The organism is Bacillus sp. UNCCL81 (genome assembly GCF_900112535.1).
In the GTDB taxonomy this organism is placed as follows: Bacteria; Bacillota; Bacilli; order Bacillales; family Bacillaceae_G; genus Gottfriedia; species Gottfriedia luciferensis_B.
This window is the reverse complement of record NZ_FOMF01000003.1, coordinates 57,672-771,213: the sequence shown is the minus strand read 5'-3', so window position 1 is coordinate 771,213 and position 713,542 is coordinate 57,672. Positions and strand designations below refer to the sequence as shown.

Here is a 713,542-nt window from a genome sequence, read left to right as displayed (position 1 = left end):
CTTCATTCCAGTTATTCTAACCATCGTTCGATACTTTTTCTTTTCGAATTAATAACTCATGGCTATTAAAGTGTGCATTTATCCGCTTTATTTGGTATGCTTAACGGATAGTTTTGGACCGGATCCACTAAACTGAATGAAGAAGAGGGTAAAACATGGGAAAATTGAATGCAGTCGAAAAATTGCAAAAAGAATTAATGAAGACGCGCGAAGCGATCGATATCGTCAAGATCATCTTAGCGAAGAAAAACGACCCTCATCTCGAAGAACAGTTGAAAAGATTAATCACCGAACACAACGAAATTGTGACACAAATCAAGAGCATCCAGTAAGGATGCTTTTTTATCTTATCGCCCTCTACTCGTAACTACCCGGACGCTATCCATTAGGTCAACCAGTCCATCCATATTTTATGTCATGACTTTTTCATTTTTGAATGGTAACATTTTTACACATTCAACCAAACTAAAATGATATCTTTCCTTTTTTACACAAACCAGAAATGACCGATCGATTATCGTTCGAATCGAATCGAAAGGATGAAGTCAAAATGAATGATGAATCAACGCAAGTGATTTTAATGGCAATCAAATCATTAGACCAAAGAATGCAGTCAATGGAAAATAAATTGCAAGCGATGGATGAAAAATTCACATATTTCATGGACCGACAACATTCAATTGAATAAATGGAATACAAAAAATCAAGTGGAATTTACCATCAATACGCAAGGCTCTTTAAATTTAATTGATGATTTTTGAACTAAAAAAGGTTGTCTAATTAGACAACCTTTAGAAACTCTTATACAACTAACGCACTGCGTTAGTTGTCAGGAATCCCGAACTCAACTAATTTTTCTTTATGAAATTTGTATTCTTCTTCTTTTAGATGATTGTTATAAACGCTCGGTATCATAATTTTTTTAAAGGACTCTTTTTTATACAAATTTAGAATTTGTTTGTTTAGCTCTGGAAAATGACCCGGATGATATAAAACAACATCTGCATTTTTAAACAAATTCTCTCTTTCAATAAATGTGTTTTTACTTAATAAGTTTGCAAATTGAGCAATCAAAAATAGCACCTCTTCATTTCAATTAATCATTTTTATCAACAATTATTATTCGACAGAAAATACCGGTTACCTTTTTATTCCAATAATCTACCAATTCAAATTAGAAGATACCTTTTTTTCTCATGCTTACTAAAATAATAACTATTCTTGTTACACCAATAATAATTGATAATAATCCTAATACAATCCATAAATAGATATTATTAAAATATAGTCCAATCAGTAAAACTACGCCTATTGTAGATAGAATAAAACTATCTAATTTATTAGGAACATTAACTATTGCGTGCATTATAAGGATTAAAGCATAAATAAAAGTTGAAAACTTTACCCAATAAAACCCAAAGTTTAATGAAAAAGTAAAGAACATAGGACCTAAAATAACAAATATGTTTAAAGTTTTTTCATATTGTTTCTCCGTATTCTATTTTTAAAATTTCTCCAAATCATATTGGTACCGTTTATATTTGTACAATGATTTTAATTTTATCATTAAGCCAAAAAGTATTAATCAATCAAAAGACTCATGAAAATTGCAATTTCTTATTCAACTATTCTGCCATAAAGTTCCATAAAAAAAATCGACTATTCAGCCGATCATGTAATTCAACTAAAGCGTGTTTCATATTATTAAAGCTTATTCATAATTGGAACGCCCTATCACATTGCTAACATGAGTTAGTTAATGTACTATGCTGTAAACAACGTTTAAGAAATAGCTAAAATAAAATAAACGCCTAAACAGGTGTTTACAAATTTTTACGATTTACATTAATTCCGTCATAACTAAATAATACAGTTTTTCCATCCATCCTTGTTTCAATATGAGTCGTTCTTCCCCATAATTGGTATAAATATGGTAAAACTTTCTCTAGATATTTAACATCTAATTCAATCTCTTCAAATGAATGCTTTAAATACAATTCACCTTTTTTTTGATAGTCCCCATCATCTACGGTAATATAAGGATATCCTCCATTCGTACGCATATTTACTAATTGATCACGTACATTCACCCAACTTTTATCATTAATCTTATATTCTTTTCCATGTTTTTTAAACAAGTACAAGTCTTTGTTCATCACAAATTCTTTTGATAAATAGTTTCTAATAAAACTAGTATCTGATTCAAGCTCACGTACTTCAAAAATTTTTTCAGTTCCAGAACCAACTTTCACCCCATTTTTTTTCATTTCTTCAGATGGATTGTTATATCTATCTTCAATATCCTCAAACATTTTTAGTCCGAAATAGTAAGGGTTTATACTTGTTTTCGAGGGCTGTACTACACTTGCATTCAATTTTGCATATTCAATTGATTCACCTGAAGTTAAATCTAACTCTCGCATAATACGTTGATGCCAAAGACTAGCCCATCCCTCATTCATAATTTTTGTTTCGAGCTGTGGCCAAAAATATACCATTTCCTCTCGTAACATTGTTAAAATGTCTCGTTGCCACTCTTCTAATTCACGACTAAAATGTTGAATAAATAGTAAAAGATCCTTTTCAGGTTGTGGTGGGAATTTCTTTTTTCGAGGATTTACAGGAGCAATATTTTCTTTTTTATTATCCAAATTCCATAAATCATCATATGGTCCTACTCGAGGAAGGGGGATAATCACATCATCTTCTAATTGCCACGTTAATCTATTTCTTACAATAGAAGGGTCAATATGTTCTTGGATAGCTATAACTGCATTCAAAAATTCATCTACTAACTTTTTTCCATATTTTTGTTCATATTGTTTAATTCTTTCAGCAGTTGCTGCCATGCTTTCTACCATATCTCGATTTGTATTGCTAAAACGCACATTATTTTTAAAGAAATCACTATGAGCGAGTACATGGGCAACGATCAATTTGTTTTGAATCAGGCTATTGGTATCAAGTAAAAATGCATAACATGGGTTAGAATTAATCACTAATTCATAAATCTTACTTAATCCTAGATCATACTGCAACTTCATCTTATAGAATTTTTTTCCAAAGCTCCAATGTGAATATCTTGTTGGCATTCCGTACGCACCAAACGTGTAAATAATATCGGATGGGCATATTTCATACCTCATTGGAAAATATTCAAGCCCAAATCCTTTTGCAATTTCAGTAATTTCATCTATTGCATACTCTAATTCACGTAAATTATTTGAGTCCATTATTATTCCCCCTACTATGTGTATTGACAATGTATGATAATTTTTGACGTTATATACTATGGAGTTCAAATAAATAAATTCTACATAAAATTTGTAGTTTAAATGAGATTACAGGACAAAACCTCTTTTGTGTCGAATTAATATAATTTAGAAGGGAGATGTGAAAATGAGTAAAGAGAGTCTATTAAAGAACCTTCGACTTGCAACAAGAGGAAATTACTTTCTAATCAACATTAAAAATCCCTTGGGAAATGATAAAAATATGATTGAAAAACTGGCTAAAGAACTAGAACTAGATGGAAAAATCAAGCTAAAAGAGTGCACGCATTTAGAAGATTCAATCTTTTTAAGTGGAATACTTAAGTTTGCATCCAATTAAATTGGATGCTTTTTAATCGTTGAACAAATTGAATTTTAAATAGATCCGATCGATTAAAAAAATAGACTTTCTTCGAGTAATATTTCTTGCACTTTCGGAACGCTTTCCAAATTGAAATCACCCCTTTTATATAATTATACAATTTGCTTGGAGATTTTTCCTTATTCCACTAATCTGCCATTTACTTTAATAAAAAAAGACCACTGAAGTAGTCTACGTTGTTCAACTAAAGCGCCCGTTTACTGAAGATCATTTCTAGTTAAATTAGTATTAAAAAGATTGTTTCTTCTTAAAGAAGCGCACACGTTAACCAACCAAAAAACAGAGCTTCACCACAGGCAATGTAAGAAAATTACGTTCTTACATGGTAGGTTGATTGAAATTAGGAATCCTACAAATTATGTGTTACACTTTGTTTACCATTTGATTTACTGTTTTCTGTTTTCTGTATTCTGTTCCCTACTCATTAGTGAGTGGGGTTTTTGTTTTTTTAGAAAAATAAAAAACAGACTCAAATTAAGAGCCTGTCCATGTTAGTTATTATAATTAAGCCTTGCGAACGTTAGCTGCTTGTGCTCCACGTTGACCTTGCTCAAGGTCAAAAGTCACTTCTTGACCTTCATCTAATGTTTTGAACCCTTCGCCTTGGATAGCTGAGAAATGAACGAATACGTCTTCTCCACCTTCACGTTCGATGAAACCGAAGCCTTTTTCGCCATTAAACCATTTTACTTTACCTTTTTCCATGTTTGTTCACTCCTAGTGTGTTAGTACACACAATGTATTACTATCCTTGCTCTCAGTGATCATCAAGACGAAAAGTTTTACTAATATTATCCTTTACACCGAACAAAAATAATTCACCTTTAGAATAGCATTTTTTGAATTTGTTTGCAAGGTTACTATATATAAGTCGAATTTTCAGCTTCTCATTAAAGTAAACACTCAATTTAATTTTGTGCAAAATTTATAAACACAATAAAGTGTCTTTGGTTGTTCTTGTTCAACTAAAGCATGCGTTAGTTGTATATGAATGACTTAATAGAAACGAATATATTAAGCCCAGATACAAGGAAAAATGCATAATTAAGAGGCTTACGTTTTTCTTGCATACCCATTATCAATAACGTTACTCCTAAGAAGAATAACGTATAAGGCATTACAACAAAACTATCTGTTATTAAAGCATATACTGCTAAAACAAATGTAAGTAGCGCAAAAACATTCTTTAATTTTTTTAACAAACAACTACCTCCTTAATTAATAATTTAAATGATTTTCTAATTAAATTCCTACCATATTACTCCAAATTTGTGTTTCAAATCTTCATCAATTAAACTCCCAATTTGTACAATAAAAAGGGAACTACCAAAGTAACTCCCAGTTGTTCAACTAACGCATTAGTTAGTTGAATAAGAACTATCAATTACTTTCTTTAAATAATCCTGAAAAATTTCTACATTCCAATTATTTCTTTTTGCTGACTTAACTGACTCCTCAGCATACTCGACTGCCTTTTTATGATCAACTTTAACTGCTACTTCTGCTACCCCTTGGTAGATACTAGGGATGTCTTGAAATTGCAGCTGTTTTTCCATGATGTTTAAGGCTTCACTATATCTACCTTGAGAAATATATAGATTTCCGAGGTAGTTGTAAAATAATGACGCATTAATAAAATAATCGCCTTGCTCGTTTAGATAAAGTTGCATTTGTTTCTCTGCTAGCACTTTATCTTTTGCGATAAGTGTTTCAAAACCTCTTATTTTTTCACTATTATCATTAAATTTTGTATGGTATGTCTTTAAATCAAGAGAGGTCAATTCCTTAAAGGCTTTTGAAAAATCCCCTGTTTTTCTCGTTTGAGTGACGAGTTTTCCAACAATTTGTTCATCATGATGATGAATGAGATATTCAACAGCAAACATCATCAATAAATAGGTACTAGGTTTATATCCACCTTTTCCATCGCTTGTTTTTACAGGTTTTATGTTCATTAATGGTTGAGTCTTATAATCTTCTGATAGATTATCAAGTGGGACAGGAGCAAGTTTCTGCGCAAACGAACTAGCCATTCCTTCATGAATCCAATATGGAAATTGTTCTAATTTCAGACCATTTTCATAAACATAATTTGAGAACAAATAATGAGCCATTTCATGTGCAAACGTATTTTTAAGTTCTACTTGATCTAAATCGCTTCTAATATAGAGAACATTTACATTTTCCAAATAACGTCCTCTTTCATCGCTTGCTTTACTTTTATCAATCTTTTTTGGAGATAAATAAATATGTAATTTCTTCTTAGTCAAATCTAAATGTTGATACCATACATTCCCTTGTTCAAGAATACTTGGAATCATCTGATTTAACATGGCAACTGTTTGGTTATCTTTTGAATCATAATGAAACGTATAAAAGTCCCCTTTTTTTACTTCTGTTGAATGAAAATAACCGTTGAAGATCTTTTCAGGATGTTTTTTTATCCAAAACCAACTACCTGCTCCAATTATTATTAAAAGTAGAAAAATACACCCTAAAATTTTCATTAATTTCATTAGTTTGCCCCTTCGATATTAGACTCCTACTTAACTAATTCTATTTAATATTGTTAGAGTCCTTTGTTCAACTAATCTGCCATTTAGTTCCACAAAAAAAATCGGCTAAAGAGCCGATCATATTGTTCAACTAAAGCATTGCGTTAGTTGAATAAGGTAAAATCATAAAGATTTAAAGTTCATTAGGATTTATAATTTTGTTTTCAATTAAAAATTCAGCTTCAGATTCAATCATTTCAATATAGTTTCTCTTCTTAAATGGTTTTACTATTTTAGAAATCCCACGTAAATTCCCTTGAACTTTTGTTATATTATTTTGAACATCAACAATAACTGTTAAATATATTTTCTCTTTATATCTAACTACACCAGTGACTTGTTTGTTCTCTAAATCAATATTTGTATATTCAGGTTCAATTTTTAATTGCGCAAATGTTGTCGTTCCAATATTGTTTTTAGCTCCAACCTTGAATAATAAAAAATCAATGAAATCTCTTAGTTTTTGTCCCAACGTCTTATCTCCAATGTTAAATTTCTACTTCAATAATAGACTAAACTGATGTAATTACAAATTACATTTTTGATATATTGTTAAATACCTTATACAACTAATCTGCCATTTTGTTGAATAAGAAAAAGCGATCCTCTATTGAAGAATCGCATGCGTTAGCCATCCATGAATCAAAGATTCACAACAGTGAATGGCAGTTTAAATCGTACTCCCATGGTAGTTGAACAAGCCTATTATTTCTAAGCTTTCTTTTGTTGTAATTGACTAAATAAATCTGCTGGTTCTATTTCCAAACCAATTAACTGTGCATTCCAATTAACACCTACTAATAAACCATCTTCATTCATTCCGTAAAGCCAGCTATTCATAAATGCTTCTAAAGGTAAAGATGTTGGTTGATAATTCGACCATCCCTCTATTGCACATTGACGTGCATAAGCTTCATCTGACCAAAATGGCATAACAGTTGTATCTTCATATTCATTCGAATCACATACACACCAGCCATCTTCATTCGCCAACCCCCAAACTAATTTACTCTTTGAAACTCTTTCAATAAACTTTTCATATCTTCTTTTTGAATTTATTTTTAAATCAAATGACATTTTCTTCTCCTTTTTAATGCCTAATTCAATAATATAATTAATTATTCTAATTGAACTATACTGCTATTTTTTTGAATAAAAAACAAACTGCTAGCAACTCGTGATTTTCAACTGTTAATAATTAACCGTTCTATTCTAATTGAACAGTCATGACAATTCGCTTTTAAAAAGGTAGTTATGTAAAAATAGTGTAACTGTTTTATAAAACATTCGCATTCTATTACTTTTATGTAAATTTCTATATACTAGAAGACACACAGATTATTATTTTATTTAAATTATTAAGTATTCAGCAAAAGCCACTTTTTATTTATTTGTTTTGATATTATAAAAAAAATAAGGAGGGATTTTGTTGGAGAATTCACAAAAAGTTTTAAAAAACGAGGCATTATGGGCGGTATTCTTAACTCCGCATTTTTTATTTGCTATTTTTATTATTGCTTACTTTATGATCTGGTGTTTTAATCCACAGGATAATATTGTGATTGCAGCCGCAATTAGTTCCTTTTTTTATTTTTTTGTAGATTTCTTTATTTCCTTACAAGAATCAAATGATAAGCAAAATCCAGATCTTGTAAAATTTAAATGGCTTGCATTTGGTGCTGCTTTTCTATGCCTAGGCATAATGCCATTAATTGTACCAGTATCGAAAGTTGAATATGGATTAGCTGAATTTATTTCTTTTATAACATTTACTGGTGCTGCTGTTTTACATGCGCTAAAACAAGCAATTCCTACTTTTAGAGAATTAAATAAGTTACAATAAAATGATAGTTATACTCCATAAATAGGACTTTGTCTACAAACTTAAAAGATGGTTATTCACCATCTTTTTTCTATTTTAGTAGGCTCTGTTAAATTAAAATATTTAGTTGTATAAGAATAGTTGTTAACTAGAGTATTTTTTAAGTCTGTTTTCGTAAAAATTGTTGCTTTATGGTTCCCTAGAACCAAATATAGCCATTAATAACACAGGGATAATGGTCACTCCTATAACGAAGAGAAATACAATTATCATTCCAAAATATTTTAAGAAGCCTTTTTCATTAGACCTTACACCCAAGATACCAAATATTATACTTGTTATCATAGAAGCAATTCCTGAGAAGAAAAATATTCCTATGACGACTTTTTCCCAATATGTTGGGATCTCGGAAATAGAATAACTCACTATAAACAATATAATTCCGACAATACTCAAAGTCGTTGACCACAACCCTTTTTTCAACGAAGTCATTGTCCCCTCCCCTTACATATTAAATTTTCAACCCATCCTCAAGTTGAATTACCGTCTAAGTGTCAATAAAACATTTTGATTATAAAAGGGATTACGATATAAGAAACTAATGGACCAACTAACCCAAAGCCAAGAAAAAGTGCAACAAACTTACCAACAGTCGATAAACCTTTTTTTCGTTCATTGTTTAAACTTTCAAGTTTATCATTTATCGCTTTTAGTTCTTTTAGAATTTCTTTATTTAGCTCTTCAGACATATAATAATCTCCTTTAAAACTTAATTTATAAAATTAGTATAAATTAAATTGGTAAAATTTGTAATTAATATTTTTTCGCAGGCAAATTCTTTATTAAACTAAAACTGGCCTGTTATCAAAATAAAGACCGATAAATTTTTCATGTTATGCAACTAGTCGAGTAGAATGGAGTCTTTTTACCTTGCGGTAAATTGCACTCCACCCCCTCTCAGAACCGTGCTTGCACTATTAATGCACACGGCTCCTCCAGTAATCATTTACAGAATGTAGCTAATTTCTTTTCTTAAATCATAGTTATTCACCTTAACCCTTGGTGAGGGTAGTGGAAATTTGCTCAGGAAAAGTCTGTATTTCTCCCATTTGAAAGATTTCCTTAAACAGCACACGAAGTCATCCGCATACCTTACTAGGTATGCTTGTTCATTTTTTATGTCTACATCTACAACATAGTTTACTGACCTCTTTTCAATATAGAAGTTCAGTATTTTCAAAGCATCGTGGCAACTACGATTTGGGCGAAATCCGAACGAACAGTCCAAGAAGTCAATTTCATAGATAGAGTTTAATATTTTCGTAACACCTTTTTGGACAATCTTATCTTCATGTTCTGGTATTCCTAATGGTCTTTTCTTTTTCGAATTGAGCTTCGGAATATACATTCTCCTAACTGGAACAGGGCGAAAGCTTTTGTTTTTAAGGCTGCTTACTAAATCCTCTATATTTTCTTCGAGATTACCACCGTATTGCTCTTTAGTTGTGCCATTTATCCCAGTTGCTTTCTTATTTGGTAATTCAATATGACATTGAATTAGTGATTGCTTATCTAGTAAATGTGCTAGAGATGTAAATTGCATTTTAGGATCAGATTTTGCTAATTCTGCTATCCTTAGTAGTTTTGTTTCCATTTGTTATACCTACCTCTGTGTGTAGTAAATGTGTCCCTATTAAGGGTGATAAACTGGTAGTAGCCTTTCCTCCATCGGCATTTGGTTTCCTTACTTTTTATCGCTTGTACACCATACTCTTCTAAAAAAAAGAAAAGACCGGTAGGGTCTCCCGAGTTGCCGTATCATATCAATGTATAACGTGCCAAGGTCTATGACTCCAGAGAGGCTTTACCTTTCTCGCCTTACCGAAAGGTAGAGTGTAGCTTTCTGCTATGCATAAAGCACCAGCCCTCTCGATTTACTAACATTATGAAGCTCAATCCCTTCAACCATTTGGCTTTCGGCCCGCTACCTCACTGTCTACGCTTAAAGACTAAAGTTACCTTTAGCCCTCCAAGACTCGCTACGAGCGAATGGCTAGTTCTTACTCGACGGGAATCCCACCCGTTATATGACACGACCTAGGCTCGGCCGCACACGCATGCGTTAGTTGGCTAAAAAAAGAGAGAAACTCACAGAATAAGTTTCTCTAAAAATAGGTGATATTGGTAAAAAATTAAAACAAGAAATGTAATATTATAATATAAAAATTATTATCAATTGTTTTAGTTATACGCCTTTTAATTTGGGAAATTTTGTAAATAAACTACTATTTAGCTTCACAATTCTATTTATGCACGATGAATGATGCTTCTTCATATTGAGAATCAGTATAACCTTTGATGGTCTCATAACGGTTATAGTTCATCTATGTAAAAAAATGTTTATCTTATACGCTAATGAAAAAGGATACCGTAGTCTAAGTTGAATAAAAAAGGGTGCTAAAAACCAGCACCAAATAATTGATAAATTGGAGTTTAATCTTGAATGAATCGTACAGCATTTAAACCGATAATTTGAGAAGGGAGTGAAGTATTCCCATCAGGTAAAATAGGTGCGACCGATAGATCAGCCACCTTTAGGTTCTTTGTTCCAAAAACATTCAATTCGCCATCTACGACACCTTCTCGAACACTCCTTGCCATTTTGCATTGACCTCCAAAGTGGAAAACATTACGATATGAGGCTCTTACGTAACTTTCTAATTTTTTACGCTTTTCTTCGATATTTTTTATCTCAAAGATAATTTCAGGCGGGAATACGACTTTGAATATTCCTTCAGGATCGATTTCACGTGCTTTCTTCATAATGTTGTGGGTCTCAATAAACTGATCAACCATGAAATTCAGGTCATCTGCATCTCCAAGAGGATTAAGGTCTATGGAAGGATATGCCTCAGGATCGCTGTGTGAGACCATAATAGTACCTCTGCTTTTTGGGTTATCGTCAAAAAGTCCAAAACTTATGATATTGCTTTTCTTTTTAGGATCGAAATCCCAATTATTTTCCAATACCTCTGAGGCAGGAAGAAACGATGGTGCTGGTGATCCTATTATTTGAAGGCGACGCCCTCCTTTACCACGATCTGCATTAAATGCGCCTAGTGTAATTGGATTGTCTGGGTCTGCAGCCATGAGTTCTAAAATCCGATCGGTTTTAACTTCAACTCCCAATCCGGTTGTAAATTGGGTTTGAAAGTTATGTCCTACATTTGGACTGTAAATTAAAGTTTCTATACCTGCTCTTTTCAGATCATCCGGGTCCCCAATTCCCGAACGTTGTAATATAACAGAAGATAAATTGCCTGCACAAAGAATTATTCCCTTTTTTGCGAATGCTTTATTTGATTTGCCATTTCTGACAAAGTCAACTCCAACTGCAACTTGAATTTTTCCACCTTGCTTAAATAGAATTTTATTTACTGTTGTTTTTACCAAAATAACTAACTCTCTGCCGCCAACTCCAATTTCATCTGGATGGAACTCATTTCCTTGTGTCACTATTTTACTATTTAAATATCCAGTTGCAGTAGATGAGCGAACAAATTTTCCATTTACTTCCTTATTTAAAAACTGTGATTTAAAGAAAGTACAATCCCTAATACCAGTATTGTAATCCTCGACTATGGGAATATCTAATATTTCTGATGTTGCTTTTGCTAATGTAACGGTAATCCCATCCTTAGGAATAATTTGTTGTCTGATAAAAATAGGGCCCTTTTTACCTCGTTCTTCTGGTTGTTGAGTCTTTCCAGTATAGGTTTCATTTTTTTTGAATAGTGACTTTAAACTGTTATAACTCCATTGAGGTCCAACTAGGCGTGCCCATTCATCATAAAGTTCCTTGCTTCCCCGTACAGCATACATGGCATTATGTTCAGAGCTTCCACCTATTGCTCTACCGCCTGATACTCTAAGTTGTTGGTTCCCAATTGCGGGCTGTACATTTGTAAATATATTAAAGGAATGCCTATTATCAGCAGACAAAACACCGGATACTGCACCTGAAGGACTGCTTAGCTCTGGAACCATATTTGTGCCTGGTTCCAAGACCAATACAGAAGTTATTTTGTCATCTGATAATTTTTTTGCAATTACACCACCTGCTGTACCTGCACCTATTACAATAAAGTCGTAAGTATTATCGTTCAACACTGTATCATTCCTTCCGTTACTGGGTTTGCATGAATGTGGACTATTCATTTTTATGATTTATTATCTAAACTTATGAAAATAAATGGCATTTACTGAAGCAATTACCTTCTTATTGGATATAGATGTATGTAATATCTTCTATACTCGTGCTAATAAATAAAGTAATAGAAAAATCCCAACTTCTTATTAAAAAATTAAGAAACTGGGATTTTTAATATATTAAATTCCTTTAGGTTGAAAATCCAATATTCTTGACACTTCACTATCTTCCCTCGATCTGAAATAGAAGTTGATTGATCATAATCGCCAGTGTTAAGTGTTGTTTAACTATCGCATGCGATAGTTGAACAACACTTAGGGGCTGAATGATCAGCTCCTATTTATTTGACATATTAGTGTTGTAAGGTAGTATCAGCGGTAGATCCTTCTTTATCTTCAACTACATTTAAAAATGTGACTTTCACTCTTTTTGACACAAGTAACGGGTGCTTTATTTGAATAAGAAAGGAAAATTAATTTGTATCAGCTTCAATCAGCCTTATTAATTCATCTAACGAATTCATTACTTCCTGGGACTTCACTTTTATTCACCACCAGTCTTTAACATCCTTGAACTATTCTATGAAGTAAATCAAATCCTTTATCAACAAAACTAACATTTACTACAATAAAAAAAATCGACTTAACAGCCGATCATGTTGTACAACTAAAGCTCGCGTTAGTTCAACAAGAGAATGTTAAATACATAAGAATATCGTTAAACAAATATTTGATATAGCTATAGTACATATTAAATAAGCTAACTACTTTCCTTTTATTTTATTAAAGTTAATTTTCCTATTTTGTTACATTCTAACACGAACCAAACGGCTCCATCCCTGTCGCATACAATTCCGTGGGGTTCAGCATTAGGAGTTTTTATTGTATATTCCACAATGGAATGGTCACTTCTTAACCTTCCTATTTTATTTGCACCCCATTCAGTAAACCATAAATCACATTCTTCTCCAACCGCAATAGCATGTGGACGTGCATTAGGTGTAGGGATGTCATATTCTATTATCTCGCCAGAATAAGAGATTCTTCCTATCTTATTTCCCATTATTTCCACAAACCAAAGTGCATCATCTTTCCCTCTTGTAATGCCTACAGGTCCTGCCGATGGTGTAGGAATTGGGAATTCCATTAATTCTCCAGATTCGGTTATTTTACCAATAGCATTGTTCTGGTTTTCCGTGAACCAAAGAGAATTATCAGAGCCCAATGTAATAAAAGAAGGGTATGAACCTTTGTTAGGCAGTTCGTATTCATGAATCTTCCCATCTCCCGTCAATTTACCTATCCGATTTCCATTCATCTCGGTAAACCAGATATCCCCATTCGGACCTTCTGTAATTCCAAATGGGGCTGAATTTGGATTTGGCAAAGGATATTCTGTAAATACACCACTTGTAGAGAGCATTCCTATTTTGTTGGCTCCATGTTCCGTAAACCAAACATCTCCTTTTGAAGATACTGTTAAACACATCACTTTAGCATCAGGAGTGGGAACAGTATATTCTTGAATTTGTCCTTCTTGATCAACACAGCTAATCTTGTTTGCTTTATGCTGGGTAAACCATATTTTTCCATCATTTGAAACTGCTATCCCATATGGACCTGAATCAGAATTTGGAATATTTATTTCTTGAAGTACAAATTGCATTTTAACCCCTCCATTAAATATTACCTTTAACTAACACATACAATAACATTTTAAAAATTCCATATATTAATAATTCCATTTTCCCGCTCAAAAAAAACTCTTCATTGTTGAAAATAAATCCAAATATTTATATTCAACAATCTATAAGTTATACCTTTTCCTATTCAACATTCCTACCATTTAGTTTAAGTGTAATCTTTCGCAAACTTAGTTGTTTATAATAAAAAATGAACATATTCTGTAAAAAGAATATGTTCATTTTTTATTATAGATTTCATTCCGGTTAATTATGAAAAATCACACTTAATTAACCGGAAAAAATATAAATACGACCAACTAATTTATCGTTCATATTCTTGTTGAACTAACGCTCTCGTTAGTTGAATAAGAAAATTTAAAATTCTATTTACATAAAGTTTTTACTTGTTCATCAAACTCAGTATTACTCTTGTAGAATTCGCCTTTTAATTTTAATAGTTTAAAGTCTCCAATTTCTTTATTTTTATGATAAGCCTTTACTGAGCATCCGTCGTCAAAGAGTAAAAGAACGGCACGGTCTTCTTGATTTTCGTCACGAATAAACTTAATCTTCCTTACATTATTAACCCAATTATTTATACTCTTAAGGTCAGTTAATTCTTTAAAGTTTCCATTTTTACCGTATACGATTTTAGTTATATCTTTATCTGTATAGATTTCCTTGAAAGATATTCCGTCTTCTTTTTTTTGACAGGACATTAAACTTGCTACAATAACTAATAAACAAATGCACAAGAATAATCTTCTCAAAAGATGCTCCTCCTTATTTACCTCTAAACACTATACTACTATTTAATTCAATTTTCCCAACATATAATCCTTTCCATATTGGCTTCAATGAAAAAAGCTGCTTATTAGCAGCTCTTGATCTTTAACTTACGCTCTCTTTAGTTGAAGTACTACCTTTATTAACCTTCATGCTTTTACATAATAATAATAATCTATGTTCTTTATCCAACACATTTTCGTTTAGATGATTCACTAATAAAGAATTTCTTTTAGTTGGTTGAATTTCCTTACATTTTTTGTTCATGATTTAATTGAAATCTTGTAAAAACATTTTTTACTTTTTTGATTTTATATTTATTCTTTATAATTAAATATCCAACAATAGCACCAATTATATTTGCAAGTAAATCATTTATATCTGAACTTCTACCACTTCCCAACATTATACGAATTATCATTTGAATTATTTCAATCACTAAACTTAAAATGAATCCCGTTTTTGCTGTTTGTTTTACAGTAAAATTTTTACGTCCTATAAAAAATAAATACACACCTAATGGAACGAACATAATTATATTTAATACAAATGTAAAAAAGTCTATTGTCAAAACTGGTATAAAATTGATTGTGTTATACCATTTAGTTTGATTGGCATAAATACCAATATTAACATCAATTGGGAAAAATACTAAATGAATAACACAAAAAATGTAGAAAACAAAAGTAAATAATAAAAAGTATTGTGAAATCCCATATTTTTTACGTTTAATATTTGGAGCTACAATTATATATAGAACAGTTAATAGAAATAGTGGTATAAGGATATACCAGGAATTAATTGTGAACATTATTGAATTTTTCATTTTTTTCCCTGCCTTTTTAAGTTATTTTACTTGTGTGTGTACTACGCAGTACATACACTATAAGTGTACTATATATATAGTACACCTATTTGTCAACACCACTATTCCAAAAATACCCATTCTTTTTATCCTCTTTATTTAAATTATCCTGACAACTAATCGAAAAAAACGCTATTTTTAAACGATAGTTATTCACTTAAACTAAACTGCCATTTAGTCACCCATGCGTAAAAGATGCTGAATGGATCGCTCAACTTCTCCGCCATGGATTATTGACAGCTAGCTACGTTCCAGATCGAAATCAACGAGAGTTAAGAGAACTGGTTCGATTTCGTCGAAGTATTATTGAAGAACGCTCTCGACAACTTAATAGAATACAAAAAGTACTCGAAGGTGCAAATATAAAACTAGGCTCTGTTGTTTCAGATAATATGGGTGTTTCATCTAAAGAAATGCTTAACGCCATTGCAGATGGCGAAGAAGATCCTACGAAACTAGCAAGTATGGCTCGTCGCTCATTGAAACGCAAAAAGGATGAACTTGAGCTTGCGTTAAGAGGTTATGTTAATCCTCATCAACGTATGATGCTGAAAACAATATTAACTCACATTGATTTTCTAACTGATCAAATTGAAAAACTCGATTTGGAAGTAACCCAAAGAGTAAGCTCTTATCAAGAAGACATAGAACGACTGGACTCAATACCTGGTAACGCAACACGTATGGCTGAACAGTTACTCGCCGAAATTGGAACTGATGTAGAGAATCAGTTTGGAAGTGCACCTCGATTATGTTCCTGGGCAGTAATAGTTCCTGGACATATTGAAAGTGCTGGTAAAAGAAAATCAACTAAATCCAAAAAAGGCAATAAGTATTTGAAATCAGCCTTAACTGAAGCCGCACATTCAGTTGGTGCATCCAAAAACTACCTTGGTGCTATGTATCGAAGAACAGCAGCACGAAAAGGTAGGAAAAGAGCAGGAATAGTAGTAGCACATGCCATGTTAAGAATCGCCTATTATCTTCTGACTAGAAAAGAAATGTACAGAGACTTAGGAGAAGATTATTTTGACAAACAAAAAGAAGCATCTATGGTCCGTTATTCAGTTCGAAGACTCGAAAAATTAGGGTATTCTGTATCGATCGAAGAAGTCTCATAATCCATCAACCATTAATATATTTTTTACTGTTAGACGCTTTTTAAAAATAAAATAAAGACGTCTTCTTTAGTTATGCACTTTTTCACATGAATACCGTAAGGTTTTTTCATGCTAGTTGAATAAGATCCTCAGCATTTTTATGAATAAAGTTTGCATCGCTAGTTAACATAAAAACAATTATCGGTATCAAAAATAGGATCTAAGTTACTAGATCCTTTTCTCTTCCAATTTCTGTTAGAAACATTAAAAAAACTGAAATTTGCAGCTCAAAGTTCTTCATCTTATACGAGTTTAAGTTGTTTGAACATTTAATTATCTATAAATATATTGTTATTATGATATAATTACAAAGTGGGTAACCCACACAAGGAGGCAACAAACATGGAACATGGTAAAGTAAAGTGGTTTAATGCAGATAAAGGTTTTGGATTCATCGAGCGTGAAAATGGAGATGATGTATTCGTCCATTTCTCAGCTATTCAAACTGATGGTTTCAAATCATTAGATGAAGGCCAAGCAGTTACATTTAATATAGAGCCAGGTCAACGTGGACCTCAAGCGACTAACGTTCAAAAAGCATAATAAATATAAAGAATGACAGCTCTTTTAAAAGGTCTGTCTTTTTTATGCCCTAATTAAAAAAATGCATATAAAAAAACCTTATTCATATCGAATAAGGGTGTTCACAACAGGTTTATCAAGTAAAGAAAATGGTTTAAGCTATTAAAGCTCATATAAAATGAATGTACAAATTTATAATGTGAAAAAAGAAGGATAGAAAAGCAGAAAGATGATATCTGCTATTTCTATCCTATTTTACCATTTGGTTATTCCACTAACCTGTCAGTTTGTTTAATAAAAAAACGAGTCACTTTTGTGATCATGATATTCAACTAACGCATGCCATAGTTGAATAAGAGAGTATATTTTCTTTTTATTTTCTATAAAACAATAAACAGAGCATCCTTTAAAGATTCTCTGTTTCAATTAATATTTATAAATAACTATCTTGCTCTTCTAATTTGAACAACCATATTTTGAATAATAAAACCTACAATTAGTATGATTACTAATACCAAAGTGATTGTAGCACCAGGTGGAGTTCCCAAGGTGTAAGAAGAAGCTAAACCTACAAACATACTACAAATTGCGGTTAATACCGCCAATAATAGAACCCATTTAAATCCTTTCGCAATTCTAATCGCGAATGCAGCAGGAAGAACTAGTAATGCGGAAACTAGTAATACTCCAATTGTAGGTATAATTGCTGAATTGACAACACCTGTTAATACACTAAATGATAAAGATAATAATTTTGTATTCACACCACTTGTATAAGCCGTATCTTCATCAAAAGTCATTAAAAATAATGGTCTTTTTAGCAAAAAGAAATAGAATAATACTCCTATTGTCACGCCAATCATCAAATAGACTTGTTGCTGAGTAACCGTGACAATTGATCCAAATAAGTATTGTTCTACATTCGTTGTCATCCCTCCTGCACTTATACTCATTAAAAAGAGAGCAAGAGACAACCCTGCTGCCATAAGTATTGCAATCGATACCTCTGAGTAAGAAAGATAAGCTCTTCTCATATATTCTATTGCAATTGCTCCTATGATCACTACTAATATACTAGATAAAGTTAAATCAGCATGAATAAAAAAACCAATTGCTACACCAGCAAGTGAAATATGAGATAGTGTATCTGCCATTAAAGCTTGTCTTCTTAATACTAAAAATACACCTAATATTGGTGCAATTACCGCGATTAATCCACCAACCCAAAATGCCCGTTGCATGAATTCAAGGTTAAGCATCTCCATACGCCATGTTCTCCTTTCTCTAGATGTATTATTTTATCAAGATATTGTTCAACTTCCTCTTTTTCATGAGTCACCATTACGACTGTTCGATTGTGTCTTTTAACTAAATGATTTAAAAATTGATAAAAGCTTACTCTACTTTCTTTGTCCATACCAGTCGAAGGTTCATCTAGTACTAATAAATTTGGTTCAGAAGCTAATGCACGTGCAATACAGATTTTTTGCTTTTGTCCTCCTGATAATGATCCTATCTTATGATAACGAAAATGCCACATACCGACCATTTCTAATGCATTTTCGATTATTTCAATATCTGTTTTATCCATTTTTTCGAACCATTTTTTTTGATTAAATCTACCTGATTTCACCAGTTCAATTACAGTACTTGGAAACCCAATATTAAATGACGCGATTTGTTGTGGCACATACCCAATGTTTATCTTTTCATTATTTGCATCTTTATTATTAATTTGAATTTCACCACTCCAAGGTTTTAATAAACCGAGCATTAATTTTAAAAGTGTCGATTTAGAAGCACCATTTTGACCTGTAATCCCAACAAATTCACCTTGGTTTATTTCAAAACTTACATTATCTATTACGGATGTATGATGGTAACCAAATTTAACATTATTAAATTGAACTAAACTCATCTTTTTGTTTCCTTTCTTAATTAAATAAAAGCGTGACGCATAGAAGGAACACGCTTTTACTTGAATCACTATTTATTTTCTAATACCTTTTTTAGTATTTTTAGATTATTTTCCATAACGCTTATATAATCAATTCCTTGTTTCTGTTCTTCTTCGCTTAAACCTTCAAGTGTATTTAAGACTGCCGTTTTTGCTCCAATTTCATTTGCTAGAGTTTTCGCTACTTTTGGAGAAGCAACTTCCTCGAAGAAGATTGTATTAATATCATGATTTTTTGCAAATTGTTTAAGTTCAGCCATTCTTGATGGACTTGGTTCATTCGATGGAGATAAACCAGCAATTGGAACTTGAACTAAGCCATATTGCTTTGTTAAGTATCCAAAAGCTGCATGTTGCGTAATAATTTCTTTATTTTTCATATTCATTAATGTTGTTCGATATTGATGATCAAGTACTTGTAACTTCTTAACATAGTCATCGCTATTTTTCTTATATTCCTCTGTATGTGCTGGATCAATGTTAATAAGAGCTTTTGTTATATTTTGAACTTCCTTCTGAGCTAATACCGGACTTAACCATACATGTGGATCCATTTGTTCTGTATTATTGTTTGTACTTTGTTCATCTTCATTTTCTTGTCCTTCTATCAGAGATATTCCACTACTTGCTTCAATAAATGAAGACCTTTTGTTGCTTAAACTTTTTTCAATGTTTGGAACCCAAGTTTCCATATATGGACTATTATAGATAAATAAATCAGCATTCTGAATTTCTCCAACATCTTTTGGTGTTGGTTCCCATTCGTGTGGTTCAATTGATGATGGAATTAATAGTTTAATATCAGCATTATCTTTTGCAACATTTTTGGTAAATTCATAAACAGGATAAAAAGTAGTTACTATTTTTATTTTTTTAGATTTATTTTCAGATTTATTAGAGGTAGAAATGGATTTAGATGAACAGCCCGCTAATAAAAAGAGAGATATACTAATTGTTAATAATGGTTTTAAGTTTATATTTTTCATATCACTAAACAGTAAAAAACTATATTTTACTATTTGTGCACCGCCCTTCTAGCTAATTTTTTAACTTATTTCATGTTATTAAACGTAATAATTACGATTTACTTAGTAAAAATAGATACTCACCTAAAACTAAGCAAGTATAGTACGCTTAATATTAAAACGAAACAATTACGTTTTCAATGTTTTTCTGATTAAAAATAAGTTAAACTTTCCTAATCAAAATAAACATATGGATCTTTTAGTGGTTTTATTTCTGCTATTTTATCCAACTGAATAACAGGTTGATAATATTTTCCGACCTTCACTTTGTGAATTGTACCAGTTACGTTTACCCACTGATCATTTTTAAATCCTGAAACCTCTTTTCCCTCAACCATCAACCCAAACACTTGAGCATCAGCTACGCAACAGGTAATAACGAAACGCGATACATAAATCTGATTATTTCTTGTTTCCTTATCACGATATACAAAACCATTAAAAGATATTTTTTTACCTACATATTTTTCTACACTATCCTGTACATCTGAAATAATATGTCCATACATCGAATCATCAACTTTTATAAATTTTGAATCATCATTTTTTAAAATTATTTTTTTAGCTTGTTTTTTTACTATATTTTCGCTATTAGAAATACTTCTTTTTGAAGCAATACTTGCTCCAAGTACGTTTGTTGAAAATAAACTACTTGTTATAACTGGAATACTTATTAAAATTACTAAACTTAAAGTCCTATTTTTTTGATTCGAACAACAATTACATGACGTATGATGTTCTTTTAGCAATTCAAAGAAGTGAATTAATCCAATAATTATACAAGCAATTAGTGTAATGATCGTGAATTTCACCATCTTTGGTGCAATGAAATATTGAATATCTCCTGAAACTAAAAGCTTCAAAAGCATTAAAACAATTCCGAAGAAAAATACTGAGCGTAATCGATTTTGAAAAGAAGACATTTATTCACCTCACCAGTATAAATTCCAAATCGACGTCACTATAAATACGACACTTGCAGTTAAGAAAATATAAAAAAATACAAATCTCTTCTTGAAATATGCAAACATCATAAATGTATTTTTCAAATCAATCATAGCTCCAAATATTAAGAAAGCTAAAATAGATTTCACATGAAATGTGCTTGAAAAAGATGCAGCAATAAATGCATCCGACCCTGAACATAAAGATAAGAAATATCCTAATCCCATCATTACAAAGCTTGAGAGATTCGAATGATCTGCAAGATGTATTAACAAACTACGATCAAGAAATGTTTGAAATACACTTGTGACTAATCCTCCAATGATTAAAAATTTGCAAGTTGAGAAAAATTCACTACTAATGTGAGAAATTACTTCACTTATTCGACTTGTTTTTGAATGAATATGGTGAACATGATTATGGTTCTCTTTCTTTTCTAAAGTTTCTAATAGTACATTTTTATTTCGATAAAATAATAAAGTGAAAAAACCGATGAGTAGAACGACTATAAATGCTAAGCCTAGCCTTAAAAATGCCATTTGAGAATTCGATTGAAATGCATAGTAGGTTGAAGTAAATACAATTGGATTTATGATTGGTACACTACTAAGAAAAACAATCCCAATGTACGCTGGCATTCCTTTTTTTATCAAAGATCTGACAATTGGTACAATACCACATTCACATACTGGCATGATCATTCCAATGAAAGCAACTGGAATAAATGCCAAAAATGCATTTTTAGGAAGAATTTTACTAATCGTCTCTGGTTTTACAAATACATGAATAATTGAAGAAACAATGATTCCAATTAATACAAATGGAAGAGCTTCTAAAAACAAACTTATAAATATTGTGTTCATATTTAATAGTTCTTTAGGTACTTTATGAAATAAAGACGATAAATTGGTAAAATCAATAAATACATAACAAAATAAATAACTAAATAGAACAAATAAAATTAATACTTCTTGTCCAACTTTCCGTACCATACATCACCTCAAATAATTTTTTATAGTGAACTATATTCTATACGAAACCGACATATGCTCGTCAACCATTAAAAATCAATAAGTTTTATCTAAAGAAAACTTATTTTTATAAATCAAATTTTAGGTTCATATGATGTTTAAGCTTGGACAAATGCAGGAATTGGATCATTAAATTCATTCCAATTTGTTTTCATTTCTAATTCTGTTAACAGACATATATCAAGTGACTTCTCAATCTCTAATTGATTCATATCAATTCCAATTAGAACTAGTTCAGTCATTCGATCACCAAAATTATCATCCCATTTATTGTCTAATAATGGATCTTCTCTACGCATTTCGTCTTGTTCTGCTTTTGGTAATGTTGCAATCCATTCACCAGCTCCTTGAATTGTTATCGTAGAACCAGCTTGTGAAAGCATTCCTACCATATCATTTCTTGTTGCTACCCAAAAGAAGCCCTTCGCACGAACAACGTCAACTGACCAATTCTCTAGCCAAGAAAATAAACGTTCTGGATGAAAAGGTTTTTTTCGACGGTAAACAAATGAACTTATTCCAAATTCCTCTGATTCTGGTTTGTGTTCTTCATTTAATTCTTTAATCCAGCCTGCTGCTTGGCTATCTTTATCAAAGTCAAATAGATGAGTATTTAATACAGATTTCAAATCGACATTCGAAAATGTAGCAGGAATAATTTTTGCCTGTGCATTAATTTTCTTAAGAAAGGCAGTTAATTCTTTTACATCATGTTCTTCTAATAGGTCAATTTTATTTAAAATAATAACATCTGCAAATTCAACTTGTTCAAGAAGTAAATCTGCAATTTCACGAATATCTGTTTCATCAGTTCCTTGTTTACGATCCAATAATGTTTCCCCTGAAGAATAGTCCTCCCAAAAACGATTTGCATCTACAACTGTCACCATTGTATCTAAACGAGTTTTTTTAGTTAAATCAATCCCTAGCTCGTCATCCACATAAGTGAACGTTTGTGCAACTGGTATTGGTTCACTGATACCCGAAGACTCAATTACTATGTAATCAATTCCTCCAATATCTACTAATCTTTCAACTTCTTTCATCAAGTCATCCCTTAAGGTACAACAAATGCATCCATTTTGCATTTCCACTAACTTTTCTTCTGTACGTGAAAATCCACCATTTTTTACAAGTTTGGCATCTACATTTATTTCACTCATGTCATTTACAATTACAGCAACTTTTAACCCTTCTCGATTGGTCAAAATATGATTTAATAATGTAGTTTTTCCTGATCCTAAAAATCCGCTTAAAACAGTAATTGGCACCTTCATTAAAATTCCTCCTAAATTATGTAAAATAAATCGTAATTATTACGAATTGCATTAACCAACAATCATTATAAACCGTATTTATTTCGTTTTGCAAGCAAAAAAAAGACTACTTCTGTGAATCATGATCTTCTACTAATTCATGTTAGTTCAGCAATTATAAAAAAAGAGAAAAACTCAAAATAAAACCAGCAATGTGGCACTCACAAGGGCTTTTAATTAAGATTTTCGTCAATAATAATTTTAAGAAAGAATTATTGGAGGGAAATTCCTAATGTTATTATCCACTGCTTGGCAAAGTTACTATAATGATAAATTAATTGAAGGATACTCACTAATCACATTACAAGCTTATCAGATACAATCGAATCTATTAATTCAACATTTTGGTGATATTACAATTGACCAAATTACTACTGATGGCTTGAAACAGTATCTAGCAAAGGTTGGTGAAACATTAAAACCTGCAAGTCTTGCACATCGTGTCCGTTTTATTAAATCTTTGTTCCGTTGGGCGCATGAAGAAGGTAACATTGAAAGAAATCCTTCCTCAAAATTAAAAGAACCGAAGGCAGGTATAAGAATCCCTAAATTTTTAACTGAAAAAGAAAACTTCTCTTTCCTTATCGCCTTTCCCACGTACAACAACGGAGTTATTAGACCAATAAATATCTTTTAAAGTTTATTAGGTCATGAAAAGAGTGAAACAACTCGTATCTATGCACAACTTAGTGGGAAACAACGACAAGAGCATTATAGTAAATACTTTTAAAAATAGGACCAAAAATGATCCTTTTGTTTATAAAAAATTATTATTCAATTATTAATTCACGACCCTATTTGTGAAATCCTTCACTTAAACTATCCTGCCATTTAGTACAACAAAAAAATCGACTATAAAGTCAATCAAGTTGTTCAACTATTACATGCGTTAGTTGCATAAGAATTCTTTCTCAACTTCACTAAAGTCTTCCCATAATTGTGTTTCTTGCACTCCATATTTTTCTTTTTTTAATCGTTTTACCATTGCTTCTAAAGCACCTTTAAGATTAACAATTATATACTCTCTTATTTCAAAATCTGTTTTACTTCTCCATCTTGCTTGAGGCATAACAACATCAATAGTAATGTATCTAAATTTTTTACTTAAGCGTAACCTTTCAGATCCTTCGAAATTAAAATCGGAAAACTCACCATCAACTCGAAGTATTGGTGCAATTTCGTCAATTTCATTACAATAAACTTTATTACAATGCTGAAATAATAATTTTCTCAATAGTATAAGATTGGGAGACACAGCATCAGCTGCATATGCATCTCCCATTTCAGACCCAAATGTAAAATATTTATTTTGCTCTTCCATTTTTCCTCCTAGTTATAATCACTCTATATAACTAAAGCATTAGTTAGTTGAACAACAACTCCTTATAAATTTGTTCTTTTAGATATTTGTATAACATTGAAAACTACAACAAATATAGAAATAATTAATAAGAATATGAGCAACAAAAAGTAAAAATCGTATTCATGTTCTGACCATTTTGTTACTACCACTAAAGTAAACAGTATAACAGTTACTATTCTTTTCCATTCGATTGCAAATATAGTCTTTAATTTATTCATGGTTGATTCACCTTTTTTCCTTTCAACAAGTAATACTCATATTGTCATAATAGCTAACCAAATAAAAAATAAGCCAAATAATACAGTAAACACTTTTACAACATGCCATGGTAAGAATCCGATCATTAAATAAACAAACTCAACTAAAATGCTACTGCCTTCTCTACCTTTTTTGTTTCCTTTTTTAATTGCTTCATGTTTAGTTTTATTAAACAGAATGCCTAATATTGCGAAAAAAACCTCCAAATAAAAACGGTATATATGCACCTGTATCAATAATATTTTTAATCAAGATAGCACTCCCAACATGTATAATTCATCAAAAATTAAAACATTCTAATGCAACTAAACTGCTATTTTGTTGAATAAAAAAAGCTAACTGAATTAGTAGCTGATATTCAACTCAAGAATTCGTTAGTTGAATAAGGAATTATTCATCCTATTCTTCTGAATCACATAATTCTTCTGCGATTTGCTTAATCCGTACTAATGTTATTCCTACTTTTTGTTCTACTGCTAATGGGTGTTTAGTTGGCTCTAATTCAATAACAGGACACACCCCAACTGTCCTTGTGTGTACCATAGTTTTTAAATTTATAGTGTCTGGATAACAAGGAATATCAGTCGATAACCAACCAAATATAGGATCTAATTTTTTTTCTCTTTCAGGATCCTCCCAAAAATCATTTGTTTTATCGAAGTTCTCTTCGCTTATTGATACCCATACATCCCAAATAAATTTTTGATTTGTATCGATAATAGGAATTTCAATATTACCACGGATAAAAAAATACTTATCATCAATAATAAATAAATCATCGTTCATCTCGACACGACTTTCTTGTTCATCAACTGGAATATCAAAAAAATAGTCAGGAACTGCACTTCCGTAACTCATCGGTAACTCGTCATGATATTTACCATAACTCTTACATATAAAACCATTATTCATTCGATTGCCCCCAAATACTTTTTGACTAATTTAATAGTAAACTAACTTTTATCATTGATGAAGTAGAGAATCACTTTTGCAAATAACATGCCATTTAGCTCAAAAAAAAATCGACTTTTATGTCGATCTTGTTGTTCAACTAAAGCATGCGTTAGCCAACCATGAATCTATGATTCACAAGAGTGAATGAAAGTTACACTCGTTCTTTCATGCTAGTTTAAATTTCTTATTGGGTTTTCTTTAAATGGAAATATGTCATCAATTTAATTAGCTTAATTACGGTTCTTTTGAGAATGGCTTCTGTAAATTGGTGGACTTCCATTGACCGCTTGTCATAATTTGCACCTTCACCTCAACATCTAAGGATGACGGCGAAAGTGGGATTACTCCGTTCTTTTCAAATTTTTTCCAGTCTTTTACATCATTTCGATAAAGTATTTGTGAAAGCTGATAAACATCAATTCCTTTATTAATCCCGTTTTTGTAGGTTTCTTCAATTTCCTTTTTCAAGGTTTTTTCAGCTATTTGTTTTACGGTTTTCATAGGCAAATATTTTACAATCTGAAAAATATCTCCTTCTATGCCAATCTTCATTCGAAAATGCGGTTTGTGGTTCTTTATATACGCTACTGTTTGGATATTTGGTTTTTTCATTACCATTTCGGTAACGGGCTCCCCATCTTGTTTTAATAGTATCGGTGCTCGGGTGAAAGTCTTGCCCATCCATTTTAAACCTGATAAGTCTTTCTCAGACAAATACCCTTTGTAGCTCTTTGAAGCTACAAAAGCCGACCCACTATATTTTAATAAAGGGAAATCATTTTTGTTTGATTTCCATTTTTTTTTTGAAATCGATAAGAATGGGATTTGTGTGGTCATCGCAGGCTCATAAAAATAAGCCCGAAATTTGTAAAAGATCAAAGGACTAAAAAGAGAATAGTTTTTTGTCATTTCATTTGGGATATCCCTTAGTGTATAAAGGGGTGAAAGATTTAAGATTGTTCCAGTTGCCAAAACATCCTCAATTGGTTCCTTCGTTCCAAATACCCACATCGTATTCCTAAACTGAAAGAAACGAGCAAAGAATTCATCAATTTGTCGAATATCTCCATTTTTTAATACATTCTCAGAGAATACGACTGTATTTATGTGCTCCCAAGATACCCTTTGTTGAGTCGTTTTATAAAAATCGAACGCTGAATGGTCTAAAATCTCCCCTTTTCCTTTTCCAATAAAAATTGGCTGTGGTGTTCGCATAGTCGTTTCTTGTTTTGCAAAAGTGGAAAAATTGATAAATTGAGGATAGAGCACGTATTGATTATTTTTAAAGTCAACTCCTAAGGAATTCATGTACCAAACATGCTCTACTTCTCTTGTGTCCCAACAGCCGGTTAACAGAAAAATAGATGGAAATAGTATAAGTAGTTTTTTTTGAAAAAAATTTTTCCTCATCTTTTTTCTTCACCCTTTTTTTTCGTGCTATCGTTCGTATGAATCTCTTTTGGTCTCTTTATCATATTTTTAAAACGAATTCGAATTGTTGCCGGAATCAAACTAGTTGGTACCAATGGCGAGTAAGGGGCCATAAATGGAACCCCAAAAGAGCGTAAATTCACAAGATGAACACAAATAATAAAAACTGAAAATATTAGCCCAGTTATTCCGAGTAAGCTTGATAGTAGATAAACAAAATATCGGAGAATACTTAATGTTCCCGAAAGCGACTGGTTAATTAAAGTAAATGTCGAAACCACTGAAATAGCCATCATTACGACAATACCAGGAGAAGCCAAACCTGCGCTGATGGCAGCTTGCCCAATAATTAACCCACCTACTACGGATAATGTTTGACCAACAGTAGTAGGAATTCGAAGACCTGCCTCTCTGAGTAACTCAAATAAAAAAATCATCAAGAATCCCTCTAATGTAGTGGGAAATGGAACTCCCTCTCTTGACAAAGCCAGTGTTGCCAACAATGTGTATGGTATTTGATCCGGATGATAAGCGACTAAAGCAATCCAAAATCCCGGTAGAAAAACAGCTACAATTAAGCTGAAAATCCTCAGTACTCTTCCCAAGCTTGCGGAAGGGGCTGACGAATGCTGGTCCTCAGCATTATTCACAAAAAATACTAGAGTAACAGGTCCGATTGATGCAGTCGGTGAGCCTTCCACTAATAAAACAAAGCGTCCATAAAGTAGGCAATTTACAGCATAATCAGGTCGTCCCGTATATTCTAATAAAGGAAAGAGACTGAATGGCCGTTCTGTAATAAGTTCTTCAATTTGATCAGATGAAACAATGCCATCGACTTTAATATTATTTAATTTAGATCGTACTTCTTCTAAAACATCTTGTGAAATAACATCTTTCAAATAAAGAACAGCAACCCTGGTTTTACTTCTAGTTCCAATAACAAATTCTTCATAACTAAGGGAACATGTTTTCAATCTTTTTCGTATTAAACCAATATTGGTTTGAATTTCTTCTACAAATCCGTCCCTTCCCCCTCTTAGTGTCACTTCCGTACTAGGTGCTTCTACAGATCTTGCTGGTAGCTGTGCTAGTTTGATGGAAAAAACCAGTCTAGACGCAGTGAGGAAAAAGAGAACTTCTCCTTCAAATATTTTTTTGGCGAGGTCTTCCTGTGAAAAGTCTGATTTAACGAAAGTGATAGGGACATCAAGTTTTGACTCCAAATCCTTTGCATCACCTGTAAATCCATTTTCCAACACTTCATGAAGATGAGGCATGATTGTTTTTCTCAATTCTTTTATGTCAATGAGACTTTGACAATATAAAGATAAAATAGAAAAATAACGTTTGCCACTGTCGATTTGGTGTTTTTGGAAGATGACATCTTGCGATCCTTCAAACCAACCTCTTAAAATATCTTCATCCCACTTGACCTTCAACTGATCTTGATCAGGTTGATTATTGCGCTTCATTGGTGTTACCTCCTTTCTCTTTTTTCACAAACATAGAGAGGATGGCTAAAAGTACAAAAATCAAGAGAATAAATACAAGAGTACCCGGTAAAAATTGACGGGATAAAAACAAATAAAAAGAAGTATCATTAATGGACAAAATGGATATCAAAGTGACCCACGCTAGGAAAAAAAGTTTTACTCCACTATTTACCTTCTTATTTGTAACATTAAGAATATCTGAGACTAAAAAAGTAAGAAGAGACAAGCGGATAAAAGCGCCAACAAACCATTGATAAACTGATAAAAAGTCGAGATGTTCGATATAGCGACCAATTGATACCAGTCTCCATTCTTCAAAGGCTGGGTATCGTTGCTTAGCAGCCACGAATGGTCCAAACTCTGTAATGGCCCCGATCGTTGGTCCAAGAGTAAGAATTACAAAAGTGATTCCAATCCAAATCAAAGTACTAAACTTTAATTTTTCATTTAAGTGATGATGAAAAAATAGGATAAAAGCAACTTCTACAAATCCTGATATTGGATAGATCATGCCTTTTATAACAGGGGAAGTACCGTATTCTATATATGGTTTTAAAAGAGTATAGTCTTTATGCGGAAAATTCGCAGTCATGACAAAAAAACCTAAAACAATGACAATTGGGAGAAGAATACCCGCGGTTAACCCGATGGATTGAATTCCGTGCTTTGCATTATAAAAACAGACTATAGAAAAAGTAGCCCCTAATAATACTCTAGGTGTCATTGGGAGATAAAACGATAAAAAGGTTAACGTTTCCTTTAAAAGGACGACACCCGAGGAAAATAGGTATAGAACGATCATTGCCATTAATGGGTATGTAATAAATCTCCCGAAATTTCCCTTAAGCCAAAGAAACAACTGTACTCCGTTCATACGTTTTTGGATAAAGTAGAGAATTGGTATCAAGAATAGTAAAGAAACGCTTGAGAGCAAGATGGTGATCCAAGAATCACGGCCCGAAACGTCCAAAACCATAGGAATGATAATCACATGGTTAATAAGTCCAGTACTACCAATTAGGATAAATGACATTTGAAGCAAGTTGATAGTTTGGTTTTTCATGTACATTCCTCCAAAAAAGCAAATTCGTTTCCAAGATAGTATATCCTTTAGGAATATTTTTATTATTTTTGAAGTCACCCTCCTACTTAATTATCTATATCAGAACCTACGTATATAGTTTGTAGTTCTTCAATTTATCAATAATATACCTACAGAAACTATCCTACCATTTAGCCAGTCATGCAGCGCAAGCGCTACAGCAAAGCGAATGAAAATGGATGGTAAGTGTCTATACAAATACTGACTTTTTTCCAGTCAACTATAAGTACTAGACTTTTTGTTAACTTTACTCATTTTTAAGATTTGAGCAGAGTTTTCTTTAGTATTTTCATTTATCTATTTATGAAGAAACTAATTTTCATGGTAGTTTGGAGCCAAACAAAAAAAAGATAGAAGCCCTTGCTTCTATCTTTTCAAAGTTATCATGATGGATCTGATACTTATAACTAGTACATGTAAAAGTAAAATCAATTATTCAAAAGAAAATCCCACAGTTTGATTCTTTTCCCAATTTTGCTTTTTTTGTTTACGTAAAATGGATCTCATTTCGTCGCATAGTCGAATGATATCTACTTTTTGGTCACAGTCCCACTCAATAATGATTGAAATATATAACTCATTTAATTGAGCATAAGAGAAGTCATTCGTTGAATCAATTAGGAGCTGTAATTCTTCATTGTTTAAAATTCGATTTAATTTTTTCTTTTGTAAATACTCAGAACGCATTTCTTTTGTTGGTTGTTTAATTTCATATGCTCGATCAAATCTACCAGAGCGATTCATTAAAGCTGGATCGATTTTTTCGGGATAATTAGTCGTTCCAATTAAAAATAAACCTTCTTTAGAAGTTGCACCATCGATCGTGTTTAGGAATACTGAACGAACCGAAGGAGGCATACTATCAATATCCTCGATAACTAGTACCATTGGCGTTAATTTTAACACTGAACTAAAAACCTCTTTAATTGTGTAACTTGATGTGTATTCAGTAATTTGCCAATATGCAACAGGTGCATTAATACTACTTGCAATTGATTTCACTAATGTTGTTTTTCCATTTCCTGGATTTCCATATAATAAAAATCCTCGTTTATATGGGATATCATATGTTTTAAAGAAATCTCGACCTTCATTAAAGAAATGGTCTATTGATCGATAAATTTCTCTTTTTAATGATTCTTCTAAAAATACATCTTCTCTATTAACCATTTTAGTAATATTTTCAATTGATGTTTCGACACCGTCATCTGTATCTGTATAAACCGTTACATAATTTTTAATATAATCTCGTTTTCTTTTTAGTACGTATTGAAAAAAGGATGAAAGACATGAATCATTTTTAGCAAAAATCAGGTCTCTATTATATTGATTATCCGCTTCAAATATCATCGCTTTCGATAAAGCTACTCCGTAATTCGGATAATAATATAATCCATTTTCAACCCTTGGCTTAATGATGAGTTCCAAATTTTTATCGGTGTGATTCGAAGAAATAGTTTTTGTTTCAAGCTCATTATAAATATGGCTGATTAATTGAACTTCACTCGATTCTTCTTTAAGATCCTCTTCTAGAATTTCCCAAATTTCATTGGTTGTATCCTCATCTGAATACATTTGGAAATCTACACCAAATGTTTCAATTAGCTGACTTTGAATAGTTGAAATGATCTTTCCGTAATCGTAGTAATAAGGTAATGTATTTCGTTCCATATCCTTCGAATCAAATAATACATTTATTTTTGTCATGCAATTCTCCTTTGTTTTCAAATCTTTCTTATAATTCTAAATCCTTAGTTTCTATAAGTCTAGTGTTGAAAGGATTAGACTTTCATTAATTTTTATTCAAAATGATCCTTATTTATGAAAAACACAAAATCCCCACAAGGATCTTTAATTTACCTTGTGGGGTTTACTTTGTCTGTATTATCTTTAATCCCCTACCGACTTATGCGGTGGTACTATTTTTCCTTTTCTAGAAGGATTTGAAGAATGCTTGTCTTCTTCTGTATTTATTTCTTCAGGTAAACGAGTTGGAGCGATAGGGACATTTCTTACTTCATAATTGATGACATCGGAAGAATGAAGCGTAACAATCATACTTCCTCCATATTGTTTTGCTCGAATTAGAATTGGCTGATTATATTTATTTTGAAAACGGAAGTCTGGTCCATACCAACTTACAGTTGCATCACGTCCTGCTGGTACATATGGTACTCGTCTACTATGGGTATATCTTTCAATAATTTTTAGACCAGCGCGATCTACTGCATTAAATAGAGTAGAGGAAACTTGACATATTCCTCCTCCTACTCCTTCAGACAATTCTCCCCTTACAATGATCGGTGCACGTTTATATCCCTTTGCCCCACTTCTCTCTCCTACTACCTTATTAAAAGAAAAAACTTCATTTGGGAAAACTACGTAATTATCAATTGCTTTTGCTGCAAGTGAAATATTATGTACTCGACTTTTATTATTAAAATTAAAGTAGGTTACATATTGTCCAATTTGTTGAATCCTAATATGGGCTAATAATTCACTATCAACTTTAGGATAAATATCTAACTCTGGTACTTCAATTTTAGAAGGGCCTTTACTATAAAAATATGTAGTAAATTTATCCTTAAACTCTTTTTTATAAAGTCTGTATCCTACCTGTCCTGGTACAATTCTACCTTGTTCATTGATTGTCGCATTTATAGGGTTACGGTAAATTTGTTGATCAAGTTTTTCAATAAATTGATTAAACTTTTTATCGTTTATTATAGGTGTACCTGGAAGTGACATTGTAAAATCTTCACGATTAACTACGGCAATCGGATGGCCCTGCTGAATAACAGTTAAGCTGTCAGGAAGTTCAACTGATTGCGTCATTAATAATAAACTAGCTAGTAATTTTTGTAACATAGTTGGAATACCTCCCAACAATAGTATGAACAAGATTCAAGAATTTCATGTTTTTTCCTTATAAATTCATGATTGTTAGCTTATTTGAAAATTACAAAATTTCATCTAAGTTTTAGCTTTTTTTGCACCCTCATTGAAGTACCAAGAAACAAAAAAACGAGTCGCTATTAAAGCAACTCGTAAAATTTAATTTAAGATTTAAAATCGTTCATGATCACATTTATCGTATTAAATGATTCTTCCCTTATTGATGAAGTATTCTCTTTATTCGCATTAAATGTAATTAAAGCCTTCCATAGAGCCCAGCCTCTCGCTCTATTCCATGTATTTTCATCAAAGTTTAAAACGTTTTTAAAGACGTTTCTACTATCAGTATCGAAAAATGTCCATGCCATTACTGCATCACATGATGGATCACCAACTCCTAGGATTCCAAAATCAATGACTGCACATAGCTTTCCATTTTTAACAAGTAAGTTTCCAGGAGCAATATCACCATGCACCCATACTGGTTCATACTCCCATTTGGAACTTAGAGCTGTTTCCCAAATTTCTGTTAGTAAATCTTTGTTAAAAATCGCTTTCGTTTGGTCTATTGAATCTTTAGTTTCTTGGTCGTAAACAGCTAAGTTACCACCTCTAAAGAAATTATGCTTTCCTGCAATCGGCCCTCCATGAGCATCAATTGACTGGAACTCCTTTAAAAATTGCCCTAACTCTTTAGCAAATTGACTTAAATCACTTATATTTTCTTTGTTCAAAGATTCTCCATCGATCCATTCATTGATTGTCCAGGGCCAAGGATAGGATTTACTTGGACTTCCTTTAGCTAACGGTTTAGATACTGGTAAACTTAGTTTATTTGTTAAAATGGGTAACCACTTATGCTCTTTTTCAACCTGAGGAACGTAGCATTCTGCACTTGGTAATCTTACGCTCATTTTATCCCCTAAATGAAACGTTCTGTTATCGTTGCCACTTAATTCTACTGGTTTTATTTCTAACTGAGACCAAATTGGAAATTGTTCATTAATTAATTGTTTTACTAATTCAACATTTATGCTAACCATCTAATCTCCCCATTTTTGCTATCAAACAAAAATTATGTGTATTTTACTTTTGAGTTATTAATATGAATGTAACGCCGAACTTGTCAGTAACTGTTCCGAATGCGGGACTAAATGGTACTGCTTCTAACGGGGCAATAACATGTCCATCTTGTTGTAATGAATTAAAAATGCGCTTTGTTTTTTCTACATTATCGATCGAAAGATTTATCGTAACTTCTACTTTTTTCTGTTCATAATTAGGTGTATTTTGTTGAAAGTCTTTGTTCATAATCGGATTCGATTGAATCGGAGCATCAAATAACATAAGGTCACTTTCTCCGATTTTTAAAATTGCATTTGCAACACTATTTTTTAATGCTTCTGAACAAGGTATTGGCATATCACCGTATGTTTGTATATTTAGAACCTCTGCTTCAAGTTCTTTTTCATAAAAATGTACCGCTTCTTTAGCATTCCCGCTCATAACAATACATGGTGTTATTTTTAACGTCATCATCCCATCTCCTTCTATTTCTTTCTAGCTTTTACAGCTTTCTCTAATCGTTTCATGGCTTCTTCTAATGTTTTACGTGTACAAGCGTAATTCAATCTCATAAAACCATCTCCATTTATCCCAAAACCGCGACCTTCATTTAAACCTAATTTAGCATCATTAATCATAAATTCGTTTAATTGGTCACCTCTTAAGCCTAAACCTCTAAAATCAAGCCATCCTAAGTACGTCGCTTCTGTAACTCTCATTTTTACTTCTGGAATATTAGTTTTTAAATAATTATGTATAAACTCCGCATTTCCTTTTAAATAAATCAATAATTCATCAAGCCATTTTTCCCCTTCATTATAAGCTGCTATTACTGCTTCAATTCCAAAAATATTTAAGTTTTCTAAACTTGAACGAGCAATGGCATGAGAAAACTCTGTAAATAAATCTTGATTTGGAATGACAGCAAGTGACGAAAATAAGCCTGCAATATTGAATGTTTTGCTTGGCGACATAAATGTAATACTCATATTTGCTGCATCTTCACTTAATGAATAAAAAGGTATGTGACTACCTTTCTCATAGACTAAATCAGCATGAATTTCATCAGCTATTACAACAATTTTATTCTTTTTACAAATTTCAAATAAACCTAATAATTCCTCTTTCGTCCATACTCTTCCAACAGGATTTGCAGGGCTACATAGAATAATCATTTTAGTTTTAGACGTAATTTTATTTTCTAGATCTTCTAAATCCATATAATAATAGCCATCTTCTTCAATTAAAGAATTTTCAACGATGGTTCTTCCATTATTTTTAATTGTACTGAAAAATGGAAAATAAACTGGTGGCTGAATGATGATTTCATCACCAGGTTTTGTGAAAGCATCAATGGCTAAATTTAATGCTGGAACCACTCCAGGTATATTTGTTAACCATTCTCTTTGAATCGATGTATTATACCGTTTACTTGCCCAATTCATTGCTGATTCAAAAAATTCCTCAGGTATATGTCCATAACCATAAATAGGATGTTGAGCTCGTTTCGTTATAGCTTCAATAATTCCAGGTGCACAAGCAAAATCCATATCGGCAACCCATAAAGGTAGTACATCCGTACATCCAAATACTCGATCAACTGAGTCCCACTTTGTACTATTTGTATTTTTTCTATTATGTTCTTCATTAAAGTTAAAGTTCATATTTATTCCCCCACCATTTTTCAATCTTTTATGATTACAATTTGACTACTTCTAATCCAGTATTTAGTTAATCATAGTATTTTCGTTATCATAATTTATATCCAAATTATACTATTCCGGTTGAAAATTCAAATTTTAATATCAATTTACTAATATGGTGGGGATTGAATGAATTTTAAATTCAATCTTTCATTAGATGACTATATATTTCAAAATCAATCTATTTTTTTCATAAAGCTAGTAAATAATAATGAACATCTAAATGTAAATGGAGGTTTCTATAATGAAAAAAGAAGATGAATACACTGATGATATGAATCAACTATTAGAAATTATCAATGCAAAAGGTGATACAGGTGAATTACTTGAAATTGTAGACAAGTATAAACAAGCTGAAAATCCAGAATGTAATCATGACATTTTTTATCAGGAACTAAGAGTAATTGCTGAGGATAGTGCAAAAGAAGATTAAATCTAGTAGGTTAAATGAGTAGTGGAACGATATTAGTTCCACTACTTTTCACTATTTTTACAAATCGAAATCACCCATTTGAATCTTTATATGTATTACCGTTGAATTTATAAACTATATTCTTCTGTTGGTATTTTACCCTTTAAAATATCATATTCAGCTTTCATTTCACCAAACTTTTGAGGATTTCCATGGTCTGGTGCATAATCAGGGTGCCAAAGCTTTGTATATTCCCTCATCTGTTTCTTCCAAACTTCAGCATTATCATTCGGATTGAAATACTTGAAATTATGTTTTTTATTTTTCTTAATTGAAGTAGAGTAATTTCTTAAATACTCTTCCCAAACTCTAGCCCAATCAACTATTTTCTTTTTATATTCTTTTGCTTTCTCAGCATTTTTTCTTTTTTCTTCTTTCTTCCAATCTTCCATTCTTTGACTAAAATCTTTAATACCTTGTTTTGAGTTTCTCCATCTTAGCTCTGCATCTCTTATTTCTTGATCAGTAATTTCTTCAAATAAAATTTCATCGCTAAGAACTTCACTAAGATTCCCTTCATTTTCCTTTGAATTTATATGTAGATCATACATTTCTTCTATCATTTTTTCGATTAATTCTGCACTAGTTTTCCCTGTAAGTTGGGATAGCTTTTCTAGTTTTTCCGTCGATTCTATTTGAACTTTGTGTGTTAAATAGACGTATTTAGTTTTATTTCTCAAGCACCTCAACTCCTTAATTAAATGTTACTATACAAGGATAAATCTATATATTAAATAATGAAGTCAATCATGTTACATTCTTAAATATTTTCACTTTCCCGAAATAGGACTGGTCTAAAAATAGTCCAATGTAAAATATTAATAATGTAGTGAAACTTAATGGAATGTATTTTCTTTATAAAATGTGTACGATAGTATCTAAATTTCCACTTCAATCAGATCCTTATTTTACATATGCTTAAATTCAAGATATTTAAAGATTAAACTATTTTCTTTATAAAATGTGTACCATAGTATCTATATTTTCACTTCAATCAGATCCTAATTACATGATGTATAAATTCAAGATATTAAAACATTACACTATTTTTTATTATCCAACTTATTTTATTCGATATTAATCTATTGCAACCTTTCTAAATACAATAATTATTTTTTATCAAGCTTCATAATTTTTTCGAAATTCTCACGAGACCAAATAATTTATATAATTTCATTAATAAATGATTTATTAGGGAGTGATTTCTATTATTAATCAATTTAAAAATATACCAACAACTTGTATTTCAGATGTAATGGATGGGCTAAATAATATGGATCCGTCAATAAAGCCTTTAAAAGAAGAATATAGATTTGTAGGAAGAGCAGTGACAGTTAAAATCCCTGTTGGTGATAACTTAGCTGTATTAAGGGCAATTCGTGAAGCAAATCCAGGCGATGTCATCGTAATCGATGCAAAAGGTGATCGATACCGGGCAATTGCAGGAGACTTTGTTGTTGGAATGGCACAAACAATGGGTGTTAGTGCTATAGTTGTTGATGGGGTAATCCGGGATATAAGCGGTATTAAAAAATTAAATTTCCCAGTATTTTGTAAAGGTACTACTGTAGCTGCGAGTGGAAAAATTGGAGTAGGTAATATTAATATTCCAATTTCCTGTGGAGGTACATCAGTTAACCCAGGTGATATCATTGTTGGTGATGCAGATGGAGTAGTTGTTATTCCTCAATCTGAAGCAAAAACGATATTAGAAAAATCATTAGATAAAATAAAAAAAGATGAACAAAGAGAAGAACAAGTATCTGGTAATATTGAAGCTATTAAATCGTATATTGATCGTATGCTTTTAAAGTAACAAAAGATTATTTACTTCTATAAAAAAAGGTTCTCTATAGGTAACGAAAAAACCTATTAGAACCTTTTTTTACTTGGCTAATATTTTAATTTTTTTAACTGATTTTTTATAAAAGGATCAATATCTAAGGAGCATTTCCAATCTTTTCTCTCATACCTTCACAATAATTCATAAAGTCTCCTAATCAAAAATAGTAGTACAGATCAATTTACTTAGCATTTAGCTCAATTTACCACTAAAAATCTCGAAGAATTTTTTAGCTTCACCCATTATTCCATTTATTAAGTTTTCTACCGATTCATTTTTAGATAATCTAGGACTTTGTCCCGACCATAGTGACATAAACTCTTTATTATATTGTACGGATGACGCTTTTCTAATCGTTTGTGTAATCGTATTTTGTACAGGAAACTCTGGTAAATCAGCCTCGTGTTTTTTCATTTCCGTAATAAATTTATTTTCGATTCCTCTTGCCCATTTTCCAGAAAATGAACGGGTCAAAACTAACTGGTCCTCTGTAGAATTTAGAATAGCATTCTTATGTACTTCATGAGCTCCACTTTCAATACAGGTTAGAAAAGCGGTACCCATTTGAACAGCCTTCGCCCCTAAACAAAGAGACGCCATTAAGCCTCTTCCATCCATAATTCCTCCAGCTGCAATTACTGGAATACTAACCTGATCAACTACTTGAGGTATTAGTGACATTAATCCAATTAAACTTTCCTCATTCTCGTTTAAGAAATTACCTCGATGTCCACCTGCTTCACTACCTTGTACGACAATTAAATCCATTCCTGACTTCTCAATTTCAATTGCTTCATTTACAGTAGTGGCTGTTCCAATCAAAATAATATTATGAAGCTTTAACTCTTTTATCATTTCCTTTGAAGGTATACCGAATGTGAATGAACAAATCGGAACACCTTCTTCAATGATCACTTTAATTTGTTCGTGAAATGTATCATTTAAAGAATTAAAATTTTGAACCTGTATGCGATCATTTTGTTTTATATTTAAATCTTCATTAAAAGGTTGTAATAAATCATTGGATTTTGAAATTTCATTTTCGTTTACTCTAAAATCATTTGGGACAAATAAATTAATTCCGAAGCTTTTATTAGTTAATGTTTTTATTTCTCTAATTTGTTCACGTATTTGTGATGGAGTCATATAGCCCGCTCCAATTGTCCCTAAAGCTCCACAATTTGAAACTTCAGCTACAAAATCTGAGGTTGTGATTCCACCGGCCATCGGAGCTTGAATAATTGGACATTCTATTTTTAAAAGTTCAGTTATTTGATTTTTAAACATTCATATCACCTCTATATAGTTTTACTTTTTTTCGATTCATCAAAAAAGTCCCGGATAGTCTACCAACACTATCGGGACTTTATCTATTATTTTATTACATTCGGAGACTTTGAGGGTATATTTACGCCTAGATTTAAAAGTCCATGGCCTTCCTCAAACGAACTGTATCCGATTGGTACTGTATGACTTATTAGCAGTTCGAACAAATCTGGTTCAGTGATTTTCTCATTGTTCTCTGACTCAAACTGTTGAATTAATAATGCAATTGCCCCTGATACATGTGGTGTTGCCATTGATGTACCTGAAAGAACAGCATATTGATTTGTCGGATAAGTCGAAAGAATCTTTTCTCCCGGCGCAACTAAATCAATTTCGTTATTTGTATTACTAAAATTGGATAATCGTTTTTGCAGACTTACGGAACCTACTTCTATAACTTCATCGTAAGCACCTGGATAGCTATATTCATTGGTTGAGCCATCTCCATCACCTTCGTTACCAGCTGCGCATACAACGGCTATATTTTGTTCAACCGCTCTTTGAATCGCTTCATGTAACGAAGAATCATCCTCTGGACCACCTAATGACATTGAAATCACTCGAACAGTTTCTCCATTAGAGCCTTTCCAATTTGTCGCATAATCAATCGCTTGTACAATTGATTCAATGCTACCTTCCCCTGCTCCAGAGAGTACTTTTAAAACGAGAAGTTTTGCTTTTGGAGCAACCCCTACAACACCTTCTCCATTTTCAGAAGCTGCAATCGTTCCACATACATGTGTACCGTGTCCATTATTATCTAAGAATACGTTAGGATCCCCACCGTAGTCTTCTGTAAAATTATATCCACCAATAATTCGCTCTTGTAATTCAGGGTGGTCAGTCTGACAGCCAGTATCAATAACAGCTACAACCACGTCTTCCCCTTGACACCCTTTGTCCCAAATAGATTTAGCTTCAATTAAACGAACTCCAGGTGGTACTTCATTTGTACTACCTTTAACTTCTTCCAGCTTGTAAGGAATTAATCTAAATTTAGACATGCCTACCAACTCCTTTTTGGGATTTATTCATAAAGGATAAATCTTTGAGGTATAGATTAGTATTCTACATCCATCCATAATTTTCCTTTAAATAAATTCAACTTTATTTAAAATTAATTCTAATCTAGTTGGATTTAATAGATTCACTTTTTTAATTAAGCAATTTTATTCCCTCTTTCACTCCTTAAAAACTTTGCTAACTTTTACGTGAAATTAATCTTGCCTTAAAAAAATAGATTTATAATCTAAAAGTGTTAAGGCATTATTCAAACTAGGGGGAATAAAATGCTTACTAATTTTTTAACTGAAATCAAATTTTGGTGGTTTGGAGAGTTACGAGAAGAAATAGAAGAAATAGAACGAATTGAATCCAAGCATACAAGAGTTCGATTTGACTCTGATATTTATGAATTAATCCGCATCCATTAGAAGAATAAGAGGAATATTGTCTAAATTCCCAATAGATTAGATTTGAACCACAAGGATCATTAATTTTACCTTGTGGTTTCTTTGTCTTCTCTTCAATTCAAAATAGTGCTCAAAGTACGATGACTTAAAAGAGCACTTTTTATGTTATCAATCTATTTTTAAACTAAATAATGTATGGGACAACTTTGTATGAAATAATGTTTCGATCACGATACGTTTGAGTTATTACATCACTTTTTGTGCTTAGTATTCCATTTTGCAATAAGACTGGTTTAAATCCCCTTTCGCTAGCCCCATTATAAGTAAATAGAACACAATGTTCTGCTGCAAATCCAGCTATTATAACTAACTCAACATCATTTCCTTTCAAAATCTGCTCTAATTCCGTATTCCAAAATGCATTTGAATGTTCTTTTGTAACACAAATATCTTGTTCTTCCACTATAATTTCCGGGATGAAAGAAATTAATTCTGAATCTATTTCATCTGCTCCTTCGATATCTTGCACATGTATAACTAGATGATTTTTAGATCGAATACTCTCAGCAACATAATTTATATATTCACAAGCACCTTCGACATTTAATGATTCTTTTTTACCATCTAAAAATATTTTTTGCATATCAATGATAAGAAAAGCAATTTTCATTTTTTAACCTCCATGACACTTTATATTCCTTTTAACTAATTATTCTATTTGTTTTGTTATAGTCCTACCTTTTTTTATATAATTCCTAACAAAAAAAATGGCAGACCCTATAAATACGATTAGGTCCGTCAATTTTTTTATGATGAATTCTCGAAGTTATTTATTATTTAATTTTTGAATTTCTATTTGGCTACTATTGATTGGTAATTTTTTCACACTATATTTTCTTTGATCTCTATTTGGCAAAGGTAGCTTCAATATATTTATATTTTTGTCGGCTATTACTTCATTTTGAGTTTTAACCCGAACCTGTTCATTTAGTGTCGAATTAGTCCTTTTTAAACTATTATCATTAAAAGCCATAAAACTAACACCTAAACAAATTACAAATGTAGTAACAAAAAACACAATTTTTTTCATAGCAACCTCCTAACTTAATGCTTGTCCATCTTTCAGATTAAGAGTATTTTATGAAATTTATTGCGTTATTAGAACTTTATTCTACTTTCTAGTTAGATTTTTGAATTCCATAATCTATATTAAGTTAACATTGTACTTTTCTATTAAATCTTTAAAAGCTGGTCTTTCATTTCCATCTCTTCCAACAATATGTGTTGCTGTTACTAAAGAGTTTAAAACTGCTTCTTCTGTGGCTTCTCCTACTGCTCTAAATGCTAGATCAATATCTTCTTCATGTATCGTCTGAACCGTTATGCAATGCGCTGTTTTTTCATGAGGTATTTTTGTTGCAGTTGAAAAGCCAATGACGACTTCACCACTTCCCGTTGTAATAATTGAGCCTGTTCTTGATAAACCTGTAACTGTTCTTTTAATGATCCGATTTAGCTGCCTTTCTGAAACGGGAAGGTCCGTTGCAACAATCATAATGATTGAACCTTTATCTTGTTCGTCTCGTTCTTTTAAGATATGATCTCGCAATTCTGATCCAACAGGCTTTCCATTTACTTTTAAATCGCTTAAAATCCCAAAGTTAGATAAAACTAAAACGCCCATTGTATATGTACCATGTTCCATCTTCATAACTCGCGAAGCAGTTCCAATGCCACCTTTTAATGAATAGCAAAGCATTCCAGTTCCTGCTCCGACAGTTCCTTCTTTCACATCTGAAGTAGCGTTACTTAATGCTTGAAAAACATGATCTTTTGTGATAAATCTAGCTCGTACATCATTTAAAAGCATGTCATTACATTCGCAAATTACTGGGTTAACAGTACCTGTCGTACGACCTATTTCTGGATTATGTTCAAGCATGTATTCAATTAGAGCGTCTGCAGCTGTCCCAATGCTTAACGTATTAGTTAAAATAATTGGCGTTTCGATTGTACCTAACTCATTAATTTGAATCGTTCCCATCGATTTACCAAACCCATTAATAACATGCGATGACGCGATTAACTTGTCCTTAAATAGATTTCCTTGATGAGGAAATATTGCCGAAACACCAGTTTGGATGTCTTGATCACTGATTGTTAAATGACCTACCGTAACCCCTTCAACATCTGTAATAGAATTTAGTTTCCCTGTTTCTAGGTACCCAATATTAACACCATAATCTCTGATTCTTTTTTGATTCATTAAAAATTCCCTCCAGCTTTGTATTCAATAAGTGTAGTCTCATTTAATTAAGTGATTTAATTTCGAAAGTACAAAAAGCCCTTATTCAGAGCTTTTAGTTAAAAATAATTTGACCTCTTTTAAGATAGATCAGTGACTTTCTGTTAATTTCATTTCCTCTTGATTTTCTTTTACCTTTAGAGGAATATAAGTTAAAGAAACTAAAGCTCCACTTATCATTAGTAAAACCATCAATGATGCGAATAGTAGTACGATTTTTTTGGAAAATACTTTCATCATAAGTTGATTTCTCCTATTATGATTAATCTTAGGAATTATTTTAACAGATAACTTAGAAAATTAGATACTTACTTGATAAAAATAAAAATCTCAATTACTCCCCAAGATCTTCCTCAATCTAAACAACCTAAGATTAACAAATAAGGAAATCATTACCATATGGGAAAAACGAACTATTCCCATTTCCTAACATACCCTGTATTAACCTTGTTTTCATGGTGGAATTGGCAAACAGGTACTCATCACTTTTATCTTCATGGTAAAAGTGATTTTTTAACTAAAATTTATAAAAAAAACACAAGGTAAAAATTTTACCTTGTGCTTTATTTTATTACATAAATCTTTTACTATTTTTCCATTACAGTGAAATAATTTTGTTCATCATCAGTAAAGTTAAACAGTCTTCAATTTGGCATTTCAACAATTTCACAAACATTAAACTTCTTTTTCGTTAAAATTCAACAATTTTATCTGTAAAAACCATTAAAGAAGTTGTACCTAGTTTAAAAAATAGATTAGTTCAGTAAATTCCCCCTATCAAATGCACTAAAAAAAGAGTTACTCTAGCAACTCTTTTTAGTAAAACAACACTGGTTTATAATCAAAATTACTGATTAAATTTATCAAGCGTATAATCATAATTAATTTCAATAAGTCCATCATTTAACGCAGTAAGAAATCTGTTTACAGACTCAACTAATACCTCTGTATTAATATATTCTGTGGGTTCAAACATTTGCCACACCGAATAAATCCCCCACTTGTCATCTCCTTTATATAGGAAATTCATAAGATCTTCATTTCGATTAATCGATTCATAATTCATGTTATCTTTTGCTCCATTTTGTACCTTTTGAACCCATTCACTTAATTGACTCGCAAACTCAGTAAGATTTAAATTCGGATCATGAAAAAATAAAGTTTCATTTAAATAGATATTTAATGAGCCATCTATATATTTTCCAGTATTTGCAACATAAGCCGGTTCTGTAGGTATATAATCATTTAATATAAACAAGAATTTTATATTCATAAAATTCTCCTTTCGTATTTAGTTCAATCTTCATTTATGTATTTTAGTACTTAGTTTCTATTGTTTCCTATTTTTGGTATTTCCCTCATTTTTATTTTACTTTTTTAAGCTTTTTATTTTAGATTGCAAATTGTAGTAACTATTTGAAATCAAAAACTACAAAGGTATCATTCTATAAATAGCAAGCATCAATAAAAAAGAAAGTAGGATAACATATGAATCAATTTATTGCAGGTCTTTTCCAATCGATTCTTATATTAATTTTAGCTTTCGTGTTTGTCTATAATTATTCAGATATTCGTACTAGAACTACTCATTTTGTTTGTCCTCATTGTAGCAGTCGCTTTAAATTATCTAAATTAAATTTTGCGATTGCATTTAAAACAGGTAAAGTAAATGAACGTTTAGTTACTTGTCCCGTTTGTGGTCATAGAGATCGAATGTCTATTTTAAATGATTAAATTACTAAATCACATTTTTCACCAGTGTGTTCTAATTTATAGTTTATTAATTAGAAATAAGAGAAACCCTTATACTATAAGGGCTTTCTCTTATTTTTTTAATTCTTAAATGTAAATTAGAAAGGAACTATTAGAAATGCAAGAATTAATCGATGATCTAACTTTATTATTATTATATTTAACAGCATTTGAAGAAAACACAGTATTAGATGAAACTACACTCAGAAGTTGGAAAGGATATCCTTTCGATACATTAAATAAATTATCGGATAATAATCTCATATTTTTTAGTAATCGTGCTAAATCAGTTTACTTAACAGAAGATGGAATAGAATTAGCGAACAAATTATTGCAGAAATATACGATTCAAAAATGATGATTAAGCTTTAATCACCTAATAAAAATGCAGAAATCTAGATCTAAGCTATTCACAATGATTATCGCATTTTATCAAGTAATCATTCTTTAAAATATCCGTTGCATTCTTTATATTTGATACGGTTAAAAAAAGACTATCTTTTTCTCCTATAAAGAATGATTTCACACCAACCTTACACCATAAACTGCCATAAATTTTACTAAATACTCCTGGAATACCAGGGGGAATATTTAATAGAGCGAAAATCGTTTCTTCTTTAAATTTCACATTAAATGATTCAAGTACTTCTCTAACTACTTTTAGATCATGTATATTTTGCGATTCAGTTGTACCAGGTACAAGTCTAACGAAATTATTATTTCCACCACTTTTTGTCAGTAAAATTCCGACGATATTTACTGAATTATTAGCAATATCTTTTAAAACACAACTCAAAGTTTCATCATTTACTATAAAAGTAAATTGGGTTCTATATTCAAGATCGAATTGTAACTGATCTACTTTACGGCCATTAAAAAGATTCAATTCTCCACATCCTTTTTTTTCGTTTTATTAAAGTATGTGGAAAAAAATAAAATGTTTTTGGTTGAAGATTTGGCTTTGTATTCATCCATTTGCCCTTATCTCAAATTAAAAAACCCCTTTCTAATAAACAGAGTTAATATTTTTAACTGTCTATTAAAAGGGGATATTAATCTAACTCTAACTTAAGGTGTAAATGTGATTATATTCATATCTCTATTAATTGCCGATGCTGAGGTAACATTCGAAATTGCAGTAAATATTACTCTAAGACTATAGGTTGAAGTTGCATTTGCAGGTGCTACATTTACTTTAGTACTTGAAAATTGATATCGGTGAGTACCAGCTGTAGGCTGGCTACTATTAAATACTCTAGTATCTATTAAATTTGCATCCCTATAAAGTCTCAACTCAAATGTAACTGACCAGTTTGCAGTAACCACTATCTCGATTGCTGTTGCATAGTCAATTTTAAGCTGCTGGTTTGCGAGTACAGCCTGAGTGATACTTACAATTGTTACTTCTGTATTAAGTGGTGGGAATACAGCAATCGATCCTGCGTTTTCTGCAAATGTTAGAGTTGGTCTTTGTCCTGTTGGACCCGTTACTCCGGTTACTCCTGTTGCTCCGGTTGTCCCTGTTACTCCGGTTGGGCCTGTTACTCCTGTTGTCCCTGTTATTCCGGTTGCTCCTGTCGCTCCTGTTACTCCTGTTGTTCCTGTCGCTCCTGTTACTCCAGTTGTACCTGTCGCTCCCGTCGGTCCGGTTGCCCCTGTTGCTCCTGTCGCTCCTGTTGTCCCTGTTGCTCCTGTCGGTCCGGTTGCCCCTGTTGCTCCTGTGGATCCTGTCGCTCCCGTCGGTCCGGTTGCTCCTGTTGCTCCTGTGGATCCTGTCGCTCCCGTCGGTCCGGTTGCTCCTGTTGCTCCTGTGGATCCTGTCGCTCCCGTCGGTCCGGTTGCTCCGGTTGTCCCTGTTATTCCTGTTGTCCCTGTTATTCCGGTTGCTCCTGTCGCTCCTGTTACTCCTGTTACTCCTGTTACTCCGGTTGCCCCTGTTGCTCCTGTGGATCCTGTCGCTCCCGTCGGTCCGGTTGCTCCTGTTGCTCCTGTGAATCCTGTCGCTCCCGTCGGTCCGGTTGTCCCTGTTACTCCTGCTGTCCCTGTTATTCCGGTTGGGCCTGTTACTCCTGTCGCTCCTGTTATTCCTGTTGCCCCTGTTACTCCTGTTGGGCCTGTTGTTCCTGTCGCTCCTGTCGGTCCGGTTGCCCCGGTTGGGCCTGTTGTTCCGGTTGCTCCGGTTGCCCCGGTTGGTCCGGTTGCTCCGGTTGTCCCTGTTACTCCTGTTGTCCCTGTTACTCCTGTTGTCCCTGTTATTCCTGTTATTCCGGTTGGGCCTGTTGTTCCGGTTACTCCTGTTGTTCCGGTTACTCCTGTCGGTCCGGTTATTCCGGTTGGGCCTGTTGTTCCGGTTGGGCCTGTTACTCCTGTCGGTCCGGTTACTCCTGTCGATCCTGTTGATCCTGTCGATCCAGTTGCTCCTGTCGCTCCCGTCGGTCCGGTTATTCCGGTTGTCCCTGTTAATCCGGTTGCTCCTGTTATTCCAGTTGGGCCTGTTGCTCCTGTTGTCCCTGTTGCCCCAGTCGTTCCGGTTGCTCCGGTTGTTCCGGTTACTCCTGTTGTCCCTGTTACTCCTGTTGTCCCTGTTACACCAGTTGTTCCGCTTACTCCTGTTATTCCGGTTGCTCCGGTTGTTCCGGTTACTCCTGTTGTCCCTGTTACTCCGGTTGTCCCTGTTACACCAGTTGTTCCGCTTACTCCTGTTATTCCGGTTGCTCCGGTTGTTCCGGTTACTCCTGTTGTTCCGGTTGCTCCGGTTGTCCCGGTTATTCCGGTTGCTCCGGTTGCTCCTGTTGATCCTGTATCTCCCGTCGGTCCGGTTATTCCGGTTACTCCTGTTATTCCGGTTGCTCCGGTTGCTCCTGTTATCCCAGTATTTCCCGTTGACCCTGTTGATCCTGTTATTCCTGTTGCCCCAGTTGTTCCTGTTGCTCCGGTTGCTCCGGTTGCTCCTGTTGCTCCTGTTTCTCCCGTCGTTCCTGTTATTCCGGTTACTCCTGTTATTCCGGTTGCTCCTGTTACTCCGGTTGTTCCTGTTGCCCCAGTTGCTCCTGTTGATCCTGTTACTCCCGTCGTTCCTGTTATTCCGGTTGCTCCTGTTACTCCGGTTGTTCCTGTTGCCCCGGTTGATCCAGTTGCTCCTGTATCTCCCGTCGTTCCTGTTATTCCTGTTGCTCCTGTTGCTCCTGTTATTCCGGTTGCTCCGGTTGCTCCGGTTGCTCCTGTTATCCCAGTTATTCCCGTTGACCCTGTTGATCCTGTTATTCCTGTTGACCCGGTTGCTCCTGTCGTTCCAGTCGTTCCTGTTATTCCAGTTGTTCCAGTTGCCCCGGTTGCTCCTGCCGTTCCAGTCGTTCCTGTTATTCCAGTTGTTCCAGTTGTTCCAGTTGCCCCGGTTGTTCCCGTCGTTCCTGTTATTCCTGTTGCTCCTGTATCTCCCGTCGTTCCTGTTATTCCTGTTGCTCCTGTTTTTCCCGTCGTTCCTGTTATTCCGGTTACTCCTGTTATTCCTGTTGCTCCTGTTATCCCAGTTATTCCCGTTGATCCTGTTATTCCGGTTATTCCTGTTGACCCTGTTGTTCCTGTTGTTCCTGTTATTCCGGTTGCTCCTGTATCTCCCGTCGTTCCTGTTGCTCCGGTTGCTCCAGTTGTCCCTGTTACTCCGGTTGTTCCCGTTGCTCCTGTCGTTCCTGTCACTCCGGTTGCTCCGGTTGCTCCTGTATCTCCCGTCGTTCCTGTTATTCCAGTTACTCCTGTTACTCCGGTTGATCCTGTTATCCCAGTTATTCCCGTTGACCCGGTTGTTCCGGTTATTCCTGTTGACCCGGTTGCTCCTGTCGTTCCTGTTATTCCAGTTACTCCTGTTACTCCGGTTGCTCCTGTCGTTCCTGTTATTCCAGTTACTCCTGTTACTCCGGTTGCTCCGGTTGCTCCTGTATCTCCCGTCGTTCCTGTTATTCCAGTTACTCCTGTTGCTCCTGTTGTCCCAGTTACACCTGTCGTTCCTGTTGCTCCAGTTACCCCTGTTGTTCCCGTTGTTCCTCTTATTCCGGTTGCTCCTGTTGCTCCCGTCGTTCCTGTCACTCCGGTGGCTCCCGTTGACCCTGTTGTTCCTGTCACTCCAATTGTTCCGGTTGCTCCTGTTGCTCCCGTTACCCCTGTCGTCCCGGTTGCTCCCATTGCCCCCGTTATCCCCGTCGTTCCGGTTGAACCTCTTGCTCCAGTTACTCCTGTTATTCCGGTTGGACCTGTTACTCCGGTTGTTCCTGTTACTCCAGTTGTTCCAATTATACCCATCGGACCTGTTACTCCTGTTATTCCTGTCGATCCAGTTGGACCAATTGCTCCGGTTGGGCCTGTTGTTCCAGTTACTCCCGTCGCTCCAGTTACCCCGCTTTCTCCAGTAGGACCAGTTGATCCGGCAGCCCCCGTTACTCCAGTTGCCCCTTGTGGACCAGTTTTACCTCTTTTACCTCTAGGTCCTCTACAACATTTATCACAACAGTAGCATTCCTTTGAATCTTTACATTTACAGTTCTTACAATTCTTACATTTACTGTCCTTACATTTCTTACATTTATATTTCTTACATTCTTTACACTCACACTTCTTACATTTGCAATCTTTGCAACAAGATTTTTTATTTTCTTTGTTGTCTTTTCCCAAATTATCACCTTTTCTAACTAAAGAACCGATTTGGTAATAAACTCTTGTCCATTTTCCATACCAATATAATCTATGTGTTAACATTAGATTTTGATTAGTTGAGATGTCTACATAATGAATGGTAATTTTTTACATTGTTAATTTTTTTTACTTTAAAACTCAAAAAAAAGAGGATATTTTTTATCCTCTTTAATAAATTTAAACCTGAGCTCTAACGATGTAACACGAAAAAGTAATCGGTAGTCCTTCATTAGTTGCATTTTGTTCAAATATTCGTTTAACTTCTATTAAGTTTTCTTCTATTATCTCATTTAATAGTGATTCCTTTTGGCCGAAACATCTTAGTTTTAAAACATCAAGCGGCGTATGTAAGAATTCAAAACTATTAATAACTTGTATTTCTACACTTTCAAACTTACTTATTTCAACTCTTTGTTTTATCGTTTTTAAAATTGGTTTCTCACTATTAATTGATTCAAAAAGATTAGGAAATAATTTAGACAATTCAGTTCCTAACTCATCACCAGGATGAAGTCCAAGGATCTCGCCTCCTTTTTTTACTACTCTTTTAAGTTCTTGATAAGCTGATGTGGGTCCTTTTCGGTTATATGCACAATCAAACTGTTCAGATTCAAAAGGTAATCGATTTTTTGTGCTGCCAACAATAAAAGACATATTTGATTTTTTCGATGCATTTCCACTTTTTATAAAATCATTTGTTAGATCAAATCCTACAATTTCTTTTGCTTTTTCACTACATTTAATAGTAAATTCTCCATGACCACACCCAACATCTAAAACAGTTTTGTTATTGATCATTTCAAATACTTCATTATTAAAAATAAACTCCCCATTCGGCTCTTTAACTGTCGAATTCCAGGGATATGTGTATTCCCCATACAATTTGCCTATCTGTTCATACCATATTTTTGAATGTGGTGTTACCCAATCTTTATGTAATGTGGGATCGATTAAATTCATAAATATTAATACTCCTTTATTCTTTTTTCAGAATAAATAACATTCCTTACATTCGGAGAAATCCCTTCTTTTAATGAGTAAAAATATTCATAGACCATTTGATTTATTGATTAATTCGATAAATTTCGCGCGCTATTGATTCAATTATATAGACTACTGGAACTTGCGTAGTAATATTTGCCTCTTCAAAATACTCTTCTGTTACATAATAGGGAATATTTAGATCAGAAATTTTTGCTATTGTTGATAATTTGTTGTTCGTAATACTAATTATTTTACAGCCTTCTTGTTTAAGTAAATTCAGATGATTTACTGTGAAAATTGTTTCGCCTGAGACTGACAAAGCGATTGCTATACTATTTTTTGTTAATTTAGAATGAATCGGAAAATGTGGGTCTTTTATATAAAGAGAAAATTTTCCTAAACTTGAAAAGTACCTCGAACCATATTCAGCAAGAATACCTGAACTACCTATCCCAATAAAAATCACATTTTCAGCTTTGTTTATTTCAATAGCTGCCTCTTTAACTTTATCTTCTAAATCCCCTTTTAAAGATCTCTCAAAAAATTCTACTAGCGTATGTTGAGCGCTTTTTACGAAGGTTCTTTTCTCCTCTTCCAAATACATTTTTAACTTTACTTTAAATTCAGAAAAGCCTTCGCAATTTAGCTTCCTACAAAAACGTAAAATTGTTGAAGTTGAAACATGGGTTTCATCTGCAATTTCACGTATACGCATATATGCGACCTTTTCCATATTTTGTGAAATGTAATTATATAAAGATAACTCTAATTCATTAAAAGACGCGATTTGATCATTTGAAAACATTTTAAATAGTTCTCCTTTTTTATAGCCTACTACTTATATTTAATCTATTTTATTATCTTAACATACAAAATAAAAAACACAGCGTTACATTCATGAAACAATTATTTACTTTTGTGAATAGAAACTAGATTCCATTCACTTATTTACTAACATCTCCGTTAACGTTATGATTCGTTTATATTCTCATTAATTAAAAATATGGATTTATGTAAACAACTAAAAAGAAATTAGGAGGTAAAAAAATGAATCAGTTTAAGTTTCCTAAAGATTTTTTATGGGGTGGCGCTACTGCTGCTAATCAAATGGAAGGCGGATTTTATGAAGGAAATAAAGGTTTAAATATAGCCGATGTTCTTCCAGGAGGAAAGGAAAGACTGAACATTTTACAGTCACCTGGATTTAATTTTGAAATTGATCGATCAAAGTATAATTATCCTAACCACGAAGGAATCGACTTCTATCACCGTTATAAAGAAGATATTGCGTTATTTGCGGAAATGGGTTTTAAAGTTTTCCGAATGTCAATTGCTTGGACAAGAATCTTTCCAAATGGAAATGAATTAGAAGCAAATGAAGATGGATTAGCTTTTTATGACCGTGTTTTTGATGAGCTACACAAATATGGCATTGAACCAGTTGTTACAATTTCACACTATGAAATGCCAGTAAATCTAGTAAAACAATATGGCGGTTGGAGAAATCGAGAAGTAGTAACCTTCTTTGAAAGATATGTGAACGCAATCTTTAATCGTTATAAAAACAAAGTAAAGTATTGGATGACTTTTAATGAAATTAATAGTGGTTTAATTATGCCAATTATGGGGCTTGGTTTTTCTATTAAAGAAGAAAAAGATAAATACCAACCAACATTTCAGGCGTTTCATCACCAATTTGTTGCAAGTAGTATTGCTGTCAAAGCTTGTCATGATATTATTCAAAATTCTCAAATTGGCTGTATGATTTTATATGCTCCGGTTTATTCATTTGATTCGAATCCTAAAAACGTAATGTTTGCCCTTGAAGAAGAACGCTTTTTTAATTACTTTTGTGCAGACGTTCAGGTTCGTGGCGAATACCCGTCATTTATTAATCGCTTCTTTAAAGAAAACAATATTAATATTGAAATGCAAGATGGAGATTTAGAATTAATTAAAGAAGGCACTGTTGACTATATTGGTTTCAGTTATTATATGTCAAGAACAGAGAAAAAGGAAAAATCTGACTTAGAAAGCTCACAAGGAAATCTGATTGGCGGAGTTAAAAATCCTTTCCTAAAAGCGAGTGACTGGGGCTGGGAAATTGATCCTGTAGGTTTACGAATTAGTTTAAATCAATTGTATGACCGTTACCAAGTACCGTTATTTGTTGTTGAAAATGGTCTAGGTGCATATGACAAAGTTGAAGATGACGGAACAATTAATGATTATTATCGAATTGATTATTTACGTGAGCATATTAATGCTATGGGAGAAGCAATTCAAGATGGCGTAAAATTGATGGGTTATACTAGCTGGGGTTGTATTGATCTTGTTAGTGCATCATCTGGTGAGTTTTCAAAACGTTATGGTTTCATTTATGTCGATAAACATGACGACGGTAGTGGAACATTAGAACGAAAAAAGAAAAAATCATTTTTCTGGTACAAAGACGTAATTGCTTCAAATGGAGAAAAACTATAAATAAAGAAGAAAAAGGAACTTCATCTAATTTGAAGTTCCTTTTCCGTGTGTTGAAATATAAAATTGTCAATAGGAAAAACGGACATTAAATTGAACTTATTTTTGTTGAAAATATCATTTTTCGGATTATTTATAAATGGTTTTAAATCTTAATAATTTGAGCAAACGATTCCAATCATTACTAGTAATGATTTTTTCAGGAGTTAAAAATATTATGTGCTAATTTTTAGAAAAACAAATTCATTTGTTTAGTTAAATTAAAGTTCGATATTAGTTGACATACAAGCTTATTAAGTTTATTAATATTCAATTGTTAGGTTACTCTAAGTAAAGGCTATTTGATTAGGGTTTATTGCAGACTTTTTTTGATGAATAAGTTGATTGGAACTAAAGGGGTGCTCGACTCCTATGGGATTAGCGGGAAGGCTGAGACCCCGCAGGCTTGCCGAGGAGGCTAAAGAATCTCGCCCCATGGAAAGCGAGCATCCTGTAGTGGAAATCAACATCACTGTACTCCTTTTACGAAAATTTGGTAATTTAATTGACAAGGTTGTTTTTCAAAAGGTTGAAAAGGAACTTCTTTTAATTAGAAGTTCCTTTATTCATAGTTGTATATTTAACTTTCAAACATTTTTTGGACTTCTAACCTTTATTTATTTTCTATTTTCACCATTAATTTACCATCTTTATAAATTGTTAAGTAAACAGTATCACCAACTTTCAAGGCAGAGTGAGAATTTTTATCTATTATTTCTTTGTCAGTAAATCCATATTTCTCAGAATCATCACAAACAATTTGATACTGATTTTTATTATCTGGTTTTGGAAGTTCGATCACTTCACAAACACTAGTTTTTAGATTTGAATCTACGTTTATTAATTCTTCTTTATTAACCAGAGTAATTATTCTTTTTGATTTAGGAATTTGGGTAATAATGGGATGTGCTTTAGCATGATTAAAATTAATAATAGCAATAGATATGATAATTCCGAGGGTTATAACAAAGGTACCTAAAATTATTCCTACTGTCTTCAATTTTTCAATTTTATCTCTCTCCAAATTAAAGTACACCTCATCTTTTTAGTATCTATATTCCCTAAAACTAAATGAAATCCCTCTTTCAATTTCATGCAAAAAAAGGCTTTTTACACCGTTAAATGTAAAAAGCCTTTTAACTTTTATAATGATTTTAAACGTTCGATTCGTTTTTCTAATGGTGGATGCGTTGAGAATAATCTTGCAAATTTCTCTTTACCGCTAATTTTAAAAGCTGCAATTGATTTTTGACGATCATCAACTAATTTAATATTTCGACTTAATGATTCTAATGCATGAATCATGTTATCTTTCCCACCAAGTTCTGCCGCATACCTGTCCGCCTTAAACTCCCGTTTTCTTGAATGCCAGAAAATAATTGGACTACTTAAAATACTAAATACGATCTCAAATACTACTGAACAAAGAAAATAAACTACATAAGATAACTCTTCTCTTACAAAATTAGAAACTATTTTTGCAACTAAACGGGAGAAGAAAATGACAAAAGTGTTAATAATACCTTGTAATAATGTTGTTGTAACCATATCCCCATTTTTTATATGGGCAATTTCGTGTGCTAAAACACCACTAATCGCTGGACGATCCATTGTCTCGATCATACCACTAGAAACAGCTACTAAAGATCGTCTTTTACTAGGCCCTGTAGCAAAAGCATTAACTTCAACTGAATCATATACGCCCACCTGTGGCATCTTCTTTAAACCAGCAAGTTTTGCTAGCCGATAAGTCTCTTCTAGTACAAAATTTAAACGATCAGTTTGTGGAGAACGAGGATCAATTAATTTTATACCCATAACCCATTTGGCCATTATACGAGAAAATAACAATGAAATAATCGCTCCACTAAATCCTGCAATTACACTAAATGCAAGCAGTGCCCAGTATCCCCCATCGCCAATATAACGCGGTACACCTAATAATGTTGTAATCGTTGTTATTGTAATTAACACTAAAATATTAACAAAAATAAAGAAAGAAATACGTTTAAACAAAATCGTTCCTCCCTAGCTAATGACTTGAAAGACTATAATATTTAACTCTTATTCTTAAATATATAGTCTAGTTTCTTATACAATTAAAGAACATATTAAATTTCTTAAACTTATATTCTTTCATTCTACTATATAACTCGAAAATTGTTGTATTAGATTTCTCAAATTTTACGACTTATGAAAGTTTGCTAGATTTCCTCCAAATTAAAGTAAAGAATAGGATTAAGATCCCTACTGAAAATCCAATAATTTGATCTAATAAAAATTCACCCGTTTTAATTAAATGAATGACAAAAGTCCCACCAAAAATAATGATGATTAGGAATGATAGTTGGAGCATATAATTATTAATTTTCATCATTTCACCTCCACTATTGAAATATACTATTGTCTTACTAATTTAATAATACAGCTATATAAGTAAAAAGCACTATTCAATACCGTTACAATCGTCATGTTTTCCAGCAATTATGAGCAAATTTGAAAAATATGACACATGGACAACTCCTACCGTCATAGGATTAATTGATTAAGATTTTGAAAATTTAATTTGGGAGGGACGGTATTGATAAAAAAATGGCTTGCTGTTTTAATTTTAACCTGTCTTATGTTTGTAGGTATTGGTATTAAACCTAGTCAGGCTGCTACATCTCAGTTCATTATAATTAATAAATCAACAAATCAACTAGCTTATTATGAAAATGGTAAACTCTACAAAGTTTTTAAAGTAGCCACTGGTAAAAGTCCATCTCTAACGCCAGAAGGTAAGTTTAAAGTCGTAAATAAGATTGTGAATAGACCTTACTATACGGGTCATATTCCTGGCGGTGATCCACGGAATCCACTCGGAAACCGTTGGCTTGGATTAAATGCACGTGGTACATGGGGAACTACATATGCCATCCACGGTAACAATAACCCAAGTTCGATTGGCAAATACGTCAGTCATGGCTGTGTGAGAATGTATGATAATGAAGTAGAATGGCTCTTTGATAGAGTAAAATTGAGCACACCTGTAGTCATTACAACTTCAAGTAAATCATTTGACTCAATAGCAAATGCAAATGGATATAAAGTAACAAGTAGTAGTGGTGGTTCAAATGCTGTTATCCCAACTGGAACTGTATTAAAAAAGGGAAATCGTGGAGCTATAGTTAAAAAGCTTCAACAAAAGCTTACAGTTCTCGGCTATAGTACTAAAGGTATCGATGGTATATTTGGAAACAATACAGACCAAGCCGTGCGCAAATTTCAAAAAGACCGGCATTTAAAAGTAGATGGAATTGTAGGACCTGCTACGATTAAAGCACTTGGCGGTTTATAAGTTCAACTATTAATAGAGGATCTTCCTCTATTTTTTTATTTCTAGTAATCTTTTTGTTCTACAACCTAAGCTTTATTATTTTTAACCAATTTACAATTTGATCCATTAGCTCCAATTAATTTCGTTGGTTCATCTTTGATGTAGAAGAAGCTAAACTTTTCGATAATTGCTCTATTCTCTTTAATATTAAAAACCCTCTATCATATTAATTCTCTCTATGTAAAAATTTATTAACGATTATTCGAGTGTAAAATTTCCATAGAGTTTTTTACTAAATTAGTAGTTTTTTAATAAACTACTCACTTGCCAAAATTAATTTTCTTGTTTTGCTATTATATATTTTGTAACTTACTTCAAAATTATGATCCTTTGTAACTGTCACCTTACAATAATATGGTACGGATTTCCCATAAGCATCCAGTTTAGGAATATCTCTGAAAGTAAATATTTCATCTGTATCTTGCATATAAAAATCTGCTTCAGAGGTCCGGCTTGAAACTATCAATTTCTATAACACATCTTCCGCTTACTACATCATATTGTTTAAATAAAACATTTTTAAGACTTGGAAGAGTAAACGTTAAAAGTAATACACCAAGTAATAAACATCCAATGCTTTTACTGATATTTACCAATGAGTATACACGATCAATAAACATTGGCATAAATATAAATCCTGCACTTAGTATCAAAATCAATCCTGCTATGAGCATAGAATAATATGTTAACATTTTTTCACTTCCTATAATTATAAAACTACAAACTTTCTATTATGTAGGCAATTTTTTTTCATCTATTCCAACCTGATTAAAAATTAATCGATATTCTAGAATTATTCTCGATTCTCAAAATCTAGTAATCTTAAACAATTTCTTTCTTCATCATCAATATGCATTGAGGTGATATCTTCTATCTTGAATATTGATTCTCCATCGTATTCACCATATTGGTTTATGATTGATAAAACGAGGATATGGTCTTCTTTGCGTTTAATGATACCTTGTAGGTTGGCATTTCCCAATAATTCTACCAAAATTAAAAATTTATTTTGATAAGCAAAATCAAGAATACCCTCCATTAAATTTTTATTTTCCAATTCAAGCTTCATATGGGTTTGTTTCTTAGTTATATACAGTTTTTTTATTTTTCGTAGATAGCGAGAATCTAAATTAATTTGAAAAATAGTTTCTGTTTTCATTAATGAAAAGCCATCGTACATTCCATTAGGGGTAATATTAGCTAAAATTACATAGTCATCTGATACATAAAGAACCTTCGCAACAGCACATACATCAACATCCCCTAAATCATTATAAATTTCAGCGAAGTCTTCTGTATTTGTTAAATTAATTAATTGTTCCTTCAAGCATCATCACCTCTATTATTTTTATTTTTTACTTTAACATTATACAATGTTATTTAATTAAGTTTAATCAAATTACTTTTATATAGGTATAAATTGAACCAAGGAGTGTTTGGAATGGCTCGAGTTTTATTTATTAATGGGGGCTCAGAGGGGCATATAAATCCTACTATTGCAGTTGTAGAAGAGCTTATTTCACGAGGTGAAGAGGTTGTCTACTTTTCGATAGAGTCTTTTCGAGATCGAATTGAAAAGACTGGAGCTACAATGCGGACAATTGATGAACAAAAATTTATTAAAGCCTTTCTCTCAGGTGGTCGAACACATTTACTTGAACGAATCAATGGTCTATTACATACAGCAGATATCGTAATACCTAGTATTCTTGAACAGATTAAAGGGGAGCATTTCGATTACATCATACACGATTCAATGTTTGGTTGTGGACGTTTAATTGCTCAAATTCTTAATCTTCCCGCTATCAGTTCCTGTACTTCTTTTGCAGAGACTAAAGAAACATTCGATAAAATGTTGGAAAAGCAATCAAAAAATATCCCCAAAGAGATACTTGTACCGATTAATGATGAATTTATGAAACTGTCATTAAATATTAAGAATAAATATGGTGTAGAGATCAATTCATATTATGAAGTATTTTGTAATCACGCACCATTAACAATCGTATATACAACTAAAGAGTTTCAACCTGATGGGGATGTCTTTAATCATACATATAAATTTGTCGGTCCATCTATCGGTTCTCGAATACAACAAGATCCCTTTGACCTTTCTACCTTTAAACGTAAAAGTCCAATCTATATTTCTCTGGGAACTGTTTTTAACCGCTCAATTGATTTTTATAAGTTATGTTTTGAAGCATTTGGAAATAGTGAACACACCGTCATAATGTCGATTGGTAAACATACCAATCTAGATGATTTAGGAATTATTCCTTCAAACTTTATTGTAAAACAATATATTCCACAGACCGAAGTACTAAAATATACTAAATTATTTATTACTCATGGTGGTATGAATAGCACAAGTGAGGGTCTCTATTTTGGAGTTCCCTTAATCGTAATCCCACAAAACGCTGATCAGCCAATCATTGCAGAGCAAGTAGCCAAGATTGGTGCAGGTTTGCAATTACAATCACAAAATTTAACACAAATTCAACTACGTGAAGCCGCAGAAAAAGTGTTAAAAAATAACTCATCCTACAATAAAGCAATCGACAGCATAAAGAAATCTTTTCGAGAAGCCGGAGGTTATCACCAAGCTGTTAAAGAGATTTTCCAGTTTATTAATAAATGAATAGTTTCATTAGACTTCTAAAACTAAAATGAGAGCCGATGTTCGGCTCTCAAATTTTTTTATATTTATCGTCACGAAAGAGTAAATAGTTAAGCTATTATTTTTGAGGAACTACTTGTCTTCCTTATATAAAAACTATATTAATTACTCTTTTAAAAATGTTAGTAACGCTTCATTAAATTCTTTTGGATGAGTCGCGTTTAATCCATGCGGACCACCCTTTATTAGAGCAAGCTTACTACCAGGAATGGACTCATATGTACGTTTACCACTTAACTCAAAAGGTACAGTTGCATCAGAGTCACCGTGAATAATAAGAGTAGGTATATCGAACTTTTCCAAGTCCTTTCTAAAATCTGTTTTACTAAAGGCCGTTATACAATCGAGCGTTCCCTTAGGTGATGCGCTAGCTGCGATATCCCGATTATATAAACGGAATGGTTCACTAACTAAATCCGTTTGATTACCAGCCGAGAAAAATCCCTTCATAAATTTGTCAAGAAATGCAATGCGATCATTTATCACGCCTCTTTTGAATTCTTCAATTGTCGCATCATCTAATGCTCCTTCGGGATGATCATCTGATTTGTATAAATAAGGAGGAACTGCTCCAGCAAAAACAGCCTTTTCAATACGATCTGTTCCATAGCTGCTAATATATCGAGCTACCTCTCCTCCACCCATAGAAAAACCAACAAGTGTGGCATTTTTAAGATCTAAATGTTTTAACAGTTTATGTAAATCAGAAGCAAAAGTATCATATTCATATCCATTCCACGGCTGAGATGATTTTCCAAAGCCTCGACGGTCATATGTTATGACTCTGTAACCTGCTTCAATAAGAGCTGGTACCTGGTATTCCCAAGAGCGTCCACTTAAAGGCCAACCATGAATTAATACGACGGGTTTTCCTGACCCATGGTCCTCATAATAAAGTTCAATTGGGGCATGATTTTCATTACCTACAGTTAATTTTGTCATTTAAATTTCCTCCCATGAATTTTCTTTATTAAACCGATATTCTTCCTTCTCTTCACAATAACTCTCTACTGCAAAACATTCTATCTTCCCTACTATTAAAATTGCAAATTAAAAATATTAATCAATTAATATATTTGATTACAATTTATTTGTTTAAGCCAAGGTGTGAAATTATTGAAAATATTGAAGAACTTAAATGGCAAAATCAAATTAGAGAATTCTAGATTTCTATGCAACTCAAATTGGCGTTTGGTATCACAGCCCTTCCTAAAATGTATGGCTTAAAATAGCATCGCCATTTTGTCAATTATTGTATATACGACTTAATGGGAGTTTTTTCCTTTGTCCGAAGTTATTTATTGTCTATAAAAAATAGCTGCTCGCATCCGAATCCCTGTTTCTAACCTCCGGACAATAAGAAATTGGATCGTTGTCACCCCCTTAAGCCAAAATAACTAATTAAATAAAAAAGATAAAAAGGTATAAAGCCACTTTTAAGATTTTGGAATATTATGGTAATATTTAGTTGATTTTAACAAAGGAGGGAATATATGTCTAATACAATCGGTCTTATTTGTGGTAGTTTACGAAAAAACTCTTATAATCGAATCATTGCTCAATCGTTAACAGAGATGGTTGATTCCCATCAATTTCGTTGGATTGAACTTAATGAACTACCTTTATTCAATGAAGACCTAGAAACAAGTGTTCCAGAAGCAGTGACATCATTTAAATCTGCTATCCAGGATGTTGACGGTATCATTATTGTAAGTCCAGAGTACAATTCTGGAATTCCAGGCGTATTAAAGAATGCATTAGACTGGGCATCAAGACCTCGCGAATCCGCTGTTCTTAGTAGAAAACCGGTTGGTTTAATTGGTGCAACTCCAGGGGGATTAGGTACTGTTTATGCTCAAATCCAAATCAGAGAAATACTAGAAGCTATGCAAGCCCATGTTCTACCATTTCAAAAAATGCTGATTTCCCAAGTTCATGAAAAAATTGATTCCGATCAGAAAGTGCTTACTGACGAACAAACAAAACGTTATCTTCAGCGTTATTTACACCAATTCATAAATTGGATAGATAAAACTCCTGTTTTAGATTAATAGAAGGAAACTAGGTATTTTAAAAAACTCAGTCTACCTTTTCTGATTGTTATAAACGAAGAAATTAATTCAATTACTTAATTTTTAGGAGGAATACATAATGTCTGATCTCTATTCTCGTATTAACAAAGATGAAGCTGTTGTTCTTTTAGTGGATCATCAAACTGGTCTGATGGCTGGCCTAGTGCGTGATTATGGTGTTGATGAATTCAAGAACAATGTTTTAGCTCTTGCTCATACTGCTAAGTTTTTTGATTTACCAGTTATTTTAACAACAAGCTTTGAAAATGGACCTAATGGACCACTTATGCAAGAATTAGTTGATCTTTTTCCTAACGCGCCAAAAATAGCTCGTCCTGGACAAATTAACGCATGGGATAATGATGATTTTGTAAAAGCAATCGAAGAAACCGGAAAAAAACAACTGATTATCGCAGGCGTAGTTACGGACGTTTGTGTTGCTTTCCCTGCACTTTCCGCTATAAATGCCGGGTATGAAGTATTTGCTGTTACTGATGCTTCAGGAACTTTTAGTAAACAAGTTGCAGATGCCGCTAATACGCGTATGGCCCATAGTGGTGTGCAACTATTGAACTGGTTTAGCGTAGCTTGCGAATTACAACGCGATTGGCGTAACGATGTCGAAGGCTTTGGCAATTTGCTTGCTAGTAATCTCCCAGGTTATCAAAATATAATTGGGAGCTATATGGCAGCTCAGCGAAATCTCAGTAAACAAAATGCATAAATTTAGCGCTTATTTAATCAGCACTCCTTTTTAAATAAAGTTTAGCAACGCTTTTATTTTTACGATTACAGCTGAAACCAACATAAAAAATAAAAAAGCCTAACTTTTTTATTTAAAGTAAAAGTTAGGCTTTTTTTTATATAAGGTTTTACAATTTTAAAAAGAGGGATCGCTCTGCTTTAATGCGTTTAATAAAAATCTTTAACATCTTACGTGCTTACGCTTAAATCCTAATAAACCTTTATCTAAATCCTTTTGAATTTTTTCAGAGCAAAGTAAAATGGTGCTTTTTTTCTTTTCCTTTTTCATTTCGACTGGTCCAATTGCTTTTGCAGTTTCAACTGCTTTTTCATGTTGAGGTACATATGAAATTGCTACTGTATAAACAAAATTATTCATCGCAGATTTTGTTCGTTCTGGAGATTCATGTATTGTATCTTTCACCTGGTCAAGCAGATTAGAAATCTTGAGTGCGTCAAATTCAGTATCCGAGCGATTCCCTAATAGCCAACAGTAACAGCTCCAACCAGCTGACATTTTAAGTTCATCTCCGCTTGCAATCCATTTATCGGCTACCTCTTGCGCAATATCGGCTTCAGCTAAAGTAACTGCAACTACATAGTCTGAAAGCATATAGAAATAAGCTCCATCAATCCAACTTTCAAAGTCTTCTTCAGTCATTTTCAAAGGCTCTGCAATTATCCCCGCAAAATACATGGCATCGTAATTACCTGTTGCATATAATTGATTGGCTAATTGCTGATCCATTTTAATTTTCTTAGCAATCGGCTTCATTGCCCCTGTTGCCACTCCAAATAGTGGCTCATGTGCCCCGTTACTTATGTATGTCTTTTTTGTCCGTTCCTTACCTAGTGCTTCTAGCTCCTGCATAACCGTTTCCAATTCCACCGTTTTACACTTCCTATCTTCACATTCCCACTTCTTTATTTCCTTTTATCCAAAGTTTTTATTAAGCAATAATAAATTAGTACAAATAGATATATCACATTTTACAAAATAAAGTTAACTGTTAAATATTAAGATTTTGTCCTTTTATAAAGATACAAATTTAGATCCTTTAAGTAAGTTATTTAACTTTTTTACTTGTTCCTTAGAATAAATACCAACTAAACAATCTTGTCCTCCTAAATCTAGAATATAAACCCTCTTATCCGTATTTTTTATTTCTAATAAATCATTAAACTGAACAATAATTTGCTCATCGATCCAGTCATCATTTACTTCTAACTTCCAACAATAATCTTTTTCATCTAAAGTAAACGAAATTGATGCCTCTTGATTTTCAATATCTACATTATCTTTAATATTTTTAAAATCTAAGTAATTTTTAGATAAGTCTCTAATTCTTTCTGCAATGCGAACATAATCTCCTGTGTCCTCAATACATTCCGTATCCAAATACCATATTTCATTTGAACAGTAATTTTCGTTTAGCTCCAATTCACTTCCTAATGCAATAAGTAGTAATAGGTAAGGTTCTCTTTCAAATTCTTCTTCACTATACTCAGCAAGAATTAATTCTTCATTTATAATTGGATTTAATTGTATACCAATCTTTTGCAATTCACATAATTGTTCACTGAAGCTTACCTTCTTTTTAAATTTAAAGAAACGAAACATTCAATCACCAACTTAAAGTTTAATTATTCATTTTGCTATTTGAACTACTATCATATTATATCATTTCTTAAACTACTAAATATCCAATCAATTCTTTCTTATAACAGCAAAAAAAAATAAGTTGCCATGACAACTCATTTACTAAAACATTATTTAATTATTACAACTCTATATAGTTTATTATATTTTTTATTGATTTGGCATTCTCAATACCAACACTTCGAAATCCATTAAATCCATTAATTTTTATGATGGCACCATTCTTTGTGAACCAAAGTAATGAACTATATTCAACAGTTTCATCTATTGGACTTCTGAATGATAACTGAACATCATATGTAGCTAAATCAACAATTGGTTTTTCAATTTTTTTACTAAATAAATAGATCTCTTCTAATTTATTTAATTTTGCTTGTTTTTCTACTTTAACTGGATTAAATTTGATTACATTTTTCCCGAACTTTGTGTAGTTATAACCAATGCATATTTCATTCCTTGCTTTGCTATTCTTCATTTTTTCAAAATAAAATCCACCTAAGCATAAAGCTAGGATGGCTACGCTTATCAAAAATATATTTGGCTTTCTCAAATATTGCCCCTCCGTAAAAAAGATCAGCTTCCCAATATGTTATAACCATATTTTACCATCTTTGAAAGTAGTTTAATATAAAAAATGTGCTAGTTTCATTTATAATTTCACATATTTTACTAGTGTTTTTCGATGACTAGATTTTGATGGGATTGCACATAATGGATTTGAATTTTGTCCTATGTAGTGGAATTATTATATAAAGCAAAAACTCGCTAAAAATATAATTAGCGAGTCAATTTTTGTATTTAAATATAGGTGTATATGTAGTTAAAACATTACTTTGGTATAAATTTTCCAATCTCATTTGATAAAATCGAAGTATCCCACGGGTACCAGTAGTAATTAGCACCGTCAAATTCAATCATATACTTATAAGCGATTGGTTCATCTGTATATAATACAATTTCATAGTGAGTAGAATCTGTATGATCATTGTTTGGTTGAAAATTTGAATCTTCCTTACTATTCTTTAAAATATCCAGAAAGTTAACTATTTTTTCTTTGTCTTTTATCTCAGATATCTTTTTCGCGCTAGGTGAATAAGATTGGTAGATTTCAATCAGATCTACTTTTTCGATTGGTACATCTTTAAAATACCACTTATAATCATTTGTTCCTTTTGCATAGTAAATTCTATATCCTTTTATGGCAGTTTTATCTTTTAAGGCAATTAATTCAGGATTACCCTTGATTGAATAAATGTCCGTTCCTTTCTCGTGGAATGCTGAGTCACCATCTTTTATTTTATAATTAGAATCTGTGACATGATCTGCTACCCTGAATTTTACTTCCCCTATTTTTTCATCAATAAATTTTTCATTAGCTAAAATTCCTGATTGTATACCATTGTACTCAACACCATTCCATCGAACAAAGTCTACCCAATCTATAATTGATTGGCTTTCTGAAGATGTGAAACGACAAGCAACAAGTAGTAAAGGCAATATGATAAACGTTAGCTTGAACAGACTAACTCTTTTCATTAAAACCTCCTTAAAAATTGTTTATTTTACATAGTATTCAATTTCAATAATGAAATGCCCTTCATAGAATTAATAAGGTTGAATAGAAATGACCGCCTTGTGTAAAATTGCGGTCATTTCTTATTTATTCAGTAGTTAACTAATGATCATCATGATTGTATTTCAAACTTAATCTTGAAAATAACCCTGCATGATCCGATGGCCAAAGACCAGTTTTTGTTCTGTCACTCTGTGAGTTTCCAATTAGATGAGCCGATAGTGGATTCCAGCCATTTTTATAATAGATATAATCTACTCTTTCGTTCAACAAAGACACTGAATTTAATAGGTTTGGTGCTTGATGTCCAGTAAATCCTAGTCCTATTCCAACGAAATTCCATAAATCATTTAAGCCCGCATTAACAAATAGATTGTATGTCGTGCTATTAGGAACAGCATTCATATCTCCAGAAATAATAACTGGTAACTGTGTATTTGCAGGCCCTAGAAGGATTTCGGTTGCTTGAGCATTACGAACAGCTTCGTCATTTGGTTCCAAATGTGTATTAATTAATTTGAAAACTTTCCCCCCTTTTCTTACTTCTAAGGAGGACCATCCGCGAAGCACTGTTATAGCTTGTCCTCCTACGGGTAAAGTTAAATTTGTTTGAAAGTTTGCTTCCTGTTTACTTAGTATTTTCCATTCAGAATCTTTCCGAATCAATATGGCATCCCTATCTAAATATTGAACTAAATTTCCATTAAGATCAGGTAGGCCTACCGATAGATTATCGTTCTTAGCTCCAATTTTGTATTTCAATCCAAGTTTTTCTAATTCTCCTATTAATAATTCAATAAAATCGAAAGTAACAATCCCAAATGTAGGGATAATTAGCTGTAATAATTCAGCCTCTTGTAAACCTATAAAATCAGGTTTTTCTTTTGCGATTCCTTTAGCAATTGCCTTTACGCGAGTAGTTATGTCAGTTGCTAGAAATTGCTGAAATACTTCTGTTACGCGCTGGGGAATTTGTGCCAGTGTTGTTCCTATTAACGGCGTGAGATCCGCTCCTAAATAAAGATTCCACGTTTGAAAAGATACATCATGTTTATGCTTTGAACTCAATTATTCTTCACTCCTATTATGATTAATCTCTATTAATAGATGAAAGAGAATAATAAGTGAAACGGCGTTTATATTAAAAAGTAGTTAAATGATAGGAAAGAAATAGTGTCGACTATACATCGATGTAAAAAGAACTAGAATACTATTTAATCTATTAAATAGTATTCTAAACCCCACTCTCCTCTAAGTTTACTTTTAGTGTATTTATATGAAAACGATCTCAACTTTACCGTGACAAACGCACATTTTTTATAAAAGCTCGTTTTTGAAAGCACTTACATTCTACTTGCACATAAAATATATTGAATGGAGGGATGAATGAATGGAAAGAATTTTTTTAATGTTAGCTAGTATTATTGCTGGTTTTGCTTTAATCAAAATGCCTTTAGCAGGCACATTCTTATCAAGTGTAGAGCCATTAACAGATTTAATTGGTATTTTAGCTATTTTAATTTTCTCCCTTTTCCTAATATACAAAGGGTTTATGAATCTTATCGGTAAGTAGGCAGTATATTAGGTTTAGGCATCTTATTAAAATATACTAACGATACAAATTATTAATAAACCTGTATCTGATTACTAGTTAATCTTTGATACAGGTTATTTTTTTGATTTCAAACATATAAACTTCTACATATTTTTACTTTTTTTAGTGTCTTTCCTTTTAATTGAATTATTTCCTTTAACTCGCTTTAAGGTAGCTACGATCAGAAAGCTTACAATAACTAATAATAGCCATGAACTTACTTTACCTAGATGAACTAAACTCCATGCAACCGACTGATTAGGATATTGCCAAGCACCAAAAAACGTTGCAATATTTTCGGCTATCCATATAAAAAATCCGATTAGTACGAAAGAAAGTGCGATTGGCATACGGTACCTGGTCCCATTAACTTCATAAGTGACCCAAGATTTCCAAAAAACAATTATTACAAGCCCTGATAACCACCAACGAACGTCTATCCAAAAATGGTGAGTAAAGAAATTCAAATAAATTGACGCTGCAAGTGAAGCAACTATCAAAAATGGTGGCCAATTAATTAGTTCAACATTCAGCCTTCTCCACGCTTGACATAAATAACTGGCAACACTTGCGTACATGAAACCACTATATAGTGGCACTCCAAATAGTTTTGAGTATCCTTCTCCAGGATATGCCCAAGAGCCCATATGTACCTTAAAAAGTTCAAGCGCAAGTCCAATTAGGTGAAAAAGTGTGATGACCTTTAATTCATCCAATGTTTCTAGCCTAGTACGCACCATTAACCACTGCATCAAAATACAGATCAATAGTAACCAATCATATCTTGGAAGAAATGGAAGTGGCACAATTTTAGTAAAAGCTAAAGAGGCAAAAATCACAACAGGAAAAATACATGATAAAGCCTGCTCCCAACCAAATCGAACAAGTTGTTTGAACGCTCTTATAAAATATGACTCATCCTTTTGAAGTATTAAATTCACAATTAGCTCTCCTTCATAATTTATATCAATCTTAACGATCTATTTGTTGTCTTCATCATTTTGGTACTCTAAAATATCTCCAGGTTGACAGTCTAAGGCATTACAAATCGCTTCTAAAGTTGCAAAACGTATCGCTTTTGCCTTACCGTTTTTCAAAATAGAAAGATTCGCCATCGTAATCCCAACCCTTTCCGAAAGCTCGGTTACACTCATTTTCCTTTTTGCTAACATCACGTCAATATTAATAATAATTGCCATGTTCTCACCTCAGACTGTTAAATCATTTTCTGATTTTATATCAATCGCTTCTTTCAAAAGCCTTTCGAGAACGGCTGCAAAGACTCCAATTACCAATGAAGCAAAAATCAAGACCATGCCAATAACGATTATTCCTGGAGCGTCATCCATATCAGCGATTAAATAAAAAAGTGGCAACCCTAGTACATACAAAACACTGATTGCGATTGCACTAAACTTTATTTTCTTTAAAGCGTTAACCGATAATTCCGAGAAAGCTTTGTTTTTATCAATGTAGCTTAAAAGTTTAAAAGCTTGATAAAGCGCAAAATAGAAAGGAACCGCTGCAGCATATAGATCTATAAAAATAAAAATTTTCATTAAAGCAATATTCGGATACAGTTCAGCAGCAAATTCTGCAATCTTCGGAACCACAAATATACACAATGCAAGAACTGGGAGACCAATAAGAATCACTACTATTTTTAAAAAGAGAGTTGACCCTCGTTTCATAAATGCACCTCACTAAATTATTTTCATTTTGAATTTACCATATAATTTATCGTTTTACAATAAATTATTGTTGTTTTTTATTATATTATTATTGTTATAAAAATATCCTTACATTCTTTAAATGATAAAAAAGCATTTCTCAACTAAAGAAATGCTCTTGTATAAACCTAATCATCCAATCTCTCCTTAGAAAGAGAAATTTTTTAAAATGTTGAAATAAATTAACAGAGTATATTTACTGTTAGTAACATATTACTGTAATTAACAGTATATTGTTATTAACAGTATGAAATTAATCTTTGGAAATACACAAATTTAGGAGGTTTATATTTATGAAACATACGGGCCGACATACTGGTGCATTTCTTTTATTGTTTTTAACAGAGGGAGATTGTTATGGAGGGAAACTTTTGCAAAAGTGTGAGGAAGAACTTCCAATTAATCCAATTGATAGTTCTATATTATATCGAACTCTAAAGCAATTAGAGACTGAAGGTGCTGTTGAGTCTTATTTAGGTAAATCCGAACAAGATAAACCGATCAAGATGTACAAAATTACTGAAGTTGGAAAAGAAAAATTAGAAGAATTTCAAATAAACATCGAAGAAAAGCTTAAAAATTTAACATTTTTCATAAACAAATACAATGAATGGAAGGAAGGAGAAGGATCATGATTAATGCATCGATCCTATACAGTTTAGCTATAATTCTTACTTGTATCTCTTTTATAAAAGATCGAAAGAAAACAAAAGATGCACTATTAAAGTCATGGAGAATGTTTTGTAATATTTTCCCTGAAATTTTAACGATTATGTTTTTTGTAGGACTATCCTTATCTTTATTAACGCCTTCACTCGTTTCATCAATTATTGGCCAACACTCTGGAGTGAAAGGAATAATACTATCTACATTAATTGGTTCAGTTGGACTAATTCCAAGCTTTATCGTTTTTCCTCTTGGAGAAACATTAGTCCAAAATGGTGCTGGACTCCCACAAGTAGCAGTATTAATGTCAACTTTAATGTCAGTAGGAATTATTACTTTACCTATGGAACAAAAATTATTTGGAAAAAGTTTTGCATATGCACGTAATGCAAGTGGACTTTTAATGTCTCTTTTATTTGCATATATAATATGGTTGGTGATGGTATGAGTCAATTAAAAAAATATCGTTTCTTTTTTATTTTATTAATAGCTTTCATCGTACTAACATTATTAAACCACTCACTTGGAATGAAAGCATTTCAGTTAACTGGAAATAGTATATTAAATATGTTATTTCTTCTTCCACCTGTTTTAATTTTTGTTGGCTTACTTGATAAATGGGTTGAAAAAGAAACTCTTATTAAATATATGGGAGATAAATCTGGCATTTACGGTGTTCTGTTTGCTCTTTTACTAGGAGGTATTGCAGCTGGTCCTCTATACCTAGCTTTTCCAATCGCGGTACTTTTATTGAAAAAAGGAGCAAGTATTCGCTATGTTGTTTTCTTTTTAGGAGTTTGGACAACGGCTAAACTACCTGTCGTTATCTATGAATTTGCTTCATTTGGTATTAAATTTACACTTATTCATCTATGTTTCGGCTTAGTATTTTACTATTTAATGGGACTCATTTTTGAGAAGTTTTATAATCATAAACAATTGTTAAATTATGAAAATCACAAAGATATTTAATGAAAACAGACTCTATTTTAATTAGGTCTTAGTGAAAAAAGAGTACAAAACTAAGAGCCAATTTATCCTCAACATAAATACTAAATGAATAACTGCAATCTAAAGAAGACTAGCCCGAATACTAGTCTTCTTTAAATATCAATCGCTATTTCTTGTTTAGAATTCATTTGCAGTCACATAAAATGTTCAATTATAAAACCTATTGCACTTATCGTCACATATCTCAACGTGATCTATTTTAAATTTTCCTCTTCAATTTTTTGTAAAATCTGTATGAATGTCTAGTAAAATCCAAGAATTTCAACGGGATTTTAATAGGTACTTTATACAATGTTTTTTTATATAGTTTATAGTAAGCTTTGACTAGATCTTCCCACTTTTCATCTTTTCCTTTTTTGTAAAAATCAGATATATCTACAACGTACCCTCTACCATCTTTCATCATCACATTTTTTCCGTGAACATCGTATGGATTTAACCCACGACTGATCGCATACTTAAGCGCAATATTTACATCTTTAATCACACTTTCAGGTATTCGATCACCATTTGCAAGAGCGTTGTATAGGGTAATTCCCTCTAATCTTTTTAATACTAGGTATTTTTCACCAAATTGGATCAATTTCGAATATGCTGGATGCTCTCCTAATTGTTTATAGACTTGAACTTCTTTTTCTAAACCGTCTAGATCTTTTCCATACACCTTAACAACCACATTTGGTTCAGAATGGTGTATAAAAACAGCCGCATAATTACCTGATCCAATGCATTTCCAACCTTCTGGAATATTCTTAACGACAATTGGGTTATTTGGACGTTCACTCTTGAGGTTTACATTCGGAATTAGTTCCTTTTCAATTAGAACCTTAAATTCAGATTCATTTGTTAAAATAGACATTCGTTTACCCCTTTATATCCGTTTACTACTATTTCTCAATCTATTAACCTATTTAAAATTTATCAATCCCTTTAATAATGACTAAAAAAAAGACCTTATTTCTTAAAAAACTGATTTACTTTGCTTTTATCTTTTAAATTAGTGTGGACTAGTTCCTCTAGTTCCTTTTCATTCGTATATGAGCCTAAATCTTTTCCATACCATTGATCAAGTTGTTGTCTTGTCAAAGTATATTTTTGATCAGCAAAATCAAAAACAATCCATTCTACGTTTTTGATCAATGTAAATAAGTAAGTTGCATTATTTATTACTATATTTTTAGTATTTGCGGGTAAATTCTTATATTCAATCGTCACACCATAAGGCTTCTTTTTTGTTTGGAGTGACATTTGGGTGAATTCTTTATGATTCGGTAATTGTTTTATAATATTTCCTACAGCACTGTTATTACCGACATAAGAATTTTTATAATGAAAAATATCCTTACTTGTGTTTTTGCTTAAAGAACAGCTGGTTAAACTGATCAATAACATTATTAGTATGAAATAAGCTAAAAATTTTTTCATATTTCCCCCTTTGTAATTGAGCACGAATTCAATTCGCGGGCACAATTAAATATACGGTTTTACTAAGAATTTAATTAAACTTTTTATCAAGCATGCAAATTGTGAAATAGGAGCTGATTAATCAGCTCCTATTTCATCTTAATTATAAATTAAATTTGATTTTTACATTTGAAGCCCTTGTTCACGTTCTTTTTTTCCTCCACGTGACCAAATCACGACTGGAATAAGGATTAAAGACAAAGCTCCTCCAGCTAATGATAATGTTGCATAGCTTGAATTAGCTACAATCATTCCAGACAAAGCACCACCAGATGCTCCTGCTAGTGCAATAAATACATCAACAGTCCCTTGAGTTTTGGCACGTGTAGATGAATCTGTTGAATCAACAATTTGAGCAGTTCCACTTATTAGTCCAAAGTTCCAACCTAATCCTAGTAATGAAAGCGCAACTACTAGGAGAATCATTGAATCACTAGGTGCTAATGCAGCGGTCAATCCTGCTAAGAGTAGAGTCGCCCCAGACGCAATCGACATGGCAGTTCGACCGACTTTATCAACAAGAATTCCTGTAATCAATGAAGGAAGATACATCGAGCCAATATGAAACGCAATCACAATCCCTACTTCATTTAGTCCATGACCGTGATGTTCCATATGGATCGGTGTCATTGTCATAATAGCAACCATTACAATTTGTGTCAGCACCATAGTTGCGGCTCCAACAGCAATTCCCCTCTTGTTTTTAATACTTTCAACAGGTGATGAATTTTCCACATTAACTTGTTTTGTTTTATTTGACTCGATCATTTTTGCCATAATTAATGGGTCTGGATTAAGCATAACGAAAAGAAACAGACCAGCCAAAATAAAAGCAGTTGCAGATAAAATGAATGGACCTGCAAGTGCTGGCACGCCAATGGAGACAGCAAATTTCCCCATTGGGCCTACTAGGTTAGGACCTGCAACAGCACCAAATGTTGTGGAAACCATTGCAATACTAATCGCTTTTGCACGTTGTTTATTATTTGCTAAATCAGTTCCCGCATATCTAGCCTGCAAATTGGTTGCTGTTCCTGCACCGTATATCAAAAGTGAGGCAAATAAAAGGATAATACTGTTTGTCATTGCTGCAATTACTACACCGATTGCACCAAGTCCACCAGTAAAAAATCCTGCAGCAAGCCCGATTCGTCGACCAAATCTTTGCGAAAGCCTACCAACAATTAATGCCGCTCCTGCTGAGCCTAGTGTAAAAAGGGATGCTGGCAGACCAGTAAAAGCATCTGTTCCAAGCATTTGTTGAGCTAATAGTGCACCGACTGTAACTCCGGCAGCTAATCCTGCTCCACCAAAAATTTGCGAAATGCTAACCATCAATAGAGTCCGTTTATATAGCATCTTTTGTTTTTCCTCTGAATTTACATAATCCATTGCAAAATTATGCGCTCGGTTATTCAATTAAACACCGTTGCCAAAAACTTATAAAAATCAATAAAAAACATTATTTTTAATAGATTTCGTTTATTTCCCTTTTCTACGTGTCCGATTTTGCCTAGTTAGGCTACTTTCGTTTGGTCTAACACTCCAAGGGCGTAAATTCGGATACAACGAATCCTACATATTAGTAATGACGTCTAGGTATCAGTTTACTAATTTATATCGTGACAAGTTGATTGCTGCGTTTATATCTCGATCGATTTCATGACCGCATTCACATTTGTATAATCGGTCTGATAGATTTAAATCATTTTTCTTATTCCCACAACTTGAACACGTTTTAGAAGATGTGTACCATTGATTAGCTTCTACAAATTCAATGCCATATTTTTCACATTTATACTGAATTTGGCGTTTGAATTTAAATAAACACTGCTTTGCGATTGCTTTTGACAGGTGTTTATTCTTCATCATTCCCTTGATATTTATAGCTTCCATTACGATGCGATAAGGTTTGGTTTTCACGATTTCGCTCGTGGATTGATGAAGATGGTTTAGTCTGATATTCGTCAACCTTCTATAGAGGTGTTGTATTTTTTTTTCGATTTTTATAATGTTGCTTGTTTTGACGAAACGGTTTCCCTCCTTGTTTATTTCATATTTACGAGAAATTTGACGTTGCAACCTACGTATGCGTTTCTCTCCCCTTCTCACATTGCTTGTTTTGTTAATATTTTTCTTCCTAGTGCCATCTGAACAAACGGCTAACTCTTTAATTCCTACATCAATTCCAAGTGAGACATTTGTCAGTTCAACAATTGGTTTAGATTCTTCAATCCCTACAGAAAGATACCAGTATTTACCATCATTACTAATTCTAGGATTATAGTATTTTTTATCTGGTATACATTCGGAAACTACAACCCAACCGACTTTTTCAATCAATACTTTCTTTCCTTTTACTTTCAACTTCACATTTTCGTTATAAAAGGATGGTTTTGATTTTCTTTTACTTTTGAATCGTGGTTGATCTGCTAACCCTTTAAAGAACTTTTCATACGCATGACAAAGATCTTTTATCGCTTGTTTTGTAATATTATTCGATACTTCATACAGCCATGAAAATTCATCTGTTTGTTTTAATCTTGTTAATTCTTTTCTTAACAGGCCATCAGAAATAAACTTCCCTTTGTTTTTATAGCTTTCTTTTTGTTTGGCCAATGCCCAGTTATAAGCCCATCTGGCAGTTCCCACTGATTTCCATAATTGTGTTTCTTGTTCTTTAGTTGGTCTTAATCTTACTCTTTTTGCAAGTATCAATGTTTTATTCATATGATTAAGAGTTTGTTCAGTTCCACCGATCGAATCAACTTTCAAATCACTCACCTCATGTATTCTATATAAACACATTGAGGGATTTGCATTTAGAACAAATTGTGATATTTTTATAAATTTAAATTAACTGTTGTTAACCTTCTTCTATGTCGTGCGATTTTAAAAAAATAATTGCAATAATATCAATGAATGTAAACGTTTAATTACATCTCTTTTATTTTAACAAATATCAATTTATATCAAACTATTATTTTTTACTTTATTTAGTAAATTTAAATTAATTCTTCACCAGAAAGAATTGCTTTACTAGACAAATCAGCAGCAAACCATGTTGAACTATCATATTCATCTAGTGCATAATTCCAAGCGATAACAAAATGAATTTGAGTTACTTCGTTTCTTTCAAGTGATGTAAGTGGCACAGAAAGTCCAGTATAGTCTTTCCTGTAATGAATTATATTGTCTGGAAATTCTTGATCCAATCGATTAAATTTATTCGCCATCATGTCTTTTTCATGTACTCGGTTTAATAATGTATTTCCGTCTTGTGTTCCAATCGTCATTTTAAATTCTTTATACTCAAATGTTATGGCATCTAGATTTTGTCCACTATCAGAACTACAAACAGTTTCGTTTAAATTGATTGGTATTAATTTTGTATCGAACTTACATTTTAAATTTTTAACTAATGGTTTAATCCTCCATATTCCAGCGATAACTTTTTCAACTTTCATATGATTAGGGATTTTATAATTAGGGTTGCAAATTACTAATTCGGCAATAAAGAGATGCTGTTTATAACTAAGTAAAGTGCCTCCATTATGGAGCTTAAAGCAATCCGAAATTTTAGTTAAGTTAGTGTAACGTTCGTCATCAATATTTAGTTCTAACATAACTTGACCAAGAGGTGTTAGAATCTCTTGGTAACAGCTGTTTGCATGATCATGAGTATTTTTACTTTGAAAAAGTTTCATAATTCATTCTCCTATATTAATTCTAAAGAATTCACAATAGCCGCTGAATCCAAAACATATTAAAACTTATGACCTTTCAAATAATCATCATATTACTCAAGTTTACATATAAAACAAATGCATCGAGCCTTTTGACTTGATGCATTTTTCTTTTAATAGAAATTTTAAATAACGATACTACGCTTTTTTAACAAACTCAGACTTCAACTTCATGGCACCAAAGCCTTCAATTTTACAATCGATATCGTGATCACCTTCAACTAATCGAATACTTTTCACTTTTGTACCAATTTTAACGACAAGTGATGTGCCCTTTACTTTTAAATCTTTTATAACTGTAACTGAATCCCCATCATTTAAAATATTTCCGTTAGCATCTTTTACTACTATTGTTTCGTCATTCGTATGTTCTGTTTCCATTGTCCATTCATAAGCACATTCCGGACAAATTAAAAGATTTCCATCTTCGTATGTATATGCTGAATTACACTTAGGACAATTAGGTAGATTTTCCATTGTTTTTCCTCCATACATTACTGAATCTATACTGTATACCCAACTTCTATATACTCGTATACTCCTAACCTTAATACAAGATTAGATAAACATTACAAAATTTTAATGATAGTGTTAAGGTTAATTTAAGAATTAACCTGTAAGATAGAAATATAGATAGAACCTTTTTCATTATGAAAGTAAGTCCCCAATTATTTTCATATATAAAATAGCTCATGACTAGAGGTCATGAGCTATTTTATTTTAAATTTCTAATAGATTTTTTTCAATTAAAGAATTAACTGCCGAACAAATTGCGATTTTCACATGAGCATATGTTAAACCACCTTGAACATATGCAACATAAGGAGCTCTTATTGGACCGTCTGCTGTTAACTCAATACTTGCACCTTGGATAAATGTCCCCGCTGCCATGATGACATCGTCTTCGTATCCAGGCATATAGTTTGCTGTTGGCGTAAAATGAGCATTGATTGGTGAAGCCGCTTGAATTGCCTGACAAAATGCTATCATTTTTTCTTTATCATCAAATTGAACAGATTGTATTAAATCAGTTCTTACTGCATCCCATGAAGGATTTGTGTTCATTCCAAGCTTTTCTAAAAATGCAGCAGTAAATAAAGCTCCTTTTAAAGCTTGACCAGTAATATGTGGCGCCATAAAAAAGCCATGATACATATCTTGTAACGCATAAAGAGAAGCACCAGCTTCACGTCCAATTCCAGGAGATGTTAAACGATAGCCACATTTTTCGACTAAATCTTTACGTCCTACAATATAACCACCTGTTTTGGCAAGTCCACCACCAGGATTTTTAATTAATGAACCTGCCATTAAATCTGCTCCTACATGGCATGGCTCTAGTTTTTCAACAAACTCACCATAGCAATTATCTACAAAAACAATGACATTTGGATCAATTTCTTTTACAAAATCAATCATCTCTTTAATTTGTTCAATTGTATATGAAGGTCTTGTTCCGTAACCTTTTGAACGCTGAATACCGATTACTTTCGTATTACTTGTCATTTTATTTGCTACTTTTTCATAATTGATTCGTTCATCATTTACTAATTCGATTGATTCGTATCCAATTCCAAAGTCTTTTAATGAGCCATTTCCACTTTCCCCACGAATCCCTACGATTTCCTCTAATGTATCGTATGGCTTCCCAGTAATGTATAAAAGCTCATCCCCTGGTCTTAGTACGCCAAATAAAGCAGTTGAAATTGCATGAGTTCCAGAAATGATTTGCGGTCTCACTAAACCAGCTTCTCCACCTAAAACATCTGCAAAAATTTCTTCTAATGTATCTCTTCCGATATCATCATAACCATAACCAGTTGTTGGGATAAAATGACTATCACTCACTTTATGTTTTCGAAAGCTTTGTAAAACTTTGAATTGGTTATATTCAATCACTTCGTCAATTTCTTTATGGGCTTCTGAAATTAATTTTTCAACATCTGCCACTAATGGTGCAATTTTTTCCCCGTTTGATAAAAATTCTAGCATTGATTATTGCTCCTTATATATTCTATATCTTTTTACAGTATCATAAATTGAATGTTCTTTGAAAACGTACCCGGTAATTTGATAGATTTCTGATTCTTCATTAAAGTTGATTGATTCAATCATCGTTAGTTTTTTGATTTCATGAATTAATTTGCCCTCGTAAGCTGGTACAAATGCCTCAAAATATTCCATATACTGTTTACATTCAAATTCAATTCTTTGACGTAATTTACTTAAATCATCTTCATTTAAAGCACTCATTTCAATAAAACCTTCGGATGGTGACGGTACAAAGTCCTCATGAACTTGATCTATTTTATTATAGACAGTTAAAATTGGAATATTTTCAACATCTAAATCATTCAATAATTTAGAAACTGTTACTTCATGGCTTTTATAATTTTCATGAGATGCATCGACAACATGAAGAATGAAATCTGCTTCCGTTGCTTCTTCAAGTGTTGAACGGAATGCAGCAATAAGTGAAGTTGGTAAATCCTGAATAAAACCAACCGTATCTGTAAGTAAAGTTGTCATACCATTTGATAAAACAAATTTTCTAGTTGTCGGATCTAATGTCGCAAACAGTAAATCTTGCTCATACACATCAGATTTAGTTAGTCGGTTAAATAATGTTGATTTTCCTGCATTTGTATAACCTACTAATGAAATATGAAACATTTCATTTTTCTTACGTCGCTCACGATAACGTTTACGATGTTCAACGACTATGTTTAATTGCTGTTTAATGTCATCAATACGTTTTCGAATGTGACGACGATCAGATTCTAGCTTTGTTTCACCTGGTCCTCTTGTACCAATACCTCCACCAAGCCTTGATAACTCAGTCCCTTGACCAACTAATCTTGGCATCAAATATTGTAATTGAGCCAGTTCAACCTGTAATTTACCTTCTTTTGTTTTCGCTCGCTGTGCAAATATGTCTAATATTAATTGTGTACGATCAATTACCCTTTTTTCTAATCTTGCAGATAAATTACGTATTTGAGATGGAGTTAGTTCATTATTAAAAATAACAACATCAGGTTCTAACTCTGCAATTGCTGCCTCTAACTCTTCTACTTTACCTGTCCCTATGTATAATGCTGGATGATATTTAGTTCTTTTTTGTGAAGTTATTAAAACTACTTCTCCATTTGCTGTTTTCGTAAGTGATGCTAATTCGTCCAATGAATAATTAAACCGATCATCATCTACATTTTGAAGCTGACATCCAACTAAAATGGCTTTTTCTCTCATTTCATTCGACACAAAATTCCACCTTTTCTTTAACCAATTCTAAGCAATAAATATTCTTTACTCTTAACTGTCTCTTTATTATAATGATATCTGGACTATTTTTCATCTTTTTATTAAGGGCGGGGGAATTGCTTTTTGGAAACATGGGAGTTATTTAGCATTATTGGTACTATTTCCTTTGCATTAAGTGGTGCAGTTGTAGCTATGGAAGAAGACTATGATTTATTTGGTGTCTATATTCTAGGCTTTGCTACAGCCTTTGGTGGCGGTGCATTACGTAATTTATTAATAGGTTATCCAATTAACTATTTATGGAATCAAACAACAAATTTTACAATTGCGTTAGTTGCGATGACAATTATCTTTTTCTTTCCGCAATTATCAAATAAACCATTTAAAAAATTAGATATTTTATTCGATTCAATCGGTTTATCCGCTTTTGCGATTCTTGGAGCAAATTATGCTATGGAATTAAAATTACCAGTTAGCGCTGTTATAGTAGCATCTGTCTTAACTGGAATCGGTGGCGGAATCGTACGAGATTTACTAGCAAAAAGAAAACCAATGGTATTACACTCAGAAGTATACGCTTTTTGGGCAATACTTGTAGGCGTTTTAATTGGAAATAAATTTGTTGATACAAATTTTGAACTATTATTATTATTCATTGTTATTGTTCTACTTAGACTATTATCTGTACATTATAATTGGAGTCTTCCTAAAAGATCATTTAAAGGCTCAACAGTTAGTCTAAACGAATCAAGCACTCAAAAACTAAATTAAATAAGTCCAATAAAAACAAACCTTTTCAAATGATGGTTTGTTTTTTTATTTTAAAATTCTATTACTGTACTTATTCAACTACCTGTCAATTTAGTTAAATAAGAAAGGAGTCTCTGAAGAAAAACCGAATATACTAATTAAGAATAGAATTACTGGAGTATTACTTATAAAAGCCTTCGTTAAAATAATTGAGAAATTTTTAAGGAGTGAAAAACTTGTATAATCCTAAAGTGTTCTTCTATTAGTTGCGGTCGGCACTAATGGCAAATGCCATAATCTAAATCCCCGCAGCAGGGAAGGAAATGTTAGATTTAGAAGTTTCATACTGGAATAATGAACAGAAAAAAAGTCACAAGAAAATTTATAAAGATCCTCGAAAGGAAAAACTTTTTGAATATAGAAAAGGATTAAAATCTGTTCATTATGATAAAGAAGTAAAAGAAGTTCGAAAAGACGATTATCGAAAATATCGAAATCGTATGAACCATTTAATCAGAATTGAAAAATACGACCTAATTCACAAATATATGAAAACTAGTGGCTGGTTGACTTGGTAATAATAAAAGAACAGAAGAATTTCTGTGATTATTAACTCTTTCAATAATAATGTGTAATTGATATTTCTTGTACACCTAACTTATGCTTTAGGTGTACAAGGATTATCTCATTTTTTGAAATCGCTCACAAGAAAGTAAGCTACATATGTTATTATCCAATTTAGTATCAAGAGAGGCGTGAATTAAAATGGAAACAACTAAAAAAGTAACCGTAGAAACGACGATTCAAGCACCAGTAGAAAAAGTATGGGAATTTTGGACAGAACCTACTCATATTAAAAAATGGAACAGTGCTTCAGACGACTGGCACACACCAATTGCTGAGAATGATTTAAGAGTTGGTGGTGAATTCAGATCAAGAATGGAAGCAAAAGATGGCAGTTTTGGGTTCGACTTCGGAGGAATTTATGATGAAGTAAAAAACTATGAAGTAATTGCATATACTCTAGGTGATGGAAGAAAAGTTAAGATCACGTTTAAAGGAAAAGAAGACACTACTGAAGTAATTGAAACATTCGATGCTGAAGAAACGAATCCAGTTGAATTTCAACAACAAGGATGGCAAGCAATTCTAGACAATTTCAAAAAGTATGCAGAAACTAATATTTAAAAAAGAAAAAGAGGGTGAATAAATCATCCTCTTTTTTGTTTTTTTCAGGCTTTAAATATAAATAGGAAAAGGCTTATCCTTCCAGCTTTTGCGATCTAGTAGAATATTGTATTATCATAATTTATAAATAAAATGATTGTGACCGCTATAATACACACCTCTTAATTCGAGGCCCCTTCTTAATCTTAAATTAGTTTTCTTCACATAATTTACCTATTCTTGCCAACACTATTTTAGAAATTTATTTAAAGGAGAATTTCATTTGAAGAGATATAATATAACAAATCAATCTGTCGAAACAATTGATAAATTTATGCTTCCAACGAAAGATGAAATTCTTTGGTATCACTTTAATAATAAATCCTTTGATGAATTAACTACTATTATTGAAAGTTTAACGATTCATCCTTTAGCAAAAAAGAAACTTCTCCATAGTGAACATAAGCCAAGAATAAATGTTTTTAAAAACGAGGCAATACTTTCCCTATATGCTTTAACTAAGTTATTTAAACCAACAAAAATAAATATTCTTGTTTGCAGTAATTTAATTATTTCATATATAGAAGATCATGAAATCGATCTTTTCAAATATGTAACGCAGGAATTCAGTCAAAATTATATTAAAGTAGACCATGCTGGCCATGTTTTATATCAAATATTCCATGAAGTTATTGAGAAGTTCCTTATTTCTATTGATCGTTTTGCAAATGAGATTGAAGAAATTGAACGAGACTTATTTAATGACCCATTTCGAAAGGATTTGGATCAGAAAATTTTCAATTGGAAAGTTCAACTTCAAGATTTAAGACAGCTTGTAGAGCCCCAAGTAAATGTCATTAACCAAATCGTCGAAGCAGATTTTCCTTTCTTAAGTCAGGATGCAGGTTTTTATTTTAATGAATTGAAAGAGAACTATGAACGTATTATTAATGCCCTTGATAATTTTAAAGAAAGTATGGGAGGCATTATAGAACTGCAAATGTCCTTAAAATCTGACCGTACAAATGATATTATGAAAACTTTAACACTCATAAGTGCCATTTTCTTGCCAATGTCTTTTATTGCAGGATTTTATGGCATGAATTTTGTAAATATGCCTGAGTTAAAATGGAAATATGGTTATGTTTATTGTATTGTCCTCAATATTTTATTTGGGGTCATTATTTCAATTTATTTTAACATTAAAGGTTGGTGGGGTAGAAAACACCAAATAAAATAGCTAATCGGTCAATTAATCGAATCGATTTTGTCTGAAGTAAATAAGTCTTTTTCTTCGATTCTCATTAATATTTCTCGATTAAATTCGGTCTCTGATACTAATCTAGTGGCTTGTGTCCTAATCGATTTTTCAACAATATTACGGACAAAACGCCCATTACTAAAATGAGCACGATTTTCAAGTTTTGCCTTTTGGATAAAGTCTCTTAATCGGTATTCCGCTTCACGTGAAAGTATATATTCTCGGTCAACAAACATTTTTTTTGAAATATCTAGAAGTTCCTTTACAGAATAATCCTGGAATTCTAAAATGAAAGGAAATCTTGATTTTAGTCCAGGATTTAAACTTAAGAAATAATCCATTTCGGAAGAATAACCGGCTAGAATCAGTACAAAGTCACCATGTTTATCTTCCATATGTTTAACAAGTGTATCAATTGCTTCTTTTCCGAAATCTTTTTCCCCTCCACGGCCAAGTGAGTATGCCTCATCAATAAAAAGTATCCCACCATTTGCTTTTTTTACTAAATCTCTAGTTTTTTGAGCAGTGTGACCAATGTATTCTCCGACTAAATCAGCTCTTTCTGCTTCGATTAAGTGGCCTTTTGACAATACACCCATTTTCAAAAATAATTGACCAATAATCCTTGCAACAGTCGTTTTTCCAGTTCCTGGATTGCCTTTAAACAACATATGCAATACTTGTTTTTCAGCTTTTAAGCTTAATTCTTCTCTTTTTTTATTAATAAATATCCAAGCATAAATTTCATGAATCATTTTTTTTATTTCTTCCATGCCAATTAAATGCCTTAATTGATCCTCTATTTCAATTAATAACTCATGTTTAGGCTGCTTCACTGTTTCGATAATTGGATTTGGAGAAACCTCTCCCCTTTTCACTGTATTCAGTACAACATTTATTTGGCCGTTATCTTTTAAACGAATTGGTTGCTCCAAACATGACACCTCTCTTATTCTGTCGAACATTTTTTGTGTATCTATAAGTAAGCACTCCACGAGAAATCACATTACAATTCGTTTTATGCGCTTTTGAAAGTATTTTACTAAATAAGTTTTTTACTATTATATGTACGAACAATTAATTTCAAAACTTTTATTCTCCAAACTAACTGTTAAATGGATAAGATTGCTAAATTTTACTAAATTCTATTAACTTATTTGATATAATGAGAGAAAAAGAGAAGAGTTGATAAATTTGACGATCCCAAACTTAACGATTGCTACTTTACCTGATGTCATCTTGCAATTTGCCTCTCACTTAAATAGTAAAGGAAGAAAAGAATCTACTATTAAGCGTTATTGCTATGATTTAGAAGAATGTTTCCGTTACTTTAAAAAAGTTAATGAAAGTTTTAGTACATTACAAGTTCAAGATTTTAATAATTATTTCTATTTTTTAACATCTGAACGTGGATATAATGAGAAAACAATGCATCGAATATATGTCGTACTAAATCAATTTTATAAATTTTTACATTCTAATAATGCTTCAATCGAAAATATTATTCCATTCACTAACTATTTAGCAGCGCCTTCACGAGCCCTTTCAACGGACGATTTTATTTCTGAAGAAGAAGAGAAAAAATTACTATCAATCGTTCAATCCACAACAGATTTGTCAGAAAAACAATTAAAAGCTAGATCATTTTTAATGGATCGTAACGAAATTATGATTCGTTTTATGCTGTTTTATGGACTAACTTTAAAGGAATTAATTGATTTACAAATGAGAGACATTAACTTCGCTTTAAATGAACTTGTTGTCCATAGCAAGGAAGGGACTAAAAGAACAATTATTCTCACAAAAGAAGATCGAGTACTATTATATAATTATTTTGTTACGATACCAGAGCCCGTAAGACCTCACTATCATTCAACTCATCCGCTCTTTGTTGCATTTGATTTTAACCGCATGACATTCCATTGGGTTTACGATACAGATTCACCGAAAGCACTAACTGAAATTGCATTTCAAAAAATGCTTAGGCTGGAAGTTAAAAGAGCTGGACTTAGAAAGGGACTTTGCTCACAACATTTAAGAAATACTTTTATTCTACGGAAAATAAAAGAGGGATTATTAGTGGAAGATATTCAGCAATTAGTTGGGTTGAAGACCTCCGTTTCCTTAAAACGATACTTTCAATTTTATCAAGAAAATGAATACCCAAATAAAAAGGAGTTATGATTTCTAACATCATAACTCCCTGCTTTTACAGTATAGTAAACTTCTTTTTATGCTCTTGTATTTAGTTTTGCTTTCATAAGTTCAGCAATTTCTTTCGAAGAATATTTTTCTTCATTTTGCAAAGCTGCAATCACTTTTTCTCTTCTCTCAATCGAATGATTTTGACTTAATTTCTTTTTACCGATTAACTCTGTTACTTCAATTTTTAAGCAAACAATTCCTGAAAGTAATTTTTCAACATAATCTGTGTGATCTTTGTATTTCCAAGGTTTTGATTGTCCTTTTTCAAAATAGTCAGTTGTTTTTAAAACGATTTCTCTCATTTCATCCTTATTTTCAACTGTTGTTACTTTTCCATAAGCATGGATTGCTGTATAGTTCCAAGTTGAAACTGTATTTTTTTCTTCATACCATGAAGCAGAAACATATGCATGTGGCCCTGAAAAGATTATTAAACATTCCTTTCCATTCATCGTTTTCCATTGAGGATTTGGCTTAGCTAAATGTGTAATTATGATTAAATTCTCTTTAGCTTCTTGTATGATAAATGGTAAATGAGTTGCTTCTATTTTTGCTTCGTCATTATTTGATAATAATATTCCGAAGCTATTTTTCTTCATTTCGGCTATTAATTGATTTAGATCTGTTTCTTTAAATTCTTTTGGAACATACATTTGTTTCTCCTCCTCTAGTTTACATAATATAATTATCTTTATTAATTTATCTATCATAATTAAAAAAGAACATTGACCATAAGATCAATGCTCTTTTTTAAATTTATTTTACATTTCAATTTGTACATTTTTAGATGGTACAAACGTTGAAATTGCATGTTTATATATTAATTGTTGTTTACCTTCAACATCTAACAATACCGTAAAGTTATCAAAGCTTTTTACTTTACCTTTGATTTGAAATCCATTTAGTAAAAATACTGTAACCGCTAGATTGTCTTTACGTAATTGGTTTAAGAACTGATCTTGAATGTTGATTGATGTTTTCATGTCCTTTTCCTCCTCTTCTACCTCTACATATATTTATTCGAGATGAAATAGCCCTTTCCTTCAAGTAGAGCTAAAATTTCCAGTTTTTTTATATCAAAATTATGTCCATCCATATCAAACCAATGGATGCTCATTTTATTTCTAAACCACGTCATTTGCCTTTTTGCATACCTTCTTGAACTTTGTTTAATTAAATCGATTGCTTCTTCTTTCGTTAAGCTTCCATCAAAATAATCGTAAAGCTCTTTATAGCCAATCGCTTGTACTGATTGACAATTTCGAATACCTTTGTCGTAGAGCATTTTTGCTTCATCTACTAGTCCTTCTTCCAACATTAGATCAACTCGTAAATTAATTCGATTGTATAGTAGCTCTCGATCCATCGATAATCCGATTATTTCTGCATCATATAAATACTCTGGCTCTTTTTTAAATGCGGTCTCTGAAAATTTTTGTCCCGTTAGTTTGAAAACTTCAATTGCACGGATTACTCTTCTAACATTATTCATATGTATTTGCTTTGCACTTTCTGGATCAATTTCTTTTAATTGATCATGTAATGCTTTATTCCCAAAGGCCATCGCAAAGCCCTCTAATTGGTTTCTTAAAAGCTCATCACCTTCTTGCTCAGCAAATTCATATTTAGTTAATACACTTTGGATATATAATCCAGTTCCACCAACAATAATTGGGATTTTACCTCGATTAGCTATTTCTTTAATTTTTTCTCTAGCTAAAGTTTGAAAATCCGCAACTGTAAACGAATCATTTGGATCAAGAAAATCAATTAAATGATGCGGAATTCCTTCCTTTTCTTCTTCTGTAACTTTAGCTGCTCCAATATTTAATTCTTTATAAACTTGTGTTGCATCACCATTAATGATTTCTCCATCAACAGCTTTTGCAAGTTCAATACTTAGCTTTGTTTTCCCTACTGCTGTAGGACCAACTATGACTATCACTTTTTGCATATTTACCATTGTAATCACATATACGCCTTTCTATACAACCTTTTCCTTACTTGTCTTACTAATTTTGAAAGTAGATAACTCTTTTTATTTATACCATATTTATACAAAAATTCCAATGTGATGTGAATCAATTCACAATTTAGAAAGAAAGTGTTTTCATTTTATATTTGAGAAAGTAAACTATAAGTAATCTTAAAAAAAATGAGGTTATACGATGCCTGATTGGTCTTATCATACAATTTTTAAACCAATGCTCTCAAAGCTTCCTTCTAAAGTTTCAAGAGAATTCATTCATAGTAGCATGAATAAAATCTCTTCTTTTCCATTTGGTCCGAATCTAATCGAATTTCTTGGTCATTTAAACACAGACAGCTCCCTTAAAAATGAGATTCATAATTTGAAACTTAAAAATCAAATTGGATTGGCCTCTAAGATTGACCCCTATCTATCTGGCACAAACGCTTTTATGAATTTAGGATTTGGTGTGATTGAAATCGGTCCTATTTCAATAAACGACTCTTATACAAGCCAAAGTCCGCTCATTGATTTCAAACTTAACCAATTAATCGGAACAGAGGAAAATAAAGTACTAACCGTAGAACAAACAGTTCATAAACTTTCTAAAATACATAAGAAGGTTCCCATTTTTGCTAGAATAGTTGGGAGTTTTGAAGAATTTAAACTGATCGAATCAAGGCTTTCAGATTTTGTTGATTTATTCATCCTAGAGTTTGATTTGGCCATGGATTTAGTAAAAAATAATTGGGCTTCTAGTAAACCTATTTGTCTATCATTTTATTCAAATGAAATTGATATTCTTCTTAAACAAGAAAATTATCCATTCGATTCAATATTGATTGAAGAACCTCCAGTTACTACTGATATAGAGCAAAAAAACAGCTTAATAAATACTATTCAAAAGTTAAAATCAATTCAGTTTGAGAAACCAATTTTTACAAAAGGTGGAGTTGTTGAGCCGTTTGATGCAATAGAAATAATTGATTCTGGATCATCATTAGTATTTTTAACTCATGGATATGTGCTCAGTGGTCCTGGTCTACCAAAACGGATTAATGAAGCGATAATGTATAGAAGTAAAAAAGAGATGACTAGTTTAAGTGACGGATGGAAATGGTACTTTTTATTTGGACTTTTCATGTTTATTGGAGGATTACTTGCTTTATTTATTAGTTTAACTTCCATTGTCCTTCCATATGATGAGCACTTTTTAACGATTAAACGTCATGTAATTTTACAGTTTAATGATCGGCTTCTCCCCTTTATGTCACATGATCGGATGACACTTTCTGGGACGATTATGTCAGGGGGAATATTGTTCATGTCATTAGCCAGAAATGGAATTAAACATCATTATCATTGGGCAAAGAAAGCATCTGATACTAGTGCGTTCGTAGGTTTTTTAGCGATATTTTTATTTATAGGATATGGGTATTTTGATTGGTTACACGCTTTATTTTGGGTAGTTTTATTAATACCATTCTTACTTGGTTTTTTTAAAACTAGAGGCTTAAATAGAAGTCCGGAATCTGAAAATCTAACAAATAATAGAGATTGGAAGTTTAGTTTAATAGGTCAATTATTTTTTATTATATTAGGATTTTCGATCATACTCGGAGGATGTATTATTTCATTTGTAGGTGTCACTACTACCTTTGTGAAAACAGATTTAAATTATCTATGTATAACACCTTCTGAGTTGAATGCATTTAATCAACACTTAATACCTGTTATCTCACATGATCGCGCCGGATTTGGAGGTGGGTTAGTAAGTGTTGGCTTACTAGTACTCATGATTTCATTATGGGGATTCAGACATAATCAAAAATGGATCTGGTGGACATTATTGTTCGGGAGTTTACCCGCGTTTATAACTGCGTTTGGAGTCCATTTTATGATTGGGTACACTGATTTTTATCATCTTTTACCGCCAATCATTGCAAGTTTGTTTTTATTGATTGGAGTCATTACATCTTTTAGATTTTTAAATTTTACCACGACTAATTCAAATGAAAACACATTTCATGAAATAAGTAATTCTTAAAATTTGTCTAGAGATGGAATATAAAAAAAGGAGCAATCCCATAACGATTGCTCCTTTTTCGTGTGAAATAACATTTACTATCTAATCATCCTAATGTGATTCACATTCATTTTTTAATCCGAAATCGGTAGGAGTATCTGGTTTTTCATAAGTTTTCTTTTCAGGTTGTGCCTATAATGTAAATCATTATTAAGAATATCTTTATACGATTAATTGGTTAACTTAAAATTCAAGTTTACTTTACATATGGTCAATAATTAAGATGTATAATTATTGGCTAATTTTATCAATTATATCCAGATTATTTTAATCTAGAAGGATCGACGATCGATAGGAACACGAAAAATAATGATAGCAGACATGATTTCAAATTCATCTATTTAAGTTCAAGAATGTAGTTTTTCTTGAACTCTTTTGCATTTATTTAAATGTTAAAGATCAATTCTAGCTTAATGATAGAGGAATGAGGAGTATATAGTTTTAGGTCTTTGGTATTTCTATTTGATTACTTTTTGCAGGAAAACATTTAAGTTTAATCGTTTTTATCATTAAGTATTACTTAACACAAATCGTTTAATTAATAATAGATAATTTAGAATTAATATTTAATTTACATAGTGCTTATATAATTGTCCATGTGATATTTTTCACCATCTTACTGAAAAAAAATCAGAATTTCTAAATTGAGGCTGTCTTCGCTTTGAGAAGAAGTCTTAAGAAAGGTTCATTTGAAAAAGGAGGAGTAATAATTTATTGATATTTAACTATTTTTCACAGCTTATTAATTGTTGTAAAAAGCTTTACTACGTCGAATTCACCTAATATTTTCGGAATATGTTCAGTGAGTTGAAATGTTAAATTGGGTGGAATCATGTACCGATAGTTGTAAAAGATCAAAGCATACGAATTTTGCTCAATTCTGTCCATCAAGTGAGGGACAACAAAATTCGATATTAACGGGGCCCCCCTCCGTTATTATACGAATTTTTCCATCTAATCAAGACGACAAACGGCTATTTCAGATAAGTGATATTCATTTAAAAGTCAAAAGAAAAGTTTGTCTCTTATTTAGAACAATTCGCGGTAATCGTAGAAAATTAGAATTACTGGAGGTTTTCTGTAATGAAAAAATATTTATCTATTTCTCTCGTATTAACGATGATATTCGTTATATTATCAAACACCACAGACGCACTTGCAAACGATTCGGGTGCCAAACTCGTTAAAATCGACAATATGCAGCCGGTTAGCGGACAAACGATCACCGCCAATGTAACCATGGGTCATGGTTCAATGGGCAAAAATCTAACATTTCAATGGCAAGTACAGGAATCACGTATCAGCGATCAATATATTAATGTAAAATCTGGTGGTACATCAAAAAGCTACACCGTAACGTTAAATGATATTGGTAAAAAATTGCGCGTTGTAGTTAGTTTACCATCAAATGGTGACAGAAAAACTTCATTGCCAACGAACGCAGTATTAAATGCCACCCCACTTATTGCATCGATGAAATTCGATCATAATTTAAAGGACGATGCAAATCAAGAAAATTTGGAAGGGAAAGGAAATTATAGTTATGTAGACGGTGTATTACCCGGGACCAAAGCCCTTCACTTAGAAAGCGGTGACGGGAATTATGTTGGTACGAAGCATAGCTTGAATTTTGGTAATGACAGTTTTACAACATCCTTCTGGTATAAGGGTGACACTAACAATAATCAGGTAATATTATCAAACAAGGATTTTACTAAGAGCTCTAACGAAGGTTGGGCTATATTTACATCAGCCAATTCGGCCAATATGAATTTAGGATTCCCTACATCATCAGTAAAATTTGGGCGTGATACGTTTAATGCTTCTAATTGGCGTTACGTGACATTTGTTGTAGATAGGGATAAAATGCTCGGATCGTTGTATATTGATGGTTACAAAATGACCGAAACTTCACTCGGGGTAGGAAGTTTAGATACATCGAACCCATTAAATATAGGTAGCGACGGAATAGGCAAAAATGGCGGAAATTCATTCGATATAGCTGATTTGAATGTTTGGAAAGGTGCATTTAGCAGTGAAATGGTTCAAGCTAATTATAATAGTTACGCTGTAAATAAAGTAGATTTGAAAGCACTTAACGACACAATTTCAAAAGCTAATAAAATAGTAACGGACGGTCTCGGTAACGACTACAGCCAAACCGATTTTGATTATTTGAAAAAGGTTTTGAATACGGCAACTAAGGTTGCAACCACTCAAAAAGTAAATTTATATACACAGGAAACCATTAATTATTACGAACGGGAACTAAACAATGCCATATTCATCTACCAAAAAAGTAATAAAAAGCTAACCCCTGCAGGTTTAAATATGATTGTGGACAGCGACCCGGAAGTAAGTGCTAATCCCGCAACAATTGCGCGCATTGAAAAAGATTACAGAACAGAACTAAGGTTATTCCCACAGGCCGACGTACTCTTTATTCCTGGCGACGTTACTGGCGGTAACAACGCCAATGAATATGTGTGGATGAAAAATATGACAGACATTTACAATAAACTGAAAGGTGAAGGTCTGTTTGACAATACAAAGCTTTATATGGTACGAGGCAACCATGATATGGGCGGCGCTGAAAAATTTATTCCTGTCGGTTCGGCAGGCGCGTGGAACGCCTCAACGAATTCATACGATAACAACTTCTTTAATAGTGCCTATAGGGTAAAGGTAAAAGGATATAATATTGTTGGATTTGACGGAAATTATAACAACGACAATACCGTTGGGAAAACCAAAGAATTACTCAACCAAATTAAAACAGAAGCAGATTACGATCCAAAAAAACCTATATTTTTATCTTCTCACTACCCTATAAGCGGAACAGTATGGTCAGGTAGATGGAGCAGCGCAGCAAGTAATAATGTAGGTCAGTATATTGCCGACAATGACTTGTCGCAGGTAGTCTATATGTCAGGGCATACGCAATACGACCCGACCGACGAACGTTCTCATTATCAAGGTTCGGCTACGTTTCTCGACAGCGGTGCGAGTTCATATTCAAGTTATATTGATGACGGTCCGTACGGCGGATATTTAGAAGGTGCGTATATCAACTATAAAACTACGCCTCGCATCGTGAATTTCTTAGAGGTTTACGGTTCAAAAATTATCATCAAACAATATAATTTAAGCACAGATGAATATGTAGGCATACCTTCTGTAAAAATCGTCGGTGAAGGCAAAAAGGCCTTTACCTATAGCAGAAGCGATATAAGAGAACTCATAGCTCCACAGTTTGAAGAAGGTATTACGGTAGATTCCTACAAAAACAACGAACTTGCTTTTACAATAAAGCAAGCAAATGACAATGTGCGCGTTTTGGAATATAATATTCAGCTTATCAACAAGCTCAACGGTAAAGTTGAAAAATCGTTTAACAGTCTTTCGCTTCCGCTAGACAAGCCATTCGATGAATACAGGCATTATAAATTTACAGATTTGTCGCCGACTACTCCATATATACTCAGGGTATTTGCCGACGATTCCATGTATAACCGTTCTTCTCAGGACATTGACATTGAGGGTAAAAATGTTAATTTAAACAGCATACCTGCGCCTGCATCGGTATCTGCGAACAACGGAACGGCCAAGACAGCGGAAGCTCTTGGATTGCCCACAAAAGTAATTCTTGCAACCGATGGAGGAAATGTGGACGCAAGTGTGACTTGGGAATTAAGCGGCGTTAGCTACGATCCGGCTATCAAGACGGAGCAGACCTTCTCGGTGCCAGGGACCGTAACCCTGCCTTCCGGAGTTGAAAACCCGAACAGCGTTCCATTGACAACAAGCATTAATGTAACTGTTCAAGCAGTTGGAGTATCTACAGGCCCAATAACACTAGACAAATCCCAGTACATCCAAGGGGAAGCTATTACCTTATCCTATACTGGGGCAGCGTTAAACGGGAAAGATTGGGTCGGCATATACAAAACCGGAGCTGTTCCTCCAGACGCCGGTGCATCTTTGCGATGGAGTTATTTAACGCCTGGATCTGGAAGAGTTAGTTTAAACAATGGACTGGCCCCTGGGACTTATGATGTACTCTTTTTACTCAATGACGGTTATACGGTAGTGGATCGCAAGACATTCCAAGTCGTTCAACCGTGACGTTAAAGAGCATAACAGTAGGGATTGCCAAAGGAACAGTATTACCGATAGTCTGCTGGAAAAATTGGCAGACAACGATTTGATCAGCTTTGTAAATGAATTGAAGGCTCAAAGCGGGAGCAAATCTCAAGCAAAGCAGCTGAATATTGCTGCTAGACTCTCAATATGTATTGACTCAAAAGTAGAGCAATTCAAGTGTTTGAAACCAAAAGTATTCACGCAGGTGTCATCACATTAGCAAAATTTAGGATGGATCAGTAATGAAACTGGGGGAGATCACCTTTCTCCCCCTCATCCATTTGGAATATTAATAGTTTCAAAGACGTACTAAAGCTGCATTTCCTTGCTCTGCAACGGGATATTGGCTCAACATGTTCAGATTGCAGATTGAACGTTCGTAACAGGAATAACTATTTGCAGATTGTAATACTAACATTTCATGAAAAGAGGATCTACTATGAAGCAGCGTTCATTTCTGTCCATATTCGTCATCATGTTCCTATTAATTTTGGGGCCAACCAAAACTTCACATGCTCATTCCATAGATATGAGCTACTCAGATTTAAACATTGAAGGGAACGAGATTCTCTATGATCTTTTTATTGAACAAAAGGACTTGTTTCCACATTTCGGTACTGACTTAGATAATCTGGTGAATGATGAATCGGCCACGCAAAAAATCGAATCCTATCTACAGAAAGGCCTTCGCATAGATGTGGATTCAAAGCCCTTAACAATGGAATTGGTTTCGATGAACATGGCGCAAAAGGGTGTTATAAGAGGCATGGAATATCAAATGAGGTTTATCGCCGATGAAAACATCAAACAATTTAATCTTCATTACGATCTTGTGTTTGACGATGTGCCTGCTCATACAAGTGTACTCATGGTCCATGTAGGGGATTATTTTCAGCAGAATATGATTGATAGCACTAATAGAGATATTATGATCAACCTTCCTAAGGATCCTCCTAATGATCTTCCCCAGCCTAATATTAGCGCTGTTTTGTGGAAATACTTTAAGCTTGGAATCGAACACATTTTGTCAGGTTATGATCATTTGCTATTTTTATTATCCTTAGTATTAATCGCAACTAGACTCAAGGATGCGTTGAAGATTGTTACTGCTTTTACAATCGCCCACAGCGTTACACTATTCCTAGTGGCGACCGGTCGCATTCACGTCATCCCGTACTGGGTCGAATCCTTGATAGCCCTGACAATTTGTTATGTGGCAGTAGAAAACATATTTGTTCAAAAGGCAAAATGGCGATGGCTATTGACGGCCATATTTGGTTTGATTCATGGTATGGGTTTTGCCGGAGCCTTGGCTGAAACTGGACTTCCAAAGAGTAATCAACTTGGCTCTCTCCTGACGTTTAATTTAGGTGTGGAAGTTGGCCAGCTCATGGTCCTCTGCCTTTTACTTCCTTTTTTGCTTTTGCTACGACGTTTCCCATGGTATCGTAAAATGGTGGTCTCAATGTCTTGCCTTATTTTTGTGTTGGCATTTTATTGGTTTATTCAAAGACTCCAATGAGGCAGCCATAATTGTTATCCATAAAAATTAATAACTAGTGTATGGTTACATTCAAAAAGGTAGGAAAAATTCCTACCTTTTTCACTCATCATCTACGACAACATGATTTTTCCCTAACATGTAATAAACAGGAAGTCCAATTAACGTTAAACCAATTCCCCAAAAAGCTAAAATAGTTTGCGTCATTAGTGTATTAACGACTATAAAGATCCCCCCAATTATTGCGATTGAGAGAACTAAAGGTAAAAAAGGTACTTTATATGGTCTTTTTAGATCTGGTTCCCGTTTTCGTAAAATATAAACCGCAATAAATGTTAATGTATAGAAAATCCAAATGACAAATACTAACATATCAGTTAATAAGTCAAATCCACCTATAAACATCATAAATATGGCAACTATTAGGATAAATAGACCAGCATTATATGGAACACCAGTTTTAGATAATTTACCAAACCAACTACTAAAAGGAAGTTTTTGTTCTCTAGCCATTACATATGGAACCCTCATACCTGTCATTGTATAGCCATTAATTGTGCCAAATACAGATATCAAAATTCCGATTGAGACGAGTTTTCCTCCAAAGTTACCGAATAAGACTTTCGAAACTTCAGTGGCAGGTGTAGATGTACTAGCTAATTGTTCTGCGGTTAATACAAATAAAAAGGATATGTTAATTAAAAGGTACACAGCCATTACAGCTGCTAAGCCAAATACGATTGCTTTTGGCAAATCATTTTTAGGGTTTTTCATTTCTCCGGCTATATTTCCTACGAGTATCCAACCATCGTATGCAAACATCGTAGCAAGTAAAGCTGATCCAAGTGCTGGTAAAAAACTTCGATCACTTCCTACTTCAACTGGAAAAAGTTGAAAAGTTACATTTCCTTCATGTAATAATCCAAATATAATCAAAATCGCCAACGGTATTAGTTTACAAAACGTAAAAAGTGATTGAATACTACCAGCAGTTTTTGCTCCCAAAAAATTCATTAAAGTGATAAAAATTGCAGTAACTACAGCAATAATACTTACAGTGAATTGATTAGAATTGGCAGGGACACCAAAGATGGAAACTGCTTGCGTACCAAATATGATCGAGAGAGCGGCAATATTAGCTGGAAAATAGATAATCGTTTGTGCCCATCCGAGTAAATAGGCAGTCAGATCTCCATATGTGTGCTTTAAATAGGCAATCATTCCTCCTGTTTTTGGAATTGCTGCGGCAAGCTCAGCACCTGATAAACCAGCACAAATTGTAATAATGCCTCCAATAATCCATGCTAATAAGCCTAAGCTCGCAGATCCAGTTGCGCCATATACAGCTGTGGCTTTAAAGAAAACCCCACCACCAATTACAGTACCAATTACAGTAGTTAAAGCTGCAATAAATCCCATTTCTCTTCTTAATTTATTTTCCGACAATCGGATCACCCATTCTTAATAAATCACTTTACTTCATTTCCAAAGAAATGTTCACAAACACTGGAAATTCTCTCGAGGTCAACATTACCACCCGATATGATCGCTACTACTTTTTTATCTCTTATATATTTTGAAGCTTTACCAGATAAAATTACTGCTGTCGCTAGTGCACCAGAACCTTCCACAACTGCTTTACCGCGCTGTAGTAAATCCTTCATTGCTACTTCTATTTCATCCTCACTTACAAGAATTATTTCACTTACTAATTCTTTTACAATTTCATATGTTAATTTCCCTGGAACTTTAACAGAACAACCATCGGCTATTGTAGGAGCAATATAGTTACTCACTATTTCTCCGGCGTCTATTGATGCTTTCATGCCATGTACATTCTCAGCTTGAACTCCAATTATGTCTATTGAAGGGTTAAATGATTTCAAAGCGACTGCAATTCCCGAAATAAGGCCACCACCACCAATTGGAACAATGATTGTATCAACATCCCAAAGATCATCTAAAATTTCAATCCCAATAGTCCCTTGACCAGCCATAATGTAAATATCATCATAAGGATGGATGAATGTTTCACCAGTTTCGTCTCGTACTTTAGCACAATAGTCTTTCGCATCATCAAAAGTATCACCGTATAAAATGATATTTGATCCGTAGCCTTCTGTTGCTTCAACCTTTGCTTTTGGTGCAGATGAAGGCATGATGATTTTACTCTTAATATGTAATAGCTTTGAAGATAATGCTACACCTTGTGCATGATTACCAGCTGAACATGCGATAATTCCTTTACTTCTTTCTTCATCAGTTAAATGATAAATTTTGTTAAATGCACCTCGAAATTTAAATGAGCCCGTTAATTGCATATTTTCAAGTTTTAAATAAATTTCTCCATCCGACTTTGAAGTTAAATAAAATGATTTTACTAATGGTGTTTTTCGAACTTTACCCCCTAAAAGTTCATATGCAGTTTTAATCTCTTTAATCGTTAAAGGTAAACCCTTGTGATCTAAATTATTCATCTTCTAACTTCCTTTTTTAACAGCATTTTAATTTTTCATTCTTGATACATGATAAGTTTGTGTCAAAGTACTAAACAAAATACCAAAAACAGGAATTAGTAAACAAAAGGGAAAATAAAAAGAAGGAGACAACTGTCTCCTTCTTTTTTGATTAAGCTTGAGTTACGTTTAACTTTGCAGCTAATTTATTTAACATATCTTCAGACATACGATCTAAATCAAATTTCGGATCGAAGCCCCACTCTTCTTTTGCAGCTGAGCTATCAATTGAATTTGGCCATGAATTGGCAATACCTTGACGAATAGGGTCAATGTCGAAATCTAATGTAAATTCAGGGATGAATTTACGAATAGATGCCGCGATTTGAGTTGGTTCAAATGACATCGCTGAGATATTAAATGCATTACGATGTTTAAGTTTTGATGGATCTGCTTCCATTAACTTAATAATTGCATCAATTGCATCAGGCATATACATCATATCCATGTATGTTCCTTCACCGATAAATGAAGTATATTTCTTATTTTTTAATGCTTCGTAATAAATATCAACAGCATAATCAGTAGTACCTCCACCTGGCACTGTATCATAAGAGATTAAGCCTGGGAAACGTACGCCGCGAGTATCTACGCCAAATTTTTCAAAGTAATAATCACATAATAATTCACCAGCTACTTTTGTAACACCATACATTGTAGTTGGACGTTGGATTGTATCTTGTGGTGTGTTATCCTTTGGTGTTGCTGGTCCAAATGCACCGATTGAGCTTGGGGTAAAGAATTTTAAGCTTAATTCTCTCGCTACTTCAAGAGCATTCACTAATCCACCCATATTTAAGTCCCAAGCTAATGTAGGTTTTGCTTCTGCAACTGCTGATAAAAGAGCAGCTAAATGAATGAAAGTATCAACTTCATACTTTTTAGCAATCTCTAACATTTTTTCTTTATCCATTACATCCAAAATTTCAAAATGACCAGTTTCTAAAATTGGACTACCTTCAAGACGGCGAATATCTGTCGCAACAACATTATCATTACCGTATTCATTTCTAAGACGCATAGTTAATTCTGAACCGATTTGTCCAAAACAACCAGTAATTAATATTTTCTTCATTCCTTAGTCCACCTTATAGTAATAAAATATATCGAAATTAATTTTTAAAATTATTGAATAACGTTTAATTCACGACCAACTTTTTCATAAATAGCTAAAACTTCATCTAGCATTTCTTTAGTATGCGCAGCTGTTGGCATATTACGAATACGACCAGTTCCAAGTGGTACTGTTGGGAATACGATTGACTTCGCATAAACTCCCTCTTCGTATAAACGTTTAGAAAATTCTTGTGTAAGATTTTCGTCACCGATAATACATGGTGTAATTGGTGTCTCAGACTCACCAATATTAAATCCAAGTTTTGATAAACCAGCTTTTAAATAATCTCCATTTTCCCAAAGCTTGTCGATTTTTTCTGGTTCTTCAGACATAATACGAATTGCTTCAATACATGCAGCAGCATTTGCTGGTGTTAAAGAAGTAGAGAATAAGAAAGGACGTGCACGAACTTTTAACCAATCGATTAATTGTTGCGAACCAGCTACATATCCACCTACAACACCAACTGCTTTAGAAAGTGTACCAATTTGGAAATCAATTTTATCTGATAATCCGAAATGCTTAACTGTTCCAGCTCCTTTACCCATAACGCCAGAACCATGAGCATCATCGATATATGTAATTAAGCCAAATTCTTCAGCAATTTTTACGATATCAGGAATATTTGCTACATCTCCATCCATAGAGAAAACACCATCAGCAATGTACATAACTTTCTCATATAAGCCACAAGTTGTAGCTTCTTTTGCTTTTTCACGTAAATCATCCATATCTTGGTGTTTTACACGAATAATTTTTGCCCCAGAAAGTCTGCAACCATCGATAATTGAAGCATGGTTTAATTCATCAGATAGAATTGCATCTTTTTTTGTCATAACTGCTGAAATAGCACCCATATTACAGTTAAAACCAGATTGGAATGCAATAGCAGCCTCTGTATGTTTAAATTCAGCAATCGCTTTTTCAAGTTGATCGTGGATATCCATCGTACCATTAATCGTACGTACCGCTCCTGCACCAACTCCATATTTTTCAGTCGCTTCAATAGCAGCTTGTTTTAAACGAGGATGAGTCGCAAAACCAAGATAGTTATTTGAAGATAAATTTATAAATTGTTTACCACTAATTTGAATAGTAGCTTCGTTAGAACCTTCTAAAGAGTTAATCTCATTATAGAGCCCTTTCTCTTTTAACTCAGCTAACTGTGGAGTTAAAAATGCTTCTAATGTCTTGCTTGACATAAATACCAGCTCCTTAATTAAGTTTATTTATCTAAAAGGAGTAAGCCCCCATTTTATATCTATTACTTATTATTAAATAAATATAAAAAATTATCGTTTTATTATTTTCCATTTTTGTAAGAGAAAATTTTTTATGTACTGATTACAATATGCTTATTTGAGGCTTTCCGAATTCAATTATAAATCGGTTACATTGCATTAGGAATACTTTTATTTAAAATTTATTCGAAAAAGGTTGAATTTAATTTATTATAAAGATTCATATAATTCGAATATTATTCAATTTGTTTTTTCAGTAAAATATCTAGGGGTGAATAAGAGGTGAAAGAAGAATCATGTCGATTTAAGTCTTAGCTGTAAAAATATGTTTGAAATGTGTAAAGATGAGGCGTTGCAAATAAACATTTGAGAAGTGCAAATAAAATTTTAAAATGGCAATTAAAATTATCAAATTTGCAATTAATATCCGTATACCGCAATTAAAATCCAAAACCGCAATTAAAATCCGAAAACCGCAATTAAAATCCATAAACCGCAATTAAAATTACCAAATCTGCAATTAAATCCTAAAGAATCGCAAATAAAATAAATAATTACCTATACTGGTAATGGTATTTTGACTTAAAATCTGTGTAGTTAAGATCCTTTCATATCGAAATAAGCAAAACTTCTCTGATTCTTATTAAATCCATTAAAAAATTTCTTAATTTCTCTAAAAAAGATCGATCAAAGCACACGTACATTCTATTTTCGACATTAAAAAGGGGCGCCTATTTGTCAATTTATCCGACACATAAGACAGCCCCAATAAAGTATAAATTATTTTTTCACAAAACTAAGTTTCCAATTATAAATTAGTCCATTTAAGCTCTTATTTGTGTGCCAACGGCTTGACTGATTTTCTTTTCATTCATTAAATAACGTGATAATCCAACCGTAACGATTAAAGAAACCACTACAGGAATTGAGCCCATCCATGTAATTGAACGGATGGACAATTGACTGACTGCAAGCCCTCCGATTGCTGCACCAAATGCAAAGCCTAATTGCATCATTGACTGATTTAAACCTAATAAAACATCAGATGATTTAGGAGAAATTGTTGCTAAGTTAAATTGTTGTGTTGCTCCAGATGACCATCCAGAAAATGACCATAATGTAAGGATAATGATCACTGTATTGATTGAACTAGAGATGAATGATAATAATAAAATCGATAATATATTAAGTACTAATCCTCGTTTTAATGTAAGCGTAATCCCCCACTTGTCTGCACTGAATCCCCCGAATTTAGATCCAAATAAACTAGCTATACCAAGTATTAGAAGAGCAAAACTTAAAACATGATCGCTCATCTTAGTAGTTTGAATAAGATACGGTGATAAATAAGTAAATACGATGCCATATCCGCTCATTAAGAAAAATGTAATAGATAAGGCTAATGCAATTTTTGGTTGTTTAACCAATGAAATTTGCTGCAATAATGGAATCGGTTGATTACCATGTGTTTGTGGAATTGTTTTAACGATAATTGCTAAAGAGATTAAAACAAATATGGCAACCCCAAGAAAGACCAGTCTCCAATCATAGGCAGCTGCTATAAATCTACCAATTGGGACACCTATAATGAGTGAAGCAGTAAATCCCATGACAACAGTTGCAATTGAACTTGCCTTTTTATCTGCTGGTGCGATCTTTGCAGCCAAGCTTAGTACAGTTACAACTGTAACTCCTGCACTTAATGCCATTATAATACGCGCAACCATAAACAAACCGTAACCAGGTGCAATTACTGCTAATAAATTACCTAAAATAAATACACTTAAAGAAAATAGTAATAATTTTCGTCGTTCCATTTTAGCTAATACGGCCATTAATATCGGTGTACCGATCGCATAGATTAATGAATACACCGTAATTAGTTGCCCTGCAGCTTCAATCGAAATACCTAATTCTTCGGCCATTTTATCTAAGATACCTGAAATAACATATTGTGAAGTTCCTACTAAAAAACTGATCATTGCTAAAATATAAATTTTCCCTTTATTTGTCATAAACTAATTCCTTTCATCATAATTATATATTTCTATAAATACCGAAATAGTAAACTTTAGAGAAGGAAGCCACTTGATTAGCTTCCTTCTTACTATCTATTCAAATTAAAGCTTAGATTAGAACATTTAGATGCTTTTTAACATCATATTCTTCAATTGCTTCACCTTTTTTCAAACGGTGTATAAGATCTGGATTCGAAATTAGAGGACGTCCAAACGCAGCAACATCAATTGTTCCTTCAACGATTGCTTTTTCTGCCATTTCAGGATTTAACGTTCCTACTCCAACAATAATTCCATCCCAGTACTTTCTAACAAGCTGATGCATCGTTTTACCATCTGCAAGTATACGATCAAATTGCATAATCGAAGGATGTAATAAAGTTGCACCAACTTCTTTGAATGCTTCAATGAATGTACGAATTGCATATTCTGGGTCTTCCCACATATAACCCGGAATATCAGCTTTATGAGCAGAAAATCGAATCATTGTTCTTTCAGTACCAATTGCTTCGATAACTGCTTTTATTACTTCTTTCATGAAAGTTAATCTTTCTGGAAGATCACCACCGTATTGATCTGTACGATGGTTTGTAACATCTGAATTAAATTGGTCGATTAAGTATCCGTGTGCAGCATGAATTTCGACTCCATCAAAACCTGCTTCAATGGCATTTTTAGCTGCTTGAGCATATTGATTGATTACCTCTTTAATATCCTCAGTAGTCATTTCTTCAGGTATATCATACGGCTTACGAAAACGAGAAACTAATCCTTCTGCAGGAATCGCTGATGGTGCTTGAGGTGGCTTATTTCCAGCAAGCTCGTGATGAGATAATCGTCCTACATGCCAGATTTGAGAAATCATTGTCCCTCCCTCTTTATGAACAGCATCCGTTACTTTTTTCCAAGCTTTTATTTGATCCTCAGAATAAATTCCTGGAATACCTGGGTAACCTTTTCCTCGTGGACTAATGACTGTTCCTTCAGAAATAATCAAACCTACGCCATCTGCAGCTCGTTTGCGATAATATTCAACTATATCCTCGCCAACTACACCCGTTTGATCATCTGCAAAACTTCTTGTTAATGGAGCCATTGCAGTACGACTACGTAAATTCCAAGCACCTATTTTTACTGGTTCAAAAAGTTTACTTTCTAGACCATTTTCTAATTTTCCCCAACTAGTATTATCTTTGCTTACTAAACTCATATTCATTTCCCCCTTAGATTATTCGGTATTTCTATAAATACTGAAATATAAAGTAAAATTATACCGCTTTATTTTTAAAGTAAAGCGGGTGCATATTTTTCCAAAACTTCTCGTTGTAAACTATAGTATCTGAAGGTTCCTTCTTTGCGGACTGTTAGCAAGCCACAATCAAGTAATGGTTTTAAATGATGTGTCAATGTAGAATTGGCCGATACTTTTATTTGATTTTTCATTTCTGAACAAGCTAATTCAGATTGCTTAGCAAGTACTTTAACAATTTGTAAACGAGTAGATTCTCCTAATGCTTTATAAACCTTTACTGCAATATCATCGTTCACCACTTTAACCTCCTCTCAAAAACCAACGCTTATTTCAGTATTTCTAGAAATATTGTATTTTATGTAGTTTATGATGTCAAGTGCCACGATTTCAAAAATATTTAAAACAGAATTAGCCTAATTTGAAGCAGAGAATAGTTGAACTTTAAGTGATAGCTTTTCTTAATTTTAGGGTGTTGTATTTTTCTGAGAATATACTTTAAGAAGAAATGCGGACAAATTATATACTTCGAAGTGATACGTTCATAAGCATTTTTGATGATAAAACCAAAAACCCACAAAGAAAATATTACCTTGTGGGTTATTTCACTATAGTAATTAAATAGTCTAAATAAGTAAATTAAACAATGTTGGATTATTATTTATTTCCATGAATTGAATTTCATGACAATTCATTCGCTCAATCAATGCTTTGTAATCGGATTTATTGGCCAATTCTATTCCAACTAGTGCTGGCCCATTGTCCTTATTGTTTTTCTTTGTGTATTCAAACCTCGTAATGTCATCGTTTGGTCCTAATACTTTATCAAGAAATTCACGTAATGCGCCAGATCGTTGTGGGAAGTTGATGATGAAATAATGTTTTAGTCCTTCATGAATTAAAGACCTTTCTTTTATTTCTTGAAGTCGATCAATATCATTATTTCCACCAGATACGATACAAACGACATTCTTCCCTTTTATTTCATCTTTAAATAATTCTAAGGCTGATACAGACATAGCTCCAGCGGGCTCTGCAATGATTGCATTTTTATTGTAAAGCTCTAAAATTGTTGTACAAATTTCACCTTCTGGAATAGCGACAACTTGGTCAAGTACATCTCTACAGATTTCATATGTTAAATAGCCAACTTGGCCAACCGCTGCTCCATCAACAAACTTCTCAATAAAAGGTAAGGTTACAACTCGTCCATTTGCAATCGATTCAGCCATCGAAGCAGCACCCATCGGCTCTACTCCAATTACCTTTGTTGAAGGACTAATTCCTTTTATGTATGTTCCAACCCCAGAGCTTAACCCACCTCCGCCGATTGCTACGAAAAGATAATCTACTGGACGGTCAATTTCATTTAATATTTCAACTGCTACTGTACCTTGCCCTGCAATTACATCTTGATCATCAAATGGATGAATAAATGTCATTTGATTTTCATTGCAATAAATTTGTGCATTTTGATGAGCAATATCAAAGGTGTCACCGATTAAGATAACTTCAACATATGGTCCACCAAAGAATTTCACTTGAGATACTTTTTGATTCGGCGTTGTTGATGGCATAAATATTTTCGCATACACCTGCAATTGATTACATGTATATGCTACGCCTTGAGCATGATTGCCTGCACTCGCACATACAACCCCTTTGTGTCTTTCTTCATAAGACAAGTTGCTAATTTTGTAATATGCCCCTCTAAGCTTAAATGAGCGGATTATTTGTAAATCCTCTCGCTTTAAAAATACGTTACAATCATATTTTTCACTAAGCATTGTACTAATCTGCAAAGGTGTTTTATTCGTAACTTCTTTTAACGTATTATAGGCAACTAAAATATCCTCAATCTTAACAGTACTTTTTACTTTCTCCATATAACTACCTACCCTTTGCATTTTTTTATATAAACTCCATTATAGTAAAAGTTAATTAATAAATAAACAGAAAATTCTATATTCTAATGAAAGTTTTATGTCATTACACATGAATGCAATAAAATATGCTTAATATCGGTACTTTCATTCTAATTGGCAGTAATACACTAGTTATCATTTTCGGTAGGATATGCTATCATTTTGATATTAAATATATAGATATTAGGTGATTTATAAAATGGAAAATCAATCTTTATTATTAATTGATGGCTTTAACTTATTAAGTAGAGGTTATTTTGCAACTTCTTATGGCAGAAGTGATGAACAACTTTCTAAAACGAAAGATGGCGTTTATATAAATGCATTAAGAGTTTTTATTCCTAAGCTTTTTAACTTAATTAAAGAACATGACATTACTCATCTAGCAATTACTTGGGATGTTAAACGTGAAGAAACAGATCGTCGAAATAAATATGATTTTTATAAAGCAACTCGTGGAGAACTACCATCGCCACTTATCGAACAATATTTCACTTTAAAAACAGCATTAGAAGAAATCGGTATTGCTCAACTTGAAATGGCACCTTATGAAGCAGATGATTTAATGGGAACCTTATCAAATAATTGGTCTAATTCTGTAAAAAATAAATGCTATATTTATAGTAATGATCGAGACTTATTACAATTAATAAACGAGCATACCTCTCAAATCATTGCTCAAAAAACTGGTGAAATTGTATACTCCTTAGAGCACTTTAGTAATGATTATGGAATCCATCCAAAACAATGGGTTGATGTAAAAGCATTATTAGGTGATTCAAGTGATAATATACCTGGTTGCCCTGGAGTAGGAGAAAAATCGGCTATTCCATTAATTCAACTTTATAACTCAGTTGAAGAATTGTACGAAAATATGGAAAATCTTGATACTAAATTTAATCGCTACAAAAAGAAATTAGAAGCAGGTAAGGACTCTACTTTTATTAGTAAAGAGCTTTCTGCGATTACAATTGATATACCTCATTTTGCTGAATATACATTTGAAGATTTAAAAATTAATATTAATGAAGAAAAATTGTCACTAAAACTTGAGGAATTAGAAATTCGTGTTAAGCGATAAAAGTCAAATTTATTTAGGAGAAATATAAATGTCTGAGTATTGGAATGCGTATTTTAGTTTTATAGATGATAAACCTGCTACTGTAGTATTAGATATGGAAGTAACTGAAGAAGTAAATATTGAAGATTATCCAACTATTGTTTGTATAAAACTACAATTAAAAAATCCAGACGAACGAGGTTTTCCTAGTAAACATGAATTAAAAGTTTTAGAAAAAGTTAATAAGGAAATCGAAAAACGAATTAATCCAAAACTCTACCTTAATGTTGGAAGAGTTACGACTGATGGTTTTAGAGAACTTGTCTATTATACTTCGGAACAAGATCCTAAAATGCTAATTGAAGTTGCTGAACAAATCATTGTAGCCAATAATTACGCATTTGGAGTGTATGGTATGGATGAAGAGGAACTTTGGGAATATTATTTCGAATTTCTTTATCCAAATCAATACCACTTGCAGCATATAAGTAATGCTGAATTAATTGAGCAATTAAAAAGATCAGGTGACAAATTAAAATTACCTCGTAAAGTCGAACATTTCATTTTATTTAATGATGAAATAAAGATAAATGAGTTTATTAACGAAATAGCAAAAGAAGGATTTAATTTTGAAGGAAAGTATTCAAATATTGATGAAGATTTAGATGAAGAGTATGAATTTACTGTCCGTATTTCTAGAGAAGATCATGTTGATGTAGATAGTATTGATGAATTAACTGATTTCTTAATTGAAGCTTCAGAACATTTCGGTGGTCATTATGATGGATGGGAAACTCTTGTTATCAAAAAATAAACTTTAACTTCAAATCTAAAATATGCTTAAAATATAGAAAAGAACACTACGGTTTTTGAGTAACTAAAAAAGTAGTGTTCTTTTTATTTAGTCATTAAGAAATTAACTTCTAAGGATGGAGGATGGATTCCATTTACCTTCACAATCTTTTCAATAACTATAAATCAATATTTAAGAAAAAGTAAATTCATCATCTTTTATTATCTTATGTAATCTTATCAATTTATCTGACATAGAAATGAAATGGTTACTTTCACCATTACCTAATCCTCTTGTTCTCCCATCGATTCTCCCTATCATTTCATGTTTTTTCTTCCCAATTTCCCAACAATAAAGTTCACCTTTTGAATTATAGCCACCATAAAAATATGCATACTTACATCTTATGCTTATAGCATGTGAACCACGAAATTTTACAGGGACTTTATAAGTGTTTATTTCTCTTGATTCAGGGTATAGTTGTATCAATGGAAATTGAGAATATGGATATAGCCATATGGACGATCCCTTCCCTTTAGAAATTGCATAACAATCATCTATAATCGGACCTTTAAATAAATCAGAGTGATATCTAAAAAGCACTTTACCTTCTAAGCTGAATAACACTAAACCCTCTGTAGAAATTCCACTTCCAAAAACACCTTCATCAAAATAACTAATCCAAATCCCTTCCTTACCTACTTCGACATCTTCTACACCATCTCCACAGTTAAAGGAATCTACTATAATACCATTCATATTTAAAATAAAAACATTATCCTTTTTTAATTCTTCCCTAGAATCTACAATAACAATTGTCTCCCTATCTACCCATCTTACAATTGGGAAATCTACCTCAAGATTGAGTGAAAGAAAATTTTCATCATTAAAGAAGAGGGTATACTTCTTTTTTTCCTTAAGAAGTACTATTAATCCATATTCATCTTTCCAATCTGCATCTATTATTTCGTATGTATCAAAGTTAGATTCTTCTTTTGAAAATGCAACAGTATCTATAATTAAATCATTCAAAAAATTTCCTCCAAACACATTTAAACTATGATTTTAATCTCTTAAAAATTGAACTATCTAAGGTATGCTATTAATTCACGTTTATTCCAATTTTTGTGGAAAGTTCCTTTATATACTCTTTTTGTGTATCAAACTTGGATGTTAAATATACTTCTTTCATTCTTTTTTGTGCTTTTTCAGGATAACCGTAATAATGATAAAGAAGTGTTAAATGATGTGGGCATTCCCACTCCCCCTGTTCTTCCATTATTTCTATAAAATTAATAATATCTTCGACTGTTTTATACTGTTCAAAATAAGGAATTATAACATTTACAATGTCACTTTCCACCTGCTTTTTTATTTCTTCAATATCCGTATTATCTGATATCTTATACCAATTTTCACGTATATTTTTTATATCACTTATTCGTAGTCTTAACATCGAGTATAATTCCAATGGAAATATTGGAGATTTCATTTCAGATAAAGTGGTATATACTTTATCGCAATAAATTCCAGTATTAAATAAAAACTCTACTTCATTTTTTGTATTCCATTTAGAAGATTGGATGTTAACAGTCCAGGCAAAGTCAGGAAATATTTTAGCAAAGTTTTTTCCTTTCTTCTTAAATCCATTTTCTTTAAATAAAGGTGCAATTGTTTCTTTGACTATTTGATTTAATTCATTCTGCATACTCATATTTATCTCCTTGAATGAAATCGTCTGTTACGATTCATACATAATAATTTAGCTTAATAAAACCTAAATGTCTTATTGCACTAAACTAACATTTACTTCAATAAAAAAAACGACTAAACAGCGCCGATCATGTTGTTAAATTATACCATTCGAGTCTAAGTGAAACATTCGAAACTCTAACTATTATTAATTTCTGATTCCATAATAAATGGAACAAATTTTGTATCATAGTCAAAATTATTGAAACCCTTTTATATAGAATTCAATATCTTTTACTTCTTGTTTTTCTAATTTTCTACCATATTTAGCTAATGTGTATTTAATAGCTTCAATTTGATTCATAGTCGGTGAATCAAAAATACGGTTAAAATTTCCTATCCATTTAACAAAATTTTTTCTCCCTATATCTGAGATTACAGTATCTTCCGTATTTACATAAAACTCAATAATATAGTTAATCGCATCCCATTTAGATAGTGAACAAAGTAAAAGAGCTAAATTATATTTTGTATGTTCATATTTAGTTTCTTTAAACAAATTAGATAATTGTTCTTTCATATCATTATAGTAAACTTTAGTTAATGATTTCCTAGCAGCATTAGCTACTCCTTCTTGTTTATGATCAAGCAGTCTCATAAAATATTCCTTTTGATTTTCTCCATCTAACATAGATATTGCATAGATAGCGGCTTTAACTATTGAAACATTAAGATTACCTAAAAACGGAATTATCAACTGGACGTGCTCTTTCTTACCTACTTCGCCTAACCCTAATATTGCTCCACGAAGAAATTGTTCCGAATTGATCATACGAATGTAAAAAGGAGCGAAGTCAGTTATGTTTTGCTTTTTTAATAAGAATCTTGCAATAGATCGAATTGTACCACTTTTATCTAATAGTGCACTTTCAAGTTCTAAAACGCTCTCACCTGGAAAGAAAGAATAATATTTCTCTAATACCTTTGCACGAATCATTGGAAATTTATCCTTTTTCAAAATAGGGTAATAGTTTTTAAATTCATTAACACTAATATCACCTATTATTTCATTAAAGAGTAAAAGACGTGGGTGAGGTTCTTTTTCTAGTTTAAGATAATTTATAAGTATTTCTTTATTAACTAATTTGGAATATATAATCGTTTGATAACAGAAATATCTAATCTTAGTAAAGTCTGATTTTGTACCCTCGTCTAAAAAAGGTAACGATTCCTTTTGGGATAACAACTGGACTACATCTTCAAAGACACTATTATCATTTCGCTTCGTGTTCTTTAACTTAAAGAATAGTGGAAGATTACTTACGATGTGATTTACATTCTTAATTGTTAATCGAATCTTGACATATTTCTTAGCAGTCTCTCTTATCTCTGTAACCCAGTCGTTACATCTAATAAGTAAATAAGGCAATTCTTTACCTGAATCATCCAAATTTAATAAATGTATCGCTTTTTCTCTAAAATATCCATTTGGATGAAAACTACATAATCCTAGTATTATTAACTTCTCATCATCAGACATATCCGGTAATAATAAATTCTCTGGGGATTCATTTCTCCAATCATATGACCAATCTAATGAAGTTCTTTCTCTAAACAAGTTATCAAGCTTTGATAATTCAAGAATGTTTAACGAAATGACATATTCATAAAGAACTTTTGCTGTTCTAATTTTTAGATCATCAGAGCTAGTTAATAAAAATGAAAAAATAGTGGGTATTCTTGTTAATTCATACTCACTCGCTTTTAGCATATTTTCTATATACTCCTTAGAGTAACTATCTGCAGGGTACAATGTTTGTTTCTTTTTAAAAAATCTGCGTATCATACTATTGTTCCTCCTCTCTGCAACTTAACAAATGAATCCTTCAATATAATTGTAAAAATAAGAACCGATCAAACTGATGCTATGTGTTTTTCAACTATTGCAATGCTTTAGTTGCATAAGAAAAATGAATTAATCTTCACTAATTACACCATATCTCATTTTTTCTCCAATCCATGAACTAACATCTCTCCATCTAAGTCTTTTAGATGAGATCCAACTTACACCATAATCTATATTCTTCTTTGGACTCCAACTACTGTCATCACCCCAATAAATTAATTCATCTTCAATTAACAAAGAAGCTCCATAAATTACTGAATCAGAGTGTTCTGGAGGAGGTGATATGTGGAATTGTTTTACACCTTCAAACAATAATTCTATTGCTGATGTATTTTCAAACTGTCTTTGAAAAAGTATTCATACATTAGTTCCCGATGTCATAGCCATTGTTAAATCTTCATCTACAAAACTATCTGTCCACAAATATAATTCTTTTAAACAACTATCATGGAATCCTCCAAATAAAATTTGAAGTTTTTTTATATCCTCAGTTGTTTTAATCTCATTCCATTTCATTATTACTCACCATCCCACAACAATTCACATTTGTAACTAAAGCACTTTATTAGCTGCATATCATTAAATAAACTAAGGTTTCTATACTTAATCACCAAGTGCGATGATGAATAAATTTTGTTCGATTGCTTCTAAACAAAGCTCTTTTAACTCACTTGCAAATTTCCTTATTTCTTTTTCCATTCTGTCATATTCTGCTTGGTAATTACTTAACAAATAATCAGAAATACTGAGTAATTCTTTTATTTCTTTCTCTGAAAAAAGCTTATCACTGTATTGATCTAAATCAAGTAATAAACGTAAGCTTACATTATTCCTTTCCTTACCACGAAGATGAAAGTGAATATTTTCAGAAAACTTCACATTTCTATTTATATCTAACCAGTCTCTTCTTCTTTTGCCTTTAGCTAAGGTAAAATCAATACCTACCATTTTGTACACCATCCCAAAAATTAAAAACTATTTGAATTAACATAGAAATTCATATTAATAAGCTTATCATTTCTTATTCCACGAAACTGCCATTTCGTTGAAAAAAAAAAGAAGCCGATCACAGCTCCAAAATGTTATCGAACTAAAGCATGCTTTAGTTCAATAAGTAAACATTAATTTTTAACTATTTTGTTCTCTGTTCCATTTACAATTCTCTTTATATTTTGTCGATGTAGAATGATTATTGTTAAGCTTATTAGTAGAGAAAGGGCAATGATAACTTTATCTTCAAATATAAGACTGTAAATGAATAATGCTATACTAGCCAACATTGAACTTAGTGATACATACTTAGTAAATAGCAAAGTTAACACAAAGACAACAAAGCCAACAAAAACACCTAAAGGAGTCAAAAATAAGAAAACTCCAGTTGCTGTAGCAACAGCTTTTCCACCTTTAAAACTAGCAAAAACAGAAAATATGTGCCCTAATATGGCTAATAAACCACATACAATAGGGTTAACTGTGGAACCAAGTATTAAGGGAAGTAGACAAGCAAATGTACCTTTTAATATATCAGCAATTGCAACAATTACACCTGCTTTTAGGCCTAAAACTCTATAAGCATTCGTTGCACCAAGATTACCACTACCGTAATTACGAATATCTTTCTTATAAAACAGTTTACCGATTACTAAAGCAAAAGAGATTGAGCCAATTAAATAACTTACAATCAAAGTTATAATGTTCAAAGTACTATCTCCTTACATAGTTTGTTAAGTAAGTATTTCTATTTATTGTATATGATTTTTCTGCAATCCTACTTACATTAACCTTGTTACTTGAATACTTTTTTAAATTAACTACTTCGATGTCTTTCCTGAGTAACCCTCTTATGTAACTAAACTGCCATTATATTAAATAAAAAAAGCCACCTATATTGGCAGCTGGTATTCAACTCAAACATGCTTTTAGTTTAATAAGAATTCATACACTCTTCAATTTTATCTATAATTTCATTTTTTTCCTTTGATATAAATTCTACTAAAGGCTTTTCCCAGTTAAAATTCTGTATTAGGTTTATTTTAAAAAATCCAGAATTCAAATTGCGCTCCCCATACCAACCTAAATCTAAAATTAGATTCTTATCACTGTTTTCAAGTTTGCAATAAATCCTCATTAAATTCCCACCAGTTTTCATCATTTTCATCAATTAATTCTTGTGGATCCAATTCAATGAAAGAGTTAAAGGTAACTTTCCACCCAGTTTGAATCCGAAGAGGTTGTAGTTTTTTCATTAAATCCCTCCTAATTAACAAGATTCTCTGCACAAGCTTATACAATAAAGCATCAGTTAGTTGCATAAGAACGAAAATTTTTTTTACTAAATTCTAAAAACTTATTTATATCCAATGCTTCTGAAATAGTTTTCGTTTGAAGGTCGGATAATAAATACACTTAAAAATACCGCTAAAAATAGCATAATAAGACTTCCAGCAATTACTGACATTTTAATCGATACATAGTGAGTAGAATATCCGATTAGCATAGTTGAAACTATCACTAATATTGCCTCAACAAAACCATAGATACTTCCAACTCTTCCCATTATCTTAACATCTACGTTGGATTGGTAAAATGTATCAAATCCCGTATTTGCAAAAGACAACGCAAATGATAATATGAAAAATCCGAATCCAGCCATTGAAAAAGAATTAGAAAATGAATATACGATATATCCTAATGATAAAAAAATTGTCCCAATCCCCATAAGCCAAGAAGGATGTAGTCTTTTTGCAAAAATTGTATTATTAATTGCACCTATACCAATTCCTGCTCCAGCAATACTTACTAGAACACCATATTCTGAATTACTCAAATGAAGTACGCTCTTTGAAAACACTGCTTCTAATGAATCAATAGCAGCCGTTAAAACTAATATACTATTAAACAAAAAATAAATTATCATAACGTAACTTGATTTACGGCTGAACTTTAAAACCTCAGTTAAATCTTTCCTAATTAGTTTGAAGGAGAGCTTCTCATATTTTACCTGTCGCATTGTTACCTTATCCAAATTAGGCAAACAAGCTGTTACAATTCCTGAAATGATAAATGAGATCGCATTAATATTAATAGCAAACATAGGTGTGCCAATCAGAAAAAGTAGTCCTGCGATAGCTGGTCCAGTTAGGAATCCTCCAGATTGTACTAAACTACTCAAAGCATTGAATCGAATCCTCTGATTTTGTGGAATTAATTTAGTTATATAAGTTGTTGATGTTGGATAAAACATTGAGCTTCCCATATTGACGATAAATACGACGATAAAGATCAGGTAAACAGATGATATACTTGGTAATAAGAATATTAATAATCCCCTCAAAAAATCCAAAAATACCATTAAATTTTTTTTGTTAAATCTGTCAATTAAACTACCAGCCCATAGGTTAGTAAGTAATGTTGCTAATGGTTTCAAGACATAAAGAGTGGATACAGCCAAAACAGATTTCGTCATATCATAGATAATTAGATTTAGTGCGATTAAATAAATCCAATCTCCAATATTTGAAACGCCTATTCCAAATAATAAAAGCAAAGGATTTTTCCAAGTAATATACATCTTATTTTTTTTTCATTTTACACCTCTAAATAAATTTTTTAATTTGTACAAATAAAAAAACTCGCCCTCCAAGACCGTAGTCTTGGGGACGAGTTTACCTATCGTGTCGCGGTGCCACCCCAGTTTGTTAATATGTCATCACATTAACCTCATTAAGTACATTTTAAACATACTCATACTCTATAACAGGAGCGCCTGTCATACCATCGCCATTATTGGTTCCGATATGAAACTCAGAGTCTTGCTTCAATGGACCATTCATACTCCTTTTCAGCAACTGGAGCTCTCTAAGATGAATGAATTCTATTTACTCTTCTCTTCAAAGTTTTTATAATTTATTTTTATACTATTATAACTTTTCTGTCTTATTTGTCTACTGTTTTTTATTTATTCATTATTGCATTATTCTGCCATTTAGTCGAAAAAAAAGCCACCTGGATTGGTAGCTGCTTGTCAGCAATTTGCTTATAAGAATAACCTTCTTCTTTTAAACGGATTGCTTCTGCCTTAATTTCCATACTATATTTTTGAAACTTTTGTCCTTTTTTCGCCATAAGAAACACCCCTTAAAATCACTGTTGCCCAAATGTGGGTTTTTCAACATCTACTTTAAGGGGTGCAGTCTAAATTTCGGCTCTTTTTTTATATTATATTTCGTAAATTTCCGCACATTCCGCACCAGTCGGCTCATAAAAGCAATGATTCTTCCAAACCCCCGCATAAGGCTGACCATACCATTTAGGAGGACACTGGGTATTATGAACTCCCGCTCCCGATGGATTGAAATACCACAAAGAATACACAGCAGGATATAGTCGCCAATTCTGTAAACATTGTCTGGCAAGCTTTAAATAAGTCTCGGTCGCTCTTTGATAAAATGATGGCGATTGAATCGCGTCGAAGGAAGCGTCGCTCCCATGATATTGATAAATGACCTCTCGGATTGTATCAACATTTTTGAAATCTGAACACTTGACCAAGGCTCGATTTATCACTACAGCACCAACAGACAACATCCCCCTTTGTCCTTCCGCTTCCGCTTCGGTTCGGATTAATCTTGCCAATAATTCAACATCACTTTGATTGTATTTTATTCGAGCCATAGAAAAACCCCCTTTATTCAAGATATGATTTTTCACAACTTTTTACGTTAAAAAAACCTCGCTATTAGAAATGATAATTACATTCTTTAGGAAAGAAGGTTATTAATCAATGTCCAAAAAGCATATAACTAAAGCGAAAATTAGTGATATTAAATACATGTAAGGCTACGATGTTGCAGAAGGGACTGGTCTCTTTGATATGGAGTTACAAGGTATTGTCACCCTGTTTTTCGTAAATATAAAGAGAACAATAATACTAATAGCCTGCAAAGGATAGTAAATACTAAGTATATTCAAAAACAACCGATTTAATCAGTTGTTTCATTTTTTTAAGAACTAGCCTTTGGAAATAGAATTGGTTGCCCTGGATCATCAACTAATGCATTGCGTTAGTTACATAAGGAATTCTAATTTAGTGACATAATTACCATAAACAATTGACTCCTTCCATCAGGGGATATATACATTCCCTTAGCGTTGAGGTGTTCTACGGCAAATGAGGTTAATTCGTGAGCCATTTCCTCATCACATTCGAAAAATGGATTGGTAAAAATACCAAAGCCTGTTTTCTCCTTCAGTTCTTTTAACACTATTGAATTATTTTTTACATCCTCAGTCATACTTTCATTACCCCAAGACCACATCCAAGTATTACTATTACTTGACCAGGAACCAATAAAAATCACATTAAATTCTAACTTTACATTACCACCTGTTTTAAATTGTAAAATTCCAGTTTCTTGATCATACTAGTACTCTTCAAAACTACCTATATTGTAATTCTTGAATAATTCCTCTTGTTTTTTTTCTAACTTATCGTAGCAGTAATCAAGATATTGATCAAATTGCTCATCCGTCATAGTCATAATATTCTCCATTCTAGGTTAATCATAAAAACAAATTTGATATATAACTAAATCATGCGTTAGTTATATAAGAATTAAAAAGAGAGAAACTCAAAGTAAAAAAGAGTTTCTCTAAAAAATAGGTGATATTGGTAAGAAATTAAAACAAGAAATGTAATATTATTATATAAAAATTAATATGAATTGTTTTAGTATACGCCTTTTATTTGGAAAATCATGTAAATAATTCATAAAAAAATCGAATATTCAGCTGATAATCTTGTACAACTAAAGCGTGCGTTAGTTATATAAAGGTTCGCTCATTATATTCTTTATAACTATTACTTAATTGGCTTAAGATTTTACATATTGACATTTTTTTAAAATAACAGTAACATGAAGTAGACTTCACATGAAATGAACTTCACATGAAGAAAATTTCACTTTTCGCGTGGTTAATGGGATAGGAGAGATATATTTTGAAAAATATGTTTAGGGATCGCTTTTTATTGTCAAGTTTGCTCATTGTATTTGGGAGTATAAAATTAATTTTCAATAAATCGGTAGGATTTAATTTCGGATTTATCTTGTTATTATTAGGCGGAATACTTTTGTTATATTCAATAGCCTCTTACATTAAATCTAGAAATAACACTGAAGTAGAAAAGGAATTATCAAAGGAGTATGACGAAAGAGATATGATAATTGATGGGAAAGTTGCCTATTTTTCCTTGAATTTGCTTGTATGTGAACTTTTAATTTTTATGTTTTTATCCAATTTTGTTGTAATTTCAATAAATGCTGCATTATTTATACTTTTAGTTTCATTGATAATAAGTGATATGGTATCTAGAAAATTTTATAATCATGTCCTTTAATTAGGAGGAGTTATGATAAATAGAGTGAAAGAATTGAGAATGGAACATGATATAACACAACAAGAATTAGCTGATAAAGTAGGTGTATCTTCAAGAACGATCATCTCATTAGAAAAACAAAAATATAATCCATCTGTTCAACTTGCATATAAAATAGCTTCAGTTTTCAATTTATCAATTGAAGAAACTTTTATTTTTGATGAAGATGACAAATAGTTTCATTACATTACTTAAACAAACAACGGAGGAACGAAAATGCTTATAATCTTATTTATTTTTGGAATAATTTTAATTACTTGGGGTCTTTATCGTATGAGAACAGACAAAGGCTTATTTGGAAAAAGTCAAAGAAGTAAAAACATATTCAATTTAATATTAATGGGAGAAGCATCTGGATTAGGACAATTTTTGGGTGGAGTTTTATGTATTATCATAGGTATTATCGCGTTTTTTATTAAGTAGTAACAAATTAGAATATAAGTTTTAATAGTATAAATCTCATTTTTTACTGAACTTAAATCTAAAGAAATTAGTCATTAGTCGATTAATAAAAAATAAAAGCATGTTTTGTTCAAGCTATTCAAAACATGCTTTTCATTTTTTTATAATCCTTAAAAATGTTACTTTGGTATTTAAATAATGCTAAAATCCTTCTATAAAATCAACTAGATATAAACAACTAGTAGCCAAACTAAAGTTAGTATCCAAAATTGCTAAGTGATCATATTTATATATGCTATTTTACTATACAACTATCGCATGAATTAGTTCAATAAGAAAAAATACTCTTGATTATTATTCTATTTTAAACTTTAAAGGTTCTCCCAGTTCAGCAGCATATTAGCAGCTCTTGATCTTCAACTATTGCATGCGTTAGTTGGATAAGGAATTACTACCATCCAGTAAAATAAAAAACTAGCCCTATTGCTATGCTTAGTAATATTCCTCGTTTGTATAAATACTTTTTTTGATGTTTTTCAAATTTAGCCCCCGATAAACCTTCTTGTATCTTTATTATCGAAAGAACTATCAGCCATCCACATACAATACTACCAAATATATTAAATGTTAAATCAAATAATAATCCCATTATTATCTCCCCTAAAATAGTTGGAAATTTTTTCTATAGGTTAATTATATCAATCCTTATTCTCTAAGCGTATCATTTTTTTAACATTCCTTATGTAACTAATCTGCCATTTAGTTCAATAAAAAACTCAACAATCTTCTCTAACTGAACCTCTAATTTTAATAATCTATTAGCTTAGGCGAATTATATTTTTTCTTACCAACTCTCTTATTCAACTTCCCACAAACGTTCACAATCAAACTCATTATCCTTACACTTCAAAAGAAAAATATCAGGATTACTTAAACTTTTCCAATTCTCAAAACCAAATTCTTTGTTAAACTGTTTTATTATTAAAGACATCAAATTCCCATGAGTTACAATGATTGTAATTTGATTTTCACTTTTGATGATTTCATCTATTACGCTTATTGCACGATTAGTAGCTTCTTGACTTGATTCGCCACCATCAAATTTCAACTCCATATCTTCAAATGTGGCTTCTAATTTTTCAAGCCAGTCGGGTAAATCAGTTGAGCTTAGCTTACGTTCAGATAGTCGCTCATCGAGATCAATGTCTATATTCTTTTCATTACTAGTCGGTTCGATTGATTGAATTGCTCGTAAAAAAGGGCTTGAAATAATTTGGTCAACTTTTATCTTTGAGAAAAAATCACTCAATTGCTTAGCTTGTTTTGAACCTCGCTTCGTTAGATTCGCCTCAAATGGCTGTCCTTCTGCTTCACAGTGTCTAATTAGATAAATCTCTTTTTCCATGTAATCTGCTCCTACTTAATTGATTAATTTTACAAATTTTCTCTCTATTTCCTTATATTATCATTTAAAGTCCTAATTTTGATAATTGAATTTTCTGATCTACATATTGAACATTTTTTATTAATTGATGACAATCTGAATTGAATGTATTATTTAAATTAACAATCTTTCCGGAAAGTAATTACATTTATCAAAATTTAACAATTTGGAGCTTATTAAAATTAAAGGATATTTGATAATAAGGAATATCATTTTCATGGCAAATAGAGGAGTTTTTAAGAAATGAAAGAGTATTTTACAATTGGTGAAGTATCAAAATTATTCCAAGTTAAAATTGCGACTCTTAGGTATTATGATCAGATTGGTCTCTTACGTCCAGAATTTACCGATAAAAAGACCAACTATCGATATTATTCAACTCAACAGTTTGAAAGGCTGAATTCGATTAAATATTTGAGGGCTCTTGATTTACCAATAAACGAAATGATTGATTTTTTTAATTATCGGGAAATTGATGCTCTTGTTGAAATGTTAAAAAAACAAAAAGATGAAGTTGCCAAAAAGAAGAATGAATTGGAGATTATTGAAACGAAAATATCACGCCGTTTATTACAAATTGAAGATGCTGTTAGTACACCTTTAGATGTAATATCAGAAATAACACTTCCCGAAATGCATGTAGCTTATTTACGCCATGACTATGTTATAGGCGATGATATTGAATTACCTATTACAGAACTAAGGAACAGTTTTGGGATTAATGAGGAAATTTTTTTAGGGAAAATTGGCATCTCAATCTCAGCATCAAATTTGAAAAAGAATGTTTTTGATAAATACTCCAGTATTTTCATGATACTTGAAGATGGAGATCACATTCCACCAACTTCCATTCTTATTCCATCAAGAGACTATTTGAGAGTTCGATTTAAAGGTACTCACATTGATGCTGTTGATTATTATAAGAAATTATTGACGTATATGAAAAAACACAATTATAAACTGTTAGATGATTCCTTTGAAATTACACTTATTGATTACGGCTTTACTAACGATAATGAAAAGCATGTCACGGAAATTTTATTACCTTATGAGTAAACTAAATGATAAAAACCTACTTGACCCTCTAGTTACTAGAGGGTTTATTTTTTATTAATATACTATTAATAAAAGGAGAAATCGAATTATGTTTGGCACGATTTTTAACACATTGATGATTATAGCCGGGAGCTTGATCGGAAGCATCTTTAAAAAAGGGATAAAAGAAGAATATCATGAAATCCTTATGCAGGCGATGGGATTAGTAGCTTTAGGATTAGGGATCAACTCACTAGTACAACATTTGCCTTCTAGCAAATATCCAGTACTTTTTATTGTAAGTCTGGCCATAGGCGGATTAATTGGACAAAAACTCAAGTTAGAATCAAGATTTAATAGCTTAGTTAATAAATATTCTAAAGGTAATTTGGCTGAAGGATTATCAACCGCTATTTTATTATTTTGTATTGGAACATTATCGATTTTAGGACCAGTAGAAGCAGCGTTAAAAGGGGATTATACATACCTTCTTGCAAATGGTACGTTGGATGGCATTACTTCGATTGTTTTAGCATCCACTTTTGGGATTGGAATCATTTTTGCTGGAATTGCATTATTTACATGGCAGGGATCCATCTATTTGATTGCCATACTAATGAAGAATTCTTTAAGCACTGATCTTCTAAATGAAGTGACGATTGTAGGCGGTATATTAATAATAGCGTCAGGCCTAAGTATATTGGGGATTAAGAAATGTAATACTTTAAATCTTCTACCCTCATTATTGATTCCTCCTATTGTCTTTTTATTTATGCATTTATTCCATTTATAATGTTTGTGTAATTAAATAAAAAATTTGGGAACCTTCGTCAAAATGAAGGTTCCTCTAATTACTTTATTAATTCTGTAAACATCAAATAAACGTTAAATTTAATTGGCAAATTTATTTTTAATATCAAGTAAACTTTTATTTTATTCTTTTTGCAAGCGGATGATTGTCACTGAATTGTATTAAGTCCCATAGATTTCCGTATAAATCCTTAAATACTGCAACCGTTCCATAATCTTGTACTTTCGGTTCTCTTACAAACTCAATTCCTTTTGATTTCATTTCCTCATAATCTCTCCAGAAATCATCTGTTCCTAAAAATAAAAAAACTCTCCCACCAGCTTGATTGCCAACGAATGGCTCTTGCTCTTGTTTTGATGCCTTTGCAAGTAGAATAGTCGTTCCTGATGAACCAGGTGGACTTACAACTACCCATCTCTTATCTTGTTCAGGCTGATATGTATCTTCAATTAAATTAAAATGAAGTTTTTTCGTATAAAACTCAATAGCCTCATCATACTCTTTTACGACTAATGCAATATGCACGATTGACTGGATCATCTTCTTATCTCCTAACCTGTTTTCTAATAAAAATACTACTAGTTAATCTAAATTTCAATCTAATAAACTTCATACTTCAATAATCATCTATTTAGCATAATAAAAAGACTGCCGAAACAGCCTTCGAATTAATCATTTAATTTTGAAGCAAAAATTGGAATGATTATGATAGTAATAAATATTAATGCCAAAACGATTAATGAATTTTTCCATCTAAAATCATTTTCTCCATCATTTTTGTGTTGTTTTATGAATTCATCATATATTTTCGATGAAACAAATTTTCCAGGATCTAATATTTCTCCTGTTTTTTCATCCAGTAAATACGTATCATAATTCGCTGTTTTAAAGAAACGATCTCTTACAGTATCGTATTTTGCAGCAATAGCCACTACATTTTCGTTTGTGTTTTTTTCCTTATTTGTTAAACTAAATTCTTTTTGTTCGACAATCACAGTTGATTTCTTAACATAATAATTAACTTCCTTACGATTATTCTTATCTATTTGATCTAAATAGCGCGATGTTGCATTTGAGATTGAGACATTCGATAAAAACAACAAAAAGAAACAGAAGATGCAAAATGCAACTCTTTTCATTTATATCCCCCACTTCTATTCAAATCTACTAAATTATATTCACTAGATTTTTAAATAGTCCTAGAGAGTATTTCTCATCTACCTCTTTAATGTGGAGTAGTTAATTTTTTGCTAAAGTATCCCTTTTGAGATCATTTTCTATAAAAGTTAAAAATCGATGGTTCCACATTTTTTCATAAAAATCAATTGTTTCTTTTGCAGACATAAATGGATTATTTAATGTAGAAGTTGCTCCGTTTACCATGAAGTTTTCGTAACCCAATCCATGCGCAAATTTAATTGTAGCATCCATACAGTATTCAGTTTGAGCACCGCAAAATTCTATTTTTTGTACAGCTAATTGATCTAAAAGATTTTTTAAGTTTGTTTTAAAAAAAGAATTTGCATGTATTTTATTGATGAAAAAATCTTGTTCTCGAACATCTAGATTAGCATTAATAGCCCAAAGTTCTTCTCCATGTACTAATTCTTCATCACAATGCTGAACAAAAATAATTGGTTTACTTAATTCTCTATATAATGAGATTCTTTTATTTACTTTACTAATTAAATTTTGCAATTCAAATAAATGCTCACCGCTGTAACATACACCATTTTGTAAATCGATCACGATTAAAACATCTGCACAATTATCCATTTTATCTACCTCATTTATATTTTTATTAAGTTTATAATTTCATTTAATTTTCTATACTTTTAATAATTTTCGCAGGGTTACCGGCCACTACACTATTAGAAGGTACATCTTTCGTAACGACAGAACCTGCAGCTACAATTGAGTTATCTCCAATCGTAATGCCTGGTAAAATAGTACAACTCCCTCCAATCCACACATTGTCTCCAATATGGATTGGAATCGCATACCCGCTCTTATTTCGATCCTTTGGTTGAATCGAATGGCCAGCTGTATAGATTCCTACATTCGGACCAATCATACAGTTATTTCCTATTTTCACTTCTGCCATATCTAAGATTGTACAATTATAACCTGCATAGAAATGATCTCCCACATGAATGTTATCCCCTAAATCACAATGAAAATTATGCTCAATACTTGGATTTTCCCCTACTGTACCAAACAGCTCTTTCAATATTTCTTCTTTTCTTTCGAACGATTCCACATTTATATTATTAAACTCTTGAACAAGCTTATGGGCACGTATATTTTTCATTTTTAATTCTTCTGTACCACGCTTATAATAAATTTTCTCTTTATCTTCCATGTTAAGACTCCTAACTTATATGTAGTTATTTTATAAATCACTTCGATCAATAATCTACTAAACCTTCTTTCACAGCCAAAATCATTCATCCAACTATTTGTTTTATAGTGATTTCATTATTATTTCCTTCCACTCAAAATCACTGCATTTCCTAATACTTTTTTGTTCAATAAAATTTTTGGCAATTTCATTTCTTTATCAAGTTTAGATCTGTTCAATTCAGATACACCATATTTCTTTAAATCGTTTAAGAGCTGCTCCTTTTCATCTCCAAATATTTTTTCATCCATAAATAAATCTAAAAAGACGAATTCCCCTCCAGGTTTTAACACTCTTAATGCCTCTTTTATTACATCAGTTTTATTGCTTCGATCTTTTACTTCATGGAAAGTAAGACAGCTTACAATGACATCAAATTCATTCTCATTAAAAGGGAGTTCTGAAGCACTTGCTTTCACAAAATGAATCTGATGAGAAACACCTTCTATTTCTGCATTTTGCTGGCATTGTGCTTTTGAATACTCCCAATTTCCCCCCCAATAGTCAATTCCAGTTAATACTGATGTAGGAAAAGCCTTTGCGAGTTTAATGATCAGCGAACCGCTGCCCGTACCAATATCTAAAAGTGTTCCGTCTCCATCCCACTTTACTTTGGACACAATTAAGTCATGAATTTTTGACTGATAATTCCCTCCAATGGATGCGAATTGGTATATAGAATAAGAAAGTATAAGTGTTATATATAGAAATGGCACAGCTAAAATTCCTGATAGAATTCGTACATATGTATTAACAGGTAATATTGTTACAGAAAGAAAGATGAGTGAAATCACTAGAAATATAAGCAGTTTATAGATACGAATCCAAGTTTTATATTTAGTTTTTAATTGCAAGATATCACAAACCTTTTAGTTTTTAGTTAAATTATACCTTTTCAAAAAAGTCACGTTAATTCTTTTTTAAGCCAAATACTAAAATAATTAATTAAATGTTTAGTCTAACAAAACAAACCTCTAATGCTATAACAATGCAATAGAGGTTTGTTAAATAAAGTATTAAATAGTAACTAATTCTTTTTCTTTACTTCCGATTTTTGTAATGATATCACGCGCAATCCATACACCACAAGCACTTGCTTGAGCTAAGCCACGAGTAACTCCTGCTCCATCTCCACCTAGATATAATCCAGAGATTTCACTTTCAAAGTGTACATTTAGCTTTGGTCGTGCTGAGTAGAATTTTGCTTCTACGCCGTAGAAAAGTGTATGTTCTGCAGCGATACCTGGAGTTACATGATTTAATGCTTCTACCATTTCAATTAAACTTTTCATTGTATTATATGGTAAAACTAATCCTAAATCTCCTGGTACTGCTTCTTTTAAAGTTGGTTCTAAAAAGCCTTCTTTAATACGCTTTTCAGTTGAACGGCGACCTTTTAAAATATCTCCGTATTTTTGTACGATTACTCCACCGTGTGAAAGCATGTTTGCAAGGCGTGAAACCTCGTGCGCATATTCATTTGGTTTATCAAATGGTTCTGCGAATTGATGCGATACTAATAAGGCAAAGTTTGTATTTGGACTACCTAGTTTAGGGTCTTTATAAGCGTGACCATTAGCAGTCATAATTCCTGAATGATTTTCAACTACTACGTGTCCAGATGGATTACTACAGAATGTTCTGACTTTTGTACCCACGCTAGTATTAAAGACGAATTTACCTTCGTATAAGTGCTTGTTAATCTCTTCCATTACTACGTTTGAAGTCTCAACACGAACACCAATATCAACTTGATTTGTTGACATTTTTAAACGACGTTTTTTCATAACATCAGTTAGCCATTTTGAGCCATCACGACCAGGCACAATTACAACTTTCTTAGCATGTAATTCTTCACCTTTTTTTAATTTAATTCCCTTTATGATATGAGTACCTTCAACCTTTTCAGTTATTAAGTCCTCTACTTCAGTTTTATACTTCATATCGATTTTCGTTTTTAAATACTCGTAAATGCTTTTTAGAATTTCTAAATTTTGCTCAGTTCCTAAATGACGAACTTGTGCGCGTAATAATTTAAGTCCAGCTGCGTAACCACGACGTTCAATATCTCTAACTTCTTCTGTTAAGGGATCAGTAATCGATTCAGTCGCACCATGTTCTAAATTAATTTCATCAACGTATTTGATTAATTCAACTACTTGTGAATCTGATAAGTAATCTGTCATCCATCCACCAAATTCGCTTGTAATATTAAATTTTCCATCTGAATATGCTCCAGCACCACCAAAACCATTTGTAATTGAGCAAGCTGGTAAGCAACCTGAAAATTCTTTTTTACCTGCAGCAGGCGGACATTTTTCAATTTTCTTTTGTAAAATCGGGCAATGTCTTGCGAATATATCATGTCCTTTATCAACAAGTAGTACTTTAGCATTAGGCATTTTTAAAGTTAATTCATAACAAGTAAATATTCCAGCAGGTCCTGCTCCAACAACGATAACATCATACATCTATATATACCTCCAAATAAGGTTTAATTTATATCATTTGATCAACCTAAAATAGAATACCATCAATATGAATGCGTTTCAAGCAAAAACACGAACATTTTTTGTATTATTTTTAAAAAATATTCGTTTATAAACATAGTGAAACCTTTTCATTACAATTAACCATATGTCAATTAGCTTTTTTTATCCAATTTTAGACAATTCAAACTTGAATATTAATTAATTAGACATCAGATTATTTAGTTGATTCCATCCTAATTTAACGAAAAGTTAATTATTGTAATACGAAAATATCCTATTAGATAGAATCACAATCACACTAAGTTGAATAGTTATATAAATAACAGATATTTTATATTGGAGATGGAAAAGATGCTAGAAGAAAATATCAAGGAAAAGGAAGGGAAAGACCAAAATCAAATAACTACTATAGAAGATGACGGTTTACAAGCAAGTCTTGAAAAACAAATTGTTGCTGCATCGTGGGTTAAGGCAGTTGCACAATTATATGAAACGATTACATTATCAAAATTATATTCAATTGACAAAGATTCAATCTTTCAAGGGAAAAGAGATATCATATCAGGCATGTGGATTGGCACAGCTGGTCAGTTATCCGTTGCTTTTTACGTTTCTAAGCAATTGTTCACTTCAGATAAGAAAAATTTACTTGAATTACAAAGAAAAATCGTGCTTTCTGATTCAATTCAATTAGTTGGAAACGCTTTGGCACTTATAGGTGCAGCTGAGGTAATTCAAGAGGAAATTGGTGACGGGGAAATATTCATTTCATAGTCAACTAAAAATCTTTATATTACTTAAAAAGTTTACATCTAATTTACGCATCATCAATAGCGCAAAATTAAAAAATATAAAATAAATAAATCCCACAGAAATTCCATTGTGGGATTTTTAATATAGAGTTTAATTTGTTCGTGTTTCTAAGACAGATTCTCTTTTTTAATTATCCGGTTTCCCTATTCCTGCACTTCTTGTTTTTCTCTTACCCCTGCATTTAATGCTTTTTTAAAGCTTGCAATCAAGTCTTCAATATCTTCTAAACCAACTGACACTCTTATTAATGTATCTTTTACGCCTAATCTTTCACGAACATCGAGCGGTATTGCAGCATGGGACATCTTCACAGGATATGAAACAATTGTCTCAACTCCACCTAATGAAACGGCAACTGCAACGTTTTCGACTGATTGTAGGAAACTTGTCGTTTGTTCAATCGTTTTTAGTGTAAATGAAAGGACTGCTCCTCCTCCAGTAGCCTGCTCAAAATGTATATCGTGACCAGGGTGATCTTTTAGTCCTGGGTAATAAACATCCTCAACTTCTTCTTGTTCTAAAAGCCAATTTGCTAATTTTGATGCAGTTTGTTCATATGCATCCATACGAACTTTTAATGTCTTTAATCCTCTTAATGTTAACCAACAGTCTTGTGGACCTAAAATTGCCCCGAATGAATTTTGGATTGTGTATAAATCATTTGCAAGTTCTTCCGAATTTACGACCGCTAGCCCTCCGATTACGTCGCTATGGCCTGCAATAAATTTTGTTGCACTATGAACGACAATATCAGCTCCTAAATCTAAAGGTCTTTGTAAATATGGTGATAAAAAACTATTATCTACAATGACAAGGATGTCATTTTCTTTTGCTATCTTGATTGCACTACTCAAATCAGTAATTTTCAAAAGAGGATTAGACGGTGTTTCTAAATAAAGTCCTTTTGTATTTGGCTTTATTCCGGCTTTAATCTCTTGTAAATTAGAAGCGTCTACAAATGTAAAATCGATTCCGAAACGATTTAATACTTTAGTCGCGATTCTAAATGTTCCTCCATATACATCTTCACAAATGACAATATGATCTCCAGCTGAGAACAAAGACAATACAGATGAGATTGCAGCCATCCCTGATGAAAATGCAAAACCGCGAACACCATTTTCTAACTTTGCAATTGTATTTTCTAATGCTTCTCTTGTTGGGTTTCCACTTCTTGCATAGTCGTACTTACCAAAATTCTCTATATCAAATTGATGAAATGTTGAAGTTTGATAAATCGGAATACTTAATGCGCCTGTTGCCTGATCTATTTCATTTCCATTATGAATTAATTTCGTTCCAAATTGCATCCTCATCACCCCAATGCATTTTCTAAGTCATTTAATAAATCATCAATATGTTCAATACCAACAGATAAACGAAGTGTATGGTCATCTAGACCAAGCTTTCTTTTAAATTCCTCTGGCATTTCTGAATGAGTTTGCGTATGTGGGTACGTAATTAATGATTCAACTCCACCTAAGCTTTCTGCGAATGTAATAACTTTTACACTTCCTAATACTTGTTCAACCAAACTTAAATCTTTCACTTTAAATGAAATCATTGCACCAAATCCAGTTGCTTGTTCTTTAATAATTGAATACCCTTTATGCGTTGGTAACCCTACATAAAACACTTCAGTAACATTCGGATGATTTTCTAAAAATTTCGCAAGTACAATTGCATTTTTTTGACTGTATTCCATACGTAAATGTAATGTTTTAATTCCTCTTAAGATCAACCAAGAGTCAAATGGAGCTAATGTTGCTCCTGTTGATTTTTGATAATAACGAATTCGTTCATTCGTATATTCAGAATTTGTTACGACAAAACCAGCAAGTGTATCATTATGGCCACCTAAATATTTTGTTCCACTATGAACAACAACATCTGCACCTAATTCAATTGGTCTAAAGAAATAAGGTGTTAAAAATGTATTATCAACGATCACAATTATATCTCGTTCTTTTGCAAGCTCAACTACTCTTTTTAAATCAGTTACTTTCATCATTGGATTTGATGGTGTTTCAATAAAAATTCCTTTTGTGTTCGGTTTAAGTGCATCAAGAATATTTTCAATTTCAGTCGTATCTACAAAATTATGCTCAAGTCCATATGGCGAATAAATTTCTTCGAATAAACGATATGTACCACCGTATAAATCATCTGAAACAATTAGGTGGTCACCTTTTTTAAATAAGCTTAATACTGCAGTAACGGCTGCATTTCCTGTTGAAAATGCAACACCATAATTTGCACTTTCTAATTTTGCAACAGTATTTTCAACTTCTTCACGAGTTGGATTTTGTAATCTTGCATAATCATATCCAGTCGATTGATGAAGACCTGCATGCTTAAAAGTAGCAGATTGATAAATTGGATAACTAATCGCACCAGTTAATGGATCATAACCTTTGCTTCCATGAACAGCTACCGTTTCAATTGATTTTTTATTCGTGTTTAAAGCCTCTTTTGTGTTAGTCATTATAAATCCCCCATTTTAGTCAAATAAAAAACCACTTCCTAAAAAATAAGAAGTGGTTATGTCCGCAAAATATACATATCGCTCTTATCTTCCAGGTTTTTCACCTGCAGGATTTAGCACTTTCTAGTTTTTACTAGAGTTGCCGGGTTTCGTCGGGCCAGTCCCTCCACCGCTCTTGATAAGATTATTTAATTATATTGATAAGTATATTAAAAACTCTGATAATTATCAATTGTTTTTTTTGAATTATTTAATTATTAACTCTTACTTCCATTCTTCAGGTAATAAACTTTGATAAAGTGAACTCTTATATCGGTCATCAATTAGTAATAAAGTCCCTTCATCTGATTCAGATCGTATCACTCTTCCACCCGCTTGCATTACTTTATTCATACCTGGAAAGACATATGCATAATAATACCCATTTTTTCCAACCGAATTAAAATGCTCCTTTAAAATATTTCTTTCTAAACAAATCTGCGGCAATCCTACACCAATTACTACGACTCCGTTTAAACGATCACCCTTTAAATCGATCCCTTCAGAGAATATACCGCCTAATACCGCAAAGCCAACTAGCGTTTCTTCATTTAGACTATCAAATTGTAAAAGGAATTCCTCTCGTTCAATTTCAGTCATACCATTTTCTTGAACGATTGTTTTTATAGTAGGGTATTTCTCTTTAAATAAATCAACACTTTGAATTAAATATTGATAGGATGGATAAAAAACTAAATAATTACCTTTTCTTTTCGTAATTTCTTTATATACCGAATCAATTAATCTTTCTAAATTTCTTTCACGATCTTGATACCGCGTTGATAGAGGGTCAATTGTTACCTCCAATTGCTCCTTATGAAAAGGAGAATCGATTGAAATTGTATAATCGCGACTTTGATCACCAAGCATATCTTGAAAATATTGTATTGGGGTTAAAGTAGCTGAAAAGTAAATTGTTGAGCGAAATCTTTTTATTACGTCATTTACAACTTTAGATGGGTCAAGGCAAAATAGCTTTAAATGAACTTCACTTTTATATAGTTCATAGTAGCATACGTAATTTTCATCAAAAAACTCTGCGATTTTGACGAAGTTGAGTGACTCAAAATAAGTATCAAGCAAAAGTTGTTTATTTTCGTCCTCGTCCATTTCCGGTAATTTTATTTCTACGATTTCATTGAATGTATGTAGAAGTTCTAGTAAATCCCCATCTATTTCCTTTGAAACTGGGGTTACAACGTCCTTCCATTTCTTTCTTAATTCAATAAAACGCTTATTTATTTCATTTATTATGGCATAAAGTTCATCTTTTAAATTTTTATATCGATTTTTCAACTCTAAAAATTTAGATTTGAATAGACTCGCAGAATACATTTCTCTTGAGCGATCAACAAGATTATGAGCTTCATCAATTAATAAAACTGTACTTCGTTTATGCTCATCAAATAATCGCTTTAACGATACTCTAGGATCGAAAATATAATTTACATCGCAAATAATAGCATCTGAAGAATTTAATAAATCTAATGAGTATTCAAATGGACAGACTGTATGTTTTCGTGCATATTCTTCTATTTTCTCCCTAGTTAGTGCTTTTTCGGATGAAAGAATATCAAGAACAGCATCATTAATTCTGTCATAATAACCATTGGCAAATTCACAATAATCCTTTTGACACATCGTCTCTTCTTTAAAACAGATTTTATCTTTTGCTGTAATCGTCGTACACTTTATACAAAGTCCTTGATCTGTCATGCGCTTAAATGCTTCTTCAGCAACAGTCCTAGTTATTGTCTTAGAAGTTAAGTAAAACATCCGATTGATACGATCCTCACCAATACTTTTAACAGTTGGAAAAATAGTTGATACCGTTTTTCCTATTCCAGTTGGTGCAACAGCAAATAAATTATTACCTTCTTGAATCGTTTGATATACCGCACCTGCTAACTTTCTTTGTCCTTTTCTGAAAGAAGGAAAGGGAAAATTTAATTCTTTTATGGTCTGATTCCTTAACTCAATATGATCGTATTTCCATTTTGCAAAAGGATAATAAATTTCTAGCATTTTGTATAAGTAATTTGTTAATTCATCCTTTGTAAACAAAAGATCGAAGCTTATTTTTTGCTCAGTTAAAATATTAATATATGTAAGTCTAAGTGTAATCTTTTCAAGCTGTAGTTCTTCACAAATAAAATATCCATAAACTTTTGCTTGAGCCCAATGAACAGGATATGAATTTTCATTTATTTCATTTAAATCCTTCATTGTTGATTTAATTTCTTCTATTATATATTGATCATCCTTCAGTAATAATCCATCACAACGGCCTTCTATCTGAAACGCCAATTGATCCAATTTTATAGTGCCGGATATAGGTCGTTCTTTTACATCCTGTTCACCATATTCTCTTTGGATTTTTTGATGCGCCTTTGTTCCTTCAATTAAAGAAACCGAACTTTTATAAGTTAAATTGATACTTCCCGCTGTATGAGCATACTCAACTAGCGTTCGAACTGAAACCTTTATACAATTCTCCAAGTGAGTACCCTCCTTTATTACATTTTATCATAATCCTCTTTCTTGATTAAGAATGAAAAGTACCAATAAAAAAGTTCAAGTTAAAATAACTTGAACTTTTAAAGATCAGAATGCAATATTCAACTAGCAATATAAAACTTGAATATTATATTTTCTGTAGAATTGTAATAATCTCTCCATGTCATCCTTTATTGCTTCTAGCGGAACTACAATGGCTTGCATACTTGTAAAGTAAATATAAAAGTAATTCTTCGTTCCTTTTATTTCAACTATATCATCCCACTTTATTTCATGAACACTTGATTTTGTAATTTCTTTCATTCCATTCTCATCAACCTTTAGAGAATGTTCGCCGAATAACGATTGATCGTTCTTTTCAGTTAAATGCTTAATCATTTTGTTTTTAGAGGAACGGTAGAAATACTTTGGAAAATAAACGAACCAAAGAATGGCTGCTATCGAAAAGGCAAGTAAATAACCAAAAAGCGGTTGCTTGAAAAAAAAGGAAATTAAAAATGGTATTACTAAATAGATTAAACTCACAGCAATTCGTTGATTAATTAACGACTTTTGAACAGTTTTAGAATGTTTTAAATGATGTAAATTAAATTCAATATAATCATCCAAATTAATTTCATAATTAAGTTTCATACTTGACCTCCAATTTCGCAAAAATATTTTAATCACTATTATTTTAACATTAGAAAAAAACAGAAAATAAAGTTATTTTATGTACTTATGTTAAGTTGATTTTTCAAGATTCATAGAATTAATTCTTATATTAAGAATTCGTAATAATTCATTTCCAAAGTTCTAATTTTAAATTTTTGGCATAAAAAAGGATGTCCTAACTGTAAATCAAAAAGAATAGTGATATAGGCTCGGCGCTGCAAATAATTTATGAGATATTGCAATTGATCGGTGGACTGCAATTAAATTAAGAGAATCGCAATTAAAATTGTGGACTGCAATTAAATTAAGAGAATCGCAATTAAATTTAGCGAAACTGCAATTAAAATTTGAGAATCGCAATTAAATTTTACAAAACTGCAATTAAAATCCTAAAAAACGCAATTAAAATATAAAAGTACCCATACCAGTTAAGGTATTCCTTTCTAAAAAACAGACAAAAGCAGATCATTTAAATGGAAAACTTGCAAATATGCCTTCTATCAAATAAAAACTTGATAAGAATCTACAAAAATTTCTTATAATAATCGATTAGATCAACTGCAAATGAAAAACTCTGTTGAAATACCCTAACAGAGTAGTACATTTCCCAATAAAAATGGGCCGCTCATATGTCAGTTAACCTGACTTTTGAGACAGCCCCAATCTAATTAAAACAGTTCAATTATGCTCCATCATTAATGAAGCTATATTGCGCCATGTATAGCTTATAATAATGTCCTTTTAATCCTAGTAACTCTTCATGTGTACCGCTTTCCTCGACATTTCCGTTTCCGATAACCATAATTTTGTCGCAGTCACGGATTGTTGATAATCGGTGGGCAATGACAAATGATGTACGACCTTCTAATAGCTTTTCAATTCCATTTTGAACAAGCTTCTCTGTATGTGTATCGATATTCGAAGTAGCTTCATCTAATATCAATATTCTAGGATCAGCTAGTAGAGCACGAGCAAAAGAGATTAATTGTCTTTGACCTAATGAAAGTCTTGATCCCCTCTCGTTTACATCTGTATCATATCCATTCTCCATTTTAATAATAAAGTCATGAGCATGGACTGCTTTAGCTGCAGCAATTACTTCTTCATCTGTAGCGTTTAATTTACCGTATCGAATATTTTCCATAATCGATGTTGAGAATAGGAATGTATCTTGTAGCATTATTCCCATTTGACTTCTAAAAGATTCTAAATCTACTTTTTTAATATCGTTCCCATCTACTAAGATTTCACCTTTTAAAGGATCATAGAATCGACTTAAAAGTGAAACAATTGTTGTTTTCCCTGCTCCAGTTGCACCTACCAATGCAATTTTTTCACCAGGATTTATTGTGAAATTCACATTTTTTAAGACTGTAGAGTTTTCATCATAACCAAAAGTCACATTTCTAAATTGAACTTCACCATTAATACGTCCAATTGGAGGTGCATTTTCTTCACTAATAATTTCTGGATCAATATCCATAATGTCAAAAATACGATCAGCTGCCGAGAAGTTTGATATTAATGTATTATAAAAGTTTGATAAGTTCATAATTGGACGCCAGAACATGCCAATATACATTGAAAATGCGATTAATGTTCCAACTTCGATATCTTGACTAGTTACAAGCTTATATCCAACATAAAATACAATTACAGTACCAACACCCCAAGAAAGCTCAACTAATGGCCAGAAGAAGTCATTCATTTTTACTGCTCTCATGAATGAGCCCATTAATTCAGAAACCTTTTCTTTGAAGTCTTTTTCTTTATCTTTTTCTTTCGCAAAAGATTGAACTACTTTTATTCCTGAAAAATCTTCATGTATAAACGCAATTAAATTTGAACGTTTCTTTCTATAATCATCCCATCTTTTACGTGCACGTGTTTCAATATAAAACATGGCAACTGCTAAAAATGGCAGAATTGATACTGATGCGATTGCAAGTTTAACATTTAAAATAAACATTACGACTGTAACGCAAACTAAGCTTAGTAATTCTGGAATTAACGTTTGAATACTTTGGTTGAATAAATTTTGGAGAGCACTAATATCACCCATTACACGAGCCAAAATTTTACCTACTGGTCGATTATCAAAAAACGTAAATGATAGTTTTTGAATATGTGTATAAAGCTCATGACGAATATTTACTAAAATATTATTCGTAACAGAGCTAATCATCGTCCAACGTATTTTTGAGGCAATCATTGCTAAGAAATTTAGTGCTAATAGTACAACTCCAATCATTATGAGCCCTTTTACATCGTGATTTTTAATATTTGTATCGATCGCTACCTTTAGTAAATATGGATTTAATATCCCGATTACCATTACAAATAACATTAAACAAATAACGCTAAATGTTTTTAATTTATAAGGCTTTAAATAAGTCCCGAGCCTAAGAATAAGCTCGGTTTTACTCCGATTTAGTTGGTCTTCATCACGATTTATCGTATTTTGTGCCATTAGACCACCCCGCTTTCTACTGTTTCAAAATCTTTGAATTGTTCTTCGTAGACTTCAAAGTATCTTCCCTTTTTATCAAGTAATTGTTTATGATTTCCTTTTTCAACTATTTCCCCATTTTCAACGAATAAAATTACATCGGCATTTTTTACAGCTGAAATACGGTGTGCAATGATAAATGTTGTACTATGTGAGAAACGTTTATTTAAATTGTGTAATAATTCATACTCCGTTTCCATATCTAATGCAGAAGTTGCATCATCTAAAATTAAGATAGGAGCATTTCTTAATAATGCGCGGGCAATTGATATACGTTGTTTTTGGCCACCAGATAAACCAATACCTCGTTCACCAATTTCCGTGCTGAATCCTTCTTCTAGCTCATCAATAAAGTCTAAACAACAAGCAATACGGCAAGCTTCACGGATTTCATCCATTGTAGCTTCTGGGTTTCCTAGTTTAATATTATTTTCAATCGTATCTGAGAAAAGGAAAGTATCCTGAGAAACGAGAGACATATTTTGACGTAAAGATGTTAGATTAAAATCTTTAACATTAACGCCATCTACTAGAACTTCCCCTTTGGCCACATCGTATGAGCGACCAATCAGATGAAGAATTGAAGATTTCCCAGCACCTGTCGTTCCCATAATCGCTACTTTACTACCACTTGGAATATATAGATTAAGATCTTTTAAGACAATTTCATCATTATATTTGAAGCTTACATTTTTATATTCCACTGAACCGTCAACTAGATTAGGTGTATATGCACCTTCTTTGTTTTCAATTGCTGTTTTACGATCTAAAATTTCAAAAATCTTCTTCGCAGAAGCTTGGTTTTTAGAAAGTACATCTGTTAACCAGCCTAGCATTCTCATCGGCCAAATTAAGTTCCAAATATATCCACTGAATGCTACTAGTTCACCTAGCGTCATACTTTGTTGTAAAACGAAATATCCACCGATAATAATCATTGCAACAAGCGCAATATTTGTTAAAAATTCAATATTAGGAAAATATTTACGCATTATTTTAGCTTGAGACATATTTAAATCATAATATCCACGATTCATTTTCAAAAATTTCAACGTCTCATGCTTTTCTCTAGCAAATGCTTTAACCAATCTTACACCCGCAATATTTTGTTGAGCTGTTGTATTGATTTCAGCTGTATGGTCACTTATTTTACCGTAACCTTTATTAAGTAAGCGATTTAAACGCGTCCCCATATATCCAATTGGGATCATGATTGCTAAACAAATTAGTGCCAACTGCCAATTAATTACAAATAAGATAACTGTACTGACAGTAAAATAAATTATATTTTCAACAAACAATCTTAGTCCAAACGCAATTGTTTGCCAGATATTTTCCACATCTTCATTAATTCTCGATAGTAATTCACCCGTATTCATCGAGTCGAAATACTTAAATTCAAAACTTTGAATATGCTTGAACATATCATTTTTTATATCCTCATGTACCTTTGAACTTACTAAGTCATATAAATATTCTTTTACATAACCAAAAATTGATTTGATAATTGTTACACCTATAATTCCACCGATAACCGGAAGAACTACTGATGATTTTCCTTTCGTAATACCATCATCGATTAGAATCATTTGTAAATAAGGAATTAAATGATCCACACCTATAACTAAAACCATTGAAATTGAACCAATAATAAATGAAAGCTTATGCCTAAAGACATATTTTAAAATTCGAGACAAAATTATACCTCCCTTGTATCAATTAACCTAACTCTACGCAACCCTCCACTTTTTTTGACAATAAAAAGACCATGGGAATATTTTCCATACCCCATGGCCATAAAGAAACGTTTCGCCCAAAAACAAACAGTTATGAATCGTTCATTTTTGGCACAAAAAAGCCATGGGAAATATAAACCCATGGCTAAATCGTCAATTGAAATCTAAATTTCAACGTGGTCCGTCCTGCGTAGAGATAGGGTTCATAATCATTATGAAATTTTGTGATGCTTCACAGCTTAATTTTCTTACAATCATCATGTTAACCTACCTCCTTCTTATTTGATATTCTTATCATATACGAGTGGACTTCAAAATGTCAAACTATTTTTAATAAATTTAATTATTTAATTTTATAAACAATTGCTTCATACGGTCTTAAGCTATTATTCACACCCGTTACACTTGAATCTTTATAATTACTTAAAATTATACTTACTTCATTATAGTTATTACTATAACTAAAGTTTGTTTCCTCATTTGTAAAGTTAGCTACTACTAAGAATTTTTCACCATTATACTGTCTTTCATATGCAAATACTTTTTCATCCTTTTCAGCAAGCATTTCAAATGAACCATAAACAATTGCAGGATTTTCTTTTCGCAATTGGATCAATTGACGATAATGATGAAAAATTGAATCTGAATCATTTATCGATTGTTCAACATTTATTTTAGTAAAATTCGGATTTACTGTTAACCAAGGGTTTCCTTTTGTAAAACCTCCATGCTTTTCTCCATTCCATTGCATTGGAGTACGTGCATTGTCTCTACCTTTTGTATAAATCGATTCCATTATGTCTTCGTGCTTGTAACCTTTTGAAATACGGTCATTATACATATTTTTCGTTTCAATATCGTCATATTCATCAATGCTTTCAAATCGAATATTTGTCATTCCAATTTCTTCACCTTGATAAATATAAGGTGTACCTTGCATTAAATGAAGGATTGTAGCAAGCATTTTTGCACTTTCAATCCGATATTCTTTATCATTACCCCATCTAGAAACAATTCGTGGTAAATCATGATTGTTCCAGAACAAGCTATTCCAAGCCTTTCCATCAAGCTGAGTTTGCCACTTATTAAAAACTTCTTTTAGCTCTAACAAATTCAATGGCTTTAAATCCCATTTTTCTTTACCTTCTTGTTGATCAAGACCGATATGCTCAAATTGAAAAATCATACTTAATTCATTTCGAGCAGGATCCGAATATAGCTTTGCAATTTCTGGAGTTGCTCCCCAAGTTTCACCAACAGTTAGCACATCATGATTTCCAAAAGTCTTTTTATTCATTTCTTTCAAGAATTCATGTAACTTAGGACCGTTTGCCGTAATCTCTTGATCTGGAATCTTTCCAATTAAATCTATTACATCCATTCGGAATCCACCAATTCCTTTATCAAGCCAAAAGTTCATCATATTATATACTTCTTCGTGGACTTTTGGATTCTCCCAGTTTAAATCTGGCTGCCTTTTACTAAATAAATGCAAAAAGTATTGTCCAGTTTGTTCATCATATTCCCATGCACTGCCGCTGAAAACAGAAGGAAGGTCATTTGGTTTACTTCCATTCACAGGATCTCTCCAAACATAATAGTCTCGATATGGGTTATCTTTGCTCTTTCGAGATTCAATGAACCACGGATGTTCATCAGATGTATGGTTCACAACTAAATCCATTACGATTTTAATCTCTCGACGATTCGCTTCAGAAATTAATTCATCCATATCATTCATCGTCCCGAACTCTTCCATAATGTCACAATAATCACTAATGTCGTAACCATTATCATCATTAGGAGATTTATATACAGGACTCAACCATATAACATCTATTCCTAAAAGCTTTAAATAATCAAGCTTTTCAATTATTCCTTTTAAATCACCGATTCCATCAGCATTACTATCCATAAAACTTCTAGGATATATTTGATAAACTACACTATTATGCCACCATTTTTTCTCCATTTTAATTGCCTCCTAGATTATGTATAAATCTTAAAAACTCAAAAAATTTATTTGCTTTTTATTTCTTCAATCTACATAATTCGGTACGTGAAATTCCAAAACATTTAAACCAATTTAAAATCGTGCAATCGTGTGCACAATTTTATAATATAAAGTGTCCTATTCTTAGTAAATGTATATTCAAAATTCTTTTAAACCGCTTACATTTTCTATTTTAACAAGATTGGTCATTAATGCAAACATTTACATTTTTCTTCAACGATTTAAATGAATAAAGTATATCCGTTCCTACCATTAAACTAATCTCAACCTATAACTTATTTGAAAATCTAAAAGACTTATAGATCCATTTTTAGACCTTATCCAGTATTCCAATTAACTATTTTTTCTTTATTTCAAATTTAAAATTGATAGGACAAGCATTCCCTTCATACTATATAAGGCTACGCATTTTCTAAATATTGTTGGGGGGAAAACTTTGTTAAAGCGCTGTTTTATTTTTTTCTTAGTACTGCTTTTATTTTTAAGCACTTCTTTTGTTCAGTCTTTCGCGGCAGAAACAAAACCTGTTTCGCAATTTATCATTATTAATAAATCGATTAATAGATTAGCTTTTTATGAGAATGGTAAATTGGTAAAAGTTTTTAAAGTTGCTACCGGTAAGAGTCAGGATCTAACTCCTGAAGGCAAATTTAAAATCGTCGTTAAAATTGTAAATCGGCCTTATTATAAAGAGAATATTCCTGGGGGTGATCCGAGGAATCCACTTGGTAATAGGTGGTTAGGTTTAAATGCTAGAGGGACATGGGGTACAACCTATGCAATCCACGGAAATAATAATCCAAGTTCTATTGGAACTTATGCTAGTCACGGCTGTGTACGAATGTATGATGAAGAAGTAGAATGGTTATATGATCGAGTTCAAAAAGGTGCTACTGTTTTAATCACTTCATCTAACCAATCGTTCCAAGACATCGCCGTCGCAAATCATTTATTTGATGATGATTCAGGAACTGTAGTAGTAACAAAACCAACGGATATTCCGACTAGTTTACAACTTGGAAGTGTAGGTTCAGAGGTTGAATGGCTGCAGGATTCATTAACTAAATTAGGATATTCTACAAACGGGGTCGATGGCTATTTTGCTAAAGGCACAGATCAGGCAGTGAGAGCATTCCAACTAGATAATGGCTTAACTAGTGATGGAGTTGTTGGTGCTGGTACAAAAAAATTATTATTAGACAAACTCCAAGAAAAAAACCGCGAGTTAGTATCGGCTTATTTTTATACACTTACATTAAAGAAAAATGTAAAAACAAATGGTGAGGACAGATTCGATAGTCAATTAAATGGGGTTCAAAAATTAAAATATTAAACTATTAGAGGGTATCCAAAAGTCTAACTTTTAATGGAACCCTTATTTTTTTTGTGATTAAGGTGGACTGCAAATAAAATCTGGTTTTCGCAATTAAAATTGACAAAACTGCAATTAAATTTTGAGAATCGCAATTAAATTTAGCAAAACTGCAATTAAATCCCAAAGAATCGCAATTAAATTAAAAAATTACCCATACCAGATGGGGTATTCCGACCCAAAACTTGTATAATAGTAGATCCTTTCCAATGGAAAACTAGCATATATGCTATGCAGAATAAAAATTCGAAAAAAATTTGCTAGTTTTATATCATTAAGCTCCATTTTTTCAACACAAAATAAAATGCAACTTTTGAAATACCTCGTACTAGAGATACTTTATCAAAAAGGGGTCGTCCCGTGGACAGCCCCTTTTAAATGATTACTTTGTTAAATATAAGTACAATAATTTCATCGTATTTTCCATCGCACTGTAATGCGTTCTTTCCATACCATGAGAAGCATGAACACCTGGTCCAATTAACGCGCCACGAATATCTTGTCCTCCGCGTAAAGCTGCAACTGTATCAGAACCGTACATTGGATAGATATCTACTGCATAGCTAAGTTCATTTTCTTTTGCTAAATTGACTAAATCAGTCGTCATATTGTAATCGTATGGTCCGCCAGAGTCTTTTGCACAAATCGAAACATCGTATTCAGTACAGCTTAAATCATCTCCAATACAACCCATATCAACTGAAATTAATTCAGTAATATCAGATGGGATATACGAAGAGCCATGTCCAACTTCTTCATACGTAGAAATAAATAATTTTGTTGTATATGTAGGGACAATCTTTTCCCTTTTAAACAATTCAAGTAAACCAATTAAACATGCTACACTTGCTTTATCATCAATAAATCTTGATTTTATAAAACCGCTTTCAGTAATTGTCGTTTTCGGGTCGAAGAAAATAAAATCTCCTGGGCTAATACCAAGATTTAATACATCCTCTTTTGACTTAACACATTCATCAATACGAACTTCCATGTTTTCTGGGTCACGTTTTTTTGTTTTACTATCTTCGAATACGTGAATTGATGGACTTGTAGATAAAAATGTACCTGTATATATTTTTCCTTCACGCGTTCTAATTTGACAATATTCACTATCAAGAGTTGGTACGATTGGCCCACCAATAATTGTAAACTTTAATGTACCTTTACTTGTAATTGATCGAACCATTGCCCCTAACGTATCAACATGTGCTGATAATCCGATGACTTGCTCATTGCTTTTACCAGGAATTGTGATCACGCCACAACCTTTATTAGTCGTTTCAAAGTCATATCCTAAACTATTTGTCCAGGACTGAATTAACTCCATAATTTCAAAGCAAAAACCACTTGGGCTATTAAACTCTAGTAATTGTTTAGCGGTTTGTAGCACATATTCTTTGTCAATTTTAATATTCATAGCTTTTCCCCTTCAATTTTGAAATTTTCATGCAATTCTCAACGTATTTATCATACATTTATTTGTGTTTGTTATCAATATTTCATCATTTTGCATTAACATGTTTGGCGTATTGCGATTTGATTAGTCTCATATAAATGATGTATATCGTAAATTAAATGAGGTGAAAATGTGTTTTTTTTCAAACCAATTACTGAAGAGGTCCGGTTGTTTCAACTAAAATTTACTAAACAAAATAAAACCAAGAAATTTATTTTAGCTTCTATTTTTTCGTGTATTGCTGCATTGTTTCAAGCTGCTGGTGGCCTATTACCAGGTATAGGATTATTTTTAAGTCCACTCGCCACTGCACCAATTTTATTATGTTCCATGTTTTCCATTAAAAATGGAATAAAGTCCTATTTTTTAACAATCCTGTTGTTATTGATCCTACAGCCAACTGAACTAATTGTCTTTCCTTTTACAACAGGATTATTAGGACTTGGCTTAGGCTTGGCTTTTCACTTTTTTAAAAATAGATTATCGATTATTGCGACGGGAGCAGCTCTTTTAATGTTAGGTATTATGAGTCTATTATATCTTTTCCACTTTCCAGTCTTAGGGCCGGGATTTTCTGATTCTTTTTCAATCAATACTGTTCTAATTATTTTATTATTTTCGTTCCTTTATTGCTGGTTCTGGGTTGAAATTACTTTAATTATTTTTAGAAGATTGGCACTGCTAAATTAACTAATTACATAGAAAACGTTAAAAATCCCTTCATCGAAATCTGAAGGGATTCATTTTATTTGCTTAAACTTAATTGTTATAGGGAGGCATATAATCTTTGATAAGTCTAGTTAGGAGCTTAGTTAGACTAATAGTTTCTAACATTTTCGGTTTACTGTTTCTTATTTCTAGAAATTCTAATCTATGTACTCGATATCATTATTTTGACACCATGCGATCGCTAAGTCTTTATAGCGTCTGTCACGATAACTATACCAATCCATATCAATATTTAACTCTATAACTGCATCTTTAAATCTTCTAAATGCGCCTTTTCCCTCGATTATGATTAGTAATATATTTTGTATTTTCTCATCTTTAACTGTTAAACAAAAGTCTTTAATCATTTTATATTCATCAATTTCATATTTTGAAGGTAATTCTTTATAGTCCTCAAAATTTTCCACAATTTCATTTGCGATTTCTAAATTTTCTATCTGCCAATCTTGTAAATCATCGAAAGGTTTTTCATCTTCGGCATCAATTAGATCATCTTCAGCAACCGAAAAAACTTCACCAGTTTTTATGCATTTCTAATTCTTCAATAATATCTTTTATCTTTGCTTTATTTGTCATAAAGTATCACCTTCTTATTTTTTATATTAGGCAAATCAATTGTGTTACTTCGATAATTATACTTGATAGTTCTATAAATGAATGCACTTTCCTTCTAAAAAAAACTGACTAAAAGAAAATTGGACCTTTAAAAAGCTCCAAATTAAATGCCCTAAGTAGATCAATTAAATAAGATTATTTATACACGACATAAGTATTGGCTAATTTATCATGTAATGCTGTTTTCCTATTTGAAAAAGCAATCATTATATAACCAATAAATAAAATGAAACTGGAAACAACTTGGGCTAACCAACGGCTAATTGCCTCAAATACAGATAACTTACTTCCATCTTTCTTTGTTGATTACTTTAATACCAACAGTGGCCTTTCCGATTGTCCCCTGCAATTTTGTAGCTGGCAAAAGCATTAAGTAAATAATACCAATGAGATCAATAAGTAGGTTGTATGTATTATTTGTGTTAGTAAAGAAACTAAGAAGCAATGGACTTAGAATAAAACCTAATAAAATAATGATACAAAAATCAATTGTATATGCGCATAATCTTATCCAAAATCCTGCATATTTAAATTCCAATATTGACTCCCCTAAAAATTAAATAGATTACTATGAAATCGGTTTTTAATATTAAAATGATTATACCTATCTAGTGTTATTCTGTAACTTGGGGTAATTTGCCTTTTTTTTAATGAAATTTAAATAGTCCATATGAAACTTAACTGACCGTTTGTTCAATAATAAGCCTTCAAATTTAGATAGATAAACATTCATCCATTCCCCCCTAGATTATTGTTGAAATTTCACGAAAGTACATAAGTAAAAAAACAGTGAATATATTGTTGTTATGTTGTCTAATTTTTTTTAGCTGAGGAGTGATTAACTAATTATGAAGCAACCGATGCGTGTTCTTATTTCCGGAGCGAGCATTGCAGGGCCAGCACTTGCTTACTGGCTTCATCGCTATGGTTTCGAGGTGACTGTAGTAGAACGGGCTCCTTCTTTACGCCCAGGGGGATACGCTGTTGATATCCGTGGTGCTGCAATTTCTGTGCTTGAACGAATGGGAATTCTTGATGATGTTCGTTCATTAGATACACATATGACTGGAGTTTACTTCGTGAATGATAAAGGAAAAATTAAAGGTAAAATTAGTGAAGCAAGTATGGGGAATCAGCAAGGGATGGATATTGAAATTATGCGTGAGAATCTTAGTAACATTTTGTTCGATTTGACCAAGGATAAAGTTACATATATTTGGGGCGATTCAATTACCTCTATTCATGAATCAATGTCAGGGGTTGAAGTTCAATATACTAATGGGAAACCAGATACATTCGATCTAATAATCGGCGCTGATGGAATCCATTCCAATGTGCGTACGTTGAAATTTGGTGACGAGGATCAGTTTAAACGTACTCTCGGCTGTTATATCTCAATTTTTGAATTCGAGAATTATCTGAACCTCGACCACTCTCAAATGCTTTATACCGTTCCGGGTAAAACTGTTGGAATGTATAGCGCAAATGATAAAAAGGAAGCAAAGGGCATGTTAGTGTTCCAATCCGAGCCACTTAAGTACGACCGTTATAATACAGAAGAACAAAAAAATCTTATTAAAAATGCTTTCGAAGAACTTAATGGTTGGGAAACACCGAACTTGCTCCAAAAATTGATTAATGCTTCAGATTTTTATTTTGATGAAATTTGTCAAATTCACATGCCGACCTGGTCAGATGGCCGAATTGCTTTAGTAGGTGATGCGGCTTATTGTCCTTCACCCCTCTCAGGTCAAGGTACTAGCCTGGCCCTTGTCGGAGCATATGTCCTCGCAGGAGAGCTGAAAGCTGCTAATGGTGATTACAAAAGGTCATTCATCACCTATGAAAATGTGATGAAAAATTTTGTTGAAAAAAACCAAAAAATAGGGCTTTTAACTGCTGGAGGAATGATTGAAAAATCAAACTTCAAAATTTTATTACGCAATGCAATGTTACGCTTTCCCATCTTAATGAATGGCATGTTTAAAATGATTACGAGAATGATCGCTAAAGCTGCCAATGAAATTGAATTGAAAGATTATTAAACTATTTTATTGCTCTATTTCATAAGGCCTAGTTCAATAAAAACCAACAACGCTTAGAGTAAATTCTAAGCGTTGTTTCTTTTTATTCATATCAAAATTTTTCTGAAGTAGCCCTTATTTAATTAATTAACTTATTTCAACACATTATCTAATTTAAGAACCATTTCTCATTTTTCGTTTTTAAAATCCATTTCCCATTAACACTAATAAATTTATAACTTCTTGGAATTTTTTGTAAATCTGATGGATTTTTCGAGACAACTTCAATGTCATAATATCTTTTTCGAGTAAGTGTAAAGTCCCCATTATCGGCGTCATTATATCTGCTAATCATCTTAAGTTTGTTTATTTTTCCTTTAACACCTGTTTCTTTTTCAAATAATTCGTTAGACTTTTTTGACAACTGACTAGTCGTTTCTTTTGTAAAGTAGCTACGGGTTTCAAATGATTTATATGTTTTTTGAATGACTATAAACACTAAGATTAGTGCGATTATTGTTGTAATTAAGGCAGTTACTGTTATGACATAAGTCACTTTAAAATATTTCTGAAGTAAATAAAAATATCCATAATAAGGTAAAAACACAACTCCAATAGGTAGTCCTATGTAGAAAATCGATAAGTATAAAGTTTGATAGAACAAATCAACAACCTTTAAAGGATCAGTAAGAAATATCAAGAGAACACTTATTAAAAAAGGGACGCTATACAGAACAAAAAACCTCTTTGTTACATAATTTGGAATCGAAATTCTAGATGATAATTGCATTAATATTCCTCCGAAAAAAAGCATATAAATCTATCTTTAAATAAAAATGTTTATGCTAATTTAGATAAACATTTAAGCATATTCTGATACAACTTAACAGCCATTTACTGCAACATTCTATGAAACTTGTTGAACAATGAGATTTTAATATAAAAAACAAATTAATATAAAGAAATATCTTCCTTAACTTTAAATTTAAGTTTTCCATCTTCATCAACAGATTTTATCGTAATTAATATATTTCCAGAATAACCACCTTCAAAATATCCGATAACTGATTCTGTATGTAATTTTCCTTTATTGTCTTTATAATGTAGCTCCATTGTACTCTCTCCAACATCCTTTGAGGGATTTATGTTTAGTTTATAGTCCTTATGCGAAGCAATTGTAGGTATCTTTAGATCGGTTTTAACATGATCATAGGTCAAATATATTCCCGTTACATCTTTATTTGTTTGATTTTTAATTTTAATATCAAATCCACTTTGAAAATGAACATAACCTATTATCCCTACAATCCCTGTTATTAAAATGGCTATTACTACTAAGATTTTTTTCATTCCTACCCCCCTATTCATTAAAATTAGAACTCTTTAACATTCCCATTTCAATAGATTATAACATTCTTTATTGCAAACTTTCTTTTTGTATAGTGAACCTTTTGAAATCTATTACTTTATTCATTCTTTTTCAGTAAATCATAGAATAATAGTAAAGTTCTAAAAATAAATTTTACAGAGATTAATTAGATGAGGGGGGAAATTTTGAAAATAGTAAAAATAGTATCCTTTATAGTAGTAGGTATTTTAGGTTCCATTATTTTACTGATTGCCTCTTCTTTTACTTTTTTAAATCTTGTTAAAATCACCATTAATAAACCTACTTCATCACTGTCAGCTGGAATAAGGGGTGTGAATTGGGCAGATGAGCGCGACAATTTTGTCGATGGCGTCATTTATGTAAGTGGACTGGCCAAAAATGATACATACGATTCTGCAAAAGTAGTAGGCCGACAAGTGATCGGGCAGATGTTCGATGAAACTGGTGCTAACACAGTTAGACTACCCATTAATGAAGCGACAGTCGCAAATTATTGGCGTACTTATACAGGGGCCATTGATGCTGCGTTAGAAAGAGGCAAAGTCATTTTTTGCTAGGCCACCGAAAAATGGAAAACCTGAAGATCTCAATAAATATTTTAGCATGTGGAGTACTGTTATTAAAAAATACGGAAACAACCCCAACTGTTATTTTGAACCTATTAATGAGCCATATGGTTATAATACGAAAGATTTACGCAATCTCTATCATGATTGGTTAACAAGCTTCAATATTCCAAAGAAAAATGTCATTCTTGATGGAATTGGTTTGGCCGCTCTTTATATTAATCCTCTAGGAGATGACAAACGACTTGACGGAACAATGCTTGCCGTTCACTGCTATGCGTTTTATGCAGGATATGTACATATTAATGCCCTCACAGAAACAGGATGGTCAAATATTTTAACATTTGAAATTGGAAAATACTCCGATCGTGCCATCATTACCGAGTGGGGAGCACCAATGAAAAGCGGCTTGGATTATTTGGTAAAAAAGAGTAAAAATGATATTAACTATGTTCGTGCAATGAGCAAAAAAATTAATACGATTGGTGCTGGAAGTGTTTATTGGCCAGGCTTGCGGGACGGTGATTCTTATAGTTTGATGGAGAAAAAAGTCACCAACAAACAAATCATTCTTAAGGTAACAAATCAATCTGGACTTGAAAAACTGCAAGAATCCTGGGGTATGCCTATTCACTAATATTAGTCGAATAAAGATGACCTCTTGACGCTAGTCGGGAGGTAATTTTTAATTAAAATATCTTTTAATTAAGATAATCAATAATATAAAAAAAGTTATTAGTTATTCATGGACAAAATTGATACCAAAACATACTCACACTGTTCTATTTTTCGTTTTTTTAAATCGAAAAAAAATTTTTTTTAAGTCCATTTCTACTTGAAAACCTTGCTATATCAACGTTATTTCAACCGGGACAATTCACGTCCACAGGGTGGGTAAAGTCCCTGGAGAAATCGTGATTCGAACGTGTTATAGTGGGTTTAGGAGGTGTTTCTAATGCAAATTTTAATCTGTAAAGAATGCGAAGAAACTATTGAGTACGCGGAGTATAAAAAAGTTGTGAAAATCTATTCAACTTGCGAAAACTGCAAAAACGAAGCAGCAACTTCAACTGCAAAATAACATAGAATAAAAAAGCTAATATTGTAATTTAGACCTTAATAAAAAAATACTTAATTTTTAAAGGTTTAACAAAATATCAATTAATATAATATTGAAAATGAAAAAAGGATCTTAAAAAAAGATCCTTTTAATCATTATTTAGTCTTAATTCCACATTCTAAGTTCAATAGTTAGAATCCTTATACAAGTTTAAAATAGGAATTTCACATGGATTAATTTCTGATGGAAGGTCATGAAAATTAAAAAAGCCTAACTCGAGCACTTCGCTTTCTTCTGGCTCTAATTGCCCAGTATATTCAGTACAAATATACGTCGCAATTACATTATATACCTCATCCCCATGGGGATATTTATAATAAAATTCTTCTCCAGAAAAGATGTTAAAAAACTCAAGATTTAATGCTGTAAGACCAGTTTCTTCTTTCAATTCTCTTTTAGCCACTTCTTCTAAATTTTCTCCTAACTCTAATGATCCACCAGGTAATCCCCAAGTCTTATTATCTTTTCTTAATTGTAATAATACTCTCTTTTGTGAATCTAGTAGGATAACATTTGCACCTGCCATTAAGATAGGTCGACTACCTACAACTTTTCTTAAATCCATAATATATCCCATTGATTTTCTCCTCAATATACAATGATTCTGTTTAATACAACTGTATCAAAAAATTCCATTTTATACCATTTAATTGTTACTTACTCCAAAAAACTAGCTGTAATTCTTAGAATATACTTATTTTCTTTATAGCCTATAACTAACAAAGCAGAAGTAAAAAAGGAATATTTTTCCAATTAAATTACATATATATACTCTAGTTGTATCAAGTTTAAACAACAAAAGCAGTAACACTATATAAGGAAAAGATACAAGTGTTACTTCTTTTAATCAAAGATTTATTAAAAGGAGAAAAGTGAATGAGGTTGAATCATTTAAATTTATGTGTCGATGATTTATCAGAAGCTAGACAATTCTTTGAAACATTTTTTGACTTTAAATTTCTAGAACAAAAAGGAAAAGCTCTCGTAGTGTTAAGTGATGAGCAAGGATTTATTCTCGTGTTAAGTGATCCAAAGGCATTTAAGAGGCAAATGGAAATTAAATACCCTGAAGCTTTTCATGTAGGTTTTTTAGTGGAAACGTCAAGTGAGGTCGATCAACAGTATGAGCGCTTAATAGCTGGGGGCATCCAAATAGACAAGGAACCTTATACCATGAGAGGGAATAGCTATGGCTTTTATTTCACAACGTTTAATAATTTATTGATTGAAGTTTCTTGCCTTGACGATCGAAATGGTAAAAAATTTCAAAACTTTAATGATTAACCTAGATACAAGCTACTTCTCATGATCTAATAGGGATCTTGTATTTATGCATTTTTATCGCAATAAATACAAGAACACTTAACAAGTGGCGAATAGTCTCTTATGTTATACAATGCTCATCAATTATAAACAACCACTGGAGTCAATAATTACCTCCGTGGTTGTTTATTTACTAGTATTAGACAACTTTACTAAAAGTCACGGTACAATTTCAAAAATCGTACCCATGTTTAAATCAGTCACTTTCATAGAACCATAAACCGCTAAATAGATTTTAGTTTGATTTAAATTCGTCCCCAAACCTACATAATAGGCCGGTTGAGATCCAAAGTCATAATCAGTTTGTATAACACTGAAATCACTTTGTTTACCATCTGGTCTTAATTTCGTATAAGCTAAAACTCCTTTAACCTGTGCTTGAGATCCTTTTTGTACCAAATCGGTAAATACAATACCACCAGTTAAACTAGGAATTTCATTTCCCATGTATGACTGGACTCCTGTAAGTGCCGTTCCTTCAAATTTATCTGGTCTTGGATCTTTATGAAAATAACTAGTTAAAGGTTGAAGACGGCTCGCTGAAAGTGTAACTGATTGATCGTAATATGCTATTGTTTTCTCATCCACATTTGAATTATCTGTACATCCATTTATTGTCGAAGTAGGAAAAGCACCTTCCCAACCTCTCCAGCCGAAGTTAATAAATCCCTCCATCTCAGATTCAGAATTCATTTGGATTAATTGAGTGACCGGAATTGGTTTATAATGAACAAATGAAAAAAGCGACTCGACCAAATCCTGACCGACATTTCCAATATATTTAATATATTGATTATAAAATCTTTGATATGAAATACCTGATATATTACGAACCCCTTTAGCTATTACTGTGAGAGTTTCTTGAATACTTGTTGGAAGTTCATTAAAACGAGTTACAATAGGAGGATTATTGCTGTTAATGTTTTTATTTATATCAATTTCAATTATTTTACCTGCAATTTCCAAATTATCTTGGCTTAAGTTAAATGGATCATAGCCTGACCCACCATCTCCTGTTGTTAAAACAAGTTTACTTGTTTCGGGTGAAAAATTTAAAGTGTTAAGTCCATTATGATTCAAGAACGGTCTTTTAATGTTCAATAATGTCCGTCGTTTTTGAGGCTGACCATTTGATTGGAGTACCCATTCTTCAACTGTATCAATATGGTTATATTGAGTTTCCCTATTCAGCCATTTCAAATTTAATGTTTTGGGATCACATGGATTAGGTTTAAAATGGTTAGAAAGAGCACTTGGCCCCTGAGAACCAGCTACTGAATAATGAATATAAAACAACCCATTATGATAAAAATTAGGATGAAATGCTAACCCAAGTAAGCCGCGTTCGTCATAGCCTCCAGACTCACCTAATTTTAATACCCGAGGTCGAATATCTAAAAAAGTCCTGATTTCTCCATTTCCTATGTAAAAAATCTCTCCTACTTGTGTTGCAATAAATAATCTTTCAACTGAATCACCTGGAAGAATAGTTGTTTTCAAAACGGTTGGTAAATTGACCTTACTAACAACGGGACGTAAATTCACTTTAACTTTTAGCACTAAACACTACACCTCCTCTTCATATTATTTTCTTCTATAAAATTATGATTAGAATAGTTCTATTAGTACCGAAATTCATGATCTAAGAGAACGATGGTAAATTTATAAAGATTCAAATAGAATGATCGTTTCTTTTAGTCTTTATTGTTAAAATAAAGGGCATAAACTTGTACATATGTTTTCACCAATTTGTCTTTTAATAGAAAGGAAGAAGTAATATTGATCACTGCAATAGTTATATTTTTATTAGCCGGTTTAGCTGAAATTGGCGGAGGATACCTTATATGGTTATGGCTAAGAGAAGGCCAATCAGCTTATTTAGGATTAATCGGAGGGATTATTTTGGCAGTTTATGGTGTCATTGCAACGTTCCAAATTTTCCCATCCTTTGGTAGAGTTTATGCAGCATATGGAGGCGTATTTATCGTTCTCTCAATCTTATGGGGCTGGGGTGTTGATAAAAAATCACCTGATTTATATGATTGGATCGGTGCGGCAATCTGTTTAATTGGTGTATCTGTCATTTTATGGGCACCTCGTAATTAATCCCCCTTGCTTAATGTTATATCAAGGAGCAAATCGACTATTTAGTCGATTTTTTTAACGATTTTGAAGGATAGTACAGTAAGAAAACGAACTATTTAAGTAAGAAAATTAATATTTTTATTAATAAGGAGGTAAAAAATTGTCATTACAAGTAGGCGATATCATTACATTTGAACGAACTTTTACGGTAGAAGACGTTGAATTATTTACGAAGGTTTCTGGTGATGCAGGCGCACATCATATTACGCCTGATGAACAAGGAAGACTTGTTATTCAAGGTTTGTTGACTGCAACTTTACCAACCAAAATAGGTGGAGATCACAACGTACTAGCACGAACGGTAAATTTCGAATTTTTAAGACCAGTTTACTCAGGAGATACAATAACCTGTGAAGTTACAATCGAGAAATTTGAAAAACAAGAAAATAGAATATCGATCATGTCATCCTTCTTATGTACAAATCAGAAGAATAAACAAGTATTACGTGGAAACTTTGCAGGAGTAATATTATAACCTTATATTTTAAAAAATGCCCGGGGTTCCTATAGGAAATTATTAACTAAAGAAAAGTTGCTTGGCTAACACAACTAGAAAGCTCAATCGCACTCCTTTAAAACGAACATCCTGCAGTGGAAATTTATAATTTTTACATAAAATTAGATTGTTATTGTACAATCTATTAAGTTTGATATAAAGACTGCAATGCCAAATGTTCTAAATCTTTTTTTACATATATATCATATTGAGTATTCTCATTAAATCTCCTACCATTAAAATTCATCGGTAATTTCGTCTTATACTCAATTCCATTCTTCTTCAATTTACCAATAATGATAAAATAGTTTTGATAACCATACGTAGTATAGATTAACTTCCACTTCCGGTTTAAATATAATTGAATGAAACTATACAGTACTATAATGATAAATACATAGATTGCTAGCTCTAACATATTTAGTCCCTCCAATTTATACTTTTTATTTAACATATTAAATAGCTACTAGTTTTTATGTATGGATTTTAGAAAATTATTATTTTGTATTCTTTCTATCTAAATAAAAACACTCCAGTAAATGAATACTGGAGTGTAAAAGTTATTAAAAGAATCCTAGTTTACTCGGTGAATAACTAACTAGCAAATTCTTTGTATTTTGATAGTGGTCCAACATCATTTTATGCGTTTCACGACCTACTCCTGAATTTTTATACCCACCAAAGGCTGCATGTGCCGGATATGCGTGATAGCAGTTTACCCAAACTCGACCTGCTTCGATATTGCGTCCGAATCGATAAGCAGTATCCATATCACGAGTCCATACTCCCGCTCCTAATCCATATAAAGTGTCATTAGCGATTTCCAATGCCTCTTCTTTTGATTTAAATGTAGTAACCGAAACAACAGGACCAAAAATTTCTTCTTGGAACACTCTCATTTTATTGTTCCCTTTAAAAATGGTCGGGTTTACATAAAAACCATCTTTCAATTCTCCATCAAGAACGTTGCGACTACCACCAACTAAAACTTCTGCACCTTCATTCTTTCCAATTTCAAAATAAGATAAAATCTTATTCAATTGCTCGTGCGAAGCTTGAGAACCGATCATTGTTTGAGGATCCAATGGATTTCCTTGCTTAATCGCTTTTACTCGGTTTACTGCTCTATCCATAAATTCCTCATAAATTGATTCATGAATAAGCGCTCTAGAAGGACATGTACATACTTCCCCCTGATTTAAAGCAAACATCGTAAAGCCTTCAAGTGCTTTATCGAAAAACTCTTCATTATCTACTACATCTTCAAAGAAAATATTAGGAGATTTACCACCTAATTCTAATGTAACAGGAATTAAATTCTTTGAAGCATATTCCATAATTAGTCGACCAGTTGAAGTTTCACCAGTAAATGCAATTTTTGCAATTCGATCACTTGAAGCTAATGGTTTACCTGCTTCAAGTCCAAATCCGTTTACAACGTTAACAACTCCAGGTGGCAATAGATCTTGAATTAGTTCCATTAAAACTAACACAGATGTTGGCGTTTGCTCAGCCGGTTTTAAAACAACACAATTCCCTGCAGCAAGGGCTGGAGCAAGCTTCCATACAGCCATTAAAATCGGGAAGTTCCATGGAATAATCTGACCGACAACCCCTAATGGCTCTTTATAATGATATGCAACTGTATCACCATCAAGTTCACCGAGCGATCCTTCTTGCGACCTGATACATCCGGCAAAATAACGGAAATGGTCTATTGCTAAAGGAATATCTGCAGCTAAAGTTTCACGAACAGGTTTACCGTTTTCCCAAGTTTCAGCGACAGCAAGATATTCTTTATTTGATTCCATACGATCAGCAATCTTATGTAAAATATTTGCCCTCTCAGTTACTGACATTCTCCCCCATTTACCTTTTGCACCATGTGCTGCATCAAGTGCTTTTTCGATATCTTCTGAAGTCGATCTAGCCACCTCACAAAAGACTTGTCCAGTTACAGGCGAAACATTTCCAAAATACTGTTCTCTTACTGGTCTTACCCATTCCCCACCAATAAAATTGTCATAACGATTTTTAAACGTAATTAATGAACCAGATTTTCCAGGTGTAGCAAATACCATAATGATTCCCCCTTAATAGCTTGTCTCTTTCTAAACCTATGAAAGTGTGTTTATAACTATGACTAATAATAGATAATTTGTTTAATAGAAATTTTTTGATTCAAGACACATTATTAGGTAGAATGATAGAAGTGAAAAAAATCTGTTAGAAAATGAGGGGTAACTGTGCGTAAAAACTTCGTAGATATTTTATATCTCCTTGTTGGATCAGCTATATTTGCAGTCGGTGTTAACTTCTTTGCAATACCGAATAAATTAGCTGAAGGTGGCTTTACCGGCATTACGATGATTACTTATTATCTATTTAACTGGTCACCTGATGTCGTATATTTTGTTTTAAATGCTTCCTTGTTAATAATTGGATATAAATATTTAAAGAAACAACTAATAATTTATACAGTTATTTCAATCGTAGCGATTTCATTTTTCTTACGTATTACGGACGGTTACGGCGTACCTACAAGCGAAACTTTACTAGGTACTATTTTTGCTGGTGTTTTAATCGGTCTGGGGTTAGGAATTGTCTTTCGTGCGGGTGGCACAACAGGTGGTTCTACGGTTCTTGCTCAAATGGTACATCAATCCTTTGGGTGGAGTATTAGTAAATCTTTACTTTTATTTGATCTAATTGTCGTTTTAGGTGGTTATTTTGTAATCGGCTTTGAGAAAACATTATATACTGTCATTTCTATTTATATAGGTATTAAAGTTTTGGATTTTATTATGGAAGGATTAAATCCTAAAAAAGCGATTACGATTATTTCCGATCAAGCAAATGAAATTGCACAAATCGTTTCAAATGAAATGAATCGAGGCGTAACGATTTATACTGCAAAAGGCCATTTCTCTGGCTTAAGAAAAGAGTCCTTATACATTATTCTTAATAATAAAGAACTATTTGAACTAAAAAAAATAATCCACACAATCGATCCAAAAGCATTTGTCGTTATACATGATGTAAATGATGTACTTAAGGCAGGATAAATAGTTAAGTAAACTCGGACTAAAAATAAAAAACAAATCACCATAAGTAATCTTAACTTAAGTGATTTGTTTTTTTATTTTCCCTGCACTTTTTGTACTAAGTTCTTATGTTCTTACCCTTTCTTCTCACTTCTCTCTGACAATAACCTCTCATTTATTCCATCAAGTTCCTTTTGTAGCTTGACGATTTTTGAAATTTGAGCTTTCTTTTCTTCATCCGTATCTTTTTCTTCTGCATTCATTGCAGCTATTTCAAGTTGTAATTTAATTCGTTCATTTAATAAAGTTTGCTGATCGTTTGAGATGTTCTGTCTTCCGTTCCATTCTGAAAAAGATCCTTTGAAATCATAAAGATTTCCATTTTCAATATGAATTACACGATTTGAGACCTTTTTTAGTAAATATGGATCATGTGACACTACAACTACAGCTCCAGGATATGCAGCTAATGCTTCCTCAATTCTTTCTCTCGTGTGAATATCTAAATAATTTGTTGGTTCGTCAAGCACTAGTAGATTAGAATCAGAAAAGTATAACTTTACGAAAGCAACTCTACATTTCTCCCCCATACTTAGTTGAGCAATACTCTTGTAAACATCCTCTCTTCTAAAAAGGAAACATGCTAAAATTGTTCTTGCTTCTGTTTCAGTCATATTTGGAAGTGATAAAATTTCATTTAAAATTGTTGAATCCTCATTTAACGCTTCAAGCTCTTGCATAAAATAACCTATTTTTAATTGAGGATTATGTCTTACAGAGCCATTACAAGGAATCATTAATCCTGTTAATAATTTTAAAAATGTAGATTTTCCAGAACCATTTTTACCGATTACTGCTAATCGATCTTCTCGATTTAAAATAAAATCAACTTGATTAAATATCGTTTTGTTATCATATGAAAAATCGACTTTTTCAAAAGTAATCATTTGTTTTGCTGAAAATGAATCATTTTCAAAGCTCGCTGAAATTAATTTAGCTTCTTTTGGTTTTTCTACTTTTCTTTTCTCTAATCGATCTAAATCCTTTTCTTTTGATTTAAATCTTAATGCATTTTTTGCTGCTTGTTTCTTAGCAAAAGGATCTCGTTCACTGGCTGCATTATGCGAGCTTGTAAACCATTGTTTATATTGATTAATTGTTTCAATAAGCTTTTTCTTTTCTGCTTCTTGTTTTTCATATTGAGCCTGCTGAGTTTTTCGCTCATGTTCTTTTTGAATTTTGTAAGTTGAATAGCCACCACTATATTTAAATGTACCACTATCAGTTAATTCAACTGTAACAGTCGCAACATCATCAATGAATTGACGTTCATGAGAAATAAAAAGTACACTACCTTTAAAGTTTTGTAACCATTCCGTTAACCATTGGATTGACTCAGAGTCCAAATGATTTGTTGGTTCGTCTAAAATTAATAGCTTTGGTTGCTTCATCATTACTTTTGCTAATTTGACTTTTGTTTTTTGCCCACCGCTTAAATGACTGAATGGAATATTCCATAATTCTTGCGGTAATTGAAATTTCTTCAAAACTTGATCTATTTTTGTTTCCCAATCATAGCCATCTAATTCTAAATATCTACTTAAGTTCTCGTTATATTTAGCAAGATTTTCTTCATTTGACAAATCAAGTAGATATTTTTCTAAATTCTTTTTAATGAAGGATCGTTCCTGATCAAACGATTCGATCACTTCCCTTGCCAAAATGCCTTCCTGATTCTCTTCATCTGTTAAAAGCCATCCAATTTCATCTTTTGAATAGTGAATTTGCAGCATTCCTTTTTTCAATGGAATATTACCTAAAATGGCATTAATAAATGTTGATTTTCCAACGCCATTTTCACCAATTAATGCTACCCTTTCACCTTCTTTTATATCTAAGTTTCCATTTTTAAAAATTGTTTTACCGTTTAATTCTATTTCTATATTCGATGCTTTTATAATAAACATATACTTCACTCCATCCGATTTTAAAATATCACCCTGCTTAAAAAATTCAATCCTTTATCGAAAGCATTTTTTAAGAAAGAAAATAAAAAACACACAAGCAGTATCTGCCTGTGTGTAAATTGGATGTGATTTAATAAGCCGTGTATATATATAAATATATACGTTAGAATATTTTTCTAATGAAATGTAATAGTAAATAAACCATTCATTTAAGACAATGGATTAAATTTATTATTAGTATAGGCTCATCAATAGACATAGTTATCCAATTTCTCTGACTTCAGGCAGAGTACTTTTTTGCTATAAAATTCGTTAGCTTAAAAAGTTATCGGATATTGTACATAGTGTCTAAATTTGATGCCTCCTTAAAAATATTAATTTAATCTTAACTTACTTTTAGTATGATTTCAATGGTTTCTTTTTATTCTTTCCAAATTAATGCCAATTCCTTACTCAATTTCTTTCTTAATTGGCGACTTTCTAATCGTTTAAATGCTAATTGCTGTAATTTAATTTCTTCATCAGTTTCTGGTATTACCTCTACTACTCTATGTGGTTTTCCATCTTTAAGTGCAACAAATGTTACAAAACATGTTGCAGCAACCCTTTTTTCACCTGAAAGTAGGTCTTCGGCTGTAGCTCGAACAAACACTTCCATTGAGCTTGAGCCTGTTAAGATCACGAACGATTCATAATATATGCAGTCACTTTCACGAACTGGACATAAAAATTCTACTGAATCCATCGATGCGGTTACACATTCCATTCTTGAATGCTTTGTAGCTGAAATGGAAGCAATTAAGTCCATTGCTGCAAGCATTTTCCCTCCGAATAATGTACCATGGTTATTTAAATCAGTTGGAAATATTCTACTACTATCAAATACTCTGGATTCTTTTACATATCTACCACTCATCGATTTCACCCTATCATTAAATAATTGAATAATATTTTTCTCGAACTTTTTTCGCAGATTTTACCATATTTGATAAGGCATCTATTACCTCAGTTTCATTACGGGTCATTAAACCACAGTCCTCGTAAATGTTTTTACTACTACTTGCTAATGCAAAATATGTCCCTAGACTAGGTCTTTCATTTATTTCACCATTTCTCGGATATCCTAAATTACTATATGTACTACTTTTTCCTTTTCCTTTTAACTAAAATAAAAAAGCATTTTTATCTCATAAGAGACAAAAATGCCTTTAAGTTGGAAAACATAAATAATTAGAACAAGTTAACTTAAGCTTTCTTTCCATAAGGCACCTCCCTATCTCTCGTAGGTCAAACAGCGTCGTTAGAATAGGCAGGTCTCCTGACTTAAGAATTTTTGTAAATAAAAGCCTTCCCTAAATTAATAAGTGGCATCTTTTTATTTACTCCTCTTTTACAGTGGCGGGACCGTGTTGGAATTAAACCAATCTTCCCTTTTAAGTAAATGATTTCAAACTATGAACTTCATTTACACCTATTCCCTACTATGTAGTTTTCATCATTTTGTCATAAAATGCAAAAATAGTCAAAATATTTATTTTTTACTTTACGTACTGTTTTAAAAAAAACTTTAATTTTTGTATTAAAAAATACTGTCGATTTATTTATTCAGTTAATATAAAAAATGCGTTCGTATAATAGTCTCATCCAGTTTAATACTGTTTGATCTAATCATACGAACGCATAAATTGTTTATAAAATTAATATTTTTTATTGAAAAGCTATGTTCTTAGGAACATCACATCAAATTAAGTCAAGTATTAGTTAGCTATTTCTTCATCTGCTTGGGCATCTAATGGTACACGTTTTCCGATACCAAAAGCATAAAAACAAATGACAAGGATTGCCAAGAAAATAATCCCTACAATAAGTGAGATACGTGTGTCATCATTAAACCACATACCGATTAATACCAAAACTAAGTAGGCTAACGTTAAGTAATTAGTAAATGGTGCAAAAGGCATTTTAAAAGGATGATTTTTAATTTCATCTCCCTTTACTTTTCTAAAACGAATATGACTAATTAAAATGACAAACCACGGGATCATCCCAGGAAGTACACTTGCACTGTATACATACACGAATAAGTTTTTTGGGGCAATAAAATTTAAAATAACGCCAATTATTAAACCAATTAGTACACCAATCGTACCGAATAAAGGCACTCCGTTATTTGAGACTTTTGTAAAATATTTTGGTGCTTGTCCATTTATACCTAATGTATAAAGCATGCGTCCAGCACTATAAATACCACTATTACAACCAGACATCGCAGCAGTAATTACTACGAAGTTAATAATTCCAGCTGCAGCTGTAATACCAAATTTGGCAAAAGTTACAACAAACGGGCTACCAATCGAATTTAGTTGATCCCAAGGGAAAACTGTTACAATTACAAAAATAGCACCTATATAGAAGATTAAAATACGCCAAATAAGACTTTGAATCGCATCTTTTAATGTTTTTTTCGGATTTTCTGCTTCTCCAGCTGTAATACCAATTAATTCAACACCTTGATAAGCTCCAACAACTAATGAAAGTGCAAAGAAGAAACCTGACCAACCACCTGTAAAGAAGCCGCCATTTTTCCAAAGGTTAGATAAACCAATCGCATTTCCTCCGTTTCCAAGACCGAAGAAAATAAGACCAAACCCTGCAACAATCATCAATAAAATTGTAACGACTTTAATCATTGCAAACCAAAATTCAAATTCACCAAATGATTTAACAGAAATTAAATTTGCTGCACCAAGAATCACAATTGCAATAATTCCTGGTATCCAAGCAGGTAGGTCTGGAAACCAATACTTCATATATGCCCCAACTGCAATAATTTCTGACATTCCAACAATAACCCACTGGAACCAGTTACTCCAAGCAGTCATATACCCTGCTAAAGGGTGAATATATTTATGGCCAAATGTCGCAAATGAACCTGTACTTGGCTCTAAGTAAAGCATTTCTCCCATTGCACGCATAATGAAGAAGATAAAAATCCCCGAAATTGCATAAGCAAGCATTACTGATGGGCCTGTCCAATGAATTGTACTCGTTGAACCCATAAATAAGCCTACGCCGATTGTACCGCCTAATGCAATCATCTGAATATGGCGCGCTTTCAATCCTTTTTTCAATTCCTTTTGTGCCATTCTATTTACTCCCCTTTCTGATGAAACAATTGTCACTTTTTGAATTACTCTAAAAAACTTCTCCCCTTTTACCATTACTAACTTACTTAAGAAAATTTACAGTTAAAAAGCTTCGTTATTTCCCTAAAATTAACTAATCTTTCGAATTGAACTAGGAATATCTTTCTTATCTTTCTTACGTATAATACTAATAAAATAACCAATAAAACCACCAATAATAGCTGGAAAAATCCAACCTAAACCTAAACTATACAACGGGAGGTACTTAGAAAAGAAATGATGAATTACTTCAATTTGTATTCCAGCTGAGTTTAACCCATCAAAAAGACTGACAATAAAAGTTAAAATCAAACTGCCTTGATACACTTCAGACCTACCTTTAAATGTATAGTGTAAGAATGTTAAGAAAATTAAGGATATAGCGATAGGATATAGTGTCATTAATACAGGAATTGAAACTTTAATTAGCTGTGTTAATCCTATATTTGCTATCAGTGTACTAAATACAGTCATAATGATCGCAATTTTTTTGTAAGAAATGGCTGGAAACAATTCATGAAAAAAAGTAGAACATGCAGTGATTAGACCTACACTCGTAGTCAAACATGCCACTGTAATCATTAAACCTAATAATATTGCTCCATAAGAACCAAAATAATAGTCTGAAACTTTCGCTAAAACTTCAGCCCCATTATCTAATCGACCAAGTTTCTCAACACTAGAAGCCCCCATATATGTAAGAGCAGTATAGATTATTGCTAAAAGTGAAGCAGCTATTGCTGTTGACTTTCCACAAACGATCATAAGCTGTTTTTTAGTAGTAACTCCTTTTCCTTTAATTGCGTTGACAATAATAATTCCAAAAACAAACGCTACAAGTGCATCCATTGTTAAATAACCTTCTTGGAACCCTTTAAAAAACACATTTGTTGTGTATCCTTTAAATGGCTCTTGAAATTTCCCAATTGGATGAACAATAGCAATAACCACAAGCAATCCGATAAACGTTAATTTAATAGGAGTTAGAAATTTTCCTACTACATCAATAATCTTCGTAGGATTAAGTGATAACAAGCATGTAACTGTGAAAAATAAGATGGTAAATATGATTAATGCACCAGGATTTGCATCATTTGATAAAAAAGGTTTAACGCCAATTTCAAACGATACATTCCCTGATCTAGGGATAGCAAAAAAAGGACCAATTGCTAGATAAAGAACCGTAGTAAATACAATACCAAACAACGGATGAACCCGTCTAGCTAAAGATTGCAAATTTTTTTCACCTGAAAAAACAAAAGCAGTAACACCTAACAATGGTAATCCAACTCCAGTTACTAAAAAGCCTGCATTGGCGATCCATAAGTTTTTTCCGGCTAACTGTCCAAGTATGGGTGGAAAAATTAGATTTCCTGCTCCAAAAAACAGTGCAAATAACATAAAACCTAAAATGATTATAAAAGTATTAGGTACTCTTGGTGACATAAACAACAACTCCGATTATTAATTTGTATAAAGTTTCCCAATTGGACTAATTTTCAGACCAAACAATCTTACCTCACATTTTCATCAAATTCAATAAAATTTATTATAATAAGATATTGTTTCTTCGCATATTTATATTTTGTCACAAATTTTTCAAATCTATAAAACCCAATTCGATTGATTCTCTTTAGATTTGTTGTTATAGGACAGTTAAGTTTTGATTTCGTCACAAAAAAAACACCCCAGTTGATAAACTGGGGTGCTTTCACTCTTTTGAAAAACAACATTGTCAATTAAATTACCAAATTTTCGTAAAGGGAGGTTAGTGAGGTTGATTTCCACTACAGGACTCGCTTTCCATGGGGCGAGATTCTTTAGCCTCCTCGGCAAGCCTGCGGGGTCTCAGCCTTCCCGCATATCCCATAGGAGTCGAGCACTATCCGCTCCAATCAACTTATTCATAAAAAAAATGGTTACACTAAAAACCTAATTTAATATCCTTTACTTAAAGTAGCGTAACAGATTGTTAAACAGTTTATAGGTCAATTACGATTGAACATCAACGTATTTTATAAATTTAAAACTTGTATTCTAAAAAGACTCTTATTATTTTTTACTAAGAATAAACATTCTAGAGTTTGTTGATCTTATAAAACCGTTCAAACAAGTTAATACATTCTGTAAGCACTCCTGTCGATAAATTGGAGTGCTTTTTAGAATCCAGTCCAATTCTCCTACTTTTAAAGCTATAAATGGTTATTTCTACATCCACTTTCTTACCTTAAAGGGAGATCAGTATTTTAAAAGTTATTGGATATAATCATATATATTCTTCACTAATAGTAAGCAGGTTACTGCAATAAAAAGAGCACGTACATAACCACTTCCTTTTTTTATCGCAAATTTCGATCCACATATCGCACCAGCAATTTGTGCTATTCCCATTATTATTCCATAAGTGTAGTTTACTTGTCCTAAAAACATAAACATTAACAATCCAGCAATATTACTACTAAAGTTTAAAAATTTTGCATTGCCTGCAGACTTTAAAAAATCAAACCCAATCATCAAAAAAGCAAAAATTAAAAATGATCCTGTTCCAGGTCCAATGAACCCATCATAGAAACCAATCGCAAATATTGTAACTAAAAAAATAATGAATTGATAATTGGATAATTTTTTTTGTGTTGAAATGCTGCCCCAATCTTTCTTGAAAATAGTAAAAATTGCTACTGCTCCGAGCATAATTAACATCAATGGCTTAAGCATTTCAGGGTTTAGCAAATGTACAGTGTATGCACCCAATAATGAGCCAACAAATGAAAGCGGAAAAAATTTAAGCACTGATTTTAAGTCGATTTTACCAGAACGATAAAACATTAATGTACTTGTTAGAGAGCCAATTGTCGCTGCTAATTTATTGGTAGCTACTGCCGCGGCAGGGTTAAGTCCAGTGAATAATAATGCAGGTAGTGTAATTAACCCTCCACCCCCAACAACAGAATCAATGAATGAAGCTAAAAATCCAAAACAAATTAAAATAATTAATAAAGATGAGTCTAGATGCATTTCTATCAACCTTTCAGTATAGTCACTACTGAAATAGTAACTAACAAATTGCTATCTGTAAATAGATATTGTAAATTTATTACATAAACAAAAATAGGAGTGCGAAAAATGGAAGATCTAGTGCAACAGTTAAAAAAATTAGGTTTTAACGAATATGAAGCTAAATCTTATGTATCACTCGTTAAACAAGGTCCTGTAACAGCTTATCAAGTTAGCAAGGACTCCGGTATACCAAGAGCACGTATTTATGATGTGTTAGGTAATCTTGTTGAAAAAGGTATTGTCTTGAAAGAGGAAATAAATGACACGGCACGATATTCCCCCCTGCCCGTTGATATCTTTTTACAGAAGGCCCAAACAGAGTGGCAATCAACTTATTCAGTTATAAGTGACTCTTTAAAGGATCTAGAATCATTTGGTGAAAAAGTGGACAACCGTGTCATTACTTTAAAGGACTATAAAACGATTATTAACTATTGTGAGACGTTGATTAAAAAAGCAGAAAAACGGATTGTAATATCAATGTGGGACGAAATGTATGAGGTTTTGAAAAAGGAACTGGTTCATGCGACTGAAAAAGCAACCATACAAGGAATTACGCTACATGTCGAAAATCCAATTGGAAAACTAGAAAGTCATCGCATAACACCATTTACTGAGACTAAGTCTACAGATCATTGGTTTATTTTGTCGATTGATTCTAAAGAGATGATTTATGGACCATCAATTGAGGATCGTAGTATTGCTTTTTATACAAATGATCCAGTTCATATTTACTTATTAGAGGATTATATATGGCACGATGTGCTAGTGAATAGACTTGTTCGACGTAGCAAAGACGATTTAGAGCAATGGATTACTTCTGAGCGAAGCGCCTTTTTCATGGAATAATAATAAGCAAATTTAAAGAACAAAAAAAATAAAGCATAAGGACCTTAAGGAACTTATGCTTTATTTCCAGTCTAATGTCTGTTTCACACATTTTAGTTAATAACTTTTTTCATAGTTTGTATTTAATATTATAATTTGTAATACTGAAAATTCCTTCGAGTTTATTTGATTAAAAACTGGTTATTGATGAGCTAGGCTGCTATCTGGCATTATCTTAAGTTTTCTTAAGTAAGGAATCATTAGAACAGCACCCATAAAGAACGTTATCCCCTCCGTAAGTGTTAAAGACCAAATTATGCCACTTAATCCATAAAAATGATGCAAGATGATGATAACTGGAATGAAAAGAACTCCTTGTGTAATTGACATGATTCCTGTTGCAAGTCCTTCACCGGACGCTTGGAAAATACTAGTGAATAAACCTGTGAATCCGTTAAAAACAGATGAAATGAGTTGAGCTGTTAAGATTAGTGCTCCAATACTTAGCACGGCTGAATCGCTTGTAAATAAACCGAGTACTTGATCTTTAAGAATATATACAATTCCACCAAATACAATTGAGATTCCACCAATCCATAATGTTAACTCTTTTAAAGTTTCATATAGACGTGGTTTATTTTTCCTACCAAAATTATAAGCAATTAAAGAAATAGCCCCTATAAATAAGCCCATCGTTATAAACTCTGGGAGTTGTGCAATCCTTACTGCAATTCCAAAGCTTGCTACAACATGCTCGCCGTATTCAATGGAATAGTTGTTTAATAATAAGGTTGTAATAATCATAAATGACATTTTAAATAGCTCAGGAACACCGACTTTATAGATTTCTAATTGATCGTTTTTTGATACTTTCCAATTCTTTAAGAAACCTCTTAATGTTTCACTTTTTCTGTTTAAAAACCAAACGTAATAGATGCTTGCCGCGATATTTGCTAAAACCATCGAAAGTGCAGCCCCCATTACATGAAGGTTTAAAACTAAAATGAATAACACATCAAATATGATGCTAAAAATAACACTAATGAACATGCCATACATAGATTCTTTTGCTGCACCTTCAGAACGCACAATTTGTTCTAATGCAAAGTTCAATATAAATGCAAAGCCACCAATAAAAAGCGTGATTGTATATTGTTTTGTATAAAGCAATGTTGTGGCGTCCGCTCCCAACAAATGAACAATTGGATTAACAAATAATAAGGCAATTACTGCAATAATCAATCCACATATAATGCTCATATAAAAAGCATATCCAGCTACTGATTTCCCTTTCTGAAGATTCCCTTCACCTAAAAGACGAGTAACAAAAGTTCCAGCACCAACCCCAAATACATTCCCAATCGCCATTAGTACTGTAAAGATCGGTAATCCTAATGTAATCGCGCTTAACATCGCAGTATCATGAACTAAACCGATAAAAAATACGTTTATTAAGTTATAAATTGTACCAGCAGAAATCCCAATCATCATTGGGATACATAAACGAGCTAACGCTTTACGTATCGGTGCATCTTTTAAATAATAAATATTTGATTGATCTATTTCAAATTCTTCCATTATATTCCATCCTCCCGAATCTTATCTTTTTATTTTTTTATAATTATAATTTTTGAATATATTTACTTAGAATTCTAACTTTTAGATTTCTAAGTTTTTATCGATACGACCGTAATGGCCGTAGTCACTCAAAGGTTTGAATCAATTTTTTTCAATAGGCGTAAAAATTCATTTTTTTCTTCTTCAGTCAATGACTCTGTTAATCGAGATTCCATTGCCAAAAACATATCATCAATCTGATTAACGATTTCTTTACCTTTATCTAATACGAAAATTTGCTTCTGACGTTCGTTATCAGCTTGAATTTTTCTACCAATGTATCCATTCTTCTCAAGTCCTTGAAGCATACTGGTTATACTTGCACCTCTTCGATTAAATGCATCTGCTAAATCCTTTTGAATTAAACCTCGATCCTGATGCTCAGCAATATAACTGATCATCCTACCTTGTTGTGGATTTACTTCAAGTTCTTTCGTACGATACGACAATTGATCCCGTACCTTATGCATAATAGTACTTAGAAGTCTCGTATAAGGTGTATCAATCAAATCGTTCACCTCCGAATAATTAGAATTCTAACTGTCTGAAACCAATATAACTCGGTGGGAGTTCTATGTCAATTAAAAAGATAGAACTCTAACAATTAGACTTTAAACTTTTAGGAATATATGATACTTCAAATTGAATCGTTTTTTAAGCCCTCTCTAAATTTTTTTATGTCATTTGTCCTGCATTTTTGCTAGTCCAAAATTATTAACCAAAGAAAGAACAATTACTATGTATTTCTTTAAATATAGGTCTGATTAACCAAAACAACTTTATGAACTAAGTCTCAAACCAGTAACCTTGAAGAACTAGATCTCACAATTAGCAAAGGGCAACATTACCCAATAGACGATCACGTTGAAATTGTCATGTTCTTCCTTGAATGTCGATTGGTTCTCAAACACTGAACTATAATAAAAGAAAGAGCAGTATACCACTACTATAATACGTAAACGTTTCTAAGTATTATAATGAGGATACTGCCCTTTATGATTAATTAACCTTCAGTAAGTGAAAAGTAATACATCCTGCTGGTTTTTTCCATTATACGAATAAACTTAGTAAAAGAATAAAGAACAGTCCGCAAACGGAAATAATTGTTTCTAGTAATGTCCAAGTTAAGAAAGTTTCTTTCATACTTAATCCAAAATATTCTTTAAACATCCAGAACCCTGCGTCATTAACATGTGAAGCGATTAAGCTACCAGCTCCAGTTGCTAGAACGACTAAAGCTAAGTTAGCATCAGAATGACCTAACATTGGAATAACTAAACCAGAAGTAGTTAAAGCTGCAACAGTAGCAGAACCTAATGAAATTCGTAGGATCGCTGCAATAATCCAAGCAAGTAAAATCGGTGACATTGAAGTACCTTTGAATAACTCAGCTACATAATCACCAACACCGCCATCAATTAACACTTGTTTGAAGGCACCGCCACCTCCGATGATTAAGAGCATCATCCCAATATGTGTAATTGCAGTTGTACATGAGTTCATAACTTCTTTAATTGGTATTTTTCTAGCCAATCCCATTGTATAAATCGCCACTAATAGTGAAATAACCATTGCAGTACCAGCATTACCAATAAAGCGAATCGCTACTAATAGGCTATTATCATCAAATCCAATTGTTTTTTGTAACAAATTAACAATTGTTGCAAATGACATTAAAATAACAGGAAGTAAAGCTGTAAAAACACTGATTCCAAAACCAGGAGTTTCTTCAAGTTTAAATGTTTTTTGTTCACCTAAAGATGCAATATTACCCGTTTTTGTGAACGATGCTGGTACTAGCTTTTTAGCAAGCTTTGTAAATAAAGGACCTGCGATAAAAACAGTTGGTAAGGCAATAATAAAACCGTAAAGTAATACTTCACCTATATTTGCATGATATTCACCAGCGATTACAGTCGGACCTGGATGTGGCGGTAAGAAACCATGTGTAACAGATAAAGCAGCTGCCATTGGAATACCTAAATATAAAATAGAAACTTTTAATTGTTTAGATATGGCAAATACAATCGGAATTAATAATACTAATCCTACTTCGAAGAATAGAGCGACTCCGATAATGAATGAAGCAGCAACAACTGCCCATTGAATGTTCTTTTCACCGAATTTGTTAACAAGCGTCATCGCAATACGTTGAGCTCCACCAGAATCTGCGATCAACTTACCAAGCATTGCACCAAGTCCGAAGATTAATGCTAAATGACCAAGTGTTCCGCCTAACCCAGCTTCAATCGTTGTACCAATATTGTCTGGTTTCATTCCAAGTGCTAAAGCAACTCCAAATGAAACTATAATTAATGAAAGGAAAGTATTTAATTTTAACTTCATAATTAAAACAAGTAATGCGATTATTCCGATTGCTACTATAACTAGTGGCATGGAAATCCCCCCCGAATATCTATTTATTTTTAATAATTAATCCTCTTTGATAATTAGCAATCCGCTGATAATCTTTTTCTAATACTCTCGATAGGCTAATAAAGATTGGCAATAATTCTCGATATTCTCTTACTGCATCTTCATTAGGAGTATGTTTGTGCGTATTACCGACCATTTCAGATACTACTTCAAAGGATTCTATTTTTCCTGTTGCATAAAGACCTAAAATACAAGCACCAAGACATGAACTTTCATAGCTTTCTGGTACGACTACATCTAAATCAAAAATATCAGACATCATCTGACGCCATACATTTGATCTTGCGAACCCACCAGTTGCTTGGATTTTAGATACTGGTCCATCCATACATTCAACTAGAGCTAGAAAAACAGTGTATAAGTTGTATATAACTCCTTCTAGTGCAGAGCGAATCATATGCTCCTTCTTATGTGCCATCGTTAATCCGAAAAAGGATCCTCGAACATCAGGGTTCCATAATGGTGCACGTTCACCAGCTAAATAAGGATGGAATAACAAGCCATCTGCTCCTGGTTTTACTCCTTCGGCAATCTTTGTTAATACTTCATATGGATCAATACCTAATCTTTTTGCAGTTTCAACTTCCGAAGCCGCAAATTCATCACGAATCCAACGAAATACCATTCCGCCATTGTTTACTGGTCCACCGATGACCCAGTGTTTTTCTGTTAATGCGTAGCAAAATATTCGTCCTTTTTCGTCAGTTTGCGGTTGGTCAATGATCGTTCGAATTGCCCCACTTGTCCCAATTGTGACTGCAATTTCTCCTTTTCGAATCGCATTCACACCAAGATTTGAAAGTACGCCATCACTTGCGCCAACTACAAAAGGAGTTTGTGGATCAATTCCCATTTGTCTTGCTAACTCAGGATTACAGTTTGTAAAAATCTCCGTAGTAGGTACTAGTCTTGATAGTTGATCAGTTGTAATTCCTGCTACTTGTAACGCTCCTTCATCCCAATCTAATGTTTTAAGATTCATCATACCCATGGCTGAAGCAATCGAATGATCCACAACATATTGATCAAAGAATTTTTTAAATACATATTCTTTAATTCCAATATATTTTTTCGCTTTTTGTGCGATCTCTGGTCGTTCATTAACAATCCATGTTATCTTGCTTAAAGGTGACATTGGATGGATAGGAGTTCCTGTTCGTTTGTATATTTCGTGACCATTTAATTCATCTTTAATTTTATGAGTCCAAGACTCACTTCGATTATCTGCCCATGTAATACAAGGCGTTAATGGTTGATCATTTTCATCCATAACAATTAGGCTATGCATTGCACTACTAAAAGAAATAAATAATATCTCTTTTTGAGGATGTTGTTTCATTATTTTAGAAATTGCTTGTACTAAAGCTGTAAAGATCTCTTCTGGGTCTTGTTCAGCTGTTGAAATATCAGGTGTATAGAGTGGGTATCCGATATTCTCTTGCTGAACGACTTCACCTGTTTCAGTAAATAAAACGGCTTTTGTGCTTGTCGTACCGATGTCTAACCCTAACATATAGTTTGTCATTATTCTTGTTCTACTCCTTTTGAAAACATTTGTTGAGATCTCCAAAGATCCTCTACTTTTCCTTGAACATCATCAAAGTTTTGATGTAATGATTGAATCATAAGGTCTCTATTCTTCGTACTAATTGCATCAATATATAACTGATGATTTTCGACTATTCGTTGAAAGTCTTCGTATTTTTCCTTAAACCGTACTCGCATTGATAAAAGTATAAACGCTTCCATAACTGGTTTTGCATTATTCCAGATCATCAAAATGTAAGAATGATCAATCGCTCGAATAATCGTTTCATGGAATAATACATCTTGAAATGAAAACTCATCTGCATCTTGATATTTAATAGCAATTTTCATCATTTCAAGAATTTTACTTAGTTCCATAACCAATTCTTTCGTGTCTAATTTTACCAATCGCTCAAATACAAATGTTTCAATTAGTAAGCGCACATCATATATTTCTTCTATTTCTTTTTCAGTTAATCCAATAACAACTGCACCCATTCTTTCTAAACGAATTAGATTTTCAGATGCTAAAGTTTTCAATGCCTCTCTAATAGGAGAACGACTTACATTAAAATCGGCAGCCAATTTATTTTCTGATAACTTGGTACCGCTTTCAATTAGTCCAGAAATTATCTGCATCCTTAATTCATATGTTACACGATCACCAGCTGAAGCTTTTGATAGCCATTTTTCCGGATAAAGATATTTCTTTAATTCTGACATAAGTTCACCTTCAATTCCATACGAGTATACTTGTATACAAGTATTATAAGAACATAATTAAAAAAATGCAAGCGCTTTTAATTCAAATTGCTCCACTATGTAATAGATTTTGATTATCATGAACAATTTATTACAACTAGTTTGTTTAATACGACCCTTCCGCCAATTAAGAATTCCTGGTAATTATTTGTTACTATTCACCGTTTAGGATTCCTATAACATCAATAGATTAGAGCAATAGAAATGACTTTGTGATGCTAATCGTTTAATTACTCCCTTTATTGAAATCGCTGAAAGAGTAGCACCTGAAATCGCATTTGGTATTTACCTTCAGATTTTCGGAGATCTTAGGAGAGGTGTAGTCGTTAATTTAACTCGGTCTAGTTTAAGAGCTAAAGTAGATTTTGCCAGTCAACGAAATTTTTTCTTGAGATTAATAAATAATTCTAATTAATCCAACAAACTTATTTTTTACCTAAAGTATTATGAAACCTGAATTCCAAAGTGGTAGGGTATAGCTAAATGGGCTAATCAATTTAATTTGGAGCTGAAAAGAGACTATCGTCATTCTCCTTTTAAATAACAAAATATAAAAAGCATTCATTTTGCTCAATCTTTTAAAAACCTTCAATTTATCTATATACAATTCAAACAAAAAACAGGAATGAATATTCATCCCTGTTTATAGTAATACCTTCTTCTATTAAGAAGGTATTACTTCATCTATTAAGAAAGTATTACTTACCGGTACTTCTTCTACTTTAGTTAACTTACGTTCAATATTTCTTGATTTTCTACTAGCTTCTTCTAGTTTATTTGTAGCTTCCTGCATCTTTTTATGAGTTTTATCTAATAAGTCTCCAAATTTACCAAATTCTGTTTTTACCATTCCTAACAATTTCCAAACTTCACTTGAGCGTTTTTCAATTGCTAATGTTCTAAAACCTACTTGTAAAGCATTTAATAATGCTGTCAAGGTAGTTGGTCCACTTAACACTATTCGGTACTCTCTTTGTAGTAATTCAACTAATCCTGGTATTCTTAAAACTTCTGCATATAACCCTTCTGTTCCTAAGAACATAATCGCAAAATCAGTCGTGAATGGTGGTTCCACATATTTTTCACTAATCTTCCTAGCTTCATTTTTAATGTTATTTTCAAGTTGTTTACGGTAAATCACAACTTTTTCTTGGTTCGCTTCATCGTATGCTTGCAGTAAATTTTCATAATCAGATAATGGGAATTTCGAATCAATCGGCAAATAGATTGTCTTTTCTTCTTCTGATTTAGCTGGTATTTTAATCGCAAACTCAACTCTATCTTTACTCTTAGGTTTTGTGATAACGTTTACATCATATTGTTCTGCAGTTAACATTTGTTCTAGAATGTTATGAAGCTGAACCTCACCCCAAGACCCTCTAGTTTTTACATTACCTAATACTCGTTTTAAATCCCCTACTCCATTTGCTAATGTTTGCATCTCTCCTAAGCCACGTTGTACCTTTTCAAGATGTTCACTAACCATTTTAAATGAAGCTCCAAGTCTTTTTTCTAAAGTGTCGTGTAATTTCTCATCAACTGTTTTGCGAATCTCTTCTAATCTCTTGTTGTTACTCTCTTGTAATGAATTAATTGTTTTCTCAACATTTTCATTTATCTTCTCTAAGTGAGTGGCATTACTTCTTTGCATCCCTATTATATGTTCATTTATGGTTTGTAAGATTTTTTCAGTTTGGTCAGTTAAATTTTTCGAAGTAGTAACATGATTTTCATGTAATGTCTTAACTGTTTTCTCTTGAAGTTTATTTGTTGTATCATTTATTGTACTTAATTTCTCTTCAGTCGATAGAATTAATTTATTCATAGTATCGACGTGTCTTTGTTGCGATTGCTCTTGTTGCTCCCTTAATCCTTTTATATTTGAACTTGTTTCTTTCATAAATACATTGAAGCTATTTGCTAATTCTTCTCTATTTCCTCTAAGTAAAGTATGCAATTCTGTTTTAGAAGAATTTATTTCTTCTCGGACCTGCTTTATCATCTTATTTCTTTCATTTTCTATCTCTTCTCTGGTTAATCCATCACCACTTTGACCAAAACCTTTTCCAATTTTAGTCATTATAAGTAAAAGGATAATAATTTCTACAATAGCAACGCCTAATATTGCATACAGCAACATAACCCCCCCTTTTTCCTTAATTAAATTTTTTTATATTTCTATTATATTCGACAACTTTTAACATATCTATATTTAGCAATAATTTCACAAAAAGTATTAAGTTAAAGTAATACTAATTTATTTCTGTTTTTATTTATTATCAAATCATCATGTTCTGTTTTAATAAAATAATTAGTTGCCTAATTCCCACATATTTCCTCATGATTTGAGGTATTGCTGTAAAGCTTTTTAACATGTTTACTACACATTTTAAAGTATATTCTTCATTAGACTTGAATTTAAGATTGACTCTTAATTTTTTTCTTTAACAAAAATGACAGCCTCCAATTTGGAGACTGTCGATTTACTACTTTAAAACCCATTTATATCGCGAATTAAATTATACGCATCTGGTGTCCCAATACCTGAAGCCATATCGTAGCCAGAGGTAGCCGGATAGTACAAGTTTGTTCCAGACGTAATATCATGATATGCTGCATATTTTTGAGTTGTATTAAAGACTTGATAAAGAGTTGGATTTGCTTGACCAAGGTTACCCTTGCCATTTGCTTGTGCGAATTGATTATTGAGTGCAGCGATTCCAGCCCATAATGGTGCAGCAGCTGATGTACCACCTACTACATGCCAGGCACCTCCAGTATAGATTGAATATCCAGTGTTAGGGTCAGCAGCTGCCGATACATCTGGAACCTCCCTTTTACCATTCGAATAACTGTTTTGGACACCAGGACCTGATTGGAACGATGGCATTGTATAAACTTTAGATAATCCTCCACCGTCACCTGATTTGCTTGTTTTGTTACTCCAAACCGTTTCTGAACTGTAGGAAGTACCACTTAAATTCAGGTGAGTTCCACCAACGCCAGTTACATACGGGTCATTTGCGGGACTATCAACCTCTAAAGTTCTACCTCCAGAATCGTAGGCACCATTGTCTCCAGACGCAGCAAAAATACTTTGTCCTTGGGCAGCAAATTGTTGGAATATGGTATGTAAACTATTCATGGTCGCACTTGCTTCATGCTGCTCTCCGATCCCCCAGCTGACAGAAATTGATTTTGCTGTATTATCAGAGGCAATTTTTTGATAGGTATCAATTAATCCTTGGGCACTATTTGGCCCTTCGTATACAACCACTTGTGCTTTTGGCGCAATTGCATTGATTACCTCAATATCAAGTTCAACTTCGATTGCACCTTGACCAGCAGCACCACTATAACCATCGATATATACATTTGTTGGTGCAGGGCTTCCTAAGCCATAGTAGTTGTTATAGGTACTAATGTTTGTTGCTTTATATCCGTCCAACTCCATAACTGCTACAGTTTGGCCAGATCCAGTATATCCGGCAGTTGCCAGTGGGTTGATATCGTATGCACCTTTTAATTCAGCCGGTGTATAACCGCCAGCTGGGCCACTGCCCACTTTTGGTGTCACCGCTTTATTCTGTTGGGAGAATTGCATAGATGCACTACTAATTTTCGAATGTGTATAATGTGGTTCATTATTGAGACCTTCAACATCCGTAATCACCCCAGAAAATTCAGCTGGAATGGAAGGAGCTTGATCATTGGCATAATAGGTTTTGCCATTTGAATCTTTATAGTTATTTATAGTTACACCAAAAGTATCCTCCATTTGACCAATGGTGCCACTGACGGTAATAAAGGCGTTATTGGAAGAAACATTTTCGACTTTAAAGCCTTGACTTGTCAAATAGCTTTTAACATTGGCAACAGTAGTATCAGTTGGTCCATATTGATTTTTAAATTCGTTGGGAGTTAAGTATTTCTTGTAGTTGATGGAGTCAGGGTTCTTTAAGCTGGCAATATATTCATCCAGTTTATCGCTGTTTCTTAGCTGAAGGGCAATAGTTACAGTAGCTTTGGAGTTACGGTTTGTGTGACCAGTGGAAGTACCATGATTTGCAGCAGTTGGAGCTACCTGATTAAGTTGTACATGTTTGGAAGCTGCGGCAAAAGTTGGGCCTCCTGGGAAATACATCGATAATGTTAACAATGAAGCAACAGCCGGTACTAATAATTTTCGGTTTCTTTTTTTCATCCTTACACCTCTCCTTAGTTCCTAAATAAGTTCTTACCAACAATCTAGAAATCAAAAGACGATTTGAGGCTACCCGACTACCATGAAATTAATATCTCCAGTTATTCCTTTTGGCTATCGGCTTCGGGTTATGTATCACCTTCTTTCAAAAATACACCTTTCCATTTAGGATATATTTTTGAGTTTGACGTAAAAATTAGAATCTCCTGCAAAATACATTTTTTTTAATTGAATTCTAAAAAATCTTAAATAATCTTAAAGCTTCTAAACTCCCTGATAGTTCAAGAGCAAAAAAAAAGAGTTATTCTAGTAACTCTTTTAAACTTTTTCTAATCTGAATTTTTTAACTTCTCAGCCTGTTGCCTAAATTCTTGGACATTTTTACGTACTTATGAACTCTTTTATCTCAAATTTTTTCACTTTTATTCTTCCATATGAATCCTTTTTGAGTAAGAAATATAGTTCGAATATTCCTAAATAGTTTTAAGTTACCATTCTTTAGAATAGAATTAATTGAAAGATGGCTTCAACTGTTTTTCGTACTGTTTTCCCAATAAGTTTCATTAGTCCATATTGAAGAAACTAAATAATAGAAGGTGATCTATTTTATGAGTCATTTCTTATTAAGTAGACTTGGCAACTGGAAAATACAAATTCATTGCCATCCTGGTATTAGAACAGTTGGGAATGAGCGGGAAGTGCTTTTACTCGATGAAGAACATGAAAAAATTGCACATTTTTCAATTGATACAAAAGGAGCCTTTTTAATACTACAAATCCCTTGGGGTGGATATGTAAAAATTAAAGAAGGCTACCAAACAATCGTTGTACATATTCCGTTTGAAGAAGATGCAGAGGAATAGTTGAAAGGAATACTGGTTTTATAAATAAATGCATTGGTCATATAAAAAGAGTGTGTTTAAATATATTAGATTAAATCTGAAAAGTATGAATTTTCCGTTTGGAATTATCCAAGATCCTCTGATACTCGTTGATTAAATAATGTTTTTTTGCGATTTATAATTGGCCTAATAATGATTTCTCTAAAAAAAATTAATTGAGCCAAAGTGTAAGTCATTTAGATGTTTACCATATTTGTAAATGTAAATTTGCATAGGTAGAATTTGAATTTTAGGTACAGTTTAATAATTAAAGGTAATTCTTTAAAATATTGATTTTTTTAATGTTCTAAAGAATAATTTTTATATTTGAAGAGTTGATTGAAACGAAGGGATGCTCGACTCCTATGGGAGATGCAGGAAGGGTGAGACCCCGCAGGAACGAGGAGGCTCAGCTCATGCCCCATGGAAAGCGAGCATCCCGTAGTGGAAATCAACAAGACATTCTTATTTAATTAACAACTTTTTTTAACAGCATGAAAAAAGAGTGTGCCATTTAGCACACTCTTTCCTTATTATTTACGTAATGTTAAAAACTCTAATTGTCTTAATCTTACTGTGAAGAATGTAATCGGATCGAAGTAAATACTTGGATTAGATTTCATATCTTCTAAAGTTTGATTATAGTTAGAAATTGCTACTCTTGTTTCATCAACTAGTTCATGGATTTGCTCAAATGGAGCATGTAGGAACATTGATAAATCTCTTGGTAAAGTTTTTTCAAACATTTCAAATTGTAGGAAAAACTTCATTGATAATTCTGATGTTACATCATCATAGTTGACATTATCAACATACTTTTGATATTGAGCAACAAGCTTTGATTTATTTTGTGGTAGTAAACCTAATAAGATACCTGAGCTCTTTAAGATAAACTGAGATGGTGAAGAATTTAATAAAATATTCATATCATCTAGTTGAGTCATACTAGTCATTCGATCAGCATCACGGCGCCAGTCATCTAATACTTTAAAATCACATTCAAGATTTAAGTATTCATTTCCAATGTAGTCATTTAAAGAATCACTCATTTCAGATAAGTAGCCTTGAGTACCTTCTAATAAAACACCTGAATCTTTAATCCAGTTTTGAAGAGCTTCATTTAGTTTTGGTAAAGTATTCTCTCTTACATACTCACCAATACGAAGATTCATCTCTTCGTTTAGTGTTTCAAGAATTGTACCGAAATCACTATCTTCTTTGATTAATTCTTTACATTCTTTTAGAAGACCAGGAATACTTAGCTTCAGGTCATATTTTAATTCGTCTTTTAATTCACGATACGAGCTTTTAATTGTATTTAAATGTTCCATTTCTTTATCTTTTAAAGAATGTAATAGACCATTTAATTTGTCATCAAGAACTTCATTCCATTCAACATTAGCACGTAGTTCGTCTTCTTTCTCTACTCGTTTTTCTAATAAGAAATTAATTAATTTGCGAATAGCTAATAATAATTTTTCTGTTTGTTTAGAATTTGCTTCAGTTGAAAGAACGTTATCCTCAATAAATAATTCTAAATCTTTAAATTGATCTTGATTATTATAAATTGAAGAATAAGGTAATACTTTAGCGCTAGGGAAGTCTTGATTAACTTTCGCTTGGATTTCAGCGCGAACTCGATCAATTTCTTCTTTACTATAAATAGAATCCATCTTATTTAAAATAAAGTGAATCGGTAGAGTTGGTAATTCTTTATGAATTTTAACTAGTAACGATCGTTCGTTTTCTGTATAAGGTGCAGTAGCATTTAAAACATAAACAAGACGATCTGCAAGTTTTACAGATTGTAATAATGCTTTTGTATTAACCTGGTTTCCATCAATTCCAGGTGTATCAATAATTGATAGGCGATGCTTTTCTAAAAATGAATTTGGTAATTTATAGTATACTAATTCATCACCTTTTAACAGATTATTTTCAACTGTTGTTAAATCGTAAAAATCTGCAAATTCGGCAAGTTGTGTATTTCCTTCCTTCGAAAATACGATAATATTTGAATCACTATTTTGTTCAAATAATACAGGCATTGTCGTAGAAGAACCCATCATTTTCTCACCTAAAAGTGAGTTAACAAATGAAGATTTACCGTTACCTGATGTACCTGCAACAAGCATTGTTGTATTTTCAAATTGAGTTAATTTACTTGTCCACCACTCAAAACGGTCTCCAACTTCTATTTCATTTAAAGCAGACCATTGTAGGATGTTTTCAAATAATTCTTTGCCAATTTCAAAGCAATCAGGCGTTTTTAATAACTGTTCAAATGCCATTTCTGCGTCAGCAACAATTTGATAATCAATACGGCCTGGGAATAATCGATCCCATGCAAGTGTTGCAGTCGTTGCTAAAACCGCACCTTTTATATCGGTAATACGTAACCAATTTGTTAAAAAGCTTGGCATCATTTCCTCAAGCTGAGCTACAAAATAATCACCTTCAACTAATTCTTCGTATGTCATTGAATAGATTGATGGCAAACGATTCCACTTCACACCTGTTTCAACGTTGATTTGGAATAACATATCATTAAATGTTTGTAACCAATTTACATAAACTGATTGTTCTCTGTAACTATTCCAAAGTGCTTCTACCATTAATTCAAAGTGCTCAAGATCGACTTTAGCCAATGATAGTAACGGTTGCACAAAGTAACTTGGTGCCATTTCTTTTGTTACACCATTTACAATGTATTCTCTTAATACAATAAACCATTTCAAATCTTCTGTTCGAATTGATTCATCTGAAGCTAGAGCTACAGCACTAGTCCAATCGTGATGTTTTTCATAAAATTTACGTGCAATTCTCGTTACATTTGGATAATCAGGATTATATTTTACTGCTTCTTTAATAATACGATCTGCTTCTTCGTATTTCGAAACATCGATATAAAGTGAGAATAAATGTAAGAATATTTCAGATGTCAAAGTACTACTATCTGTTTTAACTTCTTTATATAACTTCTCAGCTGTTTCAAATGCACCGATTTCATAATAAGAATCAGCGATATTTTTCTTTGCCCAATCGCTTAACTGGTTTCCGACTTTTTCCCATTTGAAAACTGCAGATTCAAAATCTTTATTTTCAAAATAAACTTCACCTTGTGCAAATCGAATAGATGAAAGATCCATATCATCATTTTGTTCATTGTAAAGGTCAGCTAGAACTGCAATAGGATGGATATTGTTTTCATTTTCATTTAAATACGATTTATAAAATTGTTTTTTAATAAATTGTTCTTTCACTTTCACTTTAACTTCCACTGTCATGTTCTCACCTACTATGTATAATAAAATCAAATTAAGTCCAAAAATTTGTCAAAAGGAATATGTTAAATTTATACAGCATTATTATTCTACCAAATTAGAGTAGCTGAAATTGTGACAATTCTATGTCATTTTCAAAAGATTTTTGTTATATTTGTTACGTTACATACAAAACATAGGTAAAAGAATATTTTTTTGGAGGCATTATGCTAACTTACGAAGAAAAACTAACAATCATTGAATCATTTCCAGAATTAACTAAAAAGCCAGTCTCACTTGGTCGTACAAATTTTCAATATGAAGAAAGTTTAAAAGAAAAAAAGAATGTTGTTTATCATTTACATCCTAATGGAAACGGCTTTGTATATGCTGAAGGTGTAAAAGGGTACAAAACGAACGAAAAAGGTATGGTAAATATAAGAGAATTTACTGAAGAGGAACTTCGCACAATTCTCACTAAATCAATTGAAAGCCTATCATTCGAGCCAATTTTTGAAGAAGATGAAGAAGTAGAAGAAATCTGGGTTAATGCGAACGGCCAAATCCTTAAACTTGTTTCTGAAATGGACATGTGGAATGTTTACGCAGGAGAAAATCTTGATGGTACATTCAATAGCTACGGTGAAGCTTGTGAATATTTAGATGAAGAAGGATTTAATGTTCAAGACTAAATATAGTTAGAAAAAATATAGAGCTTGGGGAAATCCAAGCTCTTTTTTAATTGGTTATTTTAGTGTAATTCAGTTTGTGATTTACTACCTTTTTTAGAGCGATAGACATTTCCTTTTGTATTATCACCACTAGTAGGTGCTTGTCCATGAAGTTCAGGTGCGTTTTGATTTTTACTTCCTTTGCTGCCATTTTTACTTGTCATTTTGCTTCCTCCTAATACTATTTATCATAAATAGATTCCCATTTTAAATTAAAGATTATTCAAGGAATTTAAGCACATAATAATAAAAAAGGAGGGTTAAACATGGCAAAAGGACATACAAACAAAGGTCCACAGAAAAGTTCTGTCGATCAATTTGGGCATTCAGAGGAATCTGCATATTCGAAGAGTAAAAAAATGGAAGAGTTTCATAAGAAAAATACAGAAAAAGACAGCTAATAGATCGCTTAATTCTTTTAAATGTACTTGCTAATTTTCCTTCAACAAGTCATTATAAAAGTATGATTAAATTGGAGGAAACTAAATTTATGAGCGAAAATAACAATGAACCAAAAAAAGTTAGTCTTCAGGAATTAATGAAACAAAAGTTGGCTAGCAAAAAACAGCAAAATTCTAATCAAAATACTGGAGTAAATGCTGTTAAAGATATGACGAAAAAGAATCAAATTTCTAAAAAGCCAAACAATCAACGCAAACGTATGGGTGTGTAATTAAAAAAACGACTGAGGTTATCAGTCGTTTTTTATATGTCTTCTAAAAGATTTTGATTGCTATTATTTTCTCCAAAAGTTAAAACTTCCTCTACTGGCTGATAAGATTCACCGTAAAAATGTGTATCCCTATATGTATGAATCATATTATATGTTTTTTTCATCGCTTTAAATATCATTTCTTCACCCTCATTATTTGGAGACCAGTATAAAATCTCCATAGGGTTTATTTCTTGAGTTGCTAATGATCGTCTGTTATATCCTATCGACTGAGCATGCTCAAAACCTTCTCTTTTATAAAATCTAAGCCTTTTTTCTGTATCTGTATCTTCATAATTAACTGGTTCAACCTCTAAAATAATTGGTTTGCCTTTCTTCTTTAGCTTATCAAGCAATTTATACCCAAGACCCTGCCCACGGGCATCTTTTGAAACGAACAAGTAATCGATAAATACAAAATCATCTAGTTCCGCATACATTAAAACATGATGTGGACCTTCATCCTTATGATAAATATCTGATCGCTCTTTCAATAAAGTTTCCATATGTTCCCTTGATTTCATTTCTTCAACTGGAAAATACTGATTTAGTTTTTCATACCAATGCATTGATATTCTCCTTTTCTTACATGCAGTTTATAGCATCACACTAGACAAGTCATTATTTCATTTAACTCATTAATAAATATTTACACAAAAATAATTAGTAAATCCTTTCAAATGAAGTATTTGAAGTATTAATACTTTTCATGCAAAAAAAAAGTTCATTGATATGAAATTAACATTATTTCCTTAAAGAAACCCAATCTTCCGCTAACATTCCATAAACGATGTGATCTACATAATGATCATACAACCATTCAGCTTTCCTGATCCGACCTTCCTGAAAGAATCCTAACCTCTCAGGAATAGCACGACTTTTTGTATTTTCAACAGCAGCACGAATCTCGACCCGATTTAGCAATAGATCTGTTAATGCATAATTAACAAATGCATGACAAGCCTTTGTCATTATACCTGTACCTTCAACCCCCTTTCCTAGCCAATAACCAATACTCGTCGACTTATTTGACCAATCAATTTTATGAAACCCTATTACTCCAACAAGTTTTGAATTTGACCAAATACCAGCTTGGAATCCATTGTTTTCAGTAAATTGTTTCATAGTTGTTTTTATAAAGTTCTCTGTATCCTCAAGTTTTTTATTATATGCTATTAATGGTAACCATTCTTTTAAATGTTCCATTGAATTGATTGTTAATTTGTATAACTCATTTGCATCTTGTAGAGTCAATAACTTTAATTGCAAATTTTCTTCAATTTTATAACTAAACATCAATTTTTCTCCTTTTTAAGAGCTTAGAACTAGATTATAAAAAAGACAGCTTTAAGCTGCCTTAATCGGTTATGTCAACGATGTGATGGCCACGATCCTTGCATTTTTCTTATTTGAATAATTTGTCCGGTATGGTAAGCGTCATGTAGTAATAAATCCATTAGTTTGACTTCAAAGGAATTTTTCATCAATTCCTCATCTGTCATATTACTCAATAACTGTCTTAAACTAAAACTAGTATTCTCCAATCGTTCAATAACTTTTTTCCATTCGTTTTCTTCATTCGATTGTTCTGTAAGAAAAAAGGTTTGGTCACCGTCTAGATTTTGCGTCCATTCTCTACCTTCTAGATTTGCTACAATCCTCTCTTTGTAATAAAGAAGATGATTAACGTTTTCCCAAATTGATTTAGTCGCTTCCCCTGTTGGTCTCCAACCAGCTTGTTCAGCTGTAATTCCTTCAATTGAATTTTTTAGTGGAGCAAACCAACTTTCCTTATCATATGTTTTGTCTAATACGTTTAAAAACATTTCTTTTCGATTCAAAAAAATTTCCTCCTTTTTAAACTCTAATAATTTTAGAAATTACTTCTATAAAGTCTCCTCATAACTAATAAACTGTCATAAAAAAGTAGGACAAATTTTGAACTAAATGATAACGAATAATTCGTACTTGAGGTCACCACTGTTATTTATTCAACAAATGGCTATTTTTACCTTTTATTTTTTTAGCTAAAAATACTTCTATAAAAACAAAAAGGAGTCACAACCATGACTCTCTTAGAAGCATTAACTTACAATGTGAAGTACAAAAATAACTAAAAACACACCAGACAGTACACTAATTTTTTGAAACTTTGTTCGTTTTTCAAACCAGTTCCATCTTTGATTCTCGGAATTAACAAGTCCAAAGTGAAACATCAAATAATCAATCGTACTCATTAATAAAGCCCCTAATACGACCCAAATAATATTTGACATTCAAATTCTCCCTTTATCTAAACTAAATTTAGAAAAAATTACTAATTTTTCTTAATTATACATTATCGTTTGATAGTTGTAATATGGGAGAATTTCACCATTTTAACAAAATTTCTCACTAAACAAAAAGACGACGATAAATTATCAATTTATCGTCAGAGTGTTGGAATAAAACATATACAATATTGAAAATAACATAATCATAACTGCTTCATGAGTAAATAAAATGGCTAAATATTACTTTTAACTTACTCATAACCGCTTCATGAGTAACTACAATGGCTTATTCTTGCTTTTATCTTACTCATAACTGCTTCATGAGTAACTAAAATGGCTTATTTTTGCTTTTAACTTACTTATAACCCCTTCATAAGTAACTAAAATGGCTTATTCTTGCTTTTATCTTACTCATAACTGCTTCATGAGTAACTACAATGGCTAAAATTCTGACAGTTCAGTTTCCCCTTTTTAAGATCTGAATTATCACTTGATCATCAGCAAGATTTTTTACTATTTGAAAAATAAACCTCATATCCTCTTCCAACATCTTTTACACTATGAGAATCAGAACCATACATTAATTCTATGTTTAAGGAATTCGCAATTTCAATGACATGTTTTGGTGGATAGGTTTCACCACAATACTCTTTAAATAATCCTGCAGTATTATAGTCTAAAATATAATTTTTTTCTTTTACTAGATTTAATAGTTCAACTTGTTTATTTAGGATTTTTTCCGTATCATCACAATTCAAAAATTGTTTAAATTTATTACATAAAGTCATATGTCCGATTCTTTTTGGTTTAAACGGACCTAAATCATCAATGATAGACTGTTTTACTAAATCGTAATAAGCAAGTTGAAACGCTTCTGCACTGCCATAGTAATTAACTAAACCAGAAAAGGTATCTTCTGCTTTATAATCTATACAATGCCATCCATTTTTTCCTTCTAGGTAATGAACTGACAAAAGTCCTGTGTCACAATATTTGCCGTATTCTTTTAGGAAATCCTTAAACCATACTGATTCACTCGGTAAATAATCGTATTCAAATCCAATTTTTATACGAATTCGATCCTTATACTGATCTCTTACTTTATACATTTCCTTAATATATTCGTCTACTTCATTTTCAGACATCGCAAGTGAAGCAACTGCGTCATTTGGCTTTAAGCAGTTTTGAAATGATAATGGTACGGGTGTATGTTCAGTGATATGGTATTCATCGAACCCAAGTTCAATCGCTTTTTCGATCATTAATTGTACGTCATCACCACTTCCGTGCGGACAATATTGTGTATGTGTGTGTCCATCAATTTTCAAGATTTTACTTTCTCCTTCCTATTTATTAAGCAATTGTTTATATCTTCCAATTTTATTCCTTTTTCTACCATTAAAACAATTGTGTGATAGACTAGATCACTAATCTCATAAATTAATTCTTCCGTTCCTTCATTTTTAGCACCAATAATTACTTCGCTCGTCTCTTCACCTACTTTTTTCAATATCTTATCAATGCCTTGATTAAATAAATAGGTAGTATACGATCCTTCAATTGGATTCTCTTTTCGATCTTGTATCGTTTCATAGAGATTTGGTAGATAACTTAATGATTCATTTTGAACAATATTTTTTTCTTGCATTAATGTTAATTTTTCGGAAAAACAACTGTAGCTTCCTGTGTGGCAAGCTACTCCTACTTGTTCAACCTGTAGTAAAATAGAGTCTTGGTCACAATCATAAGAAATCGATTTGACATATTGAAGATTCCCCGATGTTTCTCCTTTTTTCCAAATTGATTGGCGACTTCTACTATAAAATGTAGCAAATCCAGTATCGATTGTGAGTTTAATTGATTCATTATTCATATATGCCAACATTAATACTTCTTTCGTATTAATATCTTGCACAATTGCTGGTACTAATCCTTGTTCATTAAAGCGAATTTTTTCGATATCAAAATACATGTTTTTCTCCTCCTAATAGTCGAACTGGAATATTTTTTTCATTTAAGTAGTCTTTTAATTCACTAATTTTGATTTCTCCAAAATGGAATACTGAAGCAGCTAAAACTCCATCGACATTTGCATATTCAATCGCATCATAAAAGTGTTCTACTTTTCCTGCGCCACCAGATGCAATAACCGGAACATTAACTGCATTTGTAATTTTTTGCAGCAATCGGATATCAAACCCTCTTTTCATACCATCTTCATCAATACTATTTAAGACAATTTCACCCGCTCCAAGCTCCACACCTTTCTTTGCCCAATCAATCGCTTCCCATTCAGTCTCTTTCCGACCACCATTTATAAACACTTTATATTTGCCATCTTTATTTAACTTTGCATCAATTGAAAGCACGACACATTGCGATCCAAAACGATCAGATGCCTCTTTAATTAAATTCGGATTTAAAATTGCGGCAGAATTAATTGATACTTTATCGGCTCCATTTCTTAATAGTTTCGTAAAATCATCAATCGATCGTACTCCACCTCCAACACTGAAAGGAATACGCAATTCCTTCGCTACTTCTGAAACAAATTTCAATGATATATCTCTTTCTTCATTTGAGGCCGTAATATCATAAAATACTAACTCGTCTGCACCATTATCGCTATAATATTTTCCTAGTTTCGTAGGTGAGTCAACATCTTGAATACTTGAAAACTGTTTTCCTTTTACGACTCGTCCATTACGAACGTCTAAGCACGGTATAATTCTTCTTGCAAGCATTTAAGTGCCTCCTCAACTGTAAATTTCCCTTCATATAATGCTTTTCCAGAAATCGCACCATAAATATTTAACGTGCGAAGTGATTTCAGATCATTGATTGAGCTCACTCCGCCTGAAGCAATGATTTTTAAATTCGTTTCTTCAGCTAATTTTTTATATGCTTCTAAATTAGGCCCACTTAACATGCCATCCTTTGATATATCAGTGTATACGACTGTTTTCACACCGAGTAGCTCTAGCTGTTTACAAAATTCATAGCTATCTTGATTTGTCGACTCTTCCCATCCATTTATGGCTACAAAACCGTTTTTTGCATCTACTCCTACAATGATTCGATCACCGTATTTTAAAACAGCTTGTTCTAAAAGTTGTCTATTATTAATTGCTGCTGTTCCCAAAATTACTTTTTCTACACCTAATTCTAACCAGAACGAAATCGAATCAAGTGATCTGATTCCTCCACCTAACTGAATGTTTAAATTCGTATTTTGAACGATTTCTTTTATAATTGACGCATTTTTCCGTTCTCCAGTCCTTGCTCCATCTAAATCAACGATATGTAAAACTTTTGCACCAGCTTTTTCAAAGTCTAACGCAACTTCGAGTGGTGAATTCTTATAAATTACTTTCTTATTAAAGTCTCCTTGCTCAAGGCGAACGCAATTACCATCCTTTAGATCAATTGCTGGATATAGAATCATATAAACACATCTCCTTAAATGCTTTTAATAAATTCAGACCTGTTTCTGCACTTTTTTCAGGGTGAAATTGCATTCCGTAAATATTATTGGATTGAATAATTGCTGGAATCTTTACCCCGTAATCGGAATAAGCTAAAAGCTCATCATTTGTTGAACTAATATAAAATGAGTGTACAAAATAGACATAATCACCTTCATTTACATATTTTAATAATGATTCCTGTTTCGTAAAATTTAGCTTATTCCAGCCCATATGTGGAACTTTTACGATGTCAGGTATACGTTTTACTTGACCTTTAATTAAGCCAAGCCCAATTGCTCCGAAGTTTTCTTCACTAAATTCATATAGTAATTGCATTCCAAGACAAATTCCTAAAATTGGAGTACCACTTTTTGCCTTAGACTTTATACAATCAACTAAACCAAGTCGATTTAATTCATTCATCGCTGCTTCATATGCCCCAACACCTGGTAGAATAATAGAAGAAGCTTGCTCAATCACTTCAATTTCATTCGTAATGACTACCGGAAAATCAATTTCTTCACAAGCTCTTTTTAATGAATCTAAATTACCTACACCATAATCAATAATAATATTCACTTATAACATTCCTTTCGTGGAAGGTAATTTAGTCGAAGTTATTTCAACCGCTTGTTTAACCGCTCTGCCAAATGCTTTAAATAAAGCTTCAATTTTGTGATGATCATTTTCTCCATATAAAACTTCCATATGACAATTCATTCTAGCTTCAGAGCTTAATGATTTAAAAAATTCTTTAAAATTCTGTGTATCAATCATTCCTATTCGTTCTCTTACCGTTCGATCATTGTAAACAAGATATGGTCTACCACTAAAATCTACGACCACTCTTGCTAACGTTTCATCCATTGGAATGTAGCATGAACCGTAACGATTAATGCCAATTTTTTCGTCTAACGCAATTAATAAGGCTTTACCTAATGCGATACCAACATCTTCTGTTGTGTGATGATCATCTACTTCAAGATCACCCTCACAAAATACTTCCAAGCTTATTCCGCTATGGAATGAAAATAACGTTAACATATGATCTAAAAAACCAATTCCAGTTTGAATATTACTTTCTCCATCACCATCTAAATTTAAATTTAAACGAATATTTGTTTCATTTGTTTTTCTTGTTATCATTGCAGTTCTCACTTTGAATCCTCCTCAAATCGAATACTAATTGCTTTACCGTGACCATATAGTCCTTCTTCCTCTGCGATCAATTCAATATGTTTTCTTGCTTCGCTTAAGGCAACTTTATTGTAATAAACAACGGATGTTTTCTTACTAAAGTCATTTACATTTAATGGCGAGGTAAATCTTGCAGTTCCGCTAGTCGGTAATGTATGATTTGTTCCCGCAAAGTAATCACCAACAGGCTCTGGAGTATAGTCTCCTAAAAAAATAGCACCTGCATTTTTAACTTTATGAACGATCGACTCTGGATTTTTTATCATTAGTTCAAGATGTTCAGGCGCTAACTTATTAACAAGCTCAATTCCTTCCTCGATTGTTTTAACGACGATAATAGCTCCATAATTTTCGAATGAGCTTTTAATAATTTCTTTTCTTGGTTGTTCTTCTAATAAGTTTGGTATTTCTTGCTGTATTTTTTGTGCAAACTCTTCTGTATTCGTAATAACAATACTAGATGCCATTTCATCATGCTCCGCCTGTGCCATTAAGTCAGCAGCAATAAATCTCGGATTGGCAGTTTCATCTGCTAATATGACAACCTCTGTTGGACCTGCAACCATATCAATTCCTACGATGCCTGAAACACTTTTCTTAGCGAGCGCCACATAAATATTGCCAGGGCCAACTATTTTATCTACTTTTTCAATTGTTTCAGTTCCATAAGCCAATGCCCCAATTGCTTGCGCTCCACCAATTTTTAACACTTTTGTAACACCAGCTAATTTCGCAGCGACTAGAATAGAAGGCTTAATTTTTCCTTCTTTATTTGGTGGCGTTACAATGACAATTTCATTCACGCCTGCTATTTTTGCAGGAATCACATTCATTAAAACTGTTGATGGGTACGCCGCTTTTCCACCTGGGATATACACACCAACTCTTTCAATTGGATTAATTATTTGTTGAACATATGAATTTTTTTCATTTATTTTATAGCCGTCTTGAAGTTGCTTTTCATGATATGTCTCTATATTTTTCTTAGCTTCAATTAATGCATTTACTAAGTTTTCATCAGTTTGTTCTAGAGCCTCATTAAATTCATCTTCACTAACTTCAAAGCTTTTTAGTTTGACCTCATCATAAATTAAAGAATACCTGCGAACAGCTTCATCACCATTTTCTTTCACATTTAATAAAATCTTTTCCACACTTTTTGTGATCTCAACAGTAGGTAAATTCGTTCGGTTTATAATACTTTCAAGTTTTTCACTTTTATGATTAATCGATAAAATTTCCAGCATATATATCCCTACCCTTCTTTATTTTTTCTATAAAATCAGTAATACGGAAATAGTTAAATCGATAACTAACACGATTTGAAATCACTCTGGCGCTAATTGGAATCATTTCTTCTAAGATGACTAATCCGTTTGCCTTTAAAGTACTTCCTGTTTCTACTAAATCAACAATAATATCGGACATTCCTACAATTGGTGCTAATTCAACAGAACCGTTTAAATAAATAAGTTCAATATTTTGCCTAAACTGAAAATACTTCGAAGTGATATTTGGATATTTTGTCGCAACTCTTAACGTTTCATCACCTCGATCAATTAACGTTCCTGGAAAACCCGCTGCTGCAAAAATGCATTTTCCAAGTTCTAGATCCATCAACTCGTATACATCTTTCTCTTGTTCTAGCAGAATGTCTTTTCCTACAAAACCAAGATCGCAAACTCCTCGTTCAACATATGTAGCGACATCCACTGGTTTCACTACTAAATATTTAATTTTATTTAATTCATCTTCAAAGATTAGTTTTCTAGTTTTAGAATCAATTACTTTTCGGTAACCAGACTGACTTAATATTTTAATAACCTCATCTTCAAGTCTTCCTTTTGCAACTGCAACTGTTAGCCAACTCACTTTACATCCCTCATTTGACATGTTATCCAAGCATTTGTATCAATCGAAAATCCGATTGCATCAATGCTGTTTTCCGAATCTTCAGACACCAGAAGATAGCGTCCTCCACTTAAAACCTCTTTATTTAACTGATCGTAATACCCTTTAAAAACGATTCCGTCATAATAATCAAATTCATTTACGATTGATAAATCGAGAAGAATATTTGGACTAATTTCTTGAAATTTAATTACCTTTTCAACAGCATTTTCCATTTCATTATTTAATACTAAACTTCTAAGTAATGAATGAAGTTTTTCCCCTTTACCTTGTAAACTAAATAACTGTTCAAAAACATTTCTGGCTTGAAGGGGTAAATTAATTGACTGAATAAATCGTTCTAATTCATCTATGTTTTTTAAATAAATTAGCTTTTTCAATTTGTTTTTTTGCGACTCGCTTAAATTACATTCTTTGAAAAGTCCTTCGATAAATCCTGTATGCCCGATTTCTAAAATAAAAGGAACATTGCTTAATAAATCAATTGCCATAATAACTACTTCTATTTCAGATGCTTCAGAAATTTGCCCTAAATTTTCGATACCAAATTGATTAATTTCCTCAAGCTCTACCCCATTATTTCGATAGATTGTTGATTGATAAAATACTTTACATTTCTCTTCCTTCAATGCGATTGGATAAATTTCTTTCATTAATGCACTTGTTAAATCAGGTCTTAACAATAAAATTTGCTGTAAACGTGTCAATACAACAACTAAGTCTTCTCTAGCTAATCTAGGGTTTCGACTCGAAAATGAATCATACTCTTCAAATAACTGAGGATGAAAAGGGATATATCCTCGCTCTAGTGCATAATCTTCCATTTTTCTTTTATATCGATAATTGACTAATGATTGCTTTAATTTCCCATCCAATTGAACATTCCCCCTTTTAGAAAAAACAAAAAGGCCATACAGGTTAAATGCCTGTATGGCCTTCTGGCACGACACAAGCACCTTTTTCGTAACACGAAGAGGGCTTGCATCTATGGTCAATTTTTGTCCATAGATTCAAACCCTGGGTGGATGATGATGTTGTAGCCCATTATTCGTGCGTGCGAAAAGCATGTTCATGTCTCCTTTTTCGTTTTATTTTTATTCATCTTAATGAATTTGATATAAGTTGTCAATCCCTTTTGAAAAATAAAAATTTTGAAAGGGTTTACATTAAGATTTTTTAATTTTTCGAATCTATTAAACTAAAATAAGTGTTTTATTCTTATAACAAATATCTTATATAGTATAACTAATGCAAAAACCTTACTTAGTAAAGAGATAATAAATAACGTAAAACCAACTAAAAAACCCGTGAATTATTGCCCAAAGAACTGATTTATGAATACTCCAAGATATTGTAATGGCTAAAGCCGAACCGAAAGTAATAACACTTTTTGAACCAACTGGAACATTATGTCTTTTTTCTGACCTTTCTTTCATACCTCAATCCCCATTTCCACTAAAGCTATATTTGTTAATATTTATTCTTCAGTGAAAAGTTTATTCTCTTCAAGTATTAGTATCAGTAATTTTAACGCAATATACCTGTCAGTTGTTGTACTACTTATGTATGCATTATTAGGGCAACTAGCTTTTTCTAGTTGATTTTAGTAAATAAGTACTTTAAATATCAAAAGAAAATATTTCTTTAAAACCTTTTTTTCCTTCAAAAGTTATTTTTATGGCTCTTGTTTTTGGCATACGTTGAATCCAATTTAGTTCTAAAAATCTTTCTAGAAGAGCATTTCCCAATGCTCCACCAAGGTGATATCGTCTTTCACTCCAATCTAAACATTTATGTGAAAATGATCGACGTTTCTTCTTAATTTTTTCAAGATCGATTTGAAAATCAGTAAAGAATCTCTCTCCTATTTCTGTTACAATAAATCCTTGTTTTTCTTCGTTTATGACTCCCAAATTAATTAAAGAATCAGTTAATAGTACCCCAAACTTTCCTGCAGGATGATCGTAACACGTTCTTGCAAAGCGTATTGCTGAATTTTCCGAAGCTTGTTTTAAAGACCTAATTTCAATTGGCGGAGCTATTGATAATAATGTCTCCATTATTTGAGCAACCTCCTGATTTCGAATACCGTAGTAACGATGTCTTCCTTGTTTTTCTACATTAAGTAATTTCGCATCGACCAATTTTGCTAAATGGAAACTAGCCGTTTGTGGTTTTATTCCAGCCATATATGCCAGTTCGCTAGCAGGATGAAATCGACCATCTAAAAGGACGGTTAATATTGCAGCACGTGAAGTTTCACTTACAAGCGTAGCAACCACTGCCACATTTGGATTTGCATTCATTTTAAATCTCCTCCCATTATGTAATCCATATTTCGATGATAATTGAACTATTTATATTCTACAATATATTTGAAATACATAATTATTAGGAGGAAAAAAATGAATCATTTTACAAATACAAAGTTGATTAGACCTAAAATTCTATATTATGGAACACCCGTAATTTTACTAAATACATTGAATGAGGATGGGACAGTTAATATTAGCCCGATGTCCTCTTCATGGGCTTTAGGAGATTGCATAATATTAGGAATTGGACTTGGCGGGAAAGCAATTGAAAATTTACAGCGACATCCTGAATGTGTAATCAATGTACCTAGCCCTTTATTATGGGAGAATGTTGAATTTTTAGCCCCTTTTACGGGAAAAAATCCCGTTCCTGATACTAAGAAAAATATAGGATTTTCATATAAAAAAGAAAAATACAATATTAGTAAATTAACCGCTACAGAGTCACAAACCGTAAAACCTACACGAATAGCAGAATGCCCAATTCAAATCGAGGCAATTGTAAAGCACATTCGTATCCCTGAACATTCACCTGATTTTGCAATTGTTGAGACACATGTTTTACATGTACATGCTCATAATGAAATCATCATTGAAGAAAATCATATTGATCCAAATAAATGGAGTCCACTAATATACAATTTCCGTCATTATTTCGGTCTCGGAAATCAGTTAGGTAAAACTTTTCGTTCGGAAATATAGTAAAAAACTAAAATATAAAGTTAGATTCCACCTTGTAAGGAATCTGACTTTTATATTTTAGAAGGAAAAACAGGTAAAAAAGAATTAATTTTTGTACCTCAACAATCACAAGCTGAGGTACAATTCTTCACTAACTCGCAACCATTTTTAAAGCATCAACATATTGTTTTGCTTCTAATAATGAAAGACCTAAAACACTTCTAACTTCTCTAATTGCTTGAATTTCTTTTCCTTCTTGTAAAAGTTTACGTATATCATTATTAATTGGATGTTCTGGGACTTCTACTACTTTAGCAATCTGATCTAAAGTAATCTTTATATTTTTCATTCGATTCTCTAGTTTTTTAAGTTTATCAATAACCGTTGTAAAAAGTACAAAAACTATGACTAACACTAATCCAAGAAACGTAAATTCCACGCTAATCACCCTATCTATTTATATATTTTTAACATTATTGAATATCATTATATTTTTTTTCAAAGAGTTCTAATGGCATAGTGAGCTTGTTGTTTTTCACTCTTCCAATAAATGATAATTTCTACTTGATTCCCTTTCTTCTCAACTTCTAGTAAAGCATTCCCCCCTTTATCTCTTATTGAGACGAAAAGAGTAAATATACTACTTCAAGAATACGTAAATTTTAGTTATATAGAGATAAAACAAAAAATCGTCATTTCTATAAATGACGATTTTCCAATTAATTAGATTGTAGAAGTATTTTTCGTTAATGCTGGCTTTAAATGTAAGATTAGTCCTTCATTTTCAGCAGCAGTTCCGATTGTAATTCGAATTCCATTAGGGAATGCACGGATAATGTATCCTTTTGATTCTAGATCTTTAAAGATTTCTTGACTGTTTTCAAGTGGAACAAATATAAAGTTTGCTTGAGATGGATAGTATTCGATTCCATAACTGTTGAAAAACTCTTCGTATTGTTCCATGCCTTTTTTATTTTGTTCAACACAGTTTTTAATAAAGACTTGGTCTTCAAGTGCTGCTATTGCTGCAACTTGAGATAACATTGAAGTGTTGAATGGTAGTCTAGCGATATTTAATTCTTGAATTAATTTGCTATTTCCGATTCCGTAACCGATTCGGAATGATGCTAGGCCGTATGCTTTTGAAAATGTTCTTAATACGATTAGATTTTCAAATTTATTTAGTAATGAGAGTGTATCAGGGAAATCTGATGCTGATACATATTCAACGTAAGCTTCGTCTACAACTACAAAAGTAGTGCTTGGTACTTTTTCTAAAAACTCGACTAATTTGCGGCTACCAATATATGTACCTGTTGGGTTATTTGGATTACAAATCCAAACTATTTTAGTATTCGCATCAACTTGTGCAAGCATAGAATCTAAATCGTGTACACCTTTAACTAAAGGAACAGGTCTAACTTCAGCACCTTCAATAACTGCGTGATGAGCATATTGTGAAAATGTTTGAGATGCTTGTACAATATTATGTTCTTTCGTTAGCAACGCTCGACTAATCATTTGAATAACTTCGTCAGCACCACTTCCGAATATTAATTGATCTGGCTGTATATTTAGGAAATTTGCTAGTTTCTTACTAATTTCTTCTGTTGCTCCATCTGGATAAATCGCAAACTTACTTACTACATTACGTAGTTCTTCAAAAACTTTAGGAGAACATCCGAATGGATTTTCATTTGATGCAAGTTTTACTACTTTGTCTAGACCATATTCACGCATGACTACTTCACTTGGTTTTCCTGGTGTGTATGCTTGAAGCGTCAAAATTTGTGGTTTCACGTACATGCTTATTTCTCCTTTTATTCAAAGTTTTGTATAATGTTGTCAGTTTATCATATTATTAAGCTGTTAATCTAGTACTATTTTTAAGAATATTTCAAATTATCTAGTTCCATAATGCCTGGGTTTTCTTGTACATAGCTTGTTTCAAATTCAAATAAAAAGTAGAATCAAAAGACTCTACTTTTCAATCCAACTACCCATATAAGCCGGATCTTCATATTGATGTGCTTCTTTTACTACGTAAAGTGGTCTAAATGTATCAATCATAACTGCTAGTTCTAATGTTTCTTTCTTTCCAATACTTCCCTCAGTTTTACCTGGATGTGGTCCATGTGGAATACCTGATGGATGTAATGTAATAGACTCTTGTTCGATTCCTTTTCTACTCATAAAGTTTCCTTCTACATAGTAAAGGACTTCATCACTGTTTACATTACTGTGTACATAAGGTGCCGGAATTGCTTCGGGATGGTAATCATACATCCTTGGTACAAATGAGCACACTACAAAATTATGTCCTTCGAATGTTTGATGTACTGGTGGTGGCTGATGAATTCTTCCTGTAATCGGTTCGAAATCTTCAATATTAAACGCCCATGGATATAAATACCCATCCCAACCTACTACATCAAATGGATGATGTGTTAAAACATGTTTATAAAGGTTTCCTCTTGCTCTAGTTAGGACAGTGAATTCACCTTTTTCATCATATGTCTCAAGCGATTCTGGTCCTCTAAAATCACGTTCGCAAAATGGACTATGCTCAAGCATTTGGCCATATTCATTGCGATAACGTCTTGGCGTTGTTAATTGGCTATTTGACTCAACAATTAAAAACTTCGTATCATCATTTGGAACTACTTTGTAAATTGTTCCAATAGGGATCATGATATAATCCCCTTTACGGTAAGTAATTGTTCCAAACATTGTTTGGATTTCTCCTGAACCGTAATGGACGAAGAACATTTCATCTCCTTCACCATTTCGATAAAAATGTTTGCTTTCTTCCGTTACGTTAGCAACTGCAATTAACAGATCAGAGTTACCTAAAACGTATACTCTACCTTCTAATGCATCACCTGTACGCTCTAAATTGTTTGTACGAATATGGCGGTGCTGCAGGGATGTTTGTTCTTCAAATTCGATTTGAAGTGATTTATAAAATGATGTTTCACTAACTGATGTAGGCATATTGTTATGATATAAAATAGATTGAGTACCTGAAAATCCTTTTGTACCCATTACCTGCTCTCTGTATAATGACCCATCTTCTTTACGAAATTGAATATGTCTTTTCTTTGGAATCTTACCTAGACTACGATAATACACATGCTTCCCCTCACTTTCTTACGGTATTTCGTAATGTACCTAAACCTGTAATGCTTAACTCCACGACGTCTCCATCTTCTAACCAGCGATGTTTTTCTTCACCAAGTTCTAAGATACAGCCTGTTCCAACAGTTCCGGAGCCAATCACATCACCTGGATATAACGTTACATTTTTTGAAGCATGAGAAATTAATTCTGGAACGGAATAATAAATTGAAGAAAAATTGCCACTAGAAATGACTTTTCCATTAACTGCAGCTGTCATCTTCAAATCATAGCTTTTACCTGTTCTAAATTTCTCAATTTCATCTTTTGTTACAATGCAAGGTCCTAAAGAAGTAGCAAAATCCTTACCCTTAGATGGACCTAAGCCAACCTTTACTTCATGTGCTTGAATATCTCTAGCACTCCAGTCATTCAAAATTGTATAGCCAATAATATAATCATCGGCTTCTTCAACTGGGATATCTTTACCTTCTTTACCGATAATACAAGCGATTTCTAATTCAAAATCCATCTTTTTGCAATTAGCTGGAATACTGACATGATCTTCAGGTCCAATTACCGCTCGATGATTCGTAAAATAGAAAACTGGTACGTCATACCACTCAGGTATCATCTCTAGACCTCTTCTGCCGCGAGCAGTTTTCACATGCTCTTCAAAGGCATAAAAGTCACGAATACTCTGTGGTTTTGGTAATGGTGCTCGCAATTGAACGGAAGAAAGTGGAATACCTTCTCCTGTTATTTCTGCTATTTCATTTTTATATAAATCATAGTTTTCTAGAATTGTTAGTAAATCCGCTGGAATTCTGCCATTACTAGCTTTATTAAGATCCATTACTTGATCTTCAACTAATAATCCTGCACGCTCATTACCATCATATTGAAAAGTTATAAATTTCATACCTTCACCTTTTTCTTTCAATTGCAAAAGTATCAGAAATAGCACGAGTATAAGAATGGCCAGCAAGGCGACCAACTGGATTTAGCTTTTCAGTATTGATTTTGCCATCTGCATATAATTCATCATTTATATGAACATTAACGACTTTACCAATTACTAAACTTCCAGCACCTTTGTTCTCACCAAAATGTAGTAGCTCATGAAGCTCACATTCTAGTCCTACTAAACTTTCTTTTACTCGAGGAACTTGCACAGTTGTCCCATCAACTTTTGTAAGACCAACTTGTTCAAATTCATCTACTCCATACGGAAAATCTGCAGCAGCATTATTAACTTGTTCGCAAATTTCTTCACTTACAATATTAATAATAAATCGTTTCGTCTGTTCAATATTTTTTAATGTGTCTTTTTTCTCGCCGTCTGTACCTCTAATCATTGGTGCAAAGCACACTAACATCGGGTCAGCACAAATCGCTGTAAAGAAACTAAAAGGTGCAACATTCGCTACACCTTCTGAGTTTACAGTTGAAACAAAAGCAATCGGACGAGGCAACACTGAACCAATTAACAGCTTATAAGCATCTTGCCATGGTAAAGTATCCGGTCTAATTTCCATTGTTACAACTCCTTATAGATTTCCTCGAAGTTCTTGCTCGCGCTCGATTGATTCGAATAATGCTTTAAAGTTACCATCACCGAAACCTCTAGCACCTTTACGTTGAATAATTTCAATAAATAAAGTTGGACGGTCAACGATTGGACGAGTGAAGATTTGTAATAAATACCCTTCATCATCACGGTCAACTAAAATCTTTAATTCTCTTAATTTCTCAATATCTTCATCAATTTTTCCAACGCGCTCTGTTAACATATCATAGTAAGTATCTGGTGTTTTTAAGAATTCCACACCTAGAGCTCTAAGTTTAGTAACTGTATCAACAATATCTTCAGTTAATAAAGCAATATGTTGTACGCCTGGTCCATTGTTATAATCTAAGTACTCTTGAATTTGTGATTTCTTTTTACCTTCAGCTGGTTCATTAATTGGGAATTTAATTCTGCTTCCATTTGTCATAACTTTTGACATTAATGCAGAATACTCCGTACTAATATCGTCATCATCAAAATGGATCATTGATTGGAATCCCATTACATTTTCATAATAAGAAACCCATTCTTCCATTCTTTCAACGTTACCAACTACGTGGTCTAATGCGATTAATCCAGTTTCATTTACTGGAATTGTGAAAGCGCGATCTTTATATCCTGGTAAGAAAGGACCATTGTAGTCGCCTTTTTCGATTAATGTGTGAATTGTATCACCATAAGTTCCGATTACAGCTTTTTTAACTGTTCCGTATTCATCGCTAACTTCAGTTGGAGGTAAAATTTTAATTGCTCCACGGCTTACTGCACCTTGATATGCTGCTTCTATATCATCTACTAATAAAGCGATATCTTTAACACCATCACCATGTTTTTTAATGAAGTCAGCAATTTTAGAATCTTCTTTTAAAGTTCCAGTAATAACTAGACGAATAGTACCATTTTTTAATACGTAAGAAACTTTATCACGTACTTTTGTTTCTAAGCCAGAGTATGCTACTGGTGTAAATCCAAAAGTGTTTGCGAAGAAATAAGCTGTTTGTTTCGCGTTCCCTACATATAGTTCTAAATGATGTACATCTGATACTGGAAAAACATCATAGCTAGTATTTGTTTGTTTTAATTCATCTTGTTTCATTTTAATTTCCCCCTATAAATTACGAATTTTGTAAAGAAAAGAAAAAACTATGTAAGAGCGTAAAGTAAACGCTTACAAAACAAATAAACCGCATAAAAAAAATTCTTAACAAGGATGACAATTCGCCAAGAATACCATTTAGAAATATATGGGAATTTCCCTAACGAACACACAACCTTTACTACTATATTAATGTAATCATCGTTTTATGAATCGATTTTACACTTATATAGTAGTCTCTAAGATAAATATTTCTACACTTCTTTTTAAATTCCTTCAAAAAATTTTTAATTTAATAAATTTTTTGTCGTTTCTTAATTTTATAACGATAGTATTAATTCGTTTTGCTTTTCTTTATATGATTTCCACCCCATGTACATAAGAGATCCAAAATTGGTTTCATTGATTTACCGTATTCATTTAATTCGTATTCCACTTTTGGTGGAATTTGATCATATGCAATACGATTAATTAGTCCATCCGTTTCTAACTCTCTTAATTGCTGTGTTAACATTTTTTGAGTTATTTTAGGCATCAGTTTTCTAAGTTCATTCGTTCTTTTTTTACCAGTTTCTAAATGGCAAAGTATGATACATTTCCACTTACCACCTATTACCTCAATCGCCGCTTCAATCGGCATATTATATTCTTTCATATATCCTCCATCATTGCTAAATACTATTTAATTAAAAATAAAGTTAGTTTACTCAACTTTTTTAGTACTAATGAAAACTTCAAAATCATCATATATTGTGGATATTATAACTATTGTCCTATCAATGATTTTGCAGTCAACAGTAAATGTTCATAAAATATAGCATACAAATAATTTATAGTTCAACTATTTATCAGTTATAAAATAACCGAACTTAGTTCCATAGACTTAGATTTCCCAAAAAGTTTTATAGGCACTTTTTAGTACGTACTTTATTTTAAGATCGTTATCATTCATAATTACAATCATAATTTATTCAAAAAGGAGTGGAAACAATATGTTTATCATTCATGGTAGTTCTAGGGAAAACGGAAATACAGAGCAGCTAACAAATTTCATTACAAAAGATGTTGCCAAGACGGAAGTACAATTACGTCATAAACAGATAAAGGCAATTAACGACCAAAGACACGAGCCAAATGGCTTCCAACCAATTGATGATGATTACGAGGAAATTGTAAAAGAAATGCTCGAGCATGATACGATTATTTTTTCAACACCTTTATATTGGTATGGTATGAGTGGATACATGAAAAACTTTATTGATCGTTGGTCTCAAAGTCTTCGTAATAAAGATCTACAATTCGCTGAAAAAATGAAAAACAAAAAAATCTATGTCGTAATTGTTGGTGGAGATCAGCCTAAAATTAAAGCTCTACCATTAATTTTACAATTTAAGCATATTTTCGAATTTGTCGGAGCTACACTTGAAGAATATATTATTGGAACAGGAAATTCACCTGGAGCAATATTAGAAGATCAATTAGCCATTCAACAAGCCGAATTGCTAAACACAACATTAAAAAATAAGTAAGTACAACTAGAAGGAGCAAGACCTTGATTCCATTTTTACAACATAACCCAACTAAATTATGGTTTGGGAAAAATCAAATTGAACAATTAGCAAATGAAGTACAAAATTATAATCGTATCCTGATCGTTTATGGTGGCGGCAGTATTAAAAAAAATGGCGTATATGATGACGTAATGAACCAATTAAGTGATAAAACGATTTTTGAACTTTCTGGAGTTGAACCAAATCCGAGACTAACAACGGTGAATAAAGGTATTCAAATCTGTAGGGATGAAAAAATTGATTTTATTTTAGCTGTAGGCGGCGGCAGTGTAATCGACTGTGTTAAAGCTATTGCAATTGGCGTTCCATATGAAGGAGATGTGTGGGATGTTATTACAAGAAAATCTAGGCCGACAAGTGCAACTCCTTTTGGTACTGTTTTAACATTAGCTGCAACCGGTTCAGAAATGAACTGCACATCAGTTATATCAAATATGGCAGTAAATGAAAAAAGAGGATGGAGTAACCCACTCGTTTTTCCTAAATTTTCAATTTTAGACCCTTCTTATACATTCTCGGTACCACTAGATCAAACAATTTACGGAATTGTTGACATTATGTCACATGCATTAGAGCAATATTTCCACCGTGTTAGCAATACACCTATGATTGATCGCTTTATCGAAAGTTTATTAATTACTGTAATCGAAGCTGGTGGAAAACTTGTTAAGGATTTAGAAAACTATGAATTACGCGAAACAATTATGTATGCTGGAACAACAGCCTTTAATGATACGTTATTAAATGGTACAGATGGTGGCGACTGGGCATCACATCAAATTGAACATGCGGTATCTGCCATTTACGATATTCCACATGGCGGTGGGTTAGCGATCATATTCCCAAACTGGCTAAGTCACTGTTTAGACTATGATCCAAGCAGAATTAAAATGCTAGCAACAAATGTTTTTGGAATTTCTGAAGAAGGAAAAACAACGAAGCAAGTTGCAGAAGAAGGGATCCAAGCACTAAGAAGTTTTTGGAACTCAATCGGTGCACCAAACCGTTTAGCAGATTATCAAATTGACGACTCACGTTTAGACGAATTAGTAGAAAAATCATTTGTAAAACCAGTAGTTGGTGGTTATAAAATTTTGGATAAAGAAAGTGCGAGAGATATTTTAGTTCGTTCTCTTTAATGTTACCTAAATAAATAGATAATTTACAATTCAAATATAAGTATATTTTGCATATAAAAACGCTTGGAGATAGTATCCAAGCGTTTTTAATTATTAAAATATGTTATCCTTTTTTGTTACTAAGCGAATATATCTTTTTTATAATTTAAAATATATTCCCTCCTATTTTTAACACGAGGAACGCCATCTTTTTGATAATATATATCAAGCACATTTTCAATTTCACTTTTGACTGTCCCTAGTATTTTAGGATTGAATTGTTCTACATAAGGGTCTCCACCTCTAACTACACAATTTGCCATTGTGTCAAGAGCGATTAAGCTGAGAGGTCTTCCTTTAGTTAACCACGATTTCATTCTCTCCCAAGTTGGAAAGCATACTGCAGCGAGTCTTCCCCAATTATCATTAAATTCAATGCTATTCAATTCGATCCAATCTAGTACATCACTTGAACGGAAACGATATAAACAACTAAACGCTTGTATTGGCAACTCTTTTTCATTAACTAATTTTAATTTATTTAACACATTATTTAAACCTTCTTCAATTGGTAAACTGCTCGATGTCGCCAACGATAGTTTAAACAGTAACTCTTCATCATAATTATTCCAAAGTTCTCTAATCCACTCTGAAGCAGAGCTACCCAAGACATCAGCCACTATTTCCAACATTCGCGATTTTATTTCATAATTAACAGTTGCATAAAACCTTGATTTAACAGATTTTAAAATTGATAAATCATTATGTACTTTAAGAGCACTAATTACATCATCCTCTAGAAACCATCTAGTTATAGAGAAATCGATCAATGCTTCTAACTCTTTTCGGACATTTTTCAAAGTTGGTGCTTTATCTTTTTTTGTTACAATTACCTCTTCTTCTGGTTGACAAGCTTGACCATCATCTTCGTAAAAATCATCATGTAGTAAATACTTTTTTGGTGAATGGACAACTGCTAAATTGTACCATTCAATCGGTTTCAACGAACGTTTTAATAATCTTTCATGACAATTATTGCATAGCTTATAAGGTTGATTTGGTTCTTCAGAATTTTCTTCAACACTAATTAAATTTAACTTACAGGCTTCACATAATTTGGTAGGAAAAACCAACAAAATCACCTCTTTTAATCTTCCATCATGTATATGTTAACATAAATTCCTACTATTCTTTTTAGAAGATATTAAAAAATCCGCCTAAATTAATCAAATTTATTTTCAGGTTCAAACACTTTATTTGCACTTACTTCAATTACATTGCCTATCCACCAACTTTATTTATATCTCCACATTCCAGTTCTAACAAAAAAAAGAACCCAATAAAAGGTTCTCAATTAAAATTGCATTTCTATCCAATTAAGTTCATTAATATGGTGATCAACAACGTTACAACACATATTTGGGTTAATCGTATCGACATGTGAAATTGTAATAGATGACATCGAAACCGAATATTTAACTGTATCAACAATGCTCATATTATTCATATAGCCATATCCGATCCCAGCAACTAAAGCATCTCCCGCTCCTGTTACATTAACGACTGAAACGCCATCGGCTTGGATAATACCTTCTTCTATTCCATCATTATAATAAATTCCTTCTGCATCTAAACTAATAAAAACATTTGTTACGCCTAATTCTCTAAAATATCTGCCAGCTCTTCGAACATCTTCCACAGAAGTAATTTCAAATCCACACAATACTTCAGCTTCATGTCGATTTGGTTTAATCGTATGAAAATATTGAATATAATCTTTTATTTTTGAAGCTTTTGACGCAGAAACTGGATCTAAAATAAATTTTGTTTCATTATGGAAATTTGTTAATAAATAAGCTAAAATACTTGGATTGTCCGCGTCAACCACCATATATTCAGCATTTCGAATAACTTCTGCTTTGGAGTCTATAAACTCCTCTGTAAAATTGTTTGTGATATCTAAATCTACTACCGCAGAGACCATTTCTCCGCTTTCATTTAAAATGGCTAAATATGTTGGAGTAGATTCTCCTTTAATAATTAATGTGTCTTCCATATCTATGTTCATATTTTTTGCGTGATTTAACATATTGATTCCATTGATATCATCACCAATGACTGAAATAAACTTTGTATTTAAGTTGATCTTTGCCATATTTTCTGCAATATTACGGCAAACACCACCAAACGATACTTTTACACTGCCTGGATTTGAATCATATGGACGATAATTTTTTTTCGTAAATCCGATAATATCACATATCGAAACACCAAATACTAAAATATATGGATCAGAAGGAATTGTCATTTTGTCAGTCCTTTCACTTTAAACTGAAAGAAAAATAAATTGTATTGATTCACTAATTATACCAATATAATATATTCTTTATAAAGTATTTTTTTGAACTTATTTTCATAATTAATTTCTTTTTTATTATTGACTAAAATTATTTTTAAGTATAATATTTATTCTTACGTTTAAAAAATATATTTTTTACGTGGTTCGAAAACCTCCCACGAAAAAAAACTAAGGAGTAACAAAATGAAGTTAAAGACAATTACTGTTAATGGAGTATTTGCTGCACTTTATATTGCAGTTACGTACTTTATTCAACCATTTGGGTTTACGAATGTACAGTTTCGTGTATCCGAAATTTTTAACCACTTAGTCGTATTTAATAAAAAGTACATATATGGAGTAGTTTTAGGAGTTATATTAGCTAATTTTTTCTTTTCTCCAATAATGGCATATGATTTAGTCTTTGGTGTTGGCCAATCGATTATTTCGTTATTAATTACAATTGCCACGTCAAAATTTATAAAAGGTATTATACCGAGAATGATTGTTAACACGGTTGTCTTTACGATTACTATGTTCTTAATCGCAATCGAATTAAAACTAGCATTTCATTTACCTTTCCCAATAACTTATTTAACTACAGCCATTGGTGAATTTGTAGTGATGGTTGTTGGTATACCGATAATGTACTATTTAAATAAACGAGTAAAATTCGAACATCTAGTTTAAGTAAAAAGAGTTGTTTCTCTAAATAGAAACAACTCTTTTTATTATGTATTATTTGTCTTCTCTTAATAAATAATCATTACCATCTTGATCATAAAAATTAAACATTGAACCGTATGGCATTTTCATCAGGTCATCAACTTTTACGCCATTTTGTTTCATTTTTTCATAAGCAGACTCAATATCCGTTGTGCTAAAAAGTACAGATGGATGAGCTATTTTTTCTGGTTTAAATTGTTCCATCGAAGTTTTAGAGTAAAGAACTAAAGTAGTAAATTCACTTTCACTTGGACCTACTTCAATCCATTTAGCGTCTGGTCCCATTGGCATTTCTAATTTTAGTACAAACCCCATTTTATTAATCCAAAAATCTTTTGCTTGCTCTTGATCTTCTACATAAACAGTAACTTTACCGATTTTATTAATCATATAAAAATCTCCTCTACTGGTTAATTTTACTACCAATCTATTTTAGCAAACGCAAATATGTAAAACAAACCGATTAAGTATGAATTTTCACTTCATGTATATGTCTTTTTTCCTGTAGAAGCATTTTTATAAAACAATACCATATACTTTTTTGAAAACAGTACTAAGTAAGGGGGAAGTAATCTTGCCTAATAACGTAATATGGAACGATGTTGATGAATATTTTGTAGAAAAACTAATTCCAAATGATCCTATCTTAGAAAATGTATTACTTGCAAATTATCAAGCCGGTTTACCTAGTATAGATGTGTCTCCTACTCAAGGTAAATTACTTTATCTATTAGCAAAAATTAAAGGCGCTAAAAACATTTTAGAAATCGGTACTTTAGGTGGATATAGTAGTATTTGGTTAGCTCGTGCACTTCCTGAGGATGGCAAATTAACAACCTTAGAAATTAGCCATGAGCATGCAAAAGTTGCCAAACAAAATATCATAGAAGCAAAATTGCAAGAAAAAGTCGAGATTATTATCGGAAAAGCGTTAGATACTTTACCAACGCTAAAAGAATCAAAGCCTTTATTTGATTTCATATTTATCGATGCCGATAAACCAAATAATCCTCATTATTTAAAATGGGCATTAAAATTAGCAAGCTCTGGTGCATTAATTATTGTCGATAATGTTGTTCGAAACGGAGAGGTAATTTATGAAACGAGTCAAGATGAAAGTGTTAAAGGTGTTCGTGAGCTTTTGGATCTAATCACTACAGACTCTCGAATTGACACTACCGCTATTCAGACTGTTGGATTAAAAGGATATGATGGTTTTGTGATTGGAGTTGTTAAATAATTTATTAATTTTAAAAAAGGGGCGCCCATAGTTCAGTTAATCTGAATTATGAGACTGCCCTTTAAAAATTCAAACTTATTTTATTACATTACTCGCTTAAACATTTTCTCAAGCTCATACGAACTAAAATGGATAACGATTGGTCGACCGTGTGGACATGTAAATGGATTGCTTGATTTTCTCAACGATTCTAATAGATTAAAAATCTCATCGTTTGTTATATATTGATTTGCTTTTATTGACGCTTTACAGCTCATCATGATGGCTTTTTCTTCACGCAGTTTTTTTATATTAATCGTTCCGCGTTTTAATAGTTCTTGAATCATTTCATCAATTAATGTATCCTCTTGTCCTTCTGGAAACCAATTTGGATGTTCACGAATGACATAACTATTCGATCCAAACTTCTCGATAAATAGCCCAACTTCTTGGAGTTCATCTTGGTATTGGTCTAATAAAATAGCTTGCTCTGGTGAAACATCAAATGTAATTGGAATTAATAAAGTTTGCAGTTCTGATGCAACTTCCCCTATTTTTTCCTTAAAATATTCATAGTAAACACGTTCCTGTGCGGCATGTTGATCAATTAAATATAATCCTTTTTCATTTTGAGCAATAATATACGTTCCGTGCATTTGGCCGATTGGATATAAAGGGGGTAGTTGGTCTATGTTTTGCTCATCATATACTTCTTCGTTCACAATGACTGTTTCTTCTATATTTGATTGGTCGTCTTCACTTACAAAATTTGAATATCCTACGTCTTTATTCAATTCATGTTTTTCAAAATAAAGACTTTCATAATCGGTTGGGGTTGATGAATCAATTTGATTAATTGAATCGAATTCAGTTGAATCTTCTTCTTTTATTGTTTCATTCGTTTCATTGGAATAATTCGAATTAGTAGTAAAACGATTTTGAAGCGAGAATGGTAATTTCTTTTCTACATCTTCTTTTATAGAAGAATGTTCAAAGGAAAATGTAGATTGTTCACTAAATATTTTTTCCTTTGGAACTGTTGACTTTATTTCTGGAATTAGGGAACGACCTCTAAAAACTTTTTTTATACTTTCAGTAATTAATGTAAATAATTGATCCTCTTTACTAAAACGAACTTCTTGTTTTGTTGGATGTACATTTACATCGACTAATTGAGGGTCCATTTTAATAAATAACGAAACGATTGGAAAACGGCCAATTGGTAGCAAAGTATGATAACCTTCACTAATTGATTTGTTTACACCATAGTGTTTTACATATCTTCCATTTACATATAGTGATATATAGTTTCTAGTTGCTCTTGTATATTCTGGCATAGATAAATAGCCTTCAATTTGAAAGTCTAATGACTCGCCTTTAAAATGAACCATGTTTTTTGCAATTTGTAGTCCGTATAATGATGCAAGGATTTGTCTTGCGTCGCCATTTCCATTACTACGGAACATTAATTTATCATTATGTTTCAAATCAAAAGCGATTTGTGGATTAGCTAATGCTAATCGATAGACAACGTCTGTTACATTACTTAATTCTGTTTGAACCGTTCTCATATATTTTAATCTAGCTGGTGTATTAAAAAATAAATTTGAAACTTCAATACTTGTACCTTTTGATTTAGCAATTTCTTTTTGGGATTGCAATACGCCACCTTTTAAAATGGTTTCAATTCCAGGTCCGTCTTCGGTTGATGTTTTTACTGTAACATAACTTACAGACGCAATACTCGGTAATGCTTCACCTCGGAAACCTAATGTACGTATTCGAAATAAGTCATTTTCATCTTTTATTTTACTAGTTGCATGGCGCTCAAATGCAAGGATACTATCTTCCTTTGTCATCCCTTCGCCATTATCACTTACAAAAATTCGTGAGAGTCCACCGTCGTTAATTTCGACTGTAATACGTGTACTAATTGCATCAATTGCATTCTCAAGTAATTCCTTAACAACTGATGCAGGACGTTCTACAACTTCACCTGCGGCTATTTGATTGGCTAAAATTTCATCTAACTTCTGTATTTTTGACATTAGTGAACCTCCTCTCTAAATAAATGCATTAATCAATAAAAAAAGGTATAGTACATTAAGCTATTATCATAATTTTAACTATTAATTAAAAGAAAGGCCATTTGGCCTTCTTTTATTTTTTAACTTGCTTTTGAAGTTCATATAATAAATTAAATGCTTCCATAGGATTTAATTCTAGTATATTTATTCCTTTTAATTGATCAATGACAGGATGGTTTTTAACAACTTCTTTAACCACCGGTTGATGATCGTCAAATAAGCTTAACTGAGATTCAGCATCCTCTTTGTTGGTCGTTTGAACAATTTCTTTTTTCGGTACTTGAATAGTTACAATCTCTTTTTCTGTATTTTCAATTCCCTCTTTAACATAGGAATGACTATTTGATTCTAAATCATTTAATAATTCTTTTGCCCGACTGATTACATCTTTTGGAAGGTTTGCTAATTCGGCAACGTGGATACCATAGCTTTGATCCGCTGCGCCTTCAAAGATTTTATGAAGGAATAATACTTTTCCATCTTGCTCTTTTGCTGCAACGTGAATATTTTTCAAAAACTTAAGTTGATTAGCTAATACCGTCAATTCATGGTAGTGAGTAGAAAAAAGCGTTTTTGCTCCGATATGATCATGTATATATTCAATCATGGCTTGTGCTAAGGCCATTCCATCATATGTTGATGTTCCTCTACCAATTTCATCAAATAAAATTAAACTTTTTTCAGTTGCATTTGTGATTGCATAATTAGCTTCTAACATTTCGACCATAAATGTACTCTGTCCAGAAATTAAATCATCTGCTGCCCCAATTCTAGTAAATATTTGATCAAAAATAGGTAATTTCGCATATTCAGCAGGTACATAGCATCCAATTTGAGCCAATATACTTATTAGCGCAACTTGTTTCATATACGTACTTTTACCAGCCATGTTAGGTCCTGTAATTAAAAATTGATGAGTCTCAACATCGAAATTAGTATCATTCGGAATATATTCGGAACCTAGTAGTACCTTTTCAACTACTGGATGTCTTCCATTCTTCACGATATATTCTCTTTCCTCCGTGAATGCAGGTCTAACATATCCATTTTTTTCACTTACTACAGAAAAACTTTGTAAAACGTCAATTTGACTAATTACTTGTCCTAATGTTTGAAGTCTAGATAAATATTGTTTTACTTGTTCTCGAATTGAAATAAATAACTCATATTCCAAGCCAATCATTTTTTCTTCAGCTTCAAGAATCATTGTTTCTTTTTCTTTTAGTTCTTCAGTAATAAAGCGTTCTGCATTCGCTAATGTTTGTTTACGTTCGTAACGACCTTCTGGTACTTGACTAATATTTGATCTAGTCACTTCGATAAAGTAGCCGAAGATTCGATTATAGCCAATTTTTAAGTTCTTAATCCCCGTAATTTCTCTTTCTCTTTGCTCTAATTCCATTAGCCAATTTTTACCGTTCTTACTAACGAATCGATATTCATCTAATGTTTTATGAAAGCCATCTTTTATAATGTTTCCTTCTTTAATTGATAAAGGCGCATCTTCTAAAATTGCATTCTCTAAAAGCATTTGAAGCTCTTCACACGGATCGATTTGATTAATTAATTCATCTATCGTTTCATGACTAATTGATTTTAAAGCATGAATAATTGAAGGTACCGTTTGAAGTGAACGTTTTAATTGTAATAAATCTCTTGCATTTACATTACCAAATGAGACTTTCCCAGCTAAGCGCTCTAAATCATATACATCTTTTAATAATTCCTTCAGGTCTTCACGGATAAAATAATTTTCCATTAACAATTCTACAATCGTCAAACGATGTTCAATCTGTTTAGTACTTACTAGTGGACGTTGAATCCATTTTTTTAGTAAACGTCCACCCATCGCCGTTTTCGTTTCATCTAATAACCAATTTAAAGAACCTTGTTTGTTTTTTGAACGTTGTGTTTCAACTAATTCAAGATTTCTCATCGAATACATGTCCATGTTTAAAAAATCATGTTGATGAATAACGACTATTTCTTGAAGATGAGAAAGTGTTCGTTTTTGTGTTCTCGATAAATAATTTAATAATCTTGCGGCAGTAGTTTTTAAACTAGTTTGATCAATTGATTTTACAACATTTTTAAACTCATCTGATAAATGAACATTTTCCTCAAATGAAACGGTAATTGAAAAACTTTTTTCTAGTGTTTGAATCGCTTTAGATGAAATATCTTCATTTACAACAACTTCTTTAGTACCAGTTGCTGCGATTTTTAAAACTGCTTCTTCAATTGAACCACTAAGTAATAAAGCATTCCCCTCACCAGTCGTCAAATCAATCCAAGCTAAAGCATATGAACTTGGTGTTACTTCTGATAATGTTGAGATATAATGATTTTGCTTTTCATCAATCGATCTACCCTCCATTTGCGTCCCTGGAGTAATCAGTTGAACAACCTCTCTTCGAACTACTCCTTTTGCGACCGTTGGATCTTCAACTTGTTCACAAATAGCTACTTTATATCCTTTTTCAACTAATTGTTCTATATATCCAGCTGCAGAATGGAATGGTACTCCACACATTGGAATTCGTTCATCAGTTCCTCCTGCTCGACCGGTTAACGTAATTTCTAAAACTTGAGATGCCTTTATGGCATCCTCAAAAAACATTTCATAAAAATCACCAAGTCTAAAAAACAAAAATGCATCTTGGTAATTTTTCTTTATATTTAAATATTGCTCAATCATTGGCGTATAAGTTGCCATTTCTATCCTCTCCATCAAAAAACATTCTTCGCATATTATATCACATTTTGCAAAAAGGCTTAGAAAGTTCGAAAGTTAAGAAAAAGAAAACTTTCGATTGATTGTAAAGTTGAAATTATTTATAAAATAAAAAAGCTAGGAAGTATCACCTTCCTAGCCTAACTTACTCTTCTTCGCCTTCTAAAACAAAATCTGGATCTAAATCTTCAAACTCATCATCTACATCAAAGAACTCGTCATCGTCGTGTACACCATGCGGTGCAACAAGTACGACAATTTTCGTTTCACCTACAACTTCAACTAATACTTCTTTCTCTACTGTTACAATAAATCGATTTCCATTTGGAGAAATAATTGCATCTAAACAATTTGGATGTTTTAATGATCTAGCAATCACTTCACAATCTTCGCCAGTAAAGTTTTCATCTCTGTGTCTTAACTTTACTACTTCAGTATACTTAACAGACTCAGGAACAACTTCTGTTTTCGTATTGTCACCATAGGAGTACCAAATATTAATATCATATTTACCAGATACTTCTACTCCATCCTTACATTTTTTTGCATCATATACATGGTTAATAACCCAGCAGCCTAAAATACTTGATGGAGTATGATTTGGTGTGATTGTATGTGTGACTTTGTTATATTTCTTGCCTCTTCCTACGACTGCCTTCGTTATAATCTCTCTATGTTCGCGTTCAGACATAGGTGTGACCCTCCTCGTTCCATTTTCATTTCATTCTATGCGTGACATATGCGGAATGTGTTAATGACATGAAAATTCTTTTATACAAGTTAAAAAAACATGTGATGATAAATTGTATGACGACAGCCTAATAAAGTTGACTCTAAATTGAAGAATTTAAAAAATAAACATAAAAATTATGATATTAAGGCTATTTAGTAATTACTTTATTAGCTTTATATAAAAAAAAGACTCAAGCAGCAAAATTATTTGCTTCCTTGAGTCTTTTTTATTAATGGCTGCAGCTATCTGTTTTGCAAGCATCCGGCCCATGTTCTACTTTTGAACCTGTCTCACCACTTAATAAGTTACCGCCTGTTGACTTAATGATTTCGTCTGTCACACCATTTGAGATCGTGTGAGCGATTAATTGAAGTAAGTCATTAACTTCTACTTGAGAAGATTGAAATTCTTGTACAACTGGAATTGTTTCTAGTTTTTCGTTTAATTCATCAAGCTCTTGTTCAACTTTTTTTAGTGCTTCTTTCTTACCCCAGTGCTCTAAATTAACTGCTTGTTTTTGTAATGACTTAATTTCTTCAATATAAGCTCTTACAGTTTCACTCTCGTTAATTTGCGCTTCAGCACGTTTAAAAAAGTCTACTTCTTCTGTTTCAGAAATCATTACTGCTAATTCTTTTGCACGTTCAACGATATCCGTTTTTGTATATTTTCCCATTATAGCACCTCTACTGTTTCTTCTACTAATTCTCCATCTAATGACCATGTTTTAGCTTTTGTAACTTTTACTTTTACAATTTGACCAACGATTGATTTAGGACCTCTAAAGTTTACAAGTTTATTATAAGGAGTATACCCAGCAAGTACATCAGGGTTCTTCTTACTTTCTCCTTCAACTAATACATCAAGTATTTGACCTTCAAAACGTTTATTGAATTCAGCAGATTTTTCATTTACAAGATTGTTAAGTCGTTGTAATCTTTCCTTTTTCACACTTTCTGGTACATTATCTACCATTTTTGCAGCTGGTGTACCTTCACGTGGTGAATAAATGAAAGTAAATGCTAAATCAAAACCAACTTCTTCATATAATGTCATTGTTTCTTCGAATTGCTCATCCGTTTCATTTGGAAATCCAACAATGATATCTGTTGTAAATGAAATTTGTGGCATTGCTGTTTTTAATTTTCTTACAAGTTCTAAATATTGTTCACGATCATATTTACGTGACATTAGTTTTAGAACTTCAGAGCTACCAGATTGAACTGGTAAGTGAATATGTGGCATTAAGTTGCCACCTTTTGCTAATACTTCTATTAAATGATCATCAAAATCACGTGGATGACTTGTTGTAAAACGAACACGCGGGATACCAATTTTACGGATTTCATCCATTAAATGACCTAATCCATATTTACCATCATCTAAGTCTTTACCATAAGCATTAACATTTTGACCTAATAAAGTAACTTCTTTATAGCCCAGTCTAGCTAATTCACGTACTTCATTGATGATATCCTCTGGCTGACGACTACGTTCTTTACCACGTGTGTAAGGAACAATACAGTACGTACAGAATTTATCACAGCCATACATAATATTAACCCATGCTTTAATTTCTCCACGACGTACTTTTGGAAGGTTCTCAATTACATCCCCTTCTTTTGACCATACTTCAATCACCATTTCTTTACTAAACATCGCTTCTTGAATAATAAATGGTAATCTATGAATATTATGTGTACCAAATACCATATCTATAAATGAATGTTTTTGTAAGATTCGATTAACAACTGCTTCTTCTTGAGACATACAACCACAAATACCGATTAATAGATCTGGTCTTTGAAGTTTTAACGGTTTTAAGTGACCAATTTCACCAAACACTTTATTTTCAGCATTTTCTCGAATAGCACATGTATTTAATAGAATAATATCAGCATCTTCAACTGATGTAGCTACTTCATAACCCATCGTCGTTAAAATACCTGCCATAACTTCTGTGTCATGTTCATTCATTTGGCAGCCATATGTACGGATTAAGAATTTTTTACCTACACCTGAATTTCTCATTTCTTCAGGAATTTCGAAACCACGATCATACGTAACTTCTTCTTTACCTCGACGCTTTGCATCAGCTAAAGATGGAGCTTGGTAAACTTTTTCAAAATATTTACTATAATCTTTATCATTTTTATCTTTTGAATTATTTATATTAGTGCCTTGAAGGCGTTGTTGTTCATTCATGAAACAATCTCCTTTCTTCTCGAGCGTCCACACATTACTTAAGTATATAACGTTATTCTACAATATACAATGTGCGTTAGGCAAAAAAGAAAGCTGATAATACTAGTATATTTGAATAATTTTATCCATTATTATAAAAACAATTCTTTAAAAGAATAAAGCGCTTTAATGATTGATTGAAGAATGTTGATTCAGGTTATATGGTCCTCACTTTTAGAACCGTATCTCGAGCCCTCTCTAAACCTAAAAAACACCTTTTTCAACATAAAAAGAGAATCCATCAAAGGATCCTCTTAAATTCATTGAGTTCATAATTTACATAAAAAAATAAAAATATAAGTAGCTTAAGAAACATCCTGTCCAAGAAACAATCGTAAAATTCATGACAATGACATTTTCTGACCAACCATATTTAATTCCATAATGAAAATGTATAGGTGCCATTAGAAATAATCTTTTTCTTGTTCTTTTAAAGTAGAAAACTTGAAAAATAACGGAAAACTGTTCAGCTAAATAAATAAAAAACAACATTGGAATTAAGATCTCTACTTTTTCAATTATCGCTAAAAATGATAACGAACCTCCGATTGCCATCGAACCTGTGTCGCCCATAAAAGCCTTAGCTGGATATAAGTTATAAATTAAAAAACCAGCTAAACTAGCGATCATTATGAGACTAAAAATTTTCACTTCAATATGATCTGAAATCAGAAAAAAGAAAAAGAAGGTAGGGATTGATACCATACCAAGCAGTCCGTCCATCCCGTCAGTAAAGTTAATAGCATTAGCTGATCCTACAATAAATAAAGTGATTAAGGCCAAATAAACCCATAATGGTAAAAAGATACTTAACAAATCGGTAATCCGAAAGGTTGTGTCTACTTCAAAAAAATTAATTAAAACAATAAGTAAAAAAATAGTAAATGAAAATTGAAAAACTAGTTTTGTTTTAGCTGATATTCCTCCTGGATCCTGTTTTGATGCTTTCCAAAAGTCATCAAGAAAACCAACAACACTGAATAAAATAAAAGTTCCAACTAAAAAAAGCATAAGTGGACTTGAATAATTAACGAAAGCTACTAAAATACCTATCAAAAATATACTTCCCAGCATTAAAGGAGTTCCTTTTTTATTATGGTGTTCAGCTGGTAATTCCGCTCTAATAGGTTGAGTCAACTTCAATCTTCTTAACGTAGCAATTAAAAAAGGTGAAAGAATACTTACCAAAATAAACGTAATTAAAGCAGGTACGAGTGAGGATAACAAAATTTTTCTCCTTTCTATTATTTCTAATTAAGAAATTCGATAATATCAAGCGATTTCCTTTATTTGCCTATTTTTTAATTTAAGAATTCAATTTAGTGTTACTTTGTTATTAGAAAATGGAGGGTCTCCAAAATTGGAACCCTCCATTTTTTAATATGGTATTCTTAGAGAATCTTTAAATGTTGATAAAACTGTAGATTTATAAACAGAAGTGATAAATAATGACTAGGCTGCAAATAAGAGTTTTGGAATGCCAAATAAAGGGTTCTTCTGTAAAAACAAATGATGAAATTGGTAATTAAACAGTGGTTTGCAAATAAAACCTGAAAAATTGCTATTTTAATCTATCGCTGACTTTAATTTTCCAAATCATATGATCAGATCCCTTATCCCAATAGTCCTTTAATAAATAATCAGGTTCGCCAAATTTCTTTTTCCAGATTTTTTGGGCATTACAATAGCCACTATCTAAACAAAATTTTTCTATCCCTTTATTGTGTAAAGTAACGAACATATTCTTTAATAATAAATTTCCTATTCCATTTTTTTGATAGTCTGGATGTACAAATACAGTACCGACCTCAGGTAGCCCTTTTAGTTCATTGTTTGTACAATTTAAAATAAGATCACTAGCTGGACCATATTCAATCGAACCAATAATCTTTTCGTTATTTAACGCAATCAAAAAATATCGTTCTTCACCATTACTTTCAAAATCATTTTCTAGATAAATTCCTTTTGTTTTGATTTCTTCCTTCATACTTTCCACTTGATTGCTAATACCTTCTTTTGTAAAAGTATCTGTAATCACTATTTTAAAAAATTGATTTAATTCTTTAATGTCTTCTATTATCGGTCTTCTTATTTTTATATTCATCATCAAAACACTCCTAACTACAAATTACTTCAACATCAAATGGCAGTATCCTTCATAATAGATTGTCATGATTGTCCATATCTAAAATAAAAAAAACTCCTCAAAAAATGAGGAGTTTTTCTTTTTATTACATGAATTCAGCAACTAATTTTTCGAATTGTGCTTTTTCTAATTGAAGTTCTGATTCAACTAATGGTTCTTCACTGTATCCAGAAATTAATTGTTGGTATGATTTTTGCTCTTTGTTTTGGTAGATAAGACCAGTTACTAAACCTTTATTTTGCATTAATGTTTGCATAGCCATTTCTTTGTTTGATGGATCATATCCTTCAACATCAGAAAGTTTAACAAGATTTTCTTTAAACCAGTCATATGTGTTTACTTTATTGTAAGTTACACATGGGCTGAATACGTTAATTAAAGAGAAACCTTTGTGGTTAATACCTTGCTCAATTAATGAAGTTAATTCTTTTAAATCACTTGAGAAACTTTGAGCTACGAATGTTCCACCAGCTGTTAATGCCATTTCCATTACTGAAAGTGCAGATTCAACAGAACCTTGTGGCGTACTCTTAGTTTTGAATCCTACATCACTACGAGGTGATGTTTGACCTTTTGTTAGACCATAGATTTGGTTGTCCATAACGATATACGTAATGTCGATGTTACGACGAATTGCATGGATTGTATGACCTAAACCGATAGCGAATCCATCACCGTCACCACCAGAAGCGATAACAGTTAGATCACGGTTAGCCATTTTTACACCTTGTGCAATTGGAAGTGAACGACCATGGATACCATGTAAACCGTAAGAGTTAATATATCCAGAAATACGACCAGAACATCCAATACCAGAAATTACTGCAAGGTTATCAGGTTCTAAACCAACATTTGCTGCTGCACGTTGAATAGATGCTTGTACAGAGAAGTCTCCACATCCTGGGCACCAGTTTGGTTTAATATTATTACGAAATTCTTTAAATGTTGCCATTTAGAACAACTCCTTCCTTGCAAGTATTGTAAATTTCTTTTGGTAAGAAAGGATTTCCATCATATTTTAGTAAGCTTGAAATCTTTTCTGCATGACCACAATTCATTTTGATAATGCTTGCTAATTGACCAGTAGCATTATTTTCAACAACGATTACACGCTTAGCTTTTTTAAGCTCAGGCATTAATTCGTTTGTTGGGAATGGGTGAATTAGACGGATATGAGCATGGTTAACTTTGATACCATCTTGCTCTAAACGAACCATTGCTTCTTCAATCGCACCACGAGTTGAGTTGAAACCAACTAGTAATACATCAGCATCTTCGTGTTTAGAGTTCACTAACACTGGGTTAGGGAATTTTAGGTTATTTAATTTACGCATACGTTTATCCATTTGTTGATTACGGTTAATTGGTGATTCTGATGGTTTACCCATTTCATCATGCTCAACACCAGTTACGTGGTGAATTCCACCTTTCATACCTGGTACTACACGAGGAGAAACGCCATCTTCAGTCACTTCATAACGTTTGAAGTACTCTTTGTTTTCAGATACAGGTAATTCTTGTTTGTAATCAAACTTACCACGGCGAATTTGTACTTTTTCAAATTGAAGTGGCTCAACAGTTTGTTTACCTAAAGAAAGTTGTAAGTCAGTAATTACGATTACAGGTACTTGGAATTCTTCAGCTACGTTAAACGCTTCCACCATATCGTAGAATCCTTCTTCTACTGTACTTGGAGCGATTACTACTTTCGGAATTTCACCGTGAGTTCCGTAGATCATAGCCATTAAGTCTGATTGCTCTTGTTTAGTTGGAAGACCAGTACTTGGACCACCACGTTGAGTATCAACGATTACTAAAGGAACCTCAGTCATACCAGAAAGACCGATTGCTTCCATCATTAATGAAAGACCAGGACCTGCAGATGATGTTAATGTACGAACACCAGCATAGTTAGCACCGATTGCCATTGTACATGCAGCAATTTCGTCTTCAGTTTGAATAACTGCTCCACCATACTGAGGTAATTTTTTGATTAAGTATTCCATAATTTCAGATGCTGGCGTAATTGGATACGCTGCCATAAAACGAGAACCACCTGCTAATGCACCCATTGCGATTGCATCGTTACCGATTAGGAACATACGTTTTTTACCATCAGCTTCTGATAATTGCATTTTATTTACATTCACGCCAAGCATTTCTCTCATTTCTTCTGCTCCACGTGCGATTGCTTCTATGTTTTTCTCAACAATTTGTTGACCTTTTTTACCAAAAATTTCATCTACAACTTCTCTGAACACTTCAATTGATAGACCTAAAATTGCACTTGAAGCTCCAACTGCAACCATGTTTTTCATTAATGAAGTACCTAGTTCAGTTGCTAATTCTGTAAATGGAATTGAATAAAGTGTTACGTCAGTTGAATCTGGAATTGTCGGATTAAATTTAGCATCAGCAATTACGATACCGCCTTTGCGTAATTCATAAAAGTTTACATCGATTGTTTCTTGGTCAAATGCTACTAAAATATCTAAGTCATCTGAAATTGCACGAACTTCAGTTGTACTTACACGAATTTTGTTATTAGTGTGACCACCTTTAATACGAGAAGAGAAATGACGATATCCGTATAAGTAGTAACCTAAACGGTTTAGCGCAATTGCAAAAATCTCACCTGTACTTTCGATACCTTCACCCTGTTGTCCTCCAACTTTCCACGAAAGTTGTTCAATCATTTCCTACACCCCTTTGAATGCCCTCATTCGTAATAAATTAAATTATAAATGGATAATTTTTTTGCATATCATTCATTTTTTATAAAAGAATGAAAGCGATTTAAAACATATCTTTTGATATGAGTTAATTCGCTTTCAATTCTAGACCTATTAATCAAAAAAATCAATGATTTTGAAAGAAATTATTCCTTTAATTTTTATATTTTTATTATTCTGAACAAGTAACGTGTTATTTGTAATGTATATATGATGAATAATTCTCATACATAAAGCCTTTAACCTGCTGTTCTGTATAGTGTTTAAGCAATTCATTTGTTAAATTTTGATAAAGACCTACGTGATGTAAATTTGTTGGATGAGTATCGATTCCATCAAAATCTGATCCCATCGCGATAAATTTTTCTCCACCTAGAGAGCACATATAATCGATATGTTTAAGAATATCTGAAATATTTGCGACACCTTCATCAACTAAAAAAGTAGGATAGAAATTAATCCCGACTATTGCTCCTCTATTAAACATAGCCTTTAGCTGTTCATCATTTAAATTTCTTGGATGTTTACAAATCGCTTTAGCATTTGAATGAGTCGCAGTTGGATATTTTGCTTGTTCAAATGCATCCCAAAACGCGGCTTCAGTACAATGAGAAAGATCACACCACATATTATGCTCATTTAAGTAATGAACTACACTTCTTCCAAAATTAGTTAACCCCCCATTTCTTTCCTCAAGAATTCCATCCGCAGCTTCATTTGCATAATTCCATACTAGACCGACACTACGTACCCCTAGACGATGTAATATCTTTAACCGATTAATATCACCTAAAAGTGCATCACAGCCCTCTAGCGTCAAAATAGCACCCATTTCGTGACTTTTTAATCCAACTTCATCTTCTTTTGTTCGAATAACTTTTATATTATTATTTTCTGTTGCTACTTTTTCATAAAAAAGTGTTACACATTGAAGAGCTGCATCAAATTTGATTAGTTTATGTATACTTTCAGGAATATAAATCGCATAACATTGTATTTTACTATTCCCTTGTTTTAATCGATTAACTGAAACTTGTAAGGAATCATCATTTTCAAAATTGATCGAAGGCTTTTCTAGTAATTTCATCAATACATCACAATGAGCATCAAAAACTTTCATAAATTAACACCCTCCTATTTTTTTGACTATTAAAATTAGTGTATCATATTAATAAATCCAATAATAAAAGTAATAATTATACGCAAAAAAACTCGTCGACTAAACGAGCTTTCAAGTTGGAGCTAAAGTTTTGTCCACCTTTTAATTTCAAATTTGCGTAATCTGACTCGCTAACACTTACTCTTCCTTGAATTAAAAATAAAACAACCTGTCGCTTTAGGCTAACAGGTTGTTATTATTAACGAGGCTCTACGATTAATTTTATCGCTGTACGCTCTTCCCCATCGATTTGAATATCTGTAAATGCAGGGATACAAATAAGGTCTACACCACTTGGTGCAACGAATCCTCTTGCAATTGCAACTGCTTTTACAGCTTGGTTTAACGCGCCAGCACCAATTGCTTGAATTTCTGCTGAACCACGCTCTCTCAATACACCTGCAAGTGCTCCTGCTACAGAATTAGGGTTTGACTTTGCTGAAACTTTTAATATTTCCATTCCTGATCCTCCTTGTACTTACAAAGCTATTATTGTGTACAATAAAAACTATTCTCGATAACAAGAAGTTATTCCTGCAAATATTTAAAAGTTTTTTAAAAATTTTCACAATTCTTTTAATTAATATTATAGCTCTTGATGATCATCATTTATTTGTATTCTTTTTATTGATTTTGCTAGCCCAGTTTGTTTATCTAATTCGATAATTACACCACTTAACTGACCTCTACCTTCATCAACTTCGAATCTCACTGGTAAGTTCGTTAGGAATTTTTTTATAACAGCTTCTTTCGTAACACCTAGAATTCCATCATATGGACCTGTCATTCCAACATCTGTAATAAACGCTGTACCAGCAGGTAAAACTCGCTCATCAGCCGTTTGAACATGTGTATGTGTACCAACAACCGCTGTTACTCTTCCATCCAAATACCAGCCCATAGCAATTTTTTCACTTGTTGCTTCAGCATGAAAATCAACAAAAATGATGTTTGTTCGTTTTTTAGCGATTTTTATTAGCTCATCAGCTTTTTTAAAAGGACAATCAAGTGGTGGTAAAAATGTTCTACCTTGTAAATTTATAACGGCTATTTCAACATCATTAAAATTTAAAAATACTAATCCATTACCAGGTGTACCTTCAGGGAAATTAGCTGGTCTAACTAAGTATTTTGCTTGATCAATAAATTCAAAAATATCCTTTTTATCCCATGCATGGTTACCAAGTGTTACTGCTTGAGCACCTAATTCTAAAAATTCGCGGTAAATTTTTTCCGTTATTCCTTTACCATGTGCTGCATTTTCACCATTTATAATCGTTACTGAAGGATTATATTTCCTTTTTAAAGCTTGAATATTAGCCTTTACCATTGCCCTACCATTTGAACCAACTACATCGCCTATAAACATTATTCTCATTACGTTACATCCTTCCAACTTGCCACTGTTAATTCACAGCACTGATTTTACTTTTAGATTACCCAAAAATACGAAAAGCCCCATTACTAGCACAATCTGAATCTTCATCTATGCCATTCAACTAAGATTCATTTCAGATATGTATTAGTTGGAGCTATTTTTAAAAATACTTTATTTTGTTACAAAAAAGAAAATAAAGTGGCATAAACCACTTTATTTTGCATACTCGACAGCTCGAGTTTCACGAATAACCGTAACTTTTATATGACCTGGGTAATCCAGTTCATCTTCAATACGCTTTCTAATGTCTCTCGCTAATCTATGAGCTTGTAAATCATCAATTGTATCTGGTTTTACCATGATGCGTACTTCACGACCTGCTTGAATAGCGAATGATTTTTCTACACCTTCATATGATTCAGAAATCTCTTCAAGCTTTTCTAATCGACGGATATAGTTTTCTAATGTTTCGCTACGTGCTCCCGGTCTAGCAGCAGATAAAGCATCTGCAGCAGCTACAAGAACCGCAATAATTGAAGTTGGCGCAGCATCCCCGTGATGTGATGCAATACTATTGATAACTACTGGATGTTCTTTATATTTCGTTGCTAATTCAACACCGATTTCAACGTGACTTCCTTCTACCTCATGGTCAATTGCTTTACCAATATCGTGAAGTAAACCTGCACGTTTTGCAAGTTTTGTATCCTCACCAAGTTCAGCAGCCATAAGTCCAGCCAAGTTCGCTACTTCCATCGAATGCTTTAACACATTTTGACCATAACTAGTTCTAAATTTCAGACGACCTAATATTTTAATTAAGTCAGGGTGAATTCCATGAACACCAACTTCAAAAGTAGTTTGTTCACCGACTTCACGTATGTACTCATCTACTTCTCGTCTTGATTTTTCAACCATTTCTTCAATTCGTGCAGGATGGATTCGACCATCTTGTACTAATTTATCTAGTGCAATTCGTGCAGTTTCACGACGAATTGGATCAAAACCTGATAATATTACAGCTTCAGGCGTATCATCAATAATTAAATCTATACCAGTTAACGTTTCTAAAGTACGTATATTTCGTCCTTCACGGCCAATAATACGACCTTTCATTTCATCATTTGGAAGATTTACAACTGAAACAGTTGTTTCAGCAACATGGTCTGCAGCACATCGCTGGATTGCTAATGATAAAATATCTTTTGCTTTCTTATCTGCTTCTTCTTTTGCTCGAGCTTCTGTTTCTTTTACTAGTATTGCTGTTTCATGGGATAATTCATTTTCGACTTTAGTAAGTATTAATTGTCTTGCTTCTTCACGATTTAAGCTAGAAATTCTCTCTAACTCTTCTTGTTGAGCAGCAATTAATGCTTCTATCTTGCTTTCCATTTCTTCTATCTGCTGTTGTTTTAAAACAAGAGATTCCTCTTTTCTTTCAAGAACAGACTCACGTTTTGAAAGTCCATCATCTTTACGATCTAAGTTCTCTTCTTTTTGCATTAAACGATTTTCTGACTTTTGTAGTTCACTACGACGGTCTCGAATTTCGTTCTCTGCATCTGTACGAATTTTGAAAATTTCGTCCTTTGCTTCCAATAAAGCTTCTTTTTTAATTGTTTCTGAATCACGTTTTGCATCTTCAATAATTTGATTTGCATGATTAGTTGCGCCATTTATTTTAGCTTCTGCAATGGACTTACGGACAAAAAATCCGACAGCATAACCGACTCCGAATGTGGCAAGCAATGCGAAGATGATCAAAATTATAGTATTTGCACCCATGATTTCACCTCCTCTTGCTATTTAGTTAGTTTCATTTTTGTCGGCTGTTATATTGTATAAATAATTGCATCAACATACAGCACACTTCAATTCAATTTTTCACAAAATAGTAATATTTTTTTAGAATATACACTTAAATATTAAATCTCTTACCAAATGATGTCAAGCCTTGTAACTCGCTTACTTACTTGATTTATCAATATTTATTACATTTTTACTAGATTTCATACATGAGAATCTAAATTTTATTCATTAATTTTTTTTTAAGATCTGATTAGTAAGTTATTTGATCGAATTTCTCTTTTATAAATTACTACTCATAAATATAAAAAAAATATAGATATTGTCTGTTTTTTGATAAGCCCCGATCATAAAAGTATGCCTTATTCTAATACAAGACACCTACTTACCATGAATGACTTTATTTGCCTCTTCATGGTCATTCTAATAAGGTCTCACTTTGCATTTCTTATAGGGATGGTGAATCCTTCTATTGGAATCAATTCTTTCAAATTGATGAAATTATTTTCTGTATTTCAAAAAAATCAAAGTCATGAAATTATAAATAAAAAAATGCAGGCACTTTTAATAAGCGCCCGCATTTTTTATTGCTCTAAACTAACTTATGATTACTCATTTAATAAAGAGAATTGTTCTTCGTCATCTGTTTCTGTTACAGTAACAGGGTTATCTAAACCATGGTGAAGACGGATCGATTGTTTAATCGTATCACGAATTTCTTTATTTTCTTTTAAGAATTGCTTAGCATTCTCACGGCCTTGTCCAAGACGCTCTTCATTGTAAGAATACCATGCTCCACTCTTAAGAACGATATCTAAATCGGCTCCAATATCAAGAATTTCACCTTCTTTAGAAATACCTTCTCCATACATAATGTCTACTTCTGCTTGTCTAAATGGTGGTGCTACTTTATTTTTAACTACTTTAATCTTTGTTTTGTTACCCACAATATCATTACCTTGTTTTAATTGTTCAGCACGACGTACTTCTAAACGAATTGTAGAATAGAATTTTAACGCACGTCCACCTGGAGTCGTCTCAGGATTACCAAACATAACTCCAACTTTTTCACGAATTTGGTTAATGAAGAATGCGATCGTTTTTGACTTGTTAATTGCACCTGAAAGTTTACGTAATGCTTGCGACATTAATCGTGCTTGTAGACCTACGTGAGCATCACCCATCTCACCTTCAATTTCAGCTTTTGGAACTAATGCAGCTACTGAATCAATTACGATAATATCAATTGCACCACTTCGAACTAATGCTTCAGCGATTTCAAGTGCTTGTTCACCTGTATCTGGTTGAGATAATAATAACTCATCAATGTTTACACCTAATTTTTGAGCATAAACCGGATCTAATGCATGCTCAGCATCTATAAACGCCGCTTGTCCTCCATTTGCTTGAACTTCAGCGATTGCATGTAATGCTACAGTTGTTTTACCTGAACTTTCAGGACCATATACTTCGATAATACGTCCTCTTGGATATCCACCTACACCTAATGCTACATCTAGTGCTAACGATCCACTAGAAATAGTTGAAATTTGGCGTTCTGTTTGTTCTCCAAGTTTCATAATTGAACCTTTACCGAATTGTTTTTCTATTTGTTTTAAAGCCATTTCTAATGCAGCTTGACGATCACTCATTTAGATTCCTCCTTCAGGATTCATTTATCTCTTAACTACATAATAACTGTTTTTTGTTCGTTTGCCAACAAAAAAATAGAACGTTTATTCGATATTTTTCGTATTTAAACTTAATTTTTAAAGAATAGAAACGCTTGTTTCGTATTTTTTGGTCTATAAAACTAGATTTTTATTAATATCGAAACTATAAAATTAAAAAACTCGGCTAAATTAACCGAGCTTTTATATTATAAAATATTCTATTTCAATTTATAAGTCTTGACTTTCGAAACTTGAATTAATTAATTTAATCAACAAGTTCGCGCCATTTTTGACACTTGATAATCTGATTTGTTCTCTAGTGCCACTGAATTGAAACTCTTTTACAATTGAATCAGAATCACCAATTTTTATACCGATAAATACTTTCCCTACCGGCACATCTTCTAATGTAGACGGTCCTGCCTCACCAGTAAAACTAATTGAAATATTACTGCCTGTTAATCTTTGAATATTTTCAACTAGTGATTTTGCACATTCTGCACTTACAGCACCATTTTTATTAAGAATGTCTGCTGGCACATTTAAAAGATTTTGTTTTATTTCATTAGAATAACAAACAACACTACCTTTAAAAATGGACGAGTTCCCGGGAATATCTGTCAGTCTTTTACTGAATAGACCTCCAGTTAAACTTTCAGCAGCAGAAATAGTCAGTTTAAAATCTTTTAGCTTACTTGATAAAACTGTAAATAAGTTTTCATTATTTGTACCATATATAAACTGCCCAACGCGCTCACGTATTTTTTCTTCAGCTTGTCCAATAAGTTTTTCTGCCTCTTGTTGATTACTAGCACTTGCAGTAACTCGAAGCATTACTTCTCCCTCACTCGCTAAAGGAGCAATTGTTGGATTTGATTGATTTTCAAGTAAATCAAGAATTTCAGTTTCTAAAATCGATTCACCGATGCCAAAAAATTTAAGCTCTTTCGAAATAATCGTACTTGCTTCCTTACCTTTTAAAAAATACGGAATTAGTTCTTTCTCAACCATCGGAATCATTTCTTTAGGTGGTCCTGGTAATAATACAAATTGTTTATTTTTCACTTCATAAACCATTCCAGGTGCCATACCGTTTTTATTCAATAAAACATGTGCGTTATGAATGACTAATGCTTGTTTTTTATTATTTTCAGTCATTGGTCGATTTACTTTAATAAAATATTGTTCAATATACTCTAGTGATTGTTCATGATAAACAAGTGATTCTTGAACAAATTCTGCGACTACTTCTTTCGTTAAATCATCCTTTGTTGGTCCAAGTCCACCAGTTAAGATGATTAAATCACTTCTTGATGAAGCAATTTCTAATGCACTTTTAAGTCGTTCGGAATTGTCTCCTACAACTGTTTGGAAATGATGGTGATATCCTAATGCAGATAAATGTTTAGCTATAAATTGAGCATTTGTATTTGCAATTTGGCCTAAAAGTAGCTCAGTACCTACTGCGATGATTTCAGCACGCTTCATATCATTTCCCCCTATATTAATTACATTGATTTAAGAAGAACATCTCTATTTTTATAAAAATAATCCCAACCAGAATATACTGTAAAGAATAATGCGACCCAAAGTGATACATCCGCAATCGAAAATGGTAAGAAATTCAATGGGAAGTCATGTAAGAAATAAGCAGAAATCGCAACTATTTGAGCCCAAGTCTTAATTTTACCTAGCATTGCAGCAGCATGAACTTCTCCAGAGCCAGCTAAAATCATTCGTAATCCGGTTACAGCAAACTCTCTACTTATAATGACAATCGTAATCCATGCAGGAACATAATGAAAATCAGTTAAGATAATTAATGCGGACGATACAAGTAATTTATCAGCAAGTGGATCTAAAAACTTACCAAAATTAGTTACTAGATTAAATTTTCTAGCGTAATAACCATCTATAAAATCAGTAACTGATGCAATAATAAAAATTGCAGCTCCTACTAAATGATTAACTGGTATTGAATCACCCATTAATGTAACTTTTCCCCATCCAAAATCGATTAAAACGGCAATCATAAATAATGGAATTAGACAAACCCTTGAAACTGTGATCTTATTTGGTAAATTCATGGTAAAACCCTCCAAAACTTTCTAAAAATGAAGCATTTATAATAAATGAATAAAAGCCATCTTAAAGATGACTATTGATTCATTTTTAAATTTTTAATCGTAATCTTTTGGTGAACAGCATTTGTTGGACTAACTGGATATTTAAATATCTCATCGTTAATTCGTAGCTCAACATTATTAGAAGCACCAATATTTACAGTTACTTCATTTTCATCTGTTAAGTCGTAGTTTTGAGTTTGTCCTTGTTTTAAAATTCCGGAATAGAACATTTTTCCATCAGCATTTTTTAAATCTACATAACTTTCACCATTTGCAACTACTTCTAATTTAAATACATCCGTACCAGATAAAGAAATAGTAGTTCGTTTACCCGCTGCAGAGTCAACAGTAATTTTTTGCGCTGGTGTTTGCTCAGTCACATCATTTTTCGGTTTCTCTGTTTTTTTCGTATTATTAACTTTTGCCTGATCTAGCGCATTATTTTTTGGTTTTTCAATTTCAGAATTAGAGTTAGATTGAGTCTGATTCGTATCCGCAGATTTTCCATCATTTTTTGATGGGAACATCATATAAATAGCGATACAGATTCCGATGATAAGAATCGCTACTAGTATCCTTGGTAAATAATCCATTACTCGTGATGACTTAACATTGCTTAATGGTTCTTTAAGCTTCGATGCTCTACTAGGGATTTCTTCATGCTTTACTTCTTCTACTGTACTTGCCACAGTTGATTCTTCTACCACTGGCTTTTCAGTTAGAAATCCAGAAACGTCAACACCTATTGTTTCTGCATATTGTCTAATAAATGCACGAACATAAAATTGCCCTGGCAATATTTCATAATTACCTTCTTCGATTGCTTCAAGATAACGTTTCTGAATCTTCGTTAACTCTTGTACATCGTCAATTGATAAACCTTTCGCTTCTCTTGCTTCTCGTAAATATTTTCCTAATTCTGTCACAAGTTACACCCCAACTAACTTTAAAAATCAAACATCGAGAACGAGTTGTGTCCATTTTTATCCATTTGGTCTACAAGTTCATATTTAATTTCTTCATTTTCATCATTTCTTAATTCAATTATGTAATCAAAATCTTCTAAGGAGTATTCAGTTTGCTGTACAAATACATCAGGATGTTCCACTACTTTCACAGAAGACATTGCCATAATTTCGCGAACCAATTGCCAATGTTGCTCATTTGCTCTTCTATGAGAAAGAATGCCATCAATAATAAATACATTATCTGAATTATATTCATCTTCTATTAATTGACTTCTTAATGTTTGTTTAATTAATGTTGATGAAACAAATAACCAGCGTTTATTTGCACAAACACTTGCTGCTACAACTGATTCTGTCTTACCAACACGAGGCATCCCTCTAATTCCGATTAGCTTATGGCCTGGCATTTTAAATAGCTCTGCCATAAAATCAACAAGCATACCTAAATCATCGCGGACAAAACGAAAAGTCTTTTTATCATCTACGTCACGTTGAATATAAGTACCATGTCTTACAGCTAAACGATCTCTCAGAGTTGGCTTTCTAAGTTTAATTATTGTTATATTGTCCATAGTATTTAAAATTGATTCAAATCTAGTAATTTGATCATCGTTATCGCAACCAAGTAACATGCCGCGTCTCATTGTGTCGACACCATTGATTGTTAAAATATTAATCCCTAGCATACCGATTAGCGATGCAATATCTCCAAGTAGTCCAGGGCGATTCTTATGTATTTCATACTCAAAATACCATTCGATTAACTCCATACCTATACCCCCTATTTGTTAACTACTTAACTCTCCATTTAATAATAAACGATTTCGCCATAATATAAAAGGTAAAATATGTGAAATAAATAACTTTCGACCGGAAATTTTGCTATGAAGTATGCCAACCGCCGTTTACTCCAAGAATTTGGCCTGTTATATAAGAAGATTGTTCGGAAATTAGGTAATTTACCGTATTCGCAATTTCACATGGAAGAGCTAAACGATTCATTGGAATTTCATTTGCGATTTCTTTTAAATCTTCTTCACTAAACGTATTTAACATATTCGTTTTTACGGCACCTGGGGCAACGGCATTTACTTTCACTCCACTTGGCCCTAATTCTTTAGCTAATGCCATCACATAGGCGTTTTGAGCACCTTTAGTAGTTGAATATAATACTTCACATGAAGCACCAATTTGTCCCCATATAGACGAAATAACGACGATACTGCCAGATTTTTTAGCCACCATATTAGGAAGAAAATGATTGACTACTTTGATCAAACTTTTGATATGTAATTGAGTCATTCGATCGATTTCCTCATCACTTACATCGTTAATTAAACCAAAGATTGAAAAACCCGATGCATAAACAATTGAATCGATTGTATCATTTATTTGTGATGTTAAAATTTCAACTCCATTTTCAACTGACAAGTCCGCTTGAACAAATTGGCAATTTACTTCAATCTCATTAGCTAATTGGATCAGCTCATTAAGTGGCTCTTTCTTACTATTATAATGGACAACTAAATCATATTTTTCATTGATTAATTTTTTCGAAATTGCTAAGCCAATGTCACCACTAGCTCCAATTACTAGAATTCTTTTTCTCATTTATTATAATCTCCATTTATTCGAGGTTTTAATGCAGGTTTAAAGAGTATTAATAATTATAAAGGTAATAGAGAAACGAGGACTTAAAAATTTTTATTAATAAATAATACACTTTGATTCTTTAAAAACCCTTAAATTTTTAAAATTTCAAAAAGCATCCAATAAAGGATGCTTTTAATTCTTTCAATGAGGAAGAACAAAAAATTCACTCATATAGTCTTCATTTATTAGATGACTAGCACTTTCTTTTAGATCCTCTACAGAAATAGATTGTAACACAGATACAATGTCAAATAAATGCATATCTAAGAACGCATATCGTGTAAATTGGTTAGCGATATATTCTGGAGAATTTAATGAGCGTAAGAATCCGCCAATTTTCTTTTTAACTACGCGATCGACAATTTCTTTTTCCCACTGATGATTTTTTGAATCTAATAACACTTCTTTAATTTTTTCAGAAAGTTTTTCAGGTGAAGTAGAATCTCCTCCGATGATTGCAAAAGCAAAACCATTTTCTGCGGAGTAATCATATGAGAACGTATCATCGATTAAGCCATCTTCATACATTTGTTGATACGTATTTGAGCCTTTGCCAAATAAATAATCTAGTAATACTGAAATTGATAATTCATGCTTTAATAATTCGCTTCCACCTTTAGGTGCAGAAAAGTCTTTCACGCCAACCAGCACTTTCGATGATTGGACATTCATATGTAACACTTTTTTCTTCTCTGCTGATTCTGGCGTTTCTTCAGGGAAAAATCTCTTAATTTCATTTGCATCTTTGAACGTTTTTTTGCTTTGGTTTTCTTTAATTAAATTCATTGTTTTATCAGGATCTACAGGACCTACAACAAAAAACAACATATTACTCGGATGATAAAAAGTTTCATAACAAGTATAAAGTAATTCTTTTGTAATTTTTGAAATTGATTCAATCGTTCCAGCAATATCGGTTCTAACAGGATGTTTACCATATAAATTGGCAATCATCCCAAAATATTGTCTCCAATCAGGATTATCTTCGTACATTTTAATTTCTTGACCAATAATCCCTTTTTCTTTTTCAACACTTTGATCAGAAAAATATGGATCTTGAACAAAATCAATTAAAGTCATTAAATTTTGTTCTACATTATTCGTTGCTGAAAATAAATAAGCAGTTCGTGTAAAACTTGTGAACGCATTAGAAGAAGCTCCTTGTTTACTAAAAACTTGGAATACGTCCCCATCTTTCTTTTCAAACAACTTGTGCTCTAAAAAATGAGCAATCCCATCTGGTACAACTAATTTTTCATCTTTTCCTAAAGGAATAAATTCAGAATCAATCGAACCGTATTTAGTTGTAAAGGTCGCATATGTTTTGTTGTAGCCTTGTTTAGGAAGAATATATACTTTTAATCCGTTTTCAAGCTCCTCGAAATAAAGCGTTTCATTCAATTGTTCAAAATACTTTTTTTCCATTATGCTCCCTCCTGACCTTTTAAGAAATAAGTTGTGTGAAGTTTAATTTTATTAGCTACAGCTACAATTTCATCTTTCGTAACTTTTTCAATTTCAGGGAACCAGTCCTCGATCGGACGTTCATTCCCTGCAGCTTGGTCATTGAATAATGTTTCAATAATTCCATAAGCTGTGTCCATACTTTCTAATAGACTGTTTTTAATCACTAATTTTGTTTGATCGATTTCCTCTTCAGTGAAATTTCCCTTTTTCATTTCTTCAAGTTGTTCAGCAATAATTGTAGTTGCTTTTTCATAATTTTCACTTGCTATACCAGACATAACCATTAAAATTGATTTATGACTTTCAAAACGAGAAGCAGCATAGTATGCTAAGCTATTTTTTTCACGAACATTGATAAATAACTTTGAATGAGAGAATCCGCCAAAAAGTCCATTAAATACTTGAAGTGCAAAGTAATCTGGATCTTTAATCGAAATCCCAGTCGTATAACCTATATGAAGTTTAGCCTGATTTAGTTTTTGCTCTTCAATTACTTCATTAGGAGAATCGACTGGCGTTGCTTTTGTTGTATCAACTGTTAATTTTCGACTAGTTGTGTTTCTAAAATTCTCTTCAACTAATTGTTTACATTGGTCAAATGCAACATCTCCAACTATATATAGATCAATTAAATCTTGTTGCAAAGCTTTTTCATAGTACTGATAAAGTGAGTCTGCTGTCATTGAATTGACATCTTCTGTTTTTCCATTTGCAAGTAACGCATAAGGTTCATCCTTAAACATTTCTTCCACTAGTCGTTGATTTGCAAATTTCAATTTATCATCATTAATTGATTGAATTCGTTGTACTTGAGTTCTTTTTTGAGTTTCAACATGTTTAGCTGAAAATACCCCATTTTCTAAAAATGGATTTTGCCAAATAGAAGCAATAAGCATCAGCGCTTCATTTAATAGTGAACCTTGATTTGAAAGGTATTTTTCATTTGCAATGTCAATTGTAAATGACATAACATGGTAATCACCTTTTTTTGATACGTCTACAAAGAAGGTCGCCCCATATAATTCTTCTAATTTTCTTCTAATTTCACCATTGGTAGGAAGAGCTTTTGTTCCACTTTGCAATACATAAGGTAAAATTCCGCGATACGATACTGTATCTTCTTCGAGTTTTCCTCGTACTTTTAACGTAATCGAATTTGTTTTAAACTTTTCAGTTGTTACCACATGTAGCTTAATACCGTTAATATCACTATTTTTGTACTGTAACAAATTCAAATTGAACCCTCCTTAGTCAAATACTATTTACTCATATTTATTTCCAATATCTTCATTGTATCTCTAATTTTACCAAAAATAAAACCTACTGCTTAGTTTACCCAAAATTATTAATTCAAATAAAAAGAAGCTTCTTATTTTAAAATCGTTTAGAGATGTTGAAAAAGTCGTTTAATTCAACTATCTGTCCTTTTAAAATAAGTACTTCGTTGATTTCCTCTCCAGGATGCTCCCTTTCCGTGGGGAGAGAGGTGAGCCTCCTCGGCCAGCCTGCGGGGTCTCACCCTTCCCTCTTTTCCCACAGGAGTCTCGCACCTTACGTTCCAATCATTACCAAAACATAACTGAAAATCTTAAAACCAATACATTTTTTAACATTGTCTTTTCTTTTATACCTCTAAAACGATTAAGTCTTCTTTTCCGATGTGATTTTATCCTCAAATAACTCCATGTGACATGAGGTTAACGAATTCCAGAAGAAATCAAACTGAAGTTATTTGAATGTCTTGAGGATCTTCTTCTTCGTAAAATCGATCAAAACACGAATTATAATTTAATTTCTTGGTATAGTTGAGAGATGTTCGACCAAAGCAATCTTACTTAACAAGATAATATTCGTAATTAGTTGACACAATGTTGTTTCAGCAAATGAAAAAAGCTTCCTAATTAAATAGGAAGCTTCAAAACAATTATTTATCGTTTACCTTTTTCATATGCAACACCAACTGATTTTGGTGCTTGAGATGATTTAGAGAAAATTACTAATGCGATTAAAGTTACTACGTATGGGAATAACTTTAATGCTAATGGTGGGATATGAGCTAAGCTTGGAATTACTTGCGATACATTGGCAATTGTTGTTGCTACACCAAAGAATAATGTCGCTGCTAAAATTCCAAGTGGCTTCCATTGTCCAAAAATTAATGCAGCAATTGCTAAGAAACCAAGACCTGCAACACTACCTGTAAATTCGCCAGAGTAAGTTACTAAAATAATTGCTCCACCTAATCCAGAAAATGCACCAGAAATAATAACGCCAAGGTAACGAATACGGTATACATTAATACCTGCTGCATCAGCTGCTTGTGGGTATTCACCACATGCACGTAGACGTAAGCCTAAACGAGTTTTATAAAGTACAAATGTACTGATGATTAGAATGCCGATGACTAACCATGTTGTAGAATACGTGTTTTTAAAGAATAAATCTCCAAGAATTGGAATGTTCTTTAACACTGGGATATCCGTACGAGTAATACCGTTAATACTGATGTTTCCTGATCCAGTAATATTTCTTGCTAAGAAGATTGTTAAAGCACCTGCAATCATATTAATTGCGATACCACTAATTACTTGATCTGCGTGTAAATTTATACTTGCAAACGCATGTAGTAAAGAAAATAAAGCACCTGTTAGAACTGCAACAAGAATTCCTACCCAGATTACCCAAACTTCACCTTGATGAGTTTCTTGAAGTTTTGAAATTGTTAAGGCACTAGCGAAACCACCAACAACCATTAAACCTTCTAAACCAATATTTACGACACCGCTTCGCTCAGAAAATAAACCACCTAATGCTACGATTAATAATGGAATCGTATAAGCAATTGCATATGGGAAAATTTGTATAATTAAATCCATGCCTTATTTCACCTTCTCTCCTACATTGCTGTTTTTGTATTTGCGTGATTTCGATACTCGATCTATAACTTTTTTAATTAAAATACTAGTTGCAGAGAAATAAATAATAATTGCAATGATAACATCAGCAATATCTGGTGGAATTGAAGTCATTGCACTCATAAAACCTTTACCAGAATATAATAGTCCAAAGAAAATAGCTGAGAAAAATACGCCAATTGGTGTATTCATGCCTAAAAGTGCCACGGCAATTCCGTCGAATCCTTCAGTAGGTAAAACACCTATTTGAATTAGTGATGCATTACCAGCGAATTGAACAACACCTGCTAACCCTGCTAGTCCACCTGAAATCATCATTGATAAAATAACATTTCTATTTACTGAAATACCAGCGTATTCAGCAGCACTACGGTTGTAACCTACAGCTTTTAATTCATATCCTAATACTGTACGATTAATAATAAATGAAACAACGATTACCATAATTACGGCGATAAATAAACCGAAGTTAATATATGATCCACCAAATAAATTTGATAAAAATGGCATTTTTAATGTTGCAGCATCTGCAAGCATTTTTGACTCTGTTTCAGTACTACCTTTAAAATATTGTGGTACTAAATAATAAACAGTCCAATAGGCAATCCAGTTCATCATAATCGTAGAAACTACTTCGTGAACATTAAACCTAGCTTTTAGTAGTCCTGGAATAAATGCCCAAGCTGCACCTGCAATAAAGGCTACAATTACCATAATTGGAACTAAGATAAGAGTAGGTAAATCGAAAGTTAAACCAATTGCAGAAGCACAAAATCCTGCGAAAAGCATTTGGCCAGCTGCACCAATATTAAATAAACCTGTTCTGAATGCAAATGCAACAGAAAGTCCTGTTAAAATTAACGGAGTAGCAGTAGCAAATGTATTACCAATACGCTCCGGATCTTTTAATCCACCTTGGAATAAATAAGTAAACCCTTCTACTGGATCATTACCTGTTACTAAAATTAATAATGCTCCAGCTAGTAAACCTAATACTACGGCAATTAAAGAAATGATTCCTCCCTTTTTCATGCCCCTTCACCTCTCCTTATACCAGCCATCATTAATCCTAATTCATCTTCATTTGTGTCTTTGGCATTAACGATATCAACGATTTCTCCAGCATTTACGATTGCAATGCGGTCAGATAAATTAAGAACCTCATCTAGCTCTAACGAAATCAGTAGAACAGCTTTTCCACTATCTCTTTGCTCTATTAATCTCTTATGAATATACTCTATCGAACCAACGTCTAATCCACGCGTTGGCTGACATGCAATTAATAACTCTGGCTTAAGTTCGATTTCACGACCAATGATTGCTTTTTGTTGGTTTCCTCCAGACATTGATTCAACCACTGTTTTAGCACCTTCACCAGATCGTACATCGAATTCTTCAATAATTTTCTTTGCATGTTTGGCAATCGCAGTTTTATCTAATACACCATATTTAGAGAATGGCTCTTGATTATAAATCTCTAAAACAACGTTTTCTTCAATTGTATATTCAAGAACAAGTCCTCTTTTTTGACGATCCTCTGGAATATGAGCAATACCGTTTCTAATTCGCTCGCGTATACTGTGTTTTGTAATATCTTGATTTTTTAATAAAATAGAACCCTCTTCAATCGGTCTTAACCCTGTAATTGCTTCAACAAGTTCAGATTGTCCATTTCCTTCAACTCCGGCAATCCCAACGATTTCACCTGCTCGAACTTGAAGTGTAGCATTTTTTAAACCTAAAACTTTTTTATTATTTTTGACACTTAAATTATTTACATCTAGTACAACTTCACCAGGATTTGATTCTACCTTATCTACCTTGAAAGACACCTGACGTCCGACCATCATAGATGCCATTTCAGATTCAGAAGTTTGTTTTACATCAACTGTACCAATGTACTTACCGTGACGAATTACTGTACATTGATCGGCAACAGCTTTAATTTCTTTTAATTTATGAGTAATGATAATGATTGACTTGCCTTCATTGATCAAGTTTTTAATAATCTTCATTAAATCTTGTATTTCTTGTGGAGTAAGTACTGCTGTTGGCTCATCTAGGATTAATACTTCAGCATTACGGTATAAAGTTTTTAAAATTTCGACTCTTTGTTGCATCCCTACTGTAATATCTTCAATCTTTGCATATGGATCTACATTTAAACCGTAAGTTTTAGAAAGCTCTTCAATACGTTTTGCTGCAGTCTTAATATCTACGACTAGCCCCTTTTTAGGTTCAAGACCTAGAATAATATTTTCTGTTACTGTAAAATTAGAAACTAGTTTAAAATGTTGGTGAACCATTCCGATTCCTAGTTCATTTGCAACATTTGGATTTGAAATTTTAACTTCTTTACCTTTTATTTTTATAATCCCTTTTTCAGGTGTGTACATTCCAAAAAGGACGGACATTAAAGTTGATTTCCCTGCCCCGTTTTCACCTAATAAAGCATGAACTTCCCCTTTTTTTAATCGTAGTGTAATATTATCATTCGCTATAATGCCAGGAAACTCTTTTGTTATATTTAGCATCTCCACTACATATTCCATAATTTTCCTCCTTGATATTACGAAGTCATTTTTTATTTTAAAGTTTTACTTGATTTCGAAATATTTTTCTATATTTTTTATTTAAGGAGGGCTTAACTCTCTCTCCCGATAGTCATGCCCTAATCAATTGGAAGCTTTACCAATATAAGTGCTTACAATTGATTAAAGCATGAAACTAAAAAATCATTTTTAGGGTAGAAGAAGCATATAAAAGGGACTCCTTTCCTATGCTTCTTCTATCATTTATTAATTAGAAATTTAATTACTTAATTAAACTTCCTCTTTCACTTGCTACTACAATTTCACCAGACTTAATTTTGTTAAATACATCATTAACTTTTGTTATAGTATCAGAACTTAAGTTTGGATTTTCTTTTGGTAAACCAATTCCATCATTTTTTGCATCGTAAGTTAAAGTTTGTCCACCAGGGAATTTTTTATCTTTTTCAGCTTTAACCATATCAGAAGCTGCTTTTGCAACACCTTTCATAGCTGAAGTTAAAATGATTGATTTGTTATCTTTATAAACACCATCAGCGTACTGATCTACGTCAACACCAACAACCCAAACTTCTTTACCACTAGCTACTCTGTTTTTAGCTTCAGTAATAGCACCTTGTCCTACTCCACCTGCTGCAGTGAAAATCGCTTTAACGCCGCGGTCATACATTTGAGCTGCAATTTGTTGACCTGCTGCTTTGTCTGTAAAGCTTCCAGAATAAACTACGTTATTAGCTTTTAAAGAAATGCTAGTTCCAAGTTTTTCGTTTGCATATTTAATACCTTGTTGGAATCCCCAGTTATATTTTTGAACTGCTGGAATTTCCATACCACCGATAAATCCAACATCACCAGTTTTTAATTGAACTGCTGTTGCAATACCAGCTAAGTAACCAGCTTCATGTTCTGCGAAGAAAATTGAAACTGTGTTATCTTTTACATTTGGAGTAAAATCTTTAGCTGTGTGTGGAGTACCATCGATAATTACAAATTTGTCATCTTTATATTTATCTTGCGCTTTATTAATTGCTGTTTCAAATTTATAACCAGGAGTTATAATAAATTGAAACCCTGCATCATTTAAGTTACCGATTTCTTTTAAGTAATCTGCTTCCGTTTCACCTGCAGGTTTTAAGTATTTTGTATCTTGCTTAAGATTGAAACCTAAATCTTTAGCTCCAGCTTGGATCCCTTCCCAAGTACCTTGGTTAAATGACTTATCATCAATCGTACCAGAGTCTGTTACCATTCCTACTTTAAATGCGCCTTTTGCGTCTTTTGTATCTCCACCTTTACCACAAGCACCTAAAATTGTACCTGCTGCTAAGGCCATTGAAAGAACAAGACCAGCTTTTTTCATCTTCATAAAAATTTTGCCCCCTTAAATTTTTATTTACTTTTGTACTAGCTTGGTTTATAATCGTTATCTTAACGATCCACCTCCCTAATAATTTAATGAACTTTCAGTAAACAATATTTGAAAACTTGCCAAAACTTATTTTTCGTAAATATTAATTTGGCTATACAATTTAATTTCTTTTTCTTAAAACATTAAAGCTGAACTGATCCGCTCTAAAGTAATTATAAGAATGTAAAACTGCACGGTTTAAATCGTCAAAGTGTAACTGTTCGATTAATAATAATGAAACATCTGGTTCACACTGTAATAAAGGAGAAACTTTATCGTGGTAACCTATCGGTTCAATTCTTGCACTTGAATATTCGATATTGCGACCAGTTTCTTTTTTAATGAATGTAAAAAACGAGTGATCTTCATATGATGGAACCTGTTTAAAATAATTAGTCGGTAATTTATCAATGCAATAAACGACAGGTTCACCATTTGCTGTTCGAATTCTTTCTACTACGTGCATTCGATCATCTTCAGTGATTGTGAAGCTTTTTAAATCTTCTTTCGTAGGAACTAATAGTTTAGAAGATAGAAAGATTGTACCAGGCTCTTTACCTGCATCAACAATCATTTCTGAGACACTACTTAATTGTTCAATGCCTGTCCTAAATATTGGTTTCGGTTTCACAAATGTACCGACTCCATGTCTTCTAACTAAGATATTTTCTTCTTCTAAAACTCTTAATGCTTCTCTTAATGTTGCTCTTGATACTCCAAATATTTTAGATAACTCATACTCTGATGGTAACTTATGATGTGGCAAGTAAATACCATTCTCAATATCTTGTTTTATTCGATCCATCACTTGGAGATAAAGTAATCTGGTGTCTGTTTTAATCTTCATTTCCCATCCCCCAAACTTCGGATTTCAGACATCAGTTGTTAGACATCTGTCGTATAATCCTTCTTTACTATACTGTTATTTTTTACTCATTTCAACACTTTTTTGTAAACGCTTTATTTTTTATTACGTTAATGGATCATTTGTTCATATTTAACAAAAAAAACTCTTATAATCTACCGTTCCACTTAGTGAAAAAGCTAGATTATAAGAGTTTTTGATTATCGTAAATATAAATCATTTCTCCATAATAATGCTTTTTCCCCATAGTATTGCAAATATTGGTTGCAATGTAGAAACTTCCGACCCATTATGTCGATATTATATGAGGACTATCAATTTATCTGAAGAAATAATATCATTCTATGTCTAAAAATGTCAATAATGTTTCGACAATTTTTTCTTTTTTGTTTATGACAAGGCTTGCTCATCTTCTACTGGCTTACTAATTAATACTTCCCTTGGTTTACTACCTTCATACGGACCAACTATACCATTATCTTCCATCGCATCAATTAATCTGGCAGCTCTTGTATAACCAATTCTAAATCTTCTTTGTAGTAGTGATACCGAGGCTGACTGCATATTTGATACTAACTCAACAGCTTCATTATAAAGGTCATCATTCACTTCAGATTTCCCATCTTTTTCCTCTTTTACCATCATTTCTTCTTGGTATTGAGCCTTTTGTTGAGAGATTGAAAACTCGACTACTCTTTCAACTTCATCATCAGATAAAAATGCCCCTTGTACTCGGATTGGTTTAGATGCACCGATTGGTTGATATAACATATCTCCTCTTCCTAATAGTTTTTCTGCTCCACCAGTATCAAGTATTGTACGAGAATCTGTTTGAGAAGATACACTAAAAGCAATTCGAGAAGGTATATTTGCTTTAATGACACCCGTGATAACGTCAACGGACGGTCGTTGTGTAGCAATAATTAAGTGGATACCAGCTGCACGAGCCATTTGAGCTAATCTAGTGATTGAATCTTCCACGTCACTCGAAGCTACCATCATTAAGTCAGCTAACTCATCAACTATTACGACGATAAATGGTAATAAAGGTTGTTTCGAATCAGTCATCGTATTATTTTGTTTAGTTAATTCGTTATAACCTTCGATATTTCTAGTACCTGAATGAGAAAAAAGCTCGTATCTTCTTTCCATTTCACTAACAACTTTTCGTAACGCTTGTGAAGCCTTTTTAGGGTTTGTTACAACAGGAGTTAGCAAATGAGGAATACCATTATAAACATTTAATTCAACCATCTTCGGATCGATTAGCATTAGCTTTACTTCAGATGGTTTTGCATTCATTAGGATACTTACAATGATTCCATTTATACATACACTTTTTCCACTACCTGTCGCCCCAGCTACTAGTAAATGCGGCATTTTATTAAGCTCTGCAAATACAGCATCACCGGCAATATCTTTTCCTAACGATACAGCTAATGGATTTTGTAATTTCGGATTTTTTGCTTCGAGAACTTCTCTAAGTAATACAGTCGTTATATTCGTATTAGGCACTTCAATTCCTACAGCAGATTTACCTGGAATCGGAGCTTCAATTCGAATGTCTTTTGCTGCAAGTGCAAGGGCTAAATCATCACTAAGATTTACAATACGACTAACTTTTACACCTGCTTCAGGGTATACTTCATATTTAGTTACCGCAGGTCCATGATGTACTTTTGTTACTGTAGCCTTTACACCAAAACTTTGAAATGTTCTTTCAAGCTTGTCCGCATTTTCCTTTAGTTTGGATTCATTTTCACGTTTTTTAGCACCCTTTGGGTAGGCCAATAAATCCATTGATGGCAATACGTAATCTACCTTATCATCAATACCTACTTCTGCAACTGGCAATTCAATTGATTGATCATCATCCTCTGCAAAATGAGCTTGGATTTGATTTGAATTATTTGCGATGATCAATTCTGGTCCCTTAGGTGGCTGATATGTAGGAGAATATTCGATTTGAATTTCTTTTTTCGGCTCGATGATCTCATCTTCATATGAATTTTTAACTTGGTAATTTAAATTATTACCCGTAGACACTTCTACTTCATTATCATTGTCTTCAAATGAATCTTTCCTTGCTTTTCTCTTTTGTTTAGCCTCAGCTCGTCTACTAGTAGTTTTTTGTTCACGACCACGCTTCCAGAAATTTGTAAAATCCTTCCAGCTATCTGAAATTAAATTTCTTACTTTTGGCATTATATATTGATATATATAACCACCAAGTGGCTTACCAGTTATAAATAAAACTCCCGCAACAATTGCAATGATTCCGAATAGAATCGCACCGGTTCGATCAAATAAGAAATATAAAACTGCAAAAAGTATTGCTCCAATCATACCTCCACCAAGATCAACCGTACTGATTTTGCCTTTGGCTTCAATTAAAAATAAATCTAGCGTACTTTTTATAACAGATTGATCATGAAATTGATTATTTTTTGCTAATAAATCAAATAGAGTAACATGACTAAACATCAATATACTAAAGAAGATTAACAATCCACCAATCGTAATACTCGAAACAAATGGAGGTCTTTTTCGATAAATTATGCTATATGCAGATAAACCGATGATAAAAAGAAAACTAAGCATGTACCATTCCCCAAAGAAGAATCTCAAGAATAATACAAACGCTTTACCTACAATACCAAGCTTTAATATTGTTACGATTGATAGTGCTAAAAATATTAATCCACTAATTTCATACCATATTGAACCATTACCACTTACTGATTTTCGAGCTTTTGACTTTTGCTGCTTCTGCTTTGCCATGTAATTCACCCCCATCAAAATTTGCAGATTCGCCAAAGAAAGCAGCCTTTTGGCTGCTTTCTTAAATTGAATTTATTATAACATATCAGAACATATGTTTACCATGTATTGTTAATAATTACCTCAAGTTGGAAGAACTAAAATTCTTTGACCAGGTGTATACTGCATAAAATGCTGCGGATCAGTACTGACAATTCGTTTAATTTCAAAAGCTGTACCTCCAACACTATCAACCAACATTGGAACACCATTGTATTCCAAAAACTGCTGTGATGTGTATTCTTGTTGATCAACAGGAAAAATCGATTCAATTGGCATGATTGTATAAAGAATCAAAATTCATTCTCCTCTTTATTAGACTTTTCTTTTCGTTCATCAATTAATTCCTGCAACTTACTCAGTGCTTGCCCGATCCCACCTACATCATCAATTAGTCCATATTTTACTGCATCTCCACCGACTACATTCGAGCCGATATCTCTTGTTAAATTACCTTTTGTAAACATTAATTCCTTGAAACGTTCTTCTGTAATATTTGAATGCTTTGTAACAAAACGTGTTACCCTTTCTTGCATTTTATCAAGGTATTCAAATGTTTGAGGTACACCAATTACTAAGCCAGTTAGACGAATTGGATGAATCGTCATTGTTGCCGTTTCAGCAATATATGAGAAGTCAGTACTTACTGCAATTGGTACCCCGATACTATGACCACCGCCTAAAACGATTGATACAGTAGGTTTCGTTAATGTCGCAATCATTTCTGATATCGCAAGGCCTGCTTCCACATCTCCACCAACAGTATTTAGAACAATCAATAATCCTTCAATTTTAGGATTTTGTTCAATTGCCACTAATTGCGGGATTAAATGTTCATATTTAGTTGTCTTGTTTTGAGGTGGTAATGCCACATGCCCTTCAATTTGTCCAATTATCGTTAGACAATGGATTTTTGAATCATTGCTTGCTGGAACATTTGTTTGTCCTAATTGCTGAATTTTTTCAACAATGCTCATATCCTTTTGATCATTTGGCTTTGGAGGTGCATCTTCGTTTGGAATAGGTGTTTCATTATTTGAATTTGTCAAAACGGTTCCCCCTATCATTTTTCATACAAGTTAGTATGTGAAAATAATAAGGAAATCATACCCATCTTGGATTAAGAAATACATTGCTATTTAAAATTATACTTCCATTAATATTGGAAGAATCATTGGTCTTCTTTTTGTTTCTTCATATAAGTAAGCGCTTAATCCATCTCTTATTGAATTTTTTAATAATGTCCATTCAATTTGATCGTTCTGTAACATTTTTTCTGTAATGTCTTTTACAATTTCAGTTGATCTAGTTATTAATTTTTCGGACTCACGAACATATACAAAACCACGAGTTATAATTTCTGGACCAGATATGATTGCTTTCTTTTGCTTGTTAAACGTTACCACAACGATAAGTATTCCATCTTGTGAAAGTAGCTTACGATCACGTAATACGATATTTCCAACATCACCGACACCAATTCCGTCAATTAAAACATTGCCAACTTCGATTTTTTCAGTACGAGAAGCTTGACCATTTTTAAACGAAACGATGTCCCCTTTTTCAATAATAAAAATATCTTCTTTTGCCATCCCTACTTCTTCTGCAATATGTGAATGTGCTTTTTGCATTCGATATTCGCCATGAACTGGTATGAAATATTTTGGCTTCATTAATTCAAGCATTAATTTTAATTCTTCTTCATAGCCATGGCCAGATACGTGTACCTTCTTATAACCATAAATAACATTTGCGCCGGCTCTAAATAATAGATTAACAGAAGATGAAACTAACATTTCATTTCCTGGAATAGGTGTTGCCGCCATTAGTACAGTATCACCTTTTCGGATTGAAACTTGTTTATGCGTACCTTTAGCAATTTTTGAAAGAGCTGCCATCGGTTCTCCTTGAGTACCTGTTGTAAGGATGACAATATCTCTTTCTTTATAATTATCTGTATCCACAACTGAAATCATTAAATCATCAGGAATCGATAAATAATCTAATTCCTTCGCTATTTCAATCGATTTCATCATACTACTTCCGACAACTGCAAGTTTTCGATCAGAAGCTACACTTGCATCAATAACCTGTTGGATTCGATATATATTTGAAGAAAAGCAAGCTACTAAAACTCTTCCTTTTGCTTTCATTATCTCTTTTTTAATTTCTTCCGATACTTTCTTCTCAGAACCCGAAAACCCTTGTCTTTCTGCGTTCGTGCTATCAGATAGCAAACATAAGACACCTTTATCTCCTATTAATGCTAGTTTACCTAAATCAGCACCTGGATAGGGACTTTTCGATTGATCAAATTTGAAGTCTCCAGTAAAAACGACAGCACCTTGTGGTGTATTTATACAAAATCCAAACGAATCAGGAATACTGTGAGTAGTCCTAAAAAAACTAATTGAACTATTTTCAAAAGTTAATAAAGTAGTTTCGTCATATAGTTCAAATTGCTCAAGGTTTTTAATACCCTTTTCACTTAATTTTTCTCTTATAAATAAATAAGCTAATTTATTCGTGTAAAACTTTACTTGTGGAAGTTTATTCATAATATATGGAATTGCACCAATATGATCTTCATGTCCATGTGTTATAAAAACACCTACTACTTTATGTGCGTTTTTCTCTAAATAACTTACATCAGGTATGACATGATCTATTCCGTACATTTCTTGGTCAGGAAATTTCAAACCTGCATCTAACACGTATATCAAATCGCCTACTTCGACTATATACATGTTTTTTCCGATTTCTCCGACCCCACCAAGGGCAAAAACTTTTACTTGTTCCTTCATTTCCTTCACCACAACCTTTTCCTCCTAGTTAATTCTTTAAATTTACAGACCGTTCAAAATCTTACAAACATTATATCCTAGTCCGAACAGGTAAAACAAGATACATTCTTCCTTAAATAGGAAAATCGGATTACTTTGGGTAGTATTTTTAATCATTTTTTAACGGCCAGGTTTCTATAGCTAACATTAAAAAGTAAAATTGTGTTGTTTCCACTTCATCTTTCCTTCTTAACGATTGGAGTTAAGATTACTTGAATTAAACGAGAATAATATGGGCTACCTTTGACAGTTTTTTGCAAAATTAATCATGTTATCAGACTTCTTATCTCCTCTTATTTCTCTTAACTGTCTATATTGAATTTCTTTCTATTGAATAGTCAATTATTACTTATTGGTGGAATATGAATATGTTAGAAAAGGAGGTTCGATATGAATTTTAATCACAAAGAGCCCCCCAAAATGAATCTTTCTAAATTTGTTGATGAACTACCCATTCCACCAATATTAAAACCTCGCTGGAAAGATCATTTTTATACTTATTATGAAGTAACGATGACGGAGTTTAAACAATCGCTCCATAGCGAGTTAAATGACTCAACTGTTTGGGGGTATGAGGGAAGCTATCCTGGACCTACAATTAAAGTAGAGAAAGGGGAAATCGTGTTTATTAAATGGATCAATGATTTACCAGACAAACACCTGTTTCCGATCGATTATACAGTTCATGGTGCTCATAAAGATGTCCCTCAAGTAAGGACAGTTGTACATGTACATGGTGCTTGTGTCGAATCTGAAAGCGATGGCTATCCTGAAGCTTGGTTCACAAAAGATTATAAACAAGTTGGGCGTTATTTTAGAAAGCAAGTATATCGATATGATAATTGCGATTGTGCATCTACACTTTGGTACCATGATCACGCACTTGGTATTACAAGGCTTAATATATATGCTGGTTTAGCAGGATTCTATCTAGTTAGTGATCAGAAGGAAGGTTCATTAAATTTACCGAATGGGAATTATGATGTCCCACTATTGATACAAGATAAAAGTTTTAATCACGATGGTTCACTTTATTATCCAGAACAACCAGATCAACCAATTAAAGAACTACAAACGTCTATTATCCCTGAATTTATTGGTGATACAGTCATCGTCAATGGTAAAGTTCATCCTTATTTAAAAGTTGAACCAAGAAAATATCGATTTAGATTATTAAACGGTTCTAACTCACGCTTTTTTCGATTTAAGCTTAATACAGGTCAACTTATGTATCAAATCGCAACTGAGGGTGGATTCATGCAGCATCCGATTGGGATAAATGAGCTCATGTTATCACCTGCAGAACGAGCAGAAGTAATCATCGATTTTACCAATCTTGAAGGTAAGAAGATTATTATGCAGAATGATGCTCCTACCCCATTTCCATCGGGAAGACCTGTTGATGAAAATACAGGAACTGTGATGCAATTTCTAGTTACATTGCCATTGTCAAACCTGGACACGAGCATGATACCAGCTAGTATGGTGACTATTCCAAAAATAAATGAACAATCTGCTTCAATGAAGCGATACTTAACATTAGATCACAGGATGGATCAGTATGGACGAGAAATTATGTTATTGGATAATAAACATTGGGATGCCCCCATTACAGAAAATCCAAAATTGGGAACAACTGAAATATGGTATTTAATTAACTTAACGCCAGATGCTCATCCTATACATCTCCACTTAATTAATTTCCAAATCTTAGATCGTAGAAACTTTGATGTAGAAAAGTATAAAAAGGAAAAGATCATTCATTATACAGATCCACCGTCTCCACCAAACCCACAAGAATGTGGTTGGAAGGACACTGTTCAAGCTAATCCAAATCAAGTAACAAGAATAATCATGAGGTTTGGGCCATTCACGGGCTTATATGTTTGGCACTGTCATATGTTGGAACACGAGGACTATGAAATGATGAGACCATTTATTGTGATTCAATAGGAGAATTCTGTTTTTTTGTGGATGAGTCCATACATTAATAAAAACCACTTACGCAAATCCAAATTAATCGGATTATTTGTAAGTGGTTTTGTTATTAATTACTTTGTAATGCTTCGTCTAATTTATTTATTAATATACCGATCGTTGTGCGTTCAGCTTCTGAAAGTGGTACAAGCGGTAAACGAACTCCACCAACATCTAACCCTTTCATTTGTAAAGCTGTTTTGATTGGACCTGGACTTGGTGCCATGAAGAATCCTTCAAATAATGGTAATAGTTTACGGTGTAAGAATTGTGCTTTAGCCATATCTCCTGTGAAGAAGCTTTCAGCTAATTGCTGCATTTCATTTCCTAATACGTGTGCTGCAACAGAAACCGTTCCTTTTGAACCAATAGCAAATGCAGGAAGTGTTAGGCCGTCGTCACCACAGTATAATTCAAAATCTTCAGGAGTACGGTCAATAATTTCTGTCATTATGCTTAAGTTACCAGTCGCATCTTTAATTGCAACTATATTCGGAATTTCTGCTAATCTTACAACTGTATCTACAGAAAGGCTAGCAACTGTTCTACCTGGTACATTATATAACATTACAGGCAGTTCAGTACTTTCAGCTGCCGCTTTAAAGTGTTGATAAAGTCCTTCTTGGTTTGGTTTATTATAATAAGGTACAACTACCATTATTGCATCTACACCTAAAGCAGAAACCTTTTTCGTTAATTCAACTGTTTCACGAGTATTATTACTTCCTGTACCTGCGATTACAGGTACTCTTCCAGCTGCAGTTGAAACAACATGGCTAATCAATGCTAATTTTTCTTCAGAAGTTAACGTTGGAGATTCTCCAGTTGTTCCGCAAACTACGATTGAATCCGTACCATTCTCAATTAAGTAGTTCACAAGTTTTGTTGTTTTTGCGAAATCAATATTTCCTTTTGAATCAAAAGGAGTTACCATCGCTGTTGAAATTTTACCAAATCTACTCATTGTTCCACTCCGATCAAAATTTAATCCATTTTAACTGAACTAAGTTCAAATGCATCATGAAGTGCAGTAACTGCTTCGACCATATCTTCATTTTTGACAAGCACCCAAATAGTTGTATGACTGTCAGCTGATTGTAAAATTTGAATTCCTTTTTCAGCTAATGCAGTTACAATTTTTGAAGTTACGCCAGGTACTCCTGCAATTGCCGCTCCAACTATTGATACTTTTGCACATCCTGTAGTGTATGAAGGCTCATAGCCGATTCCTTTTAATACATCTATCGCTTTTGAAGCAACTTCATCACTTACAGTGTATACTACACCATTAGGAGAGATATTAATAAAGTCTACACTTATTCCTTTATTTGCCATTGCTTTAAATACTTGAGAATGTAAATCAAAAGTATGTTCCTTTGAAGTTACTCTAATTTGCGTAACATTCGGTACATGTGCAATTCCTGTAATTAAACGATCTTGAATATTATCACCAATAATTCGTTGTGTAGGATTCGATGTTACTAGTGTACCTAAACTATTTGAATAGGTTGAACGAATTCGAATAGGTACCTTTCCTTGCATCGCGATTTCTACAGCTCTAGGATGAATTACTTTCGCACCTTGATACGCCATATTACAAATTTCTGCATACGTCACAACTGATAAAGGCCTTGCTTCTTTTACAATCCTTGGATCTGCTGTCATTACGCCTTCAACGTCAGTAAAGATTTCGATTGTTTCTGCGCCAACAGCAACCCCAAGTGCAGAAGCAGAAGTATCACTTCCACCTCTACCTAATGTTGTGATATCACCATTAGATGTTGATCCTTGGAATCCTGCTACTACTACAACATCATAGTTTTCTAGCTCTTTAATTAGACGGCCGCATTTCATATCAAGAATTTTTGCATTTCCAAATTCATCATTTGTTCGGAAACCTGCAGATGCACCTGTCATTGCCATGGCATGAATACCGTTTTCATTCAATAAATTTGAAAAAATAATTGATGAAATTGTTTCACCACATGACATTAATAAATCAAGTTCTCTTTGTGTAACCTTACTTTTTTTTGCGCCAACTAAATTTAATAGTGTATCAGTTGCATATGGTTCACCTTTTCGTCCCATAGCAGAAACAACAACTACTAATTTATATCCTTTTTCTAATGCTTCTTTTATATGCTTAAGTGCGTGCTTTCTACCATTTTCGTCACGTACTGAAGTCCCTCCAAATTTTTGGACTAATATTTTCATTTTTGCACCTCTCTAGCAGTTTTCACTAAATGATGCTTAACTCAATTAATCTTTCAGCAATTTGCACTGAATTCCAAGCAGCACCTTTTAATAGATTATCTGAAACGATCCATAAATGGAATCCAAATGGATTATCTAGGTCTTTACGGATACGTCCTACAAATACTTCATTACTTCCAATACTGTAAAATGGCATTGGATATAGTTGTTGTTCTGGATCATCTTGTAAAACGATTCCAGGTGCATCACTTAAAAGTGATTTAAGTTCAGCTACTGATACTTCCTTATCAACTTCAATGTAAACTGACTCTGAGTGACCAGAAATTACAGGAAGTCGTACACAAGTTGCGCTAATTTGTAATTCAGGTAAATGCATGATTTTTTTCGTTTCATTAATCATTTTCATTTCTTCATAAGTATATCCATTCTCAGTAAATACATCGATTTGTGGAATTGCATTAAAAGCAATTTGATAATGTTTCTCACCACTTTTTACCGGTAATACTGATGGAGTTGCTTCTTCACCATTTAAGAATGCTTGCGCTTGTTCCTTTAATGCTTCAATTGCTGTAACTCCAGCACCAGAAACGGCTTGGTAAGTTGAAACTACTACTTTATTTAAACCAATTGTTTGACGAATTGGTTCTAGGGCAACAACCATTTGGATTGTTGAACAGTTAGGATTTGCAATAATCCCTTTATGATTAAATAAATCTTTGTCATTTACTTCAGGTACAACTAAAGGTACATCTTCAGCCATTCTAAATGCACTAGTGTTATCTACTACTACTGCCCCTCTTTTAACTGCTTCAGGAGCTAGATCTTTTGATACTGAGCCACCTGCACTAAATAAAGCAATATCAACACCTTCAAAAGCTTCAGGAGTAGCTTCTTGTACGATTACTTCTTTACCTTTATATGTTAATTTTGTTCCTGCAGAACGTTTTGAAGATAAATATTTAATTTCTTTTACTGGAAAATTTCTTTTCTCCAATGTTGCAATCATTTGTTGTCCAACTGCTCCAGTTGCACCTACTACAGCTACTACATAACTTTGTTTATTCCCCACTTTTTTTGCACCATCCCTGTTTTCACTTTTATTAAATAGTTTACGTCAAATGAAGTTTATATTCAAAGGTTTTCGCTTGAATAATTGATTTCATAGTAACGAGTATGTATCCTAATGACACATACTCAATTTTCTTCATTCTAACATAGAAAAAATAATTCAGTCCTATTTTTTCTAAAATATTTATTGGAGATCGCGATATTTTTCAACTAAAACAGGTTGAAGTTGTTTTCCTTCAATAGAAGATTTCACTGTATCAAGCAATGAATCCATTCTTGCCACTAATGAATTCGGTTTTTTGATTGGATCATCTTGGCCAAAGGGAATAAAATAGATATTTTTTGTACTCATTAAACGCATTAAATTATGACTTAGAGGATAATACCTATCTAAACGGAATATCATTGGTTTGGGACAGTAAAAAATTGACTTTAAAAGGAGCCGATTAAAGGATTTAAAAGGGGATTGAAACAAAAAATTAAGCTTAATAAAATAATTTTTAAGATCTCACCCTAATGATTGTAATGAACGATATAGTTAGCGTAAACATAATCAAGTTGTTTTTTAATGCAAGTATTATAAAAGGTTTGTTTATAATCAGTATATAGTACCTTTAAAAACCGATCTCTAATTGATTTAATCGTCAAATTATGAAACCGTAAATAGGTTTCTGTCCAAAATATCATATTGTTAGAAAAAGTTTCATCGTCGATTTCAAAAAATGTCCGTACAGCTCGAATACCAATATTCCCCATTAAAACAGTAATATCTTCCACGTCAACATTTGCATCTAGTTCAAAAATAATAATCTCATAGTCGTTTCTAGTTCTATTATGTGCACCCTTAAGTGAATAACCAATTAATTCACCATTTGTAAGATTTAAGGCAACTACACCTTTTGCATAATCTAAAGCCCAGTTATTATAAGCTAGTTCTAAGACATCTTTTATTCTTACATTTAAAATCAATTGATCAGCAAGCTTACGTTCGATCAATTTTCCCTTTGAACAAAATTGTTTTTTAAAATGATATTCGATAATAACCAACATTCCTCTCTTTGATGAATATTTAGAATCACTATCACTATAATTACGTTCGTTATGTAAAAAAAATGACAGATTTTTGAGTAATCTGTCTTAGAATTTTTCTTAAAATAATGAATCATGGTCACTATTATATCTGTAGTTAAATTGATTGCATATTTAGTTTTTTACCGCTGTGAAAAGTACAAAAATATAGTTTGCCTAAGCAATTTACTTTTGAAATCTAATTCTTCATTGATCAAGATTACAGATAAAAAAGCACCCTTTTTTAGGTGCTTACTAAATTCATCTTACTGATCATCTTTCTTATACATTTCTTCTTTAATAATCTTCCAGCCAATCGTATGAATTTCTTCAATAATTTTCTTTTTATTTTCTTCTGTAACATCATTTGGCGCAATTATATTCACTTTTGTTTTTCCGAATTGATAGGTAGCAGTAAATTCTGTTTGTTTACTCAGTATCACCACCCCCATAATTCATTGTATGTTTAGTTTTCTGACGGACTAACCAACCTTTTTTTGCCGATGATTCAAAAATTAATTAATTCCTTAATTAGACATATATATAGTCTATGAGGTGATTACATGGAACGAGTTGCATTGTACTTGCGTAAAAGTCGAGCAGATTTAGATGCAGAGGCTAGAGGTGAAGGTGAGACCTTATCAAAGCATAAGGAGCAGCTTTTGAAATTCGCTAAGGAAAGTAATTTAAATATAATCTGTATACGACAAGAAATTGCATCTGGTGAATCGCTTGTTTACCGGCCAGAAATGTTAAAGCTTTTACAAGAAGTTGAAGAATTCAAATATGATGGCGTGTTAGTAATGGATATGGACCGTCTTGGACGCGGTAATATGAAGGAACAGGGCATTATTTTAGAAACGTTTAAATCCTCTAGAACAAAAATTATTACTCCAAGAAAGACCTATGACCTACATGATGAGTTTGATGAGGAATACAGTGAATTTGAGGCATTTATGGCGCGAAAAGAATTAAAAATAATTACTCGAAGGCTTCAACGAGGTCGAGTATTATCAGTCCAAAGAGGAAATTATTTAGGAACCTTTGCACCTTATGGATATGAGATATATGAAACAAAGGAATTCCGCTCTTTACGTATTAATAGCAAGCAGGCAAAGGTAGTAAAAAGTATTTTTGAATGGTATACGAAGGATTTGATTGGTGCAAACGAAATTGCTAACCGTTTAAATCAAATGAATATCCCTTCCTATACAGGTAAAAAGTGGAGTTACAATTCCATTTTGGAGATGATCAAAAATCCGATTTATATCGGTAAAGTGACTTGGAATAAAAAATCAAGTAAAGGTATAAGAAAACCAAAATCTGACTGGTTAATTGTCGATGGAAAACATGAAGCAATAATTGATCCTGATATACACAATTTTGCACAAGATATTTTAACTAGTCGATACCATGCCCCTTATAATAGTAAATTAAGTAATCAGCTAGCTGGAATAATGTTTTGTAGTAAATGTGGATCAAAATTACAGCAGCGTTATCCAAAAGGCAAACCTAGACAAATTGTGTGTACAAATAACCGTTGTAACACCCGCTCTTCCTATACTCATTTAATTGAAGAGAAACTATTACAAGGGTTAGAAATTTGGTTAAAAGAATATAAAATCAGTTTTACGAATCAACCCGACGAGGAAGATTTTGAAGTAATTAATTTAAAAAAACAGGCACTTAAACAAATAGAGAATGAATTAAATGAAGTTGTAAAACAAAAAAATAATTTATTTAATTTACTAGAACGCGGTATTTATGATGAATCGATTTACAATGAACGTTCAAAAACCCTCTCTAATCGACTAGAAGAACTTTCAAATAGTAAGACGTTAATTTTGGATGAACTGGCAAAATATCACAATAGAGAGTTGCTAAACGAACAATTAATTCCAACCTTTGAAAAAGTGTTAGATTTATATTACAAAACAACCAATATAGAGCTTAAAAATAAACTCCTTAAATCAGTCTTATTTAAAGTTGAGTATCAAAAAGAGCCACATCAAAAACTAGATGATTTTACACTAATACTTTACCCAAAGCTCCCCAGGTGATCTTTAAAATTGATTTGGTATTACCATCTAAGTCACATTAAATTAGTTCCATTTAAACCTAAAGCATCGTTTGTAGAAATACCTAAAACAACAGGTTTTCCATTTCTTAATGTAGCCTTAGCTGCCATTAATACAGGGCTGTCAGTTTGAGCATTAGCAAACTTACTCATTGAATTTCCTGTTAACGGTGCAATTACCATACAATCTAATTGTACTTTTGGACCAAATGGTTCTGCTCCTACAATTGAATCAACTGTTTTACGCCCTGTAATTTCTTCAATTTTTTCGATCCAGTCTTCTCCTACTCCAAACCTGGTTGTTGTGCTTTTTACAGTAAATGTAACGACAGGGTATACGTCAGCTCCATCATCCACTAATTTTTGAATTTGTGGTACTACCTCTTCATAAGTACAATGTGATCCTGTAATACCAAATCCAATTTTCTTACCTTTCAACGTCATTTTTGTTGCTCCTTCCTTTTATCTAAATCTACCTTTAATAGCTGTGTTAGTACGTTTCCAATTATTTGACCTGCTGTTTTAGGAGCAACGATTCCTGGTAAACCTGGTGCTAATAAGGCCTTAATGCCTCTTTTTTCAGCATAACGAAAATCTGTTCCTCCAGGTTTAGAAGCTAAATCAATGATTAATGAATGTGGTTGTAATTTTGAAATAACACTTGCTGTCACGATTTGAACTGGAACAGTATTAATTACAACATCTACATCCTTTAAGGCCTCTTCAATATTCTTAAATTCAAAAGCTTCTAAGCCCATTTCAATAATTCTAGCAATATGTTCTGATTTACGAGCCCCTACTTTTACTTTTGCACCCAAATTATGAAAAGTCCTAGCGACACTCATTCCTGTACGACCTAAACCTAATACCGCTACTTTCGAATTATGAATTGTATATTCCGTATGTTGAATAACCATCATAATCGTACCTTCAACGGTTGGAATACTATTATAAATAGCTACATCGTCTCGTTCAAATAATTTTACTAACTTTCGGTTTGAAGCTGTAACTATACTATCTAAGTAAGAGTTACTTATTCCAGAGTAAATCGTACAATGTGAAGGAGTACTGTCTAAAATTTCTTTTGTCAGCACGACTTTCTCATTTGAAAAAATTGTATCGACTACTCCTTCAATATTTGTACCTGGTACAGGTAGAAGGATTGCATCAAGATCTTCAAAATTTGCATCTGCCATTAATTCTTTTGAAGCACTTGTAAAGCCACTATCTAATTGTTCAAAGCCTATTAATGTTACCTTTGCGTCTAACTCTGTTAACTTCCGAATAACTTCCAGCTGTCTGGCGTCCCCACCAATAACAGCAATATGCAAGCCAGTTAACATGCAGCATTCACCTTCTTTACTTCACTATGGTAAATGGAAATTAATCTCTGTAAGCAGGACTACCGCCTAACATCTTTCTCCTAAATATCTTATGAATCTTCCATTGCATTGGTGAAGATTCTTTCTAAAATTAAGGAGCAGTAATGAAAAACTGTTTAAATCTGAACATTTCTATTCTCAGTCATTTGAAAAATAAAAAAGAGGACCCTATAAGGGCTCCCCTAATTGATTAACTTATTGTTTAATATTTGTTGGAATTACTCCATCGGGACTTACTAATGAAACTGCATAGTCATCAGTAAAAACAAACTTCGCAATATCATTTACTTTATCAATTGTTACGTTATCTATTAGTTGAATTACTTCATCTAAAGTACGGTGATTACCTAGCATCAATTCATTTTTACCATTTCGGCTCATTCTGCTATTTGTACTTTCTAATCCTAACATTAAATTACCTTTTAATTGCTCTTTACAATTATTTAATTCTTTTTCTGTTATTCCATCTGCATTTAATACTTTTAAAGTTTCTTGGATTGTTTCAAATAATTGATTTAATTGGCTTTTTCCAGTACCTGCATAAATTGCAACTGTACCGCTATCTTGGTATGCAGAGTGATATGAGAAAACAGAATATGCAAGTCCTTTTTGCTCACGAACATCTTGGAATAAACGACTACTCATACTACCACCAAGTATATTATTTAAGGCAATTAATGGATATAAGTCGCTATGTCCAAGTTCAAGACCTCTATAGCCAACACAAAGATGTGCTTGCTCTGTTTCTTTTTTTCGAGCAATTTGTCCATAATGTATTGTAGGGATCCCAAAGTTTATCTCTTTCTTTTTCCCCTCATAATTTCCAAATAAATCTTCAACACGTTTAATAAAGGATTCATCAATATTACCCGCAATTGAAATAACTACTTGATCTGGCGTGTAAAAATCCTTCATATACTGACGTAAAGTATCGCCGTTAAAAGATTTTAAAGTTTCTTCTGTTCCTAGAATTGGATAACCTAATGGATGAGTTTCATACATAACTTTACTTAATAAATCATGTACTAAATCGTCTGGTGTATCATCATACATTTTAATTTCTTCAAGTACTACATTTTTTTCTTTTTCTAATTCACCTTCATCAAAAGTTGAATTAAAAAACATATCACCTAACACTTCTAACGCGTAATCCGCATGAGTATCTAACACTTTAGCGTAATAACAAGTATATTCTTTTGAAGTAAATGCATTTACTTGTCCACCAATTGAATCGAAACTTTCAGCGATTTCTTTCGCATTTCGTGTTTTAGTACCTTTAAAGAACATATGCTCAAGAAAATGTGATACACCATTTAGTTCTGACGTTTCATTATTTGAACCTGTTTTAATCCAGACTCCAAGTGCAACTGAACGAACAGTTGAAATATTTTCAATTACTACTCTAACTCCATTTTTGCAAGTATGTCGTACAATCATGTAATGCCTCCTATGTATAAACCATATATTTTCACTTTTGTAATAAGATTGAAAAATTTAACTATATTTTACAATCATCTTAACAAAGCTGAAAGTAATTGTCATTTGTTTTCAACTTTTTTAATTGTATCGTACCGTTTTTCATCTAATAAAGTTGAAATATTTACAACTTTTCGACCTGATGCTTCTATTTTTGTAATTAGTTCATCAAGTGCCTCAGCTGTCGGTTTCGTTGGATGCATAAGAACGATTGTACCATTTTCTACTTTTTTCATAACACGATTAATAATGACTTCTCTTGGCGGTTTCTGCCAATCAATCGTATCTGCTGTCCACATAATTGTTTTTAAGCCTAAACTTGAAGCAATTTTAACTACCTCATCACGATAACTACCGCTTGGAGGGGCAAACCATACAACTTTTTGATCAGTTGTGGCTAGTATGACTGAATTTGTTTGGGTTATTTCATTTCTTATTTGCTGACTACCTAATCTGGCCATATCGGGATGTGTATAAGAATGGTTCCCAACTTCTTGATCTGCAGCAGTGATTAGTTGAGCGACAGTTGGATTATTTTTTACCCATCTACCCTCAAGAAAGAAAGTTGCGTTTGCATTGTGCTTCTTTAATACTTCTAACATTTTCGGAATATATTCATTTCCCCATGCAACATTGATTGTAAATGCTACCATCGGTTTATCAGGATTCCCTTTATACACTGGTGATGGTGGTAAATCCTTTAAATGAACTTTTGGAGAAACTTCTTTAAATACTAGCTTATTCTCATCAAACTTGCCTTTTGCTTTCATTTTCTTATATGACGCATTAACATCGACTGTTAAACCATTATACCCAGGTATTGCTTTCCAAACCGAGTCCACATAGGCATCTTTTGGAGGTATCTCGAAAGTTGGCGCTTTTGTTTTGATTTCATCAAATAACCCATTTGTTTTTGCTGTTACAAATGACGTTTTTGAAGTTAAGTTCCTCACGTATTGATTAGTATATTGATTTCTAGCGACTAAAATTGCTAGAAATAATGCCATAACGAATGCTAAGACTTTTAACCGACTTCTTCCCATTTCCTAAACGCCCTCCTACTAGAAGGAATATGATATTTTTTAATATAATAGAACAAGCTTTCTACGTCTTATGTACGACTAAATTAGCAATCACTAATTTACCTGGTAATTTCTAGTTCTACTTTTCTTATTGTAACCAAAAAATTTTTAGGCACACATAAAATTCTGCAAAATTAAAAGAGAGAATTAGAATGGAAATGTGGAAGTAAAATAAAAAAACAACAGGCTCATTTCTATGTGCCTGTTGTTTCTATTTGGGGTCAAAGAAGAGCGAACGCCTTCCGCTTTTCTAGTTTTGCTCAGCTTTTTCTTTTTGTTCTTTTAATACAGCTTTACGAGAAAGGTTTACTCGTCCTTGTTTGTCGATTTCAGTTACTTTTACTAGGATTTCGTCTCCAAGTGAAACTACGTCTTCAACTTTTGCAATGCGTTCTTCTGCAAGTTCAGAAATATGGACTAATCCATCTTTACCTGCAAAGATTTCAACGAATGCGCCGAATTTTTCAATTCGTTTTACTTTACCCATGTATAATTGACCTACTTCTACTTCACGAACAAGGTCTTCAATAATTTGTTTTGCACGTTCATTCATAGGTTGGTCTACAGATGAAATAAATACAGTTCCATCTTGTTCGATGTCAATTTTCACGCCAGTTTCTTCAATAATTTTATTGATTTGTTTTCCACCAGGTCCAATAACATCTTTAATTTTATCTGGGTTAATTGTCATCATTAAGATTTTTGGAGCAAACTCAGATAATGCTGTTCTTGGTTCGCTTATTGTAGCAAGCATCGAATCAAGAATTTGCATACGACCAATTTTCGCTTGTTCTAATGCTTCTTTTAAAATTTGTTCTGATAAACCTTCAATTTTAATGTCCATTTGAAGTGCAGTTACACCTTTAGCTGTTCCTGCTACTTTAAAGTCCATATCTCCTAAATGATCTTCCATACCTTGAATATCTGTAAGAACTGAATAATGTTCACCAGATTTAATTAATCCCATTGCGATACCAGCAACTGGTGCTTTAATTGGTACACCAGCATCCATCATTGCAAGAGTACTTGCGCAAATACTTGCTTGTGAAGTTGAACCATTTGATTCAAGTACTTCTGATACAAGTCGAATTGTATATGGGAAATCCTTTTGATCTGGAATACTTGGCTCAAGTGCTCTTTCACCTAATGCTCCATGTCCAATTTCACGGCGACCTGGTCCACGAATTGGGCCTGTTTCACCAACACTAAATTGTGGGAAATTGTAATGATGCATAAAACGTTTTGATTCTTCTATGCCTAATCCATCAAGAATTTGCACATCACCTAGAGCCCCTAGTGTACAAATGCTTAACGCTTGAGTTTGTCCACGAGTGAATAAGCCAGAACCATGTGTACGAGGTAGTAAACCAACTTGTGATGATAATGGACGGATTTCATCTAATTTTCTTCCATCAGGACGTACTTTTTCAACCGTAATTAAACGACGCACTTCTTCTTTTACTAGCATTGAAAGGATTTCTTTAACTTGTCCAATAATCTCTTCTTCTGCTTCATTTTCTTCAAAATGAAGAACAACACGTTCTTTTACTTCATTGATTGCAGCTTCACGAGCATGTTTTTCATGAACTTGAATTGCTGCGTTTAATTCTGTTTCACAAATTTCACGAATTTGTTTTTCTAATTCAGCGTCAAGTTCATGAAGCTGAATTTCCATTTTTTCTTTTCCAATTTGAGCTACTATTTCTTCTTGGAATGCAATTAATTTTTTAATTTCTTCATGACCAAACATAATTGCTTCAAGCATTACTTCTTCTGGCACTTCATTAGCTCCAGCTTCAACCATGTTAATTGCATCTTTCGTTCCAGCAACTGTTAAATGAATGTCACTGTTTTCAGCTTGCTCTACAGTTGGATTAATAATAAATTCGCCATTAATGCGACCGACTACAACTCCAGCAATTGGGCCGTTAAAAGGAATGTCAGATACACATAGAGCTAGAGAACTACCAAACATAGCAGCCATTTCTGATGAACAATCTTGATCAACACTCATTACCATGCTGATTACTTGTACTTCATTACGGAATCCATCCGCAAATAATGGTCGAATTGGGCGGTCAATTAGTCGACTCGCTAATATTGCTTTTTCACTTGGTCTACCTTCACGTTTAATAAATCCACCAGGAATTTTACCTACTGCATATAAACGCTCTTCGTAGTTTACTGTTAATGGGAAAAAGCTAACTTTTTTAGGTTCCTTTGATGCAGTTGCTGTTGCTAATACGACAGTATCTTCGTATCTTACTAAAACTGCTCCATTTGCTTGCTTTGCTAATTGTCCTACTTCAACAGTAAGAGTTTTACCAGCAAGCTCTGTGGAAAAAACGTGCTTTTGTTGTTCCATATGGTATAAATACCCCTCTCTAATTTACAATTCAAAGTCTAAATTAATTATGTAAAAAAATCGTATATTCTCTATTATCTCCTATGTTTAGTAAAGAAATCAACTAACGAGAAAAAGAGAATAAATATTTATAAATTTAAAATTCAATTGTTCAGTAATTTTAAATCGATATGTATAAGAAAAAGCGGGAAGAATCCCGCTTTTTCTTAAAGTATCAAATTAATACTCGAATTAACGACGTAAACCTAATTTGTTAATTAATTCACGGTAACGAGTAATGTCTTTGTTACGTAAGTAGTTAAGTAAGTTACGACGCTTACCAACCATTTTTAATAAACCACGACGAGAGTGGTGATCTTTTTTGTGAGTACGTAAGTGCCCATTTAAAGAGTTAATGTTTTCAGTTAAAACTGCAATTTGAACTTCTGGAGAACCAGTATCGTTCGCATGAGTTTTGTAAGTGCTGATGATTTCGTTTTTACGTTCTTGAGTTAATGCCATGTTTTTTCACCTCATAATAATATTGTTGAACACCTATCACCTAGCAGTCGTCGGTGAATCGATTTGCCAAGCAACGGTTTTTCAAGTACTTTAATAATATTACATTGTTTTAATTATAAAAGCAAGTATTCTAAATTAGTTATTGTCTAAAATAACTTTTTACTGTTTCACGATCTTTCTGTAATTGATCGATTAACTCATTTATACCATTAAACTTCTTTTCATCACGTATTCTAGCATACCAAAAAATTTCAACTTCTTTTCCGTATATATCTTCATTAAATTCAAAAATATTAACTTCAATTGTTTGTTTTTGGAACTCATGATAGAAAGTTGGTTTGTATCCAATATTACACATACCTTCATATATTTCACCATTAACAATACATTTTACAGCATAAACACCTACTGATGGTAATGCATATGGAATGGAAACAGAAATATTAGCTGTTGGAAATCCAATTGTTCGGCCACGTTTGTCACCATCTACAACGATCCCTTTAATTTGATACTGCCTGCCAAGTAAGTGGGTAGCTTCTTCCATTTCACCAGCTTTTATCGCTTCTCTAATTCGTGTTGAACTTACTTTCTCCTCGTCTAAAACGAATTTTGAAACTGTTGATTGAGTAAATTCACCTCTAGAATGAAATGGTAATGATTCCATATTCCCTTTACCATATTTTCCAAATGAAAAATCAAATCCAGCAACAACATGTTTTGCATTTAAAGAAATAATGTATTGATCGACAAATTCTTGTGGTAGTAATGTCGCAAATTCCTCTGAAAATTCAACAACAAATAATTGGTCTACACAAAGTTTCTCCATCCACTTCACTTTTAGCTCCAAAGGTGTCAAATAAGAAATCGCATCATCACGATTTCCGAGAATTGCAGATGGATGTGGGTTGAATGTCATAACTGATAATAATAATCCTTTTTCATCCGCAATTTCTTTGGCAGTTTTTATGACTTGTTGATGACCTTTATGTACTCCATCAAAAAAGCCAAGTGCTAAGACCGTTTCTTTACAATCTTCTTTTTTTATTGAATGAGGATGGGTGATTTTTATTATTTTTGTCATATATATCACCTTTTCTATAATCAAGTCTCTTTTCCCATTATAGAACAATGAATAAAATTTATATAGTTTTTTCTATTGGTTATGAAATACTCTTGTCGGTTTAATTACATTATTATTTTTAGGGTTTGGAGTGTACATTGCAATAATTCTATTATTTTCGTTGTAGACTGCAATATATTCCCCTTCTTTACAGTTCATCGTATTCGGAAAAAATCCACCATTAAAAACTCTTACTTCTTCTTCAGCTGTCACAGTTAGACGTGGATACTCATTAAGAGCTTGCTCCATCGATAACATGACACGATCTAAAGTAAAATCATTAGCATTTTCTTCTAATTCAGCAAATGTAACACAATCATCAATCGTAAATGCGCCTGCTTTTGTTCTAGTTAAATAAGACATGTGAGCAGGGAATCCTAAAAGCTCACCAATTTGAACAGCTAAAGTTCTAATATATGTACCTTTACTACAAAAAACTTCAAATTTAAAAGAAATTGTTTCTCCTTCGAATACTTCTCGATCATCAAGTAAAATAATTTCAAATATTGTAACCGTTCTAGTTGGACGTTCAACTTCAATTCCAGCTCTAGCGTATTCATATAGCTTTTTACCATTTACTTTTACAGCAGAGTACATTGGAGGAGTTTGACTGATATCTCCAGTTAATTGATTTAATACATTTAAAATTTCTTCACGAGTAATAACTCGATCAACCTTCTTTTGATCAATAATTTCACCATGAGCATCCTCGGTTGTTGTAGAAAACCCTAAAGTAATTTCACCAATATATTTTTTCCGATCATCGGTTAAATATGGTATTAGCTTTGTAGCTTCACCTACACATATTGGCAAGACGCCCGTTACTTCTGGATCAAGGGTTCCTGTATGACCGACTTTTTTTGTCTTTAAAATCTTTCTTATTTTAAAGACGCAATCATGAGAGGTAAGACCCGCTGGTTTATTTAGTGCAATTACACCATTCATCTTATCACCTATCGTTTATTTTTTAGCATGATGAAAAATGGATAGACGAATCTCTCGCCTATCCATTCATTATCAGTTATTCTCTTTATTAATTTGAGTTAGCAATGTCTCAATTCGATTACCATAATCGACTGATTCATCAAATTCAAAAATTAATTCTGGTGTCTTACGTAAACGAATACGTTGACCAATTTCAGAACGAATAAATCCTTTTGCTTTCGCTAATCCAATTAATGTATTTTGACGTTGTTCATCGTCACCTAATACTGAAATATAGACTTTAGCTTGTTGAAGGTCACCAGTTACTTGAACATCAGTAACAGTTACGAAGCCGATTCTTGGATCTTTAATTTTTCTACCAATAATCTCACCAAGTTCTTTCTTCATTTGTTCCCCAACACGATGTGCTCTAACTTTCATACTTTCACCTCAATCTTACAAAGCAAAACATTACGTGCTTCATACAATTAGTTTAACTAAATGTATAAATAATTATTTATTATGCTGAACTTATTCATTTGTGATAAGTCCATTATTTTTTTCCAGTTTTAAATGATCATCTAGAAGAAAATAATATGATGTCTAGTTCCAGCGACTTGCCCCTCGAGGTCATAAGCCAATGACCAGTTAAGGTTAAAGACCAACCTTATCTGGTCCTTGTCTTATGCTTGTCGGGGCAGAGCGAGTCGCTTCCACTTTTCGTTATGTCTAGTTCCGAAAGCTAGCTCTTCGGTAATATTCCAACTACTTTCGAAGTGGACAAACCACCACTTCTTCAAGTTGCCGGAGATATTCCCTTCAGAGCTGGGCAAGCTTTCTCCACTTTTCGTTACTTACGTTTAATTTCTTCCATTACGTAAGCTTCGATTATGTCGCCTTCTTTAATATCATTGTATTTCTCGATTGTGATACCACATTCGTAGTTTGTCGCTACTTCTTTAACGTCATCTTTGAAACGTTTTAGTGTGTCTAATTGACCTTCGAATACAACGATACCATCACGAATTAAACGTACACCGCTGTCACGAGTGATTTTTCCATCAGTTACATAACATCCAGCAATTGTACCAACTTTTGATACTTTGAATACTTGACGAACTTCTGCTTGACCGATTACTTTTTCTTCAAACTCTGGGTCTAACATACCTTTCATCGCAGATTCAATTTCCTCAATTGCTTTGTAAATAATGCGGTGTAATCGAATATCTACATTTTCTAAGTCTGCAGTACGTTTTGCATTTACATCAGGACGTACGTTGAAACCAATAATAATCGCATTAGATGCAGAAGCTAAAATTACATCAGACTCAGTAATTGCACCAGCGCCTGTGTGGATGATTTTAACTTTTACGCCTTCTACTTCAATTTTTTGTAATGAAGCAGCCATCGCCTCAACAGAACCTTGAACGTCAGCTTTAACAATTAGATTGATTTCTTTTACGTTACCTTCTTGAATTTGAGCAAATAAATCTTCAAGAGATAATTTTGAGCTTTCACTACGTTGTTGCATAACTGCTTGTGAAGCACGTGCTTCACCAACTTGACGCGCACGTTTCTCGTCAGCAAATACCATAAAACGGTCACCTGCTTGAGGAACTTCATTTAAACCAGTAATTTCAACTGGCATTGATGGACCAGCCTCTTTAATTCGACGACCTAAGTCATTTACCATTGCACGTACACGACCAAATGAAGTACCAACTACAATTGGATCTCCAACTTTTAATGTACCATTTTGAACTAATAAAGTTGCAACTGCACCTTTACCTTTATCTAATTCAGCTTCGATTACAGTACCAAGTGCTTTACGTGATGGGTTAGCTTTATATTCTTCTACTTCACTAACTAAAAGAATCATTTCAAGTAACTGATCAACACCATTACCGTTTAATGCTGAAATTGGAACAAAGATTGTGTCTCCACCCCATGCTTCAGAAACAATACCGTGTTCAGTTAATTCCTGCATTACACGATCTGGGTTTGCAGATTCTTTATCCATTTTATTCACAGCTATAATAATAGGTACTTCTGCTGCTTTTGCGTGATTGATTGCTTCAACTGTTTGAGGCATAACACCGTCATCAGCTGCTACAACGATAATTGTAATATCAGTAACTTGTGCTCCACGTGCACGCATAGTAGTAAATGCTGCGTGACCAGGCGTATCTAAGAACGTAATTTTCTTTCCTTCGATTTCTACTTGGTAAGCACCGATATGTTGTGTAATTCCACCTGCTTCTCCAGCAGTTACCTTTGATTTACGAATATAGTCAAGTAAAGTAGTTTTACCGTGGTCAACGTGACCCATAATCGTTACAACTGGTGGACGTTCTTGTAGATTAGCCTCATCGTCAGCTTCATCAATAAAGCTTTCGAAATCATTTTCATCGACAATAACTTCCTCTTCAACTTCAACTCCGTAGTCACTTGCTAATAATTCGATTGTGTCTTTATCAAGGTCTTGGTTGATTGTCGCCATAATGCCTAACATAAATAATTTTTTAATTAATTCTGATGGTTCTTTACCTAATTTTTTTGCAAGCTCAGAAACTTTTAATGATCCTGAGAAGATTATTTTATTTGAGGTGTTCTCGGTTGAGTTATTTTTATGATTCATATTTTGGTTGCCTTTCTTTATCCCTGTCGTTTGTCGATCTTCAATTTGACTGCTTTGCTTTTGGCTATCAGTCTTTTTCTTTTTATTACTGTTCTTTTTTGATTTTTCTTTCGTATCTTCTAATTGATAGTCTGCTTCATAATCAAGCTCTTCACTAGCTTCTACATTAAATGCAGGAATTACCTTAAAAGAAGATTTAGACATAGCTTTTTGGGGTTGTTTGATCTCTACAGACTTTGGTTGAAAACTCTTATTTAACTTTTCAACAATATCCTCTGCAATTGTGGCCATATGATTCTTTACTTCGATTTTTAAATCCTTGAGTCTTTCAATAATTTCCTTACTTGAAACATTTTGCTTTTTAGCATACTCATAAATTCTAATTTTCGTCATACGTTCACCCCCAGATTAGTCCATTAATTTAATAATGTCTGAAGTTTTGTTGCAAATCCTTGATCAGTAATTGCAACGACCACTCGAGCGTCTTTCCCAATAGCGTGCCCTAATTCAAAGCGATTTTCAACATAACAAAGTGGAGTATTGTAATAAGTTGTCTTGTCTTTTATTTTCTTCGCGGTTAAATCGGAAGCATCCTTTGACAAAATAACTAGTTTTGCTCTTTTTTGCTGGACTTCTTTTACAACTAACTCTTCGCCTGAAACCACTTTACGAGCTCTAGCTGCAAGTCCTAATAAAGACAATCCTTTATTTGTCATGCTTTTTCCTTTTCAATAAACGCTAAAAGTTCTTCATATAGACTAGCATCAATTTTAGCGTTTAATTGCTGTTCTAAAGTATTTTTTTGCTGCGCTTGTTTTACTACTTCAACAGATTTTGTTAAGTAAGCTCCACGACCAGATTTTTTTCCACTTGGATCAATGGATACTTCACCTTCTTTAGAACGTACAATTCTGATTAATTCTTTTTTTGGTTTCATTTCTTGTGTTACAACACACTTACGTAAAGGAATTTTTCGATTCATGAGTTTACTCACTCCTCATTAAAGTCGTCAGCGTAAGCATCGAAATCATCATTAGATACAGTTACTTCTTGCGCTGGTGATGTATAGTCAATACCAATTTTATCTGCGTCAGACTGTGATTTAATATCAATTTTCCAACCAGTTAAACGGGCAGCTAATCTAGCATTTTGACCTCTTTTTCCAATTGCAAGAGATAATTGGTGATCTGGTACTACTACTGTAGTTGCTTTTTCTTCTTCATTTACTAAAACTCTAATAACTTGAGATGGACTTAATGCATTTGCAACAAATTCAACTGGATCTGAAGACCAACGAACAATATCAATTTTTTCACCTTTTAATTCATTAACGATTGATTGTACACGTTGACCTTTTTGACCTACACAAGCACCTACTGGATCTAAATCAGGGTTGCTTGTATAAACTGAAATCTTAGAACGGTCACCTGCTTCACGGGCTACTGAACGTATTTCTACAACACCATCATAAATTTCAGGTACTTCTGTTTCAAATAAACGCTTTAATAATCCAGGGTGAGTACGTGATACAAAAATTTGTGGACCTTTTGATGTTTTTTCAACTTTTGTAACAAATACTTTAATGCGATCATGGATTCTATATTTCTCAGTTGGAATTTGTTCAGTTACAGGAAGTACTGCTTCAATTTTACCTAAGTTAACATAAATTGCGCGTGAATCGATACGTTGAACTGTGCCTGTCATCATATCTTCTTGGCGGTCAATATATTCTGAATAAATTACACCGCGTTCTGCTTCACGAACTCTTTGTGTTACTACTTGTTTAGCAGTAGTTGCAGCAACTCGTCCAAAGTCTTTAGGTGTAACTTCTAATTCAATGATATCTCCCACCATAAAGTTTGGATTATGTTGTTGTGCTTCTTCAACTGTAATTTCTAAACGTGTATCAAACACATTGCTTACTACTTCTTTTCTTGCAAAAACACGAATTGAACCGTTATGTAGGTTAAAATCAACTCGAACATTTTGTGCTTGATTAAAATTACGTTTATATGCTGAAATTAAAGCTGCTTCAATTGCTTCAATTACTACATCTTTACTAATTCCTTTTTCTCTTTCAATTATTTCTAATGCTGTTAATAACTCCGAACTCATTAAAAGTACCCCCTACTTAGAAAAACGTAACAGCAAGTCTTGCACTTGCGATCTTTGGTGTTGGAATAGTCATCATTTTTTTTCTTGTTTTAATTGTTAACTCTAACTGAACTTCCTCTGACGTATAGGAAATTAATTTCCCTTCGAATTTCTTTTCGTCAAGGATTGGTTCATAAGTTTTAATGAAAACTTGTTTTCCAATTGCTTTTATAAAATCTTGTTCTTTCTTTAAAGGACGTTCAGCACCTGGTGATGAAACATCTAAGAAATAAAGGTTTTCAATTGGATCTTTTTCATCTAAGACTTCACTTAGTTTTTCACTTACTGCAGCACATTGCTCCAAATCAATTCCAGACTCACTATCTATAAATACTCGAAGGAACCAGTCTTTTCCTTCTTTTACGTATTCTACATCAACTAACTCTAATCCTAGTTGTTCAATTATTGGTTGTGCTAATTCTGATACAACCTCTGTGACCTTCTTACTCAAGAAGTATCCTCCTTCCAAACATTACAAGATGAAAATTCCCTGCTATTTAGCAGGGAAATTATCTTTAGTATTTCCAATTTACGCAATTATTGTAACTTAAAATTCAAGTTACATACTACGCAAGAGATGAATTGGGTCATAAGGGTAATAAGAAAGAGCAGGTTGCCCCTGCTCTTCAAGAAAAATCCCGTGCTAAATTACATCTGTATCTACTATACCATAATTCCCAAGTTTTGCAAACTGTTAAAAGCCATCGAAAAGTGATAATTGGTTTTGATCAGGTAAGTTTTGTAAACAGCCTTGTTTATCTAAATACTCTAAAACTGTTTTTGAAATTTTACTTCTTTGTTGTAAGTCTTCTTTCGAAAGGAATTCTCCATCTTCTCTAGACGAAACAATATTTTTAGCCGCATTCGTTCCTAATCCTGGAATCGAATTAAACGGTGGGATTAGCTTATTCCCATTTACTAAAAATTCATCTGCACTTGAACGATATAAATCCATTTTTTCAAACGAAAAGCCTCTTTCACACATTTCCAAAGCAATTTCCAATACAGTCATTAAACTTCTTTCTTTTACTGAAGCATCTAATCCTTTTATTGCGATTTCTTCTATTTTAGCTTTAATCGCACTTGGACCGGCTATCATTGCTTCAATATCGAAATCTTCAGCACGAACTGTGAAGTATGCAGCATAATAAAGGATTGGATGGTGTACTTTGAAATATGCAATTCGTACTGCCATTAATACGTAAGCAGCGGCATGCGCTTTAGGGAACATGTACTTAATTTTTTTACAAGAATCAATATACCAAGCAGGTACTTTATTATTTCTCATTTCTTCTTCCCACTCTGCTGGTACACCTTTACCTTTACGAACAGATTCCATTATTTTAAATGCTAATGAAGGCTCTAATCCTTGATAGATTAAATAAACCATGATGTCGTCACGACAACCAATTACTTCAGAAAGTGTACAAGTCCCGCTGTTTATTAATTCAGATGCATTTCCTAACCATACATCTGTACCATGTGACAAACCAGATATTTGAACAAGTTCAGAAAATGTAGATGGCTTTGTATCTTCTAACATTTGACGTACAAACTTAGTACCAAACTCTGGAATTCCATAAGTACCTGTTTTACAGAGTATCTGCTGTTCAGTTACCCCTAACGACTCAGGTCCTGCAAATATCTTCATTACTTCAGGGTCATCAGTTGGAATCGTTTTTGGATCGATTCCACTTAAGTCTTGAAGCATACGGATAACCGTTGGATCATCGTGTCCTAATATATCAAGTTTTAATAAATTATCATGAATTGAATGGAAATCAAAATGTGTCGTTTTCCATTCAGACTTTACATCATCAGCTGGGAACTGAATCGGTGAAAAATCATAAATGTCCATATAATCTGGAACTACTATAATTCCACCTGGATGTTGTCCAGTTGTTCTTTTTACACCTGTACATCCCATAGCTAATCGATCATATTCAGCACCACGTAAATTTAAATTATGATCATTTGCATAACCTCTTACATAACCGTATGCTGTTTTATCAGCTACAGTACCAATTGTACCTGCACGATAGACATAGTCCTCACCAAAAAGTACCTTTGTATAATTATGAGCAGTTGGTTGATATTCACCGCTGAAATTCAAATCGATATCAGGAACCTTATCTCCTTTAAATCCAAGGAAGGTTTCGAAAGGAATATCATGACCATCTTTTTTATATGCAGTACCACATTCCGGACAATCTTTGTTCGGTAAATCGAATCCAGAACCTACTGATCCATCATTGAAAAACTCAGAATGCTTACAATTTGGACAGACGTAATGTGGTGGTAAAGGATTTACTTCTGTAATTTCTGTCATGGTCGCTACTAATGATGATCCTACAGATCCCCTTGAACCTACTAGATACCCATCATCTAATGATTTTTTTACAAGTTTATGCGAAATCAAGTAAATTACGGCAAAACCATGTCCAATAATACTCTTTAACTCTTTTTCAAGACGGGCTTCTACAATTTCTGGTAATTGCTCTCCGTAAATAGATCTTGCCATTTGATAGCTCATATCGCGAACTTCATCTTCAGCACCTTCAATTTTTGGAGTATATAAGTCATCCTTAATTGGCTTAATATCTTCAATTAAACTAGCAATTTTTTGCGTATTTGTAACGACTATTTCTTTTGCTTTTTCTTCTCCTAAAAAGGCGAAGGCAGATAGCATCTCATTAGTTGTTCTAAAATGAACATCTGGTAATCGATGTCGATTTAATGGATTTGCTCCACCTTGAGACCCAACTAATATTTTGCGATAAATTTGATCTTCTTTTTGTAAGTGGTGAACGTTACCAGTACCAACTACAATTTTTTCTACCTTTTCAGCCATTTTAACAAGCTTTGAAATAACTTCTCTTAAATGTTGTTCATTTCGAACAATTTCTAATTCTACTAAATGTAAAAGTGTCTCTGGCGGCATTACTTCGATATAATCATAAAACTCCATTAGCTTTTCTGCTTCTTCAGGAGATTTTTGAACACTTGCCTCAAAAACTTCACCTTTATCACATGCAGATCCAACTAATATACCTTCGCGATGTTTCACTAATAATGATCTAGGAACCCTTGCAACTCGATGATGATAATGGATATGAGAATATGAAACAATTTTAAACAAGTTTTTTAGTCCAGTTTCATTCGTAGCTAAAAGAGTTGCATGTGATGGTCTTGCTCGTTTATAAGCATCGCCTTTCCCCATGTTATTATTTAGCTCGTCATGATAATACATATCCTGCTCTGCTGCATCTTTCAGCATTTTTAGAAGTAAGAAGCCAGTGGCCTCAGCATCGTAAATCGCTCTATGATGTTGTGTTAAGTTAATATCGAATTTTTTACACAGTGTATTTAATCGAAAGTTTTTAAAATCCGGATACAAAGTTCTAGCTAACTCAAGCGTATCAATTACACCATTATTTGTAATACCAATTTCATATTTTTTAAAGCCCATTTGAATAAAGCCCATATCAAATGAAGCATTATGAGCTACTAGTATATCGTCACCCATCCACTCTTTAAACTCACGAAGTACCACATCAACATTTGGGGCATCTCTTACCATTTCATCAGTAATTCCCGTCAATTCAATCGTAGTTGCAGATAGTGGATGATGTGGATTTGCAAATCGTTCAAATCGGTCAATGATTTCACCTTTATGAATCTTTACAGCAGCTAACTCGATGATCGTATCATAAACCGCAGAAAGACCTGTTGTCTCTACGTCAAATACAACATAGGTTGCTTCCTCTAATGAAATATGAGATGGATTATATGCTGTTGGTACACCATCATTTACTAGATTTATTTCAACGCCATATAGTATTTTCACACCGTGTTTTTTCCCAGCTCCAAATGCTTCAGGGAAGGATTGAACAACCGCATGATCCGTTATTGCAATTGCTTCATGTCCAAACTTACCTGCTTGTTTGACTAAATCACCTGCTGAAACAACTGAATCCATTTGGCTCATATGTGTATGGGCATGTAACTCAATTCTACGCTCTCCTTCTGGAGCTTCGTCCTTGCGTTCATCTGGGGTAATTTCATTTATATCATTTGCAATCATGACTAAATCACGTACAAATGTATCGTTTTGTACGGATCCTCTAACTTTTACCCACATACCCTTTTTAATTTTATTTAACATCGGGATATCTTCTTTATCTCTAGAGAACATTTTAACTAGTATTGAGCTCGTGTAATCGGTAATTTTAAAGGTAATTAAGACACGGCCGCTCTTAAGTTCACGAATTTCAGAATCGAATACATATCCTTGCAGAACAACTCGTTTTTCTTCTTCAATGATTGACGAGATTGTATTAATTTCAGTTTCCTTAATATAATATCCAACGACAAGAGGACCTGAGGGCTCATCTCCTTCAGCTTCTTCAGCAGCCTCTTTCTTTTCTAATTCAACAAGTACTTCCATCGCTCGCTTGCGATCTTCTTCAGCTTTTTTCTCAAGAAACTCAGTTTTTTCTTCAACATTGTCTTTAATCGTATTCTCAAAAAACAGCTTAGGAAAACCTACTTTTTGATATAAATCTTGCAGCTGAGGAACGTATCGATTTGTAAAAGCATTTTCTTCAATTAGACTATTTAAATGGATCATTACTTTATTATTTTCAACTGAAGGTAGAGCAGATTCAATATGTTGTAATATAGGTGATTTCGATTCAACAGATTGAATCATAAATGACCAATAATCAATTACTTTTTGTTCTTCTATTTTTGGATTTTCCGTATTAATAACGACTGAAACATCTGCTATATGTTTAAAAGTCCTTAATAAACTTGTTACAAAAACTTGAAACGTTGCAAAAGGTAAAACATTATCTATTTTAAAAGTAAACTGCCATTTTTTTTCGCTTTTATTTACTTCAAGATTTACGATTTCCCCATTTTTAAAATACAAATCTCGCATATCTTCAGGAAATTGGAGCTGATCTAATAATAGCTGAAACCGCTCCTGACGTGTTTGTCCCATTTTTTCACCAACCTTATTATATAAATTGCAGTATATGTGTAAAAAAATCGAAAGTACCTCCACATAAATAAGAGGTACTTTTTATTTGTGTGCGATTACCGTAAGGTGTCGCTTCCACTTTTATTTTATTTTAACATATTTATTTCATTCACAAGGTTAGAAATTTCTACTTCTTTACTAACTTGTCCATCTCTAGTTTTAAGTTCTACAATTCCTTCTGCAGCTTTTTTACCAACAACTACACGTACAGGAATTCCGAAAAGATCTGCGTCTGCAAATTTTACACCTACACGTTCATTTCGGTCATCTAATAATACATCTTGTCCAATCTCTTTTAACGTTTTATAAATATCGTCAGCTAAATTTACTTGCTCTTCATTCTTTGTATTTACAGTAATAACATGTACATCAAAAGGAGCTAGGTTTTTAGGCCAGACAATCCCTTTCTCGTCATTATATTGCTCTACAATTGCAGCTAATGTACGAGATACACCAATACCATAGCATCCCATAATGATTGGATTCGATTTTCCATTTTCATCAAGGAATGTTGCATTCATAGACTCAGAATATTTTGTACCTAATTTAAATACATGACCTACTTCAATACCTTTTGCGAATGAAATAGTTCCTTTACCATCTGGTGATAAGTCACCTTCTTGAATAAATCTTAAGTCTACGAAATCTTTAACATCATAGTCTCTATTTACAGTTACGTTAATGTAATGATAACCTTCTTCATTTGCCCCACAGCAACCATTTACAATACCTTTAATTGCATTATCTGCTAATACTAATAAATCTGATTTTACTCCAATTGGACCTAGTGATCCTATTTCACAGTTCATTAGTTCTTTTACTTCTTCTTTAGAAGCAAGCTCAACTGAATGTGCACCTAAATAATTCTTTAATTTAATATCGTTGATTTCATGGTCACCACGAGCAAGCACTAATACAAAACTTTCATCTGCCTTGAAAATAATTGATTTAATGCTTTTTTCAATCGGTAAGTTTAAGAATTCAATTACTTCATCGATTGTTTTTTGATTTGGCGTTTCTACTTTTTGAACTTCTTCTAATTTCTCATCAGATGGTTCGTAATTCGCAACAACTGGTGCCATTTCAATATTTGCTGCATAGCTAGATTCATTTGAAAATGCGATTGTATCTTCACCAATGTCAGATAACACCATGAATTCATGCGTATCTTTTCCACCCATTGCTCCTGAATCAGCAACAACCGCTCTGAAATTTAAACCACAACGAGTAAATACGTTACTATAAGCCGTAAATAAACGATCATATACTTCATCCAAGCTTTCTTGTGATGCATGGAAAGAATAAGCATCCTTCATTAAAAATTCACGACCGCGAAGTAGTCCAAAACGAGGGCGTTTTTCATCACGGAATTTTGATTGTACTTGATAAAGTGTAATCGGTAATTTTTTATATGATTTTAATTCATCGCGAATAATGGAAGTAACAACTTCTTCATGAGTTGCTCCTAATGCAAATCCTCTACCGTGACGATCTCTTAAACGCATTAGTTCTGGACCAAAATTATCCCAACGACCTGATTCTTCCCATAATTCTTGCGCTTGCATTGATGGCATTAACATTTCCATCGCACCAGCATTATTCATTTCTTCTCGAACAATATTTGCTACTTTTTGAAGAACTTTATTGCCTAAAGGTAAGAAACTATATATACCAGATGCATTTTGTCTAATAAATCCTGCTCTTAATAATAATTGATGGCTTTTTATATCTGCATCTGATGGTACTTCACGAAGAGTTGGACTATATACGATACTTTGTTTCAAAAGGATTCACCTCATATTTTTCTTTTATTCTTATATTCTTTTTTTATAAATTATTTTAAAAATAATTGTTTTAAAAGCTATTTCTATAAAAGGCCTTTGTAAGTTAAGAATCCGCTCCCACTTAAAACGGGCTAATTGACAAACAATATGTCATTAAGCCCGTTTTATAAACAAGTAAGTCGCGGATTCTTTAAACAAAATTCATGAAATTACACGATTAAATTAAACAGAGCTTCTTATAAGAAAAATCTTTTAATATCGTTCCAAGTTACGATGATCATTAATAACATTAAAAGCGCAAAACCAATAAAGTGAACGACACCTTCTTTTTGGCGATCTATTGGTCGACCTCTTAATGCTTCTATTGCAAAAAATGTTAGTCTTCCTCCATCAAGAGCCGGTAATGGTAATAAATTCATAATACCAAGGTTGATACTTAAAAACGCTGCCCATTTCATTAAGTAGAAAATACCTGATTGTGCAGCTTGATCTGTTACCTGATAAATACCAACTGGACCTGAAAGATTATTGATTGAGAATTGACCAGATACTAAATGCCCAACTGCTAATACAATTTCTTTTGTCCATCCAATTGTTTCAGTTATACCATATTTAACCGAAGAAAAAACATTTTTTTCAACAGGTGCATATACACCGATTAAACCATTTACTTTATGGTCGATTGTTTCTGATTTTGGAGTAATTGGAATCGAAATAACTTTGTTATCTCTTTTTACTTTAAATAATAATTCTTTACTTGGGCTTTCTCTTACAATTTTAACGACTTCTGCCCACTTTGAAACATCTTTATTATCAATTGATAAAACAATGTCGCCTTCTTTTAGACCAGCAGTTTGTGCTGGACCTTTTGGAAGTAATTCACCAATTTTAGCATCATTTACTGGAGTTCCTTGAAGTAATCCCAATAAGATAAAAATCACTAAAGCTAAAACAAAATTCATCATTGGTCCTGCAAAAATAGCAATCGCTCTTTTTCCAACTGATTTACTATTAAATTGTCGGTTATACGGAGCAATTTGATGACCTTGTCCTTCACTATAAATGAACGCTTTTTCATTTACATTGAATTTTGAAACGCCTTCTGTTCCTTCTTCAGTACCAATGATTTCTAACTTATGTTCTAAATCTATTGAATCAACTTCAACAAAACGAAGATCTTGGAAACGATCAAACTGATCAACTACAATTTTAGTAACTTCCCCGATTGAGTTAAATTGTAAACCGATATGTGATCCAGGCTTTACTTGTACCATTTCTGGATCTTCTCCAGCGTAACGAACATAACCACCAAGCGGCAATAATCTTATTGTGTATGTAGTTTCATTTCGATAAAATGAGAAAACCTTTGGACCAAACCCAATTGCAAATTCTCTACATAATATACCAGCACGTTTTGCAAAATATAGATGTCCTAGTTCATGAAAAAATACAAGTGCGCCAAAAATTACAACAAACGCTATAACTGTATTCATCTAATTACCACCCTTACTTTATTAGTGATGAAACGAATTGTCTTGTTTGTTCATCAATGTTACGAATTTCTTCTAATGAAGGTTTACTTATTACATTGTGTTTTTCAAGAGCGTTTTCTATTAAATTCTCAATTTGTAAGAATGATATTTTATTCTGTAAAAAAGCAGCTACCGCTTCTTCATTTGCTGCATTTAATACAGTTGGTAAACTACCGCCAACTTTACCAGCTTGGTAAGCATAATCCAAACATTTAAACCTGTTAAAATCCATCTCCTCAAAATGAAGTGTCCCAAATTTAATCAAATCTAATGGCTTATGATTAGTAATTGGTTTTCTTGAAGGATAGTTCAGTGCATATGCGATTGGTACCCTCATATCAGGTGTTCCTAATTGTGCCATTACACTTCCGTCATCGAATTCAATCATAGAGTGTATAACACTTTCTCTATGAAGTACTACATCAATTTTTTCATATGGCATATTAAATAGCCAATGTGCTTCAATTACTTCTAATCCTTTATTCATCATCGTAGCTGAATCAATTGTAATCTTTGCTCCCATTGACCAATTTGGATGATTTAGCGCATCTTCAATAGTAACATCCTTTAATTGATCTCTTGTTTTATCTCTGAAGCTACCACCTGAAGCTGTAATGATTAATTTATGTATTTCATTTGGGTTTTCACCATTTAAACATTGATAGATTGCTGAATGCTCACTATCTACTGGTAAAATTGAGACACCATATTTTTCTGCTTCAGCCATTACAATATGACCTGCTGTAACTAATGTCTCTTTATTCGCTAGTGCGATTGTTTTACCATTTTGGATGGCTTTCATAGTTGGAACTAAACCTACACTTCCAACAACAGCGTTTACAAGTATTGTACTGTCTTCATGAACGGCAACTTCGATAAGGCCTTCTTCACCATATAAAACTTTGATTTGTGAAGGGATACCTAAGCTCGTCAGTTTTTCAGCTTCTTCTTTACCAGCAACTGAAACTAGTTTTGGTTTAAATTCTAAAATAATCTTATATAATTCATCAATATTTCTCCCAGCTGAACACGCGACTAATTCAAAATCATTTGATTGATTTCTAATAATATCGAGTGTTTGTATACCGATTGAACCAGTTGCTCCAAGTAAGCTGATTTTCTTCATTTTCATATGTCTCCTTAAATGCAAAAACTAATACTATAACGTAAATAGTAAATAGACGATTGGCAATGTGAAAATGATACTATCAAATCTGTCTAAAATCCCACCATGACCAGGTAATAAATTTCCTGAGTCTTTCACACCGTAGTATCTTTTATATGCAGATTGTACGAGATCACCTAATTGACCAAAAATCGAAACAAGAACAGCTACTAGTACTAAATATAGTATTGAATGATTTAAAGTTAACATAATCGATAAAATTACTGCAACTACTACAGCACAAATAATTCCACCTATCGAACCTTCAATCGTTTTATTGGGACTAATATCAGGCCAAAGTTTAGTTTTACCTGTCGCTTTCCCTATAAAATATGCACCCGAATCAGTTGCCCAAATTACGAATAATGGGAAGAAAAAGAATGCAATCCCCATATTTCTCATCTCGTACATATAATGAAATCCTAATCCTACATATAAACTACTTAGTACTACAAAAGAAGCATCTTCAAAAGTAAATGTATTCTTTGTAATTACCGTATATGATAAAAGTAGTAGGATTAGTACAATTGAAATTTCTGTTTTACCGATTTCCACAGGAAAAATCTTATTTGATAAATCATTTGGTGTAATTGCTACCCATGTTAAGATTAATCCAAGTACAGTTTGTGCACTGAATAAATTAAACTTTTTCATTCTAATCAATTCAAAATAACCGATTGTCCCAAGTGCAAATACAAGTAATCCAAACGGCCATTTACCAAATATTACTAATCCTAAAAATAATGCTCCAGCTATAACTCCTGTTATAATACGCTGTTTCAAGTTCGTTCACCGCTTTCTTAAATACCACCATATCTTCTAGCTCGATTTTGATATTCTTTAACCGCATCAATTAAACACTCTTCGGTAAAATCGGGCCATAATACATCTGTAAAATATAGTTCAGAATAAGCAATTTGCCAAAGCATAAAATTACTAATCCTTAATTCACCACTTGTTCTAATTAACAAATCTGGATCTTTAAAATCACTAGTCATTAAATAACGATTGAACAATTCTTCATTAATTTCTTCTTTATTTACTTTATTATCCAATACATCTGAAGAAATCTTTTTAACTGCAGAAATAATTTCGTCTCTAGATCCATAATTTAGGGCAAAATTTAATACCATACCCGTATTATTTTTAGTTTCCTCTACTGCTCTTAATACTGCTTCTGTAGTATAGCTTGGTAATTGCTCTTTATTTCCAGTTAATCTTACCTGCACATTTTCTTCGATTAATTCAGGTAAAAATGTTCCTAGAAATTCTTGAGGTAACTTCATTAAGAATTCTACTTCAGTTTTAGGTCTTTTCCAATTCTCAGTTGAAAAAGCATATAAAGTTAACGTCTTTACACCTAATTTACTAGCAGTTCTTGCAATTTTTCGAACTACTTTCATTCCCTCATAGTGTCCCTTAACCCTTGGAAGATTCCTCTTTTGTGCCCATCTACCATTACCATCCATTATTATTGCAACATGCTCAGGAATTACTCCATCGACCCCATTTAATTGCGAACTTGGAGGTACATTTTTCTCTTCTTTATTTCTTTTAAAAAAAGAAATTAATTTAAACATCTTTAATCCTCCGTCTAAGTATATCTAATTAAAGCATTGAGTAAAAAAACCCCCTTAAACAGAGGGTCTTTTTACTCAAAGCGCTTAGTTTATTTAATTATAATGCAATAATGAAATTATGTAATAGCATAATGTGAAAAATTCATTATTTTTCTAAGCGCTAATAAGATATACCTTGCAATGCAGTATTAAACTTCCATTATCTCTTTTTCTTTTTCTTTTGTGATTCCATCGATTTTTTCGATATGTGAATCTGTTTGTTTTTGAATGTCTTCTACAAGACCACGTAATTCATCTTCAGTAATTTCACCATTTTTTTCTGCTTTTTTCAGATCATCATTTGCATCACGGCGGATGTTACGTACTGCAACTTTAGCATCTTCAGCAGATTTTTTAACTACTTTTACTAAATCGCGACGTCGCTCTTCTGTTAATGGTGGGAAACTAATTCTGATTACAGTTCCATCATTTGAAGGGTTTAATCCTAAGTCAGCTTTTTGAATCGCTTTATCCATATCATTAATGACTGTTTTATCGTAAGGAGTAATTAATAATAATCTTGCTTCTGGTACTGAAATATTTGCCATTTGGTTGAGTGGTGTTGGAGCACCATAATATTCAACTAAAACTTTATCTAAAATAGCTGGGTTTGCACGACCAGCACGTACTGTTGCTAATTCTCTAGAGAAAGCAGAAACAGCTTTTGTCATTTTTTCTTTTGCTAAAGAAATGATTTGATTAGACATCTTTATTTCCCCTTTACTATTGTTCCAATATTTTCGCCAAGTACGGCACGTTTAATATTACCTTCTTCCATAATTGAGAATACAATTAATGGAATATCATTGTCCATACATAAAGAAGATGCAGTTGAATCCATTACACCTAAACCTTCTTTTAATACGTCTAGATATGTAAGAGTTTCGTATTTTACAGCAGTTTTATCGATTGATGGGTCAGCTGAATATACTCCGTCTACATTATTTTTTGCCATTAAAATAACATCTGCTTCAATTTCAGCAGCACGTAATGCAGCAGTAGTATCAGTTGAGAAATAAGGATTTCCTGTACCAGCAGCAAAAATTACAACACGTTTTTTCTCTAAATGACGAATTGCTTTACGACGGATATATGGTTCTGCAACTTGACGCATTTCAATTGATGATTGTACACGAGATTGTACACCAAGTGTTTCAAGACTATCTTGAAGTGCTAAAGAGTTCATTACAGTACCTAACATGCCCATGTAGTCAGCTGTAGCTCGGTCCATACCCATTTCGCTACCTGTTTTACCACGCCAAATGTTACCAGCACCTACTACTACTGCAACTTCAACATCTAGTTCTGCAATTTCTTTAACTTGTTCAGCAATTGATTTAATAACAGATGGATTAATTCCAAATCCTTGCCCGCCAGCTAGTGCCTCACCACTAAGTTTTAATACTACGCGATTATACTTTGCTTTACTCATAATACCCTCCATTTACGTACATCTATGTATTTACGTTTCTTTAAAAAATAGGGAACACATAGTGTCCCCTATTTTCATTCAAAGTAACTAAATTAGTTACCTTTTACTTGATTCATTACTTCTTCAGCAAAGTTATCTTCACGTTTTTCTAAGCCTTCTCCAACTTCATAACGAACGAAAGATTTAACAGTTCCGTTAGCAGCTTTAACGAATTGACCTACTTTAACGTCTGGGTTTTTAACGAAAGATTGATCTAATAAGCAGATTTCTTCGAAGTATTTACCAATACGTCCTTCTACCATTTTCGCAACGATGTTTTCAGGTTTACCTTCGTTTAATGCTTGTTGAGTTAAAATTCCACGCTCATGCTCAACTTCTTCTTGAGAAACAGCATCACGAGAGATATATTTAGGGTTGATTGCAGCGATGTGCATAGATACGTCTTTAGCAACATCTTCTTTAGTTGTTCCTTCTACTACTGAAAGAACACCGATACGACCGCCACTGTGTAAGTAAGCACCAAATGCATCAGCATCAGTTTTAGAAACTAATTCAAAACGACGTAAAGAGATTTTTTCTCCGATTTTAGCAATAGCATGGTTGATGTATGTTTCAACAGTTTCACCAGTTGCCATTGTTTGTGCTAAAGCTTCTTCAACAGTTGCAGGTTTGTTAGCAACGATATGTTTAGCAAGAACAGAACCTAATTCTTTGAAACCTTCGTTTTTCGCAACGAAATCAGTTTCAGAGTTTACTTCGATTAATACTGCATCGTTTCCAGAAACTTCAACGAAAGTTAAACCTTCAGCAGCGATACGGTCACCTTTTTTAGCAGCTTTTGCGATCCCTTTTTCACGAAGGTAGTCGATTGCTTTGTCCATGTTACCTTCAGTTTCAGTTAATGCTTTTTTGCAATCCATCATACCAGCGCCAGTTTTTTCACGTAATTCTTTTACCATTTGTGCAGTAATTGCCATAATATTTCATCTCCTATATGTAAGCTTATTTTATTCAATCGTTTTATAAGGTAAACAATTTCTGATTATTTTAACCTTAAAAAAAGGTGATAAAAGGCTAAAACCTCTTATCACCTTTCAATTTCTCATTAAGCAGTTGTTTCTTCGCCTTGTTTCGCTTCAAGAATCGCATCTGCCATTTTTGATGTAAGAAGTTTTACAGCTCTAATAGCATCGTCGTTTGCTGGGATAACGTGATCGATTTCATCTGGATCACAGTTAGTGTCAACAATACCGATGATAGGAATGTTTAACTTACGTGCTTCAGCAACAGCGATACGCTCTTTACGAGGATCAACTACGAATAATGCATCAGGAAGTTGCTTCATGTCTTTGATTCCGCCTAAGAATTTTTCAAGACGTTCTAATTCTTTTTTAAGTTGAATAACTTCTTTCTTAGGTAACACTTCAAAAGTGCCATCTTCTTGCATTCTTTCGATATCTTTTAAACGTTTAACACGTTTTTGGATTGTTTGGAAGTTTGTTAACGTTCCACCTAACCAACGTTGGTTAATGAAGTACATACCAGAACGGATTGCTTCATCTTTAATAGCTTCTTGAGCTTGTTTTTTAGTACCAACGAAAAGGATGTTTCCACCTTCAGCAGCGATACCTTTCATTACGTTGTAACACTCTTCAACCTTTTTAACTGTTTTTTGTAGGTCGATGATGTAGATACCGTTACGCTCAGTGAAGATGTAACGTTTCATTTTTGGGTTCCAACGGCGTGTTTGGTGACCGAAGTGAACACCAGCTTCTAATAATTGTTTCATAGAAATTACTGACATTTTATTTCCTCCTAATGGTTCTTTTTCCTCCGCTCACGTCTTCTTCTCCTATCACTCCCAAACTGGGTAGCACCAATAAGAAAATCGGCAAGCGTGTGTATTAACACCATGGACTACTATAGCATATACATTATTAATTATCAAGAGAAAACGAGAAATTATTGTCGAAGTTTCAACAATGTTTGCTTTTTCTTTTCTCTATCTAAATCCTTCTTGCATTTTCATCCATAGAAAGTCTTTTTTAAATCATCGAACTGCTATTATTTAAATTTGGGCTATTTTTCCATACTTTTGATTAACACATGAATGGAATAAATCAAGTGATTTAGAAATGAGAATTCACCTGTCCCAACAACAGAATCTTTATCAGTATTGGGAATTTTTGTTAATTTATTCAACTTAATCGTATTCTTCTTCATATTTTATTAAATCGTTAAAATAGAATTGTCAATAAAGTAAATAATATGAGGCTGATTTGCATTACTCAAATATAAATAATCTTAAAAATCATTATAGTGCCATTTAAAATTCTAAATGAATTCATTGTGGAGTTTACAAAGCTCCTATATATTTTTTTTACTTAAAAGATCTCTTAATTTAAAAATAGATTTAGCATGGATCTGAGACACCCTAGAAGTCGATAAATTAATAATTGTTCCAATTTCAGTAAATGTTAATTCTTCATAATAATACAAACTTATTACTAGCTGTTCTTTCTCATTTAATTCAGTTTCAATCCTCTTAGCAAGTAGCTTATTTTGTTCATCTTTCAGTAGCATTTCTTCTGGTGTTAATGTTTCATGATCCTTTATTGTTTCAATAAAATTAACTTGTCCATCTCCAGCATCTTTGATTTGTTCATCTACAGACAACATATTAGAGAAAAACACATCATTCATGACATTAATAACTTCCATCGAAGAATAACCAGTGTACAGCGCTATTTCTTCAGGTGTAGCTTTTCGTTCAAGAGTCGGTTCTAACTTTTCAATTGCATTTTCAATTTTTTTTGCTTTATCTCTAATTGTTCTAGGTAACCAGTCTTCTTTACGAAGACCATCCAGTATATTACCACTTATTCTTATTGAAGCATATGTTTCAAATTTCAAATCTCTTTTCGGGTCAAATTTCTCTAGTGCGTCATATAAACCCATTAACGCTAAACTGTGTAAATCATCCCTGCTGATGCTGACACTTGAAGGTAATCTATGAGCTATACGATTTACTTGAAAGTGAACTAGTGGCATATATATCTGCATTAACGTATCTCCGGCATCTAAATCACGATCTTCAATCCACTTTTTCCAATAACTTTGTGAAACATTTTTTTGAACTTGCAACACGTTTTTCACCTCAGCGAATTACCATATTATGTTTAATACTTGATTGACAATTTGTTCTTAAATTAGTGATTTTTGGCGAAATTAAATTTTTAGGCAACATTTAAATAAAGGGAATTAAAGCTTTACTCAAGTTTTATTCGTACTATTGAATATGCAGTTTCCGATTAAATATGTACTATGTCCATTTCCCAAGGAGTCTAGTGAATGCATCAAAAGGAGATTAAAAAAAATCTAGATTTAATTCATCAAATTCTTCTTTTATTACTATTTAGCCTTTCAATTTGCCTATTATTAAACGGCTAAATAGTAATAAATATGAATCTATTAATTTTATTCAATATTCGGTACGAATCAATCATTTCGCATACATGCTTTTTCAATGTAAGTTTCGATAAAAACTCAGTTGTTCACTTTTTGATCCTTTTAAAAATTATATTATTAAAATTCTATAATGTATCCACTTATTCTTTAAAATAATGTGAAATTTTATCTAGTACAATAAAAAATATTATTTTTTCATTTTTTTAAAATAATTGTACTTATATTCCAAAATTTTATTTTTAATATAATAGATTAAACTTTAGGATGACCTAATTTTAGTTATACTTAATAAAGAACAAATTAAAGAGTACAATTTTTTTATTTTATACTATTAAAAAGGAAGCCTCTTTTGTAATAATTGTTGTTTAGTAATTAACTGTTTATAACCAAAAATTATTAAAGCTAACGAGGTAGTTTAAAATAGGGTTAATACTAATGAAAGTAGGCTAGTTCTAGAAACTTTTCATACTTGTTTGATATTGTACTTCTTTATCTTCGTATTAAGGAGAGTATGTATCTGAAGTGGAAATAACTGACATCTACTAAAAAACAACAATATATTTGAAAGCAGCCAACAGTATAAAAGGAAAAAATCCCCTTACAATTTTATTATCTAATTCCCTCTCAAAAATACTTTTTATATTTTATCACTATAATCAAGTAAATATTTTTTAATCATACCATAATTTCCAATTCGTCTACATAGTTCATTTATACAAAAAAGGAAATAGTCTCTATTTATTTAATCTTTTTATTCCAATATAAAATATGCAATATTCTAACAATAATAAAGCAAAAAAACCTTTTCCCAATTATTAATTGAGAAAAGGTTTAAACTTAATATTATCTTTTAAGAAGTGACATTATTAATTAGTTAGATTTTAATTTCTCTAACTCTAATAAGAATTTGTCATTTAGTACTTTAATATAAGTACCTTTCATTCCTAGTGATCTTGACTCGATAACACCAGCACTTTCTAATTTACGTAGTGCATTTACGATTACAGATCTTGTAATACCTACTCGGTCAGCAATTTTACTTGCTACTAATAAACCTTCGTAGCCATTTAATTCTTCAAAAATATGTTCGATTGCTTCTAATTCGCTATAAGAAAGAGATGAAATAGCCATTTGTACAACTGCTTTACTTCTAGCTTCTTCTTCAATTTCTTCTGCTTTTTCACGTAGAATTTCCATACCTACTACTGTAGCGCCATATTCTGCTAAGATTAAATCATCATTTTCAAAATCATGATTAATTCGAGCAAGAACAAGAGTACCTAAACGCTCACCACCACCGATAATTGGTACAATAGTAGTTAAACCGCCAGAAAATAAATCTTTATTTTCAACTGGGAATGCAGTGTGCTCACTGTTGATATCGATATTTGATGATGTTTCATTAATATTAAATAGGTTTTGTGTATATTCTTCAGGGAATTGGCGATCGCTGAACATTTTTTGCATACGCTCATTTTCGATTTTTTGGTGAAGACCGTAACCTAATAATTTCCCTTTACGACTTAAAATAAATACATTTGATTCAATAACCTCTTCTAATGTATCTGCCATTTCTTTAAAGTTTACTGGCTTACCTGCAGATTGTTGTAATAACTTATTAATCTTTCTTGTTTTTTCTAATAATTGCATCTTTCTAAATGCCTCCTATTTAATTGTACGTTTCCTTTGAACTTCTTAGCAAACTCATGGCTGAATTCAACATGTTCTTTAACTAAATTATAAAATGAATTGACTGATATCTTTATCTTTTGCAATATTTGCGAGCTTTTCATTTACATATTGAGGTGTAATCATAATTGTTCCCATTTGAATTTCAGAAGCTTCAAACGATAGGTCTTCAAGAAGCTTTTCCATAATAGTATGCAATCTTCTTGCGCCTATATTGTCTGTTGTCTGATTAACTTCAAATGCTATTTCTGCTATTCTACGTATAGCATCGTCAGAAAATTCGATTTGTATACCTTCTGTAGACAATAAAGCTTTATATTGTTTAATAATTGAAAAATCAGGCTCAACTAAAATACCAACAAAATCTTCAACAGATAATTTCCCTAATTCTACACGAATTGGGAAGCGACCTTGTAATTCAGGTATTAAATCTGATGGTTTGGAAATATGGAATGCACCTGCTGCAATAAATAGAACATGATCCGTTTTAACCGGTCCATATTTTGTCACAACCGTACTTCCTTCAACGATTGGTAAGATATCTCTTTGTACGCCCTCTCTCGAAACATCTTGAGTAGAGTTTTGCTTACTTGCAATCTTATCAATTTCATCAATGAAAATAATCCCTAGTTGTTCAGCTCTATAAACTGCTTCTTGTGTTACTTCATCCATATCGATTAATTTCTGAGCTTCTTCATTCGTTAAAATCTTACGAGCTTCTTTAACAGGAAGCTTTCTTTTTTTAGTTTTCTTTGGAAATAGACTACCTAATGACTCTTGGAAGTTCATTCCCATTTGTTCCATTCCAGTTCCTTGCATAAAATCTAGCATCGGAGCTTGTTGTTGCTCTACTTCAATAGATACAAGTTCATCTTCTAGTTTTCCAGATAATAGTTGAAATTCTATATTTCTTCTTTTAGATGTTAATTCTGTATCATTCTCTTCTTGCTCAGCATTCGAGTTTTGTGAATCTTGATTAAAAAGCATCTCAAGTGGGTTTTTGAATGAAGCTTGTTTTTTCATACTTGGTGCTAAAAGTTTAACTAATCTTTGATTCGCATTTTTTTCAGCTTGATCTTTCACCTTATTCATACGCTCTTCTTTTACAATTCGAATAGAAGTTTGGACTAGATCACGAACCATTGATTCTACATCTCTACCAACGTAACCAACTTCTGTAAATTTAGTAGCTTCAACTTTAATGAATGGTGCACCAACTAGTTTTGCCATCCTTCTAGCAATTTCAGTTTTACCAACACCTGTTGGACCAATCATTAAAATATTTTTTGGTGAAATTTCATCACGGAATGACTCTTCAAGTAAACTTCTACGATATCGATTTCTGAGTGCAATTGCTACTGCTTTTTTCGCTTGTTGCTGTCCAACAATATATTGATCAAGTTTTTCAACAATTTGACGAGGCGTGAAAGAAGTACTCATAATACACTCTCCTATTCTAATTCTTCTAAAATTATATTTCCGTTCGTATACACACAAATATCACTTGCAGTTTTTAAACTAGCATAGGCAATTTGTTTTGCTGAGAGATTTTCCCCTGCGTTTTCCTTTAGCGCACGGCCTGCTGCAAGGGCGTAATTCCCTCCAGAACCGATTGCAAGAATTCCATCGTCAGGCTCAATTACTTCACCAGTACCAGAAATTAATAATAATGAATTATGATCCATTACGATTAGCAATGCTTCAAGTTTATGTAATACTCGATCTGTTCTCCATTTTTTTGCTAATTCAACAGCAGCTCGTTGAATATTACCATTATATTCAACTAACTTGCCCTCAAAAAGTTCGAATAAAGTAAATGCATCTGCAACAGATCCTGCAAAACCAGCTAAAACTTTTCCATTAAAAAGCTTTCTAACTTTTCTTGCAGTATGCTTCATTACTACTGCATTTCCAAAAGTTACTTGGCCATCACCAGCCATGGCACTTTTACCATCGTGTCTGATTGCGAAAATCGTTGTAGCATGAAAATTGGACATGTGAATCCTCCTTAGAAATGTCGATTAATTTCTAAAATTGAGCGAATTTATGCTCTAGGATGATGTAAATTGTATACCTTTTGTAATCTTTCCTTCGTTACATGTGTATAGATTTGAGTAGATGATAAATTCTCATGCCCAAGTAATTCTTGAACACTACGAATGTCAGCACCGTTATCAAGCATATGCGTAGCAAAGGTATGCCTTAACATATGTGGATAGATTTTATTAGTCAACGAAGTATCTTTGATCATTTTTTCTAATATACCACGGACACCTCTTGCCGTTAGTTTTGTACCACGGTGATTCAAAAAAAGATCGTCATTCATTTGCTTGTTAGCTACTATCAGTCTATTTCGGCCATCTTCTATATATGTATGAAGAGCTTTTTCTGCATAACTGCCAAAGGGAATATACCGCTGTTTATTCCCTTTGCCCGTTACTAAAATAGTCCCAATTTGAAAATCTATGTCTTTTAATTTCAAATTACAGCATTCGCTTACTCGGATTCCGGTAGCATATAGCAATTCTAAAAGAGCTTGATTTCTTTGTCCAAGTTCCGTATCTAGATCGCTAATCTTAAATAGTTTTTCAAGTTCTTCCTTGTACAAAAATCTTGGTATCATAGTTTCTTTTTTAGGAAGTGACGCTAATACAAAAGGATTCTCTTTTGCTTCATTTTCTCTCATAAGAAAACGATAGAAACTTCTTAAACAAGAAATATGCTTTGAGACTGTACGTCTTGATAGCTGTTTGTCATGCAAAGTTGTTAAATAGAGACGAACATCAGAATAAGTAACTGAAGAAAATGAAATAATGGATTGTTGCTCCATAAAAACTAGAAATTGTTCAACAATTTTTTTATAACTATTTAATGTGTATTGTGAAGAGTTTTTCTCTAATTGTAAATACTGAATGAATAATTGACACAATATTTTAATATTCAAGGTAATTTCTCCTCACAAGCCACTACATACTAACATATTAAGTAGCTATTTGCAATTTATTTTCTTAACATTCTACAAAATTCATAATTGATTCTAATGCACGGTTTGCATAAGCTTCATATCGTTCTTGTTTTCTTTTAATTTTGACATCAAGCCTAGGGAATAGACCGAAATTAGCATTCATTGGTTGGAAGTGTTTTGCACTTGTTGTCGTTATATAATTAGCCATACTTCCAATTGCAGTTTCTGCTGGGAATACGACTAACTCTTTTTCCATTACGTATCTAGCTGCATTTATTCCCGCTACTAAACCAGATGCTGCAGATTCTACATAACCTTCCACTCCAGTCATTTGACCTGCAAAGAATAAATCTTCACGTCCTTTAAAACGATATGTTGCTTCTAATAGATTCGGTGAATTTATAAACGTATTTCGATGCATTACACCATATCGTACGATCTCAGCATTCTCAAGGCCAGGTATTAATTGTAAAACTTCTTTTTGAGGCCCCCATTTTAAATGCGTTTGGAATCCTACTATATTATATAAAGTTCCAGCACTGTCATCCTGGCGTAGTTGAACAACTGCATACGGCGTTTTACCAGTCTTTGGATCCTCTAAGCCTACTGGTTTCATTGGTCCAAATAATAATGTTTGCTTTCCACGTTTAGCCATTACTTCAACTGGCATACAACCTTCAAAGAAAATCTCTTTTTCAAATTCTTTTAAAGGAACTGTTTCTGCAGTAGTTAATGCTTCATAAAAACGATCAAATTCCTCTTCTGTCATTGGGCAATTTAAGTAAGCTGCTTCACCTTTATCATATCTTGATTTTAAATATACTTTATTTAAATCAATACTTTCTTTTTCAACTATTGGAGCCGCTGCATCATAAAAATAGAAATAATCTTCACCCGTTAATTCTTTTAATTGCTGTGATAATTCAGGTGATGTTAAAGGTCCTGTTGCGATAACTGTTGGTCCTTCAGGAATTTTAGTCATTTCTTCGTTATGCACAGTTACATTTGGATGATTTTTTACATATTCAGTTACACGGCTAGCAAACTCATGTCGGTCTACAGCTAACGCACCACCTGCTGGTACAGCACACTCATCAGCAGATCGAATAATAACTGAATCTAATCGTCTCATTTCCTCTTTTAATACCCCTACAGCGTTCGTTAGTGTATTCGCTCTTAGTGAATTACTACAAACTAACTCAGCAAACTTATCAGTATGATGAGCAGGAGTTTGTTTAACAGGTCTCATCTCGTATAAATGTACTTTAATTCCTCTTTTTGCGATTTGATAAGCAGCCTCGCTTCCTGCTAATCCTGCTCCAATTACATTAATAAATTGTTCTTTCATTGTTAACTCCTTCTACGCTGATTCAATCAAAATTACGTAATCATATTTTATAATTTTTTACTTAATGATTTCTTAATTAAAAGTTGATATGAAAAGTAAAAGTGAGCAAATAAATTGCTCACACTTTTATTTAGACAAATTCTTTAGGAAATATGAATTTCAGACTGATTTGCTAAAAAGTCTTAAGGTAAGTAAGTAAATTAATTACTCACACTTGTTGGTCCTCTTTGTAGTCACATGATACACATTGAACTTGAATACCTTTTTTCATTTTCTTTTCAACTAATAAGTTTTCACATTTCGGACATGGTCTTGCAATTGGCTTATCCCATGATAAGAATTCACATTCTGGATAATTCGTACATCCATAGAATATTCGATTCTTTTTCGATTTACGCTCAATTATATTCCCATCTTTACATGTAGGACATTTGACACCAATATCTTTTACAATTGCTTTTGTATTTCTACAATCTGGAAAGTTTGAGCATGCCATGAACTTACCGTATCTGCCCATTTTAAATACCATCGGGCTTCCACATACTTCACAGTCTTCACCAGCAGGTTCATCTCTAATTTCAACTTTTTGCATTTCTTTCTCAGCTATTTCTAAGTGTTTCTCAAAACCTCTATAAAATTGATCGATGATTTGAATCCAATTCACATTGCCGTCTTCAATTTTATCAAGGTCACCTTCCATTTGAACCGTAAACTCAATATTAATTACTTCTGGGAAAAACTCAACGACTAAATCAAATACTATGTGACCTAGTTCAGTAGGTACAAAACGTTTATTATCTAATGAAACATATCCACGTTTTTGAATCGTTTCTAAAGTTGGTACATATGTTGATGGTCGACCTATTCCTAACTCTTCAAGCGTTTTTACTAATCTAGCTTCCGTGTATCGCGGAGGTGGTTGAGTAAAATGTTGTTCAGGTAATATATCTTCTAATTTAACTTTTTCACCTTCAGCTAATGGTGGAAGGATACGATCTTTCTCTTCTGTGCCATCATCATTACTTTCTATATACACCTTCATAAAACCAGGGAATTTAACGACTGACCCATTTGCTCTAAATATTACATCATTATTAATTAAGTCAACTTTAACCGTATCTAGTACTGCAGATGCCATCTGACTAGCAACAAATCGTTCCCATATTAATTTATAAAGTCGATATTGATCACGGCTAACATGTGCTTTGATTGTATCAGGCGAACGTAATGTAGACGTTGGTCTAATTGCTTCGTGTGCATCTTGTACTTTATCTGATTTTTTTTCACTTTTTTTATTTGTAGCAACAAAATCTGCACCATAAGTGTCAATTATATAAGATGTTGCTTCCTCAGCCGCAACATCGGATATTCTAGTTGAATCAGTTCTCATATATGTGATTAATCCAACCTGTCCTCCACTACCAAGCGAAATTCCTTCATATAATTGCTGTGCAATCATCATCGTTTTCTTTGCACGCATATTTAATTTTCTAGCTGCTTCCTGCTGTAGTAAGGATGTAGTAAAAGCAGTTGCTGGATTACGTTTACGTTCTTTTCTAGTAACACTTTGAACTTCAAAGTGTTCACCTTTGATTTGTGATAAAATATTTTTCACGTCAGTCTCAGAATTTAATTCCAACTTTTTACCATTAACTCCGTAAAAAGAAGTATCAAATGTTTCTTTCTTTGTTAAAGCTTTACTTTTAATTGTCCAATATTCTTCAGGTTGGAAGATTTGAATCTCTTTTTCTCGTTCGATAATTAGTCTAAGAGCGACAGATTGAACTCGACCAGCACTTAAGCCCTTTTTCACTTTCTTCCATAATAATGGGCTAATGTTATACCCTACTAAACGATCTAGTACACGTCTTGCTTGCTGGGCGTCTACTAAATTCATATTAATTGGTCTAGGCTTTTTAAATGACTCTTTAATAGCGTCTTTTGTAATTTCATTAAACACTACACGGCAATCCGATGATGTATCGATATTGAGTGTATTCGCAATATGCCACGCTATTGCTTCACCTTCACGATCTGGATCGGCTGCTAGATAGATTTTTTTTGCTTTTTTCGCAGCAGATCTTAAATCCTTTAAAACTGGACCTTTTCCACGGATTGTTATGTATTTTGGGTTGTAATCGTTTTCTATTTCAATCCCCATCTGGCTTTTAGGTAGATCTCGAACATGTCCCATTGATGCGATTACTTTGAATTTTTTACCTAAGTACTTTTCTATTGTTTTAGCCTTTGAAGGGGACTCCACTATAACTAAATTTTCTGCCATCTTTTAAGCCTCCCGAGAGTTTCCTATTCTTTACTCTCTGTATTCCTTATTTCTTTCTTTTATTCTTATGTATTCTCAAATAGATTCATAATAAGAAGAGTTCAATTTATATTTTTGATTTTCCTTCATACAATTTCAAATTGTATAGTTTATTCTATACATTAGTCAAATTTTATTTAGATATAAAATAACACAAGTCGCATTAGTATTGTCAATATTTTGTAATATAAACATATTTTTTTATTTTTTAGTATATTCCTAAAATTCCTCTAAAATATCATTTGTACATGTAATTAATTTCGCTCCATCCTGAATTAATCGATGATTCCCTTTATATTCTTCCATTATAATCGGACCTGGCACTGCAAATACCTCTCTATTATATTGAATTGCAAAATTTGCAGTAATCATTGTCCCGCTCTTCTCCTTAGCCTCTAAAACGATTAAACCTTTTGATAAACCAGCAATAATTCTATTTCTTCTAGGAAAATATCTTTTTTCTGGTCTAATATAATATGGATATTCGCTAATAACTAAATGATTTATAGATAGCTCATTAAATAAGTTACAGTTTTCCTTCGGATATATATAGTCTAACCCACATCCAACAACTGCAATCGTTGTTCCGTTGTGGAAAATAGCTGAATTATGTGCAATTGAATCACATCCAGATGCCATTCCACTAACAATAACACAATTTTCTCTTATCAGACCTATTATTAATGAATCACAAATAATTTTCGCAAATGAGGTTGGTTTTCTTGCCCCAATTATACTCAACATAAATTGTTTATTTAGGATATTTTCATTACCTTTTAAATATAAAACAAACGGAGGGTCACATATTTCTCTTAACAAATCCGGATATAAATCATCATAAATTGTAATAATTTTAATATTTTTTTTATAGCTTTCTTTTAAAATATCAAAAATGGAAGTTGAATGAAGTTGATTATATAATTTATCAGCGGCCTTAGAAGTCATTTGAAATGTAGTTTTAAATGTGGAAGGTGAATATTGATAGAGGTTTTCTAAATGATGATCATAGAGAAGAATCTTCTTGATTGCTTGATAGTTTTCAAATAAAAAATGATGCAAATGAATAAGTCGAATTTTCTTTTCCATGTATTCTCCTTTCTTATAAGAAAGTAGCCTCCTATCGGAGGCTACTTATAATTATTCTTATACTAAAGCTTCATGTGTCTTACATTGTTCATATAAGCCACGCTCTTTTAATGCACCAATTAAAGTTTCGCCCATTACTGCAGGAGTAAGTGCAACTTTAATGCCACAGCTTTCCATTGTAGCCATTTTCTCTTTAGCAGTACCTTTACCGCCTGCGATGATTGCACCAGCATGTCCCATACGTTTACCTTCTGGAGCTGTTTGACCGCCAATGAATCCTACTACTGGTTTCGCCATATTAGCTTGTACCCACTCAGCAGCTTCTTCTTCTGCAGTTCCACCGATTTCACCAATCATAATAACTGCATAAGTTTCTGGATCTTCATTGAATGCTTTTAATACATCGATGAAGTTTGTTCCATTTACAGGGTCTCCACCAATACCTACAGCTGTAGATTGACCAATACCAGCTTGAGTTAATTGATGTACAGCCTCATAAGTTAATGTACCAGAACGTGATACGATTCCTACATGACCTTTTTTGTGAATGTAACCAGGCATGATACCAATTTTACACTCATCTGGAGTGATAACACCAGGACAGTTAGGACCAACTAATCTAGTCTTTTTGCCTTCCATGTACTTTTTAACTTTTACCATATCAAGTACTGGAATACCTTCTGTAATACAAATCGCGATATCTAATTCTGCATCAACTGCTTCCATGATTGCATCAGCAGCAAATGCTGGTGGCACGTAGATTACAGATGCATTAGCACCAGTAACTTCAACTGCATCTTTAACTGTATTGAATACAGGTACGCCAGCAATGTCAGTTCCACCTTTACCAGGAGTTACACCACCAACGATTTTAGTACCATACTCTAACATTTGAGTTGTATGGAATAAGCCTTGTGAACCAGTAATACCTTGTACAATGACTTTAGTATCTTTATTAATGAATACGCTCATTTTTATCCTCCCTCTCTTAGCCTACAAGTGCAACGATTTTTTCAGCGCCATCAGCCATTGAATCTGCTGCAACAATGTTTAAGCCAGACTCATTAAGAATCTTCTTACCTAATTCAACATTCGTTCCTTCTAAACGAACTACTAATGGTAAGTGTAAACCAACTTGTTTAGTTGCTTCGATTACACCTTCAGCAATAACATCACACTTCATGATGCCGCCGAAGATATTAACGAAAATACCTTTAACATTTTGGTCAGAAAGGATGATTTTAAACGCTTCAGTAACTTTCTCAGCTGTAGCACCGCCCCCCACATCAAGGAAGTTAGCCGGATCTCCACCGTAGTGTTTAATGATATCCATTGTAGCCATTGCTAGACCAGCACCATTAACCATACATCCGATATTTCCGTATAAAGAAATATAGTTTAAGTCATACTTAGAAGCTTCGATTTCTTTTGGATCTTCTTCTTCTAAGTCACGGTAAGCTAAAATGTCTGCATGACGATATAAAGCATTTGAGTCAAAGTTTAACTTTGCATCTAATGCCATTACTTCTCCATCACCTGTAACTACTAATGGATTAATTTCAGCGATTGAGCAATCTTTTTCGATAAACGCAGTATATAAGCCCATCATGAACTTAACAGCTTTGTTTACTAAGTTGCTTGGAATGTTGATATTGAACGCAATACGACGTGCTTGGAAGCCTTGTAGACCTACTGCTGGATCAATATACTCTTTAAAGATTTTTTCAGGTGTTTTTTCAGCTACTTCTTCAATTTCAGTTCCACCTTCTTCAGAAGCCATTAATACAACTTGTGAAGTAGCGCGGTCTAAAACTAAACCAACATAATACTCTTTTTTAATATCGCAGCCTTCTTCGATAAGTAAGCGCTTAACTTCCTTACCTTCTGGTCCAGTTTGATGAGTAACTAATACTTTACCTAGAATTTCACTAGCATATGTATTTACTTCATCTAAATTTTTCGCTACTTTTACGCCACCCGCTTTACCGCGGCCACCAGCGTGAATTTGAGCTTTTACTACGCATACAGCTGTACCTAATTCTTTAGCTGCTTCTACTGCTTCTTCAACTGTGAAAGCAACTTTACCATTTGGTACTTTTACGCCATAGCCTCGTAGGATTTCTTTCCCTTGATACTCATGGATATTCATGATCCATCCTCCCCTTTTAGAACAAGACAAATTAAAACACATCCCTATTGTATCTCTTACAGAATATACTGTAAATACTTTAGTAGAAAAGAATTAAATATTCTATGTTTTTATATAGAAAACCCTTTCAGATACAATAGTCAATGTAGTTTATCATATTACAATATTATTTTTCCAATAATTTATCCTTGTCCAATAAAAAATAAATTAACGACAGTTAGGAGCATTTTAATTTTAGGTTTTTATCATTTCGATTTATTTATCTACTTTGTACAAAATTAAAATGTTATGTAATATTAAATGTCGTTAATCTAATCTATTTTAGACTACTTCAGTAAATTGATGTAGTCTAACTTCCAATTATTTTTACAATCAAACTTTTTCTTTGATTGGTGCAAAGGATCTTCTATGTTCATTAATTATTCCATGCTCATCGATCGCTTTTAAATGTTCCTTTGTTCCATATCCCATATGCTTTTCAAATCCATAGTTTGGGTGTTTTACACTAAGTTCGCACATTAAAGAATCTCTTGTTTCTTTTGCGAGTACAGAAGCAGCTGCTATACTAATGCTCGTTGCATCGCCCTTAATGATTGATGTTTGAGAAATATCCAGTGGTAGTTTCATTGCATCAATTAATAAATGTTCAGGCGAATGAGTAAGTTGTTCGATCGCACGTCTCATCGCTAATTTAGTCGCTTCATAAATATTGATTTCATCAATTTCTGTTGAACTTGCCATACCAACTCCATAAGAAATTGCTTCTTCCTTGATCCGCTTTACGAAATACTGTCGTTTTTCTTTAGATAATTTTTTGGAATCATCTAACCCAATTAGCTCAGTATTTTCCGCTAAAATTACTGCCGCTGCTACAACAGGACCAGCTAATGGACCTCTACCAACTTCATCTACTCCTGCAATTAACTTTATATTTTGGCTATAAAGATTCTGTTCATATTCCATCATTTTAAGGAATTTCTCCCTAGCTAAATCTCTTTTTTCTTGTTCTCTATACCATTTAGCAACTAGTTTTTGCACACCAATTCTTTGATCACTTTCAAATTCTTTTAAGAGTTCGTTCGTAGGGTCAGTTATTTCACTTAGTATATTTTTTATTTCATCTATTTTCAGAGACATAATATAGAACTCCTTTTATCTTTGTTTGGACCATAAAATTTCATTAAAAAAGAAGAAAGTACGCTTATTCTTGCGCACTTTCTTCTAATATTTCATCAGTTACTTCAAGCATTGATGGATTTTCGAAAGTTAATCTTCCTAATTTCCCTGCTCTTAGCTCACGTAAAAATAAATCAGATGTTTTATCATAATCTATCATTCCGCCTGACATAAGTAATCCACGTTTCTTTCCAATATGATCAAAAATATCAACGACTTCTTCAGAAAATAAAACTTCCTCATTCATGTCATATCTATCTTTTAATACATTTGGATAAAACTCTCTTAAATATTTAATCGCATAAATCATTACTTCTTGTAGGTTAATGATACTATCTTTTATTGCCCCTGTAGTTGCTAAACGAAGACCTACAAGTTGATCTTCAAATTTAGGCCACAATATACCCGGTGTATCAAGCAGTTCAATTTCTTTCCCTACTTTTATCCACTGCTGTGCTTGCGTTACGCCTGGACGGTCACCAGTTTTAGCAATATTTTTTCGTGCGAGCTTATTGATTAAAGTCGATTTTCCTACATTCGGGATCCCAACTATTAATGCTCGAATTGCGCGTGGTTTAATCCCTTTTGATCTCATTTTATCAAATTTCTCTTTTACAAGTATTTCACAGGAAGAAATAATCGCTTTTAACCCTTGTCCAGATGCTGCATCAATAGCAATTGCCATTACGCCTTGTTTTTCGTAATGTGCTAACCATTGCTGAGTAATTCTTGGATCTGCTAAATCTGCTTTATTTAATAAAAGTAATCTCGGTTTATTTGAAATTATTTCATCGATCATTGGATTTCTAGAAGCAGCAGGTACCCTTGCATCTGCTAATTCAATTACTACATCAATTAGTGAAAGTTTTTCTGTAACTTGTCTTCTAGCTTTTGCCATATGGCCAGGAAACCATTGAATCGTCATGTTGCCACCTTCTTATACATTGAATAATCAAGATTAATTTGGCTTTTATTTCGCCATTTCAACCTCAGATAACGGCCAAAAAACAAAACTTGCTCGGCCTAAAATTTCTTTTTGACTAACTGTTCCGATAATACGACTATCTTTACTTAATCGACGATTATCCCCTAAAACGAATACTTGTCCTTTAGGTACAGTTTTTCTACCAGTAATCTCTTCTAACTTAAAGTCTTCAGTTAGAGGACCATCTGTCGTTTCTTTTTTATATTCGTTCAAATATGGTTCTTTATACGGTTTACCGTTAACATATAGGACATCATTTTTATATTCTACTGTGTCACCAGGTAAGCCAATCACTCGTTTAATATAATCTTTTTCCTTTGTAGCATGGAAGACTACAATATCAAAACGTCTAGGTTCATGTAGTTTGTATACGATCTTATTTACAATCATTCTACTTTGATCCTGTAGTGTTGGCATCATTGAGATACCGTCAACTAAAACCGGTGTAAAAAGGAATGTTCGAATACCAAGTGCAAGTACAAGCGCAATAAAAATTGTTTTAACTAATTCCCAAATTCCACCACTATTGCTTTCTTTCAACCTAATCCCTCCATTTTATAACCATACGTTTTGCAGTTTTAACCAGTTAAGTTAATAACTTAATTTATGTATTCTATTTTACTTTTTATTATATCCATAATCTACAAATATTGGAAAAAAAGGAGCTTGTTTAATACAAGCTCCTTTCAAAAGACTATCGAAGTTCTTTAATTCTTGCTTTTTTACCAGTAAGTGCACGTAGGTAGTAAAGTTTAGCACGACGTACTTTACCGCGACGAACAACATCTAATTTAGCAATTTTTGGAGTGTGAATTGGGAACGTACGTTCAACACCAACTCCGTAAGAAATTTTACGAACTGTGAAAGTTTCGCTAATTCCGCCACCACGACGTTTAATAACTACACCTTCGAATAATTGGATACGCTCACGAGTACCCTCAACAACTTTAACGTGAACTCGTACAGTATCACCAGGACGGAATGCTGGTAAGTCAGTTCTTAGTTGTTCTTTTGTAATTTCGTTGATTAAATTTTGCATAATGTATGCTCTCCTTTTCCAACCGATGCTCTTACAAGATTTAGTGACTCGCAGCGGAACACCGAGAATAAAGGCTTAAGTATTTACTCAAGCCACAAGTTATATTAACATATTCTATTAGTGCACGCAACTAGTTTTCTTTGTTTAATTCTTCTTTTACTTGCTCCATCCATTTTGACTCTATTTTAGAAAGAGAGTAGTTTTCGAGTAAGTCTGGACGTCGCGTGATCGTTCGTTTAAAAGATTGCTTTGTTCGCCATTCTTCGATTTTCGCATGATTTCCTGATAATAAAACATCTGGTACTTTATGACCTCTAAATTCTGCAGGTCTCGTGTAATGAGGATGCTCTAATAAGCCTGTACTAAATGAATCTTCAATTTTTGAAGTAGTATTACCAAGTACCCCAGGTAATAAACGAACAACGCTATCAGCAATAACCATAGCACCAAGTTCTCCACCTGTTAATACATAATCCCCAATTGAGATTTCATCCGTCACTACATGTTCACGAATTCGTTCATCATAGCCTTCATAATGTCCACAAATAAAAATTAAATGCTCTTCTTTTGCAAGCTCTTCAGCTTTACGTTGATTAAATCGCTCTCCTTGAGGGCATAGAAGGACTACTCTCGGCTTATTCTCACTTTTTGATACTAATTCATCAACAGCATCAAAAATCGGCTGTGGGGCTAGTACCATACCAGCGCCGCCACCATATGGATAATCATCAACATTTGAATGTTTATTCGTAGAGTAATCTCTAAAATTTACACAGCGAAATTTAACCGCCTCTTTTTCTTGTGCTTTTTTTAAAATAGAAGAATTTAAAACTCCTTCAAACATTTCTGGAAAAAGGGTTAAAAAGTCTAATTTCATCATAATAGACCTTCCATTAATTCGATTTTAACCTTTTTATTCGCTACATCTATTTCTTTCACAATTTGCTCGATATAAGGAATAAGAGCATCTTTTTGACCTTTTCTTTGAATAACCCATACATCATTTGCGCCTGGAGATAATATTTCTTTTATTTTTCCGATTTCTTCTCCATCAATTGTCTCAACAGCACAACCAATAATTTCATGGTAATAGTACTCATTTTTATCTAGCTCGTGTAATTGATCTTCAGTAATCTTTAAAATCCCATTCTTAAGTGGTTCTACAGAGTTTAAAGACTCATACCCTTCAAATGTAAGTAAATCAAAATTTTTATGTACACGGTGACTTGTTACGACTAATTCAATTGGTGTCGATTCGTTTTCCTTAAAGAAATATAGTGTATTACCTTTTACGTAACGTTTTTCTGGAAAATCAGTTCTTGAAATAACACGAACCTCTCCTCGAACTCCATGTGTATTTACAATTTTTCCGACATTTAAATATTTTTTCATTTTTTTACCTCTATATTAAAATTTCTATGTTTATGATTAGTTTGACCATTTAGATGGTATATATGTCTATCTGAGACCTTAGACGGTTAATACAAGATGTCTAATGCCAAGTATAGCATATCTAAAAGTCATAAAAGCATTAAAAGCTACCTCAAAGCTCAAACGACAACATGTTATTGGAGAGCTAGTGCTCGTAAACTCTGTAATGTTGAAAACGGCCCTTAGCTATAGCCAAGGACCGTTTTACTTTACTGAATATCTAAGTGAATACGTTTTGCGTGTTCATTACTTGCTGCATATACAACCGTACGAATCGCTTTAGCAATTTTACCATGTTTGCCAATCACTCTACCAGCATCTTCAGGGTTTACCTGTAAATGAAAGAATAGATTGTTCTCATCTTCTTTAACTTGAAGTGAAATATCCTCTGGATGATCTACAAGACTTGAAACAATTGCATTGATGAGTGTATTCATCTTTTTTTCCATAATTACTTGCCGTTGCGAGCGTTGTGGAATTTCTCTAAGATACCAGCTTTAGAGAATAAGTTACGAACTGTATCAGATGGTTTAGCACCTGTTCCTAACCATTTTAATGCTGCTTCTTCGTTAATTTTGATTTCAGCTGGTTGAGCAACTGGATTGTAAGTTCCAATTTCCTCGATGAAACGTCCATCACGAGGAGAACGAGCGTCTGCTACTACTACACGGTAAAAAGGAGATTTTTTAGCTCCCATACGTTTTAAACGAATTTTAACTGCCATTTTTAAAGCACCTCCGAAAATATTTACAACGATTTATATATTATCAAAAACCAATACTGTTTGTAAAGTAAAATTTCTTAACAGCATAATTTTTTATTAAATGATGTTTAAATGCTGGAAAATTATACAAATAGGTTAGAATAAGCCCGGAAATTTAAAACCTTTCTTCTTCCCTTTTTGCATACCGCCCATCATTTTCATCATTTTTTTCATTTCTTCAAACTGTTTTAATAAACGGTTTATTTCTTGTACAGGGCGACCAGAACCTCTAGCTATTCGCTTTCTGCGACTTGAGTTAATAATATCTGGTGTAAGCTTTTCCTGCTTTGTCATCGATTGAATAATTGCCTCTACATGAGCGATTTGTTTATCGTCAATTTGCAGATCATTCAATCCTTTAATTTTGTTTGCACCTGGCATCATTTTTAAAATATCACCAAGTGGTCCCATTTTTTTAACTTGAGAAAGTTGGTCTAAGAAATCATCTAAAGTAAAAGATGCATTTCTTAATTTTTGTTCCATTTCTTTTGCTTTTTCTTGGTCTACGTTTTCTTGTGCCTTTTCAATTAAAGTAAGCACATCACCCATTCCTAGAATACGTGATGCCATTCGTTCTGGATGGAACGGCTCAATTGCATCTAGTTTTTCACCAAGTCCAACAAATTTAATTGGAGTATTTGTAACTGCACGAATTGATAATGCGGCACCACCACGAGTATCGCCATCAAGCTTCGTTAAAACGACTCCAGTTAAACCTAATTGATCATTAAAGCTTTGTGCCACATTGACTGCATCTTGTCCTGTCATTGCATCAACAACTAGGAAGATTTCTTCAGGTTTTGAAAGTTCTTTAATTTGTGCAAGTTCTTCCATTAAACCTTCGTCAATATGTAAACGACCTGCAGTATCAATTAGGACATAGTCATGATGTTCATCCTTAGCGTGTTGAATCGCTTGTTTCGCAATTTCAACCGGACTTACTTGATCTCCTAATGTAAATACAGGCAAATCTAGTTGTTTACCTAATGTTTGAAGCTGTTTAATCGCGGCAGGACGGTAAATATCTGCTGCAACTAAAAGTGGCTTACGATTGTACTTTTTTCGAAGTAAATTCGCTAATTTACCAGTCGTTGTTGTTTTACCAGCACCTTGTAAACCAACCATCATAATAACAGTCGGCGGGCGATTTGAAACAGCAATTTTGCTTTGTTCTCCACCCATTAATGCCGTTAGTTCTTCTTGAACTACCTTTACAACATGTTGACCAGGCGTTAAGCTTTGTAATACTTCTTGTCCTACAGCTCGTTCAGAAACACGTTTCACAAAATCTTTAACAACTTTAAAGTTAACATCCGCCTCTAGTAAAGCAAGACGAACTTCTCTCATCATTTCCTTGACATCAGATTCAGATACTTTACCTTTGCCTCGAACCTTTTGTAATGTCTTTTGAAGTCGGTCGGCTAATCCTTCAAATGCCATAAAACCGTCCTCCTTATTATTCTAATTTCTCTAACGCATCGATCACTCGAAGAAACTCGTCATCTACAACTTTACCTTTTTTAGCATAAGTTTTCAAATGATTTAAAAGTTCATTTCGTTGTTGAAATTTTTTTAGAAGTAATAATTTCTCTTCATATTCTTCTAACATAGCTTCAGTACGTTTTATATTATCATAAACCGCCTGTCTACTAATGTTAAACTCTTCCGCAATCTCACCTAAAGAATAGTCATCCAAATAATATAATGACATATAGCTTTGTTGTTTAGGAGTTAAAAGAGAATGATAAAAATCATATAGATAATTGATTCTCATCGTCTTATCTAACATTGTATGATCTGCCAAAACTATCACTCCTTTGTTAAGTGAATTGCCTTTACATATGCTAGTTTACCTAATACACAAATATCTGTCAAGTTTTTTACTTGACGATTAATGAAAATCAAAACAACGAAATTAATTTGAACTTTTATCCTAATTGTCTTCTTAACTTTAGCAAATTTGAAACTTACGTTATTTGTTAGTTAATTTCCACTGTGGAGTGCTTGCTTTATGTTGGCCATCTTGCATTCATTTGAACATGATCTTACCAATCTTGTTATTAACATATTTTAAAAAAAGTGGATATGTCTTTTTAATTTAAACAGATCCACTTCAATTCTTAATTACTTATGCTTCTTTATTTATTAAATCTCCAAATAGGCCATATACAAATTGTTCTGCTTGGAATGGTTGTAGGTCGTCCATTTGTTCGCCAAGGCCAACGAATTTAACGGGTACTTTTAGTTCGTTTCGGATTGCTAAAACAATACCACCTTTAGCCGTTCCATCTAGTTTCGTTAAGACGATACCAGAAACATTTGTAGCTTCGGAGAATGTTTTCGCTTGAACAAGACCATTTTGGCCAGTCGTTGCATCAATTACTAGTAATACTTCGTGTGGTGCACCAAGTACTTCTCTAGCAATGACGTTACGTACTTTTTCAAGTTCTTTCATTAAGTTTACTTTATTTTGTAGACGGCCTGCTGTGTCACAAAGTAAAACATCGACTTTACGAGCTTTTGCAGCTTGAACTGCATCATACATTACTGCAGCAGGGTCTGATCCTTCACCTTGTTTAATTGTTTCAACACCGACACGATCTCCCCAAACTTCTAATTGTTCAATCGCTCCGGCTCTAAATGTGTCTCCAGCAGCAAGTAGTACTTTTTTGCCTTCAGTTTTTAGTTTATGAGCAATTTTACCAATTGAAGTCGTTTTTCCTACTCCGTTAACTCCAACAAATAAAACAACTGTTAAACCATCAGGATTTAAATTTAACTCAAATGAATCATCAGCTAAATCATTACCTTTATACAATTCAACTAATTTTTCAGAAATAACCTCTTGTACACCTTTTGGATCTTGAATATTTTTTCGTTTAACTTCAAATTTCAAGTCCTCTACTAATTCCATTACTGTGTTTACCCCAACATCAGCCATAATTAGAATTTCTTCAAGTTCTTCAAAAAAATCTTCATCTACTTTACGGTATCTAGCAAATAAATCGTTTAACCCTTCTGTCAGGTTATTTCTAGATTTCTCTAATCCAGATTTAAATTTTTGAGTCACAGACTCCGTTTGCTTCGAGATTGTTTCTTTTAATTTCTTAAAAAAGCTCATAATTTCAATCCTTTCTAATTACCATTCGATAATAATGCTTCACCTTCATCTAAACGAACTGATACTAGCGTAGAAACTCCATATTCTTGCATTGTAACACCGTATAATACATCACATTCTTCCATCGTACCTTTACGGTGTGTAATAACAATAAATTGAGTTTGTTCACTAAAGTATTTTAAGAACTTTGCAAATCGAGCTACATTGGCTTCATCTAGTGCAGCTTCCACCTCATCAAGTACACAGAAAGGTACCGGACGTACTTGTAAAATTGCAAAAAGTAGAGCAATTGCAGTAAGCGCTCGTTCGCCTCCTGATAATAGGCCTAAATTTTGAAGTTTTTTACCTGGAGGCTGTGCAACAATATCAACACCTGTTAACAATAAATTTTCCGCATCCGTTAGAACTAAATCAGCTCTTCCGCCACCAAACAACTGAGTAAAGACGACTTGGAACTTTTCACGAATTGCACTAAAACTTGTTTCAAAACGTTTTGTCATTTCTTCATCCATCTCACTAATTACATTGTAAAGTGTGATTTTTGCTTCATTTAAATCAGTTCTTTGTTCTTGAAGAAAATCATGACGTTCAGATACACGTTCATACTCATCAATTGCACCAATATTAACAGTTCCTAATTCCTCAATTGAACGCTTTAATAGTTTAACTCGTTTCCTTGCATCATCAACTGTCATTTCAAGTGTATATTTCATTTTTGCCGCTTCGTAAGTAGTCATATACTTTACATTTAGTTGTTCAAGACGATTTTCAAGCTCTACATCCAGTCGATTACTATTTACTTCTTGTTGTTTTAGTAAATCAGAAAGTGACTTATATTGACGTTGCTTTTCACGTAATGATTGAACATAATCTTCTAGTTCTGTTTGGTAAGCAATTCGTTGCTCTCGACGTTTCGAAATAATTTCTGTCGTTTTTGAAAATTCAATTCGAGTATCCGAAATGATTTTCTCGAGCTCTTCCTTACCATTTTCATTCGTCATAAGTTCACTTGATAAGAAGATTATTTTTTCCTTCGTTTCTTCAAGAATTTGCTTTTGTTTTATCGAATTTTCTTCAAACTGGCGAATTCTTTCGTTACTATAACTTAACTTTTGCTCTTCTTGTGCTAGAGAAATTTTCAGACTAGTTAACTTCGATTGTAATTCATCTTTAATTTCCTTTTGATTTAGTTTCCGTTCAGTTAATTCATTGATTTTCTGTTCTTTTGAAATAATCTCATTTTTTACATTAGCTTCTAATGATGATAATTCCTCTAGACGGTCTTTAACCTTTAATAAATCACTTGCTGAACTTCCCATTTCTAAATCATAGATTGCTAAAGCATCGTTTATATTCTTTTCTTCAAATTCGATACTTTTTAGTTGCTCCATAATTGAAACAATTAATTGCTTAACATTTTGAATTTCATCATTTAACGTTTGAGCTTTAGAAGAACTTTCTAGATTTGTCGTTTTAAGCGTTTGAACCTCATTTTCAAGCAAGTTCGTCTTTTCTTGCATATCCTTTAGCTTTACAGTGATTTCTTCTAATTCTCGCTGTCTTCCTATAAGTGAAGAATTCGTTGTTCGAACGGCTCCACCAGTCATCGCTCCACCAGGATTAACTACATCACCTTCAAGCGTGACAAAGCGATAGCGATGCCCAACGAGTTTAGCCAACTCATTAGCACCTTTTAAATCTTGTGCGATTAAAACAGTTCCAAGTAAGTTTTGAATCACTTGCTCATACTCGCTTGAATAACTAACAAGTGATGATGCAACCCCAATAAAGGAAGGATTTCTTTTTAATCCTTCAATTACATTAGCTGGTACAAAACGAGCTTTAACAATATTCATTGGTAAAAATGTAGCTCGGCCTAATCGTTGTTGCTTTAAAAATTGAATTGCTCTTCTAGCATGCTCGTCATTTTCAACAACAATTTGTTGTGTAGCTGCACCTAGTGCAATTTCAATTGCAATTTCGTATTGTTTGTTTGTTGTAATTAGTTCAGCAATTGCACCTTTAATACCTTCTAGTCTTGTGCCTCTTGCTTTCAATATTTCTTTAACACCTTGATTAAAACCAGCAAAATCTTCTTGAAGTTCTTCAAGTGTTTCTTTTCTTGATTTTGTTTGTTGAATAAACTGATAAGCTTTATTAAGTAATTCTTCTTTTTCCTTTAAAACTGTTGAAGTTTCATTGTACTGCTTATTCAGAGATTCAAACTTTCCATTTAACTCTTTAAACGTTAAATCAAATTGTTCTTTTTCATTAAGCAACTCAGTTTTTCTATTCTGTAATTGCTCTCTTTGACGAATGTATTTTTCATTTTCTATATCTAATCGACTCGATTTTACTGAATATTGCTGGCTTTGTTTTTCAAGCATCGTTTTTTCATTTTTTATCGATGCTTGATTATTTAAAAGCTCAATATAATCAGATTTTATTAATTCGATTTGTTCTTCAATATCACCCTCATAAGATGTAATATCATTTTGGATCTCAACAATATTTGTTCTCGTTTTGTTTACATTTTGACGAGAAAGTTTTTCTTGCTCTTTTTCTACTTCGATTAATTTAGTCGTCTCGTTTATTTGATCAGTAACTTCATCAATTTGTTTTCTTAATTGTTCAGATTGAGTTGAAGTATTTCTTTTTCGCTCCTTCATTAGCTCTTTCTGACCTTCATATTTTTCCAAGTTCTTCGTTACACTTAATAAAACTTGCTGCAATTGATCGATTGATTCATCTAATGCATTTAACTTCTCTTGTAATTCGTGTTGTTTTGATTCTTCAGTCGAAATCTCAGTCGATAACGCAATCTCTAAATCAGAATTTTGGGCAATTTCTCGTTTAAGCTCTTCCCATTTCTGGTGAAGCGATTCAATTTCGTATACTAAGAGAGCTGCCTCAACCTGTTCTAGCTCATCCCTATGTTCTATGTATTCCTTTGCAATTGAAGCTTGCATTCTTAATGGTTCAATTTGAGAACTTAATTCAAATAAAATATCATCAACTCGATTTAAGTTTTCTTGCGTTTCGAATAATTTTGCTTCAGCCTTTTTCTTTCGGTTTTTATATTTTAATACTCCAGCTGCTTCTTCAAAAATTCCTCTTCGCTCTTCTGGCTTACTGCTTAATATTTCTTCAACCTTCCCTTGAGAAATAATAGAGAATGCCTCTCTTCCAAGTCCAGAATCCATAAATAAATCAACAATATCTTTTAAGCGACAAGATTGTTTATTAATATAAAAATCACTATCTCCAGAACGGTAAACACGTCTAGTTACACTTACTTCACTATACTCAAGTGGTAATTGTTGATCTTCATTATCTAAAGTCAAAGTAACTTCTGCATAATTTAAAGGTTTTCTTCCATCACTACCAGCAAAAATGATATCCTCCATCTTCGCTCCTCGTAATGATTTGACTGACTGTTCGCCTAATACCCATCTAATGGCATCTGTAATATTACTTTTACCACTTCCATTAGGGCCTACAACTGCTGTAACACCTTTTACAAAATCGATCGTAACTCGCTGAGCGAATGATTTAAATCCAATTATATCTAGTCGTTTGAGGAACAACTGAATTCCCCCTTTTTGATTTAATTATATACACAAAAACTCCCCCATAAAAGGGGGAGCAGACTGCCCGCCAAACGCTCGCTTTCTTCGTTGCTTCACCTGTCTAACGGTGCTCTTTATCGTCTATGATAACTTAAACTCCTCACCAGGCTTCAACCCTCGAATGTCAAGCGCTTGCAATCAGTCTAAAAATCAAGTTTGATTGTTTAATTGACAAGTTTCTACTAGATTTTTTAGTTAATCTATTTACTTGACTCTTTTAATTTTAATAATGCTTCTTTAGCTGCTTGTTGCTCTGCTTCTTTTTTAGATCTACCACTACCGATTCCTAACGTTTCGCCATTTAATAATACTTTTGAAACAAATTCACGGTTATGAGCTGGTCCTTTTTCTTGAAGTATTTTATACTCAATTGAACCTGTGGAGTCTCTTTGTACAAACTCTTGTAATTGACTTTTAAAATCCATCACATGCGAAAAAGCACCATCGTTTATTTTTGGGAATATATGAAGAGATAAGAAGTTTATAACTGTTTGTAATCCTTGGTCCAAATATAATGATCCAATGAATGCTTCAAAAACATCCGCAAGTAATGCTGGACGTGTTCGACCACCTGTCATTTCTTCTCCGCGACCAAGTAATATATATCGACCAAAATCTAATTCATTCGCAAATTTCACAAGTGATGGTTCACAAACGATTGCGGCACGTAATTTTGTTAACTCGCCTTCACTCATAGTAATATATTTTTGAAATAAATATTGTGAAACGGTAAGCTCTAAAACAGCATCCCCTAAATATTCTAATCTCTCATTATCTTCATATGGTTTTTTACGATGCTCATTCACATAGGATGAATGTGTAAACGCTTGAATTAGCAAGCCCTCATTATTAAACATAATATTTATTTGTTTTTGTAATTTTACAAAATTCTCTTTTTCAACATCAGAAAGTTTATATTCTCTTACTCTTCTTGAATGCGGCATATTTACCTCCAACTAAAAAGCAGTTTGATATGCTGCTAAACCTACTAGTCAAGAAAATGATGAGAAGTCCCGTATAAAATACGGGACTTTTCTCATTACATGTTGCTCTCTATGTAGTTCACAACATCACCAACTGTGACGATTTTTTCAGCATCTTCGTCAGAAATTTCTAATTCAAACTCATCTTCTAATTGCATTACTAATTCAACTACGTCTAATGAGTCTGCATCTAAATCTTCTTTGAAACGGCTTGTAATTTGGATCTCAGATTCTTCTACACCTAAACGGTCAACAATAATCTTTGATACGCGCTCTAATACATCTTGCATTATTATTCACCTCCCCCCAAAGATTGTCTACTTATGCATTATACATAAAAATTTGGCAAACGCCAAACTAATTCATTACAAGTCCACCATCAACATTGATTGTTTGGCCAGTAATGTATCTACTTGCATCCATTGCTAAGAACACTACAGCATTTGCAATATCTTCTGGTTGACCAAAAGATTGCAATGGAATATTCGATAACATTTGCGTTCTAATTTGCTCATTTAATTCATTTGTCATATCAGTTTCAATAAAACCAGGTGCAATTGCATTAACTGTAATGTTTCTAGAAGCTAATTCCTTTGCTGCTGTTTTTGTTAAACCTAATACGCCAGCTTTTGCAGCTACATAGTTCATTTGTCCAGGATTACCAATTTGTCCAACAACTGAACTAATATTAATGATGCGGCCATTACGTTGACGAGTCATAAACTTCGCTGCTGCTTTGATACAATTGAATACGCCTTTTAAGTTTGTATCAATTACATCATCCCAATCAGCATCTTTCATACGTAATAAAAGACCATCTCTTGTAATACCTGCGTTGTTTACTAGTATATCAATACTACCAAATTCATCAACAGTATTTTTTACTAATGCAGCAACTTCTTCACCATTTGATACATTTGCTTTATATGCAATAGCTTTAACTCCAAGAGCTGTAATTTCTTCTACAACTTTAAGAGCAGCCGCTTCATTCCCTGAATAATTAACAACTACATTTGCACCATTTTTCGCTAAAGTTAAGGCGATTGCTCGTCCGATACCGCGAGATCCACCTGTAACTAATGCAACTTTACCATTTAGCATGATTTTATTTCCTCCCATTCATTTAAAAATTGGTTTAATGTTTCAACATCATAAACATTTACTAATTTTGATGATGGAGAGATTGCTTTTACTAATCCAGTTAAAACTTTTCCAGGACCAATTTCAACAAATGTATCAACACCAAGATCAACTAATTCTTGAATCGATTGATTCCATTTTACCGGAGAATATAATTGATTAACTAATAATTCTTTAATTTCATTTGCATCTGTCACAACTTTAGCAGTAACATTTGAAATTAATGGCGTTACACAATCATTTACATTTATTTTACCAAGCTCGTTTTGGAATTCTTCACTAGCAGGTTTCATTAAAGATGAGTGGAATGGACCACTTACTTTTAAAGGTAATACACGTTTAGCTCCAGCTTCTTTTAGTAAACCAGAAGCAATTTGTACACCTTCTGCATCTCCTGTAATAACTACTTGTGTAGGAGAATTATAATTCGCAATACCTACAGAATGTCCATTTTTATTCACTTCAGAAATAACTTCTTCAATTTTTTCTGGAGCTAAAAATAATACAGCTGCCATAGCACCTTGTCCTACTGGTACAGCTTGCTCCATTAATTTCCCACGTGTATGTACTAATTTAACACCGTCTTCAAATGAAATGCTTTCAGCTGCGACAAGTGCTGTAAACTCACCTAAACTATGACCAGCGACAAAGTCTGGTTTAATTCCAGCTGATTTAATCTTCTCAAGCATAGCAATTGAAGTTGTTAAGATTGCTGGCTGTGCATGATATGTAGCAGTTAACTCTTCATCTGTTCCATTGAAAATAATCTCAGAAAGACTAAAACCAATTTGTTCATTAGCAGTTTCAAAAATAGATCCACATTCATTATAGCTCTCAGCTACATCTTTACCCATTCCAACTTTTTGTGATCCTTGTCCAGGAAAAATAAACGCCACTTTACCCATTGGAGTGACCCCCTTATGCATTTGATTCGATTTTCTCCATGTGATCACTTACTAGTTTTACAACATTATGTTCAACCATCGTTTGCGTTTGCTTAATTGCACTAAAAATCCCCATCGCATCAGAACTTCCATGAGCCTTAATGACAGGTGATTTTAAGCCAAATAACGCTGCTCCACCATACTCGGAGTAATCCATTTTCTTTTTTACACCTTTTAAGTTTGGTTTTAATACAGCTGCTGCAAGCTTTGATGTGAAATTAGTAAGCATCGCATCTTTAATTAATGAAAACATTGCAAGTGCAGTACCTTCAATCGCTTTTAAAGCTACATTTCCAGTATACCCGTCTGTAACTACCACATCTGCTACTGAGTTCATTAAGTCTCTAGCTTCAACATTTCCTATAAAATTCAAATTACTTTCTTTTAGTAATTGGAATGTTTGTTTAGCAAGTTCATTACCTTTTTTATCTTCCGTGCCTACATTTAGTAATCCAACAGTCGGATTATGTATACCTCTAACTTTTTCGGCATATACAGATCCCATTATTGCATATTGAAGTAAATGGTTTGCTTTTGCATCAACATTTGCACCTACATCAAGAAATACAAAGCCTTTGCCATCTAAAGTAGGCATCGTAGGTGAAAGTGCAGGTCGTTCTACACCTTCCATTCGACCAACGACTAATAAGCCCGCTGTCATCAATGCGCCAGTATTTCCAGCAGAAATACATGCATCAGCATTGCCTTCTTTTACTTGGTTTGCCATTAAGACCATAGAAGCATTCTTTTTTCTTCTAACCGCTCTAACTGGCTCTTCCGTTCCTTCAATTACTTCATCTGTATGGATAATCGTTATATTTTTATCATTCGTTAAGAATGGTTTAATTTTTGATTCATCACCAATTAAAGTAATATGTATATCATTTAATTTTTCAACTGCAAGCATCGCACCTTCAACGATGGCTTTTGGGGCATGATCTCCACCCATTGCATCGATCGCTAATTTCATCTTGTTCACTTCCTATTCTTCAATACTTCGGTGGTACATTTCGAACAAGCCATGGAATACATGTTCTTTTTCAACATAGCCATTGATATCAACTGTCGTACGCCTCGGATCTCCTTTTTGCGGTAAAACCTTTGCCTTCGCAATTACTCGGTCATTTGTTCTTACTGGTTTAATAAAAACAAAATTGGATTTAGCTGTAAGAGCTAAATCATCATGAATAACTGCAACTGCTAAAGAATTAGCCTGGGCAAATAAGTGATGACCTCGGGCAATTCCATTTCTACTAAAAGTATGCTCTTCCTTAACGTCAAATATAGAAATGGCACTTTCGTTTAAATGAATATCAATAACTTCACCGATTATTTCATCTACTGGTAGTGATTTTACATCTTCTAATTGCTGAGTGGCAACATTTTTGATGCGCTCCCTTAACTCAGGAATTGATAACTCAAGACGATCAAGACGAATAGTTTGTATGCTCACAGATAACTGATTAGCTAAATCTTCATCTGTAATAAACGGATTTTCTTTTATAATTTTTTTTAACAATTCATGACGATCTTTTTTATTTCTTCTCATATTACATACCTCAACTACTAATTTGTGACCAGGTATTAAATACAGTTTATATTAAAAATCCACGTATTACAATAGTTTTTTGACAAACTTTTAATACCTAGTACTAATCTAATTTTTCTGAATTAAATATTCCCGTTCTATCTAAGTACATTCTTAATCCTTGATATTCATTAGCTTTCCAAAATACATCTGAATTAACAAGTAATGTTGCATCATTTCGTGCAACTTCTAATGCACGATAGTCATGTACCATATCTGCCATTTTAAATTCAGGTACACCACTTTGTTGTTTTCCAAAGAAATCTCCTGGTCCTCTAAGCTCTAAATCTTTTTCACTTAACTCAAAACCATCGTTTGTTTCTGTCATGATTGTTAGTCTTTCTTTTCCTACTTCACTTTTTGGATCGCCAACTAAAATACAATATGATTGTTCTGAACCTCGTCCAACTCGTCCTCTTAGCTGATGTAATTGTGAAAGTCCAAATCGGTCTGCATCATAAATAACCATCACAGTTGCATTCGGTACATTTACCCCTACTTCTACAACTGTTGTTGATACTAATATTTGAACCTCATTCGCTGCAAATGCCTTCATCACGTCATCTTTCTCTGTTGATGAAAGCTTTCCATGCATCAAACCGACCTTCGCCGTATTTTGATAATGAAAAGATAGAACACTATGTAAATCTAATGCATTCTGAAGGTCTAGTTTCTCTGACTCCTCGATTAGTGGACAGATTAAATATACTTGTCGTCCATTTTTAATTTCTTTACCGATAAAATCTAAAACGCGATCAAACATTTCTTGTTTAACCCAATACGTTTCTATTTTTTTACGACCTGCCGGATATTCATCAATAATCGAGACATCCATTTCACCAAAAGCTGTTATTGCCAAAGTTCTTGGGATTGGAGTTGCTGTCATAAATAAAACATCTGGAAAATAGCCTTTTTCTCTTAAAACTCTACGTTGACCAACACCAAACCGATGTTGTTCATCTGTAATTACAATACCTAATTTATTAAATTGAACCTCATCTTGAATCAAAGCATGAGTTCCGACTAAAATATGTACTTCACCGTTTTTTAATCGTTCTAGGATTTCACGACGCTTTTTACCTTTTACAGAACTTGTCAGAAGCTCAACATTTACTCCAGTATGTTGTAGCATTTTTGCTAAAGATTCAAAATGTTGCTCAGCTAAAATTTCTGTAGGCACCATTAATGCACCTTGGTAACCATTAAGTGTACATGCATACAATGCAATGGTAGCGACAACGGTTTTTCCCGACCCTACATCACCTTGTAATAAGCGATTCATTCGATAAGGACTTTCTAAATCTGAGAATATTTCTTGTACAACTCTATTTTGAGCTGATGTCAGAGGAAATGGTAAGGATTGGATTAGTTGTTGAATTTTTTCAATATTTAATGTTTTTGGGATACCTTTTGATTGATTACGCTGAATTTTTCGAAGTGCTTGCATTTTTAGTTGAAACAGAAAAAACTCCTCATAAACAAAGCTTCTTCTAGCTTGTTTTAAACTATTCGCATCAATTGGATGGTGAAGTAATCTCATTGTTTCTGAACGATTTAAAAGTTTATATTTTTGAATTAGTTCGTTTGGCACTAAGTCATTTATTAAATGTCCATATTTTTTAAAAGACTGCTCGACAAATTTACGTATTGTTTTTACAGACATTTTTCCCTTAATTGAATAGACAGGCTCAATTTCATGACTATTCGTACGAGAACCAAATACGAGGTCTGATAATGAAATGGTTTGTTTATGTTGATCCCACTTGCCAGAAACAGTAACATGCTCATTTAAGTTTAACTTTGTTTTAAAATACGGTCGATTAAAACAAATAACAGTAATTAAGTATCGATCCACTAAAAGTCGAAATGTTAGACGAGATTTATTTTTGCCAAAATATTGAAGAAGAGGAGCGCTATGAACAATCCCCTCGACAGTCACGCGCTCTTCATGCTTCACTTCTGATAAATCCTTATTTCGAAAATCCTCATATCGATACGGTAAATATTCGATTAAGTCATTTATAGTAAAAATACCCATATCATTTAATTGTGTTTCAGTTTCCTCGCCGACACCACTTAATACAGATACTTTTTGTTCAAGTTCAATACTCACTATTTTTTTAGCGAAACACCAAATATTTTTGCTTCTAATTCACGTCCTGTTGGCGTTGCCGCTAGTCCTCCTTCTGCAGTTTCTCTTAGCGCAGATGGCATTGTTTGTCCAATTCGATACATAGCATCAATTACTTCGTCACATGGAATACGACTTGTAATACCTGCTAATGCCATATCTGCTGCTACCATTGCGTTAGCAGCACCCATTGCATTACGCTTAACACATGGTACTTCTACTAAACCTGCAACAGGGTCACATACTAAACCAAGCATATTTTTTAATGTAATGGCAAATGCTTCAGCACTTTGACTTGGAGTACCACCAGCCATTTCAACGATCGCAGCTGCTGCCATACCACTTGCAGAGCCTACTTCCGCTTGACAGCCACCTGCAGCACCTGAAATTGACGCATTATTAGCTACAACAAAACCGAAAGCACCAGATGCAAATAAGAATTCAATCATTTGCATTCGAGTAGGATTTAATTTCTCTTTTACAGCAAAAAGGGTTCCAGGAACTACACCAGCAGAACCTGCTGTTGGTGTTGCACAAATCGTACCCATTGCAGCATTTACTTCATTTGTCGCAACCGCTTTACTAACAGCATCTAAAAGTAAATGGCCTGAAAGGAAATTACCTTTTGCAATATAATTTTGAAGTAATACAGCGTCTCCGCCTGTTAAACCTGTTGGCGAGTGAACACCTGCAAGTCCTCTTTCAACTGCCTTTTCCATAACAACAAGATTTTGCTCCATTTTACCGATAATCTCTTCACGGCTTCTTCCTGTAAATAACATCTCTTGTTGAATCATTATTTCTGAAATTTTAACATTTTTTGATTCAGCTAATTCAACTAATTCAGCAACATTTTTAAACATATAAGTTCCCCCTCTCCTTAATCAACCATTTTCGTAACACGAATGATATGTGGTAAAGATTCAATTTCTTTAATTACTTTATCATCTAGATCTTGGTCGACCTCAATTGCCATCAAAGCAATTTGTCCGACTTCTTTACGTGAAACTTCCATATGGCCAATATTTACAGCATATTTCATTAGGACATTTGTTACACCAGCAATCGAACCAAAACGGTCATTGTGCACAACAAGAATTGCTGGGTAATTACCCGAAAGTTTTAGTTCAAATCCATTCAATTCAATAATTTCAATTTTTCCACCACCGATTGAAATTCCTACTAATTCAAATGGTTGGTCATCATCGAGAATCGAAATTTTCACTGTATTTGGATGCTCCGTTACTGCATCTTCTTCAATGAATTCAATTGACATCCCTTTTTCTTGTGCAATATTTAATGATTCTGGAATACGCTCATCGAATGTATCAAAATCCAATAGACCACCAATAAGCGCAACATCTGTCCCATGTCCACGATATGTTTTAGCAAATGAACCATATAATGAAATCAAAATCTTTTTAGGTTCTTTTCCATAAAGATTTCTTGCTACACGACCAATTTTAGCCGCTCCAGCTGTATGTGAACTAGAAGGGCCAATCATAATTGGACCAATTATGTCAAAAACACTTTTATATTTCATCACGTTTCCCCCAATACGTTATTGTAAAAGCGTATTATATTTAGTTTTTGTTTTGTTAGTACAAATCATTTATATAAAAAGTTGGTATTATGGACAAAACAATGTCCACCTTATAGTGTAATACGAAATTCTACAGAGTTCTACGTTATTTTACAATACAACTTAAATAATTTACAAAAAAGAAGACTAAATAAGCAATTTGTCGATTTCCTTTCCAAGTTACTCCCTTTTTTGGGGAGAGAGCAGAGTCCCCTCTGCGCGCCTGCTTAGTCCTTTCCAAAAGAGTATTTAATAGTGTAAAACAACAAATAAAAAGAAGAAGTGCATCCCACTTCTTCTCTTTGTTTTTTATTCAATTGAAAAAATATACGAATATAAAGGCTGATTTCCGTTATGAACTTCAACTTCTAAATGATCAAAGCTCTCTTCGGCAAATTCAACCAATTTTGAAATTTCTTCATCTGATACATCTTGACCATATAAGATTGTTAATATTTCAGAATCTTCATCAATCATATCTTGTAATAATTTTTTTGCAGCCTCTAATTGATTTGCATCTGTTGTAACAATTTTACTTTCAAGGATTCCCATGAAATGATCTTTTGTTATTTCTACGCCATCAATTTCAGTATCTCGAACCGCATAAGTTATTTGACCTGTTTTTACTGTCTTTAATGCATCTTGCATTCCTGATTTATTTTCAGCTAATGATGCAGTAGGATTAAATGCTAATAAAGCTGACATACCTTGAGGTACTGTTTTAGACGTTACAACTGCTACATTACATTCTGCAACAGATGCTGCTTGCTCAGCCGCCATCACGATATTTCCGTTGTTAGGAAGTACAATAACATTTTCTGCGTTACATTGTTCAATTGCTTTTACAATGTCTTCTGTACTAGGATTCATTGTTTGACCGCCTTCAATTACAACAGTTGCCCCAATACTTTCAAATAATGCTTTAATCCCTGATCCCATAGCTACCGTAACGATACCAAATTCTTGTTTTTCAGTAGGTTGTGTAGACTCATTTTTAGAAGGAGATTCATTTGAAACCTCTTCATGTAGTAAGTTAGTATGTTGTTCGCGCATATTTTCAGCTTTTAGTTTTAAAAAGCTTCCAAAACGTTGACCTAAATTAAATACTTCCCCAGGGTACTCAGCGTGAATATGAACTTTTACAATTTCATCATCAGCAACTACTAATAAAGAATCACCCCATGCACTTAACTCTTTACGGAAAGTGTCTATGTCAAAAGGATGTTTATTTAATTTTTCTTTTTCAAATCGCACCATAAATTCAGTACAATATCCGTATACAATGTCTTCCGTATTTAACATACTTTGTACATTTCGATGTTCTGCTTCAACAAGTTCCTCAAGTGAAAGAGTCGCCTCAGCACCTTCTAAGGAAATTTCTTCACCTTTTAATGATGCTAAAAATCCTTCATAGACAAGTACTAAACCTTGGCCTCCGCTATCGACTACACCAACTTGCTTTAACACAGGTAGTAAGTCTGGGGTACGGTTTAATGATGCATTTGCTTCAATAATTGTTTCCTCAAGAAAAGGAATAAATTCTTCATGTGTTTTTGCTATGACAACTGCTTTTTTTGCTGTTTCTCTTGCAACTGTTAAGATTGTTCCTTCAATAGGCTTCATAACAGCTTTATAAGCAGTTTCTACCCCTGCTTCTAATGCTAAAGCAAAATCAGTTGTTGAAATTGTATCCTTTGATTCAATCGATTTAGAAAAACCTCTAAATAATTGAGAAAGGATTACACCAGAATTTCCACGCGCCCCCATCAATAAGCCCTTTGCAAAGCTTTGACCAACTTTCCCTACATGACTATTTGGTTTTTCTATTACTTCCTTAGATCCAGAAGTAATAGAAAGATTCATATTTGTTCCAGTATCACCATCTGGTACCGGGAATACATTTAATGAATCTACAAATTTTACATTTTTCGTTAAGTTATTTGCACCTTGAATCACCATATCTGCAAATAATTTACCGTCAATACGTTTTATCGACACAAATTCTCCTCCTTAATGCGTCTTTACAGGTTAGCTACTTTCACACCTTGAACAAAAATATTAACAGAGTCAACTGATAATCCTAATGTTTGATCAAGAGTATACTTCACTTTATTTTGTACGTTATTAGCAACCTCAGAAATCTTCGTACCATAGCTTACAATTATGTACATATCGATATTAACGTCCTCACCTACTTGGCGAACAATAACACCTTTTGTAAAGTTATCTTTTTTTAGGATTTCTGTAAGACCATCCTTAATTTGTTTCTTAGAAGCCATTCCAACAATACCGTAACAATCAACGGCAGCTCCACCAGCAATTGTAGCGATCACATCTGTACCAATCTCGATTGTTCCATATTGAGTTTTCATTTCTAATGACATATTTTGGTCCCCCTTATTGGATAATCCAAGTATAGTTAGTTATACTACTTACTTATTATTGTATACCTTTTTCCAAAATAATTCTATTGACTCACTACTATTATTAGCATTTCAATAATATTCATGGTTAATTATAGAAAATACAATTTTTAAAGAATTTCTTTTAAGGTAAGTCGGGTGGTCCCTCTTTAATATTTTGTATATCAGACATTTCGATGTCAAGGTTTTTTTCTTGAACAACTTACCAATAACTGTTGCATTAAGTAGAGCGGTATGATAAATTATAGTAGTGTTTGAATGAAAATAATCATTGAAATGTTATTCCGTTTTTTGTTAGGAGGGAAATAGATGGCTCGTGTTTGTGTAATCACAGGAAGAAAGTCTCGTTCTGGTAACAGTCGCTCTCACGCTATGAATGCTTCAAAACGTACTTGGGGTGCTAACCTTCAAAAAGTTCGTATTTTAGTAAACGGTAAACCAAAGCGTGTTTACGTTTCAGCGAGAGCATTAAAATCAGGTAAAATTGAACGCGTTTAATTTATTAACGTACTAAAAAGCATAGCGATCCGCTATGCTTTTTTACTTTTTTTATGATACCTGTTGCCTCTAACCAAAATACTCTACTCCAATTAAGCTAAGCGTCTTTTTTAAATGTACTCAGCATGGCGCGAACAAGTCCGCCAAGAAATCTAGGTAATTTAATCGTATAAAATCTCATGCTTTCCCTCCTACAAGCTTTCTAGCATTTTTAAGGAAAAGATTAATCCTATTACATTCTACTTGCGTTGAGCGAAAACTATGACATGAAATTGTTAATCTTTGCTCCTTACTACTAATGCTATGCCTTCGCTAAATGAAATAGACCCTTCACTCTCTAGTAGTTCATTGCTTACACATAGTGATGATCCAATTTCCAATAAATGATTAGTTAGTGGGTATTTAAAGCCCTTTAAAGTTAAATTTACTACATTAGCACCTAATGAAAAAAAGGATACGTATTTAAAATGCTGCAGTTTACTAATGAAATGGGTACCTTGCAAAATGACATATATTTCGTTATATTCATCAACGATTTTTATTGGAACACCAGAATTCATAAATTTTATTAATAATGTAATACTTCCAAACTCATGATCTAAACGTTTTCCGGTAACACAATGGATAAAAATCTTTTCTGGTTTTTGTTTAATTGCCCATTGAATAGCAAGTTCTAAATCTGTTTCATCTTTTTCAGGAGGGTAAATAAAAACATTTGGAACAAGCCCTTTTAACTTTTCTAAATTCTCATTACTTAAAGAATCAAAATCACCGAATATTGCCTCTGGAATTAATCCTTCTTCAATTAAGTAATGAGCTCCATTATCTACGCCAATCAGTATCTGGTTTTCGTCTTTCTGAGTAATTTCAGTAATTGTATTTGATTTCGGTCCTGCACCTACAATATGTATAATCAATTTTTCTTCCACCTTTAAAAAAAATGCAATCGAATGTCGATTGCATTTTTTGTTTCATAATTAGATTTTCCATGCAATTTTAGATGATTACATTACCCTCTAATTTTCGCTATAGCTTCTTTTCTGTCTTCCTTATTATAAACTGCTGAACCGGCTACTAATACGGTAGCACCTGCTTCTATACAAATTTTAGCCGTATGCTCGTCAACGCCACCGTCTATTTCGATTTCAACTGATAAATTGCGTTCTTTAATCAAGTTAGCAACTTGTTTAATTTTAGGAACAACTGATTGAATAAATTTCTGTCCTCCAAAGCCTGGATTTACGGTCATTAAAAGGACCATATCGACATCATCAATAATCTGTTCAATTGTTGAAACTGGAGTCGCTGGATTAAGAACTACACCTGCTTTAATGCCAAATGATTTAATGGTTTGGATCGTGCGATGTAAATGTGTACACGCTTCAACATGAACCGTAATAATGTCCGCTCCAGCTTTTACAAATTGCTCTATGTATTGATCTGGTTTTTCAATCATTAAATGTACATCAAGTGGAAGCTTCGTCACAGGTCTAATTGCTTCTACAATCAGTGGTCCAATTGTGATATTTGGTACAAAATGACCATCCATTACGTCGACGTGTATATAATCTGCCCCTCCACGTTCTACATCTAATATTTCTTCTCCAAGTTTAGCAAAATTCGCTGAAAGGATTGATGGTGCAATTTTAACCATGATTAATACCTCGGCTTTCTATCTCTTATTTCTTCTATGAATGATACATAATGATCATATCGTTTAGGAGAAATTTCCCCACTTTCAACCGCATCTTTTACAGCACATTTTGGTTCTTTTAAGTGGGTACAACCTCTAAATTTACATTCTTGACTTTTTTCTCGCATTTCCACAAAACAATAAGATAAATCTTCGGATTCGATTCCCATAAATTCCAATGAACTAAAACCAGGAGTATCTGCAACTAGACCCTGTCCAATTTTTATTAATTCAACATGTCTAGTTGTATGTTTTCCTCGTCCTAAATGAGAGGAAATAATACCCGTTTTTAAATCAAGCTCTGGATTAATCGCATTTAGTAAAGTTGACTTACCTACGCCAGATTGTCCTGCAAATACAGATATTTTATTTGACATATGTGGAAGTACTTTTTCTAATCCTTCCTCAGTTTTTGAAGAAGTTAAACATACTTCATATCCAATTTGGCGATAATAAGAAACGTATTCGTACACTAGTTTTAATTGTGCTTCTGAACACAAATCAATCTTCGTAATGACAATTAAAGGTTTAATTTCATTAAACTCAATTAATACAAGGAATCGATCTAATAATATTGGAGAAAAATCGGGCTCTACTGCTGAAAAAACTAAAATTGCTTGATCAACATTTGCAATTGGAGGTCGAACAAGTTCATTTTTTCGCTCTTTAATTTCAAGTAAATAACCTTCTCCACTTTTTTCGATATGATATTCTACTTCGTCTCCAACTAAAGGTGTTATTTTCTTATTCCGAAAATTTCCTCTACCACGACAAGCAACAACTGTCTCATCTGTTTCAACATAATAGAATCCACTCAATGCTTTTATGATTTTGCCTTCTGGCATATACTCACTCCTACAACTCTTTAATTCGATGGATAAGGTACATCTCTTTCTGCAATAACTTGACCATCTTTAACAATTTTATAGGAAGCAGTTTGTCCAGGATCAATTGTCACTTCTACTGGTATAGTAGTTGTTTCGGTGATCGATTTTGAAATTGCAGGTTTTTCACCATTATTATTTTTATCCCTAATATATACCTCAATTAGCTGAGGTGAACTAGGATTAGTTGGTGTATATGGTACTTGTATATTGATTGTTACTTTTTTCGTCTTTTCTTTTTGTTTTCCAGAAGAAATAACGATATTTAATGTATCCCCTTCTTTTACTGCAACGTTAGCAGATGGAGATTGAGAAATAACATGATTTTCAGCAACAGTTCCAGAATCTTCTTTCGTTACGTTAAGCTTTAGGTTATTGTCACCTGCATAGGTTTCAACATCTTTTCTAGACCATCCTTTTAGGTCACGAAGAGTGATCGTTGATGTCCCTTTACTTATCCATACATTTAAATCCGTTTCTGATGGAACAACTTCAGCCCCAACGTTCGGAGATTGGTCGATTATTTCACCTTCCGATTCATCACTTTCGATAAAATGCGTTGAAACAGAACGATAATCGTCTTGTAATCGAGATTTTATCGTGTTGTATTGAAACCCTTTTAGGTCTTCCATCTCATTACTTTTTTTACCTTTTGATTTATAAATCGTTATCGATGAATTTTCTTTAACAGTTTCCCCAATATTAGGCGAAGTTTTAACGACTTTCCCTTCATCAACTTCATCATCAAAAATTTCTTTCGGATCGCTTATCTTTAACCCTTTTGATGCAAGTAACGTAACCGCACTTTCGTATGTCATATCCTTTACATCTGGAATTTCTACGTCTTCAGGTAAAAATAATGCAGGAATCAAAGTTATCGCTAATAAACCACCAATTAAAAGTGCAATAAATGTACCTATAATAAACTTTGCAAAAGAATTTTTCTTCTTCCGTTTTAATTTATCAGGTTCTTTTACGACAGCCTCTTTTTTGATTGGCTCTTTTTTGATTGGTTCTTTTTCTTTATTTGATTTTTTCTTTGATGGTACGACAACCGTATCATCATTAGTTGAAACTGGAATATCCTTTATGATCGGAATTACCTTCGTTTCATCATCATTTGAAGGAATCACAAAAGGTTTTTCATTCAAACGATTACTATCTAAAGCAGTTTGTAAATCAAGCTTCATCTCATCTGCAGTATCATATCGATAAAAGATATCTTTGGCAGTAGCTTTTAAAACGATATTTTCAACGCTTTGAGGTATTTCTGGGTTAAATTTTGTTGGCGGTGGAACTTCGCTTTGTAAATGTTTTAATGCGATCGCAACTGCACTCTCACCCGAAAAAGGAAGTTTTCCTGTTAAAAGCTCAAACATTACAATTCCTAAAGAATAAATGTCTGACTTTTTATTCGCAACTCCACCTCTTGCTTGCTCAGGTGAAAGGTAGTGAACAGAACCAAGAACTGAATTTGTTTGTGTAATTGTTGCAGCTGTAGAAGCTGTTGCAATTCCAAAATCAGTTATTTTTACATTTCCTTCTTTATTGATTAAAATATTTTGCGGTTTTACATCTCTATGAACGATTTGAAAATGATGCGCATGTGCTAATGCTGAGGCTAATTGTTCCATAATCCTCAATACTTCTTTTGGCTTTATAGGTGTATGATGCTGAATATACTCCTTTAAAGTCTCACCTTCAACGTATTCCATGACGATATACTGTAATCCATCTTCTTCCCCAACGTCATATGAACTTACGATATTTGGATGAGATAGCGAAGTAACTGAATATGCCTCACGTTGAAATCTTCTTAAGAAGTCAGGGTCGTTTGAAAAATCAGCTTTTAACATTTTTACAGCTACATCTCGATCTAATATCATATCACGGGCTAAATAAACGTTTGCCATACCGCCAACACCAATTAATTTTAAGATCTTATATCGGTCGTTTAGGCGTCTACCAATCATCACGCTCATCATCACCCTTTCTCTATATTTCTAGGCTCAAACTTAATAATGGCAAGGGTGATGTTATCTTCTCCACCAAGATCATTTGCGATTGAAATCAATTGGTTACCGAGAATCTCAATTGGTAGATTTTCATTTAATTTTTCATTAAAAAGTTCATTTGATATTTTATTTGATAAACCATCTGAACATAAAATGATTAAATCATCTTCTTCCCAAGTTAAAGTTTTAATATCAACATCAACTGTTTCCTCAGTACCAAGTGCTCGCGTTATAACATTTTTACGAGGATGAATTTCTGCATCCTCCATAGAAATTTGACCAAATTTAACGAGTTCAGCGACAAAAGTATGATCTTCTGTTATTTGCTTAAACCCTTCATCATTCCTCAAATAACTTCTACTATCACCTACATGTGCAATCGTAAAAAATAAAGGAGTACAAATAATCGCTTCAAGGGTTGTCCCCATACCCTTGCACTCTTCATTTTGCTCTGAATGAACTAATAGATTTGTATTTAATTGCGCTACAATATTTTTTAGCCATGATTCGGCTTCTACTGGTGTTTCAAAATTACTAGTATTTTTCCACTCTGCTTCAAGGAAATTGATCGCCATCATACTTGCAACTTCACCCGCTAAATGGCCACCCATACCGTCAGCAACTACAGCTAATACGATTCCTGAATCGTTCGTAAATATACCTACGCTATCTTCATTATGCTCTCGAACTTTCCCCGTATCAGTTTGAAAAAAAGTTTGCATTGTTTCACCTCGTCTCCTCTTTACGCTCCTTTGCACGCAACTGTCCACAAGCTGCATCTATATCATGACCTTGTTCACGACGAATTGTAACATTAACTCCATTATTTTTAAGTACTTTTTCAAATGCAAAAATTTGTTCCTTTGGTGTTCTTACGTAATCTCTTTCAGGTACATAGTTAACTGGGATTAAATTAACATGACATTTAACTCCTTTAAGTAACCTAGAAAGTTCTTCAGCATGCTCAACTTGGTCATTTTCACCACCGAATAAACCATATTCAAACGTTACACGTCTACCTGTTTTTTCAACATAGTAACGAACAGCGTCCATTAAATCCGGTAATTTGTATGCACGATTAATTGGCATTAATTTAGAACGTAACTCACTGTTAGGAGCATGTAATGAAATCGCGAAATTAATTTGAAGTCCTTCATCAGCAAAGTTATAGATTTTTGGAATGATTCCGCTTGTTGAAACTGTAATATGTCTTGCACCAATGTTAAGACCTTTATCAGAATTAACAATTCTTAAGAAATCCATTAAACCATTATAGTTATCAAATGGTTCGCCTATACCCATAACTACGATTGAGCTAACTCTTTCTTCAACTTCATCAATAGCACGTTGTACTTCTAATACTTGTGCAACGATTTCGCCTGCTTCAAGATTTCGTTTTAAACCGCCAAGAGTCGATGCACAAAAAGTACATCCAATTCGACAACCTACTTGCGTCGTTACACATACAGAATTGCCATAATTATGTCTCATTAAAACAGTTTCAATTGAATATCCATCATGTAATTCAAATAAAAATTTCATAGTACCATCTGAAGAGGTTTGTTTAACTAATGTTTTTAATGTCGTTATTGTAAAATTCTCTTCAAGTAACATACGTAGCTCTTTTGGAATATTTTGCATTTCTTCAAAGCTTTCAACTCGTTGTACGTATAGCCAATTATAAATTTGCTTTGCACGGAAAACCTGCTGCTTTTGCGCCTTTAACCAATCCTCTATATCACTCACTTTTAACGAGTAAATTGAGGGTTTATGAGTTTTTTCTATTTTGACTGAATTTGTAGTATTTTCTAATTTCAACGTTACACCTTCTTCCTTAATCTTGCAATAAAAAATCCATCCGTTCCAAAATAATGTGGTAGTAGCTGTACATACCCTTTTTGAACTGATTTATTTTCATTTAATTTTTCCGGAACATGATCAATTAATGAATGATCTAATTCATAATCATGATGCTCATCTAAAAAAGCTTCGACCACATCAATATTTTCTTCATGTCCAACTGTACAAGTGCTATATACTAAAGTTCCACCTGGCTTAACTAACTTTGAAGCTTCGTCTAAAATAGACTTCTGAACTCTTTGTAAATTCGTTACATCAGTAGCATTCTTTTTTAATAAAATATCTGGTTTACGACGAATAACCCCTAAACCAGAACATGGAGCATCTACTAATACTTTGTCAAATAATCTTCCTTCAAACTCTTCAGGTGCTTTTCTTGCATCTAGAGCTTTCGTTTCTATATTATCTAACCCTAAACGATTAGCTTGTTCTTTTATTAACTTTACTTTATGCTTGTGTAAATCTAATGAAGTGACTGATCCAGTACCGCCTAACAACTCAGCAATATGTGTTGATTTCCCTCCAGGTGCTGCACATGTGTCTAATATATCTTCACCTTTTTCAACTCCAAGTGCTTGTGCAACTAACATCGAGCTTTCATCTTGAATTGAAAGGAAACCTTCTTTAAATGCATTCGTATAAGCAACATTTCCTTTTTGGATTTCTATTGCAAATGGAGACAGTTTCCCTTCCTTAACCTGTACTCCTTCATCTTCTAGCATTTTTAGCACTTCTTCTCTTGTTGCTTTCATTGTATTGACCCTTGCAGTTTGAAACGGTGGAAGTATGTTCTCTTCACAAATTTTTCTAGTTTCTTCTTCGCCGAATTCTTTTACCCATTGTTCAATTAACCATTTAGGATGATTTGTTTCAATTGAAAGCTTTTCAATTGGGTCCTTTATTTCATCGATTGATCGTAAACCATTTCTTTGAATATTTCTTAAAACCCCATTTACTAAAGAAGCAATTCCTTTATGCCCTCGCTTTTTAGCAATATTAACAGCCTCATTTAAAACGGCATGAGGAGGTATACGATCTAAAAAATGCAATTGATATAAAGAAAGTTTTATTAATATATAAACCCATTCTTCTAATTTCTTCTGATTTTTTATAAATGGTTCTAAATAAAAATCTAACAATTGATCTCTTTGAATAGTACCATAGATTATTTCTGTTAATAATCCCGAATCAGCAGAAGATAAATCATTCTTTTGAATATAGTTATTTACTAACAAATTACTATACGATTGATTTTTATAAACTGAAAGAAGAGCCTCTAAGGCAATCTCTCGTACATTTTTACTCATGTTATTCTCCTAACTTCATTCCACGTTCAATAAAAGAACCTGCACCATTTATATATTGCTTTGCTTCCATTCGCTTTTTACCAGCGGGCTGTATATCAGTAATTTTGATAGCAGTATGATTACCTGTTGCTACTAATATGCCATCGTTTAAAACATCAATTATTTCACCTGGTGTTAAATTTTGATTCGTATTTACTTTTTCACCCCACCAAACTTTTAAAACTTCTCCGTTTAATGTAGTATAAGCTACTGGCCAAGGGTGTAAACCTCTTACGTGATTATAAATCTCTTCACCAGTTTTTGACCAATTTATTTGCTCTTCCTCACGCTTAATATTTTTCGCAAAGCTAACTTTACTTTCATCTTGCTTCACTGCATTCATTTCACCTTTTAATAATGGTGGGATTGTTTCTGAAAGTAAATTCGCACCAGCAATACTTAATTTATCGTGAAGCGTTCCAACGTGATCTTTTTCTTCAATTGGAACAACGACTTTAGCTAACATATCACCAGCATCTAATTTTTCAACCATATACATAATTGTTACACCAGTTTCACTCTTACCTTGAATGATCGAATAGTGAATTGGAGCTCCACCTCGTAATTCTGGTAATAATGAAGCATGTACATTTATACAACCAAATTTAGGAGCTTCAAGAATATCTGTAGGAAGAATTTGTCCAAAAGCTGCAGTTACAATTAAATCTGGCTTCAATGCCAACACTTTTTCTGTTTCTTCTGGAAGTCTAATTTTTTCAGGTTGTAAAACTGGAATATTATGTTTTAAAGCCTCTACTTTAACAGGAGGTGGAGTTAATACTCTTTTTCGACCAACGGGGCGATCTGGTTGAGTTACTACACCGACTACATCATATCCTTCATCAATTAATCTTCTTAAAACAGGAACAGAAAAATCTGGCGTCCCCATAAAAACAATCTTTGTCATTATTTTGCCTACCCTTCTAATTCACTTTCTTCATAGTATTTCGAGACTTTAGAAGTGAATAAAACTCCATTTAAATGATCAATTTCATGTAATAGTGCACGAGCTAAAAATCCACGAGCTTCTATAATAAAATATTTTCCACGTTTATTTTGTGCTTTGATTTTTGCATAGCTAGGTCTTGTTACATCACCATATAAGTTAGGGAAACTTAAACAACCTTCAACATCAGTTTGCTCGCCTTTTGTTTCCATTACAATTGGATTAATTAAATCAATTCTTCCATTCTCATCTTCAACATCTACAACAGCTACTTGTTGCAGAATACCAACTTGTGGAGCTGCTAATCCAACACCATCTGCTGCTAGCATTGTCTCATACATATTATTTAAAAGTTTTACTAAATTTTTATCAAATGTCGTCACTTTTTCACAAGGTGTTTCAAGAACTTCATTTGGAAATTCTACTATTTTTAATAAAGCCAATTTCACAACTCCTATCTTGATTGTACGTTAAATTTAATTTTTAAAACCACCTATGTCTTATGCTTGCCTTAGTCTGAGCAAATGCCTTCCACTTTTCGTTTTGTCTAGTTCCAGGCGTTAGCCCCTCGAGGTGTCGAGGCTGACCAGTCGCCTCCACTTTTCGTTTTGTCTAGCTCCAGGCGTTAGCCCCTCGAGGTCATAAGCCAAAGCCCAATAAAGGTTAAAAACCAACCTTTCTCGGTCTTTGTCTTAAGCTTGTCGGGGCTGAGCAAACGCCTTCCGCTTTTCGTTACATAAACATAGTAGGTTGAAAGTCGATTGTTAATTGTAGTTTGCCTTTGTCTGTTTCGTCTTGGTAGTATTGTTGGATACGGTTTAGGACGTCATAAAGTGCAGGTTCAGATTTGTATTTTATCACACATTGATAACGAAAATGGTCTTTTATTTTTGCGATAGGTGATGCTACTGGTCCGAGTACTATTGATCCTTCTGATAAGTACTCTCTTAAATAGCCTGCAATTTGTTCGCTTACTTTGACTGTTTTTATCAAATCATTATGTGCTATTGATATTAAAACTAAATAATAAAAAGGTGGATAGCGAAATGAGCGTCTTATTTTCATTTCTTCTTCATAAAACGCTACATAGTCCTGTGTTTTAGCTAATTCAATACTATAATGCTCTGGTGAATAGGTTTGTATAACTACTTCACCTGGTTTTTCATGACGACCAGCTCTTCCACTTACTTGTGTCAATAAGCTAAATGTTCGCTCACTTGCTCTGAAATCGGGTAAATGAAGTGAACTATCTGCTGCTAAAACACCAACCAATGTAACATTTGGAAAATCAAGTCCTTTTGCTATCATCTGTGTACCTAGTAATATATCAGCCTCACCATTACCAAATTGCTTGAGCATTTTTTCGTGGGCACCTTTTCGACTAGTCGTATCATTATCCATTCTAATGACTCGTGCTTCTGGGTAGGTTTTTGTAATAGCTTCCTCTACCTTTTGCGTTCCGGTTCCAAAAAATCGAATATGTTCACTCAGGCAAGAAGGGCATTGTTTTGGCATATAGGTATCATATCCGCAATAATGACATTTTAGATGATGGTTATGTTTATGATAAGTTAAGGAAACCTCGCAATGGGGGCACTGAATTGTGTAACCACAATCCCTACACATTACAAACGAAGAATAGCCTCGACGGTTTAAAAATAAGATGATTTGTTCCTTCTTCTCTAATCGATCCAATATTTTTTCATGTAAAGCTGTAGAAAACATCGTACGATTACCGATTCTTAACTGTTCTCTCATATCGACAATTTCCACTTCAGGTAATGGGCCTTGATTAACCCTTTTAGACATTGTATTTAGCTCATAAACACCTTTACCAGCTCTAGCAAAAGATTCTAATGTAGGAGTCGCACTTCCTAAAACGATCGGACAATGATGATATTCTCCTCTCCATATTGCAATATCTCTTGCATGATATCTTGGATGTTCATCTTGTTTATAAGTTGTCTCATGTTCTTCATCTATTATAATCATGCCAATGTTTTCAAATGGTGCAAATATTGCTGAGCGGGCACCCACTACTACTTTAACTTCTTTTCTCTGGATCTTTCTCCATTCATCATATTTCTCACCAATAGATAGACCGCTATGTAGAACTGCAACATCATTTCCAAATCTACTTTTAAAACGGCCTACAATCTGTGGGGTAAGAGAAATTTCTGGTACTAATACGATCGCTTCTTTCCCAACAGACAGTACCTCTTGAATGGCTTGCAAATAAACTTCTGTCTTTCCACTACCTGTTACTCCATGTAAAAGATGGATTTTATTCTTACTTTCATGAAATGAAGAAACGATTTGCTCAAATGCAATCTGTTGTTCCTCTATTAGTGGTAAAGGCTTAGAGCGTTCAATTTCCTTACCTTCATATGGATCACGATAAACTTCAACTGTTTTAATTGAAACTACCTCGTTTTTCTCCAATGTCTTTATAGGTGAATCAGTGATGCCAAGACATTCTTTTAACTCCTTCACACTTGTTTGACCATTCATACGTAAGTATTCAATAATATCTTTTTGTTGTGGAGATTTGATTACAGGTAATTCTTCGTCTAATACCTTTAGTAGCGAAACTACACGTTCTGTTTTTTTATTTGCTTTATTTTTTACTTCATATTCAATTTCAAGCAACCCGTCTTTAATTGCTCGTTGAACTAATGAAATTTTACTAACTAGACTTTCTATTTCAGTCCATTCTCTTCTTTTTACGATCGAAAATAGATTTGCTAATTCTGGAGCTAATTGTTCTAAAGCTTCGTCAGATGTTACTTGAACATGTTTTTTATATACAGCTTTAATAGCTGTCGGAAGCATTGCTTGATATGCAGAAATGAAAAAACAAAGTGTTTTTTGAGATAGATAAGAACCTAAAAGAAGAAGTTCTTCTGTTAAAACTGGCATGACATCAAGAACTTCTTCGATTTCTTTAACCTTCTCTAAATTAGTTGTTTCTTTTATAGACAATACGAATCCTTGAACTTTCCTTGGACCAAATGGAACAATTACTCGCATTCCCGGTTGTATTGCATCCTGCCATCTAGTTGGTACTTTATAATCAAAAGGACGGTCTGTTTGTCTGACTGATACATCAACTAAAACTGATGCGTATGTCATCTTTCTACCTCATTTAATAAGTGATGAACTTCAAGTAGTATTTCTTCTGCTACTTCTTTTTTACTCATTTTAGGAAGTGACTTAACTTCACCATTACGTTTAAAAATCGTTACAATATTTGTATCAGAACCAAAACCAGCCCCTGCTTTTGTTACATCATTAGCAACAATCATATCAGCATTTTTCTTTAAAAGTTTACTTTTTGCATACTCATCTATTTGATCTGTTTCTGCAGCAAACCCTACTAAAATTTGATGTGTTTTATGTTGGCCTAAAGTTAGAAGAATATCTTTCGTACGTTTAAAAGCAATTGAAAGATCACCATCAGCTTTTTTCACTTTTTGATCATAAGTAATTGAAGGTGTATAATCAGCAACTGCTGCTGTTTTTATTACAACATCTGCTTCATTATAATAAGACCAAATCGCTTCAAACATTTCCTCGGCTGACTCGGTTTGGATAAATTTACACCCATTAGGTGGTGTTAAATTAGTTGGTCCAGAAACGAGTATTACCTCTGCTCCTAAAGAAACTGCAGCTTCTGCGATGCTATAACCCATCTTTCCTGTTGAATGATTTGAAACAAAACGAACCGGATCAATTTTTTCAACAGTTGGGCCAGCAGAAATAATAATTTTTTTATCTTTTAATAAACCGACATCTCTTTGGAAATGTTCATTTACGAATTGAACGATTTCTTCCGGCTCTGCTAATCTACCTTTTCCAACATAGCCACATGCTAAATATCCTTCATTTGGCTCAATAAAGCGATGACCAATCTCTTTCAATGTGTTCATATTCTTTTGAACAATCGGATGGTTATACATATTAACATTCATAGCTGGGGCGATCCAAACTGGTTTTGTTGCAGCAAGTAATGTTGCCTGAATCATTTCATCTCCAAGACCATTTGCTAATTTTCCAATTGTGTTAGCAGTTGCTGGAGCAACAATGATTAAATCAGGCCAATCACCTAAATCAATATGTGCAATTTTTGAACTATCTTTTTCATCAAAAGTATCTATATAAACATCATTTCTTGATAAAGCTTGAAACGTTAAAGGTGCCACAAATTTTGTAGCGGATAAGCTCATCATTACTTTAACGTCATATCCTGCTTGTACTAGTTTACTTGTAAGTGCTGCTGCTTTATAGACTGCAATTCCACCTGAAACACATAGGAGAATCTTTTTTTGTTCCACTCACCTTCACCCTTTCAAATTTTATTCTTTCTATGTAATATGTCAAAAAATAGGTCTTTTGGACGTTCTATGTCTAAGATACCACAAATATGTTTGAAATAAATGTTATAGGCTTTTCTAAAAAAAGCTCACCAAGTAGCTTATCGTCAAAGCATAAGCTTAGTTGTATTATCTTATTTTCTGAAGTCAGGGCTTTTAGTCGTTTAAGCTACTCGGCCATTTTATCACAAAAATAAGACTGCCCCCATTTCTAATCACCACGAAACTTTTAGGAGAGGTGTTAAACACCACGTTGTCCTTTTTAGTCATATGGAAAATTAGCAAATGTTTTGGGACAGCCTCATCACACAGTTAAATATTAATCTTCTTTAACTTCTTCAAGTTTTCTATAAGATAATAATCCAGCATTAATTTCTTCTAATGCTTTTCCTACAAATTTATCAGATACTGGTTTTTCAACACGAGTATCTTTATTTACTTGCATTTCGCGAGCACGCTTTGAAGCAACTGTTACTAGCGTATATTTTGAGTCTAATTTTGTTAATAAACGGTCAATCGAAGGATATAACATAGTTTATTCGGCCTCCATCATTCTTTTATAATAATTTGCAACTCGTTCACGTTTTAAATGTTCACTTAAAATAATTGCTTTAATACGGTCACAAGCTAAATCAACTTGATCATTTTCAACTACATAATCGTAAGCATCCATCATTTCAATTTCTTCTTTTGCTGCATTCATACGATTCATAATCACATCTTCAGTTTCTGTGCCTCTTGTTACAATTCTATTTTGTAATTCTCTCATACTTGGAGGGGCTAAGAAAATAAAAATTCCTTCTGGAAAGGCTTTTTTTACTTGTAAGGCACCTTGAACTTCAATTTCTAGGAAAATGTCTTTTCCTTCGCTTAATGTTTTTTCAACATAATCAATTGGCGTTCCATAGTAATTACCTACAAACTCTGCCCACTCAAGAAATTTATCTTCATTTATTTTCTGTTTGAAATCTTCTTTTGATGTAAAGAAATAATCTACTCCATGTACTTCACCTTCACGAGGATTTCTTGTCGTCATCGAAATACTATATTGCAGATCTAAGTCCTTATTATCAAAAATAGCTTTACGCACCGTACCCTTACCTACTCCTGATGGACCAGAAAGTACGATTAATAAGCCTCTTTCATGCCTCATTTATGACCCTACCCTTCTAATTCTAGACAGTTTTATTTATTAAAGGTCAATCTATTGTTACTTCTGCGTGTTAGAGTCAATTAATAAAAAATTAATTAGTCTTCTACTTCACATTGTTACCGGACCTTTGCAACTATAAACAAATCTTTTACATTATTCAATATTTTGAACTTGCTCTCTAATTTTTTCAAGATTATTTTTAATTTCAACAACTTGTTTAGAAATATCTAATGAGTTTGCTTTCGAACCAATCGTATTCACTTCTCGATTCATTTCTTGTACGATGAAATCTAATTTCCGCCCAATTGATTCTTTTATTTGTAAAGTTTCATTAAACAATTCTAAATGACTAGTTAGTCGAACTAATTCTTCAGATATGTCACATCGATCCGCAAAGAGCATAAGTTCTGTTAATAATCTTTGCTCATCAACCGCTGTTAATTCAACTTCCGCTAATTTAGTTTGCAGTTTTTCACGATATGATTTCAAAACAAGAGGAGAATGAACAGTAATTTGTTTTTTACATTCTTCAATTGCTGTTAATCTTTCTATTAAATCTTTTTTAAGTTGTCCACCTTCTTTGCACTTAACATCAAAAAATTGCTGACATGCATTTTCAGTAGTCGTTAACAATAATTCTTCAAAATTATCATTGATTTGTTCTACTTCACTTACTGTAGTAACTTCAGGTAGCTTTAATAAATCGATTGGATTGTAAAAAGATTTATTTTGCCCTTCACCTGAAAGATGTTCTATCGCTTTTTTATATTGTTGAATTAAGCCTTCATCTATTTGTAATGTACGTTGTAATAAGCCCTCAATTGTAACAAAAACCTCAACTCGACCTCGACTAGTATACTCAGCTACAATTTTCTTAATTGCATCTTCATATGCTAATAATTGCCTCGGCATTCGAACGATTGTCTCTAAGTATCGATGATTCACTGCTTTCATTTCAATATGTATTTTGTACTGTTCATTTGACAAAATGGCTTTACCATACCCTGTCATACTTACGACCATTGTTCCACTTCCAATACACTAATTTTCTCTCTAATTTATTTCCCAAATTTCATTCAATATGTAAAAGAGAAAAGGTAATAGAGCATACCTCTACTACCTTAAGGAATTATAACATATTTTAAATTGGTTATCCATTTTGTTCGTAAATTATTTTTTCTTAGTAAATAATGCGCCTGCAAGCATAAAAGTTGGAATTGATGATAGACCTCCAATTAAAAACCAATCTCTAGGCACGATCGGAATCGTTTTGAAAATAGGTTGTAATGGTGGGTAGTAAATAACAACTAGCATTAATAGCATCGAAACAATAACAGCACCAATTAAATATAAATTTCCAAATACATTTCGATGGAAAATGGAACGTTCACTTCTACAATCAAATACATGAATTAATTGAGCTAAAACTAATGTAGAAAATGCAACTGTTTGTGCGTATTCTAGTTGATTCGGATGTTGATTATACGAAATAATGAAGGCTAAAAGAGTAACAAATCCAATTAAAAACCCTCTTGAAATAATTTTCCATCCTAAACCTCTTGCAAATATCCCTTCTGATAATGAACGAGGACTTCTTTTCATTACATCATCTTCAGCTGAATCAACACCTAATGCCATTGCAGGTAATCCATCAGTCACTAGATTTACCCATAGAATTTGTACTGGAACAAGTGGTAAAGGTAGCGCTAATAACATCGCAAACAACATAACTAAAATTTCACCTACATTTGAAGCTAATAAATAACGGATAAATTTACGAATATTACTATAAATATTGCGTCCTTCTTTAATTGCAGACTTGATCGTAGCAAAATTATCATCCAGTAAAACTAATGCTGAAGCTTCCTTTGCAACATCTGTACCAGTAATCCCCATTGAAATTCCAATATCCGCTGCTTTAATAGCTGGTGCATCATTTACGCCATCACCAGTCATTGCTACAATATGTCCATTCGCTTGAAGTGCTTTAACAATTTTCAATTTATGTTCAGGTGAAACTCGGGCAAACACAGCAGCATCTTCAACAAATTCCTGGATCTGCTCTACAGAAAGTGCATCTAATTCTTTTCCTTCTACTACTCTACCGTTATCTCTTAAGATTCCTAGTTTTCTAGCAATACTAGAAGCTGTTAACTTATGGTCTCCAGTAATCATAACCGTCCTAATACCAGCTTCTTTACACTCTTGAACAGCTTGTGCAACTTCTGCTCTAGGTGGGTCAATCATCCCTTGTAAACCAATAAAAGTTAAATTACTTTCGAGATCCCTTTCATCAATGATCGAATTAGGATTTAATGGTTTAAAAGCAATTGCAATCGTACGAAGTGCATTATTTGCATATGTTTCGATTATACTTTCAACTGAATTTTGTCTAAACGTATTTAATTGTTCTTCTCTTTCATGCCATAAAATTGTATTACATTTTGAAAGTAAGACGTCTGGTGCACCCTTTGTAATCACAAATTGCTCACCTGATCGATTTTTTACAACGACCGACATCATTTTCCTTGTACTATCAAAAGGAAGCTCATGTATTCTAGTAAAATTTGAATTTACGTATTCACGGTCAATCCCAGCTTTATAACCCGCAACAACAATTGCACCTTCAGTTGGATCTCCATCTAGTACGATTTCTTTTTTCTTTTTAATTAATTCTGCATCACTACAAATAGATCCAAATACAAGTGTTTGAAATAATTGTTTATTTAAAGTTGGATTAATCGTTCTCTCTTTATTCGTAAATTCTCCATCGATTGCATATCCGTTTCCAGATACTTCATAACTAGATCCGCCCGACCAAATATTTGTAACAGTCATTTTATTTTCTGTCATAGTCCCCGTTTTATCTGAACAAATGACCGAAGCACAACCTAATGTTTCAACCGCTTGAAGCTTTCGAACGATTGCTTTCTTTTTAATCATCCGTTGCACACCAAGTGATAAAGCAACCGTTACAATTGCTGGCAAACCTTCTGGAATCGCAGCAACTGCAAGTGACACACCAGCTAAAAACATATGATATAATTCATTTCCTTGATAAACACCGATAAATACAACTAAAGCTGTTAAAAACAATGCTAAAACTATCAATATTTTCCCTAATTGTTCTAATCGTCTTTGTAAAGGTGTAACAATGGTTTCTGTATTTTGAAGTAAATTCGCAATTTGACCCATTGCAGTTTTCATTCCTGTCGATACAACAACACCTTTACCATTTCCACGCGTAACGAGTGTTCCCATAAACCCCATATTATCTTGATCACCAATACCAATATCATCTGTCTGAATTGATTCAAATCTTTTTTGAACTGGAACCGATTCACCTGTTAGCGCTGATTCTTCTATGTATAAACTTGATGCTTCGATTATGCGAATATCAGCACCAATCCGATCGCCACTTGAAAACTTAATAATATCCCCAACAACTAAATCTTTTGAAGGGAGCTTAACAAATTGCCCATCACGCAAAACATTTACTTGTGGAGCAGCCAATTCTTTCAAGGCTTCTAATGATCTCTCTGCCTTTGCTTCTTGAAAATATCCTAAAATCCCGTTAATTAATACAATAGCCATAATCGCAACTGCATCTACTACTTCCTTTAAAAAGATTGATATAATCGTTGCGCCTAATAATACAAAAACCATAAAATCATTAAACTGATTTAAAAATAAAACGAGTTTGGAAGTTTTCTCTGATTCCTTTAATTCATTTGCCCCAAAAGTTGCTCGCCTTTTCTTTACCTCCTCATCAGTTAAACCGGAGGAAACATTTGTATTCGTTACTTGCACGACTTCTTCCGCTCTCATCCGATAAAAATTCATACCCGCGTTCACCCCTAATTAAACATTAGGTAAGTTGTCCCCCTTACCTCTCATAAAAGCATATTCAGACTCGTCCAAATAAATGATATAATGATGAAAATAAATCTAGCTTTTAACCAACTAGAACTGTGACAAGACCAATCAAGATATTGTAATTGAATACCAAGAGAAATTTCTTGATTGTTTATTTAATGGATATGAGCCAGATTAAGAATTATGATGATTTGAGAAATAGATTGAATGTAATTAGAAGTTAATTGAAACTTTAGGATCGTGATTGAGGGAAAGCTTAAAAATCGGTTGTATGGTCTTTTAAGTTTATAATTGATTATTGAGTCAGCTTAGTTACTTTCAATCCACTTCATTTTATCGAACTTATAATTGAATTAGAATTGAATACAATTAGAGAAGTGATTGGAACGGAAGGGGGATCGACTCCTATGGGATTTGCGGGAAGCCTGAGACCCCACAGGAGCGAACGCGACGAGGAGGCTCAGGTCTCGCCCCATGGAAAGCGAGCACCCTGTAGTGGAAATCAACGTTCTATTTTCCATCGATATTAATTCAAATGTAATAAACTCCATCATTTGATTGATAATGATAAAATTTATAATTTAAAAAATAAAAATAGTGTTTTATAGAGTAGGACGTGATACATATGTCTTTTGACGGACTTTTTACAGGAGCTATGACAAACGAAGTAGCTTCTAAACTAACAACTGGAAGAATATCAAAAATTGTACAACCAAGTAACTATGAAGTACTTCTTACTGTGAGAGCTAATGGTGCCAATTACAAACTAATCATAAGCGCTCACCCTAGTTACGCTAGATTCCATTTTACAAATCAAAACTACGATACACCATCAGAACCATCAATGTTTACAATGCTTTTAAGAAAACATTTAAATGGTGGAATCATTGAAAGCATTACACAGTTAGAACACGAACGAATCGTTAACATTAAAGTTCGTAGTAGAAATGAAATTGGTGATGAACAATACCGAACATTGATCATTGAATTAATGGGCAGACATAGTAATATCCTTTTAATTGATGAAGAAAGACAAGTAATATTAGATAGTATAAAGCATGTACCAATGGCTGTTAATCGTCATCGAATAGTACAACCCGGTGCTACTTATATTTCTCCTCCTAATCAAGAAAAACATGATCCATTTCAAGTCACTTCTAAAGAGGAGTTTAATCAACTTATTACACAAAATGATCAATCACCTTCCGAAGCAATTGTTGAACATTTCTCCGGAATCTCTCCATTACTCGCAAATGAAATTGTCTATAATGGAAAAAAAGATGTGTATAATTCGTTTAAAACAATCATGAATGAAATACAATTAAAAAAGTTTACTCCTTCTCTTTTTCGCTTAGAATCGAGAGAAATGTTTTATTTCATAAATTTATCTCACTTACAAGCCGAACAAACTGTTTTCGATAGCTTAAGTGAGCTTTTAGATGTTTATTACTTTGGTAAAGCTGAACGTGACCGTGTAAAACAACAAAGCGGAGACTTAGAAAAACTGTTACAAAATGAACTAACAAAAAACAAGAAAAAAATTAAAAAGTTACACAAAAGTCTTGAAGATACTGATAAAGCAGATAAAATTCAGTTACAAGGCGAATTGCTTACTGCAAATATGTTTGCACTTCAAAAAGGTATGAAAGAAATTGAAGTAATTAATTACTATGACGAAAATGGTGCCACTGTAGTCATACCTTTATCGCCATTAAAAACACCTTCTGAAAATGCACAAGCTTATTTCACCAAATATACTAAGCTTAAAAATTCAGTCGCACATATTGAAGAGCAAATTAAATTAACGAAAGAAGAAAATGATTATTTAGAGACAGTGATCCAGCAAATCGAGTCTGCTTCACCACGTGATTTGGAAGAAATTAGAGAAGAACTAGTGGAGACGGGTTATATAAGAAAGAAAAAATCGAAAAAAGCCCAAAAGTCAAACAAACAAAAAGTTACATTAGATGAATACATCTCTACTACTGGTGAACAATTATTAGTCGGTAAAAATAATAAACAAAATGATTATTTGACAAATAAACTTGCGAGTCGAGATGAGCTTTGGTTTCATACTAAAGATATCCCGGGCTCCCATGTTGTCATTCGTGCTAAGGATCCTAGTGAAATTGCGATTAAAGAAGCTGCTATTATTGCTGCATATTTTAGTAAAGCACGTCAATCAAGCTCGGTCCCAGTTGATTACACGGAAATCCGCCATGTTAAAAAACCAAATGGTTCAAAACCAGGTTTTGTCATATACGAACAAAACAATACGGTTTATGTAACACCTGATGAAGAACTTGTATTAAAATTGAAGAAATAAAAAAATGGTGCCTTTAAAGGGCACCATTTTTACAGAGTGTTGAAATATAAAATGGTCAATAGGGAAAAAGGATATTAAATTGAAGTTATTTATGATGAAATTATCATTTATCGGATGATTTATTAATGGTTTCAAATGTTAGTATTTTGATCAATTTCATGATTCCAAAAATCACTAGTAATGATTTTTTTCCAAAGTTAAAAATTCTAGGTCTAATTTTTAGAAAAACAAATTCAGTTGATTAGTTTAATTAAAGTTCGATAATAGTAGACCTACAAGTTGATTTATATACAATAGTTTGGTTACTCTAAGTAAAGGCTATTTGATTAGGATTTATTGCAGACTTTTCTTTGATGAATAGTTTGATTGGAACGGAGGGGTGCTCGACTCCTATGGGATTAGCGGGAAGGCTGAGACCCCGCAGGCTTGCCGAGGAGGCTCAGGTCTCGCCCCATGGAAAGCGAGCATCCTGTAGTGGAAATCAACATCACTCTACTCCTTTTACGAAAATTTGATAATTTAAATGACAAAGTTGTTTTTCAACAACGTGAAAAAATGGTGCATTTAAAGGGCACCATTTTTACTAATATACATTCCTAAAAACAAATACATGTATAGTTCTATTAAGCTTTTAATTTAGTTCCTTTTACTCTACTTTTATTACCTACTAAGCTAAAACTATTTTTCTCTTTCATTTTTACTACTTAGTAAATATCCTAAAAATAGTAAAAGTCCTACGCAAAATCCAAAAATTAAATTCGAAAAAATCTCATCTTCTCTAATATATTTAATAATTAAATAAGCAGCAAAAAATAACATCGTAATGACGCCGAAATATTTTAATACATCCCTTATTTTTACCAATTAATCACAACCTCCCCTATTAGGAGAAAAAGTTTTCAAAAAAATTGACTTTAACAACTATTCGGGAATAAACAATATTAGTCCTGTATTGAAACATAATAAAAAGATAAGCTAATTCTAGCTTATCTCTTATCTTTCATTTTGTAAGTAGCCTAACGCCTCTTTAGTCTTCTCAATATATTCTAGGTCATTATTCGAACACATAAATTTGACATTTGTTTGACCAGTTTCATTTAATTGGCCATTTTCTCCGAGAAGCTGGATTAATCTTTTTACAGTACCATTACTTCCATCAACAATTTGAACATCTTCAGGTAATATCTTTTTTAAGATGTTTCTATAAAATGGATAATGGGTACAACCTAAAACAATTGTTCCATATTGCTCAATATTAAATAATGAAAGTTTACTTTTAAAATAATCAATCATAAAGTTTTCATCAAAATTCAATTCCTCACAATAATGAACAAGCTCTGGTAATGGCAATGAATCGACAATACTTAAATCGTCCACTCTAGAAATAAGCTCATTATACTTTGTTTGCTTTAACGTAAGTGGAGTCGCAAAAACTAATACTCTCTTCCCAGTTGTTCTGTTCATTTCAACAGCTGGTTTTACAGCCGGTTCCATACCGATAATCGGAAAATCATACATTTCTCTCAATTCATTTACTGCAATACTAGTCGCTGTATTACATGCAATTACTAGTGCTTTTACATCTTCTTTAATAATCGTTTCAACAGACTTTTTTACAAATGCACTTACTTCTTCCTTCGACTTTGTACCATAAGGAACGTGAAGAGTATCAGCAAAATATAAAAAATCTTCATTTGGTAATTTTTTCAGTGCCTCATTTAAGACAGTTAACCCACCAATTCCTGAGTCAAAAAAAGCTATTCTCATTTCAATTCACCTAATAATTTTAATTTAATGTTGTCATTTGTGAAAGTGTCAACAAGTCATAACATTACATAAAAGGGACAAACTTTTACAAATAGATAATACTAAATTAACCTAATTATGGATGAATGTAAACTTTTCAGAAAATAGTTAACCCATTTAGAGATTATTCGGAATTCTTGTCCAGCTTGCTAAACCGATTTTTCACACTATTTCATAAACATTCAAAATGCCTGCGGCCGATTTTTTTTTAAAATGAAAAGCTTCTCATTTCGTGTTTCCGACTTTTGGAACAATATACATATAGTTGCTTGTAATTCTCCGATCACCTATTCCTAACATAATGATTATTATATTGTTGAATTAGAAACAATATTTTATATAATATGGTTAATGAATCAACGGGTAGGAGGATTGAGTATGAATAAAGAAGAACAGCTTATAATGGGTTTCAGGGATGTATTTAATAAAATGGTTTGGCTTAATAAGTTTAAAATGGAAGAGGCACTTAAAGGGTATCAATCTTCTGAAGTACATTGTATCGAATACATTGGAAAAAATGTAGATTCCAACGTGACCAAACTTGCTGATTCTTTATATATGACAAGAGGTGCCATCACTAAAATAACGAAGAAGCTTATAAATAAAGGTCTGATTGAAAGCTATCAGAAACCGGATAATAAGAAAGAAATTTATTTTAAGCTTACTGAGCAAGGAAAAGTAATAGACAATATCCATGAAGAACTACATAAAAAGTTTCGAGAGCGAGATAAATTTGTATTTGATCAAATAACCGAAGAACAATTCAACAGTATGCTAAACTTCGTGAACAATTATTGTCATCATTTAGATGCAGAAATAAAGAAACAAGGCATCGATATCGATAATAAACCGAAATAAATTTCAATAGTAAAGATTCACTTGCAGCCAAAACTCTACTAGAGGAGCGGTTGCTTTTTTATTTCGATATTATTGTTGACAAGGAAACAAAACACTCGTACGATAAATATGTTTCCAAAGAATCAAAATTATCGTTTTTGAGAGGAGAATTTTATTGTTCAAATTTAGATCACAAAAAGAACAGAAATTGGAACAAACCATAGATAAAACGGCTTTATTCTTCGGTCTTATGTCCATCTTTCTTTGCGGAATAGGCTTCAGTATCATCACACCGGTCGTACCATACTTAGTACAGCCTTATATAAGCAATCCAGAAGATCAAGCCATAGTCGTTACGTTGTTGACTTCTGTTTATGCAATATGCGTGTTTTTTGCTGCTCCTGGACTTGGAGCATTAAGCGACAGATATGGCCGCCGTCCAATACTGCTAGTATCACTTTTAGGTTCCGCTATCGGCTACTTAGTTTTTGGCATAGGAGGAGCTCTATGGGTACTTTTTGCTGGGCGTATAATTGAAGGGATAACTGGTGGGAGCATTAGCACAATCTTCGCATATTTTGCAGACATCACTCCAAGTGATAAGCGAACCAAATACTTTGGGTGGGTAAGTGCCGTTGCAGGTGTAGGAGCCGCAATTGGACCTACTCTAGGTGGATTCCTTGCTAAGTTTGGATATTCTGTACCGATGTATTTTGGAGCAATCATAACTTTACTAAATCTTGTTTTTGGAATCTTATTTATGCCAGAGAGCCTTGATCTGAATAACAGACTGAAAAAGATTACCTTTGTAAGGTTGAATCCATTCACCCAGCTTTTAAACATACTTTCCATAAAAAACTTAAAATGGCTACTCATCTCTGCGTTCCTACTTTGGATACCAAATGGATCATTGCAGGCCGTTTTTTCACAATTTACAATCGATACGTTCAACTGGGAGCCTGCACTTATTGGCCTAATGTTCTCAATTATGGGGGTCCAGGACATCATTTCACAAGGTTTCATCATGCCCAAGCTGTTAATTAAATTTAGTGATTCACAAATAACAACTCTTGGCATGGTTTCAGAAATTATAGGCTACAGTCTAATTGCTGCATCGGCTTTGTTCACATACTATCCTCTACTAATTGCTGGAATGTTTATATTTGGGTTTGGTGATTCAATATTCGGACCGTCATTTAATGGAATGGTTTCTAAGACTGTTGACCCTAGTGAACAAGGCAGAATTCAAGGAGGTAGCCAATCTATTCAAGCTTTAGCAAGAATCATTGGACCGGTTATAGGAGGTCAAATCTATGTATCACTTAGTCATGCCGCACCGGCTTTTATGGGTATAATCCTTATAGCAGTAGCAGCATCAGTATTAAATAAGGGCAGGTTTATAAATAGATAATGAGTGTACACTTCTAAACATTCATCTTTTGGATACGGCGGTTATAGGTGGATACCGCCTTTTTATCCTACTATTTCTAATGCTGCGGAATCGTAAAAAAAGCTTTTAATCAAAAATATACTTCAATCCGACAATTTTATTTTATAATGAAGTACATGGTTCATAGATCAAAAAACAAGGTGGTTAGTTAAATGAAAGAAGAATTACTTAAAATTTTTGATGAATCCGGTAATCATATAGGAGAAGCCTCACGTAGTGAAGTACATAAAAAGGGATTATGGCACGAAACATTTCATTGCTGGCTACTTAGTATAATAGATGACCAAGCTTCAATTTATTTTCAAATCCGTAGTCATCAAAAAAAGGATTATCCGAATTTATTTGATATTACGGCTGCTGGTCATTTATTATCTACTGAAACAGTTCAAGATGGATTAAGAGAAGTAAAAGAAGAACTTGGAATAGAAGTAAAAATGGAAGATGTAATCCCTCTTGGTATCATTAAAAATTCAATCATATTAGAAACGATTATTGATCATGAATTAAGTCATGTTTTTTTACTTAAAAGCGATAAACCTTTTACTGATTTCAATTTACAAAAAGAAGAAGTTTCAGGGATAGTGAAAGCGGATTTTAATCAATTTTATCAATTCGCACATGGATTAAGAGATACAGTAGAAGTTGATGGTTTTCAAATTACTGAAACAGAGGAAAAAATTCCAATTCAAAAATCAATAGATAAAGATCAATTTGTTTCACACGAAAGTAATTATCTTTTAGATGTTGTTGAATTAATAAAAAATCACATACATAATGAATTCTAATTTTAAGAGCCCTTAATTTGTAAAGGGCTCTTAGTTATTTCTAAAACTTATCAATTTTAGATAAAAATTTGGAAGGCTGAGACCCTAGGGCTAAAATTAGGGTTTTTAAGTTGATTCAATAACTTTACTAAAGGAATAAGAAAGTTTTTCATATTCCATTTTATGTTCATAAAAACGATGCGCATTGATTCTTTGGACACCGGATTGTAGTGTTACTAATTGACAGCCATTCCTTCTACCAAAATCAGAAATAAAATCTAGTAATTTCTTACCGTATCCATTTGAGCGTTTACTTTCATCCGTCACTAAATCGTAAACAAATACGTGTCTACCATTATAGAAATTTGTTAATATACTAACTCCAGCGACTGCAACCGTCAATCCTCGGTCTTCTAACCCAAATAATTGATAGCCTTGTTTTTGCATTTCTTCGTACAAATTAAAAAATGATTCTTCATTTAAGTGAGTACGAAGCTGTTTTAATACTTCAAAGCCTTTTCTTAACTCTTCTTTTGATTCGTAAAGTTTTATTGATATATTAGTCATTCTAACACTCCTTTTTAATCTTCTTACGATACACTAATTACATTTTCACCAGTTTCAGCTTCTCTTTTAAATAATCTTGAATAAACGCCATCTTTTTCTAATAAAGAATGATGAGTACCTTCTTCGACTACTTTCCCATTTTCTAATACAACGATTCTGTCCGCTGTTAAAACAGTAGATAAACGATGTGAGATTACGATGACTGATTGTTTTGATTTTCGTTTTTGAATCGCTTCATTTATTTGCAATTCTGTAATCGGATCTAAAGCCGAGCTTGCTTCATCTAAAATAAGAATAGGAGAGTTTTTAACTAATGCTCTTGCTAAAGATAATCTTTGTTTTTGGCCACCAGATAATAGTGCCCCTCGTTCACCAATTGATGATTCTAAACCTTCTGGTAATGAATTTAGATAGTCTGATAATCCACTATCTTTTAAAGCCTGAATCATTTCATCATCTGTTACCATTTCATTTCCTATACGAATATTATCAGCTAAACTACCATTTCTTAGCTGTACATCTTGCGAAACAAACGAAATCGCATCCCTAATCCACTTTGCATTCGCTTTTTCAATTGGTAAACCATCTACTTCAATTGTTCCATTATTTAACGGATAGAAACCTAATAATAAATCTACAATTGTTGATTTTCCGGCACCACTTGGTCCTACTACGGCCACTGCTTCCCCTGGTTTCACATGAAATGACAATCCATTTAACACAAATTCTTCCTTCGTTGGATAGGCAAATTTAACCTCTTTAAATTCAATTAACCCATTAACTGAATTTAATTTTTCACCTTCTTGTACTTCAAATTCTGAAACTTCTTCAGCTAATAATTTTTCAGATCGATCTAATGCAGGACCAGTTCTACGTACTGATAACCAGTTTCTTAACATCCTTTGAATTTCATTAGCCGCAATGGTCACAAGCCCACCTGCCGTATACATTTGTCCCGTTGTGATTTGATCATTTGAAATTAGTAAAACACTTATAAAATAGACTGCAGCTAAAGCAAATCCATTATAGCTACCGATTACAACAATTGATTGCATTCTAGCTTTTAATTCAATAATTGATTCTTTCATAAATGATTTACGGATATCGGCAACACTTTGAATTTCATAATCCGTTGCACCAAGAATTCTCGAAAGTTGAATTCCTGTTACTGATTCTCGTAATCTTTCTAAATAACGTGACGCTTCAGTTCTAGCTTTAGCAGAAGCAATTCTAGTACGAGCCCCGACTTTATTAGACGTCCAATAAAATAAAACACCTAAAACAACACTAGTAATCATTAAATAAGGATTAATCCAAAGTAAGACAATACTATATATAAATACTCCTTGAACAGAAGCCATAAAAGTAGAGCCTTCCCATGCTAAAAAGTTATGCAGTGTATCTGGGTCATCAGAAACTCGTGCTAATAATTCACCAGATTTAGATTGATGAAAATATGAATAAGGTAAAATTTGCAAATGCTTAAATAACCGTAGTTTTTGCCAGTTTGTAACAGATTTAGCAATATGATGGCAAAAATACTCATCAATGACCATTAAAATTAAATCAAGAATTGCAGCAATTACAAGCAACCACATTAATCCCCATAATAGTGCATTGTCATGGTTTGGAATTATATGATCAATTAACCAACCCGTTCCTAGAGTAGGTATTAATGCTGCACAAACTTGACTTAAAGCAATTACAAATGAATCTGCAAAAACCCATTTTTTATGAGGCTTGAGAAAGTTTATGACTCTTTTTCCATCCCCTATTTTTTTTGTATTTTTCTGCATCATACAGCACTCTCCTTTTCTAGTTCACTGTATTGTGCCATATATAATTGATAGTACTGACCTTTTAATGATAATAATTCTTCATGTGTTCCTTGTTCAGCAATACGTCCTTTATCTAATAATAAAATACAATCAGCATCCTTTACTGTTACAAGTCGATGTGCGATTGTAATTGTTGTACGACCTGGAATTAACTTTTCAAGCGATGATTGTACCTTTTCCTCTGTTTCTCCATCTAATGATGATGTAGCCTCATCGAAAATTAACACTGGAGGATGACGTAAAATTGCTCTTGCAAGAGCTACTCGTTGTCTTTGACCACCAGATAATTTTAGTCCTCTTTCACCAACAATCGTTTCAAAACCCTCTTGTAGTGACTCAACTAAATCGGATAAGTCCGCTGCTTCAACAGCAAGTTTAAGATCTTCATCTGTTGCATTCGGTTTAGCATAAAGTAAGTTTTGCTTTAAAGTACTATTTAAAAGGAAAGTCTCCTGAGAAACGACTCCAATATTTTGGCGTAATGATTGATAATCATGTGAGGATAAATCTTTACGATCAACTGAAATCGATCCTGAAGAAGGCTCGTATAATCCGAGTAATAACTGAATTAAAGTACTTTTTCCTCCACCGCTTGAACCAACAATCCCAATATGTTGACCTGCTCTAATTGAGAATGAAACATCTTTTAGGACTTCTTCAGTTGAATTTGGATAAGTAAATCGAATATTTTTAACTTCTATATCACCTTTCACTTCTCCAAATTTCGGTAAATCATCAGGTTGTTCTGAAGGCAAGTCAAAGTACTCATATATTCTTTGAAGTGCTGGAATTGCTTGTTGAATTGTTAATGCATTTTCAGCTAACGAGCGGACAGGCATAAACATTGTTGGGATAAAGCCTAAAACGGCGATTAATGTACCAATTGTAATTTCATGCTGCCAAATCGCATATCCACCAATCAACATAATGACCCCTGGCGCACCATTATTAATCACATTTCCTAAACGCCAATTAACCTTCCCAATTAAAGCCAAGCGAATAGCAAATCTTTTCCAAACAGACAATTTATCTTCTAATTTTTTATTTTCTATATCCTGCGTTTGAAAAGTTCGCACTAATCGAACTGACTCAATACTTTCTTGAGTATGATTATACAAATCAGCACTCATATCACGAGCTATAGCCCCCATTTTTCTTACTTTTTTACCAATCATATAAGAAGGAACTAAATAAATTGCAAATACAACTAGCATGACGACTGCAGCAGGCCAATACAACGGAAACACCGCTATACATGCTGCAATAGCTGCAATAACTTGTTGAATAAAACGTGGTACAACTGTATTATTCAAGTTTTGAACAGATTCTACATCATGCGTTAACCGATATAACATATCCCCCCGAGGTGTTGTCGAAAAAAACGTCATCGGTGCTTTTTGAAGCTTTGTAAATGCACGTAATTGCATATCTGTAATCACATCTAGACCAATTTTTACTTGAATAAATTCTTGTAATGATTCAAAACCGACTTTAAATAAGAATGAAAGCATAATCCCTAAAATTAAATAAAAGATAATTTTTGAATCAGGACCACCAACAATCTCATCGACCAATTTACCAGTCAAAATCGGCGGAATAATCGCAAATGCGCCAGCAATTAATGAACATGCAAAAGCAATTAGAAATACTTTCCAATACGGTTTAAAATGATTAACTGTTTCGATTAAAATTTTCATCTATTGCCATCCCCCTAACCTGTAACATTTTACAATATTTTCGAACTATTTTCACTATTAAAATTTTTATCAGGATTAAAGTAATACGTTCTTTGTTATTCCTTTTATCTGGCCTCAAATACATTTTAATCTTTCAATTAATCTATTACTTCATTAAATTGATTGAACATTTGTACACTATTAGTCTTTAGGGATAAAAAAAAATCTACAACCTAAGTCGTAGATTTTAAGATTTTTTATTTGTTTCATTTAATTTGTACTCTAAGAATTCTTGAGATTTTCCTTTAGGAATACTCAAACTCTTAAATTCATCATTTTTTATTAATTTAGCTATATAAACAATTTGACCAATATGATTTCCGTAATGACTAATTTGTCTATGTATTGCTTGTAAAACAGTATGATCTTCACCACGAATTTTAATCGTTTTTAACACATCTTCTTCATGTAAACTCTCAAGCGTGTTAAAAACAACATTCCATCCTTTATTCCAATCAGCTAATAACTCATCTTTTGATTGGTAAATCCCCTCAAATTCAACGTCACGATCTCGCCATGGTTTTTCACCATCTGTCGTGAGAAAATCTGTCCATCTAGAAATCATATTACCACTTAAATGCTTTACAATGATGGAAATACTATTTGATTCACTAGATGGTTGGAAGTGTAACTCCTTATAATTTAGCTGATCCATCGAACGATCACCTAGCTTTTTTATCCCTTTGAATTCCTTTAAACAATTCGATAGAAATTGTTTTGCGATTGACATACTTGACCCTCCAATTTTAAAGATTCTTTCAATCAATTGTATGAATAGTTTAAAAACTTATTAATTATTTATCAAATAATTTGTTTTGGGACTATGTTGTGAAAGTAGACTATTTTAGTTAGATTATTGAGTGAAAGTTTTTCATTTTGTATGATTTTCCATGTGAATCCTAATCATTTTAGGTGATTTTACGTTTGGATGATTGTTTTATATGAATTTTTTATTGTGGAGTAGTCAGGTTGAGTGTGACTTTTATGGTTTATTTGCGATTTTACTATTTTTAATTGTGATTACTTATTTTTAATTGCCATTTTCGTTTTTTAATTGCTGTTCTCTATTTTTAATTGCGATGGCTCTTTTTTATTTGCTATTCCCAGTTTTTATTTGCGATGGCTCTTCTTTATTTGCTATTCCCAGTTTTTATTTGCGATGCTCTTCTTTATTTGCTATTCCCAGTTTTTATTTGCGATGGCTCTTTTTTATTTGCACTTTCGGTTGATTTTTTTACAGGTCCACGTTTTCCGCAGCACAAGATTCATCTTCACCACAAAAAAAAAGATGACTCCAAAAAGTCATCTTTCCTATTCTAAGTATTAAACTTCAACAGTCATCCAACTAGCATCTTGTGGATTTTTTCTCCATGCAGTTAGCTTTGCTACATGTTCTTCTTCGATTGAACCTTGTTCTTTTGCTACTTCAACTAGTGTGTCATAGTCAGTTAGAGAATAGTATGTTACGTCGTTTGCATCAAATTTTTCTACTGCTGCTGGAAGATTGTATGTGAAGATTGAGACTACTCCTAGTACTTCGCAGCCTGCTTCGCGTAAAGCTTCAACGCATGTAATTACGCTGCCACCAGTTGAGATTAAATCTTCTACTACTACTACTTTTTGTCCAGTTTTAATTGGGCCTTCGATTTGGTTTCCTTTGCCGTGGCCTTTTGCAGAGCTACGTACATAAACCATTGGTAATTCCATTAAATCACTTGTCCATGCTGCGTGTGGAATTCCAGCAGTTGCAGTTCCAGCGATTACATCTACGTTACCAAATTTAGTTTGGATTAGTTCTACTAAGCCTTTTGCAATGTTTTTACGAATTTCAGGATAGCCAAGAGTTAGGCGATTATCACAATAGATTGGAGATTTGATTCCTGATGCCCAAGTAAATGGAGTTTCAGGTTGAAGGCTTACAGCCCCAATGCTTAATAAGTTTGCTGCGATATTCTTTTTCATATTGTTACGCCCTCCCATTGTGCAATTACTTCTTCATATGCTTCTACTGGATTTTCACTTTTTGTAATACTGCGTCCTACTACAATATAGCTACTTCCAAATTGTCTAGCTTTCGCTGGAGTTGTTACACGTACTTGATCATCTACACTATTATCTGCTAAGCGAATACCAGGTGTTACAGTAAGGAAGTTCTCACCTTCCACTGCTGCTTGAACTAACTCTACATCAAGTGGAGAGCATACTACACCGTCAAGACCGCTTTCTTCTGTTATAGAAGCATATAGCTTAATCGAATCCTGTAAAGAAGAAATTCCTTGTTCATGAATCACTTGTTCTTCTGATGTGCTTGTCAGTTGAGTTACTGCAATTAGTAATGGTCGTTTTTTACCAGCTGGAGTGCCTTCTTCTAGACCTTCTAATGCTGCCTTCATCATTTTCGTTCCACCAGCTGCATGAACATTAACCATGTCTACTTCTAGAGATGCGATATTTTTCATTGCATGTTTTACTGTATTTGGAATATCATGAAGCTTCAAATCTAGGAAGATTTGATGTCCTAATTCTTTTAATTCCTTTATGATTGCTGGACCCTCTTTGTAAAATAGCTCCATCCCTACCTTTACATATAGAGACTTTTGAAATTTTTTTACAAAATTCATTACTTCATCTTTTGATGAAAAATCAAGCGCGATGACCACTTGTGATGACATGTTGTTTCCAGCTCCTTCCAATACATTCTTCAATGGACTGATATCCATATTTTTGTAGCACTTCTGGTAGTTCATCTATGATTGTTGGACAAACAAATGGATCAACGAAGTTTGCCGTACCTACACCGATTGCACTTGCTCCTGCTAGGAAAAACTCTAGTGCATCTTCTGCATTCATAACCCCGCCCATTCCGATGATTGGGATGTTTACTACTTGGCTCACATCATGAATCATACGAATTGCTACTGGTTTTATTGCAGGACCTGATAATCCACCAGTTTTATTAGCTAGAATTGGTTTACCAGTTCTTAAATCTAGTCTCATCCCTAGTAATGTATTGATCATTGTTAAACCATCTGCACCTGCATTTTCAATTGCTTTTGCGATTTCAACAATATTCGTTACATTCGGTGATAATTTTACGTATAGGGGAACTTCACTTACTTCTTTAACTTTCTTAGTTACTTCAGCCGCTGTTGCAGCATCCGTTCCAAATGCAATCCCACCACATTTTACGTTTGGACATGAAATGTTTAATTCTAGTGCTTTTACATTGCTTACTTTTGAAATTTCTTTTGCGACTGTTACATAGTCTTCAATAGTTGATCCAGCAATATTTGCAATGATTGGTACATCATAATTTGATAACCATTTTAATTCACCATCAATTACTTTTTCTAAACCAGGATTTTGAAGTCCAATCGCATTTAACATCCCCGCTTGAGTTTCAGCTACACGAGGTGTTTCATTTCCGTATCGTGTTTCAACTGTTGTTGCTTTTATCATAATAGCCCCAAGAATACTTAAATCGTAAAGATTTGCAAACTCTCTACCAAATCCGAAGCAACCAGAAGCTGGCATAATAGGATTTTTTAAATCTAAGCCAGGAAGTTTTGTCTGTAATGAAATCATAGTACTACCTCCTCAGCTTGGAATACTGGTCCATCGCTACAAATTTTACGATATGACCCGTCTTCAGTATGGCATACACATGCGAAACAAGCTCCGATTCCACAGCCCATTCGTTCTTCAAGTGAAATATAGCCATCCTTCATACCTTTATATTGCTGTTGTAAAGCTTTTAACATTACCGTTGGACCACATGCAAAGTATTGATCAAATTGAAGCTCTTTTTCACAAATTACATCTGTTACGAATCCTTTCGTTCCTAGAGTTCCATCTACCGTTGCCATATAGGTTGGTCCTAGTTCAGAAAATTCTTTTTCATAAAAAGCTACATTACTTGATGCAAAACCTAACACATGAATTACATTTACACCACGAGCTTTAAATTGCTTCGAAAGTTCATACATCGGAGGTACGCCAATTCCACCACCAACTAGTAGTGCTGTATCTCCTTCTGAAAGAGTTTCAACATCATAACCTTGACCTAGAGGACCTAACACATCAACTTGTTGTCCAACGCTTGCTTCTTTTAAAAGCTTCGTTCCTTCACCTTCAGCGCGGAATATCATCGTGAACTCACTTTTCTCTTTGTCGATCGAACATATACTGATTGGTCTTCTTAATAGTGGCGTTAGTCCACCAGTCACTTTTATATGGACAAACTGCCCAGGAGAGTGCATCTCCTGAACAAGTTCACCTTTTAATGTCATTTCGACAATTTGATGGGCAATTTCTCTGTTTGAGACAATTGTCATGAGTTCTTTTTTTATCATACTAATACGCCAGCCTTCATTTCTTTGTTTGGTAGTGCAGAAGTTGAGAATGTTAAGCTTTCAATTACTGATAATATTGCAGTTGCTGTATCTAGTGAAGTTAAGCAAACTACTCCGTTTTCAACTGATTCACGACGAATTCTGAATCCATCACGAGCTGGTTTTTTACCTTTTGTTAACGTATTGATAACAAACTGTGCATCTCCACGCTTGATCATATCTAGCATATTATCTTCATGCTCGTTAATTTTGTTTACCGCTTTTACTGGTACACCGTGGTTTTCTAAATGATTTTTAGTTCCTTCTGTACCGAATACTGTAAATCCAATTTCATGGAAGCGTTTTGCGATATTTACTACTTCTTCTTTATCTTTATCAGCTACTGTAATGATCACTGAACCGTGAGTTGGGATTTGCATTCCAGCTGCGATTAGTGCTTTGTATAATGCTTTTTGAAGACTTACATCTTTACCCATTACTTCTCCAGTTGATTTCATTTCAGGGCCTAATGTTATATCTACTGAGCGTAGCTTAGCGAATGAGAACACTGGTGCTTTTACATATACTTCATTTCCTTCTGGGTGGTAGCCTGTTGCATATCCGAATGAAGCTAATGTTTGACCTAAGATAACTTTTGTTGCGATATTCGCCATTGGTACATTTGTAATTTTACTTAAGAATGGTACTGTACGGCTTGATCTTGGGTTTACTTCTAGTACGAATACTTCATCTTTATCTGTTACAACAAACTGGATGTTAAGTAACCCTTTGATATTTAAGCCTTTTGCAAGTTTAATTGTATAGTCGATTAATTTTTCCTTCGCAGCTTCTGATACATTTTGTGTAGGGTATACTGCGATTGAATCTCCTGAGTGAACTCCAGCTCGTTCGATATGCTCCATAATACCTGGAATGTATACATCGATTCCGTCAGAGATTGCATCTACTTCAATTTCTTTACCAGTTAAGTAACGGTCTACTAATACTGGATGTTCTGGATTGATTTTAACTGCATTTTGCATGTAGTGAAGAATTTCTTCACGGTGGTAGACAATCTCCATCGCGCGTCCACCTAGTACATATGATGGTCTTACTAATACTGGATAACCAATTTCATCAGCGATATCTGCTGCTTCTTCAGGTGTCATTGCTGTTTTTCCTAAAGGTTGTGGTACTCCTAATTGTTGAAGTGCTTCTTCAAACTTATCTCTGTCTTCAGCACGATCTAAATCCTCAAGTGAAGTTCCTAGGATTTTTACACCACGTTCTACTAATTTACCTGCTAGGTTAATTGCTGTTTGACCACCGAATTGAACAACTACTCCCATCGGTTTTTCTAAATCGATAATGTGCATTACGTCTTCAATTGTTAATGGTTCAAAATATAGTTTGTCTGAGATACTGAAATCAGTTGAAACTGTTTCTGGGTTGTTGTTTATAATGATTGCTTCGTATCCAGCCTCTTTAATCGCTCTTACACAGTGTACTGTTGCATAGTCAAACTCAATCCCTTGACCGATTCGTATTGGACCAGAGCCAAGAACTACTACACTCTTCTTATCCGTTACAATTGATTCATTTTCGATTTCGTATGTTCCGTAGAAGTATGGTGTTGTAGATTCAAACTCAGCCGAACATGTATCAACCATTTTATATACTGGAATGATTTGGTTTTGTTTTCTAAATTCGTATATTTCTTTATTTGTAGCATTCCATTGTGATGCGATGTAATCATCACTGAAGCCCATTTTCTTAGCTTTTAAAAGTACATCTAGTTCAAAATGGTTATCTTTAATTTGTTTTTCCATTTTTATGATGTTTTCAATTTTGTGTAGGAAGAAGAAATCAATTTTTGTAATGTTGTGAATTTCTTCTAACGTCATACCTGTTCTCATTGCTTCAGCAACAATGTAAAGTCTTTCATCGTCAGCTTTTGCCATGCGAGTAATCATTTCGTCTTTAGTCAGTTCTTTTACTGCATTAAGCTCGATGTGATTTATTCCTAATTCTAGAGAGCGTACTGCTTTTAATAGTGACTCTTCAAGAGTTCTACCGATTGCCATTACTTCTCCAGTTGCTTTCATTTGAGTTCCTAACTGACGGTTTGCTGTTTCAAACTTATCAAATGGCCAGCGTGGAATTTTTGATACGATATAGTCTAATGCTGGCTCGAAGCAAGCATATGTTTTCTTTGTAACTGGGTTAATCATTTCATCTAATGTTAAGCCTACTGCGATTTTTGCTGCTAATTTTGCAATCGGATAACCTGTTGCTTTTGAAGCAAGCGCACTTGAACGTGATACACGTGGATTTACTTCGATTACATAGTATTGGAAGCTATCTGGATCTAGTGCAAGCTGTACGTTACATCCACCTTCAATTCCTAAAGCACGAATGATTTTTAATGATACATTTCGTAACATTTGGTATTCGCGGTCACTTAATGTTTGAGAAGGAGCGATAACGATTGAATCTCCTGTGTGAACACCAACTGGGTCGATGTTTTCCATGTTACAAACTACAATCGCATGGTCATTTGCATCACGCATTACTTCATACTCGATTTCTTTAAAACCAGCAATACTTTTCTCTAATAGACATTGTGTTACTGGGCTATTTTTTAATCCGCTTGCTACGATTTCTTTTAATTCTTCTTCATCATTACAAATTCCTCCGCCTGTTCCTCCAAGAGTGAATGCAGGTCTTACGATAACTGGGTAGCCAATTTCTTCTACGAAGTCGTAAGCTTCTTCTAAAGTATGAATGATTGTACTTTCTGGTACTGGCTCGCTTAAGTCGTTCATTAATGTTCTGAATAGGTCGCGATCTTCTGCGCGGTTAATCGCTTCTAGAGTTGTTCCTAAAATTTTTACTCCACACTCTTTTAATACGCCAGATTTATCTAATTCTACCGCTAAGTTAAGTCCTGTTTGACCTCCTAATGTTGGTAGAAGTGCATCTGGGCGTTCTTTACGAATGATTCGACTAACGAAATCTACTGTTAGTGGTTCGATGTATACTTTATCTGCTGTTTGTACATCTGTCATAATTGTTGCAGGGTTTGAGTTTACAAGAATTACTTTGTATCCTTCTTCTTTCAATGCCTGACAAGCCTGTGTTCCAGCATAGTCAAATTCTGCTGCTTGACCGATTACGATTGGTCCTGATCCGATTACTAAGATTGTTTTTATGTCTACGCGTTTTGGCATTGTAAGTTCCCCTCTCGTTTCTGTGCTTCCATCATGCTAATAAATTCGTCAAATAAGTAGTTTGCATCTTCTGGTCCAGGTGAAGCCTCTGGGTGGTATTGTACTGTGAATGCTGGGTATGTTTTATGTTTAAGTCCTTCTACAGTTCCATCATTTAGTGCAACATGTGTTACTTCTAAGTCAGTTCCTTCAATTGATTCTGTTTCTACAGCATAACCATGGTTTTGTGAAGTGATTGCTACTTTTCCTGTTTCTAAATGCTTAACCGGATGGTTCGCACCACGGTGACCGAATTTAAGCTTTGAAGTATTTCCTCCATTTGCTAGAGCAAATAATTGGTGACCTAAGCAAATTCCGAATAATGGTACTTTACCTACTACTTCTTTAATCATTTCGATTGCTACTTGAACATCTTTTGGATCTCCAGGTCCATTACTTAACATAATTCCATCTGGAGCTAGTAAGAATATTTCTTTTGCTGAGACGTTATAAGGCACAACTGTAACGTCACATTTACGGTTTGTTAATTCTCTTAAAATACCGTGCTTCATACCGAAATCTACTAATACTACTCGGTGTCCTCTACCTGGACTTCTATAAGGTTTTTGTGTTGAAACTCGTTCAACATGGTTTGTGAATAGTGGTGTATTTGTTAGTTCTGCAACTACATCATCAACATTTGCTTCCATGCTGCAGAATTTACCTTTCATCGTTCCAACTTCACGAAGTTTTTTCGTTAACATACGTGTATCGATTCCTGCTAAACCTGGAATTCCTTTATCTTTGCAATATTGATCCAAGCTCATTTTGTTTCGGAAATTTGATGGATGCTCAGCATATTCTTTTACAATTAAGCCATGTACTGCTGGTACGATACTTTCAAAATCCTCTAAGTTGATACCGTAGTTCCCTACTAAAGGGAATGTGAATGTTACGATTTGTCCACAGTAAGATGGGTCAGTTAATACCTCTTGATATCCTGTCATACCTGTTGTAAATACGATTTCTCCTGTTGTTTCAACTTCGCTTCCAAATCCTTCTCCTACAAAAACTGTTCCGTCTTCTAATATTAATTGACGCATCATACTGTTAGTTCCTCTCTTTCGTATACTAATTTGCCATTTACCATTGTCATTACTGGCCAACCTTTACAGTTCCAACCATTAAATGGTGTGTTTTTACCTTTTGAAAGGAATGTTGTTGAATCGATTTCCTCTTCTAAATCTAAGTCGATTACAGTTAGGTCTGCTACCGCTCCAACTTCAATTTTCCCTCTATTTAAGTTAAAAACTTCAGCAGGTTTAGTTGTTAAAAAGTTTATTACTTGTTGTAAAGTCATTTTACCTGTTTCCACAAAATGAGTGTTTAATAATGGGAAAGCAGTTTCTAACCCTACAATTCCAAACGGTGCTAATTGCATTCCCTGAGCTTTTTCCTCTTCTGTATGAGGTGCATGATCTGTTGCAATCATGTCGATTGTTCCATCAAGTAATCCTTCGATTAATGCTTCTCGATCGACTGCACTTCTTAATGGAGGATTCATTTTGAAATTTGTATCTAAGCCAGGGATATCATCTTCACAAAGAATTAAATGGTGTGGAGAAACCTCAGCCGTTACATTAATTCCAGCACGTTTTGCATCGCGTACCACTCTAACTGATTCTTTTGTACTGATATGGCAAACATGATAGTGACAACCTGTAGCTTCAGCTAATAGTACATCTCGAGCAATTTGAACACTTTCACAAATTGAAGGAATCCCATTTAAACCATTTTCTTTTGAAAACTTACCTTCGTGGACACAACCTTTTTGAATCAGTGTGTTTTCTTCACAGTGTGCAACGATTGATACATTTAGTTCAGCCGCTTTTTGCATTGCTTTGTACATCATTTCAGCAGATTGAACTCCTACACCATCATCTGTGAATGCAAAAGCTCCATTTTCTTTTAAGCCTTCAAAGTCTGTTTGCTCTTCACCAGCTTGTCGGATTGTAATTGATGCATATGGTAATACGTTTACGACTGCTGTTTCTTCTATTTTTTTGTTTAATGCGCTTAAGTGCTCGATTGTATCTGGTACTGGTCGAGTATTTGGCATTGCAGCAATTGTTGTAAATCCTCCTCTTGCCGCTGCCTTCGTACCTGTTTCGATTGTCTCTTTATGTTCACCACCCGGCTCGCGAAGATGCACATGAACATCTATTAAACCTGGTGAAAGCAACTTGCCGTCTAATTCAATTTGCTTAGCATCTTCATCAACGATTGTTTCAGCGATTATGGAGATCTTTCCATTAACTACTAATACGTCTCGATTTAGAAGTTCACCATTTTCTTGTAAGATGACACCGTTTTTAAACAAGTACTTCATTTTTCATCTCTCCCCATACTGTTGGTAAGGCTCTTTTTAACACAGCCATTCTTACAAATACTCCGTTTTCCATTTGCTTGAAGATTCTTGATTGCTTGCATTCAACTAATTCACTTGCAATTTCAACATCTCGATTAAATGGTGCTGGATGCATGATAATGCTTGTAGGTTTCATTTTTGCTGCTCTTTCAACCGTTAGGCCATGCTTTTGTAAGTAATTTTCCATTATGTGATTTGTCTCAGCGTCATGTCTTTCATGTTGTACTCTAAGTAGCATCATGACATCAACTTCTTCGACTAATTCATCTAAATTTTTATAAGTTCCATAAGTATTTTTATCGTCTTTCCATTCATCAGGACTTGCGAAGAATACTTCTGCACCTAATCTAGTTAGTGCTTCAGCATTAGAGCGAGCAACTCTTGAGTGTCTTAAATCTCCAACAATTGCTACTTTTAAACCTTCAAAGCTTCCAAATTCTTGTTTGATTGTAAGTAAGTCAAGTAGGCATTGTGTTGGGTGATTTCCACATCCATCGCCGGCATTCAGGATTGGCATTCCTGCATCTTTTATTTCTTGAAAATACTCGTCTTGTGTATGACGAATTACGACTGCTTCAACACCAATTGCTTGAAGGGTTTTAACTGTATCATATAAAGTTTCACCTTTTTGAATGCTTGAGCTTTCAACAGCTAGGTTAATAACTTCAAGTCCAAGTTTCTTTTGAGCTACCTCAAAGCTGAAGCGAGTTCTCGTACTATTCTCAAAAAACAAATTTGCAACAAATGTCTGACGTTTTAGGCTACTTATTTCTCCATTTGCAAAGCTTTGTGCTTCGTTTAGCAAATCTTGAATTTCTTCAATTGTTAAATCAGACATGGTTAATAAATGATTCATCCGTCATCCCCCTAAATGAATTTCATCTCTTTTATTTTTGAAGTCTTATCACTGTAAGAATTCCCTATTCATTTATTAATTATGAAGCGAGGCTCTCATCCTTTTTTTCGATATTGCGATCGTCGCCACCAATTTGTTCTGGAAGGACTAAATTTAGCACAACTCCGATTAAAGCTGATAAAGCCATTCCTTCTAATGCGAATTGATTACCAATGTGTATTGCTGCTCCACCAATTCCTAGTACTAGGATGACTGAAGCGATAACTAAGTTACGTTGTTTAGCAAAATCAATCTTGTTTTCTACTAGTACTCGTAATCCGCTTGATGCGATGATTCCGAATAGTAGGATTGAGATACCACCCATTACAGGTGTCGGGATTGAGCTGATGATCGCTGAGATTTTTCCGACGAATCCAAATGTTATGGCCAACACTGCAGCACCTATGAATACGTATACGCTGTATGCTCGTGTGATTGCTAGAACTCCAATGTTTTCACCGTATGTCGTTGTTGTAGGACCACCTATTAAGCCTGCTATCATTGTTGAAACTGCATCTCCGAATAATGACTTATCCAATCCAGGATCTTTAATTAAATCTTTATTTACGACACTTCCTAGTACTACTTGGTGTCCTATATGTTCTGAGATTGTCACGATTGCTACTGGTACAAAGATGATTAGTAGCTGGAAAGTGACATGTGGTGTGTAGTTAACAAATGGTACTGAGAAATCAGGTACTGCAATCAATTTTGCTTCTTCTATTTTTGTGAAGTCTACAACCCCAAAGAAGATTGAAGTAATGTATCCACCGATAATTCCTACTAGGATTGGTATAACTGATAAGAAACCTCTTGTGAATAATGCTGTTATGATTGTGATAGCTAGTGTTATTAATGCGATTGCGATTGATGTTGAACTGTATTTGCCGTCTGCTCCATTCATTGCCATTCCAACCGCTACTGTTGATAAGCTTAATCCGATTACGATAATTACCGGCCCAACTACGATTGGCGGTAATACTCTGAATAACCATTTCACGCCTACTTTGTTAATGATTAGTGCGATTACTGCATAGATGATCCCTGTGATGAAAACTCCTACGAACGCTGCACCAGGTTCTAAATTTGTTTTCGCGTAGATCATCGGAGCGATGAAGGCGAATGATGATCCAAGGTAAGATGGTACTTTACCTCTTGTAATTAGTACGAACACGATTGTTCCAATCCCACTGGATATTAGTGCGATTGAAGGATTTATTCCGATTAAGATTGGAGCTAATACCGTCGATCCAAACATTGCGAATAAGTGTTGTAAACTTAGGAAAATCCATTGACCTATATTCGGTTTTTCATTTATCTCTAGGACAGGTTTTTGTTTTATCATGTTGTTTCCTCCAATTTTCCCAATAAAAAAACTCTTTGTGGTTGTACACAAAGAGTCCAAGTGCGTTGCTTCAAATAAGGCAGCAACTAACTAGACCCTTTGTTAGCCTCTCTGGACCAAATTTAAAAGGGACTTCTATTTTTCAAATATACTTACTTTATCGTGGTCATCTGTTTCCTTTAATGCTACGACTACTTTTTCATTACTCGAAGTTGGAATATTTTTACCAACATAGTCTGCTCTTACTGGAAGCTCACGATGTCCTCGATCTACTAAAACTGCTAATTGTATTTGTGCCGGTCTACCTAGGTCCATCACAGCGTCCATTGCGGCACGAACTGTTCTACCTGTGTAAAGCACATCATCAACTAAAATTACTTTTTTGTTTGTTAGGTCTACAGGAACATTTGAACCCTTTACTAATGGTTCTTTGTTTTCTGTCTTTGTCGATAAATCATCTCGATAAAGAGTAATATCTAAATCGCCCATGATTACCTCTTTACCTTCAATCTGTTTAATTCTTTCTGCAATACGTTTTGCCAGATAAACACCTCTGGTTTTAATACCAACCAAAACAACATTTTCAATACCTTTGTTATTTTCTAGCATTTCATGTGCAATTCTTGTTAAACCACGTCTGATCGCTAGTTCGTCTAAGATGATTGCTTTTTCAGTCATTTACCTTACCTCCTACTTTTATAGTGTAGAAGCAAAAAACCCTCTTGCCCGATGGACAAGAGGGTAGCGCAAAAGGATACATTTATCCCTTTTCATTTTTCCGCTTCCTTCTCAACCTCACGGGGTTGTGTTAAAGGTTCATTCAACTGTCCTCATTATGACCTATGTTACAATCATTGTCAACAGTTATCTGGATAATTGTTCAATAATATTTTCTAGTACTTCTGGTATAGGTGATGAAAACTCTAAGTACTCATTTGTTCTTGGATGGTTAAAACCTAAAACAGCTGCATGTAGCGCTTGACCATCTATATCTAACGTTTTACGAGGTCCATATTTAGGATCACCAGCTAACGGATATCCTATGTATTTCATATGAACACGAATTTGGTGTGTACGACCTGTTTCAAGCTGACATTCAACTAAAGTAAACTCATCAAATCGCTCTAATACTCTAAAATGAGTCACAGCTTCTTTACTATTATCTTCAGTAACCGTCATACTTTGACGATCACTTTTATCTCGTCCAATTGGCGCATCGATTGTGCCTTCTTCATGCGGAATTACCCCATGTACAATCGCAATATACTTACGAACAGAGGTTTTTTGACGTAATTGGTCTGCAAGCTTCTCATGAGCTACATCATTTTTTGCAACCATTAATAAACCTGATGTATCCTTATCAATTCGATGTACTATTCCAGGTCTTAATACACCATTAATGCCAGATAAATCTTTACAATGATACATTAAAGCGTTCACTAAAGTACCCGTTTCATGACCTAATGCAGGATGAACTACCATTCCACGAGGTTTATTTACAACAATTACATCCGCATCCTCATAATAAACATCCAGTGGAATGTTCTCAGCTATTACTTCTAATGGCTTTGGATCAGGTACTGAAACTGATATTTCATCGCCCTGTTTTACTTTATAATTACGTTTAATTTTTTCACCGTTCACTAATACAAAATCTTCTTTTAACCATGTTTGTACTTGAGATCTTGACCACTCATCATTTTGAGTTGCAATAAACGTATCGATTCTTTCTAAATGTTGATCCTCTTGAACTGTAAAAGCAAAAACTGTCATTTCTTAACTCCTCTTTTATCTTCCAATAAAGTAATAATAAATAATAAAATAACGCCCACACAAAGTGCAGAATCTGCAATATTAAAAACAGGGAAATCATAATTGAAAATATAAACATGAATAAAATCAACTACTTCTTTACGGAAGAATCGATCAATAAAATTACCTATCGCACCACCTAATACTAATCCTAAAGATAGACCAAGGAATCGATCTCCTTTTGCGTGCTTTTGGATAAAGTAAATCACTGCTACCACAAAGACTAAAGTAATTAAATAAAAGAAACCCATTTTCCCTTGGAGCATTCCCCAAGCCGCCCCTTGATTGCGATGTGATGTTATGTAAAAAATATTTTTAATAATCTCAATATTTTCTCCTAAATACATCTTCTTTAATACCGCAAGTTTTGTCAGCTGATCAATTAAAATGACAATTACCGCAATAATATATGCCAAATTTATCCCCTACCTTATTAGATATCTCATCAAATTTTAGCATAGGGGAAACGTTTATACAATGAATAGTATTAGTAATGATTTCTTACAAAACTAAAATCCTCTAACGTTCGACCTGTTGGAAGCACTTTTAATTTTTCAATTGGAATAGCTTGCCCAGTTACCTCACAATAACCAAATAATCCATGATCAATTTTTTGCAAGGCAATCTCAATATCATATAAATCATTTTGCATGTCTTCAACGAGGATATGATGTTTATTTGTCTCCTCATAAATTGAATGATGTTGCTCGATATCAGTAGAACTTATTGGTTCAGAAAATAAACGATGTAGCAATTCATTTTTAATAAGTTCGAGCTCTTGTTTGATATAGAAAATTTCATTGCTCCTCATCTTCTTCACTCCCAATTTTTTTATGTAAAAATACTTTTCCCTCAAACCGAAGTCGATAATAGGTGAAACTTTTTCCTTTAAAGGAAATGGCTAAAGATATTTCCATTCATAATTGTAATTTTATTTAAACTGAAAAAAAAAACCCGCTTAGGCTCCATGTCCTTTTGCGGGTTTTCCTTATATCTTTCAAAAATTTTCTATTAATGATTGAGTATTATTAGTCTGTAAATTGTTGCGTCCAATAAGTTCCGACTTTACCTACTCCAATTTGTTTAAAGTTAGGGCTCATGATGTTTGCTCGATGACCTGGTGAGTTCATCCAATCAGTCATTACTTCATTTGCAGTTGTTTGACCATGAGCGATGTTTTCACCCTTGTATCCACCATTGAAGCTTAATGTTGAATGATACATGTTGTTCGCATTACTCATTGTTTGTGACCATGCTTGAGCCGTTCCGTCCAGATAGCTAGATAGTGTTAATGGCTTTAATCCGCCTTTACCACGCTCGATATTTACTAAGTCTAAAATTTGTTGTTGAATCGAATCATTTGAGCTTGCTGGTGTAGTCGGATTAGACGGTCTTGTTGCTGGTGTTGATGGTGTTGATGGTGTTGATGGACTTGTTGATGGTACATATTTTACGTATTTTTTTAGAATGAATCTTGTCTTACCTTTATAGTTAACTTTTACAAATGTACTATTGTAACCCGAGTAGTTAATTTGTTGATTTTTAGCTAGATATCCAACAGTTTTAGCACGATAGCTGGCTTTGTCTTTTACAGCTACTTTAGTAGCAGTTACTGCACCTGAAGTTGCTCCTGCATATGATCCTAATCCTAAAACCATTGGCGTTGCGATCGCAATTCCTAAAACTGCTTGAGTTACTTTTTTGATGTTTTTATTCAAATTGTATTCCCCCAATGTTTGTTTTTAGTTGATGTTATCGCTTACAAGAACAATCTTACATCAACACATACATACATACAACCGGAAAATAAAAAAAGGAAGATTTTACTACGTTCATCCTTTTTCATCTTCTAATTCTTTTCTATATTCTTCTTTTATAATCTCTCTTACATCATCTCTTTTAATAAACTCTTTTACAAATTCCCTAATTCCTTGTTTTCTCATTTCCTCAAGCATTTCATTCCTAATTCCTTCTATATTAACAGACTGTTCAATTTCTTTTTTTAGGATTCCTTTAATATCTGGTTCTTTTATTCCTAAAAGGTAATATGAACGCTTGATACTTTGTTGTATACTTGAGCGACTTTTCTGCTCTAAGTCAGCTATTTCTTGGTAACTGTATCCCTTTTCTCTTAATTCCACTCGCTTCTTCATTAAATCAGTTAACTTAGCCCAATTTGGATTATTCACATAATTCATGGTAAAAATCCCTCTTATTTTTTATTTTAGTACCGCTTATACATACCATACACCAATACAACCTTATTTACAATTTTGTATTAAAAAGAGCCGAAAGTTTAATCTTTCGGCCCTCTAATTTAGTTCTTCACATTCATTAAATATCTTTTACAACACTTGCACAACGTAAGCAAAGTGTTGGATGTGCTTCATCTTTACCAACTTCTTCTGTAACAACCCAGCATCGTTCACAAGTTTCCCCTGTTGCAGGTGTTACTTCGATACTTAATGTATCAAATTTTTGCGCTGTTTCAGGAGCTTGCTCATCGCTACTAGCAATTTCTACTTGAGAAACAATTAATAATTGTTTGAAGTCTTCATTAATCGAATTTAGTAGTTCTGCTACTTCTGCATTAGGATAGATTTTCACTGCTGCAGTTAGAGATTTACCGATTACTTTTTCATTACGTGCAACTTCAAGTGCTTTTAATACGTCATCACGTAAATCCATGAATTTTTCCCACTTAGCCTCTAAGCTTTGAGTATCGCCGAAATCTTTAACATCTGGCATTTCAGTTAAGAAAATACTATCAACAGTAGTTCCTGCCATATGTGACCAAACTTCTTCAGCTGTATGAGGTAAAATTGGAGCTACTAAACGAGTTAGAGCTTGTAATGACTCATGTAATACTGTTTGAATTGCTAAACGATCTTTATTCGTTTTTGGCTCGATATATAAAATATCTTTTGATAAATCAAAATAGAAAGAACTTAATTCAGTTGTACAGAAGTTTTGAATTGTGTGGTAAACATTTGCAAATTCATATTTCTCGTACGATTCACGAACTGTTTTAACCACATTGTTTAATTTAACTAGCATGTATTGATCTAATTCGCGTAGCTCTTCATATTTTAAAGCATCTTGTTCTGCGTTAAATCCGTCTAGGTTTCCTAGTAAGAAACGGAACGTATTACGGATTTTACGGTATACTTCAGCAACTTGTTTCATTAATGCGTCAGAGATACGAACATCTGATTGATAATCTACAGAAGCTACCCATAGACGTAAAATATCCGAACCATATTGATTCATAATTTTTGATGGTAGAACGATGTTTCCGATTGATTTACTCATCTTGCGACCTTCACCATCTAAAACGAAGCCATGGCTTACTACAGCTTTATAAGGAGCTTGACCAGTTACAGCAACGCTTGTACTTAATGAAGAGTTAAACCAACCACGGTATTGGTCAGAACCTTCTAAGTAAATATCAGCAGGGAAAGATAATTCCTCACGAGTGTTTAATACTGCTTGGTGTGATGAACCACTATCAAACCAAACATCCATGATATCTTTCTCTTTAGTGAAGTTACCATTTGGTGAACCAGGATGTGTAAATCCTTCAGGTAATAATTCTTTTGCTTCTTTTTCAAACCAAATATTTGAACCATGCTCTTTAAATAAGTTCGAAACATGTTCAATTGTTTCTTCTGTAATAATTGCTTCTCCGTCTTCAGCATAAAATACTGGAATTGGAACTCCCCAAACTCGTTGACGTGAGATACACCAATCTCCACGATCACGAACCATGTTAAATAGTCGAGTTTCCCCCCAAGCTGGGAACCACTTAGTATCTTGAACAGCTTGCATTAATTGCTCACGAATTGCTTCAATTGATGCAAACCATTGTGCAGTTGCTCGGAAGATAATTGGTTTTTTCGTTCTCCAGTCATGTGGATAAGAGTGTGTAATAAATTGTAATTTTAATAAAGCACCTTTTTCTTCTAATGCTTTTGTAATTTCTTTATTAGCTTCATCATAAAATAAACCTTCAAAACCAGGAGCTTCTTTTGTTAGAACACCTTTTTCATCTACTGGACAAAGCACTTCTAATCCATATTGTTGACCTACACGGAAGTCATCTTCACCATGACCTGGTGCAGTATGAACACAACCTGTTCCAGCGTCAGTCGTTACATGATCACCTAAAATAACAACTGACTGGCGATCATACAATGGATGCTTACAAATGATTCCTTCAAGTTCAGAACCATTAAAAGTCTTATCAACTACTGCACCTTCCCAACCTAGTTCATTTGCGACAGATTCTCTTAGCTCACTAGCAACTACGAACTTGTCACTATTTACAGATACTACATCATAGCTTAAGTCAGGATGTAAACATACAGCTAAGTTAGCCGGGATCGTCCATGGAGTTGTCGTCCAAATAATGAATTTCTCTCCACCGTTTAGAACGTCTTTCCCATTTTCAACTGCAAATGCAACATAGATTGATGCTGAACGCTTGTCTTGGTACTCGATTTCCGCTTCAGCAAGCGCAGATTCACTAGATGGAGACCAATAGACTGGTTTAAGACCTTTATAGATTAATCCCTTAGTAGCCATTTTACCGAATACTTTAATTTGTTCAGCTTCATATTCTTTTTCAAGTGTGATATATGGTCGGTCCCAATCACCTAAAATTCCTAAACGTTTAAATTGTTCTTTTTGACGCTCTACTTGCTCGTAAGCATATTCTTCACATAGTTTACGGAATTCTGCTACTGACATTTCTTTACGATTTACTTTTTTATTTGCTAATGCTTGTTCAATCGGTAAACCGTGAGTATCCCAACCTGGAACGTAAGGAGAACGGTATCCATTCATATTATAAAAACGAACAATGAAATCCTTTAAAACTTTATTAAGTGCATGTCCCATATGAAGGTCACCATTTGCATAAGGTGGTCCATCATGTAATATAAATGACGGTTTTCCTTCGTTATGTTTTTGAACAGTTGCATAAATATCTTTTTTGTTCCACTCTTCTTGAATTTGTGGCTCACGTTGAGGTAAATTTCCTCTCATAGGAAATTCAGTTTTTGGCATAAGTAACGTATCTTTGTACTCCATTTGCTTTCCTCCATTTTAAACTTGATTGATCTAAAGTTAGCCTTTTAGGCAAGTCCAACTGCTCTATGGCAGCTTACTTTACATTTTTTAAATTCCACATTAACGCATTGTATCCATCTTACAAGCCTTTTATTAGTGGAGTTGTCTATTATGTATAATAAATCGTGTAAGACGCAAAAAACCTTCCTCATCCCAAAAAAGGGACGAGAAAGGTTCCCGTGGTACCACCCTAATTGACAATAAATTTCATAAATTTACTGTCCACTTAGCATTCTTAACGTGAATGAAACGTCTTTTCCTACTCATTTCAGAAAAGCACTCTAGGGTGATTTTCCTTCTATTTTCTATATCAAGCTTACACTATCCTTGACTCGCTACCTAGTTTTATAGAAGTACTCTTCCCTGTCACCGATTTACTATTAATATCTAATAAATTATATTTAAAACTTTACAAATCGTCAAGACTTATGGACTAGTTTGCGATTTCTTCTGTTTCTTTATCATCTAAAATATGATCCCAATCTTCATGCCCTAGCATTTCTAATTGAGTTTCGATTGCCATTCTTAAACGTGTTCGGAAAACTTTGGATTGTTTCTTAAGCTCTTCAAATTCCATTGTAACTTTTCTAGATTTAATTAAAGCTTCATTGATAATGCGATCAGCATTTTTCTCCGCTTCTTTAATAATCAATTTAGCTTCTTTTTGGGCACTACCTTTTACATCTTCAGCAGCTTCTTGCGCAATCAAAATTGACTTATTTAAAGTTTCTTCTATAGTAGAAAAATGCTTTAATCTTTCTTTCATATCAAGAATTTGCTCTTCTAATTGTTTCTTCTCACGAATAACTAATTCATAATCTTTAATGACTTGATCTAAAAACTCGTTAACGTCATCTTCGTCATAGCCACGAAAACTTTTACCAAATTCTTTATTATGAATATCAAGTGGTGTTAAAGGCAATTAAGCCACCTCCATGTATGTATGTTCTTTATTTATAGGTTATAATAAATTTTCGACAGTTTCTACGTTTTTCCTTCTACAATTTCTGACTATTTTTTAACACCGTAGTTTATCCGCCATTTTTCTTTTTTTGATAAGCCATCAATTGACATTAACATTCCTCTACCAAAACCTTTGACAGAGAATAAATCTCCTTCTTCACATAAAAATGAAGTAGAATCAATAACTCGCTGATTTATCTTAACGTGTTCAGTTTTAATTAAGCTTTGGGCTTTTTGTCTCGATATATTATAGAATTCACTTAATAAGACATCTAATCTTAGTGATGATACAGTCCCATTATTAGTTTGCCAAACATCATCTGATTCAATCAATTCTTTAAATGAAATTCTCTTTAATTTAATTGGCGATTTTCCTACAGAAATTAAGTTACTTTCTACAAAACTTGCTATTTCATCAGCAACAATTAGTTGGATCATATCATTTTTAATTAAAATATCACCAAATTTTGCTCTTGTGATTCCTAATGACATTAATGTTCCCAATACTTGTCGATGAGATAAGGTGTGAAATTTAGTTGCATAAACTAAATCAAATGCAACCAAAGAATAATCCTCTTCAACTGGTGTATAGAAACTCGGGTAAATAATTGCACGCTTTCGTTCACAATCCCCGCGACCACCAAAAAAAGCGACAAAACACTCCCCTTGATTACCGATAATTGATTGCATAATCATTTGTTCTCTTAAATCAAGAAAATCTGTCAACTTAATAGAATAGCGTTCAATTGCTTGTTCCTTCCAGCTGAGAACCTTGTCTACGAAAACATGCTCTTCTTTTCGAAAATGATCATAAATACTCATTAATGCAATCCTCTTTTTCATCAATCTTCAATATTAATTAAAAAAGAGAACCTGTTAGATTCTCTCTTTAAAAGAAACGAGAAATATTTAAAATACCAATTCCAGCAAATTCTAATGCAAATAATGCAATAATAGGTGAAAAATCAAACATACCAATTGACGGAACAATTCGACGGAACGGCTCTAAATATGGTTCTGATATCCTACCAATTAAGCGACCGAAGCCTGATTGCCTTATTTGAGGGAACCAAGATAAAATGATATGAATTACGATGACGATTCTATAGTATGAGATTAATTTGTATAAAATATAAAAAAGTAAATCCATTTAATTACCACCTTTTAATGGAATTGTCTTCCTCAAATAACATATCTGTAATCGTTCCAGAAATATCAATATTATCAGGTGTACAAATAAACGTATTTGTACCAATTTTTTTTATATCTCCACTTATTGCATAAACTGTACCACTTAAGAAGTCAACAAAGCGCTTAGCTTGATCGATTTGCATTTGTTGTAAATTGATCACAACTGCTTTTTTTGCTTTTAAATGGTCTGCAACATCCTGTGCTTCTGCATATTCACGCGGCTGCGCTAATACAACTTTTGACGACAAAGAAGCTCCTCCTGGTATACTTACTAATTTTTGCTTTGATGCATTTCTCTCTTGGTTAATTTCTTCATTTACATGTTTAGAAAATTGTTGTTGTTGATGCTGTTGTTGATATTGTTTTTGTTGCTGATGTTGTTGCTGATGTTGTTGCTCTTCGTATTCATAATCATCTTCATACTCATCTTCCATTGCAAAAAAGTTTCTAACTTTCCCAATAATACTCATCTTCTCTACCTTCCCTTTCCTACTAAATCAGTACCTATTCTTATGAATGTAGCACCTTCTTCTATTGCTATCTCAAAATCATTAGACATACCCATTGATAATTCAGAACATGGAATATTTGCAATCTGTAGCTCTTTTACTTTTTCTTGTAATTCCTTTAATCCTTTGAAGCTATTTCGAATGATCGTTACATCCTCCGTGAAGGGTGCCATAGTCATTAACCCAACAACTTGTACTTTATCAAATTCTGAAAGTTGTCTAGCAAATTCGATTACATCATTTGGATCTATGCCATGCTTTGAGTCTTCTCCAGATACATTGACCTGTAGGAAACATTTTAATGGTTCTGCTGCTCGTTTTTGTATCTCTTCTGCTAAGGATAGTCGATCTAAAGAATGTAAGTAATCTATTCTATGTATGACATCTTTTACTTTTCTAGTTTGAAGTGAACCAATAAAATGCCAGATAACATCACTTTTAATGTGATCTTGTTTTTCCTTTAGTCCTTCAAAACGGTTTTCACCTAATTGAAGTATACCTTCAGCTAAAACTTCTTTAGCCACTTCAGTGGATACTTGTTTAGTAACAGCTATTAGAGTGACATCATCATCTCGATTTGCTCTTACTTTGGCTCCATTAATTTGTTCACTAATACGTTCATAATTTTGTTTGACAGTCATGATGCTAATTCCTCCAACCAATATAACTCATCATTCTTCCTGTTTTCCCACCATCCCTACGGTGAGAAAAAAATAGGCTCGGGTTACAACTTGTACAATAATTTGTCATTATTATATTTTCTTCACTAATACCCGATCTAATGAGTAATTGTTTGTTTGCTTCTTTTAAATTCAATTTGAATTTCCCATTTTGTAAAGTGGTTAAAATATTATTAGGAATCTTGTGTTCAAAAGCATCATCTACCTTATTCATCACAAAATCATCCACTTCATAACAACAATCACCAATTGCTGGCCCGATTGCAACTTGGATATTTTTAAGTTGTACGTTTTCTTCTTTCACCAATTTTTCGATTAAACGTCCGCCAATGTTTTGAACAGTACCTTTCCAACCTGCATGAGCTAAACCAATAAATTTACTTGTTGGTTCAAGGAAATACAACGGAACACAATCTGCATAACAAGAAGTTAATAATATATTTTCCTCATTCGTATAAAAACCATCTGTTGTCTCGATGCTAGTTTCGTAATCAGTAACACCTTTGCCACAATCTTTTTTTGTTACTTTCACCACATTATTCCCATGAACTTGTTCTGAACAAACCCATTTCGTCTTTGAAAACTCTAATTTACTCGCAAGGAGTTCTCTATTTTCTACTACAATATCCTTCGAGTCATTTACATGTAATCCAAGATTAAAAGAAGTGAAACAACCTTGGCTAACTCCATCATTTTTTGTTGTAAATCCTGCAACTAAATGTTTGTATGAGTCTTCCCAAGGTTGAATCATAAAAGTACTTTCAGTCGATTGAATGAAGCTCTCTTTCATATTTATAAGACCTCACAGAAACTAATTTAGTAAATATATGTAAACCAGTTATGGTTTCCTATATTTTACCATAGATTTCACATTTTTGATTATTTTTGACAAAACACACTTATTTTTTTCACTTTCGAAAATAAAATTAGCTGCAAGGAATCGCATTCGACGTGGTATCAATTTTAGGAATAAAGTAAAATTGCAACTACGCCCCAATCTACTAGAAACTCATCAGTCAACAAGTTTTTTATGTGTATTTAACTGGACTAGCTTGGTTTTCATCTAAATCCACAGATGAACGATATTTTACCAATATAACATCTTCACCTATTTTCACAATATCATTCCAATAAATTGTCATTTCCTCTTCTTTACTAAAAAAATTTAATCCCTTCCCTGGCTTTGTTAAAATAATCGAAGTGATTTTACCATTTGATTGATCAATATCTAAATCAACAATATTGCCTAATTTCTTTCCATCGGCAACATTTACAACATCTTTAACTTGAAAATCTGAAATTCTGGCCATTTTACTTCACCATCCTTTTTATAAAATATATGAAGTAAGGGCCAAACATCATGATAAAATTCAAATAAAAATGTGTTAGACAAGGTTGTTCGATGCTCATCCATTGTCTAACACATTAATATCGTATTTTCATTCTTCCAGTTTAACTAACTTTTTAGTAGTTATTGGATTATTTAGTTATATAGTTGTTTGTCTTTTAAATTTCATTCATTATAATATGTAATTCATTATACAGGTATTGAAGTCAGGCTCTATATACGATTTCTAGCTCCTCGAGGTCATAAGCCAATTTCCGGTAAAGGTTAAAAAGCAAACCTTTACCAGAAATCGTCTTATGCTTGTCGGAGCTGGACAGTCGCCTCCGCTTTTCGTTAGCCCTGTATATTTTTATTCATTTGTTTTATTGCTGATTTTTCTAGCCTGGATACTTGCGCTTGGGAGATTCCGATTTCTTCGGCAACTTCCATTTGTGTTTTTCCTTGGAAGAATCTTTTGCTAATGATCATTTTTTCTCGATCGTTTAGTCGTTTCATTCCTTCGCGTAGTGCTAGTTCTTCAACCCATTGCTCGTCCTTATTTTTATCATCGCTTAGCTGATCCATTACAAAGATTGGATCTCCGCCATCGTTATATATCGGTTCAAATAACGAAACTGGGTCTTGAATTGCATCTAATGCAAAAACGATTTCTTCATGTGTTACGCCTAGTACTTCTGCGATTTGAACAGGAGTTGGTTCCTTTGAATTCTCTGCTAATAATCGCTCTCTAACTTGTAATGCTTTATAAGCGATGTCTCTTAATGATCTAGACACTCTTATCGGGTTATTATCCCTTAAATATCTTCTTATTTCACCAATAATCATAGGTACAGCATACGTCGAAAATTTTACATTTTGGCTTAAATCAAAATTATCAATAGACTTCATAAGGCCTATGCAGCCGACTTGAAATAAGTCATCCACAAATTCTCCGCGATTATTGAAACGCTGAATAACACTTAGAACAAGTCGTAAATTACCGTTTACGATTGTTTCTCTTGCGCTTCGATCACCGCTTTGCATTGCATGAAATAACTTACGCATCTCATCATTCTTTAAAACTGGAAGCTTTGATGTATCTACACCGCATATTTCTACTTTGTTTCGTGTCATGATGTTCCCTCCTACTTGGAGTTGCTGTACTATAGGTAAGTATCTCCTTCGGTGGAAAATTTATGCACAAAATAAAGTATACAAAAATAATAAATTCAGTAGTAAAAAAGCCTGGAAAATTGGAGGAAATCTAGGATTTTCTAGGCCAAATAAATAAAATTTAGGATCTAAGATTAATAAAAATATTTTTTAAAATCATTTGGATCCCCTTCAGACATAGAAAAAACCGATTAGTATTTGAAAAACTCAAATCTAATCGGTTCTTATAGTTTAAACCATTTTATTAAACTCTTTTCGAAGTCTTTTAATAATACGTTTTTCTAATCGGGATATATATGATTGCGATATTCCAAGCATATCAGCTACATCTTTTTGGGTTTTTTCTTCGGTTCCATCTAGTCCAAATCGTAGTTCCATTATTTGTTTTTCACGATCATTCAGTTGATCTAATGCCTTTGTTAATAATGATTTATCGACATTGGCTTCTAAATCCTTCGTTATGATATCGTCTTCTGTACCTAATACATCGGAAAGTAATAATTCATTGCCATCCCAATCAATATTTAATGGTTCATCGAATGATACTTCAGAACGATTTTTATTATTTCTACGTAAATGCATCAGAATTTCATTTTCGATACATCTCGATGCATAAGTAGCCAATTTAATTTTCTTTTCAGGATTAAAGGTATTAACAGCTTTTATCAATCCGATTGTACCAATGCTAATAAGATCTTCAATATTAATGCCGGTATTTTCAAACTTTCTAGCAATATAAACTACTAATCGTAGATTTCTCTCAATTAATAGTGATCTAGCACCTAAATCTCCATTCGGTAGTTTCTGTAAAAGCTTTTCTTCTTCTTCCCTTGTCAAAGGAGGTGGTAATGCTTCACTTCCCCCAATGTAGTATACTTCGTCGGCTTTCAATCCAAGCTTAACTAATAGCTTATACAAACCTAACTTAAGTTTTAAGAACAATCGATTCATTTTCTACCTCCTATGCAATTTCATTAATTGTTCCCTGCATCATTTTTGGATGAAGGATACATTCATATAAATTGTCTGAAGACAAAGTAACATGACTCAATCCAACTAAAACCGAACTCGATGAATACCATTTCCCATTAATTTTCAATTTAACAACAGTAGGTTTTATTGCGACGAGGAATTGATTACTTTGACCAATACTTTTATAAGGTATATAAGTTCCTTGAAAAAAACTTAAGACATCGAGTGCTTCTGTATTATGTAATGTATTTTCAGAATCTCTAACTAACTTTACTAGTTCTATTGGTAATCCATAATCACTAGTGGAACAATCTAAAATAATAACTGGTTTCCTTGAAAGCGGTTCATGTAGAGAGTTACCACTATCCATTAACCCTCTAATTTTAATCGAAGTGTTCCGCCATACAATTTCCATTTCATACATTTCATTCAATTTCCATTTCGTAAACGAGATCTGATTGATCGATTTTCTAGCGTAAAATATGACGATTGGTAGCATTCCAATTACAAAATACCAGCTTACAGGATCCCCATAAAAGGATGATTTGGTTAAATTTGATTCATTTGTAGCAAATAAATAATGTAAGCCTAATAATGCGCCACCTAAAATGAATGTGGAAAAATAGAAGATACTTAATAGCTGTAAAAAAGTGATAATCCGTTGACGTCCAAATGCAAAAAATACGATGAAAAACGATAATAATATTTTCATAAAGGGTGAGCCAACAACATATGCATAAGGAGTAAACGTCATTAAAACAACGATAGAACCAAACAATGCCCCTAACAATGACCGCAAAATAGATACATTTCTTTTTAGAATTAAGCCCGTCAACTGAATGATCAAGAAGTCCATTAATAAGTTTAATAACCAAACAAGATCACCATATATCACCAATTTTGTTCGCCATCCTCTATAGAATATTCATTTATATGTAAGTATAGGATGAGCACGGTAAGAAGTCTGTCAAAAAAAGGAAGCTTTATTGAAGAGTTTTTCGACAATACATTTTCGAAACATGGAATGGACAGGTCAATATTTTATAGAAATCTTTCACTTTATTTCTATTAAATTTGCCCAATAAGGAGTGAGGATTTGGACAGTTGGATATTTCATTCACCCATTTTTGAGTTTGACGGAACTAAACCATCTATAAGACAGCACTCTGCCTGGAAAGGTCACGCTAAATTTGCTTACGATTTAGTTCAATTCGTTAAACCAAAAAAAATTGTAGAATTAGGTACCCACTTTGGCTTTTCTTTTTTCTGTTTTTGTCAAAGTGTGAAAGATCATAATCTGTCATGTGAATGTTTTGCGGTTGATACTTGGCAAGGTGATCCGCATAGTGGATTGTATAGTAATGAAGTGTTTGATACAGTGCATGAAGTTGTTCAAAAACATTACCAGAAAGAGGCTAAAATGTTACGTAAGTCTTTTGACGAAGCAATTCAGAATTTTGAGGATAATACGATCGACATCCTTCATATTGACGGTTTTCATACTTTTGAAGCTGTGCTACATGATTACAATACTTGGCTACCAAAAGTATCTATAGAAGGAATTGTTTTAATCCATGATACAGAAGTACGAATACAAGATTTTGGGGTTTATAAATTTTGGGAAGGCATTAAACAACAACTCCCATCTTTTGAATTTATACACTCACATGGTTTAGGTGTTTTATTCCCTAAAGGCTGTAACGAAAAGTTCAAGAGTGTCTTTAGTGATCTAACAAATTTACAAAATCACTACTCGAACGAATGAAAAAAACCAAGATAAGAGATTCATCTTATCTTGGTTTTTTTACATTTATTAGCGTCTTTTACGATTACGTAAAAATGCCGGAATATCTAAGTCATCAAGACTAGTTACATTTTTAGTCGTTTCTACAACCGGAGCTTCTTCGCGAATTGGTTCGCGTTTAATAGTTGGTTGTGGAGTTTGAGTAGGTGTTGAAATTGTTTGTCTCGCCATTGGTTTAGGTGTAGGCGGTGCTGTAATGACACCTTCAAATCCAGTCGCAATAACCGTTACAATAATTTCATCCTTTAAGTTTTCATTGATTACAGAACCGAAAATCATATTTACTTCAGCATCACATGCAGTCGATACGATATCCGCTGCTTCTTGCACTTCATATAAGCTTAAGTTAGTTCCACCTGTGATATTCATAAGTACACCTTGTGCACCATTAATTGAAGTTTCTAATAATGGACTAGAAATAGCTTTTTTAGCTGCTTCTGCCGCACGGTTTTCTCCGCCAGCAACACCGATACCCATTAATGCAGAACCTTTATTAGACATAATTGTCTTAACATCTGCAAAGTCAAGGTTAATTAATCCCGGAACAGCGATTAAGTCAGAAATACCTTGAACCCCTTGACGAAGTACATTATCTGCTTCGCGGAATGCTTCTAGCATTGGGGTATTACGATCAACGATTTCTAATAATCGGTCATTAGGAATAACAATTAAAGTATCAACGCTTTCCTTCATTGCAGCGATTCCAGTTGCCGCTTGAGTTGAACGCTTTCTACCTTCAAATGTAAATGGACGAGTAACTACACCTACAGTTAATGCACCTAATTCTTTTGCTACTTGTGCAATTACTGGAGCTGCACCTGTTCCTGTACCTCCACCCATTCCAGCAGTTACGAATACCATGTCTGCGCCTTTAAGAGCTTCTTGTAATTGTTCTCTACTTTCTTCTGCTGCTTTTTTACCTACCTCTGGATTAGCTCCTGCCCCTAAACCGCGAGTAAGTTTGCCACCAATTTGCATTTTCACTTCAGCTTTTGATAGATTAAGAGCTTGTGCATCAGTATTCACAGCTATAAAATCTACCCCTTGTACTCCATGTTCAATCATTCGGTTAACGGCGTTATTTCCTCCGCCACCTACACCAATTACTTTTATCTTCGCTAAAGCATCTACATTTGTATCAAAATCTAACATGATTGATCCCCCTACTTTTCAAATTCATCACAAATTTAATCCCATAAATATTTAAAAATGCTTTTAACTTTACTCATGACGCGCTCTTCATCCTGCTGTTTTGGTTTTGTATTTGAATTTGAAACAGCTACAGGTTTTCGTTCATTTGATTCGAATGCAATATTAGAGCTAAGTTTTTTTCCACGCATTTTTGATTTATAAAAAGCATACTTGATTAGACCTACTCCAGTAATGTATTGAGGTTCTCTTACACCTATATAATCTGGTGTTGCAACCCTTACATTATTTTTAAATACCTTTTGAGCTAAATCGATTACACCAGTCATTGTTACTGTACCACCAGTTAAAACAAATCCACCTGGTAAATTGCTTCCCCTCATTCTAACAAGCTCATTTTGAACCATAATGAAGATTTCTTCTAATCTAGCTTCAATAATATCGGAAATTTCTTGCTGACTGAATTGTTGATGTTGTTCACTACCCATTATTGGTACACTCAATACTTCTTCAGATAATGCAGTATCGTAAAAAGCATGTCCAAATTTCACTTTAATTTTTTCTGCATCTTCTGTTGAAGTTTTCAGTCCAATTGATATGTCTTTTGTAATATGGTCTCCTCCAACAGGTAGGACAGAAGTTGCCATTAATACACCTTCTCTAAAAAGAGAAATTGTAGTAGAGCCTCCACCGATATCAACAAGTGCTACTCCTAAGTTTTTCTCATCCTGCTTTAGTCCTATCGTACTTGCAGCCATAGGTTGTAGACATATATCCGTTACTTCTAACCCCGCTCTCTCAACACAACGAAGTATATTATGTACTAGAGTTCTTGAACCAGTGATTAATGTACCTTCCATTTCCAAGCGTACACCAATCATTCCTCTTGGGTCTTTTACCTCAGAAAGGCCATCAACAATGTATTCATGTGGAACAACATCGATAATTTCTCTTTCCGGTGGTATCGAAATTACTTGAGCCTGATCCATTACTCTTAAAACATCTTCATTGTCAATTTCTTTATTTTCTTTAGAAACTGCTACTACGCCGTTAGTACTAATCAATTGCACTTGATTCGCACTAACCCCTACAATTACTTTGTCAATATGAATGCCAACCATTCTTTCTGCTTGATCAATTGCTTTTTTGATTGATTTGACTGTTTCATCTATATCAACTATTGACCCACGTTTTAAGCCTGAAGATTTAACATTACCAACACCGATAATGTTAAGTGTGTCGTTAACTAGTTCTCCTATGATTACTTTAATTGTTGAAGTTCCAACGTCAAGACTCACATAGATCTCATTGCTGTTCATGATGGCACCTCCTTTTTCTCTATCTATTATAATCGAGCATCAGTTCATTCTTAAATATCATATATGACATCTATTCAACATTTACGGGGTTTTTCCTCTTTTTTAAGTTTGATTTTTCATAATCTTTTTATTTTTTTTCATTATTTCTATTTAACTACTAGTCTACACTAACATGTAAAGTTAAAAAAGACTTGAAAGTACCGTTAACTAATGTTAAATCGACTATTTAGTATCAGTACTATAAGGAGAAAAATACGCACCAACTTCTAAATGGATAACCCCTTTTTGATCTTTAGGTATTGACTTTAAAATTAATGGGTAATTTGACATTTTATTCGAGAATTTTCGAATCGTTGTCCTTACTTCATACCCTTCATTCGTAAAAACTGTAATTAACAAAGGATCATCCTTACTTGGAGTATAATCAATTTCAGAAATTGAATGAAATATACTTTGTGGCATTTTTTCCAATTCCGCAGCCATTTCCTGCAACTCGTCTCCTTGTTTCCAACCAACTAAATCAGGTGCTGTAGTATTTCCTAGTGAATTTTTCTCTTTAATAAGGACTCCGCTTTCTAACAAAAGATACTTTTTCCCGCTGAATAAACCTTGTCCAACAGGCTGAAATTCTTTAACATCGATTTCTACTTTATTAGGAAATCTTTTATGTACGATTGCAGATTGAATTGTGTTTTGACTTTCAAGTTGATCTACTACCCTTTTTGACCTAATTGTCAAAAAGCTATCATCAACGCTAACATCGGCTAATTTTTGAATTTCTTTATCAGAGTACAGTTGGTTTCCATTAATTACTAAGTGAATTTTTGAACCAATTGATGTTTGGAAATACAATACACATAAAAGCAAAGAAAAAAACACAAGAATTGTGACCAGTAATCGCATATTTGCTTTTTTACGTTTTTTATTACGTAAAACAGGTACACGGTCTTCTAAACTAATAATCTTATTTTCCTGCATAAATATGCCTCCATTATCAATGTTCAACTAAAAATACCTTTTTAATTTACTTTTGCTTAAGAAGTAATTTAAGAATAATAAAAAATAGAACAGCAAATGAATGCCATTCTATCTTGGTCATCATATGCTATGTAAATTATAGCATATAATATGGTTAGTTTAGAAGAAACTTACATTTTTTTCCCAACAATTTCAACTTCTGTTTCAAGTTGTACATTAAATTTTTCTAATATAGTTTTCTTAATAAATGCTATTAAGTCTAATACATCTTTTGAAGTGGCATTTCCAGCATTTACAATAAAGTTACCATGCATTTCAGAAACCTTCGCACCACCAATTTGATATCCTTTTAAATCAGCACGTTCAATTAAATTACCAGCATACTGTGGTAATGGATTACGGAAAATACTTCCAGCACATGGATAGTTCCATGGTTGTGTTTCTCTTCGATAATCTTTGTTTTTTTGCATTAAAGCAGTTGAAGCTTCTTTTGATCCCTCTTGGAGCTGAAGTTCTGCTTCTAGTATAAATCCTTTACGTTTATGTTGTAAAACTGAAGTTCGATAAGAAAAGTCTAATTCTTCATTTGATAGCCATTCCATTGTTCCATCAGGAAATAGAATATGTGCTCTGGAAGTAATATTTGAAAAATCGGATTGATGAGCTCCTGCATTCATATATACACCACCGCCAACACTACCAGGAATTCCACTTGCAAACTCTAGACCAGATAATCCTTTTCTACTTAGTTGAGTAGCTAAACGAATAACTGAATAGCCTGCACCTACAACTACTTTTGTACCTTCTACTTCAATATGGTCTAAGCAATCACTAATTTTAATTACGACACCTTCAATACCTTGATCAGATACAAGTAAATTTGATCCTCTACCAATTACTGTCACATTTACACCATATTCATTTGCAAGGTTAATAATCTCTTTAATTTCATTCACAGTTTTAGGAATGACCAAATACTCAGCTGGTCCTCCAATTTTCATTGTCGTATGATTTGCTAAAGGCTCATTTATTAGAAGACTCGAGTCATTTAATAGTTCCTTTAATTTTGATTCAAACATTCGATATTTTCCCCCTTTAGCTTATAGTATCCTCTATTATATCTTTATTTTATTTCAAACTCGTTCGTGCAAGTTCATTTACGTATTTTTTCTAATACATTTACTAGTTTTTTTGCAGCATCTGGTACACCCATTTTTAATGATGCATTTTTCATCTCTTCAAGTTTAATAGGATTTAGTAATACTTTTTCAATTTCAGTTACTAAATATTCACTATTGAAGTTTTTTTCCAATATAACAATTGCCGCACCATTTTTCTCGAGTGATCTAGCATTAACTTCTTGGTGATTATTTGTTACATATGGGCTCGGTATAAGAATACTAGGTTTTCCTAATGCAGTTAATTCTGCTAATGTAGTCGCCCCTGCTCTTGATACGACTAAATCCACTTCTCTTAAGATTTCAGGCATATTATGTAAAAATGGCTTAACCACTACATTTTCTGGGTTACCTACTTTATTTATTTCCTCAATGACAGAATCGTAGTGTACTTCGCCAGTTACATAAATCATTTGGTAATCTTTTTCACCTAATTGATTAACACTTTTTAAAAATGCTTGATGAATCGGTCTTGCTCCCCTCGAACCACCAACAATTAGTACTGTGCGTTTACCTGATTTTAATCCTAATGATTCTAATACTGCTGGATTTGATTCGCCAAGTACTTCAGAAGCCCTCGGGTTTCCAGTAAACACTACTTTCTCTTTATTAAAATAGTCAGCAACCTCTTCAAAACAAATTGCAACTTTTGTTACATAACGATTTAAGAACTTATTTGTTAGTCCAGGTATACTATTTTGTTCATGTATAACTGTCGGAATCCCTAGTTTTGCCGCTGCGTAAACAACAGGACCACAAACATATCCACCTGTACCAACGACTACATCTGGCTTAAATTCACGAATTATTTTCTTACTATCTGATACACCCTTTAAGAATCGATAGACTGTTTTAAAATTCTCTAATGATATACTTCTCTTGAACCCTGTAATAACAATAGATTTAAAAGGTATGTTTGCTTTAGATACAATCCCTTTTTCTAATCCATTTTCTGTACCAACATATAAACATTCTACATTGGAATCTTGTTTTTTTAACTCTTTAATTAGCGCAAGTGCTGGATAAATATGACCACCAGTACCCCCACCACTAACTAAAATTTTCATAAAGATCCTCCTAAATTACAATACATAAATAACTTTAAACAGTTTAAGTAGTTATTATACCAATTTTATCACTATCATTCTAATTGTTTTTTCTATAAAAATAAAGAAAACGTACCAATTGGAAAGTAAATCGGTAAGAACACATTGCGTTACGACATAAAAAGGACCGACTCATTTTTGAAAGATTCAAGTACAACATGTACTTGTTTCAATCCTGAGTCGGTCCTTTTATGTACGCGCATGTCTACTAATATTTAATAATACACCTACGGCTAAAAGCATTAATGTTAGAGATGAACCACCATAGCTTAAGAATGGTAATGTAATCCCTGTAACAGGCATTAAACCTATTACAACGCCTATATTAATCATTACTTGTATTGCAATCATTGAGACAATTCCTACTGCTAAAAAAGTACCAAATAAATCAGGAGCACTTAAAGCAATTCGGATTCCTCTCCAAAGTAATAAAGAGAATAATAAGATGACGAATGTTCCGCCAATAAATCCTAATTCTTCTGTGAGAATCGCAAAGATGAAATCAGTTTGTGGTTCAGGCAAATACATAAACTTTTGTCTACTTTGTCCCAATCCTAAACCAAATAATCCACCAGGTCCAATTGCATATAGTGATTGAATAATTTGGAATCCAGTTCCTAATGGATCAGACCATGGATCTAGAAATGATGTAATCCTTTTTATTCGATATGGAGCAGATGCTATTAGGGCAACAAATCCTGCAACCCCAACAATACCCAATCCCATAAAATGAGAAATTCTTGCTCCAGCTACGAATATGATGATTACACAAGTACCTACCATTACTGTACCTGTTCCTAAATCTGGTTGAAGCATAATTAATCCAAATGCCAAAAACACAAGACCTAATGTTGGTACAAGACCCTTTTTAAAAGACGTAATATTTTTCTGATTATCTGCTAAGTATTTTGATAGAAATACCATCATTCCAAGTTTCATAAACTCAGAGGGCTGGATCGAGAATGCACCGATACCAATCCAACTTCGTGCACCACCTCGTACTAGACCAACTCCTGGTACAAGTACAAGTACCAACAAGATAAAACAAGCGATTAATATTTTTTTTGCATGTGTTTTGAAAAGCCAATAGTCAATATTTGAAACTACAAACATTCCAACTACTCCAACCCCAGCAAATAATAATTGCCGTTTAGCAAAAAAGAACGAATCATGAAACTTATAAGATGCCCATATTGCACTAGCACTGTAAACCATAATCATACCTACTGTTAATAATGAGAGCGTAACGAGAACAAGAATCATGTCAGGACTATTTTTCTTTGTTGGCACTTAAATACACCTCAACTTTTGAATTAAACAAGCCTTACATTAACTTATGCACTGCTTGTATAAATTTATTACCACGTTCTTCAAAAGTCTTAAATTGATCCCAGCTTGCACAAGCAGGTGACAATAAAATAATATCTCCAACTTCTGAATGAGCGAATGCTTCATTTACAGCATCTTCAACATTATCTACCGATTTTACTGCTTTCATTCCTGCTTTTTCTGCTGAATCAATTAATTTTTCTGCTGTTTGACCATAAGTGACCATTTTTTTCACATTTTTAAAATAAGGAATTAAATCGTCAAAACCATTTCCTCGATCTAAACCACCAGCTATTAAAATGACTGGTTTTTGAAAAGAAGAAATTGCTTTTTGTGTTGCTAAAATATTAGTAGCTTTTGAATCATTATAAAACTTTCTCTTATTTATTTCTGTAACAAACTGTAGTCGGTGCTCTACACCAGTGAAAGTTGTTAATACCTTTTCAATCGCATCATTTTCAACACCTAGAAGTTTAGAAATTGCTACTGCTGCTAATATATTTTCTAAATTATGTTTACCTGGTAAGACAATTTTTTCAACTTCAATCACTTTTTTCTCTTTAAAAAATACAAAGCCATTTTGAACATATGCACCATCTTGCATAATTTTAGTTGTAGAGAATGGAATAATTTTCGCTCTAATTTGAGAAGCCATTGCCATTACATTCTCATCATCAAAATTAACGACAGCAAAATCATTTTCTGTTTGATTTTTAAATATATTGGCTTTTGCCTTAATATACTCATCTTTTGTACCATGATAGTCTAAATGAGCTTCGAAAATATTTGTGATTAATGAAATTTTTGGTCGGAAACTTTCGATTCCCATCAATTGAAACGAAGAAAGTTCAGTTACAATAATATTATCTTCTTTTGCATTTTCAGCAACTTCACATGCAACAGTACCGATATTTCCTGCAACAAGTGGTTTTTTATTGCCTTCTTGTAACATATTTAATGCTAAAGTTGTCGTTGTCGTTTTCCCATTTGAGCCTGTAATTCCGATAAATGGTGCTTCACTTATTAAATATGCAAGCTCTATTTCCGTATAAATCGGAATATTACGCTTTACAGCTTCTATTAATAATGGATTCGTATATGGAATCCCAGGATTTTTGACAATACAAAATGGTTGATCATCTATTAATGATAGTGGATGCTCACCACAAATTACGTTAAAGCCTTCACTTTTTAGCTTTTGTGCGATTTCATTTTGTTCAAAAGGTGTTCGGTCATTAACAGTTACAGTCGCACCTAATTTTTTTAATAATCTACTAGCTGCATAACCGCTCTTTGCCATTCCTAATACTAATACATTTTTATTTTGAAAGTTCGATATGTTATTCAATTACATCCACACCTCAATATAGATTCCTAATAATGCAAAAAGTAATCCTACAAACCAAAATGTTACTACTACACGCCATTCTGACCATCCAGATAATTCATAATGATGGTGCAGAGGACTCATTTTAAATACCCTTTTACCTGTTGCTTTAAAAGATGCAACTTGAATCATTACTGAAAGAGTTTCAATAACAAAAATACCACCAATAATGACAAGTAAAATTTCTAAGTGTGTAACGATTGCAATTGCAGCCAGCGCCCCACCTAATGCTAATGAGCCTGTATCTCCCATAAAGACCTTTGCAGGGTGTGCATTAAATACTAAGAAACCTAATACAGCTCCTACAACTGCTATTGAAAATATTGCCACATCAAGTTGGTGTTGGTTATAAGCAAGTACTGCATATGCACCAAATGCGATTGCTGCTGTACCTGACACAAGTCCATCTAATCCATCTGTTAAATTTACAGCGTTTGAAGTACCAACTAGCATAAAGATAATTAATAATACATAGATAAAGCCTAAATCAAATGAATAATGTGTCCCTGGTATCGAAATAGATGTAGAGATACCCATAGCACGGATTGCGAAAAAGACTATGATTGACACAATAACTTGGCAAATGAATTTTTGTTTAGATGTTAGTCCTAGGTTTCTCTTTTTAACAACCTTAATATAGTCATCTAAAAATCCAATTACTCCAAAACAAATTGTGACAAATAATAATACATATGTACGTGTTGATAAAACATCAAAATACATAGAAATTAAAAGTGCAGATAAACTTAAAGCAATTAATATGATAATCCCACCCATAGTTGGGGTTCCTGATTTCTTTTTATGAGATTGTGGACCTTCGTCTCGAATACTCTGTCCAAATTTAAGTTTTCTTAAGTACGGTATAAAAATAGGCGATAAAATGACTGCAATGATAAATGCTGAAATCATAGCAACTAAAATTGACGGTTCTAGCATTATACGCCCTCCTTTCTAAGTTCTCTTCTTTGTTGTTGTTTACTTCATAGTTTAATTCTTTTATAAAGAATTATGAAATCAATTTTTCACATTACAAAGAAGAGGATACTATCCTCTTCTTTGCAAAATAGCTTCTTTAGCTTCTTCAACATCATCAAAATGTGAAACATTTGTTCCTACAATCTGATATGTCTCATGACCTTTACCTGCAATAACAATAATATCATGTTTTTTTGCATTTTGAATCGCAAATGTTATAGCTTTTTTACGATCTTCTATTACCGTAATATTATTATGCACTAATCCGCGTTTCATGTCTTCTAAAATTAAAGTTGGGTCTTCTGTTCTTGGGTTATCAGATGTAAAGATTGCATTTGTTGAAAGATCCGCTGCAATCTTACCCATTAGTGGTCGTTTTGTTCGGTCACGATCTCCACCACAGCCAACAACAGTAAAAATATCATTTTTTGCAAATTGCTTAACAGTATTTAATACATTTTCTAGACTATCTGGTGTATGTGCATAGTCTACAATAACCGTAAAATCTTGCCCAGCATTAACGGCTTGGAAACGTCCCGGTACTCCTTCGATCGTTGCGACTGCGTCTAGGATTGTCTCCATTTCTATATTTAATGCGATTCCTGCTCCAATTGCCGCTAATACATTATATACATTAAATGTTCCAATAAGATTCATTTCTACAACATATTGTTTATTTAAAAAGTGTAATGTGAATCTAGTACCAGCATTCGTTAATTCAATTGCATCAGCAAACAAGTCAGCATCTTTACTTAAACCATAAGTTATTAGATTTGCTTGTGTAAACTTCATATATTCTTCAGAAGCAGAATCATCAATGTTTAGGATTGCAAATTTAGGTTTTTGAGTAGAGAAGCTATTACCTAATTGAGAGAATAATAAACCTTTAGCTTTTTTATATTCTTCCATCGTTCCATGATAGTCTAAGTGATCTTGGGAAAGATTTGTAAAAACAGCTATATCATATTCACAGCCATGAACACGCCCTAAATGTAATGCGTGTGAAGAAACTTCCATCACTGCAGTATCCACATTTGCGTCAACCATTTTTGCAAACATTGATTGTAATGTTAAGCTATCAGGAGTTGTATTTTTTGTTTCAAAAATCTCTTCTCCTATTTTCATACCAATTGTGCCGATGACACCTGTTTTTTTCTTATTGTGTTTAACAATCTCTTCAATAATATATGAAGTAGTGGTCTTACCATTCGTACCAGTAATACCAACTAGATTTAGTTTTTGTGTTGGGTTTTCATAAAAGGTATTACCAACAACAGCCATCGAACGATTAGTGTCTTTCACATAAGCTACTGGTACATTCGATTCAATTGGTTTTTGTGCAAGTATCGCTACTGCACCTTTTTCAATCGCTTGATCTACGTACTTGTGGCCATCTACTGTATACCCTTCTATACAGATGAATAAATAACCTGGTTTAACATTTCTTGAATCCATTTCAACCCCAGTGATTTCCGGATTTTCAGATGGAAGATTCACTAAAGGCTTTAATCTTGATAGTAAAGTATGAAGTTTCATAGTAATTCCTTTCGTATTCACTAAATCATTTTTTATCTTTAGTTTTAGATTTAGTTTCTTCTTTCGTTCCTAAATAAATTCTTATTTTAGAACCTTCTTTTAGTTTAACACCTGCTTTTGGTGCTTGGTCAACGACAATATTTCCACTGCCACTATATTCAATAGTAAAAGTATCTAGCAAAGGTTGCAAATCTTTTTTCTCCAAACCTATTAAATTTGGCACTTCATATGTTGGTGTATCACCGTATACGAATTTTTTGGGGATTTGATTTTTTCTAGGTGGTACGCCTAAAACTTGCATACTATCACGAATAATATTCCCTACGATCGGAGCAGCTACAACTCCCCCAAATTGAACAGTCCCTTTTGGATTATCAACTGCAATATAAACCACTATTTGTGGATCGTCAGCCGGTGCAAAGCCTACGAATGAAACGATAAAACTACTATCATCGTATCGTCCATCTTTTACTTTTTGCGCTGTTCCAGTTTTACCGCCAACTCGATACCCTTCCACAAAAGCACCTTTACCAGTACCTTGTGCAACAACACTCTCTAGAGCTAATCGTACCTTTTTAGATGTATCAGGAGAAATAACTCGTCTTTTTGAAATTGGCGTTTTTCGACTAACTACTTCGTTTGTAACCGGATCTACAAACTCTTTAGCTATATAAGGTTGGTAAAGAATTCCTCCATTAATAGCAGCTGATACTGCTGCAACTTGCTGAATTGGCGTAACTGATACACCTTGACCAAAAGCAGTTGTTGCTGCTTCAACTGGACCGACTCGATCCATGCTGAATAAAATCCCAGATGCTTCACCTTGTAAATCAATTCCTGTTTTTTTGCCGAAACCAAAATTACGAATATAGTTAAATAAACGATCTTCTCCTAAGCGATTACCTAATTCTACAAAGCCTGGGTTACATGAATTTTGAACTACCTCTAAGAAAGTCTGAGAGCCATGTCCACCTCTTTTATGACAACGCAAACGAGCTCCAGCTACTTCAGCAGCCCCATCATCATAAAAATGGTCTTTATTCAAATCTACTAAGCCTTCATTTAATGCGGCTGCTAGTGTAATAATCTTAAACGTTGAACCTGGCTCATAATTTGACCAAACAGGTAAATTTCGATTATATACTTCAGGCGAAACATTTTTAAAATTAGTAGGATCAAAGCTTGGACGACTACTCATTGCTAGTATTTCTCCCGTATTTGGATTCATCGCAATTCCAATCATTGAATCAGGATTATATTGAGCAGTTGCATTATTCATTTCTCGTTCAAGAATTGTTTGTATTCGCGAATCTACAGTTAATTTTAAATTTAAACCATTAATTGGCGGAATATAGTCGTCTGCAATATTAGGCATTCTTTGACCTTTAGCATCAGAATAAAATTGAACACTACCTTTTTCACCACTTAATTGCTTATCGTAATATAGTTCTAATCCGTTTAAGCCCTGATTATCGATTCCTGCAAAACCTAAAACATGAGAAAGATAGTTACCAAATGGATAATATCTTTTCGAATCCTCTGCAATGTAAACTCCAGCTATGTTCAGATCTCGGATTTGTTTAGCTTTCTCATTTGTAATTTTTATACCTTCTGTTCGAATGTGCTCCATACTAGATCTTTTCGTTAATATTCTATAAAGTTTTACTTCGGAGATTTTTAAAATTGGGGCAAGTTTTTCAGTCGCCTCCTTAGGATCTTTTATTTGCCTAGGAACGACTAATACAGATGGAGCACTTTTATTAGTAGCAAGAGCAACACCATTACGATCTAAAATTTCACCGCGCTTTGGTTCAAAAGGAATATCTCGACTCCACGAATTTTTCGCTCGTTCAGTTAAAAGATCACCCATAGCAAATTGTACATAACCAAGCCTCGTTGCAATAATAGAAAAAATCAATAAACCACCAATGAATACAAAAAATAATCGTTTTCGAACTGTTACATTAGATACTCGCATCGAAACGAACACTCCTCTACATTATGTTCGTTTCAATATATGCTTGTACCAAATACAATAGACCTTCTAGCTTTTTATTGTCCTAGAATGGTCTATTGTCATTTTTATTTAATTAAACATATTTTCTGTCATATTACTCTTGCACATCTACTTTTACATCTTTTTCTTCGTCTGTCGCTCCATTTGGTTTATTTAATTCAATCGTTAAATAGTCGTGATCCCGTAGCTCTGAATCTTCTTTAATACTCTGACTTGTAACAAATCCAGATCCCTTTGATGAGATATTTAGCTTAAATAATTTACCTAAACGGTTAACATCCGATTTTGACCATCCAATAATAGATGGCATTGTATTTGTTCCATTTGTCTTAAGATAAATAGTAGTACCTCTGACAACTTGGGTTTTTGACTTAATTGATTGACCAGTAACTTCTAAACCATTTCCTAATAATACAGGTTTCAATCCTTCAGATGTAGCTAAAGATTTAGCTTCATCTAAAGTTAAACCTTTCAAATTCGGAATTTCTATACTTTCTTTATCAATTAATTTGTCTACTTTGGCATTTTTAACAGGCTCAACCTTCATATACTCTAAAGCGCCCTTTGTAACTGTTCTAAATATTTCAGAAACACCATCTGAACCGATTTCAGTTGCTTCAAGTTTTGGACGAAGCATCGCTACATAAACGACTAATTTTGGATTATCTGCAGGTGCCATACCGATAAATGAAAACAGGTTTTGACCGCGTCCTTTAAGATATTTCCCGTGTTCGTCAACAACTTGGGCAGTACCAGTTTTACCAGCAACAGTATAACCTTCAATCGCATAGTTATGCCCAGTACCATGCGGCGCAGTAATAACCGTTTCTAATAACGCTCTCTCTCTTTTTGCTGTTTCTTCTGAAATTGGATTACCAACAACCTGAGATTTATAGTCTTTAATAACTTTATTCGTATCATGATCGACAATTTTATCGACAATATAAGGCTTCATCATTTTTCCATTGTTAGCAATAGCACTTGCAGCTTGGATAATTTGAATTCCTGTTACTGTAGATCCTTGTCCAAAAGCAGTTGTTGTTTTTTCAAGTGGATAATTAAATACTAATTTACCACTTGATTCCCCTGGAAGATTAATATTCGTTTTTTGTGTAAATCCAAAGTTTTTATAGTATTGTAAAAAGCGATCTGCACCTAATTTTTCATTAAGAAGAATCGAAATACCTACGTTTGAAGACCTTTGAATCCCTTCGTCAAAAGTAATTGAACCCCATCCATTTCGATTTACGTCATGGACAGTTCCTCCACCTGGTACTTTATATCGACCTGATTGGAAATATTCATTTCCATTATAAACGCCTTCATTCATTGCAGCACCTAAAGTGAATATTTTCATTGTAGAACCTGCTTCAATTGCATATGAAATCGGGTCATTCGTATAGTTTGTAATGTCATGAAGATTCGGATTGAAGCTAGGACGGTTACTCATTGCAACTATTTTACCGGTTTTTGGATCAGAAACGATTGCCATAATCTTTTCTGGCTCATATTTTTTTTCAACGCTAGTCATTGCGTCTTCTAGTAAACTCTGAATCTTTGTATCTATTGTTAAATACACATCATCACCATTATGTGGAGGCGTAACCTTCTCATTTTCATATGGTAGAATATTTCCTTTTCGATCACGTAAAAAGCTTCTTTTTCCATCCTTTTCAGTTAACTCATTATTCAATGATTTTTCTAATCCCATTTCTCCAATTAGGTCTCCATTATCATTTACATTCGTATATCCTAACGTATGAGAAGCAAATACACCATTTGGATAATATCGCTGCTGAGATGGGGTAAAAACAATACCAGGTAGCTTTAATTTCTCAATTTGTTCTTTTGTGCTTTGAGAAATATTTCTTCCACCTGGTCCTAATTCAACTTGATATTTTGGTTTACCTAATTTCGCTAAAAGATCCGATTCATCAATACCTAAAATTGGTGCTAATTCACTTGCAGTTTTTTCTTTGTCCACGACATGTCTTTTCACTTTAGAGTTTTTTGATGCACTTGGATCTAGAACGGCCGATACAGTGTAAGCTGTCACTTCTTCCGCTAGTGGTACACCATTTGAGTCATATATTGTTCCTCTTTTAGCAGGAATTTTTTGGGATGTATTGTAATTCTCATCCGCATAAACTTTTAAATTTTTACCTTCTACTGTGCTTGATAATTGAATATAAGAAAGTCTAGCAACAAGGGAGAAAAAAAGGATTAAAGTACCAATAAAAAACCAACGAATACCATAATTTGTGTATTTATTCTTTTTCTTACTCATATCACAATCTCCTACTTGCTAGTGTCGGTAAACTTTACATTGTTACTATCAATATTTAAACCTAACTCTTTTGCTTTTTGCCATATGCGCTCATATGTGCTTAATTCATCAATCTTCATTTTAAGCTCAGAGTTATGTTGTTTTCCATTCGCTATTTCATTTTTCACATGTTGAATTTTTAAATTTGTATCATATATTGCCGCTTGAGTTTTAATGATTTTTGTACCCATAAAGAAGCATGCAAAAATAAATACTAAATAAAGTATTTTCTCAAAAGGTGTAATTTTTGATACTTTCTTTTGTTTTTTCTTGTTAGAAGGTCTTTGTTGTAAATCAGTAACTTGTTTTTCTTGTAGCTTTCTAGCCAAATTACTCATTATTTTCCCTCCTTATAATTTTTCTGCAACCCTTAACTTTGCAGATCTTGCTCGCTTATTAAATTCGACTTCTTCATCTGTTGGTAAAAGTGGCTTTCTTGTCACTAATTTTAACTTCGGCTTAAACTCATCTGGAATAATTGGTAAACCTGGTGGTAACGGCGGAAGTGAACTAGCTTCTTTAAAAATCGTTTTACAAATACGATCCTCTAATGAATGGAATGTTATAACACTTATTCTTCCTTTTGGTTTTATTAGGGTAATTGCATCCTTTAAAGCTTCTTCAAATACTCCTAATTCATCATTTACTGCTATACGAATTGCTTGAAAAATCCTTTTAGCAGGATGTCCACCTGTTCTTCTTGCAGGTGCAGGTATTGCATCTTTTATGATTTCAACTAACTCAAAAGTTGTTTCAATCGGCTTCTTAGCTCTTAATTCTTCGATCCTTCTTGCAACTTGTTTAGAGAATTTCTCTTCTCCGTATCGGAAAAATATTTTCACAAGCTGCTCATAAGGCCAGTCGTTTACAACTTCATATGCTGATAATGTTTGTTCTTGATTCATACGCATATCTAGTGGTGCGTCTTGATGAAAACTAAATCCACGTTCAGCAACATCTAGTTGTGGCGAAGAAACACCTAAGTCAAATAAGATTCCATCTACTTCATAAATACCTAAATTATGGAGTTCTTCTTTTATATGTTTAAAATTACTTTTTACAATTGTTAATTGATTTTCATATTTATTCAATCGCTCTTTTGCATGTCTAATTGCTGTTTCATCTTGGTCAAAAGCGATTAATCTACCCTTTGATGAAAGCTGAGATAGTAAGTATTCACTATGACCTCCACCGCCAAGAGTACAATCTACATAAATGCCGTCTTCCTTAATATCTAAAGAATCCACAGTTTCTTTTAATAAAACCGTAATATGTTCAAACATGATGCTTTCACTACTTTCAATTTGTTAATTTTTAAAAGTCAAATCCGATTAAGTTTTCTGCTAACTCACCAAATGACTCTTCTGATTCATTCATATATGTATTCCAAGTTGATAAATCCCAAATTTCAATACGATTTGTTACACCAACTACTACACATTCTTTTTCTAATTTTGCATAACTGCGTAAATTAGGTGTTATATTAATTCTCCCCATCTTATCCATCTCACATTCCATTGCCCCTGAGAAGAAAAAACGGGTAAATGCTCTCGCATCTTTTTTAGTTAGTGGTAGTGTGCGCAGTTTATCTTCAATTACACTCCATTCGGCCAATGAATAACCAAATAAGCATTGATCCAAACCTCTTGTAACAATGAAGTTTTCACCAAGCTTGTCTCGAAATTTTGAAGGTATAATAAGACGTCCTTTAACATCGATATTATGTTGATATTCACCGATAAACATCCTATTCCCCCACTTTCTAACACAAACTTACCACATTCCCCCACTTCTTACCACCTTTTCTAAAAAATTCTTTAAAAAACGAAAAAATCCTGCTAGCAGTGCAGCAGGATTTCATTTTTATTATAAAATTCAGCTTATTTCAATGTTTGTTTCCTATAAAAAACAACTATTCATATTAATAAAAGCGATATTTTTGATTAAAGGCTTAAATTTTTACGATTTGATGAGCGTAATCCCATGATAGTTCTAAATCACAAAGTTCATGAACAAAATCAAAACCATATTTATTAATATAGTAGAGAATATTTAGTGTTCTCTCTTGAGGTCTCCCATTTGGAGAAATTGAACAGATGATTCGATTCCACTTTTCAATTTGCTCTTCATTTTGCTTTAAAATTGATTCTTCTATTTTTCGTTCTAAAAGAAGAATTTGTTCTTCAATCTTTAAAAAATTCTTTATAGAAAAATCCTTTAAGTTAGGTGTTACTTTTTTCGTTACATCTTGAAGAGGTTTATGCAATTCTTCTAAAGATTTTTTAGCATGACTAAACACTTCTTTATAGTCTAGTTTCACTTGATCTTTAATCCATTCGGCTTTCTTCTCTTCTAATGATGTTTTCAGCACCTCATTAGTATCTAATGAAAAATCTTCTAATGCTGATACGATATTTCGTTCAAAAATAGTAAACATATGTCTTAAAAACACAGGTGGCATTTGAAGGTTAAATAGACCAAAAATGTCCTTTAACTCAGCCCAATAAGCAATTTCACCAGGGCCACCAACAAATGCTAATGTAGGAAATAAATACTCCTGCATGACTGGTCTAGTAACCACATTATTACTTAATAAGGCTGGCTGTTCATTTGCGATTTTGATCAACTCAAGTTTAGAGAATTGATAATTTTTATTTTTTGTTTGAAAAACATCTTCATCTTCAGACACTTCAAGCAACTGTCTACCTTCATTACTATGGTAAAAGAGGTGAATACTCTGTTCAGAAATTTGAAGTGTTTCGTGGTATCCAGATTTTATTAATCTGCTTTTCGTATCCTTTAAAACGCCTCTTACGTTCTCTTGCTTTTGAATCATTTCATTAAATAAAGATGACTCCAACTCACGGACATTAGGATCGTCAGCATCAATTAAGACAAGTCCCTCTTTTTTGAACAATTTAAAAATAATTTTCGCAAAAAAATCTACGTAAGTAGTAGATTGCTCAATCATCGAATATAGTTCTTCAAGTAAAGCTTTCGAATAATTTGTTTCATCAAAAGTTTTAACGATTTTATCAATCCACTTTTTCATTTCCTGTTGATCTAATTCTGTTCTAGAAGCAGCATGGGAATAAGTCGTTTTTTGATAAAAGGTTTGTTTTTTTACTGTATTGTTCTCAATTGTATGAATATGGTTAATTTCATCTATATCATGGTCTTCACCAGCAATCCAAAATACTGGGACGACTGTTAGCCCATGTTCTTTTTCATATTTCTTGGCCAATTGAATAATTGAAATAATTTTATGTATAGAATACAAAGGGCCAGTTAATAAGCCAGCTTGTTGTCCACCAATTACAACAAATGAATTATTATTCAATAATTTTTTCACATTTTCTAATGATTCATTACTTGCATGATGCTTATGATGAAACTTCTCTAGTGCATTAACTAATCCTGTGCGATTATAAGAACGCTCCATTACATTTTTAATTCTATATTCCATTTCTTCCTTTACTAATGGATTTTCACCAAAGAAAGAAGAAATTACTTCATTTCCATTTACAAAATCATTCAGCAATTTATTTTGCCCGTCTAAATGGACTTTACTAATTTGCATTACGAACTTCCTCTCTCGATCTTCAATTAAGCATTATACTCAGCTATTTTTAAAACTAAACCAGTCAACACGGTTATACAGTGAAGAATTATAAATAGAATACATGACATTCTCCAAAAACCTTTTAGTAGCTTAGTAAACCGAATATCTCTTTTTGCTTTCCATTGAAGAATAATACTAATAAATAAGATAACCAATAATAAATTAATTAATATCCAACCTGTTGCAGTCGGAAAAATCATATTTAAAACAAAATAAGATGAACTAATATATAGAATTGTAGATAAATCTAACGTAAAAAGCAAAAGTTTACGCTTGTTATTTTTAAAAAATAATTTTAAAAACATATAGATAAATATTGTTGAAAAAATCGGAAATTCAATTAATAGTGAAATAAAGAAAATGAAAAATTTTTCCAAAAAGAATTACCCCTTTTTCTTCTCAAGTCCTTTTATACTATTGTACACAAGTTCAATTGTTGGTACATTTATTTTTTTATTAATTGCCAATTTTTTAACAAATCCTAGCATACTTTCAATTTCTGTTTGTCTACCGTGAAATAAATCGCGATTCATTGATGAGTAGTTTTCTTTCGTTTTCTCACATATTTCTACTAATTTATTCCACTCTTTTTGGTTATTTAAATCTAGGATCGTTGCAACCTCATTAAATAATAAATTACAAATTGGTTTAAAATACTCATTAGTGATTAATTCACCATTTCGAACGTTCAATATAGACGTTAAAGGGTTAATAACACAATTTATTAAACACTTTTGTTTAAGTATATATTCCCAATCATCTTGGCTTTTAAATGGAAACTCAGCTGTATGTAAACTTGATAATCGATTTAAAGCATCTATTTTCCCTTTTATTTGTCCAATTCGAATTATACCTTTACCAGTATGCGTGATTTCATTCGGAGAAGTTTTTAATGCACCGTGTTCAACTATACCTATAAAGCAATTTGGGATAGGTAAATTTTTAACGATTTCAATATGAGACATTCCATTCTGGAGAAATAATATATTCTCACCCTCATATTGACTTAACGTGCTAACGATTTGATTTAAATGATATTGCTTTACACAAACAATTAATAGATCGAACGTATTTATTTTAGGTAATAATATATCTGCTGTTATACACATTTGTTTCGTTTTTTCATCTACTGAAAGTATAACACCTAAGTTATTTATAAGATTTGCCTGCTCTTCTGTTCTCGTAAACAATGTAACATTATGTTTATTGTGATACAAATACGATGCTGTAAGAAGACCGACTGCACCACCACCAATTATGCCTATTTTCATTGATTTCTCCATTCGAAAAATTATTTTTCCACTATTATCTTCTTGATAATAAATTTACACCGAATCTATCTTTTTTTAAATTTAATTGTACGATATAATTATATTTAAAATATTAAAAATTTACATTCTTTTTAAGGGGGAGCTTTTTTGAACATCAAGATAGAACGTTTACAAATAAATTTTAAAACACTTGAACAATTTCAGCAATTTTCCGGTTACGGTTTACAAGAGCTATCAATGCTTGAAGATCTTGAATCAAATTTAATTGATAACGAATTTCAATCTCCTTTCTATGGTATTTACTTAGGCAAGGCACTTATTGCCCGAATGAGTTTATATACCCATAGTGAAAATAATGAAGAATTAATTGAAATTAATAAAATGGAAGTTCTACCTTATTATCAAAAGAATGGGTACGGAAAAGAATTAGTAAATTTCGCTAAATCCTTTAAGAAAACAATTAAAACGATACCAAGAGCAAATTCAAATGAATTTTGGAAAAAACAAGGTTTCATTGAGGCAGATTCTGAATTTGTCATTTGGAAACCTGAAAATAAATAAAGACAAAAAAAACTCAACACTTCTTTAGAAGATGTTGAGTTTTTTCATTTTATTTTACCTTCGTGTCATTTTTAGAACTAATATTTACTATTTTTCGTTTTTGATCTAAAAAATCAAATAAATGTTCATACTCACTTTGAAGCTCATTTAGTTTTTCAACTAATTGTTGCTTTTCAATTTTCAATTGTTCATTTTCTTGTTTATATTTTAATAGCTTTTTTTCTAAAGATTGTATATCTTTAATTCGTCCACTGGCATCAACTTTTAATCTCAAATATTCAAGGAATTTATAGACTGACTCAAAGGTTATTTCTGGATGGCCTTTTTCTGTTGTAGCGTCTTCGTGAATCTCATTCGTAATTATTTCCGAATCGTGCGTTGGTTCTACCTCATTTGTGGGAACAGCTTGTTTTTTACTACTATTTTTTGCTTTTTCAATCTCTTCTTTGTAGAACTTTCTAACAAAAGAATTCCATCGGTAACCGCAAGCAGCAGCTGTCCTTGATAAGCTCTTTGCTACAACTTTAAAAGCCATTAATTGAGTTGACCCTTCATTTATCGTTTTTAAAACTACTTCAGCTAAGTAGTTATCTTCATCTTTAGTCCATGCATCCTGGCGATTTGCAACCATTTGCAATCCCCTCCAATTTCTTATGCAATAAGCAGATTTTACTAATTCATATGCACAAAAAAATGAAGGTAGAAGATTACTTTTCCAATTTTTTTGTAAATTGTTCGATATTTTTTATATGTTCATCTGAAAACCAAAGTGGCATAGCAGAAATAACTTCTTCTTCCATTCTTCTCTTAAGATTTTGCTCGGTCCATTTACGAATAAGTATTTTTTTATTTTGATGATGAATTTGTGCAGGAATACTTTTAGCTAAACTAATAAAGCTTTCATTATGTAAACTTGTTAAATCTTTTGATAGTTCATGTATAAAGCCGATTTTCTTAGCTTGAAATGCGGTGTAAATATTTGAGGATGATAGTAATGTAATCCAGTCTTGATGACTCATTTTTTCTTGAAGTACAGTACCTCCACCCCAAGAGGTTGGAATTCCCATTCTTCCTTGAATAAACCCTATTTTCGCATTGTGACTCGCGTATCTAAAATCGAATGCACTTGCCAGTTCGCAGCCGCCACCTAAAGCATAACCATTAATAAAACAAATTGTAATTTGAGGTAACATAGCTATTTGATAGATTACATCACACATTTTTAGATTAAAAGATTCCAATCCACTTAAATTATTTTTAAACTTTAAAATTGTGTTTAAATCTCCACCGGTACAAAAATATTTCATACCTTCCCCAGTTAATACAACTAGTTTACTTTGGGATTTCATTCGGATTTCTCGGATAATTTCAGAAAGTTTTTCTGCAGTATTTTCATCAATGCAATTCCCGTAATTAGGCCTATTTAAAAATATATAATCTATTTCATCTCTTTGATAAGTAATTACTTCAGACATTGGAATCCCTCTCTCTTTTCCTAGTTTCCTATTAGTTTTTATTATACTATACAGAAATTGAAATGGGCAGAGGTAAGAGGAAGCATGATTTTAGAGGAATCAACCTTGGACAACCTACGTTTAAAGGCAAAAGGAAAAGCACATAGTTTCCTATGTGCTCATTCAAAGACTAGCTTATTTGCTAAGTACTTGTTTTCCTTTGTAGTGTCCGCATGATTTACATACGCGGTGTGCTAATGTTAATTCACTACAGTTTGGGCATTCAACCATTCCAGGTACCGCTAATTTAAAATGCGTACGACGCTTTCTTTTTACAGTTTTGGACGTTCTTCTTGCAGGTACTGCCATTGATCCCACCTCCTTAAAGTCAGTGTTTGTTATGAAGCCGGTTATCCGGTACTTCTCAATTATCTTGTTTGTCAAAAAATTTTGCTAAACCAGCAAGTCGAGGGTCAATTTTTTGCTCTACTTCGACATGTTCCCTAACTTCCCAATCTGTTCCTGACGTTGGAGCTGTTTCTTTCCCCTCAACATCCTCTGCATAAACCTGCATTGGAATCTCGGCTAAGATACATTCCTCAATCACTGGGGTTAAGTCTAACACGTCACCCTCTAGGATGTGAAAATTCTCATCTTCACTTTTCCATTCAGATGTTGTAAAAAATGTTTCTGTTGTGGTAATCGACAAAGGATATTTTACATCAACTAATGTTCTTACACAAGGTAAAATTAAATATCCAGTTATTGTTAAATGAAACGTATAACGGTTCGTTCCAAAATCAACTCGTCCAGTAACTCGAATTGGAGAAACCTCTCGAATATCAGTATTACGTTCCTTTATTTGACTTACATCAATTGTCTCATCTAAATTTAAACCTTTATGTCTTAATTTCTGCAACTGGTGCACTGACCATTTCATAAATAAACCACCTCAAGGCAACAATGAAAATTATATATTCTTTATAATCACTTGTCAATATTTTTTCTTTACACTCTCGAAAAGCGGAGGCGACTGCTTAGCTCCGACAAGCATAAGACGGTTTTTAGCTAAGATTTGCTCTTTAATCTTAGATGAAAATTGGCTTATGACTCGAGGAGTTAGGAGCCGGAGCTAGACATCTTTTTTTACTTCTTTGGACTCAGCTCCGACAAGCATAAGACGGTTTTTGGCTAAGATTTGAACTTTAATCTTAGACGGAAATTGACTTATGACCTCGAGGAGCTAGGAGCCGGAGCTAGACATCTTTTCACTTCTTTGACTGAATTCCCGACAAGCATAAGACGGTTTTTAGCTAAGATTTGCTCTTTAATCTTAGATGAAAATTGGCTTATGACTCGAGGAGTTAGGAGCCGGAGCTAGACATCTTTCTGCTTCTTTTTTGAATACCCCTATCCAACTAAAAGAAGTAGCGCTCTTGCCACTTCGAAGATTAATGGAATATTACCGAAGAGCTAGCTTGTGGAACTAGACATCTTTTCACTTCTTTGACTGAATTTCCGACAAGCATAAGACGGTTGTCAGCTAAGATTTGCTCTTTAATCTTAGATGAAAATTGGCTTATGACTCGAGGAGTTAGGAGCCGGAGCTAGACATCTTTTTTACTTCTTTTTTGAATATCTCCATCCAAAAGAAGTGGCACTCTTTCCACTTCAAAGATTAATGGAATATTACCAATGAACTAGCTTGTGGAACTAAACATCTTTTCTACTTCTTTGACTGAATTCCCGACAAGCTTAAGACGAAAAATTCACTAAAAGTTTTAGACTTGGTTACTAGCTTTCCCCTTTAATCCTTGACCTTGCTTCTTATATGTAACCTATCTAATATATTATTTTCCACAATAAAATTCAATACAATTCACACTAGGTTGCGAATTATTTCTCATAACTGGTATTCTTAATGTATAAATTCGTGAAATTAGTAAATATTGGAGGTGCATTTCTCTGCGTTCGGTTGGTGTAATAGTAGAGTATAACCCATTACATAATGGACATATTTTTCACTTAACTAGTTCTAAAAAAAGTACAAATGCTGATGTTGTTATTGCGGTAATGAGTGGTCAATTTTTACAAAGGGGCGAGCCAGCAGTCGTTCCAAAGCATGTACGAACAAAGTTGGCTTTACAAGCAGGTGCAGATCTTGTTATTGAATTACCTTATAGCTATTCGACTCAACACGCTAGCATCTTTGCCAAAGGAGCTATTTCAATTCTTGATTCTTTAAAATGTGATTATGTTTGCTTTGGAAGTGAAGAGGGTAAAATTGAGACATTTTATGAGTTAATTAAACAAAAGAAGCAGCTTACTTCTTCAATCAATACAAGTATACGTACTTTTCTTGATGAAGGACTAAGTTATCCTGCTGCATATAGTACAGCATTACAAAAAAATCTTGAATCATCAAAGCTAGATGTTTCACTTCCAAATAATATTTTAGGAATTCATTATTTAGAAGCTATTGAACACTTTGATAGTCGAATGGAAGGTAGAACGATTCAGCGAATAGCTGCAAATTATCATGATGAAGAAACCAATCATCATAGCATCGCTAGCGCTACTGCAATTAGAAAAATTCTAAAAGGTGACAATCAATCGATTTCTAACTTTGTTCCAAGCTTTACTAAAGATTCCATTGAAGAATACATAAATGAGTATGGTGCGCTTCATTCTTGGAATGAATATTTACCATTTTTGAAATATAAATTAATGACTTCAACTAAAGAAGAACTTGAAGAAATTTACGAAGCTGTCGAAGGTTTAGAAAGAAGAGTATTACATTCTGTATTAAACTGTCTTAATTTTGAAGAGTTAATGACCTCAATAAAAACAAAGCGATATACTTGGACTCGAATTCAAAGGTTGTTAACACATATCTTAACAAATACATCAAAAAAGGAAATAGCATCAATATTAGAGAAAGATCGCGTTCCTTATATTCGTTTACTTGGTATGAGTTCAATGGGAAAAACTTATTTAAATACCAAAAAAAAATTAATCGACTTACCTATTTACACGACGATTAATCAGCAAAATCAAAAAGAACTAAGTACGGATTTGAAAGCAACCCATACTTATGCTTCGATGCTTTCATTAGACAATCAACAAAAATTAATAAAAACCGAATATTCACTGTATCCAATTATTTATGATGAAAAAAGTAATCAATTTAGTAGATCTTAAGTAGTTACAACTACATATTATAAGCTCAAAAATGGCAGGTTTAGGGATATCCCCCTTAAATCCTGCCATTTTTTATCATGCACTTATTTCAATTCAAATTATTGTTTTGTCTTTAACTTTTCAAGATAATTGATTGCTTGGTCATATGTATCAATTGGTATTATTTTCATTTTCAAGTCATGTTTTTTCGCACTTTTTACAGCTTCATTATAATTAGAATTCTTTTTACCGTTCTCATTTGGTGCAAAGAAAATCTCTGCCCCCGAATCAGACGCTGCGATTATTTTTTGAGATATACCACCAATCGGGCCAACGACTCCATTTTTATCAATTGTTCCAGTTCCAGCTATTTCATGACCTTTTGCTAAACTTTCGTCTTTTAATTGATCATAAATTTCTAGAGCAAACATTAGTCCCGCTGAAGGTCCACCGATCTCTTCTGAATTTATTTTAACTTTTGGATTTGTAGTTAAATTTAAATTTTCTGCTATAGAAACACCAATTCCAGCACGATTCGGTTCGTCTTTAAAAGCTTTTGTTTTAATATTAAAGTATTTAATTTTTCCTTTTCTACTTACTTCTAAATTAAAATTTGTACCAGGTTTTCTACTTTTTACAGTATTGGTAAAGTCATTGATCGTACTAATTTCTTTCCCATCAATTTTTGTGATAATGTCACCTAGCATTAATACGTTATGGGCTGGCATATCCTTTAAAACAGATACGACTACTATTCCGTTTTCCGTCACTTTATAAGATTTTTTAGCCTGCTTATATGCATTTAAAATCGCAGCTTGCTTTGATTCTTCCATATACCTTAATTGGCGGAACTGATAATCTTCATCACTTTCACCTTTTACTTTTATTTCATCTATCTTGTATAAATGGTAACTGTCATTAATTTTCGTACCGATATATGAATAGACATTTGCCTTACCCATTGCTACGGTTGTTAGCATAAATTCACCTTTATCTTTTTTTGCACCATCAACTTTTACATATGGCCTTAAAGGCTCTGCTAAGCCTGGTTTTGTAACATAGTATGGTAATGGAATGAAATATAAAAGAATTAGCGTTATACCAAGTACTAATAGTACATTAAGAATTCTGATCCTTTTTATCACTATTTTTCTCCTTCCATTGCTCAATCTTTTCAAGAATCTCTGGTATTAATTTTTCTGTAGCTTCTTCACCTATTTTGATAACATTTTCAAGGTTAGTAAAGTTTCTAGAATTAACATGGTCTAATTTAGGTCTAATCATAACATTAGAAGCAATTTCTCTATTTCTAACGAGCTCATGCTGCATTATTTCAATACTTTGCATAATCACGTCATAGATCGTCGAAACTTCTCCACTAACTTGAATCGGTGAAGCATCTACTCCAATAATAAAATCCGCTCCCATCTCTTTTACAACTGAAACGGGGATACGATCGATGACTCCACCATCAACTAACAGTCTTCCATTCCACGTTTCTGGTACAAAAATTCCCGGTATTGAAATACTCGCTCTGACTGCAGTAGCAATATCTCCCTCTTGAAATACAATTTTTTCTCCTGTTAACAAATCTGTAGCGATTACTGACACTGGTAAATCTAATTCTTCAAGCTTTCTTCCAAATGATAGTACTTTTATCAACTCTTTCACTCTGTTCCCAGAAATCAAACCCATTTTTGGAACGACATAGTCAATATAGTATTTAGATTGAAATACTTTTGCAATTTTATATAGTCGATCTACATCCGCACCAGCACCGTATAAAACAGCAACTAAAGCACCTATACTACTGCCTGCAATCAGATCTATAGGAATATTATGCTTTTTTAAAACGGAAATTACACCAACATGTGCAAATCCTCGTGCACCTCCTGAACCTAATGCTAAACCAATTTTCGGTTCCAAGTTGTTTCCCCTCCAATTAAACTCTTTGGTCTAAAATTGAATTCCAGCTACGTATATTTAATTGTACAAGTTTTTTTTATACATATATTACTATCTTATTTCCTACTCATTGGTCTTACTACAATTAGACAAATATCTATATGTTTTTTAAGTTTATCTTTGGAGGTTTATATGTGAAAAAAAATTATTTCATTACCTTACTAATTTTTTTATTACTCATATTTCTGACATCAACAATTATTTTGCATCCAGAGGTAGCATTTAAAGGATCAATTAGAGGGTTAAATATGTGGTGGGGAATCGTATTTCCTTCGCTCCTTCCTTTTTTCATTTTAAGTGAACTTCTAATATGCTTTGGAATTGTTCAATTTATTGGTGTATTTTTAGAGCCAATTATGAGACCTTTATTTAGAGTTCCGGGTGTTGGGGCGTTCGTTTGGGCTATGGGGATGGCATCAGGATTTCCTTCAGGTGCAAAACTTTCTGCAAAATTATATAAAGATGGGGAATTAACAAAATTAGAAGCCGAACGACTTAATTCATTTACAAATTCATCTAATCCTTTGTTTATTTTTGTTGCAGTATCTGTTGGTTTTTTTCACAACCCAAAAGTTGGGCTCGTACTTGCACTCAGTCATTATTTATCTAACGCTATTGTAGGCCTCATTATGAGGTTTTATGGAAGAAACCAACCTAACTACTCTCGTAAAGAAAGAATTCATTCTAACCGCTTTAAATACGCTTTTAAAGTTATGCATGAAAAAAGATTAAGTGAAAGAAGACCGATTGGAAAAATATTAGGGGATGCAATAGCTTCTTCCGTACAGACATTATTAATGATTGGTGGATTTATTATCGTTTTTTCTGTTCTTAATATGCTTTTAATTGAAATTGGATTTATATCGAATGTTGGTAAGATAATTGCATATTGCTTTTCAAATTTAAAGGTTAATGGCAATTTATCTACGCCTTTTTTATCTGGGTTATTTGAAATTACGTTAGGATCTAAATTAGTCAGTGAGCTAGGCAATAGTACATTATTGCAGCAAGTGGCATTAACTAGCTTTATTTTAGGTTTTGGCGGTTTTTCAATACAAGCCCAAGTAGCAAGTATTATTTCTGAAGTGAAATTAAGTATTAAGCCTTATTTAATCGGTCGTTTATTACAATCTGGAATTGCACCTATTTTAGCAATTATTTTTTGGAAGCCACTATATGTTAATCGGTTAACTTCTAATGCTACTAATAATACTTTACCTGTTATAAAGATTTTTACAGAGAAACAGTTAAACTTCGAATCATTGCTTTCAGCAGGTTCATTTATAACATTAATTTCGCTTTACATTTATGTAATTATCTTAATTTATAAACTGTATATTAAAAAGTTATCTTCTTAAACTTTTTATATATAAAAAAAAGAAACCTCAGTTTAATATAAACTTGAGGTTTCTTACGCTGTTGAAAAACATCCTTGTCAATTAAATAACCAAATTTTCGTAAAAGGAGTAGAGTGTCGTTGATTTCCACTACGGGATGCTCGCTTTCCATGGGGCGAGATTCTTTAGCCTTCCCGCTTATCCCATAGGAGTCGAGCATCCCTTCGTTCCAATCATAAATCCAAAAAAGGGTTACACTTAAAACCTAATCAAATATCCTTTTACTTAAAGTATCATAAAAGATTGTTAATTAATTTGTAGATCAATTATTAAAGAATTTTTATAAAGTAATTGTATATTCGCTTAATAAATATATAAGAGCTAAAAAAATTTTAAAAAAATAAGTTCAAAAGATTTACTTTATAAGTTGATGTTCATAGTTTAACATTTAAAATCATTATTAGATCATCAAAAAATAAATTATAAAATCAATAAGGTTTACTAAATATATGTTTGACTATTTATATTTTCAAGAATAAAAGAAACCTCAGTTTTAAAACAAAACTTGAGGTTTCTTTTATGTTGTCTACTCATTAATAAATTATATATAAATACTTAAGCTTATATTAAACTTGAGGTTTCAAAAATTTTTCTGTTAATGCGCTATTTACACAATCTGGTACTAAATCTTTTACATTTCCACCGTATTTTGCGACTTCTTTTACTATTGAAGAACTTAGGAATGAATATTGATTATTTGTCATAACAAAAAATGTGTCAATTTCATCTACTAATTTTTTGTTCATTGCTGTAATTTGCATTTCATATTCAAAGTCTGATACTGCTCTTAGGCCTCTTAATATTGCAGAAGCGTTTATTTTTTTCGCATAATCCATTAATAGCCCACTAAATGAATCAACGCGTACATTTGGAATTGCACTCGTAGCTTCCGTAATTAATTCTTTTCTTTCTTCTAAAGTAAATAAAGAATTTTTGGCCGAGTTATTTAATACGACAACTATTACTTCATCAAACACTCTTGCTCCACGTTTAATAATATCTAAATGTCCTAATGTAATTGGATCAAAACTACCAGGACAAACAGCAATACGTTTCATCTTGTACCCCCTAAAAATTACTCCATACAAATATGATACACTGATACGCCACAAATTCCATATTTTTCTGCTTTTGTTCGTACAAATTTCCCTATTTTTTCAGGTAATTCGACATCTGTAGCATGTTCTACTAAAATTGTTCCATCTGATGCAAGTAGATTTTTTTCATCAAAAGTTTCAATTAATGATACGATTTGTTGCTTTTTATAAGGAGGATCTAAAATAATTAAATCAAATTGGATCTCTCTTTTAATAATCGCTTTAACAGCTCTCTCAGCGTCATTTCGATATACTTCAGCACAATCAGTTAGATTACAAGTTGCTAAGTTTTCTTTAATCGTCTTAATCGCCTTCATTTCACGATCTACAATAATCGCTTTTTCAATCCCTCTACTTAAAGCCTCAATTGATAGTCCACCACTACCACCGAATAAATCTAATACAATACCACCTTCAAAGTAAGGTCCAATTATATTAAACATTGCTTCTTTTACTTTATCGGTTGTCGGTCTAGTACTCATACCAGGCACTGCCTTTAAACTTAATCCTTTATTTTTTCCTGACACTACTCTCATAATTTACACCTACTATATATTTCAATTTACGAAAATATCCTATCATAATTTCACTAAAACAAAAACATTTTTCCATATTCTTCTACTAATGTATAAAATCATCCACTTTGGAAATAATTAATTTTAACAACATCTCAGTTGATGTTGTTGCCAACCGCGGAGAAGACTTACGTTTCCCCATAAGTTCTTCCTCCGGTTTCTCCTCTCCCTTTGCCTTCTTTTAAGTGATTACACTTTAATAAGAGGGGCCCTGCAATTGCGGGGTTTTTTTTTATGCTTTTATCCTGTAGAATAAATGTTGCATTTATTACCATACTTTGTTTGAAATACTCATAAAGTATTTACGTTTTAAGGGGGAACACTCATGATCCAACGCATGATTGAAATTGGAGAAGGATACTCAGATTTATATGAACTATTTGAAATTGCTAAATCGCAAAAAGATAGAGTTAAATTTTTACTTAAATTAACAGCTGAAAATAAAGGCTCAAAATGCTGTTCTTTTGCAGTTATCTTAAACCCTACTTCTATTGGCGAATTCCAACCAATATATTATTGTAGAGAAGGAATCACATTAAAAGACGACTCAGTTACAAAACGTGAAGTATTGTTTGAAGAATTAGCTACAACTTTAAACAAAGAAATCATCACATTACAAATTAGACACTCAAGCTCATTTCATGAAAACGATTTATTCCATCAATATATTATCGGAATTTTACGCTTAAATCACTTAATTCCACCAATGAAATAATTAGACCAAATAATAGAATTTATTATTTTCTAACCTTTCTCATATAGTACAAAGAATATTAGGGATAGTTTTTTACCTATCCCTTACCTCTCAAACCATACCACAAGAAAAACGATTGAACGGTTTTTAATTCAGATAGGTTAACCTTCTAAATTAATTATCCATTCAATCGTTTTTAATCTACTTGATAATCATATTCCTTTGCTTCGTCTGGTTTTGCATTTTCGTACTCAGTCTTAATAAAAGGTTTATATGACAATTCAATTCGTTTCACAAAATGAAATTTTTTCAATCTCTCTATTGTTCGATCTATATCATCCATATTGCAATATAGGACTACGTATTTCAAACGTTTAGAGACAAAGTGAATATTTCCAAATTTACGTAACATTTTTGCTTGTTTTAATGATTGTAAATAAATAATAATACCTTGTCTTTGCACGAACATAGCTTTCTCCTTTAAAAATCCGTTAGAAATAGAATATCATATCCCAAATTTCTTTTGCAACGAAACTTTCATAAATAGTTTTTAGAAAGGATTGAAAATTATGTTAGATGATGTTTGGGAGCAATTTTTTAACTGCATTTCAAATTATAAACAAATTAATCACTTTTCAAACAAACAAATTTGTGGTGTCAATTTTCTATATATTCAGACAGACCGTCAACAGACTGAAGAAGCGATTAAAAAACTACTGATTGATTGCGCTAAAACCATTACTGAACACTTTAAACTAATTTACCGAATTGAATTTATTCGTAAAGAAAATAATAATAATTTCGTATTTAAACATCGATTTTACGTTCCAAATAAAAAAATGTTTTGTTGTGGAAATAATTGCGCTAACTGTACTAGGTTCAGAAAATGAATTTTATAAAAAAAAGACTCATTATTAAATAATGAGCCTTTCAGTATGATTGATTACTTCGTTTTACATCCGCACTTTCCACCTGTGCCACATCCACCAGTACTACATCCTCCACCTGTATTTACGAAGAATGGATTACCCGCTGGAACTTTTACAGAAGGCGAAACAGCTTGAGCAATTAAATAGCTAGTCTCATCTAAAAGTAATTGGATTTGATCTTCCGCATGCTTAAAAGCAGCGATTGTATCGTTTAATTGAAGTTCTCTTTTAACTTCACTCATTTTTTTACGAATTTCTTTATAATCTGGATGATATTTTCCAAATCGTTGAACATCCTCATATAAATCCTTCGTCTTCATAAAACGGCTAATAATTTCTTGCGCAGTTTTATCATTATTTAATGCAATATATGAAGTTCGATACTGATCTGCAACATCCGATTGCACGATCATTGAAGCAAGTTCTTCTGAGACTGATATAAGTTGCAAGGTTTCCATTGTTGCATACATTTCCTTACACCTCCAAGAATAAACTATATCACATTTAATTCCGTAAATAAAAGAACTTGTCCTAAGCTTTTATGTGATCAGAAATATTAAATTCATTTATCTTCCATTTACCATCTTTAAATTCAATAAAATTTGCACAAGCATTTTTTAATTTTGTCCTAAAATTAACTTTCTCAGGATCAATCGCATGTAGAATCGCCTTAATCGTATGGGAATGTGCAACAATTACAATTCGTTTACCTTCATAATTTTGGGCAATGTCTTTTAATGCACTAAAGGCTCGATCAATTAATTCTTCATTTGTTTCCATACCTTCTACATTATTATTATAAATGTTTTCATGAACATCGGAAATAGGTTTTCCACTAGCTTCACCAAATTCTCTTTCTAGAAATCGTTCATCCTCTATAATCTCATCAATTTTCGAAAACTCTGCAATTGCCTGTGCTGTTTGTTTCGCCCTAACTAAAGGACTTGTAATAATCCGATCCCACTTTTGATCACTTAAAAACAATGCACTATCATTTGCCTGTTGTTTACCTACCGTATTTAAAGGAATATCTTCTCTTCCTTGAATTATATTGTTAAAATTCCAATCTGTTTGTCCATGCCTTACTAAACAAATTTCTGTCATAACTACTACTCCTTTTTAAAACTTGCTTTCTTCATTGTAGCAAAAAGCTATGACAGATTGAATTATTATCCTTTTTAATCTTCATTTGATTCAGTATCAGAGGATTCACTACTAGTACTTTGTTGATCCTTTAATACATGAAACATGTCAATCATAAATGATGCCATTTGAACTTGATTTGACAATTTATCAACTCGTTGTGGAATAGTTTTACCAAAAAACTCAAGGGAAGCCAGTCTAAACTCATCAGTAAGCTCAGGATTTCTAGAAAGTTTACGATACCATTTAGGTTGTTGTCTCAAAAACTTCAAATAATCTTCCTCACTCTGAAGAAATTCTAATACATCTTTTCTCACTTAGATCTCCTCAATCCTGTCTAAAATTAAATTGTTGTGACGCTGGCTTTTCTTCTCTTTGATTAGTTGAAGCAGCTGGAGATTTAAATTGTGATATAAGCTGTTGAATATTAGTTAAAGTAGAATTTACATTTGTTAAGTGGCCTTGAATTTGATCTGGATCTAAATTTTTCACAAAAGAAATTACTTTTCCAACATATCCTTCTTCTGATTGTTCCGTTTTGGCAGTTTTCTTTTGAGATTTTGTATTAGTATCATTTCTATATTCATCCCACATTTCATGGTCTTCACCTTTGTAATACCAATCTTCAAAATATTGTTGCCATGTTTTTTTACCCGTTTTTACTTCCTCACGAAGTTTTGGGTGTTCCATAACGAATTGCCTAAATTGTTCGATAGATGGACGATTATTTTCATTTACCATTCATATCACTCCAATTAAAAGCATTTACTACAAAATTATGTCTTTCGAATAATTTTGTGCTTGTATGGAAATAAAAAAATCAAGCACAAACTTTCGCTTTTGCTTGATTTCGCTATTATTTTATAAAATTTTGGGTGTAATATTTATTAAAGGCCCCAACTCCTAGTGTGGTATATTCTTTTTTATACATATTTACACGATGACCTTTACTATTAATCCATCCATATACAGATGCTATACCATCTACATAATTAGCAGAAATATTTTCGCCAGCAATTCTGTAAGGAACATTTCCATCATTTAAACGATCAGCTAGACTACCATATAAATTAGAATAGTGATCAAAATATTTATTTTGAACCATATCTTTACTATGTCCTAAAGCTACTTTGGCAGCATCAGCATTCCAAGTTAAAGTGCTTAAATTCATTCTTTTACGATAAACATTCGTTAAGTTAAATATCTGTCTCTCTTCTTCACGATCAACAATTGCTTCTTGCAATGTATTTAATTTTTTTGCATTTATTAGATTTCCACTATAAATTAGCTCGTACGGTTTTTGCTTAACTAAAGTTTCTGGAGATAAATATCGAACACCTAATAAACTACCAGTAAAACGGTCAAAATAAAGTTGAGCAAAACAATTATTTAATGAAACAAGTGGACGTTCGTGTAAATCGGTTGTCGATAATTTAAATGTGTATTGATTACTTAATATCGAGAAAGAGACTTTTTCATGTAATGCCACATTATCCATTGTTTCTTCATAGTGGCTCCCCATCACAAATGGGGTTATATCAACTTTATTACCAGCAACAAAAATTGTTACAACTTTGCCATTTAGTACACCAAATTGAGTATACTTCGTAGCATCTTTATCATAAACAAGCCAATCGTAGTCATATTGAGAAGGAACCTTTCTTGACGGTTTACCAAAGGTTTTTAAAATTTCTTGTTCACTTTTACCAATATACTGAGAAACGGAGTATGTAATTTTTTCAGTACTTACATTTTCGATCATTGGCATATTCACTTCTTCTACTTTTTGATATTGTTTAAATGATGAAATATTGGTGATCCAATCTTTAATAAGTGGACTGAACATAAAAACTGTTATAAAACTTATTGTAAAAAAGAAAAGTTTTATAAGCTTTTCCATTTAGATCTTCCCTTCCCAATTGTTAACTCTATGTGTATATATCCATTGTAGCCAAATTATTCAAAAAAATATATAAATTAGTTAAAATACATTTATCAGCTTTTCATTGCTAATTATTGTCATAGATAATATTATATTAATAGGGATTTTTTCTAAGTAATTTAGGGGGTAATAACATGAAATTTGAGAATACAAATTTAGAAAACCATGTATTAAATGTAAATTTATTAACTGAAATCATGGAAGAATTAGGCTTTGTCCTTGCTGGTCAATGGGATTACGAAAGAGTAACTTACGATTATAAATTTGAACAACGTAATGAAATCTACTACTTACGCGTTCAAGGCTTCGCAGTAGAAGGACATGTAGAGTCAAGTAAAGGTAAAATCCAATTACTTACTCCACTTTTAGGTAAATACTATTATCCTCACGGTGTAGAGTATGGAGAAGGCGAAAACTTCCCTGAAAGTATTGTTGATAAAAGTAAAGAATTACTTAAAAAAGCTGAAGAGCAAATTTCTCTAGTAAGCAAGTTCATTATTCTATAATTATTAAAAAGAGTGAGTAAAAAGAAGTACAACTTCTTTTACTCACTCTTTTATTTTTTAATTAAAATCCTAAAACAGCTTTAATAACTGAAGTAGTGTCTCCACCTTTGTAGAAAACGTATAATAAACAATAGACGAATACACCTGTAATTGCAGTAAAAAACCAAATAATACTAGTAATCGGTCCAATTTTTTTGTGTAGTTTTAATTTGTTTTTATATCCTGAAATGATTGACACTAGACCAAATACTCCTCCAGTTGTTGCTAAGAATATATGGAAAAACAAAAATATATGATAATACAGTTTTAAACTTTTTGGTCCCCCAAAAGAAGTATTTCCGATAAAGATTGTTCTCGTTGCGTATACAATGAAAAACGAAAGTGCAAAGACTCCAGCAAAGAACATAACTTTCTTATGTCCCTCAATATTTCTTTTTGCAATAAGATACCAGCCGATTGCAACTAATATTGCACTAATTACAATAAAGCTTGTACTTATTGTTGGTAAAATTGGTAACGAATTCAAAATTTCCACCCCTACGATTTTTTAAGCAATAACGGATTACTACTGATTGGATCAATTTTATTTCCATTTTGTTCTCTTTTAGCCCATTTGAAAAAATTATAACCAATAACAGATCCATAAACTATTTCCTGGATAATTTTCATGATAACTCCGCCAACCTGCTGATCTTCCCTTGCTGACATAAAGTTAAATACTTCTGGGCCTGAAATATTTAGTGATTTTAATAAATCTGGCGATACACAAAGTTCCATCGCTTTACTCCATAATACTGGATCATTATAAGTCGCGTAAAATGGATGTCCTGCAAAAATAATAAGTGCACATGCTGGTGTTAATAAAATACCATTTCCAAACATATAACCGATCTTTTGGATATCAGAAAGTGTTTGTCTCTCAGGTAAGTTATTAATAACAGGAAACCACATAAATACTGCCATGAAAAATAATATATTTGTAAATAAGAAATGATAGACATTATTCGTTTTTACAGTATCAAATACTAATGGATAATGGTAAATCGAAAATACTACATTAAAAATAAGTAAAGCAATTAATGGTTTTGTAGCAAAAGTAAAAAACGAATTAACGAATTTTGGTTTAAGTATGTTTCTCCATAACCAATCTGGAATACCATTAATAAGAAAGATCGGTGCAACTAAGTATAATACTGCCATTTCAGTCATATGTGCACTAAAAATGATATGACCAATTAAATCGATTGGACTGCCTTGTGCGGTGTAAACTAACAATATTCCAATTACGAAATACACCTTTTGTTTAGTATCAGTAACATGGTTTTTATCTTTAAATTTATTAATTATGTAGAAATAAGCTAAAATCACTAAAACTAAAAACACAAATAAATATGGACTCCAAAGTGCTTTAAACCCGAACATCCCTAAGCTAATCATGAATGCACACCCTTTAATTATTCTATTCACACTTATTATTTTTACCTAATGTTTAAATTAATATTGGACGATGTAAATATAAAGTAGATTTAGAACTTTAACCAAAAACTTCACAAAGGCAAAAAAAATTTAAACATTACTTCTATCATATAATATTTAATGAAATTATCCAAACTATTATACTACTAAATTATATAACAGTAATAACGGTTTATTCAAATTAAAATACGATTTGAAAACGTTATTCATTCTTAAATGATTGGTATTTATAGTGAATGAAAATCTAGGTTGCACACTTTCTGTGGGGTCATATGGCATCCTGCTTTTCCAAAATGAGTTAAACCTTTAAAATTCCAATCTACATCTCTATTATTCATAATTCATTTTACTCCACGTTTTGATACTAAAAAAGCCAATGCAGCAGCCAAAAAACCAGCGGTCAGTTTACCGACAATCATTGGAATAACAAAGTTCTTCTCCACACCCGCTACAAATCCTAAGTGACTTCCGAAAACAAATGCGCCGCTTACGGCAAATGCAGTATTTATGACTTTCCCACGATCATCCATCTCATGCATTGTCGCAAACATAGGAATGTGATGGGCGAAGGAAGCAATGAATCCACCTAATGCCTGTTGATTCATACCTAGCTTATTTCCAAGTAATGCAAATGGCTTCTGTAATACTTTTACAAGCACAAAAACAAACGGAAAGGCACCGGCAAGTATGATCGTTATTTTTCCAACTGTTACAAAGCCTTCCGAAAGCGGCATCATACCTGGAATAATAACGATACCTGTTAAAGTTTGAATGATCATCGAAACAAGTCCAATGATAATAACAATTTCAATTCCTTTTCCAAACCATTTAAACCCACGAATCATCACCGATTGAGCCGAAAGCATGCCAATACCAATCAAGACAGAAATCAAAATAGAAGGAATCAAATTTTTCAACATCCATATAAAACCAAATCCTGCAACAAATCCACCCGCTAAGCAGCCAAATGGAATGGTCATAAGCCCAATTAAAATTCCTTTAGCAAAAAAGGGATGATCATTTTTATGAACGATGCTTAAAGCAACTGGAATGGTAAAAACAATAGTTGGCCCCATCATTGTTCCTAAAAACACCCAAGAAAAAAGAGCTGCATCACTTGATTGAGCCATTTCATTTGCTAATGAGTAACCGCCCATGTCAAGTGCTAAAAACGTGGATGAAAACATTGATGGATCTGCTCCAAGAAATTGGTAGACAGGGGATACAATCGGTGTTAACCATTTTGCTAATACAGGTGATAGTGAGATCATACCAACCATTGAAAGGGCAAGGGGTCCCATGGATTGGAAGGCTTCCTTAAATTTTTGTCCGAGTCCATACCGATTACCCATCAAATAATCGATTGCCCCTAAGACCATAAATCCGGTCATGATATATAAAATGAATTCATTCATATCGAATACTCCCCCATTCAAAAGAAAGGTCATCTTTTTTAAAATGCATTAGATGACCAGTTCAATATTTTTTTATAATATGATTAAGTGTTTAGGAGAATGGGTAATAATTTCATAGCCATTCTCTAATACTACAATATCGTCTTCAATTCGGCAGCCACCCCATCCCGGAATATAAATTCCTGGTTCGACGGTAACAACCATACCAGTCTGAAGAATTTCTACACTTTTATCAGAAAGTCGGATCGGTTCGTGAACTTCCATACCTAAACCATGACCTGTTGAATGTCCGAAACGATTTCCGAAGCCTTTTTCTATAATATAGTCTCTCGTTAAATCGTCAATCGTTTTCGCTTTTTCACCAGATCGAATCCCTTCTGTTCCACGTTTTAGAGCTTCTAATACAATGTGATAAATTTTACAGAACTCATCCGAGCAACTTCCGACGGCGATTGTTCTCGTAATATCAGAGCAATAGCCATTATACAATGCCCCAAAATCAAGGGTAACCATGTCTCCATGCTCGATCAATTTTTCGGAAGCTACTCCATGCGGTAGGGCAGCCCTCTTTCCAGAAGCAATAATAGTATTAAAAGATGATGAGGTTGCACCTTGTTTACGCATGTAGAATTCCAGCTCATCACGTAATTCTAATTCCGAAATCCCTGGTTTAATGACATTCAAAATATATTCAAACGCTTTATCTGCGATGCTGGCTGCCGTTCTCATTAATTCTAATTCTAACGACTCTTTAATTTCTCTAACCTTTTCAACGATATTTTCCAATTGGATCCATTGTACATTTGCATACTCTTGAAGCGTTGAGTACGTTTTTAATGTCATGGAATTCGCCTCAACAGCTACCCTCTTAAGACCTTGACAGTCGATTTCATTGGCAACTTCTTTTTCTATATTACCGTTATGGACAATAATCTTAGCGTTTTTCACTTCATTTTGTGCCTGTTGAGCATAGCGGAAGTCCGTGATAAAAGTAACAGCATTTTTTGAAATTAGCACCATCCCTGCTGATCCTGTAAAACCTGTCATATATCTGCGATTTTCACTCTTTGTAATTAATATTGCATCGACATTGTTATCTAATAGCTGTTTCTGAATTTTTTCAATTCTGTTCATTATCGCTCACTCCTACAATCATTAATTCTTTTGGAAACTTCGTTAAAACTTCACAACCGTTATCTGAAATGACAACATCGTCTTCAATACGAACACCACCTAGGCTATTAAGATAAATGCCAGGTTCAATAGTGATGACCATTCCAGTTTTCAGTAAACCTTCATTTACTTCATTTATAGATGGTGCCTCGTGAATTTCAATACCTAGCCCATGACCGATACGATGTGGAAAAAAATCACCGTAGCCAGCTGCTTGAATGACACGTCTTCCTGAAAGATCAACATCACCAATTCTTGTTCCAGGTTGAGAAGCTTCCACCCCAGCAAGATTGGCCTGTAAAACTGTATTGTAGATTTTAACGAGTTCGCTACCAGGATTACCATACATGATTGTTCTTGTGATATCAGAGCAATATCCCTTATATTTCACACCTAAATCAAATAGCGCAGTATCTCCTTTTTTTAACTTATTGTCACCTGAAGCTCCATGTGGATTACTTGCATTTTGCCCAAACAAAACAATGGGAGAGAATGACATTTCTTTAATCCCTTTTTTCTTTAATTCAAATTCAATTTTCCCTAGCACTTCAAGTTCTGTGATTCCTTCTTTTAATGCATCAATACCCACTTGTACCCCGTAATCAGCAAAAGCGGCGGCTTCACGTAATATTTCAATTTCATCAGCATCTTTTACTAATCGCATTTCAGTAAGTATCGAATCTAGTGATGCAAACTCTACTTCACCAAAGATCTGTTGCAGATTTTCAATGTAAGAATAGGAGATATCATCTTTCTCAACCGCAAATTGATTCATTTTGTTTCTACTTTCAATCAAGTGACCAACAAGTGCCCACGGTTGATCAGAATCTGTGTAACTTAGGATTGGATGTTTCCAGCCTGCTTCCTTTATCATTTGAACTTCCATTGCTGGTGTAATAAAAATGGGTTCATCATTTGGGAAGACAAAAATACCTACAAATCGTTCATGCGGATTGTAATCAAAATTCGATAAATAAAAAATATTTTGGCGTGATGTGATCAAACCACCTGGAATACTTTGTTTTTGTAAAAATGTTTGTAATTCTTGCATTCGATAATTCATGATCATTTCCCCTTTAATGGTTTTAATTAGACATGAAGTATCAATGCAAGTTCTGTGCCATTTTTATATTCTATTATTTCAGAGGATTGTTTAGGAAAAAGTGTAAAGATTTTTAGACACTGTTAAACGAATAGTGTCTAAATGTATAGACAATAGTGATTTGACAGAACCGTGGAATATGACATATGTAGTATGATTATTTAAAAGTTGATATTAATGGATTGAGGAGAAATACTGGGAGATAACTGCTTAAAGATTTGATTTCTATGTTCTAAATCAGCCCAGGAGTTTCTTACGCTCGTCTGGACTAATTTAGTCGAAAAGGCTTTTTGTTTTAAAGCTCAATCTTTAATTTTTTCATTTTATTATATAAAGTAGCTCGAGATATTCCTAGTTTTTTTGCTGCTGCTTGCTTGTTCCCTTCCTCTGTTTGAATGGCTTCAATGATTTTATTTTTTTCATAATCATTTAGATCATCTTGCAAGGAGTCATCATTGACAGTAGGTAACAATGTAGATTGTAGCAACTTTGGAGGTAAAGCTCCTATAGAGATGGTTCCTTCTACTGACAGTAATACTAATCGTTCAATAACATTTCTCATCTCTCTTACATTTCCAGGCCAATCGTATTGTAATAAGGCGGAAGTTACCTGAGGGTCAACTATTTTAATCGTTCGATGATATAGTAAAGAAAACTCATAGATTAATTGATGAAGGAGCTCCATTACGTCTTCTTTTCGTTCTCTTAACGGGGGAATCGTAATGGATAAAATGTTAAGACGATAATAAAGATCTTCACGAAATGTATTAGCTTCAACCATTGCTTCTAAATCCTTATTTGTAGCAGCAATGATTCGACACCCCGCTGTTAGCTGCTTTGTACCACCAACGCGGTAATACGTTTTATCTTGCAAAACTCTAAGTAACTTCACTTGCATATCCAACGGTAAGTCCCCAATTTCATCCAGAAAAAGTGTTCCTCCGTGCGCCAACTCTAGTTTTCCTTTTTTACCTTTTACATCTGCACCAGAAAATGCTCCTTTTTCATAGCCAAAAAATTCACTCTCAAACAATGATGGTGTTATCGCACCACAGTTTACAGCAATAAATGGAGAAGATGATCCACGATAAAAATGGATAGCTTTTGCAAAGACTTCCTTCCCAACCCCCGTTTCACCAAGTAATAAAATATTTGCACTCGTTTCAGACATTTTCTTTGATAACGAAACTGTTTCTTTCATCAATTGACTCGAACCTTTAATTTGTTGAAAAGAATCGTGTGACAATTGCAGTCTTGAAACCTCCTTCTGCAATTGTAGGATTTTGGAGGAAGCATTCATAAGTTCTTGATTCATTATCACTTGGCTCGTAATGTCGGTTTCAGCCGCAACTGCACCAACAATTCGATCATTTATGAAGATTGGGCTGCTATTAATCATGACAAAGAGATCCTCACGTGGTTTATGCTGCTTATGACGAAAGGATTGACCTGTATCCATTGTAACTTTATTCAATAACATATCTTTCGGAAAAAATTCCTCCATTTTATTCCCTATAATTTCTTCTTTAGGAATTGAAAAAATCCTTTCAGCACCATGAGTCCAAACAACTGTTTTTCCAGCTTCATCTACAATCGAGACCGAACCATCCATTGTATCAATCATCGTTCGAAAATAGGCCTCTAAATATTGATAAGATTCAAAAACTTTGGAAACTAAAACAGCAGAATTGATATAGCCCTTAATTTTTTCCTCTCCATCTATAATGACTACAACATCTGATGTTTGCAATTCTTGAATCACATCTTGAATAACAGCTTTTTCATTGAATACGCTGGCTTTTTTCCAATCAAATTCTTTTATATTCCTACTCTTAAAATGAAGATACTCATTGATCGTTAACATCCAGACTTCATTATGATGCTGTTTAAATATATACGCTGCTTCTTTATTGAACTCCATATCAGAGTACAAAGAAAAATTTCTTTGCAACAAATCTTCTATTCTAGGAAGAAGATGCTTCATAAAAATGCCACCACCTATTTGTATCTTTTTTCATATTACTCTATCATTACGATGAGTTTATGTCATGATTATGATCTGTGAGTTCTAACGCTCCATATTGCTACAGTTAAGCAACTTTCAACTGAAAGATGTTTTGTGTTTTACTTTAAAGGAGTTCTGGAATTTTTAGTTTTTTGTAAGCTAATGGTGTCAAGTTCATTGACTTTCGGAATTTATCAATAAAGTAACTTGTGCTGTTAAATCCAACTTGAAAGGCAACTTCAGTTACATTCGATTCTGGTTGTTGTAGTAATATTAAACTTTTTTGTATTCGATAATCGGTTACATAGTTTAAAGGAGTTGTTTTTAAAATACGATTGAAATATCGACAACACTCAGATCGGCTTAATTGACCCGCTCTTGCAATGTCGTCTAATAGTATTTTCTCAGAAAAATGTAGGTGTATCCAATTTAACATTTGCTTCATTCGGTTACTCTTTACCACTACCGACTGCTCATACTCTAATTCAATCCCATTCATAATTAAATTCTTCCAAATTAATGTGAGATGTAAGCTGACATCGATTTCATAGAATGGTGAATTTTGTTTGATCATCTCATTGATTTTCAAAATATAGCATAAAATGCTATTGGCCCATAGCTCCTTTGGATCTAGGAATAAAAATGGGATATTAGTCGCCTGATAATAAGGCTTTACAAAGGTTGTATAAAGTTCTTGAGACAAAACGAAACTTGGAGAAACATTTAAGCAAATATAGGTACAATCTGAATCGTTCCGATCTTTTGCCATATGCAGGCAACCACTATTTATAAAAAGCCCTTCCCCTTCTTGAACAAAAATATTTTCTTCATTTATTTGAAAAATTGCTTCTCCTTTAACAACGTGAACAAACTGAAATTCATCATGCCAATGAAGTGGTATATAACTATTAATGTTTTGCTTAATCGTTGTTTCATAACATGCAAATGGCAAAACAACAGTATGATGTTTAGTTAATTCTTTCAAACTTTTATCAACCATAAAGTTTTTAATTTGCATTTCCCGATATCCACCTCAATATCCTTACATTTTTCCATTCGATTTGAGTATTATTTTAGCATTTTTCCACTTATCATTTAGCTTATTATAACACTATTTTTATATTTGAAGGTGGAGACTAAAATCATGAATAGACGTAAGGGAATAGTTCTTGTTATCATAGGAGCAGTATTTTGGGGGATTGGTGGTACAGTCGCAAAAAAACTTTTTCAACAGTATCAAATCGATGTAGATTGGCTAGTAACTACCCGTTTGCTTATAGCTGGGTTATTACTCCTAGCCATTCAATATTTTAAAAAAGACCGTTCTCAGATCCTTGGGGTTTGGAAAAATGGAAAGATCGCAATTCAACTAATTATCTTCGGGGTATTAGGGATGCTAGCCGTTCAATACACATATATGGCTTCTATTAAACATGGAAACGCTGCTGTTGCAACACTATTACAGTATTTAGCACCTGTAATGATTATCCTTTATTTAATTGTACGCAAACAAACCACTCTAACAAGTAGAGATTTGTTAACTGTTTCTCTAGCATTAATTGGAAGTTTTCTCTTATTAACAAACGGCTCAATTTCGCAATTATCTGTGCCAGTACTTGCAATCGCTTGGGGTGTATTATCTGGAATAGCTTTAGCATTTTATACTTTATTTGCCATACCGTTGCTTAAGCAATACGACTCACTTGTCATTGTCGGATGGGCTATGATTATCGGTGGATTTTTATTGAGTTTTATCCATCCACCTTGGCAAATGGACTATAAAAACTTAACGCTTGAAGCAATTTTATATTTAGTCTTCATTATCATATTCGGTACAATGATAGCATTTTGGTTCTATATCGAAAGTTTACAAAGCCTTCCACCTAAGGAATCAAGTCTGCTTGGAAGTATCGAACCTCTAGCTGCTGTCTTAACTACAATCTTTTGGTTAAAAGAACCTTTTGGTTTTTTCCAATGGCTTGGTACAGCTTGTATTATTGGAATGATATTATTATTGGCATTGAATAAAGATTCTTCCTCAAAAACTAGCCAACCTCCTAATAATAAAGAACCACTTAGAGTTAGTTGAATTGCTTTTTTGAACTGTGAAATAGGAGCTGATTAATCAATCAGCTCCTAAATTTTGAATGATCTTATCGTAATGCGCTAATTGCTTAAAAGGTAATATGAACTTCAATAACGTATGTGCTTGTTATGTATCAATATTTATTCATGAATATCTAATGGAAATTATACAGAGTATTATCCCTTGCCTGTCTTTTTAACTTACTTTTTCACGGTAAACGATTTCTTGATTTATTGATATCGGTTTCCTAAATATTTTTTTCTGTACGTTTTACCTTGATCAGGAATATCCATGAAACCTTGTGCACCCCAAATTACATGCTCTGTTAATTTATCAATACTACCACTTAGCTCAACCTTTTCTTCCATTTCAATATCTTCATCATTAGGAATTTCCATATCCATCTTTGAATCATCCCTTCCATTTTACTGTTCAACCATAACCGAATTAGTACTCATTCTAAAATTATTTCGGCTTTATAGTTTTCTTCCACTGAACTTTCTTATACCATTGAACTACTCACCACTAAACGCCCTTACAGGTTGTTTGAAGTGGGAGATTCTTGGAACCTTTCTTTTACTTAAGACTGAGCAGATCATTGAGATATGAAGCAGACAGCAAAAACTTTAGACTTATCACGCCTAACCGACATTCATCTCCCACCTATTACTGGTGTTATCACACCTTCACCATAATTGAGGAAGGAGTCTTCTGTCGGATAATGATAAAAATCTCCATAGTTGAGTTGGCTCATTGATTGACCACAAAGATAACATCAATGAAAATATATTATTCTCGTTAAGTATTTCTTTAGTAGTTTTGGGGATAATTTATAAGTCTAAAAAATTTTACTAGGAGGAAATATGATTGATTTACTACAATAGGTTTGGTACAAAAAGAGACTTAACAGTAAGTGAAGGCGATCGTGTAGAAATTATTAAAAGAAGTGACATTTATTGTATTAATGAGGAAGAGCCTATTTATCATTCTGGAACGATAACGAAAATTGATTATGAAGATTTAAATAGAGCGCCAGAAAAAGAAGCTGTTGGTATTTGGGTAAAATTTGATAAGGATAACGTATTTAATGATGGCGAAGAAGATCTTGTTGCATTAGCTGAGATAGAGGAATTGTTTAAGAAAAAATATGACATTGTTGGTTATGCTATGGTAAATGAAGGTGTTACATTAAGCATTACAGGAGAAGGTTTAGGAAAAATCATTAACTTCGATTACCAAGATGGAAGTTTACTTCCTGTATCAATACAAGATGCTAATGGAGTAGAAAAAGGAACTATTACTCAAGCTGATGAAGAATTAATTCAAGATCTCAAGCGTTATGGTACACCACAAAAATACTTTCATTATGTGCTTTCTCAATCTAAATAAGTTCTTCATACTGGCAACATTAAAAATCTTCAATTGTAGTTACTAAGGGCAAATTTACAAAAAAACTATAAGAATTATACAATCAATTAATATCATTTTCAAGGTATTACATAAAGGTTTCGAAATCAAAAAAGGCTCTTTCTTAAATAGCCTTTTTTTCTTACATATAATCTCGTTGAACTAACTCATGCGTTAGTTTCATTAAATATCAAATATTGGCATTGTCTCAATACCACCCAAAACCAAGTATGCCATTATCTAAATTACTTTCATTCCATTCTAAAATTCCTTCTCCTTCGACGATCCCTTGTTCTTCCATCTCTTTTTTATAGAACTTTATAATATCATTACGTTTTAAGTCATCCTCAGGTAATTCAACTAATAAGGAGTCAGCATAAGGTCCTCCTTCATCTTCAATACGGTCTTTTTCATCACTAATACCTACTACACACACTTTTCCTGCACCTAGTTCATAAAGTTTCTCGACAAAATTAATAGCGTTAATTGTTTCACCGAATCGATTAGTCGCAAATGCTGATGGATTATTATTACTCTTAAGCCACTCTAGTGCTTCAATTTTTTTCAATCAAATCATTCCACCTTATTGTAATTTTACGTTTATGTTAGGATTTTGATATAAAAGATAAATCTCCTGCAAAATAGACCCTTTTTAATGTGTTTTTAAAGTTCTATAATACAATGTTTCTTATTGAACTAATCTGCAAGTAAGTCCCACAAAATATCAACAAACTACATAAACAAACATAAAAAAAGGAAGTGAATTTAATTCACTTCCTTTTTACATCATAACCAGATTAATGTTAAGAATGTTAAAAGTGTAATTACAGCAACCGTAAGTCCTGAATATAGGAAAAATGCTTGTGTGCTGTGACCTTTATTTTTCATGTGCATGAAGTAATAAAGTTGGAACACTAGTTGTACTACAGCAAGTAATAAAATAAATGGTACTGTAAAGTATGGGTCCATTTTATCTCTGTATAATACTGCTGCGAATGATGCAAGTGTTAAAACGATCATTAATGCAAATGAAATTAATTGCTGTTTCATTTCTTCTGCATGTTTACGTCTGTGATACTTTATTTCAACTTGATTTCTTTGATGAGAGTTTGTATTTGTACCCATTTTCTTATCCCACCATTCCCATTAAGTATACTACTGTAAAGATGAAAATCCATACTACGTCAATGAAGTGCCAGTATAAACTTGCAATATAAAACTTCGGAGCGTTGTATAAATTTAAACCTCTTCCACCATTTCGAAGCATTAAAGTAGTGATCCAAAGTAAACCAACAAATACGTGGGCACCATGAGTACCTACTAATGTATAGAATGAAGAACCAAATGCACTACTCTTAATTGTAAAATGATATTCGTGCATATAGTGTCTAAATTCGTAAATTTCTAACAATAAAAATCCTAGACCTAATAAAACTGTAATTCCTAACCATAGCATCATCTTTTTGTGTTCAAAGTTTTTCATGTGGTACATAGCGTAAACACTTGTAAGAGATGATGTTAAAAGTAACATTGTAGCAATGAATACTAATTTTGGTTCGAACATTTCTGCAGCACTTGCTCCACCAGCAGTAGAGTTTCTTAAAGCTAAGAAAGTACCAAATAATGATGCGAATAATACAGTTTCTCCACCAAGAAATAGCCAGAATGCTAAGAACTTATTTTTACCTTCTTCTGTAGCTTTTTCAGGGTTATGAGGAAACGTTTCAGCTGTAAATTTTTGATTCATTTCCATTATGCCTCAACCCCCTCATCAGCTATGTCTTCTTTATGGATATGGAATCCATGATCATCAATCCAAGAACGTAAGAACATTGAACCGAATGTAATAACTAAGCCAAGAATTAAAACACCAACTGCAGTGTGATTCTTAAGTTGGTCATTATACAATGCCCCAAATGCTGCAATAAATAAGCCAACTGACATAACAAACGGTAAAATAGATGAGTTTGGCATATGAATATCACCTAGTGGTTCAGCAGGTGTCATTTTGCCGTCTCCTTCTATTTTTTCTACCCATAGAGCGTCTAATCCACGTACATATGGAATTTGAGCAAAGTTATATTCTGGTGCAGGAGAAGGAATTGACCACTCAAGTGTACGACCTACACCCCATGCATCTCCAGCAGCTTTCTTACCTTTAATTGCTGTATAAACTACGTTGATTAACATAACGATTGTAGCTAGACCCATGAACATTGCTCCGATTGAGCTGATCATGTTTCCTGTATCTAAGCCTTGTCCAGGTAAATATGTAAAGTAACGACGAGGCATACCCATTAAACCTAAGAAATGTTGGATAAAGAATGTTAAATGGAAACCAATAAAGAATAAAAAGAATGTAATTTTACCTAATGTTTCATTTAAGATTTTACCAAACATTTTTGGCCACCAGTAATGTGCACCGGCAAATAGACCAAATACTACCCCACCTACGATTACGTAGTGGAAGTGAGCTACTACGAAATAACTATCATGGAATTGATAGTCAGCAGGAGCTGCAGCGTTCATAATACCAGTTACCCCACCTAGAACGAATGATGGAATAAATGCAACTGACCAAAGCATTGGTGTTGTAAAACGAATTTGTCCGCCCCACATTGTTAATAACCAGTTAAAGATTTTAACCCCTGTAGGAACTGCAATTGCCATTGTTGCAACAGCGAAAATTGCATTTGCTACTGCACCAAGACCGTCTGTAAACATATGGTGAGCCCATACCATGAATCCTAAGAAACCAATTAAAACTGTTGCGAATACCATTGAAGAGTAACCGAATAAACGTTTCTTTGAAAATGCTGGAATGATATCTGAGAAGATACCAAATGCCGGTAATATAAGAATGTAAACCTCTGGATGTCCGAAAATCCAGAATAAATGTTCAAAGATCATTGAGTTTCCACCTAAAGATGCATCAAAGAATGCAGTTCCAAATAGGCGGTCAAACATTAATAACGCTAACCCGATTGTTAATGCCGGGAACGCAAATAAAATAAGTGCTGATGTTACAAAAACTGTCCAAGTAAATAGTGGCATACGCATGTATGTTAACCCTGGAGCACGCATGTTAATAATCGTTGCTAAGAAGTTAATACCACCTGCTAATGTACCAATACCTGAAATTTGTAGACCTAATAAGTAGAAGTCTACACCATGTGATTTACTGTGTAGAGCTAGTGTCGCATATGAAGTCCAACCTGCGTCAGGCGCTCCACCTAAGAACCAACTTAGGTTTAAGAAAACTCCACCAACGAAGAATAACCAGAAACCTAAAGAATTTAAAAACGGGAAAGCTACGTCACGAGCACCAATTTGTAAAGGTACTACCGCGTTAAAAAATGCAAAGATCATCGGCATCGCCGCTAAGAAAATCATTGTTGTACCATGCATTGTTAATACTTGGTTATAAGCATCACCAACTAAAAATGTGTTGTCTGGCTTAATTAATTGTATACGAATAAATAACGCTTCCATCCCACCAACTAAGAAAAAGAATCCGCCTGCAATTAAATACAGGATTGCAATTTTCTTATGGTCGACTGTCGTTAAGTAGTCCCACAATAGTGGTTTCTTTTTCGCTACAGAACTCACAGTATTACCCCCTTTGCTTCATATCCATTAATTTATTTTGCAATTTTTAAGCTAGTTAAGTATGCAGTTAATGCATCAATCTGATCAGCTGATAAGTCACCATATTTACCTGTCATAAGGTTTCCTGGCTTCATAGCTTCCGGATTTGTTAACCATTTTTTGATGTTTGCTTCATTATTTTTAGCAATACCAGCAACCATATCACGATCACCGAAGTTAGCTAAGTTTGGAGCAAGTCGTGCAGCAGGTGGTCTTGTATCATTTGCATCTGCAGCATGACAACCAATACAGCTTTGTTTGAAGATTTTTTCACCTTCTTGTGCATCTGCTGTTACAGCTTGACCTTTCTGATTCTTCATATCAGCTAACCACTTATCGTAATCGGCTTGACTTACAACTTTAACTTTAAATTGCATTAATGAATGTGAAGGACCACAAAACTCTGCACAGAATCCATTATATGTACCTTCTTTATCCGCTGAAAGCCACATTTTGTTTTCGCCTTCAACGTTTGTATCAAGCTTACCTGCTAATGATGGTACCCAGAATGAGTGTTTGATATCTTGACCTTTAAGGTTTAAGATAACTTTTTTACCAACTGGGATATACATGTCTTGAGAAGTAATGAATTTTTGTTTTGGATACTCAAATTCCCACCAGAAAAGATGAGCATTTACATTAATAACAATTGCATCTTTTTTCTTCTCATCTTTTGCTATTTGCTTCTCATCTGAAAGCTTAAACGTTTGTGATACTGTTGGTACTGCTAAAATAATAAGTAAAATAACAGGAATAATTGTCCAAAGAAGCTCTAAGAAATGATTACCTTCTACTTGCTTTGGAATAATATTCTCTTGACCTTTACGGTGACGATATTTCACGATTACGTAAAGGAAAAGAACTGTTACTACAGCAACAACGAATACCATGATCAACGTACTTAGCTTCATAAGATCGTATTGCATTTTTGCTACTTCACCTTGAGGATTCAGTGTAGATTGATTTGCATGTCCACATGCACTCAAAATAACTGCTATCAAGGAAATTAGCGAGACTAATCGCCAATGTTTCATAAGTATACTTCCCCCTCTTTCAATTTAAAGTGTTTCATTCTTATTTAAAAATAAGATTAAACAAACAATAAAAAAATCCCCCGTAATACCCCTAATTAAAACGAAATTGTAAACACAATCATTGACATAAATAGAAGAGTTAAATAGTTTATGGAGTATATAAACATCAGTTTAGAGAACTTTTGATCATCCTTTTGTTTATAACAATATAATCCTAAAATAACCCATCCAATATTCAATATTGTTGCAAAAATAATAAATGGTAAACCTAGAGCTTGCATGTAAAATGGCAGTGGTAATAAACATAATACCCAAATCATCACTTGACGTTTCGTCATTTCAAATCCGTAAACGACTGGTAGCATTGGAATTCCCGCTCTTTTGTATTCTTCAGAACGTCTCATCGCAAGTGCTAAGAAATGAGGTGGTTGCCATATAAACATGATTAAAAACAGCATCCAAGCAATTGGATGCAAATTCGCATCGATTGCTGCCCATCCAATTAATGGGGGTGCTGCACCAGATATACTACCTACTACTGTGTTTAACGTGTAATTACGTTTCGTCCAAAGAGTGTATAGTACGATATATGTAAATGCACCAATAAATGCATATACAACAGCCATTAAGGTTGTGAAAGCCATAAAAGTAAAGCCCACAATTAATAAAAGAATACCAATCGAAATTGTAACGCTTGGTTTAATATTACCGGTTACAGTCGGTCTGTTTTTCGTTCTCTCCATATACGGATCAATATCACGATCAATATAGTTATTGATTACACATGATCCCGCAATAATAAGTGATGAACCAATTACAGTAATAATTGCTTTTGGTAAATAATCTAATATATCTAATCCATTTATTTGGATTGCTAACCAGATACCTGTAAAAGTTGTCAGTATATTAGAGTTTACGATCCCTATTTTCATTAAAGAAAGTAAATCTTTCTTTAGTGAACTAGAAGGATGATTAGTTTCTTCGTTATTAGAAACATTATTAGCTAATTGTTCCAAGTCAATCCTCCTCTTTTTTTGCAAAACTTCATTTTTCATACCCATTTTTTAATGGTTCATAATGAGTTTTTAATTTAGACATACTTCTATTAAACTAAATTCAATGAAATTTTTGTGATAAATATATGAACAAATTGTGTACGTTTCAAAAAAATTTTAACGTAAACAGCCTATCTTTTCAATACTAAATACTATTTAATTATAAAATTAATTATTTCTATATTTCAAAAATGAATACATTCAAAGTTAAGAAAAAACAAATATTATGTCTAAATATGAAGGTTACCTTTGAATTTTATGTCGTAATCTTATATGATATAGAAGTATTATTTACAGAATAATTTTTTTAATAATTAAATTTTAAAATTATTATTATTTTATAAAAGTGGGTGGATATACTTGCTACGTGTTTTAAAAGGGGTATCGTTAATTACCTCATTCATTCTTTTAATTGTTTTATTGGGTGGTGCACTCGTAACAAAGACTAATTCTGGACTCGGTTGCGGAAGATCATGGCCTCTTTGTAAAGGTCAAATCATTCCTGATCATCTGACTATTCAAACTGTCATTGAATTATCTCATCGTGCAGCATCAGGCCTTGCTGGGATATTTGTTTTATTATTAGCAGTTCTTGCTTGTATTGTCATTCCTCATAAAAGAGAAACAAAGTTTTTAGCAATCATTTCTTGTATTTTTCTAGTTGCTCAAGCATTAATTGGGGCAGCCGCGGTTGTTTGGGGTCAAGTCCCAGCTGTAAAAGCAATTCATTTTGGTATTTCTCTAATTTGTTTTGCTGCTGTAGTCATGTTAACATTATTAATTTTCGAGCGTGATCGCAATTATCAAAAAAATTCTTTTTATGTCGGAAAAAGAATGAAATTTCATACTTACGGTTTATGGATTTATTCATACTTAGTAGTTTATACTGGCGCTCTTGTCCGTCACGAAAATGCTAGCTTAGCTTGTCCTAGCTGGCCATTATGTAGTAAAGCAAACAACGGTATTCCCACACAAGTTCATGAATGGATTCAAATGGGGCATCGATTCGCTGCATTTCTTTTATTCGTCTGGGTAATTATTGCTTTTGTACATGCTTATAAATACTATCGTAATGAGCGTGGCATTTATTTTGGATGGTTTGTATCTTTAATTCTTGTTACTCTTCAAGTAATTTGTGGAGCGGTTATAGTCTTTACAAACCTAAATATTTATGTTGCATTAACACATGCCATTTTAATTTCATGCTTGTTTGCAATATTTAGTTTCCAAAGTTTAGTTTGTACAAGAAGTAAAAGCTCAAATTCTGAGTTACTTCAAAATAAAAATATCTCATAAAAAAGGTATTTCTTCCACTTAATTGTAGAAGAAATACCTTTTTTTACATTTAAAATTAAAGCGAAGAAGAGATGTCCTTTTACTGCAACTTCTCTAACTTCGCTATACAATTGTACTTCTTATCTTTGATCTAGTTCTATTAGTAAATCACCTGTAGAAATACTCTCTCCTGATGTAATTAGAATGTCTCTTATGACACCAGTAAATGGAGATTGGACAGTAGTTTCCATTTTCATTGCTTCTGTAATTGCTAAAGTTTGACCTTTTTCAACTACATCTCCCTTTTTAACTAGTACATTTAAAACAGTACCTGGCATTGTTGCGTTAATATGGTTTGGATTACTAGTGTCCCCTTTTCTTTTTTGAACGACAGTAGATTTAATTGAGTAATCTTTAACCACTATTTCTCGAGGCTGACCATTTAATTCAAAGTATATTACTCTTGTTCCGTCAGGTTGAGCTTGACCAATCGAAACAAGTTTAACGATCAGTGTTTTACCACGTTCAATATCTACTTTAATTTCTTCATCCAGTCTCATTCCATGGAAGAAAGAAGGTGTATCAAGTACAGATAAGTCTCCATAGCTTTCTACATTTTTTTGATAGTCCATAAATACTTTAGGATATAGGCAATAAGCTAATATATCAAAATTAGTAACCTGGCGATTTAACGTCTTGAATAAATATTCCTCAACATCTTTAAAATCGATTGGTTTTAAAGACTCACCAGCTCTTTCAGTTAATGGCTGTCTGCCTTTTAAGATGATACGTTGTAAACTCTTTGGAAATCCTCCATGAGGTTGTCCTAATTTCCCTTCAAAAAATTCGATTACTGAATCAGGAAAATCGATATGTTCTCCTTTTTCATATACAGAATCTTCGTCTAAATTATTTTGAACCATAAACAAAGCCATATCTCCAACAACTTTTGAAGAAGGTGTTACTTTAACGACATCTCCAAATAGTTGATTTACCCTACCATACATATCCTTAACTTCTTCAAATCGGTCTCCTAAACCAACACCTTTAGCTTGTTGTTTTAAGTTAGAATACTGACCACCTGGCATTTCATGTTGATAAACCTCTGTATGTGGTGAAACCATACCACTTTCAAAACTACTATAATACTTACGAACGCCTTCCCAGTATGTTGATAACTGTTCTAAGCCGTTAATATTTAAGTTTGTCTCGTTATTTGAACCTTTTAGAGCATAATATAAACTATTTGCACTTGGTTGAGAAGTTAAGCCAGACATACTTCCAATTGCGATGTCTACAACGTCTACGCCAGCTTCTATTGCTTTTACATATGTGTATAAACCATTTCCACTCGTATCATGAGTATGTAAGTGGATTGGTAGATCTACAGTATCCTTCAATTCACTAATTAACGTATAAGCAGCCTGAGGCTTTAATAGACCTGCCATGTCTTTAATAGCTAAAATATGTGCACCAGCCGATTCTAAATCCTTTGCAAGCTCTTTATAATACGCTAGATTATATTTTGTTCTAGTTGGGTCTAATATATCTCCTGTGTAACAGATCGATGCCTCAGCAAGCTTTCCACTCTCTCTTACAGCATCTATTGCAACTTCCATCCCTTTAATCCAATTTAGACTATCAAATATTCTAAATACATCGATTCCTGCTTGAGCCGATGCTTCAATAAACTTTTTAACAAGATTATCAGGGTAATTTTTATATCCAACTGCATTTGATCCACGTAAAAGCATTTGGAATAATACATTTGGAACTTGTTCTCTTAAATTTAATAATCTTTCCCATGGATCTTCATTTAAGAAACGGTACGCTACATCGAAAGTTGCTCCGCCCCACATTTCCATAGAGAATAAGTTAGGTAATAATTTTGATGTTTGTTCTGCTACTGTAATTAGGTCTTTTGAACGGATTCTCGTTGCAAGCAGTGATTGGTGAGCATCCCTAAACGTTGTATCTGTAAATAAAACATTCGGTTGATTTTTTAACCACTTCGAAAATTCATCCGCACCTAATTTATCTAGTAATTGTTTAGTTCCACTTTCAGCATTTTTTATATGATTTACATTTGGAATGATAATATCATCATAAGCTGGTTTTTCTTTAACCGATATACCTGGAAATCCATTCACTGTTACATTCCCGATATAATTTAATAATTTTGTTCCGCGGTCTCTTCTTTTTGCAAAAACAAATAATTCCGGAGATGAATCGACAAATGAAGTATTATACTCACCAGATAAGAAATCTGGGTGTGTCGTAACATTTTCTAAAAATGGAATATTTGTTTTAATCCCACGGATACGGAATTCTTTTAAATTTCGATTTAACTTCGCAATTGCGCCTTCGAATGTCAATGCATGAGTTGTAACTTTTACTAATAATGAATCATAGTAAGGTGTAATAACAGCACCTTGGAAGCTGTTACCAGTGTCTAATCTTACACCAAAACCTCCACCTGAACGATATGCCATAATTTTTCCTGTATCAGGCATAAAATTATTTAGTGGGTCCTCCGTTGTAACACGTGCTTGAATCGCAAAACCAATTCTTGGAATCTCATCTTGTAATGGTATTCCTACTTTATCACTATGTAAACTATTACCTTGTGCAATTAAGATCTGTGTTTGAACAATATCAATTCCTGTAATCATTTCAGTAATTGTATGTTCAACCTGTACGCGTGGATTAACCTCAATAAAATAAAAATCATTACCAGAAACTAAAAATTCAACTGTACCAGCGTTAACATATTCTACTTCTTTCATCAATTGAACAGCCGCGTCGCAAATTCTATTTCTTAAATCTTCACTAATCGAAGTACATGGTGCAACTTCAACTAATTTTTGATGTCTTCTTTGAATTGAACAATCGCGTTCAAACAAATGAATGATATTCCCTTGGTTATCCCCTAATATTTGAACTTCAATATGCTTTGGATTTTCAATAAACTTCTCAACATAAACTTCATCATTACCAAAAGCAGCTTTTGCTTCAGACTTAGCACGCTCGTATGCATCTTTTACTCCTGCATTCGTACGGACAATCCTCATTCCACGACCGCCACCACCTAGAGCAGCTTTAATAATAATCGGGAATCCATAAGTTTCACCAAATTCCTTTACATCATCCAATGAGTTTACTGGACCATTACTCCCAGGAATGATTGGCAAATTAGCTTGAAGAGCTTGCTTCTTTGCTTTAATTTTATCTCCAAAAATATCTAAGTGTCTTGAATATGGTCCGATAAAAATAATTCCCTCTTCTTCACATCTTTGAGCAAATTTAATATTTTCTGATAAGAATCCATATCCTGGATGAATTGCATCTACATCGTTTTTCTTTGCAATTTCAATAATACCTTCAATATCTAGATAAGCATCAATTGGCTTTTTACCTTTTCCAACTATATATGCTTCGTCAGCTTTATAACGGTGATATGACCCTTCATCTTCTTTAGAATAAATACCAACTGTTCTAATTCCTAACTCAGTGCAAGCTCGAAATACTCGAATTGCAATTTCACCTCGGTTAGCAACAAGAACTTTTTTAATCTGTTTCGTGTAAGTCATTTGTAAGCCTCCTGTATTTATGAAAGATAATTATCAATAAATTAAGAATAAACTTTTTTCAAAATGCATTTTTGAAGATCTTATAAAGTTTCTTTATGAATCTTATTTCGTATTGAAATATTCATTAAAATACCAACCATCGAAAGCATAACGATTAATGAAGTTCCTCCATAACTAACAAAAGGTAACGGAACACCCGTAAGTGGAATTAACGAAGTGACTCCTCCAATATTTATAAATGATTGAATGACGATGATTGCACTAATCCCTGTAGCTAATAATGAATCAAAAGAATCCTTTGATTGATGAGCTATTAACAATCCACGCCAAACAATTATGAATATACATAAAATAACTACAATTACTCCTATTAAACCTGTTTCTTCACCGATTATTGCTAGAATAAAGTCGGTATGAGGTTCAGGTAAATAACCTAATTTTTGAATACTTTTACCTAATCCAACTCCAGTAAGTCCACCATTGGCAAATGCGATTAGTGAATTTACGATTTGAAATCCGATTCCTTGTGCATAGTCAAAAGGATTTCGGAAAGCTAAAAATCGATTAACTTGTACATCTGTTAAACCGATCCCTAAACTGATACAAATACTAATTAATGGATATAGTAATCCAATGCCACCAACGAATAAGAGAATTAATCTCTTTACAATAAAACCACTACAAAACGAAACGACAGCACAAGTACCGATTATTAATAAAGCTGTACCTGTATCCGGTTGTAATCTCAATAGAATGATATAAATAGCTACTATGCTCCATGGAGCAAATAGCATTTTCCAGTTCTTTGTAATTCGCTTTTGTCTTTTGGAGTACCATCCTGCTAATAGAACGATTGACCCTAATTTGATTAACTCAGCTGGTTGAATTCCAAATACCCAGCTTTTTGCATTATTTCTAACTTCACCAAAGAGTAGAACTGCAATAAGTAATCCTATACTTACCCCTATATTTAATATCATGGCAATTCTTTTTCTAAAGAAAGTTGCAGGTAGAAACATTAAAAAAACAAATGCAAACATCCCTACTTCAAATGCAATTAATTGCTTATGAAAGAAATAGTCACTTGGCCAATGTTCACTTTGATAACGAATGGATGGTAATGGTGAGCTTGCACTATACACCATAATTAATCCAAATAAACACAACACTAATAATGGAACAAAAATCATATAATCAATATTTTTCAAATATTTTTTTAACATTACTTAATCATCCCTGCTTTGATTAATTATACTTTATGTATTCAACTATTTTGCTAAATTCCCTTTTTAAATAAAAACATTGTAACATAGATTAATAGATTTATTACTTATAACAATTAAAAAAATTCACAAAAAAAAGCTCAAACATTTATTGTTTGAACTTTTGTTGCAAATAATTATTTATTCTTTTGATCTGTAAACGCTTCATGTAGAGCAGAAAGTTGACGCTCAAGTTCAGAAAGAAGTTCTCTTCCTTGTTCTGCTTCAATTAAACCTAAACGAGAAGCAAAATCAATCTCCCTTGATAATCCAAACATTTGAGTATCTAAAACCTCTTCATATAGAGGGCATTGTGGCATCGTTAAATGATCAAGTTGCACATTTATTAATTTTAATATTTTTTCAGCATCTTTTTTTAATAATTCAAATGCTTTGTCTTTGTAATCTGTTACAGCATCAGACCTCAATTTTCTCCCTCCGCTTCCGTACAAGCTATCTATTTAATATTATAGTTCTTTTTAGGAAAAATCAACTTAAATCAAAAGTTTTACAAATATGTATTTTAGAAAATTATATTTTTGCAACAGTTTATTTATTAGAGTTTTCTTATGTTAGGATGTAATTTTAAATAAAAATCTAATTTCTAAAATAAAAGAACGCTCTAGATAATCACTATAAAAAAGTTGAAAACATAAAAAAATCAAATGAAAATAAGTGCCAATATTGTTCAATTGTTTGTCTTTTTACTTAAAATAGTCGTACACTATAGTTAGACTTAGTACATAGAAGGGGTTTTGGTATGAGTGATGTTTTTCAATTAACAGGTAATGTGGAGTTTCCGTTAACGATTGATCCAAGTGTTTGGATTTTTGATGAAAGAAAGGTTAAGTTAGATAGTTTGTTAGCTGGTGATTTGAAAAAGGTTGATGAGCTTGAGCAATATACGAAAAGTGTTTCAAAGCATTGGGATCGTGAAATTGTTGAAGGTGCAAAGGTTGATAATAGCCCTTTATACGCTACTCAAAAAAAAGAATGGCTTAAGGAATCGTATGCAATGCCATTTTCATATTTTATAGATAATAGTAATCCGAAAAATCGTGATTCAGAAGTTACAATCGAAACAGAAGATGAATTAATAAAATTACCTTTTGAAACTGTATATGAAAGTTATTTAGCATTTTCATACAATGGCAAGAGAATCCTTGAAGATGGGCCAGTACATTTATATTTTGCTGATGGCACAAATAAAGAAACACCAATTACATCAATCAAGAAGATTATTTTATAGTTTAAAACAAAAGCAACATCTTACTGATCGATCTTGGTAAGATGTTGCTTTTGTAAGCATTTAATTATTACAATATATCCGCTGCAAGTTGGGCAATTGATGAACGTTCGCCTTTTATTAGTTTTACATGTCCACTTATTTTTTGATCTTTAAATTTTTCAACTACATATGTTAATCCATTGTTGTATTCATCTAAATATGGATGATCAATTTGTTCTGGATCCCCCATTAATACAATTTTACTCTTATCACCAACACGAGTTAAAATTGTTTTTACTTCATGCCTAGTTAGATTCTGTGCTTCATCTATAATAATAAATTGCTCTGGGATACTTCTACCTCTTATATAAGTTAAAGCTTCTACTTCAATTGAGCCCATTCCGGCTAATATCGCATCGAGTTCACCTGGTTTTTTTGTATTGAATAAGTATTCTAGGTTATCATAAATCGGTTGCATCCATGGACGAAGTTTTTCATCCTTTTCACCTGGTAAATAACCAAGATCTTTTCCAACTGGAACAATCGGTCTAGCAACTAATAACTTTTTATAGCTTTGCAGGTCCTCACTTTGCATTAAACCTGCTGCTAAAGCTAATAAAGTTTTTCCAGTTCCTGCTTTTCCAATCAATGTAACTAATGGTATATCGTCTCGAAGTAGTAATTCTAAGGCCATGGACTGTTGTGCATTTCTTGGTCTTATGCCCCAAATATGTTCATTCGAGAAAACAAATTTCTTAATTTTTGTACCTGTTTTATCTACAACTCCAAGAGCTGAACTCTTACCACCGAGAGCATCCTTTAATACGATGAATTGATTAGGATAAAATGGATGGTTCGCTATATCTGAAACAGGAAGTTCAGTTTTCTCGTAAAACTTGTTTAATAAATCTGTATTTATGTAATACTCTAGATAACCGGTATAAATATGATCAACTTCCACTACTCGATCACTTAAATAATCTTCAGCTAGTAAATTTAATGCATCCGCTTTTACACGAACTAATGTATCTTTACTAACTAAAATCACTGTTTTTCCACTTTCTTTTGCTTCTTCTTCAAGTGATAAGTTTTTTGCAACAGCTAAAATGCGATTATCATTCGTTTTTTCAACAAAGATCTCTTGCAATTGTTGAAATGAGCGATGATTTAATTCAATTCTAAACGAACCACCGTTTTCAAGAGGAATACTTTCATGTAATTTCCCTAGTTCTCGAAAGCTATCAATTAGTTTGGATACATACCTAGCATTACGACCAACTTCATCCATATATCTCTTCTTTGAGTCTACTTCCTCTAATACAACAGCTGGTACAACTACTTCATTATCTTCAAATGAAAAGATTGCTAGTGGGTCTTGCAGTAGTACATTGGTGTCGAGAACGTATATTTTACTCAATCCTTAACCTCCTGACTAAAAATAACTCAGATTAGAATAATTAGTTTTAATTCTAAATTGATTGGTCTTACATTTGGTTACTAGTCGAAGAATGGACGAACCGTTAATATATTATATGAAATTCTCTCTACTTTAGAATATTTTTTAATGTTTAAAGCTCAGTTGGATCTAAGACCACTTAAAACTGCAACATCTAATTTTTTTGCAGCTCTCTCATCATAAGTTTTTGCATACTCTGGTTCGACTGTTATTTTTGACCCATAAAACAATATATTTTTTACTTCATTAACTTTCACTTCTATACACGCTAATTTTAATGGAATCCCAGGCATTTGCTTCGTTAAAATTTTTGCATTTCCTGAGATACTATAAACTGTTTCATTTGAGAATAAGCTTAATGATACCCCTTCAACCTCTTCGATATTCGATATAATTGCTGATCTTTGATCGACTGCAAAACGAATCGTCTTATCGTCTAAGGCAGCAAGCCAAGAAATTGCATTCGTAACTGGTGCATTCTTTTCAGAGTTAAAAGTACTTAAAAAAACAATCTTTTCTTTATTACAATCTTCTAATAAGCTTGGTGATAATGTTTTCTCAATACTGTTTGCCATCACTATTTCATCTCCTTCAAATAAAGAGTATACTAATATAATTCAAAGTTTATTGAAAACTTCCTGCTAAAACCACTGTTTTCTAAAAATATATTCTAAAACCTGTTATAATTATGTTAACTTAAGCTTCATATATAAGGAGAGAAATTTCACATGAGAGTTAAATGCATGATTTGTGATAAAAGCGAATCTATTAGCGATGAATCACCTATTGCAAAAAAATTAAGAAATCGTCCTATCCATACATATACATGCTCTGAATGTTACGATCGAATTAAAATAAAAACAGAACAAAGAATTGCAACAGGAAATTTCCGTTTCTTAAAACCGGTAAAGGACAATGACGAGTGGTAAATTATTAAAAAAGAAGCCTATTGGGCTTCTTTTTTTCATAGTGTTGAAATATAAAATGTTCAATAAGTAAAAAGGAAATTAAATGTATATTTATGCTGAAATTATTTTTTGGGATGATCTATTAATGGTTATATATGTTAATATATTTGAGCATTGTTATGATTCCAATTACACTAGTAATGTTTTTTTCAGAAGTTAAAAATACTTTGAGTAAACTTTTTACAAAAACAAATTCCATTGATCAGTTAGTTTATTAATTAATTTTCGATTGTAATTGAACTAAAAACTGATTAATAAACAGCTGTTAGGTTACTCTTAGTAAAGGCTATTTGATAATGATTTATTGCAGACTTCTTTAGATGAATATGTTGATTGGAACGAAGGGGTGCTCGACTCCTATGGGATAAGCGGGAAGGCTGAGACCGAGGAGGCTAAAGAATCTCGCCCCATGGAAAGCGAGCATCCTGTAGTGGAAATCAACATCACTATACTCCTTTTACAAAAATTTGGTAAATTAATTGACAAGATTGTTTTTCAACAGCGTGAAAAAAAGCCAATTGGGCTTCTTTTTTTGGACTTAGATATTATTTTCATGTATAAATCCAATATAAGTTTAAACAAAAAAAACCTAGATTAATTTCTAGGTTTTTAATACTTCTCTGGATTAACTCTTACTTGATCTAAAAAGCAATCAATCATTTCAATAGGAAAGCGCGTAGTTCGCTCTTTTTCTGCTTGTGTAAATGTAATTAAATAGAAATCTTCCATTTTTTCTATTTTCACGTTAGATACTTGATGATCTTCTTTTAAAATCGAATCAAACATCTCATACGTCTCTTTAGCAGCTTCATCCGAAGGTCTACCTTCATATATAACTTTTATCGTTAACCAATTATATAAAGCGTCCTGAACAGATTTCATCTAGATACCAACTTTCTAAAAAGTGTTACATTATGTAGTAGCATTATTCTTTTTTGATTGATGTAAACGAATCTTATAAACACCTAATACGAAAACACTAGCAAGTAATGCTTCCACGATTGGTATCCTTAAAGCTAAGAAAGTAAGGAAACTACATCCAATCATAAGCAAAACATAAATGATTAAACTTTTAAGGATGCTCAATTTTTTTGCGAAACCTAAATGATATACTACAATACATAGTACAACAATTAAACCATATAATATCCACATGGAAAGATGAATATCATGAGTTATATTTATTAACTGTGTGATGACAAATTCAAAACCCTTTGGAGCTTTTTCCAAATCCATATCCCCCTATTTTATAATAAAACTAAAATACTTCTATTCGTTTTTAGACTGTCTGAAAATCAATATTTTGTACTTTGTTTACAAAAATGAAACCGACTATTTCTAGTCGGTTTTATTATATCATAATTATTTTAAAATTTAATTATTCTTGTTCAGCGAATTTTTTCTTTTTCGCTGCACGCTCACGCTCATTTTTATCAAGAAGCTTTTTACGTAAACGAATTGATGTTGGCGTAACTTCACAGTACTCATCATCATTTAAGTATTCTAAAGATTCTTCAAGCGTCATAATACGTGGTTTTTTCATTGTTGTTGTTTGGTCTTTATTCGCTGAACGGATGTTAGTAGCGTGTTTAACCTTAACAACGTTTACTGATAAATCATTATCACGGTTATGCTCACCAACAATCATACCATCATAAACATCTGTTCCTGGCTCAAGGAAAATTACACCACGGTCTTCTAGACCCATAATTCCGTATGTTGAAGCTTTACCAGTTTCCATTGATACTAATACACCTTGACGACGTCCACCAACTTGACCTTGAATAGCTGGTTGGTAGCTATCGAATGAGTGGTTAATGATTCCATAACCACGAGTTAAAGTTAAGAATTCTGTAGTATAACCAATTAATCCACGAGCTGGTACCATAAATGTTAAACGGACTTGACCGTTACCATTATTCACCATATCTCTCATTTCACCTTTACGAGCACCCATTGATTCCATGATTGAACCAGTATATTCTTCAGGAACGTCAATTTGTACATGCTCAACAGGCTCACATCTTACACCGTCAATCACACGAATGATAACTTCTGGTTTTGAAACTTGAAGCTCATATCCTTCACGACGCATGTTTTCAATAAGGATTGATAAGTGAAGCTCTCCACGTCCACTTACGATCCATACATCAGGAGAATCAGTATTTTCTACACGTAAACTTACGTCAGTTTGAAGTTCTTGTAATAATCTCTCTTCAATTTTACGAGAAGTTACAAATTTACCTTCACGACCTGCAAAAGGTGAATTATTAACTAAGAATGTCATTTGAAGAGTTGGCTCATCAATACGTAAGATCGGAAGTGCTTCTTGGTGTTCAGCAGGACATACTGTTTCACCTACGTTGATATCTTCCATACCAGAAACTGCTACTAAGTCACCAGCTTTTGCTTCTTGGATTTCAATACGTTTTAATCCAATGAATCCAAACATTTTTGTAATACGGAATTGTTTAACTGATCCATCAAGTTTCATTAAAGCAACTGATTGACCAACTTGCATTGTTCCACGGAAAATACGTCCGATACCGATACGTCCAACATAGTCATTGTAGTCTAATAATGTTACTTGGAATTGTAAAGGCTCTTCACTATTATCGATTGGAGATGGAATGTGCTCAATAATTGTATCGAATAAAGCATTCATATTCGGTTCTTGTTTAGAAGGATCAGATTCTAAGCTAGAAGTTCCGTTGATAGCTGATGCGAATACAACTGGGAATTCTAATTGATCTTCATCTGCACCTAATTCAATAAATAAATCGATTACTTCGTCAACAACTTCATCAGGACGTGCGAAGTCACGGTCGATTTTATTTACTACTACGATTGGTGTTAAATGTTGTTCTAAAGCTTTTTTCAATACGAAACGAGTTTGTGGCATACAACCTTCATATGCATCTACAACTAAAAGAACACCATCAACCATTTTCATGATACGTTCTACTTCTCCACCAAAATCGGCGTGTCCAGGAGTATCCATGATGTTAATACGTTTACCTTCATATTGGATTGCAGTGTTTTTAGCTAAGATTGTAATTCCACGTTCACGTTCTATATCATTAGAGTCCATTGCACGTTCATTAACGTTTTCGTTTGAACGGAATGTACCTGATTGTTTTAATAACTCATCAACTAACGTTGTTTTCCCATGGTCAACGTGCGCAATAATTGCTATATTGCGTAAATCTTCTCTTTTTTTCAAAATATATTCACTCCTAAAATGTCTACACATCTATTTTCATTATTAACTAAAACATTATAGCACATGCACACGGAAATATATCAAGAAAATGTTTAATCAAAAATATAATTTATTAATAAATATTTAGGAAAGATTTATTTTTTTCAAATTTACATCCGATTCGACAAAGAGTAAAATAGGAATTATGAACAGGAGGATTCACCATGTCTAGCATAAAATTTAGACTTTTCTGCGTTGCAACTTTATCCGTAATCTTCTTAATTCTAGTTGGTATAATGCTAGCAGAACTAAGTACTATTGGCGCTGTTATTTCACTAATTATTTCAATATCATTAGTTGGTTATGGTTTTTCATTACGTGCTAAATTAAAAAGAGAAGGCAAGTTATAAACCTCTTCTCTTTTTTAACACTGTCTGCACACTAAAAAAGAAGGCAAGTTATAAACCAAACTTACCTTCTTTTTATTATTTTTGTAGAAATTCGATATAATCAGTAAGTAATTCCTCATGAATCGAAGCGTTACTTATTAGCACTGAGCTTTTTTTAAGAATTGAAAGGCTTTCATTTTTAAGCGAAGTACAAATTCCGCCTAGCTCTTCTACAATAATTTTACCCGCGGCAAAGTCCCAAGGTGATAATCTCGGGGTGATATAGGCATCAATCCTTCCCATTGCCACATAGACCATTTCCATCGCTGCTGAACCATATGACCGACTTCCTCTAACTTTTCGAACAAGATTACTTAATTTTTCATGGTTTAAATAACGATTTTTAGTTAACCAAATAGCATTTACAGCTACAATAGCCTCTTCTAGTACTACATTTTTCAAAGGTGTTATTTCAAGATCATTTAAATAAGCTCCTTCACCTTTTTTAGCAAAATATAGTTCATTATGTATTACATCCATTATAAAACCCATTTTACCGATTCCATTTTCATAAATACCTAAAGAAATCATAAAATTACGTTTTTGGTGAACAAAATTCATCGTTCCATCGATTGGATCAAGAATCCATACAACCCCCGTTACTTGATCCAAATCATCGCCTTTACCTTCTTCACCAAGTAAGTAATGATTTGGAAATTTCTTTTTTATTTTTTCGTAAAAGAATTTTTCAATTTCTTCATCTTTATTTGTTACTAAGTCATTTTCGTTTGATTTAGTATTGATTGTTATGGAGTCGTATAATGAGCTTTTAATATTTTTAGCTGCCTCTTGAAGCAAAATCCTCGCGAATTGTTCAATTTCTTTCCAATCTACATTCATATTTAAACACTCCAAACTCTACGTGCTAAAACTATATTATTATGGTCCTGTTTATCAGTTTACCAATTTTAACCTAAAAAAACCTAATGAAATGATTTTTATTTAAGATGAGGAACTATTTTGGAGGGTGGGCATACGATAGACCATTGGGCATTTAGCGGAAGATTTAGCGCACAGAAAAACGAACCTATTTAAAGGTTCGGTAAATAAACTCGCTAAGCTTCTAGACGAATTAATTCTAATCTTAATAATTCTAATTTCTTCTTAGATTCAATCATTGCTTCATTATCATTGACTGTCATAGCATCGAATAGTGTAGCTAGTTCGTAATCTAATTCTAATCTAAGTACAGGAATTCTCTTTTCTGCATCAGTTCTTTTTAACGCATTAATCACTTGTCTCATCATTATCCCTCCATAGAATATAAGTTGGCAAAACAAATTGTAAAAGTTAATTAACAAAATTTTCTGATTTTTATCTTGCTACTAATATATGTTATTTAAGCTTATAATGTAACTGTTTTATGAAGAAACATATTACCCATTTGTTTTGGACAAACATGGTATACTAATTAGATAATGTAATTAGGGGGTTCAAAAATGACTCAAACTTTTTTTAAAGAAAGTGATTTTGAAATATTTACAACTGACTCAACATTAGAAACTAGAATGAGTGCTATACAAAATGAAATTCAACCAAAATTTAAAGAAATTGAAGAAGAAATATTACCTTTTTTAAATGTACAAACTGATCAAAACTTTTTTGGCCATATTGCTAAGCATGCTAGACGTACTGTGAATGCTCCAAAAGATACTTGGATTGCTTTTGCAACAAATAATCGCGGATACAAAATGCTTCCTCATTTCCAATTTGGACTGTGGGGTACTCACCTGTTTGTTTACTTTGGAATTATTTATGAAAGTCCAAATAAGCAATCGATTGCCATTAATTTTGAAAAGAATAAAAATAAACTTTACAAAATGATTCCGAAAGATTTTGTTGTATCTTACGATCATATGAAGCCTGACGTGGTACAAAAAAGTAAAATGAATAAAGATGAATTCAATAAAGGTATTCAAAGATTTCATGATGTAAAAAAAGCAGAATACCTATGTGGAATTACAATTGCAAAAGATGAAGCAATTACACTTACAAAGGAAGAACTAATCCAACGTATTATAGAAACATATAATACTTTAATTCCTTTATACAAACTAAGTATAAACTGAATTAATATAAGTGTTGTTTAATTATACATATGTCAAAAACAAAAGTCTATGCCCATTCTTTACACATTTTTCGACAGGACGAATATGAAATTGCTTTACTTAAACAATACTTATATAAGTAAAGCCCATTGAAAGTAGTTAATCTTCCTTTAATGGGCTTCTATTTTTTACTTAATAATTTTTTATTACTATATAAATTTTAACAATGAACTTATTTAATACTACATTTTAATTTTATCACCAGGAGCACCATTTTTAGCCTTTTGCATGACTCTGTATGCAGAATAACCGGATATCTCTTCTAACTCATTACATAATTTTTTTTCTTCTGCGATACTAGGAACAATTGATTTAAATTGTTTGTATGTAGCCATTAACACTTCACGATCTATTCCCTTTTCATACGCTTTTTCTACTGATGTGTAGAACTTTATTACCTCAATTGTCTCATCTGTTGTCCAATCATATGAAATTGGGTATTGGTAATCCATTTACTTCACTCCTACTATTTTCTAATTAATTCCATTTTAACACATTTTTTAAATTCCATTCTTATTTTAAAAATTGATATAATTTCATTCAAATGAATAAAATTTCATAACTTTATAATATTTTTCTATACAGAAAATTCATAGAATGATATAATCTTTTTGTTTTTCAAATGAAGGTAAGACAGTTTATAACTTAATGAGAGTAAACAGTTGAATTGTTTACAAACATATCACTTCCGAAAAACACTATTATTCATTAAATGGGGTGTATGTTAAATGAAACAAATTGAAACGCCGTTATTTTCTTCTTTATTAGAACATGCAAAGAAGAACCCTATTCAATTCCATATTCCAGGACATAAAAAAGGAAATGGAATGGATCCAACATTTAGAGAGTTCATTGGTGATAATGCATTATCGATCGATTTAATCAACATTGCTCCTTTAGATGATCTACATCATCCAAAAGGTAAAATAAAACAAGCACAAGATCTTGCAGCTAAAGCTTTTGGTGCTGACCACACATTCTTTTCAGTTCAAGGCACAAGTGGCGCAATCATGACAATGGTAATGAGTGTTTGTGGACCTGGCGATAAAATTATCGTTCCAAGAAATGTTCACAAATCTGTTTTATCTGCAATCATTTTCTCGGGAGCTACACCAATTTTTGTTCATCCTGAAATTGATAGTGAATTAGGGATTTCACACGGTATTACGACAAATGCAGTGAAAGAGGCCATTTTAAATAATCCTGATGCAAAAGCAGTGTTAGTCATTAATCCTACATACTTTGGATTTGTAGCAGATTTAAAAAGCATTGTTGAATTAGCACATTCACATGGCTTAGCCGTATTAGTTGATGAAGCGCATGGTGTACATATTCATTTCCATAACGAATTACCGATCTCTGCGATGCAAGCAGGGGCTGACATGGCTGCTACGAGCGTACACAAGCTTGGTGGCTCTATGACTCAAAGTTCCATTTTAAATGTAAGAGAAGGCATTGTGAATGTCCACAGAGTACAATCTGTACTAAGTATGCTAACAACTACTTCAACATCTTATTTATTGCTTGCTTCACTAGATGTTGCAAGAAAGAGATTAGCCACTGTTGGTGAAGAATTACTTACGAATACTATTAGACTAGCAAATAATGCACGAAATAAAATTAATTCAATCAATGGTTTATATTGCCCTGGTTATGACTTAGTTGGGAACGAGGCTACATTCAATTTTGATCCTACTAAAATATTAATCAGCGTAAAAAAACTGGGTATAACGGGCCATGATGTTGAAGTTTGGTTAAGAGAGCGATTTAATATTGAAGTTGAAATGTCTGATTTATATAATGTTCTTTGCATTTTAACACCAGGTGATAGTGAAGAAGACATTCAGCAGTTAATTCATGCACTTGAAGTATTAGTAACTGAATTTGACATCTCAGAGCACAATACAAATTTAAACGTTGAGATCCCAACGATTCCAAATTTAGCAGTCTCTCCTAGGGATGCATTTTACTCCGAAACAGAATCTGTTCCACTTGAGGAATCTGTCGGTAGAATTATTGCTGAATTTGTAATGGTTTATCCACCTGGTATTCCAATCTTTTTACCTGGTGAAGAAATTACTCTAGAAAATCTAGTTTATATTAAAAAGAATATTGAAGCAGGATTACCTGTTCAAGGCCCAGAAGACGAAGAATTATTAACGTTAAAAGTATTAAAATAACGAAAACTTTTATGAAGAAACTAGGAAATGAATCCTAGTTTTTTTTCATTCTAAATCACATCTAAATTATATAGGCATATGATAGGTAAGGTAATTATATTGATTTCGTACGAAAAAATTGTTTTTACGTTAGGATGTGGACTCATTGATAGTCGTGAATAATAAAATTGTTCATGCTTCATTAAAAAATAGCGAAGATTCAAATAATAAACTTTATCAAGAAATACTGTCTAGTTTAACAAACAGTAAAAAGTCTCATATTTATAAATCTGACCGTGAACTTTCTTTTGATTTAACAATTAGAACTTATATACTTCAGGCTTCTAAAGATTTATTAACAAGTGGCATGCAATTTAGGGTTTTTAGACGAGCATATTGTAATCCTATGTTTTGGATTCGCACACCAATGGGTGGATTTAGACTTAGGCCAGGCATAAGAACCTCCATGGGAATTTATGATATTTTTCGCAATGGACAATTTTACGCTACAGAATGTGCAACTGCAATCATTATGATATTTTATAAAGCCCTGCTAGATCTTTTAGGCTATGAAATTTTTGATCAACTATTCGATAATGGCATATACTTATACACTTGGAATTACGACCCTAAATTAGCTATATTAACGGCTGAAGTAGATCGTCCAGCCCCTGGTGACGTTGTTTATATAAAAAATCCTGAAGTTGACCCAATGACACCAGAATGGCAAGGAGAAAACACTGTTTCTATGGGAAGTAATTATTATTATGGTCATGGTATCGGAATACGTTCATTACACGAAATTATTTTCCATTTAAATATGCATAGATATCCTTTTGCGATGGTTTCTGCCTTTTTAACAAATTTAAATACTAGAATTGACTCAAACGAAATGGCTCAATATTTAAAAGATACTTCAAAATTAATTCCAGTTACAACGAAGGAAGCTTCATCCGAGGTTATAACTGCAAGAATTGGAGATCAAACTCAAATTGCATAAAAAGAAAAGTGGGTGATTCTTAATTGAGTCTCCCTTTTTTGCGCGTTAATTAAAAACATTTTTACCCTTAAAGAAAAACATAAAAAACCACAAGGAAAAACGATCGCCTTGTGGAATTTCTTATTTATAGATGTCTATAGTTACTCTATTAGACCTTATGTTTTAATTAATAATTATTAGCAAACTTCATTTTCAGTTGGTTCACAATCTTCACAGTTTTTAACGTAAAGAGTTGTTACTTTTTCATCCTCGAAATGACCTACTGTTTTTTCACAACATTTACATACGAACGTTCCCATTATTGTAACCCCTTTCATAATGTTGTATCAATTAACTAACTTCATTATAATGTGTTATACTTATTTACGCAAGTGGTAAATAAGTATAACTTAAATTTTCTAATACTAGATTATTCAAGGGGTTTTATAAGGTGAACACATTTTAATTAGTATAACACATTTATTTTTTATTCATAGCTCTCCTCTATACTTGGTGACGGTAACCAGTCAGCTAAATATTCTGCGAGCTCCATTGCCTCTTCCTCACTTTTTAGTTTACATAAAAATTTCAACTGATTGGGAAATGAAACATCCTGTCGATCTAATAAAATGCATTGTCTAGATTGCATGCAGATAACGAGTGGCTTTCCAAAGAACATGTTAGTATATACAATACCAATATCGTATCTTGTATCGTTCGTTACGAAGCCAACAAATCGGACTCTTACATTTTCGTGATCATCATATAATTTTTCAAACATTGTTTCACCCACTCCTCTGGTTTAGTATTGTAAGTTAATACATATGAAGAAAAAACTAAAATCATACCGAATACTTGTCTAAAAATTTGAAATAATGTTATGATAAAAAAGATTAAAAGTGATGTTTTTCATAGAACATCTTAGGGGGAAAATTTAAAAATGGTTCAACAAGCTACCATTCAATTAGTGGATAAATCCAAATACCAAGAAGCAAATTTAGATTTAATAAATAATTTAATAAATGATTACATACAATCTTCAACTAAGATCGGTCAACAAGTTGACTGGAATTATGAAAGGGTTTCCTTTCCCTACTCTATTTCAAATAAAAAATTAGATGATCAAGATGCACTTTATCTACAGAGCAATGATTCACGTTATAAACATTTTGTTGTTTCTATTCAAGATGATAAAAATATCGTGATTACTCTATTACCAAACTCAACTTATGGTGATAAAGGAAAAGCAAATGAGCTATGTAGATATTTAGCTCAAAAAATTGAAGCAAAGCTTGAATTATTTAACAATCGAATCATGTATTTTTACAAACGATAATTTAAAATAAGTTTACGATCGCCTGGCAAAAGAAAAATATCGAAGCATAAAAGCAAGTAATAATAATACTTGCTTTTCTTGTGTTTCCAACGTATTTTGCAATTAAATAAAGCTGGTAAAAGAATACTAGAAACAAGATGACTTTAGAATATAATTGATCCCTTTTCGACAAGAATAAAACAAATGAAAACCCTATCCAAAATAGTTGATGAATCATTAATACTATTAATTGTTTTCGCATCAATACTCCCACCAATCAATGATCAAATACTAGAAAGTTTGTTTTTTAAACGTTATGCGAGACATGCCTTAATCATGCAAAAAAACCTCCTAACAAATAGGAGATTGCAGACAGTCGTTTTTTTCGTTATTTTGCCATCGTATTGCGTTTAGTGCATCTACATTTAGCAAACTACTTTATGCTTTAAATAAACCGTTTCAAATCAATTTGAACAGTAAAAAACCTCCTATAAAATATAGGAGGTTTTTAAGTAATTATTTTAAAACGTGGATTGGATGACCCATCGCTAATTCTGCAGCTTCCATTGAGATTTCACCTAATGTTGGGTGAGCGTGAATTGTTTGAGCAATATCCTCAACGCTCATGCAAGCTTCAATTGCAAGACCAAGTTCAGAAATGATATCTGAAGCATTTACACCTGCAACTTGAGCACCAACTAGTACTCCATCTTCTTTACGAGAAACTAATTGTACGAATCCATCAGTTGAATTTAGTGATAATGCGCGACCATTTCCACCGAATGGGAATTTTGCTACATTTACAGCTAATCCTTCATCATCTGCTTGTTTTTTTGTATAACCAACAGTTGCTAATTCTGGATCAGTAAATACTACAGCAGGGATAGCTAAGTATTCGATTTGACTTGACATACCACTGATTGCCTCAGCAGCAACTTTACCTTCATAAGAAGCTTTGTGTGCTAATGGAGGACCAGCAATTACGTCACCAATTGCGTAAATATTATTAATTGTTGTACGAGCTTGTTTATCAGTAGTAATTACACCACGTTCGTTAATTTCAACACCAACATTTTCTAAGCCCATGTCACGAGAGTTCGGGAAACGTCCAACTGTTACTAAAACGTAATCAGCTTCGATTTCTTGCATTTCGCCATTTGTTTCGAATTTAACTGTTACGCCATCTGCAGTTTCTTCAACGCCTTTACCGAACGCTTTTGTTACGATATCGACATTACCTTTTTTCTTTAATCCACGTTTAACAATTGAGCTCATAGATTTTTCAAAACCATTTAAGATTTCGTCACCAGCTTCAAGAATTGTTACATGTGTACCAAAGTTAGCATAAGCAGTACCTAATTCCATACCAATATAGCCGCCACCAATAACAACTAATTTTTTTGGAATTTCAGGTAAGTTTAATGCACCTGTAGAATCGATTACACGGTTGCTCCATTTGAAACCAGGGATTTCGATTGGAGTTGAACCTGTTGCGATGATCGCATTGTTAAAAGTATAAGTTTGAGCTGATTCTTCAGTAATTACACGAAGAGTGTTAGCATCATTAAAGTAAGCTTCACCTTTAATAACTTCAACTTTGTTTCCTTTTAATAAACCAGCAACACCGCCAGTTAATTTATTAACTACACTGCTTTTCCAAGCTTGAACTTTTGTAAAATCAACTTTTACATTTTCTGCTGTAATACCGATATCTTCAGAATGCTTAGCTGTTTCATAACGGTGACCAGCAGTAATTAATGCCTTTGAAGGAATACAACCTACGTTTAGACATACCCCACCAAGATTACCTTTTTCAATAACAGCAACTTTTTGTCCAAGTTGTGCTGCACGAATTGCTGCAACATAACCACCAGGACCGGCACCGATAACGACCGTATCTAGTTCAATTGCGAAATCTCCTACTACCATTTATCTTACGCCTCCATTAATAATAATTCTGGATCATTTAATAATCGTTTAATATGGTTTAATGCGTTTTGAGCAGTTGCACCATCGATAATACGGTGGTCAAAGCTTAATGATAACGCTAATACTGGAGCAACCACGATTTCTCCATTTAATACTACTGGTTTTTCAGCAATACGACCAATACCTAAAATAGCTACTTCTGGGTGGTTAATTACTGGAGTAAACCATTGTCCACCAGCTGAACCGATATTTGTGATTGTGCATGTAGCACCTTTCATTTCTGCAGGAGCTAATTTACCATCACGAGCTTTAGTAGCTAATTCATTAATTTCAGCAGAAATTGAGAAGATTGCTTTACGATCAGCATCTTTAACAACTGGTACTAATAAACCTTTATCAGTATCTGCAGCAATACCAATGTTATAGTAATGTTTGTGTACGATTTCGCTAGTAGCATCATCGATTGATGTATTTAAAGCTGGGAATTTACGTAATGCAGAAGTTAAAGCTTTAACAACATAAGGTAAGAATGTTAATTTGATACCTTGTGCAGCTGCAACTTCTTTATATTTTTTACGGCTAGCAACTAGTTTCGTTACATCTATTTCATCCATTAATGTTACGTGAGGAGCAGTATGTTTAGAGTTAACCATTGCTTTAGCGATTGCTTTACGAATTCCACTCATTTTTTCACGAGTTTCAGGATATGCTCCTTCTGGAATTGGCATTGCTTTTGGAGCTTCTTGTGTAGCAGCTGGAGCTTCTGTTATAACTTCAACAGCAACTTCTGTTTGTGCTGCAGCAGCTGGAGCTACTCCACCTAATAAGAATGCATCTACGTCTTGTTTTGTTACACGGCCATTTTTAGCTGAACCTGGTACAATACGTAAATCTACGTTTTTCTCACGAGCGTATTTACGTACAGATGGCATTGCAATTACATGTGCTTTTGGTTCAATCGCAGCAACAGGTGATAGTGGTGCTGCATCTGTTTTTGGTTCGCTTTGCTCATAAGATTCTTGTACTTTTGCTTGAACTGCTTCAGCAGCTTCTGGTACCGGAGTAGTAGTTGGAGCTTCTTCAGCATGTTGTCCTTTGAAGCTAATGTTTTCATATCCAGGTGCATCTAAACGTACTAATACGTCACCAACAACTGCAACTGTTCCTTCTGCAACTAATACTTCTAATACTTTCCCTTTTACAGGTGATGGAATTTCTACTACTGATTTATCGTTTTGAACTTCACAAATGATATCATCTTCATTTACTTCGTCGCCTGCTTTAATAAACCACTTTACAATTTCACCTTCGTGAATACCTTCACCGATATCTGGTAATCTAAATTCAAATAGACTTGCCACTGAGTTTGACACAGATTTCTACCTCCGAACAAAGTTAAATTATTTTTTTAAAATATTTTATTTATAATGTAAGAAAGGTATTGATGAATTCATCAAATACCTTTCACTATTTTTTGTTATAAACTAAATTAGAAGTTTAAAACTTTTTGAATGCCTTCAACAACATCTTTATGGTTTGGTAACCATACTGTTTCCGCTTCTGAGAATGGGTAAACAGTATCAGCTGCAGTAATACGAACAACTGGTGCTTCTAATGAAAGGATACAACGATCATTAATTTCAGCAACAATATTTGCAGCAATACCAGCTTGTTTTTGTGCTTCTTGTACAACAACAGCACGGCCAGTTTTCTCAACAGATGCAACGATTGCAGCAGTATCTAATGGATGAACAGTACGTAAGTCAACAACTTCTACTGATACTCCGTCTTTTTCTAATTCTTCAGCAGCTTTTAATGCAGCGTGAACCATTGCACCATAAGCAAATACTGATACATCTTTACCTTCGCGTTTAACATCCGCTTTACCTAATTCGATAGTGTACTCGCCTTCAGGTACATCTTCACGGAATGAACGGTATAATTTCATGTGCTCTAAATAGATAACGGGGTCATTATCACGAATAGATGAAATTAAAAGACCTTTAGCATCTTTAGGTGTTGATGGAATAACTACTTTTAAACCAGGAGTTTGAGCCATTAATCCTTCTAAACTATCCGCGTGCATTTCTGGTGTATGAACACCACCACCAAATGGTGAACGGAAAGTAATTGGTGAAGTAAAACGACCGCTTGTACGGTAACGCATACGTGCTGCTTGACCAGCGATTGAGTCCATGATTTCGAATAAGAATCCGAAGAATTGGATTTCTGCTACTGGACGGAAACCTTCAATTCCAAGACCGATTGCTAATCCACCGATTCCTGATTCAGCAAGTGGTGTATCGAATATACGTTGCTCACCGAATTCTGCTTGTAAACCTTCAGTTGCACGGAATACACCACCGTTTACTCCAACGTCCTCACCAAATACTACTACAGTAGGATCGTTCTTCATTTCAACGCGTAATGCATCTGTGATAGCTTGAATCATTGTCATTTGCGCCATGACTTACTTCGACTCCTTCTCTTTATAAATTGCATATTGCTCTTCTATATTACTTGTTTTAGTTTCGAACATATTTTCCATTAAATGAGTAACTTTTTGTTTTGGTTCTTGGTCAGCAAGTTTGATTGCATCTTTAATTGCTTCTTTTGCTTCTTCGATAATTGCATTTTCTTCTTCTTCTGTCCAAAGACCTTTTTTCTCTAAGAACTTACGGAAACGAACGATTGGATCTTTTGCTTCCCACTCATTTTCAGTATCTTTTGTACGGTAACGAGTTGGGTCATCACCAGCCATTGTATGTGGTCCATAACGGAATGTTAATGTTTCAATTAATGTTGGACCTTCGCCATTTACAGCACGTTTACGAGCTTCTGATGTAGCTGCATAAACTGCTAATGGATCCATACCATCAACTTGAATACCAGCAATACCTACAGCAATTGCTTTTTGAGCAATTGTTCTAGCTTTTGATTGCTTAGAAACTGGAGTTGAGATTGCGTATCTGTTATTTTGAACAACGAAAATCGCAGGAGCATTGTAAGCACCAGCAAAGTTCATACCCTCATAGAAATCACCTTGAGAAGATCCACCGTCACCTGTATATGTAATGGCAACAGATTTTTGGCCTTTTAACTTCATACCAAGTGCAACACCTGCAGCTTGAATAATTTGAGCACCAATAATAATTTGTGGGAAGATTGTATTTACATCTTCAGGAATTTGACTTCCTACTAAATGTCCACGTGACCATAAAAATGCTTTATATAATGGTAAACCGTGCCAGATCATTTGAGGTACATCACGGTAACCAGGTAAGATAAAGTCTTCTTTCTCAAGAGCAAATTGACTTGCTAATTGAGAAGCTTCTTGTCCTGCAGTAGGAGCATAGAAACCTAAACGACCTTGTCTGTTTAATGAAATTGAACGTTGGTCAAGAACACGAGTCCATACCATACGTTTCATTAATTCTTTTAATTGCTCATCTGATAATTCAGGCATCGCTGCTTCATTAACGACTTCGCCCTCTTCATTTAAAATTTGAAGAGTTCCAACTGAATCACCAAATTGAAGCATTTGATCCATTAATTCAGAAACAGTTTGTGTATTCTTCATTTCTGTTGTTTCCTTTCCAGCTACTTTTTTCGTAGTAGTTGCCACTAAAACCCACACCCTTCTTTAATTATGGAGGATTTATTTTCTTTATCCATCATGTGTATTTTCTTAAGAGTAATTACAAGTAACTTAAACTTATAATTAAAATCTGTACTTATACTATTCGTGTATTACACTAGTACAACATTGAACACTAGTACAGTTTATAACACGTTCATAAACTCGTCAAATATTTTGTTGTATTATTTTATTCATGATTTTTCAAAAAATTTGCCACAAAATTTTAACCCTGTACTACCTTTGAAACAGCAATCTGTTATACAATAACAGAAACTCCTTTAAATTATACTCAAATAGCTAATAATGGTTTTTTTTTATCTTAAATTTCAAACTGTACTACAACGATTTTTATTTAGTAATTCTAGTCCCGATATGTTATTTACCATATTTTTCATATATGTCTTTTTGTAAATTATTTAATTTTTGAGTATAAAGATTTAATTGATCATTGTATTTAATGACATCTTTATAAATGTGATTTGTATCCTTTGTCTCATTCTTTACATTTTTTAAATCAACTTTTTTCTGCGATAATAAGTTATAAATTGAAAGATCCGTTTCCATTGCATCTTTATATTTAGAATTCAATTTATCGTATAACTCTGTTCTTTCTCTCCATGTTTTTATAAAGTTATTAACTTCATTTCGAAACTGTTCATCCTTCGTTTCAATATTTATTGTTTGAAGTTCTTTAATTTTTATGTCTATATCGTGAATTAATTTTGACTCCTCATTGACTCGTTCTTTTCGTTCATTTAATAAATTAATTGCTTGTTTAGCTGACTCTTGTCTTTTATTTACTTCGCTGATTTTATATAAATAAATTTTTTCATAATACTCCAATTCTTTTACTTCCAGTTTTTGAATACCTTCTCCAGCTTTTTGAAATTTCTGTTCCATTTTAGCAATTTCAGCTAGTTGATTTATTACTAAATTCTTTTGTTTTACTTGAGAAGTACAACCCGAACAAAGGATAAAGAGTATGACTATTACAAGAAATAAAGAATTAAATTTTTTATACATAATTTCACCCAATTTTTTTTCATTATTATTTCCATGTTGCATCTTTTCACACTTTTTATACGTCCTAAAAAATAATCTGGTCACATACCCACACACTTTATGTAGTTTTTCATAATTTGTAGTATCCGCTATATGCGGAAACAGTTTAAAGGGAGGTTATTATATGTACGGTTACGGATACGGTGGAAAAGGTGGATACCCTGGTTATGGTTACGGCGGCGGATGCGGTTGCGGTTACGGCGGTTTCGCATTAATCGTTGTTCTATTCATTTTATTAATTATCGTTGGTGCAGCTTTCGTTTTATAATTCACACTTGTAAGCCTCTATTATTAATGTATAACCACAAACTTTAAGGAGCGATAATTTATCGCTCCTTTTTCCATTCTACCTGCTTGTGACTGACAATTTAATAAAGATTTGTTAGACTAAATTAATAATACTAGTGAATAGTACATACTTATATTAAGGAAAAATGAGACAGGAGTGAAATTCATTTGATTACAATGAAAGATATAATTCGAGAAGGCGATCCTAGATTAAGGGAAATCTCGAGTGAAGTAAGCTTACCTCCATCGGCAGAGGATATTCATTTAGCGAATTTATTATTAGAATATGTTATAAATAGTCAGAATCCAGAAATAGCTGCCGAATACGGTCTACGATCTGGTATCGGATTAGCTGCGCCACAAATTGGAATTCTAAAAAGAGCCATAGGTGTTCATGTTACTGACTTACAAGGTAATTTATATAGTTATGCTTTATTAAATCCAAAAATTGTAAGTCATTCTGTTGAGGAAGTTTATTTATCAGGTGGTGAAGGCTGCTTATCTGTTGATCGAGATGTTCCTGGATATGTTCCACGATACGCAAGAATAACAGTTACTGGTTTTGACACGAGATTAGGAGAAGTAAAAATTCGTTTAAAAGGTTTACCAGCAATTTGCTTCCAGCATGAAATTGATCATCTAAATGGAGTAATGTTTTATGATCGTATTAATAAAACAAATCCTTTTTCTCCTCCAGAAGGTGCTTCACCTTTAGAGAGAAAATAAAAAAGAGCGATTGGAAAACCAATCGCTCTTTCAGACTGCCCGCCAAACGCTCGCTTTCTTCGTTGCTTCGCCTGTCTGCGGTGCTCTTACCGTTTAGGGTAACTCCGCTCCTCGAAAGACAAGCGCTTGCAATCAGTCTGAAAATAAATGTTTTTGTAGTTATCTCTACAGACTTAAAGAAGTCCTGCCCATTTTAAACCGTTTAAAATTCCATCTTCATCAACATTCGTTGTGATATGGTTAGCTAATTTTTTTAGTGGATCCACTGCATTACCCATGGCGATACCTGTACCAACTTTTTCAATCATTTCTAAATCATTTAATCCATCACCAAATGCGATCACATTTTGCATATCAAATCCAAGATGGTTTACCATTTGAAGTATTCCATTCGCTTTAGATCCTCCAACTGGTAAGACATCTGACGAATATTCATGCCAACGAATAAAATTAAATTCATTAAACCCATCGGTTAAAGATGGCTCTTGATGCTCTTCACAGAACAGTAAGACTTGATAAATTTCACGATTATGATAAAAATCATGCTGAACTTCAGGATGTTGCATTCTGATCGATGTCATTGCTTCTTTTATATGAGGATGTGAATCAATTGACGCTCTCATTGTCTCGTTATTTAAATAGATAAGCGGAATGCCTAGTTCTTTTGCTTTTTGAGTAAATTGGTGAAGTTGTTCTGGATGTAGGGCATGTTTGTGAATAGCTTCACCTTCAAATTCAGCATATTGTCCATTTAAACTTATAAAACTATTTATATTTAATTCTTCACGAATTTCTTTAAACATGAATGGCGCACGACCAGTTGCAATCGCTACGTGGATATCTTTATTTTGAAGTTCCGAAATTGCTTTCTTTGTACTTTCCGGAATTACTTTATCATGATTTAAAATCGTTCCATCTATATCAAAAAAAACGATTGGTTTAGTCATATTATTCTCCCCTCACTAAGACGCTGCATTTGCTTTTGAGTTATTCATTTTTGACTTTTGTTTACTATTCGTAATAAATACTCCTAGAAGTACGATTAACAACCCTAATATCATTTTGAAAGATAAAGGCTCACTTAAAAAGAAAAAGCCCCAAATCGAAGCAAATACAGGTACTATATAAGTAACCATTGTTGCAAATTCTGCACTTCCCTCTTTAACCATATAATAAAATAATAAATATGCCAACCCAGAACATATAACGCCTAGTCCAAACACACCACTAAAAACTTCAAAATTAACAAATGGTTTTAAAGTGCCCTTCCCTACAATGATCATATAAAAAAAGCCGAATACACCAGAAATACCTAAGGTTAAAAATGAAACAATCATTACATCAATTTTTTGTAAATACTTTTTCGTTAAATGTGAACCAAGCCCATAACAAAAAGTAACAAATAACATTAATATTGAATAAATTATATTATCGGAGAAAATTGTTGATGGATTAAGATTCATCATAATCATAAGTCCAACGATCCCGATCATAAGTCCAATCCATTGTTTCTTATGAATTTTTTGAGAAAAGAAAAAATAGCCAATAATGAGTGTTGCAATTGGCGTAAAAGCATTCAATACTGCCGCTTCATTACTTTGCAGATGTGTCTCGCTAAAAGAAAGAAAAAGCCAAGGTATAGCATGATTAAATAATGAAATGACGATAATTAAACTCATTTTCGGTAAATTTTTATAATCAATCTTTACCTTTTTGATTAACATAATAATTAATAATGTCATAGCACCAAAGAAACAGCGATAAAATACAATTGCTTCTGGCCCTATATCGTTTAAAAGGAGCTTAATAAATAAAAAAGATGTACTCCAAATAATACTTAATAAAAACAAAGCTCCATATAACTTCTTCACATTCTTCTCCCCTTAACTTTAAGATACCCTCTATTTTAACTGCTTTTTGGATTATATTGAATGAAAATGTTTTTTCGTTCTATACTAAACATAAATATACTATGTCCGTGTTCTCTTTATATAAGTTTAATTTCATGTCTAGGAGGTAAAACTAATGTTACGTAAACTTCGAAAAAAATTAAAAAAACGGCTAAAACAATTTTTGAAAAAGAAGAAATATATCTCAATAATTTCAAATTTTTTTTTAAAATAACCGTATTTTAGGTAATCTTCAATAAAAAGAATGAAAATATATAGAAAATCACTTATAATATTGAGAAGATAGTGATTTGACAAGGAGAGATTTAAATGATTTTTAAAGTATACTATCAGGAATTACCATTAGAGGTACCTGTAAGAGAAAAAACTAAAACAGTTTATGTAGAAGCAGATAGTGAAAGAGAAGTTCGTGCGAAATTATTACCTTTCAATTATAATATTGAGCTTGTTCAAGCTTTAACCGGTGCTCATCTTGAATTCGAAAAACAAAGTGAAAGCTTTAAAATTTTGGAGCTAGCGTAATTTATGAAATTTCTTAAAAATGATCAAGCTGCCGTATTCGCACTAGGTGGCTTAGGGGAAATTGGTAAAAATACATACGCAGTACAATATCAAGATGAAATTATATTAATAGATGCCGGAATCAAGTTCCCTGAAGATGAGCTACTAGGGATAGACTATGTTATACCTGATTATTCCTACTTAGTTCGAAATGAGGAAAAAATTAAAGGTTTATTTATCACTCACGGACATGAAGACCACATTGGTGGTATTCCATATTTATTAAGAGAATTAAACATTCCAATTTATGGTGGAAAACTTGCTCTTGGCTTAATTAAAAATAAACTAGAAGAACACGGTCTTTTAAGAAAAGCAAAATTAATTGAAATAAAAGAAGACGACATCATTAAATTTAGAAAAACTAGCGTAACTTTTTACCGTACTACTCACAGTATTCCAGATTGTTACGGAATTGTTGTAAAAACTCCACAAGGACAAGTCGTTCATACAGGTGACTTTAAATTCGACTTTACACCAGTTGGAGAAACAGCTAATTTAACAAAAATGGCTGAGATTGGTAAGGAAGGCGTTTTATGTCTACTTTCTGACAGTACAAATAGTGAAGTATCACATTTTACAATGTCTGAAAGAAAAGTCGGAGACACGATTAATGAAATCTTCCGTAAAGTAGACGGTCGAATTATTTTTGCAACATTCGCATCAAACATTCATCGTCTTCAGCAAGTAGTTGAATCTGCTATTGCAACTGGACGTAAAATTGCTGTTTTTGGTAGAAGTATGGAAGCGAATATCGAGATTGGTCATGACTTAGGTTATATCAAATGTCCAAAGGATACATTTATCGATGCATCTCAAATTAATCGTATTCCAGCTAATCAATTAGTCATTTTATGTACAGGTAGTCAAGGTGAACCTATGGCTGCATTATCACGTATAGCAAATGGTACACATCGTCAAATTCAAATTATTCCTGGAGATACTGTAGTATTTTCTTCTTCACCAATTCCAGGTAATACAATGAGCGTAAACCGTACAATCAACTTACTATACCGTGCTGGTGCAGAAGTAATTCACGGTTCATTAAATGATATTCATACTAGTGGTCATGGTGGACAAGAAGAGCAAAAATTAATGCTTAGACTGATGAAACCTAAATACTTTATGCCAATTCACGGTGAATATAGAATGCAGCGCATGCATGCTAAGCTTGCTATGGACTGTGGAGTACCTGAAGAAAACTGCTTTATCATGGATAATGGTGAGGTTTTAGCTCTTCGTGCAGATGAGGCTATGGTTGCAGGTAAAGTTCCTTCTGGTAATGTTTATATTGATGGAAGCGGTATCGGCGATATTGGTAATATCGTTTTAAGAGACCGTAGAATTTTATCTGAAGAAGGTCTTGTAATCGTTGTCGTAAGTATCGATATGAAGGAATTTAAAATCTCGGCAGGACCAGATATTATTTCACGCGGTTTCGTTTATATGAGAGAAAGTGGCGATTTAATAAATGAAGCACAAGCAATGATTTCTACTCATTTAAACAAGATCATGGAGCGTAAAACTTCTCAATGGTCTGAGATAAAAAATGAAATTACTGATACTTTATCACCTTTCTTATACGAAAAAACAAAACGTAAACCAATGATTCTCCCAATTATTATGGAAGTTTAATCATTAGTACATGATAAAAGGGCGATTTCAAAAGTCAAAATACTTTTGAAATCGCCCTTTTTTATTAATCTTGAAAGTCATTTTTTTCATTACTTTTTAAAAACACTTTCATAAAAAAAGGTTTATGAAGAACTAAAAATATAAAATACACTGTAAATAAGATAAAAAATACAACAAACAGGATAATTAGTACGATCGCTAAACTACTTTTTGCAAAACTTGTTTCAATTCTTAAATAAGGATATAAGATAAATGGTAGATGACTTATTCCATACCCAAAAAATGCGAAGAAATATTGTAATAATACTAATATAAACGCTAAACCATATCTTTTTCTTTTTATAACAAAATAAATTGCTATACAAAAGCAAATTAAAGAGATAAGAAAGAATTCCCATACATTATGCATTCGATCAAAATGAACTTTATTATGTAACTTCATTGATAAAAATACGATGATACTCGAAATAATCGTTGGCAATGACCAGACTAGTACATACTTTCTTAATTTAGTTTCCGATTCCGAATCATTAATTAGTTTTGCAGAATAAATTAAAAACATTGCACTAATAAATAGGACTGAACATACAGCCAATAGCATCACGGATAGTGAATAAGAATTCGTAATTAATTTAAATGGATAAAAACGTATATCTGTTCCGTTCTCGATAATAAATCCACCTTCAGAAATTGTTAAAACTGTAGATAATGTAACAGGTATTAATAGACTTGTCGCACCATACAAAATTAAAAAGAACTTACTCCTATTTCCCCCATATTGCTGAAAAGTATAAAACGATCCCCTAATTGCTAAAAAAATCATTGCTACACTACCCGGAACTAATAAGGGAACACCATAATAATATGCTACCCTTGGGAATATACCGACTACACCTACGAAGAAGAAAATGAAAAATAATGTAGCAAGTTCCCAAATAGATGAAAGATGTCGATTTATTAAGCCAATTAATTTTGGTTCTTCTTTAGTTGTAATTGCATAAAACGCATAAAATCCTGCACCAAAATCAATTGAAGCAATAATCATGTAGGCATATAAAAACAACCATAAGATAAAGATTGCGATTGTTTGAATCTCCAAACTTTTTTCCTCCTACAGAAAAATTCCTTAAAATAAAGATTAGTTTTCTTTAATTATACCTATAAAATACACTTTCTACTAGTTTCAAGATGAAGATTACGGAAATACAAAAAGAGACTTTAAAAAAAGTCTCCTCAGACTGTTGATTAACGCTAGCTTTCTTCGTTGCCTCGCCTGTTCTGTGGTGCTCATTACCGTCAAAGGTAACTTCGCTCCTCACCTAGCTTCGCGCCTCGAAAGACAAGCGCTTGCAATCAGTCTGAAACTCAGTTTTTTTGGATTTCCTTACACGAAAAAAGAGACTTTAAAAAAGTCTCTTATGTGATGATTGATTCTAAAAACTATTCTACTTTTGCTGCTTCATCTAGTACTCGATTAACACGCTTTTCTAACATTGGCATTCCGCCTTCTCCAGCTTGGAAGTGGCGTAATACACCTGTTTTATCAAACACGTAATATGATGGTACATATTTATTTTCAAAAGCATCTGTAATCGTATGTTGGTTATCAACTAAAATTGTTTGTGTAATTCCATGTTCGTTTGCAACTTCTTTAATTTTATCAATATCTAAATCATCTTCAGATCTTGGCATATGAACACTTACAACATTTAATCGATCTTTATATTCATCTCTAAAAGCATTAATGTTTGGCATTGCTACTTTACATAAATGGCAACTAACTGACCAAAAATGTATTAATGTTGGTTTATCACCGATTAGGTTTTCTTTTTGAATTTCTCCATTTAATACTGTTGTTGCACCATCTAATTCAGGCATTGGTGAGCGAAGTCTCATTTTATAGTCCTCCTACTTGTTTCATTAGCTCAATGTGAGCTTGTTCCACTTTTCGTTATTGTGTTTAAAAAGGCCTAACTATAAGTTAGACCTTTGACATTAAATCTTAATTGACTGTGAATTATAGAGTTGCTTGACCTGGTTTCCAGTTAGCTGGGCAAAGTCCACCAGTTTGTAAAGCTTGAAGTACACGTAAAACTTCATCAACTTCACGACCGATGTTGTTGTGGTGTACTACTTGGTACATTAATTCACCCTCTGGGCTGATGATGAATAATCCACGTAATGCAATACCTTCTTCTTCAATTAATACGCCATAGTCACGAGAAATAGCGTGGTTTGTATCTGCACCTAATGCATATTTTAATTGTCCTAAGCCATTATCTTTACGATCAGTGTTGATCCATGCTAAGTGAGTGTGGATTGTATCTGTAGAAACACCTACAACTTCAGCATCAAGATCTTCAAACTCGTCGTAACGATCAGAGATTGCTACGATTTCAGTTGGACATACAAAAGTGAAGTCCATTGGATAGAAGTATAATACTGTCCATTTATCGTTTTTCATGTTTTCTTCTAAGCTTACTTTACCAAATTCTTTATTTGCTAAAACTGCTTCCATTTCAAAGCGTGGTGCTTGTTTTCCTACTAAACGTTCTGCCATCGTTATTACCTCCAATATTTATGTAACTATTTATCATACAAGTGATATTATAGTAAACTAGTTATTTAAAGTCAATATTAATTTATAATTATTATTAACTGAAAATCATTTTCATTGTTATTGTTTCATAAAGTCCGAAATAAATCGAATCATTAAAGGAATCACATTCTCATCTGGGTTTAATTTTTGGTTATGGAGTCCGAATTCTGAATTTACACCAATCCAAAACATTAGGCCTGGAATTTCTTTTGTCATATAACCAAAATCTTCACCTGTCATTGCAACATTGCATAGGACAGCCTCAATACCGTCATATTGTTTCGCAAAATGAAAGAATTCATTCGTCAACGATTCATCGTTTATTACTCCATAGTAATTACTTCCAAAATCTACTTCTATTTTACACTGAAAACTCTCTTTAAATCCATTCACAAGACTTTCAATTCTGTTTTTTAATTTTAGCATCGCTTCTTCACTTAATGCTCGCATCGTACCTTCTATTCGAACATGATCTGCAATAACGTTTTGAACTGTACCACCGGTTATCTTTCCAATCGTAATAACAGCACTGTCTAATGGATTAACATTTCTTGATACAACCGATTGTACTTGAGTGATAAAATGACTTGATGCAACGATCATATCATTCGTTAAATGAGGGAAAGCAGCATGACCGCTTAAGCCATGAAAATCAATAAAAAGCTCTGATGTATGAGCAAATAACATACCAGGTTTCGTAGCAATCGTACCAACAGGATATTCAGGCGCTATATGTAAACCGTAAATTACATCTGGTTTAAATGGTTTAAATTCTTCACTTTTAAGTAAAGGCTCCGCTCCTCCAGGCCCTTCTTCAGCAGGTTGAAAAATAAATACGACATCGTCATTTATTGGCTCATTAACAAGGTTAGTAAGAACACCAAGAGCAATACTCATATGTACATCATGACCACAGGCATGCATATTACCTTCATGAATCGATGAAAACTCTAATCCTGTGTTTTCTTTCATTGGTAATCCATCAATGTCTGTACGGTAACCAATCGTTCTAGTAGAATTTAACCCTTTTACTCGAACGAAAATACCTGTTCTCCAAGTATCAATTACCATTCTTTCTTGATCTAAACTAGATAAATAATCTAGTAAATAAGCTTGTGTTTTGAATTCTTGAAATCCAAGTTCGGGAATTAAATGTAAATCCCGTCTAATTTTAATAAATGAATCCATTTTAACTCCTCCAAAAAAAGCGTGAAAATATAATTTCTACGCTCAGACTGCCCACAGAACGCGTGTTTTCTTCGTTGATCACTTGCCTGTTTCGATGATAAATTACCGTAATAAGGGTAACTCCATTCCCTATCAGACTTCACGACTTGAAAGTCAATTGCTTGTAATCAGTCTGAACTTATATTTTAGTATAATGCCTATAAAGTAAGCGTAGAAAATAAATTCTACGCTTACTCCTTGTTATTATTGATTTAGTTGTCGTAAAGCCTGAATGATTTCAGTTTTTGAAATTGTTTTATCATCGATATCTTTGATCTTTCTAGCAGGAACACCTGCAACTACAGTGTAAGGAGCAACGTCTTCAGTAACAATTGCACCTGCAGCTACTACTGCGCCTTCACCTACTTTAATACCTTCTAAAACTACTGCATTAGCACCAATTAGTACATTGTCTTCAAGAATAACTGGGTTTGCTGATGGTGGCTCGATTACACCAGCTAAAACTGCGCCAGCACCAACGTGACAGTTTTTACCTGTTGTTGCACGTCCACCAAGTACTGCGTTCATATCGATCATTGTACCTTCACCAATTACAGCACCTATGTTAATTACCGCACCCATCATAATAACTGCATTGTCTCCAATTGTAACTTGATCACGAATAAATGCACCTGGCTCGATACGAGCTTTAATACCTTTAGCATCTAAAAGTGGAATCGCTGAATTACGACGATCTGATTCTACTACATAATCTTCTATGTATTCTTTTTGCTCTTCAAGGATTACTTTAACATCATCCCACTCACCAAATAAAACTCCAGAATTTTGAGAAATAAATGATTGAACTGATTCAGAAATAGTAAGCTTGTCTAATTGACCTTTTACATAAACCTTAACAGGTGTTTTTTTAGTACTATTTGCAATAAATGCAATAATTTCATTTGCGTCCATTAATTTCATAATGAATTGCCCCCTTTATTATTATCAATAAGAATACTCTATCAAATCTAGTAAGTAACTAGCAACATTTTGTCGATTAATCTTTATTTTTTTTTCGAATTGATTCTATAAATCCTTCTACTTGTTTTAATTTCATCGCATCTCGATTATAAAGTAAGTATGTATCGCGATATAACCCTGATTGTTCTTTTGTAATTAAAGGTGTTTTTATAATATTTTCATCACTTACATCATGTAATACAGAGGAAGGTAAGATCGCAAAGCCTAGTCCATTCAATACAAATTGCTTACATGTCTCAATTTGATCGACCACAATTTCATGTTTTGGTAATGAATTAAAATGCTCATACCACCATGACTGGATTAGCTGATAGTAATTTGAATTACTTTTAAACTGAATAAATGGTCTTTGTATAGTTTTATATTCCTCAAGACTATGTTTTTTTGTATCAACTAATAATAATTCATCAGAAAACAGTAATTCCTTCTCTCCAAACCAATTTTGGTTTCCTCGTACAATTGCTAGATGAACTTCATTTTCATATAAGCGATTTGTGATTTCACTACTCCAACCGGTAAAAAGTGAAACTTGTACTTCTGGATAGCTTGACACATATTTTTTTAAAACTGGTGGTAACCAGTATTGCGCAACAACAGATGAAACGGCAATCTTTAAAGTACCCGAAATATCGGATTTTAAAATTTGTAACTGCTCTAACATTGTTTGATACGTTTCTTCCATCTTTTTCGCATAGTTTAAGATGATTTCTCCAGAGGCAGTAATAATCAATCCTTTTTGAGAACGAATAAACAATTCACTACCCATCTGCTTCTCTAAATTTTGTAGCCTTTGACTTAAGGCTGGTTGAGAAACAAACAGCCTCTCTGCTGCCTTCCTCATATTCTTCTCTTCAGATAAAGTAATTATTAGACGTATATCATCAATTTGCACATAATCCCCCCTTGCCCTTAAACCTAAAAGAATTAGACCATTCAACACTTCTAAAAAAAACCAATACTAAAAAAGTAAGTCAATTTGATGATGACTTACTTTTTTATTCGTTAATGCTTATTATATCTTCTAACATTTTTATTCAATTGTTTTAAAATCGCTCTACGAGTTAATATACCTTCAAAAGTATTATTAGCATCAACCACACATACAAAAGGATGATCAACTACAGATTCAAGCCCCTTAGCGAGTGTATCAGTTGTTTTTAATAATGGTATTTCAGTACCCATTACCTCTTCAACTTTCATATTACTTAAACGTTCAAATTCGATTCTTTCTAATCCAAGTATTCCATCTAATATCATAGATGTACTAATTAAACCTAACAACTGAAACTTTGGATTTAACACTGGAATTGAAGAATACCCAGATTTTGTAAGTACTAATAACGCATGCTCCAAACTATTACCTATTTGGACATGAGCTACTTTTTCACTTGAAATAATGACTTCTTCTACTTTATGTTCAAAAAATTGTGAACCATCAATACTAATCAAAAACATCGTCCCCCAATAGAAAAGCAAAAGTATTTAAAAATGGTAGAAATTATCTATTCATAAATAAACATCAAATAAATACACATACAACTTTGCTAATCAACTGTATAGAAAAAATTCTATACACTATTTTATTCGATTAAGGACTATGTCCCCATCCCTATATTATCAGATTTGTAACCCCTTTCCAATTTAACTTTTCTTAAAAATTTACTTATTTAACTATAACTATTCAAAAAACAAAAAAACGTTTAGATAAATAATTTATTATCTAAACGTTCATCTATATTTGTCTTCATAATCCTAAATCCCTTAACTTTTGATATAAATGTATTAATCTTTCGTATTGATCCTCGCCCGCATCCATTAAACCACTTTCTATATCAGTTATCTGTGATGAAATGAGTTCAATTGCATAATTTTGTTTCATCACTGTGTCCACCAATAAAGACAATTCATCTTCTGTGAAATTTTGTTCACTTAGCATCCATCATCCCTCCTAATCCTCATTTTAATCAATGTTTATTTAGTTTAAACTTCTTATTTTGTAAATTTATTTGCATAGCTAAATGCTGTATAAGAATCAGGTTTTATCTTAGGAATGATGCCCATTGCACTTACTTTAGATGTCATTTCTTGTATAAACTCTTTCGTTAACCCCATCGTACCAATATCCAGATGAATCTCAAAACTAAAATTATTCGAATTAGCATTTTCATGAAGAGGACTAAAAATTTTTTCTAAATGAAAAGGTGATAATAAAAAAGCTATTTCCTGACTATACATCGTTTCTAGAAATATTTTCTCTTTTAAATTTCGGATTTTCTTGTGATGCCAACAAGTATGTAAACATCCCCAAGCTCCATTACCTACCCTATGCAAATGAAGTGCTGTAATAAACTTAGTTCCATTACTATGAACCTGAGAATCTGTCCCAATGGAAAGTCGATATTGTTTATTAGGATCACTTTTTACAAAATGATATAGCCGATCAACTACATGATCAAAACTCATATTTCTTTCACTTACATTGTAAAATCGATACTGATCTTTATTCACGTATATGACCTCCCTTTTCATAACAATACATAATAATGTATTCATTAAGAATTGGGATTAGCACGACCTTACTATTTTGTAATAAAATATTTAAAAAAAAGAAAAAACAAGCTAAGCTTGTTTTTTCTTTTCTTATGAAATAATTTCGTATATTTCAATTGCTACCATATCGATATTATCGAATGGGAACGTTTGTGGTTTTTCACCTTGTTGAAATACTTCTAATTCAAATGTTTCATTTTTCTCAGAATACTTTACGCTACACTTTCTTTCGCCGTTAACTTCAAAATATCTTTGAGCAACCTCACCGTTCGTAGCTTGTTGTTTTAAACTTTCTAAGCGTTCTAAAATTCCTAATAATAAAGACATATTAGAACTCCTTTCTACCATGTGTCATTCCCTAAATATAGGTTTTACTTTCTTACAATTTCTATCCAAAAAACTTCTGATAGATTTCAGCTATGTAAGTGTCCATTAATAAGAATACTTGTATTTCAAGATAAATTCAAGAAAAATAGTCGTTTCAACTAAAAAACAAATTTCTTTATATACTATATTTTTCTATGTCATAATAGTTTTATACAAATGCTTTAAGAAAAAATAAAAAAGGATGTCGTTTTATGAAAATCGAATTATTCACACAAGATGGATGCCCTCCTTGTGAATTTTTGAAAAATTATTTAAAAGAAATGAATGCTTCTTATATTGAATATAACGTCTCACAAGATGAAAGTGCTAAAAAAAGAATGATGTTTGAGTTAGATTCATACTCAACACCTACTTTAATAATTGATGATGAAGTTATTAGAGGCGTTCAGATGGAGCAAATTGAAGCAGCATTACAAAAACGTTAATCTACTACCTATTAACTCACTTCTCACATTAAAAACACCTAAATGAACATTCATTTAGGTGTTTTTTATCAATCTATACTACATATGGTTTTAGGATTGTTTCAAGGACTTGTCCACAAAATAGTTTCTCTTTTACCCAACTCCTATAAAATGAAAAACAAAAAACATGACGGACGATGCGAAAAGAACTTTCGAAATAAGTCCTCTCAAATAAAATCCTCCTCAGTCTGAACTTTTACTAATCGTATCATTATTATATTGAAATTTACTATACGAATCGTTCTTATCTTTTTTACATTAGTTGACAGAGAAAAACACTACTTTTAATTAATATAGGCTTTTATATATGTATTCGTCGATTTTTGATTGAGATCACTAAAACTCTATGCACCAAATCAACATTATTTCTAGGTAATTTCTCCCTTTATCTAGATCAAATTTAATGTTAAAGTTAGATAATTTGTGTCAACTTTTCAATTTTTTAAAAATTTATGAACGGTTAGGGAGTGTTTTTATGGAGTATCGTGGTTCAACGGTTTACAATCAAGACGATTTTTTTTCAGAATACATTCGACGAAAGAATAGAGAAGATAGTCCTAACAATGCAATCGAAGGACCAATCATCAGTGAACTAATAGGGAATGTTGATCGAAAAAACGTATTAGATTTAGGTTGTGGTGACGCATCCTTCGGTAAGGAACTTCTACTACTTGGAGCTAAAACCTATACAGGTATCGAGGGATCAGAGCACATGATTAATGCTGCATTGACCAATTTAATGGATACAGTAGGGACCGTCCATCATACCTCAATCGAGGATTATCATTTTCCTCCGAATTCATTTGAACTTGTCACTTCTAGATTTGCACTACACTATATTTCAAATATTGAGCTTGTATTTCAAAAAATATTTAATAGCTTAAAAGAAAACGGCCATTTTATATTTAGTGTACAACATCCATTAACTACTGCCTCCTTTTTAAGCAAACTCTCAGGAGATCGACGCGAAAATTGGATTGTAGACGATTACTTTCGAACTGGCGAAAGAAAGGAACCATGGATGAAGAAAGTAGTGGTCAAATACCATCGAACAATTGAACAATATTTTAATCTTTTAAGAAAAACTGGGTTCCAGATCGATCAATTACATGAAGGTACTCCAAAACAAATACATTTTAAAAGCGAAGAAGAGTTTATAAGAAGACAAAGAATACCAATCGTACTTGTTTTTTCTTGTTTTAAATAGACTAAGCATAAAAAATGACTGTCATTGTTTAGCGACAGTCATTTTCTGATTAAATCTTATAAGAGAGTCACTAAAAAAGTAACTCATTATGTTTAAATAAAAAATCATAACTTAAGTCAATATATAAATAGCTTCCATTGTTCATTGGATAAGAAAACGTTCGAATTTTTTCACCTGTTTCAATATCTCTGTATATATCTGATAATTGTCCCTGATCATTTGATTGCATTTTCAAAACGGTTTCTAAAAAATACGGCCTCCAGCTCCAGTTTCTACCTTTATACTTTTCTTGAAGCTCCCACTGCTCACCATTAATTTTAAACAAGTTCGCTGATTGCTGAAAACCATCCTCATCACAAATATACATCCTAAAACAAAAGGAATTTAATTCACTTGATATATTAATTAAAAATGAATTTAAATCCACTCCTAATTTAAATTTATTAATAGTCGATTCGACTTTTTGTTGTATTAAATTAGTCATGTCTCTTAGCGCAATTAATTTGTTCTTTTCGCCTCGAATATATTTTAAGATATCATTTTTTAATGGCTCACATTCATGATTTAATTGACGAATTGATGGTTGAGGTATAAACAAGTAAGCACCTTGATAAAATCTTCCACCATTCTTCCATGCATTTCTTAATTGAATTGAATCGATTATTCCATCGTAATACATCGATGCCCCTACTTTTCTTGCCACATAAATTACGGAATTTAATAAATCTTGAAATGATGATGTATGAAGTTGTTGAACCATTTTAAAATCGATTTTAATGATATCAGGAGACAAAAACCGAAGTTTCTCTAAGTTAATTAACTTCTCATTTACGCTATTAATCGCAAATTTAATACCATAAGTTTGATAATATGTAATTAAATTTTTTAGTTCTTTCTCAAAACCATAAAAAAGTTGATGTTGAAGTATAATGACAATTTTATTTAGTTGTATTCCCTTTTCTTCATATGATTGTAAAATCGCTAAAAGATTTTCCGGGTCATCTGAAAGAAGTGCTGAAGGGTGACGATTAATAAAAATACCACCTTCGAATTTAGATTGTACAACTTCATCGAGAGCTTGAATTAATATATGATTGTCAACCTCTAATAAGTAGTCATCTGGCACCAAATCATTTGCAAAGAAGAATTCAAGGCTGTGTAAATTTTCAAGTTTTAGTCTACCAACAACCTCTACTCCTACACAATTTTGTGTATCGGCTCCATATATTGGTTGAAAATATGGTACGACTTTATCTAAGTTACTTATTACGTCTAAAGGATCCATTTTGAACCTCCTTCTAGAATGGGTATTGATGTAAGGACTGTCCTCCATCCATTGTAAAACAAGAACCATTAATATAACCAGCCTCATTTGAAAATAAATATGCACAAAGTCCCGCTATTTCTTCTGGAGTACCCAAACGGCCTAGTGGTACACTTTGAATTGTGCGGTTTTCTAATTCCTCAGAAAGCCATAGTTTAGCTGCTCCACCTGTACGTTCAATAGGTCCAGGAGCAATCGCATTGACTCTAATTCCATATTTTCTCCCCCACTCAACTGCTAAAGTTCTAGTCATAGCAAGAACTCCAGCTTTAGCTGATGCAGAGTGAATGACTCCAGGACCCGCATCCCAAGCATATGTAGCAATTATATTTGTGATCGCACCTTTAATTTTATGTTGTATCATATACCTTCCTACTTCAGAACTACAATAAAAGGTTCCATTTAAAACGATATTTATAACCGTGTTCCAACCGTTTACAGACAAATCCTCTGCAGCACAAATAAAATTACCAGCCGCATTATTTACTAAGAAGTCTATCGTTCCAAATGTTTGATCAACTTCATTTACCATATTTTTAATTAATTCAGGATCCCGAACATCCATAGCTATTGGTAATACTTGACCATCAAATTGTTCAATTTCTTCTTTTGCATTATTTAATTTTTCTAAATCTCTTCCGGCAATGACCACTCTTGCACCATCCTTTGCAAAGCGCATAGCCATTGCTTTCCCCATTCCACTAGAGCCACCAGTAACGATCACAACCTTATCCTTCACTCGTATCACTCCCTTTGTGTCTATAGTTTAACAACATTTTGTTATTTTGAGAATATTTTTAACAATTAAACTATTTAATATAATATGCAGTATTTATTTCTTTAAAAAGGTCGGGGGACAATTGAAAATAAAACTTACATCATTTTTTTTACTATTAATTTGTACAATCTATTATTCAGTCTATGTTGAGCCAACATCAATTCGAACTAAGCATTTAATATTTTCAGACAATCGGTTAAATTCAAATACTACTATTAAATTAATCCAAATCTCTGATACTCACTTTAATAATAAAAAAGATATAGAACGATTTAAAAAGGTAATAAAAAATATAAACCAAATGAAGCCTGATTTTATTCTATTTACTGGGGATTTGGTTAGTGATATACGAAAGTTTTCTTACAAGAATGAAGTTATTCGGCTTTTAAAAGAACTTAATCCAAAAATAGGAAAGCTTGCAATATACGGTAACCATGATCATGGAGGTTATTTTACTGAACAATACGAAGAGCTGTTAACCGAAAGTAATTTTATATTATTAAAAAACGAAGAAAAAACTTATTACGTTCAAAAACAAAAAGTTTCATTTATCGGTCTCGATGATTATATGCTAGGAAACAAACAATATAATGACATTTTAGATCGAATTCAAAAAAATAGTTATACGGTTGTTCTAGCACATGAACCTGACATTGCCGATTTGACGAAAACCTATCCGATAAATCTTCAGCTCTCTGGCCATAGCCATGGCGGACAAATCTATTTACCTTTATATAAGTCCTTTATAATGCCTCCATACGCAAAGAAATACAACCGAGGTGTTTACACCCTATCAAGTAAATATAATAGTCATTTAGTCGTTTCAAATGGAATTGGAACAACTAAACTACCAATTCGCCTATTTACACCACCTGAAATAGTATCAATTGAAATTACTGGCCAAAATAAAAAGTAAAAATGATCAGTAAATATAATTTCTCGACACCTCACCCATACTAGGTTGGTTACCTATTTTTATGGGTACTTGCTCAATTATTTTAGTACTCCATACACTAATATTGAAGACAAGAGAGGAGGTTAAATACATGAATTATCAATATCACCCTAATTTAAATCATTATTATAGAGAAGATCATGCTCCATCCTACTACTTTGATCATAACGAACAACGCTTTGTTCCTTTTTTCCCAATTTTGCCAATAATAGGAGGATTAGCGGGATTAGCAGGCGGATTCGCGTTAGGAGCACTAGCGTTTAGACCACCTTATTATCCGCCATATGGACAATTCCCACCATATCCAGCATATCCTCCATACGGTGGTGGTTTCGGTGGCGGCTTCGGTGGTGGGTACCCTGGATACCAACAACCTTACCCACCTGTAAATCCTGGTGCTTTTTTACCTAATAATGCAGGATTAAATTCGCCAGGTAACATAGGACCCTATCCATACTAATTAAAAAAAGCTAGTCGTATTAATGAATATTATTTCGATTAGCTTTTTATTATATAACCACTTCTCCAGATTTGATTTGAAAAATTTTAAACTAAAGATATAATATACTCATATCTATTATTTTTCGGAGGTAACATAGAAGCATGAAATCGAAAGAACCTAGCCTGAATAAACTAAATTTTACAAATGAAGAAATTTTTCAGGCAATATTTGTTGTAAATAAACATGCTAAAACAGCACTTGAACCAAGTGAACTATATTCACTAAAAAGACAAGCTATCTTAAAGCTTATTGATAAAGGTATTGCTAAGAAAGTTGGATTACATTTTTCAAATAATCCCAAGTCAAGTAAACAACAATCTGATGTGTTGATTGCTTGTGGAGATTTTTTCTTTCATATACCACCTTTAAAAGAAGACTTTAAACTTCTCCCGCATTTAGGAATATTAGAAAATACTCATCGTAACCCAAAAGTATCCATGTCATTAAGCTATGCCAAAAAAATACTTCATCATTTCTTAGGTATTCAAAACGTTAAATCTGAAAACCATTTCAAAAACGGATCTAACTACCGAAGAAATACCCCAGGGCAATTTTTAAGAGCTTCTTCATTTCTAAATAACTCTACATTTACTTTTCCGAGTGAACCAATTCGTAAAAATAAAGGTAAGCAAGAGAAATAAGCTGAAACAATCATTACTAAATAACATTAATATAGATTAAATGGGAAGATTAAAAGACCTTTTAAAATGGGTTTATAATCCTTCCCTTTTTTATTTGAATGTACGGAAATTCTTTATTTACCTCTCATATTTTAGTAGATTTGTCTCACCTATCGTTTGAGACAAACATACTATATGAATAGGGGGTGATTGATATGTTCGGTAATAATAACTTACAAGATATTATTCGTTATGTTGCTGGGTTCTTATTTGCACTTCAATTGTTACTAAATTCTTTTGGGTTTAAATTCCTAAATAATGAACAAATTGATGCTGTAATTAATGTAATTTCATTCCTTTTTATTTTATACTTCGGTGCTAAGCATAATTATTTAGGTAAAAAAGGACAAGCTCAAAAGGCTGTACTTCAAGAAGCAGGATTAGAAAAAACAAATAAGCAGACAAATTCGGATCAATAGATTACTTTATGTCTACTTTTTGATAGATTAGATTACAAATTTAAAGATTTGATTTGAGAGTGATTAAACATTGAGTCACTCTCAATTTTTTAGTCGAATTTATGCTACTTTTTAAGTAATATTTTCTATTTTTCACTATTTTTCCTCATATATTGATTTTAATTTTAGTAATCATATGGACTTTGTTATACATTGTAGAATTATTTTAAGTAGATTAGGTAGGAAAAATTTAACTTTATATTGAATGTTCTAAAAACACATATTTTTCAGGAGGATATCAAATGTCAGTAATTTTTACAAGTAAAGACATTTCAAAGAAATTAAAAATAGGTAAATCACGTGTAAGAGAGATTAGTAAGGAACTAGAAAAGAAAGAATATCATTTTACAAAGAACCAAGATACTAGGATCTATAATCAAAATGATTTTGAATTATTTCAAATGATTATTAAAGAGTACCACGAAAATGAAAATCTTTTACAATCAGTTGAATATGCTTTAAATTACCAGTCTCTTCAAAGTCAAACTGAAGTTCATGTAATTGAAACAACTACAATTGAGAATGAAATGACAGAAAATATCACCCCGAATATTCCTCTAGAAAATAACATACATAAAAATTTTGACATGAAGAATGACATCGAATTAATTGAAGTAAATAAGAATGATATTGTTGAAGATGTAAATACCCAAATTGAAACAGTTGATTCAGAATTAATTCAACATTCACTAATACTAGAAGAAGCAGCTTTAGAAGCGTCTGTATTCCAAGCAGAACAAATCGAAGTCGTAGAGAATAGTCAAATAACTTCACAAGATACAAAGCATATTGAAGAATCACTTTCTCAACTAGAAACAATTGATGAATGCGTAATGGAGCAACCTTTTTCACAAGATACTGAGAAGTTTGAAGACCAATTAGAAATAATTGAAGAAGTCGTAATAAAGCAATCGTTACAAAAAGAAGAGCATGTTACAGTTTCTGGTCCTTTAACAAATCAATCAGATCAAAATTCTGAGGATGAAGAAGTCCAAGAATATCGTTTTGAAGAAATGACTGTTGAACAAGTACTCGAAGAAAATAAAAAACTACCTGATGAAGTAGTTCTTTCAAAGTTTAATGAATCAAACGTAGTAACGGAACCAATCGTTTCAAAAGAGAATGTTACTACTTTTGTACCGACAAATTCTAATCAAATTATGTTTGAAGAGTTTATGTCCCAAATTACGAATCTAGCGTATCAAAATGAACAAATCCTAACTCAAAATCAAACATTAATCAAACAGAACTTAGAGAAGGATCAAAAGTTAGAAAAAATATTATATTCAGTTGAAGAAAAAAGTGAAGAGCTGCAAGGGTTAGCAACAGTAATTGAAGAAAAAGATGAAAAATTAGAGCAAATGTTTGAAGAAATTAAATCAAAAGAATCTGGTCGAGATGCTCAATTAATGAGGATGATTAGAGAATTACAGGAAACAAAGAAGATGGTAGCTGCCTCAAAGGAAAGAGACTGGAAAAATGCAATTAAATCACTCTTTTTTAAACCTAAGTCTGTAAAATAATTCGTTTATTATTTAGCACTTTTACTACATTATGAAAATGAAAGATTTTTAGTTTGAAAAGAGAAGGGAATTTTCCCTTCTCTTTATTCTTTCATTATACCTCTTCACTCTGTTCTTGATGATAAGCTGGTAAGACAATATGAACTTCAGTTCCTTTGCCTTCTTCACTTAAATACTCAATCGTTCCCTTATGAGCTTCAATAATACTAAAAGTAACCATTAGTCCTAGACCTGTTCCTTTTTCTTTTAAAGAATAAAAAGGTTGTCCTAAACGATCCAATTGTGCTTTTGACATACCTACTCCATTATCTTTCACAACAATTCGTATGTACTCTCGATCTCTTTCTTTCTCAATATTTGCTTCAATTTTAATATAGCCTTTCGTGTCCTTTATAGCTTCTACACCATTTTTTAGAACATTAATGATTGCTTGTTTAAGCTTAGCGCGATCTCCGACAGTATACATATCCTCATTTACATTTACTTGTAAGAAAGCACCCTGTAGTGAGGCGTAACTTGACATTAATGTTGTTACTTCATTCAGCTGTTCTGTCATATTGATTATTTTCTTTTCCTCAATTTGAGGTCTAGCTAAGTTTAAATAATCTGAAATGATATTTTCAGCTCGGTCTAGTTCAGCTAATACAAGTTTCATATATTCTCTATTCGTTCCACTTTCTTGATTCTCAATTAACTGAATGAAACCCCTTACAACCGTTAATGGATTTCTCACTTCATGAGCTACACTCGCCGCAAGTTCACTCACCATATTTAATTTCTCTGATTTCTGCATTTGTACGCGAATTTCAGCATTTTCAAATAAAAACTCTCTTAAATAAACATGAAACAGCATTGTAATTGTTAAAACAGTAAAAAATATGCACGCCGAAAAAATTGTTTGATCTGATTGGTACTCTTTTATACCATTTACCGTTGCTTCATAATAAAGCAAACAGACCATACTGAACGAAAATAAAATTGGCATTAAAATACTTAAAGCAAATTTCTTCCTTTTAGAAAAACTAACCCAATGTGGTGAAACAATAAATGGTAAGATACACGAAATCACTTCAAATGGAAAAGATTTCAAAGATGCTAAACCATATAGCAAATACACAAAAATTGCTTTCGTTAAAATAATAATCGTTCCGATCAATCTTCCACCATATAAAATAGATGAATAGATTAATAAAATACTAAAAGTAATAGCCATGCTTTCACTAATGTGAATTGGGTAAAGCAAGCAAATAAAAATATTAAAAAAAGTTAGCAATCCAACTAATATTCTATTTTGTTTCGGGCTTGTATTGTGGTATCTACTAAGCCAGAACATTTCGTATAAAAAGACCGGAATGATTATGATTGCAAATTGAATTAATAAATCTTTTAATTGCAGCATTAAAGTGTCCCCCACCCCTTCTTTCAACAAATTATAACATAGTTATTTAAACTTCTAATTATTAATACAAAAAATTCAAAAAAAACATTTCTACATAGAACGTCACATTATTACAAAGTATTCTAAAATATAAGAAAAGTCGTCAAGCTTAAGTGCTTAACGACTTAAAACCAACCTTTTCTTTTAAAAAATATGTACATTAGGATCGTAACAAATCCCATTAAAATTAAGATAAATAAGTATCCATATTTCCATGTTAATTCCGGCATATAGTGGAAATTCATTCCATATAAACCTACGATAAACGTTAGTGGTAAAAAGAAAGATGATATTATTGTTAGTGTTTTCATAATATTATTCATTTTTTCTGAGCTTAATGAAAAATAGCTTTCTCGAATATCGGAAGCTAAATCTCGATTCGTCTCAATCATATCCGAAAGCTTCATTAAATGATCGTGTATATCTTCAAAATAAATTCGATGTTCAGATATATCTTTAAATCGATTTGAATTAAGAATTCGATATAATAAATCACGAGTTGGTAAAATCGTCCTTCTTAATTTCGATAAATCAGATTTAATATCATATAATCTTTCTACAGCATTATTTACTTGTTTCTTTAATGGATCAATTTCTAGGTCTGATAGTTCATCCTCTAAACGATAAATTAGTGGAAAATAACTATCAACAAGCTCATCAATAATTCGATGCGTTAAATGAAGTGGACTCTTCGAAGCTCGACGGTCTGACATTATATTCTCTAAAACTTGTTGTACGGTCGGACTTTTATGGATATGAAATGTGATAACATAATGATCACTTACAAAAATATCTAGTTCCGTCTCCTCTAAGTCTTTTTTATTTAATTCGTGCAAAATTAAAAAATGATATCCTTCATAGTAGTCAAGTTTAGGTCGTTGCACATATTCCAAACAATCTTCAATCGCTAAAGGATGAAAATTAAATTCGGTTGATAAAAGTTGAATCTCATCTTCAGTCGGTTCATCAATGTCTACCCAATACCACAAGTAATTATTTGATTTTGCATCTGCTATTGTAATATTACGATCGATTACTTTATTTTTTGTTATTCCTATTACTTGTAACAAGTTACTCACCTTCTTTAGGCAATCAAATTATTTCACTACTAAATACTTTTTTTATTATATGGTAAAATGAAGAAAATTTCATTGAATAGTTCGATTAAAAAGTTTAATTTTAATATAAAAATAATAAGTAGAGGGATTTAAAATGAACAAATATATAAACGAAAGTGTAAAAGAAATTCAAATCTCCGGTATTAGAAAATTTGCCCAAAAAATTGAAAAATATGACAATGTCATTGCATTAACATTGGGTCAACCTGATTTTCCAACTCCAGCACCTATTAAAGAAGCTGCTATTCATGCAATTAATCAAAATCAAACAGTCTATACACCTAATGCAGGACTGCCTGCACTTAGAAATGCTGCTTCTAATTTTTTAAAGAAAAAATATTCTTTATCATATGATCCATCGAATGAAATAATCGTTACAGTAGGAGCTAGTCAAGCACTCGATGTTACATTCAGGACGATCCTTAATGATGACTGTGAGGTTATTCTTCCTGCACCAATCTATCCTGGCTATGCACCAATTATTCAAACATGTGGTGCAAAACCAGTTTTTGTCGATACATCTAATAGTGGTTTTAAAATTACACCTGAATTATTGGAAGAACAGATCACTGAAAAAACACGTTGTATTGTTTTACCTTATCCAAATAACCCAACAGGCGTCACATTAACGAAAGAGGAACTTGAGAATTTAGCTAACTACTTATCTCAGAAAGACGTATTCATTTTATCAGATGAAATATATAGTGAGCTGACATATGATACGGCTCATACTTCAATTGCTAGTTACCCTGGTATGAGAGAAAAGACAATTGTCATAAACGGTCTTAGCAAATCACATTCGATGACTGGTTGGAGAATTGGTTTTATCTATGCGCCTGCTTATTTAGCTCAGGAAATCTTAAAAGTGCATCAGTATAACGTATCATGCGCTACATCAATATCTCAATATGCAGCAATTACAGCATTAACTGATTGCATTGATTCTCCAATTGAAATGGCAAAGGAATATAAAATAAGACGTAATTATATGATTGATCGATTAGAAAAGATGGGCCTACCTTGTATTAAGCCAGAAGGTGCATTTTATTTATTCCCATCAATTAAAGAATTCAATATGCCTTCCATGGAGTTCGCACTAAATCTAGTAGAAAAACATAATCTAGCGGTTATTCCAGGAGAAGCTTTTTCTGAATATGGAGATTCATTTATTCGATTATCATATGCTTATTCAATGAAAGAACTAGAAATTGCATGTGACCGATTAGAAGAGTTTGTAACTAGTCTTAGAAATTAATATAAAAAAGCAGGGGTGGATTATTTGATCCTCCCCTGCTTTTTTATCTAGCTTGTATTACTTTTGTTTTAAATAACAAGTCCTGAATTGTTTTATGGTCTTTTCTAAATAACATTAAATAGACATTAACTATTAATGGTACACCTAAAAATAGAACTGATATTCCTGCTATAAAGATAAAACGTATGAAAAATAGTATCATTGTCGTTTCTTCATAGTTATCTTTTATCATTTTAATAGCTAAAAATCTTTGACCAAATGTCATCCCTTTATTAAATTGTGGAACAACTACAAATAATATGATCATAATAATTGAAATAACGATTAAATCGACCGTCGAATTTCCTGATGTAGAATTAAAACGACTTAATATCTTCTCAGGATTCATCGTAATAATAGCAATAATGATCCCATAAACTACTGAAACGATAAACGTATCGAATAAAAACGCACTTAATCGTTGATAAAACTTTGCAAGTTGAAAATTTTGCACTTGTTAACCTCTATTCATTAAATTATTGAATGTGGTGAGACGGATCGTATAAAGTATAAAGTGCTTGCGTTCCTTTTTCATCTAAACCATTTTTAGACAGTTCATCGTAGCATTTTTTTGCAAGGAAAAGTCCTGGTAGATTTAATTCCATTTTTTCAGCTTCTTCAATTGCGATTCCCATATCTTTTATAAAATGTTTAATATAGAATCCCGGCTCGAAATCGCCTCTTAAAACACGAGGTGCTAAATTAGATAATGACCAACTACCCGCTGCACCCGTAGAAATACTTCCTAATACTTTTTCACCGTCTAATCCTGCTGCTTTCGCATATGCAAGCGCCTCACAAACTCCTAACATACCTGAAGCTATTGCAATCTGATTACACATTTTTACATGTTGTCCACTACCAGCATTTCCATGATATGCAATATTTTTTCCTAAAACATCAAATAATGCGGACATTTTATGAAAAGTTTCTTCTTCTCCACCAACCATAATGGCTAATCTAGCTTCTCTTGCTCCTAAATCTCCACCTGACACAGGTGCATCTAATGAAGACATACCTACTGATTTTGTTAGCTCATTAATTTTTTTAGCTAAAGTTGGTGTCGAAGTTGTAAAATCGATAAATGTTGTCCCTTTTGCAGCTGATTGGATGATCCCATAATCGCCAAAATATACTTCCTCTAAGTCACTTGGATAGCCGACCATCGTACAAATAACCTGACAATTTGGTGCTAATTCTTTAGGTGTATCATACCAAGTTGCACCTAAATCAATTAATTCATTTGCTTTTTCTTTTGTACGGTTATAAATATGTAATTTTGCACCTGCATTGATTAAATGCTTTGCCATACTTTTTCCCATAACGCCAATTCCGATAAATCCAACTTGTAAATCTTTTAAATTAATTGCTTCCATATTACACACTCCTCTTTTAATATCCATAAATAAACTAACATAAAAAATATTAATAAAAAAGCCTGAGCTATTCTTATAAAAAAATAAGCAAACTAAAACTTATTTCAAATTAAATTTAGGTTATTTCAACACTAATTTGTTGACTCTAATAATGGAACTATCTATATTTAAAAAGTACATAAAAATGTATCTAATGCACCTAATTTTTGGAGGTATTTTCATATGAAAAATGAACAATTTTTTGAAATGATTAAAGAACGAAACTCTACTCGAGTATTCGATTCTTCTACTGAAATCAGTAGCAGCGAAATTACTGAACTTCTTGATGCTGCAATGACTGCACCATCTGCTTGGAATTTACAACATTGGAAATTCGTTGTATTCCATGGTGAAAACGCGCAAGGTAAATTATTACCTGTTGCATATAACCAAGGTCAAGTTAAAGATGCTTCATGTGTAATTGCTGTATTAGCCGATACACAATCAGCAAAAAATGTTGACTTAGTTTTCGGACCTGCAGTAGAAGCTGGTTTTATGACTCAAGAAGCAAAAGACAAATTAAAAGCAAACGTTGAAAATGCTTATGCAACAGAACAACGTAATCGTGAACAAGGGATCTTGAACTCTTCTCTTGCTGGTATGCAATTAATAATGGCTGCTTCTGCAAAAGGTTGGAACACTTGTGCAATCGGTGGATTTAACGAACAAGCGTTTAAAGAAACTTTCTTAACTGATGATCGCTATATTCCAACAATGTTGATTGCCATTGGTAAAGAAAAAGTACCTGGACATCATACTACGCGTTTTTCTGCAAAAGAAATGTCTATTTGGATTTAATCATAAATGAAAAGTAAAAGGGATTCTGACAAAAGTCGGAGTCCCTTTTATGTCATTACGATTCATTAACAATGGTGCTCAACAGTAATGATTAATTTCTTAAGTAATTCTAGAGAAGAATCAATTGCTAATGAATAATATCTATGTGTGCCTTTTTGCTCAATTTGTACTAATTGATTATCACGTAATATTTTTAAATGATGTGATATAGCCGGTCTAGATAATGAAGTTTTTTCCGTAATTTCATTAACAGTTAGCGCTTCACCTTCTGATAACATTAAAATGATATCCTGTCTATAAGGATCGCTTAACGCTTGGAACAAGGGAATACATTCTCTAAATACTTCAATTGCTTCTTTACTCAAATCTCCACCTACTTTTATTATGCAAAAATAATCTTATTCGTTTAATAATTTAAACATACACTAAATTAAAGAAGCGAATTTGTCAACAGTAGGAATTTTTCAATCCGGTTGGTCATTATCCTGACTTGATATATTAAAAATAAAACAACAGGTTTCCCTGTTGTTTTATTTTAGATGCTATTTACTAAGTTAACAACTTCTTCAGCAGTAGACATAGATAAAGCTTTTTCAGCTAATATCTCCATTTCAGCTTTAGAAAGTTTAGCCATTTGACTACGAGCAGGTAGGATTGAAGTAGCACTCATAGAGAATTCATGTAAGCCTAATCCAACAAGTAAAGGAATAGCTAATGCATCTCCAGCCATCTCTCCACACATTCCAGCCCATTTGCCTTCTTTGTTTGCAGCATCGATTACCATTTTAACTAATCTTAAAATAGATGGGTTATATGGTTGATATAAATATGAAACCTGTTCATTCATTCGATCCGCAGCCATTGTATATTGGATTAAATCGTTTGTCCCGATACTAAAGAAATCAACTTCCTTAGCGAATACATCTGCTAGAACAGCAGAAGCAGGGATTTCTACCATCATACCAATTTCGATATTGTCTGAGACTTGAACATTTTCTTTTACTAACTGTTCTTTTTCTTCTAATAAAACAGCCTTTGCTGCTCTGAACTCATCTAATGTTGCAATCATCGGGAACATAATTTTTAAATTGCCATACACACTAGCACGAAGTAATGCACGTAATTGTGTACGGAATATATCCTTCTGATCTAAACATAAACGAATCGCTCTGTAGCCTAAGAATGGGTTCATTTCTTTTGGTAAGTGTAAATAAGATAATTCTTTATCTCCACCGATATCTAGTGTTCTTACTACTACCGGTTTATCACCCATACTTTCAAGAACTGATTTGTATGATTCAAACTGCTCTTCTTCTGATGGGAAGTTATCACGTCCCATATATAGGAACTCAGTACGGTAAAGACCAACACCTTCACCACCATTATTGATAACGCCCTCTACATCATTCGGTGTACCAATGTTAGCTACTAACTCAACATGATGTCCATCTTTCGTTACAGTTGGCTCATTTTTCAGTTTAGCCCATTCAACTTTTTGTAGCTCGAATTTTTCTTTTTTAGCTTTATACTCTTCTAATTCTTCGTTTGAAGGATCTACTATTACATGACCATCTAATCCATCAACAATGACCATTACGCCATTTTCGATTTTACTTGTTACTTCTTTTGTCCCTACAACAGCAGGAATTTCAAGAGAACGAGCCATAATAGCTGAGTGAGATGTACGACCACCAATATCAGTTGTAAAACCTAAAGCATATTTACGGTTTAATTGAGCTGTATCAGATGGTGTTAAATCTTCTGCAATAATAATTACTTCTTCAGTAATATTTGCAGGGTTAGAAATCGTTACGCCTAAAAGATGCGCCATTACACGTTTCGTAACATCGCGGATATCTGCAGCACGTTCCTTCATATATTCATTATCCATGCTTTCAAACATTTGAACGAACATTGAAGCAACTTCATTCATAGCAAAATCAGCATTGATACTTTCAGACTTAATTTTATCTTTAACTGGGTTAACTAGCTCTGGATCATTTAAAACTAAGATGTGTGCAGAAAAGATTGCAGCTTTATCTTCACCAAGTTCAGCATTCGCGTGATCACGAATTTTTTCTAATTCAGTGTTAGAAACTTGAATTGCATTGTCAAGTTTAGCAATTTCAGCATCAATATCTGAAATTTGTTTTTTAACAATGTTTAATTCAGGATTTTCTAAGCGAAATGCTTTTGCAATTGCAATTCCACTAGAAGCGGCAATACCTTTAATATGTAAAGACATTATTCGCCTAAACCTTCTTTTTTCATTGTATCATCGATTGCAGCAATCGCTTGTTCTGCATCTTCACCATTAGCGCTAATTTTGATCTCAGTTCCTTGTTGAATTCCTAAAGACATTACACCCATGATTGATTTTAAGTTAACTGTTTTACCATTATACTCAAGATTGATATCAGAATTAAATTTACCTGCTACATTTACTAATAATGTTGCTGGACGAGCGTGGATTCCAGAATCAGCTGTTACTTTAAAAGTTTTTTCCATAATAATATATCTCCTTTGTGATTAAATCTACATTTTTGGTATAGACGTTTGGCCTACTATAAATATTCTATTAAAAGGGGTGCATAGTGTCAACTATACTACCCCTTTTAAAATCAAACATTTTTCGTCTATTTAATTAGATTTATTTAATCTTAATGATGCCTACTTCACCTTTTGATTGCTTACCTGGTTTTTCAATAACAACTTGTTGTCCTTCAGCTAAGTTTGTAAATACAACAGGTGTAATTGTAGAAGGTGCATTTTCACGAATAAAGTGTAAATCAATTTTAACTAATTGTTGACCTTTTGTTACTTTCTCACCTTGTGATACCAGTACTTCAAAGCCTTCACCATTTAGTTTTACAGTATCAATACCTATATGGATTAAAATTTCTTTTCCACCATTTGATAAAATACCAATCGCATGTTTTGTTGGGAATACATTTACGATTTCGCCATCTACTGGAGATACAACTGTACCTTCTGAAGGAATAATCGCAAATCCATCGCCCATCATTTTTCCAGAAAATACCTGATCTGGTACTTCTGTAATTGGGATTATTTCCCCTTCAATTGGATTAATAATCGATTCTTCAATAGTAGTATCTACCGCTGAAGCTGTTTCTTTATGTGCTTCTTGACTAACAACTGGAGTTTTTCCAGTCATAATGTCTTTAATTTGTGATTTTAATGTATCTGATTTAGGTCCAAAAATTGCTTGAATATTATTTCCAACTTCAAGAACTCCAGCGGCACCTAGTGCTTTTAAACGATCTTTATTTACTTCATCTTTTGCATTTACTTGTACTCGTAAACGTGTGATACATGCATCTAATGAAGAAATATTACTTTTCCCACCTAATGCTTGTAAAATTTCATAAGGTAATTCATTAGCTGGAGTATTACTTGTAGTATCTTCAGCGATTGCATCCTCACGACCTGGCGTTTTTAAATCCCATTTTCTAATTGCAAATCGGAAACCGAAGTAGTAAATAACTGCTAATACTAAACCGACGATGATTACCCACCACCAGCCAGTTCTATTCGGTAGAACACCGAATAATAAGTAGTCAATTAGACCACCTGAGAAAGTCATACCAATTTTAACATTTAATAATTGCATTACCATAAATGATAAACCAGCAAAGATTGCATGAATTCCGAATAATACTGGTGCAACAAATAAGAATGAGAACTCAATTGGTTCTGTAATACCTGTTAAGAAAGAAGTTAATGCAGCTGATGCTAGAATACCACCAGCGATTTTTTTGTTTTCTGGTTTCGCTTCGTGATACATAGCCAAAGCTGCAGCCGGTAATCCAAACATCATGAACGGGAATTTACCTACCATGAATGTACCAGCTGTTAATTTTACTCCGTCTTTTAATTGTGCGAAGAAGATTTTTTGATCTCCGTGAACAACCATACCTGTTTTATCAGTATATGAACCAAACTCAAACCAAAATGGTGCATAGAAAATATGATGTAAACCAAATGGTATTAACGAACGTTCAATAACACCAAAAACGAATGCCGATAAAGTTAAATTCGCATCGATCATATTATGCGAGAATGCGTTTAAGCCATGTTGAATTGGTGGCCAAATGAAACACATTAAAATTCCAAGTACTACTGAGAATGCTGCTGTAGCAATTGGAACAAATCGTTTACCTGCGAAGAAACCTAAGTAAGAAGGTAAATCAATTTCAAAGTATTTGTTATAAGCCCAAGCAGCTACTAAACCAACGATAATCCCACCAAATACACCTGTTTGAAGTGTAGGAATACCTAATACAAACGCATAGGATGGATCATCAAATTTGGCAATATTTAAAGCTTTATCTAAAACGACAAAATGTCCAATATCCCTGAACACACTCATTGTTTTATTCATAATCAGGAATCCAACGATTGCTGCTAAACCTGCAACACCTTCTCCTCCTGCTAAACCAACGGCAACACCTACTGCAAATAATAAAGACAGATTACCAAAAATGATGTCACCTGATTGTTCCATAACTTTTGCTACTAGTTGGAACCAGTGCGCGTCAAGAAATGGTAAGTACTTTAATGTTTGTGGATTTTGAAATGCATTACCGAATGCAAGTAACAATCCAGCAGCTGGTAAAATTGCAACTGGAAGCATAAGCGCTTTACCAACTTTTTGTAAAACTCCAAAGATTTTCTTAAACATTGTCTTCCTCCTTTTATCCAAACAAAAAAGGCATGAGCAGAAAAAATGAGATTATTGATTCCTGGATATAGTTTCCCCTACCCAAGTATAATAATTCACATTTTTTCAACTCATGCCTGATCGAATCAGTAACACGTATAATGTGTACAATATTCAATTATGTTTTTTATGATTTCGCTTTCATTATATCTATAGATTTTAAAAATATCAAGCCAAAATACCTATTTTTTTTAATATTTATTAACCATTTTATAAAAGCGCTAAATTGCTCTTTAGGCTTATTGTATTATTTATTAATTTTACTCTGAACAAGTCGTTCTAAGTGTAATGTTAAGTATATTACTTCGGCTTCACTTGCTTGTTTATTTAATGAAGCTTGGATTGACTTTAAAATTTTCCATGCTAAATCATAGCATACTGGGTATTCTTTTTTTAATATTATACCCAAAGCTGGTGACTCTTCAGATGAATTACCATGAAATATACGGTCAATTAAAAATCGCAAATGACGAACTAACCTTGAATAATGAATACTTTCTTTATCAATTTCAATTTTTAAATATTCTTCTATATAGATTACTAAATCTTTAATAATCTGAGAGAACTTATTTACATCCGATACTACTTCCATCGATAAATTACTAACGATATGAAGCGTTACAAACCCTACTTCTTCGATCGGTAAATTTATATCTATTTCTTTATTTATCAAATCAATCACTTCTTGTGCAATTTTAAAATACTCTGGGTACATTGCTTTCGTTTCTTGTAAGAAAGGATTATCAACATTATAGCCTTCTCTAATACGTTTGATCGCAAATATTAAGTGGTCTGTTAACCCAATATGAATTTGCTCATTTAAAGTACATCCTGTTCTTTCAGAAATTAAATAAATCGCCTGCTGCAGCGTACCCATTAATTTTTCATCCATAAAGTTGATTAATGATTTATATTGTTTTTGTTTTTGTTCATCTTTTAAGATAAACATTTTTTCTATTACACCTTCGGAAATTAAATCTCCTCTAGTTTTATTAAAACCGATTCCTTTACCTAGCAAAACTACTTCGGTATGATCGGGATTTTTCGCTATTAAAACATTATTATTAAGAACCTTTTTGATTGTATAACATACTGACATCTCTGACATTTTTTTTATCACCCCCAAGTTTAAAAAATCGCTTTTATATCATAACATAATTTTTCTGAAAAAGTTAAAACGCAGTTTAAGTTTCATAAAATAATCATATTTTTTTGATAATCTATTATAGTAGGATAGAATATAAAAGTATAAATATAAATTGAGTAGGTGTTAAGAAAAATGATTAAGTTATTTGTTAGTGACCTAGATGGGACGATGTTTCACCAAGGTCAACTATTCGAACATGATGTAGAAGCATTAAAAACCCTTTTAGATCGTGGTGTTTTATTATGTTTTGCTTCAGGACGTTTAGATTATGAAATCGTAAAAATTATGGAAAGCTTGGAAGGTAATTTTCACCGTATTAGTATGAATGGAACTTATATTTATTCAAATGATGGCGAAGCATTGTTAGATGCAACATTCCATCCAAGTATAATCGATAAAGTTTACGAAATGATTTCACACGATAAATTTTTAATCTATGTAGCTGATAATTCAACATACTATATTGAAGAGAAAACGGATTTAGTTAGAGAAATTGAAAAGAACTCTAGCATGAATGCAGTTGAATTAAAAACACTAAAAAACGATTTAGGTAAATCGATTACTCCAAAAAAATATGTAGTGTTAGGTGAAGATGAAGACTTACTTGAGCTACAAAAAGAATTACAAAAAGAACTGCCTGAATTTGTCACTTCTTTTATTTCTGCTAAAAATTGTTTAGATATCGTTCCAGTAAACGTAAGTAAAGGTTCAGCAATTCAAATACTAATCGAAAAATTAGGAATTAAACCTGATGAAATTGCTTGTATAGGTGATGCATACAATGATATCTCAATGTTTGAACTAACTCCTAATAGCTTTGCGATGGAAAATGCTGACGATGAAGTTAAGAAATATGCTTCGTATATCGTTCCTTCAGTAGCCGAAGCAGTTAAAATTGTTTTACAAATTAAGTAAAAGGAAAGGGTGCTACTAGGAGCACCCTTTTTCTTATTGAAATATAATTTATGGTAGTTTTTTTGATTTCTTCATACTATCTCTTCTTGAATGGTACCCTTTATTTGCAGTTTCCCTGAATTTAATTGCAGATTTGACATTTTTATTTGCAGATTTACATATTTTAATTGCAGTTTCGGCTTTTTTATTTGCACTTCCACACATTTAATTGCAGTTTCAGCAGCCATTTTATTTTGCACACCCGCTGACTTGGCATCTAACAATTAAAAAAAGAGTGCTTAAAAAAGCACTCTTTTTAACGGTCTATATCAATAGTAAAACGATAGCGATCAGCTCGGTAAATACAGCTTACATATTCAAGTGGGATACCCTCATTAATAAACGTTACTTGGTGTAATTCTAATGCAGGAGAATCCTCCGCTACCTCAAGAATTAATGAATCTTTTTCTGTCATTAAAGATGCTTTAATCCATTTTGTGGCTTTTTTAATTGAATAACCTAATGTAACTTCAAAATATTCATATAAGGAATGATTCAATACTTTTTCATCAATTCGATTTACTAATTTTTTTGGCAGGTATGTTGTTTCGATTGCAATTGGATGATCATTTGCTAAACGACATCTCTCAATTTTAAAAATTTCAGAACCACTTTCAATTGATAACACTTCGGACAAATATTCATCAGCTTCAATCGTAGAAAAGCCAAGTAGTTTATTTGTAGGGGTCAATCCTATGGATGTTATATCCTCAGAAAAACTCCTTAATGATTTTAGTGATTCCTCAACTTCAATCCCATCTTTTACCGATACAAACGTCCCAATTCCACGTTTCCGACTTATTAATGATTCCTTTACAAGATTATTTAATGCTTGTCTTATTGTCATCCTGCTTACATTTAACATCTCACTCAATGTTTGCTCAGAGGGAATTCGCTCACCAGGCTTCCATTCTCCTGAGTTAATTTTAAGCTTTAAAATCTCTTGTATTTGAAAATAAATCGGTAACGGTGAATTTTTATCTAGTTTTAACATTATTTATTACAAAGTGAGTATGCTTCTTCATCAACAACAATCGTAACATTGTTGTGGTTTTGGAGTGCAGTAGCAGGACAGTTAATATCTAATTTTCCATTTAACATTTCCTTAACTGCTTCAGCCTTTTTGATGCCTGAAGCTACTAAAATAATTTCTTTCGCTCTCATAATAGAACCAATTCCCATCGTTACTGCATGTGTTGGGACATCTTCTTCGTTCTCAAAATAAATTTTATTTGCGTTACGAGTTGATTCAGTAAGCTCTACAATATGAGTAGGTGTATCGAATGGTGTACCAGGCTCATTAAATGCAATATGACCATTCTCACCAATTCCTAAAAGTTGTAAATCTACAGGATGCTTTTGTAGTAATTCCTCATAATTTTTACAAGCTTCTTCTAAATTTTTTGTATTTCCATTTGGTAAATGGTTTTCTTTAAAATTTAAATGGTTAAAAAGTTGTTCTGCCATGTAAGTGTGGTAGCTTGTTTGATCATCTTCAGCAAGTCCAACATATTCGTCCAGATTTACAGTAATGACGTTTGACACTTCTGGTTTATGAATACGGAAAAGTTCATAAATACCTAGTGGAGATCCACCTGTAGCTAATCCTAATGTGAATTCCGCTTTTCCTTCAAATGCCTTTACCATTTTTTCATATGCTACTTTTGAAATTTCTTCTGCATTTTTTACTACGATTACGTTCATAAAGTCACCTCATTCATATTTTTACCTTGTCTAGTTGTATCAATAACGAAGAAATCCGGAGTCATTTGCACAAAATCAGCGTCTTTACCTGGTTCTAATACACCCTTATGCTTAAGACCAAACTCTTCAGCTTGGTTTATTGATGTCATTTGTACTGCTTCTTCAGGACTACAGCCAGTAAATGCCATAATATTTCTGAATGCATCATCCATTTTCAAAATACTACCCGCTAGCGTTCCGTCTTCTAATCTTGCACTTTTATTTTTCACAAAAACAGGTTGTCCACCTAATTCATATTTGCCGTCTTCTAACCCTTTTGCTCTCATCGCATCAGTAATTACACTTATTTTTTTAGCACCTTTTAGGCGATAAGCAAGTTTTACCATATCAGGATGAATATGAATTCCATCAGGTATCATTTCTACCATTACTCGGTCATCAAGTAATACATGTCCAACTGTTCCTGCTTCACGATGATGCATTGGCCTCATTTGGTTGTATAAATGTGTCGCGTGGAATATATTTCTACCTTCAAAATCTGAACGGATTGCATCAGAGTGACCTACTGTGCCAACTACGTTTGTGCGTTCTAGCTCTTTTTCTAACTCTTTTGCACCTTCAACCTCAGGTGCATAAGTAACTAATTTGATTAATCCACCAGAAGCTTCTTGCCATTCTTTGAATAGTTCAACGTCGGGATTAATAATGTATTCTAAAGGCTGTGCTCCAGCTTTATTTTTATTAACAAACGGTCCTTCTAAATGAATATATTCAAAGTGAGCACCAAGTTTTTTAGCCTCGTTTAAAGACTTTAAAGCATTTTTAATATTTTCTTTAGATTGTGTCATTGTAGTCGGGAAGAATGTTGTTACCCCTTCCTTCATCATTTCTTTACTCATCGTTACCATTGAGTTTGGATCAGCATCCATTGCATCGACATCATATGCTCCATGAATATGGACATCAATCATTCCAGGAATAATAACTGTTCCTTTTCCTTCAATTATTTCTTCACCTGCATTTTCATAACCATTCATATGACCAACAGAAGAAATTTTTTCATCGTATCGAATATAACCATCTTCAATTACTTCTGTACCTGTATAAATTTTTACATTAATAATTGATTTCATTTACTCTCCTCTTTCCTTTGCTTAAGAAGTCTTCGCCAATACCCCTAATATAGAAAGTAGTGTTTACTTAATCATCTTTCACATTCATTTATATAAGTACCTTGATTTCTTCATAACTATTTTATGATATATACTCCTAGTTGTCTATACTACTTATGAACAATTAACAAAAACGTCACAAATAAAGAAGTATTGGTTCCTGTCCTTCAAGGATCTACCAATACTTCTTCTTTTTCAATATATAAACTATGACCATTTGTTGATAATTCGATATCTCCGTATTGGTCCGTTGTATATTGTTTAATTCCTAGGTGATTTAACCTCTTCATTACTGACCGATGTGGATGACCAAATAAGTTAAATTTATCATATGAAAGGATTGCGACTGTAGGATTTACAGCAAATAAAAACGCTTCTGAAGTTGATGTTGATGATCCATGATGCGGAATTTTTAGTACTTGAGCATTGATATTCTCATTTTTAATTAATCTTTTTTCAGTTTGTCTTTCAATATCACCAGTTAATAAAATTGAAATGTCATTATATTTAACCTTCAATACAATTGAACTGTTATTATTTGTATACGTTTTTTTCCCGCTATTTAAAACCGTAATATCTACATTAGGGTCAAGCATTACTTTTTCATTTAACCTTGCGATACTAATTGGAATATTCTTCTGGTACGCTTCTTTCTTATATAAATAATAAGAATGTGAATTATATTTTTTTCCACTATCCAATATTTTTGTTACCTTAACTTTATTCATTACTTTTAATAACCCACCAATATGATCGATATCTGGATGCGTACTGACTAATAGATCTATCGCATTTATATGTAGTCGTCTCAGTTTTTTTATAACGACTCCTCCATGTTCAACATCTCCTCCATCGATCAGTACAGTCTTACCATTGGGTAAAATCATAACCATGCTATCTCCTTGACCTACATCAAAAAAATAAATTAATAACGGGTGAGTAATATAGCCGTAATTTGTTGTTCTTGCTTCACTATTTAAGTTATTACTAAAAAAAGCAGTAAAAAAAATAAAGATAGAAAATATGAGAGAGTATCGTTTTCGATTTTTGTTCATTCACACTTCCTCCTAACAATATTTTCTCATAGCCATTTCAAAAGTATGTATGATGCACATAAAAATAAGTTGGATATTGAGTATACTTCAAATTGAAATTGTGATTCAAATCAGTGTTAAAATTCAGTCCAATGCAAACAAAAAACTGTAAGCAATTTTTCGCTTACAGTTTTTTTTAGTTACTCAAATACTTCCTCTAGCTTTTTTACTACTAATAAGGAGTCACTAACTTGTATAGTCGTTTGATTTGTAATATAAACTCCGTGCATACCTAATTTTAAAGCAGGTGAAATTTCATTAATGAAATTATCACCGATTGATACAATTTCATGTGGCATAACATTGAACTTATTCATGATATTTTTAAAATGGTTTTCTGTTTCTAATGGCTTCTTACCATCCGTAATTTCTAGATGAAATAAATCATTTAAATTAAGTAACTTCAATAATCTAGTTACATCTTCTCGATCAGAGTTCGTTAACAATACTAATTTTTTTGAATCCTTAACTTTTTCTAAAGCCTCTTTTAATCCTCTTATATATGGAATATTAAACTCTTTTGTTGCCATATATTCTTTTGTTTTATCATAACAGTGATATACGTCTCTTGCACCGTAGTGATAACTTGCTACTAAAGGAATCCACCAACCATCACCTACTGGGATATATGGTAATTCATAATTAATCTTTTCAAGATAATTCTCTGGAAGTTCGTCTTTAGAAAGTAGCTGCCCTTCCCATGTAAATACTTGTATTGGCTTTAATGTAATTGGATCTAACGATATGATTAAATCTTTTTCTGAGTCATAAATTTTTCCAATTGTTAATGCATGGTCATAATCTTTTATTTTTTTATAATCCTTTAAAAAAGAATCACGCTTTTCTGAACTTATTTCATTAGTTAATAATTTCGCATAGTAATCGTAGTGCTCAGTACCATCATACAAAGTACCATCTAAATCAAAAACTAATACTTTTGAATTCATTAATAAATTATGCATTTCCAACTCCTTAGCTGTCTTTGTCTTTTACGTCTAAAATAAAATCAAATGATTTTTGCTCGTCATTTAATTTAAATTCATAAAATATTTTATACATACCTGCTTCAGGTAAATCAAGTTCATAGTTTACTTTTGAATGATTATTAGAATTACGAATTAACTTAAAATATGTTCCTTCTTCATTCATAATATAAAATTGCTGATCTGTAAATTTAGAACGTTTACTAAATTGATCAAAATCAAAGGTAATTTTACTCTTAGTTTTTGGAAGAATTGAAGTATATAGTAGGGATACTCTATAATCATCGGTCTTTTTCGTTAAAATAGCTGTCGGAAAAACTTCTTCTTTTCTGTCCTTTTGTTTTTGGAAAATTTTTGTATCAAGCGTTTGGTTATTTAAAAATATACTAACATAATATGGAGTGTCTTTCTTAAAGGAATATTTAAATGTAAATTGATTACTTCCATTATATACTGGTTCAATGACTTTATAAGATTTTAATTGATCTGTCGTAATAAATATCCTGATTTTTTCACGTTGTAACACATTCAAAGTTCTAGAGGTTACGGTTACTTCTTGTGATTTTTTTTTAGTCGTAAGATTCCATTTTACCTTTTGAACTTTTAGTTGGCTAACCTGGCTACCACTTGATAATATACTATGATTAACTAGGCGATTGCTAATTAATAGAATAATTAATATAGCTATACATAGAGCTGCTATAAAACGAGATTTCATAGATCATTCTCCCTTAACTAGTTATAATTAATTATTTTTAGTTATTTTAAGAAAGCTGGAATTTAATTGTAAACTCTTTCATTATTTTATCACCTGTGCAATAATTAAAATTCGCCATGAATTATCTGTATTGGTTAATTTTGTCTATGAATATTTCTATATTTAATATGTACTACGTCCATCTTACTTTTTCCTTTAAGTAGCATACAAATAAGAATGTTTTTTATTTAAATGTAGAAACTAACATACTGATAATGGATGGGCTATTTACACATAGTTTTAAGGAGGAACATTAAATGAGTATACATATTGGTGCCGAACAAGGTGCAATTGCTGATAAAATTCTATTACCTGGGGACCCATTAAGAGCAAAATATATCGCGGAAACATTTTTAGAGGATGTTGTTTGTTATAATGATGTACGTGGAATGCTTGGATTTACTGGTACATATAAAGGCCAAAAAATTTCCGTTCAAGGTACTGGAATGGGAGTACCTTCAATCGGTATTTATGTAAATGAACTGATTAATAGTTATGGTGTAAAAACTTTGATACGCGTTGGTACATGTGGTGGACTTCAAAAAGATGTAAAAATTCGTGATGTCATTATTGCGATGACGACTTGTACAGATTCAAATATGAATCGTCAAACATTCCCTGGTTTCGATTATTCTCCATGTGCTAGCTTTGATTTATTAAAGAAAGCGTATGATGGTGCAGTGAATAAAGGGTTAAATGTTAAAGTAGGAAATATTTTAACTTCAGATCTTTTCTATCGAGATAATATGGACATGTATGAAAAATTAGCTAATTATGGAGTTCTTGCTGTAGAAATGGAAACTACTGCATTATACACAATCGCAGCAAAACATAATGTAGATGCACTTACTGTTTTAACTGTAAGTGATCATATCTTCACTGGTGAAGAAACATCTGCACAGGAAAGACAAACTACTTTTAATGACATGATTGTCATCGCATTAGATGCAGCAATCGCTCAATAGATTTAAAAAAACCTGGGATTATGATCTCAGGTTTTTTAGCTTTTAAAATATACTTTTTATCAAAATAAAAAAAGCCCAGAATATTCTCTTTCCGGGCTCTTTAATACCTAAAATTTAAATTTCTAAAAAATTAGTGACCAAACGACGTTTTAATACCACTTTTCCTCCATTCAAAGGTACAATAGCTATATCGAAAATCAAATTAAGGATGGTAAGGAATGAAGAAACAGCAATCAATTTTATTTTTCACCTGGATTGTAAGTATTATTGCAACACTAGGTAGTTTATCATTTTCAGTAATTAATCATTGGACACCTTGTTCATTATGCTGGTATCAGCGAATTTTTATGTACCCAATCGTTTTTATATTAGGAATCGCTTTTTATAAAAATAAAATAAAAGATGTTATTTATGTTTTACCTTTATCATTAATAGGTATGTGTATTTCAATCTATCATATTTTAATTCAAAAAGTTCCTGCACTGAAGGAAACAGCAACCCAGTGTGGTCCGGTCCCTTGTACTGGCGATTATTTAAATTGGTTTGGATTCATTACAATTCCAATGTTGGCATTTGTTGCATTCCTACTTATTAATGTTTGCTGCATAACTCTTTTACGAAAATCTAATTAAAATAATTCAAGCTGCTCGGTTGAGGATGGTCCAAATTCAATACCTAGCAGCTTCATTAATTGTTTAGCATTATCCGCTGCATCTCCACCAGAGTTATTATTAAACAGTATACAAATTTCTTTTGTGTTTTTTGATAACTGTTCAATTCGTTCTACCCATTCGTATAATTCTTCTTCATTATATCGATATAAATAACGTACTTCACGCCAATTATCTTGTCCATTATGATTCCATCCGTATTCATTTCGACCATGGAAACGGATTAAAGTTAAATTTGGATTCGTAGGATGTAATACGATAGGTATACTTCCATTACCCGCTTGTGGCTCATCACAAATTGAATGAATCCATCCTTCATCCTCCATAAACTTCAACGTTTGCTCATAAAACGTAGGATAGAACCATGTCTGATTACGAAATTCTAAAATTGCAGGAAGACCTTTTAGTTTACTTTTCAAAGTTCTTAATAATTCAACATTTTCTTTTTTACAATTAAACCATGGTGGAAACTGAAATAATATACCTTTTAATTTATTCGCTTCAATTAAAGGCTGGATTGATTCCAAAAATGGCGTCAACAGTAAAATTTGTTCCTCTTTAGAATAGTTTTGCCTTGAATGGCCTGTGATTCCACCATACGCTTTAACGATAAATGAAAAGTCAGCTATTGTTTGATTTACCCATTTTTGATAGTTTGATTGTGGCATAATACTATAATAGGAAGAATCAATTTCAACAATTGGAAAATGCATACAATATTGTCTCAATTTTTTTGAAGAGTGAATCCGATCTGGGTATAAACTATCATGATCGCCCCACCCAGTAACTCCAATTTTTATTTCCATACTTCTCTCCCACTAGTTCTTTCATTACTAATTAATTATTTCTAATTTTCATTAAAATAAACGAATTAGTTTGATATAATGACTACAGTATAATCTTATTTTAGTAGAAATTGGAGTATAGTGTAAATGATTATCGAGACAGTACAAGAATTAAAGAATAAAATAACCGAGCTTGAAGAAAAAGTAAAATCGTATGAAACAATTTTAAATTCAATAACTTCCGGATCTATATTTTCAAATGAAACTCGTGAATTATCCAATTCAAATCATTTAACTAGAAATACAAGTTTATGTAATACAAATAATGAAACAATTCCATTACATACTAAATTCTCTAACTTTTTATCTAATAGTCGAAGAACTTTGCAATCCATCTACGATGCTTTACCGCATCACATAGTATTTATCGATAAAGATGGGATCATCACGCTATATAACCAACAAGTTGCAATTGATTTTAAAATTACTAAATACGAATTAATCGGACGGCATATTAGAAATTTATTAAAAATAGACGATAAAGACATTTGTTTACTACAAACACTTTATTCAGGTGAAGAATTTTATAATAAGGAAATTTTAAATATTAACTATGGCATTATCAATACCCGCATCATTCGTGATATTAATGGAGAAATTTCAAGAGTAATTGGTGTATTTCATAATTTAAACGAGGCAAGGGATTCTGAAAAGCTAGCAATGTCAGGTAGAATTGCTGCAGGTATAGCCCATGAAGTCCGCAATCCACTTACAACTGTTAGAGGTTATTTACAATTCTTGCAAGAAGAAGCTCCACCTCAATATAAACAATTGTTTAATGATTTATTGATTCCAGAATTAGATAGAGCAAATGGAATCATTACTGACTTTTTATCGATTACAAAGAATGCCAACTATAAACCAGAGCCTATTAATATCAATGATTTTTTATCGAATCACATAAAACAACTATTATTTAGCGAGACTGTTTTAAATAATGTTAATATTGAATACTACCTATCTGAGGAATTAATAGGAGCACATATTTTCTTTGATAAAAACCAACTTGTACAAGTTATTTTAAATTTATTTCATAATGCATTAGATGCAAAAAAAGATGGTCTGCTTACAATTATCATTTCAACTTATATTGATAAGGATTTTATTTATATCGCATTAAAAGATGATGGATCAGGAATTCCACCTTCCGATTTACCATATATATTTGATCCGTTCTTCTCAACTAAAGATGAAGGTACTGGACTAGGTTTACCTTTAACTAAAAAACTAATCCAAAATCATAACGGTACTATATGCGTAAAGAGCGATAATAATGGAACTACTTTTACAATTATATTACCAATTAAATAATTTTTTTCAGAGTGTTGAAATATAAAATGATTAATTGGTAAAACGGATGGTAAATCAAAATTTATTTAACGAGAAATGCTCTATTAATGGTTTTTAATGCTAATATGTTTAAGCAGTTTTATAATATCAACCAATAATTGTAATTGTTCATTCTTGAGAAGGAAAGATATTTAAGGCTAATTGTTAGAAAAACCAGGTTCAAATAAGTTATGTTCGATAGTAATTGACCTACTAACTGTTTAATAAAACAACTGGTAGTTTACTCTAAGTAAAGGCTATTTGATTAGAATTTATATTAGACTTTTTTTTGATGAATAAGTTGATTGGAACGGAGGGGTGCTCGACTCCTATGGGATTAGCGGGAAGGCTAAAGACCCCGCAGACTTGCCGAGGAGGCTAAAGAATCTCGCCCCATGGAAGCGAGTATCCTGTAGTGGAAATCAACATCACTTTACTCCTTTTACGAAAATTTGGTAATTTAATTGACAAAGTTGTTTTTCAACAGCGTGAAAAAGACCAAAACATCAAAGTTTTGGTCTTTTTATTAAACAGATAATATGATTTTCCCAGTTGATTTTCTACTTTCTAATAGATCATGAGCAAGCTTACCATCTTTTAAAGGAAACACAGTAGGTTGTTGTACGATTAATTGTTTAGTTGCGATCCAATTAAATAGCTCATTACTTCTACGTAGTCTCTCTTCTTTTGAAATTAGAACATTCCACAAGTCTCCACCAGTTAGTGTTTTTGAAGTATCCATTAGCATTCTAGGATCAATATGAACTGGATCCCCTCCAGCCATTCCATAAAATACAACTGTACCGTGAACTTTTGTTGCTTCAAAGCTATCCATTATTGTCGATCCTACTGATTCATATACAACATCTACACCATTTTTTTCTTTTGTAAACTCTTTTATTTGTGAAACCCAATTATCAGTATATAAAAATACTTCTTTCGCACCGATTGATAAAGCTTTTTCCCTTTTTTCTTGTGATGAAGTTAATCCGATTACCTCTCCACCTTTTAAAAGAATCATTTGAGTCAATAATTGACCAACACCACCTGCGACTGCATGAACAAGTGCAACATCACCTGATTTTATTTTATAACTATCATTAATTAAATAATGTGCAGTTAACCCTTGTAGCATAATTGACGCCGCAATTTCAAAATTAATTTCATCTGGAATTGGAACAATATGAGATTCCTTTGCAGCTACATATTCTGCATTTGAAAAAGGAACATCTGCAAACGCTACGCGATCTCCTACTTTATAGTCCGTTACATCCGAACCGACTTCGGTAATAATTCCAGAGCCTTCATACCCTAAAATATATGGAGGATCGCCTGCTAAATGATAATTTCCTTTACGACGATAGATATCTGCGAAATTAACACCTACAGCCTTCATTTCAACTAATACTTCATCTTTTGAAATTTTAGGTGTTGCTATTTCTTCGTATTTTAATACGTCTGATTGACCAAATTCTCTAAAAACAAGTGCTTTCATTTACATACTTCCTTACATTTAAAATTCAAAGACAAAATCCTCATCTGTTAATTTTTCCACTGTAACTGCTTTTACATACCCATTACCTTTAACAGAAAAGAAATCATGATTTTTAGTATCCGTTTTTAAACCATTTAAAACAATTGGATTGATATCTTCTTCATCAAAATAATAATCAAAACCTAAGTTCATTAACGCTTTGTTTGCATTATATCGAATAAACTTATTAACTTCATCTACTAAACCTATTGGAGAATAAATTTCTTCTGTATATTGTAACTCAATTTCATATAATTGAACTAATAATGACATTGTTTCATTGTAAAGTCGAGTTTTTTGTTCATCAGTAAATTGGTCATATATTTGTTGTGCTAATAGTCCTACAAATACACCGTGAATACTTTCATCTCGTAAAATTAGATTAATAATCTCACCACTAGCAGTCATTTTCCCTTGACCGGCTAAGTATAATGGGAAGAAAAACCCACTATAAAATAAGTAACTTTCTAAAAATACACTTGCAACCATTGCCATGTATAACTCTTCATCCGAAACATCACGCTTTAATAAATTTAAATAATATGAAGAAATTAATTCCGATTTTTTAGTTAAAATTGGATGCTTGTCCACCCATTTAAATAAATCTTCAATTTCATCTTCTGTAGCAAGAGTTGTAAAAATATGCGAATAGCTTTTCGCATGTACTTCTTCCATCGCACCCATGAAAGCTAGTACACTTTTTGCTTGTAAATTTTTAAGATGAACTAAGATTAAAGGCATACCTTCCCCGCCTTGCTTTGTATCTAATAATGTTAGACCACCTAAAACCTTTTTAAATGCTGATTGTTCCTCTTTTGATAATGTATTCCAAGTATTTTTATCAGATGAAACGACAATTTCTTCTTCAGTCCAAAACTGCGATAGATTTTGCTTCCAAAACACTAAACTAAAATCATCTTCTTTTTTATTCCAGTTAACAGCTTTCATTCATATTTCCCCCTAATCATAAAGAAAGCTCGATGATATAGAACAATATGCATAATGCATTCTATATTCGAGCTTTTCATTTTAGATCATTAAGTAATTTATTTTAGATTTCAATTTAGACTATTGAACTCCTTCTATACTAAAGTCCAATACTACTTTTTATACTGAACAACTAATACATTCTTCAACACTTAATTTACGAGTACGTGTGTAATATAAACTCTTTAATCCTTTTTTATTAGCATAAATATAGTATCTAGCAAGCTCTCGCGTTGAGATATCACTGTTTACATAAAGGATTGTACTAATACCTTGATCGACATGTTGCTGAATTTCAGCAATTAAGTCGATTAACTTAAATTGGTTAATATCATAAGCTGATTTATAATACCAGAAACTATTTTTTGATAAATATGGCATCGGATAATAAGTTGTTGAATTTGCGTACGTTCTAGATTCAATCACATTTACAATCGGCATCACCGATGAAGTAGCATTTTGAATGTAGCTAATCGATTGTGTAGGCGCGATTGCTAAACGATAGCTGTTATATAATCCATACGCTTGTACTTGCTTACTTAATGTAACCCAGTCAAATTCATTCGGGATATAGATCCCATTAAATAATTCCTTTACCTTATCTGTTTTAGGTTCAAATGATTTTGAAGTATACTTTTCAAAATAAGTACCTTTAGCATATTCACTCTTTTCAAAATCCTTAAATGTTTTACCAGTTTCTTTAGCGATTAGCATACTTTTTTCAATAGAATAAAAGTTTACCATCATAAAGAATGTATTCGCAAAATCTTTAGCCTCAACACTTTCATATGAAATTCCATTTTTCGCTAAAAATCCATGCAAATTCATTGCACCTAGACCAACCGAATGAAGTTCTTCATTTGCCTTTTTCACTGTAGGTGCATTCTCTATTTCCGTCATATCTGTTACAGCTGTTAATGCCTCAATTCCAACATGTACAGATTCTCTGATCGCTTTATTTTCCATTACGTTTACGATATTTAATGATCCTAAATTACAATTGACATCACGTTTGATTTGATCTTCTTCACCATAGTTATTGATGACTGATGTTTCTTGTAGTTGAAAAATTTCTGTACACAAATTAGACATTTTAATTTCGCCAATATCCTTTAATGCATGTTGCTTATTAGCATTACTTTTATACATTAAATATGGATAACCAGATTCTAACTGAATCGCAGCAATTTTTACTAAAAGATCACGTGCACTTAAATCTAGTTTTTTCTTTTTAACTCGCTCATTATTTAATAATTCTTCATATCTTTCATCTATATCAAAATCATCTAAATGAATTCCATATTCTTTATACACTGTATATGGTGCGAATACATAGAATGGTTCATTTTTTTCTGCTAGTTCAAAGAATTTATTTGGAACAATTAAACCGATTGATAGTGATTGAATTCTACTCTTCTCATCGGCATTGATTTTTTTTGTATCAAGAAATTCAACTACGTCCCAGTGGAAAATATTTAAATATGATGCACCAGCACCTTTACGTTGTCCAAGCTGGTTAGCATATGAAAATGAATCTTCTAATAGCTTCATAACAGGAACAACACCACTTGCAGCGTTATCAATTTCTTTAATTTGCTCTCCACGTGCTCTAAGTTTTGATAGATTTAGTGCAACACCACCGCCGATTTTTGACAATTGCATTGCTGTATTAATTTGAAATCCTATTGAATTTAAACTATCGTCCATTTCTAATAAGAAACATGACACCAATTCGCCTCTTCTACTTCTTCCAGCATTTAAGAAAGTTGGAGTAGCAGGCTGATAGTTTTGTTGAATCATCATTTTTGCTAATTTCAATGCTTTTTCAATATTGCCTCTTCCTAAATATAGTGCAACGATCGCAATTCGATCTTCATAACCTTCTAAGTAATTCTTTCCATCATTTGTTTTTAATGCGTAATCTTTAAAGAACTTTGATGCGGCCATATATGATTGAAAAGTGAAACCTGCATTGTATACTAACTCATATAATTTTTCTATTTCATCAAAGGAGTAATCCATCTCAACATTATAATAGTAGTTTTCTTGAATCATATAGTTTAAGCGTTCTTTTAAAGAAGAAAACTGAATCTTTTTATCTTCAACTTCTTTTAAGAAACAAAGAAGCGCTTCTTTATCTTTTGCGAGATCAAAAAAACCATCTTTTTTAATCGTCAATTCATTATTCAGCTCAATATGTCTCAAGCTTTTCCACTCCCTCAATAAAATATTGTACATCTCGACTTGTCCCTGACAGTTCAAACTTTGATAACACTGGAACTTGATAGTCTGATGCTATTTTATCTGCACTTGCTGCAAAAGAATCTCCCCAGTTTTTATTACCACTTGCACTGACTGCTTTTAAATACTTCGAATTACTCTTCAAAAAAGTACTTACGTTTTCAGGTACGTTACCAAATCCTGTAGTATAGGTTACGAGAATATACGGTACTTCAATTTTTAGTCCATCTTTTATTTGGATTGACGGCATTCTAACTTTATTGACAAATCGCTTAACATTGCCAGTCATTGAACTGTAAACTATCACCATATTATCACCCTCGTTAATATGTAAGAATATTGAAAATACTTATATTATATACCTACATATTGTATTACCTTTTTAGAACAAACACAACATATAGGTACTGAATTTAAAAAATAAACATTTCGACAATATGTCTCGAAATAAAACAATATATGAAATTTAACAAATTATGGAGAAGAGTGCAATAAAGTGTAAAACGATTTTTTTGTCAAATGAGGTCATAACATTTTCACAAAAAAAGTACTCATTAACACCTTGCGAAATAAGAAAAAAAGCTAAAAAAACTTTTTTTTTTCGCAAACTTTTAATGAGTACACGATTAAAATAATATTATTTTGACTTTAGATTTTAATAAATACAGTTAACTTCTCGCTTCTTCTAAGTAAGTATAAATTACATGGCCTCCATGCTGAGCGATTCCACGGAAGTGCTTAAAGTCATCTCGATTAACGATTATTTGTCTAAATGCTAAAAAATCATCTTTTGTAACGCTAATTTCTGAAATCTCACCTTTAACTAACTGATCAATCAAATTGATAAATTCATTTTGTTCCATATAATCACCCTTTATTATTTTGATCGTTTTTTTGATTGCTACAAGAAATAAACTTCAATCCTAACATTAACAAAGAATGTACTTAATGGAAACTAAATCGTTAAATCAAGAATTTTTTCTGTAACAGCTAAATTCATATTTTTATTATTTACTAAAATTACTTCACTTTTTCCATCTTTTAAAACTAAAAATGCTTTAGGAATTACTTCTATTCCTGTTCCAATACTCGCAAACTCGTATGATGAATGAGCTTCGCCTAGCGCTAAAATCATTTCAAAAAATGGTACTAAAATAATGTTTTCAAAAAATAAAATCGGATCACCTATAAGCGTATTACTACTAACCAAATTTTTAATTTCATTTGAAATTTCTACTTCAAACTCATCAAACCATTCTTTCAACAAACTAACCTCCTGAAAGTGCTACAACCATTTTTGCCTTTCAAAAGGTTTTTAAACATAATTTCTTATGAAAAAAGACAAAATTGTAAAAAAATTTAAATTTTCTCTTTACCTTTAAACCGTTTTCATGCATTATAGAAGGTGTCAAGTCAAAACTTTGTTAGGAGATACGCTCATGAAAATTGCAGAAGCAGGAAATATCATTGAGTTTAAACAGGGGTTGAAAGGTAGAGTACAAAAAGTTAATAAAAATTCTGTCATTGTTGACATATCCATAATGGAAAACTTCAGAGATTTAGAAATGGAACCGCTAACAGTCGTAAACCATAAAAATTATAAAATAGTAAGAACAGCAGAATAGTTTAAAAATAGTAGATTCTGCTTATATTCATATTTTAAAAGGTTCGAACTACATAGATTTCGATTCTATTAAAATTTCATTAGAATTTTTTACCAAATCAGTCTCAGGTCCCGTGTATATCACGGGACTTTTTTTTATGATTACAAATGAAAATGTGATAAGTGATCTTTACGAAAAAAATCTTGTACCATTCACTCTTTAGTAAAGGAGATGGCTATTTTGTTTCTTTGTCCAATTCTTTAAACGATTTTACTTTATCATGTGGCTGATGGTTCGACTTTCTTTCATTCCAAAATCGTTCCTTTTCTTTTTTTGATTTTGTCATTTTCATACCTCCTAAAATTAATCATTTCTTGCCATCTTATCATTTCACAAAAAATGAAAATCTATGTTAATTATTTTTAGAAGGATTGAGGAAGAAAATCGTATAAAATTTTAAGAGCTTTATCTTGAATGAGAGAAAAAACGCCATCAAAAGATTGAAAATTCACACTATACATATTTATCACTTTATCACGATCTATAGAAAGGAAGGTAGTTAATGAACTTTTTAACTAAATTTAGTTTAAAAAACTCTGTAGCAATATTTATTATTTCGTTTTTATTAATATTTGGAGGATTATATTCTTATTCAAAATTAAAAGTTGAAGAGCTTCCAAATATCGAATTTCCAGCAATCTCTGTTCAAGTTGTTTATCCTGGTACAGCACCAGATGATATAAATGAGCAGATTACAACAAAACTTGAAAATTCATTTAAATCAATCGAAGGTATAAAGACACTTTCAAGTTCTTCTTTCGAAAGCGTTTCTGTTATTAATTTAGAATTTCCATTTAATACGGATATGGATAAGGTTGAACAACAAATAAATACAACATTAAAGGATGCTGGATTACCTGAAAATGTAACAACAAAGGTAGACCGTTTTTCGTTTGGATCATTCCCTATTTATTATCTCTCTATGTTTTCAAAAGATGGTTCAAATATCGAAAAAACTTTAAATGACGAAATCGTACCAGCTTTAAATAAAATTGAAGGTGTAAACAGCGTTTCGATAGGTGGAGGAAAAACTACTTCCCTATTAATCGAAGTTGATAAGCAAAAAGTTGCAAATTTTGGGCTTTCTTTATCAAGTATAAAAGATCAAATTAATGCAAAATTCCTATCCTTCCCTGCTGGAAAAATAACTGATGGCGATATTAAAATTCCAATTCGGGTCGAAGAAAAATTAGATACACTGCAAAAACTAAAGGATTTAGAATTACAGCCTGCATCTTTTACTTCTACCGCGCAAAATCAAAATGCTCAAACTCCGAAAGTTTCATTAGGAGAAATCGCTAAAATTGAATCAGTAGATTCGAAAGATGAATTAATTCGTTATAACGAAAATGATGCTATTTCAATGGCAATAACGAAGAAGCAAGATGCAAATACAGTTGAAGTAGCTGACAAAGTAATTAACGTATTAGATAAGTACAAAAATGAAATTTCATATAAAGTGGGTTATAGTTCTGCTGAAGGCGTAAAGTCATCCGTTGAATCTTTAATTAAAGAAGGTTTATTAGGCGCATTATTCGCCTCTTTAGCAGTATTGATTTTCTTACGTAATTTCAGAGCTACATTTATTGCTATTATATCGATACCTTTATCATTATTAATTACATCGATTTTCTTGCTTAAATTAGATATAACATTAAATATTATGACCCTAGGTGGTATGGCAGTTGCAGTAGGGCGCGTAGTGGACGATAGTATCGTTGTAATTGAAAATATTTTCCGAAGAATACGTAAATCAAAAGAAGGCATTTCAAATAATTTAATTTTATCTTCAACAAAAGAAATATTAAAAGCAGTCACATCTTCTACTATTACTACAATTGTCGTTTTCTTACCTTTAGGTGTTGTAGGTGGATTTACTAGTAAAATATTCCTACCATTTGCTTTAACAATTGTTTTTTCTTTACTTGCTTCATTGTTAGTTTCGATTACGATCGTTCCAATTTTAGGTCGCTATGCATTTAAAAAAGTACCACCTGAAGAAAAAGAAGAAAAAATTCAAGTTTGGTATGGTAAAGTGATTGAAAAATCATTAAATCGCAAATGGATTATCATTATACTAGCTGTTGTATTACTTGCAGGTTCTTTCTCTTTAGTAGGTAGACTTGGTTTTACATTTATTCCAAATGAATCTTCACGATCAATCATTGCTTCATTAGAACTGCCATCCTCTACATCATTAGAAAAAACAAATGAAGTTTCATTAAAAATGGAAAAGATGTTCTTAAATATGAAACAAGTGAAAGAAGTTTCTACTGGTGTTGGTAGCCGTGACTTTATGACTGGCCTAAAAACTGAGAATAAAGCTAGTTATTTTATTAATTTAAAACAAAGTGCAGATGTTGATCAATTTATTAAAGATACAAAAAGTAAAATGGAGAAAGTAGCAGCTTCAGAAGTTCAAGGTGCTAAAGTAGGATTACAAGAAAACTCTTCTGGTGGTCCACCATCAAATAATAATGTTGACATCAATTTATATTCTAATAACTTAGTTGCACTTCAAGAAAGTGCAAAAAAAGTTGAAGATTATATGAAAAAGAATGATCACTTAAAATATGTTACGAATAATTTCTCTGAAAAACAAAAACAAGTTATTGTTTCAGTTGATGAGAAAAAAGTATCTGAAAACGGTCTATCCGCTGGCATGATCTTAGGTTTAGTTGCAGACCAAACAAATCCTGTCAATATGGGAACATTAAAAATCGATGGTAAAGACCAAAATGTGCAATTAACTTATAATAAAGAACTCCAATCCGTAGAGGATATTAAAAATATTAAATTGCTTGGTAAATTACGACCAATTAAATTATCAGATGTAGCCGAAGTTAAAGCCGTTGAAACATATTCTGCCATTCAAAAATTAGATGGCAAAGTATTTGCGAAGGTTTCTGCTCAAATAAAAGGAAAAGACATTGCAAAAGTAACAAATGAAGTAATCAATGATGTGAAAAAAGATGTAGACTTACCATCTGATGTAACTTTAAAAGGTGGCGGCGGTAGTGATGATACTACACAAACATTTAAAGACTTAGGTGTTGCGATGGGAGTTGCAATCGGATTAGTTTATTTAACGATGTTAATTACTTTTGGAAAAGCTCGAATTCCATTTATTATTTTATCAGCATTGGTATTTGTACCAATCGGTTCATTCGTTGCACTATTCCTAGCAGGCGAACCGCTTTCAATTAGTGTAATGATTGGTTTACTAATGTTAATTGGGATTGTGACAACAAATGCAATCGTACTAGTCGATCGAATTGGCCAAAATATAGAACGAAAAAGATTACCTCTTCGCCAAGCGATTATCGAGGGAGGTAAAACACGTCTAAGACCTATATTAATGACCGCATTTGCGACAATAGCTGCTTTATTACCTTTAGCATTAACAAAGTCTAGTGGTACACTTATTTCGAAAGGATTAGCTATAACAGTAATTGGTGGTTTAACTTCATCGACCTTATTAACACTAGTATTTATTCCGGTTGTATATGAATTGTTCTTTACCAAAAGAACAAAAAAGCATACTGATTCTGAGGAAACTGCCAAAGTAGTTAATAATTAATTTGAAGAGAAAGGTTAATCCTTTCTCTCAGACTGTTGACAAACGCTCGCTTTCTTCGTTACTTCGCCTGTCTGCGGTGCTCATTACCGTCTAGGGTAACTCCGCTCCTCACCAGGCTTCGTGCCTCGAAAGACAAGCGCTTGCAATCAGTCTGAAAATCAAGTTTAAAGTACTTTGTCTACACACTGAGAGAAAGGTTAATCCTTTCTCTTTTTGCTTTTATCTTTAATTGTCCTTTATCGGCCAAAGAATCATTTCCTCATCATTTCTAGCCAAAATAAAAACTCCGACTTTTAAAAAGTCGGAGTAAATCCTTATAAATTTTGATCGTTAACTCCTGCTAGCCATTTTCTAACAGGTTCTAGTGTTTGTTCAATACAGCCATCATTAAATGGAGATTCAAGTTTAGCCTCTTTTACTAAGCCTAAAAATGATTTACTTCCCCCTAATTGGCAAAGTCCAACATAATCGGACCACGCTGAATTTCGGTCTTCATGCATTTTATTCCAAAATTGTAATGCACAAATTTGAGCTAATGTATAGTCAATATAATAGAATGGTGATTGGTAAATATGCCCTTGTCTTTGCCATAAACCACCCTTTTCTAAATAACTATTTCCATCATTTGCTCGATGAGGTAAATACTTTTCTTCAATGCTCTTCCAAAGTCCGTGACGTTCCTCAGGTGTTAAGTCTGGATTTGCGTAGATTTCATGCTGGAATTCATCTACTGCCACACCATAACTAATAAATGTAATTGCACTACTTAAATGTGTAAAATAATATTTTTGCGTATCTTCCTTAAAGAATTCTTCTTGCCAAGGCCATGTGAAAAATTCCATACTCATTGAATGAATCTCACACGCCTCAAAAGTTGGCCAGTTATACTCAGGTGTTTCAAATTTACGACTTTCATAAACCTGGAATGCATGACCAGCTTCATGTGTTAATACGTCAATGTCACCAGATGTTCCATTGAAATTCGAGAAAATAAAAGGAGCTTTATAGTTTGGAATATAAGTACAATATCCCCCACCTTGTTTTCCTTCCTTTGCAACTAAGTCTAGTAAATTTTCTTTTAACATAAAATTGAAAAATTCACTTGTTTCATTCGATAATTCATCATACATTTTTTTACCATTCTCAATAATCCATTCAGGATTACCTTTTGGTGTTGCATTACCAGTTACAAATTCGAATTTATCGTCATAGTAATAAAGTTGTTCTACACCGATTCGATTTGCTTGTCGTTCTCTTAATTCGGTAGCAATTGGAACAATTGTTTCAAGAACTTGCTCTCTAAACTTCTTAACATCATTTGCATCGTAATCCGTTCTCATCATACGAGCATATCCAAGTTCAATAAAGTTTGAGAAACCAAGTTTGTTTGCAATACGAGTTCGGATTTTTACTAATTTATCGTAAATCTCATCAAATTTATCTTGATTCTCCGAGAAGTATCCAAAGTATGTATCGTAAGCTGTCTTTCTAACCTCTCGATCTTTATCCTCAAAATGTGCTGAAATTTGTGCTAACGTTTTCACTTCACCATAAAACGGAAGTTTAGCAGCCGCTACTAACTTAGCGTATTCAGTCGTTAGTTTATTTTCTTCCTGTAAATCCGGAATTACTTCTTCACTTAGAATTTTCACTTCACATTCAGCTAAAGCAAATAATTGCTGGCCATATTTTTCTTCAAGTTGCTCTCTAAACGGAGAACCGATTAATGCTTTATAATATTGTTGCCCATATGATTGAACAATTGGAGTGTTCTCATCAAAAAATGCTTGCTCATCCTCATAAAACTTATCGTTTGTATCAACTGAATGGCGAACTGCACATAAATTTTCCATTGTTGAAAATTCATTTCTTAAATCATTGATTTCATTCATTGCTAATTCTTGTTCATAGACCGTTGAAGCATCATAAAAATTTTGTAGTGAACGTTTAAACTGTTCTCCAAAGTTCTTAATATTTGGTCTAGAATACTGGTAATCTTGAAAACCCATGTTAATCCCTCCATTTTTTGTGATATTGCTATTATATATAAAATCTTCCTGTAAAAAAACCTAAATCTAAATAAATTTCTGAAAATTTAAAAATTATTCACTTAGAATCTACCTATAAAATTGCAGAGATACTAGTTTTCACTAGCATAAATAGATGTTTAATAAAAAATTTAAATTTGAAAATAAAAAAGCTCCATCACATAAGAGCTTTTTAAGAGTGTTGGAAATGGTGAATAGAGAAAACGGAGATTATATGAACATTATTGATGATTAAATTTGCACTTTAGATAATCTATTAGAATTTATTAAATGTTAATATGTTCGAGCAATTTTATTTTTCCAACACATACTAGGAAAGATTTTTTTCAGAAGTTAAAAATATAATCTAATTTTTTGAATAACAAGTTCATTTGATTGGTTTATAAATAAAAGTTCGTTCTAAATTGACCTATAAAATGGTTTAAAAAAAAATTCTTATGTTTAAGTTACTCTAAGTAAAGGCTACTTGATTAGGTTTTTATTGTAGACTTTTTTTGATGAATAAGTTGATTGGAATGGAGGGATGCTCGACTCCTATGGGATTAGCGGGAAGGATGAGACCCCACAGGCTTGCCGAGGAGGCTCAGGTCTCGCCCCATGGAAAGCGAGCATCCTGTAATGGAAATCAACCTCATTAAACCTCCTTTTACGAAAATTCGGTAATTAATAGAAAAGATAGTTTTTAACAACGTAAAAAAAGCCCCATCAAATGAGAGCTTTTTAGTTAGACCCATGGTATCCAATTTTCTTCAATAAGTGAATTAAGAAATTTTTTTCTTCATTAGATAGATCACTCATTTGCTCATGTAAAAATTCTTCGTGCATTGGAAATATTTCTTCCATCAGTTTATTTCCACTTTCAGTTATTTCTGCATAAATTACACGACGATCTGCACTACAAGGATTTCGATAAACTAGACCTTTTTTTTCAAGTTTATCTACAACATAAGTAATACTACCACTAGCAATTAATATTTTTTCTCCAATATGTTGAAGTGGTTGATTTCCTTTATGATACAAGAGCTCAAGCACTGCAAATTCAGTTGGATTTAAATTAAAACTAGCAATTGATTTGTTTGCAGAATCATTTATCTTTCTATGAGCTCGCGATAAAACAATAAATAGCTTTAAAGATAGCTCTATATCTTTTCTATTTGTCTCTTCCATAATAAAACCCCTTCAATTTCTTTTACATAACTCATTCTATATTATTATTTTACACTTATTAATCAAACTTAAGATTATTTCAATGAAAATGACTTATTTAATTCCGATAGCAATTTTTTTTGGTATGAAATAATTAACTCGTCCAATTCTTGACTGGCCTTTAAGGTCAAATGTTCGTTAAGCCCTTTAGTTTCCGCAAAAAATACCATTTCTTCCCTTTTTAATGAAATAGATAATAATAAACGGCTGAGTTGATATTCATTCATTAGACTGATTCCCTTCTACAGGATGTTTTTTAACAAACCTTTTTCATTCATAATCGAATTAATTTCTATTATTCATTCTATCTAAATTATTTAAAATAGATACAATATGAAACCTACTAAGCAAAATTACCTAGTAGGTTTATTTTTTTTATGAAATAGCGCTTTTTTCTATCGTTCTTACTTATAAATTAGACGACTTTTTATTAAATCCTGCTTAAAATGATTAATTTTGATTTAAGTGAGTTTCTATCGGTATCTTTTATCTAAAGTTTTTAAACGTAGCTTTTTACAAATAGTAATGAGCACTTTCTTTCAATACAGTATACTCTAAAAAAATTTTATTTAGCAAAACCAACTAGAAATGATCACTTTTAAAAAATAGTATATTTTTATTATAAAATAAAAAAGCTAAAATGTAATGGAATTTATTTACCACTACAATTTTAGCTTTTTTTCTTCTATTTAGTTGCCTGCTTTTATTTTATGACCTTGAATCATCATTAGTTTTACTTTATAACTTATTAAAAATTCAATTCCTTCTAGCCACTTTTTCGTTTCTAGTGGACTTCTTCCCCAAACTGTAATCCCGTGATTTCTAACAAGAACAGCCCCAAAATCCTTTGTTAAAAATGGAGTGTATGCACGTTTAAAAGTTTCCATGTCTTGTGCATTCTCAATGATTGGAACTATTATTTTATTTTCAAAATAAGAACTTGTTAATATATGAACCATTTCATTATTTTCAAGTTCTACCTGCCCTTCATCACCAAATAGTTCAGAAATAACATTATTATCTACAGTATGTACATGGAGCACACAAGTAGCAGATGTTTTTTCGTAAATATTTGCATGAACCAATGTTTCAAGTGATGGTTTTAATACCGTATCAAATACTGGTTCACCAAGATTATTAACTACTATAAATTCTTCATCACAGCGTGCTCTCTTATCCTTCTCATCCGCTGTTACAAGAAATAATAATGGATCGTCTGAAATTTTCATAGACAAATTTCCACTCGTACCATAAAACCAATCTCTTTTAGCCAAATCACATTTAATATTCGCAAGCTTTTTCCACTGTTCTAAAAATAAACTCATATTTACACCTCCACTTATTTAGACTATCTATTTGGACACCGTTAAAAATTCAAACTATTCATACTATTTAATAAAATTATGTCATGTGTCGGTCTTCATTGTCAATAGTTCTAAGTAAATGAACAATCATAAATTTTCTACAACTTTTATCCATTTTTGATAGTAATTAATGATTTAATACTTTTTTTACATCCTGATTTGACAGCACACCTATTTTATTACACAAATAAGTGAAAAATAAAACTTTTTTACTCATATTACTTTTCCTTTCTTTCCCTAGGGAAACTTTTTTGTATTTAGTAAATCATATGTCTTTTTATAAAAAAGGTGATGAAAATCTACTATAAAATCTGGCAAGTTTCAGTTAGACGAAATCACTTAGGAGGAAAGTATACTAGAGGCACTAAACTCCCCTAATAAATAAGTAATTTGATATTTGTATTGCTTCTTTACTTCATTCATTTTCTATTTCGCTTTTGAAAATTTAGTAATCTCAATATTTTATGATAAAATAAATCGATAATAATTTAGAACGAGGTATATAAATGAACATTGTTTTAGCAACATTAAATGCAAAATATATCCATACTAATTTGGGTATTCGATACATTAAAGCGTATGCTCAGCCTGAATATGATATAGAGCTTGCAGAATATACGATTAAAGACCCAAGTCTTAACATCATTACAGACTTATATAAACGTAAGCCGAAAATACTTGGTTTTAGCTGCTATATCTGGAATATCGAACAAACAATTGAAGTCATCCGTATGTATAAAAAAATTGATCCTTCCGTTATTATTTTTGTTGGCGGACCAGAAGTAAGCTATGATGTGAATTATTGGTTAGATCGCGTAAAGGAAATTGACATCATTACAATTGGTGAAGGAGAAATTACTGTTAAGAAATTAATTAAAGCTATTGAAAACGGAAATGATTTTACTTCCATAAATGGCATTGGTTATCGAGATGAAGGAAAAAATATCATTAAACCACAAACAGAAAAATTAGACTTAACATCTATTCCATCGCCTTATCGATTTAAAGAAGATTTACCATTTCTAAGTAAAAGAATTCAATATATTGAAACAAGCCGAGGTTGCCCGTTTAATTGCCAGTTTTGTTTATCTTCTATTGAAGTTGGGGTTCGATATTTTAATCGAGAGGTTATCAAAGATGATATTCGTTATCTTATGGCAAATGGAGCGAAAGTATTTAAATTCGTAGACAGAACTTTTAACATCAGTCGTAGTTATGCAATGGATATGTTCCAATTTTTAATTGACGAACATGTGGAAGGAACAGTATTCCAGTTTGAAATTACCGGTGATATTATGCGACCAGAAGTCATCGAATTTTTAAATCAAAATGCTCCTAAAGGCTTATTCCGATTTGAAATAGGCGTTCAATCTACAAATGATGCTACAAACGAACTAGTTATGAGAAGACAAAACTTTGAAAAGCTTTGCAGAACCGTCACACTTGTACGAGATGGCGAAAAAATAGATCAGCATTTAGATTTAATTGCTGGTTTACCAGAAGAGGATTACAATTCATTTCGACAAACATTCAATGACGTTTTTGCTTTAAGACCAGAAGAGCTGCAACTAGGGTTTTTAAAAATGCTAAGAGGCACTGGAGTACGATTAAGAGCGCATGAACATGATTATGTTTATATGGATTATGCCCCGTACGAAATATTAAGTAATAATGTACTATCATTCGATGATATTGTGAAAATTAAGCAAGTTGAAGACGTTCTCGAAAAATATTGGAATGACCATCGAACAAATAGTACAATTGAATATTTAATTAAAAATGAGTTTGAAAGTCCATTTGATTTCTTCCAATTATTTGGTTCTTATTGGGAAGAACGCGGTTGGTCAAGAATCGGCCATCAGCTTGAAGATTTATTTAAGCGTCTGAATGAGTTTTTAACTCATTATAAAATTAAAAACGATACGATTGTTAAAGATATTATGAAAATTGATTATTACCTAAATCATAAATATAAACCGCGTAAACCTTGGTGGGACGAAGTTACAAACCATGATTTTGCGAAGGATCTTTATAAACGAATTATCGAAAATCCTGAATATTTAGGTTCAGATTTTATTTCACTTAATTTAAATGAAAAAGAAATTTATAAGCATACAATGATTGAATCTCTTTCATTTGATATCGAACATTTCTTACTAACTGGAGAATATAGAACTGGTAATTATGCGATGCTAGTTTATTTCTCACCTAAAACATTATCGCCTTCATTTTTTACAATTGAAGCATAAGTAAAAGAGGACAATATTCATTTTGGATATTGTCCTTTATGCTTTTTAAAAAAAAAGAAGTTGTCAATTAAATAAGAATTTCTTGTTGATTTCCACTACGGGATGCTCGCTTTCCATGGGGCATGAGCTGAGCCTCCTCGTTCCTGCGGGGTCTCACCCTTCCTGCATCTCCCATAGGAGTCGAGCATCCCTTCGTTCCAATCAACTCTTCAAATATAAGAATTAAGCTCTAAATCAAAATAATTCTCATTTTAAAGAATTGTCTTTTTATTAACTAAAACATATACCCAAAAGTCAAATTCAAATTCTACTTATGCAAATTAACATATACAAATATGGTAAACCCCTTTATAACATTTTTTAATCAAACGAGTACATATTCAGTGACTATTATTGAACATAAAATATCATTTTTTGATGATTTATTTATGATTAAATGTTTAATGTACCTGAGTGGTTTTGCTATACCAACAAATTCTAGAATTTGTTATTCGATATTAATACAACATCAGACTGATTATTAAACTGTAATTTTACTCTAAGTAAAGGATATTAGATTGTTTTTTTAGTGTATACATTTTTTTATGAATAATTTGATTGGAACGAAAGGTTGCTCGACTCCTATGGGATAAGCGGGAAGGCTGAGACCCCGCAGGCTTGCCGAGGAGGCTCAGGTCTCGCCCCATGGAAAGCGAGCACCCTGTAGTGGAAATCAACATCACTATACTCCTTTAACGAATATTTGGTAATTAATTGACAAGATTGTTTTTCAAAAGCGTGAGAACAATATTCATTTTGGATATTGTCCTTTTTGTATTGAATTTACTAAATAGCAAATAATAATTTGTAAGTAGAGGTGATATATAATGAATAGAAAAAATGAGAAAACTGAAATTGATTCACCGGTAATGAATGATACTTTACCCCATATTTCAAATTTTCCTTCTTTTAAAGGGACAGACATTAAAATGGAAGAACCTTTTGTAAATTCAAAGGGTGTAGTAATTGGGGACAGTAAGTATAGCTCTCCTAACTCTCCATTAAATAATTGGTCGGATGATGTTGATCCATCAGTTATGGCAGGCGACGAGTGGGTTCATCCAACAAATGATATTGGTTGGGCAAGTTCAGAAAACACAGACTTATTAGAATCAAGAAAACGAGAACAGCCTGCTAAACAATTTATGCATCCACAGCACGAAACGAAAGACTGATTGAAATGCAAGATTTAGGGGATCGGAAGAAAGTATCATAACTTCTATCCCCTATTTTGTCTTTAAAATAGTGCGATTTTAATATCGTCCTTTTTTTGGACTAGTAGCATATGTAATTGCGCTCTGTGGTGTGTGAAGTGTACTAAAATCTCTAATAACCATTCGAATTTTGAATATTGAAGGCCCCAATATGAAGTAGATTTTTCAACTAACTCTTTTTCTTTCATATTAAAATAGCATTCCTTTAATTCATGAAAATTTTTTTGTAATAAACTTTTCATTTCAACTAGTGATTTACATTCAACCCCGGTATAGTATTTAACCATTATTTCTTGACTAGCACCGCTCATAATTTCCATATCAGCACCAATAAGCTCACTTAGATGTTGGACTAGCTCCCCAATCGATTTCTTGTCCTTAACCGGTCGGAAATTTAAATCTTCCTCATTAATTAAATCAATCATTTCTAAAACACTCTTTACACATAAACTCAATTGATGAATCACATTTTCAATATACATAAGTTTGAGCGGGACAAGAATGGCGGAATAGTTCTAGATCAATCCCTCAAACAATTTCCTATCTTCTCCCTTTTCCTCCCTTCCTGCTTAAACTTTACCTTTTTTGTCATATAACCATTCCTTACTGAATAGGCTTGTACCATAAAGGAGGGATCTTGATGAGAACATTGGCTTGGCATGAAACCTTAGAATTACATGAAATTGTTGCTACAACTACTTACTACTTATATAAGCTTAAAACAAATATAAAAAATATAACAGATTCAGGATTAAAAGAATTATATAAAACTTCTATTACATTGTTTGAAAATAACTTACGGGATTTACTAAAATTTATGAGCAATATTACGATTGGGGAAAGGGATGCAGCAAGCGATAAACTAGCAAGCGAAATGAGTGCTGAAGATTTATTATCAGCAACAAAAGTATTAACAAAAATGTATGCACATGCACTTACAGAAACAGCTACTCCTGATTTAAATAATTTATTTATTAAGCATCTAGTATCGGTGAACAATTTGCATACTCAAATTTTTAGCTATCTATCAAAACAAGGTCAATATTCCGTATTTAATATTAATAAGTTAATCGAAAACGATGCTAAAAAAGCAATGGATGTTATAAATATGCCGTATTAAAAAATGGACGTAATAGAACGTCCATTTTTTAATCTTTGTTGAAGTTTTTATTAGATAAGTCAGTAACCTTTTCAGCTGCTATGTGATGATATCTTTTCGTATTTTCAACTAATTTTATCAAATTAAGATAAGTTTGCTTAGCCCCTAATACAAGTAATGGAACCCCAATAAAATCGATATGTAAAAATCTTGATGTAAAGCCACCTAAAGTCATAGCTAAAGGGACTGTTGGTGATGTACTTGATAAAATAATTTTATCTTCTTCATTTAATAAGATTTTCCCTAAACTTTCGATCGCTGTTGGCACATTTTTAGTATATCTTTTCGCAACTGTATACACTTGGTCCCCATTTTCATCTTCACCGTGATAAAATAGTTTTCCACCATCTTTTGGTTTTAGTTTATTAAATAAATAGGTATTCTTTACCTCTTCCGTTGTCGGCTGGCGATCAAGTGGTAATTGCTTTAAATGATATGCAGCAGCCAAAGGTGAAGAATGCGTACCTCCAAAACAGTAATAAATATAATATTTCATTTATCTCATCCTCAAATTTTTTATATTAATACGTATGTAAATGTAATTGCTTTGAATCCCATTCTGCAAAGCATACTTGTTTAAGTGATAAATTTGACTCAGAAAGTTTTTTATGAACCCACTTTTCATCTTTTTTCAACGAGTTAAGAGCCCTTTTAATTATTTTTCCATCACTAATTATGACCACAGGTAAAAATTCTTTTTCCATTTGAATTTTTAAATCCTGTTTAGTTGGCGTGTCAAAATTTGACTTCTTCAGGACACTAATCGTGCCATCATTTTCTAAAATAGCATACGCAACTTCACTGACTGCAAAAGTATCCTTTGCTCTTAGCAATTGCATCAATTGGTCAGTATCCAAACGATTTCTTTTCAATTCTTTCCATTGAATTGCTCCGTGTTTAATTACAACAGAAGCATCACCTTCTAAGAACTTTCTTGCCCACATTGACTTTTGTGTCAAGATCTCAGTTACAAATATTAATGCTCCCCAAACAAAAATACTAAAAAGAATTTTTGGTAGATTTGCTTCCTTATCATATATTCCATCTCCTAGTATATTTCCTAACACTAGTGACGAAATCAAATCAAATGGCGTTATTTGTGTAATTTGTGTTTTCCCATTAATTTTAACGACAATAAAAAGAGCTATATAACCTAAAAACAACTCTGTAAACATTTCATGATAACTCATGTAATACACTCCTATATTTTTATTACCTATTAAATTTTCTTACTACTTTACTCTTTTTATACATAAAAATGGTAATTGATTAACATTCTAATTAAAATTTAATGATTCATATAAATAGATGCGTCTGGATGAGACCCCACAGTAACTAGATCTTTTAGTATTTTAGCTAGTATGTAACTATAAACTGTTCCATTGCCTCCATAAGCCATTAAAAAAAGGCAATTAGGATATTCATCGTATTGTCTAATCATTGGTAAGCCGGAATGTGTTCCTCCAAATGTACCTGTCCAAAAGTATTCTGCTTTAGCTTCTTTATAATGAGGAAACAACTCTATTAAATTTTTTATTAGCAGTTCTTTTTTATGGAATAACATAGATTCACGTTTTTCTGGTATTATTGTAGGTTCGTCAAGTCCTCCAACAATTATTCTTCCGTCAACTGTCGTCCGGAGATATAAATATGGTCTTGCCGTCTCCCAAATTAAACAATTTTCATACCATGCATTGCTTTTTTCTACTAGAGGTTGTGTTGCAATCGCAAATGTTGAAGTTAAAATTGCATTTTTCTCACTTTTTATCTCCATCGATTCATAACCCCCAGCAAAAATAACTTTTTTTGCTCGAACCGTATGTTTATTTTTAGTAAAAAGTTGTACCCCTTCATCTGTACCGATGATCCGAGTTACCTCTGTTTCCGAATACACCTTCAATCCTCGTTTCAGAGCATATAAAAGTAAGCCGTGTGCGTATTTATACGGATTTACTTCAGCGTCATCCCCTGTGAACAGTGCAGCTTCCTTCGTAAAATTAAACTTTTCTTCAATTTGCGATTTTGTATATCGTTCAACAGTAAAACCATTTTCTTTTAATGTTTTATATTCCAAATCAATCATTTCTTTACCATCTAAATTACTAGCATAGTATAAACTTTTTCTTTTTATAAAATCAGGATTAATATCAATGTTTTTTGACATTTCTTCAAGACCTTTAATTGCCTCTACACATAATTGATAATGACGGACAGCTATTTCTTTTCCATATGAATGAATAAACGAATTTAAAGTTTTGTCATTAGAATATTGTAAGAGCCCCGTATTTGCACTAGTGCTTCCCTGTACTACTTTTTTTCGTTTATCTAGTAAAATGACTTTAGCTCCTGTTTGACTTAGGAAATATGCACATAAACTCCCTGATTCACCACCTCCAACTATTACAAAATCACAATCTAGATCTTCATCGAGTGGATTTATATTTTCTAGTTCTGGATGTGAATCAGTGTAAGTCGTTGGCCAATACAAGGTCCCACTAATACTTTTCACGTCTTCTCGTCTCCTTTCTTCGAATCATATTTAAGGTAGTTTTTGTCAGTTGAATAAAAAAAATCCCACTTTTTTAAAAGTGAGATTTTTTAACATAATATTATGAATGAATATCTAAAAATTTACTGAAATTATGATCTTTCAGCTAACCATTTACCAATTGTAGGATATGTCGTTTTTAATGAAACAGGTCCAAACATGATTGATACATGGCCCGATGGAATCGAAACATACTGCTTATCTACGCTAGAAATATGCTCATTTAATGCTTCAACTTGGCAAGGCATTGCAATATGGTCCTTCGTAGCAGAAATATTTAAAACATTAGCTTTAATGTTTGATACATCTACTTTTCTTCCTCTAATTTCTAAGTCACCGCTTAATAATTTATTTTGTTGGTAAAACTCTCTGATCCATTGGCGATATGCTTCACCTGGGAATGGAATACCATCTGTAACCCATTTTTGCATTAACTGCCAAGACTTAATAAATTTTGTATTATCAGAGCGATCCAATAATGTTACATAAGGTCCAACAAAATTAGTAACTGGTTTTAACATTTTGTTACCAAAATCGATCATTTCAGGAGGTATATTCCCTAATGTATCAACAGCTTTATCAAGTGCAAAGTATTTTTCATTTAAAAATGCACCATATAAACCTGTATCTGAAAAATCGAATGGACTAGTTACAAAAATTAAGTTTTTAATTGGTGCATTTTCATAAAGTGATGCGTAAATACTTGTTAACGTACCACCCATACAATAACCTAACAGCGATATTTCTTTTGCACCTGAAAAACGAAGTACTTTATTTACCGCTTTCGCAATATAGTCGTGAATAATATCGTCAAATTTCAAATGACGATCTTCATGAGCAAAAGTTCCCCAATCTAATAAATAAACATCAAATCCTTCATTAACAAGATACTCAACAAAAGAGTTCCCCTTTGTTAAATCAAGAATATACGGTTTATTAATTAGAGCGTAGATAAGAAGGATTGGAGTCTTTTTTACCTTTTTTGTAGTTGGAATATAATGATATAATTTACTTTTATTTTTCGTCCAAATCACTTCTTTAGGAGATTGACCTACTAAAGGTTCTCCCTCTTTAATAAGAATATCTGCAGTTTTCTTCAATCTTTTGTATGATTCTTTTAATCCGCTCGGAAGCGATTCCGTTGCTTCTTCTAACAATTGTGAATTAAACACACATTTCCCCCCTTTTGATCTTAAAAAAGGTCATCTATAAGTAAGACTTAAACGTAAAGTCCGCCATTAACATTAATCTGTTGACCAGTAATGTATTCTCCGCCTTCACATAAGTAAATAACAGCCTTAGCAATCTCTTCAACTGTACCAAATCTTCTTTTTGGTATTCTTGATTTAATTTGCTCTTGTACATTTTCCGGAATTTCTCTTACCATGTCAGTTTCAATAAATCCTGGACATACAGAATTTACTGTAACGTCTGTTTTAGCTAATTCAAGAGCTAATGATTTAGTAAATCCAATCATTCCTGCTTTTGCAGCTGAATAGTTTGTTTGACCGAAACCGCCTGCTTGACCTATTACTGATGAAATATTAATGATACGAGCATTATCAGATTCTAATAAGTATGGTAAAGCAGAATTACATGTGTTATAAACGCTGCTTAAATTTACATCAATAACCTCGTGCCAATCTTCTGCACTTAGTTTTTTGAAAGAACGGTCTCTAGTAATACCAGCATTATTAACAATAACGTCTAATCGGCCAAAATGCTCAACTGTACGATCAATTAATGCTTTTGCTTGATCTAATTCAGCAACATTAGCTTGAACTGCTAACGCCTCATAACCGTTTTCAAAAAGTTCATCTACAACTGCTTTTGCGTCTGCTTCGCTATTATTATAATTGATAACAACTTTTGCACCTTTTTCTGCTAAAGCAAATGCTATCGCTTTTCCAATCCCTTTTGCTCCACCTGTTACGATCGCTACACGATTTACTAAATCCATTATCATTTCTCCTTTTTTAACTAATTATTGTTTTGTTGGTTGTTTAGTTGTTAATTGTTGTAAAAGTTGTTCAATATTAGCCATTGAAGACTTTAGTTGTTCAATATTTTCCATTGAAGACTTTAATTCACTAACTTGTTGATGAATTGATTTGGTTTCAGCTTTTAATTTTGTAAGATCTCGTTTTACTGTCACAATGTCTAACTCTTTTTTCAATGCTGCTACATCTAACTCAGGTTGAGAATCTAAAAATAATTGATCTTCTAATGTATCTACTTTCGATTCTAAATTAATCACTAAGCTAGCTACATTTGCGATATCTTCTTTGGAAGCAATATTTGAAGCTTCTAAGAAGGTTTTTGATTGGTCATTCAACATCTTTTTACAGAATAGATTAAAATCTATTACAGAACCCATCCACTCGGAAAATTCTTCTTTCTGAACATATTCGTTCATCATTTTTCCAAAGTATTTTTCATTAACATCATACATTTGCTTCCACATTTTCAATGGATCTGAATAATTTTGCTCTGACATGTTAATCCCCCTCACTACTTTTAAGTATAGAAAACAAGCTAACGACAAAACAATCCAATGTTTTCGTGATATTTCTACATTTGTTGTCGAAATTTGTTTTTTAATATTCATTATATTTAAAATACATTGACAATAAATTTAACTAAGTGTAAATTACACCTAAGGGATGATGATTCCATTACTACGATATAGGGGGGAACATAACTTTATGACAACAAATGAAAAGGAAACAAGCAAAAAAAACAAACAAGAAACCTCTGAATCGATAACATTGCCTAAAAACTTCTTGGTTCCCTTTCTACTTCTTAGCCTTAAGCAATGGAATATGCATGGCTATAAATTAATGCAAGTATTATTTGATTTAGGTTTTACTACGCTTGATTCAAGTAATGTTTATCGAATTCTAAGACAACTTGAAAAAGAAAGTTATATTAAATCTAGTTGGGAATATGGAATGGAAGGTCCGGCAAAGCGAATTTACTCTATTACAGATGCCGGAGAGGAATATCTAAAAACTTGTCATAATTCATTTACTCAATATAATCAGATGCTCCAAACATTTTTTTCGATTTACACAAATTCATTCTTTCCATTTAGCAACTCTGATCAAAGTTTTAAAGATGATTGAAATTGCAGCAATGCATTCAATAATAAATTTTTTTGGAGGAAATACTAATGACTGAAAAAACAATCGAATTACAAACTGAACTTGCAGCTGAGAATTTTCAAAAAATGCTTCAATATTTATTAGACAATCAATTACAAATTCAACAATGGACAGAGTCTTTATTTCAAGAACAAGCAAAACAATGGAAAACTTTAAACGAGCAAGTGCAAGTACAACAACAAGAGTCTTACGAGCAATTCCAAGAAATGATTAAATTATTAAATGAAATTAAGCCTACAATTAATCAAGAGACTTACGAAAAAACTTGGAAAAAATTAGTTGATCAGTTTGCTCCATACCAATCTTTATGGACAAATATGAATCAAAACCCATACCAACCATTTTTTCAAGCTATGAGTACATTTTCAAATCAACAACAACAATTTTTTCAACAGTTTTTTAAACAACCATTAAATAACACACCTTACACTGCATGGACGAACATGTACCAACAGTTCCAAAAAACACAAGAAGATTGGTTTAAAAACTTACAAGAATTCTCATTTACAAAACTATAATCAATATAGTTAAACAATTTTCTTGATTAGCTATACATTTCATCAAGGAGAGGAAGAAACAAAATGAATGTTTTCGAAAGTGCAAGAAATGTACAGGAAGTTCATTTTGACTCCATTTCAGTTGGTGACGAAGCTACTCTCGAAGTTAAAATTACTGCAGAGTTAATTGAACAATTTGCTGCAATTTCAACAGATGTAAATCCAATTCACTTATTAGATGATTTTGCAAAAGAAAGCATCTTTAAAGAAAGAATTGCACATGGCATGTTGATTTGCAGCTTTATTTCCTCAGTATTAGGTACAAAACTTCCCGGCAAAAACACCATCTACTTATCTCAAGAAGTATTTTTCAAAGCACCAGTAAAAATTAATGACACAATTAAAGTAATCGTCAGTGTTGTACGTAAAAGAGATGATAAAAAATTATTAACGCTCCAGACGAATGTATATAATCAAGAGAATGTACTCGTAGTTGAAGGATCAGCATTGGTTAAAAAGTTAACATAACCCTAATATGACTGTATTTACCAAGCATGAGAAAACCCTAAATGTAAAAAATAGAATTGTAAGCTATTACTTACAGAAAGGGAGATAATCATGACAAGAACAAATAAATTATTAGTTCCAGGTGTAGAACAAGCACTTGATCAATTTAAATATGAAATCGCTAACGAATTCGGTGTAACTTTAGGATCTGATACAACTGCTCGTTCAAACGGATCAGTTGGTGGCGAAATCACTAAACGTTTAATTGCTCAAGCAGAAAGTCATTTAAGAGGTCTTTGATTGAAGTAATACAAACTATATAAAATGGCTTAATATAGGGGAAGATTTGATTCTTCCCTTTTTATTTTTATTTTTTTTGGAAGAAAATAGCATTTTTTATCTTAACTAGTTGTATAGACAAGTTGAAACTTTTAGGTTAATATTGAAAGCGTAATCATTATAATAATTTTCGGAGGGAAAATAATATGCTTAGTTTCTTACAACGTATTGGTAAAGCATTAATGCTACCAATCGCTGTCCTTCCAGCTGCAGGACTTTTACTGCGCTTTGGACAACCAGATCTTCTAAACATTCCGTTTATGGCAGCTGCTGGTAATGCAATTTTCTCTAATCTTCCATTAATCTTTGCAATCGGTGTTGCAATCGGTATTTCAAAGGATGGAAATGGAGCCGCCGGTCTTGCAGGTGCAATCGGTTACTTTGTATTAACTGCAGGTACAACTACGATAAATAAAGACATTAACATGGCTGCCCTTGGTGGTATTATTACAGGGGTTGTAGCTGGTCTTCTTTACAACCGTTTCAGTGGTATTAAATTACCTGAATGGTTAGGATTCTTTAGTGGCCGACGATTCGTTCCAATTATAACGTCAGCTACTATGCTCGTATTAGCAGGAATATTTGGTTATGTATGGCCAACAATTCAAGATGCTATTAACTCAGTTGGTAACTGGATCATTGATATTGGTCCAATCGGAGCTGCAGTATTCGGTTTCTTAAACCGTATTTTAATCCCACTAGGATTACATCACGTATTAAATACAATTTTCTGGTTCAACTTAGGTGACTTTACTGATGCTGCTGGTAAATTAGTTCACGGTGACTTAAACAGATTCTTCGCTGGTGACAAATCTGCTGGTGCATTCATGACTGGTTTCTTCCCTATTATGATGTTTGGTCTTCCAGCTGCTGCATTTGCAATGATCGCTGCTGCAAAACCAGAAAGACGTAAAACGGTTGCAGGTATGTTTATTGGTCTTGCTTTAACTTCTTTCTTAACAGGTATTACTGAACCAATCGAATTTGCATTCATGTTCATTGCTCCAGTACTATATACGTTCCATGCAATCTTAACTGGTTTATCAATGGGTATCGTAAATGCTTTAGGAATTAAAGATGGCTTTACATTCTCAGCTGGTTTCATGGACTACATTCTGAACTACAATATCGCAACTAAACCAATTCTATTAATCCTAATCGGTTTAATCTTTGGTGTAATTTACTTTATCGTGTTCTACTTCGCAATTAAGAAATTTAACATTAAAACACCAGGTCGTGAAGACGACGAAGATGTTGAAACTGATGAAGTAACAACTGAAATTGGTGATTCATTATACCTACAAGCTTTAGGTGGAAAAGAAAACTTAACAAATATTGATAACTGTACAACTCGTTTACGCTTACAAGTAAAAGATGCTTCTAAAGTTAATGAAGCACTTCTTAAAAAAGCTGGTGCTCGTGGAGTTATTAAATTAGACGATAAAAACGTACAAGTAGTTGTAGGTACAAACGTAGAGTTTGTTGCTGAAGACTTGAAAAAACAAGTTAAATAATTGATTTTAAAAGCTTGTCCATAATGGGCAAGCTTTTTTTGCTCATGAAGGGTTTATGGGTTAGTAAATAGATCAATGCTTGAAGCTTACTTATTCAAAAGGGTTCTTAAGGAACCATATGAGCTATATCATGTATTATACTTCCTCATAAGCGGTTCATGAGGAACTTTATATGCTAATTCTTGAATCTTACTTACTCATAAAGGGTTCATGAGTAACTAAATGAGCTATATCATGAATTTTACTTACTCATAAGCGGTTCATGAGTAACTAAATAATCTAAATCATGTATTATACTTACCCATAAGCGGTTCATGAGTAACTAAATAATCTAAATCATGTATTATACTTACCCATAAGCGGTTCATGAGGAACTAGATAGCCTAAAACTGGAGTTCTACCCTCCATAAATAGAGAAGATCAAAATATGTTTATTATAATAGAAGCAACTTCACATTAAATGCATATTTCTTTAATAATATAAACAAAGGGATTTATTTTACATAAAGTAGGTGGCTAGAATGGAAAGAACATACTTTATTACTGGATTTCCCGGATTCATTTCGAAGCAGTTACTCCTCAAAATTCTAGATAATGAAATGTCTTTTCAAAAAATTTATCTACTCATTCTTCCTAATACTGAAAAACAATGCCGAGACTTTTTATTAACATTAGATCAAAAGTATCCGGATTATTCTCTTTTAAAGATAGAACTTTTATGTGGAGATATTACCAAGAAAAACTTTGGGCTCAGCCTAAAAAATCTTAATGTCCTTATTAATGATCTAACTGACTTATTTCATTTGGCTGCCATTTATGACCTTGCAGTCCCTAAAAAAATTGCATATGAAGTAAATGTGAAAGGAACAATAAACGTAAATGAATTTGCACTTAAACTAAAATCTTTGAAGCGTTACACCTATTTTAGTACTAGCTATGTCTCAGGAACTCGTGAAGGAAGAATTTATGAACATGAATTAGAAATGGCACAAACATTTAAAAACTTTTATGAAGAAACGAAGTATTATGCTGAAATAGAAGTTGAGAAACTAAAAACACAAATTCCAATCACCATTATAAGACCTGGAATTGTAGTTGGTCATTCAGAAACTGGTGAGACAAGTAAATTTGATGGACCATATTTCATTTTAAATTTCTTTACAAAACTTCGCTATTTACCTATCCCTCAAATAGGTAAGAACAATGCTTATTGCAATTTCATTCCCATTGATTATTTAATTAATGCTGTTTACTTTTTAAGTCATGCAGAAATCGGAGTTAACAAAACTTATCAAATTACAGATCCCTCTCCTTACCCTGTACAAGATGTTTATAAAGATTTTCTTTCCTATTATTTAAACAAAACTACCGTAGGCATAATTCCAATTAAATTTATTAGTCCTCTCCTTTCAATCCCATTCATTAGACGTTTACTAAAAGTAGAAAAAGAAGTTTTATCTTATTTTAATTGTAAATCGGAGTATGATTGTATTAATACTTTAACTGATCTACAAAATACAAATATTAAATGTCCGGACTTTAAAGATATACTTCCTGTTATTACAAATTATTATAAAGTGCATAAGTCATTGATCGAGAAGCATGTATTAATTAGGTAAACCGGATTATGTAATTTCGCTTCTATATATATAGGAAAAGTTTAAAGGACACTAATTTTAATTAGCGTCCTTTCACGTTGTTGAAAAACAACCTTGTCAATTAACTTACCAAATTTTCATAAAGGAGTAGAGTGATGTTGATTTCCACTACAGGATGCTCGCTTTCCATGGGGCGAGATTCTTTAGCCTCCTCGGCGAGCCTGCGGGGTCTCAGCCTTCCCGCTTATCCCATAGGAGTCGAGCACCCCTTTCGTTCCAATCAACTTATTCATCAATAAGAAGTCTGCAATAAAAACTAATCAAATAGCCTTTATTAAGCGTATCCTATCAGTTGTTTATTAATTTGTAGGTCAATTAAGATCGAACATTAATTAATAAGCTAATCAACTGAATTTATTTTTCAAAAAATTAGCATATAATATTTCTTACCTTATAAAAAAACTTACTAGTGTTATTGGTATCATAAAATTGCTCAATCATATTAAAATTTAAAACCATTAATAGATAGCTCAACCAAAAATTATCATTTCATCATTAATAAATGTTCATTTAATGTCCGTTTTCTCTATTGACCATTTTATATTTCAACACTCTGAAAGGACACTAATTTAATTAGGTCCCCTTTTATTCATAAATAGCTCTATGTAATTTTAGTGTTTTGTATTTTTTCTTCTATTATTAATGATTTTTTTCATATCCCATTTAAAAAACGCTAAGTATGTACAATAATCCGCTTTATATGGTCTTTTCAATTTTCTTTTCTAAATCCTAGCTTATAATTTAGGGATATTTGTTGAAATTGTTGATGTATACATTCTTTTAATCATTCCTCAAAGGACTTTCCAATATAAAACTGTATAGAACTGGACTAGTATCATCAATAAATAATTTCAAATTATTCACCCTCAATACGTTCTTTACAGAATGATTACAATCGTAACTGAATAACAACAAAACTGGATTTTTCTTCCTGTATTATAACGTGAGAATAGGACGTTTTCTTAACTTCAAACTTTTTTAATGGAAATTTTAAGCAAAAATTTATGATACTTATTTAATATTATTCTAGTAAAATAGTTGTCATAACAACGATTTTTTTTATTTCTGTACTAAAACAGTACTACCAAAAAAATCCTCAAATTTGCCTCCCCATTATTTCCCATAATTATGTCATGCGTTTTCATGCTAAAGTATTACTTGTACAGCGAGACAATAACCAAACAAATGGAGGAAGAAGAACATGAAAAAAATCGTAACTTTATCAACTGTGGCTGCTACTCTACTAGTGGGTGCTCCTGTAGGTGCCGTAAACGCAGCGACTATTACAAAGGATACTACTAAATCATATACACAACATATCAACTTAAATAATTTAAACTCTTTATATAATTATTTTAATCTACCAAACTTAGAAACTTCAAATGGTACTATTAAAATCGATTTAAGTAAATTATTAAACAGCAATGGTATTGATATGACTAAACTACAAGATGCTATTAAGCAACAATTAGGACAAGCATCTAAGCCAGCTAACTCAGGAACTACACAACCATCAGCTCCAACAACGCCGGCTAAACCTGAAACACCAACAACAAAACCGACGGTACCAACTACACCATCTAAACCAACAACGCCGTCAACATCAACACCATCAACACCATCAAAACCAGCAACTTCAACACCATCAACACCATCAACACCATCAAACACAGCATCATTATCAGCTTATGAATCTAAAGTAGTTGATTTAACAAATGCTGAGCGTACAAAAGCTGGTTTAAAACCGTTTACTGTTAATGCAACATTATCTAAAACAGCACGTTTAAAATCACAAGATATGACTGACAAAAATTACTTTGATCACACTTCACCGACTTATGGATCACCATTTGATATGATGAAACAATTCGGAATCACTTATAGCTATGCAGCAGAAAACATTGCTAAAGGTCAAAAAACACCTGAAGAAGTAGTTACTGCTTGGATGAATAGTGCTGGTCACCGTGCAAATATCTTAAATCCTAACTTAACTCAAATTGGTGTTGGTTATGATTCAAGATCAAATGCTTGGACTCAACAATTTATCGGTAAATAATAAATAACATTTGAATAAAGCTGTATTCTAAGTAGTCCGTTTTTGCGGACTACTTTTTTATTATGTGAAAATAATTTTGATCTATTCAAAGATTATTTGATTGATCCTCGTACTAACCTACTTCGCAAACTTTCCATTAAAGAAGAATCAATTTCTTCAATTGCAGCGTTATTTTTCCGAACCCCAGAACCGAAATGTATTTCTTCTACATTCGTAAATTCAATGAAATCTGATACATTTTCAATAGATAATCCGCTTCCTGCTAAAATTTTTATATTCGATTTATTTGTCAGTTCGATCATACTTTTTATTGTTTCTTTCCCATCAATAGCACTAGCAACACCGCCTGATGTTAATACATGTGTAATCTCAGGGTATTGTTTCAATGTATCAATAGCTGATAACAGATCATTTGATTCATCTATTGCTCTATGAAATGTAAAGTTCATATTTTTTACACGAGCTGTTACTTTTTTTAAAAGCTCTTCATCAATTGTATTCTCTTTTGTCAAGGCTCCAAAAACAATACCAGCTGCTCCGATCTCATTACATACATCAATATCACTTAAGATTACTTCTTGATCATATTTATCATATAAAAATGAACGACTATGTGGTCGAATCATTACATGTACTGGAATTGAGACACTTTGAACAACCTGTTTAATTGTCGCATAGCTTGGAGTCAATCCTCCCTCTTTTATTCCAGTAACTAATTCGATGCGATTTGCCCCAAACCTTTCTGCATCTAATGCATCTTTTGCGGTTGTGGCAATGACTTCTAATAACATTTCATTCATCTCACTTTTCGTTAAGTATTTGTTTTATGTCGGCTGGGTATGAGATATCAATCGATAAATTTTCTTTTGTAAAAGGATGCGTAAATTGTACATTACTAGCGTGTAATCCTTGACGATTCAATAATTTTTGTTTCCCACCATACAATAGATCTCCAATTAATGGATGACCTAAAAAACTTAAATGGACTCGGATTTGATGTGTTCTGCCAGTATCTAACTGACATTTTAATATCGTTATGTTCAACTTTGAGATATATCTTATTTTTTTATAATGTGTAATTGCTTTATCGCCTTTTGGAGATACCCTTCTTCTGGTAGGATGATGTCGATCCCTTCCAATCGCTTCATTTATTGTACCTTTAGGTGATTTAACATTCCCTTCAACTATAGCTGTATAGGTACGTTTTATTTTACGATGACTTAACATCGAATCTAGAATTGAACTACTTAATGCATGTTTAGCAAATACCACTCCACCTGTTGTGTCTTTATCGAGGCGGTGTATATGGCGTACTTTTGTTTTTAATCCATTTTCTTGAAAATGAAATGCTACCCCATTTGCTAATGTATTTAACTGTCCTTTTTCATTCGGATGTGTGTCGACTCCAAACGGTTTATTAGCAATAAGTAAATGTTCATCTTCGTAGCAAATCTCAATAGATTGTTCTTGTGGAATTACACCATAATCTTCTTCTATGTACAACTGCATTTCAACTTGGTCACCACTTAAAAGGATTGTATTCCAAGGTTTAATTTCTCCGTTAATCTTACAACCTTTTGCCATCCTTAATTCATGTAATAACTTCTTTGGAAACTGCCACACATTTTTTAAATATGACTCTACTGTTTGATTTTTATGTTCAATACCTATTATTACCTTAAACCATGGATTTTGTTGCTTTAACTCCATCATTAATCACCACTTTCAATATGACTATTATATCAAAATATAATTCGTCAAAAAAGAAGCACCTATATAGGTGCTCCTTAATGTAAAATTTATTATCATCCTTTGAATGCATTCAAATAAACTTCTTCTAATTCTTTTACTAGAGGTAGTTTTGGATTTGCAGTAGTACATTGATCTTCGAAAGCACGATCAGCTAAATATGAAACTTTTTCTAAAAATTCTTTTTCGGTAACTCCTTGTGCTTCGATACTCATATTTATATTTAATTCCTTAGATAACTTAATAACTGCTGTAATTAAATTTTCAACCCCTTCTTCAGTATTTGCAGCTGGAAGGCCTAGGAAACGAGCTATTTCAGCATATCGTTCATCTGCAATGAAATGCTTATATTTAGGAAATGCTGTAAACTTCGTTGGTTTTTTGGCATTATATCTTATGACATGCGGCATTAAAATTGCATTTGCTCTGCCATGTGTGATATGGAATTCCGCTCCAATTTTATGCGCTAAACTGTGATTAATTCCTAAGAACGCATTTGCAAATGCCATACCTGCTATTGCTGAAGCATTATGCATTTTTTCGCGCGCTTCAAAATCGTTTCCATCTTTGTATGCTCTAGGTAAATATTTAAACACTAATTTTATAGCTTGTAATGCTAATCCGTCTGTATAATCATTCGCTAGGACACTTACATAAGCCTCGATTGCATGAGTTAATACATCCATCCCAGTATCTGCTGTAATGCTTTTAGGAACAGTTGATACGAACTGAGGGTCAATAATTGCAACATCAGGCGTTAATTCATAATCAGCTAAAGGATATTTAATATTGTTAGCTTTATCAGTAATTACAGCAAATGGTGTAACCTCTGAACCAGTACCAGAAGTAGTTGGTATTGCGACAAACTGAGCTTTACGTCCTAATTTAGGGTATTTATAAGCTCTTTTTCGAATATCTAAGAATTTTTGTTTAGGCCCGTCTAAAGTGGTTTCTGGGTATTCAAAAAACATCCACATACCCTTGGCTGCATCCATTGCTGATCCACCGCCAAAAGCGATAATCGTATCCGGCTCAAATGATTTCATTCTATCTGCACCCTTTATTACAGTAACATCTGAAGGATCTGGTTCTACATCTGAAAAAATTTCAATTTGTATATTTTCTTGTCTTTTCTCTAGATAATATTTAATTATGTCAACATAACCTAATTTAACCATTGCTTCGTCTGTTACAATAAATGCTTTTTTAATATTAGGCATTTTTTCTAAATACTGAGTTGAATATTTTTCAAAATAAATTTTTGGTGGCAGTTTGACCCATTGCATATTCATATTTCTTCTTCCTAATTTTTTAATATTTAATAAGTGTACAGTTGTTACATTAGACGATACAGAGTTTTTACCATGTGATCCACAGCCTAATGTAAGAGAAGGAATAAATGCGTTATATAAATCCCCAATTCCTCCATGTGCTGAAGGAGCATTTGCAATAACACGACATGCTTTCATTCTTAGTCCAAATTCTTTTTGAATTTCTTCATTATTACTATGAATAACTGCAGAATGGCCTAATCCTCCTAGCTCTAACATTTCTTCACAACGTTTAAACCCTTCTTCTTTTCCATTTACTTTAATAGCAGCTAAAACTGGACTTAATTTTTCTCTTGTTAAAGGTTCATTTGCACCAACGCTTTGACATTCAACGATAAGAATTTTTGTATCTACTGGTACATTTACACCGGCTAACGCTGCAATTTCATATGCTGATTTACCAACAATATCACCATTTACAGCACATGTAGCTTCATTTATGACAAGCTTTTCTAATTTCTTTTTATCTTCTTTTGTAGCATAATAACAATTATTTGCTTTTAACTCTGCTTTTACTACTTCATAAACTTCTTTATCTACAATAACTGCTTGTTCAGAAGCACAAATCATTCCATTATCGAATGTTTTTGAAAGAATAAGATCATTCACTGCACACTTAATTTCAGCAGATTTCTCGATATAACATGGTACATTTCCAGGTCCAACCCCTAAAGCAGGTTTACCTGTACTATAGGCCGATTTAACCATTCCAGCACCACCTGTAGCTAAAACAAGTGCTACTCCCTCATGATTCATTAAACACTTTGTTGCTTCTATTGAAGGGACTTCAATCCATTGTACACAGTTTTCAGGTGCTCCAGCTTTTATTGCCGCATCACGAACGATTCTGGCTGCTTCTCTACTACATTTTTGTGCGGAAGGATGAAAAGCGAAAATTATTGGATTTCTTGTTTTAATCGCAATGATTGCTTTAAATAATGTTGTTGATGTAGGATTAGTTGTTGGAGTGACACCTGCAATTACCCCAACAGGTTCAGCAATTTCTGTTATTCCAGTTTGTATATCTTCACTAATAATCCCAACCGTTTTATTATCTTTGATTGAATTCCATATATATTCTGTAGCAAATATATTTTTAATAATTTTATCCTCATAGATCCCACGACCTGTTTCCTCAACTGCCATTTTTGCGAGTGGCATATGTTGTTCTAAACCTGCTAGAACCATCGAATGTACAATTTTATTGATTTGATCTTGATTAAAATTTTCAAAATCTTTTAATGCTTTTTGTCCTTTTACGACTAAGTCATTTACCATTTTAGAAGCGTTACTAGTTTCATTTACAATTTTTTCTTGAACAGCCATTTGGCTCTCCTCCTCTAATGTTGGAAATTAATCATCCTATTTAAGGTTTCATTAAGTCCCATTTAATCATTTATGCTTGTGAAATATTTCACAATATTACTTACAAATATAATATATATCCTTTTTATTGAAATTGCTATGTCTAATTTGTGAAATATTTCACATTTTTTTCAACAAAACATGTTCCTCTTCTACTGATTCCTTTTCTTACTTCTAACTTTTTGTAGATTTTTGTTAATTCTTTTCTTTTTTCAAATATTTTCGCATATGATAAAATTAAGAATAAGTTCTAAAGTGAACTTATTTTTCACCTGTTAGATTTTTCTAACAAAACTGGTAAAAAGGACGTGTAACCATGATTGCTCGAAGGAGCATTTGGCAACGTAAAGACTTATCCTACACTTAGCAGTTTTAATTTAGAGAACCAAAAGAACTCTAAAATAAAACTGAAGGTAGGCGAAACTATGGTTGACAGGCGATTATGTTATTTCTTCAATGATATATAGCTATGTAGTTAGAAAGCAAAAAAACTAACTACGAGCTCTATATGTACGTAGTTAGTTTATAAGCTGTATTTTTAACTACTAACTACGAAAAGAGGAAATAACAATGAGTAACAATCGTTTGGGTGAGACCTTAATGATTTTAATTGGTTCATTTATTTTAGCCACTACACTGTATCATTTTCATTATCAAAATAATTTAGCTGAAGGTGGATTTATTGGGATTGCTTTATTAGTAAAGAACGCAATAAATATATCACCTTCAATTACAACTTTGCTTCTCGATATTCCTATTATCTTGATCGCTGGTTTGTATTTAGGTAGAAAATTATTAATCAATACTACGATCGGAGCCATCTCGTTTTCTGTTTTTTATTCTATAATAGAAAAAACATCTTCTAATTTTACTTTTAACTTTGGAAATCATCTTTGGATACCCGCTATCTTAGGAGGAATTTTCGCTGGACTTGGTTTAGGGTTAATTCTAAGAAGTGGTGGTGCAACTGGTGGAGATGATTTAATAACGATTATAATGAGCAAAAAATCAAAAATATCGATCGGTAAAGTATATTTTATTTTTGATGCTGTAATTCTTCTTTGTTCACTATCCTACCTGTCATGGAATGAAGTAGGATATACAATTCTTTCTGTGGCAATCTGTGCGAAAGTAACAGAATTGGTCTATGAAAGTAAATTTCAAAAAAAATCTGTTACAATTAAAACTAATGAAAAAAGATTACATGCTTAATGCATGTAATCTTTTTTTGATTCAGAAAAATCGGTGAGCTCATTTAGAACATTTTCTGCAGCTAAATCGTAAAGACAATCTTTGAAAAGTATTGCCAGTCTTCGATAATCATTATATTTATCTAATAGCTCGTCCACAGATGAAGCTTCACCCGTAAATGATTTCTTTACTTCTTCTTGCTTTTTAGCAAACTTAATTGTAAATGTACCTAGTTTTTCAAACATAGAACCGTAGAATTCATCAAAGTTCGATACGCTTACTAATTCTTCTTCTTCAGCATCAACTTGAAGACCATCAAATTCTCGTAAGAGTTCGTATATAATGCTACTGTACTCATCATTTAAATAAATACTTTTTTCGATCCTGTACCCGATCACTCGATAGAAATGACCATCGTTCTTTACAAATTGAACAGTATCATTTATTTTAAACTTAAAATACTTAAACATTGAACTTCACCCCTACCAATGTCTCTTTTATCATACTATTTACAAAACACTATAGATACTATACAGCCAAAACTTGTCAAATTTAAAAATCTTGCCTAAATTCCTTGCATTCTTGAAAATGACATAGAAAATTGGTAACCTATACGTACAATACCCACTTTATCTCAACTTCAAAATATAATTTAGGAGGTGGATCTTGCCTTGTTAACCGAAAACGACAAACTTCTTCTAGATGATTTAACAAGTTTAATGATTCGAGTTCGAAAAAACTGGCAAAAAACTGATGAAGAAGTAAAAAACTCCTTAACTCCACCAAAATATTTGCTTTTATATTTAATATATAAAAATCAAAAAATTACTGCTTCTGAACTTGGAAGACAGATTGGTTTATCTTCAGGCTCTATTACAACCGCTGTCAATAAATTAGTTAATAATCAATTAATTTCTCGAAAAAGGGATAGCCGTGATCGCAGAGTTACATGGCTTGAATTAACTGATGAAGGAAAACAGTTGATTGAAGAAAACTTCAATTTCCGTCAAGAATTGTGGTTAACATTATTCGAAAATCTTTCACATAGTGAAAGAGATCAATTTCGATTTTTATTAAACAAATTAATCTCAAACTAAAAAGGTTATCTCGTAGGAGACAACCTTTTTATTTTTGATTATTATTTGCCAGTTTTCAATTCTGTCCAATACTTATCATATAATTCTGTTTGGTCCCCAACGTCTTTAATCCAGTTGGTTGCATCAGTTTGTTGTTTTGTTACATTTATATACGGATTTTGTTTATACTCCGCCGAATGATACGGTCCTGATTTACTATTTGGATCAGCATAGCCAATCGCCTCATAATTTTGTGCACTTACTTTTGGGTCATATAGATAGTTAATAAACTTTTCAGCAAGATCTTTTTGTTTTGCATCTTTTGGTATCGCTAAAGTATCTGCCCATCTTGATGATCCTTCTTTTGGTACAACCCATTTAATATCTTTAAGTTCTTTTTGAATATAAGCAGCATCTCCAGACCATACTTGACCAATCCATGCATCTTCGGTAATAAACTTTTGTTTTACCGTATCTGTGTCGAATGCTAATAAGTTAGGTGTTAATGTTTTTAAATTACTATAAGCTTTTAACAATTCGTCTTCATTTGTTGAACTATTTGAATAGCCATTTTTGATTAATCCCATTCCAAATACTTCTCTATTGTCGTCAAGTAATGTTACATGACCTTTGTATTTTGGATTCCACAGATCATTCCAGCTATCTATATTTTCTTTTACATATTTTGGATTATATGCAATCCCCGTTAATCCCCCAGTATAGACTACTGAATAGTCACCTTTTGGATCAAACTCTTGATTTGTATATTCTGGAGAAATATTATTTAAATTTGGCATCTTACTTTTATCCAATTTAGCCAACATATTTTGATGAATCATAAGTTTAACCATATAATCTGATGGCTGGATTACATCATAATTCGAACCGCCAGCTTTTAGTTTTGCATACAACTCTTCATTACTTGCAAAAACTTGATAATTAATTTTAACATCATATTTCTTTTCAAATGACTCTAAAACTTTCTCGTCAAAATTATCTGCCCAGCTATAAATATTTAATTCTTTTTTTCCAACTGAACAGGCAGATAAAAGTAAACTTACTAAGCCTAAAGAAACCATTATTGCAGCAGTTTTTCTAAATATACTCATAATGCCTACTGACTACCTCCTTAAATTTGGCACATAAAACCAATATGCCTTAATTGAATTATAATCCAGAAGATTCGTTTTTAAGTGAAACTAAACTATTATAAGGTCACTAAAAGCACTTTAAACGATATAGGATTTTTTCTCTGATTCTTCTTGATTGTTAATACCTTTTGTACGATAAACTTCAGAAATTACCATTAAGAAAATAATTGTAACAATTAAAATCGTCGAAATTGCATTTATTTCAGGAGTTACACCTTTTTTTACCATTCCATATATATAAATTGGCAATGTTGTTGAACCTGGTCCTGAAACAAAAAAGCTTATGACAAAATCATCAATACTTAATGTAAAACATAATAGTGCTGAAGCAATAATTCCAGGCATAAGCGCTGGTAAAGTTACAAATCTAAATGTCTGCCATGGTGTAGCGCCTAGATCACTTGCAGCATCTTCTAAATCAGATGACATTCCTGAAAGTCGAGCTGCTAAAAGTATAATGACATATGAAATACAAAAAGTGACATGGGCAATAATAATTGTAAAACTACCTAATTCAATATGAAAATTAGTAAATAATATTAGTAATGAAAGTCCCATTAAAATATCTGGAACGACAATGGGTAAGTAAACTAGCCCACTTATAAGATTTGAAAATTTATATTTATGCTTATGTAAGGCTAGTGCACAAATAGTACCAAGAATTGTTGAAAGGATTGTCGTTACAATTGCAATAAATAAACTATTCATAAAGGCATCAATAACTTGCGGGTTATGAAATAAATTTAAATACCAATCGAACGTAAATCCAGTCCAGTGTGCATTAATCTTTGATTTATTAAATGAAAATAGTATTAATATCAAGATTGGTAAATATAAACAAATCAAGACAATTGTTGAAAATCCAATAAGTATAGGTTTTTTCATTTATTTTTCACCTCTACTTTTATCAGCACCAATATTTTTTGTAGCTAAATAGTAAAGTCCTATTAAACCGATTGAAGTAATGACTAAGAATATTGAAAGTGCGGAACCAAATGGCCAGTTTCTTGCTGCTAAAAATTGATTTTGAATGACATTTCCGATTAAAGCAACTTTTGAACCGCCCATAACATCAGAAACGACAAACATTCCAAATGAAGCAACAAAAACCAAAATACTACCTGCAAAGATCCCCTTCATCGTTAATGGAAGAGTTACATATAGAAAGGTTTGAAATGGAGTAGCTCCTAAATCGTTAGCAGCGTCCAATTTTCGATTATCTAATTGTTCAATGGCAACAAAGATCGGTAACACCATGAATGGTAATAATGTATAGACCATTCCCATTATGACCGATGGAGTATTATAAAGTAGTTGTAATGGTTCTTTTATAATCCCTAGTTGGATTAATAATGTGTTAATAATTCCTTTTGAACGAAGAATAACAATTAATGCATATGATCTGACTAAGAAATTTATCCAAAAAGGGATTGTGATTAGTAAAAGTAAAATCCTCTGCCATTTTTCATTTACAACTGTAGCTGTATATGCATAAGGATATCCAATCAAAAGAGTAATTATTGTAGTTACTAATGCAATCCAAAAAGTTGTCCATAAAACTTTCAAATAAAGTGGGTCAAAAACTTTTACAATATTTTCTAATGTAAACGTTTTTTCAATTTCTCCGTACATTCCGTTTTTCATAAATGCAAAACCAAAAATTAATAATAAAGGTACTAGAAAAAAAACTAATAGCCAGATAATCGTAGGTGCAATTATGTACTTTTCATTTCTCAATACATAATCACCTCATCTTCTGACTTCCAACTAATCTCAACTTTATCATTTCTATTAAAGCTTGTTTGGTCTGGCATTTGATAGACAATAATCTTTTGTTCATGTTTATGTAAATCTATAAAAATCTTATTTAGAGTACCAACAAATTCAACATCTCTTATGATGCCTGAATAAGGATTACTTTCATTTGTAGAATGAGAAACTTTTATATTTTCTGGTCTTACTGCAATTTCTTTTACACCTTTATCAAAGAAATTATTTTCACCAATAAATGTAGCAACAAATTTGCTTGCCGGATTTTGATAAATTTCTTTCGGTGTTCCGATTTGTTCGATTTTCCCATTATTCATCACGACGATTCGATCACTCATGCTCATCGCTTCTTCTTGATCATGGGTTACATAAATAAATGTAATGCCTAATTCGCGTTGAAGATTTTTAAGTTCTCTTTGTAAATCTTTACGTAGCTTAAAATCAAGTGCTCCTAATGGTTCATCTAATAATAAGACTTTTGGATTGTTCACTATTGCACGAGCGATTGCAACCCTTTGCTGTTGACCACCAGATAATTGACTAGGTTTACGATTTCTAAATTCAGTTAATTGGGTTAATCTCATTGCTTCGTCAGCACGAACCTTTTGCTCTTCTAACGAAATACCTTTCATTTTCAATCCAAACTGTATATTTCTTTCAACATTCATATGAGGAAATAATGCATAGTGTTGGAACACTAAGTTCATATCCCTTTTATATGGCGGCAAACTATTAATTGCCTCTCCATTTAGTTTGATTACACCTGAAGATGGTTCTTCAAAACCAGCAATCATTCTTAAAAGTGTCGTTTTCCCACAACCACTTGGTCCTAAAATTGTTAGGAATTCTCCAGAATAAATTTCTAATGAAAGTGGAGAGATCACATTATTTTCACTAAAATTTTTCTCGACTTGTTCAATTTCAATTATATTTTTCATTTTCCCGTCCCATCTATATTAATATTTTTATTATTATGTAAAAATGAATAATTTATTTTCAACATATAAAAAGCCCCTTTTGTCAAGGAGCTAAGAAACTAAGTTACAATTAACCTTTATTTTAACAATTTACGAATAAACCGTAAAGCGTTTTTTGTAGTATGATATCTAATTTTCAAGTCAATTTTAGTAGTTTGTAAAAGGACACTTTTTTCATGTGTAAAAGCAGCAAAACTGTACTCCCCATGATAATTTCCTGAACCACTTTCTCCTACCCCACCGAAAGGTAAATGTGGATTTGCCATATGATAAAGCGTATCGTTTACACATCCACCACCAAATGGAACTCTCTCAATTACCTTATTAGCTAACTGTTTACTTTCTGTAAAAACGTATAGTGCTAATGGCTTAGGGTGTTGATTAATTTCATTTATTACTTCATCTATATTTTCATAGGTAAGAATTGGTAAAATTGGACCGAATATTTCTTCAGACATAATTGGTGAATCCCAAGATAGATTAGAAATTAAAGTTGGTTCGATTTTATAAGAAGATTGATCGAACTCCCCTCCATGTAGGATTTCACCATTATTCAAAAAGCCCACCAAACGATTAAAATGGCGTTCACTTATAATCTTTGTATAATCATTATTTAGTAAAGGTTTATTACTATAAAATTGAACAATTTCATTCTTTAATGCATCAATAAAAACCTTTTTTACTGATTTATGGACATAAATATAATCTGGAGCAATACAAGTCTGTCCTGCATTCGTAAATTTCCCCCAAACAATTCTTTTCGCGGCTAGTTGTATATTCGAATCGCTATGTACAATTGTTGGGCTTTTCCCACCTAATTCAAGTATTAATGGCGTTAAATTTTTACTTGCTGCTTCCATCACAATTTTTCCAACTTGAACACTGCCAGTAAAAAAGATAAAATCAAATTTTTGTTGTAATAATATTGTGCTTTCTTCTATTCCACCATCAACTACAGCGATATATTCTTTATCAAAATTTTCTTTAATTATTTTATTAATAATGATCGATGTATTTGGTGTTAATTCCGATGGTTTAATAATAGCAGTATTTCCCCCAATTATTGCACCAATTAATGGAGCCATTGTTAATTGAAAAGGATAATTCCAAGGGGAGATAATTAATGTTACTCCATACGGTTCTCTGTAAATATATCCTTTTGTACCAATATGCGTAATCGGAGTTTTTACTTTTTTAGGCTTCATCCATTTTTTAATCTGTTTAATTGCTTCCGATATTTCTTTTAATGTAAATCCTATTTCAGTCATATAGGCTTCAAAATCTGACTTATTTAAATCCTTTTTTAAGGCTATTTTTATTTCATCCTCATTTTCTACTATTGATTTATATAATTTTTTTAATTGTTCAATTCGAAAATTTGAAGTTTTAGTTGAACCAGTCTGAAAAAATGCTTTTTGCATAGCTACTAATTGTGTAATTTCAGATGCTTTATATGTACTTTCCAGAATCATCACACCCTTTTTAGTCCAATAGTTTAAACGTATAATCTAATGCTAAATTAAAATCTCACATAAAGTCAACAATTCTGTGAATACTATCAATAATATTAACTAGTGTAGAAATCGAAATATTAACTTTGTTAAGGGAATGTAAAGATATTGTAAATTTGTAAATTAATTATATGTTTTTAATTGATTAATTTCAAAAACCAATTATTATTATTAACGTGGCCTTTACTTTTTTCGACATTTTTACATAGTTTCTGACATTTTAAAATTAACTGACAAATGTGAAGGTGATAATAAATTATATGTTTTAGTTGGAGGAATCATAATGTTTTTTGGACAAAAAAAGGATGTATTCTTTGAAAAGCTTTTAGGTATCGCTGAGAACTTGCACGTATCATCAAATTATTACGTTGATTTTAAAATAAAAAATGCAAGCGACTTAAAGAAGTTTCAAGAAGAAATGAAAGAATATGAAACAAAAGGTGATAAGTTTATTCACTCTTTAATCGTTGAATTAAACAAAACTTTTATTACTCCAATTGAGCGAGAAGATATTTTACAACTTGCAATGAAAATGGATGATGTATTAGATGGATTTGAACATTGTTCAGCACGATTTGAAATGTATTCAATTACATCTGCTGATGAATATATGGTTAAATTCGTTGATATTCTTCAAAAAGCTGTTGAAGAAATTTTACTTGCAGTTAAATTACTTTCAAATAAAAAATTATTAGAGATCCGTGTTCATGCAATTAAAATTAAGGATTATGAGTCTCAGTGTGATGAGCTTTTACGTACATCAATTAAGCAATTATTTATGAATGAGAAAGATCCAATTAAAATTATTCAGTATAAAGAAATCTACGAAAATCTAGAATCTGTAGCTGATAGTGCGCAGGATGTAGCAAACACACTTGAGCAAATTATCATGCGAAATGCGTAAGGAGTCATAAAATGGAGCATTTATTTTTACTTACGATTTTAATCGTGATTTTTGCATTTTTGTTTGATTTTATTAATGGATTTCATGATACTGCAAATGCAATTGCAACGTCAGTTTCAACAAAAGCATTGAAACCACGTACAGCTATTTTAATAGCAGCTCTAATGAATTTCATTGGTGCGATTACATTTACAGGTGTTGCAAAAACGATTACAACTGGTATCGTTGATCCGATTACGATTGAAGGTTCAAATGGACTAGTTGTCGTAATTGCAGCTTTATTAGGCGGTATATTTTGGAACTTATTAACTTGGTATTTTGGAATTCCAAGTAGTTCTTCACATGCAATCATTGGTGCAATAGCTGGTGCTGCTGTCTCTGCAAAAGGATTTGACGTTTTAGAGGCGGAAGGTTTTATTAAAATTATCGAAGCTTTATTAATTTCCCCTGTTATTGCAATTACACTTGGTTTTATCGTTATGACAATTTTAGCAACTATTTTCCGACGTTCTAACCTTTCTAAAACTAATAAAGGCTTTAGATTAGTCCAAATTTTCACTGCTTCTTTACAGTCATTTACTCACGGTACAAATGATGCACAAAAAGCAATGGGAATTATCATGATCGCTTTAATTGCCGCTAAAATTGAACCAGCTGGTGCAGATGTTCCTTTATGGGTACGTATCGGTTGTGCTATGGCAATGGCTATTGGTACATCAGTTGGTGGTTGGAAAATTATTAAAACTGTTGGTGGAAAAATCATGAAAATTCGCCCGATTAATGGTGCAGCAGCTGACTTATCATCAGCAGCGATTATTTTCACATTTACTGCTTTACACTTACCAGTAAGTACAACTCACGTAATTTCTTCTTCTATTATGGGGGTAGGTTCTGCCCAACGTGTTAAAGATGTAAACTGGGGTACTGCTCAACGTATGGTAATAACATGGATTATTACAATCCCAATTTCAGCAACAGTAGCTGCAATTTTCTATCAAATTTTAAAACTAATCTTACTTTAATGAATAAAAGGCGAAACGTAAACAATACGATTCGCCTTTTTAATTTACATATATTCTCTTTTCCTTTTTGGTTTTGTAATAAAAAATATTAACAGCAAAAGTAAAATTACCGATCCTGCAATGATAAATGTACTCATAGAAAGGATGGTCGGTCGGTCATATGATTTAGCAGCTAATAACTCAGTACTGAAAAGTTCCTCGTTTTTGGTCCATACTTCAACTCTACCAAGTTTTTGATTTTTAGAAATTCCATTTTCCTTGTATGACTTATCTATTGCACTTAAAGGTTTTATTTTTATATCGTAATTTGTATTCGTGCCTAGTGCAGTTAAAAAAGATAAATCATTTGGTATTTTTGTTTGAATTAGATCATTTCTAATTTTTAATTCTCTCTGCCAATCACTTTGTTTTATAAGAGTTTTATTATGGATTCTTGAAAATGCATAGGAATCTAATAACTTAATATCTTGTAGATACTGTGGTTTTGATGAGCGTAATAAAATATTAATAATCATTTGGCCATCTTTTTTATCTATTTCAATTAAAGTATTCCTAGCAGAATCAGTATATCCTGTTTTCCCCGCATAAAAGTAAGGATTTTTAAACATTTTTCCACGATTAAAAATATATACATTCTTTTGCTTAGATGTACTAATACGAGCATCTTTTGTACCCATTGCTTTAATAATTAATGGGTATTTTAAAGCTTCCTTTGTAATTAAAGCTAAGTCATGTGCAGTTGTATAATGATTTACATTGTGAAGGCCATTGGGATTCATGAAGTTTGTGTGATTTGCACCAATCATTTTAGCTTTTTCATTCATCATTTTTACAAAGTTGTCCATATTTCCGCCAACTCTTTCACCAATAGCATATGCTAAATCATTGGCACTTAAAATCATCATTGTTTTTAATGCTGTATTTCGATCTAAAACCTCTCCTTCAGAAAAAAGAATTTGGGAATTACTTTTTTCTTCTTGGATACTTCTTTTTGTCATTTGAATTTTATCATTCTCTTTTAAATGATCCATCATCACCATTGCGGTCATTATTTTCGTTGTGCTAGCTGGGAAATCTACTTTATTTGCGTTCTTACTATAAATTACTTCGCCACTATCAGCCAATATTGAAATTGCCTTATCACTAAATAGGTTTATTTCGTCTGCGTGTACAGTTTTTTGAATAAAGAAGGTACTAATTAAGCTAAAACAAAGACAAAATTTTATAATATTATTAAAAGTAGATTTCATAAACACTAAATCTCCTTTGAACTTTTTTCATTTAGTTATTTCGTACAAGTCACATCACTCAAATTTAAATATAATTCGACTAGATAAAAGAGGAGTGTTTTAAAGCAACAATACAGTGTGTAAACAAATAATAAAAAATTTGATTCCAGACTGATTGCAAGCGTTTGGTGGGCAGTCTGGATGGTTTTAAAAAACAATAATGCACCTATTATAACCTTTTCATACTAATGTCTCAACTTACTTAAATTAGTAAAATATATCGGTTATTTCCCGGAAAATCGACATATTTAACACTTCAATTTATCAATATATTTTAATCCTTCCCTTTTGCTTAAAGGTGACAAATTAGTTTGATTGATAAATAATTCAACCTCTTTAGGATTGATATAGGAATACTCTCTCAACGCCCAGCCTATTGCTTTTTGAATGAAAAATTCTTTGCTTTCTTTGAGTAGATGACAATAATGAAATAAACGCTCCTGATCGGTTTTTTCCTTAAATTTCATTTGATATAATAACGCGACTCTATTCAGCCACATATTTTCCGAAGAGATCCACTTATTAGCGTACTCATCAATTAATGCAGGATAGATTAAAAAGTGATAACTAATTAATCGCCCAGCAATTGTATCAACAGTATCCCACCAAGACTTTTCGACTATTAGTTGTTCATATAATTTAATTCGTTCGGGCTCTGCTTTTTTATACTGCCGATCTAAATATGTTAATGCAATATATTGAAATTCTCTTTCCTCTAAGCTCCAAATATCGATTATTGATTCTAAATTCGGTGGTTCACCATTACTCTTTTGATACTGTCTCAAAAGTGCATTTCGTTCTGGTGCTTTAATTCCTAAAAATGTAAATCTATTTTTCATATAAGCTTCCATTGCAGGTCGATTATTATTATTTTTATGTTCTTTAAAAAATCTCATTAACTCAGTTGAATACTTGTCCATTCTACACTCCCTACTGAATAATCCATTATCATTTTAAAAAATTCATAGCTACTTATTAAATGCAATTTTAACCATTTCTTATATTATAAATGAGCATAAAGTTTATTGAAATGTGTATGAAGCAAAATTGTGTAAATTTTCCGAAGATTGGTTTATGATAGATAAGTCAATTAGAAAGGAGGCTATTATGCAACCAGCAGTTAATTCAAAGGTTATTAATCAGTCAACAATGTATCAAATTTTATTTGCAATCAGTTTAGGCCATTTATTAAATGATTCTATGCAAGCAGTTGTACCAGCCATATTTCCAATTTTAGAAAAGACGATGAATTTAACTTATACAGAAATTGGATTCATAGCCTTTGCGCTAAATATGACTTCCTCTGTAATGCAACCCGTTTTTGGGATTTTTTCTGACAAAAAGCCTTCACCATTTCTCCTACCGATTGGTATGGCATCCAGTCTACTCGGAATGCTTTGCTTAGCATTTGCACCTAATTTAATTATTGTATTATTATCAGTTCTATTAATTGGTATAGGTTCTGCCATCTTCCACCCAGAGGGCTCAAAAGTAGCCTTTTTAGCGTCAGGTTCAAAAAGAGGACTCTCGCAAGCGATTTACCAGGTAGGCGGAAATACAGGGAACTCACTGGCGCCAATCTTTACAGCACTAATTTTCGTACCATTAGGACAAAAAGGTGCTGCATGGTTTACGATTCTAGCTGCCATTGGGATTTGTGTCTTAATTTACGTATCCACATGGTATCGAAATAAACTGAAAGAAAACCCTTTTAAATTAAAAAGTAAAGCTCAGTCTTCAAGTGAAAATATCAAAATTACATCAGCTGTAAAATTCGCTATTATACTACTAGTATTTATTACATTTGCACGTTCGTGGTACTCAGCAGGCATAGGTAATTATTATCAGTTTTACTTAATTAAAAGTTATGGCTTATCAATTAAAAGCACACAATTATATTTATTTATCTTTATGATTGCAGGCGTAATAGGTACTTTCATAGGTGGAACGTTAGCTGATCGTTTCGGTAAACGGAATATGATTTTATTTTCATTAGTTGGTACATTCCCATTAGCCTTACTTTTACCTCATATCTCTTTGCTAGCAGTTATTCCAATATTATTTTTAATTGGGATCATTAGTTCAAGTTCTTTTAGTGTAATTGTTGTTTACGCTCAAGAACTCGTCCCTGGAAAAGTTGGTTTAGTAAGTGGATTAATAGTTGGTTTAGCATTTGGAATGGGTGCTTTAGGAGCAGTATTATTAGGTGTAATTGCCGATGCAACTAGCTTAAATTTTGTAATGAATTTATGTAGCTTCTTACCACTATTAGGTTTAGTAGCTTTTATGCTGCCAAATGATCGAAAAAAATCAGCTTAAGTAGGAGAGTATTTTCCAAAAAGCTCCTTTAAACTGATTTTAATTTACACTCCAAAAGGCTGTCTATATGACCGCCTTTTGTTTGTAGACAATATACAAAAACTTAAGTTTAGATTGATCCATACAATCTGCTTGGGCATACCGAAAAAATCCTCCCTGATTGATCAGGAAGGATTTTTATTTACCTCATACTATTTCATATAGATTGTATATTTCCTCAACCGAGGTCGTAGCGGTCTGCATTCATGACCTTAACCCATGCAGCTATAAAGTCACGCACAAACTTCTCTTTGTTATCATCTTGAGCATACACTTCTACTATTGCTCGTAACACTGAATTTGAACCAAACACTAAATCAACACTAGTAGCTGTACGTACTTTCTCACCCGTCTTGCGATCACGTCCTTCAAATACGTCTCCGTCTACTGGTGTCCACGCAATTCCCATGTCTAGCAAGTTTACAAAGAAATCATTAGTAAGTGTACCGACTTGTTCAGTAAATACTCCGTGTTGAGTGCCATCATAGTTTGTACCTAGTACGCGCATACCGCCTATAAGTGCAGTCATTTCTGGAGCAGTTAGGCCTAACAATTGTGCTTTATCTACTAATAGCTCTGCTGAATTTACACTATATTGTTTCTTTTGATAGTTACGGAATCCATCAGCAATCGGCTCTAGCACTGCAAAGCTTTCTAAATCTGTTTGCTCTTGTGTTGCATCGCCACGTCCTGGAGTAAAAGGAACTTTTACATCAAAACCTGCATCTTGTGCAGCTTTTTCTACTGCAGCACTACCACCAAGTACAATTAAGTCGGCCATGCTGACTTTCTTATGCAAGTGGTTTTGAACGCTCTCTAATACATTAAGTACTTTTGAAAGTTGGTCAGGCTGATTTACTTCCCAATCCTTCTGCGGAGATAGTCGAATTCGAGCTCCATTCGCACCGCCACGCATATCTGAGCCACGGAATGTACTTGCTGAGGCCCAAGCAGTATTTACTAACTCGCTAATTGTAAGTTCTGTATCTAGAATCATTAATTTGATTTTTTCAACTTCTGCATCAGTTATTTCATATTCTGAGGCAGGTATAGGATCTTGCCAAATTAAAACTTCTTCTGGGACTTCTGGACCTAAATATCTTGAACGAGGCCCCATATCTCTGTGCGTTAGTTTAAACCACGCACGTGCAAAAGCATCAGCAAAATCTTCTGGATTTTCATGGAAACGACGCGATATCTTTTCGTATTCAGGATCAAAACGCAAAGCCATGTCAGCTGTAGTCATCATTGTTGGAACACGAACGCTTGGATCTTCAGCATCAGGAGCAAGATCCTTCTCCTCAGGATTTACAGCTAGCCACTGAAACGCACCAGCTGGGCTCTTTGTAAGCCACCATTGATATTTAAACAATAGATCAAAGTAACCATTGTCCCACTTTGTTGGGTTTGCAGTCCAGGCACCTTCAATACCACTAGTAATCGTGTCACGACCTTTACCAGAGCCATGAGTGCTTAGCCATCCTAGCCCTTGGGAATGAACCGGAGCTGCTTCTGGTTCTGGACCAACATGAGCAGCATCTCCTGCGCCGTGAGCTTTACCAAAAGTATGTCCCCCAGCGATTAGTGCAACTGTTTCTTCATCATTCATTCCCATTCGGGCAAATGTTTCACGAATGTCACGACCACTAGCAATAGGATCCGGTTTACCGTTTGGTCCTTCTGGGTTAACATAGATCAGACCCATCTGAACAGCAGCTAGTGGATTCTCTAGCTCACGGTCACCCGTATATCGTTTATCCCCAAGCCATTCGGTCTCAGTACCCCAGTATACGTCTTCCTCAGGATGCCAAACGTCTTCGCGTCCTCCACCAAATCCAAATGTTTTTCCGCCCATTGATTCAATAGCAACATTGCCTGTTAGTATAAATAAATCAGCCCAAGAAATCTTGTTACCATACTTTTGCTTAATCGGCCAAAGCAGTCGACGGGCTTTATCGAGATTCCCGTTGTCAGGCCAACTATTAAGTGGAGCAAAACGCTGTGTACCAGTTCCTGCCCCACCACGGCCATCCCCTGTACGATATGTACCTGCTGAGTGCCAAGCCATACGTATAAAGAATGGACCATAATGTCCATAATCAGCAGGCCACCAATCTTGACTGTTTGTCATTAGATTATGAAGATCCTGTTTAAGCGCTTGATAGTCTAACTTTTTAAATGCTTCTGCATAATTAAATTCTTCATCCATAGGGTTAGATTTTCTGTCATTCTGATGTAGAATGTTCAAATTTAACTGGTTTGGCCACCAGTCTTTATTTACTGTACCAGCCGATTTCGGAGTAGTAGTGCTACCATGATTAAACGGGCACTTTGCAATGTTAGAATTGTCATTCATTTCCATACTTTTTTCCTCCTTAAAAGTAAATAAATACCCAAATAATTATGTATCTTGTATTACCTATCAAACAAGATATGATTAATTATTATGCAATTATTATATTAAACTATTACATATAATAATAGAAATAACGCTTACAAATAAGATATTATTCACAACATTGTGAACAATTGATGACATTAACTTTTCTTGCGGAATACTTTGTCCTGTTCAAACCTTATCCCCATTGTTTTAATGTAATTGTTCATAAGTATAAACTCGAATATTTTTTATTACTTACTTCTACATTTAATACAAGACGACCTGCTATTAAATTTATTTACCTCTTTTTTATTTTTATATTAAACAATTTTGCTTTAAGTTTTGTAAGAAAATCAAAATTTACCTTTAAAAAAACGAAAAAAAAGCTCTTCGAATGTCGAAGAGCTTTTCAGTGTTGTTCAGATACAAAACGGTCTATAGGGAAATCAAAATTTAGTGAAATATTATTTATATTCGATTTCAATTTTTTAACATTTAAAATGTTAAAGTATTTAACTATTATAATTAACCAACAAACTATGGTTATTGCTTTTTCGGAAATTTAAAATGTTTAGAGCAAAGTTTAGATATATGTTTTAAATGATTAGTTTATAAGTTGATTTTCAATCATTATTAACTTACAAGCTGATAAAAATTCTGTTAGATTACACTATGTAAAGGCTATTTGATCAGGTTTATATCGTAAACTTTTTTTGATGAATTAGTTGATTGGAATGGAGGGATGCTCGACTCCTATGGGATATGCGGGAAGGCTGAGACCCCGCAGGCTGGCCGAGGAGACTCAGGTCTCGCCCCATGGAAAGCGAGCATCCTGTAATGGAAATCAACAACTCTACTCCTTTACAAAAGTTTGATAATTAATTGACAAGATTGTTTTTTAACAGCTAAAAAGCTCTTCGAATGTCGAAGAGCTTTTAACTATTACATACCCCAAATTAATGTCCAAAGAGTACCGAAAACAATTGCTACTGCAATAAATACTGCGTAGCCTAAATTGATATATAATACTCCTTTATTTTCATTTTCATTCATATGCATGAAAACAATTAACTGAAGACCACCTTGTAATAATGCAGTTACAATTAAAATAATAAATGATACATTAAACGGTAAATTTAAATAGTAAACACTTAAAGCTATGATTGTTAGAACAAGTGATTGGATGAAGCCAACCACTTGATGCTTAGGGAATAATGCGCTCATCCAATCAGTCCTTTCACGTAAACAAAACTAAAGATAAAGATCCATACTACGTCTAAGAAGTGCCAGTATAATGAATAAATAAATGTTTTGTTTGCTGTAGTTTCTGTAATTCCCTCACGAGAAACTTGAATTAAGATTGCAATACCCCATAACATACCGAATGATACGTGGGCACCGTGAGTACCTAATAATACGAATAATGCTGATAATGCACCACTACTTTGGATTGTTGCGCCTTCATGAACGTAAGTAAAGAACTCTGTAATCTCTACTCCTAAGAAGACTGCTCCTAAAGCTAGTGTTAAAACAAGGAAGCTTATAAAAGCTTTTTTGTGATTTAATTTTATTGCGTTCACAACTAAACCAATCGTAAAACTACTTGTTAATAGGGCAAATGTTTCTATCATTACACCTTTCATTTCAAATAATTCTTTTTGAGTAGGTGCTGAACCAGTGTTATTCGCTAAAGTGAAGTAAACTGCGAACAATGTTCCGAATAAGGCAATCTCAGCTCCTAAAAATATCCAGAAGCCAAGAATCTTATTAGAACTTTCTTCACCTAGACTATACAGAGGCCTGCTGCTCATAATGATCACCTCGTAATTTTTTCTCTGTTTCAATAATCTCTTCTTTATGAATATGGAAGCCATGATCGCGTTGGAAAGAACGTGCAATTAAGCAAAGTGCGATTGGCACTGCAAATACAATCATTGGAACCCACCATTCAAATATTAAGAAGAAACCAAATGCCATAAATGCTGCACCTAAAATGAATGGTATACCGCTATTACTTGGCATATGAATATCTGTAATTTCACCTTCAAGTAATGATTTACCTTCTTTTTTAGCTTTCCAGAATGGATCTAAAGAATCAACTTTTGGAATTACTGCGAAATTATAAGGAGCAATTGGACTGCTTGTAGCCCACTCTAATGTTCTTGCATTCCATGGATCACCAGTTGTTTCTCTTGGTGCGTAACGTACACTGTAATAAATATTGTAAACAAGTAAACAGAATCCGATTGCTAACCCTACAGCACCAATTGTAGCAATCATATTTAATGGTCCAAAACCTGACTCAGCACTATAAGTATAAGTACGACGAGTCATACCTTTTAATCCTAATAAGAATAATGGGAAGAATGTTACGTTAAAGCTAACGATAATTGTCCAGAACGTAATCTTACCAATTTTTTCATCTAATTTGAAACCAAATACTTTAGGGAACCAGTAGTAAAATCCTGCGATTACCGCAAATACAGTACCTGGGATTAATACATAATGGAAGTGAGCAACTAAGAACATCGTATTATGATATTGGTAGTCAGCACTTGCCATTGCTAGCATTACACCTGTAACCCCACCGATTGTAAAAATCGGAATAAACGCTAGTGAGTACAGCATTGGAACGGTAAATTCGATCTTACCTTTTCTTAATGTAAACAACCAGTTAAATATTTTAACACCGGTTGGTATACTAATTGCCATTGTTGTAATACTAAAGAAGCCATTTACAACAGAACCTTGACCCATCGTATAGAAATGGTGAACCCACACAAGGAAACTTAAAGCAGAGATGGCAATCATACTGACAACCATGCTCTTATATCCGTATAAATTCTTCCTTGAGAAAGTAGCGATAATTTCACTATATATACCGAATGCCGGAAGAATAACGATGTAAACTTCAGGATGTCCCCAAATCCAGAATAAGTTCGCCCAAAGCATGTCATTACCATGTGCCATCGTAAAGAATTGAGTACCAAACTCACGATCAAACATCATTAATGCTAAAGCTACTGTTAATACTGGGAATGCGAATACGATAATAACGTTTGTAATTAAAATACTCCAAGTAAACATTGGTAATTTCATTAATTTCAAGCCTGGAGCACGCATTTTTAAAATTGTAACGATAAAGTTAATACCAGTCATTAAAGTACCTAGACCAGCAATTTGAAGCGAAATTGCGTAATAGTTATTCCCAACTCCTGGGCTGAATTCCTTACTAGCTAGTGGGAAGTAAGCTGTCCAACCAGCATCAGGTGATCCACCGATAACAAAGCTTAAGTTTAAAAGCATTGCACCAGCAAAGAATAACCAGAAACTTACTGCATTTAAGTAAGGGAAAGCTACGTCACGAGCTCCGATTTGTAAAGGAATAACGATGTTCATTAACCCAATAATGAAAGGCATCGCCATGAACAGAATCATAATTAAGCCGTGTGTTGTAAAAATTTCATTATAATGTTGTGCATCTAATATTTTTAAATCTGGTCCTGCTAACTGTGCTCTCATTAATAACGCATCTACTCCACCACGGAATAGCATTAATAATGCACACAGAATATACATTACACCGATACGTTTATGGTCAACAGTAGTTAACCATTCTTTCCATAAATAACCCCATTTTTTAAATTTGGTTAAACCAATTACAATAGCAAGAGATACAACAACGATACTCACCATTGCGCCATAGATCATTGGTTCACCTGTTACAAAAAAGTGATCCCATTTATAACCCATTATTTCATCCCCTCCATATTATCCATGTCATGGTGATCAGATGAATCCTTCATAGAACCATGTTGATGCCCTGCATTTTTACCTTCTGGAGCTGGTCTAAATTCTAAATGAGTCGAAGAATATGTCTTTCTACCTAAATGCTCAATTTTTAGTAATTTATTGAACTCTTTTTCTGTTAAAGCAGGAGCTGTTTCTTTAACGTCCTTAACCCAGCCGTTAAAATCCTTATTATTCATTGCTAGTACTTCAAATTCCATTCCAGCAAAGCCTTTACCATTGAAGTTACTGTTCTTACCTATATAAGAACCTTCATTTGAAGCAACAAAGTTTAATTTAGTTACCATGTCACTCATTGCATATTTTTGTCCACCTAATTGAGGAATCCAAAAACTTGTAATCGGACCAAATGAATAAAGTCGGAATTCAACATTTCTATTCGTTGGAATATTTACATAGTTAACTGTTTCAATTCCTTGTTCAGGATAAGAGAAATGCCATTTCCAGTTTGAAGAACTTGCATAAATAACAAGTGGCTTATCATTTTCATGTCCTTTTGGTACACTTTCAACTGCATTTGTTGTTTTAACAGTTACAACTGATAAAACTGCAACAATAATGATTGGGATGACAGTCCAAATAATTTCAAGTGTTTTACTTCCCTCTTCATGAGGAGGTTCGTAATCTTTTGGAAGTTTACTAGCACGATATTTATATAGAATAACAATATAAAGAATGTAAACTACTAGTAAAACTCCTAACATCATCAACATCGAGAAGATAATCGTATCTGCTTGCGTTTTAGCGACAGGACCCTTTGGATTAAGAACTGCAATCTTATCACAAGCACCCATTACTAATGCAACCAGCATGATCATCATGCCCATTAGAAATTTTTTCATTTCGCTCTTCCTTCCTATAACGTAAGTAAAAGTTCAAAATAGTTTTTTTGAATTATTTCTTAGATAAGTATTTTTATAAATTGTCACCAAAATGACAAACAATGTCCACAGTTATAGTAAGATACTTTAATTAAAAAAACAAACAATTAATTACCATTTTGAAAGGAAAAAAAGAGTGTTCACATTTTAGACATATTTGAAAATATGCTTTTTTCAAAAAAACCTATATATATCAATGGTTCAATCCAATTGCTCACTTATTCACAACGTTCACATTTTAGACAAATATTAGATTTTGATTAACTTTTTGTTCACATTTCCAAACTTACATATTAGTAAATTAGTATAATAATTTTTATAGAATTTTACGAAATAATCTGTATTTTCACACAAAAAAAATAACGCAGAATAATCTGCGTCAAAAAACAGGGTTATTAATTTGGTGAAGAGAAAAACTATTGTCCTAGCGCGTTCTTCTCTTCTTTAGGGTTTTTGGGGGTTCTAGGGTCGCAATTCACATTTTAATGTGTATACAAACGAAGAACTAAGAAAAACAATGGCTTGTTTCTTAAACTTCTTTTATTAATCTTAGATTACCACAACTGAAAATGATTATCAATACCAATTATTGGTTTTTTACCATCCACAGAATTACGCTGAATACCAAATGATCAAGATAATATGTTCATTAAGAACTGTGCAATCAAGGTATGATTCACGAAGCCAAATAAATATATTCCATGTAAATATCGTAAAACCCAATTTAGAAAATTAAACTAATTTAATTTTTGAGTTATAATGGGAGAAAAAAAGGTGGGACATTTATGCCTCAATTATTAATTAAAGGGATTTCAACTGATGATATTTGCAAAATTAGTAAGTCTTTAATCGAAGAACTTGCAGTGGTTTGTGAATGTGGAACTGATAATTTTACGATTGATTGTATCCATCCAACTTCAATTTTTAATGGTGAAATTGTAGAAAGCTTTCCATTCATTGAAGTAAAGTGGTTTGAACGTGGAGGTGAAACTAGAGATCGTTTCGCAGCTACAATCGAGAAACATATTAACACATTGAAAATTCCTGAATTTGAAATTGCTTTTATTACATATCAAGAAGATTGTTATTATATAAATGGAAAGAAATTTTCATAATGATATTTCAAAATAATTTAGGTCAGCGTAGCAGCTGACCTTTTTCTTTTGGAAAATTGAGTTTTTTCGGGGCATGTGTACCTATAGGACGATGTCATTTCGGGCAATTTCAACTATGTGGACAAATATACAAACTAAAAAAAATGGTCAATTGACTAAGTACATGATTAGTAAAATTGAATATTAGTATATTAATCGGACAAGTAGGACTCAAAAAAATACTACCGATTAGAGAAAGGTGAATGAAAATGAATTTTGAAATTGCAATGACAGCATTTGTTTTCATTATGACAATGGCTGTCATATTCTGGAGACCAAAAGGAATTCATGAAGCATGGCCTGCTTCAATTGGGGCTATAATCATTCTAGTAACTGGAATTGTTAGCCGACACGATTTATATGACATTATAACGAAAATCGGTGGAGCTTCAATTACAATTATAGCAACAATTGTTATGGCTGTTATTTTAGAGAGCTTTGGCTTCTTTCATTGGTCAGCAGCTCGACTAGTTACATTGGCCAAAGGTTCTAGTTATCGATTATATTGGTACATTCAATTACTATGTTTTTTAATGACGTTACTTTTTAATAATGATGGTAGCATCCTCATTACAACACCTATACTAATAATTCTTTTAAAAAATCTACGCTTAAAACCACATCAACAAATACCCTACCTATTATCAGGTGCATTAATTGCAACTGCTTCAAGTGCTCCAATTGGCGTAAGTAATATCGTGAATTTAATAGGTTTAAAAATCGTACACATGCCACTTTATATGCAACCCTTAATGATGTTTGTACCTACAATGTTAGGCTTATTATTTATGTCGATTATGATGTATTTCGTATTAAAAAGTAAATTTCCAGAAGTGTTACCCGCTTCAACAAATGATATTGAAGAATCCTTTTTTATTAAAAATTTTCATCCGTTAAAAAGTAAAATTTCTGTTGAAACAAAAAGAAAAAGAACAAAGTTTATGCTTAAAATTTTAACTTTTGTATTTGTTATGAGATGTTTACTTTTTGTTGCATCCTTTATTTCAATACCAATTGAAATTGTTGCTGTACTAGGTTCCCTTATTTTACTTATATGGAGATGGTACCATTTAAGAACAAATCCTGTAGATATCTTAAAAAAGACACCATGGCAAATTCTTTTATTTGCATTCTCAATGTATGTAATTATTTACGGACTCCATAATGTTGGTCTAACTGATTTTATTGTAAAAGAAATTGAACCAATCGTTAACCAGGGACTTTTTAATTCCACTTTGGCAATGGGTGGATTAGTAAGCGTTTTGTCAAATCTTTTTAACAATCACCCTGCCCTTATGATTGGCACAATCAGCCTAACTGAAATGGGACTAGATCCAGTGACACTAAAAGCAATCTATCTTGCTAATATAGTTGGTAGTGATATAGGGTCGCTACTGTTACCAATTGGAACATTAGCATCATTAATTTGGATGCACATTTTAAAGGAAAATAAAATTAAAGTAAAATGGAAGGATTATTTAAGCGTCACTATAATTGTGATTCCATTAACAACAATTATTTCATTAATATTATTATTTTATTGGATACAATTATTTTTTGCCCATTAATTTAATTACCCTTTAGGAGGAGATCTACGTGAGTGATGTATCTACATTGCTTGGAGAACAAGTCTCTGTAAGATTATCTGGAGATGTCATATTCGAAGGAATTCTTACTGATTTAGGACAAGATATTTTAGTGCTTTTTAACGGCATAAAATATTATTATATCCCTTGGATGCATATCCATATGGTATATCAAAACAATGAATTAAAAGAAAAAATAGATAACCCTAATGAACCATCCATTACACAAGAAATGGAGACAATTTCATATCGTAAAATTTTACTAAATGCTAAAGGAATATTTTCAGAAATTTATGTAACTGGTAATATAACTTTTCATGGTTATATTATGAACGTATTAAATGATTATCTTGTATTTTACTCACCTGTATTTCATACAATGTATATTTCTTTATCACATTTAAAATGGATCACTCCATATAACCATAGAGTGGTGCCATATAATTTAACAAATGAGACACTAGGGGTACATCCATCTACTACACCTTTACACAGGTCTTTAGAAATTCAGCTTAGAAAAGAAATTGGAAAGCTTGTTATTTTTGATGGTGGAACAGATCCAATGAAAATTGGGCTTTTAAATAAAGTAGATAATAATCAAATAGAACTTTCCGTTGCGAGTGGACAAAATGTTTATCTAAAACTGGGACATATTAAATCTGTACACTTACCTTAGCTGGATATAACCTTTGATACAAAATGTATTTAAAGGTTTTTTTTGTAAAAAAGCAAATACTAATACGTCTTTAGTAAAAAAAGCCCCATACAATATATGGGGCTTTTACTCTTCTAATCTTTATTTACATAAATTGATCCATTTCTCGTTTTTAAATTAAGTTGATGTTCGCCACTTCCAACCATCGCCTTATTGGTATGATTTTCATCTTTATTTTTCATTTTCCATCCAATATTTCCACTAAAACTTCCATCATTTGTTTCCGCATTGATCGTTAGATTGTTATCCTTTAGCAAATCGATTTGAATTTCGCCATCATCAGAAGAAATTTTACTTTCACCATTTAATAATGCATTCTCAACATTAATTGCACCATTATTTGTTTTTGCGTTTACATTACCTTTATAATCTCGTAAGTTAATCTCTCCGTCATATGTCGTAATTTCACTTGTTCCTTCTATATTTGCATGTTCAATCGAAATGCTTCCATCTCTTGTAGTGGAATTTAAATAACCAGACATATTTTTGATTGTAATTTCACCATCTCTCGTTGCAATTTCACTATCACCTTTTAAATTTGCATTCGTTAAGCTGATCGAACCGTTTCTAGTTTTTGCAACTAAGTTACCAGTAACATTCTCAATATTAATTTGCCCGTCATTTGAATTAATGACTGTTTCATTGTCTTTATTTGATAAATTGATAGAGCCATTTTTTACATTTATATTCGTTAAAATGCTTTTAGGCAAATCAATATTTAGATGGGAGCTGTCATCCTTAAAGTGGAAAATCTGATGGTCATCATTACGAATCTCGATAATCAGTTTATCACCAAGTGTTTTTACTGAATAATAATCAGATACTTTTTCACTATCTTCTTTATCACGATCCGGAACTCTTATATTACCATTTACGTTTACTGAACTAGTATCAGTTCCAATTACACTGATTTCACTATTATTAGCGTTAATAATAACTTCATTAATTGATGAAGTGATCGTTTTCGAATCATTTATTTCAATATCTTTAGATTTGAATGTATAACCAATTTCTTTGACAAACAAATGACCAATACTAAATAGTAATGAAACAACCATCATTATTATAAGTAAAAAAATACTAAATCCATGAAAACGGAGTGTTTCTTCTTTTCTTACTAAATTGAATAGTAGTATTTCAATTCCTAATAAAATACAAGCAACTGGCCATGCATTAATAAGAAGCTTCGAATAAGGAATTGAAATAAAATTTTGTAAAAACCATAGTAAACCAATTGCGATTAAAATGATTCCCGCTGTTATAGTGCCAACCTTCCAATTCCTCATACTTCTTTTTTCGACTTTCCAGTTAATAATTTAATACCAAGACCGACAAAAACAATACTGATTAGTAAATTTTGTACTAAATTATAGTCGATAAAGATATTGTAATGTCTAGAAATATAATCAGAAGTGTTCTCTAATAAAGATAAACAACCAAAACCAATTAATACCCAACCAATTAAATACTTATTAAATTTAAATTGATGATGTAAGATAGGCTCATCTACTAATTCAATATCCTCACGATATTTACTATGATATTGAAGTGCATCAAAGTAGCTATAAAATACGATGACTGGTATAAAAAATCCAAAGCTTGAAATTAGATGGGTTAAAAATACTGTACCGAAAAATAACAGCATAAACTGCAATCCTCGACTCATTAATCCTAAATAAAAATGGCCAAGACCAGGTAAGATTGATAATAAATAAACTAATTTTTTACGTTTTTTCAATGTTTGTACCTCCATTATTTTTTATTTCCTTTCAAAATTTTTGGAATTGGAATTGATAATTTAATTTCTTCACTTTTTTCAATTAACGAAGACGTCTGATCAATCGTTTGTACAACGTGACGATTGGAATTTGTAATCCGTTCAGTTAATTGAAATTGGAAGAATAAAAATGTTGCTGCAGCAGCCAACACTAAATGGATTAAGCGAACTTTTTTTGAATTCGTTTTAGATTTATTTTCATTTGTTTTTTCCGTAATTTGTATTGATTCAGTTTGTTTCATTATTTCGTTCACTAGATCATCTGAAAAATGAAATTCAGGTGGATTCATCCATTCCTTGTCTAATTCATTTAAAAGTTCAAGCTCCGCCTGGCATGAGATACATTCATTTAAGTGCTGTTCAAGCAAAAGAGATTCTTTATTTGAAAGCTTCTTTTGTTGATACGATAATAATTGGTCAGAAGTTAAATGTTTCAAATGATCCCTCCTTTATGCTTGTCTTTAATTAATCGTTTAGCTCGATATAAACGTGATTCTACAGTTTTAACGGCTACATTTAATTTCAAAGCTATTTCCCCATAAGTAAGTTCTTCAAAATAATATAATTTCAATACATCGCTATATGCCTGTGGCAATTCAATTAAATATGAATGAATAAGTTCTTTATCAATCGTTTTTAGTAAAGCTTCTTCAGGTGATAATAAATTCTCTTCTGGTAAAGTAGAAAGTAATTCACTAGTTTCATTTTCCTGTTGTTTTACTTGTTTTCTTTTAAAATCAATTGCTTTATTCATTGTAATTCGATAAATCCATGTGGCAAAACTAGATTCTCCGTTAAAGTTTTCGAGAGAACGATACAATTGGAGAAAGACTTCTTGCGAAATATCTTCAGCATCCTTTTGGTTATTTGAAACTTTCAATGCTACTGCAAATACCTTTGATTGGTATCTTACGATTAATTCTTTAAATAGTTGATGATTCCCCTTTACTATATTCCTTACTAATTGTTCATCCGACTCCATTGCATCACCTCTTTTCCTCTTCCATAACTTTAGACGAAGACAAATTTAAAAACCCTGCAAAAAAATAAACAATTTTTTAAAAAAGTTTTTCAAAAGATTTTTTCCTAGTTGAAATGTACGCTAAAAATCATTAAAACAATTATTAAGTAGTTTGTGAGAAAATACTTATTTAATGAATAGAAAAAAAGCTTATATTGTGGCATATAAGCTTTCCGGATTGTTTCGTCAGTAGTGAAGATTATTAGATGTAAAATTTTAATGTAAAAATTTATGTAATCAAACATTTTTTTGTAATTTTTTTGTGCTTGAACTGATTTTATTTTGTTTTGGTCAATTCTTCATCTACTTTAATTGTGAATTGCCTTGTTTATTTGCGATTCTCTGATTTTAATTGCGATTTGTATTTTTTATTTGCGATTCTCTGATTTTAATTGCGATTTGCCTTTTTTATTTGTGATTCTCAGATTTTAATTGCGATTCGCCTTTTTTATTTGCGATTCTCAGATTTTAATTGCGATTTGCCTTTTTTATTTGCGATTCCTAGATTTTAATTGCGATTTTCCTTTTTTATTTGCGATTCTAAGATTTTAATTGCGATTTGCCTTTTTTATTTGCGATTCTCAGATTTTAATTGCGATCAGACTTTTTATTTGCGATTCTAAGATTTTAATTGCGATTTACCCATTTTACCGTTTTAATTTTGAACCTCAGGAATACTTTTTAAATCCTTAATATTTGTTCGCATATGGTTCATTATTTCGTTGTATCTCATTTTGCCATTTTTTAGATTAACTTCATTAATATTTTCCAAAGACATAATTTTAAAATTGCGATTATCACGATAGTAATTATAAGTAGGAAAAAAACTTGGATTTTCTAGTTCAATTTTTACATTTTGATCAGTTCGAGTTTTAACCACATCAATTGTACCCATTCCACCAATTAACTCATAAATTTCATCTTGAGCTGATAAGTAATTTCCTAATGAATAAAAAACAATTGATTTATTCCCCATTTTTCCAGTGATCCATGCCGGCGGTTGCAGGACGTGTGGATGATTTCCAATAATAATTTGAACTCCCATATCAGCCAATTGTTTTGCAAGATTCTTTTGGGTATTGTTTGGCATTCTTTCATATTCAATCCCCCAATGCATAGCAACTACTACTACATCTGATACTTTCTTTGCCCTTGCAACATCACTACGTATTTTGGCAAGGTCGATCAAATTTACTAAATAATCTTTTCCTTTAGGAACGGGAATCCCATTTGTACCAAATGTGTAAGCAAGAAATGAAAATCGAATATTATTTTTATTTATCACTCTAATTTGGTCATGATCTGCTTGTGATTTAAAAGCCCCTGTATATGGCATATGAATAGCGTCCCAATGGGAAATTGCACTTCGTATAATTTTTTCACCTCGATCAAGCGAATGATTATTGGCCAGTGTTACAAAATCAACCCCAGCCCCTTTGAGTGCATCTCCAACCTCATATGGACTGTTAAACGCTGGATAAGTAGATAATCCGAATTGCTTTCCCCCAATCATCGTTTCTTGATTTGCTACTAAAATATCTGGCTTTTCCATCGTTTTTCTAACTTCATCAAACATTTTATTAAAGTTATATACACCATTAGGAAGCCTAGCATCTTCATATACTTCATTATGAATTAACAAGTCACCCACGGCACCAACAGTCACCTTTGTAACTTCCTGATTTATTTTTTTTATAGGCTCTTTTGGCTCTTTAACTTGTTCTGTATTTTGTTTATCTTCTTTTACTTTTTGTTCATCTTGATTATTTTTTGTACACCCGCAAACTAAAGCAAAAAAGCAGGTAGCTAATACTATCATTATTTTTTTCATCTTTTTCTCTCCTGTTAAAGCGAGGTTCAATGGAATGCATGGTATAGGAAAAGACAAAACAATCCGGAACCTTTAATTAATCATATTTTTATCATCATCATCATTTAATACTCTTTATGATTCTTAAAAACTTTAGTCTGTCACTGGCGTTTCAGAATTTCCGTCTTTTAAGCAATTTCCATTTTTTAGCAAACAAACATTATATTCTACAGTGTTTTTTTTTAAATATCAACTAATATTTATTGTTCTCTTTAATAGATTTTAAAAATTGAGAATTATTGGACTTTACTATTGTTTAACTATTAAAATAATAGCATATTCTACAATTTTTTCGATTTTTAAATAGAATTAATAATGCTTAAAACGTTTTAAAAGATAAGGAGAGAACTATGAATAGATCAGTAAAGTTATTGGAATTAAAGAAAGAGATTAGTCACGTGATAATTGGTAAAGAAGATGTCGTTGAAATGATTTTCATTGCTCTTATTAATAATGGGCATATTCTATTGGAAAGTGTCCCTGGTACTGGAAAAACACAGTTAGCTAAAAGTTTTGCCAAAACGATTAACGGTTCATTTAAAAGAATTCAATTTACTCCAGATTTATTACCTAGTGATGTAACAGGTATTCAATTTTTTCATCCAAAAGAACAAGACTTTCAACTTCGAATCGGTCCTGTTATGACGAATATTTTATTAGCAGATGAGATTAATCGTGCTACACCTAGAACCCAGGCTAGTTTATTAGAAGTAATGGAAGAACGCCAGGTAACAATCGATGGAGAAACGATTCCTCTCCCAAATCCGTTTATCGTGATAGCAACCCAAAATCCTATTGAATCACAACAAGGTACATTTCCATTACCTGAAGCACAAATGGATCGATTTTTCATGCAAATTAGTTTGAAATACCCTACATTTGAAGAGGAAAAAAGTATTATGAAGTCTTATCGTTCAAATACTCCATTTTCGAATTTAAAAAATGTACTAACTTTAGAAGAAATTGATGAAATGAAAGAACAGGTGAAGACTGTTACAATTTCGGAAGAAGTAGAGGATTATATTTTAAACATTATTCATACTACAAGAAATCATGAAGATATTCAACTCGGCATTAGTCCTCGTGGTACATTGGCACTAATGAGAGCTTCACAAGGTAAAGCATATATAAACAATAGATCATTCGTCACTCCACAAGATGTGAAGGATGTTGCGATTTATCTCCTTTCACACAGATTAGTCTTGACCCTTGAGGCATCCATAAAGAAAAATGCTACACAAGTTATAGAATCAGTTTTAAATCAAGTTGAAGTTCCTGTAGAAGCTGGAGCTGGTCAATAAATGACTTGGAATAAAGAAATACATGGCAAAAATTCACTTGATATCTTAATTATTTTCGGGGTCATATTTCTAATCATTAATGTCTATCAATCTTCTTATTTATTAATGTTTTTAGGAGGATTTTTAATCATTATTAGTTTGATGAGTCGATACTATTTAAAACATATTGCTGATCACCTTGTCATCGAAAACGACAAGGAACCCATTCGAGTTTCCGTCGGAGAGCAATTTAATTTACCTATTAAGATAACCCAGAATCATTGGTTACCAATTATTAACGCAACAGTTCGAATAAAATTAGAACCTATAGTAGAAAGTATAAATTTTAAAGCAGTTAGTAGCGATTCAAATTTAGAACTAATGATCCCAATTCAACTAAAAGGTAACGAAACGATTCAGATTACATTACCGCTCTCAGCTAATAAACGTGGTGTTACTAGAATTAAACAAGTAGAATTAAAAATTTCTAATTTCTTCAGTTTAGGCTATCTATATTTGACCTATAAACCATTTTTACATAAAGAAATTATTATTTATCCTACTTTAATTCCTGTACCTCAAATTGATCAAATAATTTCAACTAACTCATATGGTAGTTTTGTAACAAATACTAGTATGTTTGAAGATTTTCTAGCTCCGATTGGAACAAGAGACTATGTCTATTCGGACTCATTTCATCGAATTCACTGGAAAGCTAGTGCTAAAACTCAAGTTCTTCAAACGAAAATTTATGAAAAAACTGCTGACTATTCAATTACATTTATTATCAATTTACGAGATACTCATCATGATAATTTTAGATTAAGTATCATTGAAAACATCGAATCAATTGCTAGTAATATTGCCTTTATAGTCCAATACGCTGCATTAAAAAATATTAATTATGAAATATTTCTAAATTTGAACATGGAAAGTGGCGTTCCTGTTTATCATTTACCAATTGGTGGAGGTAAATCTCAACTAGGTAAAACTTACGATATTCTTGCTCGAATTAATGGTGCAAGAATGACTCAGCCGATTGATCGATTACTACATTACGTAGAAAAGCAACAACGAAAATCTCCTGTAATTATTTTATGTGGCCCGTTCAGTAAGCATGGAGATCGATATTTCACTCAAATGCGAAAACGTGGCCAAAGCATCTATTATCTACAAGATGATTTAGAAAGTCCAAAGCTTGTTCCATTTGGACAACATTAAGTCGAAAGGATAATGAAATGATTTTACGTTTACTTTCTACATACTTTTTTTCATTAGAATATCTATTACTCTATTTAATCGTTCTATTTATATATGAAGCAAAAAATCAACTGCCACCTACTTTGGCAATCATTTGTATTTTTATGATTGGAAATCTATTTTTACATTACTCATTACGAAAGGCTCAAGTATCACGAGTTATTCCGTATCTAGCAGCCATTATTTCTGGAGGAATCAGTTATACTCTTGGCTTAAATTCAGTGACATCTATTTTATGTGCTAGCTTTATCTATTTTCGACTTGAAGCTTTTCTTAAAGACACTTCGTTATGGATCGAAGAACGAAATAAATTACAAATCACTTTTTATTTAACGAGTTTGATCGTCCTCTTTTTTGGCTGGACTTCACATTACTCTCATATGAGTTTGATATTATGGATCATAATCATTTTTACAATTCTATTTAGTTTAGGTAGATATTTTCAACAAGCTGTCATTACCCAAACTATTAATAACTATCGAGGAATTATAGGATCAATTAGTATAGCAGCACTGCTTACTGGTACCATAATGTTAATATTACCGATCTTAAAGTGGGCGATTTTTAAATTACTAGACGGTTTATTTAGTGCAGTTGGATTTTTAGGAACTCCTTTTTTTAACTATGTAGATCACATCACTATAAAAGAGAAAAAAATTAAGCTAGGTCAAAATTCAAGTGCTGAAGATAAAATTCCACAAAATATACGTAATCACCATTACATTTTAGAGTCGACTCCTACTTGGGTATGGTTATTATTACTGATGATCGTTTTAATCGTAATTTGGCTAGTTATAAGAAAGCTTACTTATATACGTAATGAAAAACATACTGTTAAACAAAAAATCAGCATCGAATATAATGCAATACCAGAACACAAGAGGAAAAAAAGACGATTTTTCAAACACTCTGCCCCAACAGAGCAAATCAGAAAACTAATCTTCCAACTTCAAAAATACGCCTCTAAATACAAGATGGGGCGAAACCAAAATGAAACATTAAAAGAGTGGTTGGAGCGAATACAAATTCCGAATGAAGATGAACTAATTAATGCATATAACTCGGTTCGCTATGGTAAAGGTGAAATAAAGGATATTGAGAAGTACGAAGAACAAGTGAAAAGAATCAAGGAAAAGATTAAAAGCAAGATTAAGGAAGAAGATTAAGGAAGAAGATTAAGAACAATTGAACCCAAACCTTTTATTTAGGTTTGGGTCCTCACGCTTTTGAAAATGTTGAGACTACGAATAAATCTGTGTAGTGCAATTAAATATGCTATTACTGCAATTAAATCTGTTCAAGTGCAATTAAAGTAGCCATAACTGCAATTAAATTTGGCAAATCCGCAATTAAAAAAGTTAAATCTGCAATTTAAACTTTAAAAACTGCAAATAAAGCTTGGCATCATGAGAAAATAGTTTATTAGATTCGATAAAATAGAAGAAATAACTATAATTTGAATAAGAATCATTCAAAACTAAACATTATCCAGTAAAAGTAAGGTTGATTTGAAGTTTATATTAAAATTATTATCACGAAAAAAACACAAACCATAAATTTAGGTTTGTGTCCCCTCCATCCCCCTTGTATTTAATTCTTATTGTAAACTTTCGTACTGATTGTATATTTTTCAATATTTTGCATGTGTGGGTCATACCCGATACCTGGTTTTGTTGGTACGGTGATCATTCCATTTTCTACAGTTACTTCTGGTTCGATTATGTCTTCTGCCCAGTATAATGCAGATGCCGCAGTGTCTCCAGGTAGAATGAAGTTCGGTAATGATGTGATTGCAATATTATGGGCTCTTCCAATTCCTGATTCTAGCATTCCACCGCACCATAATGGAATTCCATTTTCCTGGCATAGATCATGTATTTTTCTTGATTGAGTTAGTCCCCCAACTCGACCAATTTTAATATTAATAATTTTACAGCTTCCTAGCTTTATTGCTTTTCTAGCATCTTCTAGTGAGTGAATACTCTCGTCTAAACAGATTGGCGTTTTCATTCTTTCTTGTAAATCTGCGTGATCGATAATATCGTTGTATGCAAGTGGTTGTTCAATCATCATTAAATTATAATCATCTAATGCAATTAATTGATCCATATCAGATAATGTGTATGCTGAATTAGCATCCGCCATTAAAGGAATAGTTGGATAAACTTTTCGTACTTTATCAATCAGTTCAAGATCCCAGCCTGGTTTAATTTTTAATTTAAATCTCTTATAGCCTTCTGCAAGTCGGTTTTCGATAATGTTAATTGTTGAATCGATTGAATCTTGAATTCCAATGCTTACTCCTACTTCGATTTCCTTTTTAGTTCCACCTAACGCAGTTGAAAGTGAGATATTTTCTTGCTTAGCATAAAGATCCCAAATTGCGCCTTCTATGGCAGCTTTGGCCATATAGTTCCCACGTATATGTGAGAAATACTTTTCGGAAATTTCGTCTGGATGGTTAATTTCATTATTTAACACGATTGGAATTAAATAATCTTCTAGAATATGCCAATTTGTTTTTAAAGTTTCTTCATTATAAAGCGGATCAAGCATAGCAACTGATTCAGCCCAACCTGATATTCCGTCTTCGCTTATCGCTTCTAATAGAATAAATTCACGGTCATATTCAGTACCAAAGCTCGTTGTAAATGGATGCAATAAATCTAGCTTCATATGGCGTAATATTATTTTTTTAATTTTCATTTCCGAACTCTCCCTTATTTTCCTTTTTATTTTTTTAGTACATAAAAATGAACTGGCATTTCCGAGTCTGAATTCTTATAAAATCCACTGACTTTCCATCCGCTTTGAAATAATTTTTTAAAGGACTCTCTAGTAAGCATTCGCCACTGCGTTGCAATTTTACTATTCGTTTCTCTAATTGTTCGGAAATCCTTTGGTACTGCAACAAAGGCTAGATCGTTATTATCTAGGGAATCATTTTTAATCGGCACTGGTAATCCGTCATTATTTTCTTCCCATTTAATAAGCGAATTTTTAACTGCTTCATCTAGTTCAAATGGTCTCAAATTCTCCTTTTCCTCTTTTGCAATATACCATTCAACTAAAAAACGATCAGATGGAATTCCACTATTCAATAAGTCTTCCATTTCTCCATAGCAGTTTTCAATATACGTACTACATACTCCACCTAACTTAGAAATATTTAAATAGCCATTTGCGGTTTCTAATGGATCATAAGTCCAAGTAATCAGTTTATAGCCGAGTTTAAGCGCTTCTTCTCGCTGAGCAATTTTAAGTAGTTTTCCAAGCCCTTTATTACGAAATTCTTGATCAATTCCAAGCATATGAGAACAAAGATAAACATTTTGTCCATCATAACCAGGAAAACTATATTGAAATCCAATTAGTTTATCGTCAAAATATGCACCTAAAACTAAGCCACCATTTTTTGCAGCTGTAATTGTTTGATGCGTGGGAATTGAATCTTCAAAACCCCAAATTTTAGATTCTAGTTCTCGTACCTGCCCCATTTCTTCGATGGAATGTAGAGCACGGATCTTAATTCCTGTATTAACTTCAGAATGATTCAGTTTGTTTAGCATTTGCCTCACCTCTTAATTGTTCTTGTTCTGATGCTAATAAAACCGTTTGAGTTAAAATTTTCGCTCCATAATGAAGTGCTTCTAAATTAAAACTCATATGAGGATGATGTAACCCCGGAGTTAATCCACATCCTAAACCGACCATTGTAGCCGCAATTTGAGGATATTTATTTGTATAGAAATGGAAATCCTCACCACCATTTGAAATGCATTCAGGCACTAAGTTTTCATGTCCGATCACTTCAGCAATGGCTCTTTCGGTAATTTTTATTGCCTGCTCGTTTTGTACGGCCGCTGGAACAAACTCTTCCATAGACCACGAAATTTTAGCTTTTGTTTCAATCATCGTTTCCTCAAAAACCTCTACAGTGCGGGCGTTTAATTGATTCATAATGTCATTTGTTTGCGCTCTAACATCAAGTGAAAACTTTACCGTTTCTGGTATCGTATTTGATGCTTCATTTTCAGTTTGAATTTGGGTCATTTTAATCGAATGAGGGATATCCGTATTTAAATTTATTCGTTTTAATTTATTGACTATTTCAGCAGCTACTTCAATCGCATTAATACCATCTTGTGGTCTAGATGCGTGAGCCTGAATCCCTCGAATTGTGCCTTTAATCGTTTCAGCAGATCCATGTATGATTACTGGAGATGCCTTTTGAAAAGGTACTTCTCTTTCTGGTCTTAAGTGTACGCCAAACAATGAAATGACATTGTCTAATGCACCATCTTCCATCATTTGAAGAGCTCCTTCACCTTTTTCTTCGGCTGGCTGGAAGATAAATCGAATCGTATGTTTTGGCTTTATACCACTTGCAGATATCGCCAACGCTGCATATAAAACCATCGTACTATGAGCATCATGACCACATGAGTGGTTTGCCATCACAACACCATCAACTTCTTGTACTAGTGCATCCATATCAGCTCTTAGCGCAACAACTGTATCGTTTTGCCCCTTAATTTCAGCAATAAATCCAAAATGATTTTTAAACGTTTTAATCTCAACTTCTGCATAATTTAGTCGTTCTCTTAAATACTTTGCTGTTTTTTCTTCGTGCCAACTAGGCTCAGCTAGCTTATGTAAATCCTGGTAAGTTTGTAAAATAGTTTCTTTATTATGATCTAGATAAGATTGTGGATTCATACGATTTTCTCCTAACTGTTTTTTCTATTCTATAAACACTTCATAGGTAGAATAAATTTTTTCCAATTTTTGTTGATACATTTGAATTCTTTTTTGGTCTTTTTCATATAATCCCGCAATCACTAAATTTAATAGACTAATAACTGATGCTACCGAGTTAGAACCACTTTCCACATTTTCTTCTGTAGTTAGAACAATATCTGCAATTCGTCCAATTGGTGATAATAATCGATCTGTGACTGAAATTAAACTTACTCCATTTTCTTTCGTACATTCTGCAATTGTTAATGTTTCCTTTGCATACCTTGGAAAAGAAAATGCAACAACAACTGATTTTTCTGTTAAATTACAAAACTTTTCATAAAAGTCACCTGCTGGAGAACAATACAATACGTTACTTCTAATTGAGCTTAACGTATTCGAAAACCAGTATGCAGCTATATGAGATACTCGATGACCAACTATTAACACTTGATCAGCGTCTATAATTGCTTCAATAGCTTTTGAAATTTCCTTAATATTTGAAGGTTGTAATAAATTTCTTAAAATATTTACTTCATTTTCGATAATTTTTGTAAAAGTATTTTGTCCTTCTGCATTTTTTAACTCTTCTTTTTCTTTTATATAATCGGCTTTATTTAAATGAAGAAACTCATTTTGAACACATAACTGCATATCACTGAAGCCTTCAAATTCGAGTGCATATGAAAGTCGAATGACCGTTGTTTCACTTACTTCAGCTTTTTTTCCAATTTGATAAGCCGTTTTAAAAGCACATTCCTCAAGATTTTCAATCATATGTGTCGCTACTTTTTTTTGCCCTGGTGATAATTGTGAAAATTTTTCCTTAACTAACAATTTAAAATTAGGTCGCTCCATTATTTTTTAATCCTTCCAGTGTTGAAGTTTATCCTTCATTAATTTTAAAAGTTGCAGTCAATACTTCTTTTTCTTATACATTATCATATCCCTAAATGCTGAGCAAGGAAAAATAGAAGTAAGTTTTCCTGCTTTTAACCTAATAAATATTTGTAGTTAGTAGTTAATTGCCCTTACAATTTACCTCAATTTGAATTAACTAAAATAGGACTACTATTCAAGATTTGAATCCGGTAAAAAGCCGTATTCGTGTATACAATTAGTTTTCAAATCGGTTTAAACGTTATTTGTATACCCTAAAACCAAGGAGGGGAAAATTTGAAAGTCTTAATAATCTGGCGTCTCTTAACAGTTGGTGGAGTAAATGCTGGCTGGAGGAATCGTTCAATTTATTTTAAAAAGTTTGGAATTGATACTGAGTTTCTATACACAACAGATCATGGTGGATTACACATAATGGAAGATGTTGCACCTGTCTATTTAACGAAGGACGAAAACGAAATTATTGATATTATTAAAAACAATGCATATGACGCAATCATTGTAGTAGATACGGGTTCTGCATATAAGTGGTTACAAAAAGCTAAATATAAAGGTCCAGTAATTGTAGAAGCACGTACGCCCGAGCTTATAAAACTACAACCTCATTTAAAGAAATTCAGATCCATTGAACCTGTTTCTATAATTGTTCCTTCTAATTATCAAAAAAGATTAGTTTCCATCTTAACAGATAATATCCCCATTAAAGTAATCTACAATGGTGTTGATACATCATTTTTCCATCCATTAGCAGGGGATGAGATCGCAATCGAAAATAATCCAATCCTTCCAAACAATAAAAAAATTGTGTGCTGTATCGGTAGAGTGGATAAACGAAAAAACTGGCCAATGTTAATTGAAATTGCAAAATTGATAAAAAGTGAACGGTCCGATATTGAAATTTGGTTAATTGGAGGAGCCCAAAGTGTTCAGCGAGAGGACTTTGCATTAGCTTGGAAGGAAGAAGGCCTAACCGATATCATTAAATGGTTTCCGGTTATTCCTTATCAACAAATGCCCCATGTATACGCAAAAGTACTTCAATCTGGTGGTTGTACAATCGCAACTACAAAAGTAGAATCATTTGGGAATACCTTTATTGAGTCTATGGCATGTGGTGTGCCAGTTGTTGCTTCTAATATAATGCCTATTTCGGAAATCGTTCTTCAAGGTGAAACAGGTATGCTGTTTCGAGGACATGATGTTCAAGATGCTGTTAAAAAAATATATTCAATCGTTGATAATAAGAAGTTTCATGAAAAGCTATCGCAAAATGCAATCAACCATGTTGAAAATAATTTTGCTATTCATAAAGTAGCCGATATTTATCGTGAATATCTTCTGAAATTTGGTAAAGGCAAAAATAGTGATGTGATTCAAAATGATTGAACCAGTTTCCTATATTAAAAAACTAGAAGGAAAATCCAATGCTCATTTAATTACATTTAGTGATGGTAGAGATTATGTTGTGAAATATTTTCGGTCTGGATTTGAGAAAACATTACCAAACGAATGGGTTGCCTATTGCATTGCTAGATTTTTAGATCTACCAGTTCCTTTTGCTCAAATCGTATCAATTCCTGAAGAATTTTCAAAAACAATACCGGATTTAGTCATGGAAGAAGTTCAACATTCAAAGTTTCAATTTGCTTCTTTATATGTACCTGAAACGTTAAATGGACATCAAGTTGTATCAGTTCCTAGTATTTTAAATAACAATCAGCTCGCAGGTATCATTTTATTCGATTATTGGCTCTGTAATGGAGATCGTACTCGAAAAAATATTTTACTTCGCGAAGAAAATTTAGATCAATTTAAACTTTGGATCATTGACCATGCTGAAGCATTTGGCTCCTATAGCTGGTTAACTTCAGAGTTAGAAACTTTGCCTCAAAATATTATGAAAAGTTCAACTCATCAATTCATGTCCCAATATATAAAAAGTGAAGAAGAATTTAATGAACAACTTCAGATCATCCAAAGATTCCCGGTACTGCTTTTAGAAGAAATTGTAGAAGTAATACCTGATGATTGGTTATTATCAAAGGAAGACAAAAAGGCAATTGTAGGCAGATTAGTAAATCGTAGAAAAAAAATTCTCCCTTATCTTAAACATAAATTCGTCAAATCGATTTACCGTCCTTTACATGAACAAAATGAGTAAAATAATAAAAACGACTTCAATTAAGTTTGAAGTCGTTTTTCATTTTTATTGAATTATGGAAGGTTTACCAACTGGGTAATATTCTATTTTCTCACAATCTCTTATTTTTTCTTCCCTCAGACAGTTTCTTCCGTCAAAAATGATTGGATTCTTCATTTTCATTAATATGCTAGGTAAGTCAAGTTCTCTAAATTCTCTCCACTCAGTAACAATAAAAATTGCATCTGTATCCGTTACACATTCATTTATTGAACTAGCGAACGTTAATTTGCTACCTAGAATTTTTTTTGCGTTTTCAATTGCAACAGGGTCATACGCAATGACTTCTGCCCCTAATTCTGTTAAAGAATTTATGATATTGATAGAAGGTGCTTCTCTCATATCGTCTGTATCTGGTTTAAACGATAATCCTAGACATGCAATCTTCTTCCCTTTTAATATACCAAATCGTTCAATTGCTTTCTTTACCAGTAATTCACGTTGATAATTATTAATAGAAATAGTTTCCTTCAGAAAACCAAATTCAACCCCATTTATCCCGGCTGTATGCAATAATGCTTTAACATCCTTTGGGAAACAAGAGCCGCCATAACCTATTCCAGCATATAAAAATGCTTCACCAATTCGTTTATCTTTCCCCATTCCTTTAGCTACATCTTCTACATTTGCACCGAGTGCTTCACATAGATTAGCAATTTCATTGATATAACTTATTTTGCTAGCTAAAAATGCATTTGATGCATATTTAATCATTTCTGCACTACGAATGCTAGTAATTAAAATCGGTACATTTAATGGTTTATACATTTCTTCAACAATTCTAGCAGACTCTTGATTATTGCTACCGATAATGATTCGATCTGCTTCCATCGTATCTTTAATTGCCGAACCTTGTCTTAGAAACTCTGGATTTGAAACAACATCAACTACAATATCTTTACTGCAATTTTGTTGAATAATTTCCTTTACGACTTCATTCGTTCCAACTGGAACAGTACTTTTTATTGCAATAATTACGTCTTGTTTAATATTTTTTGCGATATCAATCGCTGCACCCTCAAGATAGGATAAATTTGCGGCCCCATCTTCTCTTTGAGGGGTACCTACTGCAACGATAATAACCTTAGCATCTTCTAACCCCTTATCGTATGAAGTTGTAAATGATAATCTTCCTAACTTAATATTATTAATTATTAACTCTTCAATTCCTGGTTCATAAATTGGAGAAATACCTGCACACAAATTTTTTATTTTAAGTTCATTTATATCAATACAAGTTACTGAGTGACCAATCTCTGCTAAACAGACTCCTGTTGTTAAACCGACATAGCCCGTACCTAATATAGAAATTTTCAAGTCAATCCACTTCCTGATTCTTCATATTTAGAGCATGATCAGATATGACCTCATTTAAGAAAGCGATTACCTCATCTTTTATATCTTCTCTATTAATCGCAAAATCAATTGTAGCCATTATAAATCCAATTTTATGTCCGATATCATATCGTTTACCTTCGAAATTATATGCTAAGACAAATTGATTTTTATTTAATTCATTAATCGCATCTGTTAATTGTAATTCACAGCCTTGTCCCACAGAAATTGTTGCTAAAATGTCAAAAATCTCTGGAGTAAGGATGTAACGTCCCATAATTGCATAATTTGATGGGGCATCTTTCAATTTTGGTTTTTCTACTAGACACTCAACTTGAAATAGATTTGTGTTTGTATCGTAAGTACTTTCTTTTTGTTTGATAACACCATATTTACTTACTTCTTCATCAGGAACATTCTGAACAGCAATAACCGGGGCATTATATTTCTCGTAAACATTAATAATTTGCTGTAAGCAAGGTGTTGTAGACATAACGATGTCATCTCCTAACAAAACAGCAAATGGTTCATCTCCTATAAAACTCTTAGCACATAATATTGCGTCTCCTAATCCTTTCGGTTCCTTTTGACGCACATAAAAGATTTTCACCATATTGGATATTTTCTGCATTTCTTCCAAAACAGTTAGCTTGTTTTTTCGAGATAATGATTCTTCTAATTCATATGATTTATCAAAATGATCCTCGATTGCTCGCTTGCCTCTACCACTAATAATAATGATTTCTTCAATTCCAGAAGCAACAGCTTCTTCAACGATATATTGAATAGTTGGCTTATCAACTATAGGTAACATTTCTTTTGGCAACGCTTTTGTTGCTGGCAAAAAACGTGTCCCGAGACCAGCAGCGGGAATAATAGCCTTGCGGATTTTCATTTGACTTGCCTCCAAACATTTGTTCATTCTACTTTATATGTAAATGAAGGAGGTCTTGTCACCATATATACCTATTATGTTTAGAAAGTTTATGTCTTAAAAACTAGAGTTTTTTCGCCTATAAATTTATTTTCAAGACATTAAACCAACCTATTAAAAGATAGTGTTTATAGGTATTCTTGCACCAAAATAAATTTATTTAAGAGACTTTTCTTGTTACTTGAATCCATGTTTGAATCAGTATGACATATGCGATTTGAAGATTAGTTGCCTCGGCATGGGCAATCATTGTGCTAATTTAAACGTTATTTAAGAGAGATTATTCATCCTCGCTATTGCCATTCCTTTCACTTAGATAGGCGTTAATCAACCGATTTAAACCTTTAGCTAAACCAAATTTGCTGTTCATGTTAATTAACCTTTATTACGCTATTTTTAGCGTTAATTTGGCCATTTTTGTCGTTCAAGGAGTGTTATTTGTTGTCCATTCATTGCATCAGTTTTGGCGTTAATTTAGCCATTTTAACTTTAATTGAGCGGTGTTCGTAACTTGATCAGCAGCGTTCACTTGTTTCATAAGTTGCTCTATTTGGAACACGGTCATCAATAAATAATTTTCAAACTAAAAAAGGCTACCTCAAAAGTCTTTAAACTTATGAGACAGCCTCTTTCTATTTAGACAAATTCCTCAAAAAAATGATCTTTTAACGATTTCTGTTTCTATGCATTTCAATGACGCTAGGAATTTTCTTCAATCTAAAAGGTTCTGAATTAGTATTAGATAGATTGTTAACCCTATTTTCTACTCTACTTACTTCATTTGCATATGGTCTTTGGTTTAAGTTTAGGTTTGAATTTGAGGTTGCATTATTTACACCCTGATCAGTTACTCTTCTAATCCTTAATCTTGGATTCGTATTAGTTGAAAATTCTTCCGTTACTTTTGCGACTACTTTTTCTTTAGGAACTAATTTTGCTTTCTCAACTAGGATTGCTAGCAATTCTTCAAGAGTTTTGATTTCGGACTGAGTTACTGGTTTTGGTACTTCTACTATTGATTCAGTAGTTTTTTCTATTTCAATAGTTGGTTTTATTTCTACAGTTGGTTCGATTACTTCACTGATTTCTGTCGTAGGTTGTTCGATTACTTCACTGATTTCTGTCGTAGGTTGTTCGATTACTTCACTGATTTCTGTCGTAGGTTGTTCGATTACTTCAGATACATTATTATTAGCTACATTCAACTCTGTATTTTGTACTGCAGTTTTAAATAATGTTTGAGGTTCATATTGTTCTAATTGTTCTGATGTAATAGATGAGGCATATTCAGTTTGGCTCCATGTAGATAGTATCTCATTTGCTACACGACTCCATAAATATTTAGTAACTGCAAGTTCTCTACCTTTTATTCCCATATTCTTCATTAGCGTTTTGTTTGATAATATTTCTGTAATTTTGGTAGCGAATTCATCTGGATCAACTGGATTTTCTACGATTAATCCATTTTCACCTGGAATAATGACTTCAGGATTTCCACCTCGAGCAGTTGTTACAATTGGAAGACCTGCTGCCATCGCTTCATAGTGAACCCTTGCAAGAGGCTCTTGCCATAATGAAGTACAGACAAATAAATCTGCTACTGCAAACCAGTTGTGTATTTCAAAAGGTGATACAAAACCTGTTGTAATAATCGGTACATCTTGTTTTTTTGCGATAGCACGAATATAAGCAACATAATCTGTCACATTGTTTTGACTAAACCAATTGCTTCCTACAATGACTAAAGCTAAATCTTTGAAGTTTTTTGAAAGTGTTGGCAATGCTCTAATTAGACGGTCTACGCCTTTGTTTTCTGAAAGTCTTCCTGCAAATAAAATAACTGTTTTATTTTCTAAACCATACTCTTTTCTAAGTGTGTTTCTTGTACTAATCATTTTAGGATCATTACCAGGTAAGAAACGGTCAGAATCAACACCTGAGTAGATCGTTCTAATTTTATTTGCACTTTGAGGATAAAGTTCACGAATTACATTTCCTACATAATCACTTACTGTAACGATACTTGAAACTTCTTCTAATACTAAATTCGCTTCATCAACAGCAATTTTCCCAATATTAAACATGTCATTATGCATACTTAACGTAATCTTTGAATTTGGTGCTACTTTTCTAATCGGAAGAACAAGACGTGGTCTGTTAAAAATGTGGATTAAATCAAATTGATTTCCTTTAATGTATTCAACTACACCTTCACGATATAGTTCTAATACTTTCCCTGGTACACGTACATAATTTACACCGTCGATTGTTTCTTCATCTGGTAATGTTGGATCATTAACGCCTAGTACTGTTATATCGTGTACTTTACTTAAATAAGGTAAACTTCCTGCAATATAAGTTTGAATCGCACCACCTAAAACTGGAGGCACTGGTAGGTTTTCTGTACATACCATTAATATTTTCATTCTTTTCCACTCCAGTCGTTGCGAACTTCATTCAATGTTGCCCATTTTGACTGCTCTAAGTCAACAATTGATTGAATTAATTGTTTAGTAGTTTCACCTAAAAATAATTCTGGTTCATAAAGTACTTCTTTAATATTCTTATAAAATTCATTTGGCATTGAAAAATCAATCATTAATACATCATATAATTCTTTAGAAATTGGATTAGCTTCGTGATATGCGTTAATCATTTCCCTTACCCATGTAGCATCCCAAGCGAATAAATCAGACATTGTACCAGATATTAGTTTTCTAAGGTCACGAATTGGCAAATCATATGCAACTCCATCTAAATCTATGATCCACATTCCATTTGGACCCATTTGACCATTCGACCATCCGTAATCTTGGTGAACTAAGCCCCAGCTCGCATTTCCTTCATTCACCATATTAAAGTAACCTGAATTATTTAGATCTTCCATACTCTTTCTTGCTTGTTCTTGAAATATATCTACTACATTTAATAAATCCTGACTAGCAGGCATTTCTTCATAAGCCAAGGCAATTGTTCTGAACCAATTCATTTTGTTATATACTTTTTCATAGCTTTTTGGCCATTTGTGCAATCTTGATGCAATTTCTGCTTGGATCGGTGGTACATAACCTTTACTTAATCGATGAAACTCACCAAGAGCATAACATAACTGCTTAGCACCTTCTAAATCTTTAGAAACTGGTGCCAGCTCTTCAATCCATTCTGCAACGAACCATAGCTTTCCACCTGCTTCTACATACTCCTCGCCATCTCTAGTTCGTACGATGCTTGGAACTCTAGCCTGCTGAACCTCAACTAAATACTTCTGAGCTCCTAAACTAAACATACTTCTAGTAGGTCTTCTGTGTAAAAGCTTAAAACTTTTTGGTCCATCGTTTGTTTCAATTTTCCAAATTGCTCCGCCTTTGTCAGCTTTCGTCGTTATTACTTGCATGCTATTTACTTGAAGATCATAAAACTTAAGTACTTCAAGCCCAATTTTTTCAATATATTCTGGCACATAGAATTCATCATGAATAAGCTCATCGACAATCCATGGCTCAATAATTATATTATTCAATTTCTCCCTCCTACTTTTTTAGAGCCCATAAAAAAATTCACATTTCTTTTTAATGAAATGTAATAAATAGTTGCATATTTACTTTTATTGCCCTAAGTGTATTTAGACCTAATGTAATCATATGATTTTGTCCAAGTATTGTGAGGGTATATGTGTATTCTATTAAAAAAGTATTTTCCCTAATCTAGTTATATACATATTTCTATATGTATTCGAACTTTGTCGTTTTCTCCATCATATGATATTCCAACTCTTGTTAGATAAGGAGGTTTTTAACATTAAAAAAACTGATACTATGCGCATCTTAATTACTGGATGTGCCGGATTTATTGGATTTCATCTAAGCAGACACCTATTAGAACAAGGTTTTCAAGTCATTGGAATTGATAATATAAATGACTACTATGACAGACGTCTAAAATTTGATAGATTGGAAATTTTAAAGAAATATGAACATTTCAGTTTCATTAATGGCTCAATACATGAAATGGAGATTCTAGAAGAGCTATTTGTAAAATATAATTTCGATCTAGTCATTAATCTAGCAGCACAGGCTGGAGTGAGATATAGCTTAGAAAATCCAGGGTCATACATCCAATCAAACCTTGTAGGTTTTGCTAATATTTTAGAGTGTTGTAAAAATCATCAAATTAAACACCTCATATACGCTTCTTCTAGCTCTGTTTATGGGAATAATAAAAAATCTCCCTCTTCAATTGATGATCGAGTTGACCAACCAATTAGTTTATATGCAGCCACAAAAAAAGCAAATGAATTAATGGCACATTCTTATAGTCATACGTTTAATCTACCTACGACTGGATTGCGTTTTTTTACGGTCTATGGACCATGGGGTAGACCTGATATGGCATTATATAAATTTGCTAATGCAATCACTAACGGACAACCAATAGACGTTTATAATTATGGAAATATGAAACGAGATTTTACTTATATTGATGATGTAGTTGAATCAATTGTGAGAATCATTAAAAATGGGCCACCAAAAGAATCCTCCTCTTACTATAAACTTTATAATATTGGTAACCATAGCCCAGTGAAATTAAATTATTTTATCGAAGTTTTAGAAAAGCAACTTGGTATAAAAGCAACTATTCGATTATTGCCGATGATTTCAGGAGAAGTACTTGAAACATATGCAGATATTGATCAACTCGTAAATGATATTCAATATAGTCCAACTACTTCAATCGAAGACGGTATAGCTAAATTTGTTGAATGGTTTAAGGAATATAAGAAGATAATTTAACTCCCTATTTAAATATGGTCTAGAAATGAAAATAACCACAAGGATTTAATTTCCCTTGTGGTTTATTTGTAACTTTTTGTACTGGTTAGTGGAGTCACCTCAATCAGAAGATGAAGCGATCTTTTTTCGGTCAGTCTAATAGACTGGTTAAGTGCTCATTGCATACAAATTACTCGCCTGATTCTTATCATCACTTAACATTTGAATATAATCCTCATTTAATTGATCTGTTAAATGATCGCGATAGTGCCAAATTGATAATAAACATAGTTTAAATTTTTCAATTATACCTACGTTTTTAACTTTTCTAGCTACATTTATTAAATCATTTAAGCCTTCAATATATTGCTTATTTTCACATTTTAAAATTGACTGTGCATAGCAAAAGTCCAAATACATTTGTTGTTTATACATATTTGAACTATTGGCCATTTCATTAATTACTTTTTCATGATGATTGATTAAAGTTGAAGCATCTTCTAATCTCCCTAACTTTACATAGGATTCAATAATTCTCGGAATGCCTACATATAAATCATCTCGATCTTTAATCCAATCGTAGTATTCATCAGCATAATGTAGTTCACCAAAGTCTAGTAATGTAACATAACGATTACCGATTGCAGCCTCAGCAAAAAAATCATTTATTTTACCATACTTTTTTATTATTTCAAGCACTTCATCTAAAGAATTACTTAACCTATTCAAAGCAAAGCCTTGATATACTAATGCATAGCCATAATGTTTTTCATTTTTCGCCATTTTTTCTAATCGCTTAGCATAATGAAGAACTTTGTCCCATTGTTTTAACATATAGTAGGTTGCCGTAATCCATAAAATCGTTAATTCCTGAAAATCATCTGGCATATAGCTCACATATTCTAGAACATGAACAAGAGTTGCTGGTCCTTCCTCTGTTAGCCTATTTAAATAGTACTTTCTAAAATAACTAATAGCAACTTCCTCTGCTGTTTGATCTGGCATGTGATCTATAATGATTTCATATAAAGGCAAAGCCTCTTTTTCTTTCCCTTCAGCAAATAACTTTTCAGCTATTTCATATAAATTTTGTAAATTTTTTGTACGAATTGTCTTAGATTTCTCCTCTAACATTTCAGAAATAATAAAGTCTAACTCTTTATCAAATCCATTTATTGCACATTTATAAATAAACGCTACACTTCTTCGTTTATCTAAATATCGATTCTGATTAAAGCATAGTTGTGTATAGCTTGAGTAAAAATACCCTTCTGGTAAACCGAACGCTTCTGTAATTGCATCTAAATAATGCAAAGAAAGAGGCTTTTTATTATTAAATACTCTACTAATATCACTAATATGGATTCCAGAATATTTAGCCAAATCAGCTTTATTCCAATTTTTATCATTCATAAATGTAAGAAAATCATATAGAAGTATCTGATTCATAAGCTTTCCTCTCCATACTCGGTAAGATCTTTTATTTCAACGATTCCTCCATTTTATCTATATGAAAAATGGAAAATTAGGTAAAATCACACGTAATCTACTAGGTTTATTATACTATTTTGTCATTTTTTTAAAATAGGAAATATTCAATTTTTTATTAAAATTGATTAATTATTTAAATTCTGTTTCTTTATCAATTGTTTTTAGTTCAGTATGTATAATACTTTTCCTACCCTTTACGCATTCTTTTCCTATAGTGGGAAATAATACCTTTATCATTTTAAATATTGGGGTGTATTAAATGTTCAAGAAAATTATTTCATTTATTCCGGAGTATCCGATTTTCATACAAGCTTTTGTTACCTTTATCGTTCCTGTAGGATTATCAAAATTTTTCAAATGGGTTCATATTATGGAGAAAGAGTGATTTAAATGAAGCGTTGGAGATCCAATAAAATCTCAGAAAATATGGCATCTCTAAATAATGAATCTCAAAATAATAATGAAATCTTATCCAGTGATCTCCAAGTAAATTTGGATTGGATTTTTAATGAAATTGGACATAATTCTGATGTTAAATTTAGAGAATTTTTATTAGGTGAAACAGATATTCAAGTAGCAATTATTTTTATTGATGGCTTATCTAATGCAGAATTAATTCAAAAGCATATATTGGGCGAATTAATGACGGGACTTACAGCCATTGCCACCAATTATAAAAATAATGGGCAATCTTTAAATCTAAAAGAAATTAAAAAATGTATTAAAGAGAAATCACTCACTGTTTGTACAATTGAAGAAGTCACTACTTTTAAAAAATTAAAAACAGATGTTCTATTTGGTTCAATTGGTTTGTTAGTAGATGGTATTTCTGAATGTTTTTTAATCGGCGAAGCACTAACAAAAACTAGAGAAGTAAAGGAACCTGATTCTGAGGCACTTGTTCGTGGACCAAGACTTGGCTTTGTTGAAAGCTTAGCTGATAATACGGCCATGTTAAGGCGTGCTGGAAAAAATCCAGATTTAACAATGCTAGGATTTGAAATTGGTGAAGTTTCAAAAAAACAATTAGTTATAGCATACATCTCAACGATTGCGAATTCTGAGATTATCGAGGAAGTAAAAAAAAGAATAAAAAGAATTGAAATTGATAGCGTTCCAGACTCTGGTTATATAGAACAATTAATAGAAGATGACTATTTAAGTCCTTTTCCTCAGATTCAAAGTACTGAACGTCCTGATCGGGTTATGAGTGCTTTAATGGAAGGTAGAGTAGCCATTATATTGGATGGTTCACCATTTGCACTTATTGCTCCTGTAACTTTTCAGATGTTATTACAATCTCCTGAGGATTATTATGAAAGATGGTTTGCAGCTACTTTAGTTCGATTATTACGCTATCTTTCATGTTTTATTGCTTTATTTGCTCCATCTTTGTACATTGCATTTATTTCGTTTCATCAAGGACTAATTCCGACAAAGCTAGTATTTCATATAGCAGCAACTAGAGGTGGCGTACCATTTCCTCCGTTAATTGAAGCACTAATAATGGAAATCTCGATTGAGGTATTAAGGGAAGCCGGTTTACGTTTACCTAAGCCAATTGGGCAATCTTTAGGCATTGTTGGAGGGTTAATTATCGGTCAGGCTGCAGTTGAAGCAGGAATTGTCAGTACAATCATGGTTATTGTCGTTGCAGTAACAGCAATTTCCTCATTTACATTACCACAATATAATGTAGGAATTGCACTTCGTATGCTTCGTTTTTTATCGATGCTTTTTGCAAGTGTATTTGGTTTATATGGCGTCATTTTATTTTTCCTATTACTATGTAGTCATTTAGTAACACTAAAAAGTTTTGGGGTCCCTTATCTAAGTCCTGCTGCTCCTATTCGATTTGGTGATTGGAAAGATTTCGTCGTAAGAGCTCCTTTATTTATGTTGAAAAATCGTCCTAAAAGCCTGCAAGCAAAAAAAACAAGAAGGATGAAATAACTTAAGAAAGGAGGAGTTCTAGGTTATGAATTCAGAGCCTATTGATCGAATATCAACAAATCAAACTGTTATGTTTTTTGTAAATTTCATATTTGGTGCAGGTATTTTAATCCTACCGAGAACGATTACTGACAAAGTAAAAACGCCAGACGGTTGGATTGCCGTTATGGTATCTGGTTTGCTTATTACCTTGTTAGTATTTTTATTAGTCATGCTGTGTAAACAATATCCTAACGAAACATATTTTCAATTTACGCAAAAAATAATTGGTAAATGGTTAGGAATCCCATTATGTATCATTATTATCATCTATTATATTTGCATTTCAGCTTTAGAGGTTCGAGTAATGGCAGAAACTACACGTTTATTCTTACTACAAGGTACTCCTTCTTGGGCTATTTTAATTCCGTTCTTGTGGATTGGGTTATATATAGTTCTAGGAGGGATCAACCCAATCGCTAGGATATTGGAAATTATTTTTCCAATCACTGTATTATTTTTTCTATTAGTTATTTTTTTAGGAATAGGCATTATTGAAATAGACAACCTACGTCCAGTTCTTGGAAATGGTTTCAAACCCGTCCTTAATGGACTTAAAACAACTTCCCTTTCATTTTCAGGCTTTGAAGTGATTTTATTTATTTTTATGTTTATGAAGGATAAGTCGAAGGTATCAAAATCAATTATGTTAGGGATCGGTATTCCATTTGTTTTTTATACAATTACTGTCGTTGCTGTAGTCGGAGCATTCTCAGTAAACGGTGTTTTATTACAAACTTGGCCCGTACTCACTTATATTCGCAGCTATGATATTCAGGGGCTATTTGTAGAAAGATTTGACTCATTACTTCTAGTTATTTGGATTATGCAAATTTTTGCTACCTATATCATCGCATTGTATATTTGTGCCCTTGGAATGGTTCAAGTTTTACATAAAAAAAATATGAAACCTTTTCTTTTTGGCACATTACCATTTATTTATATTATTGCAATGATTCCTAAAGATATAAATCAAACTTTTACAATGGCCGATACAATCGGTAATACAGCATTTTATTTATTTGGGATCGTCCCACTTATCCTACTAGTGATTTCATCTGTGAGGAAAAAATTAAATGAGAAAATGTAGGTTAAAACGAATCGTTATATGTTTAATTTCTAATAGTATTCTCCTAATTTTATTATCGGGTTGCTGGAGTAGTAGGCCAATTGAGGACTTAAACATTATCGTAGGTTCTTCGCTAGATAAAGACGGTGAAGGAAAATTAAAATCGACCCTACAATATGTCGTTCCTGAGGCATTGGATACAAAGTCTGGTGGAGATAATGTATCGAAACCATATATAAATGTGATTGGTGAAGGCATATCGTTAGAACCTACAGGATGGGATACTACTTTAAAGAGAAATGGTTACATTTTTGGAGCACATCAAAAATGCATTGTTATTAGTGAAGAACTTGCTAGAGAAATAAACCTCCGAGAGCTTACTGATTTATATTTTCGTGATATCGATATTCGTGGAAGTACGCTAATTTTCATTGCAAAAGGTGAAGCCTCAAAAGCATTAGAAACGAAAGAACCAAATGTCATTCCGTCATTACGAATCGTTGAAATTGCAGACCAATCATTAACTTCAATAATTGTCAGTAAAACACCATTAATAAAAATTGGTGGATTAATGAATTCTGGTTCTAGTTTTCTCCTTCAATTATTAGAAACAACTGATAAAGGTGTTAAGTTTTCTGGCGGTGCAATTTTTAATGGTAAAAAAAATAAAATGATTGGCTCTCTTAATCCACTAGAAGTAGAAGGAGTTAATTGGATTACGGCACAAGGGAAGGGCGGAGCGGTAAAGGCATACACGAAAAAATCAGATGGCCCGACTTGGTTTCAAAATGAATTAATAAAAAGTAAAGTTACACCTCATATAAAAGGTAACAAAATCTCTTTTGACGTAAAAATTGAATCAGAAGGTAGAATAGCAGAGTATTGGAATCCTAAGTTAAGACCTGTATTTGAAGAGAAAAATGTTAAAAGGATTGAAAAAGCAACTGCAGTTGAAGTCACAAAATTAGTAGAAAATGTAACAAAAAAGCTTCAAAATGAATATAAAACAGATGTTGCTGGATTTGGAAACGAAGTAAGAATTCAATACCCAAAACAATGGAAAAAAATGAGTAAGAATTGGGATGAACTATTTAGTAAAGCTAAAATAAACTATGATGTTCACATTACAATCAGAGATTATGGTATGATTGGCAAGAAAAAAAATAAATAAAAAATAAAGCTCGAATCCATAAATGGAATTGAGCTTTATTTTTTATTGAAGTTGAAGTTTTATCGATCATTAAGTACTTCATTTGTTCGGACAAAGAATGAAGAAATCACTCTTTCTTTATTAAATTCAAATGTAATTATTTTTTTCATTTTTAAAACTAAACTAGGATCACCCCATAGTGTATCCTTGTTTTCGTAATGTGCCGAAAATACGTCATAAAATAAATGAGGAAACAATAAATCAGCTTTAAGTAGCTGGTACTGTATACAAGATAACGGATTGATTTCCTGATATGCGATGATTATTTTCTTCATTAACTTTGCATTACAATTTTTTTCTTTCATTGCGATATTTAAAATTCTTCTCATATCATGAATCGGTAATTCGATATTTAAAGAACTCATATTTAAGAAATATAAATTCCCGTCTTCTCCGATTGTAAGATCATCTACATTAAAATTTAGGTAGCATAATGTTTTCGCTTTCTCTTCTTCCTCTTCTGCAATATATTTATCAATTATTGCTAAAGCTTTTTCACATTGCATTAAAACTGTGTTTATATTTTTTAAATACAGCTTATCGATTTCATTTTGATGCTTTAACTTAGCTCGTTCTTCTTTCCATTTTGTTAATTTTAAAAATTTATTTTGTAAATCTTTTTTCCAATTTGACTGAATAATTGAAACTTGCTCAGTTGTTAATTCTATGCCTATTGAAGCTTTATGAAAAGAAGCAAGCCCATTCATCAACAGAATAAGATCTTCTTCACTCTCAAAATTTGGTCTTCTCCCATTAACAGCTTCAAATAACATAAAATATTCATCTTTCATCTTTACAAAACCGTCACCTAATTTGGTTGTTAATACTTCTGGTGTAAAGACGCCATTATCTCTAAGATAGTCAATTGCATAAATCATGAATTCAATATATTTTTCATCAATTAAAACTTTCTTTAATAAAACTTCACCGATATTTGTATCAATGGGCCACTCAGCTTTTTTTTCATCAATGTATTTTAAAGATTCATGTTTTACTTCTAAAGGGTAATTTGCAATTACTTTTTTTACTAAATCACTAAAAAAAGCGTCCAAAAATGATACCTCCCAAATAATACTTATCCACTGTTAATCTATGAATATGTACATGTTTAGAGACGGCTAATCTACTAATTAAATTAGGAAGTAAGAATAATAATCTTTTAAGATTACTTTATACAGTTTACTTAATCTCTTTAAATTAAATACAACAAAATTTCTATTAATTTTTTTATTAAAAAAACAAACATGAACCTATTTGCAATTAAAAAAATCCTAAAGAGTAATGAGCTAATTCTACACTTTAGGATTTTCCTTTGACTTCTTTATCAGATGAGTAAAACAACCTAAAATTCCTCATAATACTCATTAAAAGGAGTGTTATGCATGAAAGAAATAATGATCTTTGTTTTGTTATCATTTTTTTGTTTCCTGTTCATTTACATACTTACATTATTACAAGGTTTTGATTTACATTATTTAACTTTAGCCCTTTCTTATAATAAAGTAGGTTTTTTAACTCTTGATAAAATAATGGTCGGTTATTTCATTGTCTATTTTTGTTTAACTATGGTTCTTAAACTAAGAAAGGGATAATTTATTTTGAATCTTTAATGTTACAAATAAGATAAGCGGCAATATAATTTGAAACGGTACATGGAGATATTTAGGGACTAATTCAAGTCCTATATAAACATGCTGTGCGTATGAAACAGTTGTAAATATGCTGAAAAATATAATCATAATACCTATTAAAAATGTAATTAACCAATCATCTTTTAAATTAAATATTTCCATAGTCCCTACTACTGCTCCAAAAAATAAAATTGATATTTTAATAAAACCTAAAATAACAAAAACAATTACCGCTAGAGACTCTAATCTTGTAAAAAAATCACCTATGTTAATTAATGATACGCTTGAAAGTACCGGGTACGTTGAAGCTTTAAAAATAATTTCACCTAAATTTGCAATATGTATAATCGTCGATATTGTTAGAAAGATCCCAGCATAAATCATTGCTAAATAGCTCATTTTGTATGCATTTTTTGGTTGATCATAGTGTTGTAGCAACAATAAAAATATTATTGACTCCCCAAATGGGAATGTTATAGTTGTTGGAAATGTTGATTTTAAAACTGGTTTCCATCCGTATTCAAGGATAGGTTTTAAATGAGAAAAATTTAAAAATCCAGTTAATAATTGAGAAAAGATGAGAATAAAAACGATAATTCCACTTAATAGAAAACAAATCCAAACCGTCCTAGCAAAACTCGTAAATCCTTTCATTACCGTATAAATCAAAAGAAACAACATTAACATTGAAATTGTGAATAAACCTGTATTATCTAATGCAACCGTTAAAATAAGCTCGGCAAAATCTCTCATAACCCTTGATGCAATATAGATACAATAAACAACATATAATATTCCAACTAAGCCGCCTAAATATTTTCCCCATGCTTTTTGTAAGGACTTGATTAATGAGTTAGACGGGTTATTTTTATATATTCCCAAATATAAGCTTAATAAGAGTAATCCACCAACAAGGCTTATTAAAATTGCAAGCCAGGCATCTCTTCCAGCATCTTGTGCAGGGTCAACTGCAACAGCACTTCCAATTAAATAAATTGCCAATAAACTAAATAACTGCTCTGAATTAAATCTCATATTTTGCATTACTTCACCCTATTTCTTCTTCATGATAACAGGATCCCCTAGTAATCCACTTCGCTTAATTATGACCGTCGTTTTAACATTTACTTTTGCATTTGCGAAATCTTCTGCCCAATTACTTTTCATCTTTTTCCACATTTTTGGATTATGTGTATGAATCATATCACCGAATCCAAAGACATCACTCTTATAGTTTTGAGCAGATTTAATACTATGCTCAATTTGGTGCTTAACTACTTTTGCAGCTTGTTTTTCAATCTTTATTAAATCTTGAACGCTTTCAATATTTATTGAACAACCAGTTTCATCAAGTAATGTAAGGAGCGTATTATCAATGTTAATAATCGGGATATTTCCCTTAACTTTCACATCCGATTTTATTTTTTGAGCATGTAACCGAAGAGAGCTATATTTATTATTTCCGCAAGGTATGGCAAAATTCGTTTGTTGAATTTTATCCAATACCATTAAAATTCCTCTTACATCACGTCCTGAAATCCAACCAACTAGTTTACTACCTCGAAATAATGCTAAGTCATCAATTTTAGTTTCGGCTGGTTCCATCGTTTGTAAATTCGATAACGTATTTTTTTCTTTATTCTCGTTAACAATTTCAACTCCACTAATCGCAATCTCTTTCCCAGAATAGGTCAGGTCTTCACCTAATTCAAATACATTTGGATTGACACTTTCACCTAATGAAAAATTAACGCTTTGGATTTTTGAAACCATTTCTGCTGATGAAACTTTATTAATAGGTGTCATTGTATTTAAGATCTGTTCGGCTGTTGAATTTTTAGCTACAAGAACAGACATAAAAGCGGAGACTCTTGGTTCCCGAATAATAGCGTCTACTATTTCTTCTATACCATGCTTTGCTGCATTCTCACCTATTACAGTTAATCCAACATGAGTAAAGTCTTTGTTCTTCGTTATTTTTTTTCCTGCTTCTCTAATTGCTTCTGATAATGTTTTCCCAGTACTTGTATAAAGAATGACTGGCGAAGAATTGCCACCACCATTTTGACCAGTAGCTAAATCAGTTGGATTAATGACTTGTAAAGTAACTTTAAAATTAGATTTATCAGTCCAATCGACACCTAATCCCGTAATAAATGAAATTTTATTTAACTCCATATAATTACTACAGCCTGATAGTAGCAAAAAAACGGATATTATTAACTTTAATTTAAGATTACGATTCATTGTCTTCACCGTTTTTATTTTTTTGTTGTTTTCTCATCCTTGTTGATCCTGGGACAAAATCTTTACTTGAAGTTTTTAAATTTTTCCAAGGTAGACGGATAAAATTATCTTCATTATCTCTAATTGATAATGGGGATACTGGCATTAAATATGGCACTCCAAATGAATCGAGTGTATTTAAATGAACTAGCCAAAATAAAAACATTAATGCAATTCCATACAACCCAGCAATTCCTGCACTTAAAATAAATAAATATCTCAGTAGTCTTGCAGATGCAGCAACACTATAATAAGGAAGAGTAAAACTTGAAATACCAGTAATTGAGACAAAGATAATCATTGCAGTAGATATAATTCCCGCTTGTACAACAGCTTGCCCTATTACAAGTGCACCAACTATTGATACAGTTGATGCAAGAACCCTTGGGCTACGAATACTAGCTTCCCTAATGATTTCAAAAGCAAATTCCATTAGCAATAACTCAACGATCGCAGGAAACGGTACACTTTCTCTTTGAGCTGCAAGACTAACTAATAACGGTGTTGGGATCATCGAACGATGGTGTGTAATTAATGCAAGATATAATGCAGAAACTAATAATGATGTAAAAAATGCTGTAAATCTCAAAAATCTTAAAAAGGTTCCAACAATATATCGTTGATTATAATCATCAGGCGATTGGAAAAACATAGGTAAGGTTGCTGGAAGTACTAGCCCCATTGGACTACCATCTACAATAATTCCAATTCTACCTTCTAATAAATTTGCGGCAATTACATCAGGTCTTTCACTGTCCAAGACAGTTGGAAATGGACTTAAGGGTTTTGATTCAATAAGATATTCTATATTTATTGATTCTAAAACTCCATTAACTTTAGCATTCTTTAGTTTTTCTTTTATAGTATGTAAAATATCTTGATCAACCTTGTCATCAAGATAAGAGATTACTACACTCGTATTCGTAACATCACCAACTTTAATCATTTCCATTTTAAATTGAGCACTTCGAAGTCGGTAACGTAGAAGTGACATATTAGTAGCAATTGATTCAGTAAAACTATCTTTAGGACCACGAATAATCGTTTGTCCAGTTGACTCTGAAACGGAACGAAATTGTCCACTTTTCGTATCAATCAGCAATACTTTTAGTTGATTATCAATAAATATTGCTGTGTCTCCATTTAAAACTGCCATCATTATGTTATTCCATTCATTTTCAGTTTTAACTTGTGGAACATCAAACGTATTATCTTTCATTTCATTGAAGAAATTAATTTCGCTTAAATTATCTAATTTCATGTTTTTCCATTTATGTAGAATTGGATCAACGATAAATTGACTGATTGTGTCACCATTTGAAATACCTTGAAGATGTACTAGTGCCATTTTTCTTTTTTTGGTTTCTCCAACCTCAAATTCTCTAACGATTAAATCTGCACAATACTGCAATTCATGATTTATATTTTGTAAATTTTTATGTAAATCGGATGATAAAACAACTGGAGCTTTAACTTCCTTTGATTGTCTACTTCTATTTGGATAACCCAATCGCATATCAATCACCTATCAATTTATTTATTACTATTTAAAATTTGTTAAATGTAGAAAAATTATGCTATTTATTACCATTTTCTAAAAATCATTAAATCATTAACGTGAAAAATCACCTACTTCGTTCAATAGGAAACGTTTAAACTCGACAAAATTCATTTTTTTATTATGTTTTCTGGCTTTTTTGAACAATTTTATTATGAGTTTTGAAAGATTTATATCCTAAATTGAGAAAAACGTTGATTTTATAAGGAATAAATAACCCAATTGACTGGGTATTAAATTTTCCTAATAATCAGAATATAAGGTTAATTCCTTAAGATAAATTTGAAGGGGTGTATTGCATTTGAAAAGCAGTTTAGTAAAGCCACTCAAAGTTGTTTCTACTAGTTTTATTGCAGCTAGTTTGTTATTTTCTAGTCATACTTTTGCATCTGTTGATTCTACTTCTCAAGGTGGCAGATCAAACGTAGAGCAGTATTTAAAAAATTTAACAAAAGAGGATCGAAATCGAGTACATAACGGCGTTGAAACGGCCGATCAAGAAAAGTATTTATCACCTAAGCTTGATACGACGAGTAATAAACCAGTAAACATCATTGTTCAATTTGACCAAGACCCTGCTAAAACGGATATTAAGAAAAACGAAGAAAACGGAATTGAAGTCTCATTAGATGAGGCAAAAAATAAAGTAGAAAAATCACATCAAAATTTTAAACAGAAAATTGGACAAGCAAAAAAAGCCGTCTCAACTATGCAAATTCACAAAGAGTACCGCCAAGCTTTTAACGGTGTTGCAATGACTGTACCAGGTAATGAAGTACATACTATTCTTGCGATGGATGAAGTAAAAGCAATATTTGAAGATAAAGTAATCACAATAGATGATCCATCTCCTACAGAGATTCAAGCAAACGAGTCAAGTAGTCACTCTCCCGCAGAAGATAGTACTGAAAATATCGGTGCAACAAAACTTCACGAAGAAGGAATTACTGGAAAAGGTGTTAAAGTTGCTGTAATTGATACTGGGATAGATTATAATCACCCAGATTTAAAAGACGTCTATAAAGGTGGATATGATTTCGTGAATAACGATTCTGATCCAATGGAAACAACATACGACGATTGGAAAAAATCTGGACAACCTGAAATCAATGCGTTAGCTGGATCTACATACTATACTTCCCATGGAACTCATGTTTCTGGAACGATTGCGGGGCAAGGTAAAAATAAAACAGATTATGCAGTTACAGGCGTTGCACCTGGAGTTGATCTATATGCATACAAAGTGCTTGGACCATATGGATCAGGATCCTCAAGTAACATCATCGCTGGAATCGATAAAGCAGTAGCAGACGGAATGGATGTTATTAATCTATCTTTAGGTTCAAATTATAACGACCCTCTTGATCCAAATGCAATCGCAATCAATAATGCAGTTTTAGCTGGAACGACTGCTGTTATAGCAGCTGGTAACTCTGGTAGTGATTTGTATTCACTTGGTTCACCTGGTACTTCTCCTCTAGCTTTAACAGTTGGTGCAAGTGATTTTTCAATGACGATTCCTACAGCTACTGGCACAGTTAGTTCAAATGATAATCTTTCCTTATCAAATTTAAAACTACTTGCAAAGAGTTACGATGATGATTTAAATACTCTTAAAAATCAAACTCTACCAATCGTGTTTGTCGGTCTAGGAAATAGCGAAAGTGATTATAGTGGCAAAGATGTAAATGGTAAAATCGCTCTAATTGAGCGTGGAATCCTTAGCTTAAATGAAAAAGTAATGCTAGCAAAGAAACATGGTGCAAAAGCAGTTTTAATGTACAATAATAACCCAACAGAAGGCCAAATTCCTCATTATCTTGGAAACGGATTTGACTTTATCCCTTCATTTACAATGACAAACGAACAAGGATTAAAAGTTGTAGATAAAGTAAATCAAGGTAATGCGACCTTCACTTTACACTCAATTGGTGAAATGAAAACTAGTGGAGATACATTAGCTGATTTTAGTTCACGTGGTCCTTCAAATAGATTTTATGATATTAAACCAGAAGTTACTGCACCAGGAGTTGCTGTATTTTCAAGTGTACCTGCTTATCAAAACGGACCAAATCATCTGACTGATTATACGAACGCATATATGAGTGCATCTGGAACATCAATGGCTACTCCTCACGTTGCTGGAGCTGCTGCCCTTCTTTTACAAAAACATCCAGAATACAAACCAGAAGATGTAAAAGCAGCTTTAATGAATACAGCCGATAAACTACAAAAAGATTATAGTGTATTTGAAGTAGGTGCAGGAAGAATTGATGTTTATGAAGCAGTTCATTCTGACTTGCATATCAAGGTACTAGATAAAACGATCAGCACAAAAGATGGTCAAGATATAACTATACCAGACGTTACAGGAGCATTAAGCTTCGGACCACAAGTTACTGCAGGTAAGGAAAAAACAGACTCTCGAGTAGTTTCTATTTCAAATACAAGTAACAAAAAGAAAACATTTAATGTTCAAGTTAAGTTTAATCAAAATGTAAAAGGAGCTAAAGATGCTTCAGCTAACAATATTACATTAGATGTTCCTGATACGGTGACACTGAATGCCAATAAAACAATAAAAATCAAACCAACAATTCATATTCCTGCTACTGCTGAATTTGGAATCTACGAAGGGTATATTTATATTACAAGCAATAGCAATCCAGATGAAGTTTACCAAATACCTTTTGGCTTCAAGCATTTACAAGAAGGCATTAATTCAATTAATGCTTATGAAGACGCCTTTACAACACGACGTGATTTAAATCATAGTTTCCCATCCGGAACAGCCATTCAATTCTCCCTTAATAGTCCAATGGAAACTGTAGATCTGGTTTTAAAAGATGCGAAAACAGGAAAAGAGCTAGGACTTGTTGATTCATATGAGGGTCTTTTCACTGAAGATAGTATGTTTGAAACTGAATACGGATTTAATGGACTTTATAGTGCATTTACGGGTCATAAGGATCATCCAATTTCATATTCAAAAAGGCTTGCTCCTCCAGGAAAATATGAATTAGAACTAATCGCTACAAACAGAGAAGGTAAAACATTTAAAAAGTCTGATGTATTTTATATTGAAAATACTAACCCAATCGTAAAAATGCAGCAACCAGGTGGAGTTTATGAAATAACTCCAGATGGTATGACTGTAAAAGGTAACATATATGACCAACAAGTAGATATCATGAATCAAAATGGATTTAAATGGGATCAGTCTTCCAACATGGTTAACTTAATTAATAAAACAAAATTCTCATCAACACCTTTAAAAATTGAAAAGAATGGTGACTTTGAATTTAAAACTAATCTATTAGACGGTAAAGATGTAACAAAAATTAGTCTTGACACCTATGACTACGCAGGAAACGGAATGCAGGATCACCCTGATTTCTCATACACACTTGTTAAAAAAGGACTACCATATGCAAAACTAGTCGCAAACAAAAATGATGTGAAATATGGTGAAAATGTAACGTTATCACTAAGTGCAAATAATGTTAAAGATTTAACAGGTGGAGAATTTACATTAACATTCCCTTCAACAGCATACGACGTTGCAAATGTATCATTAAATAAGGATTATGTTTCTTATGCTAAGTCACATGGCTTAAATGCCGATCTTAAAATCATTGAGCAGACCGCAAGTAAAATTACACTTAACACTCAATTATCAGGAGACTCAATTCAGCCAATCCAAACGAACATGCCATTAATCGATATTACTTTTAAAGTAAAAGAAAAACCAAGCACATATATTAAATGGATTCAAACTATTGATCTCACAAAATCTACTGCATTCTCCTTAAATCAAGCACCTGCGGCAATTCAAGGCTTTGGTCAAGGAATAAATATCGTACCAACTTACTCTCAACTTGAAGGCGGTATACTTGCAGATGGATTTTTAGATAACTGGGGTATTTGGTTAGACTACAACAAAGATTTTTCTAAAGCTGGCATGAGTTTAAAATTAGTTTCAAAAAACGGAAAGACTTATACTGGAGAATTTAACAGCAGTGCACGATACTTTGTTAAAAATCTTCCAGCTACAAATGAAGATTATGATTTAACAGTTAAAATTCCAGGACATTTCGACCGTCATGTAACAGTTAATGATTTGTATGATGTGACGAATGGTGATGTTGTTGGTAGACTGTCCTACATTTTATATGCTCCAGTAATGGGTGGAGATGTAAATAATGATGACGTAATCGATGTGTTAGATGCTGATTATATTAAAACATACTGGGGCACTAACAAGCGTGCAGCCGATATCAATTTCGATGGGATTGTTGACGCTAAGGATATGAGTTTTGTTCAAAAGAATTATTTAACACCAAACCCTGATGTCCAAGACGTTCCTAAAGGTAAAACGAAAATTAAAGGTGAAACTTTAACAGACATTTTGAAGGATTTAAACATTCAATAAACAATTTAATAGAATAATAGAAAACGTCGGATCATTGGACCCGACGTTTTTACGCTGTCGAAAAACAACCTTGTCAATTAAATTACCAAATTTTCGTAAAAGGAGTAGAGTGATGTTGATTTCCACTACAGGATGCTCGCTTTCCATGGGGCGAGACCTGAGCCTCCTCGGCAAGCCTGCGGGGTCTCAGCCTTCCCGCTTATCCCATAGGAGTCGAGCACCCCTCCGCTCCAATCAACTTATTCATCAAAAAAAGTCTGCAATAAACCCTAATCAAATAGCCTTTACTTGGAGTAACCTAACCGTTTTGTATTAATAAGCTTGTAGGTCAACTAATGTCGAACTTTAATTAAACCAATCAACTGAATTTGTTTTCTAAAATTTGCTCATAATATTTTTAACTTCAGAAATAAATCATTAATTACTAGTGATTTTGAATCATAAAATTGCTTAAAATATTAACATTTAAAACCAATGATATTTAATGTCCGTTTTCCCTATTGACCATTTTGCATTTCAACACTCTGAAAACGTCGGATCTTTAGACCCGACGTTTTTCTTCTTTAAAATCACTCTTATTATCCAGCTAATATGTCACTCTTTTTATTCGCAGACATGCTATTTTTTGTAATAAGACTAATAACGATCATAATAAGAGCATTAATCACTAGTGCAACAATTCCTACATTTAAGTCTTTCACTAGCTGTGGAAGATGGGGAAAAGTTTGAGCAAAGGTTTTTTCGCCTAAATCAAATATTGAAACGATTGCTCCTCCAAATATAATTCCTGTAATAGCTCCGTATTTTGTTACAAAGTTCTTTTTCATTAAACTTAAGAAAAATGGTGGAGCAAGCTGGGTTATAAAATTATAGGCCACAATTGCAATACTAAATAGAGAGTTACCACCTTTAAATGTAAAATATAAACCTATTAGCGTAATAAAAGGAACGATTAATTTTATTAATCTTACAATTTGTATTTCTGATTTAGATGGTACTACTACTTTATAAATATTATTAACGAATAATGTAGAGATTACCATCAGAATCAGTGAAGCTGGTACTAAAGCTGCTAATACCCCTGTGCCCCCTATTAGTCCTACAAACCATGGATCAAACGTCTTTTTAGAAAGAAGTAATAAAATCTTATCACCATCACTTCCTTGTAAACCTTTAATTTGTAAGATTGCTGCAAACCCTACGAAAAATGCAAATAATAAAATCAACTGATACAACGGCATAATAATTGCGTTCTTTCTTAAAACCTTCGCATTTTTGGCTGCAAAAATAGGTGGGAATGAGTGTGGCCACATATACATTCCAATTCCACTTAATATAATAGTAGAAATATACCATGTTAAATTCATACCTTGTTCTGGTAGAATCGTAAAGTTTGGCTTAGCATGTTCAATCGCTTGATACATCGGCTTAATACCGCCATAAAAATGAATAGGGAAATAGATACCTAAAAATAAAATAATGGCAAGAATTAATATATCCTTTAAAACAGAGGTCCATGCAGAACCATGAATTCCAGATAGCATAACGAATAAAGTAACACCGAGTGCGCCAAATAAAATTGCCATTTTTGAAGAAATAACCCCATAAGACGTAATCTCAACAATATAACCCAAACCTTTAAATTGTAAAACTAAGTAACAAAATAAAGCGACAATGCCAACGATTGCAACAAGTACTCCTAGGATCTGACTATCATACTTTTTTGCCATAAAATCTGATTGTGAAATTAGTTTATGCTTTTTGGAGTATTTCCAAATCTTAGGAAAAGCCCAATATGAAATGATTGATGCAATACATCCATATGAAACAATACTAAAAATTGAACCACCTTCACTATATGCAGAGCCACTAGCACCTAAAAAGGTAAAAGTAGTATACATTTCTCCAGCTGATAATAAAAAGATGAAAAGCGTCCCCATCCCACGGCCACCAACAGACCATTGTTCTAAGTTCATTTCTTTCCCTTTTTTAGACCATATACCGATCACTATCGAAATAATAAAAAATAAGAAAATAAATAATGTACCAGTATTCATTCTATTTCCTCCTCTTTATTCGCAGGATCAAATAAATAGATTAAACCTAAACATGCAGTAGTAAGTAATGACCATAGTACAATGGAGAAGTGAAAAAATGGCATACCAAGTACATAAGGAGTAACTTTATTCGAAAACAACGCACCTATGACAAAACCAATAACCGGTATAAAGCCAAGTAAATAGATTTTTTTCATACGCTACTCTCCTTAATTTTAGTTATTTAATATGTTAAAGGCTCCTTGAACAAAGATCTTTACACCATCCTTTAAAGCTTTCTCGTCAATATTAAATTTCGGATGGTGGTGCGGATATACTATTCCCTCTGTCTCATTTCTTGAACCTATAAAAAAATAAGCTCCAGGTACTTCATTAAGAAATGCTGAAAAATCTTCACTTCCCATGATTGGGTTAATTAATACACGATTTTCTTCTCCCAATAGTTCACAAACAGTTTGATCTATTAAACTAGTTGTTACATCATCATTATTGACTGGGGAGTATCCAAAATGGTATTCAATCTCATATTTTGCACCATGAGCATCGGTAATACCTTTTACAATCTGTTCAATCAACTTAGGTAAATTATTTCGAACTTCAGGTTTAAAGCTACGAACTGAACCACCGATTGTAACAAAATTTGGAATGACGTTTATTGCTGTACCCCCATTAAATTGTGTAACTGATATGACGGCAGTATCGATCGGATCAATCTTTCTTGAGACGATATGCTGTATGTTTGTTACTACTTGGGTACCAATTAGAATTGGATCGACTGTTTGATTTGGTTGAGAAGCGTGACCCCCTTCACCAATGATCGTAATTTTAAACATATCTGCACCAGCCATAATAGGTCCATAATTTAAACCGATTTTTCCCGTTTCCAAACTACTCGTTAAGTGTGCTCCGATAATCAGATCAACTCCATCAAGTACCCCTGCACTCACCATCTCAATTGCACCACCTGGTGGTAATTCTTCTGCGTGTTGGAAAATAAATCGAATCTCACCTTTTATTTGATTTTTTAAGCTACAAAGTAGTTTCGCAGCTCCCAATAACATTGCAGTATGTCCATCATGACCACATGCATGCATGATTCCATCCTTTTTAGACCTAAATTCAATTTTATTTTCTTCATGAATTGGCAGAGCATCCATATCCGCTCGAATTGCAAGGACTTTCCCAGGATGGTCTCCTATTAATCTAGCAACAATACTAGTCTTAGTTGGTCTAGAGATTTCTAAGTCACCAAACGATTTTAGTTTGTCATACACAAATTGAGCAGTATTTTCTTCTTGGAAGGATAACTCCGGATTTTCATGCAAATACCTTCTCCATTCAATCACTTCCTCGTTAATCGAACTAACCAATTCATCTAAGCTTAATTCAGAAAAAATTTCATACACGATTGAAACACCTCCGAGATTCATACAAATTTTATTTAAGGAGCATTTACGGTCATTTTCCTTATATGTTGATTCTATTACGCGAAAACGGTTTCTACAATACTTTTTTGTTTAAAATTCTAAATATTAACAAAATTTAACTCTGCAAAAAAAAATAAACACTCCAATTTGAAATGTTTATTTAAAGCGATATATTTTACTAGGTCTCCCACGAAAAGATAAAGATTCCTCGCCAATGCATTCTAGTAATTCTACTTCACACAAATCTGCAACTATGCGTCTAGCATTTCGTTCTGTCATATTAAGCTGTTCAGCTAAATTCTTTGTTGTAAAATCGGACCACCCCATTCTCTTAATGAGATTTTGGATTTTATGAAATGTCTTCACACTAATATTGCCTAATTTAAGTTTTTGCAACAATTCTTGGTCATCTGTTCGATAAGCATATGTAAACTCTTCTTCTCTACCAACTGACTCGATGATTTCTCCGTTCTCTTGGACAATTATGATCTTTCGATTATTCGTTTCTTTTGACTGTTGAATTGATTCAATCGCATGTTTCTCTGCAGAAAAAACAGTCTCCCCAAAACCAATACCTACGGAGACTTTTGAATCAGATTCTAACGATAACTGTTCGACCGTATTTTCTAACAGTTTAATCTCTCGTTCAATTGCACCTCTAGAACTGTAAATTAAATATTTCCCGTACCCTTTTTCAATTAAAGAACCATTTAATTGTTCACAAAGTGTTAGAAGTACATTCTTAATACGAAGCTCGATGTGCTGTAAATGATATGGTGATTTTGATTTCTTAATAATCTCCTCAAAATTTTCTACTTCAATCAACTCTACTCCAATTTGAGAGTCTTTAAAATAAAGTCCTTTTACTTTTTCCGTTAATAGTTTTAATGTTTGCCGAATATCAACTCTACTAGTGGAAATCCATTCTACTGGAACTTCACGTTTTTTTAATTCCTGAAAAATAGTTGGGAAATTAGTCAATACACCTTCCGTTTTATTTGCTTCCCACAATTCAAGATGAAATTGTAATATCTCCTCTAAATTTATCTCTTCTCCTTCAAACCTTTTTATATAAAGCTGATCAAATGGGTTGCTCAGCTGCTCTAAAGCATCCTCTAATAAATTAGAATACATTGGCATATCAACGCTTAATTGCCTAATTAACTTACTAGTATGATACATAATATTAAGCAGACTTTTATATACCGTAGCCTCAGTATGAGGAATATATAATAATTTTTCACTAGAATGTAGAATTTTTTTGGCAATATTATATGGTAATTGCCCTGAAAAAAGCCAAACATCCACATCTTGATCATGTTTCTTTAAAATATCTTTTGTTTCTACTGGCTCCTCATAAGCAAAAGGAAAAAACTTCATTTCATGTTCATATTCTTTAGAGAAACTTAAAATTCTTTCTATAGACCACTCTGGGCCGACCAGTCCAATACGATACATTATTACACCCCCAAATACGCTCAGATTTGATTTATTTAAGATTTCATTATGTACTTTGTCTAATTAATCTTAACAGTACTACACCTTAATTTACCACGTTTATTAAAAATTGATTGCATAAAAAAAGACTTTTTCATCAAGATCTTTTTCTTGAATCAAAGCCTTTTTAAATCTTTTACATTATCTAATTCTATATTACTGCCATTAAAACGAATTTAAATAATCCTTCATCTCGTTTATTAATTCTTCAGGAGACTCATACATACTCATATGCCCTGCGTTATTTAAAGTTGAAGTCTTAATATTTTCTTTTTGGACTGAAAAAGTCTTTTCAGGTGGAATAATCTGATCGTCTTTACCTGCTAGTAAAAGTACTGGTAAAGTCGTATCGTTCATTACATGATTTCTGTCAGGTCTATTTTTCATACTTATTAAGGCCTTAATTGTCCCATCTACTGAAGTTTTATACCCGATATGCTTTGCTAAATCTATTTCTGAACTATTCTTTTGAATATTTTTTGGAGAGAAAAGTTTCGGAATTAGTCCATCGACGACGTTTTTCACTCCTTCATTTTTGACTTTTTCAGCAGTTGCCGCTCTACCTTTTTTTGCTTCCTCACTATCTGGATAAGCCGTAGAATGAATTAATGAAAATCCATTTAAATAATTAGAGTATCTTTCAGCAAAGGCTAGTGTAATATAACCTCCTAACGAGTGCCCAAACAAAGTTACTTGATTAATGTTTAATTGATCTAGGAGATCTTTCAGCGTATCTGCATAATCTTCAATTGAATGTTCTTCTTTTATAGAAGTGGAATCTCCATGCCCTGGTAAATCAATAGCGATTACTCGAAAATCCTCTGCCAACTTTGGAATTACTTTGTCCCAATATGCATGACTTCCCATAAAACCATGAATTAAAACAATTGGCTTACCTTTCCCTTGATCCTTATAAGCAATTGATAAATTTTGAAGTTCTACTTTACTATTAATAATCTTTCAACTCCATTCAATGAATATTGGATTACTCTTTAATCACATTATAAATAGAAATTGCCAACAGTCAAAAATATATACTAATTTATGTTTTATATTTTACAAGTATCTAAAAAAAGATGTCTCACAAGTAATTTTACTTATGAGACATCCTAATATAATTAAATACCAATCCCCTATAACTTCCTACTCTAAAACCTATCTGTCTTTTGTTTAAATACTGTATCATTTTGCTGAACTTTATGATTCTTATTTTTATCAATAAATAAGTAAGCAATAGATAATACAATTAGCCACGGTATTCCAAATTGAAGCATAATCTTAAAGCCAGTAAACCAAGAAGTAATTGTTAGTCCTAACAATAAAATTGCTCCTAGTATAGTGAAGTAAGGGAAACCGATCATTTTTACTGGTAATTTCCGCCCGCCTGATTGTTCCCATTTCCTTCTAAAAAATAGATGCGAAATAAAGATTGTCATCCAAGTAAACATCGCACCAAACATTGAAATCCCCATCATAAATGCATATGAGGAATCAGGTAGAACTGCATTTACGATTCCAGCAACTACAATACCAATGGTTGAAACTGCAAGAGCATTTACAGGAACGCCCTTTTTACTTACTTTGCCTAAAATTTTCGGTGCATGATTACTTTTAGAAAGTGAATACACCATACGAGTTGAAGCATATAATTGGCTATTCATCGCTGACAAAGCTGCCGTTAAAATAATAAAATTCATAAATCCTGATGCAAAAGGTATATTTAAAATTTCCATAACCTTTACAAATGGACTTTCATCTACTCCTGCTGATTTCCACGGTACGATGATTAGCATGATTCCAATCGTTAATACATAAAAAATTGATAAACGAAAAACCGTTGCTTTAAGAGCTTTTGGAACAGCAATATCAGGTTCTTTTGCTTCACCCGCTGTAACCGCTATCATTTCAGTTCCTAGAAAACTAAATAACGAAATAAAGACAGCTACCCACATGCCCCACCAACCAAATGGCATAAATCCTCCGTCATTTGTTAAGTTCTCTACACCAATATTCCCGTGGTTAGATGTTCCAAACAAGACATAAGCTCCAAGTAGGATAAAACCAACAATTGCGCTTACTTTAATCATTGAAAACCAATACTCAAATGTTGCAAATGTATTAACACTAGTCGCATTGATATAGATTAATACTGCTGCAAAAAAGGCGATCCAAACGATTCCAGGTACAGTTGGAAACCAATATTTCATATAGACTGCAATGGCACTTACTTCTACTCCAACAGCAAGTACTTGTGCCACCCAATATGAATATCGGACAAGATAGCCAGCCATAGGATGGATATATTTTTCAGCAATTGTTCCAAACGAACCACTAGTAGGATGTGCAACAGTCATCTCAGCTAAGCAACCCATTAGTAGTAAGACGATAAATGCACCAACTGCATAACTAAGTAATACACTTGGGCCAGCAGTTTTTATTGCTAGTCCGCTTCCAAGGAATAACCCCGTCCCAATTGCACACCCCATGGCAATCATCGTTAGTTGACTAGTTTTCAACTCCCTTTTTAAGCCTTTTTCTTGCTCGTTTTCAATTTTATAATTAGTGGTGGATTTCTTCATGATTTCATCCCCTTGTCCCCTTAGATAGCCAACTAAACTTATGCGACAACTTCACGTTCATTTTTAAATTTTTCATATTGCTTTTCATTCATGATTTTCTTAAGTGTTTGTACAACTTCCCAAACTTCCTCGTAAGAAGTGTAAAGTGCTACTGGTGCTAGACGAATTATATTTGGTGCTCTGAAGTCAGGAATAATACCGTTTTCTTTCAAAGACTTACAAATACGAGCTGCTTCTTCATGCTCTAGACTGACATGTCCTCCTCGACGTGCATCCTCTCTAGGAGATCCTATGAAAAATCCCATTTCTGGTAATTCTTGTTCAATACAATCCATTAAAAATTGGTTAATCTGAAGTGATTTTTCTCGAATCGTATCAATTCCCGCTTCTGTAAAAATCTCCAATGATCCTAATAACGGTGCACAGCTTAATACATGTGGAGTCCCGATTTGATAAGCACCAGCCGTTTCGGCAGGAGTTAGCGTATGCTCCATATCAAATTGCTTATCTTTTCTAGAACTGAACCAACCTGCAAGTCCAGGCAATGCACCAAAATGTTTACGATTAACAAATAAACCACCTACTCCACCTGGTCCACCATTTAAGTGTTTATAATTACACCAATAGGCAAAATCAACATCCCATTCACTGAAAGAATGTGGAATTGAGCCAACAGAATGACATCCATCAAAACCGATTAAAATTCCTCTTTTATGAGCTTCTTCAGTTAAGCGCTTCATATCTAAAATTTGACCACTGCGATATAATACTGTTGGTAAAATAATTAAAGCGATTTCATCTGTCATTGCTTGAATAATATCTTCCTCTTCTAAATAACGTCCATCTTTACTTTTTACACAAATAAGGTCTTTTTCAGGATCGAGTCCATGAATACGTAGTTGACTTTGAAGAGCATAAATATCTGATGGGAAAGTAAGCTCATCAGCTAAAATCTTTTTTCGATTACCTTTTGGTTGATAAAAAGTAGCCACTAACTGATGTAAATTAACCGTCGTGGAACCGGTTACAATTACTTCCTCAGAAGAAGCACCAACTAACGGAGCTAATTTTTCTCCTAATTTTTCGGCCATGAAAAACCATGGATGATTTCCGTTTGTCCAACCGTCTATACCATAGTTCTTCCAATCATCCAATGATTCTAGTAAAGTACGTTCTGCTCTTTTAGAAAGTAGTCCTAATGAATTACCGTCCATATAGATTGAACCAGGTTTTAAGTAAAACTCATCTCTAAACTGTCTAAGTGAATCGAGACTGTCCATTTTTTTTGCGTATTCTAAACTTGTTTCTGTAATTTTCGTACTCATACTGTTCCTCCTCTATCAATCTACTATTTAAATCTATTTGTGAAAAAATCATATCAAATTAACTGACATTATGTCAATGACACGGTGTCACATTTTCAGATAATAAAAAAAGTTTCAACATAATGACCAGTTTTTTTGTTAACCTTACAGTGTTTTTCTGTCATTTCTTCCATTTTTATTCATTTACCTATATGCTAGAAGTAACTTATGTTGGAGGATCGTAGTATGAGTAATGACAAAGTAGAATCTAAGCGTCAATTACGTTCAATGATGACAAGACAAAAACTACTTGAGGCTGCTAAAGAAGTATTTCTTGAAGAAGGATTTCAAAAAGCGACGATAACACAAATGATAAAAAAAGCTGATATTGGTTACGGAACAGCTTATGTACACTTTAAAGGTAAGGAAGAGCTTTTGATTGTATTAATGGAAAGTGTAATGGAAAGGTTTTATGAAATCGCCGAAACTCACTTTTTTCCTGAAACGAAAGAATCCGCTGAATCGATTATTTATAAACAAGCTACTTCTTTTCTAAAAATGGCAGAAGATGAGCGAAATATGATGCAAATTTTTGAACAAGCAATCGGAGTATCCGAAATCATCTCAGACAGATGGAAAACGATTCGAGAAAAGTTTATAAATCGCATATCATTAGACATTGCCTATGCACAAGAAACAGGATTAGCAAGAAAAGAGTTAAACCACGAATTAGTCGCGCGTGCTTGGTTTTTTACAAATGAGATGTACTTATGGGAAATCGTTCGAAATGAACAGCATTATTCAATTGAAGACATTGCAAAAACAATTACATCACTTTATACAACCGGTCTTTATTAAGAGCCAAATTAAAAAGCTCAAACTTTTACTTCTAAAGTTAGAGCTTTTTTAACTTCCTATTTTGATTTAGCGCTACAATACATTTCTCGTAAAATAAACTTTTGAACCTTACCAGATGCATTTCTTGGAAGCTGATCAATAAATTCAACAACTCTAGGAATCTTATAACCTGCCATTCTTTCACGGCAAAAAGAGCCAATCTCCTCAAAAGATAGACGATGCCCTGGTTTTAATACAACAATTGCTGTTACCACCTCTCCCCATTTAGCATCAGGCGTACCGATCACTGCTGCTTCCAAAATAGAAGGATGCTCATATAAAACATTTTCAATTTCAACTGAATAAATATTTTCTCCACCAGAAATTAACATATCCTTACTACGATCAACTAATGTGATATATCCTTCCTCATCTACTACAGCTAAATCTCCTGTATATAACCAACCATCTTTTATCGTATCTGCTGTTTCTTGCGGCTTTTTATAGTATTCCTTCATGATTGTTTCACCTTTTAAGATCAATTCACCTACTTCACCTGGTAAAACATCTTGATCCTTTTTATTCACTACTTTAATGACTGTATAAAGTAATGGTGTTTTTCCCGTTTTTCCTAAATGATGCTCATGGTCTTCTGGTGAAAGATAAACTCCTGTTGGGCCCCCTTCTGTTAATCCACATAAGCTGAAAAATTGATTTGTATTAAATAATTTCATACTTTTCATTAAAATTTCAGGTGGCATAGGAGCTGCACCGTATGCACACCGTTCTACAGAAGAAAGATCAAATTGATCAGCATTTGGAACTTGCTGTAAATAGTTATACATTGTAGGAACCCCAAAAAATAAAGTAATTTTATACTTTTCAATATCCTTTAAAACATTTACTGGGTTAAAATCACGGTGGATCACATTTGTCATTCCCAAATATAATCCTGGTAATAGAAATATTACAAGCTGAGCACAATGGAATAATGGAGCAACATGTAAAAGCCGATCTTGGCAGCTTTGTCCCATAACTGCACTCAACCCATTTATGAGCTTTTCAATTCGTTTATAGTCGAAAAGCGCACCCTTTGGTTGTCCAGTCGTACCTGAAGTATATAGTAAATGAAAATCATCATCTCCGGAAATCTCTACTTGAGGATCTTCATCAATCGATGACAACACATCAAAGAAGCTTAAACAATTCGGCGATGAAGTTGCTGGAGCAGTAATGATCTTTCTTACTTTCGTTGAGGACTTTGAAGCATCAAAAACCACTTTTTCTAGTTCTGAATCGCAAACCACAATGACACTATCCGATTGCTCTAAAATATATTCAACTTCACGTGAAACAAGGCGGAAGTTAATTGGAACGACAACAGCACCTATTTTTACAGCAGCACAGTAACTAATCGCAAACAAGTCAGAGTTTGCCATCATTAGAGCTAGTTTTTCACCTTTTTTTAAACCTAGTTTCTGTAATCCCCAAGCAAAACGATTAACCACTTTATTGAATTCCATGTATGTGTAAGTACGGTCTTGATAGACTAATGCTAATTTATCTGGGTGCCTTTTTGCGTTTAACGATAATACATTTCCAAAACTCATTTGCTTACCCCCGTCTTAAATAATTTAGATTTAATCAACTGACCTAATAACTCCATTTTCAATGAATCGATTAATTGTTTGATTATCGTATCCTAAATTTAATAAAACTTCTTTTGTATTCGTTCCAGGTTTTACGCCAACATGTTGATAAGTAGGGTTAAACACTGACGTTTTAAAAGGTGAACCAACTTGCAATTGACTTGTACCGTCATTTTTTTTGACGTTTACTAAAAGCCCCCTTTCTTTTACTTGCGGATGCTCACATGCTTCTTCAAAAGTTAAAACTGGCTCAACACACGCATCAAATTTACTAAAAATTTCTATTAACTCATTATACGTTTTCTTACTAAATGCACGTTTTACTTCATTTTTAAATAAATCCAATTCCTCCTTATCCTCACTAAAAGAATAAGGAAGAAATTCCCTGATTTCTAATGCCTCACATAGCTGTTTTCGAAATGAAGGTTCAAGGCTGCCAACTGAAAAGAATCGTCCATCAGCTGTCTCGTAATAATCATAAAACACACCTCCATTTAACAGATGTTCCTCCGGCTTTGGATTAATTTTTTGAGTTAACCACCCAGAACCCATTAAAGATTGCAACGCAAAAGTACAGTCTGTCATGCTAATATCAACCCACTGTCCTTCACCAGATTGTTCACGATGAATGACAGCCGACAAAATGCCAATAATCGCGTGTAATGATCCGCCAACTTGGTCTGCAATTTGGATGCCCATTGGAACTGGACGTTCATTTTTTCTAGTTGAATAACTCAACACACCAGTTAATGAAAGATAATTGTTATCATGTCCTGCTCGATTTCGATAAGGTCCTGATTGCCCATAACCAGTAATTGAACAGTAAATTAATTTCGAATTAATTTTCTTTAATTGCTCATATCCTAATCCAAGCTTATCCAATACTCCGGGCCGAAATTGCTCAATGACAATATCATACTCTTTCACTAGCTTATAGATAATTTCAGTTGCTTCTTCATTTTTCAAATCAAGGGTAATAGATTTTTTAGAACGATTAATTGTTTGATGTGCGGCAGATTGGTCCCCATCAAATGGAGGTGAAGTTTGTAATAAGTCGGGATGAAATGGAGATTCGATTCGTAATACTTCTGCACCTAAATCCGCTAGGATCATAGTTGCATACGGACCTGGTAAAAGACGTGTAAAATCCAGAATTTTCAATTTATTTAACATATAGTTAACCTACTATTCAAAATAATTTCCTCACTCCATCTCAAAAAATTTGTTTTTATAAATTAATTATTCTAGATTACTTAGTATCTCTCCTTTTTTAAAAGAGAATGATAAAGCATATTATTGAATATTGATTTAAATTAACCATTTTAACCTACTGATTTAGAAAAAAGGGTTCACTTATAGGTAGTGGAATATTATTAACTTCAACAAATAATTATTTTACCCCTAAAGTATGGTGCATCTTTTTTGCTTCGATCAACATATTGTTTTTCAAACACATAATAAACCTCCCATTTAAAATAGACAAAGCTTTTGACATACGCATGCGATCCGATAGAAGATTATAAAAGCAGACATTGCATTAGGCGAATTTTTGCAAGTAGTATTGGACAAAATTACTCTATTTGAATATTTATTAAAATTTTACAATAAATATACAATATTAAATATTCTTAATAATTATTATAACTCGTACTTTTAAATTTCGTTCATTGAAGGAGTCAAAATATGTACAAATCACAACCAAGGTTTAACTATCTAACATTAAGAAACACTTATCCAAACGATATTATCATTATCGAACCTAAAAAAAAAACAATAAGCTCGAAGCGAATGGAGATTACTAATTTAACTTTTAAATACAAAAAATGAACCGATCAGGAATGGTCGGTTCATTTTTTACAAGTTTTCTTTATTCGTTCACATGAGATGCACTAATTTAAAAAACCACTTAAAGTGGTTTTTAATCACGCATTGCCCCTGCCTCACGAGAAGTCATTGCTCCCTGCCCATTGGCTACATCATTTTGAATTTGTTGTTTTACTTTTTGCGGATTAGTTCCTGATTGCATATTCGTTCCCATATTACCTTTTCCTTGTTGATTCCGCGGCATAAAATCCCTCCTTAATTTATTGTTAAACAATTTTATTATTTACAATAAATGTCGTTATATCCGAGAATTTGAGCTTAAAATAATTCCTAATTGAATATAAAATAGTTTGACTATTCAGATTTAACAATCTATAATCATATTAAACTAACTACCGGTAGTTAATACCGGAAATAAAAAATAGGAGATGATTTTTTATGAAATATCCACTTTCCCCTGATGTAAAACCTGAGTTTTGTACAACTGGCACATTTATGAGATTACCGTCTGCAAAAGAAAATGCGAAATTAGCAATCGTTGGCATGCCTTTTGATACGGCTGCATCGTTTCGTGTAGGTGCTCGATTTGCACCTCAAGCAATTCGCCAAGCTTCAATGACCCTATTTCCATATCACCCAATTCACAAGGTATATCCATTTGATGAAAGTAATGCAATCGATATTGGAGATGTGTCTGTTATTCCGCATAATATCCATCGTAGTTATAAAATAATTGAAGATGCGATGTTTGAATTAATGGATCAAAATATTATTCCGATTGCATTAGGTGGTGACCACTCAATTACGCTTGCAAACCTTAGAGCTGCCGCTAAAAAGCATGGGCCTGTTGCAATGATTCATTTTGATTCACATACTGACACTTGGGATACTTATTATGACGAAAAATACTGGCACGGGTCACCTTTCATTCGAGCTCATGAAGAAGGATTGCTTATACCAAATAAAGTATTCCAATTAGGAATTCGAGGTACTTTGAATCATCCTGGAGATATCGATGCTAGTCATGATCTTGGTTACAATGTTATTACGACTCCTGATATGTATGAACGAGGTTTTGAAGATATTTTAAAAGAAATAAAAGAAGTAATTGGTGATACTCCATGTTTCTTAACATTTGATATCGATTTTGTCGATCCTTCATGTGCTCCTGGAACTGGAACGCTAGAAGTAGGCGGTTATAATAGCATGGAAACTTTAAAAATGATCCGTTCGTTAACTGATTTCAATTTTGTTGGATTTGATCTAGTTGAAGTACTGCCATCGTATGATCCAACTCAAATTACATCACTTTTAGCTGCAACGCTAGTGCATGAATTTGCTAGTTTAGCTACATTGCAAATTAATAAAACGAACAAATAATAATGTTAACTATACTTTTGGAAAGAGTTGATAAATTGAATGAATAATTCTCCAATATTAAAACGTTCACTTTCCTTAGGACATGTTATTTTATTCGGACTATCATTTATGGCACCCATTACAGTTTTTACCACTTATGGTATAGCAATTAAAACAACAAATGGAATGATTCCAACAGCATATTTAATTTCACTAGTTGTTATGTTATTTACTGCTTACAGCTATGGAAAAATGGTGAAAGAGTTTCCTACGACTGGTTCAGCCTATACTTATGTTCAAAAAGGAATAAATCCATCAGTTGGATTTATTGTAGGATGGGTTATTTTATTAGACTATTTGCTTAGCCCAATGATTAGTGCATTATTATTTGGAATTTTTATTCATGCTTATTTACCGATTATTCCTGTTTCCATTTGCATTTTTATATTTGTAATCATCGTTACGCTTATTAACATTCTTGGAATAAAATTCGCCACAAATGTAAGCGCTATATTACTTGCACTACAAATTCTTTTCATCGTTCTGTTTTGTCTTTTTAGTATTAAAGGATTAATCGATGGGAAAGGAACAGGAGATTTATTATCGACTACCCCATTCCTTGATCCAAAAGTTCATTTTTCAAATCTACTATCAATTGTTCCATTACTATGTTTTAGCTTTTTAGGTTTTGATGCTGTAACAACTTTAGCTGAGGAAACTCAAAATCCAAAAAAATCATTACCTAAAGCAATCTATTTGATTACAATCATCGGTGGCATTTTATTTATTGCTTCTACTTATTTTGCTCAAAGCATTTATCCGAACTTTACATCTTTTAAAGATCCTGATTCAGCAGCAGTAGACATATTTATGTATGTTGGTGGAAATATATTAAATTCCTTTTTCCTAAGTGTGACAGTCACTGCTGCTATTTCCTCTGCTGTAGCTTCGGGTGGTAGTGGTGCTAGAGTTTTATATGCGATGGGTCGTGAAAATATCCTTCCTAATCGAATCTTTGGTTATATCTCCCAAAGATATAGGACTCCAATTTTCAATATTATTATCATTGGTTGTATTGCATTGACAGCACTTTTCTTAGATTTAGATACAGCAGCTGCCTTTATTAATTTTGGAGCTCTATTCGCGTTTACTTTTGTTAATCTTTCAGTGATTAATCATTTTATAGGTAGAAAAAAACAGAGAAATCTTAAAGGCCTGATATTGTATGGTGTTATTCCGTTCATCGGTGCAGCCATCACTGCATTATTTTGGTCAAAATTAGATATTCATTCGATAGTATTAGGTAGTATTTGGTTAGCTACTGGCCTTATTTATTTACTTTACTTAACAAAATTTTTCAGACAACGGCCCCCTGAACTAGACTATAATGAAACAAATTTAGATGTTCAATTGTAAAACTACCAGATAAGGAGATTAATATGAAAGCTGATATTGTCCTATCTAGCGAGGCTGTTTTTACTGGGCTTGAGGATAAACCAAGACCATTAGCAGTCGCTATATTAGAAAACCGAATTATTTCAGTAGCACCTATTGAAGAGATGAATACGCTTATTGGCGAACATACAATTGTCCAACATTTTGGGAATCATTTGATTATGCCCGGTTTCCACGACTCTCACGTTCATGCAATGATGGGCAGTCTCTCATTAGAAAGTGTCAATCTTTTTAATGCTCGCTCAGAATTAGAAGCTGTTAAGATCGTTAAAGAATTTTCGAAATCTATTCCTGAAAATGAGTGGATTATTGGTTTTATGTGGGATTCCAGCTATTGGGATAACAAAAAATTTCCGACTCGTTTTTCTTTAGATGAGGTATTTCCAAATCGTCCTGTTGTTTTATTCCATGCTGAGGGTCACTATACTTGGGTGAACTCTAAAGCTTTAAATATCGCTAATATAAATAAACAGACTAAAAATCCGTCAAATGGAGTCATTGAAAGGTCTTCAAATGGAGAGCCTACAGGAATTCTGATTGAAGAAGCTTCTTCACTTATTACAAAATATGCCTATGATTTTACAAAAGATAAAAAAAGAGAATTATTTAGGAGTTTTCTAAAAGAAGCTAGCCGTAATGGTGTAACTTCAGTAAATAATTTATATGGCACTGAGACGTTGAGTCAATTAGATGACTTTGAAATCTTTAAAGAATTTGAAATAAAAGATGCACTTCCTTTAAGAATGCATCTCTATCCTGTTTTAAACGGAGATATTAAAGAAGCCTTACAATTAAGGGAAAGATATCAATCTGATAAATTAAGAGTTTCCGGCTTAAAACAATTTATAGATGGTGTAGTGACTAGCCGCACAGCTTTTATGTTAGAGCCATATTCGGATTCTCCTGAAACTTTTGGCTTACCTGCACATTCAATTGAAGATTTAAAAAATTGGGTTGTTGATGCAGATGATCATGGATTTAATATTCGATTTCATGCTATTGGCGATGCTGCAATCCGGTTGGCGCTTGATTCATATGAAAATGCACAAAATATAAACGGAAAAAGAGACTCACGTCATTCGATTGAACATATTGAAGTCATTCATCCAGATGATATTTCTAGATTTGCTTCATTAGGTGTAATTGCTTCGATGCAACCAGATCACTTTGCCCTATCAGAAAGAGAGACATATACTGAACGAATAGGTCCTAAACGTGAAAAATATGTATTTGCAATTAATTCAATTAAAAAGACCGGAGCCCAACTTTCTTTTGGAACTGATTTCCCAATTGATTCGTTTAATCCTTTACTGCAAATCTATCGAGCTATTACTCGAATCGATAGTAGTGGCAAGGCAGTTTGGAATCCTGAAGAATGTATCTCCCTATCAGATGCATTAAAAGCTTATACTTACGGTTCTGCTTTTGGTACATCAAGAGAGCATGAATTAGGCACAATTCAAGAAGGAAAACTTGCTGATCTTGTTGTACTAGATCGAAATCTGTTTCAGATGCAAAAAGAAGAAATTCTTGAAGCTTCAGTTCAAATGACAATTAGTGACGGAAAAATTGTCTATTTAAAAGATAAAACTCTCTCTACAATAAAATAATAAAAATTAGCTCTGTTTCATAAAAACAGAGCTTTTTTAATAGTTGAAAAATATTTTTTAGACTTAGAGAAGATTACAGTTTATAATCTAGCTAACAACAGTTAGTTTCGGAGGATGAAGATGACAAAGGATAAGATTATTGCAGCAGCACTTGCCTTATTTTCTAAAAATGGCTATGAAGGCACAAGTTTAACTGAAATTGCAAAAGCAGTTGGAATTCAGAAACCATCAATATATAACCATTTTAAAAGTAAGGAGGAAATCTTTCTTACGATTTATGAGAATATATTATGGCTACATGTGAAAAAAGTAGATGAGTTGATGGGAGAAATAAGTGAACTATCTGCAAAGGAACAACTATACAAAATTCTAAATTTAACATTTGAATATTATATTGAGTTCGAGGAGCAATCTACTTTTGTTAATCGTGCTGTCTTTTTTTCTCCAGAACCATTAAAGGAACAATTACACACTCAGTTCATGGAATCTGAAGAAGCAATGTCAACTATTTTAAGATCAGTGATTGATAAGGGTATTAAAAACAGCGAAATTCGAACAGGGAATGTTGAAGATTTTGTTATGTCTTATTACTGTTTAATTGATGGTATCTTTATTGAATTATCATATTATGGAGCAGAAAAGATGAAGCCAAGAATATCAAACATTTGGCGAAACTTTTGGTACGGATTTCAAAATGAATAGCAAAAAAAGCATTCGATCAAACGAATGCTTTTTTCATATTACTGATTAGCTGTTAATTCTGATTTAAATTGCTGAACTAAATTGTCATCTGCAGGTGCAGCTGGTTTGTAAAATCCTTTTTGTAATGCATAATTGTATAATGTGCGTTGACGCGCTTCATCTTGATTACGTAATTGAATTAAAGTTTGTCTTAATTCATTATTATTAGATTCATTAATATATCCAGCGTAAGCCGCTAAACTAGCGTTTAGGCCTGCTAAATAATCATTTACCATATCTTTATCTTGAAACATAATCTTATCTCCTTATCCTAAAAAATTTAAAAGTTCTTGTCTTGATTGCTGTGCTGATTGAGCATCTCTTTGTAGTAATGCTTTTAATTCAGGATCAGAACAATTTTGAGCATAAGCCTCTAATTTATTTGCGATTGTACTATGCCCTCCGATAATATGACGAAGATTTTCTAATTCAAGTTCTGTTAATCCATTACTCATACTTGATTTCTCCTTTCGAACATAAAATTACATTTTTCACTTTTTCGTCTGCCTGCGTTTCTGTCCTTATCTGACATTCTTAATCGACAAGGTTTTTCGAACAGTCCACACGTTGACATTATTAATTTTCCAAAATACTGTAAAAAAATACGTAAAAAAAGCTCAATCTATACGAACAATAGATTGAGCTTTTGTCAAATTTATTTATATTTCACTGCTGAAATCAGCTTCTTCTAATTTAACCTTTTTCGTTTTCATCACTACTTTATAGCCAAGGTATCCAAGAATAAATAATGGTAGTCCAATATAAGAAACTGCAACACCATACCAGTCGATTTTGTCTCCTGTAAATGCTCCATAATTTGTTCCAAGCATTGCAACTAAACATAAAACTGTTGCTAAAACTGGCCCAAGTGGGAACCATTTTGCTAAATAAGGTAGATCTTTTAATTTTCTTCCTTGAGCGATATACGCTTTACGGAAGCGGTAATGCGTAATTGAAATGCCTAACCAAGAAATATAACCAGCTAAGCCCGCTGCATTTAATAACCAATTGTATACTGTACCATCACCAAATAATGAAGTTAAAAAGCAAAGTGCACCAATAAGAGTCGTTGCAATTAATGCACTTACTGGAACTCCACCTTTGTTTACTTTTCTTAAGAACTTTGGTGCTTTTCCTTCTTCAGCTAATACCCATAGTACACGAGAACCAACATATAAACTTGAATTACCCGCTGATAAAACTGAAGTTAATATTACTGTATTCATTGCAGCAGCTGCAAAAGCAAGTCCAGCATGTTTAAATACTAAAGTAAATGGACTAATCGCAATACTATCAACGTCTCCACCTAATAAGTTTGGATCTGTATAGCTGATTAAACAGCCGATAACGAAAATCGCTAATACGTAGAATAATAAAATACGCCAAAAGATTTGTTTGATTGCTTTTGGAATATTCTTTTCAGGATTTTCACTTTCCCCTGCAGTTACCCCAACCATTTCGGTTCCTTGGAAAGCAAAACCTACAATCATAAATACACTAAAGATTGATAATAAACCGCCTTTAAATGGCGCTTCTCCTTTTGTGAAATTATCAAATCCACCTGTATGACCACTCATAATTCCGAAAATCATTAATAATCCAATTACAATAAAAATAATAATTGTAGCTACTTTAATAAGTGAAAACCAAAACTCAGATTCTCCATATCCTTTTACAGATAATACATTTAATCCAAAAATTAAAACAAGGAATATAGAACTCCATACGATCCCTGGAGTATGTGGGAACCAATATTTCATAATTAAAGCCGAAGCTGATAATTCTAACGCAAGGATAATTGCATTGTTGTACCAATAATTCCAACCAACAGCAAAACCAAGAGCTGGATCGACAAATCTTGAAGTATATGTGCTAAAAGAACCCGAAATTGGAATAAGAGTTGCCATTTCGGCTAAGCTAGTCATTAGGAAATAAACCATAATACCAGCAATTAAATAAGCAGCAAGAGCTCCACCTGGACCAGCATCATGAATAGTTGCTCCACTCGCTAAAAATAGACCAGTACCAATCGTACCACCCATCGCGATCATTGTTAAATGTCTTGTTTTTAATTTTCTTTCTAAGTGTTCTTTTTTAGGCGCGTTACTTTGAACAGTGAAGTCACTTTTACGGTTTGTATTTTGCATGAATACACCTCTTTATTTTAAATTAAAATTTCTCCTAGAATTTAAATCTTTAAAAGCTCGCATACCAGTTGATCTTTGACAACTCGTCATTCGTCAAGATTTTGCAAAACACATTCTAATACTAAGCCTGGAAACTGAGCGATGTAAAGATGAAAATCCTCCCTTCTCAATTTAACAAAGGAACAAAACTAACACTCTCAATGCTGATAGCGTTTTCATTTTTTTTGCTTTCATCATCGAAATGTACTTAATTAAAATTATCATAATTTGACGAAAAATAGAAGGAGTTTTTTCATTGTTTAGATAATTTAGAGTTATTTAAGTATAGTTAAATTTTCAAAAATCGTATATTTATTTGAAACAATAAATATATATTAAATCCAAATTCGACATACTTCAACAATAAATTATTCGATTGGTAAAAATTATATAATGAAAGCGCTTTGTAAACTTGTATCCTTATTTTATAAAGCTTTAGACTCTTTAGAAGTTCAAAATTAATTATCTGTCTATAGGAAAATCGTCATTCTTTCGCAGGTGAAATGTCATGAATTTTTATCTTTAACATCATGGACTCTATACAAAAAAAATGAATAAAATAAGTTGATAGTTTTCTGAATTTTTAGAACGGAAAAATTCAAAAAAACATTCTTCCTATTTCCCGAAGAATGCTTTAGAACAATTTTTAATTTCTCTTATGGGGTAACGATATTGATCTCTTGATTGAAATGATCAAATAAATTTAACATCTCTATTAATTTCTGCTTATTCCCTTTAATGTTTAACTTTCCACTTTCAATTGCCTGATTTACATCAAGTTTCCCAAGCATAATTAAATAAAAAGTTACTTTGTCTACAGATAGTGATGCATCAGAATTAGGAGTTGTTAAACCTTTACTATAATTAAAAACAGCGTTCTTAATATCAATTGTGTAATTTGTATTCAAATCAGTAATATTTACATTAAATGTAAAATTTTTATGACTTGCTTTTGGTCCATTAAGTGTAATTGAAATATAATCAAAAAAATCATTTACTTCCATACTTAAGATTATCTGAGGATCTACGGTACTAATAGTTTGTGAACCATCTAACTTTACAATCCCTTTTCTCAGTTCTTCTGCCCCTGTTAAATAATAATTTCTCCAGGCTGCAGATTCGGACTGATATCCTAATTGCTCGTAAGATTTTGCTAGTAAGTTCTTTGCCTTTTTATTATTAGGATTTGCCATCACAACGTTTTTCAAAACTTGCGCAACCCACCGATATTCCCCTTTTTCAAAATCCGCTTTTGCTAGCTTCAATATTTTCTTTTCTCCACCCATATATTGAACATATTTAGTTCCACTCTCTACTTGTGGAAGTGGATCTAAATCAGATGGGTTTCCATTAAAATAGCCTAAATAATAATTGTAAACTGCTTTGGCATTTTGCTTTAAATTACCATAATATCCTCGATTCGCCCAATACTTATCAAGGCTACCAGGTAGTTTTATTTGTTCAGCTATTTCATCTGCAGTATATCCTTGGTTTGCTAAACGAACTGTTTGATCATGAATGTATTTATATAAATCCCGTTGCTTTGACAGATGGTCTATTACACGATTTTTCCCCCATAACGGCCAGCTATGTGCTGTTATTAATGCTTCGATTTCTTCTATACCAAATAATTTGATTGTATCATCCAATGCTTTTACCCACTCCGAAGCATCTCGTGTTTTTGCTCCTCTTAAAGTATAGAAATTATGCATTGTATGCCCTGTATTTTTAGCTACTACTAAAGTTTTGTAATCATTTATGTAATAATGCATTTCTGAAGGTGCTTCAGTATTTAACGTTAATAAAAACTTGAACTGAACGCCATCAATTTTCATCGTTTGTACTTTATCTTTTATTTCAATTGTCGGTGGCAGAAAGCTAATTGTGCCTTTACTAAGTCTTGGACCAATCCCATTTGTTACGTATCCTTTTTTATTTACGGGTAGAAGCATTCCGAACATATATCCCGCTCTTCGTGACATGATATTACCTAAAAGGATATTCTCACTTACTACTTCCTTCGAAAAGTTTAATGGTGCAATAATTGGTACTTTTTCAGGATTTGCTGCATATTGCAAAACTCCTTTTATCCCTCCAAAATGATCAGCATGACTATGACTAATAACTACTGTACTAACTGGTTTATTAGGGCGATTTGCATAATATAATTCCATCGCTGCTTTTGCAGTTTCAGTCGTTGATAATGTGTCTAATATGATTAAACCTGTTCTACCTTCTACAATTGTCATCACAGATACATCTTGTCCACGAATTTGATATACCCCATCAACTACCTTATAAAGTCCCGGAGTATCTAGTAATTGAGCTTGTCTCCATAAGGACGGATTTACCGTTAAAGGCGCGGGTCCATCATTAATAATAGAATATTGATCTTGATCCCAAATAACAGCACCTTTTGAATTTTTTATTTGATTTTGCATTAATGGTGCGATGAACCCTTTATGTGCATCAATAAAATCTTGCTTATCTTTGAAATTTAATTCACTATAAATTTTTTCATTTGATTTAATTGTATCCATCGTAGGAGGCATGGCCTGAGAATATACACTGTTAGCATTAAAAGTACTACACAATAAAATCGCTAATAGTAGATAAATGGTTAATCTTTTTGAATTTAATTTTTCAAACATGATATTACTCCTATTTTTAGACATCTACAGATAGAATTGGAACAAAAAGCAACGTATAATTTCAAAAACGTTACTCTTTGTTCCAATTTATTTTTTATGAGGATATGTATGTTTACTATTAATAATCTTTCTTAAATCTCCTCTGAATAAAGCATCTTTCATTTCTTTAGGATGAAACGGTATAAATGGAGCTAAATAAGGAACACCTAATGATCTAATTGATGCCATATAAGCAATCATAATAATGAATCCTATGAGCAGTCCTTTTAATCCGAGAAAGTATCCTAAAAATAAAAAGATAAATCGTAATGTTAAAACTGATCCGTATAATCCACCTGCGGCTATCGAGATGCTAGATAAAAAATTAAGACCCACTACAATCAAGGTAATAGAATGGATAAGTTTTGCGGCCACTGCCGTTTGGCCAACTACGATTGCCCCTATAAGTGAAACAATAATGACAGTCGACTTAGGTATTCGTAACGAAGCTTCCGTTAGTAATTGAAAAATTAACATGACAAATAAAATCTCTACGATTACAGGGAAAAGTGTATCTGATTTCTTAAAAAAGATTTTAGCAAAATGATCCGGTACCCAATCTTGGTGAAAGCGGACAATTGTTACATAAGCACCTAATAAAATGATAGAAAATAACCAACTAAATAAACGCATAAATCTGTTACCGTAACGACCTGATTTTGTATTATATTCATCAGGTTGATGGAAGTAATGAAGAAAGAGCGATGGAACGATTATGCTATAAGGAATTCCGTTTACTAAAATTGCAACACGCCCTTCATATAGCGCTGAAACAGTTACATCTGGTCGTTCGCATGTAAAAACAGTTGGAAAAAATGTTTTTTTACCTTCCAGTGCGTCTTCAATAACTCTAGCTTCTAATAGATAAATAACATCTAGCTCTGTTATTCTTTTTCGTGTTTCTTCAAGAACTTTTTGATCTACAAATCCATCCATATATAGAATTGAAACGTCTGTTTTCGTTTCATTTCCTACTTGTAGATTTTCGATTGATAATTTATGAGACTGTATCCTATTACGGATAATATTAACATTTACCTTTAGCTGTTCATTAAATCCAACTAAAGAACCCTTCACCGATCTTTGCGTATCAGGCTCAGTTACTGAACGCATTTGCCATTCTGCAGTATCTGCTAATATTCCTTCGTTATAACCATCAATTAATATGAGCGTTTTTCCTTTTGATAGTCCGGCCAAAACTTCTTCATTCAATGTCACCTTCATGACATCCGCGGCCAAAAGATGACGTGTGATTATGACATCCATACTATCGAATTTAATAACCCTTAACAAAGGAGCAAGAATATTATCTTGAACGGCTTCTATATTCGTTATTCCATCTAAATATAAAACGGCCGCATCTCTGATGACTTCATCATTAATCGTTAATTGTCTAATTTTTAAATCAGTTGATTGGTTAAATTGTTCTTTTAAATAGTTAATATTCTTATCTAAACTTACATTTAGGTTAGTTTGTTCTAAGTTATTCACTTAAAATCTCCTTAGCCATATTTTTGTTTAGAATAACCATTTAGTTCCAAAATATGTAATTTCAAATCAAACAAAAGGACTATTGAACCCAATTAAAAAGAGAGTAATAGTCTTTCAGGCATTTATACCAATATCACGTTTACTTATATCAGTATTAAAAACTTTAATATCCCAAAAAAGAGGAAATATGTTAAATTTACATCACAAATTAATTTGAAGTGTTAATAATAGGTGGTGTAAAAAATGCATTTACAAAAATTAGAATTTCTCGTGGAAGTTGCTAAAACTGGATCCATTTCATCTGCTGCGGAAAATCTTCATGTTAGTCAATCAGGAGTTAGGCAGGCGATTACTAGGGTTGAGGAAGACCTTCGCATAAAAATTTTTAATCGGTCTCGATTTGGTGTCACTTTAACAAAAGAAGGTATAAATATTATCAATAAATCTAGGGAAATCCTTTTAAAATATGAAGAATTAAAAGAAGAAGCACGTAAAGGTAAAGAACAATATACAAGTGATTTCAGTGTTTCAACAATTCCAATATTTATTAATCATTTTTTAGCACCCTTAATGGAGTTTCGAAAAAAAAATGAAAATATGACGATCGAAATAATTGAAAATAGTACAGTTCGAACAATTGAATCTGTTTTTAAGAACGAACATGATATTGGAGTCATTTGTCTATACGGTGATATTTTTAAGGAGTCTGATCAATTAATATCAGAAATTATACTACAAGGCAAAATGAAGGTATTTGTAAGCAAAAACTCACCGTTTGCCGTAACAAAAAAAATTACGCCTGAAGAATTACTTTTTGAAAAATTTATCTTATACAACGGAGATTGTATAAAATGGTTTTCGAATAAATTTCAGCAGAAATACGGCAATATAAATATATTATTTTCATCAAATCATACTGATGCAATTGCGAGAGCGATCTCAAGTGGAGTAGCGATTAGTTTTGCTCCTGATTTTGCTTTAAAAAATAATCCATATGTATTGCAAGGTGAAATTGTTGAAATTGAATTAATAAATTATGATCAAATAGACGTATCCCTCGGACTTATCCGCTCAAAATTGAAGTCCCTATCTCAGCTTGAAAAACAGTTTATAAGATTAATAAAATCTAAGATGCTTTCTTACGAAGGCTAACAAAATTAAAAAGATGATATCGATGTAAAAACTCGATATCATCTTTTCTATTAGTCAGTCGATTCGCTTTGTTTCTTATCATGATCGGTTACGTCTAATACATCTAGTAAAAAGATAAATACAGGAATACCGATGATCAGACCCCATACGCCAAAAAAGCGTTCTGAGAAAACGAGAATTAAAAATGTATAAAAAACAGGTAAATTTGTTTTAGCCGAAATAAGCTTTGGATTTAAGAAATAACTTTCTAGCGCATGTAAAATTAAAATCATGATAATCACATACATAATATGAGCCATTCCACCAATAGTATAGGCAATCGTACAAAGAGGAATTAGTGAGATAAACATCCCTGCTACCGGAATTAAACCAAGTAAGAAAATCAAAAAGCCTAATCCGATTAACTGAGGGAATCCCATAAAATTTAATGCTATGACCGATAGGATACAATTGACAAATGCAATGATAAATTGTGCCTCAATCACTTTTCCAAAAGAACGCGAAAACCTTTCACCAAAATAAGCCATTTCATTATAAAATAGTGATATTTTACTATCTTTAAATTTTCGTGTAAAAGCAATAATTCGAGGCTTTTCAAGTAGGAAAAAGAAACTTAGAACTAGAGCGATTAATACTTCGATCCCCCATTGACTTATATTAGATGCATACTTATATAAAAAATCTAAGCCTTGCTCCGTATAACCTGATATTTCAACCTTTTTAATTGCTGTAACGATATAGTTTATGATTTTCTCATCTGGCGGATTCATATAAAACGTTTTTATTTGGACTATTAGTTGAACGACTTGAGTAGTAATAATCGGTAAATAATTATAGATTCCGAAAACTAACGCCGCCACAATGACCACATACAATGAGTAGACAACCACTAAACGATTAACGGGCAGTATCTTATTCAATCTATTTGTAATAAATTTATGTATCCGATCCATTAAATACGTGAAAATGAAAATGAGTAATACTAAATTTATTATTTTTCGAATTAAAATCAACACTAGAGCGATACATAAAAAGATCGCTAATCGTCTAAATGTGCCGCTTTGAAAAAATTTTTTCACATCCATTCTACAACCTCCTTGCTTTTTATCCTAATTGCCTAAGTAGTATGGATTTATCTTATACTTATACAAACATAACCACATCCCAAAAGGAAGTGGTTTATAAACATTGCTTCTCTTTTCATTTTTATTTAGTAAAATCTTCATTTATGATTTTCTTTTAATAAATTCTTAATATTGAACAGTACCATTATATATTTTACCAATTCTATCACTAAAAATAAAGATGCTGCTACGAATAAAGTGTAGCAGCATCAGGATATTGAACATTCTATGTCTAAATCTTTTTTCCTTCCTTCTTTCCCCCTCATTTTCTCCATTCACACTTGGGCACTTATTGAATACTATAGGCATGAGGGTGTGATGCAATGAATAACTCTAAGATTAAAGAAGACCTCCGAATAATCGCTACTCTACAAAGAGACTTAAATGTTGCCACTGCTGCATTATTATTAACTGGTCAAATTACATTAATAGGTGTTTTCGTAACGTCTGGTGAATTTAGTCTATCACTAAGTGGACCCTTATTAGGTAGAGAACGTGTAGAAAGTAAATATGGAGATCAATTAACAAATACTCTCATTGATGTAATCGATATAATCATTGCAATTTTATTATTAATTGATGAAGTTCGAGTTGTAAGCTCTGTAATCGGACCTGGTAGATTCTCACTCAACGTCAGTGGGCCCATTTTTGGTGCGCCAGTTAGCGAACCGACACTTCCTTTTCTAAAAAAAACGTATTACTTTTGTAAAAAAATTGTTTCGAAACATTTTGATATTGATCCGCGAATCTTTAGTAAATAAAGGAATGGTGATTATGTCTTTAACAGATATCCCTACGGTAAGACCGACTGATACCCAAGTTTTTCTTATGGCAATTTCCGTTATTTCGTTTATTTTCTTCTTTACACAAAGGAAAGCTAGTGACTCAACATCGTCAACACCGGTGAGTTAAAAGATCACTATTCGTCTTTTTCTAACTCATTACTCATTGGTTTTTCTCTATTCTCTATAACTGATAAAACAGCTTCTTCAATTTCTTCATAGCATGTGCATCTACATATATTGGAGGATAACCATTCTTTCATCGTTTCATATGTTGGATGTGGATGCTTTAATAAAAGAGAATGACAATTCATAATAAATCCAGGAGTACAATAACCACATTGAAACGCAAAGTTTTCAACAAATGCTTTTTGTATAGGTGAATCTTTTAACCCTTCAATTGTTGTTATTTTTTGTCCAACTGCCTCTATGGCAAGCATTATACATGATTTATAAACAGTACCATTCATAACGACTGAGCAGGCTCCGCAATCTCCATTTAAACAGCCTGGCTTTGCACCTGTGAGACCAAGCTTAGTTCGTAGCACATAAAGGAGAGAATCAACTGGAAGGATCTCCACTTGTCGAATTTCATCATTAATACTTAAAGAAACACTTAGTTTTTTGCTTGGAGACTGGTCCATTACCTTCCCTCCATTGAGTTCATTATCTCTTCTATAGTGTTTTTTAGTACAAATAGTCGGAACCCTTTTGAACCTTCAACATCGTCAAGTACTTCACCGGGAATGAATTGAATTGCTTTTTGTATTCTTTCTTCTACACTCAAGTTCGTATTGTTTAGCTCGGCTTCCATTTGCTTTGATCGAAACGGAAAAGGACATAGTCCACTAAAAGCAAAACGCAATTGATTATCAGATTTAATAGATGCGATGGACAGCAGTGGATAACCCGTATCCCATTGCTGACGTTTTTTTATGCTCATAAATGGTAGATTGATATATTTCTTTTCGGTTAATAGTTGAATTAGAATTTGACCGTCTTGGAGTTGTAAGTTTTGATTGAAGATTTGTTCGATTGGAAAAGCTTCTACACCATTGTACCCGGCAACAACTACTTGGCTATCACAAAGAAGAAATGGTAAAATTGCTTCCCGGTAAAAAATTTGACCACATAAGTTTCCACCTAAAGTAATTTTATTTCTTGCCGTACGATCAGCTATTTCCATAGATGTTTTAGAAAGTAATGGAAATAAGTTTTTTTCTTCAATCTCAGTAAGTGAGATTACAGCACCTGATATTAAATAGCTCTCATTAAACTCAAATAATTGACACTCTTTTAGCTCTTTAATATCGATAAGGGCATCTGTTTCAACCAGATTTAGTCGACTTAGTGTTATGATTTCTGTACCACCTGCATAATAGATTGGCCTTTGGTTTTTAGCTTTTAAAAAATAAAAAAGCTCCAATGCTTCTTTAATGGTCGTTGGTTTATAGTAATCTATATTAGAAGATAACAAACTATACCCCACCTTCTTTTACTTTCCATAATAGTTCTGGGATAATTGGTAAATTGTTAATTTCAGCCGAGATTGCAGTAGAAAGACTATTTCCAAGAGCAGCTGGCATCCCTAGTAAACCATGTTCCCCTACCCCTCTTGCACCAAATACTGCATCCACTTGTGGTGTTTCAACAAATGCAACTTCATATTTAGGATTCTCACCAAACCTAATTGGTCGATAAGTTCGTAATTGCGGATTTAGTACCTTCCCATGCGCATCAAAATAAAAGGTTTCTCTTCCGGCAAAAGATAATCCCATACTCATTGCACCTTTAACTTGACCAGTTGCCGTCTTAATATTTAGTACTTTGCCAATATCAACTGCTGTAACGGCTTTAAGAATCCTATATTCATATGTTTTCAAATCGACTTCTACTTCTACACCATGTGCACAAACCGTCCATTCTGGTCCTGGTTTTCCAGCACCTGTTTCTCGATCTAGATAAGTTAAGCCAGTTAAAATATAGTGTCCTCTTCCAATTATTTGTCCACCAATCGAGTTTCCATTTGGAAATGTATATCCATAAGCGATATCTTTTATCGCTATATTTTTATTTGGTTCACTTCTTAAAAATACTTTACCGTAACCAACCTCTAAATCCTCAACAGGAGCACGCAATACAAATGAGGCTATATCTTTTAATTGACGAATTAAATCTTCGGCAGCTGCTAGCAATGCTCTTCCTGCCATGAATGTCCCCCTACTTGCAACAGTTTTCCAATGCTCAGGTGTATTTAATGTATTAATCTTCATTTGAACATGAATATCGTCTACGTCCATTTTTAGAATTTCTGCTAACATTTGAGCAAGAATCGTTTTTGTGCCCTGACCGATTTCTACAACACCAGACATTAAATTTATACTACCATCAGCGTTATAGATCAATATCACACCTGAGCTGGCATTTGGTGTAATAGTAGAAGTTTTCCAAGAACAACTAATTCCTTTTACTCTCAATTTATGATTTCCTATGTCAATAACCTGACCTTCCTCCCAATTGATTAATTCTTTCATTTTTTCAATACATTTAGGAAGATTACCCACAGTACTAGAATTTAATACAACTTGAGTAGGCGTTTGATCACCTGGTTTAATTGCGTTTTTTTCTCTTAGTTCAATAGGATCCATATTTAATTTCCTAGCAAGAATATCCATCGCTCTTTCAAATGCAAAATGTACTTCCGAATGACTAAAACCTCTAAAAGGTGCTGGGTATGGATGATTTGTATACATACAAAAAGAATCACACCAAATATTTTCGATATTGTAAGGACCTGTACAATCAACTGCTCCCGCCCGTGTTAAATCAATTGATTTATCAGCATACGCTCCACCATCCCATAAAAATTGAATCTCTGCAACCTTGAGCATTCCCTCTTTTGTACATCCTAGTTTCACATTCGCTTCAAGCCCAATATGCACAGGTGAGGAAAGCATATCATTTTCACGACTATTTAATATTTTTACTAATCTGCCATTTACAGCTCGTGAAGCAATAAAAGCTAAAATTTCTAACTGGACTGCCCCTTTTCCACCATATCCCCCACCAACAAAAGGGGTGTTTACAATGATTTTTCCAGGTTTTATTCCAAAATAATCTGCAATCAAATCCTTAACCATAAAAGGGCTTTGTGAAGAAGTAGTAATCTCAATGGTGCCATCATGATGTATTTGAGCAAATGAACATCTTGTCTCCATCGCAGCATGATCAGATGGTCTGAAAGCAAAGCTCTCATCAACCATTACTTCACTTTCTCTCCAGCCTTTGTTAAAATCGCCTTTTCGAATTTTAATTCTTGTAGCTATATTAGTTCCTGGCTCTGGGTAAACCCCTTCTGTTTTTTCATATTCTCCTAGGTTAGGATGTAAAAGAGGAGCATTTTGCTTAAGTGCTTCAGAAGGAGAATTCACAACAGGAAGTAATTCATATTGTACTTTCACTAGATTAGCAGCTCGATTTGCTTGATACTTGGTGTCTGCTACAACGACTGCAACTACTTCACCAAAAAATCGAACACGGTCAAATGCAATTGGATGACGATCAAGTATTCCTTCTCCAACTAAAGGTAGATTTTCACCAAATATTATTTTTCTGACACCTGGCACGTTCAGAGCTTCAGTTGCATCAATATTTTTAATGATCGCATGTGCGTATGGACTTGTTACTAATTGAGCATGAAGCATATCATTTGCCTCAAAATCGTCCGTATATTTTGCATAGCCAGTAACTTTTTCGAAAGACTCTTTTCGGGGTATTCCTTTACCAATTATATGCATGATGTGTTCTCAACCCCTTCCGTAAAAAACAGTTCATAAAGTATTTAATACTTTAGCAATTGTTAATATAAGATTTCTTTTATATGAGATACTTTAAAAATTTATGTTTTGAATACTTAAAAAATGCCCAGATTGAATAATCAGACATCTTAATCAGAACTATGAAATATGGAGTTTAATTAATTTACAATCTATTAATGATCATAAATATTCATATTTAAAGACTTTAGTAATTACAAGATTAATTTCCATACATATCCAATTTAAAAAAGGGAATAATACTTATATTCTTTGCGGAGTTTTTAAGGAGTTGATTTAAATGGAAATAAATGCAAAAACCTCCATGCTTGATGAATTACAAAGCACATTTCAAGCAAGTTCTGATTTTAAATATAAAAAATATTCAATTGGTGAAGTAACTCTTCATTTATATTATCTAGATACAATGATCGATTCAGAGGTTATTCAAACACATATATTAGAACGAGTAGTTTCAAAAGATCATTCAGGTCGAATCATTACGACTATATTAGATTCTAATGATGCAAATACTCTTGATGAATGTATACAAGCCATTCTTTCTGGAAATGTTATTATTTTTAATGATAACAATAAAAATAAAGCCAAATCTTATTCTACACCTAGTAATAATAGCGATCGTTCTATCACAGAATCAAGTACTGAAACAGTTTCACTAGGTCCTCATGATAGTTTTGTTGAGAGTCTTAAAATTAATTCAACTTTAATTCGAAAAAGACTACGGACTAAGGAGCTAATCATAAAAAATATAACAGTTGGTAAAAAATATCCTGTATCGCTTTCCATTATTTATTTGAACGATATCACGCCTCAATCAATGATTAAAACAATTGAGCAAAAAATTAAAAAGCTTGAGTTAAGTGGACAAGTTGAACCTAAAAAAATGATTGAGGCTGTTCATATTCAAAATAGTATAGAAGAGTATCCGACTTCTATATTTCCACAAGTGATGTACACTGAAAGACCGGATCGTACAATTCGTCATTTAGTAACGGGAAAGCCTGCTATTATAATTGATAATGACCCTAACGCTTTATTATTTCCCTATGATATTTATGGTTATTTTCGGAGTACAGAAGATTTTAATTTCCGATGGCTTTTTGGAGTATTTTTTTATTCTTTAAGAATTTTCGCATTTTGGATCGCAGTATTAATACCTTCAATTTATATCGCAGTTACCACTTATCATTCGAATATTTTACCTGTTTCTATTTTTTATACTTTAAAACTATCAATTGAAAATGTCCCTCTTCCACCATTGATCGAAGCTTTAACAATGATTATTATTTTAGAGCTTTTGAAGGAAGCACCTTTAAGACTCCCAAATCCAATCGGATCAACAATTGGTACTGTCGGAGCAATTGTTATTGGGACGGCTATTGTACAAACAAATTTAATCTCAAATTCTATGGTTGTTGTGATTGCAGTCACTGCCATTGCATCATTTTCACTTCCATCAAGGGAAATGTCGATTGCAGCACGAATCATGGGGATACCACTCTTAATCCTTGCATCAATTTTTGGATTTATCGGAATTAGCTTAGGCGTCTTTATGATTTTTGCTCACCTATCAAAAATTAAAGCCTTTAGTTTTCGATATGTTGAAAATCCAGGTTTCTCTGAGTTTGTTCTTTTTAAAAATAGAAAGGGGAAATCGTCATGATTAATAATAAACACCTATTCTATTTAATTATATTTACGCAATTCGGTGTTGCTATAACTAGCTTTCCTAATAATATGTATAAAGTTGCTGGCCATGACGGATGGATTTCAACTCTAGTAGGTGGCATGATTGTTCAAATTTTAATATTTCTTTATTATAGTTTATATAAAAAATTTCCAGACAAAAGCTTTACTGACTATACAAAAATAATAACGAATCCATTCATTGGAACATGTATAAATATTTGTTATTACGTCTATTTTTTGTATGTTGTGCTTGTAGTATCGATGAGATTTTCAGATATTATTACGATATGGATTTTTCCTAAAAGCCCATCTTGGCTTATACTCATTTTATTTTTATTAACAGCGTATATTGTTGCGAAAAATGACATTCTAACAATTGCTAGAACATATGTACTTTGTACTTTTATCTTTCTAATCTTTATCTTATTTTTACTATCTGCTTATGATAATGTTCATATTGGCAGAATATTACCTATTGGCCAATATCCAATAAAAAAGATTGGCTCCGGTGCTTATTCGTCCTTTATTGAAATGTTAGGTTTTGAAATCTTTTTATTTATAGCGCCAAACTTTCAAGATACAAAAAAGAAATTATTTACTTTATCTTTTGCAAATTTCTTTACGACAATTTTTTATACCTTTATTATTATTACTTCCTATATTCGATTAAGTAACAAAGAAAATAGTTATATCATAGACCCCATTCTATATATTTTTAAAACCTATCACTCGAAAATGATTGAAAGTTTAGATACGATATTTTTAAGCTTATGGACAATTGTCATTTGTGCTACAGTAGTTAGCTATATTTATATCGTTAGTGAAGATGTACATAAACGACTTTCATTAATTGTAAAAAATAGGAAAAGCATATTACTTTTCATCATTATAGTAGTATTTGCTTTTTATCCGTTAGTTTCCTTCCATCTAATCAGAAGAGAAACAATTGTAAATTTCGGTAGTTATTTAGACCCATTATTTATTATTATTATTCCATGCCTATTGTTCCTAATTAATAAAGTTAGGGGGCTAATCAATTGATTCGCAAGTCAATCATCATTATTTGTTTATTTTTATTTCTTTTAGTAGCTACTGGTTGCTGGGATTCAAGAACCATTACAGAAAAAACATTAGTAAATGGGATTAGTATTGATATCGATCAAGATAAAAAAATTGAGGTGAATGCACTAATACTTGATATTATCGGAAGAGGAGCTGGCGTCTTCGATTTCCAAAATGAATCTGTTAAATCTATACAGAATTCAGTATCTCATGCTGGGATGGAAATACAATCATTTTTACCCGGAGATATAACGACATCAAAAACGAGGGTTATATTATTAGGTGAAGATTTCTCGAAAACTAAATTTATTCATCTTTTAAGTACCTTTCGGCGTAGAACATTTTCAAATCTAAATGTATCTGTCGCTATTACAAATAAGCAACCTGCAAAAAACGTTTTGGCATTAAAAACCGTTGGTTCAAAACCATTGTCATTTATATTAAGGGATACAATTGATAATGCCGAGTCAACCTCCATCGCTCAAAAAATGGAGTTATTTAATATTTTTACTTATAGTTCTGAAGATGGAATTGATTTCACAACCCCAGTTGTAGATGTATCAGATAAACGAGTAGAAGTTGTTGGTGCAGGACTAATGCATAATGCTAGCTATACTGGTCATTTCATAACTTCTGAACAATCTCCTGTTCTTTTAATGCTGATGGGTAAATATGGAAATACCGGCCATTTTATTACAAAGCTTCCTAAAAAATATGAAGCACCATACAATACAATATCTTATGAAATCATTAGACCTAGAAATAATTTCTCTATTACGACTTCTAAAGATAAAATAAAAGTAAATTTAAAAGTTGATGCATTTGTTAGAATAGACGGAATAACATCAATTAAAATGTTACAAGAAAAAGAAATGTGGTCCATTATTAAGAAAGATTTAAATAAAAGAGCTAAAGAGGTAATCAAAGAAATACAGGTTGCTAATAGTGATGTGCTTGGTATTGGAAGATATTTAAAAGAACATCAGCCAGAAGAATGGCGAAAACTAAATTGGCAAAAGGAATATCCTACTATTGAAATCAAACCGAAAGTGACCGTTACTATATTAAGTACAGGAGCAATTGGAACAGAGTCTCAACTTGAAGAATAATTTAAAAAAGATAGTGCAGTCAGTTGTTATGCTGGCTTCACTATCTTTTTTAAATACTATTTTTAAACTGCAATTTAAATTCATCCATAAAATCTTTCGCAAGTGTTGATAATCCTTTTGATTGTAAGTATATCAACCAAAAATCTAAATCGAAAAACGTTTCTTCCTTTAATGGAATAATTTTAATGTCACCATTTAGAACGATCGGGCGATTTCTTATTGAAAAATTATGTAAATATAAAATGGCTTGGCTTTCTTTCACAAGTTCATAAAGCAAGCTACTTCTATTTGTTTGAAGGACTACATTTTTGGGATTCAGTTTAGAGATTTTTTGCAATGTCTTATAGTCAGAGTTTTTATACATAACAATTTTTTCATTCGTTAGTTCGTTTGGTGTGACAAATTCATAAGAATAAAACGGAGATTTCTTACCGACCGCGATGCAAATATGCCCTTTTGTTAAATGTTCAAAACCAATAAATTTTTCTTTCTTTAATTCTTCGATTGTGCAAGGAATCAGTGCAATATCATAATCTTGCTTACTGAAATTCTGAATCATATAAGCAGGGTTTTCTTCAACTACTTCAAATGTAATTTCACTATTTTTCTCATTGTACTTGATCATCGTTTCTTGAAGAATTGCCGAAAAAGTAGGTGCCGTTAAGATTTTTAAATGATTTCTGCTTCTATTCTTAATATCCTCTATTTCTTTATTAAGCTCTTTAATCGTACTTAATAAAATAATCGCTTTTGATAATACAATTTTCCCTTCAAAAGTTGGTGTAACTCCTTGTTTCGATCTGTTAAAAATTTTTATGCCAAGCTCATTTTCTAATTGAGTAATGGATTGACTCATTCCAGAAGGAGAGATAAATAATTTTTCTGCAGCTTTCGTGATTGACATCTCTTTTGCTGCAGTTACAATATGTTCCATTTGATCAAAATTCATTCTTCAACTACTCCTTAAGAAAACTAAAACTATAACTTGTTGGTGAATTATATATTTATGATTCCAGAAAATCGATTCATTCTTATTATTAACATATCTTGCATCAAAATGCGTAATGATAAGTCTTATATTCAATTGTATTCTATACATGATTTATGCCAATTTAAAAAAATAAGACAAGAATACTGATTTTTACGTATTCTTGTCTTTTATATTTTTAAGGGAAAGTTTGTTTTTAAAAAAGATGATCAAATCGTTTTTTACGAAAGGGTGTTTATTCAATTATTAAATATCCTAAACACCCCGTTCTGACTTGTTTTTACCTGAGAAACCTTGTCCTACTATTTATTATCGTTTGAACGCTATAACACTTGTCCAATCGCTGTAGATTTTTTTCGATCCAACCAATTTGTAAGAACGAATTTTGTAATAGTAAGTTTTACCTCTTGTTAATCCACTGTTCGTGTAATTTGTTTTTGTTACATTTGTTAAGTGACCAAATGTGCCTGTTTTTGAAGTTGATTTAACAATCTCATAACCCGCAGCACCCGATACACTAGACCATGTTAACTTTACAGAAGATAAACCTGATTTTGTTAATTTTACATTTGTTGGTTTTGCTGGATTAGCAACCCATTTCGCGTAAATCGTAGTGTTTGTAGTCACTTTATCCTTCGCGAAGTTCCAAGCTACTTTTCCAGATGCATCTTTATACCACCCAAGGAATGTATATCCTTTTCTTGTTGGTGATGCTGGTTGGCTAATCGTTGAATTGTAATTTACAGTTCTAGTCGAAATTGTACCTCCAACAGAATTAAATTTAACAGTATATTTGTTTATGTTCCATTTTGCATAAAGTGTGATATTGCTTGTTAATGTTACTGATGAACCTGCAGACGTTTTTAATGCTGCATCATTGTACCATCCAACAAATGTATAACCTGTTCTTGTTGGTTTTGGTAAAGTGATTTTGCTATTGTAATTTGCAGTTTTGTCTGCAATTTGATTGCCACCATTACTATTGAAATGGATCGAATAAGAGTTAATACTCCATTTCGCATACAATGTAATGTTGTTTGTTAATGTTACAGTTGGGCCTACTGGCGTTTTTAATGCTGCATCAGTGTACCATCCAACAAATGTGTAACCTGTTCTTGTTGGTTTTGGTAAAGAAATGTTGCTATTGTAATTTGCAGTTTTATCAACCACTTGACTGCCGCCATTGCTGTTAAAGTGAATTGTGTAAGAGTTAATACTCCACTTTGCATATAAAACCATATCTCCAGATACTTTGTCTGTTGCAAAGTTCCATGGTGTTTTACCTTCTGCATCTTTATACCAACCAAGGAATGTGTAACCCGTTCTTGTTGGTTTTGTTTCGTCTAGTAATGTGTTGTATTCAGCTTTCGCCGAAACAACTAATCCAGCATCTTGTGTATCATAGATGACAGTGTATTTTGCTGGTTTCCATTTTCCGTAAATCGTTTTTGCTGAGTAAATTGAATTTGTGAAATCCCAAGGGATTGTGCAATCTTGATCTGCAAACCAAGTTAATTCATAACCATGAACAGTTGGTGCTGTGATTCTTCGTGCTACAATTTGATCTTTCGTTGCTTCTTTTACTTCAGCTGGTGCATCACCTGGTACTACGAAATGTACATTATATCCATTTACTAATTTTTGAACTAATGATACATCAGCGTAATCAGTAGCCTTAATCGAAATCTGATAATCTCTCGCTCTTGAGAATAGACTCTTATCTAGCGTAATTGTACGATTCTCTTTATCGACAGTATATTTCGATCCGTCTATTGCAAGACCGTTAAGTGTGATGTCAGTAATCGCATTTGCCCAATCTTTATCACTGTACTCTAATACGATATTGTTGCCGATCGCATTATCCGTTGTATCTGCTGTTACAAAAGATCCTGCTAAAGCATATTTTGCATAAAGTGTAATTGGTTTTGTCACAATATTATCAAAATCATATGGTATTGTTAAATCTTGATCGATATACCATCCATAGAACTTGTATCCAGCTTTTGATGGATCGAATGGTTTCGTCGCACTTCTGTCGACGATTTGAGCTGGAACTGGATCTCCGCCATTTGAATTAAACGTAACCGTATATCCGACAACTTGGTCAACTACAATTACATCTTTATACCCTTCTGAAACAATCGTCACATTGAACTTTTGTGCATTCGTGAAAAGAGCAGCCTTCAGGGTCATACTATTATTCGAAATCGTGTAATCCTTATTTAGTTGTAAAGTTTTAGCACCGATGTTCACTGCTTTGATATTATTCTTCCAAGTTCCATCATCATTAAATGTTAACGTAATGTCGCTTCCTACAATGTTTCCAACAACATCTTTATTAACCATTGGTGGCACTTTATTCCAACATAAATAGTAAGTTGTATTATCCGTTATAAATTTACCGTTATCCATTGAAATATCAGAAATCTTATCACTTGAGTTAGCTGCATCTAGATACAGATTTGAACTAATCGTCAGATTTCCATTTACTACATGAGAAGGACCTGTGATCATATTCGGTGCTTTCGCCAAACCATTGACAAGTGTATCGGCAAAGAATAAGTCTTTTGCATTCTTTAAGGATCCACCGTTCAAGTCAATATGACGTCTGTATCCTAGTTGAATATTAGGGATCGTAACTACTTCCCCTGTTGATGATGTTAGTTTTAGATTATATCCTACAATCGCCCCTGCATTTGATAATGTAGGCATCTCACTGAAGGCAAATTTCTCACCTAACTTCGTTTGACCTGCTTGAACAGCTTGATCATGAGTTGCTGTTTTAAAGGAAAGGATTCCGTTATTACCGTTTGACGTCAAGTCATAGGTACTTGGATCTAACGTATAGACCGTTGGTGTTGTTTCCGTTGAACCATCGCTCTTCATCTGGTAGAATGTTGCCTCGATATTGGCAATCTTGTCCTTAGATGTTAACCAAGAAACATTTGTTAAATAGTCAGGAATGTTGATTTTTAAATCGCCATCTCCTAATATCCAACCAACGCCAGAAACCCCTCCGTTACTTCCGTCGAATTTTAATCCATCCGGATTCGCTTTATCAACTGGTGAGTAGCTTTGTGTCGTATTCATTTGCCATTTCGCATAAACAGTCTTGTCTGCAGATATAGGACCTGCATCCCATTGTGTTTTTAAAGTTGGTTCATTCCACCAACCAAGAAATTTATATCCCGGTCTTGTTGGAGCAGGAGAATATGGACTTACTAAATCACTATTCGGACCATTCGAACGACTTGCGGCCGGTTTGTATCCTACTGACATCGACTTAGGGGCTGAGCCATCCTGACTGTCAAATGTAACACTATAACCAACAGGCTGTTGCGCAGTGTAAATTGGGTCAGAACCTGCTATAGTATCTGGATAAACTGTTCCATCTGTACCTGTTGAGCCAATCGTAAATTTGTAAAGCTGAGGTAAATAATTTTTACCACCAGGATTGATTGTCGCTTGATTAAATGTTGAAGTATTTTTTGGATCAAGAGTAGAATCCGTCATAAATGTTTTCGCATTAAACGTGATTTTTCCTGGTTTGCTAATGTCGTAATATTTTTGATTTGTATCTGGATTGATTAAATTCGTGATATCCACAGTTTTACCGGAATTAGTCGTTATAATTACTTTATTGATTCCATTTCGCCAGTTCGCATCTTCTTGGAAAGATAACGTTAAATCATTCCCAATATGCGCTACTGTTGGGTCTGTGATAATTGGAATCACAGGCGTCGGAATTGGCACTTTTGATACTGTTAAGGTTTTCGTTACATCTTGGTAACCTGTTGCCTTCACTGTAATTGTATAATTCGTTGCCGTCGGGAATAATGAACCCGGTAACGTAATTTTTGAAGGCATTGTTTGACTTACACCATTTGCATCATAATACGTGTAAGCCGGACTAATTGTTACTTTATCAGTTACATCAGTTGACCCTAGCATAACTTTTGTAATTGCTTTTCTCCACACTAAATCATCAACGAACATCGTGCTTGATGGAGAAAGTGAAATCGTTGCTCCATTTTGCAAGTCTTCTAACTTAGGTGTTGATGAGACTGCTTGAGCTGGACCAGCAAAATTAAGTTTTTGCATAACTTGCTGTAATGTGTCACCAGCATTTAACGTAATTGAACCGGCATAATCCGTTGTGATCGTCGTATCTTTATCTACTGTTAGTTGAGCAGTTGGAACACTTAAGCCTGCATCAATCGCACTTTGATTTTGCGTACCAAAGTTTTTAAAGATAAAATAGAAATCATTATAGTCAATGCCATAACCAAAGCCTGTTGGTTTAATCCAATAAATATCTGCATTTCGGTTTGTGTTTAAGAATGCCGTTTTGTTTGCCACCGTATTCAATGTACCTGGTGGAGAACTTAAAATATTTTTATACTGATAATAAACACTAATTTCTTGCAGTAAATCCTTCATGTCGATGACGTCGTCACCATTTACATCTCCCCCTAAAAGGATTGGGAAGATACCTGGAAGATCCTTTACTGTACCTGATTGATAGCCGAATTTGTTTTGACCAATCACAGGTGTTTTTGCATATCCTTTAAAATGTCCTGGTACACTTGCTTCCAAAGAATATGGCTTATCACTTACATCAGCTGTCAAAGCATAATATGGGTTGATAAACGCATAAGCCATTGTATTATTAGCTGTTGTCGGTTGATCTGTTGTAAATTTTTTACCATTTGCATCTGTAGCCGTTACCTTCGCACCTGAATCAACAGTGAATTGTGGATAGTTGTTATTAATGTTGTTTCTTGCGAAAGATTCCGCTGCTACACGACCTCTAATTAATGAAGTGAACTGTCTTACATAAGGTATATCAACCGGGAACCACGCAACCCTTGTATCTGCACCTGACAATGTTAAATTCACTTGCAACAAGTCATATGGAAATTCTCCTACTACAGGTTCAGGGTTTGTATAAGTTACATCTGCCTCAATAATCGGCATATCATGATCAAGAGCACCTGCTGAACCTATATTTGAAATTGTGATATCTGTTGTTTTTCCAATTTGATAAAATTGATGCGTATATGGTTGACCTACAGTAAGAACGGTAGTTGGATCGATTCCTTTACTAATCAGATAGTTTTTATACTCATCTGTTAGTCGGATATTAGAGAATTGGTACACACCATGGTCATTCAGTAAAAATTTACCACCAGTCATTCCGACACCATATTTTGTTGCGATTGTTGTTTTGAATGGTTTATTCGGATCGACAACTACTTTATCTTCGTTACCTGGTCCTGCATCTACTCCATTAGATGAAGTTAAGGTAACGTAAGGATTTCCTTTTTTAATAAAGTAATAAGTTTGTTGATTGATCTCATAATCATTTTCACCCGAATAATCTGTAGGGTCAATTATAAAATCACTACCCAGTTTATTTGCTACGTCCTCTTTCGTCACACCAAAGTGGAAACGACCTTTCGCATTTGTATTGAAGTAAACTGTTGGGAATTGACTGTCTTGATAACCAGTGACAATATTCAACCCTTGATCAACAGGAACAGGTTTGCCATCCGTAAGCCTAGGTACTGATGTTTCTCCATTATTTTTCATCACGTCTACGTTCGAGTCATAAACCGTACCATTAAATCCTTTAATTTCTTGTCCAGGTAGATACCCTGTCGTATCGATTTCATAGATTCCCGGTTTGGAGTCAGAATCCATCGTCATAGTCGGCGGAGTACCATCAACATAGACCGTATCTTCCGCTGTGTAACGTTTTCCATCTTTACCAGTAGCAATCATCTCGAGAGAGTAACTACCTTCTTTTAGTACTGCCACTTTATCTGCAATACCAGATTCGTCATATGTTCCATCGTATGTCTTTGTAAATGGAAGATAATATCCATTAAAAAGAGTTAATAATGGACCATATTGGACACCTGGGATAAAATTTCTACCGCTTGATAACGTGTTTGTTACACCTATATATTTCCCGTCTTTATCCTTCACAACAATATATAAGTTTTCCATTTCGTTGTTAAAAGAAACATTATAAGCTGAAATATTTCCTTCTGCCGCAGCTTTTATAGCAACATTGAACGTATTAATTCCTTTTTCCGCAACTGTAATTGTAAATGGAATTCGATAAGTCTCCGATGAGTCCGCTGCATTTGTTAAGTGGATATACCCCTCGTAAGTACCCTCAAGTGAATTTGACGGAACTGTTATTTTTGCTGTAGCTTTGACTGTACTACCTCCGCCAACATTTAATGATTTCACGTTATTTCCATCTACCGAAAAATCAATTTTAACATCATTTCCTGTTCCTGGTCCTACTTTATTCGACCCAGCAAATTTTGAGGTAATAAATTCAGTACTTACATTAAATGTTTTACTGCTAGTTCCTTCGTTAGAAACGTTAAAATCTTTTGAAGAAACTACATCATCAGAACCATTCGCTGCACCTTCTCCTCTACCTTTAAAACCAAAGAACATACTACCTGTAATGTTATCTACTTCATGTGCTGTTGAGTTATCTGCAAGATTATCAAATGTAACTGTTTTATCTAAAACTTGAATTTTTACATTTTCTTTAATAGCACGTGATGGATCAACACGTCCTGCTCCTACTTGATAAACACTATAAGTCTTTGAATCTGTGTTAATATCTTTTGCAGTATTCATTAATGCTGTTTTGACATCAGCCGGTGTATAATCTGGATGTGCAGCTTTAATTAAAGCTGAGATTCCAGCAACGTGAGGAGTTGCCATTGATGTACCAGACATAATCTGATATCCAAGTTTATAATCATGTGCTGCATTTGGCTCCCAAATATCGTATGGAGCTGTTGAAGAAATATCAACTCCAGGTGCAACTACATCTGGTTTAATTGTCCAATCTTTAACTGGGCCTGTTGAGCTAAAGCTTGCTAATTCATCCCCGCTCTTAGTAATAGATGCATCTAGAGTAGAAGGGAACGTAATATTAGCCGCTTTTGGGTCCTTTTTAATCGCATCAGAAAGAGCTTGTCCTTGTTCTTGAGTTAGTGAAATAGAATAAACATTATCCATGCTAACACCTAAGAAACTAGGAATGTAACCTTGGCTATCTCTATCATCCGTATTATCCCAGATAATCATACCCGCTGCTCCAGCATTTTTAGCATTTGCCATTTTTGTTGATAAATAGTCTACGCCACGCTTTACTAGAACCAGTTTACCTTTCACATCAATTCCACTATAGTCTGCTTCACTTCCTAACCCAACATCAACGATTGGAAGTGTTTGACCTTTATAAACATCGTCTGCTTGTGAAAAGTTTTTACCAAATAAACGTGATTTATAGAAAACTGAACCATTCTTAACAGTCATTGTTGCAATTTCTTCAGGGACTGTACTTGCACCTACAGTAATTGCTAGTGCTGAAGATCCTGGTGAACCAACTGTAGCTTGCCCAGGTCCAGCATTACCTGCAGCAACATCACACACGACTCCAGCTAAAGTAGCATTGTTAATCGCAATGCTTGTTGGGTATAATGGATCATTAATATTTGCACCAAGAGATAGATTAATTACGTCCATATGATCTTTTGTAGCTTGATCGATACCACTTAGTACAGATTCCGTTGTTCCATGTCCTCCTGGTCCTAATACACGATAACCATAAAGAGCCACATCAGGTGCTACCCCATTTGCCGAATAAACATCGTTATTATTCGTCGTATTTGCTGCAATCGTACCGGAAACATGTGTTCCATGTGAAGTAATATATGGCTTATAATCTGAAGGTGGTGTTCCCCAAACTGGATTTGAACTCGCCTTATCAGCTACCCAATCATCATAAGTTGTTTCCATTGGATCATGGTCATCCACATACTTAATGTTTCCTGTTGCATCAATTCCGTCATTATTTACAAAGTCATGACCACCATATAATTTTCCATTTTCATCATGTGTTACTTTATAAAGATCAGGGTGGTTGTAATCGATTCCTGTATCCAATACACCCACTTTAACCTTTTGGCCCGCACGTGGACCTGTTTTAATAATACCTGTATTCCCTTCAGCTTGAAGCTTATCAATCCCTAAATGGGAAAGAGCTGAAGTTGGCTTGCCAGCTGATGTAGCTGTCGCTGATTTTTGAGAATTGCCTTCATCAGGTAAAGAATATTCTACTTGAGACCAAACAGACGCAACGTCTGGACTTTCTGCAAGCTTTTGAACTAAATTCGCTGGTAAGGTTAAAGCAACTCCATTAAATGCATCTGTAAATTCTCGGGTAATACTGATTTCTGTTTTTACAGTTTTCCCGCCAACAATAGAAGTTTTAGGTTGAGTATTTAAAAAGCTCTTAAAATTTGCATGTGAATCTTTAACCTTGTTGATTGCTTCGATATATTCACTATTAAACGCTTGACTACTTGCAGTTGCTCCACCATTAGCTAAAGATTGCTTAATGATTTGTATTTTAGCTGGATCTTGTTTAAATTGAACAATAACATTAATCTTTTTTGAACCGATTAAATCCTTTTTGTCTACACGGATTTTTTCAGTATTATCTGCACCAGTAAGCTTATTAATATTTGCTTTTTGTTCTGGTGTAAGCCCGTCAAGAATACGGTTTACTTCTTTTGCATCAAAGGTATTACTAGATAAATTTTGCTGATTAAGTTTTGCTTCAGCAGTATTTCCACTTGCGAAACTATGAGGTACCACAACATTTAAAAACATCGAACTTAAAGCAAAGATCGAAAGTATTTTTTTTGTTGGCCTCTTACTTTTGTGAGACGATTTTCTCTCTTTCATGTTTTCCCCCCCAGTATAAACAAATAATGAAAAATTCGATTATTTGACTAAATTCCGAAAATTCAAGTATTAAAATTTTTCTAAACACTTAAATTTAATTAAATATTACTCCATGTTTCGCTTGTCTTGTATTGGGGAAATTTAGCGATTTCCACTTCATTTTTTTTCGAATTTAATTAAAGAAAATGTTATTATTTGACATTAATTGTTGAATTTTGGCTAATACCCCTTATAAAACAAAGAATTTTAAGTAAAGTTGGAAATTTTCAACTTTTTAGAATTTGGGGGAATTTGACGTTTTTTATTAAAAAAATGAAAAAACTTAATATTCCTATTTTTAACAAAAAAACTATCCTACTTTTTAATTAAAAAAGTAGGATAGTTTTTTAATAAACTTATAAACTATTTAAATTGTTTGTAAAAATAATCTATTTTGTTATTTTAAATCTAATTAAGTTAAAATATCATCTACCGTTACCCCTTTATAAGCTACCTTAGCTTTAGGTGAATTTGGAACTGTAGTTCATGATACTAATTTATACTTCAAAGCTAACTCACTTACTCTTCAAACAAAAAATCAAATCCATGAGAACCATGGATTTGATTTAAATTTTACTATTATTTAGTTCTTTTCAATACATTTCCCATTATAAGGAGTACATATTTTTATACTTGGACAAAAATCAGTATTATTCAAACATAATGCAGAAGTAAATTCAGGGTCTAATCTGCTAATCGTATTAAAATAACAACCTATATAGTGATTACGAGCTATGCTATTTAATTGAAACGAGACTGGAAAATTATTATTTACGTGTCGATAATATAAACCTTTAGATGTAAACGGCGGAGGATAAACTTCTGCAGGTAAGGTAGGTATGATGTCATGCACATTAAAAATACGAAAACTTCTCTTTACAATTTGATTGTATCGATAAGCAAATTCTGGATCTGCAACACGCGGACTACCGAACGTATAGACTGATAGATTGTCGAAATCAGAATTCACTGTAATGTCAAATGCAGCTAAAACAGCTAAAGCACCACCCAAACTGTATCCTGTTATCAATTGTCTTTTATTAGGTGATAACTTCATTAATTCTGTAAATAGTTCGTTCCTGGCAGATTGATAAATACAAGTAAATCCTCTATGTGTTTTTCCAACATTTTCGGCAAATGGATACTCTATTTGATATAGGTCCTGGTCTGATTCATTGTCTTTATATGAATCTGTCCCTCTAAAAGCTATAATGATTTCATCTCTTGATTCTGCGATAAATCCAAACGGTTCAGCTACTGGCTCTTCAACTCCTGCATAAGCATAAATCGTATAGTGGAGTTTAAAACCTTTTGGTAAGACAACTTCTCCTGTGTCACTCTCTATTAATTGATTTGATTGATAACACATTGCGGAAAGTAAAATTGCATCCTTACTATTAAATACATTCTCCACTCTTGGGTAATCCATATTAACAACCACCTTTTTTAATGCAAGGTTTTGGACAATTACAAGTTCGTTGAAAAGGAAAACACATTTCTGAATTAGGACAAAAATCAGGATTTTCATTACATAATTTGTTCGCATAATCTGTATTTAAATTACTCAAGTTTTTAAAATAACATCCTATTCCATCATTCCTAGGCGTATCATTCAACTGGAAGGAAATTGGAAACTTTGTATTTACATGTTGATAATAGATCCCGTCCTCTGTAAATGGTGGAGGATAAAATTTTTCTGGAAAAGTGGTAAATGAATCATGAATATTAACGATCCTTTGACTACTTTTTACGACTTGATTAAATCGATAAACAAAATCTGGATCACCTACGCGTGGACTCCCATAAGTATAAACGGATGCATTTTTAAATTTTGAGTTCATTATAATATCTAAAGTGGCTAATGTTGCTAATGCTCCACCATAGTTGTGCCCAGTAATAAATAGTTTCTTATTCTTTGGAAACTTGTTTAATTCTTTAAATAATTTTTTTCTTGTAGATTGGTAAATACATGTAAAGCCCCGGGAAGTTTTACCGCTATTTTCAACATAGGGATAAGGAACTTGAAGTATGTCATACGCTGCAATAAGATCTGCTGGATAGGCGGCATATCCTCTAAATGCGATAATAATATTTTCCTTTGACTCGGCAATAAAACCAAATACCTCAGTCGTAGGATTCTCTACATTCACCTCAGCATGAATAATATACTTTAGGACGTAACCTTTTGGTAAAGTAATCGTTCCTTTACGAAAAAGTACATATGTTTGATAGCTGAATGCAGCTAAAAGAATAGCTTCTTTGCTATTTAAAACATTCCTTTTTTCGGAGAGTCTCAACATTACCCGTCCTCTCTTTTTTATACTGTAAGAACTAGTTATAGTGCGTGTGTTCACGGGATTGTCCCTTGCCACATAGTAAGGACTGGCTGACTATAGTATGTCTGTACTCTAAAATGAGTATTTTGTGTATATCTACTCGATAATGGTTTAAACCAAATTGGATTACCTGCTTAATCCATCATTAAGGAACCAGTTTGACCAATCATAGTTTTCCTATATGCTGTGTTTGGAGCAACAAAAATATAGCCTGGAGCTTTTCCAAGTTTATTCACATGTATGTTAACTTTCATAGGATGCAAGGTAGGGGCAGATTTAAAACTCCATACTTCTTGATATATATTTTTTGATTTTTAAGATGAAGTTTTCAAAGTCTGGTTTTCCATTCTCATATCATCTCCTAACCAACTTTATTTTTCATGTAGAAATAAAGGAACCATACTGCATGATTTTGCTCATCTTTTGCCGCTCTACTAAATGCGTTTTTTATGAATTGATTTGATGTTCCATCTGAAACTATTAAATAAAAATCAACTGTTTCTTGTTCATCTTTTAGTGCAAACTCCAAACCTTCTACGTATGCATTGGGACAATCTTCTGTTACTTTCTGTTGTGGTTGTTTTCCTGTTAAATTAGTATAAATTGATACGAAAAGGTTGTAATGCTTTATTTCATCTTCTTTTATTTCTAAAATTTTTTTACGTTCATCCTCATTCTTAGCCAGACTAGCTAATTTTGTATAGCATTTAATAGCTGAATATTCACCATTAATGGCCTTTTCTAATTCACTAATTAGTTTATGATCCCTCTCATACGAATTCCCATAGTATTGATCATACATAACCTCACCTCTAATATTCTTAAGTTCAGATCAAATTATTTATTTAATTTCTCATACATTGTATGATTCTTTCATCAATATTAAGATTAATTTTTTGATGACCAATCTATTGAGGAAATCTTCTTAACATTTTTCAATTTAACAGGCTGGTAATTTCTATAAGCTGATTTTATTGTCGGGAAAAGAGCTCCTCTGTTCATATGAAACGATAGCAAACAATGATCAAAGTACTTATTTTAAACGCAAGATACTTTAGGGAAAACAAAAAAAAAGAACCTTCATAAGGCTCTTTTCACAACATACTACTATTTTTTTGTTGATTCAATCTCAATTGCAGCTTGAAACGTTTGACTCGTTATATTTTTTGCGACGTCATCACCAAGTATTTCAGAATAACGTTTATATAGATTTTTCCAGCATACTTTAATGTCTTCTTGAATTTTAATTCCTTTATCAGTCAAATTGACTAATGTTAATTTGCCATCACTTTTCCGTTCAACTAATTTTTTAACTTCTAATTTATCTACAAATCTTGTTGTAGTTGAAGGCGCAATATGCAAAATATTACTTAACTCTGATTGAGAAATATTTGGTTGTTCATAAACAGCCATTAACAAAAACGCATAATTAGGTGAAATGCCAAGTGGAGCAAATTCCTCTTCTGCCATCTTATTCATTAATCTAGCCAAATGATTGGCAGTAAAGTATAAACAATCACTAAAATATTGTTCCATTTGCTCAGCTCCTGATTATCTAGTTTGTATATACAACCTACAAAATATAACATTCCTTTGTCAATAAGTTGTAAGAACAAATGTTACAGATTTTGTTTTTAACGATTTCCACGTATATTCGGATTTGTAATATAAGAAGCTAACTTTTCGGCGCTTTCTTGAAGTTCCTCATCTGATACATTTATAACTCCTTGTAGTAAAAATGAACTCAAAAAGTGCATTCCACATAAGTTTGCAGTAGCCTGTAAAGGTCGTGTTAATTCACTCATCGAGTAATGATTATACCCTCCTGCTTGATATGCTTGTGCTGGTCCACCTGTTGAAATAACTAACATTAATTCTTTTCCTCTCAACTTAGTACCTTCTGATCCATAAGCAAAACCATAACTTAACACCGTATCTTGCCATTGTTTTAATAATGCAGGAGTACTGTACCAGTAAAACGGAAATTGTAAAACAATACGGTCATGTTCTAACAATAATTTTTGCTCTTTTTCAATATCAATTTCAAAATTTGGATATTGAGCATACAAATTGTGGATTGTAACTTCCTCTTGTTGAAGACGATTCATCCATATTTTATTCACTTTTGATTGTTCTAAATTTGGATGTGCTAAGATAACTAAAGTTTTCATCTAATTTCTCCTTTAAGAGTATTCATTTGTTTGTACATACAAATGATAATTACTTTTTATAAATTTTGCAAGATTTTTCACTCCGACTTTTATAAGCCAAAATAAAAAAGCATGAAATAAACATTTCATGCTTTTAAAATTATTTTCTCAAATGATAAGGAACCGTTGTAACGACTACATCCTTTTGACTGATTAACCAAAGTCGAAGTAAAAGTGCTGTTTGATTGTGAAGTAAATTATGCCACCATCTCTTAGGAATAAATTGTGGAATCACAATTTGCACGTGACTATCTTGTTCATTTGCTTCAATTAACTTTATGAATCTTGAAAGGGGTGCAAGTACTGAACGATACGGGCTTTTTAGAACGACTAAGCGACATGGATTACCCCATTCTTCCCATTTTTCTTCCATTCTCTCAATTGATTCATCATCAAAGCCTACATAAACAGCGATCGGTTCTGTTGCAATACCTTTTGCAAATGACAATGTATTATGAACAACTCGATGAGTTCCCGAAACTAATACAACTGTTATGACTTTATTAGCTTCTGGTTTAAACGAACTTAAATCGATTCTTAATTCGCTTGCTACATTTTGATAATGTTTATAAATCGCTAAAGAGAAGAATATAATCGTCGGAATTACGACTAAAACAACCCAAGCACCATCTACAAATTTTGTAACTGCAAAGATTACGGTAACAACAGAAGTTACAATTAATCCAATTATATTTATTGCTAATTTAACTTGCCATTTAGGCCCTTTTACTCGCTTCCATCTTCTTGTTAATCCTAATTGTGCAATGGTAAATGATAAAAACACACCAATTGCGTATAGTGGAATTAGTGCATTTGTATGCGCTTGGAATGCAATGATTAAAATACTTGCTGCTGCAGCAAGTGCAATAATACCATTAGAATACCCTAAACGATCGCCTCTGTTTGTAAATCCTCTCGGTAAAAAACCATCCGCTGCTACGATCGCTGCTAATTGCGAAAATCCAGTAAATGTTGAATTGGCAGCTAATATTAAAATGATAAATGTAAACCAAATGATAACTTGATATAAAATTCCGTGTCCAAAATACACCTTTATTAATTGTGATAACATTGTATCATTTGGATTCGGTGAAATTCCGTTTACATATAAATGATAAGCAAAGCCTAAAAGTGTAATTGAAGTAATTACTCCTAATGCTATATATGTTTTAATTGCATTTTTTTGACGAGGTTCTCTAAAAACTGGCACTGCATTTGAAATTGTTTCAATACCTGTTAAAGCAGAACATGCAGAACTAAATGCCTTTAAAACAAGTAAAATACCTAATCCCTGTGGAACTGTACCAAATGTAGGCGTATGATGCTGTACAAATCCGTTTTGGAATTCGTCAAAAAATCCGGTAAAAATTAATAGTAACATGCAAATCATAAAACCAAATGTTGGCCATGCAAAAATTTTAGCTGATTCAGCCACCCCACGAAGATTGACAACTAATAATAAAAATACACAAAAAATCGCTAAAACTGTTTCATAAGGCGCAACAGCTGGGTATGCAGATGACACAGCTTCTAGAGCAGCAGAAACTGAAACTGCAACTGTTAAAATATAATCAACTAATAGTGCGCTTGAAGCGACGAGTGAGACCCAACGAGGTTTGAAATTGTCCTTTGCAATTGCATATGCTCCACCACCATTAGGATAAGCTAAAATCCCCATAATATATGAAAGAATTAGAATCCCTAATAAAAAAACCGTTGCTATTGTGATCGGAATGATATACCAGTGTGCTTTTTCCCCTAGACCGATTAACTCGGTCATTCCAGCTTCTGGTCCATAAGATACTGATGAATACAAATCGGCTGCAAGAATTGGTAAAGCAATAAACCAAATCAACTTATTATGCTGAGCATGTATTTCTGCAGATCTCATTGGTCTACCAATAAATACTCGTTTTACACTGTTAAAATTGGCAACAGAGTAATAAATCCCAAAAATCGCTAAAATAAATAGTCCAATTTCTATATATTCGGACGGATGATGCATAAATTTCTCCCCTTTTCTTAAAAAAAGCATACAAAAAATATGTTGATTGTTGAGCTAAAGGCAAAGTCAGAGTTACGTCATGAACTTTTCATCGCTTCCAATTTATACTTTTTTGCATACAAAAAAACACTAAGCTTTACTTAGTGTTTGAAAACAAGACTAAATAAACCCCCTTCTTTAAATGCTTACGAGGTTAGCTGTCGGATTCGGGATTAAAGAATACCCCTACCTTTACTAAAAAGGATTCACCCCAATAAAGAATTGGTTCCCCCGCTCTTTTTTTAGATTAAGCAACTATGGTTTTGAATTAGAAAAATATAGAATTTAAATGTAAATATATAACTTCAGGTTAAATTTGTAAAGAGACTTTTACTAAAATTTACAATCAATTTTTTTGAAACTCTCCAAAAAATATCCGAGAAATTAGGAACCTATACTAATTTTAAGTACCCCTGAGCTTTTATCGTACTTGATTCCAAACGATTTGTTGTGACTTACAATTTGCTAAAGTGTTCGTTAATACGTTTTGCACTTCTATTTGATTAAACGTTGAGATCTTTTTATTAGCATCTGACATATTCGTTTCGTACCCTGTCAGCAAAATAGAAAATCCACATCCAACTACTAAAGATAAAATTACTTTTTTCATTTTTGTTATCTCCTCTCGATTTTTTTCATATAAAAAAACCATGACCTATGGCCGTGGTTTGACGTTCGTTTTTAAACGTAAGACCATTTTAAAGAAAAAGTCAGACTAATTAGCGTGCTTCATTCCAAGTGATCTCTTTTGTTTTATCAACTGCTACCATGTTTGTTAACACGTTTTGTACCTCAGATTGATTAAACGTTGAGATTTTTTTATTAACTTCTGACATATTCGTTTCGTACCCCGTCAGTAAAATAGAAAATCCACATCCAATAACTAAAGATAAAATTAAATTCTTCATTTTGTATTCTCCTTTCGCAATTTTTTCATATAAAAAAACCATGACCTATTGGCCGTGGTTTGACGTTCGTTTTTAAACGTAAGACCAACTTTATCATGATTAAAATTACTCGTCAATTGGTGTTTTTTGGAATTATTTATGTAAACGATTACTTGAAATGAATGATTTTTGGTGCTCTTTTTTTGGTAATCGTTTACATTTTTCAACTTCTTTATTTAGTATCCTTTGGTGCACCAAGAAGTAAATTCCCATAAATTTTTTGATAGTCAATCGATCATTCGATTACATCGCACTATTCATTAAAGAATACCTTCATCATTGGTGGCGTTACAAGCGTAGTAACGAGCACAACAACTAAAAGTACGGTAAATAATGACTGATCTAATAATTTATTCTCTAGCCCTATAGAAGCAATAATTAATGCAACTTCACCTCTAGATACCATTGCTGATCCGATGCCTAGAGAATTCCTCCATGAAAATCCAGAAATTTTAGCACCAAGAGATGAACCAACTAATTTTGTCAGAATTGCTATAATGCTTAATACGATAATAAGGGAAATATTATCTAAAATCCCTGTAAATTTAGCAGTTACTCCAATTGAAGTGAAAAATACTGGCACAAAAAGTGAATAACTAATTGTCTCTACTTTTTCAAATACTTCGTGCTTAAATTCAGTTACACTAATAGCTACTCCTGCAATATAAGCTCCAATAATTGCAGCAACCCCAGTGTATTCTGCAAAATATGCATATAGAAAACAAATGATGAGAGCAGAAGAAATAACGGTTTCAGTAACACGTAATGTAGAAAATTTTCTAAGTAAAAATGGAACAACTTTCCATCCAATAATAATTGCAAACACAAAAAATAATACTTTTTTAAGTATTATTTTCCCCAAATTTACATCTCCACTTTCACCTGCCAAGCTAAGTAAAAATGCCAACGCAATAATGACTAAAATATCATCAATTACTGCTGCACCCATGACAGTTGCCCCTTCGCGGGTTTTTAATTTGTTCATTTCTTTCAACACTTGTACTGATATACTTACGCTTGTCGCGGAAAGTAAAAGCCCCAAAAAACTAGATTGAATAGTAGTTAAATGAATAAACATTCCAATTAAATAGCCTACTCCAAATGGTACAATAATCCCTCCAATTCCAACTAAAGTCGATGCTATTCCAGTCCGTTTAAACTCTTCAATATCTGTTTCAAGTCCTGCAATAAACATTAACAGAATTACACCGATTTGACTTATTTCTTTTAATATATCTGTGTCATTAATTAATCCTAATAGTGTAGGCCCAAGTATGATTCCGATTAAAAGTTTACCAAGAACAGACGGTTGTTTTAGTCTAACACTAATGTCACCTGCAATTTTTGAAGCGATTAAAATGATCGCAAGTTGAAAAATAAGCATATATTCTGTAGTAATTGACTCCTAAGCGTATTAACAACTACTACATTCACCTCCAGTTGAGTGCAATTCGAAATTTATGTAATTATTATCTTTACTTCTACTTCAAATATTCATAATGAATGAATTTATAAAGAAAAAAGAGAAGCTAAATAATATCTAGACATTCTTATTAAATAGTAAAAAAATAAGGTAATCACTTTTTGAGGACTTAAAAGCAATTACCATAATGGTTATACGTATATTTTTTAAAATTGATTTATTAATTATTTATTCAACATTTGAAAAACGATGCAAATCCCTATTTTCTCCAATCATCACTAATACATCTCCTTCATGTATAACTTCATCAGGAGAAGGCGAGATATTAACGACTCCTTCGCTCTTAATAGCGATGACTGTTAAATTAAATTCTACTCTAATATTTAATTCCTTCAAACTTTTCCCAACCATTTTTGAAGGTAATTTAATTTCTTCTATACTGTAATTTTGTGCGAGTTCAATAAAGTTTAAAACATTTGGTGACATTAATTGATGCGCTACACGTTCTCCCATATTCTTTTCCGGATAGATAACCCAATCAGCCCCAATTTTTTTTAACACTTCACCATGTCGCTTATTTAATGCTTTCGCAACAATTTTTTTAATTTTTAATTCACTTAAGACTAAGGTTGTTAAAATACTTGATTGCATATCATTTCCAATCGCTACTATAACTGTGTCAAAATTTCCTATTCCAATAGCCTTTAAAGCTTCATCATTTGTAGAATCAGCTATTACTGCATGTGTAGCTATGTCTGCAAACTGATTAATTCGCTCTTCATTCATATCAATTACTAACACTTCATTACCATGTTGCAATAGAGTATTCACAATACCTGAGCCGAATCTACCTAATCCTATAACTGCATATTGATTTTTCATATTTACATTGCTCCTATATAAAATGAATTTGGTACGATTTATCCAATCATGATTTTACCTTTTGGTCGTTTAAAAGGATCTGAAGTTCTTCTTAGTGTAACAGCAAAAGCAATCGTCAATGGACCAACTCTTCCCGCAAACATTGTTAAAATGATCAAGATTCTTCCAATTGGTGTTAGATCAGGGGTCAATCCCATAGATAGTCCAACAGTTCCAAATGCAGAAGTTGCTTCAAATAAGATCATTAAGAAGTCCTTTCCATGCTCGGTAATTGTTAATATCATGGTTACAAAGATAACAATAAGCAGACCACTTACAGTAACAGTAAGTGCCTTATAAATAGTGTCGTACATGATACTTCTTTTAAAAAATATAACGTCTTCTTTCCCTTTAATCTGTGATCGAACGGCTCCTAATAATGTAGCGAAAGTAGTCGTTTTTATCCCTCCTCCGGTAGAACCCGGAGATGCCCCAATAAACATTAAAATGATAATTATGAAAAGTGTAGACTGTGTTAAATCAGGTATATTGAGTGTATTGGACCCTGCCGTTCTAGGTGTCACAGATTGATACAATGAACCAAGAAATTTGCCTGTCCATGATAACGGCTGTAATGTTTTGGGATTATGCAATTCTAGGAAAAAAATCAAAACAGTCCCTATGACTAATAAATAAATACTTGTTTTAAGAACTACTTTAGTATGTAAAGAGAGAAAGCCTGTTTCTTTGTATTCGTATAATTCGTTCATTACGATAAAACCAATTCCACCAAGAGTAATCAATAAACAAACCACAATTGTAACAGTAGGGTCTGATACATAACCAGTTAGGCTCTTAAAGCCTCCCATTAAATCAAACCCTGCATTATTAAAATTTGAAATCGAATGAAATATTCCATAATAAATAGCCTTTTTTATTGGGAAATCAAATGCAAAACGAACAGCTAGCAAGATTCCACCAATTAATTCAATAATTATTGTAAAAATAAAGATTCTTTTTACCAATCGAACAATTCCCGCAATCGATAAATTATTCAAAGCCTCTTGTAATAATAATCGTTCTTTTAACGAGATTCGCTTACCTAAAAGAACTGCAAAAAAGGTAGCAAACGACATAAAACCTAAACCGCCTACTTGAATGAGCGACAAAATAACTAATTGTCCAAATAACGTGAACGTTGTACCAGTATCCACTACCACTAATCCAGTTACACAAGTAGCTGATGTAGAAGTGAATAAAGCGTCCAACCAATTTAGACCTTCTCCATCCTTAGTAGCGATTGGTAGAGTTAGTAGAATACTACCTAAAACAATAATGAGAGCAAATCCCATCACTAAAACTTTTGATGGGTCTAAGGAAGGCTCCAGCTTTTTTCTCATAGTAGTACATCCCCTCTTTTTCACCTAATTTTGTATTCTCAATTTTTCCCCATTTCAATATTAGCGTTCCCAATGAGGGAAAAATATAATAATAACATGTTATTTTATGAGTAAATATTTTGAGTTCAACAAGGTCATTCTAAGATTAGTTTATAAGTGCCTGTGAGGTGAAACATTATGGAATCAGTTGCAATGAAGTCTGTTGAACATGAATTATATATCATTACTTTTGTCTTGATTTTTGGATTATTGGCAATTAAATTAGCTGAAAAAATAAAAATTCCTGATGTAGCTTTATTTATGATAATCGGAATATTAGTAGGTCCATCAGTATTTAATTTCATTTCATTGCCAAATGAATCAGTGGCAAATCAGTTCATTATCGTCCTAGGTTCTGTCTTAATTCTGTTTGAAGGAGGTAAAGCCATTCATGTTTCCGTTTTAAAAAAAGTATGGATTACCATCTCTCTACTATCGACTCTTGGAGTCATTATTACAGCATTAGTTGTAGCAGTTACAGCTTTTTATTTATTGAAGCTACCATTCTTATATGCACTTTTGCTTGCATCAGTCATCGCATCTACAGACCCAGCAACCTTGATTCCAGTTTTTAAACAAGTTACAATCCATGAAAAAGTAAGACAAACTGTAGAAAGTGAATCAGCGTTTAATGATGCAACTGGTTCTATTTTGGCATTTACTATACTTGGAGTCATTTTAGGACAATCGCAATTATCCATTTCAGCTAGTATTTGGAGTTTTTTTCGTGAAGCTGGGGGTGGAATATTAGTTGGAATAATCATTGGTTTCATTGGAGCATTTATTACTTCAGCACATAAATGGGCGTTTTTAAATAAGTACAGTACAATAGTTAGTCTTGTTTTAGCTATTAGCTCCTATTTAACTGCAGGATTAATTCATGCCAGTGGGTTTATGGCAACTTTTACTGCCGGCCTGATTTTAGGTAATCCACAATTGTTTCGTCTTCATATTTCAGACGAGACTAGAACAACCGATGCTCATTTTTCAGATAATATTACATTAATTATGAGAAAACTTATTTTTATGTTACTAGGAACCCAAGTGAATTTTCATATTTTAAGTAAATATTGGATACAAGGAGTACTGATTGTTTTAGTTTTCATGTTTATTGCTCGACCACTAACAGTACTTTTTTGCACTTTACCAGATCGAAAAGCAAATTGGTCGTGGAGTGAAATTATTTTTATGTTTTGGGTCCGTGAAACAGGAGTTATTCCTGCAGCAATTTCCGGAATGATAATAGCAGCCGGAGTTGATTATGCAAACGAAATTACGACTGTCACTTTTATCGCAATATTAATGACTATTCTAATACAAGCTAGTACGACGGGGTATGTAGCTAAAAAATTAGGTCTTGTTGTAGGGAAATCTTAATTAAACACAATTAAAAAATCGTGTAAATAGTGGTGAAATTTTTGTGGGCTCAAACTTACAAATTCATTAAAAAAGACAACTTTTGAACGTTGTCTTTTGTCTTTTTTATTTATTTATTTCGATTTCATATTTAGCAATTTTCCGTTGAATTTTCTTTAAATTTTCTTTAGTTTCTTTTATTTGCTCTAAAACATTTTTTTCTTGCTGTTTCATAAGCTCTAAACGTTGATTCAATGTTTCTTCTCCACACATAGTCCATTCAACAAATTGCTTTATTTTTTTGATTGGCATACCCGTGTTTTTTAAGCATAAGATCATTTCGATAAATTTAAGCGAATCTTCATCAAAAATTCTGTCTCCACTTTCAGTTCTTTTTAGAAAGGGTAACAATCCTTGCTTGTCATAATATCTTAATTGAGAAATTGTTAAACTATTCAACTTTGCTACTTGTCCAATTGTATATTCCATATACCCTCATCCTTACCAAGGCATAATTCCTTTTGCATTTAGAATTTTACCATTGTAGTTTAAATCACTTATTGCATAGTCTGTAATAATTTTAGCACCTTCTGCAGTTGTTTTACCTCCAGGTGAATTTCCATTTAGATCAGTCGTTGTAAAACCTGGTGTAACACCAAAAATTTCAGGTCCATTACTTCCGAATTCTTTCCCAAATGTGAGTGTTAGTGAATTATTAGCAGTTTTTGAAGAATTATAACCAAGTATATTGATTGATGCAGTTTCTCCACGATCAAATAATGTTTGTGATGCCATATCTGTCGTAACATTAATAATTTTTCCACGTTCAGACTTTTTAACCAGTGGTAAAAAAGTTTGAATCATTTGGAACGTTCCAAAGAAATTCACTTCAAATGCTTGTCGTAAAGTTTCAAGTTTGATTTCACTTGGCAAAATATGAAAATCTGGGGCAATTCCAGCATTATTGATTAATAGATCTAAATGATCAGTCACTTCCGAAATTTTATTTAAAGCATCCTGAATAGATTTTGTGCTAGAAACATCCACCTGAATAAATGTAACATTTGATAAACCTAAAGCCTGCATAGCTTTAATCCCGAGATCTTCATTTCGAGCACCTAAAAATACATGGTAATTTTCTTCCGCCAACTGACGAACTACTTCTAATCCAATCCCTTTATTAGCACCTGTTACAAAAGCAAATTTTGTCATTTTTAAAACCCTCCGATTTATTATTTTCTTGCTTACAAGTCAGAGATTACAGCCTAAACCTTAGTTTAGGTCAAGGAATTTAATATTAATTTTTTTAATTATGGTGACATTAGTCTTAAAGATTTAAATAAAAAAGCATAAAACTAAATCATTTCATGCTAAAAATATGATAAAACCATCATTTTAAACTTTGATCAGCTACTACTAAAACATCTAAATGTCGCAACTCCCTTAACAGTTTTTGAACAATCGAACCCGTTTTGATTTCTTCCCATCTAGTACGAGCTGACTGGCCCATAATAACATGAGTTGTTTTTTTTTCCCGGATGTTTTTTACTAATTCGATAAAAACATGCCGGCGATCAGTTGTCTCATATAATTCAAATGAACCACCTAATCGTTTTGTTAACTCTTTTATTTTTTTTAATGATTGCTCTTCATCTTCAGAAAATTTACCATGTTCTTTAACATAAGCTACATACAATTTAGCTTTTAATCGATAAGCAATTCGAAAACCTCTCCGTATAAGTCTTTCACTATTAGGCTTTAAATTTATACAAACAAAAATGACTTCCTCTTGTCTCCAAGGTCCTCTAAGTGTTAAATCTCTTTCCCATGCTTCAAGGCGTTCATCTACATCATCAGCTACTTCTCTGAGTGCTAATTCCCTTAAAGCAATTAAATTACCCGTTTTAAAAAAATTGTTTAGTGATTGTTCTATCTTTATTGGAGCGTAAATTCTTCCTTCTCTCATTCTTTCCCTTAGTGCTTTTGGAGAAATATCAATTAATTCAATTTCATTTGCATCTCTAAGAATATTGTCTGGTACTGTTTCTCTAACTCTAACCCCAGTTATTTGTTCGACACTATCATTTAGAGTTTCAACATGTTGTATATTCATTGTAGAAATGACTGAAATTCCAGCTTCTAAGATTGCCTCAACATCCATATATCTCTTATTAAATTTACTACCAGGTATATTCGTATGTGCTAATTCATCAATTAACACTACCTCTGGGTTTCTTTGAATAATTGCCTCAGTATCCATTTCTTCTAGTGTGGTTTCTTTGTACGGAATAACTTTTCTCGGAATAATGTCTAAGTCTCCTACTTTTTCCAATGTTTCTTTTCGCCCGTGAGTTTCAAGTAACCCAATTACAATATCAATACCTTTTTTCTTTAACTCATTCCCCTCTCTTAACATCGTATATGTTTTTCCAACACCAGGAGCAGCTCCAATATAAACTTTTAAAGTACCACGTTTTATTTTATGAATTTCCTGGGCAAGCTCTTGCGGACTTAAACGACGGTATGGGTCTACTACTTCTTTATTTACTTGCATTGTAGGAATGACTCTTTCTCCATGTATTTCCGCTCGATCTGCAACAATAAATACATCGATGTTTTTCGTTTTTCTTAAAATTTTATTAACGATCGAACCATTGGCAATCTCTTCCCAACGTGTTCTCTTTGATTGACCTAATACAATACTTGTTATATTATTCCGAATTGAATATTCAACAATTTCACTTGCAATTGAATTGCTCGTAAGTGGTAATTCTTCAAAGTTCCCTCCAACTTTTTCAACAAGTTTTATAATGGAGCGTTTAAATGTTAATTCATCACTAGTAAATTTTTTATTAGGTGGTTGGAAACATACTACATGTAAATCTCCACCCAATCTTTTGGAAATTTGTTGTCCTCTTCTAACTAAAATAGAACCATTCCAATGATATTGCACTGTGACTAAAATTTTCTCTGAAGCTCCAGAAGGTCCAACGATACCGTGCTTTTCACGATATTCGTCAAGTTCGTAATTTACTTCACCTGCTATAAAACGCAACGCAAGTTCACGAAGTACTGCTAAATTGCTCTTATGTAATAATTGATATCGATTTTTGTTTTCTTCATTATTAGATTCTTCTTTTGATCTTTGTAAAATGACTTCTGGTGTAACATCTAATAACTTTACATCATCAGCCAAAGCTAAAGTATCTTCTGGAACAAATAAATTGCCCTTAACTTTACCACCAGTCAATTTGTCAGCTTCATCATAAACTTCTTTTATCTCATAAATATTCATTGTTGTAATAACGCTTATATTTTTTGATATTAAATAGTTGATATCTTCTAACCGAGTAGGAAATGTAGCATCATGTCTATTTTGATGAGCTAAAGAATCAACAAGTACTACCTCTGGATTTCTAGCTATGATGGCATCTAAATCAATATCCTGTTTTAAAGAGCCACTTTCTTCCCAAGTAATTGAAGGAATTTTCTCTAAAGTACCAATTTGTTCAATCGTTTTCTGACGATTTGTTTCACTGATTAGCCCAATTACAACATCAATACCACGTTCTTTTAAAACATTACCTTCTTGGAGCATATGATACGTTTTTCCAGCACCACTTGCAGCACCGATAATAATTTTTAATCTGCCTTTTTTGATTTTCTGAATGGATTCTAATAATTCCTCAGGTGTTTTCCTACGAAACTGTGTGTCGCTCAAGATTTTCCCTCCATTCTCTATACATAAGGAAAAAGGAGAGACAATCCTCCCCTTTTATCTTAACTTCTGTAATTCTAGGTTTAATTCTAATATATTCACACGTGACTCCCCAAATATTCCTAATTGACGACCTGTTGTATGACGATCAATTAACGATACTAATTTATCCTCTGATATACCTGTTGCCTTAGCTACCCTAGGTACCTGAGCTTTCACTGCTTCCGGTGATAAATCCGGGTCAAATCCAGATCCAGATGTCGTTACTAAATCTGCAGGTATTTTCTTACCTAGATTACTATTTTCATTTTTTAATTCATTTATTTTCTCTTTCGTTGCTTTAACATATTCTTTTGACGCTACTGCCGCGTTCGTTGCAGCTGAAGCAGTAGGATTGTAGCTAGCAGCAGATGCTCTAGAATGAAACCATTCAGGCCCTTTAAATTCTTGAGCTAGTAATTTAGAACCCGTAACTTTTCCATTCGTTTCTATTAAACTACCATCTGCTTGTTTCGGGAAAATAACCTGTGCAACCCCTGTTGTAGCTAATGGATATCCTAATCCGCAAATTAATAACAATACAATAGATGCTCTTATTGCAATCATAACTGATTTCACATTCAATCCTCCATTTCCAATCTATTAAACAAAATGCAATGTGGAAACAACCATATCGATAATTTTAATTCCAATGAACGGTGCAATTACTCCACCAAGTCCATAGATTAATAAGTTTTTAGATAATAGTTTATTTGCATCCATAGGCTTATACTTTGCACCCTTCATCGCAACAGGAATGAGGAGAGGTATAATGATTGCATTAAAAATTAATGCAGATAGGATTGCAGACTTCGGTGAATTCAATCCCATAATATTAAGATAATCTAATTGCGGAATTGCCATAATAAATAAAGCTGGAATAATCGCGAAATATTTCGCAATATCGTTTGCGATTGAAAATGTTGTTAATGAACCACGAGTGATTAATAACTGCTTACCAATCGAAATGACAGATAGTAGTTTAGTAGGATCCGAGTCTAGGTCAATCATGTTTGCTGCCTCTTTTGCAGCCATTGTTCCCGAATTCATTGCTAAGCCAACATCAGCTTGAGCTAGAGCAGGAGCATCATTTGTTCCATCCCCAGTCATCGCAACCAATTTACCTTCATTTTGCTCTTTTTTAATAGCAGCAATTTTATCCTCAGGTTTAGCTTCTGCAATAAACTCATCAACTCCTGCTTCCCTCGCAATTGTGGCAGCAGTTAAAGGATTATCACCTGTACACATAACGGTTTTAATTCCCATTGCCCTTAATTCATCAAATCGCTCTTTTAATCCTGGTTTTACTGTATCTTTCAAATAAATAACACCGAAAATTTTATCATTAATTGCAACAGCAAGTGGCGTTCCCCCCGCTTTCGCAACAACATTTGCTTTTTCATCAAGCTCGTTCGGGATTTTGCCACCCTTAGATTTTACATATTGTTTAACTGCATCCACTGCTCCTTTTCGAATCGCAGTCCCATCTTTCAAATTTAGACCTGACATTCTAGTTTCAGCAGTAAATTCAATAATTTCAGCATCTTTATATTCATTTCCATCCCAAGTTATACCGTTTTTATGTGCTAGCTCAACTACTGAACGTCCTTCTGGTGTTTCATCCCTTACCGAAGATTTTAAAGAAGCTATAGTCACATCTTTTTCTGTCATAATTCCAACCGGAATGAATTCACTCGCCATTCGGTTACCAAATGTAATTGTACCGGTTTTATCTAAAATCATCGTGTCAATATCCCCGGCTGCTTCAACAGCTTTACCAGACATCGCTAAAACATTAAATTGTGTGACACGGTTCATCCCTGCTATACCGATCGCAGAAAGTAATCCACCAATTGTAGTCGGGATCAAACATACTAGTAAGGCAATTAAAGTAGCTACGTCAATTGAGACATTTAAATAATTCGCAATTGGTACTAGTGTCATAATGACAATTAAAAATACTAATGTTAATACCGCTAATAAAGTAGTTAAGGCAACTTCATTCGGTGTCTTTTGACGAGCAGCACCTTCAACTAATGAAATCATACGGTCAATAAATGATTCACCAGGATCAGTTAAAATTTTTACAATAATATAATCTGATACGACTCGAGTACCACCAGTTACAGATGAAAAATCTCCACCTGCTTCTTTAATAACTGGTGCTGATTCACCTGTAATAGCCGATTCATCGATTGAAGCTAAACCTTCTATAATCTCACCATCAGATGGAATTATTTCTCCTGTATCTACTCGAACGATATCTCCTTTTCTTAAAGAAGTTGACGGTACTTCAATATAAGATCCATCTTTTTGTCTTAGCTTCGCATTTGTTTCTGATTTCGTTTTTCTTAATGTATCTGCTTGTGCTTTTCCACGTCCTTCTGCAAGTGCTTCTGCAAAGTTTGCAAACAGTACTGTAAATAATAAAATCAAAAATACCGCAATATTATATGGTCTTCCAACCGTGCTAATTCCAAATATATCTGGTTTAATAGAAAGTATTAATGTAATAAAAGTACCCACTTCAACTATAAACATAACTGGATTTTTTATCATGACAAGTGGATTCAACTTTTTAAATGAATCGATTATTGCCTGATTTTTTATTTCTTTTGAAATAGGCTTATTTTCAATAGCCATATGATCAATCTCCTCTTTCGTTATGATTCTCTATTATTTAAACATTCCTAAGTGTTCAGCGATTGGTCCAAGTGCCAGTACCGGGAAAAACGTTAATGCACAAACGATTAAAATAATCGCAACTAAAATGACTGTAAATAAAGGTGTATCTGTTCGGAATGTACCAGATGTTGTTGCAACAATTTTCTTAGTTGAAAATGATCCAGCAATTGCTAACATAGCAATAATTGAAATATATCGGCCAAATAACATGACTAATCCAATTACGATATTATAGAAATCTGTATTTGCAGTTAAACCTCCAAATGCTGATCCATTATTAGCAGCTCCTGAAGTAATTGCATACAGTACTTCAGATAAACCATGGAACCCAGGATTTAATATAGAAGAAACTGGTCCTTTTAATGCTAATGCCAATGCAGTTGGAACTAAGATAATTAAAGGGTGAGTTAAAATGGCAATAGATGCTAGTTTAATTTCTTTTGCTTCAATTTTCTTCCCTAAAAATTCTGGTGTTCTTCCTACCATTAGCCCACATATAAAGACCGTTAAGATTACATATAATAAGCCATTTAATAACCCTACACCTTTGCCACCGAAAACATTATTTAACATCATTTCAGCTAGTGGTACCATCCCACCAATAGGTGTTAATGAATCGTGCATATTATTAACTGAACCTGTTGTAGCAGCCGTCGTAACAGCTGTGAATAGAGCCGATTCAGATATTCCAAATCGCACTTCTTTTCCTTCCATATTTCCATGTATACCAAGTTCTTGTAGTGCAGGAGTACCATTATACTCTGCAACAAAAACAGTAGTTAGAAGCGCAATAAACAATATGCCCATTGCAGCAAATACTGCCCAACCTTGCCTTTTGTTTTTAACCATTACACCAAATGCATAAACTAATGAAGTTGGTAAAAGCATCATACATACTATGTGAACTAAGTTTGATAAAGGCGTAGGATTTTCAAATGGATGTGCAGCATTTGTACCAAAAAATCCTCCACCATTTGTACCAATATGTTTAATTGATTCCAGTGCAGCCACAGGTCCTCTAGTAATAACCTGTTTAACTCCTTCAATTGTTGTCGCATCTACAGCACCTTTTAACGTTTGTGGCACGCCTTGAAATACTAAAAACAAAGCAACAATAAATGATAAAGGTAAAAATACACGAGTGATTGAACGAACTAAATCGACATAAAAGTTCCCTAAATTATCTTTACGTCCTACTAATCCCCTAATGAATGCAATAGCAACTGCAAAGCCGGTAGCAGCCGAAGTAAACATTGGAAATGTAATAGCCATCATTTGAGAGAAATACGATAGTGAATTTTCACCACTATACGCTTGCCAATTTGTATTTGTTATAAATGAAGCTGCCGTATTGAATGCCAAAGCTGATGGCATATTCCCTATATGATCAGGGTTAAAAGGCAAATATTTTTGAAATCTAAAAATTGCGTATAAAATGATCAACATCACAAAATTACTTAGCAACATCGCTAAAACATATTTTTTCCAACCCATTTTTTCTTCTTCTCGTACACCAATTAATCGATAAATGAATCTTTCAAAAGGCCCAAAAAAGCGATCTAATCCCGTTTTCTCATTGTCATATACTTTAACAAGGTAGCTACCTACTGGCTTTACTAATAAAACAATAATGAGTAATGTAACAACTACCTGCAAAATTCCCATGGACATTTAAAAATTCCTCCCACATGTTTAACTAAAATTTCTCTGGTTTAATTAGTACAAAAATTAAATATAGAATAAGAACAATCCCTATAATTGCTGGAATAAGCATCAATATATCCCCCTTACGCTTTTTCGCAAAAAATTGTAAAACCCCAAAAAACTGCAAAAACGATAACAAGTAGACCAATCATTGTTAAGTCATTGATCATTAAAATTCTCCCCTCTCATAAATTTCATGCCTTTTTCTGAACAACAAAAAAGACCAATGGACACTAATCCCCCAGCAAATTAACTAAATGTTGTAGATAAACATAGTTTTTTAATTAAATATGTCTACAACTAATAACGATTTAGTTAATTGAATTTGGAAGAAAAGTATTCATTGGTCTACCTAACACCCAGCTAGCGTATTGCTCTCTTTGTGTTCTGTCTCCCTGATCTTTTCTATGCACAATCCAGAATTTTCCCATTTAAAAACAAAATAAAAAGACCTACACAGTGATTTGCTCAGGTAAATTATTGCAAAAAGGCAATAAAAAAACCCGCTCAAATTAGGCGGTCTACTGACCTCCCTCGCTTTAGCCTACGAAGTTAGCTGTCGGGTAGGATGGCGAAAGAGTATCTCATCCCTTCTACATTCATGTAAAATTAACCCCAAAAAATTGGTTCCTCCGCTTACGAATGATTCGTAATTAAGCCGAAAATTATTTTGTTGACTTGATTATACGGCGATGTTATTTTCATGTAAAGAGTTTTTTCAATGAAAATTTTTATAAAATTTTTGTAAAAATTTATTCCTTTACAATTTTATTTATCTCTGTATGATATATATATCAACAAAATAAATTAATTTGCTGTAATCGCTAAATCGTTTATACGAGCGGGGGAACCAATTCGTGCATTGCACATGGGGTGAATCCAAAATGGTAGGGCAACTTTTCAAGTCCGAATCCGTCAGCTAACCTCGCCAGCGTTTGAAGAGAGTAAAACTTAATCGTGTTATTAATATTTCAATATACTTTCCATTGAAATAAATAGCTACGAGAAGAGTTCTCTTCTTGTGGCTATTTTTTTGTTTTAAATAATAGTATAGGAGAGATATTAATGTTAACAACGAAAAAAAAACTGGAAATCGAATTAAGTGAGGCATTTATAAAATTCCAAAGAGAGTTAATTGGAAGAGGTCCTCAAGAGGCAAAAACATATATTGTTGAAGACATGATTATCCTTCGATTCAAAGGCGTATTGACAACCGAAGAGAAACATTTAGTTTCACACAACACAGGCAAAAGTCTTGTAAAAAAAATGCGCCAAGTCCTTAGAGAAATGTATAGTAAAGAATATGAAGAAATTATTGAAAAACATACAGGATGTAAGGTTTTATCAAGTCATAGTGATACGAGTACAAAAACTGGTGAGCGAATTGAAGTGTTTGTAATGGAACAAAATATTAGTAAATTACTTGAAACCTAAAATTACAAATTATAATTAAACTATATTAAGGAGTACGAAAAATGAATATCGCGTTTTTCTTTACCCCCAAAAACGAACTAGTATATATGAATATCAATTCAACTATGCGTCAAGCACTTGAAAAAATGGAACATCATCGTTATACGGCTATACCTTTAGTAGATGATGATGGTAAATACGTTGGTACACTTACTGAAGGTGACTTATTATGGAAATTAAAAAATACGGCAAGTTTATCATTTTCTAATACGAACGAAATCAGTTTAAAAGAAATTTCCTTGCACAATTTTTATGATCCCGTATCAATTAATGCACAAATAGAGGATTTATTTACACGAGCTATTAATCAAAACTTCATTCCTGTTATTGATGATAAAGATGTGTTTATAGGTATGGTGAAGAGAAAAGAAATTATTGAGTATTGTAGTAAGAATTTATTAAAAGAAAGCCATTAAACCGCTAATAGACTATATTAGCGGTTATTTTTTTTATATTTAATCATAATTCATTTAATCTAGAATTTTGTCCAGCAAAAAGGATAATATAAATCCTTCTGTAATATTAATTAATAAAGAGGATTTCAAATAAAACTAGAATTTTGAAAGTTGGTGACTAACAGTGAATGATAAAACTGTAAAAGCAACTCCTTCTACTTCTCTTTCAAAAGAAGAGCTTCTTGAATTAGACCAAAAATATGTATGGCATCATATGTCGCCTCACAATCCAAATCCAATGGTTTTAGTATCCGGAAAAAATAGTACAGTCACTGATATTGATGGTAAAAATTATTTAGACGGGATGTCTGGATTATGGTGTGTGAATGTAGGATACGGTCGCGAGGAAATCGCCAAAGCTGCTGCTGAACAAATTCAAGCAATTCCCTATGTTCCAATGTCTCAAGGTAATGTTCCCTCTATCTTATTAGCTGAAAAGTTAAATGAATGGCTCGCTGGAGACTATCGTATTTTTTATTCTAATTCAGGATCCGATGCGAATGAAGTAGCTTTTAAGATCGCTAGACAATATCATCACCAAAATGGTGAGCCCCTGCGTTATAAATTTATTTCAAGATATCGAGCTTATCATGGTAATTCTATGGGTGCTTTAAGTGCTACTGGTCAAGCTAATCGCAAAGTTAAATATGAACCTCTTTCTTCAGGTTTTCAACATGTAGCACCACCTTATTGTTATCGATGTCCTTTCGGTAAAACGTATGGAGATTGTGGCATCCAATGTGCGAAAGCTATCGAGGATGTTATTAATTATGAAGGTGCTGAAACGATTGCTGGAATCATTATGGAGCCAGTGATTACAGGTGGAGGAGTAATTGTACCACCTGCCGAATACTTAACAAAAGTTCGAGAAATTTGTGATAAATTTGGTATTTTACTAATTGTTGACGAAGTAATCTGTGGGTTTGGCAGATCTGGAAAACAGTTTGGACACCAAAACTTCGGTATAAAACCTGATATCGTCACAATGGCTAAAGGAATGACGAGTGCCTATTCTCCTCTTTCAGCAACTGCAGTAAGAAGCGAACTATATGACGTATTTAAACAGCCTGGAGCAGATCATCATTTTCGTCATGTGAACACATTTGGAGGAAATCCTGCTTCATGTGCAGTTGCACTTAAAAACTTAGAAATAATTGAAAAAGAAAATTTAATTGAGCGTGCTAGCTTTTTAGGTGATGAGCTTCGTAAAAAATTAGACGGTTTACTAATTTATAAAAATGTTGGAGATATCCGCAGTTTTGGTTTTATTGCAGGAATTGAGCTTGTTGAAGATAAAAAGAGTAAAAAACCTGCTAGTCCAGAACTGGTATTAAAAGTAATAACTGAATGTAAGGCACAAGGATTAATAATCGGTCGAAATGGAGATACCGTCCCAGGCTATAATAATATTCTTACACTTTCTCCTCCATTTACAACAACTGATGAAGAGCTTGACTTTATCGTATCTACTTTAAACAAAGCATTTTCAAACCTATAATCGTACGAGGTGAAATTCTATGTCCACTCAAACAAATATTAAGGTATTAAAGAATTTTATTAATGGTGAATGGATTGATGCTTCACCAAATGCCAAAACAATCCCAGTTCCTAATCCTGCTACTGAAGAAATATTAGCATTTGTACCTCTCTCAACTAAATCAGATTTAGAAACCGCTGTAAAAGCAGCTAAAAAAGCTTTTATTTCATGGAGTAAAACCCCTGTTCCTAAAAGAGCAAGAGTACTATTTTCATATCAGCAATTGTTAGTTGAACATTGGGATGAACTTGCTAATTTAATAACGATTGAGAATGGCAAAAGCTATAATGAGGCATATGGGGAAGTTCAACGTGGAATAGAATGCGTAGAATTTGCTGCCGGGGCTCCAACTTTAATGATGGGAAAACAATTACCTGATATTGCTACAAATATTGAATCGGCAATGTATCGATATCCTGTTGGCGTAGTTGGAGGCATAACGCCTTTTAATTTTCCAATGATGGTACCTTGCTGGATGTTCCCATTAGCAATTGCATGCGGAAACACGTTTATCTTGAAGCCTTCAGAACGGACACCACTACTTGCAAATCGTTTAGCAGAACTCTTTACCGAAGCAGGTCTACCAAAGGGTGTGTTCAATATTGTTCACGGAGCACACGAAATTGTAAACGAATTACTTCAAAACAAGGATGTTCCAGCTATCTCATTTGTAGGTTCACAGCCAGTGGCGGAATATGTATATAAAACTGCATCTGCAAACGGTAAGCGTGTTCAAGCTTTAGCTGGTGCGAAAAATCATAGTATCGTTTTACAAGATGCAAACTTAGATGAATCGGTTAAACAAATCATTACAGCCGCATACGGTTCAGCAGGTGAACGATGTATGGCTTGCTCAGTGGTCGTAGCAGTTGGAGACATTGCAGATCCTTTAATAGAGAAATTAAAAATAGAAGCGGATAACATCACAATCGGAAATGGATTAGATGAAGATGTATTCCTAGGTCCTGTCATTCGCAAGGAACATCGTGAACGAACGGAACAATATATAGAATGTGGAATACAAGAAGGTGCGACATTATTACGAGATGGACGAAATGATTTAATACGAAAAGAAAAAGGCTACTTTATTGGACCTACGATTTTTGATAACGTGAACCCATCTATGAAAATCTGGAAAGAAGAAATTTTCGCACCAGTTCTATCAATCGTTAGAGTTGAAACATTAGAAGAAGCGATTGAGCTAACGAACAAGTCAGATTTTGGAAATGGAGCTTGTATCTTTACAGACAGTGCATCAAGTATTCGATACTTCCGAGAGAACATTGAAGTAGGAATGCTCGGAGTTAACATTGGCGTGCCCGCACCAATGGCTTTCTTTCCATTCTCTGGTTGGAAAAACTCGTTCTATGGTGACCTACACGCAAATGGTGCAGATGGGGTTGAATTCTATACAAGGAAAAAAATGATTACTAGTAGATTAGAGTAAATAAAAAAATTAGGCTTTTCCATTAGTTTAAGTGACTGACTAATGGGAAAGCCTTTTATATAGAAAAAATCGCATATCCCGTTAGTAGTTACGGATGAGATGCGATTTGTCATTCATTATTGGTTTTTGCCAGTAAGTATATCATCATTTAATGCGTGACGTTCTGTTTTGCTTGATCATTGCAGATTCGTTTAAAAGCTTACCAGGATTGCATCGTTTTTAATAAAAAGTAGCAAAACTAGCTAAAATTCAAATCATCTTTTAATAATCCGAGTGAAATTCATCTATTTTTTTAATGATTTAATCTTTTAGAACACTCGATTTCAATGTTAATTGTGATTTTACTATTTTTATTTGTGATTCACGGATTTTAATTGCGATTCGGCCTTTTTATTTGCGATTCTCGGATTTTAATTGCGTTCGTCAATTTTATTTGCGATTCAGAGATTTTAATTGCGATTCGCCATTTTTATTTGCGATTCTCGGATTTTAATTGCGTTCATCAATTTTATTTGCGATTCAGAGATTTTAATTGCGATTCGGCCTTTTTATTTGCGATTCACGAATTTTAATTGCGTTCGTCAATTTCATTTGCGATTCACCCATTTTATTTGCGATTCTCTAATTCTCAAAAATAAATCCCCAACTGCTTAACAATTAACGTTCCAAAATACTTCCGTGTATCAGCGTTCATTATATGAAGAGTAACAAACTTCTCCTCTTCATCTTGATTTTCAAAGTCAACATATGCACCGTCTAGCGTTTCTCGAACATTTTTAATCTGGTAGCCTTTCTTTATAAGGGAATCAATTTGATTTCTTTCAATTAAAAATTCCTTATAAGTTGACATTGATTACTTCTTCCCTTCGTTACTAATCTCTTCTATTAAACTAGTTTCACCATACTTCTTCCTCTTTAAGAACTGCCCACTACCTGCATTTCCTACGAATCGCTTTTCCCTTATGACAAATTCTCCACGAACTAATACACTCACTGGTTCACCTGTTACTTCCATTCCCTCGAATGCGTTATAGTCGACTGCCATATGGTGTGTTTCTGAAGAAATCGTTCGTTTACAATTCGGATCAAAAATCACTAAATCAGCATCTGAACCGACCGCTATTGTTCCTTTTTGGGGATATAAACCAAATAGCTTTGCACCTCTAGTAGAAGAGATATCAACGAATTGGTTTAATGAGATCCTGCCTTTTTTAACGCCTTCAGAGAATAATATACTTACTCGATCTTCAATCATCGGTCCTCCGTTAGGGATTTTTGAAAAATCGTCTCGACCTAGATCCTTTTGTCCTTTAAAGTCAAAAGAACATTGATCAGACCCTAACGTTTGTAGATTTCCATTTTTTAAAGCATTCCATAGCACATCTTGGTTCCATTTTTCGCGGAGAGGAGGAGACCAAACATATTTTGCTCCTTCAAAGTCAGGCTTTTCTAGCATAGACTGATCAAGCACTAAGTATTGTGGGCATGTTTCACCCCATATATCAATTCCATTATTTCGGGCTTCCGTTATTTTTTCAACCGCCTCTGCACAAGTAACATGAACGACATATAGTTGTGAATTTGCTAGGCCAGTTAATGTAGCCGCTCTACCAGTCGCTTCTCCCTCTACTTCTGGGGGACGTGTCAATGCATGGTAAATAGGTTCTACTTTTCCTTCAGCTAAAGCTTGATTGATTAAATAATCTACAACATCACCGTTTTCCGCATGCACCATTACTAGTGCCCCATATTCCTTTGCTGCTAATAGAGTACGATACAACGTCGCATCATCAGCTTGAAATACATTTTTATAAGCCATAAATACTTTAAATGATGTGATTCCCTCTTTTTCTATTACTCTAGGTAACTCTTTTAAAACATCATCATTTATTTCGCCAATCATAAGATGAAAGCTATAATCGATCACTGCTTTATTTTTGGATTTTTCATGCCATGTTTCGATTGCATTTTGGAGTGGTTCTCCTTTATTCGTTAAACAAAAATCAATAATGGTTGTTGTTCCCCCAAAAGCAGCCGCAATCGTTCCAGATTCAAAATCATCCTTTGTGACAGTTCCACCAAACGGCATATCTAAATGTGTATGCGGATCTACTCCACCTGGAAAAATATAATGACCTGAAGCATCAATAACTTCTGCATCTGTCCGATCGAAATTTAAACCAATTGCAGAAATTTTATCTTCTTCTATTAAAATATCAGCCTTATAAGTATCCGTTGCAGTGACAATTGTTCCATTTCGAATAATTTTCTTCATTTTCTTTTCCTTCCCCCCTTTAAAATTGAATATTGATTAGATCTTGCTAATGTCTTTAAAGCATGTTGGCGATCATTCCAAGTCATCGAAGGCTGTTTACTTGGGACTTCTACCATGTTAATTGCATCTTCCACCGGACAAACGATTTTGCATAAGTTACATCCTACGCAGTCTTCTTCTCGAACCTTTAAATACGACTTTCCATTTTCATCTACTGACATATCAATACATTGGTGTGATGTATCTTCACATGCAATATGGCATTTATTACAGTTAATACATTCATCCGTATCAATCCTAGCAACTACTTGGTAATTTAAATCTAAATTTCCCCAATCAGAATATTTATGAACGGCTTTACCTACTAGCTCCGTTACTGAAGAAAGACCTTTTTCATCTAAATAATTGTTTAGACCATCAATCATGTCTTCAACAATGCGAAATCCATGATGCATTGCTGCTGTACAAACTTGAACGCCAGTTGCTCCCATTAATAAAAACTCTACTGCATTTTGCCAATTCGATATTCCTCCAATACCGGAAATTGGGACGGATATTCGTGGATTACGTGCACATTCTGCCACCATATTTAATGCAATTGGTTTTACTGCAGGTCCACAATATCCACCATGTGCTCCCTTCCCGGCAACATGTGGAACCGTATTCCAAGAGTCTAAATCTACTCCCATTAAACTGTTGATGGTGTTAATCATACTAACTGCGTCAGCTCCACCTCGAACTGCCGCTTCAGCTGTTACAGTAATATCAGTAATGTTCGGAGTTAGTTTTACAATGACAGGTGTTTTCGCAACTTCCTTTACCCAAAAAGTTTGTTGCTCGACTAATTCAGGAACTTGACCGGATGCAGATCCCATTCCTCTTTCTGCCATTCCGTGTGGGCAGCCAAAGTTCAGTTCTAATCCGTCAACTCCAACATCTTCTACCCTTTTCACGATTTCGTGCCATTTATATTGTTGCGGTTCAACCATAAGTGATGCGATAATCGCTCGGTCTGGAAATCTTTTTTTCGTTTCATAAATTTCTTTTAAATTTACTTCAAGAGGTCGATCAGATATGAGTTCGATATTATTAAATCCCGCAACTCTTTGTCCGTTAAAATTAATCGCGGCAAATCGTGAGGATGTATTAATAATTGGTTCCCCTAATGTTTTCCAAACTGCCCCTCCCCAGCCAGCTTCAAACGCACGTTGTACTTGATACCCTGAGTTTGTTGGAGGAGCAGAAGCTAGCCAAAATGGGTTAGGTGACTGTATACCTGCAAGATTTATTCGTAGATCTGCCATGTAAGAAAACCTCCTTTTAATGATTTAGCTGTTTATGAATCGCATAAGCTACTTCTTTACCTTGCTGAGCTGCAGTCACTACCATCGCTTCACCTTGCCCTTTGCCAAAAATGACATCACCGCAAGCAAAAACTTTAGGATTAGATGTTTGAAATGAATCTTGGTTTATTTTCACAACGCCATCAGTGTGTTCTAATCCAAATTGTTCGATTAACTCTACATATCGAGTTTGCCCGATCGCTTTTATAACCCCATCAACCGGTATCGTGAAATTGGAATCTGGAATAAGTACAGGCCTGCGTCGACCGTCTTTTCCAACTTCACCTAGTTCTAATCGAACACACTCAAGTGCAATTACTTTTCCATTTTCACCAATTATTCGTATTGGTAATGTTAGCCATCGGAATTCCACTCCATCTTGCTTCGCAAAATCATATTCAAATTGATAAGCGCTCATTTCAGATTGCGTTCTACGGTATAAAATTTTGACATTACCAGCGCCTAATCGAATCGAACATGTTGCGGCATCAATTGCTGTATTGCCCGCTCCTATTACAGCAATATTTTTACCGATAAAACGATTTGATAACTCTCCCGTTTTTGTCTCTTTTACAAAATCAATCGCATCGTATACTCCGTCCAAATCCTCTCCTTCGATATCAAGCATCGGTACTTTCCCCATACCGATCGCTAGAACGACTAGGTCATAGTCTTTTAATAATTCCTCTGAAGAAATATCCGAACCGATTCTAGTGTTTGTATGAATTTTCACACCTAAGTTTTCGATTTGTTGAACTTCCCAGCTTGATATACTCTTTGGTAGCCGGAAAGAAACGATACCATATCGATTTAAACCTCCTGCATGATTTTCTGCTTCAAAAATTGTTACATCATAGCCTAATAAGGCAAGTTCACGAGCTGATGCTAAACCAGCTGGACCACTACCAACGATTGCAACTGTTTTTCCGTTCTTTTTTCCAGCCTTAAATAATTGTTGATTATTTTTTATCGCCCAATCAGTTGCATAACGCTGTAAATTACCAATCATAATCGGTTTAGTAGAGTGATTGAGTACACACGCACCTTCGCACAATTCTTCTGTAGGACAAACTCTGGCACAGCTCGCTCCAACAGGATTAGATGACATAATTGTTTTAGCTGATCCCTTTAAATTGCCTGAACCAATTTTCTTAATAAACGTAGGAATGTCAATCCCAGTTGGACAAGCTTTAATACATGGGGCATCATAGCAATAAAGGCATCGATGTGCTTCTTCAAATGCTTCCCTTTCAGATAAACCAGGATGTACTTCTTCAAAGTTCTTCGATAAATTCTCTAACGAAACTCTATTCACTAACAACACCCTCCTATTAGGCTACAAAGTTACTTTTTAAGAAAGCAGATTATACGATTTACCCAATGATTTTCTATCATTCATTCCATACAACAGTAAAAAATCAGCCGTTTTCAAGTAAGAATTAATTACTTACAATCTTTCTTAAAAAGGTAAAGCTTTTTCTAAAATTGAGGTATTTCAATATATGATTAAATAAATTAATTTAGACATGTTTATGTAAGGGTTGTCAGTGTTTAAACTAATGATTATGAAAGCTTTCTACTTAAAAGTTAAAGATAGTTATCCTTTTTGGTTTTAATTCCATTTTAGTTAGTTGTAATAGAAAAAATAAAAGCTCAAACCCTTATATTAGGTTTGAGCTTTTCAGAGTGTTGAAATATAAAATGATCAATAGGGAAAACGGACATTAAATGAACATTTATTTAATGATGAAATTTATCATTTTTTGAGGATCTACTAATAGTTTTAAAGAATTTGATCTAATTTTTAGAAAAACAAATTCAATTGATTAGTTTAATTAATGTTCGAAATGAATTGACCTACAAGGTGGTGAATATACAACAGTTAGGTTACTCTAAGTAAAGGCTATTTGATTAGTATTTATTGCAGACTTTTTTTGATGAACAAGTTGATTGGAACGAAGGGATGCTCGACTCCTATGGGATAAGCGGGAAGGCTAAAGACCCCGCAGGCTTGCCGAGGAGGCTCAAGAATCTCGCCCTATGGAAAGCGAGCATCCCGTAGTGGAAATCAACATCACACTACTCCTTTTGCGAAAATTTGGTAATTTAATTGACAAGGTTGCTTTTCAACAGCTTGAAAAGCTCAAACCCTTATATTAGGTTTGAGCTTTTTTACATCTTTTCAAATTTTATTCTTCACAAAAACAGTAAATCGTTTTCTATAAAAATAGATTAGCAAGACGATAATTAACAGTCCCAAAATGACTTTACCGAATAAAGTGAACTCTAGCACTTGATTAACAGAATACGATTCAAATAATATGACTGGTAACTTACCAAACAAACTAGCTAACATGAAGCTTGACCATGTGATTTTCCCAAAGGCTGCAAACAATGTAATCAAACTAGATGGAATAAAAGGAATAAAACGTAAAAATAGCACCCCGTAAAAAGCTTCTTTTCCTTCTAAGCTTAATAGCCTATTTAATCCTTTAAATTTTGTTGAATTACTAATAAATCTTTTTTGTAAACCCTTTCTATATAAAACGAATGATACGAATGTACCAACTAATTCACCTATGAAAGAGACTAAAAATCCACCAGTAAAACCGAATAATTTAATATTGATCGCTGTCAAAAACCAAGCTGGTATAATACCAACAATACTAATTAGAACATTAATTAGAATACTCAGGATGACAGCATAGTCTTTGTATGTATTTAAAAAATGTTCAATTGCCGAAAGTGTCATAATTTTCCCCCATTTTTTTAACCACTTAATTGTACAACATTTAGTATTAAAAAAGCTAAGGTTACAAAAATACATAAATCTTCCAAATTTAAAACCTATTTACTATTTTAGACATCGAAATTTTAAACATACTAACCAATTTAAATTTAATTTTTCAAACAAAAAAGATGATTTCGAATAGATCACGAAATCATCTTTTTAACTAATTTTATTCTTCTTCAGTTTGTCCTTGGAAAAATATAAATAAATATTTTACTAATTCTAAAACTGAAATTAAGGTTGCCGCTAAATACGTAAGAGCAGCAGCTCCTAAAACCTTATTTACACCTTTTCTGTCGGAATCGTGGATCATTCCTCCTGCTAGCATTAATTTCTTTGCTCGTGAACTTGCATTATATTCAACTGGTAAAGTGATCAGTTGAAAAGCTACTGCTACTGAGAATAGTAAAATCCCTACTCCAATTAAAGAAAATGCTTGAAGTAAAAATCCTGCTAGTAGTAGCAATGGAGCTGCTCCTGATGCAATGTTAGCGATAGGAAAAATTCGATGACGAAGTGTTAAGAAACCATATGAGGTATCATGCTGTATCGCATGACCTACTTCGTGTGCTGCGACTGATACAGATGCAATCGATCTTCCATAATATACTTCTTCTGATAAACGAACTGTTCTTGCCATAGGATCATAATGATCTGATAAGCGACCAGGTACTACTTCCACTGGTACGTTAGGTAAATTATTATTATTTAATATATATCTAGCTACTTCAGCTCCGGTTAACCCGCCTGATGCTGGCACTTCAGCCCAGTGATTAAAACTAGATTTCACTTTAAATTGTGCCCAAATCGATAATCCAAAGGCAATTAAAATAAGGAAATCCATAGGATGAAAAAACATTCACATTCTCTCCTTTTAAAGAATAAATGACAATAACGTCTGAATTAATTCTGATGTTTGTGACGTTAATTGACGGATAATATTTAGCTTTTGTTCTTCAGTTAAATTTTCTAGTAAATATTTTAATTGTGACAATTCATTCTGTAACTGATTCATATGAACAGTTACTTCCTCTGTTAGAGGCGCAATACTCTGATCTGGCATCATTGTTTTTTTCTTATCTAAAATATCTTTTATTTCTTGGAGTGGTAAGTGCATTGATTTGCATTGCTCAATAAATTTTAAAGTCTCTAAAGAAGCTTCATTATAAAAACGGTGACCAGACTCCGAACGCTCGGGTTCAAGTAATCCTAAGTTAGTATAATAATCAATTGTACGCTTAGACACTCCCACTTCTTTTGCTAATTCTCCAATTTTATAGACAATCCCAATGGTCTCACACTCCTTATATTTGTATTATATGTGAATTCGATAAAAACGTACAGTAAAACGTTCCGTTGTTCGAAAATGAGTTTATAAATTAAAGCTGAATATATTAAAATTTTCACATCTTAAATTACAGAATAGTAACAGAATTTATGGGAAAAATAGGATAAAATTACCACCTAGAAAAGAGGATACTAAATGATAGCGGACCGAGATCTAGATAAAAATGAAAAATCTCTTCGGGAATTGCTATTTAATAGTTCAGACTTCAAAACAAGCGATTTCAAAACTGGTGAGAGACATTATCGGTTATTTTATTTAGACACAATGATTGAAGATAAAACGGTACAAGACCACATTATCCGTCCTTTACTTAATAATACAAATGTCAATATACGAGAGGCCGTTTCAATTCTCGATTTTACTGAAACCGAGCTTCTTTCTGATGCAGCAAATGCGCTCATAGAAGGAAAAACAATTTTACAACTAAAGGGAGAATTAAAGCTTTATTTACTTAGAACAGAACTAGTTAAAGAACGCTCAATAAACTTTCCAATAAATGAACGTGTATTACGTGGATCACATAAAGCATTCAATGAAAATCTGAATACAAATCTAAATATTATACGAAATTTAATTGCCTCACCAGATTTAGTAATTAGGTATTTTCAAGTAGGCCGTCGAATGAACTCGAGAATAGCTATAATTTATTTGCAGTCTCTTGCAAACGATGTCGTTTTACAGGAGTTTGAACGTAGAATAGCTAATATCGATATCGATTACATTGAAGCACCAGGATATATTGAAGAACTTATACAAGACAAAAAATTTTCTCTTTTTCCAAAAATGCTCGTATCTGAAAGACCAGATCGAGTTATGTCTTATTTAATGGATGGGAAAATTGCTTTTTTAACAGATGGTGCGCCAGAGTGTGCAATCGTTCCTGTATCGTTCTGGGCTTTTTTTCAAAGTCCAGATGATTATCAGGTTGGCTGGTTATTTGGAAGTCTTTTAAGATTTCTAAGAATTTTTTGTTTTATTATTGCAATTAGTTTACCTGGTATTTATGTTGCACTTGTTACCTTTGATCCTAGGATTCTCCCATTAGAAATCGCACTGACACTTCAAAGTTCAATGCAGTACGTCGCTATGCCACCTATTTTAGAAGCAATCACGATGTTGGCCATTCTTGAGGTTTTAAAAGAGTCAACTGTACGTTTACCAAATCCCGTTGGTCAAACGATTGGTGTTGTCGGTGGTATTGTAATCGGAACGGTTGTTGTTCAATCAAATCTAATTTCAAACATGATGGTTGTTATTATAGCACTAACTGCGGTTGCTTCATTTATTATCCCTTCGTATGAAATGAGTAACACAGCACGATTATTAGCCTATCCTTTTATCATTATGGCATCACTTTTTGGCTTAATTGGATTGGAAATTTCATATTTGTTGGTTTTGGCACATTTATCTAGGATGAGTACATTTGGTATTCCGTACTTTTACAATTGGTTTAATGGCGATACGATAAAAGATACAATTTTCAGAGCACCGATTAGGTCCATGAAAAAACGACCACTGGAAAGCTTAGCAAAAGATGAAATTAGAATAAGTAATCCTAGGGGGGAGAATAAGTGATTCATTTAAAGAAGATTTCTATTAATCAACTTATTTGCCTTGTTATTTTGAATCAAGTAGGAGTCAGTATTTTATCAATGCCTTATAAAGAATCTTTAATATCAGGTTATGACTCATGGATGTCTATGATTATTGGGGGAATAATTGCTCAATTAGGGATCCTGATTGTCTACTTTCTTGGAAAAAGATATCCCGATCGCTCGTTCCAACAGTATATATCTTCAATAATTGGAAGACCATTAGGATTAATCATAAATTTACTATTTGCAGCATACTGTGCCCAATCGTGTTTAATGCTTATTGTTTCCTATACAGATGTCATAAATCGATGGTTGTTATTTGAAACACCTTGGTTTGTCCTTATAGGATTAATGGTCATCGTCTCTGGCTATATCGCTTCCTCAACACTACGCTCAATCGCAACCATAACACAGTCTATCATGAGCATGTTTCTAATCTGTTTTATGATTATATTTATTAGTGGTTTTGGTAATGGAGACTTTCGTCATTTTTTACCAGTTGGTACACATGGCATCGGTCCGATAATTAAAGGTGCGATTCCTGCATTTTGGACGTTTGCAGGATATGAGCTCCTTCTGTACGTATTTCCTTTTGTAAAATGTAAAAAAAAGAAGGATATCTTAATCGCTATGTCTATAGCAAACGGTGTAACGACTGCCTTTTACGTGCTTATCTCATTAATTGTGATATACAATTTTAGCGAAAATCAATTAAATCTCATTCACGAGCCGCTGGTATTTATTCTTCGTAAATTCAGATGGCCAGTCGTTCAAAGTCTAGATATTTTATTTATCGCAATCTGGTTATCAGTGACTATTGTGACAGCGTACATTTATTTATTTTTATCGGCTCGTTATTTAGCTTTTCTTGGTAAAAAAGAAATCCAAAACCATCCACTTTTAGTATGGTTGATCGCATTTGTTTGTTTTGCAGCTGGAATTTTCTTCTCAAACAGAAATTTCCTTTCCAGTTTTACCAAATTCCATAATACGTTAACCGTAATTATGATAATAGGTCTGCCTACATTGATTCTATTAATATCCTTTGTAAAAAAAGAGGTGGCAGGAAAATGAAAAAACCCTTAATATTACTACTTCTTTTACCATTATTGACAGGATGCTGGGACAGGTTGGACTTAAAAAAGCTACATTTAGTTGATGTAAATGGTTTTGACTTGAACGAAAAGACTAGTGAAGTCGAAGCATTTTTTCTCGTTACGAATCTTAAAAGCACTGGGCAAGGTTCAGGTGAGTCACATTCTGTGGTGAAGGAGCTTAAAGGGCCAACTTTAGCGGAGGCAATTGGTCAATGGGAATATACTGATCAATCTCCTTTCATAGGGATTAGTACTAGAGTCTATTTGTTAGGTAAAAATTTTGCCTCAGATGATGCTATAAATGAACTTGATTTTTTACTCAATGCACCTTATTCGTCTATTAACTCACCATTAATTGTTATTGATGGGGATTTTTCTAAAGTATTTAAACAGGCTTCAGATTCTAATCCAGATTTTTCAAGAGAGTTGAATGACTTTATTATCTCTATGGAAAAGAACAGAACGATACCAACTGTTTCAATGATGAATTTCATACAATCAAAGGATGATAAGTTGTCTGATTTAGCATTGCCGATGTTAACTCCTATCGATTCAAACTTGGAGTTAAGTGGTGCCATGTTATTTCGTAATGGAAAACCTACCGGAAAACAACTTGATAAAGATCAAATTAAACTGTTGATGCTAATGGAAGGCGGAAATAGAGGAAGACAGAGATTTACTGGTAATTTTTCTAACAAAAATGGTGAAAAATACGATCATAAAGATGTTGAAAAAAAAAATTATGGATTTACAGTAAAAAGAAATATATCAAAAATAACCGTCTCTAAAGGGGCAACCAAATTACCGAAAATTAAGATAAAAATATCATTGTTAGTTAGTGCTTTCGAGCTTGGTGATAAGGGACCTAAAATAAAGCCTAATTACGTCCAATTGGAAAAAGAACTTAATAAGCACTTTGAGAAACTCGCATTAAATACAATTAAGACGATGCAATCAGCAAATTCGGATGTTCTTGGCATTGGAAAGGAATTAAAAGCGTTCCATCCTAACACTTGGTCGTCTTTAAATTGGAGAAAAGACTATCCTCAAATGACAATTGAACCAAAATTTGATATTAAACTTATAAATTCGAATTAACTACAATCACCTTATTTTTATGTAATGCAGCAGCCAATTAGGTTGCTGCTTTATTTTCATTATAGTAAATTACTCTACTCCTCTTGCTTTATACCTAACTTGTCTTCTATCCGATTAATCCGATCATGCAAAAGTTTCCCTTTTACACTTGAATTAAAATAAGGATCATCCTGCCACCAATTTAACCCAATCTCCATCGCTTTATCGATGGAAGCGACAACAAGACGAATTTTAATTGTGAGTAATTCTACATCTGCTAAGGCGATTTTAATATCTCCTGCGATGACAATCCCTTTATCTAAAATTTTCTCTAAAATATCTAAAATATTAGTAGATTGTGCTGAATGTTGCATGTTTTCTCCTTTCTTACATTAAGTTCCCTAAAGGTCCTAAATCAATGTTTAAGTCTTTTCCTTCAAGTCCAAAAATGATTTTTAATTCTTCCATTTTTTCTTCTAAATTCAATAGAGCTGTACCAAGATTTTCAATTTGTTCTTCCGTAAGCGTACCACCCTCTACCCTTTTAATAGCTTGTCGCTCTACGAGTTGCCTTAGCAATTCCAAAATTGTAAGCACTAGTTGAGCTAGTCCTTGTTCAGCATCTTCTGGATTCAAATTAATTCTCTCGGCGGCTATCCCCCGATTTGCTGACATTCTTTAACCCCCTTTCATGAATCGATTCTACTGCTGTCACTAGTAAGCAAATATTTACATATACCAAATCAATATCTGCAATAGAAAGGATGAGATCACCTGTAATAACTACTCCTTTATCTAGAACTCCGTCTAAAATATCTAATAATGTGATGTTATCATTCTGACTGTTCATGTAATTTTAGAATCCAAACTAGCAAAATGATAGAATGGCCATGGCCCAGTAATCTCTACAATAATTCCCCTATCCTCATACTTTTGTGTAAATTCTTTTATTAGCAGTTCAAATTTCTTTCTGCCGTCTTTTAGGATTAGAGAAGTACTATTGTAGATCATATCAACATTTCTTCCTGTAGCATTTCGGCTCCAATTTACTCTTGTTTTATTGTAAACCGTTGAATTTACTAAGGTGTTTTCCAAGCTTTGAGATATTAAACGTAGTTCACTTTGTGCTTCATTTTCGAGTAGTTGTCCTTGCTTTTTCTTCATGAAGAATTGTTTCCCAGGAGATAATACTTTCAACTCATCCCTCATATTTTGGATTACTTTACTATGTCGCTCCAATACTTTAAAAAATTTCGTTTTATCATAGTACATCTTTACATTCCATTCCTCTTTTTCCTTTAATTGCTCAAAAAGAGAAAGGATATTAAGCTGCTCTTTCGATAAATCCTCTCTTAATTTTTCAATACTTGAATAGACCGTACAAAACTTAGAAGGAAGAAATAAATAGTTTTTAGAATAAGTCACAATTGTTTCATGATGATGAACTGCATGCTTGTGTACCCATTTTGGATTGTCCATTTTTTCTTTTAGAACTGACTCGGCAAATTCTTCCTCTCTTAAATAACAGAAAACTGCGGTTACTTTTTCAACAATTTCAAAACTAGTTTGATCTTGATCAATCCCCTTCACTTCATAAAAGGGTGAATCTTCTAGCTGATTTGTTGGTAGCAAACCATATAAATAAATGCTCACCGGCCTACCTCCCGTTCTTTCATTTTTGCGACTTGATATCGCAAAAGTAGTTCTTCTTCTTGTTGTTCATAAATGTCCTCCGAAATTTCTCCTAATTCATACATCATTTGTAAACGAACCAATTGTTGCTCTATCGTTTTCGAGTCAAATAATACGCGGTCAGCTTCCTCCTTTATTTTTTCTCCTAATAGAATGATTGATTTTAGTGGGAAGGCTAAAGCTTTAAAAATCATGACTGATCTCCTGCCGTTATCGTTAACTGAATAAAGTTATATGCTGGCCATGGCCCAGAGTATTTGAATTCTACTTTATCCTTCCATATTTCATAGAGTTCATTAACCTTTTCATCGAAGATTTCTTCTAGGTCGCGATCAATTAAAAAGGCCGAATTGAGAAGCATGGTTTCGTATATTGGAGGGTTTGATTTAGAGGCACTCGAAAGTGTAGAAAGAGGTAAATAAATCTCATTGTACAGATTGTGTTGCAGATTGTAGAAAAAGTCCTTCGTTTTTTCTCCAAGTTTAATCTTTTCGTAAAATGCAGCTTCTTTTTGCTGATTTACTTTCTCCTTAAGTTTTTGTATGTCATCATTCATTCGTATTTCTTCTTCTAACCACTCCTTACGCGCAATAACCTTTAAACCAACCTCAATTTTATTGTTTATTTTTTGAAAAATTGATTGCAGTTCATCATATAGTTTTTCTAGTAATAAATGAATCTCTTCTGTAGAGGTAAATACATTATTAAAACTCATTGGAATGACGGTTAACTGTTTCATAATTAAAGAAATTACACCTTGATGAGCGAGTAAATTTGCACGTGTTGGAAGGTAGTCCTGATCAGATACATCTGCAACAATCATAACAACATCTTTATATCGGATTGGGTAAAGTTTAATTTCTTTTCCTTCCCATTTTGTAAAACCAAATTCGTGATCGATATTCGTTTGAATGATACAAAAAGGATAAACACCTTCGCTCAATTCAATCTCCCTCCATTTGCAAACTGATAATTTTTACAATGAATTGTTTTGCTTGAGAGTATGTTTGAACTTTACCTGCTTGTTTGAGGTGAAACCAAAAAATATCTGTGCATAAGGTTTGAAACTGTTGATCATAAATTGAAATTGGAATATTATTTCGCTTTGTGATAGAGGCTAGTTTGATCGAGGTCCGAAGACTTTGAGGTTCAATCTTTCTACAATGATAACGAACAATTTGCACTAAATTAGCAATATAAAGACTCTCATTTTCCGATAATCCAGTTAGATGTGATAAGACTGAACACTCTGTTTCATGATTCATTTTTTCTAGCGGAATCGTAATTAATCGGTCAAGAAGTGCGTCTTGTGCTTCAAATACGCCAACATACTCCTGTGGATTGCTTATAAAAATTACTGAAAAGTTAGGATGCACGGGTAAAAAAGACTCTTTCCTTTTCATCCCAAAAAGTGGAATAACTCTTTCTTCCAAAATTGATAAAAAAAGAGTGTTTGTTTCTGGATGCGAACGAGTGAATTCATCATAAATCAATGTATATCCTTTTGTAGCAGCTTCTATAATAGGGCCGTTAACCCAAGTTTCTTTAATCGTTTCCTCCTTTTTGTAAACGGAATGAATATAGTTATCTATCACTTTTTTGTTTGTATAGCCATTAAAACTCCCAAGCAAATCCTTATTAGACATTTCATGATTTCCATGAATTAATAGATACGGTCTACCCATTTGTTTTGCAATATGAAGTGCAAGTGATGTTTTTCCAACACCAGCTGGTCCTGTAAGATGGACTGAAAATCCAGATTGTAAATAAGACAGTAACCGTTCTGTTAAGCTATGCAAATAAGGAGACAATATAAAGCTTTTTTCCATAGTTTTCCCCCTCACTCATGTAGAATTGCGCCTCTAGCCCGTAATGATTTTCTATGAAATGATACAATTTCTAATTCAGGACTAAGTAAAACATTATAAACTCCTACTAACTCATCTTTAGCGTGAGCTTTCATATATTCTTTTTCTTCAATTACCTCAACTGTAAGCTCCCACCCCCTGTCAGATTTATGAACGTGAGTAATTTTATGAACTGGTCGAATAAACTGCCCAAAAAAAGTTTTTACTACTTCTAGTATTTTAATAATTTCCATAATAGCCCCCTTGTCTAAAAAAGTAGACCAAAGCATAAAGCCTTGGCCCTACTTGCTTAAGCAACTTCCTCTTCTTCTTCCTCTTCCTCGTCTTTCAGCAATCCGACTGCTTCTGCATATCGTAACCAAGTATCAACACTAGCGATAACAACACGAGCTTCAATTGCTAAAAGCTCAATGCCGACAAGAGATACTCTTACAAATGCATCAATCACAACACCTTTATCAAGAATACGGTCGATTACTTCAGCTAGGCTGGAAGAATCTACACTTTTTTGAATGGAAGCCAACATATATCCCTCCTTTCCTATTAAAATAAGAAAGAAATGATAGAAAACGAGAATATAGCTTCCTTCTCGAACGATATCCTATCTCTTTCCCTCTATCCTATGGGACAAGCAAGTTGAGAGTGATAGACTTTATTCAAAATGAATCTATTATCCTATACTCCAATTTTTTCCAATTGAATGATAACTTTATAATTTGTGAAAATAGCGGAGCAAAAGCTGAATATAAATCTACGAACATTAAGAGTAAAAACAAAAACCATGAACAACAACTACTGTTCATGGTTTTCCAACTTTTGCTCAATATTTACTTAATTATTCTTCCCAATAGCGGCGAGCACCTGAGAATTCCTCGATATAACCAGGAGTATTTAACGGAATGATTTCAACACTTCTAGCAGCATTAGGAGCCTGAATCATTAAACCGTTACCGATATACATTGCAACGTGATGAACTGATCCAGTTCCATTGTTACTTGCAAAGAATAATAAGTCTCCAGGTTGGATTTCATCTTTCTTTACTTCCTTACCGTTCTTAGATTGAGGTCCTGAATCTCTTGGAATTGTAATACCATATGACTTAAATAAGCTATATGTAAATCCTGAGCAATCAAACCCAAATCCAGATACTCCAGCCCATAAGTAACGTAAACCAAGGAACTTCTTCGCTGTATTAATTAAATTTTCAGGCGTTGCCTTAGGAAATTGATTTTCATTTTGATAGACTGCCACATCTTCTTTTTTAATAAATTTATTTCCATCATCTGGTGTTGCAACCATTACAACGTCCCCAAAATCTTTAACGATAGGTAAGCGAGTATTAAAGCTAATTTCCATAAACTTATCATTTAATGCTTTCCCATCATAAAGCCATGCTGTTTGACTCGATACCATTATAAATGGGGTATTCTTATAATTCTCTAATCGGTCATCCGTAGTTAATTGTCTTTTCGGCATCCAACCAGGATAGCCTAAGGAGTTTCGTGGTGTAGGCTGACCATCTACAGCAACCTTTACCCAGTCACCTGACTCTTCTAAAATGGTTACTTTTGTACCGTATACTGCTTGAGTTTCAAGATAACTTGTTAGCCAACGACGAACTTCTGTATCTTCCATATTAGCTGACCATTGACGTGGATCAACAGGGTTACTTAAAGAAGGTGCATCAATATCTCTAACTTGGAATCTACCATTTGTTGTCCACTGAGTCGACACAGACACATCAACGTAGGCTGTCTCACCTGGAGTAAGTTCCTCTTGCGTTTTTGCTAAAGATTGGCTTGTCATTGTAGAAAGTAAAGTACCTGCAACACATAAACTTAAAATCAAATTTTTTGTCTTTTTCATCGTAAAGCTCCTCTCCTTATTTTAACGAAGACTTTTAGAGAATCCTCGGTGTAGCCCTAGGCCGGGTAGTGAAGATAAGTGCACTTCATCACCATTAAATTCAATTCCATCAAAATCCTGGATCTTTAACCAAAGTGGTGCATCCAAATCGATTTTTTGTATGTTCGGATGAGCAGTAGCAATATGTGCAGCCGCAAGTACTGAGACCGAAGTTTCCATCATACTTCCTATCATGCAAGGAATATTCGCTCTTTCAGCAATATCTGCAATTTGCAGCGCTCTTCTAATTCCTCCTGTTTTCATCAACTTAATATTTAGAAGATCAACTGCATCCTCTTTGATCAGACGCATTGCATCCTGGGGAGAAAAAAGACTTTCATCGGCCATGATTGGTGTTTTGACGTTTTGCTTTACAAATTTTAGTCCATCAATATCACCTGCTTGGACCGGTTGCTCAATAAGCTCGATTTTTGAATTCAACTGTTCTAATTCTTGGATAATGGAAACAGCTTGTCTTGGCGTCCATCCTTGGTTGGCATCTACTCGGAGAGTAATGTCGTTTCCGACCCTTTCACGGATGGCCATAATTCGTTCAATGTCTCTCGTCCAATCTTTTCCGACTTTGATTTTCAAAATAGAAAAGCCGTCCTTGATTATTTGCATCGCATCATGACTCATTTCATCCACTGTTCCTACACTGACGGTCATATCATTTTTTAATTGATTTGTCTTACCCCCAAGATATTGATAGAGTGGAAGATTAAGATGTTGGCATAATGCATCATACAGTGCGATTTCCATTGCCGCTTTTGCACTTGTATTTGCCACACAAGAGCGTTCAATTATTAAAGAGAGTTCATTAATATTTCGAATATCCCTTCCTAGTAGTAGTGGTGTAAGGACAGTCTTTAAAATCGCTTCAATACTTTCTTTTGATTCTCCTGTAATAGCTAAAGTTGGTGCTGCAGCTCCTACTCCGACAATCCCATCTTCTAGCTGGACATATACAAAGACGTTCTCTATTTCGGTAGCTGTCCTAAGAGCTGTTTTAAATGGCTTTTTTAAAGGGAAAACTTCTGTTTGCACTTGTATCGATTGAATAATCATCTTTTTTGTCCTTTCCGTTTAAGATTAAAATTTTTAGTAAGTTTCCGATTGTCACAATAATCTTGTATTAAATAAAAAATCCAGCTATTAGAAAGGGCCTTCCCTTTGCTAATAACTGGATTTCATCTACGAAAATAGATAAAGCAGCATTTAAGATTCAATTATTTGCTTGTATTTTATATGTGCATTTTTAAAGGCTACAGTCAATGCTTTTTGGGATGAACCAAAATACCTTGAACTAATTTCATCTATTACTCCATCCACATTTAACATCGATTGCCCTTCGAATAAATGCTTCACAAAGGATGAAGTTAAAGAAATAGTAGCTGAGCAATCAGCATCAACAATCAAATGACTTGTCCGATCGACTACCAGTCCAATAAAAAAAGCATTATATTTCTGCATAATCGGATTATTAGATGAAGTCTTTGCATCTCCGATAAGATAGATCGTATCTTTATTGTACAATTTATTTCCTCCCGCAAAACAGGTATTCCGTGCATAACTCCAACCGGAAAGGAAAGAATTGGCATCGGCATATGTATTCGCTTACAGTTAATATTAATATATGAAACTATTTTTGACAATATATTATGAATATTCAGTTTAAAGAAAAGGAAATGTGGACTAGATGGAGACTCTTACTTTTTTACTAGATTTTAACCCAACATCTAAAATTTAAGTACGAAAGAAACCTCTTGAAGTACAAGAGGTTTCTACAGAGTGTTGAAATATAAAATGGTCAATAGGGAAAACGGACATTAAATAAACATTTAATAATGATGAAATTATCATTTTTCTGGATGTTCTTTTAATGGTCTTAAATGTTAATATGTTCGAGCAATTTTATGATTCCAATAACACTAGACATGTTTTTTTCAGAAGTTAAATAATTATGAGCTTATTCTTAGAAAAACAAATTTATTTGACTAATCTAGTTTAATGTTCGATATTAATAGAACTACAAACTGATTAATAAAAACTGCTAGATTACTCTAAGTAAAGGCAATTTGATTAGGATTTATTGCATACTTTTTTTGATGAAAAAGTTGATTGGAATGGAGGGGTGCTCGACTCCTATGGGATTAGCGGGAAGGCTAAAGACCCCGCAGGCTTGCCGAGGAGGCTAAAGAATCTCGCCCCATGGAAAGCGAGCATCCTGTAATGGAAATCAACATCACTCTACTCCTTTTACGAAAATTTGGTAATTTAATTGACAAAGTTGTTTTTCAACAGCGTGAAGAAACCTCTTGAAGTACAAGAGGTTTCTAACTTCTTATTCATTCTTTTTTACTATCCTCTTATTAAGATATAATTTTAAAACGATACAATTAAAAGTAGGCAATTTCAAATGGAATACTAAGTATGTTTATTGTGTTAAAGCTACCTGTTCTTAGATTTGTTCCTAGAAAATATGTTGTCCAAACTTTGTAAATGACTTAAAAAGATTATTTCCATAACCAAACTACATTATAGCGTTTCACGTTTTAAATAGTTTGTTTTTTTATTTTTGCAATTAAACTCGAAATACTTAAACCTTGTACTAGTAAAGAAAAAACTACATTTACAAATACAATTAATACAATACTTTTATAATAAGGAAAATTATGAGGTAATGTTAATGCCAATGATATCGATAAAGCTCCTTTTAATCCCCCCCAATTAATAAGAAACTTTTCAGTACTTGTAAAACTCTTTGCTTTAAATAAACTAATATAAACTGCAATTGTTCTGGCCATTAAAGTAATTAAAATAGAAAACAAAGTTAATTTCCAATTTGAGAAAATGTTTAATCGGTACACTTCTATTCCGATAAGCAAAAATAAAATTGTATTTGAGATAAATGAAATAATATCCCAAAAACTATACATATAATTTTTTGTATTTTCATTCATTCCTATTTTTTTGCCATAGTTACCAAAAACAATACCACCAATAACAACAGCGATTACTCCACTTCCATGGAATATTTCTGCTATTAAATAGCTACCGTAAAATAAAAGAAATGAAACCATTGTTTCAAGCGGATAATCATCAACTAAGCTAATTAAATATGACGCGATAAATCCTAAAACCAAACCAACAATTACACCAATAAAAACAATTTTAAGAAATAAAATAAAACTTGCGCCTAAAGCACCAAATAACCCTTTATTCATGAAGCTTATAATATAAACTGTAGAAATTTTAAATAGCACCACAGCTATTCCATCATTAAATAAACTTTCTCCTTCTAAACTAATCGCAATTGATTTTTTAGCCTTCATCACCTTTAAGATGCCCATTACTGAGATCGGATCGGTTGCACACATTAAAGAAGCAATCGTAAGTGAAACGACAAATGGTAAATGGCAAAGATAAGTCAATACTAGTGCAATGATGATAAAAGTTAAGAAAGTCCCAAATAATGCTAGTCTTGCAATTTCTCCTTTAAATTTATTTAGATCTTTAAACTCTAATTTAATTGCTGCTTCTCCTAATAAAGAGGGTAAAAAGAAGCTTAAAACAATGACAGAAAAGAACTGATGGTCACTAAACATATAGGCTATTTTATTAAAAAAAGGAAAATTTAATAAACCAATTAATAAACCTAATATGACAAGGAAAATTGTATATGGTTTTTTTAACTTACTTGCCAAAATCCACACTAAAACTCCCGCTAACAAAAGAATTAATATACTTTCAATCCAACTATTCACATTTTCAATTAAATTTGTTTCCATATCATTTTTAAACCTACTTTCTACCATCCAAAAACTTCATAGTTCTATTTTTTTCCATTTCATATTTTTAATACGATATGAAGACATAATTTTATAAATAGGGATTGAAACTTTCTCATCACATTAAGATCAATACATCCTTTATACAAAATAGCTTGTATACAAATGGAAATTACCACTTTGTCTACAAGCCGACATTTCATTCTAATATAGAATGCGTTTTTTAGTTAGAAAACTTTTGAAATACTTTTAATTTACTTTTTGAATTCTTCCTTCAACCTCATAAACAAAAGGTCTTGGAAGTGATTTAACATAATCTACAGTCGCTTGAAGATCTTCTGGTCCTACTTCTAAATCAGTAGAACGTTCGCCAATACCATATTTTACATTTCCGTACATATAGTTGTTAACTACAACTGAATATTCTTTGTTCGGGTCAATTTTACTACCATTTGGTAAAAGGATGTCTACTACTTTTCTAGTTGATGAATCCCACGTATACTTAAATCCAGCAATGTGGAAATCTAAGCCCTTATCGGTAATTTGATTATTTAACACTGTTTCAATATCTTGACCACTAAGCATTACTTTATTTAATACATTTCCAAAAGGCTGAATTGCGAATAAATCACCAAACGTAACTTGACCAGCGTCAAGTTCCGCTCTAACTCCGCCACCGTTCATCATTGCGAAGTCAGCATTCATCGCAGCTTTCATTCCATCTGCAATTAAGTTACCTAGTGCAAAATCGCCATAAGTATCAGAAGATGGATATCCTTTTGGTAAAGTTTGCATTGAGTCACCAACAATCTCAGCTTTAATTGGCATAATTAAATCTTCATATTTTTTCATGATCGCTGAAACTGTCGGGTCTGGTGTATAGTCTTTTTGATAAACTGTTACTACTTCTCCATCCTTCTTAACAATATCACCTGTTACTGCATCTAATTCTAAATCTACATCAGAAAATGCAGAACCATACGAATAAGCTTGTACGATTAATTTATTATCAACTACTTTATTATTAAATACATGATTATGAGCAGCAAAAATAACATCTACTTCATCATCAACTTTTTCAGCAATATCAGTTGCATCATATAAATCTGCTTTACCTGTTTGAAGAGTAGGGTTATGTGCTAATACTACGATTGCTTTAATTCCTTGTTTTTTTAGAATATCTGTATAATGGTTAATTGCTTCAACTTCATCACGAATTTCAAGCGTTTCATTTCCTTTTCGAACAATCATATTAGGAGTTTCTTGCGTTACTACACCAATAAAACCAATCTTTTTACCGCCCACTTGTTTAATTGTGTATGGTTGAGTAATTAATTCTCCTGTTGCAGAATCATATGCATTGGCAGCAATCACTGGAAAGTTCATTCCGTCATATCCTTTTGTACCTTTAGGATGTTCTCCACCATTCATCATACGCTTTAATTCAGCTATACCTTCATCAAACTCGTGATTTCCAACTGTACCTACATCAAAACCCATTGCTTCCATTACTTCAACTGTTGGTTCATCTTGGAATAATGCTGAGATTAGTGGACTACCGCCAATCATGTCACCCGCATGAACAAGTAATGTATTTGGATTTTCTGCTTCACGTTGCTTCATTGCAGCAGCTGTGTATTCCATACTCCCAGCTAATAATTCTTGGCCATTAACAGTAACTTTTGTATCCGTATCAAGCTGACCATGAAGATCATTTAAGCCCAATAATTGAACTTTAATATTTTCTTTTGGAGCAGTCCCTAAATCTAATTTAAAAATTCCAAAGCCTGCAAGATCCGTTTTATTTTTAAATGAAATATTACTATTAGGCTTGATGAATTCTTCCGCTCTTGGTGATGTCGTAAACGTTACATTTACATTTCCGCTAATTGGTGCAATTGACCAGTTATGATCTGCTGTTGGTGTAATTGTTTTCGATTCTGAAATGTAATCCATTAAGATTTGACGGTTTTCATCAGCAGAATCTACTACAAGTTCGCTACCTTTAACACCTGGGAAATTACCACCGCCACCAGCACGATAGTTATTTGTTACAACGATGAATTCCTGATTTAGATCAATTGGTTGTCCATTATAAGTTAAATTTATTACTCGACTTGAATTACTATTAACAAGATTTCCATTTAAATCGTACTTGGCTGGTTTTGTTACATCAATTTGATAGTTAACACCGTCAATTACATCAAAGTTATAAACAGGAAAAGCTGGATTTAATAATGCTTGTTCTTCTGTTTTATTAGGATCAATTTGATTGTATTTACCTGCCGTCATTTCAATCCATTCTTTAACTACAGAACCTTTTACTTTAATTGCTTTTAACGTATTATCATAAAGATAAAGGTCGCCTGCACTTCTTATCGTAAGGTCGCCTTTTTTAATCTCAGTATACTCAGCTACACCATTACGGCCAGCTTTGAATGGAGCTCCTACTGATAAAATTGGTAATTCTTTATATTCTGGTTTCTTTTCAGCAATATATTTTTCTACAAACCATTTTTGTGCATTTGTAACAACTTGAATCGATGGATCATCTTGTATCAATGAAAAGTAACTATGGATATCATCAGTAGTTGTTCCAATTGGCGTATTTACATACTTAACTGTTGCATCATGATTTGGTTTAACAGCATTTACGATTTCTTGATCTGGAGCTACTGTGCTTTCTGTTTTTGTTTTACCTGTAGCAGGATCCTTTACATCAGCCCATATTTCTCTAGTTGAAGACTGGGAATTGACTACTGACCATTTTCCTTTTTCTTTTTTAAGTGTTAGGTCAATTAATCCTAATGAACCACCACCGTATCCCGCTTGAACAGCAGGTACGCCATTAATTGTTCCTTTCGAATTATCAACACCAGGTAATGGCTTTTTATCTGCCCCTAAAAATAATGCATCAAGTGTAGCCTCTGATTTTGCCGGGAATACCTTATGTGTATGAGAAAACGTAATTGCATCAATACCAGGTACTTCACTTAAAGAATAAATAACGTCTTCAGTATTTTCTTTATTTGCATTAAAACCTGAATGAGTCATTGCAACAATAACATCTGCACCGTCTTTTCTCATTTCAGGAATGAATTTTTTAGCTGTTTCTACTATATTTTTAGTAATAACTTTCCCATCAAGATTTGCCTTGTCCCACTCATTGATTTGAGGTGGTACAAACCCAATAAAGCCGATTTTAATTTCTTGCTTCTTTCCTTGCTCATCAATCATTTTTTTCTTAATGATTTTATAAGGAGTAAATTTGTTCTGATCATTATTAGGATTTTTATCGTGATCATCTACGTAAACGTTTGCATTAATGTACGGAAAATCCGCATCATTATATGCTTCATTTAAAAAGTCTAATCCATAGTTAAATTCATGATTACCTAAAGTTGCAATATCATAACCCATTATGTTCATTGCTTTAAATACAGGATGAACTTCTCCTTTTTTTAATGGGTCAATTTTTGCTTCATAAGTACCTAGTGGAGTACCTTGTATTAAATCCCCATTATCGACTAAAACATTATTTTGAACTTCTTTACGAGCATCTTTTACTAAAGTAGCAGTCTTAGCTAATCCAACTTTTTCGTATGCTGCATCCTTGTAGTAATCATAGTTTAATAAATTTGTATGGATATCTGTCGTTTCCATAATTCGAAAGTTTACTAAATCCTTCTCATCTTTATTCTTTTTAGATGCAAGCACATTTACAGGTTCAGCCTCTTTTGGTGTTGCATACGCCGGCGTACTCATAACTGACATACTTAATAAAGATAAAGCTAGTGAAAATGATAACGCTTTCGAATTTTTACGGTTGTTTCTCCTCATCTATATTCCCCTTAAATACTTTATTAGGATTTGATTAAAAATTATCCCCAAAAATTATTATAAAATTAAAATAGGTTAAAATATATTTAATTATACTTAAATATAGTTAACCATTTCTTAAGGAGCAAATAAATGAATTTAGACCATTTAGCTTACATTGTAGATGTTTCAAAAACGAAATCACTATCAATGTCCGCAAAAAATTTACATATTTCTGTTTCAGCAATCTCACAAGCCATAAATAATTTAGAAGACGAATTCGGTTTTAAAATTTTTACACGTTTAAGACAAGGAACAATTCCAACACCTGAGGGCGAAGAATTAATTGAAAAATCTCTTCATGTGCTAGCCCATGCTGAAAAATTAAAGCAGTTAGCTATCAACAAAAATGAAATCCAAAAAGAGATTACTATTGCTTCTGTACCTGGACTAATGCATTATATCGTTGGTGTCATTAAATTAATTAAATTTGATAGTCCAAACACTAAGATTAAAGTTAATGGTAAAAGCTCGCTAGATATTTTAAATGAGGTAAGACAAAAGAATGCACGTTTCGGTTTGATTTGGATATATGATCAACTATTACAAAATAATAAAGATCTGGTATTCGATATATTTCAAGAGGTGAATATCAATGTTTGTGTCAGTAAAAATCATACGCTAGCCGAATGTAACCAGTTAACGATTAAGGATTTATCAAACGAGACGTTTGTAATTCATGAAGAACAATATCTAAAATGGTATTACGATGAATTTTTAAAAGACAAAACTGAGATCTTATTTACAACAAATAATCTCGATAGTATTAGAAGTGCTGTCAATGAAAATATTGCTATAACAATTGGTACAGACTTTGTTGTGCAAAATGAGTCACTCATTCAATCTGGGGAAGCCTTTGCCATCGAACTGATTAATCCTTTCCATCGTCCTTTTTATGTTGGTTGTGTTCGAAGTGAGTATCCTCCGCTTTCATCAACTGAAAAAAAGTATATAAATGAATTAAAAGAAGAATTTAAACGTGTAAATAATTTACAAGAAGACTAATAGAATTGGGTTTTTCTTGCATCTTTTTAAAAATTATAAGGATATTGAAATACTCATAAAAGGGGCATGAGTATTTCAACAAGCTTGAAGTTGCGGGTCCATGAGTTAGTTATTTAGCGAGAAGTTGAAAATAACTTACTCATAACGGGCTCATGACTAAGTACATACGCAAAAATATTAATATACTTTACTCATAATATTGACAAACTAATTTTTCAACAGTCTAAAAAACCTAATCTTTTTTTGATTAGGTTCTTTTAAGTCTAATTCAGTTATACATGAACCTCAGAAGAAACAACTCCTATTTCAAGAGCAGATGTCAGGCCTTCATAAGTAGCTTCCTCAATTGTACGAGGTGCTAAACAATCCCCAATTTGTCGAACAACTGGTGCCATACTTTTCACTTGTTCAAAAAGCTCAAAATTTGGTACTCGTCCCATTGCAAGTACAATTGTATCCCAGTCGTTAATCAATTCAGTCTCATGAGTAAAAAGATTTCTCAATTTGACCTGGTTATTATGAATACCTCCAAAATCAAAGTGCGGGCGAACATCTACCTTTAATTGATAGAGTCTTTTTAGATATTCATTTACTAGATATGAATGAAGTTCTTTTCCTATGTGAACCTTAGCGGAAAACAAGGAAACATCATGATTTTTCTCCTTTAAGTGTATAGCAGCCTCTATTCCTGGCCAATCGCCAATTAAATCAAATACCAGTACACGTCTTCCAACCTGGATAGAAGTTCCGCTGAAAAGCTCATCAACTGTTATGATTCTCGGGTCATCGATGCCCTCTACATGTGGAAAGTATGGTCTAGATCCTACTGCACATATAATGACATCGGGTTTTATCTCTTTTATTTTATCAATGGTAATTTTCTTTCCAAGCTGGACGTCTATCTTACTTTTAGATAGCTTTCTTATATAATTGTCTAACATCGTTTCAGCTACTTCTTGTCGCATTGGGGCCTTTCTCATTTTTCTTAGCAATCCACCAATCTCATCACTTTGTTCAACTAAAATTACTTCATGTCCTTCACCATCAGCAGTTATAGCAGCATGTAATCCAGCAGGACCTGCACCAATGACAAGCACTTTTTGTTTTACTTTTACACTTTGAACAAGCGGTAATAATTCTTTTTCTTTACCTGCCATCGGATTTTGAACGCATCCAATAGGAAGGCCTTTAGAATAGTGACCAATGCATGCTTGAATACATCCTAAACATGCATCAATTGAATGTAGATCGCCTCTCATTGCTTTATTCGGTAATTCAGGGTCAACGATTAAAGCTCGTGTCATTCCAACAACATCCGCTCTTCCTGAGCCAACTATGCGATCTGCATCCATAGGGTCTATGATTCGCGAGCCGACAAAAACTGGAACCGCTCCAGCCATCCGAATTTTAAATGAATGTGAAGAATTATAAGCATGTTTGATTGGAGAAGGTGGAACAATATGAGTCGAACCTGCATATGTACTTGAATCACCAGATGTTACATTGATAAAATCTACTCTAACATTTTCAACTAAGTGCTCGACGATTTTCACAGCGTCTGTTACTTTCGTTCCATCCATCGTCATTTCGTCTGCACTCATTCGAATTCCTACGGTAAAATCTTCACCCACTTTTTCCCAGATACGTTGTACTATTTCGACGATAAAACGCATTCGGTTCTCAAAAGTACCACCGTATTCATCTGTTCGATAGTTCGTATGGCTAGACCAAAATTGTGCTGGTAAATAACCATGAGAGCAACAAACTTCTACTCCGTCAAGACCAGCTTTTTTAGCTAATAAAGCTGAATAAGCATATCCCTCTATGACATCTTTAATTTCATCAATGTTCATCGGTCTAGGCATTATTCCAAATCGAAAACTTGGTTCAGAAGACGGCGCCCAAGCAGCATTACGGTAATCGCTTGATACGACTTCTCTACCTCCGTGAAATAGCTGACTAAAAACTTTCGTGCCATATTGATGGAGTTGTTTTGCAATTTCTGCATAAGCAGGTACTACTTTTTCATCAAATCCCGCGATTGTATGTGAAGTAAGCATGCCTGATGAGTGAACTGCTGCCGCTTCAAGAATAATAAGTCCAGCTCCCCCCTTCGCACGGGCAACATGATAGGCGGTCATTTCAGGAGTAGGAATGCCATTTTCTACATAATTCGTTTGATGTGCTGTCGATAAAATTCTATTTTTAAGTTCGGTATTTCCAATCGTCACATTTGAGAATAGGTGTTTAAAGTCAGTCATAATTGAACCACTTCCTTTCTCCTAAAATAAATAATTCGTTATCCATTTTCTTTAGAAATTAGTAAGCATCTGATCGTTCTTTTCTACTACAAATTTTCGTTTTCTTGTAACCCTACTTACTACTAGCGTTACAGTAAAATTAATAACCATTACAACTAAACCAACATCAATATCTTGTACGATATGCGGAAACGATGGAAACAAAGTTGCTAGCGTTGTGCCAGTTATTGTGGAATACGTAACGGCTGCAACACCAATTATGATTCCGGCAGATGCACCTTGAACTGTTACAGGATTCTTTTTCCAGAGACTAAAATACAACGCCGGGAACAATTGTGCCATAAAGCTGTATGCCATAATATACAGTGTCATAATTGTATCGCCACCATTTAAGGTAAAATAAAGTGTTACTAGTGCAATGATTGGTACTAGAAGTCGGGTTAATTTTATAAGCTGATCATCTGTTGTATTCGGCTTCAAAACCTTGTAGACATTCTTCGTTAAGATTGTAGTTGCAGATGTTAAAACCAATGAACTTGGAATAAGTGCCGCTAAAGCACCTGAGGCACCAATGATCCCAACAAACCATGGATCAAATGAAATCTTTGCGAGTTTAAATAAAGCTAAATCCACATCTCCACCTTTTAAAGTTGGAGCTTTTAAAATAGCAGCGAATCCAACAAATAATGAAAAGACAATAATAATTTGATAGATTGGCATAAATGCAGCATTCCATCGAAGAGCTTTTGCACTCTTTGAAGAAAAAACTCCCATGAGCATATGAGGAAACATGTAAAAGGAAAGTGCTAGCATGATACTAGTTGTAATAAACCAAGAAACACTTAAACCTTTCTCTGGAAATATCAAAAAGTCAGGTTTAGCAGTTTGGATAGCCTCAAACATCGGCTGAAAACCACCATAATAATGTACTGGAAAATAGACCCCTAAAAAGATCACAACAAATAAAATTAAAAAGTCCTTAATAACAGCCGTCCAAGCTGAACCATGAATACCCGAAACTGTTACATAAATTGCGATCGTAACCACGGCAATCGTAATAGCAATACTCTGAGGAATTTTTCCATATGAAGCCTCGGAAACAATAATCCCTAGACCCTTTAACTGCATCGTTAAATATGGAATGATTGAAATAATGCTAATAACTGAAACAAGAACGCCGAGTGCTGAACTATTATACTTTTTCGTATAAAAATCAGCTTGTGACACAACGTTATTTTCTTTTGCATACTTCCAAACAGGAGGTAAAAGCCAATAAGCTATAATAAAGTAGAAGGCATTAAAAGCATAGACTGCCGGCATACCAAAAGAGTAGGCACTTCCCGATGCCCCCATAAAAGTAAATGTCGTAAACATTTCTCCTGCTAGTAATAGAAAAACAAAAAGAGAACCAAAACCTCGTCCACCAATTGACCACTGCTCAAAAGTCATCTCTTTACCTTTACGTGCTTGTAAGCCTAACCAAATTGATAAAGCTAGAAAGCCAAGGATAACAATTAAAGCTGAATTCACTATTAATCGCCCCCTTTATTAGCGGGATCAAGTTTATTCACTATTAATAAAAATATAGCCGTAAGAAAAACCCATAATATCGTCCAAAATAAAACAAACGGCATTCCAAGAACATATGGCTCTACCTTATTAATAACTGAGAGTGACCCAATAGCTGGTATCGCACTTAATACATACAGTAACTTTTTCATTTGATACCCGTTGCCAAAAACTTATAAAAATCAATAAAAAACGATTATTTTTATAGATTTCGTTTATTTCCCTTTTCTACGTGTCCGATTTTGCCTAGTTAGGCTACTTTCGTTTGGTATAACACTCCAAGGGCGTAAATTCGGATACAACGAATCCTACATGTACAGTTATGACGTCTAGGTAACAGTTACTAATTTATATCGTGACAAGTTGATTGCTGCGTTTAAATCTCGATCAATTTCATGACCACATTCACATTTGTATAATCGGTCTGATAGCTTTAAATTTTTTTTCAATTTCCCACAACTTGAACACATTTTAGAAGATGGGTACCAAATATCAGCTTCAACAAATTCAATGCCATATTTTTCACATTTATATTGAATTTGGCGTTTGAATTTAAATAAACACTGCTTTGCAATTGCTTTTGAAAGGTGCTTATTCTTCATCATCCCTTTAATATTTAGAATTTCCATTATGATGCGATAAGGTTTGGTTTTCACGATCTCGCTCGTGGATTGATGAAGATGATTTAGTCTGATATTTTTCAACCTTCTATGGAGGTGTTGCATCTTTTTTTCGATTTTTATAATGTTGCTTGTTTTGACGAAACGGTTTCCCTCCTTATTCATTTCATATTTACGAGAAACTCGACGCTGCAACCTACGTAGACGTTTCTCTACACTTTTAACAGTATCTGTCTTGTTAATATTGTTCTTCTTGGTGCCATCTGAACAAACGGCTAATTTTTTTATCCCTATGTCAATACCCAGTGAAACATTTGTATGTTCAACTGTTGGTTTTAATTCTTCAATCCCTACAGATATATACCAGTATTTTCCATCGTTACTAATTCTAGGATTATAGTATTTTTCATCCGATATCAATTCAGAAGTTACAACCCAACCGACTTTTTCAATTAACACTTTCTTTCCTTTTACTTTCAACTTTACATTATCGTTATAAAAGGATGGTTTTGATTTTCTTTTACTTTTGAATCGTGGTTGATCTGCTAACCCTTTAAAGAACTTTTCATACGCATGACAAAGATCTTTTATCGCTTGTTTTGTAATATTATTCGATACTTCATACAGCCATGAAAATTCATCTGTTTGTTTTAATCTTGTTAATTCTTTTCTTAACAGGCCATCAGAAATAAACTTCCCTTTGTTTTTATAGCTTTCTTTTTGTTTGGCCAATGCCCAGTTATAAGCCCATCTGGCAGTTCCCACTGATTTCCATAATTGTGTTTCTTGTTCTTTAGTTGGTCTTAATCTTACTCTTTTTGCAAGTATCAATGTTTTATTCATATTATTAAGAATTTGTTCAGTTCCACCGATCGAATCAACTTTCAAATTATTCACCTCATGTATTCTATATAAACACAATGAGTGATTTGCATTTAGAACAAATTGTGATATTTTTAAAAACTTTTATAAATTAAAATTAACAGTGGTTAACCTCCCCTTTTTTACGAATAGATTAATAGAAAAAATTAAGCGTTTTCAAAAAATAAAAAAGAAAAGCTGAGTATGATCCTTCTAAATTCTTCATTATGAATTCAAATACTTAGCTTTTTTAAATACATGTCTCGAATTACCATTCTCAATTAACTAGATTATAAGTCGATCGCTACTTTAATCATTTCATGGAAGTGTTGCATCGCGTTCTCAGTCGGAGAAAAGATACCATTATCAAATGCTTTAGAATGTAAACCTGTTTGCAATAATTCTACTAAATCAAAATCCTCTTCTCGGACTTGATCAACAAATTTAATCATTTCTTCTTCTTCTTTCGAAATTTCTTCATTCAAAAAGAAATAGCGATAGACTGCTAACGTTTGGTTGGCATCAATTGGGATCAATTGTGTAGTCGTCATATTTCCACTTCCAGGATATACACTCATCATCATATTTGGCCAAATCCAGTAAAAACGAGTTAAGCTGTCATCTTGGTTCTTAACATTTGAACACTGGTAAGAGAATTTATCACAAGGAACGATGCTGTAATTCGATAAATCAAACGTTTTAGCGAATGAAGGATGTGCCAATGGACAATGGTCACACTCTAAGAAATTATCAACTACTGCTTTCCAATTTGCTTTAATCAAACGGCGGTTTTCTTTAACTAGTTGTAATGAATCCATGAAAGGGTAACGGTTTAGTTCATTTATTAACTCTTCATATTCAACAGAAAAAGCATTGGCTTTCCGATCCAAGTTTACAAAAATCATAGAGCGCTGAATTTCTAATTGGACCGATTTTAAGCAGTTATATTCTCCTAAGTCAATATTTTTAAAGTTTGGTGCTCGATTTACATGCCCATCTAAATTAAAGGTCCAGCCATGATAAATACATTGTAAGATCTTTTTATTACCTGTTTCACTTTGCTCCACTTTTGTACCACGATGTGGGCAAATATTATAAAACGCGCGTATTTTGCCATCATTAGCATGCGTAACTAATATAGATTCACCAGCAACCTCAAAAGTAAAAAAATCACCGACGTTTTTAACTTGACTTGTATGACCTACGAAGATCCAATTTTTACTAAAAATCTTTTTTCTTTCTGTATCGAATACCTCTTGGCTTACATATGTTTTATACGGCAATGAAGTTTGTAAAGTATGTGCTGTTCCCTTTGTAGACATAATAATGACTCCTCCTTTTCTGGGATTTCATTTGAAACGAAATTCCATCCTTTATTCATTATCTTAAGCAAGATTTATGCCAATTTTATATTTTGCTTTAACATAAGGAGGTAACACTATTTATCTATTTCCAAATCGAGGTAATTATCTTATAATTTACTCAATTCAGTCAATTTTAACTCAACTTACTATTTTGTGAGATTAGATGTTTTTAGAGGAGGTTACGTTTTGCCAAATACAACGAATGACAAGCTAAAACTTGAGTTCAGTAATGAGATCCTTCAAAAAATATTGGACAATTCTCCTAATGAATTTTATGTACTTGATAAAGATGCCCGTATCGTGTATATAAACAAGGCTTGTGAAAGACATTATGGTATCAAACTAAAAGATGTCGTAGGAAAATCAAACGATGAATTACTTTCAAAAGAATACTGGAAGCCTCTTATTCTCCCACGTTTATTTAAAGAAAAGAAGACGGTCATTATGAAACAAATAAGTTATGTTGGAAAAGAAATCATCACAACAGCCATTCCTTTACTAAATGATCAGCAGGAAATTGAGCTGATTATCACCACATCACAAGATGCAAGCTATAAAGACTTATACATACCAGATGAGCAAGAAATAAATGAAGCTGCTCAAGCTGAAATTTATAAAAATAATATCATTACAAATAACAAGGAAATGAGTAATATCGTTAAGTTTTGTGAAAAGGTTGCTAAAGTAGATGCAACAGTATTAATTCAAGGAGAATCTGGTACGGGAAAAGGAGTAATCGCAAAATACATCCATCAGAAGAGCAACCGAAATAAAGCTCCTTTTTTATCTTTAAACTGTGCAACAATCCCGGAAGAACTACTAGAATCAGAACTTTTCGGATACAAAGATGGCGCATTTACTGGTGCAACAAAAGGTGGCAAACAAGGACTTTTAGAACTTGCAGACGGAGGAACCGTATTTTTAGATGAGATTGGAGATATATCACCTAAGGTTCAAGCAAAGCTTTTAAAAGTTATTCAAGAATTTGAATTTATGCCTGTTGGTGGCAAACAACCCAAAAAAGTAAATATTCGCATCCTTTCTGCTACTAATCGAAACTTATATGAAATGGTACAGAATAAAGAATTTAGAGAAGATTTATATTATCGCCTTCATGTAGTAAATTTAAAAATTCCACCATTGCGAGAAAGAAAAGAAGATATCATTCCACTAACCTACCATTTTCTTTCAGAGTTTAATAGAAAACACCAAATGAATACAATCATTTCTGAAGAAGCTTTGAATACTTTTTATAACTATTCATGGCCTGGAAATATACGACAGTTAGAAAATATGCTTGAAAGCCTCGTCGTCACAAGTGATGGCATAATAAAAGTGCAAGACTTGACTGATTTATTAATTGAAAATAAAAAAGAGAGTCCGGTCAATGAAGTAGTAAGTAATTGCTCGCTTTTAGCTTCCCTAGAAGAAGTTGAGAAAAACATAGTAATAAATTCTTATACAAAATTTAGGAATACAAGAAAAGTAGCTGATGATTTAGAAATCAGCCAGTCAAAAGCAGCTAGATTAGTGCGTAAGTACTGTAGTGAATTAGATTTTTACAAATAAATGTTTATAAAGGGTAAGAAGAGGGTTTTAATGCAAATAAGTAGGTCAACTGTGCAAATAAATGATGCCGTGGTGCAATTAAACATTAAACAATAGACTGCAAATAAAATCTGTAAATCACAATTAAAATGGCCAAAACTGCAATTAAAATCAGTTAACCGCAAATAAAATCAGCAAAACTGCAATTAAATCTAGAAGAATCGCAATTAAAATTAAAAATTACCCATACCAGTTAGGGTATTTCGACATTAATACTGTACATTAGTACATACTTTCAAAAGGAAAACTTGCGAATATGCCCAAATTCTAACTAAATCGAATAACTTTTGTAAAATTCTACTCTAATTATCTATAAAAAAGCTAACTTAAACACTACAAAAAAAAAACTGTAGCTGAGATACCAATAAATATGTTGATCAACATTGTTATTTTTGCAATTAAAAAAGAGGCGCCTTTTGTGTCAGTTAAACCTGACTTATGAGGCAGCCTCTTTTATTTTCAACCTAACTGATTACAATTGGTCCATATAAACCGTTTTGACTTGTGTATAAAAGTCTATTGCCGTCTTTCCTTGTTCGCGGGACCCAGTGCTTGAATTTTTGCAGCCGCCAAATGGTACTTGTGGCTCTGAACCTGCTGTTTCATTATTTACATGTACAAGACCAACTTCAATGTCTTCAACAAAGCGCTGTGCTAATGTGAAATTATTTGTACAAATTGCTGCGCTTAAACCATATTCAGTATCATTAGCCATTCCTACTGCTTCCTCATAGTTTTTCACTTTAAAGAGTGCTATAACAGGTCCGAATATTTCTTCTCGGGCAATACGAGCATCCGGGGAGACATTTTCAAAGATTGTGGGCTGTACATAGAAACCATTTTTTAGTTCTTCATCCGCAGGAACTTCTCCACCGCATAATAGGGTTGCCTCGTCCTTTCCAGCTTCAATCATAGCAAGTACACCGTCAAGTTGTGACCTGGAAACAGCTGGACCGACAAAAGTATCTTCATGAAGTGGATTTCCAACTTTTAATGTTTTTGTACGTTCTACAAGCCTGTCACGGAATTTTTCATAAATAGCTTCTTCCACAATCACCCTACTCGTTGCTGTACACTTTTGACCAGTAGATCTAAAAGCACCGCTCACGGCAATTTCAATTGCTTTTTCTATATCTGCATCAGCAAGTACGATCAGTGGATTCTTCCCACCTAATTCCATTTGTACTTTCTTTCCTTTTGTTGTAGCCTTCTGCTGAATCTGATTTCCAACCTGATTAGATCCTGTAAATGAGATTGCTTTTATATAAGGATGTTCTACTAATTCTGTACCAACGATAGAACCTCTACCAAATACACAGTTTACAACCCCTGCTGGAATACCAGCCTCATCAAGCGCTTTTATAACATGGTAAACAGATTTTGGAGTCAAATCCGCCGGTTTAATAACTACGGTATTTCCGTAAACAAGTGCAGGAGCCATTTTCCATACGGGAATTGCAATTGGAAAATTCCATGGAGTAATCAATCCAATTGGCCCAATTGGCGTTCGAGTTGTATATAAAAAGGTATTTGGATTACCTGAAGGAATTACTTCTCCGACTGGCTGCCTCGCTTCACCTGCAAAATATCCAAGGATACTTATTGCGCGCTGTGTTTCTCCAATACCCTCAGCAAGTGTTTTTCCTTCTTCTAGTGTTAAATCACGGCCTACTTCATGGACTTTTGCCTTTAATAGATCTGCTGCTTTTTGGAGGTATGAAGCTCGTTGTTGGTATGAAAGTCTCTTCCATGATAAAAAGGCGGTTTTCGCAGCAAGAATAGCTTGTCGTGCATCCTCTTGTGTACTTGAAGGAAACTCCCCTAATGAATCTCCATTATGAGGACTGTAATTTTCCCGATATTCACCTAACGTAGGTTGTTTCCATTGACCATTAATATAGTTTGCATAACGCATATCGTTTCCCCCAATAAGATTTTTTTCAATTAAATAAAAAGCCCATTATTTACTATAAGATAAATTCATTTTTGACTTATCTTGACCAGCAGATAAAATCTTCGGATTAGTTACAACTTCGATAACAGCTGGCCGTCCTGATGATAATGCCTTCTTAAGTGCCGGCGCAAAATCAGTATTTTTTTCGACCTTCTGACCATATGCTCCAAATAAACTCGCAAGCTCAGCAAAGTTCGGATTAGACAGCTCTGTTCCGATTACTCGATCTGGAAAATGCTTTTCTTGATGTGTTCGAATTGTTCCATACATATTGTTGTTTATCACAATCGAAATGACAGGTATGTTGTAACGTACGGCTGTTTCAATTTCCTGCAGCGTCATCATGAAGCCCCCATCTCCTGAGAAGGAAACAACTGTTTTATGCGGTTGAGCAAGTTTTGCACCAATAGCAGCCGGCAATCCATACCCCATCGCTCCGGATGTTGGTCCGACATATGTATTTTCATGCTCAAAGCGATAATATCTAGATAGCCAGCCAAAGAAGTTCCCTGCATCATTCGTAATAATCGTATCTTTTGGAAGATGCGAGACGATATCATACATAAAACCATCCAGATCTACAAATTCGTCCGTGTAATCTTCCTTCGCCTTTGAAAAGTTCATGTATTCGTTATGAAGCTTTTCTACTCGCATTTCATTTGAATTTAAAGGCGTAGATAAAGCAATTGTTAATGCTTCTACTAAAAAAGCTTTTGCATCAGCTGTAACTGCCAAAGAAGGAGCATAAACTTTTCCGAATACATCCTCTGAAATATCAATGTGAATCAGTTTTCCTTTTCCTGAAAGCAATGAATAATCTTGCGTTCCTACTTGGGAAAATCTTGTACCTAGTGCAATCACTAAGTCTGCATTGTCAATCGCTTCAAGTAAATACTTTGGTGTTCCAAAGCCGAGCCAGCCAGCATAACAAGGATGCGAATTTGGAAACGCATCGAAACGACGGAATGCAGTAACGACAGGCATTTGAACTGTTTCAGCAAATTTAACTAATAAAGGGACAGCCTGTGAACGAATGACTCCCCCACCAGCTATAAGAATCGGCCGTTTGGCATTTTGAATCATTTCTACTACTTGCTGAACGCTCTCTTTATGTGGACGAGCCGGCTGTGACTGATAGACTGGGATTTCGACCATTTCGGCTGTATCTTCTAGCATGTCATGAGGTAATGCAACTAACACTGGTCCAGGACGCCCTGACCTAGCAATATGAAATGCACGATGTAAAAGCTCTGGAATTCGTTCTACTCGATCAATCTCCACTGTCCATTTGCACAAATGGCTAAACATCCCTACAAGATTGACCTCTTGAAATGCTTCCTTTTCTTTAAAAGGACGCTCAACTTGTCCAATTAGCGCAACTAAAGGAGTGGAATCTTGGCTGGCAGTATGAATTCCAATCGCCAAGTTTGAAGCTCCAACTCCACGTGTTGCCATACAGACACCCACTTCACCGGATGCTTTTGCATACCCTTCCGCCATAAACGAAGCTCCACCTTCATGTCGAGCTGAAATCAAACTAATTTCTGGATGTTCATATAACGCATCCATAACACCTAGATAACTCTCACCAGGTACACAAAAAACTTTATTTACCCCTTCCTTGGCCATAACATTGACTACTGCTTTTCCACCGCTAATTTTCATTACGAAACACTCCCTTCTCCTATGCAATTACATTGGAACACTAACGATCAATTTATTTTATACTCAAGTTTTTTATTAAGATTTAACAGCTTCTACTTTAACCTCTTCGAATGGCCAAGCTGGAAGCATTTTTCTTAAAATTTTATCTTCCCTATAACCTAGGTCATATTCAGCCTGCATAATTGTATGAACCTCTCTTGTTCCTTCATAAATGACTGGTGCTTTTGAATTTCTTAAATAACGCTCTACTGGGAACTCATTTGAAAATCCATATGCACCATGAATTTGTACAGCATCATTAGCTGCCTCATTCGCTGCATTACAAGAAATCCATTTTGCTAGTGATGTTTCTCTAGTGTTACGTTTACCACTATTTTTTAACCAACCAGCTTTATAGACTAGTAGACGGGAGATTTCAAGATTTGAAGACATTTTAGCGATCATTTGTTGTACTAATTGATGTTTTCCGATTTCTTTACCAAAAGTTTTTCGCTCATGACAATATTTTACGCTAGCTTCAAGTGATGCTTGAATCAATCCACAAGCACCAGCTGCAACTGTAAATCTCCCATTATCAAGCGCTGACATTGCAATTTTAAATCCTTCACCTTCGAATCCTAATAGGTTCTCAGCTGGTACTCTGACATCATCTAAAAATACTTCTCCAGTGTTTCCAGCTCTAATTCCCATTTTCCCCTTAATTGGTTTTGTAGTAACCCCTTCAAAAGTACGTTCTACGATAAAACAAGAAATTCCGTGATGCTTTAAATCATGATTTGTTTTTGCAAAGATTAAGAAATGATCAGCTACATCACATAAAGAGATCCATGTTTTTGATCCGTTTAATATATAGCTATCACCATCTTTTACTGCTGTTGTCGCCATTGCTACTACATCAGATCCTGCATTTGGCTCTGTTAACCCAAATGCGCCAATTTTCTTCCCTCGCGCTTGAGGAACTAGATACTTTTTCTTTTGCTCTTTTGTTCCCCACTGTAATAATGTCATGCTATTTAATCCCGTATGTACTGAAACAGCCGTACGGAAAGCAGTATCCCCGCGCTCTAGTTCCTCGCATACGATTGCTAAAGTATTATAGTCCATTCCAACTCCACCATATTGTTCTGGAATACATACACCCATTAGTTCCAGTTCAGAAAGTCGTTTTAGAATATTTACCTCAAAATGTCCTTTTTCATCCCATTCCTTTATAAATGGTATAATTTCACGATCTACAAACGATCTAACTACCTTTCTTACACTTTTTTGCTCTTCAGTTAATGAAAAATTCATTTTATTTCCTCCTCAAATTGTATTATTTCGTTTCATTTCCTCTATATCAGATTGTGAATAACCAAGTTTACTCATCACTTCTTCAGTATGTTCTCCATGCAATGGAGGATGTCTTACTACTTCAACAGGTGTTTTTGATAATTTTAATGGTGAACCAACTAACTTTAAATCATCTATGAATGGATGGTTTACTTCTAGTACCATATCCCTTGATCTAGCTTGTTCAGACTGCAGGGCTTCACTTACGTTATAAATCGGTCCATTTGGAATACCAATTTTATCTAAGAGAACTTTCCACTCATTTTTACTTTTTGTTTTTATTTTATTTGAGATTATTTCCTCAATTTGTTTTCGATACTGTAACCGACCAGCATTAGTCCTATATAATTCACCTAATAAAATCGGTTCTTCAATTAGTAAAGCAAAACGATTAAATTGCTGATCATTACCAACTGCGATCACCATCTCACCATCACTTGCTGAAAAAACTTGATATGGAACAATATTAGGATGATAATTTCCTAATCGCTCAGGTATAACGCCACTACATAAATAATTACTTGCCACATTTACTAATGCAGCCAATTGCGAGTCAAATAGTGAAATGTCAAGTTCTTGTCCTTCCCCTGTACGATCTCGATGCTGTAATGAAGCAAGAATTCCAATACATGTAAATAACCCTGTTAATACGTCTGAAATGGCAACTCCCACTTTTGTTGGCTCGCCTTCCTTCTCACCGGTAATGCTCATTAAACCAGACATCGCCTGAATGATATAATCATATCCAGGAAGTGAAGCGTTAGTTCCTCTACTACCAAATCCACTAATTGATGCAAGAATAATATCTTCTTTCATCGCTTTCATTTCTTCATAGGAAAAACCTAGTTTTGTTAAAGTTCCAGGTTTAAAGTTTTGGACGACAACATCAGCTTCAGAAATAAGTTTTTTTAAAACCTCTTTCCCCTTATCATCCTTTAAATTTAAAGTAATCCCTTGCTTGTTTCGATTAGCACATAAATAATAAGCACTTTCTCCTTCAACAAAAGGAGGCCCCCATCCCCGTGTTTCATCACCACCACTAATACTTTCAATTTTGATTACCTCAGCCCCAAGATCCCCAAGGATCATCGTACAAAAGGGACCCGCTAGTACTCTAGTTAAATCAATAATTTTGATACCATGTAATGCCCCCGGCAATATGATCACCTCTTCATTAATTTTCTTGGTATTTTCTAACTTCCACTGGGCAATTAAAATGGTTACTAATGTATTTTTTTATTGCATGTATATAGAAAATTTAAGGTAAATTAGCCTTCCATTTTCGTTATACATTACATTATGCAAAACCCATGCCAACTCCGTATTTCCTATTATTATTAAATCTAGGCTGTATTTACGGATCTAATTCGTGAAAAATGAAATTAAAATCCACTCAAAACCGTCATTTTTAACTCATTCAAAAAGTTTGCTATTTGTGAATCTATTAACCTAGTTCATAATAAAAAGGCTATTGAAATTGCCTATAAATGATGAAAACCCACAAAGAAATTTGTTTTCTTTGTGGGCTTTCGTTTTTCAACTTATTTTAACACTCAATCAAATCTCTAACTGTTGGCTCAAAAAGTTCGCAAGCAATATCTCTTTGATATCGTTTTTGCTTTTTAGCTTCTGTAAATAAGTTAAAGGTATTCTTTCTACTTAATCTTTCAATATCATCGATAACTGTCTGAGGTTCAGGTTTCACTAATCCAAAAATAACGGCGTCATAAAATCTAATTGCGCCTAAGTTCGCTACAAAATCATTCACCACATCGATACCTCTTTGTTTGATGATCTGATCCCCTTCAGCCGAGATTGGAATATTTGCAGCCTCTACAATTAAACTCGCCTTTACTTTATTAGCGTTTGATACATTAATTACATCCTCTAAAGCTGCCGGAATCAAGATGTCACAGTCTACATCAAGCCATTCAGTATTGCTTCTTACCACATAGTTCGATGCAAAAAACTCCTGATTCATTTCTCCATGTGAATTTTTGTGGTCGATTAACTTCTGTACATCTAACCCCTCTTCACATGTCACTAATAGATTTGCATCAGAAATGCCGACAATTTTATAACCTAACTGTGATAATTTCAACGCACAACTTGCTCCTACACAACCAAATCCTTGAATAACTACTTTCGCTACTTTATTTTCACCTTTAAATTTCCATGCTTCATCTGCACAAAAAGCAACACCGTAGCCTGTTACAGCATCATTTAGAAGGAAACAATCTATTTTAGAAGCTAGCAGATTATTAAAATCCTTTATACCATTTTTTACACTTACATCTTCCTTCATCGATTTTGTTAAAGGGATTCCTACATTAAATTCATCAAATACTCTTAATACATCCTCATACTTAGTACCTAAATCACTTCCTAAAGATACTCCGGCTTCTACATATGGCATCATCGCAATCAAAAATCTTCTTAATACATCATACGCATCTGGAGCTTTATAATCATAAGCAATACCAGCTTTACACCCACCTGTAGTGATACTTTCTGAAGCCATATATTTGTAAGCCATTGCCTCTGCCAAACGTTCAACTTCTTCCCTTGTCACTGTTGGATGCATTCTTGTCCCTCCACCAGCATACCCTTTGACAAAGTTATATACTACTAACCACCCTTTTGCATCTGTTTCACTATCATTCCACTCTACAACTAGGTAAGGTTTTTTCATACTAAATAGCCTCCTTTTCAGATGATCTTTTGCAATTGATTACTTGTGTAAGAATCTTAAGCTGTATGTAAAATGGTCAAATACTCTGATGAGTTGGTACATCTCCATGATCCTTCTTAATACCGATCTTTCCTTTATTTTTTCCATGGCGTAAAAAGTAATAAAGATAGCTTACACCCATGAAGCCTAAACCACCTATTAAGGAAGAACGTTGAGTAGGATCAAAAGCCATAAATACTATGGAAATTCCACATAATACAAGACATAGAATAGGTATTAATGGGAACAGCGGAACTTTGTACTTTAAATCCTTAACATTTCCACCATTTTTAATAAATTGTCTTCTAAAATTGTATTGCGACAAGGCAATTGCCATCCAACTGAATGTTCCAGCTAGTCCAGTTACAGAAAGTAGAACGACAAAAACTGTTTCTGCAGATACTACACTTGTAAGTAATGATACTAGTGCAAAAAGAAGACTAAACAATACTGCATTAAACGGAACACCACGAGAATTTACTTTACCTAAAGCTGCGGGTGCCATACCACTTTTAGAAAGTGACCAAAGCATACGAGAACATACATATAATCCTGAATTACCTACAGATAGCAACGCCGTTAAAATAACTAGATTCATAATATCAGCTGCATATGGAATACCTACACTATCAAATACTGCAACAAATGGACTTTCTACCACTCCTGCATGCCTCCATGGAATCAAAGCCGCTAATACTAAAATTGCTAACACATAAAAAATTAGGACACGAAAAATGATACTTCGAATTGCTTTAGGAAGAGTCTTTTCTGGTGCTTCACTTTCACCAGCTGCAATTCCAACAACTTCTGCACCCTGAAATGCAAATACTACCGCCATCATAGTTGAAAATATAGCTGAGAACCCATGAGGGAAAAGTCCACCATCTTTTGTAAAATTAGTAAACAAAGGTGCCGAACTGCCTTTATGACCAAACCCAAATATGATTGCTGCTCCAATCAGTATAAAAGCTATAACTGCAAATACTTTAATTCCCGCAAACCAAAACTCTGCCTCTGCGTAACCTTTTACACTAAGTATGTTTAAACCCAACAAAAGAACAATAAACACAAGACACCAGATCCAAACTGGTACATGTGGAAACCACCTTTGCATCAATATTCCAGCTGCAGTGAATTCTAATCCAACCGTTGTTGCCCAACTAAGCCAATACATCCAGCCAATCGTAAATCCGGTACCAGGACCAATGTATTTGGTAGCATACGTCTTAAACGAACCTGTAACTGGCATTGTAATTGACAGTTCACCTAAACAAACCATCACAAGGTACATCACCAATCCACCGAATAAATACGCAACAACCGCTCCCCCTGGACCAGCTTGATTAATCGTTAGACCTGAACCTAAAAATAAACCTGTACCGATTACTCCTCCGAGTGAAATCATAAACAAATGCCGACTTTTCATGGAACGTTGTAACTGACCTTTTTCATTAGTAGAATCCATAAATGCCCCACCTTTATTTTAGAATATTCAGAAAAAATAAAGCGAAATAATAGAAAAAGATAAAGCTAATAAAATACTATAAATTTTTTGCTTTTTGTAAACATCTAGAATGTCAGATCATCTCAAAAAATCACTGCAGAAACCGAACATAGTAATATTTGTGCCTACACCTATAAACTGAATAAAAATTAAACACCTCCTATTTCTCTCAAACTAAAATCGGAAGTAACTACTTCCTCTTCTTAGTATTCATTAAGCAAAATTCATGCCAACAAAAAAAACTGGATAAACCAACCTTTTAGCCAATCTTTAAATCTAAAAACAACTACTTTATTTTAAAATCTACTCAATTCATTTATTTTAGACTCAATTACTTTTTTTAAAAAGAGACTTTTATCATTAAGATCATTCTATTTACTAAAATAATCAATCTTACATTCTTTCCAATTAGTATAGTAGGATTGCAGAATACTTTTTTAAAAATTTAGTTACGGGAAAATTTAATGTTTCTGAATTTGGAAAATGGTACATTGAATTGCAAAAAATGGAAAAGTATAATATGAAACAGAACTCCTTTAGGAATATTGCTTTTTAAATTTTATATATACAAAGAAGCCAAGATATTGGAGAAAAAATGTGAAAAAGAAATTTTTTAATTCATTTCTTATTGTAAGTATGCTTTTAGGTGGTTGCTCTAACTATAAAGAATTAAATCAAGTATCGATTGTGGTTGCAATAGGGATTGATTACCTCCCAAAAGAAAAAAAATATCATGTAATCACTCAAATTTTTAATCCTAGTGCAATTGCGACTACAACACAGTCAGGTTCTCAAAGTGTTCCAGTAATTGCGTTAGATGAAAAAGGTAGGACCATTTTAGAAGCTGTACGAAATGTGTCTAAGAAAGGATCGCGACAAAATATATATTCTCATGTTGCTCTTATCGTAATTGGTGAAACATTAGCAAAAGAAAGATCATTGAATTATATTTTCGATGTATTTGAAAGAGATTCCAAAGTTCGTGTCAATATCCCAGTTATTATTGCAAGAAATAAAAGCGTCGGTGAAATAATGAATAACATAGCATCACTAGATAAAATATCTGCTAAATCAATTGTAGGTAAAATTTAAAATACATCAGCCCTTTTAGGTGAAAATCAAGAAACATTAATGCGTCAGGCAATTTCTGCAATCTCTAGTAGTGGCAGGGAACCAGTAATAAATGGCGTGAGCATAGAAAATGAAAGTGAATCATCAGAAACACTTGAAAATGCTAATAAAGTCACTTCTAGTTATGATAAGATAAATGGCACAGGGATTTTCAGAGATGGAAAATTAGTTGGATGGTTAGATGGACCACCGGCAAAATCAATACAAATTATTGATAATCTGATCAAAGAAACGAATGTCCAAATACCATGTAATAAAAAAGAATTTGATTCGATGGAGCTTACTCGGGTAAAATCTATGACGGAAATTAAAATCAAGGATAATATTCCAATTATAAATATAAAAATAAAATCAATTGGCCATATTGACGAGGTATTTTGTAATGCCAATTTTGATAAAGCTAAAACACTCAATAAATATGAAAAGTCAGCTGAAAATGTTATAAAACAATCAATGGAAAAAGGGATTTCTGAAGTAAAAAAATTCGGTGGAGATGCATTTGGTTTTGGTGAAAAATTATACATGGTTAATCCAAAAATTTATAAAAAATATGAGGGTAATTGGAATGATACATTTAAAAAAGCAAAAGTTACAGTAAGTGTCGACGTTCAAATTAATAACGTTGGAATGAGAAGGAAATCTTATCCTTATTAGGAAGACTTAGTATTTGCTTTTAAAATTCTCCTTGAAAAAACAGGACATTAGAACTCAGTATAAAACCCAACTTGGAAACTACAAAAGCCCCCTGTACTATTCGGGGGCTTTTCAATGTAATGCAATATAATGTAATCAATATTAAAAAAGTTCGAACACTAAATAAACTTCGTCGAAAAGTAATATATTAAATTTTTATGGAGAGGTTTTTCTAATATATCACTACTAGTTATTACGGACATAGTGTCACAAGTAGAATAATTTCTTATCACTAAGAAATTTGTAGATATTTCCCGGGAATTTGTAAGATTTTGATATGATATAAAATAAAATCTACTATTCAAAAGTATTATTTTAAACTGAAATCAACTGATATCAGTTGATTTTTTATTCTACTGGTGGCCTAGATGAAAAAATCTAATAACGATCGAATATCGCATAGTGATACATTTGTTCAATTTTATATTACTTTTTTGTATCGCATACAAATTTTTACGATTAGGAAACAAAAAGCCGATACATCCTTATGGAAGTATCGACCTGAAAGTACTTATTAAAATTTTTAAAAGTTTTAAACAGATTTGTACAAGATTAGCAGAAAAAGATTTTAATAGGTCCTTTATTTTCTAAATAAAGAGAAAAGCCAGCCCCATTTATCTCTAGGCTTTTGTATCACAATTTCTAAACGTTTATTAAAATCATCTTGTGATCTCCATTCTTTTCTCTGTTCTTCTCTTATGTTTTGTATTTCTTCTTGTAAAAAATCAATTGTTTGTTTTTCTTGTTCAAGTATTGTCTCGTATTGAATTTTTTGTTGTTCAGCTAATTTTTCAATTTTGGTATAAGTTTTATTAGATGAATTCCCAATATTTGCACTTATATCATGATGATCTTGTTGAAGCCTGGAAACCGCCGTTTTAAGTTCTGTCATATCATTTTTCAGTTGTACATTCATTTCACGTGCAGCTGCAAGTTCACTGACTAAAAATCTTAAAAACTCATTTAATTGATTTGGGTCATGTGGTAAATTTTCATATGTATCGGATATCGCAATTTGAGTTTCATCGTAACCTTCTAATCTTTCTTTTTGTTGAAACACGAGGTCTTTTGCAGTATCTTCTAGGGGCTTTTCTGAATCGCGTAACGCTATAAGCACTCTAATATCAGATTGAACAAATATTCGCCGATCGCCATCTTTCAAGAACTCATATCCATTGCGCTCTAAGATTTGACCATACTTTCGAACAGTAGGTGTTGCAATACCCAGTTCTTCTGCTACTTCCTTGGAAGAAAAAGCTCGTTCATTCGGTTGTATATCACTTCGCATATCGGACCTCCTTTTTAACAAATATGAAGGATTTTTCGGCATATTGCAACATATATCACTGTGATACAAAAAAACAAGTGATAATTTCCTACTTCAATATTGTTGAAAATAGCGCTCTTACAAATGCATTTAAAATTTACAGCTTGAACATTTGATTTATGAATTCTTTCTAAAAGTAAGGCTTAGAAAAGCAATATAAACGATATATATACTAACTCATACTTTATAAACTAGAGCTATTGATAGTGAAATCACCTAAAAAAACCCCTTTTCACACTTAAGGAAAATAGGGGATAAATTCATTATACTAAAATTGACATTAATTAGGGCCTAAAGCACCAACTACCGGATGTGGAACATAAGGCTCTTCCAAATATGCAACTTCTTCCGCGGTTAAATTAACCGACAATGCACCAACAGAATCTTCTAAATGTGAAATTTTAGTAGCTCCAATAATTGGTGCTGATACTGGTTCTTTCTGCAGTAACCAAGCAAGAGCAATGTTTGATTTTGTTACTCCATGTTTTTCAGCAATCTCTGCAACACGTTCCACAACATGACGATCCGTATTTTCAGTTGCACCGTATTTAGATTTTTGAGTTTCATCAGTTTCAGATCTAAGTGTCGTATTTGACCAATCACGTGTCAATCTTCCTGACGCAAGTGGACTATATGGAATTACGCCGATTTTTTCTTCTTTACAAAGAGGCAGCATCTCCCTTTCCTCTTCACGGTATATGAGGTTCAGATGGTTTTGCATCGAGACAAATTTGGTCCATCCATTTTTCTCTGCAACATGTAATGCCTTCAAAAACTGCCATGCATACATAGCGGAAGCACCGATATATCTTACTTTTCCAGCTTTTACTAGATCATGAAGTGCCTCCATTGTTTCTTCGATTGGAGTGTTATAATCCCAACGATGGATTTGGTATAAATCCACATAATCTGTTCCTAGGCGTTTAAGACTTTTATCAATTTCACTCATAATATGCTTTCGGGAAAGTCCTAAACCGTTCGGACCTTTGTGCATAGGGAAATAAACCTTCGTAGCAAGAACAATTTCATCTCGATTGGCATAATCTTTTAAAGCTCTACCAACATATTCTTCACTAGTTCCATCTGAATAGACATTCGCCGTATCGAAAAAATTGATCCCTAAGTCTAGTGCTTTTTTAATGATTGTACGGCTACTTTCCTCATCGATTACCCATGGATGAATCCAACGTTTTGCATCTCCAAATCCCATACAACCAAGGCAAACTCTAGATATTTCTAATCCTGTATTCCCAAGTTTTGTGTATTCCATTGTTTTATCCTCACTTTCGGAAATATGTAATCTATTAATCTTTAAAAACTATACCTGGACTACATCACTAAAATTGTGATTGATAATCTCTACTAATTTAAATTCCCTGTTCTCATATTCAAACTTAAGGATGCAACAATTTCCAATTCGATCTTGTTGTACAATCGAACTTCTATGCTCCCAAACCCGCATGAAATTTCTTAAAGCTGCTCCATGGGATATAGCTAATACCACTTCATTGTCTTCTTCCATTATTTTTTGGCATGTAGTAGCCATTCTTTGTTGCAGTTCTTTTTGATCTTCTCCACCAAACTTAACAAAGAAATCACCATAAGGTAGCGCTGGATTTAAATCTTCACTTTCACCTTCAAAAGTTCCGAAATTCCATTCTTTTAATCCTTTTAATCTTGTATACGGCAATTCCGTCACGATTTCCAACGTATCACTAGCTCTTTCTGATGTGGAACAATAGGCATGATCAAAAATAACTTTTTGTTCTCTAAAGTACTTTGCAGCAGCCTCTGCTTGTTTAATTCCAAATTCAGTTAAAGGTGAATCACACCAACCTTGAATTTTCCTTCTTTTATTAAATAATGTTTGTCCATGTCTCATTAAATAAAAAGTCTTTTTCATTTGTATCCCCCTTTTGAATCTTAAAAGCCTATTTTAAAAATCAAGTGGTACGAGTCATTAGACCTTTTTTGCCTCAAAATTTAATAACAACTTACAATCTTATATTATCAATATATTATTTTTAATCGTTAGCATATTCCTCTCAAATAATTGCCTATTACTCTTAGTTCTAGAAAATTTTAACAAACTGACCACAAAAAAAGCCCAAACCTTTGTTACATATAGGCTTGAGCTTTTCTAAATAAATTATTTTGCTGTAGTAGTGTATTTTTCTTCCAAAGACTTCTTTAAAAATGATGCTAATTCAAGCATTCCGAATTTTCCAGCTTTTTCTTCTGCATCTGAGTTATAGTTCGTATTTGTATTGATATCGTAAGTAAAAATTGTGCCTTCAGCATTTCTAATAAATTCGATTCCGGCAACTTGAACATTATTTTTAACTAGAACTTCTTTATATTTATTTATTATTTCGTCCTCAAAGCCTTCAATGATTTGGAACTTAGGCTTCTCTTCTACTTCTTCTCCTACTGGGCAGAATAAATCACCAATTTGGCATGCATCAGCTGGGCAAAGTTCAAAGCCTTCCGAAGTATCAACTTTAACAGCATATACAAAGTTTCCTCCTACAAATTCACAACGAGTGATGTAGCTTTCAGGTGATTGGATGTATTCTTGAATAAGGGTAATGCCATCGACTGGTTCTTCGAATGTAGGCCCTTCTACATAAGCTTTTAAAGCTTCAATACTATGGAAAAGCTGAACACCTAAGCCTTTACCTGCACGATTATGTTTTGTAATAAATGACTGTCCATCAAAGCTATTAGCTGCCTTAATAATGTTTTCTTTTCCAACCGCTGCAATCGTTTTTGGAGTCTTAACACCATACTTTTCTAGCTCTAAGTATTGTAAAACCTTACTAACTTCTAGCTTTAGGGCATTCGTACCATTTAAAACCGTACGGCCATGTGCTTCAAGCCAAGCTAAGACTTGCCCAGTAAATTCTGCTGCAAAACGATGATCACGTGTATGAGAAGAAGCACTCATTCGACTATAGAAAATCCCTTCTGGTGGTACGGTTGATAAATCAACAGTACCTTCGTCTAAATGCCATTCTTCAAATGGAACACCAAGCTCCTCTAATCTTTTTGTTAAATGGATTGTCCATTCACTATTTTCATGTATTACATATACTTTGCTCATTTTTATGTCCCCATTCTAGTTTTTTATTAAACTACGTTTTTTTTCTACTAATGGCATAACTTGCTTTGAAAAGCGTTCCATTTCCTCTAATTGAGGTGAAAATTGTAATAATAATAAGTCTAAGCCAGCTTCTTCATATTGTAAAATTCGATCTGCAATTTGCTCTGGTGTCCCTACTAGATTTGCTCTAAGACCACGATTTGAAACTGAGTAATCTTGTAATTGTATTTGTTGCTCTAATTGTGATTTAGTCGTGAAGTCTTTAAAGCCCGCATAACCGCTAGAATCTTTCACAGTCGTAATTTTTTCTAACTCAGCTAAAGCCTCTTCTTCTGTATCTCTACAAATAACATAAGCAGCCATACCGAAAGAACTTAAAGGTGCATTGCCAGTTTGTTCACGGCGTACTTTCATATCTGTTACTTTCTGATTAATTTCTTCAACTGTTCCACCGTGCATCACATAAGCGTCACATTTTTCAACAATTGTTTGCTTACCTTTTTCACTTTCACCACCTGCATAAAGAATCGGGTTTGGTCTTTGCACAGGTTTTGGAGCAAGTTTCGTATCTTTTAAGTCGTAAAATTTTCCTGAATAATTGAACGTTTCTTCTGTCCATAAGCCTTTTAGGACATCAATAAACTCCTCTGTACGGGCATAGCGTTCATCATGTTCTGTAAAAATACCGCCATATTGACGAGCTTCTTCTGCCCACCATGCAGAAACGACGTTTAGCGTAAAACGGCCGTTACTGATTTGATCGATATTAGCAGCCATTTTTGCTGTTACTGCAGGATTATGAAAACCTGGACGAATCGCGGTCATAATTTCGATTTTTTCCGTTACTGCAGCAAGTGCCGCTGCTGTAGACCAAGCTTCAAGGGAATCATGTTCTGGACCTTTAATATCGTTTAAATATAATTCAGCAATTAAAGTAGTCGAATATCCCCATCTTTCAGCTGATTGAATGACCTCTTTAGCATATTCAAATGTTGGTGGCATGCTTTCGTCATCCACATTACGTAACCATCCTCCAAAAATCGGTAACCAAAAACCATATTTCATTTCTATTCTCTCCTTTATCCTCAAAATTATCTAGTTTTCGCATCAGTTAAGTTGGATTTATATATAGTGGAATTCAGTTTTGTTTAACCTTCCGCGTAAATAAATAAAAAATAAAAAAGCCTCTTTCATTCAGAAAGAGGCATCGGAAACAATTGTTTTCGACTTATCTATCAGAATGTTTTCATTCTGCAGGAAGTGGCACCGTTCCTAAATAAGGAGGTTGCCGGACGTCATAGGGCCTGATCCCTCGGTCACTCTCGATAAGTTTGAATTATGTAATTTCTTTAACTGAATCATAAATCCTAGTAAACAGATTGTCAATAAGGGAATTTAAACATTTTTTGAGATAGCGCTTTCATTTTTATTAGAAAAAATAAAATTTTATAATTTTTTATTGCCATTAAACCGAAGTTAATACATAGTACCAGTTCCCTTTAGTATCACTTCTGATTTTACTCGAAGTTCAAGTTTTGGATAAATTTCTTCCCACTTATCTATTACTTTTTTTGTCACTCCGTATTTTGCTTGATAGTTTAACCCAAGTCCAAGTGGATCAACATTTAATTCCTGTAGACGTTCTAGAAATTTTTTTGTTCTTGAGCTCATAATGATTGATGCTATCTTCTCATACTCTTTCAATTCTCTATCTTGATGTAATGTCTTTTTAGATTCCTCAATGAATCCTTTTACCTTTATATGAACGTCTACATATGGTTTTTTATTTTTAGGCATAACAATTTTCATGTCAATTTTCGTATTTCCAGCACTTACGAAAAACTGATTCTTTCCTTTTCCAACATTAATTAATGTTGTTTTTTTGGGATTTAAAAGTTCATTAAGTAATCTTGTTTCGTCGCGATTTAATACTGCTTTAAATTTTGTTCCTTTAAAAACTGCGGAAGTATTAATTTTAAAGGTACTATCGAACGGTTCAATAATAGGTAAATATGGATCTATACCGTTTTCTGTCAATCGCATATAATAATCATTAAGTATCTCTGACATTACATA

General features: G+C 32.9%; 663 protein-coding genes, 8 pseudogenes, 8 riboswitches and 2 other annotated features (1 of these 681 running past the window's edge). Of the genes and pseudogenes, 153 read left to right on the top strand and 518 right to left on the bottom strand.

Annotated features, from left to right (window positions below; translation table 11 throughout):
• Positions 1-155: 155 nt before the first annotated feature.
• Together BM319_RS24670 and BM319_RS24665 are read left to right on the top strand one after the other, a co-directional pair.
• Positions 156-332 (top strand): hypothetical protein, encoded by a 177-nt coding sequence (locus BM319_RS24670; RefSeq protein ID WP_158095066.1) that lies wholly within the window; start codon positions 156-158, stop codon positions 330-332.
• A gap of 218 nt (positions 333-550) precedes the next feature.
• A complete protein-coding gene (locus tag BM319_RS24665; protein ID WP_167555278.1) occupies positions 551-688 on the top strand; it encodes a hypothetical protein in 138 nt (45 codons plus the stop codon).
• 134 nt (positions 689-822) lie between these two features.
• Here the strand turns inward: BM319_RS24665 and BM319_RS09500 are convergent, their stop codons facing one another.
• Positions 823-1,074 carry a hypothetical protein gene (locus BM319_RS09500; RefSeq protein WP_091022272.1) on the bottom strand — a complete coding sequence of 84 codons (252 nt, stop codon included), beginning with the start codon at positions 1,072-1,074 and terminating at the stop codon, positions 823-825.
• Between the two features lie 749 nt (positions 1,075-1,823).
• A complete protein-coding gene (locus BM319_RS09490; RefSeq protein WP_069034330.1) occupies positions 1,824-3,233 on the bottom strand; it encodes a SpoVR family protein in 1,410 nt (469 codons plus the stop codon).
• Positions 3,234-3,399: 166 nt separating this feature from the next.
• Between BM319_RS09490 and BM319_RS09485 the strand changes: the two genes are divergently transcribed.
• Positions 3,400-3,612: a hypothetical protein gene (locus tag BM319_RS09485; protein WP_069034331.1), complete on the top strand. Its 213-nt coding sequence runs from the start codon at positions 3,400-3,402 to the stop codon at positions 3,610-3,612.
• A 546-nt stretch (positions 3,613-4,158) separates the two neighbouring features.
• Here the strand turns inward: BM319_RS09485 and BM319_RS09480 are convergent.
• The 5 genes from BM319_RS09480 to BM319_RS09460 all read right to left on the bottom strand — a co-directional run bounded on the left by BM319_RS09480 (position 4,159) and on the right by BM319_RS09460 (position 7,286).
• Positions 4,159-4,359 carry a cold-shock protein gene (locus tag BM319_RS09480; protein WP_069034332.1) on the bottom strand — a complete coding sequence of 67 codons (201 nt, stop codon included), beginning with the start codon at positions 4,357-4,359 and terminating at the stop codon, positions 4,159-4,161.
• Between the two features lie 272 nt (positions 4,360-4,631).
• Positions 4,632-4,856, bottom strand: a complete 225-nt coding sequence (locus BM319_RS09475) for a hypothetical protein (protein ID WP_091022268.1) — start codon at positions 4,854-4,856, stop codon at positions 4,632-4,634.
• A gap of 156 nt (positions 4,857-5,012) precedes the next feature.
• Positions 5,013-6,170 (bottom strand): tetratricopeptide repeat protein, encoded by a 1,158-nt coding sequence (locus tag BM319_RS09470; RefSeq protein WP_091022266.1) that lies wholly within the window; start codon positions 6,168-6,170, stop codon positions 5,013-5,015.
• Positions 6,171-6,342: 172 nt separating this feature from the next.
• Complete coding sequence (locus BM319_RS09465; RefSeq protein WP_069034336.1) at positions 6,343-6,681, bottom strand: hypothetical protein; 339 nt, start codon at positions 6,679-6,681, stop codon at positions 6,343-6,345.
• A 239-nt stretch (positions 6,682-6,920) separates the two neighbouring features.
• Positions 6,921-7,286 carry a DUF2750 domain-containing protein gene (locus BM319_RS09460; RefSeq protein ID WP_069034337.1) on the bottom strand — a complete coding sequence of 122 codons (366 nt, stop codon included), beginning with the start codon at positions 7,284-7,286 and terminating at the stop codon, positions 6,921-6,923.
• 352 nt (positions 7,287-7,638) lie between these two features.
• Here BM319_RS09460 and BM319_RS09455 point away from each other — a divergent pair, with 352 nt between their 5' ends.
• A complete protein-coding gene (locus BM319_RS09455) occupies positions 7,639-8,052 on the top strand; it encodes a hypothetical protein (RefSeq protein ID WP_069034338.1) in 414 nt (137 codons plus the stop codon).
• Between the two features lie 168 nt (positions 8,053-8,220).
• On the opposite strand, the gene BM319_RS09450 is transcribed toward BM319_RS09455, so the two are convergent.
• From BM319_RS09450 to BM319_RS09420, 7 genes and pseudogenes are all read right to left on the bottom strand, one after another.
• Entirely contained in the window at positions 8,221-8,523 is a 303-nt protein-coding gene (locus BM319_RS09450) for a hypothetical protein (protein WP_091022264.1), read from the bottom strand.
• Between the two features lie 62 nt (positions 8,524-8,585).
• Positions 8,586-8,780, bottom strand: a complete 195-nt coding sequence (locus tag BM319_RS09445) for a hypothetical protein (RefSeq protein ID WP_091022262.1) — start codon at positions 8,778-8,780, stop codon at positions 8,586-8,588.
• A gap of 425 nt (positions 8,781-9,205) precedes the next feature.
• A pseudogene (locus BM319_RS09440) lies at positions 9,206-9,685 on the bottom strand (group II intron reverse transcriptase/maturase); the annotation flags it as partial.
• 839 nt (positions 9,686-10,524) lie between these two features.
• On the bottom strand, positions 10,525-12,198 hold the full coding sequence (locus tag BM319_RS09435) for a GMC family oxidoreductase (RefSeq protein WP_286143710.1): 1,674 nt from the start codon (positions 12,196-12,198) through the stop codon (positions 10,525-10,527).
• An 817-nt stretch (positions 12,199-13,015) separates the two neighbouring features.
• A complete protein-coding gene (locus BM319_RS09430; RefSeq protein ID WP_091022255.1) occupies positions 13,016-13,906 on the bottom strand; it encodes a Vgb family protein in 891 nt (296 codons plus the stop codon).
• A 402-nt stretch (positions 13,907-14,308) separates the two neighbouring features.
• Complete coding sequence (locus BM319_RS09425) at positions 14,309-14,695, bottom strand: hypothetical protein (RefSeq protein ID WP_069034344.1); 387 nt, start codon at positions 14,693-14,695, stop codon at positions 14,309-14,311.
• Between the two features lie 266 nt (positions 14,696-14,961).
• Complete coding sequence (locus BM319_RS09420; RefSeq protein ID WP_091022253.1) at positions 14,962-15,537, bottom strand: VanZ family protein; 576 nt, start codon at positions 15,535-15,537, stop codon at positions 14,962-14,964.
• A gap of 206 nt (positions 15,538-15,743) precedes the next feature.
• On the opposite strand from BM319_RS09420, the gene BM319_RS09415 reads away from it, so the two are divergent.
• Both BM319_RS09415 and BM319_RS09410 read left to right on the top strand, forming a co-directional pair.
• Positions 15,744-16,697 (top strand): IS110 family RNA-guided transposase, encoded by a 954-nt coding sequence (locus BM319_RS09415; RefSeq protein WP_286143709.1) that lies wholly within the window; start codon positions 15,744-15,746, stop codon positions 16,695-16,697.
• 381 nt (positions 16,698-17,078) lie between these two features.
• On the top strand, positions 17,079-17,279 hold the full coding sequence (locus BM319_RS09410) for a cold-shock protein (RefSeq protein WP_069034346.1): 201 nt from the start codon (positions 17,079-17,081) through the stop codon (positions 17,277-17,279).
• A 422-nt stretch (positions 17,280-17,701) separates the two neighbouring features.
• Here BM319_RS09410 and BM319_RS09405 read toward each other — a convergent pair whose 3' ends face one another.
• From BM319_RS09405 to BM319_RS09380, 6 genes are all read right to left on the bottom strand, one after another.
• Positions 17,702-18,523 (bottom strand): metal ABC transporter permease, encoded by an 822-nt coding sequence (locus tag BM319_RS09405; RefSeq protein ID WP_091022251.1) that lies wholly within the window; start codon positions 18,521-18,523, stop codon positions 17,702-17,704.
• Complete coding sequence (locus tag BM319_RS09400; RefSeq protein ID WP_091022248.1) at positions 18,469-19,176, bottom strand: metal ABC transporter ATP-binding protein; 708 nt, start codon at positions 19,174-19,176, stop codon at positions 18,469-18,471. The genes BM319_RS09405 and BM319_RS09400 overlap by 55 nt, the downstream gene beginning before the upstream one ends.
• Before the next feature lie 68 nt (positions 19,177-19,244).
• Positions 19,245-20,201 (bottom strand): metal ABC transporter substrate-binding protein, encoded by a 957-nt coding sequence (locus tag BM319_RS09395; RefSeq protein ID WP_069034349.1) that lies wholly within the window; start codon positions 20,199-20,201, stop codon positions 19,245-19,247.
• 212 nt (positions 20,202-20,413) lie between these two features.
• Entirely contained in the window at positions 20,414-21,163 is a 750-nt protein-coding gene (locus BM319_RS09390; protein WP_069034350.1) for a TIGR03943 family putative permease subunit, read from the bottom strand.
• A gap of 9 nt (positions 21,164-21,172) precedes the next feature.
• Positions 21,173-22,177, bottom strand: coding sequence for a permease (locus BM319_RS09385; protein ID WP_069034351.1), 1,005 nt, complete (start codon positions 22,175-22,177; stop codon positions 21,173-21,175).
• A 137-nt stretch (positions 22,178-22,314) separates the two neighbouring features.
• Positions 22,315-23,493: a GTP-binding protein gene (locus BM319_RS09380; RefSeq protein WP_091022246.1), complete on the bottom strand. Its 1,179-nt coding sequence runs from the start codon at positions 23,491-23,493 to the stop codon at positions 22,315-22,317.
• Between the two features lie 271 nt (positions 23,494-23,764).
• Between BM319_RS09380 and BM319_RS09375 the strand changes: the two genes are divergently transcribed.
• Positions 23,765-24,169: a tyrosine-type recombinase/integrase gene (locus tag BM319_RS09375; protein WP_502686141.1), complete on the top strand. Its 405-nt coding sequence runs from the start codon at positions 23,765-23,767 to the stop codon at positions 24,167-24,169.
• A gap of 252 nt (positions 24,170-24,421) precedes the next feature.
• Here BM319_RS09375 and BM319_RS09370 read toward each other — a convergent pair whose 3' ends face one another.
• From BM319_RS09370 to BM319_RS09315, 10 genes are all read right to left on the bottom strand, one after another.
• Positions 24,422-24,853, bottom strand: coding sequence for an Imm44 family immunity protein (locus BM319_RS09370; RefSeq protein WP_091022244.1), 432 nt, complete (start codon positions 24,851-24,853; stop codon positions 24,422-24,424).
• A gap of 699 nt (positions 24,854-25,552) precedes the next feature.
• Positions 25,553-26,065, bottom strand: a complete 513-nt coding sequence (locus tag BM319_RS09355; RefSeq protein ID WP_091022238.1) for a DUF2199 domain-containing protein — start codon at positions 26,063-26,065, stop codon at positions 25,553-25,555.
• A gap of 276 nt (positions 26,066-26,341) precedes the next feature.
• Entirely contained in the window at positions 26,342-27,517 is a 1,176-nt protein-coding gene (gene gerXC, locus BM319_RS09350) for a spore germination protein GerXC (protein WP_069034354.1), read from the bottom strand.
• Positions 27,514-29,013, bottom strand: a complete 1,500-nt coding sequence (gene gerXA / locus BM319_RS09345; protein WP_091022236.1) for a spore germination protein GerXA — start codon at positions 29,011-29,013, stop codon at positions 27,514-27,516. The genes gerXC and gerXA overlap by 4 nt, the downstream gene beginning before the upstream one ends.
• Positions 29,000-30,097 carry a spore germination protein GerXB gene (gerXB, locus tag BM319_RS09340; protein WP_069034356.1) on the bottom strand — a complete coding sequence of 366 codons (1,098 nt, stop codon included), beginning with the start codon at positions 30,095-30,097 and terminating at the stop codon, positions 29,000-29,002. The genes gerXA and gerXB overlap by 14 nt, the downstream gene beginning before the upstream one ends.
• Positions 30,098-30,568: 471 nt before the next feature.
• Positions 30,569-31,843: an ATP-binding protein gene (locus tag BM319_RS09335; protein ID WP_286143705.1), complete on the bottom strand. Its 1,275-nt coding sequence runs from the start codon at positions 31,841-31,843 to the stop codon at positions 30,569-30,571.
• A gap of 183 nt (positions 31,844-32,026) precedes the next feature.
• Positions 32,027-33,004, bottom strand: a complete 978-nt coding sequence (locus BM319_RS09330) for a VanW family protein (RefSeq protein WP_069034358.1) — start codon at positions 33,002-33,004, stop codon at positions 32,027-32,029.
• Between the two features lie 191 nt (positions 33,005-33,195).
• A complete protein-coding gene (locus BM319_RS09325; protein ID WP_091022234.1) occupies positions 33,196-34,074 on the bottom strand; it encodes an aminoglycoside phosphotransferase family protein in 879 nt (292 codons plus the stop codon).
• 43 nt (positions 34,075-34,117) lie between these two features.
• A complete protein-coding gene (locus tag BM319_RS09320) occupies positions 34,118-34,567 on the bottom strand; it encodes a VOC family protein (protein ID WP_069034360.1) in 450 nt (149 codons plus the stop codon).
• A 14-nt stretch (positions 34,568-34,581) separates the two neighbouring features.
• Positions 34,582-35,760 carry a MalY/PatB family protein gene (locus BM319_RS09315; protein WP_069034361.1) on the bottom strand — a complete coding sequence of 393 codons (1,179 nt, stop codon included), beginning with the start codon at positions 35,758-35,760 and terminating at the stop codon, positions 34,582-34,584.
• A gap of 168 nt (positions 35,761-35,928) precedes the next feature.
• On the opposite strand from BM319_RS09315, the gene BM319_RS25035 reads away from it, so the two are divergent.
• Together BM319_RS25035 and BM319_RS09310 are read left to right on the top strand one after the other, a co-directional pair.
• Positions 35,929-36,060: a hypothetical protein gene (locus BM319_RS25035; protein WP_286143704.1), complete on the top strand. Its 132-nt coding sequence runs from the start codon at positions 35,929-35,931 to the stop codon at positions 36,058-36,060.
• The gene (locus BM319_RS09310; RefSeq protein WP_069034362.1) at positions 36,044-36,232 is read left to right on the top strand and encodes a hypothetical protein; all 189 of its coding nucleotides are present in this window, start codon (positions 36,044-36,046) and stop codon (positions 36,230-36,232) included. The genes BM319_RS25035 and BM319_RS09310 overlap by 17 nt, the downstream gene beginning before the upstream one ends.
• A 107-nt stretch (positions 36,233-36,339) precedes the next feature.
• Here the strand turns inward: BM319_RS09310 and BM319_RS09305 are convergent, their stop codons facing one another.
• Positions 36,340-36,951: a hypothetical protein gene (locus BM319_RS09305; RefSeq protein ID WP_069034363.1), complete on the bottom strand. Its 612-nt coding sequence runs from the start codon at positions 36,949-36,951 to the stop codon at positions 36,340-36,342.
• A gap of 518 nt (positions 36,952-37,469) precedes the next feature.
• On the opposite strand from BM319_RS09305, the gene BM319_RS09300 reads away from it, so the two are divergent.
• A complete protein-coding gene (locus BM319_RS09300; protein ID WP_069034364.1) occupies positions 37,470-38,087 on the top strand; it encodes an RraA family protein in 618 nt (205 codons plus the stop codon).
• A gap of 219 nt (positions 38,088-38,306) precedes the next feature.
• Here BM319_RS09300 and BM319_RS09295 read toward each other — a convergent pair whose 3' ends face one another.
• Positions 38,307-39,401 (bottom strand): NAD(P)H-dependent flavin oxidoreductase, encoded by a 1,095-nt coding sequence (locus BM319_RS09295; RefSeq protein ID WP_069034365.1) that lies wholly within the window; start codon positions 39,399-39,401, stop codon positions 38,307-38,309.
• 86 nt (positions 39,402-39,487) lie between these two features.
• Positions 39,488-40,444: a S8 family peptidase gene (locus tag BM319_RS09290; RefSeq protein ID WP_069034366.1), complete on the bottom strand. Its 957-nt coding sequence runs from the start codon at positions 40,442-40,444 to the stop codon at positions 39,488-39,490.
• 285 nt (positions 40,445-40,729) lie between these two features.
• Here BM319_RS09290 and BM319_RS24660 point away from each other — a divergent pair, with 285 nt between their 5' ends.
• Positions 40,730-40,873 carry a hypothetical protein gene (locus tag BM319_RS24660; protein ID WP_175403504.1) on the top strand — a complete coding sequence of 48 codons (144 nt, stop codon included), beginning with the start codon at positions 40,730-40,732 and terminating at the stop codon, positions 40,871-40,873.
• Positions 40,874-41,036: 163 nt separating this feature from the next.
• Here the strand turns inward: BM319_RS24660 and BM319_RS09285 are convergent, their stop codons facing one another.
• The 5 genes from BM319_RS09285 to BM319_RS09270 all read right to left on the bottom strand — a co-directional run bounded on the left by BM319_RS09285 (position 41,037) and on the right by BM319_RS09270 (position 44,430).
• Positions 41,037-41,522 (bottom strand): cysteine hydrolase family protein, encoded by a 486-nt coding sequence (locus BM319_RS09285; RefSeq protein WP_069034367.1) that lies wholly within the window; start codon positions 41,520-41,522, stop codon positions 41,037-41,039.
• A 156-nt stretch (positions 41,523-41,678) separates the two neighbouring features.
• Positions 41,679-41,942, bottom strand: coding sequence for a hypothetical protein (locus BM319_RS09280; protein WP_091022232.1), 264 nt, complete (start codon positions 41,940-41,942; stop codon positions 41,679-41,681).
• Positions 41,943-42,056: 114 nt separating this feature from the next.
• The gene (locus tag BM319_RS09275; protein WP_069034369.1) at positions 42,057-43,118 is read right to left on the bottom strand and encodes a DmpA family aminopeptidase; all 1,062 of its coding nucleotides are present in this window, start codon (positions 43,116-43,118) and stop codon (positions 42,057-42,059) included.
• 129 nt (positions 43,119-43,247) lie between these two features.
• A complete protein-coding gene (locus BM319_RS24655) occupies positions 43,248-43,397 on the bottom strand; it encodes a hypothetical protein (RefSeq protein ID WP_175403505.1) in 150 nt (49 codons plus the stop codon).
• Between the two features lie 607 nt (positions 43,398-44,004).
• The gene (locus BM319_RS09270) at positions 44,005-44,430 is read right to left on the bottom strand and encodes a DUF7878 domain-containing protein (protein ID WP_069034370.1); all 426 of its coding nucleotides are present in this window, start codon (positions 44,428-44,430) and stop codon (positions 44,005-44,007) included.
• Between the two features lie 215 nt (positions 44,431-44,645).
• Here BM319_RS09270 and BM319_RS09265 point away from each other — a divergent pair, with 215 nt between their 5' ends.
• A complete protein-coding gene (locus BM319_RS09265; protein WP_069034371.1) occupies positions 44,646-44,891 on the top strand; it encodes a hypothetical protein in 246 nt (81 codons plus the stop codon).
• A 136-nt stretch (positions 44,892-45,027) separates the two neighbouring features.
• Entirely contained in the window at positions 45,028-45,267 is a 240-nt protein-coding gene (locus BM319_RS09260; RefSeq protein WP_091022230.1) for a DUF6429 family protein, read from the top strand.
• A gap of 48 nt (positions 45,268-45,315) precedes the next feature.
• Here the strand turns inward: BM319_RS09260 and BM319_RS09255 are convergent, their stop codons facing one another.
• The 4 genes from BM319_RS09255 to BM319_RS09240 form a co-directional block, all read right to left on the bottom strand.
• Positions 45,316-45,795, bottom strand: coding sequence for a hypothetical protein (locus BM319_RS09255; protein WP_091022228.1), 480 nt, complete (start codon positions 45,793-45,795; stop codon positions 45,316-45,318).
• Positions 45,796-45,977: 182 nt separating this feature from the next.
• The gene (locus tag BM319_RS09250) at positions 45,978-49,574 is read right to left on the bottom strand and encodes a collagen-like protein (RefSeq protein ID WP_286143703.1); all 3,597 of its coding nucleotides are present in this window, start codon (positions 49,572-49,574) and stop codon (positions 45,978-45,980) included.
• Between the two features lie 198 nt (positions 49,575-49,772).
• A complete protein-coding gene (locus BM319_RS09245; protein ID WP_091022224.1) occupies positions 49,773-50,555 on the bottom strand; it encodes a class I SAM-dependent methyltransferase in 783 nt (260 codons plus the stop codon).
• Between the two features lie 103 nt (positions 50,556-50,658).
• On the bottom strand, positions 50,659-51,384 hold the full coding sequence (locus BM319_RS09240; RefSeq protein WP_091022222.1) for a MurR/RpiR family transcriptional regulator: 726 nt from the start codon (positions 51,382-51,384) through the stop codon (positions 50,659-50,661).
• Positions 51,385-51,626: 242 nt separating this feature from the next.
• On the opposite strand from BM319_RS09240, the gene BM319_RS09235 reads away from it, so the two are divergent.
• A complete protein-coding gene (locus BM319_RS09235) occupies positions 51,627-53,063 on the top strand; it encodes a glycoside hydrolase family 1 protein (RefSeq protein WP_091022220.1) in 1,437 nt (478 codons plus the stop codon).
• A gap of 649 nt (positions 53,064-53,712) precedes the next feature.
• On the opposite strand, the gene BM319_RS09230 is transcribed toward BM319_RS09235, so the two are convergent.
• The 3 genes from BM319_RS09230 to BM319_RS09220 form a co-directional block, all read right to left on the bottom strand.
• Positions 53,713-54,123: a hypothetical protein gene (locus tag BM319_RS09230; protein WP_091022218.1), complete on the bottom strand. Its 411-nt coding sequence runs from the start codon at positions 54,121-54,123 to the stop codon at positions 53,713-53,715.
• A gap of 119 nt (positions 54,124-54,242) precedes the next feature.
• Positions 54,243-55,115, bottom strand: a complete 873-nt coding sequence (htpX, locus tag BM319_RS09225) for a protease HtpX (RefSeq protein ID WP_091022216.1) — start codon at positions 55,113-55,115, stop codon at positions 54,243-54,245.
• A gap of 175 nt (positions 55,116-55,290) precedes the next feature.
• On the bottom strand, positions 55,291-55,473 hold the full coding sequence (locus BM319_RS09220) for a hypothetical protein (protein ID WP_069034379.1): 183 nt from the start codon (positions 55,471-55,473) through the stop codon (positions 55,291-55,293).
• A 207-nt stretch (positions 55,474-55,680) separates the two neighbouring features.
• Between BM319_RS09220 and BM319_RS09215 the strand changes: the two genes are divergently transcribed.
• Positions 55,681-56,439, top strand: coding sequence for a L,D-transpeptidase family protein (locus tag BM319_RS09215; protein ID WP_286143702.1), 759 nt, complete (start codon positions 55,681-55,683; stop codon positions 56,437-56,439).
• 479 nt (positions 56,440-56,918) lie between these two features.
• Here the strand turns inward: BM319_RS09215 and BM319_RS09210 are convergent, their stop codons facing one another.
• A complete protein-coding gene (locus BM319_RS09210; RefSeq protein ID WP_139226510.1) occupies positions 56,919-57,131 on the bottom strand; it encodes a hypothetical protein in 213 nt (70 codons plus the stop codon).
• A 140-nt stretch (positions 57,132-57,271) separates the two neighbouring features.
• The gene (locus BM319_RS09205) at positions 57,272-57,805 is read right to left on the bottom strand and encodes a hypothetical protein (RefSeq protein ID WP_091022212.1); all 534 of its coding nucleotides are present in this window, start codon (positions 57,803-57,805) and stop codon (positions 57,272-57,274) included.
• A gap of 114 nt (positions 57,806-57,919) precedes the next feature.
• On the opposite strand from BM319_RS09205, the gene BM319_RS09200 reads away from it, so the two are divergent.
• Positions 57,920-59,116, top strand: a complete 1,197-nt coding sequence (locus BM319_RS09200; protein WP_091022210.1) for a macrolide family glycosyltransferase — start codon at positions 57,920-57,922, stop codon at positions 59,114-59,116.
• A gap of 144 nt (positions 59,117-59,260) precedes the next feature.
• Here the strand turns inward: BM319_RS09200 and BM319_RS09195 are convergent, their stop codons facing one another.
• Positions 59,261-60,097 carry an alpha/beta fold hydrolase gene (locus BM319_RS09195; protein WP_091022208.1) on the bottom strand — a complete coding sequence of 279 codons (837 nt, stop codon included), beginning with the start codon at positions 60,095-60,097 and terminating at the stop codon, positions 59,261-59,263.
• Positions 60,098-60,648: 551 nt separating this feature from the next.
• On the opposite strand from BM319_RS09195, the gene BM319_RS09190 reads away from it, so the two are divergent.
• Positions 60,649-61,206: an NADPH-dependent FMN reductase gene (locus BM319_RS09190; protein ID WP_091022206.1), complete on the top strand. Its 558-nt coding sequence runs from the start codon at positions 60,649-60,651 to the stop codon at positions 61,204-61,206.
• Between the two features lie 100 nt (positions 61,207-61,306).
• Positions 61,307-61,951 (top strand): isochorismate family cysteine hydrolase YcaC, encoded by a 645-nt coding sequence (ycaC, locus tag BM319_RS09185; RefSeq protein WP_069034386.1) that lies wholly within the window; start codon positions 61,307-61,309, stop codon positions 61,949-61,951.
• Between the two features lie 201 nt (positions 61,952-62,152).
• On the opposite strand, the gene BM319_RS09180 is transcribed toward ycaC, so the two are convergent.
• From BM319_RS09180 to BM319_RS09160, 5 genes are all read right to left on the bottom strand, one after another.
• Positions 62,153-62,860, bottom strand: coding sequence for a DNA alkylation repair protein (locus BM319_RS09180; protein ID WP_069034387.1), 708 nt, complete (start codon positions 62,858-62,860; stop codon positions 62,153-62,155).
• Positions 62,861-63,004: 144 nt separating this feature from the next.
• A complete protein-coding gene (locus tag BM319_RS09175) occupies positions 63,005-63,592 on the bottom strand; it encodes a hypothetical protein (RefSeq protein ID WP_069034388.1) in 588 nt (195 codons plus the stop codon).
• A gap of 160 nt (positions 63,593-63,752) precedes the next feature.
• Entirely contained in the window at positions 63,753-64,181 is a 429-nt protein-coding gene (locus tag BM319_RS09170) for a hypothetical protein (RefSeq protein ID WP_091022204.1), read from the bottom strand.
• Between the two features lie 278 nt (positions 64,182-64,459).
• Positions 64,460-65,167, bottom strand: coding sequence for a hypothetical protein (locus BM319_RS09165; protein ID WP_091022202.1), 708 nt, complete (start codon positions 65,165-65,167; stop codon positions 64,460-64,462).
• Positions 65,168-65,306: 139 nt separating this feature from the next.
• The gene (locus BM319_RS09160) at positions 65,307-66,272 is read right to left on the bottom strand and encodes an endonuclease/exonuclease/phosphatase family protein (protein WP_175495586.1); all 966 of its coding nucleotides are present in this window, start codon (positions 66,270-66,272) and stop codon (positions 65,307-65,309) included.
• A gap of 322 nt (positions 66,273-66,594) precedes the next feature.
• On the opposite strand from BM319_RS09160, the gene BM319_RS09155 reads away from it, so the two are divergent.
• Entirely contained in the window at positions 66,595-66,777 is a 183-nt protein-coding gene (locus BM319_RS09155) for a hypothetical protein (RefSeq protein ID WP_069034392.1), read from the top strand.
• 125 nt (positions 66,778-66,902) lie between these two features.
• Here the strand turns inward: BM319_RS09155 and BM319_RS09150 are convergent, their stop codons facing one another.
• From BM319_RS09150 to BM319_RS09140, 3 genes are all read right to left on the bottom strand, one after another.
• A complete protein-coding gene (locus BM319_RS09150) occupies positions 66,903-67,703 on the bottom strand; it encodes a DUF817 domain-containing protein (protein WP_084006958.1) in 801 nt (266 codons plus the stop codon).
• Between the two features lie 75 nt (positions 67,704-67,778).
• On the bottom strand, positions 67,779-67,997 hold the full coding sequence (locus tag BM319_RS09145) for a helix-turn-helix domain-containing protein (RefSeq protein ID WP_069034394.1): 219 nt from the start codon (positions 67,995-67,997) through the stop codon (positions 67,779-67,781).
• Positions 67,998-68,006: 9 nt separating this feature from the next.
• Complete coding sequence (locus BM319_RS09140) at positions 68,007-68,489, bottom strand: DUF2975 domain-containing protein (RefSeq protein ID WP_069034395.1); 483 nt, start codon at positions 68,487-68,489, stop codon at positions 68,007-68,009.
• Between the two features lie 332 nt (positions 68,490-68,821).
• Here BM319_RS09140 and BM319_RS09135 point away from each other — a divergent pair, with 332 nt between their 5' ends.
• From BM319_RS09135 to BM319_RS09125, 3 genes are read left to right on the top strand one after another with little or no spacing between them, the layout of a single operon-like run.
• Positions 68,822-69,163, top strand: coding sequence for a PadR family transcriptional regulator (locus BM319_RS09135; RefSeq protein ID WP_069034396.1), 342 nt, complete (start codon positions 68,822-68,824; stop codon positions 69,161-69,163).
• On the top strand, positions 69,160-69,642 hold the full coding sequence (locus BM319_RS09130; protein ID WP_069034397.1) for a hypothetical protein: 483 nt from the start codon (positions 69,160-69,162) through the stop codon (positions 69,640-69,642). The genes BM319_RS09135 and BM319_RS09130 overlap by 4 nt, the downstream gene beginning before the upstream one ends.
• Positions 69,639-70,166, top strand: a complete 528-nt coding sequence (locus tag BM319_RS09125) for a permease (protein ID WP_069034398.1) — start codon at positions 69,639-69,641, stop codon at positions 70,164-70,166. Before BM319_RS09130 ends, BM319_RS09125 begins: the two co-directional genes overlap by 4 nt.
• Positions 70,167-70,404: 238 nt before the next feature.
• On the opposite strand, the gene BM319_RS09120 is transcribed toward BM319_RS09125, so the two are convergent.
• From BM319_RS09120 to hflX, 8 genes are all read right to left on the bottom strand, one after another.
• The gene (locus BM319_RS09120; protein ID WP_069034399.1) at positions 70,405-71,064 is read right to left on the bottom strand and encodes a serine/threonine-protein kinase; all 660 of its coding nucleotides are present in this window, start codon (positions 71,062-71,064) and stop codon (positions 70,405-70,407) included.
• Between the two features lie 95 nt (positions 71,065-71,159).
• On the bottom strand, positions 71,160-71,630 hold the full coding sequence (locus BM319_RS09115) for a DUF4825 domain-containing protein (RefSeq protein WP_069034400.1): 471 nt from the start codon (positions 71,628-71,630) through the stop codon (positions 71,160-71,162).
• A gap of 162 nt (positions 71,631-71,792) precedes the next feature.
• The gene (locus BM319_RS09110; RefSeq protein WP_069034533.1) at positions 71,793-73,061 is read right to left on the bottom strand and encodes an MFS transporter; all 1,269 of its coding nucleotides are present in this window, start codon (positions 73,059-73,061) and stop codon (positions 71,793-71,795) included.
• A 210-nt stretch (positions 73,062-73,271) separates the two neighbouring features.
• Positions 73,272-74,387, bottom strand: a complete 1,116-nt coding sequence (locus BM319_RS09105; RefSeq protein WP_091022301.1) for an RNA-guided endonuclease InsQ/TnpB family protein — start codon at positions 74,385-74,387, stop codon at positions 73,272-73,274.
• A gap of 287 nt (positions 74,388-74,674) precedes the next feature.
• Positions 74,675-75,376: a hypothetical protein gene (locus BM319_RS09100; RefSeq protein ID WP_069034401.1), complete on the bottom strand. Its 702-nt coding sequence runs from the start codon at positions 75,374-75,376 to the stop codon at positions 74,675-74,677.
• 177 nt (positions 75,377-75,553) lie between these two features.
• On the bottom strand, positions 75,554-75,892 hold the full coding sequence (locus BM319_RS09095; protein WP_069034402.1) for a zinc ribbon domain-containing protein YjdM: 339 nt from the start codon (positions 75,890-75,892) through the stop codon (positions 75,554-75,556).
• Between the two features lie 243 nt (positions 75,893-76,135).
• Entirely contained in the window at positions 76,136-77,407 is a 1,272-nt protein-coding gene (locus BM319_RS09090; protein WP_069034403.1) for a methionine gamma-lyase family protein, read from the bottom strand.
• Between the two features lie 3 nt (positions 77,408-77,410).
• On the bottom strand, positions 77,411-78,667 hold the full coding sequence (gene hflX / locus BM319_RS09085; RefSeq protein WP_069034535.1) for a GTPase HflX: 1,257 nt from the start codon (positions 78,665-78,667) through the stop codon (positions 77,411-77,413).
• A gap of 135 nt (positions 78,668-78,802) precedes the next feature.
• Between hflX and BM319_RS09080 the strand changes: the two genes are divergently transcribed.
• From BM319_RS09080 to BM319_RS09065, 4 genes are all read left to right on the top strand, one after another.
• Positions 78,803-79,450: a trimeric intracellular cation channel family protein gene (locus BM319_RS09080; protein WP_069034404.1), complete on the top strand. Its 648-nt coding sequence runs from the start codon at positions 78,803-78,805 to the stop codon at positions 79,448-79,450.
• 302 nt (positions 79,451-79,752) lie between these two features.
• Positions 79,753-80,007 (top strand): hypothetical protein, encoded by a 255-nt coding sequence (locus BM319_RS09075; protein WP_175403506.1) that lies wholly within the window; start codon positions 79,753-79,755, stop codon positions 80,005-80,007.
• A 187-nt stretch (positions 80,008-80,194) separates the two neighbouring features.
• Complete coding sequence (locus BM319_RS09070) at positions 80,195-80,617, top strand: SRPBCC family protein (protein ID WP_069034405.1); 423 nt, start codon at positions 80,195-80,197, stop codon at positions 80,615-80,617.
• Between the two features lie 262 nt (positions 80,618-80,879).
• Positions 80,880-81,836, top strand: coding sequence for a magnesium transporter CorA family protein (locus BM319_RS09065; RefSeq protein WP_069034406.1), 957 nt, complete (start codon positions 80,880-80,882; stop codon positions 81,834-81,836).
• An 8-nt stretch (positions 81,837-81,844) separates the two neighbouring features.
• Here BM319_RS09065 and spoVK read toward each other — a convergent pair whose 3' ends face one another.
• Complete coding sequence (spoVK, locus tag BM319_RS09060) at positions 81,845-82,792, bottom strand: stage V sporulation protein K (RefSeq protein ID WP_069034407.1); 948 nt, start codon at positions 82,790-82,792, stop codon at positions 81,845-81,847.
• A gap of 259 nt (positions 82,793-83,051) precedes the next feature.
• Here spoVK and BM319_RS09055 point away from each other — a divergent pair, with 259 nt between their 5' ends.
• A complete protein-coding gene (locus BM319_RS09055) occupies positions 83,052-84,041 on the top strand; it encodes a tyrosine-type recombinase/integrase (RefSeq protein WP_254664605.1) in 990 nt (329 codons plus the stop codon).
• A gap of 47 nt (positions 84,042-84,088) precedes the next feature.
• Here BM319_RS09055 and BM319_RS09050 read toward each other — a convergent pair whose 3' ends face one another.
• The 3 genes from BM319_RS09050 to miaA all read right to left on the bottom strand — a co-directional run bounded on the left by BM319_RS09050 (position 84,089) and on the right by miaA (position 86,031).
• Positions 84,089-84,715 carry an FMN-binding negative transcriptional regulator gene (locus BM319_RS09050; protein ID WP_069034408.1) on the bottom strand — a complete coding sequence of 209 codons (627 nt, stop codon included), beginning with the start codon at positions 84,713-84,715 and terminating at the stop codon, positions 84,089-84,091.
• 108 nt (positions 84,716-84,823) lie between these two features.
• Entirely contained in the window at positions 84,824-85,045 is a 222-nt protein-coding gene (gene hfq / locus BM319_RS09045) for an RNA chaperone Hfq (protein WP_056470298.1), read from the bottom strand.
• A 23-nt stretch (positions 85,046-85,068) separates the two neighbouring features.
• Positions 85,069-86,031: a tRNA (adenosine(37)-N6)-dimethylallyltransferase MiaA gene (gene miaA, locus BM319_RS09040; RefSeq protein ID WP_439097789.1), complete on the bottom strand. Its 963-nt coding sequence runs from the start codon at positions 86,029-86,031 to the stop codon at positions 85,069-85,071.
• A gap of 199 nt (positions 86,032-86,230) precedes the next feature.
• Here miaA and BM319_RS09035 point away from each other — a divergent pair, with 199 nt between their 5' ends.
• The 3 genes from BM319_RS09035 to BM319_RS09025 all read left to right on the top strand — a co-directional run bounded on the left by BM319_RS09035 (position 86,231) and on the right by BM319_RS09025 (position 93,782).
• Positions 86,231-88,078 carry a dihydroorotate dehydrogenase gene (locus BM319_RS09035; protein WP_069034410.1) on the top strand — a complete coding sequence of 616 codons (1,848 nt, stop codon included), beginning with the start codon at positions 86,231-86,233 and terminating at the stop codon, positions 88,076-88,078.
• Positions 88,079-89,200: 1,122 nt separating this feature from the next.
• Positions 89,201-92,242, top strand: a complete 3,042-nt coding sequence (locus BM319_RS09030) for a LamG-like jellyroll fold domain-containing protein (protein WP_025568385.1) — start codon at positions 89,201-89,203, stop codon at positions 92,240-92,242.
• 457 nt (positions 92,243-92,699) lie between these two features.
• On the top strand, positions 92,700-93,782 hold the full coding sequence (locus BM319_RS09025) for a HupE/UreJ family protein (protein ID WP_025568386.1): 1,083 nt from the start codon (positions 92,700-92,702) through the stop codon (positions 93,780-93,782).
• An 81-nt stretch (positions 93,783-93,863) separates the two neighbouring features.
• On the opposite strand, the gene BM319_RS09020 is transcribed toward BM319_RS09025, so the two are convergent.
• From BM319_RS09020 to ilvA, 8 genes are all read right to left on the bottom strand, one after another.
• Positions 93,864-95,180 carry an APC family permease gene (locus BM319_RS09020; RefSeq protein ID WP_439097790.1) on the bottom strand — a complete coding sequence of 439 codons (1,317 nt, stop codon included), beginning with the start codon at positions 95,178-95,180 and terminating at the stop codon, positions 93,864-93,866.
• A 50-nt stretch (positions 95,181-95,230) separates the two neighbouring features.
• Complete coding sequence (gene tdcB, locus BM319_RS09015; RefSeq protein ID WP_025568387.1) at positions 95,231-96,238, bottom strand: bifunctional threonine ammonia-lyase/L-serine ammonia-lyase TdcB; 1,008 nt, start codon at positions 96,236-96,238, stop codon at positions 95,231-95,233.
• Positions 96,239-96,389: 151 nt separating this feature from the next.
• Positions 96,390-97,352, bottom strand: coding sequence for an L-threonine 3-dehydrogenase (locus BM319_RS09010; protein ID WP_025568388.1), 963 nt, complete (start codon positions 97,350-97,352; stop codon positions 96,390-96,392).
• A gap of 50 nt (positions 97,353-97,402) precedes the next feature.
• Complete coding sequence (locus BM319_RS09005; protein WP_025568389.1) at positions 97,403-98,596, bottom strand: glycine C-acetyltransferase; 1,194 nt, start codon at positions 98,594-98,596, stop codon at positions 97,403-97,405.
• Positions 98,597-99,459: 863 nt separating this feature from the next.
• Positions 99,460-100,650 (bottom strand): MFS transporter, encoded by a 1,191-nt coding sequence (locus BM319_RS09000; protein ID WP_025568390.1) that lies wholly within the window; start codon positions 100,648-100,650, stop codon positions 99,460-99,462.
• 112 nt (positions 100,651-100,762) lie between these two features.
• Complete coding sequence (locus BM319_RS08995; protein ID WP_025568391.1) at positions 100,763-101,863, bottom strand: alkene reductase; 1,101 nt, start codon at positions 101,861-101,863, stop codon at positions 100,763-100,765.
• A 74-nt stretch (positions 101,864-101,937) separates the two neighbouring features.
• On the bottom strand, positions 101,938-102,201 hold the full coding sequence (locus tag BM319_RS08990) for an ArsR/SmtB family transcription factor (protein ID WP_084006945.1): 264 nt from the start codon (positions 102,199-102,201) through the stop codon (positions 101,938-101,940).
• A gap of 327 nt (positions 102,202-102,528) precedes the next feature.
• On the bottom strand, positions 102,529-103,788 hold the full coding sequence (ilvA, locus tag BM319_RS08985) for a threonine ammonia-lyase IlvA (RefSeq protein ID WP_025568392.1): 1,260 nt from the start codon (positions 103,786-103,788) through the stop codon (positions 102,529-102,531).
• 238 nt (positions 103,789-104,026) lie between these two features.
• Between ilvA and BM319_RS08980 the strand changes: the two genes are divergently transcribed.
• Complete coding sequence (locus BM319_RS08980) at positions 104,027-104,908, top strand: 5'-3' exonuclease (protein WP_025568393.1); 882 nt, start codon at positions 104,027-104,029, stop codon at positions 104,906-104,908.
• Between the two features lie 28 nt (positions 104,909-104,936).
• A complete protein-coding gene (locus tag BM319_RS08975) occupies positions 104,937-105,701 on the top strand; it encodes a DUF695 domain-containing protein (RefSeq protein WP_025568394.1) in 765 nt (254 codons plus the stop codon).
• A 171-nt stretch (positions 105,702-105,872) separates the two neighbouring features.
• Here the strand turns inward: BM319_RS08975 and BM319_RS08970 are convergent, their stop codons facing one another.
• The 12 genes and pseudogenes from BM319_RS08970 to BM319_RS08925 form a co-directional block, all read right to left on the bottom strand.
• Positions 105,873-106,712: a YxiH-YxzG fusion protein gene (locus BM319_RS08970; RefSeq protein ID WP_025568395.1), complete on the bottom strand. Its 840-nt coding sequence runs from the start codon at positions 106,710-106,712 to the stop codon at positions 105,873-105,875.
• A gap of 70 nt (positions 106,713-106,782) precedes the next feature.
• Positions 106,783-107,388: a DUF4304 domain-containing protein gene (locus BM319_RS08965; protein ID WP_175403507.1), complete on the bottom strand. Its 606-nt coding sequence runs from the start codon at positions 107,386-107,388 to the stop codon at positions 106,783-106,785.
• A 243-nt stretch (positions 107,389-107,631) separates the two neighbouring features.
• Positions 107,632-109,218, bottom strand: coding sequence for a HEAT repeat domain-containing protein (locus BM319_RS08960; protein WP_091022199.1), 1,587 nt, complete (start codon positions 109,216-109,218; stop codon positions 107,632-107,634).
• 129 nt (positions 109,219-109,347) lie between these two features.
• Positions 109,348-109,515, bottom strand: a complete 168-nt coding sequence (locus BM319_RS25030) for a hypothetical protein (protein ID WP_254664606.1) — start codon at positions 109,513-109,515, stop codon at positions 109,348-109,350.
• A 120-nt stretch (positions 109,516-109,635) separates the two neighbouring features.
• On the bottom strand, positions 109,636-109,794 hold the full coding sequence (locus BM319_RS25025) for a hypothetical protein (protein WP_254664607.1): 159 nt from the start codon (positions 109,792-109,794) through the stop codon (positions 109,636-109,638).
• An 87-nt stretch (positions 109,795-109,881) separates the two neighbouring features.
• Positions 109,882-110,226 (bottom strand): hypothetical protein, encoded by a 345-nt coding sequence (locus tag BM319_RS08950; RefSeq protein WP_025568398.1) that lies wholly within the window; start codon positions 110,224-110,226, stop codon positions 109,882-109,884.
• A 173-nt stretch (positions 110,227-110,399) separates the two neighbouring features.
• Positions 110,400-110,978: a glycerol-3-phosphate 1-O-acyltransferase PlsY gene (gene plsY, locus BM319_RS08945; RefSeq protein WP_025568399.1), complete on the bottom strand. Its 579-nt coding sequence runs from the start codon at positions 110,976-110,978 to the stop codon at positions 110,400-110,402.
• A gap of 405 nt (positions 110,979-111,383) precedes the next feature.
• Positions 111,384-111,524: a hypothetical protein gene (locus BM319_RS24650; protein WP_175495585.1), complete on the bottom strand. Its 141-nt coding sequence runs from the start codon at positions 111,522-111,524 to the stop codon at positions 111,384-111,386.
• A 101-nt stretch (positions 111,525-111,625) separates the two neighbouring features.
• On the bottom strand, positions 111,626-112,849 hold the full coding sequence (locus tag BM319_RS08935) for an MFS transporter (protein ID WP_029715260.1): 1,224 nt from the start codon (positions 112,847-112,849) through the stop codon (positions 111,626-111,628).
• Between the two features lie 81 nt (positions 112,850-112,930).
• Positions 112,931-113,181, bottom strand: a binding site (T-box leader).
• A gap of 51 nt (positions 113,182-113,232) precedes the next feature.
• Positions 113,233-113,403, bottom strand: a complete 171-nt coding sequence (locus BM319_RS24645; RefSeq protein WP_175403508.1) for a hypothetical protein — start codon at positions 113,401-113,403, stop codon at positions 113,233-113,235.
• Between the two features lie 93 nt (positions 113,404-113,496).
• On the bottom strand, positions 113,497-113,952 hold the full coding sequence (locus BM319_RS08930) for a cell wall hydrolase (RefSeq protein WP_025568400.1): 456 nt from the start codon (positions 113,950-113,952) through the stop codon (positions 113,497-113,499).
• A 407-nt stretch (positions 113,953-114,359) separates the two neighbouring features.
• Positions 114,360-114,818, bottom strand: a pseudogene (locus tag BM319_RS08925) (DUF6882 domain-containing protein).
• Positions 114,819-115,276: 458 nt separating this feature from the next.
• Here BM319_RS08925 and BM319_RS08920 point away from each other — a divergent pair.
• From BM319_RS08920 to BM319_RS08910, 3 genes are read left to right on the top strand one after another with little or no spacing between them, the layout of a single operon-like run.
• Positions 115,277-115,675 carry a hypothetical protein gene (locus BM319_RS08920; protein ID WP_025568401.1) on the top strand — a complete coding sequence of 133 codons (399 nt, stop codon included), beginning with the start codon at positions 115,277-115,279 and terminating at the stop codon, positions 115,673-115,675.
• Between the two features lie 12 nt (positions 115,676-115,687).
• Positions 115,688-115,891, top strand: coding sequence for a helix-turn-helix transcriptional regulator (locus BM319_RS08915; protein WP_025568402.1), 204 nt, complete (start codon positions 115,688-115,690; stop codon positions 115,889-115,891).
• Between the two features lie 39 nt (positions 115,892-115,930).
• Complete coding sequence (locus tag BM319_RS08910) at positions 115,931-116,137, top strand: hypothetical protein (RefSeq protein WP_025568403.1); 207 nt, start codon at positions 115,931-115,933, stop codon at positions 116,135-116,137.
• A 430-nt stretch (positions 116,138-116,567) separates the two neighbouring features.
• Here the strand turns inward: BM319_RS08910 and BM319_RS08905 are convergent, their stop codons facing one another.
• Both BM319_RS08905 and BM319_RS08900 read right to left on the bottom strand, forming a co-directional pair.
• On the bottom strand, positions 116,568-116,765 hold the full coding sequence (locus BM319_RS08905; RefSeq protein WP_025568404.1) for a hypothetical protein: 198 nt from the start codon (positions 116,763-116,765) through the stop codon (positions 116,568-116,570).
• A gap of 207 nt (positions 116,766-116,972) precedes the next feature.
• On the bottom strand, positions 116,973-117,521 hold the full coding sequence (locus BM319_RS08900) for a histidine phosphatase family protein (RefSeq protein WP_025568405.1): 549 nt from the start codon (positions 117,519-117,521) through the stop codon (positions 116,973-116,975).
• 282 nt (positions 117,522-117,803) lie between these two features.
• Here BM319_RS08900 and BM319_RS08895 point away from each other — a divergent pair, with 282 nt between their 5' ends.
• Entirely contained in the window at positions 117,804-118,616 is an 813-nt protein-coding gene (locus BM319_RS08895) for a MerR family transcriptional regulator (RefSeq protein WP_025568406.1), read from the top strand.
• A gap of 88 nt (positions 118,617-118,704) precedes the next feature.
• On the top strand, positions 118,705-119,388 hold the full coding sequence (locus BM319_RS08890; protein ID WP_025568407.1) for a DUF554 domain-containing protein: 684 nt from the start codon (positions 118,705-118,707) through the stop codon (positions 119,386-119,388).
• A gap of 135 nt (positions 119,389-119,523) precedes the next feature.
• Here BM319_RS08890 and BM319_RS08885 read toward each other — a convergent pair whose 3' ends face one another.
• From BM319_RS08885 to BM319_RS08860, 6 genes are all read right to left on the bottom strand, one after another.
• The gene (locus BM319_RS08885) at positions 119,524-119,946 is read right to left on the bottom strand and encodes a VOC family protein (protein WP_025568408.1); all 423 of its coding nucleotides are present in this window, start codon (positions 119,944-119,946) and stop codon (positions 119,524-119,526) included.
• Between the two features lie 128 nt (positions 119,947-120,074).
• Complete coding sequence (locus BM319_RS08880) at positions 120,075-120,545, bottom strand: hypothetical protein (protein ID WP_025568409.1); 471 nt, start codon at positions 120,543-120,545, stop codon at positions 120,075-120,077.
• A 100-nt stretch (positions 120,546-120,645) separates the two neighbouring features.
• Positions 120,646-121,182 carry a cysteine hydrolase family protein gene (locus BM319_RS08875; protein WP_025568410.1) on the bottom strand — a complete coding sequence of 179 codons (537 nt, stop codon included), beginning with the start codon at positions 121,180-121,182 and terminating at the stop codon, positions 120,646-120,648.
• Between the two features lie 43 nt (positions 121,183-121,225).
• Complete coding sequence (locus tag BM319_RS08870) at positions 121,226-121,768, bottom strand: sugar O-acetyltransferase (protein WP_069034413.1); 543 nt, start codon at positions 121,766-121,768, stop codon at positions 121,226-121,228.
• Positions 121,769-121,887: 119 nt separating this feature from the next.
• Positions 121,888-122,664 (bottom strand): class I SAM-dependent methyltransferase, encoded by a 777-nt coding sequence (locus BM319_RS08865; RefSeq protein ID WP_069034414.1) that lies wholly within the window; start codon positions 122,662-122,664, stop codon positions 121,888-121,890.
• A gap of 159 nt (positions 122,665-122,823) precedes the next feature.
• Positions 122,824-124,278, bottom strand: a complete 1,455-nt coding sequence (locus BM319_RS08860) for an NAD(P)/FAD-dependent oxidoreductase (protein WP_069034415.1) — start codon at positions 124,276-124,278, stop codon at positions 122,824-122,826.
• Positions 124,279-124,650: 372 nt separating this feature from the next.
• Here BM319_RS08860 and BM319_RS08855 point away from each other — a divergent pair, with 372 nt between their 5' ends.
• Positions 124,651-125,073, top strand: coding sequence for a hypothetical protein (locus tag BM319_RS08855; RefSeq protein ID WP_069034416.1), 423 nt, complete (start codon positions 124,651-124,653; stop codon positions 125,071-125,073).
• Positions 125,074-125,255: 182 nt separating this feature from the next.
• Here BM319_RS08855 and BM319_RS08850 read toward each other — a convergent pair whose 3' ends face one another.
• From BM319_RS08850 to BM319_RS08820, 7 genes are all read right to left on the bottom strand, one after another.
• The gene (locus BM319_RS08850; RefSeq protein WP_069034417.1) at positions 125,256-126,422 is read right to left on the bottom strand and encodes a trans-sulfuration enzyme family protein; all 1,167 of its coding nucleotides are present in this window, start codon (positions 126,420-126,422) and stop codon (positions 125,256-125,258) included.
• A 5-nt stretch (positions 126,423-126,427) separates the two neighbouring features.
• A complete protein-coding gene (locus BM319_RS08845; RefSeq protein ID WP_069034418.1) occupies positions 126,428-127,597 on the bottom strand; it encodes a trans-sulfuration enzyme family protein in 1,170 nt (389 codons plus the stop codon).
• Positions 127,598-127,678: 81 nt separating this feature from the next.
• Positions 127,679-127,782: riboswitch (SAM riboswitch) on the bottom strand.
• A gap of 79 nt (positions 127,783-127,861) precedes the next feature.
• Positions 127,862-130,135 (bottom strand): ATP-dependent DNA helicase, encoded by a 2,274-nt coding sequence (locus BM319_RS08840; RefSeq protein ID WP_091022197.1) that lies wholly within the window; start codon positions 130,133-130,135, stop codon positions 127,862-127,864.
• A gap of 123 nt (positions 130,136-130,258) precedes the next feature.
• Entirely contained in the window at positions 130,259-130,786 is a 528-nt protein-coding gene (locus tag BM319_RS08835) for a YcxB family protein (protein WP_069034420.1), read from the bottom strand.
• Between the two features lie 703 nt (positions 130,787-131,489).
• Positions 131,490-133,277, bottom strand: a complete 1,788-nt coding sequence (locus BM319_RS08830) for an ABC transporter ATP-binding protein (protein ID WP_069034421.1) — start codon at positions 133,275-133,277, stop codon at positions 131,490-131,492.
• Positions 133,277-135,013 carry an ABC transporter ATP-binding protein gene (locus tag BM319_RS08825; RefSeq protein ID WP_069034422.1) on the bottom strand — a complete coding sequence of 579 codons (1,737 nt, stop codon included), beginning with the start codon at positions 135,011-135,013 and terminating at the stop codon, positions 133,277-133,279. The genes BM319_RS08830 and BM319_RS08825 overlap by 1 nt, the downstream gene beginning before the upstream one ends.
• Positions 135,014-135,395: 382 nt before the next feature.
• Positions 135,396-137,024, bottom strand: a complete 1,629-nt coding sequence (locus tag BM319_RS08820) for a glycoside hydrolase family 13 protein (protein ID WP_069034423.1) — start codon at positions 137,022-137,024, stop codon at positions 135,396-135,398.
• A 478-nt stretch (positions 137,025-137,502) separates the two neighbouring features.
• On the opposite strand from BM319_RS08820, the gene BM319_RS08815 reads away from it, so the two are divergent.
• Complete coding sequence (locus tag BM319_RS08815; protein ID WP_069034424.1) at positions 137,503-138,399, top strand: L,D-transpeptidase family protein; 897 nt, start codon at positions 137,503-137,505, stop codon at positions 138,397-138,399.
• A gap of 421 nt (positions 138,400-138,820) precedes the next feature.
• On the opposite strand, the gene BM319_RS08810 is transcribed toward BM319_RS08815, so the two are convergent.
• Positions 138,821-139,858: a M42 family metallopeptidase gene (locus tag BM319_RS08810; protein WP_069034425.1), complete on the bottom strand. Its 1,038-nt coding sequence runs from the start codon at positions 139,856-139,858 to the stop codon at positions 138,821-138,823.
• A 207-nt stretch (positions 139,859-140,065) separates the two neighbouring features.
• Between BM319_RS08810 and BM319_RS08805 the strand changes: the two genes are divergently transcribed.
• On the top strand, positions 140,066-140,587 hold the full coding sequence (locus tag BM319_RS08805; RefSeq protein ID WP_353615540.1) for a hypothetical protein: 522 nt from the start codon (positions 140,066-140,068) through the stop codon (positions 140,585-140,587).
• A gap of 176 nt (positions 140,588-140,763) precedes the next feature.
• On the opposite strand, the gene BM319_RS08800 is transcribed toward BM319_RS08805, so the two are convergent.
• The 3 genes from BM319_RS08800 to BM319_RS08790 form a co-directional block, all read right to left on the bottom strand.
• Complete coding sequence (locus BM319_RS08800; RefSeq protein ID WP_069034427.1) at positions 140,764-141,033, bottom strand: UPF0158 family protein; 270 nt, start codon at positions 141,031-141,033, stop codon at positions 140,764-140,766.
• A gap of 343 nt (positions 141,034-141,376) precedes the next feature.
• Complete coding sequence (locus BM319_RS25235) at positions 141,377-141,505, bottom strand: RDD family protein (protein WP_084006960.1); 129 nt, start codon at positions 141,503-141,505, stop codon at positions 141,377-141,379.
• Between the two features lie 19 nt (positions 141,506-141,524).
• Entirely contained in the window at positions 141,525-141,779 is a 255-nt protein-coding gene (locus tag BM319_RS08790) for an RDD family protein (protein WP_175403509.1), read from the bottom strand.
• A gap of 310 nt (positions 141,780-142,089) precedes the next feature.
• Here BM319_RS08790 and BM319_RS08785 point away from each other — a divergent pair, with 310 nt between their 5' ends.
• Positions 142,090-143,286, top strand: a complete 1,197-nt coding sequence (locus tag BM319_RS08785; protein WP_069034428.1) for an FAD-dependent monooxygenase — start codon at positions 142,090-142,092, stop codon at positions 143,284-143,286.
• 148 nt (positions 143,287-143,434) lie between these two features.
• Here BM319_RS08785 and BM319_RS08780 read toward each other — a convergent pair whose 3' ends face one another.
• Together BM319_RS08780 and BM319_RS08775 are read right to left on the bottom strand one after the other, a co-directional pair.
• Positions 143,435-144,055 (bottom strand): hypothetical protein, encoded by a 621-nt coding sequence (locus tag BM319_RS08780; protein WP_069034429.1) that lies wholly within the window; start codon positions 144,053-144,055, stop codon positions 143,435-143,437.
• Between the two features lie 161 nt (positions 144,056-144,216).
• Positions 144,217-144,615, bottom strand: coding sequence for a hypothetical protein (locus tag BM319_RS08775; RefSeq protein WP_069034430.1), 399 nt, complete (start codon positions 144,613-144,615; stop codon positions 144,217-144,219).
• Positions 144,616-144,819: 204 nt separating this feature from the next.
• Here BM319_RS08775 and BM319_RS08770 point away from each other — a divergent pair, with 204 nt between their 5' ends.
• The 3 genes and pseudogenes from BM319_RS08770 (at position 144,820) to BM319_RS24350 (ending at position 146,302) form a co-directional block, all read left to right on the top strand.
• Positions 144,820-145,212, top strand: coding sequence for a hypothetical protein (locus BM319_RS08770; protein WP_084006949.1), 393 nt, complete (start codon positions 144,820-144,822; stop codon positions 145,210-145,212).
• 40 nt (positions 145,213-145,252) lie between these two features.
• A pseudogene (locus tag BM319_RS08765) lies at positions 145,253-145,858 on the top strand (glycoside hydrolase family protein); the annotation flags it as partial.
• Between the two features lie 318 nt (positions 145,859-146,176).
• Entirely contained in the window at positions 146,177-146,302 is a 126-nt protein-coding gene (locus tag BM319_RS24350) for a GapA-binding peptide SR1P (RefSeq protein WP_098428711.1), read from the top strand.
• Between the two features lie 163 nt (positions 146,303-146,465).
• On the opposite strand, the gene BM319_RS08760 is transcribed toward BM319_RS24350, so the two are convergent.
• On the bottom strand, positions 146,466-146,918 hold the full coding sequence (locus BM319_RS08760; protein ID WP_069034431.1) for an NUDIX hydrolase: 453 nt from the start codon (positions 146,916-146,918) through the stop codon (positions 146,466-146,468).
• Positions 146,919-147,217: 299 nt separating this feature from the next.
• On the opposite strand from BM319_RS08760, the gene BM319_RS08755 reads away from it, so the two are divergent.
• Entirely contained in the window at positions 147,218-147,625 is a 408-nt protein-coding gene (locus BM319_RS08755; protein WP_069034432.1) for a VOC family protein, read from the top strand.
• Between the two features lie 198 nt (positions 147,626-147,823).
• On the opposite strand, the gene BM319_RS08750 is transcribed toward BM319_RS08755, so the two are convergent.
• A complete protein-coding gene (locus tag BM319_RS08750) occupies positions 147,824-149,224 on the bottom strand; it encodes a PQQ-dependent sugar dehydrogenase (protein WP_069034433.1) in 1,401 nt (466 codons plus the stop codon).
• 222 nt (positions 149,225-149,446) lie between these two features.
• On the opposite strand from BM319_RS08750, the gene BM319_RS08745 reads away from it, so the two are divergent.
• On the top strand, positions 149,447-149,770 hold the full coding sequence (locus BM319_RS08745; protein WP_439097791.1) for a YnfA family protein: 324 nt from the start codon (positions 149,447-149,449) through the stop codon (positions 149,768-149,770).
• Between the two features lie 139 nt (positions 149,771-149,909).
• Positions 149,910-150,284 carry an FAS1-like dehydratase domain-containing protein gene (locus BM319_RS08740; protein ID WP_069034435.1) on the top strand — a complete coding sequence of 125 codons (375 nt, stop codon included), beginning with the start codon at positions 149,910-149,912 and terminating at the stop codon, positions 150,282-150,284.
• A gap of 166 nt (positions 150,285-150,450) precedes the next feature.
• Here the strand turns inward: BM319_RS08740 and BM319_RS08735 are convergent, their stop codons facing one another.
• Together BM319_RS08735 and exaC are read right to left on the bottom strand one after the other, a co-directional pair.
• Positions 150,451-150,723, bottom strand: a complete 273-nt coding sequence (locus BM319_RS08735; protein ID WP_069034436.1) for a hypothetical protein — start codon at positions 150,721-150,723, stop codon at positions 150,451-150,453.
• A 145-nt stretch (positions 150,724-150,868) separates the two neighbouring features.
• On the bottom strand, positions 150,869-152,386 hold the full coding sequence (gene exaC / locus BM319_RS08730) for an acetaldehyde dehydrogenase ExaC (protein WP_069034437.1): 1,518 nt from the start codon (positions 152,384-152,386) through the stop codon (positions 150,869-150,871).
• A 165-nt stretch (positions 152,387-152,551) separates the two neighbouring features.
• Here exaC and BM319_RS08725 point away from each other — a divergent pair, with 165 nt between their 5' ends.
• The gene (locus BM319_RS08725) at positions 152,552-153,370 is read left to right on the top strand and encodes a YitT family protein (protein WP_069034438.1); all 819 of its coding nucleotides are present in this window, start codon (positions 152,552-152,554) and stop codon (positions 153,368-153,370) included.
• A gap of 113 nt (positions 153,371-153,483) precedes the next feature.
• Here BM319_RS08725 and abc-f read toward each other — a convergent pair whose 3' ends face one another.
• From abc-f to BM319_RS08700, 5 genes are all read right to left on the bottom strand, one after another.
• Positions 153,484-155,316: a ribosomal protection-like ABC-F family protein gene (abc-f, locus tag BM319_RS08720; protein WP_069034439.1), complete on the bottom strand. Its 1,833-nt coding sequence runs from the start codon at positions 155,314-155,316 to the stop codon at positions 153,484-153,486.
• Positions 155,317-155,737: 421 nt separating this feature from the next.
• Positions 155,738-156,232, bottom strand: a complete 495-nt coding sequence (locus tag BM319_RS08715) for an acyl-CoA thioesterase (RefSeq protein WP_069034440.1) — start codon at positions 156,230-156,232, stop codon at positions 155,738-155,740.
• Between the two features lie 375 nt (positions 156,233-156,607).
• A riboswitch (cobalamin riboswitch) is annotated at positions 156,608-156,806 on the bottom strand.
• 267 nt (positions 156,807-157,073) lie between these two features.
• Entirely contained in the window at positions 157,074-158,462 is a 1,389-nt protein-coding gene (locus BM319_RS08710; protein ID WP_069034441.1) for an amino acid permease, read from the bottom strand.
• A 129-nt stretch (positions 158,463-158,591) separates the two neighbouring features.
• Positions 158,592-159,947, bottom strand: coding sequence for a branched-chain amino acid transport system II carrier protein (brnQ, locus tag BM319_RS08705; RefSeq protein WP_069034442.1), 1,356 nt, complete (start codon positions 159,945-159,947; stop codon positions 158,592-158,594).
• 807 nt (positions 159,948-160,754) lie between these two features.
• Positions 160,755-161,516, bottom strand: a complete 762-nt coding sequence (locus tag BM319_RS08700) for a TSUP family transporter (protein WP_439097788.1) — start codon at positions 161,514-161,516, stop codon at positions 160,755-160,757.
• A gap of 108 nt (positions 161,517-161,624) precedes the next feature.
• On the opposite strand from BM319_RS08700, the gene BM319_RS08695 reads away from it, so the two are divergent.
• A complete protein-coding gene (locus BM319_RS08695) occupies positions 161,625-162,407 on the top strand; it encodes a TrmB family transcriptional regulator (RefSeq protein WP_069034443.1) in 783 nt (260 codons plus the stop codon).
• A gap of 180 nt (positions 162,408-162,587) precedes the next feature.
• Here BM319_RS08695 and BM319_RS08690 read toward each other — a convergent pair whose 3' ends face one another.
• The 7 genes from BM319_RS08690 to BM319_RS08660 form a co-directional block, all read right to left on the bottom strand.
• On the bottom strand, positions 162,588-163,949 hold the full coding sequence (locus BM319_RS08690) for an MATE family efflux transporter (RefSeq protein ID WP_217648344.1): 1,362 nt from the start codon (positions 163,947-163,949) through the stop codon (positions 162,588-162,590).
• Between the two features lie 143 nt (positions 163,950-164,092).
• Entirely contained in the window at positions 164,093-164,521 is a 429-nt protein-coding gene (locus BM319_RS08685; protein ID WP_286143701.1) for a MarR family winged helix-turn-helix transcriptional regulator, read from the bottom strand.
• Between the two features lie 532 nt (positions 164,522-165,053).
• On the bottom strand, positions 165,054-166,400 hold the full coding sequence (locus tag BM319_RS08680) for a GntP family permease (RefSeq protein WP_069034445.1): 1,347 nt from the start codon (positions 166,398-166,400) through the stop codon (positions 165,054-165,056).
• A gap of 19 nt (positions 166,401-166,419) precedes the next feature.
• Positions 166,420-167,964, bottom strand: a complete 1,545-nt coding sequence (gntK, locus tag BM319_RS08675) for a gluconokinase (RefSeq protein WP_069034446.1) — start codon at positions 167,962-167,964, stop codon at positions 166,420-166,422.
• Positions 167,964-168,689 (bottom strand): GntR family transcriptional regulator, encoded by a 726-nt coding sequence (locus BM319_RS08670; protein WP_069034447.1) that lies wholly within the window; start codon positions 168,687-168,689, stop codon positions 167,964-167,966. Before BM319_RS08670 ends, gntK begins: the two co-directional genes overlap by 1 nt.
• 703 nt (positions 168,690-169,392) lie before the next feature.
• Positions 169,393-170,865, bottom strand: a complete 1,473-nt coding sequence (locus BM319_RS08665) for a DNA recombination protein RmuC (RefSeq protein WP_286143700.1) — start codon at positions 170,863-170,865, stop codon at positions 169,393-169,395.
• Between the two features lie 354 nt (positions 170,866-171,219).
• Entirely contained in the window at positions 171,220-172,932 is a 1,713-nt protein-coding gene (locus BM319_RS08660; RefSeq protein WP_069034449.1) for a S53 family peptidase, read from the bottom strand.
• Between the two features lie 608 nt (positions 172,933-173,540).
• Here BM319_RS08660 and BM319_RS08655 point away from each other — a divergent pair.
• On the top strand, positions 173,541-173,795 hold the full coding sequence (locus BM319_RS08655) for a hypothetical protein (RefSeq protein ID WP_069034450.1): 255 nt from the start codon (positions 173,541-173,543) through the stop codon (positions 173,793-173,795).
• A 551-nt stretch (positions 173,796-174,346) separates the two neighbouring features.
• Here BM319_RS08655 and BM319_RS08650 read toward each other — a convergent pair.
• Positions 174,347-177,100 carry a dynamin family protein gene (locus BM319_RS08650; RefSeq protein WP_069034451.1) on the bottom strand — a complete coding sequence of 918 codons (2,754 nt, stop codon included), beginning with the start codon at positions 177,098-177,100 and terminating at the stop codon, positions 174,347-174,349.
• A gap of 203 nt (positions 177,101-177,303) precedes the next feature.
• Between BM319_RS08650 and BM319_RS08645 the strand changes: the two genes are divergently transcribed.
• Entirely contained in the window at positions 177,304-177,768 is a 465-nt protein-coding gene (locus BM319_RS08645) for a hypothetical protein (protein WP_069034452.1), read from the top strand.
• 59 nt (positions 177,769-177,827) lie between these two features.
• Here BM319_RS08645 and BM319_RS24345 read toward each other — a convergent pair whose 3' ends face one another.
• A complete protein-coding gene (locus BM319_RS24345; RefSeq protein ID WP_097978661.1) occupies positions 177,828-177,971 on the bottom strand; it encodes an imidazoleglycerol-phosphate dehydratase in 144 nt (47 codons plus the stop codon).
• Positions 177,972-178,073: 102 nt separating this feature from the next.
• On the opposite strand from BM319_RS24345, the gene BM319_RS25020 reads away from it, so the two are divergent.
• Both BM319_RS25020 and BM319_RS08640 read left to right on the top strand, forming a co-directional pair.
• Positions 178,074-178,208, top strand: coding sequence for a hypothetical protein (locus tag BM319_RS25020; RefSeq protein ID WP_286131686.1), 135 nt, complete (start codon positions 178,074-178,076; stop codon positions 178,206-178,208).
• 89 nt (positions 178,209-178,297) lie between these two features.
• Positions 178,298-178,480, top strand: coding sequence for a hypothetical protein (locus tag BM319_RS08640; RefSeq protein ID WP_069034453.1), 183 nt, complete (start codon positions 178,298-178,300; stop codon positions 178,478-178,480).
• Between the two features lie 32 nt (positions 178,481-178,512).
• Here BM319_RS08640 and BM319_RS08635 read toward each other — a convergent pair whose 3' ends face one another.
• The 15 genes from BM319_RS08635 to BM319_RS08570 all read right to left on the bottom strand — a co-directional run bounded on the left by BM319_RS08635 (position 178,513) and on the right by BM319_RS08570 (position 189,673).
• Positions 178,513-179,088: a GNAT family N-acetyltransferase gene (locus tag BM319_RS08635; RefSeq protein WP_069034454.1), complete on the bottom strand. Its 576-nt coding sequence runs from the start codon at positions 179,086-179,088 to the stop codon at positions 178,513-178,515.
• Positions 179,089-179,263: 175 nt separating this feature from the next.
• Positions 179,264-179,815 carry a GNAT family N-acetyltransferase gene (locus BM319_RS08630; protein ID WP_069034455.1) on the bottom strand — a complete coding sequence of 184 codons (552 nt, stop codon included), beginning with the start codon at positions 179,813-179,815 and terminating at the stop codon, positions 179,264-179,266.
• 74 nt (positions 179,816-179,889) lie between these two features.
• Complete coding sequence (locus BM319_RS08625) at positions 179,890-180,345, bottom strand: DinB family protein (RefSeq protein ID WP_091022300.1); 456 nt, start codon at positions 180,343-180,345, stop codon at positions 179,890-179,892.
• Positions 180,346-180,603: 258 nt separating this feature from the next.
• Positions 180,604-180,795, bottom strand: coding sequence for a hypothetical protein (locus BM319_RS08620; RefSeq protein WP_069034457.1), 192 nt, complete (start codon positions 180,793-180,795; stop codon positions 180,604-180,606).
• A 494-nt stretch (positions 180,796-181,289) separates the two neighbouring features.
• Complete coding sequence (gene hisJ, locus BM319_RS08615) at positions 181,290-182,120, bottom strand: histidinol-phosphatase HisJ (protein ID WP_091022192.1); 831 nt, start codon at positions 182,118-182,120, stop codon at positions 181,290-181,292.
• Positions 182,117-182,764, bottom strand: coding sequence for a bifunctional phosphoribosyl-AMP cyclohydrolase/phosphoribosyl-ATP diphosphatase HisIE (gene hisIE, locus BM319_RS08610; RefSeq protein WP_091022189.1), 648 nt, complete (start codon positions 182,762-182,764; stop codon positions 182,117-182,119). Before hisIE ends, hisJ begins: the two co-directional genes overlap by 4 nt.
• Entirely contained in the window at positions 182,754-183,536 is a 783-nt protein-coding gene (gene hisF / locus BM319_RS08605; protein WP_091022187.1) for an imidazole glycerol phosphate synthase subunit HisF, read from the bottom strand. The genes hisIE and hisF overlap by 11 nt, the downstream gene beginning before the upstream one ends.
• Complete coding sequence (gene hisA / locus BM319_RS08600; protein WP_091022185.1) at positions 183,506-184,237, bottom strand: 1-(5-phosphoribosyl)-5-[(5-phosphoribosylamino)methylideneamino]imidazole-4-carboxamide isomerase; 732 nt, start codon at positions 184,235-184,237, stop codon at positions 183,506-183,508. The genes hisF and hisA overlap by 31 nt, the downstream gene beginning before the upstream one ends.
• Entirely contained in the window at positions 184,215-184,838 is a 624-nt protein-coding gene (gene hisH, locus BM319_RS08595; RefSeq protein WP_091022183.1) for an imidazole glycerol phosphate synthase subunit HisH, read from the bottom strand. The genes hisA and hisH overlap by 23 nt, the downstream gene beginning before the upstream one ends.
• The gene (gene hisB / locus BM319_RS08590) at positions 184,839-185,417 is read right to left on the bottom strand and encodes an imidazoleglycerol-phosphate dehydratase HisB (RefSeq protein WP_091022181.1); all 579 of its coding nucleotides are present in this window, start codon (positions 185,415-185,417) and stop codon (positions 184,839-184,841) included. It abuts the gene before it with no gap.
• A complete protein-coding gene (hisD, locus tag BM319_RS08585; protein WP_217493005.1) occupies positions 185,414-186,700 on the bottom strand; it encodes a histidinol dehydrogenase in 1,287 nt (428 codons plus the stop codon). Before hisD ends, hisB begins: the two co-directional genes overlap by 4 nt.
• Positions 186,681-187,328 carry an ATP phosphoribosyltransferase gene (hisG, locus tag BM319_RS08580; protein WP_069034464.1) on the bottom strand — a complete coding sequence of 216 codons (648 nt, stop codon included), beginning with the start codon at positions 187,326-187,328 and terminating at the stop codon, positions 186,681-186,683. The genes hisD and hisG overlap by 20 nt, the downstream gene beginning before the upstream one ends.
• A complete protein-coding gene (locus BM319_RS08575; RefSeq protein WP_069034465.1) occupies positions 187,325-188,242 on the bottom strand; it encodes an ATP phosphoribosyltransferase regulatory subunit in 918 nt (305 codons plus the stop codon). The genes hisG and BM319_RS08575 overlap by 4 nt, the downstream gene beginning before the upstream one ends.
• 384 nt (positions 188,243-188,626) lie before the next feature.
• On the bottom strand, positions 188,627-188,803 hold the full coding sequence (locus BM319_RS24640; RefSeq protein WP_175403510.1) for a hypothetical protein: 177 nt from the start codon (positions 188,801-188,803) through the stop codon (positions 188,627-188,629).
• 183 nt (positions 188,804-188,986) lie between these two features.
• The gene (locus tag BM319_RS08570) at positions 188,987-189,673 is read right to left on the bottom strand and encodes an ArsR/SmtB family transcription factor (protein WP_069034466.1); all 687 of its coding nucleotides are present in this window, start codon (positions 189,671-189,673) and stop codon (positions 188,987-188,989) included.
• A 99-nt stretch (positions 189,674-189,772) separates the two neighbouring features.
• On the opposite strand from BM319_RS08570, the gene BM319_RS08565 reads away from it, so the two are divergent.
• A complete protein-coding gene (locus tag BM319_RS08565; RefSeq protein ID WP_069034467.1) occupies positions 189,773-190,384 on the top strand; it encodes a flavin reductase in 612 nt (203 codons plus the stop codon).
• 130 nt (positions 190,385-190,514) lie between these two features.
• Here the strand turns inward: BM319_RS08565 and BM319_RS08560 are convergent, their stop codons facing one another.
• The 7 genes from BM319_RS08560 to BM319_RS08530 all read right to left on the bottom strand — a co-directional run bounded on the left by BM319_RS08560 (position 190,515) and on the right by BM319_RS08530 (position 196,801).
• Positions 190,515-190,802, bottom strand: coding sequence for a hypothetical protein (locus BM319_RS08560; protein ID WP_091022179.1), 288 nt, complete (start codon positions 190,800-190,802; stop codon positions 190,515-190,517).
• 284 nt (positions 190,803-191,086) lie between these two features.
• Positions 191,087-192,169, bottom strand: coding sequence for a histidinol-phosphate transaminase (hisC, locus tag BM319_RS08555; protein WP_091022177.1), 1,083 nt, complete (start codon positions 192,167-192,169; stop codon positions 191,087-191,089).
• A 174-nt stretch (positions 192,170-192,343) separates the two neighbouring features.
• Complete coding sequence (locus BM319_RS08550) at positions 192,344-193,495, bottom strand: homogentisate 1,2-dioxygenase (protein WP_069034470.1); 1,152 nt, start codon at positions 193,493-193,495, stop codon at positions 192,344-192,346.
• A 10-nt stretch (positions 193,496-193,505) separates the two neighbouring features.
• The gene (locus tag BM319_RS08545) at positions 193,506-194,402 is read right to left on the bottom strand and encodes a fumarylacetoacetate hydrolase family protein (protein ID WP_091022175.1); all 897 of its coding nucleotides are present in this window, start codon (positions 194,400-194,402) and stop codon (positions 193,506-193,508) included.
• A gap of 4 nt (positions 194,403-194,406) precedes the next feature.
• Positions 194,407-195,018: a flavin reductase family protein gene (locus tag BM319_RS08540; protein WP_069034472.1), complete on the bottom strand. Its 612-nt coding sequence runs from the start codon at positions 195,016-195,018 to the stop codon at positions 194,407-194,409.
• Between the two features lie 12 nt (positions 195,019-195,030).
• Complete coding sequence (hppD, locus tag BM319_RS08535) at positions 195,031-196,146, bottom strand: 4-hydroxyphenylpyruvate dioxygenase (protein WP_069034473.1); 1,116 nt, start codon at positions 196,144-196,146, stop codon at positions 195,031-195,033.
• A gap of 334 nt (positions 196,147-196,480) precedes the next feature.
• The gene (locus tag BM319_RS08530) at positions 196,481-196,801 is read right to left on the bottom strand and encodes a winged helix-turn-helix transcriptional regulator (RefSeq protein WP_069034474.1); all 321 of its coding nucleotides are present in this window, start codon (positions 196,799-196,801) and stop codon (positions 196,481-196,483) included.
• Positions 196,802-197,138: 337 nt separating this feature from the next.
• Between BM319_RS08530 and BM319_RS08525 the strand changes: the two genes are divergently transcribed.
• Both BM319_RS08525 and BM319_RS08520 read left to right on the top strand, forming a co-directional pair.
• Entirely contained in the window at positions 197,139-197,675 is a 537-nt protein-coding gene (locus tag BM319_RS08525; protein ID WP_091022173.1) for a flavodoxin family protein, read from the top strand.
• Between the two features lie 23 nt (positions 197,676-197,698).
• Complete coding sequence (locus BM319_RS08520; protein WP_069034476.1) at positions 197,699-198,856, top strand: iron-containing alcohol dehydrogenase; 1,158 nt, start codon at positions 197,699-197,701, stop codon at positions 198,854-198,856.
• Between the two features lie 119 nt (positions 198,857-198,975).
• On the opposite strand, the gene BM319_RS08515 is transcribed toward BM319_RS08520, so the two are convergent.
• Together BM319_RS08515 and BM319_RS08510 are read right to left on the bottom strand one after the other, a co-directional pair.
• Positions 198,976-199,968: a hypothetical protein gene (locus BM319_RS08515; RefSeq protein WP_091022170.1), complete on the bottom strand. Its 993-nt coding sequence runs from the start codon at positions 199,966-199,968 to the stop codon at positions 198,976-198,978.
• 221 nt (positions 199,969-200,189) lie between these two features.
• Positions 200,190-201,143: a carbohydrate kinase family protein gene (locus BM319_RS08510; protein ID WP_091022168.1), complete on the bottom strand. Its 954-nt coding sequence runs from the start codon at positions 201,141-201,143 to the stop codon at positions 200,190-200,192.
• 184 nt (positions 201,144-201,327) lie between these two features.
• A riboswitch (PreQ1 riboswitch) is annotated at positions 201,328-201,372 on the top strand.
• A gap of 5 nt (positions 201,373-201,377) precedes the next feature.
• Between BM319_RS08510 and BM319_RS08505 the strand changes: the two genes are divergently transcribed.
• Positions 201,378-201,863, top strand: a complete 486-nt coding sequence (locus tag BM319_RS08505; RefSeq protein WP_069034478.1) for a QueT transporter family protein — start codon at positions 201,378-201,380, stop codon at positions 201,861-201,863.
• Positions 201,864-201,911: 48 nt separating this feature from the next.
• On the opposite strand, the gene BM319_RS08500 is transcribed toward BM319_RS08505, so the two are convergent.
• Positions 201,912-202,289, bottom strand: a complete 378-nt coding sequence (locus BM319_RS08500; RefSeq protein WP_091022166.1) for a VOC family protein — start codon at positions 202,287-202,289, stop codon at positions 201,912-201,914.
• A 184-nt stretch (positions 202,290-202,473) separates the two neighbouring features.
• On the opposite strand from BM319_RS08500, the gene BM319_RS08495 reads away from it, so the two are divergent.
• Entirely contained in the window at positions 202,474-203,139 is a 666-nt protein-coding gene (locus BM319_RS08495) for an O-methyltransferase (RefSeq protein WP_069034480.1), read from the top strand.
• A gap of 83 nt (positions 203,140-203,222) precedes the next feature.
• On the opposite strand, the gene mutL is transcribed toward BM319_RS08495, so the two are convergent.
• From mutL to BM319_RS08345, 30 genes are all read right to left on the bottom strand, one after another.
• Positions 203,223-205,166 (bottom strand): DNA mismatch repair endonuclease MutL, encoded by a 1,944-nt coding sequence (gene mutL / locus BM319_RS08490; protein WP_091022164.1) that lies wholly within the window; start codon positions 205,164-205,166, stop codon positions 203,223-203,225.
• A gap of 112 nt (positions 205,167-205,278) precedes the next feature.
• Complete coding sequence (mutS, locus tag BM319_RS08485) at positions 205,279-207,921, bottom strand: DNA mismatch repair protein MutS (RefSeq protein WP_091022162.1); 2,643 nt, start codon at positions 207,919-207,921, stop codon at positions 205,279-205,281.
• Between the two features lie 163 nt (positions 207,922-208,084).
• Entirely contained in the window at positions 208,085-208,630 is a 546-nt protein-coding gene (gene cotE / locus BM319_RS08480; protein ID WP_069034483.1) for an outer spore coat protein CotE, read from the bottom strand.
• A 271-nt stretch (positions 208,631-208,901) separates the two neighbouring features.
• Positions 208,902-209,348: a YlbF/YmcA family competence regulator gene (locus BM319_RS08475; protein ID WP_069034484.1), complete on the bottom strand. Its 447-nt coding sequence runs from the start codon at positions 209,346-209,348 to the stop codon at positions 208,902-208,904.
• Positions 209,348-210,877 (bottom strand): tRNA (N6-isopentenyl adenosine(37)-C2)-methylthiotransferase MiaB, encoded by a 1,530-nt coding sequence (miaB, locus tag BM319_RS08470; RefSeq protein ID WP_069034485.1) that lies wholly within the window; start codon positions 210,875-210,877, stop codon positions 209,348-209,350. The genes BM319_RS08475 and miaB overlap by 1 nt, the downstream gene beginning before the upstream one ends.
• Before the next feature lie 315 nt (positions 210,878-211,192).
• On the bottom strand, positions 211,193-212,143 hold the full coding sequence (gene mraY / locus BM319_RS08465; RefSeq protein WP_091022160.1) for a phospho-N-acetylmuramoyl-pentapeptide-transferase: 951 nt from the start codon (positions 212,141-212,143) through the stop codon (positions 211,193-211,195).
• 334 nt (positions 212,144-212,477) lie between these two features.
• Positions 212,478-213,023 carry a GNAT family N-acetyltransferase gene (locus tag BM319_RS08460; RefSeq protein WP_091022158.1) on the bottom strand — a complete coding sequence of 182 codons (546 nt, stop codon included), beginning with the start codon at positions 213,021-213,023 and terminating at the stop codon, positions 212,478-212,480.
• 124 nt (positions 213,024-213,147) lie between these two features.
• Complete coding sequence (locus BM319_RS08455) at positions 213,148-214,014, bottom strand: 2-oxoacid:ferredoxin oxidoreductase subunit beta (RefSeq protein ID WP_069034489.1); 867 nt, start codon at positions 214,012-214,014, stop codon at positions 213,148-213,150.
• Positions 214,001-215,758, bottom strand: a complete 1,758-nt coding sequence (locus BM319_RS08450) for a 2-oxoacid:acceptor oxidoreductase subunit alpha (RefSeq protein ID WP_069034490.1) — start codon at positions 215,756-215,758, stop codon at positions 214,001-214,003. The genes BM319_RS08455 and BM319_RS08450 overlap by 14 nt, the downstream gene beginning before the upstream one ends.
• Positions 215,759-215,987: 229 nt before the next feature.
• On the bottom strand, positions 215,988-216,914 hold the full coding sequence (locus BM319_RS08445) for a dipeptidase (RefSeq protein WP_069034491.1): 927 nt from the start codon (positions 216,912-216,914) through the stop codon (positions 215,988-215,990).
• A gap of 238 nt (positions 216,915-217,152) precedes the next feature.
• Positions 217,153-217,413 carry a stage V sporulation protein SpoVS gene (gene spoVS / locus BM319_RS08440; RefSeq protein WP_044893696.1) on the bottom strand — a complete coding sequence of 87 codons (261 nt, stop codon included), beginning with the start codon at positions 217,411-217,413 and terminating at the stop codon, positions 217,153-217,155.
• 126 nt (positions 217,414-217,539) lie between these two features.
• Positions 217,540-218,331, bottom strand: a complete 792-nt coding sequence (gene ymdB / locus BM319_RS08435; protein WP_069034492.1) for a 2',3'-cyclic-nucleotide 2'-phosphodiesterase — start codon at positions 218,329-218,331, stop codon at positions 217,540-217,542.
• 213 nt (positions 218,332-218,544) lie between these two features.
• Entirely contained in the window at positions 218,545-220,116 is a 1,572-nt protein-coding gene (gene rny / locus BM319_RS08430) for a ribonuclease Y (RefSeq protein WP_069034493.1), read from the bottom strand.
• A gap of 629 nt (positions 220,117-220,745) precedes the next feature.
• On the bottom strand, positions 220,746-221,789 hold the full coding sequence (recA, locus tag BM319_RS08425; protein WP_025568776.1) for a recombinase RecA: 1,044 nt from the start codon (positions 221,787-221,789) through the stop codon (positions 220,746-220,748).
• A 249-nt stretch (positions 221,790-222,038) separates the two neighbouring features.
• Positions 222,039-223,298, bottom strand: a complete 1,260-nt coding sequence (locus BM319_RS08420) for a competence/damage-inducible protein A (protein ID WP_025568775.1) — start codon at positions 223,296-223,298, stop codon at positions 222,039-222,041.
• A 20-nt stretch (positions 223,299-223,318) separates the two neighbouring features.
• The gene (gene pgsA, locus BM319_RS08415) at positions 223,319-223,897 is read right to left on the bottom strand and encodes a CDP-diacylglycerol--glycerol-3-phosphate 3-phosphatidyltransferase (protein WP_025568774.1); all 579 of its coding nucleotides are present in this window, start codon (positions 223,895-223,897) and stop codon (positions 223,319-223,321) included.
• Positions 223,898-223,968: 71 nt separating this feature from the next.
• Entirely contained in the window at positions 223,969-224,862 is an 894-nt protein-coding gene (locus BM319_RS08410) for a helix-turn-helix domain-containing protein (RefSeq protein ID WP_091022155.1), read from the bottom strand.
• Positions 224,863-224,882: 20 nt separating this feature from the next.
• Positions 224,883-225,674: a DUF3388 domain-containing protein gene (locus BM319_RS08405; protein ID WP_025568772.1), complete on the bottom strand. Its 792-nt coding sequence runs from the start codon at positions 225,672-225,674 to the stop codon at positions 224,883-224,885.
• A gap of 112 nt (positions 225,675-225,786) precedes the next feature.
• Positions 225,787-226,515: an elongation factor P 5-aminopentanone reductase gene (gene ymfI, locus BM319_RS08400; protein ID WP_025568771.1), complete on the bottom strand. Its 729-nt coding sequence runs from the start codon at positions 226,513-226,515 to the stop codon at positions 225,787-225,789.
• A gap of 183 nt (positions 226,516-226,698) precedes the next feature.
• The gene (gene yfmH / locus BM319_RS08395; RefSeq protein ID WP_025568770.1) at positions 226,699-227,982 is read right to left on the bottom strand and encodes an EF-P 5-aminopentanol modification-associated protein YfmH; all 1,284 of its coding nucleotides are present in this window, start codon (positions 227,980-227,982) and stop codon (positions 226,699-226,701) included.
• Complete coding sequence (gene yfmF, locus BM319_RS08390) at positions 227,982-229,259, bottom strand: EF-P 5-aminopentanol modification-associated protein YfmF (protein WP_025568769.1); 1,278 nt, start codon at positions 229,257-229,259, stop codon at positions 227,982-227,984. The genes yfmH and yfmF overlap by 1 nt, the downstream gene beginning before the upstream one ends.
• Positions 229,260-229,952: 693 nt before the next feature.
• Positions 229,953-230,900 carry an ABC transporter permease gene (locus BM319_RS08385; RefSeq protein WP_025568768.1) on the bottom strand — a complete coding sequence of 316 codons (948 nt, stop codon included), beginning with the start codon at positions 230,898-230,900 and terminating at the stop codon, positions 229,953-229,955.
• A gap of 3 nt (positions 230,901-230,903) precedes the next feature.
• On the bottom strand, positions 230,904-231,971 hold the full coding sequence (locus BM319_RS08380; RefSeq protein ID WP_025568767.1) for an ABC transporter permease: 1,068 nt from the start codon (positions 231,969-231,971) through the stop codon (positions 230,904-230,906).
• Positions 231,968-233,491: an ABC transporter ATP-binding protein gene (locus BM319_RS08375; protein WP_025568766.1), complete on the bottom strand. Its 1,524-nt coding sequence runs from the start codon at positions 233,489-233,491 to the stop codon at positions 231,968-231,970. The genes BM319_RS08380 and BM319_RS08375 overlap by 4 nt, the downstream gene beginning before the upstream one ends.
• Before the next feature lie 262 nt (positions 233,492-233,753).
• Positions 233,754-234,851 carry a BMP family lipoprotein gene (locus BM319_RS08370; protein ID WP_217493006.1) on the bottom strand — a complete coding sequence of 366 codons (1,098 nt, stop codon included), beginning with the start codon at positions 234,849-234,851 and terminating at the stop codon, positions 233,754-233,756.
• A 169-nt stretch (positions 234,852-235,020) separates the two neighbouring features.
• A complete protein-coding gene (locus BM319_RS08365) occupies positions 235,021-235,746 on the bottom strand; it encodes a GntR family transcriptional regulator (protein ID WP_025568763.1) in 726 nt (241 codons plus the stop codon).
• A gap of 244 nt (positions 235,747-235,990) precedes the next feature.
• Positions 235,991-236,092: riboswitch (purine riboswitch) on the bottom strand.
• Positions 236,093-236,154: 62 nt separating this feature from the next.
• Positions 236,155-238,545, bottom strand: a complete 2,391-nt coding sequence (locus tag BM319_RS08360) for a DNA translocase FtsK (RefSeq protein WP_069034498.1) — start codon at positions 238,543-238,545, stop codon at positions 236,155-236,157.
• A gap of 123 nt (positions 238,546-238,668) precedes the next feature.
• Positions 238,669-238,881: a YlzJ-like family protein gene (locus BM319_RS08355; RefSeq protein ID WP_025568559.1), complete on the bottom strand. Its 213-nt coding sequence runs from the start codon at positions 238,879-238,881 to the stop codon at positions 238,669-238,671.
• A complete protein-coding gene (locus BM319_RS08350; protein ID WP_254664609.1) occupies positions 238,878-239,561 on the bottom strand; it encodes a ClpP family protease in 684 nt (227 codons plus the stop codon). The genes BM319_RS08355 and BM319_RS08350 overlap by 4 nt, the downstream gene beginning before the upstream one ends.
• A 168-nt stretch (positions 239,562-239,729) precedes the next feature.
• On the bottom strand, positions 239,730-241,400 hold the full coding sequence (locus BM319_RS08345; RefSeq protein ID WP_025568557.1) for a ribonuclease J: 1,671 nt from the start codon (positions 241,398-241,400) through the stop codon (positions 239,730-239,732).
• A gap of 447 nt (positions 241,401-241,847) precedes the next feature.
• Here BM319_RS08345 and BM319_RS08340 point away from each other — a divergent pair, with 447 nt between their 5' ends.
• Positions 241,848-243,380, top strand: coding sequence for a multicopper oxidase family protein (locus BM319_RS08340; RefSeq protein ID WP_025568556.1), 1,533 nt, complete (start codon positions 241,848-241,850; stop codon positions 243,378-243,380).
• Between the two features lie 94 nt (positions 243,381-243,474).
• Here BM319_RS08340 and dapA read toward each other — a convergent pair whose 3' ends face one another.
• From dapA to BM319_RS24340, 6 genes and pseudogenes are all read right to left on the bottom strand, one after another.
• Positions 243,475-244,368, bottom strand: a complete 894-nt coding sequence (gene dapA, locus BM319_RS08335; protein WP_025568555.1) for a 4-hydroxy-tetrahydrodipicolinate synthase — start codon at positions 244,366-244,368, stop codon at positions 243,475-243,477.
• A gap of 20 nt (positions 244,369-244,388) precedes the next feature.
• Complete coding sequence (gene dapG / locus BM319_RS08330; protein WP_025568553.1) at positions 244,389-245,618, bottom strand: aspartate kinase; 1,230 nt, start codon at positions 245,616-245,618, stop codon at positions 244,389-244,391.
• A 25-nt stretch (positions 245,619-245,643) separates the two neighbouring features.
• Positions 245,644-246,687 (bottom strand): aspartate-semialdehyde dehydrogenase, encoded by a 1,044-nt coding sequence (asd, locus tag BM319_RS08325; protein ID WP_025568552.1) that lies wholly within the window; start codon positions 246,685-246,687, stop codon positions 245,644-245,646.
• Positions 246,688-246,870: 183 nt separating this feature from the next.
• A pseudogene (spoVFB, locus tag BM319_RS08320) lies at positions 246,871-247,053 on the bottom strand (dipicolinate synthase subunit B); the annotation flags it as partial.
• Positions 247,054-247,199: 146 nt separating this feature from the next.
• A complete protein-coding gene (locus BM319_RS08315; protein ID WP_025568551.1) occupies positions 247,200-247,733 on the bottom strand; it encodes a hypothetical protein in 534 nt (177 codons plus the stop codon).
• 287 nt (positions 247,734-248,020) lie between these two features.
• Entirely contained in the window at positions 248,021-248,197 is a 177-nt protein-coding gene (locus tag BM319_RS24340; protein WP_098948807.1) for a cell division protein FtsZ, read from the bottom strand.
• Positions 248,198-248,317: 120 nt separating this feature from the next.
• On the opposite strand from BM319_RS24340, the gene BM319_RS08310 reads away from it, so the two are divergent.
• Positions 248,318-249,814 carry a recombinase family protein gene (locus BM319_RS08310; RefSeq protein WP_025568550.1) on the top strand — a complete coding sequence of 499 codons (1,497 nt, stop codon included), beginning with the start codon at positions 248,318-248,320 and terminating at the stop codon, positions 249,812-249,814.
• 35 nt (positions 249,815-249,849) lie between these two features.
• Here the strand turns inward: BM319_RS08310 and dpaB are convergent.
• The 57 genes and pseudogenes from dpaB to BM319_RS08025 all read right to left on the bottom strand — a co-directional run.
• Positions 249,850-250,275: pseudogene (gene dpaB, locus BM319_RS08305) on the bottom strand (dipicolinate synthase subunit B); the annotation flags it as partial.
• Positions 250,272-251,174, bottom strand: a complete 903-nt coding sequence (gene dpaA, locus BM319_RS08300; RefSeq protein WP_025568549.1) for a dipicolinic acid synthetase subunit A — start codon at positions 251,172-251,174, stop codon at positions 250,272-250,274. The gene dpaA and the pseudogene dpaB, both read right to left, overlap by 4 nt.
• Positions 251,175-251,408: 234 nt before the next feature.
• On the bottom strand, positions 251,409-252,650 hold the full coding sequence (locus BM319_RS08295) for a M16 family metallopeptidase (protein WP_025568548.1): 1,242 nt from the start codon (positions 252,648-252,650) through the stop codon (positions 251,409-251,411).
• A gap of 101 nt (positions 252,651-252,751) precedes the next feature.
• A complete protein-coding gene (locus BM319_RS08290) occupies positions 252,752-253,732 on the bottom strand; it encodes a polysaccharide deacetylase family protein (protein ID WP_025568547.1) in 981 nt (326 codons plus the stop codon).
• A 289-nt stretch (positions 253,733-254,021) separates the two neighbouring features.
• Entirely contained in the window at positions 254,022-256,136 is a 2,115-nt protein-coding gene (gene pnp, locus BM319_RS08285) for a polyribonucleotide nucleotidyltransferase (protein ID WP_025568546.1), read from the bottom strand.
• A gap of 231 nt (positions 256,137-256,367) precedes the next feature.
• On the bottom strand, positions 256,368-256,637 hold the full coding sequence (rpsO, locus tag BM319_RS08280; RefSeq protein ID WP_025568545.1) for a 30S ribosomal protein S15: 270 nt from the start codon (positions 256,635-256,637) through the stop codon (positions 256,368-256,370).
• 139 nt (positions 256,638-256,776) lie between these two features.
• Positions 256,777-257,718: a bifunctional riboflavin kinase/FAD synthetase gene (gene ribF / locus BM319_RS08275; RefSeq protein ID WP_029715282.1), complete on the bottom strand. Its 942-nt coding sequence runs from the start codon at positions 257,716-257,718 to the stop codon at positions 256,777-256,779.
• 72 nt (positions 257,719-257,790) lie between these two features.
• Entirely contained in the window at positions 257,791-258,702 is a 912-nt protein-coding gene (gene truB / locus BM319_RS08270) for a tRNA pseudouridine(55) synthase TruB (protein WP_025568544.1), read from the bottom strand.
• A gap of 72 nt (positions 258,703-258,774) precedes the next feature.
• Positions 258,775-259,122, bottom strand: a complete 348-nt coding sequence (gene rbfA, locus BM319_RS08265; RefSeq protein ID WP_025568543.1) for a 30S ribosome-binding factor RbfA — start codon at positions 259,120-259,122, stop codon at positions 258,775-258,777.
• A 409-nt stretch (positions 259,123-259,531) separates the two neighbouring features.
• A complete protein-coding gene (infB, locus tag BM319_RS08260; protein WP_025568542.1) occupies positions 259,532-261,712 on the bottom strand; it encodes a translation initiation factor IF-2 in 2,181 nt (726 codons plus the stop codon).
• 23 nt (positions 261,713-261,735) lie between these two features.
• Positions 261,736-262,035, bottom strand: a complete 300-nt coding sequence (locus tag BM319_RS08255; protein ID WP_025568541.1) for a YlxQ family RNA-binding protein — start codon at positions 262,033-262,035, stop codon at positions 261,736-261,738.
• Positions 262,032-262,301, bottom strand: coding sequence for an RNase P modulator RnpM (gene rnpM, locus BM319_RS08250; RefSeq protein ID WP_025568540.1), 270 nt, complete (start codon positions 262,299-262,301; stop codon positions 262,032-262,034). Before rnpM ends, BM319_RS08255 begins: the two co-directional genes overlap by 4 nt.
• Before the next feature lie 8 nt (positions 262,302-262,309).
• Complete coding sequence (gene nusA, locus BM319_RS08245) at positions 262,310-263,434, bottom strand: transcription termination factor NusA (RefSeq protein ID WP_025568539.1); 1,125 nt, start codon at positions 263,432-263,434, stop codon at positions 262,310-262,312.
• 16 nt (positions 263,435-263,450) lie between these two features.
• A complete protein-coding gene (rimP, locus tag BM319_RS08240) occupies positions 263,451-263,924 on the bottom strand; it encodes a ribosome maturation factor RimP (RefSeq protein WP_025568538.1) in 474 nt (157 codons plus the stop codon).
• A gap of 243 nt (positions 263,925-264,167) precedes the next feature.
• Positions 264,168-268,478: a PolC-type DNA polymerase III gene (locus tag BM319_RS08235; protein WP_069034504.1), complete on the bottom strand. Its 4,311-nt coding sequence runs from the start codon at positions 268,476-268,478 to the stop codon at positions 264,168-264,170.
• A 125-nt stretch (positions 268,479-268,603) separates the two neighbouring features.
• The gene (locus tag BM319_RS08230; protein WP_069034505.1) at positions 268,604-270,301 is read right to left on the bottom strand and encodes a proline--tRNA ligase; all 1,698 of its coding nucleotides are present in this window, start codon (positions 270,299-270,301) and stop codon (positions 268,604-268,606) included.
• A 236-nt stretch (positions 270,302-270,537) separates the two neighbouring features.
• Positions 270,538-271,794: an RIP metalloprotease RseP gene (rseP, locus tag BM319_RS08225; protein ID WP_069034506.1), complete on the bottom strand. Its 1,257-nt coding sequence runs from the start codon at positions 271,792-271,794 to the stop codon at positions 270,538-270,540.
• 13 nt (positions 271,795-271,807) lie between these two features.
• On the bottom strand, positions 271,808-272,959 hold the full coding sequence (gene dxr / locus BM319_RS08220) for a 1-deoxy-D-xylulose-5-phosphate reductoisomerase (RefSeq protein WP_069034507.1): 1,152 nt from the start codon (positions 272,957-272,959) through the stop codon (positions 271,808-271,810).
• 33 nt (positions 272,960-272,992) lie between these two features.
• Positions 272,993-273,781 carry a phosphatidate cytidylyltransferase gene (locus BM319_RS08215; RefSeq protein WP_069034508.1) on the bottom strand — a complete coding sequence of 263 codons (789 nt, stop codon included), beginning with the start codon at positions 273,779-273,781 and terminating at the stop codon, positions 272,993-272,995.
• A 17-nt stretch (positions 273,782-273,798) separates the two neighbouring features.
• Positions 273,799-274,578 (bottom strand): undecaprenyl pyrophosphate synthase, encoded by a 780-nt coding sequence (gene uppS / locus BM319_RS08210; RefSeq protein WP_069034509.1) that lies wholly within the window; start codon positions 274,576-274,578, stop codon positions 273,799-273,801.
• A 188-nt stretch (positions 274,579-274,766) separates the two neighbouring features.
• Positions 274,767-275,324: a ribosome recycling factor gene (gene frr, locus BM319_RS08205; protein WP_069034510.1), complete on the bottom strand. Its 558-nt coding sequence runs from the start codon at positions 275,322-275,324 to the stop codon at positions 274,767-274,769.
• Positions 275,325-275,326: 2 nt separating this feature from the next.
• Positions 275,327-276,049: a UMP kinase gene (gene pyrH / locus BM319_RS08200; RefSeq protein WP_069034511.1), complete on the bottom strand. Its 723-nt coding sequence runs from the start codon at positions 276,047-276,049 to the stop codon at positions 275,327-275,329.
• 92 nt (positions 276,050-276,141) lie between these two features.
• On the bottom strand, positions 276,142-277,026 hold the full coding sequence (gene tsf / locus BM319_RS08195) for a translation elongation factor Ts (protein WP_069034512.1): 885 nt from the start codon (positions 277,024-277,026) through the stop codon (positions 276,142-276,144).
• Positions 277,027-277,154: 128 nt separating this feature from the next.
• Complete coding sequence (gene rpsB, locus BM319_RS08190; protein WP_056470859.1) at positions 277,155-277,853, bottom strand: 30S ribosomal protein S2; 699 nt, start codon at positions 277,851-277,853, stop codon at positions 277,155-277,157.
• A 563-nt stretch (positions 277,854-278,416) separates the two neighbouring features.
• Entirely contained in the window at positions 278,417-279,193 is a 777-nt protein-coding gene (locus BM319_RS08185) for a FliA/WhiG family RNA polymerase sigma factor (protein WP_254664608.1), read from the bottom strand.
• A 1,194-nt stretch (positions 279,194-280,387) separates the two neighbouring features.
• The gene (gene codY / locus BM319_RS08180) at positions 280,388-281,167 is read right to left on the bottom strand and encodes a GTP-sensing pleiotropic transcriptional regulator CodY (protein WP_056470865.1); all 780 of its coding nucleotides are present in this window, start codon (positions 281,165-281,167) and stop codon (positions 280,388-280,390) included.
• 87 nt (positions 281,168-281,254) lie between these two features.
• Complete coding sequence (gene hslU, locus BM319_RS08175; protein WP_069034514.1) at positions 281,255-282,646, bottom strand: ATP-dependent protease ATPase subunit HslU; 1,392 nt, start codon at positions 282,644-282,646, stop codon at positions 281,255-281,257.
• Between the two features lie 11 nt (positions 282,647-282,657).
• A complete protein-coding gene (gene hslV, locus BM319_RS08170) occupies positions 282,658-283,203 on the bottom strand; it encodes an ATP-dependent protease subunit HslV (protein ID WP_056470870.1) in 546 nt (181 codons plus the stop codon).
• A gap of 47 nt (positions 283,204-283,250) precedes the next feature.
• Positions 283,251-284,150 (bottom strand): tyrosine recombinase XerC, encoded by a 900-nt coding sequence (xerC, locus tag BM319_RS08165; RefSeq protein WP_069034515.1) that lies wholly within the window; start codon positions 284,148-284,150, stop codon positions 283,251-283,253.
• Positions 284,151-284,214: 64 nt separating this feature from the next.
• Entirely contained in the window at positions 284,215-285,519 is a 1,305-nt protein-coding gene (trmFO, locus tag BM319_RS08160; RefSeq protein ID WP_069034516.1) for an FADH(2)-oxidizing methylenetetrahydrofolate--tRNA-(uracil(54)-C(5))-methyltransferase TrmFO, read from the bottom strand.
• Positions 285,520-285,727: 208 nt separating this feature from the next.
• Positions 285,728-287,803: a type I DNA topoisomerase gene (topA, locus tag BM319_RS08155; RefSeq protein WP_091022153.1), complete on the bottom strand. Its 2,076-nt coding sequence runs from the start codon at positions 287,801-287,803 to the stop codon at positions 285,728-285,730.
• A gap of 258 nt (positions 287,804-288,061) precedes the next feature.
• Positions 288,062-288,928, bottom strand: a complete 867-nt coding sequence (dprA, locus tag BM319_RS08150) for a DNA-processing protein DprA (RefSeq protein WP_091022151.1) — start codon at positions 288,926-288,928, stop codon at positions 288,062-288,064.
• 57 nt (positions 288,929-288,985) lie between these two features.
• Positions 288,986-289,900 (bottom strand): succinate--CoA ligase subunit alpha, encoded by a 915-nt coding sequence (gene sucD / locus BM319_RS08145; protein WP_069034518.1) that lies wholly within the window; start codon positions 289,898-289,900, stop codon positions 288,986-288,988.
• 16 nt (positions 289,901-289,916) lie between these two features.
• Positions 289,917-291,077 carry an ADP-forming succinate--CoA ligase subunit beta gene (sucC, locus tag BM319_RS08140; protein ID WP_069034519.1) on the bottom strand — a complete coding sequence of 387 codons (1,161 nt, stop codon included), beginning with the start codon at positions 291,075-291,077 and terminating at the stop codon, positions 289,917-289,919.
• 372 nt (positions 291,078-291,449) lie between these two features.
• On the bottom strand, positions 291,450-292,217 hold the full coding sequence (gene rnhB / locus BM319_RS08135) for a ribonuclease HII (RefSeq protein WP_025569029.1): 768 nt from the start codon (positions 292,215-292,217) through the stop codon (positions 291,450-291,452).
• A gap of 61 nt (positions 292,218-292,278) precedes the next feature.
• Complete coding sequence (ylqF, locus tag BM319_RS08130; protein ID WP_025569028.1) at positions 292,279-293,178, bottom strand: ribosome biogenesis GTPase YlqF; 900 nt, start codon at positions 293,176-293,178, stop codon at positions 292,279-292,281.
• Between the two features lie 45 nt (positions 293,179-293,223).
• Positions 293,224-293,778 (bottom strand): signal peptidase I, encoded by a 555-nt coding sequence (gene lepB / locus BM319_RS08125; RefSeq protein WP_025569027.1) that lies wholly within the window; start codon positions 293,776-293,778, stop codon positions 293,224-293,226.
• A gap of 154 nt (positions 293,779-293,932) precedes the next feature.
• A complete protein-coding gene (gene rplS, locus BM319_RS08120; RefSeq protein WP_025569026.1) occupies positions 293,933-294,277 on the bottom strand; it encodes a 50S ribosomal protein L19 in 345 nt (114 codons plus the stop codon).
• Positions 294,278-294,407: 130 nt separating this feature from the next.
• Entirely contained in the window at positions 294,408-295,154 is a 747-nt protein-coding gene (trmD, locus tag BM319_RS08115) for a tRNA (guanosine(37)-N1)-methyltransferase TrmD (protein ID WP_025569025.1), read from the bottom strand.
• A complete protein-coding gene (rimM, locus tag BM319_RS08110) occupies positions 295,154-295,669 on the bottom strand; it encodes a ribosome maturation factor RimM (protein WP_025569024.1) in 516 nt (171 codons plus the stop codon). The genes trmD and rimM overlap by 1 nt, the downstream gene beginning before the upstream one ends.
• Positions 295,670-295,917: 248 nt before the next feature.
• The gene (locus tag BM319_RS08105; protein ID WP_025569023.1) at positions 295,918-296,145 is read right to left on the bottom strand and encodes a KH domain-containing protein; all 228 of its coding nucleotides are present in this window, start codon (positions 296,143-296,145) and stop codon (positions 295,918-295,920) included.
• A 14-nt stretch (positions 296,146-296,159) separates the two neighbouring features.
• Positions 296,160-296,432, bottom strand: coding sequence for a 30S ribosomal protein S16 (gene rpsP, locus BM319_RS08100; RefSeq protein ID WP_025569022.1), 273 nt, complete (start codon positions 296,430-296,432; stop codon positions 296,160-296,162).
• A gap of 135 nt (positions 296,433-296,567) precedes the next feature.
• The gene (gene ffh / locus BM319_RS08095; RefSeq protein WP_025569020.1) at positions 296,568-297,911 is read right to left on the bottom strand and encodes a signal recognition particle protein; all 1,344 of its coding nucleotides are present in this window, start codon (positions 297,909-297,911) and stop codon (positions 296,568-296,570) included.
• 16 nt (positions 297,912-297,927) lie between these two features.
• The gene (locus tag BM319_RS08090; protein ID WP_025569019.1) at positions 297,928-298,260 is read right to left on the bottom strand and encodes a putative DNA-binding protein; all 333 of its coding nucleotides are present in this window, start codon (positions 298,258-298,260) and stop codon (positions 297,928-297,930) included.
• A gap of 339 nt (positions 298,261-298,599) precedes the next feature.
• Positions 298,600-299,592 (bottom strand): signal recognition particle-docking protein FtsY, encoded by a 993-nt coding sequence (ftsY, locus tag BM319_RS08085; protein WP_091022148.1) that lies wholly within the window; start codon positions 299,590-299,592, stop codon positions 298,600-298,602.
• A gap of 14 nt (positions 299,593-299,606) precedes the next feature.
• Positions 299,607-303,179 carry a chromosome segregation protein SMC gene (gene smc, locus BM319_RS08080; RefSeq protein ID WP_091022146.1) on the bottom strand — a complete coding sequence of 1,191 codons (3,573 nt, stop codon included), beginning with the start codon at positions 303,177-303,179 and terminating at the stop codon, positions 299,607-299,609.
• Positions 303,180-303,421: 242 nt separating this feature from the next.
• On the bottom strand, positions 303,422-304,165 hold the full coding sequence (gene rnc / locus BM319_RS08075; protein ID WP_025568935.1) for a ribonuclease III: 744 nt from the start codon (positions 304,163-304,165) through the stop codon (positions 303,422-303,424).
• A 95-nt stretch (positions 304,166-304,260) separates the two neighbouring features.
• Positions 304,261-304,494, bottom strand: coding sequence for an acyl carrier protein (gene acpP, locus BM319_RS08070; RefSeq protein WP_025568936.1), 234 nt, complete (start codon positions 304,492-304,494; stop codon positions 304,261-304,263).
• A 67-nt stretch (positions 304,495-304,561) separates the two neighbouring features.
• Positions 304,562-305,305 carry a 3-oxoacyl-[acyl-carrier-protein] reductase gene (fabG, locus tag BM319_RS08065; RefSeq protein WP_025568937.1) on the bottom strand — a complete coding sequence of 248 codons (744 nt, stop codon included), beginning with the start codon at positions 305,303-305,305 and terminating at the stop codon, positions 304,562-304,564.
• Positions 305,299-306,249 carry an ACP S-malonyltransferase gene (fabD, locus tag BM319_RS08060; protein WP_069034522.1) on the bottom strand — a complete coding sequence of 317 codons (951 nt, stop codon included), beginning with the start codon at positions 306,247-306,249 and terminating at the stop codon, positions 305,299-305,301. Before fabD ends, fabG begins: the two co-directional genes overlap by 7 nt.
• A gap of 13 nt (positions 306,250-306,262) precedes the next feature.
• On the bottom strand, positions 306,263-307,258 hold the full coding sequence (gene plsX, locus BM319_RS08055) for a phosphate acyltransferase PlsX (RefSeq protein ID WP_025568939.1): 996 nt from the start codon (positions 307,256-307,258) through the stop codon (positions 306,263-306,265).
• A gap of 12 nt (positions 307,259-307,270) precedes the next feature.
• Entirely contained in the window at positions 307,271-307,837 is a 567-nt protein-coding gene (gene fapR, locus BM319_RS08050) for a transcription factor FapR (protein ID WP_025568940.1), read from the bottom strand.
• Between the two features lie 103 nt (positions 307,838-307,940).
• Positions 307,941-309,989, bottom strand: coding sequence for an ATP-dependent DNA helicase RecG (gene recG / locus BM319_RS08045; protein ID WP_091022144.1), 2,049 nt, complete (start codon positions 309,987-309,989; stop codon positions 307,941-307,943).
• The gene (gene sdaAA, locus BM319_RS08040; RefSeq protein ID WP_025568942.1) at positions 309,989-310,870 is read right to left on the bottom strand and encodes an L-serine ammonia-lyase, iron-sulfur-dependent, subunit alpha; all 882 of its coding nucleotides are present in this window, start codon (positions 310,868-310,870) and stop codon (positions 309,989-309,991) included. Before sdaAA ends, recG begins: the two co-directional genes overlap by 1 nt.
• A gap of 17 nt (positions 310,871-310,887) precedes the next feature.
• Positions 310,888-311,550 carry an L-serine ammonia-lyase, iron-sulfur-dependent subunit beta gene (gene sdaAB, locus BM319_RS08035; RefSeq protein ID WP_091022142.1) on the bottom strand — a complete coding sequence of 221 codons (663 nt, stop codon included), beginning with the start codon at positions 311,548-311,550 and terminating at the stop codon, positions 310,888-310,890.
• Positions 311,551-311,898: 348 nt separating this feature from the next.
• Entirely contained in the window at positions 311,899-313,587 is a 1,689-nt protein-coding gene (locus BM319_RS08030; RefSeq protein WP_025568945.1) for a DAK2 domain-containing protein, read from the bottom strand.
• A gap of 23 nt (positions 313,588-313,610) precedes the next feature.
• Complete coding sequence (locus BM319_RS08025) at positions 313,611-313,973, bottom strand: Asp23/Gls24 family envelope stress response protein (RefSeq protein ID WP_025568946.1); 363 nt, start codon at positions 313,971-313,973, stop codon at positions 313,611-313,613.
• A gap of 348 nt (positions 313,974-314,321) precedes the next feature.
• Between BM319_RS08025 and rpmB the strand changes: the two genes are divergently transcribed.
• Positions 314,322-314,510, top strand: a complete 189-nt coding sequence (gene rpmB, locus BM319_RS08020) for a 50S ribosomal protein L28 (protein ID WP_025568947.1) — start codon at positions 314,322-314,324, stop codon at positions 314,508-314,510.
• A 97-nt stretch (positions 314,511-314,607) separates the two neighbouring features.
• Here the strand turns inward: rpmB and spoVM are convergent, their stop codons facing one another.
• The 16 genes from spoVM to BM319_RS07940 form a co-directional block, all read right to left on the bottom strand.
• On the bottom strand, positions 314,608-314,691 hold the full coding sequence (gene spoVM / locus BM319_RS08015; RefSeq protein WP_049813551.1) for a stage V sporulation protein SpoVM: 84 nt from the start codon (positions 314,689-314,691) through the stop codon (positions 314,608-314,610).
• 94 nt (positions 314,692-314,785) lie between these two features.
• Positions 314,786-315,427: a thiamine diphosphokinase gene (locus tag BM319_RS08010; RefSeq protein ID WP_175495584.1), complete on the bottom strand. Its 642-nt coding sequence runs from the start codon at positions 315,425-315,427 to the stop codon at positions 314,786-314,788.
• Positions 315,428-315,519: 92 nt separating this feature from the next.
• Positions 315,520-316,164 (bottom strand): ribulose-phosphate 3-epimerase, encoded by a 645-nt coding sequence (gene rpe, locus BM319_RS08005; protein ID WP_025568808.1) that lies wholly within the window; start codon positions 316,162-316,164, stop codon positions 315,520-315,522.
• A 2-nt stretch (positions 316,165-316,166) separates the two neighbouring features.
• Positions 316,167-317,048 carry a ribosome small subunit-dependent GTPase A gene (gene rsgA / locus BM319_RS08000; protein ID WP_025568809.1) on the bottom strand — a complete coding sequence of 294 codons (882 nt, stop codon included), beginning with the start codon at positions 317,046-317,048 and terminating at the stop codon, positions 316,167-316,169.
• A 20-nt stretch (positions 317,049-317,068) separates the two neighbouring features.
• Positions 317,069-319,063, bottom strand: a complete 1,995-nt coding sequence (pknB, locus tag BM319_RS07995) for a Stk1 family PASTA domain-containing Ser/Thr kinase (protein WP_091022298.1) — start codon at positions 319,061-319,063, stop codon at positions 317,069-317,071.
• 8 nt (positions 319,064-319,071) lie between these two features.
• Positions 319,072-319,824: a Stp1/IreP family PP2C-type Ser/Thr phosphatase gene (locus tag BM319_RS07990; RefSeq protein ID WP_025568811.1), complete on the bottom strand. Its 753-nt coding sequence runs from the start codon at positions 319,822-319,824 to the stop codon at positions 319,072-319,074.
• A gap of 4 nt (positions 319,825-319,828) precedes the next feature.
• Positions 319,829-320,920, bottom strand: a complete 1,092-nt coding sequence (rlmN, locus tag BM319_RS07985) for a dual-specificity RNA methyltransferase RlmN (protein WP_025568813.1) — start codon at positions 320,918-320,920, stop codon at positions 319,829-319,831.
• 2 nt (positions 320,921-320,922) lie between these two features.
• Entirely contained in the window at positions 320,923-322,269 is a 1,347-nt protein-coding gene (gene rsmB / locus BM319_RS07980) for a 16S rRNA (cytosine(967)-C(5))-methyltransferase RsmB (RefSeq protein ID WP_069034528.1), read from the bottom strand.
• Between the two features lies 1 nt (position 322,270).
• Positions 322,271-323,215, bottom strand: a complete 945-nt coding sequence (gene fmt / locus BM319_RS07975) for a methionyl-tRNA formyltransferase (RefSeq protein ID WP_091022137.1) — start codon at positions 323,213-323,215, stop codon at positions 322,271-322,273.
• A gap of 8 nt (positions 323,216-323,223) precedes the next feature.
• Positions 323,224-323,697 (bottom strand): peptide deformylase, encoded by a 474-nt coding sequence (gene def, locus BM319_RS07970; RefSeq protein ID WP_025568816.1) that lies wholly within the window; start codon positions 323,695-323,697, stop codon positions 323,224-323,226.
• Positions 323,698-323,986: 289 nt separating this feature from the next.
• On the bottom strand, positions 323,987-326,386 hold the full coding sequence (priA, locus tag BM319_RS07965; RefSeq protein ID WP_069034529.1) for a primosomal protein N': 2,400 nt from the start codon (positions 326,384-326,386) through the stop codon (positions 323,987-323,989).
• On the bottom strand, positions 326,383-327,588 hold the full coding sequence (coaBC, locus tag BM319_RS07960; protein ID WP_025568818.1) for a bifunctional phosphopantothenoylcysteine decarboxylase/phosphopantothenate--cysteine ligase CoaBC: 1,206 nt from the start codon (positions 327,586-327,588) through the stop codon (positions 326,383-326,385). The genes priA and coaBC overlap by 4 nt, the downstream gene beginning before the upstream one ends.
• A gap of 358 nt (positions 327,589-327,946) precedes the next feature.
• On the bottom strand, positions 327,947-328,159 hold the full coding sequence (gene rpoZ / locus BM319_RS07955; RefSeq protein ID WP_025568819.1) for a DNA-directed RNA polymerase subunit omega: 213 nt from the start codon (positions 328,157-328,159) through the stop codon (positions 327,947-327,949).
• Between the two features lie 3 nt (positions 328,160-328,162).
• Entirely contained in the window at positions 328,163-328,780 is a 618-nt protein-coding gene (gmk, locus tag BM319_RS07950; protein WP_069034530.1) for a guanylate kinase, read from the bottom strand.
• A gap of 153 nt (positions 328,781-328,933) precedes the next feature.
• The gene (locus tag BM319_RS07945; protein ID WP_091022135.1) at positions 328,934-329,803 is read right to left on the bottom strand and encodes a YicC/YloC family endoribonuclease; all 870 of its coding nucleotides are present in this window, start codon (positions 329,801-329,803) and stop codon (positions 328,934-328,936) included.
• 147 nt (positions 329,804-329,950) lie between these two features.
• A complete protein-coding gene (locus tag BM319_RS07940; protein WP_069034532.1) occupies positions 329,951-332,623 on the bottom strand; it encodes a calcium-translocating P-type ATPase, SERCA-type in 2,673 nt (890 codons plus the stop codon).
• Positions 332,624-333,281: 658 nt separating this feature from the next.
• Here BM319_RS07940 and BM319_RS07935 point away from each other — a divergent pair.
• The gene (locus BM319_RS07935; protein WP_025568824.1) at positions 333,282-334,982 is read left to right on the top strand and encodes an Rqc2 family fibronectin-binding protein; all 1,701 of its coding nucleotides are present in this window, start codon (positions 333,282-333,284) and stop codon (positions 334,980-334,982) included.
• A gap of 678 nt (positions 334,983-335,660) precedes the next feature.
• Here the strand turns inward: BM319_RS07935 and BM319_RS07930 are convergent.
• Both BM319_RS07930 and murI read right to left on the bottom strand, forming a co-directional pair.
• Complete coding sequence (locus tag BM319_RS07930) at positions 335,661-335,846, bottom strand: hypothetical protein (protein ID WP_025568825.1); 186 nt, start codon at positions 335,844-335,846, stop codon at positions 335,661-335,663.
• 129 nt (positions 335,847-335,975) lie between these two features.
• Entirely contained in the window at positions 335,976-336,749 is a 774-nt protein-coding gene (gene murI / locus BM319_RS07925) for a glutamate racemase (protein ID WP_091022133.1), read from the bottom strand.
• Positions 336,750-337,166: 417 nt separating this feature from the next.
• Here murI and BM319_RS07920 point away from each other — a divergent pair, with 417 nt between their 5' ends.
• From BM319_RS07920 to BM319_RS07910, 3 genes are all read left to right on the top strand, one after another.
• Positions 337,167-337,646: a MarR family transcriptional regulator gene (locus BM319_RS07920; RefSeq protein WP_069035631.1), complete on the top strand. Its 480-nt coding sequence runs from the start codon at positions 337,167-337,169 to the stop codon at positions 337,644-337,646.
• A gap of 154 nt (positions 337,647-337,800) precedes the next feature.
• Positions 337,801-339,036 (top strand): MFS transporter, encoded by a 1,236-nt coding sequence (locus BM319_RS07915; protein WP_091022131.1) that lies wholly within the window; start codon positions 337,801-337,803, stop codon positions 339,034-339,036.
• A 191-nt stretch (positions 339,037-339,227) separates the two neighbouring features.
• The gene (locus BM319_RS07910) at positions 339,228-339,860 is read left to right on the top strand and encodes an NUDIX hydrolase (protein ID WP_069035629.1); all 633 of its coding nucleotides are present in this window, start codon (positions 339,228-339,230) and stop codon (positions 339,858-339,860) included.
• A gap of 105 nt (positions 339,861-339,965) precedes the next feature.
• On the opposite strand, the gene BM319_RS07905 is transcribed toward BM319_RS07910, so the two are convergent.
• The 30 genes from BM319_RS07905 to spoIIGA form a co-directional block, all read right to left on the bottom strand.
• Positions 339,966-340,406: a GNAT family N-acetyltransferase gene (locus BM319_RS07905; protein ID WP_069035628.1), complete on the bottom strand. Its 441-nt coding sequence runs from the start codon at positions 340,404-340,406 to the stop codon at positions 339,966-339,968.
• A 23-nt stretch (positions 340,407-340,429) separates the two neighbouring features.
• The gene (locus BM319_RS07900; protein ID WP_091022129.1) at positions 340,430-342,205 is read right to left on the bottom strand and encodes an ABC transporter ATP-binding protein; all 1,776 of its coding nucleotides are present in this window, start codon (positions 342,203-342,205) and stop codon (positions 340,430-340,432) included.
• Positions 342,202-343,941: an ABC transporter ATP-binding protein gene (locus BM319_RS07895; RefSeq protein ID WP_091022127.1), complete on the bottom strand. Its 1,740-nt coding sequence runs from the start codon at positions 343,939-343,941 to the stop codon at positions 342,202-342,204. Before BM319_RS07895 ends, BM319_RS07900 begins: the two co-directional genes overlap by 4 nt.
• A gap of 226 nt (positions 343,942-344,167) precedes the next feature.
• Positions 344,168-344,710 carry a DUF1572 family protein gene (locus BM319_RS07890; RefSeq protein WP_069035625.1) on the bottom strand — a complete coding sequence of 181 codons (543 nt, stop codon included), beginning with the start codon at positions 344,708-344,710 and terminating at the stop codon, positions 344,168-344,170.
• A 593-nt stretch (positions 344,711-345,303) separates the two neighbouring features.
• Complete coding sequence (pyrE, locus tag BM319_RS07885; protein ID WP_091022121.1) at positions 345,304-345,942, bottom strand: orotate phosphoribosyltransferase; 639 nt, start codon at positions 345,940-345,942, stop codon at positions 345,304-345,306.
• Positions 345,939-346,652, bottom strand: a complete 714-nt coding sequence (gene pyrF / locus BM319_RS07880; protein WP_091022119.1) for an orotidine-5'-phosphate decarboxylase — start codon at positions 346,650-346,652, stop codon at positions 345,939-345,941. Before pyrF ends, pyrE begins: the two co-directional genes overlap by 4 nt.
• The gene (locus BM319_RS07875) at positions 346,624-347,565 is read right to left on the bottom strand and encodes a dihydroorotate dehydrogenase (protein WP_069035622.1); all 942 of its coding nucleotides are present in this window, start codon (positions 347,563-347,565) and stop codon (positions 346,624-346,626) included. The genes pyrF and BM319_RS07875 overlap by 29 nt, the downstream gene beginning before the upstream one ends.
• Entirely contained in the window at positions 347,562-348,332 is a 771-nt protein-coding gene (locus BM319_RS07870; protein ID WP_091022117.1) for a dihydroorotate dehydrogenase electron transfer subunit, read from the bottom strand. The genes BM319_RS07875 and BM319_RS07870 overlap by 4 nt, the downstream gene beginning before the upstream one ends.
• Entirely contained in the window at positions 348,329-351,541 is a 3,213-nt protein-coding gene (gene carB, locus BM319_RS07865; protein WP_069035620.1) for a carbamoyl-phosphate synthase large subunit, read from the bottom strand. Before carB ends, BM319_RS07870 begins: the two co-directional genes overlap by 4 nt.
• Positions 351,526-352,626 carry a carbamoyl phosphate synthase small subunit gene (locus tag BM319_RS07860; protein WP_069035619.1) on the bottom strand — a complete coding sequence of 367 codons (1,101 nt, stop codon included), beginning with the start codon at positions 352,624-352,626 and terminating at the stop codon, positions 351,526-351,528. Before BM319_RS07860 ends, carB begins: the two co-directional genes overlap by 16 nt.
• Positions 352,623-353,909: a dihydroorotase gene (pyrC, locus tag BM319_RS07855; RefSeq protein WP_091022115.1), complete on the bottom strand. Its 1,287-nt coding sequence runs from the start codon at positions 353,907-353,909 to the stop codon at positions 352,623-352,625. Before pyrC ends, BM319_RS07860 begins: the two co-directional genes overlap by 4 nt.
• Positions 353,893-354,804, bottom strand: coding sequence for an aspartate carbamoyltransferase catalytic subunit (locus BM319_RS07850; RefSeq protein WP_069035617.1), 912 nt, complete (start codon positions 354,802-354,804; stop codon positions 353,893-353,895). Before BM319_RS07850 ends, pyrC begins: the two co-directional genes overlap by 17 nt.
• A gap of 79 nt (positions 354,805-354,883) precedes the next feature.
• Complete coding sequence (locus tag BM319_RS07845) at positions 354,884-356,185, bottom strand: solute carrier family 23 protein (RefSeq protein WP_069035647.1); 1,302 nt, start codon at positions 356,183-356,185, stop codon at positions 354,884-354,886.
• Positions 356,186-356,323: 138 nt separating this feature from the next.
• Positions 356,324-356,866 carry a bifunctional pyr operon transcriptional regulator/uracil phosphoribosyltransferase PyrR gene (gene pyrR / locus BM319_RS07840; RefSeq protein WP_069035616.1) on the bottom strand — a complete coding sequence of 181 codons (543 nt, stop codon included), beginning with the start codon at positions 356,864-356,866 and terminating at the stop codon, positions 356,324-356,326.
• Between the two features lie 186 nt (positions 356,867-357,052).
• Positions 357,053-357,961: an RluA family pseudouridine synthase gene (locus BM319_RS07835; RefSeq protein WP_069035615.1), complete on the bottom strand. Its 909-nt coding sequence runs from the start codon at positions 357,959-357,961 to the stop codon at positions 357,053-357,055.
• The gene (gene lspA / locus BM319_RS07830; RefSeq protein ID WP_069035614.1) at positions 357,958-358,416 is read right to left on the bottom strand and encodes a signal peptidase II; all 459 of its coding nucleotides are present in this window, start codon (positions 358,414-358,416) and stop codon (positions 357,958-357,960) included. Before lspA ends, BM319_RS07835 begins: the two co-directional genes overlap by 4 nt.
• Before the next feature lie 71 nt (positions 358,417-358,487).
• A complete protein-coding gene (locus BM319_RS07825) occupies positions 358,488-358,811 on the bottom strand; it encodes a TraR/DksA family transcriptional regulator (protein ID WP_069035613.1) in 324 nt (107 codons plus the stop codon).
• 217 nt (positions 358,812-359,028) lie between these two features.
• Positions 359,029-359,718: a CAP domain-containing protein gene (locus tag BM319_RS07820; protein ID WP_091022111.1), complete on the bottom strand. Its 690-nt coding sequence runs from the start codon at positions 359,716-359,718 to the stop codon at positions 359,029-359,031.
• Between the two features lie 114 nt (positions 359,719-359,832).
• Complete coding sequence (locus BM319_RS07815) at positions 359,833-360,198, bottom strand: hypothetical protein (RefSeq protein ID WP_069035611.1); 366 nt, start codon at positions 360,196-360,198, stop codon at positions 359,833-359,835.
• 136 nt (positions 360,199-360,334) lie between these two features.
• Positions 360,335-363,091 (bottom strand): isoleucine--tRNA ligase, encoded by a 2,757-nt coding sequence (gene ileS, locus BM319_RS07810; RefSeq protein ID WP_069035610.1) that lies wholly within the window; start codon positions 363,089-363,091, stop codon positions 360,335-360,337.
• Positions 363,092-363,287: 196 nt separating this feature from the next.
• Positions 363,288-363,509: a binding site (T-box leader), on the bottom strand.
• A gap of 54 nt (positions 363,510-363,563) precedes the next feature.
• Positions 363,564-364,052 (bottom strand): DivIVA domain-containing protein, encoded by a 489-nt coding sequence (locus BM319_RS07805; protein ID WP_069035609.1) that lies wholly within the window; start codon positions 364,050-364,052, stop codon positions 363,564-363,566.
• 89 nt (positions 364,053-364,141) lie between these two features.
• Positions 364,142-364,915, bottom strand: a complete 774-nt coding sequence (locus BM319_RS07800) for a YlmH family RNA-binding protein (RefSeq protein WP_069035608.1) — start codon at positions 364,913-364,915, stop codon at positions 364,142-364,144.
• A 67-nt stretch (positions 364,916-364,982) separates the two neighbouring features.
• Positions 364,983-365,243: a YggT family protein gene (locus BM319_RS07795; RefSeq protein WP_069035607.1), complete on the bottom strand. Its 261-nt coding sequence runs from the start codon at positions 365,241-365,243 to the stop codon at positions 364,983-364,985.
• A 4-nt stretch (positions 365,244-365,247) separates the two neighbouring features.
• Entirely contained in the window at positions 365,248-365,754 is a 507-nt protein-coding gene (locus tag BM319_RS07790; RefSeq protein ID WP_069035606.1) for a cell division protein SepF, read from the bottom strand.
• A gap of 5 nt (positions 365,755-365,759) precedes the next feature.
• Positions 365,760-366,434 carry a YggS family pyridoxal phosphate-dependent enzyme gene (locus BM319_RS07785; protein ID WP_069035605.1) on the bottom strand — a complete coding sequence of 225 codons (675 nt, stop codon included), beginning with the start codon at positions 366,432-366,434 and terminating at the stop codon, positions 365,760-365,762.
• 4 nt (positions 366,435-366,438) lie between these two features.
• A complete protein-coding gene (gene pgeF / locus BM319_RS07780) occupies positions 366,439-367,263 on the bottom strand; it encodes a peptidoglycan editing factor PgeF (RefSeq protein ID WP_069035604.1) in 825 nt (274 codons plus the stop codon).
• Positions 367,264-367,501: 238 nt separating this feature from the next.
• A complete protein-coding gene (locus BM319_RS07775; RefSeq protein WP_069035603.1) occupies positions 367,502-367,783 on the bottom strand; it encodes a YlmC/YmxH family sporulation protein in 282 nt (93 codons plus the stop codon).
• Between the two features lie 371 nt (positions 367,784-368,154).
• Positions 368,155-368,934 (bottom strand): RNA polymerase sporulation sigma factor SigG, encoded by a 780-nt coding sequence (sigG, locus tag BM319_RS07770; RefSeq protein WP_056471070.1) that lies wholly within the window; start codon positions 368,932-368,934, stop codon positions 368,155-368,157.
• A gap of 270 nt (positions 368,935-369,204) precedes the next feature.
• Entirely contained in the window at positions 369,205-369,924 is a 720-nt protein-coding gene (gene sigE / locus BM319_RS07765) for an RNA polymerase sporulation sigma factor SigE (RefSeq protein ID WP_069035602.1), read from the bottom strand.
• A 10-nt stretch (positions 369,925-369,934) separates the two neighbouring features.
• Positions 369,935-370,840: a sigma-E processing peptidase SpoIIGA gene (gene spoIIGA, locus BM319_RS07760; protein WP_286143708.1), complete on the bottom strand. Its 906-nt coding sequence runs from the start codon at positions 370,838-370,840 to the stop codon at positions 369,935-369,937.
• Between the two features lie 201 nt (positions 370,841-371,041).
• Here spoIIGA and BM319_RS07755 point away from each other — a divergent pair, with 201 nt between their 5' ends.
• On the top strand, positions 371,042-371,710 hold the full coding sequence (locus tag BM319_RS07755; RefSeq protein WP_069035600.1) for a class I SAM-dependent methyltransferase: 669 nt from the start codon (positions 371,042-371,044) through the stop codon (positions 371,708-371,710).
• Positions 371,711-371,758: 48 nt separating this feature from the next.
• On the opposite strand, the gene ftsZ is transcribed toward BM319_RS07755, so the two are convergent.
• The 17 genes from ftsZ to BM319_RS07670 all read right to left on the bottom strand — a co-directional run bounded on the left by ftsZ (position 371,759) and on the right by BM319_RS07670 (position 391,942).
• On the bottom strand, positions 371,759-372,901 hold the full coding sequence (gene ftsZ / locus BM319_RS07750; RefSeq protein WP_069035599.1) for a cell division protein FtsZ: 1,143 nt from the start codon (positions 372,899-372,901) through the stop codon (positions 371,759-371,761).
• A 35-nt stretch (positions 372,902-372,936) separates the two neighbouring features.
• Entirely contained in the window at positions 372,937-374,217 is a 1,281-nt protein-coding gene (gene ftsA, locus BM319_RS07745; protein ID WP_025569267.1) for a cell division protein FtsA, read from the bottom strand.
• Positions 374,218-374,439: 222 nt separating this feature from the next.
• Positions 374,440-375,195: a cell division protein FtsQ/DivIB gene (locus BM319_RS07740; protein ID WP_091022107.1), complete on the bottom strand. Its 756-nt coding sequence runs from the start codon at positions 375,193-375,195 to the stop codon at positions 374,440-374,442.
• 170 nt (positions 375,196-375,365) lie between these two features.
• The gene (gene murB / locus BM319_RS07735; RefSeq protein ID WP_091022104.1) at positions 375,366-376,274 is read right to left on the bottom strand and encodes a UDP-N-acetylmuramate dehydrogenase; all 909 of its coding nucleotides are present in this window, start codon (positions 376,272-376,274) and stop codon (positions 375,366-375,368) included.
• Between the two features lie 74 nt (positions 376,275-376,348).
• Positions 376,349-377,440 carry an undecaprenyldiphospho-muramoylpentapeptide beta-N-acetylglucosaminyltransferase gene (murG, locus tag BM319_RS07730; protein WP_091022101.1) on the bottom strand — a complete coding sequence of 364 codons (1,092 nt, stop codon included), beginning with the start codon at positions 377,438-377,440 and terminating at the stop codon, positions 376,349-376,351.
• Between the two features lie 228 nt (positions 377,441-377,668).
• Entirely contained in the window at positions 377,669-378,769 is a 1,101-nt protein-coding gene (gene spoVE, locus BM319_RS07725) for a stage V sporulation protein E (protein WP_025569062.1), read from the bottom strand.
• Positions 378,770-378,803: 34 nt separating this feature from the next.
• A complete protein-coding gene (gene murD / locus BM319_RS07720; RefSeq protein ID WP_091022099.1) occupies positions 378,804-380,156 on the bottom strand; it encodes a UDP-N-acetylmuramoyl-L-alanine--D-glutamate ligase in 1,353 nt (450 codons plus the stop codon).
• The gene (gene mraY / locus BM319_RS07715; protein WP_025569060.1) at positions 380,157-381,131 is read right to left on the bottom strand and encodes a phospho-N-acetylmuramoyl-pentapeptide-transferase; all 975 of its coding nucleotides are present in this window, start codon (positions 381,129-381,131) and stop codon (positions 380,157-380,159) included.
• A 108-nt stretch (positions 381,132-381,239) separates the two neighbouring features.
• Positions 381,240-382,706: a UDP-N-acetylmuramoyl-L-alanyl-D-glutamate--2,6-diaminopimelate ligase gene (locus tag BM319_RS07710; protein ID WP_025569059.1), complete on the bottom strand. Its 1,467-nt coding sequence runs from the start codon at positions 382,704-382,706 to the stop codon at positions 381,240-381,242.
• A 25-nt stretch (positions 382,707-382,731) separates the two neighbouring features.
• Positions 382,732-384,684 (bottom strand): stage V sporulation protein D, encoded by a 1,953-nt coding sequence (locus BM319_RS07705; protein ID WP_025569058.1) that lies wholly within the window; start codon positions 384,682-384,684, stop codon positions 382,732-382,734.
• A gap of 133 nt (positions 384,685-384,817) precedes the next feature.
• Positions 384,818-387,010, bottom strand: a complete 2,193-nt coding sequence (locus tag BM319_RS07700) for a penicillin-binding protein (protein ID WP_091022097.1) — start codon at positions 387,008-387,010, stop codon at positions 384,818-384,820.
• A gap of 11 nt (positions 387,011-387,021) precedes the next feature.
• Positions 387,022-387,387, bottom strand: coding sequence for a cell division protein FtsL (gene ftsL / locus BM319_RS07695; RefSeq protein WP_091022095.1), 366 nt, complete (start codon positions 387,385-387,387; stop codon positions 387,022-387,024).
• A 12-nt stretch (positions 387,388-387,399) separates the two neighbouring features.
• Positions 387,400-388,332: a 16S rRNA (cytosine(1402)-N(4))-methyltransferase RsmH gene (gene rsmH / locus BM319_RS07690; protein WP_056471111.1), complete on the bottom strand. Its 933-nt coding sequence runs from the start codon at positions 388,330-388,332 to the stop codon at positions 387,400-387,402.
• A gap of 31 nt (positions 388,333-388,363) precedes the next feature.
• Positions 388,364-388,795, bottom strand: a complete 432-nt coding sequence (mraZ, locus tag BM319_RS07685; protein ID WP_091022092.1) for a division/cell wall cluster transcriptional repressor MraZ — start codon at positions 388,793-388,795, stop codon at positions 388,364-388,366.
• Positions 388,796-389,000: 205 nt separating this feature from the next.
• Positions 389,001-390,629: a bacillithiol biosynthesis cysteine-adding enzyme BshC gene (gene bshC, locus BM319_RS07680; protein ID WP_069035592.1), complete on the bottom strand. Its 1,629-nt coding sequence runs from the start codon at positions 390,627-390,629 to the stop codon at positions 389,001-389,003.
• Positions 390,630-390,655: 26 nt separating this feature from the next.
• Positions 390,656-391,048, bottom strand: a complete 393-nt coding sequence (locus BM319_RS07675) for a DUF3397 family protein (protein ID WP_069035591.1) — start codon at positions 391,046-391,048, stop codon at positions 390,656-390,658.
• Between the two features lie 6 nt (positions 391,049-391,054).
• A complete protein-coding gene (locus BM319_RS07670) occupies positions 391,055-391,942 on the bottom strand; it encodes a 2-dehydropantoate 2-reductase (RefSeq protein WP_175495583.1) in 888 nt (295 codons plus the stop codon).
• 147 nt (positions 391,943-392,089) lie between these two features.
• Here BM319_RS07670 and BM319_RS07665 point away from each other — a divergent pair, with 147 nt between their 5' ends.
• Positions 392,090-392,503 carry a GNAT family N-acetyltransferase gene (locus tag BM319_RS07665; RefSeq protein WP_254664648.1) on the top strand — a complete coding sequence of 138 codons (414 nt, stop codon included), beginning with the start codon at positions 392,090-392,092 and terminating at the stop codon, positions 392,501-392,503.
• A 49-nt stretch (positions 392,504-392,552) separates the two neighbouring features.
• Here BM319_RS07665 and BM319_RS07660 read toward each other — a convergent pair whose 3' ends face one another.
• The 4 genes from BM319_RS07660 to BM319_RS07645 form a co-directional block, all read right to left on the bottom strand.
• A complete protein-coding gene (locus BM319_RS07660) occupies positions 392,553-393,134 on the bottom strand; it encodes a hypothetical protein (RefSeq protein ID WP_069035589.1) in 582 nt (193 codons plus the stop codon).
• Positions 393,135-393,210: 76 nt separating this feature from the next.
• Complete coding sequence (locus BM319_RS07655; protein ID WP_069035588.1) at positions 393,211-393,978, bottom strand: enoyl-CoA hydratase/isomerase family protein; 768 nt, start codon at positions 393,976-393,978, stop codon at positions 393,211-393,213.
• 174 nt (positions 393,979-394,152) lie between these two features.
• Positions 394,153-394,326, bottom strand: a complete 174-nt coding sequence (gene rpmF, locus BM319_RS07650; protein WP_025672195.1) for a 50S ribosomal protein L32 — start codon at positions 394,324-394,326, stop codon at positions 394,153-394,155.
• A 55-nt stretch (positions 394,327-394,381) separates the two neighbouring features.
• A complete protein-coding gene (locus BM319_RS07645; RefSeq protein WP_025672196.1) occupies positions 394,382-394,897 on the bottom strand; it encodes a YceD family protein in 516 nt (171 codons plus the stop codon).
• 989 nt (positions 394,898-395,886) lie between these two features.
• Here BM319_RS07645 and BM319_RS07640 point away from each other — a divergent pair.
• Positions 395,887-397,158: a nucleotidyltransferase gene (locus tag BM319_RS07640; protein WP_091022088.1), complete on the top strand. Its 1,272-nt coding sequence runs from the start codon at positions 395,887-395,889 to the stop codon at positions 397,156-397,158.
• 98 nt (positions 397,159-397,256) lie between these two features.
• On the opposite strand, the gene BM319_RS07635 is transcribed toward BM319_RS07640, so the two are convergent.
• Complete coding sequence (locus BM319_RS07635) at positions 397,257-398,282, bottom strand: SepM family pheromone-processing serine protease (RefSeq protein WP_091022086.1); 1,026 nt, start codon at positions 398,280-398,282, stop codon at positions 397,257-397,259.
• Positions 398,257-399,063 carry a patatin-like phospholipase family protein gene (locus BM319_RS07630; RefSeq protein ID WP_069035585.1) on the bottom strand — a complete coding sequence of 269 codons (807 nt, stop codon included), beginning with the start codon at positions 399,061-399,063 and terminating at the stop codon, positions 398,257-398,259. The genes BM319_RS07635 and BM319_RS07630 overlap by 26 nt, the downstream gene beginning before the upstream one ends.
• A gap of 140 nt (positions 399,064-399,203) precedes the next feature.
• Between BM319_RS07630 and spoVV the strand changes: the two genes are divergently transcribed.
• Positions 399,204-400,460, top strand: coding sequence for a dipicolinic acid transporter SpoVV (gene spoVV, locus BM319_RS07625; RefSeq protein WP_091022084.1), 1,257 nt, complete (start codon positions 399,204-399,206; stop codon positions 400,458-400,460).
• Between the two features lie 605 nt (positions 400,461-401,065).
• On the opposite strand, the gene coaD is transcribed toward spoVV, so the two are convergent.
• Positions 401,066-401,557, bottom strand: coding sequence for a pantetheine-phosphate adenylyltransferase (coaD, locus tag BM319_RS07615; protein WP_056468441.1), 492 nt, complete (start codon positions 401,555-401,557; stop codon positions 401,066-401,068).
• A 17-nt stretch (positions 401,558-401,574) separates the two neighbouring features.
• Positions 401,575-402,132 (bottom strand): 16S rRNA (guanine(966)-N(2))-methyltransferase RsmD, encoded by a 558-nt coding sequence (gene rsmD, locus BM319_RS07610; protein ID WP_091022079.1) that lies wholly within the window; start codon positions 402,130-402,132, stop codon positions 401,575-401,577.
• A gap of 364 nt (positions 402,133-402,496) precedes the next feature.
• Between rsmD and BM319_RS07605 the strand changes: the two genes are divergently transcribed.
• Positions 402,497-402,886, top strand: coding sequence for a DUF7147 family protein (locus tag BM319_RS07605; RefSeq protein ID WP_091022077.1), 390 nt, complete (start codon positions 402,497-402,499; stop codon positions 402,884-402,886).
• A 175-nt stretch (positions 402,887-403,061) separates the two neighbouring features.
• On the opposite strand, the gene BM319_RS07600 is transcribed toward BM319_RS07605, so the two are convergent.
• Positions 403,062-403,334, bottom strand: coding sequence for a YlbG family protein (locus BM319_RS07600; protein WP_056468449.1), 273 nt, complete (start codon positions 403,332-403,334; stop codon positions 403,062-403,064).
• 100 nt (positions 403,335-403,434) lie between these two features.
• On the opposite strand from BM319_RS07600, the gene BM319_RS07595 reads away from it, so the two are divergent.
• The gene (locus BM319_RS07595) at positions 403,435-403,755 is read left to right on the top strand and encodes a hypothetical protein (RefSeq protein WP_069035581.1); all 321 of its coding nucleotides are present in this window, start codon (positions 403,435-403,437) and stop codon (positions 403,753-403,755) included.
• A gap of 53 nt (positions 403,756-403,808) precedes the next feature.
• Here BM319_RS07595 and BM319_RS07590 read toward each other — a convergent pair whose 3' ends face one another.
• From BM319_RS07590 to BM319_RS07570, 5 genes are all read right to left on the bottom strand, one after another.
• Positions 403,809-404,264 (bottom strand): YlbF/YmcA family competence regulator, encoded by a 456-nt coding sequence (locus BM319_RS07590; RefSeq protein ID WP_069035580.1) that lies wholly within the window; start codon positions 404,262-404,264, stop codon positions 403,809-403,811.
• Between the two features lie 61 nt (positions 404,265-404,325).
• The gene (locus BM319_RS07585) at positions 404,326-404,898 is read right to left on the bottom strand and encodes a histidine phosphatase family protein (RefSeq protein WP_069035579.1); all 573 of its coding nucleotides are present in this window, start codon (positions 404,896-404,898) and stop codon (positions 404,326-404,328) included.
• Between the two features lie 74 nt (positions 404,899-404,972).
• Positions 404,973-405,254 carry a YlbE-like family protein gene (locus BM319_RS07580; RefSeq protein ID WP_069035578.1) on the bottom strand — a complete coding sequence of 94 codons (282 nt, stop codon included), beginning with the start codon at positions 405,252-405,254 and terminating at the stop codon, positions 404,973-404,975.
• A gap of 10 nt (positions 405,255-405,264) precedes the next feature.
• Positions 405,265-405,678 carry a YlbD family protein gene (locus tag BM319_RS07575; protein WP_069035577.1) on the bottom strand — a complete coding sequence of 138 codons (414 nt, stop codon included), beginning with the start codon at positions 405,676-405,678 and terminating at the stop codon, positions 405,265-405,267.
• Between the two features lie 115 nt (positions 405,679-405,793).
• A complete protein-coding gene (locus tag BM319_RS07570) occupies positions 405,794-406,837 on the bottom strand; it encodes a CAP domain-containing protein (RefSeq protein ID WP_091022075.1) in 1,044 nt (347 codons plus the stop codon).
• Positions 406,838-407,013: 176 nt separating this feature from the next.
• Between BM319_RS07570 and BM319_RS07565 the strand changes: the two genes are divergently transcribed.
• On the top strand, positions 407,014-407,385 hold the full coding sequence (locus BM319_RS07565) for a YugN family protein (RefSeq protein ID WP_069035575.1): 372 nt from the start codon (positions 407,014-407,016) through the stop codon (positions 407,383-407,385).
• 61 nt (positions 407,386-407,446) lie between these two features.
• Here the strand turns inward: BM319_RS07565 and BM319_RS07560 are convergent, their stop codons facing one another.
• The 7 genes from BM319_RS07560 to BM319_RS07530 form a co-directional block, all read right to left on the bottom strand.
• The gene (locus BM319_RS07560) at positions 407,447-407,911 is read right to left on the bottom strand and encodes a DUF420 domain-containing protein (protein WP_056468470.1); all 465 of its coding nucleotides are present in this window, start codon (positions 407,909-407,911) and stop codon (positions 407,447-407,449) included.
• An 11-nt stretch (positions 407,912-407,922) separates the two neighbouring features.
• Positions 407,923-408,822 (bottom strand): cytochrome c oxidase assembly factor CtaG, encoded by a 900-nt coding sequence (gene ctaG, locus BM319_RS07555; RefSeq protein WP_091022073.1) that lies wholly within the window; start codon positions 408,820-408,822, stop codon positions 407,923-407,925.
• A 380-nt stretch (positions 408,823-409,202) separates the two neighbouring features.
• Positions 409,203-410,276, bottom strand: a complete 1,074-nt coding sequence (eutH, locus tag BM319_RS07550; RefSeq protein ID WP_091022071.1) for an ethanolamine utilization protein EutH — start codon at positions 410,274-410,276, stop codon at positions 409,203-409,205.
• Between the two features lie 72 nt (positions 410,277-410,348).
• Entirely contained in the window at positions 410,349-411,413 is a 1,065-nt protein-coding gene (locus tag BM319_RS07545; RefSeq protein ID WP_091022069.1) for a M24 family metallopeptidase, read from the bottom strand.
• Positions 411,397-412,512, bottom strand: a complete 1,116-nt coding sequence (locus tag BM319_RS07540; RefSeq protein ID WP_091022067.1) for a M24 family metallopeptidase — start codon at positions 412,510-412,512, stop codon at positions 411,397-411,399. Before BM319_RS07540 ends, BM319_RS07545 begins: the two co-directional genes overlap by 17 nt.
• Positions 412,513-412,846: 334 nt before the next feature.
• Entirely contained in the window at positions 412,847-414,535 is a 1,689-nt protein-coding gene (locus BM319_RS07535) for a sigma-54 interaction domain-containing protein (RefSeq protein ID WP_091022065.1), read from the bottom strand.
• Between the two features lie 145 nt (positions 414,536-414,680).
• On the bottom strand, positions 414,681-415,574 hold the full coding sequence (locus BM319_RS07530) for an AraC family transcriptional regulator (protein ID WP_069035569.1): 894 nt from the start codon (positions 415,572-415,574) through the stop codon (positions 414,681-414,683).
• Positions 415,575-415,700: 126 nt separating this feature from the next.
• On the opposite strand from BM319_RS07530, the gene BM319_RS07525 reads away from it, so the two are divergent.
• Positions 415,701-416,645 carry a DMT family transporter gene (locus BM319_RS07525; RefSeq protein ID WP_091022062.1) on the top strand — a complete coding sequence of 315 codons (945 nt, stop codon included), beginning with the start codon at positions 415,701-415,703 and terminating at the stop codon, positions 416,643-416,645.
• 227 nt (positions 416,646-416,872) lie between these two features.
• Here the strand turns inward: BM319_RS07525 and BM319_RS24635 are convergent, their stop codons facing one another.
• A complete protein-coding gene (locus BM319_RS24635; protein WP_175403541.1) occupies positions 416,873-417,046 on the bottom strand; it encodes a hypothetical protein in 174 nt (57 codons plus the stop codon).
• 463 nt (positions 417,047-417,509) lie between these two features.
• Here BM319_RS24635 and BM319_RS07520 point away from each other — a divergent pair, with 463 nt between their 5' ends.
• Positions 417,510-418,031, top strand: coding sequence for a hypothetical protein (locus tag BM319_RS07520; protein WP_091022060.1), 522 nt, complete (start codon positions 417,510-417,512; stop codon positions 418,029-418,031).
• A gap of 226 nt (positions 418,032-418,257) precedes the next feature.
• On the opposite strand, the gene BM319_RS07515 is transcribed toward BM319_RS07520, so the two are convergent.
• The 6 genes from BM319_RS07515 to cyoE all read right to left on the bottom strand — a co-directional run bounded on the left by BM319_RS07515 (position 418,258) and on the right by cyoE (position 423,786).
• On the bottom strand, positions 418,258-418,617 hold the full coding sequence (locus BM319_RS07515) for a hypothetical protein (protein WP_069035566.1): 360 nt from the start codon (positions 418,615-418,617) through the stop codon (positions 418,258-418,260).
• A 218-nt stretch (positions 418,618-418,835) separates the two neighbouring features.
• Positions 418,836-419,174 (bottom strand): cytochrome c oxidase subunit IVB, encoded by a 339-nt coding sequence (gene ctaF, locus BM319_RS07510; protein WP_069035565.1) that lies wholly within the window; start codon positions 419,172-419,174, stop codon positions 418,836-418,838.
• Between the two features lie 4 nt (positions 419,175-419,178).
• Complete coding sequence (locus BM319_RS07505; protein WP_069035564.1) at positions 419,179-419,802, bottom strand: cytochrome (ubi)quinol oxidase subunit III; 624 nt, start codon at positions 419,800-419,802, stop codon at positions 419,179-419,181.
• A complete protein-coding gene (gene ctaD, locus BM319_RS07500) occupies positions 419,802-421,658 on the bottom strand; it encodes a cytochrome c oxidase subunit I (protein WP_069035563.1) in 1,857 nt (618 codons plus the stop codon). The genes BM319_RS07505 and ctaD overlap by 1 nt, the downstream gene beginning before the upstream one ends.
• Positions 421,659-421,690: 32 nt before the next feature.
• Positions 421,691-422,731: a cytochrome c oxidase subunit II gene (gene coxB, locus BM319_RS07495; RefSeq protein ID WP_069035562.1), complete on the bottom strand. Its 1,041-nt coding sequence runs from the start codon at positions 422,729-422,731 to the stop codon at positions 421,691-421,693.
• Positions 422,732-422,826: 95 nt separating this feature from the next.
• Entirely contained in the window at positions 422,827-423,786 is a 960-nt protein-coding gene (gene cyoE, locus BM319_RS07490) for a heme o synthase (protein WP_084007051.1), read from the bottom strand.
• 360 nt (positions 423,787-424,146) lie between these two features.
• Between cyoE and BM319_RS07485 the strand changes: the two genes are divergently transcribed.
• Complete coding sequence (locus BM319_RS07485) at positions 424,147-425,082, top strand: COX15/CtaA family protein (RefSeq protein WP_091022058.1); 936 nt, start codon at positions 424,147-424,149, stop codon at positions 425,080-425,082.
• Positions 425,083-425,201: 119 nt separating this feature from the next.
• Here BM319_RS07485 and pyc read toward each other — a convergent pair whose 3' ends face one another.
• The 3 genes from pyc to BM319_RS07470 all read right to left on the bottom strand — a co-directional run bounded on the left by pyc (position 425,202) and on the right by BM319_RS07470 (position 430,341).
• Entirely contained in the window at positions 425,202-428,651 is a 3,450-nt protein-coding gene (gene pyc, locus BM319_RS07480; protein ID WP_091022056.1) for a pyruvate carboxylase, read from the bottom strand.
• A gap of 80 nt (positions 428,652-428,731) precedes the next feature.
• A complete protein-coding gene (locus tag BM319_RS07475) occupies positions 428,732-429,874 on the bottom strand; it encodes an FtsW/RodA/SpoVE family cell cycle protein (protein ID WP_069035559.1) in 1,143 nt (380 codons plus the stop codon).
• A gap of 176 nt (positions 429,875-430,050) precedes the next feature.
• A complete protein-coding gene (locus tag BM319_RS07470; protein ID WP_069035558.1) occupies positions 430,051-430,341 on the bottom strand; it encodes an Fpa/YlaN family protein in 291 nt (96 codons plus the stop codon).
• Positions 430,342-430,673: 332 nt separating this feature from the next.
• Here BM319_RS07470 and BM319_RS07465 point away from each other — a divergent pair, with 332 nt between their 5' ends.
• Positions 430,674-431,162: a hypothetical protein gene (locus BM319_RS07465; RefSeq protein WP_091022053.1), complete on the top strand. Its 489-nt coding sequence runs from the start codon at positions 430,674-430,676 to the stop codon at positions 431,160-431,162.
• Positions 431,163-431,229: 67 nt separating this feature from the next.
• Here BM319_RS07465 and BM319_RS07460 read toward each other — a convergent pair whose 3' ends face one another.
• Positions 431,230-432,558 (bottom strand): PhoH family protein, encoded by a 1,329-nt coding sequence (locus tag BM319_RS07460; protein ID WP_056468520.1) that lies wholly within the window; start codon positions 432,556-432,558, stop codon positions 431,230-431,232.
• 158 nt (positions 432,559-432,716) lie between these two features.
• Positions 432,717-433,172, bottom strand: a complete 456-nt coding sequence (locus tag BM319_RS07455) for a pyridoxamine 5'-phosphate oxidase family protein (protein WP_069035644.1) — start codon at positions 433,170-433,172, stop codon at positions 432,717-432,719.
• Positions 433,173-433,325: 153 nt separating this feature from the next.
• Between BM319_RS07455 and BM319_RS07450 the strand changes: the two genes are divergently transcribed.
• Positions 433,326-433,526, top strand: a complete 201-nt coding sequence (locus BM319_RS07450) for a YlaI family protein (protein WP_056468526.1) — start codon at positions 433,326-433,328, stop codon at positions 433,524-433,526.
• 343 nt (positions 433,527-433,869) lie between these two features.
• Entirely contained in the window at positions 433,870-434,163 is a 294-nt protein-coding gene (locus BM319_RS24335) for a hypothetical protein (RefSeq protein WP_139226508.1), read from the top strand.
• A gap of 11 nt (positions 434,164-434,174) precedes the next feature.
• Here BM319_RS24335 and BM319_RS07440 read toward each other — a convergent pair whose 3' ends face one another.
• The 3 genes from BM319_RS07440 to typA form a co-directional block, all read right to left on the bottom strand.
• Entirely contained in the window at positions 434,175-434,447 is a 273-nt protein-coding gene (locus BM319_RS07440) for a hypothetical protein (RefSeq protein WP_069035555.1), read from the bottom strand.
• Between the two features lie 30 nt (positions 434,448-434,477).
• Entirely contained in the window at positions 434,478-434,795 is a 318-nt protein-coding gene (locus BM319_RS07435; RefSeq protein ID WP_235821791.1) for a YlaH-like family protein, read from the bottom strand.
• 148 nt (positions 434,796-434,943) lie between these two features.
• On the bottom strand, positions 434,944-436,788 hold the full coding sequence (typA, locus tag BM319_RS07430) for a translational GTPase TypA (RefSeq protein ID WP_175403540.1): 1,845 nt from the start codon (positions 436,786-436,788) through the stop codon (positions 434,944-434,946).
• A gap of 203 nt (positions 436,789-436,991) precedes the next feature.
• On the opposite strand from typA, the gene BM319_RS07425 reads away from it, so the two are divergent.
• Complete coding sequence (locus BM319_RS07425) at positions 436,992-437,177, top strand: DUF5325 family protein (protein ID WP_069035553.1); 186 nt, start codon at positions 436,992-436,994, stop codon at positions 437,175-437,177.
• A gap of 75 nt (positions 437,178-437,252) precedes the next feature.
• Here BM319_RS07425 and BM319_RS07420 read toward each other — a convergent pair whose 3' ends face one another.
• Positions 437,253-438,056: an inositol monophosphatase family protein gene (locus BM319_RS07420; protein WP_069035552.1), complete on the bottom strand. Its 804-nt coding sequence runs from the start codon at positions 438,054-438,056 to the stop codon at positions 437,253-437,255.
• A 215-nt stretch (positions 438,057-438,271) separates the two neighbouring features.
• On the bottom strand, positions 438,272-438,460 hold the full coding sequence (locus tag BM319_RS07415; protein ID WP_056468536.1) for a YkzI domain-containing protein: 189 nt from the start codon (positions 438,458-438,460) through the stop codon (positions 438,272-438,274).
• A gap of 195 nt (positions 438,461-438,655) precedes the next feature.
• Between BM319_RS07415 and BM319_RS07410 the strand changes: the two genes are divergently transcribed.
• Positions 438,656-439,285: a YktB family protein gene (locus BM319_RS07410; RefSeq protein WP_069035551.1), complete on the top strand. Its 630-nt coding sequence runs from the start codon at positions 438,656-438,658 to the stop codon at positions 439,283-439,285.
• A 221-nt stretch (positions 439,286-439,506) separates the two neighbouring features.
• On the opposite strand, the gene BM319_RS07405 is transcribed toward BM319_RS07410, so the two are convergent.
• Positions 439,507-439,776 carry a UPF0223 family protein gene (locus BM319_RS07405; RefSeq protein WP_069035550.1) on the bottom strand — a complete coding sequence of 90 codons (270 nt, stop codon included), beginning with the start codon at positions 439,774-439,776 and terminating at the stop codon, positions 439,507-439,509.
• Positions 439,777-440,052: 276 nt separating this feature from the next.
• Here BM319_RS07405 and BM319_RS07400 point away from each other — a divergent pair, with 276 nt between their 5' ends.
• The gene (locus BM319_RS07400; RefSeq protein ID WP_069035549.1) at positions 440,053-441,504 is read left to right on the top strand and encodes an aminotransferase class I/II-fold pyridoxal phosphate-dependent enzyme; all 1,452 of its coding nucleotides are present in this window, start codon (positions 440,053-440,055) and stop codon (positions 441,502-441,504) included.
• A gap of 154 nt (positions 441,505-441,658) precedes the next feature.
• Positions 441,659-442,483 carry a protein-glutamine gamma-glutamyltransferase gene (locus BM319_RS07395; protein ID WP_254664649.1) on the top strand — a complete coding sequence of 275 codons (825 nt, stop codon included), beginning with the start codon at positions 441,659-441,661 and terminating at the stop codon, positions 442,481-442,483.
• 176 nt (positions 442,484-442,659) lie between these two features.
• Here BM319_RS07395 and BM319_RS07390 read toward each other — a convergent pair whose 3' ends face one another.
• Entirely contained in the window at positions 442,660-442,782 is a 123-nt protein-coding gene (locus tag BM319_RS07390) for a GapA-binding peptide SR1P (RefSeq protein WP_056468549.1), read from the bottom strand.
• A gap of 167 nt (positions 442,783-442,949) precedes the next feature.
• Positions 442,950-443,243 carry a DUF3055 domain-containing protein gene (locus tag BM319_RS07385; RefSeq protein ID WP_069035547.1) on the bottom strand — a complete coding sequence of 98 codons (294 nt, stop codon included), beginning with the start codon at positions 443,241-443,243 and terminating at the stop codon, positions 442,950-442,952.
• Between the two features lie 159 nt (positions 443,244-443,402).
• Here BM319_RS07385 and BM319_RS07380 point away from each other — a divergent pair, with 159 nt between their 5' ends.
• Positions 443,403-443,798: a DUF1885 family protein gene (locus BM319_RS07380; protein ID WP_069035546.1), complete on the top strand. Its 396-nt coding sequence runs from the start codon at positions 443,403-443,405 to the stop codon at positions 443,796-443,798.
• Position 443,799: 1 nt separating this feature from the next.
• Here the strand turns inward: BM319_RS07380 and BM319_RS07375 are convergent, their stop codons facing one another.
• From BM319_RS07375 to BM319_RS07350, 6 genes are all read right to left on the bottom strand, one after another.
• Positions 443,800-444,039, bottom strand: a complete 240-nt coding sequence (locus tag BM319_RS07375) for a hypothetical protein (RefSeq protein ID WP_069035545.1) — start codon at positions 444,037-444,039, stop codon at positions 443,800-443,802.
• 254 nt (positions 444,040-444,293) lie between these two features.
• Positions 444,294-445,706 (bottom strand): dihydrolipoyl dehydrogenase, encoded by a 1,413-nt coding sequence (lpdA, locus tag BM319_RS07370; RefSeq protein WP_069035544.1) that lies wholly within the window; start codon positions 445,704-445,706, stop codon positions 444,294-444,296.
• 5 nt (positions 445,707-445,711) lie between these two features.
• On the bottom strand, positions 445,712-447,067 hold the full coding sequence (locus tag BM319_RS07365; protein ID WP_091022296.1) for a dihydrolipoamide acetyltransferase family protein: 1,356 nt from the start codon (positions 447,065-447,067) through the stop codon (positions 445,712-445,714).
• A 128-nt stretch (positions 447,068-447,195) separates the two neighbouring features.
• On the bottom strand, positions 447,196-448,173 hold the full coding sequence (locus BM319_RS07360) for an alpha-ketoacid dehydrogenase subunit beta (RefSeq protein ID WP_069035543.1): 978 nt from the start codon (positions 448,171-448,173) through the stop codon (positions 447,196-447,198).
• Positions 448,174-448,176: 3 nt separating this feature from the next.
• Positions 448,177-449,256, bottom strand: a complete 1,080-nt coding sequence (gene pdhA / locus BM319_RS07355; RefSeq protein ID WP_069035641.1) for a pyruvate dehydrogenase (acetyl-transferring) E1 component subunit alpha — start codon at positions 449,254-449,256, stop codon at positions 448,177-448,179.
• A 465-nt stretch (positions 449,257-449,721) separates the two neighbouring features.
• Positions 449,722-450,369, bottom strand: a complete 648-nt coding sequence (locus tag BM319_RS07350; RefSeq protein ID WP_175495580.1) for a YkyA family protein — start codon at positions 450,367-450,369, stop codon at positions 449,722-449,724.
• Between the two features lie 163 nt (positions 450,370-450,532).
• On the opposite strand from BM319_RS07350, the gene BM319_RS07345 reads away from it, so the two are divergent.
• Together BM319_RS07345 and def (BM319_RS07340) are read left to right on the top strand one after the other, a co-directional pair.
• Complete coding sequence (locus BM319_RS07345) at positions 450,533-450,676, top strand: YjcZ family sporulation protein (RefSeq protein WP_069035541.1); 144 nt, start codon at positions 450,533-450,535, stop codon at positions 450,674-450,676.
• Positions 450,677-450,864: 188 nt separating this feature from the next.
• Entirely contained in the window at positions 450,865-451,422 is a 558-nt protein-coding gene (gene def / locus BM319_RS07340) for a peptide deformylase (protein WP_091022047.1), read from the top strand.
• A 173-nt stretch (positions 451,423-451,595) separates the two neighbouring features.
• Here def (BM319_RS07340) and BM319_RS07335 read toward each other — a convergent pair whose 3' ends face one another.
• Positions 451,596-452,369, bottom strand: coding sequence for a Cof-type HAD-IIB family hydrolase (locus BM319_RS07335; protein WP_091022045.1), 774 nt, complete (start codon positions 452,367-452,369; stop codon positions 451,596-451,598).
• Positions 452,370-452,384: 15 nt separating this feature from the next.
• Complete coding sequence (locus tag BM319_RS07330; RefSeq protein ID WP_069035538.1) at positions 452,385-453,293, bottom strand: DMT family transporter; 909 nt, start codon at positions 453,291-453,293, stop codon at positions 452,385-452,387.
• A 348-nt stretch (positions 453,294-453,641) separates the two neighbouring features.
• Between BM319_RS07330 and BM319_RS07325 the strand changes: the two genes are divergently transcribed.
• Both BM319_RS07325 and rnjA read left to right on the top strand, forming a co-directional pair.
• Complete coding sequence (locus BM319_RS07325; protein WP_056468578.1) at positions 453,642-453,854, top strand: DNA-dependent RNA polymerase subunit epsilon; 213 nt, start codon at positions 453,642-453,644, stop codon at positions 453,852-453,854.
• Positions 453,855-453,857: 3 nt separating this feature from the next.
• On the top strand, positions 453,858-455,525 hold the full coding sequence (rnjA, locus tag BM319_RS07320; RefSeq protein WP_069035536.1) for a ribonuclease J1: 1,668 nt from the start codon (positions 453,858-453,860) through the stop codon (positions 455,523-455,525).
• Between the two features lie 64 nt (positions 455,526-455,589).
• On the opposite strand, the gene BM319_RS07315 is transcribed toward rnjA, so the two are convergent.
• The 10 genes from BM319_RS07315 to BM319_RS07270 form a co-directional block, all read right to left on the bottom strand.
• Positions 455,590-456,624, bottom strand: coding sequence for a cytochrome d ubiquinol oxidase subunit II (locus tag BM319_RS07315; protein WP_069035535.1), 1,035 nt, complete (start codon positions 456,622-456,624; stop codon positions 455,590-455,592).
• 341 nt (positions 456,625-456,965) lie between these two features.
• A complete protein-coding gene (locus BM319_RS07310; RefSeq protein ID WP_069035534.1) occupies positions 456,966-457,421 on the bottom strand; it encodes a TlpA family protein disulfide reductase in 456 nt (151 codons plus the stop codon).
• Between the two features lie 121 nt (positions 457,422-457,542).
• Positions 457,543-458,085, bottom strand: a complete 543-nt coding sequence (locus tag BM319_RS07305; RefSeq protein WP_056468592.1) for a peroxiredoxin — start codon at positions 458,083-458,085, stop codon at positions 457,543-457,545.
• A 117-nt stretch (positions 458,086-458,202) separates the two neighbouring features.
• Positions 458,203-459,312 (bottom strand): N-acetyldiaminopimelate deacetylase, encoded by a 1,110-nt coding sequence (locus tag BM319_RS07300; RefSeq protein ID WP_091022043.1) that lies wholly within the window; start codon positions 459,310-459,312, stop codon positions 458,203-458,205.
• Positions 459,313-459,555: 243 nt separating this feature from the next.
• A complete protein-coding gene (gene dapD / locus BM319_RS07295; protein ID WP_069035532.1) occupies positions 459,556-460,272 on the bottom strand; it encodes a 2,3,4,5-tetrahydropyridine-2,6-dicarboxylate N-acetyltransferase in 717 nt (238 codons plus the stop codon).
• Positions 460,273-460,348: 76 nt separating this feature from the next.
• Positions 460,349-461,224, bottom strand: coding sequence for a transcriptional regulator CcpC (ccpC, locus tag BM319_RS07290; RefSeq protein WP_069035531.1), 876 nt, complete (start codon positions 461,222-461,224; stop codon positions 460,349-460,351).
• A gap of 110 nt (positions 461,225-461,334) precedes the next feature.
• Positions 461,335-461,781 (bottom strand): cyclic-di-AMP-binding protein CbpB, encoded by a 447-nt coding sequence (gene cbpB, locus BM319_RS07285; protein WP_069035530.1) that lies wholly within the window; start codon positions 461,779-461,781, stop codon positions 461,335-461,337.
• A gap of 295 nt (positions 461,782-462,076) precedes the next feature.
• The gene (abbA, locus tag BM319_RS07280) at positions 462,077-462,268 is read right to left on the bottom strand and encodes an antirepressor AbbA (protein WP_069035529.1); all 192 of its coding nucleotides are present in this window, start codon (positions 462,266-462,268) and stop codon (positions 462,077-462,079) included.
• A 53-nt stretch (positions 462,269-462,321) separates the two neighbouring features.
• Positions 462,322-462,795 (bottom strand): ribonuclease H-like YkuK family protein, encoded by a 474-nt coding sequence (locus BM319_RS07275; RefSeq protein ID WP_387324921.1) that lies wholly within the window; start codon positions 462,793-462,795, stop codon positions 462,322-462,324.
• Positions 462,796-462,972: 177 nt separating this feature from the next.
• Positions 462,973-463,209 (bottom strand): YkuJ family protein, encoded by a 237-nt coding sequence (locus tag BM319_RS07270; RefSeq protein ID WP_056474223.1) that lies wholly within the window; start codon positions 463,207-463,209, stop codon positions 462,973-462,975.
• Between the two features lie 251 nt (positions 463,210-463,460).
• On the opposite strand from BM319_RS07270, the gene BM319_RS07265 reads away from it, so the two are divergent.
• A complete protein-coding gene (locus tag BM319_RS07265; protein WP_025568652.1) occupies positions 463,461-463,694 on the top strand; it encodes a glutaredoxin domain-containing protein in 234 nt (77 codons plus the stop codon).
• A 514-nt stretch (positions 463,695-464,208) separates the two neighbouring features.
• Positions 464,209-464,940: a class I SAM-dependent methyltransferase gene (locus tag BM319_RS07260; RefSeq protein ID WP_091022039.1), complete on the top strand. Its 732-nt coding sequence runs from the start codon at positions 464,209-464,211 to the stop codon at positions 464,938-464,940.
• Between the two features lie 70 nt (positions 464,941-465,010).
• On the opposite strand, the gene BM319_RS07255 is transcribed toward BM319_RS07260, so the two are convergent.
• The gene (locus BM319_RS07255; RefSeq protein ID WP_025568650.1) at positions 465,011-466,225 is read right to left on the bottom strand and encodes an EAL domain-containing protein; all 1,215 of its coding nucleotides are present in this window, start codon (positions 466,223-466,225) and stop codon (positions 465,011-465,013) included.
• 13 nt (positions 466,226-466,238) lie between these two features.
• Positions 466,239-467,003: a 2,4-dienoyl-CoA reductase gene (gene fadH / locus BM319_RS07250; protein WP_025568649.1), complete on the bottom strand. Its 765-nt coding sequence runs from the start codon at positions 467,001-467,003 to the stop codon at positions 466,239-466,241.
• Between the two features lie 121 nt (positions 467,004-467,124).
• Between fadH and BM319_RS07245 the strand changes: the two genes are divergently transcribed.
• From BM319_RS07245 to BM319_RS07225, 5 genes are all read left to right on the top strand, one after another.
• Positions 467,125-467,958 carry a metallophosphoesterase gene (locus BM319_RS07245; RefSeq protein WP_025568648.1) on the top strand — a complete coding sequence of 278 codons (834 nt, stop codon included), beginning with the start codon at positions 467,125-467,127 and terminating at the stop codon, positions 467,956-467,958.
• 130 nt (positions 467,959-468,088) lie between these two features.
• Positions 468,089-468,457: a hypothetical protein gene (locus BM319_RS25310; RefSeq protein WP_025568647.1), complete on the top strand. Its 369-nt coding sequence runs from the start codon at positions 468,089-468,091 to the stop codon at positions 468,455-468,457.
• Positions 468,458-468,600: 143 nt separating this feature from the next.
• The gene (locus BM319_RS07235) at positions 468,601-469,140 is read left to right on the top strand and encodes a YkyB family protein (protein ID WP_025568646.1); all 540 of its coding nucleotides are present in this window, start codon (positions 468,601-468,603) and stop codon (positions 469,138-469,140) included.
• A 194-nt stretch (positions 469,141-469,334) separates the two neighbouring features.
• A complete protein-coding gene (locus BM319_RS07230) occupies positions 469,335-469,598 on the top strand; it encodes a phage holin (RefSeq protein ID WP_025568645.1) in 264 nt (87 codons plus the stop codon).
• 281 nt (positions 469,599-469,879) lie between these two features.
• Complete coding sequence (locus BM319_RS07225) at positions 469,880-471,160, top strand: DUF3967 domain-containing protein (RefSeq protein ID WP_069035527.1); 1,281 nt, start codon at positions 469,880-469,882, stop codon at positions 471,158-471,160.
• Positions 471,161-471,254: 94 nt separating this feature from the next.
• Here BM319_RS07225 and BM319_RS07220 read toward each other — a convergent pair whose 3' ends face one another.
• Together BM319_RS07220 and corA are read right to left on the bottom strand one after the other, a co-directional pair.
• The gene (locus tag BM319_RS07220; RefSeq protein WP_025568643.1) at positions 471,255-472,559 is read right to left on the bottom strand and encodes an ATP-binding protein; all 1,305 of its coding nucleotides are present in this window, start codon (positions 472,557-472,559) and stop codon (positions 471,255-471,257) included.
• Positions 472,560-472,723: 164 nt separating this feature from the next.
• Positions 472,724-473,677, bottom strand: coding sequence for a magnesium/cobalt transporter CorA (gene corA / locus BM319_RS07215; RefSeq protein ID WP_502686139.1), 954 nt, complete (start codon positions 473,675-473,677; stop codon positions 472,724-472,726).
• Between the two features lie 133 nt (positions 473,678-473,810).
• On the opposite strand from corA, the gene BM319_RS07210 reads away from it, so the two are divergent.
• Positions 473,811-474,971, top strand: coding sequence for an aminotransferase A (locus BM319_RS07210; protein ID WP_069035525.1), 1,161 nt, complete (start codon positions 473,811-473,813; stop codon positions 474,969-474,971).
• A 43-nt stretch (positions 474,972-475,014) separates the two neighbouring features.
• On the opposite strand, the gene BM319_RS07205 is transcribed toward BM319_RS07210, so the two are convergent.
• Complete coding sequence (locus BM319_RS07205) at positions 475,015-475,464, bottom strand: RDD family protein (RefSeq protein WP_069035524.1); 450 nt, start codon at positions 475,462-475,464, stop codon at positions 475,015-475,017.
• Positions 475,465-475,486: 22 nt separating this feature from the next.
• Positions 475,487-476,377, bottom strand: a complete 891-nt coding sequence (locus BM319_RS07200) for an NAD(P)-dependent oxidoreductase (protein WP_091022292.1) — start codon at positions 476,375-476,377, stop codon at positions 475,487-475,489.
• Between the two features lie 231 nt (positions 476,378-476,608).
• On the opposite strand from BM319_RS07200, the gene BM319_RS07195 reads away from it, so the two are divergent.
• Positions 476,609-477,223 (top strand): nitroreductase family protein, encoded by a 615-nt coding sequence (locus BM319_RS07195; protein WP_025568638.1) that lies wholly within the window; start codon positions 476,609-476,611, stop codon positions 477,221-477,223.
• A 65-nt stretch (positions 477,224-477,288) separates the two neighbouring features.
• Here the strand turns inward: BM319_RS07195 and BM319_RS07190 are convergent, their stop codons facing one another.
• The 5 genes from BM319_RS07190 to glcT all read right to left on the bottom strand — a co-directional run bounded on the left by BM319_RS07190 (position 477,289) and on the right by glcT (position 483,063).
• Entirely contained in the window at positions 477,289-477,588 is a 300-nt protein-coding gene (locus tag BM319_RS07190; RefSeq protein WP_069035522.1) for an ArsR/SmtB family transcription factor, read from the bottom strand.
• A gap of 170 nt (positions 477,589-477,758) precedes the next feature.
• On the bottom strand, positions 477,759-479,468 hold the full coding sequence (ptsP, locus tag BM319_RS07185) for a phosphoenolpyruvate--protein phosphotransferase (protein ID WP_069035521.1): 1,710 nt from the start codon (positions 479,466-479,468) through the stop codon (positions 477,759-477,761).
• Positions 479,468-479,731, bottom strand: a complete 264-nt coding sequence (locus BM319_RS07180; RefSeq protein ID WP_025568635.1) for a phosphocarrier protein HPr — start codon at positions 479,729-479,731, stop codon at positions 479,468-479,470. The genes ptsP and BM319_RS07180 overlap by 1 nt, the downstream gene beginning before the upstream one ends.
• Positions 479,732-479,873: 142 nt before the next feature.
• The gene (ptsG, locus tag BM319_RS07175; RefSeq protein WP_069035520.1) at positions 479,874-481,925 is read right to left on the bottom strand and encodes a glucose-specific PTS transporter subunit IIBC; all 2,052 of its coding nucleotides are present in this window, start codon (positions 481,923-481,925) and stop codon (positions 479,874-479,876) included.
• A 286-nt stretch (positions 481,926-482,211) separates the two neighbouring features.
• Complete coding sequence (gene glcT / locus BM319_RS07170) at positions 482,212-483,063, bottom strand: glucose PTS transporter transcription antiterminator GlcT (protein WP_091022290.1); 852 nt, start codon at positions 483,061-483,063, stop codon at positions 482,212-482,214.
• A 180-nt stretch (positions 483,064-483,243) separates the two neighbouring features.
• Between glcT and BM319_RS07165 the strand changes: the two genes are divergently transcribed.
• Positions 483,244-484,026 (top strand): Cof-type HAD-IIB family hydrolase, encoded by a 783-nt coding sequence (locus BM319_RS07165; protein ID WP_069035519.1) that lies wholly within the window; start codon positions 483,244-483,246, stop codon positions 484,024-484,026.
• Positions 484,027-484,097: 71 nt separating this feature from the next.
• Here the strand turns inward: BM319_RS07165 and BM319_RS24625 are convergent, their stop codons facing one another.
• From BM319_RS24625 to BM319_RS07135, 7 genes are all read right to left on the bottom strand, one after another.
• Positions 484,098-484,253, bottom strand: a complete 156-nt coding sequence (locus BM319_RS24625; RefSeq protein ID WP_175403538.1) for a hypothetical protein — start codon at positions 484,251-484,253, stop codon at positions 484,098-484,100.
• A gap of 68 nt (positions 484,254-484,321) precedes the next feature.
• Entirely contained in the window at positions 484,322-485,059 is a 738-nt protein-coding gene (locus BM319_RS07160) for a GntR family transcriptional regulator (RefSeq protein WP_069035518.1), read from the bottom strand.
• Positions 485,059-485,769: a glucosamine-6-phosphate deaminase gene (gene nagB, locus BM319_RS07155; protein ID WP_069035517.1), complete on the bottom strand. Its 711-nt coding sequence runs from the start codon at positions 485,767-485,769 to the stop codon at positions 485,059-485,061. The genes BM319_RS07160 and nagB overlap by 1 nt, the downstream gene beginning before the upstream one ends.
• Entirely contained in the window at positions 485,766-486,902 is a 1,137-nt protein-coding gene (gene nagA, locus BM319_RS07150) for an N-acetylglucosamine-6-phosphate deacetylase (RefSeq protein WP_091022034.1), read from the bottom strand. The genes nagB and nagA overlap by 4 nt, the downstream gene beginning before the upstream one ends.
• Positions 486,903-487,108: 206 nt before the next feature.
• The gene (locus BM319_RS07145) at positions 487,109-487,996 is read right to left on the bottom strand and encodes a ComEC/Rec2 family competence protein (protein WP_091022032.1); all 888 of its coding nucleotides are present in this window, start codon (positions 487,994-487,996) and stop codon (positions 487,109-487,111) included.
• A gap of 179 nt (positions 487,997-488,175) precedes the next feature.
• On the bottom strand, positions 488,176-488,997 hold the full coding sequence (locus BM319_RS07140; protein WP_091022030.1) for an HAD family hydrolase: 822 nt from the start codon (positions 488,995-488,997) through the stop codon (positions 488,176-488,178).
• 10 nt (positions 488,998-489,007) lie between these two features.
• Positions 489,008-489,736, bottom strand: coding sequence for a hypothetical protein (locus tag BM319_RS07135; protein ID WP_091022028.1), 729 nt, complete (start codon positions 489,734-489,736; stop codon positions 489,008-489,010).
• A gap of 296 nt (positions 489,737-490,032) precedes the next feature.
• Here BM319_RS07135 and deoD point away from each other — a divergent pair, with 296 nt between their 5' ends.
• Together deoD and BM319_RS07125 are read left to right on the top strand one after the other, a co-directional pair.
• Positions 490,033-490,740: a purine-nucleoside phosphorylase gene (deoD, locus tag BM319_RS07130; RefSeq protein ID WP_069035513.1), complete on the top strand. Its 708-nt coding sequence runs from the start codon at positions 490,033-490,035 to the stop codon at positions 490,738-490,740.
• A gap of 218 nt (positions 490,741-490,958) precedes the next feature.
• On the top strand, positions 490,959-491,372 hold the full coding sequence (locus BM319_RS07125) for a disulfide oxidoreductase (RefSeq protein ID WP_069035512.1): 414 nt from the start codon (positions 490,959-490,961) through the stop codon (positions 491,370-491,372).
• On the opposite strand, the gene BM319_RS07120 is transcribed toward BM319_RS07125, so the two are convergent.
• Positions 491,369-492,217: a DUF72 domain-containing protein gene (locus tag BM319_RS07120; RefSeq protein WP_091022026.1), complete on the bottom strand. Its 849-nt coding sequence runs from the start codon at positions 492,215-492,217 to the stop codon at positions 491,369-491,371. The genes BM319_RS07125 and BM319_RS07120 overlap by 4 nt on opposite strands.
• Before the next feature lie 126 nt (positions 492,218-492,343).
• Here BM319_RS07120 and BM319_RS07115 point away from each other — a divergent pair, with 126 nt between their 5' ends.
• Positions 492,344-493,567, top strand: coding sequence for a two-component system sensor histidine kinase NtrB (locus BM319_RS07115; protein WP_091022024.1), 1,224 nt, complete (start codon positions 492,344-492,346; stop codon positions 493,565-493,567).
• A 544-nt stretch (positions 493,568-494,111) separates the two neighbouring features.
• Here BM319_RS07115 and BM319_RS07110 read toward each other — a convergent pair.
• The 6 genes from BM319_RS07110 to BM319_RS07085 all read right to left on the bottom strand — a co-directional run bounded on the left by BM319_RS07110 (position 494,112) and on the right by BM319_RS07085 (position 499,611).
• Positions 494,112-495,080: a quinone oxidoreductase family protein gene (locus BM319_RS07110; RefSeq protein WP_069035509.1), complete on the bottom strand. Its 969-nt coding sequence runs from the start codon at positions 495,078-495,080 to the stop codon at positions 494,112-494,114.
• Positions 495,081-495,098: 18 nt separating this feature from the next.
• Positions 495,099-496,067: a class 1b ribonucleoside-diphosphate reductase subunit beta gene (gene nrdF / locus BM319_RS07105; protein ID WP_069035508.1), complete on the bottom strand. Its 969-nt coding sequence runs from the start codon at positions 496,065-496,067 to the stop codon at positions 495,099-495,101.
• 159 nt (positions 496,068-496,226) lie between these two features.
• On the bottom strand, positions 496,227-498,311 hold the full coding sequence (gene nrdE / locus BM319_RS07100) for a class 1b ribonucleoside-diphosphate reductase subunit alpha (RefSeq protein ID WP_091022021.1): 2,085 nt from the start codon (positions 498,309-498,311) through the stop codon (positions 496,227-496,229).
• Positions 498,298-498,657, bottom strand: a complete 360-nt coding sequence (nrdI, locus tag BM319_RS07095) for a class Ib ribonucleoside-diphosphate reductase assembly flavoprotein NrdI (protein ID WP_069035506.1) — start codon at positions 498,655-498,657, stop codon at positions 498,298-498,300. The genes nrdE and nrdI overlap by 14 nt, the downstream gene beginning before the upstream one ends.
• 358 nt (positions 498,658-499,015) lie before the next feature.
• Positions 499,016-499,210, bottom strand: coding sequence for a protein YkzS (ykzS, locus tag BM319_RS07090; RefSeq protein ID WP_069035505.1), 195 nt, complete (start codon positions 499,208-499,210; stop codon positions 499,016-499,018).
• 92 nt (positions 499,211-499,302) lie between these two features.
• Positions 499,303-499,611, bottom strand: coding sequence for a spore germination protein GerW family protein (locus BM319_RS07085; protein ID WP_091022019.1), 309 nt, complete (start codon positions 499,609-499,611; stop codon positions 499,303-499,305).
• Between the two features lie 175 nt (positions 499,612-499,786).
• On the opposite strand from BM319_RS07085, the gene BM319_RS07080 reads away from it, so the two are divergent.
• Positions 499,787-499,972: a YkvS family protein gene (locus BM319_RS07080; protein ID WP_069035503.1), complete on the top strand. Its 186-nt coding sequence runs from the start codon at positions 499,787-499,789 to the stop codon at positions 499,970-499,972.
• Between the two features lie 214 nt (positions 499,973-500,186).
• Here BM319_RS07080 and BM319_RS25010 read toward each other — a convergent pair whose 3' ends face one another.
• Positions 500,187-500,297, bottom strand: a complete 111-nt coding sequence (locus tag BM319_RS25010; RefSeq protein WP_235832784.1) for a DUF6254 family protein — start codon at positions 500,295-500,297, stop codon at positions 500,187-500,189.
• A gap of 216 nt (positions 500,298-500,513) precedes the next feature.
• Between BM319_RS25010 and BM319_RS07075 the strand changes: the two genes are divergently transcribed.
• A complete protein-coding gene (locus tag BM319_RS07075) occupies positions 500,514-503,591 on the top strand; it encodes an efflux RND transporter permease subunit (RefSeq protein ID WP_091022017.1) in 3,078 nt (1,025 codons plus the stop codon).
• Positions 503,592-503,905: 314 nt separating this feature from the next.
• Here the strand turns inward: BM319_RS07075 and BM319_RS07070 are convergent, their stop codons facing one another.
• From BM319_RS07070 to mtnB, 4 genes are all read right to left on the bottom strand, one after another.
• Positions 503,906-505,600, bottom strand: coding sequence for a M3 family oligoendopeptidase (locus tag BM319_RS07070; RefSeq protein ID WP_069035501.1), 1,695 nt, complete (start codon positions 505,598-505,600; stop codon positions 503,906-503,908).
• A 759-nt stretch (positions 505,601-506,359) separates the two neighbouring features.
• Positions 506,360-506,806 (bottom strand): MarR family winged helix-turn-helix transcriptional regulator, encoded by a 447-nt coding sequence (locus BM319_RS07065; protein ID WP_025671754.1) that lies wholly within the window; start codon positions 506,804-506,806, stop codon positions 506,360-506,362.
• Between the two features lie 74 nt (positions 506,807-506,880).
• Positions 506,881-507,072, bottom strand: a complete 192-nt coding sequence (locus BM319_RS07060) for an aspartyl-phosphate phosphatase Spo0E family protein (RefSeq protein WP_025671755.1) — start codon at positions 507,070-507,072, stop codon at positions 506,881-506,883.
• A gap of 462 nt (positions 507,073-507,534) precedes the next feature.
• Positions 507,535-508,170, bottom strand: a complete 636-nt coding sequence (gene mtnB, locus BM319_RS07055; protein ID WP_069035500.1) for a methylthioribulose 1-phosphate dehydratase — start codon at positions 508,168-508,170, stop codon at positions 507,535-507,537.
• 545 nt (positions 508,171-508,715) lie between these two features.
• Here mtnB and BM319_RS07050 point away from each other — a divergent pair.
• Together BM319_RS07050 and BM319_RS07045 are read left to right on the top strand one after the other, a co-directional pair.
• Entirely contained in the window at positions 508,716-510,458 is a 1,743-nt protein-coding gene (locus tag BM319_RS07050; RefSeq protein WP_069035499.1) for a B12-binding domain-containing radical SAM protein, read from the top strand.
• 866 nt (positions 510,459-511,324) lie between these two features.
• Positions 511,325-511,672 carry a DUF3905 domain-containing protein gene (locus tag BM319_RS07045; protein ID WP_091022015.1) on the top strand — a complete coding sequence of 116 codons (348 nt, stop codon included), beginning with the start codon at positions 511,325-511,327 and terminating at the stop codon, positions 511,670-511,672.
• 62 nt (positions 511,673-511,734) lie between these two features.
• Here BM319_RS07045 and BM319_RS07040 read toward each other — a convergent pair whose 3' ends face one another.
• Positions 511,735-512,136: a DinB family protein gene (locus BM319_RS07040; protein ID WP_175403537.1), complete on the bottom strand. Its 402-nt coding sequence runs from the start codon at positions 512,134-512,136 to the stop codon at positions 511,735-511,737.
• A gap of 215 nt (positions 512,137-512,351) precedes the next feature.
• Here BM319_RS07040 and BM319_RS07035 point away from each other — a divergent pair, with 215 nt between their 5' ends.
• The gene (locus BM319_RS07035; RefSeq protein ID WP_091022012.1) at positions 512,352-512,831 is read left to right on the top strand and encodes a spore coat protein; all 480 of its coding nucleotides are present in this window, start codon (positions 512,352-512,354) and stop codon (positions 512,829-512,831) included.
• A gap of 28 nt (positions 512,832-512,859) precedes the next feature.
• On the opposite strand, the gene BM319_RS07030 is transcribed toward BM319_RS07035, so the two are convergent.
• From BM319_RS07030 to BM319_RS07005, 6 genes are all read right to left on the bottom strand, one after another.
• Positions 512,860-513,366 carry a DUF3189 family protein gene (locus BM319_RS07030; protein ID WP_069035495.1) on the bottom strand — a complete coding sequence of 169 codons (507 nt, stop codon included), beginning with the start codon at positions 513,364-513,366 and terminating at the stop codon, positions 512,860-512,862.
• A 25-nt stretch (positions 513,367-513,391) separates the two neighbouring features.
• Positions 513,392-514,060 (bottom strand): DUF421 domain-containing protein, encoded by a 669-nt coding sequence (locus tag BM319_RS07025; protein WP_091022009.1) that lies wholly within the window; start codon positions 514,058-514,060, stop codon positions 513,392-513,394.
• Positions 514,061-514,158: 98 nt separating this feature from the next.
• Positions 514,159-515,379, bottom strand: coding sequence for an NAD(P)/FAD-dependent oxidoreductase (locus tag BM319_RS07020; RefSeq protein ID WP_069035493.1), 1,221 nt, complete (start codon positions 515,377-515,379; stop codon positions 514,159-514,161).
• 131 nt (positions 515,380-515,510) lie between these two features.
• Positions 515,511-516,590: a class III poly(R)-hydroxyalkanoic acid synthase subunit PhaC gene (gene phaC / locus BM319_RS07015; RefSeq protein WP_069035492.1), complete on the bottom strand. Its 1,080-nt coding sequence runs from the start codon at positions 516,588-516,590 to the stop codon at positions 515,511-515,513.
• Between the two features lie 47 nt (positions 516,591-516,637).
• Positions 516,638-517,381 carry a 3-oxoacyl-ACP reductase gene (locus BM319_RS07010; RefSeq protein ID WP_069035636.1) on the bottom strand — a complete coding sequence of 248 codons (744 nt, stop codon included), beginning with the start codon at positions 517,379-517,381 and terminating at the stop codon, positions 516,638-516,640.
• 21 nt (positions 517,382-517,402) lie between these two features.
• A complete protein-coding gene (locus BM319_RS07005) occupies positions 517,403-517,915 on the bottom strand; it encodes a hypothetical protein (protein WP_069035491.1) in 513 nt (170 codons plus the stop codon).
• Between the two features lie 208 nt (positions 517,916-518,123).
• Here BM319_RS07005 and phaQ point away from each other — a divergent pair, with 208 nt between their 5' ends.
• From phaQ to BM319_RS06970, 7 genes are all read left to right on the top strand, one after another.
• Positions 518,124-518,543, top strand: a complete 420-nt coding sequence (phaQ, locus tag BM319_RS07000) for a poly-beta-hydroxybutyrate-responsive repressor (protein ID WP_069035490.1) — start codon at positions 518,124-518,126, stop codon at positions 518,541-518,543.
• A 47-nt stretch (positions 518,544-518,590) separates the two neighbouring features.
• On the top strand, positions 518,591-519,100 hold the full coding sequence (locus BM319_RS06995) for a hypothetical protein (protein WP_069035489.1): 510 nt from the start codon (positions 518,591-518,593) through the stop codon (positions 519,098-519,100).
• A gap of 63 nt (positions 519,101-519,163) precedes the next feature.
• A complete protein-coding gene (locus BM319_RS06990; protein ID WP_069035488.1) occupies positions 519,164-519,607 on the top strand; it encodes a MaoC family dehydratase in 444 nt (147 codons plus the stop codon).
• A gap of 90 nt (positions 519,608-519,697) precedes the next feature.
• Positions 519,698-519,886, top strand: a complete 189-nt coding sequence (locus BM319_RS06985) for an alpha/beta-type small acid-soluble spore protein (RefSeq protein ID WP_069035487.1) — start codon at positions 519,698-519,700, stop codon at positions 519,884-519,886.
• Positions 519,887-520,071: 185 nt separating this feature from the next.
• Positions 520,072-521,439, top strand: coding sequence for an N-acetylglucosamine-specific PTS transporter subunit IIBC (gene nagE / locus BM319_RS06980; protein ID WP_069035486.1), 1,368 nt, complete (start codon positions 520,072-520,074; stop codon positions 521,437-521,439).
• A gap of 521 nt (positions 521,440-521,960) precedes the next feature.
• Positions 521,961-523,058, top strand: coding sequence for an SDR family oxidoreductase (locus BM319_RS06975; RefSeq protein WP_091022007.1), 1,098 nt, complete (start codon positions 521,961-521,963; stop codon positions 523,056-523,058).
• Between the two features lie 1,240 nt (positions 523,059-524,298).
• Positions 524,299-525,153: a CAP domain-containing protein gene (locus tag BM319_RS06970; protein WP_091022005.1), complete on the top strand. Its 855-nt coding sequence runs from the start codon at positions 524,299-524,301 to the stop codon at positions 525,151-525,153.
• Positions 525,154-525,245: 92 nt separating this feature from the next.
• Here BM319_RS06970 and BM319_RS06965 read toward each other — a convergent pair whose 3' ends face one another.
• From BM319_RS06965 to adhE, 3 genes are all read right to left on the bottom strand, one after another.
• Positions 525,246-525,944, bottom strand: coding sequence for a copper homeostasis protein CutC (locus tag BM319_RS06965; protein WP_091022286.1), 699 nt, complete (start codon positions 525,942-525,944; stop codon positions 525,246-525,248).
• A 10-nt stretch (positions 525,945-525,954) separates the two neighbouring features.
• Complete coding sequence (locus BM319_RS06960) at positions 525,955-526,863, bottom strand: RluA family pseudouridine synthase (RefSeq protein WP_091022003.1); 909 nt, start codon at positions 526,861-526,863, stop codon at positions 525,955-525,957.
• A 95-nt stretch (positions 526,864-526,958) separates the two neighbouring features.
• Positions 526,959-529,559, bottom strand: coding sequence for a bifunctional acetaldehyde-CoA/alcohol dehydrogenase (gene adhE / locus BM319_RS06955; RefSeq protein ID WP_091022001.1), 2,601 nt, complete (start codon positions 529,557-529,559; stop codon positions 526,959-526,961).
• Between the two features lie 639 nt (positions 529,560-530,198).
• Between adhE and BM319_RS06950 the strand changes: the two genes are divergently transcribed.
• Positions 530,199-530,810 carry a YitT family protein gene (locus BM319_RS06950; protein WP_084007048.1) on the top strand — a complete coding sequence of 204 codons (612 nt, stop codon included), beginning with the start codon at positions 530,199-530,201 and terminating at the stop codon, positions 530,808-530,810.
• Here the strand turns inward: BM319_RS06950 and BM319_RS25305 are convergent.
• Positions 530,807-530,944 (bottom strand): annotated as a pseudogene (locus BM319_RS25305) (YodN-related protein); the annotation flags it as partial. The gene BM319_RS06950 and the pseudogene BM319_RS25305 overlap by 4 nt on opposite strands.
• Before the next feature lie 116 nt (positions 530,945-531,060).
• Positions 531,061-531,259, bottom strand: a pseudogene (locus tag BM319_RS25300) (YodN-related protein); the annotation flags it as partial.
• A 201-nt stretch (positions 531,260-531,460) separates the two neighbouring features.
• On the opposite strand from BM319_RS25300, the gene BM319_RS06940 reads away from it, so the two are divergent.
• Positions 531,461-531,886, top strand: coding sequence for a MarR family winged helix-turn-helix transcriptional regulator (locus BM319_RS06940; RefSeq protein WP_069035480.1), 426 nt, complete (start codon positions 531,461-531,463; stop codon positions 531,884-531,886).
• 41 nt (positions 531,887-531,927) lie between these two features.
• On the opposite strand, the gene BM319_RS06935 is transcribed toward BM319_RS06940, so the two are convergent.
• The 5 genes from BM319_RS06935 to BM319_RS06915 form a co-directional block, all read right to left on the bottom strand.
• Positions 531,928-532,974, bottom strand: coding sequence for a polyamine ABC transporter substrate-binding protein (locus BM319_RS06935; RefSeq protein ID WP_091021999.1), 1,047 nt, complete (start codon positions 532,972-532,974; stop codon positions 531,928-531,930).
• 120 nt (positions 532,975-533,094) lie between these two features.
• The gene (locus BM319_RS06930) at positions 533,095-533,901 is read right to left on the bottom strand and encodes an ABC transporter permease (RefSeq protein ID WP_069035478.1); all 807 of its coding nucleotides are present in this window, start codon (positions 533,899-533,901) and stop codon (positions 533,095-533,097) included.
• Positions 533,902-534,753 (bottom strand): ABC transporter permease, encoded by an 852-nt coding sequence (locus tag BM319_RS06925; protein WP_069035477.1) that lies wholly within the window; start codon positions 534,751-534,753, stop codon positions 533,902-533,904.
• Positions 534,750-535,724, bottom strand: coding sequence for an ABC transporter ATP-binding protein (locus BM319_RS06920; RefSeq protein ID WP_069035476.1), 975 nt, complete (start codon positions 535,722-535,724; stop codon positions 534,750-534,752). The genes BM319_RS06925 and BM319_RS06920 overlap by 4 nt, the downstream gene beginning before the upstream one ends.
• Positions 535,725-535,840: 116 nt before the next feature.
• The gene (locus tag BM319_RS06915) at positions 535,841-537,235 is read right to left on the bottom strand and encodes an aldehyde dehydrogenase (protein ID WP_069035475.1); all 1,395 of its coding nucleotides are present in this window, start codon (positions 537,233-537,235) and stop codon (positions 535,841-535,843) included.
• 322 nt (positions 537,236-537,557) lie between these two features.
• Here BM319_RS06915 and BM319_RS06910 point away from each other — a divergent pair, with 322 nt between their 5' ends.
• Positions 537,558-538,178: a DUF47 domain-containing protein gene (locus BM319_RS06910; protein WP_069035474.1), complete on the top strand. Its 621-nt coding sequence runs from the start codon at positions 537,558-537,560 to the stop codon at positions 538,176-538,178.
• A gap of 11 nt (positions 538,179-538,189) precedes the next feature.
• Positions 538,190-539,200, top strand: a complete 1,011-nt coding sequence (locus tag BM319_RS06905; RefSeq protein ID WP_069035473.1) for an inorganic phosphate transporter — start codon at positions 538,190-538,192, stop codon at positions 539,198-539,200.
• Positions 539,201-539,244: 44 nt separating this feature from the next.
• On the opposite strand, the gene BM319_RS06900 is transcribed toward BM319_RS06905, so the two are convergent.
• Entirely contained in the window at positions 539,245-540,450 is a 1,206-nt protein-coding gene (locus BM319_RS06900) for a D-alanyl-D-alanine carboxypeptidase family protein (protein WP_091021995.1), read from the bottom strand.
• A 287-nt stretch (positions 540,451-540,737) separates the two neighbouring features.
• Positions 540,738-541,409 (bottom strand): DNA alkylation repair protein, encoded by a 672-nt coding sequence (locus BM319_RS06895; protein ID WP_091021993.1) that lies wholly within the window; start codon positions 541,407-541,409, stop codon positions 540,738-540,740.
• Between the two features lie 187 nt (positions 541,410-541,596).
• Here BM319_RS06895 and BM319_RS06890 point away from each other — a divergent pair, with 187 nt between their 5' ends.
• Positions 541,597-542,808 (top strand): MFS transporter, encoded by a 1,212-nt coding sequence (locus BM319_RS06890; protein WP_069035470.1) that lies wholly within the window; start codon positions 541,597-541,599, stop codon positions 542,806-542,808.
• Between the two features lie 217 nt (positions 542,809-543,025).
• Here BM319_RS06890 and katG read toward each other — a convergent pair whose 3' ends face one another.
• From katG to qoxA, 5 genes are all read right to left on the bottom strand, one after another.
• Positions 543,026-545,209: a catalase/peroxidase HPI gene (gene katG, locus BM319_RS06885; protein ID WP_091021991.1), complete on the bottom strand. Its 2,184-nt coding sequence runs from the start codon at positions 545,207-545,209 to the stop codon at positions 543,026-543,028.
• A 960-nt stretch (positions 545,210-546,169) separates the two neighbouring features.
• Entirely contained in the window at positions 546,170-546,451 is a 282-nt protein-coding gene (qoxD, locus tag BM319_RS06875; protein WP_069035468.1) for a cytochrome aa3 quinol oxidase subunit IV, read from the bottom strand.
• Positions 546,448-547,047, bottom strand: a complete 600-nt coding sequence (locus BM319_RS06870; protein WP_056474257.1) for a cytochrome c oxidase subunit 3 — start codon at positions 547,045-547,047, stop codon at positions 546,448-546,450. Before BM319_RS06870 ends, qoxD begins: the two co-directional genes overlap by 4 nt.
• The gene (qoxB, locus tag BM319_RS06865; protein WP_069035467.1) at positions 547,016-548,980 is read right to left on the bottom strand and encodes a cytochrome aa3 quinol oxidase subunit I; all 1,965 of its coding nucleotides are present in this window, start codon (positions 548,978-548,980) and stop codon (positions 547,016-547,018) included. The genes BM319_RS06870 and qoxB overlap by 32 nt, the downstream gene beginning before the upstream one ends.
• Positions 548,980-549,879 (bottom strand): cytochrome aa3 quinol oxidase subunit II, encoded by a 900-nt coding sequence (gene qoxA, locus BM319_RS06860; RefSeq protein WP_069035466.1) that lies wholly within the window; start codon positions 549,877-549,879, stop codon positions 548,980-548,982. Before qoxA ends, qoxB begins: the two co-directional genes overlap by 1 nt.
• A gap of 824 nt (positions 549,880-550,703) precedes the next feature.
• Here qoxA and BM319_RS06855 point away from each other — a divergent pair.
• The 3 genes from BM319_RS06855 (at position 550,704) to BM319_RS06845 (ending at position 553,334) form a co-directional block, all read left to right on the top strand.
• Positions 550,704-551,033, top strand: coding sequence for a DUF1904 family protein (locus BM319_RS06855; protein WP_069035465.1), 330 nt, complete (start codon positions 550,704-550,706; stop codon positions 551,031-551,033).
• A 248-nt stretch (positions 551,034-551,281) separates the two neighbouring features.
• Complete coding sequence (locus BM319_RS06850; RefSeq protein WP_069035464.1) at positions 551,282-552,640, top strand: arsenic transporter; 1,359 nt, start codon at positions 551,282-551,284, stop codon at positions 552,638-552,640.
• 28 nt (positions 552,641-552,668) lie between these two features.
• On the top strand, positions 552,669-553,334 hold the full coding sequence (locus tag BM319_RS06845) for a YwrJ family protein (protein WP_069035463.1): 666 nt from the start codon (positions 552,669-552,671) through the stop codon (positions 553,332-553,334).
• A gap of 113 nt (positions 553,335-553,447) precedes the next feature.
• On the opposite strand, the gene BM319_RS06840 is transcribed toward BM319_RS06845, so the two are convergent.
• From BM319_RS06840 to BM319_RS06820, 5 genes are all read right to left on the bottom strand, one after another.
• On the bottom strand, positions 553,448-554,659 hold the full coding sequence (locus BM319_RS06840; RefSeq protein ID WP_069035462.1) for a DUF4097 family beta strand repeat-containing protein: 1,212 nt from the start codon (positions 554,657-554,659) through the stop codon (positions 553,448-553,450).
• The gene (locus BM319_RS06835; protein WP_069035461.1) at positions 554,656-555,111 is read right to left on the bottom strand and encodes a hypothetical protein; all 456 of its coding nucleotides are present in this window, start codon (positions 555,109-555,111) and stop codon (positions 554,656-554,658) included. The genes BM319_RS06840 and BM319_RS06835 overlap by 4 nt, the downstream gene beginning before the upstream one ends.
• Before the next feature lie 14 nt (positions 555,112-555,125).
• Positions 555,126-555,587: a hypothetical protein gene (locus tag BM319_RS06830; RefSeq protein ID WP_091021988.1), complete on the bottom strand. Its 462-nt coding sequence runs from the start codon at positions 555,585-555,587 to the stop codon at positions 555,126-555,128.
• Positions 555,584-556,132, bottom strand: coding sequence for an RNA polymerase sigma factor (locus BM319_RS06825; RefSeq protein ID WP_069035459.1), 549 nt, complete (start codon positions 556,130-556,132; stop codon positions 555,584-555,586). Before BM319_RS06825 ends, BM319_RS06830 begins: the two co-directional genes overlap by 4 nt.
• A 694-nt stretch (positions 556,133-556,826) precedes the next feature.
• Positions 556,827-558,002, bottom strand: coding sequence for a CapA family protein (locus BM319_RS06820; RefSeq protein WP_091021986.1), 1,176 nt, complete (start codon positions 558,000-558,002; stop codon positions 556,827-556,829).
• A gap of 389 nt (positions 558,003-558,391) precedes the next feature.
• On the opposite strand from BM319_RS06820, the gene BM319_RS06815 reads away from it, so the two are divergent.
• The 3 genes from BM319_RS06815 to BM319_RS06805 are packed head-to-tail and all read left to right on the top strand — an operon-like array spanning position 558,392 to position 561,747.
• Positions 558,392-559,342 carry an AAA family ATPase gene (locus tag BM319_RS06815; RefSeq protein WP_091021984.1) on the top strand — a complete coding sequence of 317 codons (951 nt, stop codon included), beginning with the start codon at positions 558,392-558,394 and terminating at the stop codon, positions 559,340-559,342.
• Entirely contained in the window at positions 559,343-560,542 is a 1,200-nt protein-coding gene (locus tag BM319_RS06810) for a DUF58 domain-containing protein (protein ID WP_091021982.1), read from the top strand.
• Positions 560,543-560,559: 17 nt separating this feature from the next.
• Entirely contained in the window at positions 560,560-561,747 is a 1,188-nt protein-coding gene (locus tag BM319_RS06805; protein ID WP_091021980.1) for a hypothetical protein, read from the top strand.
• A gap of 424 nt (positions 561,748-562,171) precedes the next feature.
• Here the strand turns inward: BM319_RS06805 and menC are convergent, their stop codons facing one another.
• From menC to BM319_RS06785, 4 genes are read right to left on the bottom strand one after another with little or no spacing between them, the layout of a single operon-like run.
• A complete protein-coding gene (gene menC / locus BM319_RS06800) occupies positions 562,172-563,287 on the bottom strand; it encodes an o-succinylbenzoate synthase (protein ID WP_091021978.1) in 1,116 nt (371 codons plus the stop codon).
• Positions 563,288-563,313: 26 nt separating this feature from the next.
• Positions 563,314-564,150, bottom strand: a complete 837-nt coding sequence (locus BM319_RS06795) for a GNAT family N-acetyltransferase (protein WP_091021976.1) — start codon at positions 564,148-564,150, stop codon at positions 563,314-563,316.
• A complete protein-coding gene (locus BM319_RS06790) occupies positions 564,125-565,300 on the bottom strand; it encodes an amidohydrolase (RefSeq protein WP_091021974.1) in 1,176 nt (391 codons plus the stop codon). Before BM319_RS06790 ends, BM319_RS06795 begins: the two co-directional genes overlap by 26 nt.
• Before the next feature lie 24 nt (positions 565,301-565,324).
• Positions 565,325-566,179 (bottom strand): MurR/RpiR family transcriptional regulator, encoded by an 855-nt coding sequence (locus BM319_RS06785; protein ID WP_091021972.1) that lies wholly within the window; start codon positions 566,177-566,179, stop codon positions 565,325-565,327.
• A 318-nt stretch (positions 566,180-566,497) separates the two neighbouring features.
• On the opposite strand from BM319_RS06785, the gene BM319_RS06780 reads away from it, so the two are divergent.
• Positions 566,498-567,607, top strand: coding sequence for a glycosyltransferase family 4 protein (locus tag BM319_RS06780; RefSeq protein ID WP_091021970.1), 1,110 nt, complete (start codon positions 566,498-566,500; stop codon positions 567,605-567,607).
• Entirely contained in the window at positions 567,600-568,382 is a 783-nt protein-coding gene (locus tag BM319_RS06775; RefSeq protein ID WP_069035449.1) for a HipA family kinase, read from the top strand. Before BM319_RS06780 ends, BM319_RS06775 begins: the two co-directional genes overlap by 8 nt.
• 45 nt (positions 568,383-568,427) lie before the next feature.
• Here the strand turns inward: BM319_RS06775 and BM319_RS06770 are convergent, their stop codons facing one another.
• The 4 genes and pseudogenes from BM319_RS06770 to BM319_RS06755 form a co-directional block, all read right to left on the bottom strand.
• The gene (locus tag BM319_RS06770; protein WP_091021968.1) at positions 568,428-569,738 is read right to left on the bottom strand and encodes a UDP-glucose dehydrogenase family protein; all 1,311 of its coding nucleotides are present in this window, start codon (positions 569,736-569,738) and stop codon (positions 568,428-568,430) included.
• Between the two features lies 1 nt (position 569,739).
• Positions 569,740-570,651, bottom strand: coding sequence for a UTP--glucose-1-phosphate uridylyltransferase GalU (gene galU, locus BM319_RS06765; protein WP_069035447.1), 912 nt, complete (start codon positions 570,649-570,651; stop codon positions 569,740-569,742).
• 1,298 nt (positions 570,652-571,949) lie between these two features.
• Positions 571,950-573,116, bottom strand: a pseudogene (locus tag BM319_RS06760) (glycosyltransferase family 4 protein); the annotation flags it as partial.
• Positions 573,113-574,210 (bottom strand): CotS family spore coat protein, encoded by a 1,098-nt coding sequence (locus BM319_RS06755; RefSeq protein WP_091021964.1) that lies wholly within the window; start codon positions 574,208-574,210, stop codon positions 573,113-573,115. The gene BM319_RS06755 and the pseudogene BM319_RS06760, both read right to left, overlap by 4 nt.
• A 295-nt stretch (positions 574,211-574,505) precedes the next feature.
• On the opposite strand from BM319_RS06755, the gene BM319_RS06750 reads away from it, so the two are divergent.
• Positions 574,506-575,480 (top strand): NAD-dependent epimerase, encoded by a 975-nt coding sequence (locus BM319_RS06750; protein ID WP_091021961.1) that lies wholly within the window; start codon positions 574,506-574,508, stop codon positions 575,478-575,480.
• 147 nt (positions 575,481-575,627) lie between these two features.
• Here the strand turns inward: BM319_RS06750 and BM319_RS06745 are convergent, their stop codons facing one another.
• Positions 575,628-576,908: a helix-turn-helix domain-containing protein gene (locus BM319_RS06745; RefSeq protein ID WP_069035444.1), complete on the bottom strand. Its 1,281-nt coding sequence runs from the start codon at positions 576,906-576,908 to the stop codon at positions 575,628-575,630.
• 301 nt (positions 576,909-577,209) lie between these two features.
• On the opposite strand from BM319_RS06745, the gene BM319_RS25005 reads away from it, so the two are divergent.
• The 4 genes from BM319_RS25005 to BM319_RS06725 are packed head-to-tail and all read left to right on the top strand — an operon-like array spanning position 577,210 to position 581,182.
• Positions 577,210-577,335: a hypothetical protein gene (locus tag BM319_RS25005; protein WP_091021959.1), complete on the top strand. Its 126-nt coding sequence runs from the start codon at positions 577,210-577,212 to the stop codon at positions 577,333-577,335.
• Between the two features lie 5 nt (positions 577,336-577,340).
• Positions 577,341-578,903 (top strand): spore germination protein, encoded by a 1,563-nt coding sequence (locus BM319_RS06735; RefSeq protein WP_091021957.1) that lies wholly within the window; start codon positions 577,341-577,343, stop codon positions 578,901-578,903.
• A 25-nt stretch (positions 578,904-578,928) separates the two neighbouring features.
• The gene (locus BM319_RS06730) at positions 578,929-580,032 is read left to right on the top strand and encodes a GerAB/ArcD/ProY family transporter (RefSeq protein ID WP_091021955.1); all 1,104 of its coding nucleotides are present in this window, start codon (positions 578,929-578,931) and stop codon (positions 580,030-580,032) included.
• Positions 580,019-581,182, top strand: coding sequence for a Ger(x)C family spore germination protein (locus tag BM319_RS06725; RefSeq protein ID WP_091021953.1), 1,164 nt, complete (start codon positions 580,019-580,021; stop codon positions 581,180-581,182). Before BM319_RS06730 ends, BM319_RS06725 begins: the two co-directional genes overlap by 14 nt.
• Positions 581,183-581,241: 59 nt before the next feature.
• Here the strand turns inward: BM319_RS06725 and BM319_RS06720 are convergent, their stop codons facing one another.
• The 4 genes from BM319_RS06720 to BM319_RS06700 form a co-directional block, all read right to left on the bottom strand.
• Positions 581,242-582,273 (bottom strand): CotS family spore coat protein, encoded by a 1,032-nt coding sequence (locus BM319_RS06720; protein ID WP_175495579.1) that lies wholly within the window; start codon positions 582,271-582,273, stop codon positions 581,242-581,244.
• 525 nt (positions 582,274-582,798) lie between these two features.
• A complete protein-coding gene (locus BM319_RS06710; RefSeq protein WP_091021946.1) occupies positions 582,799-583,896 on the bottom strand; it encodes a GerAB/ArcD/ProY family transporter in 1,098 nt (365 codons plus the stop codon).
• A 9-nt stretch (positions 583,897-583,905) separates the two neighbouring features.
• Positions 583,906-585,099: a Ger(x)C family spore germination protein gene (locus BM319_RS06705; protein WP_091021944.1), complete on the bottom strand. Its 1,194-nt coding sequence runs from the start codon at positions 585,097-585,099 to the stop codon at positions 583,906-583,908.
• Positions 585,089-586,654 (bottom strand): spore germination protein, encoded by a 1,566-nt coding sequence (locus BM319_RS06700; RefSeq protein ID WP_091021942.1) that lies wholly within the window; start codon positions 586,652-586,654, stop codon positions 585,089-585,091. The genes BM319_RS06705 and BM319_RS06700 overlap by 11 nt, the downstream gene beginning before the upstream one ends.
• A gap of 343 nt (positions 586,655-586,997) precedes the next feature.
• Between BM319_RS06700 and BM319_RS06695 the strand changes: the two genes are divergently transcribed.
• Complete coding sequence (locus BM319_RS06695) at positions 586,998-591,128, top strand: S8 family serine peptidase (protein ID WP_175495578.1); 4,131 nt, start codon at positions 586,998-587,000, stop codon at positions 591,126-591,128.
• Positions 591,129-591,706: 578 nt separating this feature from the next.
• Here the strand turns inward: BM319_RS06695 and BM319_RS06690 are convergent.
• The 7 genes from BM319_RS06690 to kynU form a co-directional block, all read right to left on the bottom strand.
• Complete coding sequence (locus BM319_RS06690; protein WP_091021938.1) at positions 591,707-593,185, bottom strand: sodium:solute symporter family protein; 1,479 nt, start codon at positions 593,183-593,185, stop codon at positions 591,707-591,709.
• A complete protein-coding gene (locus BM319_RS06685) occupies positions 593,182-593,382 on the bottom strand; it encodes a DUF3311 domain-containing protein (RefSeq protein WP_069033542.1) in 201 nt (66 codons plus the stop codon). Before BM319_RS06685 ends, BM319_RS06690 begins: the two co-directional genes overlap by 4 nt.
• A gap of 18 nt (positions 593,383-593,400) precedes the next feature.
• Positions 593,401-594,591, bottom strand: coding sequence for a M20 family metallopeptidase (locus tag BM319_RS06680; protein ID WP_286143695.1), 1,191 nt, complete (start codon positions 594,589-594,591; stop codon positions 593,401-593,403).
• A gap of 177 nt (positions 594,592-594,768) precedes the next feature.
• Positions 594,769-596,070 (bottom strand): hypothetical protein, encoded by a 1,302-nt coding sequence (locus BM319_RS06675; RefSeq protein WP_091021934.1) that lies wholly within the window; start codon positions 596,068-596,070, stop codon positions 594,769-594,771.
• A 204-nt stretch (positions 596,071-596,274) separates the two neighbouring features.
• Positions 596,275-597,030, bottom strand: a complete 756-nt coding sequence (locus tag BM319_RS06670) for an alpha/beta fold hydrolase (protein ID WP_353615541.1) — start codon at positions 597,028-597,030, stop codon at positions 596,275-596,277.
• Positions 597,031-597,257: 227 nt separating this feature from the next.
• Positions 597,258-598,688, bottom strand: a complete 1,431-nt coding sequence (locus tag BM319_RS06665) for an amino acid permease (protein WP_091021929.1) — start codon at positions 598,686-598,688, stop codon at positions 597,258-597,260.
• 38 nt (positions 598,689-598,726) lie between these two features.
• A complete protein-coding gene (kynU, locus tag BM319_RS06660; RefSeq protein ID WP_091021926.1) occupies positions 598,727-600,013 on the bottom strand; it encodes a kynureninase in 1,287 nt (428 codons plus the stop codon).
• Positions 600,014-600,238: 225 nt separating this feature from the next.
• Between kynU and BM319_RS06655 the strand changes: the two genes are divergently transcribed.
• Positions 600,239-600,850: a TetR/AcrR family transcriptional regulator gene (locus tag BM319_RS06655; protein WP_091021923.1), complete on the top strand. Its 612-nt coding sequence runs from the start codon at positions 600,239-600,241 to the stop codon at positions 600,848-600,850.
• A 56-nt stretch (positions 600,851-600,906) separates the two neighbouring features.
• Here BM319_RS06655 and BM319_RS06650 read toward each other — a convergent pair whose 3' ends face one another.
• From BM319_RS06650 to BM319_RS24620, 3 genes are all read right to left on the bottom strand, one after another.
• The gene (locus BM319_RS06650; protein ID WP_091021921.1) at positions 600,907-602,439 is read right to left on the bottom strand and encodes a long-chain-fatty-acid--CoA ligase; all 1,533 of its coding nucleotides are present in this window, start codon (positions 602,437-602,439) and stop codon (positions 600,907-600,909) included.
• Positions 602,440-602,469: 30 nt separating this feature from the next.
• On the bottom strand, positions 602,470-603,651 hold the full coding sequence (locus BM319_RS06645) for a CaiB/BaiF CoA transferase family protein (RefSeq protein ID WP_091021919.1): 1,182 nt from the start codon (positions 603,649-603,651) through the stop codon (positions 602,470-602,472).
• A gap of 745 nt (positions 603,652-604,396) precedes the next feature.
• Positions 604,397-604,546: a hypothetical protein gene (locus BM319_RS24620; RefSeq protein ID WP_175495577.1), complete on the bottom strand. Its 150-nt coding sequence runs from the start codon at positions 604,544-604,546 to the stop codon at positions 604,397-604,399.
• 194 nt (positions 604,547-604,740) lie between these two features.
• On the opposite strand from BM319_RS24620, the gene speB reads away from it, so the two are divergent.
• The 4 genes from speB (at position 604,741) to BM319_RS06625 (ending at position 609,428) form a co-directional block, all read left to right on the top strand.
• Positions 604,741-605,682, top strand: coding sequence for an agmatinase (gene speB, locus BM319_RS06640; RefSeq protein WP_091021917.1), 942 nt, complete (start codon positions 604,741-604,743; stop codon positions 605,680-605,682).
• A gap of 39 nt (positions 605,683-605,721) precedes the next feature.
• Complete coding sequence (locus BM319_RS06635; protein WP_091021915.1) at positions 605,722-607,077, top strand: APC family permease; 1,356 nt, start codon at positions 605,722-605,724, stop codon at positions 607,075-607,077.
• Positions 607,078-607,100: 23 nt separating this feature from the next.
• Positions 607,101-608,726: an amidohydrolase gene (locus BM319_RS06630; protein WP_069033531.1), complete on the top strand. Its 1,626-nt coding sequence runs from the start codon at positions 607,101-607,103 to the stop codon at positions 608,724-608,726.
• A gap of 120 nt (positions 608,727-608,846) precedes the next feature.
• The gene (locus BM319_RS06625) at positions 608,847-609,428 is read left to right on the top strand and encodes a TetR/AcrR family transcriptional regulator (protein WP_175495576.1); all 582 of its coding nucleotides are present in this window, start codon (positions 608,847-608,849) and stop codon (positions 609,426-609,428) included.
• A 38-nt stretch (positions 609,429-609,466) separates the two neighbouring features.
• Here the strand turns inward: BM319_RS06625 and BM319_RS06620 are convergent, their stop codons facing one another.
• The 5 genes from BM319_RS06620 to BM319_RS06600 form a co-directional block, all read right to left on the bottom strand.
• Entirely contained in the window at positions 609,467-609,721 is a 255-nt protein-coding gene (locus tag BM319_RS06620) for a spore coat protein (protein ID WP_069033529.1), read from the bottom strand.
• 12 nt (positions 609,722-609,733) lie between these two features.
• On the bottom strand, positions 609,734-609,922 hold the full coding sequence (locus tag BM319_RS06615; RefSeq protein WP_091021911.1) for a hypothetical protein: 189 nt from the start codon (positions 609,920-609,922) through the stop codon (positions 609,734-609,736).
• Positions 609,923-610,126: 204 nt separating this feature from the next.
• Positions 610,127-611,614, bottom strand: a complete 1,488-nt coding sequence (locus tag BM319_RS06610; RefSeq protein WP_091021909.1) for an amino acid permease — start codon at positions 611,612-611,614, stop codon at positions 610,127-610,129.
• 695 nt (positions 611,615-612,309) lie between these two features.
• Positions 612,310-614,304, bottom strand: a complete 1,995-nt coding sequence (locus tag BM319_RS06605) for an alkyl/aryl-sulfatase (RefSeq protein WP_175495575.1) — start codon at positions 614,302-614,304, stop codon at positions 612,310-612,312.
• Positions 614,305-614,391: 87 nt separating this feature from the next.
• Positions 614,392-615,834 carry a spore germination protein gene (locus tag BM319_RS06600; RefSeq protein WP_091021904.1) on the bottom strand — a complete coding sequence of 481 codons (1,443 nt, stop codon included), beginning with the start codon at positions 615,832-615,834 and terminating at the stop codon, positions 614,392-614,394.
• Between the two features lie 243 nt (positions 615,835-616,077).
• Between BM319_RS06600 and BM319_RS06595 the strand changes: the two genes are divergently transcribed.
• Positions 616,078-616,986, top strand: a complete 909-nt coding sequence (locus BM319_RS06595) for a LysR family transcriptional regulator (protein WP_091021902.1) — start codon at positions 616,078-616,080, stop codon at positions 616,984-616,986.
• A gap of 50 nt (positions 616,987-617,036) precedes the next feature.
• Here BM319_RS06595 and BM319_RS06590 read toward each other — a convergent pair whose 3' ends face one another.
• Entirely contained in the window at positions 617,037-618,071 is a 1,035-nt protein-coding gene (locus BM319_RS06590; protein ID WP_091021900.1) for an AI-2E family transporter, read from the bottom strand.
• A gap of 362 nt (positions 618,072-618,433) precedes the next feature.
• Between BM319_RS06590 and BM319_RS06585 the strand changes: the two genes are divergently transcribed.
• On the top strand, positions 618,434-618,871 hold the full coding sequence (locus BM319_RS06585; RefSeq protein ID WP_091021898.1) for a hypothetical protein: 438 nt from the start codon (positions 618,434-618,436) through the stop codon (positions 618,869-618,871).
• Between the two features lie 158 nt (positions 618,872-619,029).
• Here BM319_RS06585 and BM319_RS06580 read toward each other — a convergent pair whose 3' ends face one another.
• From BM319_RS06580 to BM319_RS06570, 3 genes are read right to left on the bottom strand one after another with little or no spacing between them, the layout of a single operon-like run.
• Positions 619,030-619,536: a (2Fe-2S)-binding protein gene (locus tag BM319_RS06580; RefSeq protein WP_069033522.1), complete on the bottom strand. Its 507-nt coding sequence runs from the start codon at positions 619,534-619,536 to the stop codon at positions 619,030-619,032.
• On the bottom strand, positions 619,536-620,369 hold the full coding sequence (locus BM319_RS06575; protein ID WP_069033521.1) for an FAD binding domain-containing protein: 834 nt from the start codon (positions 620,367-620,369) through the stop codon (positions 619,536-619,538). The genes BM319_RS06580 and BM319_RS06575 overlap by 1 nt, the downstream gene beginning before the upstream one ends.
• Before the next feature lies 1 nt (position 620,370).
• Positions 620,371-622,689, bottom strand: coding sequence for a xanthine dehydrogenase family protein molybdopterin-binding subunit (locus BM319_RS06570; protein WP_091021896.1), 2,319 nt, complete (start codon positions 622,687-622,689; stop codon positions 620,371-620,373).
• Positions 622,690-623,008: 319 nt separating this feature from the next.
• Between BM319_RS06570 and BM319_RS06565 the strand changes: the two genes are divergently transcribed.
• Genes BM319_RS06565 through BM319_RS06555 form a run of 3 tightly spaced genes read left to right on the top strand, consistent with a single transcriptional unit; the run spans position 623,009 to position 626,588 of the window.
• Positions 623,009-624,391 carry a spore germination protein gene (locus BM319_RS06565; RefSeq protein ID WP_091021893.1) on the top strand — a complete coding sequence of 461 codons (1,383 nt, stop codon included), beginning with the start codon at positions 623,009-623,011 and terminating at the stop codon, positions 624,389-624,391.
• Complete coding sequence (locus tag BM319_RS06560; RefSeq protein WP_091021891.1) at positions 624,388-625,458, top strand: GerAB/ArcD/ProY family transporter; 1,071 nt, start codon at positions 624,388-624,390, stop codon at positions 625,456-625,458. Before BM319_RS06565 ends, BM319_RS06560 begins: the two co-directional genes overlap by 4 nt.
• On the top strand, positions 625,455-626,588 hold the full coding sequence (locus BM319_RS06555) for a Ger(x)C family spore germination protein (RefSeq protein ID WP_091021889.1): 1,134 nt from the start codon (positions 625,455-625,457) through the stop codon (positions 626,586-626,588). The genes BM319_RS06560 and BM319_RS06555 overlap by 4 nt, the downstream gene beginning before the upstream one ends.
• A 49-nt stretch (positions 626,589-626,637) precedes the next feature.
• Here the strand turns inward: BM319_RS06555 and BM319_RS06550 are convergent, their stop codons facing one another.
• The 13 genes from BM319_RS06550 to BM319_RS06485 all read right to left on the bottom strand — a co-directional run bounded on the left by BM319_RS06550 (position 626,638) and on the right by BM319_RS06485 (position 647,623).
• Positions 626,638-627,537 carry a LysR family transcriptional regulator gene (locus tag BM319_RS06550; RefSeq protein WP_091021887.1) on the bottom strand — a complete coding sequence of 300 codons (900 nt, stop codon included), beginning with the start codon at positions 627,535-627,537 and terminating at the stop codon, positions 626,638-626,640.
• Between the two features lie 348 nt (positions 627,538-627,885).
• A complete protein-coding gene (locus BM319_RS06545) occupies positions 627,886-636,363 on the bottom strand; it encodes an InlB B-repeat-containing protein (protein WP_091021885.1) in 8,478 nt (2,825 codons plus the stop codon).
• A gap of 622 nt (positions 636,364-636,985) precedes the next feature.
• Positions 636,986-637,831 (bottom strand): lipase family protein, encoded by an 846-nt coding sequence (locus BM319_RS06540; protein ID WP_091021883.1) that lies wholly within the window; start codon positions 637,829-637,831, stop codon positions 636,986-636,988.
• A 1-nt stretch (position 637,832) separates the two neighbouring features.
• The gene (locus BM319_RS06535) at positions 637,833-638,702 is read right to left on the bottom strand and encodes a lipase family protein (RefSeq protein ID WP_502686135.1); all 870 of its coding nucleotides are present in this window, start codon (positions 638,700-638,702) and stop codon (positions 637,833-637,835) included.
• Positions 638,703-639,099: 397 nt separating this feature from the next.
• Positions 639,100-639,540: a ferritin-like domain-containing protein gene (locus tag BM319_RS06530; RefSeq protein ID WP_091021880.1), complete on the bottom strand. Its 441-nt coding sequence runs from the start codon at positions 639,538-639,540 to the stop codon at positions 639,100-639,102.
• Positions 639,541-639,845: 305 nt separating this feature from the next.
• Positions 639,846-640,274, bottom strand: a complete 429-nt coding sequence (locus tag BM319_RS06525) for a MarR family winged helix-turn-helix transcriptional regulator (RefSeq protein ID WP_091021878.1) — start codon at positions 640,272-640,274, stop codon at positions 639,846-639,848.
• Positions 640,275-640,372: 98 nt separating this feature from the next.
• Positions 640,373-640,909: an NAD(P)H-dependent oxidoreductase gene (locus BM319_RS06520; RefSeq protein WP_091021876.1), complete on the bottom strand. Its 537-nt coding sequence runs from the start codon at positions 640,907-640,909 to the stop codon at positions 640,373-640,375.
• 139 nt (positions 640,910-641,048) lie between these two features.
• Positions 641,049-642,953, bottom strand: coding sequence for a potassium transporter KimA (gene kimA / locus BM319_RS06515; protein ID WP_091021874.1), 1,905 nt, complete (start codon positions 642,951-642,953; stop codon positions 641,049-641,051).
• A gap of 167 nt (positions 642,954-643,120) precedes the next feature.
• A riboswitch (cyclic di-AMP (ydaO/yuaA leader) is annotated at positions 643,121-643,256 on the bottom strand.
• 157 nt (positions 643,257-643,413) lie between these two features.
• Entirely contained in the window at positions 643,414-643,602 is a 189-nt protein-coding gene (locus BM319_RS06510) for a hypothetical protein (protein ID WP_088014877.1), read from the bottom strand.
• Between the two features lie 109 nt (positions 643,603-643,711).
• Positions 643,712-643,900: a hypothetical protein gene (locus BM319_RS06505; RefSeq protein WP_091021872.1), complete on the bottom strand. Its 189-nt coding sequence runs from the start codon at positions 643,898-643,900 to the stop codon at positions 643,712-643,714.
• A gap of 292 nt (positions 643,901-644,192) precedes the next feature.
• Positions 644,193-645,323: a cation:proton antiporter gene (locus BM319_RS06495; protein ID WP_091021868.1), complete on the bottom strand. Its 1,131-nt coding sequence runs from the start codon at positions 645,321-645,323 to the stop codon at positions 644,193-644,195.
• Positions 645,324-645,590: 267 nt separating this feature from the next.
• Positions 645,591-646,244, bottom strand: a complete 654-nt coding sequence (locus tag BM319_RS06490; protein ID WP_091021866.1) for a potassium channel family protein — start codon at positions 646,242-646,244, stop codon at positions 645,591-645,593.
• Between the two features lie 38 nt (positions 646,245-646,282).
• Complete coding sequence (locus BM319_RS06485) at positions 646,283-647,623, bottom strand: TrkH family potassium uptake protein (protein ID WP_091021865.1); 1,341 nt, start codon at positions 647,621-647,623, stop codon at positions 646,283-646,285.
• 177 nt (positions 647,624-647,800) lie between these two features.
• Between BM319_RS06485 and BM319_RS06480 the strand changes: the two genes are divergently transcribed.
• Positions 647,801-649,039 carry a cation:proton antiporter gene (locus BM319_RS06480; RefSeq protein WP_091021864.1) on the top strand — a complete coding sequence of 413 codons (1,239 nt, stop codon included), beginning with the start codon at positions 647,801-647,803 and terminating at the stop codon, positions 649,037-649,039.
• Positions 649,040-649,144: 105 nt separating this feature from the next.
• Here the strand turns inward: BM319_RS06480 and BM319_RS06475 are convergent, their stop codons facing one another.
• From BM319_RS06475 to BM319_RS25230, 7 genes are all read right to left on the bottom strand, one after another.
• Positions 649,145-649,507, bottom strand: a complete 363-nt coding sequence (locus BM319_RS06475) for a MerR family transcriptional regulator (RefSeq protein ID WP_091021862.1) — start codon at positions 649,505-649,507, stop codon at positions 649,145-649,147.
• Between the two features lie 12 nt (positions 649,508-649,519).
• Positions 649,520-650,230, bottom strand: coding sequence for an SDR family NAD(P)-dependent oxidoreductase (locus BM319_RS06470; RefSeq protein ID WP_091021859.1), 711 nt, complete (start codon positions 650,228-650,230; stop codon positions 649,520-649,522).
• A gap of 178 nt (positions 650,231-650,408) precedes the next feature.
• Positions 650,409-652,739, bottom strand: a complete 2,331-nt coding sequence (locus BM319_RS06465) for a universal stress protein (RefSeq protein WP_091021857.1) — start codon at positions 652,737-652,739, stop codon at positions 650,409-650,411.
• Positions 652,740-652,793: 54 nt separating this feature from the next.
• Entirely contained in the window at positions 652,794-653,354 is a 561-nt protein-coding gene (kdpC, locus tag BM319_RS06460) for a potassium-transporting ATPase subunit KdpC (RefSeq protein ID WP_091021855.1), read from the bottom strand.
• 24 nt (positions 653,355-653,378) lie between these two features.
• The gene (gene kdpB / locus BM319_RS06455) at positions 653,379-655,418 is read right to left on the bottom strand and encodes a potassium-transporting ATPase subunit KdpB (protein WP_091021853.1); all 2,040 of its coding nucleotides are present in this window, start codon (positions 655,416-655,418) and stop codon (positions 653,379-653,381) included.
• Positions 655,419-655,451: 33 nt separating this feature from the next.
• Complete coding sequence (gene kdpA, locus BM319_RS06450) at positions 655,452-657,125, bottom strand: potassium-transporting ATPase subunit KdpA (protein ID WP_091022280.1); 1,674 nt, start codon at positions 657,123-657,125, stop codon at positions 655,452-655,454.
• Positions 657,126-657,156: 31 nt separating this feature from the next.
• The gene (locus BM319_RS25230; RefSeq protein ID WP_098121507.1) at positions 657,157-657,234 is read right to left on the bottom strand and encodes a potassium-transporting ATPase subunit F; all 78 of its coding nucleotides are present in this window, start codon (positions 657,232-657,234) and stop codon (positions 657,157-657,159) included.
• Positions 657,235-657,690: 456 nt separating this feature from the next.
• Positions 657,691-657,834, bottom strand: a riboswitch (cyclic di-AMP (ydaO/yuaA leader).
• A 142-nt stretch (positions 657,835-657,976) separates the two neighbouring features.
• Positions 657,977-658,114: riboswitch (cyclic di-AMP (ydaO/yuaA leader) on the top strand.
• A gap of 115 nt (positions 658,115-658,229) precedes the next feature.
• On the opposite strand from BM319_RS25230, the gene BM319_RS06440 reads away from it, so the two are divergent.
• The 4 genes from BM319_RS06440 to BM319_RS06425 all read left to right on the top strand — a co-directional run bounded on the left by BM319_RS06440 (position 658,230) and on the right by BM319_RS06425 (position 662,076).
• Entirely contained in the window at positions 658,230-658,598 is a 369-nt protein-coding gene (locus BM319_RS06440; protein WP_025671276.1) for a Na-translocating system protein MpsC family protein, read from the top strand.
• 41 nt (positions 658,599-658,639) lie between these two features.
• Complete coding sequence (locus BM319_RS06435) at positions 658,640-659,053, top strand: CBS domain-containing protein (protein WP_025671275.1); 414 nt, start codon at positions 658,640-658,642, stop codon at positions 659,051-659,053.
• 163 nt (positions 659,054-659,216) lie between these two features.
• Positions 659,217-660,590, top strand: coding sequence for an aspartate aminotransferase family protein (locus tag BM319_RS06430; RefSeq protein WP_091021851.1), 1,374 nt, complete (start codon positions 659,217-659,219; stop codon positions 660,588-660,590).
• 19 nt (positions 660,591-660,609) lie between these two features.
• Positions 660,610-662,076 carry a CoA-acylating methylmalonate-semialdehyde dehydrogenase gene (locus tag BM319_RS06425; RefSeq protein WP_091021849.1) on the top strand — a complete coding sequence of 489 codons (1,467 nt, stop codon included), beginning with the start codon at positions 660,610-660,612 and terminating at the stop codon, positions 662,074-662,076.
• Positions 662,077-662,704: 628 nt separating this feature from the next.
• Here BM319_RS06425 and BM319_RS06420 read toward each other — a convergent pair.
• The 7 genes from BM319_RS06420 to BM319_RS06390 form a co-directional block, all read right to left on the bottom strand.
• Entirely contained in the window at positions 662,705-662,926 is a 222-nt protein-coding gene (locus BM319_RS06420; protein ID WP_091021847.1) for a hypothetical protein, read from the bottom strand.
• Between the two features lie 3 nt (positions 662,927-662,929).
• Positions 662,930-664,351, bottom strand: coding sequence for a dihydropyrimidinase (gene hydA, locus BM319_RS06415; RefSeq protein WP_069033496.1), 1,422 nt, complete (start codon positions 664,349-664,351; stop codon positions 662,930-662,932).
• Positions 664,348-665,655, bottom strand: a complete 1,308-nt coding sequence (gene preA, locus BM319_RS06410) for an NAD-dependent dihydropyrimidine dehydrogenase subunit PreA (RefSeq protein ID WP_069033495.1) — start codon at positions 665,653-665,655, stop codon at positions 664,348-664,350. Before preA ends, hydA begins: the two co-directional genes overlap by 4 nt.
• Before the next feature lie 16 nt (positions 665,656-665,671).
• Positions 665,672-667,009, bottom strand: a complete 1,338-nt coding sequence (locus BM319_RS06405; protein ID WP_502686134.1) for an NAD(P)-dependent oxidoreductase — start codon at positions 667,007-667,009, stop codon at positions 665,672-665,674.
• An 867-nt stretch (positions 667,010-667,876) separates the two neighbouring features.
• Positions 667,877-668,446 carry a TVP38/TMEM64 family protein gene (locus tag BM319_RS06400; RefSeq protein WP_175495574.1) on the bottom strand — a complete coding sequence of 190 codons (570 nt, stop codon included), beginning with the start codon at positions 668,444-668,446 and terminating at the stop codon, positions 667,877-667,879.
• Positions 668,447-668,654: 208 nt separating this feature from the next.
• Positions 668,655-669,344 carry a zinc metallopeptidase gene (locus BM319_RS06395; RefSeq protein ID WP_091021838.1) on the bottom strand — a complete coding sequence of 230 codons (690 nt, stop codon included), beginning with the start codon at positions 669,342-669,344 and terminating at the stop codon, positions 668,655-668,657.
• Between the two features lie 15 nt (positions 669,345-669,359).
• Positions 669,360-669,770 (bottom strand): MerR family transcriptional regulator, encoded by a 411-nt coding sequence (locus tag BM319_RS06390; RefSeq protein WP_069033491.1) that lies wholly within the window; start codon positions 669,768-669,770, stop codon positions 669,360-669,362.
• 198 nt (positions 669,771-669,968) lie between these two features.
• Here BM319_RS06390 and BM319_RS06385 point away from each other — a divergent pair, with 198 nt between their 5' ends.
• The 3 genes from BM319_RS06385 to BM319_RS06375 are packed head-to-tail and all read left to right on the top strand — an operon-like array spanning position 669,969 to position 673,623.
• Positions 669,969-671,408, top strand: coding sequence for a spore germination protein (locus tag BM319_RS06385; RefSeq protein WP_091021836.1), 1,440 nt, complete (start codon positions 669,969-669,971; stop codon positions 671,406-671,408).
• Positions 671,405-672,502, top strand: a complete 1,098-nt coding sequence (locus BM319_RS06380; RefSeq protein WP_091021834.1) for a GerAB/ArcD/ProY family transporter — start codon at positions 671,405-671,407, stop codon at positions 672,500-672,502. The genes BM319_RS06385 and BM319_RS06380 overlap by 4 nt, the downstream gene beginning before the upstream one ends.
• On the top strand, positions 672,499-673,623 hold the full coding sequence (locus BM319_RS06375; protein WP_091021832.1) for a Ger(x)C family spore germination protein: 1,125 nt from the start codon (positions 672,499-672,501) through the stop codon (positions 673,621-673,623). The genes BM319_RS06380 and BM319_RS06375 overlap by 4 nt, the downstream gene beginning before the upstream one ends.
• A 74-nt stretch (positions 673,624-673,697) precedes the next feature.
• Here the strand turns inward: BM319_RS06375 and BM319_RS06370 are convergent, their stop codons facing one another.
• From BM319_RS06370 to BM319_RS06305, 14 genes are all read right to left on the bottom strand, one after another.
• Complete coding sequence (locus tag BM319_RS06370) at positions 673,698-673,976, bottom strand: gas vesicle protein (protein WP_069033487.1); 279 nt, start codon at positions 673,974-673,976, stop codon at positions 673,698-673,700.
• A 13-nt stretch (positions 673,977-673,989) separates the two neighbouring features.
• Complete coding sequence (locus BM319_RS06365) at positions 673,990-674,277, bottom strand: gas vesicle protein K (protein WP_069033486.1); 288 nt, start codon at positions 674,275-674,277, stop codon at positions 673,990-673,992.
• Positions 674,240-674,452 carry a gas vesicle protein gene (locus tag BM319_RS06360; RefSeq protein ID WP_084006849.1) on the bottom strand — a complete coding sequence of 71 codons (213 nt, stop codon included), beginning with the start codon at positions 674,450-674,452 and terminating at the stop codon, positions 674,240-674,242. Before BM319_RS06360 ends, BM319_RS06365 begins: the two co-directional genes overlap by 38 nt.
• A complete protein-coding gene (locus BM319_RS06355; protein WP_069033485.1) occupies positions 674,449-675,255 on the bottom strand; it encodes a GvpL/GvpF family gas vesicle protein in 807 nt (268 codons plus the stop codon). Before BM319_RS06355 ends, BM319_RS06360 begins: the two co-directional genes overlap by 4 nt.
• Complete coding sequence (locus BM319_RS06350; protein WP_069033484.1) at positions 675,252-675,488, bottom strand: gas vesicle protein GvpG; 237 nt, start codon at positions 675,486-675,488, stop codon at positions 675,252-675,254. Before BM319_RS06350 ends, BM319_RS06355 begins: the two co-directional genes overlap by 4 nt.
• Positions 675,485-676,237 (bottom strand): GvpL/GvpF family gas vesicle protein, encoded by a 753-nt coding sequence (locus BM319_RS06345; protein WP_069033483.1) that lies wholly within the window; start codon positions 676,235-676,237, stop codon positions 675,485-675,487. Before BM319_RS06345 ends, BM319_RS06350 begins: the two co-directional genes overlap by 4 nt.
• A gap of 1 nt (position 676,238) precedes the next feature.
• Entirely contained in the window at positions 676,239-677,123 is an 885-nt protein-coding gene (gvpN, locus tag BM319_RS06340; RefSeq protein ID WP_091021830.1) for a gas vesicle protein GvpN, read from the bottom strand.
• 11 nt (positions 677,124-677,134) lie between these two features.
• Positions 677,135-677,395, bottom strand: coding sequence for a gas vesicle protein GvpO (gene gvpO / locus BM319_RS06335; RefSeq protein WP_091021827.1), 261 nt, complete (start codon positions 677,393-677,395; stop codon positions 677,135-677,137).
• Positions 677,396-677,451: 56 nt separating this feature from the next.
• Positions 677,452-677,688 carry a gas vesicle protein GvpJ gene (gene gvpJ, locus BM319_RS06330; protein WP_069033480.1) on the bottom strand — a complete coding sequence of 79 codons (237 nt, stop codon included), beginning with the start codon at positions 677,686-677,688 and terminating at the stop codon, positions 677,452-677,454.
• A 309-nt stretch (positions 677,689-677,997) separates the two neighbouring features.
• Positions 677,998-679,029 (bottom strand): C40 family peptidase, encoded by a 1,032-nt coding sequence (locus BM319_RS06325; protein WP_091021825.1) that lies wholly within the window; start codon positions 679,027-679,029, stop codon positions 677,998-678,000.
• Positions 679,030-679,050: 21 nt separating this feature from the next.
• On the bottom strand, positions 679,051-680,136 hold the full coding sequence (locus BM319_RS06320) for a dipeptide epimerase (RefSeq protein WP_091021822.1): 1,086 nt from the start codon (positions 680,134-680,136) through the stop codon (positions 679,051-679,053).
• A 150-nt stretch (positions 680,137-680,286) separates the two neighbouring features.
• Positions 680,287-680,604 (bottom strand): DUF3870 domain-containing protein, encoded by a 318-nt coding sequence (locus tag BM319_RS06315; protein ID WP_069033477.1) that lies wholly within the window; start codon positions 680,602-680,604, stop codon positions 680,287-680,289.
• Positions 680,605-681,623: 1,019 nt separating this feature from the next.
• Positions 681,624-682,886: a cation:proton antiporter gene (locus BM319_RS06310; RefSeq protein ID WP_091021820.1), complete on the bottom strand. Its 1,263-nt coding sequence runs from the start codon at positions 682,884-682,886 to the stop codon at positions 681,624-681,626.
• Positions 682,887-683,108: 222 nt separating this feature from the next.
• Positions 683,109-686,699 carry a bifunctional 2',3'-cyclic-nucleotide 2'-phosphodiesterase/3'-nucleotidase gene (locus BM319_RS06305; protein WP_091021818.1) on the bottom strand — a complete coding sequence of 1,197 codons (3,591 nt, stop codon included), beginning with the start codon at positions 686,697-686,699 and terminating at the stop codon, positions 683,109-683,111.
• Between the two features lie 132 nt (positions 686,700-686,831).
• Between BM319_RS06305 and BM319_RS06300 the strand changes: the two genes are divergently transcribed.
• Positions 686,832-687,743 carry a LysR family transcriptional regulator gene (locus tag BM319_RS06300; protein WP_091021816.1) on the top strand — a complete coding sequence of 304 codons (912 nt, stop codon included), beginning with the start codon at positions 686,832-686,834 and terminating at the stop codon, positions 687,741-687,743.
• Positions 687,744-688,015: 272 nt separating this feature from the next.
• On the opposite strand, the gene BM319_RS06295 is transcribed toward BM319_RS06300, so the two are convergent.
• The 5 genes from BM319_RS06295 to BM319_RS06275 all read right to left on the bottom strand — a co-directional run bounded on the left by BM319_RS06295 (position 688,016) and on the right by BM319_RS06275 (position 694,376).
• Positions 688,016-690,004 (bottom strand): oxidoreductase, encoded by a 1,989-nt coding sequence (locus BM319_RS06295; protein ID WP_091021814.1) that lies wholly within the window; start codon positions 690,002-690,004, stop codon positions 688,016-688,018.
• A 51-nt stretch (positions 690,005-690,055) separates the two neighbouring features.
• A complete protein-coding gene (locus BM319_RS06290) occupies positions 690,056-691,534 on the bottom strand; it encodes a sodium:solute symporter family protein (protein WP_091021812.1) in 1,479 nt (492 codons plus the stop codon).
• Between the two features lie 2 nt (positions 691,535-691,536).
• Positions 691,537-691,725, bottom strand: coding sequence for a DUF3311 domain-containing protein (locus BM319_RS06285; protein WP_091021810.1), 189 nt, complete (start codon positions 691,723-691,725; stop codon positions 691,537-691,539).
• 177 nt (positions 691,726-691,902) lie between these two features.
• A complete protein-coding gene (locus tag BM319_RS06280) occupies positions 691,903-693,024 on the bottom strand; it encodes an RNA-guided endonuclease InsQ/TnpB family protein (protein ID WP_091022278.1) in 1,122 nt (373 codons plus the stop codon).
• Positions 693,025-693,344: 320 nt separating this feature from the next.
• Positions 693,345-694,376 carry an aromatic ring-hydroxylating oxygenase subunit alpha gene (locus BM319_RS06275; RefSeq protein WP_091021808.1) on the bottom strand — a complete coding sequence of 344 codons (1,032 nt, stop codon included), beginning with the start codon at positions 694,374-694,376 and terminating at the stop codon, positions 693,345-693,347.
• A gap of 228 nt (positions 694,377-694,604) precedes the next feature.
• On the opposite strand from BM319_RS06275, the gene BM319_RS06270 reads away from it, so the two are divergent.
• Positions 694,605-695,987, top strand: coding sequence for a sigma-54 interaction domain-containing protein (locus BM319_RS06270; RefSeq protein ID WP_091021806.1), 1,383 nt, complete (start codon positions 694,605-694,607; stop codon positions 695,985-695,987).
• A gap of 511 nt (positions 695,988-696,498) precedes the next feature.
• Here the strand turns inward: BM319_RS06270 and BM319_RS06265 are convergent.
• The 6 genes from BM319_RS06265 to BM319_RS06240 all read right to left on the bottom strand — a co-directional run bounded on the left by BM319_RS06265 (position 696,499) and on the right by BM319_RS06240 (position 705,173).
• Positions 696,499-697,941 carry an aldehyde dehydrogenase family protein gene (locus BM319_RS06265; protein WP_091021804.1) on the bottom strand — a complete coding sequence of 481 codons (1,443 nt, stop codon included), beginning with the start codon at positions 697,939-697,941 and terminating at the stop codon, positions 696,499-696,501.
• A 45-nt stretch (positions 697,942-697,986) separates the two neighbouring features.
• Positions 697,987-699,645, bottom strand: a complete 1,659-nt coding sequence (locus BM319_RS06260; RefSeq protein ID WP_091021803.1) for a thiamine pyrophosphate-dependent enzyme — start codon at positions 699,643-699,645, stop codon at positions 697,987-697,989.
• Positions 699,646-699,720: 75 nt separating this feature from the next.
• Complete coding sequence (locus BM319_RS06255; RefSeq protein WP_091021800.1) at positions 699,721-700,938, bottom strand: acyl-CoA dehydrogenase family protein; 1,218 nt, start codon at positions 700,936-700,938, stop codon at positions 699,721-699,723.
• 12 nt (positions 700,939-700,950) lie between these two features.
• Positions 700,951-702,135, bottom strand: a complete 1,185-nt coding sequence (locus BM319_RS06250) for a CaiB/BaiF CoA transferase family protein (RefSeq protein WP_091021798.1) — start codon at positions 702,133-702,135, stop codon at positions 700,951-700,953.
• 388 nt (positions 702,136-702,523) lie between these two features.
• Positions 702,524-703,669 (bottom strand): Glu/Leu/Phe/Val family dehydrogenase, encoded by a 1,146-nt coding sequence (locus BM319_RS06245; protein WP_091021797.1) that lies wholly within the window; start codon positions 703,667-703,669, stop codon positions 702,524-702,526.
• A 76-nt stretch (positions 703,670-703,745) separates the two neighbouring features.
• Complete coding sequence (locus BM319_RS06240; RefSeq protein WP_091021795.1) at positions 703,746-705,173, bottom strand: amino acid permease; 1,428 nt, start codon at positions 705,171-705,173, stop codon at positions 703,746-703,748.
• A 636-nt stretch (positions 705,174-705,809) separates the two neighbouring features.
• On the opposite strand from BM319_RS06240, the gene BM319_RS06235 reads away from it, so the two are divergent.
• Positions 705,810-706,304 carry a Ger(x)C family spore germination protein gene (locus BM319_RS06235; protein ID WP_091021793.1) on the top strand — a complete coding sequence of 165 codons (495 nt, stop codon included), beginning with the start codon at positions 705,810-705,812 and terminating at the stop codon, positions 706,302-706,304.
• 39 nt (positions 706,305-706,343) lie between these two features.
• Positions 706,344-706,997 carry a Ger(x)C family spore germination C-terminal domain-containing protein gene (locus BM319_RS06230; RefSeq protein ID WP_091021791.1) on the top strand — a complete coding sequence of 218 codons (654 nt, stop codon included), beginning with the start codon at positions 706,344-706,346 and terminating at the stop codon, positions 706,995-706,997.
• A gap of 619 nt (positions 706,998-707,616) precedes the next feature.
• Here the strand turns inward: BM319_RS06230 and BM319_RS06225 are convergent.
• The 6 genes from BM319_RS06225 to BM319_RS06200 form a co-directional block, all read right to left on the bottom strand.
• Positions 707,617-708,324, bottom strand: coding sequence for a hypothetical protein (locus BM319_RS06225; RefSeq protein WP_069033582.1), 708 nt, complete (start codon positions 708,322-708,324; stop codon positions 707,617-707,619).
• Positions 708,325-708,643: 319 nt separating this feature from the next.
• Positions 708,644-709,633, bottom strand: coding sequence for an aldo/keto reductase (locus tag BM319_RS06220; protein ID WP_025568747.1), 990 nt, complete (start codon positions 709,631-709,633; stop codon positions 708,644-708,646).
• Positions 709,634-709,681: 48 nt separating this feature from the next.
• The gene (locus BM319_RS06215; protein ID WP_025568749.1) at positions 709,682-710,266 is read right to left on the bottom strand and encodes a histidine phosphatase family protein; all 585 of its coding nucleotides are present in this window, start codon (positions 710,264-710,266) and stop codon (positions 709,682-709,684) included.
• A 246-nt stretch (positions 710,267-710,512) separates the two neighbouring features.
• The gene (locus BM319_RS06210) at positions 710,513-711,466 is read right to left on the bottom strand and encodes an ATP-grasp domain-containing protein (RefSeq protein ID WP_025568750.1); all 954 of its coding nucleotides are present in this window, start codon (positions 711,464-711,466) and stop codon (positions 710,513-710,515) included.
• Positions 711,467-711,481: 15 nt separating this feature from the next.
• The gene (locus BM319_RS06205; RefSeq protein ID WP_025568751.1) at positions 711,482-712,531 is read right to left on the bottom strand and encodes an LLM class flavin-dependent oxidoreductase; all 1,050 of its coding nucleotides are present in this window, start codon (positions 712,529-712,531) and stop codon (positions 711,482-711,484) included.
• A gap of 160 nt (positions 712,532-712,691) precedes the next feature.
• A riboswitch (SAM riboswitch) is annotated at positions 712,692-712,798 on the bottom strand.
• Positions 712,799-712,942: 144 nt separating this feature from the next.
• Positions 712,943-713,542: the 3' portion of a Ger(x)C family spore germination protein gene (locus BM319_RS06200; RefSeq protein ID WP_025568752.1), read on the bottom strand. It continues 492 nt past the right edge of the window; the window shows 600 of its 1,092 coding nt (coding positions 493-1,092); the start codon falls outside the window, past its right edge; the stop codon is at positions 712,943-712,945.

Coding starts and splice junctions, on each gene's coding strand:
- qoxD (WP_069035468.1), bottom strand. CDS start 546,451: ATGAGCGCATTATTCCCTAAGCATCAAGTGGTTGGCTTCATCCAATCA.
- BM319_RS07825 (WP_069035613.1), bottom strand. CDS start 358,811: ATGAGGAGCAATGAAATTTTCTATATCAAACAAGAGCTCGAACTTATT.
- BM319_RS08380 (WP_025568767.1), bottom strand. CDS start 231,971: ATGAAAAAGGGAGGAATCATTTCTTTAATTGCCGTAGTATTAGGTTTA.
- BM319_RS06750 (WP_091021961.1), top strand. CDS start 574,506: ATGCGCATCTTAATTACTGGATGTGCCGGATTTATTGGATTTCATCTA.
- pyrH (WP_069034511.1), bottom strand. CDS start 276,049: ATGAGTAAAGCAAAGTATAATCGCGTAGTATTAAAACTTAGTGGTGAG.
- hisA (WP_091022185.1), bottom strand. CDS start 184,237: ATGATTCTATATCCAGCAATTGATCTAAAGGATGGTAATTGCGTTCGC.
- infB (WP_025568542.1), bottom strand. CDS start 261,712: ATGACGAAAATTAGAATTTATGAGTATGCTAAAAAGCAAAATGTTTCA.
- BM319_RS08450 (WP_069034490.1), bottom strand. CDS start 215,758: ATGATTGAACAACTTTCGTGGAAAGTTGGAGGACAACAGGGTGAAGGT.
- codY (WP_056470865.1), bottom strand. CDS start 281,167: ATGCAATTATTAGAAAAAACAAGAAAGATTAATAAGTTATTACAACAA.
- BM319_RS07420 (WP_069035552.1), bottom strand. CDS start 438,056: ATGAATGTAGATTGGAAAGAAATTGAACAATTCGCGAGGATTTTGCTT.
- BM319_RS07225 (WP_069035527.1), top strand. CDS start 469,880: ATGTCAGTAATTTTTACAAGTAAAGACATTTCAAAGAAATTAAAAATA.
- BM319_RS08500 (WP_091022166.1), bottom strand. CDS start 202,289: ATGATTAATAAAATCGGTAAAGTTACTGTTTATGTAGAAGATCAAGAG.
- BM319_RS08475 (WP_069034484.1), bottom strand. CDS start 209,348: ATGGGAAAATATACAAAAACGGATATCGTTGAACGTGCAAAAGAATTA.
- BM319_RS07305 (WP_056468592.1), bottom strand. CDS start 458,085: ATGGCAGAACGTTTAGTAGGAAAACAAGCACCACGCTTTGAAATGGAA.
- BM319_RS08905 (WP_025568404.1), bottom strand. CDS start 116,765: ATGGGATTATTATTTGATTTAACATTTAATATATTTGGTAGTATTGTA.
- BM319_RS08295 (WP_025568548.1), bottom strand. CDS start 252,650: ATGATTGTACGACATACTTGCAAAAATGGAGTTAGAGTAGTAATTGAA.
- BM319_RS09400 (WP_091022248.1), bottom strand. CDS start 19,176: ATGAGTTTAGTTCAATTTAATAATGTTAAATTTGGTTACCATCATACA.
- fmt (WP_091022137.1), bottom strand. CDS start 323,215: ATGACAAAGATTGTTTTTATGGGGACGCCAGATTTTTCTGTTCCTGTT.
- BM319_RS06975 (WP_091022007.1), top strand. CDS start 521,961: ATGGAAAGAACATACTTTATTACTGGATTTCCCGGATTCATTTCGAAG.
- BM319_RS07115 (WP_091022024.1), top strand. CDS start 492,344: ATGATTATCGAGACAGTACAAGAATTAAAGAATAAAATAACCGAGCTT.
- BM319_RS06745 (WP_069035444.1), bottom strand. CDS start 576,908: ATGAATCAGATACTTCTATATGATTTTCTTACATTTATGAATGATAAA.
- BM319_RS09270 (WP_069034370.1), bottom strand. CDS start 44,430: ATGAATATAAAATTCTTGTTTATATTAAATGATTATATACCTACAGAA.
- kdpB (WP_091021853.1), bottom strand. CDS start 655,418: ATGGCTATTGAAAATAAGCCTATTTCAAAAGAAATAAAAAATCAGGCA.
- BM319_RS07050 (WP_069035499.1), top strand. CDS start 508,716: ATGAACATTGTTTTAGCAACATTAAATGCAAAATATATCCATACTAAT.
- BM319_RS09125 (WP_069034398.1), top strand. CDS start 69,639: ATGAGTCAATTAAAAAAATATCGTTTCTTTTTTATTTTATTAATAGCT.
- pnp (WP_025568546.1), bottom strand. CDS start 256,136: ATGGAACAACAAAAGCACGTTTTTTCCACAGAGCTTGCTGGTAAAACT.
- BM319_RS06610 (WP_091021909.1), bottom strand. CDS start 611,614: ATGCAAAATACAAACCGTAAAAGTGACTTCACTGTTCAAAGTAACGCG.
- BM319_RS06440 (WP_025671276.1), top strand. CDS start 658,230: ATGTTAACAACGAAAAAAAAACTGGAAATCGAATTAAGTGAGGCATTT.
- BM319_RS24625 (WP_175403538.1), bottom strand. CDS start 484,253: ATGGCTGCTGAAACTGCAATTAAATGTGTGGAAGTGCAAATAAAAAAG.
- BM319_RS07220 (WP_025568643.1), bottom strand. CDS start 472,559: ATGCTGCAATTAAAAGATTTATTAATTCAATTTGCAATCATAATCATT.
- BM319_RS08875 (WP_025568410.1), bottom strand. CDS start 121,182: ATGGATAATTGTGCAGATGTTTTAATCGTGATCGATTTACAAAATGGT.
- BM319_RS07595 (WP_069035581.1), top strand. CDS start 403,435: ATGTTAGATGATGTTTGGGAGCAATTTTTTAACTGCATTTCAAATTAT.
- BM319_RS06580 (WP_069033522.1), bottom strand. CDS start 619,536: ATGGACCAGTCTCCAAGCAAAAAACTAAGTGTTTCTTTAAGTATTAAT.
- BM319_RS08540 (WP_069034472.1), bottom strand. CDS start 195,018: ATGGAAATTAGACCGGATACTTTACCATGGCAAGATGCTTATAAGCTG.
- BM319_RS09095 (WP_069034402.1), bottom strand. CDS start 75,892: ATGGAAAATCTACCTAATTGTCCTAAGTGTAATTCAGCATATACATAC.
- BM319_RS08735 (WP_069034436.1), bottom strand. CDS start 150,723: ATGTTAGAGCTAGCAATCTATGTATTTATCATTATAGTACTGTATAGT.
- BM319_RS06205 (WP_025568751.1), bottom strand. CDS start 712,531: ATGAAATATGGTTTTTGGTTACCGATTTTTGGAGGATGGTTACGTAAT.
- BM319_RS07900 (WP_091022129.1), bottom strand. CDS start 342,205: ATGATGCAGAAAAATACAAAAAAAATAGGGGATGGAAAAAGAGTCATA.
- BM319_RS08290 (WP_025568547.1), bottom strand. CDS start 253,732: ATGGGAAGAAGTCGGTTAAAAGTCTTAGCATTCGTTATGGCATTATTT.
- BM319_RS24665 (WP_167555278.1), top strand. CDS start 551: ATGAATGATGAATCAACGCAAGTGATTTTAATGGCAATCAAATCATTA.
- BM319_RS06275 (WP_091021808.1), bottom strand. CDS start 694,376: ATGTCTACAAAGGGAACAGCACATACTTTACAAACTTCATTGCCGTAT.
- pgsA (WP_025568774.1), bottom strand. CDS start 223,897: ATGAATTTACCAAATAAGATCACAGTTTCAAGGGTTTGTCTAATTCCA.
- BM319_RS09020 (WP_439097790.1), bottom strand. CDS start 95,180: ATGGGATTTATTGCAGCTTTAACTACTGTAATTGGTACTGTAATTGGT.
- BM319_RS08935 (WP_029715260.1), bottom strand. CDS start 112,849: ATGTATATTACTTGGAAAAATCCTTTGCTTTTATTATTTGGAATAGGC.
- BM319_RS09355 (WP_091022238.1), bottom strand. CDS start 26,065: ATGAATAATGGTTTTATATGTAAGAGTTATGGTAAATATCATGACGAG.
- BM319_RS08870 (WP_069034413.1), bottom strand. CDS start 121,768: ATGGAAGATAAAGAGAAAATTTATTATAAGCGTGGTACAGAAGAATTA.
- BM319_RS06820 (WP_091021986.1), bottom strand. CDS start 558,002: ATGAAAAAAATAATGATAGTATTAGCTACCTGCTTTTTTGCTTTAGTT.
- BM319_RS07905 (WP_069035628.1), bottom strand. CDS start 340,406: ATGACTAATATATCAATAAAACTTTACGAATCAAAAGAAGAGTTAAGA.
- BM319_RS08090 (WP_025569019.1), bottom strand. CDS start 298,260: ATGTTAGATAAGACGATGAGAATCAATTATCTATATGATTTTTATCAT.
- rpsP (WP_025569022.1), bottom strand. CDS start 296,432: ATGGCAGTTAAAATTCGTTTAAAACGTATGGGAGCTAAAAAATCTCCT.
- BM319_RS09410 (WP_069034346.1), top strand. CDS start 17,079: ATGGAACATGGTAAAGTAAAGTGGTTTAATGCAGATAAAGGTTTTGGA.
- rnc (WP_025568935.1), bottom strand. CDS start 304,165: ATGCCGCATTCAAGAAGAGTAAGAGAATATAAACTTTCTGATGTTGAA.
- BM319_RS07255 (WP_025568650.1), bottom strand. CDS start 466,225: ATGGATCCTTTAGACGTAATAAGTAACTTAGATAAAGTCGTACCATAT.
- BM319_RS06215 (WP_025568749.1), bottom strand. CDS start 710,266: ATGAAAAAGACTTTTTATTTAATGAGACATGGACAAACATTATTTAAT.
- BM319_RS09175 (WP_069034388.1), bottom strand. CDS start 63,592: ATGTTTCGTTTCTTTAAATTTAAAAAGAAGGTAAGCTTCAGTGAACAA.
- gerXC (WP_069034354.1), bottom strand. CDS start 27,517: ATGAGGAAAAATTTTTTTCAAAAAAAACTACTTATACTATTTCCATCT.
- BM319_RS24635 (WP_175403541.1), bottom strand. CDS start 417,046: ATGGATATGGAAATTCCTAATGATGAAGATATTGAAATGGAAGAAAAG.
- BM319_RS06590 (WP_091021900.1), bottom strand. CDS start 618,071: ATGGATGTGAAAAAATTTTTTCAAAGCGGCACATTTAGACGATTAGCG.
- speB (WP_091021917.1), top strand. CDS start 604,741: ATGAAATATCCACTTTCCCCTGATGTAAAACCTGAGTTTTGTACAACT.
- BM319_RS09075 (WP_175403506.1), top strand. CDS start 79,753: ATGTTAGATTTAGAAGTTTCATACTGGAATAATGAACAGAAAAAAAGT.
- BM319_RS09290 (WP_069034366.1), bottom strand. CDS start 40,444: ATGTCTAAATTTAGATTAATTCCTTACAAGCTGGAAGAAGTTAAAGGT.
- BM319_RS08420 (WP_025568775.1), bottom strand. CDS start 223,298: ATGAAGCGTGCTGAAATCATCGCAGTAGGTACTGAGCTACTTTTAGGC.
- BM319_RS06420 (WP_091021847.1), bottom strand. CDS start 662,926: ATGTCAACTTATAAGGAATTTTTAATTGAAAGAAATCAAATTGATTCC.
- BM319_RS09490 (WP_069034330.1), bottom strand. CDS start 3,233: ATGGACTCAAATAATTTACGTGAATTAGAGTATGCAATAGATGAAATT.
- ftsY (WP_091022148.1), bottom strand. CDS start 299,592: ATGAGCTTTTTTAAGAAATTAAAAGAAACAATCTCGAAGCAAACGGAG.
- BM319_RS25025 (WP_254664607.1), bottom strand. CDS start 109,794: ATGAAATGGAATGAGATTAAAACAACTGAGGATATAAAAAAACTTCAA.
- BM319_RS07815 (WP_069035611.1), bottom strand. CDS start 360,198: ATGAATTATGTGAATAATCCAAATTGGGCTAAGTTAACTGATTTAATG.
- BM319_RS09115 (WP_069034400.1), bottom strand. CDS start 71,630: ATGAAAAAATTTTTAGCTTATTTCATACTAATAATGTTATTGATCAGT.
- BM319_RS06890 (WP_069035470.1), top strand. CDS start 541,597: ATGCAACCAGCAGTTAATTCAAAGGTTATTAATCAGTCAACAATGTAT.
- pyrC (WP_091022115.1), bottom strand. CDS start 353,909: ATGAAGTACTTGTTTAAAAACGGTGTCATCTTACAAGAAAATGGTGAA.
- BM319_RS07035 (WP_091022012.1), top strand. CDS start 512,352: ATGAGAACATTGGCTTGGCATGAAACCTTAGAATTACATGAAATTGTT.
- BM319_RS08360 (WP_069034498.1), bottom strand. CDS start 238,545: ATGGCAAAGCAGAAGCAGCAAAAGTCAAAAGCTCGAAAATCAGTAAGT.
- BM319_RS09420 (WP_091022253.1), bottom strand. CDS start 15,537: ATGAAAAATTCAATAATGTTCACAATTAATTCCTGGTATATCCTTATA.
- BM319_RS07910 (WP_069035629.1), top strand. CDS start 339,228: ATGAAAGAAGAATTACTTAAAATTTTTGATGAATCCGGTAATCATATA.
- BM319_RS06320 (WP_091021822.1), bottom strand. CDS start 680,136: ATGATTATTCAATCGATACAAGTGCAAACAGAAGTTTTCCCTTTAAAA.
- BM319_RS08670 (WP_069034447.1), bottom strand. CDS start 168,689: ATGTCAGAATTAAAGAAATATCTTTATCCGGAAAAATGGCTATCAAAA.
- BM319_RS06400 (WP_175495574.1), bottom strand. CDS start 668,446: ATGACACTTTCGGCAATTGAACATTTTTTAAATACATACAAAGACTAT.
- BM319_RS09430 (WP_091022255.1), bottom strand. CDS start 13,906: ATGCAATTTGTACTTCAAGAAATAAATATTCCAAATTCTGATTCAGGT.
- BM319_RS07165 (WP_069035519.1), top strand. CDS start 483,244: ATGATTAAGTTATTTGTTAGTGACCTAGATGGGACGATGTTTCACCAA.
- nagE (WP_069035486.1), top strand. CDS start 520,072: ATGCTTAGTTTCTTACAACGTATTGGTAAAGCATTAATGCTACCAATC.
- BM319_RS06395 (WP_091021838.1), bottom strand. CDS start 669,344: ATGTTTTTTCATCCTATGGATTTCCTTATTTTAATTGCCTTTGGATTA.
- dapG (WP_025568553.1), bottom strand. CDS start 245,618: ATGAAAATATTAGTCCAAAAATTTGGAGGGACTTCAGTACGTGACGAA.
- BM319_RS08645 (WP_069034452.1), top strand. CDS start 177,304: ATGCTAACTTACGAAGAAAAACTAACAATCATTGAATCATTTCCAGAA.
- BM319_RS09285 (WP_069034367.1), bottom strand. CDS start 41,522: ATGAAAATTGCTTTTCTTATCATTGATATGCAAAAAATATTTTTAGAT.
- BM319_RS08700 (WP_439097788.1), bottom strand. CDS start 161,516: ATGCATCTAGACTCATCTTTATTAATTATTTTAATTTGTTTTGGATTT.
- dpaA (WP_025568549.1), bottom strand. CDS start 251,174: ATGTTAACTGGCTTGCATATTGCTGTTATTGGTGGGGACGCCAGACAG.
- BM319_RS07655 (WP_069035588.1), bottom strand. CDS start 393,978: ATGTCTGAAGTAATTACTTATCAAAGAGATGAAATAGATTATATATTT.
- BM319_RS06960 (WP_091022003.1), bottom strand. CDS start 526,863: ATGGAGTTAAAGCAACAAAATCCATGGTTTAAGGTAATAATAGGTATT.
- BM319_RS08755 (WP_069034432.1), top strand. CDS start 147,218: ATGAGGTTGAATCATTTAAATTTATGTGTCGATGATTTATCAGAAGCT.
- BM319_RS07465 (WP_091022053.1), top strand. CDS start 430,674: ATGAGTGATGTTTTTCAATTAACAGGTAATGTGGAGTTTCCGTTAACG.
- rpoZ (WP_025568819.1), bottom strand. CDS start 328,159: ATGTTATATCCTTCGATTGACCGTTTATTAACAAAATTAGACTCAAAA.
- BM319_RS25020 (WP_286131686.1), top strand. CDS start 178,074: ATGGCAAAAGGACATACAAACAAAGGTCCACAGAAAAGTTCTGTCGAT.
- BM319_RS25005 (WP_091021959.1), top strand. CDS start 577,210: ATGTTCAAGAAAATTATTTCATTTATTCCGGAGTATCCGATTTTCATA.
- hflX (WP_069034535.1), bottom strand. CDS start 78,667: ATGAGAGAAAAAGCCATTTTAGTTGGATGTCAGCTTCAAAATGTAGAT.
- BM319_RS06255 (WP_091021800.1), bottom strand. CDS start 700,938: ATGAATTTTTCATTAACTGAAGAGCAAAAAAGTGTAAGAAAGGTAGTT.
- BM319_RS09450 (WP_091022264.1), bottom strand. CDS start 8,523: ATGACTTCGTTGAAAAAAGGGTTGTGGTCAACGACTTTGAGTATTGTC.
- mutS (WP_091022162.1), bottom strand. CDS start 207,921: ATGGCAACTTATACGCCAATGATTGAGCAATATTTAAATATAAAGAAA.
- mtnB (WP_069035500.1), bottom strand. CDS start 508,170: ATGAGTTTATTTTTAGAACAGTGGAAAAAGCTTGCGAATATTAAATGT.
- BM319_RS07045 (WP_091022015.1), top strand. CDS start 511,325: ATGAATAGAAAAAATGAGAAAACTGAAATTGATTCACCGGTAATGAAT.
- BM319_RS07025 (WP_091022009.1), bottom strand. CDS start 514,060: ATGAGTTATCATGAAATGTTTACAGAGTTGTTTTTAGGTTATATAGCT.
- BM319_RS07775 (WP_069035603.1), bottom strand. CDS start 367,783: ATGGCCAGAATTTCAGATTTTCAAGTTAAAGATGTTGTAAATGTTGCC.
- BM319_RS08255 (WP_025568541.1), bottom strand. CDS start 262,035: ATGACAAATAAAGGATTGTCTTTATTAGGACTTGCAGCTAGAGCTCGT.
- fabG (WP_025568937.1), bottom strand. CDS start 305,305: ATGCTAAATGGTAAAGTTGCATTAGTTACAGGTGGATCTCGCGGTATC.
- dapA (WP_025568555.1), bottom strand. CDS start 244,368: ATGAGTAGATTTGGTAAAATTTCAACAGCGATGGTAACTCCTTTTGAT.
- BM319_RS08965 (WP_175403507.1), bottom strand. CDS start 107,388: ATGCAGAATGAATTAAATCAAATAGTCAAAGAAACAATTGCACCTTTA.
- BM319_RS07935 (WP_025568824.1), top strand. CDS start 333,282: ATGTCTTTTGACGGACTTTTTACAGGAGCTATGACAAACGAAGTAGCT.
- gntK (WP_069034446.1), bottom strand. CDS start 167,964: ATGACAAACTATATGTTAGGGTTAGACATCGGTACGACAAGCACAAAA.
- BM319_RS09090 (WP_069034403.1), bottom strand. CDS start 77,407: ATGCTAGAATTTTTATCAAACGGGGAAAAAATTGCACCATTAGTGGCA.
- BM319_RS06525 (WP_091021878.1), bottom strand. CDS start 640,274: ATGGAACAATATTTTAGTGATTGTTTATACTTTACTGCCAATCATTTG.
- sdaAA (WP_025568942.1), bottom strand. CDS start 310,870: ATGTTTAAAAATGTTGCTGAATTAGTTGAATTAGCTGAATCAAAAAAT.
- BM319_RS09200 (WP_091022210.1), top strand. CDS start 57,920: ATGGCTCGAGTTTTATTTATTAATGGGGGCTCAGAGGGGCATATAAAT.
- BM319_RS06785 (WP_091021972.1), bottom strand. CDS start 566,179: ATGGAGCGACCTAATTTTAAATTGTTAGTTAAGGAAAAATTTTCACAA.
- gerXA (WP_091022236.1), bottom strand. CDS start 29,013: ATGAAGCGCAATAATCAACCTGATCAAGATCAGTTGAAGGTCAAGTGG.
- BM319_RS08650 (WP_069034451.1), bottom strand. CDS start 177,100: ATGACAGTGGAAGTTAAAGTGAAAGTGAAAGAACAATTTATTAAAAAA.
- dprA (WP_091022151.1), bottom strand. CDS start 288,928: ATGGAAAAGAAAATTCGACTTATTCATTTGCATCATTTTTTATTTGAA.
- pgeF (WP_069035604.1), bottom strand. CDS start 367,263: ATGAAAGAGAGCTTCATTCAATCGACTGAAAGTACTTTTATGATTCAA.
- BM319_RS06710 (WP_091021946.1), bottom strand. CDS start 583,896: ATGCAAAATATGAGATTTAATTCAGAGCAGTTATTTAGTTTATTGGCA.
- BM319_RS06725 (WP_091021953.1), top strand. CDS start 580,019: ATGAGAAAATGTAGGTTAAAACGAATCGTTATATGTTTAATTTCTAAT.
- BM319_RS24655 (WP_175403505.1), bottom strand. CDS start 43,397: ATGATGAAAGTATTTTCCAAAAAAATCGTACTACTATTCGCATCATTG.
- BM319_RS08370 (WP_217493006.1), bottom strand. CDS start 234,851: ATGAAAAAAGCTGGTCTTGTTCTTTCAATGGCCTTAGCAGCAGGTACA.
- BM319_RS07140 (WP_091022030.1), bottom strand. CDS start 488,997: ATGCATAATTTATTAATGAATTCAAAAGTATTAGTTTTTGATTTAGAT.
- BM319_RS09380 (WP_091022246.1), bottom strand. CDS start 23,493: ATGAAGGTGCCAATTACTGTTTTAAGCGGATTTTTAGGATCAGGAAAA.
- BM319_RS07790 (WP_069035606.1), bottom strand. CDS start 365,754: ATGAGTATTATTGGGAAAGTTAGAAACTTTTTTGCAATGGAAGATGAG.
- BM319_RS07945 (WP_091022135.1), bottom strand. CDS start 329,803: ATGGTCGTAAGTATGACAGGGTATGGTAAAGCCATTTTGTCAAATGAA.
- ptsP (WP_069035521.1), bottom strand. CDS start 479,468: ATGTCTTTACATATTAAAGGTATTGCCGCTTCTAGTGGAATTGCAATT.
- BM319_RS07940 (WP_069034532.1), bottom strand. CDS start 332,623: ATGAATTTTTATCGGATGAGAGCGGAAGAAGTCGTGCAAGTAACGAAT.
- BM319_RS07385 (WP_069035547.1), bottom strand. CDS start 443,243: ATGTTTGAAAAATTATATGATGATCACGAAAATGTAAGAGTCCGATTT.
- adhE (WP_091022001.1), bottom strand. CDS start 529,559: ATGGCTGTTCAAGAAAAAATTGTAAATGAAACTAGTAACGCTTCTAAA.
- BM319_RS08850 (WP_069034417.1), bottom strand. CDS start 126,422: ATGCAATTTGGAACGAAATTAATTCATAATGGAAATGAAATAGATCAG.
- BM319_RS06485 (WP_091021865.1), bottom strand. CDS start 647,623: ATGAGAAAAAAGCTGGAGCCTTCCTTAGACCCATCAAAAGTTTTAGTG.
- BM319_RS09370 (WP_091022244.1), bottom strand. CDS start 24,853: ATGGAAGAGCAAAATAAATATTTTACATTTGGGTCTGAAATGGGAGAT.
- BM319_RS07540 (WP_091022067.1), bottom strand. CDS start 412,512: ATGAATTATCGAATGCAAGAATTACAAACATTTTTACAAAAACAAAGT.
- BM319_RS07870 (WP_091022117.1), bottom strand. CDS start 348,332: ATGATAAAAAAAGAACTCATGACAATTGTCTCAAACAGAGAAATTGCC.
- BM319_RS08105 (WP_025569023.1), bottom strand. CDS start 296,145: ATGAATACACTCATCAATGCAATTGTTTCAAGTCTTGTAGATCATCCA.
- BM319_RS08760 (WP_069034431.1), bottom strand. CDS start 146,918: ATGGGATATATTATGGATTTAAGAAAAGTTGTAGGTAGTCGACCTATC.
- topA (WP_091022153.1), bottom strand. CDS start 287,803: ATGGCAGAAAATTTAGTTATAGTGGAGTCCCCTTCAAAGGCTAAAACA.
- BM319_RS07380 (WP_069035546.1), top strand. CDS start 443,403: ATGGTTCAACAAGCTACCATTCAATTAGTGGATAAATCCAAATACCAA.
- BM319_RS09025 (WP_025568386.1), top strand. CDS start 92,700: ATGAAGCAGCGTTCATTTCTGTCCATATTCGTCATCATGTTCCTATTA.
- BM319_RS06475 (WP_091021862.1), bottom strand. CDS start 649,507: ATGGAATATACAATTGGACAAGTAGCAAAGTTGAATAGTTTAACAATT.
- BM319_RS06635 (WP_091021915.1), top strand. CDS start 605,722: ATGAATAATTCTCCAATATTAAAACGTTCACTTTCCTTAGGACATGTT.
- BM319_RS06850 (WP_069035464.1), top strand. CDS start 551,282: ATGAATTTTGAAATTGCAATGACAGCATTTGTTTTCATTATGACAATG.
- BM319_RS06950 (WP_084007048.1), top strand. CDS start 530,199: ATGATTTTAATTGGTTCATTTATTTTAGCCACTACACTGTATCATTTT.
- BM319_RS07585 (WP_069035579.1), bottom strand. CDS start 404,898: ATGACAGAAATTTGTTTAGTAAGGCATGGACAAACAGATTGGAATTTT.
- mutL (WP_091022164.1), bottom strand. CDS start 205,166: ATGTCAAAAATACAGAAGTTAGATGAAATTTTAGCCAATCAAATAGCC.
- BM319_RS08820 (WP_069034423.1), bottom strand. CDS start 137,024: ATGGAGAAAAAATGGTGGCATAATAGTGTAGTTTATCAAATATATCCT.
- ymdB (WP_069034492.1), bottom strand. CDS start 218,331: ATGAGAATAATGTTTATAGGCGATGTAGTTGGTTCAAATGGTAGGGCA.
- BM319_RS09155 (WP_069034392.1), top strand. CDS start 66,595: ATGGAAAGAATTTTTTTAATGTTAGCTAGTATTATTGCTGGTTTTGCT.
- BM319_RS07785 (WP_069035605.1), bottom strand. CDS start 366,434: ATGACTGTCAAACAAAATTATGAACGTATTAGTGAACAAATTAATGGA.
- frr (WP_069034510.1), bottom strand. CDS start 275,324: ATGTCTAATCAAATCATTTCTTTAGCAAAAGAAAAAATGACAAAAGCT.
- BM319_RS06690 (WP_091021938.1), bottom strand. CDS start 593,185: ATGAATACTGGTACATTATTTATTTTCTTATTTTTTATTATTTCGATA.
- BM319_RS07180 (WP_025568635.1), bottom strand. CDS start 479,731: ATGGAAAAAACTTTTAAAGTAACAGCTGATTCTGGAATCCACGCTCGT.
- BM319_RS09460 (WP_069034337.1), bottom strand. CDS start 7,286: ATGTCATTTGATTTAAAAATAAATTCAAAAAGAAGATATGAAAAGTTT.
- BM319_RS06560 (WP_091021891.1), top strand. CDS start 624,388: ATGATTAATAATAAACACCTATTCTATTTAATTATATTTACGCAATTC.
- BM319_RS07890 (WP_069035625.1), bottom strand. CDS start 344,710: ATGTCAATCGCAAAACAATTTCTATCGAATTGTTTAAAGGAATTCAAA.
- BM319_RS07300 (WP_091022043.1), bottom strand. CDS start 459,312: ATGGATTCATTTATTAAAATTAGACGGGATTTACATTTAATTCCCGAA.
- BM319_RS06230 (WP_091021791.1), top strand. CDS start 706,344: ATGCGTCAGGCAATTTCTGCAATCTCTAGTAGTGGCAGGGAACCAGTA.
- pdhA (WP_069035641.1), bottom strand. CDS start 449,256: ATGGATCAAATGCTTCAATTTGGTGATTCAGTTGGAACTCTTCAAATT.
- ribF (WP_029715282.1), bottom strand. CDS start 257,718: ATGACAAAAATAATAAAAATCACCCATCCTCATTCAATAAAAAAAGAA.
- BM319_RS06480 (WP_091021864.1), top strand. CDS start 647,801: ATGGAATCAGTTGCAATGAAGTCTGTTGAACATGAATTATATATCATT.
- recA (WP_025568776.1), bottom strand. CDS start 221,789: ATGAGTGATCGTCAAGCTGCATTAGAAATGGCTTTAAAACAAATAGAA.
- BM319_RS07160 (WP_069035518.1), bottom strand. CDS start 485,059: ATGTTAAAACTAGATAAAAATTCACCGTTACCGATTTATTTTCAAATA.
- BM319_RS06310 (WP_091021820.1), bottom strand. CDS start 682,886: ATGGTAGAAAGTAGGTTTAAAAATGATATGGAAACAAATTTAATTGAA.
- rsmH (WP_056471111.1), bottom strand. CDS start 388,332: ATGTTTGAACATATTACGGTTTTATTAAAAGAAACTGTGGATTCTTTA.
- BM319_RS06805 (WP_091021980.1), top strand. CDS start 560,560: ATGATTTTACGTTTACTTTCTACATACTTTTTTTCATTAGAATATCTA.
- rnpM (WP_025568540.1), bottom strand. CDS start 262,301: ATGAATCGAAAAATTCCTTTACGTAAGTGTGTTGTAACACAAGAAATG.
- BM319_RS07710 (WP_025569059.1), bottom strand. CDS start 382,706: ATGAAACTTCATACTTTACTATCAAGATTAAAGCCTTTAGTGAATCTT.
- BM319_RS09375 (WP_502686141.1), top strand. CDS start 23,765: ATGTTATTATCCACTGCTTGGCAAAGTTACTATAATGATAAATTAATT.
- rseP (WP_069034506.1), bottom strand. CDS start 271,794: ATGAATACAGTTATAGCGTTTGTTGTAATTTTTGGCGCACTTGTATTT.
- BM319_RS06735 (WP_091021957.1), top strand. CDS start 577,341: ATGAAGCGTTGGAGATCCAATAAAATCTCAGAAAATATGGCATCTCTA.
- BM319_RS07575 (WP_069035577.1), bottom strand. CDS start 405,678: ATGGTAAATGAAAATAATCGTCCATCTATCGAACAATTTAGGCAATTC.
- BM319_RS07475 (WP_069035559.1), bottom strand. CDS start 429,874: ATGTTAAAAAAATATTTGAAAAATATTGATTATATGATTTTTGTTCCA.
- BM319_RS07705 (WP_025569058.1), bottom strand. CDS start 384,684: ATGCGAGTATCTAATGTAACAGTTCGAAAACGATTATTTTTTGTATTC.
- cotE (WP_069034483.1), bottom strand. CDS start 208,630: ATGTCTGAACGCGAACATAGAGAGATTATAACGAAGGCAGTCGTAGGA.
- BM319_RS08775 (WP_069034430.1), bottom strand. CDS start 144,615: ATGAAAAAAATCTTAGTAGTAATAGCCATTTTAATAACAGGGATTGTA.
- BM319_RS07565 (WP_069035575.1), top strand. CDS start 407,014: ATGAAATTTGAGAATACAAATTTAGAAAACCATGTATTAAATGTAAAT.
- BM319_RS06520 (WP_091021876.1), bottom strand. CDS start 640,909: ATGAAAACTTTAGTTATCTTAGCACATCCAAATTTAGAACAATCAAAA.
- BM319_RS09405 (WP_091022251.1), bottom strand. CDS start 18,523: ATGGAGATGCTTAACCTTGAATTCATGCAACGGGCATTTTGGGTTGGT.
- gvpN (WP_091021830.1), bottom strand. CDS start 677,123: ATGGAAAAAAGCTTTATATTGTCTCCTTATTTGCATAGCTTAACAGAA.
- BM319_RS07645 (WP_025672196.1), bottom strand. CDS start 394,897: ATGAAATGGTCAGTGCACCAGTTGCAGAAATTAAGACATAAAGGTTTA.
- gerXB (WP_069034356.1), bottom strand. CDS start 30,097: ATGAAAAACCAAACTATCAACTTGCTTCAAATGTCATTTATCCTAATT.
- BM319_RS08350 (WP_254664609.1), bottom strand. CDS start 239,561: ATGAGCATTGTTGAAAAAATTCAGCAATTAGGACAAACAAATGTTCCA.
- rny (WP_069034493.1), bottom strand. CDS start 220,116: ATGGGTGCAAATACTATAATTTTGATCATCTTCGCATTGCTTGCCACA.
- rsmB (WP_069034528.1), bottom strand. CDS start 322,269: ATGAGTAAAAATGTACGAGAGATTGCCTTAGAGGCTCTTCTTTCAGTT.
- BM319_RS06240 (WP_091021795.1), bottom strand. CDS start 705,173: ATGGATTCTACTAATGAAAAAGGTCAGTTACAACGTTCCATGAAAAGT.
- BM319_RS09485 (WP_069034331.1), top strand. CDS start 3,400: ATGAGTAAAGAGAGTCTATTAAAGAACCTTCGACTTGCAACAAGAGGA.
- BM319_RS09220 (WP_069034379.1), bottom strand. CDS start 55,473: ATGAAAATTAATAATTATATGCTCCAACTATCATTCCTAATCATCATT.
- BM319_RS08910 (WP_025568403.1), top strand. CDS start 115,931: ATGCTTATAATCTTATTTATTTTTGGAATAATTTTAATTACTTGGGGT.
- acpP (WP_025568936.1), bottom strand. CDS start 304,494: ATGCAAGATGTATTAGAGCGCGTATCAAAGATTATTGTTGACCGTTTA.
- pyrF (WP_091022119.1), bottom strand. CDS start 346,652: ATGTCATCACAAGTGGTCATCGCGCTTGATTTTTCATCAAAAGATGAA.
- BM319_RS06550 (WP_091021887.1), bottom strand. CDS start 627,537: ATGAATTTTGATCAAATGGAACATATTGTAACTGCAGCAAAAGAGATG.
- BM319_RS06265 (WP_091021804.1), bottom strand. CDS start 697,941: ATGCGTTATGCAAACTATATTAATGGTCAATGGAAACAACCTACGTTA.
- BM319_RS07260 (WP_091022039.1), top strand. CDS start 464,209: ATGGAGTATCGTGGTTCAACGGTTTACAATCAAGACGATTTTTTTTCA.
- BM319_RS09315 (WP_069034361.1), bottom strand. CDS start 35,760: ATGAACTTTAACTTTAATGAAGAACATAATAGAAAAAATACAAATAGT.
- rpe (WP_025568808.1), bottom strand. CDS start 316,164: ATGGTTAAAATTGCACCATCAATCCTTTCAGCGAATTTTGCTAAACTT.
- sigE (WP_069035602.1), bottom strand. CDS start 369,924: ATGAATCGATTGTTCTTAAAACTTAAGTTAGGTTTGTATAAGCTATTA.
- BM319_RS09010 (WP_025568388.1), bottom strand. CDS start 97,352: ATGAAGAAAATATTAATTACTGGTTGTTTTGGACAAATCGGTTCAGAA.
- BM319_RS09130 (WP_069034397.1), top strand. CDS start 69,160: ATGATTAATGCATCGATCCTATACAGTTTAGCTATAATTCTTACTTGT.
- BM319_RS06900 (WP_091021995.1), bottom strand. CDS start 540,450: ATGAAATCTACTTTTAATAATATTATAAAATTTTGTCTTTGTTTTAGC.
- BM319_RS09275 (WP_069034369.1), bottom strand. CDS start 43,118: ATGAATCAAAAAAGAATCAGAGATTATGGTGTTAATATTGGGTACCTA.
- BM319_RS07075 (WP_091022017.1), top strand. CDS start 500,514: ATGAACTTTTTAACTAAATTTAGTTTAAAAAACTCTGTAGCAATATTT.
- BM319_RS07590 (WP_069035580.1), bottom strand. CDS start 404,264: ATGTATGCAACAATGGAAACCTTGCAACTTATATCAGTCTCAGAAGAA.
- BM319_RS06545 (WP_091021885.1), bottom strand. CDS start 636,363: ATGAAAGAGAGAAAATCGTCTCACAAAAGTAAGAGGCCAACAAAAAAA.
- BM319_RS07145 (WP_091022032.1), bottom strand. CDS start 487,996: ATGAACAAAAATCGAAAACGATACTCTCTCATATTTTCTATCTTTATT.
- BM319_RS08655 (WP_069034450.1), top strand. CDS start 173,541: ATGAGTCATTTCTTATTAAGTAGACTTGGCAACTGGAAAATACAAATT.
- mraY (WP_025569060.1), bottom strand. CDS start 381,131: ATGCTAGAACCGTCAATTTTAGTTGCTATGATTTCAGCATTTATCATT.
- murG (WP_091022101.1), bottom strand. CDS start 377,440: ATGAAAATTTTAGTTAGTGGTGGGGGTACTGGTGGTCATATTTATCCA.
- BM319_RS09390 (WP_069034350.1), bottom strand. CDS start 21,163: ATGTCTTCTTTTCAAAATCGATTACGCTCAGTATTTTTCTTCGGAATT.
- hslV (WP_056470870.1), bottom strand. CDS start 283,203: ATGTCCAATTTTCATGCTACAACGATTTTCGCAATCAGACACGATGGT.
- ftsA (WP_025569267.1), bottom strand. CDS start 374,217: ATGAACAGCAATGAGATCTATGTGAGTCTTGACGTTGGAACTTCAACA.
- BM319_RS07455 (WP_069035644.1), bottom strand. CDS start 433,172: ATGGCAAACAGTATTGAGAAAACATTATCACCAAGCTTATTAGAAGAT.
- BM319_RS08855 (WP_069034416.1), top strand. CDS start 124,651: ATGCTAGAAGAAAATATCAAGGAAAAGGAAGGGAAAGACCAAAATCAA.
- BM319_RS08785 (WP_069034428.1), top strand. CDS start 142,090: ATGAAGCAACCGATGCGTGTTCTTATTTCCGGAGCGAGCATTGCAGGG.
- spoVS (WP_044893696.1), bottom strand. CDS start 217,413: ATGGAAATATTAAAAGTTTCAGCAAAGTCAAACCCTAATTCTGTAGCA.
- BM319_RS06665 (WP_091021929.1), bottom strand. CDS start 598,688: ATGAAGAAATCCACCACTAATTATAAAATTGAAAACGAGCAAGAAAAA.
- BM319_RS09000 (WP_025568390.1), bottom strand. CDS start 100,650: ATGACAAATAAAGGGAAAATTTATATTTTAGCAATGATCAGTTTTTTA.
- BM319_RS08890 (WP_025568407.1), top strand. CDS start 118,705: ATGTTTGGCACGATTTTTAACACATTGATGATTATAGCCGGGAGCTTG.
- BM319_RS06535 (WP_502686135.1), bottom strand. CDS start 638,702: ATGTTGAGACTCTCCGAAAAAAGGAATGTTTTAAATAGCAAAGAAGCT.
- ftsZ (WP_069035599.1), bottom strand. CDS start 372,901: ATGTTAGATTTTGATACAAATGTAGATGCTTTAGCGAAGATAAAAGTA.
- BM319_RS07210 (WP_069035525.1), top strand. CDS start 473,811: ATGAACAAATATATAAACGAAAGTGTAAAAGAAATTCAAATCTCCGGT.
- hisF (WP_091022187.1), bottom strand. CDS start 183,536: ATGCTTGCAAGAAGAATTATACCGTGCTTAGACGTTCGTAATGGACGA.
- BM319_RS09335 (WP_286143705.1), bottom strand. CDS start 31,843: ATGACAAAAATAAATGTATTATTTGATTCGAAGGATATGGAACGAAAT.
- BM319_RS09100 (WP_069034401.1), bottom strand. CDS start 75,376: ATGAAACTTTTTCAAAGTAAAAATACTCATGATCATGCAAACAGCTGT.
- plsX (WP_025568939.1), bottom strand. CDS start 307,258: ATGAAATTAGCGATCGATGCAATGGGTGGAGATCATGCCCCAAAAGCC.
- cyoE (WP_084007051.1), bottom strand. CDS start 423,786: ATGAAAAATGAAGTTTTGCAAAAAAAGAGGAGGATTGACTTGGAACAA.
- BM319_RS08635 (WP_069034454.1), bottom strand. CDS start 179,088: ATGCATTGGTATGAAAAACTAAATCAGTATTTTCCAGTTGAAGAAATG.
- BM319_RS09260 (WP_091022230.1), top strand. CDS start 45,028: ATGCAAGAATTAATCGATGATCTAACTTTATTATTATTATATTTAACA.
- kynU (WP_091021926.1), bottom strand. CDS start 600,013: ATGAGTACGAAAATTACAGAAACAAGTTTAGAATACGCAAAAAAAATG.
- BM319_RS08660 (WP_069034449.1), bottom strand. CDS start 172,932: ATGAAAAAAAGAAACCGAAAATTATTAGTACCGGCTGTTGCTTCATTG.
- rsmD (WP_091022079.1), bottom strand. CDS start 402,132: ATGAGAGTAGTGTCAGGAAAAAATAAAGGATTAAGTTTAAAGGCAGTG.
- BM319_RS07415 (WP_056468536.1), bottom strand. CDS start 438,460: ATGAGACAAGTGATTAATGCGTTAAAAAGAACTGATGCAGAAAAGAGA.
- BM319_RS06300 (WP_091021816.1), top strand. CDS start 686,832: ATGAATTTAGACCATTTAGCTTACATTGTAGATGTTTCAAAAACGAAA.
- BM319_RS06585 (WP_091021898.1), top strand. CDS start 618,434: ATGAATAACTCTAAGATTAAAGAAGACCTCCGAATAATCGCTACTCTA.
- BM319_RS25035 (WP_286143704.1), top strand. CDS start 35,929: ATGAATTTTAAATTCAATCTTTCATTAGATGACTATATATTTCAAAAT.
- BM319_RS08980 (WP_025568393.1), top strand. CDS start 104,027: ATGGAAAATCAATCTTTATTATTAATTGATGGCTTTAACTTATTAAGT.
- BM319_RS07795 (WP_069035607.1), bottom strand. CDS start 365,243: ATGGATTTACTTTTTTATATTTTATACAAATTAATCTCATACTATAGA.
- BM319_RS06930 (WP_069035478.1), bottom strand. CDS start 533,901: ATGAAAAAACCTATACTTATTGGATTTTCAACAATTGTCTTGATTTGT.
- BM319_RS07535 (WP_091022065.1), bottom strand. CDS start 414,535: ATGAAGCATCTTCTTCCTAGAATAGAAGATTTGTTGCAAAGAAATTTT.
- BM319_RS06775 (WP_069035449.1), top strand. CDS start 567,600: ATGATTGAACCAGTTTCCTATATTAAAAAACTAGAAGGAAAATCCAAT.
- exaC (WP_069034437.1), bottom strand. CDS start 152,386: ATGGTATTTGCTACACCTGGAAAATCTGGTTCATTAATTACGTTTAAA.
- BM319_RS06490 (WP_091021866.1), bottom strand. CDS start 646,244: ATGAAAAATCAATATGCAGTTATAGGATTAGGTAGATTCGGCTCAGGT.
- BM319_RS06790 (WP_091021974.1), bottom strand. CDS start 565,300: ATGAATCCACAATCTTATCTAGATCATAATAAAGAAACTATTTTACAA.
- BM319_RS07660 (WP_069035589.1), bottom strand. CDS start 393,134: ATGGTTGCAAATCGCCAGGATGCATGGACTAAAGATGAAGATAACTAC.
- BM319_RS09190 (WP_091022206.1), top strand. CDS start 60,649: ATGTCTAATACAATCGGTCTTATTTGTGGTAGTTTACGAAAAAACTCT.
- BM319_RS09135 (WP_069034396.1), top strand. CDS start 68,822: ATGAAACATACGGGCCGACATACTGGTGCATTTCTTTTATTGTTTTTA.
- BM319_RS06260 (WP_091021803.1), bottom strand. CDS start 699,645: ATGAAAATTAGCGGTGGAAAAGCAGTAGTCAATGTTATGGCCAAGGAA.
- BM319_RS08915 (WP_025568402.1), top strand. CDS start 115,688: ATGATAAATAGAGTGAAAGAATTGAGAATGGAACATGATATAACACAA.
- gmk (WP_069034530.1), bottom strand. CDS start 328,780: ATGAGGCATGAAAGAGGCTTATTAATCGTACTTTCTGGTCCATCAGGA.
- BM319_RS08375 (WP_025568766.1), bottom strand. CDS start 233,491: ATGGAATATGTAGTGGAGATGCTAAATATAACAAAAGAGTTTCCTGGC.
- BM319_RS06920 (WP_069035476.1), bottom strand. CDS start 535,724: ATGAAAAATATAATTGAAATTGAACAAGTCGAGAAAAATTTTAGTGAA.
- BM319_RS06595 (WP_091021902.1), top strand. CDS start 616,078: ATGCATTTACAAAAATTAGAATTTCTCGTGGAAGTTGCTAAAACTGGA.
- BM319_RS09325 (WP_091022234.1), bottom strand. CDS start 34,074: ATGGTTAGCATAAATGTTGAATTAGTAAAACAATTAATTAATGAACAA.
- BM319_RS08950 (WP_025568398.1), bottom strand. CDS start 110,226: ATGGTAGGTATTGATTTTACCTTAGCTAAAGGCAAAAGAAGAAGAGAC.
- BM319_RS08365 (WP_025568763.1), bottom strand. CDS start 235,746: ATGAAGATTAAAACAGACACCAGATTACTTTATCTCCAAGTGATGGAT.
- uppS (WP_069034509.1), bottom strand. CDS start 274,578: ATGTTTAAATTAATTTCTTTTTTTAAAAGAAATAAAGAAGAGAAAAAT.
- BM319_RS06425 (WP_091021849.1), top strand. CDS start 660,610: ATGTCCACTCAAACAAATATTAAGGTATTAAAGAATTTTATTAATGGT.
- BM319_RS07325 (WP_056468578.1), top strand. CDS start 453,642: ATGATTTTTAAAGTATACTATCAGGAATTACCATTAGAGGTACCTGTA.
- pyc (WP_091022056.1), bottom strand. CDS start 428,651: ATGACTTACACGAAACAGATTAAAAAAGTTCTTGTTGCTAACCGAGGT.
- BM319_RS06810 (WP_091021982.1), top strand. CDS start 559,343: ATGACTTGGAATAAAGAAATACATGGCAAAAATTCACTTGATATCTTA.
- BM319_RS07700 (WP_091022097.1), bottom strand. CDS start 387,010: ATGAGTAAGAAAAAGAATAAATACACAAATTATGGTATTCGTTGGTTT.
- BM319_RS09395 (WP_069034349.1), bottom strand. CDS start 20,201: ATGAAAAATATAAACTTAAAACCATTATTAACAATTAGTATATCTCTC.
- glcT (WP_091022290.1), bottom strand. CDS start 483,063: ATGTCAGTATGTTATACAATCAAAAAGGTTCTTAATAATAATGTTTTA.
- BM319_RS24620 (WP_175495577.1), bottom strand. CDS start 604,546: ATGCCGCGGAATCAACAAGGAAAAGGTAATATGGGAACGAATATGCAA.
- BM319_RS06910 (WP_069035474.1), top strand. CDS start 537,558: ATGTTTTTTGGACAAAAAAAGGATGTATTCTTTGAAAAGCTTTTAGGT.
- BM319_RS07030 (WP_069035495.1), bottom strand. CDS start 513,366: ATGAAATATTATATTTATTACTGTTTTGGAGGTACGCATTCTTCACCT.
- BM319_RS08895 (WP_025568406.1), top strand. CDS start 117,804: ATGAAAGAGTATTTTACAATTGGTGAAGTATCAAAATTATTCCAAGTT.
- BM319_RS06210 (WP_025568750.1), bottom strand. CDS start 711,466: ATGAGCAAAGTATATGTAATACATGAAAATAGTGAATGGACAATCCAT.
- qoxB (WP_069035467.1), bottom strand. CDS start 548,980: ATGGGTTATAAATGGGATCACTTTTTTGTAACAGGTGAACCAATGATC.
- BM319_RS08525 (WP_091022173.1), top strand. CDS start 197,139: ATGTTTATCATTCATGGTAGTTCTAGGGAAAACGGAAATACAGAGCAG.
- BM319_RS08235 (WP_069034504.1), bottom strand. CDS start 268,478: ATGGGACAAACACGTCAGGAGCGGTTTCAGCTATTATTAGATCAGCTC.
- BM319_RS06990 (WP_069035488.1), top strand. CDS start 519,164: ATGAATGTTTTCGAAAGTGCAAGAAATGTACAGGAAGTTCATTTTGAC.
- BM319_RS09165 (WP_091022202.1), bottom strand. CDS start 65,167: ATGAAAAGAGTTAGTCTGTTCAAGCTAACGTTTATCATATTGCCTTTA.
- BM319_RS07600 (WP_056468449.1), bottom strand. CDS start 403,334: ATGTTCGTGCAAAGACAAGGTATTATTATTTATTTACAATCATTAAAA.
- BM319_RS07070 (WP_069035501.1), bottom strand. CDS start 505,600: ATGGGTTTTCAAGATTACCAGTATTCTAGACCAAATATTAAGAACTTT.
- tsf (WP_069034512.1), bottom strand. CDS start 277,026: ATGGCAATTACTGCACAAATGGTAAAAGAATTACGTGAAAAAACTGGC.
- BM319_RS06815 (WP_091021984.1), top strand. CDS start 558,392: ATGAATAGATCAGTAAAGTTATTGGAATTAAAGAAAGAGATTAGTCAC.
- BM319_RS07405 (WP_069035550.1), bottom strand. CDS start 439,776: ATGGATTACCAATACCCAATTTCATATGATTGGACAACAGATGAGACA.
- BM319_RS06730 (WP_091021955.1), top strand. CDS start 578,929: ATGAATTCAGAGCCTATTGATCGAATATCAACAAATCAAACTGTTATG.
- BM319_RS08340 (WP_025568556.1), top strand. CDS start 241,848: ATGAATCTTTCTAAATTTGTTGATGAACTACCCATTCCACCAATATTA.
- BM319_RS07195 (WP_025568638.1), top strand. CDS start 476,609: ATGAAAAATGAACAATTTTTTGAAATGATTAAAGAACGAAACTCTACT.
- BM319_RS07235 (WP_025568646.1), top strand. CDS start 468,601: ATGAAATCGAAAGAACCTAGCCTGAATAAACTAAATTTTACAAATGAA.
- ffh (WP_025569020.1), bottom strand. CDS start 297,911: ATGGCATTTGAAGGATTAGCCGACCGACTTCAAAAGACATTACAAAAG.
- katG (WP_091021991.1), bottom strand. CDS start 545,209: ATGGAAATGAATGACAATTCTAACATTGCAAAGTGCCCGTTTAATCAT.
- brnQ (WP_069034442.1), bottom strand. CDS start 159,947: ATGTCACCAAGAGTACCTAATACTTTTATAATCATTTTAGGTTTTATG.
- BM319_RS06655 (WP_091021923.1), top strand. CDS start 600,239: ATGAGTAATGACAAAGTAGAATCTAAGCGTCAATTACGTTCAATGATG.
- nusA (WP_025568539.1), bottom strand. CDS start 263,434: ATGAGTTCGGAGTTATTAACAGCATTAGAAATAATTGAAAGAGAAAAA.
- BM319_RS06705 (WP_091021944.1), bottom strand. CDS start 585,099: ATGAATCGTAATCTTAAATTAAAGTTAATAATATCCGTTTTTTTGCTA.
- menC (WP_091021978.1), bottom strand. CDS start 563,287: ATGAAAATTAAAAAAATAATATTACGCCATATGAAGCTAGATTTATTG.
- BM319_RS09470 (WP_091022266.1), bottom strand. CDS start 6,170: ATGAAATTAATGAAAATTTTAGGGTGTATTTTTCTACTTTTAATAATA.
- hfq (WP_056470298.1), bottom strand. CDS start 85,045: ATGAAAACATCAATCAACATTCAAGATCAGTTCTTAAACCAATTACGT.
- phaQ (WP_069035490.1), top strand. CDS start 518,124: ATGACAACAAATGAAAAGGAAACAAGCAAAAAAAACAAACAAGAAACC.
- murB (WP_091022104.1), bottom strand. CDS start 376,274: ATGTTTGAATCAAAATTAAAGGAACTATTAAATGACTCGAGTCTTCTA.
- ymfI (WP_025568771.1), bottom strand. CDS start 226,515: ATGAGAAAAAGAATTCTAGTAATTGGAGCTAGTGGTGACATTGGCTTA.
- ycaC (WP_069034386.1), top strand. CDS start 61,307: ATGTCTGATCTCTATTCTCGTATTAACAAAGATGAAGCTGTTGTTCTT.
- BM319_RS07860 (WP_069035619.1), bottom strand. CDS start 352,626: ATGATGCGTCAATTAATATTAGAAGACGGAACAGTTTTTGTAGGAGAA.
- BM319_RS08680 (WP_069034445.1), bottom strand. CDS start 166,400: ATGCCACTAGTTATAGTAGCAATCGGAATAATCGCATTACTTGTTTTA.
- fapR (WP_025568940.1), bottom strand. CDS start 307,837: ATGAGAAGAAATAAAAAAGATCGTCATGAATTGTTAAAAAAAATTATA.
- BM319_RS07060 (WP_025671755.1), bottom strand. CDS start 507,072: ATGAATGAATATCAACTCAGCCGTTTATTATTATCTATTTCATTAAAA.
- BM319_RS08810 (WP_069034425.1), bottom strand. CDS start 139,858: ATGAATATTAAAATTGACAAAGAATATGTGCTACAAACCGCTAAACAA.
- BM319_RS08880 (WP_025568409.1), bottom strand. CDS start 120,545: ATGAAAAGAGTTGCATTTTGCATCTTCTGTTTCTTTTTGTTGTTTTTA.
- BM319_RS06385 (WP_091021836.1), top strand. CDS start 669,969: ATGATAGCGGACCGAGATCTAGATAAAAATGAAAAATCTCTTCGGGAA.
- BM319_RS06305 (WP_091021818.1), bottom strand. CDS start 686,699: ATGAGGAGAAACAACCGTAAAAATTCGAAAGCGTTATCATTTTCACTA.
- BM319_RS06470 (WP_091021859.1), bottom strand. CDS start 650,230: ATGACAAAATTTGCTTTTGTAACAGGTGCTAATAAAGGGATTGGATTA.
- BM319_RS07740 (WP_091022107.1), bottom strand. CDS start 375,195: ATGCAGGAAAATAAGATTATTAGTTTAGAAGACCGTGTACCTGTTTTA.
- BM319_RS06530 (WP_091021880.1), bottom strand. CDS start 639,540: ATGTATGATCAATACTATGGGAATTCGTATGAGAGGGATCATAAACTA.
- BM319_RS09070 (WP_069034405.1), top strand. CDS start 80,195: ATGGAAACAACTAAAAAAGTAACCGTAGAAACGACGATTCAAGCACCA.
- fabD (WP_069034522.1), bottom strand. CDS start 306,249: ATGGGTAAAGTGGCGTTTATTTTTCCTGGACAAGGATCACAAAAAGTT.
- BM319_RS06325 (WP_091021825.1), bottom strand. CDS start 679,029: ATGAAAAAGACAAAAAATTTGATTTTAAGTTTATGTGTTGCAGGTACT.
- BM319_RS07375 (WP_069035545.1), bottom strand. CDS start 444,039: ATGCGAAAACAATTAATAGTATTAATGATTCATCAACTATTTTGGATA.
- BM319_RS06650 (WP_091021921.1), bottom strand. CDS start 602,439: ATGAGTTTTGGAAATGTATTATCGTTAAACGCAAAAAGGCACCCAGAT.
- BM319_RS07450 (WP_056468526.1), top strand. CDS start 433,326: ATGAGAGTTAAATGCATGATTTGTGATAAAAGCGAATCTATTAGCGAT.
- BM319_RS08455 (WP_069034489.1), bottom strand. CDS start 214,014: ATGGCAACATTTAAAGAATTTCGTAATAATATTAAACCAAACTGGTGC.
- abc-f (WP_069034439.1), bottom strand. CDS start 155,316: ATGTTTATTATAAAAGCATCGAATATAGAAATAGAATTAAACGGTAAA.
- ileS (WP_069035610.1), bottom strand. CDS start 363,091: ATGGAGTACAAAGATACGTTACTTATGCCAAAAACTGAATTTCCTATG.
- BM319_RS06795 (WP_091021976.1), bottom strand. CDS start 564,150: ATGCTAAACAAACTGAATCATTCTGAAGTTAATACAGGAATTAAGATC.
- pyrE (WP_091022121.1), bottom strand. CDS start 345,942: ATGAAAAAGAATATCGCAGCAAACTTATTAAGCATTGGGGCTGTAAGC.
- BM319_RS08845 (WP_069034418.1), bottom strand. CDS start 127,597: ATGACTAACACAAAAGAGGCTTTAAACACGAATAAAAAATCAATTGAA.
- trmFO (WP_069034516.1), bottom strand. CDS start 285,519: ATGAAAGAACAATTTATTAATGTAATTGGAGCAGGATTAGCAGGAAGC.
- BM319_RS06905 (WP_069035473.1), top strand. CDS start 538,190: ATGGAGCATTTATTTTTACTTACGATTTTAATCGTGATTTTTGCATTT.
- BM319_RS07920 (WP_069035631.1), top strand. CDS start 337,167: ATGAATAAAGAAGAACAGCTTATAATGGGTTTCAGGGATGTATTTAAT.
- dxr (WP_069034507.1), bottom strand. CDS start 272,959: ATGAAGAAAATCAGCTTACTTGGAGCAACTGGTTCAATCGGTATACAA.
- priA (WP_069034529.1), bottom strand. CDS start 326,386: ATGACATACGCATCAGTTTTAGTTGATGTATCAGTCAGACAAACAGAC.
- nrdI (WP_069035506.1), bottom strand. CDS start 498,657: ATGGTGATAGTTTACAGTTCAATGACTGGCAATGTTAAGCGATTTGTC.
- sucD (WP_069034518.1), bottom strand. CDS start 289,900: ATGAGCGTATTCATTAATAAAGATACTAAAGTCATTGTACAAGGTATT.
- kimA (WP_091021874.1), bottom strand. CDS start 642,953: ATGCATCATCCGTCCGAATATATAGAAATTGGACTATTTATTTTAGCG.
- BM319_RS08885 (WP_025568408.1), bottom strand. CDS start 119,946: ATGATCCAGTCAATCGTGCATATTGCATTAGTCGTAAAAGAGTATGAT.
- BM319_RS06220 (WP_025568747.1), bottom strand. CDS start 709,633: ATGGAATACACAAAACTTGGGAATACAGGATTAGAAATATCTAGAGTT.
- BM319_RS06615 (WP_091021911.1), bottom strand. CDS start 609,922: ATGAGTAATGGATTAACAGAACTTGAATTAGAAAATCTTCGTCATATT.
- BM319_RS08025 (WP_025568946.1), bottom strand. CDS start 313,973: ATGTCATTAGAAATGAAAACTCAATATGGAACAATCGAGATTGGTACA.
- BM319_RS06625 (WP_175495576.1), top strand. CDS start 608,847: ATGACAAAGGATAAGATTATTGCAGCAGCACTTGCCTTATTTTCTAAA.
- BM319_RS09330 (WP_069034358.1), bottom strand. CDS start 33,004: ATGTTACAAAAATTACTAGCTAGTTTATTATTAATGACGCAATCAGTT.
- BM319_RS07005 (WP_069035491.1), bottom strand. CDS start 517,915: ATGTCAGAGCAAAATTATTCAGATCCATTGAAAATGTGGAAGCAAATG.
- BM319_RS08930 (WP_025568400.1), bottom strand. CDS start 113,952: ATGGCTCGAATAAAATACAATCAAAGTGATGTTGAATTATTGGCAAGA.
- hydA (WP_069033496.1), bottom strand. CDS start 664,351: ATGAAGAAAATTATTCGAAATGGAACAATTGTCACTGCAACGGATACT.
- BM319_RS06895 (WP_091021993.1), bottom strand. CDS start 541,409: ATGGACAAGTATTCAACTGAGTTAATGAGATTTTTTAAAGAACATAAA.
- BM319_RS08835 (WP_069034420.1), bottom strand. CDS start 130,786: ATGAAACTTAATTATGAAATTAATTTGGATGATTATATTGAATTTAAT.
- BM319_RS06685 (WP_069033542.1), bottom strand. CDS start 593,382: ATGAAAAAAATCTATTTACTTGGCTTTATACCGGTTATTGGTTTTGTC.
- spoVV (WP_091022084.1), top strand. CDS start 399,204: ATGTTTTTTAAGTTTATCTTTGGAGGTTTATATGTGAAAAAAAATTAT.
- BM319_RS09145 (WP_069034394.1), bottom strand. CDS start 67,997: ATGGCAATTATTATTAATATTGACGTGATGTTAGCAAAAAGGAAAATG.
- BM319_RS07505 (WP_069035564.1), bottom strand. CDS start 419,802: ATGGAAATGAATCAAAAATTTACAGCTGAAACGTTTCCTCATAACCCT.
- BM319_RS08960 (WP_091022199.1), bottom strand. CDS start 109,218: ATGATACGCAGATTTTTTAAAAAGAAACAAACATTGTACCCTGCAGAT.
- BM319_RS07040 (WP_175403537.1), bottom strand. CDS start 512,136: ATGATTGATTTAATTAATGAGGAAGATTTAAATTTCCGACCGGTTAAG.
- sucC (WP_069034519.1), bottom strand. CDS start 291,077: ATGAATATCCATGAGTATCAAGGGAAAGAAATCCTACGAGGCTATGGC.
- BM319_RS06645 (WP_091021919.1), bottom strand. CDS start 603,651: ATGTTAAATAAATTGAAAATTCTGGATTTTACACGTCTTTTACCAGGT.
- lpdA (WP_069035544.1), bottom strand. CDS start 445,706: ATGGTAGTAGGAGATTTCGCAATTGAACTAGATACGGTCGTTATCGGT.
- BM319_RS07835 (WP_069035615.1), bottom strand. CDS start 357,961: ATGACAGTTTTTGCTTTTACAGTTCAAGAGGATCAACATTTAGAAAGA.
- BM319_RS08565 (WP_069034467.1), top strand. CDS start 189,773: ATGAATCATTTTACAAATACAAAGTTGATTAGACCTAAAATTCTATAT.
- BM319_RS07670 (WP_175495583.1), bottom strand. CDS start 391,942: ATGAAAATAGGCATAATTGGTGGTGGTGCAGTCGGTCTTCTTACAGCA.
- BM319_RS07605 (WP_091022077.1), top strand. CDS start 402,497: ATGATCCAACGCATGATTGAAATTGGAGAAGGATACTCAGATTTATAT.
- BM319_RS08545 (WP_091022175.1), bottom strand. CDS start 194,402: ATGAAATTTATAACTTTTCAATATGATGGTAATGAGCGTGCAGGATTA.
- BM319_RS07570 (WP_091022075.1), bottom strand. CDS start 406,837: ATGGAAAAGCTTATAAAACTTTTCTTTTTTACAATAAGTTTTATAACA.
- BM319_RS09445 (WP_091022262.1), bottom strand. CDS start 8,780: ATGTCTGAAGAGCTAAATAAAGAAATTCTAAAAGAACTAAAAGCGATA.
- BM319_RS09140 (WP_069034395.1), bottom strand. CDS start 68,489: ATGAAACGAGGGTCAACTCTCTTTTTAAAAATAGTAGTGATTCTTATT.
- rpsB (WP_056470859.1), bottom strand. CDS start 277,853: ATGTCAGTAATTTCTATGAAACAATTATTAGAAGCTGGTGTTCACTTC.
- BM319_RS08630 (WP_069034455.1), bottom strand. CDS start 179,815: ATGTTTAGTTATAAAATTGAAGAAAATTTGCAATTAAAGTTATTGACT.
- BM319_RS07345 (WP_069035541.1), top strand. CDS start 450,533: ATGTACGGTTACGGATACGGTGGAAAAGGTGGATACCCTGGTTATGGT.
- BM319_RS09320 (WP_069034360.1), bottom strand. CDS start 34,567: ATGACGTTAAAAATAACACCATGTATTGTTATGAGCGGGAATGCTAAA.
- BM319_RS06855 (WP_069035465.1), top strand. CDS start 550,704: ATGCCTCAATTATTAATTAAAGGGATTTCAACTGATGATATTTGCAAA.
- BM319_RS06630 (WP_069033531.1), top strand. CDS start 607,101: ATGAAAGCTGATATTGTCCTATCTAGCGAGGCTGTTTTTACTGGGCTT.
- hppD (WP_069034473.1), bottom strand. CDS start 196,146: ATGAAACAAGATGAATTAAAACAAACAAATACTAGCTATGATGTTTTT.
- ylqF (WP_025569028.1), bottom strand. CDS start 293,178: ATGACGATTCAATGGTTTCCTGGCCATATGGCAAAAGCTAGAAGACAA.
- BM319_RS06985 (WP_069035487.1), top strand. CDS start 519,698: ATGACAAGAACAAATAAATTATTAGTTCCAGGTGTAGAACAAGCACTT.
- BM319_RS24645 (WP_175403508.1), bottom strand. CDS start 113,403: ATGGCGAAAAAAGGACAAAAGTTTCAAAAATATAGTATGGAAATTAAG.
- BM319_RS08620 (WP_069034457.1), bottom strand. CDS start 180,795: ATGTCAAATATTATTTGGGTCGTATTAGGGGCTTTATTAATGAGTACG.
- BM319_RS24650 (WP_175495585.1), bottom strand. CDS start 111,524: ATGAAAAAACTACAACCTCTTCGGATTCAAACTGGGTGGAAAGTTACC.
- ctaG (WP_091022073.1), bottom strand. CDS start 408,822: ATGATTAGCTTAGGGATGTTCGGGTTTAAAGCACTTTGGAGTCCATAT.
- BM319_RS07895 (WP_091022127.1), bottom strand. CDS start 343,941: ATGAAAATTTTAATCGAAACAGTTAATCATTTTAAACCGTATTGGAAA.
- BM319_RS08900 (WP_025568405.1), bottom strand. CDS start 117,521: ATGGAAAAAGAGATTTATCTAATTAGACACTGTGAAGCAGAAGGACAG.
- BM319_RS06840 (WP_069035462.1), bottom strand. CDS start 554,659: ATGAGGAATTGGAAGGTTGGCACTATAACAGCGGGAATCATTTTAATC.
- eutH (WP_091022071.1), bottom strand. CDS start 410,276: ATGAATGAATTCATTTTATATATCATGACCGGATTTATGGTCTTAGGG.
- abbA (WP_069035529.1), bottom strand. CDS start 462,268: ATGCTAAGTGAACAAAATTTCACAGAAGATGAATTGTCTTTATTGGTG.
- coaD (WP_056468441.1), bottom strand. CDS start 401,557: ATGAAACGTATTGCTGTTTGTCCTGGTAGTTTTGATCCAATTACATTA.
- BM319_RS07525 (WP_091022062.1), top strand. CDS start 415,701: ATGAATAGACGTAAGGGAATAGTTCTTGTTATCATAGGAGCAGTATTT.
- mraZ (WP_091022092.1), bottom strand. CDS start 388,795: ATGTTTATCGGTGAATATCAACATAATATCGATGTTAAAGGACGTCTT.
- BM319_RS08530 (WP_069034474.1), bottom strand. CDS start 196,801: ATGAAAGAATATAATATGCCGATTGAAGCGGCGATTGAGGTAATAGGT.
- BM319_RS08830 (WP_069034421.1), bottom strand. CDS start 133,277: ATGGCACAAAATACGATAAATCGTGATGAAGACCAACTAAATCGGAGT.
- BM319_RS06365 (WP_069033486.1), bottom strand. CDS start 674,277: ATGTCAGCAAATCGGGGGATAGCCGCCGAGAGAATTAATTTGAATCCA.
- BM319_RS09030 (WP_025568385.1), top strand. CDS start 89,201: ATGAAAAAATATTTATCTATTTCTCTCGTATTAACGATGATATTCGTT.
- BM319_RS06285 (WP_091021810.1), bottom strand. CDS start 691,725: ATGAAAAAGTTACTGTATGTATTAAGTGCGATACCAGCTATTGGGTCA.
- yfmH (WP_025568770.1), bottom strand. CDS start 227,982: ATGGAAAAAAAGTATTTTGAACAATTGAATGAAACGCTTTATTTCGAG.
- bshC (WP_069035592.1), bottom strand. CDS start 390,629: ATGCAAATTAGTAAAGTCCATTTAGACGGGCAAAATAAATTGCTGAAT.
- ctaF (WP_069035565.1), bottom strand. CDS start 419,174: ATGGGTACAAATACAAACTCTCATCAAAGAAATCAAGTTGAAATAAAG.
- BM319_RS07850 (WP_069035617.1), bottom strand. CDS start 354,804: ATGAATCATTTATTAACCATGTCTGATTTAACAATTGAAGAAATTCAA.
- BM319_RS06540 (WP_091021883.1), bottom strand. CDS start 637,831: ATGGATTACCCAAGAGTGGAGAATGTATTTAATAGTAAGGATGCAATT.
- BM319_RS06935 (WP_091021999.1), bottom strand. CDS start 532,974: ATGAGTATATTTAGAAAAACTGCTGCAATAATGGTTTCTTTAGGCTTA.
- BM319_RS07390 (WP_056468549.1), bottom strand. CDS start 442,782: ATGGGAACGTTCGTATGTAAATGTTGTGAAAAAACAGTAGGTCATTTC.
- hslU (WP_069034514.1), bottom strand. CDS start 282,646: ATGAGTACTTCTTTCACGCCTCGTCAAATTGTTGAAAAACTTGATCAA.
- preA (WP_069033495.1), bottom strand. CDS start 665,655: ATGGCAGATCTACGAATAAATCTTGCAGGTATACAGTCACCTAACCCA.
- BM319_RS07275 (WP_387324921.1), bottom strand. CDS start 462,795: ATGAGTTTTGATCATGTAGTTGATCGGCTATATCATTTTGTAAAAAGT.
- qoxA (WP_069035466.1), bottom strand. CDS start 549,879: ATGAAAAAATTTCTAATGGGCATGATGATCATGCTGGTTGCATTAGTA.
- rpsO (WP_025568545.1), bottom strand. CDS start 256,637: ATGGCATTAACTCAAGAACGTAAAAACGAAATCATCAGCACTTACAAA.
- BM319_RS07360 (WP_069035543.1), bottom strand. CDS start 448,173: ATGGCGCAAATGACAATGATTCAAGCTATCACAGATGCATTACGCGTT.
- BM319_RS09035 (WP_069034410.1), top strand. CDS start 86,231: ATGCCTGATTGGTCTTATCATACAATTTTTAAACCAATGCTCTCAAAG.
- BM319_RS08860 (WP_069034415.1), bottom strand. CDS start 124,278: ATGTATGATGTTATCGTTGTTGGAGCAGGACCTGCTGGAATATTTACT.
- rsgA (WP_025568809.1), bottom strand. CDS start 317,048: ATGCCAGAAGGCAAAATCATAAAAGCATTGAGTGGATTCTATTATGTT.
- BM319_RS08460 (WP_091022158.1), bottom strand. CDS start 213,023: ATGATGAATATAAAAATAAGAAGACCGATAATAGAAGACATTAAAGAA.
- tdcB (WP_025568387.1), bottom strand. CDS start 96,238: ATGAATAATTTAGATCACAAGGGTTTACCTTTAACGATTAAAGAGATT.
- ptsG (WP_069035520.1), bottom strand. CDS start 481,925: ATGTTTAAGAAAATCTTTGGAGTTTTACAAAAAGTTGGTAAAGCGCTT.
- BM319_RS24670 (WP_158095066.1), top strand. CDS start 156: ATGGGAAAATTGAATGCAGTCGAAAAATTGCAAAAAGAATTAATGAAG.
- BM319_RS06495 (WP_091021868.1), bottom strand. CDS start 645,323: ATGCTTATTTTTCAACTTGCGATCATTTTAATCGCTTCAAAAATTGCA.
- hisIE (WP_091022189.1), bottom strand. CDS start 182,764: ATGTATTTTGATATCGAAAAAATTCGCTTTAATGAACAAGGATTAGTA.
- BM319_RS08625 (WP_091022300.1), bottom strand. CDS start 180,345: ATGTTTTTAAACGTATTAGACAAAACATATGATAAGGAAAGTTGGTTT.
- BM319_RS06700 (WP_091021942.1), bottom strand. CDS start 586,654: ATGCGATTGGGTTATCCAAATAGAAGTAGACAATCAAAGGAAGTTAAA.
- BM319_RS06505 (WP_091021872.1), bottom strand. CDS start 643,900: ATGAAGAATTTAATTTTATCTTTAGTTATTGGATGTGGATTTTCTATT.
- BM319_RS08505 (WP_069034478.1), top strand. CDS start 201,378: ATGAAGTTAAAGACAATTACTGTTAATGGAGTATTTGCTGCACTTTAT.
- nagB (WP_069035517.1), bottom strand. CDS start 485,769: ATGAACGTAATCGTAGTAAAAAATGCAGAAGAAATTTCAAAAGTAGCA.
- BM319_RS06295 (WP_091021814.1), bottom strand. CDS start 690,004: ATGACTGACTTTAAACACCTATTCTCAAATGTGACGATTGGAAATACC.
- BM319_RS07400 (WP_069035549.1), top strand. CDS start 440,053: ATGAAACAAATTGAAACGCCGTTATTTTCTTCTTTATTAGAACATGCA.
- BM319_RS09295 (WP_069034365.1), bottom strand. CDS start 39,401: ATGTTTAAAAATCAAATAACTGAACTTTTAAAAATAGAATGTCCAATT.
- BM319_RS09110 (WP_069034533.1), bottom strand. CDS start 73,061: ATGGATTATGTAAATTCAGAGGAAAAACAAAAGATGCTATATAAACGG.
- BM319_RS07530 (WP_069035569.1), bottom strand. CDS start 415,574: ATGCAAATTAAAAACTTTATGGTTGATAAAAGTTTGAAAGAATTAACT.
- BM319_RS08405 (WP_025568772.1), bottom strand. CDS start 225,674: ATGGAGTTAATCGAATGGTATTTTGAGTATGAAATACATAAGAATCGC.
- nrdF (WP_069035508.1), bottom strand. CDS start 496,067: ATGAAAGCTGTTAACTGGAATAAAAAAGAAGATGATTTTAGTTTAGTG.
- BM319_RS25310 (WP_025568647.1), top strand. CDS start 468,089: ATGAATTATCAATATCACCCTAATTTAAATCATTATTATAGAGAAGAT.
- BM319_RS07110 (WP_069035509.1), bottom strand. CDS start 495,080: ATGAAAGCACTTGTTTTTAGAGAATTTGGTCAATCAGACGTATTAAAA.
- BM319_RS24640 (WP_175403510.1), bottom strand. CDS start 188,803: ATGAAAGAAAGGTCAGAAAAAAGACATAATGTTCCAGTTGGTTCAAAA.
- BM319_RS09120 (WP_069034399.1), bottom strand. CDS start 71,064: ATGTCTATTTTAACAAATGAATCTGAATTTAAGGTTCTAATTGAAAAG.
- BM319_RS06565 (WP_091021893.1), top strand. CDS start 623,009: ATGGAAATAAATGCAAAAACCTCCATGCTTGATGAATTACAAAGCACA.
- BM319_RS07410 (WP_069035551.1), top strand. CDS start 438,656: ATGACTCAAACTTTTTTTAAAGAAAGTGATTTTGAAATATTTACAACT.
- BM319_RS06245 (WP_091021797.1), bottom strand. CDS start 703,669: ATGAAAAAACCTTACCTAGTTGTAGAGTGGAATGATAGTGAAACAGAT.
- BM319_RS24350 (WP_098428711.1), top strand. CDS start 146,177: ATGCAAATTTTAATCTGTAAAGAATGCGAAGAAACTATTGAGTACGCG.
- galU (WP_069035447.1), bottom strand. CDS start 570,651: ATGAAAATCCGCAAGGCTATTATTCCCGCTGCTGGTCTCGGGACACGT.
- BM319_RS08510 (WP_091022168.1), bottom strand. CDS start 201,143: ATGACAATTCCTTCTGATCCATATATTTTAGTATTTGGTGTTTCGATA.
- miaB (WP_069034485.1), bottom strand. CDS start 210,877: ATGAATGAACAACAACGCCTTCAAGGCACTAATATAAATAATTCAAAA.
- rnjA (WP_069035536.1), top strand. CDS start 453,858: ATGAAATTTCTTAAAAATGATCAAGCTGCCGTATTCGCACTAGGTGGC.
- BM319_RS07875 (WP_069035622.1), bottom strand. CDS start 347,565: ATGATTTCATTACAGACAAAACTTCCTGGCTTAGATTTAAAAAATCCT.
- BM319_RS06970 (WP_091022005.1), top strand. CDS start 524,299: ATGAAAAAAATCGTAACTTTATCAACTGTGGCTGCTACTCTACTAGTG.
- BM319_RS06965 (WP_091022286.1), bottom strand. CDS start 525,944: ATGTTATTAGAAGTCATTGCCACAACCGCAAAAGATGCATTAGATGCA.
- BM319_RS24345 (WP_097978661.1), bottom strand. CDS start 177,971: ATGACAAGTAAAAATGGCAGCAAAGGAAGTAAAAATCAAAACGCACCT.
- BM319_RS09480 (WP_069034332.1), bottom strand. CDS start 4,359: ATGGAAAAAGGTAAAGTAAAATGGTTTAATGGCGAAAAAGGCTTCGGT.
- BM319_RS08995 (WP_025568391.1), bottom strand. CDS start 101,863: ATGAGTTTAGTAAGCAAAGATAATACTAGTTGGGGAAAATTAGAAAAT.
- BM319_RS07800 (WP_069035608.1), bottom strand. CDS start 364,915: ATGAGTATTTATGATCATTTTCGAAAAGAAGAGCATGTTTTCGTAGAC.
- BM319_RS07265 (WP_025568652.1), top strand. CDS start 463,461: ATGAAAATCGAATTATTCACACAAGATGGATGCCCTCCTTGTGAATTT.
- sdaAB (WP_091022142.1), bottom strand. CDS start 311,550: ATGAAATATAAAAGTGTTTTTGACATAATTGGTCCAATTATGATTGGC.
- ftsL (WP_091022095.1), bottom strand. CDS start 387,387: ATGAGTAATTTGGCTAGAAAGCTACAAGAAAAACAAGTTACTGATTTA.
- BM319_RS06675 (WP_091021934.1), bottom strand. CDS start 596,070: ATGTATCGTATTGGACTGGTCGGCCCAGAGTGGTCTATAGAAAGAATT.
- BM319_RS07350 (WP_175495580.1), bottom strand. CDS start 450,369: ATGTATAAAAAATTTAATTCTTTATTTCTTGTAATAGTCATACTCTTT.
- BM319_RS07065 (WP_025671754.1), bottom strand. CDS start 506,806: ATGGAAGAGACAAATAGAAAAGATATAGAGCTATCTTTAAAGCTATTT.
- nagA (WP_091022034.1), bottom strand. CDS start 486,902: ATGAAATCAATTATTAATGTAAAAATTTATACAGGTACAGAAGTAATT.
- BM319_RS06225 (WP_069033582.1), bottom strand. CDS start 708,324: ATGCGAAGTGATATACAACCGAATGAACGAGCTTTTTCTTCCAAGGAA.
- ilvA (WP_025568392.1), bottom strand. CDS start 103,788: ATGGAGAAAGTAAAAAGTACTGTTAAGATTGAGGATATTTTAGTTGCC.
- BM319_RS06375 (WP_091021832.1), top strand. CDS start 672,499: ATGAAAAAACCCTTAATATTACTACTTCTTTTACCATTATTGACAGGA.
- BM319_RS09385 (WP_069034351.1), bottom strand. CDS start 22,177: ATGGTACGGAAAGTTGGACAAGAAGTATTAATTTTATTTGTTCTATTT.
- gvpO (WP_091021827.1), bottom strand. CDS start 677,395: ATGGAAATTATTAAAATACTAGAAGTAGTAAAAACTTTTTTTGGGCAG.
- BM319_RS07080 (WP_069035503.1), top strand. CDS start 499,787: ATGAAAATTGCAGAAGCAGGAAATATCATTGAGTTTAAACAGGGGTTG.
- BM319_RS25230 (WP_098121507.1), bottom strand. CDS start 657,234: ATGCTTATTCCAGCAATTATAGGGATTGTTCTTATTCTATATTTAATT.
- BM319_RS09235 (WP_091022220.1), top strand. CDS start 51,627: ATGAATCAGTTTAAGTTTCCTAAAGATTTTTTATGGGGTGGCGCTACT.
- deoD (WP_069035513.1), top strand. CDS start 490,033: ATGAGTATACATATTGGTGCCGAACAAGGTGCAATTGCTGATAAAATT.
- truB (WP_025568544.1), bottom strand. CDS start 258,702: ATGAATGGTGTAATTGCACTAAATAAACCAGCGGGTCTTACCTCTCAT.
- BM319_RS06995 (WP_069035489.1), top strand. CDS start 518,591: ATGACTGAAAAAACAATCGAATTACAAACTGAACTTGCAGCTGAGAAT.
- BM319_RS24660 (WP_175403504.1), top strand. CDS start 40,730: ATGCTTACTAATTTTTTAACTGAAATCAAATTTTGGTGGTTTGGAGAG.
- BM319_RS08385 (WP_025568768.1), bottom strand. CDS start 230,900: ATGGATTTAATTATACAAATTTTCCCATATGCAATTGCTTATACGATT.
- BM319_RS06915 (WP_069035475.1), bottom strand. CDS start 537,235: ATGATTCTGGAAAGTACATATAAAGCATCTGAAATTACACAATTAGTA.
- BM319_RS08715 (WP_069034440.1), bottom strand. CDS start 156,232: ATGAGTGGTAGATATGTAAAAGAATCCAGAGTATTTGATAGTAGTAGA.
- BM319_RS08640 (WP_069034453.1), top strand. CDS start 178,298: ATGAGCGAAAATAACAATGAACCAAAAAAAGTTAGTCTTCAGGAATTA.
- BM319_RS07230 (WP_025568645.1), top strand. CDS start 469,335: ATGTTCGGTAATAATAACTTACAAGATATTATTCGTTATGTTGCTGGG.
- BM319_RS06370 (WP_069033487.1), bottom strand. CDS start 673,976: ATGCAACATTCAGCACAATCTACTAATATTTTAGATATTTTAGAGAAA.
- kdpA (WP_091022280.1), bottom strand. CDS start 657,125: ATGGGAATTTTGCAGGTAGTTGTTACATTACTCATTATTGTTTTATTA.
- BM319_RS25010 (WP_235832784.1), bottom strand. CDS start 500,297: ATGACAAAATCAAAAAAAGAAAAGGAACGATTTTGGAATGAAAGAAAG.
- BM319_RS09245 (WP_091022224.1), bottom strand. CDS start 50,555: ATGAATTTAATCGATCCCACATTACATAAAGATTGGGTAACACCACAT.
- BM319_RS06360 (WP_084006849.1), bottom strand. CDS start 674,452: ATGAACAGTCAGAATGATAACATCACATTATTAGATATTTTAGACGGA.
- BM319_RS08695 (WP_069034443.1), top strand. CDS start 161,625: ATGGAAGATCTAGTGCAACAGTTAAAAAAATTAGGTTTTAACGAATAT.
- BM319_RS07335 (WP_091022045.1), bottom strand. CDS start 452,369: ATGACTAAACCAATCGTTTTTTTTGATATAGATGGAACGATTTTAAAT.
- BM319_RS09005 (WP_025568389.1), bottom strand. CDS start 98,596: ATGTCAAGCAAGACATTAGAAGCATTTTTAACTCCACAGTTAGCTGAG.
- BM319_RS06825 (WP_069035459.1), bottom strand. CDS start 556,132: ATGGAGTCGGATGAACAATTAGTAAGGAATATAGTAAAGGGGAATCAT.
- BM319_RS08445 (WP_069034491.1), bottom strand. CDS start 216,914: ATGAAAGTTTTTGATGCTCATTGTGATGTATTGATGAAATTACTAGAA.
- BM319_RS07270 (WP_056474223.1), bottom strand. CDS start 463,209: ATGTCTTTATTATTAGGAATTTTAGAACGCTTAGAAAGTTTAAAACAA.
- murI (WP_091022133.1), bottom strand. CDS start 336,749: ATGAGAATAGCTTTTTTTGACTCAGGAATTGGTGGGTTAACTGTCTTA.
- BM319_RS09310 (WP_069034362.1), top strand. CDS start 36,044: ATGAAAAAAGAAGATGAATACACTGATGATATGAATCAACTATTAGAA.
- BM319_RS06510 (WP_088014877.1), bottom strand. CDS start 643,602: ATGAAAAAAGTAATTTTATCTTTAGTAGTTGGATGTGGATTTTCTATT.
- BM319_RS07425 (WP_069035553.1), top strand. CDS start 436,992: ATGTCTAGCATAAAATTTAGACTTTTCTGCGTTGCAACTTTATCCGTA.
- BM319_RS07135 (WP_091022028.1), bottom strand. CDS start 489,736: ATGAAATCTCGTTTTATAGCAGCTCTATGTATAGCTATATTAATTATT.
- ykzS (WP_069035505.1), bottom strand. CDS start 499,210: ATGGAACAAAATGAATTTATCAATTTGATTGATCAGTTAGTTAAAGGT.
- BM319_RS07125 (WP_069035512.1), top strand. CDS start 490,959: ATGAAGAAACAGCAATCAATTTTATTTTTCACCTGGATTGTAAGTATT.
- BM319_RS08780 (WP_069034429.1), bottom strand. CDS start 144,055: ATGCAATTATCATCTAGAATTTCGATTCCAAATTATGTAACAAAGAGG.
- BM319_RS08570 (WP_069034466.1), bottom strand. CDS start 189,673: ATGAATGCAAATCCAAATGTGGCAGTGGTTGCTACGCTTGTAAGTGAA.
- BM319_RS07990 (WP_025568811.1), bottom strand. CDS start 319,824: ATGCAAACTTTTTTTCAAACTGATACGGGGAAAGTTCGAGAGCATAAT.
- carB (WP_069035620.1), bottom strand. CDS start 351,541: ATGCCAAAACGCGTAGACATAAAAACAATCTTAGTAATCGGATCAGGA.
- spoVM (WP_049813551.1), bottom strand. CDS start 314,691: ATGAGATTTTATACGATTAAATTACCTAGATTTCTTGGCGGACTTGTT.
- BM319_RS09195 (WP_091022208.1), bottom strand. CDS start 60,097: ATGACAAAATTAACTGTAGGTAATGAAAATCATGCCCCAATTGAACTT.
- sigG (WP_056471070.1), bottom strand. CDS start 368,934: ATGACACGAAACAAAGTAGAAATATGCGGTGTAGATACATCAAAGCTT.
- BM319_RS06620 (WP_069033529.1), bottom strand. CDS start 609,721: ATGTTTCAAGATAAAGATATGGTAAATGATTATTTAGCAGGCCTAAAC.
- BM319_RS08310 (WP_025568550.1), top strand. CDS start 248,318: ATGGAACGAGTTGCATTGTACTTGCGTAAAAGTCGAGCAGATTTAGAT.
- BM319_RS08710 (WP_069034441.1), bottom strand. CDS start 158,462: ATGGCACAAAAGGAATTGAAAAAAGGATTGAAAGCGCGCCATATTCAG.
- hisC (WP_091022177.1), bottom strand. CDS start 192,169: ATGTACGTGAAACCACAAATTTTGACGCTTCAAGCATACACACCAGGA.
- BM319_RS06435 (WP_025671275.1), top strand. CDS start 658,640: ATGAATATCGCGTTTTTCTTTACCCCCAAAAACGAACTAGTATATATG.
- rplS (WP_025569026.1), bottom strand. CDS start 294,277: ATGCAAAATTTAATCAACGAAATTACAAAAGAACAACTAAGAACTGAC.
- rbfA (WP_025568543.1), bottom strand. CDS start 259,122: ATGAAAGTTAGAGCACATCGTGTTGGGGAACAAATGAAGAAAGAACTT.
- BM319_RS06350 (WP_069033484.1), bottom strand. CDS start 675,488: ATGATTTTTAAAGCTTTAGCCTTCCCACTAAAATCAATCATTCTATTA.
- coxB (WP_069035562.1), bottom strand. CDS start 422,731: ATGAAACATTGGCGATTAGTCTCGCTAATTTCCTTGATAGCAGTTATT.
- trmD (WP_025569025.1), bottom strand. CDS start 295,154: ATGAAATTAGACTTTTTAACCCTTTTTCCAGAAATGTTTGAAGGAGTT.
- BM319_RS08975 (WP_025568394.1), top strand. CDS start 104,937: ATGTCTGAGTATTGGAATGCGTATTTTAGTTTTATAGATGATAAACCT.
- pyrR (WP_069035616.1), bottom strand. CDS start 356,866: ATGACTGAAAAAGCAATCATCTTAGACGAACTAGCGATCAGACGTGGT.
- rimM (WP_025569024.1), bottom strand. CDS start 295,669: ATGAAAAAATATTTAAATGTCGGAAAAATTGTAAATACACATGGAGTT.
- gvpJ (WP_069033480.1), bottom strand. CDS start 677,688: ATGTTGGCTTCCATTCAAAAAAGTGTAGATTCTTCCAGCCTAGCTGAA.
- BM319_RS09240 (WP_091022222.1), bottom strand. CDS start 51,384: ATGTTTTCAAATGATCAAATCGCGTCTTTTAATGAATTAGAGTTATCT.
- BM319_RS09265 (WP_069034371.1), top strand. CDS start 44,646: ATGAATCAATTTATTGCAGGTCTTTTCCAATCGATTCTTATATTAATT.
- dapD (WP_069035532.1), bottom strand. CDS start 460,272: ATGAAATTAATGGACGCAAATGAAATTATTGCATTTATTGCAAATAGT.
- BM319_RS07310 (WP_069035534.1), bottom strand. CDS start 457,421: ATGAGACTTCGCTCACCAATGCCTGAATTAGATGGTGCAACAACAGTA.
- BM319_RS07120 (WP_091022026.1), bottom strand. CDS start 492,217: ATGGAAATAAAAATTGGAGTTACTGGGTGGGGCGATCATGATAGTTTA.
- BM319_RS07440 (WP_069035555.1), bottom strand. CDS start 434,447: ATGAAATCTGTTCAGGACGCTTTATATAATTGGTTAACGATAAAAGTT.
- rpmF (WP_025672195.1), bottom strand. CDS start 394,326: ATGGCAGTACCTGCAAGAAGAACGTCCAAAACTGTAAAAAGAAAGCGT.
- BM319_RS06605 (WP_175495575.1), bottom strand. CDS start 614,304: ATGTTTGAAAAATTAAATTCAAAAAGATTAACCATTTATCTACTATTA.
- rpmB (WP_025568947.1), top strand. CDS start 314,322: ATGGCTCGTGTTTGTGTAATCACAGGAAGAAAGTCTCGTTCTGGTAAC.
- BM319_RS09050 (WP_069034408.1), bottom strand. CDS start 84,715: ATGTATGTTCCAAAAGAATTTAAAGAAACAGATCTAAATCAATTAATA.
- BM319_RS09280 (WP_091022232.1), bottom strand. CDS start 41,942: ATGAAAAAAATTGTGTTTTTTGTTACTACATTTGTAATTTGTTTAGGT.
- BM319_RS06570 (WP_091021896.1), bottom strand. CDS start 622,689: ATGCATATAATTGGTAAAGGAATACCCCGAAAAGAGTCTTTCGAAAAA.